The organism is Nonomuraea sp. NPDC005692, from assembly GCF_040631115.1.
GTDB lineage: Bacteria > Actinomycetota > Actinomycetes > Streptosporangiales > Streptosporangiaceae > Nonomuraea.
In genome coordinates, this window is the sequence record NZ_JBEXYU010000002.1 from 1 (window position 1) to 665,194 (window position 665,194).

Genomic DNA, 665,194 nt, shown 5'->3' on the forward strand with positions numbered 1-665,194 from the left:
CGCCCTCCAGCACCATGCGGACGGCTTCTTCCTTGAACTCGCGTGAGAACTGCCTGCGACGCCTCGTCACGTACCTACCTCTTCCAGACTTTTGTAAGCTTATGTAGCCGACTGTCCGGAATCTGCTGGGCACCCCACCCCTCGTTTGGGATCCAGCGATGCCACGAGGACCTGTCTCGAAGTTGCGGTGCTGATCCGCAGGTTCTGCGTTCGCGTCCGGAGATCTCCCTTAGCGTTGGGGCCGTGCGATGATCACGGTCCTTACGGCGAGCTCTAGACCTGTTGCAGATGGAAGGCCAAGTCGGGACCGGAGCAGCCGCGAGCTGTAAAACCGTCGGCTCTGTCCAGAGGAGCTCAAGCCATCGTTCTCCCTGCTCAACGAGGTAGGCGAACGGTTCAACACGCCCCTGCGACACAAGGATCTCGGGCAGCGATCCGATGTCGCAGGAGCAGACCTGGTCCCTGGTCAACGGGTCCGGGTCCGAGTGGCCCAGCAGCACCCGTGGGGCGTCATGGTGGAGATCCTGGGGCACGAGGGCATCGGTGCATCGATCGATGGCGCGGCGATCGACAGTCCCTCCGGTGCAGGACGGGCGTGGCTTGGCGAGTATCCGGCTGTTGGGACGGAGGTGGACGCTGTGGTGCAACAGATCCGTCGATGGAGCCCGCCGGCGTGGGCGCGTCGGTGGGGCGGGGAGGAACGATGGCTGCGTTCCGGATGAATCGTCACTACGTGCCGGCGTGCTGGCACTCCGCCGCTGTCGCCGACCTGACGCCAATGAGCATGCCGCCATAGGTGATGAGCTCTATGATCAGGTTCGTCCTGATCGTTGTGATTCGGAGAAGATGTCAATCTCATGCGCCGCGCCATGGTCCTTCTGGGTGGCGTTGCCCTCGCCATCGGCGCGTTCGTCCTCTTCTACCGGGGGCCGGGACAACCGTTCATCCGTGGTTACGTGAGCGACGTCGTCGCCACCATGCTGGTCTACGCGTTCTTGGGGCTGTTGTGGCGCACCACCGCCGCACGCCGCACTCTGGCCACGGCCGCGATCGCCGCCGCCGTCGAGTTCTACCAAATAGTCGGTATGGCCCTGCCGGGGGTCGGCGGTGTCCTGGTCGGCGCGTTCCCCGACCCATGGGACCTGGTCGCCTATGCCATCGGTGTCGTCGTGGCCCTGGTCTGGGAACGCCGATTGGTCCGATCCGGTGATCAGGCCGGCTGACTCTCTGACATCACCCCACCGGCACGCTGACGGTACGGATGCCTCCACAGCGGCGAGGTCATCGGGTTCGTCCTGCGCGGTGGCCGGCCGTCGCAAAGCAGGACCGCCGCATCTCAGGAAAAGCCGGCGCATCGCGTCGCGTTTCTCTTGATCGCGGTCAGTCATTTCCGAGGTCCGCCTTTCGGGACCCTTCTGGCTATCCGCCTGGATGCACCTGTCCGTCGACCTGGAGTTTTGTATGGCCGCTTACACGTTCCTCAGTCCCGGCCTGCCGAACGGTGCGGTTGGCGTGCCCGCTGAGGCGGGGAAGCGGGGGATGGTGAGGAGTCGCGGGGATTGCCACCCGCATCCTGAGCTGCGTCTTCCTTGTTGGAGCGAGATCGGCGTGCGTCTTTGCAAGCAGTGCATCGGCGGAATCCGTCATGCAGCGCCAAGCTCGCAGGCGTACCGAGTTCGATTTGAGCAAGCCGGATTGCTTGTTCCTCTGATCGCTATGGGTTGTAGTTCTGCGCCGTACCATCCCGTTCCGCCAAGACCGCTCGGTCCAAATGAGACGGCCTGGGACGGCCAAAACCCGAGCTGCTCATGCGGTTGGTGGCAACACCATCCGGGGTTCAAATCCTCGATCCTCCGCCAGGCGGAAGGCCCTCTCCCTTGATCGGGGAGAGGGCCTTTTTGATTTTCGAAGGTGTCATAGTCGCAACGACCAGAGATTTCCCCAGAGAGTGGAGGCGAGCTCGCCCGCGTCGCGCACCAGGGGTGTGGATACGTGGGTGTAGCGCTCGGTGGTGGTCACTCGGGTGTGGCCGAGCACTTGCTGAACGATCCGGATGTTCGCACCTTGCTCGATGAGGACTGTCGTGGCGGTGTGGCGAGCGTCGTGAATCCGACCTCTTGGACGCCGGCCTGCTGAAGGATGGACTTCCAGATCTTCCAGTCCTCGGTGCGCTCGATGGGAGAGCCGTGCTTGGTCGCGAACACCAGGCCATGGTCTTCCCATCGATCTCCCGCCCTCTCCCGCTCGGCATCCTGCACCTCGCGATGTGCCTTGAACTGGGCGAGGAGTTCGAGCGGGCAAGGGGGGTGAGCTAGCTCTCGCCCTTCCCCTGGTGGACGACCAGGCCGCCGACGGGGCGCTTGGGGCACTTATCCGCATGGCCGGCGCAGTGGAGCGTCGACCTGACTCAGCAGGAGGTGGTCGTCTCGGCTACGCAGGAATCGGTGCCCGGCCCGCCGTTGGCGGTGTCGGTGCCCGCCCCACCCAGGATCCGGTCGTTGCCGGCTTCGCCGTCGAGGGTGTCGTTGCCGTCGTCGCCGCTGATGTCGTCGTCGCCGTTGCCGCCGAAGACGGTGTCGTTGCCGGCACCGGCGGAGATCCGGTCGTTGCCCGCGAAGGAGAGGATGACGTCGTCGCCGCCCAGCGAGGCGATACGGTCGGCGAACGGTGAGCCGCAGATGACATCGGCGCCCGAGGTGCCGACGATGGTCTGCCCCGAGGTGGCGGTGCGCCGGTCGATGGTGCAGCCCGGTCCGTTTTGGAGCGTCCCGTCGACACTGTTGGTGTTGAAGTAGCCGCTGCCGGTCTCTGCGGGGTTGTTGGTGAGGAGCAGGCCCGTTTCCACGTTCAGCGCGCGGGTTGCGCCCTGCGCCGCCGCCACGTCGTCGTGAAGCAAGATCCGGTCGGAGAAGAGGTACGAGTCGTCTTGTGGCCCCAAGATCTGCGAGCGCACCGACTGAGCCGGGACGGGAGCACCGTTGAAGTTGTAGCTTGCGCTCTGCGTCGCGCTCATCCCTGCTTGGTCCATGAGCGCGTAGCCCTGGTAGGTGAACTTGGCGGTGGAAAGCGAGCTCCCCGACGGCGTATGCACGTTCAGCGAGAGCGTGCATTCCTTATCCGAAGCATTACTACCAGGTTCGATGAGCGTCTCGTATGCGCTGAATGTAACCGTGAACGACTTCCCGTCGGGGCTGATCGCCGCCTCCCATGTCCCGGGCGGGCACCCGGTTCCGTTCGCACTGACGCTCGATATGTATGCCTCGGCCGGGTTGGGGGCAGAGGATGCCGCGACCGCGGGCGTCATGACTGCTGCGGTGAGGACGGTGGCGGCGAGTGTACTTGCGGCCAGCTTGGGGAGGGGGTTGCGCATGATGAATGGCATCGGGCATTCCTTTCCGTGGTGAGCATTCCCGGCGAGAACGTTGGGTAATTTCCTGAGGCTCGTTGACCTGCGTAAGATCGAGCTCTTGAATGGTGTCGCGGTAGCGCGGATGTCGGAGCTGTTCTTTTTGTATCCGCCGACACCGCTGCGACAGTGCGACAAGGGAGATACCCCAGCGTCAAGCATGAAAGACGTACGCACTTTTTATAAGCGGGCAAACAATCAGCAATGAGCGAAACGATGGCGCGTCCTTGATGTCCTAGTATTCGCCATCAAAATGGATATTATCCTGACGTGTGGCTCCCGAAAGTCCCGATTCGCGCATATATGCCACGATTTAGAGAATCCGGCCCATCGTGCGGCGGTGGGCCGGGGGCAGCAACCGCGCCATATTCGGGCGACCTTGAGCGGTCGTCAATGAACCCTTTGAGCAGCGCAAACAACCTGTAGCGATCTCGCTGCCGAGATTTCATGGCGCTGAGGTTTCCGCGCTGGACTCGGCGTCGGCCTGGGGGGACGGTCTTCCCGTGCTCGGCTTCGTCTCCCGTCGACGCACAAGCTCGTGCTCGTTGGGGAGCCGCTTTGGCTTGCCGGGATCTTCAGTGGCTGTGCGACTTGCGCGGCATGCCCACCGTCCTCAGCCCGAAAGGCGACGGCGTGGTCATGGATGTCAGGAGCGCCGACGTCCCTGGCAGCCATGCCGTCGTCGCGCCCGGAGAATGTTTGGGAAGCCGTCTCCATGAGTCGAGCAGCGAGCACGCGCGTGTCGACTCGGTAGGTCGGTGCTGAGCGATGGCTACCTTGATGTCCGTCACTCCGCGCTTGGCGATCAGGCGGCAGCGGGGCTGGTCTAGCTGTAATCCCGTCTCGTATATAGCCCGTCCAGGGAGACCAACGCGGCCAGGTGGTCCAGGTGGACCCAATAGGGACACCCAAGACTCGAGCTGCTGATACGGTTTGGTGGCAACACCATCCGGGGTTTAAATCCCTGATCCTCCGTCAGGTCAATGGCTCTTCTCCATCTTCGGGGGAGGGCCTTTTCGATCTCGGCGGGACCGTGAGTTGCAGTTGGCCCGTCAGCCCAGAGGGCGGAGTCCAGTCGCTGGGGTCCTTCCACAACTCGCCTCAAGGACCGCCGCCGGGCTGGTAGGCCATAAACGCTGTGGCGCTCAACGACGCGTGGAACCCTCAGGTGGTCGGTGTTCTTCTAAAAGGTCGGGCGCCGCCGCTGTCGCCACCATGGCCAATCAGGGGATGCGAGCGGATCCGGCGACGTTCGAGCGAGAAAGCTTCTGTCAACGGGAAGTACGAGGCTGTAGAGGTGCGGTCGCGCCCAAGGGGGCAATGCCATGAGCACCTGTTCCAGCTCCCCACGCGGATCGTCCTCGTAACAGCCAAGGCATGTGCAGATGGGCAGGAGCCGGGTGGAGGTGCCGGAAATGACTTCCCGCGTCCAAGCCAGCAGCACCGCAGCCACATGACCTGGGCCCAGCCGGGTGTGCTCCAGCGCGATCACTGCAGCCATGGGGCGCGGTCCGAGACCGGGAACCTGATGAATCGAAGCTCTGTGGGTCACGCACATGAATCCTCGGGTGCGAACCGCTGAAGGGCGCCTACGCGGCATGGCCCTTTCTACACGTCGTCATGAGCGTGATGATCGCATGCCTGCAGCGTGATCTCCAGGTCCCGATCGGCCGAAGCGAACTACACCCCGGCGGGGGACTTCGGCGCCGGGACAGCTGCTGGCGGTCCGGGCGTCTTTCGCACACGTACGATCCCCTGATCTCGGGCGATCGAGCGGGAGGGGCCGATGGGGGTCTTCTACGACTATTACCGGGCGGCAAACAGGCAGGCCGCTGCGGAGAAGCCCGATAACCCACGTGCAGTTGAGAAGCCCATCCCGGGCGTAGCTACGTTCGACGCCGTGGACGCCAAGTGGATCGACCCCGGCGTGTACTCGGCCGGCTCGTAGCCCTTGCTGGAGACGTTCCGTTCAGCTTGGACCTGGTGCAGACGATCACCACCTGTCCGCCGCCCGAGGGCGCTCCGACGACTCTCCTTACAAGGAGGGGCCGGGAATTGAAGAGCTCCCCGCAGACGTGCGCGACACGCTCGCCGGCATCCCGGACAGCAGGTTGGACGAACTCGTTGAGCACTGGGAGCGGATCGAGGAGTTCGCCGACGTGCCACCGGCCGATGGATACCTCGAGAAGCCGCCTGATCTCTGATCAATGAGGACGAGCCTGTTCACGCCGTCCCCCTCCGGGCTGAGGACGGTCACGGCTCCGGCGCCGGTGGTGTGGTGCGGCGAGTCGTGCCCGGGGGCCTCGACGTACCAGGGCAGTGATCAGAACTGGGCGTTGGTCATCGTGTACCACGTCGGCGCGAACGTCAGCAGGGCCAGCGCGACCAGGACGGCGAGCGCGCCGAGTACGCGCGGAGTGGTGACGGGCGCGGGGGAGATGGGGCGCATCTTCCAGCGTCCGGCCGTGACGAAGGCCGCGACGCCTCCCAGGAGGAGGTTGGCGGGAACCAGTTCGTACTCGCCGCGCACGATGTGGAAGCCGGCCGCGAGGACCATCGTCAGCGTCAGGCCGGCGGCGGCGAGCGGCGTCAGCATCGGCTTGACCTTCGTCATCGCCGGCAGGATCAGGCCGATGCCGCCGAGTACCTCGACGATCCCGATGAAGACGATCAGGGACTGCGGCACCGCCGCGTACCAGGCCACAGCCCGGGGCGCCGCCGCGTACAGGACGTCGTCGTACAGCAGCACCTTGCCGAAGCCGCTGCCGGCGAAGAAGAAGCCCCACAACGCTTGGAGTGACCAGAGTGCGCCGTTGAGGGTGAACCTCAGTCTGCGTGCCTTGGGCTGCTGCTCGACGTCCGTGATGCTGAGGAGGTTCTCGCTGACGTGGTGGCTCATGTCCTGTCACTGCCTTTTCTGATCGGATTCGCGGGGGAACTCGCCGGTGCTTCGGGCCTTCGTCAGTACGTGCTGATCGGTGCGTGCTGACGGGGCCTATCCGAGCACGGAAGCGAGGTCGTGCGCATCGTCCGTGGGACAGGGTGGGACACGAGAGAGGCGGTCCGCCTGCGGAAACGTGAGTTATGCCGCAACCGTGGGATGGGACGGTCCACACGCGAGGCCCGCGCGTGCACCGCTCGGCGGTCGGGCGGGCGCCGCAGGGTGGGGAAGGTGTTCCTGCGGCGCCGAACCGCGGCCCGGCTCCCGGGCGTCAGTCCTGGAGGACCGAGAGGACGTTGCCCGCCGGGTCGGTGAACCAGGCGATCAGGGGGCCGCCACCGCGGAAGATGCCCCTTTCGTCGGTCTTCAGGTGCTCGTAGCGCTGGAACTGCACGCCGCGGACCGCCAGGGCGTCGACGGTCTGCTCGATGTCCTCGACCGGGAAGTTGAGGATGGTGAAGGTTGCGGGGACGTGGTCGGGTTTGGGGTAGACCAGGATGTCGGTGCCGCCGGTGATGTGCAGGGTCAGCAGGCCGTTCGACTCCGACACCTCCAGCCCCAGGGTGTCGCCGTAGAACGCCTTCGCGGCGGCCAGATCGTCGACGGAGAATCCGCTGAACGCCTTCGTCTTGCCGAACATCGTCACATCGCCTTCCGGTGTTCCTCGCTGAGCTGGATGATCTGGACGTAGTTGCCGTCGGGATCGATCGCCGTGGCGAACAGGCTGCCCTCGCGGTCCTCGAGCTCGGCCAGCCAGGACACGCCCGCCTCCTCCATCCGGGCGGCGATCGCGCGCGCGTCCGGGACGTCGAAGTTGAGTATCACCCGTCCGGGCTCGGGATTCTTGTCCGCCACGTCGGCCCGGGTGTCGATGATCAGGTGAAAGTCGCCGAACGTCAGCACGCCGTAGTGGGTGACGTCGGTGTCGGACTCGGGGTCGAGCACGGTGGCGTACCAGGCGCGTAGTCGTGCCGGGTCGGTGCTGGCCAGGAGCAGGCTGTTCAGGATGGGGCGCGTCATCGTTGCCTCCCGATGGTCGGTGCGGCGGAGGGGATCCGCCTTCGGGAGGGCAGACTCGACCGGGCGTGGGAACTCATCGGTGGCGCGCGAACGGATTTCCTGAAGGTGCCGGGCGTCCCTGGAGGAGTGGGCGTCCCTGGAGGAGTGGGGGCCCTGGACGAGAGGGTCAGGCGGTGCGGAGGGTCAGGCCGTACGCGCTGAGGATCTCGTTGACGGGCTGGTAGTACGTCGTGCCGCCCGTGCTGCAGTTGCCGGAGCCGCCCGAGGTCACACCCTGGGCCTGGCCGCCCGAGATGAACGGTCCGCCGGAGTCGCCGGGTTCGGCGCACACGTTGGTGCGGGTCAGGCCGTACACGGTGCCCTGGGCGTAGGTGATGGTGGCGTTGTGCTGCTGGACGGTGCCGCAGTGCCAGCCGGTGGTCGGCCCGGCACGGCAGACGGACGCGCCCACCGTCGACTGGACCGAGCCGCGTACGGTCACCAGCGTCCCGCCGGGGCCGCGGACGTACGGCTGCGCGGTGTGCCCGGGGGTGGCGACCCACGCGTAGTCGTTGCCCGGGAAGGACGAGCCCTGGAAGGTGCCGGCTGGTGACTTGACCAGGTCGCCGGTGTGCCCGCAGTGTCCCGCGGTGACGAAGCCCTGGACGCTGCCCTTGGTGACCGAGAAGCCGATCGTGCAGCGCATCGAGCCGACGTAGAAGGGGTCGCCGCCGATGATGTCGGCGTACGTGCGGGGGAGTTCGGCGGCCGGCGCCACCACGACGGCCGCACTGCGCGCGGCCGCCACCAGGGCGGCGGCCGGTGCGGACCCGGACGGGGAGGCGACCTGGAGGACGACCCGGTTCGCGCGGACGTCGGCGTACCAGAGGGCGGGGCCCGTCCGGATGCGGCGGGCGGCCTGGTCCAGGCGGCGGACGACGGCGTCCAGCTCCGACAGCGAGTGCCGCACGACGACAGGGCGCGCCCCCCGGGCCGAGATCACGGCGGTCCGGGCGGGGTCGGTGGTGGCGACGACGAGGGCGGAGGCGTCCTCGGTCAGCCACGACCCGCCGTAGGAGTCGCCCAGTGAGGTGGCCAGTTCGGCCTCCAGGGCGGCGGCATGCCGCTCGTTCGCCAGCCGGGTGACCACTGCGGGCTCCGAGAGGCCGAGGTCGCGCGAGAGCGCCTCGATCACGGGGTCGGACGCCGCGTGGGCGGGGGTGGCCAGGCAAGCAGCCACGAGGGTGATGCCTGCCACTGCACAGCGAAACATGCCGCCGCTCCTCGATGGGGGGTTCTGTCACGGTAACGGCTGACAGCCAAATGAGGAGATACCAAATATTTCCTATTAAGGCGATATGCCCGTCTTTCCGGCCACCGGCCACAAATGGAGATTTTTCAACCTAAAGTTGTAACTGGTGGTATGTCGGTATCGTATTGGGCCTGGAGGTGTTCCCTATGGGTAATGGTGTTCGTCATTTCGCCGGGGCCGCGGTGGGGGTCGCCGCGATCCCGTTGATCGCGGCCGGTCTCCTGTACGGACCCCGCGCGACCACGTCCGTCCTCGACTGGACGGCGACGGCGGCGCTGGCGGGGACCGCGGTCCTCATCGGAGTCCTGGCCGGTTCCCGGATTTCCCCGGTCGCCTCGCTGCTGCCCGGCCTGGCTTTCACGGCCCTGGCCGGGGCGACGGTCGTGCGGGCCGCCACGGGAGGCGACCGGAGAATGGGATTCGACCTGGTGCCCGCCGATTATCTGGACGCGTACGCGGCATTGCTGAATACCTGGTCGTTGGTGATCGGCGGCATTCTGCTGACCGCTTCGGTGTTCCCGTCCCGGTGGCGGGCGCGCCGGGGCGGGGCGGCGGCTCCGGAGGAGGGGGAGGAGCCGCCGCCGCTGCCCAAGCGCGTCCCGTTCGCGTCGAAGAGGATCACATCGGCGCGACCCGCTCCCGGGCCAGCCACAGGGCGATGACCACGTACGGCAGGATCAGGAGGGCGAACGTCGTGCCGTGGGACAGGAACGGCGATCCTGCGCCGTAGGCCGTGTAGACGGCCAGGGTGACCACGTTCGTCCCGAGCCCGGCCACCGACGTCACGGTGGCCCGCTGGCCGCCCGAGACACGTTCCTGCAGCCGCGTGTCGGCCACCACGCCGGCCATCTGGAACGCCCCGAAGGCGCCGGCGACCAGCAGAAACCCGGCCGGATGCGGAACCAGCGCGCCCGCCGCCATGGCCAGCGCCGCCAGCGCCAGGACCAGCGCGAACGACCGCTCGCTCAGGCGGCGGGCGGGCCCCGCCAGCAGGCCGCCCGCCGCGGCCCCGACCCAGACGGCCAGGACGAGCAGCGGAACGGCAGTCCTGGGCGCGCCGGTCTCGGCGGCCAGGAAGGGCACGTACTCCTCCAGCGCACCCCAGATCGCCGTCACGACGGAGATCAGGACGATCGCTTCGAGCACGTTCCGATCGGTACGGGCCTCGGCCACACCGGCCCGCAGAACCGCGAGATACCGCCCATCCGAATCAGCGGACGCCGCTCGGGCAGGACGCCGCTCGGGCAGGGTCAGCGCGGTCGCCGCGCACAACAGGCAGGCCACCACGCTGGCCACCCCCACCGCCGGATAACCGCCGATCGCGAAGACGGGCGTGGCGAGGGCGATCGCCGACGCGGCGGCGGCGATGCCGATCGAGTGGGCCCGGCCCATGATCGCGGCGTACCGGCTCTGGAGGCCCCGGCGTTCGAGCTCCTCGTACGCGAGCGCCTCGAAGGCGCCCGAGACGAGCGCGCCCTCGGCCCCCCACAACACGAAGCCCAGCGCGAAGGCCCAGTAGGACGGGAACAGCACCCACAGTGCGAAGCCGGCGCCGGCCAGCAGCGGGCCGAGGAACAACAGCAGTCGGCGGGACACCGCGTCGGCCCAGGCGCCGGAGGGGATCTCCAGCACCATGCCGGTCACGGACCAGATGACGAACAGCGAGGACGTCTCGGCCACCGAGAGCCCGGAATCGGTGAACAGCAGCGTGTACACCGGGTAGAGCAGGACGAACTCGCCGAGGAACGTGTAGACGTAAAGCTTGGGGACGAACATGCGGCCCTCTCGGAAGGGGCGGACAGGGACTCCGTCTGGTGCTCGGCACCTCGGAGGCCCGCGCGCGCTCCTGCCGCGTCGGCCGCTGGTGGTTCATCAATGTCGCCAGTGCATGCCCGGAGTCTAACCCCGGCCCGCCTCCCCGCGCTCGCCCGTACGCGCTAGGCGGACCTGGCCGGCTCCTCGGGCAGCGGGATCCACTTGTGCGCCCAGGTGACCAGCTCGTCGAGGACCGGACGCAGCTCCTGGCCCATCTCCGTCAGGTGGTACTCGACCCGCACCGGCGACGTGGCCAGCACGCGCCGCTCGACGAGCCCGGCCGTCTCCAGCTCGCGCAGCCGGCGGGCCAGCATCGTGTCGTTGATGCCGGGGATGGCCGCCTTGAGAGCGGCGTAACGATGGGCGCCCTTGAAGATCATGTGGATCACGGCCCCCGACCACCGGGCGCCGATCAGTTCGAGGGCGACGTGGAACCGGACGCAGACGGAATGGGGGCTCACGGGAGTGATCCTAGCATTTGCTAAGAAATGTTTAGTTACTCAATAATGTTGAGGTATCAACCACCTGAGGAGGAGCCCCATGGACAAGCCGGTCCTGCAGATCATCGTCGCCAGCACCCGCCCCGGCCGTGCCGGGCGCGAGGTCGCCGAGTGGTTCAGGAGCCGGGCCGTCGCCGCCGGCCACTTCGACGTCGAGCTGGTCGACCTCGCCGAGGTGGGCCTGCCGTTCCTCGACGAGCCGAACCACCCCAAGCTCAAGCAGTACGTGAACGCCCACACCAAGGAGTGGAGCGCCACCGTCGACCGGGGTGACGCCTTCGTGTTCGTGACCCCCGAGTACAACCACAGCTTCACGGCCGTGCTGAAGAACGCTCTGGACTACCTGCACCACGAGTGGCAGCACAAGGCGGCGGGGTTCGTCAGCTACGGCGGGATCTCCGGCGGCACCCGGGCGGTGAACGGCCTGCGCCAGGTCGTCAGCACGCTGAAGATGATCCCCGTGGTCGAAGCCGTCAACATCCCCTTCTACCAGCAGTTCATCGCCGAGGACGGCACCGTGGCGCCCAACGACGTCATGATCGCCGCCGCCGACGCCATGCTCGCCGAGCTGGCCAAGCTCACCGGCGCGCTGCGTCCCATGCGGCTGGCCTCCGCCTGAGCTACGCTGCCGGTCGTGGCGCTGGCAGTGGATGTGGTGGTCCGTTACCGCAAGGCCGTGACGTACGGCGTGCACGCGGTGCTCGCCGCCCTGGAGACCTCGGGCGTGGAGCACCGGCAGCTGCTGGGCGTCACCCCGGAGGAGACGGCGGCCCACATCGCGGCGAGCGGGGCCGACCGGGTGCTCGTGCTCTGGTCGTTCTACTCGCCCGACGCCGAGGCCATGGCCGCCGAGCTGGCCGCCGTCAGGTCGCTCAGCGGCGGCCGGGGGCTGCACGTCGCCGGCGGGGTGCACGCCACCGCCGAGCCGCAGCAGGTCATCGACGCCGGCTGGGACCTGGCCGCGATCGGCGAGGGCGAGTCCACGATCATCGCCCTGGTGGAGGCGCTGCGGCGGGACGAGCCGCTGACGACCGTGCCGGGCCTCGCGGTCAAGGACGGCGACGGCGTCGCGCTCAGGACGCGCCCGGCCCCGCAGCTCCCGCTCGACGCGTTCCCGTCGTTCCTGGGGCGTAAGGGGCCGATCGAGATCACCCGGGGATGCCGGTACACCTGCCGGTTCTGCCAGACGCCGTTCATGTTCGGCGGCCAGTTCCGCCACCGGTCGGTGGCGAGCGTGCGCCGGCACGTCAAGGGCATGGTCGAGCAGGGGCTGCGTGACGTGCGGTTCATCACGCCGACCTCGCTCTCCTACGGCTCGCCGGGCCCCGATCCCGATCTCGGCGCGGTGGAGGAGCTGCTGGCGGGGGTCAAGGAGGAGCTGCCGCCGCACGGCCGGGTGTTCTTCGGCAGTTTCCCCTCCGAGGTGCGGCCCGAGCACGTCACGCCCGAGGCCATGCGGCTGCTCAAGCGGTACGTCGCCAACGACAACCTGATCATCGGCGCCCAGTCGGGATCCGACCGGGTGCTGGCCGCCTCGGGTCGCGGGCACGGCACCTCGCCCGTGCGCGACGCCGTCAGGATCGCCGTCGAGCACGGCTTCAGGCCGAACGTCGACTTCATCTTCGGCATGCCGGGGGAGTCGGAGGAGGACCAGCGCCGGTCGCTCGTGCTGGCCGGTGACCTGGCCGAGCTGGGCGCCCGCATCCACACGCACACGTTCATGCCGCTGCCCGGCACGCCCTGGCGGGACGCCGAGCCCGCGTTCATCCCGCTCACGACCGTGCGGGAGCTCGACCGGCTGGCCCAGCGCGGCGACGCGTACGGCCATTGGCGCCGGCAGGCCGAGCACTCGGCCCGGCTGGCCGAGACGGCCAAGGCGTACCCGCGCCGCACCCGCCGCCGCAGAACGGACTGAAGGCCACGAAACGCTACGCGCGGAACAGGCCGGTCAGTCGTCGTCGGTGAGTCGTTCCAGCGCGCGGTTGATGGAGTCGCCGAGCGGCCGCAGAACCTCGGAGAGCGCCTCGGCCAGCGGCCTGAGGATCTCCGTCGCCTCGTCCAGCAGGTCGGGCGACTTGTGCTCGGGAGGCGCCCAGCGCATGGCGTCCGCGCTCAGCGTCTCCCATTCGTCCACGACGCCGTCGATGGCGTCGAGGACGTGATCCGGATCGTTTGGCATGACCCTCTCCGGAACAAATCGGTCGGATACCTGCCACGGTACCTTCAGGCCGGGATCGACACCCCAATCCCGCCCCGGGTCTGCGCGCCGTACCGCTCCTTGTCGGCGGCCAGGTCGAGCGGGCGGATGGCGGACCGGGCGGCCAGCGTCTCGTCCGTGATCAGTGAGGCGGGCACGAGCCAGGAGACCTCGAACTCCAGCCCGTCGGGGTCCTTGGCGTACAGCGCCTTGGTCGTCCCGTGGTCGGAGGCGCCGACGAGGGAGCCGAGCTCGCTCAGGGTGACCGCGATGCGCTCCAGCTCGTCGAGCGTGTCGACCTCCCACGCCAGGTGGTAGAGCCCGACGGCGGTGCGTCCGGCGGGCGAGGGGCCGGCGGCCGCGCCGATCTCGAACAGCCCGAGGTCGTGGTCGTTGCTGGAGCCGGGGGCCTGGAGGAACGCGGCGCCGCGCATGCCCATGACCACCTCGAATCCGAGCGCCTCCCGGTAGAAGGCCACGCTGCGCTCCACGTCACGGACGTAGAGGACCGCGTGATTGAGCCTGTGGACCGGCATGGTCGTCCCCTTTCACCTGGTTCTCCCGGCCAGAGTATATGAGAGTTCAACTAAAATGAGAGGGTGACCCGATGGCTGGATCCGGACGAGCAGCAGACCTGGCGTGACTTCCTGGCCGCCGGCCAGCTCATCAACGAGGCGCTGGACCGGCAGCTCCAGCGCGAGGCGGGCATGCCGCACACCTATTACGTGATCCTGGTGACCCTGTCGGAGGCGCCGGGCCGGTCGATGCGCATGAGCGAGCTGGCCGCCAGGGCCCAGAGCTCCCAGAGCCGCTTGTCGCACGCCGTGGCCCGCCTGGAGGAGCGCGGCTGGGTGCGCCGCGAGCGCTGCCCGGCCGACGGCAGGGGCAACGTCGCCGTCCTGACGGACGAGGGGTTCGCCACGCTGGCCTCCGCCGCCCCCGGCCACGTCGAGGAGGTGCGCCGGAGCCTGTTCGACGCCCTCACCCGCGAGCAGGTCCGCGAGCTCGGCGCGATCTGCTCGGCCGTGCGGGGCGCGCTGGAACGGTAGAACGCCCGGCCGTGCGGGACACGCTGGAGCGGTAGCGAGCGAACTGTCACGGCCAGGCCGTAGCCTCTCCCGGTAGCCGAACGAGGGGATTGCCGATGCACCACACCGAAGAGGCACTGTTCCGGACGGTCCACGGCATCGCCGGGTTGATGGCGGGCCAGCCCGTGCCCGTCGTCATGGAGGCGTTGCTGCGCCACCTGCCCAAGGCTCCAGGTCTCGAGGTGGCGGAGATCCGCAAGATCGCGGAGGAGATCAGCGTCGGCCGCGACCCCTCGGGGCTGTGAATCACCCAGAATTGCCCCTGATTGTGGCTCCCGAGCGGGGATACCATCTCAACCATCTCGCGCTGGAGCACGCATAAGGAGTTCGGGTGACGCTGGTCGCTGGGGTTGATTCCTCCACGCAGAGCTGCAAGGTCGTCATTCGCGAGGCCGAGACGGGCGCACTGGTCAGGCAGGGCCGCGCCGCCCATCCGGCCGGCACCGAGATCCACCCCTCCCACTGGTGGACCGCCCTGCTGCGGGCCGTCGAGGAGGCCGGCGGGCTCGCCGACGTCGCCGCCGTCAGCGTGGCCGGGCAGCAGCACGGCATGGTCTGCCTCGACGAGGCGGGCGAGGTCGTGCGCGACGCCCTGCTCTGGAACGACACCCGCTCCGCCCGGTCCGCCGCCGACCTGGTGGCGGAGCTGGGCGGGCCGGGGGCCTGGGCCGACGCGGTCGGCTCGGTGCCCGTCGCCGCGTTCACCGTGGCCAAGCTGCGGTGGCTGGCCGAGCACGAGCCGGACAACGCCCGCCGCACGGCGGCGGTCTGCCTGCCGCACGACTGGCTGACCTGGCGGCTGGCGGGCGCGCTCGCCCTCGGCGGCGGCTCCGGTCCGGGCGGTGGCTCCGGTCTCGGCAAGGGCTCCGGTCCGGGCGCCGATCTCGCGGCCTGGCAGGACGCGCCCCCGCCGCCGCTCGACCTGCTCACCACCGACCGGGGCGACGCCTCGGGCACCGGCTACTGGTCCCCGGCCACCGGCGCCTACCGCACCGACCTGCTCAAGGCCGCCTTCGGCGCCGTCCCGCTGCTGCCCAGGGTGCTGGGGCCCACCGACCGCGCGGGCGACCCGGCGTCGGCCGGGCCGCTGCTCGCGCCCGGCACCGGCGACAACATGGCGGCCGCCCTCGGCGTCGGGGCCGGGCCGGGTGACGTGGTGGTCTCGCTCGGCACGTCCGGGACGGTGTTCGCGGTCGCGGAGACGCCGAGCGCCGACCCCACCGGCGCCGTCGCCGGGTTCGCCGACGCCACCGGGCGTTTCCTGCCGCTGGTGTGCACGCTGAACGCGGCCAGGGTCCTCGACGCCGCCGCCGGGCTGGCCGGGGTCGGCCTCGACGAGCTGAGCGACCTCGCGCTCCGGGCCCCGGCGGGGGCCGGCGGGCTGACGCTGGTGCCGTACCTGGAGGGGGAGCGCACCCCCAACCGGCCCACCGCGACCGGCTCGGTCCTCGGGCTCACGCTGGCCACCTCGACCCCGGCCCACCTGGCCCGCGCGGCCGTCGAGGGCATGCTGTGCGGCCTCGCCGACGCCCTCGACGCACTCGGCACCCGGCCGGAGCGGGTGCTGCTGATCGGCGGCGCGGCCCGCTCGGAGGCCGTACGCCGCGTCGCGCCGACCGTCTTCGGCGTGCCGATCGCGGTGCCGCCGCCCGGCGAGTACGTCGCCGACGGCGCCGCCCGCCAGGCCGCCGCCCTTCTCACGACCCCCGACTGGCGGACCGAGGACACCGAGACCTACGACGCCCCGGCCGTCCCGGAGATCCGCGCCCGCTATGCCAGTGCCACGTCCCACGTGCTCGACTGAGGGCTCTTGTTATTGGGTGAAAAAAGCCTCGCGGTGGACAAGTCATTAGAAATCCGATGCGTGTCGGAGTTGCTGGTCGCGGACGTGTGAAGCGATGCTGCGATCAGCGTGATACCTGGAACCACGGGTGTCCTTCCTGCGAGAAACGGAGAGATCCGTGGCCCTCACTCTTAATGCCGTGACCATCGACGCTGCGGACAATATCAACGGCGTGTTCCGGTACGACGGATTCGGCACTTCCTGGACCCAGATCAGAGGGCCGGTAACCGTCATTGGGCCTTTCGGCGGCGGGTGGGGAACCCTCGTCGAGGGCACCGGCGACGAGACGGGCACCGCGTTCGGCTACAGCGGCACCCCTTTCGACTGGTTCTCCGTCGGCGAGATCGGAGCGACCTACGCCGTCTCCGACGACACCGTCTACAAGACGCCTCGGGACGGCAGCCGGATCCTCCAGTTCGACGGCTTCGACGGCGACACGCCGCTGTGGAGCAAGGTCGGCGACTCCGGGTTCCTGGCGGTCGGCGGGTTCAGCGTCGTGGCCCAGATGCCCGACTTCCAGGGTGACACCTTCCTCTACAGCGGCAATCCGAACGACTGGGAACGCATCGGCCCGAAGGGCGGCGCATACGCGATCGCGGACACGGTCTTCCGGACGGACCCGCTCGGTAACACGGTGTTCAGATACACCGGATCCGGCACCGCCTGGGACAACCTCGGCGCCCCTCCCCGCGGTGTCCTCCAAATCTTCGCCGGAGGTTTCGGGCTCTTCGCCACCGCCGCCGACTTCAGTGGCGTATATCGATTTCAGGACGCAGGCGGAAATTGGCAGCGCATAGGGGACCACAGTGCGTCCTGCGCGGTCACGGACGATACCGTTTTTCGAGTGGCTCGGGATATGAGCGTATTTCAATACGATGGATTCGATGATTCCTGGACGCCCATCGGCCGTCCCGATCGCGTGCTCCGCCTGTTCGTCGCCTCCGACTGAGGAGCACCGTCCACCCCGGGGACGGGGGAGGGGGACTCAGGGGCGGACTCAGGGACGGCTCGGGGGTGCCACCGGATGTGGCGACACGCCTGGGGGCGCGAGAGTTGGGCACATGACCGCAGTGCCGAACAGCAGAGTGAGAGTCGCGAGAGCGCCCTGGAGCGCGAGCCTGAGGGCCCTCATGACCCCGGCGAGGCTCTACCCCCTGATCGCCTGTGCATCGATCGTGTTCTCGGTGGTCGCGATCCTGGTCGGTCACTTCGGGCCCGACCCCTACCTCGACCCCATGAACGTGACCATCAGCGAGTACGCCGTGACCGACCGCGGGGGCGTCACGGAGGTCGCGATGGCGGTGCTCGGGATCGGGTCGCTCGCCCTGCTGGCCGCACTGAGGAGGATGGGGGCGCCGATCCGGGGGCTGCCGGAGAAGTTGCTCATGGTGTGGGCGGCGGCGCTGGTCGTGGTGGCGGTCATCCCGACCGTCCCCCTCGGCCTCGATCTCGACCTCGCGGCCCAGGTTCACCGGTACGTGTCGATCGCGGCCTTCGTGAGCCTGCCGGCCGCCGGGGCCCTGCTGGTGCCCAGGCTGACCGCGGACGCCCACTGGAAGCCCGTCGCGCGGGCCGTGGAGTGGGTGGCGCTGGCGGGCGGGTTCGGGCTGCTGGCGATCACGTACGTGGCCCTGCCGGGGGAGCGGGTCATGATCGGCCTGGTCGAGCGGCTGCTGCTGGGCGCCGAGGTGTCGTTGCTCGGCCTGCTGGCGGCGTGGGCGCTGTGGCTGACGTGGTCGCCGGCCCGCGCCCCGAAGCACCCAGTAGACGCAAATTTCCCGACATATCACAGATTTATCGCTAGTCGATCTTAATCTCGTCTGTTTCGATGCTATTCTCTCCCGCGATCTTCTACGCGGGAGCAGGTGTCATGGCATCGGGCAGATCCATCCGATTCAAGATCTCGACGCTGCTCGTCATCCCCTTGATCTCCCTGATCGCGCTCTGGGGCTTCGCCGCGAGCACGACCACGGGCGAGGCGCTGAACCTCTTCAAGGTCGACGCCATCTGGTCGGGAGTGATCAACAACGCCGACGGCCTGGTCTCCAACCTCCAGGTCGAACGCCTGGCCTCCGCCGAACGCCTCGCCGGCACGGCGACCGAGCAGGGGGCCCTGACCAAGGCCCGCGCCAAGGTGGACGCCGCCAGGAAGACCCTGCGCGAGCAGGCCCTGTCGGAGGACGCCCAGGCGGCGATGACCGACGACATGAGGAAGCAGTTCCAGGTCGTGCTGGACACCGTCGACCGGCTGCCGGAGGTCAGGCGCAAGGTCGACGAGCGCAGGCTCACCCCCGGCAACCTGGTCACCGAGTACGCCAAGGTCTCCGACGAGGTCCACCTGCTCTACTCCAGGCTGACCGTCAGCACCGACCTCGAACTGTCCCTCCAGGCCCACGGCCTGATCGCGGCCGACGAGGTGCGCGAGCTGCTCAGCCGCGAGAACGCCCTGGTCGTCGCCTCCAACGGCCGCCCCTCGATGCACGACGTGCACCTGCTGGCCGGCATCGACGGCACCCGCACGTTCCTGTTCCCGAAGGCGCTGGCCAACCTCGACAGCGAGCTGCGGGCGCCGTTCGAGAAGCTGTTCTACTCCTCCAGGTACATCACCATGGAGAGCCTCCTGAGGAGCTTCGTCGCCGGCCAGCCGGCCGACATGGACCTCTGGCGCGGCATCGCCGACCAGGTGCTCAAGGACTACAGCGAGGCCGTCTGGGACACCGGGGACAAGCTGCTTGGCCGGATGGAGCCGGCCGGCGTGGTCATCGTGGTCAGGGCCGCGATCGCGGGCGCGCTGGGGCTCATCGCGGTGGCCTTCTCGATCTTCATCTCCGTCCGGGTGGGCCGCAGGATCACCAGGGAGCTGGCCACCCTCCGCCGTACGGCGCTCGACCTGGCCGAGGTCAGGCTGCCCGACGTGGTGACGAAGCTGCGTACCGGCGAGCGGGTGGACATCGAGGCCGAGGCGCCGCCCATCAAGGTCGGCGACAATGCCACCAGCGAGGTCGTCGACCTCGCCGCGGCCTTCGACAGCGTGCAGAGCACCGCCGTGGACGCCGCCGTCGAGCAGGCCAGGCTGCGCGAGGGCGTGGCCGAGGCGCTGCGGAACCTGGCCAGGCGCAGCCAGTCGCTGCTCCAGCGCCAGCTCAGGATGCTGGACGAGATGCAGCGCCAGACCGAGGAGCCCGAGGCCCTGGAGCGCCTGTTCCGGCTCGACCACCTGACCACCCGCATGCGCCGCCACGCCGAGGGCCTGGTGCTGCTCTCGGGCGGCACGGCGGGCCGCAGGTGGCGCGGCGTCATCCCGGTCGAGGACGTGCTGAGCGGCGCCGCCGCCCAGGTCGAGGAGTACACCCGGGTCCGCGTCTACCCGATGCCCGAGTGCGGCGTGTCCGGCTCGGCCGTGGCCGACCTCATGCACCTGTTCGCCGAGCTGATCGAGAACGCGACCTCGTTCTCCTCGCCCGCCAACGAGGTCTCGGTGCGCGGCGAGATGGTCGGCAGGGGCTTCGCGGTCGAGATCGAGGACCGCGGCCTCGGCATGGACGAGGAGACCCGCAAGGCCATCAACGACCGGCTGGCCAGCCCGCCCGAGTTCGACCCCGCGCAGACCGAGCGGCTGGGGTTCGCGGTGGTCGGCATGCTGGCCGCCCGGCACGGCATCAAGGTGACGCTGAAGCTGTCCCCGTACGGCGGCACGACCGCCATCGTGCTCGTGCCGGGATCGCTGGTCGAGCCCATGGCGACGCCGGTGCGGCCGATGGAGTTCGAGCCCGTGTCCGTCTCCGTCGTCCGGTCCGAGCGGCCGGTCGACGCGGGGGAGGCGACCGGGCCGGGCGAACTGCCGCGCCGGGTGCGCACGAGCAAGCGCGCGGGACCCGCGCCGGGCCCGGAGCAGGACCTGCCGCGCCGCGAACGGCAGACGGGCCTGCCGCAGCGGCAGCGGCTCAGGCAGGCGCCCATGGCCGCGCCGACGCCCCCGGCGCCCGTGGCCGACGAGCGTTCGCCTGAGGAGACCAGGGCGCTGCTCTCCTCACTCCAGTCCGGATGGCAGCGGGGGCGGCAGGAAAGCGACCAGGATGGGGGTTCCCGAGCGTGAGCGGCGAGCACGAGTGGGTTGACGAGGAGGCCGGGCCCGTCGTCCGGCCGTACGCCGTGGCGCGGGGGCGCACCAGGCCCTCGTCCCCGGCCCTCGATCTGCTGGCGACCGTCGTCTCGACGGGACGGCCCGCGCCGGCCAAGGCCGAGCTGAGCGGCCAGCACCGGCGGCTGATGGGCTGCCTGTCCGGTCACTCCAGGCCCGTCGCCGAGGTCGCCTCGGAGCTCGGGCTGCCCGTGGGCGTGATCCGGGTGCTGCTCGGCGACCTGCTGGAGTACGACCTGATCGACGTGCGCCCGCCGCGCGACAAGACCGCCACCCCGACGGAGAGCCTGCTCCGCGAGGTGATCAACGGGCTGCGCGCGCTCTAGCCCGGCGACGGGCCGCGCGCGCCCCGGTTCGCGACGGCGGCGGGCCGCGCGTCCTAGTTGGCGGCGGTGAGCGTCCGCAGGGAGTGCTCGACCAGGGTGATCATCACTTCCTTGGCCGAGGCCCTGCGCCGCACGTCGCACAGCATCACGGGCACGTCGTCGTCGAGGTCGAGCGCGATGCGCACGTCGTCCACGCTGTGCTGGGACGCGCCATCGAAGCAGTTGACGGCCACCACGAACGGCGTGCCGCGCTGCTCGAAGTAGTCCACCGACGGGAAGCAGTCGGTCAGCCGCCGGGTGTCGGCGATCACGACCGCGCCCAGCGCGCCGTAGGACAGCTCGTCCCACATGAACCAGAACCGTTCCTGGCCGGGGGTGCCGAACAGGTAGACGACCAGTCCGTCGCGGATCGTGATGCGGCCGAAGTCCATCGCCACGGTGGTGGTCGTCTTGGCCTCCACGCCGTCGAGGTCGTCGACCCCGATCCCGCGGTCGGAGAGCACCTCTTCCGTGCGCAGCGGCTTGATCTCGCTGATCGACCCGACCAGGGTGGTCTTGCCGACGCCGAACCCGCCCGCGATGAGGATCTTCAGCGCGACGGGGTCCTCAGAGAGCACGGAGTCCATTGATCACTTCCTTGAGAATGCGCTCATTCGAACGCGACCCCGTTGCCGAGGGCGACGTCACCGAGATGAGGCCGTGGTCACGCATGTCGCCGAGCAGCACCCGGACGACGCCTACGGGCAGGTCGAGCTCGACGGCCAGGTCGGCCACCGAGATCGGGCTCCGCGCCGCCCGCAGGATGAGCTGCTGTTCCGGACCGAGGTCGTCCGCCTGGTCGGCGAGCGCACGCACGGACGCGACGAGGTCGAAGGCGTCTCCCGACGAGCGCGTCCGGCCTCGGATGAGGGCGAAGGGCCGGACGACGGGCCCGGCCTCCTCGTCGTACCAGCGGGGGGCGTCGGTCATGCCGTTCCCGCGCGCGGGTTGGTGGTGATGTGCTGGCCCACCCGCTTGACCAGCATCGCCATCTCGTACGCGATGTGCCCGACGTCGACGTTCGCCTCGGCGATCACGGCCAGGCAGGTGCCCTGGCCGGCCGCGGTGACGAACAGGAACGCGCTCTCCATCTCCACGATGGTCTGGCGCACGTCGCCGCCGCCGAAATGGCGCCCGGTGCCGCGGGCCAGGCTCTGGAAGCCCGCGGCCACGGCCGACAGGTGCTCGGCGTCCTCGCGGGTCAATCCCTTGGAGTACCCGACGGCCAGGCCGTCGGTGGAAAGGATGACCGCCTGGCGGACGGCCGCGACCCGGCCTGCCAGGTCGTCGAGCAGCCAGTTCAGCTCACCGGTGTTGGTGGTTTGCGCAGTCATGCGTCCCCCTTGCTCATGGGCTCCTCCTCGGAGGCTTCTTCTCGGGCACGTTGGGTTCCCCGCTGGAACGCGGAGAACAGATCGCGTACCTCGTCGGGAGAGCGTTCGGCCTGCGGCTCCGGCTCCGGCGGTTCTTCCTTGAGCTGCGGCGCCAGGTTCGCCTGGCGCACGCGCCTGGGCAGTCCGGCGTGGGTGCCCGAGCTGACCACCGCGAGGGCCTTCTTCGTACGGCTCGGCAGCTCCGCCGGCCGGCCGTCGTCGTCGCCGGCGGTCAGCGCGGCCTGCTCGGTGACCAGCGAGCGCGGCACGAGCACGATGGCCGCGGTGCCGCCGTAGGGCGAGCGGCGGAGCTGGACCTTGATGCCGTGGCGTTCGGCCAGCCTGGCCACCACGAACAGGCCCAGCCGGTCGCTGTCGGCCAGGTCGAACTCGGGCGGCTCGGTCAGCAGCTTGTTGATCGCGGCGTACTCGACGGCCGACAGCCCGAGCCCCTTGTCCTCGATCTCGACGGCGTAGCCGTTGCTGACCACGTCGCCGCGGATCTGGACCACGGTGTCCGGCGGTGAATAGATGGTGGCGTTCTCGATCAGCTCGGCCACGAGGTGCGTGAGGTCGGCCGCGGACCCGCCGTCGAACGCGCTGACCGGCATGGCCTCGACGTTGACCCTCGTGTAGTCCTCGACCTCGGCGACCGCGGCCCGGACGATGTCGATCACGGGCACCGGCCTGCGCCAGGCCCGCGCGGGGGGCGCCCCCGACAGGATCATCAGGCTCTCGGCGTGCCGCCGCATGCGGGTGGTCAGGTGGTCGAGGCGGAAGAGCTCCTCCAGCCGGTCTGGGTCGTGCGTGCGGCGCTGCATGCTGTCGAGCAGCCCGAGCTGCCGGTGCAGCAGGCCCTGCTTGCGCCTGGCGAGGTTGAGGAAGACCTGCCCGACCCCGCGGCGCAGCGCGGCCTGCCCGACGGCCGCCGTCACCGCCGTGCGCTGCACGGACGCGAAGGCCCGGCCCACGTCGGTGATCTCCGCCGATCCGCTCACCCTGATGGCCCTGGCCTCCTTCCGCACGTCAACGTCCTCGCCGTTGCGCAGCCTGTCCACGACGTCGGGCAGGCGCACCTCCGCCAGCTCGATCGCGGCGGTACGCAGCCCGTACAGCTCGCCCGCCAGGCGGCGACCGAAGCGTACAGAGATGATGATCGACGCGAGCACGGCTATCAACCCGAGGCCGCCCGCGACGGCGATCTCGACGACCGTGCCGGTCGCGGCCCGCGCGGTCCGGCCGGCCAGCGCCTCGGCGGCGGCGGCGCTGTCGCGGTCCAGTTCGGTGGTGAGCCGGTCCACCGCGCTCTTCCACGCCTCGGCGTCGGCGGGCGGCGTCCCGGTCTTGACGATCCTGGACTCCAGCGAGGAGAAGGTCAGGAACGGCTGGGACGCGAACGCCTGCTCGAACGGCCTGCGCAGCGGCACGTCGAGCCCGGCCAGCCCGCGGGCGTGCAGGAACTTCCTGGAGGCCGCGTACTCGGTGAAGGCCGCCCGCTCGGGCTCGGTCAGCCGCTTGTCCACCAGCGCGCCGACGATGAGGGCGTGCTCCCTGGCGATGTACTCCCGGGCGCTGCCCATGGCGTGCAGGGAGGTGGCCTGCTGGAAGACGGTCAGGTCGGAGACGGAGATCAGGTGGTCGTAGAGGGCGAAGACGCTGTCGAGCACCTGGTTGTAGGCGTCCAGGCCGGCCAGGCGGGAGCTGATGCCGCCGTCGATGTCGGCGCGGATGGTGCCGAGCCGGTCGAGGTGGGCGGTCAGGGCTTCGAGCGGCGTCCGCAGGTCGTCGCCGATCGCGTCGCCCGCCTCGGTGACGGCGTGCTCGAAGTCGGCCGCCGCCTTGTCCGTACGGGCCCGCTGCGCGCCCAGGACCTCGGTGAGTTCACGGGTAGTGAGCGCCTCGGCGGAGCGCACCCGCTCGGACTGGAGCTGTACGCCCAGGTCGGTGGAGGTGACGCCGAGTGTTTCGTAGAGCGTGTCGGCCCGGAGGAGTGACTGTGCGTCGCCCATGGTCAGGTTGAGGACGAAACCCCACAGCGCGCTGAGAGACAGGAGGGGTAGCAGCAGCAATAAAAAGATCTTGAACCGAATTGACCGGTTTCGCGAGCCCATGTCCCAACCTCGAGTCGGGGGCATTTCCACACCTTGTGTAAATACACCTCCGGAAGATCGCACAGGAGACTAGCATCGTTTATGCTTCCGGCGCAGTGGGAGGAACAGGATGATTACCGTGATTATTGGGGCATGATCTCGGTCTCCCGGCGGGCCGTGCGCAGCACCCGCCAGAGCCACCCCAGCGCGACCAGCGAGATCACGATGAGTCCGGCCCAGTTCACCAGCGTGTACACGTGCACCTGCCCTTCGGTCACGTTCGGCACCCGGCCGATCCGCAGCAGCTCGAACTGCCACGGCCGCCCGGTCAGCACCAGCGTGATCGCGATGGCGATGGCGCTCATCGAGTCCCACAGCGCGTGCAGCAGCGAGACGCCGAGATAGCTCCACACGACGTGCCCGGTGAGGCGTCCGTGGGCGGCGAACAGCACGCCGCCGAGTATCGCGGTCCACAGGCCGTGGCCCACCGGCGCCAGGATGCCTCTCAGGATCTCGGTCTCGACGAGCTGCGCCAGCGACAGGCCGTCGGCGGTGAACAGGGCGTTGAAGGCGTAGCCGGAGCTCTCGAAGGCGGCGAAGCCGAAGCCGACCGTCGCGCCGAGCACCACGCCGTCCCGGGACGAGCGCCGCACCGCGTGCCGGGTGACGTACATCAGCGCCGCCAGCTTCACGCCCTCCTCGATCAGGCCGACCAGCGCGTACATGAGGAACGAGGGCCGGATCAGCCAGCTCTCCAGCAGCGACGCGCCGAGCACCCCGAGCACGCCGCCCACCACGAACGCCCTGAACTGCAGCTCCACCGTGACCACCGGCGAGCGGTCGCGCCCGTGCGCCCACACCACGAACGTCACCGGGATCAGGAAGCTGCCGAACAGCACGACGGTCGGCACCAGGTTGGAGTTGGCCGTCCAGGCCGTGACGCCGACCGTGGCCAGCCACAGGACCAGCCCGCCGAGGAAGACCCGCAGCCAGGGCCTCATGCGGTGAGCTCGCGCACGGCCCGGTGCGCGGCCACCACGGCCGCGTCGCCACCGGCCGCCGGTTCGGTGTCCGACCCGGCGATGGCGATGCGCCCGAACCGCCTGCGGGCGACGTCGGCGGGGAAGGGGCCGTCGGGGTAGAAGGGGTGCCAGGGCCTGCAGTACGCCACCGGCCGCCCGTGCCCCCAGCGGTGGACGGTGACCGCCTCGACGCCGGCCCGGGGGCCCAGCAGCCGGGCCACCTGGTCGCGCACGCCCTCCGCCAGCCGGTCGTACGGCGTCGCCATCATCTCCCGCCGGCCCGCCGCCGCCCCCGCCACGGGCCCCAGCTCCGACCGGCACGGCGTGGCCAGCAGGCGCAACCCCTCGGGCGCGGGCTCGCTCAGGCACCAGAACGCGCCCGTCCAGCGGGTGCGCCCGATCCGCGCCCGGCCGCCGCTCAGCCGCACGCTCGCCTCCAGGACCGGCAGCCGGGCCGCCTGGCCCAACGCCCGCCGCTGCTGCTCGGGCAGGTCGGGCACCAGGTGCGGCACGACCGCGCTCCAGCAGGCCATGATCACCGACTCGGCGCCGACGGTCCTGACCCGATGCCCGTCGAAGTACGCGACCACCACGGACGCGTCCCCGTGCCGTACCGAGACCACCGGGCTGGACGGCCGCAACACCGCCCGCGCGGCCCCGAGCGGGCTCCCGGTCGCGGGCCCGGCCGCCGAGGCGTACCGCGAGGGCTTGTCGAGCCCCAGGCCGCCGAACCCCGGGTAGCCGGCGGCCCAGGCGTCCACCGCCCCGAGCGCCCGGCCGTCGTAGGCCCGTTCGGCGCACGGCAGCGTCCGGCAGAACCGTTCCGCGTCGGGATGCACGCCGCAGACCTCCAGCAGGAACCGTGAGTAGGTCAGCCCGGCCAGGCGCTCCTGCTTGTCCTCCTGCGACAGCCCGGGGAACCAGTCGGGCGGGTCGTCGTGCAACATGCGCAGGTCGCCGACGGCCCGCGCGGCGAGCGGCAGCTCCTCCAGCCGACCGGCCGGGACCAGCGTGTCGGTGCCGAAGCTCTCCTTGTCGCACATCACGCGTACGGCCGGGCGCGCGCCGAACCCCGCCGGGCCGCCGTGCTCGCCGGGGTCGCGGTTGTCCAGGACGAGCACGCGGGCCCTCGGCTCCCGGCGCAGCCACTCCTCCGCCGCGCTGAGACCGCTGCGCCCGCCGCCCACCACCACGAGGTCGTAGCTCTCGCCGGTGGGCTCGGGCGGCCCAGCGTGCCGCCAGAAGCGGCCGTCGCGCAGCGCGTGCGGCACCGCGACCGCCTGTGCGGTGTCCCCGCGCAGGCCGCCGGCCGGTTCCGCGGCATTGACAACGGCCTTCGCCGCCGTACATCCCAGAGCGCTCACCGCAATCCCGTCGAACAAGTCACGGCGGGAAATGGGCACATCCATCCCGAGGTCGCGTGGATTCCTGCTCATGAGGGCGATCATCGGCACTTCGGCCAAAAGCCCCACAGGGGCGCGCAGCGGTTCGAGAAACATTTTGCGTGGCCTATTACCGCGAATGCCCGTTTGGAGTAGCGTCCGGAATGGAAGCGAGCGGGGGGAGCGCGGTGGTCGGCAAGCAGGGCAGGGTCACCGGAAAGATCGGCCCAGGGCTCGTCGGCGAGGTCATGATCCCGGTCAGGGGCGGGGTGGAGGCCTTCTACGCCCACCCCAGCCTGCCGGACGAGGAGTTCGGCCTCGGCACCATCGTCGTCGTGGTGGAGTACTTCCCCCCGCGGACGGTTTACGTGGCCAGAGCACTCGTCTAGGGAGGGCCCGATGTCCCCCGAGTTCTTCATCGTCGCCGGAGCCGCGGTCGTCGCGGTCGTCATCGTGATTCTGCTGTTCAAGGCCGTCTGGCGGGTCGCCGAGCCCAACGAGGCGCTGATCATCTCCGGTCTGGGGGCGCGCCGCCGGGGCGAGGGCGTCGACAGCCTGGGCTTCAAGATCATCACCGGCAAGGGCGCGGCCGTGCTCCCCGGCTTCCAGGCCGCCCGGCGGCTGCGCCTGGACACCAGGGCGGCCAATCTCCAGGTCTCCTGCGTCACCCAGCAGGGCATCCCCGTGCACATCCGCGGCGTGGTCATCTACAAGGTCGGCGACGACCTGTCCTCGATCGCCAACGCCGCCCGCCGCTTCCTCGACCAGCAGGACTTCATGACCAGCGCGATCCACGAGCTGTTCACCGGGCACCTGCGCTCGATCATCGGCAACCTCACCATCGAGGACCTGATACTCAACCGCGAGCGCCTGACCAGCGAGACCAGGGCCTCGGCCGCCGACGAGATGAGCAAGCTCGGGCTGATCGTCGACTCGCTGCAGATCCAGGAGATCGACGACGAGACCGGCTACATCGCCAACCTCGGCAAGCCGCACGCCGCCAGGGTCGCCGCCATCGCCCGCATCGCCCAGGCCCAGCGCGACCAGGAGGCCACGGAGGCCGAGCAGATCGCCGCCGCCAACAAGGCCGCCGCCCAGCGCGACGCGCAGCTCAAGCGGGCCGCCTACCAGGCCGAGATCGACCGGGCGCAGGCCACGACCCGGCAGGCGGGGCCGCTGTCGGAGGCCAGCGCCCGGCAGGAGGTCGTCGTCCAGGAGACCAGGGCGGCCGAGCTGGAGGCCCAGCTCGCCGAGCAGCGGCTCCAGTCGCAGGTGCGCAAGCCCGCCGACGCCAAGGCGTACGAGACCGTCACGCTCGCGCAGGCCGACCGGGACGCCCGGATCGCCCAGGCCCAGGCCGAGGCCCAGGAGACCGAACTGCGCGCCGGGGCCCAGGCGAGCCAGGTCAAGCTGGCCGCCGCGGCCGAGGCCGAGTCCGTACGGCTGCGCGGCGAGGCGGCCGGCGCGGCCACCAAGATCGCGGGCGAGGCGGAGGCCCAGGCCGCCCAGGCGCGCGGGCTGGCCGAGGCGCAGGCGGCCAGGGCGCTGGGCCTGGCCGAGGCCGAGGCGATCAGGGCGCGGGCCGAGGCGCTGAAGGAGAACCAGGAGGCGGTCATCGCCCAGCAGCTCGCCGAGCGCTGGCCGGAGGTCGTCGAGGCGGGCGCGAAGGCGTTCGGGAACGTGGACCACATGGTGGTGCTGAACGGCGCCCAGGGCGTGGAGGAGCTTCTGGCCAAGGCGCTCACGCTCGGCGGCACCGGGATCGGCCTGGCCAGGGCGCTGCTCAACGGCGGAAGCCGGAACGGCGCCGAACCCGAAGCCCCTCGCGAGCCCGAAATCCCTCGCCAGCCCGAAATTCCTCGTGAACCCACCGAATTCCGCGAATAGCGACGTTACTCGGCTCCTTACTCGTCCCTTCCTCTAGCGTTTTCGAAAAAGCCGCTAGAGCGAGGGGGAAATTCGTGCTTAAGGCTATTTCGGGGGTATGTCTGAGCATGATGGTCGTCGCCGGATGTTCCGCCGGCGAGGCCGGGAACCAGGCCGCCGGGTCGGCGCAGCCCGCCGCGTCCTCCTCGGCGGTGGAGGCGGCCCGGCTGCGCGCCGCCCTGCTGCCCGTGCCCAAGGGCATGCGCATCGCGTACGGGCCGGAGATGGGGGCGTTCGGCTCGCTCAAGTCCACTCAGGAGGGGCTGGCCGCCATCCAGCAGGCCAAGCTGGAACGTCCGGAGTGCGCCGGGGCCGCCCAGCTCGACGCGGCCAAGCCGGAGGTCGCCCGCGCGCCCGCCGCCGTGATCGCCTTCTCCGCCGCGCGCGGCTCGATCACGCAGGCCGTCGTGTCGATGCCGTCGGCGTCCATGCCCGCGCCGCTGCCGCCGCAGTGCGCCCTGTACAAGGCCACCGTCGAGGGCGCGGACGTGACCTACCGCACCGCCAAGCTGGCCATGCCGGCCAGGGGCGACGAGTCGCGGGCGTACCTGACGACGGCCACCGGCGGCGACAAGCACGCCCAGATCGGGTCGGTGGTGATCAGGCGGGCCCACCTGATCATGAGCATGCTCGTCGTCGGCGAGAAGGTGAAAGCGGCCGGCCTGTACGAGCTCGCCCGCCTGGCCGACCAGAACCTGGCCCGCGTCACCCGCTGAGGCTCAGATGAGCACGTGGTCGTCCGGGCGGCCGACGAAGGAGAACTGCGCGTTGCGGGTGAGCTTGATGTGGTCGGCCTGCCAGGTGTGCATCGAGGCGTCGGCGCTGCGCCAGTAAACGAAGTTGAACCGGTCGGCCGAGTAGATCTTGACGGAGTCCTCCTTCAGCCGGCGTACCAGCTGGGTGTCCTCCCCCCGCGTGATGTCCGCGAAGCCGTACGAGCGGAACATGTCCGCCTTGCCGAGGAACGTGCCGCCCTGGACGAGGAAGGAGTACCGGTGCTCCAGGCCGGGCAGCCGGAGCATGGTGGTGTTGCTGCCCTCGAAGTACGCGTAGTGCGCCCCCTTGCCGACCAGCTCGGCGTCGGAGTAGTCGAACGCGCGCACCAGGTCCGACAGGTAGTGCTCGCCGTAGAGGTTGTCGTCGTCCATCTTGGCGATCAGGTCGCCCTCTGCGGCGGCGATGCCCAGGTTCATGCAGGCGCCGAGCGTCAGCTCAGGGGCGGCGGGCAGGACGACGACGTCCGTGATGCCGGCCATCCGGGCCTTGTCGGCGACCACCACCGGGTCGATGTCCAGCCCGTGCAGGACCATGACGAGCTGCAGCGGCCGGTGGAGCTGCCGGGCCACCGACGAGATCGCGTGCTCGATCTGCGCGGCCCGGTTGGTCGGCAGCACGACCGAGATCGAACGTGACCGGGGCGCGGTGGCCTGGCCGAGGTTCTGCAGGATCTGGTCCACCCGGTGCGAGAACAGGTGCTTGTCGAAGACCTCCCGCATGGCCAGGTGGCCCATCCTGGCCCGCAGCTCGGGGCTGTTGATCAGGTGCAGCACCTGGTTGTACGACTCGATCGGCTCGCGCGCGATCGGCACCAGCTCGCCGAACGTCTCCTCGATCGCCCGCGACCACCCCGACACCACCGGGGTCGCGCACGCCGACAGCTCGAAGACGCGGCGGGCGCACATGGTCGGCGAGTCGAGCACCGAGTTGACGTTGAGGAAGACCTTGTACATCCGGTACGCGGCCAGCATCTGGTCGTAGGGCAGCTCGCCCACGATGTGCGGCCGGTACTTCTCCGGCCAGGCGTACTTCTCGTCCACCTCGCCGTTGCGGGCGAAGATGTGCAGGCCGAGCTCGCGCACCGGGTCGAGGACGACCTCCATCTGCTCACGGCGCTCGGGGTGCTTGTCGCGGAAGTACATGCCGGCGAACACGACGTCGTGCAGGCGGCCCTGCTTCTGCTGGATCGGGTTGTGCACCCGCGGCTGGGCGGCGAACTGCAGCACGTCGACCCGGTCGTGGCCGAGCACCTCGCGGTACTTCGGCACCATGTCGCCGTCGCAGGTGAACACGTAGTCGAACAGCTTGGCCGTGTCGATGAAGAAGTCGAAGTTCGGCGGGTCCTCCTTGTTCCAGAAGACCGTGGGGATGCCCTCGGAACGGCACCAGGCGACCAGGTCGCGCAGCGGCTCCTTGGGGGCGTTCGTGCCGGTCATCTGGTAGCGCCAGCGGCCCTGGTTGCCGTGCCAGGCCGACTCGCAGAACAGCAGGTCGGGGCGCTTTTCGGCGAAGATCTCCGGCCAGTCCTTGAGGCCGAACTCGATCTGGTCCCACTCGTACCTGAAGGCCATCCTGGAGAAGTCGTCCAGGATGACCGCCACCTTGAGGTCGGGCCGGTTGACCGGGCCGAGCGGCCACTTCGCCGCCGGCACCTCGACCAGCGGCGGGCGGTGGTTGGCGAGCTCGACCGCCTCGGTGACCGGCATGGGCGGCTTGGGCGCCCTGTCCTTCGACCGGACCGCGTCCACGATCTTCCCCGGGCTCTTCGAGCCCAGGGCCTCGCCCAGCTTGAACGTGCGCTTGGCCTGGGTGGCCTCCAGCTTCCAGCCCGCGTACGCGGCCTTGGCCTCGGCGATCTCCAGCCGCCGCCGCAGCTCCCTGACCTCGGCCTCGTACCGCTCGATGAGCTTGCGCTCCTCGGGCAGCCAGTTGACGGGTCCCAGTCGCTGGAACGCGGGGGGCTCAGGGTTTTCGGCCATGGTGATACGCCTATCGCTCAGCGGAGGTATGTCATAGTACGGCGGATTCAGCCGCTATTCGGGGCGTTTGGCCTGGGAAGCGGGAGCCAGGTTGTCGCCCTTCAGCCACGCCGCGATCACCGTCGCGATGCGCGGACCGGCCTTGCCGTCCCACAGCACCGGCAGCTCGCCGGCCGGCGTGGCGGCACCGTCGGCGAGCGCCTTCTCCGCCGCGGCGGGCAGCAGCGCGGGGGTGACCAGGCGGTTCGTGCCGTGCGTGATCGTGATCGGCCGCTCGGTGTTGGGCCGCAGCGTCAGGCAGGGGACGCCCAGCATGGTCGTCTCCTCCTGCACGCCGCCGGAGTCGGTGACGACCAGCGCCGCGCCCCGGACGAGTGAGAGGAAGTCCACATAACCCAGCGGCTCGATGACCTTGATCGTGTCGCCGTCCACCAGACCGGCCTCGGCCAGCCGCGCCTTGCCGCGCGGGTGCACCGGCACCACGACCGGCGTCCGCCGCGACACCTCCAGCACCGCCTCGACCAGCTCCCTGGCGGCCTCGGCGGTGTCCACGTTGGCCGGGCGGTGCAGGGTCGCCACGGCGTACCGGGCCGGCAGGCCGAGCCGCGTCACCACCGGCGCCGGGTCCAGCGAGGGCAGCGCGGCGAACAGGCTGTCGATCATCGGGTTGCCCACCAGGTGCACTTTCGCAGGCGGCACGCCCTCCGAGGCCAGATAGGCGAGGGCCTCGGGCGAGGTGACGAACAGCAGGTCGGCCAGCGCGTCGGTGACGACCCGGTTGACCTCCTCGGGCATGCCCCGGTCGAACGAGCGCAGCCCGGCCTCGACGTGCGCCGTCCTGATGCCGAGCTTGGCGGCGACCAGGATCGCGGCCAGCGTCGAGTTCACGTCGCCGTAGACCACGACGAGGTCGGGCTCCTGGGCGACGAAGACGTCCTCCAGGCCCACGAGCAGGGCCGCGGTCTGCCTGGCGTGCGTGCCGGAGCCCACCGCCAGGTTGGCCACCGGCTCGGGCAGGCCGAGGTCGGCGAAGAAGACGTCCGACATCAGCGCGTCGTAGTGCTGACCGGTGTGGATGATGCCCTGCCGCACGCCGAGTTCACCGAGTGCACGCACCACCGGGGCCGCTTTCACGAAATTGGGACGAGCACCCAAAACGTGCAGGACCAGGGGGTTCTCCCTCATTGACCTCGCCTTTCATAGCGGAAGGGAAAAAACGCTGCCTATGGTACGGTCACCGCGTGGCATCCGACGCCAGTCGTCAAGACTCCTCCAAGGTTTCCGCGAAGTCCGCCCGGGCCGGCGTCGGGGGACTTCTCAAAGGCTTCGTCCAGCACCCCGTCATCGTTTCCCGCGTCGTCGTGACCAAGGTCAAGTCCGACCCCGTCCGCGTGGCGCAGGCCGCCGCCGACGCGCTCCCGCCCAAGCTGCGCCCGTTCGTCGGCAGCGTGGCCTGGCCCGCCGCCCGCGGCGCCCGGCGCATGGTCCGCAAGCTCGGCATGCGCATGATCAAGGCGCCGTGGAACGAGGCGAAGGCCCACTGGGACGCCGGCCGGGTCGCCCAGGCCGCCGAGGTGCTCGACGCGCACACCAAATATCCCTTCGTCAAGCGCAGGGCCGCCTACTACCGCGGTGAGCTGGCCGCCATCAGCCCCGACCCGATCCCGCCGGCGCCGAAGGTGGCCATCGGCGGGCGCGTCGAGGGCCGCGTGCTGCACCTGGTCACCAACGCGCTGCCGTACACGCAGGCCGGTTACACCGTGCGCACCCACAGGATCGTCACCTCCCAGAAGGCGGCCGGGCTCGACCCGCACGTCGTGACGAGCTGGGGCTGGCCCATGCTCCAGGGGCACGCCGACGCGCCCGCGCAGGAGGAGATCGACGGCATCCCCTACTACCGCCTGCTGCCCGACGGGCACGGCGAGGTGCCGTTCGAGATGCGCGGCCGCATGGTCAAGGGCGCCGAGGGCGTCACCCGCCTGGTCGAGCAGCTGCGCCCGCAGGTCCTGCACGCCGCCACCGACCACCGCAACGGCTCGGTCGCCCACGCCGTCCGCGACCGGACGGGCACCCCGTTCGTCTACGAGGTGCGCGGCTTCCTGGAGGAGACGTGGGCCTCCCGCGACCCGATCCGGGTCGGCAGCCAGCGGCACGTGCTCCAGCGCGAGCGCGAGGCGTTCCTCATGCGGGAGGCCGACGCGGTCGTCACGCTGGCCGAGACGATGGCCACGGAGATCGTCGAGCGCGGCGTGCCCAGGGAACGCATCCACCTGGCGCCCAACGCCGTCGACGACACCCTGCTGTCGGCCCACTACGACGGCGCCTCGTTCCGCGACGCGTACGGCATCGCCCCCGGCGAGATCGTGGTCGGCTCGGTGTCCAGCATCGTGGCCTACGAGGGCTTCGCGACCCTGCTGCGCGCCGCCGCGCTGCTGCGCGACGACCGCACGCCGGTGCGGGTGCTCATCGTGGGCGACGGCGCCGAGCGGGAGAACCTGCTCGCCCTGGTCGAGGAGCTGGGGCTGCGCGACGCCGTCCTGCCCGGCCGGGTCGGCCCCGACGAGGCGCTGCAGGCCCAGGACGCCATCGACATCTTCGCCTGCCCGCGCGAGGACCTGCGGGTCTGCCGGCTCGTCACGCCCCTGAAGCCGGTCGAGGCGATGGCGCTCGGCAAGCCGGTGGTGCTCAGCGATCTGCCCGCGTTGTCCGAGCTCGTCGGCTCCGACGGGGCCGGCCTGCTGGTGCCCGCCGGCGACCCGGCCGAGCTGGCCAAGGCGATCGCCGGCCTGCGCGAGGACCCGGCCAGGCGGGCGGAGATGGGCGAGGCCGGACGCGCCGAAGTCGCCGCGAAGCGGACCTGGAGCCGCGTTGCCGAGACTTATCAAGCTCTATACCGATCGCTTGCCGAAAGATGACCTCCACGTTGGCTGTACGTTGTGACGGGTTCGGTCGCATTAGGCGTGAGCTAGGTGGACTTGAGATAACCTTTGCGACCATGAAGTGTTGTTTCCGGCTCTCGAAGGCACTGCTGTGACAGAAATCGACTTGGCTGTCATCGGCCTCGGCTACGTCGGCATGCCGCTCGCGAAGGAAGCGGTGGCCGCCGGGCTGCGGGTCGTCGGCGTGGACGTGGACCCCCGGAAGGTCGACGCGCTCAACGCCGGGCAGTCCTACATCGATGACCTGACCGACGCTGACCTCGATCACATGCTGGCGAACGGATTCAGCGCGACGCTGGACGACTCCGTGCTGGCCAGAAGCAACACGATCGTCATCTGCGTTCCCACCCCGCTGGACGAGGACCACCGTCCCGACCTGTCCGCGGTCGAGGGCGCGACCAAGGCCGTCGCCCGCAACCTCAGCAAGGGCACGCTCGTCGTGCTCGAATCCACCACCTGGCCCGGCACCACCGACGAGGTGGCCCGCCCGCTGCTGGAGCAGTCGGGCCTGGCCGCCGGCGTGGACTTCCACCTGGCCTTCTCGCCCGAGCGCATCGACCCGGGCAACCCGAAGTTCGGGCTCAAGAACACCCCGAAGGTCGTGGGCGGCTACACGCCGGTCTGCCGCGACCGGGCGACGGCGTTCTACAAGCAGTTCATCGAGCAGGTGGTGCCGGTCAGCGGCACCCGCGAGGCCGAGATGGCCAAGCTGCTGGAGAACACCTACCGGCACGTCAACATCGCCCTCGTCAACGAGATGGCGATCTTCTGTGACGAGCTCGGCATCAACCTGTGGGAATCGATCGAGGCCGCGGCCACCAAGCCGTTCGGCTTCCAGAAGTTCCTGCCGGGGCCGGGCGTCGGCGGTCACTGCATCCCCGTGGACCCCTCGTACCTGTCCTACACCGTGCGCAAGCTCGGGTACCCGTTCAGGTTCGTGGAGCTGGCCCAGGAGATCAACGAGCGCATGCCGTCCTACGTGGTGGCCCGCGTCCAGCGACTGCTGAACAGACATAAGAAGCCCGTGAACGGCGCCCGAGTGGTTATGCTCGGCGTCACGTACAAACCGGATATCGCCGACGAACGGGAAACTCCGGCTCTGCCTGTGGCGCGTGCGCTGCTGGAGCTGGGGGCCGACCTCTCGTTCGCCGATCCGTACGTCAAGGAGTGGTCGGTCGACGGCACTCCGGTGCCACGGGAAGAGGATCTGACCGAGGCCGTGGTCAACGCCGACGTGACGCTGCTGCTGCAGCAGCACGCCGCGTTCGATCTGGCCATGGTCGAGGCGAAGGCCAAGCTCGTGCTGGACACCCGCGGTGTGCTCACCGAGGGTGAACGCGTCGAGCGGCTGTAGCGACGGAGGGCTGCGCGCAGTGCACGTGCTCGTCATGACGGTGGTGCATAACCCCGAGGACGCGAGAATTCTGCATCGGCAGATCCGTGCCCTCGTGGATGCCGGTCATGAGGTCACGTATGCCGCCTCCTTCTCGGCGCACGGGGTCGTACCGCGTCCATGGGTCAACGGCGTCGATCTGCCCAGGGCCGCCCAGCGCAAACGCATGGCGGCCGTCTGGGCCGCCCGGCGGCTGTTCAAGCGCATGCGGAACAAGGTCGACCTGGTCATGATCCACGACCCGGAGCTGCTGTTCGCGGTCTGGGGCGTGCGCAACCGGCCGCCGGTGGTCTGGGACGTGCACGAGGACACCCCGGCGACGTTGTCGCTCAAGCCGTGGCTGCCCTCGTTCCTGCGCCCGCCGGTGCGCTTCTTCGCCCGCATGCTGGAGGGCACGGCCGAGCGGCACATGCACCTGCTGCTGGCCGAGACCGCCTACGCGGGCCGGTTCAAGCACGCCCATCTGATCGTGCCGAACGAGACCTGGGTGCCGGACTCGGTGACGCCTCCGGGCGACGACCGGGTGGTCTACCTCGGGTGGTTGTCGCGGGCGCGCGGGGTGTTCGAGGCCGTCGAGGTGGCCAAGCTGCTGCAGCCGTACCGGGTGACGGTGGAGCTGATCGGGTACGCCGATCCGCAGAGCCGTCCCATGCTCAACCAGGCCGTCGCCGACGGCCTGCTGGAGTGGCGTGACTTCATGCCCAACGACGAGGCGCTCAAGCGGCTCGACGGGGCGCTGGCCGGGCTGTCGCTGCTGCACGACGAGCCCAACTACCGGCACTCGATGCCCACCAAGATCGTGGAGTACATGGCGCACGGCATCCCGGTCATCACGACGCCGTCGCCGCGCGCGGTCGAGCTCGTGGAGCGGTACGACAGCGGCGTCGTCGTGCCCTGGGAGGACCCGAAGGCCGTCGCGCAGGCGGCGCTGACGCTGCGGGACGACGTGCGCGAGCGGCGGGCGCAGGGCGCTCGCGGGTACGCCGCGGCCCGCGCGAACCACCACTGGCCGAACTCGGCCAAGCGGTTCGTGACCCAGCTCGAGGCATGGGCCGGGATCACGCGATAGCGGTTTATCTCCGGCAGATCACGAGAGCGGTAGGTTCCTGAACGTGCGATGGCTCTTCCTGCTCGTGGGCGCAGCCGTCCTGGCGGTGGTCGCGGTGGCGATCATCCTCTTCCCGTCGTCGTCGTCCGAGCGGCCGGTCGCGTCCTCGTCGAGCACGCCGAAGCCGTCCAGGACCGTCTCGACGCCGCCGCCGCCGAAGGTCAAGGAGTTCACCGACCCCTGTGGAACCTTCGACACCGCGACCAAGAACTTCTACGCCGTCACCGGCTACTGGATCACGCCGAAGTCGAACCCGTGCACCTGGCGTCACCAGCTCCAGGAGATCCACCGCGCCGGCGGCGACACGATCATCAGGATCGGGTACGGCCTGCAGTTCCGCGGCGTCTCCGACACCGGTGAGGTGCTGTCGAAGGACGGGACGCTCGACCCGCTCTACAAGGCGTGCGAGGAAGACGGCCTGAGCTGCCACGACGCGGCCGAACGGGACCTGCGCAAGGCCAACCCCGGCAACCGGATCGGGCGCACGTACGTCTACCGCACCGACGAGGCGTTCGGCGGCGGCCTGTTCCGCTGCCCCAAGATGGAACACAGCGTCAAGGCCGGCGACCGCATCTACTACCGCATGGTCGCCCCTCCGGACGGCTCCGACGACGCCACCTGCGACTTCACCAAGAAGGCCACGTCGTACGACCTGATCCTGGTGGCCGGCTCGGCCAAGGACAGCCTGAACGAGCTGCTCGACCTGGCCGACCAGTTCAGCATGCGGGTGTTCCCGGCGCTGCCGCTCGCCCCGCGCGACTCCGAGACGCCGACCAGGGCGAACAAGCGGCACATCGGCACCCTCACCACGCTGACCCGGCGCATCCTGCAGGACTACGGCGTGCGTTTCGCCGACCGGCAGGCCCTGGGCGGCGTCTACCAGCCGTTCGAGGTCCAGATGGCGGCCACGCTGGCCACCAACCCCACCCTTGAGGTGTACGCCGACCAGCACCGGATCGTGGAGCAGGAGCTGGGCAAGCCGATCCTGATCAGCCCGTACCTGGACGCGCGCAAGCGGGTCGGCTTCGGCCAGACGCCGGCCCAGGTGGCCGAGGCGTTCAAGGCGCTGGCGCGGACCGGCGTCGGCATCATCGCCCCGCAGGACAGCCGGGGCACCGGCAAGGTCGGCCTGTTCTGGCCGGACGAGCGCGACACCGAGGTGGACGACCGGCTGCGTCCGGTGGTGGGCGAGGCCACGTACGGCACCGCGTACCACGGCTCGACCCGCGACTACTACCGGGAGATGGCCAAGGCCCGCGACGAGATGCTCCAGGCCGGTCACGAGGTGGAGCTGTGGGCGAACGTGGAGGCGTTCGAGCCGTCCGGCAAGCAGCCGTGCGCCCCGCAGGGCACCCGCGGCCAGACGGACAAGAAGCGCCTCGACCAGGCCGTCACGATGGCCGGCCGGTACGTCCAGAAGATCGTTTCCTACATGTGGAGCGACTTCATGACCTGCGGCGACCCCTCCCTCCAGGACGAGATCGCCGGCGACTGGCAACGCCCGATCGCCGTGGACGCCATCAGGCGGGCCCGCGACCCCCAGGACGGCGTCGAGGTGCGCGGCTACAACCTCGACGGCAGCACCGTGCTCGTCGAATGGTCCGGCGGCACCAAGGAGCTGGTGGTCTCGGCCGTCGGCTGGCTGGACAAGGACCCGCTGGAGGAGCATCCGGCCCGGATGGCGACGGCCTGGGTGCCGTTCGACTGGACCCAGGTGCCGCCCGGGGAATGGGTCAAGATAGGGATCAAGGGGGCGTCCGGCAAGGAGGCCACGACGCCGCTCCACGTACGCATATCCGCATAGGACAGACGGGACTCCGTGTAACGTGCCGTCCATGGTCCCGAGCATCCCGGTCAGCGTCGACCTGGTCGTGCTCACCGTACGCAACCACGCACTCAGCGCCCTGGTGTGGCGGCGCGACAACCCGCCGTTCCTGCGCCGCTGGTCGCTGCCGGGCGGCTTCATCCAGCTCGACGAGGACCTGCCGGCCGCCGCCCACCGCGTGCTGGCCGAGCGGGCCGGGCTGCCGGGCGCCCCGGTGCACCTGGAGCAGCTCCAGACGTACGGATACCCCGACCGCGACCCGCGCCAGCGCGTGCTGAGCGTCGCCTACCTGGGCCTGGCCCCCGACCTGCCGGCCTCGGAGAAGGCGCACATGAGCTGGCAGCCGGTCGAGGCGCTGGCCGTCATGGCCTTCGACCACCGCCGCATCATGCTCGACGGGGTCGACCGCGCCCGCGCCAAGCTGGAGTACACGTCCCTGGGGGCGGCCTTCTGCCCGCCGGAGTTCACTGTCGCGGACCTGCGCCGGGTGTACGAGATCGTCTGGGGGCGCCCCCTCGATCCCCGGAACTTCCACCGGAAGGTCACCAAGGCCGAGGGTTTCCTGGTGGAGACCGGCGCCACCACCACCAGAGACGGCGGCCGCCCCGCCAAGCTCTACCGCCGCGGCCCCGCCGAGCTCCTCCACCCGCCCATGCTCCAGGAGTGACCGCCCGCCCGTGAACATCCCGAACGGTCCCATGGACGTCATCGAGACCCCTCGCCTGTCGCTGGAGCCCCTGCGGATCGAGCACGCCGCGGAGATGGCGGCCGTGCTCGACGACCCGCGCCTGCACGAGTTCATCGGCGGCGCCCCCGCCACCGAGCCGGAGCTGCGCGCCCGTTACGAACGTCTGGTCGCGGGCCCGCCCGGCTGGCGCAACTGGGTACTCCGCCTGCGCGCCGACGGCCGGCTGACCGGCTACGTGCAGGCGACCGTCGAGGCGGGCACGGCCGAGATCGCCTGGGTGGTCGCGGTGCCCTGGCAGGGCCGCGGCCTGGCCGCCGAGGCCGCCCGCGCCCTGGTCTCCTGGTGCGACACACACGACATCGGCACGGTTGTCGCCCACATCCATCCCGGCCACACGGCCTCCGCCGCGGTCGCCGCCCACGCCGGCCTCCACCCCACCGACCTCGTGCACGACGGGGAGACGCGCTGGGAACGCGTCCGGCCGTGAGCCGTCTCGACGTGCGGGGGCTGGCGGATGCTTCATCGGGCGTGGCCTTTTAAGGTAGTTCTATGCCTCGTTTCCGCCACATCCTGGACACCATGCCCCCCTACAAGCCGGGCAAGGCCGTGGTCTCCGCCGACGGCCGGTCGTACAAGCTCTCCTCGAACGAATCCCCCTACGACCCGCTGCCCTCCGTGGTCGAGGCCGTCGCCGAGGGCGCCCGGCAGATCAACCGCTACCCCGACCCCGGCGCCGTCGGGCTGACCGAGGCCCTCGCCGAGCGGTACGACGTGCCGTTCGAGCACATCGCGCTGGGCGCCGGCTCGGTCACGGTGGCCCAGCAGCTGTTCGAGTCGGTCGGCGAGCCCGGCGTCGAGGTCGTCTACGCGTGGCGGTCGTTCGAGGCGTACCCGTTGCTGGCCGACCTGTCGGGGGTCACGTCCGTCCAGGTGCCGCTGGCCGGTGAGGACCACGACCTGGACGCCATGGCCGAGGCGATCACCGACCGCACCCGCATGGTCTTCGTGTGCAACCCCAACAACCCCACCGGCACCGCGATCCGCCGCGACGCCCTGGTGTCCTTCCTCGACCGCGTGCCGGAGCACGTGCTCGTGGTGCTGGACGAGGCCTACCGCGAGTACGTCCGCGACGAGGACGTCCCCGACGGCCTGACGCTCTACCGCGACCGGCCGAACGTCTGCGTGCTGCGCACCTTCTCCAAGGCGTACGGCCTGGCGGGCCTGCGGGTCGGCTACCTGATCGGGCACGAGCCCGTGGCCGCGGCCGTCCGCAAGACGATCATCCCGTTCGCCGTCAACCACCTCGCGCAGATCGCCGCCGTCGCCTCGCTGAAGGCCGAGGACGAGCTGCTGGAGCGGGTCGAGCGGGTGGTCAAGGAGCGCAGCCGCGTCCGCGAGTCGCTGATCGAGCAGGGCTGGACGGTTCCGCCGACCGAGGCGAACTTCGTCTGGCTGCGGCTCGGCGAGCGCACCCTTGACTTCGCCGCCGCCTGCGCGGTGGAGGGTGTGGCCGTACGGCCGTTCGCGGGCGAGGGGGCCCGGGTGTCCATCGGCGACCCCGAGGCCAACGACGCCTTCCTCGCCGCGGCAAAGGAGTTCCGCGGTTAGGCGCTGACCTCTTCGGCGAGGGCCGCGGTCCTGGTCCTGGCGCGTCGTTCGGTGGAGACCACCAGGGCGACGCCCACCAGGATCACCGCCCCGCCGGCGATGATCTGCGGGGTCACGCTCTCGTTCACGACCAGCACGCCGAGGATGACGGCGACGACCGGGTTGACGTAGGCGTACGTGGAGACCAGCGAGATGGGCGCGTTCCCCAGCAGCCAGGTGTAGGCGGTGAAGCCGACCAGCGATCCGACCAGCACCAGGTAGGCCAGCGCCGCCCAGGAACGCCCGGAGATCGCCGCCAGGTCGAGCCGTTCGCCGAGCGCCGTGCCGGTCACGGCCAGGCCCGCGCCGCCGACCAGCATCTCGATCGAGCTGGCCGCGAACGGGTTGGCGGGCATGGGGATGCGCGCCGACAGGAACGAGCCGACCGACCACGAGAACGAGGCGACCAGGATCACCACGATCCCGGTGACGTCGACCGACTGGCCGCCGGTCAGCGACAACGCCGCGACGCCGCCGAACCCGACGAGCACGCCGGCCAGCGTCAGCACGGCCGGCCGGTCCCTGACCAGGATCCGGAACACGACGAGCCAGAGCGGCACCGAGGCCACGAGCAGCGCGGCCAGGCCGCTGGAGATGTGCTGCTCGGCCACGGCGACCATGCCGTTTCCGCTGGTCAGCAGGAGCAGGCCGACCAGCCCGGCGCCGCAGACCTGCCGCCACGACACCCGGAACGGCTCCAGGCCCTTCCTGATCAGCAGGAAGCCGCCGAGCAGCAGCGCGGCCGTCACGAAACGCAGCGCGCCGCTCAGCATGGGAGGCATGGTCTCGATGGCGATCCTGATGCCGAGGTAGGTCGAACCCCACACCACGTACACGATCGCCAGGGCGCTCCAGACAAGGACGGGAGCCCGGCTGTCAGTGGTGTTCGCACTCATGGGTCATGACTTTATCGGGCGACTCCGACAAAGCACCTGCGGGTATCGGACTTAGGACTTTGGCGCGATATTAGCGACAGGCGGCTTTCGTGCCACTGTTGAGCGGGCGGGCCGGCTGAGACGATCGCGACTGACCAGCAATGAAGGGAAATGTCGTAGATGTCAGCCGTCACCTCCACTCCGGCCGCCGCCAACGCCGCCGCCCTCGCCCACTTCGCCGCCCGCCTGGCCTTCGAGACCGACGTCTCCGACGTGGCCGCCGACCTGGCCGCCGGCGCGCCGGGCGTCGTGGTCGTGGACTCGCGCAGCCGGGAGAGCTGGGACCAGGGGCACGTCCAGGGGGCGGTGCACCTGCCGACGGCCGAGATCGCCGCGGGGGCCGCCGCGCTGGCCCCCCGGGACGCCACCGTCGTCACCTACTGCTGGGGCCCCGGCTGCAACGGCGCCACGCGGGCCGCACTGGAGTTCGCCAGGCTCGGTTACGCGGTCAAGGAGATGCTCGGCGGCTTCGAGTACTGGGCCAGGGAGGGCTTTCCGGTCGAGACCGCCTCGGGGGTGAGCCGGCGGCCGATCGACGCCCTGACGGCGCCGGTGTCGGGGATCGCGTGCGCCTGCTGAAGTCGGTGCGGGGGATCGCGTGCGCCTGCTGAAAGCGTCCCAGGCGGGTTGTGGTGACCGGCTATATCCGGACATGCCCGCCGGTCCGACAGTGCCGCCAAACCGCCTCACAGCCCCTTACGGACGCCTTCCGTAAAAAGGGTGGCGCCGAAGGGGCTGTGCGGGAAAGTTTGGCGCCCCCGTCCGAATCCCGTCGATCGGGGGCGTGGGAGAACATACCCGCATCTACTCGGGTCAACCAATAAGTCCCCAAGAGTCAAGGGGATTGTCTGTACCTTTGACTCCTCAGGTCAAGAAATCGGCACCCGTCGCCCCTGAAATGGGGCGACGGGCCCCGTACGGTCACCGCGGGCCGAGCTTCTCCACGATGAGCCGATAGAGCTGGCGCGGACGCCCCGGCTGCGGGGTGCGGTTCGGCGGAAGCGGCCACGCGAGTCCCTCGTCAACCAGCGTGCGCAGCAACCGCCGAGCCGTGCGCGGCGTCACCCCGAGCATCTTGCCCGCGCCCTCGGCGTCGACCACCGTGTCGCCGCCTTCGAGCTTGGCCGCCAGCCTGGCCAGTACCTCCACGCCCTTCGGCTTGAGCGCGGTCGACCCGGTGGGCGGCATCCGGGGGGCCGGGATGAGGGCCCGGCCCTCGCGGTCCACCGCGAACCCCTGGGCCTGCTTGCCCGCCTGGGTACGGGCCAGCGCGGCCCGCGCGTGCGACTCCGCGTCGTGTGTCGTCCGCCCCATCCCGACGCCCACCTCGACCGCCAGCCCCAGCTCGTCCCGGATCCGGGCCGCGAAGGGCAGCACCCTGAACCCGTCGGTGGCCGCGGCGATCGAGCCCCTGGTCGCGGTGACCAGGTAACTGTGATCGTCGATCGGCCAGACCGTCGCGTTGATCCGGTTCGCCTCCTGGACCAGCAGCCGGTGCAGCGACAGCCGCAGCTCGTCGCGCCAGTAGCGGGGCGCCGCGCGCCGCACGGGCTCGCGCAGCGTCGGCACCTCCACCAGCACCACGGTGAGCTGCGACTCCTCCAGCCGGTGATGCGCCCCGAGCAGCGCCGCGGTGTGCAGCGCCGTCCGGACCGCGGCCGAGGTCGGCCTGATCCTGATGACCGGCACGCCCGCGGCGTGCAGGCGTTCGGCCACCGCGGGCAGGCACGTCAGTGCCCCCGAGGTGGCTCCCTGACGGGCCAGCCGTTCGTGGTAGGCCGCGATCGTGCCCGTGGCTCCGGGCTCGTCGCGGCTGTGCACGTCCGTGGCGGGTATGCCGAGGTCGGTGTACGCCTCCTCGACATCCGCCCTGCTGACCACGTCGACGCTGACCCGTTGCGGGTCCATCCGAGTGTCAAGTGCGGCCTTCGCCAGCGCCGCCACCAATGCCGCTCCGCCGAGTTGCACGTAGGTCGCGGGCATCGTCAGCACGCCTGATCGCCTGGCCAGGTCATAAGGGACCGGGCTGGCGAACAGACACGCGTCGACACCGGGACCGAGCCGCGTCACCTTGTCGGGCGCCTCCTGCTCATCGCGGTACGCGGCCGCGACCAGGCGACACGGCAGCGGTGCCGCGGCGTGACCCATCAGCATGACTCGCTCGACCAGGTCGTGGGGTCCGACCACGCCGATGGTGAGGTCCGGTGTCATGGCGCCCGGGCGTGACACTCGGGGAGTTTCTTCGGCCCTCTCGACCAATGTTCGTCCCATCCTGCCGTCCGTTGCAGTGCTCTCTTTTGGAACGATCGCTCGCGGGGGCCGTAATGTCACGCCCGACTTTTCCGGAAAGTCGTTCTGGTTGACCGCCCGACAAGATGTCTCAGCAGCTCAACGCGGTTTTTCTCATGTTTTTTAGCGCTCAGAAATCTCTCGTGTAATGTCCGCGCCGAGCGCGCGCATTCGCGCCGCGAGATGTGCGTGGCCGCGATCGATGAGGTATCCGGACTCGATGACGGTCTCTCCTTCGGCCGCCAGACCGGCGAGCACGAGCGCGATACCGGAGCGCAGATCGTGGGCCGTGACTTGTGCGCCCTTGAGCGGAGTGCGCCCGCGTACGACGGCCCTGCTGCCGTCGACCTCGACGTCGGCGCCCATCTTGTTGAGCTCGCCGGCCAGGGCGAAGCGGCCGTCGAAGATGCGCTCGTGGATGTAGCTCGTGCCGTCGGCCAGGGCGGCCACCGTCATCATCGGCGACTGCAGGTCGGTCGCGAACCCGGGATAGGTGTCGGTGATGATGTTGATGGGCCGCAGCGGACGGTCGCACCGCACGTGCAGCACCGCGCCCTGCCGGGCGAAGTCGACGCCCATCTGCTCCAGCTTGTAGCGGACGACGCCCAGGTCGAGGCCGGTGCCCACGAGGCTGAGCTCGCCGCCGGTGATCGCCGCGGCCATCGCGAACACGCCCGCGTCGAGCCGGTCGGGCATCACGGTGTGCTCGACGGCGTGCAGCTCCTCCACGCCCTCGACGGTGATGAACCCGGTGCCGCCGCCGCTGATGCGCGCGCCCATCTTGGTGAGCATGTCGATGACGTCGAGCACTTCCGGCTCAAGGGCCGCGTTCTCGATCACCGTCGTGCCCTTGGCCAGGGCGGCGGCCATGATCAGGTTCTCGGTGCCGGTGTGGGAGGGCGTGTCGAGGTAGAGCGTCGCGCCGGTCAGGCCGCTGGCCTTGACGTGGATGACGGTCTCGCCCTCGTCGACGACCGCGCCCAGCCGCTTGTAGCCCAGGTAGTGGAAGTCGAGGTTGCGGCTGCCGAGGTTGCAGCCGCCCACGCCCTCCACGATCGCCTCGCCCAGCCGGTGGAGCAGCGCGGGGGTGAACAGCACCGAGCCGCGGAACCGGCGCGCGATCTCGGCCGGCAGCACGGGGCTGCTCAGTCGGGAGGCGTCGATGACCAGCGTGCGCTCGGACTCGTGCAGCTCCACGTACGCGCCGATCGTCTCGGCCAGCTCGACCGCGCGCCGGACGTCTTCGATGATCGGCACGTTCCGCAGCACGGTACGGCCCTTGGCGGCGAGCAGAGCCGCACCGATCATGGGAAGCACGGCGTTCTTCGCGCCCTGGATGAACGCGGTTCCACGCAGTGCGTTGCCACCGCGCACGCGGTAACGGACCATTTCGTGCGGCTCCTTGAAATCAACGGTGAGGCTCGATCGGGCCAACAGTAGTGGCTGACACCAGGTGACCCAGCCGAATCATCCGCTAAAGGGAGCCCCCGTGACGCGCTCATACGCTTCTAGGTATCGCTGCCTTGTGCGCTCGACAACGTGCTCGGGAAGTCGAGGTGGGGGGTTTCCTGAGGATTTGTCCCATCCGGATTCGGGCGAGAGCAGCCAATCGCGTACATATTGCTTATCGAAAGAAGGTTGCGCCCGGCCCGGCTGCCATTCGTCGGCCGGCCAGAACCGCGACGAGTCCGGCGTCAGCACCTCGTCGCCCAGCGTCAGCACGCCGTCGGCGTCGAAGCCCAGCTCGATCTTGGTGTCGGCCAGGATGATGCCGCGCTCACGGGCGATCTCCGAGCCGCGCGTGTAGACGTCGAGCGTGATGCGCCGCAGCTCGTCGGCCGTCTCCGCGCCGACCTCGGCGACGACCTGCTCGAAGGAGATCGGCTCGTCGTGCTCTCCCTGCGGGGCCTTCGTCGAGGGGGTGAAGATCGGCTCCGGCAGCCGGGAGCCGTCCTCCAGCCCCGGGGGCAGCGGCACCCCGGAGACCGTGCCGGTCGCGCGGTACTCCGACAGGCCGCCGCCGGTCAGGTAGCCGCGGGCCACGCACTCCACCTGGACCATGCGCAGCGGCTTGCACACCACGCTGCGCGCGTCGTCGCCCCTGGCCAGGATGTGGTTGGGCACGACGTCCTTGAGCTGGTCGAACCACCACAGCGACATCTGCGTGAGGATGGCGCCCTTGTCGGGGATGCCGGGCTCCAGCACGTAGTCGAAGGCCGAGATCCGGTCGGAGGCGACCATCAGCAGCAGGCCCTCGTCGGTCTCGTAGAGGTCGCGTACCTTGCCGGAGTGCAGATGCTTCATCGGGCGATGTCCGTCCTGTGGTGCGAGCCGCGCAGCTCGACGCGGTCGACGAGGTCGTAGGCGTTGCGGCGGGCGCTCGCCTGGTCGGGGCCGTGGCCGACGACGGTCAGCACCCGGCCGCCGTTGGAGACGACCTCGCCGCCGGGGCCGCGCGTGGTGCCGGCGTGGATGACGTACGCGTGCTCGGTCTCGGCCAGGCCGGTGATCACGTCGCCCTTGACCGGCGAGTCGGGATAGTTCTCCGCCGCGATCACCACGGTCACCGCCGAGCCGTCCTTGAACACCGGGTCGAGGCCGAGCTCGCCGGTCGCGCAGGCCATCAGCAGCCCGCCGAGCGGCGTCTCCAGCCGGTCGAGCAGCACCTGGGTCTCGGGGTCGCCGAACCGGGCGTTGAACTCCACCACCTTCGGCCCCTTCCGGGTCAGGGCCAGCCCCACGTAGAGCACCCCCTGGTACGGCAGCCCGCGCCGCCCCAGCTCGGCGATCGTCGGGTGCACGACCTCGCGCATGACCTGCTCGGTCAGCCCTTCCGGCGCCCAGGGGAGCGGCGTGTACGCGCCCATGCCGCCGGTGTTGGGCCCCTCGTCGCCGTCGTAGGCGCGCTTGAAGTCCTGGGCGAGCTGGAGCGGCACCGCCGTGCTGCCGTCGCACAGCGCGAACAGCGACACCTCGGGCCCGTCGAGGAACTCCTCGATGACCACCCGTTCGCAGGCCCGCGCGTGCTCCAGCGCCTGGTCGCGGTCGCGCGTGACGACCACGCCCTTGCCCGCCGCGAGGCCGTCGTCCTTGACGACGTAGGGGGCGCCGAACTCGTCGAGCGCGGCGGCGGCCTCCTCCTCGGTCTCGCACGTACGGGCGCGGGCGGTCGGCACGTCGGCGGCCTTCATGATCTCCTTGGCGAACGCCTTGGAGCCTTCGAGCATGGCCGCCTCGCGGGTCGGCCCGAAGCAGGCGATGCCGGCCTCGCGCACGGCGTCGGCCACGCCCGCGACGAGCGGCGCCTCGGGCCCGATCACGACGAGGTCGGCCGCCAGCCGCCCGGCCAGCTCGGCCACCTGCGCGGGATCGACGGGATCGACGGGATGAACGGTCGCGACGCCTTCGATGCCCGCGTTACCGGGAGCACAGTGGAGCTCGCTGACCTGGGGATCGAGTTTGAGCGAACGGCACAGGGCGTGCTCACGCCCTCCGGAACCAATGACTAGAACGCGCACGTGCCCCATTGTCGCAGGCCCAGCCCCCTCGCCCGGCGCGGGTCCCGGGCGGGTTGCAGGCACGTCGGATGCCGGAACAAGCCCGCATCTTTGTGCGGTTCTACCTGAACCGAGCACCCTCCGGCGAGTATCGTCGTTTGGGTTCACCCGCCTGTGGTAGGTTAAGGCGGCTTTGCGGCGTCTCTTGTGATTGGAGGTGGTCCGGGATGAAACCTGGTGATCCCAGCAGTACGTGCTCTCCCACGTACGCCCCAGTTACCCCCGACCACTCCAATCCGGCAGCCTGATCGTGCCTCCACGCATTTGTGTCGATTGAGGTGACTTTTCATCGCGCGTGGAGCGTGCCAGGTCGGGCGGAAAGGGACTGCCATGCGCTCGTCCACGCTTTTCCGTCGCATCAACCGTCACCCTGTTCAGCCGCACGCCGCACGCCCGCTCACCAAGCCGGTGCGTGAGATCTGCGTGCCTCCTGTCGACTCCATCGTCGAATTCGGCGCCTACATCCAGGGCAAGAAGGTCTGCGCCCCGGGCATCGTCGAGTCCCTCGAACTCGTCCGTGAGCACAACAAGAACGCCGACGGCGCGAACGCGTTCGTCTGGGTCGGCCTGCACGAGCCCGAGGCGCCCGAGGTGGAGTGGTTGTCCGAGGTCTTCGGGCTGCACCCGCTGGCCGTCGAGGACGCGGTCAAGGCCCACCAGCGTCCCAAGGTGGAGCGCTACGGCGAGTCGCTGTTCATGGTGCTGAAGACGGTCGCCTACCTCGACCACGACGAGCTGACGGCCAACAGCGAGATCATCGCCACCGGCGAGATCATGGTGTTCCTCGGGGTCGACTTCGTGGTCACCGTGCGCCACGGCGAGCACTGCCCGCTCACCCTGGTCCGCGAGCGCCTTGAGGACAAGCCCAAGCTGATGAACCGCGGCCCGGCCGGCGTGCTGCACGCCATCGCCGACCACGTCGTCGACCAGTACCTCCAGGTGGCCGACCTGATGCAGCTGGAGCTCGAAGAGGTCGAGGCGACCGTCTTCGCCGACGTCAGCTCCCGCGACATCAACCGGATCTACCAGCTCAAGCGGGAGATGCTGGAGATGAAGCGGGCCGTGACCCCGCTGCAGTCGCCGCTGTCGGCGCTGCCGCAGCGCCGCGTCATCCCCTCGGAGATGCGCGAGTACTTCCGCGACGTCGGCGACCACCTGTCCCGCGTGTGCGAGCAGGTCGAGTCCTCCAACGAACTGTGCAGCTCGATCCTGCAGGCCGCCCTGGCCCGCTCGAACGCCCTGGCCAACGAGGACATGCGCAAGATCTCGTCGTGGGTCGCCATCCTGGCCGTGCCGACGATGATCGCCGGCATCTACGGCATGAACTTCGACTTCATGCCCGAGACCAAGCAGGTCTGGGGCTATCCGGCGGTGCTGGCCGTGATGATCACCGCCTGTGTGCTGCTGCACCGCGGCTTCCGCCGCAACGGCTGGCTCTGAGCGGCGCTCAGACGCTCACGGGCTTGAGCGGCCGAACGCCCTCCGGCAGATCGAGGCCGCGCTCGCGCCACAACTCCCGCATGCGGTCGGGGTAGTCGGTCACGATCCCGGCCACGCCGAGGTCGATCATGCGGCCGGCCAGGGCCTGGTCGTTGACCGTCCAGACCGCCACGTCGAGGCCCGCCGCGGCCGCCTGGGCCATCAGCTTCTCGTCGACCATCACGTGCTCGGGCGAGAGCGTGGTGGCCCCGGCCTCGCGCGCGGCGGCCGGGATGTCGTCGCCCAGCCCGCCCTCGTGCCAGTGGAGCGTGTCGAGCTCGATCAGCGCGAACCGCCTGGCCGCCGGTGCGAGCCGGGCCGCGTGCCTGATGACGCGCCAGTCGAAGCTGAGGACGGCGGCGTTGCCCAGCCTGCCGTGCCGGTCGAGCTCCTCGACCACCAGCTCGGTGAACATCTCCGGGTCGGCCGTCAGCTCGGGCCTGGTCGGGTCGGACTTCAGCTCGACGTGCAGCCGTACGTGCTCGGCCTCGTAGGCGTTGACCAGCCCGAGCACCGCGCCGAGCGTGGGCATCCTGGTCTCCGGCATGGCGACCTGGGTGAGCGCGAACGGGTCGTCGAGGTGGCGCGGCAGGCGTACGCCCACGTCGAGCGTGCGCAGCTGGGCGAGGCTGAGCGCGTTGATCGGCTTGCCCACGTACGGGAAGAGCGGATCGCCCTGCCGCAGCGGCCGGCGGTCGGCGCTGGTGACGGCCGAGACCGTGAGGTCGTGCGTGAGCACGAGGCGGCGATCGGCGGTGAGGGCGACGTCGAGCTCAAGCGCGTGGACGCCCAGCTCCATCGTGCGGCTCAGCCCTGGCAGGGTGTTCTCCGGCCACAGGCCCCGCGCTCCTCGGTGACCATGAATCTCAACGCGCACACCGGGGACACTACCCGGCGCGAGGCCCGCTGAGGCAGTGCCACGCCGTGTCCTTTTTATCCTGCTACGCCCGGTCGGACGCGAAGGCGGCCAAGAGGGCCCTCCGCCCGCTTATTGCACGATAAATGCAACTACCTTGCAATAAGCTGGAGCTCATGACGGAGGTTCTCAAACATGCCCATTCAGCAACAGTCCGGGCATGGGTGGACGGCTGGGTGATCTCCCGCAACGCCCCGCGGCCCGTACCCGAACCGTGGGGCCTCAGAGTGGACGTCGGCCTTCCCGGCCACGTGGCGCGGCACGTCGTCCCCACCCCTACCGCGGAGATCCTGGACCACCTGACCGGCACCCTCACCGTCCCCGGCACCTGGCTCAAGCTCTGCGCCCCCGCCGAGGCGGTCGCCCCCTCCCTGCCCCCGCGGTGGTCCGTGCAGGAGCAGGAGTACATGATGACCACCGCGTCCCTGGCCCGCACCACCCCGAAGGCCCCTCCGGGCTACACCCTGGCGATCACCACCCGGGCGGGGGTGACCGTGGCCCGGCTGCTCACGGCCGCGGGCGAGGTCGCGGCGCGCGGCCAGTTCGCCGTCGCGGACCGCGCCGCCGTGATCGACCAGGTGGAGACGGCCGCCGAACACCGGCGGCGCGGCCTCGGCACGGTGGTCATGGCCGCGCTCGCCGCCGCCGCCGTCTCCCGGGGCGCCCGCACGGGCATCCTGGTCGCCACCGCCGCCGGCCAGGCCCTGTACGAGACCCTGGGCTGGACCCTGCACACCCCGATGACCGCCGCCGTCCTCACCGCCGAGGGCCCGGCGGACGGGGAACCCGCCGGCCGGCCGTAGGCCCCGCGACGCACCGCGACACACGAGGGGCCCGGCGCGTTCCCGCGCCGGGCCCCTCGTCACGTGCCGGTCAGACCAGCGACCGCACCACCACGGTCTGGTCGCGGCCGGGGCCGACGCCGATCGCCGAGATGGGCGCCCCGCTCATCTCCTCCAGCGCCCGCACGTACGACTGCGCGTTCGGCGGCAGGTCCTCGAACGACTTGGCGTGCGAGATGTCCTCCTGCCAGCCCGGCAGCTCCTCGTAGACCGGGACCGCGTGGTGGAAGTCGGTCTGGGTCATCGGGATCTCGTCGAACCGCACGCCGTCGACCTCGTACGCCACGCACACCGGGATGCGCTCGAGCCCGGACAGGATGTCGAGCTTGGTGAGGAAGTAGTCGGTGACCCCGTTGATCCGGGTCGCGTAGCGGGCGATCACCGCGTCGAACCAGCCGCAGCGACGGTCGCGGCCGGTGGTGACGCCGTACTCGCCGCCGGTCCTGCGCAGCCACTCGCCCGTCTCGTCGGTCAGCTCGGTCGGGAACGGCCCCGAGCCCACGCGGGTCGTGTACGCCTTCAGGATCCCGATGATCTTCGTGAGCCGGTTCGGCGGGATGCCCGCCCCGGCGCACGCGCCCCCGGACGTCGGCGAGGAGGAGGTGACGAACGGGTACGTGCCGTGGTCGATGTCCAGCAGCGTGCCCTGGCCGCCCTCCAGCAGCACGAACTTGCCCTCGTCCAGCGCCTTGGAGAGCACCAGCGAGGTGTCGGCGATGTGCGGCTTGAGCCGTTCGGCGTAGGCCAGGTACTCCTCCAGCACGGCGACCGGGTCGATGCCGCGCCGGTTGTAGACCTTGGTCAGCACCTGGTTCTTCTCGGTCAGGGCGACCTCGATCTTCTTGGCCAGGATGCCCGGGTCGAGCAGGTCCTGGACCCGCACGCCCATCCGGGCGATCTTGTCGCCGTACGCGGGGCCGATGCCGCGCCCGGTGGTGCCGATCTTGGCCTTGCCCAGATAGCGCTCGGTGACCTTGTCCAGCGCCTTGTGGTGCGGCATGATCAGGTGCGCGTTGGAGGAGATCAGCAGGCGTTCGGCGGAGATGCCCCGCGCGGCCAGCCCGTCGATCTCGCTCAGCAGCACCCCCGGGTCGATCACCACACCGTTGCCGATCACCGGTACGACGTCCGGCGACAGGATCCCCGTCGGCAGAAGATGCAGAGCGTATTTCTGGTCACCGATGACGACGGTGTGTCCCGCGTTGTTGCCACCCTGATAACGGACGACGTAGTCGACGTCGCCACCGAGCAGGTCGGTGGCCTTGCCCTTGCCCTCATCGCCCCACTGGGCCCCAACGAGAACGGCAGCCGGCATTGTTCAGTCTCCCGAGCACAAAACGAAACCCCTGGCGCAAGTGCGACAGGGGCTCTTGCGTAGAGAGACTACCCGAGTCTGCCCATTCGTCCCAAGGCGCGTGGGTCCAATGCGGGCCCAACGCGCTGCTAACCCTTGGTCAGCGCCTCATATCCGGTCTCGGTGCTGTCCTTGAGGAACTGCAGGCAACGCTCGGCCTCGTCCTTCTCGCCGATGGACTGCGCCGCCCTGGACAGGGCGTGCAGGCAGCGCAGGAAGCCGCGGTTGGGCTCGTGCTCCCACGGGATGGGACCGTGGCCCTTCCAGCCGCTCCTGCGCAGCTGGTCGAGGCCGCGATGGTAGCCCGTGCGGGCGAAGGCGTAGGAGGTGACGGCATGGCCCTGCGCGAAGTACTCCTCCGCGAGCGCGGCCCAGGCCGCCGGGTGGGCGGGGAAGCGGGCGGCCACGTCGGCGGCCTTGGCCCCGGATTCCAGCGCCTCCCTGGCCTCGGGCAGGTCCGGCAGGTGAGTCGGGGGCGGCCCGGCGAGAAGGTTATCCATAGGACAAGTCATACCCGCCGTGCCGCCCAAGTGGCTAGGAGATCTTCGTCCCACTGCTCTTGAGGTTGTGGCAGGCCTCCGCCACACGGGCCGCCATGCCGGTCTCGGCGCTCTTGCCATAGGCGCGCGGGTCGTAGGCCTTCTTGTTGCCGACCTCGCCGTCGACCTTCAGCACGCCGTCGTAGTTGCGGAACATGTGGTCGGCGATCGGCCTGGTGAAGGCGTACTGGGTGTCGGTGTCGACGTTCATCTTCACCACGCCGTAGGAGATGGCCTCGTGGATCTCCTCCAGCAGCGAGCCGGAGCCGCCGTGGAAGACCAGGTCGAACGGCTTGTCCTTGCCGTACTTGGCCCCGACCGCGTCCTGGATCTCCTTCAGCACGCTCGGCCGCAGCTTCACGTGGCCCGGCTTGTAGACGCCGTGCACGTTGCCGAACGTGGCGGCCAGCATGTAGCGGCCCCGGTCGCCGACGCCGACGGCCTCGGCCGTGGCCAGCGCGTCCTCGGCGGTGGTGTAGAGCTTCTCGTTGATCTCGCCGACGACGCCGTCCTCCTCGCCGCCGACGACGCCGATCTCCATCTCCATGATGATCCGGGCGCGGGCGCACTTGTCCAGGAGCTCCTTGGCGATCTCCAGGTTCTCCTCCAGCGGCACGGCCGAGCCGTCCCACATGTGCGACTGGAAGAGCGGGTCGAGGCCCTTGGACACCCGCTCCAGCGAGATGTCGATCAGCGGCCGCATGTAGCCGTCGAGCTTGTCCTTCGGGCAGTGGTCGGTGTGCAGCGCCACCGTGACCGGGTACTTGGCGGCCACCACCCGCGCGTACTCGGCCAGCGCGGTCGCGCCCGTCACCATGTCCTTGACCGTCGTGCCGGAGAGGAACTCGGCGCCGCCGGTGGACACCTGCACGATGCCGTCGCTCTCGGCCTCGGCGAACCCGCGCAGCGCGGCGTTCAAGGTCTGAGAAGAGGTCACGTTGATCGCCGGATAGGCGAACCCGCCCGCTTTGGCACGGTCGAGCATCTCGGCGTAGACCTCTGGAGTCGCGATGGGCATGAGTCATCTCCCTGAGAAGTACGGCTTCGCGCCTGCCCAGTATCCCGGCTCCCAACCACAACTGGTAGTGACAACGCGAGCCGGATGGCCACATCCGATTCGCTCGGCTCCAGGTAGGCTCACGGGGTGGACTGGCTCTGGAATCTCCTCGACCCGACGTGGTGGCTCACCATCCTCGGCGCCTTCGCCACCATCGGCGTCCTGGCGATCATCTTCGCCGAGACGGGTCTGCTGATCGGCTTCTTCCTGCCGGGCGACTCGCTGCTGGTGGCGGCGGGGATCTTCAGTTCCGCGTCGCTGGTCGTGGGCGAGGCGCCGCCGATCTCCTTCCCCGTCCTGGTGATCGGCACACCGTTGTGTGCCATCGCGGGCGCCCAGCTCGGCCACTTCCTGGGTGCCCGGTTCGGCAGGAAGATGTTCGACCGGCCCGACTCGCGGCTGTTCAAGCGCGAACACGTCATACGCGCCGAGGAGTTCTTCCAGAAGTTCGGCCCGGCCAGGGCGGTCGTGCTGGCGCGGTTCGTGCCGATCGTCCGCACGTTCATGAACCCGGTGGCCGGCGTCCTGGAGATGCCCGCCAGGCGCTTCTTCCTGTGGAACGTCATCGGCGGCGTGGTCTGGGTCGAGGGCCTGGTGCTGCTCGGCTACTTCCTCGGCAGCAAGGTCGATCCCAAGCAGATCGACAAGTACATCCTGCCGGGCGTGTTCATCATCGTCTTCATCTCGCTGATCCCGATCATCGTCGAGGTCGTCAAGAAGCGCCGCGAGCGCAAGCGGCTGCCGCTGCCCAACGGCAAGCACCACCGCGTGCCCTCCAGCAGCGACCCCCAGCACTGACCTCCGGCGCTGACATCCGGCACTGACCCCGGGGGCCCTGAGTTACCACCGGGTACAGTGCCCCCTGTGGGACGCCACAGGTCAGATCCGATGGGAATCGCCCGATCAGCCCTCGTCGTCCTCGCGGTGGGGGCCGTGGTGACGCTGGTGGTCGTCGGCGTGCGCGCCCTGATCGGCTCGTTCGGCTCGCAGCCGGAGCGGCCGGCGTCCACGGCAGCGTCCACGACAGCGCTCACGACAGCGCTCAGGGCCATGCCCACGGGCACCGGGGCCGTGCGGGCGAGCGAGGGCAGGGTGCCGACCGTGCGCATCGAGTGCGTGGCCGAGGTCTGCCCCACCGTGACCGTCCGCGTCCCCGGCGGGGACGTGCTGCAACATCGCGAGATGAGCAGGGGTGAAGAGGTCAGCTACTTCGAGCCGGAGCTCGACGTCGTGCTCGGCGACGCGGGCACCGTCCGCGTCACCGAGAACGGCAGCCCCCGCGCCCCCGGCGGGCAGGGCGCGAGGGCGGCCTTCACAGTCCGAGGTCCTGGAGGCTGAAGGCGGTGCGGTAGTCGAGCCCCTCCTCCGCCATCCGCGCGCCCGCGCCCCGGTCGACGATCGTGGCCACGGCCACCACCTCGGCGCCCGCCTCCCGCAGCGCCTCGACGGCGGTCAGCGGCGAGCCGCCGGTCGTCGAGGTGTCCTCCACGGCCAGCACCCGGCGGCCCTTCACCTCGGGCCCCTCGATCCGGCGCTGCATGCCGTGCGACTTCTGCGTCTTGCGCACCACGAACGCGTCGAGCGTGCGCCCGCGCGCCGCCGCGGCGTGCAGCATCGCGCAGGCCACCGGGTCGGCCCCCATCGTGAGCCCGCCGACGGCGTCGAAGTCGAGATCGTCGGTCAGGTCGAGCATCACCTTGCCGACGAGCGGCGCGGCCACCCCGTCGAGCGTGATCCGCCGCAGGTCGAGGTAGAAGTCGGCCTCCTTGCCCGAGGAGAGCGTGACCTTGCCGTGGACGACGGCCTTGCGCTTGATCTCGGCCAGCAGGTTGTCGCGGTCTGTCATGCGCCCAAGCTTAGGGTCCCAGGCTCAGCGTCCTGATGAGAGCCAGGGCCTGCGCGTGCGCGCGGGGGAGCCGGCGCACCCGGACGCGGGCGTGGCGGCCGTGCAGGATCTCCGCGGCGCGCAGGTCGGCGACCTTGCCGGGCAGCCGATCGTCCTCCCTGGTCACCGCGGCGACGCGGGTGGGCGCGAGCAGTGCCAGTGTCTCCTCGCCGGTGAACGCCCTGCGCAGCGCCGTGGCCAGGTTGAGCGCCGCCGCCAGCCGCTCGGCCAGCTCCGCGATCTGCCCGTACGGCTCGGCCACCACCAGCAGGTGCCCGCCCGCGACCGCCCCCCGGTAGAGCTCGCCCAGCCTGGTACGCAGGTAGGCCACCGTGGCCAGGCCGGTCAGCGGGTCCTCGCACTGCAGGTCGCTCATGGGCGCGAAGCTCTGTTCGGCCCACCCGGCCGCGTACGCCCGTACCAGGGGGAACGTCGGCTCCCCCCGATCGGTGACGGCGAACAGCGCCGCCAGGTCGCCCAGCCCCTCGTTGATCCCCACCCCCGCCCCCGCGCGCGCCGCGCCCAGCTCCTCGCAGGCGCGCGGCAGGTCGCCGCCGTCCGTCGCGGCCCTGATCGCGTACGCCACCGCCGGGGTCCACCAGTCGTCGGCCAGCGACCAGCCCTCCGCCATGCTCCGGCCGCGCCAGCGCGACAGCACGTCCTCGTCCATGCGTCCTCCCGTGGTCCTCAGAGGTAAAGACGGCGCTTCGGTTTAGTCATGACGGAGAATGCGGAATGATTGCGCGGGGCAACCCGCTGTAATCGTGAGGTCACAATGAGTGTGGAATCGCCGCTAAGCGATGCGGACCTGCTGAAGGAGGTCCGAGCCGGCGTCGCGACCGCGTACGGACGGCTCTACGAGCGTCACGTGGCCGCGGCGCGCGCGCTGGCCAGACAGCTCGTCAGGGGCGAGTCCGAGGTCGAGGACGTCGTGGCCGAGTCGTTCACGAAGATCCTCGACCTGGTGGGCAGGGGTGGCGGCCCGGAGTCGGGGTTCCGCACGTACCTGCTGACCGTCGTGCGCCGCACCGTCTACGACCGCAGCCGGGTCGAGAGCCGCCAGGTGACCACCGGCGAGATCGAGCGCTACGACGCGGGCGTGCCCTTCGTCGATCCCGCGCTCGTCGGCCTTGAGCGGTCGATGATCTCGCGCGCGTTCCTGTCGCTGCCCGAGCGGTGGCGGGCGGTGCTCTGGCACACCGAGGTGGAGAAGTGCAAGCCCGCCGAGGTCGCGCCGCTGCTCGGCCTGTCGGCCAACGGGGTGGCGGCGCTGGCCTACCGGGCGCGCGAGGGGCTGCGGCAGGCGTACCTGCAGATGCACCTGCGCGCGGCGCCGCAGCACGAGTGCCGTCCCGTGCTCGGCAAGATGGGCGCCTATGTCAGGGGCGGCCTGGCCAGGCGCGACTCGCGCGCGGTCGACGACCACGTGAACGACTGCGAGGAATGCCACGGCGTCCTGCTCGAACTGACCGACGTCAACCGCGGCCTGCGCGTCATCGTCGGCCCGCTGATCGCCGGCCCGGTGTTCAGCGGCTACGCCGCGGCGCTGGCCAAAGCGGGCGCGGCCGGCGGCGGAGCGGGCTGGCTGCTGCGGCTGTTCGGCTGGTTGCGGCGGGCGCCCTCGCGGCAGCAGGTCGTGGCGGCGGGCGGCGTCGCGGTCGCGTCCGCGGCGGTGGCGGCGTTCGTGCTGGTGTCCGGGGAGTCGCCGGTGGCCGAGCGGCCGGTGGCCACGCCCACGCCGCTGGCCCAGCCCCCGGTGTCGGTGCGGCCGGTGCCGCTGCCCGTGGCGAGCGAGCCGCCGGCGCGCGTCCCACCGCCGCGGAAGGAGCCGCGGGGCAGGCCGCGGCTGCGCGCCACGATCGGCGCGCTCGGCGCCCTCGTACGCGCCCAGCCCGGCATCGTCGGCATGCGCCTGCGCAACGACGGCGACGGCCCGAGCGGCGAGCTGGCCGCGACCGTCGAGCTGCCGCCCGGCGTGACGCTCCTGCCGCCGGCCAGGCGCGGGCACGGCGTGGCGCTCCTCGATCCCGTGGGCACGGTCGACGGCTGGTCCTGCCGGCAGGCCGGCCAGGGCGCCCGGTGCGCCAGGCAGCCGCTGGCCGCGGGGCACGGCACGGCGGTGTTCCTGCGCGTGCTGGTGTCGGAGCTGGCCCCGGAGGGCGCCGGGCCGGCCGTGCGCGTCGACGCCGACAACCTCCACGTCAACGCGCGGGCCACGCAGGGCGTGCGCACGGTGGGGGCGTCGGCCAGGTTCGCCACCGAGGGCAGGGTGGCCGTCCGGGCGATCGGCAACACGCTGCTGAGCTGCCCCGAGGAGCACGACGGTTGCGCCGAGGCCAGGCGCCGCCAGGGCGACCAGCGCGACAACGACCTGTGGCCGATGACCCCGCTCGACCAGGACTCCAGCCCGGCCACCACCGCGTCCAGCGCGGCCCGGCTCACCCTGCCCAGGGACAGCAGGGTCGTGTGGGCCGGGCTCTACTGGTCGGCGAGCGGCGCGGCGGCGGGGCCCGTCAAGGTCAGGGCGCCGGGCCGGCGCACGTACGTGTCGGTCCTTCCCGACCACGTCACGGCCCTCGACATGCCGCTCGGCCCGGCCTACCAGGCGTTCGCCGACGTCACCGCGCTGGCCGGGCAGGCGCGGCCGGGCGGCCTGTGGTGGGCGGCCGACGCGCCGATGGCGGAGGGGGCCTCCAGCCACGCCGGGTGGAGCCTGGTGGTGGTCGTGGCCGGGCCGCGGGAGCCGTACAGCCAGGCCGTGGTGCTCGACACGGCGACCGTGATCGGTGGCGCGGCCAGGAAGGTGCGCATGCCGCTCGGCGGCCTGAGCCCGGCCGCCGCGCCGGCTCGGGCCGAGCTGGTGACCTGGGAGGGCGACGCCGATCTCCAGGGCGACAAGGTCTCGCTCGGCACCGGCGCGATCGTCCCCGAGGGCGGCGACCGTGAGCGCGCCAACGTCTTCGACGGCTCCGCCAACGGCGCCAGGGGGATGACCTTCGGCGTCGACGTCGACACGGTCGACGCCGAGCTGGGCCGCGATCCGGCGCTGACGATCGTGACCGACAAGGACGTCGTGCTCTTCGGCGCGGCCGCGCTGACCGTCAGGGGACGTTCATGACCGCAAACAGGACGAACTGGTACGGTCTGCCTAAATGGTCTGGCTGGACGGCGGCCCGCGGTCGAATCGTCGGGATTCACCCTCGCGCGATCACCTGCTTTCATTACCCTGAGAGAGGGCCGCCGAGTCCGGTCTCTGACGGTGCAGAGCCAGCAAGGTCGGACCACCAGGAAAGGGGCGGTGTCAGTGGATCGCTGTGCGCTGTTCGTGGACGCCGGCTATCTGCTGGCAGACGGAGCGATGGCCGTGCACGGCACTCGCCATCGAGAGGCCGTCGCCTGGGACTATCCCGGGCTCCTCCAGCTGATGACCAACCTGTCGCGCGAACGCACGGGCCTGCCGCTGCTGCGGTGCTACTGGTACGAGGCGACCGTCGAGGGCCGCCGCACCCCGGAGCACGACGCGCTGGCCGACATCCCGGGCCTCAAGCTCAGGCTCTCGCGCATCCGGCCGGGCCGCCGCGAGGGCGTCGACGCCCAGGTCCATCGCGACCTCATGACCCTCGCCCGCAACAACGCCATCTGCGACGCCGTCGTCGTCAGCGGCGACGAAGACCTCGCCCAGGTGGTGTGCGACGCCCAGGATCTCGGCATCAGGGTCACCGTCATCCACATCGCCGCCGACGGCGGGTGGGCCGTGTCCCGGTCGCTGCGGCAGGAGTGCGACGACCTGGTCGAGCTGGGCAGCGCCCACCTGCGGCCCTACGTCACGATGGTGAGCGGCGTCACCGAGTCCGCCAACGGTCACCACCAGCCGCTCAGCAACGGGCACGCCGCCCACTCGCTGCCGCCCGCACCGCCGGCCGCGCCCCCGGTGACCCCGACGGCCTCGCTGCCGCCGGCGCCGTCCTCGGGCAGCCACGCGGCCGGGCAGTCCTCCGGGAGCCACGCGGCGCCCTCCTCCGGCCAGCCGTCCGCCAACGGGCAGGCGTCCTCGGGCGGGCGGTCGGCCACGCCGCCGGTGTTGCCCTCGTACTCGGGGTACCAGGAGCAGCCGCCGTCGATCCCGCCGTCCGTGCCGCCGTCCGCGCCGGCGACGGGGCCGCTGCAGCAGCCGCAGTCCGCCTCGCCGAGCACCGGGCAGTTCGCCACGCCGTCCTCGGGGGGCACGTACCAGCAGGCGCAGCTCGGGCCGTACACCGGGCCGCAGGCCGCGCCCGTCTCCCCGCCACCCGCCGCCACCGCCGGGGCCACCACGCTGGCCGACGCCGTGAAGGCCGCCCATCGCGAAGGGCACGACTTCGGCGAGTCCGTGGCCCGCGACGCGCCCGCGCTGTGGCTGGAGGCGGTGCTCGCCCGCAAGCCCCGCATGCCCTCCGACCTGGAGGCCCGCCTCCTGCAGGGGTCCTCGCTGCCGATCGACTTCCTCCTGCACGACGAGGTCCGCCACGCTCTGCGCCGCGGCTTCTGGGACGCCCTCGAACGCGCCCGCCACTGACCCTCCCGGGAGGCGTGGCAAGCCAGACGCCCGGGCGCCATGAGCGGCGGCCCGGGCGTCGGACGGGACGAGGTCAGGAGAGCGCGTCGAAGCCGGCGCGCAGGTGGGCGACCCGATCGCCCAGGTCGGCCAGCGGTACGGCGAGCGCCGGATCCTGCGACTTGCGGCCCAGTTCCCGCACCCGGGCCAGCTCGTCCTCCACCGCCGTGAGCCGCCGGGACAACTCCGGCAGCACCGAGGCGTGGTCACCCGCTCCGGGCGGCAGCTCGCCGGTCAGCCGCTCGCGGAGCAACGACGCCTGCTCGGCCAGGCGCTTGTTCATGTTGTAGAGCTCGGTGAACACCGACACCTTCGCCCGCAGCACCCAAGGGTCGAACGGCTTGGTGAGATAGTCGACCGCGCCCGCCGCGTATCCGCGGAAGGCGTAGTCGGGAGCGCTGTCGACCACGGTCAGGAAGATGATCGGGATGTTCCTGGTCCGCTCCCGCCGCTTGATGTGGGCGGCCGTCTCGAAGCCGTCCATGCCCGGCATCCGGACGTCGAGCAGGATCAGCGCGAACTCGGTGTTGAGCAGCGCCTTGAGCGCCTCCTCGCCGGACCTGGCGCGTACGGGCACCAGGTCGAGCGAGCTGAGGATCGCCTCCAGGGCGATCAGGTTCTCCTCGCGGTCGTCGACCAGGAGGATCTTTGCACGGTCCGGCATCGATCACGACCCTTCAGCGGTTGAGGGCGACGAGTCGGTCGTGGCTCCTCGCCCACGGCTGAGCCAGCCGCGCAGCCGTTCGAGCAGGCGATCGACGTCGACCGGCTTGGGCACGTAGTCGGACGCGCCCGAGGCGATGCTCTTCTCGCGATCACCACGCATGACCTTAGCGGTCAGCGCGATGATCGGCAGGTCAGCGAACTGGGGCATGCGCCGGATGGCCGAGGTCGTGGCCCAGCCGTCCATCTCCGGCATCATGATGTCCATCAGGACGAGCGCGACGTCTTCGTTCCGTTCGAGCTGCTCGATCCCCTCGCGGCCGTTCTCGGCGTAGACGACCGTCGATCCGTGTCGCTCCAGCACGCTGGTGAGGGCGAACACGTTGCGGATGTCGTCGTCGACGATGAGGATCTTGGCGCCGTTGAGCGGGTCGTCGCCCTGCCACTGGGCGGGCGTCTCCACGGGCGCCTCGACCAGCTCGGGCATCGGCATGTCGAGCGGCGGCGGCTCGGGCAAGGTCGCGGCGGCGGCCTGCTCCTCGGCGGGCGAGGTCATGAGCTGCCGGCGCGGGGCCGTGCTGCCGTCGGTGGCGGCCAGCGGGCCGGTGTAGGAGGCCGGCAGGTAGAGGGTGAACGTGCTGCCCCTGCCCAGCTCGCTGTCGACGTGGATCTCGCCGCCGAGCAGCCGGGCGATGTCGCGGCAGATGGCCAGGCCGAGGCCGGTGCCGCCGTATTTGCGGCTGGTGGTGCCGTCGGCCTGCCTGAACGCCTCGAAGATGACCTCGCGCTTGTCGGGCGCGATGCCGATGCCGGTGTCGATCACCTGGAAGGCCAGCAGGTCGGTGGCGTCGTGGAGGGTGTCGTCGTCGAAGTCGACGCCCCGGGGCGCCGCCGCCACCCGCAGCTTGACCTCGCCCTTCGGGGTGAACTTCACCGCGTTGGACAGCAGGTTGCGCAGCACCTGCTGCAGACGCTGCTCGTCGGCCCGCAGCTCGCTCGGCACGTCGGAGGCCACCTCGACGCCGAACGACAACCCCTTGTCCTGGGCCAGCGGCGCGAAGGCCGCCTCCAGCAGGTCGACCATCTTGGGCAGCGACACCTGGATCGGATGGATGTCCATCCGGCCCGCCTCGACCTTCGACAGGTCGAGCATGTCGTTGATGAGCTGCAGCAGCGCCGAGCCCGCGCTGTGGATCGTGCGGGCGAACTCGACCTGCTGGGACGTCAGGTTGCCCTCGGCGTTCTCGGTCAGCAACTTGGCCAGCACCAGCAGGCTGTTGAGCGGTGTGCGCAGCTCGTGGGACATGTTCGCGAGGAACTCGGACTTGTACCGCGAGGAGACGGCGAGCTGCTCGGCGCGCTCCTCCAGGGTGCGGCGGGCCTGCTCGATCTGGAAGTTCTGGATCTCGATCGCGCGGTTCTGCTTGGCCAGCAGCGCCGCCTTGTCCTCCAGCTCGGCGTTGGACCTGCGCAGCTCCTCCTGCTGCCGCTGGAGCTCGTCAGAGCGTTCCTGCAGCTCACGGGTGAGCCGCTGGGACTCGGTCAGCAGGTCTTCGGTGCGGGAGTTGGCGATGATCGTGTTCATCGTGACGCCGATGGTCTCGACGAGCTGCGTCAGGAAGTCGAGGTGCACCTCGCCGAACGGGGTGAAGGAGGCCAGCTCCAGCACGCCGAGCACGCGGTTCTCGAACAGGATCGGCAGCACGACGATCTGCGCGGGCGTGGACTGGCTGAGCCCGCTGTCGATGGTGATGAACTGCGGCGGCACGTCGTCGAGGATGATGTGCCTGCCCTCGGCCGCCGCCTGGCCGACGATGCCCTCGCCGATCGCGAAGCGCCGGCGCGGCCCCCGGTCGGGGCGCACGCCGTAGCCGCCGATCAGCGTCAGCTCGTGGTCGCCCTCGGGGTCGATGCCGTAGAAGGCGCCGTAGCGGGCCGAGACCAGCGGAGTGAGCTCGCTCATCGTCAGCTTGGCCACCTCGAACAGGTCGCGGTGGCCCTGCATGAGCCGGGAGATGCGGGCCAGGTTGGACTTGAGCCAGTCCTGTTCCTGGTTGGCCTGGGTGGTCTCGCGGAGGTTGGCCACCATCGAGTTGATGTTGTCCTTCAGCTCCGCCAGCTCGCCCTGCGCCTCGACGGCGATCGAACGGGTCAGGTCGCCCCGGGCCACGGCGCTGGTCACGGTCGCGATGGCGCGCACCTGCGTGGTCAGGTTGCCGGCCAGTTCGTTGACGCTCTCGGTGAGCCGCTTCCAGGTGCCCTCGACGCCCTCGACCCGGGCCTGGCCGCCGAGCTGGCCCTCCGAGCCCACCTCGCGGGCCACGCGGGTGACCTCGGAGGCGAAGGAGGACAGCTGGTCGACCATCCGGTTGATGGTGGTCTTCAGCGCCAGGATCTCGCCCTGGGCGTCGACGTCGATCTTGCGGGTCAGGTCGCCGTTGGCCACGGCCGTGGTGACCTCGGCGATGTTGCGCACCTGATAGGTCAGGTTGTTCGCCATGAAGTTGACGTTGTCGGTGAGGTCCTTCCACACGCCCGACACGCCCTGCACCCTCGCCTGGCCGCCGAGCTGCCCCTGCGTGCCCACCTCGCGGGCCACGCGGGTGACCTCGTCGGCGAAGGACGACAGCTGGTCGACCATCGTGTTGAGGGTGTCCTTGAGCTGCAGGATCTCGCCCTGCGCGTCAACGGTGATCTTCTTCGACAGGTTGCCCTGCGCCACCGCGGACGAGACGGCCGCGATCTGGCGCACCTGCGAGGTGAGGTTGTTGGCCATCGAGTTGACGTTGTCGGTGAGGTCTTTCCAGACCCCGGACACGCCGCGCACCTGCGCCTGGCCGCCGAGCTGGCCCTCGGTGCCGACCTCGCGGGCCACGCGGGTGACCTCGGAGGCGAACGAGGACAGCTGCTCGACCATCGTGTTCATGGTCGACTTGAGTTCGAGGATCTCGCCCTGGGCGTCGACGTCGATCTTGCGCGTCAGGTCGCCGTTGGCCACGGCCGTGGTCACCTGGGCGATGTTGCGCACCTGGTAGGTCAGGTTGTTGGCCATCGAGTTGACGTTGTCGGTGAGGTCCTTCCAGACCCCGGACACGCCCTTCACCTCGGCGCGCCCGCCGAGCTTGCCTTCGGTGCCGACCTCGCGGGCCACGCGGGTGACCTCGTCGGCGAAGGACGACAGCTGGTCGACCATCGTGTTGAGGGTGTCCTTGAGCTGCAGGATCTCGCCCTCGGCGTCAACGGTGATCTTCTTCGACAGGTTGCCCTGGGCGACCGCCGTCGCGACGGTCGCGATCGAGCGCACCTGCGAGGTCAGGTTGTTGGCCATGAAGTTGACGTTGTCGGTGAGGTCCTTCCAGACGCCCGACACGCCGGTGACCTGCGCCTGGCCGCCGAGCTGGCCCTCGGTGCCGACCTCGCGGGCCACGCGGGTGACCTCCTCGGCGAAGCCCGAGAGCTGGTCGACCATCGTGTTGACGGTGTTCTTCAGCTCGAACATCTCACCCACGGCGTCGACCGTGACCTTGCGGCTCAGGTCGCCCTTGGCGACCGCCGTGGTGACCACGGCGATGTCGCGGACCTGCGCGGCCACGCGTGAGGACATCGTGTTGACGGCCTCGGTGAGGTCGCGCCAGCTTCCCGACATGCCCCGCAGGTTGGCGCTGCCGCCCAGCCGGCCCTCGGTGCCCGCCTCGCGGGCGACCCTGGTGACCTCGGAGTTGAACAGGGCGAGCTGGTCGACCATGCCGTTGATGGCCTTGCCCAGGCGGCGCACCTCGCCGCGGGCCGACCGGTCGAGGTCGATGCGTCGTGACAGGTCGCCCTTGGCCACCGCGTCGATCACGTCGGCCGCGCCGCTGACCGGGCTCACCAGGGCGTCGATCAGCATGTTGACCGACTCGACGCTCTCGGACCACGCCCCGACGCCCGGGCCGGGCGTCAGCCGCTCCCCGAAGCGCCCTTCCTTGACGACTTCTTTGCGAACTCTCGCCAGCTCGTTCGCGAGATGTTCGCGGCGGTCGGCCACTTCGTTCAGCAGCAGGCGCACTTCGCTGAGGATGCCGGGAGGAGCGTGCGGGACCCGACGCCGGAAATCGCCGTCACGCCAGGAGAACAGAGTCTCCAGCACGGGAACGAGATCCGATTCTGTATAGGTCCTCTCCTCCGGGCTTGATGCGGCCTTGGCCGTGGTCATGGGGCCTCCTTCACTCGCGACGGGTCCCGGCGAGTGATTCAAGTCTGTCACGATGAGTAGCTCGTAGTCCTGCCCTTGGATTTACCCCAAGTCAGTGAGAAGTGTGGTAGGCACGATGGGATGACTGCTTCTCCCCACGCGGTGCTGGCCGCGACCTTCGCGCCTGGCGATACCGCTGTGACGGCTGCGATGAGGTTCACGCGCGAGGTGATGACCGCGTGGGCCACCGTCAGCGTGCTCCATACCGCCGAGCAGGTGGCCGGCGATCTCGCGGAGCAGGTCTCTGACGAGCCGTTTGAGGTGATTTGGAAGCATTACGGGGACGCAGTCCAGGTCGAACTGCGGCAGCGGATCACCGCGCACGGTGACCCGAAGGCTCCTTCCGTGAACGTGGAAGAGTGGGGAGTCACCTTCGCGGGCGATTCCCGTGTCCATTGGGCAAGGCTCACGCTACCCGGCTCCGTGGACCAGGTGGCCGCGGAGTGGGTGGAGGAGAGCGCGCGGGGCCCCCACTGGCTCGGGTTCCTGGCCGACGCGAGCGACCTGCTGGCCGGCACCCTCGACCCCGACATGGTCCCGGCGATCATCGCCCAGATCGTCGTGCCCCGTCTGTCGAGCTGGTGCGCCGTCTACACCGCCGGCAACTCGGGCGGCCCGCTGCGGCTGGTCTACCTCTGGCACGCCGACGAGGCCCGCATCGACGGCCTGCGCGAGCAGCTCACGGACATGGACGTCGGCGCGGCCGACACCAGGGCCACGTCCGTCATCCACCTGAACGACTCCCAGGTGCTGGCCGTGCCGCTCACCGCGCGCGGCCGCGGGCTCGGCATGATGTGCCTCGGCCGGTCCGACCGCTTCCCCGACGAGGTCATCCAGTTCGCCGACGACATCGGCAGGCGCGCCGCGCTGGCCATGGACAACGCCCGGCTCTACGCCCAGCAGGCCGCGGCCAACCGGGCGCTGCAGCGCAGCCTCCTGCCGCCCAACGAGCCCGAGGTGCCCGGCCTCGACTACGGCGTCATCTACGAGCCCGCCGGCGAGGCCAACGAGGTCGGCGGCGACTTCTACGACCTGTTCAAGGCGGGCGACGACTCCTGGCGCTTCGCGATCGGCGACGTCTGCGGCACCGGCCCCGAGGCCGCCGCGGTGACCGGCCTGGCCCGTCACACGCTGCGCCTGCTGGCCCGCGAGGGCTACGGCGTCGCCGCGGTGCTCGGCCGGCTCAACCAGGCGATCCTGGAGGAGGGCGAGCGGGCCAGGTTCCTCACGCTGCTCCACGGCGACATCACGCCCGTGGAGTCCGGCCTGGAGGTGCGGCTGGTGTCAGCCGGCCATCCCGAGGCGCTGCGGCTCAAGCCGAGCGGCAAGGTGGAGGCGGTGACCACGCCCCAGTCGCTGCTCGGCGTCTTCCACGAGGTCGTGTTCGAGGCCGACACCATCCATCTCGACCACGGTGACGTGCTGCTGGCGGTGACCGACGGCGTGACCGAGCGGCGCTCGGGCGGGCGGCTGCTCGACGACGACGGCGGCCTGGCCAAGCTGCTGGCCGAGTGCGCCGGGCTGTCGGCCAGGGCGGTGGCCGAGCGCATCCGCAGGGGCGCGGCGGAGTTCGCCGCCGAGCCGAGCGCCGACGACCTGGCCATCGTGGTCCTGCGCGCGCGCTGACCCGCGCGGGAGCGCCCCCGCAGGAGCGCTCCCACGACGTGCGCGAGAGGTCAGCCGACGTGCACGTGCTTGCGGGCGAACTCCAGTTGCAGGGCCGTCTGCGCGATGCGTTCCGCGACCACGAGCGAGCCGCGGATGGCGCCGTAGGTGTAGAGCTCGTGCTCGCGGCCGTGCTCGGCCAGCTTGGCCACGTACTTCTCGATCTGGCGCAGCGGGCAGCGGGTGTCGTTCTCGCCGGCCAGGATCAGCAGAGGGCTCTTGATCTGGTCCACGTACGTGATCGGCGAGCAGAAGGCGTACCGTTCGGGCTGCTCGTCGGGGGAGCCGCCGAGCAGGGCGCGCTGGTAGGCGCGCAGGCTCTCGGCCTCGTCCTCGTAGCAGGTCTGGTGGCAGGCGATGGGCACCGCGGCGATGCCCGCCGCCCACAGGCCGGGCTGGACGCCGAGGCCGAGCAGCGAGAGGTAGCCGCCCCAGGCGGTGCCGGCCAGGATCAGCCGGGCGGGGTCGATCGTGCCCCGGTCCACCAGCGTCCGGCGCACGGCGGCGATGTCGGCCAGCTCGATGTGCCCGACGTCGCCGTGCAGCGCGTCCCGCCAGGCCGAGCCGTAGCCGGTCGAGCCGCGGTAGTTGACGCGGACGACGGCGAAGCCCGCGTCGACCCAGGCCGCGACCTCGGGGGAGAAGGTGTCGCGGTCGTGGTCGGTCGGGCCGCCGTGCATGAGGAAGACCGCCGGGTGGGGCGCCGCGCCGGTCTCGGGCTTGGACACCAGCGCGTGGATGCGCCCGCCGGGCCCCTCGACGTCGAGGTCCTCGACGGGGACGCTCGGCGGCGCCGGCGGGCCGCCCGCGTTGAGCACGACCTGTCCGTTGCTCGACCGGATGATCGGCGGGCGGGAGCCGCTGGACCAGGAGTACTCGATGTGGCCGCCGGGCCGCGGCGCGGCCTCGTCGATCACGCCGTGCGGGGTGTCGATGAGCGTCAGGACGCCGCCCGCCAGGTCGTAGCGGTGCAGGTAGCTGCGGGCGCGGTGGTCGCGCAGGATCAGCAGGCCGCGGCCGTCGTCGAACCATTCGGCGGCCAGGTCGCCGGGGTCCTTCAGCCAGATCTCGCGCTGCTCGCCGGTGACCGGGTCCCAGACCAGGGGCTCGTGGCGCTGGCGGCGCTCGTGCAGCGTGAGCAGGCGGCGGTCGCCGAGCACCGGGGCGAAGCTGAGGCCGTGCACGCCCTTGTCGGGGCCGTCGTAGAGCTCGCCGACGGTCTCGCCGTGCTGGTCGACGACGCGCAGCGCCGGACGCCGGAAGTCGCCGTACTCGCCGTGGTTGATGGCGATGAGGGAGCCGTCGAGGGACATGTCGGTCACCCAGGCGGCCTCGGCGTGCTCGTACAGCAGCTCGGCCGGCGCGCCGGGACGTACCAGGTGGATCCGGAACGTGCCCTCGCTGGCCAGGCTGATGGCGGCCATGCCGGTCGCCGAGAGCGCGATGCCGCCCGGCTGGCCCGGCGGCAGGCCGGGTGCGGCCGGCTCGCTGGGACCGCCCGCGAACGGCTGGCGCCACCAGGTGCCGAACTCGTCGCCGTCGGTGTCGGCGAACCAGTAGATCCACTGTCCCGCCGGGTCGATCGCCGCGTACGCGGTGCCCTTGGGCCGGTCGGTGACCTGGCGCACGGCGCCCGTCGCCCGGTCCCAGGCGTAGACCTCCCACGTCCCAGTGGCGTTGGAGCGGTAGATGGAGCGGTTCGGGGCCTGGCGGGCCCAGGCCGGCAACGTCATGCGCGACGCACGGAACCTGGCCTGCCAGCGTTCCTCCGCCTTCATCCGGTGCGCCCCCTCCCATCGATGGCCCACGCCCTCTGGGTGCGGGATGCCGTCCAGTATTGCGCCTGAGTCGCGGAAATACTCGGGGAATGTGGGGGAATTTCGGACTAAATACCCCATCAGTAACACCAGTCGCAGATGCCCGTCAAGGAACAGGTCTTGAACGGGGCTCAGGCTCGAAGATAGACAGATGAAACGCGGCTCTGACCGTAACTTTCTTCTGGCCATTCTTGGCATGTCGGCGGAAATAGCCGGATATGCGGGCGGCCAGCTCGGCGGAATCAGTGTGCCACGCGCTCGGGCCCATTCCCACGACCTGGGTCAGCTCGTCCGGCCGGAGCTCCATGTCGAACTCGATCGTGCGCCGCCCGGTCTGGGTGAACCCCTGCATGCTGCGGGCGACCCGGCGGTCCTTCTCCTCGTCCACCGAGAGCAGCCCCAGCTCCTCGACCAGCGGGCTCAGGTGCGCCGCCGCGGGGGTCGCGACGACCGCCGCCCCTCCAGGGCGCAGGATCCGCCGGAACTCGGGCCCGTTCCTGGGCGCGAACACATCGATCACCACATCGGCCACCCCATGCCGGATCGGGAGCGGTCGCCACACGTCCGCCACGAACGCCCCCAGCCTCGGATGCGCCCGCGCCGCCCGCCGTACGGCGTGCTTGGACACGTCGAACGCCATCCCGATGCCATCGTCCACCGCATTGAGCACGGCCGCCAGGTAGTGCCCGGTGCCCGTGCCGGCGTCGACGATCAGCGGTGCGACCCTGCCCGCCGCGCCGAGACCCTCGACGGTCACCGGCCCACCTTGCGGACCGGCCTCCACTCCCGCCCCACCGTACGCTCTCGGCCCGGTTTCGTCATTCGATTCAGTAGAAGATTCACGTTTTTCTCCGCCCGCCACCCGTACGCGTACGGTTTCCGCCAGCGCCTGCGCCAGCGGGGCGTAGTGCCCGGCCGCCAGGAACTCGGCCCGCGCGGCCACCATCGCGGGGCTGTCGGCGGTGCCGGGCGGGCGTGACCCGGTGAGCAGGCTGACGTACCCCTGCTTGGCCACGTCGAAGGAGTGCCCCCGCGCACACCGGAGTGCGCCGTCGGCGAGCTCCACGTCCGCGTGGCAGACGGGGCAGATCAGGTGTTCGACGATGTCGGCCAGCATGCGCCCATTCTCCAGCGGCCTCACGCCGCCGCGCGCAGCGCCTCCAGCAGGAACGCGGCGTTGGACGGCGTCGCGCGCAGCTTGCCGACGAGCGTCTCCAGGGCCTGCTGCCGGTCCAGCCCGGCGAGCGTGCGGCGCAGCCGCCAGATCACCTGCCGCTCCTGCGGGTGCAGGAGCATCTCCTCGCGCCTGGTGCCGGAGGCCTCCAGGTCGACCGCGGGGAACAGGCGTCGCTCGGCCAGGTCGCGGGCGAGGTGCAGCTCCATGTTGCCGGTGCCCTTGAACTCCTCGTACAGGCTGTTGTCCATGCGGGAGCCGGTGTCCACGAGCGCGCTGGCGAGGATGGTCAGCGAGCCGCCGCCCTCGACGTTGCGCGCCGCGCCGAAGAAGCGCTTGGGCGGGTAGAGGGCGCGGGCGTCGATGCCGCCGGTGAGCACCCGGCCGCCGCCGGGCGCGAGGTTGTTGTAGGCCCGGCCGAGCCGGGTCAGCGAGTCGAGCAGCAGCACGACGTCGCGGCCGGCCTCCACCAGGCGCTTGGCGCGTTCGAGGGCCAGCTCGGCGACGGCGGCGTGGTCGCGGTCGGGGTGGTCGAAGGTGGAGGCGAAGATCTCGCCCTGGACGGAGGCGCGCATCTCGGTCACCTCCTCGGGCCGCTCGCCCACGAGCACGACCATGAGGTGCACCTCGGGATGGTTGCGGGTGACCGCGGCGGCCAGCGCCTGCAGCACCATCGTCTTGCCGGCCTTGGGCGGCGCCACGATGAGACCGCGCTGCCCCTTGCCGATGGGCGCGACGAGGTCGATGACCCGGGTGCTGAGCGCCCCGGTCTCGATGACCAGCCGCTCGTCGGGATGGACGGGCGTCAGCTCGTCGAACCGCGGCCGGTCCCGCCACTCGGTCAGGCCGTTGACGGACTGGACGCCGGCCAGCTTGTTCCCGGCCACGGAGGCCACGACGTGGTCGCCGCGCCGCAGCCCGAGCTGCCTGACCCGCTCGGGGGGCACGCGTACGTCGCCCGGCCCGGGAAGGTGTTCCGCGCGGATGTGGGCGGACTTCTCCTGCACGTCGAGGAGGCCGCTCACCTGCCCTGCGGGCGTTTCCGCGCGCTGTTGCGGAATGGTGTGAACAGACATGATGAGCCCCTTTGGGGGAGATGCGCCGACCAGAGATCGGCGAGTTCGATGAAGAAGCCGGGCCCGGAGAACCTGGGCGGGGCTTGACGAGGAAAACCAGCGGAGCAGAAGCTCAACGCTTGTGGGGAAGATACCACACGTTCCGCCCCATCAAACGCCTAGCCCTCTTGGACTATTCCCGGACGGTTCTGGTGTGTTCTGCCGCGTGTCCCGGCCCGTACGCGTGACAATGTTCTTCATCGCACCACGCCGTGTGGAAGACCCCCCGGCCGGCGGTGCGGCGAAAGCACACAAACCCCCATCAGCGCAGCGGCACCGTGTCAAGTGACATGCAGGACCCCTGCAACTCGGCGGGGGTTCCATGGACACATCCGAGCTCCTTGGGGGACCACCATGAACACCGTCCACTGCCCGCAGTGTCAGCACACGCTCGACGAGGGCCCGATCATGTACCGGTGCGCCCACTGCTGCCGCGCCGTCTACGCCGCCGACCTGGAGAACGAGTACGTTCCGCGGCAGCCCGTCGCCGCCTAACCTAGGCGGGATGAAGCACAGCCCCATCACCGTCTCCGGCGTCGAGGTGACGCCGCTCTGCGACGCGGTGGGCCCGATGGGCCCCGCGATCCGCCTCCCGCTCGCCGAGATGTTCCCCGGCTCCGACCCGGCGGACGATCAGTGGGTCCTGCACTTCCACTGCTACCTGCTGCGTGACGGCGCAGGCCGCCTCACCCTCGTCGACACCGGCATCGGCGGGGAGGACTCCCCGGCGGCCGGCTGGGCGCCCGTGCCCGGCGTCCTGACGGACGAGCTGGCGGCGGTGGGCGTCACGCCCGCCGACATCGGCACCGTCGTCCTCACCCACCTGCACAGCGACCACGCGAGCGGCGCGGTCACAGGCGGCCGGCCGGTGTTCGAGAACGCCCGCCACGTGCTCCAGCGGGCCGAGGTGGACTCGGCCTCCGGAGCCGTCTCCGACCTGCTGCTGACCCCGCTCAAGGACCAGCTCCACGTCGTCGAGGGGCAGGCCGAGATCGCGCCGGGCATCCACGTCCAGCACACGCCCGGCCACACCCCCGGCCACCAGATCGCCAGGGTCGGCGACCTGGCCATCACCGGCGACCTCGTGCTCCACCCGGTGCAACTGGCCGATCCGGGCATCCACTACGTCTACGACGACGACCAGGAGACGGCCGCGCGCACGCGCACCGAGGTCCTGGCGGCGCTGCGGGCCGAGCGGGCGACGATCGCCACCGCGCACTTCAGCGAGCCGTTCATGCGTCTTTGATCCGTTACGGCACCATAGGCTGTCATGAAGATTCGTGTTGTGGCCGGGGTAGCCCTCGGCGCCGCACTGCTGGCCCCCGCCCCCGCGTCGGCGGCCGGCGCGCCCGAGCTCTCGGGCGCCGCCGTCTACGCCGACAACGGCCACCGGCTCGCCCGCTACGAAGGCGGGGAGTGGAGCACCCTCGCCAAGATCGGCGCACTGCCGCAGTTCGCCGTCTCGCCGGACGGCAGGAAGGCCGCCTGGGTGACCGACGGCGGCAACCTCCAGGTCAAGGACGGCGCCAAGACCGTCACCGCGGCCACGAAGCTCCAGGGCGGCACGCCGTGCCTGACCCCCGTCTGGTCGCCCGACTCGACGCAGGTCGCCTACGTCGGCAAGGGCGAGACCATCATGGCGGTCAAGGCCGACGGCACCGGCAGGCGCCGGCTCGGCACGTCCAAGGGCGTGTGCCATCTGGCGTGGGCGGCGGGCGGCCGTTACCTCGCTGGCTACACCGGCGAGGCCGACGCCGTCTACCGGCTCGACGTCAGGACCGGGAAGGCCGCCAGGGCCAAGGGCGTCAAGCTCGTCACCCACGTGCAGAGCCTGTCGCCGAACGGCCGCAACGCGGTCGTCGCGGTCCCCGCCGATTCCGCCGCGCTCGGCGACGGCAGCTGGCCGGCGGCCTTCAAGCCGGCCGTGGTCGACCTGGTGACGGGCCGGAAGCTCACCCCGGCCGTCAAGGGCCGGCTGATCGGCGCGTTCTACCTGGCCGACGGGCGGCTGGTCGTCCGCGTGGCGGGCGGCGCGCACAACACGCTGGTCGTGCTGGACGCCGGAGGCAAGGAGAGCCAGCGGGTCGAGGAACCGGCCAGGGCCAGGACCCAGGCCCTGCTGCAGGTGCTGCCGTAACGTGGGTCCGGTGAACGATTTCTGGTCCACCGTCAACCGGGTCGTCACCGGAGCCGCGGCCTACATCACGGACGAGCGGGGCCGGGCCCTGCTCGTCAAGCCCAACTACCGCGACCACTGGTCCTTCCCCGGCGGCATCATCGACGCGGGCGAGCACCCGGCGCAGGCGTGCGCCAGGGAGGTCGCCGAGGAGCTCGGCCTGGTGCTGGAGGTCGGCAGGCTGCTCGCCGTGAGCTGGGTCGACGGCCTGGCCTACGTGCCGTACGCGATGGTCAACTTCATGTTCGACTGCGGCGAGCTCCCGCCGGGCACGGTGATCACCTTGCAGGCCGAGGAGCTGGACGACCACGGCTTCTACACCCACGAGGAGGCCGCCCGCCTGCTGCCCGCCCACGGTCACCGGCGGCTGCTGGCGGTCGCGCGGGCGCGGGCCTCGGGCGGGACGGCCTACCTAGCTCCCGGTGAGGACCGGCTGGTCGGCCAGGAGGGCTGAGGGCAGGAAGACCATCGCGGTCAGGCCGCCGTAGGGCGAGGGCGCGAGGGTGACCTTGATGTCGTGCCGGGCGGCCAGCCGGCCGACCACGAACAGGCCCAGCCGGTCGCTCTGCGCCAGGTCGAACTCGGGCATCTTGGCCAGCCGGTCGTTGAGCTCGTCCAGCTCGACGCGGGGCAGGCCGAGGCCGCGGTCCTCGATCTCGATCATCAGGCCGTGCGGGGTGCTCGAACTGCGCACGTCCACCCTGGTCTTGGGGGGTGAGAAGAGCGTGGCGTTCTCGACCAGCTCGGCCAGCAGGTGGGCCACGTCCGTGACGGTCGCGCCGAGCAGCGCGGTCTGCGGCGGCGGGAAGATCTCGACGCGTTCGTACTCCTCGACCTCCGCGACGGCCGCGCGCAGCACGTCGAGGATGGCCACCGGGTTGCGCCAGCCGCGCCCGGGGGCCTGGTCGGACAGGATGATCAGGCTCTCCGCGTGCCTGCGCATGCGGGTGGTGAGGTGGTCCAGCTTGAACAGGTCGGCCAGCAGGTCGGGCTCCTCGGTGGCCCGCTGCATGCCGTCGAGCTGGAGCAACTGGCGGTGCAGCAGCGACTGGTTGCGCCGGGCCAGGTTCACGAAGACCTGGCTGACGCCGTGCCGCAGCCTGGCCTGGTCGACGGCGGCCTCGACGGCCGTGGACTGCACGTGGTTGAAGGCCCGCACGATGTCGGCGACCTCGGCGGTCTCCGTCCTGACCTCCAGCGGCGCGACCTCGGCGGCCGTGGGCGGACGGGTGTTCGTGCGCAGCCGCTCGATCAGCCCGGACAGCCGCACCTCGGCCAGTTCGGTGGCCGCGTCGCGCAGCCCGGCCAGCTCGCGGACCAGCCGCCTGCGGAAGCGCAGCGACAGCAGGATCGAGGCGAGCACGGCGAGCAGGCCCACGCCGCCGGCCACGCCGATCTTGATCAGGATGCTCCCGGCGGCCGGCGTCACCCGGGCCACGATGCCCTCCACGGCCTGGCCCTGGTCGCGTTCGAGCACGGCCCACAGGTTCTGGCCGTCGATCTCCCAGGTGGCGGCGGTGGCGGGCAGGCCGTTCATCGCGGCCTGGCCCCGGATGGCGTCCTCGGCGTCGAGGAACTCCTTGTAGACGGGCGAGGCGGCCAGTTGCTCGTACGGGCCGCGCAGGCCGCCGTCCAGGTGCGAGAGCGCCTGCGAGTACAGCAGCCGCCGGGTCGCCACCATCCCGGTGAACGCCTCCCGCTCGACGGCCTCGACCCGCCCTCTGGCCAGCACCACGACGATCATCGCGCGTTCCCGCGAGACCAGGTCCTTGGCCTCGCCGAGCATGGTGACGGCCCGTGCCTGCCGGTACAGCGACATGTCGGGCACCAGCACCATCGCGTCGTACATGCGGAAGGAGGCGTCCACGATCTGGCTGTAGCCGTCGATCACGGCCAGCGGCGCGACCGTGTTGCCGTCCACCTCGGCGCGGATGCCGGCCAGCAGGTCGAGCTTGGCGTTGAGGGCGTCGAGCTGCGTGCGCATCTCGGGCGACATCCCGCGCTGGTCCTTGGCCAGCTTGCGGAAGGCCGCCACGGCCCGGTCGGTCTGCCCGCGCTGCCTGGCCAGCTTGTCCGCCCGGCGCTGGGTGGCCAGGAACTCGACCGAGGCCAGCCGCTCGTCCTGGAGTTCGGCGTTGATCCGCTCCGACGGCGTGGCCAGATTGGAGGCCAGCTTGTTGATCTCCAGCAGGCGCAGGCCGTCGCCGCCGGTCAGGCCCGCCGCGAACGCCCACAGCCCGACCAGGGACAGCAGCGGCACGAGCAGGAGGATCAGGAGCTTCAGGGCAATGGGACGGCCACGCGTGGGGGGCATGCGACCTCCGGGTGCATGATGAGATCGCCTCGCAGATTACACCCCCCTTTGGAAGGATTTCTGTGCGTCTTCCGCGTTCCACCGCCGGTTGGACCATCGGCGTCTTCGGCGTGCTCGCCTTTGCGCTCGGGCTCGTCGGGCTGCTGTCGCCGGACTCCCTGCTGGTCCTGCTGGGTTTCGAGGTGCTCGACGTACGCCCGTCCGGCGACTACACGCTGGTCTACATGGCGGCTTCGTCGATGGCGGCGGTGAACATGGGGGTCTATTACGTTTTCGCGGCATCCGCCGACTACACGCCGTTCTTCCGGTGGACCGTGCCGTTCAGGCTGGTGACGTTCGCGGTGTTCACGACGCTGGTGCTGACGGGGGCGGCGCCGGGCGAGTTCTTCGGCGTGGGGCTCTGGGAAGGCGTGGGAGCGCTGGTCACGGGGTTCGCGCTCTGGCGCGAGGGCAAGCTGCTGCCCTCGCGCCCATGAGCTCACGGCCTGGTGTCGTCGGGACGGCCGCCGGCCACCAGCCGGTCGCCGTCCGCCCGTTCGTGTGCGGCTCGCTCGCTCGCGACCCGTTCGTGTGCGACGCGGCCGTCCGTCACGCCGTCGTTCGCGGCGCGGTTGCGGTCGCGTTCGAGCCGCCGTTCGAGGTCGCGCTTCTCGCCCTCCAGCCGGGAGACCCGGTCGGACGCCTCGGCGCGGGCGGCCCGCAGCCTGCGGCGCTTCCTGGCCGTCCTGCGCGACCCGACGCCGATCAGCCAGATCCCCGCCAGCAGGGCGGCCGCGGCGACCGCTCCCGCGAGGAACATCTGGACGTGGTCGAGCTGGTAGGTGTTGCCGAACAGGATGTACCTGGAGCTCTCCTCCGTCGCCACCAAGGCGACGGCGCCGCCGGCGAGCAGGACCAGGATCAGACCCAATAAGACCATCCGAACTCACCCCTTGTCGTCAGAGCGCGTTTCTTCTGCCCTGACGGAGACGGGGTATGCGCATGATGGCGGGTATGAGACCCGAGCCAGGCCAGGTGCTGCACTTCTCCGAGGACCCGACCATCGAGCGGTTCGTGCCCCATGTCGCGCAGACGTCCTCGCTCGGCGAGCCGTACGTGTGGGCGGTCGGCCACGACCGCTGCCCCGACCACTGGTTCCCGCGCGCCTGCCCGCGGGCGATGGCCTGGCGCGGGCCGGACACGACCGACGAGGACGTGGCCAGGATCGCCGGCGCGGGCTGCGGCGACCGCGTGCACGCCGTCGAGTACGCCTGGCTCCAGGCCATCATGGACGTCCGCCTGTACGCCTACCGCCTGCCCGCGGCCGGGTTCGCGCCGATCGGCGACCCGCCGCACGCCGTGGTGTCGAGGGAGCCGGTCGTCCCGCTCGGCCCGCCCGAGCCGGTGGGCGACCTGTTCGAGCTGCACGAGCAGGCCGGGATCCAGCTGCGCGTGCTGGACAACCTGTGGCCGTTCTGGCACGAGGTGACGGGCAGCAGCATGCGGTTCAGCGGGATCAGGCTGCGGAACGCGCGTCGATGAGCGCGGTCAGCTCCGCCACCGGCATCGAGGCGGGCGGCAGCTTCTCGCGGGCGACCCGGTTGGCCTCGCGGCGCAGCACTTCGTTGACCGGCGTGGGCACGCCGTGCTCGCGGCCGAGCAGGACGATCTCGCCGTTGAGGTAGTCGGCCTCGATCGAGCCGCTGCCCCTGGCCAGGCTCTGCCAGGACGACCCGCCGCCACGCTGGACGCCTTCGATGGGGACGACCTCCACCTGGTCGCCGCGCACCCGGCGCTCGTCCTCGGGGGTGGAGTAGGGGATGCCCGCGTGCTCGAACACGCTGACGGCCTCGGCGCGGGCCCTGTCGAACAGCTCGACCATGCCGTCGGCGTGCCCGACGAGGGCTTCGACGGCGTTGCCGAGGTTGCTGAGCAGCTTGCCGTGCTTCCAGCGCATGACGTCGGGGGTGGCGCGGGCGAGCAGCCCGTGTTTGCCGAGGTCGTCGGCGATCTGCCCGGCGAGGTCGTCCACACCCTGGGGATAGCGCCCGACGTGCAGCAGGCCCGAGTACGGCCGGCCGTAGGCGGCCACGACGCCGGGTTCGAGGTGCTGGGAGGGCAGCCACACGCACATGCCGTAAACCCGCTCGGACCTGCGCAGGACGGTGCGCTCGTTGGCCACGCCGTTCTGGGCGCACACCACCGGCAGGTCCGCCGGCCAGGGGTCGAGGGCGGCCAGGGTGTCCTGGGACTTGGTGGCCAGGATCAGCACGTCGTCGTCGCGGGTGGGGATCGGGCCGGAGGCCGCGGGGATGCGCAGGGTCTCGTCGGAGTCGGGGGTGATCAGGCGGAGTCCGTCACGCTCGAGCGCCTCGTGGTGCGCGCCTCTCGCGACGAGCACGACCTCGTGCCCGCCCTGGTGGAGGCGGGCGCCGATGGTGCCGCCGACTGCTCCTGCTCCGATCACTATGTAGCGCATTGTCCGAGAATGTCACTTCTTACTTCGCGAGCGCCACCTCGGTCTGCGGCATCAGGGCGGTGCCGCGCGTACGCTCGCGCATGATCGTCTTCAGGACGCGCCAGCCGTCGCGCACCGCGTGCAGGTTGCTCGCGCCGTGGATCCGGGAGCGCTCGTGGCTGGGCACCTCGTGGATGACCAGGCCGGCCTGGGCGGCCCGGACGTTCATGAGGGTCTCGATCTCGAAGCCGTCGCAGTCGAGCTCCATGACGTCCAGGTGGTCGCGCCAGAAGGCGTTGTAGCCGTAGCACAGGTCGGTGAACCGGGTGCCGTAAAGCATGTTGGTCAGGCCGGTGAGGACCTTGTTGCCCAGCGACCGGATGGGGCTGAGGTCGTCGGAGCCGCCGCCGGGGGCGTACCGGGAGCCCTTGGCGAAGTCGGCGCCGTCGATGAGGGTCTCGACGAAGGAGCGGATCTCCTTGCCGTCGGTGGAGCCGTCGGCGTCGATCATGACGATGATGTCGCCCCGGGCGGCCTGGAAACCCTCGATGAGGGCGTTGCCCTTGCCCCGCCGGCTCTGCACGACGACCCGGAGGTCGGGGCGCAGCCTGCGCGCGACGGCGACGGTGTCGTCGGTCGAGTTGCCGTCGACCAGGATCACCTCGTCGATCCAGTCGGGCAGCGTGGCGAAGACGTGGGGAAGGTTCTCGGCTTCGTTCATCGCGGGGACGATGACACTGACACTGGCGGCGAAGGGCTGCTTGTTCATGGGTACAAGGTGCACCTGCACACATGCAGCCCACTTGACACTGCCTTGCAGTGATCCTACTTATATGCGATCTCCACCGACCAATGCCTCGTCCGCCCGCGCGAGGATCTCGTCGACGGTCTCGGCGGGGGACTGCGCGGAGGTGTCCAGCCACAGGCCGATCCGCGGCGTACCGGCCCGCAGAGCGGCGTCGAGCTGGGCGATCGTCCAGGCGCCGTAGCCGGTCTTGGCGCGTTCGCGCTCGCGGCGCTCGACGGCGGCGGCGTCGGGCGCGAGCACGACCACCCGGAGCGGACGGGTGCGGATCCACCGGGTGAACCGCTCCAAGTCCTCTCCAAGGACCACATCTTGCACAATTGCTGTAAATCCTGCTTCGAAATACAAGTCCGCCGCTCGGGCCGCGAGCCGGTAGCGGAGCTGCAACTGGCGCACCGCCTCCTCCTCCGACCCGGGCGTCATCTCGGCCCGGCCGCCCACGACCATGCGGCGGAAGGTGTCGCCCCGGACGTGGGCCGACCGCGGCAGGCGCTCGGCCAGCGCCTGGGCGACCGTGGACTTGCCCGCGGCCGAGATCCCGGTGACCAGGACGACGCCGTTCACCCGCCGACGAGCTTCCGCACCCGGTCGGCGCCCACCGCCATGAGCAGCGTGGGCAGTCGCGGCCCGGTGTCCCGGCCGACCAGCAGCCGGTAGAGCAGCACGAAGAACGCGCGCTGGGCCGCCTTCAGCTCCGGCGTGGGCTTGGCGTCGGCGTCAAGACCGGCCTGGAGCTTCGGCACGCCGTAGACCAGGCCGGTGAGGCCGTCGAGCGTCCAGTCGTCGAGGCCCTCGGCCAGCAGCCGCAACGACTCGCGCTCGGTCTGCCCGAGGGAGTCGAGCAGCTCCTGGTCGGGCGTCTCACGCACGTGGGTGCGCTGGTCGGCGGGCAGGTGGTCGGCCACCCAGCGCTGCGCCCGGTCGAGCCGGGGGCGGGCCTGGTCGAGCTCGTCGACGGCGTCGAGGTCGCGCAGGATGCGCAGCGCCTGCTCGTCGTGGCCGGTGGTGATGTCGAGGATCGAGGCCAGCGTGCGGTAGGGCACCGGGCTCGGCGTGGCCGGCAGCGGCCCGGCGGCGGTGCCCACGGCGCGGGCGTGGGCGGCCAGCTCGGCGGGCTGGGCCTGGCCGGCGGCGACCTTGCGGGCCAGGGCGTCCCACTCGTCGTAGAGGCGCTGGATCTCCTGGTCGAAGGCGACCTTGAAGGACTGGGCGGGCTTGCGGCGGGCGTACAGCCAGCGCAGCACGGGCGCCTCCATGATCTCCAGCGCGTCGGCCGGGGTCGGCACGTCGCCCTTGGAGCTGCTCATCTTGGCCATGCCGGTGATGCCGACGAAGGCGTACATCGGGCCGATCGGCTGCTCGCCGCCGAACACCTCGCCGACGATCTGGCCGCCGACGATCCAGGCCGAGCCGGGGGAGTGGTGGTCGACGCCCGAAGGCTCGAAGACCACGCCCTCGTACGCCCACCGCATCGGCCAGTCGACCTTCCACACCAGCTTGCCGCGGTCGTGCTCGGCCAGGCGCACGGTCTCGCCGAACCCGCACTCGCAGGTGTAGGCCAGCTCGGTCGTCTCGTCGTCGTACGCGGTGACCTTGGTGAGGTCGCGCTCGCACAGCTCGCAGTACGGCCTGTACGGGAAGTAGTCGGCCACCTCCCGGCCGCCGTCCTTGGTCCGGTACGCCGCCAGGATCGCGTCGATCCGCGACCGCTCGCGCATGGCCAGCAGGATCTGCTCCCGGTAGGCGCCCGAGGTGTACTGCTCGGTCTGGCTGATGCCCCGGTAGTCGACGCCAAGCTCGGCCAGCGCGGCGGTCATCGGCGCCTTGAAGTGCTCGGCCCAGTTGGCGTGCGGGCTGCCCGGCGGGGCGGGCACCGAGGTCAGCGGTTTGCCGATGTGCTCGGCCCAGGACGGGTCGACGCCCGCGGGCACCCGCCGGAAACGGTCGTAGTCGTCCCAGGACAGCAGGTGCACGCAGTCGAGGCCGCGCCGCCTGATCTCGTCGGCGACGAGGTGGGGGGTCATGACCTCGCGCAGGTTGCCCAGGTGAATGGGGCCCGAGGGGCTGAGCCCGGAGGCGCAGACGATCGGTTTGCCCGGGGCACGACGCTCCGCCTCGGAGATCACCTCGTCCGCGAACCTGGAGACCCAGTCGGCCTCTGCACTTTCCGCCATCGAGCCATTGTCGCGGCTCGCCAGGGTCATACGCGAACCGGCCGAAAATGCGGTGCGTTGCCGGTGAGCCCTGCAGTAGCCTCCGGCGCATGACGCCACCCCGTGTACGTCCGCCCTTCGTGGCCGACGAACGTACCCAGCTCGTCGGCTGGCTGGACATGCAGCGCTCGATCGTCCAGTGGAAGTGCGAGGGGTTGTCAGAGGCCGACGCCCACCGGCCGGTCCTGCCGACCTCGCCCCTGATGACGGTGGCCGGTCTGGTCGCCCACATGCGCTGGACCGAGCACTGCTGGTTCGAGGTGCTCTTCCTGGGCGGCAGCGCCGAGGGCAACCCGCAGTTCCTGGAGGCGCCCGAAGACGCCGACATGCTGGTCGAGGGCGTCACGCTGGCCCAGCTCCTCGACGACTACGCCAAGCAGTGCGAGCGCTCCAACGAGATCGTCGCCGCCCACTCGCTCGACGACGTCGGCAAGCACCCCGACTTCCGGTCGGCGGCGTCCTCGCTGCGCTGGGTGCTGATCCACATGGTCGAGGAGACCGCCAGGCACGCCGGCCACCTCGACATCGTCAGGGAGCTGGTCGACGGGAACAAGGGCTACTACTGACCCTCACAGGCCCAGCACGTCCGCGGGGTCGGCGACGATCCGCTGGATGACCAGCCCGGCCGCCCCCAGCACCGCCGCGTCGGCGCCGTTGGCCGAGACGACCAGGGCGGGCGGCGTGCCGCGCATCTGCCCCAGCCGGGCCGCGAGCACGTCCCGGGCCGGCGCCGCCAGCCACGGGAACAGCGGGGCGAAGATGCCGCCGAGCACGATCCGGCCGGGGTCCAGCAGGTGCACGGCCGAGGTGAGCGCCACCCCGAGCGCCTCCCCGGCCCGCGCGCAGGCGGCCAGCGCGTGCCGGTCGCCCTCGGTCAGCGCGTTCACCAGGGCGGCGACCGAGTCCAGCGCGCCGAGCAGGGCGTCCTGGCCCGCGTACACCTCCAGGCAGCCGCGGCCGCCGCACCGGCAGGCGGGGCCGTCGGGGGTCACGACGACGTGCCCGAGCTCGCCGGCCAGCCCGTACGTCCCCCGGAACACGGTCCCGTCCACGACCAGCCCGGCGCCGACGCCGATCTCGCCTGAGACGTAGAGGAAGTCCGTCGCCCGCGAGCCGAACCACAACTCGCCCAGCGCCGCCAGGTTCGCCTCGTTGTCGACCGCGCACGGCAGGTCGAGCAGGTCGGCCACCCGTACGTCGCGCCAGCCCAGATGAGGGGCGTTGCGCAGCAGGCCGCCCTCGACCGTGCCGGGCACGGCCAGCGCGGCGCCGATGATCCGCAGCCCGGCCGCCTCGGCCTCCGCGGTGACCTCCTTGACCAGGTCGCGCAGCAGTTGCAGCACGCCGGCCGGGTCGGAGCCGCGGTTGTCGGCCGGGCGGGTGCGGCGCAGGCGTACGGACCGGGTGAGGTCGACCACGCAGGCGGCCAGGTAGTCGATGTTGACCTCCAGCCCGAGCGCGGCCACCCGGTGCCCGCTCAGCCCCACGGCCACGCCGGGCCGCCCGCGCTCGCCGTCGCGCACCGCGCCCGACTCGCTCACCGCGCCGGCCTCCAGCAGGGCCGCGACCAGGCTGGACACGGTGGTCTTGGTCAGCCCGGTGAGCTCGGCCAGCGCCGCCCTGGTGAGCGGGCCTTGCCCGTGGACGGCCTGGAGTACCACGGCCAGATTGCGGGCACGCATGGAATCATGCCGGACCCCCCTTGACGCCACCATGCATGCCTCCTCAGGATTATGTACAGATTATGGACTAAAGGTAGGGGACGTCAGCAAATGTCATCCTTCACTCCGACACCCGCCGATCGCTTCACCTTCGGACTCTGGACCGTGGGCTGGCAGGCCCGTGACCCGTTCGGCGACGCGAGCCGTCCCGCGCTCGACCCGGTCGAGAGCGTGCACCGGCTGGCCGAGCTCGGCGCGTACGGCGTCACCTTCCACGACGACGACCTGCTGGCCGTCGAGCCCGACCGGGACAAGGCGATCGCCGCCTTCCGCAAGGCCCTGGACGAGACCGGGATGAAGGTCCCGATGGCCACCACGAACCTGTTCACCCACCCGGTGTTCAAGGACGGCGCGTTCACCAGCAACGACCGCGACGTGCGCCGGTACGCCCTGCGCAAGGTCATGCGCAACATCGACCTGGCCGCCTCGCTCGGCGCGACCACGTACGTGTGCTGGGGCGGACGCGAGGGCGCCGAGTCCGACGCGGCCAAGGACGTCAAGGCGGCCCTCGACCGCTACAAGGAGGGCCTGGACCTGCTCTGCCAGTACGTCCTCGACCGCGGCTACGACCTGCGCTTCGCCCTGGAGCCCAAGCCCAACGAGCCGCGCGGCGACATCCTGCTGCCGACCATCGGCCATGCCCTGGCGCTCATCAACGACCTGGAGCACCCCGAGATGGTGGGCCTCAACCCCGAGGTCGGCCACGAGCAGATGGCGGGGCTCAACTTCGTCCACGGCATCGCCCAGGCGCTGTGGCACGGCAAGCTGTTCCACATCGACCTCAACGGCCAGCACGGCCCCAAGTACGACCAGGACCTGATCTTCGGCCACGGCGACCTCAAGAGCGCCTTCTTCCTGGTCGACCTGCTGGAGAACGGCGGCTACGACGGCCCCCGGCACTTCGACTACAAGCCGCTGCGCACCGAGGACCCCGACGACGTGTGGGACTCGGCCGCCGCGAACATGCGCACGTACCTGATCCTGAAGGAGAAGTCGCGCGCCTTCCGCGCCGACGCCGAGGTTCAGGAGGCGCTGCGCGCCTCCCGCGTGGACGAGCTGGCCCGGCCCACCCTCGCCGCGGGCGAGACCTGGCAGGACCTGGCCGCCGACGACTTCGACCCCGAGGCGGCGGCCCGGCGCGGCTTCCACTTCACCCGGCTCAACCAGCTCGCCCTCGAGCACCTCATGGGGGTCCGTGGATGACCAGGCCGCTCAGCGTCCAGCTCTACACCGTCAGGGAGCAGCTCGCCGCCGACCGCGACGGCACCCTTGAGCGCATCGCCGGCATCGGTTACGGCGCCGTCGAGCCCTTCGACCCGACCGCCGACCCCAAGGGCTTCCGCCAGGTGATCGACGACCTGGGGCTCGCGGTGAGCAGCACGCACGCGTACGCGCTGCTCAGCCAGGAGCCCGCCGAGGTCTTCGACGCCGTCGCCACGGTCGGCGCCGACCTGGTGATCATCCCCGGCGGCGTCCCCGAGGCCGAGTTCACCACCCGCGACGGCCTCGCGCGCACCGCCGACCTGCTGAACGGCCTGGCCGAGCAGGCGGCCGGGCACGGCATGCGCATCGGCTACCACAACCACTGGTGGGAGATCGAGCCCAGCATCGACGGCCGCCACGCCATCGAGGCGCTGGCCGACCTGCTCGCCCCCGAGGTGTTCCTGGAGATCGACACGTACTGGGCGGCCGTGGGCGGCGCCGACGTGCCCGCCCTGCTCGGCCGCCTGGCCGGGCGCACGCTCGCGCTGCACGTCAAGGACGGGCCGGTGATGAAGGGCGAGCCGCACACGGCGGTGGGGGCGGGCGCGATGCCGGTGCCCGAGATCCTGGCCGCCGTGCCGGACGCCTGGCGGATCGTCGAGCTCGACACGTGCGCGACCGACCTGTTCACCGCACTCGCCGACAGCCACGCCCACCTCACCGGCCTGGAGGGCTCATGAGCAGCGGAACCAGTCTGGAGGCTGCATGAGCAGCGGGCCCGTGGGCGTCGCGGTCGTCGGCGCCGGGGTGATCAGCGCCCAGTACCTGCGCAACCTCACCGCCTTCCCCGACGTGCGGGTGCTCGGCGTGGCCGACCTGGACACCGGCCGGGCCGCCGCGGCGGCCCGCGAGCACGGCGTGCCCACCTCGGGCAGCCTGGCCGAGATCCTCGCCCTGCCCGAGGTCGAGATCGTGGTCAACCTGACGGTCCCGGCCGCGCACGCGGCCGTCGCGCTGGAGTCCCTGCGCGCCGGCAAGCACGTGTACGGCGAGAAGCCGCTCGCCCTGGACATGGACCAGGCGGCCAAGGTCATGGCCGAGGCCGCCAACCTGGGCCTGCGCGTCGGCGGCGCCCCCGACACCTTCCTCGGCCCCGGGCTCCAGGCCGCGGCGCACGCCCTGCGCTCCGGCCTGATCGGCGAGCCGGTCGGGATCACCGTCGCCTTCCAGAACCTGGGCCCGGAGTCCTGGCACCCCGATCCCGAGTTCTACTACCGGCCCGGCGGCGGCCCCCTGTTCGACATGGGCCCCTACTACCTGACCGCGCTGGTCTCCCTGCTCGGCCCGGTCGCCCGGGTCGCGGGCGGCACGCGCAGGGCCCGCGCCGAGCGGGTCGTCGGCTCGGGCCCCAAGGCCGGCACCCTCTTCCCCGTGGACGTGCCTACCCACGTCAACGCCCTGCTGGACTTCCCCGGCACGGCCACCGCCACCGCGACCTTCAGCTTCGACTCGCCCGTCAGCCGCAAGCTGATCGAGGTGATCGGCACGGAAGGCGCCCTGCTGCTGCCCGACCCCAACACCTTCGGCGGCCCGCTGCTGGCCCGCGGCCGGCACGACCCCGACTGGCGCGAGCTGCCCGTCGCCGCCGGCCGGGCCGGACGCGGCATCGGCGTGCTCGACCTGGCCCGGTCGCTGCGCGCGGGCACGCCGCACCGGGCCTCGGGCGAGCTGACGCTGCACGTGCTGGAGCTCATGACGGCCATCACCGAGTCGGGCGAACGCGCCGAGTTCCGCCCGATCACCTCGGCCGTGACGGCTCCCGAGCTCCTTCCCGGCGATTGGGACCCGTACGCGAGCACGTCGTCCTGACGGGACGGCTCAGAAGAGCGGCTTGGCCAGGCGGATCGTCAGGATCCGGCTGGTCACGCCCGAGTCCACCAGGCGGCCGTCGGCGTCGAAGGTGCCGAGGCCGAAGTCGTTGTCGTTGGCCACGGCGAGCGTCACCGGGTCGAGCAGGGCGACGCCCTCGATCTTGCCGGGCAGGCCGGGGATCGCCGCCAGGTCCACGGCCTGCGCCTTGGTGGCGACGGTGACGTTCGACGGCAGCGACGCCTCCAGCGAGGGCGTGGTGGCCGGGTCGTCGTGCCGGCCGCCGAGCAGGTTCGTCGCCCGGCGCAGGTCCACGGTGTAGAGGCGGGCCACGGCGTCGGTGCGCTCCTGGAGCAGCAGGCGGCCGGGGCTCAGCACGTTCAGGGCCGAGATCTTCATGTCGCCCTGCTCGGCCGCCGGGTCGAAGGTGGCCACGTTCTCCATGGTGTAGGCCCACTCGCCGGTCGGGCGGCCGGTACGCAGGTCCACCCGCAGGATGCGGGCCGTGCTCGACGCCTTGCCGGTCTTCTTGTCGGGGTTGGCGAGCGGGCTCTGCACGGCCAGGTACAGGGCGCGCTCGGCCTGCGAGACGCCCAGCGCCTCGATGCCGCGGTTCTGCTGCCGGGTCGCGAGGATCGCGGGCAGCGTCTCGTGGACCGGGTAGCCGGCGCCGGTGAGCTTCAGGCCCTTGGGGACGTACCTGGCCAGGACGCGGCCGTCGCCCGCCACGTGCAGCAGCGAGGGGGAGTACTCGTCCGCCAGCCAGAAGCCGCCGCGGCCGTCGGTGACGATGTCCTCGGTGTCCAGGCCGTTCGGGTCGTAGGGGAGCTGCGTCAGGCCGTCCCAGGTGTAGGGGATCTCGTCGTGGCCGGACTGGTTGGACAGGCCGGTGATCGGGGTGCCGTCGGAGGTCTTCAGCGGGATGCTCTCCACGATGCGCGCCGCGCCGTGCCGTACGGCCACGCGGACGATCGCCGGCGCGAACTCCGGCACCGGGAACGTGCGCCGCTTCTCCCCGTTGACCTTGGGCTCGCCGTTCGGGCCGCGGTCGGTGACCATCCAGTACTCGCCCGCGCGCCTGGCCGGGAACAGGCCGCTGCCGAGGCCGCCCAGCTTGACGCCGCGGGAGTCCTTGACGATGTCCGGCTCGAAGGCGGTCAGGTCGGGGGCGGGCAGCGTCACGTCGGACAGGACGCGCGGCTGCCGTCCCGAGGCGGCGTCGGCGGGCGCGGCGACAGTGGTGGCCAGAGCCGCGCCGACGGCCAGCATGGCGATGAACGAACGAGACATGACGCTTCCCTTGGCAGCAAACCTACAGATAAGGGTCGAAAGGTATCCGCGCTGGATGTCCTGCCGTTGAAGGGCGCGTGAATTCGTCCCACGACATCACACGAAATTTCACGACGATCGGTGACATGTCGTACTAGGCGGCCTTCGGGGGGCTTCCTAGCGTGGAGTCGTGACCCTCATCCGGCGTACGGCCGTCGCCGCGGCGGCCGCGCTCATCTGCTCGCTGCTGCCCGCGCAGGCCGCCCGCGCCGACGGCTCCTACACCTGCTTCCTCGGCTGGATCGACCACGGCACGATCTCCGGCCAGGACTGCGAGGGCGTCGGCTACGTGAACGTCAACGTCACGATCACGGCCGGCCCCGACCCCGGCACGTACCTGTGCCGCACGGCCTTCTCCTGGAACGGCTCCCTGTCGGGCGAGGGCTGCACGGGCTGAGCCGCCTCCGGTCCCTTGCCTGCCGGTGAGGACCCCGGTCCGGGCCGTTCCCTTCTCTTCGTTCAGGGCAGAGGGGTGCTCATGACCCAAGACCCCTTCGAACCCCCCGGAACCGGGCTCATCACCTCCTGGATCGCGCTCCTCGACAACGCCCGCCACGAGAACCGGGTCATCTCGGTACGCCTGCTGAGCGGCGACTCCTTCACCGGCCACGTCACCCGCCGGGGCGACTCCGTCGTCACCGTCGAGTCCTCGGACCGGGCCTCCGGCGGCGCCCGGGAGCACAACCTCGCCATCAGCGCCATCGTGTCGATCACCTTCGAGTCGCCGGCCGGTCCCACCGGGGCCTCGCCCGCCTGAGCACCCGCCGGAACGCCGGACGCGCTTCGGACGCGCCGGCCTGTCGCACGGGAACGCGTCGTCCCGTATCGTCCCCACCAGCGACCCCGTCCCCGTGAGGAATGATCAACATGTCCCACGATGTGGTACGACGCGTTTTCCGGACGGTCGACTCGTTCGACCCCGACAAGTTCGCCGAGCTGCTGGCCGAGGACGCCATCCTGGTGTTCGGCAACGCCGAGCCCATGGTGGGACGCGACGCCGTCGCCGCCGGCCTGCGGACGTTCTACTCGACCATCGGTGGCCTGCGGCACCGGATCGTCCGGGACTGGCAGGTGGGGGCCGACACGATCGCCGAGACCGAGGTGACGTACCGGCGGCTCGACGGCAAGGACGCCGCGGTGGTGGCCGTGTCGATCTGGCACACCCGCGACGACGGCCTGATCTCGAACTACCGCATCTTCGCCGATCTCGCCCCCATCTACGAGTCGTAGCCCCTGCCCCGTATTCCTGTCGGTATTGTGGACAACTCTGTGCGCCCGCCGGCGGCCACGTACCGACAGGAGAACCGTCATGCCCACCTACGAGCCGCCCACCCCCACCCCGACCGGTACCCCCGCCCCGAGCCCCACGTCCCCGACCCCCAGCGAGCCCCCGACCCCCAGCCCCACGACCCCGTACCCCACCCCCACCCCGACCTCCACCGGAACCCCGACCCCCACCGGGACACCAACCGGGACACCAACCGGAACGCCGACCCCGACCGGGACGCCAACCGGGACGCCGACCCCGACCGGGACCCCGACCTCGACCGGGACGCCAACCGGGACCCCGACCCCGACCGGGACGCCAGCCCCGACCTCGACCACCACCCCCAGTGGGACACCGAGCCCTTCGGCGGTGGCTCCCGCCCCGAGCGCCACCCCCTCGGCCCCCGCCCCGACCGCGGCCGCCCCCCAGGGCTCCGGGATGCCGACCACCGAGGTGCACGGCACCACCTTCACCAAGGCCGCCGGCGCCTTCCTCGCCGAGCGCACCGAATTCGCGACCGACACCCGCCGCATCCTCGACGCCCTCGCCGCACTGGGCGACTTCGCCGGCACGGACGAGACCGCGAACACCTTCAAGAAGAACTATTCGACGGCCCTGAAGAAGGCCGAGACCTACGTCGACGCCCTGCGCGACGTCTATCCGGCGGTGGCCGACCGCCTGGCCGACATGCGGACCAGCTTCGACGTCGCCAACTGGGCCACCATCGAATCTCTGCCCAAAGTGTCCGACCCGCCAAGGCTCTCCCCCAAGGACGGACAGCTCATCTGACACCCCTGGAGCCCCCGATGACCACCCCCGAAGACCCCACCCCCTACCTCGACGACGAGATGCGTCACCTCCTCGGCCAGTTCCAGGCCGACGTCCGCCCGCTGGAGGAGTTGCAGCAGACCCTCGACGCCGTCCGCGGCCGTGGCGAGGCCGCCGACGGCCAGGTGACGGCCGAGGTGCTGCCGACCGGCGCGCTCGGCGGCCTGCGCATCGATCCGCGCGCCATGCGACTGGGTGCGGACGCCCTGGCCGAGGCCGTCCTGGCCGCCGCGAACGCCGCCGCCGAGGACCTCGCCGCCCAGATGTCCGGCCTGATGACGACCGGTCTGGCCCCCTTCGCCGACGAGGTCCGTCGCTTCACCCGGGACTGACGACGTGACCGGCACTCAGTACCGGCGCCACCGCCTGAACTGGTCCTGGCCCGCGGCGACGCCCAGCTTGGCGAGCATCTGCTGCCAGGTCGGCAACAGGCTGACCGGGTCGTCCACGACGTCGCCCGGCCGGTTGAGTGCGTTGGCGGTGGTGCTGAAGATGGTGGACCCGGTCAGGAACACGACCGCGTTCCGCGCCGCCGGGTTCTTCGGCAGCACGTTTGCGGCCTTGCCGAAGTTGGCGGGGTCCACGTGGTAGAAGACCATGGCCGCCGCGAAGTTCTTCAGCATGTAGTCGCCGCGGTCCCCCCAGGAGCCGGTGTCCTCGCCCCTCGCCAGCTTGAGCCCGTCGACGACCGCCTGGTCGAGAACGGTGTAGGCCAGGCTGCCCCCGACGGCGTAGATGAACCGCTTGCCCACGGCGTGCTCGAACATCTTCAGCAGCAGCCGCGCCTGCGACCTGCGTATCGCCCAGTTGATCATCACCTGGACCTTCTTGTCGATCGCCGGCCAGCAGAAGAACATCAGCAGTTCCAGCCACTGGATCATGGCCATCGTCCGCAACGTGTGCTGGGTGCGCTCCAGCAGTTCGGCATAATCCTCGACCGCGTCCGCCAGCCCCCGGACGTAGGCGGAGACGCGCGGCGGATAAGGCGCGATCTCCTGGTTGAAATACGTCCGGAACGCGTCAATGCCCGCACCGGAACTCGGCGGACGCCAGACCCGGGCCGCCACCTCCTCCACGTCGTCAAGGCTGGCGTCCACGCGTCCCGCCAGTTGCCGCAACAACTCCGCGGCCGCCCGCGCCTTTGCCGGATCGCCGTCGGGATAGGCCACGCTCAACATCTGCAGAACCACACCGCCCACTCCGACGGCGGAGAACATGAACCCCGCCATCGGCAGCGCCCGGGAAGACGGACTCATTCGACAACCCCTTCTGCTGAAATCAACAATTGATCGTCGGATCATCCCATCAATATCCTCGATAACGCCAGTCCCAGATTTCCGCCGCCGTTCAGCTGCCGGTCCGATCGGAGTTTCCCGTCAGGGCCCATTACGAGCCCCGGATACCGCCCATTGCGCACCCGTAGCAGTGCGGCGCGATAATCGCCAAGACCGGTGCGGAGGCGGCGGTCTCGATCGGCTTTCGTGGCCGGCGCTTTCCTGCTCATTCGCGGCTTCTTCTTCGGCCGGACGGCCTCCGGGGCCCGCGCGAACGACGCCCGAAAGGGCGAAGGCGGCGTCACCCATGGAAGCGAGCCGGCGATCCGTACACAATGGATCATCAGCCCTCAATGCGGCTCATGCCCCGGAGGTACGGTGACCCCCGCCTCGAACCCCGCATTCGATCACATCTCCGCCGGATACCACCCCGATCCCGCACTGTCGATGTCCCTGCACGCCGACGCCTATACCGACCCGAAATGGCACGACATCGACCAGCAGGCCATCTTCGCCCGTACCTGGCAATGGCTGTGTCACGTGGAACGCCTGCGGGCGCCGGGCAGCTACGTGACGGGAACGGTGGCCGGCCTGCCGATCGTCGCCGTACGGGACGAGTCCGGCATCCTGCGCGCCTTCTACAACGTGTGCAAGCACCGAGCGCACGAACTCCTGACCGGTTCCGGCGTCCGGCGCAGCATCGTGTGCCCGTACCACGCCTGGAACTTCGACCTGACCGGCCGCCTGCGACGAGCCCGCAACACCGACGGCATGCCCGGCTTCGATCCCGCCACGGTGTGCCTCGACCGGATCCAGGTCACCGAGTTCGCCGGCATGGTCTACGTCAACCTGGCCCCCGACGCGCCACCTCTGACGGAGCAGGCCGGGAGCCTGGAGACGGAGATCGCGGCACGGGCCCCCGACGTGGCCGGGCTGACCCTGGCCCGCCGGCTCACCTACGACATCGCCTCCGACTGGAAGAACGTCGTCGACAACTTCCTGGAGTGTTACCACTGCCACGTGGCGCACAAGGACTTCGTGTCCCTGGTGGACATGAGCACGTACAAGGTCACCACGTACGGCATCTACTCCAGCCACATGGCGCAGGCGGGCAGGTCGGAGAACTCCGCCTACGACGTGTCGGGCGCGACGGTCACCGAGCACGCCGTCTGGTGGCTCTGGCCCAACACGTGCCTGCTCCGCTACCCCGGCCGGGGGAACTTCATGGTCCTGCAGATCGTCCCCGACGGCCCCGGGCGCACCCGCGAGACCTGGGACTTCTACCTGGAGACCGCCGAGCCCGACCAGGCCGAGCTGGACAGCATCCGCTACATCGACGAGGTGCTCCAGGTGGAGGACATCGCCCTGGTGGAGAGCGTCCAGCGTGGCATGCGCACGCCCGCGTTCACCCAGGGCAAGATCGTGTACGACCCCGACGGCTCAGGACTGTCGGAGCACGCCGTCCACCATTTCCACGGCCTGGTCCTGGACGCCTACCGCCACCACCTCGACCACCGACCGTAGGAAAACCGCAGCGACAAGGCCGCTTCCGTACTCCGGAGGCGGCCTTCTCCGTATTCGCCTGTCACGCCCGCACCCATCCGGACACCTGCTTGATGTGACATACCCCTACGGAAGGGACGACCACGTGGGCCCACCGGACCCCCGGCAACGCTTCGAGGAGCTCTACACCGAGCACTACGCGACCGTCTCCGGTTATGTGCGGCGGCGCAGCGACGACCCTCACGACGTCGCCGACGTCATCGCCGAGACGTTCACGACCGCGTGGCGGCGGCTCGGCGAGGTGCCCACCGGCGACCGCACCCGGCTCTGGCTGTACGCGGTGGCCCGGCGAACGCTGGCCAACCACCGCCGCGGCGAGTCCCGCAGGGCGGCCCTCACCACGCGCCTGCGCGCCGAACTCGCGGAATGGACCGACCCCGCGGCCGGCACCGCGCCCGAGACCGCCCGCGCGGCCTTCATGCGGCTGTCCGCCGACGACAGGGAGGTGCTCTCGCTCGTCGCCTGGGAGGGGCTCGGCAACGCCGAGCTGGCGCAGGTGCTCGGATGCTCGCGCCTCGCCGTCCGGCAGCGCCTGCACCGCGCCAGGAAGCGCCTGGCGGCCGAGCTCGCCGCCGAAGACCCCGATCTTGCCCGGTACGGCTCGCGGGCCGTCCGTCTCGCCAAGGAGACCTCATGAACGACGAACTCGACGACATCGTCAGGCATCTCGCCTCGCCCGCGGGGCCGGGCCTGACCGACGGCGCCCGGGAGACCATGTACAAGATCATGGAGGCGGAGCCGGCCCCCGCCCTGCCCGCGCGCAGGAGGCGGCGCACCCTGCTCGCGCTGCCTGCCGCGGTGGGCGCCCTCGCGGCGTCGCTGGCCGTCGTCGTCACCCTCGGGCCCGCCTCGGCCTCGGCCCTCACCGTCAAGGACGAGGGCGGCTACTTCGTCATCGAGGTCAAGGACATGTTCGCCAAGCCGGAGGTGTACCAGCAGCAGCTGCGCGACGCCGGGCTCGACATCAAGCTGCGGCTGCTGCCGTCCACGCCCAGCAACGTCGGCTCGGTCGCCCCGAGCACGGTGGAACCGAACGGGATCGAGGTGGTCGACCGGCAGGAAGGCTGCGAGACGGCGGGCGGCTGCCCGATCAGCATCAAGGTCAGCCGGGACTTCAAGGGTTCGGCCGAGGTCATCCTCGGCCGGGAGGCGCGTCCCGGCGAGAAGTACGAGATCACCACCGGCTTCGACTCGCTGGGCGAGCCCATGCACTGCGCGCCGTACCACAACAGGCCCGTCAGTGAGGTGCGCGCCCTGCTCAAGGCCCGCGGTGTGGACGTCCAGGCGTTCGACGTCCTCGGCCCCGCCTTCTGGACGAAGGAGGGGGAGGAGACCGAACCGGTGACCAAGGCGTCGGTCCCGGAGTCCATGCACGTCGTCGGCGGCTACCTGACGATGGCCGGCAAGGCGACGCTCCAGGTCAGCGACTCGGACCTGCCCGCCGACCTCGTCCGGACACTGCAGCAGAAAGCCGGATGCCGGTGATCCGGCACGGACTCTCGTCATCGCGCTACATGGAACCGACCTTGCCGTCGGAGAACTCCGGCCTGTCGGCCAGGCGAAAGAGCATGACGACCAGGACGACGAGCGCGGCGAACCACCCGGCGAGCAGGACGGGTGACAGTTCGGCGTAGCCGTGCCCGGCCAGCAGGCCGGCCGCGCCCAGACCCGCCACCGCCCAGCGCAGCACGTCCAGCAGGGCGACCTGTGAGGTGTCGCCGCTCAAGCGCAGGTGGATCATGAACGCGTCCACGATCAGCCAGACGGCGATCAGGGCGCCGGCCGTGGCGGCGATGCCGATCACGTCCTTGATCGGCCCGTCCGTGGGTTCGCCGCCCATGAAAACGGCCACCAGCGAGACGGGGACCATGCAGCCCGCCGATGTCCGGGCCCTGGCGAAGGCGTCGCCGGGCTGCTCCAACGACAGCAGCCCGGCGGCGCACAGCCCCCAGCCGACGGGGTCGAACAGCAGGTCGAGGCCGTTGAGCCGGAGGGCGCCGAAGGCGACGACCAGCCCGGTGGCGATCTTCGTTACGGGACGCACGCGCAGTGCCCTTCTCCTGTGGGCGGCTCTCCTGTCGGACGGCGGTCAGAACTCGCCGCTCACCGCCTTGTTGCACACCAGGCCGGCCAGGCCGCGTTGCCAGGCCACGGGTACCTGGCCCGCCTTCCCGGTCAGCTGCCACGACGTCGGCGTCACCTCCGACGAACCCGTCCCCAGCCAGGTCCGGTAGGTGAATCGGATCGGCCGCGGCTCGTGCGGCACCGCCCCGCAGTCGGTGATGACGATCCGCCGGCTCACCGAGTCCATTCCGCGGCCCTCAACAGTGGTCTTGGCCGATTCGTCCTGCGAGCTCTCGGGAGGGAGCAGACGCAGGCCCGGTATGGACATTGAGATATCCGTGATGGTGATTGGGGAAATCGCCTCGTTCTCGAGCTCGAACAGGGCCCTGGTGGACAGCACACCATTGTCGTCCACGTCGGCCGAGGGAAAGAAGCTGTCGATTGTCCATTGGATCCGCGGCGTTGTCGCCCCTGACCACCACAAGCTCGCCGCCACACACATCAGCACGAGACAGATGGACACTACGGCCGGCATACGCGTACGCGGGGCGATGCCGAATTGCTGCCATATATCCGCTGAACTCACGAGATGGAACCATATATCGTGGCGCCTTGTGTCGATACCCCCGGTGATTTCCTGGGTGGCGGTGCTGGTCACCGTGCTCGCCGCAGCCGTGCCCCTCAGCCAAGGACGCCTCGACAGGTTCGCCGCCCTGACGGGCCTCACCGTCGCCGGCACCAATGCTCGCCGGATCATCACCTATTTCACCGGTCTGCGCCGGTGGCGGCTGGTGGCCGTGGTCCTCGCCGCCCCCGTTGCGGGCCTGACCGCGGATCCGTTCTATCTTGTCCTGGGCTGGTGCGTGGTTCCGGTATTCCGTGTCGTACGGTCGCCGGACGCTAACGCCCTTTATCGCCGGGTCTGGCTGCTCGCCGTGTGCGGTTCCGCCGTGACAGGTTGCTATCTCCTGCTATCGCGGGGAATCACCCCGACCCGGCTCGCCCATGCTGTCGTCGTGGTCGCGGTGGTGACAGCGATATCGTATGCCGAGCGAAATGCCGGGCCGGAAATTCCGGACGAGACGGACTCGGCCATTCGCCGATGGTCTGTTCGCGCCGGATATCTGGCGGGAGCCGCGACAGTGCTCGCCGGTGTTCTCATCGTGCCCCGGCAGGCGCTGCCGAGCGAAGTGCAGCAGTACACGATGCCCCGGCAGTTCCCGGAGCAGCGAGCTTCCTTCCAGGAGATCGGCGAGGTGAAACGCCCCACCTGTCCTTGGATCGACGAGATGGACGACCCGTGCCGCTACTGGCTGGTGGACGACATGCCGTTCCCGCAGGCCGCGCCGTACGTCGTCATGAAGGGCGGGGCGCCGAAGGCGGCGCCGTTCGTGGTGAGCCCCGATCGGCGAACCGCCGTCTACCTGGACCGGACCTCGCGCCGCATGGTCTACGAACACGCGGGGACCCGGCATGATCTCAGCGGCCGGCTCGCCGACGCGGACGTGCCCGAGGTGAGCGTCAGCGACCGCGGCAGGTACGTCGCCCTGGCCAGGAACGGCACCCGCGTCATCGACACCAGGTCGTGGAGCGAGATCACGCTTCCCGGCGCGCTGAAGGTGCTCCAGGTCAACTCCGCGGGCGTGGTGGTCACGACGGACTCCCGCCTGGTGGCCCACGACCATGGCGGCAAGGAACTGCTGAACATCGCCATCCCCGACGTGCTCCTGAAATCCGACACCGCCTTCCTCAAGCCGGACCGCAGCCGGCTCGTGGTCATCAGCGAGTACGGCGACCTCGTCGAGACCTACGACCTCACCACCCGCGAGCGCATCCACCGCGTGCGCCCCCGCCTCCCCGACGGCGATTCGATCGAATCGGGCAAGGGCTGGTCGACCAAGGGCCCGTTCGAGGTCCTCCGAGGGAACGCGGGGACGGAGGAGCGCAGAAACTTCTTCCTCGACCTGGCCACCGGCAAGACCTGGTACACCAAGAACAGCCCGCCGGACGGCTACCAACCCGCCAACCAGTAGGACGAACGGAACACGGGCTCCCGCTCCCAGCGGCAACCCCGAACTCGCGCCTCCTACCTGCGGCGATACTGTCCGTGGGGTGCTACGCAGCCTGTCGCCTAGGGCGCATGTCGAACATGTAGAAGATGAGCAACAACACGTAGAACACGAGCGCGCCGATCGCACTGAACGCGCCGATGACGGTCGCGACGAGATAGAGCACCGGCCCCATGCCCCAACGAAATCGCAACGAGCGTGCCTCGGCCGGAGTGATGTGCCCGCCGAGGTGGCGGTGCCCTGACGAGGCGTACCACCACACGGCGTTGTAGAAGATGCCGCCGATCACCAGCACGATTCCATAGAAGACGGCGGCCATCTGGGTGCCATGGTCGGCGTGCAGCGCCTCGGCCAGCACATGCGTGGGAAACGGCAAGAAGGCGACATCCATCAGGAGGAGCACGTTGAGGGCCAGCAGCAGGCCGTCGGTCCTGCGGATGAAGTGGAACATCCGATGGTGGTTCATCCAGATCATCCCGACCAGCAGGAACGTCACCATGTAGGCGAGGTAGGACGGCCACAGGCCGATCAGCGCACCCCCGAGGTCCTTTTCCCAGCCTTCGGGCAGCCGGATCTCGAGCACCAGCAGCGTGATCGCGATGGCGAAAACGCCGTCGCTGAACGCCTCCAGGCGCCCGGTGCTCATCACGGAAGAGTCATCGCTCACGCCGCGTATCGTAGCGAGGGCTACCAAGTCGCCCGATGGCGGGCAGTTCTGCCGTAGCGTCTCAGTGGCACGGCGACGCTGAACCTCGTAAGCACACACCGAAGAACCTCAACTGTGGTGTTCGGGCGCGGCCATCCCGTGCGGCGCGGTCAAGCCATGGGACCACAGCGCTGCTCCGTGTCGAGCCGACCGGGCACAAGGCGACACCAGGACCCGCAAGCCCCGCGGAACCGATCGAGACCATCGCCGCTCTCGTCGGGTCGCGGGCGCCGGCGTCACCGAAACCGTCTACCGGCGCCGGTTCAAGCCGGTGATCACCAAGGACGCTCACCATGAACACCGTCTTCGGCGACAAGCCGACGGGTTGAGTCCGAGCGAGATGGCTCCCATCGACTTCCGGAAACGGAAAAGGGCCCGACCCGCTGAGCGGATCAGACCCTCTACCTGGTCAAACTGTGTCGGGGTGGCGGGATTTGAACCCACGACCTCTTCGTCCCGAACGAAGCGCGCTGCCAAGCTGCGCTACACCCCGGTGCACGCCCGTCTTGCGCGTGCTTGAGAAAGTCTAGCGGACTTCGCGGGTACTCGTGACCGCCTCAGCGTCGCGGAACCAGCGTGAGCAACGTCGCCTCCGGGAAACACGCGAAACGGGCCGGTGCGTACGGCGAGGTGCCGAGGCCGGCGGACACGTGCAGCCAGGAGCTCTCGTGCCGGCTCAGGCCCTTCACGCGGGCACGGTCGATGCCGCAGTTGGTGACCAGGGCGCCGTAGAACGGGATGCAGAGCTGGCCGCCGTGGGTGTGGCCGGCGAGCAGGAGCTGGTAGCCGTCTTCGGCGAAGCGGGTCATGTTGCGGGGCTCGGGGGAGTGCATGACGCCGAGGCGGAGGTCGGCGTCGGCGGGGGCCGGGCCGGCGACCAGGTCGTAGCGGTCGCGGGAGATGTGGGAGTCGTGGATGCCCGCCACCGCGACGTCGAGGTCGCCGATCTTGACGCGGGCGGTGGTGTTGTTCATGTCCAGCCAGCCCTCGGCGGCCATGCCGGCGCCCAGTTCCTCCCACGGGAGGTTGGGGATGTGCTGGCGGCGGTCGTTCTTCGAGGTACGCCAGAGGTAGCGGGCCGGGTTCTTCGGCTGGGGGGCGTAGAGGTCGTTGGACCCGTAGACGTACAGGCCGGGACGGGACAGCAGGGGCTCCAGGGCGTGCAGGAGCGCGGGGACCGCTTCGGGGTGGGCGATCGAGTCGCCCGTGTTGACCACCAGGTCGGGCTCCAGGGCGCCCAGGGAGCGCACCCAGTTGATGAGCATCGTGCGCCTGGGGGTCAGGTGCAGGTCGGACAGGTGCAGCACGCGTACGGGACGCCGCCCGCGCTCCAGCACCGGCACGTCGAAGCGGCGCAGGCGGAACCAGTTGCGCTCCACGACGGAGGCGTAGCCCAGCCCGGCCAGGCCGAGACCGATCATGGACAGGGGCACTGCGACGGCTTTCCTCACGTACTCATGATGCCTGACAACGGGCACGAGGCGTCCCGGCAGACGGCAAGATGGACCGCATGAGCGCAATGAAGGACAAGCTGAAGGCCGATCTCACGGCCTCGATGAAGAGCCGGGACGAAGTCCGTCTCCGGACGATTCGCATGGCTCTGGCGGCCGTGAACGTCGAGGAGGTGGCGGGCAAGACGGCCAGGGAGCTCAGCGATGACGAGGTCATCAAGGTGCTGACCAAGGAGGCCAAGAAGCGGCGCGAGGCCGCCGAGGCGTTCCAGAACGCCGGACGCACCGAGCAGGCCCAGGCCGAGCTGGACGAACAGGCGGTGCTGGAGGAGTACCTGCCGGCGCAGCTCTCCGACGAGGAGCTGGCTCAGATCGTCGACGCGGCCGTGGCCGAGACCGGCGCGTCCGGGCCGCAGGCCATGGGGCAGGTCATGAAGGTGGTCAACCCCAAGGTCGCGGGCAAGGCCGAAGGCGGCCGCGTCGCCGCCGCCGTCCGCGCCCGCCTCACCGCCTGACCACCCGACACCGCCCACCCGCCGATCGCCACACTCGCGCCGCCTTCGCGTGGGGGCCCTCACTCGGGACGCCGCCCTCGGGACGCCGCCCTCGTGACGCCGCTCCCGCGACCCGAGCCTCGGGACGCCGCCCTCGGGACACCGTCCTCGGGACGCCGCCCTCGGGGCGGTAGCGGCCTGACAGGGCGGCGGAAGCGGTCCGCAGTGACGGCGACGGTCCGACACGGCGGTGGCGGCTCACGAGGCAGCGGCGGTCCCACGGAGCTCCGTGGTGGCGGCAGGAGCAGCCCTGCAGGCGGTGGCGTTCCGAGGGGGCGGCGGCGACGGTCCGACGTGACGGCAGCGGCCCTTCATGGCGGCGGCGGTCCGCCCGAGCGGTGGTGCCGGTTCACCGGGGCGGCGGTGGTCGCGGGACAACGGTGTCCGTCTGAGGGGTGTTGTGGGAGGTGGGCAGGGGCGGCCGGGTGAGAGGGCCGTCCCTGGGAAGCCTCTGGGGCGTTGTACGCGGGACTGGGCGGCCATAGAGCCCTAGAGGGGCGATGTCGCCCCAAAGGCCGCCCCATGCCTCTCAGCGGCGGGTTCGGGCCGCCGGGGCGGTGAGCCCGGTGTTGGCCTGGCCGCCGAGCCCGTCGCCCAGCCCGTCGCCCAGCCCGCCGCCGAACCCGTTGCCCGGCCGCTGCCAGTCGCCCGGCCCACGCCCGTCTCCGCCGCCGTCGCCACGGTCGTTGTGGTCGCCGAAGAAGTTCTCGAACGGATCGCCGTCCCCCGGCCCCTCGTCGCCCCCGCGCTTCTTCTTCTTGGGCTTCGGCGCGCACTTGTCGGAGCAGCCGCCGAACCGCGAGTGGTCCACCGGCGTGAACTCCGCCGGCTCCACCCCCTTGAGCGCCTGCATCATCGCCTGCTTCCAGATGGGCCCGGAGATCGAGGCGCCGTACACGTACGGGAAGTACTGCCCCCCGATCGTGACCCCGATCAACTTGTGGGTGGAGGCGCCGCGCGGGTCGCCGAGGCTCACGGCCGAGGACAGGTTCGGGGTGTAACCGGCGAACCAGGCGGACATGTAGTCGTCGGTCGTTCCGGTCTTGCCGGCCGCGTCACGACCGATGCCGCCCACGCCGCTCATCGTGCCCTTGGTGAACACGCCCGAGAGGATGCCGCTGACCGCGTCGGCGACCTCCTCCTCCATGACCTGCGAGCACTTCGGCTTGTACTGCTTGGCGGCGCCGTTCCTGTCCTTGATCTCGGTGATGGCCAGCGGCTGGCAGTACTGGCCGCGCGAGGCGAACACGGCGTAGGAGTTGGCGATCGTCACGGGGTCGACCTCGTTGACGCCCAGCGTGAACGTCTCGACCTCGCGCAGCTTGCCGCCGTCGGCCCGCTTGACGCCGAGGCGCTTGGCGAGCTTGACGACCTTGCAGAGCCCGACCTCCTGCTCCAGCCTGAGGAAGAACGTGTTCACCGAGCCCCACGTGCCGGTCTGCAGGGTCTTGAAACCGCCGCCGCCCTCGCTGGAGTTGTGCGCGGTGTGCGAGGGGTCGCCGACGTTGTCGCCCTTGCAGTCCTTGAACGAGTTGTACCCGCTCGCGGTGAACCCGGCCGGCGAGGGGAAGCCGTCGCCGTACTTCAGGCCCTCCTCCAGGGCGGTGGCCAGCGTGTACGCCTTGGCCGTCGAGCCCTGCTGCAAGCCGCGCCCGCCGCCGTGCGCGGCGTCGGCGACGACGTTGTAGCTCATCTCGTTCTTCTTCTTGCTGCCGCCGAACTTGCGCGAGGCCGCCATCGCCTTGATCTCGCCGGTGCCGGGCACGACCATGGCCTGCGCGGCCACGGGCTTGTCCTTGGGGCTGACGTACTTCTTGATGGCCTTCTCGGCGGCCTTCTGCATCTTGGGGTCGAGCGTGGTCTTGATCGTCATGCCGCCGCGCTGGAGCAGCTTCCTGCGCTCGTCCTGGTTCTTGCCGAAGTCGTCGTTGTTGAGGATCTCGTACTGGACGTAGAGGCAGAAGTACGGGAACTTGCTGGCCTCGCAGCCGCCGGGGAACTTGACGTCCTTGTAGCCGAGCTTCTCGGCCTTGGCCGCGTCGGCCTCCGCCCGGGTGATCTTGTGGATCTCGGCCATCCGGTCGAGCACGGTGTTGCGGCGCAGCAGCAGCCGTTCGCGCGACTCGGGGCCGACGTTGGGGTCGGTGCGGGCCGGGTTCTGGACGGCGCCGGCCAGCGTGGCGGCCTCCGACAGGTCCAGCTCGGAGGCGGGCTTGTCGAAGAAACGCCTGGCCGCGGCCTGGATGCCGTGCGCGCCCGCGCCGAAGTAGGCGATGTTGAGGTACTTCTCCAGGATCTGCTGCTTGCTGTACTTGCGCTCGATCGCCATGGCGTACCGCAGCTCCTGGAGCTTGCGGGACATCGTCGGGGCGATGGCCGCCTGCTGCTCCTCCGGCGTCTCGGCCTTGTTGACCAGCACCTGCTTGACGTACTGCTGGGTGATCGAGGAGCCGCCCTGCATGACGCCGCCGCCGGTGAGGTTCTTCACCAGGGCGCGGGCGGTGCCCTCGACGTCGATCGGGCCGTGCTCGAAGAAGCGGAAGTCCTCGATCGCGATCAGCGCGGTCTGCATGATGGGCGAGACCTTGTCGAGGGTCACGGACTGCCGGTTCTCGTAGTAGAACTGGGCGATCTGCTTGCCGTTGGCGTCGACCAGCTTCGTGCGTTCCGGCAGCGGGGGTTCGTCGAGTTCCCTGGGCTTGAGTTCGAGTCCGTCCATGGCGGTCTTGGCCGACACGCCCGCCCCGCCGACCGCCGGCAGCGCCACCGCCGCCGCCAGCACACCCGCCGCCGTCCCGGCGATGATCAGACGCAGGACGCTGAGGAGCGGGTGGGAGCGGTCTTTGCCCTTCGCTTGCACGCTCCCAAGGGTACGTCGAAACACTGTCCTTATCGGTAACACGACACCATTTCGCCTTGACTGGGAGGGGTGACTAGTCATTCCCGGTCAACAGTCCGGCGAGAAATTGGTCCTCTGGGGTCTGTCGGCCCGAACGTGAAGTTGCGTACGTTCATCCTCTGCGGCAACTGAATACGGAGGCTCGGCGCCCGCGCCCGTCGGCCCCAAATGACGACTGACCACCTAAGGGGAGTGGGGTCGAAAAATGTGGATCACGGATTGGACCTCCCGTGCCGCCTGTAAGGGTGCGGACCCGGACGCGCTGTTCGTCCAGGGCGCCGCACAGAACAGGGCGAAGCTGATCTGTCGAGGATGCCCGGTCCGTACCGAATGCCTCGCCGATGCGCTGGACAACCGCATCGAGTTCGGGGTGTGGGGCGGTATGACCGAACGCGAACGCCGTGCGCTGCTCAGGCGCCGGCCCGACGTGGACTCGTGGCGCGACCTGCTCGAGTCCGCGAAGGAAGAGTACGAACGGACCAATGAGCTGATCGCGGGCTGATCGGGCCCGCGGCGGGAAAGCACGGCCGGCGCCGCCCGTCGGCCGTGCTTTCTCTACGCGCTCGCCAACAGGTTCCCGATCTGCCGCAAGCCGGCTAGGTCGTGGACATCTCCGGACATCGCACGTACCTGTGCCACGGGCACCGTGGGATGTGCCGAGACGAAATGCTCCTGCTCGCGGCTCTCGCGAGTGGCGAGTTGCATCCGGCCGGTGTGCAGCCGCAGCACAGCGGCCGTCAACTCGTGTTCGCCCCTGGACTCCAGGTCCTCGGCCGCGGCGGCGCTGCGTGCCGCCGAGAGTGCCGAGCCGGGCGACACGTGCACCCGGTTCACCACGAGCCCGGCGAGGGGCATGCGCTCCTCGGCGAGCCGTTCCACGAAGTACGACGCCTCCCTCATCGCGTCGCGCTCCGGCGCGGCCACCACGAGGAAGGCCGTGCCCGGCGCCTGCAACAGCTTGTACGTCATCTCGGCCCGCTGCCTGAACCCGCCGAACACGGCGTCCAGCGCGGACACGAACGTCTGCAGGTCCTTGATCACCTGCGCGCCGAGCAGCTTGGTCATCGCTCCGGCCATCAACCCGAACCCGGCGTTGAGCAGCCGGAACGCGCTGCGCCCGCCCGCCTTGGCGGGGGCGGTGAGCAGCCGGATGAACCGTCCGTCGAGGAAGCGGCCGAGCCGCTCGGGCGCGTCGAGGAAGTCCAGCGCCGACCGCGAGGGCGGCGTGTCCACGATGATCAGGTCCCACTCGTCGGAGCGACGGAGCTGGCCGAGCTTCTCCATCGCCATGTACTCCTGCGTGCCCGAGAAGCTGGAGGACAGCGACTGGTAGAAGGGGTTCGACAGGATCTGGCGGGCCCGCTCGGGGTCGGCGTGCGCCTCGATGATCTCGTCGAACGTGCGCTTCATGTCGAGCATCATGGCGAAGAGCTGGCCGCCGCCCTCGGGCGAGCTGACCAGGCGCGGGGTGTTGTCCAGCTCGGTCAGGCCCATCGACTGGGCCAGGCGGCGCGCCGGGTCGACGGTCAGCACGACCGCGCACCGGCCGCGTTCGGCGGCGCGCAGGCCGAGGGCCGCGGCGGTGGTGGTCTTGCCGACGCCGCCGGAGCCGCAGCAGACGATGATCCGGGTGCCCTTGTCGTCGAGGATCGCGTCGACGTCCAGGGGGATGGGCTTCTTCACACGGCTCCCCGGTGGGTGCGGAGGACTTCGGCCAGCTCGTACAGGCCGGCCAGGTCGACGCCGTCGGCCAGCAGCGGCAGCTCGACGCGCGGCAGGCCGGCCTCGGCCAGCGATTCGCGCTCGGCGTGCTCCAGCTCGGTGCGGCGGGCGTGCTCGACGACCTCCTCGGAGAGCGCCTCGGCCATCGCGGCGGCGTCGGAGGTGTCGGCGAGACCGGCCGCCTTGAGCCCCAGCGCCAGCTCGCCCACGTCGAATCGGCCCTTGACAGCCATGTCAAGAGCGGCCTGTGGAAGCAGTGATTCACGGACCATGTTGATGAAAACGCAACCTGCGGGAAGCCCGGCCGAGCGCAATTCGGCGACCCCGTCGAGGGTCTCCTGCACCGGCATCTCCTCCAGGAGGGTGACGAAGTGCACCATCGTCTCCCTGGACTTCACGACGCCGTTCACGAGTTCCGAGTGGTTCTTGATCGGGCCGACCTTGGCCAGGCCGGCGACCTCCTGGGTGACGTTCAGGAAGCGCGTGATGCGGCCGGTGGGCGGCGCGTCGAGGACGACGGCGTCGTAGACCCTGCGGCCGTTCTTGCCCCGCCTGCGCACGGCCTCGGTCGTCTTGCCGGTGACCAGGACGTCGCGGAACCCGGGGGCCACGGTGGTGGCGAAGTCGACGATGCCCATCTTGGTCAGCGCGCGCCCGGCCCTGCGCATGCCGTAGAACATCTCCATGTATTCGAGCATGGCCTCTTCGGGATCGATGGCCAGCGCGTACACGTCGCCGCCGGAGGGCGCGACGGCGATCTTGCGCTCCTCGTAGGGCAGCGGCGGCAGGTCGAAGATCTGGGCGATGCCCTGCCTGCCCTCCACCTCGACGAGCAGCACCTTGCGCCCGCCCGCGGCCAGTGCGAGGGCGAGGGCGGCGGCGACGGTCGTCTTGCCGGTGCCGCCCTTGCCGGTGACGACGTGCAGCCGCACGTCGCCCCAGTCCGTGTCCGGAGAGTCCACGTTTCGAGGCTACCGAACGGTTACTTGTCGAAACCCGACGGCCACCGTTTGATTGCTCACATTGTGGTCACCGCCCCACGTATGGGTGGGGTGACAGGCCGGGAAGCGGCTTTCCATGAGATCGTCATGCCATGAAGAAATGGGAGTACCTCACCGCTCCGGTGCTGATCCACAACACGAAGATGATCCTCGACAACTTCGGGTCCGACGGCTGGGAGCTCGTCCAGATCGTCCAGGGCGCCTCGCCCGAGCAGCTCGTCGCCTACTTCAAGCGGGAGAAGGCGTGACCCCCGAGGAGCGGATCGCCGAGCTCGGGCACGAGCTGCCCCAGCCCGTGACGCCGCTGGCCGCGTACGTGCCGACCGCCCGTACCGGCGACCTCGTCTACACCTCCGGCCAGGTGCCCATGCTGGAGGGCAAGCTGCACCAGACCGGCAAGCTCGGCGTCGACCTCGGCGTCGACGAGGGCAAGGCGCAGGCGCGCATCTGCGTGCTCAACGCGCTGGCCGCGCTGAAGGCCGAGCTGGGCGAGCTGTCCCGGGTGCGCCGGATCGTCAAGGTCGTGGTCTTCGTGGCCAGCGCGCCGAGCTTCACCGAGCAGCCCCAGGTGGCCAACGGCGCCAGCGACTTCCTGGCCGAGGTGTTCGGCGAGGCGGGCAAGCACGCCCGCAGCGCCGTGGGCGTGGCCGCGCTGCCGCTGGACGCCCCCGTGGAAGTGGAGCTGATCGCGGAGGTCTCCTGACCACCAGGATGTGTCACCATGACCGAGTGATGTTCTAGTAGGAGGTCAGGTGGCCGGTCTTCCCCTTCCCGACGAGCTCGCCGCGCGAGCCAGAGAGATCATCGCCGGGCGGCTCGCCCCCGTCCCGGCGCGCGACGCCGCCACGGTGGTGATCCTGCGCGGTTCGGGCCCGCGCGGCGGGCCCGAGGTCTACCTGCTCCGGCGGAAGTCCACGATGGCCTTCGCGGCGGGCGCCTACGTCTTCCCCGGCGGCTCCGTCGATCCACGCGACACCGACCAGGCGGTGGCCTGGGCCGGGCCGTCCCCCAAGGAGTGGGGCGAGGTCTTCCACGCCAGTGAGAACGTCGCGCGTGGGCTGGTGTGCGCGGCCGTGCGGGAGACGTTCGAGGAGTCCGGCGTGCTGCTGGCGGGGCCGGGGCCGGACAGCGTGGTCGAGGACACCACGGGCGACGACTGGGAGGCCGACCGGCTGGCGCTGATCGACCGGAGTCTGGCCTTCGCCGACTTCCTGGCCAAGCGTGGCCTGGTGCTCAGGTCCGACCTGCTCAAGCCGTGGGCCCACTGGATCACGCCGGAGATCGAGCAGCGCAGGTTCGACACCCGGTTCTTCGTGGCGGTGCTGCCCGAGGGCCAGCGCACGCGCGACGTCGGGGGCGAGGCCGACCACGTGGTGTGGCGGCGGCCGGCCGAGGCGATCGAGCTGTGGCGCGCGGGTGAGATCTTCCTGATGCCGCCCACCTCCCACACGCTCGCCGAGCTGGCCGGGCACGACAGCGTGGCGTCCGTGCTGGCCGAGGAGCGGCGGATCACCGCGATCCTGCCGACGGCCATGGAGGTCGAGGGGGAGATGAGGTTGATGACGCCGTGAGCGGACTGCACATCCCGCTCGGCACGCCCGACGGTTCCCGTACCGAGCACGCCGAGAACCTGCTGGCGCCCAACCCGTCCGCCATGACGCTCGACGGCACCAACACCTGGGTCATCGGCACCCGTGACGCGGTCGTGGTCGATCCCGGGCCCGACGACGAGGCGCACCTGCTGCGCGTACGCGACCATCTGGGCGAGCGGCGGGTCACCCAGATCCTGCTCACGCACGGCCACGCCGACCACAGCGGCGGCGCCAAACGGTTCGCCGAGCTGGTCGACGCCCCCGTACGCGCACTCGACCCGCGCCACCGGCTCGGCGACGAAGGGCTCGGCGACGGCGACGTGATCACGGTCGACGGCCTGGAGCTGCACGTCTACGCCACGCCCGGCCACTCGTTCGACTCGCTGTGCTTCTGGCTGCCCCAGGACAGGGCCATGCTGACCGGCGACACCGTCCTAGGCCGGGGCACCACGATCATCGCCCAGGACGGCGGCCTGGGCGACTACCTGCGCAGCCTCGACCGGCTGCGGGCGGCGGCCGAGGGCCTGGGGGCGCGGGCGCTGCTGCCCGGCCACGGCCCGGTGCTGCCCGATCCGATCGCGGCCCTCGACGGCTACATCGCCCACCGGCGGCAGCGGCTCGACCAGATCAGGGCGGCGCAGGCGCGCGGCGCGCGCACGCCGCAGGAGGTCGTCGAGATCGTGTACGCCGACGTCGACAGGTCGCTCTGGCCCGCGGCGGAGGTCTCCGTGCGGGCCCAGCTCGACTACCTGGAGCGGTTGTAGAGCCGGTCCATGTCGAGGATGACCACGGCCTTGGCCTCGATGCGCAGCCAGCCGCGCTGGGCGAAGTCGGCCAGGGCCTTGTTCACCGTCTCGCGCGAGGCCCCGACGAGCTGGGCCAGCTCCTCCTGGGTGAGGTCGTGGTGCACGCGCATGCCGTCGTCGGTCTTGGTGCCGAACCGCTCGGCCAGGTCGAGTAGCTGCTTGGCGACCCGGCCGGGCACGTCGGTGAAGACCAGGTCGGCCAGCACGTCGTTGGTACGGCGCAGCCGCTGGGCCAGCGCGCGCAGCAGGTGCAGCGCCACCTCGGGGCGGCCGGTCAGCCACGGGCGCAGGTCGTCGTGGCCCAGACCGGCCAGGCGCACGTCGGTCAGCGCCGTCGCCGTGGCGGTGCGCGGACGCGGGTCGAACAGCGACAGCTCGCCGAACATCTCGCTCGGGCCGAGCACGCTCAGCAGGTTCTCGCGGCCGTCGGGCGAGGTGCGGGAAAGCTTGATCTTGCCTTCGAGCACGACGTAGAGCCGGTCGCCGGTCTCGTTCTCGTGGAAGAGGGTCTGTCCCTTGGACAGCTGGACCTCGGTGATGCTCGTCCGCAGCGCCGCGGCGCTCTCGCGGTCGAGCGCGGCGAACAGGGGGGCCTTGCCCAGCACATCTTCGGTGTTCACTCTGCCTCCTCTGCTGCCATTGTGACTCACCCCACTCCGGGCGGCACACACAGGCTATGGGAATGCCCGGTTTAGCCCGGGATTGCCCTGATGTGTCGCGCACTGAAGTGTATGAACAAATCGGGTGACCTGCTTACTTCCGCAGGAGGTCGTCCACGGAGGCGACCGCCGTCGCCATCGTGTGGCCCAGCAGGACGCGTACGACATGGGCCGCCGAAGGGCGGCCGGCCGGCTCCGGACGGCGGCAGCGCTCGACGACGCCGCGCAGCGGCTGCGGCAGCGCGCCGGACCCGCTCGCGAACGTCACCAGCTCGGCCCAGTCCCGCACGTCGGCGGCCGGGCCGCCGCGGCCGGGCGAGCCCTGCACGCCCACCAGCACCTGGCCGCGCGTGCCGAGCGCGACGTTGTCCGGGGTGAGCCGCAGGCCGGTCACGCCGTGGGCGTGCATCCTGGCCATGGCCGCCGCGCTGCCCAGCGCCAGCCGGTGCAGCGCCGCACCGCGCAACGGTCCGCCCGCGCGGACGAACTCGGTCAGTGACTCGCCCTTGTGTCGATCGCCCATGGTCGCCGCCCTCCAAGCCGCCAGGTTGTACGCGAACGCGGCGTAGAAGGTTCAACCGTTCCCATAGTCTTGCGGCATGGCCACGAACGCGGCGGGGCGCAAGCCGGAGACCCAGCTCGCCCTGGTACGCCGGGCGCGCAGGATGAACCGCGTCCTCGCCGAGACCTACCCCGACGCCCACTGTGAGCTCGACTTCCGCAACCCGCTGGAGCTCCTGGTCGCCACCATCCTGTCGGCCCAGTGCACCGACAAGCGGGTGAACATGGTGACCCCCACCCTGTTCGCCAAGTACCCCACCGTCGAGGACTACGCCGCCGCCGACCGCGCCGAGATGGAAGACATCATCCGCTCGACCGGCTTCTTCCGCGCGAAGACCAACAGCATCATCGGCATGGCCCAGGCCGTGTGCGAGCGTTACCGCGGCGAGGTGCCCGGCCGGCTCAAAGACCTGGTCACCCTGCCCGGCGTGGGCCGCAAGACCGCGAACGTGGTGCTCGGCAACGCGTTCGGCGTGCCGGGGCTGACCGTCGACACGCACTTCCAGCGGCTCGTGCGCCGCTTCGGCTGGACCGAGGAGACCGACCCCGTCAAGATCGAGCACATCGTGGCCGAGCTGCTGCCCCGGCGCGAGTGGACGATCTTCTCCCACCGGGTGATCTGGCACGGCCGCCGCATCTGCCACGCCCGCCGCCCGGCCTGCGGCGTGTGCCCGCTGGCCAACCTGTGCCCCTCCTTCGGCACCGGGCCCACCGGCGAGGCGGAGGCCGAGAAGCTGGTCAGGCCCGGTCCCTTCTCCTGATCTGCGAGCAGCGGGAAGTGATCGAGGCCGTGCCGTGTTGGAGGTTGGCGTGACAGAAGTGCCCGACTGGCTCGAACGGCTGGCGGCGCAGGCCGCGCGCATCACGGTCCCCCGTTACCTGCGGCCCCCGGCCGACGGCGGGCGCCTGGCCGCGGTGCTGATGTTGTTCGGCGAGGGCCCGCTCGGCCCCGACGTGCTGCTCATCCAGCGCAGCTCGCGCGGGCGCAGGCACGCGGGTCAGCCCGCCTTCCCCGGCGGCGGCGTCGATCCCGACGACGGCGGCCCGGTCGGCGCGGCCCTGCGCGAGGCGGAGGAGGAGACCGGCGTCGATCCCCGTGGCGTCCGCGTCCTCGGCACGATGCCCGAGCTCTACCTCGACCACAGCGACAACCGGGTCACCCCGGTGTTCGGCTGGTGGCACACGCCGTCCGCCGTGCACGCGGCCTCGCCCGACGAGGTGGAGTCCGTGGAGCGGGTGCCGATCGCCGAGCTGGTCGATCCGGGCAACCGGGTCATGTTGCGGCATCCCAGCGGGCTCGCCGGGCCGGCCTTCCACGTGCGCGGCATGCTGGTGTGGGGGTTCACCGCGATGGTGCTCGACTCCGTGCTGCGCGCGGGCGGCCTCGAACGTCCGTGGGACCAGGCGCGGCTGGAGGACCTGCCGGCCGAGGTCGTGCGGCTGGGCCTGCGCGAGCGGACCACTCCGGCGCCCTGACGCGAGGACGCCGGGCCGGGGTCACTCCGGGGCCCTGAGCGAGACGCCGAGCGAGGCCCAGTTGGCCACGTCGGCGTCGTCGTCGGCGGCCAGGGTGCGCAGCATCTCCAGGCCGGCCCGGTCGGGCGGGTCGCCGAGCACGTGCTGCAGCGCGTACGCCGCCCCGTACCGCACCCTGGCGTCGTCGTGACAGGCCAGGTCGATCACCGAAGGCAGCGAGCGGGGGTCGGCCAGGTGGCCGAAGGCGATCAGCACGGAGTACAGGACCATGGCGTCGACCTCGCTGGCGGCCAGGTAGCGCAGCACCGGCAGCGTACGGTCCACGAACGGCCGCAGCATGCCCATGATGTCCACCCCGAGCAGGCGTTCGGCCACGTTGTCCGCAGCGCACAGGCGGCGTGCCTCGATGAACGACTCCAGGTCGGCCCGCTGGCGCAGCTGGCAGATCACGTGCCAGCGCAGCGGCCCGTCCGGATCGGTGTCGCTGAGAGCTGCCTGGATGAGATCGCGCACTGTTCCCTCGGCCGGCGGCATACCGCTCAAGATAGCCAGGCGGGTGACGCCGTCCTGGCGGAAGACGTGCACACTTGACCGTATCGCTGGTTACCTTTGAAGCGTGCGCGGTGATCTGCTTGACCTCATATTGATCGGCCTCGTGATCGCCTTCGGCGTATCCGGCTACCGACAGGGCTTCATCATCGGCGCGATGAGCTTCGTGGGGTTCGTGGGCGGCGCCGTGCTCGGCATCTTCATCGCTCCGCCGATCGCCAAGGCCGTCGTCGACGGCGACACCCCGCAGGCGCTGCTCGCGATCGTGATCGTCTTCCTGGCCGCCACGATCGGCCAGTTCGCCTCCTCCACGGTCGGCGCGGTCGTGCGCAGCCACGTGACGTGGGAGCCGGCCAAGATGGCCGACGCGGTGGGCGGCACGTTCGCCAGCGCGCTGTCCGTGCTGGTGATCGCCTGGCTGATCGGGTCGCTGATCGTCTCGACGACGTTCACCCCGCTGGTCGACCAGGTCAAGAACTCCGCGCTGCTGACCACCGTCGACGACGCGATCCCGCAGGCCGCGCGCAACTGGCAGCAGCCGTTCAAGAAGTTCGTCGACCGGTCGGAGTTCCCGCCCGTCTTCGACGCGATCGGCGCCGACACGCTGATCGACGTGCCGCCGCCCGCGCAGAGCATCCTCCAGGGCGCCAAGCTGGGCCGGGCCCAGCGGGCCATCGTCAAGGTCCAGGGCAACGCCGAGAGCTGCAACAAGCACATCGAGGGCACCGGCTTCGTCTACGCCGACGGCCGGATCATGACGAACGCCCACGTCGTCGCCGGCGTCACCCGCGACCTCGAGGTCATCGACTACAAGAACGTGCGCCACCCGGCCAAGGTCGTGCGCTACAACCCCCAGCGCGACATCGCGATCCTCTACGTGCCCGGCCTCAACCTGCCGCAGCTCAGCTTCGAGGCCGACGGCAAGCGCGGCGCCAACGCGATCATCGCCGGCTTCCCCAGGGGCAAGGGCTTCACCGCCGAGCCGGCCCGCATCGGCGGCCGCCTCGACGCCGAGGGCCCCGACATCTACCACGGCAGCAACGTCCGGCGGAAGGTCTACGCGATCCGCGGAAAGGTGCTGCCGGGCAACTCCGGCGGCCCGCTGCTCACCGTCGACGGCCGCGTCTACGGTGTGATCTTCGCCGCCGCGGTCAGCGAGAAGGACACCGGTTACGTGCTGACCGCCGAGGAGGTCGCCCCCGACGCCGGCCAGGGCAGGAACGACACCTCCGCGGCCAGCACCCAGGAGTGCGACTAGCCGGGCAGCTCGCGCAGGATCAGGGCGATCGCCTCGCCGGGGTCGCTGTCCTGGGTCAGGCCGGTGGCCGCCCTGCCGACGGCGTCGTAGTCGCCGCCGTACGCCTGCGCCCTGGCCGCGCCGCGGCTGAACAGGGTGACCGCGCCGCGGCCGTTGCCGCGCTGCAGGTGCGTCAGGCCGACGCAGATCTGCGCGAGCCCCTGCCACAGCTCGCGCTCCTCCTCGGGCGCGCACTTCCAGCGGCCCTCGAAGACCTCGTGCGCGTTGAACGGCAGCCCCGCGGCCAGGAAGTGCCGCGCGTCGGCGAGCGCCTGGCCGGCGGTGGGGGCGTAGTCGTCGGGGACCCGGTCGACGCCGGGCGAGCCGTAGGGGAGCGGCCTGCCGTACGCGTCGCGTGGCCTGGCGTTGCGCGGCTTGCCCTGGGGGTCGCGGTCTCTCATCGCTCGCGGGGCTTCCTCATCGGTCGGGCTCGGGGTCGGCCAGCCAGCCGAGCAGCTCAGTGTCGAACACGTCGGGGATCTCTTCGTGGGGGAAATGGCCCGCGCCCTCGAACAGCCGCCAGCGGTAGGGGGCGGCGACGTACCGGCTGGAGCCCTGGGCGGTGCGGGGCAGCACGCACGGGTCGAGCGCGCCGTGCAGGTGCAGCGTCGGCGCCTCGATCTCGGTACGCATGACCCTGGCGTAGCGGCGGCCGTCGGGCCGGAGCTGGGAACGGCCGAACCAGCGGTGGTACTCCAGCGCCGAGTGGGCCACGGCGGGGATCCGGAACGCCTCCCGGTAGGTGCGCGCGGTCTCGGCGTCGGGCCAGCCGGGGGCCGACCAGCCCGCCAGGATCCGGCCGACCAGGGCCGCGTCGTGCCGGGTGAGCCTGCGTTCGGGCAGCAGCGGGAGCTGGTAGCCGAGCGCGTGCCGGCCCGCCCTGAACTGGCCGGGGTCGGTCACCAGCGCGTTGCGCAGCCGCAGCGGGTGCGGCGCCGAGACCACGACCAGCCGGCGCACGCACTTGGGGTCGAGCACGGCCATCGTCCAGGCCAGCAGGCCGCCCCAGCCGTGCCCGACGACGACCGCGCCGGTCTCGCCGAGCGCGCGGATCAGCCCGGTGGCGTCGGCGGCCAGGGTGGGCAGGTCGTAGCCGCGTGGCGGCTTGTCGCTGCCGCCGTAGCCGCGCAGGTCGGCGGCGACCGCCCGGAAACCGGCCTGGGCCAGGGAGGCGAGCTGGTTGCGCCAGGTCCACCAGAACTGCGGGAACCCGTGCAGCAGCAGGACCAGCGGCCCCTCACCGGCCTCCACGACGTGGAAGCGGGTGCCGCCGGCGTGCACGGCCCGGTGTGTCCACGGGCCGTCGATCTGGACGACCGTCTCGTCAGGTGCCATCACGACTCACCGGCTGGCCCTCGGGGCTGGGCACGGGAAGCGTCTGCTCCTCCGGCGTCGCGATCTCCTTGAGGCCCTTGATCGACCTGGCGGTGCGCTTCATCCCGGCCAGGCCCTTCAGCCTGCGCACGCCGACCAGCACCAGCAGGCCCGCGGCCACCAGGTAGAAGACGGTCACGATGAGGAAGGCCAGCCAGTTGGGCAGCCACTGGGCCAGCACGTACGCGATGGTGAACGAGGCCAGGATCAAACACAGGTGCGCCATGAACGCGGCGGCGGCGAACAGGCCCGCGGCCATGCCCACCCGCTTGGCGTCGAACTTGAACTCGGCCTTGGCCAGCTCGATCTCGGAGCGGACGAGGTCGGAGATATGGCTGCTGGCCTGGGCGACCAGCGAGCCCAGGGATTCTTCCTCGGGAGTCTGCGGCATGAACGTCTCCTATCGAGGCCTGGTGGCCGTGTCAAACATCCCGTACTGACGGCTGGGCGCCACCGAACACGCCGAGGACGCTGCTCTTCACAGAACTACCCGATCGCCCACGATAACGCCGACCGATGGAGACAGCTGAGGCGCATGCCCGGTTCGGGCATGCGCCTCAGCTGACTTGTGGCCTGATCAGTCCTCGGACTTGGCCGCGGGCAGCTTCTCGGAGATGAGGTTCATCACCGTGCTGTCGGCCAGCGTGGTGACGTCGCCGATGCTGCGGTTCTCGGCCACGTCGCGCAGGAGGCGGCGCATGATCTTGCCGGAGCGGGTCTTCGGCAGCTCGGGCACGACCAGGATCTGCCGCGGCTTGGCGATCGGGCCGAGCGTCTTGGCCACGTGGTCACGCAGCTCGGCGGCGATGTCGTCGCTCTCCTCGGCGCTGCCGCGCAGGATCACGAACGACACGATCGCCTGGCCGGTCACCGGGTCGGTGGCGCCGACCACGGCCGCCTCGGCGACCTTGGGGTGGCTGACCAGCGCGCTCTCCACCTCGGTGGTGGAGATGTTGTGGCCGGAGACGAGCATGACGTCGTCGACGCGGCCGAGCAGCCACAGGTCGCCGTCCTCGTCCTTCTTCGCGCCGTCGCCGGGGAAGTACATGCCCTCGAAACGCGACCAGTACGTGTCGATGTAGCGCTGGTCGTCGCCCCAGATCGTGCGCAGCATGGCGGGCCACGGCTCGCGCACCACGAGGAAGCCGCCGCCGCCGTTGGGCACGCTGTTGCCCTGGTCGTCGACCACGTCGGCGTTGATGCCCGGCAGCGGCCGCATGGCCGCGCCCGGCTTGGCCGAGGTGACGCCCGGCAGCGGGCTGATCATGATCGCGCCGGTCTCCGTCTGCCACCAGGTGTCCACGACCGGGCAGCGGTCGTGGCCGATGTTCTCCCGGTACCAGACGTAGGCCTCGGGGTTGATCGGCTCGCCGACCGAGCCCAGGACGCGCAGGCTGGACATGTCGAACTTGGCGGGGATGTCGTCGCCCCACTTCATGAACGTCCGGATCGCCGTGGGGGCGGTGTAGAGGATCGTGACCTTGTACTTCTGCACGATCTCCCAGAACCGGCCGCGGTGCGGGGTGTCCGGGGTGCCCTCGTAGATGACGCTGGTCGCGCCGTTGGCGAGGGGGCCGTAGACGATGTAGGAGTGGCCGGTGACCCAGCCGATGTCGGCCGTGCACCAGTAGATGTCGGTCTCGGGCTTGAGGTCGAAGACCGCGTCGTGCGTGTAGGCGGTCTGGGTGAGGTAGCCGCCGGTCGTGTGCAGGATGCCCTTGGGCCGGCCGGTGGTGCCGCTGGTGTAGAGGATGTACAGCGGGTCCTCGGCGCCGTGGGGCTCGGCGGTGTGCTGGTCGCTCTGGCGCTCGACCAGGTCGTGCCACCACACGTCCTTCTCGCCCACCGCGACGTCCTGGCCGGTACGCCGTACGACGAGCACGTTCTCCACCTGCGGGCACTCGGCGACGGCCTCGTCCACGGTGGGCTTGAGCGCGCTCGGCTTGCCGCGGCGGTAGCCGCCGTCGGCCGTGATCACGAGCTTGGCGTCGGCGTCGTCGATGCGGCTCTTGAGCGCGCCGGCGGAGAAGCCGCCGAACACCACCGAGTGGATCGCGCCGATGCGGGCGCAGGCCAGCATCGCGATCGGCAGCTCGGGGATCATCGGCATGTAGATGGCCACCCGGTCGCCCTTGCCCACGCCGAGCTCCTGCAGGGCGTTGGCGGCCTTGCTGACCTCGGTCTTGAGGTCGTTGTAGGTGAGCGTGCGGCTGTCGCCCTCGGGCTCGCCCTCCCAGTGGTAGGCGACCTTGTCGCCGCGCCCTTCCTCGACGTGCCGGTCGACGCAGTTGTAGGCGACGTTGAGCTCGCCGCCGACGAACCACTTGGCGAACGGCGCGTTCCACTCCAGCGTCGTGTCCCACCGCCTGGCCCAGGTCAGCCGCTCGGCCGCGCGCTCCCAGAAGGCGAGACGGTCGGCGTCGGCCTCGGCGTAGGCGGCGGCGGTCACGTTCGCGGCCGCGGCCAGCTCAGCCGGTGGTGCGAACCGGCGGTTCTCCTGCAGCAGGTTGGACAGCGCCTGGGTCTCGTTGCCAGGGGTCTCCGGGGCCACTTCGTGCTCCTTCTATGGCCAGGTGGGATAGGTCGGGTCCCACTTCACCAGCTCACGGCCTCCCCACACAAGAGGTCTAGACAGGTCTGTACCGATTCGCGTGGGTGGCCGCATGATTATCAGCTCGCATGACAAACGCAATTGAACTGTTGTCATCCTGAAATCAGGAGAATATGCGGTTCGGCGTGGCGGGAAAATGCGGGGGTCGCCGTAGCGCCTAATACGGCGGCGGTCCGGTCCATGGCGGGGGCACGGTGTGACGCCTTACGGCGGCGGTGTGGGCCCATGGCTGGGCATGGCGTGTCGCCTTGTGCGGCGCTGGTGTGGTCCATGGTGTGTCGCCTTGTGCGGCGGTGGTGTGGTCCGTGGCGGGGCTTGGTGTGACGCCTTGTGCGGTGGCGGTGTGGTCCATGGCGGGGCACGGTGTACCCGCCGGTAAGGTCGGTTTTCGTGAGTGACCCATTGGCCGTCATCGCGCGGTTCCCAGGCGTGTCCGAGGCGGTTGACGAGGCGCGGCAGGCCGTCGACAGGCTCTACCGGCATCGCGTCCTGCGCCGGGCGAGCCCGGCGGTGTCCACCGAGTCCTCCCTGCGCGGCGCGCGGGCCTCGGCCGCGATCGAGGGCGCCGACGTGCCGCTGGACGCGCTGCGCCGCGACGAGGTGCACGACCCGCTGGTCCAGGGGGCGCTGCGGGCGTCCGCGGAGATGGGCCGGCTCGGTCCCACCTGGCGGAAGGCACCGAGGCAGGTGCTGGCCCGCCTGCACACCGTCGCCGCCGCGGGGCTCGCCGACCAGCCCGCATTGGGACGCCCCCGTACGGACGACTCCGCCCCCGACCCGCTCGGCCTCGGCCCCGCGCCGGGGGCCGCGGAGACCGCGACGCGGATGGAGGCCCTGCTCAGGCTGCTGGAGGGCGCGGGCAAGGCGCCCGCGATCGTGCTGGCCGCCGTGGTGCACGCCGAGCTGGCGGTGCTGCGTCCGTTCGGTACGTGCGACGGCGTCGTGGCACGCTCCGCGGAGCGGCTGACCCTGGTCGAGTACGGGCTCGACCCGAAGTCGCTGGTCGTCGTGGAGATCGGGCATCTGGAGCTGCCGTACGCGGAGGCGCTGCGGGCGTACCTGACCGGGACTCCGGAGGGCGTCGGCCAGTGGGTACAACACTGTGCCTCGGCGGTAAGCCTGGGGGTGCGGGAGACGACCGCGATCTGCGAAGCGATGCAGCGGGGCTGACGGACGGGCTGGTCACATAGCTGACGGCGTCTCGTACGAGACGCCGTCTGCCGGTGCATCACACCGGGTTACCAAGCGTGCACCTCAAATCCGTCGGAGCGGGTCAAGCCCGTCACGACGCGCCTCCCGCGGCTGGTCGCGCGTGGGTGCCCGGCTGATGCACCCGGACAAGTGGTCCGTAACCCCTTTCTACGTCGGATCCGCCCTGATGGGAACCCCTTGGAGCAAGACCTTTGCCGAGCCGTGGAGCGGCCGGGAGGGTTCCGTTGCGGCGCCCGCGAACGCCAACCCGTTACCCACCTGTGACGATTACGGACAGTGATCGCCTTTATGTGATCGTTATCGGGTGGCGAAAAAACTTGGCGAAAATGCCAGATTACTGCTCGACGAAACTCGAGTGGATCGGGCAGCATACGGTGGTATCGCCCGAAACTGGAGCGGCTGTGTGAGGGTTTGGTTTGCAAGTCTCTTGCCATGTTCCGGTGAAGTGATGAAAGCTTTCTTCTGAAACGGGACCGGCTCTACCCCCCCGGAGCCGGACCGATCAGGCGACCCCCGCTCTCCCCCCCGGCGGGGGTCGCCCTATTTCTGCCCCCAGGTCGTCCTGGGCCCACCGGTTGTCCACAGGCGGCACGTGCCCCCGCGCCGGTCATCCCCAGAATCCCGTTCGCCCTCTCGCGACGTCCCTCCTCCCCAGCAGGGTTGACCTCCCACGCCCCCGCAAGAGGAGGACCCCGTGCACCGCCCCCTGGTCATCACCGAGGACCACGACCTCCTCGACGACCTGGTCCGCATCGCGGCCGCCGCCGGCGCCCAGCTCGACGTGGCCCACACCCCCGCCGGCGCCCGCCCTTACTGGAACCTCGCCCCCATGGTCGCCATCGGCCCCGACCAGGCCGACGCCGTCTCCGCCACCTCACCGCCCGCCCGCGACCAGGTGCTCCTGGTGACCCGCGCCCCCGACGACCCCGACACCTGGCGAAAATGCGTGGCGGTGGGCGCCCAGGCCGTCGTACGCCTCCCCGGCGACGAACGCCACCTCGTGGAACGCTTCGCCGACGCCATGGAGCCCGAACCCCGATCCGGCGCGGTGAACTGCGTGATCGGCGGCCACGGCGGGGCCGGCGCGAGCGTGGTCGCCGCCTGCCTGGCCCTGCGCGCCTCGGGTGACCGCCTCCGTACGCTGCTGATCGACGCCGACCCGCTGGGCGGCGGCATCGACGCGCTGCTCGGCCACGAGGAGGCGGCGGGCGCCCGCTGGGGCGACCTCGTGGCGAGGGAGGGAAGGATCAGCTCCAGCGCCCTGCAGGCGGCGCTCCCGTCGTTCGGCGACCTCGCGGTCCTGTCCTTCCATCGTGGCGAGGTGGCCGCGATCCCGCCCCAGGCCATGCGCTCGGTCCTGGAAGCGGGCCGGCGCGGCTTCGACCTGATCGTCGTCGACCTGCCACGCCATCTCGACCCGGCCGCCGTGGAGGCCCTCACCAGGGCGACCACGACCCTGACGGTCACCACGGCAGACCTGCGCGGCATCCTGTCCACCGTCCAGGTCCTGGGCGAGCTCCGCAAACACACCTCCGACGTGCGCGCCGTCCTCCGACCCGGCGTCCTCGACGAGGAGACGGCCGCGGCGTCCCTCGGCATCCCCGTCGCCGCCCACCTGCCCGACCATCCGAGGCTCACCGCCACCCTCAACCGCGGCGAGCTGCCCAGGCTCGGTCCGCGCACGGTTCTCGGCAGCCTCTGCGCCGCCCTCCTCCGCGACCTGCTGCCGGCATGAGCGCCGCCGAGGAGGTCTCCCCGGAGCTCGTGGAGGCCGTACGCGTCCGCCTGGCGCGCGCCGGCGTGGAGCCGACGGCGGCCCAGGTGGCCGTGGCGCTCCGGGCCGAACGCTCGGTCTACGGAGACGCCGAGATCCTGGCGGTGGCCCGCGCCCTGTGCGCCGACCTGATCGGCGCCGGCCCGCTGGAGCCGCTCCTGGCCCGTCCCGACGTCACCGACGTCCTGGTCAACGGCCCGCGCGAGGTGTGGATCGACGACGGCGGCGGCCTGCGCCGCACCTCCGTCACCTTCACCGACGACGGAGCCGTTCGCAGGCTGGCCCAGCGCCTCGCGGCCGCCGCCGGTCGCCGGCTCGACGACGCATCCCCTTACGTCGACGCGCGGCTGGCCGGCGGCGTCCGGCTGCACGCCGTACTGCCGCCGATCGCGTCCGGTGGCACCTGCGTGTCGCTGCGTCTGCCGCCGCGCCGCACCTTCACCCTGTCCGACCTGGTGTCGGCCGGCACGATCGCCCCGGCGGCCGTCACGGTGCTGACGGCGATGGTCGACGCCCGGCTCGCCTTCCTCGTCACGGGCGGCACCGGCACGGGCAAGACCACGCTTCTGTCGGCCCTGCTGTCCCAGGCCGACCCGGCCGAACGCCTCCTGCTGGTGGAGGACTCCGCCGAGCTACGCCCTCTGCACCCCCACGTGGTCCGCCTGGAGACCCGACCGGCCAACCTCGAAGGAGCGGGCGGGGTGGGCCTGCGCGACCTGGTGCGCCAGGCGCTGCGCATGCGTCCCGACCGTCTCGTGGTGGGCGAGGTCAGGGGAGCGGAGGTCGTCGACCTGCTCGCCGCCCTGAACACCGGCCACGAGGGCGGCTGCGGCACGCTGCACGCCAACGCCGCGGCCGACGTGCCACCCCGCCTGGAAGCCCTCGGCTGCGCGGCCGGCCTGACCAGGGAGGCCGTGCACAGCCAGCTGGCCGCGGCCCTCGACGTGGTCGTCCACCTGACCCGCACCCGCAGCGACGGCCGAAGGCGCGTCGCCGAGATCTGCCTGCTCTCCAGAACCCCGGCCGGCCTCGTCGAATCGCTCCCCGCCCTCACCTTCGCCCCGAACGGCTCCTCCCACACCGGCCCCGGCTACGAATCCCTCCTGCACAGGACATCATGAAGGCCCCCGGACGATGACCGCCGCGATCGTCTCGGCCCTGTCCACAGCCTGTGCCGTCTGGCTGTGGACCGGCCCGGCCACGCCCGCCCTCCGCCTGCACGCGCTCCTGACCGCTCGCCACCGCCGTCTCCCATGGCAACACCTGCTCCGGGCCACGCTCACCCGCCCCGGCCCCGCCCGCCGCGCCGACTCCTGGCGCCGCGCCTCCATAGAGCTGTGCCAGTCGCTCTCGGCCGAGCTCGCCGCGGGCCGCACCCCCGGCGAAGCCCTGACCCGAGCCATCACGGCAGTCGACTTCCCCGACCCCGAAGCCCTGCGCCCCGCCCTGGCCGCCGCACGAGACGGCGGCGACGTCGCCGCGGCCCTCACGGCAGCGGCTCCGGCTCAGGGCGGCGAGGGCCTCCGCCGTCTCGCGGCCTGCTGGGACGTCAGCCTCACCGTGGGCGCCGGCATGTCCGCGCTGGTCGAACGAGTCGGCGGCACGCTCCGCGCCGCCCAGTCCCACCGCCAGGACGTCGCCGCCCAACTGGCCGGCCCCCGCACCACAGCCCGGATGCTCGCGGCACTGCCGGTCCTCGGCCTGCTGATGGCGGGAGCGCTCAACATGCACCCGCTGAGCTTCCTGTTCGGCACCTTGCCCGGCCTGCTCTGCCTCCTGTCCGGCACCGCCCTCGACGCCTGCGGCCTGTGGTGGACCCACCGCATGGCCACCAAGGCCCAACCCTGACCCGCCACGCCCCCGACACCTGCAGGCCAGGACTCCCCACGAGACCTGCGGGTCGGGACTCCCCACGAGACCTGCGGGTCGGGACTCCCGTAAGGCCTGCAGGTCAAACTCCCGCGAGACCTGTAGCTCAGCACTCATGCGACACCTGTCGGCCATCACTCCAGTGAGACCTGTAGGCCGGCGCTCCGGCGAGTGCTCCTCTCCGGGGCGTCCTCATCCCCGCCCGTCGTCGTCATCCCCGCCCGCCCGAACCACTCTGGATCCGCCCGATGTTCCCTTTGCTGTCCGCCCTCTGCGCAGCCCTCGCCACCTGGTTGTGGTCAGCCCCACGCACCCCGGCAGACCGGCTCACCCGCCTCCTGCCCTCGCCCGACCCGCCGTCGAGCCCCGCCACCTCTCCGACGGACACCCCGGCCCGGCCCGAATGGCTCGACAAGCAGGCCCCCCACCACCGCCGCCCGACCCGCAGAACCGTCACCACCGCCGCCATCACCGGCGTGATCACCGCCCTCCTGATCGGCGGTCTCGCAGGAATCGCGGTGGCCCTCCTGCTGACCCCGGTGACCGCCCTGATCCTGCACAGGAAGGAACCCCCGCGGTCCCGCCAGGAACGCGAGCAGATCACCGCCGATCTCCCCTTCGCCGCCGACCTGATGACCGCCTGCCTTCTCGCCGGACAACCGGTGACCGCCGCCACCGACCTGGCCGCGACCACGATCGGCGGCCCCCTCGGTCAGCGTCTGGCGTGGGTGGGCAGCCAACTCCGCCTGGGCGCCGACCCCGAGCCGACCTGGGCAACCCTGGCGAAGGACCCGGCCCTGAGCCAGCTGTCGAGAGCCATGAGCCGGGCCGCGCAGACCGGCGCCCCGCTGGCGGACGTCCTGACCCGCCTGGCCGACGACGCGAGGGACACAGCCAGAGCCGCCTCACTGGCCGCTGCCCGGACCGTGGGCGTGAAAGCGGTCGCCCCTCTGGGCCTGTGCTTCCTGCCGGCCTTCGTCCTCCTGGGCATCATCCCGGTGATCGCCGGCCTCGCCTCCACGATCGTTCTGCCGTGACCTCCGGCGGCTTCGTCCACAGCCTGAGGGCCGCCCCGCGGACAATCCCCAGAACGCCATTCGGCCTGACGGCGGCTGTGCCTTCTCGGCGAATCTTGGACTCCCGCCGGACAAGACCCGGCTCCGACCACCTGGAGGCACGATGCAAGGTCCCGCCACCATGCCAGGCACCCTCAGCCCCACTCCAGCTCCTTCACCCCGGCCCGGTGCCTGCACCGAGCCGACCACCACCACCGCGCTGCCCCCTGCAGCCGGCGACCCCTCCAACGTCGAGGCAGAAGCCAGCCACGCTTCCTCGGCCACCTCCGGCGGGCCCACCGGGCAGAGCTCACGCACCTCCCGCTGGTATCCCGGCAAGTGGATCACCTGCGCTGTCGCGAACCGGGAGCGCGGCATGTCCACCGCCGAATACGCGGTCGGCACCATCGCGGCCTGCGCCTTCGCCGCGCTCCTGTTCAAGGTGGTCAGCAGCCCGGAGGTTCAGGAGATGCTGAAGTCCCTCATAGACCGAGCGCTCAAGATGACCGGATGACCCTCCACCAGACGCGGAACGCCACCACCGGGCAACGGTCGGCATCACGCGGCTCGGTGACGGCCGAGACCGCCGCCATGCTGCCCGCGCTCATGGTCGTCCTGGCAGCCGCGCTCTGGGCCATACAAGCGGTGAACGTCCAACTGGAATGTGTAGACGCAGCTCGAGCGGCAGTGCGCGCCGCAGCCCGAGGTGAGCCGCTGGACCAGGTCCGCGAGCTCGCCCGCTCGGCCACCCGCCCGGACGCACACGTAGAGATCGCCCGCGACGCAGAATTCACCCACGTAGAGATCGCAGTAGATGTACGACCAGCTTGGGGCGCTTCGCTGCCGGCCGTCCGCGTGTCGGCCTCGGCGACAGCCGCCACAGAACCGTGACGTCACGCAGGTGCCTGCCGAAATGAGATCTGCCAGGAGGACATGAGCCCTCGTGTCCTCCTGGCAGTCGGGGGGCGAAATCTCCAACCCCTACGCCGTCTTCTACCCACAAGAAGAGACAACAACTCCGCGACATGGCACGGAGATCGTCCGTGTGGGGGGCGCAGAAGCGTCGCAAAGCTGAGCGAAGCGACGACCTTTCACCGATCCATCACTCCGAGGAGAAGGATGATCAAGCACAGGGAACGAGGGTCGGCGACCTTATGGGGAGTGGCCCTCATGGGGCTCCTGATGGCGGTTGCCGGCGGGTTGGCCTCCGTGGGGGCGATTCGGGTGGCTCGCCATCGGGTTGACAGCGCGGCCGATCTGAGCGCTCTGGCGGCGGCCAGGTCGGCGATCGTCGATCCCGAGGGGGCTTGCGGCAGGGCGTCCGCGCTGGCCAGCAGGAACGGCGTGCGACTGGTGGCTTGTGAGATCACGGGAGAGATAGCGGATGTCCGGACCTCTTTGTCGGTCACCCTGCCGATTGCCGGAGCGCACACCCTCACAGGCAGGTCTCGCGCGGGGCCGGTCACGATGTCACCTGGGTAGCGGCTGGTTGCAGCGGTCGGTCGTGAGGCCATCGTTCTGGGCCTTGAGAGCGCGTGACCGGCCGCGACTCGTGCAGCCTCGGGGCGTGTCGCGCGAGTTCGGCCACCGGCTGTTCGGGCTGAGACGCGTGCCGGCACCGTGGTCCGGTTGTGTGAAGCCTCACCGGCCGGCCGCTTCGACGTGCTCCGGGCTGACGGTGTCGATTCAGAAGCGCTGATCGGGAGAAGGGGCGGCGCGAGCCGAGGTGGCCGACTCGCCTGCGCCGGCCCCGGTGTTCACTCTGCCGTCAGTCCCTCGACAAGGCCGGCCGTCGGCCTGCCGAGGAGTCGAGAAAGATCGTCACCGACCCGAGCGAAAGCCCCGGCGGCGATGGTTTCATCGAGACTTGCCAGGAAGCCGGCCAGCTCGCCGTCCATCCCCGAATGGATGAGCGCTACCTGCAACTCTTTGGGAGTGACAGGTCGGTAAGTGACCTCTCGTCCCAGCACGACCGACATCGCTTGGGCGATGTCGGTATAGGTGAAGTTCGTGTCGCCGGAGAGGCTGTAGGTCACCTTGTCGTGCCCATCTGTGGTGACGACGATGGCCAGTGCCTCGGCCAGATCCTTCCGGCTGGCCGCGGCGACGACGGCGTCACCGGTCGCCGCGGCGAGAACGCCGGTGAAGCGGGGCCCTGCGAGCGCCTGGATGTAGTTCTCGATGTACCAGGTGTTCCGCAGGATCGTGTACGTCACGCCGGAAGCGGTAAGAGCGTCCTCTGTCGCTCTGTGGTCCGCGTTGATCTCGAACCGGTCGTCGTCGGCGCGAACTCCGCTGGTGTAGTAGACGTGTCGGACATTCGCCTTCTTCGCTGCCTCGATGACCGACTCGTGCTGAGCAAGGCGGTTGGGGTCTCTGCCCGAGATCAACACGATGTCGGAGTGCCTGGCAACCAGCTCTGCGACGCGAGCTGAATCCGACAGGTCGACGGCGGCGGTGGTGAACCCGGCGGAGGCGAGTTCCCCGAGGCGTGCTCGGTTACGACCGGCCGCGGTGATCGTTTCGGGGCTCGTTCCCCGGGCGACCAGCGCGTCCAGGACGTGGCGACCGAGTGCCCCGGTAGCCCCGAAGACCAGGGTGCTCGCCTCAGGCGCGGTCATGGAGGGTGATCTGGTAGCCGTCGGGGTCGGCGAAGGTGAACGTGCGGCCGAAGGGGCCGTCGATCGGTGCGGAGACGATGGTGTGACCGTCGGCGACGAGGGCGTCGTGGATGGCCTGCACGTCGGTGGCGTGAAGCCAGATCGCGGCACCGATGCCCGGCTGGGCAACGGATGCGAGATCGGTGCCGGGAACGACCTCGCGGAGTGCGAACGCGATCGGCTTCGTCTCGAACACGACGGCGTGCGGAGGCCCGGCCTGCGAACGGACGAGGCCGAGGTACTGCTCGTAGAACGCCTGCGAAGCGTCGAGGTCGCGCGCTTGCAGCGAGATGAAGTCGGGTCCGGTGACGGGCATGGTGCTGCTCCTTCTCTCTATGTCAGTTTCCTGACACGCATCAATGTATGTCAGAATACTGACATGAGTCAAAACGGTGCCGGCGTCGACCTGGACAAATCGCTGGGCTACCTGCTGAAAGAGGCTTCGAGCGCCCTGCGTGCGGCCATGGAGGAGGTGCTGCGGCCGCTCGGCATGACCGTGACGCACTACTCCTGCCTGGAGTTGCTGGCTCAACGGCCGGGCCTGTCGAACTCCGAGTTGGCGCGTGGCGCGTTCGTGACCCGGCAGTCGATGAACGTGCTGCTCCAGACCCTGGAACGAGACGGCTACGTGACCAGGCCCGCGGAGGCGCCCGTCGGAAAGGCGCTTCCCGCGCGGCTCACGCCTCGCGGCCGGCGGAGCCTGGAGAAGGCGAGCGCGGCGGTCCGGTCCGTCGAGGTCAGGATGCTGGGCGGCATGACCGAGGCCGAGCAGTCGGACGCGTTCCGGATTCTGCAGAGCATGATTCATTCGCTGCGCGATGGCGACGGCGGTGCATAGCTCGGCCTTCGGCGCATGTTCGCTGCGTCGGGACAAAGGTGTGGCCGAGCGTGGAAATCTGTGCGAGTGGCCTCGAAATGCCGGTCACCCTGTTCTGTGATGAGCTGATAAACCGTCAGGCGAGCAAAATTAGTAAGGGTCTTGTGGCGTGGTCAGCGGCGCGAAACGGAGGGGTGAGGTGCAGGGTGTGGCGGCTCGCGCGCTGAGGCTTTCCGCTCGAAGGGCTGTGCGGCAAGGCGTGAGGATCGCCGGGGATTGATCGACAGTGCTTCACGTGGAGCCCGGTGGAGCAAGCTGAAGCCCGGGTGCGGGCGCCGGCGGTGATTGAGCAGCGCAGACCGGTGGGCGGCCGAGATGGCACACAGTTCAGCGACGGGAAGCTGGGATGACCTGCGGATAGCGGGGTTCGTGCCGAGGTGAGAGGCGCTGCGGGGGCGTGGATCGAGCGTGAAGCGTCACGGGGGCGTTCATAGGGGCGTTCCAGTGCGAAGTGGTGAGAGGGAGGCCCGCAGGGGCGCCCCGACGTGAAGTGTTGCGGGGAAGCCCGCAGGGGCGTTCCGATGTGAAGCGGGAGCCCTGCGGGAGCCTTCAGTGTGAGGCGGGGCGCGGGACGGTCGTCGGGATTGTTCTCGCATGAGGTGTGGCGCAAAAGGCTGAGGTTGAAGTTGCGTGATTGACGAAAATGCCGTCATTTCGGCTGGGGCTTATTGTTAGTTTTGGGCAATCCCCGTCAAACACGCGATACTTTCTGTGAGTTGCGGTGCAATGTCGCAATCGAGTCACGACTTCTTGGACGCGGTGTCCAAGAGTTCGCTACGTCACATAAGGTTCCGCTTACCCTCGGTTCATGCCATCTACGGCGCGCTTCCAGAACGTCGCCAACAGGACGAATTCGGGAGCGGTCGGTGACCGCATCGGCCGGGCGGACTGCACTTCCGGTCGTCGCGTGCACGCCCCCTGGGCGGTCACGCGGCGCGAGGCTCTCCGTGGAGGGAATCGTCGTGACGGTGGTTGGCAGAGTGGTGGCCGCTGTGGCGGTCGTGGCGGGATCGATCGTCCTCGGCGGGTCGGCGCAGGCGGCTGTGGTGACGCGGCAGGCCGGAGCCTCCGGGCAGATCACATCGCCTACCGACGGCCAGGTGGTCACGGGGTCGTCCGTGACGGTTTCCGCTCAGACCGGGTTGATGCAGCTCAAGATGGGCCTGTACGTCGAAGGCCCCTCCACGCCGAGCCGGAGGGTCGCCGGAGGCGGAGCGAACCAGACGATCTCCGGTACGTTCGACGCCGGCAACGCGCCCAACGGCACCTTCACCGTGACGCTCAAGGGCGACATCACGGGAGCCAGATACGCCGGCAGCACGTTCAAACTGCGGCGACCTCCCGAGCCCCCGGGAAACGTGAACGCGCGCCTGGAGGGCACCACCAAGGTCGAGGTGACCTGGAGCAAGGGCTCGGAGCCAGATCTTCAGTCCTACGAAGTCGCCACAAGTCAGTCCGGCGTCGTGGGCCGGCTGTCCGCGGACAACGCGTGCTCCGGCTCCACGTGCAAGGCCGTGCTCGCGGTGCCCGCCAAGGCGGCGGGGCGGCGGGTGGGCATCACGGTCAAGGCCTTCCGCGGCGACGGGGACGGTGGCTCGGTCGGGTCCGGCAAATCGGGTGCCGCGTACGTCACGGTTCCCGCGCCGGCCGCGTCCCAGCCCAAGAAGCAGACGACCAGGCAACAGACGAACAAGCAGCAGACCCCGAAGACGGATGGCAGGACGCGGGTCGACCCGTTGCCGACCCTCCCGGCCAAGAAGCACGTCAAGCCCACGACCGTACCCACCCGCAAGCCGACGACGACCCGCAGGCACACCTCCGCACTGCCCGAGCTGCCGGAAACCGACGAAAAGGGCAACCTCCCGAACCCGGACACGGCCGACACGGGCCGCCAGGAACCGTCCGGGACGAACAAGACTGCGAACGACGAAACCGAAGCGGCTGCGATCCAGGCGGGCGGCGTCAGGGCGCAGTCGGACGAGTCGCCGATGGGGAACATCGGGCAGTACGGGATGTATGTGACGGGCGGTCTGCTGCTTCTGCTGCTCGCGGCGCACGCCGGGGCATGGGCTCGGAGACGCGCGCTGGCCGCCGGTGCTGGAAATGGTGGTGGGAGCGTCGCGGCTTCGGCCGGCCGTGCCGCCACATCAGCAGGAAGCGGGGCGGATCAGCACAACACCGACGAGGTTCCGCGAGCCAGGACAGCGTCCCGACGTCCTGCCGTGGTGCTCGCCGTCGCCAGGGCGCGCATGCCGGAACCTCCCCAGGCGCACCCCCTGACCCCGCTGCCCGACCCTGCGAGCGGGCAGGGGCCCGGCGAACAGGCGAACGAGGCGGAGGGGCAGGCGCGTGAGACGCCGCAACGTGCTCTCGGAAGGGCTGCCACCGCGCCCGATCCGCTTCTCGGAAGCGCGGATAGCAGGGCGGCGGAGGCTCAGGGAACGGCGCGTGTGCAGGGTGTGAGGGCGGCGGACGCTTCGGTGAGGGCGCAGACGCCGGGGGAGGCTCAGGGGGCGTACAACGCTCGGGGGTGGCGGGAGGCGGAGCCCAGGGTGGCTCAGATGCCGGGTGGGGCGTCGGGGCAGGTGCCGGTCGCTCTGCCGATCCATCTGAGCGTGCAGGACTTACGTGCGGCCCAGGAAGCACGGGAGTCGGTTCATCATGAGGCTCGGCAGGAAGCAGCGGGGAAGGCAGGGCGGGATGCGCGGCAGGAGCCGCCGCGCATCGCATTGCCCAGTTCGGCTGTCACGGACGTTCCCGAGCCCGCCACCGGCCCCACCGTCCCACCCGCCACCCCCCTGGAGCAGCGTTGGGACGACTACCTGCCTCCGTCGCCCAGGTGCATGGAGGACAGCGGCTTCTGGGAGCGTCCGCTGCCGGGCGCCGGCGACTTCTGGGCCTCCGACGACGAGGAGCGGGCGTATGCGGGGCGCCGGCCGGAGAAGGGCGACAGTTAGGACGGGGCGCCGGGGGCGAGGAGGATGTCCAGGAGCTGGAGCGCGCCGCGTTTGTGCAGGGGCTCGTTGCCGTTGCCGCACTTCGGGGACTGGATGCAGGACGGGCAGCCGCGCTCGCACTCGCAGGACGCGATCGCCTCACGCGTGGCCGTCAGCCAGTCGGTGGCCCGCGCGTAGCCGCGTTCGGCGAAGCCCGCGCCGCCTTCGTGGCCGTCGTACACGAAGACGGTGAGCAGACCGGTGTCGGCGTGCAGTTCGGTGGAGACGCCGCCGATGTCCCATCTGTCGCAGGTGGCGAACAGGGGGAGCAGGCCGATCGAGGCGTGCTCGGCGGCGTGTGCGGCGCCGCCGAGGTCGATGTCCGCCGCCGCGAGCGGCGCGACCGCCGTGGCGGGCAGGGTCCACCAGACCGCGCGGGTGCGGAGGGTGCGGGGCGGCAGGTCGAGGGGTTCGTCGCCGAGCATCTCGCCTGACTGCAGGCGTCTTTTCAGGTACGAGACCACCTGCCTGGTCACCTCCACCTCGCCGAAGTGCAGCGTTCCCGGGCCGAGTGGGCGGGAGCGCTGGGTGGCGAGGATGGAGATGTCGGTGATGTCGCGGGCGAACGTGGAGTAGTCGGGATTGGCGGCCTCGACCAGGGCGACCCCGGCGTCCAGGTCGAGGGTCTCCACGAGGAAGGTCTCGCCCTGGTGGATGTAGACCGCGCCGGTGTGGACCGTGGTGTGGGCGGACGGCTCGTCCACGCTGCCGAGCAGGCGGCCGGTCGACGACTCGACCACCTGGATCGGGGCGCCTCCGCCGCCTCTGATGTCGGCGAGGTCGGTGGCGCGTTCGCGGCGGGTCCAGAACCAGCCCGCGGGACGGCGTCTCAGGAGGTTCCGGGCGACCAGGTCTTCCAGGACGTCGGGGGTGGTGGTCCCGAAGACGGGCAGGTCGTCGTCCGTCAGCGGGATCTCGGCGGCGGCGGCGCACAGGTGGGGGCCCAGGACGTACGGGTTGTCCGGGTCCAGGACGATCGCCTCCACCGGCCGGCCGAAGAGGGCCTGCGGATGGTGGACGAGGTAGGTGTCCAGGGGGTCGTCCCTGGCGATGAGCACGGCGAGCGCGTCCTGGCCGTCGCGTCCCGCCCGGCCGGCCTGCTGCCAGAGGGAGGCGCGGGTGCCGGGCCAGCCGGCGATCAGGACGGCGTCCAGGCCCGAGACGTCCACGCCGAGTTCGAGGGCGTTCGTGGTGGCCAGGCCCATGAGGGTACCGGCGCGCAGGGCCTTCTCCAGGAGGCGGCGGTCCTCGGCGAGGTAGCCGGCGCGGTAGGCGGCGACCTTGTCGGGGAGGCCGGCCAGGTCTTGGGCGTCGTCGGGGATTGCCCAGGTGAGCGGGCTCGGGGGAGTGGAGTGGCGCGGGTCCTGGATCTCTCCGCCTGTCACGTCGGCTTCGGGGCCCGTGGCGTCGGGGGCGTCGTGCGGGGGCCAGGGCGCTGAGTCCGGCGTGGCTTGCGGGGCCCAGGGGGCGGTGACGGAGAAGGCGACGTCGGCGAGTTTGGCGCGGGCGGACAGGGCGACCGTCTCCGCACCGCGCCGCGAACGTACGAACGCGAGCGTCCGTACGTTCGCCAGGACCAGGTCCGCGAGGAGGTCGGCGGTCTCCGCGGTGGCCGTGCGGCGCACAGGAGCCCCTCCCTCGCCCCGCAGATCCGTCAGGGGCGGTTCCCAGAGGGCGATGGTCGTGGAACCCTTCGGGGAGGCGTCCGTGGTCACCTCGTCCATCTCAAGCCCCGTCAGCCTCATGGCGAACACGCCGGGCTCGCTCGCCGTGGCCGAGGCGAGCACGAACGTGGGGCGTGAGCCGTACCGGGCGCAGACCCGGCGCAGGCGGCGCAGGATCTGGGCCACGTGCGAGCCGAAGACGCCGCGGTATCCATGGCACTCGTCCACGACCACCATGCGCAGGCGGCGGAAGAACGAGGACCACTGCGCGTGGCGGGGCAGGACGCCGCGGTGGAGCATGTCCGGATTGGTCAGGACGTAGTTGGCGTGCTGGCGGACCCACGTACGTTCCTCGAAGGGGGTGTCGCCGTCGAAGCAGGCGGCGCGCACCTGCGTGATGCGCAGTTCGCGCAGGCCGCGGAGCTGGTCGGCGGCCAGGGCCTTGGTCGGCGTCAGGTACAGGACGGTGCCGCCGTCGAGGCAGGCGGCGACCGCCGGTGTGAGGTACGCCAGGGACTTGCCCGAGGCCGTGCCCGTACTGATGATCACGTTTCGGCCACGGAAAGCCAGGTCGGCGGCTTCGTGCTGGTGAGGCCAGAGTCCTGTAACTCCACGGTTCGCCAAGCGCGTAACCAGGACTTCCGGCGCCCACTCCGGCCAACGGGCTTGACCCGCCTGACGTGCTGGAACATGCTCCACATGGGTGACACGCTCATGACGTGCGGGAACTCCGAGCAGGTGGGCGAGGAGTGGACCTGCCTGTTGTGGGGAGGATGCCGAGGAAGTCACTGTTTCCAGTCTTGCATCGATGGGCAAAGTCGCCGGGAATCGTGATTTCGTATAGACACAAGCCAGACGCGTGGTTGAATGCCGCGCGTCAGGGTCGGACAGTCTGGGGCCACGCTCCAGATTGCCAGGCCCGCAAGAGTACTTTCGCAGGCGAGGCGCTGGAGGATCTGTGGATCTGAAGTTGGATCACCGCACCGAAGACCGACTCACCATCGTGGAGGTCGAGGGTGAGATCGATGTCTACACGGCGCCGAGATTGCGTGAGCTCCTCATCGACCTGGTGAACAAGGGCAACTTCCACCTTCTGGTGAACATGGAGAAGGTCGACTTCCTCGACTCCACGGGGCTGGGAGTGCTCGTCGGAGGGCTCAAGAGGGTCCGGGCGCACGACGGCTCGCTTGAGCTGGTGTGCACCCAGGAGCGCATCCTCAAGATCTTCCGCATCACCGGTCTGACCAAGGTCTTCGGGATTTACGCTTCCGTCGACGAGGCCAAGGAAGCTCACGGCAAAGACAAGTAGCATGGCTACCGTCGAGCTGACGTTCAGCGCTCTCCCCGCGCATGTGCGGACCGCCCGGCTGGTGGCCACGGCGATCGCCCGTCGTACCGGCGTGGAGGAATCGCTGCTGGACGAAGTCAGGCTCGCCGTGGGTGAGGCATGCTCCCGGGCGGTCGAGGCGCATCGACTTCACTGTCCGGGCGAGCCCATCCGCATCGAGCTACGTGACGACTCCGGGCGTTTCGAGGTCACGGTCAGCGATCTGGCCCCCAGTGACGAGATCAAGCAGGAGCAGCCGCTCGATCTGGGCATGCTCTCTGACTCGTTCATGTCAGGCTTCGGCATCGCCGTCATCTCGGGTCTGGCCGATGACGTCGAGGTCTTCCCCAGCCCCAAGGGGACGAACATCCGGATGAGCTGGCCCGCCTCCAACGGGGCGGGTTCCTGACCTGACGGCATTGGATCGGTCCCTTGTCTCCCAAGGGCCGTGTTCGAGCTGGTCGGGTGTGGTTGAGGGGCGATAGACGGGGATGAGGGGATGTCCGGTTGTGGCATGCCTTCCTCCCTGTCGAGTCGCACCACGTTTCCGCATGTCCTGACGAGGGTGCTGGTGCCTCGTTCTATCGGCATGCCCGGACGGCCTGCGTCGCTCTGCGAGAAAGTGGCAGCGTGCGCGCGGCCGCCGTAGGCCCGGCCAAGAGGTTGGCCAGGCCCGATGCAGGGCTCATCGATGTCCGGTGCAGGGGCTCGGCGCCGCAGAGGTCCGGTGTGGCCCGGCCGGAGGGATCCGGTGTGGCCCAGCGTGGCCCTGCTGCAGGGCTCTGGGCGATCGGTGCGGGATCCGGCATGGCGTCGAAGCAGTGCGAGGGCCGCGCGCCTCTACGTCGCACGCCTCTACGTCGCAGACCTACGGAGCTTCAGAGCAGGCCAGGGCCCGCTTTCCGCGCGTTCAACCGCTGTGCCGTGCGGCGCCCAATGCCGAAGGTCAATGCGGCGAGGGCCTGAGCCCGTGGGCTGAAGGCTTACCTCGCTCCGAAGGCTCCGCCTGGCAAGGGGCGCGACTGAGGGCCGGAAGGCCAGGGCGGCGAAGCAGGGCCTCGGCTGCCTGGCGTGTTCTGGCGGAGCGATACGACTGCGCCCTGTGATCTTGCTCGCCGCAGTGATGTCTGTGGAAGGCGACGGAAGTTTTCCACAGGCTGTGGATGGGCGGGGGATAGTCGGCCGGGTCGTCAAGAGGGCTCGCGCTGGCCGGTAGGGGGCATGGGGTTGAGGCGAGTGGCTGGCGGCGCCTGGAGGGAAGGCATGGCGGCTGCACATGGGGCTGTCAGGACCGACATCCAAGGGGCCGCGCGGGAGCCTCAGGCCGAGAGGCAGGCATCGGGTTTGGTTGTTGAGCTGGTGCAGCTTCTCGGCCGCCGTAGGGGCTTTGAGGCGGTGTAGGGGCCTTGGGGCGGATGCGGGAGCTCTGGGCTGTCATGAACGTGGCCTGGAGGGCGGGGCAGTGTCGGCCAGGGGCCCGAACAGCACCCGACCGAGAGGTCGGGGGGCGGCGCACGGAACTGGGAGACGCCGGGCGGCGGTGTCACTGGGTCGCATCTGCCGGCCGTGTCACCGAGCCGCGGGCCGGCGGGCCCGTGTCACTGGGTCGTGTCACTGGGTCGCGTCGGCCGGGTCGTGTCACCGGGTCGCGAATGCCCGGCCGTGCACTGGGTCGTGTCGGGCGGGTCGTGTCCGGCGGGCCACGTCCGCCCGGCAGTGTCATGGGGTCGCGTCCGGCGGGCCCGTGTCACTGGGGCGTGTCACCGGGCCGAGTCTGCCTGGCCGGGTCACCGGGGCGCGTCTGTCCGGCCCGGTCACCGGGTCGCGTCGGCCGGGCCGTGTCCGGGGGGCGTGTCACTGGGCCGTATCTGCTGGCCGTGTCGCCGGGCCGCGGGTCGGCGAGCCGCGGTTTCCTGGCCGTGCACTGGGTCGCCTCTGCCTGGCCGTGCACTGGGTCCGTCGGCCGGGCCGTGTCCGGGGGCCGTGTCTGCTGGCCGTGTAGCGTCTGCCCCCCGGTCACCGGGCCGTGTCCGGGGGGCGTGTCATTAAGCCGTGTTCGGCGGTTGTGGCGTTCGGCCGTATGGCGCGGATGGGGTGCCCCGAGGTGGCGACTGGATGGGCCGCCACGGGGTGTGCCGGAGGGTGGGGTGGCGGGTGGGGCTGCGGGGGTGGGATGGGTCGGCGTGTCGTGGGGATTAAATCTGGGTTTCGGGCGGTCCGATTTGTGGGGTTGTCATGCCCGTAAACCTGAGGAAATTTCGCCTGTCAGATCTCAAACCGGCCCGCTGTCAGGGGATTACTGAACGCCCGCGCAAATAGCCGCCCCGAGAGCCTTCATATCCGTTCAGTGCCTGCGTAGACTCCCGGCACCGGCCAAGGTGATCCGGCGGAACCGCGGATTCAACCGGAAGCGGCACCCACAACCCGGATGGTGCCGCACCCGCCCGCCGAGAAATCCGCAGCACCGTTCGGGCAGGACGACCGGTCTTGCCGAGGAGAACGATGAGCAGGCACATGCTGGCATTGGCGCCAGCGCCCAATCTGTCCCTGAGCGGTAACAATCTCACCATAGTGATCGTGGTAGCCGCGGTCGCGCTGATCGCGCTAGCCGTCGCCGGCGGCCTCGTACGCGAGGTGCTGTCCGCCGGCCAGGGCACCGAACGCATGCAGAACATCGCGCGAGCCGTGCAGGAAGGCGCGGCTGCCTATCTCACGCGCCAATTCCGCACACTGGCGATCTTCGTGATCGTCATTCCCTTCCTGTTGCTCTTGCTGCCGGGCGAAATGGACGTACGCGTCGGTCGCTCGATCTTCTTCGTGGTCGGTGCGGTGTTCTCCGCATTGACCGGATTCATGGGCATGTGGTTGGCGGTGCGCGGAAACGTGCGTGTCGCCGCCGCGGCCAACGAGTCGGGCGAGAAGCGCGCCATGCGCGTCGCCTTCCGCACCGGCGGCGTCGCCGGCATGTTCACCGTCGGCCTCGGGCTGCTCGGTGCGGCCGTGGTCGTCTTCATCTACCAGGGCGAGGCGCCCCACGTTCTCGAAGGCTTCGGGTTCGGGGCGGCGCTGCTGGCGATGTTCATGCGAGTCGGCGGCGGCATCTTCACCAAGGCCGCCGACGTCGGCGCCGACCTGGTGGGCAAGGTCGAGCAGGGCATCCCCGAGGACGACCCGCGCAACGCCGCGACGATCGCCGACAACGTCGGTGACAACGTCGGCGACTGCGCGGGCATGGCGGCCGACCTGTTCGAGTCGTACGCGGTCATGCTGGTCGCCAGCCTCATCCTGGGCAAGGTGGCCTTCGGCGAGCAGGGCCTGATCTTCCCGCTGATCGTGCCCATGATCGGCGTGCTGACGGCGATCATCGGCATCTTCGTCACCGGGCTGCGCGACCGCGACCGCAGCGGCATGGCGGCGATCAACCGCAGCTTCTTCATCTCGGCCGGGATCTCCGCGGTGCTGGTCGCCGCGGCGGCCTTCTGGTATCTGCCCAGCAGCTTCGGCGCCCTGTCGGGCTCGACCGTCACCTCCGACGCCGACCCGCGCCTGATCGCGGTGGGCGCGGTGCTGATCGGCCTGGTCCTGGCCAGCGCCATCCAGCTGCTGACCGGCTACTTCACCGAGACCAACCGCCGTCCGGTGCGCGAGATCGGCGAGAGCTCGGCCACCGGGCCGGCCACCGTCATCCTCGCCGGCATCAGCGTCGGCCTCGAGTCGGCCGTCTACTCGGCGCTGATCATCGGCGGCGCGGTCTACGGGGCGTTCCTGCTCGGGTTCGGGAACGTCACGATCGCGCTGTTCGCGGTGGCCCTGGCCGGCACCGGCCTGCTGACCACGGTCGGCGTCATCGTCTCCATGGACACCTTCGGCCCGGTCTCCGACAACGCCCAGGGCATCGCCGAGATGTCGGGCGACGTCGAGGGCGAGGGCGCGCGGGTGCTCACCAGCCTCGACGCCGTCGGCAACACCACCAAGGCCATCACCAAGGGCATCGCCATCGCCACGGCCGTGCTGGCGGCGACGGCGCTGTTCGGCGCGTTCCGCACGGCGGTGGAGGACCAGCTCTCCAAGGCCGGCCAGGACATCAAGGCCGCACTGGGCGCCTTCTCCACCTTCAGCCTCAGCATCGACCAGCCCAACGTGCTGGTGGGGCTGATCGTCGGCGCCGCGGTGGTGTTCCTGTTCTCCGGCCTGGCGATCTCGGCGGTCGGCCGCGCGGCCATGCGGGTGGTCTTCGAGGTACGCGACCAGTTCCGCAACAAGCCGGGCATCATGGACGGCACCGAGAAGCCCGAGTACGGCCGCGTCGTGGACATCTGCACCCGCGACTCGCTCCGCGAGCTGGCCACGCCCGGCCTGCTGGCGGTGATGACCCCGATCGCGGTCGGGTTCGCGCTCGGCTACGCGCCGCTCGGCGCGTTCCTGGCCGGCGCGATCGCCTGCGGCACCCTGATGGCCGTCTTCCTGGCCAACTCCGGTGGCGCCTGGGACAACGCCAAGAAGCTGGTCGAGGACGGGCACCACGGCGGCAAGGGTTCCGAGGCCCACGCCGCCACGGTCATCGGCGACACGGTCGGCGACCCGTTCAAGGACACCGCGGGCCCGGCCATCAACCCGCTGATCAAGGTGATGAACCTGGTGGCGCTGCTGGTCGCGCCGGCCGTCGTCCTGTACGCGGGCAACGCCGCGCTGCGGGTCGGCATCACGGCGGTGGCGGTGGCGGTGGTCGTGGCGGCCATCATCGTCTCCAAGCGCAGGTCGGTGACGAGCCAGCCGGCCAACAACGACCGCGAGCACGAGCCCGTGGCCTCGTAACGACCGATCGACGAGACGCCCGTCCCGGCCAGGGGCGGGCGTCTTCGCATGCGGGCGGGTGGCTGGCGCGGGGACGGCGGGGGTGCGGTGGGAAACTGGGCGGGTGGAAGAGGACAACCGGCCCTCGGGCGGGAAGACGCTGGGCCTGATCCTGCTGGCGATGCTGGTCATCCTGGGCGTGATCATCGGGCTCGGGCTCTGGGCGTCGAGGGGATGACGTGATGCGGACCCTGATACTGCTCCGCCATGCCAAGGCCGCGCAGGTGCCCGGTCTGGCCGACCGCGAACGTCCGCTGACCGAGCGCGGCGAGCGGGACGCCGCTCGCGCCGGCCACGAGATGAGGGCGGCCGGGCTGAGCCCCGACGCGGTGCTCTGCTCACCGGCGCTGCGGACCAGGCGCACCGCCGAGCTGGCCTTCCCGGGCATGGAGATCAGCTACGAACGCGACATCTACCAGGCATATCCCGAGGAACTGCTCGAACTGCTCCGCAGGACCGACGCGGACCTGGGCACGGTCGTGTTGTGCGGGCACAATCCCGCGGTGCACGAGCTGGCCCTGCAACTGGGCGGCGGCGACTACGGCTTCCGGCCGGGGGCGTTCGCGGTGATCCAGGTGGAGGCGGCGTGGGTAGACCTGTGGCCGGGGGAGGGACGCCTGGTCACGCACTGGGATCCCAAGGAGCACTGACCGGGGACGACGCCTATGCGGGGGGCCGCCAGAGCGCTGCGTGACGGCTTCTCGCTGCCCGCGCGTCCGCCCTGGGGGTACGGGTTGCTGTGCGGGCTCGCGGTGGCCGGGCCGCTGCTGGCCGGGGTGCTGGCGGGCAGGCCCCAGTCAGGGGCGTTCCTGGCACTCGGGGCCTATCTGACGGCGTTCGGAGACACGTACGGGCAGCCGTACGCGGCGCGGGCGCGGTCCATGGCCATCAAGATCGTGCTGATCGCCGGCGGGTGCTGGCTGGGCCTGTACCTGGCGGACCGGCCCTGGTGGGCGGTGCTGGCGCTCGGGGCGGTCGCCGCGGCGGGCGGCAGGTGGCGCACGGTGGGGACGCCGCCTGCGTTCGCCCTGGTCACCGGCTTCTACCTGGCGGTGCCCGCAGGTTTCGGGCCGCCCGAGCTGATGGTGTTCGGCGGCCTCCTGTACGCCGTGCTGGCCCTGGCCCTGTGGCCGTTGCGCCGGTTCGACCCGCTGGCGACGGCGCTGGGCGAGGCCGTCCGCGCCGTGGCCGGCCTGCTCGACGGGCTCGCCGGCGACGACTGGGACGACCGCAGAGAACGCGCGTCCAAGGCCCTGGAGACCGCGGCCACGGCGTCGGCGGCGTTCGAGAGCATGGACGCGGCCGGCCGGTCCGCCGACGCGTACGTCGAGGCGCTGGTCCGGATCTTCCACGAGACGGTGGCGCTGCGCGCCCTGCGCGCGGCGGCCCCGGATGAGCAGGACGGCATCGACGACGTGGCCACGACGCTGGCCGCGGACCTGCGGGAGGCCGCGGACGGGCGGCGGGCCGGGGTGGTGAAGGCGCTGGCCGTCACCGCCGACTACGCCGAACGCCTGGACGCGCGCGAGCCCGGCGGCGACCCGGCGGCGCTGCGCAGCGGCGCGGTGCTCGGGCAGGCCAGGCGCTGCCTGGACCGGATCGCGGTGGGGGTGCGCACGGTCGGCCTCCTGGCCGCCCGGCACGTGCCGCCCGCGGGCCGCGGGCTGCTGCCCGGGCTGTCCGGGCTGCCTGGAACGCCTCCGGCGGGCCGCCGGCTGTTCCCCCGGCTGCCGTGGAAGCCGCCGCCGGGAGGCTCGGGGCCCGAGCACGCCGGGCGGCTGGGGCTCACCGCCGCCGTGGCGATGGCGCTGATGCTGGGGGTGCACGAGCAGTACGGCAAGTGGTTCGTGTTCACCGTGCTGCTGGCGGTGCGGCCCACCTACGGGGACACCGTCGAGCGGGTGGTGCTGCGGGTGGCCGGCACCGTGGCGGGGGCCGCCGGGGCGGCGCTGATCCTGGCGGCGGTGCCGGGGCCGTACACGATCGTGGGGACGGTGCTGGTGTTCGGCACGCTCGGGTTCGCCCTGCGTGAGGTGAGCTACGGCTACTGGTCGGTCTTCGCGACGCCGCTGGCCATGATGCTCACCGACTTCTCGACCCGGCTCGACTGGGAGGCGGCGGGGATCAGGCTGGCGCTCACCGCGGGCGGCGGCGTGCTGGCGCTGGCGGCGGCCCGGCTGCTGTGGCCGCGCGGCCAGGCGGGACGGCTGCGCGGCCTGGCCGCCGAGCTGCTGCGCGAGCACGCCCACCTCGTCCGCGCGCTGGCCGAGGGCGACCTGGACCGGCTGCCCGACCGTACGGAGTCGGCAGGGACCGCGGCCGACCGGCTGCGCGAGTCGCTGGACAAGCTGGACAAGGAGCCGGGCGGCCGGGCGCCGGCCGAGCTGCGGGCCGCGCTGACGCTGGCCAGGAAGCTGAGGGACGACGCGATCCTGCTCGGCGCCGTGCTGCGCGGGGCCGAGCCCGGTTCGGACGCCACCGCCGGCGTGCTCGACGCGGTGGCCGACCGGCTGGACGCCGTGGGGCAGGCCGTACGGGAGCGCGAGCCGCCGCCCGCCGCCGACGCGTTCGAGTCGCAGCTCGACGAGGTGGCGCGGGAGGTCAGCTCGCTGATGGAGGAGGCGGCGGCGGGGGAGGGCACGGCCGTGCGCAGGCGGCTGCGGCACGCGGTGACCGCCCATCCGGCGCTCAGGTCGCTCTGCAAGGACGCGCTCGACCTGGCCGCCGAGGTCACCGCCCGGTTCAGGACGTGAGTACGCCGTCCTCGGCGTCGGCGGCCTCGACCTCGTCCCTGGAGATGCCGAGGAGGTAGAGGATCGAGTCGAGGTAGGGCGTGTTGACCGCGGTGTCGGCCGCCTGCCGGACGACGGGCTTGGCGTTGAAGGCGATGCCCAGCCCGGCCGCGGCGATCATGTCGAGGTCGTTGGCGCCGTCGCCGATGGCCACCGTCTGGGAGATGGGCAGCCTGGCCTCTTTGGCGAACCGCTCCAGCGCGCGCGCCTTGCCCGGCCGGTCGACGATCTCGCCGACGACCCGCCCGGTGAGCTTCCCGTCGATGACCTCCAGGACGTTCGCCGCCGAGTAGTCGATGCCCAGCTCCTCGACCAGGGCGTCGGTGATCTGGGTGAAGCCGCCGCTGACGATGGCGAAGCGGTAGTCGAGGCGCTTGAGCGTACGGACGAGGGTGCGGGCGCCCGGGGTGAGCACGACCTCCTGGCGCACCTGCTCGAACACCTCGGCCGGCAGCCCTTCGAGCAGCGCGACCCGGCGGCGCAGCGACTCGGCGAAGTCGAGCTCGCCGCGCATGGCCTGTTCGGTGACCCGGGCGACCTCGTCGAGGCAGCCGGCGTGCGCGGCCAGCAGCTCGATGACCTCGCCCTGGATGAGGGTGGAGTCGACGTCCATGACGATGAGCCGCTTGGCCCGGCGGGACAGGCCGGTGCGCTGGACGGCGACGTCGACCTCCTGGGCGGCGGCCTCGGCGGCCAGCTCGACGCGCAGGGCGGTCGGGTTGGCGCCGGAGACCGACAGCTCGATGCAGGTGACGGGCCACTGGGCGAGGCGTTCGATGCGGTCGATGTTGGCGCCGGCGGCGGCGATGCGGCCGGCGATGCCCGCGATGGCGGCGGGCTGGAGGGTGGCGCCCAGCACGCTGACCGACAGGCGGCCGCGGCGGCGCTGTTCCTTGGCCTGGGAGCCGGTGGAGAGCTCGACCTCCATGCCGAGGTCTTCGGCCACCCGTTCGACGGCGGTCCACATCGCGCCGAGGGTGGTGCCCGTGCCGGTGGACGGGCCGCCGGCGTACGCGACGAGCACGCCGAGCGTGAGCCTGCCGCGGATGACGACCTGTTCGATGTCCGCGACCGTCACCGGGAACCCGGACAGCACGGAGAAGAGCCTGGAGGTGACACCGGGCCGGTCGGGGCCGGTCAGGGTGATCAGGAGGGTGCGCTGGTCCACATCCAGCCACGGTACTGCGCCCGGTCCGGTGCCCGCGCAGCAGGCTCGCCATTCGGACACGGGCGCAGCGTGACTAGCGGACGATCCTGGTCTTGGCGGTCTTGGCGTAGCCGTGCACGGGGACGCCGACGCGCTCCAGCTCCTCCTCGGCCAGCGCCCACGTGCCCTTCTCCTGGTCCCACATGCCCTGCTGGACGTCGTAGGAGACCACGCCGAGGGTCGCCTTCTGCGTGCCCGTGGCGTTCTTCTTCAGCTTCGCGTAGAAGTCGAGGCGGACCCAGTCCTTCTTCTCCAGGACGTAGGGGACGCTGCAGTACAGGGCGCGGCCGTCGAGGCTGCAGACGGTGCCCTTCGGAGCGTCGTAGCGGACCCTGCGCAGGTCCACGCCCTTCGGGAACTGGCCGCCCACGAACCAGGCGTCGGCCGAGAACGGGCCGGTGTTGGTGGCCTTGAGGCTGTACCTGATCTGGCCGCCCGCCTTCGCGGTCTTCGACGCCTGCAGCTTGATGTCGAAGACCGCGAACGGGGCGTCGGCGGTCTTGGCGGCGTGGGTGGCGGTGGTCGTCGAGGCGGACGCGGGCACCGCCGGGACAATCAGCGCACCGGCCAGCAAAGCCAGCGAGGCGACCTTAGTGAGGGAGTTGCGCATTAACGTCTCCGGAGAGGAAGTGGCACGGGGACGCGCACGAACAAGCCCCCGTAAATGTCGGCTGTTCCTATCACGAGGGCAAAATCCATGTAAAGCTTATTTATCCAGAATCAAGTGCGTGTCGCCAAACTCGTGCCACAGATATCCCTTCCGCAGCGCCTCTTCGTACGCGCGTGCCAGCGCCTTCTCGTCGGCGATCGCCGTCAGCATGAGCAGGTGGCTGGAGCGCGGTTCGTGCAGGCCGGTGATCAGCCCGGTGACCGCCCGTACGCCGGTGGCCGGGGTGACGACGTGGCCGGTCCAGCCGGAGGCGGCGCCGACCTGGCCGTCCGGGCCCACGGCGGTCTCCAGGGCGCGTACGACGGTCGTGCCCGCGGCGACCACCCGGCCGCCGTTCCGCCGGGTCAGGTTGACCAGCCGGGCGGTGGCGGCGGGCACCTCGTACCGCTCGGCGTAGGGCCGCTCGTCCTTCTCGGGCGAGGCCACGCCGGTGTGCAGCGTGACGGGCGCGATCGCCACGCCCCGCGAGACCAGCGCGGTGACCAGCTCGGGAGTGAACGGCCGGGCCGCGCTCGGCATCTCCGCGCTGCCCGGCACGGTGGCGAACACCGTCTGGTAGGCGTCGATGGGCCAGTCGGCCGGCACGTACGAATAGCGGATCGGAGAGCCGTGCTCGCGCAGGTACGGCAGCACGTCCCGGTCCAGCAGCGCCCGCCACAGCCGCGGCGTCTCCCGTTCGATCAGCCGCAGCGTGGCCCGGCCGGGCAGCGGCAGCCACTCGCCCGGCTCGCCGCCCCCGTACGGCTCGGACGCCTTGGCCGTCCTGCGGCGCAGCTCGACCAGCCAGGTGCCGTCCTCGCGGACGGTCGAGAAGTGCACCGCGAGCCGGTCGAGCCGGACCGCGGCGGGCAGCGTCGCGGAGTTGTTGACCACGATCAGGTCGCCGGGGTCGAGCAGTCCGGGCAGGTCACCGAACCGGTGGTGGGCGGGCTCGGCCTCGCCGCGCGAGACCATCAGGCGCACCGCGTCCCTGGCCAGCCCGCGCGCCTCGGGCGGCTCGTGGGCCGACAGGTCGGCGGGCAGCGCGAAGTCCAGCAGCGCGGTCATTGCAGGCTCACCTTCCCGCCGGCCGGCCGGGACGTGACCAGGTCGCGCAGCGCCGCGGCCACCTTGGCGGGGTCGGTGGCCGACGACGCCTCCGCCACCCCGACGGCGTCGGCGAGCATGCGGGTGTTCATCTCCCCGGGATCGGCCCACCAGACCCGCAGGCCGGGCTCCTCGGCGGCCAGCACGTTCGACAGCTGCTCCAGGGCGGCCTTGGTCGCGCCGTAGCCGCCCCAGCCCTCGTAGGCGCCGGTGGCGGCGTCGGAGGTGATGTTGACGACGGCCCCGCCGGCCGCGCGCAGGGCGGGCAGCGTGGCCTGGATGAGCGCGAGCGGCGCGGTCACGTTCGTCTCCAGCAGGACCCGGAACGCCTCCAGCGGATAGCCCGCCAGCGGCGGCAACGGGGTCACCCCGAGGTCGCTTGCGTTGTTGACCAGGAGGTCCAGCTCGGGCACGGCCTGTCCCAGCCGCGCGACGTGCTCGGGGTCGGTCACGTCGCCGGGGATCGCGGTGGCGCCCAGCTCGTCGGCGACCCGGCGCAGCTCGTCCGCGCCGCGGGCGGTGAGCACGAGGTTCCAGCCCGCCTCCGCCAGGGACCTCGCCAGGGCGAGGCCGAGGCCGCGGGAGGCGCCGGTGATGAGAGCGGTGTTCGTCATGACATCGACGCTAGGATCGGCGCGCCGCGCCGGCATCGGCCGCAGGGCCCGCTCCCGCCTGGGCACATCGTCCTAGGACTCCGCCCCTGGACCGGGACCCTAGAGTGGGTCCGTGAGCTCACCCGACCGAGACGAGATCCTGCAGGCGGTGAGCTCCGCCGTGCTCGCGGTCACCCGCCATCTGTCGGTCCGCGAGGTGCTCCAGGTCATCGTACGGTCGGCGCAGCGCCTCCTCGACGCCCGCTACGCCGCCCTCGGCGTGCCCGACGACGACGGCTCGTTCGCCGAGTTCGTCGCCGAGGGCCTCACCGACAAGCAGTGGGAGGCCATCGGCCCGCTGCCCAGGCAGCACGGCATGCTCGGCGCGATGCTCCGCGAAGGCACCCCGGCCCGGCTGCCCGACCTGCGGGAGGACCCGCGGTTCGAGTGGTGGCCGAAGGCCCACCCGGTGATGAAGGACTTCCTCGGCGTCCCGATCCGCGACGCCGACCAGGTGATCGGCATCATCTTCCTGGCCAACAAGCGCACCCCCGGCGGGTTCACGCAGGAGGACCAGGAGCTGCTGACGCTGTTCGCCGCGCACGCCGCCATCGCGCTCACCAACGCCAGGCTCTACGAGCGCGGGCGCGAGCTGGCCATGCTGGAGGAGCGCAACCGGGTGGCCCGCGAGCTGCACGACGCGGTCACCCAGAAGCTGTTCTCGCTCCGGCTGACCGCCCAGGCCGCCGCCACCATGCTGGACAAGGCCCCCGAGAAGGCGCACGCCGAGCTCGAACGCGTCCAGCGTCTGGCCGGGGAGGCGCTGTCGGAGCTGCGCGCGGTGATCGTCGAGCTGCGCCCGGCCGAGCTCGACCGCCACGGGCTCGCCGAGACGTTGCGCAAGCACGTGCGCATGCTCGACCGGCTCCATCCCGCGCTGGTCACCTTCGAGTGCGACGAGCTGCCGCCGCTCGACTCGGCGGTGGAGGTGGCCGTGCTGCGGGTGGCCCAGGAGGCGCTGCACAACGCGCTCAGGCACTCCGGGGCCTCACGGGTGTCCGTACGCCTGGTGCTCGACGGCGGAGGGCTGGCGCTGACCGTCCACGACGACGGCGACGGCTTCGAGCAGGGGGAGTCGCACGGCCTGGGCCTGGTGTCGATGCGCGACCGGGCGGAGTCGGTCGGCGGTGTCATGACGGTCTCCTCGGCCCCCGGCCAGGGGACCGCCGTACGCGTGGAGGTGGGCGGGTGATCCGGGTGCTGATCGCCGACGATCATCCGGTGGTCCGGCAGGGGCTGCGGACGTTCCTCGACCTCCAGGACGACATCACCGTCGTCGGCGAGGCGGCCGACGGCGCGCAGGCCGTGGAGCTGGTCGGCGAGCTGACGCCCGACGTGCTGCTGCTCGACCTGAAGATGCCGGTGCTCGACGGGCTAGGCGCGCTGGAGCGGCTGGCCGGCTCGGCCACGCGGGTGGTGGTCCTGACGTCCGTGAGCGACCGGTCCGACGTCGGCCCGGCGATGCGGGCGGGGGCCGCGGGCTTCCTCTACAAGGACGTCGATCCGTCCGCGCTGGTCCAGGCCGTGCGCGCGGTGCACAACGGTCAGGTGCTGCTCGCGCCGGAGGCGGCCGAGGCGATGTTGTCCGCCCCGGCGCCCGCGGCCGCCGTGCCGGGGCCGGCGCCGCTGACCGAGCGCGAGCGCGAGGTGCTCGCCCTGATCGCGGCCGGGCGGTCCAACAGGGAGATCGCGCGGAGCCTCGCCGTCGCGGAGAAGACGGTCAAGACCCATGTGTCGAACGTGCTGATGAAGCTGGGCGTCCAGGACCGGACCCAGGCCGCGCTGTACGCCGTCCGGCACGGCCTGGCCTGACTCTCGGCCGGTCGGGGCCCGCAAGCCGCCTACGAGTGGCGTACCGGCTCGAAGATGGCGTGATGGGCGGCCACCAGGGCGCGGCGGACGGCCCGGTCGAGCTCCCGCAGGGCCGCGGCCCTGGCCGCGACCTGGGTCGAGGTGAGCCCGCGGTCGTCGGCCAGGACGAGTACGGCGGCCAGCCGGGTGGCCAGCGTGGAGACGCGGTGGGCGCGGGCCGGGTAGCCGGGGGCCAGCTCGCCGCCGCGCTGCGACCGGTCGGGGCGGGCCTGGGCCGGGCCGTCGACGCCGGTCAGCGCCTCGGTGGCGGCGCGCATGGCCGACGACAGCTCGTGCTCGGCCTCGGCCAGCGACGGCAGGTCCTGGCGTACGGGCCCGGCGTCGTGCACCTCCAGGCGGGTCCCCACGTACGAGGAGCCGCGCCGGTCGGGGACGGGCACCAGGCCGAGCCGCCGGTCGCGCAGCACGGCGACCGCGGCCTGCCCGGCCTCGACGGCGGAGGAGTTGAACGTCGCCGGCCCGGACAGCCCCAGCGGGTCGCCGGGCGCGGGAAGGGCGAGCCGGAACTCGTGCAGACCGTCGGACCGCAGGTTTGCGAGGTATTTACGCAGCGGCACGTCACCGGCGACGACGGGCCCCGCGACGGCTTCCACGTGGTCAGCCGCCTCGTCGAGGCCGACGTGACCGGAGAGCCACGCGTTGCCCCAGGCGACGAGCGAGGGACAGACAGGTGATTCAGGGTGCACCGATCCACGATAAGCGCTCGCCCTGCAATAGGTTTGTCCCCAGGGTGACTCCAAAGGTCTCCAGGGTGACTCCAAAGGAGGGAACGGGGATGGGTGGTCAGGTGCTGCGGCTCCAGGACGTCGCCGTCAGGCGCGACGGAGCGGCCCTGCTGCGCGGCATCGACTGGACGGTCAACGAGGACGAGCGCTGGGTCGTCATCGGTCCCAACGGCGCGGGCAAGACCACGTTGTTGCAGGTCGCCGCGACGTTGCTCTATCCGACCGAGGGCGTGGTCGAGGTGCTGGGGGAGCGGCTGGGGCAGACCGACGTGTTCGACCTGCGGCCGCGCATCGGGCTGGCGAGCGCCGCGCTGGCCGAGCGCATCCCGCCGGAGGAGAAGGTCATCGACCTCGTCCTGACCGCCTCGTACGCCATCATGGGCCGCTGGACGGAGGAGTACGACTCCAACGACGTGACCAGGGCCGTCGAGCTGATCGACATGATGGGCGCGGCCCACCTGATCAGGCGGCGGTTCGGCACACTGTCCGAGGGCGAGCGCAAGCGGGTGCAGATCGCCCGCGCGCTCATGCCCGACCCCGAGATGCTCCTGCTCGACGAGCCGGCCGCCGGCCTCGACCTGGGTGGCAGGGAAGATTTGGTGCGCCGGCTGTCGGCGCTGGCCGGCGACTACCGCTCGCCGACGCTGGTGCTGGTGACGCATCACGTCGAGGAGGTGCCGAGCGGGTTCACGCACGGCCTGCTGCTGCGGCACGGGTCCGTGGTGGCGCAGGGGCCGCTCGACCACGTGATGACGGCCGACAACCTGTCCCGTACGTTCGGGGTGCCGCTGACGCTCGACCGGAGTGCCGAGGGCCGCTGGTACGCCAGGGCACACTGACCTCACTGGATCACCATTTATGCGGATATCGGTCGCCTAAAGGTGAAACGAAATATCATGCACCGAGTCGGTCCCCTCGACTCCGGAGCTTCGCCATGTCGACCGAGCAGCTCATCGTCGCCCTCGTCGTGGTCGCGGCGATGGGTTTCGTGGTGGCCCGCAGCATCCGCATCATCCCGCAGGCCACGGCCGCCATCATCGAACGGCTGGGCCGCTACCACCGCACGCTGACGCCGGGGCTCAACATGGTGGTCCCGTTCGTCGACCGCATCAAAGACCTGATCGACCTGCGGGAACAGGTGGTCTCGTTCCCGCCGCAGCCGGTGATCACGTCCGACAACCTGGTGGTGTCGATCGACACGGTCATCTACTTCCAGGTCACCAACCCCAAGGCGGCCACGTACGAGATCGCGAACTTCCTGATCGGCGTCGAGCAGCTGACCGTCACCACGCTGCGCAACGTGGTCGGCGGCATGGACCTGGAACGCACGCTGACCTCGCGCGAGGAGATCAACACCGAGCTGCGCGGCAGCCTCGACGAGGCCACCGGCAAGTGGGGCATCCGGGTCAACAGGGTCGAGCTGAAGGCCATCGACCCGCCCGTCTCCATCCAGGACTCGATGGAGAAGCAGATGCGCGCCGACCGGGACAAGCGCGCCGCCGTGCTCGCCGCCGAGGGGCAGCGCCAGGCGGCGATCCTGGCCGCCGAGGGTGACAAGCAGGCGGCCGTGCTGCGCGCCAGGGGCGAGGCGGAGGCCGCCGTGCTGCGGGCCCAGGCGGACGCCGAGGCCCAGGCCATGCGCGCCAAGGGCCAGGCGGACGCGATCGGCATGGTGTTCAAGGCCATCCACGACGGGAAGCCCGACCAGGGACTTCTGGCCTACCAGTACCTCCAGACCCTGCCCGAGATCGCCAAGGGCGACGCCAACAAGGTCTGGATCGTGCCCTCGGAGATGGGCAAGGTGCTGGAAGGGCTGGGCGGGCTGTTCGCGCCGAAGAACCCGGAAGGATAACTCAAACACATGTACGGATAAATACCGGACTAAGTGGGTATAAATCAGTACATGAAGGGTGATCGGGTGGAGATCGTCATCGACGCGGGCGGCTCCCCGCGAACCTACGAGGTCACGGCCACCCGCGCGGGCCGGCGCGTCGAGGTGGCCAACCGGCGCGGGCTGGTGGAGGTGAGCGAGGTCACCCGGAGCGGCACGCCGGTACGCACGGCCCGCTTCATGTCCAGCCGGATCCTCGCCCTCGTGGAGCATCCGGCCGACGAAGCCGCCGGGGACGACTAGCGGAAGTCCGCCACGTGGTCCTCGGCCCACTGGCGGAAGGTCAGCGCGGGCCGGCCGAGCAGCCGCTCCACCGTGTCGGTGACCCGCTCCGGGTTGTGCACCGCCGCCCCCCAGCCCTTCAGCGCGCTCTCCACGAACCCCGGATCGCCCCAGGCGGCCGTCAGGTGCCGGCGGGCCTCGTCCAGCGGCTGCTCCTCCCAGCGCACCTCGTGCCCGGCCACCTCGCCGATGATCCGCACCTGCTCGGCCTGGGTGAGCTGCTCGGGGCCGGAGAGCATGTACTTGCCGCCTGTGTGGCCGGCCGAGGTGAGCACGTGCGCGGCCACCGCGGCGATGTCCTTCTCGTGGATCAGCGCCCTGACCGCCTGCCCGAACGGCCAGCGCACGACCCCCTGCCGGATCTGGCCGGCCCAGCCCAGCGTGTTGGCGGCGAAGCCGCCGGGCCGCAGGAACGTCCAGGCCAGCTCGGAGTGCCGGATCAGCCGCTCGACGCTCTGGTGGAACAGCGTCGGCTCCTCGCCGTCGGCCAGGTCCTCGACGTCGGCGGACAGGTAGACCACGCGGCGGGCGTGCCTGGCGATGGCCGTCACCGCGTCCGCGGTCGCCGCCTCGGAGTAGCCGGGCCACAGCAGGAAGACGCTCTCGACGTCGCGCAGCGCCGGTTCAAGGGTCTCGGGCACGGTCAGGTCGCCGCGCACCGCCTCCACACCCTCGGGGAGCCGGGCCTTGTCAGGGTTCCTGACCAGCGCCCGTACATCCAGGCCCGCCTCCGCGAGCTGGGAGACCACATGTTTGCCCACATTGCCGGTCGCGCCGGTCACCAGAATTTTGCTCATGGCCCCGACGGTAGGACCTCAAGTTAAGTTCAGGTCAACCCCGGCCGTACCTGGATCGTGCCGTCGCGGCGGATGCGGGTCTCGAACATGGGCGCGGGCGCGGTCGCGGGACCGTGTTTCACCGAGCCGTCGGTCAGCCGGAACGTGCTGCTGTGCCACGGGCAGACCACGCACGCCTCGCCGTCCTCCATGACCAGCCGGCCCTGGTGCAGCGGACCGGCCAGGTGCGGGCAGCGGTCGGCCAGCACGGTCACCCCGTCGCCCTGGCGCAGCACGAAGAGCTGGATGTAGCCGAGCCGGCGCGCGACCGGTCTGCCGTCGGGCAGGTCCTTGAGCGGGCACAGGTCGTGCCAGCCCAGCGGTACGAGATGGGTTACCTGCGGCGCGTGGTTGGCCCCCGCGGCCTGGCGGTAGGCCATGTGGCCGCCGAGGTAGCCGCCCAGCCCGCCCAGCCCGAGCCCCGCGTACGACAACATCCGCCCGGCCCGCTCGGCGCCGCGCAGCCGGGCCACCAGCGAGGCCGACATCAGGCCGAGGGCGGCCATGTTGGCGGCCATGTGCACGAAGCCCACGCGTTGCTGCTCGCGGTGGAGCGAGGACCAGTCGGTCAGCCCGGCCGCCGCCGTGGGCAGCGCGTTGCCGATGCCCGTGGCCAGGAGCAGCCTGCTCGCCCTGGGGTCGGCGTGGGCCAGGTCGAGCACGGCGGCCGACAGCCAGCAGCCGAGGGTGACCGTGGCCAGCGGCGGGTGCAGCGGTTTCCCCGTGGGCACGCCGTGCAGCAGGTCGCGCAGAGTGCCCTGACGCAGGCGCTCGCGTACGAACTTGGCCAGCCCCCGGATCGGTTTGTCCATCGCCTTCGACTTCTCGAGTCGATCGGCGAGGTCAACCGGACCGACGAAACCCCGCAATTGCCGACGTCTCGCTCGCACTGTCTCTTTCACGACAAGTCCCCTACCCCGGCCTTGACGGGATCACTCGGAGAGGTGTCCCCTGGCCACGGAGAGTTCTACCAGCTCCAGCGCGTACGCGCCGAGCGAGGGCGATCCCTCCTGGATGATTTGCACCTTCTCCCGGACCTCGCCGGCCGTCACCTTGAACAGCGGCCACGTACCGCCCTCGGTGTGGTGGTTGGCCAGGATCGGGGCGAACCGGTCGAGCGCCTTGGCGAACCTGGCCTCCGGCGTCTCCCTGGCCTCGAACTCGTCCCAGAGCTCCCGCAGCCGGGCGCCCTGCTCGCCGGGGAGCAGGCCGAAGATGCGGTCGGCCGCGGCGGTCTCGGCGGCGGCCTGGGCGGCGACCGCCACGTGGTCGTAGACGAAGGTGTCGCCGGCGTCGATCTCGACCAGGTCGTGCACGAGTAACATCGCCACCACCCGCTGCAGGTCCGTTCCGGGCGGGGCGTGCTCGCCGAGGACCATCGCCAGCGTGCCCACGTACCAGGAGTGCTCGGCGGAGTTCTCCCGCCGCGACCCGTCGATCAGATGGTTGCGGCGGATGATCCGCTTCAACTTGTCGATCTCGACGGCGAACGCGATCTGGGCGTACAGGCGGTCCTCTTCTGGCGCGATAGTCACGCGCGACACCCTAATGTGCGGTGATCACCCCGGTTGGTGAAATCGTGACCGGAACTCCGTTGAACACTGCGTTACCACTTGGGATATCCAGGGCGGATTCGTCCGTCAGCACGTTCGTGTTGACACCGGCGTGTTGGGCCGCCACCTGCTGGGTGCTGCCCGCGTGCCCCCAGCCGTGCGGCAGGCTCACCACGCCCGGCATGATCGTGTCGGTGGGCTCCAGCGTCACCGTGAGGCTGCCGGTGGCCGAGGTGACCACGGCCTGGCCGGCCAGGCCGAGCCTGGCCACGTCGGCGGGGTTGATCTGCAGCGTGCAGGTGTTGGTGCCGCCGACCAGCGGGCCCACGTTGTGCAGCCAGCTGTTGTTGGAACGCAGGTGCCGCCGCCCGATCAGGACGATGTCCGGCGGTTCCTCCGTAAGCCTGGCGCGCAGGCGCTCGACGTCCTCGACGAGTCGCGGCGGGGCCAGCTCGATCACGCCGGAGGCGGTCTTCAGCACCTCGGGCAGCCGGGGTTCCAGCGCGCCGAGGTCCAGGCCGTGCGGGTGGTCGAGCAGCTTGCGCAGCGACAGGTCGCCCTTGCCGGCCCACTCGCCGTACGGGCCGAGCCTGAGCATGAGGTCCAGCCTGCGCTCGGCGCCCGTCTCGCCCTCCAGCGCGGCCCGCAGCCCGGCCACGTCGTGCCCCTCGACGCCGGAGCCGGGCGTCTGCGCGGCCTTGCGCAGCATCTCGCCGATCAGGAACTCGTCCAGGTCCGCTTCCGGCCCGTCCAGTCCGGCCGCGATCGCGGCCAGTCCGGCCAGGATCCGGGCCTCGCTGGGCCGCCCGTCCAGCGGCAGCGCGGGGCGCGAGTAGCGGGCGTAGTTGCGTACGGCGAACCCGAGCAGCGCGAAGTCGTAGTGGCCCGACTGCAGCACGCGCGGCGGCGGCAGGATCACGTGCGCGTGCCGGGTGGTCTCGTTCAGGTACGGATCGACGCTCACCATGAAGTCGAGCCCGGCGAAGGCCGCCTCCAGCCGGTCGCCGTGCGGCGCGGACAACACCGGGTTGCCCGCGACCGTGACCAGCATCCTGACCTGGCCCTCGCCCGGCGTCTCGATCTCGTCGGCCAGCGTGGCCACGGGCAGCTCACCGTTGGCCTCGGGCAGCCCCCGCACCCGGCTGCGCCACCGGCCCACCGTGTACGGCCGCCGCCGCGCCCCGAACTCGGTCGCCGGCTTGGGGAACATGGCCCCGCCGGGCCGGTCGAGGTTGCCGGTGAGCACGTTGAGCACGTCCACGAGCCACTGGGCCAGCGTGCCGAACTCGGTCGTGCACGTGCCGATCCTGGCGTACACGGCGGCCGTCCGCGCGCCGGCCAGCTCCCTGGCCAGCCGGACGATCGTCCCGGCCGGTACGCCGGTACGTCGGGAGACCGCCTCCGGCGGGAAGTGCTCGGCCGCCTCGCGCACCTCGGCCAGCCCGTTGACCTCGTGCCACGGCCTGGCCAGGTCCTCGGCGAACAACGTGTGCACGATCCCGAACAGCAGGTACGCGTCCGAGCCCGGCCGGACGAAGACGTGCTCGTCGGCCAGCGCCGCCGTCCTGGTCCGGCGCGGGTCCACCACGACGAACCTGCCGCCGCGCCGGCGCAGGGCCTTGAGCCGGCCGGGGAAGTCGGGGGCGGTGCACAGCGAGCCGTTCGACTCCAGCGGGTTGGCGCCCAGCATCAGCAGGAAGTCGGTCCGGTCCAGGTCGGGGACCGGGACGGCCAGCGGGTGGCCGAACATCAGGCCGCTGGCGACGTGCTTGGGCATCTGGTCGGCGGTGGCGGCGGTGAAGACGTTCCGGGTGCCGAGCGCCTTGATCAGCGGCCCGGCGTACAGGGCGCCGGCCATCGTGTGGGCGTTGGGGTTGCCCAGGTAGACCGCCACCGACCGGCGTCCGTAGCGCTCGGTGACGCGCGCCAGGCCCTGCCCGACGGCCTCGAACGCCTCCTCCCAGCTCGCCTCGCGCCACTGGTCGCCCTCGCGGATCAGCGGCTTGCGCAGGCGGTCGGGGTCCTCGTCGAGGCGGCCCAGGCTCGCGCCCTTGGGGCAGATGAACCCCTTGCTGAAAGGGTCGTCCCTGTCGCCGCGGACGCCGGTGACGTGGCCGCCGTCGTCGAGGGTGAGCGTCAGGCCGCAGACGGCCTCGCAGAGGGGACAGGTGCGGTGGACGGTCGAGGTCATCGCGACTCCTGAGTTCGCCAGGTGAACTCATCTTGGCCCGTCCCGTGCGCATGGGGAAGCCCCGGGAGCCCCCGCGGTCCCCGGGGCTGTTCCTAGGGAGATGTCCCGGTTTCCCTAGGTCATCGGACGACCTGCGGCAACGCCAGCGGCGTGCGCAGATCGGGCGGCTCCTCCAGGTCGGACCGGAGCGGCGTCCAGGAGCGGCGGCCGTACAGGCGTTCCAGGCCGGGTGCGGTCACGCCGGGCAGCTCGTCCCGCCGGACGATCTCCACGATCAGCAGGTGGGCCCGGTCGCGGTGCCTGTGGACGGTGGCGCTCCTGGCCCAGCAGGCCGCCGCGATCTCCTCGGCGTACGCGTCGAACTCCTCGGCCGAGATGCCCGCCCGCGTCATGACCAGCGCCTTCTCGCCCCTGGCCGACGGCGTGATCCAGAGCACCAGCGGGATCCGTCCGGCCCGGGTGTGCATGGTCGTCTCCAGGCAGACCCGCTGCAGGCGGTGCCGGGAGAGCACGCACCAGAAGTGGGCCAGGGCCCAGTTGCGGCCGGTCCTGGTGGCGGCGGGCACCGAGACGGCGCTGCTCAGCAGGACGAAGGGCACCCAGTGGCCGTCCCGCGCGGCGCCCAGCAGGGCGAGAACGAACAGCCCCACCGCCCCCAGCGCCATGAGCTCGCTGCGGACGCGCCAGATGCGCACCAGCGGGCCCCCGCCGCCCGCGCCCGGGAGGTCCTCGACGGCCGGGTAGATCTGGTTGCGCGGGTTCCTCGACATGTCAGGACACCTCCTCGGGCACCCGTGACGCCACCGTGAGCTGGTCGAAGCGCGGGTCACGGTAGGAGCGGGCGCCGAAGCCCGTCCTGGTGACCGTCCAGCCCCGGTAGATGGCGAACTCGTCCGGCTCCATGCAGATCTCGCGGTCGGCATATGCGAGCAGATCCCGGATCCGGGACTTGATTCGGCCGAGCCCCTTGGTACCTTGTGAGTACATAGAAGACCCCTTTCGCGGCATTTCCAGAGGTGGCTTCTTCGCCGGGTCGTAGGTCGGGTCCAGTCCCGCCGCAGGGTGGCAGCCCATATGCGGCGAACGCGGATCCGGTCTCGGCCCGGCATTTTCTTGGTGCTCCGATGAGCGACACGTTTTCAGGCGATGGGACGGTCCTTCCGGCAAGCGGCCTCCCTTGGGCGGACATTCGTATCCGGGACGGCTCCGTTGCCGGTGAGGCGGCCCTCGCGCGGGCGCCCGATCGTGAGCGGAGAGCTCGACGGGCGGGGCCGTTTCGTCATCCCGGCCTCCCCTCGTCGGTCGAGAACCCTCCTGGCTCGATCGTCCTCCGCCTTCCGGGATGCTGCAATACGTCGAGCAAGGGAAGAATTAAGTTTCTTCGCAGTTTGCCGTTCTAGTTGCCGTGCAACTTGCACGTGTTCTGTCAGGGGCTTGAGGGGCCTCCGAGGTGGCCGTAAATCCTCCCCCTGACCTCTATACCTACGCGAAGCCTTGTCTTGCTCCCACGCTCTCTCCGTGAAAGCCTTCGAGCAACCCCATGCGGCAGGATTCGTGCAAGTTGCAGTGTAAGATTGAGTGAACGGCCCACAAACCGGGTTGCCAAACGATCCGTTCCCGCCACACCTTCATTCCCGACAAGGAGAGTGGACGGTGCCATCGCAGCAGGGCAGTCCGACAGTGCGCAGGCTCCGCCTAGGCCAGGAGTTGCGCCTCCTTCGCGAACGACGGAAGTTCACCGGGGCCCGGGCGGCGCGAGAGCTCGGCTGGTCGGCCAGCAAGGTCAGCCGCATCGAAGCCGCGAAGACCATGCCCAGCGCCGCCGACATCAAGGCGTTGGGCGAGCTCTACAGCCTCGACGTCGACAGACTTGACGAACTCTTCGGCCTCCTGCGAGATGCGGAGCAGCGTGGGTGGTGGGAAGATTATGAAGACTCCCTGCCCGAGGAGTACATCAGGCTTCTCGGGTTGGAGGCGGAGGCGACGGTTCAGCGCAACTGGGAACCCCAGTTGGTGTCCGGTCTCCTCCAGACCGAGGACTACGCGCGAGAGGTCATCCTCTCCGCGCGCGGAATCGTCCGGATCACGCACAGCGGCGTGCGCAGTCGCGTCGAGGCCCGCCTCGACCGGCAGCAACGGGTTCTGCACCGGCCCGATCCCTGCCGCCTCAACGTGGTGCTCGACGAAGCGGTGCTGATGCGGCGCTTCGGGGAGCCCTCGGTCATGCGGGAGCAGATGGAACACCTCATCGAGGTCTCCCTGTTGCCGCACGTCAACGTCCGGGTGTTGCCGCTGGACTCGCTCCATCCGGTCAATACCGGGGCGTTCATTCATCTGAAGTTCACCGGTTTCGACGATGTCGTCTATTTGGAGCACTTGTACACTGCTCACTTCGTAGAGGACCTCGAACGAGTCGCCGGCTATGAGAACGCTTTTGACCACATGTGGGCAGAGGCACTCGACGAGGACGAATCCCGCGTACTCATCCAACGCAAGGCCATGTTGTGGCGGCGCTAGAGCGCGCGGTCCCAGTAGGCGGGCAATGGGGCCCGCTTATACCTTTTGGGGAGAAAATGCACACCACTACTACGATCCGGGCCTGGCGGAAGAGCAGCTTCTGCAACGGAGCGTCTTCTTGCGTCGAGGTTGCACCTCTGGGCGACGGCAACGTCGCCCTGCGGGACAGCAAGGTGCAGGACGGCCCGGTGCTCGTCTTCACGCCGTCCGAGTGGGCCGCCTTCACGGCCGGCGTGCGCGACGGTGAGTTCGACCTGGACTCCCTGGCCGCCCGCGCGTGAAAAGCGGCCCTGGCGAGTTGGTGGCACAACCTCGCAGGGCCGCTCGGGACGAGGCCGGATCGGCCACGACCGTACTTCGGTCGCCCAGCTTGTGAGCAGTGAAGACGCCTACATCATCGCATGAGGACCACCCGGGTGATCAAGGTCTGCGCCCGCCCGAGGTGACGAACGGCCCTGGCCCTTGCACCGCCAAGCCCCAGGGCCTCTCTCTCCCCGAAGCATCGCGTACCCCGTCTCGGCACGCCTCCGTGCCGCTCACTCCGCGGCCGAGGGCCTGGGGTACGCGGAGCCCACCGATCAGCGTACGGCCCGGCGGCGGATCAGGAAGAGGCTGCTCAGGCCCGCCAGTACGGCCAGGCCCGCCATCGCGACGGCGGCCATGAGGGAGGCCGAGACGGTGCCGTGGCCCTGGCTCAGTGAGATGAACAGGGTGCCCACGGTCGAGACGCCGATGACCTGGCCGAGCTGCATCACGGTGAGCAGCGCGCCGCTCGCGTCCGCCGCGTACGCGCCGTCCACCTGCTCGGTCGCCATGTTGGTCACCGCCACCTGCACGCCGAGCCCGGCGCCGATGAGGGCGCTCATGACGGCGTACAGGACGCCGCCGTCGGCGGCGAGGCCGAGGCCGAGGTAGGCGGGCGCGGCCACCACGTAGCCGACCGGGACGAGCGGGCGCTGCAGCCCGGCGGGCAGCCGCGGCCACAGCAGGCCGACGATGCCGAAGGCGAGCGCGCACGGCACCAGCATCATGCCCGAGCCGAGCGGGGAGAGGTGCAGGTCGCCCTGCAGGTGCAGAGCCGAGGTGAACAGGAACGCGCCCCAGGTCGCCGGGCCGAACAGCAGGATCGCCAGGCCGGGACGCATGCCGGGCGCGGCCAGCACCTTGGCGTCCACCAGCGGACGCCCGCCGCGACCGGTCACCCAGCGCTCGACCCGGACGAACGCCACGAACATCACGACACTGAGCCCCATCGAGACCCAGCCCCAGACGGGCCAGCCCAGGTCGCGTCCGAGCACCAGCGGCACCACGAACAGCAGCACGGCCGCCGACAGGGTCACCAGGCCCCACGGGTCGAGCCCCGTCCTGCCGCCGCCCTCGTCGGCGGGCAGGGCGCGGATGCCGATGCCGAGCAGCACCGCCCCGACCGGCACGAGCACCAGGAACACCACCCGCCAGCCGGCTCCGAAGCCGAGCAGGATGCCGCCTAGAGCCTGGCCCACGACGATGCCGCCGCTGATCACCAGTGACCAGAGCCCGATCGCCCGTCCGCGGGCCGCGCCCTGGTAGTTGCGCTGGATCAGGGTCAGCACCTGCGGCATCATCATGGCCGCGCCGGCGCCCTGCGCGAGGCGGAAGCCGATCAGCCAGCCCGTCGAGGGCGCGAGGCCGGCGCCGAGCGTGGTGACGGTGAACACGGCCAGACCGCCGAGGAAGGCGTTGCGGTAACCGAAGAGGTCGCCGATCCGGGCGCCGGTGATCAAGAGGACGGCATAGACAATGGTGTAACCGGCGACGATCATCTGCAGCCCCGCGCCGGAGGAGTGCAGGTCCGCCTCGATGGTCGGGGTGGCCACGTTGACGATGTTGACGTTGAGGATGGCCAGGAACTGCCCGACGAGGATCACTGCGAGGAGCAGACCGCTGGCCTTGGTCCTGTCCGGTGGGGTGACCTGGACAGGAGAGGTGACAGTGGCGGATTCGGTCATGTGTTTCATTATTGTGCGAACCCGATACCAGTAACGAGAGTCCCTTTATACTGGTATTGGCGGCACCTGGATAAGTGTGCGCGGATGCCCCCATAGTGGAGGTGTGACCGTGACCGAGGCAAGACGTACGGATCTGGCGGCGTTCCTCCGGACTCGCCGGGAGCGCATCACCCCCGAGATGGTGAACCTCGCGCCGGGCCCCCGCAGGCGTACGCCCGGGCTGCGCCGCGAGGAGGTCGCCCAGCTCGCCGGGGTGGGCGTCACCTGGTACACGTGGCTGGAGCAGGGCCGGCCGATCAACGTCAGCGGCCAGGTGATCGACGCCGTCGCCCGTACGCTCATGCTGGACACCGCCGAGCGCCAGCACCTCTACCGGCTCACCGGCCAGGCCGAGGCCCCCGCCGTCGTCGACGCCAGCCGCATGCCGCCGGAGATGCAGGGCATTCTCGACCGGCTCGGTGACATGCCCGCGTCCGTCGCCAACAGCCGTTCCGACCTGCTGGCCTGGAACGCCGCCTACGCCGCCCTGTTCCCGCACGTCGTCGCGGCCCCGGACGGCGAGCGGAACTCGTTGTGGCAGACGTTCGTCAACACGGATGCCCCGACCACGCTCGTCAACCGCGAGTCGGAGCTGCCGCGCGCGGTCGCGGTCTTCAGGGGCGCCTACAGCAGGCATGCCGACGACCCCTGCTGGCAGGACTTCGTGCGGCGGCTGAGCGCGGAGAGCGCCGAGTTCGCCCGCATGTGGGCCAGGCAGGACGTGGCCGAGCCGGGCCCCCGCGTGAAGGTCTTCAAGCACGAGGTCGCCGGCGACCTCCGCTTCAGCACGACCAGCCTGAACGTCTCCGCCACGCCCGAGACGCGGCTGATCGTCTACAGCCCCAAGGACGAGGCCACCAGGTCCGCTTTGACCTGGTTGATGGGAAGTGGTGATACCAAGTCCTAATCTGCCGCCCATAGAATGCTCGATCCGTAAAAGTCTGGATCGAGCGGAAATGGCGGTAGATGAGACTCCCCCGTGTCCTACCGGTGCTGGTCGTCGCCGCCTCCCTCGCGGCATGCTCGTCGGCACCTGACAAAGAACCGCAGAGCAAGCAGGTCGAGCAGCGGGCGGCCGAGTCGCCGAGCTCGAAGCCGAAGCCCGCGCGCCGGCCGTTCACCATCTCCTTCGGCGGCGACGTGCACTTCGAGGGCGTCCTGCGCGGCAGGCTCGCCAACCCGGGCACCGCCCTCGGACCCATCGCGAACGTGCTGCGCAAGGCCGACCTGACGATGGTCAACCTGGAGACCGCCATCACCACCGCCGGGACGCCCGCGCCCGGCAAGCAGTTCACCTTCCGCGCGCCGGCGACCGCGTTCAGCGCGCTCAAGGCGGCCGGGGTGGACGTCGCCTCCATGGCCAACAACCACGGCATGGACTACATGGAGAGCGGCCTGGCCGACTCGCTGGCGGCCATCAAGCGCAGCAGGTTCCCGATCGTGGGCATCGGGGCGAACGCCGCGCAGGCCTACAAACCCTTCCGCAAGACGGTGAACGGCAACCGGGTGGCGATCATCGGCGCGACGCAGGTGCTCGACGCCGAGTTCATCCAGTCGTGGACGGCCACGGCCGACAAGGGCGGACTGGCCTCGGCCAAGGACGAGGCGAGCCTGCTGAAGGCCGTACGCCAGGCGCGCAAGAACTCCGACACCGTCATCGTGCACCTGCACTGGGGCACCGAGATGCAGAAATGCCCCAACGAGGCCCAGCGCTCGCTCGCCCCCAAGCTGGTCGCGGCGGGCGCCGACGTCGTGGTCGGCGGGCACGCGCACATCCTGCTCGGCGCCGGATACCTGGACAACGCCTACGTCAGCTACGGCATGGGCAACTTCGTCTTCTACAACTCCACCCCGGGCACCACGGGCAGGACCGGCGTGCTGACGTTGACGATCAACGGCCGCAAGGTGCTCAAGGACCAGTGGACCCCGGCCACGATCCAGGGCGGCATCCCGGTCCCCATGACGGGCACGGCCAGGACCCAGGCCGTGAGCGACTGGAAGGCGCTGCGCTCGTGCTCGGGGCTGGCCGCGCGGCCATGATCGATCTATCCTCTGGACAGTTCGTCCAATAGGAGGTCGCCATGCGGCAGGTCGAGTCCGGCGGGGTGCGGCTGGCGGTCTTCGAGGAGGGCGACCCCGCCGCACCCACGATCCTGCTGCTGCACGGCTACCCGGACACCCACCGCGTCTGGGACGAGGTCGCCGCCCTCCTGCGCGACCGCTTCCACCTGGTCAGGTACGACGTGCGCGGCGCCGGCGCCTCCACCGCGCCGCGCGACCGCCGGCACTACGCCTTCGGCCACCTGATGGCCGACCTGGCCGCGGTGATCGGGTCCGTCGGGAAGCCGCGGGTCCACCTCGCCGGCCACGACTGGGGCTCGCTCCAGGGATGGGAGGCCGCCGTCACGCCCGGCCTGCGCGACCGGCTGGCCTCCTTCACCAGCCTCGGCGGGCCGGGGCTGCGGCAGGTGTCCCACTTCATGCGGCACGGCGGGCGGCGCGAGGTGCTCAGGCAGCTCGCCCGTTCCTGGTACATCGGCGCGTTCCAGGTGCCGGTGCTGCCCGAGCTGGCCTGGCGCACGGTCGTGCCGCGCGTCCTTGCGCGCACGTTGCGGCGCACCGACGGCGTCGGGCCGCGGCCGGGGCATCCGGCGCACACCCTGGCCAGGGACGCGCGCAACGGGCTGGAGCTCTACCGGCGCAACATGTTCGGCGGGCGGCGGGACGCCGGGCCCGAGGTCGTGCGGGTGCCGGTGCAACTCGTCGAGGCCCGCTGGGACCCGTTCGTCACCCCGGCGCTGCTGGCGGCGACCGCCCGGTGGGCCGACCGGCCGTGGCGCCGCACGATCGAGGCCGGCCACTGGGCGCAGCGCAGCCACCCCGCGGCCGTCGCCGGGCTGATCGCCGAGTTCGTCACGCACGTGGAGGGCGGCGCCGCGGCGAGGGGAGCGCGGCGGGCGCCGCCGCACGGGGACGACGCCTCCGGCCCGGCCCGGCGTCGCTGATATCGCTCGAATTGAAGATTATTCGCGAAATATCGTCTCGCAATATAGTGTCCCGGGATTGTGCTGAACAATATGACGGTCGCCGTCCGGGAACATTTATCGAACACACCATCGGCGGCCTGTTATCCAGGGCCGCATCCCCAGGGAGCGGCACCGGGCCACCGGCCGTCCGCGCTGGGCCGCGGGCCGCGGGCCGGTGCACATTCGGCACGCTGACCAGTGCGGAAATTCGGTTATGCCGGCTCGTGGATTTCGCCATGGGCGACGCGACGCGCAGCCGTCCGAGAAATCCCGCAAATGAGTAGGTAACGATCGTGCAGACGAGAGAAGATGAATCCGTGTCTTCGCCGCAAATGGATGATGACTGCGTCCACCCCAAAGCTCTCCGGCGGCAGCCGGCCCAACGCCGCAGCGCCCGGCGCGTCGAGCGCATGCTCGACGCCTGCGCCGAACTCCTCGACGAGACCGGCTACGAGGCCCTGTCCACCACCCGCATAGCCGAGCGGGCAGGCGTCGCGATCGGTTCGGTCTACCAGTTCTTCCCCGACAAGCGGGCCATCACCCAGGAGCTCACCCGGCGCAACGTCGAGCAGTTCGTGGCACGGGTGGGCCTTCGGTTCATGGAGGAGGAGTACCGCGGCTGGTGGGAGGCCGTCGATGCGATCATCGACGAGTACGTCGACATGCACCGCACGGTCCCCGGCTTCAGGAGCCTGCACTTCGGCGACGTCGTCGACCTCAACCTGCTCGACTCCGACTCCGAGAACAACACGGTCATCGCTGGCAGGCTGCGCGGCCTGCTGCTCAAAGAGTTCGGGCTGGCCGACAGCGAGACGCTCGACCTGGCCGTGCTGGTCGCGGTCGAGGCCGGCGACGCGGTGCTCAAGCTGGCCTTCCGGCGCGACCCCGCCGGCGCGCCCGACATCATCGACGCCGCCAAGCACCTCGTGCGGGGGTTCCTGTCGCGTCAGCTCAAGTCGTGGTCGCCGCACGTGCTGACCGAGGGCGAGGTGGGACGCTGACCGAGATCTGGGCATGACAGCATCGAGCGATCGTCACTGTCCGTCACGGGTCTTTCGCGAGGTGAAGATGTACGATCTTCCGCCGTCCGCCTTCAAGCGCAGTGCCCCCTTCGATCCCCGCCACAGGCGTGGGCCGGTCCGCGTCGCGCTCGGGCTCGCCCGGGCCGTGCGGTCCGTGGTCGCCGGCCGGATCACCGCGCCGTACCGGCGATGACCGGCCGCTGGGCGCCGGACGCGGCCCGTCGCCACGACTCGGGCACCAGGGGCGCGGCCTCCCGGTGCCGGTGCCTGGTGGGCCGCCGGTCGCCCAGCGCGGTCGCGGGCACCTGCTGGATGCGCGGCGTCATCGGCGTACGCAGGCAGGGCAGCGGAAACGACACCGGCCGTACGTCCCGGGCCTGCCGGACGTCGAGCCTGGCCCGCAGCGCATGGAGGTTGCGCTCGGCCGTCCGGATCGCCTCCAGCCGGGCCGAGAGATACCCCGCCACGCCGGGCCCGAGAGCCGAGAGAACGACGGCGCAAGCCAGCGTGAAGGTCATCTGCCGAGACATGCCCATTACAGCCCCCTCCGCCCGCGTACCGCAAAGCATGCCGTATATGCCCACTGACCTGCACGGACACGCGCAGCGTGACCAGCCTTGGACGAGACGTTGCCGAATTTGCATGTGACCGGCGATGCGCATTGACCGGGCAAAGCGCCTGGCGGCTCGGTAGTCTCGCGGGTGTGGCGCATGTGACCCGAGAGCACCTTGATCGTCTGCTGGAGCAGGCCCTGCTGGCCGACGACCACAGTTCCTTGGCCAGTCGGCTGTACGACGTCGCGCTCGGTTATTCGTCCGGCGACGTCTCCAGGGCGTCCATCCTCGTCCTCGCCGCCGAGGAGTGGCGAGCGGCGGGACAGCCCGCACGCGCGATGGAGTGTTTCCAGCGCGCCGTGGAGGACGGCGGCGACGCGGGCTTCGACCCGCGCGCAGGCATCGCCGACACCCTCTTCGAGCTCGAAAGGCCCGACGAGGCCCGGGAGCTCATCGAGACCATCCGCGCGGAGGGCGACGTCTCCACGGCGACGGCCCACACCATCGCGGAGACCCTGGTCGCCTACGGCGATCTGCGGGGCGGCCTCGAATGGGCCACCCAGGCCGTGCTGGGCTGCGACGAGGGCGACCCCGAGCAGGTGGCGCTGCTGCGGACGCGATACCGCATCAGGGTCGACCTCGGCCTTCCGGAGGACGAGCTCGACGAGCTCGTCTCCTAGTCGCGGAGGCCGGCCGACGGGCCCCCGCGCGGGGCCCGGCTTGTCGCGTGCCCGCGAAGCGGGGCCGGAGGGGCCGCGACAGTGCGCGGCCACGACCCCTCCGGCTGAGGAAGCCGGGCGCGGCAGGCACGACCCGCGCCCGGACACATTGGCTCAGTGCAGGTCGAGACCGGGCAGCAGGCGGCTGAAGCCGTCGATGGCGGGGTAGCCGCCGGGCAGCGTCGACGCGCCCTCGATGCCCTCGACGGCCCTGGGCAGCAGGTTCGAGATCAGATCGCCGCCGACCTCACGCACCGGCTGCCGCGCCTGACCCGGCGACTTCGCGGCGCGGGCCGAAGCGGGGGCGGTCGGCCGCTCGCCGAGCGTCATCTCGGTCGGCACCCGGGCCGCGACGGGCGCCGGCGGCAGCGCGGGGAGTGCGGGCAGCGCGGGCACCTGCAGCGTCGTCGCCAGGTCACGCATCCCGCTGTTGCCGGCGGCCGCGGGGAACAGCGCGGGCGAGGCGCTGTTCAGCGAGGGCATGCCCCACGTCGCCCCGACGCCGCCGAGGTCGGCCAGCGGGCCCATGGCCGACCTGGCGGCCGCCAGACCCGTCAGGCCGAGCCGCCTGGCCATGTCACCGGCGGCCATGGCCAGCTTGCCGACCTCCTCGGTGACGACCCGGTGGCCGTTCGTCCTGCCCTCGTTGAGCTGGAGCTTGGCGTGGCCGTCGCAGTACGAGGCGACCGCCTCACGCGGCCGGCAGGTGTCGGCCACCGAAGGCCCGGCGACCGGCCAGGTGACGCCCGCGGTCAGAGCGGCCACCGTGAGGATGCTGCGGATCTTACGAGATGACACCGTACGTCCCTCTGATCGGAATCGCTGATCTGACGAACGCCGAAGCTAGCCACGTGTCCGGCCGGTCGCGTGCGGCTTGTCCGAAGGGTGGCGGGAACCTTACCCCGCGGCGACGGGATATGACCCTGGCATGACATGCCGGAGCCCGGAGATCCGCGTGGATCTCCGGGCTCGACGGCACTGCCTCAGCCGCGCTGGATGACCAGCTCGTCGTCGCCGAGCTCCACCCTGACCTTGTCGCCGTCGGCGATCTCGCCGGACAGCACGGCCTTGGCCAGCTTGTCGCCGATGGCCGACTGGACCAGGCGGCGCAGCGGGCGGGCGCCGTACAGGGGGTCGTAGCCGGTCAGCGAGAGCCATTCGCGGGCGGCCGGGCTGACCTCCAGCGTCAGCCGGCGGTCGGACAGGCGCCGGGCCAGGCGGTCGACCTGGAGGTCGACGATCTGGGCCAGCTCTTCGGAGCCGAGCGCGTCGAAGAGGATGACGTCGTCGAGCCGGTTGAGGAACTCCGGCTTGAACGAGCCGCGCACCGCCCCCATGACGGCCTCGCGCTTGGCGTCGTTCTCCAGCTTCGGATCGACCAGGAACTGCGAGCCGATGTTGGAGGTCAGGATCAGGATCGTGTTGCGGAAGTCGACCGTGCGGCCCTGGCCGTCGGTCAGCCGTCCGTCGTCGAGCACCTGGAGGAGGATGTCGAACACCTCCGGGTGCGCCTTCTCCACCTCGTCCAGCAGCACCACCGTGTACGGCCGCCGCCGGACGGCCTCGGTGAGCTGGCCGCCCTCCTCGTAGCCGACGTAGCCGGGAGGCGCGCCGACGAGCCTGGCCACGCTGTGCTTCTCGGAGTATTCGCTCATGTCGATGCGGGTCATCGCCCGCTCGTCGTCGAACAGGAACTCCGCCAGCGCCTTGGCCAGCTCGGTCTTGCCCACACCGGTCGGCCCGAGGAACAGGAACGAGCCCGTGGGACGGTCGGGGTCGGCGATGCCGGCCCGGCTGCGGCGTACGGCGTCGGAGACGGCCTGTACGGCCTGCTGCTGGCCGATGAGCCGCCGGCCCAGCTCCTCCTCCATCCGCAGCAGCTTGGCCGTCTCGGCCTCCAGCAGGCGGCCGGCGGGGATGCCCGTCCAGGAGGAGATGACCTCGGCGATGTCGTCGGCGCCGACCTCCTCCTTGACCATGGCGTTGTCCGGCGGCGCGGCGTCGGAGGCGGCCTGGAGTGCCTGCTCCAGCCTGGGCACCTCGGCGTACATGAGCCGGGAGGCGGCCTCGAAGTCGCCGTCGCGCTGGGCCCGCTCGGCCGCGCCCCTGGCCTCGTCGAGCTGCTTCTTCAGCTCGCCGACCTTGTTGAGCCCGGCCTTCTCGTGCTCCCAGCGGCCGACGAGGGCGTTGAGCTCCTCCTGGCGGTCGGCCAGCTCCTGGCGCAGGCGGTCGAGCCGCTGGACCGACGCCTCGTCGGTCTCCTTCGTCAGGGCCAGCTCCTCCATCTTCATACGGTCGACGTTCCGCTGGAGCTGGTCGATCTCCACGGGACGGGAGTCGATCTCCATGCGCAGCCGCGAGGCGGCCTCGTCGACCAGGTCGATGGCCTTGTCGGGGAGGAAGCGGTTGGTGATGTAGCGGTCGGACAGGGCGGCGGCGGCGACCAGGGCGCCGTCGGCGATCTGCACCTGGTGGTGCGCCTCGTAGCGGCCCTTGAGCCCGCGCAGGATCGCGATCGTGTCCTCGACCGTGGGCTCGCCCACGTAGACCTGCTGGAAGCGGCGCTCCAGCGCGGGGTCCTTCTCGATGCGCTCGCGGTATTCGTCGAGCGTGGTCGCGCCGATCATGCGCAGCTCGCCGCGGGCCAGCATGGGCTTGAGCATGTTGCCGGCGTCCATGGCGCCCTCGGCGGCCCCCGCGCCGACGACGGTGTGCAGCTCGTCGATGAACGTCACGATCTGCCCGTTGCTCTCCTTGATCTCGGAGAGTACGGCCTTGAGACGCTCCTCGAACTCGCCCCGGTACTTGGCGCCGGCCACCATCGCGCCCAGGTCGAGCGAGATCAGTCGCTTGTTGCGCAGCGACTCGGGCACGTCGCCGGCCACGATGCGCTGGGCCAGGCCCTCGACGACGGCGGTCTTGCCGACGCCGGGCTCGCCGATCAGCACCGGGTTGTTCTTGGTGCGGCGGCTGAGCACCTGGACCACGCGGCGGATCTCCGAGTCACGGCCGATCACCGGGTCGAGGCCGCCGCCGCGGGCCCGTTCGGTCAGGTCGACGCCGTACTTCTCCAGCGCCTGGTAGGTGTCCTCGGGCGTCTCGCTGGTGACGCGGGCGTGGCCGCGTACCTTCTCGAAGGCGTCGAGCAGCGCCTGCGGGGTCGCGCCCTGCGACTTGAGCAGCTCGGCCATCGGGCCGCCGTCGGCCGCCAGGCCGACGAGCAGGTGCTCGGTCGAGACATAGAGGTCTTCGAGGCGGTTGGCGTGCTGGGCGGCGGTGTTCATGACGGTGAGGAGCTGCCGCGAGCTCGACGGCGCGCCCACTGTCGCGCCCTGCGCCTTCGGCAGCGCCGCCAGCTGCTCCTCGACGCGCGCCCGCAGCGTGCGCCAGTCGGCGCCGACCGCTTCGAGCAGCGGCACGGCCGTGCCGCCCGTCTGGGAGAGCAGCGTGGAGAGCAGATGGGCCGGAGAGATCTCCGGGTTGCCCTCGGCGGCGGCGCGCCGCATGGCACCCGAGAGAGCTTCCTGGCTCTTCTGGGTGAGCTTGTAGTCCATAACCTAGGCCCCCGGTGGCAGCTCGTAGCGGATCAGCGCCCTGACCATCCGCATCTCGGCGCGCAGGCGGTGAACCTCCTCACGCAGCCGCAGAGCTTCGTTCTCGAGCTCGAGGATCCGCTTGATGCCCGCGAGGTTGATGCCCTCCTCCTGGGAGAGCCGCTGGACCTCGCGGAGCTGGATGATGTCTCTTGTGGAGTAGAGGCGGCCGCGCCCGGCGGTGCGGCCCGGGCTGACCAGGCCGAGCCGGTCGTACTGGCGCAGCGTCTGCGGGTGGAGCCCGGAGAGCTGCGCGGCCACCGAAATCACATAAACAGGCGTGTCGTCGGACAGGTCGAAATAGTTGGCGTCCATCGGCTACTCGCTTCTGGCTCGCTGAATGAGATCGGCGCGCGGGTCGTCGCCCGCGGTCGCGGTGTTGAACTCGTTGAGGAGCTCGCGCGACTTGTCGTCGAGCGTCTTCGGCACGAGCACCTCGACGCTGGCGAGCAGGTCACCCTTGGTGCCGTCCTTGCGGGTGACGCCCCTGCCCCGCACGCGGAACGTGCGGCCGTTGGGCGTGCCCGCCGGGACGCGCAGGGTCACCGGCATGCCCTTGAGGGTCGGTACCTTGATCTCGGCGCCCAGCGCGGCCTCCGAGAACGTCACGGGAACCGTGATCGTGAGGTTGTCGCCCGTCCGGCCGAACACGTGGTGCGGCTTGACGTGCGTCAGGATGTAGAGGTCGCCGGCCGGGCCGCCGTTCTCGCCCGGCGCGCCCTTGCCCTTGAGCTTCACCCGCTGCCCGTCGGCCACGCCGGCGGGGATCCTGGCCTGGATCGTGCGGGTGCTCTTGGCCCGGCCGTTGCCCTCGCACACGGGGCAGGGGTCGTCCACGAGCAGCCCGCGGCCCTTGCAGTCGCGGCAGGGCTCGGAGAAGGCGAAGTTGCCCAGGTTGCGGCTGGCCGCGCCGGTGCCCTCGCAGGTGGGACAGACCCGGGGGGTCGTGCCCGCCTTGGCGCCGGTGCCGCTGCACGCGGTGCAGGCGGCCGAGCTGGTCAGCCTGAGCGACACCGTGGTGCCCTCGACGGCCTCGGTGAACGAGAGCGTGACCTCGGACTCGACGTCCTGGCCGCGGCGCGGTCTGGTGGCGCTCGTCGTGCGGGTGGAGCCCCCCGCCCCACCGCGGTTGAACAGCCCGCCGAACAGGTCGCCGAGCCGCTCACCGGCGCCCCCGCCCTGCTGGCCGGCGGTGCCGCCGAACAGGTCGCCGAAGTCGAACGGGAAACCGCCACCGCCGGGGCGCTGACCGCCCACCCCGGACCCGAACAGCGTGCGCGCCTCGTCGTACTCCTTGCGGCGCTTGCCGTCGGACAGGATGTCGTACGCCTCCGAGACCTCCTTGAACTTGGTCTCCTTGGCGGCGTCGCCCTGGTTGGTGTCCGGGTGGTACTGCCTGGCCAGCTTCCGGTACGCCTTCTTGATCTCGTCGGCGGTGGCGGTCTTGGGCACACCAAGGACGGCGTAGTAGTCCTTTTCCAGGTAGTCCTTGGTGCTCATCTACGGCCCTTCGTCCTTTTGTCAGTTTGCTTCGTCGTCATTGGACGCGGGAGGAGCGTCCTCGGGCTCGGCCACCGCCACCCGCGCCGGGCGCAGCACCCGCTCACCCATGCGGTAACCGGGCTGCAGCACCTCGATCGCGGTGGGCTCGGTGACGTCGGGCGAGTAGCTGTGCATCAGCGCCTCGTGGACCGTCGGGTCGAACGGGTCGCCCTTCTGGCCGTAGGCGCTGAGGCCCAGCTTGGTGAGCACCGACTCCAGCGACTCCGCCACCTTCGCGAAGCCACCGGTCAGCTCGCCGTGGTCACGGGCCCGTCCGATGTCGTCGAGCACGGGGAGAAGCTCGGTCAGCGCGCCGGCGACGGCCTGCTCGCGGACCGCGACCCTGTCGCGCTCGACCCTTCTGCGGTAGTTCGTGTACTCCGCCTGGAGGCGCTGGAGGTCGGCGGTCCGCTCGGCGAGCTGGGCCGCCAGCTCACCGTCGTGGGCCGCCGCCGGCGCCTGCTCGGCGGGCGCCTCGGGCTGCTCGCCCGAGGTCTCCCGAACCTCGCCCGTCTCCGGGTCGATCTTGCGCTTGTCGCGGATCACCGGCTCCTCGTGCCCGTTGTCGCGCGCCGGCATCACTGGTCCTTCTTCGGCTGGTCTTCGTCGACGATCTCGGCCTCGACCACCTCGTCGTCGGCCTTGGCGCCCTGACCGGCCGAGGCGTCCTGCGGAGCGCCCTCGGGGCCGGCCTGCTGGCCCTGGCTGGCGGCGTAGATGGCCGAGCCCATCTTCTGGCTGACCGTGGCGAGCTTCTCCGCGGAGGTGCGGATGACGTCGGTGTCGGTGCCCTCAAGAGCCTTCTTCAGCTCGGACAGGGCGTCGTTGACCTCGGTCTTGATGTCGCCGGGGACCTTGTCGTCGTTCTCGCGGAGGAACTTCTCCGTCTGGTAGGCCAGACCGTCCGCGTTGTTGCGGACCTCGGCCTCCTCGCGGCGCTTCTTGTCCTCCTCGGCGTACGACTCGGCCTCACGCATCATGCGCTCGATGTCGTCCTTCGGCAGCGCGGAGCCGCCGGTGATGGTCATCGTCTGCTCCTTGCCCGTGCCCAGGTCCTTGGCGGAGACGTTGACGATGCCGTTGGCGTCGATGTCGAAGGTGACCTCGATCTGCGGGATGCCGCGCGGCGCCGGGGCGATGCCGGTCAGCTCGAAGGTGGCCAGCTTCTTGTTGTACGAGGCGATCTCGCGCTCGCCCTGGTAGACCTGGATCTGCACCGACGGCTGGTTGTCCTCGGCCGTGGTGAAGACCTCCGAGCGCTTGGTCGGGATCGTCGTGTTGCGCTCGATGATCTTGGTGAAGATGCCGCCCTTGGTCTCGATGCCCAGCGACAGCGGGGTCACGTCGAGCAGGAGGACGTCCTTGACCTCACCCTTGAGCACGCCGGCCTGGAGGGCGGCGCCGATGGCGACGACCTCGTCGGGGTTGACGCCCTTGTTGGGCTCCTTGCCGCCGGTCAGCTCGCGGACGAGCTCGGTGACGGCGGGCATACGGGTCGAGCCGCCGACGAGCACCACGTGGGCGATGTCGGAGACCTTGATGCCGGCGTCCTTGATGACCTGGTGGAACGGGCCCTTGGTCCGCTCGAGCAGGTCGGCCGTCAGGCGCTGGAACTCGGCCCTGGTCAGCTTCTCGTCGAGGTGCAGCGGGCCCTCGGAGGAAGCGGTGATGTAGGGCAGGTTGATGTTGGTCTCGGCCTGGCTGGACAGCTCGATCTTGGCCTTCTCCGCGGCCTCACGCAGGCGCTGGAGGGCCATCTTGTCCTTGGCGAGGTCGACGCCGTGGGCGTTCTGGAAGCGCTTGACCAGCTCGTCGACGACGCGCTGGTCCCAGTCGTCGCCACCGAGGTGGTTGTCGCCGGAGGTGGCCTTGACCTCGACGAAGCCGTGGCCGTCCTCCTGGCCGACGTCGAGCAGCGAGACGTCGAAGGTGCCGCCGCCGAGGTCGAAGACCAGGATCGTCTGGTCCTGCTCCTTGTCGAGGCCGTAGGCGAGGGCCGCGGCGGTCGGCTCGTTGATGATGCGCAGAACGTTGAGGCCCGCGACCGTGCCGGCCTCCTTGGTGGCCTGGCGCTGGGCGTCGTTGAAGTACGCCGGGACGGTGACCACCGCGTCGGTGATCTTCTCGCCCAGGTACGCCTCGGCGTCCTGCTTCAGCTTCTGCAGCACGAAGGCGCTGATCTGCTGGGGGGAGAACTTCTTGCCGTCGATCTCCTGGGACCAGTTGGTGCCCATCTCGCGCTTGACCGAGCGGATCGTCCGGTCAACGTTGGTGACGGCCTGCCGCTTGGCGACCTCGCCCACCAGGACCTCGCCGTTCTTCGCGAAGGCGACCACGGACGGCGTGGTCCGCGAGCCCTGCGCGTTGGCGATGACGGTGGGCTCACCGCCCTCGAGGATCGAGACGACGGAGTTGGTCGTCCCAAGGTCGATACCTACCGCACGTGCCATGAGTACGTCCTTGTAGTCAAAGTTGAGTCGGTTGGACTCAAGCTACGGATTCGTGTCGTCTTTGTCAAACGACTTGAGCCTACCCGACTCAACCCCGATGAGCGCGTCAGCATTCCCACGAACTGGGGCGATAACCGGCGTGATTCCACACATCAGGCGTAACGGGGGCGGACGCCCGGCGGTTCCACCGGCATGAGTAAGCCGCCCACCTCGACACGTGGTCAGGAGGAGGGCGGCCGAGTGAACGTCCGGCTCAGGGCTTGGCGCCGTCCACGAGCTTGCGCTTGGCGAGGGGGTGCTTGAGCTTGACGGTCGTGGTCTTCTCCAGGGCCAGCATGATGCAGGAGACGTTCTTGGCCTTGGGGGACGTGCCCTCGTACAGGGTGATGGTGACCTTCTTGGCGGTCTCCTTGACCTTGACCCTGTCCAGCACGGTGCACGGCTCCACCCCCGACCACCAGGTGAGCCTGACCTGCTTGCCGCGGGCGACGGACGCGGCCTTGGTCCAGCGGACCTTGTGCACGTTGATGGCGTCGCCGGTGGGCTTGACCGGCTCGGGGGCCTTGGTGGGGGCGGTGGTGACCGGCGTCACGGTGTGCTCGACGGGCGCCTGCGGCCCCGGACGGGCGGCCGGCGGCGATGTGGCACAACTCGTCGCGAGCACCAGAGAACCGGCGAGAAGAGTCGCTGTCGTCATTGTGCGCATATCTATAGGACGAAAAGGGCAGGTCCGCGGTTCAGCGTTATACCCGGGAAGTGGGCGGTTAGTGTGGGTCACGTGCTCCGTCAGGCAATGCTCGCCGTCTCCAAGAGCGAACGCGCCGAACGCGTCATCACCACATCGCCGCTGACCAGGGACGTGGTCAAGCGATACGTCGCCGACGACGTCGGCGAGGTCATCCGCGGGCTGACCCACGAGGGCCTCCTCGTGACCGTCGACCACCTGGGCGAAGAGGTGACCGACAGGGGACAGGCCGAGGCGGCCGTGCGCGAGTACCTGTCGCTCCTCGACCGGCTGCCGCCGGGCGGCGACGCCTCGGTCAAGCTGACCGCGCTCGGGCTGCGGCTGTCGGAGCAGGTCGCGCTCGACAACGCGGCCACCATCTGCGAGGCGGCGGCCGCCCGCGGCATCACGGTCACGCTCGACGCCGAGGAGCACGACACGGTCGGTGGCCTGCACTTCGTGCACGCCACCCTGCGCAAGGAGCATCCCGACGTCGGGATCGTGGTCCAGGCGTACCTGCCCGACGCGCTCGAACGCTGCGAGAAGCTGGTCGGCGCCCGCGTACGGCTCTGCAAGGGCGCCTACACCGCCCCCGGCGCCTACAACAGGCCGGCCGACGTCGACCGCTCGTTCGTCCGCTGCCTCAAGATCCTCATGGCGGGCACCGGCTACCCCATGATCGCCACGCACGACCCCAGGATGATCCAGATCGCCTCCACCCTGGCCGTGCTCGACGGCCGCGACGTGAACGGCTTCGAGTACCAGATGTTGTACGGCGTGCGCCCCGGCGAGCAGCGCCGCCTGGTCGGCCTCGGCGGCCAGGTACGCGTGTACGTCCCGTACGGCGCCGACTGGTACGCCTACCTCATGCGCCGCCTGGCCGAACGCCCCCGCAACCTGGCGTTCTTCCTCAGATCGCTGCTGTCGCGGGGCTAGTAGGCTGGGCCGGCGTCCGTTCCCCTTCGAGAGGTCGAGATGATCGCGATTCTGGGCACCGGCAAGATGGGCGAGGCCCTGCTGTCCGGGCTGCTGCGCGCCGGGTTCAAGCCGGGCGACATCATGGCGACCAGCCGCCGTCCTGAGCGGGCGCAGGCGCTGCGCGAGACCTACGGCGTGCGCACGGTCGACAACGCCGAGGCGGCCAAGTCGGCCGACACCCTGATCCTGGCCGTCAAGCCCCAGGACATGGCGACCCTGCTGGCCGAGATCGCCCCCTACGTCCCGGCCGACCGCCTGGTCATCACGGCGGCGGCTGGCATCACCACCGCGTTCGTGGAGCAGCGGCTCGGCGTCGAGGTGCCGGTGGTCCGGGTCATGTCCAACACGCCGATCAAGTTCGACGAGGCGATGAGCGTGATCTCGGCGGGCGCGCACGCCGGCGAGGAGCACCTCAAGCTCACCGAGGGCCTGCTCAAGCCGGTCGGCAAGGTGCTGCGCATCCCCGAGTCCCAGCAGGACGCCGCGACCGCGCTGTCCGGCAGCGGCCCCGCCTACTTCTTCTACCTGGTCGAGGCCATGGTCGACGCGGGCATCCTGCTCGGCATGCCGCGGGCCGCCGCGCTCGACATGGTCACCCAGTCGATCGTCGGCGCGGCCGTGATGCTGCGCGACTCCGGGGAGCACCCGGTGATCCTGCGGGAGGCCGTCACCTCGCCGGGCGGCACCACGATAGCGGCCATCGCCGAGCTGGAGCGCCACAGCGTGCGTGCCGCCTTCCTGGCCGCCATCGAGGCCGCCCGCGACCGGGGGCGCCAGCTCGCCTCGGGCTGACCGGCGGCCGGGGGAGCCAGTCGTGCTCAGGCGTCCCGCCGCTGCATGAGGACGCCCCCCGCCACCACCGCGACGGCGACCCACAGCGCGTAGACGCCGAGCCCGCTCCACGGCCCCAGCGGGTTCCCGGGCTGGTCCAGCACGATCTCCAGGCCGGCGTTGGTGGTGAAGTGATCGGAGACGGTCTTGCCCCACTGGCCGGGCAGCGCGCTGGTGAGCTGCGGCAGCACCATCATCAGCGCGATGGCCGAGACGATCGCGCCCGGCGTGTGCCGGATCAGCGTGCCGAGCCCCAGCCCGAACAGGCCGCAGGCGGTGAGGTAGAGCCCGGCCCCGAACACCGACTGCGCCGCGGTGCCCAGGTCGACCGAGCCCGGCCGGAGGATCGCCAGGCCGACGGCCACCGCGGCGGCCGCCGCGACCGTGCAGACCACCAGCGCCGTCACGGTGAACACCACGATCTTGCCGGCGAGCAGCTTCATCCGCCTCGGCACGGCCAGCAGCGACGTGCGGATGCCGCCGGTCCGGTACTCGCTGGAGATCACCAGCACGCCCAGCGTGGCCATGGACAGCGCGGCGAACATGATGCCGGTCAGGCTCGTCATGACGGCCTGGTCGCCGGTGATGGGCCGCCCGTCGGCCGTGGCCTTGGACGCGACCGACAGGAGCCCGCCGAGGCCGATCAGGAGCAGGGCGGTGACGGCGAGTGTCCACACCGTCGAACGCACCGAACGGATCTTGGTCCACTCGGACCTCAGGATGTCGGTCATGACGAGTACTCCACACTGTCCTTGGTGAGCTCCATGTACGCCGCTTCGAGCGAGGGCTGCACGAACGTCAGCTCCTCCAGGGGGATCCCGGCCCGAGCGGTCAGGGTGCCGATCTCCAGCGTGCTCATCGCGGTGACGCGCAGGTGGTCCGGGTACAGGTCGCCCACCTTGACCAGGTCGGCGACCTCGGCCAGGCGCGGGGAGCGCACCCGTACGTAGCCCTGCGAGCTGCGCCCGATGAACTCCTGCACGCTCGTGTCGGCGATCAGCCGCCCCCTGCCGATCACGATCAGGTGGTCGGCCGTCTGGGCCATCTCGCTCATGAGGTGGCTGGAGACGAACACCGTCCGCCCTTCGGCGGCCAGCTTGCGCATGAACGTGCGGATCCACAGGATGCCCTCGGGGTCGAGCCCGTTGACCGGCTCGTCGAAGAGCAGGATCTCGGGGTCGCCGAGCAACGCGGCCGCGATGCCCAGGCGCTGCGACATGCCGAGCGAGAAGCCGCCGATCCGGCGCCGCGCCACCTCGCGCAGGCCGACGGCCTCCAGCACCTCGTTCACCCGGCTCGCCGGGATGCCGTTGCTCTGGGCGATGGCCAGCAGGTGGTTGCGGGCGCTGCGGCCGCCGTGCACGGCCTTGGCGTCCAGCAGCGCGCCCACCTTGCGCAGCGGGTGCCGATGCTCCTGGTACGGCCGCCCGTCCACCAGCACGGACCCGCCCGAGGGCCGGTCGAGGCCGAGGATCATGCGCATGGTCGTGGACTTGCCGGCGCCGTTGGGCCCGAGGAACCCGGTCACCTGGCCGGGCTCGACGTCGAACGACAGGTCCGCGACGGCATGGGTGGCGCCGTAGCGTTTGCTCAGGTTGGTTGCGCGAATCGCCGTCATGCCACCCAGCGTGCCGCCGGCGTCTCCCGTTCTCTTCGGCCGTGAGAACGTTCTTGCCGGGCGCGGCCTGGGAGCCTGGTCCTAGTCTCCAGGTTTGATCAGCGCCGCCTCGTACGCGACGATCACCGCCTGCGCCCGGTCCCTGACCCCGAGCTTGGCGAACAGGCTGGTCACGTGGTTCTTCACGGTCGAGGGGGAGACGGCCAGTTCCCCGGCGATCTCGGTGTTCGACCGGCCTCTGGCGATCAGCACGAGGATCTCCCGCTCGCGCTCGGTCAGCGCGTCCAGCACGGGCGGCGCGGGCGCGGCCGGCGGCCTCGACGAGCGGACGAACGTGCCGATCAGCCGGGTCAGCAGCCGCGGCGCGACCGCCGACTCGCCCCGGTGCACCACGCGCACGCCCTCGATCAGCTCCTCGGGGGAGACGTCCTTGGGCAGGAAACCGTCGGCGCCCGCCCGCAGCGCCGCGACCACGTTCTCGTCCAGGTCGAACGTGCTCAGCGCGAGCACCCGCACGCCCGGCAGCTCCGAGGTGATCAGCTCGGTCGCCCGCACGCCGTCGAGCCCCGGCATGTGCAGGTCCATCAGCACCACGTCGGGACGCAGCCACCGGCTCAGCTCGACGGCCCGCTCGCCGTCGCCGGCCTCGCCCACCACGGACAGGTCGGGCTGCGCGTCGAGCATCAGCCGGAACCCCTTGCGGACCAGCTCGTGGTCGTCGACCAGCAGCACCGTGATCATGTTGCCTCCAAGGGGATGCGGGCGTGCACCCGGAATCCTCCCCCGGGACGCGGGCCGGTCGAAAGCCGGCCGCCGCACAGCGCGACCCGCTCGGCCATGCCGCCCAGCCCGAACCCCGGCGCGCCGCCCTGCTGCGGCACGCCGTCGTCTAGCACCTCGACCTCCACCGCCTCGGACTCGTAGGCCAGGCGCACACTGGCCCTGGCGCCGGCCGCGTGCTTGCGGGTGTTGGTCAGGGCCTCCTGCACGATCCGGTAGACGGCGTGGTCCACGGCCGAGGGCAGCGCCACCGGCTCGCCCGTGACGGTCAGGCTGGCGGGCAGCCCGGCGCTCCTGGCCTCGCCGATGAGCGCGGGCAGCCGCTCGGCCCCCACGCCGGTCGCGGCGTCCGGGCCGTCGTTGCCGTCGGCCCGCAGCACGTGCAGCAGCCGGCGCATCTCCGACATCGCCTGGCGGGCCGTCTGCTGGGCGCTCTCCAGCGCCTCGCGGGTGACCTCCTGCTCGGGCGCGAGCGTGGCCCGCGCGCCGCCGACCAGGGCGTTGATCACCGTGATGTGGTGCGCGACGACGTCGTGCAGCTCCCTCGCGATGCGCCGCCGCTCGGCCTGTACGGCGGCGTCGGCGGCCTCCAGCCTGCTGCGTTCGTTCAGCTCGGCCCTGGCCTTGACCAGCGCGCCGATTCCCGCCGGGATCGCGACGACGAAGGCGCCGGCCAGGAACTGCCCGAGGCCCGGCCCCTTGATCTCCATCACCGTGCCGTAGGCGACCATCCCCGTGACCGTCATGATCAGCGACGGACGGCCGGAGGAGTGGCGCGCCAGGCTGTAGAAGGCGATCCCCTCGGGGATGGTGGCCGACGTCACCATTCCGGCCGCGATGCCGATCACGTCGAACGCCGTGACGGCCCCGGCCACCAGCACCGGCCTGCTCCGGCGGACGAGCAGCAGCACGCTGGTCAGCAGGAAGTGCACGGACCCCAGCGCCCCGTCGACCCCCGTCTGGAGGGACGAGATGAGCAGCCCGAGGCCGGGGAACAGGACGAGCACCACCACGATCGTGGTGTCGAAAACCCGGGGACGTCGGAAGAAATGAAAGATTCTGAGGAAAGGTCGCGCCCAGCGCACCATAAAACACTAAGTCACGAAATTTCTGATGCGACCGAGGCCGTCCCCGACGATCACCCGGGCTACAACGGGAACAGGGCGCTGCGGTAACGTCGGCGCAAGGTGAGGGACGCGCGGAGGGCGGGGCATGAGCCGAACGGCACGAGTCATCTGGGACGACGCTCTCACCTCCTACAACTTCGGCCCGAGCCACCCGCTGGCGCCCATCAGGGTCGAGCTGACGATCGCGCTCGCCCGCGCGCTCGGCGTCCTCGACAAGGTCGAGATGGCCGGCTGCGCGCCCGCCGGCGACGACGAGCTGGCCCTGGTGCACGACCGCGGCTACATCGAGGCGGTCAAGGGCGTCTCCGTGGCCGGCGTGCCCGACCTGCGGGCGGGGCTCGGCACCACCGACAATCCGGCCTTCAAGGGCGTGCACGAGGCGTCCGCGCTGATCGCGGGGGCCTCCCTGGCGGCGGCGCGCGCGGTCTGGGAGGGCGCGGCCGAGCACGCGGTCAACGTCGCGGGCGGGCTCCACCACGCCATGCCGGCCGTGGCCAGCGGCTTCTGCGTCTACAACGACCCGGCCCTGGCCATCGCCTGGCTGCTGGAGCAGGGGGCCACGCGGGTGGCGTACGTCGACGTCGACGTGCACCACGGCGACGGCGTGCAGGCCGTCTTCTACGACGACCCCAGGGTGCTCACGATCAGCCTGCACGAGAGCCCGCGCACGCTGTTCCCGGGCACCGGCTTCCCGCACGAGACCGGCGCGGAGGGCACGGCCGTCAACGTGGCGCTCCCGGCCGGCTGCGGCGACTCCGGCTGGCTGCGCGCCTTCCACGCGGTCGTGCCGCCGCTGCTGCGCGAGTTCGGCCCGGAGATCCTGGTCACCCAGCACGGCTGCGACAGCCACGCCCTCGACCCCCTCGCCAACCTCATGCTCAGCATCGACGGCCAGCGCGCGGCCTACGCCGCCCTGCACGAGCTGGCGCACGAGACGGCGGGCGGCCGGTGGATCGCGGTGGGCGGCGGCGGTTACGAGCTCGTCCAGGTCGTGCCGCGCATCTGGACGCACCTCATCGCCGAGGCCGCCGGCCATCCCGTCGACCCGGCCACGCCCACCCCCGACGCCTGGCGCCGGTACGTCAGGGAGCGCACCGGCGAGGCACCCCCGCTGACCATGACCGACGGACGCAATCCGGAATTTCACGACATCTCCGGCGGTTATGACCCAGCGGACCCCATCGACCGTGCGGTCATGGCGACCCGGCAGGCGGTGTTCCCTCTGCACGGCCTCGACCCGATGCCCTGACGACCGCCCTGACGACGCTCGACGTCCTCGCTGCCCCTGATGAGGAAGACCTGTGCTGAGCCGCGACGAACTCCGCCGACACCTGATCCACAGCCGCATCGCCGGTGACGTCGCGACGTCGCGCGAGAACAACCTCGACCACTACAGCTCGCTGGCCAACCGCGACCCGTACTACATGCTCGGCCTGACGTTCGAGCAGCCGTGGACCTTCCGGGACGTCCTCGACCTGATGGCCAAGTCGGCCGGCGTGGTCGCCGATCCCGGCCACCGCCGGGGCCAGGACACCATCGACCCCGACCTGACGATCGACGCGATCGACGCCATGGCGGCGCGCGTCGCGTCCGTGTTGTCGCGGCCGTCCCCGCGGGTGTTGTTCGCCACCGGCCACCCGACCGGGCTGCTCGCCGTCCACCTGCCGCTGGCCAGGTTCGCCGTGGAGCGCGGCGCGACCCTGCTCACCCCGGCCGAGGGCTGGACGTACACCGGCTCCGGCTTCGGACGCCCGCGCCGCATCCGCTACCTTCAGGACATCGCCATGCTCGACGACCGCGGCGGCTTCGTGCACACCCACGACTCGGCCCCGATGCGGCACATGCTCGACGAGCTCGAAGGCCGGCTGCCGGACCTGGTGATCGCCGACCACGGCTGGGCGGGGGCGGCGGGCGAGGCGGGCGTGCCGACGGTCGCCTTCGCCGACAGCAACGACCCCGGCCTGTTCCTCGGCGAGGCCGAGGGAAAGATCGACGTCGTCGTGCCACTCGACGACAATGTGCTACCCCGCTATTACGCTCCGCTGACCGAGCGATTGGTCACTCTGGTCTCACGAGCCCTTTGAGTCGAAAACGGCCCTCCCCATACCGTCTTTTCGCGCCTGCATTCCAAGAGGCTCGCTGTCCCTTTGCCAACTTTTGATGGGGCTTGGGCGACTCTTATGTGTGGCAACTTGGACAGTTCCAAGGTCCAGGCGAGGTGCTCGGCCTGGCTGCTAACCAGCGACTTTACTGGTCCGGCTGACAGGTGGCTCCGCGGACTGAGAAAATAGGGGGTTTGCGCACCCGGAGTCCCGACTTACGCTGACGGCAGTACACGTGCGTGAGCAATGGCACCAGTGGGGATAACCCGGAAACACGTGCGGAAGAGGCGTCCGATGGGTGCAGGCGAAAGACCTCTCAGCGAGGTGAAGTTCCTGACCGTGGCTGAAGTCGCGACGGTCATGAGGGTGTCCAAGATGACGGTGTACCGGCTCGTCCACTCAGGTGAGCTGCCGGCCATCCGAGTTGGCCGGTCGTTCAGAGTGCCCGAGCAGGCGGTCCACGACTATCTGCGGGAGGCCTACATCGAGGCAGGTTGAAGTAGCGGCGCGCCCGAACGCGCCGTGAATTCGGTCGCGGGAGAAGCCCGGCCTGCGCACCACGAGGCCGGGCTCTCACCCCCCAAGGGGCGATCTACCTCGGATCGCCGGTAGTCTGTGACCCGGTGTGCGCTCGCACATCGATTCAGACTTGCTATCAGTACCTGGGGGTCCCGTGGGCTCTGTGATCAAGAAGCGCCGCAAGCGGATGGCCAAGAAGAAGCACCGCAAGCTGCTCAAGAAGACGCGCATCCAGCGGCGTAACAAGAAGTAACCGACGCAGCTGCGAGGCGCTGATGACCCACACCGTGCTTGTCACCGGGGTCTCGCGCCACATAGGCGCCCGGGTGGCGAGCGTCCTCGCGGCTGACCCGGAGATCAGCCGCGTCATCGGAGTGGACACCGTGCCGCCCCCCTCGCTGACGCGGGACGGCGGCATCACTCTGGGCCGGACGGAGTTCGTCCGGGTCGATCTGCGCAGCCCCGACATCGCTGAGGTGATCGCGGCCGCGGACATCGACACCGTTGTGCACATGAGCCTGGTCAGCGCCCCGTCCAAGGGCGATGGCAGGGCTGCCATGAAGGAGCACAACGTCATAGGCACCATGCAACTGCTCGGTGCCTGCCAGCGGTCGTCGACCGTGCGGCGCGTGGTGGTGCGCTCCACCACCGCCGTCTACGGCTCGTCCCCGCGCGATCCGGCGGTGTTCACCGAGGACCTGGAGCCGCACGTCGGTCCGGTCCACGGCTACGCCAAGGACGCGGCGGAGGTCGAGGGCTACGTGCGCGGTTTCGCGCGCCGCCGCCCCGACGTGACGGTGTCGCTGCTGCGCTTCGCCAACTTCATGGGTCCGGGCGTCGACTCGCCGCTCACCCGTTACTTCAGCCAGCCCTTCGTGCCGACGGTGTTCGGCTTCGACCCGCGGTTGCAGTTCGTCCACGAGGACGACGCGGTCGAGGTGTTGCGCAGGATGGCGAACGAAGACCACCCCGGCACGTTCAACGTGGCCGGGGCAGGCGTGTTGCTGCTGTCGCAGTGCGCGCGCCGGGCCGGGCGGGCGTCGCTGCCGCTGTTCGCGCCCGTCTTCCGCACGCTCGGCAACACCGTGCGCAGGCTCGGCCTCGTCGAGTACTCGCCCGAGCAGCTGCGGCTGATGAGCTACGGCCGGGCGGTCGACACCGCCAGGCTGGAGGCCGAGCTGGGCTGGCGGCCCAAGTACACCACCGCGGCGGCCTTCGACGACTTCGTGCGTTCACGGGGTATGCATCCGTTCGGAGGTGTGCGTCCGTGAGCGTGCCGCACGAGGAGGAGGGCCGGGTGATCCCGATCAGCGCCGCGCCGTCCTTCGAGGAGCCCGACCCGCTGGCCCGGCTGCTGGCGTTCGTCCGCCGACGCATCACCGGCGAGTACGAGGTCGACGAGTTCGGCTACGACCCCGAGCTGACCGACAAGGTGCTCCTCGAACTGATCAGACCGCTCTACCACCGCTGGTTCAGGGTCGAGACGGCCGAGCTGAAGAACGTGCCCGCCGAGGGCGGTGCGCTGGTGGTGGCCAACCACTCCGGCACGCTGCCGATCGACGCGCTCATGATGCAGGTCGCCCTGCACGACGAGGCGGGCCGGGCCGTCCGCCTGCTCGGGGCCGACCTGGTCTACCAGCTCCCGCTGCTCGGTCACCTGTCCCGCAAGACCGGCCACACGCTGGCCTGCCCCGAGGACGCCGACCGGCTGCTGCGCAAGGGCGAGCTGGTCGGCGTGTTCCCCGAGGGCTTCAAGGGCGTCGGCAAGCCGTTCTCCGAGCGCTACAAGCTGCAGCGGTTCGGCCGGGGCGGGTTCGTGGCCTCGGCGATCCGCGCGGGCGTGCCGATCGTGCCCACGGCCATCGTGGGGGCCGAGGAGATCTATCCGAAGATCGGCGACCTGAAGTTCCTGGCCCGCATCCTCGGCGTCCCCTACCTGCCGATCACGCCGTTCTTCCCACTGCTCGGGCCGCTCGGGCTGGTGCCGCTGCCGTCCAAGTGGATGATCGAGTTCGGCGAGCCGATCCGCACCGACGAGTACGAGCCCGCCGCGGCCGACGACCCGATGCTGGTGTTCAACCTGACCGACCACGTGCGCGAGGTCATCCAGCAGATGCTCAACGAGTTGCGGCTGCGCAGGGGGCCGGCCTTCCCGCCGTTCCTGTGAAGGGTGCAACCGGTCGCGCCCGGCCGGTGTTCTGCGGGTGTAGTCACTGACACCCGAGAGGAACCTCTTCGATGGATCTCCAGCTTTCCGGCCGTGTGGCCGTCGTCACCGGCGCGTCCAAGGGCATCGGCCTGGTCGTCGCGCGCACCCTGGCGGAGGAGGGCGCGCACGTCGTGGCCGCCTCGCGGACCGCGCCCGACGCCAAGGTGACGCACGTCGCGGTGGACCTGATGGACCCGCAGGCGCCCGCCCGGGTGATCGCCCGAGCCGTCGAGGAGTTCGGCGGGGTGGACATCCTGGTCAACAACGCCGGCGGGCCGCCCCCCGGCGTGACGCTGCCCCGGATCGGGTTCATGGCGCCGGGCGACGACGACTGGCAGGCCATGTTCGAGTTCAACCTGTTCGCGGCCGTACGCATGATCCGCGCGGCCGTGCCCCTCATGGTGGAGCGCGGCGGCGGCTCGATCGTGAACATCTCCTCCGGCTCGGCCCGCCAGCCCGGGGCCATGAACGTGGACTACGGCGCGGCCAAGGCCGCCATGAACCACGTGAGCAAGGCCGTCTCGGAGGAGTACGGCCCGCAGGGCGTCCGGGTGAACACGATCTCGCCCGGCCCGGTGCTCACCGACTGGTGGACCAAGGACGGCGGCGCCGCCGACGTCATCGCCGGGATGGCCGGGGCGTCGAAGGAGGACGTCATCGCCCAGGTCGCCCCCGGCATGATGAAGCTGGCCACCGGACGCCTGGTGAGCCCGCAGGAGATCGCCGACATGGTCGCCCTGCTGGTCTCGCCGCGCTCGGGCAGCACGACCGGCGCCGACATCGCCGTGGACGGCGGGTTCCTCAAGGAGATCTGAACCCTCCTGGCGGGTTGTGGCAAGACATCCGTGACCGATTCTCCACAGAAAGGCGGAGATGATCACGCAACCCGCCACCAGGGGGGCGGACTCGGAGCTCGTGAGCGCCTCCCTGACCGAGCCGGAGGCGTTCGCCGAGCTGTTCGACCGCTACTCCGCCATGCTCTACCGGTACGTCTCCAAACGCCTCGGCCCTGAGCCGGCCGAGGACCTCGTCGGCGAGACGTTCCTCGTCGCGTTCTCCCGCCGCAAGAGCTACGACCTGTCCTACCCCGACGCCAGGCCGTGGCTCTTCGGCATCCTCACCAAGCTCATCTCCCGCCACCACCGCAAGGAGGGGGCGCGGTACCGGGCGTTCCTGCGGTCCCCCCTCGACCAGGACGTGGAGTCGCCCGCCGACCGCGTCGCCGCGGGGGTAACGGCGCAGGCCGCCCGTCCCCGCCTGGCGGGGGCGCTGGCCGCGCTGCCCGCCAAGGACCGGGACGTCCTGCTGCTGATCGCCTGGGGTGACCTCACCTACGAAGAGGTCGCCCAGGCGCTCGGCATCCCGATCGGAACCGTTCGCTCCCGCCTCAACAGGGGCAGGCGGAAGGTGCGGGCCGCGCTCGGCGACACCAACCCCATGCTGGAGGAGGAGTGACCATGGACGACCTGCGGATGCTCCGCGACCTCGGCGGGGAACTGGAGCACGAGCCGCCCCCGACGCTCGTCCGCCAGCGCGACCGCCTGCTGCGGGAGCGCCCGCGGCGCAGGTGGAACGCCTACTGGACGGCCGGCCTGGTCGCCGTGGGCACGGCCGCGGCCGTCGCGGTGCCGACCATGCTGGTCAACGGCAACACCGTGGCCGCCCCGCCGGCGGGCGCGCGGCCGGTCGACATGACCGGCGCCCGCAACATCCTGGTGATCGGCTCCGACACGCGCGGCGGGCCGGGCAACGCCAAGTACGGGCCCGCCACGGCCAGGATGCCCGACAAGGGCGGCAGGCGCTCCGACACCATCCTGCTCGTGCACGTGCCCGCCGACCGCGGCCAGGCCGTCGGGGTCAGCGTGCCGCGCGACTCGATCGTGCAGATCCCGTCGTGCGGGTCCGACCCGGCGCGGAAGGACATGATCAACTCGGCGTACAACACCGGGGGAGCGGACTGCCTGAGCAAGACGCTGGAGAAGCTGACCGGCGTCCGGGTGGACCACACGGTCGAGGTCGACTTCACCGGCTTCAAGGGCATGGTGGACGCGCTCGGCGGCGTGCAGATCACGCTCAGGTCGCCCGTGGACGACAAGGCGTCGAAACTGAAACTGCCCGCCGGCAAAGTCACGCTCGACGGCGAGAGCGCCCTCGGCTACGCCCGCCTGCGCCGCTACGGCGACGGCTCGGACGTCCAGCGGATCAAGCGGCAGCAGATCCTGCTGCTGGCGATGCTGAAGAAGGCGAGGAGCGCGGCCGCCGACCCGGCCCGGCTGAGCGGCTTCCTCGGCGAAGTGCGCAAGTCGATCAGGACGGACCTGAGCCTGGAGGCCATGGTCGAGCTGGCCAGAGCCACGTCCGCGACGCGGGTGTCGTTCGTCACCGTGCCATGGAAACCGGCCCAGAACGACCCCAACCGGATCGAGTGGCGGCAGCCGGAGGCCCGGAAGTTGTTCGAGCGCCTGCGATGACCGGCGCCGGCGTGCGCCCGGCCGTGGACGTCAAGGAGCCGTCCACGTCGCCGGGCCACGCCGTCGTCCTCGTCCGCGGGCGGCTACTGGGAGCGGTAGTGCTTGCGCAGGGCGATGCCCGCCGCGACGCCGCCCGCGATCGCGCCGACCCCGGCCGCGATCGGCAGCGCGGTCATGGTGGCCTTGCGGCCGGTACGGAAGTCTTTGACCGGCCAGTCGTGCTTCCTGGCGTGTTCGCGCAGCTCGCTGTCGGGGTTGATCGCCACCGCGCTGCCGACCAGCGACAACATCGGCAGGTCGTTGGCCGAGTCGCTGTAGGCCGTGCAGCGGGTCAGGTCGAGCCCTTCGCGGCGGGCCAGCGCGCGCACCGCCTCCGCCTTGGCCGGGCCGTGCAGCAGGTCGCCCACCAGATGGCCGGTGTAGACGCCGCCGGCGGTCTCGGCGACCGTGCCGAGCGCGCCGGTGAGGCCGAGCCGCTGGGCGATGACCCGGGCCAGCTCGACGGGCGTGGCCGTGACGAGCCAGACCCGCTGGCCGGCGTCGAGGTGGCTCTGCGCGAGCGCGCGGGTGCCGCCCCAGATGCGGTCGGCCATGACCTCGTCGTAGATCTCCTCGCCGAGCCGGACGACGTCGTCGACCTTGGCGCCCGCGACGAAGGCGAGCGCGGTCTCCCGGGCGACCGCGATGTGCTCGGGGTTCTCGTTGCCGCGCAGCCGGAACACGGCCTGGCCGACGGCGAACTTCAGCAGATCGGATGTGGTGAACATGCCGCGCGTGGCCAGCCCGCGGGCGAAGTGGTAGATGGACGCGCCGCGCATCATGGTGTTGTCGACGTCGAAGAAGGCCGCCGCCTCCAGGTCGGGCTCGACCGGCTCGGCCGGCGCGACGGTGACCGCCGCCCGCGCCGCGGCCTCGCCGGCGGCCTCGGCCCCAACCTCGTGTCGTCGTCGCATTAGCCGCCACATGCGGTTCAGCTTACCTAGCCGGTGCCACGAGCCCTTCGATGTAGTCGAGGTAGCCGGCGGCCTGTCCCTTCTGTGCCTCGGTGAGGTGGTCAAGCATCGGTTCGACCGTTTCCCGCTGCTTCTGGGCGAATTTCTTGATCTTGGACGAACGGGGCTGCGTACGCGTCAGCCGGCTGATCCCGGAGCGGGTGGAGTCCTCCATGTCCTTGAGCGTCTGGCCGACCAGCGGGCTGTCGGTGGACGAGCCGAGCAGGCTGGCGACCTCCTTGGCGCGGGTCTCGGCCGAGGCCAGCTCGCGCTCGCCGCGTTGGGCGTCGTCGGTGCTCAGGTGCACCAGGGTGCTCTCCGCGGCCCTCTTGAGCGGGTAGAGCGTGTCGCCAGGGACCGCCTGGTACGTGGCGAAGGACGCCACCATCATGGCCCCCGCCAGACCCAACGTGGCGACCTGGGACAGCAGCGGACGGCGACGGCGGCGTACGGGCGGGACGGCCGGGGCCGGCGCGAGCTCCTCGTCGGGCGCCGACAGCAGCAGGCGGCCGGAGACCAGGTCCGCGCGCAGCCGCTCGCGGAAGGCCGGCTCGGGCCCGCCGCCCAGAGACGGGCCGTGCAGCTCCGTGAGACGCTCGATGACGAGCTCCCGCCGCCTGCGCGCCCTACTCATGACAGCTCCCTGAGGGATCCAGCCGTGACAACTGGCCTAACGAGGTGCGGGTGGGAGAGGTTACGCCAGGTCGTGCTTGAGTGCCCTGGCGAGCGTTCGAATGGCCCGAAACTGCAGCGCTTTGATCGCTCCACTCTTCTTCCCCATGATCAACGCGGTTTCCGCGAGCGAGAGGCCGTGCAGGAAGCGCAGCACCACGCATTCCTGCTGGTCGGGATTGAGATCGCGGACGGCGCGCAGCACCCGGTCGTTCATGATGGCCGTGACCACCGCGTTCTCCGGGATGTGCGCGCCTTCGAGCGGCACGTCGATCAGCTCTCCCGTCGGGATCTCCAGTCGGTAGCGGCCGGACTTGAAGTGGTCGGCCACCAAATTCCTGGCGATGGTGACGAGCCAGGCGCCGAAGTCCCGGCCCTGCCAGGTGAAGTCGCCGATCCTGCGCAGCGCGCGCAGGAAGGTCTCGCTGGTCAGGTCCTCGGCGAGCTGGTGGGAGCCGACCCGGAAGTAGATGTAGCGGTAGACGAGGTCCACATAGCGGTCGTAGAGCGTGCCAAAGGAGTCCGTGCATCCGTTCTTGGCGTGCAGCACCAGCGTACGGATGTCGTCGGGCACTTCTTCGCGCACGCCAAGCTCGCCCGTCCGGGCAGGTCCAGCGACCGCTGGAGCAAGCAGCCCGGCGAACGGCCACGAATCAGGCATCCGGTATCCCTAGGGGTAAGGGGTGCGGCGTGCTCGAATACTCTAGAAATCAACTGGAAATTCCACAATCCGCGCCTGCTGGGCTGGCTACGAGTAATCGCCCTATACCGTATAGGCGCATACCCCACAGCCTGCGGCGAAGCCCCTCATGGAGCGCCTGTTTCCTCTTCGGCTACCGGCCGGGAGGCATCGTCCGGCAGCATTGGAGTCACCATGGAGATCCTCGTTGCTGTCATAGCCCTTGCCGGTGCGCTCCTCGCCGCCGTCGCGACAGGCGCCCTGATCAGGCGGCTGCGCGACGAGCCCGAGGGGTGGTTGATCGCCTGGACCGTTGCAGCCGGCGCCCTGTGCCTGTCGCTGGCCGCGATCGGCGTCGGTCACGTCCTGGGGTTCGGATCGGTCACCTTCCGCCTCTACCAGGTGACCGGGTCGCTGCTGGCGCCGCTCTGGCTGGCCGTGGGCCTGATCCAGCTGCTGTCCGACAAGGTGCCACCGAGGTTCCTGGCCTGGCTGTTCGGCATCGCGCTCACCGTCGTCTCCGTCGCGATCCTGACCTTCGACCCGCTCAGGTCCACCGACCTGGGCAAGGCGCTGCCGACCGGCGCGGCCACGTGGGGGCTCATCCCCGACTACCTGCTCGCCGGCGTGCACACGATCGACGTGCTCGTCCTGCTGGCGTGCGTGGTGGTGGCCGCGCTCAAGTGGCGCGGCGGCGACGAGTACGACACCGACAACCTCCACGCGGTCCTGGTCATCGCGCCGTCGAGCATCGCCCTGGTGGGCGCCATGCGGTTCGCGGTGCCGCCGCTGTTCACCACCGCGCTGCTCGCGGTGGGCGCGGCGGCGATCTGGTACACCGTGCTGCGCCCGCTGGCGCCGTACGAGGACGACGAGGACGACCTGGAGGCGCCGCACGACGAGGTGGAGCGCCGGCCGGGCCGCAGGGTCGCGCCCGAGCCCGTGCCCATGCCCGTTCCCGTGCCGGCCGCCGAGCCGCCTCCCGTGGCGCCCCCGCGCCGCTCGCCCGGCCTGGGCGACCTGGTGGCCGAGTACCGGGCGGGCGACCAGCAGGTCGACTACGCCGCCCGGATGGGGGCCGCGCCCGAGTCGGGCCCCGCGACCGGCTACATCATGAACGGCTCCCCGCCCCCGCGCATGGACACCTCCCCGCGCATGGACGCCCAGCCCTCCCGGCCCGACTACTCGATGCCCGGCACCGGCGTGGCCTACCCCGGCGCCGAGCTGTTCACCCCGTCGCAGCCCCAGCAGGCGGGTGGCAGGCCCTCGCCCAGCATCTACGGCCTGCTCACCGTCTTCACGATCATGGACGGCGCCGGCGACGCGTTCGACCGCCTGGCCGAGGCCACCGTCGAGGCCGTGCGCCGCGGCGAGCCCGACACGCTCGTCTACGCCTGCCACGCCGTCAAGTCGGCCCCCCTGCAGCGCATCGTCTACGAGCTCTACCGCGACGAGGTCGCCTACCGCGACCACCAGCGCCAGCCGCACGTCGAGCGTTTCCTCAACGAGCGTCAGGCGATGGTCCTGGCCACCAACGTCATCGAGCTCAACGTCAACGCCGCGAAGGTGGTGCCGCTGCCCACCGTCATGTTCTAGGCCAGGGCGGCGCGCAGGCGGGCCTCGTCGACCCGCCAGAAGTCGTGCTGCACGCCGTCGATCAGCGTCACCGGGATCATCTCCCAGTACTTCTCCCTGAGCTCCTCGGAGGAGTCGATGCTGACCTCCTCCCACGGCACGCCCAGCTCGCCGGCCACCCTGGCGATGACCGCGCGGGCGTCGTCACAGAGGTGGCAGCCGGGTTTGCCGAGCAAGGTGATGCGATGCATGTCCCCAACCGTAGCGCCCCTACTTTGTGCATCGGTTCACAAAGGGATTAACCTGAAAGACGGTTCTAATCCGTTCAGCGGTCCCCACCGCCCGTTCCCTGGAGCTCCGGCACGTGAAGAGCCCGTCCCAGTCCCGTGACCGCGGCATCCCCGAGGCGACGGTCGCCAGGCTTCCGTTGTACCTCCGGGCGCTGCACGGGATGGCGGAGCGCGGCATCGCGACCGTGAGCTCGGAGGACCTGGCCGTGGCCGCGGGCGTGAACTCGGCCAAGCTCCGCAAGGACCTCTCGCACCTCGGCTCATACGGCACCCGCGGCGTAGGCTACGAGGTGGAGTACCTCGTCTACCAGATCTCCCGCGAACTCGGCCTCACCCAGGACTGGGCGGTCGCGATCGTCGGGGTCGGCAACCTCGGCCGCGCCCTGGCGAACTACGGCGGCTTCGTCTCCAGAGGCTTCCGCGTGGCCGCGCTCTTCGACGCCGACCCCGAAGTCGTGGGCGACACCATCGCGGGGTTGAATGTGGAGCACATCGACGAACTGGAAGCCGTCATCAAGCGGCGTGGAGTCTCGATCGTGGTACTGGCGACACCGGCGGCAGCGGCGCAGGAAGTGTGCGACCGTGTTGTCGCCGTGGGCGTGACCAGCATCCTGAACTTCGCCCCAGTCGTTCTCACCGTTCCGGACACCGTCGACGTCCGGAAGGTCGACCTATCAATCGAACTGCAGATTCTCGCGTTCCACGAGCAACGCAAGGCTGGGGGGCCACTCATGGCGGTGGACGGTCAATGAGTGTTCTGGCGATCGGACTCAGCCATCGGACCGCTCCGGTGGCTCTTCTGGAACGCGTCTCGGTGACCGGCGACGCGCTGGTCAAGCTGCTGCACGACGTGCAGCAGGACACCAGCGTCGCGGAGGCCATGGTGATCTCGACCTGCAACAGGGTCGAGATCTACGTCACGGTCGACCGCTTCCACGCCGCGGTCACCTCGATCAGCGGGCTGCTGGCCGTTCACTCCGGGGTGCCGGCCGACGAGCTGACCCCGCATCTCTACGTGCACTACGAGGAGCGGGCCGTCGAGCACCTGTTCTCGATGGTGTGCGGCCTCGACTCCATGGCCGTCGGCGAGGGCCAGATCCTGGGCCAGGTCCGCCAGGCGCTCAAGCTCGCCCAGAAGCACGGCACGGTCGGCGCGACCCTCAACGAGCTGACGCAGCAGGCGCTGCGCGTCGGCAAGCGCGCCCACACCGACACCGGCATCGACCAGGCGGGCCCCTCGCTGGTCTCGGCGGGCCTCGCGCTCGCCGGCGACCTGGCCGGGCGGCGGGCGCTGGTGGTGGGCGCGGGCTCGATGAGCTCGCTGGCCGCCGTCACGCTGCAGCGCGCCGGGGTCACCGACATCGTCGTGGCCAACCGCACGTACGAGCGGGGCGCGCGGCTGGCCGAGTCGGTCGGCGGCCGGGCCGTCGCGTTCGCGGCCGTGCGCGAGGAGCTGGCGGGCGCCGACGTCGTCATCACCTGCACCGGCGCCGGGCGGCACGTCATCACCCCCGACATGCTGACCAGGGGCGTGTTCCTGCTCGACCTGGCGCTGCCGCACGACATCGACCCGGCCGTGCGCGAGGTGCCCGGCGTCACGCTGGTCGACCTGGAGACGATCCAGGAGTCCGGCATCGGCTCGCGCGGCGGCGACGCCGTCGAGTCCGTGCGCGCGCTCGTGGCCGAGGAGCTGAACGCCTACCTCGACGCCGCCCGCGCCGCCCGCGTCACCCCGACCGTGGTGGCGCTGCGCAGCAAGGCGGCGGGCGTGGTGGAGTCCGAGCTGGGCCGCCTGATGATGCGCATGCCCGATCTCGACGACAAGGCCAGGGACGAAGTCGCCATGACCGTGCAGAGGGTCGTTGACAAACTGCTTCACGAGCCGACTGTGCGTGTCAAGCAGCTCGCCGCCGGTCCAGGGGGCGATCATTATGCGGAAGCCCTGCGTGAATTGTTCAATCTCGATCCGAAGATGCCCGCGGCCGTGAGGGAGGTGGAGCTGTGAACCTGCGGTTGGGGACCCGCCGCAGCATGCTGGCGACCACGCAGTCCCAGATGGTGGCCGACGCCCTCACCGGGCGCACCGGGCACCGGGTCGAGCTGGTGGGCGTGACGACCTTCGGCGACGTGACCAAGGCGCACCTGGCGCAGCTCGGCGGCACCGGCGTGTTCGTCAGCGCGTTGCGCGACAAGCTGGTCGAGGGCGAGATCGACTTCGCCGTCCACTCGCTGAAGGACCTGCCGACCAAGCAGGACCCGCGCTTCACGCTGGCCGCGCTCCCCGAGCGCCACGACCACCGCGACGCGCTGGTCGGCTCGCACAAGTTCGCCGACCTGCCCGCCGGGGCCAGGGTCGGCACGGGCTCGCCGCGCCGCGTCGCCATGCTGAGCGCGCTCCGTCCCGACCTGGAGTACGTCCCGATCCGCGGCAACGCCGACACGCGCATCGGCAAGATCGCCGCGGGCGAGCTCGACGCCGTCGTGCTGGCCAGCGCCGGGCTCACCAGGCTCGGCCGCGGCGGCGAGATCGCGCAGATCTTCGAGGTCGAGGAGCTGCTGCCCGCGCCCGGTCAGGGCGCGCTCGCCGTGGAGTGCCTGGCCCCGCGCACCGACCTGATCGAGACCCTGTCCGTGCTCGACGACCCGCGCACGCGCAGCGCGGTGACCGCCGAACGCGCCGTGCTGTCCGCCCTGGAAGCAGGCTGCGCCGCCCCCGTGGGTGCTTTCGCGGCCGATGACGGGCACACTCTGAACCTGACCGCCGTGGTCGTCTCCATCGACGGCCGCGAAGCGGTCCGCAAGTCCGCCGCCGGCTCTCCTTCGGAGGCTGCACAGCTGGGCCGCCTCCTGGCGGCCGAGATGATCGCCGAAGGGGCCGACAGATTGATGGGGGAGCAATCCCATTGAGCTCCGATAGTCCAACCTCCGGTTTCGTCGCCTTCGTGGGGGCGGGTCCCGGTGACCCCAACCTGCTGACGCTCCGCGCCGCCGAACTTCTCGGCAAGGCGGACGCCGTCGTGCTCGACGACGAGCAGTTCGGCCCGCTGCTCAAGCACTGCCGCCAGGGCGTCGAGGTCGCCGAGGGCGACTACGTCCAGCGGGCCAAGGCCGGGCAGCTCGTGGTGCGCCTGTGCGCGGGCGACCCCATGTTGTTCTCCTCGATCGACGACGAGGTCGCGGCCTGCGTGGCGGCGGAGGTGGACTTCGAGATCGTGCCCGGCGTGCCGCCCGCGACCGCGGTGCTCACCTACGCCGGCATCCCGGCGGCCACGGCCGTGCCCGAGTTCCGCGTCGTCGACGCCGCTCAGGAGCAGGACTGGTCGTCCCACGCCGCCACCCGCGGCACGCTGGTGATCTACAACGGCATCACCGAGGCCGTCGCCATCGGCAAGGCGCTGATCGCCGGCGGCAAGCCCGACACCACGCCGGTCGCCGTCAGCAGCGGCGGCACCACCACCGAGCAGTACACCGTCGTGTCCTCGCTCGGCCGGCTGCAGGCCGACCTCAAGCACGCCGGGTTCACCGAGCCCGCGCTGATCGTGGTCGGCGAGGCCGTCGGGCAGCGCGAGCGGCTGTCGTGGTTCGAGACCAAGCCGCTGTTCGGGTGGCGGGTGCTGGTGCCGCGTACGAAGGAGCAGTCCCGCAGCCTGTCCGAGCAGCTCGTGGCCTACGGCGCGGTGCCCGAGGAGGTGCCGACCATCTCGGTCGAGCCGCCGCGCACGCCGCAGCAGATGGACCGCGCGATCAAGGGCCTGGTCACCGGCCGCTACGAGTGGGTGGCCTTCACCAGCGCCAACGCCGTCAAGGCGGTGCGCGAGAAGTTCGAGGAGTACGGGCTCGACGCGCGGGCCTTCGCCGGGCTCAAGGTGGCCGCCGTGGGCGAGGCCACCTCGCGGGCCCTGGTCGAGTTCGGCGTCAAGCCCGACCTGCTGCCCTCGGGTGAGCAGTCCTCCGAAGGGCTGGTGGCCGAGTGGCCGCCCTACGACTCGATGCTCGACCCGATCAACCGGGTGCTGCTGCCCCGGGCCGACATCTCGACCGACACGCTGGTGGCCGGGCTCACCGAGCTGGGCTGGGAGTGCGACGACGTGACGGCGTACCGGACGGTGCGCGCCGCGCCGCCGCCCGCGCCCATCCGCGAGGCGATCAAGGGCGGCGGCTTCGACGCCGTGCTGTTCACCTCGTCCTCCACCGTGCGCAACCTGGTCGGCATCGCGGGCAAGCCGCACAACGTCACCGTGATCGCGGTGATCGGGCCGCAGACGGCCAAGACGGCCGAGGAGTTCGGGCTCCGGGTCGACGTCATGTCCGACAAGCCATCCGCATCAGCCCTGGCCGCAGCGCTGGCCGAGTTCGGTGCCAAGCAGCGCCAGGCGGCCGTGGCCGCGGGTGACAGCCCCCGCAGGCCCTCCCAGAACCGCCGTGGCGCCAGGAGGAGAGCCAAGTGAGCGCCCAGTTCCCCGTCGCACGTCCCCGGCGTCTGCGCCGCAGCCAGGCGCTGCGCCGGATGGTGTCGGGCACGCGGCTGCACGCCGCGGACCTGATCCTGCCGATGTTCGTCAAGGAGGGCATCGACGCGCCGCAGCCGGTGTCGTCCATGCCGGGCGTGTTCCAGCACACCCGCGACTCGCTGCGCAAGGCCGCGCACGACGCGGCCGAGGCGGGCGTGGGCGGCCTGATCCTGTTCGGCATCCCCGCGGTCAAGGACGCGATCGGGTCGGCGGCCGACGACCCCGACGGCATCCTCCAGGTCGCGCTGCGCGAGGTGACCGCCGAGGTCGGCGACGCCCTCGTGGTCATGGCCGACACCTGCCTCGACGAGTTCACCGACCACGGCCACTGCGGGATCCTGACCCCGTCCGGCGAGGTGGACAACGACGCCACGCTCGAGCGTTACGCCTCCATCGCGCTGGCCCAGGCCGCCGCCGGCTCCCAGATGATCGCGCCGAGCGGCATGATGGACGGCCAGGTCGGCGCCATCCGCGCCGCGCTCGACGGGGCCGGCCACGCCGACGTCCCGATCCTGTCCTACTCCGTCAAGTACGCCTCCGCCTTCTTCGGCCCGTTCCGTGAGGCCGCCGAGTGCGCGCCGCAGTTCGGCGACCGCAGCACCCACCAGCAGGACCCGGCCGGTCCGCTGGAGGAGGCGCTGCGCGAGGTCAGGCTCGACCTGGCGGAGGGCGCCGACGCCGTCATGGTCAAGCCGGCACTGGCCTACCTCGATGTCATCACCCGGGTGCGCGACGCGGTCGACGTGCCGGTGGCGGCCTACCAGGTGAGCGGCGAGTACGCGATGGTCGAGGCGGCCGCGGCCAACGGCTGGATCGACCGCGACCGGACGATCATGGAGTCGCTGGTCGCCATCAAGCGCGCCGGCGCCGACATGATCCTCACGTACTGGGCGACGGAAGTGGCGCGACGGCTCTAACCAAGGGGTTTCCCGTCAACTCCTGAGGCGTGTGCGTTAGAGTGCGATGACAAGTGCTGGTGTGTCCCGCGGTGTGCGAACGGCCCGGAGCCGGGACCTCCTCAGGCGCTGACTCGACGGGAGACACCATGGTGGGGGTACCACTGGCTCGGCGTACCAGAAAGCGGTCGCGGCCGACACGCATCGATTCCGTGCTGGAGTACGCGTCCCTGGGCTGGCCCGTCGTGCCGGGTGCCTTTCCGCTGCGGCACGGTCCGCGCGCGTGTTCGTGCGACCGCGTCGGCTGTCCCGATCCCGGCGCCCATCCGCTCTCGCCCGCCTGGCACATGCAGGCCACGACGGACACGACGCTGCTGACCCGCTGGTGGGAGAGCGAGCCGGAGGCCAACGTGATCCTGCCCACAGGGCGCGTGTTCGACGTGTTCGACGTACCGCTCGCCTCCGGCCTGTCGGCCCTCACCAGGATCGACGCCGCCGGAGCCCACCCAGGCCCGGTCGCCGCTCAAGGCGACCGGGTCTTGTTTTATGTGGCCACCCGCGGCAACCCCGAGGACGAGGACGAGTGGTGGTCCTGCCAGCTCGACTGCGACCCGGCCACCATCGACGACACGCCGGGCCTGCGCTGGCACTGCCGCGACAGCTACGTGGTCGCGCCGCCCTCCACGCTGCCCTCGGGCCAGCCGGTCTCCTGGCTCCGGCCCCCGGACGGCCGTCCGCTGCCCGACCCGCTGCGCATCCTGGAATGGCTCGCCGACTGAGCACGCCCCGCGGCGGGGGCACGGGCCTGCGGGACTAACCTGGGTCGGGTGAGCCGTACACAGAACTCCGAAGATCTTTTCACCCGCGCCAGGGAAGTGGTGCCCGGCGGCGTCAACTCGCCTGTGCGCGCGTTCGGCGCGGTGGGCGGCACGCCGCGTTTCATGGCCTCGGGCCAGGGCCCGTACATCACCGACGTCGACGGCAACCGCTACGTCGACCTGGTCTGCTCCTGGGGCCCGATGATCCTCGGCCACCGGCATCCCGCGGTCGTCGAGGCCGTCTCCGGCGCGATCGCCCACGGCTTCTCCTACGGCACCGCCACGCCGGGCGAGGTCGAGCTGGCCGAGGAGATCGTCTCCAGGATGGCGCCGGTCGAGAAGGTGCGCCTGGTCAGCTCCGGCACCGAGGCGACGATGAGCGCGGTGCGCCTGGCGCGCGGCTTCACCGGGCGGTCCAAGGTGATCAAGTTCGCCGGCTGCTACCACGGGCACGTCGACGCCCTGCTGGCCTCGGCCGGGTCGGGGGTGGTGACGTTCGGGCTGCCGGACACGCCCGGGGTGACCGGGGCGTCGGCGGCCGACACGATCGTGCTGCCGTACAACGACGTCCAGGCGGTGGAGGAGGCGTTCGCGGCCGCCGAGGTGGCCTGCGTGATCACCGAGGCGTGCCCGGCGAACATGGGCGTCGTCCCGCCGCGCGACGGGTTCAACGCCCGGCTGCGCGAGCTGTGCACGGCCAACGGCGCGCTGCTCATCGTCGACGAGGTGCTGACCGGCTTCCGCGTCTCGTCCGCCGGCTGGTACGGCCTCGACCCGGTCGACGCCGACCTGATGACGTTCGGCAAGGTCATGGGCGGCGGCCTGCCCGCGGCGGCGTTCGGCGGCCGGGCCGACGTGATGGCCTTCCTGGCTCCGGAGGGCCCGGTCTACCAGGCGGGCACGCTGTCCGGCAATCCGCTGGCGTGCGCCGCCGGCCTGGCGACCCTGCGCGCCCTCGACGCCGACGCCTACGCGCGCATCGACGCCGCCGCGCTCGCGGTGGGCGACGCGGCGGCCGAGGCGCTGGCGAAGGCGGGCGTGCCCCACCGGTTGCAGCGTGCCGGCAGCCTGTTCTCGATCTTCTTCGCCGAGGGCGAGGTGAGCAACTTCGACCAGGCCAGGGCCCAGAACACGGCGGCCTTCACCGCGTTCTTCCACGCGATGCTCGACCAGGGCGTCTACCTGCCGCCGTCGGCGTACGAGGCGTGGTTCCTGTCGGCCTCGCACGACGACGAGGCGCTCAACCGGATCGCCGAGGCCCTGCCGGCAGCGGCGAAGGCGGCCGCGGCGGTTCTGTGACCCGGCGCGGCCTGGTGCCGGCGTACAGCACGCCGGCGACGATGAGGGCCGCGGCCAGGAGTTCGGTCCAGGAGAGTGGCTCGCCGGCCACCAGCGCGGCCGACGACATGCCGAACACCGGCACCAGCAGCGTGTACGGCGCCACGGTCGAGGCGTCGTACCGGCGCAGCAGCCAGCCCCACACGCCGAACCCGCCGAGCGTCGAGACGAAGGCCACGTAGGCCAGCGACAACCAGCCCTCGGCGGGGGCGGTCAGCACGGGCGGCCCCTCGACCAGCAGCGACAGCAGCAGGAGGGGCGGCGCCGAGAAGGCGCTCACCCAGACCATGAACCGCAGCGAGTCCGGCGGCGCGGCCCTGCGCTGCACCACGTTGCCGAGCCCCCAGGCCGCGGCGGCGGCCACGCACAGGGCGAAGGCGCCCAGCGGGCCGGACACCCCGAAGTCGAACGCGACCAGGGCCAGGCCGCCGAAGGCGACCGCCAGGCCGAGGACGCGGCGGGCGGTGAGCCGCTCGCCGAGCAGCGTCACCGCGAACAGCACGGTGAACAACGCCTGCATCTGCAGGACGAGAGAGGTCAGCCCGGCCGGCATGCCCGCTCGCATGCCCACCAGCAACAGGCCGAACTGACCCACTCCGAGAGTGGCCGCCACCCCGGCGACCCAGCGCCACGGGACTCCCGGCCGCCCCGCGAGCAGCAGGGCGGGGAACGCCGCCAGGGTGAACCTGATCCCCGCGTACAGCAGGGGAGGGAAGTGCTTCAGGCCGACCTGCATGACGACGAAGTTGAAGCCCCACACGGCCGCGAGGCCGACGGCGAGGGCGAGGTGGCGGGGGCTCACGCAGAGCGGGTCTTCTGGTACCTGTTGCGCTGCTCGCGAGCCTGCTCGGCGAGGACCTTCAGGTACGAGGTGGAACGGGTCTCGGGCTTCCTGCTCTTAATGATTCGCATGCATATATTTTCATCTGCTTCAGATACAAGGACAAGCGAGACTTTCTACGCTAAACCCTTTAGTCTGGCTTACATGTTGGACCTGAACCGGCTCAAGGCACTTCACGCCGTGCACGTGTACGGGTCGGTCGGCGCGGCGGCCGACGCGCTCATGGTCACGCCGTCGGCCGTCAGCCAGCAGATCGCCAAGCTGGAGCGGGAGACGGGCGCCCGGCTCATGGAGCGCAGCGGCCGGGGCGTGCGGCTGACCGACGCCGCCGGCCTGCTCGCCGAGCACGCCGAGCGCATCCTGGCCCTGGTCGAGACCGCGGAGGCGGACTTCGAGGCGCTGCGCGGCGAGGTCGTCGGCCGGCTCGGCATCGCCGCCTTCGCCACCGCGACCCGCGGCCTGATGCCGGGCGCGCTCGTGCAGCTCAAGAGGCACCACCCCGACCTGCACGTGCAGCTCTACGAGCGTGAGCCCGAGCGGGTGCTGCGCGAGGTGGCCAGGGGCGAGCTGGACCTGGGCGTGATGCAGGACTGGCTCAACCGGCCCATCGCCATGCCCGAGGGCCTGTCCAGGGCCACGCTGCTCGACGACGTGGCCGACGTCGCCATCCCCGCCGACCATCCGCTGGCCGAGCGCAGGGAGGTGGGGCTGGCCGAGCTGCACGGCGAGCGGTGGATCAGCTCCTCGCCCGGCACCGTCTGCCACGACTGGCTGGTCTTCACGCTGCGCAACGCCTCGCTGGAGCCGGAGATCGCGTGCATGGCCGACGAGTACCCCACCCAGCTCGCGCTGGTCGCCGCCGGGCTCGGCTGCGCGATCGTGCCGCGCCTGGGCCGCGACTGCGTGCCCGACGGCGTGCGGCTGGTCCCGATCATGCCGCGGCAGACGCGCCGCATCTACGCGGTGTGGCGCACCGACGCGGCCCGCCGGCCCGCGATCAGGGCCACGGTCGAGGCCCTGATCAGCGTCAGCCGCGAACAGGAGAACGCCTGGGCGGTCAGCTGAGCGCGATCGCCACCACGCCGCCGAGGATCACGCCGGCCGCCAGCAGCCGCCGCCGCAGGTCGCCCTCGGCCAGCAGCCGCCCGCCGAGCAGCACCGCGATCAGCACGCTCACCTCTCGTGCCGGCGCCACCACGCTCACCGGCGCCATCGTGAACGCGATCAGGACCAGCAGGTACGACAGGAAGATCAGGAACGCCGCCCCCACGATCCGCGACCGGTGCTCCCGCCACACCTGCCCGACCATCCGCCGCCTGCCCCCGGCGACGAACGGCGTCAGCGCCAGCGCCCGCCCGACCTCCCCGAGGTAGTTGAGCATGATCGGCGCCACCGCGAACGCGCTGACCACCTGCGAGTCCCACACCGTGTACCCGGCGATGAACAGCCCCACGACCAGCCCCGACACCAGCCCCCGCAGGTCGCCCCGCCCGGCCGCCCCGCCGCTCATCATGAACACCCCGACCCCGACGAGCGCGATCCCGGCCACGCCGGCCGGCGCCGGGTGCTCGTCCAGGAACAACACGGCGACCAGGCTGGCCAGCATCGGCCCCGTCCCGCGGGCGACGGGGTAGACCAGCGACAGGTCGCCCGCGCCGTAGCCGCGCTGGAGCAGCACGAAGTACCCCAGGTGCAGGGCCGTGCTGCCGCAGATCACCGCCAGGTCGCCCCACGACAGCCGGGCGCCCGTGACCAGCAGGAACCCGGCGAACAGCGGGCTCCACACCACCGTGGCCACGACCCCGACCAGCCAGAGGAAGACGATGCCGTCGGCCTGGGACGCCTTCTTGCTCAGCAGGTTCCAGGTGGCGTGCGCGACGGCGGCGACGAGAATGAGGACCAGCGCCCAAGGGCTCATCCGGGCGACTCCTTCCAGGGGTGACGGAGAGGAGCCTCCAGGCTTTTGTCCCGTCAGCTGTACGGCCCGGCGGGCCGCGGCGCCGCTCGGACCTGTCTTCCGGCCCTGGCTGTGTGACGGGGGAGGCGGACCGGACGCGGAACCCTAGGCGCAGTCGTCCCGACCATACCCCCGCGCGAAATGCCGGACCAGGCAGCCCCTGACTATGACCGGCATCGAAACGGATAGGCTGTGGCACACCATGGCTGAAACCACCGTCGTCCACCTTTTGCGCCACGGTGAGGTGCACAATCCCGGCGGCATCCTGTACGGCAGGCTGCCCGGCTACCACCTGTCCGACACCGGCAGGCTCATGGCCGAGACGGTCGCCAAGGCCGTCGGCGGCCGCGACATCGTCGCCGTCCACAGCTCGCCGCTCGAACGCGCGCTGGAGACCGCGGCCCCGCTCGCCGACAAGCTCGGCCTCGACGTGACCAAGGACGACCGCCTGCTCGAAGCGGCGAACATGTTGCAGGGTCGTCCGGTCGGCCAGGGGCTGGCCATCCTTCGCAACCCGCGCAACTACCGCTATTTCTGGAACCCGCTGCGCCCGTCGTGGGGCGAGGCGTACCCGGCGATCGTGGCGCGCATGAAGTCGGCCGTCGACGACGCCAGGGCGGCCGCCCGCGGGCACGAGGCCGTGCTGGTCAGCCACCAGCTCCCGATCTGGACGATCAGGATGGCCGCCGAGGGCCGCCGGCTCTGGCACGACCCGCGCCGTCGGCAGTGCGCGCTGGCCAGCCTCACCACGTTCACCTTCGAGGGCGACCGCCTGGTCAGCGTCGGCTACAGCGAGCCGGCCGGGTCGCTCAGTTCGGGGCCGTCGATACCAGGGGCCTGATGTCGGGGCCATGTCTGCCCGCCGGTAGAGTTGCAAGCTCTACCGGTTGTAGTACAAGGAGATCATCCTCCGTGCGCGCGACGTCCATCTCCCTCGTTCTCCTGGCCGCGCTGGCCGCGGGCTGCGCGGCAAACCAGAGCGGGCAGCCCCAGGTGGGCGACACCCGGTTCGTCGCGGGCGACGGCAAGATGCAGGTCTTCGACGCCGCCGACCGCAAGGCGGCCCCGCCGGTCGAGGGCCCCACGCTCGACGGCGGCACTGCCTCGCTGGCCGCCCACAAGGGCAAGGTCGTGGTGATCAACTTCTGGGCCTCGTGGTGCGGCCCGTGCCGGGCCGAGGCGCCGGTGCTCAAGGAGGTCGCCGCCAAGACCAAGGGCGACGTGCAGTTCATCGGCATCGACTTCAAGGACCGCCAGGCCGACGCCCTCGCCTTCGAGCGCACCGAGCAGACCGGCTACTCCCACATCTTCGACCAGCCCGGCAAGGTCGCGCTGTCCTTCCAGGGCACCGTGCCGCCCGCGGCGATCCCGTCCACTCTGGTCATCGACAAGCAGGGCCGCATCGCGGCCAGGGCGCTCGGGGCGGTCAAGTACACCGACCTGATGAACACGGTGACCAAGGTGCGCGATGAGTGACGTCGTCGCCTCGGGCTCGCTGCTGCTCGCGGTGCCGATCGCGCTGCTGGCCGGGGTGGTGTCGTTCCTGTCGCCGTGCGTGCTGCCGCTGGTGCCGGGCTATCTGTCGTACGTGACGGGCATGAGCGCCGACCCCAAGCGGGGGCGGCTGGTGCTCGGCACGGTGCTGTTCGTGGCCGGGTTCGCGCTGGTGTTCGTGCTCAGCGGCGCGCTGTTCGGCGGGCTCGGCTCGATCATGCTGGGCAACGCCCAGGTCATCACTCGGGTGCTGGGCGTCCTGACGATCCTGCTCGGGCTGGCCTTCCTCGGCGTGCTGCCCGGCCTGATGCGCGACGTGCGCATCCACAAGCTGCCGGCCGCGGGCCTGGCCGGCGCGCCGCTGCTCGGCGTGGTGTTCGGCCTTGGCTGGACGCCGTGCATCGGCCCCACGCTGGCCGTCGTGCTCACGCTCGGGCTCAACGAGGGCAGCGCCTCGCGCGGCGCGCTGCTGGCCGTGGCCTACGCGCTGGGCCTCGGGCTGCCGTTCGTGGCCGCCGCCCTGGCCTACAGCAAGGCCCTGCGCACGTTCCAGGCCGTGCGCAGGCACACCCGGCTGATCACCAGGATCGGCGGGGGCATGATGGTGGCCGTCGGGCTGCTGCTCGTCACCGGACTGTGGGGTGCGATGATCGCGGCCATGCAGGGGCTCATCGGCGCGTTCGAGCCGGTGATCTGATGAGCGTCGACGAGCTGGTGCGCGAGGAGCGCGAGCCGCGACAGGCCAGGCTGGGGCCGGTCGGCTGGCTCCGGTGGGGCTGGCGCACCCTCACCTCGATGAAGACCGCGCTGATCCTGCTCTTCCTGCTGGCGCTCGGCTCGATCCCGGGCTCGCTGGTGCCCCAGCGCAGCGTCGAACCCGACAAGGTGGCCCAGCTCTACCAGCAGAACCCCACCCTGGCCGAGTGGTACGACCGGTTCCAGCTCTTCGAGGTGTTCACCTCGGTCTGGTTCGCCGCCGTCTACCTGCTGCTGTTCACCTCGCTCGTCGGCTGCATCATCCCGCGCACCGCCACCTACCTGCGCGAGCTGCGCCGCAAGCCGCCCGCCGCGCCCAAGAACCTGTCCCGGCTGCCGCACGCCGACTCCTTCGAGGGCGACCTGACCGTGGAGGAGGCCGCCAGGCGGCTGCGCAGGCTGCGCTTCCGCGTCGTCACCGGCGACGGCTGGGTGGCCGCCGAGAAGGGCTACCTGCGCGAGACCGGCAACCTGTTCTTCCACGTCGCGCTGATCGGCATCCTGCTCGCGATCGGCTTCGGCTCCCTGTACGGCTACCGCGGCAACGTCCTGGTCGTCGAGGGCGACGGCTTCGCCAACACCGTGGCCGCCTACGACAGGTTCATCCCCGGCAGCCGGGTCTCGGCCGAGTCGCTCCAGCCGTTCTCGTTCGAGCTGACCGACTTCAAGGCCACCTACCAGGTCGAGGGCGACAAGAAGGGCCAGGAGCTCGACTACTCCGCCTACCTGAAGGTGCACGACGAGCCCGGCGCGCCCGCCCGCGACTACGAGCTCAAGGTCAACGACCCGCTCGAGGTCGACGGGACGCAGACGTACCTGATCGGCCACGGCTACGCGCCCGTCTTCAAGGTCACCGACGGCAAGGGCCAGGTCGCCTACGAAGGGCCCGTGGCCTGCCTGATCGACCAGAAGGCCACGCTGACCTCGTCGTGCGTCGTCAAGGCGCCCGACGCGCAGCCGTCCCAGCTCGGGTTCCTGCTGCGCTTCCTGCCCACCAGCGTGCCGCTGACCGACGGCAACTACGCCTCGGCCTTCCCCGGCGAGCTCCAGCCGCAGGTGCAGCTCCTCGGCGGTTACGTGGGCGACCTCGGCATGCGGTCGGGCAAGCCCCAGTCGGTCTACAAGATCCTGCCGGACGAGCTCGACGGCAAGGTCGTCCCCGTGGTGCGGGGGTCGTTCGCGACCAAGCCACTGTCGGTGGGGGAGTCGGCGGAGCTGCCCGGCGGGGCGGGGAAGCTGGAGTTCACCGGCGTCAAGGAGTGGATCACGCTCCAGACCGCCTACGACCCCGGGCGCGTGCCCGCGCTGATCGCCGCGGCCGTCGCGGTCGTGGCCATCGCGCTGTCGTTGATGATCCGCCGCCGGCGCGTCTGGGTGCGGGTCAGGGAAGGGCGGGTCGACGTGGGCGGCCTGACCCGTACCGAGGGCTCCGCGGCGGGCTTCGCCGAGGAGTTCGCCGAGATCGTCAAGGCTCTATCAGCAGGAGAACAGCATGTCCGCTGAGCAATTGGCCGGGCTGAGCGACAATTTCGTCGTCGGCGCCGTCCTGCTCTACATCATCGCCATGGTGGGCTTCGCGATGGAGCTGGCCTTCGGGAGATCCGTCCTGGGCAAGGCCGCCGTGAAGCGGGCCGCCCGGCAGCCCGTCACGGTCGGCGCCCCCTCGGAAGGCGACGCCGCGCCCGAGGCCGAGGCGGCCGTCGCCGACCCCGCGCCCGTCATGGCGGGCGGGGCCAGGGCCGGGCGGGTCGCGCTCGTGCTGGCCTGGATCGGCTGGGCCGCCAACCTCGGCGCCATCATCACCCGCGGCCTGGCGGTCGACCGGTGGCCGTGGGGCAACATGTACGAGTTCGTGGTGGCCATCTGCTTCGCCGCCGTGACCGCGTTCCTGTTCACCCAGGTCCGCCAGAACGTGCGGTTCCTGGGCGCGTTCGTCATGATCGCCGCCACGCTCGGGCTCGGGTTCGCGGTCAAGGTGCTCTACACGGCGGCCGGGCCCGTGGTGCCGGCGCTGAACTCGTACTGGATCGCGATCCACGTCAGCGCGGCGATCCTGGCCAGCGGGCTGTTCACGCTGGCCGGTGTGTCGGGGGTGCTGTTCCTGGTGCGCGGGGAGGGGCTGTCGCGCCTGCCCAGCCGCGACGACCTGGAGCGGGTGGCCCACCGCGCGATCGTGCTGGCCTTCCCGGTGTGGACGTTCGCCGTCATCGCCGGCGCGCTCTGGGCCGACCGCGCCTGGGGCCGCTACTGGGGCTGGGACCCCAAGGAGGTCTGGTCGTTCATCACCTGGGTGGCGTACGCGGCCTACCTGCACGCCAGGGTGACCGCCGGCTGGCGGGGCAGGGCCGCCATGATCGTGCAGCTGCTGGCGTTCGGATGCCTGCTGTTCAACCTGGTCGGCGTCAACATCTTCATCTCCGGCCTGCACAGCTACGCCGACGTCAGCGGTTAGTCCTCGCCGCGCATCCGCCGGTCGAGATCTCTCAGGAAGTCGGGGTCGTCGTCCGGGCCCTTCGGCGCGCCCGGGCCCGGCGGCACCGGCCACGGGTCGCGCTCGGCCTTCGGCCGCCCGCGCAGCATCCAGATCACACCGCCGAGCAACGGGACCAGCACGACGATGAGGACCCACAGCGCCTTTGGTACGTTCCTGACCTCTTCCTCGGGTGCGGTGATGACGTCGAAGAGCGAGAAGAGCCAGAAGGCCAGCAACGCCAGGCCGATCAGAACACCTGCCATGCCCGAACTGTAAGCCATCCGCGACGTGATCGTGTCGGACGATGTCCCGTTTCGGATGACTCGGGAAGATCGGCGTCGTACCGTGGAACCCGGTTCGCCATGGACGCGGCGTGAAGGGGTGCGATGGCCTTTTCTCACGACAAGGGCCGACATCGGCGCGGCCGTTGGTGGCGCCGCGGGTCGTACCTGTTCTCGCGGCGTGACGAGGCTCCTCCGGACGCGGACCGTTCCTTCTGGTCCCGCCGGAGGGACAACCGCCCCGAGGCCCCGAGAGAGCAGCTCAAGGGCGCGGAGCGGCGCAGGGAGCAGCAGCCGGACCGGTTCGCCCGTCCCGGCGGCCCCCAGCGGCGCGAGGTGACCTGGGACGGCCTCTCGCTGCGCGAGCGCGGTGAACGCCTGCCCGCCGCCGTCGCCGAACGCCCCCGCTACACCTGGTACGACTTCGAGCTCGACGACACGCCGCCGAGGGCCCAGCCCAACAGGCCGGAGGCCCCCTCCATCGGCGACGGCCTGCGCCACTGCGGCAAGCTGGAGAAGATCCTCCACCGCCAGTGGGACGCCCGGCACGGCCCGCCCTCCAAGGACGCCGTACGCGCCGTGGAGAGCCTGGCCCGGCTGCCCGACCGGCTGAAGGAGCTGCTGGCCGCCGGTCTCGAAGGCATCTACGTCGGCCCCGGCGGCGTCCCCGACCTCGACGACATGGGGTACTTACGCGGTGCGCCGCTCCCGTCCGGCCGGGCCACCTGGGACATCTGCGCCGGCGCGTACGGCGACCGCAAGATCGTGGTGGGCGACCGCCCCTCACCCACGCCGGACGTGATGATGCACGAGGTCGGCCACGCCATCGACGACCTGGACTCGTTCCACGGCGAATGGGTGTCCGACTCGCCGGAGTTCCTCCGGCTCTACGAGAACGCCTTCCCCAAGCTGGCCTCGACCTTCCACCGCCAGGGCAACGGCCTGGGCCGCAAGGAGTTCTTCGCCGACGCCTTCGCCGCCATCGCCGCCCGCCAGCGCCCGGCCCTGGTCGACATGCTCGGCGGCGACACACGGATGGCGCTCGACGTCATGCTCTTCTTCAACCGGCGCTACGGAATCTAGGTGATCAGCCATGTACGTCATCCGGCTCGCTGACGGGACCCTGCGCGTGCCGCAGAGCCTGACCAGCGAAGACGGGCGTCTGATCGGCAACGCGTACGTGGACGTGCAGCCCGGGGATCCCGACTACGACAAGTGGCTGCCCGAGTCGCTGACCGAGGAGGAGGCGGCCGAGCGCCGGAGTCGCTGGGAAGAGGAGAACGACGACCTCGAACGCGAGTTCCTGGCCTTCAAGGCCAGCCAGGAGGACGCCTGAGAAGGACAGGCGCCAGCCACGGTCGGCGGTTGGCGCCGCCCCGTGCCTGCCCTCGGGAAGTGTGGCCCGCAGGCACGCTCGTTCACGGCCTCACGACGTGAGGCGGATTGAGGTCCCGCCAGCGGTGATCCTGGCGGATCTCAGGATCACCGACTAGACGGAACGTCAGACGCGCGGGGACTCACCTGCTGGCCTGTCGGCCGTGAGAACGTCCTCGCCTCGAAGAAGGGCGTGCACTTCCGACTCGCGGAAGCGCCGGTGCCCTCCGGGGGTGCGGATACTGCTGATGCGGCCTGCCGCAGCCCAGCGCGTAACCGTCTTTGGGTCTACCCGGAAGAGGGCGGCAACCTCTCCTGGGGTCAGCAGACGCTCGCTGCTACTCTCCACCAATCTCTCCCCCTCGCATCCCGCTTCCTGCCAGCGGGCGGACAGGTAACCAGTGTGTCGAGCGAAGCCTGATTTATCCGTGGTTTTCGACAAAGATCACGGGTTGTTATCAGCTGACTGCCCGATTGTTATATGATAGAGCCTCTTTGGGGCTCTCGTGGGTGTTTCTTTACGAAACACCCTTACTGGGAACAGTAGCAGCGCTCGCGTCCGATGCGAAGAGCGACCGCTACGCAGGGACGAGTAACCTCGAACCTGTGCATCCCGTTCTCGTTTACACCGCGTCGCGGATCGGCCTGTTTGTCGTGACCCTGGGTGTTCTGTACCTCGTCGGCCTGCAAAACCCGCTGTTCCTGCTCGCAGCCGCTTTCGTGATCAGCGGCATAGCCAGCTACGTGCTGCTGTCGAGGCAGCGTGACGCCGTCAGCGCACGCCTCAGCGGCCGGATCGACCGGCCCGAGCCGCAGGACGACTAGGGCAGGGGGAACATGCCAATCCGGGCATGGTACTCCCGTCCGAGTCGCGTTGTGTCACTACCGACTAGTAGGCCGGTCTTGTGCGCCAGAAATGCCTTCACGCCGATGCCCCGCTCCCGGCCGGGATTCCAGGCGAGCGCCTTTCCCGTACGCGGATGAATGGCGCCGATGCCCTCGCGGGGCACCGCTCCCGGGCCGGCCGAGTCGCGGCCCTGCGGGTTGTCCAGCCAGCGCTGGTGGCCGCCGACATAGACGGCTGAGCCGGTCACCGCCACCGCGTAGAGCGAGTCGCCGCCGGTGGCGTTCGTCCAGGTCGGCCTGACGTCCGGGCCTGCGGCGTACGTCTCGAACCGGGCGGCCGTGTCGCACATGCGGCCCTTCGGGCCCCCGGTCGTGACGACCACGAAGGAGCGGCCGTCGGGGGCGAAGTCCAGGCCGCGCACGTAGGAGGGGAACGCCTCCGCGCAGCGCTGCGCGTAGACCTCGGTGCGCCAGTCGGCGACCCTGGCCACGGGCCCGCTGACGTCGATCAGTCCGAGCTGCGGCCGGGATCGCCCGCCGAGCGTGGTGAACGAGCCGTCCACCGCCAGCCGGCCGCCCGACAGGGCGAGGGCCTGGACCTTCACCCTGGGCGTCAGCGGCTCGCCCGGCGTGACGGCGAAGCCGGGGTCGGCCACGCCCGTCGCGGCGTCGAGCCCGGCCAGGGCCACGCGCGGCCGGACGAAGTCGCCGCCCACGTAGAGCCTGGAGCCGTTCCTGACCAGGGTCGTGACCATGCCCCCCTCGATCCGGGGCATGAAGCCGTCGACGAGCTGCCCGTCGGCGACGCTGATCCGGGCGAGCGCGCGGGCGCCGATGTTGTTGACGCCGGGGAAGGCGCCGCCCACGTAGACCGTGCCGTGGTCGCCGGCGGCCAGCCCGTAGACCGGCCCGGCGACGGACGGCGCGAAGCCGCGCAGGATGCGGCCGGTCGCCAGGTCGTAGGCGAACAGATTGGCCCGGCGCAGCGTGTACGTGCGCCCGGCGTCGCTGACCTCGCTGAACGAGCCGCCGACGACGACGGTGCCACCGACCAGCGCGATGGCGTTGACGATGCCGTCGAGGACGTGGGGGGTGTTGTCGACCGGGTCGGCCGAGACCACGCGGGGGTGCGCGACGGGGGCCGAGGCGATGATCGCCGCAAGGGCGACACGGGCAAGCATTCACCAACATCTAGCAGACGTTCGGTAGCGGTGCCGTTACTTTGCGTCAATTGCCGCAAGAGCCTGGCTCGCCGCCGGCCCGGTGGTGGCTGGTCAAAGGCCGTAACGCCCGGCGAATACCGCGCGGGCCGCGTGAGTACTCTTGTCCGCATGACGCGCGCTCAGTTGGACAAGCAGCCGGACGAGGTCGCCGCGATGTTCGATCGCACCGCCCGGCGCTACGACCTGGTCAACGACGTGGCCTCGCTGTGGCAGGTCAGGCTCTGGCGCAAGGCCGTGGCCGCCGCCGTCGACGCGGGGCCCGGCGAGGTCGTGCTCGACCTGGGAGCGGGCACCGGCACCTCCACCGACAGCTTCACCAGCCTGGGCGCCCGCGCGGTGGCCTCCGACTTCTCCCTCGGCATGTTGCGCACGGGCGTGCAGCGGCACGGCGGCAACTCGCTGAGCGGGCCCGGCATCCCCTTCGTGGCCGGTGACGCGATGCGGCTGCCGTTCGCGGACGACGCCTTCGACGCGGTGACGATCTCGGTGGCGCTGCGCAACGTGCACGACACCTCGCAGGCGCTGCGCGAGATGCTCCGCGTGACCAGGCCGGGCGGCCGGCTGGTGATCCTGGAGTTCTCGCACGTCACGTTCGGGCCGTTCGACCTGGTCTACCGCGAATACCTGATGAGGGCCCTGCCCAAGGTGGCCAAGGTGTTCGGCTCCAACGACGACTCCTACGACTACCTGGCCGAGTCCATCAGAGACTGGCCCGACCAGCGGGAGCTGGCCCGGACGATCAGCGACGCCGGCTGGGAGCGGGTCGCCTGGCGCAACCTGACGATGGGCATCGTCGCCGTTCACCGGGGTTTCAAGCCCGCCTGAGCCGCGGGCGGGCGGTCCGCGAAAGTTTCTGGAATCATCTTCCGTCTTTCGATCCGATTTCGGCTTTGCGGGCTGCCTGAGGATGTGTCGGAGCGAGACCCCGTGCAATTCCCGCTGGGATGACGACAGGGACTCTTTCCGGGACGAAGCAGGTCTTGCCATCGCACTTTGTGGGCGTATCTCCGCGATTTCGCGGAAGGAGCCCCCGGTGACCGGAGAAAACAATCCGGCACTCCGCCGCCGGAAGCTCGCCGCCGAGCTGCACCGGGCCGCCGGGCAAGGTCGAACGCAGGATCCGGGCCAGGATGCGCGACCGGCTTCCAGCACCTGGTCGAGCTGAGCGATCTGCCCGACCTCACCCTCAGGGTGCTCCGGCCCGCCCGACCGCCATGGATGAGGAGGAATAGCGCGAATTCCTCGCGTCGTTGGGAGATCAATCGTAACGACATGGTTATCGCGGCGTGTCTTGCAGGCTCGGCCGATCTTCTGTTGGCTACCGTCATTGGTCCAGACCAATGAGACTCGGGAGGTAGTCCGTCCGATGAGCGGCCCCACTGTCTCGCCGGACGGATGGCGCAAGAGCAGTCTCAGCGCGGCCGCCGGCGAGTGCGTCGAGTTCGCCCGGAGCACGACCGCCGGAGTGCGCAACGCCGAGTTCGAAGTCTGACGTTCCCGTGCCCGGCCCTTCGTTGACGACGGAGGGTCTTCTTGTGTCCGGGATCCGTACCCCGACTGCCACTATGTACAGGAAAAGCAGTAGACTGCGGGCCGACAAGTTTGTGAAGGGGTTCACAAAGGAACGAAGGCGCAAGACCCCGAGGCCTTCGAGCGTGTAGGACAGGACAGTCCAGTGACCGTGCCACCAGCCATACAGGCTGACGCTGACGTCATCGTCGTCGGCGCCGGTCCCGCCGGTTCCGCAACCGCCTTTTACCTCGCTCAGGCCGGTCTCGACGTGCTCCTCCTGGAGAAGACCAGGTTCCCCCGCGAGAAGGTCTGCGGCGACGGCCTGACGCCACGTGCCGTCAAGCAGTTGCTCAACATGGGCGTCGACATCGACGCGCCCGGCTGGATCAGGAACAAGGGCCTGCGCGTCGTCGGCGGCGGCCACCGCTTCGAGCTCGACTGGCCGCAGTTGGAGCGCTTCCCCGACTTCGGGCTCGTTCGCACCCGCAAGGACTTCGACCAGATCGTCGCGGCCAACGCGGTCAAGAACGGCGTGCGCCTCATGGAGGGCGTCACCGTGACCGGGCCGGTGCTCGACGACCGCAGCGGGCACATCGTCGGCGTGCGCACCAAGGACGGCGCGACGTACCGCAGCCGGGTGGTCGTGGCGGCCGACGGCAACAGCACCCGCCTGGCGATCGGCATGGGCCTGCACAAGCGGGAGGACCGGCCCATGGGCGTGGCCGTCCGCACCTACTTCGAGAGCCCCCGCCACGACGACGACTACCTGGAGACCTGGCTGGAGCTGTGGGACGGCGACACCCTGCTGCCCGGCTACGGCTGGGTGTTCGGGGTCGGCGACGGCACCGCCAACGTCGGGCTCGGGCTGCTCAACACCAGTGCCCAGTTCGGCAACATCGACTACCGCGACCTGTTGAAGCGCTGGTGCAAGGCCATGCCGGCCGACTGGGGCTTCACCGAGGAGAACATGACGGCCCCCATCCGCGGCGCCGCTCTCCCGATGGCCTTCAACAGGCAGCCCCACTACACGCGGGGTCTTATCCTCGTGGGTGACTCCGGCGGGTCCATCAACCCGTTCAACGGCGAGGGCATCGCCTACGCCATGGAGACTGGCGAGATCGCCGCCGAGATCATCGCGAAGGCCCTCAAGGACACCACTCCCGCACAGCGCGAGCGGATCCTGAGGACCTACCCCCAGGTGATGAAGGACGCCTACGGCGGCTACTTCACGCTAGGGAGGTTGTTCGTCGAGGCGATTGGGAAGCCGGGTGTGATGAGCTTCGGGACCAGGCACGGCCTGCCACACCCGAGGCTGATGCGCTTCGCGCTCAAGCTCCTTGGTAATCTCACCGACCGGCGAGGCGATGCGTCCGACATGATCATCAACGCACTCTCGAAGGTCGCCCCACCAGCATGATTCCCACGACAGACACATCAAGCTGCGCGCCCGCGCGCGTGGCGACTCCAGAGGAGGCGTAGCGATGGACCTTTACGTGCCCATCCTGGTGCTCGCCGTTCTCGCGGGGGGCTTCGCGATCTTCTCGGTCGCCATCGCTCCCTTCACCGGTCCCAAGCGCTGGAACCGCGCGAAGCTTGACGCCTATGAATGCGGCATCGAGCCGACGCCCCAGCCGGTCGGTGGCGGACGGTTCCCGCTCAAATACATGATCACCGCGATGCTCTTCATCGTGTTCGACATCGAGATCATCTTCCTCTACCCGTGGGCGGTCTCCTTCGCGCCGCTGAAGAACGACGCGGGCGACACCATCGCGTCCGGCCTCGGGCTGTTCGCGCTGGTCGAGATGCTGCTGTTCATCGTCACCGTGCTCGTCGCCTACGCGTACGTGTGGCGCCGCAAGGGTCTGGACTGGGACTGAAAATGGGACTTGAAGAGAAACTCCCCAGCGGGTTCATCCTCAGCACGGTCGAAGCCGCCGCAGGATGGGCTCGGAAGAGCTCGGTATGGCCGGCCACGTTCGGCCTCGCATGTTGCGCCATCGAGCTGATGGCCACCGGTGGCCCCCACTACGACCTGGCGCGCTTCGGCATGGAGCGCGCTTCGGCGTCTCCCCGTCAGGCCGACCTCATGATCGTCGCCGGGCGCGTGTCGCAGAAGATGGCGCCCGTCCTGCGGCAGATCTACGACCAGATGGCCGAGCCCAAGTGGGTCATCGCCATGGGCGTGTGCGCCTCCAGCGGCGGCATGTTCAACAACTACGCCATCGTGCAGGGCGTCGACCACGTCGTGCCGGTCGACATCTACCTGCCCGGCTGCCCGCCGCGGCCGGAGATGCTGATCGACGCGATCGTGAAGCTGCACGACAAGATCCAGAACATGAAGTTCGGCGCCCACCGCGCCAAGCAGATCGAGGACCTCGAACTGCGGGCGCTGCGCACGCTGCCGCTGATCGACCAGGGGGCCGGAAAGTGACCTCGCCCGACCACCTTCCCGGAAGCCCGGAGGGCGGGGAGGCCCCCGAGGCCGCCTCGGTCCCGGCCGTCCCCGAGGCGCCCGTCGCCCGGCACGGCATGTTCGGCGCGCACGACTCCGGCGACACCTCCGGCTACGGCGGTCTCGTCGTGCGCCGGGCGCCGCAGATCTCCACGCCCCGCCCGTACGGCGGCTACTTCGACGAGCTGGTCGACGCCCTCGCCCTCGACGACGCCATCGAGCGCGTCGTGGTCGACCGCGGCGAGCTGACCCTGCACGTCCGCCGCGAGCGCCTGGTGGAGGTCTGCCAGAAGCTGCGCGACGACCCGACCCTGCGTTTCGAGCTGTCGCTCGGCGTCTCCGGGGTGCACTACCCGCACCTGAAGGGCGAGGAGCTGCACGCCGTCTACCACCTGTGCTCGATCACCCACAACAGGCGCGTGCGCCTGGAGGTGAGCGCACCGGACGCCGACCCGCACATCCCATCGACCGTGGGCGTTTACCCTGGTCATGACTGGCATGAGCGGGAGACGTACGACTTCTTCGGAATCGTCTTCGACGGCCATCCGTCACTCACCCGGATCATGATGCCGGATGACTGGGACGGTCACCCGCAGCGCAAGGACTACCCGCTCGGCGGCATCCCGGTCGAGTACCGGGGCGCCACCATCCCCTCGCCGGACCAGAGGAGGTCTTACTCATGAGCACCGCTTATGACGAGGCGACAGAGGGCAAGGTCTACTCGGTCACCGGCGGAGACTGGGACGAGGTCGTCGGCGGAGCGCGCGACACCGAGGAAGAGCGCCTGGTCGTCAACATGGGCCCGCAGCACCCGTCCACGCACGGAGTGCTCCGCCTGGTCCTGACGCTCGACGGTGAGACGGTCACCGAGGCGCGCAGCGTCATCGGCTACCTGCACACCGGTATCGAGAAGAACATGGAGTACCGGACGTGGACCCAGGGGACCACGTTCGTGACCCGCATGGACTACCTCTCGCCGATCTTCAACGAGACCGCGTACTGCCTGGGCGTGGAGAAGCTGCTCGGCATCACCGACCGCGTGCCCGAGCGGGCGCAGGCCATCCGCGTGATGATGATGGAGCTCAACCGCATCGCCTCGCACCTGGTCGCGATGGGCACGTTCGGCATGGAGCTGGGCGCGACCACGCCGTTCCTCTTCGGCTACCGCGACCGTGAAATGATCATGGACCTGTTCGAGTACATCACGGGTCTGCGCATGAACCACGCCTACGTCAGGCCGGGCGGCGTCAGCGTCGACCTGCCCGCGGGCGCGGTCGACAAGGTGGGCGAGTTCCTCAAGGAGATGCCCAAGCGGATCAAGGACATCCGCAAGCTCCTCGACGAGAACCCCGTCTACGTGCGCCGCACCAAGGACGTGGGCTACCTCGACCTGACCGGCTGCATGGCGCTCGGCATCACCGGCCCGATCCTGCGCGCCGCCGGGCTGCCCTGGGACCTGCGCAAGTCGCAGCCCTACTCCGGCTACGAGACGTACGAGTTCGAGGTCGCCACCGAGCGCGGCTGCGACGTCTACTCGCGCTACCTCGTGCGCATGCGGGAGATGGAGGAGTCGCTCAAGATCGTCGAGCAGGCTCTCGACCGCATCGCCGGCCCGCTCAAGGGCGACCCGGTGATGATCGAGGACAAGAAGATCGGCTGGCCCGCGCAGCTCGCGCTCGGCCCCGACGGCTTCGGCAACTCGCCCGACCACATCGCGCACATCATGGGCAGCTCGATGGAGGCCCTGATCCACCACTTCAAGCTGGTGACCGAGGGCTTCCGGGTCCCGGCCGGCCAGGCGTACGCGAGCATCGAGTCGCCCAAGGGCGAGCTCGGGGCGCACGTCGTCAGCGACGGCGGCACCCGCCCGTACCGCGTGCACTTCCGCGAGCCTTCCTTCTGCAACCTGCAGGGCTTCCCCGCCATGGCGGAGGGCGGCCAGGTCGCCGACGTGATCGCCGCGGTGGCTTCTATCGACCCCGTCATGGGAGGTGTGGACCGGTGACTTACTCACCGGAAGTCCGCGAGCGTCTCGAACAGGACGCCAAGGAGATCATCGGCCGCTACCCCAAGACGCGGTCCGCCCTGCTGCCGCTGCTCCACCTCGTGCAGTCGGCCGACGGCTACGTCTCCGACGACGGCAAGGAGTTCTGCGCCGAGATGCTGGGCCTGAGCAAGGCCGAGGTCACCGGCGTGGCCACCTTCTACACGATGTACAAGCGCAAGCCGGCCGGCGACTACCACGTCGGCGTCTGCATCAACGCGCTGTGCGCCGTCATGGGCGGCGACGAGATCTGGGACGAGCTGTCCGAGCACGTCGGCGTCGGCCACGAGGAGACCACCGGCGACGGCAAGATCTCGCTGGAGCGCCTGGAGTGCAACGCGGCCTGCGACTTCGCGCCGGTCATGATGGTCAACTGGGAGTTCTTCGACAACCAGACCCCCGCCTCGGCCAAGCAGCTCGTCGACGACCTGCGTGACGGCAAGGACGTGCGGCCGACCCGCGGACCGAAGAAGCTCTGCACCTTCAAGGAGGCCTCGCGCGTGCTCGCGGGCCTGCCCGACGACCAGGCGGGCGACGGCCCGTCGGCCGCCGGCCCCTCGCTGGAGGGCCTGAAGGTGGCCAAGGCCAACGGATGGAAGGCCCCCGAGGCATGAGCACCACACTGACCCCGGTCCTGACCGCCAACTGGGACCAGGCCGACTCCTTCACCCTCGACGGCTACGGCGGTGACTACAAGGCGGCCAAGAAGGCGCTGGGCATGGACCCCGACGCCGTCATCCAGGCGGTCAAGGACTCCGGCCTGCGCGGCCGCGGCGGCGCGGGCTTCCCCACCGGCATGAAGTGGGGATTCATCCCGCAGGGCGACGGCAAGCCCCACTACCTCGTCGTCAACGCCGACGAGTCGGAGCCGGGCACCTGCAAGGACATCCCGCTGATGATGGCCAACCCGCACTCGCTGGTCGAGGGCGTCATCATCACCGCGTTCGCGATCAGGGCCAACTACGCCTTCATCTACGTGCGCGGCGAGGTGCTGCACGTCATCCGCCGGCTGCACGCGGCCGTGCGCGAGGCGTACGAGAAGGGCTTCCTGGGCGAGGACATCTTCGGCTCCGGGTACAACCTGGAACTCGTCGTGCACAGCGGCGCGGGCGCGTACATCTGTGGCGAGGAGACGGCGCTGCTCGACTCGCTGGAGGGCTTCAGAGGTCAACCGCGACTCAAGCCCCCGTTCCCGGCCGTGGCGGGCCTGTACGCCTCGCCGACTGTGGTGAACAACGTCGAGTCGATCGCCAGTGTTCCCTCGATCATCAGCAACGGCGCCGACTGGTTCGCCTCGATGGGCACCGAGAAGTCCAAGGGCTTCGGCATCTTCTCCCTCAGCGGCCACGTCACCAGGCCCGGCCAGTACGAGGCCCCCCTCGGCATCACGCTGCGCGAGCTGCTCGACATGGCCGGCGGCATCCGCGAGGGGCACCAGATCAAGTTCTGGACCCCGGGCGGCTCGTCCACGCCGATCTTCACCGACGAGCACCTCGACGTGCCGCTCGACTTCGAGGCCGTCGGCGCCAAGGGCTCGATGCTCGGCACCCGCGCGCTGCAGATCTTCGACGAGACCACCTGCGTGGTCCGCACGGTGCTGCGCTGGACCGAGTTCTACGCCCACGAGTCCTGCGGCAAGTGCACGCCGTGCCGCGAGGGCACGTACTGGCTCAAGCAGGTGCTCAAGCGCCTGGAGAAGGGCCAGGGCACCGAGGAGGACCTGTCCACGATCACCGACATCGCGGACAACATCCTCGGCCGCTCGTTCTGCGCCCTCGGCGACGGCGCGACCAGCCCGATCCACTCCTCGGTGAAGTACTTCCGCGAGGAGTACCTCAAGCACTTCGAGATCGGCGGCTGCCCGTTCGACCCGAAGAAGTCCACTCTCTGGGGTGAGCAGTGACCGTCGTAGAAACAGAAATCACCCTGGTGACCCTCACCATCGACGGGTTCCAGGTCAGTGTCCCCAAGGGCACCCTGATCATCAGGGCCGCCGAGCTGCTGGGCATCCAGATCCCCCGGTTCTGCGACCACCCGCTGCTCGACCCGGCGGCCAACTGCCGCCAGTGCCTCGTGGACATCCCCGACGCGGGCAACGGCCGCGGCTTCCCCAAGCCGCAGCCGTCCTGCGCGATCGAGGTCGCCGAGGGCATGGTCGTGCAGACCCAGCTCACCTCGCCGGTCGCCGAGAAGGCGCAGCGCGGGGCCATGGAGCTGCTGCTGATGAACCACCCGCTCGACTGCCCGGTCTGCGACAAGGGCGGCGAGTGCCCCCTGCAGAACCAGGCCATGTCGAACGGCCAGGGCGAGTCGCGGTTCCAGGAGCAGAAGCGCACGTTCCCCAAGCCGCTGCCGCTGTCCACGCAGGTGCTGCTCGACCGTGAGCGCTGCGTCCAGTGCGCCCGCTGCATCCGCTTCTCCGACCAGATCGCCGGCGACCCGCTCATCGAGTTCTTCGAGCGCGGCGCCAAGGAGCAGGTCCGGGTCGCCGACGGCAAGCCGTTCAACTCCTACTTCTCCGGCAACACGGTGCAGATCTGCCCGGTCGGCGCGCTCACCGGTGCGGCCTACCGGTTCCGGGCGCGTCCGTTCGACCTGGTGTCCACGCCGAGCGCGTGCGAGCACTGCGCGTCGGGCTGCTCCCTGCGCACCGACCACCGGCGCGGCCGGGTGACCCGCCGCCTGGCGGGCAACGACCCGCAGGTGAACGAGGAGTGGAACTGCGACAAGGGCCGCTGGGCCTTCTCCTACGCCACCCAGCCCGACCGGCTCAAGACGCCTCTGGTGCGCAACGAGGAAGGCGTGCTCGTGCCCGCCTCGTGGCCGGAGGCGCTGGCGGTCGCCGCCGAGGGTCTGGCCGCCGCCCGCGGCAGGGCCGGCGTGCTGGTCGGCGGCCGGGTCACGGTCGAGGACGCCTACGCCTACAGCAAGTTCGCCAGGGTCGCGCTGGGCAGCAACGACATCGACTTCCGCGCCCGCCCGCACTCCGACGAGGAGGCGCAGTTCCTGGCGCACGCGGTCGCCGGCAAGGGCATCGAGATCAGCTACACCGACCTCGAGAAGGCTCCGGCCGTGCTGCTCGTCGGGTTCGAGCCCGAGGAGGAGTCGCCGATCGTCTTCCTGCGCCTGCGCAAGGCGTGGCAGAAGAAGGGCCTGAAGGTCACCGCGATCGCGCCGTTCGCCTCCGCCGGGCTGGCCAAGATGGGCGGCACGCTCATCGCCACCGCCCCGGGCGGCGAGGCCGACGCGATCGGCGACCTGGTCGGCACGCTGGCCGAGGGCACGATCGTGCTGGCCGGCGAGCGGCTGGCCAGTGTGCCGGGCGCGCTGTCGGCCCTCGTCCGCCTGGGCGCCGGCTCCGGCGTCCGGCTGGCCTGGGTGCCGCGCAGGGCCGGTGAGCGCGGCGCGCTCGAAGCAGGCGCGCTGCCCAACCTGCTGCCGATCGGCCGTCCCGTGGACGACGAGGCCGCCAGGGCCGAGGTCGCCAGGGTCTGGAACGTGGGCTCGCTGCCCGCCGTGCCCGGCCGCGGCACCGACGGCATCATCGCCGCCGCCCGCGCCGGTGAGATCGACGCGCTGGTCGTGGCCGGCGTCGACCCGCACGACCTGGCCGACCCGGCCGCCGCGCTGGAGGCGCTGGAGAACACGCCGTTCATCGTCAGCCTGGAGATCCGCGCCAGCGCCGTCACCGACCGCGCCGACGTGGTGCTGCCGGTCGCGGCGGTGCAGGAGAAGAGCGGCACGTTCGTCAACTGGGAGGGCAGGGGCCGCTCGTTCGAGGCGCCGCTGCGCGTGCCCGGCATCCAGAGCGACCTGGCCGTCATCGGCAACATCGCCGACCGCATGGACGTGCACCTCGGCCTGCCGGACGCCAAGGCCGTCCGGCGTGAGCTGTCCAGCCTCGGCGCCTGGCGCGGGGCCCGCGTCGCCGCGCCGAGCACCGCCACCCGCGCCCAGGCCGCCCCGGCGGCCGGCGAGGCGCTGCTGGCGACCTGGCACCTGCTGCTCGACGAGGGCAGGCTCCAGGACGGCGAGCCGTACCTGGCCGGCACCGCCCGCGCCACCGAGGCGCTGGTGTCGGCGGCCACGGCGGCCGAGATCGGCGTCATCGACGGCGACAAGCTCGTCGTCGGCGGCCCCGGCCCCAACGCGGTCACGCTGCCGGTCCGCGTCGCCGACCTGCCCGACCGGGTGGTCTGGGTGCCGGCGAACTCCGGCGGCTGCTCGGTCACGCGCGACCTGCGCGCGCTGGCCGGCGACATCGTCACGATCGGGAGCGCATCATGACCCACGTTCTCGCGGCCGATCCCACCCTCGCCGACTTCGGCAAGGACCCGCTGTGGATCACCATCATCAAGGCCGTGATGCTGTTCGCCTTCCTGATGCTGGGCATCCTGTTCGGCGTCTGGTACGAGCGCAAGCTGATCTCGCGGATGCAGCACCGCTACGGCCCCAACCGGGCCGGCAAGTTCGGTCTGCTCCAGTCGGTGGCCGACGGCATCAAGATGGGCCTGAAGGAGGACATCTTCCCGCGGACCGTGGACAAGGTGCTCTACCTGCTGGCCCCCGTGATCATGGTCGTGCCGGCGTTCCTGGCCTTCTCGATCGTGCCGTTCGCGCCGATGGTCAACCTGTTCGGCGTCCAGACGCCGCTGCAGCTCGTCGACCTGCCGGTGGCGGTGCTGTTCATGCTGGCCATGGGCGCCATCTCGGTCTACGGCGTGGTGCTGGCCGGCTGGTCGTCGCGCTCGCCGTACGCGCTGCTGGGCGGTCTGCGGTCGGCGGCGCAGGTGGTCTCGTACGAGATCGCGATGGGCCTGTCGTTCGTGGCGATCTTCCTGTTCGCCGGGACGCTGTCCACCTCCGAGATCGTCAAGGCGCAGGGCGAGCAGGGCTGGTTCGTCTTCCTGCTGATCCCGTCGTTCGTGATCTACGTGATCTGCATGTTCGGCGAGGCCGCCCGAATCCCGTTCGACCTGCCTGAGGGCGAGGGTGAGCTGGTCGGCGGCTTCCAGACCGAGTACTCCTCGTCCCTGAAGTTCGCCCTCATCATGATGGGCGAGTACCTGCACACCTTCACCGCCTCGGGCATCGCGGTCACCCTGTTCCTGGGCGGCTGGCGGGCCCCGTGGCCGATCTCCCTGTGGGACGGCGCCAACACGGGCTGGTGGCCGGTGCTGTGGTTCTTCATCAAGTTCGTGCTGACCTTCAGCTTCATCGTGTGGGTGCGTGCCTCGCTGCCGCGCGTGCGCTACGACCAGCTCATGTCCCTGGGCTGGAAGGTGCTGATCCCGGTGAACCTGGCCTGGATCCTGCTCGTCGCCGCGGCTCGCAACGTGGTCGTCAACGAGGGCAACAAGACGGTCGGCATCGTGATCGGCGCGGTCATCGTGGTCGGCGCGCTGGCCATCTGGATGCGGTTCGACACCGTCAACCAGCGGCGCAAGGAGGCGCGCAAGGCCGAGGTGGAGGCCGAGTTCGAGCAACTGTCCGACGAGCCGACGGCCGGCGGCTTCCCTGTGCCGCCGCTCGATCTGCCGCACTACCACGGGGTGCAGCACAAGGAGATTCCCAGTGGGACTAACTGATTGGCTGAACCCCGTCAAGGGCTTCGGGGTCACCTTCCACACGATGTTCAAGAAGCCCGTCACGACCAACTACCCGGAGGTCAAGAAGCCGACGGCTCCTCGCTTCCACGGTCGTCACCAGCTCAACCGCTGGCCGGACGGGCTGGAGAAGTGCGTCGGGTGCGAGCTGTGCGCGTGGGCGTGTCCGGCGGACGCGATCTACGTCGAGGGCGCGGACAACACCGACGAGGAGCGCTTCTCGCCGGGTGAGCGTTACGGGCGCACATACCAGATCAACTATCTGCGGTGCATCCTGTGCGGCCTGTGCATCGAGGCCTGCCCGACCCGCGCGCTCACCATGACCAACGAGTACGAGCTCGCCGACAGCAGCCGCGAGAGCCTCATCTACACCAAGGAGATGCTCCTCGCGGACCTGACGCCGGGCATGGAGCAGCCGCCCCACCCGATGCGGCTCGGCGAGACCGAAGAGGACTACTACCGGCTGGGACGAACCAATGGGTGAGACCATCACATTCTGGGTTCTCGCCGTCGTATCCGTCGGCGCGGCGCTCGGCATGGTCTTCAACAGGAAGGCCGTCTACTCAGCGCTGATGCTCGGCACCGTGATGCTCTGCCTCGCGGTGCTCTACGCCGTCCAGGACGCGCCCTTCCTCGCCGCGGTGCAGATCATCGTCTACACCGGCGCCATCATGATGCTGTTCCTGTTCGTGCTCATGCTGGTGGGCGTGGACTCCTCCGACTCCTTCGTGGAGACGCTGAGGGGCCAGCGCTTCTGGGGCGCCCTCGCGGCCCTCGGCTTCGCCGTCCTGATCATCCTGGCGGTCGGCAACGCGATCTTCTCCGGTGAGGCGGGCCTGGCGCAGGCCACGGCGCAGGGCGGCTACGTTCGCTCGATCGCGCTGCTGCTGTTCACCAAGTACGTCTTCGCGTTCGAGGTCACCTCGGCCCTGCTGATCACCGCCGCCCTGGGCGCGATGGTCCTGGCGCACCGGGAGAAGTTCACCGAGAAGGCCACGCAGAAGGACCTCTCGCGCGCCCGGTTCCTCGGCGAGCGTCCCTCGCCGCTGCCCGGCCCCGGCACCTACGCCACCAACAACGCCATCGACATGCCGGCACTGCTGCCCGACGGCTCGGTCGCGGAGTCGTCGGTCAACCGCTACATCGCCCGCTACGACGTCGAGCACGGCCACCTCCCCGAGGACCCGAAGCTCGCCGAGGCCATCAAGCACACGGCCGAGGATGACGCCGAGGAGACGACCAACGAGGTGACCAAGTGACGACCCACTACCTGATCCTGTCGGGTGTGCTGTTCGCGATCGGCGCGCTCGGCGTGCTGATCAGGCGCAACGCGATCGTGGTGTTCATGTGCGTCGAGCTCATGCTCAACGCCTGCAACCTCGCGTTCGTCACCTTCGCCAGGCAGAACGGCAACCTGGAGGGCCAGATCATCGCGTTCTTCGTGATGGTGGTGGCCGCGGCCGAGGTCGTCGTCGGCCTGGCCATCATCGTGACGATCTTCCGAACCCGCAGGTCCGCGTCCGTCGACGACGCCAACCTGCTGAAGTACTAAGAGGTGACTGATGCAATCTGAAATCGCTCAGATCACCCCTCACGTCGGCGGTGTGATCGGGAACGCCTGGCTGATGATCGCTCTTCCGCTCGTGGGGGCGTTCATCCTGCTGGTGTTCAACAAGTTCACCAACCGCTGGGGCCATCTGCTGGGCGTGGTCATGTCGCTGGCCTCGTTCGTGGTGGCGGTGCTCGCGTTCTTCGAGCTGATCGGGTTCGGGGAGGAGGAGCGCCGCCGGGCGGTGCACCTCTACGAGTTCATCCCCGGCATGGTCGACATGGGCCTGCTGATCGACCCGCTGTCGATCAGCTTCGCGCTGCTCATCACGGGTGTCGGATCGCTGATCCACATCTACTCCATCGGGTACATGTCGCACGACGAGCACCGGCGCAGGTTCTTCGCGTACCTGAACCTGTTCGTCGCCGCGATGCTCCTGCTGGTGCTGGCCGACAACTACGTGGGCCTGTTCATCGGCTGGGAGGGCGTGGGCCTGGCCTCGTACCTGCTGATCGGGTTCTGGCAGTTCAAGCCCTCGGCGGCGGTCGCGGCGAAGAAGGCGTTCGTCGTCAACCGCGTCGGTGACTTCGGCCTGCTGGTCGGCATGTTCATCATCTGGACGTCGTTCGGCACCCTGGCCTTCAAGGACCTCGGCGCGAAGATCGGCGCCGGTGGCGCCTCCGACGGCACCATGCTCGCCATCGGCCTGCTGCTGCTCCTCGGCGCGTGCGGCAAGTCGGCGCAGCTCCCGCTGCAGTCCTGGCTCCTGGATGCCATGGAGGGCCCGACCCCGGTCTCGGCCCTGATCCACGCGGCGACCATGGTCACCGCCGGCGTCTACCTGGTCGTCCGCTCGGGCGCGTTCTTCTTCCCCGAGGGCTCGGGCGCGGCGCTCGCCGTCGCCATCGTCGGCGCGGCCACGCTGCTCGCCGGTGCGATCATCGGTTGTGCGAAGGACGACATCAAGAAGGGCCTGGCCGGCTCGACGATGTCGCAGATCGGCTACATGATGCTCGGCGCGGGCCTCGGCCCCGCGGGGTACGCCTTCGCGATCGGCCACCTGATCACGCACGGCTTCTTCAAGGCCGACATGTTCCTCGGCGCCGGATCGGTCATGCACGGCATGAACGACGAGGTCAACATGAGGAAGTACGGCGGCCTGCGCAAGTTCATGCCGATCACGTTCGTCACGTTCTTCATCGGCTACCTGGCGATCATCGGGTTCCCGCTGCTGTCCGGCTACTTCACCAAGGACGGCATCATCGAGACCGCGGTCCACCACCAGCCGATCCTGGGCTGGCTGGCCGTCCTCGGCGCGGGCATCACCGGCTTCTACATGTCGCGGATGGTCTTCATGACCTTCTTCGGCCAGAAGCGCTGGGCCGACGACGCCCACCCGCACGAGTCGCCGCTCGTCATGACGGTGCCGCTGATGATCCTCTCGCTGGGCGCGCTCGGTCTGGGCGCCTACCTGGTGCTGGGCGGCAGGCTGTACGACTTCCTGCGGCCCGCCGTGGGCGGCGAGGCGGAGGCGCCGAGCTTCCAGTTCGCCAGCACGCCCGGCCTGGCCACCCTCGCGCTCGTCGCCGTCGGTGTGGTCTTCGCCTGGATGAGGTACGGCCGGGCAGAGGTGCCCTCGGTGCAGCCGCGCGGCTCCTTCCTCACCACGTTCGCCCGCCGTGACCTGTACGGCGACGCCCTCAACGAGTCCCTGTTCATGCGTCCCGGCCAGTGGCTGACCCGCATCGCGGTGTTCTTCGACAACCGCGGCGTCGACGGGCTGGTCAACGGTCTGGCGGCAGGCATCGGCGGGAGCTCGGGTCGCCTGCGCAGGCTCCAGACGGGCTTCGCGCGAACGTACGCGCTGTCCATCCTGATCGGTGCCGCCCTGCTGACCGGCGCCCTGCTCCTCGTTGGGAACATCTGATGTCACCCTGGCTCCCGATAATCATGGCGGTGCCCGTTGTGGGCGCCATCGTGGTGGCCCTGCTTCCCAAGGGCGGCGACAAGCTGGCCAAGCAGGTCACGCTGGCGGTCTCGCTGCTGACGATGGTGCTGACGGGCGTCATGGCCGCCGGGTTCAAGCCCGGTGGCGAGCGCTTCCAGTTCAAGGCGGAGTACGACTGGATCCCGAGCTTCGGCGTGAAGTTCGGGGTCGGCGTCGACGGCGTCGCCCTGGTGCTGATCGCCCTGTCGGTCGTGCTGGTGCCCATCGTCGTCCTGGCCTCCTGGCACGACGCCGACGGCGTCAGGACCGCGGACGGCACGCTGGTCACGCCCAAGCGGTCGGTCAAGACGTACTTCTCGCTGCTGCTCGTCCTCGAGACGATGATGATCGGCGTCTTCGCGGCGACCGACGTCTTCCTCTTCTACGTGTTCTTCGAAGCCATGCTGATCCCGATGTACTTCATGATCGGGTCGTACGGCGGCGCCCAGCGGTCGTACGCGGCCGTCAAGTTCCTGCTGTACTCGCTCTTCGGCGGCCTGCTCATGCTGGTCGCGGTCATCGGCCTGTACGTGCTGGCGAACAAGGGCACGTTCATGTTCGAGCCGCTCGTCGGGGCCATCCAGGACCCGACGACGCAGAAGTGGCTGTTCGGCGGCTTCTTCATCGCCTTCGCCATCAAGGCGCCGCTCTGGCCGGTGCACACCTGGCTGCCCGACGCGGCCGCCCAGGCCCCGGCCGGCGCCGCCGTGCTGCTCGTGGGCGTGCTCGACAAGGTCGGCACGTTCGGCATGCTCCGCTTCTGCCTGGAGCTGTTCCCCGACGCGGCCAAGGCGTTCACGATGCCGATCGTCGTCCTGGCGGTCATCAGCATCATCTACGGGGCGATCGTGGCCATCGGCCAGACCGACATGAAGCGGCTCATCGCCTACACGTCGATCTCGCACTTCGGCTTCATCGTGCTCGGCGTCTTCGCCATGTCGTCGGTCGCCCAGTCCGGCGCGGCCCTCTACATGGTCAACCACGGCTTCGCCACGGGCGCGCTGTTCCTCGCCGCCGGGTTCCTCATCGCCCGGCGCGGGTCGCCGTTCATCGCCGACTACGGCGGCGTCCAGAAGGTCGCCCCGGTGCTCGCCGGGTTCTTCCTGGTCGCCGGTCTGGCCGGTCTCTCGCTGCCCGGACTGTCGTCCTTCGTCAGCGAGTTCATGGTGATGATCGGCACGTACTCCAGCGAGGCGCACGGCTCCGGCGCGCTGACGGTGGCCGCGATCATCTCCGCGGTCGCCGTGATCCTGGCCGCCGTCTACATCCTGTGGATGGTCCAGCGCACGCTGAACGGTCCGACCGCCGAGCCGGTCAAGGCGTTCAAGGACCTCAACGCCCGGGAGATCTGGGTGCTGGCGCCGCTGGTCGCGCTGATCATCGGGTTCGGCTTCTTCCCCAAGCCGCTGCTCGACGTGATCAACCCGTCCGTGCAGCAGACGCTGACCAACGTGCACGTACCCACTGCCACCATCGCTGAGAAGGGGACAGGTCAGTGAACGACGTCATCCCAGCGCCGACGATCGAGTACGGCACGCTGGCGCCGTTGCTGATCATCTTCGGCGCTGCCTGCATCGGCGTGCTCGTCGAGGCGTTCGCGCCCCGCTACCTGCGCAAGTCCATCCACGTCCCGCTCACGCTGCTCAGCCTGATCGGCGCGTTCGCCCTGGTCATCCTGCAGGTCATGCGCGGCGTGCCGACGCAGGCCGCCGCCATGGGCGCGGTCGCGGTGGACGGTCCCGCGCTGTTCATCTGGGGCGTGATCATCGTCCTGTCGTTCGTGACGGTGCTGCTGATCAACGACGAGGGCCACTTCGTGGCCTCGGCGGCGGCAGTGCCGGGCAGCGCGGACGAGGAGGAGGCCGAGGCGGCCGACAACGGCGCCGGGCAGACCGAGGTCTACCCGCTGGTGCTGTTCGCGGTCGGCGGCATGCTGCTCTTCCCGGCCTCGCACGACCTGCTGACGATGTTCGTGGCCCTCGAGGTCATGTCGCTGCCGCTGTACCTGCTGTGCGGCCTGGCCCGCCGGCGCCGCCTGCTGTCGCAGGAGGCGTCGATGAAGTACTTCCTGCTCGGCGCGTTCTCCTCGGCGTTCTTCCTGTACGGCACCGCCATGATCTACGGCTACGCGGGCACCGTCTCGCTGCCCGGGATCAACGCCGCCCTGGCCAAGGGCGCGCTGCTCGACCCGCTGCTCATGGCCGGTCTCGCGCTGCTCGGCGTCGGCCTGCTGTTCAAGATCGGCGCCGCGCCCTTCCAGGCGTGGAAGCCGGACGTCTACCAGGGCGCCCCGACCCCCATCACCGCACTCATGGCCTCCGGCACGCTCGTCGCGGCCGTCGGCGCCCTGCTGCGGGTGTTCTGGGTCGGTCTGGGCAACCTCGACTGGAACTGGCGGCCGGTCATCTGGGCCGTCGCGGCCCTGACGATGATCGTCGGCTCGATCCTGGCGATCACGCAGACCGACATCAAGCGCATGCTGGCCTACTCCTCCATCGCGCACGCGGGCTTCCTGCTCGTCGGCGTGATGGCGACGTTCGGGTCGGCCGGACAGAACGCCCAGTCGCTCAAGTCGATCCTGTTCTACCTGGCGGTCTACGGCATCACCACGGTCGGCGCGTTCGCGGTGGTCACGCTGGTGCGCGACCCCGGCGGCGAGGCGGGACACCTGTCGCGCTGGGCCGGGCTCGGCAAGCGTTCGCCGGTGCTCGCCGGGGTGTTCGCCTTCTTCCTGCTCGCCTTCGCCGGAATCCCGCTGACCAGCGGCTTCTTCGGCAAGTACGCCGTGTTCGCGGCCGCGCTGAACAGCGGCACGCAGCCCGGCGACTCGATGGGCGGCTGGATGGCCGGCCTGGTCGTGGTGGGCGTGGTGGCCTCGGCCATCGCCGCGTTCTTCTACGTCCGGGTGATCGTGCTGATGTTCTTCAGCGAGCCCGCGGCCGACGGCCCGGCGATCTCGGTGCCCAGTATGGGGACCGTGGCCGTCATCGCCGTTTCCCTGCTGGTTACCGTAGGAGTGGGGCTCTACCCGGAGACCCTCCTCGGTGTCGCCAACGACGCCGCTTCGGCTCTGTTCATTAGATAAGGGGATCTCGTATGTCTGCGCCGCCCGTGGTTGACCTTCCCATCGAGGACGAACGGTTGGCGCAGGACGTGGCCACCGGATTGGCCGCGGTCGAGAAGCTCCTGCGCTCGTCGGTGGAGAGCGAGGACGCCTTCGTCACGGAGGCGTCCAAGCACCTCATCGAGGCGGGCGGCAAGCGGTTCCGTACGCTGATGGTGCTGCTCGCGGCCCAGTTCGGCGATCCGTCCGCGCCGGGTGTCGTGCCCGGCGCGGTGGTCATCGAGCTGACCCACCTGGGCTCGCTCTACCACGACGACGTGATGGACGAGGCCCCGGTGCGCCGGGGTTCGCCCTCGGCCAACGCCCGGTGGGACAACACCGTGGCGATCCTCACCGGCGACTACCTGTTCGCCCAGGCCTCGGACCTCCTGGCCGACCTCGGCCCCGAGCTGATCCGCATCCAGGCCCAGACGTTCTCCCGCCTCGTCCAGGGGCAGATCCGCGAGACGATCGGCCCGCGCGACGGCGAGGACCCCGTCGGCCACTACCTGAGCGTCCTGGCCGACAAGACGGGCTCCCTCATCGCCGCCTCCGGCCGGTTCGGCGCGCTGCTGTCCGGCGCCCCCTCCGACGTCGAGGAGCGGCTTAGTCGTGCCTGCGAGGCCGTCGGCGTGGCCTGGCAGCTCGGCGACGACCTGCTCGACGTGGCCTCCTCGGGCGTCCAGTCGGGCAAGACCCCCGGCACCGACCTGCGCGAGGGCGTCCGGACCCTGCCGGTTCTCTACGCGCTCAACAGCGGCGAGCAGTCGCGGCTGACCGAGCTGCTGTCGGGCCCGGTGCCGGAGGAGCACGTGGAGGAGGCGCTCACCCTGCTGCGGGCCCACCCGGCCATGGAGCGGGCCCGCGCCGAGCTGGCCGCGTGGGTCGACCGGGCCCGCGTCGACCTCTCCGCCCTGCCCGACATCCCGGCCAGGGCGGCGTTCCTAGCTCTCTGCGACTACGTGGTCGAGCGTTCGGGCTGACCGCCTGACCCGGGCGGCGGTCCGCGCCGCCCGGAGGCTGTCGTAGGTGAAGATGGCCAGGGCCAGCCACACGATCGAGAACCCGATCCACCGGCTGGGCGGCATGACCTCGCCGGCGATCGTCACCCCCACCACGAACTGCAGGATCGGCGCGATGTACTGCAGCACCCCGACGGTGCTCAGCGGCACCCGGATCGCTGCCGCGCCGAAGAAGATCAGCGGCACCGCCGTGATGATCCCGGCCCCCACCAGCAGCAGCGCGTGCCCGAGGCCCTCCTGCCCGAACGTGGCCTGCCCCGCGAACTCCAGGTAGATCAGGTACCCGAGCGCCGGCAGCAGCAGCACCAGCGTCTCGACGGCCAGGCTCTCGGTGGCGGCCACGTTCGCCTGCTTCTTGGCCAGCCCGTACACGCCGAAGCTGACGGCGAGCGTGAGCGCGATCCAGGGGAGCCTGCCGTAGTCCAGGGTCAGCACGACCACCGCCAGCGCCGCGAACCCGACCGCCGTCCACTGCAGCGGACGCAGCCGCTCCCGCAGCACCAGCACCCCGAACAGCACGCTGACCAGCGGGTTGATGAAGTACCCGAGGGCACTCTCGACCACGTGGCCGGTGTTGACCGCGTAGATGTAGGTGCCCCAGTTGACGGTGATGACGATGGCGGCGATCGTCAGCAGGACGAGTTTGCGCGGCTGCCGGGCCAGCTCCCGGAACCAGCTCCAGTGCCGGCGCACGGCCAGCACGACGGCGACGGCGACCAGGGACCAGACCATCCGATGAGCCAGGATCTCCACGGCTCCGGACGGTTTGAGCAGCGGCCAGTACAGGGGGAACAGCCCCCACATGGTGTAGGCGGCGATCCCGAACAGTACACCGCGCCGAAGGTCAGGCATGTAACCTATTTTCGGGCCTTACCAGCTTAAATACAAATGTGTGTCACTATACGGGAATGTTTAGGCATCCTTAACTGTTCGGGCGTTGTGTAAGCGCAATCCCGCCACCCACGCCACGCCGCCGCCCGCGGTGCTTGCGTAGGGTGGAGACACCTGATGGAGGTGGCACGATGGGCTGGCTGTTCGGCGGCAACAAGACATCGATGGTCCGTCCCGAGGACGCTCTGCCGGGCCGCTCGGAGGCGATGCCCGTGCCCGCGCGGCACGCGGTCCTCGACGCTCCGCTCGCCCCGCCGTACCCCTCGGGCCTGGAGGTGGCCGACTTCGGCCTGGGCTGCTTCTGGGGGGCCGAGCGCAAGTTCTGGCAGACGCCAGGGGTGGTGACGACCGCCGTCGGGTACCAGGGCGGCTACACCCCCAACCCGACGTACGAGGAGGTCTGCAGCGGCCTCACCGGCCACACCGAGGCCGTCCGGGTGGTGTTCGACCCGGCCCAGGTGTCGTACGAGGAGCTCCTGAAGGTCTTCTGGGAGGCCCACGACCCGACGCAGGGCATGCGCCAGGGCAACGACACCGGCACCCAGTACCGGTCGGCGATCTACCACCACTCGCCGGAGCAGGAGAAGGCGGCGGAGACGTCCCGCGCCGCCTACCAGCAGGTCCTCACCCAGGCCGGCTACGGCACCATAACCACCGAAATAGCCCAAGCCAAGCCTTTCTACTACGCCGAGGACTATCACCAGCAATACTTGTACAAAGTGCCCAACGGGTACTGCGGAATCGGCGGAACGGGCGTCGCCTGCCCGGTGGGTCTGACGTCTGGCGAGGCGTGAGCCGAACGTGGGCCCAAGCATCGCACTTCTGTGCAGATAGATATACAGTTCATGTATGACTGTTCTGCACGACGCTACTGAGCTGAGCGTCACAGAGGCGGCCCAGCGAGGGGTTGCCCGCCTAGTGGCTGATGCGGAGCAGGGGACCGATCTGGTGGTCACCCGTCGGCGTCAGCCAGTGGCGGCCGTGGTGAGTATCCGCCGGCTCAATGAGCTGGAAGAGGCGGCGGCTGATCTGCGCGATCTGGCGCTGGTGCTCGCCCGGTCGGTTACGGACACGGGGGAGCGGGTCTCACTCGATGAGGTGCTTGCCGCTTTCGGGCATACTCGCGAGTCGCTGTCCGCCATCCCGGACGATGAGTGACTCGTGTCCGACGTCGCCTTCACGGCGCCGGCGGTCGACGACCTTCGGCGGATCGGCCCAGACGCGGCACCCAAGGTGCTCAAGAAGATCCTTCTCCTGCTGGACAACCCTGAAGCTGGTTATCCGCTTGGCGGGGAACTGACCGGTTTCCGGAAGCTGGTGGTCGGTCGCAACACCTGGCGTGTCGTCTACCGCATCACCGAGGACAAGTCGGTGGAGATCTGCGAGGTGTGGGCTGTCGGTGAACGTGCCGACGCCGAAGTGTACGAGGAGGCGACGGCGAGGGTCCGGGAGGCGGGTGCAGGCCGTCCCGAGATCATCCAGCTCGGCCAGGTGATCGAACGCCTCGGCGCGCTGGCCGATCATATTCGGGTGGAGAAGGCATCTCCCAGGGAACCCGTTCCAGATTGGCTAGCGGACCGCTTGATCTACACGGTCGGGATGGCGCGTGAGGATGTTGCCGCCCTTGACCTTGAAGAGGCGGTCGACACGTGGGCTGAGTACCGGTCCAAGGCTCATTAGGTCGCGCATTTATCGCCTGAAGCAAAGCGCTACCGCCAGCAGTACTTGTACAAAGTCCCCAACGGCTACTGCGGCATCGGCGGCACGGGTGTGTCCTGCCCGGTCGGCCTGACCTCCGGCGACGCGTAGACCTGCGGAGATAGCTAGATCCTGGCCCATGGTCGCCCGGCACGTCCGGCGTCGATCATGGGCCAAAGCCGTCTTCGGCGACAACCTTCATCACAGGGTCAGGGCGGTGCCGGGCTGCTGGCGATCGTGCTTGCGTTTATTTCGTCTGTTGCGGATACTGCGAAGAGGGGGTGACGTCATGACTGACGTGCAGGCCAAGCGAGTTCAGCCGGGAAGCATCGATGCCGAGGTGGCCGCTCGTGCGGTCCGCCGGATCAAGGATTACCTCATGCGGTATCCCGAGCAGCCGACCGTGCAGGTGGTCGGTGAGCACGGGGGAGAGGACCCCTTGATCCTGCCTCGTGAAGCAGTGACTCTGCTTGCCTTCATCCTTGCCCAAGCAGCTGAAGGGCGCGGAGTCACGGTGATTCCGTCCCATGCTGAGCTGACGACACAGCAAGCGGCGGACATGCTGAACGTCTCACGCCCGTACGTCATCAAACTTCTGGAGACGGGAGAGATTCCGTTCCGGTTGATTGGCAAGCACCGTCGAATCAAGTACGAGGACCTCCAGGAGTACAGGCGTCGCGATGACGCCAAGCGCCGGACCGCGGCCGACGAACTCGCTGCGCTGGGGCAAGAGTTGGGCATCTGAGTCATGACATTCGTGGTGGTCTACGACGCAAACGTGTTGTACGGCAACACCCTGCGTGACCTGCTCATTCGTCTCGCCATGACGGCACGGGTGCAAGCCAGGTGGACCAACAGCATCCTCGACGAGATGCAGCGCAACCTCGCCGCCAACCGCCCCGACATTCCAGCGGAAAAGCTCGACAAGCTCCGCCGACTGATGAACTCCGCTGTCCGCGACTGCCTCGTCGAGGGGTATGAGCCACTGATCGAAGGGCTGAAGCTCCCCGACGCTGACGATCGACATGTGCTCGCCGCAGCCATCAAGGTGGGCGCGAAGGCCATCGTCACGTCGAATCTCAAGGACTTCCCTGCCGACTACTTGGCTCCATGGGATATCGAGGCGAAGTCGCCCGACGACTTCGTCCTCGACCAAATCGACTTGGACGGAAGGGTCGTCTGGGCGTGTGTGCAGCAGATTGCGGACTCACGGACCAGCCCGCCCGAGACCGTCGAGGACGTGCTCGACGCTCTGGAGGCGGCCGGTCTCGTTGAGGCGGTCGCTGCCCTGCGAGCTGGATGAAGCCTCTTCGGGCTGGTTCTGCGGCACGAAGTGAACAGCCACCGCCAGCAGCAGCGGTACAGAGTCTGGCCCGAACGGCTGCTGCGGGATCCGTGGCTGTCCGGTCGGCCTGACGTATGGCGAGGCGGAGAGCGGCCCATGGTCGACCGGTACGTCCGGGGGCGATCACGGGCCGGGGCGTCCGGCATGCCGTCAGCGGGTGAGGGTGGCCGCCTTGACCTGGTGGAGGTGGATCACCACGTCGAAGGAGCGGCTCAGGGAGGCCTGAACGGCCTGGTCGGGGGACCAGAAGCCGCCGCCGATGAGCCGGGTGGGCCGGGCCTGCGCCAGCCACGTCCGAGCCGTCCGCGGAACTGTCCGCGTGTCCAGCATGAAGTCGCGGTGGCGCACCTGGTCCAGGACGTACTCGTTGTAGTCGGGGCCCGCGGCGGGGACCCAGCCCTTGCACGTTCCCGGCCGTTCGGCGGGCTTGGCGCCGTCGGGGCAGGCGCCGTCGGAGCTGAGGAAGTTGTAGCCGCCCTGGTTGAAGCTGGTGCCGACGGTGACGAAGCGGTCGCCGAGCCGCTTGCGCAGCTCGCCGCCCATCGGGGCCGGCACGTACGTGGTGTCGATCGGGGTGTAGCTCAGGTGCGCGTTCAGCCCGGACACCTGGATCCTGGCGCCCGTCGTACGGTTCCACCAGGCGACGTTGTCGGCCAGCACCTGGTCCCGGTAGATCGCCGCCTGGCGGCGGCCGTCCGCGGTGGCCTGGTCGAATGCGAAGTCGGTGAAGGTCTGCGACAGCGCGCGGGCGTGCTGGACCGTCCATCGGTCGGCGCCCTGCTTCTGGAGGAGCTTCAGGGCCTGAGTGGCCCGCTCGGCTTTGTCCTGCCGGGTCTCCAGCGGTACGGCCAGCGCCTGCGCCATGTATTCGCCGGCGTTCTTGGTGGTGGGCCGCAGTCCGTCGTACAACCGGGTGAGCTCGGGCAGCAGGGCGGGTCGGTGCTGCTTGGCGTACGCCAGCACCTTGTCGAAGAGGATGTCGCCGGGGTAGAGCAGGTCGGCGCCCATGAACTGGACCTTCTTGGCGTGGCCGGCGTTGTGGGCACGCATCCATCGGACCAGGTCGAGGAACTCGCGGTTGTCGAACAGGTCGTAGGGGCCCTTGACCTCGTCGTGGAAGATCGCTTGCGGGTCGCCCTGGCCGTACAGAACATAATCATTCAGGCGCAGGCCGGTGCTCCAGCTCAGCTCGCGGGCGAACGTGGTGAATCCTTTCTCGGTCACCAGGTAGCGGAACAGCCGCTGGTTGAGGGTGTAGAACTCGGCGGTGCTGTGGGTGGCCTCGCCCACGCCGACCACCTCCGCCTGGCCCACCATGGCGCCGAAGGCGTCCAGGTCGTGCGCCCGGACGTCCGGGGAGGTGGAGACCAGCGGCTTGGCCACGCTGTTGAGCGCGGACACCACCCCGGTGTCGGCCGACGCCGGGGTGGCGGTGCCGGCGATGGTCACGGCGGCCAGGCCGCTGAGGGCAAGAATCTTCATGGCGTTTCCCTGGTACGTGAAGGGGATTGTTGGGCAGGTCCGAATCTCCCGGGCAGCGCTGACAGCCGGTTGAAGGCCGGCTGACCGTGGCCCCGGGGCGCTGTCAGCTCAGATCCGGGGCCAGCTCAGATCCGGGGGCCGAGGAAGCAGCCGCCGGAGGCGTCGATGACCTGGCCGGTCACCCACCGCCCGGCCCCGGAGGCCAGGAAGGCGACCACGTCGGCGATGTCGTCGGGCTGACCGACGCGCGGGATGGCGTTGCCGGTGCCGACCATCTGCTGGACCTCGGGCTTGCCGAGCATCCACGGGTTCATGTCGGTGACCGTCGGGCCGGGCGCGACGGCGTTGACGGTGATGCCCCGCGCGCCCACCTGCTGCGCCAGGGAACGGCTGAGCACCTCGATGCCGACCTTGCTCATCGCGTACGGCGCCTCGGGCATCGCGATCCTGGTCGCCGCGGTGGTCACGTTGACGATCCGGCCGCCGTCGTTCAGCAGCGGAAGCGCCCGCTGGATGATGAACAGCGGCGCCTTGGTGTTGATCGCGATCAGCCGGTCGAACGCCTCGGGGGTGATGGCGTCGATCGGGCCGCCGGTGTTGACGGCGGCGTTGTTGACCAGGATGTCCAGCCGTACCTGCCCGGTCCTCGCGGCGAGGCCCGCCTCCAGTCCGGCGAACAGGGTGTCGACGTCACCGGGAGCGCCGAGTTCGGCACGTACCGGGAAGGCATGGCCGCCGTCCTTCTCGATCAGCTGCACGGCTTCCAGAGCCGCTTTCTCGTTGGTGCCGTAGTGCACGGCGACCAGCGCGCCCGCGGCCGCCAGCCGCCGCGCCACGGCCCGGCCGATGCCCCGCGACGCCCCGGTCACCAGCGCCGTCTTCCCTGCCAGCTGCATCATTTCGTCACTCCTGAACCATCTGACTTTGTCCGGTGACCAGGATCCAGGCGCTAAATAGCCCGAAACAATGACAAAATGCGCAAGGCAGAATTGACCCCAAGGGCAACGTGAGGGGGAGTCGTGGAGCTGCGCGACATCGAGATCTTCCTGACTCTGGCCGAAGAGCTCCATTTCGCCCGCACCGCCGAACGACTGCACGTCACCCCGGCCCGGATCACGAAGGCGATCCAGAAGCAGGAGCGCCAGATCGGCGCCCTGCTTTTCGAACGGACCCCGCGGTCGGTACGTCTGACGCCACTCGGCCGGCAGCTCCGCGACGATCTCTGGCCGATGTACAGCGGCCTCCAGGAGAGCATGCGCCGGGCCAGGCTGGCCGCCGAGGGCATCACCGGCGTGCTGCGAGTCGGCATGATCCCGCACAACTCCCACGACCTGCGGCGCTACTGGGACACGTTCCGCGGCAACCACCCCCAGTGGAAGCTGCAGATCCGCATCTCTCCCTTCGCCGATCCGTTCGCCGGGTTGCGGCGCGGCGACATCGACGTCCTCGTCGCTTGGCTGCCCGTCGAAGAGCCTGACCTGACCACGGGGCCGGTCCTGTTCACGGACCCGCGCCTGCTGGCCGTGTCCGCCGATCACGAACTCACCCGGCACACCACCGGCCTGCTGGAGATGCTCGCCGATTTCCCGCACGTGGACACTCCGTCCAGGCCCGACTACTGGGCGGACGGCTTCCTCCCGACCTGGACTCCTGTGAGCAATCGGATCGAGCGCGGCCCCATGGCCCGTAGCACCGAGGAGATCCTTTCCCTGGTCACCACCGGGGAGACCGTCAGCCTCGTCGCCCACCACATGAGGCGGTACTACCTCCGGCCCGACATCACGTACCTGCCTTTCCGGGACAACGATCCGCTGAGGTTCGCGCTGGTGTGGTCGACGGAAGCGGAGAACGACCTGATCCGCGCCCTCGTCCAGACCGTCCGCGACCTCGGCCCCCTCGACCTGCTCACTCTCTGACCGGTCGGGCACCATGCTCATCCGCGGCGCGCTGCGGCCGGCCGGCTGACTCCTCCGCGGCGATGTACGTCAGGACTGCTGGCCGGGGTCGGCGTACATTCGGGGCTGACGACGGACATCAGATCGTGTTCTGACATAGACTGCGGGGTCGCTTCGGGAAGCTGGGTGCCTACCCCCAGATCAGGGCGAGGGTACGGCGCGTCGCCGCGCCCCGTCCTCCGGCCGCGCACCGGCAGCCAGCGCTCGTCGAAGGAGGCGAGACCTGCTGGGTGGGTGGTCACTCACGGCTGGTCGCGAGGGTGATCGTCACCTGATTGAACGCTTTTGGTGGGGGTCAGAACTTGCCCGTCTGTACCTCGATGCGGTGGCCCAGTTGCTTGCTCAATTCCGTGTGGAAGCTGGCGCGGAGAGGTGGCCAGCCCCAGAAGTCGAATGCGAGGGCGCCGAGGTCGAAGCCGGACCCGAACTGCCACTCGGTGACCGGGACGGAGGCGCCGCACGAGGAGCAGGTGACACTTCCTTCGCCGGTCTCCTTCCAGGTGTCGATGCCGTCGCTGAACGGCTGCCAGACCTCCTGGTCCGCCTCCCATGCGTTCGGGTAGTCGATGATCACGGTGGTCGCGTCACATCGTGGGCAGGTCGCGGAGTCCGCCTCGCTCATCCCCTGGCCCCCGACGTGGTGATCCCGCCCGACGATGACCGCCACCGGGCCTGGTATCCACGACGGGTCCGAGGAGTCGGCCACTGCCCGTTCCCAGTTGGGGCCGGGCTCGTACCCGTCGTCCACTTGCAGGCTGTACATGCCGTCGCTGGACCTTTCGCGTGTGATCAGCCCCTCGGCGACCATCCAGTCGACCACACGCTCTGCGAGGGACTCAGCCTTTTCGCCGGTTACCTCGACATCGACGATCCGCTCGAAAAAGTCACCCATAGTCCTTCAACTCCTCCTCGGTCACTGATGCCCACTGTGCCACTCGGCTGAGACAGAGGCGCCGTTCCCGCGACCGCTACGTGCCGCGGCACAGGTGGTTGAGCCTGTTTCTGGAGAGGCAGGGATTTGCAGGAGCAACTGCCTCGTTCTCGGCAGATCATCTCGATCGGTGGTCGCATAGCATCGTGAACATGGACGAGGCCACCACCGTAAGGCTCCCGCACGGGCAGAACCTCAGGTGCGACACGTGCCAGAGCGAGATCTTCGAGTCCCGCCAGTGGAAGCTGCAGACGACCGGAATGACCTTCATGGGCCTGGACTGGGCCAACCGGGACGCGACCTGCTTCGTCTGTACCACGTGCCGGCGGATTCACTGGTTCCACCTGTAAGGGAACCGGCTGCCGGTGCGCGGCCTCAGCGGGTTGGCCTGTCTGGCTGCTGGGACCGATCAGGATCTTCGCTCGTGTGGTGCTCGATCTGGGCGGTGCTGGAGGCTGCGGGACGTGCCCGTGAGGGTGATCTGGCTCGGCGGGGCCTGGCGCGGTTGAGGGCCTTTCAGGCAGTTCGGCGGTGTTTGTGTGCAGGGTGCTGGTGAGAAACCGCATCCCTGGGAGGAAAGACGCTTGGCGGTAGGAGAAAGAACTACACCTTGCGTCGGACCGCGGCTCCGTTCTTTGCCGTCCACCTGTCACTGTGCTCACGTCAGAGCACGTAGCCGGGCCACCGGTGCGGCATCTTCTTCCCTGCGTGGAACAGGCAGGAGCCGTGAACCTGGAGGCGCAGAACCTCGAGGTGATGCTACGCGTCAAGGCGCTCGAGACGAGCGCCCGTACCGCGGACGACATCACCATGATCAGCATCGTTCTGATGATGACCGAACTCGCTGCCTTCCAGGCCGAGCTGAGACGAGATTACGAGGCCCTGGTCGACGAGATCACCGGGCTGCGGCACCACATCAACGGCCATGGCTGCAGCCTCCTGCGCCGTTCGGACCTTCGGCAGCGACCGGAGAGCAACTAGCGGGCCGGTGCCGGTCGGGAAGACCGCCTGTTGTGGGGGAGACGGCGTCTTCGTCACAACAGGAAGGCTGATATCCCCTGGTGCCTGTGGCGCTGTTTGGGATCATTGAGTGTGGTGTGGAATGTGGCGGGGCGGTTGTGGGCGGACCTGGCTCGGGTGCCTGTGGTGTTTCCCGGGCGGGGAGAGGTCGCGGTGGTCGTCTCCTCCGGGTCGGGGTTGTGCCCGCCCGGGTGGACGGGGATCGTCGTGCTGGACGGCGGGGCGCTGGTCACGGTGCCTGATGCCGGGTTGGCCGAGCCGGTGCGCCAGGCCCTGCTCGGCGAGAACGGCGTCGATCTTTCGCGCCTGTCCGAGCGGCTGTCCGAGCGGCTGGAGGTCCGTGAGGTCCTGGGGCCGGCGACGCTCGCGTACGTCGATGTTGAGGAGTTCGTTCCCTGCCATGTCGGCGCGGATGTCGAACGGCTGGCGGTGGGGGATCGGGACGTCGACGGGCTGGTGGCGGCGGTGAGCGAGCAGGACGCCGACGAGAGCGGGCTGGCGGACGTCGGTTCGGCGGTATGGGTGGTTCGTGCGGGCGGTGATGTGGTCGCCGCCGCCGGATATCGGACGTGGTTGGACACGGCGGCGCATCTGTCCGTACTGACTGCCGAGGGGTTCCGGGGGCGGGGGCTGGCTCGGGCGGTGGCGTCGGCGGCGGTGGCCGACGCGCTCGGTGCGGGGTTGCTGCCGCAGTGGCGGGCGCGCCCGGAGGCGTCGCGGCGGGTGGCCCGAGCTCTCGGGTTCCGCGAGCTGGGGTCACAGGTGAGCCTTCGCATAGAGCGGTGACCGTATCTTTGGCGCGTGGGCAAAGTGTCGCCAGAGGTGTTCGAAGAAGTGTCCGTGCTCTGGGAAGAGCATCGGCACGTTCCGTTTCCCGGGCTGGCTGATCGGGACCTGTTCGCGGACCTGGTCCTGGCGGACGACGGTGTCGCGGGTGTCATGTTCTGGTACGTCCGTAATGAGGGCAAGGCGCTCACCGACCAGCTACGCGAGCGGCTCGTCAGCAGCGCCCGCGACCTGCGCTGGATCCGGCGGCGAGCGCGTGGCCGGGAGGCGAGGACGTACGTGGACCGGCTGCTGCGGATGGCCGACCTGATCCTCGGTGGCTCCCCGGCCGGATGAGGAGCTTGTCCGGCGCCCGGTCAGATCGCGTCGGTGAAGCGGGTGAGGAGGGTGCGGAGGGTGGTGCGTTCCTCGGGGGTGAAGGCGGTGGAGATGCGGCGTTCGATGATCACGGCCGCCTCGTCCGCCACCCGCAGAGCTTCGCGGCCGGCGTCCGTGAGGTGGGTTTCGAGCATGGTGCGGTGCCACTGATGGGGGGAACGTTCGATCAGGCCGTGTTCGAGCAGGTTCTTCAGTACGACGTTCATGGCCTGCGGCGTGACCAGGCATTCCCTGGCCAGGGCGGCGGCGGAGATGCCCGGGTTGGCGTCGAGGGCGAGCAGGGCGGCGTACTGGGGCACGGTCAGTCCGGCGGTCTTGACCGCGGCGTGCTTGGCCGCCATGAGTCGCTGCTCGGCGCGCTTGACGTCGAGGCCGAGCCGCTCCTCCGGGGGCATGTCCATGCAGGGAGCCTACAAGTCGGCAGGCACTAAAAGCTCTTATAGGTATAAAAGCTTTGATAGTGTTCCGGGCATGTCTGTGATCCCGGAGAGCCATCTCGACCTGCTGACCCGCCCCCTGTACGTCCATCTGGCGACGTTGATGCCCGACGGCACCCCGCAGGTGACGCCCGTGTGGACCGTCTGGGACGGCGAGTTCCTGCGCTTCACCACCACGAGCGACCGGCAGAAGGGGCGCAACGCGAGCGCCCGCCCGCACGTGGCCGTCTCGGTCAACGATCCCGAGCAGCCGTACCGCTACCTGGAGGTCCGGGGGACGGTCGAGCGGGTCGAACCCGACCCCCAGGGTGACTTCTTCGACGTGCTGGCCAGGCGTTACGGCCTCGACTACGAACGGCCCGTCGGCGACGCCGAGCGCAGGGTGGTCATCGTCGTGCGGCCCACCCGCTGCACCAGCCAGTGACCGAACACTTCTAGGACGGCTGCCGGGGGCGGGGCTGGGCGCGCATGTGCATGCGTTCGCCCTGCCGTCCGAACAGGTTGAGCACCTCCACCGGACGATCGCCCGCGGGGCCGAACCAGTGGGGCAGGTGGGTGTCGAACTCGGCGGCCTCGCCGGGCCCCATGACCAGGTCGTGGTCGCCCACGATCAGGCGGACGCGCCCCGAGAGCACGTACATCCACTCGTAACCCTCGTGCGTGACGAGCTGCGGCTGGTTCTGGTCGGCGGGGATGACCGACTTCCACGCCTGCAGCGGGCCGGGCTGGACGGTCAGGGGCAGCACGGTCCGGCCGTTGCGGACCACCGGCTTGAGGCGGACCCGCGGGTCGCCGACCTCCGGCGCGCCGACCAGCTCGTCCAGCGGCACCTGGTGCGCCTCCGCGATCGGTAGCAGCAGCTCCAGGCTGGGCCGGCGCTGCCCCGACTCCAGCCGCGAGAGCGTGCTCTTGGAGATGCCGGTGGCCTCGGCCAGGGCCGACAGGGTCACGCCGCGCTGGGTGCGGAGGTGTCTGAGCCGGGCGCCGACCTGGGCCAGCGTGGCGTCGATCCGGGATTGCTGCTCCATGAGGCCCATTCCACCGCCGATTTCCCAGAAATGGCAACAGAAGTTGTCATCTCCGCGTGCCGGACCGCACCATCGGGACCGGAGGTGATCGTCATGACTACGGCGATGAACAGCAAGAACACCGAGTGCGACGTGGTGGTGGTCGGCGCGGGGGCGGCCGGACTGAGCGCGGCCCTGCTCCTCGGGCGCGCGCGGCGCAAGGTGGTCGTGGTCGACGCGGGCGCGCCGCGCAACGCCCCGGCCGCGCACATGCACGGCTTCCTGTCCCGCGACGGCCTGCCGCCCGCGACCCTGCTGGAGCTCGGACGGGCCGAGATCGACCGGTACGGCGTGCGTCTCGTCCGGGGGCGGGTGGCGGAGGTCGAACCGGGCTTCGCCGTGCGGCTGGAGGGCGGCCCGGTGCTCGGCGCCCGCCGCCTCCTGGTCGCCACCGGCCTGTACGACGAGCTGCCCGCCATCCCCGGCGTGCGGGAGCGGTGGGGCAAGGACGTCCTGCACTGCCCCTACTGCCACGGCCACGAGGTCGGCGACCAGGCGCTGGCGGTGCTCGGCACGCATCCGGGGGCGGTCCACCAGGCCCTGCTCCTGCGCCAGTGGAGTGACGACGTCGTCTTCCTGACCCACACCCTCGACCTGACGCCGGAGGACCGCGACCGTCTGGAGGCCCGCGGCGTGCGCATCGTCGAGGGCCCGATCGACCACCTCGTCGTCGAGGACGGACGGTTGCGCGGCGTCGAGCTCGCCGACGGGCGGGTGCTGCCGCGCGCCGCCGTGTTCCTGTTCCCGCGCATGGTGCCGCAGGACCAGGTGCTCACCCTTCTGGGTTGTGCCAAGGACGACGCCGGCTGGGTCGTCACCGACCGGACGGGACGGACCAGCGTGCCCGGGGTCTGGGCGGCGGGCAACGTCGTCGACCCGCGCGCGCAGGTCGTCACGGCGGCGGGGATGGGTTCGGCCGCAGCGTTCGCCGTCAACGCCGACCTGGTGGACGAAGAGGTCCGGGACGCCGTCGAGCGGCGCCGCGCGACGTCCGTCCCGGCTCGCTGACCCCCACACGCAAGGAGACTTCGTCATGCCCGCGCATGTTCCCGGCTCGGTGCGCAGCGTCACCGAGCAGAACTTCACCGAACGCGTCCTCCAGGCGGAACGTCCGGTCCTGATCCAGTTCTGGGCGGCCTGGTGCCGTCCGTGCCAGATGGTCACCCCGATCGTGGAGAGCCTGGCGGCCGACCGCGCTGGCGAGGTGGACGTCGTCCGGGCCGACCTGGACGACCAGCCCGGCCTGGCCGCCCGGCACGGCATCACCGCCGTCCCCGCCTTCGTCGTGTACGCCGGTGGCCGGCCCGCCGGTTCCTGGACGGGAGCCGCTCCCCGGCACGTACTGGACGAATACCTCACCGCGGCCCTGCGCGAGGCGGGGGTGGACCGATGAGCGCCACGGCCACCGGGCGGCCGGCGGCCGCCCGTGGCAGGCTGCCGCTGGGGGTCTACCTGCTGTCCTTCAGCCTGTTCTCGATGGGCAGCGCGGAGTTCCTGCTCGCCGGCGTCCTGCCGGCCGTCGCCGCGGACCTGCGGATCACGCTGGCCTCCGCCGGCGGGCTGATCTCGGCGTTCGCGGCGGGGGTCGTGATCGGCGGGCCGCCGCTGGCCATCATGACCCTCCGCTGGCCGCGCCGGACGACGCTGGTGGTCGCCCAGGCGGCCTTCGCCGCCTGCGTGGCGATCGGCATCCTCACCGACAGCTATCCGGTGCTCCTGGTCACGCGCTTTCTCTCCGGTCTGGCGTACGCGGGGTTCTGGGCGGTGGCGGCGGTCACCGCGATCGGGCTGGTCCCGGCGGACCGCACCGCCCGCGCGTCCGGGGTGGTCGTCAGCGGGCTGAGCCTGGCGATGATCGCCGGCGGGCCTGCCGGCGCGATGATCAGCTACTTCACCGGGTGGCGCGGCGGGTTCTGGGCCGTGACCGCCCTCACCGTCGCCGGCGCCGTCCTGACGCTCGTCGCGCTGCCCGCCACCGGCGGGCACGGGCAGGCGAGCATCCGCGGCGAGCTCCGCACGATGCGCCGGCCCCAGCTGTGGATCGTGTACGCCGTCACCCTGCTGAGCACCGCGGCCTACATGATCTCCTACAACTACCTGGCGGCGTTCCTGACGGAGGTCACGGGCGTGCCCGGGGTCTGGGTGCCGGTGATCCTGACGCTGTTCGGCGTGGGGGCCTTCGCCGGACTGTCGGTCGGGGGCCGCATCGCCGACCGGCTGCCCACCCACGCGCTCCTGGCGGGGGCGCTCGGGATCGCGGCCTGCTCCGTGCTGCTGGCCGTGCTCGGGCGGCACGTCCCGGCCGTCGTGCCGCTGGTGCTGCTGCTCGGCGTCGCCGGGTTCGTGCTGAACCCGGCCATCTACGGGCGGGTGTTCGCCATCGCGTCGGCGGCGCCGACGCTCGCCGGGGCCACCACCGTCTCGGCCTTCCAGCTGGGCATCAGCCTCGTGCCGGTGCTGGCCGCCGCCGCGCTGGACGCGGGGGCGGGGGTCACCGCCGTCCCGTGGATCGGGGCGGGGCTGGCGGCGCTCACGGTCGTCCCGGTCCTGCTGGACCGGTTGTCGTCGCGGCGGGCGGGCTAGCAGACGCCGGGCAGGCCGCAGACCTTGACGGCCATCTTCCTGGCGTTCTTGGTGAGCCGGCCGGGGTCGTAGTCTCCGTCGTCGGTCCGGTAGACGATCAGCGCGCTGCCCCTGCGTGCGACGACCCCCGTGATCGTCCGGTCCACGTTGCCGGCCTGCCGGGTCCGGTAGCCCATGCCCAGGGCCTCGTCCCCCGCCTTCACCTTGGTCGTCCGCCACTGGATCTCGAGCGTGGGCACCGACGGGTCACCCTTGCGCGCGCACCGCCCGGCCTCGGCGCGCAGGCCGGCGAGCGCGGCACGGGCGGCCCGCGGGCTCTTGTAGAGGACGAGCTGCTCGGCCGACCTGCTGGGCGCGGTGCTCCAGTAGGTGATCGTGCGGGCGGCCGTCCGGCCGCGGTCGACGGCGCGCCGATGCCGGCACGGGTTCAGCTCGAAGGGCGCTGTAAGCCTGTCGCTGATCTTGTATCCCTGCTCGGCGGCGTCGTCCTGGCTCAGCGGCACACGCGCGGCACGCTCGGTGAACAGGAAGTTCTTCGGAATCTCGGTCACGGCCGCCGGTGACAGGGCCAGCAGCAGGGAGAGCGTCAAGCCGATCATGAACCGTTGGATGCCGCCGGGACCGGCTTGGTTCTCGGCCGGGCTGTGGCGCGGATCACAGTGGAGCCGTGTCACGGATGGGGTGGGGTCTCGCATCACGTGGTCAGACGCACCGTACGAAAGGCACGACGATGACCACACAGCGCGAGAACGGCAAGGCTCCGCACCACGTCCTGGTGCTGGGGGCGGGGTATGCGGGGATGGCGGCCGCGATTCAGCTCGCGGCGCGGACCAAGGGGCGGGCGGACGTCCGGGTGACCCTGGTCAATCCGCAGGAGCGGTTCACCGAGCGGTTGCGGATGCACGTCGTGGCGAGCGGGCAGCAGGTCGCCGAGATGCGCATCCCGGAGCTGCTGGAGGGCACCGGGGCCCGGTTCGTGCGGGGCTGGGTGACGGCCGTGGACGTGCGGGCCAGGAGCGTGCGGATCGACGACGACCGCGTCCTGCACTACGACACCCTGGTGTACGGGCTGGGCAGCGTGGCCGACTCGGTGACGGTGCCGGGGGTGGAGGAGCACGCGTACACGCTGGACAGCGTGCCGGACGCCGAGGCGCTGGCCGCCCGGCTGGCCCGGCTGGGCCGTGGGACGGTGGCCGTCTGCGGCAGCGGGCTGACCGGCGTCGAGTCGGCCGCCGAGATCGCCGAGCGCCACCCCGAGCTGGACGTCGTGCTGCTCGGCAGGCAGGAGCCCGGCGCGGCCATGGCGGCCGGGCCGAGGGAGTACATGCGCAAGGCGCTGGCCCGGCTGGGCGTCCGGGTGCGCAGCGGCGTCGAGGTCACGAAGGTGCTGCCCGGGTCGGTCGAGGTGGTGTGCGGACAGGACGCGGAGAGCGTCGCCGCCGACGTCGTCCTGTGGACGAGCGGCACGCGGGTCCCGCCGCTGGCGGCGGCCGCCGGGCTCACCGTGGACGACCGCGGCCGGATCGTCACCGACGCCTTCCTGCGCTCGGTGTCGCACCCGGACGTGTACGCCCTCGGCGACGCCGCCGCGATCCGCCAGGGTTACGGCGTCATGCACGGCACCTGCCAGAGCGGCATGCCGACCGGCGTGCACGCCGCGGTGTCGATCCTGCGCGCCCTGGACGGCCGGCGGCTCAAGCCGTTCCGCTTCGGCTACTACCACACCCCGGTGAGCCTCGGCCGCAACGACGGGGTCGTGCAGTTCACCCACCCCGACGACAGCCCGCGCAGGGTGTATCTCACCGGTCGCACGGCCGCACGGTATAAGGAGACGGTGACTGCAGCACCCTGGCCGACGTACGTCCGCATGAAGAAGATGCCGGTCTCCGGCGCGCTCTGGCCGCGCGGCGGCCGGTTCACCCGGATCGGCGCCGGGCGATGAGCCACGCGTACTCGGAGCAGGACCAGCAGGTCTTCGACCAGCATCGCAGGCTGCTGTTCTCGGTGGCCTACCGCGTGCTCGGCTCGGCGGCCGACGCCGAGGACGCGGTCCAGGACGCCTGGATCAGGTGGTCGTCCGACGACCGTTCGCAGGTGGCCGATCCCAAGGCCTACCTGGCGCGGATCGTGTCGAACGTGGCCCTGCAGCGGCTGCGGTCGACGCAGTACCAGCGCGAGACGTACGTGGGGCCGTGGTTGCCGGAGCCGATCCTGACCAGCGGCGACACCGCCGACGACGTCGCGGGCGCCGATTCGGTCTCGACGGCGATGCTGGTGGTCCTGGAGACGCTGAGCCCGCTCGAACGCGCGGTGTTCGTGCTCAAGGAGGTCTTCGGCTTCAGCCACGCCGAGATCGCCGAGGCGGTGGAGCGTTCCGAGGCGGCGGTGCGCCAGGTCGCGCATCGGGCGCGGGAGCACGTGCAGGCCCGGCGGCCGCGCTTCACGGCCGACCGGACGCGGCAGCGAGACGTCACGCGGCGTTTCCTGGCCGCCGCGACCGGTGGCGACATCAACACGCTCATGGAACTGCTGTCCCCCGACGTCACCCTGTGGACCGACGGGGGCGGGAAGGTGCGCCAGGCGCTGCGCCCGGTCGTGGGCGCGAAGACGGTGGCCGCGTGGTTCGCCGCGATCGGCACGGTCGCCTACCAGGGCGTCGAGCCGGGCGACATGAGGGCCGAGCTCGCCGAGATCAACGGCGGCCCCGGCGTGGTGTTCAGCGGTCAGGGCCGGGTCGTCGCCACCGTGACCTTCGACTTCGACGCCGAGGGGCACATCACCGCCGTCCACAACGTCGCCAACCCCGACAAGCTGGGCGCTGTCGCGGCCGGAACCGCCCGCGACCTCAAGCCTTGACAACCGTCGCTGACCCGGCCGGTGGCGACGACCTGACATGTCGGTTGTCCGCCATGCCCTAGTCATGGTGTGTACGTCCCTTTCTGGCAAAACTTTGTTCTGCCGGTTGCGCAACCCCCCAACCGGTAGAAAGAGAGCCACCGCCATGCCATTCAGTCGTAGAGCGGCGCTGCTCAGCGCCGCCCTCGCCGCCACGCTCGTCGCGGCCGGCACCGGAAGCGCCTACGGTGACGCGACGGCCCCCGCCGCCGGTGTCACCGGCGTACCGGCGTCGTCGGTCACCACCGCGCGGGTCACCCTCATCACCGGGGACGAGGTCGTCGTGGCCAGCCAGGCCGGCCGTCCCGTCTCGGTCACCGTCACCCCCGGCCGGCGGTCGGCCGGCGACCTGCGCACCTACACGGTCGGCACCGACGTGTACGTGCTGCCGAACGAGGCCGCGCCGCTGGTCGCCTCGGGCCAGGTGGACAAGCGGCTGTTCAACGTCACCCAGCTCATCGCCCAGGGGTACGACGACGCCCACAGCGAGTCGATCCCGACCATCGTGCGGTACACCGGCAAGGGCCTGGCGAAGGCCGGTCCACCCGACGGCGGCCGGGTCACCCGGTCCCTGCCCGGCATCCGGGGCGCGGCCGTCGCCGCGGACAAGAAGCGCGGCGGCGCGTTCTGGGAGGCCGTCGACGACGACACCGCCAAGGCGGGGACGCCCAAGGCCCGGCTCTCCGGCGGCATCGAGAAGCTCTGGCTGGACGGCAAGGTCAAGACGCTGCTCGACAAGAGCGTGCCGCAGATCGGCGCCCCCGAGGCATGGGCCGCCGGTTACGACGGAACCGGCGTCAAGGTCGCCGTCCTGGACACCGGCGTGGACGCGAACCACCCCGACCTGGCCGACCGGATCGCGGAGAGCCGCAGCTTCGTCCCCGGCCAGACGGCGCAGGACGGCCACGGGCACGGCACGCACGTCGCCTCCACGATCGCGGGCAGCGGCGCGGGCTCGGACGGCAAGTACAAGGGCGTGGCGCCCGGCGCCCGGCTGATCGTGGGCAAGGTGCTGGCCGACGAGGGCGCCGGCATGGAGTCGTGGATCCTCGACGGGATGAACTGGGCGGCCCACTCGGGTGCGAAGGTCGTCTCGATGAGCCTGGGCGGCCAGGAGGGCGCCGACGGCACCGACCCGATGGCCGTGGCGGTCAACGAGCTGACCGCCGAGACGGGCGTGCTGTTCACCATCGCCGCGGGCAACAGCGGCCCGGGGGCGACCACGGTGGGCTCGCCCGGCGCGGCCGAGGCGGCGCTCACCGTCGGCGCGGTCGATTCGGCGGACGCGATCACCGACTTCTCCAGCCGCGGTCCCCGCGGCGGCGACGGGGCGCTCAAGCCGGAGATCACCGCTCCCGGCTTCAAGATCGTGGCCGCCCGCGCCGCGGGCACCTCGATGGGCACGCCGGTCGACGGCACGTACACCACGGCGAGCGGCACGTCCATGGCCACGCCGCACGTGGCGGGCGCCGCCGCGATCCTCGCGCAGCGGCACCCCGACTGGACCGCCGCGAGGCTGAAGAACCAGCTCGTCAGCACGGCGCGGACGACGGCCGGCACCCCCGTGCACAGCCAGGGCGCCGGCCGCGTGGACGTGAGCCGCGCCGTACGCCAGCCCGTCTCGGGCTCCGGTGTGATCGACTTCAGGCTCGCCGACTGGGACGCCGGAGAGCCGGCCACCAAGCAGATCGAGTACGTCAACGATGGCGACCAGCCCGTCACCCTGACGCTCGCCGCCAAGGGCGCGGGCGAGGACCTGCCGGCCGCGGCGCTGACCCTGGGCGCCCAGACGGTGACCGTGCCGGCGCACGGCACCGCGTCGGCGGCCGTCACCGTCGACACCTCGGCCGTGCCGGCCGGGGCGCACGGCGCGCACGTCACCGCGACCACCGCCGACGGCCAGACGGTCGTGACCACGGCCGTCGGCTTCGTCCGGGACGTGGAGCGCTTCGACGTCACCCTCAAGGTGCTCGACCGGGACGGCAAGCCGACCACCGGCGCCGCCGTCGTGCACGACATCAACCTCGACAGGCTGGGCCTTCCGGACAGCTACCTGATCGGCGCGGACGGCACCGCCAAGGTCCGGCTGCCCCGGGGCGAGCACGCCTTCATGGCGGAGATCTTCCACTACGCCGCCGAGGGGAACCGGGTCTGGGAGTACACCTACGGCGCCGAGCCGGGCGCGGTCATCGACTCCGACCGGACCATCACGTTCGACGGCGCCAAGGCCGGACCGGTCACCATGGACACCCCGAAGCCGAACCAGACGAACAGGGTCCGGCTCGGCCTGGCGATCCAGAGCGCGGCCGGCACCAACGCCTACGGCCTCGAACAGTGGATGAACGGCGAGACGAAGGTGTACTCCGTCCCGTCCCAGGGCACGAGCAGCCGCTTCGAGTCCCGGGTCGGCTGGTCGCTCACCGCGCCGGAGCTGAAGGCGCAGATCCTCGGCGCCGGGGCCGAGCCGATCGAGCCGGCGTACTTCCGGGGCCGGGCCGGCTCCGCGCGCATCGACGGCACCCAGGTCATGCGGGCCGCGGACGCCGGGACCGGCCGTCCCGAGGACTACGCGGGGCAGGCGGTCCGGGGGCGGCTCGCGCTGGTCAAGCGCAGCGCCGAGCTCACGCCGCAGCAGCAGGTCGACAACGCGGCCGCCGCGGGCGCGGGCGCGGTCATCGTCTACAACGACAAGCCCGACAACTGGGGCGCCGAGAACTGGAGCACGTCGCCGACCAGGATCCCGGCGATGACGCTCGCGGGTGAGCAGGGCGCCCGGCTGGCCGCGGCGGCGGGCCGGGGCAGGCTGCAGGTCCGGCTCACGGGTACGGCGGTGAGCCCGTACGCCTACGAGCTGGTCAAGTACCGGAACGGCGGCGTCCCGGCGGACCAGCGGTACAAGGTGCGCGACGGCGAGCTGGCCACCGTGCAGTCGTCGTTCCACGCGTCGGCGCCGGCCACGGAGGCCGGGTACGTCCGGCTGCTGGTCTCGCCGATGCAGAGCATGGCCTACGCGGTCTTCACCCGGCTGATCATGCCACGGCCCCTCACCGAGTACGTCACGGCCGACCTGCGGACCTGGGAGGCGATGCAGGTGGGCTCGGTCTGGGAGGGCGGCCAGGCGTGGCAGCAGACCGCGCCGTCCGTGCTCAAGGCCGGTCAGCGGGTGTCGCGCGACTGGAACAAGGCGGTGGTCCGCACGGCGCTGCCGGCCACGGTGGACAAGTCGGCGTTCCGCGACGGCGCGACCGGCGTGCTCCTCGCGGGCGGGCTGTTCGACACCGCGCCCGGCCAGACGTACCTGTTCCGCGCCTCCGCCGACAAGGAGCAGTCGACGGTCTACCGCGACGGCGAGTTGCTGGGCACCGCGCCGTCGGCGGCCGTCGCCTTCCCGGTGGTTCCGGAACGCGCCCAGTACCGCGTGGTGACCGACGTGCAGCGGGACCAGCCTTTCTGGACGACCTCCACCAAGGTGCGCACCGACTGGACGTTCCACTCGGAGCAGGCGGCCACCTCCGCCCTGCTGCCGGTCCTGTCGATCGACTACGACCTCGACGTGGACGAGGCCAACAGCGCCCGCGCGAACGCCCCCACCCGCGTCGGCCTCGGCCTGCGCTACCCCAAGGGCCTGGCGGGGCCGCGCATCACCCGGGCCGCCCTGTGGACCTCCGCCGACGACGGCGCCACCTGGCAGCCCGTGCGGCTCGCCGGTGCCGGTGAGCGGGCCTTCACCGGCACGATCAGGAACCCGGCGAAGCCCGGCGGGTTCGTCTCGCTGCGCGTGCAGGCCACCGACGCCGACGGCGGCACCGTCGAGCAGACCGTGACCCGCGCGTACCAGCTACGCCGATAGGTCCAGGTGAGGGGCGTCCCCGGCGGGGGCGCCCCTCACAACGGGATCATGCCGGACCGGGCCGCGTACCAGGCGAGCTGCATGCGGCTGTCGGTCCCGGCCAGCTTCATCAGCCGCCGGATCCGGCGCTGGACGGTGCGCTCGCTGGTGCCGAGCCGGCTGGCGACCGTCTTGTCCGGCATCCCGGACAGCAGGTACGTCATCAGCGTCACATCGGTGTCGTCCCAGGCCGCGACCCCTTCGGTCACGCTCGTGGCGGTGAGCCGCAGCGGGGTCGCCGCCTGCCACACCCGCTCGAACAACTCCACCAGAAGATGGACCAGGGACTGCCCCCTGACCAGGAGGAAGCCCGGTTCCACGCTCGTCTGGTCGGGCAGGACGGGCAGGAGCACGACCTCCCGGTCCACGATGATCATCTTGCTGGGCAGCTCGACGGCGATCCTGATCTCGTAGCCGCCCTTCAGGAACCTGGCGATCTCGGCCGGGGCCCTGGGGTCGTCCAGCGCGGCGCGTTCGTACACGTAGCGGTAGGTGGCCAGGGCGTTGGTGGAGTCGACCAGGTTGACGTCGAGCACGTACGGAGGCCGGAAGAAGGCCAGCACCTCCCGCCGGGCGCCGCGTTCCAGGTTGCCGAGCCAGGTGGCGAGCTGTTCCGGCGTGGTGAGCGCCTCGATCTCGCCCGCGGGCGAGGCCGCGCCCGTGCGGTACACCTCCACCAGCTCGGCCAGCCTGCCCTGCACCTGCTGCAGCGCGGCCTGGCGCTCGGCGATCAGCGTGCCGAGGCCCACGTCGGGGGGCACGGCCGTGTACAACCCGGTGTTGTCGCGGCTGGCCAGGCCGAACGCGACGAGCCGTGTCACGGCCGCCGTCACGGCCGTCACCGGCAGGTCCAGCGCCTCGCCCACGTCGGGGATCGTCACCCGGCGGCGGCGCAGGAGCTCGAGGTAGACGACCTCCTCCTCGTCGCTGAACCCCAGCCTATCCAGCATGTCCCAGCACTTTCCGACTGCCTCGCCGCATCACTGTCGCTCGTACGCGGGCGCGGCCAGCTCCCAGAGGCCGATGGGCCGCAGGGCGCGTGCGGCGGCGAGCAACTGCTTCTCCGGGACGTCCGAGCTGTGGAGTTCCACCAGGGTGTCGCCATGGACGGTGAACACGGTCCTGGTGTCGCCGTCCTTCAGGACCCAGAGGTCCCGCGCGGCCTCGGCGCAGACCATGTCCTCGAGGTCGGCCTCGTCGTCGCACGCCTGCTCCGGGGTCATGGTCGCCGGCCGGATCTCGACCCCGACGCCGCTGGCGGGGGAGCGCTGGTACACGAGGAGGAGCTCCTGGCGGAGGACGGCCACCTCCTCCAGCCGGAAACCGGGCAGGTCGGGCACGACGTTCGTGGTGTCCCGGGCGGCCATGGCCTGCGCCTGGGCGGCGAGCGCGATCACGTCCTGGTTCGACCAGGCCGCCAGGAACATGGACGCGGCCACGCCGATCGCCGAGACGCGTAGCGGTGTGGCGAGCGGCAGGGCGAACCCCGCTCCCACGGCGTAGCCGCAGGCTCCGGCGGCCATGGTGATCAGGCCGACCCGCCAAAAGCCGAGGCCGACGAGGATGGGGAAGGGTGCGGTCATGGTCAGGCCGACGTACAGCGCGACCAGGGCGAAATGCCCCAGCAGCGCCACGAGCCACCAGTTCCGCAACATGGCGTACCAGGCCAGCAACATCCCGGCCGGAAGGGGCGCGAACAACATCAGCAGCAGGTTGCCCGCGGCGTCCTCAGGGCCGTGGAAGGCGATGACGGCTTGTGCCAGGCCCACGACGGCCCCCACGAGGGCCGCCCGGATCAACGCGTTCATGCCCGATCATGGACGATCTTCGCCCATTCCTGTCAAGAGGCGGCATCCGTCCGCTTCCGCTGCGAGAACCAGCCCCAGGACGGCGGCAGGAGCAGCAGGACGAGGACGGGCAGCGGCCCGAGGGCGATCGTGACGAGCAGCCGTACCGGGTCGAGGTGGCCGGAGTCGATCAGGCGCAGTACCACGAAATCGGTGACGACGAGCAGTTCCAGGGCGACGACCGCCCAGCGCACCCACGTGGCGCGGGTGCCGAAGCGGCCCAGCAGCCAGCCGGTCAGCCCGAGGAGCGCCGCCTCCCACGCGACCAGCAGGAGCGGGCCGGGTGCGAGGACGGACAACGCCGCGGCGCCCAGAGAGACAATCGCCACCAGCCCGAACGCCACCTGGAGCGTCATGACGAACCTGGCGGCCCGTACGACGAAGGGCATCGGCTCGGTCCGCACGGTCACCGTCATAGGACAGATGATGACGGACCGGCCGCCCGCCTGGACAGGGGAACCCCGCGTGAATCACGCCTTTCGATCAGGGGACGATCGTCCGCCCCGGGGGCCCTCAATTGGACAGCGGCATGCGCGCAACGGATATTGGACGGGAATGGAGGATCTATTACATGGATGCGCGTCTGGACCATCTCGTTCTCTGGGTCTCCGACCAGCTTGCCGCCCTGCGCTTCTACGAGCAGGTGGTGGGCCTGCCAGGGGTCCGGGGGGAGGAGTTCCGCGAGGGCAAAGCGGGGTTCCCGAGCGTACGGATCGCCGGCGAGACGATCATCGACCTGATGGCGCACGAGGTGTCGAAGGGCGTGGAGGAGGGCACGGGGGTGACGGGCAGCGCCGGACACCAGATCAACCACTTCTGCCTGTCGGTGAGCAGGGAGGACTTCGACGCGCTCCAGGTGCGGCTGAAGGACCACGGGATCGAGGTCACCGGCAAGGGCTCCAACTCCTTCGGCGCCCAGGGCATCGCGCCCGAGACGATCTTCTTCCCCGACCTGGACCGCAACGTCATCGAGGTCCGCTACTACCGCTGAGTCGGCGGAGTTGTCGGTCGGGTTTGGTAGACAGGCTGCATGGGTGTGAGCGTCGATGAGTTCCTTGACCTGGTCCGCGGGTTGCCGGAGGTGACCGAGCATCCCGGCGGGGAATGGGTCGGTTTCAAGGTCCACGGCAAGGGCTTCGGCTACCTGTGGGAGAAGACCGAGACCGTCGGGGTCAAGGCCACGATCGAGGAGCAGCTGGCGCTGGTGGCCGAGCGGCCCGAGGTGTTCGAGGTGCAGTTCACCGCGGGGCGCTTCGGGTGGGTCGTCGTCCACCTCGACAAGATCGACGCCGACGAGCTGTTCGAGCTGATGGCCGAGGCGTGGTGCCTGACCGCGCCCCGGCCGCTGGTCAGCGCGTTCGAGGCGGAGCACCAGATCGCGCCGTCGTGAGCCGGCGGTAGTCTCGGGCAGCGTGACCCCCGTCGACATCCGGCTTCGCGAGTGGCGCGAGGACGACGCCCCGGCCGTGCTGAGCGCGTTCCGTACGCCCGATCTGCGCCGCCAGTCGTCCTTCCCCGTCGTCACGCTCAAGGACGCGGTGGGCTGGATCACGTCCTGGACGGGCGTCGGGCACGCGTTCGCCGTGACCGTCGAGGGCGGCGCGGTGGTCGGCAACGTGGCCGTGGCCGGGATCGACGCCCACGACACCGGGTGGGTGTCCTACTGGGTCCTGCCCGCACACCGGGGGCTCGGGATCGCGACGGCGGCCACCGAGGAGCTGGCCCGGTGGGCGTTCGGCGAGCGCGGGCTGTTCCGGCTGGAGCTGGGGCACCGCACGGACAACCCGGCCTCGTGCCGGGTGGCGACCAAGGCGGGGTTCCGGGCGGAGGGCATCGAGCGCGGCAAGCTCTGCTACGAGGGCGTGCGCCTCGACGTCGAACGCCACGCCCGCCTCGCCACCGACTGACTGGCCCGGCCTGACCCGCCGCGGGGGGCCAGGTGATCGGGTTGGCTGGTCACGTGGTGGCGGGGTGAACTACCCTTTTTCGGGTGGACAGCGAGAGCCGGGCCGCGGCCGGGCTGCTGGCGGCCCTGAGCAGGGCGGCCGAGATCCTCGCCGGCTTACGCCACCCCTTCGTGCGCAGCCGTCCGTTCTCCTGTTTCGTCCCGCCCTCTGGAGTGCGCACGGGCGCCGACTTCGTCCTCCCCGACGGCCGCGAGGTGCGCTTCGAGGTGTCCCTCACCGTCTCCGGCGACGCCTTCCACGTGGAGGGCGGGATCACTGCGGAGGGCGAGCCGCTGCTGGAGCTGCCGCGCAGAAGCCTGCCGAACGTGCACGCCGCGCTCGCCGTCCTGGACGACTACGCGGGCGACGTCGCCGCCCCCGCTGACCGCATGCTGGACGACCTGCTGGACGAAATTGTCTAATTGTCTGACAATGGAGGCATGAAGAACGGACCTCTCGCCGTCGTGGGCGCCTCCGCGCTCTGGGGCACCGCGGGCACGGCGGGGCTGCTGGTCTCGGCCGACTCGGTCGCCCTGGCCGCCGCCCGGCTGGTCATCGGCGGCGCCGCGCTCGGCCTGCTCGCGCGGGCCGGCGTCCGGCGGGCGTTCCGGCCGGGGCTGGTGCCGGCGGCCCTGGCGGTGGCGGCGTACCAGTTGTGCTTCTTCGCGGCGGTCGGGCGTACGGGCGTGGCCATCGGCACGGTGGTCGCGATCGGCAGCGGGCCCGTGTTCACGGGCCTGCTGTCCTGGGCGCTGCACGGACGGCGGCCGAGCGGGCGATGGGCGCTGGCGACCACGGCGGCGGTCGGCGGCTGCGCGGCGCTGATCGTCGGCGGCGGCGCGCAGGCGGGCGGCCAGATGGTCTCGGGCGTGCTGTTCGCGCTGCTCGGCGGCCTGCTCTACGCCTTCTACGCGGTCTCGGCGGCCAGGGCCATCGAGAAGGGGGCCGAGTCGGACGCCGTGATGGGGGTGATGTTCGGCGGTGCCGCCCTGGTCATGCTGCCGGTGCTGCTGGTCAACGGCGTCGGCTGGCTGGGGGAGCCGCGCGGGCTGCTCGCCGTGCTCTACCTGGGCCTGGGCACCACCGCGCTGTCCTACATCCTGTACGGGCGCGGCCTGCGCACCACGCCGGTCGCCACGGCCTCGACGCTGGCGCTGGCCGAGCCGGCCGTCGCCGCGCTGCTGGGCCTGCTGGTGCTGGGCGAGCGGCTGTCCCCGCTCTCGGTCGCCGGGCTGGTGATGCTGGTGCTCGGGCTGGTGGCGGTGGCCGTGCCGGAACGCGGCAGGGGCCGGGCCAGGGAGCAGGGCAGGGAGCGCGACGGGGAAACGGCACTAGCATCACAGCCGTGATGTTGCCCCTCAAACCCGTCTCCACGGTCGGCGCGCTCGCCGACGCCCTGCGCACCCGGGTGCTCTCCGGCGAGATCGCGCCGGGCACGCCGCTGCCCGAGCAGGAGATCGCCGCGTCGTACGGCGTGGCCAGGCCGACCGTGCGCGAGGCGCTGGCCGGCCTGGTGCACGAGGGACTGCTCAGGCGGGAGCGCAACCGCAGCGCCTATGTCCCCGAGGTGACGATCTCGGACCTCCAGGACCTCATGTACGTGCGCCGCCCCCTGGAGGACCTGATGGCCCAGGCCGTGGCCGGCCGCCGGGTGCCCGACGCCGAGGCCGCGCTGCTCAGGTGGGAGGCGCTGCCGGCCGACGCGCCGTGGTCGGCGACCGTGGCCGAGCACATGGCCCTGCACGAGGCGCTGATCGAGGCGGCCGGCAGCCGGCGGCTCGAACGCCTCTACGCCACGCTCGCCGCCGAGACCAGGCTCGGCATGGTGCGTCTGCGCCAGGTCTACCGCGACCGGGAGGTCCTGATCCGCGAGCACCGCGAGCTGCTCGACGCCATCGCGGCGGGCCCGGTGGAGGCGGCGCGGGCGGCCGTCGCGGCGCATCTCAGCCACAACTGGGGCAGTCCCGAGCTCCCCTGAACGGGTGAGCCGTGTGCGTCATTGCGCGCGAGCCCTTGCGGGACAACCCCGGAACTCGCAAGAATCGCGGCCATGCACGGCAACCCGATGCCGGACTCCTACGTATATGTCACCGAAGAGGGCGTCACCCGCCACTACGCCGACGGCAGCGTCGAAGCCCTCGCGTGGGAGGACGTGGTGGAGGTCCGTGTCGCCACCGAATCCGGGGAAGACGTCCTCTACATCCTCCTCGATCGGGACGGCGAAGGCTGCGTGGTGCCGCGTTCCGCGACTGATGCCACCTTTGTCGCCCGACTACGCTACTTGCCCGATTTCGATCTCGACCGGCTGAACCTGGCCGCCGATTCCGCGCGTGACGGAGTTGTGGTCGTGTGGCGCAGCCCTGATCCGCCGTCCGCATTGCCGGACCTGGAGTACGACTAGCGGCTTTGCCTGCCGGTCACCTGGCGAAATGTCGCCATAAACCTCACATTTTCTCGCCCACACGCTGCACTTTTGGATCGTTCCGTCAACCCCCGAAACCCCTAGATCGACGTCCGATTGTGGACATTTCCCGTTATTCCCCAGGTTGGAATCGATCTTTACTCTTTAGTGGGGGCCGCCGCCCTTGATAACGCATGGGTCATTGTCAACCTATGCGGCACAAGGAACGTCCTGTTATCGCGGTGAAAGCAGTTATCACAGGGTGGTGCTATGAGGGTGGGGACTGGGGAGTCCACTGCTGTGCTCCTCGAGGCCGCGCCACGCCTTGAGTCCAACATCTGGACGCGGGCGTATCTGCGGCTCCTGTTAGGTGGGGACACGGCGTGCGCGCTGTTCGCGTGCGCGTGCGTGCTGGGCGTACGCCTGGCCTCCGGCGTGTACGTGCCGATCGCCGAGTACGTGCTCGGGCTCGGCCTGCTCGTCGTCTGGCCGGTCGCGCTCATGATGGCGGGCGCGTACCGTCAACGCGCCAACGGCGAGGGCACCGAGGAGTTCAAGGCCGTCTTCGCCGGCGGCATCGGGCTGATGGCCACCACGGCCATCCTGGCCTACGCCACGCAGACGGCCATCGCGCGCAGCTTCGTCATGGCGATGTTGCCGCTGGTGCTGGCCGCCACGCTCTACTTCCGCTACCGCATGCGCAAGCGTCTTCATCGCAGGCGGGCGATCGGCGAGTACATGCGGCAGGTGATCGCGGTCGGGCACCGGGAGTCGATCCTCGACCTCGTCGTGCAGTTCCGCCGTCAGCCGCACCACGGCATGCAGGTGGTGGGAGCCTGCCTGCCGCACGACACGCTCGACGTCGACCTCGACGGCATCCCCGTGATGGGCTCCTTCGGCGACGTCGCCGAGGTCGTGGCCCACTCGCGGGCCGACGCGGTGGCCGTCCTGGCCTGTCCGGAGCTGGACGGCGCGGCGCTGCGCCGGCTGGCCTGGAGCCTGGAGACCGCGCGTACCGACCTGTTCGTGGCGCCCGCGCTCATGGACGTCGCCGGACCGCGCATCAGCATCAGGCCGGTGGCCGGGATGCCGCTGCTGCACGTGGAGCACCCGGAGTTCGACGGCTCGCGGCAGCTCGTCAAGGCGGCCTTCGACCGGCTGGTGGCCGGCGCGGCCCTGCTGGTGCTCGCGCTGCCGCTGCTGGCGCTCGCCCTGGTGATCAGGCTCACCAGCCAGGGGCCCGCGCTGTTCCACCAGACCAGGGTGGGCAGGGGCGGCAGGGAGTTCCGGGTGGTGAAGTTCCGCACGATGGTGGTCGACGCGGAACGGCTCAAGCACGAGCTGCTCGCGGCGAACGAGTTCGACGGCGTGCTGTTCAAGATAAGGAACGATCCAAGGATCACCCGGGTCGGCGCGTTCCTGCGCCGCTACTCGCTGGACGAGCTGCCGCAGCTGCTCAACGTCATCCGTGGTGAGATGTCCCTCGTCGGCCCCCGGCCGCCGCTGCCGGAGGAGGTCGCCAGGTACGGCGCCGACGTGCGCCGCCGCCTGGTGGTCAAGCCGGGCATGACCGGCCTGTGGCAGGTCAGCGGGCGCTCCGACCTGACGTGGGAGGAGTCCGTACGGCTCGACCTGCGCTACGTGGAGAACTGGTCGCTCCTGCTCGACCTGCAGATCCTGTGGAAGACCTGGTCCGTCGTCACCCGTGGAGAAGGGGCTTACTAGCAGTGAAGGCACTCGTGCTCGCCGGAGGGTCGGGCACACGGCTCCGGCCCATCACGCACACCTCGGCCAAGCAGCTGGTCCCCGTCGCCAACAAGCCGGTCCTGTTCTACGGGCTGGAGGCCATCGCGGCCGCCGGGATCCGGGAGCTCGGCCTGGTGGTCGGGGACACGCAGGCGGAGATCGAGTCGGCGGTGGGGGACGGCTCGGCGTTCGGGCTGCAGGTCACCTACCTTCGCCAGGAGGCGCCGCTCGGGCTGGCGCACGGCGTGCTGATCGCCCGTGAGTTCCTGGGCGACGAGGACTTCGTCATGTACCTGGGCGACAACTTCGTCGTCGGCGGCATCAACGACCTGGTGGACAGGTTCGCCAGGGAACGGCCCGCCGCGCAGATCATGCTGACCAGGGTCGGCGATCCCGGCCAGTTCGGGGTCGCCGAGCTGGACGCGAAGGGCCGCGTGATCGGCCTGGAGGAGAAGCCGGCCCGGCCCAAGAGCGACCTGGCGCTGGTCGGCGTGTACCTGTTCAGCCCGGCGATCCACGCCGCCGTCGCCGAGCTCAAGCCGTCGTGGCGGGGTGAGCTGGAGATCACCGACGCCATCCAGTGGCTGATCGAGGCCGGTCTGCGCGTGGAGTCGTCGGTGATCTCGGGATACTGGAAGGACACCGGCAACGTCACCGACATGCTGGAGGTCAACCGGCTGGTCCTGGAGTCGGTCGAGCCCGGCGTGCGCGGGCGGGTCGACGAGGCCAGCGAGCTGATCGGCCGGGTCGTGGTCGAGCCGGACGCGGTGGTCGAGCGCTCCCGCGTGGTCGGCCCGGCGATCATCGGCCGGGGGGCGCGCATCCAGGACAGCTACGTCGGGCCGTTCACCTCGGTCGGCGCGTCGTGCGTGGTCACCGGCAGCGAGATCGAATACTCGATCCTGCTGCCCCGGGCGTCCATCGACGGCGTCGGCCGGATCGAGGCGTCACTGATCGGCCACGACGTCGAGGTCACCCGAGCGCCCAACACGCCCAGAGCCCACCGTCTCGTGCTGGGCGATCACAGCAAGGTACAGATCACTACATGACAAGAATTCTGGTGACGGGCGGCGCGGGATTCATCGGCTCCCATTTCGTCCGGGGGTTGCACGACGCGTACGTCACCGTCCTCGACAAGCTCACCTACGCGGGGAACCGGGCCAACCTGGAAGGAGTGCGGCACGAGTTCGTCCACGGCGACATCTGCGACGCCGAGCTGCTGCGCGAGGTCGTGCCCGGTCACGACCTGGTGGTGAACTTCGCCGCCGAGTCACACGTCGACCGGTCGATCGAGGGCGCCGCCGCCGAGTTCATGCGGACCAACGTGCTCGGCACCCAGACGCTGCTGCAGGCGTGCCTGGACGCGGGCACGCCCAAGGTCGTCCAGGTCTCGACGGACGAGGTCTACGGGTCGATCGACATCGGCTCCTGGGACGAGTCCGCGCCGGTGCGGCCGCGTTCGCCGTACGCGGCCAGCAAGGCGGGCGGCGACCTGATCGCCCGCTCGTACGCGATCACCTACGGCCTGAACGTGTCGATCACCCGCTGCGGCAACAACTACGGCCCCCGGCAGTACCCGGAGAAGCTGATCCCGCTGTTCGTCACGAACCTGCTGCGCGGCCGACCGGTCCCGCTGTACGGCGACGGCGGGAACGTGCGCGACTGGATCCACGCCGAGGACCACTGCGCCGGCATCCGCCTGGTCGCCGAGAAGGGCGAGCCCGGCGAGATCTACCACATCGCCGGCACCGCCGAGCTGACGAACAAGGAGCTGACCGCCCGCCTGCTCGAAGCCTGCGGCCGCGACTGGGACTCGGTGCGCCACGTCGAGGACCGCAAGGGCCACGACCGCAGGTACTCCCTGGACGACAGCAAGCTGCGCAAGCTCGGCTACCGCCCGGAGATCCCGTTCGAGCAGGGGCTGAAGGACACGATCCGCTGGTACGCCGAGCACCGCGACTGGTGGCCCGCGTGACCGGGCGCCTGCCATGAGGTGGCTCGTCACGGGCGGCGGCGGGATGCTGGCCGCCGACGTCCTGGAACGGGCGGCGCTGACCGGCGAGCCGGTGCTCGCGCTCGGCCGGTCCGAGCTCGACCTGTGCGACCGGCGCGCGGTCCGCGACTTCGTCTCCGCCTACCGGCCGGGCGTGGTGGTCAACTGCGCCGCCTGGACCGCCGTGGACGACGCCGAGACCCACGAGGACGAGGCGCTGGAGATCAACGGGCACGCGGTGGGCTGGCTGGCCGACAGCTGCGCGCGGGCCGGCGCGCGGCTCGTGCACGTGTCCACCGACTACGTCTTCGACGGCACCGCGCCGGGCCCGTACCCGGAGGACGCGCCGACCGCGCCGGTGAACGCGTACGGCAGGACCAAGCTCGCCGGCGAGCGGGCGGCGCTGGAGCACGGGCACCACGTGGTGCGCAGCGCCTGGCTGTACGGCGCGGCCGGCCCCAACTTCGTCCGGACCATGATCAGGCTGGCGGCCGAGCGCGACACCGTGGACGTGGTCGACGACCAGCACGGCCAGCCGACGTGGACCGCCGACCTGGCCGACTACCTGGTACGGCTGGCGCGCTCCGAACTGCCGCCGGGCGTCTACCACGGCACCAGCTCCGGGGAGACGACATGGTGCGGCCTGGCCAAGGAGATCTTCACGCTGCTCGGCCTGGACCCGGAACGGGTGCGCCCGGTGAGCTCGGCGGGCTTCCCCCGGCCGGCCCGGCGTCCGGCCAACAGCGTGCTCGCGCACACGAAGGGAGAGCCGATCCGGCACTGGCACCAGGCGCTGCGCGCGGCCTGGCCGGTGCTGACGCGCGGGCGCCGGTGCGGCGTCGCGTAGGCGGCGCGGTGCTGTGGCTCATGGTGGCGGGCCTGGCGGGATGGGCGGGGCTGCGGCTGTGCGGGTGGGAGCCGAAGTTCCTGTGGTCGCAGCTCGTGTCGTTCACGCCGTACGCGGCGGCGTTGTCGGTGGTGCCGCTGGCGTTCGCGCTCTACCTGCGCGCGGGGCCCCTGATCGCCGCCGCGCTCGCCGTGACGTGCGCGTTCGCGGTGGCCGTCGTGCCGCGCGCGGTGCCCGAGGGCAACCCGCCGGCCGCCGGGCCGGTGCTGCGGGTGCTGGCGGTCAACCTGCTGCACTCCTCCGTGCTGCCGCCGGTGCTGGTGGAGACGGTCGAGCGCGAGCGGCCCGACGTGCTGCACCTGCTGGAGTTCACCGGCCTGATGCGGGAGCGGGTGGAGGAGCTGGGGCTGACGCGGCTGCTGCCGTACCGGATCGTGTTGCCGGGGGAGGACTCGTCGGGGGCGGCGATCTACTCGCGGTACCCGTTGCGGGCCGCGGACTCGCCGATCGCGGCGCCGCCCTTCGAGGAGAGCCCGCGCCACCTGCCCGCCGTCGTCACGCTGCCGGGCGGGCGGGAGGCCGAGATCGTCGCCGTGCACGCGTGCGCGCCCTCGGAGGGCTGGCGCACGGCCTGCTGGGCGTCGAGCATCCGGGCGCTGCCGCCGGCCGGCGGCCCCCTGCGGATCCTGGCCGGGGACTTCAACTCCACCCTCGACCACGCGGTGCTGCGCGACCTGATCGCCACCGGCTACCGGGACGCCGCCGACGTCACCGGAAAAGGGCTCTCCATGACCTGGCCCTACTACGAGCAGCCGCGGCTGTTCCCGAAGGTGGCCATCGACCACGTGCTGGCCGACCGGCGGATCGCGGTCCGGAGCTTCCAGACCCTGCGGGTGCCGCGGACCGACCACCGGGCCACGCTCACCGAGCTGGTCCTTCCTTGATGTGACGTTTCCGGAGCTGAGACCGATATGTCATGGACACCCAGGGGGACGGATGACGAGGTTGCCGGAGAGGAAGACGGTGTTCGGCACCGTGCTGGACGCCCTCACCATGAGCCAGGTGATCGCCCGCTGCGTGGCGGCCGTCGCGGAGGGCGGCAGGCTGACCATCGGCGTGGTGAACGCCGCCAAGGTCGTCAACATGCGCGCGGACGCCGCCCTGCGCCAGTCGGTGCTGGACAGCGATCTCGTGCTGGCCGACGGGCAGGCGGTGGTCTGGGCGGCGCGGGTGCTCGGCCACCGGATCCCCGAGCGGGTGGCGGGCATCGACCTGTTCACCGAGCTGATGGCCGAGGGCGGCCGGCGCGGCTACCGGGCCTACTTCCTCGGCGCGACCGGCGAGGTGCTAGCCGGCGTGCTGGACGAGGTGCGCGCCCGCTACCCCGGGCTGGCCGTCGCCGGGTCCCGCGACGGCTACTTCGCGCCGGAGGAGTCGGCCGAGGTCGCCGCCGAGATCGCCGCCTCGCGGGCCGACCTGCTGTTCCTGGGCATCACCTCGCCGAAGAAGGAGATCTTCATCCGCGAGTGGGGCGAGCGCACCGGGGCGCGGATCATCCACGGCGTGGGCGGCTCGTTCGACGTGCTGGCCGGGCGTACCCGCAGGGCGCCGGTGCGCTGGCAGCGATTAGGGCTGGAATGGCTCTACCGCATGCTCCAGGAGCCGCTGCGGCTCGGGCCGCGCTACGTGCGCACCAACGGCAGATTCCTGCTCCTGGTGGTCAGGGAGTGGGCCGGTGTCAGACGCAGGATCGAGGAGACGACGTGACGGATCACCGGATCGCTCTGCTGAGCTCCGGCCACCAGGACTTCGTGCGGGGCATGCTGGACCTGTCGGTACGCGGCCTGCCCCCCGGCTACGGCGACGGCGGCTTCGTCTTCACCCGCCGGGGCCGGCGGCAGCCCGACGGCACGTGGACGGCCGTGCCCGAGGGGCGCAGCATCCGCTACTCCGCGATCGTCGCGCTCGGCGTGGCCACCCTGGAGGAGGAGCGGCAGCGGGCGGCGCTGGCCGGTGACGGCGTCCTCGACCTGGTGGGGAACCTGGTCAAGCGACTTCCCGAGGTGAGCGGCGCCGGCGACGCGGCGCTGATCTGCTGGGCGGCGGCCGAGACCGGGCACGCCGACCTCGACCTGGCCCTGAGCCGCCTGGCCGAGCTGGACGCGGGCGGGCACATCCACACCGTCGAGGCGGCGTGGGTGCTGGCTGCCCTGGTCGCGGCCGGGGTGCGCGACGGCCGGGCCGAACGCGCCCGCGAGCGGCTGCTCGGCGGGCTGGCCGGCAACCGGCTCTACCCGCACGCGCTCGGCCGCGGCGCGCTGGTGCCGCGCTACCGCGCCCACGTGGGCTGCTTCGCCGACCAGGTCTACCCGCTGCAGGCGCTGGCCAGGCTGCACGCCGCCACCGGGGACGCCGAGGCGCTGCGGGCCGCCGAGCAGGTGGCCGCGGGCATCTGCCGGGCGCAGGGGCCGGAGGGGGAGTGGTGGTGGCACTACGACGCCCGTACCGGCTCGGTGGTGGAGGGGTATCCGGTGTACAGCGTCCACCAGCTCTCCATGGGGCCGATGGCGCTGCTGGACCTGGCCGACGCGGGTGGCACGGCGTACGTGGCGGAGATCTCCAAGGGGCTCGACTGGATGATCGAGCGGCCCTCGTTCGTGCTCGACGACCTGGCGCTGACCTGGCGGAAGGAGGCCAGGGCCGATCCGCGCAAGCTGGTGCGCGGGCTGCGGGCGATGGCGACGGGCGTGCATCAGGGGATGCGGCTCGGCGTCCTGGACCGGGTCTACCCGCCGGTCGCCGTGGACCGGGAGTGCCGGCCGTACGAGCTGGGGTGGTTGCTGTACGCGTGGCTGGCCAGATGCGGACAAAGCGCGTGACTTAGCCCTGAATCGGTGCGATAGATCGATTCAGGGCTCGGGGGATTTTTCCGTTTCAAGGGGGTTCCCGTGTTACGGCGGCTTCGCCATGCGCTTTTATCCGTCCTGCTGATCACGACCGGGCTGGCGATCGTCGCGCCGCCGCCCGCGCAGGCACTTCCGGGCAGCTTCCAGAGACAGGTGGTCTTCAGCGGGCTGACCAATCCGACCAACATCGAGTTCGCCCCGGACGGCCGGGTGTTCGTCGCCGAGAAGAGCGGCCTGATCAAGGTCTTCGACTCCCTCGCCGACACCACGCCGGCGATCTACGCCGACCTGCGCACGCAGGTGCACAACTTCTGGGACCGCGGGCTCCTCGGCCTGGCCCTGCACCCGGACTTCCCGGCCGACCCGCGCATCTACGTGCTGTACTCCTACGACGCGGTGCCCGGCGGCAGCGCGCCGCGCTGGGGCACCGCGGGCGCGAGCGCCGATCCGTGCCCGACCCCGCCCGGCGCGACGGGGGACGGCTGCCTGATCACCGGGCGGCTGTCCGTGCTGGCGCCCTCGGGCGGCTCGGTGGCCGAGACCCCGCTGATCACCGGCTGGTGCCAGCAGCACCCCAGCCACTCCGTCGGCGACCTGGCGTTCGGCCCCGACGGCATGCTCTACGCCAGCGGCGGCGACGGCGCCAGCTTCAACTTCGCCGACTACGGCCAGGACAACCTGACCAGCTCCGACGTCACCCCGGACAACCCCTGCGGCGACCCGCCCTCGCCGGTCGGCACCGCGCTCAGCCCGCCGGCCGCCGAGGGCGGCGCGCTGCGCTCGCAGGACCTGCGCACCGGCGGCGACCCGGCGGGCCTCAACGGCAGCATCATCAGGATCGACCCGGACACCGGCGCCGCCGCTCCCGGCAACCCGAACGCGGGAAGCAGCGACCCCAACGCGGCCCGGATCATCGCCTACGGCCAGCGCAACCCGTTCCGCATCACCGTACGGCCCGGCACGAACGAGATCTGGGCGGGCGAGGTCGGCTGGAGCACCTACGAGGAGATCAACCGGATCGCCGCTCCGACCGGCCCGGTCAGCAACTTCGGCTGGCCCTGCTACGAGGGCCCGGCCCGGCAGGGCGGCTACGACAACCTGAACCTGACCCTCTGCGAGAACCTGTACGCGGCGGGCCCGGCGGCGGTGACGCAGCCGTACTTCGCCTGGAACCACTCCTCCAAGCCCGCGCCGAACGACCCGTGCCCGTCAGGCGGATCGTCCTCCAGCGGCGTCGCGTTCTACAAGGGTGGCTCCTACCCGGACGCCTACGACGGCGCGCTGTTCTTCTCCGACTTCAGCAGGTCGTGCGTCTGGGTCATGACCAAGGGCGCGAACGGCCTGCCCGACCCGGCGACGGTGACCACGTTCGACTCCGGGATGCCCGCCGTGGAGGTGCAGACCGGCCCCGGCGGCGACCTGTTCGCGGTCGACTACACCAACGGGCAGATCATCCGGTACCTGTACAACAACATCCCGCCGACCGCCGTCATCGGCGCCGGCGCGACCTCGGGCAACGCGCCGCTCACGGTGAACTTCACCTCCGCCGGATCCGCCGACGCCGACGGCGACCCGCTCACCTTCCGCTGGGACCTGGACGGCGACGGCGACTACGACGACTCCACCTCGGCCACGCCGTCCTACACCTACACGCAACCCGGCTCCTACGTGGTGAGGCTCCGGGCCGACGACGGGCGAGGCGGCCAGGGGACCGCCACCGTCACGATCAACGTCGGCAACACGGCCCCGACGGCGACCATCAACACGCCGTCGCCCTCGCTGACGTGGGCCGTCGGTGACACGATCACGTTCTCCGGCACCGGCACCGACGCCCAGGACGGCACGATCCCCGGCTCGCGGATGCAGTGGAAGCTGATCATGCACCACTGCCCCAGCACCTGCCACGAGCACGAGATCACCACCTTCACCGGCACCGGCGGCTCCTTCGCGCCGCCGGACCACGAATACCCCTCGCACCTGGAGCTCCGGCTGACGGTGACCGACGCGCACGGCCTGACCGACACCAAGAGCGTGCTGCTGCAGCCGAAGACGGTGAACCTGACCTTCCAGACCGTGCCCGCCGGGCTGCAGCTCGGCTTCAACAGCGAGCAGACCGTCGCCCCCTTCACCAGGACGGTGATCGTCGGCTCCCACAACTCGGTCTCCGCGCCCTCGCCGCAGAGCTCCGGCGGCTCCAGCTACACGCTCACCTCCTGGTCCGACGGCGGCGCGGCCACCCACAACGTCACGGCGCCGGCCACCGCGGCGACCTACACCGCGACCTACCAGCAGTCCCAGGTGCCGGACGGCCTGGTGGCGGCGTACGGCATGGACGCGGGCGCCGGCACGGCGGTCGCCGACGCCTCGGGCAAGGGCAACAACGGCACGGCCGCGAACACCACGTGGTCACTGACCGGCAGGTACGGCCAGGCGTTGTCGTTCGACGGCACGTCGAGCTGGGTGACGGTGGCCGACTCCAGCTCGCTGCGTCTGACCAATGGGATGACGTTGGAGGCGTGGGTGCGTCCGTCGAGTGTGACGGGGTGGCGGACGGTGTTGATGAAGGAGTTCGGGGCGGATCTGGCGTACGCGATCATGGGGAGCGGCGGCAGCGGCCCGGCGGCGTTCGTCTACACCTCCTCGGGAGCGAACGCTCCGGCGGCGAACAACCTGCCGTTGAACACCTGGAGTCATGTGGCGGCGACGTACGACGGGTCGACGTTGCGGATGTTCGTCAACGGCACGCAGGTGGCGACCAATCCGACGGTCGGCAACCTGCGCACCGGGACGAGTCCGTTGCGGATCGGCGGGAACAGCGGTTCGGGCGAGTACTTCAGCGGCCTGATCGACGAGGTGCGGGTCTACAACAAGGCGCTCACCGCCGCCCAGATCACCACCGACATGAACACCCCGGTCGGGCAGCAGGGACCGCCCGACACCCAGCCGCCCACCGCGCCGGGCTCGCTGGCCGCGACCGGCGGTCAGGGCAGCGCCCAGCTCACCTGGACGGCCTCGACCGACAACGTGGCCGTCACCGGGTACACCGTCCACCGGTCGGCGACCGCCGGGTTCACGCCGTCCGGGGCCAACCAGGTGGGCTCGACCGCGAGCACGTCGTTCACGGACTCGGGGGTCGCGGCGGGCACGTACTACTACCGCGTCGTGGCCTTCGACGGCTCCAGCAACACAGGGCCGCCGTCCAACGAGGCGTCGGCGGTGGTGACCCAGCCGCCCACGGTCAGCGGGCTGGTGGCGGCGTACGGCATGAACGCGGGCACCGGGACGGCCGTCGCCGACGCCTCCGGCAACGGCAACAACGGCACCCTCACCGCGGCGACCTGGACGGCCGGCAGGTACGGCCAGGCGTTGTCGTTCGACGGCACGTCGAGCTGGGTGACGGTGGCCGACTCCAGTTCGCTGCGTCTGACCAATGGGATGACGTTGGAGGCGTGGGTGCGTCCGTCGAGTGTGACGGGGTGGCGGACGGTGTTGATGAAGGAGTTCGGGGCGGATCTGGCGTACGCGATCATGGGGAGCGGCGGCAGCGGCCCGGCGGCGTTCGTCTACACGTCCTCGGGGGCGAACGCTCCGGCGGCGAGCAACCTGCCGTTGAACACCTGGAGTCATGTGGCGGCGACGTACGACGGGTCGACGTTGCGGATGTTCGTCAACGGCACGCAGGTGGCGACCAATCCGACGGTCGGCAACCTGCGCACCGGGACGAGTCCGTTGCGGATCGGCGGGAACAGCGGTTCCGGTGACTACTTCAGCGGCCTGATCGACGAGGTGCGGGTCTACAACAAGGCGCTCACCGCCGCCCAGATCACCACCGACATGAACACCCCGGTCAGCTAGCTCCGGCTGCTCTCGTCGCGCAGCCAGGTGGTGTAGTCGCCCGCGCGGATCGCGCGGGCGGCCCGCCGCCTGGCCAGCACGGCCATCGCGGCGAAGACCACCGCCGCGCCCGCCAGGCGCGGCTCCTTCGCCACGATGGCCGCCAGGTCGCGCGGGCCGGTGCGCTCGCCGGCGGTGGCCGAGGTCCGCTCCAGCTCGGTGACGCTGGTCATGGCCCGGACCCGGCGACGCAGCAGGTCGGCGACCGTGCGCGGCGGATGGATCACCGCGTGGGCCGTGCCGACGATCACGCGTTCGTCGGGCGTGAACGCCAGCGAGGCGGTCAGGTCGTCGGCCATCACCGGCGGCAGCGCGCGCAGCCGCTCGTTGCCCACGCCGTTCACCGCGATCACCCCCCGGGCGAACAGCCCGGCGCGCACGTGCGGCAGCCGCGTCCAGATCGCGTAGTAGGCGCGCACCGGCCACGGGCGGTCGGCCAGCGTCAGGTCCCGCTCCGGCGCGGCGGCGAGCGGCCCGTCCGGCGCGGACAGCACGGCCGCCAGCGCTCGCGCCGAGGCGGTGCTGAGCTCGATGTCGGCGTCGACGTACAGGCGGGGGTAGCCGCGGGCGGCCGCGTCGCCCATGCGCAGCGCCGCGCTCTTGGAGGGGACGGGTGTGGTCAGCACCCGGACGTCGTACGGCCGGGCCACCTCCGCCGTGCCGTCGGTGCAGCCGTTGGCCACGACCACCACGTCGAACTCGCCGGGCGCCGCCTCGCCGAGCAGGCCGTCCAGCAGGCGGCCGAGCACCTTGGCCTCGTTGTGCGCCGGGATCACGACGCTCACCACGACGGGAGGATCCCCGCGTCGCGGGCCTGCTTGAGCGTGGGGGCTGCGGCGTCCTTCGCCGACAGGACCGGCTCCACGTCGATCGGCCACTCGATGGCGAGATCGGGGTCGAGCGGGTGGATGCCGTGCTCGTGCGCCGGGTCGTACGGGGAGGAGCAGAGGTAGACGACCGTGGCCGACTCGCTGAGGGCCATGAAGCCATGGCCCAGCCCCTCGGTCAGGAAGATGCCCTGGCGCGAGACGTCGTCCAGCCGCACCGCCTCCCACCGCCCGTACGTCGGCGAGCCCACGCGGACGTCCACCACGACGTCCATGGCCTCGCCCGACACGCACATGACGTATTTGGCCTGGCCGGGCGGCACGTCGGCGAAGTGGATGCCGCGCAGCACGCCGCGGCTGGAGACCGAGCAGTTGACCTGGGCCAGCTCGATCGAGCGCCCTGTCGCCTCCCGCAGGTCGGCGGCGCGGAAGCTTTCCAGGAAAACGCCCCGGGGATCGCTGAGGATGCGGGGGGTGTAGAGCAATGCTCCATCGATGCTCAGGCGTTTCATGAAGACACTTGTAACACTCATTGCCGCTCACCCGAAGTATGGCTGTGGGTTTCCAAAGGGGGAAATCTTGTCATTTCTGGGTGGGGCCCTTTGTTGATGACATCGTGCCGGTTGTGCGGCTCGACGGACCTGGTCGGCGTGGTGGATCTCGGGGCGACACCGCCCTGTGAACTCTTCCTCACCGCGGAACAACTCGATCAGCCAGAGCTCACCTATCCCCTTCATCTGCGGGTATGCACGGGCTGCTGGCTGGCCCAGATCCCGCCGTTGATCACGCCGGAAGAGACATTCACCGAATACGCCTACTTCGCGTCATTTTCTGCCTCTTGGGTGGAGCACGCGCGGCGGTTCGTCGACACGGCCGTGGAACGGTTGAAGCCGTCGTTCGTGGTCGAGGTGGCCAGCAACGACGGCTACCTGCTGCAGCACGTGGTCGGACGCGGTATCCGGTGCCTCGGCATCGAGCCGTCGGCCAACGTGGGGCAGGCGGCCAAGGAGAAGGGCGTGCCGACGCTCACCGCGTTCCTCACTCCGGAGACGGGCGCGTCGGTGCGGGACGGGAACGGTCCCGCCGACCTGGTGGTGGCCAACAACGTCTACGCGCACATCCCCGACGTCATCGGCTTCACCAAGGGGCTGCGCGCCCTGGTGGCCGACGACGGATGGGTCTCGATCGAGGTCCAGCACCTGCTCACGCTCGTGGAGCTGAACCAGTACGACACGATCTACCACGAGCACTTCCAGTACTACACGGTGGCCTCCGCGCAGCGGGCGCTGGCGAGCGGCGGGCTGACCCTGGTCGACGTCGAGCTGCTGCCCACCCATGGCGGGTCGATCCGGTTGTGGGCGCGGCCCTCGGGCAGCCCGTCCGGCCGGGTGCTCGACGTGCTCGCCAGGGAGAAGGCCGCCGGGCTGCACGACCTCTCCGGTTACGCGGGGTTCGCGGAGCGGGTCGCCCGCGTCCGCCGCGACCTGCTCCGATTCCTGATCACCGCCGCCGAGGAGGGCAAGACGGTCGCCGGGTACGGCGCGCCGGGCAAGGGCAACACGCTGCTCAACCACTGTGGCATCCGGCCGGATCTGCTGGCCTACACGGTGGATCGCAATCCGTACAAACACGGCAGGTTCACGCCGGGCACCAGGATCCCGATCGCTCCGCCGGAGCGCATCGCCCAGGACCGCCCGGACTATGTGCTGATCCTGCCGTGGAACCTGCGCGAAGAGCTCACCGCTCAGCTCTCCTATGTGCACGAATGGGGAGGCCGGCTGGTCTTCCCGATCCCACACCTGGAGGTCGTGTGAAGGTTGTCCTGTTCTGCGGAGGATTCGGCACCCGGATGCGGACCGGTGTGCCGGGCGAGGTGCCCAAACCGATGGCGCTCGTCGGTCCGCGACCGCTGCTCTGGCACGTGATGCGCTACTACGCCCACTTCGGACACAAGGAGTTCATCCTGTGCCTGGGGTACGGCGCCCACCACATCAAGGACTTCTTCCTCGGCTACCAGGAGGCCACGTCCAACGACTTCGTGCTGCGCGGCGGCAAGGTCGAGCTGCTGTCGAGCGACATCTCCGACTGGTCCATCTCGTTCGTGCAGACCGGGACGGACTCCCCGATCGGGGAGCGGTTACGCCGGGTCCGCAGCCATCTGGGCGACGACGAGGTGTTCCTCGCCAACTACGCCGACGTGCTCACCGACGCGCCGCTGCCCGAGATCATCGACCGGTTCACCGAGTCCGGCGCGGCCGCCTCGATGATGGTGGTGCCGCCGTCCCAGACCTTCCACTGCGTGGACGTCGGCGAGAACGGGCTGATCGGCGGCATCTCGCCGGTCAGTGAGATGCCGGTGTGGGTCAACGGCGGCTACTTCGTGCTGACCCAGGAGATCTTCGAGCACATCCCGGAGAACGGCGACCTGGTCGCCGACGGCTGCGCCGAGCTGGCCAAGCGCGGACGCCTGCTGGCCTACCCCCATCGGGGCTACTGGCGGCCCACCGACACCGTCAACCAGCGCATGGAGCTGGACGAGGCGTACTCGCGCGGCGTGCGCCCGTGGGCTCTGTGGGAACGGTCCCGGTGATCGGACTGCGTCCCGGAGGCGTGACCTCCGTCGTGGCGCTCGCCGCGCACTGCGACGACCTGGCGATCGGAGCCGGCGGCAGCCTGCTGACGATCTGCGCCGCCCGTCCCGGCGTGCGCGTGGACGCGCTGGTGCTGTCCGGCGGCGGGACCGAGCGGGAGGACGAGGAGCGCGCCGCGCTGGCCGACTTCTGTCCCGGCGCGGACCTGCGGGTGAGCGTGCTCAAGCTGCCCGACGGCTACCTGCCGGCCCGCTGGGAGGAGGCCAAGGCCGCGGTCGAGGAGCTGCGGGCCCGCACCGAGCCCGGCCTGGTCCTCGCGCCCTGGCGCGGCGACGCCCACCAGGACCACCGAGGGCTGGCCGAGCTGGTGCCCACCGCCTTCCGCGACCACCTGACGCTCGGCTACGAGATCGTCAAATGGGACGGCGACCTGGCCGCGCCCGCCGTCTACCAGCCGCTCGCCCCGGAGGTGGCCGAGCGCAAGGTGGACCTGCTCCAGCGCCACTACGCCTCCCAGCGGCACCGCCCCTGGTACGACCGCGAGGCGTTCCTGGGTCTGGCCCGCATCCGGGGCATCGAGTGCCACGCGCGGTACGCCGAGGCGTTCCACGTATCCAAGCTGACCGTCGATCTGGAGAACTGATGCGGGTACTTCTCACCGGCCACCAGGGCTACCTGGGCAGCGTGATGGCCCCCGTCCTGGCCGAGGCCGGGCACCAGGTCGTCGGCCTGGACTCCGGCCTGTTCGCCGACTGCGTGCTCGGGCCCGAGCCGGAGCCGGTCGAGGCGCACGCCGTGGACCTGCGCGACGCCGGCCCCGAGCACGTCGCCGGGTTCGACGCGGTGATCCACCTGGCCGCCCTGTCCAACGACCCGCTCGGCGCGCTCGCGCCCGACCTGACCTACGACATCAACCACCACGCCTCCGTACGGCTGGCCAGGCTGGCCAAGGACGCGGGCGTGCGCCGCTTCCTGTACGCCTCCACCTGCTCGGTCTACGGCGCCTCCGGCGGCGCGGACCTGCTGGACGAGGAGGCTCCGCTGCGCCCGGTCACGCCGTACGCCGAGTCGAAGGTGCGGGTCGAGGACGACCTGACCGCGCTGGCCGACGACGACTTCACCCCGGTGTTCCTGCGCAACGCCACCGCCTTCGGGTTCTCGCCGAGGCTGCGCGCCGACATCGTGCTGAACAACCTGGTGGGCCACGCGCACCTGACCGGCGAGGTCCGGGTGTTGTCCGACGGCACCCCGTGGCGTCCGCTGGTGCACGCCAGGGACATCGCCGACGCGTTCGCCGCCGCCCTGACCGCGCCGCGCGAAGCCGTGCACGCCACGGCCTTCAACGTGGGCACCGAGGTCAACAACGTGACCGTGGCCGAGATCGCGGCCGAGGTGGTCGCGGCCGTGCCCGGCTCGACGCTGACGATCACCGGCGAGACGGGCGCAGACCCGCGCTCCTACCGCGTCGACTTCTCCCGGATCAGGTCCGCCCTGGGCTACGAGGCCCGCTGGACGGTCAAGGCGGGCGCCGTCGAGCTCATCGACGCCTACCGCGAGCACGGCCTGACCCGGCACGACTTCGACCGCCGCTTCACCAGGCTGGCCCGGCTCGCCGACCGGCGCGAGGCCGGCACCGTCGACGCCACCCTGCGGCCATGACCGGCCCGGAGATGCACGACCTGGTACGGCGGCTCTACCCGCTGTGCCGCAGCATCACCGGCGACGGCCTCCGCCGCACCCTGGAGATCATCGGCGGGTCCATCCCGCTGGAGATCACCGAGGTGCCGACGGGCACGCAGGTGCTCGACTGGACGATCCCCCGCGAGTGGAACATCCGCGACGCCTACGTCAAGGACGCCGCCGGGAACCGGGTCGTCGACTTCCAGGAGAGCAACCTGCACGTCGTCGGCTACAGCGCGCCGGTCGAGGCCACCATGTCGCTGGCCGAGCTGCGCGGGCGCCTGCACACGCTGCCCGCCCAGCCGGACCTGGTGCCGTACCGGACCAGCTACTACGCCGAGACCTGGGGCTTCTGCCTGAGCCAGAACACCCTGGACGGGCTGGCGGACGGGCCGTACGAGGTCAGGATCGACTCCACGCTCGCCGACGGCCACCTGACCTACGGCGAGCACGTGATCCAGGGCCGCAGCTCGGAGGAGGTGCTGATCTCCTGCCACGTCTGCCATCCCTCGCTGGCCAACGACAACCTGGCCGGGGTGGCGGTGGCGGCGTCGCTGGCCCAGCGACTGGCCGACCCCTGGTACACCTACCGGTTCGTGTTCGCGCCCGGCACCATCGGCGCGATCACCTGGCTGGCGCTCAACCGCGAGCGCACCGACCGGATCAGGCACGGCCTCACCCTGGCCTGCGCCGGGGATGCCGGGACGGTCACCTACAAGCGCAGCAGGCGCGGCGACGCCGAGATCGACCAGGTCTTCGCGCACGTGCTCAAGGACCGGCCGCACACCCTCCTGGACTTCTCGCCCTACGGCTACGACGAGCGGCAGTACTGCTCGCCGGGGTTCGACCTGCCCGTGGGCTCGCTGACCAGGACGCCCTACGGGAGTTACCCGGAGTACCACACCTCGGCCGACAATCCGGACTTCGTGCAGCCCGAGGCCATGGAGGACACCCTGGAGACGCTGTGGAGCGCCGTACGGGTCCTGGAGGGCAACCGCCGCTACCAGAATCTCAGCCCGTACGGCGAGCCCCAGCTCGGGGCGCGCGGCCTGTACGGCTCGCTGGGCGGCCGCAGTGACACGAAACAGGCCCAGATGGCGATGTTGTGGGTGCTCAACCTTTCCGACGGGCGGCACAGCCTGCTCGACATCGCGGAACGGTCGAACCTGCCGTTCCAGGCATTGGCGGACGCGGCGAACGCCCTGCAGAACGCGGGCCTGCTGAAGGAGTGGGTGGATTGAGCCTGGCGCTGAAAGTCGGCGACGTGGTCGAGGTTCTCAGTGCTGACGAGATCCTGGCGACCCTCGATGAGCGCGGAGAGCTGGACAACCTCCCGTTCATGCCGGAGATGCTGCGGTTCTGCGGGCAACGGCTGACCGTCCACAAGGTGGCCAACAAGCTCTGCGACACGATGACCAGGACCGGGATGCGGAAGATGGAGGACGCCGTCCACCTGACCGGCTCCCGCTGCGACGGCACGGCCCACGGCGGTTGCCAGACGGCCTGCCTGCTCTACTGGAAGACGTCCTGGCTGCGGAAGGTCGACGGGCCGCCCTCGGCCGAGGAGCGGGTGCGTCCCGAGCGGCCGCTGCTGCCGCTGCTGGAGGTCAACACCCGCAAGGAGCCCGCGCCGGACGGCGAGGAACGGTTCCGCTGCCAGGCGACCGAGCTGCTGCGGGCCGCCCCCGAGCTGCTCCCGTTCCGCGACCTGGGCCAGTACGTCACGGACGTCCGGGTGGGCAACGCCGGGATCGCCTCGACCGTCCGGACGTTGTTCTTCGGCCTGTTCAACCGCTACCAGCGGCTGTCCAGGAAGTTCCCCCGGGCGCTGCGCTTCAGAGGCGGCCTGGACTGGGGGTTCGTGCAGCCCGGCCCGCACACCGGCCCGGCCCCGACCGGGACGACCGACCTCCAGCCGGGCGAGCTGGTCCGCATCAAGTCCAAGGACGAGATCGTCGCCACGCTCACCACCAAGGGGTTCAACAGGGGGCTGGGCTTCGAGGAGGACATGGCCCGGTCGTGCGGCAAGGTCGCCCGGGTCACCGCGCGGGTCGAGCGCTGCATCGACGAGAAGACCGGAAAGCTGCTTGAGATGAAAAATCCGTGCATCGCCTTGGACGGAATCATCTGCGACGGTGTGTACAAGTCCAACTGCCCCCGCGCGTTCATCCCGTTCTGGCGGGAGATCTGGCTGGAGCGGGTCAACGAGCAAAAGTAGGGCACAGCATGGTGGATCAGGCGAGCCCGGACATCAGTGACATTGGGCGCAAGGCGGGTCGAGGGGCGGTGTGGAGCCTGCTCGGCACGCTCGTCACCCGTGCGGGCTCGTTCATCCTCGGGCTGATCCTGGCCCGGCTCCTCGCACCCGCGGACTTCGGCACGTACGCCGTCGCGCTCGCGGCCACCCAGTTCGTCATGGTGGTCAAGGACGTCGGCGTCATGTCGGCCGTCGTGCAGTGGCGCGGCCGGCTGGAGGACATCGCGCCCACGGCCACGACGCTCACGATGATCTCCGCGCTCGGCCTGTACGGGATCTTCTGGACCGGGGCGCCGTACTTCTCGGCGCTGGCCGGGAGCGAGGAGGCCACCTCCGTGGTGCGCATCCTCACCGCGGTCATCCTGGTCGAGGCGGTCACCGCGGTGCGCAGCGCGGCCCTGCTGCGCTGGTTCCGCACCGGCAAGAACGCCAAGGCGGTCCTCGCCGGCTTCCTGGTCAACGCGCCGGTGGCCATCGTGCTCGCGGTCAACGGCGCCGGGGCCTACAGCTTCGCCTGGGGGCAGCTCGCCGGGGCCGTGGTCACCGGCGTCTTCATGCTGATCTACGCCCGGCTGCCCTACCGGTTCGGGTTCGACCGGCACATCGCGGGCCGGCTGCTGAGGTTCGGGATCCCCTCGGCGGCCGGGATCGCCCTGGAGGTCCTGCTGCTCAACGTGGGCTACATCATCGTCGGCAACATCATGGGCGAGTCGTGGCTCGGGTTCTACCTGATGGCGTTCAACGTGTCGAGCTGGGTGCCCGGCATCATCGGCAGCGCCATCCGCATGGTGTCGATCGCCGGCTTCTCCCGGCTGGCCGAGCGGGACGAGGAGTCGTTGTCGATCGGCGTCCAGCGCAGCGTGCCGCTGCTCATCGCCATGGTGCTGCCGCTGGCCGTGTTCATGGCGGTGCTCGCGCACTCGCTGATCATCTTCATCTACGGCCCGGACTGGGAGCAGGCCGCCGGGGTGCTGCGCTTCCTGGCGGTCCTGATGGTGGTGCGCATGCTCACCGCGTTCGCGCTCGACATCCTGAACGGCCAGGGCGCCACCCGCTCGACCGTCTGGATGAACCTCGGCCACGCCGCGGCGATGATCCCCGCGGTCATCGCCGGCACGCACCTCGACGGCATCCGCGGCGCCGCGATCGGCCAGGCCACCGCCGCCGTGCTGGTCGCGCTGCCGCTCGCGATGATCGCCGTGCAGCGGGCCGGGGTCCGGCTCCGGCCGGTGCTGCCCGGTCTCGTACGCCCGGCGGTCGGGGCGGTGGTCTGCGCCGCCGTCATGCTCGGCCTGGCGAGCCTGACCCACGGCAGCCCGTTCGTCCAGCTCGTCCTGGCCGGCGGCGGCGGCCTGCTGGCGTACGTGCTGGTCGTGGTGACCCGCGACCAGTTCCACCTAGTGAGCGCCCGTCTGGTGCGGCTGCTGCCCGCCCGCGCGCGCTGACCCCGAGGAGAGACGATGCTGGTGTCCATCGGAATCCCGGTACGCAACGGTGCGGACCGGCTGGAGACGGCCGTGCGCTCCGCGCTCGCCCAGGATCACGCCGAGCTGGAGGTCGTGATCTCGGACAACGCCTCCACCGACGGCACGCAGGAGCTCTGCCGCGAGCTGGCCCGCCAGGACGACCGCATCGCCTACTACCGCCAGCCCCACGACCTGCACGTGGTCGGGAACTTCGTGGAGGTGCTGCGCCGCGCACGTGGCGAGTTCTTCCGCTGGATGGGCGACGACGACCTGCTCGAACCCGACTACGTCTCGCGCACGCTGGAGCCGTTCCTGGCCGACGAGCGGCTCATCCTGGTCACCTCCGACGTCCGGTACACCGGCGCGGACGGGACCGTCCACGAGCCGCGCTACCGCGGCACCCGGATGCTCTCCGACGACCCGGTCGACCGCCTCGACGAGCTGTGGGACGTGGTCACGACCCAGCACCACGGCCTCGACCCCCTCTACGGGCTGATGCGGCGCGAACGGGTGGCCGCCGTGCCGAGACCGCTGATGATCCGCGAGGACGAGGTCTACGCCACCATGCTGGCGCTGGCCGCGCCCTGGGGGCACGTCCCGCAGGTGCTGGCCCATCGCAACCTGCGCGAACGCCGTCTGTCCGGGATCGCCGCGGCGCTCGGCGTGCCCGCCTGGACCGCCCATTTCGCCACCACGCTGCAGTTCCGGGCCATGCACCGGGCCCTCGGCGGCACGGAACTGTCGGCGGAGCAACGCGCCCGCGCGCGGGCCGTGCTGCTGCGCACGTACTGGCGGCGCCAGCAGCAGATGCTGACGCACCGCAGCCGCAAGATCGCCGGGTTGGCGGCCCGACTCGTCTCCTCGAAAGGGTGAAACCCTCGTGCTGATTCGCATCGTGCGGCTGCTCATGCAGCCGGGCCGTATCCTGCTGGCCGTTCTGCGACGCCTGCCGTTCGGCTCCCACGAGCTGCGCTGCGCGCTCGACCTCTATCCGCGGCCGCACTACGCGTACGGCGTCCAGCAGGCGGCCGAGCTGGCCAGGCGGCTCGGCGTCGGCCGGATCAGCGTGGTCGAGTTCGGCGTCGCCGGCGGCGCGGGCATGGTCGAGCTCAACCGCATGGCGGCGCTGGCGACGGCCGCGACCGGCGTCAAGATCGACGTGTACGGCTTCGACACCGGCGCCGGCCTGCCCAAGCCCACCGACTACCGCGACCTGCCCTACATCTGGCGCGAGGGCGACTTCGTCATGGACGTCGAGGCCCTGCGCGCCCGCCTGGGAGCGGCGCACCTCATCCTGGGCAACATCGAGGACACGGTCGGGCAGTTCCTGGACGGCGAGCACCCCGCGCCCATCGGCTTCGTCTCCATCGACGTGGACTTCTACTCCTCGACGGCGGCGGCGCTCAGGCTGTTCGCCGGCGACCACCGCTACTTCCTGCCCCGCGTGTTCGTCTACCTGGACGACACCGTCGGCGACGACGACCAGGTCATCCACAACGACTACGTCGGCGAGCTGAGCGCGATCCGCGAGTTCAACGAGGACAACAAGGCGATGAAGCTGGCCCCGATCCACGGCCTGCGGCACAAGCGCCCGGTCCCCGCCCCCTGGAACGACAACATCCAGGCGCTGCACCGGTTCGACCACCCCGACTACTCGACCTATGTCGCCCGTCCGGACACCGAGACACAATTGCCGCTGTGAGTCCCTGTAACGAAGAAGCGGGCATCGGCGAGAGAAAGGAAAAGAACGACGCGAGGGGGTAAATCTCGCTATGTCCGTTATATTAACCAATAGCCGAATTCGGGATGATGTTCGGCGCCAAATGATCTTCAAAGGGGACGTGTTCCTCTACTCCGCCACCCCCGCCTCGACCAAGCTGATCGAGTTCGCCCGCGAGCTGATCGAGGAGGCGTTCGGAGCACGCGACCCGCAGACCGCCCAGTACGAGATGCCGGTGGAGGACTTCGCCGCGCTGCTCGCCGAGCTCAAGCCCCGCTTCATCCATCATCCCACCAGCAAGAAGCTGATCGGCGCCCTGCTGGAGGAGCTCGGCATGGCGCTGGACCAGACCTACTTCGACGTGCCGCGGCTGCGCACCTCGACCGCCGACCACTACCTCGACTCGGGCATCTCCTACGCCTACCACGCGCACAGGGACTGCTGGTACTCCGCGCCGTTCTGCCAGGTCAACTGGTGGATGCCCATCTATGAGGTGGTCCCGGAGAACGTCTTCGCCCTGCACCCGCAGTACTTCGACCGTCCCGTGCTGAACGGCAGCGGGCGCTACGACTACGCGGAATGGACCGCGGTGAGCCGGCCCACCGCCGCGCAGCACGTCCACAGCGACACCAGGGAGCAGCCCAAGCCGGAGGAGACGCTCGACCTCGACCCCGAGCTGCGGCTCGTCCCCGAACCGGGCGGCATGATGCTGTTCTCCGGGGCGCACCTGCACTCCACCGTCGCCAACACCTCCGGCAGGACCCGCTTCAGCATCGACTTCCGCACCGTCCACATCGACGACGTCCGCACCCGCGCCGCCGCCCCCAACGTGGACGCCGCCTGCCGCGGCACCACCCTGCGCGACTTCCACCGGGCCGACGACCTGTCGCGCATCCCCGAGGAGCTCGCGGCGGCCTACGAGGCCGAGGCGCTGGCGAAGATCACCTGATCCGGGTCACCTGAACCGCGCCCGCGCGGCCTCGCGCAGGCTCCGCCAGCCTCTGTGCCGCTGGAAGGGCAGCTCGAAGACGGACGCGAACAACCACGCCACTCCCACGCTCGCCGGCACGGCCAGGGCGAGCGTGAGGAGGAAGGCCGGCATCCCCGGCGGCACGCGCGGAGCCACGACCAGCCGGTTGACCATGACGACCAGCGGCGCGTGGATCAGGTAGAGGCTGTAGGAGAACGAGCCGAGCCGCCGTACCGGACGGGTGTCGAGCAGCCGGACGAGCCAGGAGGGCCGGCCCGTGGCCACGCCCGCCAGCAGCAGACCGGCGGCGGGCCCGACGGCCAGGTCCACCCAGAAGAAGTGCCCGACCACCCACGCCGGACCGGCCACCACCACCAGCGCGAGCACCGGCAGCGCGGCCGCCGCGGCCAGCCAGTGCCAGGGCAGCCGCCCGGCACGCTCCGACGCCCGCACCACCCCGGCGCACACCGCGCCCACGGCGAACAGCGCGGCGAACTGCGGGGTCAGCCGCATCAGCAGCTCCACGGCCGGCACGTACGGCGCCAGCGCCCCCACGGCCACCACGACCAGCGTCACCGCGCCCAGCATCACCGCCGCGCCCCACCGGCGCAGCACCAGCAACATCAGCGGGAACACCAGGTAGAGCTGCGCCTCGACGGCGATCGACCACATGGCGCCGTTGGGGCTGGGGGAGCCGAAGACGTCCTGGAGCAGCAGGCCGTAGATGAGCACCGACTGCCCGGTGGGCACCTGCTGGCCGGGCTGCGGGATCACCGTCCACGCGATCACCAGGCTGAACAGCAGCGCCGCCCAGTACGGCGGCAGGATGCGCCAGGCCCGCCGGTTGAAGAACGTGGGGAGGCTGCCGAGCCGCCAGCCGGACCGGGCGGGCGAGACCGCGAGGGAGAACCCGGACAGCACGATGAACACCACGACCGCGAAGTGCCCGTAGAGCAGCCACCCCGTCCACCAGGGCGCGTCGTTGACCGGGAACCCGGGGAACGACAGCAGCCAGCAGTGGTGCAGGACCACGAACAGCGCGGCCAGCCCCCGTAACCCGTCGAGCCCGGCGAGCCTGCTCCGTGTCGCCGGACGCTCAATTGTCAGCCCCACCGAAAGCCCCCGTCGCCGTAGTCGTAGGTCTATCGCGGCGATCACGCCCGATGTAACCGATCTGGGGGGATGTAACGTCTGCCAGTGATTGGGCGATGGTCCGCTATAGGGCAAGTTCGCTGATGCGGGGGAACGTACCAAAATGGAGTTCTGGAAGGCGATCCTTGGTCTTCTCCGACGAATTCTGATAGGCCCGCCGCTGATCCTCCTGTCGATCCTGGTGGGCGGCGTGGTGTACGTCGTCCTTCCGGCCCACTACACGACCGACGTCTCCCTCGTCCTCGCGACCCCGGTGAACGGCGGCACGGTCAACAGCGACAAGACCAAGCAAGGGCTGACCAACCCCTTCCTCTCCTTCAACGACGCCCTCAAGACAGGGGCCAGCATCGTCATCCTCGCGATGAACACCCAGGACGTCTGGACCGAGCTCGGCGCCCCCAAGGACGGCCCGACCGAGATCACCATCGACGACGGGCGCACCAACCCCAACGTCCTGGACATCAACGGGCCCTACATCTACATCAGGGTGGACAGCGAGTCCCCGCGGCAGGCCACGACCGTGCTCATGGCGGCCCGCGAGCGCGTGGCGACCGAGCTGTTCAAGTGGCAGAAGACGCTCGGCGCGCCGCCGAACACCTTCATCACCTCCACCGACATCGTGCCGCCGTCCCAGCCTGAGGCCGACCACAGCGTGAACTGGCAGGGGGCGATCGGCGGCGCGCTGCTCACCCTGTTCCTGGGCCTCGGCATCGCCTACGGCGTGGTGGTCCGGCGTGAGCCCCGGCAGCGCCGCCGGCCCGAGCTCGCCGCCCCGGCCGCGCCCCCCGCCCCCGCCCCCGTTCCGATCCCGGTTCCGGTCGCGGCGCCCGAGCCGGTCGAGGCCCAGGCGAGCGAGCCCGCCGAGCTCCCGGTCCTCGACGAGGACAGCTCGGCCACCATGGAGTTCCCCGCCTACCGGGCCGGCCCGCTGTCGCCCGTCCCGGGGCCGAGGAAGGCGAACCAGGACGACGGCGAGAAGTGAGGGCCCGCCATGGACTTCTGGGCGACGGCGAAGATCCTGTTCAAGCGCTGGTACGTGACGGTCCCCGCGTTCCTGCTCACGGTCGTGACGGCCCTCGGCGTCTTCGCCGTCGCGCCCAAGACCTTCATCTCCAGCTCGGCGCTCGTCCTGACCCTGCCGGTGACCGGCGGCAGCGTGCCGAGCGACCCCAAGTTCCCCAACCCGCGCACCAACCCCCTGGTCTCCTTCGACCAGGGGCTCAGCATGACCTCCTCGATCCTCATCCAGGCGCTCAACACGCCCCAGACGGCCGCCGCGCTCGGCGCGCCCATCGGCGGCGACGTCACGCTCAAGATCACCAGCGGTGGCACCAACCCCGAGCTGATGCCCGCGACGCCGTTCATCGTGATCGTCTGTGAGGCGCCGAGCGCCGAGCTGGCCCACGGCATCGTCGTGAAGGTCACCGCCCTGGCCCAGAAGGAGCTGCGGGCCCGGCAGCAGCAGGTCAAGGCGCCGCCCACCACGTACGTGACCGCCACGGTCGTGGTGCCGCCGACCGCGCCCGACGAGAAGAAGGGCAGCCGCATGCGCAGCGCCGTCATCACCGGCGCGCTGGCGTTCTTCATGAGCCTGTTCGCCGCCTTCGCCGTCGAGAGCTTCGCCCGGCACCGCCGGTCACGCCGGGGGGCCGCGGGCGGTTCCGTGCGGTTCGAGCCCGCGCTCGCCAACGGCGCCAGGACACCGGCGGGACACGAAGGATGACCGTGACCACCCTGCCGCGGCGCGCCGACGGCGCCACCCTGGCCTGCCTGTTCGTGCTGTTCCTGCTGATCCTGCCGGCCCGCCTGGCGGTCGCCGGGCTGCCGCTCTCGCTCACCCCGGCCGAGATCATGGCCCTGTTCCTGGGCCTGGTGTGGGTGTGCGCCCAGATGGTCGGCACGACCGGCGTCGCCAAGGGCGGCAACCCCGTCCGCACCTCGATCTTCGTCTACGGCATGCTCCTGCTGGCCGTCTACGGCTACACGACCTACCGCTACCTGCCCTCCGACGAGCTCAACCTCGCCGACCACACGCTGGTGCTCTACCTGGGGTACGCGAGCCTGCTGCTGGTCATGTGCGACGGCATCGGCAACCGCGAGCGCCTCGACTTCGTGCTCAAGGCGGTCGTCATCGGCGGCACGTTCGCCGCGATCGTCGCGTTGCTGCAGTTCCGGCTGGACTTCGACCTCACCGAGTACATGCGCGTCCCCGGCCTGCGCCACTCCTCGGTCGAGGAGGTGCCGACCGTGATCTCCCGGTCCGACCTGCGCAGGGTCGCCGGCACGCTCGGCCACCCGATCGAGTTCGGCGCGCTGTCGGCGATGCTGCTGCCGCTGGCCGCCCACCTCGGCTTCCAAGCGCGCAGCCGGGGCCAGGCCGCGACCCGCTGGTGGATCTGCGCGGGCGTCATCGCGGCCGGCCTGATGTTCTCGGTCTCCAGGACGGCCGTGCTCGGCCTGGCCGGGGCCGGGCTGATCCTGCTGCTCGGCTGGTCCAACCGGCGGCGGATCGTCACCATCGGCGCGTTCGTGGTGTTCCTGGGCTTCATGAAGGTGCTGGCGCCGGGCCTGATCGGCACGTTCTACAACCTGTTCGCCGGCGCGGGCGAGGACAGCAGCGTCATCTACCGCACCCACGACTATCCCTTCGCGATGCGGGAGTTCGCCAAGAGCCCGGTCTTCGGCCGCGGCCTCGGCACCTGGTACCCCTTCAAGCACCAGGTGTTCGACAACCAGTACCTGCTGTCCCTGGTGGAGACCGGGGTGGTCGGCGTGCTGGGGTTCGTCGGCGTGATCGTGTGCGGGATCGTCGTCGCCCTGCGGGTGCGCCGCATGAGCACCGACCCGAACGTGCGCAACCTCGGCCTGACCATCGCCGCCTGCCTGGTGATTCCGCTGCTCGGCGCGGCCACCTTCGACCTGCTGTCCTTCCCCGGCATCACCAGCGTGCTGTTCCTGCTCGTCGGCGCGGCCGGGGCGCTGATGCGGTTCGAACGCCGCGATCAGGAGGCCAGGATGGTCCTGAGCTCCTTCCACGAGCCCGCCGACCTGTCGCGCTCGCTGATCGCGGTCACCGGCAACGGCCACGGCAGCGCGAGGTCGGGGTCGTCGTAGCGGACGGCCAGGTCCTCGGCCGGGTCGTGCTCCCTGTCGATGCGGTAGCAGACGTCGGCCTGCTCGGTCAGCGCCTGGTAGCCGTGCAGCACGCCCGGCGGCACGTACAGGTTGGCGAAGGTCACGTCGTCGAGCCGGACGGCGACGTGCGAGCCGAACGTCGGCGACCCCGGCCGCGCGTCCACCAGGACGTCCAGCACCGCGCCGCGGGCGGCGCGCACCAGCTTGGCCTCGCCGCGCCCCGACCGGCCGTGCATGCCCCTGACCGTGCCGAGCCGCGAGCGCGACTGGCTGTCCTGGACGAACGCCGCATGGTCCAGCCCCTGCTCGGCGGCGATCGCGGCGTCGAAGGTCCTGGTGAACAGGCCGCGGTCGTCGTGGCTCGGCGTCGGCACGAACAGCAGCGCGCCTTCGAGCCCCAGTCGCTCGACTCTCATGGTGTTCCTCTCCTGTGGAAGGGCCCGCGGCTGTGCAACGGCCCGCGGCTCCTGTGGAAGGGCCCGCGGCTCAGCCCGGCAGGGCCCGCAGCCGGCGGGACGGCCTGAGCAGCGCCACGACCGAGGCCCTGGCCGTACGCCGCCCGGCCGCCGCCCGCATCGCCTCGCCGAGCAGCACGGCCAGGTAGAAGCCCGCGGTCGCGACCCGGCCCCGGCGCCGCCGGAACAGCCGGACGCGGTTGACGGTGAGCAGCGCGGCCAGCATCGGGCTGGTCTTGGCCTCGCCGCCGATGTGCTCGACCACCGCGGCGGGCTCGTACCAGAGGGTCCAGCCGGCGTCCGCGGCGCGCAGCGCGTACTCGGTCTCCTCGCTGTAGAGCAGGAAGGACTCGTCCCAGGGGCCGAGCCGGGCCAGCGCCGTGGCCGAGACGAGCATGGCGGCGCCGGTGGCCCAGTCGGCCGGCCCGGGACGTTCGTAGCGGGCCGGATCGACGATCATCTCGCCCAGCGTGCCGATCCGGCCCGCCAGCCGGCCGCCGACCAGCGACTCGGCCAGCGCGCGGCGGACGGCGGGCGTGCGGCGCAGCGAGTGGTGCAGCACCCCCTCGGTGCTGACCAGCCGGGGGACCGCGATGCCGGTGCCCGGCCGGTCGAGGACCGCGGCCAGCACGGCCAGCGCGCCGGGGCGCAGGCGGCAGTCCGGGTTCAGGACGAGCACCGCGTCGAGGCCGTCCAGGTCGAGCGAGGCGACCCCGGCGTTGATCGCCGCGGCGTAACCCGCGTTCCGGCCCACCTGAAGAGGCCGTACGGGCAGACCGGCGGCCTGTTCGGCGATGCCGAGAGAGTCGTCCTTGGAGGCGTTGTCGGCCACGACGACGTCGGTGAGCCGGACTCCCTTCGCGCCCTCGGGCAGGGAGGCCAGGCAACCGCCGAGGACCGGCGCGCTGTTGTAGGTCACGATCACGATCGCGACTCGGGGAGGGCCGGGCGTCACATGTCGCCATCGGCGGCCGGGAATGGATCGTTACAGGTAACAGAAGGCACTGATGAGGCGATGAGGAGGTAGGGGCCGGGTGTCGTAGGAGACGGAGACACATTCCATGCAGGATCTGCAGGCTTTCACCTTCCGCCGGGACGAGCTGTTCCCGCTGGCGGACAAGTACTCCGAGCAGTTCCGTACCGCCTCGCCGTTCCGTCACGTGGTCATCGACGACTTCCTGCCGCCCGAGGTGCTGGAGCCCGTCCTCGACGAGTTCCCCGAGCCGCGCGACGCCACCTGGCAGCGGTTCGACAGCGCGCGCGAGGTGAAGCTGGCGCTGGCCGACACCGAACGCATGGGGCCGGCCACCCGGCGCCTGCTGGCCGAGTTCAACAGCGGCGTGTTCGTCGAGTTCCTGGAGCGGCTGACCGGCATCACGCAACTGGTCTCCGACCCGCACTTCGAGGGCGGCGGCCTGCACCAGATCCGGCCCGGCGGCTTTTTGAAGGTGCACGCCGACTTCAACCGCAGCCGCCGGCTCAACCTCGACCGCCGGCTCAACGGCCTGCTCTACCTCAACAAGGACTGGGAGGAGAGCTACGGCGGGCACCTGCAGCTGTGGAACCAGGACATGACCGAGTGCGAGGGCAAGATCCTCCCGGTCTTCAACCGGTTCGTGCTGTTCGCCACGACCGACGACGCCAACCACGGCCACCCCGACCCGCTCACCTGCCCGGAGGACCGGGCCCGCCGCTCGATGGCGCTCTACTACTACTCCAACGGCAGACCCGACGACGAGGTCACCGACGACCACACCACGCTGTTCAAGCAGCGGCCGGGCGAGGCGTGGAAGAGCAACCTGCGCCAGGTCGCCAAACGCTGGACGCCGCCCGCGCTGGCCGACCTCGTCGGCGGCCGGAGGACCAAGGGCGAGTGAGGTCGTACGTCCGAGGAGGCTGGTGCCTCCTCGCGGTCCTGCTCGTGCTGCTCAGCGGTTGCACCGGGTCCCCCGGCGGGCCCGAGGTCACCCGGTCGCCGGCCGTGGCCACGTCCAGGCCGGGCACACCTCCGCCGTCGAAGCCGGCCGAGCGGGGCTGGCCGGGCGCGCACAACACCGGCGTGCCCGAGGGGGTGGCGCTGCGCGAGTCGGGGTCGATCCGGGTGACCAAGGACGGCACGGTCATCGACGGCGTCGAGGTGACCGGCTACATCACGGTCGAGGCCGACGACGTGGTCATCCGCAACACGCGGGTGCGCGGCACGAAGGGCTGGTGGGGCATCCTCCAGCGCGAGGGACGCACCGGCCTGACGGTCGAGGACACCGAGATCTTCGGCAACGGCAAGGCGCGCACCCAGTTCGGCATTCTCAACCAGGGCAAGCTGATCACCATCCGCCGCGTGGACATCCACACGATCTCCAACGGCATCCTGACCCAGCAGGGCCTGGTCGAGGACTCCTACGTGCACGACCCGAAGTACTACTCCGGCGACCACACCGACATGATCATGTCCACCGGGCCGCCCGCTCCCGGCACCGAGCTGGTCATCCGGCGCAACACGGTGATCAACACCCTCGACCAGACCGGCGCCATCGCCCTCTTCCAGGACTTCGGCGTGGTCAAGGACGTGACGGTCGAGGGCAACCTGCTGGCCGGCGGCGGCTGGTCGCTGTACGCCGGGGCCGGGGTGAAGGGGAAGTCGTCCAACATCAAGGTGATCGGGAACGTCTTCAGCCGCCGCGTCTGGCCCAAGGGCGGAGCGGCGGGGCCGGTTTCATATTGGGATAAAGACGGGCCCGGAAACAGGTGGCACGGGAACACCTGGGAAAACGGCGGCACGGTACAGCCGGGATGACGCCTCTTTGTCGGATTTGCCGTGATAGATGAGAAACATGAGCTTGTTGTGAATTTGGAGGATAACGAGTTTATTTCGGTAAAAGGCACCACTTCTTCTTTCGGCATGGCTACTCTCTCCCCTTGGGGGACTCGGACTCGGCCACGATCGGAAGGAGTCGCCTGTGTCGCGGCATCGAAGAGGGAAGAGACGTACCGGCTGGTTATCCCTGGCCGGGGTCTCCGTGGTGGCGGTGCTGGCCGGCGGGTACGGCCTCGTCGTCTCCGACGTACTGGAGCCCCGGGCCGTCCTGACGGACGCGAGCGGGGCGAGCAGCGCGGCCTCGCCGCAGGCCGCCGCCGGCCGGCGAGCCCGGCCGCGTCCCACCACCCACAAGCCCCGGCCCACCAGGACCCGGAGCCAGGAGCCTTGGTGGTGGCCCAGGCGGCCCACGAGGAAGCCGACCGCGCGCCCGACGCGCCGTCCCACCCACCGGCCGACGCACCGCCCGACGCCGACCGGCACCCTGCCCGGCACCCCACCCGGGACACCCACGAAGTCACCCACGGCGACGCCCACGAGGACGCCCACGAGGACGCCCACGGCGACGCCCACGGCGACGCCCACGGTGACGCCCACGGTGAGCCCTCCCGCCACGCCGACCGTCACGGCCACCCACACCCCGACCGTGACCCCCACGGCCACCCGCACCCCGACGGCGACGCCCACCGGCGGCACCCCGACGGCGACCCCCACGCCCACCAGGACCCCGCCCCAGACCCCGCCCCAGACCCCCACCAAGACCCCCACCAAGACCCCCACCGCCACCCCGCCCCCCAGCGGTGGCTGGCCCGGCGCGGGCAACACCGGCGTCCCCGACGGCACCGACCTGGTCAAGAAGACCGGCTCGATCGTCATCAAGGAGGACGGCAAGGTCATCGACGGCTGGGACGTCACCGGTGACATCACCGTCGAGGCCGACAACGTGACCATCCGCAACACCCGCGTCCGCGGCCAGAGCGACTACTGGGGCATCCTGCAGCGCGAGGGCTTCTCCGGCCTGAAGGTCGAGGACAGCGAGATCTTCGGCAACGGCAAGGTGCGCACCCAGTTCGGCATACTCAACCAGGGCAAGATGATCACCATCCGCCGCGTGGACATCCACACGATCTCCAACGGCATCCTCACCGACCAGGGCCTGGTCGAGGACTCCTACGTGCACGACCCGAAGTACTACTCCGGCGACCACACCGACATGATCATGTCCACCGGCACCGCCGCTCCCGGCACCGAGCTGGTCATCAGGCACAACACGGTGATCAACACGCTCGACCAGACCGGCGCCATCGCCCTCTTCCAGGACTTCGGCGTCACCAGGAACGTCACCGTCCAGGGCAACTTCCTGGCCGGCGGCGGCTGGTCGCTGTACGCGGGCGCCGGCCGGAAGGGCCTGTCGTCCAACATCAAGGTGATCGACAACGTCTTCAGCCGCAAGGTCTGGCCCAAGGGCGGCTACGCCGGCCCGGTGTCGTACTGGGACGCGAACGGGCCGGGCAACGTCTGGAAGGGCAACTCCTGGGAGGGCGGCGGCGCGAGCATCATGGGCGCGGACTGACCCCGGCGAGCCAGGGCGGGCCGGCCGCGGACCGCGCTCCTGACGCTAGCTGCGGACCGCGATGACCGACTTCACCAGCCCGGCCAGCCGCTCGAAACGCAGCCGCGACTTGGGGAAGTAGTGCCGCATCTCGGTCACGCTCAGCAGCTCGACCTCCATGGCGATCATCCGGGCGGCGTCCCGGTCGGAGGTCGGCGTGTGGACGAGCGGCCAGCGGCGCAGGATCGTCGTCCGCGCGGCGAGCGGCAGGAACTGGAAGCCGGGGAACAGGAAGTGCGGCTCGACCGGGAAGTACCGGTAGGGCGTCTGCACCCAGTGGCGATCGGCCATCTCGTGCACGGTGTCGGCGAAGCGCTGGCGGCGCTGGTGGCCGCCGACATGCTCGATGACGGCGTTGGAGAAGACCAGGTCGTAGCGGGTGCCGCGGATCGCGGGCGGCAGGTCGCAGGCGTCGGCGACGTCGGCCCGCAGCCACGACGGCAGGTCGGCGGGCGGCTGTTCGAGGTTGACGATGTGCACGTGCGCGGGCCTGACCGGGGCGCGCATCCAGGCCCCGGCCGTGCCGCCGAGGTCGAGGACGCTCATCCGGTCGAGGTCGGGGAAGCGGGCGGCGAACCACTGCCACCTGCGTGCCCGCGCCTTGGCCCCCAGCGAGTCGGGAGCGTCCACGAAACGACTGCGCAGGGCGTTCAGGCGGCTCATAAAGGCAACTCCTCCGGCCGGAATAAGTAGCCCTATGCTCGCAGAATTTCGCCTGCCCGGCTAAGAGCGCGTTTCTTCGTGACATTCTTGGGATGCATACCAATTGACCGTCCGGCGCAACCCCTCGTCCAATTCCGTGGCAGGGCGCCAGCCGAGCCGGTCCGCCGCCGGGACGATGTCGGCGACCTGCGTGATGTCGTGCGGGCGGTCGGGCGCGGCGCCGAACTCGGGCCGCGTGCCCGTGCCCGTGATGCGGTAGAGCCGCTCGACGACCTCGTGGGCGGCGGTCCGTACGCCGGTGCCGACGTCGAGCGTGTGGCCGACCGCCTTGTCGGACTCGCCCGCCAGCACGAACGCGTCGACGACGTCGTCCACGTAGATCCAGTCGGCGAGCTTGGCGCCGCTGGTCAGCCGGGGACGTTCGCCGCGCAGCAGGCAGAGCGTCACGTACGGCACGAGCTTGGTGGTGTCGGGCTGGGCCGGGCCGTAGACCATGCTGGGACGCAGCACGGTGACGGGAAGGTCCCAGAGCCGGTGGTAGAGCCGCGCGTAGCCGGTGGCGGCCCACTTGGACATCGCGTACGCCGACGAGGGCGGCGCATGGTCGTTGCCCGGCCGCGGCTCCTCGATCGAGCCGGTGAACACGGTACGGACGCCGTGCTCGCGCGCGGCCGACAGCACGTTGACCGCGCCCACGACGTTGCTCTCCAGCGTGGCCCGGACGACCTCGTCGCCACGCGACCCGGTGACCTCGCCGGCGAGATGGAACAGCAGGTTCGGGCGTACCGACCGGAACAGCCGCGCGGTGTCGTCGGCGTCGTCGAGCCGGGCCTGGTGCCAGATCTCCCCGTGGCGGGCCCGCTGGGGCCGCCGGCTGACCGCGTGCACCTGGGCGCCGAGCACGCGTAAACGCGCGGCCAGGTGCGATCCGATGAACCCGGCCGCACCCGTCACCAGCACCACGGCCTCAGGCCAATGCGACATCGTGGATTGACCTCCGTGGAAGATGGAGCCGTCGGGCCCGACGGCTCCATCTAATACACGAACTAGCCGATGCGCCAGGTGTCTCCACCCATGAGCAGCTCGCTCAGGTCGCCGGGGCCCTTCTGCGCCACGGCCTCCTCCAGCTGGTCGGCCATGAGCACGTCGTAGGCCGGGCGGTCGACCTGGCGGAAGATGCCGATCGGCACGTGCTCGAAGGCCGGCTCGTCGAGCCTGCTGAGGGCGAAGGCCACCGACGGGTCGGGGTTGTGGGCGTCGTGCACGAGGATCTGCTCCTCGCTCACGCCGTCCCTGGCGACGACCTCGATGCCGCCGTTCGCGCCGCGCACGACGGCCTTGGACGCGCTCACGATCGGCTCGCCGTGCTCCAGGCGCAGCGTGATGTCGTCGCGGACCGCCGGGTCCTTGAGCTGCTCGAAGGCGTTGTCGTTGAAGATGTTGCAGTTCTGGTAGATCTCCACCAGCGACGTGCCGCGGTGGGCCGTGGCCTCGCGCAGCACCGACTGCAGGTGCTTGCGGTCGGAGTCGATCGTGCGGGCCACGAACGACGCCTCGGCGCCGATGGCCAGCGAGATCGGGTTGAACGGCTTGTCCAGCGAGCCCATGGGCGTCGACTTGGTGATCTTGCCGACCTCGGAGGTGGGCGAGTACTGGCCCTTGGTCAGACCGTAGATCCTGTTGTTGAACAGCAGGATGTTCAGGTTGACGTTGCGGCGCAGCGCGTGGATCAGGTGGTTGCCGCCGATCGACAACGCGTCGCCGTCACCGGTGATCACCCACACCGACAGGTCGGGCCGCGAGGCGGCCAGGCCGGTCGCGATCGCGGGCGCGCGGCCGTGGATCGAGTGGAAACCGTAGGTGTTGAGGTAGTACGGGAAGCGCGAGGAGCAGCCGATGCCGGAGACGAACACGATGTTCTCGCGCCGCAGCCCCAGCTCGGGCAGGAAGCTCTGCACGGCGGCCAGGATCGCGTAGTCACCGCAACCCGGGCACCAGCGCACCTCCTGGTCGGACTTGAAGTCCTTCAGCCCCTGCTTGACGTCCGTCTTGGGAACCAGGCTCAGGCCCTTCCCGTTCACCAGCTCAGTCACTGTCGATCACGTCCTGAATGACTCCGGCCAGCTCCTCGGCCTTGAACGGGAGCCCGCGCACGCGGTTGTAGCTGATCACGTCGACGAGGTAGCGGGCCCGCAGCAGCAGCGCGAGCTGGCCGAGGTTGATCTCGGGCAGCAGCACCTTGTCGTAGCTCTTGAGCACCTCGCCGGTGTTGGCCGGCAGCGGGTTGAGGTGGCGCAGGTGCGCCTGGGCGACCTTGCCGCCCTCGCGCCTGATGCGCCGCACAGCCGCCGCGATCGGCCCGTACGTCGAGCCCCAGCCGATGACCAGGACCTTGGCGTCGCCGTCGGGGTCGTCGACCTCGAGGTCGGGCACGTCGATCCCGGCGATCTTGGCGGCCCGGGTGCGGACCATCAGGTCGTGGTTGTCCGGGTCGTAGGAGATGTTGCCGGTGCCGTCGGCCTTCTCGATGCCGCCGATGCGGTGCTCGAGGCCGGGGGTGCCGGGGATGGCCCAGGGGCGGGCCAGCGTCTCGGTGTCACGCTTGAACGGCAGGAACTCGCCGCCCTCACCGTTGGGCTCGGTCGTGAATTCCTGTGAAATGTCGGGCAAGTCGGAAACTTCGGGCAGGCGCCACGGCTCCGAGCCGTTGGCCAGGTAGCCGTCCGAGAGCAACATGACCGGCGTGCGGTACTTGACCGCGATGCGGGCCGCCTCGACGGCGGCGTCGAAGCAGTCGCTCGGCGAGAGCGGCGCGACGATCGGCACCGGCGACTCGCCGTTGCGGCCGAACATGGCCATCAGCAGGTCGGTCTGCTCGGTCTTGGTCGGCATGCCCGTGCTGGGACCGGCGCGCTGGACGTCAACGATGATCAACGGCAGCTCGGTGGTGACCGCGAGGCCGACCGTCTCCGCCTTCAGCGCCACGCCGGGGCCGGAGGTGGTGGTCACGCCCAGCGCCCCGCCGAACGCGGCACCCAGCGCCGCCCCGACGCCCGCGATCTCGTCCTCCGCCTGGAAGGTGCGGATGCCGAACCGCTTGTGCTTGGACAACTCGTGCAGGATGTCGCTGGCCGGCGTGATCGGGTACGAGCCCAGGAACAGCGGCAGCTTCGACTGCACGCTGGCCGCGATCAGCCCGTAGGCCAGGGCCTGGTTCCCGGAGATGTTGCGATAGACGCCGGGAGCCAGCCTGGCCGGCTTGACCTCGTAGGAGACCGAGAACGACTCGGTCGTCTCGCCGTAGTTCCAGCCCGCCTGGAAGGCCGCGATGTTCGCCTTGGCGATGTCGGGCTTTTTAGCGAACTTCTGCTCCAGGAACGAGATCGTCTGCTCGGTCGGCCGGTGGTAGAGCCACGACAGCAGGCCGAGGGCGAACATGTTCTTGGCGCGCTCGGCGTCCTTCTTCGAGATCTCGAAGCCTTCGAGCGCCTTGACCGTCAGCGAGGTCAGCGGCACCGCGTGCACGCGCCACTCGCTCAGGGAGTCATCCTCCAGCGGGTTGGCCGCGTAGCCGACCTTCTGCAGGTTGCGCTTGGAGAACTCGTCGGTGTTGGCGATGATGTCGGCGCCGCGCGGCAGGTCGCCGAGGTTGGCCTTCAGCGCCGCCGGGTTCATGGCCACGAGCACGTTGGGCGCGTCGCCGGGCGTCAGGATGTCGTGGTCGGCGAAGTGGAGCTGGAAGCTCGACACGCCGGGCAGGGTTCCTGCGGGGGCGCGGATCTCGGCGGGGAAGTTGGGCAGCGTCGACAGGTCGTTGCCGAACTCCGCCGTCCCCGCGGTGAAGCGGTCGCCGGTGAGCTGCATGCCGTCGCCGGAGTCGCCGGCGAACCTGATGATCACGCGGTCGAGTTGCTGGACCTGCTTCGTCACAGCTCAGTCCTCCTCGACGCGCCAAGGCGCGGTTGCGTTGGGCGCGTTCTCTGTTTCCATGCTAGATCCTCGGAAGGTCACGCGTTTGCCAGCCGCGAAAGCGGGTAACGCGGTCGGAAGTCAGGGTGAGGCGGGAGAACGACGACACAGCCCTGACGCGAGCCTGCAGAGGTCTACATGCAGGCGTGCGAAGAGGACGGTTCGGGTCACGAGCGCCAATGATACGTCCCCCCAACACGTGTGCTACGTCAGGGGCTGCTTGCGCGACTGCTGGTTCCCCGACTCGTACAGGCGTCCGGCGCGCATCGCTGCGGAGCCGTACAACTCTGGAACGGTCACGAAGGTGTAACCCTTCCCGCTGAGTTCTTTCAGGATGCCCGGAATCGCGTCGACCGACTCGGGGTTGGTGTCGTGCATCAGGATGATCGCGCCCGGATGGGCCTTGCGCACGACGCGGTCGGCGATCTCCGACGCCTTCGCGCCGGGCTCGTCCCTGGAGTTCACGTCCCAGCCGACCAGCGACAGTCCGAGGTCGCGGGCGACGTCGCGCACGTCCTTGCTGATCGCGCCGTAGGGCGGGCGGGCCAGCGTGGGCTCCTGCCCGATCGCCGCCCGGACGGCGTCGTCGGTACGCCGGAAGGAGTCGGCGATCTTGCTGGTCGCCTGCTTGGACAGGTCACGGTGCGACCAGGAGTGGTTGCCGACCAGGTGGCCTTCCGCGCTCATCCTGCGCAGCAGGCCCGGCTGCGCGACGGCGTTCGTCCCGACGGTGAAGAACGTGGCCCGCGCCTTGCCGGCGGCCAGCAGGTCGAGCAGGCGCCCGGTCCGGGGGCCCGGCCCGTCGTCGAACGTCAGCGCCACGCACTTGGTCCTGGCGCAGTTCACGCTCCCGGCCCGGTTGCTGGACGCCTCGGGGCTGGCCGTCGGCGTCGTCTTCGGCCCGGCCGGAGGGGCGCTGCGGGCGGCCTCCCGTACGCTCTCCTGCGCCTGGCGTCCCAGTTCGGACAGCAGCGGCGCGACCCGTCCCGCCTGGACGGCCACGGCCACCCGGCCGAGCGAGCACGGCCCGATCTGGCAGTCGTCGAACTCGACCACCAGGTCACCGCTCCGGTTGAAGGCCATGGAGTCGAACTGGCCGGGGTCGGCCCGCACGCCGTCCCGCTCGACCTGCGGCCCGCGTCCCTTGAGCTGCTCCTTGACCAGCACCGCGAGCCGGTCCAGCGCCTGCGGCCCGCCGAGCAGCGCCGTGGACCCGCCCGCCTTGCCGGTACGCGGGTCGAACCAGAAGGTACGGGTGGAGTTGCCCCAGCTCGCGCCCAGGAACTCGCCGGTGCGCAGCCGTACCGCGACGGCCTCCGGGGAACGGGCGGCGAGCTGCCAGTCCACGTTCAGCTCGGGACGCGGGTAGTCGCCGTTGACGCTCTTGGCGGCCCGGAAGTCCCGCAGTTGCCGCTCGGCGTCCGCGCGCAGCGCGCGGTTCAGGCCCGGCGCGTCGGCCAGTTCGGGGTAGCTGATGTGCACGAATCTGCTGTGGTCGTCGTCCTCGTCCGTGATGGTCGCGGTGGACAGGCCGACGACTGTCGCGGGGTCGACGAAGTCGATCGCGGTCGGCTCTGCCGGGACCAGCACGTCCCGCTCGGGTGCGGCGGCGGCCAGCCCGCAGCCCCCGGCCGAGAGGGCCAGCAGAGCGATTCCAGCAAAGAATCGCGTTTGGTGCATGTCTGTCAGGGTATGTGGGGGATCTTACCTTTTGCCCCGTCTTGGGGTTATGGGGTCTGAGGTTTGACTGGGTTACGATCACGTCATGGAGGGCTACTTCGGGTCCTACGTGCTGGTCGCCGTGCTGTTCGCGATCGGCGTCGCCATCGTCGCCGGGGCCCTCATGGCCAACCGGCTCCTGCGGCCCACCAGGCCGACCCCCGAGAAGCTGACCACGTACGAATGCGGCGTCGACCCCGTCGGCGACGGCTGGGCGCAGTCGCAGGTCCGCTACTACGTCTTCACCTACCTCTACGTCGTCTTCGCCGTCGACGCCGTCTTCCTCTTCCCGTGGGCCACGATCTTCGACGCGCCCGGCTACGGGGTCACGACGCTGGTGGAGATGTTCGTGTTCCTCGGCTTCATCGCCCTCGGCATCCTGTACGCCTGGCGCAAACGCGTCCTGTCCTGGACATAGCCCGGCTCCTGGCCGCCGATCGTTACCCGGACGTGCTGGCGCCCTGAATGCGCCGTGTGCCACCGTCCTCGGTCGTGCCGAGACAAAGATCGTGTCCCCGCTGCGACGTTTCGATCGAGCATGATGAGCGGTATCCCGCCTGGTGTCCGTCCTGCGGATGGAATCTGCCCGTCCCTCAGGGCAAGCGCTCGATCAGCGCGGTCCTCGCCGACCGCCTGACGGCCGGACTGCACGCCGACGCGCTCAGGAAAGGCGTCGACGTACCGAAGGGGAAAGTCCCGCGGGCGCTTTCGTACCTGTTCGCCGGGCTCATCCACCTGATCGCGGTGAGCGCGCTCGCCGCGGCCGGCTGGGCGGTCGTCATGTGGCCGAACGTTCTCGGCGTGCTGCTCGGTGCGTTCCTGCTGTTCGTGGCCTGGCTGATGCGGCCGCGTCTGGGCCGGGTGCCGAGCGGGCCGCTCGTGCTCACCAGAGACGCCGCGCCGCGCCTGTACGACCTGACGGACAGGGTCGGGGCGGAGATCGGGGCGGACCGGGTGGACCTCGTCGTCGTCACCCCCGTCTTCAACGCGTCCTTCGAACAGGTGGGCCCAAGGGGCAGGCGCGTGCTCACGATCGGCGCCCCCCTCTGGGCGCTGCTCGAACCCCAGCAGCGGGTGGCGCTGCTCGCGCACGAGCTGAGCCATTCCAGCAACGGCGACAGCCGCCACGACCGGTTCACCCGTACCGCGCTCGGCGCGCTGGCCGCCGTGCACCGGGCGATGCGCGGCGCGGCCGGGGGCGGGGAGTACGCGGCGGAGGCCGTGCCGCAGAGCGTGCTCAGCGTCCTGGCGCTGGTGCTGCTCATCGTGATGCGCGTGGCCGGGGTCGTCGTCCGGCTGGTGGGCCTGCTCCTGCTGGTCGTCACCATGCGCTCCGCCCGCCAGGCCGAGTACGTCGCCGACGAACGCTCCGCCCGCATCGCCTCCTCCGCGGCCGCCGCCGCGACCCTTGACCTCGTCGCCACCGGCGACGTCGACGTGAACGAACTGGCCTGGATGTCGTCCGCACTCGGCCCTTCGGTGTGGGAGCACCTGCGTGAGCGGCAGGCCGCCGTCCCCGACTCCGAGCTCGAACGGCGTCGCCGGATCGAGGCCATGGCACAGGCCCGCCTCGACGACTCGCATCCGCTGCTCCCGCTGCGCGTGGAGTTCGTCCGCTCGCTGCCTCACGACTGGCCCCTGATCAGGCTGCGCGACAACGAGAACGAGGCCATCGAGGCCGAACTGGCCCCCCTGTTCGACCGGCTCGCCACCGAGCTCGGCGCGGCCAAGAGACATGATTCCTTTGCCTGACCTGCGATTCGCGCAAGAATGGGCGACATGGCAGCAACGGATCTCCCGATGCCCACCGTCGGACCTGTCTCCAGGCTCGCGCCCAAACCCATGCGGTTCGTGCTCAACTGGGGGCGGCGCTATTCGCTGTGGGTGTTCAACTTCGGGCTGGCCTGCTGCGCCATCGAGTTCATCGCGACCTCCATGAGCAGGCACGACTTCATCCGGTTCGGGGTCATCCCGTTCGCCAACGGCCCCCGCCAGGCCGACCTGATGATCGTCTCCGGCACGGTCACCGACAAGATGGCCCCCGCCGTGAAGCGCCTCTACGAGCAGATGCCCGACCCCAAGTACGTGATCTCGTTCGGCGCCTGCTCCAACACCGGCGGCCCCTACTGGGACTCCTACTGCGTGACCAACGGCGTCGACCAGATCATCCCCGTCGACGTCTACGTGCCCGGCTGCCCGCCCCGTCCCGAGGCACTGCTCTACGGGATCATGAAGCTCCAGGAGAAGATCGCGGGGGAGAAGCTCAGCGACCGCTACGTCTGGTCCCGCTCCCACGGCTCCGAGGACCAGGCGTGAACGCCGCCGTCGCCGCCCGTTTCGGCGAGCGCGCCGAGATCAGCGAGTCCTACGGCGAGACCACGGTCGACGTCGCCCCCGCCGACTGGATCGAGCTGCTGACCTTCGCACGCGACGACCTCGGCCACGCCTTCTTCGACTGGCTGACCGGCGTGGACGAGCCGCCCGACGCCTTCGTCGTCGTCGCCCACGTCTACAACCCGGACGCCCGCGAGCGGCTGCTGCTGCGCACCCGGGTTCCTCGCGCCGACCCGCGCCTGCCGTCCGCCGTCGGCGTCTACCGGGGGGCGAACTGGTACGAGCGCGAGACGTACGAGATGTTCGGGGTGATCTTCGAGGGGCACCCGTACCTGGTGCCGCTGCTCCTGCCCGACGGCTTCGAGGGCCATCCGCTGCGCAAGGACTTCGTGCTGGCCGCCCGCGTGGCCAAGCCGTGGCCGGGCGCCAAGGAGCCGGGCGAGTCAGGGCACGGCGCCCCGAGCCGCCGCAAGACGCTTCCGCCCGGAGTACCGGCCGATTGGGGTCCGCCTGATGCTTGAAGTGGTGCTGAGCTTCGTCGTCATCCTCGTCGTGTTCCTGGTGCTGCCGCTGATCGTCGGCCAGACCGAGCACAAGGTCATGGCCCACATGCAGTCGAGGCTCGGCCCCATGTACGCCGGCGGCTTCCACGGCTGGGCCCAGCTCATCGCCGACGGCGTGAAGTTCATGCAGAAGGAGGACGTCATCCCGGCCGCGGCCGACCGCCGTGTCTTCATGATCGCGCCGGGCGTGGCGCTGGTCCCGTACCTGGTCGTGCTGATCGTCATTCCGCTTGACCGCGGCCTGGTCGCCGTCGATCTCGATCTCGGGCTGTTCTTCGTGCTCGCCGTCATGGGCATCGGGGTGCTCGGCGCGATCATGGCGGGGTGGGCGTCGGCCAACAAGTATTCGGTGCTCGGCGGCATGCGGGCCGCTGCCCAGCTCATGTCGTACGAGCTGCCGCTGGTGCTGGCGGCCTCGTCCGTGGCGATGGCGGCGGGCACGCTGTCGATGCCCGGCATCGTCGAGGCGTGGCAGTGGTGGTGGCTGCCCTGGCAGGCGATCGGCGGCGTGGTGTTCTTCGTGGCGGGGCTGGCCGAGCTGCGCCGTCCGCCGTTCGACATGCCGATCGCCGAGTCCGAGATCATCATGGGCCCGATGACCGAGTACACCGGCATGCGTTTCGCCCTGTTCATGCTCTCCGAGTACGCCGGGATCGTCGTCCTGTCCTTCCTGACCACCGTGCTCTTCCTGGGCGGCTGGCACGGGCCGTTCCTGCCCGGCTGGATCTGGACCCTGATCAAGGTCTTCGCGCTGGCGTTCGTGGTGATCTGGCTGCGCGTCACCTATCCGCGGCTGCGTGAGGACCAGCTCCAGAAGCTCGCCTGGGCCGGTCTGGTGCCGCTGGCCCTCGTGCAGCTCGCGCTCACCGGAGTGGTGAAGGTCCTCATCTGAGTTTCGCGCCGGCGGAAACTTTATGCCGCCCTTATCCGTCGTACCCGGCATAGGGGGCCCCGGATGAAGGGGTACGACTCGTGAACGCGCAAATCCTGCCCGTCGCGGGTGCGATGAAAGGCGCCCGCTGCCCGAAAGTCAGCCTCACCTCCGACGGCCGCACGTTGACCGTCACCGACAACGCCAGGGGCCGTTCCACGACCCTGTCACCCGCGTCGCTCTACCGTTACGACTATTCGATCGACGGCTCCGGGAAGCGGTCGCGATTCATGAAAGGGGTTGCCGCCCTCGACCCCGACGGGCTGGTCCTGCTGGACCTCCCCGGCGACTGGCACCTGCCCCACCTGCGGGAATTCGCCTCCAAGGCCGGCATCCCGCTCCGGGACGGCAAGGACGACAGCTCCAAGCGGGCGCGCCGGATCCTCGCCGCCCGCGCTCCCGGCTGGGAACGCATCCGCGGAATCCCGGCGCCGCGCTTCGCCCGCTGGAACACGACGCTGGGGGTGTGCGCGGGAATCGCCGGGCTGGCGTTGATGGTGTATCTGGGGGCCGCCGGAATGTGGGGCGCCTGGCGCGGCTTCTCGTCCTTCGGACGTGTCCTGATGGAACTGATCGAGGTCAAATGGTTGATGGTGGCCTTCAGCCCCGCGCTGCTCGTCGTGCGGCCTGTGCTCGGCGGGGTGCACCGGTGGCAGGAGAAGCGCGGCCTTGTCGTGGGGCCGCCTGGAGGGCCGTACCTGAGGATGAAGTCGTCCCGCATGTTGTCGGTGTACCGCCGTTCGGGGGTCATCACCGAACTTCCGGTCGAACCGGGTAGCAGCCTCCTCCGGTACCGCCACGACGACCTGTGCGGCGTCTTCGTCCTCGACCCCGCCGGGAAGCCCCTGCTCCACCTGCCCGGCCGCTGGCCCCCGTCCCCTCTCCACCGCTTCACCGAACGCCACGGGCTGGGCCTGGCGATGCACCGGGTCTCCCGAGAGGAATACCTGACCCTCACCACCCACTCCCCACAGGCCTTCCCCTGACCCCTTCCTCATCCCGACGCCCTGTACGAGATCCCGTGAAGGCGGCTCCCCACTCCATCCCCTGCCTTTCTGTTCCTTGAGGTAGGTGATGACCCGCTTTCGTCGTACGGCGCTTCGGAGCAGGGTGATTCGCTTGGGGACTTTCCGCTCCGACTGGAAAGGCCCGCCCGCGGTCGATCATCGGTGGGCGGCCGCTCAGCGGTGGTCATCGGTCCGCTGTCGCTCGGCGGCGACCACCGGTGGGCGGTCGTTCGGCGGCCACTGGTGGATGGTCGTTCGGTGGTGGTCACCGGCCTTTGGGGGTTCGGCGGCGATCACCGCTCCGTGGTCGGTTGTGGCAGTCGCCAGCTGGTGGTGGTTCCGTGGCGGCCACTGGCCCTTGGTGGCTCGGTGGCGGTCACCGGTCCGCGGTTGGTCGGCGGTGGTCACTGGCCTTGGTGGTTCGGTGCCGATCATCGGTTCGCGGTTGTTCGGTGGCGTCAGCGGCGGGCTGTCGTTCGGCGGCCACCGGTGGGGGATCGGTCAGCGGTGGTCATCCGTTTGCGGTCGGTTGTGCGGTGGTTGCCGGGCTGTGTGGAGGTGGTCGGCGGTCAGTGGACGATCGCGACCATCACGTCCGACGCCGACGGTCGTTCCTCGGGGCGCTTGTTCAGGCATGCCCCCACCACACCGCGCAAGGCGGGCGGCAACGGCGACAGATCCGGATGGAACGTGAGCACCCGGTTGAAGACGGCAGGCACGGTGTCCTCCCCGAACGCCGGACGCCCGGTGGCCGCGAACATCATCGTCACCGCCCAGCTGAACACGTCGGACGCGGGCCCCACAGGCTCCCCGGTCAGCTGCTCAGGCGACATGTACGGCGGTGTCCCCACCATCTTCCCGGACGTCATCGTCATCCGGTCGAGCGCCCGTGCGATCCCGAAGTCGATCACCCGCGGCCCGTCGTGCCCGATCAGGACGTTGCTCGGCTTGAAGTCACGATGCACCACCCCGGCCTTGTGGATGGCCGCCAGCGCTCCGGCTGTGGATAACGCGAGCCGCGTCAGGCCGTCCTCGTCGCGGGGCCCGTGGCGCCGTACGAGTTGCTCCAGCGACGGGCCCTCGACGTATTCGGAGACGATGTACGCGTGCTGCCCGTTGATGTTCACGTCGAGCACCCGGGCTGTGGAGAACGTGGCGACCCGCCGAGCCGCGTCCACCTCCCGCGCGAACCGGGTGCGCGCCGTCTCGTCGACCAGGTCGTGCAGCACCTTGACCGCCACCCGCGCCCCGTTGGGCGCCATGGCCAGGTAGACGGCGCCCTGCCCGCCGCGCCCGAGCTGGTGCAGCACCCGGTAGTGCCCGATCCACTCCGGCTGCCCGCGATGCTGCTGATGGGTGGGGGCCGTGGTCCGCTGATGCAGGTCGGCGGGCCGGTGTTGCGGCACGGGCGTCTGTGCGTGCGCGTGCATGGGTGCCTGCGTGTGCACGGGGGCCTGCGCGTGCACCGGCGGCCGGTGTCGTGCCCGCGCCATCGCCGGCACCAGGACGGCCGAATGGGCGATCCCGCCGATCCAGGCGATCACGAACCCGAACGAGATCAACGTGGACATCGGCTCGGGGATGTTGTCGAAGTCGTCGTACAGCATGATGGCGATGACGAACGAGCCGATGAGGACCAGGTAGACGCAGGCCCCGATGGCCTGCCAGGTGCTCCGCAGCCAAAATGCCGCGAACCCGATCGTGAACGGGGTCGCCAGCCCGCACGAGATCAGGGCCAGGCTGGCCCACCCGATGGCGGCCGCCCACGCCCCGCTGCTGGGACGGATCGGATGGCTGTACGGCATGGCCGAGAGACTATCGCCATGCAGTCGTTCATATCGGACAGTCACCCAGCCTGTGGATAACTTCCACCGAACCTGTGGATGGCTGTGGAAAAACTGGGGACAACGGTCTTGGCTCATTCACCTCCGCCGCCAAGTACGTCATGATGTTGAACCATGGCGCGGATACCGGGAGTCGGACTGGCGAAAGGGCTGTCCATCACTCTTCGCCACATGCTGCGCAAATCCGTCACCCAGCAGTATCCCGAGGTCAAGCCGGCTCTACCGCCGCGCAGTCGAGGCGTTATCGCCCTCGTTGAGGAAAATTGCACCTCTTGCATGCTCTGTGCCCGAGAGTGTCCCGACTGGTGCATCTACATCGACTCCCACAAGGAGACGATCCCGGCCCCGGAGGGCGGGCGTCCCCGTCAGCGCAACGTGCTCGACCGGTTCGCCATCGACTTCGCGCTCTGCATGTACTGCGGCATCTGCATCGAGGTCTGCCCCTTCGACGCCCTCTTCTGGTCTCCGGAGTTCGAGTACGCCGAGGGTGACATCCGGAACCTTCTCCACGAGAAGGACAAGCTGGCGTCCTGGACCCAGACCGTCCCGCCGCCGCCCGCGCACGATCCCGGCGCCGAACCTCCCAAGGAGCTCAGGGCGGCCCCTCGCCGTCCCGCGGCCCGTACCGGAACCACCCGCCCTGGAGCAGCACCGGAAGCGCCCGGCCCCGCCGGAACCGCCCGCCGCGCCCCGGGCGAAGCAGCGTCCACAACGGCCCCCCAGGGAACGGGCGCAGCCCGGCCGGGTGCCGGCCCGCAGGGCGCGCGTGCCGGCAGGCGGGCGACGGGCGCTCCGGGCGAGGTCGTGACCGAGCCGGGCGCCGCTGAGCCGGGAGCCGTGCCCCCAGGGAGCGAAGAGCCTGGGGCGGCCGCCGGTGCGAACGCGGGCGCCGACTCCGGGACCGGCGCCGCATCGGCGCTCGGCCCCGACGCCACCGTGAGCGCAACCCCCGACTCCGCCGAAAGCGCAACCCCCGGCACCGAAGCAGCGCGCCGCCCCGAAGGCGGGGGCCCTGCCGCCGAGGGCGCCGCGGCACGTGACACCGGACGGGCAGGCGCAACTCCGCCTCCGGGGCGCACCGACACGGGCCCGTCGGCCGGAGACGTCGAAGAGCGCGCCGGCGCCGACCAGGAACAACAGGCACGTGAGAAGACCGGCGCCGCGGAAGCTCCCGAAGCCGCCCCCGGCGCAGGTCCCGCCGCGCCGCCGTCCGCTGCGGGCCGCCGCGAGCGTACGCGCAGGCCCATGTCCAACGTGCGAGGCATCCGTCCGCCAGGCGCTCTCCCGCCCGGTCCGCAGCCGGCCGAACCGTCCTCCACAACTCCCGCCCCTGCACAGGGCCAGGAACCGGAAGACACTCGCCCGTCCGAGACGAAGACCCCGAAACCGTCAACAGCGGCAAGCCCGTCAGACGTGACGGAAGGGGAGGCTCCCCCCGCGGCTGAGGGCGACGCGCCACGCGTCCACGACGACGACGCCGCTGCTCCGGCAGGCGAGGAGCCGAACCGCCCGCCCACAGGGGATCAGGGCGGCCCGGCCTCGGACGAGCACCCGCCGCCTTCATCCACAGGCGAGCCGCCCTCGAACGGGTTTTCCACAGGCGCGGGCGAACCGTCTCCGGAGCCCGGCCCGGACGAGCAGACTTCTTCCGCGAGCCCCCGCAGGCGCCGGATGGCGGACCCGAGGTCCATCCGACCGCCAGGGCGGCTCGGCCCTGACGACACAGAGGAGTCCGAGGAGGAGTCGTGACCGAGGCGGTGCCCTCCTACCTGTCACCCACCGGGCAAGAGATCGTCTTCTTGCTGCTGGGAGCGGTAGCGGTTGGATCGGCGCTGCTCGTCGTCACGACCCGGCAACTCGTCCACGCGGCCCTGTGGCTCGTGGTCTCCTTCGGTGCGCTCGCGGGCGGCTACCTGGTGCTGACGGCCGAGTTCGTGGCCTGGGTCCAGGTGCTCATCTACGTGGGCGCGGTGGTGGTCCTGATGCTGTTCGGCATCATGCTCACCCGTGCCCCGATCGGCCGTTCCGCCGACCTCGACAGCGGCAACCGGCCGGTGGCCGCCCTGGTGGCGGTGGCGACCGCTGCGGTCCTGGTCACGGTCGTGGTCGACGGTTTCCGCACGGCGTACACCCCGCTCACACCGGGCCAGGGGGCGGCGAAGGAACTGGGCGCCAGCGTCTTCGCCACCTGGGTGCTGCCGTTCGAGGCGCTGTCCGTGCTGCTGCTCGCCGCATTGATCGGAGCCATCGTGCTGTCCCGTACGGACATTCCCGGCTCGCCGCCCGATCAGACCGGGGGTCACTAGTGCACATCGTCTACCCGGCGGTCGTCTCCGCGCTGCTGTTCTCCGTGGGCGTCTACGGCGTGCTCGCCAGACGCAACACGATCCTCGTGCTGATGTCGGTCGAGCTGATGCTCAACGCCGTCAACCTCAACCTGGTGGCGTTCGACGTGTGGCTGCGCGACCGCCTGCACAGCGGTCAGGTGCTCACCCTCTTCGTCATCGTCATCGCCGCCGCCGAGGTCGGCCTCGGTCTGGCGATCGTCCTGGCCCTCTACCGCAACCGCCGCACCGTCGACCTCGACCACCTCCGCGACCTGGCCGAGCCCGCCGACGAACGTCCTGACCTGGTCCCGAGCGGCGCCCGCCCGACCGCCGGCCCCTCCGGCCAGGCCGCCGACACCAGCCCGACCCCTCTCAACGACCACCACCCGGCCTCGCCGGCCGGCCCAGGCCGGCCCCCCGCTGACGACCACCGCGCCCGGCGAGGGGGCGAGCTGTGACGACGTTCCCGCTGCTGGCCGTGTTGCTGCCCGCCATCGCCGCCGCCACCGGCCTGCTGCTCTCCCGCTGGCCGCACGGCCGCCCCGCGGTCCAGGAACAACCAGTGGGCAGAGCGCGGCTCGCGGCGGCCGAGAAGACCGCCGGCGAACGCGCCAACACCCGAGCCGCCTGGATCGCCGTCATCCCGACCGCGGTGTCGGCCGTCCTGGCTCTCTGGCTGGCCTGGGGGCCTGGCTTCGCGTTCCTCGAAGGCGGCGCCCCCTCGGAGCCCGTGGGCCGCACGTACGGCTCGATCGTCACCGGCGGCGTCCCGATCTCGCTGACCCTCCTGGCCGACGACCTGTCGGCCGTCCTCGGCGTCCTCGTGACGCTGGTGGCGCTGGCCGTGCAGGTCTACTCGGTCGGCTACCTCAAAGACGATCCCCGCTACCCCTCCTACAGCGCGTTCATCAGCCTGTTCACCAGTGCCATGCTCCTGGTGGTCTACGCGGGCGACCTCCTGGTCCTCTACGTGGGCTGGGAGATCATGGGCCTGTGCTCCTACCTCCTCATCGGTCACTGGTGGGAAGACCGGGGCAATTCGCGGGCGGCGGTCAAGGCGTTCCTCGTCACCCGGCTCGGCGACGTCGGCTTCCTGTTCGGCATCTTCGTCCTCGGCACGGCGGCGGGCAGCTTCCGCGTCGCCGACGTGCTGGCGAAGGTGCCCGACATGTCCGCGGCCACCCTGACGACGGCCACCATGCTGCTGCTGTGCGGCGTCGCCGGCAAGAGCGCCCAGGTGCCGCTGCACACCTGGCTCCCGGACGCCATGGCCGGCCCGACCCCGATCAGCGCGCTGATCCACGCCGCCACCATGGTCGCCGCCGGAATCTTCATCGTGGCCAGGCTCTTTCCCGCCTTCCTCGCCGCCCGTCCCACGCTCGACGTCCTGGCCGTCATCGCGGCGATCGGCATGCTGGGCGCCGCGCTGGCCGCGTTCGCCCAGGACGACCTGAAACGCGTGCTCGCCTACTCCACGGTCAGCCAGCTCGCCTACATGGCCGGCGGCCTGGCCGCGGGCTCCGACCGGGCAGCGATCTTCCACCTGGTGACCCACGGGGCGTTCAAGGCGCTGCTGTTCCTGTGCGCGGGAGTGGTGATCCACCACGTCGGCTCCAACCTGATGACCCAGATGGGCGGGTTGCGCCGCGAGCTGCCGGTCACCTTCGTGACGATGACGGTGGGGTTCGCCGCCCTGATGGGCCTCCCGCCGGCCAGCGGATTCTTCAGCAAGGACGGCGTCCTGGCGGCCATGGACGGCGCGCTGGCCGGCGGCGGCCTGACGGACGCCGCCGCCCTCCTCCTGTACGGCTGCGCCCTCGCGACCGTCGCCGTCACGGGTGCGTACGCCACCAGAGCCTGGCTCCGCACGTTCTTCGGGCCGCCGCGAGTGGTGGCGCTCCCCGAGCCCGAGCCCGGCACGGCCCACGTCGTCGACGTCACCGAGGCTCCCAAGACCATGCTCGTGCCCGTCGTGCTCCTCGCGGTCCCCGCCCTGCTGCTGGGCTTCGCGGGGCAGCCGCACATCGACCTGGCGGTGGCCGCGATCAGCGTCGTGCTCGCCCTGCTCGGCGCCGGCGTCGTCCACGCCGTCTGGCGCGGCGATCCCGTCACCGACCCGGCACGCCTGCTGGGCCCTCTGCGGGTGCCCTGCGAGCGCGCGTTCTATGTGGACGACGTCTACGCGGCGCTGTTCGTCCGCCCGATCACGGCCCTGGCCCGGCTGGTCGTCAGAACGGACGACGTGGTCGTGGACGGCGCCGTCCACGGGTCGGGCCACACCGCCCGCGGCCTGTCCGGATGGCTGCGCCTGGCCCAGAACGGCAACGTCCAGCTCTATGTCAGCGGCGTTCTCGCCGGCGTGATCCTGATCGCGGTGGGGGCGGTGATGCTCACATGACGGGCTGGCTGTCGGTCACATTGCTCGCCGTGCCACTGCTCGGCGCGCTCGTGCTCCTCCTCGCTCCGGGCGCGCTCCGCCCGGTCCTGCGCACGTATGGCCTGATCCTCTCGGGGGTCACGCTGGCACTGGCCCTGGTCATGGCGGCCACGTTCGACCACGGGCGGCCGTCGAGCCTGCAGTTCGCGATCGACCAGCCGTGGATCCCCGGCCTGGGGCTCCGCTTCCACCTGGGCGTCGACGGCATCTCCCTGCCGCTGATCGTGCTCACCGCGCTGCTGACGTTCCTCTGCTTCGGCTACCTGGCCTGGGGCCGGCCCCGCACGCCGAGCCGGTTCCTGGGGAACAGGCCGAGGGCGCTCGTGTTCACGCTGCTGGTGCTCGAAGTCGGCATGATCGGCACGTTCCTCGCCCTCGACCTGCTGCTCTTCTTCGTCTTCTTCGAGATCGTGCTGATCCCGATGTACTTCCTGATCGGCATCTGGGGCGGTGCCGGGCGCCGGGCGGCGTCGGTCAAGTTCATCCTGTACACGCTGCTCGGCTCGGTCGTGATGCTCCTCGGCCTGCTGCTCGTCTGGGCGCGGACCGGCACGCTCGACATGGCCGAACTGGCCGCGGCCCACGGCGCAGGAATGTCCAGGTCCGTGCAGATCCTGGCGTTCGTGGCGATCGGTGTGGGCCTGGCGATAAAGACGCCGATGTGGCCCCTGCACACCTGGCTGCCCGACGCCCACACCGAGGCCCCGACCGTCGGCTCGGTGCTGCTGGCCGGAGTGCTGCTGAAGATGGGCACGTACGGCTTCGCCAGGATCGCCATCCCCGTCCTCCCCGAGGGGGCGACCGCGGTGGCGCCGTGGCTGGGGGCGTTCGCCGTGGTCGGCATCGTCTACGGCGCCCTCGCCTGCCTGGCCCAGCGCGACCTCAAACGCATGATCGCCTACTCCTCCGTGGGCCACATGGGTTTCGTCCTGCTCGGCTTCGCCACCCTGACCCCGGTCGGCGTCAACGGCGCCCTGTTCGCGAACGTCGCCCACGGCCTGATCACCGGCCTGCTGTTCTTCCTGGCCGGCGCGATCAAGGACCGCTACCGCACGGCCGACATGCCGAGCCTCGGCGGCGGCCTGCTGGCCACGATGCCCCGCCTGGGGGCGGTGCTCACGTTCGCCGCGATCGCCTCGCTCGGATTGCCCGGTCTGGCCGGGTTCTGGGGGGAGATGCTGGCGCTGCTGGGGGCGTTCCAGCCGGCGAGCGGCCTGCCGCGTGCGCTCTTCCTCACGTACATGGTGATCGGCGGCCTGGGCGCGGTCCTGACGGCCGCGTACTTCGTGCTCATGCTGTCCCGCGTCACCCACGGCCGCCCGTCAGGAGCCGCGCGGCGGCGGGAGACCCCGCCGGAGGGGGAGACCCCGGACGAACGCCCCGTAGTGCCTCTAGGCTCGGACGAGTCGCTCGCCGGGCAGCCGGCGACCGCGACACTCGAAGCCGGGAACGCCACGCAGCGCATCGATGACCTCCGCTCCTACGAAGTGGCGGCGTGGACCCCGCTGGTGGTCCTGATCGTGCTCTTCGGGCTCTGGCCCGGTCTCCTGCTCTCACTCACCACGCCGGTGGCGCAGACCCTGCTGGGAGCCCTGCCATGACTCAGCAGATCGACTACTTCGTGATCGCGCCGCCGCTGGCGCTGGCGGTGGTGGCCGGGCTCGTGCTGCTGCTCGACGTGTTCCTGCCTGCCACGACGCGCACCCGCACCACGCTCGGGCTGGTGACCCTGGCGGGGGTCGTCGTGGCACTCGGGTTCGTGATCGCGCAGGCCGCAGGCGGCACGTCCCGGGCGACGTTCTGCGTGCCACCGGATCTCGCGACCGGGGGAGCAGGCACGCTCTGCTCGTTCGTCGCCGACCGGTTCACGACGGCCTTCGCGGGGCTGGTGCTCGTCGCGGCCCTGGTGGTCGTGCTGATGTCGATGACGGAGCTGGCCGGGGGCGGCATCCCGGCCGGTGAGTGGTACTTCCTGCTGCTGTGCACCCTCGTCGGCGCGGTGACCCTGCCCGCCTCCCGCGACCTGGTCATGCTCGTGGTGGCGCTCGAACTGGTCTCGCTCCCGGTGTTCGCCCTCACCGCGCTCAAACGTTACGACGGCCGCGCCTCCGAGGCCGCGGTCAAGCTCTTCGTCGTGTCGGTCGTGTCCACGGCCGTCATGCTGTTCGGCGTCTCCCTCCTGTACGGCGTCTCCGGGGCGGTCCACCTCTCCCGCCTGGCAGCCGTCCTGAGCGGCCGGCTCCCGGCACCGGGAGCGGCGGCGGGCACGCACTCCACGGCCTTGGAGACGGCCCACGGGCTGCCCGCGGTCGTCACGGTGGGCGTCGTCCTCGTGGCGGCCGGGTTCGCGTTCAAGATCGCAGCCGTGCCGTTCCACTCCTGGGCGGCCGACGTCTACCAGGGCGCGCCCGTCCCGGTGGCGGCCCTGCTCTCGGTCATCTCCAAGGCGGCCGGGTTCGCGGGGCTCATCCTGGTCCTGGTCGCCGGGCTGGCCGGCCAGTCGTCCACCTGGGGGCCGGTGATCGCGGTCATCTCGGCGCTGACCATGACCGTGGGCAACCTGCTCGCCATGCGTCAGCGGTCGGCCGTCCGCATGCTGGCCTGGTCCTCGGTCGCGCAGTCCGGCTACATCCTGGCCCCGCTGTCGATCGCCGCCACGGCGGCCACGTCCCAGGCCGCGACCGGCACATCCGTCGCGTACCTGGTCATCTACGCGGCCATGAACCTCGGGGCCTTCGCCGTCGTCATGCTCGTCTCCAGGGCCGCCCCACGCAACGAGCTCGACGACTACCGCGGCCTGGTCCTCCGCAGCCCGGCGGCCGGCATCGCGCTGGCCTTCTGCCTGGTCTGCCTGGCGGGGCTGCCGCCGGGGCTGGCCGGCCTCTTCGCCAAGGTCTTCGTGTTCCGGACGATCGTCGAGGGCGGCCTCGGCTGGCTCGCGCTGGTCATGGCCGTCAACACCGTGATCGGCCTCTACTACTACGCCGCCTGGGCGGCCCGCCTCTTCGCCCCTCCCGGGGAGACGCGCCTGCGGGGCTCGTCCCCGTCGGCGTGGATCGCCGTCGGCCTGGCCCTGGCCGTGGCGATCCTCTTCTCGGTCGCTCCGCAGCTCGTCCTGGACCTGACGTCCTTATCGGCCACGAGCTGACCGCAGGCGGGCCCTGACACCGGCTGTCCCCATGCGGGCAGCCGGGCCGCAACCCGCCCCGATCCCAGGCGGACACGGGGGTAAGTCGCGCTCCGCCCGCAGCTGAGCACACCGGGGAACGATAGACCGGGTCGTCGTCGTTGGACGAGGTGAAACCCGGACCACGAAGGGGGGGAGACCTTGCACCACAACGGTCTGCGTACCGCCATCCTCCTGGGAGGTCTGTCCGCGTTCATCATCGTGATGGGCGCGTGGCTGTGGGGTGGCACCGGCCTGCAGATCGCGCTCGTGCTGGCCCTGCTGAGCAACGGCGTCGCCTACTTCTTCTCCGACCGCATCGCGCTGTCGGCCATGCGGGCCAGACCGGTCAGCGAGGTCGAGCACCCCACGCTCTACCGGATCGTCCGTGAGCTCTCCACCGAGGCGCGCCAGCCGATGCCGCGGCTGTACATCTCCCCGACGGTGCAGCCCAACGCCTTCGCCACCGGCCGCAGCCCGCGGAAGGCCGCCGTGTGCGTCACGTACGGCCTGACCCAGTTGCTCGACGAGTCCGAGCTGCGCGGCGTGATCGGGCACGAGCTGTCCCACGTGTACAACCGGGACATCCTCGTCTCGTCCGTGGCCGGTGCGCTGGCCACGATGATCACATGGCTCAGCTACGTCGCCGTATTCTTCGGCGGCTCCGACGACGACGAGGGGCCCGGATTCGTGGGCGCCCTGCTGATGATGATCCTCGGGCCCGTGGCGGCCGGGATGGTCCAGATGGCCATCTCCCGGACCAGAGAGTTCCAGGCCGACGAGTCGGGCGCGAGACTCACGGGCGACCCGCTGGCCCTGGCCTCGGCCCTTCGCAAGATCGAGATGGGTGCGCGCAGGCTGCCGCTTCCCGAGAACAGCCGCCTCACGTCGGCTTCCCACATGATGATCGCGAACCCGTTCAGCGGATCCGGCTTCGGCCGCCTCTTCTCGACACATCCGCCCACGTCGGAGCGGGTGGCGAGGCTGGAGCGCATGGCCGGCTACCGCCGCTGACCTTCCCGGCCAGACGAAGTGCGGGGGCGCGTCCGCGCTGAATGCGTCAGCGCCTCCGAAATCGACCGAGAGCCCCTGAACGGGGCTCACCCCTCATCTTGCTCTTCGGCGGTCCTGCTGCAGCGATCAGGGCCTTCCAGCGACGTCGTGGCTACCCGGGCTCTCCGGTCGCAGTGATCCTTCTCAGAATGGCCGGCAGGTCCTCCGGGAAGAACGTCTCCTGGGTGTTCTCGAGTTCCTCCGCGCTCCACCACCGATGCCCGGTCGTCGTCTCCTTCTCGATCTGCTCCATGTGCTCGAACGAGACGGCGGCGTCGTGCACCCGGATCGCGAAGAAGGTCTGGTCCTGCGTGATCGCATAATCGGACCAGCAGAACTCGATCGTGCTCGTCCCGTACGGCCCGGCGAACTCCTCCACCTCCCGCCGGATCCCGACCTCCTCGTACAACTCGCGCGCGGCGGCCTGCCGAAGCTCCTCCCCGGCCTCCGTCGCGCCACCGATGGTGAACCAGAACGGCTCGTCCGGCAGTTGCGGATCAAAGCCGTGCAGCAGCAGCACCCGGTCTTTCGCATCAAGGGGCAGGACGCGTGCCGTGAAGCGGCGCAGGGGGATCTTCGTCACGGTCGTCGAGCTTACGATGCCGGATTCGCCCGTTCCAACGAGAACGCAGGCCCGAGGCACAAGAAGGCGCGTACGCCGCCATGTGCCCCGGATGCCGACCTGTTAGCGGTAGTTCACGAATTGCAGAGCGATGTCCAGATCCTTGCCCTTGAGCAGAGAAATGACGTCCTGCAGATCGTCCTTCTTCTTCGAGCTGACCCGCAGCTCCTCGCCCTGGATCTGCGCCTTGATGCCCTTGGGGCCCTCGTCGCGGATCAGCTTGGAGATCTTCTTGGCGTTCTCCTGGTCGATGCCCTCCTTGAGGGTGACCAGCATGCGGTATTCCTTGCCCGACAGCCTGGGCTCGCCCGCGTCGAGGGTCTTCAGCGAGAGCCCGCGCTTGACCACCTTCTCCTTGAACACGTCGAGTGCGGCATTTGCGCGCTCCTCGCTGTTCGCCTTGATCTCGATGTTGTCACCGGTCCAGCTGATGCTCGCCCCGGTGCCCTTGAAGTCGAAGCGGTGTCCGATCTCCTTGACCGTCTGGTTCAGCGCGTTGTCGACCTCCTGGCGGTCGATCTTGCTGACGATGTCGAAAGATGAATCGGCCAAAACACCCATCCTCTCGGCTGTGAAAGCGATATTCGGGATCCCGCCTCTCCGCCGTACGCGAAACCGCTCCGTCGTACGCCAAATGCGTGGACCCAGCGAACGAGCCTAGCCAGCATCGGCGCGCCGTGCAGTCCACGTGGGCGTGAGGCGGCTTGATGCCGGGCCCTTGGCGGCGGATCATGCCTGTGGGCCCACATTTCGCAGTTTCCGATCGTATTGGTAGGGATCATGCGAGTCATCGGAGCCGGCTTCGGCCGTACCGGAACGTTGTCCACGAAGACCGCGCTGGAACGTCTGGGCTTCGGCCCATGTCACCACATGACGGAGGTGCTCCAGAACCCCGTCCACATCCGCCGCTGGCTGGACCTCGCCGAAGGCCGTCCCGTCAGCTGGGAAACCCTCATGTCGGGGTACGACTCCTGCGTCGACTGGCCGGCCGCCGCGTACTGGCGCGAACTCGCCCACCACTACACCGACGCCAAGGTCATCCTCACCGTCCGCGACCCGGAACGCTGGCTGGCCAGCATGAACGCCACCATCTTCAAACAGTCGGCCCGCGCCCGCACCTGGTCGGGCCGGACGATGGCTACGCTCTCCCGCCTCCTCGACACGGACTTCGCGGCATTCATCCGGATGACCCGGCTGGTCGTGAGCGAACGCGTCTTCGGCGGCGGCATCCCCGACACCGAACTCGCCCTGAAGATCTTCACCGAACACGTGGAGGAGGTCAAAGCCACCATCCCCCAGGACCGCCTGCTGGTGTTCGAAGTCGCCCAGGGCTGGCAGCCACTATGCGACTTCCTCGACGTACCCGTCCCGGACGAACCCTTCCCCAGAACCAACGACGCGGCAGGCTTCGACCAGCACGCACGCGGGATGGGACGCCTGCTGTTCCGGCGCAGCCGGTGACCACGATCCGGCTGGGGACAAACTGGTGTCACGTACACCTCGGAAGTCCGCTATTCTTCTGTCTGTCGCCGCGAGAGCGGATGGCACGGCAGGTTGCCCGAGTGGCCAAAGGGAGCGGTCTGTAAAACCGTCGGCTCAGCCTACGCAAGTTCGAACCTTGCACCTGCCACACCAGCGGGAAGAGGCCCGTCACCAGCGGAAACGCGGTGACGGGCCTCTCGCGTTGTGTCCGGCCGTCCACGGCTGACACCGGCGCTCTACGGTTGATCGTTCCCTATACGTTCCCTAGCGATCATGGCTGGTGGGCCGCGGCCTTGGATGTGCCTGCGGGCGTCGCCTCGCTCAGCGGGAGGTCTGTGGCGGCGCGGGGCAGCGGCGTACTCACTCTTCGTCCCAACGAGTTCAGCGCCGGGCGAGGGGCGCGTGGCGATTCTCTTCCAGGTCTGTGTGCCCTGGTAAGGGTCATGGAGTTGGGCTTCGGCGGCGGACAGCCTGAGCGAGGCGGTCACGATGAACTGGCAGCACCAGACGACATCCTCCGGCGTCGAAGCGTAGTTGCTCGGTACCCGGCACTTCCGCCGGTCGCGGCGGCTCAGGGGCATGCTGCTCGGCGAGGTCCCGCTTGCGCTTGTGCCGGCCGCGGCCAGGCACGGAGGTGGTCCTGGGTACCGTGAGGATGTGCGGCGGCGTGGTCGGGGGGTACGCTCGCGCCGGCAGCGCGACGGTTCTGGCCGTGATCGTATGGCTCAGTGGGCGGCGTGGTCCTGGTGGTGGTGACCATCGCCGCCCTACATCTGTTCTCAGTTGACGTCGTTGATGCAGGTCCGAGAAGGGGCTGCGGAGATTGCCTTCTGGTCATCCCGGAAGGGAAGGGGAGTGACGGGCTGCGGGTCACGGTCTCGAAAGTGATCGCCCAACCAACCGACGACCACTACCGACGACTTGCTCGCGCAGGCGTTGCGATTCTCTGTCCGGTCGTGCCAAGCACGGCCTATGCCCATTGGGGGACCTGAATGGACGCTTCAGTCAACCTTAGACGACCTCTTAGAGCCCGGTTGGCGCCAAGCCGCCCAAAGAGTCCCGAAGGCTGCCGCGCACGCGGTGAACTCCGTAGCTCCTAGCCCTGCGACACAGATCAAGATCAGACCTGCCGCGAGAATAGCGATGAACGCGGCGAGTTCCACCAGGTGACGCCACGGATCAGGTTTGGGCGATCGGTTCATGTAGTCCCTCCTTGGTCGGCCACGCCTGGGCATCCACGCGAGACCGATGTCGTACCGGTGTGACCGGATGGCGATCCTCTGTGGAACGAGCATCCTTGGTGCTCAGAGGGCGAAGATAAAAGCTGCAGAAAAGCCCACAAAGATTGATGCGATCCGTCAGGATAGTCGTGGCAAGTTGACGCCGTTAGACGAAACTTAGAGGTCGAGCCATGGCACAACTCCAGATGCCCGGCTACGAGGAGTTGCCGCCGGGCCCTCACCGAGACTTAGTGATGGCATTGCAGGAGGTGCGCCACTCCGTTCAGGGGTACTCCTACCAGCGTCTCAGCGACATCATGAAAGAGTCGGAGGACATCCCGGATGCGGTCAGCCATGAGAGGATCCGTCAGATCCTCCTCGGGCGACGCGGCTTCCCTCGCTGGTTGACAGTCGAAGCGCTGGTGCGAACCATGTCTCGACTCGCTCAGCCACCTCGCGACCCCGATGCAGAAACGCTACGCATACGGAGTATCTGGCTCCGACATCAGCAGGCGAGAGAAGAAGACGCCGTGATGGAGCAAACTGGCGGAGCCCCTGCAACGAAGCCCGAGACGCTTCATGAGAGTAAGCCCCAGGAAGCAGCACTGGGAGATCAAGAGTCTCCTGATGAACTGGATTTCCGAGCTTGGGCAGTCTTGGCAAGCAATGAGGACGTTCTAGCCGCTCTGCCAAAGTACAATCTGGGTGAGGGTGAGGATTTTTCCAATGGATACGCGGAGGCCGTAGGGCGCTATCGGGCCCCCGACCTGCTGGTGGACCTCCTAGAGCACTTACGGTCTCGAAACATGGATCAGCTCGCTAGCTTTACCATCTCGTATGCCGTTTTTCGGCCCGAAATTGAGCTGAAGGCCATCCTCGCTGCATATCGCAGACAGGTTCCCAAGGAGCGCGAAGTTACGGACGAGTTTCTTGAGAATTTGGCTCTCAACCTAAAAGTAACTCGAATAATCAACCTTCTCAAGGTACTCCACCGAAGCCTTCCTAGGGATGCGGCTCGACTTCTGCAGTTTTTCATTGTTCACAGAAGCAGTGACGAGCATGAAGTAGCGGCCCAAGAACTGAATGAGTTGTGGGCCACGCTGAGATCGATAGACGTCGAGAGGGTAGCGCTCGTAAGGAGGTCCTAGCCCGATAGGCAGCAAGAGCTAGAGAGGCTCCGCATCAACTAGCGTCAACCAGCGTGGTTCCGTGCGGACCAGTGCGGTTCAGTGTGGTTCAGTGCGGACCAGTGCGTACCAGCGCGGCTCAGTGCGGTTCAGTGCGTACCAGTCGGGACCAGTGCGGTTCAGTACGGACCAGCGCGGACCAGTGCGGACCAGTGCGGACCAGCGCGGTTCAGTACGGACCAGCGCGGACCAGTGCGGACCAGCGCATCGGTAACGCTTTCGGGGCGCGTGCTGACGACTACCAACGCAAGCAGGCCCACGCCTGCCCGATGGCTTCTGCGCTGCGCCAGCTGGCCCGCTGAGCCGGATCGGCAGGTGCAAGGACTTCACTGCGTGGCGTCTGAGATGCGGCGCATGGCCTCGCTCTGCTGTCCGTAGATGCATTTGGCGTAGACGCGTAGCAGGACGTCAACGCTGTGGCCTGCCCATTCGGCCACTTGGGGTGCGGGGACGCCGGCGTTGAGCCATGTGGAGACGGCGGCATGACGCAGGGCATAGGGGACCTCCATCAGGGGCGACTCGGCCTCCGACGGTGTGAAGGCTTTCGTTCTGGCTGCGTGGAAGACCTTGAGGTAGGCGCGGTCGGTCATGAGGCCGCCGCGAGGGCCGATGAAGATGCGTCCGCCAGGGCCGGCGCCAAACTCCTTGAGGTGCTCGATCAGCATGTTGGACAGCTCGGGGTGGATGGGCACTCGCCGTATCTCGCCTACGGCTCGGTGTTTGAGTTCTCGGCGTTCCCTGACCTTGCCGCTGTTCGTCCAGCGACTGCCTGAGCGAGGCTCGGCGTTGGTCAGCCGCATCTCTCCCCAGTCGTTCGTAGGAAGGCTGACGAGGTGTTCCTGACGCAGGTCTACGACCTCTTCGGGCCGGAGCGCGGCGAAGTACATGCATCCAAAGAACGCCTTCATGCGTCTGCCTCGCTCGCTCTGGTTCTCCACTGCCTTAAGGAAGCGGCGCGCTTGGCTGATGTTGATGACGACGCGCGGGTCCACTGTCGTAAGAGTGCGCTGCTTGGCCCACTTCACGGCCTTGAGCGGGTTGGACGACAGCTCGCCGATCTCCTGGGCGTACTCCATGGCGTTGTTCAGGACCATGCGCTTGCGGTTGGAGGTGTTTGGGGCGGCAGGCTTTCCTTGCTTCGTCTGGCTGATGCGGGCCAGTACATGGCGTGTCAGCACGGCTCCCGACCCGTGCTCGGTCAGAGCGGCGAGTGGAGTGGTGTGGCTCTCCAGCCAGCGCACTATGTCCACGAACTCAGGGGGCGGTTCGGTGGTGTCCCTGACCCGGTTGCTGTACGACCAGCGGAGGGCGGCGCGTAGGGCCTCTCTCGGGAACGGGTGCGCATCGGTGAGCAGGGCTTCGGTGGCGTCGGTCAGGGCCTCGGCGATGCCCCGGCGGTGGTTCGGGGACGCGTAGGGCCATTTGGCCTCTACGTATCGCAGGGTGAAGGCGTACCACCTCATGGGTTCCGGCTGCTCGATCTCGCGCTGCCAGGAGGCCGGCCGACCGGTGGAGATGGAGAACGGCTCCCCGCGACGGGCTGCCGTCATGAGTTCGGAGCGGAAGGCGTCTGCCTGTGCTGCTGTCTTGAAGGTCTCCTTCCATACCTCGCCGTCGACGTTCCAAGAAAGCCGGTAGGAGATGATCGCGCCCTGGGCGTTTTTGCGCTTCTCTATGCTGCGGATGCGCACGTCGTACGTGATCTCCTGCATCAGGCGGCGTCCTCTCGCTCGTTGAGCCAGCGGTCGAGTTCAGAGCGGCGGATGCGTAGTTCGCGGTTGGCGAGGGTGATGCAGCGGGGGCCCTGTTTCTTGGCGCGCCAGTCGTAGAAGGTGGAGCGGGCGATCTTGAGTTCGGCGCAGACCTCGGCGACGGTGAGCTTTTCGTCGGTGCGGGTTGTTGTCTTCAAGGGCGGTTCCTTCTCAAGCTGCTTGCTGGTGGAGGCCTGGGTGGACGGCGTAGGCCGGTGATGGGCGGCGGCCCGGGCCGGTGCGGGGTGGTTCGGGCTCGCGGCGGATCCAGCCGAGCTGCTCCAGCAGGTCGAGGGCGGGTTCTAGCTCGGCGACCTTGCGGAAGCGGTTGCGCGGTAGAGCGGTGAAGGCTTCGCGGACGGTGAAGCGCCGCGGGTTGGTGCGCTGCAGCCAGGCGTGCACGATGCGGGCGGCTTCGAGGTCGGGGTCGGCGCCCATGGCGTCGAAGGTGGCCAGGGCGTGGGCGATGAAGTACTGGCCGATGGTGATGGCGGCGTTGACCGTGTCGGCGGTGATCGGGTGGCGCCAGCCGTCTTCAACGCGGCCGGCCAGGTGGATGAGGCCGGCGATGCGCATGACGGCGCCGTCGAACTTGCCAGCCCAGTCGGTGATGTGGCCGAGGTCGCCGGAGTCCGGGCGCAGGCGACGTTCGGTGCTTCGGCGGTGCTCGGTGAAGATCTCGGCGGCTTCTGATGACAGGACGAGCTGGGCGGGATCGTGCCAGTCGTGCATGTCGATGGTCAGGCGTTGCAGGTTGGCGTCGTACCGGGCGGCGATGTGATCCGGGACGGTGGGCGCGTCGACGTTGCGGTAGCCGACGTTGCTCTTCGGCAGGCTGTAGAGGATGCGGCCGAGCAGGCCCTTGCCGCGGAAGCCGGGCATGGTGGCGATGTCGGAGACGATCTCGGGTTGGACGGCCAGGCCCATGGTCAGGACGGCTTGGTCGACGCGCTCGCTGCGGCCTCGGCGGTCGATGATGAGTGGGTCCCCGGCGTGGCCTTTGAGGAACAGGTCCAGGTTGGGTGTGCCGGAGTAGCGGCCGGCGAGGGTGGCGAAGATGCCGCCCTCGGCGGACAGGACGGCGAGGCGGCCTCCCTGCTCCACGAGGATGGTGGAGGCGGATTCGGGCGTGACGTCGTCGGCCATCAGTCGTGGTTTGACCGGGACCTTGATCTCTTCCACGGCCAGGGCTGCGCTCTGGGCCTCGGCGATCGCCTCGGCGGCGGATTCGCCGCGTGCCGAGCTGGCCGCGCGTGCGGCCTTCTCGGCGAGGTCCTCGGCCAGGCGCCGGGCGACTTCGGCCTCGGTGATCTGCGGACCGATGCGGCTGAGCAGGGCACGTTCGGCGTGGATGAGTGGGTTGGTCATGGCGCGGAACACGGCGGACTTGCGTGACCCGGGTGGCATGGCGACCAGGACGAACAGGTTCACCGGCTCGACCCATGAGCCGCGGACGTTGACCACTGCCCGTCCGCCGGCTGCGGTGGACAGTGCGGCCAGGGCGACGCAGCCTGCCAGGTCGAGTGGTGTCTGTGTCTCCTCTGCTACGGCGCTGACGTGGTCGGCGACCCAGCCGGGAAGGGCGTGTACTGGGAAGGTCGGGAGGTCGCCGCGCTGGCCGAGTGGCGCGGGCGGCTCCCAAGCCGCGGGTGCATTGTGCAGTTCGGTGAGCTGCTTTGCGGCACCGAGGTTGCTCAGGATGGTTTCGGCGGTGGGCCGTCCGTTGGTGGTCAAGCGGCTGCCCTCCTTGGTCGGTGTAGGCCGCTGTCGAGCCCGGAGCGGATGGTGTTGAACGCCTCGCGGAAGTCGAGCCCGATGGCCTCGGCTGCGTTGTGCAGGCACGCCTCGGCGAGGTTGCGTGGGAGCAGGCTGGCCGCGATGAGCTGGCCCAGAGCGAATGCCGCGAGGTTGAGGGTGTCGTTGCGGGTGCCGGGGACGGCGTCCAGGACTCGTTCGATCTCGCCGCGCAGTGCTGCCAGGGCGTACCCGGCTGCCCGGTCCCCGCCGCAGGCGGCCAGCACTGCCCCCGCAGACGTGCGGGGCATGGATGGCGGGGGAGAGCTGAGACGCTCGGTCAGCCAGGTTGGAAGCGTGGCCGGAGCTGGGTCGTGCAGGACGTCATAGGAACCAATGCCGCCCGGCAGGGTGACGCGGCTGCCGGGGGCGACGACGTAGCCGCCGTGAGCCCGGGTGTCGATCTTCCAGCCGAGTCTGCCGGCGGTGTTCCGGAGGTCGGTGTCGGCCGGGGTGGTGAAGTAGAGGTGGGTGCCGCCGCGTCGGGTGCGGACTGTGAAGGTCTCCAGTGGCAACGGTTGGCCGGCCTGCTCGCAAAGTGAGGCCAGGACGTCGGCGCCGTCGTTGATGCCGGGTCGCGCCCAGTCGGGCGGCGGGTGCTCGTCGGGCTTTGGTACGTCCAGGTCGAGCACCACCAGGCCCGATGGGCCGCAGGCAATGCCGATGTTGAACGGGGCGCGGGCCCACATGTGGCGGATGAGGGCGGTGTCGGTGGTGGCGTGCTGCTCCCAGGCGGTGAAGCCGGGCAGTGGGCGCTTGTCGTACGGGGTGAGCGGGAAGACGCGCCAGCCGCGGGCGGCGGCGGCCAGGGCGTAGCGGGTGGGGTCGTGCATGTGCATCTCCTCAGAGGGCGGCATCAGTGGTTGCCGTCGCGGTGGAGGCGGCGGGCGTAGAAGTAGAGCTGCCAGCCGAGGCGCGGGCGCTTGCCGGTGCCCTCGCAGGCGCGGCAGGTGCGGTTCTTGCCGCCGGGACGGCATCGGGTGCAGCGGCCCCAGGGCGACGCCAGGCACATAACGATGTAGCTGAGAGTGACGAACGGTAGGCAGGCTGCTAGAAGGACAATGACGCTGGCCATGAGGGCCTCCAGGGCCGAATTCAGGGTTCCGCAGGTCAGGCTCTAGGCGCTAGAGCCCTGATAGAACGGGGTTTCGAGCTCTAGGGAAGCCTCTAGACCTAGAGGGATGCGCCTCTAGGTCTAGAGGCGAGCGGGCGAGCTACGACGCCTTGCCCTTGTCACGCAGGGTGATGGCCGTGGTGAGGTCGTCGCGGGCGATGCCGATGCGGTTGGCGCCCTTGCCGCCGCCTTCCGGGGTGCCCCAGACCTGCATGGTGCGGACGCCGTACGGCTTGAGCGCGGTGGTGAGCTGGGCGGTCTTCGCCCCGCCTTCTAGGGCCGCCCATGCGCCGTAGATGTCCGGCCGGAGTTCGGCCAGGCGATCCACGATGACCTCGTTCCAGACCTTGGCCTCGGACGGCGGGACCACAGCGAGGATGTCGGCCAGCAGGTCGAAGGTCGGCGCGGACTGCTCGGGCGTCTCGCCGAGGGCGTAGCCGGTGAGCGTGCCTGCCGTCTTGCGAAGTGCGTAGGCGCGGTCGGCGATGAGCTGGGTTTCCGGGGTGTTGAGGTAGGCGGCCTTGACGACCTTGGGCATCGGTGTCGCGCCGACCAGGTAGCCGGTGCCGGCGTCCTTCTCCGGGACGAAGACGGTGGCGCGGATGCCGTTCTTGTACGCCGAGGTGCCGAGGATCATGTCGTTCTCAAGCTGGCCGGCCACCCGCAGGCAGAACCGGATGGAGACGTTCGCGGAGATGCCGGTGGGCAGGCTGTCGCGGTCCGGACGCTGGGTAGCCAGGATCAGGACGACGCCCAGGGCGCGGCCGAGCTTGATGATGAACTCGGCGTCATCGCCTGCCCTGTCGCCGTACTCGGGGTGGGCGAACAGGTTCTGGCACTCGTCGATGATGCAGACCAGCGGATGCAGGCCCAACGAGCGCTTGTCGGCGATCTGCCGGGTGACGCGCTTGTCCGGGCACAGGTCCGCGGGCAGGGCCTTGAGCGCGGCCGAGCGGCGCATGACCTCCTTGCGCAGCAGGGTCAGGGAGTCGGCGGCGTAGGCGATGGCCTCGTCCTCGATGCCGGAGACGTAGCGGTGGCAGACCTTGTCGTACGGGTCCAGGTCGCCGGTGCCCTTGAGTTCGTGGAACCACGCCTCGACCGTGGGATCGAGCACGATTCCGGCGGCCAGCTCGCGGATGGACGAGGTCTTGCCCTGGCCGGGCTGGGAGCCGATCAGCACGTTGTGCTGGATGAGCGGCACGGTGACCAGGCGGCCGCGCGGGTCGTTGCCGAACGGGATGCCCTTGAACACGTCGTGCGAGCCGGCCCGCTTGAGCGGGGATCGCACGATGGTCTTGGACAGGTCCTTGTCACCCACCCACAGGATCAGCCGTCCCTCGTGGACGGACGGGTCGCCCTCCGGCCAGATGCAGCCGAGCGGGCGGCGCAGCGCGCCGGACAGTTGCTTCCGCCTGTCCAGCACGTCGGCCACGGTCACGCCGTACGGCAGGTCGATGTCGGCGCGCCAGCCGGGGCCGTCCCGGGTGATCGGGGCGACGAAACGGATGGCGTCCTTGGGGTTCTTGGACAGGGCCTGCGTGATGCCGGCGATGCCGAGCACGCTCAGCGCGCGCACCACGATGTCACTGGTCAGCTTCTCCACCTCGGACGCCATGACGGCCCGGTTGATCAGCGGCCGGTCGGCGGGCTTGCCGAGGAGGCCCAGCACGGCCATGGCCACGGCGAGCGCTCCCCAGCGGGCGGCGGACGGCTCGTTGGCCGCGACGATGGCCAGGACCAGCAGCGCGATCAGGATCGTCCCGGTGATCCAGACACGCAGCCGCACACGTGAGTCTCGTTGCCTGCTCAGCTTCAGGTACCCCTCGTAGTCGGATTTGCGGACGGCCGCCACGCGTGCGGGCTCGCCCTCCAGGTCGAACGTCCACCGCGCCATGCCGTTCACGAGGCGGACGAAGCCGCGCGGGGCGCGGGCGGTCAGCCGTCCGGCGTACAGCGGGGTGCGGAGGGTCTGATAGCAGGCGACGTGCAGGTAGTGGAGGCTCGCCCAGCGGATGGTCTCGATGGCCTCGGAGCGGGAGCGCAGCCACAGCGGGATGATCGGCTGTCGGGTGGTCGCCTTCCGTTCCAGGCTCGCCCGCCAGTCCGCCCGAGTCGGACCGGGCTGGTCCACTCGGACGATCTCGCCGTCAAGGACCGGTCCGTCCGCGTCGTTCTGCGCGGGCTTCTTCGGGTCTGATTGGGAGCAGTGGCGTCCGGACCGGGCGGCGTCGAGGTCGACGATGTCCGCCCCCTTGCCGTCCTGGCGGTCCGGGGTCGGTTCGTCGGACCGGTCTGGAGTGTCGTCCTCGTTCGGGTGGTGGTTGGGGTCGTCCGGTCGGTGAGTCATGATGAAGGCACCTCTGCTGCCTGATGGGTGGTGGGGTCCTGGGGCGCGGTCGTTGTCTTGGCGGATGAGGCCGCGCCCCACGTGACGGTCAGGGACGATGTGCGGTCGGACCGCGGTTCGTCCGGGCGGTCGGCGGGTCTGTGGTCAGCGGTCGGCGACTGCGGTCCGACCGCTTGAGCGATGTCGAGTGCGGTCGGCAGGGTCAGGGCGAGCAGTTCGGCCAGGAGCATGGCGGTGGTGGCTTCGTCGCGGTCGAAGAGGCGTCCGGGGTAGCCGGTGACGGTCCATCCGCCCGCGCCGAGTTCGGCGACGTTCAGGCACCGGTCGGAGCTGATCCGGGTGTCGGTGACGGTCAGACTCATCAGGCGGCCTCACCTTCGGGTATGGGGCCTTCCGCCTTGAGCTGGGCCAGGAGCGCGCCGGCGCGGTCGGTCGAGATGCTTTGGCCGCGGTTGCGGATGGCGTCGCGGAGGCGGTCACGGGTGAGGGGCTCGCCCTGTGAGATCAGGTCGGCGGCGATGTGCCGTCCCAGTGGCAGGAGGTCTCCTACGTTCGGTGGTGTCGTGTTCTGGGGCCGCTTGGGTCCACGGCCGTGTCGCCTTGGAGCGGCCGGCGGTAGCGCGGTGCTGGGGGCCTCCAGCTGCGGGAGTGTCACGGTCGGCAGTTGCATGTGCTTGGGCGTGAGTTCGCCGAGGCGGTACAGGGCTCGCTCGCGACGGGTGGCCTTCCAGCGCCACAGCAGGCCGTACCGGTCCTGAAGCTCCGTGCGGGCCAGGATGCGTTCGCGCTCGCTGCCCAGGGCTTCCGGGTAGCTGCGGATCTCCCAGAGCACCATGCGGCGCCAGAGAGAGACCGTTGCCAGCGGGGCGAGCAGCCAGCGTGAGCGGCGGATGCCGTCCATGCGATCCGGCCTGACCAACTCGGCGTGCTTGCGGACGACGTGGGCGCCGACCTCGATGGCGATGACCCACAGGAGCGGCAGCAGGGCGTGCGCGACGACGGCGAACCAGTCCGTCGGTCCTGGCGTGTTGAGGTAGGCGGCCACGTTGAGGTAGACCGTCGAGGCGGTCAGGGCCCATGGGATGAAGCGGAGCCAGCCCAGGCGCATGCCGAGGCGGGCAAGGACGATGTCGAGCGCCGAGAAGGCCGCGATCCCCAGGTCGATGCCGAGTGGAACGGTCCAGGCGAACCATCCGAACGAGGGCTCGGCCGCCGTGGCGACGCGCTCGAAGCTGTTGACGAAGCCCAGGAGCCCGAGGGCGCCGGTGACGGCTGCGGTGGTGGAGATGGCGGTACGTTCGCCCTCGGTCAACGGCCGGGATGTGGCCTCGTAGGCGGTCATCGTGCGTCCTTCCTGTCGGTGGTTCGTGGGCGGCGTTCGCGGGTGGGGCGTCCGCTGCGGCTCATGCCGCGCTTGCGGTCGGCCTCCAGCCATCCGTCGCGTCCGGCTTCCGGCTGGTAGAGGCTCGGGAGCTTCTCGCCGTGGACGGTGAGGCCGGGACGCCCGGAGGTGTCGAGGATGCGGCGGCTCACGCGGCTGCCTCCTCGGCGCAGTCGAAGCACACGCCGAGGTGGCGCGGCAGCGCGTAGCCGACGTCGATCAGACACTCGGGGCACGTCCGGCTGGTCTTGAAGATGTCGGTACGTCGCCGAGGGCTCGGGGTGCGCTTCGGCAGGGCGAACCGCACGTCGTACAGGGAAACGGCCCGAACGCGAGGCGGGCCGGGACGCCGGCCGCGCCACAGAGACTGGGCCTGTGCGCCTTGAGGGCCAGGGCGTAGTCCCTGGGCGGCGAGCTGGTGGAGCGTGAGCAGGTGCGGCGGGACGAGGTGCCGTGGGTATGTGGGGATGCCGTACCGGGCGCCGGACGGGTCCCAGAAGCGGGTGCGGATGCGGCTGGCCATTCAGGCCACCTCCATGTCTGTCAGGTCGGTGTTGTAGGTGGTCAGGGCGGCGGCCGGCAGGCCGGCCCAGATGCCCGAGGTCGGGCGGGTGCGCCTCGCGTACTGCTCGCACAGCGACAGGGCGGGGCAGGTCGCACAGACCTCGCGGGCGACGGCCTCGCGGGCGGCGCGTTCCTCGGTGCTCTCGATGGTGAGCCGCGGTCCGGTGTGCAGCTCGGGGTCGTACGTGCATTCGGGGAGCGGCGTCCCGTCGTCGGTCTGCCAGGCGGCTTCGATCTCGGCGAGTGACATGCGGGCCGGATGGATGGGGCGGTTCGGGTTCTTAGTCACGGCGTCTCTTTCTGCGATCACTTGTTGACGGTGTGGACGAACCGGGCGAAGGACTCCGACGCGCTCATGACCAGGTGGGCGGCGGCCTTGACGATGGTCGCCGCGCCCTCCGGGTCCTTCAGGGCGTAGAGCGCGGCGCAGATCGTCAGGACGGTCGGGAGCACTTTGCGCGGACGGATGAGCATGACGAGACCTCTCGGTTCGAGGACCCTTCGAGCAGGTCCTAAGAGACATAGAACATGTATAGCTACGGAGAGTCAAGTGTGAGGGACTGCTTGTGTTGGAGTCCCGCGGTGCTTGGCTCGCCCGCTCTTGCTGACTCAAGCCTTCCTCGCCGGGCGCCGCCCCAACACTGTGCTCATGATCGGGACTGAATGCACAGGGGGTGCTTTTTGGGGGTGATTCAAGCCCTGGGCAGGAGAAACGCGGGCCGGTATTTCTCGGGAAAGCGGGCGTTTAAGGCCGTGTTCGCGCCATGATTGCCGAGGCGTGCACATGTGGAGGTGAAGATGTCTCGAATGCCCAATGTGGGGCTTGCTGATGCGATGCGGCGTGCCGATTGCTCTAATTCGGGACTTGCTTCACGAGTGCGACAGATTGCGCAAGAAGAAGGCGTAACCCTGAGTTGTACGCACGTGGACGTCAAACGCTGGCTCGACGGGGTGAAGCCGCGACCTGCCACCGCGCGCTTCATCGCGGAAGCACTCAGCAGGAAGGCCGGGGTCACCTTCACGCTGGACGACATCGGGTTCGCCAGCGTCGTGACTCCGGAGACGCTGGAACGCACGCTGGCTCATGGCGGCGGCATCTCCGACGTGGGGAGTCGGCTGCTGGGCCTGACGCGGCGCGACCTCGCAGACGATCCGGTGGCGCTTCAATCGGTGGTCGTCCCGGACGCCTGGAACGAGTCCCTCATCGCGTGGCTCCTGTCACGGCCGGAGCCGGTGCTGGTACGGGAGCACGCGCGGCCGTCTGTCGGCCCATGGGACGTGCAGACCATTCGCGCCACCACAGAGCTGTTCGCGAGCATGGGTTTTCAATTCGGAGGCGGACATGCACGTTCCGCGCTCGTCCAGTATTACCACCGAGAAGTCGTTCCCATGCTCGACGGGAAATTCCAGGAGTCGGTAGGGCGGGCGTTGTACGCGGCGGCGGCCGAAATTACGGAGTTGGTCGCATGGACGGCGTACGACCTCGGCCGACACGGGCTCGCGCAACGCTATTTCCTGCAAGGATTGCGCCTCGCCCAGGTGTCCGGAGATCGCATGCTGGGTGGCCTGATCCTGGCCGACATGAGCCACCAGGCCAATTATCTGGGCCGATACGATCAGGCCATTCAACTCGCGCGTGCGGCGCAGGAGGGTTGCCGTAACGCGTCCACCGCGACGCCCATGGCCTTGTTCTTTGCCATGGAGGCCCGCGCGCACGCCGGGAACGGCGACGAGGCCGCCTGTGCGCGAGCCCTGCTTGAGGCGGAGAAATGGTTCGCCAAGCGCAACGTGGACGATGACCCCTCGTGGGTCGGGTACTTCGATGCCGCCGAACTGGCCAGCGAGGGCGCGCATTGTTACCGCGACCTTCGCAAGCCGTCCCGGGCGATGGAGTTCGTCGGCCAGGCGGTCGGGCTCTGCGATCCGATGTACGTGCGGACCCTGGCCTTCGACCGGCTGGTCCAGGCGGCGAGCTACGTGCACATGGGCGACCCGTCACAGGCCGCGGCCGTCGCGCTGGAGGCCATCGACCTCGCCGGGCCGCTCAAGTCGGAGCGCTATCTCCGGTACATCCGAGACCTGCAAGCAGACCTGAAGGCGTACGCGGACGATGGGTTGGTGGCGGAGTTCAACGCCGTCGTCGCCCGGAAGTATTCGTCGGAGAGCGATTAGTGCGGTGACCGCTAACGTTCACCGGGTTCAGTGACCTGCGGCCGGTCAGTCGTCGTTGACCAGCCACTGCCGTCCGTCGATCAGCTCTCGGACCGCGTCGAGCTGTCCGGCGTGCGTCGCAGTGTCGACGATCACGTGCATCAGCACTTCGCGCAAAGACCCCAGCCGCCATGGCCCCGAACCGAACATCTTCGTCGGCCACCAGGCCGGCACGGCATCGATCGCCGTCGCCCCGATGACCATGTTCGACTGCTCGATCGTCCGCCGATACCGCGCGAGCACGTCCGCACCGGAGAACTCCTCAGGGACCTTCCAACCGAACTCGCCGACCACGAGCGTGTCGATGACCTGGCGATCGGCGGTCATCGCGCCGCGAAACCAAAGCGCCTCGGACCAGGTCAAATGGTGCACCAGGTCGCGGGGCGACCAACCGGACGGCAGCACCACCTGGCGTAGTTGCTCCTCGCCAAGGCCGTCCAGGATGCCCAGGACGTGCTTGCGCTGCGAGTCCAGGTAACCGACCAGTGTTTCGCGCTCCACGCCCCTTGCCCTCCCCGCGATATTTGCCGACGTCAGACCATATAACAACGAGATCGGCAACCGCGTGGATCAACGAGAGCGCGGTCAAGCCGGTGCGTTTTCCACCCGGTGAACGTTCATGGTCACCGCATTAGCTGTCGTACCCGTGGCGAGGTGGCCGGCCGTATCTCCACAGGAGGTAACCGAGCGGCAGCGCGAGCACCAGCAGCCGAGCAGGGGCATCGCGGAGGCCGTCGAACTGGAGTTGGTGCAGCAGGCCGGCGCGCAGGGATTCGTCCCCGGTGAGGAGAGGGGCGAGGCCCACCAGCCCGTACACCACCAGGGCGTCCATGACGGTCGTCAACGCGCGCCGCCCAGAGATCGGCAGCGCGGGGGAGTTCGATGCGAGCAGCACCAGCAGGGCAGCCGCCAGCAGGCACAACTCCCAGAGTCCCCAGCCGCCGGACAGAGCCTCGAACCAGTCCGGGGTGAACATGTGCAGTGAGCCCGAGCAGATGCTGTCCCCCTGGTAGTCCGCCGAGAGCGGCCGGGCGAGCGCGATCAGCACCAGCATCCAGGCTGCGCGTGGTCCCGCCGTTGCCGAATGCCGACGGATCAGGGCGACCAGCACGACCAGCAGGGGCACGGCCCAGGTCGTCGCGAGTTCGGTGAGGGGGGCGAGGTCGTCGCGCAGTGGTAGGAACAGTGAGTGGTCTATCGCGTCGTACGGACGTACGCAGCTCACTACGCCCTCGGTGAAGCCTTCGTAGTGCAACTGTGCGAGGTACTGCTCGGGCACGTCGGCGGTCGTGAACAGGGAGGACCAGTCGAACCTGGTCTTCCAGGTGTCCCAGGTGGGGTAGGCCGCAGCGGCGAGGGCCGCCAGCCAGGCTAACGGGGCTGAGGGTGACACGTCAGAGGCTCCTTTTGCTTCTGGCGCACCCTATCGGTGATCTTGAGCGACGAGAGCTGTGGCTGTTGGAGAGGGGCATTCCGTCCCTGCGACTGATAGCCGTCACAACATGTCGGATACGGCACGTGAGCCGCAGACACCGACCTTAATTTTCGAGTAGGTGGCACACCCGTACTGCGCTCCTGCAGGGCGGTCATCTCCCGGCCCAGGACATCGACCTTAGAAAGCACGCCAGCGGCGAGGTGCGTCGGGATTCCGCAGCGAGTTCATGCGATTGCGGAACTCCCGGGCTATGGCCGCGTCTTCGTCGACGTTCTGCATGAGCCAGGTCGTCATTTTCAGCTCATTGATGTCTCTGAGCACCGGGTACCCTTCCCAGGCCAGAACATCGAATCCGTACCGCTCCGCGAACCGGTCATATTCGGTGCGCGTTCCCCAGCCGACGGTGTGCTCGATGGCGGTGACCGCGAGATCCGTCTCCGGTGGGCCGAACGCGAAGCGCTCGAAGTCGATGAGCAGGACTCTTCCGTCGCCGGTTCTGATGAGATTCTCGTTGTGCGCGTCACCATGGACTGCGCACGGCGTGAGAGGGAAGGCCAGCTCGTCGTACGCGCTTTGCAGCTCGTGTCGCCGTGTCAGCAGGAAGTCTCGATCCTCGTCGGTGAGGACGGACGCCGCGTTGATGCGTTCGGAGACGCGGCTGAGGATGTCCATCGCCGGCAGTTCCAGGTCGGCGGGGACGGCCAGGCCGTGGAGCTCGTGCAGGACGCCGGCCAGGTCGTCGAGGGTCGCGGGCGAGCCGCTGTCGGGGATGAGGTGCCAGAGCGTTACCGGGTGACCTCTGACGATGAGCGGTTGGTCGTGCGCCGTCGTTCTCGCCGCCGGTATCCCGGAGTCGTTCAGCCAGGCCGAGACGGCTACTTCCTTGTGTACGTCGTCCAGCACCTCAACGCTGCGCGCGATCCTCACGACCACTTGCTCGGCGGGGAGTGCGAACAGAGCGTTCTCGCCGAGGCGGATCAGGTGGGCGTCCTGGCTGGCCAGTCCTGCGCTCTCGCAGGTTACGTGCAGGGTCGCCAGTGCTTCGGTGGTGGTGAAGGGGATCGAGGGCGTCTGGGATACGGTCACGTGTCACCTTCGGCTCGTGATTTGACGACGCGGCCCATGCCGGGCCTTTTCTCGATGACTCCTTCCGCTTCCAGCAGCGCGAAGGCGCGCCTGATGGTGATGCGGCCGACGCCGCGTTCCTGGGCGAGTGCGTTCTCCCCGGGCAGGACGGACCCCACAGCGAGCTTGCCTGTGGAGATGTCCTGCCGGAACTCGGCGGCGACCGCGTCGGCTCGGGTTCGCGCGTGCTCGGGGCCGCCGACGAACCAGCCTTTGCCGTGGACGGCTGTGATGAGCCGTTCGCCGGCCAGGAGTTGCAGCGCCTGGCGGGCCGTGCCCTTCGACACCCCGAACTCCTCCGCTGTTGCGGCCTCTCCGGGCAATTGCTGGCTAGGCACCAGCTCGCCGTTCTTGATGCGCCCTCGGAGGGTCTCGGCAATCGACTCGTACTGTGTTGTTGCTGCCCGCGGGGCTGTGGGGTCCTCGCTCTTCACGCGCCGGCCACGGCCGGCCTCGCTGGCCACCAGCCCCGAGCGTTCCAGCTCGGCGACCGCCTGACGTACGGTCCCTCGCGCCACGCCGTACGTGCTGGCGAGGGTGGCTTCGGAGGGCAGCATGGCACCGGCCGGCAGATCACCCTGGAGGATGCGATTGCGGATGTCCTCTGCAATTCGGACGTAGATACGGGCGTCCTTCGCCTTGCTCATCGCGCTCCCTCGCCGAGGCACAGTGTCTCTAGGGTAGGGCGGGGGACATGGCCACTGGCGAAGCTTCGCGGACCATGTCTCCCTTGGTCTTTCCCTACGCGCAGCGAGGGGACGCCGTACGGAACCAGCTTGTTCACGCTGGTGGTAGGCGTAGATCTTGGCGGGCTTGCCGCGCAATCCGCAGAACCCACTATCCCAGCATCCAAGCCCATGACCCCTCGCTGGCCCTCGCGGCCACGATGGCTCGCACTTTGCCGCGGAACACCGCAGATTGGATCAGCTCTTTTGCTCCAAGGGAGTTGCTCTGGTGGCGGTTCACGTGGCCTTCCCCGGAAGCCCCCGGCCACGTTGCCTGGGACGAGCAGCCATCCGAGCCCGGACCTTCCGCTTGTGCTCGTCCTCATGAAGGATGAGCAGCGCCTCCCAGACGGACCGCGCATGCCGGTACAGCCCCCTGGCCGTCTCCTCGTACTGGCCTGTAGAGGTGCGCCGGAGGATCAGGAACTGTCCGCCCTGGCAGGCCCACTCAAGAGCACCGCAACATGAGGTCTCCGTGATCCGGATGCGGTCCCTCGGAGGACGCAGGTACGGCTCCCACTCAGGTACGGGCTCGTCAGGAGGCTGGGTCATGCACCGGTTCCCCAGCGTCGTACTGCCTCACGTACCGGTAGACCTTGCGACGGCTCCGCTGCCAGGTGCACCTGTAGGCGAGCTGCAGAGGCGAGTCGGCGACCAGCTCCCGCAGGACGCCGTAGGCGACTTCGCCGGCCGTCAGCTTGGGCAGCGGCCTGGCATGCCATAGACCTGTGGCGTCGCACCAGACGTAGAAGCGCCTGAACGCACCTCGCAGATCAAGTTCACACGTCTGCTCAAGCGTCGACGTCATGCCGGCCGCCCCTGCAGTTGGCGAGCCGGATGGATGTGCGGAGATCCTGCAGCGTTCTTGACGTTGCCGATCAGAGTCGACTGCCAGGCCAAGGCGGCCGCGAGCGCGATCGCGTCCTCGCACCTGACGACGCGCATGACCCCCTCCGCCACCAGCTCGACAGTCAGAGCCCGATTCGGCACGGCGGTCCACCACAGCCTCTCCGTGGAGTCGAGCTCCAGGGCGATGTCCCAGGCCGGATAGGTGCCGCGCAGTACGGAGAGCTGGCGGTCCCGCAAGTCCTGTATGAGCGCCGCCAGTGCGGAGGCTTGGCGAACGCTCTGAGCCGTGGCCCTCAGCAGCTCGTCCAGCCCGGCTTTGGTGTCGGCGTCTAGGTGATTCGTGTCCCAGTACACGAATCCATCACAACGCTGAGTAACGACGCGTAGACAGATGTGATTGGGGGACACTGGGGGCGGCGACCGTGTCCCCCAACTCGGTGGTGAGGTGCGACGGCATGCTGGAACAGCCCAGAACTCCCCGGTGGGCCGAACGCATTCGCGATGAGCGACGTCAGCGCGGCTGGTCACAGAAGCAACTGGCCAGACACCTGTTCCTGGCGGCGGGCGAGGAGATCGTCTTGCCCGAGTTCGAGTCGGTGGTCCGCAGAATCAAAGACCACGAGACGGGCAACAACCGTCCGAAGGACCCCTACCCCTTGCTGTACTGCCGCGTGTTCGGCATGGACGAGGCCGTCCTCTTCGACCAGGACGGCGAGCTGGTGGGGACGCTGCCGACGAGCGGTGACCTGATCGAGCACACAGCCTGGATCGAGCAGACCAACGTCGGCAACAGCACCATCACCCTGATCGACGAGACCCGCTACCACCTGACGCAGCGCCACACCCAGACCGCCCCCGCGCCACTGCTCGCGGATGTGCTCCGCCTGCACCGGCGAGTGCTGGCGCTCCTGCGGGGTGGCAAACAGCGGCTTCATCAGACGCGTGAGCTGTACCGAATCGACGCCGAACTCCTCGCCCACGCCTGCATCCTGCTGGGCGACCTGTACGACGACGAATCGGCCATCGTCCACGGCAGGGCCGCCCTCCTGTCCGCCCAAGAGGCCGGCGCGAGCGAGGCGGCGGCGTTGAGCGCCCAGGCCAAGACCGAGCGGTGGCGATGCCGGTACGCGGTCTCTGCCGACGCGGCCAGACGCGGCTACGAATGCAGCCCGCCCACACCTCTGCGAGTACTCCTGGCCAGCCAGGAAGCGAATGCCGCAAGCTTGCTCGGCGACTTCGACCGAGCCCGGGAAGCACTTCACCGAGCAGACGAGGCGGCCAATTCCGTGGCTGGCGACTCCGGCGTGACACCCTGGTCGTGCCCAGCACCCAGGCGGGCACTGTACGCCCTGTCGGTGGCACTCCAAGCGAGCGACCATGCCGCAGCACTGCAGGCGGCAGCGGCGGCCGACGACGCATGGGCCAACGGCGCTCCCTGGGTGGCCGGCACCTGGGCACAAGTCCGCTTCGGCGCCGGAATCGCGTACGTGATGATGGAGGACCTGGACGCCGCCGCCGAACAGGTGACGCCGGCCCTGTCCCTGCCGCCCGAACATCGCCTGTCCACGATCACCAACTACCTGGTGCGAATGGATGCTCGATTGGCCGCTCCTCGGTTCCGCGGCTCGGATATGGTGACCACGCTGCGCGAGCAGATCAAGACGTTCAACTCCGCTCGGGCTCTGCCCGCCCCTGTCGAGGAGGATGCGTGAGCCCGTTGCCAACGCGGATGGCGAACCGCTGGGAGAAGCGACGAGCGCTCATGCTGCCGCCAGGCCAGGGCCAGCTCTACTGGCACGTCCTCCTGGGAGAGGACCCTGAAGCACGGGCCATCGTCCAAGAGGCTCACGACCGCCTGGCCGGCCTGCCCGGCCTCGATCTGGTGCCGCAGAAGTTCATCCACCTCACCACGCTGGTCGCCGGCTACTCACAGGAGATCACTGATCATCAGGTGAACGTCATGGCACAGGAGGCTACGGCTCAACTCGCGCGGATCGCACCCATCACCGTGACGCTCGGGCGTGTGCTCTACCACCCTGAGGCGATTGTGTTGGAGGCACGGCCCGCGGACCGCCTGCGTCCCTTGCTCGAAGCGGCGAAGTTCGCCACGCGAGCGGCCACCGGCCGTGAGGGCGCCCTCGCTCATACAGTGTGGATCCCGCACGTCACTGTGGCCTACAGCAGTGCTGATGGCCCGGCGGCTCCCATCATTGGGGCGCTGGGCAAGCAACTCCCCGAACGTGACGTCACCATCCGTAGCATCCACATCGTCAACCAGGACGGACCGGAAACGGTTTGGGACTGGCGTCCGTTGGCACAAGTGCGACTCGGGCCCCATGAGGGCGTCACCGTCACCGCGTGACTGCTGAGACCTTCTTTTCAGCCACATGATCCATCAAGCAACTCGCCGCTCATTTCCTGCCTGATTCTTCTAGAAGCCCCGAGGATCAGTTGTCGCAGCGCTCTCCACGCCGATCTCTGTGCTATTGGGTCGCGACTGCGATCCACCACGACACCACGACCAACCATCGCGGAACGGACTCCGGCAACAGGCAGAGGGCGTGCTTGTACGCAGGGCCATCTTGGCTCCGTGAAGGCATTACAAGATTACGTGTTGACCGCCGAGAGGTCGGTTTGAGGGGCCGGGGTCAGCGGCGTGATCCGCGCCAGGCGGTGGTTGTGCGGAAAACTGCGGCATTCTGCTTTACCGCCGCACTTGTTGTGCGGTTAGCCTAAACTCGGTCCAAACTGCTAGGGCGCCCGCTGACCTCTATTCTGCGGAATCTGCGGATGGCGATCCGAGTCGGTGCTGGACAGCACTCGGAGGCGCGGCTCAGGCGACATCTGCGCACGTCATGTTGTCATGCCGGAGGTGGGCAACTAGCTCTGAGTGGAGCTGCCGCTGGAGCGAGCCTTTGCTGGTCATCACCCCAAGAAGCAGATTGATGGTTGCATCGGCCAGCCCAGGGCGCGGAAGTCGCTGATCACCCTGGAGGGATCGCAACAACCAGCGTATTCGGCGTGCTGGCCGGTCACGGGTCACTCATCACCTGTCCATCAATGCCCACCACGTAGCCCGCTGGCGCGGCAATTGCCTCGTCCGCTTCGGCGACCCCGACACCGCCGACGACTGATTTCGTCGGTCAGTAGCGACATCGTTTGTTGGTGAGTTTGGACAGCGGTTGGCGATCAACAGGCGCAGAAATGTTGGTGAGAAATGGCAGCACCCACCTCCGCCCGTTCTCTAGCGGCGACGGGCCAGCAAGTGGGCGTCCAGGAAGCCCCGCTCGGAGGCCGGGTCGTGGAGCAGCCGCGCGAATGTGGCGAACCCAGCCCCGGCCAGCAACTCGGCGAAGCGGTCCGCCGGCCAGCTATAGGCGGGTGTCACCTTGTGGTCGAAGCGGACCGGCTCGGGCGCGTCGGTTCCGAAGAACGAGACCAGGAGAAGGCCCTCCGGCGCCAGGACACGCGCCTGCTCGGCGAGCAGCGCGGGTAGTTCCCCAGGAGGGGTGTGAATCATCGAGTAGTGGGCCAGCACGCCGCCGAGCGCGCCGTCCTCAACGGGGAGTTCCTCCATCCGGGCCTCATCGAACTTCAGCGCCGGATGGGCCCGCCGAGCGTGGTCGACCATGCCCGGAGAGAGGTCGAGCCCGAAGGCATCCAGTTCCAGGTCGTGCAGCATGGCCGTCAGATGTCCGGGCCCGCAGCCGACATCCGCCACCCGCGTATTCCCCGTCCCACGCACCAACTCGGCGAAGGTGCCGATCATGTTCCGTGAGAACGGCTGCGTCTCCAGTCGGTTAGCGAACATCGACGCATATAACTCGACGACCCCGTCGTAGGCCGTCCTGGTCTCGTCCTGGTGCTTCGCCACGGGAAGGACGTTAACACCCCCCATTCTCAGCTGTTCTCCGGCCCCGTGCCGAATCCTGCGCCGTCGTATCGGACTCGCTCGGCTACCAGGACAAGGCCATCACCCGGTGGCGCGACAAGCCGCTGGCGACCACAGTCCGTCACCAGCTGGGCACCGTGCGGAACCCGACGCCGTGCTTCGTTTGCAGTGCCCGGTTGGACATGCCAGTGCGAGCATCGCGGCGGATCGCCGCGTACAGCTCAACCTTCGACATGCGAGGCACGTGGGCTCCCTCACGGTGCGTAGCACCCTGATAGTCCCACCGCAACCACTTGGGTGCTGTCAAAACTCAGCAACACAGTCCGGCGGACTACACGACCGCTGTCACGGCCGGCCAACAAACGCTGTCGCAACTCAGGTATAGAGCCAGACGACCTCCGTTCAGCCCTGGCAGGCATGGACGGCACGTACAACAGAGCCGAATCCGGCGTCCGCTGCGACCTCGGCCACGCCCTCCTGGCCGCTGGCGACCCCGAAGCCGCCCAACCCCACATCCAACGCGCACAGCGACTGGCCACCATGACCGGCAGCAGCCGCCAACGCCGCCGCATCGACGAACTGACGAAGGCCGTCAGCCGCGCCCTCGGCCGTTGGGCCACACCTGAGCCTGGAGCAATCCGATCAAGGTGCCCGACGTCCAGATGTCCCCGCGGGCAATCATGCCCGGGATCTCGCTCATCGGGACCCATTCAAGCCGGTCGGCCTCCACCTCACCCGTAGGCTTGCCCACCAGTTCGGCCCCGCGCCCCACAAAAAGGATGTGCTCGGAATCGACCATCCCGGCCATCGGCCGATATGAGACCAAATGCTCAAGGCCTGTCGGCCGATACCCGGTCTCCTCCTCCACCTCCCGCATAGCCGTGATCATCGGAGTCTCACCGGCCTCGATCAGCCCGCCGGGAAGTTCCCACCCCCATCGATCGAACACAAACCGATGTCGCCACATCAGCAAGATTCGATCCTGCTCATCGAGCACGACGGCGATCGCGGCCCGATCCAGATGCACCACATGGTGGTCGAACCGCTCCCCACCTGGGATCTCCACATCAGCCAGCCCCAACCGGATCCACCGGTTGTCATAGACCAGCCGCTCCCCATGCACCACCCAGCGCGTCAGCTCAGCGTCATCACCCACGCTGCGGAACTACCGTCTTACGCATCACCGGTGCATGCCTTCAGCGACAGCCGAGGTGTCCCTGCGGACCGCGCCGGAACCGCAAGTGGTGAGTCTCTGTGTCATCGACGGCAGTCCATAGGGTGGCCTGTGCGGCTGTAGGCGCTATGACTATGCCTGCAAGTCGCATCGAGTACGCATGCACAAACAGGCGCGATACCTTGTGCCGAACTACTAGCTTCGCCAGGAGCAGGCAGCACCCCCTGCCGATACTTCGCGAACTCGCCCGACATTCGACAGATGATGTTAGCATAATACGTAATGAGTATCACTCCGGCGTAGATCGGGCGACTCTCGTGCCTTCTAAGACCTCTTTTGCCTTTATTGAGCACTTCAAGCAGATGCGGCAGCAAATACGCGAGCTGGTCGCGCTTGTAGTCGCTCTGTCTGTCGCTATAAATCTGATCAGCTCTGCAATCTATGACACTTGGGGTGCGGTCTTCTCTGTTACTGCTGGACTGATCGTCATTGGCGCTTGCAGTGCCTATGTTGTCAGGAGCAGGTCCAGGGAGAGAAAGTTTAACGCGGCCATTACGGCCGCTTTCGTGATTGAAGGCGAGGAACAATCTCAAGTCCGCGCTACGCCCGGTTATACTTTTGGAAGCGAGTTTGCGCGGATTGCTCTAGCGGTATTCGAGGAAAATCCCGCATTGAGGGATCAGTGGATTAAAGGACCCTTTGTCAATTACACTAATTTAGAGGGAGGTAAGGTGCTTGCTCAGCCTGGCCTGGGTGTCCGGCTGGCGACGGAAATAGCCGAATATCTAGTCCTAGCTAAACTTAGCATTCATCTAACTGATTACTTCAATAAGTCAGGATTTGACGGTGATCGAATCGCGCATATTGGACGGGCAGATCTCCCTCACGTGCTTCTGAGTAATCGAGTCCTTGAGTTGATCTCTAAGGATCGACAGGATCGTCCGGGTTTCCAGTGGGAAAACGATGACGAAATGTCGGAATCGCGTGACGGCTGGCGTGTGGTATCGCAGTTTGCTGGCAATAAGTATTATTCGCACTTCGAGTTGACGTTGCCTCGGGGGACCAGTGTAAGTCGCGAAGAAAACGGTTCACTCGTTTTCGATAGCCCGGCTATTCGTCTCAGCATCTCGGTAAGCTTTCCTGGATATCGCGCGTCCATGCCCTACACATATCATGACTACGTAATGGGAATTGAGTTCCCAGATGCTCACGACTATAAAATTCACCTCTCCATATCTGGAGAGGTGAAGAACCCGCTCTTCGGGTCGCGCGGACGATGGCTTTACTATGGATGGGTTGAATCCTTCATTGAAGATCTCGATCAGCACTATGACTATCGATCTCTATTCAAGCGAATAAACTGGGAGTCGACCGAGATGCTATTAAGAGTGCTCCCGGATGACCTTATAAAACTTCGGCATGTCGATAATGAGAATAACCGGGCGGAGCAATACGAGAAGCCCGGTGGCGAGGCTGGAGATTCTCTCTGATGCTGGCGTGGCGGTCGCTGAACTAGCGCTGCTGGAGCAGCTCCCGCACTTAATTAAGTAGCTCTGCACTCAGGGCGCATAGCTGCCTCTACCCATGCGATAAGGGTGTCGAGTGTCACTTAAGAATTGACCGATGAGCGACGTTGCTGAATTGCTCTTATAAGGATCAAGCGGCGGCGCGGCGCGCCGCCGTCCCCCCGGCCCTCCGCCCGCCCGCCGTCCGAGCGTGCGGCCTGGAGGCCGGTCCCGGACGGCGGCGGGACCCGGGCCGGCCACCGCACGCCCGCCCCGCCGTACCGACCGAACGCACCGGCCGGGGTTGCCACGCCGCCGCACCGATGCAGCCCTACGATCGCCACTGCATGGCTGGTCATCGTGCATGGTCGGAGGCGCTCGGTGGGCCAGGGATCGTTCCTCACCCTGGCCCACCGAGCCAGCGTGGCTGAGCGCTCTGTAGAGCCACCGGAGAAGTAGCGCTCGATGGGGGGCGCGTACCGGCAACGCCGATAGGGTGACCCAGCTCACCCAACAGACGGAGCTCGAAGGAGTTGCCGGAACATGCTGCATGACCTGTGGACGGTGGTCGACGAACCCGATCGAGCGCAGTGGGACTACGCGCCACTTGAACGTGTCGGGCCTCTGCGCTTCGGTATGAGTCTGCAGGAAGCGATCGTCGTGATGGAGGCTCGGGGATACACCTCCGAGGTCTGCCCAGTCGGCGAGTTCGGTCCCTTCGAGCAGGTGTGTACGCGATTCCGCGGCGTGAACACTCCGACCTACCGAGAGGACGCCGTGGGGTACTACGTCGGCCCTATGGGATTGACCTGCATCACTGTCGATGCCTTGTCCGGACCCCAGGTCTCGTTCGATCGAATCCGGCTGGTGGGTCGGCCGCCTTCAGAGCTTTCAACTGAGCTCAGCGCCTACCTGGAGAAGACCAGCGGGGGAGTAGGGTTCACCCCAGAAGGGGACGTTGGCTCAGAAGAGCTGGGGATATACCCGCGTGCGCAGCGAGCTGGCGATGTTCTGCTCACTCGGCTGGTCTTCGGCCGGCCCAACGCCTGGGCCAACACTATGTACGACTGCATTCCGGCCGATGAGTGGCGTATCCGCTGACCCGTCCCGTGTGGGACGACCGCTCACCGTGCACCATCTCATGATCCGGAGTATGCGCGGAATGATCTTTGAGGTCTGAGGTAGGTCATATGGTTCCGCCGCAGGTGAGCTGCCATGTAGAACTGGGACACACGATGCCCTGTAAAACCGTCGGCTCAGCCTACGCAAGTTCGAGCCTTGCACCTGCCACACCAGCGGAAAGAAGCCCATCACCAGCGGAAACGCGGTGACGGGCCTCTCGCTTGTGTCCGGCTGTCCACGGCAATGACCGGTGTCTTGCGGCCAGTCACGGTCAATACACGGCCAAGTTTCAGGCCACCCCCGCATCGGGTGGTAGGCACCGCACATGCCTGATCATGAGGACTGACGAGGTTCCTGGGGCGCGGCCCCTTCCGGACGGCCGCACTGTCCGGCCACTCGTATCGCTGCCACGGTGACAGCAGAGCTGACAGCAACGTCCGCACACGCCGACGGTCACGTCCGTGGACGTGACCCCCGCTTATCCACACCTGCTCCCGCGCGACCCGCCACATCACCGGACCGCTCTCTCTAAAACGGACGTCCCGGCCTTCAACGCCACCTCGCCGGGCCCCTGGGGAAACGGGTCTACAACGAGTCGAATTTCGTTAGTTCCTTCCGCGCGAAGTTTGTCAAACCGGTCGCGGGCGGCGAAGCGGCTGTCTACGTTGAGTCTTCACATTGCGGCGGAATGCTCCACATCCAAGACGGGAGAGTGAGAGTTGTGGATATCGAACTCACCAAAGCGATTTCTGCGTTGCGCGATGAGCTGCTAGAAGCTGCAGTGGCTGGAACGGGCAGTCAGATCGCGTTCGCAGCAGGGCCGATCGAGCTGGAGTTTGCGGTGGAGTTGAAGGCTGATGCCAAGGCTAAGGCCGGTTTCAAGGCGTGGGTGGTCACTGCAGGGGCGGACGCAGGGGTTAGTCGCGCCCGCACGCACAAGGTGAAGTTGACGTTGACACCAAGGCATCCAGACGGGACGGATGTGCTGATTGCTGGCCACTCGAACGTAGAAGCCCAAGTGGAAGACCTGGATGGTCACATCGGCCGATAGCATCTCGGGTCCGGCACCGCCGAGCAGCACCCATCACGGTGCCGCCGACAAAAGGCCGCTGGTGGAGGGAGTGGAGGGTGCAGCGAGATCGGGTGGTCATGGTCACCGCGTCGGCCGGGCGGGGCTCGGGATATGTGATCGGATCACGTATGGTTCTGACCAGCGCGCACGTAGTGGGCCCGGTCGGCAGCGCACTGCAGGTGTCTCGCCCCGCTGCTAAGGCGGCAGTTCGGGCGGTGGTGGCCTGGCGGGGAACTCCCAGTGGGCGTGATGATGCTGCACTGGCGTTGGTCGATGAGGACAGCGGATGGACGCCACCGCGGGGGGGCGCTGTGCGGTGGGGACGCACCGTCACCAACCGTCCCGGTATCGCGTGTGAGAGCTGGGGGGCACCGAACGTGGTGCAGCGTCCCGGCCGCGCCGTGGAGATGTTGCAACCGTCCGGCACGCTAAACCCGGGTGATCGCCATGTAGGCGACCGCTACCTGATGACTGTTACCGGCGCTGCTCCGGCTACTCGTGCGGACGGCTCTTCACCATGGGGTGGCCTCTCCGGGGCAGCACTGTTCTGCGATGACCTACTCACCGGGGTGATGACGACCGACCCGGCTGGCTGGCGGCACGGCCGACTAGAGGCGGTACCAGCCTATGTGCTGCACCACGACGCGGGCTTTCGGCGTCTGTTGGCGGCTGAAGGCGTCGCGACCGATCTGGAACTGATCGAGTATCAGGATTTGGCGGCCCCAGCCGAACTGCCGGCCGATGGCCGCTCGCTGGCCGCTTTGCTGCGGGCCAGGCTGCAGGTTGTGCCCTTTCACGGCCGCGAGCAGACGCTTCAGACCCTGCAGAGATGGGCGGGACTGCCCGGATTCGGCGCGCATTTGGTACATGGCTCGGGTGGGCAAGGCAAGACCCGACTGGCCACCGAGTTCGCCACCAGGCTCAGGCGGCAGGGGTGGGCGGTGCTGTGGCTAGGCACCCACGCCGCCGACGTCGGGCTGGCTGCACTTAAGGATGCAGCCACGCCACTGTTGATCGTCATTGACTACGCCGAATCCCGTCTATCTCAACTGATTGCGGTGCTGGAGGCGGCCGCTCGGCATGCCGAGGCGACGCCGTTAAAGGTGCTCCTGCTGGCCCGCACCGCTGGCTCCTGGTGGGTTACTGTTCAAGCAGCCTCCGCACAGGCAGAAGCATTGCTGGACGGCACTCCTTTCACCACGCTGCCCGCCCTGGGCACACTGTTGGATGACCGGATCACCGCCTATCGGCAAGCCTCCCGCGCCTTTGCCGAGGAACTTGCCCGCACCCGCCCCGGTCCGTCATGGCCGACACTGAGGGCGACCCTTCCGGCTCCGCCTGCTGCCCAGATCGCCTCGGGTAATGCCTTGACCATGCACATGACGGCGCTGGTCGACCTGCTCGACGCTGCCCAGCCCGAGCTGGCTGCCAAAATCACCGACGCACCTGACACCACAGGCGCCGGGTTTCCCACTGCGCCGGCACATGGCGTAGAGGACCGGCTGTTGGTCCACGAACGCCGGTACTGGGAGACAACCGCAATCACCTACAGCCTGCACACCCCAGGGCGACTGCTGCAGCAGCGGCTGGAAGATGCGCTGGTCGCAGCGATCGCATTGGGAGCTGAGGATGAATTACAGGCTGATGCCCTACTCGCCCGCGTCCCGGCCCTTGCCAAAGAACCGCAGCGGGCCGATCGGGACCAGATTCGCTCATGGATCGCCGCGCTGTATCCATCGGGCAGTCACTACGCGCCATGGGGGGAGTTGCAGCCCGACCGGCTGGCCGAGCGTTTTCTCGGCCGCCATGTACTGACTCATCCGGCCCTGTTTGAAGCACTGCTGGACGAGGCTACTACCGCGCAGGTCACGCGACTGCTGATCATGGCCACGAGAGCAGCCGCTCATCCCAGCTTCGGCGATGCTTTGGCTGGGCATGTGATCGGCTGGTGCCTGAACCGGCCCGATGCGCTGATCGGCGCGGTAATCCAGGTCGTCACCCAGGTTGAAGCCCCTGCCCCGCTGCTGCAGGCGCTGCAACAATTGCTTGATCGACCGACTACCACGCCAGCCGACCTGGTGAGGTGGGCTGGTGAGCTTCCTACCAGTAGTTACGTGTTGGCCGAATGGGCCGTCCACCTCACTGAACGCCTCGCGCACTACTACAGAAGCCAAGATGATCAACTCCATCTCGCCGTGAGCCTGAACAACCAGTCCAACTGGCTGGGGGATCTGGGGCAGCGAGAGAAGGCGCTGAAGGCCAACAGCGGAGCCCTCCAGATCTACCGTCGTCTGGCTGAGGCTCGTCCCGATCTTTTCTTGCTCGACCTCGCCACTAGTTTGAACAACCAGTCCATCCGACTGGCGGCGTTGGGGCGGCATGAGGAGGCGCTGGAGGTTGTTACCGAAGCTGTCGCTATTCGCCGCCGTCTGGCTGAGGTGGATGCCTCGCTGCCCCAACTCGCCGTAAGCCTGAACAACCAGTCTGTTGCCCTGGGGGATTTGGGGCGGTGCGAGGAGGCGCTGGAGGTTGTTACCGAAGCTGTCGCTATTCGCCGTCGTCTGGCTGAGGTTCGTCCGGATTCGTTCTTGCCTGATCTCGCCGCCAGTCTGAATAATCAGTCGATTCAGCTGGGGGCGTTGGGGCGAGGCGAGGAAGCGCTGGAGGCCGTGGTGGAAGCCTTGCAGATCTACCGTCGTTTGGCAGAGGTTCGTCCGGATGCGTTCCTGCCTAATCTCGCAGGCAGTCTGCATAACCAGTCCATCCGACTGGGGGCGTTGGGGCGGGGCGAGGAGGCGCTGGAGGTTGTTACCGAAGCTGTCGCTATTCGCCGTCGTCTGGCTGAGGTTCGTCCGGATGCGTACCTGCCTGATTTCGCAAGCAGTCTGAATAGCCAGTCGAACCGGTTGGGGGCGTTGGGGCGGCGTGAGGAGGCGCTGCAAGCGAGCGTCGAAGTCCTGCAGATCTACCGTCGTGTGACTGAGGTTCGTCCAGAGGCTTTTCTACCCGCACTCGCGGCTAGCCTGAATAACCACTCGAACCGGTTGGGGGCGTTGGGGCGGGGCGAGGAAGCGCTGGAGGCCGTGGTGGAAGCCTTGCAGATCTACCGTCGTTTGACTGAGGTTCGTCCGGATGCGTTCCATTCTGATCTCGCAGGCAGTCTGAATAACCAGTTCATTCGGTTGGGGGCGTTGGGGCGGCGTGAGGAGGCGCTGCAAGCGAGCGTCGAAGCCTTGCAGATTTACCGTCGTCTGGCTGAGGTCCGTCCGGAGGCCTTCCTGCCCGCACTCGCCATGAGCCTGAACAATTACTCCGTTGCCCTGGGGGAGTTAGGGCGGCGTGAGGAGGCGCTGGAAGCCGTCATCGAAGCCGTTGCCATCCGCCGTCGCCTAGCTAAGGCTCGACCCGACGCGCATCAGCGGCAATTGCAGCAGTCGCTTAGGGTTTTGGCCTGGCTACAACGCGGCGACGGTTAATTGTGATAGGGCACACATGATCAGTGATCCGGCACTACATTCATGATCGTCTCGAAAGTAGAGCAGGCCAGCTTCTGGAGACCTGCATAGCCTTCCAGAACCCCTTTGCGACTTCGACGGTCCAGCACCCGCAAGACCGTGTCTTGGAGGGCGGAGGGCGGAGGGCGAGATGGACGTCTCACGCCCGGCAACTCCCTGCTGGCCGGCTCCCCAGCCACTGCAGTGAGATCCACATCGGCAGCAGCGTCGAACGACTCGAGGAGGTGTAGAGCACACTGTGATACCCCGGCTTCCGATAGGAAGGCAACTCACTCAGGTCCGTCTGAGCGAATCGCGGCCAATACGCGGCCAAGTTGAGGTGGCCATAGGTATACGCTCAGGTCAGCGCATGATCGCGACGGGACTGTAAAACCATCGGCTCAGCCTACGCAAGTTCGAACCCTGCACCTGCCACACCAGCGGGAAGAGCCCCGTCGCAAGCGGAAAACGGCGACGGGCCTCTCGCTTTGTGTCCAGCCGTCCACGAGTGGCACCGGCTCTGAGTGATAGACAGCGAGTGCGAGTACTACGTCGAGTGGGTGTCGATCGAGGACGGTTGGCGGCTTTGCGAGTGTGAGTGCGTGCCTCTTGCTAGGGCCGGTGGCGCATCACAGAACTCCAAGGCTGGTCATGATCAACAAAGTCAGGGCGACTGTGCTAGCGAAAGCGATGCCCGCCCTGGCGAGGGCAGGGGACGCGGCTGTGCCGCCAGCGCAGGCAAGATAGCCCGCGATCTGCGCAAGGATGAAGCCGATCAGCACGGCGATGGTGACAAGCAGGGCTTTTATGGGAAGGGTCGGAATGTCCTTGGGGTGACATTCCGGCCGAGATGAGCGCTTCAGCTTCCGATCTCCATCGCGAGCGGTGCCGCGATCTGCGCCGCGGTGTACTGAGCCCTCCCGCGGTGCGAAATCTCGACCCCATAGAATTTCTCGCCGCCCGGCACGTCCGGCACAGTGAACAGGAAGATGCAGCCCACTCCGCGCTTCCACGACCCGCCGCTCAGCTGGCCGAGCGCGATCGTCGTCCCCGCCGCGTCCGTCACCACGACCTGGGCGCCCTGCCGGAGGTCGTCGAACCCGCCGCCGCCCCGGCATGTCAGCTCGTTCTCGGTGAGGACCTGCGGCGGGCCGCCCTTCACCGTGACCGACCCGCTCACTGTCAGCGCGGCCGCAGCCGACGTCACGGCCGGTGCGGGCTCACTGCCGCACCCGGCCACGACGAGCACGACAGCGACCGCCAGTAACCCGCGCGCCACAGTACCTCCCGACCGACCCAAGATGCGGGCATCGTCCACCCCCGGCCCGGCCAGCGCCAGACCCGCCAGCATCACGATTCGGAACGCCATCCCCCGAAGTCACGGCTGCAGCGGCTACCGCTGGCACAAGGCCCGCGCCGCACTGTCGCTCGAAGCGCCCAAAGTGTGCTGAATCTACGGCCATTCGGGCAGAGCGAACGAGGCCGACCACGAGCCTTCGCTGAAGACGCTCGAAGCGATTGGCCTCGACCCGGGCGACCTCCGATACCTACGCCGGGCCCACGGCATCTGGGCGCCCTGCTCTCTTGGCCTGGACCCGCTACGCGGATTCCTGAATCCGTCTGTCGAGGGGAAGGCGATTCACACTGAGTGGCGGCTGCCCTCTAGAAATGCGTGTTCCCGATTTCGTTCGGCCGAGCCGAAGTTTGTTATAAGCGCTCGATCTTGCCTCGTTACGTTCGAGGGACAACGTTCGGACTACGAGGTGCCTATGGCTGTCCGGTACAACCCACCGCCCAACTGGCCCACCCCGCCTGCTGGATGGACGCCTCCTCCAGGCTGGCGTCCCGATCCGACATGGCCGCCGCCCCCCGCAGGGTGGCGACTGTGGATAGAGGATGCGCCACAGCCAACGGTTGGAGAAGAAACTGTGGCGCTGGAGAACTACCTGTCGAACCTACGCGAGCTCATCCGTGCAGAAGAGCAGCGACTGGCCGGCCTACGTGCCCGAGTCGTTGAGGTCAACGAGCAGATCATCATGCAAGAAGCTGGCGTCTACATCTACCAGCACCCGCTGGAGAACGCGGCAGCGTACAAGGCCGAGTTGGAACGTATCAAGGCCGAGATCAAGACGATGACCAAGAGCGGGAAGGCAGTGGCCGGCGGTGACAACTGGTATGTGAACGGTTCGCGTGCTGAGGGCGCCCGCCAGGTCCGGGACTTCTCGAAAATCATGCTGCGCGCCTACAACATCGAGGCGGACAACTGCATCCGTACCTTACGCCCCCACCGGCTGAGAACCGCTTTAGATCGTCTGCAGAAGGCCGGCGAGAGCATCGTCAAGCTCGGTGCCTCGATGGGCATCTACATCACCGACGATTACCATCGCTTGCGCGTCCGCGAGATCCGTCTTACTGCCGACCACCTCGCGAAGGTGGAGGAGGAGAAGGAAGCGGCCCGAGCCGACCGAGAACGGCAGCGGGAGAACGAACGGGCACAGCGCGAGCTTGAGCGTGAAAAGGAACGCCTTTTCAAAGAGCAGGCCCACCATGAGACCGTACTGGCGAAGCTACTGGCCAACGGTGATGAGCAGGGTGCAGCGACTCTGCGAGCCAAGTTGGAGGAGATCGGGTTCGCCATCGATGACGTCGAAGCTCGTGAGGCCAACATCCGAGCCGGGTACGTCTATGTGATTTCCAACGTAGGGGCGTTCGGCGAAGGAGTCGTCAAGATCGGCCTCACGAGACGGCTCGACCCGAGCGAGCGAGTCCGCGAACTCGGAGATGCTTCAGTCCCCTTCCGGTTCGACACCCATGCGCTGATCTTCAGTCAGGACGCCGTCGGGCTGGAACAACTCCTCCATCGAGAACTGGCTGATCGGCGTGTCAACAAGGTGAACCCGCGGCGAGAGTTTTTCTACGCCACGCCAGCCGAGGTGCGAAGCATTCTCGAACGCCTCGACTCGCAGCATCTGCTTGAGTATGCCGAACAGCCCGAGGCTCTGGAATGGCGTCAGTCGCAGACGATGGGCGGTGCCTGACTCCGACTCATCTCCGTGGTCGGCGTACGATCGACTGGTGATAGGCGACACCTGCCTCGTCTACGCCGACCACCATCTCCATGTACTTGGGTGTGGCGAGAGGTAGCCACCACCACACCATCAGGCCCCACAAACCGCCCGTGAATATGGTGAGTACCGCATGCAGCTTGTGGTTGATCATCGTGCCGTGCGCCAAGAGGACCTCGTACTTGCGTAGGCCGCGCCGCATCGCGAGCTGCCGCCACCCGTACTGCCTCACCAAGACGTTCACCTCATGGGTGAGAGCCGCCTGCCGCTCCACGGGGCTTGGACGTTTGGGTTGAGGTGCACGTTGCGGCGTCTTGGATCTCCGGGGCGGTGTGGGTGGGCGAGCAGGCGGCGTCTGCGGCCGGCGGAGATTTTCGTACCGTGAGAAGTCGTCGTCCTCTAACACGCGCGCATCCTTCAGTTCCGGGGCCGCCGAGATCTGCATGCGATCGTTCCACCACTCTCAGGACACGGGGAGACCCAAGTGTCCCTGAGCGGTGCCACGCTTTCGCCTGGTCGAGGCAGCCTTCCATCTAGGACTCAGGGGCGAACTAGGCCGCGAAACGCCGGTAGCGGATGGCATGTTCCGGCCGCCCGTTGTGGGCTGATCAGAGCTTCGTCGACCCGGTTAGGAGAGTCCTAGCTCCGCTTCCAGTCGCGCGACGGTGCGCTCGTAATCACCGGTGTTCGGGTCGAGGACCCAGATGCTGTTGCTGTACGGCTCGAAACCTAGAGATCGCCAGGTGCGCTGGACCCGTTGTACAGCTTCTGGATAGCTGTCCTCATGACGCTTCACGTCGAGCGGGTAGGGCTGCAGTGCCACTGCGGCAGCATATGGACAGATCATTGGGAGTGCGCGAGCAGTGAGATAGCGGCCGACGCCACCTTTGCCTCGCCAGGCCGGTGCGAGGCGAACACGTTCCAATATGACGATGTGAGAGTAGAAGGCGCCCATCAGTCTTGATTCCAGATCTGGATGCAGGCCGCCCTCATCAAGATCGAATAGGCACCCGTAAGCCTCAAGCTCCTGGGAATCGGCATCCAGTGTCTCGTATGGGTCCTCGAGTTGTCCTAGATCGAGTACACGAGCCTGCGCGTGAAAGATGGTGATCTCGCTGCCAGTGTCCAGCGGAGAGATGTTGAGCCCAATGCCCTCGATCTCGCTGACAGGTTGAACCTTGTCATCCTCGGCTACCCAATTGGGGTAATCCTCTGGGAAGTCATAGATGCTGATGGTGGTGAGGACCCTGGATATCCCTGGATCATGCATGTCACTGCCGAAGAGCTTGGCGTCTGAGCGGCTTTCGATGCTGGCATCCATCAGGTCGGCCGGCAGCGCAGCTGGCTCACGCTTCGAGTCGGGAGCGGGGGACATGTTGCGATGGTAGATGGAGGCAAGCTGCTGCGCCCGGTCAACTTCTAAGGGATTGGCTGAAGTCTGACATCCACGGCGGTAACGAGGACCCGTTTACGACCGCGGGGAGACGTGATCGTTCCCAATGTGTTCCCCGGGACGCTGCATCTGACGGAAAGGCGCAGGTCAGGGGCTTGTTGCGACGGGACTGTAAAACCGTCGGCTCAGCCTACGCAAGTTCGAACCTTGCACCTGCCACCAGCAGTAACAGCAGATCAGAGGCCCTTCGGGGCCTCTTCTGCGTTTCAGGGGTGTGCAACCAGATGCTGCCGTGAGTGGCCCATTGTCGCTGGTCCACCAATACGTGCAATGATCTTGAGCGTGTTTCCCCAGGTAGGGGCTCGGTTTGCGAGCGTAAGTGCGCCCTCTGGGTCCTGCGCTCAGGTTGTAGCGCAACTTGGTAGCGCACCTGACTGGGGGTCAAGGGGCCGCAGGTTTAAGTCACTGCCTATTCAGCGCAGCCCACAGCAAGAGCCCCGGTGGTGGGCCGGGGCTCTCGGGGCGGTGGCTGTGTGGGTCATGTGGGGAGGGCCTCGCCGATCCGCTGGCTGGCGATGTCCTGTTGGCCGTCGATGCACTTGGCGTAGACCGGCAGGAGGACATCGACGCCGTGGACGGCTCTTTCGGCTACGTCCGGGGCGGAGACGCCCACGTTGAGCCAGAGGGACACTGCCGCGTGCCGAAGGTCGTACGGGCGTTTGGCGAGCGGGGAGGCGACCTGCGCGGGGGCGAAGGCCAAGAGGCGGGCGGCCTGCCAGACCTCGGTGTAGGCCGTTGAAGCTACGACGCCTTCCCGTTCACTGCGGAAGATGCGTGGCCGCCATATGTGGTTGGGGGCGACCGGTGAGCCAGGGTTCGTTCCTCACCCTGGCTCACCGGAGAACGTGGCTGATCTCTGCCGATCTGGCGAGGCGACGCTTATCGCTGCAGATGCGGATCGTGCTCATGCCGAACCGGCTCGGGCTGGGCGCGGCACCAGTCCACGACGCGGTACGTGATGCGGTCGAAGGGTGCGTCGTTGGTGATGGGATGTTCGAAGTCGGCCAGACGATCCAGGTCCATGGCCAATTCCGCCAAGATCTCCTCGGTGAACAGCCCTGACCTGGTGAGCGATTCGCGTAGGTAGGCCAGGAGACGTTCATGGTGCGCGTCCCAGTTGATATTGCCGTTGCGCTGCGCCTCATCTCGAAGCTTCTCGACTGCACGCAGCAACTCGCCTTGGACGGTGTCCGCCTGGCCTCGCCGTGGTACATGGGTCTGCCAGATCCTGCGAGCATCAGCGGCATATGACGCGTCCATGGCGGCCACCGTACAACCATGGCGCCCTGTTGGTTGGCGCCTAGGCCAGCGACCACGCGTGGTGCGTCGGGAGGTAGGAAGGGCTGGAAGTGGCAAGTGGGCTCGGTGCTCAACGAGGCTGCGGACAAGCTGTTGAAGTCCGCAGGTGCCGCGCTGCGCGCCCGCCTCATCGAAGCCGAGGGATGGGATGTCTAGCCACCCGGCCGCGTCGGATGGGGCGCTTCGGCTTCAAATCCTCCAACGGTCACGTGCGTCGACTGTTGGGATCCACCATCAGCATCACGCGGTCAGCATCGACGTCGAACCCCAGATCTGGATGGCCAGGGGATCCCTCCGGACCCATCGATACGGACTTCCCGAGACTCCGTCCGATCAGGCAGAAGAAGTTCGCAAGGACGTCCAACCGTTCCTGCCCCTGTAACTCTCTGAGATCGACGTCGAAGTCGATCGACTCGACCTGATACATGCGGAAGATGATCAGTAAATCGGCGATTGGCCAGACTCTCAGATCGGGCGTGACTCGCAGCTCAGGTGAGCCACCGGCATGGGCGGCTTCGGCCATGTCGGCAGCGGAGGTGAGCTCCATTGGCTCACCAGCCACCGAATAGGCAAACCGCCAACCCTGCGTCCGAACGAGATCCAGAAGCACCTGCCAGTCCTCGACAGTGGTCCCATCTACAACGACGTCCGGCAAGGCCCCGTTGACCTCAGGGTCGAAGAGAAGCTTGACGTCATCCCACCTCAGATCAGGCACAGCACTCATGATTCATGAAGAACGCGCCTCCGGCGGGGACTTCGGCTCCGGGATGGTGGCCGCGCCGGCCAGAGGTCCGTGGATGGCTGAGGTGGAACTGATCATCCTGCCAGTCATCGATCCAGGTCAAGCAGAGCGGAACAGGGCCACGGGGCAAGGGCCGTTCGTCCAGCGGGGCGCTCCACCCTTGGCTGGTGGCCCTGGCGCGCTTTCCCCTTCACGCGGGTCGACGGCAGACAGGATGATCAGAGAACAGGGGCGTGCGTTCCGCGTAACTTCCGCCGTAGGTACCGTATCGGCATGAGTCAGAGCGGGGCGCAGGCGGCGGCGTTCTTTCGTGATGTCGCATCCCACCGCACAGTGTGGACAGTTCAGGACGAGAGCGGCTGTCCGGCTCCGATGACTCCGAGTGGACGAAGGAGCATGCCGTTCTGGTCTTCGCGTTCCCAAGCGGAAAAGATCATCCGGACGGCTCCCGCTTATGCTGCCATGGAGCCCCGGGAGATCGACGTTGACGACTGGATGTGTGAGTGGCTGCCTCATCTCAAGAGGGATGGCCTGCTGGTTGGGATCAACTGGTCAGGAGCGCGAGTGGTGGGCTGGGACTTCGAGGTAGATCACGCGATTTCTCGGCTCGAAGCCGCACAGGCATCCCACGCGGCCTTCCCAGAATCGAACTGACCGAACTGCAACAGTTCAAGATCAAAGAGCTCAGGAGGAGGTCCACGTGCTTCCCCCGCGAGCGCTGTGCAATATACGTGCAATGACCTTGGACATAGGGGTGGCGGAATACCGCCCCGCCGCGGGTCGGAAGCTATCTCTCAGATGGAACGGCTACGAGCTGTAAACCGTCGGCTCAGCCTACGCAGGTTCGAGCCTTGCACCTGCCACCAGCAGCAACAGCAGTTCAGAGGCCCTTCGGGGCCTCTTCTGCGTTTCAGGGGTATGCAGCCAGATGCCGCTCTGAGCGGCCGTTTGTCGCTGGTCACGGGATATACGCGGGATGGGCCTGGCGGCGTTGCCCCAGGTGAAGGGCCGTGATCCGAGGCCCATGCCGAATTCTTTGGCGTGCGTACGCAGCAGGGTGACCAGCTCTGGGTGGAGGGGTACCGTACGGGTTTCCCCGTCCGGCCGATGCTTGAGCGCGTGGCGCTCCCGCGGCTGGCGGTTGTTCGTCCAGCGGCTTCCGGTGCGTGGCTCGGCGTTGGTGAGCCGCATCTCTCCCCATCCGCCGTCAGGAAGGCTCACCAGATGCTCACGGTGAAGATCCACGGCTGCCTCCAGGCGTAGGGCGGCGAAGTGCATGCATCCGAAGAGCGCCTGCATTCGTGCCCCGCGCCCGCTGTGCCGGCGGACGGCCGCGAGGAACCTTCGGGCGTGGCCGTCCACGGCAGAGACGCGGTTAGTTTTGGGACGGTACGGCCGCCTCGGAAAGCGCGGCAGCCCCTCTTCCGGGCACTTGGTCAGCGCCAGATGACAGCCTGGGTGCCGCGGCCGGTGTTCCAGTAGTAGGTGATGGAGCCGGCGATCCAGCCCAGGTTGTTGATGTCGAAAGCTTGGGAGCTGGTTACGCGCGCGTCCGTGGGCAGCGGTAGGAGGCGGGGCTGGGTGGTGGGGGAGTCCCACAGGGCGGCGAAGTTGTACCGGTCATCAGCCTTGATGTAGCCACCGACGATCTGGCTGCGGTCGTTGATGGCGTCGGCACCGGCGTAGTCGGAGGCATCGGCGGGCAGGGGTAGGGCCGTCATGGAGGAGCCGTCCCAGAAGAAGCCGCGACGGTGGCCGTCGGTCGTGTCGGAGTTGCCGACCACCTGGCCGAGGTTGTTGATCGAGTTGGGGGCGCTCATCCCGCCGAGCGTGCCCAGCTCGCGGCCGGTGCCGTTGTGCCACAGGTACGCCTGGTAGGTCGACAGCGGCAAGCCCTCGTCGTTGACGGTGTAGTTGTCGGCGCCGACCACCTGGCCGTGGTCGTTGACGGCGTTGGCGGTCAGGCCAGGGCGGCGGTCGATGGCGGTTTTGACGTCACCGGACAGCAGGAAGGCGCGATATTCGGCGAAGCCCGGTACGGGCGCGAAAGTGACGACGATGTGCCCGTTGGCGACCGCGGCAGCGCAGTAGCCGGGGGCGCCGTGCGCGCCGAGGTCTTTCATCTTGCCCTTGTGCCAGAGGAAGGGAGTCCACTGGCCCGAGGGCAGCTCGCTGCAGCCGACGATGCGGCCGTCGTCGTCGATTCCGGAGGCGAAGCTGGTCTCGCCACCGAGCGTGCCGAGATCGGTCATCGTGCCGTTCTTCCACAGGAACGCGTGGCTGACCCCTGACTCCAGCGGGCTGTCGCCGACGACGTGGCCCCGATTGTTGATCCCTCGGGCGATGCTCCATGTGCCGCCGAGGGTGCCGAGGTGGACGATACGCAGGCGCTCCGGACTCGCCGCGGCGGCTGGCGGCGAGGTGAGCGGGCCTAACGACGTGGTCGCGATCAGGGCGATGGCCATGGCCATGGCACGGCGGAGGGATCGACGCATGTTGAGGATTCCCTTCGAGGGCACGCACGGGGCGATGTCATGATCAGCCTAAGCACCGCCCAGGCCGACGTTTCTCACGGAGTCCTTACGTCCGGCAGGCCTCGCGATGATCTTTGCAGCTACTCGCTTACCGCTTGGTCCGAGATGGGCATGCCGAGCTAATTCTTCGGCAACCGCGCCGATCGCCTTGGCGTAGGGGGCCAATCGGTCGACCAGGGCCAAGGTCATGTCATCCACTGGGCGCTCTGAGGACCGGGGGCCGTTGACCTGCCAGATATGAACGGCCGGTGCGGCGGTTGCCGCCTTCTTCTGCCTCGGATTGTGACCACGTCGGGCTCAAGGCCGAGCCCGTGCCGCCATCTCCGCAGCGAACACATGATCGATCCGGGATATGTGCGCAATGAAGTGCGGGGCTGTCGGTGCCGCGGACGGCAGAAGCGCAGGTCGTAGAGCACTCGGTGGCTGAACCGTCGGTCGGCCGTGAAACCGTCGGCTCGGCCTACGCAGGTTCGAACCTTGCACCTGCCACACCAGCGGGAAGAGGCTCGTCACCAGCGGAAACGTGGTGACGGGCCTCTCGCGTTGTCTTCGGCCGTCTGCGTCGATCAACGGTGCTCTACGGCGTCTTGCGGCCAATACGCGGCCAGGTTTCGAAGGCATGGCGGCCCTTGCGCGGCTCGGCATCCATCCCGGGCGCCAGGGCCGGGTAACCAAGAGTTCCAGGGTCTTGCCGCGTCGGACCAGGCGGCAAAGTTCCGGCAGGGGTGGAAGGTCGCCTCAGCAGCCATGGGGTGGTTGACCGGCCAGTTCGCGGGCCGTCGGATGGACGTTTGCCCACTGGATCAGGGCTTTGTGAGGCTGGGGCCCGCGCTCGTAGATCCGCACAAGCCTGCGGCGGCGACCCGGCCAGGCGAAGGTTCTTTGTGTCATCCACCGGCGCCTCACTTCGTGTCGGCCACCCCTTGGAACAGATCGTCCAGGGACTAGAGACGCTCGATGAGTCGTACGGCCACGGTGTCCCCGGCGCCCTTGCCGAGGGTGCGGCGTAGCGGGGCGGCGATGGGGAGTTTGTGGGTGCCGTCGCCGAGAGCCATGAACGAGCTGGTGAACGGATGGCCGTCGACCGTACCGGTCACCTTGACGAGACCGCGGGTGCCGAAGTAGGCAGCCGAGTCCGCCATGACGACGTAGGTCCATCCGCCCTTGGCCGGGCTCTGCACGAGCGTGGCGGTGAACTCGCGGTCGAGCGGTCCGGGCTTCGTGTGGTCGGCGTTCATGATGGGGTCCTTTCGGGTTGTCGTCATGCTGTCAGTGCAGGATGCCGAGCACGGCGCCGATGAGCAGCAGTTTCAGGAGCCAGTCCCCTGCATGCAGCGCGGCGGTGACCACCGGCACGCGCTCCCACAGGACCGAGCCGGTGAGCAGGATGAGCGGGAAGCCCAGCCATGCGACGAAGGCCAGCGACATCGCCGAGGGCCAACCCAGCAGGTTGGCCTGTGCTGCGATCCAGGCGAACACGCCGGCGACGAGGGCGGTGCGCAGCAACTCCACGGCCGCCTTCCACGGTGCGGGCCGTCCGCGGTCGAGCGCCGCGGCACCCAACCGGCGCCGCTCGAACGGCGTGGCCAGGGCGTAGTAGACGGAACTGACGATGAAGGCCGCGACCGCGGCGAGGGCGATTCCCAGAGCAAGCATCTTGGTGCCCCTTTCAGTACTGAAAAGTACTATATTTTTTGAGTTATAGTACTGTCAAGTACTAAGGAGGGTGGATGTCGGCAGAGGTACGGCCGCGACCACGCGGGCGCCCGGGAGGCAGTGGCGGCGCGGACCTGCTGGCGATCGCCCGCGACGTGTTCCTCACGCGGGGATATCCCGGCGCGACGATGGATCAGGTGGCCGCCCAGGCCCGGATCTCGAAACAGACGCTCTATCGCGAGTACCCCTCGAAGGAGCGGCTGTACGCGGCGGTGGTCCGCGACTGGGTCGACCGCGGCTACGACGCCATGCGACCACACACCGAAGCGCTCACGGAGTCCACGGACATCCGGGCCGGCCTGCTGCGACTCGCGCACGTACTGCACACGGGCGTGCTGAGCGAGCCGGTGCTGCGCATGCGATCGCTGGTCGCCACGGAGTCCGCGCGGTTCCCCGACGTCGCCGCCGACTATGTCGTACGCAGTTGGACCCGGAACACTCATCTGCTCGCCGACGCGCTCGCCGCCCTGGCGGCGAGGGGTCTGATCAAAGCCGAGGACGCGCTCGTGGCGGCGCAACAGTTCACCTGGCTGGTTCTCGGTGACCCGCTCAACCGTCTCACGCTCGCGGCGCACTCCGAACCGCCGGAAGACGGCGAGCTCGCGCGGCAGCGCGAGGAAGCGGTCACGACGTTCCTCAGCCGCTACGGCCCGCCGGCCCCGCACTGAGAATGACGACGGCGTCTTTGAGTGATGCCTGCGGAGAGGAGCGGGCTCCTGGTAGCCGAGACGTTGTCAACGCACTTCGGCTGCCAGGAGCACGTGCTTGTCCAAGACCGCTCGACCCCGCCGCCCGCCGGCGGCCCCGCTGACCGTTTTAGCGCGGCGACCTGCAAGCGGCGATGACTCCGTCCACCCCGGCCCACAACGCCGTCGGTCGCAGCTCAAGCCCTGAAACGATCAAACCGCCGCTCAGCGCAACGATCCGGACGATGAAGAACAAGCTCAGGACTGGCCGCAGGTCGCGGGGCAGAACTTGACCTCGGGGTAGCGCGAGGACGGCTTGTCCAGGAGGGGCTGCCGCTTCGACTTCAGATGCTGGTCGAGGAAGGCCGCCACGTAGGAACGGGTGAGCTCGGCAGCGCGCGCCGCCGGCAGCACGCTGGAGGCGGGCGTGACAGCGAGGGCGTCGGCCATCAGCGGGCCGTCGGTGAAGGACTGGTGTTCCGCGCCCGACAGCACGAGCCAGCGCTTCCACCCGGTCAGCAGCTTCCAGTCGCGCTCCCACGAGGTGTCGCGACCGCCGGGGACGTGCTGCGGCGAACCCAGGAACATGAACGGCCGGGAGAATCCGCTCTTGGGGATGCGGGCGTAGGTGGTGCCGTCCATGTCGATGCCGGCGCGCACGCGGGAGTCCTTCACCATGGTCGCCATGGCGCTCGCCCCGCCGATCGACTGGCCGACCATCGCGATCTCGGAGCGGTCGATCAGGTCAGAACCATCCCATTTCGATGGCAGCTGATCGAGTACGAAGGAGACGTCGGCCGCCCGTCCCGCGACCACCCCCGTGCCGAAGCCCGGGTCGGTGTCGCTGTCGCAGGCGAGGCACTCGGCGACCCGTCCGCCGGGGAGGGTCGTGGCGTAGCTCTCGTAGGTGTGGTCGATCCCGGCCACCACGTACCCGCGGCTGGCCAGGTCCTCGGCCAGGGACGTGAGCGTGTTCACCGGATTGGTGAAGCCGGGGGACAGCACCACCAGTGGCAGCTTCCGGCCCGCGGGTTCGGCGTCGGCGATGGCGTTGGTGCGCGTCCCGCTGAGCGTGCCGTCCGGCACGCCCGCGACCCCCAGGCGTCTGAGTGCGAGCTCCGATTCCTTCGGCGTCATGTACGGCGCCCGCCGCCCGTCTCGCTGCTCGGTCGGGTACCACAAGGTGACCTTGAGCTCCCTGGCGTCGACGTCGAGGTTCCAGGGATCGGGGCGGGAGGCGTCCTTCAGGTACAGGGCGGTGGTGCCGACCGGATGGGCGCCGGTGGGGGCGGGCAGGGTGGCGGGGCCGGTCGGCGTGGCCGACGGTGCGGCGGACCGGGGTGGCGTGGGCACGGAGCAGGCGGACGCGGCCAGGACGACCAGTCCCGCGGCGACTGCCAGGATCTGTCTCATCGGGAGGTCCATTCACTTGTTCAGCAAGGTCAGGGCCTTGGCCAGCGCCGGGTCGCGTCCGTCGGCCGCGTCCTGCGGGGTCAGGGGCACGTGGTGGTCGGGCGGCACGCCGATCCGGTCGATCACCTCGCGGTTGGGCCCGAGGTGGTGCTTGACGGGGAAGCTCAGGCTGGTGTTGTTGCCGAGCAGGTACGGCTGTGACGGGCCGGAGATCACGCCGGCGGTTCTGGTGCCGACCAGCCGGCCGAGGCGCAGGTCCTTGACCGCGGAGCTGAAGTGCTCGCACGCCGAGGCGCAACTGCGGTCGGTGAGCACCATCAGCGGCAGGTTGAGCAGCTCGACGGTGTCGTCGGTCCGCGAGGTCTCGCACTTGCCGTCCACGGTGCACTGGTAGGCGGTGACCTTTCCGTGGCCGAACGCGCTAACCAGCCGGGTCGCCTCCACGGGGCTGCCGCCGCCGTTGCCGCGCAGGTCCAGCACGACGCCGGACAGGGGCCGGACGGCGCGCAGTCGGGAGATCGCCCTGAAGACCCTGTTCGCGGAGTCGGGAGCGAACCCGCGCAGCCGTACGTAGGCGATGTCGTCGTCCAGCAGCTTCGAGGTCACCACTTGCAGGGCGGCCAGATCCCGCTGGTAGAGGCCAGGCTTGAGCGTCACGCTCCACCGGCGGCCGGTGCTCTGTCGCAGGAGCCGTAACCGGACCGGGCGCGCCTCCGGGTAGACCGGGTAGAGGGCGGCGATCGCGGGAGTGGCCTTCCCGTCGATGAAGGGCGCCGATCCGTTGACCGACTCGACGATGTCGCCCGGACGCAGTCCGGCCGCCTGCGCCGCGCCGCCCTGCACGGTGGTGACGAACAGCGGAGGCAGGGCGATGCCGGGGTTGCCCTCCACCTGTGGGCCGTTGACGTTCGCCAGGAAGCCCAGGCCGTAGCCGTCGCCGTCGTAGTAGTCGGGTGGTCGCTTGACGTCGTGCGTCCAGCGGGCGTGGTTGTCGCCGAGGCCGGCCACGATGGCCTCGAGGGTGACGACGGCCAGCTTGTCGCGAAGGTCGGGGACCTGATCGGTGGTCTTGCGGTAGGCGGCCTCGAAGGCGGTCCAGTCGGCCTTGCGGTCACCGGTCAGCGCCGGCATGCCTGCCTCGGGCACGTCGCGGCCGTTGCGGTTGAGCTCTCGGGTCAGAGCGCCGAATCCGGCGCTCAGCAACGAGCGGGCATCCAGCGTGGCGCCGCTGTAGTAGTTGCCGAGGATGCAGAAATAGGCCTGCTCGATGATGTCGATCGTGGTGGCCGTCTCCGCGTCGGGGACTCTCCGGGGCGCTGCGCAGACCGTACCGGCTGCCGTGCTCACCTGGCTGCGCGGCGGCGTCGGCGCCGAGCAGGCCGCCGCCGCCGCGATGGCGAGCCCGGCGGCCGCGATCCTGATGACGGTCATGACAGACGCCTGCGGATCCACCAGAAGCAGAACCACGACAGGCCGAGGGTGAGCACGGTGTAGATCCCGGTCTCGATCCACTGGAAGGGCCAGAAGCGCTCAAGGGGCTGGTAGGTCGCTTGCTGCCGATAGCCGAGCCGGTTGATCTCGACTATGCAGCTGTCCCCGGCGCCCGCCGACGGTGCGCAGGGGCCTGACGTGGTGGAGATCTGGGCGGCGGCGGAGCCGCCATCGGTGCCGAGCGCACGCCCGGACGGATCGACCAGGTTGGAGGACAGGACCCAGGCACCCGCGTGACCGGGAACGGCCGCCTTCAGGTGGATCTCTACATATCCGCCTCGGTCCCGGTTCATGCCGATGCCGTCCACGTTCGCCTCGCCGAGCTCGAAGGCCGAGGTGATCGGGGGCGCCAGGTGGGGCCGGACCAGCAGCGGCATGGCGAGCTGGAATGCGGCGAAGACGGCCAGAGTGAGGGCCATGGCGGGCAGCGTGCGGCGCACCAGCATGCCCACGGTCACGCCGAGGACGAAGGCGAAGGCCGCATACCCCATCGAGGCGATGCCGCGCGCGCCGAACACCAGGGGAGCCATCAGAGCCAGGTTCTCTGCGGCTGATTTGTCCAGAGGGTCGGACCACCAGGTCACCATGAGGCCGCACAGGCCGGCGGCGGCCACGGCGGTCAGGCCCATGAGTACGAGCTTGACCGCCAGCCAGCGGCTGCGGGTGATGCTCTGGTTCCACACCATCAGGTGCGTGCCCGCCTCCAGCTCGCGGGTGATCAGCGGTGCTCCCCAGAAGAGCCCGGCGAGGGCGGGCAGGAGCAGCACGACGAGGGTCAGGGCCATGAACTCGGTGTCGTGCCCGCCGAAGAAGTGGTCGTAGAAGCGGCCGCAGGTGCCGTTCTGGGTGCAGGCTGCGATCCCGGCGGAGTAGTCGGACGCCAAACCGGGGCCGGTCAGGGCCAGGGTGGCGGCGAGGACGACGAGCAGGGCGCCCATCGTCGCGGCCGAGCCGCGGAACTGGCGCCAGGTCAGCCAGATCATCGCTGCACCTCCAGGGCGACTCGCTGGTCCGCGGTGCGCTGGTCCATGTAGGCCAGGACGAGGTCCTCCAGACCGAATTGGGTGACCGTCCAGGCGGGGTCGTGGATCGGCGCGTCGGTGCGGATCACATACGTGCTCTGCCGGTCGGTGTGGCGCGCGCAGACCACGTGCTGATCGGCCGGGAGCCGGTCGGGATCGCGGCGCGGGCCGGTGAGCCGGTGATGGGTGGCCAGCAGCTGGTCGACCTCCCCGGCCACCTGGACGCGAGAGTCGACGAGCACGATCAGGAAGTCGCACACCCGTTCCAGGTCGGAGACCAGGTGGGAGGAGAGCACCACGCTGAATTCGTGCTCGACCGTGGCCTCCATCAGTCCCTGCAGGAACTCGCGGCGGGCCAGCGGGTCGAGTGAGGCGACCGGCTCGTCCAGGATCAGCAGTTCGGGCCGCTTGGCCAGGCCCAGGGTGAGGGCGAGCTGAGCACGCTGGCCGCCCGACAGCTTGCCTGCCCGCTTGGCGGGGTCGAGACCGAGTTGCGCGATCCGGTCGCGCGCCATGGCGGCGTCCCAGCGGGGGTTGAGCCGCGCTCCCAGTCGCAGGTGATCGGCGACGCTCAGCCCGGCGTAGACGGGAGTGTCCTGAGCGACGAACCCGACCCTGGCCAACTGCGCCGGGCCGCCGGCGGGACGGCCGCCCAGCACGGTGATGCCGCCCACCGTCGGCTCCAGCTGGCCGCTGGCCAGCTTCAGCAGCGTTGTCTTGCCGGCTCCGTTGGGACCCACCAACCCCACGACGTGGCCCGCCGGGATGTCGATGGTGCACTCACGCAGCGCCCAGTGCTTGCCGTACTTCCGGCCCAGCCCCTGGGCCTGTAAGACGGGGTTCACGCTATGTCCTCCTGAGCGGTGGTCCGAAAGGTGGTCATGAACAGGGCCTCGATGCTTTCCTCGTCGAGGCCGGCCCGGCGGGCCTTGGCCAGCCAGCGCTGCAGTTCCAGCCGCAGCGGGCCGTGCGCGGCCAGCGAGGCATTGGTGAGCGTCGCCGTCACGAACGTCCCCACCCCCGGCCGGGCGGCGACCAGGCCCTCGTGCTCGAGTTCCCGGTAGGCCTTCAGGACGGTGTTGGCGTTGATCGCCAAGTGGGCCACGACCTCCTTGACGGTCGGCATCTGGTCGCCCTCGCGCAGCACGCCGAGCCGCAGCGCCTGCCGTACTTGCTGGACCAGCTGCAGGTACGGCGAAACACCCGACCTGCCGTCCAGATGGAACTCGATCACCGGCTGCTCCATTTATCTAGCTTCCTAGCACTTTAGAGTTTTAGATGTTAAAGGATCATAAGGAGCGCTGCACAGGTCTCGCCCGCGGGCGCGGCAGCTGGGGTCCTGGCCACGCAGATGTAGGGCCATGGACAGCGTGATCTCGCCGGTCGCAGCGGCGCCGCCGATGGCCGTCCCGGGCGCGGGCCGACTCGACGGGCCAAGTCGGGCTTGCACCTGCCGCACCAGCTGTCACATTTCCGCCGCGCGCCGGGTCATGGAGGCGACGGAACGGGCTCGGCCGCCGACACCTCGCGGAGCGTCCCTCGCGAGAGTCGTCACCTTCGCCGTGTCCGCATCGTCGTACAGGCGAAGACGAAACGCGAGCAAGTGGGTGTCCGTATATGTCGGCGACGGGGGAGTCTTCGAGGCCGTCCCGCCGGCCGCCGCCGCCCACGCGCAGGGATCGCCTGCCTCGGCAACCCCCTTTTCATGAACCCGGAGGGACTCGTCCATGAAACTCACCGTCTTCGGCGCCAGTGGCGGCGTCGGCCGGCAACTGCTCGACCAGGCTCTGGCCAAGGGGCACGACGTCACGGCCGTCGTACGGAGTCCGGCCAGGCTGGACGGGAAGCCGGTCCGCGTCGTGCGTGCCGCCGACCTGGCCACGGCCGACGTCACGACGCTGCTGCCCGCCGTCGAAGGAGCCGATGCCGTTCTGTCGGCGCTCGGCCCGCCGAACAACGCCGCGGCCGGGGTGGCCTCCAGGGGCACCAAGGCGATCCTGGCGGCGATGCAGGCCGCCGGGGCCCGTCGGCTGGTCGTGGTGAGCGCCGCCCCGGTGGGCACCACCCCCTCTCCCGGCCGACCCAACCCGCCCCGGCACGACCCCGGCGACGGGCCGTTCCTGCGCTACGTGGTGTATCCGATCGTCAAGGCCGCGCTCCGTCCGCAGTACCTCGACCTGGCCGTCATGGAGGACGACGTGCGCGACAGCGGCCTGGACTGGACGGTGCTCCGGCCGGTGCAACTGACCGACAAGCCGGTGACCGGCGCCTACCGGACGGCGGTGGGACAGAACGTGCCGGGCGGCCGGTACGTCTCACGCGCCGACGTGGCCCACGCCATGCTCGCGGTGCTCGACCGGCCGGAAACGGTCGAGCAGGTCATCGGCATGGCGAACTGATCCTCTGCTCACCGATCACCAGGGAGAACCCATGAATGAAGTTCCGATCACCCGTACCGAGACGCCGGTCGACGAGCCGATCACCATGATCAACGCCTTCACCGTCCCGGTGGAGGAGTCGGAGACGTTCCTGCCGCTGTGGATGGAGAACGCCGAGATCATGGCAAGGCAGCCGGGATTCGTCCGGGCGCGGCTGCACCGATCGATGATCGACGACGCCGAGCTGCGGTTCGTCAACGTGGCCCACTGGGAGAGCGGGAGGCAGCTCGAAGAGGCGCTGGGCAGACCCGAATGGCAGGAGAGCGCGCAGCGGCTGCTCAATGATCCCGGCCTGCACATCACCGCGCGGCCCAGCATCTACGAGGTCATCGTCGACCTCCAGCCCTCCCGCGACGGAAGCGCCGCACCAGTGACGAGCTGAAGCCGGCACTGTGGCCCGGGGCATCCGCTGAAGGACATGCGGATGCCCCGGGCCATGGTGTTGTGTACGGCATGGCCATGATCACGTGCTTGATCATGGCCATGCCGGTATCTCCTACCGAACGGTCGACGCCCGTCGCACCGACGAGCTCGGCGCCGCGCCGGCGCTCCGGTCGTCGAGGGGGTGGAGCAGGTCCCGCCAGTCCGCCGGCCAGTTCGCCAGCGCCACGCCGATCATGATGATCAGGTGCAGCGGCGCCGACACCTCCTCATACAAGGGGGCGACGTCGATGAGGTGCGTCGTCACCGCGCCGATCAGCACGAACACCAGCCCCGCCGCGCCGATGAACCTGACCCGCCGCCGCGGGACGAGCATCGTCAACCCGAAGACGAGCTCCAGGGCGCCGACCACGAACCGCATCCACGGCGGCCAACCCCAGTCGACGAACTTCTCCGCGTAGGCCGGACCGAAGAAGGTCGGCCCGGGCCAGAACTTGGTGACGAAGCCGATGAAGAACGACGCGGCCAGATACCAGTAGAGGACTGTGGCGAGCCGTCGCGGCCAGGTACGTGCGGTCATGAGCCCTCCGTCGTGTTCGCCATGCGACTCAGCCCCACTTCTGACCGGCGAGCTGCCGGGTGGTGACGTTGAGCCGGTTCGACAGGTTCGTGACCGCGGCCATCAGGATGATCGCGGCCAGCCCCGCCTCGTCGTAGTGCCGGGCCGCCTCGTCCCAGACGTCGTCGGGGACCGGGTCGCTGCGGTCGGCGAGCCGGGTGGCGGCCTCGGTGAGGGCCAGCGCGGCCCGCTCGGCGTCGGTGAAGTAGGGCGTCTCCCGCCAGGCGACGACCAGCCCCGTCCGCTCGTCGCTCTCGCCGCTCTTCCTGGCGCTACGGACCCCCGACTCCACGCAGGGGCCGCAACCGTTGATCTGGCTGGCGCGCAGGTGCACCAGCCCCAGCGTGGTCTCCGGCACGCCGCCCGTACGGGCGGCCTTGAAGAGCTCCTGGATGGGCGCCATCGCCGTCGGCAGGACGGCGGCGGGATTCTTCATCCGTGTCTGCATGTGTCTCTCCGCTTCATCGGCTGGACTTCCGCCCTGATGACCCGCTGCGAGGGGAGGTTGTGACAGCGCGCCGCCTGTCACATCTGCGCGGTCGTTTGCGTCATCTGTTGCAGACGGCACGAGAGGGACGGCGTCATGGAGGAGAAGGACCTGCTGGCCGGTTGGTTCCAGCAGCATCGCGACCATCTGTGGGCGGTGGCCTACCGGCTGCTCGGTTCGGCGAGCGAGGCCGACGACGCGCTCCAGGAGGCATGGCTACGGCTCAGCCGCGCCGGCGCGGAGGACGTGCGGAACGTGCCGGGCTGGCTCACCACGATCGTCGCACGGGTGGCGCTGAGCATGCTGCGCGATCGCCGGACGCGCCGCGAGGAGCCGCTACGCGTATCCGGTCCGGGCCCGATGGCCGGCCTTCGCGAGGCGGACGATCCGGAGCACGAGGTGGTCGTCGCCGATTCGGTCGGCCTGGCCCTGCTGGTGGTGCTCGACATGCTCGCGCCGGCGGAACGGATCGCGTTCGTCCTGCACGACATGTTCGCCGTGCCGTTCGGCGAGATCGCCTTGATCGTGAACCGTTCGCCGGCCGCGGCCCGGCAACTGGCCAGCCGCGCCCGCCGGCGCGTACAGCACCCGACGGGGCCGGGGGCCGGGACCGACTCCGCCAGACAGCGGGAGATCGTCGCCGCCTTCCGGGCCGCGTCCCGTGACGGTGACTTCGCGGCCCTGCTCGCGCTGCTCGACCCCGATGTCGAGATCAGCGCGGACCGCACCGCCGTGCTCTCCGGCGCGTCGAGGCTGGTACGAGGGGCGGACGGCGTGGCCGAGACCTTCGCCGGCCGGGCTCAGGCCGCCGAGCTCGCGCTCATCGACGGGGCGCCGGGTCTGGTGTGGGCGCCGGGCGGACGGCCACGGGTCGTCTTCGCCTTCACCGTCGCGAACGACCGGATCACACACGTCGACCTGCTCGCCGACCCCGAATACCTGGAGGACGTCGAACTGGTGATGCTCGGTGGATAGGCGTCCGGCCGGGCCGCCGATCACTAGGCCCAGGTGGTGCCTGCGGGGTCCTGGATGATGTTGTTGACGGTGTTGAAGAAGTTGCTGGTGGCCATCCAGAGGATCAGCGTCGCGCGCTGCCGCTCGTCGTAGTGCTTGACGAGTTCGTCCCAGATCGCGTCGGGGATGGCATCGGCGGAGCGGTCGTTCATCCGGGCGGCGGCTGGCTTCGGCGGCGTCCGCGTACAGGCAGGCGCTGCCGCCGTTGATCTGGCTGCCGCGTATGGCGGCCAGCATCAGCCTGGCCGGGGCGACGACGCCGTCCTCCATGTCGTGCCGCATGGCCTGGAAGAGGGCCTGGATCGCTTGTCCCGCGTCCGGCACCAGGTAGGCGGGGTTGGTCATTCGTGCTTGCATGATTCGTTCCTTTCGAGAAGTCGGTGCGCCGGGACTCGCTCAGGGCGAGGCGCGCCCTGAGCGAGTCCGCCGGCTACTGCCTCCACTGCTCCGTCGGCGACACCCCGGGCAGCGGCTTGCCGATGAGGGCCAGGGGGATGAAGAAGCAGACCTGGCCGATGGCCATGATGAGCGTGGCGAGCGCCTTCTCGTCGTAGTGCTCGCGCGCCCGCTCGTACAGCTCGTCGGAGACGCGCTCGCCGGCCGGGCTCGCGGTGAGGACGGCCTCCACCAGGGCGAGCGCGACGCGCTCGGCGTCGGTGAAGTAGGGGGCGTCCTGCCAGGACGCCACGGCGGTGACGCGCTCCTCCGTCTCCCCGGCCTTGCGGAGGTTGCCGGTGTGCAGGCCCGTCAGGTACGTGTTGCCGACGATCTGCCCGGCGCGCAACTGGAGCAGACTGATGGTGACCTCCGGGACGGAGCCGTTCCCGGTCGCCCTGAACAGGGCTCCGGCGATCTCCTTCAGCTCGGGGACGAGCACGGCCGGGTTGGACAGGCGCGACCGGCGGTGCTGCTGCTCGGTGCTGGTCATGGTGGTGGGGTTCCTTTCTGGTGCAACGGTGTTGGCGCTATGACGGATCCCGCGGGCCGAACGTGACCGGCGGGGCGATGGAGGTCAGCGAGGGGTGCTGCCGAGGGGTTCGGCGCTCCAGGCGGTCAGTCCGGCGCGGAACAGCCTGCGCCGGCCGAACAGGTCACCGGCCCGGCCGCCCGCCGGCAGCAGGCCGCCGAAGGCCAGGGCGTAGGCGGTGAGGACCCAGTGCAGGTCCGCCTCGTCGATCCGCAGGCCGGCTCCGATGACGGGCAGGCCCATGGTCACGATGGTGCCGTCCATCACCATCAGCAGTTGCGCGGCGGCGATCACCAGGAGGGCGAGGCCGCTTCGCTCAGGACGGGGCGGTCTTCAGGAGGTGGTGGCGCGGTGGCGTGCCACGGCGTCGTGCACCGCGGCGGCCAGCCGGTCGTGCTCGGGGTAGGACCAGCCGAAGCCGAAGCGGCGGCGGGTGTAGCCGAAGGCGATGCCGCTGCGCGGGTCGGCGAAGGACTCCGAGCCCGCCGAGCCGTCGTGGCCGAAGGCGTTCGCGCTGAGGAACGGGTAACGCAGGCCCTTGGCCTGGAAGCCGAGCGCGTAGCTGCCCTGCCCGCCGCGGACCAGGTCGGCGCCGGTGGAGTGCAGCACGGAGAACTCGCCGACGGTATCCGGCTCGAGCAGCGGGGGGTGGCCGTCGATGCCCCATACGGCCGCCGCGTACAGGCCGGCCAGGCCGCGGGCGCTGCCCACCCCGCCGGCCGACGCCTGGCCGTTGGCGCGGACGGCGCGGGTGTTGGCGAAGGCCACCTGGTCCAGCGGTGGCGTGCTGTTGAGCCCGTAGCCGATGCCGAGGATGCTGTGCGGGCCGGGCACGTTCGACCAGAACGCGGCCTCCTGCTGTGGTGTGGCCCGCCACCACTGGATCGGCCGGAACCGTTGCTCTTCGGCTTCGGGCAGCCCCAGGTAGAGGTCCAGCCCGTAGGGCGCCCGGATGCGCTCGTCGTAGACCTGCTGCAGCGACTGGCCGGTGACCCGCCGGATCACCTCGTTCACCATGGCGAACGCGACGAACCCGCCGTAGCCGTAGGCCGAGCCCGGTTTCCAGTACGGCCGCTGCCCGGCCAGGCGGCGCGCGATCACCGCGTCATCGGCCAGCTCGGCGGCCGACAGTCCGCCCTCGACGCCGATGACGCCGGAGCGGTGGGTCAGCACGTCCCGCAGCGTGATCCCGTCCTTGCCGGCGGCGGCGAACTCCGGCCATCGCCGGGCCACCGGCTCGTCCAGATCGAGGACCCCGTCCTGCACCAGCAGCGCCACCACCAGCGTCGCGGCGCCCTTCGTGGCGGAGTAGACCCCGGTCAGCGTGTCGCCGCTCACCTCGTCCCCGGCCCACAGGTCCACCACCGGCCGGCCGTGCGCGTAGGCGGTCAGTTGCGCGCCCACCTGGCCGTCCTGCTCGGCGGCCACCTCGGCGAACGCCTCGCGCACCTGCTCGAAGCCGTCCGCGACCGTTCCGTGGACATCCGTCCTGCTCATCGTCGGCAACCCTTCGTGAGTGAGTGTCGGTCGCCGGCATGACGGATGGTCCGCAGGAAAGGTGACCGGACGCGTTCACGGTCACCTTTCACCGGTTCGATGCGTCAGCGCTCTGACGTGGCTGACATGAGAGGAATGCAACCGTGACACCCCAGGACTTCCTTGCCGACCGGTTCCAGGGGCACCGCCCTCATCTGAAAGCGGTCGCGTACCGCATGCTCGGCTCGCTGAGCGAGGCCGAGGACGCGGTCCAGGAGGCATGGCTGCGGCTGGCACGTTCGGACTCGGGCGACATCGACAACCTCGGCGGCTGGCTGACCACCGTGGTCGGCCGGGTGTGCCTGGACATGCTCCGCGCCCGCAAGTCTCGACGCGAGGAGTCGCTGGAGGAACGCCTTCCGGATCCGATGATCAGCCGCGCGGATGCCGCCGACCCGGAGCGGGAAGTGCTGCTGGCCGACTCGGTGGGCCTGGCGCTCCTGGTCGTGCTGGAGTCCCTGACCCCCGCCGAACGGCTGGCGTTCGTGCTCCATGACATGTTCGGGATGCCGTTCGAGCAGATCGCGCCCATCGTGGACCGCACTCCCACGGCGGCCAAGAAGCTCGCCAGCCGGGCACGCCTGCGGGTACGCGGCGCGACCCCCAATCCCGACCCCGATCCGAGCAGTCAGCGCCGGGTGGTGGACGCCTTCCTCGCCGCCGCCCGCGACGGCGACCTCGCCGCGCTGGTGTCCGTCCTCAACCCCGATGTGACGCTGCGCGCCGACGGCGGGACGCTCACCGGCGGCATGCGGGTCATCAGGGGCGCCGCGGCCGTGGCGGGACAGCTCGCCACCTTCCAGCGCATGGCCACGAGCGCCACCATCCACCCGGCGCTCGTCAACGGCCTCGCCGGCCTGGTCAACACCATCGACGACGAGCTGATCTCGGTCATGAGCTGCACGGTCTCCGACGGCAGGATCGCCACGATCGACATCCTGTCCGACCCCGACCGGCTGGCTCGGCTCGACCTCACCCACCTGGAGCCGTGACGCCGATGGACTTGACCCTGACACCGTGTCAGGCGGCACGGTGCGGAGCATGTCGGTCTCCTATGTCGGCTCCGGGCCGTACTGCTACGCCAACTCCCTCGCGATGGTCCTGGGCGGCGAGGCGCCGCCGCCGGCCGTGATCGAGGTCCTGACGGGCTCCCCGTACGGGATGCAGCTCATCGGCGGCCGGTTGCCGCTGTTCGACGCGTACGGCTGGGACCCCGAGATCGGGATCGACGCCGCGCTCGGCCTGCTCGGCTGGGAGTGCGAGCGCGCGGACGGCGGGACGGCGGCGACGGCGCTCGACCGGCTGCGCCGGGCCTGCGAGGACGGCCCGGTGCTGGCCGGCCCGCTCGAGCTCGGCCTGCTGGCCTACCAGCCCGGGTCGGGCGAAGCGGTCGGCGCCGACCACTACCTGGTGGTGCTGGAAGTGGCCGGCGACACCGTGCTCGTGCACGACCCGCAGGGCTACCCGTACGCCACCCTGCCGGTCGACGCCTTCGCCGAGGCGTGGCGCGGAGAGCTGATCCCCTATCTGGAGCGGCCGTTCCGGATGCGGCACCGCTTCACCCGCCGTGAGCAGGTCGGCCCGGAGGAGGCGCTGCGGCGCTCGCTGCCCGCCGGACTGGCCTGGCTGGCGGGCCGTACGGATGTGGAGGTCCCGCCCGGCACGCTGGGGCTGGCCGAGGCCGCCGAGCGCACGGCCGAACTGGTGGAGGAAGGGCTGGATCCCGAGATCAGGACGCTGTGGCAGGCGTTCGCGGTGCGGGTGGGCGCCCGCCGCCTCAACGACCTGGCGGCCTGCCTGTCGTCCCTGCGCCTCGACGCGGGCGCGGCCATCGCCGCCGAGCAGGCCCGCATCGTCGGTGGGTTGCAGGGGCCGCTCGTGGCGGGCGACGACGCGGCGCTGGCGGCCGGGCTGCGCCGACTGGCTCCGACGTACGAACGGCTGCGCACCGCCCTGCTCCCCCTCCGCTAACAGCTCCCAGGCACCGATCACCCCGCCACTCCGTCTGCGCGGCCAAGTCGGGCTTCCAAGCCTGTGCACCAGCGGAAAGAGGCCCGTCACCAGCGGGAAAGCGGTGACGGGCCTCTCTCGTTCCGCCGCCGACGTCCCCTTCCCCGACGCGCCTGCGGCCACTCGCTTCTCGGAAGGCAGAACCCGGCCTATCTGGCCGGTTCGCGCTGGTCGGCCGGCGTGTCGCAGAACTCCTGCTTGACGAGGGCGTCCACAAGCGCAAGGAAGTCCTTCGCCGGACCTCTGGTGGCCGAGTCCTGCCAGGTCACCGAGGCGGTCAGGGTCTTGCTGCCGTCGGGCGAGCTGTACATCAGCGCCCCGTAGCCGTGCGGTGGGCTGCCGTTGTGCTGGTAGACGGTGCCGCAGCCGGAGCCCAGGTCCTGCGCCCATATGCCGAGGCCGTAGTCCTGGCCGGGGAGCGGCGTGGGGATCGTCGTGCGCATCTCGGCCAGCAGCTCGGCGGGCAGGAGCCTGCCGCCGTTCAGCGCGGAGAAGAACGTGGTCAGGTCCTGCGTGGTGGAGATCAGGTCGCCGGCGCCGGTCAGCAGGGACAGGTTCTGGCGGGAGAGGTCGATCACCTTGTCCTTGTACTGGTAGTAGCCGTGGGCGTGCGGCCCGGGCAGTGCCGTCGTGCGCTTGCCCGCCGCGAGGGTGCCCCGCAGTCCGAGCGGGCCGGTGATGCGCCGCTTCAGCTCGGTGGCGTAGGAGTGGCCGGTGATCTTCTCGATCATCAGCAGCGCCACCGTGTAGTTGGTGTTGGAGTAGCTCCACTGCGTCCCGGGTTCGAAGCGCGGCTTCTTGGACAGCGCCAGCCGTACCAGTTCCTCGGGCTTGTAGCTCTTGAACCGGTTGGGCACCCATTCGTCTCCGTTGGCGGGGATTCCCGGCTCGTCCATTGTCCCGTCGGGCTTGTACTCGCCGGTGTAGTTGAAGAGCCCGCTGGTGTGGCGCAGCAGCATCCGTACGGTGATCCGCTCGTCCAGCCCGTAGCCGGGCAGGTGGTCGGCGGCGGGGCTGTCCAGCTCGATCCTGCCCTCTGCCACCAGTTGCAACACCATGGTCGCGGTGAAGGTCTTGATGATGCTGCCCGTCCAGAAGCTCCCGTTGGTCGGGGGCTTGGCGGCCGATCCCAGCTCGCGCACCCCGGCGCCGGCGGCCCAGTCGCCCTGCTGATCGCGCACCCGTAGCTGGATCCCGGCGAAGCCGGCGTCGACGAAGGCGTTCATCGCCCTGCGCAGCTCCGGGCGATCCGGTCCGGTGGAGGTGGCCATGGCGGGGGTGGCGGCTCCCGCCAGCACCGCCGCCGCGAGCGCCGCGACGGCCGTGCGCCGGCTGATCGTCGTGTTCATGGTTTTTCCTCGTTCCTGGGGTCTTGGTCGCGGTTGTCAGCTGGTGGTCCGGCCGTCGCGGAACACCTCGTCGATGAGCCGCTGTGTCGCCTGCTGGAACGCCGCCGCCTTGGACAGGTCGGCGTCGTCCACGTAGGTCACCGAGGCCGTCATCGTCCTGCCGCCGTCGGGCGTGCTGTACATGAGCGCCGCGAAGCCCGCCATGCCGCCGTTGTGGTGGTAGACGGTGCCGCCGTTCTCGCCCAGGTCCTGCTCGAAGATCCCCAGGCCGTAGCCGATCTTCGGGTCCGGCTTGCGCATCTCGGTCAGCAGCTCGGCGGGCAGCAGCCGGCCGCCGTTCAGCGCGGAGAAGAACGTGTGCAGGTCCTGGGTGGTCGAGATCATGTCGCCGCCGGCGGAGATCCAGGAAGGATTCTGGCTGGTGACGTCCACCGTGTGCTCCCGGCCGCCGTCCTCGTACCGGTAGTAGCTGTGGGCGTGCGGCCCGGTGATCTCCGTCGAGGTGCCCGGCGCCTCGGTGCCCGTCAGCCCCAGCGGGCCCAGGATCAGCCGCTGCAGTTCCTCGGCGAACGAGCGGCCCGTGACCCGCTCGATCAGTAGCCTGGCCAGCACGTAGTTGGTGTTGGCGTAGCTCCAGTCCGTGCCCGGCTCGAAGCGCGCCGGCTTGGACAGCGCCAGCCGTACCAGCTCCTCGGGCTGGTAGGTGTGGAACCGGCCGTCCACCCATTCCTTGCCCGACCACGGGATTCCCGGCGCGAACGTCCCGTCGTCGTAGTACTCGCCGGTGTGGTTGAAGATCCCGCTGGTGTGCTGCAGCAGCATCCGTACGGTGATCCGCTCGTCCAGCGCGAACTCGGGCAGGTAGCCGTCCACCGGGCTGTCCAGCCCGATCTTGCCCTCGGCCACGAGCTGCAGCACCACGGTCGCCACGAACGTCTTGGTGGAGCTGCCGACCCGGAACCGTCCGTCCGCCGGTGGCTTCTCCGGCGAGCCCAGCTCGCGCACCCCCGCGGTGCCGACCCACTCGCCGCGCTCGTCGTTCACCCGCAGTTGCATGCCGGCGGCTGTCCCGGAGTCGACGAACGCCTGCATGGCCTTCTGCAGTTCCGGGCGATCCTGCCCGGCCACGGTGCTCGCTGCGCTCACCTCGGGCGTGGCCGGAGCGGCGTCGAGGGCTGCGCTGATCTTGCGGGCCATCTCGGTCATGGTGGGGCTGGGCCGCCCGTGGGTGGCCGCTTCGACGGCGACCAGGACGGTACGGCGGAAGTTGTCGGCCTCGGCCGGGTCCTGCTTCTTGAGCAGGCTCATGGAGGCGTTCAGGGCAGGCAGCACCTGGTCGGCGAGTTCGGCCACGGTCCTGCCGTACTTCACGCCCTTGGGCGCCTTGGCCAGCACGTGCCCGACCGGGCCGGTCGCGGAGGTCAGGGCGACGGAGCCCTCGGCGGCGGCCTTGTGCGCCGAACCGGCGGCACCGGCGGCCGACATCAGCGAGACGGCGCCCCAGGCGGCGGTGCGCAGGGTGAGCCGGTCCTGGTCGGTGAGGGCGAGGGCGAGGGACATGGCGGTGCTCCTTCGGGCTGCTTCTGGCTTGTCGGCGACGAGATCCGTTGGCGACGACAGGAACGTTACGGCCGTTGCCACAATCTTGGCAAGTATTTGCCAAAAACAATTGCCAAGACCGTTGTGCATAGGCATCGGGGGCAGGCAAGAACTTGTCTGAGAGGAGGCAAATGAGCTAGCCTCTGGCGTGACCCTCCGGACGTCGGACGACGTCAACCGCTACCCGGGAGTTCGGACATGCTCGAACAACCAGTCTTCGGCCGCCGACTCAGGCAACTGAGGACCGAACGCGGCCTGACGCTCGCAGCCCTCGCGGGCGAGGGCATGTCCGCCGGATACCTGTCCCGGCTGGAATCAGGGGCGCGTCAGCCCACCGAACGGGCCATCACGCACCTGGCCGCACAGCTCGGCATCAGCCCCGCCGCGCTCACCCAGTCCACCGCCACCTCCCTCGCCCAGAGCCTGACCCTGGCCACCGGCCTGAGCCAGGACGAAGGCGGCCGGACCCTCAGCGACGCCCTGAAAACCTCCGGCGGGGAGGATCCCCTGCTGCGCTGGCAGGCCCTCTGGCAAGTCGCCGAATGGCGTCAGTGGCGTCAGGAGTACGCCGAGCAGCGGACATGCCTCGACGAGCTGGCCACGCTCAGCGCGCAGATCGGACTACCCGAGCTGCAGTGCAGAGTGCTGGCCGCGCTGTCGCGCTGCATGCGCAGCACCGGAGAGATCGTCGGTGCCGTCGATGCCGCGACACACGCCTACGAGCTGGCCGAACGCGAAGCGCTGCCCGCCCGCGTGCGGGCCTCCACGCTGCTGGCCCTGGTGTCGGCGCTGGCCGAGGCGGGGCGGCTCCCCGACGCCGCCCGGCATGCCGACGAACTGCTCACGCTGGCGGACCAGGTCTCGGGAGCGCTGCGGGCCCAGGCCGTGTGGACCGTGGCCAACATCCGGGTCCGCCAGGGCGACCTCGACACCGGCGCGGAGCTGATGAACCAGGCCATCGACGGCTTCGACGGCCGTGAGGACCTGACGATCTGGATGCGCCTGCGCCTCGGCGCGGCCCGGCTCGATCTCAGGGCCGATCCGCCCAGAACGGAGTCCGCCCGGCGGCGTGTCACAGAGGTCCAGGCCGCGTTGCCGTTCGCGGGCGCCCCCACCATCGAGCAGCAACTGCTGGCCGTACGCGCCCGGATCGCCGTCCTCACCGGCGACCTCGACGAGGCCCGCACGGTCCTGGACCGGCTGACCGGCTTCGACGACCTGCTCACCTACCAGGAGCGGATGCGGCTCGACGTCCTGCGCAACCGCGTCCTGCTGCTGGAGGGCGAGCAGGACACGGCGCTCGCCGGGCTGCGCAGGCTCGCCGAGCAGGCCCAGCAGAGCGGCAACATGGACCTGGCCGCGGACATCTGGCGACTCGTCGCCGAGTCCCTGACCAAGTAGGGATACAGCCCTACGATCGCCACCTATGAGCCCCTATGCGGAGACCGTTCGGGTGGAAGTGGACGTCGAGGACTGCAGCACGGTCTTACTGACGGACTGGGACGGCGACGACACAGGCGACGTGCTGTGGTCCGTCGCGCTCGTCACGGTGAGGAAGGCCATGGCTGAACTGTCGATCGTGTATCAGCACGGCGATGGCATTCCCTTCACGGTGACCATTGCGGACCACGACCCGGGCGCCGACCTCGACGGGTACGAGGAGATCGTGGAGATCGACTTCATGTCGGCCACCGGCGAGGTCTCCCTGATCGGATGGTGCATGGACTGGGGCGACACGGCGATGCGCCGCCTTCCCCCGCTGCCGGCCGGTCCAGGCCTCCACCGGCTGCGCTACCACGTCCGCAGCACGGTTGAGCAGCGGCCGGAGTTCGACGGCAACCAGCACTACCTGCAGATCTGGCCCGCACAGCCGTCCCCGCCCGTCGTCGTCAAGCAGGGCGAGTGGATCGCTCATTTGAACGACGCCGCCACCTGAAGCCCGTGGCTGGGCCTACACCTGCTCCAGTGCTCGGGCACCCTGCTCTTCGAGTCGTACCGCCTGTTCCACCAGTTCGGCCAGATCGACGAACGACGCCCCGCCGGCCGCGGCTGCCGCCACCTGTGACCATTGCTCGCCCGCCTGCCGGTAGACGGCTGCGGCTACGTTGTGGCCGGTCTCGGTCAGGAAGTCGGCATACAGCGGCCGCGTGGCGCCCGCACTGGTGTGTTCGGTCGTCAGGCAGTCCCGCAACCGGTCCAGGGCAGCGCCGGTGTCGGGGAAGCGGCGGGTCCAGCCCTGTTTGCCGGTGGTGTCGGCGAGCTGGGCGGCCAGTTTGCGCATGCCCGACAGGCCGAAGTTGGCGTCGAAGGAGTTGCCCAGCACCGGCCCGGTCAGCTTGGCCGCGGTGTCCCGGATGGCTTCGGCGACCTGCGGAGGTCCTGAGGCGGCTCCGGTGACCTCGATGAGCTGGTGCCTGGACTTCTTCGACGCCGACCAGGCGGCCATGAAGTCGGCCAGGGACAACTCGCCGGGCTGGTCGTCCTGCACGTGTACGGTCTGATCCTCGACGCCGAGCACCGCGACGTCGACGGGGTCGGGAAAGCGCAGCGGCGGCCGCCAGGGCAGCAAGTGGCGGGCGAGGGTGCAGATGGGGTGACGGCCGGCGTCCAGGGCGGTGCGCAGATTGCGTTCGGCGACCCTCGCTGAGCCGGTCCGGTGGATCTGATGCGGGACGCCGGCCCGCTTCAGTGCGAGCGGGATGATCGGCTCGGGATGTGCCTGGGCGACGATGGTGAGCATCGGCGGTTGTCCGGTGTACTCGAACACGAAGTACATGAACCCGATGCCGCCGCCGAGGCCGAGCAGCATGGCCTCGGAGTAGCCGTCGTCCCCCAGGACGCGACGCAGCAACGCGGCCTCATGGTGGTGCCCAAGCCTTTGAGCGGAGTGCCCGGAGTCAGTGGGGGCATCGCGGTGGGCGGTGACGTGGCGGTGGGCGGTGGTGTAGGACTCGCCCGTCTTGGCCATACGCTCGCGCACGCGCCGCTTGAGATGCTTGTGGTCGGTCATGGTGATGGCTCCTGAGGCGGGCTCACGTGCGAGGACCCACGCTCCGGTCACACGGCCCGCCGTCTGGGAACAGACCGGCATGATCGCTACATCGGCCCCGAGGACATCGATCCCCTCAGCCTCCGCAGGAGCCGTGCGGCGTGGGCACGCGGTCAGGAGGTCAGGTGCAGGACGGCACCCGTCCAGAAGAATACCGAAGTGACCCATGTTGCGGCCATGGCCGCCGAGATGGAACACGACCTCACCTCCGAGCGCACCCAGGAGAGCCTGGACACCGCCCGAGCCGCCGGTGCTCGCCTTCGGGCGGGTCGACGGCGACCTGGATGCCCAGGTGGCGAGAAGGTTAAACGACTGCGCCCGAACCGCCTTGGCGGCCCTGTGGTCGCTGTAGATGGGCCATGGATTTCGGTATGAGATAGCAGGTTATGGCCGCCAGCACCCATGCGATTCCCAGGCCGATGCCAATCCATGAGATCACGAGCGGTGTCAGGAAGGATGCATTTGCTTCCGACGGCTCGACCGCCCTCGCGCGCATCCACTTCTCCTGAACCCCCCACTGCATGAGGATGCTGGGAACGAGGACCCCCAGCCCGATCCCCATCAACACCCGACTGCATGCCCTTAAAATCACTTGCTCCCCGTTCCGATCAGGAGTCGCATCAGATCAACCGCCCCCAATACGCGCCCGATAGTAAGGCGATTGGGAAGTTGTGCGCTATGCGTGCCGAATTCCTGATCAGCGGGGATGCTCGGCGGGATATGACGAGGGCGGTGCCGGAAAGGGCGACGCCGACCCAGTTCGGGGCGGTGTAGCCGAATCCGGCGGCGATGACCAGGCCGCCAGCGCGTTGCCGAGGGCGCCACGCTCCTAGCCCGGGAGCTTCGCCCCGACCACGCCGACCCCGTGCGGCTCGACCCGCACGGGGTCGGCGTGGTCCGTACGATCGCAGGCCGGCAACTGGCACGAAAGGTGCGATGCACCACCAGCCGCAGCCGCGCTACCGGGGACTGCGTACGGAGAACTCGTTGCCGTCGGGATCGAACATCAGGACCTGGCCGTCATCGCCGTTGCCGGTACGCGTCGCCCCGAGTGAGAGCAGGCGATCGACTTCCGTCTCCCAATCGGCGTCGACGGGTGTCGCCAGCTCGAAGCACAGCCTGTTCGTGCCCGTCTTCGGCGCCACCGGAGGACCACCCCACGTGATCTTCGTGCCGCCGCCGGGCGACTGGATCGCGGTCTCCTGGTCCTGGTCCCAGACCAGTGGCCACCGCAGCGCCTTGCTCCAGAAGTAGCCGACCTCCTGGGTGCCGTCGCAGGCCAGCGCCCCGATGACGCCGGTGTCGGCGAGAAACTTGTTGCCCGCCTCGATGACGCAGAACTCGTTGCCCTCCGGATCGGCGAGCACCACATGTCCCTCTTCCGGAAGTTGGCCCACGTCGATGTGCTTTCCGCCGAGGCTCAGCGCCCTGGCCACCGTCTGCTGCTGATGCTCCGGGGAGATGCTCGTCAGGTCGAAGTGCGCCCGGTTCTGGCCGACCTTCGGCTCCAGGCTCGGCAGGAAACGGACGCGGAAGCCGACAGGATCGGGAGGCAGGATCGCGACGTCGTCAGGACCGTCGGCCATCTCCCAACCCAGCACCCCCGCCCAGAACCGCGCCAGGTCCGAGGGACGGATCGCATTGAAGCAGATCGCGAACAATTGACTGGTCATACCTCACGCATCCCCGATTCGCCAAGCTTGATACGAGGCCCGCTCCGTCGGCACAGCCTAAGCGCGTCCACGCGGCACCGCATCCGAGTTTCGTGGCGGCGGCGCGGTCACCCGCCGAACCTGACGCGTCGGCCGAACCGATCGCGATGACGCGTACCTGGCCTGACTGTCAAGCGATCCTGTCGGACGCTGCGGAGAAAGTGTGGTCAGAAGGCGGAATTGTTCAACGGACTGCCATGGCCCATGAAACAAGTCAACCCTTGAGGTGAGGGGAGAATGTTGTCATGATCGCCATGCCCATATTCGCCACCACAGTATGTGATCAGGCCTTCAGAAGGAGTGATGAATGCATCATCGGCTCAAGATCGGCTTAGCTGTGATCGTCGCTGCCCTGACCACCGTCACGACCATCGCCCCCGCTTACGCCGACCAATGGCCGTTCGACGGAATACTTCCCGACAAGAGCACTCACAGTTACTGCTACACCACGTCGGTCTCCACGGAAGTCCGGTCCTACATTCCGGGGGCGATGAACTACCTGGCGAACGCGACCACCATTCCCGGCGTCCCCTTCCATTCGCCTTGTGAGACCACGAACTCCAGCAGCGACGGAACCCCCGCCACGGATGTCGCCTGGTTCGAGGTGTGGGTCGAAAACGGCTACGGCGAGGCTGAATGCAAGGTCTGGACGGCGTCCAACCCCGACGTCTGCGACCAGCGTCATACGAGGATCAACGGCAGCAGGATCAGGGCCGCGTCCGATCCTCATCATCAGTTCATCAAGACCGTCTGCCACGAACTCGGCCACACGGCAGGAGTGGATCATTACTCCCCGCTCGCGTCACCCCCCGAGCCGCCGGGCGCGTTCGGTCAGCCGCAGGACTGCATGGCCAGCGGCGATGTGACGCTGATCGGCAACCCCAGCGGGTCCTGGATCCACACCTACAATCCACACCACATCGCCGACCTGAATCCGCACTGGGCCTGACGCAAAGGAGGACAACGATGAGGAAGCAGACCCTTCTCGCGCTCGCCCTCGCCGCGACGGCGGCCCTGTCCGCCTGCGGTGGGCCCGGCGAAGGTGCACCCGCGACACAGGCGGGCCCGAAGCAGGGGCAGGCCCTCAGCTCTGAAGCGAAGGGCTCTTTGGACCTGTCGCTGTTACGCGTGGTCGAGGCCGACTTCGACCCGTACAGAACGCCGGAAGAACTCGCCGCGGACCGCCCCGTCGTGGCAGCCGGAATAATCGACGGCTGGCAGCAGGGCCCCATTCTGAAAACATATCCCGGCGGTCCTCTGGACCATCGCGTCGTCCTGCGGATGCGTGTCACGGAAGCGCTCAAGGGCGTCAAGGGCCGGAAAACGATCCCTGACGGGCTCGTTTACATAGAGCTCAGCCAGGGTGGTGTTGTCAGCGATCCGAATGTCCCGGTGGAGCAGTGGAAGCCGCGCAAATCCATTGCGGATTTCGAAAAGGCGCTTCCCGTCGGCACCAAGATGCTCGCGTTCCCGCGCGAGCGTCCTGTCCAGGAACTGGAAGTGCATGACCCGGGAGAACCTCTTCCGCGGGATGCGAAGCTGATGCTCGTACCTCCGCAGGGGCTGATATTCGAAGACCCGCAACTGGTCGGTCAGCGATCCGGGGGCACGGCTCTGGTGGGGGGCAAGGAACGGCTGAGCGTCGGCGGCGAAGCGTGGTCCAGCCCCAGGGACATGGGTGAGTTGGTCGCCCGCCTGAAGCAGCACGGAATCACCGAATAACTCAAGGTCTCAGGCGTCCGCCTTCTGTGGCGCCGTCGGGCCCGACAGCCGGTTCGGACCCCAGCCGCTGTCGGGCCTTCGCCTGCCAGGCAGGCGCCCGTGAGCCGCGTGCCCGGCTGTCATCCTGAGGGGTGTTCGGACTGCCGAGAAAGGTGGATTCGCTCGTGTTGGACGAGATCGTCACTCGTTACGGCGACCTGTTGAGCGAGCTCGACACCATCGCCTACACGGTGACGCTTCCTGACTCCGGTGTCCTGTCGATCAAGGATGCCGTACGTCGACTCGGGGCGGACCTCACCACGCTCCAGGGCCCCGACGAACTGCCGCGCAGCCCCGGCTCCATCAGCCTCCACCAGGTCGGCAACGGCATCGTCACGCTGGACTGGGTCCGCCCGGGCGGGTCGGAGATGACCGAGCGGCTCGCCGGCCAGGGGTTCCGGCATTGGTGCGTGTCCTTCGACATCGAAGGCAACACCAGCATGTACGTCCGCTACGGCCAGGCCGAAGGCTTTCTCCATCATCCGGAGCCGGACCCCATGCCGTTTACGGGATGGGCAGACCAACTCGGTCCCTTGAGCCCGTACACCGACCTCCTCGCGAGCGGCTACGACAGCGAGGACGCGGAGGCGAGGGTGGACATCACCGCGGCGTGCCTCGCCGTGGTGGAGCTGGAAAGCGGTGTCCGCCTGGACGACGCACTGATGGACAGCCCCTGCTCGGCACTGCCGATGCCTCTGTGACACAGCTCGTCGCCAAGACGGCCACACCCCGCGATCGCCGCGGCGGGGGGTGCGCACCTTGCGTGCGAAGTCATGACCCCTGGCTGATGTAGTCCACTGGGCGCTCAGGGCACTCCAAGCAGACGAACATGTAGAGCGATCCAGCGTCCTGGATCATGAGATCGGTGGGGTTGTGTATATCCGCGTAACCCCGCGTCCCGAACGATGATCAAGACCGAGCGCCAGATCACCAGGGCGCCTGCTGATTGCAAGGTTCGTGCGGGGTCAGCAGCCACCTGGCGAAACAGTTCTCGTCATCCAGCTGGGTTTACCAGGGCACCTTGAGCGCGAACGTCGCGCGCTCCGGTCCAAGATCGACAATGTCGTCGTACTGGTTGCCGCTGAATCCACGCCAGGCGCCGCGCAGTGAAGCGTCGACAGCGAGGAACGGATCGCCGTTCGTCCACAGCCGGCCCAGATGCACCCACGGTTCTCGTATTGGCCCATTGTGCATGCGAGCTTGGCGAAAGCCGCCTGCTGACGTACGTGCGGGAAATGATCTACGCTGGGCGCCCCTCACTGCGATCACATGGCGGCGAACTTGGTTCCGTTATCGGCGATTCCTCCGCGCTGGGCCGTGCCCCTGTTGACTGTGGCGGCTCTGGCGGCTCCCGCTTCACGCACCTTGTGGTGGCACTTTCTTGGAGGGCCGACCTACTCGGCGCACGGCTATGCCTGCCCCTTGAGTGCCGAGCCGTGGACACCCGGAAAGTTCGATTGGCTGATCGAGATCAACTGGGCGACCGTCTCCGCGGAGTTGCACGGCTGGCCCACCGGGGTGATGGCGCTTGGTTTGTGTGCGACGCTCGCTCTTCGCGGCAGGTGGGGGGTGTTCGCCGCATGGGTGACGGTGGTGCTGTTCGTGGTCTTCGCCGGGGTGTTCAGCCTTCCCTACGCTGTTCGGGTCATCTTGGGCGATTGCCGGGAAACGCTTCAGTTCGGTGGCTGGGACATCGTCAGGTTCGGGCCGATGCTGCACTATTTCGTGGGCGCGGTGCTGGTCGCGTTCTTGGCGCTGGTCCGGCGTGCGGAGATGGGCGGCGGTCCCGGTTTCCTGAACGGCAGAGCGACGTCTGCTACGTCGAGGAGGCGCGCAGCGTCGCGGCGACGGCCGTCGCGTGGTCGCGGTCGGCCATGAGCTGACCCTGGTGAACCAGGGGGAAGTGGGTGTTGTAGGCGGCCGTCCTGGCGTCGGGGGACAGGGCGGCGCGTACCGACCTCGCCGCCTGCCAGCGCGGCCGGACCGCCTCCCGCTCCGCTTCGTCCGGAAGGTGATGCCACCTGCAACTCGGGCAGGCCGGCATGCCGGTCGCGTTGTCGAGGGCGAAGATGTTGCGCCTGTCGGCCGGTAAGTCCTGCGGATCCGCCGACGGGCGGCCCATCCACTCGCCGGTGGCCTCGTCGATCGGATGGCCGGTCAGCTCCGACTCGTGACGGCGGATGAGCTCGGCGAGCGGGGAGTCGTGCTCGACCGGCCCCGTCTCGCCCCGTTCGGCCGACGCCAGCGCGGCGACGAGCACCGGGTGGTCGGCCACGCCGGCCAGCGCACACTGGCGGCGGGCTTCGGCGACCGCGGCCCGCCGCCGGCGGTCGGGGGAGGCGTGGTCGATGGCCTCGGCGAGCTCCGGGTTGCAGGCCCGCAGGGCGTGCGAGGCGAGCGGGTCGCCCTGCGGAGGGTCGTTCGGAGCGCGGTCGGTGATGACACCGCCCAGCAGTGGCGCGTCCAGCAGTGCGGGGGTGAACAGCACTCCTGAGATGCGGCTGGCCAGGGCGAGGGCCGCGGGAATGGGGCCGGAGAGGTACTGGAACCCGTCCGCCGGTTCGGGTTCGAGGCCCAGCTCGCGCATGTCCTCGTTCAGCGCGTCGGGGTGGCTGCCCCAGCGCTCCTGGGGCCTCTGCGGGCGAAACGCCGTCCGGATCCGGCCGTCCGCTGCGTGTTCGAAGTCGTGCGATGCCGCGTAGTCGTGGCGCATGACGGAGACGGCCTCACCGCCGTCGCGGGTCAGCTCGCGCAGCGTCTCGCGGCGGGTCCCCTCCCAGCCGCTGTGTTCGAAGGCCACGGTCCAGTCGCCGGCCCGGGTCACCAGCACCATGTCGCAGCAGCCGTCGTTCTCCTCCGTGCGCTCGAAGACCTCCTCGTCGTCCACGACATGGATGTTGACGTCGGCGACGCCGAAGCGCCGGAGGGTCTCGCGCTCGTCCAGGCCGTGGACGAAAGTGACGGTGTAGATCTCCTCATGCCAGTCGTTCTCCCATGCGTAATCCGCAGCCGTGATCTTGCGCACCCGCTTCTCCTCCTTCGTGATCACGGGGAGTGTGGCAGGCGGATCCGACATTCCCGCGTCCGCGAAGACGAGAAGGGCGGATGACGGGTCGCCGGGTGGCCGTCGGCGAAGTCCTCGGCGCGGTCAACCTGCCATGAGGTGATCGGTCGAACCGGTGAGGGCCGGTCGGGCGTAGTGGGCGCGGGACAGGTGTACGCCGGTGGCGCGGGAGGCGAGGGCCAGCGCGCCGGCGACGGGGTTCTCGCCGAAACCGTCGTCGACGTCGTACAGGCCCAGGTCGCGGACGTCCGCGAGCAGCCGATCGGGATCGTCGCCCTCCCGGTAGCGGTAGCCGTACAGGTCGAACGTGGTGATCAGGCGCTCGTTCACCTCGTAGGTGAAGTCCGAGTCCTCGACATTGGCGAACACCGTGGCCACGGCCGTTCCCAACGACAACGGCTCGGCCAGGTTGCTGACGTACTTGGCGGCCCATCCCGTGTCGGCGAGGACGGTCCCGCCCTGAGCGGCGTAGGCGGCGGCGTTGAGGTCGCCGCGGGTGCCGGGGGTGACCTTGATCCGTCGTAGAGCGTCGGCGGGGGACAGGTCACGGACGAACGTGATGCACAAGACGGTGGTGCCGACATCATCGGTCCACCGGTCGCTCAACCAGGCGTAGTCTGCCGGGGTCGCCCCGCCCATGCGCGCTCCTAGATCGTTTCGGGTGGCCGCCAGCCTAGACGGCTCCGGCCTGGGTCCGATCCGGTGCCGGCTTCCGCGTCGAAGGCGGCTCGAAGCGAACCTCGACCGTGTCGACCGGCCGTACCGGCATCCGGTGCGCCAGCCGATGACAGTGATTCGCAAGGACGTGACGGTGCAATATGGGTCATCTCGTCGGGCTCAAGTGGAGTGTCGGTGCGTGGAAGTATGAAATGTCCGGACTGCGGGGTGATGTTGTCCGGGACCGGGCTTCAGGAGCCGGTTTCCCGATGCCCGAGGTGTGCCCTGCCTCTGCAGGGCCCCGTCGCGCATGAGCTCTGGCAGGTGGACCAGGCTCTCGCCACGCTGGGGGATCAGCTCGCCGGACTGCAGGCCCGCCGTGCGGAACTGCTCGGCACCCTACGTGCCGAAGCGGCGCGTCAAGGAGTGGCGGGCGCGGGAGCGGCGGGTCAGCCAGGGGCGGGCGCGGGGGCGGCGGGTCAAGGAGTGGCGGGCGCGGGGGCGGCGGGTCAGCCAGAAGCGGGCGCGGGTGCGGTGCCTCCCTACGCGGGCGCGTTGCCGCCGTATCCAGGGGCGGCGACCGGATTCGGGGTTACCGGCCCCGGCGCGCCGAGGCCGGAGGTCTCCACGGGCGCCGCGAAGAACGTCCTGCTCATCCTCGGTGGTCTGCTGCTGACGGTGGCGGCGGCGGTGTTCACCGTGGTGAGCTGGGGGCAACTGGGCATAGGCGGGCGCGCGGCCGTGCTGGCCGCGTTCACCACGCTGGTGATGCTGGCGCCGGTCGTGCTGATCCGGCGCAGGCTCACCGCGACGGCCGAGACCATGGCCGGGTTCGCGGTCGCGTTGCTGCTGCTCGACGGCTACGCGGCCAGGCGGGTGGGGCTCCTCGGGGTCGACTCCCTCGACGTGTTGCACTACACGGCGGGCGTGTTGGGGCTCACCGCGCTGATCCTGGTGGCCTATGCCCGGGTCACCCGGCTTCGCGGCCCTGCTCCCGTCGCCGTGGTGCTGGCGCAGCCGGTCCTGCCGCTGCTGACCGGAGACTGGTCGGAGACCTGGCTGGTGGCCATGCTGGTGGTCACGGCGGCGCTCGACGTCGTCCTGGTCCGTTACAGCCGGGGAGCGGTGCGGGCGACGGCCGCTTCGACCGGCAGCGGGGTCGCGGTCCTCGCCCTGCTGGGCGGCGTGCCGTACGCGCTGGGATCGCCTTCCGTCGGTCAGGCGCTGGTCAGGTCGGTGCCGCTGGTCGCCTTGGTGCTGCTCGGCGGGTGGGTGACGTGGCTGCTGGCCAGGCATGGCGACGCCGAGAGGGAGATCTGGGCCGCCGCGGTCGCCGTCGGAACCGCGCTCACGCTGATCGCCGTGCCGGCGGCGCTGGCGCAACCGGTGCTGGACGGTCCGGGCACGGACTGGCGTCCCCTGGCCTACCTCGTCCCGGCGCTCGGGGTGGTGCTCGCCGCCGGCCTGCTGCCCTGGCGGCGGGTACGTCCGGCGGTCATGGGCACCGGCTGGCTGGTGGCGCTGCTGACCACGCTGACGGTGCTGCCACGGCTCGTGGTCACCCTGGTGGCGCCGTTCGCCTGGCTGGACGTGTTGTGGACGGGCACCTGGAACGGGCGGGAGTGGCCGCCGTTCGACATGGCGACGCCGGTGGACGTGGTGGTGCTGGCCGTGCCGGCGACCGTCCTCCTGGTGGCAGCCGTGAGAGGCGCCGGCGGGTGGCCGACAGCGGCCGGGCGTGGCGTCGGTGGGTGGTTGGTGAGGGTGGCGACCGCCGGGGCGCTGCTGGCCGGGGCGCTCATGATCGCGGCCGCCCCCCAGGCCTTCGGGATGCCCTACCCGGTCGCGACGGCGGTGCAGGCGGCCCTGGCCGTCGCGCTCGCGGTGACCGCCACCCGCGGCCGCGCGCCCTGGTGGGCGGTGGTCTGCGCGCTCGTCGCCGCCCCCGTCTCGGTACGGGCGGCGGCGTACGCGTTCGGCAGCGAGCCGGCGACGCTGATCGTGCTGCCGATCCTGGCGGCGGCCGCCGCGGTGGCGCTGTCGGCCAGGCTGAAGGAGCTCCGGCTCTGGGGAGTGGGCTTCGCCGCCCTGTTCCTCGGCCTGGAGGCGGTGGCGGCGGGGTTCTCGCTGGGCGCGCGTGTCCAGGTCGCGGTGAGCATCGGGTTCGCCGTGGCCGGGGTGCTGGTGCTGCTCATGTCGATGTGGTCCGGCTCGGCCGGCCGGGTCGGCGGGAACGGCCTCAGGTACGCCGGCGCCGTCCTGCTGCTGCTGGCGTCGTGGCTGCGGCTGGGGGCGGACGAGGTCACCGTCGTCGAGGCGTACACGGTGCCGTGCTCGCTGGTGCTGCTGGGATCCGGCTGGTGGCGGCGGCGCGGCGCGGCGGTCTCGTCGTGGGCCGCCTACGGGACGGGTCTCTCCTTCACGATGCTGCCCAGCCTGGTGGCGGTGTACGCGGACACCGAATGGCGGCGGTCGTTGCTGCTCGGCGTGCTGGCGCTGGCGGTGCTGCTCGCCGGGGTCCGGTTCAAGCTCCAGGCGCCCACGTCGATCGGAGCGGTCGTGGTCGCCGGGGTCGTGGTGCGGGAACTGGCGCCGTACGTGTCGGAGATGTTCCTCGCGGTGCCGCGCTGGGTGCCGATCGCCGTGGGCGGCCTGCTGCTCGTGGTGGTCGGGGCGACGTTCGAGGCCCGCATGCGCGACCTGCGCCGGTTGCGCGACACCCTCGCGACGATGGGCTGACGCCGAGGGCCCGCGGGGGCCGGCTGCGTCCTGCCGGATGTCAGCGGCCGTGTCAGGGCGGCGACGGTGCGGTATCAGAGCGGTCCGCGATGGTTGACCCATGAACGGTTCAGCGATGCGGCCCCAGGGTCGCGAACTGGGCCAAATGCCCGCCCCTCCAGGGGCGGGCGTCGGAGACCACGAGTCGCAGGAGAGCATCATGCAGCAGTTCGACACCACCGCCCCCGTCCGCGTCGTCCTCGACATCCCCGCCGGACGCGTGCAGTTCGTGGCGGAGGACCGGGCCGACACCACGGTCGAGGTCCGGCCCGCGAACGCCTCGAAGAGCCGCGACGTGCAGGCGGCGGAGCAGACCACGGTCGAGTACGCCGACGGCGTCCTGCGGATCGCGAGCGCGGCGAAGAACCAGTACCTCGGCCCGTCCGGGTCGATCGAGGTGACGGTCCAGCTGCCCGCCGGCTCCCGCGTCGAGGCCAAGGCGGCCAGCGCCGAGCTGCGGACCGCCGGGCGTCTCGGCGACGTCGCCTTCGAAGGCGCGTACAGCCGGATCGAGATCGAGGAGGCCGCGAGCCTGCGCCTCACGGCGGTCGACGGCGACGTCGAGGTCGGCCGGCTGGGCGGCCCCGCGGAGATCAGCACCGCACGCGGGGACATCCGGATCGCCGAGGCCGCGGGCGGCAAGGTCGTGCTCCGCACCCAGTCCGGTGACATCACGATCGCCGCCGCCGCCGGCGTCTCGGCGGCCCTGGACGCCGGCACCAGCCACGGCCGCGTCACCAACGCGCTCAAGAACGACGGCACTGTCGAGCTCGACATCCACGCCACCACCTCCAACGGCGACATCACCGCCCGCAGCCTGTGACCCGCGGCTTCCGACCGGAGGGCGGGCCGACCCGCCGAGGCCGCCCTCCGGAAGAAGCCACAGGTCAGAGCGTTCTTGTGGCGGGACTGTGAAACTGTCGGCCCAGCCTGCGCAAGTTCGGGACCTTGCGCCGGCCGCCAGTGTCTACAGCAGGTCAGAGGCCCTTCGGGGCCTCTTCTGCGTTGCAGGGGGTCTCGCCGTCGCGCCGCAGGCGGATCAGCGACCAGGCTCAAAGGTCACCGGAAGATCGTGTGGCACATACGCGCCCGCACCCCCTGGAACCTGGCGCACGGCGAGTGGTGGTGCCTGTGCCCTTTCGCGTGGCGCGGCTTCCTCGCCGCGTGCTTTGCCGCGTGCTTTGCCGCGTGCTTCGCCGCGGTCTTCGGAGGCGCGGCCGGATGGCGCGGTTGGGTGGCCGGTGGCCGAGGTGGCGCGGCCGGGGCCGCCTGCGGGACGGCCGCCTGCGGGACGGCCGCCTTCAGGACGCCCGTCGGCCCGCGGCCCAGGGCTTCCTCCTGCAACCCGCGGCTGACCGTGAAGCCGACGAACACGCCCAGCCCGAGCGCGAGGGCGACCGCGATGACGACGAAGACATGGCTGAAACGTCTGCGAGGGGCGAGCGGAGATCCCCGGAAGAGCGCGGACGGCGGAAGGACGGCCTTGCCGCGTGCCGCGGGCCGGGACGGGGCCGGACGGATGAAGACGGAAGATGGCAGGTCGTTCATGGTCGCCTCCGAGATCACACTCAGATCGTTGCCGTCTGGTCCCGTATGACGCTCGGTGCGAGGACTCCGGTTCGCGAGTTGGCGAATCCTTGGGCAGGTCGGGCCCAGGTCCTGACGCTTCCGCGTGCCTGAGCCCGGGGGCAGGCGGGGCTAAACGCCGACTGATGGGTCGGCTTGGATTCGCGCCCGGACACCAACTCCCTGTCCCGTTTTTCGCCAATTGGGTGCTTTGTCGGTTTTCCGGGTAGGTCAAGCCGCGGCGAGCAGGCGTCGGCGTGTTCGGGGTCTGTCCGCGCGCACTGGACCCAGTGCGGGTCGAGATGGTGAGCGAGCGGAAGGAGCGCTGATCATGTCGAGCAGGTTGCAGATGGCCTTTGCCGTACTCGCCGGGTACTACCTCGGCAGGCGCCACAAGTTGCGCACGGCTGCGGCACTGGCGGCGGCCGGGCTGGCGGGACGCGCCAGCTGCGGCCAGGGTGGTGGCCTACTGGCGCAAGGCGTCAAGGCCCTCGGCTCCAATCCCGAGCTTCAGCGGATGACCGGCCGCCTTCGGGGCGAGCTCATGGAAGTCGGCAAGGCGGCGGCCATTTCGGCGGCCACCAAGCAGATCGACTCCCTGACCCACAAGCTCCAGGAGCGTGGGGAGAAGCCCGGTGCCGCGCAGGGCGAGGAAGCCGAGGCTCAACCCACGAAGCGGCAGGCGCCCGCAGACGAGGAATCCGGCTACGACGAGGACTACGACGAGAACGATCGCTACCAGGAGAACGACGACGAAGAGGAACCGGAGCAGGTCAGACGGAGGCCCGAGGGTCATGAGGGTAACGAGGGTCACAGAGGGCAGCGGCGGACACGTCCTGTCCGGCGGGTCGGCCAGTCACGGAGGTGAGTGCGGTGGCTGAGGCAGCGAAGAGGACGGCGACCGGAAGCGGCGGGGAAGCCTTGGGCAAGGCCGCCGGAACGGCCCGTCGAGCCGGTGAGGCCGCGACGGGCACGGCCGAGGACGTCGCCGGGAAGGCCGGAGACGTCACGGGGAAGGCCGGAGACGTCACCGGAAAGGCAGGGGACGTCGCGGGGAAGGCCGCGGAGGCCGGGCAAGGCGTCGCCGACGGCCTGCCGATGGACCGGCTCGTGCAGTCCGCGCAGGGCCTTCTGCAGGCGGCGGGCACGCGGGTGTTGTCCTCCGCGGGGGACAAGCTCGAAGGCCTGACCGGCCGGCTCACCGATTACGTGGAACACGGCGGAAAGGGCCTGATGAGCGCGGTCACGGGCTCGGACAAGCCCGGCTTCATGAGCGGAGCGCTGAAAGGCGGCCTCACGGGAGGTCTGAAAGGAGGCATCAAGGGGGGCCTCAAGGGGGGACTCAAAGGCATCTGGCAGAAGATCACCGGCCGTGGCGGCGGGAAGGCCGGCCACGCGAAGATCACCAACATCGTCGAGTCGATCGACATCGGTGCGCCCCGGCGCCTGGTGTACGACCAGTGGACCCAGTTCCAGGACTTCCCGACCTTCATGAAGAAGGTCGAGACCATCAACCAGGAGTCCGACGAGGAGCTGTCCTGGAAGGCCCAGGTCTTCTGGTCGCACCGGACCTGGAAGGCGCACATCATCGAGCAGATCCCCGACCAGCGGATCATCTGGCGGTCCGAGGGGGCGAAGGGGTATGTCGACGGAGCGGTGACTTTCCATGAGGTCTCGCCTGACCTGACCCGGGTCCTGGTCGTGCTGGAGTACCACCCGCAGGGCCTGTTCGAGCGCACCGGCAACCTGTGGCGCGCCCAGGGCCGGCGCGTACGCCTGGAGCTCAAGCACTTCAGACGGCACGTGATGGCGCACCTGCTGCTGAAGCCCGACGAGCTGGAGGGCTGGCGCGGCGAGATCCGGGACAGCCAGGTCGTCAAGGATCACGAGACCGCCGTCCAGGAGGAGCGGGAGCAGCAGGAAGCCGAGGAGCAGCAGCCCGAGGAGGGCGAGCGGGCGGAAGCGGAACAGCCCGAGGAGGAGCGGCCCGAAGAGGGCGAGCGGGCGGAGGCCGAAGAGCCCGAGGAGGAGTACGAAGAGGAGCCCGAGGAGGAGGAAGAAGAGGAGGAACCCGAGGAAGAAGAAGGGGAGTTCGAGGAGGAAGAGGGAGAGTTCGAGGAGCCCGAAGAGGAAGAAGAAGAGGAAGAGGAGGAGGAAGAGGAGCCCGAGGAGCGTCCCGCGGCTCCGGCCGTGGCGCGGCGTCGCGGCGGAGCGTCCACCCGCCGGTCCGCGGCCGAGCACGACCGCCCGGTACGCCGGCGTCGGATCCGGGCCGAGTAGCCACTCGTCAGGGCCTGTCGCCGAAGGCCCGGCCACCCAGAACCAGGGGGAACGACATGACCGTTCAGCCTGCCGGTCGCGGTACACCGGCCAGCAGCGGCACCGCGGGGACAAGTCTGGCCGACGTCATCGACACCATCCTCGACAAGGGCCTCGTCATCGACGCCTTCGTCCGGGTCTCGCTCGTCGGCATCGAGGTGCTGACGATCGACACCCGGATCGTCGTGGCCAGCGTGGACACGTACCTGCGCTTCGCGGAGGCGGCCAACCGCCTCGACCTTTCGGCCACGGAGAAGGGCCTGCCGGAGGTCGTCGAGGGGGTGACGGCGGCCAGGGCCGTCGGCCAGGCGAGCCAGCCTGACGCCGGGGAGCTGGAGGCCGCCTCCGACGAGCCCGACGAGTTGCAGGAGCTCACGGGTGAGGTCGTGGACCGCGAGGAAGAGCCGCGCCGGGCACGTCGTAGGGAGGATGACTGAGATGTCGCCACACGGAGAGGTCGCCGGGTCCGAGGACGCGTCGCAGGCGAGCATGAACGGCTACGCGTCCTACGTGTACGGGATCGTACCGATGGATGTCGAGGTGGAGCCCGGGACCGAGGGAGTGGGGGACCCCGGGGGGCAGGTGCGGCTGGTGCCGTTCGGCCAGATCGCCGCTCTGGTGAGCGATGTCGAGCCGGACCGCCCGCTCGGCCGGCCGCGGGACCTCCAGACGCACCAGCGGCTGCTCGACCAGACCGCGGCGGAGGTGCCGGTGCTGCCGTTCCGGTTCGGGGCGGTGCTGACGAACTCCGAGGCCGTGGTGGAGGAGCTGCTGAAGCCGTACCACGACCAGTTCGCCGACGCCCTGCAGGAGGTGGAGGGCCGGACGCAGTACGTCGTCAACGGCCGGTACGACGAGCGCGCGATCCTGCGCGAGATCCTGCGGGAGAACGGCGAGGCCGAGAGCCTTCGGCAGCAGATCGCCGGCCGCCCGGAGGACGCGACGCGCAACGAGCGCATGCGGCTCGGCGAGATCATCGAGGGCACGATCGCGGACAAGCGCGAGGCGGACACCGCGACGGTGGTGGACGAGCTCTCGGACCTCTGCGAACAGCTGGCCGTGCGCGAGCCCTCCCACGAACGGGACGCCGCGCACGTGGCCGCGCTGGTGGCGCGCGACCGGCGGGCCGAGTTCGAACAGGCGGTGGACGAGCTGGCCCGCCGCTGGTCGGGCCGCGTCGATCTGCGGCTGCTCGGACCGATGGCGCCGTACGACTTCGTCGGCACGAGCTGACCGCGCCGGCACGGACGCCGACGCCGGGGAGGAGTGAACATCCTTGGGACTGGGGACGTTGCTTTTTGGCTGGCCACTCATGCCGCTCTACGCGGTCGTCAAGCTCGGCGAGCTTATGCGCGACCAGGTCGAGCGGGAGCTGCACGACCCGGCCGTGGTCCGGCGCCGCCTGGAGGAGGTGGAGCAGGCCAGGGCCGACGGCCGGATCTCCGCGGAGGAGGAGGACCGGGCGGTGGAGGAGATCTTGCGGGGGATGGTCGGCTGGTGAGGCGTTAGCGGGGGGCCGCACCAGGAAAGTACGGGGGTGATGTGGTGCCTGCCAGGCAGGAGACCGAGCACAAGCGTGTGCCGGGGACACGGCGCGCGGAGACCGGCGGCGAGGGGCCGCCTCGTACGCGTCCGGCGAACATGTCGGCCGCCGAGGTGGCCGGGGTCGGGTTGCGGATGATGACCGAGCTGACCGGCAAGGAAGCGGAGAGCGTCACGCTGGTCGAGCCGGTCGAGGACGGGTGGGTGGTCGGCGTGGAGATTCTGGAGGACCACCGGATCCCGTCCTCGGGTGACACCCTGGCCCTGTACGAGATCGACCTCGACATGGCGGGCAGCCTCCTGTCCTACCGCCGGGTGCGCCGCTACAAGCGGGGCAGCGGCGATCTCGCCGAGGGCTCGCGGTGAGCGCCAACGTGCGGCCGAGCCCGTACATGCCCGGATCCTCGTACCAGCCGGCCTCCCATGGCGGCCGCGAGTCGGCCAACCTCGGCGACATCCTGGAACGGGTGCTCGACCGGGGCGTGGTGATCGCCGGCGACATCCAGGTGAACCTGCTCGACATCGAGCTGCTGACGATCAAGCTGCGGCTGCTCATCGCCTCGGTCGACACGGCCCGCGAGATGGGCATCGACTGGTGGGAGCACGACCCGTGGCTCACCGGCGACACCCAGGAGCTGGCGAAGGAGAACCGCAAGCTGCGCCGCCGCCTCGCGGCTCTTGAGGAGATGGTGTCCGCCCGGGTGGTGGAAGGCGGCCCCGCGACCGGGCGCGCGCCCGGCCACGTGCCTGAGGCGGTCGAGCGTGGCCACTGACCAGGGCGTCTACCTCTACGCGGTCACCCGCGACGAGGGCGAGGGGCCCGACGGTCTGGCGGGGGTGGCGGGCGCGCCCGTGCGACGTCTCGCGCACCGGGGGCTGGCCGCCTTCCTCAGCACGGTCTCGCTGGCGGAGTTCGGCGAGGAGGCGCTGCGCCGCTCGATGGAGGACCTCGCCTGGCTGGAGGAGACCGCACGCGCCCACCACCGGGTGGTGGAGGCCGTCGCCGCCCTGCGGCCCACGGCGCCGGTGCGGCTGGTCACCGTCTACACGGGCGAGGCGCAGGTGCGGGAGCTTCTCGACGAGCGGCACGAACAGTTCGACGCGGTGCTGGCGCGGGTGGCCGGCCGGCGGGAGTGGGGCGTCAAGGCGTACGCCGTTCCCGGTGGCGCGGAGCCGGTGGCCGACCCGCAGGGCGCGACGCCGGGGGCGGCCTACCTGAACCGCCGCCGGGCCGCCCTGCGTAGCCGGGAGGCCGACTGGCGCCGGGCCGCCGAGCACGCCCGTGAGGTGCACGAGGCGCTGATGGACATCGCCGTCGTCGGCAGATGCCACCGGGCCCAGGACCCGCAGCTGTCCGGACGGCGGGAGCAGATGGTCCTCAACGGCGCCTACCTGGTGGACGACGAACGCGCCGCCGAGTTCGCGCAGGCGATCGAGGACGTCGCCGAGCAGGGGGTCACCGTGGAGCTCGTCGGCCCCTGGGCGCCCTACTCCTTCGCCGCCCTCGACCAGGACGGTGAGGCAGCGTACGGTGACGCCTCCTGAGCCGAGAGGAGGCCGGCTCGCCGCCCAGGGCCGCCTGCCCGAGCAGCGGGTGGCGCTCGTCGACCTGCTGGACCGCCTGCTGGCGGGTGGGGCGGTCGTGACCGGCGACCTCGTGCTGTCCATCTCCGGCATCGACCTCGTACGGATCTCCCTGAGGGCCCTGCTGGTCAGCGTGCGCGAAGGCGACGCGGTCGAAGGAGGGATGCGACATGACGAGCCCGACTGACGGGCAGGCGGCCAGACGCGGCGAGTGGCGGCTGGAGACGGACGCCGACTCGGTGCAGCACGACCTGAGCCGCCTCGTGCTGACGCTGGTCGAGCTGATCCGCCAGCTGGTGGAGCGCCAGTGCGTCCGGCGGATGGACAACGGCGACCTGACCGGGGAGCAGCTGGAGGCAGTGGGGCTGACCCTCATGCGGCTGGAGGAGGCCATGGCCGAGTTGTGCGACCGGTTCGGGCTGTCGCCCGCCGACCTCAACCTCGACCTCGGCCCCCTCGGCACCCTGCTCCCAGCGGACTGACCGTTCGCTCACGCGGCCGAGCGCATCGTCAGCCGGGCGGGCAGGGCGGTGGCCGCCAGAGCCAGCACGGCCGCCGCCCCGACCACCGCCGCGTACGTCCCCACCGGCACGTACGGCACCGCCGAGCCGGTCATCCCCGCCCCGAACGCGGCCAGGGTCACCAGCGCGGCCCCGGTGCCGAGCACGACGGAGGTGGCCACCGCGCCCAGCGTCTCCAGCCGCAGCATGCGCAGCACCTGCCGCCGCGTCGTCCCGGCCAGGCGCAGCGCGCGCATCTCACCCGAGCGGGCCGAGGTGGCCATGGCCAGCGTGTTGACCACGGCGATCGCGGTGAAGGCGATGATCAGGCCCAGCGCCACGAACGTGGCCTGCGGGTTCGACGCGCTCACCTCGGCGGCCCGCGCCCGGTCCAGCACCGACGCCCCGGGCAGCGCCTCGGCCAGGGCGTCCACGGTCAGCCCTGGCGCCTTGACGAGCAGGGAGGCCGCGGGGTCGTCCACGTGGCCCGCCACCAGGTCGTACGGCAACGTCAGGTCGCCGAAGCCCAGCCCGCGGGTGTACACCGCGCTGACCGTCACCGTCGCGGGGGTGCCGTCGCCCAGCGTCAGCTTCAGCGGGTCGCCCACCTCGACGTCCAGCCGTTCGGCGGCGGTCGAGCTGACGGCCACGTCCTTCATGGAGCCGGCGACGATGCCCAGGTCCATCGTGCGTTCGTCGTAGGTGACCGCCTGCGCGCCGTATTTGTCCAGGCCGGCCCGGACGGTCGTGCGCAGCACCCGGGTGACGGCCTCGACGCCGGGGACCTTGGCCGCCTCGGCGGCGGAGACGCCGGTCAGGACGTACTCGGCGCGGGTGCCCGCGTCGGCCTGCTCCTGCGCGGCGTGGCCCATCGTGGTCTGGACGAAGAGGATCGTACAGGTCATCGCGATCATCAGGGTCAGCGGCGACAACACCGAGGCCAGCGCCCCCGAGTTGGCGCGCAGGTTGCGCGCGGCCAGGAAGCCGCCCACCCGGGAGGCCCGCAGCGGGATCGACAGCACCGCCGCGGCCACCCGCGCGACCACCGGGCCGAGCAGCGTCAGCGCGATCGTCCAGACCAGCGCGGTCAGCATCGTCACGGGCGTGGCCGCCGCCTCGGTACGCAGGTTCGACAGGACCACCGTCAGCGTCACCGCGCCGGCCAGGACGATCGGCCCGGCCACCAACCGCCACCGGGCCACCCTGCCGCTGTCCAGCACCGCCTCGCCCAGTGCCTCCACCGGCCGGATCCTGGTCAGCCGGCGGGCCGACACCCGGGCCGCGACCCAGGCGGCGCCGACCGTGGCCAGCAGCGCGGCCAGCGGCGGGAACGGGCTGACCACCAGGCCGAGGTTCGCCGGGACCGTCCCGAGCGAGACGAACTGGGCGCGCAGCCAGAACCCGACCCCGATGCCCGCCGCCGAGCCCAGCACCCCGGCCACGCCGGCGACCAGCAGAGCCTCGCCGCCCACCAGCTTGCGCACCTGCCTGGGGGTGGCCGCCACGGCGCGCAGCAGGGCCAGCTCGCGCTGCCGCTGCTGGATGGACAGCGCGAACGTACCCACCACGGCCAGGATCGCGACCAGCAGCGACGTTCCGGCCAGCGCGCCGCCCATGCTGATCAGCTTGACGCGTGCCTGCTCGGCGTCCAGGAACTCCAGCCTGCCCCGCTCGTCACCCGTGTGGACCACCGCGCCCTCGGGCGCCCGGTCCAGGCCCGGGAACACGCCGACCGCGCTCACCCTGCCGGGGTGACCGGCCAGGCGGCGGGCCTCGGCGGTGCTGAAGAACACGGTGTCCTGGCTCGGGAGCGCCTGCGCGGTGACGCCCACCACGCGGTGTCCGCGCAGCTCGGCGCCCACGTCGAGACCGGCGCGCGCGTCGACGACGATCTCTCCCCCCGACCTGGGCTCGCGTCCCTTCGCGATGGTGAACGGGGTGAGCGCGGCCGACTCCCAGCCGTGCCCGGTGAAGCCGCCGAAGGGGAACGTCACCTCGGGGACCACCTTGTCGGCCCGGATCGCCGCCACGACGGACTCGGGCAGCCAGGCGCGTTCCGTCAGGGGCTTGGCCTTGGTCTTCGTCTCGCCGTCGCCCTTGTCGACGGTCTGGCGCACGTACTGGTCGGCGGCCACGATCGCGGGGGCGCCGGCGTACCGCTCGGGGGCGACGCCGCCGCGCAGGCCGGTCTCCAGCAACATCAGGCACGCGCACACCAGGGCGGCGGCGCACAGCAGCGCGAAGAACGCGCCCGCGAACGCGGCCTTCCTGTGCCGCAACATCCTCAACGCCAAGGTGATCATCGGGTCCACGCTCCCAGCCTGGTCATGCGCTCGGCCACCTTGTCGGCGGTCGGTGCGGTCATCGCGTCCACGATCCGGCCGTCGGCCAGGAACAGCACGGTGTCGGCGTACGAGGCGGCCACCGGGTCGTGCGTCACCATCACCACCGTCTGGCCCAGGCCGTCCACCACCTCGCGCAGCAGCCTCAGCACGTCGCGGGCGGTCATCGTGTCCAGTGCGCCCGTCGGCTCGTCGCCGAACACCACCTCCGGCCTGGTGACCAGCGCCCTGGCGATGGCCACCCGCTGCTGCTGGCCGCCCGAGAGCTGCGCGGGCCGGTGCCCGGTCCGGCCCTCAAGGCCGACCCTGCGCAGGATCTCCGCCAGCCAGGTGCGGTCCACGCGGGCCTTGGCCAGGCGCAGGGGGAGCGTGACGTTCTCGACGACGTCCAGCGCCGGGATCAGGTTGAACGCCTGGAACACGAACCCGATCCGCTGCCTGCGCAGCTCGGTCAGGCTGGTCTCGTCCATGCCCGACAGTTCCGTGCCGCCGAGCCGCACCGAGCCGGACGAGGGCACGTCCAGCCCGGCCGCGCAGTGCAGGAACGTGCTCTTGCCCGACCCCGAGGGGCCCATCACGGCGGTGAACGACCCTTGCGGGATGCCCACCGACACCTCACGCAGGGCCGCGACCGCGCCCTGGCCCTTGCCGTACACCTTGCTCACGGCGTCCAACCGCACCACGTCCGTCATGGGTACAAGCCTGCTGGCCTGCGCGTACACCCACCAGAGACGCGATCACCGATCGCCCATGACGTCTTCACGATCCGGACATCTGGCCATATTTCCCCTACGGCCTGGACGGCGACCAACGAGAAGGGCGATCCCCGGATCTGGGGATCGCCCTTCAGTGGGACCGCCGGCTCACCTCCCGGTCGGCACGCCCGGCTGCTCGGCGGACGTCCGCGGCCGCGGGACCCGGTTGTCACGCAGGTACTCGACCTCGGTACGCAGGTTCGCCAGCAGCTTGGCCGCGATGTCCTGGCTGAAGCCGTTGCGGATGACGAAGCGGATGACGGCGATGTGCTCCAGGTTGGGCGGCAGGTAGTACGTCGGGGCCTGCCAGCCGTGCATCTTCAGCCGCTCGGCCAGGTCGAAGACGGTGAAGCCGTCGAAACCGGGGGCGGTCCGGACGGCGAGCACCGGCAGCTCCGAGCCGTCGGCGATGAGCGAGAGCTCGGGCAGCTTCGCGATCTCGTCGCCGAGGTAGGTCGCGACGTCCCGGCAGGTCTGCTGGACGGCCCGGTAGCCGTCGAAGCCGAGCCGCAGGAAGTTGTAGTACTGGGCGACGACCGGCGCGCCGGAGCGGGAGAAGTTGAGCGTGAAGGTGTCGATGTTGCCGCCGAGCAGGTCGCAGGAGAGCACCAGGTCTTCGGGCAGCGCGTCGGGCTCCTGCCAGACGATCCAGCCGACGCCTGGGTACACCAGGCCGAACTTGTGCCCCGAGGTGTTGATCGACTGCACCCGGGGGAGCCGGAAGTCCCACACCCGGTCGGGCTCCAGGAACGGGGTGATGAAACCGCCCACGGCGGCGTCGACGTGCAGCGGGATCTTCAGGCCGCGCTCGGCCTCCAGCCGGTCGAGCTCGGCCGACATCTGCTCGATCGGGTCGTACTTGCCGCACTGCGTGGAGCCGAGCACGCCGACGACGCCGATGGTGTTCTCGTCGCAGAACTCCCTGAGCCGGGAGGCGGACAGCGTGTAGGCCGGCTCCTCGATCGGGACCCAGCGCGGCTCGACGTCCCAGTACTGGCAGAACTTCGGCCAGCAGGTGTGGACGGCGGTGCCCATCACGAGGTTGGGCCGGTCGACGGGCAGCCCGGCCGCCCGGCGCCGCGCGCGCCACTGGAACTTCATCGCCAGCGCGCCGAGCATGGCCGCCTCGCTGGAGCCGCCCGTGGAACAGCCGACGCTGACGCCGTTTGGATCGTTCCACAGATGGTCGAGCATGTTGACGCAGCGCGCCTCGATGTCGGCCGTCTGCGGGTACTGGTCGTGGTCGACGATGTTGCGGTCGAGGGTCTCGGCGATGAGCTCGCGGGCCTGCGGCTCCATCCAGGTGGTGCAGAAGGTGGCAAGGTTGAGCCGGGCGTTGCCGTCGAGAAGGAGCTCGTCACGGATGAGAGCCTGGGCCGCGCTGGGGTTCATCGGGCTGGCCGGCATCTTGAAGCGGGGCACGCCGCCCTCGGGCACCAGCCCGTTGTAGAGGGGGTTGACATCGAGCGCTTCCTGCCACCGGTCGGATTCGACTCGTCTGAGCATGAGCTTCACCTTCTCGATGAGTCCTGTGATGTCGAGCACTCACAGTAGGCAAGTTTTTACTGTCAGTCAACGCCCGCTTTACCCGCGAGCCGCGGGCCGCGCACCGAGGAGAGTCACTTGACGGGAGAGCCGGTGTTCGTCAGGTTCCAAAGCCCTGCGCCGAACGGCCGCGGGACGTACCCAGGTGTGTTCGGGCTGGTCAACAACCTCGCCGAGCGAGGTCTTCTGTCGGACGAGGAGGAGGCGTTCAGGCGCGAGAACAACGCGTGGTACGAGGCGAACTTCACCGACCCGACGACCGTGGATCCCGACGTCTACCGCCGGGACGTCAACCCGGCGGCGGCGGCCTGGTTCAAGGCGTCGGCCGGTCGGCTCGTCGAGCGGGTGCCGGGGTATCTGGCGATCCTCGCCGCGCACGATGTGGCCTGTGTACGCCTCGAATCGGCTGATCCAGGCAGGATCATCTACGAAGACGACGATCAGGTGGTCGTCGTCCCCTATATGGCCAGCTAGGGCGGGTTGGGTGGGGTGTGTCGGCATAGGGTGGGCGGCCGGATGGTGGCTTATGAGAGGAACGTCCAGTGACGGATGCCGATGTGATCATCGTGGGGGCCGGGCCGACCGGTCTCATGTCGGCGGCGGAGCTGCGGCTGGCCGGGGTGCGGCCGTTGGTGCTGGAGCGGAAGGCGCGGCGCAGGGACGTCCCGAAGGCGGGCGGGCTCGGCGGGCAGATCCTGGAGTTGCTGCGGTACCGGGGCCTGCTGGAACGGTTCGCGGCGGCCTGCACCGAACCGATGCCGGCGCCCAGGTTCCCCTTCGGCGGGGTGCATCTGGACCTCACCCAGCTGGCCGATCCGCCGATGCACGCCCTGCCGCTGCCGCAACAGCTCCTTGAGCGGCTGCTGGAGGAGCGCGCCGGCGAGCTCGGCGTCGACCTGCGCCGCGGCCACGAGGTGGTCGGGGCGAGCCAGGACGACACCGCGGTGACCCTGGACGTACGCGGACCGGACGGCCCCTACCAGGTGACCGCCCGGTACGTGGTGGGATGTGACGGCGCGCGCAGCCGGGTCAGGGAGCTGGCCGGCATCGCCTTCCCCGGCACCGTCTATCCGGAGGTCAACCGGCTGGCCCAGGTCCCCCTGCCCGACGAGGTGACCGTGCTGGGCAACGGTGATCTCGACGTGCCCGGCTTCGGAGCGATCCGCGCCGGTTTCACCCGCACCGAGAGCGGCCTGCTGGGCGTCGGCTCGTCGCCGGACTCCAGGGTCGTCTCGTTCTACACCGCCGAGGACGAGAGCACCGAGTACGACGACGACGTCCCGATGACCGTGCCGGAGCTCCAGGACAGCCTGCGCCGCGTGGTCGGCGTGGACCTGCGGGTGGGGGAGGCGCTGCGGCTGTCGCGGTTCACGTTCAAGGCGCGGCAGGCCGAACGGTACCGGGACGGGCGGATCCTGCTGGCCGGGGACGCGGCTCACCTGTTCCCGGCGACCGGGATCGCGCTCAACGCGGGCATGCTCGACGCGGTCAACCTGGCCTGGAAGCTGGCCGCCGAGGTGCGGGGGTGGGCGCCGTCCGGGTTGCTGGCGACGTACCAGGAGGAACGTCATCCGGCGGGCGCCCGCACCATGCTGCACACGCGCGCCCAGGTGGCGCTGCGGCGCGGCCACGACGCGGCCGCCGAGGCGCTCCGGGAGGTCTTCCAGGAGCTGCTGACGGACGAGCAGCCGCTGCGCCGCATGGGCGCGATGGTGGCCGGCAGCGACATCCGCTACCCGATGCCCGGTTCGCACCATCACCCGCTGGCCGGCGCGTTCGCCCCCGACCTCACCCTGCACACCGGCCAGGGCATGACCGGCGTCGCCGAGCTCATGCACCCCGCGCGGCCCGTCCTGCTCGATCTGGCCGACCGAGCGGACCTGCGCGAGGTCGCGGCCGAGTGGCGGGACCGGGTCGACGTGCACACGGCCAAGACCGACCAGCGCCCGGCCGACGTGCTGCTGATCCGTCCGGACGCGCACGTCGCCTGGGCGGCCGGCCCGGACGAACCGGCCGACACGGCCGCGCCCGCGCTGCGCGAGGCGCTGTCCACCTGGTTCGGCGCCCCCTGAGGACGCGCGATCCGGCCGGGTGCGCAGATTCTCCGGCCCCCATGTCGTGACGGCGGCGCGGCCGATCGTCTTCCAGGTAGAAAGGCTCCGCCGCCCGGCTCGTCGAGCCGCAGGGCGGCGGACCGGAGACCGAGGGAGGACGACGTGAAGTACGTGCTGATGTTCTTCGAGACCGAGCAGTTCGCCAAGGAGCTGGCCGAAATGGGCGAGCTGGAGCAGCGGACGGCCTACGAGGCGGTGGGACGGTGGTTCACCGAGCACGCTGACAAGATCACCCATCACGCCCACCTGGCTCCTGGCCACACCGCGACCACGGTGCAGCTGGGCTCGGGGGACCCGGTGGTCACCGACGGGCCGTTCGTGGAGGGCAAGGAGGTGATCAGCGGGTTCGCCGAGATCGAGGTGGCCGACCTGGACGAGGCCCTGCGGATGGTGCGGTCGTGGCCGGCCTGCCCGCTCGTGGAGATCCGCCCGCTCTCGTGACCGAGCCGGCGCACGGGGAGGTGCTGGCGCGGACGGTGCGCGAGCACGCCGGCCGCCTGGCCGCCTCCCTGGTCTCACTCCTCGGCGACTTCTCCGCGGCCGAGGACCTGGTGCAGGACGCCGTCGAGATCGCGCTGCGCCGCTGGCCGGAGGAGGGGGTGCCGGACCGTCCGGACGCCTGGCTGTTCACCGTGGCCCGGCGGCGCGGCCTGGACGTGCTGCGGCGCGAGTCGAACTACCGGGCCAAGCTCGCCCGCCTCACCTGGCCGGAGCCCGCCGTGCGGGACGACCGGCTGCGGTTGATCTTCACCTGCTGCCATCCGGCGCTGTCGCGTGCGGCGCAGATCGCGCTCACGCTGCGCGTGGTGTGCGGGCTCGGCACGGCGCAGATCGCGGCGGCGTTCGTCGTGCCGGAGGCGACGGTGGCGCAGCGGATCACCCGAGCGAAGCGGAAGATCGGCGAGGCCGGGATCCCGTACCGGGTGCCGTCGCAGGAGGAGCTGCCGGAGCGCCTGGGCGAGGTGCTGGCGGTGGTATATCTGCTGTTCAACGAGGGGTACCTGGCCAGCACGGCGGACCGGGCGCAGGCGCCCGACCTGGTCGTGGAGGCCGAATGGCTGGCCGCGCTGCTGGTGAACCTGATGCCGGGGGAGCCCGAGGCGGCCGGGCTGCTGGCGCTGATCCGGCTGCACCGGGCGCGCGGCGCGGCCCGCTTCGACCCCGGCGGACGGTTGGTGCTCCTCGCCGACCAGGACCGCGGCCTGTGGGACCGGCGGGCGATCGAGGAGGCGAGCGCGTTGCTCACGCGTGCCGCCAGGGCTGGGCGGCGGCCCGGCCCGTACCAGGTGCAGGCGGCGATCGTGGCCTGTCACGCCGAGGCCGGGACCTTCGCCGAGACCGACTGGGCGCAGATCCTGGTGCTGTACGACATGCTGCTGTTCCTGGCGCCCTCGCCGGTGACCCGGCTGCACCGGGCCGTCGCGCTGCGCTACGGACAGGGGCCTGAGGCGGCGCTCGCCGAGCTGCGCGAGCTGGGGCCGGCGTTGGAGCGGTACGCGCTGTTCCACGCCACCCGGGCCGAGCTGCTGCGAGCCCTGGGCAGCCGGGACGAGGCCCGTTCGGCCGACGAGAGGGCGCTGGAACTGACCCTCAACCCGGCCCAGCAGGCACTCCTGGAAGCCCGTCTGCGCTGGGACTGACCCCTGGCGGCCGTCGGGTCCGAGCCGTCGCGCGAGCGCCCGCGTTCACCTCGAAGACGGGCGCCCACCTGGCCCTCGGTCCCGACACGTCGTCCGGCCCTCGTGCCAGTCCTCGTGGGCGAGGGGGTGACGGGCCTCGATGAAGCCGTGGATGTCGGTGCTCATGGGGAGAGGGTAGGAAGTGACGCCTCCGGTCAGGGGCGGTTCATGTGGAGGTGCAGGTCGCGCAGCAGGCAGACCTCCGACAGGTGGTGGATGAGCTCGCGGTGGACGTGCAGGACCAGGTCGGCCATGGGGGCCTCCGGGTAGGGCTCCGCGTCGCCCATGGGCAGGCGCAGGCCGGCCTCGCCGAGGTCCCGCACGCCCGCCAGCCACCGTTCGGCCTGCGTGTCGAGCTGGTCGAGCGCCGCGGCCGCGCCGCCGGCGTACTCCCAGGTCTCGTACGAGGCCGGCGGCGCCCCGAAGTGGACGGCGTTGCGGACGGCCAGCACGCCGACGATGACGTGGCCGAGCCGCCAGGCGATCGTGGTGAAGGGCGGCGGCACCGGCTGGGGGAAGGCGAAGTCGATCGTGTAGCCACCCGCGCCGGCCTGCACGGGCGCCGTGGAGGTGCCGCGCGGCCGTACGCTCCAGGCGTCCGGCACCGGTGACCAGAAGTACTCCTCGTCGGTCAGACCGTCGAGCCGGGCCCGGAGCTGGTGGTTCCAGTGGAACTCCCACTGCTCGCGCAACGTGCGGTTCCAGTCGAGTGTGTGTGCGTCCATGGATCACACGATCACTCCACTGGCGGACAGGATCGGTCCGCTTTCTGGCAAGGTGGCGGCATGGACGAGACGGGCGGCGAGGAGCGGGGCACGACCGAGCGGGTGCTGACCCTGCTCGGCCTGTTGCAGCAGCGTCAGGTCTGGACCGGCCCCGAGCTGGCCGGACGGCTCGGCGTCACGTCGCGCACGGTACGCCGTGACGTGGAACGGCTGCGCGCGCTCGGCTACCAGGTGCACGCCAGCCAGGGCATCGGCGGCGGCTACCGGCTCGGCCCCGGCCAGGACCTGCCGCCGCTGCTGCTCGACGACGAGGAGGCGATCGCCACCGCCGTGTCGCTGCTCGCCGGGGCGGACAGCGCGGTCGCGGGCGCGGGCGACGCCGCGATCCGGGCGCTGGCCAAGCTCGACACGGTGCTGCCCGCCCGGCTCCGGCACGAGGTGCGCGCGCTGTCCGGGGCGGTGGAGTCGTTCGGCGGAGGGCGTGCGCCGGTCGATCCCGAGGTGCTCATGACGCTGGCCAGGGCCTGCCGGGACGAGGTCGAGGCCGGCTTCGACTACCCGTCAGGAGGGCGGGTGGGGCGGCGGCGGGTCGAGCCGTACCGGCTGGTGACCTCCGACCGGCGCTGGTACCTGCTCGCCTACGACCTCGACCGGGACGACTGGCGCAGCTTCCGGGTGGACCGGATGGCCGAGGTGGCCGCGCGCACCTTCCGGTTCCGGCCGCGGCCGGCGCCCGACGCGGCGGCGTACGTGCAGGAGGGCGTGGCGAGCCGGGCCTATCCGCACCAGGCGCGCTTCCTCCTGCACGCCCCGGCCGCCACGGTACGCGCGCAGGTCCCGGCGTCGGCGGCCGTCGTGCGGGAGCGGGGGAGCGACCGGTGCGAGCTGGTCAGCGGCTCGGGCAGCCTCGACTACGTGCTCATGCACGTGGTCGCGCTGGGCCACGACTTCGAGGTGCTCGACCCGCCGGAGCTGAGGGAACGCTGCCAGGAACTGGCCCGCAGGCTGTCGTCGGCCGGGGCGGTCAGGCCGTCGGAGTGACGGGGGCGGTGTCCAGGGTGAAGGTCTCGACGATCTCGGTGCAGGTGCCGTGCTCGCCCATCACGCACAGCGCGAGGGTCCGGTAGGCGGCGGTGAAGGCCGACGGCGCGGCAAGGAGGCCCAGGTCGAGCGGGTGGTCCCGCTGCTGGAGCCGGGTGAGGGTGATGTGCGGGCGGAACAGGTCGCCGATCTCGTCGTAGCCGTAGAGGTCGAGGTTGGCGCGGGCGTTGGGCGGCGCGGTGAGCCGGTGGTCGGCCAGCACGCGGCCGACCGGGTCGCGGTGGCGCAGGCCCGTGCGCAACGGGTTGAGCGCGGCGACGACGTCCTCCTGGAGGCGGGTGATCGCGTCCGTCTTGCGGAAGAACAGCTCGACCATGCCGTGCTCGTTGGCGGCGAAGGACTCGCCTTCCAGGAGCGTCGCGGAGGTGCGCCGGCTGAGGTCGCGCAGCAGCGCGACGGCCTTCTCGAGCTGGTCGGGGGTGAAATTGGCCATGTAGAGCGAGATGTGCGGGTAGAGGCCGTCCTCGCGCAGGACGAACTCGGTCGCGGCGGCCTCCGCGCAACGCCGGCTCAGGCGCACGGCCTCGGCGTTGACGTCGTGCGGCGGCAACAGGACAACGTCGTAGACCGGGAGATCGCCCATAGGGGATGAGTGTAGGACGGACCGGGGGCGGTGCGCGCGGGCGGCCTGCCGCCGCAGGGCCAGGCGTACGGCCGGGAACGCGTAGGCGGCCAGCGGCACCAGCAGGAACACCACCCCGGCCGCGCGCTGGTCGGCCAGCGGGTCGGGCACCCCGGGCGGGGCCGCCAGGGCGAACCAGTCCGCCGCGACGGCCGGGCCCACCAGCAGGTACGTCCCCAACCCGAGGTACGCGACGGCGGCCACCGCCAGCACTCGGACCCGCGCGGCCCACGGGAACGGCCTGGGCAGCGGGTCGAGGTCGAGCACCACCCAGGCGACCAGCAGGCCCACACCGGCGGACACGGCCATGGTGACCAGGTGGGGCGCGTACCCGGCGAGCGACCAGGGCAGCCACGGCGTGCCGTACAGCAGCAGGAGCAGCACCGGGACGGCGGCCGTCAGCAGCGCGGGACGGGTGAGGCGCCGCCCGGGGGCGCGGTCGCCGAGCGGGCCGTACTGGGAGCCGGGGCCGGTGGCCCGCGCGGCCAGGGTGAGCGGCGCGCCCGCGCACAGCAGGAGCGGCGCGACGACGGCGAGCACGACGTGCTGCAGGGCCTGGGCCGACGACATCGCCCGCGCGTACCCGCCCACGCCGCCGAACAGCGCGACCGCGGCCAGGGCCAGCCCGGCGTGCCAGGAGAGCGTGCGCAGGACCGGCCAGCCGGGCACCCGGCGCAGACCGGCCAGGTAACCGGCGGCGGGCAACGCCAGCAGCAGCAGGACGAGCGGGTCGAAGCGCACCTCGCTGAGGAGGGCGCCGGGCGAGAAGGGCGCGAGGGCGTACTCCAGGACGGGATGGTCGTGCCCGCCGCCCGCGCCGGGCGGCGGCGGGGTGCGCGAGAGGCCGACGGCCAGCCCGGTCGCCGCCACCATCACGGCCACCTCGCCCGCGGCCAGCCGGACGAACGTGCCCCGCACCCCCCGGTCGGCCACACCGGCGACGGTACGCAGACGGTGCCGCCGGCCGAACCAGGCCAGCACCGCCAGGGCGGCGACCTTGGCCAGCAGGAGCAGGCCGTACCGGCTCAGCCACAGGTCGGACAGGGTGTCGAGGCGCACCCAGGCGCTGACCAGGCCGGAGAGGGCCACCGCGGCGAAGCAGCACAGCGCGATCGTGCTGAAGCGGGGCAGCACGACCCGCAGGTCGGCCGAGCGCCGGAAGTGCAGCAGCACCGCGGCCAGGCCGCCCACCCACACCGACACCCCCAGCAGGTGGGCCATCAGCGCGGACACGGCGATGTCGTGGTCGGCCGCCGAGGCGGCATGGCCCACGTAGGCGGGCGGCAGCAGCCCGAACGCCGCCACGGCCATCGGCACCCAGGCGGGCACCCGGCGCACGAGCGTGGCCACCGCCACCGCGAACGTCGTGACCAGCACCACCAGGAGCGCCTGCGTCTGCGGGAGCGAGGTGCCGAAGTCGAGCATGCCGGGCTCGGCGAGCAGGTTCTGCACCGGCATCGGGATGAAGCTGGACAGGGTGAACAGGTAACCGGCCAGGGCGGCGACCGCCCACCCCAGCGCCCACCAGCCCGCCGCGCGCAGGCACCGCGCCGACTCCGGCGAGCCGGCCGGGGCGAGCACGGACGCCGCCAGCAACGTCCCCACGCACGCCACCGCGCACAGGTCGAGGGCCAGGCGGGCCAGCGGCAGCCCCCAGTCGGTGACCGGACCGGCGGTGGGCAGCCCGAAGACCTCCACCGTGCCGGCGCCGCCGCCGAAGCGCAGCGCCGCGACCAGCACCAGGACGCCCACGCCGACCGCGAACACGGCGTACGTCCGGGCAGAAGCTCTCATAGCCGACCCGCCACGTCGTCGGAGGCCAGGAACCCGGCCGCGCCGCCCGGGGCGGGCGCGGTCCCCACATGCTCCCACAGGGCCTTCGGCCGGGCCAGGCGCGAGCGACGTCTGCTTCCAGCGCATACGCGGAGATACGCGCCCCCGCCGCCCGCGGTTCAGCAGGTCAGGGATGGAGGCCCAGAAGGGTGACGGCCTGTTCGCGCATCTCGACCTTGCGGATCTTGCCGGTGACCGTCATCGGGAACCCGTTGACCAGGTGCACGTAGCGGGGGACCTTGTAGTGGGCCAGACGGCCGGAGCAGAAGTTCCTGATCGCCTCGGCGGTCAGCGGCTCGGTGCCGGGGCGCATGACGATCCAGGCCATCAGCTCCTCGCCGTACTTCTCGTCCGGCACGCCGATCACCTGGACGTCGGCGATGTCGGGATGCGTGTAGAGGTACTCCTCGACCTCGCGCGGATAGACGTTCTCGCCGCCCCGGATGACCATGTCCTTGATCCGGCCGACGATGTTGACGTAGCCCTCGGCGTCCATGGTGGCCAGGTCGCCGGTGTGCATCCAGCGGGCCTCGTCGATCGACTCGGCCGTCTTGTCCGGCTCGTTCCAGTAGCCGAGCATCACCGAGTAGCCGCGGGTGCACAGCTCGCCCGGCTCGCCCCGGGGCACCGCGAGCCCGGTCTCCGGGTGCACGATCTTCACCTCCAGGTGCGGCATCACCTGGCCGACCGTTTCGGTGCGCCGGACCAGCCCGTCGTCGCGGCGGGTCATCGTCGACACGGGTGACGTCTCGGTCATGCCGTAGCAGATCGCCACCTCGCTCATGTGCATCTCACCGATCACCCGCTTCATCACCTCGACCGGGCACGGCGAGCCCGCCATGATGCCGGTGCGCAGCGACGACAGGTCGAAGTCGGCGAAGCGCGGATGGCCCAGCTCGGCGATGAACATCGTCGGCACGCCGTACAGGGAGGTGCACCGCTCGCTCTCCACGGCCCGCAGCGTGGCCTCGGGGTCGAAGCCGGGCGTGGGCAGCACCACGCAGGCGCCGTGCGAGGTCGCGCCCAGGTTGCCCATGACCATGCCGAAGCAGTGGTAGAGCGGCACCGGCAGGCAGACCCGGTCGTCCTCGGTGTAGCCGACGCCCTCGCCGACGAAGTAGCCGTTGTTGAGGATGTTGTGGTGCGACAGCGTCGCGCCCTTGGGGAAGCCGGTCGTGCCCGAGGTGTACTGGATGTTGATCGGGTCGTCGAAGGACAGCGTGGCCGCCCGTACGCGCAGCGCGGCGGGGTCGGCGCGGCGGCCGGTCTCGACCAGCTCGTCCCAGCCGGGCTCGCCGATGAACACCACCTGCGTGAAGCCGATCTCGGCGAGCATCGCGCGGTAGTCGCTCGTCTTGTGCTCGACGGCGCTGACCAGCAGCCGCATGCCCGACTGGCGGACCACGTAGTCCAGCTCGTGGGCGCGGTAGGCCGGGTTGATGTTGACCAGGATCGCGCCGATCTTGGCGGTGGCGTACTGCGTCAGCACCCATTCGGCGCAGTTGGGGGCCCAGATGCCGACCCGGTCGCCCTTGGCGATGCCCCTGGCCAGCAGGCCGAGCGCCACCTCGTTCACCGCGGCGTCGAACTCGGCGTACGTCCAGCGCCGCCCGCTCGCCATCTCGACCAGCGCCTCGCGGCCGGCGTACCGGGCCGCGGCGCGTTCCAGGTTCTCCCCGATCGTCTCGCCCAGCAGGGGGAGCGCGGAGACGCCGGACGCGTAGGAGAGCAGTGAGTCACCCATGCCCGAAGCATCCGCCAGGGCGGTGAGGCACGCTACCCCCGTTCAGGGGTAGCCGCGGGACGCCGGCCGCGTGCCATGCTGGTGACATGGCGGTGACACATCTTCCGTCGAGTGCCCTGGCCCCGCAGGCCGCCGTGCTCCTGCGGGCCGCCCTCACCCGGATGCGGCACGTCGTCGGGCTGCCCGTCCTGTTCGGCGGCGCGGTCTCGGCCCCGGGCGGCGCCGTGCGGCTCACCGAGCTGACGGGGGTCCGCACGGACGTGCTGCGCGGGCTCGCCATCCACACCGGCAGCGGCCTGGGCGGCCGGGTCCTGGTCACCGCCCGGCCGGGCAGCGTCGAGGACTACGTCACCGACTCCCGCATCAGCCACGAATACGACCGGCCGGTGGCGGCGGAGGGCCTGCGGGCGATCGCGGCCGTCCCCGTCGTGGTGGGCGAGACGGTCTACGGGCTGCTCTACGGCGGCGTCCGCGAGCCGCTGCCGCTCGGCACCCGCGTCCTCGACGGCATGCACCAGATCGCCGCCCGGCTCGGCGTCGAGCTGGCCGTACGCGCGGAGGTGGAGCGGCGGGTGGCCGCGCTGGAGACGGCCGCGATCACCGGCGCCGCCCGCGAACGGCCCGCCGGCCCCGAATGGGAGCAGCTGCGCGAGGCGCACGCCGAGCTGCGCTCGATCGCCCAGGAGGTCGCCGACCCGGTCCTGCGCGAGCGGCTGCAGGGCGTCTGCGACCGGCTGACCGCGCCGAACGGCGGCGCCGTCCCGGCCAACCCGCTCTCGCCCCGGGAGCTCGACGTGCTCTCCCTGGTCGCGGTCGGCTGCGGCAACGCCGAGGTCGGCCGGCGGCTCGACCTGAAGCCGGAGACGGTCAAGAGCTACCTGCGCAGCGCGATGCGCAAGCTCGGCACCCACACCCGGATGGAGAGCGTGGTCTCGGCCAGGCGCGCCGGCTACCTCCCCTGACACCGGCGGATTTACCAACTACGGACGATGCCCGTCGGCGCCGTCGACCGGTTCCGGGTAGGCCCCCACCATGACTGCTTGGACGAACGACGAACTCGACCGGATCGCCGCCGCCGAGGAGCTGCAGATCGCGTCCCTGCGCGGCGACGGCGAGCTGCGCCGCCCGGTGACGATCTGGGTCGTCCGCCTCGGCGACGACCTGTACGTCCGGGCCGTGAACGGGCGGGACGGCACCTGGTTCCGCGGCGCCCAGGAGCGCGGACGCGGCCGGATCCAGGCCGGGGGCGTCGACAAGGGCGTCACGTTCGCCGACGCCGACCAGGAGCTCAACGACCGGATCGACGCCGCGTACCGGGCCAAGTACCGCCACTACTCGGAGAGCATCGTGGACTCGGTGCTCAGCGGGCAGGCGCGGGCCGCCACGATCAGGCTCGTGCCGCGCTCCTGACCGGCCCGGCAACGAGAGGTCCGAAGGCCGCCAGCACCCGGCCCTCACCGGCGGCGACAGTGGGACGCATGAACACTGTCGTGGATCAGCACGTCCGCATTGAACCCAACATCCTCTACTTCGGCACCCCCGTCGTCCTGATCTCGACCGTGAACGAGGACGGCACCCCCAACCTCGCCCCCATGTCGTCGGCCTTCTGGCTGGGCTGGCGCGGCCTGCTGGGCCTCGGGGCCAGGTCGAAGACGTCCCAGAATCTCGTGCGGACCGGCGAAGGCGTGCTCAACCTGCCGTCCGACGCCCTCGCCCCCCAGGTGGACCGGCTGGCGCTGACCACCGGGAGCGACCCGGTCCCCGAGCGGAAGTGGCAGCGCGGCTACCGGTTCGTGCCGGACAAGTTCCAGCGGGCCGGGCTGACCGCCGTCCCGTCGGAGACGGTGGCCGCGCCCCGGGTGGCCGAGTGCCCGGTCGCCATGGAGGTCGTGGTGGAGGAGACGCATCCGGTCGGCGACGGCGGGGTGCTCGCGTTCGAGGTGCGGGTGCAGCGGGTCTGGGTGCACGAGGACATCCGCATGAAGGGCACCGACGACCACATCGACCCCGACGCCTGGCGTCCGCTCATCATGAGCTTCCAGAAGCTGTACGGCCTGGGCCCGCAGGTGCACCCGTCCACCCTGGCGAGCATCCCGGAGCGGCACTACCGCAGCGCCGACCTCGAACGCGCGCGCACCCTCTAGAGGCGTTCCAGCAGCGGCAGCCAGGTGCGGTGGGCGCACAGCTCCTTGATCCGCGCCCGGGGCAGCCACTCCGCGCCCGTGCTCTCCGACCCGGCCGGCGGCGCGGTCGCGGCGCCGGGCGCCGCCAGCCGGGCCCGGAACATCACCATGTACGTCAGCGGCGCGTAGCGGTAACCGGCGGGAGCCGGGCGCAGCAGCTCGATGCGCTGCCACGCGAACACCGACAGGGCCGACGGCTCCAGGAGCAGGCCGGTCTCCTCCTGGAGTTCCCGGACCGCGGCCTCGGAGGCGCTCTCACCGGCCTCCAGGTGGCCGCCCGGCACGTCCCAGCCGCGTCCTGGCCGGTCGACGCAGGTGAGCAGGGTCCTGCCGGTGCTGTCGGAGACGAACACGAACGCCGAGGTCGTGCCGTCGGCGGGCGGGAGGTCCGGGGAGAGGATCACGTCGAGGCGGTGCTCGACGGGGATCCACGGCACGGTGCGGGAGGCCATCACACGGGTCATGCCTCCATTTCACACGCCCTTGCGCATGGCCCGGTTGCCCAGGTACAGGCCGATCGCGGCGACCAGGCAGGCCGACGCGGTGCCGTACAGGACGGAGGGGTTCGCGAGGTCGCCGGAGAACAACGCGCGCTGGCCCTCGACGATGTACGTGACCGGGTTCGCCGTGCCGACGGCGCGCAGCCACCCCGGCGCGGTGTCCAGGGGGAGCAGCACGCCCGACAGCAGCAGCAGGGGGAACAGGATCGACTGGCTGACGATGTAGAACAGCGTCCCGCCGGGCGCCGACCGGATGGCGAGGACGAACGAGAACGCCCCCAGCCCCACCCCGAAGACCGTGAGCTGCGCCAGCCCCGCCAGGACGCCCGCCGGATACAGCTCGAACCCCAGCGGGACGGCGAGCACGATGATCAGCACGGCCTGGGCCAGCAGGACGACCATCGCCTTCATCGCCCGGCCCACCAGCATCGCCGTCCGGTTCAGCGGCGTGACCAGCATGCGTTCCAGCGAGCCGCCGATCAGCTCGACCAGCAGCGTGTAACCGGCCGACATCGGCCCGGTCAGGCACATCATGACCAGGATGCCCGGCACGAACCACTGCCACGACGAGCCCACGGCGCCGTCCAGCAGCGCGCCGAACAGGAACAGGAACAGCAGCGGCTGGCCCATCTCGAACAGCAACGCGACCGGCTCGCGCAGGACCGGCCGGAACTCGCGGGTGAAGACGGTGGTGGTGTCACGCAGGAAGGTCGTCATCGGTGAGGCTTCTCCCGGTGAGGGTGAGGAACACGTCGTCAAGGGTGGGGCGCGCGGTCTCGGCGGCGGTCACCTTGATCCCGGCGGCGTCGAGCGCCCGCAGGCAGCCGGGGAGCGCGGCGGGCGCGTTCGCCACCCGCAGGCGCACGGTGACGCCCTCGGCCTGGCCGCCGGTCAGCTCGGCGGCCCTGGCGGCGTCCTGGCCGGTGTCCGTGGTGACCGTGATGGTGTCGCCGGCCAGGTCGTTCTTGAGCTGCTCGGCCGTGCCGTCGGCGATGATCGTGCCGTTGTCGATGATCATCACCCGTTCGGCCATGTTGTCGGCCTCCTCCAGGTAATGGGTGGTGAGGAAGATCGTGGTGCCGTACGCCTCGCGCAGGCGCAGGATGTGCCGCCAGATGTCGGCGCGGCTCTTGGGGTCGAGGCCGGTCGAGGGCTCGTCGAGGAAGAGCAGGTCGGGGCGGTGGATGAGGCCGAGTGCGATGTCCAGGCGGCGGCGCTGGCCGCCGGAGAGCGTGCCCGGCCTGCGGCCGGCCAGGTCGTCCAGGTCGAGCAGGCGCATCAGCTCGCCGGCCCGCGCGACGGCGTCGGAGACGGTCAGGCCGTAGCAGCGGCCCTGCGTGACGAGCTCGTCCCGGACGCGGAAGCTCTCGCCCGCGCTGTTCTTCTGGCCGACGTAACCGATGCGGGAGCGCACGCCGGCCGGGTCGCGGGCCACGTCGTGCCCGGCGACGACGGCGGTGCCGGAGGTGGGCGGGAGGAGGGTCGTGAGCAGGCGGAGGGTGGTGGACTTGCCGGCGCCGTTGGGGCCGAGGAAGGCGACGAGCCGGCCGGGTTCGACGTCGAGGTCGATGCCGCGTACGGCTTCGACGGTCTCTTTCTTCATTTTGAACACTCGGGTGAGGCCCCGGGTGTGGATCATGGGTGGTGCCTCCTGGGCATGGCGAAGAAACCCCTGGTCAGGGGCCCTTTCGGGGATCGGTTCAGTCTGAGCCGGGTGATATCGATTTGGCAAACGCGAATGTGACGTTCATATACGGCCCTGACCTGCGGAAACGATGTCCGCGGAGGTGGCTGGGGAAGGCGGATTTCCGGGCCTCGACATGGGGTTTCGCGCGTTTTCGCGAAGAGGCGTGATATTTCCGTGCTTGCGGCCTATGTGGTGGCTCCGCGATGATCTCGGGCGTGAAACGCTTGTGGTTGATTGCGGTAATTGCCGCTGTCGGCATGACGGGGGTCGCAGAGGCGGCGGACGGTGTTCCCGGTGTCGACGTCAGCAACTGGACGGGCGACGTGGACTGGGCGAGCGTGGCCTCCGGCGGCGGCAAGTTCGCGTTCGTGCAGGCCACCGAGGGCACGAACTACCGCAACCCACGGTTCGACGCGCAGTTCGGCGGGGCCGCGACGGCCGGGCTCCTGCGCGGCGCCTATCACTTTGCGCAACCGCATGAATCCGATGGGGCAGCGCAGGCCGACTATTTCCTGCAGAACGGCGGAAACTGGACCAGCGACGGTCAAACGCTGCCCGGGGTCCTCGATATCGAGGACAACCCGTACAAGGACAAGAACGGCAAGAACAACTGTTACGACCTGTCCGCCGAGGACATGGTCACCTGGATCAAGGACTTCACCAAGAAGTACCGGCAGCGGACCGGCCGGGACGCGATCATCTACACCACCACGAGCTGGTGGCAGACCTGCACGGGCAACTCCGGCGCGTTCAAGGCCAACCCGCTCTGGCTGGCCCGCTGGGGGAGCGACCCCGGCGAGCTGCCGAAGAGCTGGAAGCGGCACACGTTCTGGCAGTCGGCGGAGAAGGGCTCGCTGGTCGGCGGCCAGAACTCCTTCAACGGCTCGGAGTCCCAGCTCAGGTCGCTGGCCAACCCGCCCGCCCGGGTGTCGGTCTCCGGCCTGGTCAAGGGCAGGAAGCTCTACCGGGTCACGATCACGAACACCGGCCCGCACCCCGTCGAGGACATCGTGGTCTCCGGGCGCGCGTACGGCGGGCAGAAGGTGGTCAAGGCCCCCGGGTGCAAGTTCAGCGGCACGGCGGTGCGCTGCGTGGTCGGCAAGCTGGAGCGGGGCCAGAAGGCCGCCTTCACCTTCACCACCAAGCCGAAGCCGAAGGGCCAGGTCGGGATGGTCGTCGAGGTAGGAACGGTCACACTTAACCTCAAAAGCTGATAAATCGCGATAGGTAGGATAAAACCCGGAATCTCGGCTTAAGGGAGAAACGGGTGGCGCGGCGGCGGCTGGTCCTGGTGGTGACCGCCCTGGTCGTCCTGCTGGTGGGCACGGCGTCCATGCCGTTGTCGACGTTCGTGCCGTCCAGGATCGTGCGCCTCGCGTACGAGATCGAGCGGTACGACATCACGTACTCGTGGGGTGGTGGCCACGGCGAGCGGCCCGGCCCCACGAAGGGCACCTGCCTGGGCTACAGCGGCCGGATCAAGCCCTGCCCGGCCGCGCGCACCCGCGGCCTCGACTGCTCCGGCCTGGCCCGCTGGGTCTACGCCCTGGCCAACGGAAGGGACGTGCTCGGCCCCGGCAACACCGACGACCACGTACGCAGGATGCGGCCCGTCGAGCGGGGCCTGCCGGGCGACTTAGTCTTCTTCGGAAAAATCACGAAAAATAAGATCAAGACGCATCATGTGGGCATCTATCTGGGTCGTGGGAAGATGATGAACGCACCTGAGACGGGGGCTTCGGTGCGCATTGACGATATCGGGCGAAGATCTGACTTCGCGGGCTTCTACCGGTACTGAAAGCGGGCGCTACCGGTACTGAAAAGGGTGCCATGCTCCAGTTACACCTCCTTGGACCGCTCCACGCCACCATGGCCGGCCGCCGGCTCGACCTCGGCTCCGCCAGGCAGCGCGCCGTGCTCGCCCGCCTGGTCGCCGCCGACGGCCAGCTCGTCTCGACCGACCGGTTCATCGAGGACCTGTGGCAGGGGCAGCCGCCGCCCAAGGCGCTGGCCGCGCTCCAGGTCTACGTCTCGAACCTGCGCCGCGTCCTCGAACCCGACCGGCCGCCGCGCGCCCCCGCCGGAGTGATCGTCAGCGCCCCGCCCGGCTACCGGCTCTGCCTGCCCGACGAGGCCGTGGACGCCTGGCGGCTGCCCGGCCTCATCGACGCGGCCGGCGCGGCACTCAAGCGGGGCGCAGGCAGCGTCGCCCACGACCTGCTCGACCAGGCGCTCGGCCTGTGGACGGGCCCCGCCTACGCCGAGTTCACCGAGGAGTGGGCCGCGCCCGAGGCGGCCAGGATGGCCGAGCTCAGGCTCGTCGCCGTCGAGTACCGCGCCGAGGCCGCGCTGCTGATGGGCCGCCACGCCGAGGCCGTGCCGGAGCTGCGCGCCCACGCCGACGCCCATCCCCTGCGCGAGAACGCCGTCCGCCTGCTGGCCCTGGCCCTCTACCGGTCCGGCAGCCAGGCCGAGGCGCTGGCCGTGCTGCGCCAGGCCCGCGAGAACCTGGCCGAGGAGCTCGGCGTCGATCCCGGCCCGGCCCTGCGCGCGCTCGAACAGGACATCCTCCGCCAATCCGAGTCCCTGCACGCGCCCGAGGTCGTCGAACTCGTCCAGGAACGGCCCGTGGCCACGCAGGAGCCCTCGATCGTGGGCCGGGCCCGCGAGCTGGTCGCGCTGCGGGAGGAGGCCGGGCGGCCTCTCCGGCGCACGGTCTGGCTGGGCGGCGAGCCGGGCGCGGGCAAGAGCGCGCTGGCCGAGGCGTTCGCGGCCGAGCTGGCCGAGCGCGGGTGGCGGGTCGCGTTCGGACGCTGCCCGGAGATCGACGGCGACGCGCCGCCCGCCTGGGCGTGGAGCGAGATCGTCCGGCAGCTCGCCGCCGTACGGCCGCCCGCCGCCGCCGACGCGGCCCGCCTGGCCCCCCTCCTGAACGACGGCGTCGCCATCCAGAACCAGTTCCAGCTCGCCAGGGCCGTGGCCGGCTACCTGGCGGGCTGCGCGCCGCTGCTCGTGGTGCTCGAAGACGTCCACCGGGCCGACGGCGAGACCCTGCACCTGCTGCGGCACCTGGACCCCGCCGCGCGGATCCTGGTCGTCGCCACCTACCGTCCGGCCGAGACCACCGAGGACCTGACCGCCACCCTGGCCGCGCTCGCCACCGGCAGCAGGCACGTCGAGCTCGCCGGGCTCGACGAGGCCGCCGTCGCCACGCTGCTCGAACGCCACTCCCAGCGCGCCGGCCTCGACCCCGCCACCGTCCGCACGGTCCTGGAGCGCACGCTCGGCAACCCGCTGTTCGTCTGCGAGATCGCCCGCCTGCTGGCCTCCGAAGGGCCCCAGGCCGCCGAGGCGCTGCCGCCCGGCGTGCGCGACCTCATCCGCCGCCGCATCACCCGCCTGCCCGCGACCGCCCAGACCGTGCTGCGCAACGCCGCCGTCGTCGGCAGGGACGCCGACGTGGACGTGCTGATCGCGCTGCACGACGGCGACGAGGACACCGTCTTCGACGGCCTGGAGGCCGGCGTCATGACGGGCCTGCTGGCCGAGCCGGGACCGGGCCGCGTCAGGTTCACGCACGTCCTGGTCAGGCAGGCGCTGTACGAGGACACCGCGCGGATCCGCCGTACCCGGCTGCACGGGCGCGTGGTGTCGGTGCTGGAGCGGCTGCGGCCGAACGACGTGGCGGCCCTCGCGCACCACGCGCTGGAGGCCGCCGCGCCGGACGCCGTACGGTACGCCAGGGCGGCGGCCGTACAGGCGTCGGGCCTGCACGCGCACCGCGAGGCGGCGGCGCTGTGGCGCGCCGCGCTGGAGTTCGCCACCGACGACGCGACCCGGCTCGACCTGCTGTGCGGACTGGTCTCGGCGCTGGGCCACGCGGGCGACGTGCTGGGCGCGCTGGCCGCCAGGACGCGGGCCGTCGAGCTGGCCGCCCCGCGCGGCCCGCTCGCCCGCGCGCTGACCTCCTACGAGGCCCCCGTGGTCTGGACGATCCAGGTGGACTCCCTCTACAACAGGGACTTCATGGAGGCCGTGGAGCGCGAGCTGGCCGCCGGTCCCGACGACGAGACGCGCTGCCGCCTGCTGGCCGCGCTCGTGTTCGAGCTGGAGGGGCACGACGACGACCGCGTGGACGCCGCCGGCGCCGAGGCCGTGGCCCTGGCCCGCCGCCTCGGCCGTCCCGACCTGCTCTGCCTGGCGCTCAACGCCCGCTACTTCGCCGTGCTCAGCCCCGAACGGCGGGACGAGCTGGAGGCCGTCGGCGCCGAGCTGCTGGAGCTGGGCCGCACCCACCGGCTCGTCGGCTACCTCACGCTGGGCCACTGCGCGCTGCTCATGGCCGCGCTCGGACGCACCGACCTGGAGGCGGCCAGGCGGCACGCCGACAGCGGCGTGGCGGTGTCCACCAGCGGCCAGCTCGGCATGTCGCTGGCCATCCTGGCGCTGTTCGGCGCGCTGCGGAAGCTGGTCGAGGGCGAGTTCGACGAGGCGGAGGCCGTCTACACCGGGCTCACCGAGCAGATGGCCGAGCGCGGCGGCGTCAACGCGCGGGCCATGGGCGCTCTGGGCAGGTTCGCCGTCCGGATGGCCCGCGGGAACGTCCGAGACTCCCTCGACGAGCTGGCCGCCATCCGGGAACGCGTGAACAGCGACACCGTGCACGAGATCTACGCCGGGGCGCTGGCGGCCGCGGGCGAGCTCGACGCGGCCCGGCGGGTGTGGCGGCCCGAGTCGTGGTTGCCGCGCAACTACTACTGGCTGATGTGGCAGGCGCTGCGCGGCCTGACCGCCGTCGCCCTGGAGGACCGCGAGGTGGCCGGACGCTCCTACCGCGTCCTGCTGCCGTGGGCGGACGAGCTGGCCGGGATGAGCAGCGGGTCGGTCACGCTCGGGCCGGTCGCGCTGGTGCTCGGCGACCTGGCCGAGCTGCTCGGGCTGCCGGCCGAGGGCCACTACGCGCAGGCTCTGAAGGTCGCCGAGCGCGTCGGCTCGCCCCACTGGGCGCAGGCGGCCCGCCGCCGGGCGCGGCGCTGAGCGGTCCCAGGGGGATCACGGCGTGCCGAAGATCAGGCTCTGGCGGCGCCGGTGGCCGCGCCGCATGAGCGCGAGCAGCACCATGAGCACCGGCCCGGCCAGGCGCCGCAGCTCGGCCAGCTCCTCCGGCTGGGCGTACTGGGCGATCCTCGGCAGGTCGAACCGGACGTCCCCGCCCTTCCTGACCTCGGTCTCGACCTTCTCCCAGTCCGCCTCCGAGACGTACTTGGCGACGACCGGGAAGATCAGCCGCTCCTCCTCCTCGATGTGCTCGTCCAGCAGGTCGGCGAGCGCGGCCAGGGACTTGGCCATCCGCCGGGCCGCCTGCCCGTCGGTGCCGAGCTGGGTCCCGGCCGTCGTGATCTCCTCCAGCAGCGGGTCGAGCGCCGCGTGGTCGTCGGTCAGGTCGCTCAGGTCCACCTCGGCGCCCGCCGAGCGGACGATGACCGGCCACAACACGTTGTCCTCGGCCTGGTGATGGTGGTGGATGCCCGCGCAGAGCTTGGCGGTGAACGTCGTGATCGCCCGCAGCCGCTCCTGACCGGCCTGCTGCTCGCCGGCGGCGATCGCGCTCATCACCTCGGCCAGACGGCGGGTGTCCCCGCGCATGGCCCGGTGCGTGATGCGGAAGCCGAGCATGTTGGGTGCCATTTCGGTGCTCCTTCTGTCCGTTTGACACCAGCCTGGGACGCGGCTCTTAGACACCTCTTGGTGCCGACTTGGCATGGCGGTAACGCCTGTGGCGGACGGAAATTGAGAGACCCGGCGGCTAGGGTGTGCCGCTATGGACAGGCGATGGGTCGGCCTCGACGGCGTCGAGGTCGTGCCGGTGATGCGGGCGGGCCGGCAGGTGCTGCGGGTGCGCAGGAACGGGTGGCTGGTCGCCGACTGCCGTTCGGTGGAGGAGGTGGCCGCCCACGTCGACCTGGCCGATCTGTGCGAGGTGATCGATCTTGCCGCGCGCCGCGGATCCACCGGCGCGGTGGAGGCCCGTACGAGTTCGCATCATGGCTGAGTGCCGTGTATGGTTACACCTGTCCGCAGCGAGCGGACAGGCCCCTATAGCTCAGTCGGCAGAGCGTCTCCATGGTAAGGAGAAGGTCAACGGTTCGATTCCGTTTGGGGGCTCTTGTAATGAGCAGATATGACGCCCGGCCAAGGTGACTTGGAGCCGGGCGTTTTTCGTTGTGCGGGTTGGATGGCGCTTGTCCTGGGGCTTCAGTCAGCCCCAAGAAGGCTCCAAGCACGGGCGTGTTCCATGACGGTCATGAGAAACATGTTCGCGGCCCGTGGTGTGCGCCGGGCGCTGGCTCTGATCCTGCTCTCCGTCTCGACCGTGCTGACGATCAGCGTGGCGAGCAGTCCCGCCTACGCGTGGAACCCGGCGAACGACGGCTGGTACAAATGCCTGATCGAAGGCAAATGGATGTGGTGCAAGGACCTGTAGGTCCTGCGGGCAAGCCGCTCTTCCCGTGCGGGAAGGGCGGCTTTTCGGTGTCGTACGGCTGTCAGGCTCTGGCCTTCCGGGACGCGAAGGCGGGGAGGTCGATCACCTCGACCAGGTCGGCGAGGTCCACGTGGTGGACGATCTGGGCGATGGTGCCGTAGTAGCCGAGGAGGTAGCGGCGGCCGTTCACGGTCTGGGTGACCTTGATGCGTTGCCTCGCGCCGAGGGTGATGATCTCGACGAGGATGCCGCGGGGGCCGTGCCAGCGTGTCACGCCACAACTCTACGCAAAACGGACAAAAGCATAGAATGCGGACCGGCGGGCAGTAGGCCGGTGAGGGTTGGTTGCCCACACCCGAAAGCTCCGGACGCGGGGAAGCGTCCGGAGCTTTCGCGTGCCCGGCGGTCTGTCGCCACGCGGCGCTGCGCGGTTTCGCCTGCTCGGCGGTTTCCGGCGCTACGCGGTCTCGTCCAGGGGTGGGTAGGCGAAGTGACGGGTGTCGGCGAAGGTCTGCGGGCCGGTGAGCCGGTAGCCGTGGGCGGCCTCGCTGGTGGTGTGGTACGGCCCCACGTCCACGGTGTCGGCGATCGACCAGACGCCCTTCACCTGCTGCTTGACGACGTAGAGGAACTCGTTGAAGTCGAGGGAGGAGGAGACGAAGCTGTTGAGCACGGTCAGCGATCGGCGTCCTGAAGTCAGCGCCAGCGGCAGGTCCACGGACTGGTCCCGCCAGCGGTAGGTGTTCTCGACGGGCAGGGGGTGCCACACGCCGGCGGGGGCGCCGTTCACGGTGATGGCGGCCTGCTGCATGGAGATGCCGGCGTCCAGGCGGCGGATCAGGCGTACGCCGGTGTTGGCGGGGTTCACGGTCACCGTGAACCGGCTGGACCCTCCGGGGCCGAACGCGCGCCCGTCGTCGGAGACCGGCCGGCCGAGCGCGAGGGGCTCCGCATGCCGCGGCGCCACCCACAACCCGACCACCACCCCGACCCCGACCGCCCCCGCCACCACCAAAGCCCCCACCCCAACCCCCCGCCTCCCACCAGCCGACCCCACCACCCCACCCGCCGGTACGGCCACTGCACCCGCCGGAGCCGCCACCCCACCCGCCGGAGCGCCTGGCGTCCCGCCGACCGGGGAAGCGTCGGCGGGAAGACCATCGACCAGGGAAGCGGCACCGGCGGGGAGCCCGTTGGCGGCGGGAACACCGCTTACGGGCAGGGCGGCCCCAGGCTCACCCGCAGGCGGCCCGTCACCAGGACTCCCCTCACCGGGAAGCCTGTCGGCGGGAAGCGCGCCGCCGGAGGGAGCGCCCGTCGGCGAAGCGCCGAAGGCAACGCCCCCGCCGGACAGGCCGTCGGAACCCCCGTCTCCCGCAATTCCATCGACGGGAATCCTGCTCACCCAAAGGCCACCCCCAGGAACCGCACCTACCGGAGGCCCCTCGCCCGGCCGATCCCCGCCCAGCAACCCCTCGCCCGGCAGGCCCCGGGCCGGCAGGCCCCCGCCCGGCAGGCCCCCGCCCGGCAGATCGCCAACCGGAAGTGCGCTGCCCGGAAGCGCGCCGGTTGGGAGACCGTCGGCCGGAAGTGCGCCGGCCGGGGGACCTCCGGCCGGCGAACCGCTGACCAGAGGGCCTTCGACGGGGAGAACGCCGCCGGTGGGAGGGGCGACCGGCGGGGTCGCCGGGGCAGATGCCGGAGGTGCCTCGCTTCTCGCCATCTGAGCGCCTGTCGAATGCTCTGCCCCTTCGTGAGGCCCAGCGAATCCCGGAAGCGTGGCGCCTTGGCCAGGGCCTCCAAGCGGTACAGCCCCTTGGCCAAGGCCTCCGAGAGGTGTCGTGCCGGGCTCGGTGGGGGTATCGGCGGGCACGGCACCCGGCTGGCTCAGCCCCGTGGGAGGCGCGGCGCCCGGCTGAGGCAGCCCCCCGAGGGGGCCGGCGTGCGGATGGACGGAGGCGACGTCGGGGAGCCCGAAATCCTCGAAGGGAGCCAGCGCCGTCCGGGTGAGCTGGAAGCCGGACGGCGGCATGCGATTGATCCGTACGCGCTCCCAGGCCCGTTCCCACTCCGGCACCCGATGCTCAGGCACCCCGCAAGCCCGCAGGAACGTCACCATCACCGCCTTCTTCGGAAACCGCCGTCCGGCCAGCATGTCCGCACAGGTCGCCCGGGGAAGCCGGGGTCCGCCCGCTCTGTCCGCCCGCGCCTGGAGCTCCCGCAACGACACGTCCGCCCGCGCGAACTGCTCGGCGAGAAGCCTCACCAGACCCTCGTGACAGCTCACCGACTCCACGCCGGGTTCCGCGCCTTCCTGGTCCTCGCCCATCGCCCCTCTCCCCGACCGGCCGTCATCTGTCCGACAGTGTACGAACGATGACCGTGCGTGTCCGGGGGGATTTCAGGGACGTCCGAGTCAGGCTCGCGTGTGGCCGACTCCGGACGAGTCTGTCCGCCCTGCTGTTGGACACCGGCGCCCGGTCGCTTTCCTGGCATTCGAGCGCAGACCAGCGCCGAAACCCTGAGCAGCACAAGCAGAACGAGCAGAAGAGGAAGACGACATGAACAGGAAACTGGCACTCGCCGCCGGTGTCGCCGCCGTCCTTTCCGGGCTTGTCATCCCGTCCGCCCCCGCCTCGGCCGGCAGCCTCCAGTGCAACAGCGGCCGGGCCCCGGAGGACGGCTACGTCGGCCGGGCCGACTGCCACAACCCGACCGGCCAGACCTGGGTGTACCGTGCCGTGATCACCTGCGGCTGGAGCCCGGACGTCGTCGGCCCGTGGATCACGCTCGGTCCCGGCGCCTCGGGCAGGTCCGAGGGCAAATGCGCAAGCTGGGGCAGCGGCGTCGGCGCCGTCGGCGTCGACGAACGCCAGGCATGAGACCCCTGCCCGGCCCCCGCCCGGTCCGGCCCGGCCAGCCCCGACGCAGCCCGGCCCCATGCCGGGCCGGGCTGATGGGCCCGGATGAAGCGTCGGGTCCGAGGCGCGGGGCCGGTGGGGGCGGCTCGTCGTAGAGGAGCCGGGGCGCGGTCGGGGTGGGCGGCACCTCGCCGGACACCCGTGCGGCACGCGCCCCCCTTGCGCCGTCGCACGGGTGTCCACCGCGCTCCCTTTTCGCCCCTGGGGCTGCCCGCCTGGGGCTGCCCACCCAGGGCCGTCCCGCCCCAAGGGGCTGCTGACCACCCAGGGCCGTCCCGCCCCAAGGGGCTGCTGCCCACCCAGGGACCCCCGCCTCAGCGCTGGACGCCCGCCCGGGGAGTGACCATCCAGGGCTGACCATTTAGGGCCGCCCGCTTGGGGTCTCCCACGAAGAACTGACACTCGGGGCCGTCCACTCCAGGGCTGCCCGCTCTGCCCACTTCGCCACTGCGCTGGCTTTGACTGCGCGACACCCTCGGGTGAGCGCAGGCGTCCGCTGCGGGCCCCCTCTGCCGCTGCGTCGGCGTCCGCCGCGGACACCCCTCCGTCACCCGCGCGGATCCGTCCGCCGCGGGGACGCGCGCCGCCGGCGTTCGCCGGGGGCACGCCCGTTCACCGTACGGACGGGCGTCGTCGGCGGCCGCCGGGGGCCCTTCTGGCCACTGCGCGAACGGGCGTAGGGCCGGGGTGCGTTTGTTGCTGCGTGCCTGGTCCGGACGTTCGCGTCGGCAAAGGGTGGCTGCTAGTGTGGCGATGGCCTCCGCGGGTGATTCCCCAGGCGAGACCCAGGTGGCATGATCGGATTTCGGTTGTCGGAGGTTCCTGGGGCATACTGGTAGCACCCCACCCGATCAGGTGAGTTACTAATGTGCTCCCAGCTTCGGGTATCCTCTACGGGCCGGGAGTTTCCGGCCAAGGCGGAGTAGCTCAGTCAGGCAGAGCAAACGGCTCATAATCGTTGTGTCGCCGGTTCAAGTCCGGCCTCCGCTACTACCCAATCCCAGGTCGGTCGGCCTGGGTACGGGTGTGTCCATGTCCCGAACGTAGAAAGGCACTCCCAAGTGGCTGCCACCGACGTTAGGCCGAAGATCACGCTGGCCTGCCAGGAGTGCAAGCACCGCAACTACATCACGCGGAAGAACCGGCGCAACGACCCGGATCGGCTTGAGCTGAAGAAGTACTGCCCGAACTGCCGCTGCCACCGCGCGCACCGCGAAACCCGCTAGCGGTACTTCTGCCTCCATATCGCACAACCGGCGTCCCGGACGGGGCGCCGGTTTGTCGTGTTCTCACTGCTTTGAGGGGCCTTCCTAGGCGCTGAGCCGGGCCCCGGCAAAAAGCACGCCATGAGCGGCGACAGCCGAACCTTGTTCTGTTACCGTCTGCCTCAGCAGCGCTCGTTGAAGACATACGAGGGAGCACTGATGGCCTTGAACCGTGACTTCGTGGGCAGGACCTATCCATCCGCCGCCCCGTACGAGGTCAGCCGGGTGAAGATCAAGGAGTTCGCGGCGGCGATCGGCGACAACAACCCGGTCTACCGCGACAGGGAGGCCGCCAGGGCCGCCGGATACCCCGACGTGATCGCGCCGCCCACGTTCCCCATCGTGTTCAGCCTGCAGGCGGGCGGCGAGGCGCTGGTAGACCCCGAGCTGGGCCTGAACCTCGCGATGGTGGTCCACGGCGAGCAGCGGTTCGAGTACGCCAGGCCCGTCTGCGCGGGCGACGAGCTGGTCACCACCGCGACGATCACCGACATCAGGAGCGCTGGCCGCAACGAGCTGCTGACGATCAGGAGCGACGTGACGACGGTCGCCGGAGAGCCGGTCTGCACGACCTACAACACGATCGTCGAGCGCGGAGGGGCGGGCTGAGATGGCGGCCACGGTGAGGTACGACGAGGTCGAGGTCGGCCAGGAGCTCCCGGCCGTGGGCTACAACGTCCGGCGGCTGAACCTGGTCATGTACGCCGGCGCCTCCGGCGACTTCAACCAGATCCACTGGAACGAGCGCTTCGCCCGGACCGTCGGGCTGCCCGACGTGATCGCGCACGGCATGTTCACGATGGCGCAGGCGGGCCGGTTCGTCACGGACTGGGCGGGCGATCCGGGCGCCGTGCTGGACTTCGGCGTGCGGTTCTCGTCGATGGTGATCGTGCCCGACGACGACCAGGGTGCGACGATCTCGGTGAGCGGAGTCGTCGAGGAGAAGCTGCAGGACAAGCGGGTGGTCGTCGGGCTGACGGCCAAGGCGGGCGACGCGAAGGTCCTGTCGAAGGCGCGCGCGGTGGTACAGCTCTCCTGATCCGGTGATATGTCGGGCGGGTCGCGGGTAGCCCGTGTTGTTATGAGTGAAGTTGCGCGACAGGTCTGGCCCACCGTCCGTTCCATCCCCGTGTCGTCCGTGACCGATGCCAAGCCTCCCGCTCACCTGCGTCCCACGTCCCCTGAACAGGTGGGAGGCAGCAGCGGCACCGGACGGGACACCACGGGCGGTTCGGCCACCGGCGTCGGCACGGGCCGCGCCCGGCCCAGGGGCGCGGGCGCGCACGGGAACCCCGCCGCCGCGCTGGGCTTCTCCGGCGACCCCGGCCAGCACGGCGACCCCGACGACACGATGCTGCACGCCCAGCGCGTCTGGGACGGCACCCTCGCCACGAACCGCATGGACGACCTGGGCGTCAACACCGAGCGCCAGCGCGTCGAGACCAAGGACGTGACGGTCTCCGCCGGGCTGCTGGTGGACGGCCGGCCCGGGGACGTGCTGGAGTGCGTCCAGTCGGTGATCGACCACACGCGCGCCCGGATCCTGGCCCTCGACCTGGGGAACGTCGACGGCGCGGGAGACGTCCTGGACGAGCTGGCCGAACGGCACCCGGAGCGGATCGTGGTGTGGCACGTCGCCGAGACCTCGCGGGCGGCCGGGGGCACGGCGGGGTGGGGTGAGGGCCGTACCAAGCTGTTGCGGCTGGACGAGTCCGAGGTGCACGTGCTGGTCGAGACCTCGCTCGCGCTGACGGGGGACGCCTTGACGCCGCTGGTGGCGGCCATCGTGGAAGGGGCGGTGGCGGCGGGGTGGCAGGCGGCCGAGGCCGAGGAGCCCGGCAGGGTGGGGGCGTTGCGCTGCGACCTGATGGCGGTGCGCAGGGCGGCGGCGCTGGGCGCCTTCCCCGAGGGCGCCGAACGCGGCGAAGAGGCCGACCTGGAGTTCTCGCATGCGTTGGAGGGCGGGCTGGTGGTGCCCGAGGGCCCGCTCCCGGTCCGCCGGCTCAACTCCACCCACCACCACGACCAGCCCCTCCACAGCTGACCCCCCACCATCGCCCCGCCCCTGACCCGGGAAGCCGATCGGAAGCGTCGCCGCAGGCGCGGCCGAGGCGGTGCGGGGTCGGGGAGGGTGTTGTGGGGGCTGGGGGGCTCATAAGCTTGGTGGCCATGGAGATGCTCGCGCCGCACACCACCCTGGGCCTGGGCGGCCCCGCCCGCGACTTCGCCGAGGCAGTTACGGCGGAGCAGCTCGTGTCCCTCGTCGCCGAGGCCGACATGAACGGCGTACCGACCCTGGTGCTCGGCGGCGGCAGCAACGTGGTGATCGGTGACGAAGGCTTCGACGGCCTGGTCGTCAAGGTGGCCACCGAGGGTGTGACGGTCTCCAGGGACGGCGAGCAGGTGCTGCTCACGGTCGAGGCCGGCCAGGACTGGGATTCGCTGGTCGAGCGGGCCGTGGCCGAGGGGTGGTCCGGCATCGAGTGCATGTCCGGCATCCCGGGCCTAGTGGGCTCGACGCCGATCCAGAACGTCGGCGCGTACGGCCAGGAGGTGGCGCAGACCATCAGGTGCGTACGGGCCTACGACCGGCTTACCCGGCAGGTGATCGACCTGGAGGCGCGCCAGTGCGGGTTCTCCTACCGTGACAGCGCGTTCAAGCGGGACCTGTCGCGGCACGTGGTGCTCGCCGTGACGTACGCACTGGATGTGTCGGACTTGTCCGGCCCGGTGGCCTATCAGGAGCTGGCCGGGCGGCTCGGGGTGGAGCTCGGCGGCCGCGTGCCCCTCGGGCCGGCCCGTGAGGCCGTTCTGGGGCTGCGGCGGGGCAAGGGCATGGTCTTCGATCCGGCGGCCGACCCCGACAGCCGCAGCGCGGGCTCGTTCTTCACCAACCCGATCCTGACCGCCGAGGAGGCCGCCGAGCTGGCCGGACGCGCTCCCGGCCACCCCAGCTGGGACATGCCCGACGGCCGCGTCAAGGTGCCGGCCGCCTGGCTGATCGAGCAGGCGGGCTTCCCCAAGGGCTACGAGCGCGGCCCCGTGCGCATCTCGACCAAGCACACGCTGGCCCTCACCAACCCCGCGGGCGCCGCCTCCACGGCCGACCTGCTGGGGCTGGCCGTGGAGGTGCGCGACGGGGTGCGGGAGAAGTTCGGCGTGACACTGGTCAACGAGCCGGTGCTGGTCGGCTGCACACTGACGGCCGAGCCGGTGTCCGAGCAGGGGGCCTGACCGGCGGAATGACGGCTTCACGTGGGCTGTTATGGTGTGTTGGTAATTCCGAAGGGGAGTAGTCCCAATCGTGTGATCGACATACTGGCGCGTGATCGCGCCCGGTCACACGGGCCTTGACGGGCGGACGAGACCTTCGGCCTGGCAGTCATGGACAAAGACGCTGCCGGGCCGAAAGTCGTGCCCGAAGATCCCCCGGGTGCCTGCTTCCGGTCTGGTCGCGGGAAAGAGGACCGGTTGGAAGCGTTCTGGATCAGTCTCGCGGTCATTTTCGTGGCCGAGCTCGGTGACAAGAGCCAGCTCATGGCGATGACGTTCGCCACCCGTTTCAAGCCCTGGCCCGTGCTCGCGGGCATCACCATCGCCACCACCGTCGTGCACCTGCTGAGCGTGGCCGTGGGCGGGCTGGTCGGCAAGGCGCTGCCGACGACGGCCATCTCGATCGTGGCCGGCATCGCCTTCCTCGGGTTCGCCCTGTGGACGTTGCGGGGCGACGAGCTGACCAAGGAGGAGGAGGACAAGGCCCGGCGTACGACCAGGAACGTCCTGGTCGCGGTGACCGTGGCGTTCTTCCTGAGCGAGCTGGGCGACAAGACGATGCTCGCCACGATCACCCTGGCCACGCAGCACGGCTGGGTCGGCACGTGGATCGGCTCGACCGTGGGCATGGTCGCCGCCGACGCCCTGGCCATCCTGGTGGGCCGCCTGCTCGGCAAGCACCTCCCCGAGAAGGTCATCCGGTACGGCGCCGCCGCCGCGTTCGCGGTGTTCGGCATCGTGCTGCTGGTCGAGGCGCTGCTCTAGAAGCGCGGCAGCCGTTCGTGGACGTCGGCGAGCAGGCCGAGCACCGGCTCGCGGCTCTCCCGGGCGAAGGCGGCCTCCACCGCCCGGGCCGCGGGCCCGTCGCCGAGCCAGGCGAGGACCTGGGCGTGGGCGGGGGCGTCGCGATCCCAGAAGGCGTTGGTCAGCCGCCGCCCGGACAGGCCGTCGGTGACGAAGTCGTGCAGGTGGGCGATCGCCGCCTCGCTTCCCAGCCCGGCCCAGGCGTCGAGGAAGGGCGTCAGGTCGACGCCGGTGGCGGCGACGGCGCACAACACCGTGCCGGCCGGCGGGCGGGACGGATGGCGGCGCAGCGTGCCGAGCCACCACTCGTGCAGGAACGCGGTGACGGCCGCGCGTTCGCCGGCCGGCCAGCCGTGCCAGCCCGCGAGGGCGAGCTTGCCGAGGACGATCTCCGGGTCGGGGTAGGGGAACGCGTCGGCCGCCGCGCATTCGAGCAGGCGCGGCAGGAAGTAACGGAAGGCGGGGACGTCCCCCCACGTGGTGAGCGCCTTGGCGGCGTAACGGGCCAGCGAGCCGGCCTCGATCGCGGAGACCGGGCCGGACAGCAGGCACGCCTGCTCGCCCGGCTCGACGCAGTGGGGGCAGCCGGGCACGCTCGCGGGCCTGGCGACGGCTCCGAACACCTCGTAGAGCCGCCCGAGGGCCGTCACCCTCAGTCGAGGGTGAAGTAGTCGGGACCCGCGTAACGGCCGGTGGCGAGCTTCTGGCGTTGCATGAGCAGGTCGTTGAGCAGCGAGGACGCGCCCAGCCTGAACCAGTCGGGGGAGAGCCAGTCGTCGCCCGCCGTCTCGTTGACCAGCACCAGGTTCTTGATGGCGTCTTTGGTCGTGCGGATGCCGCCGGCCGGCTTCACGCCCACCTGGCGGCCGGTGGTGTCGCGGAAGTCGCGCACCGCCTCCAGCATGATCAGGGTCACTGGCAGCGTGGCCGCCGGGGACACCTTGCCGGTGGAGGTCTTGATGAAGTCGGCGCCCGCGATCATGGCCAGCCAGGACGCCCGGCGCACGTTGTCGTAGGTCGCCAGCTCGCCCGTCTCCAGGATCACCTTCAGGTGCGCGGCGCCGCAGGCGGCCTTGATCGCGACGATCTCGTCGTACACCTTCACGTAGTCGCCGGACAGGAACGCGCCGCGGTCGATCACCATGTCGATCTCGTCGGCGCCCGCGGCCACGGCCAGCGCCGTGTCGCTCACCTTGACCTCCAGCGAGGAGCGCCCGCTGGGGAACGCGGTGGCGACCGAGGCCACCTTGACCCCCGACCCGGCCACCGCCCGGACGGCCACCTCCACCATGTCGGGATAGACGCAGACCGCCGCCACCTTGGGGGCGCCGCCGCCCGGGTGCACGGCCTTGGTGCACATGGCCCGCACCTTGCCCGCCGTGTCGGCGCCTTCGAGCGTCGTCAGGTCGACCATGGAGATGGCCAGGTCGATGGCCTGGGCCTTGGCCGTGGTCTTGATGGAACGGGTGCCGAGCATGGCCGCCCGCTGGTCGGCGCCCACCCGGTCGACTCCGGGTAGGCCGTGCAGGAAGGCGCGCAGCGTCGCGTGGGACGAGGCGACGTCCGCGAGCGAGGTAGTCACAGTTGACACCCTCACAGCATCGCCGACCAGGGCCACTACCTCCAAACCGGACGGACGGGAACGCCGCCTAAGGCGGGACGGGCCCTGTCCTAGGTATGTCCGGCCCCGCGTACGCCCGCAGATAGGTCATCCACCTGATGTGGCGGGCCGGGCCTTAGGCCGAACATTGAAGATGTCAGGGAAAAGCAGCAAATGTTCAGGAGAACACGATGAACCCCGAACTCGAGTACGAGCTCATGAAGTCCCACGCCAGCGAGCTCCGGAAGGCCGCCGCCGAGCACCGTCGCGTACGCGAGGCCATGAAGGGCAACAAGGCCGAGCGTCGCTCGGTCTTCGGCAAGCGCCGTTCGTCATGACCGCCCCAAGAGAGCCCGGCCGCGTGATCAGTAGTGGCGGCCGGGCCTCTCAACCCCCCTAAACCCCGTCGAAACTGATTGATAGGGCATGGCATGCTGAACGACATGCTGGGACGTTCGGTGAGTCCCGTCTTCGTCGGGCGGGCGGAGGAGCTCGCCGCTCTCGCAGAGAGCTTCGACGAGGCACGTAAGGGCACGGTGACGGCCGTGCTCATGGGCGGGGAGGCTGGGGTCGGCAAGAGCCGGCTCGTGCAGCGCTTCGCCGAGTCCTGCGTGGCCGACGGCGCGCAGGTGCTGGTCGGCGGCTGTGTGGAGCTGTCGGCCGAGGGCCTTGCCTACGCGCCCTTCACCGCCGCGCTCAGGCAGCTCGTCAGGGAGCAGGGCCCCGCCGCGGTGGCCGCGCTGCTGCCCGAGGGAGCCCAGCGAGACCTGGCCAGGCTGCTGCCGGAGTTCGGCGAGCCAAGCGGCGACGGAGAGACGGAGACGGGCCGCGCCCGGCTCTTCGAGCAGTTCCTCACCCTTCTCGAACGCCTCGCGGACACCCGCCCCACGGTCCTCATCATCGAGGACATCCACTGGGCCGACCGCTCCAGCCGCGACCTGATCGCCTTCCTCAGCCGTAACCTGCACGCCCCGCAGGTGCTCATCGTCATGACCTACCGCTCCGACGACCTGCACCGGCAACATCCGCTCCGCCCCGTGCTGGCCGAGCTCGGCCGGGTGAACGGCGTCCACCGTCTCGACCTGCCCCGCCTGTCGCGCGACGAGGTGGCCGCCCAGATGGCCGGCATCCTCGGCGCCGCGCCGGAATATGTGAAGGTTCAGAAAGTCTACGAACGCAGCGAGGGCATCCCGCTGTTCGTGGAGGCGCTGCTCGACGGCGGCGAGGACTGCACGTTCCCCGAGTCCATGCAGGACCTCATACTCAGCGCCGTCGAACGGCTGCCCGAGGACACCCAGCGCGTCCTGCGCATGGCCGCGGCGGGCGGCAACCGGGTCGGTCACGCGCTGCTGGCGGCCGTCAGCGGGCTGTCCGAGATCGAGCTGGAGGCGGCTCTGCGCCCCGCCATCGCCGGGAACGTGCTGCAGATCGCCGACAACCGCGCCTACGTCTTCCGGCACGCGCTGATCCAGGAGGCCGTGCACGAGGAGCTGCTGCCGGGCGAGCACCAGCGCCTGCACTCCCGGTACGCCGAGGAGATCTCCAAGGACCGCTCGCTCGTCCCGCCCGGCCGCGCCGCCGTCGAGCTGGCCCACCACTGGTACGGCGCCCGCAACGACCTCTGGGCCCTGGTGTCGGCCTGGGAGGCCGCGCAGAAGTCGTTCAAGGCGTACGCCTACACCGAGGCCGTGCCGCTGCTGGAACGCGTGCTCATGCTCTGGGACCGGGTCCCCGACGCCGCCCGGCGCATCGGCGTCGACCACACCGCCGTGCTCGAACGCGCCTCCGAGGCCGCGAACGCCGGCGGCGAGGTGGACAAGGGCGTGAAGTTCGTCAAGGCCGCCCTCGCCGAGCTGGACGAGACCGCTGAGCCGGGCCGGGTGGCCCAGCTCATCGTGCGGCAGGCGTCGTTCAAGGCGTCCAAGGGGCAGATGGGCGTCATCGAGCTGCTCCGGCACGCCCTGCGGCTGGTGCCCGAGCCCGGCCCGGTGCGCGCGGAGGTCGTCATGCCGCTGAGCAGGCAGCTCATGCTCCGCGGCCAGGTCACCGAGGGCGAGGAGCTGATCCACGAGGGCCTCGACCTGGTCAGGCGGTCCGGCGACAAATGCCTCGAAGGCGACCTGCTGATGAACCTGGCGCTCGGCCACTCGCTCAGAGGCGAGCTGGAGCGGGTCATCGCCGTCAACGAGCAGGCGATGACGCTCGGCAAGACCGAGAGCTCGGGCCGCATCATCGTCAGGGCGATCGGCAACAACATCGACTCCCTCATCGACATGGGCCGCGCCGAGGAGGCCCTGCGCCTGTCGGAGGAGGGCTGGGAGTACGCCAAGAAGTACGGCAGGCTGCGCGGCAGCGGGCTGTTCATCCTCAACAACTGGGCCGAGGCGCTGGAGTCGCTCGGCCGCTGGGACGAGGCGCTCGACCTCGTGGACAGCGCGCTCAACTACGGGCCCGTCCTGCGCACCCAGTACGCCCTGCTGCGCGTGCGTGCCGACATCGGGCTGGCCAGGGGCGACCTGCAGCGCGTCGAGGGCATCCTGTCGGAGATCGGCGTGCTCAAGGACCGCCCCGAAGACTTCGTCCAGGACGTGATCAGCAACGCGCGCCTGCACATCGGCTGGCACCTGCTCAAGGGCGAGCCGTGGGCGGCGCTGGCCGTGGCCGAGCGGGCGCTGTCGCATCCGAGGCTGCCGAGCAAGGCCATGCTGGGCTGGCGGCTGCTCTCCCTGCTGCGCACGGTCTGCGACGCGGCGGAGGACCTCGAACCCGGCCGGACCGCCGCGGTACGGGCGCACGCCGCGGAAGTGGCGGCCGAGCTGACGATCAGCGGGCCGGTGGCGGACGCGTACCGGCTGTCCTACAGCGGCGACTTCGACGCCTCTGCGGCGGCGTGGGAGCGGCTGATGCGTCCGCACAACCAGGCCAAGGCCCTGCTGCGGGCGGCCGGTGCCGCGGCCAGGAGCGGCGACAGGGAGGGCGCGGCGACCCGGCTCCGGCAGGCGCGCCCGCTCGCCGCCGCGCTGCGCGCCACCCCGCTCGCCGAGGAGATCGAGGCGCTGTCGCGCCGCGTGGGCGGCGGCCCGCAGGCCCAGGAGACGCCGTCGGAGCTGCTGACGCCGCGCGAGCTGGAGGTGCTGCGCCTGGTGACCCAGGGACGCACCAACCGCGACATCGCCGCCGAACTGTTCATCTCGGCGAAAACCGTCAGTGTGCACGTCTCGAACATCCTGGCCAAGCTGGGTGTCACCACGCGCGGAGAGGCCGCCGCGGCGGCGCACCGCCTGTCACTCCTGTCCTAGGAGCTCCGGGCCCCTCTGAGCACTCGGACCGACCGTCTACGCTGGCAAGGTGATGTCCCTATACCTCACCCTGGCGTGACGGCGATGTTCGACTACGCACCCGCGCCAGAGTCGCGCGACATTGTCGATCTCAAGCCGTCGTACGGGTTGTTCATCAACGGTGAGTTCGTGGACGGCTCCGGCTCCCCCTTCAAGACGGTCAACCCGGCGACGGAGGAGAAGCTGGCGGAAGTCGCCTCGGCCTCCTCCGACGACGTCGACCGGGCCGTGCAGGCGGCGCGCAAGGCGTTCGGCGTGTGGAGCGCCCTGCCGGGCGCCGAGCGGGCCAAGTACCTGTTCCGCATCGCGCGCCTGATCCAGGAGCGGGCCCGCGAGCTGGCCGTCCTGGAGTCCCTCGACAACGGCAAGCCCATCCGCGAGTCGCGCGACGTCGACCTGCCGCTGGTCGCGGCCCACTTCTTCTACTACGCGGGCTGGGCCGACAAGCTGGCCTACGCCGGGTTCGGCAGCAAGCCGCTCGGCGTGGCCGGTCAGGTCATCCCGTGGAACTTCCCGCTGCTCATGCTGGCCTGGAAGATCGCTCCCGCGCTGGCCTGCGGCAACACGGTGGTGCTCAAGCCCGCCGAGACGACCCCGCTGACCGCCCTGCTGTTCGCGGAGATCTGTCAGCAGGCCGAGCTGCCGCCCGGTGTGGTCAACATCGTGACCGGCGCGGGCCAGACCGGCGCCGCCCTGGTGGCCCACCCCGACGTGAACAAGGTGGCCTTCACCGGCTCGACCGAGGTCGGCCGGATCATCGCCCGCACGGTCGCGGGCACCGACAAGAAGCTCACGCTGGAGCTCGGCGGCAAGGCCGCGAACATCGTGTTCGAGGACGCCGCCGTCGACCAGGCGGTCGAGGGCATCGTCAACGGCATCTTCTTCAACCAGGGCCACGTCTGCTGCGCGGGCTCCCGGCTGCTGGTGCAGGAGTCCGTGCACGACGAGCTGCTGGAGTCGCTGAAGCGGCGGCTCGGCACGCTGCGGCTCGGCGACCCGCTCGACAAGAACACCGACATCGGCGCGATCAACTCGGCCGAGCAGCTCGCCAAGATCCGTGAGCTGTCCGAGGCCGGGGCCGACGAGGGCGCCGAGCGTTGGTCGCCCGCGTGCGAGCTGCCCGACCGGGGCTACTGGTTCCCGCCCACCCTGTTCACCGGGGTCGCCCAGTCCCATCGGATCGCCCGGGAGGAGATCTTCGGGCCGGTGCTGTCCGTGCTGACCTTCCGCACCCCGGCCGAGGCCGTGGAGAAGGCCAACAACACCCCGTACGGGCTGTCGGCCGGGGTCTGGACCGAGAAGGGCTCGCGCATCCTGTGGATGGCCGACCGGCTGCGGGCCGGGGTCGTCTGGGCCAACACGTTCAACAAGTTCGACCCCACCTCGCCGTTCGGCGGCTACAAGGAGTCGGGGTACGGACGTGAGGGCGGGCTCGCGGGGCTGGAGGCCTACCTTGACGTGTGATCATCGCCGTGCCGGGCGGTCCGGGCGGCGTGCCCAGGCCACCCGCGGGCACGCCTTCGCCCGCGCCGGCCGGCCCGTACGCGTCGGCTGGTACGCCCACCGCTGCGGCGTCAGCAGGTGCGGCCAGGTGTTCGCCCCGGTTCAGACGTCGCAGGAGTCCACGTGGAGAGGTCGGGGCGATGAGTAGGTTGTCCGTCAGAAAGACCTACAAGCTGTACATCGGCGGGGCCTTCCCGCGCTCGGAGAGTGGGAGGTCCTATCCCGTGACCTCGCCCAAGGGCGACTTCCTCGCCAACGCCTCGCGCGCCTCGCGCAAGGACGCGCGCGACGCCGTGGTGGCCGCGCGCAAGGCGTTTCCCGGCTGGTCCGGCGCGACCCCCTACAACCGGGGGCAGATCCTCTACCGCGTCGCCGAGATGCTGGAGGGGCGACGCGGGCAGTTCGCCGAGGAGCTGGGCCTGGGCAAGAAGGCCGCCCTGGAGTCGGTGGACGCGGCGGTCGACCGGCTGGTCTGGTACGCGGGCTGGTCCGACAAGATCACGGCGGTGCGCGGGTCGGCGAACCCGGTGGCCGGGCCGTACTTCAACCTGTCCTCGCCGGAGCCGACCGGGGTCGTGGCCGTGGTCGCGCCCGCCGACCCGCTGCTCGGGCTGGTGTCCGTGGTCGCGCCGGTGATCGTCACCGGCAACACGTGCGTCGTGGTCGCCTCCGAGCCCGCGCCGCTCGCCTCGATCACGCTGGCCGAGGTGCTGGCCACGTCCGACCTGCCGGGCGGGGTGGTCAACATCCTGACCGGTCACCAGGCCGAGCTGGCGCCCTGGCTGGCCGCGCACATGGACGTCAACGCGCTCGACCTCACCGGGGTCGAGGACGCCGACCTGGCGCTGCGCTGCGAGCAGGAGGCGGCCGAGAACCTCAAGCGCGTGCTGCGTCCCGTGCGCGAGGACTGGACGGCCGATCCGGGGCTCGGGCGGATGACGCGGTTCCTGGAGACCAAGACCGTCTGGCACCCGGCCGGCGTCTAGGAAATGCCGAGCGTCTAGGAGAAGCCGGGCGGGCGCAGCGGCGGGTGGGCCGCCTGGAGCTGGGCGGCCAGGGCCAGCAGGTGCGGCTCGCCGCCCGGCGGCGCCACGAGCTGCACGCCGATCGGCAGCGCGCTGGAGTGCGTGGCGACCGGCACGGCCATCGCGGGCCAGCCGCACAGGTTCCACGGGCCGGTGGTGGGCGCGTACCTGACGTTGGCCAGCAGGTTGGGCAGGAAGCCGCGCCCGCCCCAGCGGTCGGCGCGCGGCGGCAGGGCGGCGAGCGCCGGCGTGATCATCACGTCGGCGTCGCCGAACCAGGTGTCGGCGCCGTAGCCGCTCCAGCGCTCGCGGCCGCGCCTGCCGTCCAGGCCGATCCTGCTGAGCACGCGGCCGGCGCGGGCGAGCGCGCGGGTACGCCGTTCCAGCGCGTGCGGATCGAGGCCGTCGGCGGCGGCGGCGGCCCGGCCGAGCCAGGTGGCCACCCCGGCGGGGCCGAGCCAGGAGGGCAGGCGGTGCGGGTGCTCGACCACGGTGTGCCCGGCGTGCCGCAACGTCTCGGCCGCCGCTCGCACCGCCGCCTGGAACTCCCGGTCGACGGGCAGGCCCGCCGGCAGCGGCTGAGGGGCGCAGGCCACCCGCAGGTCGAACGGCTCCGGGCTGTCCTGCGGCGGTTGCGGCTCCCACACCTCGTCGTCGTCGGCCCAGACCGAACGCAGCATGCGCGGCTTCGGCTCGACCCGGTGGCCGGTACGCCACGCCTCGGCCAGCGCCGGGTCGGCGGCCAGGACGGACAGCGCGAGCGACAGGTCGGCCGCGGTCGTGGCGAGCGGGCCGTTCTCGGTGAGCCCGTCCCAGTCGTCGGCGGGCGGCGGGACCAGGCCCGTTCCCGGCTTGACGGCCAGCACGCCGCAGCAGGCGCCCGGGATGCGCAGCGACCCCATGCCGTCGTTGCCGAGCGCGATCGGCACCATCCCGGCCGCCACCGCCGCCGCGCTGCCCGAGGAGGAGCCGCCGGCGGTGCGGGCGAGGTTCCAGGGGTTGCGCACGATGCCGTACGGGCTGTCGCCGAAGCCGACCAGCCCCAGCTCCGGCAGGTTGGTCAGGCCGATCACCACCGCGCCCGCCGCGCGCAGGCGGGCCACGGCCGGATGGTCCTCCCGGGCGGGCGCGCCGGACGTGGCCGCCGAGCCGCCACGGGTGGGCTCGCCGGCCACCTCCAGGTTGTCCTTCACCGCCACCGGGACCCCGGCGAGCGGCAGGTCGGCCAGGTCGCGGCGGTCGCCCACGGCCCGCGCCTCGTCCATCGCCTGCTTCCTGACCAGCCGGAAGGCGCCGACCCGGGAATCCCGCTCGGAGATGCGGTGAAGGTGCTCCTCCAGGACGGTGGTGGCCGTGACGTCGCCGCGCCGGACGGCCGCCGCGATCTCGATGGCGGTCCTGCCTGCCCACAACATGTCTAGAGTGTGCAGGTTTTCACTCTTCCTTGCGAGAGCTCCTGCCGGGCTCCCGCCCGGCCTCCTTCAGCGCCAGCCGCAGCGCGAACTCGATCTGCGCGTTGATGCTGCGCAGATCGTCGGCCGCCCACTTGGCGATGGCGTCGTAGACGGCCGGGTCGAGGCGGAGCAGGAGCTTCTTCCGCTCAGGCATACAGACTGCCGGCGTTCACCACCGGCTGGGTCGCCCGGTCGCCGCACAGGACGACCAGGAGGTTGGAGACCATCTGGGCCTTGCGCTCCTCGTCGAGCTCCACGACCCCCTCGGCGGCCAGCCGGTCGAGCGCGAGCTGGACCATGCCGACCGCGCCCTCGACGATCCTGGTGCGGGCGGCCACCACCTGGCTGGCCTGCTGGCGCACCAGCATGGCCTGGGCGATCTCCGGCGCGTAGGCCAGGTGGGTGATGCGGGCCTCCAGCACCTCGACGCCGGCCAGCTCGGTGCGCTCGCGCAGCTCGGCGGTCAGCTCGCCGGCCACCTCGGCGCCGTCGCGCAGGCTGGTGCGCTCGGGCTCGTGCGAGTCGTACGGGTGGGTGGTCGCGAGGTGGCGCACGGCGGCCTCGGACTGGATCGCGATGTACTCCTCGTAGTCGTCGACGGAGAAGGCGGCCTTGGCCGTGTCGGTGACCTTGTAGACCACCACAGCGGCGATCTCGACCGGGTTGCCGTCGGCGTCGTTGACCTTGAGCTTGGCGGTCTCGAAGTTGCGCACCCGGAGGCTGATGCGGCGCTTGGTGGTGAACGGCGTCACCCACTGCAGCCCCGCCACGTTGACCGTGCCGACGTAGCGGCCGAGGAACTGCACGACCTTCGCCTCATTGGGGTTGACCACGGTGAAGCCGGAGGCTGCGAGCGCGAAGAGCACGATCCAGGCTATGCCGAGCGTCTCGATCGAGACCAGCGCCGCGCCGCCCAGCAGGATGAGGACGAGCAGGACCAGGAATCCGTTGACCCGGAAAGCACGACGTTCCATCGCGACTCCTTGCTATCGAAGTGATATCACCATGATAGCCATATAAACTCCATGCGCGTGAACGGATCTTCACTTGCCATCCGCCAGCGCTCGCTGGGTGACCCTTCGATCGAGTTCCCGCTGTCCCCGCCGCTCACGAGGGGCTGCCCCCGCACCAGCACCGGCGAGATCGCCTATCCGGTCGAGGTCGTCTACGACTACACGCGCGTCGACAAGGGTCTGTTCGACCAGGAGCCGGGGCCGGACATCGCGCGGTGGTCGCCGCTGCTGCCGTCCCTGGAGGCGCCGACGCTGGGCGAGGGCGGGACGCCGCTGCTGGAGTTCGACGGGATCTACGTCAAGGACGAGTCCCAGAACCCGACCTGGTCGCACAAGGACCGGTTGAACCGGGTGGCGGTCAGCGCGGCCCTGGCGGAGGGGGCGGCCGGGGTGGTGGTGGCCTCGTCCGGCAACCACGGCGCCTCGGCCGCCGCGTACGCCGCCCGCGCCGGGCTGCCCGCCATCGTGCTGGCCTCGGCGGACTCGCCGGCCGGCGTGCAGGCGTTCGTGCGGGCGTACGGGGCCAAGGTGTTCTCCGTGCCGGTGGAGGAGCGGTGGCCGCTGCTGCGGGAGGTCGTGGAGCGGCTGGGCTACCATCCGGTCAGCAACCAGACCGTGACCCACACCGGCCACCCGTTCGGCCCCGAGGGGTACAAGACGATCGCGTACGAGCTGTTCCGGCAGCTCGGACGGGTCCCCGCGGCGGTCTTCGCACCCACCGGGTACGCCGAGCTTTTGTTCGGGATGTGGAAGGGCTTCACCGAGCTGCGGCTGCTCGGGGCGGCCGGGGACGTGCCGCGGATGTTCTCCTGCGAGCCGGCCGCGGGCGGCCCCAACGCGCGGGCCCTGGCCGACGGCTCACCCGCGGCGGTCGTCGAGCTGGGGGCCAGCCGGGCGTACGGGATCGCGGGGTCGGTCGGCGGCCACCGGGGCGTGCTGGCGGTGCGCGACAGCGGCGGCGAGGCGGTGCTCGTGACGGACGACGAGATGCGCGCCGCCCAGCGGGACCTGGCGCGGCAGGGCATATGGCAGGAGCTGTCGGGGGCGGCGGGCCTGGCGGGCTACCGGAAGCTGCGCCGGGACTTCGACGGGCCGGTGGTGTGCGTGGGCACGTCGAGCGGGTTCAAGGACATGGGGGTGGGCGAGGTGACCCATCCGGTCCGCACCGGTTTGACGGTGGCCGACCTGGCGGACTGACCGCGCCCGGTGTGTCAGGGCTTGAGCAGGATGCGGAGAGGGCCGAGGGTGGTGAAGCCGTGGGCGAGGGCGGCCGACGGGTCACTCTCGTAGCCGACCAGCGGGCGGCCGGGGAACAGCTCGGCCGCCATCGCCACCGTGCCCTCCCAGGCGGCGGACTCGTCGCAGCCGGCGGCGAAGACGTTCGAGACGCCCGTCGCCGTGCCGCTCGCGTTGAGCGCCGCGCCGCAGACCACGTCGGCCCCGATCCGGCCGTACACCAGCCGCACCTGCGGCTCGTCGAGCAGCGCGGGCGGGAACAGGCCGGGCGCGCCGCCGGAGAAGCACGCCTGCGCCCACTCGCCCAGCGCCCTGGGGTCGGCGGCCACCTCCCACACGATCGGGTCGCCGGTGGCCGCCCGGAGGGGACGCCGGGGCGCGCCGGGCGCGGGCCGGGCGATCCACTGGGCGGTGAACAGCACGTCGAAGCCCGGCAGGTCGAGCGTGCCGAAGCTGTCCTTGACCGAGGCGCCCGAGCCCGCGTCGATGTGGCCGAGCACGTCGGCAGGCCCGGCGTCGGGGGAGAGCGTGACGGCGTCGGGGTACAGGACGGGCGTCCTGGCCGGGTTGGTCCAGGCGAGCGGCCCGAAGACGCCGGGACGGCCGTGCGCCCGGCACATCGTGTCGCACCAGGCGGCGTTGTCGCGGACGGCTTCGTCGATCAAGGTCTGCTCCGGTTGACGCGGCGGGTCGGCGGCGCGGTGAGCGGATCCTCCGGCCATGGGTGCTTAGGGTAGCGGCCCCTCATCTCGGCCCGTACGGACCGGTAGCCCTCGCGCCAGAACGAGGCCAGGTCGGCGGTCACCGCCACCGGACGGCCCGCCGGGGAGAGCAGGTGGACCAGCAGGGGGACGCCGGCGATCCGCGGCGTCTCCTCCCAGCCGAACAGCTCCTGCAGCTTCACCGCCAGCACCGGCTGCTCGCCGGAGTAGTCGATCCTGATCTGCGAGCCGCTGGGCACCTCGACGCGTTCGGGGGCCACGTTCTCCAGGCGTTCGCTCCACGGGATCAGGCGGCGCAGGGCGGCGGCCACGTCGATGCGTTCGACGTCGGCCCGGCGGCGGGCCCTGGACAGCTCCGGCTCCAGCCACTGGTCGGCCAGGGCGATCAGGTCGTCGGTGGCGGGCCACGGGGGGCCGATCGCGCGGTGGGCGAAGGTCAGGCGGTCCTTCAGCTCCTTCGCCTGTCTCGTCCAGGTCAGGAGGTCTTCGGTGCGCAGGCCGTGCAGGATGGCGGGGCGTACGTCGGCGTCCTTGAGCGGCGTGGCGGACAGCTCGATCGCGCCGAGGCGTTCGACCACGCGGGCCGACACGTCGCCGCGCCGCTCGCCCGGCGGCACCCGCCAGGCGACCTCCTCCTCGACCGTCACGGGCAGGGCCAGCCGGGCGATCTCCTCGTCGATCACCACGGCCTGGCGCACGCGGGCCGAGGCCGAGCCCGTGGGCCGGTCGGCGACGGCGATCGCCAGCCACGGCGCGGTGGACAGCCTGGAGCCCTCGGCGAGCTGGGCCTGCGTGCCCGACGCCATGAGATAGCCGCCGCCGCGCCGCCGTGCCACCCGTTCCGGGAACGCCAGCGCCACCGCCATGCCGGCCAGCGCGTCGTCACTCACCTTCCGCACGTCCGGCCCCTGGCCGGAGGCGCGGGCGAGGCGTCTGGTCTCCTGGCGCCAGCGGGCCGCGAAGCCGGTGCCGCCCCTGCGGGCCGTCCGCCAGACCTCCGCGAGGTCGTCGCCCGCGTCCCTGGGCAGTTGCTCCGACAGCAGCGCCACCACCTCGGCGGCCCGCGGGCCGAGGTCGAGCAGGGCCCTGGCCAGACGGGGATGCACGCCGGCGAGCGCCATGCGCCGCCCGCGACCGGTCACCCGGCCGGCCTCCAGCGCGCCCAGCGCCTCAAGGGTGCGGACGGCGGCCGCCATCGCGGCGGGCGGCGGCCGGTCGAGGAGGGCGAGGCCGACCGCGTCCGCGTCGCCCCAGCAGGCCGCCTGGAGGGCGAACCCGGTCAGGTCGGCGAGCGCGATCTCCGGCCGCGCGTGGTCGGCCAGGCGTTCGTGCTCGGCCGCCGTCCAGCAGCGGTACACGGCCCCGGGGGCCTCCCGCCCGGCGCGGCCGGCACGCTGGTCGGCGGACGCCTTCGAGACCCTGACCGTGGTGAGCGACCCGAGCCCCCTGGCGTGGTCGGTACGGGGTTCGCGGGCCAGCCCGGAGTCCACCACCACGCGGACGCCCGGCACCGTCAGGCTCGACTCGGCCACCGACGTGGCCAGCACGACCCGGCGGCCGGCCCCGGGCGACAGGACGGCGTCCTGGACGCGGGCCGGCGCCTGGCCGTGCACCTGGAGCACGTCGAGGTCGCCCAGCATCCCCGCGACCCGGGCGATCTCCCCCACGCCGGGCAGGAAGCACAGCACGTCGCCGTCGCGCTCGGCGTACGCCCGCCGGACGACCGAGGCCACGTGCGACAGCAGCGCCGGATCGACGCGCAGGCCGTGGGGCGGCGCGACCGGACGCTCCGGCGGCGCCCACACGGTCTCCACGGGATGGGCCGTCCCCGTGGCGGCCACCACGGGCCCGCCGATCAGCAGGGACCACGGGGCCGCGTCGGCGGTGGCCGAGGTGGCCAGCAGCCGCAGGTCGGGACGGAGCGTCTCGCGCACGTCGAGCAGGAACGCGAGGGCGGTGTCGGCGTCGAGATGGCGTTCGTGGCACTCGTCGAGCACGACCGCGTCGACCCCGGCGAGCTCCTGGTCGCGCTGGAGCCGCTGGAGCAGCACGCCGGTGGTGACGACCTCGACCATGGGGTTCGCCCCGGTGTGCCGCTCGCCGCGGATCGTGTAGCTGACGCCCATGCGCCGGGCCGCCGCGCGTACGGCCAGCCGCCGGGGCTCGGCGACCAGCACCCGCAGCCCGGTTCCGGCCAGTGCCAGGGGCACGACCGTGGTCTTGCCCGTGCCGGGCGGCGCGGTGAGCACCGCCGTGCCGTGGCGCTCCAGCGTGGCGAGCAACTCGGGGAGCGCGTCGTGGATCGGCAGCCGGTCAGGTGGGGGCATGCGAGGCGGACAACACGGAGTCGAGCAGGCCGGGGAAGCGCGCGTCGAGGTCGTCGCGGCGCAGGCTGATGTACTTGAGCCGGCCCTCCTGCTTGGAGATGATCACGCCGGCCTCGCGCAGCGAGCGGTAGTGGTGGGAGGCCGTCGACTTGTGGACGCCGAGATGGTCGCCCGCGGCGGTGCACGTCATCTCGCCCAGGGTGGCCAGGCGGACCACGATCTCCAGCCGGACGGGGTCGGCGAGCGCGCGCAGGACCTCGGTGAGCTGGATGTCCTCCTTCGCGGGGTGCGGTAGCAGGCGCATGGTGGAACCCTACCTCCCTCTGATTGTTTGACAACTATCCAACTGTAATGACAATTTGATGCTCGTCCAACTAATCGGCTGGAGGTTCCATGAGTTCCCGGCTCTATCCCCTTGCTGCCGGAAATTTCGCCATCGGTACTGGCATGTTCGTCACCGCCGGGCTGCTCACCCCCATCTCCGCGGACCTTCGGATCTCCACGTCCGCCGCCGGGCAGCTCATGACCGTGTTCGCCCTGGCGTACGCGGTGCTGTCCCCGCTGCTGGCCGCGCTCACCGCCCGCCTGTCGCGCAAGCGGCTGCTGCTGCTGGCGCTGGCCGTGTTCGTCGCGGGCAACGTGCTGACCGCGCTGGCTCCGACGTACCCGCTGGTCATGGCCACGCGGGTGGTGGCCGCGGCCGGCGCGGCGATGTTCACCCCGACCGCCTCGGGCGTGGCCAACGTGCTGACCTCGCCCGACCGGCGCGGGCGGGCGCTGGCGCTGGTGATGGGCGGGCTGAGCGTCTCCTCGGCCGTCGGCGTGCCGCTGGGCACCTGGCTGGGCTCGGTCTCGGGCTGGCGGGCGACGATATGGCTGGTCGTCGGGCTGGGCGTGATCGGCTTCGCCGGGGTGGCGGCGCTCGTGCCCGACGTCAGGGTCGCCGTGTCGGGACGGCTCGGCGAGCGGTTCGCGCCGCTGGCCGACCGGCGGGTGCTGGTGGTGCTGGTCACCCAGCTGCTGATGTTCGGCGCCGGGTTCACCGCCTACACCTACATCGGGTCACTGTTCGACCTGCCGCTGCCGGCCGTGTTGTGGGCGTGGGGGCTCGGCGGCATCGTGGGCAACCAGCTCGGCGGGCGTCTCACCGACGCCTACGGGCCGCGCAGGATGGTGCTGATCGGCCTGGCCGCCTCCACGGTCTTCCTGGCCCTGATCCCCGTCGCGAACCTGGCCCTGCCGATCGCGCTGGTCTGGGCGTTCCTGTGGGGCGCGCTCGGCTGGCTGATCGCGCCGGCCCAGCAGTTCAGGACGGTGGCCGCGGTGCCGGACAACGTGCCGATCGGGCTCGGCCTGCTGTCGTCCGCCCAGTACGTCGGCCTGTTCGCGGCCGGCATCGCGGGCGGCATGGCCCTGGACGCGTACGGCAGGGCAGGGGTGGTCGTGCTGGCCACCGGGCTCGGCGTGGCGGCGCTGCTGTTCACCCTGGCGACCTACCCCCGGGCGGCGGCGATCTCGTCGAGCGAGAGCGTGCCCGTCAGGTAACGCTGGACGTTGGGCGCGGTCAGGGCCGCGACCTGGCCGGCGGGCAGCGAGGCCAGCGGGTCGAGCCTGAGCATGTAGCGGATCATGGCCAGGCCGAGCAGCTGGGAGGCCGCCAGCAGCGCGCGGACCTCGGGATGGGCGCCGGGCAGCCGGCGGGCGATCGGGGCGAGCAGCTCCCGGCCCAGCAGCTCCTTCAGCAGCGCGGCCGTCGCCGGGGTGGCGGCGGCCGCGTGCAGCACGGCCGAGAGCCGGGGGCCGTGCCGCGGGTCCTCCCACAACTCCAGGTAGCGGGTCACCAGCCGCTCGCCGATGCCCGACGCGTCGCCGTCGAGGGCGCCGACCATCAGCGCGACCGGCATGCTGGCCTTGATCGCGGCCTCGAACAGGCCGTCCTTGTTGCCGAAGAAGTGCATCACCAGCGCCGGATCGACACCTGCGGCCCGCGCCACGGCCCTGATCGTGGTGCCGCCGTAGCCGTGGGCGGCGAAGGACTCCATCGCCGCCTCCAGGATCTCCTGCCTGGTCTGCGGGTTTCCCGGTCGTCTTCCGCGTTCCTCGGCCATAGGGCTATTCAACCACGTGGAATTCGTCTACCCTCGAATTCAACATCGATGAACTCATCAGGTGGTGAAAAATGCGCAGGATCATTGGCCTCGTGGTCGGGGTCGCGCTGCTGGGGATGTTGTTCGCCGGGTCGTTCCTCGGGGCCTTCCACGCGCCGGAACCGCACGGCGTGCCGGTCGCCGTCGTCGCGCCCGCCGAGCAGGTGCGTCAGCTCCAGAGCGGCATCGACGGGCGGCGGGCGGGGGCGTTCACGCTGAGCCCGTACGGGTCGGCCGAAGCCGCGCGGGCCGCGCTGCTGGACCGGGAGGTGGACGCCGTGCTCGTCCCGGGGGAGGGCAGGCTGGTGGTGGCGAGCGCGGGCGGCCGCACCGGCGCGACGGTGATCACCGCGGCTTTCCAGGGGGCCGCGCAGGCACAGGGCCGCACCCTGAAGGTCGAGGACGCCGTCCCGCTGCCGCCCGGTGACGCCGGCGGCATCTCCGGCATGTTCTACGTGCTCAGCGTGCTGCTGCCGGGGATCGCGCTGGCCGTGCTGCTCGCCCGGGTCGCGCCGGGTCTGGGCGCGGCGGCACGGGTCGGCGTCCTGGCCGCGGGCTCGCTGGTGGCGGGCACGGCCGTCGCGTGGCTGGCCGACGTGGTGTTCGGCGCGCTGCCGGGCCGCTTCGGCCCGCTGGTGGCGGTCTCGTCGGGCATCGCGCTGGCGGTCGGCCTGGTGGTCGCCGGGCTGGTCAAGGTCATCGGCACGCCGGGGGTCGGGGTGGCGGCGCTGCTGTTCGTCCCGATCGGGCTCCCGGCGAGCGGCGGACCGCTCGGCGCCCGCTACATCCCCGAGTGGTACGCCGCCGTCGGCCGCGTCCTGCCCGTGGGCCCGGCCGCCGAGGCGGTGCGCAACACGGTGTTCTTCGGCGGGGCCGCCCTGTGGACGCCGGTCGGGGTGCTGGCCCTGTGGGCGCTGCTCGGCCTGGTCCTGCTCGCCCTGCCCGGACGCCGGGCGCAGGCGGCCCCCGCCGCCCCGCGCACGCCGGTGGCGGTCTGATCTTCTCCGCCTCGGAGGTGACCTCCGGTCGCCCCGCAGGCGGACGACGGGTGGCGGCGGCGGCACGTACCGTCGCCGGCATGTTCAGGAACCAGGTGACCTTCCGCCGCGTCGCGGCGGGCACGTTGCTCATCGCGGCCCCGCTCCTGCAGTTCGTGGCCGTCGTCATCGACCCCGGCACGTGGGGCGACTCCCGCGAGGCGGTCAGCTACGGCGACAACCCCGCGCTGGCCCAGGCCGAGTCGGCGCTCTACCACTGGAGCTGGATGTTCATGGGCCTGGCGGCCATCGCCCTGGTGCACCTCACCAGGCGCAAGGCCACCGTGCTGGGCCACATCGCCGGCGCGGCGACGGCCATCGGCTACATCTCGACGTCGGCCCTGCTGATGATCGACCCCGTCGAGTGGTGGCTGGGCCGGCACAACCCGCCGGAGCAGGCGCAGAAGATCCTCGACGAGATGCTGAACCTGCCCGGCGTGATCTTCGGCTTCCAGATGCCGTGGATGTTCTTCGCCGTGCTGGGCCTGCCGCTGCTGGTCGTCGCCGTGTGGCGGGCCGGGTTCGTCGGCTGGTGGGTGCCGCTGCTCGTCTTCGTCGGGTACGTCGTCTCCTTCCCCATCGAGTACGGCCCCGTGACCGTGCTGTTCTGGGCCCTGCCCGTCGCCGGCCTCGGCTGGACCGGCCTGAAGGTCCTGCGCATGGGCGACGAGGCGTGGGCGGCCTACTACCCCTCGCCCGCCCTCGACCGGACGGCCGTGTCGGCCTAGGCCGGGATCCAGCCCAGGGTGACCGCCAGGATGACGAAGAAGCCGAGCAGGATGCGGTAGATCACGAACGCGGTGAACCGGTGGGTGCTGATGTACTTCAGGAACCAGGCCACCGCCGCGTAGCCGACGGCGAACGAGATCAGCGTCGCCAGGATGGTGGGCCCCCACGCGGGGGCCTGCCCCTCGCCGATGTCCTTCAGCTCGAACGCCCCCGAGGCCAGCACGGCGGGGATGGCCAGCAGGAACGAGTATTTGGCGGCGTCCTCGCGGCGGTAGTCGAGCAGCAGGCCCGCCGTGATCGTGCCGCCCGAGCGGGAGACGCCCGGGATGAGGGCCAGCGCCTGCGCGAAGCCGTAGACGATGGCGTGGGTGAAGCTGAGGTGCTTCTCCAGCGTCAGCTTGTTGCGCGCGGTGCGGTCGGCGAACCACAGGATGCAGCCGAAGACGATCAGCGTCGTGCCGACCACGCGCAGGTCGCGGAAGACGGTCTCGATCTGGTCCTTGAACGCCAGGCCGAGCACGCCGATCGGGAGCGTGCCGACGATGACGTACCAGCCCATGCGGGCCGCCCAGTGGCCGCGCAGCTCCCGGTCGAACAGCGAGCGGACCCACGTGGAGACGATCTCCCACAGCTCCTTGCGGAAGTAGATGAGCACCGCGGCCTCGGTGCCCAGCTGGATGACCGCCGTGAAGGCCGCCCCCGGGTCCTGCCAGCCGAAGAAGGCGGAGACCACACGGATGTGGGCGCTGGAGGAGATCGGCAGGAACTCCGTGAGCCCCTGGACGAGCCCCAGCACCACCGCTTCGAGCCAGCCGATCACGACTACACCTTCCGGTTACGGGAGTGACCAGGGTGAGGTTAGCGGAAACGGGGGCCGCGCAGTTGCCCGCCCAGCAGGTTGAGCAGGCCGGGGGAGAGCCGGCCCGCCCTCAGCGTGCGGCCCACACCGCGGCGTTGGCCGCGGCGTAGTCGGCGAAGTCGCGGGCCGGACGGCCCAGCGCCTCCCGGACGCCGTCCGTCACGTGGGCGTTGCGGCCGTCGAGCACCTCGGTGAACAGCCCGGTCAGGCCCTCGGCCTCGCCGATCGGCACGCCCGCCGCCACCGCCCCGGCCACGTACTCCTCCGGCGTGACCTGGATGGAGGTGATCGTGCGACCCGTGGCCTTCGACAGCTCGGCCGCCGCGTCGGCGAACGTCAGCAGCCTCGGGCCGGTCAGCTCGTACAGGCGGCCCGCGTGCCCGTCCTGGGTGAGGGCGGCCACGGCCACGTCGGCGATGTCGTCGGCGTCCACGAACGGCTCGGGCACGTCGGCCACCGGGATCGCCAGCACGCCGTCGAGGACCTGGTCGAAGAGGAAGCCCTCGCTGAAGTTCTGCATGAACCAGCCGCAGCGCACGATCGTCCAGTCCAGGCCGGACTCCCGCACGGTCTGCTCGCTCGCCTCGGCGCCCGGCTCGCCCCTGCCCGACAGCAGCACCAGCCGCCGCACCCCGGCGTCCGCGGCGAGCCGGGTGAGCTCCAGGACGTCCTCGTACGCGCCGGGCAACGCCAGGTCGGGGTAGTAGGACACGTACACGGACTCGACGCCGTCCAGCGCGGCGGCCCAGGTGGAGCGGTCCGCCCAGTCGAAGGACGGGCTGGCCGAGCGGGAGCCGATCCGCACGGGAAGGCCGAGAGAGGTGAGCCGGTCAGCGACACGGCGGCCGGTCTTGCCGGTTCCGCCCAGAACCAAAATCGTCATGCATCTAGTAAGCCGTCATACCCATAAGACTCTCCATGGTTGAGAAGCGCGTTGCCATATGCGATCGTCTAGCCCATGGATCAGCTCGCGGCATTGCTCGACGGACCGAGAGCGCGGAGCGCCTTCCTGCTCCGGTCGATCCTCGACCCGCCGTGGTCGATGCGCATCCAGGACGAGGCCCCGCTCACGCTGGTGGCCCTGCTGTCCGGTGAGGCGTGGGTGCTGCCGGACAAGGGCGAGCCGGCCCGCCTCGAACCCGGGCAGGTGGCCATCCTGCGGGGGCCGGAGCCGTACGTGGTGGCCGACGCCCCCGGCACCGCGCCGCAGATCGTCATCCATCCCGGCCAGCGCTGCACCACTGTCGACGGCGAGTCGCTGTACCAGTCGATGGACCTCGGCGTGCGCACCTGGGGCAACGACCCGGCGGGCGGCACCGTGCTGATCACCGGCACGTACACGCTGGAGGGCGAGGTCAGCAGGCGCCTGCTCGACGCGCTGCCCCAGCTTCTCGTGCAGCCGGGCGGGCCGGTCATCTCGCTGCTCGGCGCCGAGATCGTCAAGGACGACCCGGGCCAGTCCGCGGTGCTCGACCGGCTGCTCGACCTGCTGCTGATCGCCGTGCTGCGGTCGTGGTTCGCCACCCACGAGGCGCCCGCCTGGTACCGCGCGATGGGCGACCCGATCGTGGGCAGGGCGATGCGGATGTTGCACAACAACCCCGCCCACCCCTGGACGGTCGCCGCCCTCGCCGCCGAGGTGGGGGTCTCCAGGGCGGCGCTGGCCAGGCGGTTCACCGACCTGGTCGGGGAGCCGCCGATGTCCTTCCTCACCGACTGGCGGCTCGCGCTCGCCGCCGACCTGCTGCGCGAGCCCGACGCCACGATCGGCTCGGTGGCCAGGAAGGTCGGCTACGGCAGCCCGTTCGCGCTCAGCACGGCCTTCAAGCGCGTACGCGGCGTCAGCCCCCAGGAGCACCGGACCGGAGCGGCGAGGTGAAACCCCTGCTGCTGCTCGACGTCGACGGCGTGCTCAACCCGATGGGCCGCCCCACGCCCGACTTCCGGCGCTACCGCTGCACGATCGGCACCGACGTCTATACCGTGCACCTCAACCCCCGCCACGGCCGCCGGCTCCTCGACCTGGCCCTGACCACGGGCGCCGAGCTGGTCTGGGCCACCACCTGGGAGCACCACGCCAACGAGTGGATCTCTCCCAGGATCGGCCTGCCCACGCTCCCGGTCGTCACCATGGGCCCCGACCGGACCCGGACCGAGCACGGCGAGATGTTCAAGACGCCGCACGTCGCCGCGTACGCCGGGCGGCGGCCGTTCGTGTGGTTCGACGACCAGGTGTGGGCGCAGGACGAGCAGTACCTCAGGGTGCATCAGGGTCTGGAGAATTTCCTGTTGATCCACGTCGATCCCAGACATGGACTGACCAGGGAACATCTGGGCATGGCTCATGAGTGGCTGACCCTTACAGGGTTTTCTCAGGGTCCCTAGCGGGATAGCGGCGGCACTGCTGTCCGTTTTACCGGTAGGTCATCACGACACGGAGGAACAGCATGTACCGCTCAAGGGAGCACAGGATTCTGGCCGGCGTCTGCGGCGGGCTCGCCGACAAGATGGGCCTGCCCCCGACCCTCGTCCGCATCCTCTGGCTGCTGCTGTCGCTCATCCCCGGCCCGCTCTGGGTGGTCTACGTCGCCATGTGGATCCTCGTCCCGGAGCAGCCGAGGGGCTACTCCCACTGACGCGTCCGCCGGTCCGCCGAACCACCGCGTGAGCGCCGCCTCGGCGGGCTCCGCGCAGGGTTCGGCCCAGGCCACGTAACCGTCGGGCCGCACCAGCAGCCCGCGGTCGCCGGGCACGACGTCCACCCGATCGGCCCAGCGCGCCCCCGCGGTGCGCAGGGCCGGGTCGGAGGTGACGAGCAGCCCGCGGCCGTCGTCCAGCCGCAGGCCCTCGGGCATGAAGGCGCCGACGAGCGGGTTCTGGCCCGCCGCGTACCGCACCGACGCCGCGCTCACGTCCTCGGCCAGCATCCTGTTGGCCTCGGGGACGGTCATGAGCTGGGCGAACAGGTCGCGCAGCCGGGTCGTCCCGGCGTCCGGCGCGGACAGCTCGACCTGTTGGAGGGTGTTCGCCAGCACGGCGGCGGCCACCGGATGTCGTTCGGCGTGGTAGCTGTCGAGCAGCCCGGCCGGGGCCGTCCCGCGCACCGCCAGGGCGAGTTTCCAGCCCAGGTTGACGGCGTCCTGGAGGCCGGTGTTCATCCCCTGGCCGCCGAACGGCATGTGCACGTGGGCCGCGTCGCCGGCCAGGAACACCCGGCCGGCCCGGTAGCGCTCGGCCTGCCTGGCCGCGTCGGAGAAGCGGGACAGCCAGGTCGCCCCGGTGATCTCGGGGGCGGCGTCCCCGAGGTGCCGGCGCACGCTGGCCGAGAACTCCTCGATCGTCACGGGGGCGTCCCGGTCCGCGTGCACCCGGCCGTGGTCGACGGTCAGGATCCTGGTCGTGCCGTCGGGCCGGACGAACGGCCACTGGAACAGGCCGTGGCCGGTGCGGACCCAGCCGGTCGGCGTGCCGCCGGCGACCGTGACGTCACCGACGTAGGCGGCCAGGGTGGCGGGGGTGCCGGGGAAGGCGATCCCGGCCAGCTTGCGCACCGTGCTCCGGCCGCCGTCGCAGCCGACGAGCCAGCCCGCCCGGTACGCCGTGCCGTCGCCGGTCTCGACCGTCACGCCCGACCCGTCCTGCGTCAGGCCGGTCACCGCCCGGCCCCGGACGATCTCCGCGCCCAGCTCCAGCGCCCGCGCCTCCAGGATCTCCTCCACCCGCGACTGCGGGATCAGCAGCCCGTACGGGTGCGGGGTCCGGGTGGCCGTCAGGTCGAGCACCCGCATGCCGGCGAAGTGCTGCAGGTCCAGGCGGGGCGCGTCGCCGAGCCGGTCGAGCAGCCCCCGCATGGCGAAGGTGTCGACCGAGCGGGGGTGCAGGTTGAGCGCCCTGGACAGGCCGGTGGGGGCGGCGAGCCGGTCGAGCACGAGTGTGCGCACGCCGCGCAGGCGCAGCTCGCAGGCCAGCATCAGCCCGACCGGGCCGGCCCCGGCGATGACGACGTCCATCCGCATCTCCTTATCAACGATAAGTGCTTATCACTGATAAAGCCTTATCTTTGATAAGTTGTCAAGCGTGGAACGGCGGACGGCGGTACGCGCGGCCCTGCGGCTGCTCAACGAGGTGGGCATCGACGGGCTGACCACCCGCAGGCTGGCCGACGAGCTGGGCGTGAAACAGCCGGCCCTCTACTGGCACTTCAAGAACAAGCAGGAACTGCTCGACGAGATGGCCGAGGAGATGCTCGCCGACACGCTGGAGCGTCTCGACGTGCCCGAACCCGGTCAGGAATGGGACAACTGGCTCATGTCCCGTGGCCGGGTGATCCGCAGCGCGCTGCTGTCGTACCGGGACGGCGCCCTCGTGCACGCCGGGTCCCGGCCCACGCCGCGCCGGCTGGCCGAGCTGCCCGCGCTCATCAGGCCGCTGACCGAGGCGGGATTCACCGGCGAGCAGGCGGTCAGGGCGCTGATCGCGGTCGGCAGGTTCGCCCTCGGCTCGGCGATCGACGAGCGCGGGCCGGCCGTGCCGCTCGACGCGCGGCCTGAGGAGGACCCCGACGGAGACTTCGAGTTCGGGCTGCGTGCGCTGGTGTCCGGGATGCGTCTTATCCTCGAAGGATGAGGGCAAGGCCGCTGACACTTCTGCAGGACGATCTGGTCGACTACGACACGGCGATGGAGCGCATGACCGACCTCGTCGGGCAGCGCCAGCGGGACGAACGGCCGGACACGCTCTGGCTGCTCAGCCACCCGCCCGTCTACACCGTCGGCCGGCGCACCCCCGCCGAGCACCTGCCCGATCCCGCGCGCGGCATCCCCGTGCTGGAGACCGGGCGCGGCGGGCAGCTCACCTACCACGGCCCCGGCCAGCTCGTGGGCTATCTCATCGTCAAGCTCGGCGAGGACGAGGGCATCGTCGACTACGTGCGGGAGGTGGAGCTGCGCCTGGTCGAGGCGCTGGGCAAGCTCGGCCTGCCCGCCGAGCGGCGTGACACCCCGCCGGGCTCGGAGCTGCTGACCGGCGTCTGGACGTCCGCGACCGGCCGCAAGATCATCTCGATCGGCATGCGCCAGAGCCGGGGGGTCACCAGCCACGGGTTCGCGCTCAACGTCGACGGCGACCTCACGCCCTGGAACTGGGCGGTGGCCTGCGGCATGCCCGACGTGGACATGACCTCGCTCAAGCGCGAGCTGGACGACATCACCATGCAGGACGTGCGGCCCGCCGTGGCCGCCGCCTTCGAGGCGTCCTGACCGCTCAGCGGGGAGTGGCCAGCCCGGCCACGACCATGTGCTTGAGCAGGTCGTAGCTGTCGTCGAGCAGCTCGGGCAGGCCGAACCCGCCCGACGCCTCCAGCACCGCGAACCCGTGCGCCGCCGCGCGCAGGCAGCGGGCCGCGTGGATCGCGTCGGAGCCTTCCAGTCCGTAGCCGCGCAGCGCCGCGAGCATGATGCCCATCAGGCGCTCGCCCGACGTCCGCATGCCGGGGTGCGGCTGCTGGATGACCATCGCGTAGCGGTGCGGGTGGCGGGTGACGTAGGCGCGCCAGGCGTCCATGAGCGCGCCGACGGCCTCGTCGCGGGAACGGCCCAGCACCGCCTGGGCCAGTTCGTCGGTGATCTCGTCGGTGACCCGCACCGACAGCAGCTCGCGCAGTTCGGCCAGGTTGCGCACGTGCTTGTACAACGACGGCGTCGCGACCCCGGCGCGGGCCGCCAGCGCCGAGAGCGTCAGGGCCTCGGGCCCGTTCTCGTCCACCAGGCACACCGCCAGGTCGACGACCGTGTCCCGGGACAACGCCGCCCTAGGCATGCACGCGCTCCTTGACGAACGCCAGCACCTCGGCGGCCACCTGAGCCGGGAACTGGGCGTGCGGGTAGTGGCCGGCGCCCTCGATCATGGCGATCCGGCCGCGCCCGGCGGGCATGGCGGCCACGATGCCCTCCGCCTCGGCGCGCGGGTCGGCCCAGTCGGGGTCGAGCGTGCCCATCACGACCAGCACGTCGCGGGTCAGGTCGGGGAGCCGCGCGCCGGCGTCGGTGGGGGGCACCTGGCCCATCTTGGAGACCACGGCCATCCGGCCGGGCCGGCGCAGGTCGGCTTCGAGCGCCGCGATGTGCTCCGCGTGGTCGGCGGGCTTGACGCCCGGCATGGCGTGGTCGAGGTACTTCTTCCATAGGCCGATGCTGCGCAGGAGCGCCGCGCCGAGCAGCAACATGGCCCCCTTGCGATGGTGGGCGTTGCGCAGCAGGCCGCCGCCGTCGATCTTCTGCACCCGGGTGAACGGGCCGATCTCCACCACGGCACTGACCAGCTCGGGCGCCTGCGCGGCGGCGATCGTGACGGCCCCGCCCGCGAACGAGTGGCCCACCAGGACCGCCGGGCCGCCCAGGTGGCGGACCAGCGCGAGCAGGTCGCCCGCGACGTCGGTGCGGGTGTAGGAGGGCCAGTCGCGGCTGGACTCGCCGTGACCGCGCAGGTCCGTGGTCGCCACCCGGAAACCCGCCGCCACCAGCTCGGGCACCAGGAGCCGGAACGACTGCCGCCCGACGCCCATGCCGTGCGCCAGCACCATCAGCGGCCCTTCGCCGGTCACCTCGTAGGCGAGCTGTCCACCCTCGACCGCCAGGAACTCCGTCATGTCCAACCCCTCTCGGCTAACTCTTATAGCCCTAAAGCTAAAGTCTTTAGCCAAGCGATGTCAAGCAGCAGAAAAGGCGGGCACGGCCGGATCGGCCGTGCCCGCCCGAAGGGGTGGTCAGGAGATCGGCACCTCGTCGATCGTGCGGCGCGGGCCGGTGAACCAGTGCCTGGCCGACAGGCTCCACCACAACCAGATGCCGATCAGCACGACGCCGACCGCGATCGGCGCGTAGTTGACCGACGTCCAGGTGAAGTCCTTGTTCCCCGGCACGCCGGCCGGGGAGAACGGCATGACGAAGTAGATCGACACGATGACGATCTCGACGCAGGCGATCCAGCCCAGCACCCGGTACTTGCGGCCGAGCGTCCACGGGCCGGGACGGAAGGCGTCGCCCATGCGCAGGCGCAGCCAGATCGGGATGAGGAACGCCAGGTAGAGGCCGATGACCGCGATCGACACGACGGCGTAGAAGGCGACCGGGGTCGTCGAGCCGGCCGGGGCGTACAGGGCGGGCAGGGTGATCAGGGCGGCGATGAGGCAGCCGGCGAGGATCGCGTTGACCGGGGTGCGGTTGCGGTCCACCTTCGACCACAGCCGCCAGCCGGGCACCGCGCCGTCGCGCGAGAACGCGTACGTCATGCGCGACATCGAGGTGACGCAGCTCATCCCGCAGAAGAACTGGCCGATCGTGGAGATCGCGAAGATCGCGGTGGCCAGCGGGGAGGAGAGCGCGGTCTCGAAGATGGCGCCGACGAAGCCGGACTGCTTGTTGATCTCGTCCACGTTGGTCGCGGCGAACAGGAACGCCAGCAGCAGGATCCAGCCGCCGATCGCCGAGTAGAAGATCGACTGCCACAGGCCGCGAGCGGCCGTCCTGGCCGCGCCCTGCGTCTCCTCCGACACGTGGGCGCAGGCGTCGAACCCGGTGATCGTGTACTGGGTGAGCAGGAAGCCGAGCGGGAGCACGTACAGCCAGAAGGGCACGCCGCCGTCGCCGAAGCCGGAGTTGTTGATCGTGCCGCCGAACACGAAGCCGAGCGACTGGTGCTCGGACGGCGCGAGGACGAGGATCGCGACGATGACGACCGCGCCCGCGACGTGCCACCACACGCTGATGTTCTGCAGCAGCGAGATGAGCCGGTGGCTGAAGATGTTGATGAGCGCGTGCAGGATGAGGATGATCACGAACAGCAGGAACGCCTGGGGGAGCGTCCCCTCCCACGCGCCGCCGGTCAGGCGGCTGATCGTGATGTTGAGGAACGTGGCGCAGCCGTAGTCGACCGACGCGGTGACCGCGATGAGGCCGATCAGGTTGAGCCAGCCGGTGAACCAGCCGTGGATCGGCTTGCCCATGGTGGCGGCCCACCAGTAGATGCCGCCCGCCGTCGGGAACGCCGAGACCAGCTCCGACATGCAGAAACCGATGATCAGGATGAACGCGGAGATCAGCGGCCAGCCCCACGAGATGGCGATGGGGCCGCCGTTGTTCCAGGCCTGCCCGAAGGTCGTGAAGCAGCCGGCGAGGATCGAGATGATGGAGAAGGAGATCGCGAAGTTGGAGAAGCCGCTCCAGGTCCGGGCCAGCTCCTGCTTGTAGCCGAGCTCGGCGAGTCGCCTGGAATCCTCTTCGAGTGACATGAGGTCTCCCTGGGGGGCGCGGAGGACGCTCTGTTTGGTCTAGGTCTAGACCATTTCTTCCCGAGGAACAAGGCGTGACAGATGAGTTTCGATGTGGTCAGGAGAGACCGTGTCCCGCCGGGTCGATGTCGAGCACGACCTTCCCCGTGACCGTGCGGTCGAGCTGGGCCGCGGCGGCCTCGTCCAGGCGGTCCCAGGGCACGCGCCGGCCGATCTCGACGGACAGGTCGCCCGCGGCCACGAGGCCGAGCAGGAAGGCCAGGTCGGGGCCGGGGGAGTCGACGTCGCCGAACGAGCTCATCGAGCGGGCGGGGCCGAGGGAGAAGGTCGAGCCCGGCGGGAAGACGGCCGGCTGCCCGCCGGCCCAGCCGACGCTCTGGAGGTTGCCGCCCGGCTTGAGCAGGCCCCAGGCGGTCACCAGGGTCGGGCCGCCGACCAGCTCGATCACGACGTCCACGGGGGCCACGCCGTCCAGGCCGGTCACGATGTCCACGTCCGGGCCGAGGGTCCGGGCGCGGGCGGGGGAGCTCACCGAGGCGACGACGTGGGCCCCGGCCAGCCTGGCGAGCCGCACGGCCAGCCTCCCGACCGAGCCGGACGCCCCCGTCACGAGCACGCGCGAGCCGAGGGAGACGCCCGCGGCGCGTAGTGAGCGCAGCGCGGTCAGGCCGGACATCGGCAGGGCGGCGGCCACCGCCAGGTCGACCCCGTCGGGCACCACGGCGAGCGAGCCGGTGTCGAACGCCGCCCGCTCCGCCCACGCCCCCGCCCCGAACGCCGCCACCCGCGCGCCCTCGGCCGGGCCCGTGCCGTCCGCGGCGGGCCGCAGCACCACCCCGGCGGCGTCGTAGCCGAGCACGACGCCCTCGGGCAGGCGGTCCAGGTGCCGCAGCTCGCTGAAGTTGACCGACGTCCGCCGCACCTCGACGAGTGCCTGCCCGGCCCCCGGAACGGGCTCGGGAACGTCGGCGAGCCGCCCCACGGCCCCCGGGCCGACCACCAGTGCGCGCATACGAAATCCTCCCGCGACCATGCGGACCGGCGGTCCGCTTCGTTGCCGGGATACTATGGGGACCGACAGTCCGCTTGCAAGGAGGAGCCTTGGTGCGATCAGACGCGACCCGCAACAGGGAGGCGATCCTGCGGGCCGCCGAAGAGCTCCTGTACGCCCACGGCGCCGAGCACATCTCGCTCGACCGGGTGGCCGCGGCGGCGGGGGTGGGCAAGGGCACGCTGTTCCGCCGCTTCGGCAGCAGGACCGGCCTGTTCCAGGAGCTGCTGGCCGAGCGTGCCGCCGCCCTGGCCGAGGCCATCGAGTCGCCCGGCTCGCCGCTCGGGCCGGCGGCGCCGCCCCGGGAGCGGCTGCTCGCGTTCCTGGACGAGCTGGCCGGGCTGGCCGAGCGCAACCTGGCGCTGTTCGCCGCGCACGAACGGGCCTGCGCGGCCGACAAATACCGCGACCCCACCTATCTGCGGTGGCACGCCCACGTGACGGCGCTGGTCGCGGCGGCGGCGCCGGGGCTCGACGCCGAGTTCGCCGCCCACACCCTGCTGGCCTCCTTCGACGCCGACCTCGCCCGGCACGTGATGGCCGAGGGCGGCGCCGACCGGCTCAGGAGCTCGGTGCGCGGCGTCGCCGAGGCGCTGCTGCGCGCCTGAGCCCACCAAGGGGCCGGCCCAAGGGGCCGGCGCGGCCTCAGGGCAGGCCGACGCGGGCGCGGGGCCGGGTTCTGGCGAGTGCGCGGCCGGGTCCGGGCGGGCGCGGGGCCGGGTTCTGGCCCTATGCCGAGAAGGCGTCCGTGGCGGCCTGGCAGAAGGCCTTGAGGTCGTCCGGTTTGCGGCTGGTGACCAGGGTGTTCGGGCCGTCCGTGCAGACCACGACCTCCTGGTCCTTCCAGGTCGCGCCGGCGTTGCGCAGGTCGGTCTGCAGGCTCGGCCAGGACGTGAGCGTACGCCCGCGCACGACGTCCGCCTCGACCAGCGTCCAGGGGGCGTGGCAGATGGCGGCCACCGGCTTGCCGGCGTCGAAGAAGGCGTGCGCGAACCGGACCGCCTGCGGCACCGTGCGCAGGAAGTCGGGGTTGGCGACGCCCCCGGGGAGCAGCAGGGCGTCGAAGTCGCCGGGGTCGGCGTCGTCCACCGTGGCGTCCACGGCGAAGGTGTCGGCCTTGTCCAGATGGTTGAACGCCTGGATCCGTCCCGAGGACGTGGAGACCAGCCGGGGCGTGCCGCCCGCCTGCTTGACCGCCTGCCACGGCTCGGTGAGCTCGACCTGCTCGACCCCTTCGGGAGCGACCAGGAACGCGATGGTCTTGCCGTTCAACATGACTGTCCCTTCGTTTTTCCCTCCCCTATCCGGACATCGGGGAAGTATGCGCATTTACCCCTGGGGGGTATATAGTGAGGCGCGAAGCCGAGAGAAGAGGAGTTCGGGCATGGTGATCACCGCGTACCAGGTCGAGGGCATGACCTGTGGCCACTGCGTCAGCTCGGTGCGGGCCGAGGTCGGCAAGGTCGACGGGGTTCAGGCCGTCGAGGTCGACCTCGCGGCCAAGGAGATGGTCGTGACCAGCAGCGCGCCGATCGACCAGGCCGTCATCGAGTCGGCCGTCGTCGAGGCCGGCTACGAGCTGGGCGGCGGCCGGGAGCTGCTGCCGCAGGCCGGTTCGTGCTGCGGCTCGGGCGGCTGCCACTGACCTCTCAGGGGGATCGCCGCCGGGAGGCCCACAGGGTGTGCGCGGCGCACGCGGCGGCCGCGCCGACGGCGTACCAGAGCAGGTCGGGCGGGTTGAAGGTGCTGCCCAGCAGTGGCCGCAGGACTGCCGGGATCTCGCCGAGCTGGGCGAACTCGATCGCCCAGCTCAGCCCGCCCGACCCCACCGCGGCGACCCACGGCCGCACGCGCGGCAGCACCAGGACGACGAGCGCGTAGATCAGTACGGTGTACAGCGCGTCACCGGCGTATTTGGGCACGGGCCCGTCCCACCACATCCGGACGGCGAGCCCCGCCACGACGGTCACGACGGCGGCGAGGAGAACGGGCAGGCGAGGCACCCGATCACGGTATTGCCAAGCGTACTGAAAATTTACACCGCGGAAGGAAACGAGAATGAAACAATTTTCCGCCACTCGTTGACACGCGGTCTCCGTATGGTGTGCCTTCATCTACACAGGAATCCCCCGCCTGAAGGTGAGGCATCATGAGGAAATGGTTCGCACGCCTGGCTGTGCTGGGCGTCGCGCTTTTAGTGGCCGGCCAAGGAGCGACGGCGGCCCAGGCCCAGGAACCTGCGGCGGGGAAGAAGATCCTACGCGTCGGCGCCACCCAGGCGATGGACTCCATGAACCCGTTCCTGGCGGTCCGGCTGGTCTCCACCGCGATCCAGCGCACGATGTACGGCTTCCTCACCGTCCCTGACTCCAAGACGCTCCAGCCCAGCCCCGACCTGGCCGAGTCGTGGACGACGTCCGACGACGGGCTCACCTGGACGTTCAAGATCCGCAACACCAAGTGGTCCGACGGCCAGCCGGTGACGGCCGAGGACGCCGCCTGGACGTTCAACAAGATGATGACGGACGAGGCGGCCAAGACGGCCAACGGCCCCGCCGTGGAGAACTTCGCGAGCGTCACCGCCAACGGCCAGGACTTGATCATCAAGACCAAGGCACCGCAGGCGTCCATGCTGGAGAACCCGGTCCCGATCATGCCCAAGCATGTGTGGGAGAAGGTCACCGACATGGCCAACTACGAGGCGGAGACGTACCCGACCGTGGGCAGCGGCCCGTACATCGCGGTCGAGCACAAGAAGGACCAGTACGTCAAGCTGCAGGCCAACCCCAACTACTGGCGGGGCAAGCCGAAGGTCGACGAACTCCAGTTCATCTTCTACGACAACCCGCAGGCCGCCATCGCCGGGCTCAAGAAGGGCGACATCGACCTGCTCGGCCGCATGACGCCGCCGGAGTTCCAGGCCATCGAGAACGACCCGAACATCGAGGCATGGAACACCCAGGGCCGCCGGGCCGCGTACCTGCAGATCAACCACGGCGCCACCACCACCGACAACAAGCCCATCGGCGACGGCCACCCGGCGCTGAAGGACCCGAAGGTGCGCCAGGCGCTGCACTTCGCCATCGACAAGCAGAAGCTGGTCGACGAGGTGCAGAGCGGCCTGGCCAAGCCGGCCGACGGCTCGATCATCCCGCCCATGTTCAAGGACTTCTTCTGGGAGGCCACGGGCGAGGAGAAGGTCACCTACGACGTGGCCAAGGCGAACAAGATCCTCGACGACGCCGGCTACAAGAAGGGCGCCGACGGCGTCCGGACGATGCCCGACGGCAAGCGCAAGCTGGAGTTCCGCTTCAGCATCCACACCGACACGCCGATCGAGGACAAGCTCGCCGAGTACCTGACCGGCTTCTTCAAGGAGATCGGCGTCACGCTGACCACCCAGAAGCTCGACTCCAGCAAGTTCACCGAGGAGACCGGCGTCACGGCGCTGTTCGACATCGCGATCAGCGGCTGGTCGGTCAACCCCGACCCCGAGGAGATCCTGGCCACCCACCTGTGCAGCCGCAGGCCGGCGCCGGGCGGCGAGGGCGGCGGCACCGAGTCGTTCTACTGCGACCCGACCTTCGAGAAGCTCTACCAGGAGCAGCTCAAGGAGCTCGACCGGCCCAAGCGCGCCGAGCTCATCAAGCAGATGGAGCAGCGGCTCTACACCGACGCCCCCGTCATCGCGATCTACTACCCCAACGACCTCGAGGGTTACCGCAAGGACCGGATCACCAGCATCACCCCGATCCCCGAGGACAAGGGTCTGCTGTACGGCGGCAGCGGCTACTGGCCGTTCTACACGGCCGACGTCAAGGCGACCGCGGCCGGCGGCTCGGCCTCCGACGGCGGCTCCGGCTCCAACACCGGTCTCATCGTCGGCGTGGTCGGCGGCGTGGTGGTCATCGGCCTCGTGGCCTTCCTCCTGACCAGGCGGCGCAAGAGCGCCGCGGACGAGCGCGAATGACAACACCGCTCGAAGCAGCAGAGCCCGCCGCCGTCCAGGCGGCGGGCCCTGGTGAGGACCGCCCCGCTCGCCACGGCACGCTGAAGTACGTGTTGTCGAAGGCCGGCGGGGCGCTGTTCAGCATCGCCGCGGTGATCGTCGGGACGTTCTTCGTCTTCCGCCTGCTGCCCGGCGATCCGGTGCGGAACCTGGCGCAGGGCCGCAACATGACCCCGGCGCAGCTCGACATGGAACGTCACCGGCTCGGTCTCGACAAGCCGGTGCTCGACCAGTTCCTCGACTTCGTCGGCAAGACGCTCAGGCTCGACCTGGGCACGTCGTACGAGTACAAGCGGCCGGTGCTCGATCTCATCGGCGAGCGCATCGGCCCGACGCTGCTGCTGGCCGGGACCGGGCTGGTCATCGCGGTCAGCCTGGGCCTCTGGCAGGGCACCAGGGCCGGATGGCAGCGGGGGAGCCGGTTCGACCGCTTCTCCACCGGTCTGTCGCTGGTGTTGTGGTCGGTGCCGACGTTCTGGCTCGGCCTGCTGCTGATGATGGTGCTCGGCGTGGGCATCGGCCCGATCCCCGGCATCTTCCCCTTCCGCGGCATCGAGAGCGTCGACGCGCCCGACGGGTTCGCCTACCTGCTCGACGTGGCCTCGCACATGGTGCTGCCGTGCCTGACCCTGGTGGCGGTGATCTACGCCCAGTACCTGCTGGTCATGCGGTCGTCGTTGCTGGAGGAGGTCAGCCAGGACTACATCACCGTGGCCCGCGCCAAGGGCCTGCGCGACGACGAGGTACGCCGCCGCCACGCGGTGCCCAACGCCCTGCTGCCCACGGTGACGCTGGTCTTCATGCGCATCGGCTTTGTGGTCGGCGGCGCGGTCACCGTGGAGACGATCTACACCTGGCCGGGCCTCGGGCAGCTGTTCTACCGGGCGGTCCGGGTCCCCGACTTCACGCTCATGCAGGGCACGTTCATGCTCATCACCGTGGCCGTGATCCTCATGAACACGCTGGCCGACGTGCTCTACCACGTTCTCGACCCGAGGGTGAGGTCGGCATGACGAGTGTCGCTGCCACGCGCAGGCGGCAGGCGCTGACCAACTTCTGGACCGACTTCCGCAGGCACCGCGCCGGGGTGATCGGTATGGTCATCCTGCTGGTCGCCGTGGTGCTCGCGCTGGTCGCGCCGCTGTTCATCGACGAGGGCGTGACGAGCGTCATCGACGCCCCCGGCGACGAGTTCGACGCCCCCAGCCTGGCCTTCCCCTTCGGCACCGACGAGTCGGGCCGGTCGATCCTGCTGATGATCTGGTGGGGGTCGCGCGCCTCGCTGCTCATCGGCTTCCTGGCCGCGCTGCTCAGCATCGTGATCGGCATGGTCATCGGCATCGCCGCCGGGCACTTCGGCGGCTGGCTCGGCGGCGCGCTGATGCGGGTCACCGACTGGTTCCTGGTGCTGCCCTCGCTGGTGACCGCGCTGGTGCTGGCGGCCATCCTCGGCGGCAGCACGTTCACCATCATCATGGCGATCGGGGTCACCACCTGGCCGTCCACGGCCCGGCTGATCAGGGCGCAGACCTTCGCCGTCGAGGCCCGGCCCTACATCGAACGCTCCAAGGCGCTCGGTGGCGGCCACTGGCACATCACCACCCGGCACGTGCTGCCCAACGTGGCGCCGCTGCTGCTGGCCAGCACGACGCTGGAGGTGGCCAGCGCGATCGTCACCGAGTCCACGCTGGCCTTCCTCGGCGCCAGCGCGAACAAGACCTCGTGGGGCACCATGCTGCGCGGCTCCTACGACTACGGCGCGGCCAACGAGGGCGCGTGGTGGTACATCATCCTCCCCGGTCTGGCCATCCTCGTGGTCGTCATGGCGTTCACCCTCGTCGGACGGGCGCTGGAGGCCGTGCTGAACCCAAGGCTCAGGAGGGCGGCATGAGTCTCCTCGAACTGGACGACCTGTCGGTGACCTACCGCATCGCGTCGGGCGAGGTGCCCGCGGTGCGCGGCGTGTCGCTGACCCTCGACCCCGGAGCGGCACTCGGAGTCGCCGGCGAGTCGGGGTCCGGCAAGTCGACGCTGGCCATGGCGCTGCTCAGGCTCCTGCCCAAGAGCACGCGCGTCGGCGGCCGGATCCTGCTCGACGGCGACGACGTCCTCACCATGAAGTGGGGACGCATGCGGGCCGTGCGCTGGGCCGAGGCCTCGATCGTGTTCCAGGGCGCGCAGCACGGCCTCAACCCCGTGCGCCGGATCGGCGAGCAGATCGCCGAGCCGCTGCTCGTGCACGGCCTGGCCAAGCCGGACGGCGCCCGCAAGCGCGTCGGCGAGCTGCTCGAACAGGTCGGCCTGCCCGCCTGGCGGGCCCGCAGCTACCCGCACGAGCTGTCCGGCGGCCAGCGGCAGCGCGTGATGATCGCGATGGCGCTGGCCTGCTCGCCCCGCCTGATCATCGCCGACGAGCCGACCACCGCGCTCGACGTGATGGTCCAGGCGCAGGTCCTGACGCTGATCAAGCAGCTGATCGCCGAGCACGGCATCTCGCTGATCATGATCTCGCACGACCTGTCGGTCCTTGCCGACGTCTGCGACCAGCTCGCGGTCATGTACGCCGGCCGCGTGGTCGAGCACGGCCCCTCCCGCGAGGTGTTCCACGACGCCCGCCACCCCTACAGCCGGGCGCTGGCGGCCGCGTTCCCCACCGTGGGCGACCCGGTCTCGCGGCTGGCCCCCAAGGGGCTCGGCGGCGACCCGCCGGACCCGATGCAGCTCCCGACCGGCTGCGCCTTCCACCCGCGCTGCCCGGTCGCGCTGGACGAATGCGCGGGTCTCGACGTCGAGCTGTGGCCCGCCGGTCCCCGCCACGCCGCGGCCTGCGTGCACGTACGCTCCAAGGAGGAGGTCGAGGCTTCATGACCGAGACGCAGACCGCGGCCGAGACCGTCTCGACGGGCAAGGGCGCGCTGCTGGAGGCCCGTGACCTGCACGTCGCCTTCTCCTCGCGGGGCCGCAGCGCCCGCGCCGTCGACGGGGTCAACCTGGCGATCGGCCAGGGCGAGATCGTGGCCCTGGTCGGCGAGTCGGGCTGCGGCAAGACCACCCTGGCCCGCACGCTGCTCGGCCTCGAACGTCCCACGTCCGGCGAGGTCCGCTACGACGGCTCCGCGCTGAACTACGGCTCCAAGGCGCTCAAGTCCTACCGCCGTCAGGTCCAGCTCGTCCTGCAGGACCCGATGGGCTCGCTCAACCCCCGCCAGACCGTCTACGAGGCGGTCGCCGAGGGGCCCCGCATCCACGGCCTGCCCGACGAGGAGGAGATCGTGGCCTCGGCCCTGTCCAGGGCCGGGCTGCGACCGCCCGAGCGGTTCTTCCTGCGTTACCCGCACGAGCTGTCCGGCGGGCAGCGGCAGCGGGTCGTGATCGCCGGCGCGCTCGCCCTCGACCCGAAGGTGCTGATCGCCGACGAGCCCGTGGCCTCGCTCGACGCCTCCGTGCGCGGCGAGATCCTGGCGCTGATGCTCAAGCTCAAGACCGACCTCGGCCTGTCGGCCCTGGTCGTCACCCATGACCTCGGCCTGGCCTGGAACATCGCCGACCGGGTCGCGGTCATGTACCTGGGGCGGATCGTCGAGTCGGGGCCGGTGGAGCAGGTGCTGACGGCGCCGCGGCATCCGTACACGCAGGCGCTGATGTCGGTGTTGCCGGAGTCGCCCGAGCGGATCGTGCTGTCCGGCGAGCCGCCGGACCCGACCAGGGTGCCGGGTGGCTGCCGGTTCCATCCCCGCTGCCACGTGCTGGCCTCCGGCCGCGCGGCGGAGGCGGGCGTGGACGCGGCCTGCCGGTCGCAGGCGCTGAGCATCCTGCCCGCGGTCCCCGACGCCCAGGCCGCCTGCCACTACGCGGCGGTCACCGGGTAGGTCACCCGCGGAACGCGTCGGCGTGCTCGCGCGCCCACTCGGCGAAGTCACGCGCGTCCCGGCCGGTGATCTCCCGGACGGTCGGGACGACCGTGTAGCCGACCTCAGGCGTGTTGCCCAGCGCGCCGACCAGGAACTCGATGGTCTGCTCGCCCATGCCGTCGGCGCGCCACTTGGCCCGCGCCTCGTCCACGGTGAGCTCGACGAACCCGACCTCCCTGCCGACGGCCTCGGCCAGGACGGCGGCCTTCTCCCGCAGGGTGATCGCGCGGGGGCCGGTCAGCACGTACGTCCGGCCGCCGTGCCCGCCCTCGGTCAGGACCTTGGCGGCCACCGCGGCGATGTCCCGCTCGTGCACCAGGGCGCTCAGCCGGTCGCCGAACGGCTCCTTGATGACGCCTTCCGTCCTGATCGTGTGCGCCCACCACTGGAGCGTGTTGGCCATGAACTCGACCGGGTGGAGCAGCGTCCACTCCAGGTCGGTGGTGGCGAGCGCCTGCTCGAACGCGCCGTCCTCGCGGCCGCCGAGCACGGTGACCCGGCGCACGCCCGCGTTGACGGCCAGCTCGGCGAGCGCGGCGCCGTCGGGCAGCGGCGCGTAGTCGTCGCCGGCGAAGTTGATGAAATGCACCCCGATGACGCCCTCGAAGGCGGCGGCCAGGGAGGCCGGCTCGGCGAGATCGCCGCCGACGACCTCGACGCCCTCGGGGAGGGCGGCCTTGGCGGGGTTCCTGGTCAGCGCGCGGACCTGGCGACCGGCCTGGAGGAGCTCCTCGACGACGAGGCGGCCGACGGTCCCGGTGGCACCGGTGACGAGGATGGTCATGTGAACCCCACTTCTTTCGGAACGGAACGTTCTGCTCTTACTATAGCAGAACGGAACGCTTCATTCCATGTAACTCTTGAGCCGGATCGCCGTGGCCGCCCGGTGGATCGCCCCGGCGATCCGCTCGACGACCTTCTCCTTGCCTGGCAGGTACGGCAGCAGCCTGAGCATCCTGAGCTGGAACCACAGCGCCAGCCGTGAGCCCATCACCATGCCCCTGACGTTCACCGGCCCGAGCTCCTGGTTGACCCGGACGAACTCCCGCATCTCCCGCTCGTAGCCCGCCGCGCCGCCGCCCCCGGCCAGCTCGCCCGCCAGCACGTACGCGCCCACGATCGCCAGGCTCGTGCCCTGTCCTGAGGCCGGCGAGGCGCAGTAGGCGGCGTCCCCGAGCAGCACGACCCGGCCCTTCGACCAGCTGTCCATGTGCACCTGGCTGACCGAGTCGAAGTAGAAGTCGTCGGCCTCGCGCACCGCGCCGAGCAGCGCCGGCACCTCCCACTCCACCCCCGCCATGGCCTCGGCCAGCAGGTCCTTCTGGCGGCCGGTGTCGCGGTGGTCATAGGACAGCGGCTGTGAGGCCCACATGAACAGCGCCTTGGCGGCGCCGTCCTGCCGGGTGCTGTAGACGTTGGCGGTGCGGCCGGGGGCGGCGTGCACGGCCTCCTCGCGGTCCAGGCCGAGGGTGTTGGGGACGGTGCAGATCGAGACGTAGTAGCCCAGGTCGCGGACGTACCGGGCGTCCTCCCCGAACACGATCCTGCGGATGTTGGAGCGCATCCCGTCCGCGCCGACGATCAGGTCGAACCGGCGGGGCGCGGCGTGCTCGAAGGTGACCAGGCCGTCGTCGGAGACGGCGGTGACGGAGTCGCCGAAGAGGTATTCGGCGTCGTCGCGGGTGAGGTCGTACAGGAGCTCGTTGAGGTCACCGCGCATGATCTCGGCGTCGTCGCCCGTGCGCCCGCCGAACAGGTCGGCGTCCATGGTGGCCACCGCCCGCCCCTTGCGGTCGTAGTGGGTGGCCACGCGCATGCCGGTGCCGCGGGCGGTGACCGCGTCCAGCAGGCCCATGCGGCCGATCACGTCGAGGGCGGCGCCGCGGATGTCGACCTTGTAGCCGCCGGGGCGGATGGCGGGAGCGCGCTCGACGACGGTGACGGTGCAGCCGTGGCGGCGCAGCCAGTAGGCCAGCGAGGTGCCGGCGATGCTCGCGCCGGAGATCAGGACGTTCTTCATGCCGAGAACAGTACATCTGTCTCAGACGCTTGTCTAGGACGATGTTTTCAGACGTTCGTGTTAACGTCTGGGCATGGGAAACAGGGAAGACCTGCTGGCCGGGGCGAAGCGTTGCCTGATCGAGAAGGGCTACTCGCGTACCACCGCGCGCGACATCGCGACCGCGTCGGGCGTGAGCCTCGCGGGCATCGGCTACCACTTCAAGTCCAAGGACGCGCTGATGAACGAGGCGCTGTTCGAGGTGATGCAGGAATGGGGCGACGACCTGGCGCGGACGCTCGTCGCCGATGCCGAGGAGGGCGCGTCACCGCTGGAGCGGTTCGAGGCGGCGTGGGACCGGGTGGTGGAGTCGTTCGACCGGCTGCGGCCGCTCTGGATCACCCAGCTCGAGCTGCTCGGGCAGATCGATCACGTGCCGGAGCTGCGCGAGCAGCTCGTCCCGGCGATCAAGGGCGCCCGGCTGGGCCTCGCCGAGCTGTTCCAGGATGTGCGGGCGGAGACGGACCCCGAGCGGGCCAGGCTGGTGGGCTCGCTGTACCAGGCCATGCTGACGGGGTTCCTGGCGCAGTGGCTGCTCGACCCGGACAGCGCGTTGTCCGGTCGCGAGGTGGCCGAGGCCCTGCGCCTGGTGGGCGGCTCGTGAAACGGGCCGGGGGCTAGAAGGCGCTTATCGTGGCGGGGGCGCGTTCGGCCCTGCTGAGGGTGCGGATGACGGCGGTCGCGCCGTGCCGGTGCACCGCCAGACGGGCCAGCAGCTCCACGACCGGCTCGTTGATCGACGACGGCAGCTCCGGCGTCTCGACGCCCACGCTGGCGGCCAGGTCGTCGGAGTGCACGACCAGCTCCATCACCCTGGTGAGCAGGAAGTCGTCGAGCCGCAGCGACCAGCCGGCCCACGGCAGCCGCACGACCCGGTCCGCCGGCTCGGCGGGCAGCTCGGCCAGCAGCCGGTCCAGCAGCGCCTGCGTGCGCTCGACGAGCGCGGCGTGCCCGTCCGCGGCGGCCGCCTGGCCGCCCACCCGGACGCTGACGTTGCTCTCGTGGTCGAGGCCGGCCTGCACCCACGGCGACCTCGTGTAGTGCTCGATGAGCGGGATGGGCACCCCGGGTTCCTCGCCGGAGTCGAGCACGTCGACGACCCGGACGATCTGGTGGGCCAGGTGCCCGGCCAGGCCCGCGACGCTGAACTCGGTCAGCGCGCTCGGCTTGTCCCACGCCGCCCGGACGGCCGGGTCACGCAGCAGCGACATCGCCGACGCCGCGGCCACCAGATAGGACTGCCTGATCTCCCCCATATGCCGCCCTTTCCCCGGTTCAGGTGGTAACTCGGGGCCAAGACTATCCCTCGGCGATCCGCGGAGGGCCGCCGTCCTGCCCACTGAGACGAGGGCGGGCTCAGGTCTCGTCGGGGCCCTCCGCCAGCACCTTCCCGATGGCCGACCGGACGAAGGCGCGGGTCAGCCGGCCCCTTCTGAAGCGGCTCAGCACCGGGCGCGGCGTGCCGTACCGGCGGGCGCGCACGTCGGCCAGGACGGCCTCCGGCGCGCCCATCCCGGCCAGCACGTCGAGGGCCTCCCGCTTGGTGATCAACCGGCCCTCGTGCAGGGTGACCGAAGCCCTGGCGACGGTCAGCAGGCCGAGGTCCACCCAGACGTCCCGCAGCCAGCGTCGCCGCCCTCTGGTCTTGTCCAGCCAGAACTCGCGCAGGTCCGTACGGACGAAGTCGGCCAGCACGGCGTCGGAGACGGCCGGCAGCAGCTCGGCGGGCGGCGGCCCGTGCAGCACGAGCGGGGCCGTGTGCAGCTCGCGGCGGGTCACCGCCGTCACCGGACGGCGGAAGATCTGCTCGTGGGCCCACGTCACGTGCTCGACCCGCGGGTCCGCCAGCTCCTCCAGCGGCAGGTAGGAGCAGTGGAGGAGGTCGGCGAGCGGCAGGTCGAGCCCCCGGTGCAGCCCCTTGATCCGGCGCCACTGCTCCATCGTGACCGGCGTCTCGACCACCGCGATCAGGTCGAGGTCGCTGCGCCCCGGCTGGTAGTCGCCGGCGCCCAGCGAGCCGTGCGCCCACAGTGACACCAGGGGCACGACCTCGCCCACGCCGTCTCGGAACCGCCGGAGCAGGACGTCTGTGGCCGCATGCATGATGTCCACTATGATCCATTCCCGGCCGTCCCGGAAGATCACCGGGGCGGGCCGTCAGGACGTGCTGAACAGAGCGCTCACCGACTCGCCGTCGTGGATCCGCCGCATGGCCTCGGCCAGCGCCGGTGCGATCGACAACACGGTCAGCTTGTCACTCGGCTTGGGCGGCGGCACGGTGTTCGTGCAGACGATCTCCATGACCTCGGGGAACGCGCTCAGCCGCTCGATCGCCCCGCCCGCGAACAGCCCGTGCGTGCACGCCACGCGGACGGAGTTGACGCCCTGCTCGCGCAGCCGGCCCAGCAGCTCGATGACCGTGCTGCCCTTGGCGATCTCGTCGTCGAGGATGATCACGTCCTTGCCCGCGACCTCGCCGATGACCGAGCTGATCACCACGCGGTCGTCGGCGAAGCGCTGCTTGGCGCCCATCGCGACGCCCGTGCCGAGCAGCCGGGCGAAGTGCGCGGCCTCCTTGGCGTTGCCCAGGTCGGGGGAGACGACGACGGCGTTCGACAGGTCGTAGCGGCGGAAGTGCGCGGCAAGCTCGCGCAGCGCGTGCAGGTGGTCGACCGGCACGCTGAAGAAGCCGTGCACCTGCGGCGAGTGCAGCGTCATGGCCAGCACCCGGTTCGCGCCCGCGGCCACCATCAGGTCGGCGACCAGGCGCGCGCCGATGGAGATGCGCGGGGCGTCCTTCTTGTCCGATCTGGCGTAGGCGTAATGGGGCAGGACCACGGTCGTCCTGGCCGCGGACGCGCCGCGCGCCGCGTCGATCATGAGCAGCAGCTCGACCAGGTTCTCCTGCGTCGGCGGCACCAGGGGCTGGATGAGGAACACGTCGCGCTCGCGGCAGTTGGCCTGGAGCTGCACCTCAAGCGCGTCGTTGGCGAAGCGGGCGACCTTGACGGGGTGGAGCGGGGTTCCGAGATGGGAGCAGATCTCCTCGGCCAGCTCGGGGTGGGCACTCCCAGAAAAAACCGTGATGTCTCGCACGATTCCCAAAGGATAGCTTCACGGGCTCACGTAGTGGTGGAGCAGGGCGGGTTCGCCCGCGGCGTTGAGCCATCGCGCGCGGGTGCTGCCGACGCGCCGCCAGCCCAGCCGCTCGTAGAGCGCGACGGCCGCCCGGCCCTCGTCGGAGACCTCCAGGAGGACGGGCGCCCCGGCGGCCGTCCGCACGGTGTCCAGCAGCAGGGGGGCCAGCCCGCGGCCCCGGGCGGCGGGCACGACGAAGAGCCGGGTGACCTGCGGGCCCTCGTCGGTGCCGGCCAGGCCGACGTGGCCGAGCACCCGGCCCTCCTCGACCGCCACCCAGGCGCGCAGCAGGTCGCCCGGAGTCAGCCAGCCCCGGGGATCGGCCGGCCAGTCGACGGGATAGCGGTCGGCGGACTGCACCAGGGCCAGGGCCTCGATGCAGGCGTCGAGATCGGCCGGCGTCCGGAGGCGGACGCCCATGCCGTCGGTCGTCACGTCAGCGCCTCCACCGTGAGCGCGTCGAGGTCGGGCAGGACCTGCCAGGCGAGAGCGAGGGCGTCGTCGTCGGGCGGGTAATCGGGATGCGGCACGGCGATCACCCGCATGCCGGCCGCGTGCGCCGAACGCAGGCCGTTGCTGGAGTCCTCGACCGCCACGCAGTCCTTCGGGTAGATCTCCAGCCGCCGGGCCGCCTCCAGGTAGCCGTCGGGGGCGGGCTTGCCGCGCGCGACCTCCTCGGTCGAGACCGTGGTCACGAAGTACTCGCGCAGCTCCGCCGCGTCCAGCACCACGTCGATCAGCCGCCGCGGCGACGAGCTGGCCAGGCCGAGGGTGAACCGTCCGGCCAGCCGGCGCACGGCCTCGCGGGCGCCCGGCAGCAGCGGCACGCCGTCCTGGTAGCGCTCGGCCATCTGGTCGACCACGCCCTCGGCGATCTCGCCGGGCGTCAGGCGCACCCCCAGCTCGTGCAGGTAGGCCGCCCACTCGCCGGTGCTCATGCCCATCAGCCTGGACTGCGTGTCGGGCTGCCAGGTGCCGCCGTGGTCGGCGACGAAGGCGCGCCGGACCTGCTCCCAGACGGGTTCGGAATCGACGAGCACGCCGTCGAGGTCGAACACGCACGCTTCCATGACCACCCCCGATGAGATCAGCCTGGAACCACCCAATCACACCGTCCGCGTCGCTACGCCGCCGCGTCCTGTCCTTATTGCCCGAGTTTCATGCTATTGGGGCTGGTTATTGAGCTACGAGCGTCCATTCAGGGGCATGCGAGCAGACATGGCAGACCTTCCATTTCATGACACGGGCGACTTCGAGGACGCCGACCGCGGCTTCATCGCGAAGCTGACCCCCGCCGTGGTCAAGTCGCGGAACGGCGAGGTCGTCTGGGACAACGACTCCTACGCCTTCCTCAACGCCGAATGCCCTGAGACCGCCCATCCCAGCCTGTGGCGGCAGAGCCAGCTCTGCGCCAAACAGGGCCTGTACGAGGTCGCCGACGGCATCTACCAGGTACGCGGCCTGGACCTGTCGAACATGACCCTGGTCGAGGGCGACATCGGCGTCATCGTCATCGACCCGCTGGTCTCCACCGAGTGCGCCGCCGCCGCGCTCGCGCTCTACCGCCGCCACCGCGGCGACCGCCCGGTCACCGGCGTCGTCTACACCCACAGCCACGTCGACCACTTCGGCGGCGTGCGCGGCGTGACCGACGGCAACGTGCCGATCCTGGCGCCCGCCGGCTTCATGGACCACGCGGTCTCCGAGAACGTCTACGCCGGCCCCGCCATGAACCGCCGCGCCGGCTACATGTTCGGCCTCGCCCTGCCGCACGCCCCGGACGGCCAGATCGGCTGCGGCCTCGGCATGACGTCCTCGACCGGCACCACGTCCCTCATCCCGCCCACCGTGGACGTCAGCCGCACCGGCCAGGAGGAGATCGTGGACGGGGTGCGGATCGTCTTCCAGCTCACCCCCGGCACCGAGGCCCCCGCCGAGATGAACTTCCTCTTCCCCGACCGCGACGCCCTGTGCCTGGCCGAGAACGCCACCCACAACCTGCACAACATCCTCACCCTGCGCGGCGCCCAGGTGCGCGACGCCCGCGTCTGGGCCCGCTACCTGTCGGAGACCCTCACGCTGCTCGCCGACCGGGCCGAGGTCGCCTTCGCCTCGCACCACTGGCCGACCTGGGGAAGGAGCAACATCGTCCGGTTCCTCCAGGAACAGCGAGACCTGTACGCCTACCTGCACGACCAGACCCTCCGCCTGCTCAACAAGGGCCTGACCGGCGCCGAGATCGCCGAGCAGATGCGGGTGCCGCCCGCGCTGGAACAGGTCTGGCACACCCACGGCTACTACGGCTCGGTCAGCCACAACGTCAAGGCCGTCTACCAGCGCTACCTCGGCTGGTACGACGGCAACCCCGCCCACCTGTGGGAGCACCCGCCCAGGGAGAGCGCGATCCGGTACGTCGAGTGCATGGGCGGCGGCGCGGCCGTCGTGGCCTTCGCCCGCCGGTACATCGAGGAGAACGACCTGCGCTTCGCCGTCCAGCTGCTGAACCACGCCGTCTTCGCCGACGAGGGCAACAAGGCGGCCAGGGACCTGCTGGCCGAGGTCTACACCCGGCTCGGCCAGGGCGCGGAGAACGGGACGTGGCGCAACTCGTACCTGACGGGGGCCATGGAACTGACCGAGGGCATCGCCCCCACCCGCGTCACCACCACCTCGCCCGACCTGGTCGCGGCCCTGACCGTGGAGCAGATCTTCGACTCCCTCGCCATCCGCGTGGACGGCCCCAGGGCCTGGCACGAGAGCCTGTCGATCGACTGGCACCTGACGGACCTGGGGGAGCTGTACCGCACCACGCTGTCCAACGGCGTGCTCGTCCAGCGGCTGAACCCGCCCGAGGAGCCCGTGGACCTGACGCTCCGCCTCACCAGGGCCCAGCTCCTCGGCCTGCTGGCCGGGAAGGGCGTGGAGGGGGTGGAGCGGGAGGGCGACATCACGGCGCTCCAGCGGCTGGTCGCCGTGCTCGACTCACCGGCCCGCGACTTCGCCATCGTGACCCCGTGAGCCACCGACCCCATGAGCCACCGACCCCACGAGCCACTGACCCCACGAGCCACCGGCCCACGGGTCTCTGAGCTCATGAGTCACTGACCCACGAGCCTCGGACCCCGTGAGTCACCGAACCCGGGCGCCCGCAGCCGGGGACCACGGCGCGCCGGTCCCGCCCATGTGGCCGTCGGGGCACACGGGCGTCGCGGACCGGCTCTCAGAGTTTGTACAGCTTGTTGAACGGCGTCGTGATCCGTTCCTGCCGGGATCCGAAGTCGACCAGAACGGCGACGTCGTCCTCCACACCGATGACGACACCGAGGCCGAATCGGTCATGGCTCACCCGGTCGTTCATGTCGAACTGCTCCGCGGGTGGCGCCGGAGGCGGCGGTTTGAAGGGACTTGTGGGCAGGTGACGACGAGAATCGCCGCTGGCTCGCTTCATCTCCTCCAGTATGCGCCCACCGGGTGAATACTTTGTGGCGTTCACACCTGTATGGACTCGGCGCGTGAGCGCGGAACCGTTGTCGTGGGCAGGCGTACGAACCGCAGAAAGGCCGGCAGCAGCCACGGACGCCGCCCCCAGACCGCCACCTTGCCCGTGAGCGCGGCCCGCGTCCTGGACATCCGGCCGAACAGCAGCAGGTTCAGCGCCGCCGGGTCGAACCGCACGTGCGCGTCCACCTGCGGCCCCATCTCGGCCACCGACACCCGCCCGTGGTCGAGCGCCAGCGCCGCCGGCGCGGTGTGCGCGGAGTGGAACCCGACGGTGATCCGGCGGGGCGGGGCGGGCGTCCCGGTGTCCATCAGATGTCCGTAGTCGTTCCTGATCATCCCGATGAGGAACAGGTCGAAGAACAGCCCGGCGTCCCGCGCGGGCACCGACCATGGGGTACGGGTCGCGCGGGCGATGTCCCAGCCGTGCAGCAGCAGCTCGTTCAGCAGGTGGGCCAGCACGCCCGCGACGGGCACCCGCGCGTCGCCCAGCCACGGGACCGGCGTCGCCGGATCGACCTCCGCGCCGGCGCGCAGGATCTCCCGGACGTCGCCGCGCAGCCGCTCGGCCAGGACGACCGGGTCGCGCTCGGGGAAGTGCTCGAACGCCAGCTCGTTCAGGGCGCTCACCGTGTCGACGTTCGCGCCGAGTATCGGCCCGGCCAGCTCCGGGAACGGCGTGGTCACGTCGCCGCGCACCACGCAGGTGTAGAGCGAGGCGATCGCGGTGACGTGGGCCGCGGTCTCGGCGACGGTCCACTCCCTGGTCGCCATGGCGTGGGGATCGACGATGGAGACCAGCTTCGCGAACCGGTCGGTGGCCGCCTTGAGCGAGCCGCGCACCGACGCCCATTTGCCGTACGTGATGAGCTCGTCCATGTTCATCTCCAGAGGTCCACGATCACGCTAACCCGGGTGACCTGGGCGGTCTTCTCCGGAAATGCTCCTCTGGGGGCGTCGTGCGCCCGCGCCCGGCGAAAAGCGGTGGCGTCGCAGCACGTCCCGGCAGTTCACTTTGAGCACCCACCCGGATCAGAGGGAGCTTCATGATCGTTGTCTCGGCGGCGTCGGGCGCGCTCGGCCGTCTCGTCATCGACCGGCTGCGCACCGGAGCGGACGTCGTCGCCGCCGTACGCGATCCCGCCCGCGCGCCTGAGGGCGTACCGGTGCGGCGGGGCGACTACGACGACCCGGCGAGCCTGCGCACGGCGTTCGAGGGCGCCGCCCGCCTGCTCCTGATCTCGTCGCCGGAGCTCGACCCCGGCCGCCGGATCGGCCACCACCTGGCCGCCCTCGCGGCCGCCGTGGACGTGGGCGTCGGCGCCGTCGTCTACACCAGCTTCCTGGACGCCGACACCGTCGCCACCGGCATGACCGAGGCCCACCACGCCACCGAGCAGGCCCTCCTGCGCAGCGGCCTGCCGTACACGATCCTGCGTCACCCCTTCTACAGCGACGCGTTCGTCCCCCGGGTCTCAGGCGGCGAGCTGACCGGCAGCGGCGGAGGGCGCGGCCTGAACACCGCGTTCCGGTCCGACCTGGCGCAGGCCGCGGCCAACGTCCTGACCGGCGAAGGCCACGAGGGCCGCGCCTACGACTTCACCGGGCCGCTGTGGACCCACCCGGAGGTGGCCGGCGCGCTGGGCGTGGCCTACCGCGAGATCCCCGACGCCGCCCCCGGCCCGATGGCCTGGCTGAACGCCCGGATCCGCGCCGGCGCCCTGGAAAGGCAGACCCCCGACCTGGAGGACGTCCTCGGCCACCCCGCCCGCACGATGCTCTCCCACCTCCACGCCACCCGCTGACCGCCCTACTTCCGGCTGCGCAACATCACCACGGCGAGCCAGACGATGGTGGGCAGCAGAATCAGGAACACCAACACCCCGACAACGACGGCCATGCCCGCATCGGAAAAGTGCTGGGACGGCAGATCATCCTCCACCCGGCGATGCTAGCGCCGGGCCGGCGGTGGCGGCAGCGCGAGGGGCGATACTGCAATGTGCACCCTGAAGAGCAAGTCCACGAGCTGGCGAGTCGCGTCTACGTGGCTCTGCGGGACGGTGGCCTCGACGCCGGCCTCGTCCTCGAACTGGCCTCCCTGCTGGAGGAATGGGGCCTGAGCACTGCGACCACGCGGGAGCTCCTGGAGTCCTCCGCTGCCCGGCTGAGCGCCGGTGACCTGGCGCGTCTGGGGGACGGCCTTCTCGACGACATCGACTTCCGTCCGGGCTTCGCCCTCGAACCCCAGCTGTGGACGACGCTGGAGCAGGCGCTGGAGGTCGTGGAACGCGACGTCCGAGCCGGCGGGATCACCGGCCGGCTGCGCCTGATCACCGACCCCTGGCGCGGCCGTCACGACGCGCAGGTGGAGTTCGAGGGTTCCTACCACGGCAACGGGATCCCGCCGGAGGCGGGCAGCGACGCACAGGGAGCGCTGCTGTCTCTCGCCGTGGCGGTCCAGGAGACCGTCATGGAACTCACTCGGACGGTGTGGCCCGTCTGTCCCGCGCACGATCGTGGGCTGCACGTCGGAGGGCCGGACCGTGGACCGGTCTGGTGGTGCACCAGCGAGGGAGGGCATGCCGTCGCCCTCGTCGGCGAGCTGTCCTGAGCACGACAGGTCAGGGACGTCGTCCTGATCACACGCCTGTAGGGTCGGACGTCATGAGTGGTGAGTGGCGGCAGGACAGGGTCGGCAGTGCGTTGGCCGGTCGGAATCCCACGGTGCTCAGGCGGCTGGACGCCGGTTTCGCCGTGATCGGTGACACTCAGTTCCTGCCGGGATACTCGGTTCTCCTGACGGACGAGCCCGGCGTGCAGCGGCTGTCCGACCTGCCCCGAGCCAGGCGGATGGCCTTCCTGTCGGACATGGAGCTGCTCGGCGAGGCGGTCGAGCGGGCCTGCGGCGCGCTGGACCCGGCGTTCCGGCGGGTGAACCTGGAGATCCTCGGCAACACCGACCCCTTCCTGCACGCTCACGTCTGGCCGCGGTACGAGTGGGAACCGGCCCGGCTGGTCGGCCGGCCGGTGTGGCTGTATCCGCCGGACAGCTGGACCGACCGGCGGTTCGCCCTCGGCCCGCGACACGACCCGGTGCGTGCGGAGATCGACCGGCAACTCGGCGTGCTGTACGCGGCCCACGGGACCCGGCCCCGCGCAGGCGGCTGAAGCGGGGCCCGGGACCGGCCGGTCCGGCTTCGCCGCCGGGCGGGCCTATGCGGGAGCCGCGCCGTGGCAGCGGGCGACGGTGAGGAGTTTCAGGAGGTCGGGGGCGAGGGCGGGGCTCGTCGCGATGGTCGCCAGGGAGGCCATGGTGTGGGGGCTGCCGTCGAGGTCGACCACCAGGGCTCCGGCCTCGCGGGCGATGACGACGCCCGCCGCGGTGTCCCACGGGTTGTTGCTGAGCATGACGCTTGCGTCGACCTTGCCGTCGGCCACCCACACGAGGTCGATCGCGGCCGAGCCGAGCATCCTGACGCGCTGGACGCGAGCGGCCAGTTCCTGGGTCAGGGCGAAGCGGGGACGGTTGCGTTCCGGCGCGTCCTCGCCCACCGCGTAGTCGCCCAGGGCGACGACGGCGTCCTGAAGCTCCGCGGCGCCGCTGACCTGGACGGGCGAGCCGTTGGCCGTCGCGCCGGCGCCCTGGGCGGCCGAGTAGCGGACGTCCAGGAACGGCAGGCCGACGACGCCGAGCAGCGGCACGTCCCCGTCCACCAGGCCCAGGGAGACCCCGCACAGCGGGATGCCGTGCAGGAAGTTGGCCGTGCCGTCCACGGGGTCGAGGACCCACGTCAGGCCCTGGCCCGGCCGGCTCGCGCCCTCCTCCTCGCCGAGGAAGCCCACCTCGGGCGTCTCCCGCGACAGGAACTCGCGTACGGCGTGCTCGACGGCGAAGTCGACCTCGGTGGCCATGTCGCGGTCGCCCTTGGCGGTGACGACGCCGGGAGCCCGGGTGGTGATGATCTCGCCGGCGATCGACGCGGCTCGTTCGGCGACGGGCAGCAGCGTCCGGACGTCGATGGTCATGCGGGCCGTCCTAGGGCAGTTCGGAACGCGTCAGGGCCCTGGCGAACGGCTCTCCGGTGGCCCGTGCGTGCGCCATCCGCGCGCGGGCCTCGCCGAGCGTGCGCGGCCGGTAGCCGGGCCCGCCGCAGCAACTCTTGTGGAAGCCGACACCCGCGTTCAGCAGCAGCGAGAGCACCCGCCAGGCCGCGGTGTCGCGTCGCCGGGGAGCCGCGAAGGCGGAACCCACGTGGATCAGCGGCTCGCCGCACCGCGGGCACGACCGGCCCCGGTCGCCGGGCAGCGGGTAGGGCTGCTTGTACGAGGCCCGGCAAGGCAGGCAGACGAACGACGTCTTCGCATGACCCATGCGCCCAGGGTAGCCCCCGTGACCGGCCGGGCACCGGGCCCGGCCCCGTCACGAACGGCCGGCCCCGGCTCCTGACGCCAGGAGCCGGGGCCGGCCGGAGTCCCGCCAACCCTCACCGCGTTCACAGCGGGAAGGGCATGGCCTGGCGGGGTGCGGGGTGGTCAGTTCTCCTCGTACGGGGCGGGCGGCCGGAGCAGGTCGCAGCCCTCGAAGACCTGCCTCTCGGCGGCCGAGCCGGGCTCGACCTGCTTGAACCCGGCCGGCTTCGCCTCGTCCTTGGTGACGGGCTGCCAGACGCCGCCCTTGCGCAGACACTGCGCCCACGCGGCGAACTTGGCGTCCTCCTCCGGAGTGGCCGGTTCGGAGCCGCCGAGCAGCACCGAGTCCCACTCCTTGCACGCCTTCATGGCGGCGTCGAGCTTGGCCTGGGTGACCTTGCTGACGGCGCTGGTGTCGAGGTCCTGTCCCTTGACCGGGGCCGGGATGTCGATCCCGTTCTCCCGCATGCATCCGGCGAACTTCACCGCGGTCTCGTGCCAGCTCGGTCTGCCGGAGTCGGGCGCGGGGCTGGACGAGCTGGCGAAGCTCTGCGTCCCGCACGCCGCGCTCAGGGCAAGGACGGGCAGGGCGGCCAGGACGGCGAGACGCCGCTTGCTGATCAACACGGTTTCCTCCAATGGGTCGGTCGGCTGCCCAACACCGTGGCCCGCCGTTGTGAGGAGCCCGTCCGCTCCATGTCATGAACGTGTAATAGCTTCCGAAGCCGCACAAATCGGCACGCCAGGCCGCCGATACTGGAACGCATGGCCCGTGTCTTGCTGATCGAGGACGATCCCCACGTCAGGGACGCTCTGACACTCGCCCTCAAGAGCCGGGACCACGAGGTGCGATCGGCGGCGACCGGGGAGGAGGGGCTGGAACGGCTGGCACGCTTCGCCCCCGACGTAGTGGTGCTCGACCTCATGCTGCCCGGCATCGACGGGTTCGAGGTGTGCCGTCGCATCCGTGCGACCACGTCCGTCTCGATCGTGATGCTGAGCGCCCGGGGCGACGACTTCGACGTGGTCGGCGGGCTGGAGGCGGGCGCGGACGACTACGTGGTCAAGCCGGTGCGCCCGCAGGTCCTGGAGGCCAGGATCAGGGCCGTGCTGCGCCGTACGGACGGTGTGCCCTCGCCCGTGGAGAGGTACGGCGGGCTGTGCGTGGACCGCGCCTCCCTCACCGTGAGCAGGGACGGACGGCAGGTCGCGCTGCCGCCGATGGAGTTGCGGCTGCTGCTGCACCTGTCGGCCGCGCCGGGGCAGGTCTTCAACAGGCAGCAGTTGCTGGAGTCGGTGTGGGAGCACGACTACCTGGGCGACTCGCGGCTGGTGGACGCCTGCGTGCAGCGGCTGCGGTCCAAGATCGAGGACGCGCCGGCCGAGCCGCGGTACGTGCAGACCGTGCGCGGATTCGGTTACCGCTTCGGGCCGGTATGAACTGGCTGCGCGGGTTGCGGGTCCGGCTGGTGATCACGTTCGTGCTGGTGGGCGGGCTGAGCGCGGTGGGGGCCGCGGGTCTGACGTACTACAAGGCGCGCGTCAACCTGCTGGCCGGGGTGCAGGACCGGCTGCTGAAGGACTTCAGGAGCCGGGTGCTGCTGCTGTCGCGCGACGTGGCGCTGCCCGCGGGCGACGAGGAACTGGCCCTGCTGGCCGAGGACCTGGAGGTCGGCGACCGCAAGGTGTACGTCGTCAGGGACGGCGCCGTGCCGGGCGACGCGCGCGTCACCGCCGAGCTGCGCGCGACCGTCCTGCGGTGGCCGGAGCTGGCCTGGCAGCGGGTGGAGCGCGACGGCGTGCCGTACCTCGTGGCCGGCAGCAGGGTCATGCTCCGCGCCGGTGGCACGCCGTCGGGGATCAGCGTCTACCTCGTCGAGTCGCTCGGGCAGGCCGCCTCCGACGAGACGGCCGTGCTGCGCGCCGCGCAGGCGGCGGCCGTGCCCGTCGTGCTGCTGGCGGTGCTGGCCGGGCTGCTGGCCGCGCGTGGCGTCCTGCGGCCGGTCGCCGACCTGGACCGGGCGGCCCGGCACCTGGGCGAGGGACGGCTGGAGACCCGCCTGCCCGTCCACGGCGGCGACGAGCTGGCCCGGCTGGCGGGACGCTTCAACGAGACGGCCGCCGCGCTGGAACGCTCGGTCGGCGAGCTGCGCGAGATGGAGGCCAGGTCCCGGCGGTTCGTCGCGGACGTCTCCCACGAGCTGCGCACGCCGCTGGCCGCCGCCACCGCCGTCACCGACGTCCTCGAAGCGGGCGCCGACCGGCTGGACGCCGACGCCGGAACCGCCGCCCGGCTGATCACCGCCGAGGTCGCCCGGCTCACCGCGCTCGTCGACGACCTGATGGAGATCTCCCGCTTCGACGCCGGAGCCGCCGCGCTCAACCTCAACGACGTGGACGTCGGCGCCGCCGTCGCGGCCTGCCTGCGGTCCCGCGGCTGGAGCTCGGAGGTCACCGCGGATCTGCCGTCCCCGGACGTCCGCGTTCCGCTCGACCCGCGCCGCCTGGACGTCATCGTGGCCAACCTGGTCGGCAACGCGCTGCGGCACGGCGCGCCGCCCGTCGCCGTCCGGGTGCGCGCCACTGGTCAGGCGGTCGCCGTCGAGGTCTCCGACCAGGGGCCCGGCCTGCCCGCCGACGTGCTCCCGCACGTCTTCGAGCGCTTCTACAAGGCCGACCTCGCGCGTGCCCGCTCCGAGGGCAGCGGTCTCGGCCTGGCCATCGCCCGCGAGAACGCCCTCCTGCACGGCGGCGACCTCACCGTCGCCCCCGGCCCGGGCGCCGTCTTCACCCTCACCCTGCCGAGGAACCGTCCGTGAGGGCCTGGCCGCTCGCCCTGGTCCTGGCCGCCTGCACGGCCTGCGGAGTCGGCCCGACCGGCGTGATCCGGGCCGGAGAGGCGCCCCGCGGCTTCATCCAGGGCACCAGCCTGTACTTCGTGCGGCACGACCGTCTCGTGCCCGTCACCCGCCCGGAGGGCCCGCTGGCGGCCGCCGAAGCCGTCGAGCTGCTGACCGGCGGCCCCACCTCGAAGGAGCGTGAGCGCGCGGTCGGCACCAGCCTGCCGAAGAACCTGGCCGTCCAGGTGACCGGCGACGCGTTCGCCCTGGGGGCCTCGACGTCCCGGCTGTCACGGACGGCGACCGGGCAGCTCGTCTGCACGATCGCCGCCGCCACCGCCGCCGAGCGCGGCGTGGAGGTGGACGACGTACGGGTGACCGTGCCGGGCGACGGCCAGGCCCGCTGCGCGGACTTCACCTGACCCTCCACCCTGCGTAACGAATTAGTCACTCAAGCGACTATGGTCACGATAAGTGATCACTCGACAGCATTGAGTCTCCCCGAGGAGTGGAGGCAGATGTGGCCAGTGAGTTCCAGCGGAAGAAGGTCGGCGGAGTCTTCCGGGCGATGGACGTCGACGGCGACGGCCGGCTGACCCAGGCCGACTTCCAGGCGCTCGCCCACCGCTGGTCGGCCGTTGCGGGGCCGGCCGACCCGGAGCGGCTGACCTCCGTCATGACCGGCTGGTGGCCGGTGCTCAGGGCCGCCTCCGGCGGCGACGACGGCGTCTCCCTCGACCAGGTGCTCAGCGTGGTCGACGTGCTCGGCGACATGACCGACGCGGTCGCCGGCACCGCCGACGCGATGTTCGAGGCCATCGACCTCAACGGCGACGGCCTCATCTCCCGTTCGGAGTACGGCGCGCTGATCGAGACGTGGAACGGCGCCCCCTCGGCGACCGACGACATCTTCCCCCGCCTCGACCTGGACGGCGACGGCCACCTCTCGCGCGAGGAGTTCCGCCTCCACTGGACCGAGTTCTGGGCCGGCGACGACCCGGACGCCCCCGGCTCGTACGTGTTCGGCGCCCCACCCGAATGACCCGAGGTCAGAGGGGCGGTCCCGCCGGCAGGAGCAGCGCCGGGGGCAGCACGTCGCCGTCGGCGAACGGCCGGCGGCCGACGAGCTCCTCGGCGGTCCGGCCGGGCACGCCGGCCTCGCGGAGCACCTCGACGGCGTGTCCGGCCGGCAGCAGGCCGAGCCAGCGCAGCACGGCCGCCCGGTGGGTCTCGGCGTCCAGCTCGCCGTGCACCCGGAGCCGGGCCAGGCCGCCGTCGGGGAAGACGTCGAGGCGGACGTGCGTCACGGGCGCGGACGACGCCGGGCGCAGGAAGTGCCGGGTGTCCGGCTGCAACCGGGTCTTCGGGATCAGCTCGAACCACTCCGCGTCCGCGTCCGGATCGTCCGCGCCGGTACCGCTCAGCGAGGCCCAGCCGGCCGCGTTGCCGACGAAGTACGACGTGTCGATCTCCACCCGGCGCACCCGCCCGCGGGCCGCCAGCCTGACCGTCACGTGGTCGTTGCCGCCGTCGCGGCGGCGGGCGTTCTCCCAGCCGTCGCCCATGATCCGGGCCCTGCCGGGCAGCAGCAGCTGCACCGGTGCGGAGTAGAACGTGTTCGAACAGGCCACCACGTTCCCGCCGTGCTCCAGCGCGGCCAGGTCGATCGTGCCGTCCAGGAAGCGCGGGTCCGGCACCGGCTCGCCGTGCACCCGGAACCGGGCCACCCCGCCGTCGGGGTAGATGCTCAGCCGCACGTGCGTCCAGCGCCGCGGGTCCGCGACCTCGAACGTGTTCTCGGCGTCGCCCCTGATCGCGCTCTTCCCGACGATCGTCTCCCAGTTCGCCCGCTCCAGCTCGGCCGGTGACGGCGCTCCCTCGACGCTGGTCGCCTCCACCGAGGCATACGGCGGGTAGTTGCCCTTGAACCAGGCGGTGTCGATCACCACCCCGCGCACCACGCCGGGGACGCCGAGCCGGACGATCGCGTAGTCGTTCCCCGGCTCGCGTCGCCGACGGGTCTCCCAGCCGTCGTACACCTTGCCCTTGTGGCCGAAGTCCTCCGTCGAGAACCCGGCGGGGCCGGGCTTGATCAGGTTCTCCCGCTCGGCGAACAGCTCGTCGTTGGCGTACACGACACTGCCGGCCAGCGCTCGTGAGGCCAGGTCCGGGAAGTGGGTGAAGGTCATGCGTCTCCTCGGTCGAGCAGCCGGCCCCGCGGCGGGCCGTCGATGTCGATGCGTTCGCCGCGCAGCCGGCTTCCGCGGACCACGCCGGTGAGCGGGCGGCCGTGGTAGGGCGTCACGGGGTTGCGGTGGTGCAGCCGGTCCTTGTCGGCCACGAACGTCTCGTCGGGCGCGAACACGCAGAAGTCGGCCTGGTGGCCCGGCGCGATCCGGCCCTTTCCGGACAGTCCCGCCACCTCCGCGGGGCGTCCGGCCATCCAGTGCGCCACGTCGGTCAGCGAGTGGCCGCGGCGTCTGGCCTCGGTCCACACCGCGGGCAGGCCGAGCTGCAGCGACGCGATGCCGCCCCAGGCGAGGCCGAAGTCGCCGGTGTCGAGCCGCTTGAGCTCCGGCGTGCACGGCGAGTGGTCGGAGACCACGCAGTCGATCGTGCCGTCGGCGAGCCCCCGCCAGAGGGCCTCGCGGTTGGCCGCCTCGCGGATCGGCGGGCAGCACTTGAACTGGGTGGCTCCCTCGGCGATCTCCTCGGCGCTGAACGTCAGGTAGTGCGGGCAGGTCTCCACGGTGATCCGGACGCCGTCGTCCCGGGCCGAGCGGATCATCGGCAGCGCGTCCGAGCTGGACAGGTGCAGGATGTGTACCCGGCAGCCGGTCCGGCGGGCCAGCTCGATGACGTGCGCGACCGCGAGGTTCTCCGCGCCGCGCGGGCGGGAGCGCAGGAAGTCGCGGTAGCTCGCGCCGCGCGCGGGCGGCGCGTGGTCGATCACGTGCGGGTCCTCGGCGTGCACGATCATCAGCGCGTCGAACGCCCGCAGCTCGCGGAGCGCGTCCGCCAGCTCGGCCGGCTCCAGAGGAGGGAACTCCGGCACGCCCGAGTGCAGCAGGAAGCTCTTGAAGCCGAACACGCCCTCGTCGTGAAGTCCGCGCAGCTCGCGCAGGTTGCCCGGCACCGCGCCGCCCCAGAAGCCGACGTCCACGTGCGCCTGCCCCCGGGCGGTCGCCCGCTTCAGCCGCAGCGCCGCCGCGTCGGTGGTGGGCGGGATGCTGTTCAGCGGCATGTCGACGATCGTCGTGACGCCGCCGGCCGCGGCCGCCCTGGTGGCGGTCGCGAACCCCTCCCACTCGGTCCGTCCCGGGTCGTTCACGTGCACGTGGCTGTCCACCAGGCCGGGCAGCAGCACCTCGTCGTCGCCGAGCCGGACGACCTCGGCGGCCGCCAGGTCGGCGTCCAGCGGCTCGACCGCGACGATCGTCCCGTCCCGTACGCCGATGCTGCGGGCCGCCTCCCCGGCGGGGGTGACCACTCGACGGGCCCTGATCAGCAGGTCCAGTCGGGCCATCAGGCGACACCTCCGTGGTCGTGCCGTCCCGCGCGGACCGGCCGGGCGCCGGCCGCGGCCCCGTCGGTGATCGGCCATCCGGTCACGGTCTTGGGGCGCGGCGTGCCGTACGTGCGCACCTTGCTCGTGGTGAGGCCGAGCCGGACGAGCCCCTCGGCGAGGGCGACCGCGGCGGCCACGCCGTCGACGACGGGCACCCCGGTGGCCGCGGTGATCTTCCGGTCGAGCCCGGCCATCCCACCGCAGCCCAGGCAGATCACCTCGGCCCGGTCGCCGGTGACGGCCTCGCGGGCCTGGGCGACGATCGCCTCGACGGCCCGGCCGGGATCCTCCTCGAGCTCCAGGACCGACAGCCCGCTGGCCCGGATCGACGCGCACCGGCCGGCCAGCCCGGCGAGCCGCAGCCGGTCCTCGATCTGCGGCACCGCGCGGTCCAGCGTGGTGACCACCGAGTACGTCCGCCCGATCAGCATCGCGACCTGCGCGGCCGCCTCGGTGATGTCCACCACGGGGACGTCGAGCAGCTCCTGCAACCCCTCGCGGCCGTGCTCGCCGTACCCGGCCTGGATCACCGCGTCGTACGGCTCGTCGTAGCGGACCACCCGGTCCATCACGGCGACCGCCGCCAGGTAGCTCTCGAAGTTCCCCTCCACCGACTCCGGCCCGAACGACGGGGTGAGCGCGACGATCTCGACACCCGGCGAGGCGTGCGCCGTCGCCTGGGCGCGGATCGTGTCGGTCATCGACCGGGTGGTGTTCACGTTCACGATCAGGATGCGCACGTCAGCCACCCGTCCCGGCGCGCGTGGCACGCAGCTCGGACGGCGTGACGCCGGCGAGGGCACGCAGCTCGGCCGCGCCGATCGCGCCGCAGTCGAGGCCCCGGGCGAGGAACCCGGCCATCGCACGGGCGGTCGCCGGCTCGTCCAGGAAGCCGGACGTCCGGCGTCCGAGGTAGCCGCGCAGCCGGGCCGCGGCGGCCGGCAGCCCCTCCCTGAAGAACGAGTGGACGGCGGCGTACCGGCTCGGCAGCTGCCCGGGATGCAGGTCCCAGCCCTGGTAGAGGCCGCCCTCCAGGGCGCGCAGGACCAGGCGCGCGTGCAGCCTCCAGGCGGCGCGGACGGCGTCGCCGTCGCCGACCGGCAGCACGTTCGTCGACCCGTCGCAGACGCGCACGCCGGTGCCGGCGGCGGCGACCCGCATCACCGCCTTGGCATGGTCGGCGACCGGATGCTCCACGCTCTGGTACGCCGCCGACACCCCGAGCGCCGCCGAGTAGTCGTAGGTGCCGTAGTGCAGGCCCGTGCAGCGCCCGGCCGCGGCGCGGATCATCGACGGCAGCGGCGAGACGCCGTCCGCGCCGAGGATCGCCTGCGGCGTCTCCACCTGGAGCTCGAACCGCAGGCTCCCGCCCGCCAGCCCGTACGCCGCCTCCAGCCGTCCGGCGGTCAGCGCCATCGCCTCCACCTGCTCGACCGAGGTCACCTTCGGCAGCGTGACGACGAAGCCGCCGGGCGGCGGTCCGAGGGTCTCCAGGAAGATCGCCAGGGTGCGCAGGCCGCGCCGCCGGGTCGGCGCCTCGAAGCTCTTGAACCGGATCCCGCAGAAGGGCGAGCCGGTGCCGGCGGCGGTGGCCTCGGCCAGGGCCTTCGCGGCGGTCCGGGCGGCGGCGTCCTCGTCGGCGTCCGGGCGGTCGCCGTAGCCGTCCTCGAAGTCGATCCTGAGGTCTTCGACCGGCTCGCGGGCCAGCTTGGCCCGGACCTGGTCGTACACCTCAGCCGCCGTCCGCGGCGGCAGGCCGAGCGCGTCGGCGAACTCCGTGGCGGTCCGGCCGTGCTCGGCCAGCGCCGCCAGCGCCTGCCGGCCCCACGACGGTACGGTGTCCGGCGTGTAGCGGTCGGCCGGGACGTACACGGTGTGCACCGGCTGCCGGGTGGCCGGCTCACCGGGGTAGGCCGTGCGCAGCCGCTCGTCCGCGGCGGCGAGCCGGACGTCGAGCTCGGCGGCGAGCTCGGGGAAGGGGGCCGCGCCGCTCATGAGCCGTCCTCGACGACGCGGAAGGACGCCGGGAACAGCAGCGCCGGGTCGCGGCGCAGGTGGTCGCGCTCGGAGTAGGCGGCCTTCATCGTCTCGAAGTAGGTCTGCGCGCGCAGCCGCATCGACTCCTCGTCCACGCCCGGGATCGTCCGGTCGCGCATCACCGGCCGGCCGTCGATCACCACGGTGGACACGTCGGCGCCCGTGCAGTTCATCAGCATCGTCCTGATCGGGTCGTCGACCGGGCCGGTGCGCGGGCCGGACAGGTCCACGACGACCAGGTCGGCCTTGGCGCCGGGGGCGAGCCTGCCCAGGTCGTCCCGGCCCAGCGCGCGGGCGCCGCCCAGGGTGGCGGCCCGGTAGTAGTCGGCGGCCGAGCCCGCGTCCAGCCGTCCGGTGACCAGTTTGGCCAGGTTGTTGCCGTAGTCCATGTTGCGGATCATGTCGGGCGGGAAGGAGTCGGTGCCCAGCGCCAGGTTCACGCCGGCCTCCCGGTAACGGTCGAAGTCGCGCAGCGCGTCGCCGTACCTGACGAAGGTGAGGGGGCAGTGCACGATCCCCGCCAGCGCCGCGAGCCGGTCCGGTGACCCCTCGAAGGGCGTGCCGGGATCGCCGAGGTACAGGGCGTGCGGCACCAGCAGCCGGGGGCCGAGCAGGCCCACCTCGGCCAGCACGTCCAGGGGGTGCCGGTCGTACCATTCGCGCAGCAGCCGCAGCTCCGTCAGCCCCTGCATGCAGTGCAGGCGCACCAGGCAGTCGAGCTCCTCCGCGGCCTGCGCGGTGGCGCGCAGCAGGTCGAGGGTGACGGTCTCGATGCGGCACGGCAGCAGCGCGCCCCGGATCCGGCCGTCGTGGGCGCCGTCGACGTCCCGGACGAAGCGGATGGCGTCGGCGAGCCCCCGCTCGCCCAGTCCGGGCTCCCAGTGCACGTCCCGGCTGCCGTCGGCGCGCAGCACCGGCACGCCGGAGCGGTAGGACGGCCCCACGTACATGCGCAGGCCGAGCCGCCCGGCGATCTCCACGACGCCGGCCAGCTCCTCGTACGACTCCGCCCAGGCGCTGTGCGTCTCGGCGGCGATCGGCATCGCCGTGGTGATGCCGTTGCGGATGAGCTGGGTGAGCGCGTACTCCCGCATGAAGAGCGTGTCCTCCAGCGGGAAGACGGCCCGGCGCCGGTTGACGGCGTAGTCGTGCGACCAGTTCAGCCCGGTGGAGTCGGCGTGCCAGGTGTCGAGGACGGCGTGGTCGATGTCGGCCAGCGCGTCCAGGTCGATGAAGCCGGGCCCGACGATCGCCTCACCGGCGTCGATCACCTCCTCGACCGGGCCGTCGTAGGAACGGCCGACGTGGACGATCCGGTCGCCGTCGTAGACGACGCACGCGTCGCGGTGGATGACGTGGTCGTCGCCGTCGAAGCCGATGACGAACGACGCCCTGATGAGCGTGCTCACTGTGTGTTCCTCCGGGTCGGCTTCCATCCGGGCCTGGGCACGGCGGCCAGCAGGGCGCGGGTGTACTCCTCCTGCGGCTCGCGCAGCAGGGTGCGGGTGGCCCCGCGTTCCACGACGCGGCCGTGCCGCATCACGACGGCCGTGTCGCTGATCTGGTTGACCACGGCCAGGTCGTGGGAGATGAAGACGTAGCTGATCGAGCGCCGCTCGCGGATGTCGGCGAGCAGGTTGAGTATCTGGGCCTGGATCGACACGTCGAGCGCAGCGACCGCCTCGTCCAGCACCAGCACCCGAGGCTCCACCGCCAGGGCGCGGGCGATGGCCACGCGCTGGCGCTGCCCTCCGGACAGCTGCCTGGGCAGCATCGTGGCGTGACGTTCGGCCAGGCCCACCGATTCGAGCAGGTCCAGCGCCTTCTTCCGGCGCTCGGCCGAGGTGAGCGGGAAGTGCAGGGCAAGGCTCGTCTCGACGACGTCGCCGACCCGCTGCAGCTTGTCCAGCGACGAATAGGGGTCCTGGAAGACGATCTGGATCTCCCGTGCCCGCCTGCGCCGCTCCGCGGCCGACACCCGGCCCGCCGCCCGCGGACGTCCGCAGACGCTGATCGTCCCGCTGGTGGGCGTCTCCAGACCGAGCAGCATGCGGGCGACGGTGGTCTTCCCCGACCCGGACTCGCCCACGATGGCCAGCGACTCGCCTTCTGCCACGGTGAAGGAGACCTCGTCCACCGCGGTGGCGGGGCCGTACACCTTCCGCAGCCGGTCCGCTTCGATCACGCTCATGCCGTCTCCTCGGCTCTCAGGCAGGCGACCCCGCGGACGGATGGCGGCCGGCTCTCCCGGCAGCGCGCCTCGGCCAGCTCGCAGCGCGGCGCGAACGCGCAGCCGTCCTCGGCCTCGAAGGCCGCCACGGGCCGTCCGGGGATCACCGGCAGCCGGTGCGCGGTCTCCGCCAGGCTCGGACGCGACCTCATGAGGCCGCGCGTGTAGGGGTGGCGCGGCTCGCCGTCGAGGTCCTCCACGATGCGGCCCGCGTACATCACCGCCAGCCGGTCGCAGGTCGCGGCGGCCAGCTCCAGGTCGTGGGTGATCAGCAGCATGGCCATGCCGCGTTCGCGGCGCAGCTCGTCCAGGATGGCCATGACCTCGGACTGGGTGGTCACGTCGAGCGCGGTGGTCGGCTCGTCGGCCAGCACCAGGTCGGGCTCGACGGCCAGGACGGACGCGATCATCACCCGTTGCAGCAGGCCGCCGGACAGCTCGTGCGGGTGCTGGCGCAGGCGCCGCTCACCGTCGGTGATGCCGACCTCCTTGAGGAGCTGGACGGCTCGCGCCGACGCCTGCCGCACCGGCATCCGCAGGTTGTGGACCATGGCCTCGGTGAGGAAGTCACCGACGCTGCGGACGGGGTTGATGTGCGCCCGCGGATCCTGGAACACCATCGCGATCCGCTTGGCCCGCAGGAGCCACAGCGCCCGGCCCGAGGGCACGTCGGCGCCGTCGAAGACGATCCTGCCGGTCACCCGGGCGCCCGGCGGGGTCAGCCCGATGACCGCGCGGGCGGTCATCGACTTGCCCGAACCGGACTCCCCGACCAGCCCGACGGCCTCTCCGGCGCCGATGGTCAGGTCCACGTGCTCCACCAGCGTCCGCCAGCTTCGTTCGTACGGCACGGCCAGGCCGAAGCCCTCCAACGTCAACAGGCTCACGACTGCCTCCCCAGGCGATCGCCCAACAGGTTCACCGCGGCCACGACCAGCGCGATCAGCAGGCCGGCGCTGAGCGCCTCCAGCGGCTGGCCGCGCATGGCGCTGTCCAGGCCGCTCTTGACCATCAGCCCCCAGTCGGCCGTGGGCGGCTGCACGCCCAGCCCGAGGAAGGAGACGGCCGCGACGTCGATCACCGCGAAGCCGAGCGCCGACACCGACTGGGCGACGATGATCGGCCGCAGATTCGGCAGCAGGTGGCGCAGGCAGATGGCGGTCGCGGACCGGCCCTGCACCCAGGCGGCGGCCACGTACGGCAGGCTGCGCTCACGCAGTGCCGCGCTACGCACCACCCGGGCCACGTACGGCGTGTACGCGACCGCCAGGCCGATCACCACGCCGGGCACGCCGGGGCCGAGCACGGCCACGGTGACCAGCGCGAAGACGATGCCCGGCACGGAGAACAGCACGTCCAGCAGGCGGGAGACGACCACGTCCACCTTGCCGCCCGCCCAGGCGGCGACGATCGCCAGTGTGGTCCCGGCGGCGCTCGCGACGCAGATCACCAGCACCGGGGCGAGCAACGTGGTCCGCGCGCCGTGCATCAGCCGGGACAACACGTCCCGGCCCAGGACGTCCCCGCCCAGGAGATGCGCGGCGGAGGCGCCGCCCAGCGCGTTGAACAGGTCGGGCTGGTCGGGGTCGTAGGGCGCGAGCAGCGGCGCGAGCAGCGTGATCGCCACGACGGCGGCCAGCAGGACGGCGGCGGCCACGCCCAGCCCGCCCAGGCGGCGGGTCACTGCCGCGACAGGCGCGGGTCGAGAGCGGAGTAGCACAGGTCCACCACCAGATTGATCAGGACGAAGGCGGTGACGAGCACGAGCACCACCGCCTGGACGATCGCGAAGTCGCGTTGCAGGATCGCACGGACGAACAACGAGCCCAGACCGTCCAGGGCGAAGATGCTCTCCACCACGACCGAGCCCGCGATCAGCCCGGCGACGTTCAGGCCGACCACGGTCACCACCGGGATGGCCGCGTTGCGCAGCACGTGCCTGCGGACGATGTGCCCCTCGGCCAGACCGCGGCTGCGGGCGGTCTCCACGTGCTCCCGGCCCAGCTCCTCCGACACCGAGGCCCGCGTGATGCGGGCCAGGAAGGCGGCGCTGGCCAGGCTGAGCGTGATCGCCGGCAGCGTGAGGTGGTGGATCCGGTCGCCGAACCCGCTGCCGGGCCCGAAGACCGGGAACCAGCCGAGCCCCAGCGCGAAGACGATGACCAGGATCACCCCGACCACGAACGGCGGCGTGGCCAGGAACACCGAGGAGACCAGGCTGACCACGCCGTCCGCCCGGCCGCCGCGCAGCGCGGCCAGTAGGCCCATCGCCACGCCCCCGGCCACGATCAGCAGCGTCGCGTAGACCACCAGGAAGACGGTCGTCGTCGCCCGGGACGCCATCAGCGCGGAGACGTCCTGCCGGTAGACCAGGGAGGCGCCGAAGTCGCCCGTCACCGCGTCGCGCAGCCAGGCGGCGTAGCGCAGCAGGAACGGATCGTCCAGGTGGTACTGCGCGCGGATGGCCGTGAGCTGCTCCGGGGTGCCGCTGCGGTTGCCGAGCAGGAACGCCATCGGCCCGCCGGGCACCAGGTAGAGCAGGCCGTACACCAGGAAGGAGGCGACCAGCAGGACCGCGATCAGCCCCGCCAGTCGTTTCGCCAGGAACCTCATGCCGCGCCGAGCCCCGCGGCCCACGGGTAGTACAGGTAGGGGAAGGAGGCGACGGCTCCGGTCACCCGCTTGTTCATGTAGAGGATCACCGGCAGGTTGTTCAGCGGCATCCACGGCACGTCGGTGGTGACTTTCTGCTGGATCGCCGTCACCAGCCCCGCCCGCTCCGCCTCGTCGTAGGCGGCCCGCGCCTTGGCGATGTCGGCGTTCACGGCCGCGTAGTCGTTGAAGTTGGTACGGCCGCCCGCCAGGAAGACGGTGTAGATGTCGAGCGGGTCCGGCACGTTGCCGTACCAGGTGGAGAAGAAGGCGTCGATGCCCTCGCGGGCCTTGGGGTCGCTGTAGAGGTTCCCGTACTGCTCGACGGGGATCACCTTGATCTCGATCTTCAGGCCGAGCGCCTCGCCGGTCGCCTTGATCAGGTTGGCGGTCTGCTCGTGGACGGCCGAGCTGCCCTGGATCCCGATGGTGATCGTCTGGGCGGGGGAGCCGGCCTCGGTGAGCAGCTGCTTGGCCTTGGCCAGGTCGGGCGTCTCCGGGGGGATCGCGTCGTAGGCCTTCTGGAAGGCGTCCCGCTGGTATCCCCAGTACTCTGCGCCGGCGAGGGTGCGCTGCGGCATCGCCGTCCCCTGGAAGACCACCTTGGAGATGGCCGCCCGGTCCAGTGCCAGCGACAGCGCCTGGCGGACCTTCGGGTCGGCGTACGGGCCGGACTTGGCGGCGCCGAGCAGCGTCCAGAAGGTCAGCGACTTGCCGAGCGTGACCGAGCCGGTCGGGGACTGCTGGAGCTGGCCGAGCCCCGCGGGCGGCAGGTAGAAGTACTGCCCGTCCACCTCGCCGGAGCGCAGCGCGTTGATGGCGGTGGTCTCGTCGGCGATGAACCGGAAGACCAGCTCCTTGGTCTTCGGCCGCAGCGCGGTGTCCCAGTAGGCGTCGTTGCGGGTGATCGTCAGCGCGTCGCCGGACTTCCAGCTCCCGAACTTGTACGGGCCGGTGCACATCACCCCGCCGGTCGGCGAGCCCAGGTCCTTCTTCCCGGCGTACCCGGCCGACACGATCGCGCCGGCCGCGGTGGCCATCGCCTGGTTGAACAGCACGTCGGGCTGCTTCAACGTGACGGTGACCTGCATCGGCCCGGTCGCCTTGATCGACTGCACGGTGTGGAAGTAGTCGCCCCACCAGGTGCCGAGCGCGGGATCGAGGTGGCGGTTGAGGCTGGCCGCGACGTCCTCGGCGGTCAGCGGCGTGCCGTCCCAGAACTTCACGCCGTCCCGGATCGTGTAGACCCAGGTGGTCGGGGTGGGGTTGTCGGCCTTCTCGGCCAGGCCGGGCTGGATGCCGAACTCGGGGGTCAGCCGCAGCAGGCTCTCGCACATGTTGGCCAGCACGGTGTTCTCGGCGTAGTTGAACGACCTGATCGGGTCGACCGTCTGCGGCTCGTACGGCAGGTTCCAGGTCACCTTGTCCAGTTCCCCGGTGGCCGGGGCGGTGACGGTCTTGAGCTCCAGCTTGGGCGTCTCGCCCGAGCCCTGCTGTTGTTGTTGCGGTGCTGCGGCCTGCTGGCCGCATCCGGCCAGGGCCACCGCGAGTGCGGCGGCCACCGGTAGGGCTCGACGGATCATCAGGAGGACCTTTCGCGAACGCGTCCGTTGCGGACGACGAACTGGGGGATGGGTTTGTCCACGACCGCCTGGGCCAGGGACTCGGCGCGTACCAGGAGGAAGTCGGCGGGATCTCCGGGCTGGAGCCGGGCCTGCTCCAGGCCCAGCAGCGCGGCACCCCCGTGCGCCGCGATCTCGTAGCACGTGGCCAGCTCCTCGTCGGTGCGGGCGTCGGTGCGGTAGGCGAGCAGGTGAGCGCGGTTGATCATGTCGCCGTCGCCGAACGGCGTCCACGGATCCCGCACCCCGTCGGATCCGAGGCCGACCAGCACCCCGGCCTCGACCAGCGGCCCGACCGGCAGGACCGGGTCCGCGCCGAGCGCGCAGGTGGTCAGCGAGATCTTCGCCTCGGCCAGCGTCTCGGCGAGGTCCGCGCGGTCGGCCAGGCAGAAGGCGTGGCTGATCGTGGTCGGCACACCGCTGGACCTCGCCCTGCGGGCGATCTCCAGAACCTGCTCGACCCCCTGCTCGCCGCCGTCGTGCAGGTGGATGTCGAGCGGGACGGTGTGCCGCTCGGCCATGCCGTACAGCAGGTCGAGGTGTCCGTGCAGGTCGCCGTCGATGCCCACGGGGTCGAGCCCGCCGAGGATGTCCGCGCCCTCCTTGAGCGACTGCTCCATCAGCTCCGCCGTGCCCGGCCGCGAGAGCAGCCCGAGCTGGGGGAAGGCGACGATCTGCACGTCCAGCAGGTCGGCGCGGGCCTGAGCCGCCTCCCGTACGCCGTGCACGTTGCTCAGCCCGTACACCGGGGCGACGTCCACGTGCGCCCGCCAGGCCCGGGTGCCGCGGGCGATCGCGTGGTCCATGAGCGCCATGGCCCGCGTGGCGACCGGCGCGGTCATCTCCGCCCGCGCCGCCACGTCGCCCTCGATCAGGTCGCGCAGCGTGGCGGCCGGGGTGCGGCTCAGCCAGGGCTGGCCCCAGGTGGTCTTGTCGGGATGGACGTGCGCGTCCACCGGGGCGGGCAGGGCGAGCAGTCCGCCCGCCGCCACCACCTGGCAGCCTTGCGTCCGGCGTTCCAGCGGGACGACGCGGCCGTCTTCGACCAGGACATCGTGGGGGCGTACATCGGTGAACAGAATCTGAGCCATACCGGCTGATCCCCTTAACCCGAGGGCGACAGTGGCATAGAATTATCAGACATCAGATGATTAGAGAAGAGGACAAATGCGGCACGTGGGCCGGACCTCCCTCGTCGACTCCGCCATCCGCGAGCTCCGCCAGGAGATCACGAGCGGCGTCTGGCCCGTCGGGGCCAAGATCCCTACGGAGAGCCAACTGGCCGAGGCACTGGGCGTGAGCAGGTTGTCGGTACGTGAGGCCGTACGCGTGCTCGTCCACGCCGGGCTGCTCACCACGCGTCAAGGCGACGGAACCTACGTCACCGCGACCGACGAGAGCGAGGTGGCCTTCAAGCGCCGCCTCGACCGCGCGGCGACCATGGACATCATCGACGTACGACGCGGCCTGGACCTCGTGGCGGCCCGCCTGGCCGCCGAACGCCGCAAGCCGGCCGACCTCGACGACCTGAGAACGGCCCTGGAACGGCGCACCGCCGCGCACCAGGCCGCGGACCTCGACGCGTTCGCCGACGCCGACGTGGAGTTCCACCTGTCCATCGCCGCGGCCTCGCACAACCCCGTGCTGCTGGACCTGTACCGCGGCATGAGCGAGGCGGTGCGCGAGACGGTCCGCCGCGACCACTGCATGGAACGCGCCGTGCTCGGCTCCGACTCCACCCACGAGGACCTGTACGAGGCGATCGAGTCCGGCGACGCGCCCGGCGCGGCCACGATCGCCCTCACCATCCTCAACGACCAGGAACGCGACCTCTGACGCCCGCTACCTCCTGGACGAGGAGGCCTTCGACGCGCGGCCCGTGACTTGTCATTCGGGCAGTTCCAGCCCGTGGGCCTTGCAGCCACTGGAGCGTCGCGACCGAGTCATGAGCCATGGCCCGAATCGTATGATCCCTCTCATGCCGATCCCCCGAGCGGTCGCCGTGGTCGTCGACGGCGCCCGCGTCCTGGTCATCAAGCGGTTCCTCCGGCGCGACCCCGGCATCACCTGCGTCATCTGCACCGCCAAAGGCCGGCAATCGCAGCAGTGTCCAGGCCACCACTACGCGCTCCTCCCGGGCGGCCACGTGGAGGACGGCGAGTCGCCGGAGAGCGCCGCGGTTCGCGAGCTCCACGAGGAGACGACGCTCACCGCGAAGATCGACCGGTTGCTCTTCACCGGCTCGCACAGCGGCCGGCCCGCCTTCTACTTCCTCATGCGGGACGTGACCGGCGTCCCGTCGCTCTCCGGCGATGAGGCCCTGGACCACGGGCCGGACAACACCTTCGAACTCAGGTGGGCGAGCGCCGCCGAGTTCGCGCAGCTGGACCTCTACCCCGCCGACGCGCGCGAGCCACTCACCCAGCTGCTCCACAGCTGACCCCGCGCCTCGAAGCTGCCGGGCCACGTGGGGATGCTTCTGACGAGATCGCGCCTCGTATTCTTGATCGGGTCGCCGAGGGCGCGGCCGTGAAAGGAACGGGATGAGTCGTTACTCACGGGTCGTGGTGAAGCTGAGCGGCGAGGCACTCGCGGGAGACACCGGTTGGGGAACCGATCCGGCCAGTCTCGCCCAGCTGGCGGACGAAATTCTCTCCGTCAGCACGTTGGGCGTCGAGGTCGCGGTGGTCATCGGCGGCGGCAACTACTTCCGCGGCCGGATGGCCGAGGGCTGGGGGATAGGCCGCGCCGAAGCCGACAACATCGGCATGCTCGGCACGGTGATGAACGCGTTGATGTTGCGCGGAGTGCTCACCGCGCGTTCGCGAACGGATGTGCGGGTGATGACGGCAGTGCCGATGCAGAGCGTCGCGGAGCCCTTCATCCGGCTTCGCGCCGACCGGCACCTTCGCCGCGGGCTGATCGTCCTGCTCGCCGGTGGCATCGGCCAGCCGTACGTCACGACGGACTATCCGGCTGTTCAGCGGGCTCTGGAGCTCGAAGCGGACGCCCTGCTGGTCGCCAAGCGCGGTGTCGACGGGGTGTACGACAGCGACCCGAACGTGAACCCGGATGCCAAGCGGTACACCAACCTCACCTATCGAGAAGCTCTGGCGGCCGGGGTGAAGGTGATGGACGAGAGCGCCTTCGTGCTCGCCAACGAGCAAGGGCTTCTCATGCACGTGTTCGACGTGGCGGCGACGGGCGTGATGAAGGCGATCTGCCAAGGAGAGGACGTAGGAACGAGGATCACCGGGGATCCGGCCGCATAGCCACGTCAGGCGGGAACGGCACAGCGGAGAGCGGCTCTGCCGATGAAGATCTGTCGTGAGCAGCTGGCAGGATCACCGTCGTGACGGACACCGACGACCTCTTGCACCAGGTGTCGGCGAAGGCGGGCGCGACCACGGAGCGCCTGCCTCCCCCCCCGCGACGGCGGAGGAGCGGAACTCATCTTGGGCTTTCGACTTCCTCCGGTGCTCACGCGGCTCTACCGCAAGGTGACCAACGGTGGCTTCGGCCCCGACTACCAGCTTTTCCCGCTCGCGGGAGACGGACGTACCGCCGTGCACGAATACCGCAAGGTGCGGAAGACCGCACGCTCCGGCGGCGAGGCACACTGGCCGGCCGACGTCCGCCCGCCGAGTCCCGCCGCCGTCCGCCCTCCGGCTCGGAGAGCAAAGCGGTTGCGCAGCGGGGAACCGGCGGCACATCATCTGGAACGTGGCCGCCCTGCCTGACCCCTTGCCCGTGTTCTTCGACTGCGGCTGTCCGGATATCTACTACTGCCCCCGAGCCGGGGAAGTCGAGTGCCCCCGGCACAGCGGTTTCGCTGTTTGCTGCGACGCGCTCGAGCAGCACACCCCCGTTCGTGCCACCAGCCATCAGGAGGCTCCGTGACAGAGGAAAGGGAAGTACCCGTGGGCCAGGCCCTGAACGGCCTCGACGTCTACCCGCTTCCCGATGGATGGACCGCTCTGGGCGCGATAGTCCTCGTGAAGTGCCTCGACGAGGAAGGCCATTCCTCATGGGCCTTCAGAACCACGGACGGGCTGAGCGACGAGGAACTCCTCGGCGCCCTGACCGTCCGAACCGACCTCCTCCGCCGCAAGCTGTACGAGGCATACACGGGCGACGAGGACGACGAATAAGACCAGCCGCTCTTCCGGCGGCGACTGAAACGCCATAGAGATGGAAGCGTGGAGCGGGTGACGGGAATCGACCCCGCGCTCAGCTCGGCAACTGCATCGATCACGGCCGGAGGCGGTGCTGTGGGATTCGGAACATACGCCAGACGCGTCCGCGACCGTGACCTTCCTCACAGGAGACGCTTGTGCGCGCTGAGATGCGCGGCCGGCTGCTACCACCCGATCGGCTTCAACGCGACCTACTCATACCTTGCCACGGCAGGAAATCTCCGGCGCGATGAGTCGGCTCTGATCCGAGCGCTGGAGATGCTGGAACTCAGCCGGAATGCCTGGCTGGCGGAGGTCGACGCCTTCGCAGACCGGCGCCGCCTCGAAAAGCCGAAGCATCGCCGTAGCCCGTTGGCGTCCGAGGTGCGCTACCTGCATGGATGGAGATGGCCCGGACCGGAAGGCCATCGGGTGATGTTCCGCGAGGTCGGGATCCTGTGGGGCCAGCATGTGTCCGTCCCATTTCCTGACGTACCAACCTCGGTGAGGCACGACCTCCTCGAACTGAACGCCACTCTCGCCGACTGCGTATCGACCTACCTATGCAACAACGGCACGATCGGTTCCGGTCACGAGGCCACTCTTCTCGGCTGCCTGCGCAAACTCCGATGGCATCTGCATCACCTGGGCTACCCCCACTCCTTCCCCGATGCCTTTGGCTACTACAGCCGCCTGCACAATGTGACGGAACTGGTCGTCAACGATGCGTACCCGTTCTCTGCCAAGACGTGGGACAAGGGCTAGTTCCGGGACGAAGTCAGCGCATGCTGACCGCTTCATATGAGCACGATCAACCACGCGGTCGTCCGGCTCCCGTTGCGTAGAACGTCGGTTCCGAAGTCTGGGTCGCTCTGCCTTTGTTCGTGGCCGTTGTCGTCACAGGTCCAGCAGCGGCAGTCCACGCATATCGCGGTAGCGCTGCCGCGCTGCGGTAAGGCTGTCCGACCCGTTGGGACCGTTCATGACGACATCGGCGTTGTGATCGTCCTGACCGTCGTCCTCCCAGTCGCACTCTTCGCAGAACCCGAAGCCGCCGCGGTCCAGAAGGGTGGGGTGGAAGCAGCATGGGCACGTGTACGGCTGATCCGGCCGGCGGTAGATCCAGGCGATTTCCGCCCTGCTCTGCGATCACGGACAAGACCCATCGCTTGCGCTCGCGGATCTCCTCGACGCTGGGGTGGTTGATATTCTTCATGATGTCGTACGGCCCCGAACCTTTCTCCTTTCTCATCACACGCTGATTGCGACGCGATCTTCCGGTCGGGCTGGAAAGTATTCGCGTTGCGATTCGACTACGCCCGCTGACGAAGGAAGGCCATCGGAACGCAGGTCAATGTGGTGGTGGCCATCAGCACCAAGCAAGGTAGCGCGTCGATCCGAATGTTCATCTCCGGCTGGTAGGTGCTCATGTACCACTCGTCCAATGCGGCCAGGAACCAGGCGGCTGCCGGCCACAAGAGGTAGTGGGAGCGCCGCTGGGTGCGCCGCAAGACCAAGAAAAAGGCTACGAAGACGGCCCCGCCCAATGTCAGGGGGATGGTCTGATAGAGCATTCCGATCAGTTCGGCCACGTGAACACCTCAATATGTCGGTGAAGCTCCGCCACTATAGGTTTCTTGCGGCGCCGCGCGCATCTCCACCGTCAGACGCTCCCGTCCGCCGTCATTCCGATGATCAGGCTTCTACCTCACCCACCTACGACCCCGGCGTGACGCAGCCATCACCCTGAGCTGGAACGCCCCCGCCGAAGGAGGCATGGGTTTCCGTGAATGCTCGGGGCTTGGATGACACGCTCCTCGTATGCGATCATCGTGCTCATGTCATCGATCAGAAAGGGCCATGCCGCGTAGGCGCCCTTCAGAGGTCCGTACGCGCGGATCGGCGTGTGGGACCCACAGAGCTGTGATCCATCATGTTCCCGGGCTCGGCCGTCGCACTATGACTGCGGTGATCACTCTGGAACACACCCGCATGTGGCCCGGCGCGGTGGCGGCGGCCCTGGCGGCCTGGCAGGAGGCGGCCCTGATGGGGACCGCCGGCCGTGTCTTCTTCAGGTGTGAATGCGAGGAGTGCAGGGGAGACGCACCCCGCCAGCGCCTGCAACAGGCGCTCACCGACTTACCACCGTGGGCAAGGTCGCGCCTGTACGCCTTGGTCCTGCCGGTCGACCTGTATTACCTCCGCCGGACCTCACCAATGCTGCATACGTCGCCCGATTCGGACTGGGCTTGGTGGCAACGACGTGGTTGGCGCAAGGACCCGAGCGCGTAGACGCGGATGCTGCCGACGTGTTACAGGCGATCACCTCTTCCCCGACGCCACCTCGACCTGATCAGCCGGCGCCACATGAACGGTGACCTAGCTTCCGTGTCGACGGCATCGCGTGGACCACGCCCCCTCAGGGCTAGTCGACCTCCCGCCACCCGCTCCACAACCAAGCGCCCGTTCTCGAAGCCGAGCCGATCATCGACGTTGAGCAGGAGCGGCGACTCCAGCTCGAAAACGTAGCCGTCGTCCGTCTCGACCTCATTCGCTATCAGGCTCCTCGGCAGGGGCGTTCTGCCGTCCGCGGCCACCTTCATGGTGGGAGAGTGTCACGCGGCTGCGAGCCCGCACATCTTTCCCGTCCTGATCGTCCGGTCCACTGGGCTTGTCCCGCGTCGATGGCGGACAGGATGATCAGCCTTCCACCACGGCGGCACGAGGATCTCGGCCATCTGCACCGGGAGCACCCCGGGGTCGGAGTGCCTCCGCCGGAGGCTTCTTGTCTCGCAGAAGGTCAACGATGAGGCAGATCCCCGCGCCGAGAAGAAGGCCGATGGCTACCTTGACCACAATCTCCAGGACGGGAGGATTACCTCCGAAGCGCATGGCGATAAAGCCGACTCGTAGAAGTAGCCAGAATCCAAGAATCAGTGAAGTGATACCCACCACGCGCAAGGCGGTAGGCCACCTGCCATGCTTCATGCGATGTGCGAGCAGGACTATCACGGGTAAAAGGATTGCTCCCGTATAGAGCCAGCGATCGGCGAAAAATGGATCTCCGAGGTGGTACAAGAGGATATCCACGAACGGTGATCGTAGAGCAGGGTATTGCCGCGCGATAGCCCTCTGGGTCACATGGTTCCCTGTGCGAGACCGGCCCCCAGGTCCCAGTTCGCGGGTAGGACCGCGCGGGCTGGGCGAGGCAGCCGACGCCTTGATACCCAAAAGAACCACTCGGAAATTCGGCAGACGCGTAAGTACGCTCACGTTGCGCTCAGTCGAGTACGTCAGGACGGCGGCTGGTCAGGGTCAGGGAGCAGGCCCATATCTCAGCCAGTTACGGCCAGCCACGAGGAGCACCCCTTGGCGATCACCTTGGAGTCGGAGCGCCCGGCCAGAGGCGGTCATTCGGGGAGGACGGCAACGCCATCCTCCCTGATCCATGGCCGATGTTCGGGTTCGCGCCCGAACGCTTGCCAGACCGCATGTGCTGACTCGACCGTACGTAGCCGGCGCGGCATCGCGGCTATGAATCGGCGGGTCGGGTGGTGGGGTGAGAGTTCGGTGCGGCAGTGGGATTCGGGGGGAGGGGAGCCGGCGCCTGTTGTGCTCGCAGGGAGGTCCACGCTGCCAGGTGCGCGGTCATGAGCCCTTCGAAAGCGTCACGCAGTTCATCCAGGTCGGCATCGTCCAAGGGCCCACTGGAGCGGGCACACATGTCCGCCAGTCGGCGATCCAATGCCTCAAGCTGCGCGAGATGGTTGACTTCGATCACCCACAGTGATCTTGGATTGTAGAAGGCTTCCCATGCAAGGACAACGGTGGCAGCAGCGCTACAGACAAGTGCCACATTGGTCAGCGTGGTGCCGAGACTCCCTTGGGCTTTGAACCCCAGGAGCACCGTCGTCGTCGCCGAGGCGAGTACCACGACGATCCGCAGAGCGAAGGCTTGACGCCGATTCCGGCTGCGCTGCCGGTCGATCCGCCCAGCTTCCGCACGGATCGTCTCTCGAAGCAGCCCTGCTCGATCTGAGGAGTCCGGCGACATGCGAAGAGCATGGCCGGACTCCTGACCAGCTGACAAGCCTTCCCCGAATCCGGTACCGCGGCCTCACGTCCCTCAGCAGCCATAGAGGGAAGACGTCGCTGATGAGCGCATGGAAGGGGCAGTCGCGAAACAAAGCAGATGCCGCCGTGGGAGCGATCGCGCGCCCCAGAGGTGGGTGACAATCCTGGCGGTGGCATCTGCGGTTGCGCAGGTCACAGGCTTCGTAACGAGCTGTGGGCGCAGTCCCGGTGTGGCTGGCGGCGGTTGGACTGCTGCACCAGATCATGGGGTGACCGCCCTGGGCCGTCGACCGCATGATGTCCTCGTCGGCGGCCCGCCATGTCTAGATCATCTGATCTGGCACGCGGATGAGAACAAGCCCCTGAAAGATCAAGCCCAGGCGCCGGATCCATCGGTCCATCTGGGCTTCCTGATGTGGAGCGGGTGACGGGAATCGAACCCGCGCAGTCAGCTTGGGAACTGCATCGACCACGGCCTGATGAGGATCTGAGCTGCGCAGGCACCTGGTCATGAGTGACCGTGATCGACCGCTTGTCACCCCTCTTGATGGCCCGCTAGTGGCCCGACCAGCCGGGGCGTGACCTGTATAGACAGCGCGAGTTGATGCACTTCTGTTGCAGCGTCCCGTGATGCTCGACAGGGTGAGGCTCATGATCGAGATCGACGGCGCTTTCTACCGCATCAGCAAGCCAGGCTTCGAGATGCTGATCCCGCGCTGGGAAGGGTACGCCCCCGAAACTGCTGACGAAGCCGACGCGACCATCACACTGGCCGACGGCACTCGTCGGTACGCGACGTTCATGACGCTCGGCGTCGTCAGCAAGATCATGGATCACCAGCGGGAGACAGGCGAGTGTCTCAGTGGCCGGTACTTCTGGTGCTCCGGTCTGATCATCATCCGTGGACCCGGCTTCGACTCGATGATCGCCGCGGTGGAGGACCTGATCGCAAGAGGAGAAATCGCCGACGCATGTGCCGTCCTTCCGCCACTCGATGAGGAGGACATGGATCGGTAGGTGGACGGCTAACCGGAAATCCACCAGCAGTAGAGCAGTTGCCCGCTCTCCTTGGCGCGCCGTGCCAGCGTGACGAACTCCTTGACGAGATCGAGCACATCGTCACCCTCATGGAAGCTGGAGAGAGGTTCACGCGTCCATCTCTGGGCCACTTCAGGCAGGCGGGCGTTGTCGACCTCGGCCAGGGTGTCACGGGCGCTCACTGGCAATTCCTCGATCTCGGGTCCCTCGCGGTAGGGGGAGTCCTCCGGAAGAGCCAGCCATTCGTCTTCGGTCGCCGGTCTGCCGTCGATCGGGGGGTACAAGGTAACTGTCTCGACCAGGTCGTTCGAGTAGGGGACGCCCTTGATGACGGCCACAAGGCTGCCCAGGGATCCGTTTGGATCGACCCATTTGGTTTCGACGACATCGAATTCCGGAGCGTCGGGGAGGGGTCTGTGTGATGCCCGTAGCTCGTTTGGCCGCCAGGTGGCCGTGGCGCGATCGGGGGCACGGTAGTAGTCGTGCATGGCGCTCATGCATGTGCTCCTGTGGACGGAGGAATAGGGCGCAGGTTGGAGCTGGTCGAGTGACCGAGAGTCCCCGCGATCCATCGCTGATCGGCGTCCGTTACTTGCACGCATCTGGCATGGACGCTGGCTCTCCCTTGTCGTGCACAGCATCTCGTATGCCGGTGACGTCCTCATGTCAACCAGCGGCATGATCGTCAGAAGTTCGACTTTGGAATCAGTGGATACCGGCCCGCATGGTTGAGCGGGAGCTCAGCGGTCGCCGCCGCACATGGTCCGAGACTGGCCATGCTGGAAGGGCGAAGACTGACGCGCGCTCTGCTGGTGTGGGACCTCGACGAGGATGTCTGGTTCTCCGATGGCCTGGTCCTGTTGGACTTCGAGGGGGAGCAGGTCGAGATCACCCACCAGAAGTTCGATGAAATCTCGGTCACGTGAAACACGGTCGATCCGGCTCGGCCGCTGGATTGGGTGGGAGAGGGGTTCCGGCTGACATGGCGAGGGGGTGCGCCTGACGAACTGGCGCGGCTGCAGGGGCAGAGGCTGCAGGCCGTGGAGCTTCTGATGTGGATGGGGGAGGACATGGCGCACGGGATGGTGGCTGTCGGATTGCTCTTCCCGCAAGGCCGAGTAACGATCTACAACGCCCTCGACGAGAACGGCACGGAGTTCAGAGACCCTGACCAACGGTATGCGCGCCAGAGGCTCTGCACGGCGTGCTCGCGATCAACTGATGAGGCTCATCGCCTCTGGAGATTGGAGCGGGTGACGGGAATCGAACCCGCGCTGTCAGCTTGGGAAGCTGATGTTCTGCCATTGAACTACACCCGCACGAACCGAAGTACGCGTCCCCACTGTAGCGGAAACTTGCCCCCCAACAGCAAACCCAACGCCCCACCTTTTCTGGCCGGGACGGTAAGTTGGCTCACCGTGTTGCTATCTGACCGTGACATCCTTGCTGAGATCGACTCCGGCCGGCTCGCCCTAGACCCCTTCCACCAGGACATGATCCAGCCGTCCAGCATCGACGTACGGCTCGACCGCTACTTCCGTGTCTTCGAGAACCACAAGTACCCCCATATCGACCCTGCCGTCGAGCAGCCGGATCTCACGCGGATGGTCGAGCCGTCCGGTGACGAGCCGTTCATCCTGCATCCGGGGGAGTTCGTGCTGGCCTCCACCTATGAGGTGATCACGCTCCCCGACGACCTGGCCTCGCGGCTGGAGGGGAAGAGCTCGCTCGGACGGCTGGGCCTGCTGACGCACTCGACCGCCGGGTTCATCGATCCGGGCTTCAGCGGGCACGTCACGCTCGAGCTGTCCAACGTGGCGACCCTGCCCATCAAGCTGTGGCCGGGGATGAAGATCGGGCAGTTGTGCGTGTTCCGGCTCAGCTCGCCCGCCGAGCATCCGTACGGGTCGGCCAAGTACGGGTCCCGGTATCAGGGTCAGCGGGGCCCGACTCCGTCCCGGTCGTTCAGGAACTTCCACCGGACGAAGATTTGAGTGAACAACAGGTGAACATTTAGGGAACGTCGCGGAAGGATGAGCCCTCCGCACACCCGACAACAGGCCACGTCACCGGCCGGATTTCCCTGCAAAAAGCGGCCAAACTACTCCGAACCCCGGTGTCGCACAACATACGCAGGGTAGCCAGAAGGCGAAGGGGACATGAAGTTCGCATTTCGCCTGGTAACCCGTACCCTCTTCCACGGACCATCCCCGCACATCTGGAGAACGACGTGCGCCTGCGTCTCACGCCACGTGAGGACAGCTACTACGACCTGTTCGCCGACTCGGCGAACAACCTGGTCACGGCATCCCGTCTACTGGTCGAGATCATCAGTGACGGATCGGACAGGGAAGCCCTGGCCGAGAAGATGCGCGCCTGCGAGCACGCCGGTGACGAACGCACCCATGCGATCATGAACCGGCTCAACGAGAGCTTCATCACTCCGTTCGACCGTGAGGACATCTACCGCCTCGCCTCCAACCTCGACGACGTGATGGACGCGATGGAGGCCGCCTCCGACCTCATCGTCCTCTACCAGATCGACCATCTCCCCAAAGACGTGGTCCGGCAGGTCGAGGTCCTGGAACGCGCCGCCGAGCTGACCGCCGAGGCGATGCCCCGGCTGCGTTCCATGAAGAACCTCAACGAGTACTGGATCGAGGTCAACCGCCTGGAGAACCAGGGTGACCAGGTCTACCGCAGGCTGCTGGCCAAGCTGTTCAGCGGCGAGTACGACGCGCTCACCGTCATGAAGATGAAGGAGGTCGTCGACGCCCTGGAGGAGGCCGCCGACGCCTTCGAGCACGTGGCCAACACCGTCGAGTCGATCGCGGTCAAGGAAAGCTAGGCCCAGTGGACCTCACGCTCGCCCTCGTCATCGGCGTGGTCGTCATCTCCCTGGCCTTCGACTACACCAACGGGTTCCACGACGCGGCGAACGCCATCGCGACCTCCGTCTCGACCCGGGCGCTCACTCCCAGGGCCGCGTTGTTCATGGCCGCGGCGATGAACTTCATCGGCGCCCACCTGGGCACTCAGGTGGCTCAGACAGTCGGAAAAGGGATCATCGACGCTCCCGACGGTCCGCACGGCCTGGTCGTCGTGGCCGCTGCGCTCATCGGCGCGATCGTCTGGAACCTGATCACCTGGTACTTCGGGCTGCCCTCCTCCTCCAGTCACGCGCTCATCGGCGGCCTGGTGGGCTCCGCGCTGGCCTCGGCCAGCGTGGTGCACTGGGACGGCGTCGTCGAGAAGGTCGTCATCCCGATGATCCTGTCGCCGCTGATCGGGTTCAGCCTCGCCGCGCTGATCATGATCGCAATTTACTGGATCTTCCGCAACAGCCAGCCGGGCAGGACCAACCGCGGCTTCCGCTACGCGCAGACCGTCTCCGCCGCCGCCATGGCGCTCGGGCACGGCCTGCAGGACGCGCAGAAGACGATGGGTGTCATCTTCCTGGCGCTCACGGTCGGCGGGTACGCCAGCCCCGGCGAGGGGATCCCGCAGTGGGTCATCCTGAGCGCCGCCGGTGCGATCTCGCTCGGCACGTACGCCGGCGGGTGGCGCATCATGCGCACGCTCGGCCGGCGGATCATCGCGCTCGACCCGCCCCAGGGGTTCGCCGCCGAGTCGGCCGCGGCCACCGTCCTGTACGGCGCCGCGATCGGGTTCGGTGCGCCGATCTCCACCACCCACACCATCACCACGGCGATCATGGGCGTCGGCGCGACCAAGCGGCTGAGCGCCGTGCGGTGGGGCGTGGCCGGCAACATCGTGACCGCCTGGGTGCTCACCATCCCGGCGGCCGCCCTCGTGGCCGCGTTGGCCTACGCCGTCCTCCACCTGATGGTGGAGTAGGGCGCCGGGGGTTCATCCGCCGGCGTACATCACGTCCACGTCCCAGCGGGCGAAGCCCAGGGACTCGTACAGCCTGATCGCGGCCGTGTTGGCCTCGTCCACGTAGAGCATCGCGTGGGCGAGGCCGCGCGAGCGCAGGTGGGTCAGACCGGCCAGGGTGAGCACGCGGCCCAGGCCGGTGCCCTGCTGGGAGGGGTCGACGCCCACGACGTAGACCTCGCCGAGCGGCTCGTGGCCGTGCTCGGACGAGCCGTGGATCTTGGTCCAGTGGAAGCCGGCGAGCCGGTCACCGCGTACGGCCAGGAAGAAGCCCTCGGGGTCGAACCAGGGCTCGCGCTCGCGCCGGCGCAGGTCGTCGAGCGTCCACGCGCCCTGCTCGGGGTGGTGGGCGAAGGCGGCGGCGTTCACCTTGAGCCACGCCTCCTCGTCCTGACCCGGGACGAACGTGCGCAGCTCCACACCTTCCGGAAGCGTGTAGGGCGGCAGCGGGGCGAACAGCGAGCGGCGCATCTGCCACAGCGAGCGCACCCGGTCGAAGCCGAACGACGTGGCCAGCGCCCCGGCGCCGGCGTGGTCGCCGTGCGCCCACAGGCGCACCCTGCCCCCGGTCAGCTCCAGTACGGCCCGCAGCAGCCGCGTGCCGTGACCCTTTCGCCGATAGGCGGGATGGATGACCAGCTCGGCGCTCGGACCCTCGACCTCGTCGGTCGGGTCGACGTGCGCGTAGCCCGCGGGCGCGCCGTCGTCGGCGTGCAGCAGCAGCGAGCGGGCCCGGGGGTCGCCGCCGTAGCGGAGATGGAGCATCACGTGCTCGTTGAGCGGGCGGACCCCGTCGGTCTCGGTCGCCGCCTCGACGATGCGGAGAACCTGGGAGACCTCGTCGTCGTCGAGTCGTTCGCAGATCTTCACATGTGCACCCACATAAGGAACTCTAGGCGTACCAATGGCGAACAATGCCATTGGTCCCCCCGGTCAATCGTTACCTTTGCGACATTCGTTGCATAGGGAGACGTCGTAACGTCCCTCTCATGACGTCACGCACCCTCCTCCGGCTGTGCACGGCCGGCGCCGCCACCGCGGCCGGGATCGCCCTGGCCATGGCGCCCGCGGTCGCCGCGACCAGCGGCTCGGCCGGTCACGGAAACGGCCACGGCGGGCCGACCGTCCCGGTCCGCCTGCTGAGCATCAACGACCTGCACGGCAACCTCGAACCGCCGTCGGGCTCCTCCAGCCGCATCCTCGACCCGGACGGCCCCCTCGTCGACGCCGACGGCTCGCTGACCGGGCTGCCCGGCGGCAAGTACTCGATCGCCGGCGGCGCGTCGTACCTGGCGACGTACGTCAAGCAGGCGCGTACCGAGAACACGCTGCTCGTGGCGGCGGGCGACCTGATCGGCGCGTCTCCGCTGATCTCGGCCGCCTACCACGACGAGCCCACCCTGGAGGTGCTCGGCTCGCTCGGCCTCAACGCCACCGCGGCCGGCAACCACGAGTTCGACGAGGGGTACGCCGAGCTGCAGCGCCTCATGAACGGCGGCTGCCACCCGGTGGACGGCTGCTCGCCCGCCGGCCAGTGGAAGGGCACGGACTTCGACTTCCTGGCCGCCAACGTCCTCAAGGAGGGCTCCGGCCAGTACGCCCTGCCGCCGTTCTACGTCAAGAAGATCAACGGCGTGCAGGTGGGCTTCATCGGCCTGGTGACGGCGACCACGCCGACCATCGTCACCGCCGAGGGCATCAAGGGCCTGCAGTTCACCGAGGAGGTCGCCGCGGCGAACCGGGCCTCGGCCTACCTGGCGCGCAGGGGCGTCAAGGCGCAGGTCGTCCTGATGCACGAGGGCGACTCGACCACCCCGAACCAGAGCCCGGACGCGTGCTCGGCGAACACCGCCAACGCCGGCTCGCGCATCGCCAGGGAGCTGAACCCGCAGATCGACCTGGTCATCAGCGGCCACTCGCACCAGGCCTACATCTGCAAGACCAAGGACCCGGCGGGCCAGGACCGCTACTACACGCAGGGCTCGTCGTTCGGCCGCGTGCTGACCCAGATCGACCTGCGGGTCGACAAGCGCACCCGGGACGTGGTCCGCTCCTCGGTCACCGCGGACAACAAGGTCGTCGCCCGTACGGTCACCCCGGACCCGCAGGTCGAGGCGCAGGTCCAGACATGGCGGACGCGCAGCGCCGAGGTGGCCAACCGCAAGATCGGCTCGATCACCGGCGACATCACCAACGTCGTCACCAACACCTCGGCCGCGACCACCAGGCCGGAGACGCCGCTCGGCGACCTCATCGCCGACTCCCAGCTGGAGGCGGCCAAGCCGGCGGGCGCCGAGATCGCGCTGATGAACCCGGGCGGCATCCGCACCTCGCTGACGTACGCGCAGTCGGGGGCCGAGGGCGACGGCGTCGTCACCTACGGCGAGGCGTTCGCCGTCCAGCCGTTCAGCAACATCGTGCAGGTGCGGACGTACACGGGCGCGCAGCTCAAGGCGCTGCTGGAGCAGCAGGTCTGGACGCCCAACCCGACGACGGGCGCGATCAACCACCGGCTGCTCCAGGTGTCGTCGTCGCTGACCTACACCTTCGACACCACCAGGCCGGTGGGGTCGCGCGTGTCGGACATCAAGCTCAACGGCGCTCCCGTCACGGACACGCAGTCGATCAAGATCGCCGCGAACAACTTCCTGATGGGCGGCGGTGACGGCTTCTCGGTGTTCACGCAGAGCACGGACACGTGGAGCGGACCGGTCGACCTCGACGCGTTCACGGCGTACCTGACCGCGCACTCGCCGATCAGCCCGTCGGCGGCCAACCGCATCACGATGATCAAGTAACCCCCGAGCCGGAGGCCCCGTAGGGCGGGGCCTCCGGCTCTCCCGGCGCGACGGCGTGCGGCGGGGCTCAGGGCCGGTGTGGTGAGTCGGTGGTGGGGCCTGTACGGCTCTGTTCGCGGTGCAGTGGCAGGCGGGCCACCAGGCGGGCGCCCGGTTCGTGGTCGGCGACCTTGAGTGTGCCGCCGTGCGAGGCGCAGATCTCGCGGGACAGCGGCAGCCCCAGCCCGCTGCCGCCCTTCTCCTTCCGGCGGGCGTCCTCCAGCCGGGTGAAGCGTTCGAAGACGCGCTCGCGGTCGGCGGGCGGGATGCCGTCGCCGTCGTCGGTGACCGAGACGCAGACGTGGTCGCCCTCCACCCACACCTTGAGGTCGATCCGGCTCGCGGCGTGCCGGGTGGCGTTGTCCAGCAGGTTCGTCAGCAGCCGGTCGAGCTGGACGGGGGAGCCGAGGACGGGGGCGTGGGCGCACACGTCCACGACGATGGGGATCTTGCCGCCCGCGCGGCGGCGTACCTGCTCCTCGGCCAGGCGGCACATGTCGACGACGCGGCGGTCGGGGATGGCGCCGGCGTCCAGGCGGGCCAGCAGGAGGAGCTCGTCGATGATCCCGGTGAGGCGTTCGGCGGCGGCCAGGGCGCGGGCGCCGGTGGCGGGCCAGTCGGTCTCGTCGGGGTAGGCGTTGGCGACCTCCAGCTGGGTGCGCAGGGCGGAGATGGGGCTGCGCAGCTCGTGGGAGGCGTCGGCGACGAAGCGGCGCTGGGTCTCGGCCGAGCGTTCGAGGCGGTCGAGGGTGTGGTTGGTGGTGGCGGCCAGGTCGGTGATCTCGTCACCGGTCTCCGGGACGGGCACGCGCCGGCTCAGGTCGCGGCCGGTGATCTCGGCGAGCTCGGCGCGGATGCGTTCGACCGGGCGCAGCGCGGAGCCGACCACGACCCAGGTGATGCCGGCGACGATCACCAGGGCGATGGGCGTGCCGAGGAACACCATGGCGTTCAGCCAGGACAGCGCCCGGTTGACGTCGCTGAGGGAGGAGGCGCCGTACACCGTGACGAGCCGGCCGTCGGGGGTGCGCACCTGGATCGCCATGATCAGGTACTGGGCCTCCTTCTCGTCCCTGAGGCCGGTTAGCGTGCTCTCGGCGCTGTAGAGGGTCTCCGGCTTGTCCACCCGCATGCCGGACAGCCGCTGGCCGTGGTGCAGGCCGGGGCTGGTGGCCAGCACGCGTCCGTCGGCGTCGACCACCTGCAGGAGCTGCACCCGGGCCGGGGCCTCCAGAGACGCGGGCAGCTGCCCGGCGCGGGCCTCGCTGGCCACCCTGCGGACGGCCAGCTCCACCCGGGTCTCCACGAGCCCGTGCAGGTTGTCCGGCCCGAGGGTGAGGGCGAGCGCGCCCGTGACGGCCAGGACCACTGCCGCCACCAATGTCGCGAGCGTGGTCAGGCGCCCGCGGATCGAGCGGGGAAAGAGCCTTTTCGCCATCCCCTGAGACCTACCCATAGAGACCTGAACGGGGAAAACGCCGGATCGAGATTCGGCAAGCGGCCCGCAAAGAGGGGTGTCCCGCGGGGCCGGTCCGGCGTCCCGCTCGAATAGTGGATCAAGTGGGAGGCGCCACGGGCATGCCGCCGGTCCTCGGTGGGCGGCTGCCGCACACCATGGGCGAGGTGATCGATCTGTGCCGCATCATCACCATCTGAGCGGGTTCTGGGCCGCGCCGGCGCTCGTCGTGCTGGTGACGTACGTGGTGCTGGCCGGGCGGACGACGTGGAGCCGGTGGCGTACCGCGAGCTTCGCCGGCGGCTGCGCGCTGGTGACCGTGGCGCTCACCGACCCCGTCGCCTCGCTGGCCGCGACCGACTTCCGCGGCCACATGCTGCAGCACCTGCTGATTGGCATGCTGGCGCCCCTTGCCCTGGCCCTGGGCGCGCCGGTGACGCTGCTGCTGCGCTCGCTGCCGGTCGCGCACGCCGGCCGCCTGACAAGGACGCTCCGCGGGCCCGCCGTGCACCTGCTGGCCAACCCGTGGACGGCCCTGGCGCTCAGCGCCGGCGGCATGGCGGCCCTGTACTGCACGCCCCTGTACGGGCTCGTCCCCGCGCCGCCGGTGCACGCGCACTTCCTGCTGGCCGGTTACCTGTTCGCCTGGGTCGTAGCCGGGCCCGACCCCGCGCCGCGCCGCCCGCCGGTGCCGGTACGGCTGGCCGTGGTGGGCGTGGCGATCGCCGTGCACGCCAGCCTGTCCCGGGTCATGTACGCCGGCTGGCTGGCCCTGCCGGCGCCGTCCGACCAGCTCAGGGGTGCGGCGGAGATCATGTACTACGGCGGGGACGCCGCGGAGCTGCTGCTCGCCCTGGCCCTGGCGGCGTCCTTGCGGGTACGGCGTACCCCCGAGGACGCCGACGTCGAGCTGCTCGACCCCGGGCTCACCGTCCGGGTGCCGGGGGAGCCCGAGCCCGTCCGGCGGGTGCGCGTCCCCGACCGCGGGCCGGCGAGGGCGCGCGGCCCGCTCACCCCCGCCGAGTACGGCGACGAGGACGAACCAGACCCCGCCGACCTGTAAGCGCCCGGTCAGCGGGCGGCGCGGGAGCGGAAGAGGTCGTAGAGGGCGGCGGCCAGCGCCATGACCACGAACCCCAGCACCACCCACAGGCCGTGCCGGAAGGCCGTCGGCCAGCCCTGCGGCAGCGAGCCGAAGAACGCCGAGCCCGCCGCCGCGATGCCGATCGCCGACCCCAGCCGCTGCCCGGTCTGCAGCACCCCGGCGGCGCTGCCGCCGCCCGCGGGCGGCACCTCCGACAACGTGATCGCCTGGTTGGGCGAGATCACCAGGCCGCTGCCGATGCCCGCGACCAGCAGCGGCAGCGCGGTCGCCGCGCCCACGCCGGCCCCCGGCACCAGCAGGGTCGCCACCATGGTCGCCAGCAGGCCCGCGATCACCGTCCCGAGCCCCACCGCGACCAGCTTCCTGCCCGCCCGGCCGACGAGCCTGCCGCCGACCACCGACGACCCGGCCGATCCCAGCGCGAACGGCGTGATCGACAACCCGGCCAGCAGCGCGCTGTAGCCCTCGCCGCTCTGCAGGTACAGGGTGAAGGCGAAGAAGATCCCGGTGAACCCGGCGAAGTAGAACAGGGCGATGGCCGACCCGAGGCTGTAGGAGCGCCTGGCGAACAGCGTCAGGTCCACCAGCGGTTCCCTGCGGTACAGCCGTTCCCAGAGCACGAACCCGGCCAGCACGAGCAGCGCGGCCGGCACCAGCAGCCACTTGGCCTCGCCCTCCCACTGGTGCTGCTGGATGAACGGCAGCAGCAGCGTCGCCACGCCCACGCCGAGCAGCAGCACGCCGACCGGGTCCATGCTCTCCCGCCGCCCGGTGCGCACCGGGCCGGGGGCGGGCTCGGGCAGCCACTTCCAGGCCAGCGGCAGCAGCGCGATCCCGATGGGCAGGTTCACCAGGAACACCCACCGCCAGCCCTGTTCGGCCCCGAACCCGGTGACCAGCGCGCCGCCGATCAGCGGGCCGGCGGCGGTGGACACGCCGATGGTCGCGCCGAGCGCGCCGAAGGCCCGGCCGCGTTCGTGGCCCAGGAACATCTGCTGGATCAGGCCGGACACCTGCGGGTTCAGCATCCCGGCCGCCATGCCCTGCACGAGCCTGGCCGCGATCAGCACCGGCATGCTCCAGGCGAAGCCGCACGCCGCGCTGGCCGCCGTGAACAGCACCACGCCCCACATGAACAGCGTCCTGCGGCTTCTGGCGTCGCCCATCCGCCCGGCCGGGACCAGCAGCAGGCCGAACGTGAGCGCGTAGCCGGACAGCGTCCACTGCAGCCCGTCGTCCGAGGCGTGCAGGCCGGCGCGGATCGAGGGCAGGGCGACGTTGACGATGCTCACGTCCAGGCCCGACATGAACGCCGCGACCAGGCACACGCCCAGCGCCCGCCTGCGCGTGTCGGAACCGGGTGCCTGCATCGCGACCTCTCTGCGGAACAGGGGCAGCGATCATGATTCCCCCCAGGCTGGGAAATATCGTCCTAGGCGGACAATGATTTCTTTGCCGGGCCCCCGCGAAGGAGCAAGTGATCATGGACACGATGGCCGTGGAGCGGAACGGCATCAACGCCGTCCCCGACAGTGAGCGGCACGGAAGACCGTCCGACCTGTTCTGGCCCTGGGCGGGGGCGAACCTGTCCCTGTTCGGGGTGGCGTTCGGCGTGTACGTCGTCGGGCTCGGCCTCGGTGTCGTCCCCGCCGTCGTTACCGGCGCGGTCGGGTACGCGTTGTCGTTCCTGCTGGTCGGCCTGGTCGCCGTCGCGGGCAGCCGGTCCGGCGTGCCGACGATGACGCTGGGCCGGGCGCCCTTCGGGTACCAGGGCAACAAGCTGCCCGCGGTGTTGTCGTACGTCTCGAACGTGGGCTGGGAGATCGTGCTCGTCACGCTCGCCGCGCAGAGCGGCGCCGCCATCCTGCGCCGCGTGGCCCCCGGGATCCCCGAGACGACCGCCGTCGCCGGCTGCTTCGCCGTCTCGGCGCTGGTCGTGATCGCCGTCGGCGTGTACGGCCACGCCATGATCATGGTCGTCCAGCGTTACCTGACGTACGCGTTCGTCGTGCTGACCGTCGTCTACCTGATCCTCATGCTGCCCAAGCTGGGCGGCTCGCTGGAGACGACGGCGGGCCCCGGCGGCTGGGTGGGCGGCGTCATCCTCTCCATGACCCTGCTCGGCCTGGGCTGGGTCAACTGCGGCGCCGACTACTCCCGCTACCTGCCCGCCGGCTCCCGGCCCAGGTCGGTGGCCCTGTGGACGACGCTGGGCGGCGCGCTGCCGCCGATGGTGCTGCTGGTGTTCGGCGTGCTGCTGGCCGGCGGCGACCCGAAGCTGGCCGAGGCCGCGGGCGGCGACCCGGTGGGCGCGCTGGCGGCGGCGCTGCCGACCTGGTTCCTGCTGCCGTACCTGCTGACCGCGATCGGCGGCTTCCTGGCCGGGGCGATCATGGACATCTACTCGTCGGGACTGTCGATGCTGGCGCTCGGCGTGCCGGTCAGGCGGCATCTGGCGGTGCTGATCGACGGGCTCCTCATGGTGCTCGGCGGCTACTACCTGCTGTTCGTCTCCGACAACTTCTTCGGCACCTTCCAGGCGTTCCTGGCGATCATCGGCGTGGTGATGGCCGCCTGGGTGGCGATCTTCCTGGTGGACATGTGGCGGCTGCGCGACGGCGGCCGCGCCTACGACGAGCGCCTGCTGCGCCCCGGCGCGCCCGCCCTCAACCCGGCCGGGCTGGTCTCCCTGGTGGTGGCCTCGGTCGTGGGCGTCGGCCTGATCACGTCCGCGGACGAGCACATCGCGGCGGTCGTCGGGTTCCTGATGAGCGACGAGCTGAGGAACAGCACGTTCGGGGCGGCCAACATCGGCGTGGTCATCGCGCTGCTGCTGGCCGGGGTGTTGTACTTCGTCCTCACCCTGCGCCGCCGCTGACCTTCTCAGGACCGGGAAGCATCCATTACTGTTGGTGAGCAGTTATGGACTTTCCGTGGTTGTCTTCCGTATTGCGGTTGCTCAGGTGGTCCGTCCACGGCGCCTTCTGGGCGTCGCTGGTGATCGCCCTGGCGGCCGTGCTGGGCGAGGGGCGGTCCGCCGAGGCCGCCGGGGGCGTGCTGCTCGGGCTGCTCTACGGCGTGGGTCAGGTGCTCCAGGGCAGCCCGCCGCGGCCGATGCCCGGGCGGGTGTGGCTGGGGCTGGTGACCGGGTGCTGGGCCGTGCTCGCGGTGGCGGCGGCGCCGTTCGTGTGGGCGGCGTTCCCGCTGGTGTTCGCCTACCTGCGGCTGCTGCCGCTGTGGGCGGCGACGTTCGGCGTCACGGTGCTGACGTCGGCGGCGATCATGGCGGCGGGCTGGCACGCGGGCGAGCTGTCGGCGGCGCTCGTGGTGGGGCCCGCGATGGGCACGGCGGTGGTGACCCTGCTGGCGCTGGCCTACCAGGAGCTGTGCGCCGAGAGCGCCCGGCCGCCGGCCGGATGAGGTCAGTTCGGGCCGGGCCGGCGCCAGGTCTCGAACGGTGCGGGGGAGCTCATGCGCTCCTTGAACTCGCGCGCCCTGGCCAGGCAGTCGGGGCAGACGGGCTCGGGCACCGACCGGGCCAGGGCCTCCGGGCTCGGCTCGCGCTGCGTGCCGAGCACCGTCCGGTCCGGAGGCAGGCCGGTCTCCGGGTCGATGGTCATCATGGTGACGTTCGCGGCGGTGTAGGGGAACGTGCGCTTGCACGCGAAGCAAGTGCCGATCGTGGTGATGTGGTCGTCTTCCATGGATCCGCCCTCCCTCACCGCACCGTACCTCGCGATCAGGGATTGCGGCGCAACGCCCACTCCACCGCGGGGCAGCGGTCCATGACGACGTCGAGCCCGGCGTCGAGGGCGCGCTGGGCGGCCGCCTCGTCGATCACGCCGATGGGCAGCCACACCGCGCCCGCGCCGGCCGCGATGGCCTCGTCCACGACCTGGCCGGCGAACTCAGAACGCCGGTAGACCGCCACCACGTCGGGCTTGACCGGCACCTCGGCCAGCGACGTGTAGCCCGGCTCGCCCAGGACCGGCCGGCCCGCCGGATGGACCGGGATGATCTTCTTGCCGCGCGCCTGGATGCGCTGGGCCTGGTCGTAGGCCGTGCGCTGCGGGTCGTCGCCGAGCCCCACGAACACCCACGTCCCGGCCTCGTGCAGCAGGTGCCTGATCACGCGCTGATCCGCGAAACGATCGTCCATGCAGGCGTCAACACGCCGGACGCGCGCGGGCTTCCCGGCTACGCCTGGGCGGTCGGCAGCACGACCACCTGGCGCAGGTTGACGTGCCGGGCCCGGCTGACCGTGTAGCCGATCAGGTCGGCGATCTCGTCGGCGGTCAGCGGGGTGAACGCCTCGAACATCCCGGCGAGCTGCGCGCCCAGCTCGGCGTTGTCGATGTGGTCGCCGAGCTCGGTCGCGGTCAGCCCGGGTTCGAGGTTGGTCACGCGCACGCCCCGCGGGCCGAACTCCGGGCGCAGCGAGGCCGACAGGTGGGTCAGCGCGGCCTTGGTCGCGCCGTAAACCGCGTAGTTGGGGAACGTGACGTGCGCGCCGATCGAGGAGATGTTCACCAGGTCGGCCGTCCGCCCGGCGTCGGCGGCGGCCAGCAGGTCGGCCGCGAAGGCGCCGGTGACGCGGAGCACGCCGGCGACGTTGGTGTCCAGCATGCGCGTCCACTCGTCGAGGCGGCCGTCCTGGACGGGGTTGGGCAGCATCACGCCGGCCGCGTTGACGACCAGGTCGGCCCGGCCCAGCCCGGTATGGACGATCTCCACGGCGGCGGCCACGCTCGCGTCGTCGGTGACGTCCACGGTGACGGGCAGCGCGGTGCCGCCGTCGGCGTCGATCTTGGCGGCCAGCTCGGCCAGCCGGTCGGCGCGGCGGGCGAGCAGGGCCACCTTGGCGCCGTTGGCGGCCAGCAGGCGGGCCGTGGCCTCACCCATGCCGCTGGCGGCTCCGGTCACGACGGCGATGCGGCCCGAGAGGTTCTCGTAGTTCGTCATGGCTCTCACCCTGGCCGAGCCGGACGGACTTACCCAGCGCACGGCTTTTCCTGGTAATGGCGGTACTACCCTGAAGCGGTGGAAGGTGATTTGGGGCAGTTTCTCCGTTCTCGTCGGGCCCGGATCCATCCGGCGGACGCCGGGCTGCCCGCGTCGGGGCGGCGGCGGGTCAGCGGCCTGCGGCGCGAGGAGGTCGCGCTGCTCGCGGGCGTGAGCGTCGACTACTACATCCGCCTGGAGCAGGAACGCGTCCAGAACGTCTCCGACGCCGTGCTCGACGCCGTCGCCCGGGTCCTGCGCATGGACGACACCGAACGCGCCCACCTGCGCGACCTGCTCCGGCCGGCCAGGCACGCGAGCCGGCCCGTCCTGCGTCCCGGGCTGAGCAGGCTGCTCGACCTGGCCGACGGCATGCCCGCCTTCGTCCTCGGGCCCCGGATGGACGTGCTGGCCTGGAACGCGCTGGCCGACCGCGTCAGCGGCTTCACCGGCGTCCCGGACGGCCGGCGCAACCAGCTCCTCCAGGTGTTCCTGGCGCCGCACACGCGCACCCTCTACCCCGACTGGGCCGAGGTGGCCGCCGACACGGTCGCGTACCTGCGGCTGTACGCCGGCCGCCACCCGGAGGACCCGCTGCTGGCCGAGCTGGTCGCCGAGCTGTCGGCCGACCCCGACTTCGTCCGCCTGTGGGCCGAGCACGGGGTCGCCGAGAAGACGTACGGGGTCAAGCGCCTGCGCCACCCCGAGCTGGGCGAGCTGGAGTTCGGGTACGAGACCCTGGCCGTGCCCGGCCAGCCCGACCTGGTGATCGTCATGTACACGGCCGACCCGGCGTCGGAGACCGGCCGCACGGTCGCCCGGTTGCGGGAGGAGATCGGCTCCTCGCGGGAACTCGCCCGGTCCGCCCGTGGTTGACCCGGGCGCGGGCCAGTGGGCATCGTGGGGCGGGTGACCGCCGATGACGTCGCTCTGACCAACCTCGACCAGCCGCTGTTCGACGGGTCCGGCGCCACCAAGCGCGACCTGGTCGACTACCTCGACGCGGTCGCCGACCGCATCGTCCCGGCGCTGCGCGGGCGCGCGCTGTCGGTGCTGCGGGTACGGCCGGGCCAGGAACCCTTCATGCAGAAGAACCTACCCAAATACGCCCCTTCCTGGATCAGGACGGTCACCGTCTGGGCCGAGGCGTCCCGCAGGGAGGTGTCGTACGCGCTGTGCGACGACCGGCGCACCCTGCTCTGGTTCGCCAACCAGCGGGCCGTCGAGTACCACCCGGCGCTGTTCCTGGACGGCCGGCCCACGCACATGATCCTCGACCTCGACCCGCCGGAGGGCGACGACTCCTTCCCGCTCGCCGTACGGGCCGCCCACCTCGTCCGCCAGGCGCTCGGCGACGCCGGGCTGGCGGGCGCGGTCAAGACCAGCGGGGCCAAGGGCGTGCACGTGTTCGTCCCCGTCCCGCCGGGCACCGCCATGGACGACCTGGCCGCGGCCACCCGGGCCCTGGCCGCCCGCGCCGAACGGCTCGACCCGGCGCTGGCCACGACGGCCTTCATCAGGGAGGACCGCGCGGGCAAGGTGTTCATCGACTCCACCAGGGCCGGCGGCGCGACGGTCGTGTCGGCCTACAGCCCGCGGGTGCGGCCGGGCGTGCCGGTCTCGTTCCCCGTCCCCTGGGACGAGCTCGACCGGGTCGTGCCCGCCGACTTCACCATCCACAACGCGGCCGGGCTGCTCGGCGGGCGCGACCCGTGGGCCGAGCTCATGCCGGAGCCGCGCGAGCTGCCCGCCGACCTGGTCGCGGAGGGGCACACGATCCCGGTGGCCCGCGTCCAGGCGATGCACGAGGGCAAGCGTCGCGCCCGTGCCCGGCGAGCCGAGTCACCGTAGTGTCCGGATATTGACGCACTGGCGTAGGCCGGTAGACCTTCTCAGGGGTGCTTCGACCGGCTACCTTGCGAATCACTGCGGCTCGGGGGATTTCTCCGCATCTCACTCCTAGGGGAGCCTGCATGCGCAGAATCATCATCGCGTTAATCGCCGCTCTCGCCTTACCCGTCGCCATGGCGGTCCCGGCGAGCGCGGGCCCGCTCGACGACGTCTTCGCCAAGCTGCTGGTGAAGCAGGTCAAGGGCGAGAACGTGAAGAAGCACCTGGAAGCACTCCAATCCATCGCCAACGCCAACGGCGGCACCCGCGCCGCCGGCACGCCCGGCTACAACGCCTCCCGCGACTACGTGGCGGGCAAGCTGCGCAAGGCCGGTTACAAGGTCACGTTCCAGCCGATCAACTTCGTCGAGAGCTGGACCGAGAACAGCCCGCCCACACTGAACCGGACCGCGCCGGACGCCAAGTCGTACGTGCCGAACGAGGACTTCTACTCCTTCCAGCCGTCACCCGCCGGGGACGTGACCGCGCAGGTCCAGGGCGTGGACCTGATCCTGCCCCCGACCCCGACGCCCACCTCGACCAGCGGCTGCGAGGAGTCGGACTTCGCCGGGTTCGTCCCCGGGCGCATCGCGCTCATCCAGCGCGGCACCTGCGCGTTCGCCCTGAAGATCCGTAACGCGGGCCGGGCGGGCGCGTCCGGGATCATCGTGTTCAACGAGGGCCAGCCGGGCCGGACCGACGCGTTCCCGCTGGACATCGGCGAGTGGCGGGCGAACGTGCCGATGGTCTTCGCCGACTTCGCCGTCGGCAACGAGCTGGCCACCGGCTCGCCGACCGTGCGGCTCAAGGTCGACGCCAACCTCGTCCTGGGCACCAACGACAACGTGATCGCCGAGTCCCGGTTCGGCGACCCGCGCAACGTCGTCATGGTCGGCGGGCACCTCGACAGCGTGACCGTCGGCCCCGGCATCAACGACAACGGCTCGGGCAGCGCGACCATCCTCGAAGTGGCCGAGGAGATGGCGCTCTTCCCGGTCAAGAACAAGGTGCGCTTCGCGTTCTGGGCCGCCGAGGAGATCGGCCTGCTCGGCTCCGACCAGTACGTCGAGAAGCTGTCCCAGGCGCAGCGCGACCGGATCAGGGTCTACCTGAACTTCGACATGGTCGCCTCGCCCAACTACGCGTACAAGCTGTACGACGGCGACGACTCCGACGGCCAGGGCTCGCCGGCCGGTCCGCCCGGATCGGCGCAGATCGAGCGGCAGCTCGCCGACTTCTACGCCTCCCGCCACCTGCCCACCGTGGGCACCGACTTCGACGGACGCTCCGACTACGGGCCGTTCATCGCGGTCGGCATCCCCGCGGGCGGCATCTTCACCGGCGCCGAGGGCATCAAGACGCCGGAGGAGGCCGCGCTGTTCGGCGGCGTCGCCGGACAGCCCTACGACTCCTGCTACCACCAGGCGTGCGACACGATCGCCAACATCAACGCGACCGCGCTCGACGTGGACGCCGACGCGGTGGCCGACTCCACGGCCAGGTTCGCCTTCAACCTGAACGGCATCCCGCCGCGGACCGCCGCCGCCGCGAAGAGCAAGGCCGCCGTCACCTCGCAGTCGGCGAGCTGATCGGACGATCCCGGGCGGGCCCGCCCGCCCGGGATCTCTCACATGGTGGTGTGCGTGGGGGAGCGCAGGGCGGCGACCACGGCGGCGGGGTCGTCGGCGAAGAAGCGGATCGAGGTGACCTCGGCCCGCTTCCCGAGCGGCCGCACCGCGACGACCGGCTCGGTCAGCTCCACCGTCACGTTCGTCCTCGACGCGACCGCGACGCCCAGCCGCCCGCCGTCCACGCTGATCAGCCCCGTCTCGTTGTAGCTCTGGGCGGTCCGGACGGAGGCGATGAGGTCGCGGGGCACGCGGAGGTCGAAGTAGGCGGCGTACCGGACGCGCAGCTCGTCCTCGGTGACCACGTGGGGCCTGGTGACGGAGGCGGCGGCCATGAAGACGACGAACAGCAGGCTGTACAGGTCGCCGACCAGCACCGGCACGCGGATCGCCGCCGGCACGTCGTTCACCACCAGCAGCAGGTCCACGACCGCCGTCTCGACGACCATCGCGAACATGAACAGGCCCAGGGTGAACGCCTGCTCCTTGGCGTACGACACGGCGATCGCCCCCGCCGGGACGCCGTGCCGCCGTCGGGCCGCCCACAGGGCCACGCTGGTCAGCCCCGCCAGCTCGAACCTGAGGACCGCGCGCACCACACCCATGATCACGTCTTCTCCTTCGGCTCGGTCTCCGTCAGTTTGGTGAAGAGCAGCTGGAGCACCTCCGCCTGCGCGGGCGACAACTCCCCGGTCATCGCCTCCATCCAGGACAGGTCGGCCCCCGGGCCGGAGGGCACCATCCCGGCCAGCTCGTCCGGTATGTGGGCGGCCATGTCCTCGGCGAGCGGCCCGATCCGCTCGTCCCCGGCCTGCGCGTCCGCCAGCTCGTCCAGCCGCCGGTACAGCTCGTGCCCGGCGGCGAGGGCGCCCGGCTCGGTCATCGGGCGCATGAGCTCGGCCAGCCCCGCCTGGCCCTCCTCGTCGGACAACATGGTGGCCAGGGTCAGCAGCTCGTGGTCGAACGCCCCGAAGGCCGACCCGCCGCCGCCCAGGTCGCGCAGCACGGCCGCCGCGTCGGGGGACATCATCGACTCCGGGCTCAGGCCGGGCTGCGCCAGCAACGCGGCCAGCCGGGCCCGCCGCGCCGCGATGGCCTCCTGCTGCCTGGCCAGGTCGGCGTCCAGCTCCTGCAACGCCTCCCGGAAGTCCGCGCCCCCGTCGTCGGCCAGCGCGTCCCGCAACTCCTCCAGCGACAGCCCGAGCGCGGCCAGATGCCGCACCCGCGCCAGCCGTACGGCGTCGCGCAGCCGGTACTCCCGGTAGCCGTTGGGAAGACGTTCAGGCTCGGGCAGGATTCCCAGATGGTGGTAATAGCGCACGGTACGGGTCGAAACCCCGACCAGCGCGGCCAACTCGCCGATCCGCATGCCCTCATTGAACAGTTTGACGTCGCGTCAAGGTCAAGCCGGTGGGGTTCCGGCTCTCTGGCTGCTCGGGAGGAGCTTCGGGGGTCTGTGTTGATCTTTGGGAGCCGGACGGGGCCTGAGGAACGTCTGGTCCGGCCCGTTCGTCGTCATTGCGTGACCCTCTCCCCGGAACTTGACGAACGGCTGCGCGAGGCGTCCGCCCGGATGCACCGTGCCGAGCATGTCCGGCGCCTGCGCAAGAACGCCGCGCAGCAGATCGTGGACGTCCGCGACACCCTGCAGGGCCTGGAGTCCGAGCTGGCCGACGAGGAGCGCGACGTCGCCCGGCTGGAGGGCGGGCTGTCCGCCGTCCTGTCCCGCATGCTGGGCAACCGGGAGGAGCGGCTGGCGCGCGAGCGCGCCGAGGTGGTGGTGGCCAGGGAACGCGTGGACGGTCACCGCGCCCGGCTCGCGCAGCTCGAAGCCGATGTCGCGGCGGCCGACGCCGAGCTGGAGGTGCTCGACCCCGCCTCCCGCGAGTACGCGCGGCTGCTGGTCGAGAAGGAGCAGCAGCTCATCCGGAGCGGCGACCCGTGTGCGCGGGAGCTGGCCGACCTCGGCGCCGCGCTCGACCGGCTGAGCGCCGAGCTGCGCGAGTGCGACGAGGCCCACCAGGCGGGGCAGGGCGCGCACGACGCGCTCGCCGTCGTGCTGCGCCTGCTCGGCTCCGCCAGGACGGCCTCCACCTTCGACGTGTTCGGCGGCGGCCTGATCGCCGACGCCTTCGAGCACGACAGGCTGACCAGCGCCGACAAGGCCGCCTGGCACGCCCAGCGGGCCCTGGACGTCTTCTCCCGCGAGTTGGCCGACACCGGGATCGCGGCCCGGCCGGTGATGCCCAAGGTGGACACGCGGTGGTTCGTGGACGCCTTCTTCGACAACATCATCAGCGACGTGCTCAAGCATCAGCGCATCGAGAAGACCAGGGCCGAGGTGCAGAAGCTGGCGCAGTGGGTGCGCGAGACCAGGGCGCACCTGAGGGGGCGGCGGGTCCAGTTGCTGTCCGAGCAGTCGCGGCTGCTGACCAGGCGCGAGGAACTGCTGCGTCCCGCGTAGCCGCTCGCCGGGCGCCACCGATCACTGTCGTCACGGATAGTAGTTGAACGACTGCGCTGCGTGAATGATGGGCGAGGACGCCGGCGCCACGGCGCCGTACCTCAAGGGACAGGAACGCGCTCATGCTCCGTACCACGACCAGTCTGACCGGCCTCGCCACCGCCGCCGCACTCGTCCTGAGCCTGGCGACCCCCGCCTCGGCCGCGACCGGCACCCTCTACATCAACCGGGCACAGTACGACGACCCCAGCGGCTGCTACACCTCCGACAGCGCGAACCCCTTCGTCTACAACCGGACCGACGAGGTGGCCATCGTGTTCCTCCGGCCGGGCTGCCAGGGGCCGGTGACCGGGGTGGTGCAGCCGAACGAGGGCCAGGAGATCGTCGGCACCAGCGTGTCCATCCGGTAGGGAAAATCGTCCGGCCACGACCCCGCGGTGTTGTGCGGGGTCGTGGCCGTCGTCGTTCCGGGGAAGGGGGCGTCTCACAACGAGGCGGCGCCGGAGGCGAGGGCGACGATGCCGACGACGGTCATCAGGAGCGTCGTGCCGGGGTGCATGGTGATCGAGATACGGATGTCCTGCTTCTTCCAGGCGAGCCAGACGCCGGGGTAGAGGAAGACGAGCTTCGACAGGACGGTCCAGGGGGCCCAGAAGTGGTACACGGAGAACAGGAGGGTGTTGAAGATCGGGGCCCACTTGCCGAGCTGCGGCAGGCGGGGCAGCAGGAAGCCGCGGAAGTAGTACTCCTCGATCAGCGGCAGGGTGAAACCGGTGAACGGCCCGCAGACGAGCAGCGTGGTGAGCACGACCGCCTGCGGGTAGCCCTGGAGGTAGGTGGTGCCGGAGGGGCCGGCGCCCTGGTAGTCCACCCAGGTGAAGAACCAGTCGTAGACGAGGTTGTCCAGCGGGGTCAGCGAGAGCGAGACCACGGTCATCCACACCAGGCACGCGCCCCCGAGCCACATGACCTTGCCGCGCGAGAGCGGCTTGTCGCGGTAGCGGACGACGCCCTTCATCGTGAAGTGGCCGGTCTGCTTCTTGCCCAGCCACAGCAGGAACAGCTGGAGCGGGAAGAGCACGATCGCGAGGGCGAGGGCCCAGGCCGCGAAGATCGGCGCCTCCATCGCCCGTACCAGCGGGGCGGCGACGAACGTGTACACGGCGACGATGGCCGCGCCGGGCACCAGGTGCAGTGCGATGGAGAGCGGGACGGAGTGACGGTCCGCGAGGAGCTTCGCGACGAAGCCTGTCGGGTGGGTGCCGGCCGGGGGCCGCGTTGCTGTGTCCATGTCGGCAATCGTGGCCGGGCGACCCGACACGGCCCTGACATCGTTCTGACACGGCTTCGAGCCCCGTGAAAGGCGCACGTCACGAGGGGGCGGCGGGGAATGAGCTCATGGTTCGAGCAGCCACAACGCGGGCCTGGCGTCCTGGGCCCACTGCTCGGAGCCGATGCCGCCGAGTGCGTAGATCTCGCCGCCCGGCGAGGCGGCCAGGTCCGTGATCTCCGGCACCCCCTGGTCGACGGGTGCCCGCTCGCGGGTCCAGCGTCCGTCCGACAGGTGCCACAACATGCCGGAGCCCGTGGCCGCCCACAGTCCGCCCCGTCCGTCGGGCACCATGTCCACGAACGGGTCCGACTGGTCGCCGACCGGGCCCCACCAGCAGCTCCACCGGCCGGCGGCGTTGCGCATCACCACGCTCCTGGAGATCGTGACGTCCTCCTGGTCCACGGGTTCGTGCTCGCCCCAGCTGTACGTGCCCGCGACCCAGAACTCCGCCGGCCCGGTCCGCGCCACACCCGCGATCCGCGTCCAGGGCTTGTCCGGGTGGACGGCCTCGGTGCCCGGAGGCAGGAGCATCCCGTCAGGCAAGGGGACGGCCTGCCAGCCCCGGTCCGTCCATCTCGACAGCTGGATCCGCGCCTGCTCCGCGTCCGGGTCGGAAGAGGCGATCACCCACGGCTCGTCGGTGCTGCCCGACAGCTTGTAGCTGTAGGAGTGCAGGGGCGCGGTCTGCCAGGCCGTACCGCTCCAGCGCATCGAGCGGTCGCCGAGCAGCACCCAGGCCCCCTGCGCCGCCAGCTCCTCGCCGCTGACGGCCTGCACGCCCAGGTCCACCTGCTCGCTTCGCCAGGCGCGGCCGTCCCAGGTGGACAGGACGTAGGTCGCCGCCGCGCTCTCGACGATCACCCAGGCTCTGTCGGCCGACGCGGCTCCCAGCCGGACCAGAAGGTCCTCGCCGAGCGGGAGCGCGGGGAGCTGCTTCCAGGACGAACCGGTCCACTGCGCCGGCCACTGGGTGCGGCCGCTCCCGCGGAGAGCCCAGAGCGCGCCGTCCGGGGTGACCGTCGCCTCGGCGAGCTGTCCCTCCTCCGCCTCCGTCCAGGCCAGTCGCCAGGTCGAGCGGGGCAGCGTGGCGGGGCGCAGCTGGTCGACGTTCCTGCCGGGGGACGGGCAGGTGCCGGTGTTGGTCGTCAGCGGCGGTCCCAGCCGGTCGGTCAGCACGTCCAGCTTGGAGGACGCGGTGGTCGCCGGGGCGGCCGTGGACGCCGGTGGCGCGGGCCTGCCCGTCGCGCATGCCGCGAGCAAGAGGACACCGGCTAATGGGGCCAACCGCCGCACTTTGCTCTCCCTGTCTCGTGTCTGGGTTCGTGACCGCTTCTCCATACGTTGTGGGATTCGTTGTGACCGAAGGTGGTTCACATCGTTCAGGCGGACAGGCTCGCGGGCCAGCGGCCGGTGCTCTTGGCGGTCTCGATCGCGGCGTGGCCCGCCGGGCGCATCCGGCCGGCGGCCGTCAGCGCCTCGGCCTTGGCGACGTTGATGCCGGACCAGGGGCTCCGGCGGGTGCGCGGCGAGTAGCGCTGGAGGTAGTAGTCGCGGTCGAAGGCCCTGCGGTGGCTGTCGATCCAGCCGTGGCACAGCGCTTCGTCCAGGGCCTGGTCGAGGGTGACGGTGGTCGCGGCGCTGTTCTTCTTGGCGATCAGCAGCCAGACGTCGGTGGCGGTCGCGTGGTGCTCGGTGAGCCAGGACTTCCAGGCCGCGGCGTCGTGCAGGATCAGGGCGTCGTCGGTCATCGTGGTCAGCCCTTCCGGCTCGCGAGCACGTTCATGTAGTGGTGGTTGATCATGATGCCGAGGATGTTGCCGAAGGGGTCGCGGACCGAGGCGGTGGTGAAGCCGGGGCCGCGTTCGGTGGGCTCGTCGAACGGGGTGGCGCCCATCTTCAGCAGTCGTTCCCAGGTCGCCTCCAGGTCGTCGACGGCCCAGTAGGCGATCGCCCCGCGGTCCTCGGCGCTCCAGCCGTCGGGGGCGAACCGGGCGTCGATGATGCCGAGTTCGTGCTGGTAGTCGCCGACGCGGAACTCCACGTAGACGGGGTCGCCCTGTTCGGGGCGCTGGAAGTAGGCGGGGATGGCGAGCAGGTCGGCGTACCAGTCGCGGGCGGCTGCGACGTCGTGGGCGTAGAAGCTGATGGTGGTGAGTCCGCGGAGCATGTCCTGGGGCCTTTCGTGCGGTGGCTTGTGAGATCGATACTTCCAGGCAAAGTGCTCATCGAATGAGCACTTTTTCTGGCATCGTCGAAGGCATGAGAGCGGATCGACTGGTGGCCGTCCTGCTGCTGATGCAGTCGCGCGGACGGGTGACGGCGGCGGACATCGCCGCCGAGATGGAGGTCTCGGTCGCCACGGCACGCCGGGACCTGGAGGCCCTGTCGGCGGCGGGCATCCCCGTCTACCCGCAGGCCGGGCGCGGTGGCGGGTGGGCCCTGCTCGGCGGCGCCCGCACCGACCTGTCCGGGCTCAAGGCCTCCGAGGCCAGGGCGCTGTTCCTGCTGCTCGGCCCGGCCGCGGCGATCGCGCCGGAGGCCAAGGCCGCGCTGCGCAAGCTCGTACGCGCCCTGCCCTCGACGTTCCGGCAGGAGGCCGAGGCGGCGGCGGACGCCGTCGTGGTCGATCCGGCCCGCTGGGGCGAGCACCGCCGTACCCGGCCCGCGCTCGTCAACCTGCTGGAGGACGCGGTGGTCCGGCGCCGGAAGGTCCGCCTCACCTACTCCGGACGGGAGCGCGTCGTCGCACCGTACGGCCTCGTCGACAAGGACGACACCTGGTACCTGATCGCCGGCACCCCCGACGGGCAGCGGACCTTCCGCGTCGACCGGGTCACCGACGCCGAGGTCACCGAGGAGCCGGCCGAGCGTCCGCCCGACTTCGACCTCGCGACGGCCTGGGACGAGGTCGTCACCGCGATGGAGGCCAGGCGCGCGACGACCACGGCCACCGCGACCATCGAGGCCCGCTACCTGCGCGTCCTGCGCGACCGCTTCGGCCGGCACTGCGAGGTGATCTCCCACGGGGAGCGGGTGCGCGTCACGCTCACCGCGCCGACCGCGCTGGACATCGCCCGCCAGCTCGCTGGTTGGGGCGACCTCGTCGTCGTGGAGGGCCCGGAGTCCGTCCAGAAGGAGCTGACGAAGCTGGCCACCCAGGTCACAGCACTGTACGGCCCCCTGGACGACGGCGGCCGGAACCCGGTTCCTCCCCTCCCTGCCCAGGGGAAGAGCCCCTCTGCCGGCTCGGGATCGGCGTGCGGCTGGCGACCGGCTGCGGCTGGTCCTACGGTGAGGATCCGGTACGTCGACCTTGGGAGGGGATCCGCGTGGACCCGATCGTTCTGGCCGCCGGCACGGCTCTGGTGACGGCCCTGGCCACCGACGCCTGGCAGTCGGCTCGCGACGGCGCGGTGGCGTTGTGGCGGAAGGTTCGCCCCGAGCAGGCCGAAGTCGTCGAGGCGGAGCTGGTCGAGGTGCGCGAGCAGGTTCTCCAGGCACGCGGGGAAGGCGATGCCGACACCGAGCGGGCGCTGGCCGGCGCCTGGCAGATCCGGTTGCAGCAGCTGCTGCGCGCCGACCCGTCGCTGGCGGGCGAGTTGCGGCGGGTGCTGGACGAGGTGCTGACCCCGGCGGCGGAGCCCGCCGGTTCGGAGCGGATCGGCTCGCTGGTGATGAAGGCGAAGGCCGGCGGTCACGGGCGCGTCTACCAGGCCGGCCGCGACCAGACCATCAACGAGCGGTGACCTCGTCCCCGGCCCGGCCGGAAGAGCCCGCGCAGCCGCACCTTCGGCTGGAGGCCACCGCGTCCGGGCACGGCCACGCGTACCAGGCCGCGCGTGACCAGTTCATCAACGAGACGGTGCTGCCCGAGGCGGTGCTGCGGCCGGTCGCCGAGGTGGCCGCGCCGCCCCGGCTGGTGAACCTGCCCCGGCACACGCGCACCTTCGTCGGGCGCGGCGATGAGCTGGCACGGCTGGAGGCGGCGTTGCGCGGCGGAGGTGAGGTGGTGGTGGCCGCGGTGCACGGGCTGGGCGGGGTCGGCAAGTCCACGCTGGCCGCCCACTACGCGCTCGCGCAGGCCACCCGGCGCCCCGAGGCCGGGCAGGAGCCCCAGGCCGGTGGAGGGCTGAATCCGGTGTGGTGGATCACCGCCGATTCGGGCCCCGCGGTGGAGACGGGCCTGGCGGCCCTGGCAACGGCGTTGCAGCCGGAACTGGCCGCCACGACCTTACGGCTGGAAGCGTTGGCCGAGCGGGCCACAGCGTGGCTGGCCGCCCATGACGGGTGGCTGCTGGTGCTGGACAACGTCGTCGACCCCGCCGATGTGCGGCCGCTGCTGGAGCGGACGCCGGCCGGCCAGGTGCTGGTGACCAGCAGGCTGGGCGAGGGCTGGCACCACCTGGACGCGCACGTGCTGCGCCTGGACGTACTGGGCGAGCGCGAGGCGATCGAGCTGCTGGCCCGGCTCGCCGCCCCTGACATTCCGCGAGAGGTCGTACAGGTCGCCCTTGACGAGGAGAACCTGCCCGAGGGGCTGGACGGGGCGGCCGAGCTGGTGCGCGAGCTCGGGTACCTGCCGCTGGCGATCGAACAGGCGGGCGCGTATCTGCACCAGACCCGGCTGAGTCCGCGCGCCTACCTGAGCCTGCTCCGAGATCAGCCGGCGGTGATGTACGACCGGTCCGCCCGCGGGGCGGACGCCGAGCGCACCATCGCACGCGTCTGGCGGCTCACCCTCGACCAGCTGGCCGACACCCCGCTCGCCGGGGATCTGCTGCGCATCCTGGCCTGGTACGGCGCCGAACCCATCCCCCGCACCCTGCTCGGCGGTCTGGACACCGAACCGTCGCAGGTGCAGCACGCGCTGGGCGAGCTGGCCGCCTACAACATGATCGTCCTCGACGCCGTGGCGGTCACCGTGCACCGGCTGGTCCAGGCCGTTGCTCGCACCGCTGACCATGGTGACGCCCCGCGGCCGGGCGATCCGCATCGTCGGCCGGCCGCCGTCGACGCCGCCCGGGAGCAGGCCACCTACCTGCTCGACGACGCCGTTCCCGAACCGCCGTGGGATCCAGAAGGCTGGCCGCTCTGGCGGGCGCTGCTGCCGCACATCACCGCGTTGGCCGGCCACGCCCCTCCGCACACCGATTCCACCGTCACCGCCCACCTGCTCAACGAGACCGGTCTCTTCCTGAAGGACCAGGGCGGCATCAGGAGCGCGATCGGCTTCTACACCCGGGCAGGTACGACGTATGAGCGGGAGCGGGGTGCCGACCACCCTTCCACCCTGATTTTCCGTAACAACCTGGCCACCGCTTATGAGTCGGTGGGCGATCTGGATCGGGCCGTCCCCCTGTACGAGGCGACGCTGGCCGACTCCGAGCGGGTGCTGGGCGCCGATCACCCCTCCACCCTGATCATCCGTAACAACCTGGCCAGCGCTTATGAGTCGGCGGGGAATCTGGATCGGGCCGTCCCCCTGTACGAGCGCACGCTGGCCGACCGGGAGCGGGTGCTGGGCGTCGATCATCCCTCCACCCTGACCTCCCGTAACAACCTCGCCTACGCCTATGAGTCGGCGGGGGATCTGGATCGGGCCATCGCCCTGTACGAGGCGACGCTGGCCGACCGCGGGCGGGTGCTGGGCGTCGATCACCCCTTCACCCTGGCCTCGCGCAACAACCTGGCCGGCGCCTACCGGTCGGCGGGGGATCTGGGCCGGGCCATCGCCTTGTACGAGGCGACGCTGGCCGACTCCGAGCGGGTGCTGGGCGTCGATCACCCCTCCACCCTGACCTCCCGCAACAACCTGGCCTACGCCTACAAGTCGGCGGGGGATCTCGGCCGGGCCGTCCCCTTGTACGAGGCGACGCTGGCCGATCGGGAGCGGGTGCTGGGCACGGACCATCCACAGACGTTGTCCTCCCGCAACAACCTGGCCACCGCTCATGAGTCGGCGGGGGATCTGGGCCGGGCCATCGCCTTGTACGAGGCGACGCTGGCCGACTCCGAGCGGGTGCTGGGCGTCGATCACCCCTCCACCCTGACCTCCCGCAACAATCTCGCCTACGCCTATGAGTCGGCAGGGGATCTGGATCGGGCCATCCCCCTGTACGAGCGCACGCTGGCCGACCGCGGGCGGGTGCTGGGCGCCGACCACCCCGACACCCTGACCTCCCGCAACAATCTGGCCGGTGCCTATGAGTCGGCGGGGGATCCGGACCGGGCCATCCTGCTGTACGAGGCGACGCTGGCCGACCGGGAGCGGGTGCTGAGCGCGGACCACCCCGACACCCTGACCTCCCGCAACAACCTCGCCTACGCCTACAGGTCGGCGGGAGATCCGGACCGGGCCATCGTGCTGTACGAGAGGACGCTGGCCGACTGTGAGCGGGTGCTGGGCCCCGACCACCCTACGACGCGGGTGGTGCGGGCCAACCTGGACGCGATCCGGTGACCGCCCCCGCCGATCGTCACCGGAGACAGGTTCTGCTCGGCCCGGAAGCGGTGAGGGCGTTGCCGGCTACTTCTGGGACGTGTCGCGGCGGTAGGTGTAGAGGATGAGTCCTTCGTGGAATCTGCCCAGCTTGTCGTACAGTGCGCGGGCCTGGGCGTCTTCCAGGGTGTTCCAGTAGAGGCTCGGGTAGCCGTGGTCCTTGGCGTCGCGGGCCACCCACTCGATCATCGCCGTCGCGATGCCCCGCCGCCGGTACTCGGCGTCCACGAACAGGTCCGCCATGTAGCACCTCCCGGCGTACCAGACGCTGGCGTGGAACAGGTAGTGCGCGATGCCCACCATCTCGCCGTCCAGGCGGGCGGTGATCCCGCGGGTCTGCTCGTCGTCGATCAGGCGCCGCCAGGTCCGTTCGTAGGCGTCGTCGTCGCGTTCGGTGCCGAAGTAGGCGTCCTGACCGCGGGCCAGCACTTCCCAGCGGGCGCGGTCGGGTTCGGTCAGTAAGTTGATCTCCAGCATGGCGCCATCCTGCCGTAGGCCGACGGTCAGCGGTCGCGGACGAGGGCGAGCATCTCGTCCACCGAGCCGGCCGGATCGGTGATCGGGAACTGCACGGCCCGGACGACCGCGCCGGGGTCGACCAGCAGGGTGAGCCGCTTGAAGCGGTCGACGCCGGCCGTGCGGAAGGTCGGCAGCAGCAGCCCGGCGGCGAGTCTGTCGTTCTGGTCGGACAACAGGGGAAAGGGCAGTTTCGCGTGCGTGACGAACGCGGCCAGCTGGTCGGGGCGCTGGGTGCTCACGCCTCGGATCGTGGCGCCCGCCGCCTCGAAGTCGGCGAACCGTGACGCGTAGGTGAGAGCCTCCAGGGTGCAACCTCTCGTCCCCGGGATGTCGCCCCAGCCGGGCGGGTAGTCCTGGGCGCCCGGGGCGAACGCGCCGGGGAAGAAGTAGAGCACCGTCCAGACGCCCGGCGCGTTGGGCGCGACCAGCTCGCCGTCATGTCGTTCCAGCACGACGTCGGGGAGCTTCCGGCCGACCAGCTCGTGCACGCGGCGGCTCTCGGCGGAGCCGTTCTCGCTGGTCGCGGTCAGGGCGCCGTCGCCCATCACGTGCCTTACGCCCCAGTCCTGGAGGGCGATGAGCGCCGGCAGCAGACCTTCGCCCTTCGCCGTCAGCACGTAGTCGTGGCGCGGGGGGCGGGTGGAGTAGGGCCGCCGTTCGAGCACGCCGTGTTCGACCAGGTTGGCCAGGCGTTCGGCCAGGGCCCGGCGGCTGACGCCGAGCTCGCGCTGCAGGCCGTCGAAGCGGGTGGTGCCGCCCGCGATGTCGCGCACCACCAGGAACGTCCACCAGTCGCCGATCACGCCGAGCGCTTGCGCGATGCCGCAGTCGGAGTCGGGGAGATCGGCGCGCTTCACGTACTCCAGTATAGTGCGTTCCAGATTGGAACTTACTAGGTGAGGAGCGCGGGGATGGGGTTCGACAGCGGAGGTGGGGCGGCGGTCTTCTGGCGGTGGTGGACGGCCGGCACGACCAGCGCGGTCGGCTCGGCGGTCGGCGCGGTGGCGTTACCGCTGACGGCCCTGACGGTGCTCGACGCCTCCGCGTTCGAGATGGGCCTGATCGCCGCCGCCGGTTACGTCGCCTGGATCGTGATCGGCCTGCCCGCCGGGGTGATCGTGCAGCGGCTCCCGATGCGAAGGGTGCAGGTCGTCGCCGACCTGGCGCGCGCGGCGGCGGTCGTCTCCATCCCGCTGGCCTGGTGGCTGGACGAGCTGACCATCGCCCAGCTGGTGATCGTGGCCCTCGTGATCAGCTTCGCGAACGTGCTCTTCGACGTCGCCAACTCGACCTTCCTGCCGTCGATCGTGAGCAAGGAGCAGCTGCAGTCCCGCAACAGCCTGACCTCCGGCACCCACGCCACCACCCAGCTCGGCGGGCCGTCGGTCGGCGGTCTCGTCGTCCAGGTGCTCGGGGCGGTGCCCACTCTCCTCGTGGACGCGGTCAGCTACCTCGTCTCGGCCCTGCTGCTGCGGACCCTGCCCGAACGCCGCCCCGAGACCCCCGACCGCTGGCCGCCGATGCGCGACATGATCCGCGAAGGCTGGCGGTTCGTCGCGCGTCACCCGGTCATGGGTCCGTGCATGTGGGCCGCCACCGCGGTGAACACGGTCTGCGGGGCGCAGCACGCGCTATACGCGCTCTACCTGGTACGCGAGCTGCACGCCGAGCCTGGCCTCGTCGGCCTGCTGCTGGCGGTGGAGGGCGTCGGCACGCTGATCGGCGCGGCGTCGACGAGCCGGCTCACGGCCAGGTTCGGCACCGCCCGTACGCTGGTCGGCGCGGGCTTCGTCGCGGTGGCCGGGGCGCTCGTCATCCCTCTCGGCCACGGCTGGCAGGGCTTCGCCGCGTTCGCCGTCGGCAACGTGGTGTTCGCCGCCGGCGTCGTGGTGCTCAGCGTGGTGACCCGAACGTACCGGCAGCTCGCCAGCCCGCCCGAGCTGCTGTCCCGGGTGATGGCCACGGTCCGCTTCGTCTCCTGGGGCGCGATCCCGGTCGGCGGGTTGCTGGCCGGGGTGATCGCCGGGCTGCTCGGCGCCCGGGCGACCCTGTTGATCTTCGTCGTCGCGGCCGTCTGCGTGCCGCTGGTCCTGCTGGCCTCACCGATCCGGCGCCTGCGCGACCTCACCGACCATCAGGGGAGCGAGGAGACCCCCGGCTCGCATGGTGTCCCGATCGCATGATGATTCGCGGAAGTGGCGGTGACGTCATGGCGATCTTGCGGCGACAGGATCACAGCCATGAAGCGCATCCCCCTCTTCCTCTCCACCGTCGCGCTGCTGACGCTGGTCGCCACGCCGGCCCAGGCCGCCGCACTGCGCCCGATCGTCGTGCAGCCGTACGGCGACCTCACCGAGGGCGTCACCGTCGCGCCGGACGGCACGATCTACGTCGGCCTGCTGACCAAGGGCGAGATCAGGAAGGTCGACAGCACCGGCACCGACAGCCTGCTGGCCGCCCTGCCCATCGGCGAAGGCAAGCTGAACGGCCTGGCCACCGACCGCCGCGGCAACGTCTACGCCGCGCTCAACTCCGGTGAGGCCGCCACCAACGGCATCTGGCGGATCACCTCCTACGGCGAGGCCAAGCTCTACGCCGCGCTGCCGATCGGCTTCGCCAACGGCCTCGCCTTCGGCCCCGACCACGCGCTCTACGTCACCGACACCACGAACAGCGTCGTCTACCGCGTGGCCGACGGCAAGGCGGCGGTCTGGGCCAAGTCGTCCCTGCTGGTCGGCTCGGACGGCACCGGCGCGAACGGCATCGCCTGGCGTTCGGGCGCGTTCTACGTGGCCGTGTCGGACGAAGGGCAGATCGTCCGCATCCCGTACGGCAAGGGCGGCAAGGCGGGCGTGCCGACCGTGTACGTCAAGGACGCCAAGCTGGCCGGCGCCGACGGCGTGGCCTTCGACGTGCGCGGACAGCTCTACGTGCCGAGCTACACGGGCAACACCCTCAGCATCGTCCGCACCGGCGGCGGCGTGGAGGTGCTGACCGACAAGCTGGACAGCCCGGCCAGCCTGGCCTTCGACGGCAAGGCGCTCTACTTCGTCAACATCGGCGGCAACGGCGCGCCCAGCCTGATGAAGACCAAGGTCAAGCTCCCGGGCCAGCCGCTGCTGCGCGGCTGACCCCGCTCTCGCCGCCCGCGGCCGGCGGGCCGATCAGGCCGAGGAACGCCGCGGCCGCCGCGGACGGGTGGGCGCCCCAGATCAGGTGCTCCACCCGGGCCGGGGCGTCGCGGAGGCGGACGAGGCCGAGGTTCGGGAAGCGGGGGGCGTACGCGGCGGGCAGCAGGCCCACGCCGAGGCCGTGCCGGACCAGGTCGACCATGAACTCGGCGGAGGTGACCTCGAAGGCGACCTCGCGGTGGACGCCGGCCGCCGCGAACGCCACGTCCGACTGGATGCGCCCGGCGTGACCGGCGCGGAAGTCGATGAACGGCTCGTCGGCGAGGCCGCGCAGGTCGCTCTCGCCACCCGCGAGAGGGTGGTCCGGCGCGACGACGGCGACCAGCTCGCCCCTGGCCAGCGGGCGGCTCTGGACGGCCTTCGGCTCCGCGCGGGTCGGCAGGCCGAGGAAGGCGACGTCCGTCTCGCCCCGCCGGACGCGTTCGATCAGGTCTTCGCTGCCGGCGGAGACCAGCGTGATGCGCACCCGCGGGTGCCGGCGGCGGAACTCCTTCAGCACGACCGGCAGGTCCACGGCGGAGACCGTGGGGATCGAGCCCACGGCGAGCCGACCGCGGATCTCCCCGCTGGCCGCGGCGACCTCGGTCCGCGCCCGGTCGGCGGCCTCCAGGCAGTCGCGGGCCGCGGGCAGGAACGCCTCCCCGGCCGTGGTCAGCCGTACGCGGCGGCTGGTGCGCTCGAACAGCCGGGCGCCCAGCTCCCGTTCCAGGGCGGCGATCTGGTGGCTGAGCGCCGACTGCACGACCCGGCAGCGCTCGGCGGCCCGGGTGAAGTTGCTGGTCTCGGCGACGGCGAGGACGTACCGCAGCTGTTGAAGCTCCATGGATCCATCGTGCCGCACGATCGATCGCGATGAAAACTATGTGTTGGACTCATCGATGGAGTCTCGGCAGGCTTGGCCCATGACGCAAACTCTTTCTCCGCAGGCGACACGCTCCGCCTTCCGGGCGTGGGCCGGGGTCGCCGCGATCACGGCCAGCCTTTTCGTCTTCCTCACGACCGAGTTGATGCCGGTGGGGCTGCTGACCCCGCTCAGCGAGGACCTGGGCATCTCCGTGGGCGCGGCCGGATTGATGGTGACGTTGCAGGGCGTGTCGGCCGGGCTGGGCGTGCCGTTCATCGTGGCGTGGTCGAGGCGGGTCAACCGGCGGGTGCTGTTGTCGGTCCTCCTGGCGGTGCTGGCCGTGGGCAACCTGGTGACCGGCATCGCGCCGAGCTACACGGTGATCCTGACGACGCGGCTCCTGCTGGGCTTCGCCAGCGGCGTGTTCTGGGCCATCGGCGTGAGCATGGCGATGCGGCTGGTCGAGGAGCGGCACGCCAACCGGGCCGCGGCCATCGTGATGTCCGGCATCTCGATCGCCACCGTGGTCGGCATCCCGCTCGGCACCTTCCTGGAGAGCCTCACCGACTGGCGCACCACGTTCCTCATCTGGAGCGGGCTGAGCGCGCTGGTGTTCCTGGCGGTCGCCGGCACGATCCCGTCGCTGCCGTCGGCGAACGCCGTCTCGGTCCGCGAGGTGTTCGGGCTCCCGCTGCGGAACGTGCCGCTGCGCCTGGTGCTGTTCACGGTGGTGCTGTTCGTGCTCGGCCACTTCGGGGCCTACACCTTCGTCCGGCCCTTCATGGAGGCCAACGCGGGCGCCTCGCCGCTGCTGGTGACTGGGGTGCTGATGGTGTTCGGGGTCGCCGGCGCGATCGGCAACTTCGTCGCCGGGCACACCGTGAGCCGGAGCCTGCGGGGCAGCTTCGTCGTCGGCGCCGCTGGGCTCGTGACCGCCATGCTGCTGCTGCTCGCGATCGGCGACAGCGCCACGGGGGCGATCGTGGCGCTGGTCGTCTGGGGGCTGTCGTTCGGGGTGGTGCAGCTCGCCCAGGTCAACATGACGCTCGCCGCCGCGCCGGAGACCTTCGAGGCGGCCATGTCGCTCAACACGATGGCGTACAACACCTCGATCGCGTTCGGCGCGCTCTTCGGCGGGCTGTTCGCCGACAACGTCGGGGTGACCAGCGTCGTGTGGTTCGGCGTGGCGCTGACCGCGGGCTCGCTGCTGCTCAACCTCGCCGCCGGCCGGCGGACCTCGCGGTCCGTCCAGCCGGTCGCGTGAAGGACGGGGACGCCCGCCTCAGGGCAGTCGCCGCGCGGCGGTCGCCTCCCACGTCCGCAGGTACGATTCCGCGCCGCTCGCCAGGTCACGGACGATGTCCTGACCGGCGAGCAGGCGCATGTCCTCGATCCAGTCGGGGACCAGGCCGTAGTTGGCCACGCCGTCGACGTTGACGTCCCAGACCCGCTGCCCGGTGCGCTGGCGGTCGAGGCGCACGCTCCCGTCGAAGGACGTGAACGGGTACGTCACCGGGTTCGCGGCGTTGCCCGCGCGCGGGGCGGGCAGGCGGCCCATGCCGTTGACGTCCAGGCCGTAGCCGTATCCCACGTTGTACTGCTGCCGCAGCGGCGCGGTGCGCCGCCACTCCGCGACGAAGTCGGTGGAGTTGTGGCCGTACTGGGTGATCATGCCGCCGAGAGCGTAGATCCGGCTGAAGAAGCCGGGGTCGGCCCAGCTGTGGGAGGAGATCACGCCGGGGTAGCGGGCCGCCTCCAGCAGGCCGAGCGTCTGGGCCGCGGCCTTCACGCTCATGTGGTCGATCTCCACCATCATGCCGCGCCGGATCAGGCCCTGGACCATGTACGTGCCGAGCGAGGTCAGCCCCCGGGTGTTGCAGTGGGGCGCCGGCGGGTACAGCGGCAGCGAGACGCCCGGCGGCAGCAGCCGCGCGATCTGGTCGGGCAGCACGCCGGCCGGGTCGATGGTGTTGTCGTGCTCGGGGCCGGTGCAGGTGCGGGCCTGCCAGAACGAGCCGGTGGACAGCAGGTTGCCGACGTTGACGATCGCGCCCTGGGTGCCGGAGTCGAAGCGCACGCCGCACAGCGCGTTGTCGTACTTGTGGCAGACGAACATGCTGCGCACGCCGAGCGCGTACATCTCGTCCAGGCCCCGGTCGATCTGGGACTTCGTGCACTGCGGGATGCCGAAGATCTGCCGGCAGCCGAACGGCTCCGACGTCTCGATCCCGAGGACGACGGCCAGCTTGCCGGCCGCGGCCACGCTCCTGGCCTCGGCGGGGTCGTCGACGATGCGGAACCAGCCGCGTCCGGGGCCGCCCGACTCGGCGTCGATGTGGTCCTGCAGCTCGCGGGCCCGCTGTGCCTGCAGGCGGATGGACGTCATCTCGTCGCAGGAGTACTTCTTCAGCGGGTAGATCGCGCACAGCTGCCGGTTGGCCACCAGGTCGTTCACCAGCACCCGGAGCCCGCCGCGCCAGGCGCGCTCGACCCAGGTGTAGTACGCCTGCTGGTGGGTCAGCGAGTCGTGGGCCGGCCAGTCGCGGAAGGTGGGCCAGCCCACCGGGTCGTGGGTGCCGGTGGCCTTGCCGGTCCTGGTGAAGTTCTCGTACCAGGCCAGCTCGCCGTTCGGGTAGTGGTCGGGGCAGTCGGTCAGCGCCTCCTCGATGCCGTCGGGGTCGAACGGCTTGCCGCACATGAGCATGCCGCCGAACGTCTCGTACGAGAACAGGTGGCTGTGGCCGTCCACGAAGCCGCTCACGGCGGCGGCGGCGTGCGCGGCGGCGGTCGGGACGGACGGCGCGACCAGCGCGCCGGTCAGGAGAAGGACGGCTGCGGCCGCCCGGCGGATGAGACGGTGGAACACGGGACCACCTCCCAGGCTGCGGTACCGGGGTCGCCGCAAGCATCCACCGCCGGAGGGGTCCCGGCAAGACCGAACATGAGCTGATCTCATCTAAATCCGCGACCGAAATGTCAGACGCCCACGTCGTCGGCCAGGCGGCCGGCGGCAGGGGCGTCCACGAACGGCCACTGCCACGAGTTCCGCACGGACGTTCCATGAGTTTTCCGCATGGGAGTCGTTGAACCCGGCCCGCGCGGACCGGCGTACACCCTGACGACGACCACCGAGCCGGAGGACGGCGATGGACAGTCAGGGATGGGGTGGCGGGCTGGCCCTTCGGCCGCGCGACTACCTGGGGATGGGTGAGCCGCTGGCCGACGTGGTCGCGGCGGCGGGGCCGTACGAGGGGGAGGCGCTGCACCGGCTCGCGCTGGGCACGGCCGCCACCATGGCCAGGCTGCATCTGACCGGGATCGCGGGGCTGCGGCTCGGGCCGCACAACGTGCTGGTCGGGCCGCTCGGCGAGGCGTCGTTCGCGCCCGGCCCGAGGAGCAGCGACCTCCCGCCGGCCGACGTGCGCGAGTGGGCCGACGTGATCGTCTTCGCCGCCGCCGGGCACACCGGGGGCGGCGCGGACCTCGACCGGTTGCCGCCCGTGCTGCGCGGCCTGGTCGACCGGTGCCGCCGGGCGGACCCGGCAGCCCGGCCGACGGCGATCGAGCTGGTGCGCGTCCTGCTCGGGCACGCGGCCTCCGCCCGGCACGCCTCGGTGCGCGACCTGCTGCGCGAGGCCGAGGCATGGGCCGGTCCGCACGAGCCGGCGCGTCTTGAGGCACGGCTGGAGGCACGGCCGCGAGCGGCGGGCCGGCACGGGCGTGCGTCATCGGGTGAATGATCAGCTGTTTATCGCTGAAACAACAGGTGGGGTGATTGATGCAAATCCCGTATCTTGTTCCTCGCCCGTGACTAGGGCAATAATTCAATATCAGTAGTTATCCGGGCGACATTTCATGATGTACGCAGCGCGAGGAGTCGCCGCGTGAATCATCGTGTGACCGACGAGGCCATGGTGCGGGCCCTGTACCGCGAATACGGGTCCCCGCTGATGGCCTTCGCCGTGCGGCTGACGGGCGGCGACCGGCGCTGGGCGGAGGACGTCGTCCAGGAGACGCTGGTACGCGCCTGGCGCAACCTCGGGGACCTGCGGACCGACAACGGCTCGTTGATGCCCTGGCTGGCCACCGTGGCCCGCCGGGTCGTGATCGACGACCGGCGCCGGGCCGGCACGCGCCCCCTCGACACCGTGGAGGAGGTCCCGGAACGCGCGAACGCCGTGGCCGCCGAGGACGACCGCCTGCTGCGCGAGATCGTGGTGACCGACGCCATGCTGTCGTTGTCGCCGGCGCACCGCCAGGTGCTCACGGAGACCTTCCTGCGCGATCGCACACTGCAGGAGGCCGCGGAGACGATCGGCGTGCCCGTGGGCACGGTGAAGTCCCGCGTGTACTACGCGATGCGGGCGTTACGCATCGCATTGGAGGAAAGGGGGGTGGGGCTCCCGTGAACGAAGTGCACCACGAGGACGTGGCTGCGTACGCGCTGGGCCTGCTGGACGACGACGAGCGCAACGCCTTCGAACGCCACCTGCACGGCTGCCCGAGCTGCGCCGGCGAGGTCGGCGCGTTCGCGGCCATGGGGGAGCTGATGCGCGACGTCGATCCCGACGACCTGCGCGCCGGGCCGCCGGAGTCCACGCTGGACTCCCCGGTCGAGTCGCTGCTGGTGCGCCGGGCCGCCGTGGAGCGCCGCCGCCGCACCCTGCACCGGGGGCTCATGTCGGCCGCCGCGTGCTTCCTCGTCGCGACCGGCGTCTTCCTCGCCGTCAACGCGGCGACCTCGGGCCCCAACCCCGACAGCGTGCACAGCCCCGCCCGAGCCCTGCTCATGACCGGCCGCACCTACCCGGTCAACGACCCCGCGACCGGCGTGTCCGGCGTGGTGGGCGTCGAGGACAAGGGCTGGGGCACCCATGTGGCGCTGGAGCTCAAGGGCGTCAAGGGGCCGCTGAAGTGCCGGCTGGTGGCCTTCGGCGACGACGGCCGCTCGGAGACCGTGGCGAGCTGGGGCGTGCCCGACAAGGGGTACGGCGTCCCGGGCGCCCCCGACCCCCTGCTGCTGCACGGCGGCACCAGCCTGACCCAGGACGACCTCAACCACTTCACCGTCGAGACCCTGGACGGCCGCATCCTCGCGACCGTGCAGGTGTGACCGCCTACCATCGAGCGATGCGCATCGACCTGCACAGCCACAGCACCGCCTCCGACGGCACGCAGCCGCCGGCCGACGTGGTGCGCCGCGCCCGCGAGCGCGGCCTCGACGTGCTCGCGCTGACCGACCACGACACCGTCGCCGGGCACCGCGCGGCCGTCGAGGCGCTGCCCGAGGGCCTGACGCTGGTGCCGGGCATGGAGCTGTCGTGCCGGCGGGCCGGGCAGAGCATCCACCTGCTCGCCTACCTCTTCGACCCCGCCGACCCCGAGCTGCTGGCCGAGTGCGAACGCATCCGCCGGGCCCGCGAGGAACGCGGCAGGCTGACCGTCGAACGGCTGGTCGAGCTGGGCGTGCCGATCACCTGGGAGCAGGTGTCCGCGGTGGCCGGCGACAGCCCGGTCGGACGGCCGCACATCGCCCGTGCCATGGTCGCCGCGGGGGCCGTGGCCGCGCCCGAGGAGGCGTTCACGCCCGAGTGGATCGGCACGGGCGGCCGCGCGCACGTCACCCGCTACGCCCTCGACCCCGTACGCGCGGTCCGCCTGGTGCGGTCGGCCGGCGGGGTGCCCGTGCTGGCCCATCCGAAGGCGGTCAGGCGCGGCGAGGCGGTGCCCGACGAGTGGATCGCCGAGCTGGCCGCGGCCGGGCTGTTCGGTGTGGAGGCCGACCACCTCGACCACGACGACGAGGCCCGCGCCCACCTGCGCCGTCTCGCCGCCGGGCTCGGCCTGGAGGTGACCGGGTCGAGCGACGACCACGGCGAGCTGACCGGCCACCGCCTGGGCTGCGAGACCACCGACCCCGAGGTCTACGCGCACCTGCTCGCCGAGGCGAAGGGCGCCGCACCGGTCACGGCCCGTTGAAGCAGGCCGGCGGAACAGGTCATGGCGCGTTGAAGTAGGTGGTGAACCAGTCGCGGGCGTGTTCGGCGACGCTCTCCAGCGCGCCCGGCTCCTCGAACAGGTGGGTGGCGCCGGGCACGACGGTCAGGCGGTGCTCGGCGCTCAGGTGCCGCTGCGCCTCCTCGTTCAGGTCGATCACGATCGGGTCCCGGCCGCCGACGATGAGCAGGGTGGGCGCGCGTACCGCGGCCAGCCGTTTCCCGGCCAGGTCGGGCCGTCCGCCGCGGGAGACGATCGCCGCGATCCGGTTGTCCGGCTCGGCCGCCGCCCACAGCGCCGCCGCCGCGCCCGTGCTCGCGCCGAAGTAGCCGATCGGCAGCCCCGCCGCCTCCTCGTGCCCGCGCAGCTCCTCCGTACGCTCCAGCAGTCGCCCGGCCAGCAGCCCGATGTCGAACACGTTGGCCCGGTCGGCCTCCTCCTCGGGCGTGAGCAGGTCGAACAGCAGCGTCCCCAGGCCGGCCTTGTTCAGCACCTCGGCCACGTACCGGTTGCGCGGGCTGTGCCGGCCGCTGCCGCTGCCGTGCGCGAACACCACCACCCCCCGGGCGGCGTCAGGGACGACCAGGTCGCCGGTCATGCTTCACCTCCGACGGGCGCGCTGCCCCGCTGCGCCACAACCTTGCCGCTACCCAGGCACGGCGACCTCTATCCACCACTCGAATGGGCATTGACCTGGGAGTATGGACAAAGAGCCGGGGCGCAAGCAGCAGAGCGCCGGCGCGCCGCTCGGGCGGATCGTCTCGGGCGCGGCGGCCGGGCTCTCGCGCCTGCGCGCCCAGGGGTTCCGGGGGTGGCTGGGGGCCGAGCGGGAGGCGTTCGCCCAGACCGTCAAGGTGACGCTGGCCTGCGTGTTCGGGTGGTGGCTCGCCACGTTCGCGCTGAAGGTGCCGCTGCCGGTGCTGGTGCCGATCGGGGTGCTGCTCACGGTCTCGGCGACCGCCTACAGCACGGTCGTCCGCGGGTTCCAGCAGGTCGGGGCGGTCGTGGTCGGGGTGGCGGCGGCGTCGGGGCTGATCTGGCTGATGGGCGTCAACGCGCTGACGCTGGGCGTGCTGGTGGCGGCCGGGCTCGTGCTGACCCGGCTGCTCAACCTGCCGGCCCAGAACGTGCAGATCCCGATCACCGCCCTGCTGGTGCTCTCGCTCGGCCGCACGTACGGCTTCGCGCGCCTGGCCGACGTCCTGCTCGGCGCGGCCATCGGCATCGCGGCGAACCTGCTCATCCTGCCGCCGCGCTTCGTCGAGCACGCCGCCAGGGAGTTGTGCGACATGTCGTCCGAGCTGGCCGACCTGGCCCAGGACATGGCCGACGGGCTGAGCGGCCACTGGACCGAGGACATGGCCCGCGACTGGCTCGACCGCGCCCGCGAGTTGTCCCAGCGCCTGGAGGAGACCAAGGACACCGCCGACCAGGCGGCCGAGTCCCTGCGCCTGACCTTCCGCCGGCGCCGCCGCTACGACCGGCGCCTGCGCCAGTCGGCCGAGGCCGCGACCTGCCTCGACCATGCCGGGCACCAGCTCAGGAGCATCGCGCGCGGGCTGGTGGACCTGGTCGCCGGCGCCCGCGGCCTGCCCGGCGAGAAGGCCGCCGACCTGCCTGAACCCCTGGCCGGCGAGCTGCGCGCGCTGTCGCGCATCTTCCGTGACTTCGGCCTGATCCAGGTGGGCAAGGCCGCGTCCAGGGACATGGCGGACCTGTGCGCGGCCCTGCGCGAGGGCGAGCACCAGCAGCGCCACCTGGCCGCCGAGCTGGCCGGGTCCCCGCCCAAGGGCCCCCTGTGGCCCCTGTACGGCGCCCTGCTCGACGACTGCGCCAGGATCCGCCACGAGTTCGACCCCGACACCGGCCCCCATCGGTCCGCCTTCCCCTGACCCCGCCCGCGGGCCCTCCCCGGCGGCCGGCCCGACCGGGCCGACGACACCCCCGCCGAGGTCGTCCGCCGCGAGGTCCTGGAGGAGAGCGGCCTCGACGTCGAGGCCGGCTACGCGCCGCTGATCAGGGCGGCCGTCGGCGCGTGGCGCGAAGACGGCGGGACGCCACCGCGAAGGTGACGGCCCGCCGCGCCCCCGTTCAGGCCAGGAGCAGCGCGGTGACGAACTGGAGCAGGTGCCAGGCCACGTACGCGGCCAGCGAGCAGAACGCCCACTCCTTGCTCCTGCTCACCCGCGCCACCCAGACCAGCACCTCCACCGGTTCGGACCGCGGCCTGACCGCCCGTACCGCGAAGTAGGCCGCCATCAGCCAGGCCGCCCCCGACGCGGTGAGCAGCCCGACGGACAGGGCGAGCAGCACCCCCGGCCCCGCCGGCGGGTCACCCGGCGAGAGCTGACGGCTCCAGGCGGCCAGCACCCCGGCCAGCAGGCCGAGCGTGACCCGCCGGTCCCTGCGCGCCTGTCGCTTGAGTGACTGCAGGTCTCGACGCATATGGTTCTTGAGCATCCGGATCACCTCCGTGTCGTTGGCTGGTGACACCAGCCAACGAGAAGGCGCGGAGAAGATCTGCGACCTCACTTCCGAGATTTCCCGACTTTTAGCGGTGTTTCAGGAGAGCTCCCGCAGCTCCTGCGCCGCCCGCCGGCCCTCGAAGACGTCCCCCACCTCGTCCAGCGTGCGCACCGCCTCGGCAAGATGGGCCACCGCCGCCTCGCGGTCCCCGAGCCTGGCGGTGATCAGGCCGAGCGCCCTCAGCGCGCATCCCAGGTCGCGCCGCGTCCCGCACTCCAGGTGCACGTCCCTGGCCTGCTTGGCGTGGACCAGCGCCTCCTCGGCCCGGTCCAGGTCGAGCAGCACCATGGCCAGCGTCGTGAGCGCCGCCCCCCACCGGTCCCTGGTGCCGGTCTCGTTCTGCAGCTCGGCGGTCTGCCTGGCGTACGCCAGGGCCGCCGCGGGTTCACCGCCCGTGTGCAGCGCCTGCGCGATCGACAGCAGCGCGCTGGCCCGGTTGTCGCCCGTCTCCTCCCTGAGCGCCAGCGAGGCCCGCGCCGCCCGCAGCGCCTGCTCGTGCCACCCCAGCGACAGGTACGTGTACGCCAGCGTCTCCTGCACGTCGGCCTCGGCCCGCCGGTTGCCCAGCCCCTGGACCAGGTCCAGCGCCTCCAGCGCGTACACGAAGGCCACCTGGGGCAGACCCTGGCGGCGGCGCACCCGGGCCAGCCGGTTGAGCATGCGGGCCTCGACGGGCTCGTCGCGGATCACCCGGCTGATGCCGAGCGCCTGGTTCAGGTAGTCGTCGGCGCGCAGGTAGTCCGACAGCCGCCAGTGCACCAGCCCGATGTCGCCGAGCGTCTCGGCCTTGCCCTGCTCGTGGTGGAGCTCGACCTGCACCGCCAGCGCCTGCTCGTAGCAGGCCAGCGCCTCGTCGTAGCGCGAGCCGTTGCGCGCGATGCGGCCCAGTGCGCACAGCGCCCGGCCGCAGCCGTGCTGGTCGCCGGTGGCCGTGTACCCGGCCAGGGCGCGTTCGGCGTCGCGGCGGGCGTCCTGCTGCAGCCGGAGCCGGTCGTAGATCTCGGCCAGGCAGAGCAGCGTCTCGGCCTCGGCGTGCTCGTCGCCCAGCTCGTGGCAGATCGACAACGCCTCCAGGCCCTCCGACAACGCCGCGTCCGGCTCGCCCAGGCTCTGCCGCACCCGGGCCGAGACGATCAGGCTCTGGGCGGTGCCCCTGCGGTCGCCCAGCTCCTCCCGTACGCGCAGCGCCTGGCCGGCGTACCGCAGCGCCAGGTCGTGCCGTTCCCGGGACAGGTGCAGCAGGGCGAGCGTGTGCAGGCAGGTGGCCACGCCGGCCAGGTCGCCGATCTCCTGGTACACCTCCAGCGCCTCGCCCGCGCGGCGCAGCGCCGCGTCCCTGTTGCCCGCGATGCCGTGCACCTCGGCCAGGTCGTTGAGCGCGCGGGCCAGCCCCGCGCGGTCGCCCAGCGAGGTGAAGTCGGCCAGCGCCTCGCCGATGAACCTGGCCGCCAGCGTGGAGGGCCCGATGTCGCGGTGGATCGAGCCGAGGTGGCTGCGCATGAGCGCGACGGCCCGCCGGTTGCCCACCTGGATGGCCGAGGTCAGCCCGGCCTGCTGCACCTCCAGGTTGTTCTCGTAGTACCGCAGCCTCCTGAACGGCTCGAACACCGCCTCGGCGAGCTGCCAGGCCATCCCGTACGCCCCGCTCTCCTCGGCCAGCCGCACCGCCGAGACCAGCGACCGCCGCTCGGCCTCGAACCACTCGCGCGGCGTGTCGGGGCCGGTCGCGACCGCCAGATAGTGGTCGAGCAGCCGCACCCTGGCCTCGCGCACCCCCGCCTCGGCGTGCCGGCCCAGCTCCCTGGCCTGCCACTTGACCAGGTCGTGCACCCGGTACCGCGACCCGGGCAGCGGCTCGACCAGGTACGCCCGGTGCAGCCCCTCCACCGCCGCCACCGCCTCGCCCACCGGCACGCCCAGCGCCGCCGCCAGCACCTCCGGCGCGAAGTCCCGCCCGGGAAGCAGCCCGACGTGCCGGAAGGCCCGCCGCTGCGCGTGGCTCAGCGACTCGTACGCCAGGTCCAGCGCCGACCGGAACGCCTCCTCCGGGTCCCCGGCCAGCGGCCGGTCCGGCGTACGCAGCTCCGCCGCCCGCGACCGCACGCTCAGCCCCGGATCCTCGGCCAGCTTGGCCGCCGAGATCCGCAACGCGTACGGATGGTACGAGCACACCCGGGCCAGCTCGGCCAGCGCGTCCCGGTCGGCGGCCCGCGGCGAGCCCTCGCCGAGCACCGACACCAGCAGCGCCACCGCGTTGCCCGGGTCGAGCACCGACAGGTCCATGAGGTCGGCGTGCCCGGTGGCGCGCAGCGGCGCCATCCGCGTCCTGCTGGTCACCAGCACCACGCAGTCCTTGCCGCCGGGCAGCAGCGCCCGCACCTGGGCCGGGTCGGCCGCGTTGTCCAGGACGAGCAGCAGCCTGCGCCCGGCGATCCTGCTGCGGTAGAGCAGCATCAGCTCGGCCTCGTCGGAGGCCGGCATGTGCTCGCCGACGCCGAGCGAACGCAGGATCTGCCCGAGCGCCTCGGCCGAGCTCATCGGCGGCTGGGTCGGCGACTGGCCGCGCAGGTCGATCATGATCTGGCCGTCGGGGAACCGGTCGGCGTGCAGGTGGCCCCAATGCGTCACCAGCGCGGTCTTGCCCACGCCGGTCAGGCCCTGCACGACCATGGTGTTCGTCCGCCGCGGCCGGTCCAGCCAGGCCGTGAGCAGGTCGAGGCTCTGCTGGCGGCCGGTGAAGTCGGACACGCCGGCGGGCAGCTGGCGCGGCTTCGGCAGCTCGCCGACCGGCAGCGGCCCGGCCTGCGCGCCCGGCCGCGTGAGGAACGGCGTCACCCGGCCGCGCCACGGCTCGGACAGGTGCTCCCAGGCCCCCGCGGCCTCGCGCAGCGCCACCGGGTCGGCGATCCGCAGCCGCCGGTACCCCGGCCGCACCAGCCAGCCGCGCCTGACCCACTGCGTGAGCTGCCGCTGCACGACGTCGGGCGCGCTGCCCACGAGGTCGGCCAGCGTCTCCATGGACAGCGGCGGGGCGGCGGGGGAGGCCAGCTCGTACCGCTCGTCCAGGTGCAGCAGCCACACGGCCAGGCGGGCGGCGACCGGGGCCCGGGCCAGCGCCTCGTGCCTGCGGGCCGCCAGGTTCCTGGCGAACAGCTCCTGGACGAGCGCGGTCGCCACGGCCGGGCCCGCCGAGGCGTGCTCGCGTAACCGCCGCAGGTCGATGGGCCAGGCCCGGACCTCGGTCAGGGCGTCCACCTTGACGCACTCTCCCGGGCTCCAGAAGGCCAGCTCGCCCACCAGGTCGCCGGGGCCGCGCAGGTCGTGCACGACCTCCCGGTCGCCGCCGGGGACGTGCTCGCGGGCGTACCCGTGGTCGATCAGGTGGACGCGGTTGACCGGCCGGACCGGTGAGCAGATCAGCTCGCCGCGGCGGAAGAGGCGGGGGCTCGCGCCCTCGTCCACGAGTGACCTGAACAGACCCACGCCGCCACCACCACCAATCCGGGGACGGCGGTGTCCTCGACATGACACGTTGGAAACAGACCCAACGACAAAGTGTCACATCAGGCGAACACGGGTCAACGGATCACACGTGCGCCGAATCGCTGCGATCGGGCACGAACCGGTAGCCGACGTTGCGGACGGTCCCGATCAGCGACTCGTTCTCGGTGCCGAGCTTGGCGCGCAGCCGCCGGACGTGCACGTCGACCGTCCTGGTGCCGCCGAAGTAGTCGTAGCCCCAGACCTCCTGAAGGAGCTGGGCGCGGGTGAAGACCCGGCCGGGATGCTGGGCCAGGTACTTCAGCAGCTCGAACTCCTTGAACGTCAGGTCGAGCACGTTCCCGCGCAGCCGCGCGGTGTAGGTGGCCTCGTCGATCGACAGGTCGCCGCTGCGGATCTCGTCGGGGACGTCCTCGGCGGCGACCTGCGACCTGCGCCCGGTCGCCATGCGCAGCCGCGCCTCCACCTCGGCGGGCCCGGCGGTCTCCAGCAGCACGTCGTCGACCCCCCACTCGGCGGTCATCGCGGCCAGGCCGCCCTCGGTCACCACCACCAGCAGCGGGCAGTCGATGCCCGTGGTGCGGATCAACCGGCACAGGCTCTTGGCCTGGACGAGCTCCTTGCGCGCGTCGACGACGACGGCGTCGGCGGGCGGCGTGTCGATGAGCGCAGACGCCTCGGCCGGCGAGACCCGGACGGAGTGGAGCAGCAACCCCAGCGCCGGCAGCACCTCGGAGGACGGCTCGAGGGCGTTGGTCAGCAGCAGCAGGTTGCTCATCACGGCCTCCTCTAACACACAAGGACCCGGAGGCGACGTCGCCCAGGTCCTGTACGCGAGGATATCCCACGGCTTGGTCGCGTCCATTGCGCGTCCACCAGGTGAACAGCGGGCCCTTTGAAACAACCACGTAAAGGGCGTCGCACAATAGAGCGAAGGCGATTGTGAGGCAACGCATGGCCACAGGAAAAGTACGTTATTGGGCGGCGGCCAAGGAGGCCGCCGGAGTCGCGGAGGAGTCGTTCGAGGCGGCGACTCTTGGCGAACTCATGACCAAAATCACAGCGAACCGGGCCGAGCTCGCCCGGGTGGTCGGCCGTTCGTCGTTCCTCGTCGACGGCGCCCCCGTGGGCCGGCGCGCCCACGACACGGTGGTGCTCGGCGAGGGCGTCACGGTGGAGGTGCTGCCGCCCTTCGCCGGCGGGTGATCGACGGCTCCGGCGGGGAAGGAGACCGCCGGATCGATAGGCTCGACACCCCCGCCGACGACAGGGAGCCCCATGCGCAAGCTGATCATCTTTCTGATCGTGCTGGTCGTCCTCTTCGTCGTCGTCGACCGCGTCGCCGTGGCCGGGGTGGAGCGTGACCTGTCCAACCGGATCGCCGCCGCCACCGACCTCAGCGGCACCCCCAAGGTGACGATCGAGGGCATCCCGTTTCTCACTCAGGCCGTCTCGGGGCACTATCCCGAGGTACGGTTCGATCTCGGCACCCTCACCTACGGAGGCGTGCCGGTGAAGAACCTGCGCGGCGTCGCCTACGACGTGACCGCCCCGCTGTCCGACGTGCTGCAGAACCGTGCCGACGTCCGGGCCGGGCGCGTCACCGTGAGCGGCGTGCTCACCCGGGCCACGATCGACAAGTACGCGCCCCGGGGCATCAAGATCAGCGGCAACGGGCGGCGGCTCGTGGCGTCGGGAGAGGTGACGGTGGGGATGCAGAAGGTGCAGTTCACCGCGGAGATGCGGGTCGACGTGGCCGACGGCGCCATCAGGCTCCAGGCGGAGAAGATCCAGGGCGTGCCCGACCAGCTCGCCCGCTTCGTCACCTACACGATCCCGTTCAAGGGCGGGCTGCCCTTCGACGTGAGGATCACCGGGGTCAAGAGCGTGGCCGACGGATTGGAGTTCTCGGCCGAAGCGTCTGACGTGCCGATCCGTGGATGAGCCTGAACCGCTGCGGCCCCCCGTACGTGATGAGGGCGTGAGCGCAGCAGGCACCGCGGACGAGGAGCTCGTACGCACCCTCTTCGACGAGCACGCCGGGCCACTCTACGGGTACGTGCTGCGACTCACCGGTGATTCCGGACGTGCGGAGGACGTGGTGCAGGAGACGCTGCTGCGGGCCTGGCGGCACCCCGACGCGCTCTCCGGCCGTCCCATCCGGGCCTGGCTGTTCACGGTGGCGCGTAACCTCGTGGTCGACCAGCACCGCGCCAAGAAGGCCAGGCCGCAGGAGACCGGCGACGAGGCCCTCGCGGTCCTGCCGGCCGACGACGAGCTGGAACGGGCGGTCGAGTCGTGGGCCGTGGCCGAGGCGCTGGCCGCGCTGCGGCCCGAGCACCGCGAGGTGCTGCTGGAGGTCTACTACCGGGGGCGATCGGTGAAGGAGGCGTCGGCGACGCTGGGCATTCCGCCGGGCACGGTCAAGTCGCGCACCTACTACGCGCTGCGCGCGCTCAAGCTGGCGCTCGAAGAGCGGGGGCTGGCGCCGTGATGACCTGCGAAGAAGTGCGCATCGCCATGGGCGCGCACGCCTTGGGCGCGCTCGAACCCGACGAGGCGCTGGAGATCGACAACCACCTGGCCACCTGCGAGACCTGCGGCGCCGAGCTGCTCGAGCTCGAAGGCGTCGCCGCCTTCCTCGGCAAGGTGTCCGAGCGCGACGTCGAGCTGGTGGCCAGCCCGCCGCGCCAGGTGCTCGACCGGCTGCTCAACGCCCGCGCCCGGCGCCACCGGCGCGGCCGGCTCATGCTGGCCGTGGCCGCCTCCGTCGCGGTGATCGCCGTCGGCGGCACGGTCTGGACCGTCACCCGGCAGGACGTCGGGCAGCAGACCGCGGCCGCCCCCGCGGCCGCCCCCCAGTCCTCGGCGGCCGGGAAGTCGCCGGAGACCGAGGGCTTCGTCGCCAGCGACGCCGCGCCCGAGGCCCAGCTGAGGAAGGCCCTCCCGACGCCGAGCGCGATGCCCACGACGCCCCTGAGCACCACCGGCGACGGCCGGGCGTTCAAGGGCGAGAACGCGGCCAAGGACTACTACGCCACGGTCTACGCCCTGCCCGGCGACGGGCGCACCGAGCTGCTGGTGACCGTGCGGAACGTGCCCGTCGGCACCGCCTGCAGCCTGGCCGTCTACGACGACAGGGGGCGGCGCGAGGTCGTCGGGAGCTGGACCGTCAGCCGCGAGACCTACCGCAAGGAGACCGTCTTCCAGATGGCGACGCCGGTGCTCATGCGGCGCATCGACCGCTTCGAGGTCGTCGACCGGCGGGGACGCGTCCTGGTGAACGTCGCCGGCCCGGCCAGGAAGTAATCGCGGCCGCCCGTGGTTGGCACCTGAGGTGACGGGTCTGTGGATCGCGCTGGCGACGCTGGCGCTCGGCACGGTGATCGGGGTGGTTCGTCTGCGCCGCGACGGACGGGTGCGCGCGGCGGCCGGTGAACGGCTGACCGCGGACATGCTGGGCGCCGCCATGGGCGAGCGGGCCACGCTGGTGCAGTTCTCGACCGCCTTCTGCCAGCCCTGCCGGGCGACCAGGCGGGTGCTGGCCGACGTGAGCGCGCTCGTGCCCGGGGTGGCGCACGTGGAGATCGACGCGGAGTCCCGGCTCGATCTGGTGCGGCGGTTCGACGTCATGCGTACGCCGACCGTATTTGTGCTGGATCCGTCAGGTAACGTGGTCAAAAAGGCCTCTGGCCAGCCGCGGAAGGCCGACGTGCTGGCCGCGCTGGCGGTCGCGATCCCCTCCGGGGAGTCACGGCCGTCTCACGAACTGTCTCAGAACTCGGACGAGATGTGACAGATGGCGAGACGACGAGTAGGGTCGTCGCTATGAACCCGTCGACAGAGCTGCTCACGAAGCGGCGCGCGGTTGATTTCTGCCGCGTGGCCACCGCGCTCTGTCGCGCTGCCTGAGGACGGTCACCGCGGACATCTGGTCCGCCCCATTCGACCCCTTCAGGAGCATCCTGCGATGCGTGCTGATCCCAGAGCGCTGCGCTTCGGTGCGGCCGTCACCACCTTGGTCCTCGCTCTCGTCCTCGTGACGGGGAACGCGTGGCTGCTCGCCGTCCAGGCGGTGGTCTTCGCGCTGGGAGTCGCACGCCGCTCGCCGTACACGATGCTCTTCAAGGCGCTCGTCAGGAGCGCGCCGAAGGAGACCGAAGACGCCCGCCCGCCGCGGTTCGCGCAGGGGGTGGGGCTGCTCTTCGCGGTCGCGGGGCTGGCCGGGTTCGCCGCCGGGATCACACCGCTGGCCCTCGGGGCCACGGCCGCGGCTCTCCTCGCCGCCTTCCTCAACGCAGCCTTCGGATTCTGCCTCGGCTGCGAAACGTACCTGCTCACCCGCCGTCTACTGCCCGCCGCCAAAATGGAGGTTTCCCAATGAGCCGCTCCGCCGCCCTGGTGGACGCCGACTGGGTCGAGGCCAACCTCGACACCCCCAACGTCGTACTCGTCGAGGTCGACGAAGACGTCAGCGCCTATGACAAGGGCCACATCCGTGGCGCCGTGAAGGTCGACTGGCGGCAGGACCTGCAGGACCCGGTCCGCCGCGACTTCGTGGACAAGACCGGTTTCGAGGCCCTGCTGTCGGACCGCGGCATTTCCAACGATGACACCGTCGTGCTCTACGGTGGCAACAACAACTGGTTCGCGTCCTACGCGTACTGGTACTTCAAGCTCTACGGCCACCAGGACGTCAAGCTGCTCGACGGCGGGCGCAAGAAGTGGGAGCTCGACTCCCGCGAGCTGGTCCGCGACGTGCCCGAGCGCGCCAAGACCCAGTACGTCGCCCAGGAGCAGGACACCGCGATCCGCGCCTTCCGCGACGACGTGGTCGCCGCGATCGGCAAGCTCAACCTGGTCGACGTGCGCTCGCCCGACGAGTTCACCGGCAAGCTGCTCGCCCCGGCCCACCTCCCGCAGGAGCAGGCCCAGCGCGGCGGCCACGTGCCCACCGCCCGCAACATCCCGTGGTCCAAGGCCGCGAACGACGACGGCACCTTCAAGTCCGACGACGCGCTGCGCGCCCTCTACGGCGAGGCCGGCGTCGACTTCGGCAAGGACACCATCGCCTACTGCCGCATCGGCGAGCGCTCGGCGCACACGTGGTTCGTGCTGCACGAGCTCCTCGACCAGGGCAACGTGAAGAACTACGACGGTTCGTGGACGGAATACGGCTCGCTCGTGGGCGTGCCGATCGAGCTGGGGGAGGCCCGCTGATGACCACTGCACAGGGTTGCGGAGCGCCGGAGCAGACCATCGCGCTGCCGGCCGGGATCGATCTGTCCAACCAGGCCGTCATCCAGGGCGTGGTGACGGGCGCCACCACCGCCTACGCGCGGCTGCTCGACGACTCCGGCGAGTTCACCGGTGAGGTCGTCGTCTCCGACGACGGCGTCTTCCGCTTCTTCGCCGCGCCCGGCGACTGGACCGTCCGCATCATCGCGGGCGGCGGCGTCACCCGCGACGTTCAGGTGGAGGCCAAGCTGGGTGAGGTCTCCCAGCTCGCGGTCGCCGTCTGAGCCCAGACAGCGACGAGACGGGGCCCGTGTCCACACCGGACACGGGCCCCGTTCCCGTTCCGGGCGAGCGCAACGAAACCCGGGGCGGCGGTGTTGTAGAGGGCGTGAGTGGAACCGACTGTCTCGACCCGGTGCGCAAGGCGCTCCTCGACGACCTCGACGAGGGCTTCGCCGAGCTGTACGCCGCCCACCGCGGCCTGGTCTTCTCGACCGCGCTGCGGCTGAGCGGGCGCTGGGCCGACGCCGAGGACCTCACCGCCGAGGCGTTCCTGCGGGCGTACCGGGCACTGGCGGGCTACGAGCCCGACCGCGTGGCCGCGCTGCAGCCGCGGGCCTGGCTGATGACGATCCTCATGAACATCTGGCGCAACTGCGCCAGGGCCAAATCCCGCAAACCGCCACCCGACCTGCGTGACGAGCCCGTGGACGAGCCCGACCCGGCCCAGGACGTCGAGGAGGCGGCGGTCCGCAGGGAGACCGGCGACGAGCTGTCGGCCCTGCTCGGCCTGCTGCCCGAGGAACAGCGGGCCGCCGTGGTGCTCCGGCACGTCGTCGACCTGCCGGTCAGCGAGATCGCCACCGTGCTCAGGATTCCGCAGGGCACGGTCAAGTCGCACGTGTCGCGAGGGCTGCGGCGGCTGCGCGAACTGGGAGGTGCCCGATGAACAACGATTCACTCCTGGCCGGGCTGGCCGCGCTGGCCACCGACGCGCCCGCCGGGCTGCTCGACCGGATCGCCGCCCGCTGGGTGAGCGTGCCCGCGCCGATCGGCGAGCTGCGGGTGGCCTTCACCGACCAGGGCGTGGCGTACGTGCACGCCGGCGACGACTTCACCGCCTCGTTCAGGAAACGCTTCGGCCGGCCGCTGCTGGCCGCCGACCGGCCGCCCGCGGGGCTGGTGCCCGCGCTGCGCACCGGCCGCCTCGGCAAGGTGGCGCTGGACCTGCGCGGCGTCAGCGGCTTCCAGCGTGACGTGCTCGACGCGGTCAGGACGATCCCGAGGGGCGAGGTCAGGCCGTACTCGTGGGTGGCCGCGCAGATCGGGCGTCCCCGGGCGGTACGCGCGGTGGGGACGGCGCTCGGCGCCAACCCGGTGCCGCTGCTCGTGCCGTGCCACCGGGTCGTCAGGTCCGACGGCGTGACCGGCGACTACGTGTTCGGCCCGGCGGCCAAGGAGCGGCTGCTGCTGGCCGAGGGCGTCGACCTGGACCGGGTGCGCGCGCTGGCCGGGGAGCGGGTGTTCTACCTGGCCAGCGACACCACCGGCGTGGTGTGCTTCCCGACCTGCCACAACGCCCGCCGGATCACCCCCGCCCACCGGCACGGCTTCCGCAGCGTCGCCCAGGCCAGGGCGGCCGGCTACCGGCCGTGCCGCACCTGCCGGCCCGCTCAGGCGGAGGGCTTGGTCGGGTAACGCATCAGCAGGGTGGCGCGCACGACGTCGGGGCCGTGCGCGCGGTAGCCGTGGGGGACGTCGGAGAGCCAGGAGATGTGGTCGCCGGGCCCGGCCGTGAGCGGCTCGTGGATCGGGCCGGCGCTGAGCGTGCCGGTGAAGACCGTGACGTGCTCGCTCACCCCCTTGTGGTGGGCGGGCGAGGTCTGGGTGATCCCCGGGGGCACGCGGACGCGGTAGAGCTCGTAGGTGACGCTGTCGTCCTCGAAGACCTCCAGCAGGTCGGCCTCGATGGCGGCGCCGCGCATGGTCTGCGGCTCGGGCGGCGAGTCGAGTATCGCCCCGATGGGCACGCCGAGCTGCGCGGTGATCGCCCAGAGCGTCTCCAGCGTGGGGTTGCGGGTGCCGGTCTCGACGCCGGACAGCGTGGCCTTCCCGATGCCCGCCCGCTTGGCGAGCTCGGACAGCGAGACCCCGCGCGCCTGGCGCAGCCGTCGCAGCCGGTCACCGACGACGGCGGGGTCCTGGTCGAACGCGGGCAACGGCTCCATGACGCCATCGTGCCGCAAGGCTCGTCCGGTGTGACCGCCTCCTGTGGGCCGAATCGTCGTTTCCCGCATTTGTCACTGCTCAGGAGTGGCCTGGAAACACGCTGGCCACAGGGTGTCCACGGGTTGCGGCTGCGGCGTAAGGGACAGACCGCTACGATTCAGCAGATGTCCGGATCGACAGGTGTGATGGCGCCGCCCCGACCTGGGCCTACGCCGGCTCAGCGGATGCCGTCGCCGTATTCGCTGCCCCTGCACGCGCTGCGCCTCGCGGGGAAATGCGCGCTGCCCCTGATCCTCTGGTACGCGGCGGGCCAGGTCGTGCGCTTCGCCCTGCTGTACGCCGCCACCGAGCTCGCCTACGGCGACCTGCGCCAGCTCCGGCTGGTGGGCACGGTCACCTTCCTGACCCTGATCGTCCTCGCGGTGATGACGGTCACCACGGGCATGCTCTACACCCTGCGCGGCGCGCTGTGGGAGATGCGCGCGCGGCGGGCGGAGGGCGTCGAGGACGAGCGCTTCTTCCGGGTGCTGGACCGGGTGGCCCCCGCCTTCGCGGTGCTCTACCTGTCGTGGGGCTGGCACGTGGAGGACGCCCGCGCCCTGCAGCGGATGGACCTGAACCACCACTTCTACGACATGACGTCGGCGGCCTGGTTCGGCGAGGAGACCCAGGTCGGCAAGGGTCTCACCGACCTCGACTGGCGCGTCTCGCTGGGCGCGATGGTCGTGCTGTTCGGCCTGAAGTGGCTGTTCGCCAAGCTCGTGGAGCAGGGCAAGGGCAAGCTGTACGGCTTCGGCGCCGCCTTCTCCGAGTTCGCCTTCGTCTTCTACGGACTGAACGCCACCGTCGCCATCGCCGGGCTGCGCTCGGACTGGGTGCAGCACCGCAGCGTGGTCGCCGGCGGCGCGGACCTGCTGGAGCAGGCGGAGAAGAGCGTGCCGCTGTGGAAGACGGTCACGGGCGCGGTGGGCGACTTCTGGCCGTACTTCATCGGCGGCGTCGCCGTCCCGCTGGCCTGGCTGACCGTGGCGATGCTGGTCTTCGGCGCCTACTCCGACGAGACCCGCAGCCTGGTCAAGGGCACCCGGTTCGAACGGGGCGTGGACCGGCTGGAGGGCAGCCACGACCTCACCAAGAGGTCGTTCGACCAGCTCACCGGCGGCTTCCAGGACCGCTGGCTGCCGCTGGCCAACTCCCTGCGGATGATCGCCAAGGGCGGCGCGCCGCTGTTCGGCATGATGTGCCTGAGCTACGTCGCCCTCACCGTGGGCGCCGAGTACGCCGAGCGCGCCGTGGTGACGCTCGTCGGCTCGCAGGCCGAGTGGGCCTGGGCGTACAAGCAGGGGCCCGTGACCTTCGTGCGCGGGCTGGTCGTGACCGTGCTCACCATGGCGCTGCTGGCGGCCACGTACGACCTGGCCGCCACGCGGGCCCGGCTCAAGGGCGAGCCGCTCAGCGACGTATGAACCGCAGTACGTCCGCCTCCGGCTTGCCGGCCTTCTCCCGCTTGAAGAAGTCCGCGGTCGGGGTGTCGGAGCGGTAGTCGCTGACCCTGAAGGAGAGCTCGACCTCGTTCGCGACCGGCGTCGGCACGATGGCCATGCCCTCGAACGTGTACTCCTTGCCCAGCTCCAGCCGGTCCGTCGGGCGGTCGCCCGGCGTGAACTCCACCGTCCAGGTCCGGCCGGCGCGGTCCGCCAGCTTGACCTTGTCCGGCGGGGCGGTCATGGTGGCGCTGGACTCGTCGAGGAGCTTCTGGGTGATGTCCACCTTCAGCCAGGTGACCTCGGGGCCGTGCTTGCTGCCCTGCGGGGCCTGGACGGGCTTCAGGGCGGCCTTCCACTCGATGTCGTGGACCTTCCCCGACTGGCCGGGGGCGACGGCGATCTCCTTGACCTTGATGCCGTCGGTGATGGTCGTGTCGTAGAAGCGGTAGCCGTCGTAGGTGTTGAGGCCCATGGCGACGACGGACGCCACGGCGGCGCCCACGGCGACCAGGACCAGCCGGCGGCGCCTGGGCGGTGGGGCGTCCTGCGGGGCCGCCGGCGGCTGCTCCGGTGGCGGCACGGCGGCCGCGGCCGGAGGCCGCTGCGGGGACGGCATGGTCATGCCGGGCCGGATGGCGGGCAACGGCTGGGTGCTGCCTCCTGAGGACTCCCGCGGGGCGGGCGGCCACACCTGCTGGTCCGGATGCACGAACCGGCCCCGTCCTGGCCCACCGGGCATCCCAGGCCCGCCGGGTGTGCCCGCGCCGGGCATGCCAGGGCCGGGCTGCTGCGCGCCGCCACGGCCGGGAGGCGCCCCGGCCGGGCCGGTCGGGGGAGTCACGTGACCGGAAGGAGCGGGGCTGGAAGGAGCGGGGCCGGAGGGCGCGGGGCCGTAGCCGGGCGGCGGCGTGGGACGGGTCGGCGGCGGGGTGGCGCGGTCGCGCGGGGAGCCCGTACGGCGACGCCGGGGCCTGCTGGGCAGCGGCGACGGCGGCATCGGCCCGGTCCCGGGCGGTGGCGTCTGCGGCGACGGCGGCATCGGCCCCGCCGCGGGCGGCTGGGACGGCGGCGGCTCCGGCGCGGGGAACACGGGGGACCCCGGCGGGGCCGCGGGGTCCGCGGGCGCCGGGGGAGGCGGGAAGGCCGAGGGGGCCGGGGCAGGGTCCTCGGGCTGGTGGTCGTTCCTGGGGGCGAACCAGTCGCGCTCGTTCGTGCTCACAGTGCGATCACTTCTTGACGGTGGAGTAGACGGCCTGCGGCGAGGCCGCGAGCTTGCGCGCGGCCTCCTCGTCGAGCCCGAGGTCGACCTCGACCTCCGGCTGGAACGGCTCCACCACCGCCTCGGCCGGCAGCCCGAAGACCACCCGCGCCCCCGGCAACGCTGATGGAGGAACCTCGAAGAAGAACCGCCCGCTGACCCAGATGTCGGGCTGCACCCACGTGTTGGCCAGCGTCAGGGGGCTCGCCACGCGGTCGGTGGCCGCGAACTTCTTGCCGTCCGCGGTCAGCAGCTGCGGCTGCCCCAGGTGGTACGGCTTGAGGCTCGACCTGGCCGAGGCGTTGACCACGAGGAACAGGTTGTCCGTCGTGATGGTCCGGTCGCTGTTCTGTATCGTCTTGGTGGCCAGGAACGAGTCGAGCCGGACGGTGAACCGCCGGGCGTCCACGTCCTCGCCCTTGGCGCCCGTGTAGGTCACCCTGGCGCCCGCCTCGTTGGCGGACAGGTGGAACGTCTGCAGCCCGACGGCGGCGGCCGCCAGCAGCAGCCCGGCGCAGGCGTTGAGCACTCTGGAGCCGCCGCCCGGCCCGCGTCCGGCGCGGCGGCCGGGCCGGTCGGGACGCCCGGGGACGGCGGAGGAACGCGGCTGGGTGGCGGTCATGCCCCCTCACCCGCCTTGACCGGCAGCGTCACGCGGGCCTTCACCTCGGGGTAGAACTTGTCCTCCTTCTCCTCGGCGACCATCTGCCAGCGCAGCCGCTCGTCCTCGAAGCCGGGGGCGTACTCGAAGGTGGCCACGTCGAGCGTGATCTTGTCCGGTGGCCGTTCGGTCGCGCCGAGCCGGTACCGGACGAGGACCTGGCTGGTCACGCCGGGGTGGAGCTGCCGGGTCTCGTCGCCCTTGTTCAGGGCATAGACGAAGGGCCCCGACTCCTTGGGGAACTTGGGGCTGATGGAGACGAGCGAGTCGGCGAAGGACATGCCGAGCCACGCCTTGTCCGGCTTGGCGGGGTCGGGGGGCACGCCGACGCTGGAGGTCTCGTCCCCCTTGTTGGTGACCTCGAAGACCAGCTCCACGAACCGCTTGTCCTCGTCGAACTGCGTCTTGGCCCGCTCGACCTTCACCCGCGACTCGACGAAGCGCGTGGAGTAACGGCCCTGGTCGAGCGTCGCACCCTGGCCGAGCAGGTCCGGGCCCTTGTCGGGGGCCTCGTTCAGCCCGCCCAGCAGGGCCGTGATGCCGACGGCCGTGACCGCCACGAGGGCCACGATGGGCACCGCCACCGGGCGTGTCGGCCTCGTGCTGCCGCCGGAGGGTTCGGTCATGGGTATGGATGGTAATAGGTCACGGTTGCCCCATCTGCCGCAATGCTCCCTTCTGGCGGGTGGAATTGCCGCGAACCCTGCCGCTACGGGGGTGGAAGCTCATACGCTGTCACGGAGCGGAAAAGGGCTGGCCCCTGCAACTAACGACATATCGCGGCCGGAGGGTCACGTGGCGGACGTGCATCCCGAGCATGCCCAGCTCCAGGCGGACCGCATCTACCTGGGGTGGCAGTACATCCTGCTGCATCCCGACCCGGGGCCGCCGCCCAAGCGTCCCTCGCCCGTCCAGGAGCCGGCGCCGGACGCGGAGTCGACCGGCCGGGCGGCGGCCGAGGCGCTGCGCCGCGAGCGGCTCCAGGAGGACATGCTCAACCGGCCCGTACGCGTCATCCGGGCCATCAGCCTGACCATGTCCGCGCTGATCCTCGTGGCCGCGTTCAGCGGCTACCTGGGGTGGTCGTTCGCGCTGCTCGGGCTGGTCGCGGCCGGCGGCGTGGCGGGCATCTGCACCTACGCCCTGCTCCAGGGCGACCGGGCGGTCCGCTACCGGGTGCTCGAACAGCAGGCCAGGGACGACCGGCAACGTCAGGAACGTGACAAAGAGCTGTTCCGCGCCCAGGAGGAGCACGCCCGGCGCTACCGCGACTGGCAGGAGTCGAAGGAGCGCCACGAACGCCAGCTCACCTGGTACGCCGTCGCCGTCCCCGACGAGATCGACCGCATCGACGTGGCCGGCGGCACGCTGCCCGGCTGGTCCGCGCTGATCACGCTGCTCGGCGCCACCCGGCTCTACAGCGGCGGCCACCTGACCGTGCTCGACCTGTCGGAGGGCGCGATCGCCAAAGACCTGATCGAGCTGGCCCGCAAGGGCGGCGACGACCCGCTGGTCTGGGTGCTGCCGGTCGACCTGCCGAAGCTCGACCTCGGGGCCACGCTCAAGCCGGAGGCGTTCGCCGACGTGCTGGCCCACGTGGTGAGCGTGAGCGAGGAGCACCGCACCACCCGCGACCTCAGCTTCGACAACGCCATCCTGGAACGGGTGCTCGAAGTGCTCGGCGAGAACGCCACCATCAGCCAGGTCACCGCCGCCCTGCGGGCCCTGGCGCAGGTCGGCGACCCGCGGGACGACCTGCGCTTCGGCCTGATCACCGCGACCCAGCTCGAACGCATCGGCACGCTGTTCGGCCGCGGCGTGAGCGACCGGGTGGTGATCGAGCGCGCCTGGGCCCTCGAGTCGCAGCTGCGCAAGCTGGAGACGCTCGGCACCCAGGCGGTGCGGCTGCCGCCCGCCCGGCTGCGCGTGGTGAGCATGGACCGGCAGGCCGGCGTGTTCGGCAACCGGGTGCTCGGCACGTACGTGGCCACCGCGCTCACCCACATCCTGCGCCAGTCGCCCGCCTCCGACCGGCCCTGGTACCACACGATCATCGTGGCGGGCGCCGACAAGCTCCGCGGCGACGTGCTCGACCGGCTCATGGACGCGTGCGAGACCTCCCGTACCGGGCTGGTGCTGACGTACCGGAGCCTGACCCCCACCGTGAAGGAGCGCCTGGGGCGCGGCCACGCGGCCGTGGCGTTCATGCGCCTCGGCAACGCCGAGGACGCCCGGGTCGCCAGCGAGCACGTCGGCACCGAGCACCGGCTGGAGCTGGCCCAGCTCACCGAGACGATCAGCGACGCCCTGCCGGGCCTCGACGGCGGCTACACCTCCACCATCTCCCAGGTGGACGACGCCCGGCACGACCGCGACGACGACGGCCGCGCCGACCTGGCCGAGGACATCACCGAGTCCACCGAGTGGGGCAGGACCGCCGACAAGATCTCCGAGACCGAGCGCGTGCTCCACCGTTCGCGTGAGTTCCTGGTCGAGCCGCACCAGCTCCAGCAACTCCCCACGACGTCCGTGATCGTCACCGACGCGACCGCCGAGGGCCGGCGGGTGCGGCTGGCCGACGCCAACCCGGCCATCCTCACCTTCCCCAAGACCACGCTGGGCGACCTGGAGGAGGTGCGCGAGGCCGTGCTGGCTCTGGAGGCGAAGGACGAGGGCGAGGAGCCGCCACCCAACCTCGGTCCACCACCGCCACGCCTTGACTGGCGCAAGGGCAGGCAATGACCTGGTCAAGGGCGTGGTGAGGAGCTGACGATCAGCGGGAGTTTACTGAGAACCGACTGTGGGGGAATTGAAGATGCAGCCGAGTGTCTCGCTGAGCGGGCCCTGGTATCGGATCCAGTCGATCGCCGCACCCTCGCGAAGCTCGTCGGCGGAGTGGGATTTCGTCACCGTGCTGCCCGCCGTGCTGTCGGCGGCGCAGCGTGACCGGCCGTTCGTCATCGGGTGGCTGTCGCGGGGTTCCGGCGCGCCGCTCGAACTGATCACCAATGCCGGCCCGCTCTCGCCGCCGCGCCAGCCGCGCAGGGCGACCGACGTGCCCGGCCTGCCGACCGGGCCCCAGCCGCTGCTGTTCCCGGGCGGCGCGCGGGGGATCGAGCTGGACGAGGAGTACCTGGCCGACCTGGCCGACCTGGTCTGGACGCCTTGCCCCGGCCGCCAGGCGCCGCCGCTGGGCGGGCGGGGGCGCGAGTTCGCCGGGTCCGACCCCGACGAGCTGAAGCGGCCCACGTTGTTCGAGTCGACGCTGGTCACGCTCATGTCGCGGCCGTTCGCCTGGCTGGTCGTGGCCGAGCCGACCGACCTGCTCGACGCCGAGGTGGCGCACCTGCGCACCCAGCTCAACGTCCTGCGGCAGTACGGCGACGCCTCCGAGCGATCCCGGTTCGACGCCGAGCGGGCCGAGCGCCGCATGCAGGAGCTCGACGCCTTCCGCGAGGCCGGCCTGTGGAACGTGCGCGTGCTGGCCGGCGGGGCCGCCGCCGAGGAGCTGCGGCAGATCGCGCCCGTGCTCGTCGGGTCGGTCGAGATGAGCCACCACCCGTACCGGCTGCGCAGCGCGCACGGCGCCGTCTACGCGCTGTCGGAGGCCCTGGCCATCACCATGCAGGACCCGGCCGACGGTGCCGCCGCGCCCTTCGCGGCCACCGCCGGGGCGCTGGCCGCGCTGGCCGGGCTGCCCAGGCGCGAGGTGCCCGGCGTACGGGTGCTCGACTCCGGCTTCTTCGACGTGACGTCCGAGGCCGACGGCGGCGAGCTGGAGCTGGGCGAGATCCTCGACGGCCAGGACAGGGGCGTGGGCAGCTTCCGGGTGCCCCTCGCCACGCTCAACAGGCACGCGTTCGTCACCGGCGCGACCGGCTCGGGCAAGTCCCAGACCGTCCGGCACCTGCTGGAGCAGCTCAGCGAGGCGCGCATCCCCTGGCTGGCCATCGAACCGGCCAAGTCCGAGTACGCGGCCATGGCCGGCCGCATCGCCGACCCGGTGACGGTGATCAACCCGTCGGCCCCCGAGGGCGTGCCGCTCAGCGTCAACCCGCTCGAACCCGAGCCCGGCTACCCCGTCCAGGCGCACATCGACATGATCAGGGCGCTGTTCATGGCCGCCTTCGACGCCGAGGAGCCGTTCCCGCAGATCATGTCGCTGTCCCTGCAACGCGTCTACGAGGCCACCGGCTGGGACGTCGTGACCGGCGGCGCCGTGCCCGGCTCGAACGTCCCGCCCAGCGTGCCGACGCTCGAACAGCTCCAGCAGCACGCCATGGACGTCATCAAGGAGATCGGCTACGGCCGCGAGGTCCAGGCCGACGTCGAGGGCTTCATCTCGCTCAGGCTGCGGTCGCTGCGGGTCGGCTCGGCCGGGCGCTTCTTCGAGGGCGGTCACCCGGCCGACATCGGCGGCCTGCTGGAGCGCAACGTCGTCCTCGCCATCGAGGACGTCGCCAACGACGAGGACAAGGCGTTCCTCATGGGCACGCTGATCATCCGGATCGTCGAGCACCTGCGCATGCGGGCCAGGAAGGAGAAGTCGGCCGGGCTGCGGCACGTCATCGTGATCGAGGAGGCCCACCGGCTGCTGCGCGACCGCGGCCACGGCCGGGCCTCCACGCACGCCGTGGAGCTGCTGGCCGGCCTGCTCGCCGAGATCAGGGCGTACGGCGAGGGCATCGTGGTGGCCGAGCAGATCCCGACCAAGCTCGTCTCCGACGTCGTGAAGAACACCGCGCTGAAGGTCGTCCACCGGCTGCCCGCCGAGGACGACAGGAAGCTCGTCGGCGCGGCCATGAACCTCAGCGACGAGCAGTCCAGGCACGTCGTCTCGCTCCAGCCGGGCTCGGCCGCGGTCTTCGCCGACGGCATGGACCGGCCGCTGCGGGTGCGCGTCCCGCTGGGCGAGTCGCGGGAGAAGCCGCTGCCGGGCCCCCAGCCGCCCATCCGCGGGCGCAGGTCGGCCGCGTGCGGGGCGCAGTGCCGTACCGGCCAGGCGTGCACCCTGGTGGAGCTCAGAGAGGCCGACGTGCTCGCCGACGGGCCCGACTGGGCGTGGCTGCGCATCTGGTGCGACACGGTCGTGCTCGCCTTCGTCAGCAACCGGCCGCTGCCCGGCGTGCCGCGCACCCTGTCGGCCGCCTGGGCCGAGCTGCCCGCCCGCCGCCGCGAGTGCCTGCTCGCCACGCTGGTCGAACGCGCCGTCCAGCGGCGGGCCTGGTCGTTGCGGAGCTGGTTCGACCCGGCGCTGCTCACCGACAAGGCCGCCGAGGTCGCCGCGCGGCTGCTGTCGGGGGCCGAGCCGGGCGGCGACCGGCCGGGCGCGTCGTGGGTGATCCCGCAGGTGCGCTGGCTGCACGAGGTCGACCGGCTCTTCCCGTACGGCCAGCCCGCCCCCAACCTGCGCAGCCCGGCCCCGCCCATGGAGTACGCCCTGTTCCGCCAGTCCAACGGCAACGGCGCGGCCGACCTGGTGCACGCCGAGCTGCTCGGCCACCGCGCCAAGGCCCTGCGCCACCACCCGCTGTCCATGGAGGTGGACCACAACCGGGCCCTGGCCTGGCGGGTCATCCTGGGCGACGACGAGAACGAGGGCGTGCAGCGCGACATCACGAACGTGGCGATCGGCATCGAGGCGTCGGCCAGGCTCAGGCACGTCGGCCAGACGATGGGCGCGGGCTGGCTGGAGGGGGTGTTGTCGTGGCCGCAGCGGTTCGTCCTGCCGTTCGACCACGGAGGCGCCCCGGAGATCGCCTTCGTCGACGCCCCCTCGGCCTGACGTCCCTTTCGCCCTGGCCTCGCCTGGGGCGGGTCAGCGGTCGCGGCGGCGTTCGAGGCGTTTGCGGCGGGCCACCTCGCGCTTGTGCTCGGCCAGCTCGCGCCGCCGTTCCCGCCGCCCCTGGGCGGCCTCCCGCTTGCGGCTCTCCAGCTCCAGCCGCATCGCCTCCTGCGCGGCCGTGCTCCGTACGGACACCTGGGCGGCGGCCCGCGCCGCCAGCTTGGCCGCCCGCTTGGGGTTGACCCGCCGCGCGCGCTCCCCGCCGGCCACGGCGGGCGCGGCATGGGCCTGCTCCAGCAGCGAAACGCCATGGCGCATCAGGTACGCGTGCAGCTCGGGATCGGTGGGCTCGGACCCGAGGGTGAACCGGGTCGCCCGCAGCCGCCCGCCCTCGGCGACCTCCAGCACCCCGACCCAGAACGGGCCGTCCAAATAGACCGACAACGTGACCATCTTCTCCGCCCTTCACCAGACATGCCGGGAAAGCGACCTGGACAGGCCGCCTCCGGCACACCGGACATCCCTGGAAGGGCGGATACGTGATGCTTCGCCCGGGCTACCAACCGGGCCGCGTTTTCGTGTGCAACTCCAGAGTAGGACTCAACGGCGACTAGGATCCATGTGCATGACCCAGCTTCCTCTGCGGGCTCAGCTCGCCAGCGCCCTGGGACGCAGCGCCGCCACGCTCTCGCGGATGACCGGGCGCGGTGACGGCTCGGTGATCGGCGGCAGGGTCGGCCTGCTGCTTGAGCCCGACCTCCTGCGCAAGCTGGCCCGCGACCGCAAGCTGGCCCTGGTCAGCGCCACCAACGGCAAGACCACCACGACCAGGTTGATCACCTCCGCGCTGCTCGACATGGGCGAGGTCGCCACCAACGCCTTCGGCGCCAACATGCCGGCCGGGCACGTCTCGGCGCTCTCCCAGCACAAGGGCGCCCCCTACGGCGTGCTGGAGGTCGACGAGAAGTACCTGCCGGAGGTGCTCGACACCACCGGCGCCGGCGTCGTCTGCCTGATGAACCTCAGCCGCGACCAGATGGACCGCGCGGCCGAGATCTGGCTGCTCGCGCAGAAGTGGCGCAGGGCGCTGTCGGGCAGGCCCACCCACGTCATCGCCAACTGCGACGACCCCCTCGTCACCTGGGGGGCCTCCACGGCCGCCAAGGTCACCTGGGTCGCCGGCGGCCAGCGCTGGAAGGAGGACTCCTGGTGCTGCCCCGAGTGCGGCGGCCCCCTCGACCGCAAAGACGCCGACTGGTCCTGCCGTGAGTGCACCTTCCACCGTCCAGAGCCGCAGTGGGTGCTCGACGACGACGTCGCCATCGACCCGCGCGGGCAGCGCTGGATGCTCGACATCCAGCTCCCCGGCCTGGCCAACCGCTCCAACGCGGTGATGGCGCTGGCCGTGGCCGAGGCGTTCGGGATGCCCGTCGACCGGGCGCTGCCCCGGCTGCGCGAGGTCACCTCGGTGGCCGGCCGCTACACCACGGTCGAGCGCGACGGCCGCCACGCGCGGCTGCTGCTGAGCAAGAACCCGGCGGGCTGGCTGGAGGCCTTCGACGTCGCCGACCCGCAACTGCCGATCATCCTCTCGGTCAACGCGCAGGGCCCCGACGGCCGCGACACCTCGTGGTTGTGGGACGTCGACTACCGCATCCTGCGCGGCCGTCCGGTCTTCGTCACCGGTGAGCGGCGGCTCGACCTGGCGCTCCGGCTCGACGTGGCCGACGTGCCGTTCACGTTGTGCAGCTCGTTCTCCGAGGCGCTGGCCATGCAGCCGCCCGGCCGGGTCGACGTGATCGCCAACTACACCGCCTTCCAGCAGATCCGATCGGAGTTCGGACGTGCCGTCTGACAGCGCCCTCAGCATCGTCTGGATCTACCCCGACCTGCTGAGCACCTACGGCGACCAGGGCAACGTGCTCGTCCTGGAGCAGCGTGCGCAGCGCCGGGGCATCGAGGTCGAGACCGTCTACGTCCGCTCGGCCGACCCCGTGCCGGAGACCGGCGACATCTACCTGATCGGCGGCGGCGAAGACCGTCCCCAGATCCTGGCCGCCCAGCGCCTGCGCCGCGACGGCGGGCTCCAGCGGGCCATCGCGCGGGGCGCGGCGATGCTGGCCGTGTGCGCCGGCTACCAGATCATGGGCAGCACGTTCGGCGGCGAGGAGGGCCAGCCGGTCGACGGCATCGGCCTGCTCGACATCGCCAGCTCGCGCGGCCCCGCGCGGGCCGTGGGCGAGCTGGTCGCCGAGGTCGACGCCGCGCTCAACCTGCCCACGCTGACCGGCTTCGAGAACCACATGGGCGTCACGCACCTCGGCCCGGGCGTCCGGCCGCTGTCCAAGACGGTCGCCGGGGTGGGCAACGGCGACGGCTTCGAGGGCTGCTACGCGGGCCACGTGGTGGGCACGTACCTGCACGGCCCGGCACTGGCGCGCAACCCGGCCCTGGCCGACCTGCTGCTGTCGTGGCGCGTGGGCGAGCTGACGCCCCTCGACGACTCCCGCTACGAGGCCCTGCGCCAGGAGCGGCTGAGCACCGTCCTGTCCGGCTGACGGGCCTAGTAGACCAGGGCCTGGGCGCCTTCGCTGACCGCCTCCTCCACGAAGGCGGGGGCGCCGGCGATGCGCACGCCCTCGATCACGTCGTCGACCGTGATGTCGCGGCGGGCGGCGCACTGCGTGCACAGGGTCACCCGGCCGGCCGCCAGGACGGCTTCGAGCAGGTCCGCCAGCGGCGCCGCGTGGGGCAGGGAGAACTCCTTGGCCCGCCCCGGCAGGGCGAACCAGGACGACTCGCCGGTCAGCCAGAGGGAGACCGGCACACCGCTCGCGAGCGCGGCCGCCGCCACCGTGAATGCCTGGTTGCACCGCTCAGGGGCGTCCGCCCCCGCGGTCACCTTGATCACCAATGATCGTGCCATGGCGTCACCCTAACCCTGACCGACGCGGCCCCACACGTACGGATCGGCCTGGGCGCTGCCGAACGGCGACCAGGCCAGGCGCGTCTGCCCGGTCCTGTCCTCGGTGTCGGAGTCGTAGACGAGCACGTTCGCTCTCAGCGCGGTGGGAAGGGCGGGCAGCAGCGCGAACGGGATGCGCACCTCGACGCCGTACCCGCCGTCGTGGGCCGCGGACGCCACGCCCACCCGCGGGGCGGGGCCCTGGCGGGCGTCGGCGTCGCGGGCCGCGCACGGGCCGCCCTCGGCGGTGTAGGGCAGGACGCCGAGCTTGAACGTGGTCGAGGTGTCGTCGGAGTCGCCGCGCGGGTCGAGGGCGATCTCGACCGCGTCGGTGCGCCAGTGGCGCTCGCACTCGTCGAGGGCGGCGCCGCGCGCCTCGTCGGTGACCTCGACCTGGACGTAGAGGTCGGCGCCGTGGCGGGTCAGCCGGGCGGTCGCGGCGCAGTCGGCCGCCGCGCAACGCTCGCCCTCCCAGTGGGCGAGGGGCAGCGCGGGGCCCGCGTACTCGCCGGGGGAGGCGAGGCCGTCGAGCACGGGGGCGCGCCCGGCGACCGGGAGCGTGGTGGCAGGCGGCTCGGGGTAGTCGGGCTGCGCCCGGTTGGCCAGCCACGGCAGGCCGGTCGCGCGCGCCCAGTCGCGGAACTCGGCGTACAGAGGGCGCAGGCCCGCCTGCTCGACGACGGGGGCGGGCACCGGCCGCCCGCCGTCGAAGACGACCGAGAACCAGTCGCACCCGAACGGCCCGGCCACCTTCGCCGGCCGCGCGGCGAACCCCTGCGTGCGGTACGCGCGCTCGGCGTCGCGCTCCCGCTGGGCCCACGTGGCGCGGTGGCGCGGCGACCAGGCGCCCGCCCAGACGCCGAGCTGCGGCAGCCCGGTGGCCGGGTCGCGCAGGCCGGCCGTCGCGCAGCCGGGGCCCACGGGGCCGCGCAGCCCCCAGTTCTGGGTCAGCAGCCGGGTGGCCCGCCAGGGCGCGCCCGTCCCGGGGAACGCGGCGGGGTCGGCGGCCAGCCGGAACGCCTCGACGGCCAGCCGGGCGGCGAGCTGGTGCCCGCCGTGCTGGTTGAAGGGCCGCGGGTCCATCGTCACCACGGTCGAGGGCCTGGTGGCCCTGATCGTCTCGACCAGCCGCCCGAGGGTGCCCGGCCCCCACGCGCGGGCGGTCAGGGGCGCCGACAGCGTGTACCAGAAGTCCGGTCTGTCGAGGTAGAAGACGTCGCGGATGCCCGCGTGCGCGACCGCCTCGCGCTCCTCGGCCTCCCTGATCCGGCCGAGCGCCGCGCCCTTCTCCGGCCCGGCGGCGTTGCCGCCGCCCTCGCCGCGGGTGACCGTCACGATGCCGGTGGTCAGCCCCCAGCGCTCGCGCCACTGCCCGAACGTGGACAACGACTGGTACTCGTCGTCCGGATGGGCGCCCACGAACAGCACGTCGACGTGCGGCGGCACGGCCCAGGCATCCAGCATCGCGGCTCCCCCCGGCGAAACCTCTCCCCGATCCAGAAGGTTAGCGACCGGGACTAGGCTTGGTGAGCATGGAAGAACCTGAGGTGCACCCCGCTCTGGAGCAGATCGCGTTCCTGCTCGGCCGCTGGGAGGGGGCCGGCGTGGGCGGCTATCCGACGATCGAGAGCTTCAACTTCGGCCAGGAGATCGAGTTCGGCCACAACGGCAAGCCGTTCCTGACCTACGTCAGCCGCACGTGGCTGCTCGACAACGACGGCAACCGGGTCAGGCCGCTGGCCACCGAGTCCGGCTACTGGCGTCCGCAGCCCGACCGGCAGATCGAGGTGGTGCTCGCGCACCCGACCGGCATCGTCGAGATCTACATCGGCGAGGTCGTCTTCCACAAGATCGAGCTGCGCACCGACGTCGTGGCCCGCACCTCCACGGCCAAGGAGTACACCGCAGGCCACCGCCTCTACGGCCTGGTCAACGGCAACCTGATGTGGGCCTACGAGATGGCCGCCGTGGGCCACCCGCTCACCGACCACATGTCGGCCGAGCTGAAGAAGGTGTCCTGAGCATGACCTCGCCCTTCACCCCCGACGCCGTCGAGGCGATCAAGCGCCACATGAACGACGACCACACCGGCGACGCCCTGGTCATCGTGCGCGGGCTCGGCGGCCGGCCGCAGGCCACCTCGGCGGTGACCAGCGACGTCGACGCCGAGGCCATGGAGTTCACGGTCGACGGCGGCGAGCGGGTGCGCGTGCCGTGGGGCGAGACGCTGACCGAGCGCGCCCAGGTGCGCAAGGCGGTCGTGCGCCTCTACCGGGCGGCCTGCGCCGAGCTGGGCATCGAACCCCACGGGGAACACTGAGGGAAGAAACAAGAAGGGCCCCGGGCAACACTCCGCCTGCCGAGCAGACGGGCCGGATGGACCAATGGACGGGATACGACATCCCGCCCTCCGGCTGCCAGGGGCCCCGGTGGTTGCCTCGGATTCGCTTGCGACACGAGACAACAGTCCGCAGCGCTAGCGGACAACCACCTCGCTAGCCCGACTATGACTATCCATTATTCGGACCACCTCCTTTCCGCGTACTCACGAAGCTATGCGGTCGCGAGCGCCGGGGGCAAGTAATTATCAGACGGCCGCGAACAGGCGATCGTGCGCTTTACACTCGGGGGCATGACCGAGACGCAGTGGCACGAGGAACTCCGCGCCAAGGGCTACCGGGTCACCCCGCAGCGGCAGCTCGTGCTCGAAGCGGTCAAGGATCTGGAGCACGCGACGCCCGAGGAGATCTGCACCAAAGTGCGCGAGACGGCGCGCGGGGTCAACATCTCCACCGTCTACCGCACCCTCGAACTGCTCGAAGAGCTCGGCATGGTCACCCACACCCACCTCGGTCACGGCGCGCCGACCTACCACCTGGCGGCCGAGGCCGACCACGTCCACCTGGTGTGCCGGGGCTGCGACGAGGTCTTCGAGGTGCGTCCCGAGCTGGCCGAGGGGTTGGTGAAGGGGCTCGACGAGGAGCTGGGGTTCGCCGCCGACGTCCATCACCTCACGGTGTTCGGCCGCTGCCGCAACTGCCGCTGACCTCCGGCACCGGCGTCGGGCGCCGTCGCGCGGGCGGATAGCCTTGGATGCATGCGTAGCCCTCTGCTCGATCTCCCCGGCGCCGTCGCGGCCGACGGGCCGGACGCCGACGTAGCCGCGCACTATGGCGACCTGTTCGCCGAGCAGCGCGCACTGGCCAAGGGTGAGGCGGTCGTCGACCGCAGCAACCGCGAGGTGGTCCGCATCTCCGGCGCCGACCGGCTGAAATGGCTCAACGACCTGACCTCGCAGAAGCTCGACACGCTGACGCCCGGCCAGTGGACCCAGACGCTCGACCTCGACCTCCAGGGCCGCGTCCTGCATCACCTCACGCTGGTCGACGACGGCGAGAGCGTGCTGGCGCACGTCGAGCCCGGCACGGCGCAGAGCCTGATCGACTATCTCGACCGCATGCGGTTCATGCTGCGCGTGGAGGTGTCGCGGGCCGACGACCTGGCGGTGCTCTCCACGGCGACCGAAGACTTCCTGGTGCCGCGGGCGGAGCTGGCCGATCACCTGGGCCGGCCCCTGGCGGGGTTGTGGGCGTACGAGGCGCTGCGCATCGAGGCCCACCGGCCGCGGCTCGGCTTCGAGACCGACCACAAGACCATCCCCCACGAGGTGGGCTGGGTCGGCTCGGCGGTCCACCTGAGCAAGGGCTGCTACCGCGGCCAGGAGACGGTCGCCCGCGTCCACAACCTGGGCCACCCGCCCCGCCGCCTGGTGTTCCTGCACCTCGACGGCAGCGTCGACACCCTGCCCGCGCACGGCGACCCGGTGATCTTCGAGAGCCAGGAGATCGGCGTCGTCGGCTCGGCCGCCCGCCACCACGAGCTGGGCCCGATCGCGCTGGCCGTGGTCAAGCGCACGGTTCCGGTCGACGCGCCGCTGCTGGCCGGTGGCGTGGCCGCCGCCCAGGAGGTCGTCGTGCCGCCCGACGCCGGTCGCAACGTCACCATCGACCCCTCGCTGCGCCGCCGGATCCGCTGACCCCGCTAGGCGTCGATGTCGAGGACGAGCGTGATCGGCCCGTCGTTGACCAGCGAGACCTTCATGTCGGCGCCGAAGCGGCCGGTCTCCACATGGGCGCCGAGCGCCCTCAGCTCCTCGACCACGGCCTCCACCAGCGGCTCGGCGACCGGCCCAGGGGCCGCGGCCTGCCAGGTGGGGCGCCGGCCCTTGCGCGCGTCGCCGTAGAGGGTGAACTGGCTGATCACCAGGAGTGGGGCCGAGACGTCGGAGCAGGACTTCTCGCCGTGCAGCACGCGCAGGCCCCACAGCTTGGCGGCGAGCTTGGCGGCCTCGGCGCGGGTGTCGGTGTGCGTCACGCCGACCAGGACGAGCAGCCCCGGCTCGTCGACCGCGCCGACCGTCTGCCCCTCGACCTCGACGGAGGCCGAGCTCACTCGTTGTACGACTGCTCGCATGGCATCCCATTCTGGCGCAGAAAGAACTGTTCGTAGACTCGTGCCGAAAGGGGGCGCGTAATGTCGCTTGTTGTCGAGGTTGTCCGGTCGGGGTTCGTGGAGTCCACCCATCAGGCCCGCATGCTGACCGTGGACGCGCAGGGCGTCCCGGTGGAGACGCGGGGAGCGGTGCACGTGCCGGCCTCGCCGCGATCGTCGATGAAGCCGCTGCAGGCGCTCGGCATGATGCGCAACGGCCTCCAGCTGGAGGGTGAGCTGCTGGCCCTGGCCTGCGCCTCGCACTCCGGTGAGGCGTTCCACGTGGACGGCGTACGGAAGATCCTGGCCGGAGCGGGCCTGGACGAGTCCGCCCTGCTGTGTCCGGAGGACCACCCGTTCGAGCGCACCTCGACCGAGTTCGGCCGGGTCTACATGAACTGCTCCGGCAAGCACGCCGCCATGCTGGCCACCTGCGTGCTCAACGACTGGCCGCTCACGACGTACCTGGAGCCCGCGCACCCGCTCCAGCGCGCGATCCGCGCGACGGTCGAGGACCTGACCGGCGAGCGGGTGGCCGCCTCCGGAGTGGACGGCTGCGGCGCGCCGCTGTTCTTCGTCTCGATGCTCGGGGTGACCAAGGCGTTCAGGGCGTTCCCGCTGGCCGCGGAGGGCTCGTTCGAGCGGCGCATCTTCGACGCCATGCGCACTCACCCCGAGTGGACCTCCGGCACCGACCGGCCCGAGGCCAAGCTCATGCGGGCGATCCCCGGGCTGATGCTGAAGGCGGGCGCGGAGGCGTTCGACGCGTTCGCGTTCGAGGACGGCCGAGCCGGCACGATCAAGATCGAGGACGGCTCCTCGCGGGCCCGCGTGCCCGTCACCGTGGCGGCCCTGCGCTCGCTCGGCCTGGACGCGCCCGAGCTGGCCGAGCTGGCCAGGCCGGCGCTGCTGGGCGGCGGCCGGCCGGTCGGCGAGCTGCGGATCCGCTAGAGGGTGCGGAACTGGCGGCTGGCGGAGATGGCCCCCGAGGTCGTCGTGGTGAACGTGCGCATCGACCCGGCGAACTTGGACAGGTCCCACTCCGCCGGCCCGTGGTACCAGTAGAGGTTGTCGGCCTGGTGGCCGTTGCCGGTCACCGAGGCCACCACCCGCGACCAGTGCTCGACCCCGTCGAAGATCACCGCGTACGGCAGGTAGCGCGAGAACAGCTCCACCCGGTGCTGCTCGGGCACCTCGCCGAGGTCGCCGGAGAACAGGTACTCGCGGAAGCCCATGGTGTGCGCGAGCGCGGCCGAGCCCTTGGCGGTCTTGGCCGGCATGTACTGGCCCCCGACGGCCAGCGCGCCGCCCGCGATGACCAGGGCCAGCCCCAGCAGCCCGTACGTGGTGAACCAGGCCAGCCCGACCGTGGCCAGCAGGCCGAGGCCGATCAGCACGACGCCGATCGTCGTCCACCGGGTGCGCTCGGTGTCGGGACGGCGGGCGAACCAGCCCTGCGCGACCACGTCGGTGTAGAGCGCGTCGCGCACCTTGCCCAGATGGCTGGCGAACGAGCCCGACAGCTGTGACAGCAGTACCGCGTCGCGGCCGTCGAAGACCGCGTCGTAGAGGGCGCGCTCGTACGGCAGCAGCGAGTTGACCGGCGCGTTCTGCAGCCTGACCAGCAGCCAGTCGGGGGCGTCGTAGGTCTGGCGGGGCTGCTCGTCGATCCGCAGGTAGCCGCGGACGGCCAGGTCGACGATGGTGGCGGTCACGTCGATCACGTCGGCCTGCTCGTCCACCAGCGTGCCGATCTGGCCGGGGCGCACGCCGTCCGGCGGGGTGAAGTGCCCGTTCTGGACGGGATCGACCCCGCCCTTCTCGTGGCCCGCGATCCGGGCGTCCCGGCCGCGCGTCCAGTAGAGCAGGCCGACGCCGCCGAGCAGCAGCACGAGCAGGCCGGCCAGCGCGCCGCCGGTGACCAGGTCGAGGGTGAACGCCGAGGCCAGCGAGAAGCGCCGCTCCAGGATGGGCGCCCCGGAGCTGGAACCCTTGGGGTAGCCGACGACCACCGTCAGGGCCTGGCCCGCCGCGAGGTTGTCCTGCTCGAAGTCGGCCCGGGTGCCGGTGTGGTCCATCGAGGCCGAGGTGCAGCCGATCGCCGAGGTCAGGTCGCCGGCGAAGCACGACAGGTTCTGCACCTGGCCCGGCCCGCTGACCTGGACGGTCGCCTTGGTCACGGGGACGTTCCAGCCGCTGACGGCGAACCAGCGCAGCTCCTCGACCCCGCCGGAGGTGGTCACGGCGCCCTTGACGTCGTACTCGACGGTCTGGCCGGTCACGGTCAGGACGTCGCCGTCGAGCTTGCCGCCCTTGACGTTGGTGACCCGGTAGAGGCGGTCGTTGTCGTCGTCGTAGCGGGTCTTGGTGAGCAGGGTGCGCTTGAGGCCGCCGGACGCCCCGGTGATCTTCTCGACCACGTGGAGTGTGCCGTCCTTGGCGAGCGTCATCGTCACCTGGTCCGTGATCCCGGCCTCCGCCAGGGCGGGGGTGGCCGGCAACGTCAGAGCGGTGGCTCCCAGGGCGGCCAATGTGAGTCTGAAACCCGTCATGGCGGGACATCGTAGCGGTTGCGGGTGTCAATCCAGGGTGATGCCGTCGGCCGCCCGGCGTACGCTCTCGGGCGAGGCGGCCATGCCCGGATTCTCCAGGGCCAGAGCCTGGTTCAGGGCGACGTAGGGCCGCATGCGCCGCTCGTACCGGTCGAACGCCCCCTCCGGGAGCCGGCCCAGCTCCTCGGCCAGCACGTACGCCCCCACCAGGGCCAGGCTGGTGCCCTGCCCCGACAGCGGCGAGGGGCAGTGGGCGGCATCGCCGATCAACGCGACCCGGCCCTGCGACCAGCGGTCCATCTCGACCTGGGCCATGGCGTCGAAGTAGAAGTCGCCGGCCCGCCACATGGCCTCCAGCAGCTTGGGCGCCTCCCAGCGCAACCCCGAGCAGTGCTCCTGGACCAGGCGCTTCTGCTGCTCGACGTCGCGGTGGTCGTAGTCGATCGGGCCCGCGGCGAAGCCCATGTTCACCTTCATCACCGCCGGCTCGCGGTCGCTGAAAAGGCCGAACCCGGCCTCTCCCTCGCGGTGCCAGAGCTGCCAGTGGTCCAGGCCGAGGAAGTTGTCGGCGGTGTAGATGGAGACGTACATGCCGAGGTGCCGCAGGAAGCGCTCCTCCGGGCCGAACGCCAGCCTCCTGACGTTGGAGTGCAGGCCGTCGGCGCCGATCACGTAGTCGTAGCGTTCGCGCACGCCGCTGTCGAAGGTCACGTCGACGCCGTCGCCGTCCTGGGTGAGGGTGGCGATGGAGTCGCCGTAGCGGCAGGGGGCGTCGGTGACGGCGCCGACGATCGCGGTGAGGTCGTCGCGGGCGATCTCGACGTCCGGGCTGTCGAGCCGGCCGCCGCTGATCGTCTCCTCGGTGCTGCGCATGATCTCGTTGCCGTCGCCGTCGACCATGGACATGCCGCGCATGGTCGTCCGTGCGGCCCTGACCTGCTCCAGGATGCCCATACGATCGGCCACGACCAGCGCGGCGCCGCGGAGGTCGACGGCCTGGCCGCCCTTGCGCGGGCGCGGCGCGCGCTCGACGAGCGCCACCTCGAAGCCGCGCCGCCGCAGCCAGTGAGCCAGGACGGGACCACCGACGCTCGCTCCCGAGACCAGAACCTTCATGATGCGCTCCCTGCTGTTGACGTTGTACGCGGAACTGAATGTACGTCGTACATACAGCAGTTCACAAGGGTTCACTGGTACGATCTGTACTAGTACAGAGAAAGGGTTGTGATGACCGCTCCGCCCTACGCGCGCATCGTCGAGGACATCAGGCGGCGCATCGCCGACGGCCGGCTCCGCCCCGGCGACCGGGTGCCCTCCACCAGGCAGCTCGCCCGCGACTGGGAGGTCGCGCTCGCCACGGCCGCCAAGGCGCTCATGGTGCTGGCCCAGGAGGGGGCGGTGGTCGCCGAGCCGCGCGTCGGCACGATCGTGGCCGAGACCCGCGGCGGCAGGGCGCGGCGGGCCCCCGTCCCGTCCGGCGACGACCTGACCCGCGACCGCATCGTGGCCGCGGCCGTCGAGATCGCCGACGCCGACGGGCTCGCCGAGCTGACCATGCGCGGCGTCGCGGGCCGGCTCGGCGTGGCCACCATGTCCCTCTACCGGCACGTCGGCGGCAAGGACGACCTGGTCATGCTCATGATCGACCACGTGATCAGGGAGTTCCCGCTGCCCGACCCGCCGCCCGACGGATGGCGGGCCAGGCTGGAGACCGCCGCGCGGGTGCAGTGGGCGGGCTACCGCACCCACCCATGGATGGCCAGGGTCACGTCACTGACCAGGCCGTTGCCCTCTGCCAGCCTGATCGCCCACACCGAGTGGGTCATGCGCACGCTGGAGGGCTCGCCTCTCGATCCGGTCAGCAAGATGCACGTGCACACCCTGCTGTTCAGCTTCGTCCAGGGCCTGGCCGCCAACATCGAGATGGAGCAGCAGGCCCAGGCCGCGACCGGGCTGACCGCCGACGAGTGGATGACCAGCCGGGAGGGGGAGCTCCAGGCGCTGGCGGAGTCGGGGCGGCTGACCGCCTTCACCGGCGTCATCGAGGAACTGGGCGGCGAGTTCGACCTCGACCTCGACCGGCTCTTCGCCTTCGGCCTCGACGCGCTGCTCGACGGGCTCGCCGGGCTGGTCGAGGGGCGCTAGTCGGAGATAGCGATGCGCAGCCGGCGGAAGCCGCGGCCCTTGCTCTCGATCTTGGCCACCTTGATGCGGCCGATCTGCCTGGTCGAGGCCACGTGGGTGCCGCCGTCGGCCTGCGTGTCGAGGCCCACGATGTCGACGATGCGCACGTCCTGGACGGCCTCGGGCACCAGGTTGCCGGCCGTGCGGATGATGTCGGGGATCTCGAACGCCTCCCGCCGCGGCAACACGCGCACGTCGATGCGGCGGTCGGCGGCGATCTCGGCGTTGCACGCGTCCTCGACGGCCTCCTTGAAGCCGGGCGGCACCTCGGGCAGGTCGAAGTCCATGCGGGCGCTCAGCTCGTCCATGTTGCCGCCGGTGACCAGGCAGCCGTAGTCCCTGAACACCACGCCGCACAACACGTGGAGCCCCGAGTGCGTACGCATGAGCGCCGAACGCCGGGCGTCGGCCACGGCCGCCTCCACCACCGTGCCGACGGGCGGGATCGGGTCGCCCTCGGCGGGGATCAGGTAGAGATCGTCGCCTTTGCGCACCCCGACGATGCGCGTCTCCACGCCCTGCCAGATCAGAACTCCGTGATCGGCAGGCTGGCCGCCCCCGCCTGGATAGAATGCCGACCTGCTCAGCACGATCCCCTCAGGCGCCGCGTCCAGCACGACGGCTTCGAAGTCGCGCAGGCTCTGGTCGGACAGTTCGAGCCGCTGCGTGCGTCCGTGGAGGTCGGCGGTCATATCGGCAGCCTAGTGCCCCGGGGTGATTATGCGTGGCCTGATGCTTCGAGGAAGAATCGCCCCGGTCGTCGCAATAATGGGGATTTTTGCTGGGATTTCGGCATGTACTAGTGCGGTGGCCCGGACGCCGCCGCAGCGGGCGCCTCAGGCCGTCCCGCCGGCCCGTCCGGCGGTCCCCGTGATGATGTTCGTGGGCGACAGCTTCACGGTCGGATCCGGCCCGGTGCCGCCCTGGCGGACCTACGCCTCGGAGTCGGCTCGGCTGCTCGGCTGGCAGCCGGTGATCGCCGGCGCCGGTGGCACCGGCTATCTCAACGAGGGCAAGGTGGGCCGCACGTTCCGGCGGTCGTTCGAGGAGGAGCTGGCCTGGCGGCCGGCCCCCGACGTGCTGGTCATCTCCGGCGGCCACAACGACCAGCGCTGGAGCACCGGGCAGGTGCGCGAGGCCGCCGCCGCCCTGCTCGCCGAGGTGCGCCGCCGCTGGCCGGTCACCAAGGTCGTGATGGTCGGCCCGATCTGGCTGGAGGACACCCCGGCCAAGGCCTATCGGGTGCGCGACGCCCTGGCGGAGGTGGCGGACGCCGCGGGCGTGCCGTTCCTCGACCCGATGCGCCGGAAATGGGTGACCGGCAGGCCGTCGGAGACGGTGCTGCCCGACGGCGTGCATCCCACGTTCGCCGGGCACGAGCGCATCGCCGCGTGGCTGGCGGCGCAGCTGGCCTGAGCCGGCCTGAGCTGGCCTACCAGGGGCCGTAGGGGCCGCTGTTGCCGCGGCCCATGCCCTTGACGGCGGGCTTGACGTCGACGATGTAGATCGTGGCGGCGATGACGGCCAGGATGGAGAACAGGCCGAGCCCGTTGAGGCCGATGAAGCGGAAGCCGCCGATCAGCATGAAGTCGTTGAAGTAGCCCAGCGCGCCGCCGCCGGAGAGCAGGGTGGCCAGCGCGAGGATGAGCACCCAGATCTTCTTCTGCAGCTTGCCCGCCGAGACGAACGCGTTGGTCGGCACGCGCGCCGCGTGCACCAGCGCGTAGATCGACATGCCGAAGATGACGGCGGCGAGCACCAGGAAAAGGAAGTTGAAAACGCCGTTGATCATATTCATGTTGCTGGCTCCACCCAACGCCGCGATGAAATCGGCCCCAGCCTAATAGGCGTCCCCGACAAGCGGGCACCGGAAGAGAAACGGGCCCGCCTCCGGAGAGGCGGGCCCGTTCGCTCACTCAGGCCTTGGCCCGAGGGGTACGCGTGGTCTTCTTGACGGGCTCGGCGACGGGCGGCTCGGCGGCCTCCGACACCTCCTCCAGCTCAAGGGCGGCCTCGCCGGTCGTCTTGCTGACGACCTTGCGGCCGCGGGTGGCGAAGTCCTCGTAGACCTCGGTGGCCTTGTTGCTCAGCTGGTCGGCGTACTCGCGGGCCTTGTCCGGGAACTCGCGGACGAAGCCCTCGGCCTTGTCGGCGTACGCGCGGGTCTTCTCCGGCAGGTCCCTGGCCAGCTCCGAGCGGCGGGACTGGAGCTGACGCAGCTGCTCGGGCAGCTCGCGCAGCTTCTCGACGGCGAAGTCGCCGGCGCCGGCGAAGGCGTAGAAGGGCTTGGAGTCGGTGAGCTTCTTGACCTCGGTGGCAAGCGTCATGGGTTAACCTTCCTTGGTTTCCTGGGTGACGGTCCCGTTGCCGGGGGAGGCCGCGTAGGGCTCAAGCGCGGCGAGATACTCCTCGGGCAGCGGCGGCTCGTCGTCCGCGGTGGAGTCGTGCTGAGGGCGGGCGTTCTGGGAGGTCTGCTCGCCCTCGGTGCGGTTCTCCTTGCGGAACGATTCGTAGATGTCGATCAGCACCTGGCGCTGCCGCTCGGTGAGCAGCGTGTCGGCGTTGACCGCGGTGATCACGTCGCTCGGCGGCTCCCGGTCCTCGATGAGGCCGGCCTGCACGTAGAGCGCCTGCGAGGAGATGCGCAGACCCTTGGCGATCTGGTTCAGGATCTCCGCGCTCGGCTTGCGCAGCCCGCGCTCGATCTGGCTCAGGTAGGGGTTGGAGACCCCTGCCGCCTGCGCGAGCTGGCGCAGCGAGATCTTCGCCTGTTGCCGTTGCTCGCGGATGTATTCGCCGATCGAGCCGACCTTGGGTAGTGCCATACCCATAGTCTGCCGTCCCGTGCTTGCAATTGCAAACGGAACGGCTAACACCTGCAAGCAGTCAGAGCTGGTAGACCCACAGGAAGGGAGTGGTGGTGAGCAAGCTCACAGAGAGGGCGAGGTAGCCGTACCGGACAAATGCTGACAATTCCGGCCCTGGCTTGATCAGGCGGTCCACCCTGGCCATCACGTTGTGCGCGTGCACGCCGAGCATGCCGTGCGGGGTCGGCATGGCGCCGGCCGTACCGAACCTGAGCAGCGCCGTCGCCAGCCTGCGCGGTGAGCAGTAGCGGCGGGCGCGGTCGTCGGCGGCCATCTCGATCAGCAGCTCCACCTGCGCCTGCGCGTCGGCCACCACCTTCGACCAGGGCAGCGCCCGGCGCAGCGCGGCGAACGGCAGCAGCACCAGATCGTGCCGCTCGCGCACATGGGCGGCCTCGTGCGCCAGCACGGCCGCCATCTCGTCGTGCGACAGCAGCTCGAGCGCGCCCGCGCTGACCACGACCTGCGAACGCAACCCCGGCACGCAGTACGCCGCCGCGCTGGGATGGTCGAGCACCCGAACCCCCGGCACGCCGGGATCGTCGCGGGAGATCAGCGCGAGCAGCACGCGATGCCGCCGCCGCGCGCGCAACGCCTGCACGCCGGCCGTCAGCAGCACCACGACCAGCACCGCCAGCGACGTGAGACCGGCGATCATGGCCAGGACGTGCAGCGGGTCCCACGCCTCGACCGGCGTCTCCCCGCGCGCGAAGGCGATCAGCCCCGGCAGCACGCCCACGTCGTAGGGCATGACCGCGTAGGCGAGCATGGCGCCGGTGGTGGCCAGACCCCAGGCCACGCCCAGGGACTGCCAGACGATGATGGCGAGCCTCGGGGCACGGGAGGTCCACCGGGCCGTCGTGAAACGCCAGGAGCCGAGCGCGCACGCCGTGGCGAGCGCCGCTAGCACCGCTGCCGTGATCACTCTTCCTCCAGCTCCGTGAGGGCTCTCCGCAGGATCTCCGCCTCCGGGCCCGACACGGCCTGGGCGAAGCGGGTCAGGGCGGCCGATCGGTCGCCCGTCAGGTCCAACGCCTCAAGCATAAGCTCGGCGATGTAGGCGTCACGGCTCGCGGCCGGTTCGTAACGCCACGCGCGGCCGTCCCTGGTGCGCTCCAGGAAGCCCTTGCGCGTGAGGCGGTCGAGTACGGTCATCACCGTCGTGGGGGCGAGGTCGCGATCGGCAATGAGCCTGCCGACCTCGCGGGCGGTCAGCGGGTTGTGCTCCGCCCAGAGGATGTCCATGATGCTGCGCTCAAGCTCGCCAAGACCCTTCACGCCCTTCAGGGTAGCTCTACAAGGCGTCGAGCTGGCATCCGGGAGCGGCAAGTGGCGGCGCGGGAGCCCGCCTGGCAGGCTCGGTGAGATGAATGTCACGTTGGTGCAGGGCGACATCACCGAGCAGCGGGCCGACGCGATCGTGAACGCGGCCAACTCCTCGCTGCTCGGCGGCGGGGGCGTCGACGGAGCCATCCACCGCCGCGGCGGGCCGGAGATCCTGGAGGAGTGCAGGCGGCTGCGCGCCGGGCATTACGGCAAGGGCCTGCCGACCGGCCGGGCCGTCGCCACCACCGCCGGGCTGCTGCCGGCCCGCTGGGTGATCCACACGGTCGGTCCGGTCTACTCCAGGTCGCAGGACCGCTCCGAGCTGCTTGCCGCCTGCCACCAGGAGTCGCTGCGGGTGGCCGACGAGCTGGGCGCGCGGACGGTGGCCTTCCCCGCGATCTCCACGGGCGTCTACGGCTGGCCGCTCGACGACGCCGCCCGCATCGCCGTCGCCGCCGTGCGCGCGGCCCGGACATCGGTGGACGAGGTCAGGTTCGTGCTGTTCGACACCGCCGCCTACGAGGTGTTCCTCGCGCAGATCTCCCGTTAGGACGCCTGTCAGCGCGGGTCCACCGCCGACCAGGGCAGGGTCAGCTCGCCGAGCCGCCATCTGGCCGGGCCGCCGAGCGGCGGGCGCGCCGCCACCGGCCACTGCCCGGCCAGCAGCCGCACGGACGCCAGCCAGCGCTGCCGCAGCCCGTGCACCCCGTAAGGGGCGCTGACCGCCCACGCGTGGTCGAAGTCGCGCAGGAACGCATGGATGCGCTCACCCGGCACGTTCCGGTGGATGAGGGTCTTCGGCAGCCGGTCGGCCAGGTCGGAAGGCCGCTCGAAGGCGTCGAAACGGGCGGAGAACGTCAGCGTGCGCGGGCCGTCGGGGGACAGGCCCACCCAGACCGCCCGCCGTCCGGTCTCGGAGCAGGTGCCCTCGACCAGCACGCCGCCGGGGGCCAGCTTGCCGCACAGCACGTCCCAGTAGTGCCACGCCTCCGCCTCGCCGTACTGGCGCAGCACGTTGAAGGCGCGGACCAGCGTCGGCGGGCGCGGGACGGGCAGCTCGAAGCCGCCGAGCGCGAAGCTCAGCCCCTCCCGCTCGTACGGCTTGGCCAGGGCCACCCTGGCCGGGTCGATCTCGACGCCGACCACCTCGACGTCGGGCGCGACCGCGCGCAGCCGGGTGAACAGCTCGAGCGTGGTGGTGTGCGAGGCGCCGTAGCCGAGGTCGACGACGAGCGGGCGGACGGCGGCGCGCAGGGCCGGGCCGTGCACGGCGGCCGTCCAGCGGTCGACCCGGCGCAGCCGGTTGTGCCACGTCGTGCCGCGCGTGATCGCGCCGACCGGTCTGGCCATCCGGCTCAGCCACCGCTGACGCGGTGCACCTTGTGCTGGGCGGCCTGGGCGCGCGGCCTGATCACCAGGCGGTCGATGTTGACGTGGGACGGGCGCGTCACGCACCAGGCGATGGCGTCGGCCACGTCGTCGGAGGACAGCGGGTCGGGGACGCCCTCGTACACGCGGGCGGCGGCCGTCTCGTCGCCGCGGAAACGGGTGACCGCGAAGCCCTCGCTCCTGACCATGCCCGGCGCGATCTCGACCACCCGGACCGGCTGCCCGACCAGCTCAAGGCGGAGGGTCTCGGCCATCGAGGACTGGGCGTGCTTGGCCGCGCAGTAGCCGCCGCCGCCCTCGTAGGAGACCAGGGCGGCGGTCGAGGTCAGCATCACCAGGACGCCGTCGCCCGACGCCACGAGTTTGGGGATCAGCGCCTGGGTCATGCGTAGGGAGCCGAGTACGTTCGTGTCGTACATCTGCTGCCAGTCGTCCAGAAGGCCGTCCGTGACCGATTCCACGCCGAGCGCGCCACCGGCGTTGTTGACCAGCACGTCGCAGCGGTCGAGCGAGCCCACCAGCGCGTCGACCGACTCCTGAGAGGTCACGTCGAGCGTCACCGGCCTGATCGAGGGCACCTCCGCGGCCAGCTTGTCCAGCCGGTCGCGGCGCCGTGCGCCCGCCACCACCGCGTAACCTTCAGCGGCGAGCCGCCGCGCGGTCGCCTCGCCGATCCCGCCGCTCGCACCGGTCACCACTGCCGTTCTCTGCATGCCCCTCATCCTGCCAGGGCGGACGCGGTGCGAACCGCGGCAGGGAATGTCGAAAAAATCTGGATAGTTGTATTCCGCTTGGAGGTGATGTCGAGTGAGGCGACGACGGGTCAGCCGGGTCGCGACCATCAGCATGCACACATCGCCATTGGACCAGCCCGGCACGGGCGACGCCGGTGGGATGAACGTGTACATCGTCGAGTCGGCCAGGAGACTGGCACAACTCGGCGTGGAGGTGGAGATCTTCACCAGGGCCACCGCCCGCGACCAGCCGCCCGTGGCCGAACTCGCCCCAGGCGTCCTGGTACGTCACCTGACGGCAGGGCCGTACGAGGAGATGGACCGCGCGGACCTGCCCGGGCAGCTCTGCGCCTTCCTGTCGGAGGTGCTGCGCACCGAGGCCATGTACGACCCCGGCCGCTACGACGTCATCCACTCCCACTACTGGCTGTCCGGGCAGGTCGGCTGGCTGGCCAAGGAGCGCTGGGGCGTGCCGCTCGTGCACACCATGCACACCATGGCCAAGGTCAAGAACCTGCTGCTCGCCCAGGACGACAAGCCGGAGCCGCAGGCCCGCGTGGTGGGCGAGGAACAGGTCGTGGAGATCGCCGACCGCCTCGTGGCCAACACCGCCGACGAGGCCCGCGAGCTCATCGACCTGTACGGCGCCGCCCGGCAGCGGGTGGCCGTCGTGAACCCCGGCGTCAACCTCACCGTCTTCCAGCCCGCCTCGCAGGGCGCCGCCCGGCAGCGGCTCGGCCTGCCGCAGGACGCCCGCGTGCTGCTGTTCGTGGGCCGCATCCAGCCGCTCAAGGCGCCGGACGTGCTGCTGCGCGCGGCCTCGCGCATGCTCATCGACGACCCCTCGCTGCGCGGCCGGCTGGTCGTCGCCTGCGTCGGCGGGCCGTCGGGCAACGGGCTCGCCCGGCCGTCCATCCTCACCGAACTGGCCGGTGAGCTGGGCATCTCCGACGTCGTCCGGCTCGTGCCGCCGGCTCCGCAGGAGGAACTGGCCGACTGGTACCGGGCGGCGGACGTGACCGTCGTGCCGTCGTACAGCGAGTCGTTCGGGCTCGTGGCCCTGGAGTCGCAGGCCTGCGGGACGCCGGTCGCCGCGGCCGCCGTGGGCGGCTTGCGCACCGCCGTCGCCGACGGGGTCTCCGGTGTGCTGGTGGACGGGCACGAGCCCGACGAATGGGCCCGCGTCCTGCACCGCCTGGTCACCCTGCCGGAGTGGCGTGAGCAGTTGTCGCGGGGAGCGCGTACGCACGCGGCCGCCTTCGGCTGGCAGGCGACGGCGGGCCGGCTCATGGAGGTGTACGCGGGCGCCGTCGCGAATCTGCACAAGGTGCCCGTGGCGCTCAACTTCTAGCGGCTTCAGAGCCCTACGTCGCGCACTCCTAAGCTGTATCCCATGCGCGATGTCGTCGAAGCCGCGCTCAAGGCCGCGGACGTCTCCTACGACGAGCCGCGGCCCGGGGCGTTCCTGGTCAAGCTGCCCGGACAGCACAAGCTCGCCACCATGACCTGGCTGATCGTCGGCGAGCGGGTGCTGCACGTCGAGGCGTTCTTCTGCCGCCAGCCGGACGAGAACCACGAGGAGTTCTACCGCTGGCTCCTCGGCAAGAACGGTGCCATGTACGGCGTGCACTTCTCCCTCGACCCCGTCGGCGACGTCTACCTCGTCGGCCGGGTGCCGCTGGCCGCCGTCAGCGAGGAGGAGGTCGACCGGCTGCTCGGTTGCGTGCTCACGTACGCCGACGACTGGTTCGACCGGGCGCTGGAGCTGGGCTTCGCCTCCTCCATCAGGCGGGAGTGGGAGTGGCGTGCCAAGCGCGGCGAATCCCTGGCCAACCTGCAGGCCTTCGCCCGCTTCGCCGACCCGGGGCAGTGACCTGCCGGCGCTCCGGGCGGCGGCCATAGGATTGGCCGCATGGCGACTTTGGTGCTGCTACGGCACGGTGAGAGCGACTGGAACGCGAAGGGCCTGTTCACCGGTTGGGTGGACGTCAGCCTGTCGGCCAAGGGCGAGGACGAGGCCCGGCGCGGCGGCCGGCTCCTGCAGGAGGCCGGTCTGCGGCCCGACGTCCTGCACACCAGCCTGCTGACCCGGGCCATCCAGACGGCCCAGCTCGCCCTGGGCGAGGCCGACCTGCTCTGGCTCCCGGTCAAGCGCAGCTGGCGGCTGAACGAACGCCACTACGGGGCCCTGCAGGGCAAGAACAAGGCCCAGACGCGTGAGGAGTTCGGCGACGAGCAGTTCATGCTCTGGCGCCGCTCGTACGACGTGCCGCCGCCGCCCATCGCCGACGACGACGAATACTCCCAGGCCGGCGACCCCCGTTACGCCCTCCTGCCGCCGGAGCTCATGCCGCGCACGGAGTGCCTGAAGGACGTCGTCGACCGCATGCTCCCCTACTGGTACGACGAGATCGTCCCCGACCTGGCCGCGGGGCGCACGGTCCTGGTGACCGCGCACGGCAACTCGCTGAGGGCCCTGGTCAAGCACCTCGACGGCATCAGCGACGACGCCATCGCCGGGCTCAACATCCCTACGGGGATCCCGCTGGCGTACGAGCTGGACGCCGACTTCAGGCCGCAGGTGCGGGGCGGGCGCTACCTCGACCCGGAGGCCGCCAAGGCCGCCATCGAAGCAGTGGCCAACCAGGGCCGCTGACCCCCACAGGCCCTCGGGCGCATTCCGCGCGGCGCCGGGTGTGCGAGGGGACTGCCGTCTCCTCGCGCTCCCCGGCGGCGCAGCGTCCCTCTTGCAGACCAGCGCCACGTGGAAGCCTGCGGGACACAGGACAGCACTTGTCCGGCCACACCCCAGGGAACCGCCTGATCCACGGGGGCCGTTGGTGGGGAAGCCATGTCACTGATGCCGGACACCGAAATGTGTGGGCCGTTCTGGGGCGAGGTGCCTATGCTTTCGGGGATGTGAGCACCTCTGCCAGAGCTGAGCGCTCCTGCCCCCTTCCGTCCGCCAGGGAAGCCCGCGTTCCGGGCGGGACGGTCTGACGTGCCGACGTGGGAGCCCCACGTGTCGCACGGGCTCGTACGCGTGGTCGAAGCGTCCTGTTGCGAGGAGTACGTCCTGTGTTTCGAGGCGGCGCAGTTCTTCGTACGGCGGGTCACCGAGCGAGGGGACCACGAGGAGACCGCCAGGGGCCCGTACGCCCGTGCCGCCGCGGTCTGGGCCGAGCTGGCGCGGCGTCATGTGTGCAGGAGCCGTCAGGCGGCCTCCTGACGTGACCGGGCGTGGCGCGGCGGCACGGCCCGTCAGTCGGACGTCGGGCGCAGGACGAGGGTGACGAACCCGAAGACGTCCCGGTAGACGCGCAGCCACTCGGCGCGGTGGGTGTCGGCCGTCGTGATGGCCTCACACCTGTCCGGATGGTCGGGGTTGTCCAGAGCCCAGGAAGCCAGCGAGCCCGTCCAGGCCCATTCGTAGTCGTCGAGCTCCTGGCGCGTGCTGATGTGGCCGTGCACCGGCGTCCAGCCGTCGGCGGTGACGCGGTCCATCAGGGCCGGCAGGCCGGTGAGCTCGCCCAGCATCTCCACCGCCTCGGCAGAGGGCTCCCGGGCCCAGAAACCGTCCCCGACCAGGACGCGCCCGCCGGGAGCCAGGTGCTCGCGCGCCGCGGCGAGCGTGGGGAGCAGGCCGCCGAACGCATGGGTCGCCCCGACGCTGATCACCAGGTCGAACGCGTGCGGGGAGGTGAACTCGGCGGCGTCCGCACGATGGAGGACGAGCCGGTCGTGGACGCCGAGCGCCTCCGCGCGCTCGCGGGCGTGCGCCAGCGAGCTCTCGGCGATGTCCACGCCCTCCGCCTGCAGCTTGGGATGCGTGTCCAGCGCGCGCAGCAGCCACTCGCCGCCGCCGCAGCCGAGGTCGAGCACGCGCGAGTCGCCCTGGGGGAGGGCGCGGTCCAGCAGGCGGCGCACCGAGTCGTCGTCGAGCGGAGCCGCGATCGGATGGTCCGCATGGGCGAGTCGGGAGATCTGTTCACGATTCACCGGCGGAGCCTGCCACATGCGGAGACGTCGCCGCATCCGCTTTTGGCCAGGAGACAGGGCGCTTGGCGGGCGTCTGTCGCTGTTTGCCACTGTTTGTCCCGCCGGATTGTCTCGATGCCCGGCCGCGGACATGCGAAGCGGGCGGCCCCCCGACAGGTGCCGCCCGATGCGTCCGGGTGAAGAGCCTGCCCCCCGGGAGGCCGTCAGCTGGGACGGGAGCCGGTGACCAGGTAGACGACGTCCCGCGCCACCCGCACCGCGTGGTCGGCGTACCGCTCGTAGTACCGGCCGATCAGCGTGATGTCGATCGCCGGCTCCACGCCGTGCGCCCAGTCCTTGGCCAGGATGTTGCGGAACAGCCGCCGGTGCAGCCGGTCCATCGCGTCGTCGTCCTCTTCCAGCTCAAGCGCCGACTCCACGTCCCTGGAGGCCACGCAGCTCCCGGCCTTGGTGACCAGGTTCTCGGCGATCTGCCCCATTTCCACAATGGTCGAGCGCGTCTCGGGCGGAATCGCCGACTCGGGGTGCCGCAGCCGGGCCACCTTGGCCACATGGACGGCGAGGTCGCCCATACGTTCGAGGTCGGTGCCCATGCGCAGCGCCGTGATGACCATTCGCAGGTCCACCGCGACCGGCTGCTGCCTGGCCATCAGCTCGAAGATCGACGACTCGATGTCGGCGAAGATGGCGTTCACCTCCTGGTCACGGGAGATGACGCTCTCGGCGAGCTGGAGGTCGGCGTCGAGGAGGGCCGTGGTGGCACGGGAGATGGCCGAGCGGACGAGCCTCGTCATCTCGACCAGCTTGCTCGTCAGGAGATCAAGTTCTTCATGGTACGCATCGCGCATGTCGTCACCGTACGTGCCACTCGATGAACGAACCTCTACTGCGAGATGAACTTTCCAGGAAAGGGCCGTTCATCCGCAGGTGAGAGGTCTGTCCCTTGGACTTCGCCACCTACCATCGGAGGCATGAGTGAGATGGCCATGAGCTTCGCGGCCCTGGCCGGGTTCGTCGTGGGAGCCCTGGCGGTCCTGTTCTACAGGAACCAGATCGAGGCTCCGAAGAGGACCGATTCAGCCGACGGCGTCGAGACCGGAGCGGCGCTGCCGCAGGGCGTGGCCTCCGTGCTCGCCGTGCTCCCCTCGTCCGCCGTCGTGCTCGACGCGCACGACCGCGTGCTGCGCGCCAGCTCGGCCGCGCGCGCGTTCGGGCTGGTCAAGGGCGACAGGCTGATGGCCGCGGAGCTGCTCGCACTGGCAAGACAGGTACGCCGCGACGGCGAGATCCGCGAGAGCGAGATCGACGTCGCCGGCCACAAGTTCGGTCAGGAGACGACGAACTTCGCCGTCCGGGTCGCCCCCCTCGGCTCCTACGGCCAGGTGCTGGTGCTGGCCGAGGACCAGACCGAGCGGCGCAGGGTCGAGGCCGTGCGCCGCGACTTCGTCGCCAACGTCAGCCACGAGCTGAAGACCCCCGTGGGCGCGCTGAGCCTGTTGGCCGAGACCATCCAGGACGCCGCCGACGACCCCGAGGCGGTCACCCGCTTCGCCGGGCGCATGCAGCACGAGGCCGCCCGGCTCACCTACCTGGTCCAGGACCTGATCACGCTGAGCAGGATCCAGGGGGCCGAGCCCATCCCCACCCCGGGCCAGGTCGCCATCGACGAGGCCGTCCACGACGCCATCGACCACTGCAACACCAAGGCGGTGGCCAAGGACATCACGCTGGTCACCGGCGGCACGGAGGGGCTGCGCATCTGGGGCGACGACGAGCTGCTCGTCACCGCCCTGCGCAACCTCATCGACAACGCCGTCGCCTACAGCCCCGAGCACACGCGGGTCGTGGTCAGCGTCCGTCCGGCCGGCGACTCCGTCGAGATCAGCGTCAGCGACCAGGGCATCGGCATCCCCGAGGAGTCTCTGGAGCGCATCTTCGAGCGCTTCTTCCGCGTCGACGCGGCCAGGTCACGGGCGACCGGCGGCACCGGGCTCGGTCTGGCCATCGTCAAGCACGTCGCCGCGGCCCACGCGGGCGAGGTGTCCGTCTGGAGCAAGGAAGGCTCCGGCTCCACCTTCACCCTCCGTCTGCCCGCCTTCGGCGGCACGGCGGTGGCAGTACCACCCTCGATTCCCCTGGAGACCGCAAAATGACCAGAGTTCTAGTGGTTGAGGATGAGGAGTCCTTCTCCGACGCCTTGTCCTACATGCTGCGCAAGGAGGGCTTCGAGGTGTCGGTCGCGGCGACCGGGCCCGAGGCGCTCGACACGTTCGACCGCAACGGCGCCGACCTCGTGCTGCTCGACCTGATGCTGCCCGGCCTGCCGGGCACCGAGGTGTGCCGCTCGCTGCGGCAGCGCTCGAAGGTGCCGGTCATCATGCTGACCGCCAAGGACAGCGAGATCGACAAGGTCGTGGGCCTGGAGCTGGGCGCCGACGACTATGTGACGAAGCCGTTCTCCTCACGGGAGCTGGTGGCCCGCATCCGCGCGGTGCTGCGCCGTCAGGGCGACGTGGTGGAGGAGCTGGAGACGGCCGTCCTGGCCGTCGGTCCGGTGCGAATGGACGTCGACCGCCACGTCGTCGCGGTGCGCGGCGAGCAGGTGCAGCTGCCGCTGAAGGAGTTCGAGCTGCTGGAGGTGCTGCTGCGCAACGCCGGCCGGGTGCTCACCCGCGGCCAGCTCATCGACCGCGTCTGGGGCGCCGACTACGTGGGCGACACCAAGACGCTCGACGTCCACGTCAAGCGCCTGCGGGCCAAGATCGAGGCGGATCCGTCCAACCCGCGCTGCATCCTCACCGTGCGCGGCCTGGGCTACAAGTTCGACGCCGTCGAGGAGTGAACGACCCTTGTTCTGGTACGTGGGTTCGTACCAGAACAAGGGTTCTCTCATGCCGTCAGTGGGCCTCTTCGGTGGCCGTGGGGGTGGCCGACGCCGAGGGCGTGGCGACCGGGGTGGCGTTGGGGGCGGGGGGATAGTCCTTGAACTCACGGCTGCGCGTGACCACAGGGACGGTCAGGGTCACTGTCCCGGCGTTGGCGAACTGGAGGTCCAGACGCACGCTCTCGCCGCCTCTGAGGCTCGTGGAGATGCTCTCCAGCATCAGCTGGGGCTGCGGCTTGCCGGTGTTGACGAGCTGGTTGGGGGGAAGCTGGATCGGCGTGGCGACCTTCACGGACCCGACCGAGCCCGCCGAGACGGCCTGGAGCGTGTCGGCGGCGCCCGCGGTGTTGAGGATGTTCAGGTAGATCGGGGCTGAACCGCGCCACGGGAGCTGGGCGCCGGAGTCGGGGCCGAGGATGAACGCCTGTGGGATGTGAATGCCGCGCGTGCCATAAGCACCCTGGTCGATGAGTGCGACCGCCTCGTTCGGGGCGTACGGCTTGTTGGTGTTGGCGTCGAATCCTGCCCCGCAGCCCGCGAGCACGGGGGCTGCCAAGAACGCGGCGGCTACGACAATCCAGCGACGGCTGGTCACGTGCGGGTTCTCCTTGCTCTTGCGCGGTATGGCGCATGGGGTGTTGGGCAGCGCCTACCATATCCACCTGAATCCATGGTCATATCCGCACCCCTGCAGGTCATTCGCTATGTCCGGAAATGCGATTCATACGGTCGAGGACTTGTCAAGCCCCAATATGCGGCTTTGACCTGCAGTTATGAGGTTTTCACTGTTCCGGGAGCCTGTGGATGCGTGGTACCCTGGAGTACAGCGGAAGGGGTACTTGTCACATGACTTTCCAGGTCGGCGACACTGTCGTCTACCCCCACCATGGGGCTGCTCGGATCGAAGCAATCACGAAGCGATCCATCAAGGGTGAGGAAAAGACCTACCTGGTGCTCAAGGTCGACAAGGGCGACCTTACCGTCCAGGTGCCAGCAGAAAACGCGGAACTCGTCGGTGTGCGCGACGTTGTCGGCCAGGAAGGCCTTGAGCGGGTTTTCGATGTTCTTCGGATGCCCCACACGGAAGAGCCGACCAACTGGTCGCGCCGTTACAAGGCCAATCTGGAGAAGCTCGCCTCCGGTGATGTGAACAAGGTTGCGGAGGTGGTTCGCGACCTGTGGCGTCGCGACCGCGAGCGCGGCCTGTCAGCGGGCGAGAAGCGTATGCTCGCGAAGGCTCGTCAGATCCTCGTCAGCGAGCTCGCGCTCGCCGAGAAGACCAATGAGGACAAGGCTGAGGCCCTGCTCGACGAGGTTCTCAACTCCTGAACACGAATCTTCCACGGGTGGGCGTCGGAGTCGACGTCCACCCGTTCGCTTCGATGGACTCAGGGCGTGAGCTCAGCCTCGCCGGCCTCCACTGGCCGGCCGAGCTCGGGCTCGACGGCCATTCCGACGGCGACGTCGCCGCGCATGCCGCCTGCGACGCGCTGCTGTCCGCGGCCGGCCTGGGCGACCTGGGCGGCCTGTTCGGCACGTCGGACCCGCGCTGGGCGGGGGCTGCCGGGGTCACCCTGCTGGAGGAGACCGCCCGCCAGGTGCGCGCGGCGGGCTTCGAGATCGGCAACGTGGCCGTCCAGGTGATCGGCAACCGTCCCAAGATGGCTCCTCGGCGTACCGAGGCCGAGCTGGCGCTCAGCGGCGCCGTGGGGGCGCCTGTGAGCGTCTCGGCGACCACCACGGACGGGCTCGGGCTCACCGGGCGCGGCGAGGGGATCGCCGCCATCGCCACGGCCGTCGTGGTCAACCTTTCGTAGGCGTTCAGCGTCTTATGTATGGGATGCGTGAGGGTGTCCCGGCGGGTCGTCGCCGAACCCGCCAACTGTGGGGGCGGCGGTTCGTCACTGGCGCGGTACGGACCGCCGCCTTCCTCAGGGGGTAGTTTCCCCAGGTGTCGGGTATGTCCCCATCTAAGACATGTGAACGTCTCGGGGGGAGCTACACATGATCGGCGCGATCGTTTCCGCAGTAGTCATCGGCGCCATCGTCGGTGCGCTGGCCCGGCTGATAGTGCCTGGCAGGCAGAACATGTCCATCGGCCTGACGCTCATCGTGGGCATCGTGGCCGCCCTGATCGGCACCCTGATCGCACAGGCGTTCGGCTGGGCCGACACCAAGGGCATCGACTGGCTCGAACACATACTCCAGCTCGTGCTGGCCGTGGTCGGCGTGCTCCTTGTGACGCGGATGGGCTCCGGACGCGGTGGACGAACCGGCCGAACCACGACCTGACCTGCTCGTTCGTAAAGTCGGCGCATAATCGCCGGCGATCGGGTAGCGAAGCTCCCCGTGAGAGTGAACGGCTCACCCTCACGGGGAGGTTTCGTGTCATGACCATTCAGTCCATCCTTGGCGCCATCGTGATTGGCGCCGTCATTGGCGCAATCGGTCGCCTGCTGCTGCCCGGCAGGCAGGCCATCGGGTGGATCCTCACCATCGTCGTCGGCATCGTCGCCGCCCTGCTGGGCACGCTCATCGCCCAGGTGCTCGGCGTCGAGACGACCCCCGGCATCGACTGGATCGAGCTCGTGATGCAGGTCGTCCTGGCGATCGTCGGTGTCGGCCTGGTCGCCGGCCTACGCCGCGGCTCCAGGGTCTAGCGGCGCCAGGGGTGTAGACGAGATAGACGCACACGAAACGGCCCGTCCGGGATCATCCCGGACGGGCCTCTCGTTTGTTCGCGGGGTGGCCGCTATTCCTCGGGGTCCGGCGGGCGCGGAGTGCTGCGCAGGCGGCCGGACGGGGCCTGGGTGTCCTCGTGGATCACCGGGTGGGGCGCGGTGTCCTCAGAGTCGCTCTGGCGCGTCCGGGGCTCGTCGGCGGTGGGGTGGCTCCTGCGGTCGTCCTCGATGACGGGGACGGGCTGGGTGTCGACGTCACGGGTGTCGGTGGCCCGGGTGTCGGTCCGGGGGTGGACCAGGACGTCGGTCGGCTTGACCCGGTCGCCCCACCGCACCGGCCGCCTCAACGGCTCGGGTTCCGGCTCGGGCTCGGGCTCGGGTTCCGGCTCGGGCTCCGGTTTTGGCTCGGGTTCCGGTTCCGGCTCCGGTTCGGGCTCTGGGGCCGGTTCCGGCTCGGGTTCCTGCTCTTGCGGTACGGCCTGCCACTCGGACACCTGGGCCGGGACCGGCGGCGTCTCCGGCGCGGCGGTGGGCCCCACCAGCGGCGTGGACTCCAGCACCGGCGGGGGCGCCTCGGTCACGAGCGGCGGCGGCGTGTCGGCCGCGCGGCCCGGATGGAAGGGCACGAGCTCGTCGTCGTCCTCCTCGCGCGCCGCGCCCCGGTGGGCCTGGACGTGCTTGATCAGCAGCAGCCAGAGCCACAGGGCCAGGGCCAGCATGACCCAGGGCGCCAGAGCCACGCCCACGGCCACCTGGCGCGCGTCGAAGGTGAACCGCAGCGCGGTCGCCACGTTGGCCGCCGCGGCGGCCACGATGAGCAGGACCAGCACGGTGGCGGCCTGTGCCCGCACCAGCGGCCGGGCGGGGCGCAGCAGCAGCACGCCGAGCAGCGCGACCACGAGCAGCGCGTCGAAGGCGGCCGGATAGAGGAAGGCGAGGTCCTGCCGCGCCTCGCCGGTGACGGCCAGCGCGCGCAGATCGTCGAAGGACAGCGCGCAGGCGGCTCCGGTCAGAGCGGCCACCGCGAGCCCGGCCAGGGCGATGCCCAGGCGACGGAGCGTAGAGGGGGGAGTCACGTCCATGGCGCCTTCGAGACTACAGAAGAATGGGGATCACGACCGATCGAGGGAGACACATGCCCGAGCTGCCGGAAGAAGCCCGCGAACTCCTGGATGCCCCGAATCATGCGACGGTGACCAGCATCAACCCCGACGGCGGACCCCAGTCGACCGTGGTGTGGGTGCACACGGACGGCGACGACGTGCTGTTCTCGACCGTCCGGGGGCGGGTGAAGCCGCGTAACTTCGAGCGCGACCCGCGGACGAGTCTGCTGGTCATCGACCCGAAGAGCCCGGACCGCTACGTCGAGGTGCGCGGCCGGGTGACGATCGAGGAGGACCCCGAGGGCGCGTTGATCCAGGAGCTGGCCCAGAAGTACACAGGCGAGCCTTGGGAGGACAAGCCGGGCACCGAGCGTCTGATCATCCGGATCCGTCCCGACAAGGTCACGGTGCGAGGCTGAGTAATCGGCCTACGAGAGCCTCCGAGGCGTTAGCCTTGCCTTTGTGAGCCTGCACATCTACGACACCAGCACGCGCGCCACCCGTGAATTCGTTCCGGTCGAAGCCGGCCGGGCGTCGATTTACCTGTGTGGGGCGACCGTGCAGGCTCCTCCGCACATCGGGCACATCCGCTCAGGCGTGAACTTCGACGTGCTCAGGCGCTGGCTCACGCGTTCCGGCTACGACGTGACGTTCTGCCGCAACGTCACCGACATCGATGACAAGATCATCAGGGTGTCGGCCGCGGAGGACGTGCCGTGGTTCGTGATCGCCGAGCGCAACCAGCGTGCCTTCACCTGGGCCTACGACACGCTCGGCTGCCTGCCGCCCACCGTCGAGCCGCGGGCGACCGGCCACGTGCCCGAGATGATCACGCTGATGGAGCGGCTGATCGAGCGCGGCCACGCCTACGCCTCGGGCGGCGACGTCTACTTCAGCGTCCAGTCCTACGTCGACCACTATGGCAAGCTCTCCAACCAGAAGCTGGAGAACATGCGGGCCGCGGCCGACACCGACGACGAGTCGCTCAAGCGAGACCCGCGCGACTTCGCCCTGTGGAAGGGCGCCAAGCCGGGCGAGCCGACCTGGCCCACGCCGTGGGGGCTCGGGCGTCCCGGCTGGCACCTGGAGTGCTCGGCGATGGCCACCAAATACCTGGGGCCGACGTTCGACATCCACGGCGGCGGCATCGACCTGATCTTCCCCCACCACGAGAACGAGATCGCCCAGTCGCAGGCCGCCGGCGACGGCTTCGCCCGCTACTGGATGCACAACGGCATGCTCAAGATCGGCGCCGAGAAGATGAGCAAGTCGCTCGGCAACTCGCTGCTGATCCCCGAGATGGTGCAGAAGGTGCGCCCGGTGGAGCTGCGCTACTACCTGGCCGCGCCGCACTACCGTTCCTCGATCGAGTACTCCGAGGAGGCGCTGCTGGAGGCGGCGGCGGCCTACCAGCGGATCGAGGGCTTCGTCACCCGCGCCGCCGAGGTGATCCACGACGTCGACGCCGACGCGCCCCTTCCGCAGGCGTTCGCCGACGCGCTCGACGACGACCTCGGCACGCCGCAGGCGCTCGCCGTGGTGCATGAGGTGGTGCGCGAGGGCAACGTGGCGCTGTCGCGGGGCGACAAGGAGGCCATCGCGCGGCTGCTCGCCGAGACCCAGAACATGCTCGACGTGCTCGGCCTCGACCCTCGCTCGCCGCAGTGGCGCGGTGGCGGCTCCGACCTGTCGCCGGTGGTCGACGCGTTGGTGGCGGTGGCTCTGGAGCAGCGCAAGGCCGCGCGGGCCCGTAAGGACTACGCGGCGGCCGACGCGATCCGCGACCAGCTCGCCGCGGCGGGCATCACGGTCGAGGACACGCCGCACGGGGCCCGCTGGGAGCTGGCCCGCTGACCTTCCGCCACTTCTGACCTTTCGCCGCTCCTGAGCGACGGCGGGCTCCTTGTGCGCCCGCCGTCAGCCGCGGAGGGCCGCGACGGCGGTGTCGGGGGCCTCGATCACGATCGTGTGGTAGCCGTCGATGCGCGAGACGATGCCCTCACGCGGGCCCCGGTGCCGGGCTGGTGTAGAAGGCGTCCTCCTGCTCGTCGCGGGTCTCTTTCGAGGGGAACGCGCGGATCAGGTACGCCTCCTCGTGGCCGTCCTCGTCCACGAGGGAGGCGCCGCTGCTCACCACGTCGATGCCGGCCTTCGCCAGGAGGGGGAGGGCTTCTTCGCGCATGATCCGGAGGAAGTCTTCGCGGGTGCCGGGTTTGAGGCGGTAGGTGCGGATCTCCAGGATCATGCGGCTGCTCCTTCGGGGAAGTGCTGGGCGGCTGGCACGTTATCCGGTGGTCGCTGACATCCTTCGTCAGTGAGGGGGTTCCGTTTTCGGGGCCCTGTATGAGGGCCCTAGGAGTCGGATTCGGGGGCTTTCGGCTTCTCGGCTGCTTTGTGGGTCGGTGTGCCGGTTGGTCCGCCGGTCGGTTTGTGGGTCGGTTTGTGGGCCAGGAAGAAGGCCTGGCGGCCTGAGCGGGGTCTCTCGGTCTCGTCGGGCTCGCGGATGAGCTGGGCGTCCAGGGACAGTCCGGCCTTGGCGAGGAGCTCGGCGATGTGTTCCGGGGGAGTCCAGTAGACGTCCAGCGAGAGCTTGTGACCGTAGCCCTGGCTGAGGTGGCGGCGTTCGTCGCCGACCTTGAACGCGAGCAACATGTGGCCGCCCGGCGCCAGCACCCGGTGGATCTCGGCGAACACCGTCGGCAGGAGCTCCGGCGGGGTGTGGACGGTGGAGTACCACGCGACGGCGCCGGCCAGGGACGCGTCCGCCAGGTCTAGCGCGGTCATCGAGCCCACTTCGAAGCGCAGGCCGGGGTGGCTCTGGCGGGCGACGTCGATCATCCTCGGGGACAGGTCGATGCCGAAGGCGTTCACCCCGAGGGAGTGGAGGTGGGCGGTGACACGGCCCGGTCCGCAGCCCAGATCGGCCCCCTCTCCGCCATCCGGTCCCTGTACGAGTTCTGCGAAGGCCGCCAGCATGGCCCGGTCCAGGGGCTTGGTGTCGAGTTCGTTTCTGAGTAGTTCGGCGTACTCGGGGGCGACGGTGTCGTAGGCCGTTCGGGTGGCGTGGAGGTAGGCGGACTCAGTCATGGCCAAGGACCATAACCGGCCTTAGGGGTGGGTGGTGGGAGCTTGTGGATTTGTCTGGGGCGTATGGAGGTGGACGGCTTTTGCGCTGTGCTGTGCCGGGAGAGTGCGGGCGGGCGTGCGGTCGACGCGATGCACCGGGCCGCGGCTTCGCGTGCGGCTTGGTGAGGTTTTGTGGTGATGTGCTCGCGCAGGACGCCTCGGTGAGGTTGTGGGCGGGGCGCTACGTGCGCTCCGGGGGAGGGCAGGCGGCTCGCCGGGCGTGCCGCGGTCGGTCGTGTAGGGCGAACATCCTGTGCTCCCGAAGCGTCTCCGAGCATGCGGGTCTTCCTGAGACCGCGCTCTACCGCATCTTTTAGCGACCGTTCTTCCGGGGGCCGCTCTTCCAGAGAGCCCTGTTCCGGGGGCCGCTCTTCCAGGGACCCCCTGTTCTTGGGGCCGCGTGCTCTGTCGCGTGACCAGATTCGTCGCTCCTACAGGGCGGACCTCTGCTGCGTGGCTGGATTCGCTCTTTTGCCGGGATCGGGTGGGGGCTTGCCCGGCGGGATCGGGTGGGTCGGCGGGCCGATACCCTTGATGGCATGGCAGCAGGCGGTAGGGCATCGGGCAGGCCCGCGAAGAAGAAGGGCCCCTCCAAGGGCACCGGGGGCCAGAAGCGCCGGTCGCTCGAGGGCAGGGGCGCGACGCCGCCTGCCGAGATGCGCCACTGGTACAAGGACAAGGCCAGGACCGAGCGCATCGCCAGGGAGGACCGCGGCGAGACGCGTCGTCCGGGCAGTGGCCCGGCCCGGCAGAAGCGTTCCGAGGACGCCCCCGAATACATCGGCGGCCGTAACCCGGTGCTGGAGGCGCTGCAGGCCGGGGTGCCCGCGAATGCCCTCTACGTAGCTCAGCGCGTCGAGAACGACGACCGCGTACGCGACTCCATCAAGATCGCGGCGGAGCGTGGGATCGCGCTGCTCGAAGTCACCCGCGACAAGCTCGACCGGATGACGGAGGGCGTCGTCCACCAGGGCATCGCGCTCCAGATCCCCGCCTACGACTATGCGCACCCGTCCGAGCTGGTCGAACTGGCTCAGGACGCGGCCGAGGTCCCGCTGATCGTGGCGCTCGACTCGGTCACCGACCCGCGCAACCTGGGCGCCATCGCCCGTTCCGCCACCGCGTTCGGGGCGCACGGCCTGCTCATCCCGTCCCGCCGCTCGGCCGGGGTGACGGGTGGCGCATGGAAGACGTCGGCCGGCACGCTCGCCACCCTGCGCGTCGCCCGCGCCTCCAACCTGACGGCCGCCCTCCGCGAATACCGCGAAGCCGGCCTCTTCATCGTCGGCCTCGACGGCGCCGGAAAGATCGACATCGGCGACGCCGACCTCCTCGCCGAGCCGCTCGTGGTCGTGGTGGGCTCCGAGGGGAAGGGCCTCGGCCGGTTGGTGCGAGAGCAGTGCGACGTGGTCGTCCGCATCCCCATGCAGGCCGCCGCGGAATCCCTCAACGCGGGAGTCGCTGCCGGTGTGGCACTGTACGAGGTCGCTCGTCACAGGCGCCGCTAGCGTCTACACTGGTAGGCCGTGCCGACGTAGCTCAATCGGCAGAGCATCTGTCTTGTAAACAGAAGGTCAGGGGTTCGATTCCCCTCGTCGGCTCTGCACGTAGAAGGCCCTTTCCCGTGATCGGGAGAGGGCCTTTTCGGTCTCGTACAGCAGGGTTGTACAGCAACCGGCACTAGCCGAAGATGTCCTGCCCGTCGCGGCCTGAGGGGTCCATGGCGAGCAGGCTCTCATGAAGACTTTGTACGGCCCTGCCGGTGAGTTCGCCTGACGGTGTGGTTTCCATGAGACGCCAGCCAGGGCTGTCCGTGGGGGCGTCGTCGTCGCGGCCGTGGGCGGTGAGGCTGTAGAGGAGACTGAACGCTGTTTCGTAGGCGGCCACCTGGGCGACCCGTGCGAGGTCGGTGGGGTTCGCGCCGTCGGCGAGCAGTCGAGCAGCCGCGGGAATGCCTTCCAGCGCTCCCGGCGAGGCCCAGCCATTGATCAAGTCTGGCCATATGCGCCGCAGCGCCAAGAAGCCAGCCAGCTGAGGTATGTCCTCTGAGATCTCTGAGGCAGCCCACTCTTGAGGGGCATCGGCGCCCAGCGTCGCGAAGAGGTTCTGCAAGGCGAGCACCGCAGCGCGATCTGCTTCATTCATCCCGCTATCTCAGCATGGCACGTGACGCGAAAAGGCCCTGTGGGCGATTCCGCGGGCCTCTTCGCATCTACGTCGATTATGGGACGTTCTCCAGGCTGGCATTGAGGCAAGCAAGGGCATTGCGGGTTTCCGGGCTTGGGATCTGGGTGTAGACGTTCATGGTCACGCTGATCTGTGAGTGCCTGAGGATGCGCATCGCCACGCGCGGGTGGACGTCGAGGGCGGCCAGGAGCGAGGCGCAGGTGTGCCGGGTGTCATGGAAGCGGATGCGCGGGACACCGGCGTTCTTGCAGTGGGCCTCGGAGGCGCGGTTGAGGTTTCGTGGTTCGATGGGCGTGCCGTATCTCGTGGTGAACACCTGGTCTGAGTCCTTCCACTTGTCGCCGGCCTTTTCGCGGGCCTGGTCTTGCCGCTCGAAGCGCAGCTTCAGGGCCGCGACCGGCGAACGTACATGCGAAGCCGGGCCTGACACTCCGTCCCCGGCCCGCTGACGCTACGTGGTGAGTCGAAGGCGTACGAGGTGATCAGGACCCGGTGCGTGCAGGCCGTAGATGCCGCCTGGGCCCTGGCCCCGGTTGCTCAGCGGGCATGGGGATTTGTCTCGGCGGACTGGTGTTCGATCTCTGCGGGTGACCAGAACTGCACCTTGTAGAGGACCAGGCTGATGATGTCCGTGGTGAAGTCCTCGTGGCTGAGGAATTTGCGGTGGACTTCGAACCGCCAGTCTTGATCGCGCCGACCGAGGTCGAACTCGTCGTTGTACGTGGTGTCTCCGGACCAGGAACTGATCGCAGCGACCTTCCCGGAAGTCAGATGGACGGTTCCCAAGCGGCTTTCATCCCAGTTCGAGGTGGGTGGCTCGCCGTCCCAGAGTTCGTACTTGATGAGAGCTTGGTCGCAACGGGTTGGGTCGAGCGCGATGAGGTTGGGGGCGCTCTCGGACCAGATCTCGCCACTGGCGGAGAGCTCGACGACGCGCCACTCCGCAGAGATGTCTTCGACGTCTACGATCCCGTTGAAGTAACGGGAGATCTTTTGCGGATCGAGGAACGCCTTGATGATCTGCGCCATGGTGGTCCTTGGGGTCAGGGCGAATGGGCGTGCGGTGATCATGGCCTGCAGGGCTGACAATTCCCGTTGCCTGAGCACAAGGCATCGGAGCAGGCCGTCTACTCCGATCGATCATGGTTGAGTGGCTTCGCATCGAAGGAGCCGTCAGCCCTGTTCGAGGGAACGGCTCCAGAATCCAGGTGGTGTAGTGCCGGCCATCTCGGCGGTTGCCGTCGTGGGGAGCTGACGGCGCAGGAGGCCCTGCCATCCGCCCTAGACCATCAGCCGCTGTGTATGTGGACGGTCGACATGCAGCGTTATTGATCAAACTCGGGGAAGATTGGGGCATACTTCCTCGATGAGGATCGATGCCCCGACATCGCTGGGGTCCATCACGTGCCCGTCCGGGCGACTGGTGGTCGCCGATACCGGCTACCTGAACTTGTGGTCGGGGGACGCGCCTCCGGCGGTGGACGAGGTCATGCTCTCCGCGATAGAGGATCCCGCGTTGCGTGAGAGTATCCGCGCGTCGGTTGACCTGGCTGTGGTGGGCCCTGACGCCGAGACTGCCGCTCGGTCCTTCAATCGCCAGCCGGGTATGTGGCTCTATGACATTCCCGGACATGGGGTCGAGCAGGTGGTCGGCGCTTTCGCCGAGCTCTGCCAGGCGCATGGGTTCGATGCCTGGCTGGAACGTCAAGAACCTCGGGTCGCGCATCGTGAACGTGTCGAACACGCAGTGCGGGCCGGCGGTTCAGAGTTCATCATGAACGGCGTTCCCGTCGTGGCGATCGGTGGCATACCCGCCGATCAGGAGATCGCCGTGACAGCAACCTCCCGGGATTACGGGAACATCGGTGTGCGATGGGAGTCGGTCACCCTCAGGATGCGCTCCACGCAGCCCACATCGACCAGACTCTTGGGCCATGTCGGGGTGGACGCGGCTCGGCTCAGCCTCATCGATGCCGATGGGTTGGCATCGTGGCGCCATGAGGAGCCGATCGACGGAATGGCCGACGTTGCGTTCTGGGGGCGATCGGTGCGGGAGGCCGCCGCCGGCTTCGGCGCCTCACTCCTACCGCATCCCGGAGAGGATGGGGTGTATGGATGGGCGGACCTGCCTGTCAGCGAGGCAGTCGACCGCGCCATCGCCTTGCAGGAGTGGAAACAAGCTGGTGCCGAACGGATGATCGCGGTTGATTTCCGGCCGCACTCCCACCACTGGCAGATCATGGCCCAGGTCAGAGCTGCGAAGCACGAGGCCGGAACGATCGAGGTCGGTGGCACTCGGACGATGTGCGTCATGACCAGTTGGGGGGATGGGTTCTTTCCTGTCTCTGCCGACCACGACGCCGATGGACAACTTGTGCAAATCCGGATCGTGCTTGGCGACTCGCAACGTCAAGCTCAACTTGAGGCGATGTACGACCGGTTCAGTCTGGACTGATCACCATCACGGTTGCCCTTTGAAGGTGGAGGGGGCTGGAGTCTGTACAGGTAGGCCGTGGGTTCGCTGCCCTACTCCGCGCGTACGGTCACTTCTGCTCGTGGTGCGTGGAAGGCCAGGTACAGCGTGAAGGTGTGCAGGGTGAACAGGTCGACGCCGTCCCAGTCAAAGAGTTCGACCTGACCAGGTGGAGCATCGGGGTGAGCGGTCACGCAGTCATGGCCCTCCTGGTCCTCCTGCCACTCGACGAGGCGGACATCCTCGAACCGGAAGACCACAACGGGCGTCTTCGACAGCTCGGGTGGAGTCCACTGCGGATCGTAGACAAACTCCAGCTCCAGCACTGGTGGCCTGCCGGGCCGGTAGGTCAGATGTATGAATTTGGTGTCGTGCAGGTAGACGTGGGCGGAGTCCTCGGTCCAGAACTCATACAGTCCTCCCGTGGAGGTGACGCCACGATCCTTGTCCTTGGTCACGCCGGCGAATTCAGTCACTGACATGAGGACATGGTCCCGCACACTTGAACGATCTCGGAAGCTTCCTGCTGGCTCGTGGCAGTAGCGCTCTCACCGCACACGGGCTCGCCCCATCCACACGTTCCTGACCACGGTTTCGATCAGCCGAGCAGGGCGATTGCTCCGCCTGAAAAGCGGACCCCCTACATGTGGAGTGCGGTGCTGTGGCTCGTGCTGTACAGCGGCCGATACGGCAGCACTGCCTTACGCAATCGCCCGCCATCGCACCGCAACGATCGTCTGACCAGCTCGGGATGTCCTCAATGAGGCATCTGCCATTTACCGGTGATCGAGTGCTTTGGGAGTGGCATCACTCCCCGAGTGCCATCTCGCGTTTCTCGTCCTGACCAGTTGGGTGATGATCGAGGTGTGCCGCTACGGAGGTTCGTGGATTTCTGCAGTCTGGACGCCCAGGTCGGGCGGTGGGACGGCCTGAATCTCTGGTGCAGTCCCACCGGATCGTCCGGTGCGGACAGGACTTCGTGTTCTTCGGGCTAGAGCCATGTATCTCGCCCTCTTCGAGGGCGTTGGTCCGCTGGTGGGACTGTTGATCCCGTCTGCTGCGTTTCCTGTGGGCTTGATCGGTAGAGTGGCCGGCCATGGGCGTTTTCGTCGACTACTTCGCGGCGGACTCTGATGAGTCCGCCCGGCTGGCCCTGGACGGCGGGCCGGAGGGCATCAACCTGCCGTACGTCGATTGCAAGGGATGGCTCGACGAGCTCGACACGCTGGTCGCGGAGCTCAGCGGACGCGATCTGAGCGAGTTCGGGGACAGCGAGACCATCGTGGACGACGGCGAGTCGGCGGGCGTGGACCGGGCAGCGCCCGAGACCGTTGCCGCACTCGCCGCCGTGGACGACGTGCGGCTGCGTGAGTACGCCGAGGAGGAACTGCTCGACGAGTTCGAGGTCCAACGCATCACGGCCTTGCGGCATCTGGCTCGCGAGGCGGTACGGCTCAACCAGGGCCTGTATCGCTGGATGTGCGGCTGAACGCCTCGAACAGCTCCTCGCGCAGCGAGGGAGGCAGCTTGCGGCCCATGTCCGACGGGCTCACCAGCGCCTGATCGTCGTTTTGTGCCAAGGCCGTGTCCGCGAGGTACTCCAGGCTGAAGCGCGCCGCCTTCCGGTGGTGTGCGTCCGGCCACTGCTCCACCAAGGGCAGCACCGCCGCCACGCGCGCGCTGATCCGGTCGAGGAGCGCGTAGCCGGGCAGGCCGGGCCAGCGCTGGGCGTGCAGGTCGATGTGGTGGAAGGCGACGTAGTCCAGCTCCGCGCCGGTGAAGTCGTTGCCGGTGAAGTCGTTGTGGTCCCTGCCCAGCGCATCTTGGTGCTCGGTTGGGCGACCCCAGAAGTTGACGTTTCGCACGCGACCGAGGAAGACACAGTCGACGAACTGTGCCTCGGCAGTGCTCGTCTGGTCTCTTAATCGGGACCGGTCGAAGGTGCACCTCTCGAAGCGGACGTTGCCGAAGAACGTGGAGGACGCGAAGCAGGTGCGCCGGAACACGCAGTCGCGGAAGACCGACTGCGGCCAGCCGACGCCGTCCCAGGGCCCCCGCCTGCAGGTCGTGGACATCGACAGGCGCTCGAAGACCACGCCCGTGAAGTCGCATCCTTCGAACTCGCTGCCGTGAACGGTGAACTCGGCGAACCGCATTCCGGAAAAGTCCACGTCCACCAGCCGGGACCGGTCGAAGGTCACGCTCGACACATCGGCGGGCAACTCGAACCGCTGGCCGCGAAGCTCACCACGCGCGATCCACGCCGGATCCCATCCTTCTGGGCTCGGCTCAAGGCTGTACTGCTCGAACGCGCTCATGTGTGCCACCTGCCACGGCTGCGGCCGGAACACGTGTCCGCGGAGAGTCTCTCCGCGCCGGGAGGACTGGCCGCGATGGTGTTCGCTGAGAGAACCAGGTCATGCATGTGTGGAGTCTGGCAGTCACGTCCGACAAACCGTCGGCCGAGTTGGTACGGAGTCTTCAGGGGATCGGTGCCGACGTGCTCGTGGGGATGCGAGTGGCCGAGACCCGTTTTCCTGGCCGACGACGGCGCCGAAAGAACACGCCCACGGAACCAACCAGATGCACACCCGTCCCGACGGCAGCTCCAACGTCCCCATGCGCCTGGCCGACGCACACTGTCGTCACGCTCGAAGAGGCGAATTCAACGCAGCGGCTGACGAAGGGATGGTCGCAGTCGACATCCACCGCCTATCTCTAACGGACGTCGTGAACCGCACGTGTTTGAGAAGGGCTGTGAATCTGTCGTAGTGCGGCGCGCCGCGCCGCCAACTCCTGAGGGGACGACTCGGCAGACCCGCGAGTACGCCGCGATCAAGATCTCCGGTACAGAGCCATGAACCGCGAGGCGATGCTGCACTCCAGGTGGACGGGTGATCATTGACAGTTGGCAGGATCGTGGCCCTGGCGATCGAACTCTTTCCGCGTGATCGTCACGTCGCCCCAATCGGGGGCGTCCGTCTCTCGTCGTACCCCTGGTGCTCTGCCCGTCCAGGGACGGTGCGAAGAAGTCCGCGACCGTTGCTGCTCACGAAGGGCCGGGCATGGTGGCCCACGGGCCCGAGATGTCCACAGCGTCAGGAGCTGCTTCCCCGAAGCCCGATGGTTGCCGGCCCGATCACGCATGAGCGCCGCATATGCGCACGTCAAGCGAAGCCGACATCGTTGCCGTGGCATCCGCCTGCGACAGACTGGACGACCGTGCGTTCGGGGGCGACGCGATTGCGGGAGCTCTGGTCAGGTTCCGCCGACGGGATCGAATCTGACGTGGGGAGGGCTACGCGAACGGGGCCGGGTACGGGCGGCCTTTCACCGAGTCGTGGATGCGGCGCAGCCATGGCTGCCGGAACTTCGGCAGTCGCTCCAGTGTGCTGACGAATACCTGCCCATCGGGATGGAACAGGCGGTGCGGCAGCAGCGGGAGCGGATCGTCGTGGCGGGCGGCGGCAGGCATCCCGTGCGCCACGGGCATGAGCCGTCGATCGTCGTTGAAGGCCAGGTACGTCCACACGTCCGCAGCGAGCGGCACCACTGTGCCCGCGTCACACGGCCAGACCTCACCGGTCTGCGGGTGCTTCGGCACCAGGGCGAGGTCCGTGATCGGGGTGGACAGGCCGGGGCCGGCCAGGGCGAGGTGTCGTTCCGGCGGCCCGGGAGGGAGCAGGCTCTCGATCGTCCGGCGAAACGTCTCTGCGACCGGCATGTCAGGGACGGACACCCGCTTGCCCCCCGAAGCCACCACCAGGTGTGCCAGGGTCACCGCGATTGAGGCCTCCCACTGTGGGCTCCAGAAACCAAGCGGATCAACGGGTGGCGTGCTCGGCAGCTCCGTCCAGTCCATCACCCGCTGGACGGGGCCGGCGACGGCGACGGGACGCACGGCGTCCGGCTCCAGCCACACCACCTGCCAGAACCCGCAGTCGTCGACGCGGGTCGCCACCGGGCGGTCGCACCTGGCGCAGGCCAAATTGGGGCCGTACTGGCCGTCCCAGCCGCAACAGCAGCCGCCCAGCCGGTCCGGGATGAAGACGGTTCCGCGGACGTCGCCCGGCGCGATCCCGATCCTGTTCGGGGGGCCCGTGATGCAGTACGTCAGTTGCCGGACGCGGTGATATTCCGGTTCGGGCATCAAGGGGGCTCTTGGTCGGCCATGTCCAGGGTCCACGGCGTATGTTCCCGGCTCCAGGAGACCCGGGAGCAGGTCATGGCCGTACTTCTGGCCGGAGTGGTCGGGGAGCGCCACCCGTGCGACCCGCGCGGTCAGCACGGCGCCGCACGACGTACAGGAGAAGACGACCAAACAGCCTCCTTTGCCGTTTACGAGGCGATCATGGTGGCACAACATCCCGCCTGGCGGGGAAACGCGCAGAATCACCGCGTCGCCGGAGCCGGCCGAGGACGAGAAGGCTCAAGTGATCGCGAAGTGCTGGTCGAGGGCTGCGATGAGCTGGTCGGCCGGCCCCGGGGTAGTGATCGTCGCCCACTGCCGGGCGAGGTCGAGGAACCCGGAGAAGTGCTGTTGGGCTGTGGTGAGCAGGCTGGAGAGCTCGTCGCGAGTGATCTCGATGGGCGGAGAATCCTCGACGTGCTGCCGGAGCTGGATGACGTGACCCACATGGGTGATGTGCGGCGTGGGGTCGTGCCCCAGCCAGGGTTCGTGCCCGCGTGCCACGTCCCACCAGTCCCGCCAGTTCTCCAGGCCGAAACAGCAACCGGGCGGGACGTCGACGTCGGTGGTGGTGTCGCGGAGCCGCAGACCGCCCGGAGCGATCAGGCCGCCCGTTTCGGCGAGGTGTTGGTGCAGATGCGCCTCGGTCAGGTCGGCGGCGTGCGTGGTCGGGAGGCCGTTGTAGCTGAAGATCACGGCCATGGCCGTCCCGACGTCGGCGGGAGACATCCGGCCGGAGAGGGCGAGAAGGCGGTCGTTCGACGGCTCGGTGATCGGCCAGGCCGTGAAGTCCACCGCGTCGTGGGTCTCCAGGACGACTTCGATGATGACCATGGCCGGCAGTATCCAGGCATCGGGTGTCGGTACAGGCTTTGCATCGTCCTTGGGCCGTACGTCAGGCCCAGAAGTCCCTTTCGGGCAGTCGTAGCCAGGCGCCGGGTGGGCCGGTGATCGGCCGGGCGTCGGCCAGGCGCAGGCCCGCGCCGGCGCAGCAATACGCCGGACAGCGGTCGCGGTAGAGGTAGGCGGCGAGGATCTCCTCGGCGGGGGCGTCAGTGGGGACCATGAAGGCGCTGTCCGGCTCCCAGGCCATGACCTCGCCGTCTCGGGCGATGTGCCCGAAGATGCCGCCTTTGGCGTTGGAGTGCATGCTGTAGCAGACCGTGCCCGTCGAAACGAGCCTGCCGAGGCCGGGAGTGTAGGCGACGTATCCCCAGGGCTGGGTGATGGCGCAGCCGCCGGGTACGTCGGTGATGCCGACGATCCATTCGGCGTCCGGGACGTTGTACCAGGCCTCGTACAGGGCGTCGACGTCCACGTCGTCGGCAGGGGTGGCTTCCAGGCGCGCTGTCGCCTCGGCTGCGCTGACGCCGGCCACGCAGGCCAGGCTCAGGCCTTCGTAGTGGAAGTCTCCCAGCGCGGGGATCAGCCGCTTGGCCTCCGCGGCGGCGGTGGCCTCGGCCGTGGAGAGGCTGATCTCTGACGGGGGGACCGGGAAGAGGTCGGGATTGGGGCCGGCCAGGCTGAGGCGGCCGGGGGACCAGCCGTTCATCATGTGGCGCCACGGGTCCGCTCCGGCGGCGACGAGGGCTCGGGCGTTGTCGGTGCGGCCCTCGAAGACGGCCGTCCAGAGGGCGGTACGGCCGCGGTGTTCGGCGTCGACGTCGTCGACCCGTGCGGCCAGTTCGGCGACCACCTCCGGCGAGCCTCGCTCAGCCGCGACGTGCAGCGGCTTGTCGAAGAGACGCACGCCGGAGTCGGGATCGGCGCCCGCGGCGAGCCGAGCGCGGATCAGGCCGAGGTCTGTCCATTCGTCCCAGCCGACGATCCACCATCCGAGGTCGTCGGTAGCGGTCATGGGACTCCTCCAGCACATCGATGATCTGGCACCCGGCTTCGACGCGTATCGGGCTTGCCGGCGTCAGGGCTTGCTCACAGGCGGGATGACGCCCCATCTGAACGCGGAACTCTTCAGCAGGTGCTCCGTCGCCCTGATGCCGGTCAGGTGCTCGACGAGCAGGAAGGCCGGCCCTCTGTAGAGCCGGGGACGCGATGGGTAGAGCCTGTCGATCTCCGCCATCGTGTCCACGAGCTCGGCGGGCGTTTCCGTCAGGAAGCCTTCGTCGCCGCCCCAGCCCAATCTGATCTCGCCGTCCTCGCACCAGTAGAAGTAGTCGAGGTCCTTGACGCCGAGTGCGGCCTGGGAGACGAGGCGGGTGCCCTTCGACAGCTCGGTGATCAGGTCTTCGCAGGTGCCGAGCCAGTCGGGGTCGAAGACGAACGTCCAGTCGCCGATGGAGGTGACGCCGACAGCGGCCCCGGGGTCCGGGTAGTCGTCCGGGTCTTCGGGGAAGGGGCCCGGCGTGAAGTCCTCCCATCGGCCGCCGAGGCGCGCGACCACCTGTTCGGGCGTGGCACGCACGTAGATGAAGCTGTAGCACTCCTCGGCGTATTCGCCGCAGAGCCAGGAGACATCGGGGGGCTGCAAGGACATGCCGTCATGCTGCCAGTCGGCACCGACAGGAACAGCTCGCGTCGTCGGGAGGCGACCGGCTCTGTGCGTTGCGCCGAAGTGTCCAGTGATGAGCCGAACGTCGGTCAGCATCCCTGCTCGGGGATGGCGGCCAGGTCCATGACCATGTACCGCTTGCGGGCGTCGTCCCGCCAGAACAACAACGGACCGCCGGGGAGGGAACCGCCGACGTGTATGGGCAACTCGCCTTCTTTCGGTTTCAGCGCTGCGGATCTGTCGGCGCAGCGGTCGTAGATCACGCTGCCGTTCTCCAGCGTTCCGACACGGGCGGTGGATATGGAGGAACCCTCGCCGATGACCTCCGGCGGATCGAAGAACCCGAACCTCTCGTGGAAGAGAGGGGTCCTGCGGAACCCGCCGGGGACGATGCCGCGTCGTGAGCCGTCCCGGCGTTGCACGATCACCTGCGTCAGCTGGTTGGCGGCGCGGGCGACGCCGCTGACACACCATTCGGGTCCGCAGCGCCGGTCCGTGCCGTCGACCCTTTCGGCGGAGCGTTTCTCGCCGGTGACGAGGTCGGTGACGGTGTCCTCGCCGTCGTGCACCCAAGGCCAGGTGGAGATGTAGCCGGATCCCATCAGGGCCGGAGTTCCGCCGGTGAGAGGGACGCGGTAGACGGAGCCTCCGCTGTCCTCCCACCAGACGATCTGGTCTCCCACGATCTCCAGGCGGTACATACGGCCGTCCCGGCCCCCGGGCCGGTTGGGGTCGGGCGAGACAAGGGCCACGAAGCGAATCTGGCCGCCTGTGATCGGCATCGTCCACAGCTGCAACTCGGGGCTCGTGCGGTCCGGATGGCGGACTGCGGCGATCCATGCGATCTGCGAATCGCTGACGGTCACGTTCTCGATCCGGTGGTAACGCGCCGTGCTCTCGGGGACGGTGCCCAAGAGTTCGTGCCTGCCGGTCCGCCGGTCGTAGTTCACCAGGATCGGACGGTGCTCGTCGGGGTCGGCCATCAGCACCTCGTGCTTGCTGAGCATCGCCAGCGGCTGAACGTCACGGGTGTCGCTGAACCAGCGTGGCGCCGGGAAGAACGCCTCGGGCCAGACGTCCTCGGCCGCAGGCAAGGTCGGCACCTGAGGTGGGGCGGTCGGTCGCGACGCCGATTGCGAGATACGTGTCGCGCAGCCGCCTGCACCGACGGTGAGCACCAATGCGGTAATCAGCAAGCCTGAATAAGCCGAACGTCTCACCTCCTCTCAGACGCCGGTCCCGATAAGCAGGTTCCCGTTCTCGAAGGTGTGCCATTGAACGCTGGGGATGTCACCAAGGGACCGCTGAGTAACTGCCGGTGACCTAATGAAAATGTATGTCGGTCCTCAGGGAGCCGGGCGATGAAAAATGATAGGCGCTGGTTCTTCGTCGCCGAGCTTCGTCCGGAAGGGTGGCCGAGTGGCTGAGCGACCACGCCGGCTGAGGGCGGGGCTGCGGTGGCAGTCCCGCCTCGGCGGGCGGCAGGTCGGTGATGCCGGGCCTGCTGAGGTGGTCAGAAGGGGCCGGTCTCCGGGTAGCCGGCCTTGATGACGGCCCTGCGGGTCTTCGGGGTGAGCTTCTTCTCGTTGACGACCTTGCCGGACGCCGGTGCGGTGATCTTCGCCTTGGCGCCCCAGCCGGAGTACTTGGTGTCGGTGTGGAAGGCCATCTGGCGGTAGGCGTCGCCGTCGGAGGAGGAGGTCGAGTCGACGACTGCGCGGCTGAGCAGGTTGTTCTTGTCGAAGTACAGGTGGAACTCGACGTTGCCTTCACCGGCCGACTTGTCGTGCCGGTAGGCGGCGAGGGTGGCGGTGCCCTGGTATTCGCCGGTCGCCACCTCGGAGGAGTTGTCCAGCATGAACTTCAGGTCCGCCGGGGTGACGCCCATGTGGAGGATGGCGTTCTCGCGCTCACCGGTCCTCGATCCGATCCAGGAACGGCCGGCGGGCAACGCCTTGACGATTCCGGGGTTGGTCACGTAGGCGTTTCTGCCTTCGGCGACGACCCGGTAGGGAGGCTCGGTCCCCTGGCGGGACGACATGCGGATGCGGAGGTCGGCGGCCGCCACCTTGCCCTTGCCGAACGCCAGCGTGCCGTTGGTGCGGGTGTTCACCTGCACCTGCATGGCCTGGTCGTCGACGGAGAAATCGACGGTGATGCTGCTTAATTGGTCGATCTTCACGCTCTTGCCCGGTAGTAGCTGGGCTTTCAGGGCTTTCACCGCGTCCGCCGGGGCGGCCTGCGTGGTCGCCGGGGATGCGGCCTGAGCGGGTACGGCTGCCGCGCCCACGATCGCCGCCGTGGTCGCGAGGCCCGCGAAGAAGAGCTTCATTAGTGTCCTTCATTTAGATGGATATAGCAGGGAAAAGAGTAAGAGAGCGCTGTTGGCCGGATGAGTGATATTCCGTAACGATCGTGTGCCGACTGATGTCGACGAGGCCGCTGGTTTTGTGTCCGTCATTTTCATATATGCCGGGCATTGACGTCGATCAGGTGCGTCGCCAGGCGAGGAGGCCGTCGGGGGCGGCGGTCCGGACGTAACCTGCGCTCACGAGTTCGTCCCGAAGTGTCTCCCAGGCGGGACGATGGGCATGGCCGACGAGTTCTTCCTCGCTGAGCACTTCGTCGCCCCGGGTGATCCGGTAGAGGTAGCGGCAGGTGGCGCGTTCGTCGTCCGACTCGATGATCTCGGACGAGACCGTGTACGTGTGGCGGCCCACCCGGCGGGAGTCCAGTTGCCGCATGGGACGCGGCTTCGGCGGGCCGCCGTCGCGCCAGGTCAGCAGGAGAAGACCGCCGGGCTCCAACCGGTCGGCCAGGACGGGCCAGAGCCGCCTGCGGTAGCCGGGCTCCAGGGCGTACAGCACATTGATCATCACCATGGCCTCGGCCGGCTCGTCGAGGTCGAGGCCCAGGGCGTCGCAGGGCAGCACGGTGACCCGTTCGAGCAGGTCGGGCCGTTCGGCCAGGCGGGAGAGCAGTACTGCCCGCATCGTGTCCGAGGGTTCCAGGGCGAAGATCTCGGCGGGCGTCCATTCGGCCAGGGACGTGGTGATCAGGCCGGTTCCGGCGCCTATCTCCACGATGCTGCGGCGTACTCCGGTCAGGAGAGACGGCAGCTTCTCGCGTACGCCCGGTATGTGGCTGTGCACGGCGAGCAGATCGTAGAAGACGGGAGAGATGTAGTCGGCCATGGTCGGCCACCGTAGTCCAGCCGGTGCGACGTTCCCGGGGTCAGGCTCCCGCCGCCGGCGCCCGGTCGAGCGTCACGCCGAAGTGCTCCCGGTACGCCGGAAGCAGCTCGTTCTCGTTCAGGATGCGTTCGGCGCGTTCGCCCTGCCGGGTGACGATCAGCTTGCGCCCGCTGATCGTGGTACGCCCCTCCGCCGTCCGTATCGAGCACACCGGCGACCGGGTGAAGTGCGAGTCCGGTGAGGTCGCCTGCCACCAGCAGGTCGGCACGAAGTCGGCCAGCTCGTACGGCCGCGCGGTGAGCCGGTAGGCGGGCTCGCCGTTGTGCGACACGTCGAGATCGCCGTGCTCACCGGGAGCCGGGACGATCTGGAAGACCCCCGCCCCGTCCTTCTGCTCGCCGCGCTCGTCGATCCGCAGCGGCTCGTCGGCGAAGTCGCCGAAGCCGACGTCCACCAGCCAGGGCTCGTCGAGGTCGACGCGGAGCGCGAGGTGGTCGAACAGCGGCCCCGGCCGGCCGCCGCCGAACACCCGCGCCGCGAGCAGGGTCACCCGGTAGCCGAGCGCGGTGAGCAGCGCGGCGAACAGGCCGTTCTGCTCGTAACAGAAGCCGCCGCGGCGGCGGGTGATGAGCTTGTCGAACAGGGCGTCGGGAGCGAGGGAGATCGGCTCGCCGAGGTGGATGCTCAGGTTCTCGAACGGCACCGCCCTCAGGTGCGCGAGCTGCAGGGCCCGCAGGCCGTGGACGTCCGGCGGCACCGGCCGGGACGCTCCGAATCTGTCCAGGTAGCGGGTGACTTGCGACTCGTCCATGACCTACAGGAAACCACGTCTCGCCTGCCTGCGCCCGCCGGATGGCGTCGCGGGTCAGCTTCGCACGGCGCACAGCAGGCGGTTGTTCCCGCGCTGCCACAACGTGCCGATCTCGCCGAACCCGGCCTTGGCCAGCGCGCCGACGTGCTGCTCGACCAGATGGGACTCCGAGCCGTGATGGGACGCGCCGGCCGTGCTGCGCTCCTGGTTGAGGTCGGCGAAGGCGGGGTCGGCGGCGATGGCGTCCCACCAGGCACGCCAGTCCTCGGGGCGGCGGTCGCCGAAGACGCGGTCGGTCTCACGCTGGTGCACCGCGTGCTCCAGCCGGGCCAGGGTGGGGGAGGAGGAGTCCATGTGGTCGCCGTTGAGCAGGATCCCGCCGGGGCGCAGGACGCCGGCCAGCTCGGCGTACGTCTCCTGAAGCTCCTCGGGCGAGATCCAGTGGAGCGCGGTGGTGCTGACCGCGGCGTCGGCGGGACGGTCGAGGCCGAGCGCCTCGGTCCACCCGCCGGTGCGCAGGTCGGCCGAGACGAACCGCAGCCCGGGGTAGGCGGCCCGGCCGAGCCCCAGCAGCAGCGGGTCGGCGTCGACGGCGATCACGGTGGCCGAGGGCAGGCGTTCGAGCAGCCGGGCGGACAACGACCCCGGCCCGCACCCCAGGTCGATGACCACGGGATCCGGCCGGCCCAGCGCCTCGACCGCGTCGATCAGCGCGGTGAAGCGGGCCTCCCGGTCGGGCAGATACCCCTCCTGCTGACGGTCCCAACGCTCGATCCATGCCAGCGCGGCTTCCTGAGTGAGCATCAGATCTCCCTGTAACTGTCGTCTAAGATTTGAGCAGTCACAACTTAGAATGCGAAGGCGTAACTGGTCAAGTGGATTACAACAGTCACACAGATGCGATCGTCCGGGTCGCGGTGGCGCTGGTCAACGCGCTGACCCCGGGCGAGCAGCGAGGGCGCGAGTTCCCCGTCCCCGACGACCTCGCCGCGGCCGCCTCCGGCGCGCTGGGCAGCGTCTATTCCGGCCACCGCGGGATCGGCGCGGCCGACGCCGCCGAGCTGGCCGAGGTCGCGGCCCGGCTGCGCGTGGTGTTCCGCGCGGTGGCGGACGGCGACGTCGACACCGCCGCCATGGCCACGAACGCGCTGCTGGAGGAGAGCAGGGCCAGGCCGATGCTCGAACGCCACGACGGCGAGCCGTGGCACCTGCACTTCCACGGCCCCGGCGGCTCAGTGGCGGGCGACTGGGCGGCGAGCTGCTCGACCGGGCTCGCGATCGTGCTCGGCAGCGAGTTCGGCGACCGGCTCGGGGTCTGCACCGCCCCCCACTGCGACCGCGTCTACGTGGACGTCTCCCGCAACGGCACCCGCCGGTTCTGCTCCACGGCGTGCCAGAACCGCGTCAAGACCGCCGCCTTCCGGGCCAGGACGCGGGCGGAGTGAGCCGGGGTCAGGCCAGGACGCGGATCGGCGCGCCGGCCAGGAACGCGTCGATGTCCTGCACGGCGTCGCGGAAGTAGGTCTCGTAGTTGCCGCCGGTGACGTACCCGAGATGGGGGGTGGCCAGCACGTTGGGCAGTTTGCGTAGCTCGTGCCCGGCGGGCAGCGGCTCGGTCTCGAACACGTCGAGCCCGGCCCCCGCGATCAGCCCCTCGCGCAGCGCCGACGCCAGGGCGGCCTGGTCGACGATGGCCGCCCGCGAGGTGTTGACCAGGTAGGCGCTGGGCCGCATCAACGCCAGCTCGCGCGCGCCGACCAGCCCGCGGGTGCGCTCGCTCAGCACGAGATGGACGGAGACGACGTCGGACTCGGCGAACAGCTCCTCCTTGGCGACCGCCCGCACGCCGAGCTCGCCGGCGCGCGCCGCGGTCAGGTTCTGGCTCCAGGCGATGACGTCCATGCCGAACGCCTGCCCGATGCGGGCCATCTGCGCCCCGATCTTGCCGAGGCCGAGCAGCCCGAGCGTGCCGCCGTGCAGGTCCATGCCGACGGTGCTCTGCCACGGGCCGTCGGAGCGCATCGCCGTGGCCTCGGGCACCAGGTGGCGGGCGAGGCCGAGGATGAGCGCCCAGGTCAGCTCGGCCGGCGGGGTGGAGGCGCTGCCCGTGCCGCACACCGTGACCCCGCGGGCGCGGGCGGCGTCGAGGTCGACGGAGGCGTTGCGCATGCCCGTGGTGATCAGCAGGCGCAGCCGGGGCAGCCGCTCGAACAGCTCCGCGCCGAACGGCGTGCGCTCCCGCATGACGACCACGATCTCGAAGTCCGCCAGGGCCGCCACCAGCTCGTCCTGGCTGGTGAAGTGGGCCAGGAAGCTCGTGGCCCGGACCCGCGACCAGTCGGCCAGCCCGAGGGCCACGCCCTGGTAGTCGTCGAGGACGGCGCAGCGCAGCATGATCCGTGATCCTACGCCGCGGCCCCCTGCTCCAGCTCCCCGGCGGGGCCGGGGAGCTGGAGCCCGTTCAATCGGCGGCTAGCCTTTCCGCCTCGTCGTGCAGCGCCGCGACCAGGATCAGCTCCAGGTTGAGCTCCTCCAGGTCCGGCGACGCCAGACCGTCAAGGACGCGCATGGTGGGCCTCCCTGAACAAAAGACGTCTCAGGTGTCACATAGGTTCACATCTATCTGAAACGTTCTCAGGGGAGGCGTGGGTCGGATGGAGGGGGAGTCATTCCGTCGAGGGTTCCGGGAATTGTCCCGGACAAATCATCAAGCCACTCCCGACAAACCGGAATCGCGGTTCAACTCGATGTCCATCTGCATCGCCAGAATCTCCTGCCGCTCCTGGTTGATCCTGCGGCAGAGCGTGACATATGCGGTCAGCACCTTGGCGTAGGAAGCCCGTGCCTCCTCCAGCTGGCCGCGCAGACGTTCGATGCGGTCGGGGTCGGCGAACTCCTCGGCCTCGGCCTCGGCCAGCAGCGCGCGGGCCTCGTCGACGATCTCCTCGGCCCGCATCCGCGTACGTCGCAGCATCGCCGAGCACTCGAAGAGCTCCGTCAGGCGCGCCGACGAACGAGCGAACTCGGCCTTGCCCATGCCCGTGCCGCCCGCCCGATGCCAGCGAAGATTCGATGCCATTACCGCCACCTCCCCGGTCAAGGTTGCCTAACTGTAGACGTGTGTACCCCGCCGGAGGATGACCTGAGACGTCCACGGAGTAGGTCCCTGATCCCGGCGGAGAGTTTTCTTCCTCTGGCAGGTCGAGGATTTTCCCCTGAAACTCATTCGGTCCCTGGTGAATGTGCTGATTAGAGCCATCTGTGGGGTCTATCCGAGGAATGCAACGAATCGCCGGGGTCGGCAAATAGGTGACTCGAAGACGGTCGATCGGGCCCCGCGGCGACGGGCGTTCGTCACATACTGAAACGACATGGCGGCGCAACGTGACTCCGAGGTGACGGCAGTGGTGGCGATGTCGGCGGCGGGTAACAACGACGAGACGGTCGACGTCAGCGTCGTCATCCCGGTGCACAACTGCCGTCCCTATCTGGACAGGTGTCTCACCTCGGCGCTCGTGCAGCGGGTGAAGAAGGAGATCATCGTCGTCGACGACGGCTCCACCGACGGCGGCGCCGAGCTCCTCGACCTCTACGCCGCCTACCACCAGTCCAGCGTCAAGGTCGTGCACATCGAGGGGTCGGGCGGCGCCGGCCGGCCGCGCAACGTCGGCCTCGCCCACGCCACCGGCCGGTACGTCTTCTTCTGCGACGCCGACGACCACCTCGGCCCCGAGGCGCTGGAACGCATGGTCGCCATGGCCGACAGGAACGGCTCCGACATCGTGCTCGGCAAGATCGTGGGCCACGGCAGGCGGGCCCCCGCCTCGATGTTCCAGCAGAACGCCGAGCGCCTGACCCTCGCCGACAGCAACGTCTACAACAGCCTGAGCTGCTTCAAGCTGTTCAGACGGGAGATGGTCGAGCGGCACGGCATCCGCTTCGCCGAGGACATGCTGGTCGGCGAGGACATCATGTTCACCGTGCACGCCTACTGCCACGCCGGCGTGATCTCGGTGGTCGCCGACCACGACTGCTACCACCTGGTCTCCAGGTCCGACGGCAGCAGCATCATGCAGCAGGCCGGCAGCCGGGACCCGATCGCCTGGCTGACCATGATCCGGCGGCCCATCCGGCTCATGGCCCGGCACGTCGAGCCCGGCCCGCTGCGCGACCACCTGCTGCGCCGGCACTTCAGGCTCGACGCCTTCGCCCAGCTCGGCGCGGTGTTCCTGGAGAGCGACGACGTGCGCCGCAAGGAGATCGCCCAGGAGGTCGCCGCGCTGTGCGACGAGTGGTTCACCCCGGGCGTGCACGCCCGGCTGAACACCATCGACAAGCAGCGCGTGGCCGCGCTCGGCGACGTCGACCGCCTGGTCCGGCTGGCCCGCATCGAGAGCGCCACCGTGCGGCGGCGGCTGACCGGGCTGCGCTGGGAGGACGATCACCTGGTGGTGAGCGGCACGGCCGGGCTGGAGGGCATCAGCCAGGACGACGGCGTGGCCCTGGTGCTGCGCGCCCGCAACGACCCGCACGGCGAGTTCGTCGTCCCGGCCGAGCGGCAGGGCGCGGAGTTCACCGCCCGGGTGGAGGCCGCCGCGCTCGCCTCCGGCGTCTGGGACCTGCGGGTGGCGGTCGAGCTGGAGGGGGTGGTGCGCCACGGCAGGCTGGGCGCCGACCGCGACAACGGCGTCACCCGGCCGCAGCCCCGCCTGATCGGCGGCGTGGTGACCCTGCCGTACTTCACCAGGGACAACGGCAACCTGAGCATCGACGTCGGCGGCCATGTCGTCGCCGTGCCCGGCACCGTCCGGCTGGAGCGGACCAGGTGGGGGCTGGGCCACCGGCTCGTCGTGCAGGGCGAGGTCAGCGTGGCCGGAGAGGTCCCCGAGTGCGCGGCGATCAGGCAGATCGTCTGGCGCGAACGGCGCACCGGCCGCGAGCGCGCCGAGCGCGTGACGGCGCTGCCCGGGGGCGGGTTCGCGGCCAGGCCGGCGGTGGGCCGGCTCCCGCCCGGCACCTGGGACGCCTACCTGGAGCTCGACCTGGGCGGGCCGCCCGCGCTGTTCAGGATCGAGACCGACGCCGACACGGTCGCCGGTCCGCGCAGGTGGCGGGGCGCGGCGTTGCTGCGCAGCGTGCGGCCGTACGCGACCTCGGGGAAGGGGCGGCTGAGCACGGTCGTGCACCGGCTGACGCCGCGAACGATCCTCAGGAGGATCCTTCAGTAATTGCCACCTATGTGCAGGTGCAAGGCAATGCTCTAAAGTGAGGAGGATTTGTTCGTCCTTCTGGAGGCGTTGCCGTGCACGTACCCGATGGCTTCTTCAACGCAGCTACATCCGTCTCCGCCGGAGCGGTGGCGGCCGCCGGGGTAGCGGTCTGCCTGCGGGGCGCCCGCCGGGAGCTGGACGACCGCACCGCGCCCATGGCGGGGCTCGTGGCGGCCTTCATCTTCGCGGTCCAGATGCTGAACTTCCCCGTCGCGGCGGGCACCAGCGGCCACCTGCTGGGCGGCGCGCTGGCGGCGATACTCGTGGGGCCCTACACAGGCGTGCTCTGCATGGCTGTGGTGCTGCTGGTGCAGGCCGTGTTCTTCGCCGACGGCGGGCTGACCGCGCTGGGCATCAACATCACCATCATGGGCATCGTCACCGTGCTGGTCGGCTGGGGCGTCTTCCGGCTGGTCACCGCGATGGCCAGGGGCCGGGGCGGGGTGACGCTCGGGGCGTTCCTCGGGGCGCTGGTCTCCGTACCGGCCTCGGCGCTGGTGTTCTCCGTGCTGTTCTGGATCGGCGGCACCGCGCCCATCGAGGTGTCGGCCGTGGCCGCGGCCATGGGCGGCGTGCACGTGCTGATCGGCATCGGCGAGGCGCTGATCACCGCCACCACCGTCGCCGCCGTGCTGGCCGTACGGCCCGATCTGGTGTACGGCGCCCGCGGGCTGGCCAAGCCGCTGGTGCTCAAGGGGGCCGAAGGCGCCACCACGACCGTGGGCGAGCCGGCGCCGGCGGCCCGGCCGGGCGCGCTCAAGCCGTTCCTGCTGGGCGGGATCGGGCTGACCCTGGTGCTGGCCGGCGTGGTGTCCTTCTTCGCCGCCTCCGACCCCGACGGGCTGGAGGCCGTGGCCGAGAACAAGGGCTTCAGCGGCCAGGCGGCCGACCATGCGTTCGGGTCGTGGGCGCTGGCCGACTACGGTGACGTGGGCGGCATCCCGGTCGGCGTGGCCGGGATCGTCGGCGTCGGGCTCGTGCTGCTCATCGCCGGTGCCGTGGCGTTCGCCGCGCGCAGCCGTACGAACGTGGGGGTCTGATCTGTGAGAGACGGTGAGTGACGGTGGGCGCGGGGCATCGGCACGATCTCTACCTGCCGGGTGACTCCCCCGTCCACCGGCTGCCGCCGCAGTGCAAGCTGCTCGCCGTCTTCGCCTTCGCCGTCGTCGTGGTGGCCACACCGCGGGAGCGCTTCTGGGCGTTCGCGGTCTACGCGGCGCTGCTCGGGGGCGTCGCGCTGGCCGCGCGGGTGCCGGTCGGCCACGTGCTGCGGCGGATGGTGATCGAGCTGCCGTTCGTGTTGTTCGCGTTCCTGATCCCGGTGATCGGGATGGGCGAGCGCACGACGGTGCTCGGGGTCTCGCTGAGCGTGCAGGGGTTGTGGGCGGCCTGGAACATCCTGGTCAAGGCCACGCTCGGGGTGATCGCCTCGATCCTGCTCGCGGCCACCACCGAGCCGCGGGTCATCCTCGTCGGGGCGCAGCGGCTGCGGCTGCCGAGCCTGCTGGTGCAGATCGCCATGTTCATGCTCAGGTACATGGACGTGATCGTGGAGGAGATGCGGCGGATGCGGGTGGCGCGCGAGTCGCGCGGGTTCGAGGCGCGCAACTTCCGCCAGATCCCGGTGATCGCGCGTTCGGCCGGGGCGCTGTTCATCCGTTCGTACGAGCGGGGCGAGCGGGTGCATCTGGCGATGCTGAGTCGCGGCTACGCTGGACGGATGCCGATAATTCAAGATATTTCGGCATCCATCGGGCAGTGGGCGGCGGCGCTCGTCCTGCCCGTCGTGGCACTCGCGGTTCTGGGGCTCTCATGGTGAACTCTCTGGAGGTCAGTGACCTGGCCTACGCCTACCCCGACGGCACTCAGGCGCTGTTCGGCGTGAACCTGGCGATCGGCCGCGGTGAGCGGGTGGCGCTGCTCGGCCCCAACGGCGCCGGCAAGACGACCCTCGTCATGCATCTCAACGGCATCCTCGCCGCCGGGCACGGCAGCGTGGCCGTGGGCGGCGTCCCGGTGCGCAAGGACACGCTCAAGGAGATCAGGCAGCGCGTCGGCCTGGTCTTCCAGGACCCCGACGACCAGCTCTTCATGCCCACGGTCAGGGACGACGTCGCCTTCGGCCCGGCCAACGCCGGTCTCAAGGGCGCGGAGCTCGACCGGGTGGTCCGCGACGCGCTCGACCGGGTCGGCATGCTGGAGGCCGCCGACCGGCCGCCGCACCACCTGTCGTTCGGGCAGCGGCGCCGGGTGGCGGTGGCCACGGTGCTGGCGATGCGGCCGGAGATCCTGGTGCTCGACGAGCCCTCCTCCAACCTCGACCCGGCCGCGCGCAGGGAGCTGGCCGAGATCCTGCGTTCGCTGGACGTGACCGTGCTCATGGTCACCCACGACCTGCCGTACGCGCTGGAGTTGTGCGAGCGCTCGCTGATCCTCTCGGGAGGCGTGATCGCCGCCGACGGGCCCACACGCGAGCTGCTGGCCGACGCCGAACTGCTGGCCGGGCACCGCCTGGAGCTCCCCTACGGCTTCGCCGTCCCGGCCGGGTGAGCAACCTGGTGCCCAGGTCGCGGGCCGGGCGGCCGGCTGGGTAGGAACCCTCAGCGCCGCGTCTAGCGCATGATTCGTCCGCTCTAGTCCTTCTGTATCCGGCTCTTCGTAGTTTGTGCATGCCCGCTATCCGGGGATGTCGAAGTACAGTGGCTCATCGAGGAGGGGCCAAATGAAGCTGCGGCTTGCGCGACACGCCCTGGGTGACGCCGTGGTGGTGGCTGTTGAGGGAGAGCTCGATCTGTTCACCGCACCGTTCCTCCGCGACGAGGTCCGCGACGCCATCAAGCAGGACAGCGCCAGGCTCGTGCTCGACCTGCAGCAGCTGTCGTTCATGGACTCCAGCGGTCTGTCGGTGCTGATCGAGGCCTGGCGGCTGGCCACGGGAGAGGGAGGCGGGGTGTCCCTCGCCGCACCCCAGGCGCCCGTGGCGCGCATCCTGCGGACCACGGGGCTCGACCGGCGGATCAAGGTGTACTCCGACGTCGACAGCGCCGTGGGGGAGATTTAACCCGCCCCGAGTAGAACTTCATTCGGTTGGCGCGTTAAGGTCCGGGATATGGACGTCAACGGATCTGCAGCAATCATCTCCGGCGGTGCCAGCGGCCTCGGTGAGGCGACGGCCCGCGAGCTCGCCCGCGCGGGCGCCACCGTGGTCATCGCCGACCTCAACGAGGAGCGCGGCAAGGCCGTCGCCGACGAGCTCGGCGGCGTCTTCGTCAGGACGGACGTGTCGGACGACGAGCAGGTGCAGGCGGCCGTCGACGCGGCCGTGGCCACGGGCAAGCCGCTGCGCGTCGTGGTCAACAGCGCGGGCATCGGCTGGGCCGAGCGCACGGTCAACCGCGAGGGCAAGCCGCACAACCCGGCCACGTACCGCAAGGTGATCGAGGTCAACCTGATCGGCACCTTCAACCTCATGCGCATCGCCGCGGCGGCCATCGCCGCCACCGAGCCGGTCGACGCCGACGGCCAGCGCGGCGTGGTCATCAACACGGCCTCCGTCGCCGCCCTGGAGGGCCAGACGGGCCAGCTCGCCTACTCGGCCTCCAAGGGCGGCATCGTGGGCATGACGGTCCCCGCCGCACGCGACCTGGCGGCCATCGGCGTACGCGTGAACACGGTCTGCCCCGGCATCATCGACACCCCCATCTACGGCTTCTCCGGCAACGCCGAGGAGTTCAAGGCCAAGCTCGTGGCCCCCGTGGTCTTCCCCAAGCGCATGGGCCGGGCCGACGAGTTCGCCCACCTGGTGCACTCGCTCGTCCAGAACGACTACATGAACGCCGAGGTCGTGCGCTTCGACGGCGGCATCCGCTTCCAGCCCAAGTGAGGTCCCGTGTCTGACGAAGTGCTCGTCGAGGAGTCCGGCAACGTCGCGGTCATCACCATCAACCGGCCGAAGGCGCGTAACGCGATCAACGGTGCGGTGGCCCGGGGGATCGCCGAGGCGCTGGACACCTTCGACGCTCGCGCCGAGATCTCGGCGTACGTGCTGACCGGCGCAGGGGGCACGTTCTGCGCGGGCATGGACCTCAAGGGGTTCCTGTCCGGGGACTTCCCGGTGGTCGAGGGCCGCGGCTTCGGCGGCATCGCCGAGGCGCCGCCCAAGAAGCCGCTGGTGGCCGCGGTCGAGGGGTACGCGCTGGCGGGCGGCTTCGAGCTGGCCCTGTCGTGCGACGTCATCGTGGCCTCGTCGGAGTCCACGTTCGGGCTGCCCGAGCCGAAGCGCGGGCTGGTGGCGGGCGCGGGCGGGATCATGCGGCTGCCGCGGCGGATCCCGTACCACGTGGCCATGGAGATCGCCCTGACCGGCGACCACTACCCCGCCTCCCGCCTGTACGAGCTGGGCCTGGTCAACCGGATCACCGAGCCGGGGGCCGCCCTGGAGGGCGCGCTGGAGCTGGCCCGCAAGATCGCCGCCAACGCCCCCCTGGCGCTCGCGGCGACCAAGAAGGTGATCATCGAGTCCCAGGACTGGCCCCTGGAGGAGATGTTCAAGAAGCAGGGCGCGATCATCAACCCGGTGTTCGGCTCCAAGGACGCCATGGAGGGCGCGGCGGCCTTCGCCGAGAAGCGCGCCCCCCAGTGGAAGGGCGAGTAACCCTCACCCGTACGCCGGCCCCTTCCGCACGACCGGAAGGGGCCGCGTCAACGCGCGTGCGTGAGCTTTCCTGCGTACGGTAAAGGGAGAAGACGACCACCAGGAGAGCGCATGAGCGACTATTCGGGTTCCAGGTTCGAGTCGGCCAAGCGCGGCGCCGGCACCTTCCTGTCGAACGCGATCAAGGCGATCGTCATTCTCGGGTCCATGCTCGCCGTGATGTGGGTCCTGGAGGGCGTCGACTACGTGATGGGCGGCGCGCTCGACTCCTACGGCATCGCGGGCTGGGACGCCGACGGCCTGGTGGGCATCTTCTTCGCGCCGTTCCTGCACGGCGGCTTCGGCCATCTCATGGCCAACTCGCTGCCGCTGCTGGTGCTGGGCTTCCTGGCGGCGGTGCGCGACATCCGCAGGTTCCTGTGGGCCACATTGGTGATCGTGCTGATCGGCGGCCTGGGCACGTGGGTGTCCAGCCCTGGCGTGATCACGATCGGCGCGAGCGGCCTGGTCTTCGGCTACTTCGGCTTCGTGCTGGCCCGGGGCCTGTTCGACCGCCGCCTGGTGGACATCCTGATCGGCATCGGCGTGGGCGTGGCCTACTACTCGATCCTGTGGGGCCTGCTCCCCAACCAGCAGGGCATCTCGTGGCAGGGCCACCTGTTCGGGCTCGTGGGCGGCGTGGTGGCCGCCGGGGTGCTGCCGCGCAGGCGAACGCTGCCGGCCCGCTTCTGAGCCCTACAGGTGCGGCTTGGTGTGCTCGGCCGGCGAGCTGGAGAGCATGCGGTCGATGAGCGCCAGGCCGATCGCCGAGGCCACGAACGCCAGGTGGATGATCGTCTGCCACATGATCTTGTCGTTGGGCACGTCACGCGCCCGGATGAACGTCTGCAGCAGGTGCACCGACGAGATGCCCACGATGGCCGTGGCCAGCTTGACCTTCAGCACGTTGGCGTTGACGTGGGAGAGCCATTCGGGCTCGTCGGGATGGTCGTTGAGGTTGATGCGCGAGACGAACGTCTCGTAACCGCCGATGATCACCATGATCAGCAGGTTGGAGATCATCACGACGTCGATCAGCGCCAGGACCGTGAGCATGACGACGACCTCGGCCGACGTGCCGTCGCCGGCCGCCGGGTGCAGGAAGACGCTGCTGAGCAGGTGCCACAGCTCGGTCATGAACTGCCAGACGTACACCGCCTGGGCCACGATGAGGCCCAGGTAGAGCGGGACCTGCAGCCAGCGGCTGGCGAACATGAGGTAGCCGAGGCTGCGGGGCAGCGCTCGCCCCTGGCCGATCGGGGGCTGTTCGGGCAAGAATGTTTCCTACTGATCGAGCCGGAGGACTGGTGAGTTGGCGAACCTGGGATCCCTGGAACGCGCGATCATGAACGTGCTGTGGGATGCCGGCAAGGCCATGCGCGTGCGGGAGCTCCTGGACAGGCTCAACGAGGACCGCGACCTCGCGTACACGACCGTGCAGACCGTCGCCGAGCGGCTGGTGCGCAAGGGCCTGCTGGTGCGCACGCCCGCGCGCAACGCCTTCCGCTACGCGGCCGCCTGCTCGAGGGCCGAGCACGTCAGCCGCCTGATGCTGGAGGCCCTCGCGGTCAGCACCGACAGGCTGCCGGTGCTGACGAGGTTCGCGCAGAGCGTCGAGGAGGAGGACGCCCTGGCGCTCCTGGACGAGCTGGCCCGCCGGACGGGCCGGCGCGCGACGGGCTAGAGGCGCTCGACCACGTGGTCGACGCAGACCGTCAGCGCCTCGACGTCGGACGGCTCGATGGCCGGGAACATCGCGATGCGGAGCTGGTTGCGGCCCAGCTTGCGGTAGGGCTCGGTGTCGACGATGCCGTTGGCGCGCAGCACCTTGGCCACCTCGGCGGCGTCGACGTCGTCGGTGAAGTCGATCGTGCCGACCACCTGCGAGCGGAACTGCGGGGCGGCGAACGGCGTGGCGTAGGACGACTTCTCGGCCCAGGTGTACAGGCGCTGGCTGGACTCGGCGGTGCGGGCGGTGGTCCAGGCCAGGCCGCCGTTGCCGTTCATCCAGTCGAGCTGGTCGGCCAGCAGGAACAGCGTGGCCACGGCGGGCGTGTTGTAGGTCTGGTCCTTGCCGGAGTTGTCGATCGCGATCGGCAGGCTGAAGAACTCGGGGACGTACCGGCCCGAGGCGGCGATCTCCTCGACCCTGGCCAGGGCGCGCGGCGACATGATGGCGATCCACAGGCCGCCGTCGGAGGCGAAGCTCTTCTGCGGGGCGAAGTAGTAGACGTCGGTCTCGGCGATGTCGACCGGCAGGCCGCCCGCGCCGGAGGTGGCGTCGACCAGCACCAGCGAGTCGTCGCCGCCCACGCGGGAGATCGGCATGGCGACACCGGTCGAGGTCTCGTTGTGGGTGAGGGCGTAGACGTCGACGCCGTCCTCGGCGGCCGCGGTGGGGTAGGTGCCGACGTCGGACTTGATCACGCTCGGGTCGGCCAGCCACGGCGCCTTCTTGGCGACGGCGGCGAACTTCGAGGAGAACTCGCCGAACGCCAGGTGCTGGGACTTCTCCCTGATCAGCCCGAAGGCCGCGATGTCCCAGAACGCGGTGGTGCCGCCGTTGCCCAGCACGACCTGGTAGCCCTCGGGCAGCGAGAACAGGTCGGCGAGCCCGGAGCGCACGCGGCCGACCAGGTTCTTGACCGGCTTCTGGCGGTGCGAGGTGCCCATGAGGCTCGCGCCGGACGCGGCGAGCGCGGCCAGTTGCTCGGTGCGCACCTTCGAGGGCCCGCAGCCGAAGCGGCCGTCGGCGGGCTTGATGTCAGCGGGAATCACGATGTCAGCCACGTGCCAAGCGTACTGAGGCCGTCCGGGTGACGTCGCACGGGTCCGCCGAATGAGACGCGAAACGGCCCGCCCTTGAGCGGGCGGGCCGTTCATGACACGGGCGAAAACGTGTCAGATCGTGCCGGCGACCTCGGAGGCGCCGGGGACGTCGCTGAGCGGGCGCGAGGCCGGGCCGATGTAGTTGGCGCTCGGACGCACCAGCCGGCCCGTGAGCTTCTGCTCCAGGATGTGCGCGGCCCAGCCGGCCGTGCGGGCGCAGGTGAACATCGAGGTGAACATGTGCGAGGGCACCTCGGCGAAGTCCAGCACCACGGCCGCCCAGTACTCGACGTTCGTGGCGAGCACCCGGTCGGGCTTGCGGGCGTGCAGCTCCTCCAGGGCGGCCTGCTCCAGCGCCGCCGCGACCTCGTAGCGGGGCGCGTCGAGCTCCTTGGCGGTGCGGCGCAGCACGCGGGCGCGCGGGTCCTCCGCGCGGTAGACGCGGTGGCCGAAGCCCATGAGCCTGTTGCCCTTGTCGAGCTCGCTCTGGACGTACTTCTTGGCGTCGCCGAGCTGCTCCACGCCTTCGATCATGTGGAGCACGCGGGCGGGGGCGCCGCCGTGCAGCGGGCCCGACATCGCGCCCACGGCGCCAGAGAGCGCCGCGGCCACGTCGGCGCCGGTGGAGGCGATGACGCGGGCGGTGAAGGTGGACGCGTTCATGCCGTGCTCGGCGGCCGAGGTCCAGTAGGCGTCGATGGCCTTGACGTGCTTGGGATCAGGCTCACCGCGCCAGCGGATCATGAAGCGTTCGACGATGGTCTTCGCCTCGTCGACCCGGCTCTGCGGCACCATCGGCAGGCCGAGGCCGCGCGCGGACTGCGCGACGAAGGAGAGTGCCATCACGGAGGCGCGCGCCAGCTGGTCGCGGGCCTCCTCGTCACTGATGTCGAGCAGGGGCTTGAAGCCATAGGCCGGAGCCAGCATGGCCAGCGCGCTCTGCACGTCTACACGGATGTCACCGGAGTGGACAGGGATGGGGTACGGCTCCGCCGGGGGCAGGCCCGGCTGGAACTTGTTGTCGACCAGCAGGCCCCAAACGTGCCCGAACGGGACACGGCCGACCAGCTCCTCGATGTCGACGCCCCGGTATCGAAGGGCGCCCCCTTCTTTGTCCGGTTCCGCGATCTCGGTCTCGAAAGCTACGACGCCTTCGAGGCCGGGTTTGAAGTCGGACATGCTCGGCCGCCTCCCTTTCTTGCCATGTAACGGCAATGCCTTGATGTCGAGATACCGGCGGGTCAATTTAACCCCCTCCCAGGTCATGGTCGGTCTCGGGACCCGCCGAAACGTCAAACCCGCTGGTAGGGAGCCTGCTGTGGGCACGTGTCCCGCGACCTGCGTCAGGCCGCCGAACCGCGCCCTAGCGTGGGATCTGCCACATGAGCGCGCAAGAATACCGTCTCGTGGATGCCACCCCGCGCCCGCCCCTGCTGGCGGCGCTACGCCGAACGTACGAGGGCGAGCCGTTGCTCGAGACCGACCTCGCGTCCGACCCCGTCGCGCAGTTCACCGTCTGGTTCCAGGACGCGCTCGAAGCCGGCCTGCCCGAACCGAACGCCATGGTCCTCGCCACCGCCTCCGCGGGCGGCCGGCCGAGCGCCAGGACGGTCCTGCTCAAGGGCTACGACGAGAACGGCTTCGTCTTCTACACCAACTACGAGTCCCGCAAAGGCCGCGACCTGGCCGAGAACGGACGCGCCTCGCTGCTGTTCCCCTGGCACGCTATCCGCCGCCAGATCCGCATCGAGGGCACCGTCGCCCGCATCTCCCACCAGGAGTCGGCCGACTACTACAACTCCCGCCCGTACGGCTCCCGCATCGGGGCCTGGGCCTCGCGCCAGTCGGCGGTCGTGCGCTCGCGCGAGGAGCTCGACGAGCGCTACGAGGAGCTGTCCGCCCGCTGGCCGGAGGATCCGCCGGTGCCCGACTTCTGGGGCGGCTTCCGGGTGACGCCGACCGAGGTGGAGTTCTGGCAGGGACAGCTCGACCGGATGCACGACAGGCTGCGCTACCGGCGCACCCGACCCGGTTGGGCTTTGGAGAGACTTGCACCATAAATTGCCTTAGGTGGCATTCGGGGAACTGGTCAAACGTCATCTTGTGGACACAAGGCCGCTGGCCGTGCCCGCGTACCGGCGGATCTGGTCCGGCCAGGCCGTCTCGAACGTGGGCGTCGCCGTCACCGTCGTGGCGGTCGGCCAGCAGGTCTACGACCTGACCCATTCCTCGCTCTGGGTGGGGCTGCTCGGCATGGCCAACCTCGTCCCGCTGCTGGTCTTCGGGCTGTGGGGCGGGGCCGTCGCCGACGCCTTCGACCGGCGCAGGCTGCTCGTCATCGGCTCGCTCATCACCTGGGCGGCCACCCTGGTCATCCTGGCGCAGGCCCTGCTCGGGCTGGGCAACGTGTATCTGATCTTCGCGGCGACGGCGGTCAACGCCACCGGGTTCGCGATCACCGGCCCGACCAGGGGCTCGGTGATCCCGCGCATCCTCGACCCCGAGCTGGTGCCGGCCGCCAACGCGCTCAACTCGCTGGTCTACAGCCTCGGCGCGGTCGTCGGCCCGATGCTCGGCGGCGTGCTGCTGGCCACCGGCGGCGACCACCCCAACTACGCCGCCGCCTACACGGTGGACGCCCTGCTGTTCAGCGGCGGCCTCTACGCGGCCCTCAGGCTGCCCGCCCTGCCCCCGCTGGGCGAGGTGACACGTCCGGGAGCCCGGGCGGTCTGGGAGGGCCTCAGCTTCATCGCCAGGAGCCCGGTGCTGCTGATGTCGTTCGTCGTGGACATCATCGCGATGGTGTTCGCCATGCCGCGCGCCCTCTACCCCGAGCTGGCCGCCGATCGGTTCGGCGGCTCGATGACCGCGCTCGGCTGGGTGACCTCCGCCATGGCGATCGGCTCGGTCGCCGGCGCGCTGTTCTCCGGCTGGGTGGGCCGGATCTCGCGGCAGGGCGTCGCGCTCGTGCTGGCCATCGCCATGTGGGGGCTCGCCGTCGCGGCCGCGGGGCTGGTGCGCGAGCTGTGGCTCGTCGTGGCGTTCATGGCGGTCGGCGGCGTGGCCGACGTGATCTCGTCGGTGTGGCGGCAGTCGATCCTGCAGCTCTACGCCCCCGACGAGATGCGCGGGCGGATGCAGGGCGTGTTCATGGTGGTCGTGGCGGGCGGCCCGCGCCTCGGCGACCTGCGCGCCGGTGCGACCGCGACCGCCTTCGGGCTCACCGGCGCCTGGGTGGGCGGGGGGCTGGCGTGCGCGGTCACCGTGCTCGTCGTCGGCCTGTCGGTGGCCGGGTTCCGCAATTACCGCTCCGACACCCGCGCCGCCGCCTTGAGGTCGGAGACGAAGCCCGCGTAGGCCGCGTCCCTGTCGGGCGCGCGCAGCACCGCCGAGGGGTGGATCGTGGCCACCGCGAGCGCGTCGCCGAGCGGCACCGGCTCGCCTCTGTGCTCGGTCAGCCGGAACGCCCTGCCCAGCAGAGACCTGGCCGCCGTCGCGCCGAGCACCACGACCACGTCGGGACGCACCAGCTCCAGCTCCGCGCCGAGCCACGGCCGGCACGCCTCGATCTCGGCGACCGTCGGTTTCTGATGAATCCTTCTCTTCCCCCTGGGAGTGAAGGAGAAATGTTTGACAGCGTTTGTCAAATAAACCGCGTCCCGGTCGATTCCCGCTTCTTCCAGCCCCCGATCCAGCACACGTCCGGAGGGGCCCACGAACGGATGTCCCTCGATGTCCTCGCGATCCCCTGGCTGCTCGCCCACCAGCATGAAACGGGCCTGTTCCGGCCCCTCGCCGAACACCGTCTGGGTGGCCTTGGCGTACAGGTCGCAGCCTTCGCAGCGGGCGGCCGCCGTCCGCAGGGAGCCGAGGTCGCGCCGGTCGGGAAGGAACTCGGCCGCTCCGTTGTTGCCGTCCTTAACCATCGTCGGTCGTTCTCCCAATAGGGTTCCTGATGACTTCTGTGCCCGTAGCGGACGGGCTCAGTCCCCGCCACGACCGGCGTAGCATTTCAGTTGGGAGGAGCCTTGACCGCACACGGCCTGATCGACACGACGGAGATGTATCTCCGCACGATTTACGAGCTCGAAGAGGAGGGCATCGTCCCCCTTCGCGCCCGCATCGCGGAGCGCCTCCAGCAGAGCGGCCCCACCGTGAGCCAGACCGTCGCCCGCATGGAGCGCGACGGCCTCGTCCGCGTCGAGGGCGACCGGCACCTGTCGATGACCGACCTGGGCCGCACGCTGGCAACGCGCGTGATGCGCAAGCACCGCCTGGCCGAATGCCTGCTCACCCAGGTCATCGGCCTTCCTTGGGAAGAGGTGCACATCGAGGCGTGCCGGTGGGAGCACGTCATGTCCGAGTCGGTCGAGGCGCGGCTGGTGACGCTGCTCGACAACCCCACGGTCTGCCCGCACGGAAACCCCATCCCGGGGCTGGCCGAGCTGGGGGCGCAGGAGGTGCCCGACGGCGCGGCCAACGTCCTGACCTCGATGTCCGAGGCCGCCGGGCCGCGTGACATTCCGGTCGTGGTGCGCCGGATCAGCGAACAAGTGCAAAGCGATCCTGCTGTGATGCTTAAACTCAAGCAAGTTGGGATACAACCCGGACGCGAGGTGACGCTCGCGGCGAGCGACGACGGTGTGCGGGTGACAGGTGACGGTGACGCGAACGACACTCCCGCGGAGCTTCCGCGTGACGTTGCCGCGCACGTTTTTGTCTCCAAGCGCTGACGCGCGCGCAGCCACTTGGTTGAATCCCTCTTGGGAGGCCCTCCACTCTCCCCTGGCCAAGACAGTTGCAGGAGCACCCGTGGTCCGCTGTGCGCACAAGCCACCCCAAGGAGTGGTCTCCGGATGAAGCGATGGGGGGATCTGTCACAAGAAACGGCTGATCACCTTGGTGCCGGGTCCGTTCTGGACCATGCCGAGATGGCAGTGGTCGTGACAGACCGCTTCAGCAATCTCCTCTACTGGAATCCCTTCGCCGAGCAGCTGTTCGGCCGGCCCGGCAACGCGCCGGCGCGTGACGCGTCCGTCCTGTCCCTCGGGATCATGGAGAAGGACCACCCGATGGCCGTCGAGCTGGCCAAGCACGTGCTCAAGGGCGGCGTGTGGGAGGGCACGTTCGACGTCAGGCGCGGCGACGGCACGATCGTCTACGTCCGCGCCCAGGCCGTGCCGCTGCGCCACCCGTCCGGCTCGGTCACCGGCATCGTCATCCTGGCCCGCGAGGCCCTGCGCAGCAACGAACGCGAGAAAGACCGTTTCGGGCTCCTCGAACGCATCGGCGAGCGGCTGGCCGGCTCCCTCTACGTCGAGGAGACGCTCAAGCGGGTGGCCGAGATGCTCGTGCCGCAGTTCGCCGACCACTGCTTCATCGAGCTCATGGAGGGCGACCGGCTGGTCCGCCGGGTCTCGGAGCACGTCCAGGGCTGGACCCCGCCCGCGGGCACGTGGAAGCCGGTGGGCGCGGAGATCCGCTACCCCTCCGGCCACTACGCCGACACCGCGCTGCGCCGCCAGGAGACCATCCTGGTCGAAGACTTCTCCACCACCAGCTACCCGTCGCCCCACGAGGGCAGCGCGCGGCTGGCCAGCGAGATCGGCATGACCTCGGCCATCGTCGCCCCCCTGCTGGTGCGCGGCGAGACGCTGGGCCTGATGTACCTCGGCCTGTCCAACCTGACCGACCGGCGCAGCCCCCACTACGACGCCTTCGACCGCGACTTCGTGGGCGCCATCGCCACCCGCGTGGCCCTCGCGATCGACAACGCGCTGCTGTTCGAGGAGGAGCGCCACACCGCAGAGTCGTTCCAGAAACACCTGCTGCCCAGGGCGCTGCCCCAGCTCGACGGCCTCGACATCGCGGTGCGCTACTACCCGGCGGCCCCGCTCGCCTCCCACGGCCAGGGCATCCAGACCCAGGTCGGCGGCGACTGGTACGACGTGATCCCGCTCTCGGCCGGCCGCGTCGGCATCGTGATCGGCGACGTCGAGGGCAGGGGCGCCAAGGCCGCGGCCATCATGGGCCAGCTGCGGGCGGCGCTGCGGGCCTTCGCGCAGGACGACAAGTCACCCGCCGACATCCTGGCCAGGCTCGACGAGTGGACCCGCATCATCGCCACCCCCGAGCAGGACGACAACGGCGCCGACGTCAGCATCCCGCCCATCGTCACCTGCCAGTACCTCGTCTACGACGCCTGGTCCCGCCAGCTCTCCTTCGCCAACGCCGGGCACGCGCCGCCGCTGCTGGTGGTCGACGGCCAGTGCCTGGAGATGGACATCGAGGAGGTCGGCCAGCCGCTCGGCGTCCGGGCCAAGGGCCTGCACGCCGACCTGGTCTACAAGGAGGAGACCCGCACCCTCCCGCCGGGCGCGGCGCTGCTGCTCTACACCGACGGCCTGGTCGACCGGCGTCCGGGCCGCGACGGGCGGATGCCGAGCGAGGAGGAGACGCTCGGCGTGCTGTGCGAGAAGCTCGCCAAGATGGCCGACGCCGACGTCGAGCGCATCGCCGACGCCGCCACGATCGCGGTGCCCGGCGAGATCGACGACGACATGGCGATCCTGGTCGTCCGCTCCAGCGACGTCGACCTCGACGTCGAGGAGCGCACCTTCCCGGCCCAGCCGATCATGGTCGGCGAGGCGCGCCGCATGGCCTCCGAGGCCTTCTCCGGCTGGAACGTGCCCGAGGAACGCGCCGAGCTGGCCTGCCTGCTGGTCTCCGAGGTCGTCACCAACGTGGTGCTGCACGCCTCCACCGCCAACTCCCCGCGCCGGGAGCTGGTCGTCGAGGGGCCGCCGCTGCCGTTCGAGGAGTCCTGGGACATGCCGGGCTTCGAGGAGGAGCCGGTCGGCGACAAGGAGTTCACGCTGAGGCTGCGCAGGGGCGAGGAGTCGGTCTGGGTCGAGGTGTTCGACCAGGACCTCCGCCTGCCCCGCATCCGCAGCGCCGGGGAGAACGACGAAGGCGGCCGCGGCCTCTACCTGGTCGACCAGCTCGCCAAGCGCTGGGGATCCCGTCCCACCAGGGAAGGCAAAGCGGTCTGGTTCGAGATTCCCACCCGGAGCAGGTGAGTGGTTCACTGGGCCGCATGGAGCTGGCCTTCGAACGCCGGGGCACCGGCGAGCCGCTGATCCTCGTCCACGGCATCGGACACCACTGGCAGGCATGGTTGCCGGTGATGGACCGGCTGGCCGCCGACCACACGGTGATCGCCGTCGACCTGCCCGGTTTCGGGGTGTCGCCGCGGCTGCCCGCGGGCATCCCGTACACCGCGGAGTCGCTGGCCGACGCGGTCGAGTCGTTCTGCGCGCTGCTCGGCATCCGGGAGCCGCACGTGGTGGGCAACTCGCTCGGCGGCTACATCGCGCTCGAACTGGCCTCGCGCGGCGTCGTGCGCGAGGCGACCGCGCTGTCGCCGGCCGGCTTCTGGTCGCGCTCCGAGCTGCTCTACTGCCAGACGACGCTGAAGGCCCTGCGGAACTCGGCGCGGGCGATGTCGTCGGAGCAGGCGGTCAGGGCGGCCGGCAACCCGTTCATGCGGGCCGTGTCCAGCGGGGTGCTGGTGGCCCGTCCGAGCCGCCTCGACCCCGCCGGGCTGGTCGCGGCCACGCAGGCGCTGGCGGGGGCGGCCGGCTTCGACGAGACGCTGGAGTCGTTCGGCGGGCTGATGCCGCCCGCCCCGCCGAAGACGCCCATCACGATCGCCTGGGGCGAGCGCGACCGGTTGCTGCCGCGCCGCCAGGCCGTGCGCGCGGCGCGCTGGTCGGGGCAGCGGGTCAAGCTGCTCAGGGGCTGCGGGCACGTGCCGATGAGCGATGATCCGGAGCTGGTGGCCCGGGTCGTCCTTGCGGCCGACCGGGCGGCCTCCTAGCGTTCGGCGTTGGCCGCCATGCGGCGCAGCACCTCGACGGCGGTCTGGTACTCCTGCGGGCTCACGCCCTGCGTGACCTGCTGCCGGAAGCGGGTGACGCGCTCGGAGACGGCCGTGTGCACGGCCCTGCCCTCGTCGGTCAGCCGCCCGTCCGCGAGCCATCCCCTCGACGTCAGGCTCTGTACGGCCTCCTCCACCCCCTCGAACGGCGCGAGCGCGACGGCGTTCTCCCCTTGGGCGGTGGCGTGGAGAAGCTGCCACTCCCTGCGCGAGGCGCCGTACGCGGCCAGGGCCTGACCCATCGCGTTCTCCAGCAGGTTGTCGAGGTGCTTCACCCAATATCCGATAGGTCTGTCCATGCATGTACGATAGCAACTATATGTATGAAGACAAGGAAATCGCCGAGATCGAACGGGCGATGGTCGCGATCAGGCGCAGGCAGAGCAGGCGGGCGCTGGCCCGGCAGCACGGCGCGGCGGGCCCCGAGTTCGAGGTGCTCGACGTGATCGAGGGCGCCGGTGGGCGGCTCACCGTGTCGGCGGTCGCCGAGGCGCTCAACGTCGACCAGCCGCGGGCGAGCCGGCTCGTGACGGCCGCCGTGACGGCGGGGCTGGTCCGGCGGGAGGCCGACCAGGCCGACGGGCGGCGGGCGTGGCTGGTGCTGACCGAGGCGGGCGCCGCCGCGCTCGCACAGGCCCGGCAGGCCCGGCAGGCGGCCTTCGCGTCGGCCACGGCCGACTGGTCGGCGGCCGAACGGGCCGAGTTCGCCCGGCTGCTGACCCGGTTCGTGCAGGGGATGCCGGGGTGAGCTTTCCCGGCCTCAGCGCATGGTCTGGCCCCAGACGAGCAGCATGGCGATGATGAACACGATCATCACGCCCGCGTAGCCGACGGGGCCGAGCCGGAACGCCCGGCGCACGCGGTTGAGCCCCCAGGCGAACAGTAATGCCAGGAAAACGAGGAGGATCAGGCCGCCGTCCATGCTGACAGTATGCGGCGCGGCCCGGCCGGGCGCGCGCCTGCCGTCAGAATCCGAAGGACCGGCCGATGATCTCCTTCATGATCTCGGTGGTGCCGCCGTAGATGGTCTGGACGCGGCTGTCCAGCCACGCCTTGGCGACCGGGTACTCCATCATGTAGCCGTAGCCGCCGTGGAGCTGGAGGCAGCGGTCGATGACCTTGTTCTGCAGCTCGGTCGTCCACCACTTGGCCTTGGCCGCGTCCACGACGGTGAGCTGCCGGGCGTTGAGCGCCAGGATGCACTTGTCCACGTAGTGGCGGGCGATCTCCGTCTCGGTCGCCAGCTCGGCCAGGACGAAGCGGGTGTTCTGGAACGAACCGAGGTTGCGGCCGAACGCCTGGCGGGTCTTGCAGTACTCGATCGTCTGCTCCAGCACCGCCTCCGCCGCGGCCACGGCCGCCACGGCGATCGACAGGCGTTCCTGGGGCAGGTTGTTCATCAGGTGGAAGAAGCCCTCGCCCTCGTTCGGGCCGAGGCGGTTGGTGACGGGCACGCGTACGTTCTCGAAGAACAGCTCGGCGGTGTCCTGGGCCTTCATGCCGACCTTGTCCAGGTTCCGGCCGCGGTTGAAGCCCTCCATGCCGCGCTCGACCACGATCAGCGTCGTGCCCCTGGCCCCCGCCTCCGGGTCGGTCTTGGCGACCACGACCACGAGGTCGGCGTTGACGCCGTTCGTGATGAACGTCTTCTGGCCGTTGACCACGTAATGGTCGCCCTCGCGGACGGCGGTGGTCCTGATGCCCTGCAGGTCGCTGCCGGCGCCCGGCTCGGTCATCGCGATCGCGGTGATGAGCTCGCCGGAGGCGAAGCCGGGCAGCCAGCGCTGCTTCTGCTCGTCGTCGGTGAGCTCGACGACGTACGGGGCCATGACGTCGTTGTGCAGCGAGAAGCCGAGGCCGGAGGCGCCGCTCCTGATGATCTCCTCGACGATCACGGCGTTGTAGCGGAAGTCGGTGATGCCGGATCCGCCGTACTCCTCGGGGACGCCGAAGCCGAACATGCCGATCTCGCCGGCCTTCTTCCAGACCTCGCGGGGCACGATGCCGTCCTTCTCCCACTGGCCGTGGTGCGGCACGACCTCGCGGGCCATGAACTCGCGCACGGTTTCCCTGAAGAGCAGGTGCTCCTCGTCGAAGAGGTCTCGCTGCATCGATTCGCCTCCAAGCAGGTGTCGTGCACGACAGAATACGATTCTGTTACCCGGAGGTATACCCGCTTTCGCGCCGGGGGAGGCGGCGGGGGACACGACAGGGGACACGGCTTCATCACAAGTGCTGGAACTTGGGGGAAACCGCCTGCGTTGCGGGTGTTTTCGACTCTAAGATCTACCCTCGGTCTATTTGTGATGATCGGAGTGTCCCGTGAGTCGGTGGCGCAAGTCGTTGCTCGCCGCGTCGATCGCATCGTTGGCGGCCGTCGGGGTCGTCGCGTTGCCCGGCGTCCCGGCCTCGGCCGCACCGGCCGACCTGGACGTGCAGTACGAATGCGTTCCCTCCGGGGCCGACAGCATCGTGCGGCACGGGCCGGTACGCCTGAACACCCATCTCACCTTCGCCACCGACCTGGTGGTCGGCGACCCGCTCAACTTCACCTGGAAGCTCGACTACGCCGACCATGGACGGCTCCAGTCGCCCGGCTACTTCGCTCCGGGCGCCAATGTGCACGCCACCGGCAACGTCGAGTTGACCAGCAGCTGGCAGGGCATCCTGCAGCCGAAGGGCTCGGTCGAGCAGAAGGGCAAGCTGCGCCCCGACGGCGAGCTGTCGCTGCCCGAGTCCCTGAACGACCCCGGCCTGATCGACAAGGTCGGGACCATCAAGGTCACGCCGAAGGACATCGAGCTCGACTTCACCCCGCCGGACGGCACGGTCGTCGCCAACGACGGCAACGAGACCGACAACCCGACCGACATGAAGATCAACTACGGCCCCGGCTGGAGCTCGATCGACGACCGTCCGGGCTCCGAGAACCACGTGCACAACGACCTGCACGAGACCAACGACCTCGGCGCCTGGGCCGAGCTGAGCTTCACGGGCACCGGCGTGGAGTACATCGGGCCGCATGACAAGGACGCCGGCCCGGTGGACATCTACATCGACGGCGGCAAGGTGGCCACGGAGGACCCCTCGCGCTCCGACGACGACCTACCCGTCAACGACGACCTCGACGGTGGCTTCACGATCTGGAAGTCGCCGGAGCTGAAGTACGGCAAGCACACCATCAGGATCGTGAACGCCTCCAGCAAGCCTGCCTGGCTCGACGCGTTCAAGGTGTCCACCAACACCGCCAAGATCCCGACGGGCTACCACGGCGCGAAGTGCAAGCTCGTCGGTGGCCCGGTCTCGGTGACGGTGACCGTACGGGACAAGTCAGGACCGACCAACAGCCAGACCCCCGACCCGTCGAAGACCCCCACCACGAGCCCCACGCCGACGCTCACCCCGACCGGCACCGGCACGTCCACCGCCACCAGCACCCCCACGCGCCACCACTCCCAGCCCACCCCGACCAACGGGCTCGGGCACGTGGTCGTGGTGCCGGCGGTCACGGGGACGAGCACGAGCACGGCCACGCCCACCGCGACCGGCCCGACGGCGACCACGTACGTCAGGGCGCAGGTGGCCAAGGTCCCCAAGGGCGGGGTGGACACCGGTGAGGCGCCCGACGAGCCGGACCGGCCGTACGGGCTGATGGCCAGTGGGGCGATGTTGCTCATGGGCAGCGCGGGCGGCGGGCTCGCCCTGCGCCGCCGCCGGGCCGCGCACGCGGGAGGAACGAAGTGATGGCCGAGCAGAAGACTCCGATGCAGCGGGCGATGCCCGGGTTGCTGATCGCCGGTTCGCTGGCCGGCGTCGGTGCGATCATGGTGGGCCTGCTCTCCGTGGCGCCCAAGGTGGACGACGGCTCCGGCACGCTGGCCGCCGCCGACCGGCCGACCGCCGTGCAGATCGAGAACGCGGGCGCGTTCGTGCTGCCCGCGACCGTGGGACCGGGCGGCAAGGGCGCGACGCTGACCCCGGCCCGGCCGGACGCGCCGCCGCCGCTGGCCGCGGCCCCGACCGTGCCGCCGATCCCCAAGGCCAGGACGAAGGCCGCCAAGGCCAAGGCGAAGCCCAGCCGGATCAAGATCCCCAAGATCAAGGTGAACGCGCCCATCGGCGGCGTCACCGTGGACATCAAGGGCAACCTGGGCACGCCTCCGCTGACCAAGCCGAACCAGACCGGCTGGTACCGCTTCTCGCCGGTGCCGGGCGAGCTCGGGCCCGCGATCATCAACGGCCACGTCAGCACCCGCAAGGGCCCCGCCGTCTTTGACCGCCTGCGCGAGCTGGCCAAGGGCGACCAGATCTACGTGTACCGGTCGGACGGTAAGGTCACCCGGTTCACCGTGAGCGGGATCGAGCAGGTCAGCAAGTCGGCGTTCCCGACGTCCCGGGTGTACGGGAACACCAAGGATTCGCAGCTCCGGCTGATCACGTGTGGCGGCGTCTTCAACAAGCAAGCGCACAGCTACACGGACAACATCGTGGTGTACGCGACGTTGTCGAAGAAGAAGGGCTGATGGGGTTTTTGGGGCGAATTTTGGGTTTTACGGGAAGTTGACAGGGACAGTTCGTAGGATCTCAACCGAACCGTGACCATCGGCTGGAATTCTGGCACGACTGTTGACACTGCGCTGAAACGGAGATGGACCCGTGCTTACGTCCCAGGCGTGGCGCCGCCTCGCCCACAAGACCTCCGCCTTGGGATTGATGGGCACGGTCACCGTCGTCGCCGGTTCGGTGGCCGGTCTGTCCTCACCGGCTCAGGCCGCGGTGGTAGAACCCCTGAAGATCACCTACAACTGCTCCGGTGGCGCCCTCCAGACCGGCCCCGTGATCGTGACGATCACGCCTCCGGCGTCGGTGGAACCGGCCAAGTCGACGACGATCGACTGGACGTTCCCGGCGATCCCGGTGTCGAAGGCCCTGACCGCCGGGGAGACCGTCACCGCCGGCGGCGGCGACCTCACGGTGACCGGAGGGACGCCCGCCGCGCTCAAGGGCACCAGCACGGGCACGACCACGGCGGTCGCCATGGGCGGGTCCTACACACCTCCGAAGATGTCGGCGTCGGTCAGCGTGACCGCGACGACGGGCGGAAACCTCGTCCTCACGCCGCTCGCGACGGCGACCGGGACGACGCCGCTGCTGAGCATCAAGATCGGCCAGGACACGACGACCTGCACCTATGGGTCGACCTCTCCGGCCAGCATCTCGATCCCGGTCCAGACCGGCGGCGGCGGTGGGACCGGGACTGAGGTGGTCGCGTACAAGTGTGATCTGGTGGACACGACGATCAACGACCCGGCCTACCCGGCCGACGTGGACATCAAGCTCACCCCCACCCTGCCCACCAACGCCAAGACGAACGAGGAAGCCAGCATCACGTGGACCAGCACCGTCGAGAGCAGCAGCCTCGACAAGCTGAAGGCCCCCACCGGCTTCCCCACGACCGGCGGCAAGTACTTCCTCAACGTGAAGGCGACCGGCGCGGGCGTCACCCAGCCCGCGGCGGCCGAGGCCCCGCTGACCGGGGTCGTCGTCGGACAGGACATCACGCTGCCCAGCGTCACCGTCAAGGTCAAGCCCACCACGACCGGCCAGGTGACGCTCGTCCCCGGCGACCTGGTCCTCGGCACCTCGGCCACGGCGACCACCGGCAGCACGATCAAGTGCACGGCCCCCACGACCGGCCTCAAGAACTTCACCTTCCAGGTGGTGGTCGGCACGGGGACGAGCCCGTCGCCCACGCCGACCCCCACGCCCACTCCCACGCCGACCCCCACCCCCAAGCCGACCAAGACCAGCACCGCGACCGTGACCGTCACCCCGCCCAACAAGTCCAAGACGCCCAAGGCGGGGGCCGACACGGGAGCCGGTGGTGAGGCGGGGCCCGACGGGCGGCTGTTCGTCCTCACCGGCACCGTCCTGATCGCGGCCGCGGCGGCCGGTGGGCTGGTGCTGCGCCGGCGTACCGCGGGCAGGGGCTGAGCGGCGTGGCCGGGCAGTATCCGTACGGCGGCCCGCCGCCGCGGGACCGGGGGAGCACCGCGCTCAGGACCGTGCTGATCGGCGCGGCCATCGCCGGGGTCGTCACGGTCGTGGCGGGCATGCTGATCGTGCTGCAGTCGCCCGAGGAGTACGGCATGGACAGGGACGCCCTGCCCGTGGCCGTGCAGACGCAGGCGTCGGGGCAGCCGCAGCAGGCGTTGTTCCAGGCGCCGCCGGACCAGCCGCCGCCGCTGCCGGAGATCACGCCGGCGCCGCCGATGCTGCCCTCGACGCCGATCCGGATCGTGATCAAGCGGCTCGGCATCAACGCGCCGATCAAGTCCGTGGGGCTGGCCAAGGACGGGACGATCGAGGTGCCGCCGTCCGACAATCCCAATCTGGTCGGGTGGTACCGGAACATGTCCACGCCGGGCCAGGAGGGCCCGGCGGTGCTGCTCGGGCACAAGGACACCAGGACGCGCAGCGCCGTGTTCAGCCGCCTCGGCGAGCTCAGGCACGGCGACACCATCGAGGTCAAGCGCCAGGACAAGACGACCGCCGTGTTCACGGTCGGCGGCGTGGAGCAGGCGAGCAAGAAGACGTTCCCGACCGAGCGCGTCTACGGGAGCCGGGAGAACGCCCAGCTCCACCTCATCACCTGCGGTGGTGCCTACGATCGCACCATCGGCCACTACAACGACAACATCATCGTCTACGCGACGATGACGAGCTCCTATCGAAGCTGATTCGCGGAGGCGGGCATGGGCTGGTTGGCGAAGCGGAAACTGCGTACTGGCCCGACGGCGGCCCTGCCCGCCAGACCGGACCTCGCCGAATTGTTACGGATCGTCCGGCTGGCCGATCCCGACGCGCGGCGCGAGGGCGACGACATCGTGGCGGCGGACGTGCGGGTGTTCGCGCCGGTCGAGGCCGACGCCGAGCTGACCGGCGGGGTGCTGGAGAAGGCGTGGGCCTGCCGGGTCACCGCGGAGGGGCCGCTGCCGTTCGACTTCTTCGACCGTTACCTGGCCGAGGGGCTGGCCTTCCGGCTCAAGGGGCTCGCGGTGTGCCGGGGCGAGGTGAGCGATCCGGCCGACGGCGAGGAGGGCGGTCCCGCCGTCATCCTGCCGGTACGCCCGTCCGCCGACGACCTGGCGCCCCTGCTGGAGCAGGGTGAGGACGAGTTCACCTACACGTCGGGCGACATCCGGGCCGCGCTGGTGCCGCAGAAGGGGCAGCCGCCGGCGGTGCGGGAGCTGCTGCCGTTCGCCACCGAGCTGACCGCGATCGAACTGCGCGGCGAGGAGGCCGTCAAGCTCGGAAGCCTGGCGCTGGAGCTGGCAGAATCGCTGAACGGCCTGGTCGTGGACCGGTGGCGGTTCAGGATCGACGCCGCGGAGGACCTTCTGCCTCCGGAGTGACGAGCCACAGAACGTCGTTCTGTTGTAGTCTCTCCCTAATAACCGAATAATGCTCGGTTTCCAGGAGGCACTGTGGCAGAGGCGTACATCGTCGGAGCGGTCCGTACCCCGGTCGGCAAGAAGAAGGGCGGTCTTTCCACCGTCCATCCCACCGACCTCGCCGCCCACACGCTGAAGGCGCTCATCGACCGCACCGGCGTCGACCCGGCGGCGGTCGAGGACGTCATCATGGGGTGCGTCATGCAGTTCGGCCCCCAGAGCATGGACATCGCGCGCAACGCCTGGCTGTCGGCGGGGCTGCCCGAGACGACGGCCGGCGTCACGATCGACCGGCAGTGCGGGTCGTCCCAGCAGTCGATCCACTTCGCCGCCCAGGGCGTCCTGTCGGGCACCCAGGACCTGGTGGTGGCCGCGGGCGTGGAGTCGATGAGCATCGTGCCGATGGGTGCGTCGATCACGGCCGCGCTGGAGAAGGGCATGCCGTTCCCGTTCGGCGACAAGTGGGTCGAGCGCTACGGCAAGCAGGAGATCTCGCAGTTCCGCGGCGCCGAGCTGATGTGCGAGAAGTGGGGCCTCCAGCGTGACGTGCTGGAGCAGTTCGCCTACGAGTCCCACCAGCGTGCCGCCAAGGCCGTCGCGAACGGCTACTTCAAGGACCAGATCGCCCCGATCAACGGCGTCGAGGACGACGAGGGCCCGCGTCCCGACACGACGCTGGAGAAGATGGCCGGGCTCAAGACCCTGAAGGAGGGCGGCCAGATCACCGCGGCCACCTCCTCGCAGATCTCCGACGGCTCCGGGGCCGTGCTGATCGCCTCCGAGCAGGCCGTACGCGAGCACAACCTGACCCCGCGGGCCCGCATCCACCAGCTCGCGCTCATGGGCGACGACCCGGTCTACATGCTGACCGCGCCGATCCCGGCCACGCAGCGGGCGCTGCGGAAGGCGGGCATGTCGATCGACGAGATCGACGTCGTGGAGATCAACGAGGCGTTCGCCCCTGTGCCGCTGGCCTGGATCAAGGAGCTGGACGCCGACCCCTCGAAGGTCAACCCCAACGGCGGCGCCATCGCGCTCGGCCACCCGCTGGGCGGCACGGGAGCGATCCTGATGACCAAGCTGCTGCACGAGCTGGAGCGCACGGGCGGCCGCTACGGCCTGCAGACGATGTGCGAGGGCGGCGGCCAGGCCAACGTCACCATCATCGAGCGGCTCTAGGAGAAACCGGTCCTGGAAAGGGTGAGCGCCGCCTCCCGGGCGTACGAGGGGAGGCGGCGCTCGCTAACTACCATCCCGGTAGTTGTCTAGCGGCCCTTGGGCGGGATGATCCGCCGGGGCGGCACGACCGGGCGCTGCGGCATCTTGGGCAGTTGCCGGGGCGGCACGGGCGTGGCGGTCTTCTTCTTGGCTGAGCGAACTCGCATGCGAAGCTCCTTTACGCGAACTCAGGACGCGGCTCGGTACGGGCCGGGCGTCGACGAGCACAGCGTGGCCGCGTCTGTCGGACGATGGACTGAGGTGGCTGCTGTCACAGGTAAAGGCGCATGACCGACAAGCTACGGCGTGTCCGTAACGCCGGGCAACTGAATTATTCGGCCGCCGCGAGCTGCTGCTCGAAGCCCGACACCATGGCTCGCAGGCCCGCGTCGAACCACTGGTCGTAGAAGCGCAGAGCGTCCGCGTCGTGGGTCTCGGCGGTCGAGCCGACCTGGGCCAGGGCGTGGCCGAGCACGTAGACGCCCACCGACTGCACCGCGTTGACGGTGTCGCCGGTGGGCACCCCCGCCGCCTCGAAGCGGGCCAGCAGGCCGGAGATCAGCTCGGCGCCGCGCCGTAGGTCCACCGGGTGGGTGGCCAGCAGCGGGACGGCGCGCGGGTGGGCGAGCAGGAAGCGGCGGTAGGCCACGGCGAACCCGGTCAGCGCCCGCGGCCAGTCGGGGACCGGCGTGTAGCCGGACATGGCCTCGGTGAACAGCCGGTCGACGACCAGGGACACGAGCGCGTCCCGGTTGGGCACGTGGCGGTAGAGCGACATGGCGGCCACTCCGAGGTCGGCGCCCAGGCGGCGCATGGTCAGCGCGTCGGGGCCCTCGGCGTCGAGGATGCCGACGGCCGCGGCCACGATGCGCTCGACGGTGAGCACGGCCGGCCGGCCCGCCCGCCTGGGTGCCTGAGTCATGCGGTCAGCGTAACGACGATCGTGGTCGCCAGCATGAGCAGGGACAGCACGCCCACCACCATGTGCTGGACGTCGATGACCACGGCGTGGCCCGCGGTCGGCAGGACCTTCCAGGTGCGGCTGTACTCGCGCTGGTAGAGCTCGCGCTGCTCGGCCGTGGCCGTCCCGAAGTAGGGCAGCCACCAGCTCCGTACGTGCCCGGCCATGACCAGGACGCACAGGACGGTCGCGCCGATGAGCGACCACGTGCGGTGCAGCCCGTTGCCGGCCGCGATGAGCAGCGGGAACGGGTAGTTGATCGCGGCGGCCAGGGCCCGCCCCCTGACGTTCGCGCCGCTGAGGTCGTTGAGCGGGAACATGGGCACCCAGTCGGTGACGACGAGCCAGGCGAGCCACACGAGCGGGACGGTGACGGCGACCGCGATCATCGGGTTCTCCTCGAATTTGCTTACTTGGTAAGCTTACACAGTACACAAATTCGGACCACGGCGGTCAAGAGCCCGGCGACAGCCGCGGCGAGCAGGGTGAGCGACAACGACGCCGGGAAGTAGGTGAGCTGCTCCCAGGTCACGTACCGGCCGTTGAGCAGCACGGAGACCCAGTTCGGGTAGAACGCGAACAGCAGGACCGGCAGCAGCACCGGCACCAGCCGAAGGGCGATCCGCCACCACGGCTTCCCCGACCGCCGGGACGCCCACCGCCGCGCCCGCAGCACGCCCATGACCCCGAGGCCGGCCGCCACGACGGCGAGCAGGCCCAGCACCAGGTCGTAGAGCTGCCGGTCGCCGCCCAGGGCCGCCGGCGCACGGCCCTCGCTCATCGCGGCCAGGCCCCGCATGATGTCGTAGGTGGGGTCGTAGAGCGAGGCGCCGTTGGTCATGACGGCGAAGCCGTAGCCGGTCTTCGGCGAGACGGCCTCGACGGCGTTGTAGGTGAACAGGTTGCCGGAGTGCACGAGCAGGCCGGACTCCTCCTCCAGGCTCCAGCCCATGCCGTAGCCGTGCAGGCCGGGCTTGTGCATGGTCTCCAGGCTCTGCTTCTTGACCAGCGGGCGGCCGGCGCCGTTCTGGGCGATCAGCCACTTGCCCATGTCCGCGGCATTGGTGATGACCGCGCCCGAGCCGCTGCCGTCCAGGAAGCCGGACGCCTCCGGCCGGGGCAGCCATATGCCGTAGACCGAGACGGAACCGTCCGCCGGCCGGACGACCTGGGCGCTCACGGCGCTGCCGGTCATGCCGAGCGGGCCGAAGACGCGGTCCTTCATGTAGGCGTCGAAGGGGCGGCCGCTCGCTGTCTCGACCAGGCGGGCGGCCAGGTCGTAGTTGACGTTGCAGTAGGCGTACCGGCTGCCCGGGTCGGCGGCCAGGCGGCCCCCGGCCAGGCGGGCGGTGTAGTCGGCCAGCGAGCTTGCGGACTCCAGATCGCCGATGTCCAGCGAGCTGTCGGACAGCCCGGAGGTCTGGTTCAGCAACTGGCGCACGGTGATCCTGGCGTGGCGTGGGTCCGCCATCCGGAAACCGGGAAGCTGCCCGGCCACCGGCTCGTCCAGCGCGATCTTCCCCTGCTCCACCAGGGTCATCACGGCCAGCGCGGTGAACGACTTGCTCACCGAGGCCACCCGCATCGGCGTGGCCGCGGTGATCGGTCGCCCTTCGGAGTCCTTGCCGTACCCGGCGGCGTGCACGACCTTGTCGCCACGGGTCACCACGACGGACAGACCGGGCACGCCGGTGGCCTCCAGCGCCTCGCGCAGGTAGGAGTCCACGGCGGCGGGGGTCGGCTCGACGGGAGCGGAGGCAAGGGCCGGGGCGGAAGCGGGGGCGAGGGTCAGGGCCGCGGCCAGCCCGGCGAGGGCGATCTTCAAGCTCATGCAGGCAAACGTACGGAGAACGCCCCCACCGCCGAATCTGCCGACGGTCTAGTGGCACCCCCGACGAAAGTCAGGTCTCCGTGGGGGACGGCAGCCGTTCGGGCACCGCGTCGTGCACCTGCTGGAAGATCACCGAGGTGCGGAAGCCGACGATCTCCTTGCGCTTGCTGAGCCGGTCGAGCAGGAAGGAGTGGAGGTGGTCGAGGTCCTGGACCGCGACGTGCAGCAGGAAGTCGTCGCCGCCGGCCAGCACGAACACGCTCAGCACCTCGGGCAGCTCGGCGGCCGACTGCTTGAACGCGTTGATCACGGCCCGGCTCAGCGGGCGGACCTGGACCGAGACCATCGCCTGCGTGCTCCGGTTGAGCGCGGCGGGGTCGATGTCGGCGTGGTAGCCGCGGATCACGCCGCGCCGGGTGAGCGCCCTGACCCGTTCCAGGCAGGTCGAGGGGGCGATGCCGAGCCGGCGGGCCAGCTCCCGGTTGGACTGCCGCGCATCCGTTTGGAGCAGGCGGATGATCGCCGAATCAAGTTCGTCCATGACGCGATTCTGCACCTTTCTCCGATCGAACGTTCGGTGGAGCGGGGGTAGGTCCGAACGATCGGGCTACTTTCGCGGGCATGACTGAACAAGGCCGGATGGGTGCGGGGCAGGGCGCGGCGTTGCTGGTGGGCGCGGTGCTGGGGCCGGGGATGCTGGTGCTGCCGCAGCTCGCCGCCGCGGCGGCGGGGCCGGCCTCCGTGCTGGCCTGGGCGGGGCTGCTCGCGCTGAGCGTGCCGGTGGCGCTGACGTTCGCGGCGCTCGGCGTCCGGCATCCCGACGGGGGCGGGGTGGCGAGCTTCGCGGGGCTGGCCTTCGGGCCGCGGGCCGCCGCCGTGGTCGGCTGGTGGTTCTACGGGGCCGTGCCGGTCGGGACCGTGGCGGGCGCGCTGGTGGGCGGCCGGTACGTCGAGGCGTGCCTGGGCGTGGACGGCACCCTGGCCGGCGTGCTGATCCTGGCCGCGGCGTTCGCCGCCAACGCCGCCGGGCTGCGTACCTCCGGGCGGTTGCAGCTCGCCTCCGTCGCGCTGCTCGTCGCCCTGCTGGCGGTCGCCGTCGTCACCGCCGCCCCGCGGGCCGACCTCGACCGCTTCACCCCCTTCGCCCCGTACGGGCTCGCCGGGGTGGCCGGGGCGGCCGGGGTGCTCATGTTCGCCTTCGTGGGCTGGGAGGCGGCCAGCCACCTGTCGGCCGAGTTCGTCGCCGGGAGGCGCGGGCTGACCAGGGCCACCGTGGTCACCCTCGTCGTGGTCGGCGTGTTGTACCTGGGCGTCAGCATCACCTCGATCGGCGTGCTCGGCGCGGACATGACGGGCGTGCCGCTGAGCGCGCTGCTGGAGGCCGGCCTCGGGGGAGTGGCCCGGCCGGTGACCGGGGTGCTGGCGGTGCTGCTGACGTTCGGGGCGGTCAACACGTACCTGGCGGGGGCGGCGCGGCTGGGGGTGGCGCTGGCCAGGGACGGGGCCATGCCCGCCTGGCTCACCGGGGGACGCGGGCCGTACCGGAGCCTCGGGGCGCTGGCCGTGCTGACGGTGCCGGTCGTGGTGTGGGCGGTGGACCTGGACCTGCTGATGCGGGCCACCTCGGCGTGCCTGGCGGCCGTCACGGCGGCGGGCGTGGCGTCGGCGGTGCGGGTGCTGCCCGCCGGGCGGCTGCGAATCACCGCCGTCGTGGCGACCGGGATGTCGGCGGTCGCGCTGGCCTGCTGCGGGGCCTTCCTGGCGGTGCCGGCCGTGCTGGCCGTCGTCGCGCTGGGCGTGCTTAAAGCCGTCAGGCGGGCAGTACTCCCAGCACATGACGGCGCACCGTCGGGAGGGTGCCATGAGTGAGCAGACCACGTACGCGGAGAGCAGGCAGGTCGGCGAGCAGGCCAGGGAGCGCGAATGGACGCGGCCCAGCTTCGCCAAGCAGCTGTTCCTCGGCGATCTCCGGCTGGACCTGGTGCATCCGGCGCCCAGGCCGCCGGCCGAGGCCGCCGAGCGGGGCGAGGAGTTCGTCCGGGCGGTACGGCGCTACCTGGAGACCCACGTCGACCCGGCCCTCATCGAGCGCACCGCGCAGGTGCCCGACGAGGTGGTCAAGGGCCTGGCCGACCTCGGGGCGTTCGGCATCACGATCGGCACGGAGTACGGCGGCCTCGGCCTGCCCTACCTGTACTACTGCCGGGCCCTCACGCTGGTCGGCTCCTACTGCCCCGCCCTGGCCACGCTGCTGTCGGCGCACCAGTCGATCGGCGTGCCGCAGCCGCTCAAGCAGTTCGGCACCGAGGAGCAGAAGCGGGAGTTCCTGCCCCGGTGCGCGGCCGGCGAGATCTCGGCCTTCCTGCTCACAGAGCCGGACGTGGGCTCCGACCCCGCCCGGCTGTCCACGACCGCCGTGCGCGACGGCGACGACTACGTGCTGAACGGCGTCAAGCTCTGGACGACGAACGGCGTCGTCGCCGACCTGCTCGTGGTCATGGCCAGGACCGGCGAGAAGATCAGCGCGTTCGTGGTCGAGGGGAACAGTCCGGGCATCACGGTCAGGCGCCGCAACAGCTTCATGGGCCTGCGCGGCATCGAGAACGGCGTCACCGAGTTCTCCCAGGTCAGGGTGCCCGCCAGGAACCTGATCGGGAAGGAGGGCCAAGGGCTGCGGATCGCGCTCACCACCCTGAACACCGGCCGCCTGTCCCTCCCGGCGACCTGCGCGGGCAGCGTCAAGTGGGCCGTGAAGATCGCCCGCGAGTGGGGCAACGCCCGCGAGCAGTGGGGTCGCAAGGTGGGCCGGCACGAGGCCGTGGCGACCAAGATCGCCTTCATCGCGGCCACCGCGTACGCGCTGGAGGCCGTCAGCGAGCTCACCGCCCGCCTGGCCGACGACCGGAGCAACGACATCAGGATCGAGGCCGCCCTCGCCAAGCTGTACGCCACCGAGCTGTCGTACCGGGCGCTGGACGAACTGGTCCAGATCAGGGGCGGCCGCGGTTACGAGACCGCCGAGTCGCTGGCCGCCCGCGGCGAGCGTGGCGTGCCCGCCGAGCAGATGCTGCGCGACGCCCGCATCAACCGCATCTTCGAGGGCTCCTCCGAGATCATGCACCTGATGATCACCCGCGAAGCCGTGGACGCGCACCTGACCGCGGCCGGCGAGCTGATCAACCCCGAGGCGTCCCCCCAGGAACGCGCCCGCGCGCTCGGCCGGGCGAGCCGCTTCTACGCCGGGTGGCTGCCGACCCTGGTGGCCGGCTCGGGCAGCCTGCCCACGGGTTACACCGCCTTCGGCCCGCTGGCCCAGCACCTGCGCTTCGTGGAGCGGACCAGTAGGAAGCTGGCCCGGTCCACCTTCTACGGCATGTCCCGGTGGCAGGGGAGGCTGGAGCACAAGCAGTCCTTCCTCGGGCGGATCGTCGACATCGGGGCCGAGCTGTTCGCCATGACGGCCGTCTGCCTGAAGGCCGAGGAGGACGCCGACGACCTCGGACGCCGGCCGTACGAGCTGGCCGACACCTTCTGCCACCAGGCCCGGCGCCGCGTCCGCACGCTGTTCGACGAGCTCTGGGACAACAGCGACGAGCAGGACGTGCGCCTGGCCCGGTACGTGCTCGACGGCCGCTACGAGTTCCTGGAGGAGGGCATCCTCGACCCGTCCATCGAGGGGCCGTGGATCGGGACGCCGGACGGCGGCGAGAACGTGCGGAGAAAGATCCTGTGACGCCCGGTCTAGACCGGTTGTGAGCTTTTTCTGCCCTTAGTGTTTTCAAACCGATACCAGCCGGTATAGACCGGCTGCTGAACACGGGCTTACTCTGGCGCAAACGCGTTGAGCTGTGGCTCTCGCACCCCTCATCCCTTTGGACGGGGTCAGGTGGCTGGTACGGACCAGCGACCCGTCCGACGAGAAGGCGGTATCACCAGTGAACATGAAGCTTGTGGGCGGCGCCGCTCTCGGCCTTGCCACGATGCTGGTCCTGTCCAGCTGCGGCTCCGACGGCGGTTCGGGTGGCGACGGGAACAACACCCAGGCCTCGGGCGGCGGCCAGGTCACCCTCAAGATGGTCGCCGCCGACTACGGCGACGGCCCCGGCAAGCCGAACTCGGGCGAGACGTTCTGGAAGGGCGTCGTGGACGAGTTCCAGGCGGCCAACCCCAATATCAAGGTCGACGTCCAGGTCATCAACTGGAACGACATCGACAAGCAGGTCGCCACCATGGTCCAGAACGGCCAGGTGCCCGACATCCTGCAGACCGGCGACTACTCCGGCTTCGTCAAGGACGGCCTGCTCTACAAGGTCGACGAGGTCCTGTCCCCGAACGTCTCCGGCGACATGCTGCAGAAGTTCGCCGACTTCGGCAAGGTGGACGGCACCGGCTACGGCATCCCGTTCGTCTCCTCCGCCCGCGCGCTGTTCTACAACAAGGACCTGTTCACCAAGGCCGGCATCGCCGAGCCGCCCAAGACCTGGGACGAGCTCAAGGCCGCCGCCGAGAAGCTGAAGAAGGCCGGCGTGAGCCAGCCGTTCGGCCTCCCGCTGGGCCAGGAGGAGGCCCAGGGCGAGTCGTTCCTGTGGATGCTGGGCAACGGCGGCGGCTACAAGGACGCCTCCGGCAAGTGGGCCATCAACTCCCCGCAGAACGTCGAGACCTTCACCTACATGAAGGGCCTGGTCGACGCCGGCCTCACCAGCCCGAACCCGGGCACCAAGGACCGCAAGACGGTCTGGGAGGACTTCGGCGCGGGCAAGGTCGGCATGGTCAACGGCGGACCCATGTCCATCCCGATCTTCGACGCGGCCGGCCTGAAGAACTACGGCGTCGCGGCGATCCCCGGCAAGTCCGGCCCGCTCGACACCACCCTCGGCGTCATGGACTGGATCATGGCGTTCAACAAGAACGGCCACGCCGCCGAGATCAAGAAGTTCTTCGACTTCTTCTACACCGGCAACGCGGCGCAGAAGATCTCCGACACCTACAAGCTGCTGCCCGTCACCAACGGCGGCATCCAGAAGCTGTCGGGTGACGAGAAGCTCAAGCCGTTCCTCGACGCGCTGCCCAACGCCAGCTTCTACCCGTTCCAGGACCCGAAGTGGGCCGAGGTGAACCCGGCGATCAAGCAGACCATCGGCGGCGCCGTCAAGGACGACCCGGCCAAGGTCCTCGGCGAGCTGCAGAAGACCGCCGAAGCCAGCTGATCCAGCGGGGGTCTGTGGAGCCGGCGCGCGGGTCGCGTCCCCGCGCCGGCTCCACCGTCATGGAAGGTTCCTCATGAGAAGGTTGCGCGCCCTCGAACCCCTGGCCTGGATCGGGCCGGCCGTGGTGCTGATCGCGCTGGTCGTGCTCTGGCCCGTGATCGAGATGATCCGGTCGTCGTTCCTCAAGATCAGCCGGTTCGGAGTGGTCCAGGGAAACAACTTCCCGGCCAACTACACGAAGCTGTTCGGCGAGAAGGACTTCGCCGACATCATGATCCGCAGCGTGATCTGGGTGGTCGCGGTCGTCGCGCTCACCGTGCTGATCTCGCTCGCCCTCGCCCAGCTGTTCAACCAGCGCTTCCCCGGCCGCAAGATCGCCCGCTGGGCGCTCATCGCGCCCTGGGCGGCCTCGGTGCTGATGACGGCGATCATCTTCAAGTGGATGCTCGACCCCGAGGTCGGCGTGATCAACCAGATCAGGGTGAAGCTGGGGCTCATCGACGCGATGGGCGGCGCCTCCGCCGACCAGCTCGGTGACGCCTCCAGCGCGATGCCGTGGCTGGTGTTCGTGGCGGTCTTCGTCTCGGTGCCGTTCACGACGTACGCGTTGCTGGCCGGGCTCGCGACCATCCCCGCCGACGTCTACGAGGCGGCCAAGATGGACGGCGCCACCAAGTTCCGGACGTACTGGTCGATCACGCTGCCGCTGCTGCGCCCCGCGCTCACCGTCGCCGCGCTGATCAACGTCATGAACGTCTTCAACAGCTTCCCGATCATCTGGGCGATGACCCACGGCCAGCCGGGCTACTCGACGGCCACCTCGACCATCCTCATGTTCATCCTCAAGAACTCGAACATCGGTGAGTCGGCCGCGATGTCCGTCGTGAACTTCGGCATGGTCATCGTGCTGACCGCGCTCTTCCTGAAGGTGTCGCGCTGGAACAAGGAGGTGGCGTGATGGCCGTGCAGACCATGTCCAAGACCGGTACGCGCCACCACCCCGGCCACCGCGGGCGGGCGCAGCGCCGCATGCCCCGGCTCAAGACCGTGATCGTGGCGGCCGCGGCCTACATCGTCGCGTTCGTCTTCCTGTTCCCGTACCTCGTCATGCTGCTGACCTCGCTGCGGTCGCAGGACTCGCTGCGCGAGGTGACGTTCTGGCCCGACGAGTGGGTGTGGTCGAACCTCGCCAACTTCTGGACCAGCGGCCTGGCCGGGAACCTGTGGGTGACGCTCAAGGTCGCCGGCGGCTCGACGATCCTGGTGCTGCTCGTGGCGCTGCCGGCCGCGTACTACTCGGCCCGGCACAAGTTCCGGGGGCGCACGGCGTTCCTGATCCTGGTGCTGATCACCCAGATGTTCCAGCCCACGGCCATGCTCGTCGGCATCTACCGCGAGTTCTACCAGTTCGGCCTGGTGGACTCGATCTGGTCGCTGATCCTGGTCAACGGCGGGTTCAACCTGGCGTTCGCGGTGTGGATCCTGAACGCCTACTTCGCCTCGATCCCGCGTGAGCTGGAGGAGGCCGCCTTCATCGACGGCAACGGCCGCTTCGGCGCGCTGTTCCGGATCACGCTGCCGCTGGCCATGCCGGGCGTGATCACCGCGCTGATCTTCACGTTCATCGCGGCGTGGAACGAGTTCGTGGTCGCCCTGACCCTGACCACGACCCCGGCCAACCAGCCGCTCACGGTCGCGCTCAACTCGTTCATCGGCCAGTACCAGGTGGACTGGCAGAACCTCTTCGCGGGCTCGGTGATCGCCACCATCCCGGTGATCATCCTGTTCGCGCTGATCGAGCGGAAGGTCGTCGGCGGACTGACCGCCGGCTCGATCAAGTAGAAAACGTCCGGCCGCCACCAACCCACCGGGTGGCGGCCGGGCTCACTTCCGGGGGCTCACTTCTGCGGGACGCGGGCCACGCAGAACACCGTCTGGCCGAACGGCGGGGTGATGAACCGCTCGATCAGCCGCGTGGCCGGGACCACCGTGCGGTCGTAGATCTTGACCAGACGCGGGTCGGGGTAGCCCACGCCGCCCCGCCGGACCGCCGCCCACCAGGCGATGCCGCCCAGGAAGTTGATCGGCTTGAGCACGTCGACGTCGAGCCCCGCCTTGGCCACCGTGGCGCGCAGGGTCTTGGGCGTGTAGCGCTGGACGTGGCCGACCTTGCGGTCGAAGTCTCCGTAAAGCTGCATGTAGCCGGGCACCCAGATGATGATCCGGCCGCCGGGCAGCGTGACGCGGGCCAGCGAGCGCAGCGCCTCGGCGTCGTCCTCGATGTGCTCCAGCACGTTCATCATGACGACGGTGTCGACCTTGTCCTTCAGCGGGATCTCGGTCGGCAGGCCGAACTGCAGGACGTCGATGTCGTCGCGGCCCTCGAAGCGCTTCTCCAGCTGCTCGACGCAGTAGGGGTCGAAGTCGCTGACGACCAGGCGGTCGAGCCGCGGCAGGAACTGCTCGGCGAAGTGGCCCAGCCCGGAGCCGATCTCCAGCATCGAACGGCCGACGTGCGGGGCGACCATGTCGAACTCGTACTGCCGATAGTTCTTGGCCTCGTCCCCACCCAGGTGGTTCTCCAGGGCCTCGTCACCGGCCGCCGGTTGCACTACACGGTCATACCCAGAAGACATAGTCCCGTTCCTTTGAGGGGCAGACGGATTGCACGAGTCTAATGCCCCTGAGGATGACCTGATGCGTGAAACACCCTTCCCCGGGCGCGGGCGGATGCGATGGAATCTGACACGCCATGGACGACGACGAGGCGATCACCCGCTCGCTGGACGGTGACCTGGGGGCCTACGAGGTCCTGGTCGCCAGGTACAGCGCGCTCGCCCATCGCACCGCCGCCATGCTCGGAGCTGGCGACGAGGCCGAGGACGTCGTGCAGGAGGCGTTCGTCAAAGCTTTCCGACATCTGTCCGGGTTCCGGCGGGACGCGCCCTTCCGTCCCTGGTTGTTGCGGATCGTGGCCAACGAGACGCACAACCTGACCCGGGCCCGCGGGCGCCGCTCCGACCTCGCCGTACGGCTCACCGCCGCCGACCCCGCCGGCCCCGTCGCCCCTGACGACCCGGCTGGCGCGGCCGTCGCCACCGACCGGCGGGCCCGGCTGCTGGCGGCCGTACGCGGCCTGCCCGAGCGGGAACGCCAGGCGGTCGTGTGCCGGTACTTCCTGCAACTGTCGGAGGCGGAGACGGCCCAGGTGCTCGGCTGGCCGGTCGGTACCGTCAAGTCCAGCACCCATCGGGGGCTGGCCCGGCTGAGGGAGGAGGTGGGCGGTGAACTCGCATGACCCCTTCGACGACCTGGAAGCCGAGCTGACCGCCCTCGGCCCCCTCCTCGACACCCCGTCCCCGCCGCCGGACGACGTCGCCGCCGCCGTGCGCGCCCGCCTGGAGCCCCAGCCTCAGAAGCATGGGCGGCGGCGGGCGCGGCGGGCGCGGTGGCGGATCGTGGCGGCCGTCGTGCTGGCCGTCGTCGCCGTGACGGCCGCCACCCCCCAGGGCCGCGCCGCCGTGGCCCGGATCCTCCGCCTCGCCGGCGTCGAACTGCAGCTCGGCGACACACCGCCCACCCCGGTACGGACCACCGCGAACCTCCCCGGCGAGCACCCGGTGGACCCGGACGACCTGCCCGGCCTGGTGAGGTTCCAGGTCAGAACACCGTCCGAGCTCGGCCCCCCTGACCGCGCCACCATCGCCGACCAGGGCCGGCTCGTGTCGATGTTCTGGCCGGACGGCGTCCGGCTCGACCAGTTCCAGGGCGGCGTGGACCCGTTCTTCTTCAAGAAGCTCGGCCCGCCCTGGCCCGACTACGTCGAGATGGCCGGGACCACGGCCTGGTGGATCCCCGGCGCGCACCCGCTCGGCTACATCCGCCGCCAGGACGGCACCGAGATCCCCCTGCGCCAGGCCGCCCCCACCCTCGTCTGGCAGCGGGACGCGCTCACCTACCGCCTGGAGGGCGCCGGCGCCAAGGAACGGGCGGTGCGGATCGCCGAGTCACTCCGCTGAGCCGGTCAGCCAGTCGTCCACGCCCTTGAGCAGCTCCTTGCGCACCGGCTCCGGCGCGGTCGAGGACCGGATCGACTGCCGGGCCAGCTCGGCGATCTCGGCGTCGGAGAACTCGTAGACCTCCCTGGCCAGCTCGTACTGGCGCAGCAGCCGGGTGCCGAACAACAACGGGTCGTCGGCGCCCAGCGCGATCGGCACCCCGGCGTCGAACAGCCGCCGCAGCGGCACGTCCGCCGCCCGCTCGGCCACGCCCAGCCCCACGTTGGACGTCGGGCACACCTCGCAGCAGATCTGCCGGTCGGCCAGCCGCTGCATCAGCCACGGGTCCTCGGCCGCCCGCACGCCGTGCCCGACCCGGTCGGCGCCCAGGTCGTCGATGCACTGGCTCACGCTGCGCGGCCCGAGCAGCTCGCCGCCGTGGGGCACGGCCAGCAGGCCGCCGCGCTTGGCGATGCGGAAGGCCCGCTCGAAGTCGCGCGCCGCGCCGCGCCGTTCGTCGTTGGACAGGCCGAAGCCCACCACACCCTGGTCGGCGTACTGGGTGGCGAGCCTGGCCAGGGTGTTCGCGTCGAGCGGATGCCTGGTCCTGTTGGCCGCCACGATCACCGGCATGTGCACCCCGGCGTGCTCGGCGGCCTGCCGCGCCGCGTCGAGCATCAGCTCCAGCGTGGCCGTGAGCCCGCCGAACCGCGCGGCGAACCCGGACGGGTCCACCTGGATCTCCAGCCACCGGGAACCGGCCGCCGCCTCGTCCTCGGCCGTCTCGCGCAGCAGCCGGTAGACGTGCTCGGGACGGCTCAGCACGGACCTGGCGATGTCGTACAGCCGCTGGAACCTGAACCAGCCGCGCTCGTCGGTGGCCCGCAGCCGCGGCGGCCAGTCCTGCTCCAGCGCGTCGGGCAGGTGCAGCCCCTGCTCCCTGGCCAGCTCGATCAGCGTCGAGTGCCGCATGGAGCCGGTGAAGTGCAGGTGGAGATGGGCTTTGGGCAGCGTGTGCAGGGGCCGGTGCATTTCCATATTTTGCCACTGGCCCCAGGTGCGGATTCGCATGTCGCCGAAGGCTGCGGGACCGGCATCGGCACGGTAGAGATCGCCCGGATCGGGGGATCAACCGTCCATGATCCCTGAGGGTGCGGGCGTCGCGGGGCAGGGCCGGCGCGCGCTGCTCGCCGGCCTGGCGTTCGCGGTGACCGCTCTCGCCATCTACGCCCTGTTCCACTCGGGTTTCGGCCGTCCGCACCCGCCTTCGGCGGGTTCGGCGTACGTGCCCGCGCCGCCCCTGAAGGCGCCGCCCCGGCCCGGCGCGGCGGCGGCGCGGCCCGAGCCCCCGCTCGCGGTCGTCTCCGACGACCTCTGGCTCACCTACCTGCCACGCGGCCTGCGCCGCAGCGGCGGCGGCCCGGTCGCCCCCGACGGCGCCCGGGCCCGGTACGGCACCACGAAGCGCTACGTGGAGGCCCAGGTCGAGCACGGTACCGTGGCCGCCGACTGGGACACCTACCGCGCGCACGCCGGCGTGCTGGACCCCCGCGAGACCACGATCCGGGGCCGGCCCGCGGTCGTCGGCGCGCATCCGGGCGGCGGCAGGGTGATCGCCTGGCTGGAACGCCCCGGCACGGGCGCCTGGATCCGGGTGAGCGACTCCCTCGGCGGCGAACTGCTGCCTATTGCCGCCTCGGCCCGTGCTCCTGTAGGAGACTAGGAGCCTTTTCCCTGGTTGATCCCACGAGTCATGGGGGGACGATGCGGCGCCCGGCAGCGGTGTTCATCACGTTCGCGCTGGCCGCAGGCACGGGCGGGTGCGGCGGCGACACGCCGCGACCGCCCAGCACCACCCCGCCGCCGCCGTCGGCGAGCGAGCCGGCGACCGTGGAACCCGTCACGCTGGCCTGCGGATCGACCAGGCTGGAGATCCCCGGCGCGCCCCCGCCGCTGGCCCGCGCCGGCACCTTCGGCCGCCTGGCCGCGCTCGCCAGGCGGCTCACGGTCAGGGGCGTGATGTGGCGCGACGACGAGGACGAGCAACTGCGGGTGGGCGTGGTGTGCGGCGTGCGGACGGCCGAGCAGTTCGCCACGCTGGTGGCCCGGTCGACCCTGACCGCCTACCGCGGCAAGCCCGCGCTGCGCTGGACGAGCCGCGACGGCCTGCGCAACTTCATGTGGCTGGAGAGCCCCGGCACGGCCGTCTACCTCGCCGCCACGCCCGGCATGACCGCCCAGCTACGCCAGACCGCCGCCGCCGTCAGGCACGCCGCCTCCTGAACCGGCGAAGGCGCCCCGCCGGACCCAGGAAGGCCGGCAGGGCGCCCCGTGAACCGCTCAGTGAGCCTCGGACAGCAGCTTGGCCATCCGGCTGACGCCCTCGACCAGATCGTCGTCACCGAGGGCGTAGGACAGCCGGAAGTAGCCGGGGGTGCCGAACGCCTCGCCCGGCACGACCGCCACCTCGGCCTCCTCCAGGATCAGCTCGGCCAGCTCCGCCGACGACCCGGGCCGCCGGCCGCGCAGCTCCTTGCCCAGCAGCTCCTTGACCGACGGGTACGCGTAGAACGCCCCCTTCGGCTCCGGGCAGAACACGCCCGGGATCTCGTTGAGCATCCGCACCATGGTCTGGCGCCGCCGGTCGAAGGCCGACCGCATCTCGGCCACGGCCGACAGGTCGCCGGACACCGCGGCCAGCGCGGCCCGCTGGGACACGTTGGCCACGTTGGAGGTGGCGTGCGACTGCAGGTTGGAGGCGGCCTTGACCACGTCGGACGGGCCGATCAGCCAGCCCACCCGCCAGCCGGTCATCGCGTACGTCTTGGCCACGCCGTTGAGGATCACGACCCGGTCGCCCAGCTCGGGCACGGCCGTGGCGATGCTGGTGAACTCGGCGCCGCCGTAGACCAGGTGCTCGTAGATCTCGTCGGTGACCACCCACAGCCCGTGCTCGGCCGCCCACCGGCCGATCGCCACGGTCTCCTCACGCGAGTAGACCGCGCCCGTCGGGTTGGACGGCGAGACGAACAGCAGCACCTTCGTGCGTTCGGTACGGGCCGCCTCGAGCTGCTCGACGCTCGCCAGGTAGCCCGTGGACTCGTCGGTCACCACGTCGACCTGCACGCCCCCGGCCAGCTTGATCGCCTCGGGGTAGGTCGTCCAGTAGGGGGCGACGACGACGACCTCGTCGCCCGGGTCGAGCAGCGTGGCGAACGCCTCGTAGACGGCCTGCTTGCCGCCGTTGGTGACGAGCACCTGGGACGGCTCGACGGAGTAGCCGGAGTCGCGCCGCGTCTTGTCGGCGATGGCCTGCTTCAGCTCGGGAAGGCCGCCCGCCGGCGTGTACTTGTGGTTGCGCGGGTCGCGGGCCGCCTCGACCGCCGCCTCGACGATGTAGCCGGGCGTCGGGAAGTCGGGCTCGCCGGCGCCGAAGCCGATGACCGGGCGGCCGGCCGCCTTCATCGCCTTGGCCTTGGCGTCCACCGCGAGCGTGGCGGACTCGGAAATCGCGGAGATTCTTGCGGAGATACGGGGTCGCGTGGACATGCCTCCCATGCTCCCACGCGGGCGTGACCTGGGCGATCAGGTTTGGGTTCGACGTACCGGGCAATCCCCCGTATGCTTTCGCCTGGTCCTTCCGCCGCATGTCGGCGAGCGGTTCGGTCCAGGCAGTGAGTCAATCAGGGTAGTGTGGTTGACGACATAGGGCACTGGCGCAATTGGTAGCGCACCGGTCTCCAAAACCGGCGGTTGGGGGTTCGAGTCCCTCGTGCCCTGCGAGTGCGGTCCGCGCAATAATGGCGTGTAAGCGCGCCGCAAAACTGCGTTGGATACGACAGATTCAGGTGAGGACTGTGGCGATCGACACGCGCGGCGAGACCGCAGGCAAGCCCAGTGGCGAAAAGAAGACACGCACTTCACCTGCCCTTTTCTACCGGCAGGTCGTCAACGAGCTCCGCAAGGTCATCTGGCCGACACGCAAGGATCTCATCACCTACACCACGGTCGTTCTGGTATTCGTTCTGATCATGGTGGCGATCGTTTATGGGCTCGACGCCGCTCTGGGCTGGGCCGTCCTCCGCGTCTTCGGCGGGGAGTGATCCCGCCTAGCTCGACACCGTGTGGTGTCGGCTGACGGCGACACCATTCGATTCGAGGAAATGAGGAAAGGTCACGTGTCCGAGTCTTCTGTTCCGGCCGAGGAACCCCGCGACGAGCGGGGCGACGACGAGCTGGGAGAGGCCACCGACGAATGGGGCGACGAGCTGGGTGAGGCTCGCGACGAAGGCGTCGAGGCGGCTCTCCAGGAGGCCGACGAGACCGACGAGGTCGAGGAGTCGGAGGAGGCCCCCGCCGACGCGGAGGCCGAGATCCTGCCCGACGTCGACCCGGTCGAGGAGTTCAAGAGCTCCCTGCGCGGGCTCCCCGGCGAGTGGTACGTGATCCACTCCTACGCCGGCTACGAGAACCGCGTGAAGTCCAACATCGAGAGCCGCAACGTGTCGCTCAACATGGAGGACTACATCTACCAGGTCGAGGTGCCCACGCACACCGTCCAGGAGTTCAAGAGCGGCAAGAAGGTCCCGGTCAAGGAGCGCGTGCTGCCCGGCTACGTCCTGGTGCGCATGGAGCTGACCGACGAGTCCTGGGCCGCCGTGCGCAACACGCCCGGCGTGACCGGTTTCGTCGGCCTGTCCAACAAGCCGTCCCCGCTCAGCCTCGACGAGGTCGCCAAGCTGCTGGCGCCCGAGCCGACCGAGGAGAGCAAGAAGGCCACCACCAAGGCGGCCAGCGGCCCCACGGTCGAGTTCGAGATCGGCGAGTCCGTCACGGTCATGGACGGCCCCTTCGCCACCCTGCCCGCCTCGGTCAGCGAGATCAGCCCCGAGTCGCAGAAGCTCAAGGTGCTCGTCTCGATCTTCGGTCGTGAGACCCCGGTCGAGCTCTCGTTCAACCAGGTCTCGAAGATCTAAGACGATCACCTACACTTAGACGTTCGGTCGGCCGCCTTTCGCGAAGGGTGGCCTTCCGACATGTCCGGGCGCATCCGCGTCCGGACAGCATCACGATCAGGACCCGGAGAAGGACTCATGCCTCCGAAGAAGAAGATCGCGGCGCTCGTCAAGGTCCAGCTCCCCGCTGGCCAGGCCACGCCCGCTCCGCCGGTCGGTACCGCCCTCGGTCCCCACGGCGTCAACATCATGGACTTCGTCAAGCAGTACAACGCTGCGACGGAGGCCCAGCGGGGCAACATCATCCCCGTTGAGATCACCATTTTCGAAGACCGCAGCTTCACCTTCATCACGAAGACGCCCCCGGCGCCTGAGCTGATCAAGAAGGCCCTGGGTCTCGACAAGGGCAGCGCCGTCCCCCACAAGGAGAAGGTCGGCAGGCTGACGCGCGAGCAGCTGCGCAGCATCGCCGAGACCAAGATGCCCGACCTCAACGCCAACGACGTCGAGGCTGCTGAGAAGATCATCGCCGGCACCGCCCGGTCGATGGGCATCACGATCGCCGACTAAGACCTTTCCCAGATCCGTGGGAGGGCCGGGTCCCGGCCCGCGTACCACAAGGAGACAGACATGAAGCGCAGCAAGGCGCACAAGGACGCGGCGGCCAAGGTCGACCGCGACAAGCTCTACACGCCCGCCGACGCCGCGAAGCTGGCCAAGGAGACGTCGACCACCAAGTTCGACGCCACCGTGGAAGTGGCGCTGCGGCTGGGTGTCGACCCTCGCAAGGCCGACCAGATCGTGCGCGGCACGGTCAACCTCCCGCACGGCACCGGTAAGACCGCCCGGGTCCTGGTCTTCGCGACCGGTGACCGTGCCGAGGCAGCCCGCGAGGCGGGCGCCGACATCGTCGGCGCCGACGAGCTGATCGACGAGATCGCCAAGGGCAACCGGCTCAACGAGTTCGACGCCGTGGTCGCCACCCCCGACCTCATGGGCAAGGTCGGCCGTCTGGGCCGCGTGCTCGGCCCGCGCGGTCTCATGCCCAACCCCAAGACCGGCACCGTGACGCCCGACGTCGCCAAGGCCGTGACGGAGATCAAGGGCGGCAAGATCGAGTTCCGCACCGACCGGCAGGCGAACCTGCACTTCATCATCGGCAAGACGTCGTTCCCCGAGCGTCAGCTCATCGAGAACTACGCCGCCGCCCTTGACGAGGTGCTGCGTCTCAAGCCGTCGGCGGCCAAGGGGCGTTACCTGAAGAAGGTCACCTTCTCCACCACCATGGGCCCCGGCGTCCCCGTCGACCCCAACCTCACCCGTGGCCTGACCGCCGAGCTCGACGCGTAACGGCTGCACGTTCTTCGAAAGGCCCCCGCCTGTCTCAGGCGGGGGCCTTTCGGTTCGTCCGGGTGCCTTCGAGCGCCGGGTCGGAACCGTTTCGTCCGGGATTTCCGGCGTGGATGATCTCTCCAGGTGAGCGGGGTTGTGCAGAAATCGTGCACAGCTTGTCGGGGAGAACCCTGGGTTTTCCCCGAATTATGCGGGGAAGTCGCCACGACGGGACAAGCCAACCGTAGGGTCAAAACATGCTGAAGCGCAGGATAAGTCTCGCCACCGCCGCGGCCGGAGCTGCTCTCATCGCGGCCACGGTCGCCGGGTGCGGTACGAACGTGCAGCCCATCCAGGTCAACCTGGCCGCCTCAGAGGTGCTCGCGCAGGCCGCGCAGAAGACCGCAGAGGTCACCAGCTACACGGTGGACGCCGTCGCGAACGTCACGCACCCCCAAGAAGGCAACGGCAAGGTGCAGGGACGCATGCTCTACCAGAGCAAGCCCCAGCTCGCCGTCGACCTGACCCTCGACACCGTCGACATGGGCGGCCGGAACCTGCCGGGCGGCGTGCGCGCCGTCCTCCAGGGTGACACCGTCTACGTGAAGGTCGAGGCGCTCAAGCAGCTCGTCGGCGCGACCAAGCCGTGGATCAAGGTCGCGCTCAACGAAGTGGGCGACCAGAACCAGGTCAACCAGTACCTCAGCCAGATCCAGCAGTTCGACCTCGCCAACGTGACCAAGCTGGTCACCGTCTCCAAGGACGTGAAGCAGGTCGGCACCGAGAGCGTCAACGGCGCGGACACCACCCACTACAGCGGCACGTTCCCCGTGGACGCCGCCGTCGGCCAGCTGCCCGCCGACAAGCAGCAGCAGGCCAGGACGAACCTCGCCGAGCTCAAGGACGTCAAGTTCGACATCTGGGTGGCCGGCGACGGCCTGCCCCGCAAGCTCACCCTGAACGGCTCCAAGGAGGGCGCGACGCTGGACGCCACGCTGCTCTTCAAGGGCTTCAACGAGCCCGTGAAGGTCGAGGCCCCGCCCGCGGACCAGGTCGGTGAGCTGCCGAAGACGACCGTCAACTGAGAACCGATTTGGAAACTCGGCGACCAGCACGTACTCTGGTCGTTGCCGAAGACCGCCGGTCGTCGTCAGGTGCATCAGTCCTGGCGACCGAAGGATCCACGTTCTGTGGACGGCCCGCGCAGGTGTGATGCGAGTTTCCCATATGGTGCAGTTCCATATGTGAGCCCCGTGCGCCCCTGCGCCCGGGGCTGTTCTCATTTCCAGGGCCCTTCGCCGGCGGCACACCTGGAAGGAGGCCCATGGCGAGGGCGGATAAGGCGACAGCCGTTGCCGAGCTCAAGAGCGAGTTCGAAGGCAGCAGCGCCGCCGTTCTGACCGAGTACCGCGGTCTCACCGTCGCTCAGCTCAAGCAGCTGCGCGTTGCTCTTGGTGAGAATGCGAAGTTCGCCGTGGCGAAGAACACCCTGACCAAGATCGCGGCCAACGAAGCCGGTCTGTCGTTCCCCGACGACCTGCTCACGGGCCCGACCGCGATCGCCTTCGTCAACGGCGACGTTGTCGAGGCGGCCAAGGGTCTGCGTGACTTCGCCAAGGCCAATCCCCTTCTGGTGATCAAGGGTGGTGTGCTCGACGGTAAGACGCTCGACGCCACCGAGATCACCAAGCTCGCCGACCTCGAGTCCCGCGAGGTCCTCCTCGCTAAGCTCGCCGGTGCCCTCAAGGCGAAGCAGAGCGCTGCCGCCGCGGTTTTCGCCGCGCTGCCCACGCAGATGGCTCAGCTGGCCGACGCCCTTCGTGCCAAGCGCGAAGAAGCGGGCGAGTAACACGGGGGTTGCCGCAACTTCCGCGGTCCCGTTCCTAGTTTTCTGCAAGTCCTAAACGTAAGGAAAAGCATCATGGCGAAGCTCAGCAACGACGAGCTGCTCGACGCGTTCAAGGAGATGACCCTCCTCGAGCTGTCCGAGTTCGTGAAGAACTTCGAAGAGGTCTTCGACGTCAAGGCCGCCGCCCCCGTCGCGGTTGCCGCCGCCCCCGCCGCCGGTGGCGGTGGCGAGGCCGCCGCCGTTGAGGAGCAGGACGAGTTCGACGTCATCCTCGAGGCCGCCGGCGACAAGAAGATCCAGGTCATCAAGGAGATCCGCGCCCTCACGTCCCTGGGCCTCAAGGAGGCCAAGGACCTGGTGGACGGCGCTCCCAAGCCGGTCTTCGACGGCAAGGTCAACAAGGAGCAGGCGGAGAAGGCCAAGGCTGCCCTCGAGGGCGCCGGCGCCACCGTGACCGTGAAGTAACTTCCCACTTCACACAGCTCTTCGGAAGAGGCGGACACACCCTGGTGCCGGGTGTGGCCGCCTCTTTTCGCATGTAACGGGACGGCTCACGCGATTCTCATCCGCGTCTCATCGCCCGGCCAACGGGCCTGCCTAGCGTGCAGGTGTGCTGAGCGAAGCGAGATCCCGGATGGCGTCGGCCGTGCTGCTCCTCGGCGCCGGAGTCCTCTACGTGTGGGGGCTCGGGGCGTCGGGGTGGGCCAACTCCTACTACTCGGCGGCCGTGCAGGCCGGGAGCCAGAGCTGGAAGGCGTTCTTCTTCGGGTCGTCCGACGCCGCCAACGCGATCACCGTCGACAAGACCCCCGCCTCGCTCTGGCCGATGGAGCTGAGCGTACGGATCTTCGGCCTGAACTCCTGGGCCCTCCTCGTGCCCCAGGCGCTCATGGGCGTCGGCGCGGTGGCCATGGTGTACGCGACCGTGCGGCGGCTGTTCCCCGTCCGGGCGGCGCTGCTGGCCGGGGCCGCGATGGCGGTCACGCCCGTGGCCGTGCTGATGTTCCGGTTCAACAACCCCGACGCCCTGCTGGTGTTGTCGCTGACCGTCGCCGGGTACTGCGTGACGCGGGCCAGGGAACACGGCTCGACGCGGTGGCTCGTGGGAGCGGGGGCGGTGATCGGGTTCGCGTTCCTGGTCAAGATGTTGCAGGCGTTCCTCGTGGCCCCGGGGTTCGCGCTGGTCTTTCTCGTCACCGCGCCGGGTGCCCTTCGGCGGCGGGTGTGGCAGCTCCTGGCGGCCGGGGCGGCGATGGCGGTGGCGGCCGGGTGGTGGCTGGTGGCCGTGGCGCTGGTGCCGGCGTCGGAGCGGCCCTACATCGGCGGCTCGCAGACCGACAGCGTGCTGGAGCTGGCGCTCGGCTACAACGGCATCGGACGGCTGAACGGCGACGACTACGGCGGCCTCGGGAACCTGGACCAGCAGGCCGGCTGGCTGCGGCTGTTCGACAGCGAGGCGGGCGGGCAGATCTCGTGGCTGCTGCCCGCGGCGCTGGCGCTGCTGGTCGCGGTCACCTGGCTCACCCGGCGGGCGCCCAGGACCGATCCGGTGCGGGCCGCGGTGTGGGTGTGGGGGAGCTGGCTGGTCGTGACCGGGCTGGTGTTCAGCCTGATGCAGGGGATCTTCCACGCGTACTACACCGTCGCCCTGGCACCGGCCGTCGCGGTGCTGGTCGGGATGGGGACGGCCGTGGCCTGGGAGCGCGGGGCGCACCGGCTGCTCGCCATGGTGGCGGCGGGGACGGTGGTGTGGGCGTACGTGCTGCTGTCCCGTACCGAGGGGTGGAACGCGTGGCTGGGGCCGGTCGTGGTGGTTGTCGGGCTGGGCGCGGCGCTGGTGTTGTTGTTCGCACGCCGGGCCGTGGTGGGGTTGGTGGCCGTGGTGGCGTGCCTGGCGGGGCCGGCGGCGTACGCGGTGGACACCGCCGCGACCCCGCACACCGGCGCGATCCCGACGGCCGGCCCCGCCACTGCCTTCGGAGGGCGACCTGGCCCGACCACCGGCGGTGCCTTCCGCGACCAGGCGGGCACCGGCCCCGGGCTGCCCGGCACGGTTCCCGGCGGGCCCGGCGCCGGCTCGCCGGGCGCCGGCCCCGGGTGGCGCGGTGGCGGCGGAGGGAGGCCCGGTGGCTTCCAGCGCTCGGAGCGGGCCGGCGGCCTGCTGGACGCGGGGACGCCGCCGGCCGAGCTGACCGCCCTGCTCAGGCAGGACGGCTACACCTGGACCGCGGCGACCGTCGGCTCGAACAACGCCGCCGGTTACCAGCTCGCCACCGGCCTGCCCGTGATGGCCGTCGGCGGCTTCAACGGCACCGACCCCGCCCCCACCCTCGACCGGTTCAAGCAGCACGTCGCCCAAAGGCGGATCCACTACTTCATCGGCACCGGCATGGGCGGCTTCGGCAGCCCCGGCACCGGCGGCAGCGGCGAGGCGGCCCGGATCGCGGCCTGGGTACAGGACACCTTCACCGCCACGACCGTCGGCGGCATCACCGTCTTCGATCTCACCCGGAAGTGATCCCGGCTTCGTGGGCCGCCTCCCGGACCTTGGCGATGGCGCTCGCGTCCATGAAGTCCTTGCAGTGGACGATCCGGCCGCCCCTGATCCGCAACATCAGCAGCCCCGGGACGGTGATCGCCCGCTCGCCCACCTTGACGTGCGCGTTCTGCTCGACGACCACCACCTCGGGATCGTCCGTACGGTGCAACGCGACCCGCTCCACCTCCTGCGGCACGGCGGGGGAGACGCCCCAGGCCGCCCGGTAGCCCGCCCGCACCGCCTCCCGCCCCTCGTACGGCGGCAGCCCGCCGAACGGGAACTCGTGCCTCCCGTCCTTCGCGTACAGGTCGGCCAGTTCGTCGGCCGACTTGCGCAGCATCGCGCCGTGGAAGGCGCCGACGATCTCCTCGACGGTCATGACCACAACCCCTCACATCTCGCTCAACGGTCGTTGACTCAACGAGCGTAGAGCGAATCCGAGCGAACGGTCAACACAGGTAGAGTCGGACCGTGAGCGAGCGAGTGCTTCCCCGTGCCGAACGGCGGCGCAGGACCGAGGGAAGGATCCTCGACGCGGCCAGGGCGCTGTTCGCCGAAGTCGGCTACGAGCGCGCCACCATCAGGGCGGTCGCGAAGTCCGCCGAGGTGGATCCGGCCCTGGTCATGCAGTACTTCGGCAACAAGCAGGAGCTCTTCAGGGCCGCCGTGCGCGCCACGCCCGCCCCCGAGGCCGCCACCACCCCCGAGGAGCTGGTCGAGCACCTGCTCCGCACCCTCGACGTGAAGATGGGCGAGCTGCCCCAGGGCTCGCTGGCGATGATGCGTTCGATGCTCACCCACCCCGAGGCGGGCACGGCGGCCCGCGAGGCGCTCGCCCGGCAGATCGACCGGCTCGCCGCGGCGATCCCCGGCGAGGACGCCCGCCTGCGCGCGGCCCTGACGACCACGATCCTGCTCGGCGTGACCGTCGGCCACCAGCTGCTCGAACTGCCCGAGCTGCGCGACGCCCCGCCGGACCACATCGCCCGGCTGCTGCGCCCGAGCCTGCGCGCCCTTACTGGACCTGACGTCTCATAACCGCCGGGTAACAAGTTATTGGAACCGGTTCCAATTCCTCGGAACGCCGCTACCGTGAGTCCATCCTGGAAGTAAAGTGTGCGGCACGTTATCCCCTGAGTGCTCCCTGTGATCGGGAAGGTGGCCAGTGGGCGTCGAGGTCGTGGTCGAGGGGTTGACCAAGTCGTTCGGTCGGCAGGTCATCTGGGAAGATGTCTCGCTCACGCTGCCCGCGGGTGAGATCTCGGTGCTGCTCGGCCCGTCGGGCACCGGCAAGTCCGTGTTCCTCAAGGCGCTGGTCGGCCTGCTGCGTCCCGACCGCGGCCACATCTGGATCGACGGCCACGACCTGGCGAGCTGCCCCGAGCGCAAGCTCTACGAGCTGCGCCGGCTGTTCGGCGTGCTGTTCCAGGACGGCGCCCTGTTCGGCTCGCTCAACCTCTACGACAACATCGCCTTCCCGCTGCGCGAGCACACCAGGAAGACCGAGGCCGAGATCCGCCGGATCGTGATGGCGAAGATCGACCTGGTCGGCCTGGTCGGCGCCGAGGGCAAGCTGCCCGGCGAGATCTCCGGCGGCATGCGCAAACGCGCCGGCCTGGCCAGGGCGCTGGTGCTCGACCCCGAGATCATCCTGTTCGACGAGCCCGACTCCGGCCTCGACCCGGTCCGCACCGCCTTCCTCAACCAGACGATCGTCGACATCAACGCCGACATCGAGGCCACGTTCCTGATCGTCACCCACGACATCAACACCGCCCGCACGGTCCCCGACAACATCGGGCTGCTGTTCCGCCGCGAGCTGGTCATGTTCGGGCCGCGCGAGATGCTGCTGTCCAGCGACGAGCCGGTGGTGCGGCAGTTCCTCAACGCCCGCAGGCACGGCCCGATCGGCATGTCGGAGGAGAAGGACATCTCCGAGCTGGAGGCCGAGGCCCAGATGGGCCACGACCCCGGCGGGCTGCCGCCGATCCCGCCGCAGCTCATGCCGAGCGGCAATGTGCTCCGCCGTTCGCAGCAGCCGCCCGGCCGGTGGCTGGCGGCCCACGGCGTGATCCCGCCGCAGGGCTCGTTCGTGGACGAACGCGGCCGCAACTGGCTGGAGGAGTACCCCCGGCTGATCAACGCCCACGCGGACGGCGTCGCCTAGATCATGAATCCGACCGAGACGTACCTCCTCGCGGCCTTCGACGGTGACTGTCCGCGTCCGATCGGCCGCATATGGTGACGGCAGAGGTCGGGCGGTTCGTCGCCATGTCGCTCGACACCGCCAGGGCCGCCGCGCGACGGCCCTTCCAGGTGCGCGAGCTCGTCCGGCAGGCGTGGTTCATCGTCAGCGTGAGCGCCCTGCCCACCGCCCTGGTCGCCATCCCCTTCGGGGCCGTGCTCGCCATGCAGACCGGCAACCTCATCCGCCAGTTCGGCGCCCAGTCCTTCACCGGGGCCACCGCCGTGCTCGGCATCGTCCGCGAGGCGGGCCCGGTGGTGACCGCGCTGATGATCGCGGGCGCGGCCGGCAGCGCGATCTGCGCCGACCTCGGCGCCCGCCGGATCAGGGACGAGATCGACGCCATGGAGGTGCTCGCGGTCGACCCGCTCCACCGGCTCGTCGTGCCCAGGGTGGCCGCCTGCGCGCTGGTCGCGCCGCTGCTCAACGGCCTGGTCGTCACGGTCGGGCTGGTCGCCGGCTACCTGTTCAACGTGGTCGTCCAGGGCGGCTCGCCCGGCGCGTACCTGCAGTCGTTCAACGCCCTGGCCGAGGTGTCCGACCTGTGGGTCTCGGAGGGCAAGGCGCTGGTCTTCGGCGTCACGACGGGGCTCGTCGCCGCGTACAAGGGGCTGAGCGCGGCGGGCGGGCCCAAGGGTGTGGGGGAGGCGGTCAACCAGGCCGTGGTGTTCGCCGCCCTGCTGCTGTTCGCCGAGAACTTCCTGATCAGCGCGGTCTACAACGAGCTGGTGCGGTCATGAGGGCGCTCGACCGGCAGGGCGAGTTCTACGCCAGGGCGATCAGGGCCCTTCCGGCCGGCGCGCGCTACCGCCGGGAGGTGCTCAGGCTGCTGGCCGAGGTCGGGCTGGGCAGCGGCGGCCTGGCGGTGATCGGCGGCACGATGACGATCGTCGCCTTCATGACCTTCTTCACCGGCACCGAGGTCGGCCTGCAGGGTTACACCGGCCTCGACCGCATCGGCGGCTCGGCCTTCACCGGCTTCCTGTCCAGCTACGTCAACACCCGCGAGATCGCCCCGCTGGTGGCCGCCATCGGCCTGTCGGCCACCGTGGGCTGCGGGTTCACCGCCCAGCTCGGCGCAATGCGGGTCGGCGACGAGGTCGACGCGCTGGAGGTCATGGCGATCCCGCCGGTGCCGTTCCTGGTCACCACGCGGCTGATCGCCGGCTTCGCCGCCGTCATGCCCCTGTACGTGCTCGGCCTGCTCGCCTCCTACCTCGCCACCCGCCTGATCGTCACCGTGCTGCACGACCAGTCCACGGGCACCTACGACCACTACTTCGAGCTGTTCCTGTCGCCCTACGACGTGTTGTGGTCCTTCGGCAAGGCGATGGTCTTCGCCGTCCTGGTGATCCTCATCCACTGCTACCACGGCTTCCACGCCACCGGCGGGCCGGCCGGGGTCGGGGTGGCGGTCGGGCGGGCCGTACGCGCGGTGCTGGTGACGGTGAACGTCGCCAACCTCCTGCTCGGCCTGGCCATCTGGGGCACGACCACGACGGTGAGGCTGGCCGGATGAGACACGGCGCCGCGCTCGTGGCGATCGTCGCCGCCTTCACGGCCCTGACGCTGGCCGTCTACACGAAGGCGTTCTCCACCGCCCGGCACGTCACGCTGCTGCTGCCGGCCGCCGGGCTCCAGCTCGACCGCCGGGCCGACGTCAAGGTCAACGGGGTCGTGGTCGGCGAGGTGGCCGACCTGGCGCCCGCCGAACACGGCGCCCGCATCACCCTGGCCCTCGACCACGACGTCGACCGCGCCTCCACCGCCGAGCTACGCGCCAAGACCCTGTTCGGCGAGAAGTACGTCGCCCTGATCCCGCCCAGCTCGCCGCGCGGCCCGCTGCGCGACGGCGACGTGCTCAGGTCCTCGGCGGCCGCGGTGGAGATCACCGAGATCCTCGACCGCCTGCTGGCCCACCTGCGCGCCGTCCACCCCGAACGCCTGAACGCCGCCCTGAACGCCCTGGCCACCGCCCTGGACGGCCGCAGCGCCCGGCTCGGCACGACCCTGGACAGAACCGACGCCTACCTGCGCCGCCTCCAGCCCCACCTGCCGGCGCTGAGGCGGGACATCGCCAAGCTCGCCGACGTCACCGCCCGGTACGGCCAGGCCGCCCCCGACCTGCTGCGCGCCCTCGCCAACAGTGCCGCGATCAGCCGCACCCTCACCGCCGCCCCCATCGCCCCGGCCACCGCAGCCGTCACCCGGGCCGCCACCGCCACCGACCGCCTGCTGAACACCAACGAGCCGGGCATCGTCGGCCTGCCGCACGTCGTCCGCCCGGCCCTCGACGTGGCCGCCCATCACGCGCCCGTCATCCCGTGCGTCCTGCGCGGCCTCGACCGCCTCCGGCCGCTGCTGGACAACGCCTTCGGGCACGGCAGCGCGAAGGCGGTGCTGGAGATCGTCCGGCCGGCGCGCCCGTACGAACCGGGCAAGGACACCCCGCGCTACGCCGACCGCAGGGCCCCGGCCTGCTACGGCCTGCCCGACCACGCGCCCGTGCCCTTCCCGGGGGTGCGCTTCGACGACGGCACGGCCGACCTGGCGAGGCTGATGCTGCGATGACCACGCTCGGGCCGGCGCTCAAGCTGGCCGCCTTCGCCCTCGTCACCACCCTGTGCGTGGCCACCCTCGCGATCACGATCTCGGGCGCCCGCTTCACCGCCGCGGTCGTCTACCACGCCCTGTTCACCGACGCCTCGGGGCTGCGCGAGGGCGACGAGGTCCGCATCGCCGGCGTGCGGGTGGGCCGGGTGGAGAGCGTCACGCTGGCGGGCGTCCAGGCCGAGGTCGCCTTCTCCGTGCGGCGCACCACCGCGCTGCCCCGCGCGGTCGTGGCCGCCGTCCGCTGGCGCAACCTCGTCGGCGACCGCTACCTGACGCTCTCCACCGGCCCCGGCGGCCCCGGCCTGCTCCCGCCGGGCGCCCGCGTCACCGACACCCGCCCGGCCCTCGACGTCACGGCCCTGTTCAACGGCTTCAGACCGCTGCTCAACGCCATCCGCCCCCAGGACGTCAACAAGCTGAGCTGGCAGATCGTCCAGGTGCTCCAGGGCGAGGGCGGCACGGTCGAGGCCCTGCTCGGCCACATCGCCTCCCTCACCGGCACGCTCGCCGACCGCGACGCCGTGATCGGCCGCGTGATCGCCAACCTCGGCGCGGTGCTCGGCGAGATCGCCGGCCGGGAGCACGACTACGACCGCCTGCTGATCGACCTGCGCGCCCTGATCGGCGGCCTGGCCGGCGACCGCGAGGCCATCGGCGACTCGCTGGCCACCCTCGACCGCCTCACCGCCGTCACCGGCGACCTCGTCCGCAGGGCCCGGCCCGACCTGCGCGCGAGCGTCCGGCACGCGGACGGGCTGCTCAAGGCGCTCAACGCCAGGAGCGCCCTGGTCGAGGACACCCTCGCCCGCGCACCCGACCGCCTCGGCCGGCTCGTCCGGGCCTCCTCCTACGGGTCGTGGTTCAACTTCTACCTCTGCTCGCTCACGGTCAGGAGCGGCGGCGTACGCACTCCGAAGATCGTCAACGGGAGCCCGCGATGCCACTGACCCCCTTCAGGAGACGCGACCCCGTGCCGCTGGGCGTCGGCGGCATCGTCGTGGCCCTCGCGCTGGTCGTGGCGGCCCTGGTGGTCGGCGGCCTGCCGCGCGGCAGCACGTACTCGGCCGCGTTCGCCGACTCGGCGGGCCTGCGCGAGCACGACGACGTGATGATCGCCGGGGTCAGGGTCGGGGAGGTCACCGGGGTCGATCTCGAAGGCGACCACGTCCGCATCGACCTGCGGGTGGCCGACGACGTCCGGCTCGGCTCGCTGACCAGGGCGGACATCCGGATCAAGACCCTGCTCGGCGCCCATTTCGTCATGCTCGTGCCCGAGGGCGGCGGCCGGCTCCAGGGGCAGATCCCGCTGTCGCGCACGAGCGTCCCCTACGAGGTCGCGCCCGCCGTCGCCGACCTGGGCGCAGCCGCGGGACGCGTCGACGAGCGGGCCCTGGCCGCGGCCATGACCGTGTTGTCGCAGACCATGGAAGGCTCCTCGGCGGAGATCCGGGCCTCCCTCCGGGGGCTCGGCAGGCTCTCGCGTACCGTCGCCGCCCGCGACGCCCGCCTGCACGACCTGGTCGGCCACGCCCGTACCGTCACCGGCCTGCTGGCCCGCCGGAACGCCGACCTCCATGGCCTGGTCACCGACGGCGACCTGCTGCTGCGCGAGGTCTCCGCGCGGCGGGCCGTCGTCCACGGGCTGCTGGTCAACACGGTGGTGCTGGCCGGGCAGATCGACGGGCTGGTCGCCGACAACAGGACCACGTTGAGACCCGCCCTCGAACGGCTGCGCTCGTTCGTCGCCGTGCTGCGCCGCCAGGAGGAGAGCCTCGACCGGTCGCTGGCCCTGCTCGGGCCGTTCGCCCGGCAGCTCGCCGACGCGACCGGCAACGGGCGCTGGTTCGACACGATCATCCAGAACCTGGTCCCGCTGCCCGCCTCGATCCGGCCGCCCGACCCCCTGCCAGAAGGACCCGTGCGATGAGAGGCCCGCTCGTCCTGGCGCTGCTGCTCCTGACCGTGGCCGGCTGCGGCTTCGAGGGGGTGGCCTCGCTGCCGCTGCCCGGCGGCGCCGACCTGGGCGAGCGGCCGTACGCGGTGACCATCCGGTTCGCCGACGCGCTCGACCTGGTGCCGCGCTCGCCGTGCAAGGTCGACGACGTCACCGTGGGCGAGGTCACCGGCGTGGAGCTGGGCGCCGACTGGCGGGCCGACGTGGTCTGCGAGGTACGCGGCGACGTCGCCCTGCCCGACCGCACGTCGGCGGCGATCTCGCAGACGAGCCTGCTGGGGGAGAAGTTCGTCAAGCTGCTGCCCGCCGGACGCGGACGGCTGAGCGGCCCGATCCCGGTGGCCCGTACGAGCACGACGGCCGAGGTCGAGGAGGTGTTGTCGGCCGCCTCGCTGCTGGTCGACGGCGGCGGGCTCGACCAGGTCGCCACCATCAACCGCGAGCTGGCCGACGTGCTCGACGGCCGCTCGGCCCGGCTGAAGGACCTGCTGCGCAGGCTCGGCGCGTTCGCCGCGGGGCTCGACGGCTCCAAGAAGCAGATCGTCCGGCTGATCGACGCCCTCGACGGCCTCACCGGCACCCTGGCCGCCCAGCGCGCCACGATCAGGGCCACCGCCACCGAGATCGGCCCGGCCGTCACCCTGCTCAAGGGCCAGCGCGCCGGCCTGACCGCCATGCTCGCCGCCCTCGACCGGCTCGGCCGCACCGCCACCCGCGTCGTCGAGCGCTCCCAGGCCGACACCCTCGCCGACCTCCGCCACCTGCGCGAGCTCCTGCTCAACCTCGACCGGGCGCGCCACAGCGTCGCGTCGGGGCTGGCGACCGCGATCACGTTCCCGTTCCCGGGATCGGCCTCGTCCATGCTGCGCGGCGACTACGCCAACGCCGACCTGACCGTCGACGCCTCGCCCGGTACCACGCTGCGCAACCTGCTCGGCGGTGCGCGATGACCGTCAGGCTGCTGGCGTTCGCGCTGATCGGGGTGGTGGCGGTGGCGTACACGCTGGTCAGGTACGCCCGGGTAGGCGCCGACCTGTTCGACCCCGCCTACCGGGTCACGGTCGAGCTGGCCGACGCGGGCGGGCTGTTCGACGGCTCGGAGGTGACCTACCGAGGGGTGCCGGTCGGCCGGGTGGAGTCGCTGGCGGTGGCGGGCGACGGCGCGCGGGCCGTGGTCAGGCTAGGGGTCGGCGACCCCGTCCCGGCCCGCGGCCTGCTGGCGGTGGTGGCCAACCGGTCGGGTGTGGGGGAGCAGTACCTGGACCTGCGGCCCGCCGGGGGCGCGGGGCCGTACCTGCGGGAGGGGGACGTGATCGACCGCGCGCACACGCGGCTGCCGGTCCCCACCGCCCAGCTGCTCGGCGACACCGACCGCCTGCTGACCTCGGTCGACCCGCACGACCTGGAGACGGTCGTGACCGAGCTGGACAAGGGGCTCGGCGGCAACGGGGCCGCCCTGCGACGGCTGGCCGACGCGGGCGAGAAACTGCTCGGACAGGCCGAGAGGGTGCTTCCCGAGACGGTCGCGGTCCTGCACGACGGGGAGACCGTGCTCGACGCTCAGCGGGCTTCTGGGGGCCATCTGAAGGCATTCGCCGCGAATCTGGCGAGCTTGACGGATTCGCTCCGGAACGGTCGCGGCGACCTCGCCCACGTGATCGGCCGCACCCCGCGCGCGGCCGAGTCGCTCGAACGCCTGACCGACGGCGTCGCGCCCCACCTGCGCCCGCTGCTGACGCACCTCGTGATCGGCGGCCGTACGGTCTCGGCCAGGGTCACCGCCCTCCGGCAGCTCCTGATCGGCTACCCGGCCGCGGTCGCGGGCGCCTTCTCCGTGGTCGACCGCGACGGCCTGCACTTCGGCCTCGACCTCGACCTCAACGTGCCCAGGCCCTGCACCCGGGGCTACGAGGGCGTACGCAGGCGACAGCCCCACGACGTCAGCACCCGGCCGCCCGACCCCGAGGCGTTCTGCAGGGAGCCGCGTGGCAGCGCGACCGGGGTGCGCGGCGCCCGCAACGCCCCGGCTCCCCAACCGCCTCCGTCGATTCCAGGGCTTGCGGAGTGGCTCGCGGGTTATGATCCGGCGACCGGCCGGAAGGGGTGAGCACAGGTGGGAGCGCTTCCCGCACGCCCGGCACGCATCCTCGTGGCCGCCCTCAGCGTGACGCTGGCGGCGCTCGTCGCCGCCGGCGTGTGGATCTCCCTCCAGGCGCGTGACGCGCAGGCCCTGGCCGACGACAGGCAGGCCGCGCTGCTGGCGGCCGGCACCCACGCCAAGAACCTGGTCTCGCTCGACTACAAGACCGCCGACGCCGACGTGCAGCGCATCCTCGACACCTGCACGGGCGGGGCCAGGACCGGCTACCAGGCCATCGCGGGCAAGCTCAAGAGCACCACGGTCGCCAACAAGGTCGTCCAACACGGCGTCCTGCGCGCGACCGGCCTGGTGTCGATGTCCGGCGGCACGGCGAAGGTGCTGGTGGTGGCCGACGCCGAGATCCGCTGGGACGGTTCCAAGAGCCCGCCCCAGGAGCGCTTCTACCGCTGGACGATGGACGTGACCAAGGTCGGCGGCGTCTGGCTGGTGTCGAAGGTGGTGCAGGTGGTGTGAGAACCGTCACTGTGGTGCTGCTCGGCGTCCTGGTGATCGTCGCGGGCGTGCTGGTCCCCAGGATGTGGTTCGACCTGCGTGACCTGCGGGGAGCCGAAGGGGCCGCGGCCGAGGCGATGGCGACGGCCCGGCAGGTCGCCCCCGACATGTTCTCCTACGACTACCGCTCGGTGGAGGCCGACCTGGCCAGGGCCGGGGCGTACACGACGGGCGAGCTGACCAGGCATTACAAGGAGCTCACCACGTCGCTGGTGTCCAAGGCCAAGGCCGAGAAGACGGTCCGCACCGCGGCCGTGGTGGACGCCGGCGTCGAGCGCGCCACGCCCGACAGGGTCGAGGTCCTGTTGTTCGTGAACATGGTTACGGTAAAAGTAGTGCCGAACCAGGACAGGCCCCAGCAACAGGTGACCCAGAACCGAGCCCGGTTCGTCATGGTCAGGCAAGACGGGCGATGGCTGGTCGAGGGGCTGTCCACGCTGCTGGGAACGGCCTGAGCCGCCGGGCGTGCCGCTACCTTCAATTGTTACCAAAAATCAGGTTTGGCGAAGCCCTTGATAGGGGTACTCCAGTCACAGCTACATCGGTGGTCGGCATGGGTTCGACCCCCGGGGTGACGGAGCGTTAACCGCCCACGATCGCGGGTATCGTCTTGGGCCTGGCGGTAGGCGCCCGATCACACTGGGGAGAAAACCCAGCGTCCGGGCCTCTAGGCGGCTAAAAGTCGGGCTCGCGGGCTTGACGTTTGCGGCTGAACGGGCGATGCTGCGACCAACGTGGAGCATGCAGCGAGAGCGAAGTGGACAGGCGTGTGCCGTTCGGCTACACTGCCCCTTTGCGCTGCCCTTTGACGACCCGTGATGCTTGCTCACGTTGCGAGGTTGTCTGGCGTGCGTGTAGTCAGTCCGCCGCGAGCCCTCGGAAGGACATCTGTTGGCAGCCTCGCGCAACGCCTCCGCCGTACCCGCTGGTCCCCGTCGCGTCTCTTTCGCGCGCATCCAGGAGCCCCTCGAAGTTCCTGATCTTCTCGCTCTGCAGACCGAGTCGTTCGACTGGTT

General features: G+C 70.4%; 692 protein-coding genes, 7 tRNA genes and 6 pseudogenes. 403 read left to right on the forward strand and 302 right to left on the reverse strand.

The annotated features are described in order from the left end of the window. The first annotated feature begins 857 nt into the window (after window positions 1–857). The gene (locus ABZ459_RS04725) at window positions 858–1,223 is read left to right on the forward strand and encodes a DUF2809 domain-containing protein (RefSeq protein WP_357965897.1); all 366 of its coding nucleotides are present in this window, start codon (window positions 858–860) and stop codon (window positions 1,221–1,223) included. Window positions 1,224–1,914: 691 nt separating this feature from the next. Here the strand turns inward: ABZ459_RS04725 and ABZ459_RS04730 are convergent. The 3 genes from ABZ459_RS04730 to ABZ459_RS04740 form a co-directional block, all read right to left on the reverse strand. Continuing rightward, window positions 1,915–2,073, reverse strand: coding sequence for a tyrosine-type recombinase/integrase (locus tag ABZ459_RS04730; RefSeq protein ID WP_357967432.1), 159 nt, complete (start codon window positions 2,071–2,073; stop codon window positions 1,915–1,917). Next, window positions 2,016–2,204, reverse strand: coding sequence for a hypothetical protein (locus ABZ459_RS04735; RefSeq protein ID WP_357967460.1), 189 nt, complete (start codon window positions 2,202–2,204; stop codon window positions 2,016–2,018). Before ABZ459_RS04735 ends, ABZ459_RS04730 begins: the two co-directional genes overlap by 58 nt. Before the next feature lie 203 nt (window positions 2,205–2,407). Next, a complete protein-coding gene (locus tag ABZ459_RS04740; protein ID WP_357965900.1) occupies window positions 2,408–3,382 on the reverse strand; it encodes a DUF4360 domain-containing protein in 975 nt (324 codons plus the stop codon). A 1,810-nt stretch (window positions 3,383–5,192) separates the two neighbouring features. Between ABZ459_RS04740 and ABZ459_RS04745 the strand changes: the two genes are divergently transcribed. Together ABZ459_RS04745 and ABZ459_RS04750 are read left to right on the forward strand one after the other, a co-directional pair. Beyond that, on the forward strand, window positions 5,193–5,354 hold the full coding sequence (locus tag ABZ459_RS04745; protein ID WP_357965902.1) for a hypothetical protein: 162 nt from the start codon (window positions 5,193–5,195) through the stop codon (window positions 5,352–5,354). A 127-nt stretch (window positions 5,355–5,481) separates the two neighbouring features. Further along, window positions 5,482–5,610 carry a hypothetical protein gene (locus ABZ459_RS04750; RefSeq protein ID WP_357965905.1) on the forward strand — a complete coding sequence of 43 codons (129 nt, stop codon included), beginning with the start codon at window positions 5,482–5,484 and terminating at the stop codon, window positions 5,608–5,610. Window positions 5,611–5,729: 119 nt separating this feature from the next. On the opposite strand, the gene ABZ459_RS04755 is transcribed toward ABZ459_RS04750, so the two are convergent. The 4 genes from ABZ459_RS04755 to ABZ459_RS04770 all read right to left on the reverse strand — a co-directional run bounded on the left by ABZ459_RS04755 (window position 5,730) and on the right by ABZ459_RS04770 (window position 8,619). Continuing rightward, window positions 5,730–6,305 (reverse strand): DoxX family protein, encoded by a 576-nt coding sequence (locus ABZ459_RS04755; protein WP_357965908.1) that lies wholly within the window; start codon window positions 6,303–6,305, stop codon window positions 5,730–5,732. A 313-nt stretch (window positions 6,306–6,618) separates the two neighbouring features. Continuing rightward, a complete protein-coding gene (locus ABZ459_RS04760; protein ID WP_357965911.1) occupies window positions 6,619–6,987 on the reverse strand; it encodes a VOC family protein in 369 nt (122 codons plus the stop codon). Between the two features lie 2 nt (window positions 6,988–6,989). Continuing rightward, window positions 6,990–7,367 (reverse strand): VOC family protein, encoded by a 378-nt coding sequence (locus tag ABZ459_RS04765; RefSeq protein ID WP_357965914.1) that lies wholly within the window; start codon window positions 7,365–7,367, stop codon window positions 6,990–6,992. Between the two features lie 166 nt (window positions 7,368–7,533). Then, window positions 7,534–8,619, reverse strand: coding sequence for a S1 family peptidase (locus ABZ459_RS04770; protein ID WP_357965916.1), 1,086 nt, complete (start codon window positions 8,617–8,619; stop codon window positions 7,534–7,536). A gap of 185 nt (window positions 8,620–8,804) precedes the next feature. Here ABZ459_RS04770 and ABZ459_RS04775 point away from each other — a divergent pair, with 185 nt between their 5' ends. Beyond that, complete coding sequence (locus tag ABZ459_RS04775) at window positions 8,805–9,320, forward strand: hypothetical protein (RefSeq protein ID WP_357965918.1); 516 nt, start codon at window positions 8,805–8,807, stop codon at window positions 9,318–9,320. On the opposite strand, the gene ABZ459_RS04780 is transcribed toward ABZ459_RS04775, so the two are convergent. Further along, window positions 9,277–10,434 (reverse strand): MFS transporter, encoded by a 1,158-nt coding sequence (locus ABZ459_RS04780; RefSeq protein WP_357965920.1) that lies wholly within the window; start codon window positions 10,432–10,434, stop codon window positions 9,277–9,279. The two genes, ABZ459_RS04775 and ABZ459_RS04780, sit on opposite strands and share 44 nt — an antisense overlap. A gap of 161 nt (window positions 10,435–10,595) precedes the next feature. After that, window positions 10,596–10,934 (reverse strand): helix-turn-helix domain-containing protein, encoded by a 339-nt coding sequence (locus tag ABZ459_RS04785; RefSeq protein ID WP_357965923.1) that lies wholly within the window; start codon window positions 10,932–10,934, stop codon window positions 10,596–10,598. 79 nt (window positions 10,935–11,013) lie between these two features. Between ABZ459_RS04785 and ABZ459_RS04790 the strand changes: the two genes are divergently transcribed. Together ABZ459_RS04790 and ABZ459_RS04795 are read left to right on the forward strand one after the other, a co-directional pair. Then, window positions 11,014–11,592, forward strand: a complete 579-nt coding sequence (locus ABZ459_RS04790) for an NAD(P)H-dependent oxidoreductase (RefSeq protein WP_357965924.1) — start codon at window positions 11,014–11,016, stop codon at window positions 11,590–11,592. A 15-nt stretch (window positions 11,593–11,607) separates the two neighbouring features. After that, a complete protein-coding gene (locus ABZ459_RS04795) occupies window positions 11,608–12,888 on the forward strand; it encodes a TIGR04013 family B12-binding domain/radical SAM domain-containing protein (protein ID WP_357965926.1) in 1,281 nt (426 codons plus the stop codon). Window positions 12,889–12,921: 33 nt separating this feature from the next. Here ABZ459_RS04795 and ABZ459_RS04800 read toward each other — a convergent pair whose 3' ends face one another. Beyond that, the gene (locus ABZ459_RS04800) at window positions 12,922–13,152 is read right to left on the reverse strand and encodes a hypothetical protein (RefSeq protein WP_352318077.1); all 231 of its coding nucleotides are present in this window, start codon (window positions 13,150–13,152) and stop codon (window positions 12,922–12,924) included. Window positions 13,153–13,196: 44 nt separating this feature from the next. Further along, on the reverse strand, window positions 13,197–13,706 hold the full coding sequence (locus tag ABZ459_RS04805) for a VOC family protein (protein WP_357965929.1): 510 nt from the start codon (window positions 13,704–13,706) through the stop codon (window positions 13,197–13,199). Between the two features lie 63 nt (window positions 13,707–13,769). Between ABZ459_RS04805 and ABZ459_RS04810 the strand changes: the two genes are divergently transcribed. The 7 genes from ABZ459_RS04810 (at window position 13,770) to ABZ459_RS04840 (ending at window position 20,568) form a co-directional block, all read left to right on the forward strand. Further along, on the forward strand, window positions 13,770–14,219 hold the full coding sequence (locus ABZ459_RS04810) for a MarR family transcriptional regulator (RefSeq protein ID WP_357965932.1): 450 nt from the start codon (window positions 13,770–13,772) through the stop codon (window positions 14,217–14,219). 95 nt (window positions 14,220–14,314) lie between these two features. Continuing rightward, complete coding sequence (locus tag ABZ459_RS04815; RefSeq protein ID WP_357965933.1) at window positions 14,315–14,503, forward strand: hypothetical protein; 189 nt, start codon at window positions 14,315–14,317, stop codon at window positions 14,501–14,503. Window positions 14,504–14,589: 86 nt separating this feature from the next. Further along, on the forward strand, window positions 14,590–16,062 hold the full coding sequence (locus ABZ459_RS04820) for an FGGY family carbohydrate kinase (RefSeq protein WP_357965936.1): 1,473 nt from the start codon (window positions 14,590–14,592) through the stop codon (window positions 16,060–16,062). Window positions 16,063–16,240: 178 nt separating this feature from the next. Beyond that, window positions 16,241–17,050 carry a hypothetical protein gene (locus ABZ459_RS04825; protein ID WP_357965938.1) on the forward strand — a complete coding sequence of 270 codons (810 nt, stop codon included), beginning with the start codon at window positions 16,241–16,243 and terminating at the stop codon, window positions 17,048–17,050. Between the two features lie 181 nt (window positions 17,051–17,231). Beyond that, a complete protein-coding gene (locus ABZ459_RS04830) occupies window positions 17,232–17,915 on the forward strand; it encodes a DUF998 domain-containing protein (protein WP_357965941.1) in 684 nt (227 codons plus the stop codon). A 56-nt stretch (window positions 17,916–17,971) separates the two neighbouring features. After that, window positions 17,972–20,197, forward strand: coding sequence for a nitrate- and nitrite sensing domain-containing protein (locus tag ABZ459_RS04835; protein ID WP_357965944.1), 2,226 nt, complete (start codon window positions 17,972–17,974; stop codon window positions 20,195–20,197). Then, window positions 20,194–20,568 carry a DUF742 domain-containing protein gene (locus ABZ459_RS04840; RefSeq protein ID WP_357965947.1) on the forward strand — a complete coding sequence of 125 codons (375 nt, stop codon included), beginning with the start codon at window positions 20,194–20,196 and terminating at the stop codon, window positions 20,566–20,568. The genes ABZ459_RS04835 and ABZ459_RS04840 overlap by 4 nt, the downstream gene beginning before the upstream one ends. 53 nt (window positions 20,569–20,621) lie before the next feature. Here the strand turns inward: ABZ459_RS04840 and ABZ459_RS04845 are convergent, their stop codons facing one another. The 6 genes from ABZ459_RS04845 to ABZ459_RS04870 all read right to left on the reverse strand — a co-directional run bounded on the left by ABZ459_RS04845 (window position 20,622) and on the right by ABZ459_RS04870 (window position 26,528). Continuing rightward, window positions 20,622–21,194, reverse strand: a complete 573-nt coding sequence (locus ABZ459_RS04845) for an ATP/GTP-binding protein (protein ID WP_352318064.1) — start codon at window positions 21,192–21,194, stop codon at window positions 20,622–20,624. After that, window positions 21,175–21,537, reverse strand: a complete 363-nt coding sequence (locus tag ABZ459_RS04850) for a DUF742 domain-containing protein (protein WP_352357593.1) — start codon at window positions 21,535–21,537, stop codon at window positions 21,175–21,177. The genes ABZ459_RS04845 and ABZ459_RS04850 overlap by 20 nt, the downstream gene beginning before the upstream one ends. After that, on the reverse strand, window positions 21,534–21,941 hold the full coding sequence (locus ABZ459_RS04855; protein ID WP_352318060.1) for a roadblock/LC7 domain-containing protein: 408 nt from the start codon (window positions 21,939–21,941) through the stop codon (window positions 21,534–21,536). The genes ABZ459_RS04850 and ABZ459_RS04855 overlap by 4 nt, the downstream gene beginning before the upstream one ends. Next, the gene (locus ABZ459_RS04860) at window positions 21,938–24,049 is read right to left on the reverse strand and encodes a nitrate- and nitrite sensing domain-containing protein (protein ID WP_357965951.1); all 2,112 of its coding nucleotides are present in this window, start codon (window positions 24,047–24,049) and stop codon (window positions 21,938–21,940) included. Before ABZ459_RS04860 ends, ABZ459_RS04855 begins: the two co-directional genes overlap by 4 nt. 164 nt (window positions 24,050–24,213) lie before the next feature. After that, entirely contained in the window at window positions 24,214–25,071 is an 858-nt protein-coding gene (locus ABZ459_RS04865) for a PrsW family glutamic-type intramembrane protease (RefSeq protein ID WP_357965954.1), read from the reverse strand. Continuing rightward, complete coding sequence (locus ABZ459_RS04870) at window positions 25,068–26,528, reverse strand: hypothetical protein (protein ID WP_357965955.1); 1,461 nt, start codon at window positions 26,526–26,528, stop codon at window positions 25,068–25,070. The genes ABZ459_RS04865 and ABZ459_RS04870 overlap by 4 nt, the downstream gene beginning before the upstream one ends. Before the next feature lie 110 nt (window positions 26,529–26,638). Here ABZ459_RS04870 and ABZ459_RS04875 point away from each other — a divergent pair, with 110 nt between their 5' ends. The 3 genes from ABZ459_RS04875 (at window position 26,639) to ABZ459_RS04885 (ending at window position 29,116) form a co-directional block, all read left to right on the forward strand. Further along, a complete protein-coding gene (locus ABZ459_RS04875; protein ID WP_357965958.1) occupies window positions 26,639–26,863 on the forward strand; it encodes a hypothetical protein in 225 nt (74 codons plus the stop codon). A gap of 10 nt (window positions 26,864–26,873) precedes the next feature. Further along, window positions 26,874–28,361 carry an SPFH domain-containing protein gene (locus ABZ459_RS04880; protein WP_357965960.1) on the forward strand — a complete coding sequence of 496 codons (1,488 nt, stop codon included), beginning with the start codon at window positions 26,874–26,876 and terminating at the stop codon, window positions 28,359–28,361. Between the two features lie 107 nt (window positions 28,362–28,468). Next, window positions 28,469–29,116 carry a hypothetical protein gene (locus ABZ459_RS04885; RefSeq protein WP_357965963.1) on the forward strand — a complete coding sequence of 216 codons (648 nt, stop codon included), beginning with the start codon at window positions 28,469–28,471 and terminating at the stop codon, window positions 29,114–29,116. Between the two features lie 3 nt (window positions 29,117–29,119). On the opposite strand, the gene ABZ459_RS04890 is transcribed toward ABZ459_RS04885, so the two are convergent. Together ABZ459_RS04890 and wecB are read right to left on the reverse strand one after the other, a co-directional pair. Next, entirely contained in the window at window positions 29,120–31,156 is a 2,037-nt protein-coding gene (locus tag ABZ459_RS04890) for a glycosyltransferase (RefSeq protein ID WP_357965965.1), read from the reverse strand. Window positions 31,157–31,210: 54 nt separating this feature from the next. Further along, entirely contained in the window at window positions 31,211–32,341 is a 1,131-nt protein-coding gene (gene wecB, locus ABZ459_RS04895; protein ID WP_357965968.1) for a UDP-N-acetylglucosamine 2-epimerase (non-hydrolyzing), read from the reverse strand. 56 nt (window positions 32,342–32,397) lie between these two features. Between wecB and ABZ459_RS04900 the strand changes: the two genes are divergently transcribed. The 7 genes from ABZ459_RS04900 to hisC all read left to right on the forward strand — a co-directional run bounded on the left by ABZ459_RS04900 (window position 32,398) and on the right by hisC (window position 40,717). Further along, a complete protein-coding gene (locus ABZ459_RS04900; protein WP_357965970.1) occupies window positions 32,398–34,071 on the forward strand; it encodes a glycosyltransferase family 4 protein in 1,674 nt (557 codons plus the stop codon). A 130-nt stretch (window positions 34,072–34,201) separates the two neighbouring features. Then, on the forward strand, window positions 34,202–35,449 hold the full coding sequence (locus ABZ459_RS04905; RefSeq protein ID WP_357965973.1) for a nucleotide sugar dehydrogenase: 1,248 nt from the start codon (window positions 34,202–34,204) through the stop codon (window positions 35,447–35,449). A 19-nt stretch (window positions 35,450–35,468) separates the two neighbouring features. Continuing rightward, window positions 35,469–36,557, forward strand: coding sequence for a glycosyltransferase (locus tag ABZ459_RS04910; protein ID WP_357965976.1), 1,089 nt, complete (start codon window positions 35,469–35,471; stop codon window positions 36,555–36,557). A 43-nt stretch (window positions 36,558–36,600) separates the two neighbouring features. Further along, a complete protein-coding gene (locus ABZ459_RS04915) occupies window positions 36,601–38,400 on the forward strand; it encodes a DUF4434 domain-containing protein (RefSeq protein WP_357965979.1) in 1,800 nt (599 codons plus the stop codon). A gap of 31 nt (window positions 38,401–38,431) precedes the next feature. Next, window positions 38,432–39,088, forward strand: coding sequence for an NUDIX domain-containing protein (locus ABZ459_RS04920; protein WP_357965982.1), 657 nt, complete (start codon window positions 38,432–38,434; stop codon window positions 39,086–39,088). Window positions 39,089–39,098: 10 nt separating this feature from the next. After that, window positions 39,099–39,596, forward strand: a complete 498-nt coding sequence (locus ABZ459_RS04925; protein ID WP_357965985.1) for a GNAT family N-acetyltransferase — start codon at window positions 39,099–39,101, stop codon at window positions 39,594–39,596. A gap of 62 nt (window positions 39,597–39,658) precedes the next feature. Then, entirely contained in the window at window positions 39,659–40,717 is a 1,059-nt protein-coding gene (gene hisC, locus ABZ459_RS04930) for a histidinol-phosphate transaminase (RefSeq protein WP_357965987.1), read from the forward strand. On the opposite strand, the gene ABZ459_RS04935 is transcribed toward hisC, so the two are convergent. Further along, window positions 40,714–41,652 (reverse strand): EamA family transporter, encoded by a 939-nt coding sequence (locus ABZ459_RS04935; RefSeq protein ID WP_357965989.1) that lies wholly within the window; start codon window positions 41,650–41,652, stop codon window positions 40,714–40,716. The genes hisC and ABZ459_RS04935 overlap by 4 nt on opposite strands. A 159-nt stretch (window positions 41,653–41,811) precedes the next feature. On the opposite strand from ABZ459_RS04935, the gene ABZ459_RS04940 reads away from it, so the two are divergent. Next, entirely contained in the window at window positions 41,812–42,270 is a 459-nt protein-coding gene (locus ABZ459_RS04940; protein WP_357965991.1) for a rhodanese-like domain-containing protein, read from the forward strand. 342 nt (window positions 42,271–42,612) lie between these two features. Here the strand turns inward: ABZ459_RS04940 and ABZ459_RS04945 are convergent, their stop codons facing one another. From ABZ459_RS04945 to purD, 4 genes are all read right to left on the reverse strand, one after another. Beyond that, entirely contained in the window at window positions 42,613–43,902 is a 1,290-nt protein-coding gene (locus tag ABZ459_RS04945) for a GTP cyclohydrolase IIa (RefSeq protein WP_125644142.1), read from the reverse strand. Window positions 43,903–44,103: 201 nt separating this feature from the next. Continuing rightward, a complete protein-coding gene (gene murA / locus ABZ459_RS04950; protein ID WP_357965993.1) occupies window positions 44,104–45,369 on the reverse strand; it encodes a UDP-N-acetylglucosamine 1-carboxyvinyltransferase in 1,266 nt (421 codons plus the stop codon). 78 nt (window positions 45,370–45,447) lie between these two features. Beyond that, window positions 45,448–46,284 carry a phosphoribosylaminoimidazolesuccinocarboxamide synthase gene (locus ABZ459_RS04955; RefSeq protein ID WP_357965996.1) on the reverse strand — a complete coding sequence of 279 codons (837 nt, stop codon included), beginning with the start codon at window positions 46,282–46,284 and terminating at the stop codon, window positions 45,448–45,450. Beyond that, window positions 46,281–47,498 (reverse strand): phosphoribosylamine--glycine ligase, encoded by a 1,218-nt coding sequence (purD, locus tag ABZ459_RS04960; protein WP_357965999.1) that lies wholly within the window; start codon window positions 47,496–47,498, stop codon window positions 46,281–46,283. Before purD ends, ABZ459_RS04955 begins: the two co-directional genes overlap by 4 nt. Before the next feature lie 462 nt (window positions 47,499–47,960). Here purD and corA point away from each other — a divergent pair, with 462 nt between their 5' ends. Then, a complete protein-coding gene (corA, locus tag ABZ459_RS04965) occupies window positions 47,961–48,977 on the forward strand; it encodes a magnesium/cobalt transporter CorA (RefSeq protein ID WP_357966001.1) in 1,017 nt (338 codons plus the stop codon). 7 nt (window positions 48,978–48,984) lie between these two features. On the opposite strand, the gene ABZ459_RS04970 is transcribed toward corA, so the two are convergent. After that, window positions 48,985–49,893 (reverse strand): glycerophosphodiester phosphodiesterase family protein, encoded by a 909-nt coding sequence (locus tag ABZ459_RS04970; protein ID WP_357966003.1) that lies wholly within the window; start codon window positions 49,891–49,893, stop codon window positions 48,985–48,987. Window positions 49,894–50,048: 155 nt separating this feature from the next. Here ABZ459_RS04970 and ABZ459_RS04975 point away from each other — a divergent pair, with 155 nt between their 5' ends. Continuing rightward, complete coding sequence (locus tag ABZ459_RS04975; RefSeq protein WP_357966006.1) at window positions 50,049–50,735, forward strand: GNAT family N-acetyltransferase; 687 nt, start codon at window positions 50,049–50,051, stop codon at window positions 50,733–50,735. Window positions 50,736–50,805: 70 nt separating this feature from the next. Here ABZ459_RS04975 and ABZ459_RS04980 read toward each other — a convergent pair whose 3' ends face one another. From ABZ459_RS04980 to fbaA, 3 genes are all read right to left on the reverse strand, one after another. Then, window positions 50,806–52,089: an adenylosuccinate synthase gene (locus ABZ459_RS04980; RefSeq protein ID WP_357966008.1), complete on the reverse strand. Its 1,284-nt coding sequence runs from the start codon at window positions 52,087–52,089 to the stop codon at window positions 50,806–50,808. A gap of 128 nt (window positions 52,090–52,217) precedes the next feature. After that, complete coding sequence (locus ABZ459_RS04985) at window positions 52,218–52,628, reverse strand: DUF3151 domain-containing protein (protein ID WP_357966011.1); 411 nt, start codon at window positions 52,626–52,628, stop codon at window positions 52,218–52,220. 34 nt (window positions 52,629–52,662) lie between these two features. Beyond that, window positions 52,663–53,685 (reverse strand): class II fructose-bisphosphate aldolase, encoded by a 1,023-nt coding sequence (gene fbaA / locus ABZ459_RS04990; RefSeq protein ID WP_352357541.1) that lies wholly within the window; start codon window positions 53,683–53,685, stop codon window positions 52,663–52,665. 126 nt (window positions 53,686–53,811) lie between these two features. Between fbaA and ABZ459_RS04995 the strand changes: the two genes are divergently transcribed. Next, window positions 53,812–54,522, forward strand: coding sequence for a DedA family protein (locus ABZ459_RS04995; RefSeq protein ID WP_357966013.1), 711 nt, complete (start codon window positions 53,812–53,814; stop codon window positions 54,520–54,522). A gap of 90 nt (window positions 54,523–54,612) precedes the next feature. Continuing rightward, the gene (locus tag ABZ459_RS05000) at window positions 54,613–55,062 is read left to right on the forward strand and encodes a hypothetical protein (protein ID WP_357966015.1); all 450 of its coding nucleotides are present in this window, start codon (window positions 54,613–54,615) and stop codon (window positions 55,060–55,062) included. Here ABZ459_RS05000 and pyrE read toward each other — a convergent pair. Beyond that, window positions 55,037–55,570, reverse strand: coding sequence for an orotate phosphoribosyltransferase (gene pyrE, locus ABZ459_RS05005; protein WP_357966018.1), 534 nt, complete (start codon window positions 55,568–55,570; stop codon window positions 55,037–55,039). The two genes, ABZ459_RS05000 and pyrE, sit on opposite strands and share 26 nt — an antisense overlap. A gap of 10 nt (window positions 55,571–55,580) precedes the next feature. Continuing rightward, the gene (locus ABZ459_RS05010) at window positions 55,581–56,279 is read right to left on the reverse strand and encodes a hypothetical protein (RefSeq protein WP_357966021.1); all 699 of its coding nucleotides are present in this window, start codon (window positions 56,277–56,279) and stop codon (window positions 55,581–55,583) included. A gap of 111 nt (window positions 56,280–56,390) precedes the next feature. Between ABZ459_RS05010 and ABZ459_RS05015 the strand changes: the two genes are divergently transcribed. Together ABZ459_RS05015 and ABZ459_RS05020 are read left to right on the forward strand one after the other, a co-directional pair. Further along, the gene (locus ABZ459_RS05015; RefSeq protein WP_357966024.1) at window positions 56,391–58,727 is read left to right on the forward strand and encodes a sigma-70 family RNA polymerase sigma factor; all 2,337 of its coding nucleotides are present in this window, start codon (window positions 56,391–56,393) and stop codon (window positions 58,725–58,727) included. Between the two features lie 186 nt (window positions 58,728–58,913). Beyond that, window positions 58,914–60,164 carry an NYN domain-containing protein gene (locus tag ABZ459_RS05020; protein ID WP_357966027.1) on the forward strand — a complete coding sequence of 417 codons (1,251 nt, stop codon included), beginning with the start codon at window positions 58,914–58,916 and terminating at the stop codon, window positions 60,162–60,164. A 73-nt stretch (window positions 60,165–60,237) separates the two neighbouring features. On the opposite strand, the gene ABZ459_RS05025 is transcribed toward ABZ459_RS05020, so the two are convergent. Together ABZ459_RS05025 and ABZ459_RS05030 are read right to left on the reverse strand one after the other, a co-directional pair. Continuing rightward, window positions 60,238–60,867, reverse strand: coding sequence for a response regulator (locus ABZ459_RS05025; protein ID WP_357966030.1), 630 nt, complete (start codon window positions 60,865–60,867; stop codon window positions 60,238–60,240). 3 nt (window positions 60,868–60,870) lie between these two features. Next, the gene (locus ABZ459_RS05030; RefSeq protein ID WP_357966033.1) at window positions 60,871–65,061 is read right to left on the reverse strand and encodes a HAMP domain-containing protein; all 4,191 of its coding nucleotides are present in this window, start codon (window positions 65,059–65,061) and stop codon (window positions 60,871–60,873) included. Window positions 65,062–65,523: 462 nt separating this feature from the next. On the opposite strand from ABZ459_RS05030, the gene ABZ459_RS05035 reads away from it, so the two are divergent. Continuing rightward, the gene (locus ABZ459_RS05035; protein WP_357966036.1) at window positions 65,524–66,726 is read left to right on the forward strand and encodes a GAF domain-containing SpoIIE family protein phosphatase; all 1,203 of its coding nucleotides are present in this window, start codon (window positions 65,524–65,526) and stop codon (window positions 66,724–66,726) included. A gap of 50 nt (window positions 66,727–66,776) precedes the next feature. Here ABZ459_RS05035 and ABZ459_RS05040 read toward each other — a convergent pair whose 3' ends face one another. The 3 genes from ABZ459_RS05040 to rho form a co-directional block, all read right to left on the reverse strand. Next, the gene (locus ABZ459_RS05040; RefSeq protein ID WP_357966039.1) at window positions 66,777–68,543 is read right to left on the reverse strand and encodes a prolyl oligopeptidase family serine peptidase; all 1,767 of its coding nucleotides are present in this window, start codon (window positions 68,541–68,543) and stop codon (window positions 66,777–66,779) included. Window positions 68,544–68,688: 145 nt separating this feature from the next. Beyond that, entirely contained in the window at window positions 68,689–69,699 is a 1,011-nt protein-coding gene (locus tag ABZ459_RS05045; protein WP_357966042.1) for a putative RNA methyltransferase, read from the reverse strand. Window positions 69,700–69,719: 20 nt separating this feature from the next. Further along, entirely contained in the window at window positions 69,720–70,832 is a 1,113-nt protein-coding gene (gene rho, locus ABZ459_RS05050) for a transcription termination factor Rho (RefSeq protein WP_357966044.1), read from the reverse strand. Window positions 70,833–71,225: 393 nt separating this feature from the next. Here rho and ABZ459_RS05055 point away from each other — a divergent pair, with 393 nt between their 5' ends. From ABZ459_RS05055 to ABZ459_RS05070, 4 genes are read left to right on the forward strand one after another with little or no spacing between them, the layout of a single operon-like run. Beyond that, window positions 71,226–71,366: a hypothetical protein gene (locus ABZ459_RS05055; protein WP_352321299.1), complete on the forward strand. Its 141-nt coding sequence runs from the start codon at window positions 71,226–71,228 to the stop codon at window positions 71,364–71,366. A 10-nt stretch (window positions 71,367–71,376) separates the two neighbouring features. Further along, window positions 71,377–72,117 carry an MBL fold metallo-hydrolase gene (locus ABZ459_RS05060; protein ID WP_357966048.1) on the forward strand — a complete coding sequence of 247 codons (741 nt, stop codon included), beginning with the start codon at window positions 71,377–71,379 and terminating at the stop codon, window positions 72,115–72,117. Window positions 72,118–72,141: 24 nt separating this feature from the next. Next, on the forward strand, window positions 72,142–73,008 hold the full coding sequence (locus tag ABZ459_RS05065) for a hypothetical protein (protein ID WP_357966050.1): 867 nt from the start codon (window positions 72,142–72,144) through the stop codon (window positions 73,006–73,008). A 10-nt stretch (window positions 73,009–73,018) separates the two neighbouring features. Next, window positions 73,019–73,501, forward strand: coding sequence for an NUDIX hydrolase (locus tag ABZ459_RS05070; protein ID WP_357966052.1), 483 nt, complete (start codon window positions 73,019–73,021; stop codon window positions 73,499–73,501). On the opposite strand, the gene ABZ459_RS05075 is transcribed toward ABZ459_RS05070, so the two are convergent. Further along, the gene (locus tag ABZ459_RS05075) at window positions 73,460–75,361 is read right to left on the reverse strand and encodes a nitrate- and nitrite sensing domain-containing protein (RefSeq protein ID WP_357966055.1); all 1,902 of its coding nucleotides are present in this window, start codon (window positions 75,359–75,361) and stop codon (window positions 73,460–73,462) included. The two genes, ABZ459_RS05070 and ABZ459_RS05075, sit on opposite strands and share 42 nt — an antisense overlap. Window positions 75,362–75,423: 62 nt before the next feature. On the opposite strand from ABZ459_RS05075, the gene ABZ459_RS05080 reads away from it, so the two are divergent. Next, entirely contained in the window at window positions 75,424–75,837 is a 414-nt protein-coding gene (locus tag ABZ459_RS05080) for a hypothetical protein (protein ID WP_357966058.1), read from the forward strand. A 2-nt stretch (window positions 75,838–75,839) separates the two neighbouring features. On the opposite strand, the gene ABZ459_RS05085 is transcribed toward ABZ459_RS05080, so the two are convergent. Then, window positions 75,840–76,280 carry a hypothetical protein gene (locus ABZ459_RS05085; RefSeq protein WP_357966060.1) on the reverse strand — a complete coding sequence of 147 codons (441 nt, stop codon included), beginning with the start codon at window positions 76,278–76,280 and terminating at the stop codon, window positions 75,840–75,842. A 74-nt stretch (window positions 76,281–76,354) separates the two neighbouring features. Between ABZ459_RS05085 and ABZ459_RS05090 the strand changes: the two genes are divergently transcribed. Continuing rightward, on the forward strand, window positions 76,355–76,882 hold the full coding sequence (locus ABZ459_RS05090) for a DUF6886 family protein (RefSeq protein ID WP_357966063.1): 528 nt from the start codon (window positions 76,355–76,357) through the stop codon (window positions 76,880–76,882). Here ABZ459_RS05090 and ABZ459_RS05095 read toward each other — a convergent pair. Genes ABZ459_RS05095 through lysS form a run of 4 tightly spaced genes read right to left on the reverse strand, consistent with a single transcriptional unit; the run spans window position 76,857 to window position 80,777 of the window. Continuing rightward, on the reverse strand, window positions 76,857–77,819 hold the full coding sequence (locus ABZ459_RS05095) for a 2-dehydropantoate 2-reductase N-terminal domain-containing protein (RefSeq protein WP_357966066.1): 963 nt from the start codon (window positions 77,817–77,819) through the stop codon (window positions 76,857–76,859). The two genes, ABZ459_RS05090 and ABZ459_RS05095, sit on opposite strands and share 26 nt — an antisense overlap. Before the next feature lie 19 nt (window positions 77,820–77,838). Beyond that, a complete protein-coding gene (locus ABZ459_RS05100) occupies window positions 77,839–78,567 on the reverse strand; it encodes a glycosyltransferase family 2 protein (protein WP_357966069.1) in 729 nt (242 codons plus the stop codon). Between the two features lie 60 nt (window positions 78,568–78,627). Beyond that, complete coding sequence (locus ABZ459_RS05105; RefSeq protein ID WP_357966072.1) at window positions 78,628–79,167, reverse strand: AAA family ATPase; 540 nt, start codon at window positions 79,165–79,167, stop codon at window positions 78,628–78,630. Further along, window positions 79,164–80,777 (reverse strand): lysine--tRNA ligase, encoded by a 1,614-nt coding sequence (gene lysS / locus ABZ459_RS05110; protein ID WP_357966075.1) that lies wholly within the window; start codon window positions 80,775–80,777, stop codon window positions 79,164–79,166. Before lysS ends, ABZ459_RS05105 begins: the two co-directional genes overlap by 4 nt. Window positions 80,778–80,866: 89 nt before the next feature. Here lysS and ABZ459_RS05115 point away from each other — a divergent pair, with 89 nt between their 5' ends. Continuing rightward, on the forward strand, window positions 80,867–81,382 hold the full coding sequence (locus ABZ459_RS05115) for a DinB family protein (RefSeq protein WP_357966078.1): 516 nt from the start codon (window positions 80,867–80,869) through the stop codon (window positions 81,380–81,382). A 3-nt stretch (window positions 81,383–81,385) separates the two neighbouring features. Here the strand turns inward: ABZ459_RS05115 and ABZ459_RS05120 are convergent, their stop codons facing one another. Next, on the reverse strand, window positions 81,386–82,498 hold the full coding sequence (locus tag ABZ459_RS05120) for an ROK family transcriptional regulator (protein WP_357966081.1): 1,113 nt from the start codon (window positions 82,496–82,498) through the stop codon (window positions 81,386–81,388). Window positions 82,499–82,588: 90 nt separating this feature from the next. On the opposite strand from ABZ459_RS05120, the gene xylA reads away from it, so the two are divergent. Genes xylA through ABZ459_RS05135 form a run of 3 tightly spaced genes read left to right on the forward strand, consistent with a single transcriptional unit; the run spans window position 82,589 to window position 85,609 of the window. Continuing rightward, the gene (gene xylA / locus ABZ459_RS05125; protein ID WP_357966083.1) at window positions 82,589–83,740 is read left to right on the forward strand and encodes a xylose isomerase; all 1,152 of its coding nucleotides are present in this window, start codon (window positions 82,589–82,591) and stop codon (window positions 83,738–83,740) included. Further along, on the forward strand, window positions 83,737–84,480 hold the full coding sequence (locus ABZ459_RS05130; RefSeq protein ID WP_357966085.1) for a sugar phosphate isomerase/epimerase: 744 nt from the start codon (window positions 83,737–83,739) through the stop codon (window positions 84,478–84,480). Before xylA ends, ABZ459_RS05130 begins: the two co-directional genes overlap by 4 nt. 25 nt (window positions 84,481–84,505) lie before the next feature. Next, window positions 84,506–85,609 carry a Gfo/Idh/MocA family oxidoreductase gene (locus tag ABZ459_RS05135; RefSeq protein WP_357966087.1) on the forward strand — a complete coding sequence of 368 codons (1,104 nt, stop codon included), beginning with the start codon at window positions 84,506–84,508 and terminating at the stop codon, window positions 85,607–85,609. Between the two features lie 9 nt (window positions 85,610–85,618). On the opposite strand, the gene ABZ459_RS05140 is transcribed toward ABZ459_RS05135, so the two are convergent. Then, a complete protein-coding gene (locus ABZ459_RS05140; RefSeq protein ID WP_357966090.1) occupies window positions 85,619–86,899 on the reverse strand; it encodes an esterase-like activity of phytase family protein in 1,281 nt (426 codons plus the stop codon). A gap of 169 nt (window positions 86,900–87,068) precedes the next feature. Between ABZ459_RS05140 and ABZ459_RS05145 the strand changes: the two genes are divergently transcribed. The 5 genes from ABZ459_RS05145 (at window position 87,069) to ABZ459_RS05165 (ending at window position 89,365) form a co-directional block, all read left to right on the forward strand. Then, entirely contained in the window at window positions 87,069–87,335 is a 267-nt protein-coding gene (locus ABZ459_RS05145) for a hypothetical protein (RefSeq protein ID WP_357966093.1), read from the forward strand. 81 nt (window positions 87,336–87,416) lie between these two features. Further along, on the forward strand, window positions 87,417–87,695 hold the full coding sequence (locus ABZ459_RS05150) for a hypothetical protein (protein ID WP_357966095.1): 279 nt from the start codon (window positions 87,417–87,419) through the stop codon (window positions 87,693–87,695). Window positions 87,696–87,805: 110 nt separating this feature from the next. Next, complete coding sequence (locus ABZ459_RS05155; RefSeq protein ID WP_357966098.1) at window positions 87,806–88,168, forward strand: nuclear transport factor 2 family protein; 363 nt, start codon at window positions 87,806–87,808, stop codon at window positions 88,166–88,168. 406 nt (window positions 88,169–88,574) lie between these two features. Continuing rightward, complete coding sequence (locus tag ABZ459_RS05160; RefSeq protein WP_357966101.1) at window positions 88,575–88,994, forward strand: hypothetical protein; 420 nt, start codon at window positions 88,575–88,577, stop codon at window positions 88,992–88,994. Between the two features lie 17 nt (window positions 88,995–89,011). After that, window positions 89,012–89,365, forward strand: a complete 354-nt coding sequence (locus ABZ459_RS05165) for a YbaB/EbfC family nucleoid-associated protein (RefSeq protein ID WP_357966104.1) — start codon at window positions 89,012–89,014, stop codon at window positions 89,363–89,365. 15 nt (window positions 89,366–89,380) lie between these two features. Here the strand turns inward: ABZ459_RS05165 and ABZ459_RS05170 are convergent, their stop codons facing one another. Beyond that, window positions 89,381–90,289, reverse strand: coding sequence for a hypothetical protein (locus ABZ459_RS05170; protein ID WP_357966106.1), 909 nt, complete (start codon window positions 90,287–90,289; stop codon window positions 89,381–89,383). 396 nt (window positions 90,290–90,685) lie between these two features. On the opposite strand from ABZ459_RS05170, the gene ABZ459_RS05175 reads away from it, so the two are divergent. The 3 genes from ABZ459_RS05175 to ABZ459_RS05185 all read left to right on the forward strand — a co-directional run bounded on the left by ABZ459_RS05175 (window position 90,686) and on the right by ABZ459_RS05185 (window position 93,355). Further along, the gene (locus ABZ459_RS05175; protein ID WP_357966108.1) at window positions 90,686–91,831 is read left to right on the forward strand and encodes a ring-hydroxylating oxygenase subunit alpha; all 1,146 of its coding nucleotides are present in this window, start codon (window positions 90,686–90,688) and stop codon (window positions 91,829–91,831) included. 124 nt (window positions 91,832–91,955) lie between these two features. Beyond that, the gene (locus tag ABZ459_RS05180; RefSeq protein ID WP_357966111.1) at window positions 91,956–92,507 is read left to right on the forward strand and encodes an RNA polymerase sigma factor; all 552 of its coding nucleotides are present in this window, start codon (window positions 91,956–91,958) and stop codon (window positions 92,505–92,507) included. Further along, the gene (locus ABZ459_RS05185) at window positions 92,504–93,355 is read left to right on the forward strand and encodes a hypothetical protein (protein WP_357966112.1); all 852 of its coding nucleotides are present in this window, start codon (window positions 92,504–92,506) and stop codon (window positions 93,353–93,355) included. Before ABZ459_RS05180 ends, ABZ459_RS05185 begins: the two co-directional genes overlap by 4 nt. A gap of 25 nt (window positions 93,356–93,380) precedes the next feature. On the opposite strand, the gene ABZ459_RS05190 is transcribed toward ABZ459_RS05185, so the two are convergent. Together ABZ459_RS05190 and ABZ459_RS05195 are read right to left on the reverse strand one after the other, a co-directional pair. Beyond that, window positions 93,381–93,914, reverse strand: a complete 534-nt coding sequence (locus ABZ459_RS05190) for a hypothetical protein (RefSeq protein ID WP_357966115.1) — start codon at window positions 93,912–93,914, stop codon at window positions 93,381–93,383. A 45-nt stretch (window positions 93,915–93,959) separates the two neighbouring features. Continuing rightward, a complete protein-coding gene (locus ABZ459_RS05195; RefSeq protein WP_357966117.1) occupies window positions 93,960–94,592 on the reverse strand; it encodes a hypothetical protein in 633 nt (210 codons plus the stop codon). Between ABZ459_RS05195 and ABZ459_RS05200 the strand changes: the two genes are divergently transcribed. Next, window positions 94,576–95,967 (forward strand): hypothetical protein, encoded by a 1,392-nt coding sequence (locus ABZ459_RS05200; RefSeq protein WP_357966119.1) that lies wholly within the window; start codon window positions 94,576–94,578, stop codon window positions 95,965–95,967. The genes ABZ459_RS05195 and ABZ459_RS05200 overlap by 17 nt on opposite strands. An 82-nt stretch (window positions 95,968–96,049) precedes the next feature. On the opposite strand, the gene ABZ459_RS05205 is transcribed toward ABZ459_RS05200, so the two are convergent. The 3 genes from ABZ459_RS05205 to ABZ459_RS05215 all read right to left on the reverse strand — a co-directional run bounded on the left by ABZ459_RS05205 (window position 96,050) and on the right by ABZ459_RS05215 (window position 98,130). Continuing rightward, window positions 96,050–96,670 (reverse strand): TMEM175 family protein, encoded by a 621-nt coding sequence (locus ABZ459_RS05205; RefSeq protein ID WP_357966121.1) that lies wholly within the window; start codon window positions 96,668–96,670, stop codon window positions 96,050–96,052. Window positions 96,671–97,128: 458 nt separating this feature from the next. Then, window positions 97,129–97,202, reverse strand: a tRNA-Pro gene (locus ABZ459_RS05210). Window positions 97,203–97,266: 64 nt separating this feature from the next. Further along, window positions 97,267–98,130, reverse strand: a complete 864-nt coding sequence (locus ABZ459_RS05215; protein WP_357967435.1) for a metallophosphoesterase — start codon at window positions 98,128–98,130, stop codon at window positions 97,267–97,269. 89 nt (window positions 98,131–98,219) lie between these two features. On the opposite strand from ABZ459_RS05215, the gene ABZ459_RS05220 reads away from it, so the two are divergent. Beyond that, a complete protein-coding gene (locus ABZ459_RS05220; RefSeq protein WP_357966123.1) occupies window positions 98,220–98,675 on the forward strand; it encodes a GatB/YqeY domain-containing protein in 456 nt (151 codons plus the stop codon). Window positions 98,676–99,243: 568 nt separating this feature from the next. On the opposite strand, the gene ABZ459_RS05225 is transcribed toward ABZ459_RS05220, so the two are convergent. Next, window positions 99,244–101,574 carry a transglycosylase domain-containing protein gene (locus ABZ459_RS05225; RefSeq protein WP_357966124.1) on the reverse strand — a complete coding sequence of 777 codons (2,331 nt, stop codon included), beginning with the start codon at window positions 101,572–101,574 and terminating at the stop codon, window positions 99,244–99,246. A 244-nt stretch (window positions 101,575–101,818) separates the two neighbouring features. Here ABZ459_RS05225 and ABZ459_RS05230 point away from each other — a divergent pair, with 244 nt between their 5' ends. Then, window positions 101,819–102,115 (forward strand): WhiB family transcriptional regulator, encoded by a 297-nt coding sequence (locus ABZ459_RS05230; RefSeq protein WP_090771382.1) that lies wholly within the window; start codon window positions 101,819–101,821, stop codon window positions 102,113–102,115. A gap of 53 nt (window positions 102,116–102,168) precedes the next feature. Here the strand turns inward: ABZ459_RS05230 and ABZ459_RS05235 are convergent, their stop codons facing one another. Both ABZ459_RS05235 and ABZ459_RS05240 read right to left on the reverse strand, forming a co-directional pair. Further along, window positions 102,169–103,296 carry an ArsA family ATPase gene (locus ABZ459_RS05235; RefSeq protein ID WP_352321366.1) on the reverse strand — a complete coding sequence of 376 codons (1,128 nt, stop codon included), beginning with the start codon at window positions 103,294–103,296 and terminating at the stop codon, window positions 102,169–102,171. Continuing rightward, window positions 103,293–104,297 (reverse strand): ArsA-related P-loop ATPase, encoded by a 1,005-nt coding sequence (locus ABZ459_RS05240; RefSeq protein WP_357966127.1) that lies wholly within the window; start codon window positions 104,295–104,297, stop codon window positions 103,293–103,295. The genes ABZ459_RS05235 and ABZ459_RS05240 overlap by 4 nt, the downstream gene beginning before the upstream one ends. Window positions 104,298–104,428: 131 nt before the next feature. On the opposite strand from ABZ459_RS05240, the gene ABZ459_RS05245 reads away from it, so the two are divergent. From ABZ459_RS05245 to ABZ459_RS05260, 4 genes are read left to right on the forward strand one after another with little or no spacing between them, the layout of a single operon-like run. Beyond that, window positions 104,429–104,584 carry a hypothetical protein gene (locus ABZ459_RS05245; RefSeq protein WP_352321370.1) on the forward strand — a complete coding sequence of 52 codons (156 nt, stop codon included), beginning with the start codon at window positions 104,429–104,431 and terminating at the stop codon, window positions 104,582–104,584. After that, window positions 104,581–105,039 (forward strand): RidA family protein, encoded by a 459-nt coding sequence (locus tag ABZ459_RS05250; RefSeq protein WP_357966130.1) that lies wholly within the window; start codon window positions 104,581–104,583, stop codon window positions 105,037–105,039. Before ABZ459_RS05245 ends, ABZ459_RS05250 begins: the two co-directional genes overlap by 4 nt. A gap of 49 nt (window positions 105,040–105,088) precedes the next feature. After that, window positions 105,089–105,907 (forward strand): NUDIX hydrolase, encoded by an 819-nt coding sequence (locus ABZ459_RS05255; RefSeq protein ID WP_357966132.1) that lies wholly within the window; start codon window positions 105,089–105,091, stop codon window positions 105,905–105,907. Beyond that, a complete protein-coding gene (locus ABZ459_RS05260) occupies window positions 105,904–106,692 on the forward strand; it encodes an MBL fold metallo-hydrolase (protein WP_357966135.1) in 789 nt (262 codons plus the stop codon). Before ABZ459_RS05255 ends, ABZ459_RS05260 begins: the two co-directional genes overlap by 4 nt. Here ABZ459_RS05260 and ABZ459_RS05265 read toward each other — a convergent pair. Both ABZ459_RS05265 and ABZ459_RS05270 read right to left on the reverse strand, forming a co-directional pair. Continuing rightward, entirely contained in the window at window positions 106,674–107,354 is a 681-nt protein-coding gene (locus ABZ459_RS05265) for a Crp/Fnr family transcriptional regulator (RefSeq protein WP_125644033.1), read from the reverse strand. The genes ABZ459_RS05260 and ABZ459_RS05265 overlap by 19 nt on opposite strands. A gap of 133 nt (window positions 107,355–107,487) precedes the next feature. Further along, complete coding sequence (locus ABZ459_RS05270; protein ID WP_357966138.1) at window positions 107,488–107,916, reverse strand: hypothetical protein; 429 nt, start codon at window positions 107,914–107,916, stop codon at window positions 107,488–107,490. A gap of 76 nt (window positions 107,917–107,992) precedes the next feature. Between ABZ459_RS05270 and nth the strand changes: the two genes are divergently transcribed. Together nth and ABZ459_RS05280 are read left to right on the forward strand one after the other, a co-directional pair. Next, complete coding sequence (gene nth, locus ABZ459_RS05275; protein WP_357966140.1) at window positions 107,993–108,715, forward strand: endonuclease III; 723 nt, start codon at window positions 107,993–107,995, stop codon at window positions 108,713–108,715. A gap of 49 nt (window positions 108,716–108,764) precedes the next feature. Continuing rightward, the gene (locus ABZ459_RS05280) at window positions 108,765–109,430 is read left to right on the forward strand and encodes a CoA pyrophosphatase (protein ID WP_357966143.1); all 666 of its coding nucleotides are present in this window, start codon (window positions 108,765–108,767) and stop codon (window positions 109,428–109,430) included. Window positions 109,431–109,451: 21 nt separating this feature from the next. Here the strand turns inward: ABZ459_RS05280 and ABZ459_RS05285 are convergent, their stop codons facing one another. Further along, complete coding sequence (locus tag ABZ459_RS05285; RefSeq protein ID WP_357966146.1) at window positions 109,452–109,943, reverse strand: HEAT repeat domain-containing protein; 492 nt, start codon at window positions 109,941–109,943, stop codon at window positions 109,452–109,454. A 103-nt stretch (window positions 109,944–110,046) separates the two neighbouring features. Between ABZ459_RS05285 and ABZ459_RS05290 the strand changes: the two genes are divergently transcribed. Further along, a complete protein-coding gene (locus tag ABZ459_RS05290; protein WP_357966149.1) occupies window positions 110,047–111,237 on the forward strand; it encodes a MarP family serine protease in 1,191 nt (396 codons plus the stop codon). Here ABZ459_RS05290 and ABZ459_RS05295 read toward each other — a convergent pair. The 4 genes from ABZ459_RS05295 to acs form a co-directional block, all read right to left on the reverse strand. Next, a complete protein-coding gene (locus ABZ459_RS05295; RefSeq protein WP_357966152.1) occupies window positions 111,234–111,677 on the reverse strand; it encodes a DUF309 domain-containing protein in 444 nt (147 codons plus the stop codon). The two genes, ABZ459_RS05290 and ABZ459_RS05295, sit on opposite strands and share 4 nt — an antisense overlap. Window positions 111,678–111,693: 16 nt before the next feature. Further along, on the reverse strand, window positions 111,694–112,611 hold the full coding sequence (locus ABZ459_RS05300) for an alpha/beta hydrolase (protein WP_357966154.1): 918 nt from the start codon (window positions 112,609–112,611) through the stop codon (window positions 111,694–111,696). Continuing rightward, complete coding sequence (locus ABZ459_RS05305; RefSeq protein WP_357692590.1) at window positions 112,601–113,041, reverse strand: phage holin family protein; 441 nt, start codon at window positions 113,039–113,041, stop codon at window positions 112,601–112,603. Before ABZ459_RS05305 ends, ABZ459_RS05300 begins: the two co-directional genes overlap by 11 nt. A 186-nt stretch (window positions 113,042–113,227) precedes the next feature. Beyond that, entirely contained in the window at window positions 113,228–115,201 is a 1,974-nt protein-coding gene (gene acs, locus ABZ459_RS05310; RefSeq protein WP_357966156.1) for an acetate--CoA ligase, read from the reverse strand. Between the two features lie 450 nt (window positions 115,202–115,651). On the opposite strand from acs, the gene ABZ459_RS05315 reads away from it, so the two are divergent. From ABZ459_RS05315 to ABZ459_RS05350, 8 genes are all read left to right on the forward strand, one after another. Then, window positions 115,652–116,431 carry an oxidoreductase gene (locus tag ABZ459_RS05315; RefSeq protein WP_357966159.1) on the forward strand — a complete coding sequence of 260 codons (780 nt, stop codon included), beginning with the start codon at window positions 115,652–115,654 and terminating at the stop codon, window positions 116,429–116,431. A gap of 736 nt (window positions 116,432–117,167) precedes the next feature. Continuing rightward, the gene (gene ssd, locus ABZ459_RS05320) at window positions 117,168–118,208 is read left to right on the forward strand and encodes a septum site-determining protein Ssd (protein WP_357966161.1); all 1,041 of its coding nucleotides are present in this window, start codon (window positions 117,168–117,170) and stop codon (window positions 118,206–118,208) included. Beyond that, on the forward strand, window positions 118,205–119,368 hold the full coding sequence (locus ABZ459_RS05325; protein ID WP_357966164.1) for a TadA family conjugal transfer-associated ATPase: 1,164 nt from the start codon (window positions 118,205–118,207) through the stop codon (window positions 119,366–119,368). Before ssd ends, ABZ459_RS05325 begins: the two co-directional genes overlap by 4 nt. 13 nt (window positions 119,369–119,381) lie before the next feature. Then, window positions 119,382–120,095, forward strand: coding sequence for a type II secretion system F family protein (locus tag ABZ459_RS05330; protein ID WP_357966166.1), 714 nt, complete (start codon window positions 119,382–119,384; stop codon window positions 120,093–120,095). 269 nt (window positions 120,096–120,364) lie between these two features. Then, window positions 120,365–121,153, forward strand: a complete 789-nt coding sequence (locus tag ABZ459_RS05335) for a type II secretion system F family protein (protein WP_357966168.1) — start codon at window positions 120,365–120,367, stop codon at window positions 121,151–121,153. Between the two features lie 160 nt (window positions 121,154–121,313). Further along, the gene (locus ABZ459_RS05340; RefSeq protein ID WP_357966171.1) at window positions 121,314–121,685 is read left to right on the forward strand and encodes a DUF4244 domain-containing protein; all 372 of its coding nucleotides are present in this window, start codon (window positions 121,314–121,316) and stop codon (window positions 121,683–121,685) included. Continuing rightward, the gene (locus ABZ459_RS05345) at window positions 121,682–122,062 is read left to right on the forward strand and encodes a TadE family type IV pilus minor pilin (RefSeq protein ID WP_357966174.1); all 381 of its coding nucleotides are present in this window, start codon (window positions 121,682–121,684) and stop codon (window positions 122,060–122,062) included. Before ABZ459_RS05340 ends, ABZ459_RS05345 begins: the two co-directional genes overlap by 4 nt. 228 nt (window positions 122,063–122,290) lie before the next feature. Next, window positions 122,291–122,653: an Rv3654c family TadE-like protein gene (locus tag ABZ459_RS05350; RefSeq protein WP_357966177.1), complete on the forward strand. Its 363-nt coding sequence runs from the start codon at window positions 122,291–122,293 to the stop codon at window positions 122,651–122,653. Between the two features lie 275 nt (window positions 122,654–122,928). Here the strand turns inward: ABZ459_RS05350 and ABZ459_RS05355 are convergent, their stop codons facing one another. Together ABZ459_RS05355 and ABZ459_RS05360 are read right to left on the reverse strand one after the other, a co-directional pair. Next, window positions 122,929–123,792: an NAD(P)H-binding protein gene (locus ABZ459_RS05355; RefSeq protein WP_357966179.1), complete on the reverse strand. Its 864-nt coding sequence runs from the start codon at window positions 123,790–123,792 to the stop codon at window positions 122,929–122,931. Next, a complete protein-coding gene (locus ABZ459_RS05360) occupies window positions 123,779–124,147 on the reverse strand; it encodes a VOC family protein (RefSeq protein WP_357966181.1) in 369 nt (122 codons plus the stop codon). The genes ABZ459_RS05355 and ABZ459_RS05360 overlap by 14 nt, the downstream gene beginning before the upstream one ends. Window positions 124,148–124,210: 63 nt before the next feature. Here ABZ459_RS05360 and ABZ459_RS05365 point away from each other — a divergent pair, with 63 nt between their 5' ends. Beyond that, entirely contained in the window at window positions 124,211–124,669 is a 459-nt protein-coding gene (locus ABZ459_RS05365; protein WP_357966183.1) for a MarR family transcriptional regulator, read from the forward strand. Window positions 124,670–125,655: 986 nt separating this feature from the next. Continuing rightward, window positions 125,656–127,665, forward strand: a complete 2,010-nt coding sequence (locus tag ABZ459_RS05370) for a hypothetical protein (RefSeq protein ID WP_357966185.1) — start codon at window positions 125,656–125,658, stop codon at window positions 127,663–127,665. On the opposite strand, the gene ABZ459_RS05375 is transcribed toward ABZ459_RS05370, so the two are convergent. Next, a complete protein-coding gene (locus tag ABZ459_RS05375) occupies window positions 127,662–129,917 on the reverse strand; it encodes a DEAD/DEAH box helicase (RefSeq protein ID WP_357966187.1) in 2,256 nt (751 codons plus the stop codon). The two genes, ABZ459_RS05370 and ABZ459_RS05375, sit on opposite strands and share 4 nt — an antisense overlap. 409 nt (window positions 129,918–130,326) lie before the next feature. Here ABZ459_RS05375 and ABZ459_RS05380 point away from each other — a divergent pair, with 409 nt between their 5' ends. From ABZ459_RS05380 to ABZ459_RS05400, 5 genes are all read left to right on the forward strand, one after another. Further along, a complete protein-coding gene (locus ABZ459_RS05380; protein ID WP_043629845.1) occupies window positions 130,327–130,677 on the forward strand; it encodes an STAS domain-containing protein in 351 nt (116 codons plus the stop codon). 1 nt (window position 130,678) lies between these two features. Continuing rightward, the gene (locus ABZ459_RS05385; protein ID WP_352357402.1) at window positions 130,679–131,104 is read left to right on the forward strand and encodes an ATP-binding protein; all 426 of its coding nucleotides are present in this window, start codon (window positions 130,679–130,681) and stop codon (window positions 131,102–131,104) included. Window positions 131,105–133,209: 2,105 nt separating this feature from the next. Beyond that, window positions 133,210–135,510: a sodium-translocating pyrophosphatase gene (locus ABZ459_RS05390; protein WP_357967437.1), complete on the forward strand. Its 2,301-nt coding sequence runs from the start codon at window positions 133,210–133,212 to the stop codon at window positions 135,508–135,510. Between the two features lie 221 nt (window positions 135,511–135,731). Continuing rightward, on the forward strand, window positions 135,732–136,199 hold the full coding sequence (locus ABZ459_RS05395) for a histidine phosphatase family protein (protein ID WP_357966189.1): 468 nt from the start codon (window positions 135,732–135,734) through the stop codon (window positions 136,197–136,199). A gap of 15 nt (window positions 136,200–136,214) precedes the next feature. Beyond that, window positions 136,215–138,302, forward strand: coding sequence for an FUSC family protein (locus tag ABZ459_RS05400; protein WP_357966190.1), 2,088 nt, complete (start codon window positions 136,215–136,217; stop codon window positions 138,300–138,302). On the opposite strand, the gene serB is transcribed toward ABZ459_RS05400, so the two are convergent. From serB to ABZ459_RS05420, 4 genes are all read right to left on the reverse strand, one after another. Then, window positions 138,292–139,509, reverse strand: a complete 1,218-nt coding sequence (gene serB / locus ABZ459_RS05405) for a phosphoserine phosphatase SerB (RefSeq protein ID WP_357966193.1) — start codon at window positions 139,507–139,509, stop codon at window positions 138,292–138,294. The genes ABZ459_RS05400 and serB overlap by 11 nt on opposite strands. Before the next feature lie 73 nt (window positions 139,510–139,582). Further along, window positions 139,583–140,158 carry a hypothetical protein gene (locus ABZ459_RS05410; RefSeq protein WP_357966196.1) on the reverse strand — a complete coding sequence of 192 codons (576 nt, stop codon included), beginning with the start codon at window positions 140,156–140,158 and terminating at the stop codon, window positions 139,583–139,585. A gap of 96 nt (window positions 140,159–140,254) precedes the next feature. Beyond that, window positions 140,255–141,265 (reverse strand): S-adenosylmethionine:tRNA ribosyltransferase-isomerase, encoded by a 1,011-nt coding sequence (locus ABZ459_RS05415; protein ID WP_357966198.1) that lies wholly within the window; start codon window positions 141,263–141,265, stop codon window positions 140,255–140,257. Further along, window positions 141,262–141,918: an SDR family oxidoreductase gene (locus tag ABZ459_RS05420; protein ID WP_357966201.1), complete on the reverse strand. Its 657-nt coding sequence runs from the start codon at window positions 141,916–141,918 to the stop codon at window positions 141,262–141,264. Before ABZ459_RS05420 ends, ABZ459_RS05415 begins: the two co-directional genes overlap by 4 nt. 112 nt (window positions 141,919–142,030) lie before the next feature. On the opposite strand from ABZ459_RS05420, the gene ABZ459_RS05425 reads away from it, so the two are divergent. After that, window positions 142,031–143,149 (forward strand): GAF domain-containing sensor histidine kinase, encoded by a 1,119-nt coding sequence (locus tag ABZ459_RS05425; RefSeq protein WP_357966203.1) that lies wholly within the window; start codon window positions 142,031–142,033, stop codon window positions 143,147–143,149. Continuing rightward, window positions 143,146–143,769, forward strand: coding sequence for a response regulator transcription factor (locus ABZ459_RS05430; protein ID WP_357966206.1), 624 nt, complete (start codon window positions 143,146–143,148; stop codon window positions 143,767–143,769). The genes ABZ459_RS05425 and ABZ459_RS05430 overlap by 4 nt, the downstream gene beginning before the upstream one ends. A gap of 29 nt (window positions 143,770–143,798) precedes the next feature. On the opposite strand, the gene ABZ459_RS05435 is transcribed toward ABZ459_RS05430, so the two are convergent. Next, window positions 143,799–144,515, reverse strand: a complete 717-nt coding sequence (locus ABZ459_RS05435; protein ID WP_357966208.1) for a hypothetical protein — start codon at window positions 144,513–144,515, stop codon at window positions 143,799–143,801. Between the two features lie 89 nt (window positions 144,516–144,604). Here ABZ459_RS05435 and ABZ459_RS05440 point away from each other — a divergent pair, with 89 nt between their 5' ends. The 3 genes from ABZ459_RS05440 to ABZ459_RS05450 all read left to right on the forward strand — a co-directional run bounded on the left by ABZ459_RS05440 (window position 144,605) and on the right by ABZ459_RS05450 (window position 146,688). Beyond that, complete coding sequence (locus tag ABZ459_RS05440) at window positions 144,605–145,393, forward strand: ABC transporter ATP-binding protein (RefSeq protein WP_352319106.1); 789 nt, start codon at window positions 144,605–144,607, stop codon at window positions 145,391–145,393. Window positions 145,394–145,488: 95 nt separating this feature from the next. Beyond that, a complete protein-coding gene (locus ABZ459_RS05445; RefSeq protein WP_357966211.1) occupies window positions 145,489–146,406 on the forward strand; it encodes an SPFH domain-containing protein in 918 nt (305 codons plus the stop codon). 51 nt (window positions 146,407–146,457) lie between these two features. Then, the gene (locus tag ABZ459_RS05450; RefSeq protein ID WP_352319104.1) at window positions 146,458–146,688 is read left to right on the forward strand and encodes a hypothetical protein; all 231 of its coding nucleotides are present in this window, start codon (window positions 146,458–146,460) and stop codon (window positions 146,686–146,688) included. On the opposite strand, the gene ABZ459_RS05455 is transcribed toward ABZ459_RS05450, so the two are convergent. From ABZ459_RS05455 to ABZ459_RS05480, 6 genes are all read right to left on the reverse strand, one after another. Further along, window positions 146,685–147,524, reverse strand: coding sequence for an NAD(P)H-binding protein (locus ABZ459_RS05455; protein WP_357966213.1), 840 nt, complete (start codon window positions 147,522–147,524; stop codon window positions 146,685–146,687). The two genes, ABZ459_RS05450 and ABZ459_RS05455, sit on opposite strands and share 4 nt — an antisense overlap. 29 nt (window positions 147,525–147,553) lie before the next feature. Continuing rightward, window positions 147,554–148,375, reverse strand: coding sequence for a Rieske (2Fe-2S) protein (locus tag ABZ459_RS05460; RefSeq protein WP_357966216.1), 822 nt, complete (start codon window positions 148,373–148,375; stop codon window positions 147,554–147,556). Window positions 148,376–148,495: 120 nt separating this feature from the next. After that, window positions 148,496–149,107 carry an HD domain-containing protein gene (locus tag ABZ459_RS05465; protein WP_357966219.1) on the reverse strand — a complete coding sequence of 204 codons (612 nt, stop codon included), beginning with the start codon at window positions 149,105–149,107 and terminating at the stop codon, window positions 148,496–148,498. Between the two features lies 1 nt (window position 149,108). Further along, window positions 149,109–151,307, reverse strand: a complete 2,199-nt coding sequence (locus ABZ459_RS05470) for a molybdopterin-dependent oxidoreductase (RefSeq protein WP_357966222.1) — start codon at window positions 151,305–151,307, stop codon at window positions 149,109–149,111. Window positions 151,308–151,426: 119 nt separating this feature from the next. Further along, a complete protein-coding gene (locus ABZ459_RS05475; RefSeq protein ID WP_357966225.1) occupies window positions 151,427–152,077 on the reverse strand; it encodes a hypothetical protein in 651 nt (216 codons plus the stop codon). Window position 152,078: 1 nt separating this feature from the next. Continuing rightward, complete coding sequence (locus ABZ459_RS05480) at window positions 152,079–152,294, reverse strand: hypothetical protein (RefSeq protein WP_357966227.1); 216 nt, start codon at window positions 152,292–152,294, stop codon at window positions 152,079–152,081. Between the two features lie 666 nt (window positions 152,295–152,960). Between ABZ459_RS05480 and ABZ459_RS05485 the strand changes: the two genes are divergently transcribed. Continuing rightward, complete coding sequence (locus tag ABZ459_RS05485; RefSeq protein WP_357966230.1) at window positions 152,961–153,824, forward strand: helix-turn-helix transcriptional regulator; 864 nt, start codon at window positions 152,961–152,963, stop codon at window positions 153,822–153,824. Window positions 153,825–153,880: 56 nt separating this feature from the next. Continuing rightward, on the forward strand, window positions 153,881–154,105 hold the full coding sequence (locus ABZ459_RS05490) for a DUF397 domain-containing protein (RefSeq protein WP_357966233.1): 225 nt from the start codon (window positions 153,881–153,883) through the stop codon (window positions 154,103–154,105). A gap of 297 nt (window positions 154,106–154,402) precedes the next feature. Here the strand turns inward: ABZ459_RS05490 and ABZ459_RS05495 are convergent, their stop codons facing one another. Then, a complete protein-coding gene (locus ABZ459_RS05495; protein ID WP_357966236.1) occupies window positions 154,403–155,812 on the reverse strand; it encodes an MFS transporter in 1,410 nt (469 codons plus the stop codon). 109 nt (window positions 155,813–155,921) lie between these two features. On the opposite strand from ABZ459_RS05495, the gene ABZ459_RS05500 reads away from it, so the two are divergent. From ABZ459_RS05500 to ABZ459_RS05515, 4 genes are all read left to right on the forward strand, one after another. After that, complete coding sequence (locus tag ABZ459_RS05500) at window positions 155,922–156,758, forward strand: helix-turn-helix transcriptional regulator (RefSeq protein WP_357966238.1); 837 nt, start codon at window positions 155,922–155,924, stop codon at window positions 156,756–156,758. 59 nt (window positions 156,759–156,817) lie between these two features. Further along, on the forward strand, window positions 156,818–157,891 hold the full coding sequence (locus tag ABZ459_RS05505) for a CapA family protein (RefSeq protein WP_357966239.1): 1,074 nt from the start codon (window positions 156,818–156,820) through the stop codon (window positions 157,889–157,891). A 41-nt stretch (window positions 157,892–157,932) separates the two neighbouring features. Further along, window positions 157,933–158,856, forward strand: a complete 924-nt coding sequence (locus ABZ459_RS05510) for an alpha/beta fold hydrolase (protein WP_357966241.1) — start codon at window positions 157,933–157,935, stop codon at window positions 158,854–158,856. A 353-nt stretch (window positions 158,857–159,209) separates the two neighbouring features. After that, window positions 159,210–159,878, forward strand: a complete 669-nt coding sequence (locus ABZ459_RS05515) for a TetR family transcriptional regulator (RefSeq protein ID WP_352319083.1) — start codon at window positions 159,210–159,212, stop codon at window positions 159,876–159,878. A 191-nt stretch (window positions 159,879–160,069) separates the two neighbouring features. Here the strand turns inward: ABZ459_RS05515 and ABZ459_RS05520 are convergent, their stop codons facing one another. Beyond that, complete coding sequence (locus ABZ459_RS05520) at window positions 160,070–160,429, reverse strand: hypothetical protein (protein WP_357966243.1); 360 nt, start codon at window positions 160,427–160,429, stop codon at window positions 160,070–160,072. 173 nt (window positions 160,430–160,602) lie between these two features. On the opposite strand from ABZ459_RS05520, the gene ABZ459_RS05525 reads away from it, so the two are divergent. Beyond that, window positions 160,603–161,133, forward strand: coding sequence for a tetratricopeptide repeat protein (locus tag ABZ459_RS05525; RefSeq protein ID WP_352319079.1), 531 nt, complete (start codon window positions 160,603–160,605; stop codon window positions 161,131–161,133). A gap of 153 nt (window positions 161,134–161,286) precedes the next feature. On the opposite strand, the gene ABZ459_RS05530 is transcribed toward ABZ459_RS05525, so the two are convergent. From ABZ459_RS05530 to ABZ459_RS05560, 7 genes and pseudogenes are all read right to left on the reverse strand, one after another. Beyond that, entirely contained in the window at window positions 161,287–161,970 is a 684-nt protein-coding gene (locus tag ABZ459_RS05530; protein ID WP_357966245.1) for a hypothetical protein, read from the reverse strand. 185 nt (window positions 161,971–162,155) lie between these two features. Beyond that, complete coding sequence (clpB, locus tag ABZ459_RS05535; RefSeq protein WP_357966247.1) at window positions 162,156–164,726, reverse strand: ATP-dependent chaperone ClpB; 2,571 nt, start codon at window positions 164,724–164,726, stop codon at window positions 162,156–162,158. A gap of 72 nt (window positions 164,727–164,798) precedes the next feature. Further along, a pseudogene (locus ABZ459_RS05540) lies at window positions 164,799–165,080 on the reverse strand (helix-turn-helix transcriptional regulator); the annotation flags it as partial. Window positions 165,081–165,083: 3 nt separating this feature from the next. After that, complete coding sequence (gene dnaJ / locus ABZ459_RS05545) at window positions 165,084–166,265, reverse strand: molecular chaperone DnaJ (protein WP_357966249.1); 1,182 nt, start codon at window positions 166,263–166,265, stop codon at window positions 165,084–165,086. 21 nt (window positions 166,266–166,286) lie between these two features. Then, a complete protein-coding gene (grpE, locus tag ABZ459_RS05550) occupies window positions 166,287–166,886 on the reverse strand; it encodes a nucleotide exchange factor GrpE (RefSeq protein WP_357966251.1) in 600 nt (199 codons plus the stop codon). After that, on the reverse strand, window positions 166,886–168,757 hold the full coding sequence (gene dnaK, locus ABZ459_RS05555) for a molecular chaperone DnaK (protein WP_357966253.1): 1,872 nt from the start codon (window positions 168,755–168,757) through the stop codon (window positions 166,886–166,888). Before dnaK ends, grpE begins: the two co-directional genes overlap by 1 nt. A 253-nt stretch (window positions 168,758–169,010) precedes the next feature. After that, complete coding sequence (locus tag ABZ459_RS05560) at window positions 169,011–169,454, reverse strand: hypothetical protein (RefSeq protein ID WP_357966255.1); 444 nt, start codon at window positions 169,452–169,454, stop codon at window positions 169,011–169,013. A gap of 81 nt (window positions 169,455–169,535) precedes the next feature. On the opposite strand from ABZ459_RS05560, the gene ABZ459_RS05565 reads away from it, so the two are divergent. Next, window positions 169,536–170,417, forward strand: a complete 882-nt coding sequence (locus ABZ459_RS05565) for a proline dehydrogenase family protein (RefSeq protein ID WP_357966257.1) — start codon at window positions 169,536–169,538, stop codon at window positions 170,415–170,417. Between the two features lie 39 nt (window positions 170,418–170,456). Then, window positions 170,457–171,251: a pyrroline-5-carboxylate reductase gene (gene proC, locus ABZ459_RS05570; RefSeq protein WP_352357328.1), complete on the forward strand. Its 795-nt coding sequence runs from the start codon at window positions 170,457–170,459 to the stop codon at window positions 171,249–171,251. Window positions 171,252–171,277: 26 nt separating this feature from the next. Here the strand turns inward: proC and ABZ459_RS05575 are convergent, their stop codons facing one another. The 4 genes from ABZ459_RS05575 to ABZ459_RS05590 form a co-directional block, all read right to left on the reverse strand. Then, on the reverse strand, window positions 171,278–172,021 hold the full coding sequence (locus tag ABZ459_RS05575) for an ABC transporter permease (RefSeq protein ID WP_357966260.1): 744 nt from the start codon (window positions 172,019–172,021) through the stop codon (window positions 171,278–171,280). Then, window positions 172,018–172,908: an ABC transporter ATP-binding protein gene (locus ABZ459_RS05580; RefSeq protein ID WP_357966262.1), complete on the reverse strand. Its 891-nt coding sequence runs from the start codon at window positions 172,906–172,908 to the stop codon at window positions 172,018–172,020. Before ABZ459_RS05580 ends, ABZ459_RS05575 begins: the two co-directional genes overlap by 4 nt. An 81-nt stretch (window positions 172,909–172,989) precedes the next feature. Beyond that, window positions 172,990–173,649, reverse strand: a complete 660-nt coding sequence (locus tag ABZ459_RS05585; RefSeq protein WP_357966264.1) for a response regulator transcription factor — start codon at window positions 173,647–173,649, stop codon at window positions 172,990–172,992. Beyond that, entirely contained in the window at window positions 173,646–174,695 is a 1,050-nt protein-coding gene (locus ABZ459_RS05590) for a sensor histidine kinase (protein WP_357966267.1), read from the reverse strand. Before ABZ459_RS05590 ends, ABZ459_RS05585 begins: the two co-directional genes overlap by 4 nt. 205 nt (window positions 174,696–174,900) lie before the next feature. On the opposite strand from ABZ459_RS05590, the gene ABZ459_RS05595 reads away from it, so the two are divergent. The 9 genes from ABZ459_RS05595 to ABZ459_RS05635 all read left to right on the forward strand — a co-directional run bounded on the left by ABZ459_RS05595 (window position 174,901) and on the right by ABZ459_RS05635 (window position 182,116). Beyond that, window positions 174,901–176,064: an acetoin utilization protein AcuC gene (locus ABZ459_RS05595; RefSeq protein ID WP_357966269.1), complete on the forward strand. Its 1,164-nt coding sequence runs from the start codon at window positions 174,901–174,903 to the stop codon at window positions 176,062–176,064. A gap of 52 nt (window positions 176,065–176,116) precedes the next feature. Then, window positions 176,117–176,899, forward strand: coding sequence for a phosphatase (locus tag ABZ459_RS05600; protein WP_357966272.1), 783 nt, complete (start codon window positions 176,117–176,119; stop codon window positions 176,897–176,899). A gap of 312 nt (window positions 176,900–177,211) precedes the next feature. Further along, window positions 177,212–177,415 (forward strand): helix-turn-helix domain-containing protein, encoded by a 204-nt coding sequence (locus ABZ459_RS05605; protein ID WP_026214222.1) that lies wholly within the window; start codon window positions 177,212–177,214, stop codon window positions 177,413–177,415. Window positions 177,416–177,590: 175 nt separating this feature from the next. Continuing rightward, window positions 177,591–177,689, forward strand: coding sequence for an AURKAIP1/COX24 domain-containing protein (locus ABZ459_RS05610; protein ID WP_018654693.1), 99 nt, complete (start codon window positions 177,591–177,593; stop codon window positions 177,687–177,689). A 22-nt stretch (window positions 177,690–177,711) separates the two neighbouring features. Continuing rightward, a complete protein-coding gene (locus tag ABZ459_RS05615) occupies window positions 177,712–178,707 on the forward strand; it encodes an NAD-dependent epimerase/dehydratase family protein (protein WP_357966275.1) in 996 nt (331 codons plus the stop codon). Between the two features lie 26 nt (window positions 178,708–178,733). Further along, window positions 178,734–179,603 (forward strand): lysophospholipid acyltransferase family protein, encoded by an 870-nt coding sequence (locus ABZ459_RS05620; protein ID WP_357967439.1) that lies wholly within the window; start codon window positions 178,734–178,736, stop codon window positions 179,601–179,603. 71 nt (window positions 179,604–179,674) lie between these two features. Beyond that, window positions 179,675–180,460 (forward strand): SDR family NAD(P)-dependent oxidoreductase, encoded by a 786-nt coding sequence (locus ABZ459_RS05625; protein WP_357966277.1) that lies wholly within the window; start codon window positions 179,675–179,677, stop codon window positions 180,458–180,460. 58 nt (window positions 180,461–180,518) lie between these two features. Continuing rightward, a complete protein-coding gene (locus ABZ459_RS05630) occupies window positions 180,519–181,100 on the forward strand; it encodes a sigma-70 family RNA polymerase sigma factor (protein WP_357966280.1) in 582 nt (193 codons plus the stop codon). A 2-nt stretch (window positions 181,101–181,102) separates the two neighbouring features. Beyond that, complete coding sequence (locus ABZ459_RS05635; protein ID WP_357966282.1) at window positions 181,103–182,116, forward strand: LCP family protein; 1,014 nt, start codon at window positions 181,103–181,105, stop codon at window positions 182,114–182,116. 83 nt (window positions 182,117–182,199) lie between these two features. Here ABZ459_RS05635 and ABZ459_RS05640 read toward each other — a convergent pair whose 3' ends face one another. The 3 genes from ABZ459_RS05640 to ABZ459_RS05650 are packed head-to-tail and all read right to left on the reverse strand — an operon-like array spanning window position 182,200 to window position 184,366. Continuing rightward, window positions 182,200–183,069, reverse strand: a complete 870-nt coding sequence (locus ABZ459_RS05640; RefSeq protein WP_357966284.1) for an HAD-IB family hydrolase — start codon at window positions 183,067–183,069, stop codon at window positions 182,200–182,202. 22 nt (window positions 183,070–183,091) lie between these two features. Beyond that, the gene (locus ABZ459_RS05645; RefSeq protein ID WP_357966286.1) at window positions 183,092–183,742 is read right to left on the reverse strand and encodes a DUF5667 domain-containing protein; all 651 of its coding nucleotides are present in this window, start codon (window positions 183,740–183,742) and stop codon (window positions 183,092–183,094) included. 60 nt (window positions 183,743–183,802) lie between these two features. After that, a complete protein-coding gene (locus ABZ459_RS05650; protein ID WP_357966288.1) occupies window positions 183,803–184,366 on the reverse strand; it encodes a sigma-70 family RNA polymerase sigma factor in 564 nt (187 codons plus the stop codon). Between the two features lie 288 nt (window positions 184,367–184,654). Between ABZ459_RS05650 and ABZ459_RS05655 the strand changes: the two genes are divergently transcribed. After that, on the forward strand, window positions 184,655–186,055 hold the full coding sequence (locus ABZ459_RS05655; RefSeq protein ID WP_357966291.1) for an antibiotic biosynthesis monooxygenase: 1,401 nt from the start codon (window positions 184,655–184,657) through the stop codon (window positions 186,053–186,055). Here the strand turns inward: ABZ459_RS05655 and ABZ459_RS05660 are convergent. Beyond that, a complete protein-coding gene (locus tag ABZ459_RS05660) occupies window positions 186,052–186,285 on the reverse strand; it encodes a glutaredoxin family protein (RefSeq protein ID WP_352322537.1) in 234 nt (77 codons plus the stop codon). The two genes, ABZ459_RS05655 and ABZ459_RS05660, sit on opposite strands and share 4 nt — an antisense overlap. 113 nt (window positions 186,286–186,398) lie before the next feature. On the opposite strand from ABZ459_RS05660, the gene ABZ459_RS05665 reads away from it, so the two are divergent. The 7 genes from ABZ459_RS05665 to hemL all read left to right on the forward strand — a co-directional run bounded on the left by ABZ459_RS05665 (window position 186,399) and on the right by hemL (window position 193,848). Further along, the gene (locus ABZ459_RS05665; RefSeq protein ID WP_357966294.1) at window positions 186,399–187,076 is read left to right on the forward strand and encodes a redox-sensing transcriptional repressor Rex; all 678 of its coding nucleotides are present in this window, start codon (window positions 186,399–186,401) and stop codon (window positions 187,074–187,076) included. Continuing rightward, on the forward strand, window positions 187,073–188,329 hold the full coding sequence (locus tag ABZ459_RS05670) for a glutamyl-tRNA reductase (RefSeq protein ID WP_357966297.1): 1,257 nt from the start codon (window positions 187,073–187,075) through the stop codon (window positions 188,327–188,329). Before ABZ459_RS05665 ends, ABZ459_RS05670 begins: the two co-directional genes overlap by 4 nt. Then, on the forward strand, window positions 188,326–189,231 hold the full coding sequence (hemC, locus tag ABZ459_RS05675; RefSeq protein WP_357966299.1) for a hydroxymethylbilane synthase: 906 nt from the start codon (window positions 188,326–188,328) through the stop codon (window positions 189,229–189,231). The genes ABZ459_RS05670 and hemC overlap by 4 nt, the downstream gene beginning before the upstream one ends. A gap of 35 nt (window positions 189,232–189,266) precedes the next feature. Beyond that, the gene (locus ABZ459_RS05680) at window positions 189,267–190,772 is read left to right on the forward strand and encodes a bifunctional uroporphyrinogen-III C-methyltransferase/uroporphyrinogen-III synthase (protein ID WP_357966302.1); all 1,506 of its coding nucleotides are present in this window, start codon (window positions 189,267–189,269) and stop codon (window positions 190,770–190,772) included. Then, window positions 190,769–191,752, forward strand: a complete 984-nt coding sequence (gene hemB / locus ABZ459_RS05685; protein WP_357966304.1) for a porphobilinogen synthase — start codon at window positions 190,769–190,771, stop codon at window positions 191,750–191,752. Before ABZ459_RS05680 ends, hemB begins: the two co-directional genes overlap by 4 nt. Before the next feature lie 128 nt (window positions 191,753–191,880). Next, window positions 191,881–192,510: a bifunctional DNA primase/polymerase gene (locus ABZ459_RS05690; protein ID WP_357966306.1), complete on the forward strand. Its 630-nt coding sequence runs from the start codon at window positions 191,881–191,883 to the stop codon at window positions 192,508–192,510. Between the two features lie 48 nt (window positions 192,511–192,558). Then, window positions 192,559–193,848 carry a glutamate-1-semialdehyde 2,1-aminomutase gene (gene hemL, locus ABZ459_RS05695; RefSeq protein WP_357966308.1) on the forward strand — a complete coding sequence of 430 codons (1,290 nt, stop codon included), beginning with the start codon at window positions 192,559–192,561 and terminating at the stop codon, window positions 193,846–193,848. Here hemL and ABZ459_RS05700 read toward each other — a convergent pair. After that, on the reverse strand, window positions 193,790–194,689 hold the full coding sequence (locus ABZ459_RS05700) for an EamA family transporter (protein ID WP_357966310.1): 900 nt from the start codon (window positions 194,687–194,689) through the stop codon (window positions 193,790–193,792). The genes hemL and ABZ459_RS05700 overlap by 59 nt on opposite strands. Window positions 194,690–194,872: 183 nt before the next feature. On the opposite strand from ABZ459_RS05700, the gene ABZ459_RS05705 reads away from it, so the two are divergent. After that, the gene (locus tag ABZ459_RS05705; protein WP_357966312.1) at window positions 194,873–195,793 is read left to right on the forward strand and encodes a LysR family transcriptional regulator; all 921 of its coding nucleotides are present in this window, start codon (window positions 194,873–194,875) and stop codon (window positions 195,791–195,793) included. Here the strand turns inward: ABZ459_RS05705 and ABZ459_RS05710 are convergent. Then, complete coding sequence (locus ABZ459_RS05710; RefSeq protein WP_357966315.1) at window positions 195,786–196,646, reverse strand: DMT family transporter; 861 nt, start codon at window positions 196,644–196,646, stop codon at window positions 195,786–195,788. The genes ABZ459_RS05705 and ABZ459_RS05710 overlap by 8 nt on opposite strands. Before the next feature lie 241 nt (window positions 196,647–196,887). On the opposite strand from ABZ459_RS05710, the gene ABZ459_RS05715 reads away from it, so the two are divergent. The 5 genes from ABZ459_RS05715 to ccsA all read left to right on the forward strand — a co-directional run bounded on the left by ABZ459_RS05715 (window position 196,888) and on the right by ccsA (window position 201,387). Further along, a complete protein-coding gene (locus tag ABZ459_RS05715; RefSeq protein WP_357966317.1) occupies window positions 196,888–197,526 on the forward strand; it encodes a histidine phosphatase family protein in 639 nt (212 codons plus the stop codon). Window positions 197,527–197,597: 71 nt separating this feature from the next. Then, window positions 197,598–198,161 (forward strand): TlpA disulfide reductase family protein, encoded by a 564-nt coding sequence (locus ABZ459_RS05720; RefSeq protein WP_357966320.1) that lies wholly within the window; start codon window positions 197,598–197,600, stop codon window positions 198,159–198,161. After that, entirely contained in the window at window positions 198,154–198,876 is a 723-nt protein-coding gene (locus ABZ459_RS05725) for a cytochrome c biogenesis protein CcdA (protein WP_352322524.1), read from the forward strand. The genes ABZ459_RS05720 and ABZ459_RS05725 overlap by 8 nt, the downstream gene beginning before the upstream one ends. Further along, window positions 198,876–200,438, forward strand: coding sequence for a cytochrome c biogenesis protein ResB (locus ABZ459_RS05730; protein ID WP_357966323.1), 1,563 nt, complete (start codon window positions 198,876–198,878; stop codon window positions 200,436–200,438). Before ABZ459_RS05725 ends, ABZ459_RS05730 begins: the two co-directional genes overlap by 1 nt. After that, window positions 200,428–201,387, forward strand: a complete 960-nt coding sequence (ccsA, locus tag ABZ459_RS05735) for a cytochrome c biogenesis protein CcsA (RefSeq protein ID WP_357966325.1) — start codon at window positions 200,428–200,430, stop codon at window positions 201,385–201,387. The genes ABZ459_RS05730 and ccsA overlap by 11 nt, the downstream gene beginning before the upstream one ends. On the opposite strand, the gene ABZ459_RS05740 is transcribed toward ccsA, so the two are convergent. Beyond that, window positions 201,384–201,671, reverse strand: coding sequence for a PLDc N-terminal domain-containing protein (locus ABZ459_RS05740; protein ID WP_357966328.1), 288 nt, complete (start codon window positions 201,669–201,671; stop codon window positions 201,384–201,386). The genes ccsA and ABZ459_RS05740 overlap by 4 nt on opposite strands. Window positions 201,672–201,794: 123 nt before the next feature. Between ABZ459_RS05740 and ABZ459_RS05745 the strand changes: the two genes are divergently transcribed. Together ABZ459_RS05745 and ABZ459_RS05750 are read left to right on the forward strand one after the other, a co-directional pair. After that, window positions 201,795–202,772, forward strand: a complete 978-nt coding sequence (locus tag ABZ459_RS05745; RefSeq protein WP_357966331.1) for a hypothetical protein — start codon at window positions 201,795–201,797, stop codon at window positions 202,770–202,772. Between the two features lie 10 nt (window positions 202,773–202,782). Beyond that, entirely contained in the window at window positions 202,783–203,025 is a 243-nt protein-coding gene (locus tag ABZ459_RS05750) for a hypothetical protein (protein WP_357966334.1), read from the forward strand. Window positions 203,026–203,190: 165 nt separating this feature from the next. Here the strand turns inward: ABZ459_RS05750 and ABZ459_RS05755 are convergent, their stop codons facing one another. Then, on the reverse strand, window positions 203,191–203,412 hold the full coding sequence (locus ABZ459_RS05755) for a BldC family transcriptional regulator (RefSeq protein WP_026214226.1): 222 nt from the start codon (window positions 203,410–203,412) through the stop codon (window positions 203,191–203,193). A 257-nt stretch (window positions 203,413–203,669) separates the two neighbouring features. Here ABZ459_RS05755 and ABZ459_RS05760 point away from each other — a divergent pair, with 257 nt between their 5' ends. Then, window positions 203,670–203,888: a DUF4229 domain-containing protein gene (locus ABZ459_RS05760; protein WP_352357263.1), complete on the forward strand. Its 219-nt coding sequence runs from the start codon at window positions 203,670–203,672 to the stop codon at window positions 203,886–203,888. Here ABZ459_RS05760 and ABZ459_RS05765 read toward each other — a convergent pair. After that, entirely contained in the window at window positions 203,885–205,090 is a 1,206-nt protein-coding gene (locus tag ABZ459_RS05765; protein ID WP_357966336.1) for a hypothetical protein, read from the reverse strand. The two genes, ABZ459_RS05760 and ABZ459_RS05765, sit on opposite strands and share 4 nt — an antisense overlap. A 150-nt stretch (window positions 205,091–205,240) precedes the next feature. Between ABZ459_RS05765 and ABZ459_RS05770 the strand changes: the two genes are divergently transcribed. The 18 genes from ABZ459_RS05770 to ABZ459_RS05855 all read left to right on the forward strand — a co-directional run bounded on the left by ABZ459_RS05770 (window position 205,241) and on the right by ABZ459_RS05855 (window position 224,368). Then, a complete protein-coding gene (locus ABZ459_RS05770) occupies window positions 205,241–205,957 on the forward strand; it encodes a demethylmenaquinone methyltransferase (protein WP_357966339.1) in 717 nt (238 codons plus the stop codon). A 541-nt stretch (window positions 205,958–206,498) separates the two neighbouring features. Continuing rightward, window positions 206,499–206,624, forward strand: a complete 126-nt coding sequence (locus tag ABZ459_RS05775) for a DUF397 domain-containing protein (RefSeq protein ID WP_357966342.1) — start codon at window positions 206,499–206,501, stop codon at window positions 206,622–206,624. 183 nt (window positions 206,625–206,807) lie between these two features. Further along, window positions 206,808–208,061 (forward strand): geranylgeranyl reductase family protein, encoded by a 1,254-nt coding sequence (locus ABZ459_RS05780; RefSeq protein ID WP_357966345.1) that lies wholly within the window; start codon window positions 206,808–206,810, stop codon window positions 208,059–208,061. A 64-nt stretch (window positions 208,062–208,125) separates the two neighbouring features. Then, entirely contained in the window at window positions 208,126–208,521 is a 396-nt protein-coding gene (locus ABZ459_RS05785) for an NADH-quinone oxidoreductase subunit A (protein ID WP_125643844.1), read from the forward strand. A gap of 2 nt (window positions 208,522–208,523) precedes the next feature. Then, entirely contained in the window at window positions 208,524–209,075 is a 552-nt protein-coding gene (locus tag ABZ459_RS05790; RefSeq protein ID WP_352322512.1) for an NADH-quinone oxidoreductase subunit B family protein, read from the forward strand. Between the two features lie 98 nt (window positions 209,076–209,173). Continuing rightward, window positions 209,174–209,779 carry an NADH-quinone oxidoreductase subunit C gene (locus ABZ459_RS05795; RefSeq protein ID WP_357967442.1) on the forward strand — a complete coding sequence of 202 codons (606 nt, stop codon included), beginning with the start codon at window positions 209,174–209,176 and terminating at the stop codon, window positions 209,777–209,779. After that, window positions 209,776–211,101, forward strand: coding sequence for an NADH-quinone oxidoreductase subunit D (locus ABZ459_RS05800; protein ID WP_357966348.1), 1,326 nt, complete (start codon window positions 209,776–209,778; stop codon window positions 211,099–211,101). Before ABZ459_RS05795 ends, ABZ459_RS05800 begins: the two co-directional genes overlap by 4 nt. Further along, a complete protein-coding gene (gene nuoE / locus ABZ459_RS05805; protein WP_189646992.1) occupies window positions 211,098–211,754 on the forward strand; it encodes an NADH-quinone oxidoreductase subunit NuoE in 657 nt (218 codons plus the stop codon). Before ABZ459_RS05800 ends, nuoE begins: the two co-directional genes overlap by 4 nt. Then, window positions 211,751–213,043 (forward strand): NADH-quinone oxidoreductase subunit NuoF, encoded by a 1,293-nt coding sequence (gene nuoF, locus ABZ459_RS05810; protein WP_352322509.1) that lies wholly within the window; start codon window positions 211,751–211,753, stop codon window positions 213,041–213,043. Before nuoE ends, nuoF begins: the two co-directional genes overlap by 4 nt. Further along, window positions 213,040–215,427, forward strand: coding sequence for an NADH-quinone oxidoreductase subunit G (locus ABZ459_RS05815; RefSeq protein WP_357966352.1), 2,388 nt, complete (start codon window positions 213,040–213,042; stop codon window positions 215,425–215,427). Before nuoF ends, ABZ459_RS05815 begins: the two co-directional genes overlap by 4 nt. Next, complete coding sequence (gene nuoH / locus ABZ459_RS05820) at window positions 215,424–216,728, forward strand: NADH-quinone oxidoreductase subunit NuoH (protein ID WP_352322507.1); 1,305 nt, start codon at window positions 215,424–215,426, stop codon at window positions 216,726–216,728. Before ABZ459_RS05815 ends, nuoH (ABZ459_RS05820) begins: the two co-directional genes overlap by 4 nt. Beyond that, window positions 216,715–217,230 (forward strand): NADH-quinone oxidoreductase subunit NuoI, encoded by a 516-nt coding sequence (gene nuoI / locus ABZ459_RS05825; RefSeq protein ID WP_352357245.1) that lies wholly within the window; start codon window positions 216,715–216,717, stop codon window positions 217,228–217,230. The genes nuoH (ABZ459_RS05820) and nuoI overlap by 14 nt, the downstream gene beginning before the upstream one ends. Continuing rightward, window positions 217,223–218,005 carry an NADH-quinone oxidoreductase subunit J gene (locus tag ABZ459_RS05830; protein ID WP_357966355.1) on the forward strand — a complete coding sequence of 261 codons (783 nt, stop codon included), beginning with the start codon at window positions 217,223–217,225 and terminating at the stop codon, window positions 218,003–218,005. The genes nuoI and ABZ459_RS05830 overlap by 8 nt, the downstream gene beginning before the upstream one ends. Further along, entirely contained in the window at window positions 218,002–218,298 is a 297-nt protein-coding gene (gene nuoK / locus ABZ459_RS05835) for an NADH-quinone oxidoreductase subunit NuoK (protein WP_352322504.1), read from the forward strand. The genes ABZ459_RS05830 and nuoK (ABZ459_RS05835) overlap by 4 nt, the downstream gene beginning before the upstream one ends. Before the next feature lie 10 nt (window positions 218,299–218,308). Then, a complete protein-coding gene (nuoL, locus tag ABZ459_RS05840) occupies window positions 218,309–220,222 on the forward strand; it encodes an NADH-quinone oxidoreductase subunit L (protein WP_357966359.1) in 1,914 nt (637 codons plus the stop codon). Next, entirely contained in the window at window positions 220,222–221,781 is a 1,560-nt protein-coding gene (locus ABZ459_RS05845) for an NADH-quinone oxidoreductase subunit M (RefSeq protein ID WP_357966361.1), read from the forward strand. The genes nuoL and ABZ459_RS05845 overlap by 1 nt, the downstream gene beginning before the upstream one ends. Beyond that, window positions 221,778–223,367, forward strand: coding sequence for an NADH-quinone oxidoreductase subunit NuoN (gene nuoN / locus ABZ459_RS05850; protein WP_357966364.1), 1,590 nt, complete (start codon window positions 221,778–221,780; stop codon window positions 223,365–223,367). Before ABZ459_RS05845 ends, nuoN begins: the two co-directional genes overlap by 4 nt. 11 nt (window positions 223,368–223,378) lie before the next feature. Next, on the forward strand, window positions 223,379–224,368 hold the full coding sequence (locus ABZ459_RS05855) for a polyprenyl synthetase family protein (protein WP_357966366.1): 990 nt from the start codon (window positions 223,379–223,381) through the stop codon (window positions 224,366–224,368). On the opposite strand, the gene rarD is transcribed toward ABZ459_RS05855, so the two are convergent. Next, on the reverse strand, window positions 224,330–225,259 hold the full coding sequence (rarD, locus tag ABZ459_RS05860; RefSeq protein ID WP_357966368.1) for an EamA family transporter RarD: 930 nt from the start codon (window positions 225,257–225,259) through the stop codon (window positions 224,330–224,332). The genes ABZ459_RS05855 and rarD overlap by 39 nt on opposite strands. A 170-nt stretch (window positions 225,260–225,429) precedes the next feature. Between rarD and msrA the strand changes: the two genes are divergently transcribed. The 6 genes and pseudogenes from msrA (at window position 225,430) to ABZ459_RS05890 (ending at window position 228,299) form a co-directional block, all read left to right on the forward strand. After that, the gene (gene msrA, locus ABZ459_RS05865; protein ID WP_357966370.1) at window positions 225,430–226,092 is read left to right on the forward strand and encodes a peptide-methionine (S)-S-oxide reductase MsrA; all 663 of its coding nucleotides are present in this window, start codon (window positions 225,430–225,432) and stop codon (window positions 226,090–226,092) included. 55 nt (window positions 226,093–226,147) lie between these two features. Further along, window positions 226,148–226,456, forward strand: coding sequence for a type II toxin-antitoxin system prevent-host-death family antitoxin (locus tag ABZ459_RS05870; RefSeq protein ID WP_237103413.1), 309 nt, complete (start codon window positions 226,148–226,150; stop codon window positions 226,454–226,456). 3 nt (window positions 226,457–226,459) lie between these two features. Beyond that, window positions 226,460–226,978 (forward strand): type II toxin-antitoxin system RelE/ParE family toxin, encoded by a 519-nt coding sequence (locus tag ABZ459_RS05875; protein ID WP_357966372.1) that lies wholly within the window; start codon window positions 226,460–226,462, stop codon window positions 226,976–226,978. A gap of 21 nt (window positions 226,979–226,999) precedes the next feature. Beyond that, window positions 227,000–227,107 (forward strand): annotated as a pseudogene (locus ABZ459_RS05880) (peptide-methionine (S)-S-oxide reductase); the annotation flags it as partial. A 178-nt stretch (window positions 227,108–227,285) separates the two neighbouring features. Next, the gene (locus ABZ459_RS05885; RefSeq protein ID WP_357966374.1) at window positions 227,286–227,741 is read left to right on the forward strand and encodes a helix-turn-helix domain-containing protein; all 456 of its coding nucleotides are present in this window, start codon (window positions 227,286–227,288) and stop codon (window positions 227,739–227,741) included. Between the two features lie 3 nt (window positions 227,742–227,744). After that, entirely contained in the window at window positions 227,745–228,299 is a 555-nt protein-coding gene (locus ABZ459_RS05890; RefSeq protein WP_357966377.1) for a PIN domain-containing protein, read from the forward strand. Window positions 228,300–228,491: 192 nt separating this feature from the next. Here ABZ459_RS05890 and ABZ459_RS05895 read toward each other — a convergent pair whose 3' ends face one another. Together ABZ459_RS05895 and ABZ459_RS05900 are read right to left on the reverse strand one after the other, a co-directional pair. Beyond that, window positions 228,492–229,823 (reverse strand): erythromycin esterase family protein, encoded by a 1,332-nt coding sequence (locus tag ABZ459_RS05895; protein ID WP_357966378.1) that lies wholly within the window; start codon window positions 229,821–229,823, stop codon window positions 228,492–228,494. Between the two features lie 125 nt (window positions 229,824–229,948). Continuing rightward, entirely contained in the window at window positions 229,949–230,722 is a 774-nt protein-coding gene (locus ABZ459_RS05900) for an SDR family oxidoreductase (protein WP_357966380.1), read from the reverse strand. 120 nt (window positions 230,723–230,842) lie between these two features. On the opposite strand from ABZ459_RS05900, the gene ABZ459_RS05905 reads away from it, so the two are divergent. Beyond that, window positions 230,843–231,739, forward strand: a complete 897-nt coding sequence (locus ABZ459_RS05905; protein WP_357966383.1) for a LysR family transcriptional regulator — start codon at window positions 230,843–230,845, stop codon at window positions 231,737–231,739. A gap of 334 nt (window positions 231,740–232,073) precedes the next feature. Here ABZ459_RS05905 and ABZ459_RS05910 read toward each other — a convergent pair whose 3' ends face one another. After that, a complete protein-coding gene (locus ABZ459_RS05910) occupies window positions 232,074–232,670 on the reverse strand; it encodes a hypothetical protein (RefSeq protein WP_357966386.1) in 597 nt (198 codons plus the stop codon). 191 nt (window positions 232,671–232,861) lie between these two features. On the opposite strand from ABZ459_RS05910, the gene ABZ459_RS05915 reads away from it, so the two are divergent. The 4 genes from ABZ459_RS05915 to ABZ459_RS05930 all read left to right on the forward strand — a co-directional run bounded on the left by ABZ459_RS05915 (window position 232,862) and on the right by ABZ459_RS05930 (window position 234,851). Further along, window positions 232,862–233,059: a hypothetical protein gene (locus ABZ459_RS05915; protein WP_357966389.1), complete on the forward strand. Its 198-nt coding sequence runs from the start codon at window positions 232,862–232,864 to the stop codon at window positions 233,057–233,059. A gap of 376 nt (window positions 233,060–233,435) precedes the next feature. Continuing rightward, window positions 233,436–233,690 (forward strand): hypothetical protein, encoded by a 255-nt coding sequence (locus tag ABZ459_RS05920; protein ID WP_357966392.1) that lies wholly within the window; start codon window positions 233,436–233,438, stop codon window positions 233,688–233,690. Between the two features lie 192 nt (window positions 233,691–233,882). Beyond that, on the forward strand, window positions 233,883–234,515 hold the full coding sequence (locus ABZ459_RS05925) for a GNAT family N-acetyltransferase (RefSeq protein WP_357966394.1): 633 nt from the start codon (window positions 233,883–233,885) through the stop codon (window positions 234,513–234,515). 54 nt (window positions 234,516–234,569) lie between these two features. Next, window positions 234,570–234,851: a hypothetical protein gene (locus ABZ459_RS05930; protein WP_357966396.1), complete on the forward strand. Its 282-nt coding sequence runs from the start codon at window positions 234,570–234,572 to the stop codon at window positions 234,849–234,851. A 20-nt stretch (window positions 234,852–234,871) separates the two neighbouring features. On the opposite strand, the gene ABZ459_RS05935 is transcribed toward ABZ459_RS05930, so the two are convergent. After that, entirely contained in the window at window positions 234,872–235,294 is a 423-nt protein-coding gene (locus ABZ459_RS05935) for a MarR family transcriptional regulator (protein ID WP_357966399.1), read from the reverse strand. 70 nt (window positions 235,295–235,364) lie between these two features. Between ABZ459_RS05935 and ABZ459_RS05940 the strand changes: the two genes are divergently transcribed. Beyond that, window positions 235,365–235,754, forward strand: a complete 390-nt coding sequence (locus tag ABZ459_RS05940) for a PPOX class F420-dependent oxidoreductase (RefSeq protein WP_357966402.1) — start codon at window positions 235,365–235,367, stop codon at window positions 235,752–235,754. A gap of 10 nt (window positions 235,755–235,764) precedes the next feature. Here the strand turns inward: ABZ459_RS05940 and ABZ459_RS05945 are convergent, their stop codons facing one another. Then, window positions 235,765–236,358, reverse strand: a complete 594-nt coding sequence (locus ABZ459_RS05945; protein WP_357966405.1) for an XRE family transcriptional regulator — start codon at window positions 236,356–236,358, stop codon at window positions 235,765–235,767. A 93-nt stretch (window positions 236,359–236,451) separates the two neighbouring features. Here ABZ459_RS05945 and ABZ459_RS05950 point away from each other — a divergent pair, with 93 nt between their 5' ends. The 3 genes from ABZ459_RS05950 to ABZ459_RS05960 are packed head-to-tail and all read left to right on the forward strand — an operon-like array spanning window position 236,452 to window position 238,980. Further along, window positions 236,452–237,405 carry an NAD(P)/FAD-dependent oxidoreductase gene (locus ABZ459_RS05950; protein ID WP_357966408.1) on the forward strand — a complete coding sequence of 318 codons (954 nt, stop codon included), beginning with the start codon at window positions 236,452–236,454 and terminating at the stop codon, window positions 237,403–237,405. A gap of 25 nt (window positions 237,406–237,430) precedes the next feature. Further along, complete coding sequence (locus tag ABZ459_RS05955; protein ID WP_357966411.1) at window positions 237,431–237,790, forward strand: thioredoxin domain-containing protein; 360 nt, start codon at window positions 237,431–237,433, stop codon at window positions 237,788–237,790. Then, window positions 237,787–238,980: an MFS transporter gene (locus ABZ459_RS05960; RefSeq protein WP_357966414.1), complete on the forward strand. Its 1,194-nt coding sequence runs from the start codon at window positions 237,787–237,789 to the stop codon at window positions 238,978–238,980. The genes ABZ459_RS05955 and ABZ459_RS05960 overlap by 4 nt, the downstream gene beginning before the upstream one ends. Here ABZ459_RS05960 and ABZ459_RS05965 read toward each other — a convergent pair. After that, complete coding sequence (locus ABZ459_RS05965) at window positions 238,977–239,579, reverse strand: hypothetical protein (protein ID WP_357966417.1); 603 nt, start codon at window positions 239,577–239,579, stop codon at window positions 238,977–238,979. The genes ABZ459_RS05960 and ABZ459_RS05965 overlap by 4 nt on opposite strands. Before the next feature lie 131 nt (window positions 239,580–239,710). Here ABZ459_RS05965 and ABZ459_RS05970 point away from each other — a divergent pair, with 131 nt between their 5' ends. From ABZ459_RS05970 to ABZ459_RS05980, 3 genes are all read left to right on the forward strand, one after another. Beyond that, window positions 239,711–240,922, forward strand: coding sequence for an FAD-dependent oxidoreductase (locus ABZ459_RS05970; protein WP_357966420.1), 1,212 nt, complete (start codon window positions 239,711–239,713; stop codon window positions 240,920–240,922). Next, entirely contained in the window at window positions 240,919–241,836 is a 918-nt protein-coding gene (locus tag ABZ459_RS05975; RefSeq protein ID WP_357966423.1) for an RNA polymerase sigma-70 factor, read from the forward strand. Before ABZ459_RS05970 ends, ABZ459_RS05975 begins: the two co-directional genes overlap by 4 nt. A gap of 145 nt (window positions 241,837–241,981) precedes the next feature. Then, window positions 241,982–245,725: a S8 family serine peptidase gene (locus tag ABZ459_RS05980; protein ID WP_357966426.1), complete on the forward strand. Its 3,744-nt coding sequence runs from the start codon at window positions 241,982–241,984 to the stop codon at window positions 245,723–245,725. A gap of 35 nt (window positions 245,726–245,760) precedes the next feature. Here ABZ459_RS05980 and ABZ459_RS05985 read toward each other — a convergent pair whose 3' ends face one another. The 3 genes from ABZ459_RS05985 to ABZ459_RS05995 are packed head-to-tail and all read right to left on the reverse strand — an operon-like array spanning window position 245,761 to window position 248,027. Further along, entirely contained in the window at window positions 245,761–246,714 is a 954-nt protein-coding gene (locus ABZ459_RS05985) for a helix-turn-helix domain-containing protein (protein WP_357966428.1), read from the reverse strand. A gap of 30 nt (window positions 246,715–246,744) precedes the next feature. Next, entirely contained in the window at window positions 246,745–247,572 is an 828-nt protein-coding gene (locus tag ABZ459_RS05990) for a hypothetical protein (RefSeq protein WP_357966431.1), read from the reverse strand. A 32-nt stretch (window positions 247,573–247,604) separates the two neighbouring features. Then, window positions 247,605–248,027, reverse strand: coding sequence for a hypothetical protein (locus tag ABZ459_RS05995; RefSeq protein WP_357966433.1), 423 nt, complete (start codon window positions 248,025–248,027; stop codon window positions 247,605–247,607). A gap of 155 nt (window positions 248,028–248,182) precedes the next feature. Between ABZ459_RS05995 and ABZ459_RS06000 the strand changes: the two genes are divergently transcribed. The 15 genes from ABZ459_RS06000 (at window position 248,183) to ABZ459_RS06070 (ending at window position 263,305) form a co-directional block, all read left to right on the forward strand. Beyond that, window positions 248,183–248,602 carry a VOC family protein gene (locus tag ABZ459_RS06000; RefSeq protein ID WP_357966436.1) on the forward strand — a complete coding sequence of 140 codons (420 nt, stop codon included), beginning with the start codon at window positions 248,183–248,185 and terminating at the stop codon, window positions 248,600–248,602. A 39-nt stretch (window positions 248,603–248,641) separates the two neighbouring features. Next, window positions 248,642–249,001, forward strand: a complete 360-nt coding sequence (locus tag ABZ459_RS06005; protein ID WP_357966439.1) for an MmcQ/YjbR family DNA-binding protein — start codon at window positions 248,642–248,644, stop codon at window positions 248,999–249,001. A gap of 22 nt (window positions 249,002–249,023) precedes the next feature. Next, window positions 249,024–249,518: a GNAT family N-acetyltransferase gene (locus tag ABZ459_RS06010; RefSeq protein WP_357966442.1), complete on the forward strand. Its 495-nt coding sequence runs from the start codon at window positions 249,024–249,026 to the stop codon at window positions 249,516–249,518. Window positions 249,519–249,601: 83 nt separating this feature from the next. Then, the gene (locus ABZ459_RS06015) at window positions 249,602–249,979 is read left to right on the forward strand and encodes a hypothetical protein (protein WP_357966444.1); all 378 of its coding nucleotides are present in this window, start codon (window positions 249,602–249,604) and stop codon (window positions 249,977–249,979) included. 18 nt (window positions 249,980–249,997) lie between these two features. After that, a complete protein-coding gene (locus ABZ459_RS06020; RefSeq protein ID WP_357966447.1) occupies window positions 249,998–250,906 on the forward strand; it encodes an EamA family transporter in 909 nt (302 codons plus the stop codon). Further along, entirely contained in the window at window positions 250,906–251,535 is a 630-nt protein-coding gene (locus ABZ459_RS06025) for a GntR family transcriptional regulator (RefSeq protein ID WP_357967444.1), read from the forward strand. Before ABZ459_RS06020 ends, ABZ459_RS06025 begins: the two co-directional genes overlap by 1 nt. A gap of 72 nt (window positions 251,536–251,607) precedes the next feature. Then, complete coding sequence (locus tag ABZ459_RS06030) at window positions 251,608–251,958, forward strand: hypothetical protein (RefSeq protein ID WP_352364750.1); 351 nt, start codon at window positions 251,608–251,610, stop codon at window positions 251,956–251,958. Between the two features lie 270 nt (window positions 251,959–252,228). Beyond that, window positions 252,229–253,683 (forward strand): sugar transferase, encoded by a 1,455-nt coding sequence (locus ABZ459_RS06035; protein ID WP_357966449.1) that lies wholly within the window; start codon window positions 252,229–252,231, stop codon window positions 253,681–253,683. Between the two features lie 2 nt (window positions 253,684–253,685). Beyond that, window positions 253,686–254,753, forward strand: a complete 1,068-nt coding sequence (locus tag ABZ459_RS06040) for a glucose-1-phosphate thymidylyltransferase (RefSeq protein WP_357966452.1) — start codon at window positions 253,686–253,688, stop codon at window positions 254,751–254,753. Then, window positions 254,750–255,679: a dTDP-glucose 4,6-dehydratase gene (gene rfbB / locus ABZ459_RS06045; protein WP_357966455.1), complete on the forward strand. Its 930-nt coding sequence runs from the start codon at window positions 254,750–254,752 to the stop codon at window positions 255,677–255,679. Before ABZ459_RS06040 ends, rfbB begins: the two co-directional genes overlap by 4 nt. A gap of 13 nt (window positions 255,680–255,692) precedes the next feature. Further along, a complete protein-coding gene (gene rfbD, locus ABZ459_RS06050; RefSeq protein WP_357966458.1) occupies window positions 255,693–256,544 on the forward strand; it encodes a dTDP-4-dehydrorhamnose reductase in 852 nt (283 codons plus the stop codon). Continuing rightward, window positions 256,529–257,488, forward strand: coding sequence for an endonuclease/exonuclease/phosphatase family protein (locus ABZ459_RS06055; protein WP_357966461.1), 960 nt, complete (start codon window positions 256,529–256,531; stop codon window positions 257,486–257,488). Before rfbD ends, ABZ459_RS06055 begins: the two co-directional genes overlap by 16 nt. 52 nt (window positions 257,489–257,540) lie before the next feature. After that, window positions 257,541–258,311: a WecB/TagA/CpsF family glycosyltransferase gene (locus tag ABZ459_RS06060; protein WP_357966464.1), complete on the forward strand. Its 771-nt coding sequence runs from the start codon at window positions 257,541–257,543 to the stop codon at window positions 258,309–258,311. Next, entirely contained in the window at window positions 258,308–259,423 is a 1,116-nt protein-coding gene (locus tag ABZ459_RS06065; protein WP_357966466.1) for a hypothetical protein, read from the forward strand. The genes ABZ459_RS06060 and ABZ459_RS06065 overlap by 4 nt, the downstream gene beginning before the upstream one ends. Window positions 259,424–259,492: 69 nt before the next feature. Beyond that, a complete protein-coding gene (locus ABZ459_RS06070) occupies window positions 259,493–263,305 on the forward strand; it encodes a LamG-like jellyroll fold domain-containing protein (RefSeq protein WP_357966468.1) in 3,813 nt (1,270 codons plus the stop codon). On the opposite strand, the gene ABZ459_RS06075 is transcribed toward ABZ459_RS06070, so the two are convergent. Then, window positions 263,302–264,132, reverse strand: coding sequence for a glycosyltransferase family 2 protein (locus ABZ459_RS06075; RefSeq protein WP_357966470.1), 831 nt, complete (start codon window positions 264,130–264,132; stop codon window positions 263,302–263,304). The genes ABZ459_RS06070 and ABZ459_RS06075 overlap by 4 nt on opposite strands. Then, a complete protein-coding gene (gene rfbC / locus ABZ459_RS06080; RefSeq protein WP_357966472.1) occupies window positions 264,126–264,683 on the reverse strand; it encodes a dTDP-4-dehydrorhamnose 3,5-epimerase in 558 nt (185 codons plus the stop codon). Before rfbC (ABZ459_RS06080) ends, ABZ459_RS06075 begins: the two co-directional genes overlap by 7 nt. Window positions 264,684–264,779: 96 nt before the next feature. On the opposite strand from rfbC (ABZ459_RS06080), the gene ABZ459_RS06085 reads away from it, so the two are divergent. The 10 genes from ABZ459_RS06085 to ABZ459_RS06130 all read left to right on the forward strand — a co-directional run bounded on the left by ABZ459_RS06085 (window position 264,780) and on the right by ABZ459_RS06130 (window position 274,834). After that, window positions 264,780–265,985, forward strand: a complete 1,206-nt coding sequence (locus tag ABZ459_RS06085; protein WP_357967447.1) for a class I SAM-dependent methyltransferase — start codon at window positions 264,780–264,782, stop codon at window positions 265,983–265,985. Beyond that, window positions 265,982–266,761 carry a sugar phosphate nucleotidyltransferase gene (locus tag ABZ459_RS06090; protein ID WP_357966474.1) on the forward strand — a complete coding sequence of 260 codons (780 nt, stop codon included), beginning with the start codon at window positions 265,982–265,984 and terminating at the stop codon, window positions 266,759–266,761. The genes ABZ459_RS06085 and ABZ459_RS06090 overlap by 4 nt, the downstream gene beginning before the upstream one ends. Further along, window positions 266,758–267,405 carry a PIG-L deacetylase family protein gene (locus ABZ459_RS06095; RefSeq protein WP_357966476.1) on the forward strand — a complete coding sequence of 216 codons (648 nt, stop codon included), beginning with the start codon at window positions 266,758–266,760 and terminating at the stop codon, window positions 267,403–267,405. The genes ABZ459_RS06090 and ABZ459_RS06095 overlap by 4 nt, the downstream gene beginning before the upstream one ends. Continuing rightward, complete coding sequence (locus tag ABZ459_RS06100; RefSeq protein ID WP_357966479.1) at window positions 267,405–268,421, forward strand: SDR family oxidoreductase; 1,017 nt, start codon at window positions 267,405–267,407, stop codon at window positions 268,419–268,421. Before ABZ459_RS06095 ends, ABZ459_RS06100 begins: the two co-directional genes overlap by 1 nt. Beyond that, entirely contained in the window at window positions 268,418–269,683 is a 1,266-nt protein-coding gene (locus ABZ459_RS06105; protein ID WP_357966482.1) for a DUF4910 domain-containing protein, read from the forward strand. The genes ABZ459_RS06100 and ABZ459_RS06105 overlap by 4 nt, the downstream gene beginning before the upstream one ends. Next, complete coding sequence (locus ABZ459_RS06110; RefSeq protein WP_357966483.1) at window positions 269,680–270,660, forward strand: hypothetical protein; 981 nt, start codon at window positions 269,680–269,682, stop codon at window positions 270,658–270,660. The genes ABZ459_RS06105 and ABZ459_RS06110 overlap by 4 nt, the downstream gene beginning before the upstream one ends. A gap of 8 nt (window positions 270,661–270,668) precedes the next feature. Beyond that, on the forward strand, window positions 270,669–272,144 hold the full coding sequence (locus tag ABZ459_RS06115; RefSeq protein WP_357966486.1) for an oligosaccharide flippase family protein: 1,476 nt from the start codon (window positions 270,669–270,671) through the stop codon (window positions 272,142–272,144). Window positions 272,145–272,159: 15 nt separating this feature from the next. After that, on the forward strand, window positions 272,160–273,038 hold the full coding sequence (locus tag ABZ459_RS06120; protein WP_357966489.1) for a glycosyltransferase family 2 protein: 879 nt from the start codon (window positions 272,160–272,162) through the stop codon (window positions 273,036–273,038). A 7-nt stretch (window positions 273,039–273,045) separates the two neighbouring features. After that, window positions 273,046–273,867 carry a hypothetical protein gene (locus ABZ459_RS06125; RefSeq protein WP_357966492.1) on the forward strand — a complete coding sequence of 274 codons (822 nt, stop codon included), beginning with the start codon at window positions 273,046–273,048 and terminating at the stop codon, window positions 273,865–273,867. Between the two features lie 121 nt (window positions 273,868–273,988). Next, window positions 273,989–274,834, forward strand: coding sequence for a hypothetical protein (locus ABZ459_RS06130; RefSeq protein WP_357966494.1), 846 nt, complete (start codon window positions 273,989–273,991; stop codon window positions 274,832–274,834). A 6-nt stretch (window positions 274,835–274,840) separates the two neighbouring features. Here the strand turns inward: ABZ459_RS06130 and ABZ459_RS06135 are convergent, their stop codons facing one another. Then, window positions 274,841–275,968, reverse strand: a complete 1,128-nt coding sequence (locus ABZ459_RS06135; protein ID WP_357966497.1) for an acyltransferase — start codon at window positions 275,966–275,968, stop codon at window positions 274,841–274,843. A 142-nt stretch (window positions 275,969–276,110) separates the two neighbouring features. Between ABZ459_RS06135 and ABZ459_RS06140 the strand changes: the two genes are divergently transcribed. The 3 genes from ABZ459_RS06140 to ABZ459_RS06150 are packed head-to-tail and all read left to right on the forward strand — an operon-like array spanning window position 276,111 to window position 279,121. Continuing rightward, complete coding sequence (locus tag ABZ459_RS06140; RefSeq protein WP_357966500.1) at window positions 276,111–276,989, forward strand: hypothetical protein; 879 nt, start codon at window positions 276,111–276,113, stop codon at window positions 276,987–276,989. Window positions 276,990–276,998: 9 nt separating this feature from the next. Then, complete coding sequence (locus ABZ459_RS06145; RefSeq protein ID WP_357966502.1) at window positions 276,999–277,730, forward strand: hypothetical protein; 732 nt, start codon at window positions 276,999–277,001, stop codon at window positions 277,728–277,730. A gap of 2 nt (window positions 277,731–277,732) precedes the next feature. Continuing rightward, the gene (locus ABZ459_RS06150; protein WP_357966504.1) at window positions 277,733–279,121 is read left to right on the forward strand and encodes an O-antigen ligase family protein; all 1,389 of its coding nucleotides are present in this window, start codon (window positions 277,733–277,735) and stop codon (window positions 279,119–279,121) included. On the opposite strand, the gene rfbC (ABZ459_RS06155) is transcribed toward ABZ459_RS06150, so the two are convergent. Both rfbC (ABZ459_RS06155) and ABZ459_RS06160 read right to left on the reverse strand, forming a co-directional pair. Beyond that, window positions 279,010–279,558, reverse strand: coding sequence for a dTDP-4-dehydrorhamnose 3,5-epimerase (gene rfbC, locus ABZ459_RS06155; RefSeq protein WP_357966507.1), 549 nt, complete (start codon window positions 279,556–279,558; stop codon window positions 279,010–279,012). The genes ABZ459_RS06150 and rfbC (ABZ459_RS06155) overlap by 112 nt on opposite strands. Before the next feature lie 70 nt (window positions 279,559–279,628). After that, complete coding sequence (locus tag ABZ459_RS06160; protein ID WP_357966510.1) at window positions 279,629–280,552, reverse strand: glycosyltransferase family 2 protein; 924 nt, start codon at window positions 280,550–280,552, stop codon at window positions 279,629–279,631. A gap of 106 nt (window positions 280,553–280,658) precedes the next feature. Here ABZ459_RS06160 and ABZ459_RS06165 point away from each other — a divergent pair, with 106 nt between their 5' ends. The 3 genes from ABZ459_RS06165 (at window position 280,659) to ABZ459_RS06175 (ending at window position 283,985) form a co-directional block, all read left to right on the forward strand. After that, on the forward strand, window positions 280,659–281,474 hold the full coding sequence (locus tag ABZ459_RS06165) for a 2OG-Fe(II) oxygenase (protein ID WP_357966512.1): 816 nt from the start codon (window positions 280,659–280,661) through the stop codon (window positions 281,472–281,474). Further along, the gene (locus ABZ459_RS06170; RefSeq protein ID WP_357966514.1) at window positions 281,471–282,391 is read left to right on the forward strand and encodes a hypothetical protein; all 921 of its coding nucleotides are present in this window, start codon (window positions 281,471–281,473) and stop codon (window positions 282,389–282,391) included. The genes ABZ459_RS06165 and ABZ459_RS06170 overlap by 4 nt, the downstream gene beginning before the upstream one ends. A 163-nt stretch (window positions 282,392–282,554) precedes the next feature. Beyond that, complete coding sequence (locus ABZ459_RS06175) at window positions 282,555–283,985, forward strand: hypothetical protein (protein ID WP_357966516.1); 1,431 nt, start codon at window positions 282,555–282,557, stop codon at window positions 283,983–283,985. Window positions 283,986–284,030: 45 nt separating this feature from the next. Here the strand turns inward: ABZ459_RS06175 and ABZ459_RS06180 are convergent, their stop codons facing one another. From ABZ459_RS06180 to ABZ459_RS06205, 6 genes are all read right to left on the reverse strand, one after another. Further along, on the reverse strand, window positions 284,031–284,687 hold the full coding sequence (locus tag ABZ459_RS06180; protein WP_357966519.1) for a class I SAM-dependent methyltransferase: 657 nt from the start codon (window positions 284,685–284,687) through the stop codon (window positions 284,031–284,033). A gap of 60 nt (window positions 284,688–284,747) precedes the next feature. Beyond that, window positions 284,748–285,671 carry an NAD-dependent epimerase/dehydratase family protein gene (locus tag ABZ459_RS06185; RefSeq protein WP_357966521.1) on the reverse strand — a complete coding sequence of 308 codons (924 nt, stop codon included), beginning with the start codon at window positions 285,669–285,671 and terminating at the stop codon, window positions 284,748–284,750. Between the two features lie 62 nt (window positions 285,672–285,733). Next, on the reverse strand, window positions 285,734–286,780 hold the full coding sequence (locus ABZ459_RS06190) for a 2-oxoacid:ferredoxin oxidoreductase subunit beta (protein WP_357966524.1): 1,047 nt from the start codon (window positions 286,778–286,780) through the stop codon (window positions 285,734–285,736). Beyond that, entirely contained in the window at window positions 286,773–288,617 is a 1,845-nt protein-coding gene (locus ABZ459_RS06195) for a 2-oxoacid:acceptor oxidoreductase subunit alpha (protein WP_357966526.1), read from the reverse strand. The genes ABZ459_RS06190 and ABZ459_RS06195 overlap by 8 nt, the downstream gene beginning before the upstream one ends. A 120-nt stretch (window positions 288,618–288,737) precedes the next feature. Next, window positions 288,738–288,827: a putative leader peptide gene (locus ABZ459_RS06200; RefSeq protein ID WP_352322479.1), complete on the reverse strand. Its 90-nt coding sequence runs from the start codon at window positions 288,825–288,827 to the stop codon at window positions 288,738–288,740. Between the two features lie 33 nt (window positions 288,828–288,860). After that, window positions 288,861–290,336 carry a polysaccharide deacetylase family protein gene (locus ABZ459_RS06205; RefSeq protein WP_357966528.1) on the reverse strand — a complete coding sequence of 492 codons (1,476 nt, stop codon included), beginning with the start codon at window positions 290,334–290,336 and terminating at the stop codon, window positions 288,861–288,863. An 85-nt stretch (window positions 290,337–290,421) separates the two neighbouring features. On the opposite strand from ABZ459_RS06205, the gene ndhC reads away from it, so the two are divergent. The 6 genes from ndhC to ABZ459_RS06235 all read left to right on the forward strand — a co-directional run bounded on the left by ndhC (window position 290,422) and on the right by ABZ459_RS06235 (window position 295,189). Beyond that, window positions 290,422–290,793: an NADH-quinone oxidoreductase subunit A gene (gene ndhC, locus ABZ459_RS06210; protein ID WP_357966531.1), complete on the forward strand. Its 372-nt coding sequence runs from the start codon at window positions 290,422–290,424 to the stop codon at window positions 290,791–290,793. Window positions 290,794–290,867: 74 nt separating this feature from the next. Next, a complete protein-coding gene (locus tag ABZ459_RS06215; RefSeq protein WP_357966533.1) occupies window positions 290,868–292,127 on the forward strand; it encodes a M48 family metallopeptidase in 1,260 nt (419 codons plus the stop codon). A gap of 90 nt (window positions 292,128–292,217) precedes the next feature. After that, window positions 292,218–292,691 carry an NADH-quinone oxidoreductase subunit B family protein gene (locus ABZ459_RS06220; RefSeq protein WP_352322499.1) on the forward strand — a complete coding sequence of 158 codons (474 nt, stop codon included), beginning with the start codon at window positions 292,218–292,220 and terminating at the stop codon, window positions 292,689–292,691. Next, on the forward strand, window positions 292,688–293,230 hold the full coding sequence (locus tag ABZ459_RS06225; RefSeq protein WP_357966536.1) for an NADH-quinone oxidoreductase subunit C: 543 nt from the start codon (window positions 292,688–292,690) through the stop codon (window positions 293,228–293,230). The genes ABZ459_RS06220 and ABZ459_RS06225 overlap by 4 nt, the downstream gene beginning before the upstream one ends. After that, window positions 293,223–294,164, forward strand: coding sequence for an NADH-quinone oxidoreductase subunit NuoH (gene nuoH / locus ABZ459_RS06230; RefSeq protein WP_357966538.1), 942 nt, complete (start codon window positions 293,223–293,225; stop codon window positions 294,162–294,164). The genes ABZ459_RS06225 and nuoH (ABZ459_RS06230) overlap by 8 nt, the downstream gene beginning before the upstream one ends. Before the next feature lie 80 nt (window positions 294,165–294,244). After that, window positions 294,245–295,189, forward strand: a complete 945-nt coding sequence (locus tag ABZ459_RS06235) for a hypothetical protein (protein ID WP_357966540.1) — start codon at window positions 294,245–294,247, stop codon at window positions 295,187–295,189. Window positions 295,190–295,779: 590 nt separating this feature from the next. On the opposite strand, the gene ABZ459_RS06240 is transcribed toward ABZ459_RS06235, so the two are convergent. Beyond that, window positions 295,780–297,015, reverse strand: a complete 1,236-nt coding sequence (locus ABZ459_RS06240; RefSeq protein ID WP_357966542.1) for a serine/threonine-protein kinase — start codon at window positions 297,013–297,015, stop codon at window positions 295,780–295,782. A gap of 210 nt (window positions 297,016–297,225) precedes the next feature. On the opposite strand from ABZ459_RS06240, the gene ABZ459_RS06245 reads away from it, so the two are divergent. The 7 genes and pseudogenes from ABZ459_RS06245 (at window position 297,226) to htpX (ending at window position 305,998) form a co-directional block, all read left to right on the forward strand. After that, window positions 297,226–298,803 carry a 4Fe-4S binding protein gene (locus ABZ459_RS06245; protein WP_357966544.1) on the forward strand — a complete coding sequence of 526 codons (1,578 nt, stop codon included), beginning with the start codon at window positions 297,226–297,228 and terminating at the stop codon, window positions 298,801–298,803. Continuing rightward, window positions 298,800–299,360 carry an NADH-quinone oxidoreductase subunit J gene (locus tag ABZ459_RS06250; RefSeq protein ID WP_357966547.1) on the forward strand — a complete coding sequence of 187 codons (561 nt, stop codon included), beginning with the start codon at window positions 298,800–298,802 and terminating at the stop codon, window positions 299,358–299,360. The genes ABZ459_RS06245 and ABZ459_RS06250 overlap by 4 nt, the downstream gene beginning before the upstream one ends. Continuing rightward, window positions 299,360–299,656: pseudogene (nuoK, locus tag ABZ459_RS06255) on the forward strand (NADH-quinone oxidoreductase subunit NuoK); the annotation flags it as partial. The gene ABZ459_RS06250 and the pseudogene nuoK (ABZ459_RS06255), both read left to right, overlap by 1 nt. 179 nt (window positions 299,657–299,835) lie before the next feature. Further along, window positions 299,836–301,779 carry an NADH-quinone oxidoreductase subunit L gene (locus tag ABZ459_RS06260; RefSeq protein ID WP_357966550.1) on the forward strand — a complete coding sequence of 648 codons (1,944 nt, stop codon included), beginning with the start codon at window positions 299,836–299,838 and terminating at the stop codon, window positions 301,777–301,779. Further along, window positions 301,776–303,419 (forward strand): NADH-quinone oxidoreductase subunit M, encoded by a 1,644-nt coding sequence (locus ABZ459_RS06265; protein ID WP_357966553.1) that lies wholly within the window; start codon window positions 301,776–301,778, stop codon window positions 303,417–303,419. The genes ABZ459_RS06260 and ABZ459_RS06265 overlap by 4 nt, the downstream gene beginning before the upstream one ends. After that, window positions 303,416–304,966 (forward strand): NADH-quinone oxidoreductase subunit N, encoded by a 1,551-nt coding sequence (locus ABZ459_RS06270; protein ID WP_357966555.1) that lies wholly within the window; start codon window positions 303,416–303,418, stop codon window positions 304,964–304,966. Before ABZ459_RS06265 ends, ABZ459_RS06270 begins: the two co-directional genes overlap by 4 nt. Before the next feature lie 180 nt (window positions 304,967–305,146). Then, window positions 305,147–305,998: a zinc metalloprotease HtpX gene (gene htpX / locus ABZ459_RS06275; RefSeq protein ID WP_357966558.1), complete on the forward strand. Its 852-nt coding sequence runs from the start codon at window positions 305,147–305,149 to the stop codon at window positions 305,996–305,998. A gap of 151 nt (window positions 305,999–306,149) precedes the next feature. On the opposite strand, the gene ABZ459_RS06280 is transcribed toward htpX, so the two are convergent. Next, on the reverse strand, window positions 306,150–306,620 hold the full coding sequence (locus ABZ459_RS06280) for an NUDIX domain-containing protein (protein WP_357966560.1): 471 nt from the start codon (window positions 306,618–306,620) through the stop codon (window positions 306,150–306,152). 102 nt (window positions 306,621–306,722) lie between these two features. After that, on the reverse strand, window positions 306,723–307,220 hold the full coding sequence (locus ABZ459_RS06285) for a YajQ family cyclic di-GMP-binding protein (protein ID WP_357966563.1): 498 nt from the start codon (window positions 307,218–307,220) through the stop codon (window positions 306,723–306,725). Between the two features lie 219 nt (window positions 307,221–307,439). On the opposite strand from ABZ459_RS06285, the gene ABZ459_RS06290 reads away from it, so the two are divergent. The 3 genes from ABZ459_RS06290 (at window position 307,440) to ABZ459_RS06300 (ending at window position 310,509) form a co-directional block, all read left to right on the forward strand. Continuing rightward, a complete protein-coding gene (locus ABZ459_RS06290) occupies window positions 307,440–308,120 on the forward strand; it encodes a sulfotransferase family protein (RefSeq protein WP_357966565.1) in 681 nt (226 codons plus the stop codon). An 87-nt stretch (window positions 308,121–308,207) separates the two neighbouring features. Beyond that, a tRNA-Tyr gene (locus ABZ459_RS06295) sits at window positions 308,208–308,289 on the forward strand. Between the two features lie 1,263 nt (window positions 308,290–309,552). Beyond that, complete coding sequence (locus ABZ459_RS06300; protein ID WP_357966568.1) at window positions 309,553–310,509, forward strand: hypothetical protein; 957 nt, start codon at window positions 309,553–309,555, stop codon at window positions 310,507–310,509. Between the two features lie 365 nt (window positions 310,510–310,874). Here ABZ459_RS06300 and ABZ459_RS06305 read toward each other — a convergent pair whose 3' ends face one another. From ABZ459_RS06305 to ABZ459_RS06360, 12 genes are all read right to left on the reverse strand, one after another. Then, window positions 310,875–312,260, reverse strand: a complete 1,386-nt coding sequence (locus ABZ459_RS06305; RefSeq protein ID WP_357966571.1) for a tyrosine-type recombinase/integrase — start codon at window positions 312,258–312,260, stop codon at window positions 310,875–310,877. Then, on the reverse strand, window positions 312,260–312,457 hold the full coding sequence (locus ABZ459_RS06310) for a helix-turn-helix domain-containing protein (RefSeq protein WP_357966574.1): 198 nt from the start codon (window positions 312,455–312,457) through the stop codon (window positions 312,260–312,262). The genes ABZ459_RS06305 and ABZ459_RS06310 overlap by 1 nt, the downstream gene beginning before the upstream one ends. A 13-nt stretch (window positions 312,458–312,470) precedes the next feature. Then, on the reverse strand, window positions 312,471–314,033 hold the full coding sequence (locus tag ABZ459_RS06315; protein WP_357966577.1) for a YfjI family protein: 1,563 nt from the start codon (window positions 314,031–314,033) through the stop codon (window positions 312,471–312,473). Next, window positions 314,030–314,926, reverse strand: coding sequence for a bifunctional DNA primase/polymerase (locus ABZ459_RS06320; RefSeq protein ID WP_357966578.1), 897 nt, complete (start codon window positions 314,924–314,926; stop codon window positions 314,030–314,032). Before ABZ459_RS06320 ends, ABZ459_RS06315 begins: the two co-directional genes overlap by 4 nt. A 23-nt stretch (window positions 314,927–314,949) precedes the next feature. Then, the gene (locus ABZ459_RS06325) at window positions 314,950–315,168 is read right to left on the reverse strand and encodes a hypothetical protein (RefSeq protein ID WP_357966580.1); all 219 of its coding nucleotides are present in this window, start codon (window positions 315,166–315,168) and stop codon (window positions 314,950–314,952) included. A 139-nt stretch (window positions 315,169–315,307) separates the two neighbouring features. After that, window positions 315,308–317,557, reverse strand: a complete 2,250-nt coding sequence (locus ABZ459_RS06330) for a cell division protein FtsK (RefSeq protein WP_357966583.1) — start codon at window positions 317,555–317,557, stop codon at window positions 315,308–315,310. Beyond that, the gene (locus ABZ459_RS06335; RefSeq protein WP_357966586.1) at window positions 317,554–317,919 is read right to left on the reverse strand and encodes a hypothetical protein; all 366 of its coding nucleotides are present in this window, start codon (window positions 317,917–317,919) and stop codon (window positions 317,554–317,556) included. The genes ABZ459_RS06330 and ABZ459_RS06335 overlap by 4 nt, the downstream gene beginning before the upstream one ends. Continuing rightward, on the reverse strand, window positions 317,919–318,899 hold the full coding sequence (locus tag ABZ459_RS06340; protein ID WP_357966588.1) for a DUF2637 domain-containing protein: 981 nt from the start codon (window positions 318,897–318,899) through the stop codon (window positions 317,919–317,921). The genes ABZ459_RS06335 and ABZ459_RS06340 overlap by 1 nt, the downstream gene beginning before the upstream one ends. Beyond that, entirely contained in the window at window positions 318,896–319,090 is a 195-nt protein-coding gene (locus ABZ459_RS06345) for a hypothetical protein (RefSeq protein ID WP_357966590.1), read from the reverse strand. Before ABZ459_RS06345 ends, ABZ459_RS06340 begins: the two co-directional genes overlap by 4 nt. Continuing rightward, a complete protein-coding gene (locus ABZ459_RS06350; protein WP_357966592.1) occupies window positions 319,087–319,461 on the reverse strand; it encodes an RRQRL motif-containing zinc-binding protein in 375 nt (124 codons plus the stop codon). The genes ABZ459_RS06345 and ABZ459_RS06350 overlap by 4 nt, the downstream gene beginning before the upstream one ends. Beyond that, window positions 319,462–319,791, reverse strand: coding sequence for a WhiB family transcriptional regulator (locus ABZ459_RS06355; RefSeq protein ID WP_357966594.1), 330 nt, complete (start codon window positions 319,789–319,791; stop codon window positions 319,462–319,464). It lies immediately after the preceding gene. Window positions 319,792–319,808: 17 nt separating this feature from the next. After that, window positions 319,809–319,976, reverse strand: a complete 168-nt coding sequence (locus ABZ459_RS06360; protein WP_357966596.1) for a hypothetical protein — start codon at window positions 319,974–319,976, stop codon at window positions 319,809–319,811. Window positions 319,977–320,426: 450 nt separating this feature from the next. On the opposite strand from ABZ459_RS06360, the gene ABZ459_RS06365 reads away from it, so the two are divergent. After that, the gene (locus ABZ459_RS06365; protein WP_357966599.1) at window positions 320,427–321,674 is read left to right on the forward strand and encodes a hypothetical protein; all 1,248 of its coding nucleotides are present in this window, start codon (window positions 320,427–320,429) and stop codon (window positions 321,672–321,674) included. Window positions 321,675–321,719: 45 nt separating this feature from the next. Here the strand turns inward: ABZ459_RS06365 and ABZ459_RS06370 are convergent, their stop codons facing one another. The 5 genes from ABZ459_RS06370 to ABZ459_RS06390 all read right to left on the reverse strand — a co-directional run bounded on the left by ABZ459_RS06370 (window position 321,720) and on the right by ABZ459_RS06390 (window position 326,201). Further along, window positions 321,720–322,214: a DinB family protein gene (locus ABZ459_RS06370; protein ID WP_357966602.1), complete on the reverse strand. Its 495-nt coding sequence runs from the start codon at window positions 322,212–322,214 to the stop codon at window positions 321,720–321,722. Between the two features lie 130 nt (window positions 322,215–322,344). Then, window positions 322,345–323,106 (reverse strand): hypothetical protein, encoded by a 762-nt coding sequence (locus ABZ459_RS06375; protein WP_357966605.1) that lies wholly within the window; start codon window positions 323,104–323,106, stop codon window positions 322,345–322,347. 219 nt (window positions 323,107–323,325) lie between these two features. Beyond that, on the reverse strand, window positions 323,326–324,234 hold the full coding sequence (locus ABZ459_RS06380) for an aminoglycoside phosphotransferase family protein (RefSeq protein ID WP_357966608.1): 909 nt from the start codon (window positions 324,232–324,234) through the stop codon (window positions 323,326–323,328). Then, complete coding sequence (locus ABZ459_RS06385; RefSeq protein WP_357966610.1) at window positions 324,231–324,920, reverse strand: GntR family transcriptional regulator; 690 nt, start codon at window positions 324,918–324,920, stop codon at window positions 324,231–324,233. The genes ABZ459_RS06380 and ABZ459_RS06385 overlap by 4 nt, the downstream gene beginning before the upstream one ends. A gap of 882 nt (window positions 324,921–325,802) precedes the next feature. Beyond that, on the reverse strand, window positions 325,803–326,201 hold the full coding sequence (locus tag ABZ459_RS06390; protein WP_357966613.1) for a hypothetical protein: 399 nt from the start codon (window positions 326,199–326,201) through the stop codon (window positions 325,803–325,805). Between the two features lie 101 nt (window positions 326,202–326,302). On the opposite strand from ABZ459_RS06390, the gene ABZ459_RS06395 reads away from it, so the two are divergent. Both ABZ459_RS06395 and ABZ459_RS06400 read left to right on the forward strand, forming a co-directional pair. After that, entirely contained in the window at window positions 326,303–327,559 is a 1,257-nt protein-coding gene (locus tag ABZ459_RS06395; RefSeq protein WP_357966616.1) for a hypothetical protein, read from the forward strand. After that, window positions 327,556–328,209: a 2'-5' RNA ligase family protein gene (locus tag ABZ459_RS06400; protein ID WP_357966618.1), complete on the forward strand. Its 654-nt coding sequence runs from the start codon at window positions 327,556–327,558 to the stop codon at window positions 328,207–328,209. The genes ABZ459_RS06395 and ABZ459_RS06400 overlap by 4 nt, the downstream gene beginning before the upstream one ends. 882 nt (window positions 328,210–329,091) lie before the next feature. Here the strand turns inward: ABZ459_RS06400 and ABZ459_RS06405 are convergent. Next, window positions 329,092–329,721 (reverse strand): class I SAM-dependent methyltransferase, encoded by a 630-nt coding sequence (locus ABZ459_RS06405; RefSeq protein ID WP_357966621.1) that lies wholly within the window; start codon window positions 329,719–329,721, stop codon window positions 329,092–329,094. A gap of 610 nt (window positions 329,722–330,331) precedes the next feature. Further along, on the reverse strand, window positions 330,332–330,895 hold the full coding sequence (locus ABZ459_RS06410; protein WP_357966623.1) for an NUDIX hydrolase: 564 nt from the start codon (window positions 330,893–330,895) through the stop codon (window positions 330,332–330,334). Window positions 330,896–331,230: 335 nt separating this feature from the next. On the opposite strand from ABZ459_RS06410, the gene ABZ459_RS06415 reads away from it, so the two are divergent. The 4 genes from ABZ459_RS06415 to ABZ459_RS06430 all read left to right on the forward strand — a co-directional run bounded on the left by ABZ459_RS06415 (window position 331,231) and on the right by ABZ459_RS06430 (window position 338,088). After that, a complete protein-coding gene (locus ABZ459_RS06415) occupies window positions 331,231–332,403 on the forward strand; it encodes a hypothetical protein (protein WP_357966626.1) in 1,173 nt (390 codons plus the stop codon). Window positions 332,404–332,961: 558 nt separating this feature from the next. Further along, on the forward strand, window positions 332,962–333,519 hold the full coding sequence (locus tag ABZ459_RS06420; RefSeq protein ID WP_357966629.1) for a hypothetical protein: 558 nt from the start codon (window positions 332,962–332,964) through the stop codon (window positions 333,517–333,519). A 742-nt stretch (window positions 333,520–334,261) separates the two neighbouring features. Next, window positions 334,262–334,591 (forward strand): trypco2 family protein, encoded by a 330-nt coding sequence (locus ABZ459_RS06425; RefSeq protein WP_357966632.1) that lies wholly within the window; start codon window positions 334,262–334,264, stop codon window positions 334,589–334,591. A 398-nt stretch (window positions 334,592–334,989) separates the two neighbouring features. Beyond that, a complete protein-coding gene (locus ABZ459_RS06430; protein WP_357966633.1) occupies window positions 334,990–338,088 on the forward strand; it encodes a tetratricopeptide repeat protein in 3,099 nt (1,032 codons plus the stop codon). Between the two features lie 877 nt (window positions 338,089–338,965). Here the strand turns inward: ABZ459_RS06430 and ABZ459_RS06435 are convergent. Continuing rightward, on the reverse strand, window positions 338,966–339,475 hold the full coding sequence (locus ABZ459_RS06435; protein ID WP_357966636.1) for a hypothetical protein: 510 nt from the start codon (window positions 339,473–339,475) through the stop codon (window positions 338,966–338,968). A gap of 559 nt (window positions 339,476–340,034) precedes the next feature. Here ABZ459_RS06435 and ABZ459_RS06440 point away from each other — a divergent pair. Continuing rightward, a complete protein-coding gene (locus ABZ459_RS06440; protein ID WP_357966637.1) occupies window positions 340,035–341,144 on the forward strand; it encodes a DUF4041 domain-containing protein in 1,110 nt (369 codons plus the stop codon). Between the two features lie 7 nt (window positions 341,145–341,151). On the opposite strand, the gene ABZ459_RS06445 is transcribed toward ABZ459_RS06440, so the two are convergent. The 4 genes from ABZ459_RS06445 to ABZ459_RS06460 all read right to left on the reverse strand — a co-directional run bounded on the left by ABZ459_RS06445 (window position 341,152) and on the right by ABZ459_RS06460 (window position 344,638). Continuing rightward, window positions 341,152–341,616: a hypothetical protein gene (locus tag ABZ459_RS06445; RefSeq protein ID WP_357966639.1), complete on the reverse strand. Its 465-nt coding sequence runs from the start codon at window positions 341,614–341,616 to the stop codon at window positions 341,152–341,154. A gap of 183 nt (window positions 341,617–341,799) precedes the next feature. Next, the gene (locus ABZ459_RS06450; RefSeq protein ID WP_357966641.1) at window positions 341,800–342,546 is read right to left on the reverse strand and encodes a hypothetical protein; all 747 of its coding nucleotides are present in this window, start codon (window positions 342,544–342,546) and stop codon (window positions 341,800–341,802) included. Between the two features lie 957 nt (window positions 342,547–343,503). Further along, window positions 343,504–343,884: a hypothetical protein gene (locus ABZ459_RS06455; RefSeq protein WP_357966642.1), complete on the reverse strand. Its 381-nt coding sequence runs from the start codon at window positions 343,882–343,884 to the stop codon at window positions 343,504–343,506. Window positions 343,885–344,128: 244 nt separating this feature from the next. After that, the gene (locus ABZ459_RS06460) at window positions 344,129–344,638 is read right to left on the reverse strand and encodes a hypothetical protein (RefSeq protein WP_357966644.1); all 510 of its coding nucleotides are present in this window, start codon (window positions 344,636–344,638) and stop codon (window positions 344,129–344,131) included. Window positions 344,639–344,938: 300 nt separating this feature from the next. Between ABZ459_RS06460 and ABZ459_RS06465 the strand changes: the two genes are divergently transcribed. Beyond that, complete coding sequence (locus tag ABZ459_RS06465) at window positions 344,939–345,319, forward strand: DUF2750 domain-containing protein (protein WP_357966646.1); 381 nt, start codon at window positions 344,939–344,941, stop codon at window positions 345,317–345,319. Between the two features lie 180 nt (window positions 345,320–345,499). Here ABZ459_RS06465 and ABZ459_RS06470 read toward each other — a convergent pair whose 3' ends face one another. The 4 genes from ABZ459_RS06470 to ABZ459_RS06485 all read right to left on the reverse strand — a co-directional run bounded on the left by ABZ459_RS06470 (window position 345,500) and on the right by ABZ459_RS06485 (window position 348,855). After that, window positions 345,500–345,964 (reverse strand): hypothetical protein, encoded by a 465-nt coding sequence (locus tag ABZ459_RS06470; protein WP_357966648.1) that lies wholly within the window; start codon window positions 345,962–345,964, stop codon window positions 345,500–345,502. 137 nt (window positions 345,965–346,101) lie between these two features. Beyond that, window positions 346,102–347,130, reverse strand: a complete 1,029-nt coding sequence (locus ABZ459_RS06475) for a hypothetical protein (protein ID WP_357966650.1) — start codon at window positions 347,128–347,130, stop codon at window positions 346,102–346,104. A 1,013-nt stretch (window positions 347,131–348,143) separates the two neighbouring features. Beyond that, window positions 348,144–348,464, reverse strand: a complete 321-nt coding sequence (locus tag ABZ459_RS06480) for a DUF1905 domain-containing protein (RefSeq protein WP_357966652.1) — start codon at window positions 348,462–348,464, stop codon at window positions 348,144–348,146. 4 nt (window positions 348,465–348,468) lie between these two features. Continuing rightward, window positions 348,469–348,855 (reverse strand): DUF1761 domain-containing protein, encoded by a 387-nt coding sequence (locus tag ABZ459_RS06485; RefSeq protein WP_357966654.1) that lies wholly within the window; start codon window positions 348,853–348,855, stop codon window positions 348,469–348,471. 74 nt (window positions 348,856–348,929) lie between these two features. Between ABZ459_RS06485 and ABZ459_RS06490 the strand changes: the two genes are divergently transcribed. Beyond that, window positions 348,930–349,583 carry a TetR/AcrR family transcriptional regulator gene (locus ABZ459_RS06490; RefSeq protein WP_357966657.1) on the forward strand — a complete coding sequence of 218 codons (654 nt, stop codon included), beginning with the start codon at window positions 348,930–348,932 and terminating at the stop codon, window positions 349,581–349,583. A 276-nt stretch (window positions 349,584–349,859) separates the two neighbouring features. Here ABZ459_RS06490 and ABZ459_RS06495 read toward each other — a convergent pair whose 3' ends face one another. Genes ABZ459_RS06495 through ABZ459_RS06515 form a run of 5 tightly spaced genes read right to left on the reverse strand, consistent with a single transcriptional unit; the run spans window position 349,860 to window position 354,761 of the window. Then, window positions 349,860–351,014, reverse strand: a complete 1,155-nt coding sequence (locus ABZ459_RS06495) for an alpha/beta hydrolase (RefSeq protein WP_357966659.1) — start codon at window positions 351,012–351,014, stop codon at window positions 349,860–349,862. A 12-nt stretch (window positions 351,015–351,026) separates the two neighbouring features. Continuing rightward, complete coding sequence (locus ABZ459_RS06500; protein ID WP_357966662.1) at window positions 351,027–352,445, reverse strand: S41 family peptidase; 1,419 nt, start codon at window positions 352,443–352,445, stop codon at window positions 351,027–351,029. Continuing rightward, window positions 352,442–353,488 (reverse strand): ABC transporter permease subunit, encoded by a 1,047-nt coding sequence (locus ABZ459_RS06505; protein ID WP_357966665.1) that lies wholly within the window; start codon window positions 353,486–353,488, stop codon window positions 352,442–352,444. Before ABZ459_RS06505 ends, ABZ459_RS06500 begins: the two co-directional genes overlap by 4 nt. Next, complete coding sequence (locus ABZ459_RS06510) at window positions 353,485–354,372, reverse strand: ABC transporter ATP-binding protein (RefSeq protein ID WP_357966667.1); 888 nt, start codon at window positions 354,370–354,372, stop codon at window positions 353,485–353,487. Before ABZ459_RS06510 ends, ABZ459_RS06505 begins: the two co-directional genes overlap by 4 nt. Continuing rightward, the gene (locus tag ABZ459_RS06515; RefSeq protein WP_357966670.1) at window positions 354,369–354,761 is read right to left on the reverse strand and encodes a GntR family transcriptional regulator; all 393 of its coding nucleotides are present in this window, start codon (window positions 354,759–354,761) and stop codon (window positions 354,369–354,371) included. The genes ABZ459_RS06510 and ABZ459_RS06515 overlap by 4 nt, the downstream gene beginning before the upstream one ends. A 493-nt stretch (window positions 354,762–355,254) precedes the next feature. Here ABZ459_RS06515 and ABZ459_RS06520 point away from each other — a divergent pair, with 493 nt between their 5' ends. Both ABZ459_RS06520 and ABZ459_RS06525 read left to right on the forward strand, forming a co-directional pair. Continuing rightward, on the forward strand, window positions 355,255–355,926 hold the full coding sequence (locus ABZ459_RS06520; RefSeq protein ID WP_357966673.1) for an NAD(P)H-binding protein: 672 nt from the start codon (window positions 355,255–355,257) through the stop codon (window positions 355,924–355,926). A 31-nt stretch (window positions 355,927–355,957) separates the two neighbouring features. Next, a complete protein-coding gene (locus tag ABZ459_RS06525; RefSeq protein WP_357966676.1) occupies window positions 355,958–356,347 on the forward strand; it encodes an antibiotic biosynthesis monooxygenase family protein in 390 nt (129 codons plus the stop codon). 114 nt (window positions 356,348–356,461) lie between these two features. Here the strand turns inward: ABZ459_RS06525 and ABZ459_RS06530 are convergent, their stop codons facing one another. Then, window positions 356,462–356,926 (reverse strand): DoxX family protein, encoded by a 465-nt coding sequence (locus ABZ459_RS06530; RefSeq protein WP_357966679.1) that lies wholly within the window; start codon window positions 356,924–356,926, stop codon window positions 356,462–356,464. A 28-nt stretch (window positions 356,927–356,954) separates the two neighbouring features. After that, on the reverse strand, window positions 356,955–357,413 hold the full coding sequence (locus ABZ459_RS06535; RefSeq protein WP_357966680.1) for a carboxymuconolactone decarboxylase family protein: 459 nt from the start codon (window positions 357,411–357,413) through the stop codon (window positions 356,955–356,957). Between the two features lie 135 nt (window positions 357,414–357,548). Here ABZ459_RS06535 and ABZ459_RS06540 point away from each other — a divergent pair, with 135 nt between their 5' ends. Continuing rightward, window positions 357,549–358,427 carry a sigma-70 family RNA polymerase sigma factor gene (locus tag ABZ459_RS06540; RefSeq protein ID WP_357966683.1) on the forward strand — a complete coding sequence of 293 codons (879 nt, stop codon included), beginning with the start codon at window positions 357,549–357,551 and terminating at the stop codon, window positions 358,425–358,427. 23 nt (window positions 358,428–358,450) lie between these two features. On the opposite strand, the gene ABZ459_RS06545 is transcribed toward ABZ459_RS06540, so the two are convergent. The 4 genes from ABZ459_RS06545 to ABZ459_RS06560 form a co-directional block, all read right to left on the reverse strand. Continuing rightward, window positions 358,451–358,618 carry a hypothetical protein gene (locus ABZ459_RS06545; RefSeq protein ID WP_357966685.1) on the reverse strand — a complete coding sequence of 56 codons (168 nt, stop codon included), beginning with the start codon at window positions 358,616–358,618 and terminating at the stop codon, window positions 358,451–358,453. A gap of 278 nt (window positions 358,619–358,896) precedes the next feature. After that, on the reverse strand, window positions 358,897–359,394 hold the full coding sequence (locus tag ABZ459_RS06550) for a carboxymuconolactone decarboxylase family protein (protein ID WP_357966687.1): 498 nt from the start codon (window positions 359,392–359,394) through the stop codon (window positions 358,897–358,899). Window positions 359,395–359,478: 84 nt separating this feature from the next. After that, window positions 359,479–359,727 carry an MFS transporter gene (locus ABZ459_RS06555; RefSeq protein WP_357966690.1) on the reverse strand — a complete coding sequence of 83 codons (249 nt, stop codon included), beginning with the start codon at window positions 359,725–359,727 and terminating at the stop codon, window positions 359,479–359,481. A gap of 39 nt (window positions 359,728–359,766) precedes the next feature. Then, entirely contained in the window at window positions 359,767–360,930 is a 1,164-nt protein-coding gene (locus tag ABZ459_RS06560; RefSeq protein ID WP_357966692.1) for a serine hydrolase domain-containing protein, read from the reverse strand. A gap of 143 nt (window positions 360,931–361,073) precedes the next feature. Between ABZ459_RS06560 and sigJ the strand changes: the two genes are divergently transcribed. Together sigJ and ABZ459_RS06570 are read left to right on the forward strand one after the other, a co-directional pair. After that, entirely contained in the window at window positions 361,074–361,961 is an 888-nt protein-coding gene (gene sigJ, locus ABZ459_RS06565; RefSeq protein ID WP_357966695.1) for an RNA polymerase sigma factor SigJ, read from the forward strand. Between the two features lie 49 nt (window positions 361,962–362,010). Next, the gene (locus ABZ459_RS06570) at window positions 362,011–362,940 is read left to right on the forward strand and encodes a hypothetical protein (protein ID WP_357966698.1); all 930 of its coding nucleotides are present in this window, start codon (window positions 362,011–362,013) and stop codon (window positions 362,938–362,940) included. A gap of 188 nt (window positions 362,941–363,128) precedes the next feature. Here ABZ459_RS06570 and ABZ459_RS06575 read toward each other — a convergent pair whose 3' ends face one another. Next, window positions 363,129–364,328, reverse strand: coding sequence for a serine hydrolase domain-containing protein (locus ABZ459_RS06575; RefSeq protein ID WP_357966701.1), 1,200 nt, complete (start codon window positions 364,326–364,328; stop codon window positions 363,129–363,131). A 36-nt stretch (window positions 364,329–364,364) separates the two neighbouring features. Continuing rightward, window positions 364,365–365,888 (reverse strand): serine hydrolase domain-containing protein, encoded by a 1,524-nt coding sequence (locus ABZ459_RS06580; protein WP_357966702.1) that lies wholly within the window; start codon window positions 365,886–365,888, stop codon window positions 364,365–364,367. 237 nt (window positions 365,889–366,125) lie between these two features. Here ABZ459_RS06580 and ABZ459_RS06585 point away from each other — a divergent pair, with 237 nt between their 5' ends. Both ABZ459_RS06585 and ABZ459_RS06590 read left to right on the forward strand, forming a co-directional pair. Further along, complete coding sequence (locus ABZ459_RS06585) at window positions 366,126–367,328, forward strand: helix-turn-helix transcriptional regulator (RefSeq protein ID WP_357966705.1); 1,203 nt, start codon at window positions 366,126–366,128, stop codon at window positions 367,326–367,328. A gap of 58 nt (window positions 367,329–367,386) precedes the next feature. Next, window positions 367,387–367,863: a hypothetical protein gene (locus tag ABZ459_RS06590; protein ID WP_357966708.1), complete on the forward strand. Its 477-nt coding sequence runs from the start codon at window positions 367,387–367,389 to the stop codon at window positions 367,861–367,863. A 15-nt stretch (window positions 367,864–367,878) separates the two neighbouring features. Here the strand turns inward: ABZ459_RS06590 and ABZ459_RS06595 are convergent, their stop codons facing one another. Both ABZ459_RS06595 and ABZ459_RS06600 read right to left on the reverse strand, forming a co-directional pair. Next, a complete protein-coding gene (locus tag ABZ459_RS06595) occupies window positions 367,879–368,937 on the reverse strand; it encodes a BtrH N-terminal domain-containing protein (RefSeq protein WP_357966711.1) in 1,059 nt (352 codons plus the stop codon). A gap of 998 nt (window positions 368,938–369,935) precedes the next feature. After that, complete coding sequence (locus ABZ459_RS06600; protein ID WP_357966714.1) at window positions 369,936–370,649, reverse strand: VOC family protein; 714 nt, start codon at window positions 370,647–370,649, stop codon at window positions 369,936–369,938. Window positions 370,650–370,995: 346 nt separating this feature from the next. On the opposite strand from ABZ459_RS06600, the gene ABZ459_RS06605 reads away from it, so the two are divergent. From ABZ459_RS06605 to ABZ459_RS06615, 3 genes are all read left to right on the forward strand, one after another. Beyond that, window positions 370,996–371,637 carry a hypothetical protein gene (locus ABZ459_RS06605; protein WP_357966717.1) on the forward strand — a complete coding sequence of 214 codons (642 nt, stop codon included), beginning with the start codon at window positions 370,996–370,998 and terminating at the stop codon, window positions 371,635–371,637. Between the two features lie 17 nt (window positions 371,638–371,654). Beyond that, on the forward strand, window positions 371,655–372,410 hold the full coding sequence (locus ABZ459_RS06610) for a hypothetical protein (protein ID WP_357966720.1): 756 nt from the start codon (window positions 371,655–371,657) through the stop codon (window positions 372,408–372,410). A gap of 164 nt (window positions 372,411–372,574) precedes the next feature. After that, window positions 372,575–373,150, forward strand: a complete 576-nt coding sequence (locus tag ABZ459_RS06615) for a hypothetical protein (protein WP_357966722.1) — start codon at window positions 372,575–372,577, stop codon at window positions 373,148–373,150. Window positions 373,151–373,457: 307 nt separating this feature from the next. Here the strand turns inward: ABZ459_RS06615 and ABZ459_RS06620 are convergent, their stop codons facing one another. Continuing rightward, complete coding sequence (locus tag ABZ459_RS06620) at window positions 373,458–373,613, reverse strand: hypothetical protein (protein ID WP_357966725.1); 156 nt, start codon at window positions 373,611–373,613, stop codon at window positions 373,458–373,460. Between the two features lie 258 nt (window positions 373,614–373,871). Between ABZ459_RS06620 and ABZ459_RS06625 the strand changes: the two genes are divergently transcribed. Then, entirely contained in the window at window positions 373,872–374,327 is a 456-nt protein-coding gene (locus tag ABZ459_RS06625) for a hypothetical protein (RefSeq protein ID WP_357966728.1), read from the forward strand. Here ABZ459_RS06625 and ABZ459_RS06630 read toward each other — a convergent pair. Together ABZ459_RS06630 and ABZ459_RS06635 are read right to left on the reverse strand one after the other, a co-directional pair. After that, entirely contained in the window at window positions 374,266–375,498 is a 1,233-nt protein-coding gene (locus ABZ459_RS06630; RefSeq protein WP_357966730.1) for a DUF6461 domain-containing protein, read from the reverse strand. The two genes, ABZ459_RS06625 and ABZ459_RS06630, sit on opposite strands and share 62 nt — an antisense overlap. A 99-nt stretch (window positions 375,499–375,597) precedes the next feature. Next, window positions 375,598–376,152, reverse strand: coding sequence for a DUF6461 domain-containing protein (locus ABZ459_RS06635; protein ID WP_357966732.1), 555 nt, complete (start codon window positions 376,150–376,152; stop codon window positions 375,598–375,600). A gap of 342 nt (window positions 376,153–376,494) precedes the next feature. On the opposite strand from ABZ459_RS06635, the gene ABZ459_RS06640 reads away from it, so the two are divergent. Both ABZ459_RS06640 and ABZ459_RS06645 read left to right on the forward strand, forming a co-directional pair. Continuing rightward, window positions 376,495–378,909, forward strand: coding sequence for a hypothetical protein (locus ABZ459_RS06640; RefSeq protein ID WP_357966734.1), 2,415 nt, complete (start codon window positions 376,495–376,497; stop codon window positions 378,907–378,909). A 199-nt stretch (window positions 378,910–379,108) separates the two neighbouring features. Beyond that, entirely contained in the window at window positions 379,109–379,771 is a 663-nt protein-coding gene (locus ABZ459_RS06645; protein ID WP_357966736.1) for a DUF4097 family beta strand repeat-containing protein, read from the forward strand. Between the two features lie 236 nt (window positions 379,772–380,007). Here ABZ459_RS06645 and ABZ459_RS06650 read toward each other — a convergent pair whose 3' ends face one another. Then, window positions 380,008–380,496 carry a hypothetical protein gene (locus tag ABZ459_RS06650; RefSeq protein WP_357966738.1) on the reverse strand — a complete coding sequence of 163 codons (489 nt, stop codon included), beginning with the start codon at window positions 380,494–380,496 and terminating at the stop codon, window positions 380,008–380,010. Between the two features lie 349 nt (window positions 380,497–380,845). On the opposite strand from ABZ459_RS06650, the gene ABZ459_RS06655 reads away from it, so the two are divergent. From ABZ459_RS06655 to ABZ459_RS06700, 10 genes and pseudogenes are all read left to right on the forward strand, one after another. Next, the gene (locus tag ABZ459_RS06655; protein ID WP_357966740.1) at window positions 380,846–381,382 is read left to right on the forward strand and encodes a hypothetical protein; all 537 of its coding nucleotides are present in this window, start codon (window positions 380,846–380,848) and stop codon (window positions 381,380–381,382) included. Window positions 381,383–381,435: 53 nt separating this feature from the next. Continuing rightward, complete coding sequence (locus tag ABZ459_RS06660; protein WP_357966743.1) at window positions 381,436–382,794, forward strand: SRPBCC family protein; 1,359 nt, start codon at window positions 381,436–381,438, stop codon at window positions 382,792–382,794. A gap of 56 nt (window positions 382,795–382,850) precedes the next feature. Next, window positions 382,851–383,057: pseudogene (gene gvpJ / locus ABZ459_RS06665) on the forward strand (gas vesicle protein GvpJ); the annotation flags it as partial. 214 nt (window positions 383,058–383,271) lie between these two features. Then, window positions 383,272–384,066 (forward strand): GvpL/GvpF family gas vesicle protein, encoded by a 795-nt coding sequence (locus ABZ459_RS06670; protein WP_357966746.1) that lies wholly within the window; start codon window positions 383,272–383,274, stop codon window positions 384,064–384,066. A gap of 79 nt (window positions 384,067–384,145) precedes the next feature. Next, the gene (locus tag ABZ459_RS06675; protein WP_352320939.1) at window positions 384,146–384,334 is read left to right on the forward strand and encodes a gas vesicle protein GvpG; all 189 of its coding nucleotides are present in this window, start codon (window positions 384,146–384,148) and stop codon (window positions 384,332–384,334) included. 44 nt (window positions 384,335–384,378) lie between these two features. Continuing rightward, entirely contained in the window at window positions 384,379–384,741 is a 363-nt protein-coding gene (locus tag ABZ459_RS06680; protein ID WP_357966749.1) for a gas vesicle protein, read from the forward strand. A gap of 26 nt (window positions 384,742–384,767) precedes the next feature. Next, entirely contained in the window at window positions 384,768–385,148 is a 381-nt protein-coding gene (locus ABZ459_RS06685) for a gas vesicle protein (protein ID WP_357967450.1), read from the forward strand. Further along, entirely contained in the window at window positions 385,138–385,920 is a 783-nt protein-coding gene (locus ABZ459_RS06690; RefSeq protein ID WP_357966752.1) for a GvpL/GvpF family gas vesicle protein, read from the forward strand. Before ABZ459_RS06685 ends, ABZ459_RS06690 begins: the two co-directional genes overlap by 11 nt. Next, the gene (locus ABZ459_RS06695) at window positions 385,907–386,146 is read left to right on the forward strand and encodes a gas vesicle protein (RefSeq protein WP_357966755.1); all 240 of its coding nucleotides are present in this window, start codon (window positions 385,907–385,909) and stop codon (window positions 386,144–386,146) included. The genes ABZ459_RS06690 and ABZ459_RS06695 overlap by 14 nt, the downstream gene beginning before the upstream one ends. Next, complete coding sequence (locus ABZ459_RS06700) at window positions 386,130–386,441, forward strand: gas vesicle protein K (protein ID WP_357966758.1); 312 nt, start codon at window positions 386,130–386,132, stop codon at window positions 386,439–386,441. Before ABZ459_RS06695 ends, ABZ459_RS06700 begins: the two co-directional genes overlap by 17 nt. Window positions 386,442–386,449: 8 nt before the next feature. Here the strand turns inward: ABZ459_RS06700 and ABZ459_RS06705 are convergent, their stop codons facing one another. From ABZ459_RS06705 to ABZ459_RS06715, 3 genes are all read right to left on the reverse strand, one after another. Beyond that, complete coding sequence (locus tag ABZ459_RS06705) at window positions 386,450–388,762, reverse strand: FtsX-like permease family protein (protein WP_357967451.1); 2,313 nt, start codon at window positions 388,760–388,762, stop codon at window positions 386,450–386,452. Beyond that, window positions 388,759–389,493 (reverse strand): ABC transporter ATP-binding protein, encoded by a 735-nt coding sequence (locus tag ABZ459_RS06710; protein ID WP_357966760.1) that lies wholly within the window; start codon window positions 389,491–389,493, stop codon window positions 388,759–388,761. The genes ABZ459_RS06705 and ABZ459_RS06710 overlap by 4 nt, the downstream gene beginning before the upstream one ends. 171 nt (window positions 389,494–389,664) lie before the next feature. After that, complete coding sequence (locus ABZ459_RS06715) at window positions 389,665–391,062, reverse strand: glutamate decarboxylase (protein ID WP_357966763.1); 1,398 nt, start codon at window positions 391,060–391,062, stop codon at window positions 389,665–389,667. A 186-nt stretch (window positions 391,063–391,248) separates the two neighbouring features. Here ABZ459_RS06715 and ABZ459_RS06720 point away from each other — a divergent pair, with 186 nt between their 5' ends. The 4 genes from ABZ459_RS06720 (at window position 391,249) to ABZ459_RS06735 (ending at window position 394,855) form a co-directional block, all read left to right on the forward strand. Further along, window positions 391,249–391,575, forward strand: a complete 327-nt coding sequence (locus tag ABZ459_RS06720; protein WP_357966766.1) for a hypothetical protein — start codon at window positions 391,249–391,251, stop codon at window positions 391,573–391,575. 68 nt (window positions 391,576–391,643) lie between these two features. Beyond that, on the forward strand, window positions 391,644–393,173 hold the full coding sequence (locus ABZ459_RS06725; protein ID WP_357966769.1) for an FAD-dependent monooxygenase: 1,530 nt from the start codon (window positions 391,644–391,646) through the stop codon (window positions 393,171–393,173). A gap of 144 nt (window positions 393,174–393,317) precedes the next feature. Further along, entirely contained in the window at window positions 393,318–393,656 is a 339-nt protein-coding gene (locus ABZ459_RS06730) for a YciI family protein (RefSeq protein ID WP_357966772.1), read from the forward strand. Further along, a complete protein-coding gene (locus tag ABZ459_RS06735; protein WP_357966775.1) occupies window positions 393,653–394,855 on the forward strand; it encodes a DUF6596 domain-containing protein in 1,203 nt (400 codons plus the stop codon). The genes ABZ459_RS06730 and ABZ459_RS06735 overlap by 4 nt, the downstream gene beginning before the upstream one ends. Window positions 394,856–395,049: 194 nt before the next feature. On the opposite strand, the gene ABZ459_RS06740 is transcribed toward ABZ459_RS06735, so the two are convergent. After that, entirely contained in the window at window positions 395,050–395,619 is a 570-nt protein-coding gene (locus tag ABZ459_RS06740; RefSeq protein WP_357966778.1) for a DinB family protein, read from the reverse strand. Between the two features lie 60 nt (window positions 395,620–395,679). Between ABZ459_RS06740 and ABZ459_RS06745 the strand changes: the two genes are divergently transcribed. Further along, window positions 395,680–396,660 carry a YafY family protein gene (locus ABZ459_RS06745; RefSeq protein ID WP_357966781.1) on the forward strand — a complete coding sequence of 327 codons (981 nt, stop codon included), beginning with the start codon at window positions 395,680–395,682 and terminating at the stop codon, window positions 396,658–396,660. On the opposite strand, the gene ABZ459_RS06750 is transcribed toward ABZ459_RS06745, so the two are convergent. Both ABZ459_RS06750 and ABZ459_RS06755 read right to left on the reverse strand, forming a co-directional pair. Further along, complete coding sequence (locus ABZ459_RS06750) at window positions 396,644–399,136, reverse strand: cytochrome c oxidase assembly protein (RefSeq protein ID WP_357966784.1); 2,493 nt, start codon at window positions 399,134–399,136, stop codon at window positions 396,644–396,646. The genes ABZ459_RS06745 and ABZ459_RS06750 overlap by 17 nt on opposite strands. Window positions 399,137–399,302: 166 nt before the next feature. After that, window positions 399,303–400,919, reverse strand: coding sequence for an AMP-binding protein (locus ABZ459_RS06755; RefSeq protein ID WP_357966787.1), 1,617 nt, complete (start codon window positions 400,917–400,919; stop codon window positions 399,303–399,305). 86 nt (window positions 400,920–401,005) lie between these two features. Here ABZ459_RS06755 and ABZ459_RS06760 point away from each other — a divergent pair, with 86 nt between their 5' ends. The 3 genes from ABZ459_RS06760 (at window position 401,006) to ABZ459_RS06770 (ending at window position 403,063) form a co-directional block, all read left to right on the forward strand. Continuing rightward, entirely contained in the window at window positions 401,006–401,881 is an 876-nt protein-coding gene (locus ABZ459_RS06760; RefSeq protein ID WP_357966788.1) for a LuxR C-terminal-related transcriptional regulator, read from the forward strand. A gap of 70 nt (window positions 401,882–401,951) precedes the next feature. Then, on the forward strand, window positions 401,952–402,329 hold the full coding sequence (locus tag ABZ459_RS06765) for a DUF2255 family protein (RefSeq protein WP_357966791.1): 378 nt from the start codon (window positions 401,952–401,954) through the stop codon (window positions 402,327–402,329). Between the two features lie 68 nt (window positions 402,330–402,397). Continuing rightward, on the forward strand, window positions 402,398–403,063 hold the full coding sequence (locus ABZ459_RS06770; RefSeq protein ID WP_357966793.1) for a flavin reductase family protein: 666 nt from the start codon (window positions 402,398–402,400) through the stop codon (window positions 403,061–403,063). On the opposite strand, the gene ABZ459_RS06775 is transcribed toward ABZ459_RS06770, so the two are convergent. From ABZ459_RS06775 to ABZ459_RS06785, 3 genes are read right to left on the reverse strand one after another with little or no spacing between them, the layout of a single operon-like run. After that, entirely contained in the window at window positions 403,060–403,566 is a 507-nt protein-coding gene (locus ABZ459_RS06775) for an NUDIX hydrolase (protein ID WP_357966795.1), read from the reverse strand. The two genes, ABZ459_RS06770 and ABZ459_RS06775, sit on opposite strands and share 4 nt — an antisense overlap. Window positions 403,567–403,575: 9 nt before the next feature. Further along, a complete protein-coding gene (locus ABZ459_RS06780; RefSeq protein ID WP_357966797.1) occupies window positions 403,576–404,319 on the reverse strand; it encodes an ABC transporter permease in 744 nt (247 codons plus the stop codon). Beyond that, window positions 404,300–405,241, reverse strand: coding sequence for an ATP-binding cassette domain-containing protein (locus tag ABZ459_RS06785; protein ID WP_357966800.1), 942 nt, complete (start codon window positions 405,239–405,241; stop codon window positions 404,300–404,302). Before ABZ459_RS06785 ends, ABZ459_RS06780 begins: the two co-directional genes overlap by 20 nt. Window positions 405,242–405,546: 305 nt before the next feature. Between ABZ459_RS06785 and ABZ459_RS06790 the strand changes: the two genes are divergently transcribed. From ABZ459_RS06790 to ABZ459_RS06800, 3 genes are read left to right on the forward strand one after another with little or no spacing between them, the layout of a single operon-like run. Then, window positions 405,547–406,503 (forward strand): lysozyme, encoded by a 957-nt coding sequence (locus ABZ459_RS06790; RefSeq protein WP_357966803.1) that lies wholly within the window; start codon window positions 405,547–405,549, stop codon window positions 406,501–406,503. A 53-nt stretch (window positions 406,504–406,556) separates the two neighbouring features. Then, window positions 406,557–407,087 carry an NlpC/P60 family protein gene (locus ABZ459_RS06795; RefSeq protein WP_357966805.1) on the forward strand — a complete coding sequence of 177 codons (531 nt, stop codon included), beginning with the start codon at window positions 406,557–406,559 and terminating at the stop codon, window positions 407,085–407,087. A 32-nt stretch (window positions 407,088–407,119) separates the two neighbouring features. Continuing rightward, window positions 407,120–410,326, forward strand: a complete 3,207-nt coding sequence (locus tag ABZ459_RS06800; RefSeq protein ID WP_357966808.1) for a BTAD domain-containing putative transcriptional regulator — start codon at window positions 407,120–407,122, stop codon at window positions 410,324–410,326. A 15-nt stretch (window positions 410,327–410,341) separates the two neighbouring features. Here ABZ459_RS06800 and ABZ459_RS06805 read toward each other — a convergent pair whose 3' ends face one another. Beyond that, window positions 410,342–410,977: a hemerythrin domain-containing protein gene (locus ABZ459_RS06805; RefSeq protein ID WP_357966810.1), complete on the reverse strand. Its 636-nt coding sequence runs from the start codon at window positions 410,975–410,977 to the stop codon at window positions 410,342–410,344. Window positions 410,978–411,110: 133 nt separating this feature from the next. On the opposite strand from ABZ459_RS06805, the gene ABZ459_RS06810 reads away from it, so the two are divergent. The 3 genes from ABZ459_RS06810 (at window position 411,111) to ABZ459_RS06820 (ending at window position 411,773) form a co-directional block, all read left to right on the forward strand. Beyond that, window positions 411,111–411,341, forward strand: coding sequence for a transposase (locus ABZ459_RS06810; protein ID WP_357966813.1), 231 nt, complete (start codon window positions 411,111–411,113; stop codon window positions 411,339–411,341). A gap of 40 nt (window positions 411,342–411,381) precedes the next feature. Continuing rightward, window positions 411,382–411,454 (forward strand) — tRNA-Thr (locus ABZ459_RS06815). Window positions 411,455–411,593: 139 nt separating this feature from the next. Then, window positions 411,594–411,773 carry a hypothetical protein gene (locus ABZ459_RS06820; RefSeq protein ID WP_357966816.1) on the forward strand — a complete coding sequence of 60 codons (180 nt, stop codon included), beginning with the start codon at window positions 411,594–411,596 and terminating at the stop codon, window positions 411,771–411,773. Window positions 411,774–411,834: 61 nt separating this feature from the next. Here ABZ459_RS06820 and ABZ459_RS06825 read toward each other — a convergent pair whose 3' ends face one another. Together ABZ459_RS06825 and ABZ459_RS06830 are read right to left on the reverse strand one after the other, a co-directional pair. Then, window positions 411,835–412,047, reverse strand: a complete 213-nt coding sequence (locus ABZ459_RS06825; protein ID WP_357966819.1) for a hypothetical protein — start codon at window positions 412,045–412,047, stop codon at window positions 411,835–411,837. 183 nt (window positions 412,048–412,230) lie between these two features. Beyond that, a complete protein-coding gene (locus ABZ459_RS06830) occupies window positions 412,231–412,797 on the reverse strand; it encodes a hypothetical protein (RefSeq protein WP_357966822.1) in 567 nt (188 codons plus the stop codon). A gap of 1,537 nt (window positions 412,798–414,334) precedes the next feature. Between ABZ459_RS06830 and ABZ459_RS06835 the strand changes: the two genes are divergently transcribed. The 8 genes from ABZ459_RS06835 (at window position 414,335) to ABZ459_RS06870 (ending at window position 419,997) form a co-directional block, all read left to right on the forward strand. Continuing rightward, window positions 414,335–414,655 carry a hypothetical protein gene (locus ABZ459_RS06835; RefSeq protein ID WP_357966825.1) on the forward strand — a complete coding sequence of 107 codons (321 nt, stop codon included), beginning with the start codon at window positions 414,335–414,337 and terminating at the stop codon, window positions 414,653–414,655. 955 nt (window positions 414,656–415,610) lie between these two features. Next, window positions 415,611–415,684, forward strand: a tRNA-Met gene (locus ABZ459_RS06840). Between the two features lie 71 nt (window positions 415,685–415,755). Then, the gene (rpmG, locus tag ABZ459_RS06845) at window positions 415,756–415,920 is read left to right on the forward strand and encodes a 50S ribosomal protein L33 (RefSeq protein ID WP_019632658.1); all 165 of its coding nucleotides are present in this window, start codon (window positions 415,756–415,758) and stop codon (window positions 415,918–415,920) included. 198 nt (window positions 415,921–416,118) lie between these two features. Beyond that, window positions 416,119–416,568, forward strand: coding sequence for a MaoC family dehydratase N-terminal domain-containing protein (locus tag ABZ459_RS06850; protein WP_357966827.1), 450 nt, complete (start codon window positions 416,119–416,121; stop codon window positions 416,566–416,568). Between the two features lies 1 nt (window position 416,569). After that, window positions 416,570–416,998 (forward strand): MaoC family dehydratase, encoded by a 429-nt coding sequence (locus tag ABZ459_RS06855; protein ID WP_357966830.1) that lies wholly within the window; start codon window positions 416,570–416,572, stop codon window positions 416,996–416,998. Between the two features lie 150 nt (window positions 416,999–417,148). Further along, entirely contained in the window at window positions 417,149–418,003 is an 855-nt protein-coding gene (locus tag ABZ459_RS06860) for a hypothetical protein (protein ID WP_357966832.1), read from the forward strand. A 125-nt stretch (window positions 418,004–418,128) separates the two neighbouring features. Further along, window positions 418,129–419,193, forward strand: a complete 1,065-nt coding sequence (locus ABZ459_RS06865; RefSeq protein ID WP_357966835.1) for a UDP-N-acetylmuramate dehydrogenase — start codon at window positions 418,129–418,131, stop codon at window positions 419,191–419,193. Between the two features lie 237 nt (window positions 419,194–419,430). Continuing rightward, the gene (locus ABZ459_RS06870) at window positions 419,431–419,997 is read left to right on the forward strand and encodes a TMEM165/GDT1 family protein (RefSeq protein ID WP_357966838.1); all 567 of its coding nucleotides are present in this window, start codon (window positions 419,431–419,433) and stop codon (window positions 419,995–419,997) included. Here the strand turns inward: ABZ459_RS06870 and ABZ459_RS06875 are convergent. Together ABZ459_RS06875 and deoC are read right to left on the reverse strand one after the other, a co-directional pair. Beyond that, window positions 419,994–420,686, reverse strand: coding sequence for a hypothetical protein (locus ABZ459_RS06875; RefSeq protein ID WP_357966841.1), 693 nt, complete (start codon window positions 420,684–420,686; stop codon window positions 419,994–419,996). The two genes, ABZ459_RS06870 and ABZ459_RS06875, sit on opposite strands and share 4 nt — an antisense overlap. A gap of 2 nt (window positions 420,687–420,688) precedes the next feature. After that, on the reverse strand, window positions 420,689–421,618 hold the full coding sequence (deoC, locus tag ABZ459_RS06880) for a deoxyribose-phosphate aldolase (RefSeq protein ID WP_357966844.1): 930 nt from the start codon (window positions 421,616–421,618) through the stop codon (window positions 420,689–420,691). A gap of 209 nt (window positions 421,619–421,827) precedes the next feature. On the opposite strand from deoC, the gene ABZ459_RS06885 reads away from it, so the two are divergent. The 4 genes from ABZ459_RS06885 (at window position 421,828) to ABZ459_RS06900 (ending at window position 427,463) form a co-directional block, all read left to right on the forward strand. Then, window positions 421,828–421,974 (forward strand): hypothetical protein, encoded by a 147-nt coding sequence (locus ABZ459_RS06885; protein ID WP_357966847.1) that lies wholly within the window; start codon window positions 421,828–421,830, stop codon window positions 421,972–421,974. Between the two features lie 105 nt (window positions 421,975–422,079). Then, the gene (locus ABZ459_RS06890; RefSeq protein ID WP_357966850.1) at window positions 422,080–424,935 is read left to right on the forward strand and encodes an AAA family ATPase; all 2,856 of its coding nucleotides are present in this window, start codon (window positions 422,080–422,082) and stop codon (window positions 424,933–424,935) included. 84 nt (window positions 424,936–425,019) lie between these two features. Beyond that, on the forward strand, window positions 425,020–426,438 hold the full coding sequence (locus tag ABZ459_RS06895; RefSeq protein ID WP_357966852.1) for an aldehyde dehydrogenase family protein: 1,419 nt from the start codon (window positions 425,020–425,022) through the stop codon (window positions 426,436–426,438). Window positions 426,439–426,617: 179 nt separating this feature from the next. Then, entirely contained in the window at window positions 426,618–427,463 is an 846-nt protein-coding gene (locus tag ABZ459_RS06900) for an aldehyde dehydrogenase family protein (protein ID WP_357966855.1), read from the forward strand. Window positions 427,464–427,477: 14 nt separating this feature from the next. Here the strand turns inward: ABZ459_RS06900 and ABZ459_RS06905 are convergent, their stop codons facing one another. From ABZ459_RS06905 to ABZ459_RS06915, 3 genes are read right to left on the reverse strand one after another with little or no spacing between them, the layout of a single operon-like run. Continuing rightward, complete coding sequence (locus ABZ459_RS06905; protein ID WP_357966857.1) at window positions 427,478–428,917, reverse strand: amidase; 1,440 nt, start codon at window positions 428,915–428,917, stop codon at window positions 427,478–427,480. Between the two features lie 19 nt (window positions 428,918–428,936). Continuing rightward, window positions 428,937–429,110 carry a hypothetical protein gene (locus ABZ459_RS06910; protein WP_357706347.1) on the reverse strand — a complete coding sequence of 58 codons (174 nt, stop codon included), beginning with the start codon at window positions 429,108–429,110 and terminating at the stop codon, window positions 428,937–428,939. Beyond that, window positions 429,103–429,930 (reverse strand): SPFH domain-containing protein, encoded by an 828-nt coding sequence (locus ABZ459_RS06915; RefSeq protein WP_357966860.1) that lies wholly within the window; start codon window positions 429,928–429,930, stop codon window positions 429,103–429,105. The genes ABZ459_RS06910 and ABZ459_RS06915 overlap by 8 nt, the downstream gene beginning before the upstream one ends. A 57-nt stretch (window positions 429,931–429,987) precedes the next feature. Between ABZ459_RS06915 and ABZ459_RS06920 the strand changes: the two genes are divergently transcribed. Next, entirely contained in the window at window positions 429,988–431,166 is a 1,179-nt protein-coding gene (locus ABZ459_RS06920) for a pyridoxal-phosphate dependent enzyme (protein ID WP_357966861.1), read from the forward strand. Window positions 431,167–431,180: 14 nt separating this feature from the next. Here ABZ459_RS06920 and ABZ459_RS06925 read toward each other — a convergent pair whose 3' ends face one another. From ABZ459_RS06925 to ABZ459_RS06935, 3 genes are read right to left on the reverse strand one after another with little or no spacing between them, the layout of a single operon-like run. Continuing rightward, complete coding sequence (locus ABZ459_RS06925) at window positions 431,181–431,870, reverse strand: hypothetical protein (RefSeq protein WP_357966864.1); 690 nt, start codon at window positions 431,868–431,870, stop codon at window positions 431,181–431,183. After that, the gene (hrpB, locus tag ABZ459_RS06930) at window positions 431,867–434,254 is read right to left on the reverse strand and encodes an ATP-dependent helicase HrpB (protein WP_357966867.1); all 2,388 of its coding nucleotides are present in this window, start codon (window positions 434,252–434,254) and stop codon (window positions 431,867–431,869) included. The genes ABZ459_RS06925 and hrpB overlap by 4 nt, the downstream gene beginning before the upstream one ends. Next, window positions 434,241–434,558, reverse strand: coding sequence for a helix-turn-helix transcriptional regulator (locus ABZ459_RS06935; RefSeq protein WP_357966869.1), 318 nt, complete (start codon window positions 434,556–434,558; stop codon window positions 434,241–434,243). The genes hrpB and ABZ459_RS06935 overlap by 14 nt, the downstream gene beginning before the upstream one ends. An 89-nt stretch (window positions 434,559–434,647) precedes the next feature. Here ABZ459_RS06935 and ABZ459_RS06940 point away from each other — a divergent pair, with 89 nt between their 5' ends. Continuing rightward, the gene (locus ABZ459_RS06940) at window positions 434,648–435,799 is read left to right on the forward strand and encodes an MFS transporter (protein ID WP_357966872.1); all 1,152 of its coding nucleotides are present in this window, start codon (window positions 434,648–434,650) and stop codon (window positions 435,797–435,799) included. On the opposite strand, the gene ABZ459_RS06945 is transcribed toward ABZ459_RS06940, so the two are convergent. After that, window positions 435,748–436,362, reverse strand: coding sequence for a TetR family transcriptional regulator (locus tag ABZ459_RS06945; RefSeq protein WP_357966875.1), 615 nt, complete (start codon window positions 436,360–436,362; stop codon window positions 435,748–435,750). The genes ABZ459_RS06940 and ABZ459_RS06945 overlap by 52 nt on opposite strands. A gap of 71 nt (window positions 436,363–436,433) precedes the next feature. Between ABZ459_RS06945 and ABZ459_RS06950 the strand changes: the two genes are divergently transcribed. Both ABZ459_RS06950 and ABZ459_RS06955 read left to right on the forward strand, forming a co-directional pair. After that, a complete protein-coding gene (locus ABZ459_RS06950) occupies window positions 436,434–437,399 on the forward strand; it encodes a hypothetical protein (protein ID WP_357966876.1) in 966 nt (321 codons plus the stop codon). An 80-nt stretch (window positions 437,400–437,479) separates the two neighbouring features. Then, entirely contained in the window at window positions 437,480–438,166 is a 687-nt protein-coding gene (locus ABZ459_RS06955) for a hypothetical protein (protein ID WP_357966879.1), read from the forward strand. On the opposite strand, the gene ABZ459_RS06960 is transcribed toward ABZ459_RS06955, so the two are convergent. Then, window positions 438,163–438,987 carry an undecaprenyl-diphosphate phosphatase gene (locus ABZ459_RS06960; RefSeq protein ID WP_357966881.1) on the reverse strand — a complete coding sequence of 275 codons (825 nt, stop codon included), beginning with the start codon at window positions 438,985–438,987 and terminating at the stop codon, window positions 438,163–438,165. The two genes, ABZ459_RS06955 and ABZ459_RS06960, sit on opposite strands and share 4 nt — an antisense overlap. Before the next feature lie 109 nt (window positions 438,988–439,096). Next, window positions 439,097–439,909, reverse strand: a complete 813-nt coding sequence (locus ABZ459_RS06965) for an NAD(P)H-binding protein (RefSeq protein WP_357966884.1) — start codon at window positions 439,907–439,909, stop codon at window positions 439,097–439,099. A gap of 75 nt (window positions 439,910–439,984) precedes the next feature. Between ABZ459_RS06965 and ABZ459_RS06970 the strand changes: the two genes are divergently transcribed. The 3 genes from ABZ459_RS06970 (at window position 439,985) to ABZ459_RS06980 (ending at window position 441,662) form a co-directional block, all read left to right on the forward strand. Further along, entirely contained in the window at window positions 439,985–440,905 is a 921-nt protein-coding gene (locus ABZ459_RS06970) for an AraC family transcriptional regulator (RefSeq protein ID WP_357966887.1), read from the forward strand. Then, complete coding sequence (locus ABZ459_RS06975) at window positions 440,902–441,411, forward strand: HAD domain-containing protein (RefSeq protein ID WP_357966890.1); 510 nt, start codon at window positions 440,902–440,904, stop codon at window positions 441,409–441,411. The genes ABZ459_RS06970 and ABZ459_RS06975 overlap by 4 nt, the downstream gene beginning before the upstream one ends. Before the next feature lie 62 nt (window positions 441,412–441,473). Beyond that, window positions 441,474–441,662 carry a PspC domain-containing protein gene (locus tag ABZ459_RS06980; protein WP_357966892.1) on the forward strand — a complete coding sequence of 63 codons (189 nt, stop codon included), beginning with the start codon at window positions 441,474–441,476 and terminating at the stop codon, window positions 441,660–441,662. A gap of 21 nt (window positions 441,663–441,683) precedes the next feature. Here ABZ459_RS06980 and ABZ459_RS06985 read toward each other — a convergent pair. After that, window positions 441,684–443,042 (reverse strand): annotated as a pseudogene (locus ABZ459_RS06985) (FAD-dependent monooxygenase); the annotation flags it as partial. 61 nt (window positions 443,043–443,103) lie between these two features. On the opposite strand from ABZ459_RS06985, the gene ABZ459_RS06990 reads away from it, so the two are divergent. Both ABZ459_RS06990 and lipB read left to right on the forward strand, forming a co-directional pair. Beyond that, window positions 443,104–443,652 (forward strand): TetR/AcrR family transcriptional regulator C-terminal domain-containing protein, encoded by a 549-nt coding sequence (locus tag ABZ459_RS06990; protein ID WP_357966894.1) that lies wholly within the window; start codon window positions 443,104–443,106, stop codon window positions 443,650–443,652. Continuing rightward, the gene (gene lipB / locus ABZ459_RS06995) at window positions 443,649–444,284 is read left to right on the forward strand and encodes a lipoyl(octanoyl) transferase LipB (protein ID WP_357966897.1); all 636 of its coding nucleotides are present in this window, start codon (window positions 443,649–443,651) and stop codon (window positions 444,282–444,284) included. The genes ABZ459_RS06990 and lipB overlap by 4 nt, the downstream gene beginning before the upstream one ends. Window positions 444,285–444,288: 4 nt before the next feature. On the opposite strand, the gene ABZ459_RS07000 is transcribed toward lipB, so the two are convergent. The 4 genes from ABZ459_RS07000 to ABZ459_RS07015 all read right to left on the reverse strand — a co-directional run bounded on the left by ABZ459_RS07000 (window position 444,289) and on the right by ABZ459_RS07015 (window position 448,325). Beyond that, complete coding sequence (locus ABZ459_RS07000) at window positions 444,289–444,843, reverse strand: TetR/AcrR family transcriptional regulator (RefSeq protein WP_357966899.1); 555 nt, start codon at window positions 444,841–444,843, stop codon at window positions 444,289–444,291. Then, on the reverse strand, window positions 444,836–445,672 hold the full coding sequence (locus tag ABZ459_RS07005) for an alpha/beta hydrolase (protein ID WP_357966902.1): 837 nt from the start codon (window positions 445,670–445,672) through the stop codon (window positions 444,836–444,838). The genes ABZ459_RS07000 and ABZ459_RS07005 overlap by 8 nt, the downstream gene beginning before the upstream one ends. Before the next feature lie 117 nt (window positions 445,673–445,789). Further along, window positions 445,790–447,313, reverse strand: coding sequence for an amino acid permease (locus tag ABZ459_RS07010; protein WP_357966905.1), 1,524 nt, complete (start codon window positions 447,311–447,313; stop codon window positions 445,790–445,792). Window positions 447,314–447,410: 97 nt separating this feature from the next. Further along, window positions 447,411–448,325: a zinc-binding dehydrogenase gene (locus tag ABZ459_RS07015; RefSeq protein ID WP_357966908.1), complete on the reverse strand. Its 915-nt coding sequence runs from the start codon at window positions 448,323–448,325 to the stop codon at window positions 447,411–447,413. 92 nt (window positions 448,326–448,417) lie between these two features. Between ABZ459_RS07015 and ABZ459_RS07020 the strand changes: the two genes are divergently transcribed. Beyond that, the gene (locus tag ABZ459_RS07020) at window positions 448,418–448,972 is read left to right on the forward strand and encodes a helix-turn-helix domain-containing protein (protein WP_357966909.1); all 555 of its coding nucleotides are present in this window, start codon (window positions 448,418–448,420) and stop codon (window positions 448,970–448,972) included. A 121-nt stretch (window positions 448,973–449,093) separates the two neighbouring features. Here ABZ459_RS07020 and ABZ459_RS07025 read toward each other — a convergent pair whose 3' ends face one another. After that, window positions 449,094–449,639: a type 1 glutamine amidotransferase domain-containing protein gene (locus ABZ459_RS07025; protein ID WP_357966912.1), complete on the reverse strand. Its 546-nt coding sequence runs from the start codon at window positions 449,637–449,639 to the stop codon at window positions 449,094–449,096. 109 nt (window positions 449,640–449,748) lie between these two features. On the opposite strand from ABZ459_RS07025, the gene ABZ459_RS07030 reads away from it, so the two are divergent. Then, entirely contained in the window at window positions 449,749–450,009 is a 261-nt protein-coding gene (locus tag ABZ459_RS07030) for a heavy-metal-associated domain-containing protein (protein ID WP_352325934.1), read from the forward strand. A gap of 4 nt (window positions 450,010–450,013) precedes the next feature. On the opposite strand, the gene ABZ459_RS07035 is transcribed toward ABZ459_RS07030, so the two are convergent. Continuing rightward, window positions 450,014–450,367 carry a DUF2809 domain-containing protein gene (locus ABZ459_RS07035; RefSeq protein WP_357966915.1) on the reverse strand — a complete coding sequence of 118 codons (354 nt, stop codon included), beginning with the start codon at window positions 450,365–450,367 and terminating at the stop codon, window positions 450,014–450,016. Between the two features lie 146 nt (window positions 450,368–450,513). On the opposite strand from ABZ459_RS07035, the gene ABZ459_RS07040 reads away from it, so the two are divergent. The 5 genes from ABZ459_RS07040 to ABZ459_RS07060 are packed head-to-tail and all read left to right on the forward strand — an operon-like array spanning window position 450,514 to window position 456,242. Next, on the forward strand, window positions 450,514–452,334 hold the full coding sequence (locus tag ABZ459_RS07040; RefSeq protein WP_357966918.1) for an ABC transporter substrate-binding protein: 1,821 nt from the start codon (window positions 450,514–450,516) through the stop codon (window positions 452,332–452,334). After that, a complete protein-coding gene (locus ABZ459_RS07045; protein WP_357966921.1) occupies window positions 452,331–453,386 on the forward strand; it encodes an ABC transporter permease in 1,056 nt (351 codons plus the stop codon). Before ABZ459_RS07040 ends, ABZ459_RS07045 begins: the two co-directional genes overlap by 4 nt. Then, the gene (locus tag ABZ459_RS07050) at window positions 453,383–454,264 is read left to right on the forward strand and encodes an ABC transporter permease (RefSeq protein WP_357966924.1); all 882 of its coding nucleotides are present in this window, start codon (window positions 453,383–453,385) and stop codon (window positions 454,262–454,264) included. The genes ABZ459_RS07045 and ABZ459_RS07050 overlap by 4 nt, the downstream gene beginning before the upstream one ends. Continuing rightward, on the forward strand, window positions 454,261–455,241 hold the full coding sequence (locus ABZ459_RS07055; protein ID WP_357966927.1) for an ABC transporter ATP-binding protein: 981 nt from the start codon (window positions 454,261–454,263) through the stop codon (window positions 455,239–455,241). Before ABZ459_RS07050 ends, ABZ459_RS07055 begins: the two co-directional genes overlap by 4 nt. Continuing rightward, window positions 455,238–456,242: an ABC transporter ATP-binding protein gene (locus ABZ459_RS07060; RefSeq protein WP_357966930.1), complete on the forward strand. Its 1,005-nt coding sequence runs from the start codon at window positions 455,238–455,240 to the stop codon at window positions 456,240–456,242. Before ABZ459_RS07055 ends, ABZ459_RS07060 begins: the two co-directional genes overlap by 4 nt. Before the next feature lies 1 nt (window position 456,243). On the opposite strand, the gene ABZ459_RS07065 is transcribed toward ABZ459_RS07060, so the two are convergent. Together ABZ459_RS07065 and ABZ459_RS07070 are read right to left on the reverse strand one after the other, a co-directional pair. Then, the gene (locus tag ABZ459_RS07065) at window positions 456,244–457,068 is read right to left on the reverse strand and encodes an NAD(P)H-binding protein (protein WP_357966933.1); all 825 of its coding nucleotides are present in this window, start codon (window positions 457,066–457,068) and stop codon (window positions 456,244–456,246) included. Between the two features lie 60 nt (window positions 457,069–457,128). Next, on the reverse strand, window positions 457,129–458,304 hold the full coding sequence (locus ABZ459_RS07070) for an FAD-dependent monooxygenase (RefSeq protein WP_357966935.1): 1,176 nt from the start codon (window positions 458,302–458,304) through the stop codon (window positions 457,129–457,131). Between the two features lie 73 nt (window positions 458,305–458,377). Between ABZ459_RS07070 and ABZ459_RS07075 the strand changes: the two genes are divergently transcribed. Next, on the forward strand, window positions 458,378–458,947 hold the full coding sequence (locus tag ABZ459_RS07075; protein WP_357966938.1) for a TetR/AcrR family transcriptional regulator: 570 nt from the start codon (window positions 458,378–458,380) through the stop codon (window positions 458,945–458,947). Between the two features lie 13 nt (window positions 458,948–458,960). On the opposite strand, the gene ABZ459_RS07080 is transcribed toward ABZ459_RS07075, so the two are convergent. The 5 genes from ABZ459_RS07080 to ABZ459_RS07100 form a co-directional block, all read right to left on the reverse strand. After that, window positions 458,961–459,599, reverse strand: coding sequence for a maleylpyruvate isomerase N-terminal domain-containing protein (locus ABZ459_RS07080; RefSeq protein WP_357966939.1), 639 nt, complete (start codon window positions 459,597–459,599; stop codon window positions 458,961–458,963). Window positions 459,600–459,699: 100 nt separating this feature from the next. Further along, window positions 459,700–460,446, reverse strand: a complete 747-nt coding sequence (locus ABZ459_RS07085) for a nucleotidyltransferase domain-containing protein (protein WP_357966941.1) — start codon at window positions 460,444–460,446, stop codon at window positions 459,700–459,702. Window positions 460,447–460,500: 54 nt separating this feature from the next. Then, window positions 460,501–461,439, reverse strand: a complete 939-nt coding sequence (locus tag ABZ459_RS07090) for a ribose-phosphate pyrophosphokinase (protein ID WP_357966942.1) — start codon at window positions 461,437–461,439, stop codon at window positions 460,501–460,503. Window positions 461,440–461,457: 18 nt separating this feature from the next. Continuing rightward, window positions 461,458–461,916, reverse strand: a complete 459-nt coding sequence (locus tag ABZ459_RS07095; protein WP_357966944.1) for a GNAT family N-acetyltransferase — start codon at window positions 461,914–461,916, stop codon at window positions 461,458–461,460. Next, a complete protein-coding gene (locus ABZ459_RS07100; protein ID WP_357966946.1) occupies window positions 461,913–462,539 on the reverse strand; it encodes an HAD family phosphatase in 627 nt (208 codons plus the stop codon). The genes ABZ459_RS07095 and ABZ459_RS07100 overlap by 4 nt, the downstream gene beginning before the upstream one ends. A 160-nt stretch (window positions 462,540–462,699) precedes the next feature. On the opposite strand from ABZ459_RS07100, the gene ABZ459_RS07105 reads away from it, so the two are divergent. After that, window positions 462,700–464,499, forward strand: a complete 1,800-nt coding sequence (locus tag ABZ459_RS07105; protein WP_357966949.1) for an alkyl sulfatase dimerization domain-containing protein — start codon at window positions 462,700–462,702, stop codon at window positions 464,497–464,499. Between the two features lie 202 nt (window positions 464,500–464,701). On the opposite strand, the gene ABZ459_RS07110 is transcribed toward ABZ459_RS07105, so the two are convergent. Continuing rightward, complete coding sequence (locus ABZ459_RS07110; protein ID WP_357966952.1) at window positions 464,702–464,929, reverse strand: hypothetical protein; 228 nt, start codon at window positions 464,927–464,929, stop codon at window positions 464,702–464,704. Between the two features lie 41 nt (window positions 464,930–464,970). Beyond that, complete coding sequence (locus tag ABZ459_RS07115) at window positions 464,971–465,858, reverse strand: maleylpyruvate isomerase N-terminal domain-containing protein (protein WP_357966953.1); 888 nt, start codon at window positions 465,856–465,858, stop codon at window positions 464,971–464,973. 167 nt (window positions 465,859–466,025) lie between these two features. On the opposite strand from ABZ459_RS07115, the gene ABZ459_RS07120 reads away from it, so the two are divergent. Further along, on the forward strand, window positions 466,026–466,784 hold the full coding sequence (locus ABZ459_RS07120; RefSeq protein WP_357966955.1) for an NAD(P)H-binding protein: 759 nt from the start codon (window positions 466,026–466,028) through the stop codon (window positions 466,782–466,784). A 5-nt stretch (window positions 466,785–466,789) separates the two neighbouring features. On the opposite strand, the gene ABZ459_RS07125 is transcribed toward ABZ459_RS07120, so the two are convergent. After that, window positions 466,790–466,921: a hypothetical protein gene (locus tag ABZ459_RS07125; RefSeq protein WP_357966958.1), complete on the reverse strand. Its 132-nt coding sequence runs from the start codon at window positions 466,919–466,921 to the stop codon at window positions 466,790–466,792. Between the two features lie 102 nt (window positions 466,922–467,023). On the opposite strand from ABZ459_RS07125, the gene ABZ459_RS07130 reads away from it, so the two are divergent. Both ABZ459_RS07130 and ABZ459_RS07135 read left to right on the forward strand, forming a co-directional pair. Continuing rightward, entirely contained in the window at window positions 467,024–467,590 is a 567-nt protein-coding gene (locus ABZ459_RS07130) for a hypothetical protein (RefSeq protein WP_357966960.1), read from the forward strand. Between the two features lie 113 nt (window positions 467,591–467,703). Beyond that, the gene (locus ABZ459_RS07135; protein WP_357966962.1) at window positions 467,704–468,147 is read left to right on the forward strand and encodes a diadenosine tetraphosphate hydrolase; all 444 of its coding nucleotides are present in this window, start codon (window positions 467,704–467,706) and stop codon (window positions 468,145–468,147) included. Between the two features lie 45 nt (window positions 468,148–468,192). Here ABZ459_RS07135 and ABZ459_RS07140 read toward each other — a convergent pair whose 3' ends face one another. The 3 genes from ABZ459_RS07140 to ABZ459_RS07150 all read right to left on the reverse strand — a co-directional run bounded on the left by ABZ459_RS07140 (window position 468,193) and on the right by ABZ459_RS07150 (window position 470,016). Next, window positions 468,193–469,005 (reverse strand): inositol monophosphatase family protein, encoded by an 813-nt coding sequence (locus tag ABZ459_RS07140; RefSeq protein ID WP_357966965.1) that lies wholly within the window; start codon window positions 469,003–469,005, stop codon window positions 468,193–468,195. Between the two features lie 10 nt (window positions 469,006–469,015). Beyond that, complete coding sequence (locus tag ABZ459_RS07145; protein ID WP_357966967.1) at window positions 469,016–469,351, reverse strand: hypothetical protein; 336 nt, start codon at window positions 469,349–469,351, stop codon at window positions 469,016–469,018. A 161-nt stretch (window positions 469,352–469,512) separates the two neighbouring features. Continuing rightward, a complete protein-coding gene (locus tag ABZ459_RS07150) occupies window positions 469,513–470,016 on the reverse strand; it encodes a hypothetical protein (protein WP_357966968.1) in 504 nt (167 codons plus the stop codon). 138 nt (window positions 470,017–470,154) lie between these two features. On the opposite strand from ABZ459_RS07150, the gene ABZ459_RS07155 reads away from it, so the two are divergent. The 4 genes from ABZ459_RS07155 to ABZ459_RS07170 all read left to right on the forward strand — a co-directional run bounded on the left by ABZ459_RS07155 (window position 470,155) and on the right by ABZ459_RS07170 (window position 473,271). Beyond that, window positions 470,155–470,829, forward strand: coding sequence for a response regulator transcription factor (locus ABZ459_RS07155; RefSeq protein WP_357966971.1), 675 nt, complete (start codon window positions 470,155–470,157; stop codon window positions 470,827–470,829). Further along, window positions 470,826–472,208, forward strand: coding sequence for a HAMP domain-containing sensor histidine kinase (locus ABZ459_RS07160; protein WP_357966973.1), 1,383 nt, complete (start codon window positions 470,826–470,828; stop codon window positions 472,206–472,208). The genes ABZ459_RS07155 and ABZ459_RS07160 overlap by 4 nt, the downstream gene beginning before the upstream one ends. Beyond that, on the forward strand, window positions 472,205–472,651 hold the full coding sequence (locus ABZ459_RS07165; RefSeq protein ID WP_357966976.1) for a GerMN domain-containing protein: 447 nt from the start codon (window positions 472,205–472,207) through the stop codon (window positions 472,649–472,651). The genes ABZ459_RS07160 and ABZ459_RS07165 overlap by 4 nt, the downstream gene beginning before the upstream one ends. A 98-nt stretch (window positions 472,652–472,749) precedes the next feature. Next, the gene (locus ABZ459_RS07170) at window positions 472,750–473,271 is read left to right on the forward strand and encodes an EF-hand domain-containing protein (protein ID WP_357966977.1); all 522 of its coding nucleotides are present in this window, start codon (window positions 472,750–472,752) and stop codon (window positions 473,269–473,271) included. Window positions 473,272–473,278: 7 nt separating this feature from the next. On the opposite strand, the gene alc is transcribed toward ABZ459_RS07170, so the two are convergent. The 11 genes from alc to ABZ459_RS07225 are packed head-to-tail and all read right to left on the reverse strand — an operon-like array spanning window position 473,279 to window position 485,429. Further along, window positions 473,279–474,418 carry an allantoicase gene (alc, locus tag ABZ459_RS07175; protein ID WP_357966980.1) on the reverse strand — a complete coding sequence of 380 codons (1,140 nt, stop codon included), beginning with the start codon at window positions 474,416–474,418 and terminating at the stop codon, window positions 473,279–473,281. After that, window positions 474,415–475,755 carry an allantoinase AllB gene (allB, locus tag ABZ459_RS07180; protein ID WP_357966983.1) on the reverse strand — a complete coding sequence of 447 codons (1,341 nt, stop codon included), beginning with the start codon at window positions 475,753–475,755 and terminating at the stop codon, window positions 474,415–474,417. The genes alc and allB overlap by 4 nt, the downstream gene beginning before the upstream one ends. Next, window positions 475,755–476,537: an aspartate/glutamate racemase family protein gene (locus ABZ459_RS07185; protein ID WP_357966985.1), complete on the reverse strand. Its 783-nt coding sequence runs from the start codon at window positions 476,535–476,537 to the stop codon at window positions 475,755–475,757. Before ABZ459_RS07185 ends, allB begins: the two co-directional genes overlap by 1 nt. A gap of 1 nt (window position 476,538) precedes the next feature. Beyond that, window positions 476,539–477,792 (reverse strand): aldolase/citrate lyase family protein, encoded by a 1,254-nt coding sequence (locus tag ABZ459_RS07190; RefSeq protein WP_357966987.1) that lies wholly within the window; start codon window positions 477,790–477,792, stop codon window positions 476,539–476,541. After that, window positions 477,789–479,243 carry an amidohydrolase family protein gene (locus ABZ459_RS07195; protein ID WP_357966990.1) on the reverse strand — a complete coding sequence of 485 codons (1,455 nt, stop codon included), beginning with the start codon at window positions 479,241–479,243 and terminating at the stop codon, window positions 477,789–477,791. The genes ABZ459_RS07190 and ABZ459_RS07195 overlap by 4 nt, the downstream gene beginning before the upstream one ends. Beyond that, the gene (locus tag ABZ459_RS07200) at window positions 479,240–480,025 is read right to left on the reverse strand and encodes an ATP-binding cassette domain-containing protein (protein ID WP_357966992.1); all 786 of its coding nucleotides are present in this window, start codon (window positions 480,023–480,025) and stop codon (window positions 479,240–479,242) included. The genes ABZ459_RS07195 and ABZ459_RS07200 overlap by 4 nt, the downstream gene beginning before the upstream one ends. Continuing rightward, window positions 480,022–480,951, reverse strand: a complete 930-nt coding sequence (locus tag ABZ459_RS07205) for an ABC transporter ATP-binding protein (protein WP_357966994.1) — start codon at window positions 480,949–480,951, stop codon at window positions 480,022–480,024. The genes ABZ459_RS07200 and ABZ459_RS07205 overlap by 4 nt, the downstream gene beginning before the upstream one ends. Next, window positions 480,948–481,748 (reverse strand): ABC transporter permease, encoded by an 801-nt coding sequence (locus tag ABZ459_RS07210; RefSeq protein WP_357966996.1) that lies wholly within the window; start codon window positions 481,746–481,748, stop codon window positions 480,948–480,950. The genes ABZ459_RS07205 and ABZ459_RS07210 overlap by 4 nt, the downstream gene beginning before the upstream one ends. Then, window positions 481,745–482,677 carry an ABC transporter permease gene (locus ABZ459_RS07215; RefSeq protein ID WP_357966998.1) on the reverse strand — a complete coding sequence of 311 codons (933 nt, stop codon included), beginning with the start codon at window positions 482,675–482,677 and terminating at the stop codon, window positions 481,745–481,747. The genes ABZ459_RS07210 and ABZ459_RS07215 overlap by 4 nt, the downstream gene beginning before the upstream one ends. Then, complete coding sequence (locus ABZ459_RS07220) at window positions 482,674–484,299, reverse strand: ABC transporter substrate-binding protein (RefSeq protein WP_357967000.1); 1,626 nt, start codon at window positions 484,297–484,299, stop codon at window positions 482,674–482,676. The genes ABZ459_RS07215 and ABZ459_RS07220 overlap by 4 nt, the downstream gene beginning before the upstream one ends. Next, complete coding sequence (locus ABZ459_RS07225) at window positions 484,299–485,429, reverse strand: amidohydrolase family protein (protein ID WP_357967002.1); 1,131 nt, start codon at window positions 485,427–485,429, stop codon at window positions 484,299–484,301. The genes ABZ459_RS07220 and ABZ459_RS07225 overlap by 1 nt, the downstream gene beginning before the upstream one ends. Before the next feature lie 76 nt (window positions 485,430–485,505). On the opposite strand from ABZ459_RS07225, the gene ABZ459_RS07230 reads away from it, so the two are divergent. From ABZ459_RS07230 to ABZ459_RS07250, 5 genes are all read left to right on the forward strand, one after another. Further along, window positions 485,506–486,174, forward strand: coding sequence for a FadR/GntR family transcriptional regulator (locus ABZ459_RS07230; RefSeq protein WP_357967004.1), 669 nt, complete (start codon window positions 485,506–485,508; stop codon window positions 486,172–486,174). 142 nt (window positions 486,175–486,316) lie between these two features. Further along, window positions 486,317–486,778, forward strand: coding sequence for an NUDIX domain-containing protein (locus ABZ459_RS07235; protein ID WP_357967007.1), 462 nt, complete (start codon window positions 486,317–486,319; stop codon window positions 486,776–486,778). 124 nt (window positions 486,779–486,902) lie between these two features. After that, complete coding sequence (pyrH, locus tag ABZ459_RS07240) at window positions 486,903–487,610, forward strand: UMP kinase (protein ID WP_357967008.1); 708 nt, start codon at window positions 486,903–486,905, stop codon at window positions 487,608–487,610. Between the two features lie 624 nt (window positions 487,611–488,234). Then, a complete protein-coding gene (locus ABZ459_RS07245; protein ID WP_357967010.1) occupies window positions 488,235–488,489 on the forward strand; it encodes a hypothetical protein in 255 nt (84 codons plus the stop codon). 48 nt (window positions 488,490–488,537) lie between these two features. Continuing rightward, complete coding sequence (locus ABZ459_RS07250; protein WP_357967011.1) at window positions 488,538–489,278, forward strand: hypothetical protein; 741 nt, start codon at window positions 488,538–488,540, stop codon at window positions 489,276–489,278. Between the two features lie 132 nt (window positions 489,279–489,410). Here the strand turns inward: ABZ459_RS07250 and ABZ459_RS07255 are convergent, their stop codons facing one another. From ABZ459_RS07255 to ABZ459_RS07275, 5 genes are all read right to left on the reverse strand, one after another. Continuing rightward, complete coding sequence (locus ABZ459_RS07255; RefSeq protein ID WP_357967453.1) at window positions 489,411–489,644, reverse strand: CPCC family cysteine-rich protein; 234 nt, start codon at window positions 489,642–489,644, stop codon at window positions 489,411–489,413. A gap of 182 nt (window positions 489,645–489,826) precedes the next feature. Then, on the reverse strand, window positions 489,827–490,105 hold the full coding sequence (locus ABZ459_RS07260; RefSeq protein ID WP_357967013.1) for a hypothetical protein: 279 nt from the start codon (window positions 490,103–490,105) through the stop codon (window positions 489,827–489,829). Between the two features lie 720 nt (window positions 490,106–490,825). Next, window positions 490,826–491,116, reverse strand: a complete 291-nt coding sequence (locus ABZ459_RS07265) for a hypothetical protein (RefSeq protein WP_357967015.1) — start codon at window positions 491,114–491,116, stop codon at window positions 490,826–490,828. 97 nt (window positions 491,117–491,213) lie between these two features. After that, window positions 491,214–491,603: a hypothetical protein gene (locus ABZ459_RS07270; RefSeq protein WP_357967018.1), complete on the reverse strand. Its 390-nt coding sequence runs from the start codon at window positions 491,601–491,603 to the stop codon at window positions 491,214–491,216. A 442-nt stretch (window positions 491,604–492,045) separates the two neighbouring features. Then, window positions 492,046–492,567 (reverse strand): SLATT domain-containing protein, encoded by a 522-nt coding sequence (locus tag ABZ459_RS07275; RefSeq protein ID WP_357967021.1) that lies wholly within the window; start codon window positions 492,565–492,567, stop codon window positions 492,046–492,048. 671 nt (window positions 492,568–493,238) lie between these two features. Here ABZ459_RS07275 and ABZ459_RS07280 point away from each other — a divergent pair. Further along, on the forward strand, window positions 493,239–493,604 hold the full coding sequence (locus ABZ459_RS07280; protein WP_357967024.1) for a hypothetical protein: 366 nt from the start codon (window positions 493,239–493,241) through the stop codon (window positions 493,602–493,604). Window positions 493,605–493,612: 8 nt separating this feature from the next. Here the strand turns inward: ABZ459_RS07280 and ABZ459_RS07285 are convergent, their stop codons facing one another. Next, window positions 493,613–494,122: a hypothetical protein gene (locus ABZ459_RS07285; RefSeq protein ID WP_357967027.1), complete on the reverse strand. Its 510-nt coding sequence runs from the start codon at window positions 494,120–494,122 to the stop codon at window positions 493,613–493,615. Between the two features lie 279 nt (window positions 494,123–494,401). Between ABZ459_RS07285 and ABZ459_RS07290 the strand changes: the two genes are divergently transcribed. Beyond that, window positions 494,402–494,551, forward strand: coding sequence for a hypothetical protein (locus ABZ459_RS07290; RefSeq protein WP_357967029.1), 150 nt, complete (start codon window positions 494,402–494,404; stop codon window positions 494,549–494,551). A 319-nt stretch (window positions 494,552–494,870) separates the two neighbouring features. Here ABZ459_RS07290 and ABZ459_RS07295 read toward each other — a convergent pair. After that, window positions 494,871–494,944 (reverse strand) — tRNA-Gly (locus ABZ459_RS07295). 99 nt (window positions 494,945–495,043) lie between these two features. Between ABZ459_RS07295 and dcd the strand changes: the two genes are divergently transcribed. The 3 genes from dcd to ABZ459_RS07310 all read left to right on the forward strand — a co-directional run bounded on the left by dcd (window position 495,044) and on the right by ABZ459_RS07310 (window position 497,483). Continuing rightward, window positions 495,044–495,619: a dCTP deaminase gene (gene dcd / locus ABZ459_RS07300; protein WP_357967032.1), complete on the forward strand. Its 576-nt coding sequence runs from the start codon at window positions 495,044–495,046 to the stop codon at window positions 495,617–495,619. A gap of 236 nt (window positions 495,620–495,855) precedes the next feature. After that, complete coding sequence (locus tag ABZ459_RS07305; RefSeq protein WP_106243913.1) at window positions 495,856–496,473, forward strand: DUF47 family protein; 618 nt, start codon at window positions 495,856–495,858, stop codon at window positions 496,471–496,473. A 5-nt stretch (window positions 496,474–496,478) separates the two neighbouring features. Beyond that, window positions 496,479–497,483 carry an inorganic phosphate transporter gene (locus ABZ459_RS07310; RefSeq protein ID WP_357967035.1) on the forward strand — a complete coding sequence of 335 codons (1,005 nt, stop codon included), beginning with the start codon at window positions 496,479–496,481 and terminating at the stop codon, window positions 497,481–497,483. A gap of 12 nt (window positions 497,484–497,495) precedes the next feature. Here ABZ459_RS07310 and mshD read toward each other — a convergent pair whose 3' ends face one another. Further along, on the reverse strand, window positions 497,496–498,392 hold the full coding sequence (gene mshD, locus ABZ459_RS07315) for a mycothiol synthase (protein ID WP_357967455.1): 897 nt from the start codon (window positions 498,390–498,392) through the stop codon (window positions 497,496–497,498). A gap of 119 nt (window positions 498,393–498,511) precedes the next feature. Between mshD and ABZ459_RS07320 the strand changes: the two genes are divergently transcribed. Further along, window positions 498,512–500,320 carry a bifunctional metallophosphatase/5'-nucleotidase gene (locus ABZ459_RS07320; protein ID WP_357967038.1) on the forward strand — a complete coding sequence of 603 codons (1,809 nt, stop codon included), beginning with the start codon at window positions 498,512–498,514 and terminating at the stop codon, window positions 500,318–500,320. Window positions 500,321–500,387: 67 nt separating this feature from the next. Here ABZ459_RS07320 and ABZ459_RS07325 read toward each other — a convergent pair whose 3' ends face one another. Beyond that, complete coding sequence (locus ABZ459_RS07325; RefSeq protein WP_357967041.1) at window positions 500,388–501,737, reverse strand: ATP-binding protein; 1,350 nt, start codon at window positions 501,735–501,737, stop codon at window positions 500,388–500,390. Between the two features lie 256 nt (window positions 501,738–501,993). Here ABZ459_RS07325 and ABZ459_RS07330 point away from each other — a divergent pair, with 256 nt between their 5' ends. Further along, on the forward strand, window positions 501,994–502,878 hold the full coding sequence (locus tag ABZ459_RS07330) for a cytochrome c oxidase assembly protein (protein WP_357967043.1): 885 nt from the start codon (window positions 501,994–501,996) through the stop codon (window positions 502,876–502,878). An 8-nt stretch (window positions 502,879–502,886) separates the two neighbouring features. Here ABZ459_RS07330 and ABZ459_RS07335 read toward each other — a convergent pair whose 3' ends face one another. Beyond that, the gene (locus ABZ459_RS07335; protein ID WP_357967045.1) at window positions 502,887–504,290 is read right to left on the reverse strand and encodes an MFS transporter; all 1,404 of its coding nucleotides are present in this window, start codon (window positions 504,288–504,290) and stop codon (window positions 502,887–502,889) included. A gap of 113 nt (window positions 504,291–504,403) precedes the next feature. Between ABZ459_RS07335 and ABZ459_RS07340 the strand changes: the two genes are divergently transcribed. Both ABZ459_RS07340 and ABZ459_RS07345 read left to right on the forward strand, forming a co-directional pair. Then, on the forward strand, window positions 504,404–505,798 hold the full coding sequence (locus ABZ459_RS07340; RefSeq protein ID WP_357967048.1) for a cytosine permease: 1,395 nt from the start codon (window positions 504,404–504,406) through the stop codon (window positions 505,796–505,798). 77 nt (window positions 505,799–505,875) lie between these two features. After that, window positions 505,876–506,340 carry a hypothetical protein gene (locus ABZ459_RS07345; RefSeq protein ID WP_357967051.1) on the forward strand — a complete coding sequence of 155 codons (465 nt, stop codon included), beginning with the start codon at window positions 505,876–505,878 and terminating at the stop codon, window positions 506,338–506,340. Between the two features lie 2 nt (window positions 506,341–506,342). Here ABZ459_RS07345 and ABZ459_RS07350 read toward each other — a convergent pair whose 3' ends face one another. From ABZ459_RS07350 to ABZ459_RS07360, 3 genes are all read right to left on the reverse strand, one after another. Next, entirely contained in the window at window positions 506,343–506,624 is a 282-nt protein-coding gene (locus ABZ459_RS07350) for a hypothetical protein (protein ID WP_357967054.1), read from the reverse strand. Window positions 506,625–506,659: 35 nt separating this feature from the next. After that, window positions 506,660–507,052 carry a CoA-binding protein gene (locus ABZ459_RS07355; RefSeq protein ID WP_357967056.1) on the reverse strand — a complete coding sequence of 131 codons (393 nt, stop codon included), beginning with the start codon at window positions 507,050–507,052 and terminating at the stop codon, window positions 506,660–506,662. 65 nt (window positions 507,053–507,117) lie between these two features. Next, window positions 507,118–507,882 (reverse strand): SDR family oxidoreductase, encoded by a 765-nt coding sequence (locus ABZ459_RS07360; RefSeq protein ID WP_357967058.1) that lies wholly within the window; start codon window positions 507,880–507,882, stop codon window positions 507,118–507,120. A gap of 78 nt (window positions 507,883–507,960) precedes the next feature. Here ABZ459_RS07360 and ABZ459_RS07365 point away from each other — a divergent pair, with 78 nt between their 5' ends. The 3 genes from ABZ459_RS07365 (at window position 507,961) to ABZ459_RS07375 (ending at window position 511,400) form a co-directional block, all read left to right on the forward strand. After that, window positions 507,961–508,797 (forward strand): helix-turn-helix transcriptional regulator, encoded by an 837-nt coding sequence (locus ABZ459_RS07365; RefSeq protein ID WP_357967060.1) that lies wholly within the window; start codon window positions 507,961–507,963, stop codon window positions 508,795–508,797. Between the two features lie 33 nt (window positions 508,798–508,830). Further along, window positions 508,831–509,772 (forward strand): ATP-dependent DNA ligase, encoded by a 942-nt coding sequence (locus tag ABZ459_RS07370; RefSeq protein WP_357967063.1) that lies wholly within the window; start codon window positions 508,831–508,833, stop codon window positions 509,770–509,772. A gap of 122 nt (window positions 509,773–509,894) precedes the next feature. Next, window positions 509,895–511,400, forward strand: coding sequence for a M28 family metallopeptidase (locus ABZ459_RS07375; protein ID WP_357967064.1), 1,506 nt, complete (start codon window positions 509,895–509,897; stop codon window positions 511,398–511,400). Between the two features lie 38 nt (window positions 511,401–511,438). Here the strand turns inward: ABZ459_RS07375 and ABZ459_RS07380 are convergent, their stop codons facing one another. Both ABZ459_RS07380 and ABZ459_RS07385 read right to left on the reverse strand, forming a co-directional pair. Next, window positions 511,439–512,050 (reverse strand): hypothetical protein, encoded by a 612-nt coding sequence (locus ABZ459_RS07380; protein ID WP_357967067.1) that lies wholly within the window; start codon window positions 512,048–512,050, stop codon window positions 511,439–511,441. After that, window positions 512,047–512,808 (reverse strand): MerR family transcriptional regulator, encoded by a 762-nt coding sequence (locus ABZ459_RS07385; RefSeq protein ID WP_357967070.1) that lies wholly within the window; start codon window positions 512,806–512,808, stop codon window positions 512,047–512,049. The genes ABZ459_RS07380 and ABZ459_RS07385 overlap by 4 nt, the downstream gene beginning before the upstream one ends. Before the next feature lie 153 nt (window positions 512,809–512,961). Between ABZ459_RS07385 and ABZ459_RS07390 the strand changes: the two genes are divergently transcribed. Then, window positions 512,962–513,903, forward strand: coding sequence for a hypothetical protein (locus ABZ459_RS07390; RefSeq protein WP_357967072.1), 942 nt, complete (start codon window positions 512,962–512,964; stop codon window positions 513,901–513,903). Window positions 513,904–514,025: 122 nt separating this feature from the next. Continuing rightward, window positions 514,026–514,313, forward strand: coding sequence for a hypothetical protein (locus ABZ459_RS07395; RefSeq protein WP_357967073.1), 288 nt, complete (start codon window positions 514,026–514,028; stop codon window positions 514,311–514,313). 74 nt (window positions 514,314–514,387) lie between these two features. Here ABZ459_RS07395 and ABZ459_RS07400 read toward each other — a convergent pair whose 3' ends face one another. From ABZ459_RS07400 to ABZ459_RS07415, 4 genes are all read right to left on the reverse strand, one after another. After that, window positions 514,388–515,194 (reverse strand): CPBP family intramembrane glutamic endopeptidase, encoded by an 807-nt coding sequence (locus ABZ459_RS07400; RefSeq protein ID WP_357967075.1) that lies wholly within the window; start codon window positions 515,192–515,194, stop codon window positions 514,388–514,390. Window positions 515,195–515,299: 105 nt separating this feature from the next. Next, window positions 515,300–516,496, reverse strand: a complete 1,197-nt coding sequence (locus ABZ459_RS07405; protein ID WP_357967077.1) for a hypothetical protein — start codon at window positions 516,494–516,496, stop codon at window positions 515,300–515,302. A gap of 119 nt (window positions 516,497–516,615) precedes the next feature. Continuing rightward, window positions 516,616–516,984 carry a hypothetical protein gene (locus tag ABZ459_RS07410; RefSeq protein WP_357967079.1) on the reverse strand — a complete coding sequence of 123 codons (369 nt, stop codon included), beginning with the start codon at window positions 516,982–516,984 and terminating at the stop codon, window positions 516,616–516,618. Between the two features lie 5 nt (window positions 516,985–516,989). Next, entirely contained in the window at window positions 516,990–517,403 is a 414-nt protein-coding gene (locus tag ABZ459_RS07415; protein WP_357967082.1) for a VOC family protein, read from the reverse strand. A gap of 92 nt (window positions 517,404–517,495) precedes the next feature. Between ABZ459_RS07415 and ABZ459_RS07420 the strand changes: the two genes are divergently transcribed. Genes ABZ459_RS07420 through ABZ459_RS07430 form a run of 3 tightly spaced genes read left to right on the forward strand, consistent with a single transcriptional unit; the run spans window position 517,496 to window position 521,696 of the window. Beyond that, complete coding sequence (locus tag ABZ459_RS07420) at window positions 517,496–518,605, forward strand: WYL domain-containing protein (protein WP_357967085.1); 1,110 nt, start codon at window positions 517,496–517,498, stop codon at window positions 518,603–518,605. Next, window positions 518,566–518,982, forward strand: coding sequence for a hypothetical protein (locus ABZ459_RS07425; protein ID WP_357967088.1), 417 nt, complete (start codon window positions 518,566–518,568; stop codon window positions 518,980–518,982). Before ABZ459_RS07420 ends, ABZ459_RS07425 begins: the two co-directional genes overlap by 40 nt. Further along, window positions 518,979–521,696, forward strand: a complete 2,718-nt coding sequence (locus ABZ459_RS07430; RefSeq protein ID WP_357967091.1) for a tetratricopeptide repeat protein — start codon at window positions 518,979–518,981, stop codon at window positions 521,694–521,696. The genes ABZ459_RS07425 and ABZ459_RS07430 overlap by 4 nt, the downstream gene beginning before the upstream one ends. 66 nt (window positions 521,697–521,762) lie before the next feature. Here the strand turns inward: ABZ459_RS07430 and ABZ459_RS07435 are convergent, their stop codons facing one another. Together ABZ459_RS07435 and ABZ459_RS07440 are read right to left on the reverse strand one after the other, a co-directional pair. Further along, window positions 521,763–522,212, reverse strand: a complete 450-nt coding sequence (locus tag ABZ459_RS07435) for a GNAT family N-acetyltransferase (RefSeq protein WP_357967093.1) — start codon at window positions 522,210–522,212, stop codon at window positions 521,763–521,765. 26 nt (window positions 522,213–522,238) lie between these two features. Next, entirely contained in the window at window positions 522,239–523,111 is an 873-nt protein-coding gene (locus ABZ459_RS07440; protein ID WP_357967096.1) for a winged helix-turn-helix transcriptional regulator, read from the reverse strand. A 54-nt stretch (window positions 523,112–523,165) separates the two neighbouring features. Between ABZ459_RS07440 and ABZ459_RS07445 the strand changes: the two genes are divergently transcribed. Beyond that, window positions 523,166–524,437, forward strand: a complete 1,272-nt coding sequence (locus ABZ459_RS07445) for an MFS transporter (protein ID WP_357967098.1) — start codon at window positions 523,166–523,168, stop codon at window positions 524,435–524,437. Between the two features lie 57 nt (window positions 524,438–524,494). Beyond that, entirely contained in the window at window positions 524,495–525,385 is an 891-nt protein-coding gene (locus ABZ459_RS07450; protein ID WP_357967101.1) for a hypothetical protein, read from the forward strand. On the opposite strand, the gene ABZ459_RS07455 is transcribed toward ABZ459_RS07450, so the two are convergent. Continuing rightward, a complete protein-coding gene (locus ABZ459_RS07455; RefSeq protein ID WP_357967103.1) occupies window positions 525,351–526,268 on the reverse strand; it encodes a LysR substrate-binding domain-containing protein in 918 nt (305 codons plus the stop codon). The genes ABZ459_RS07450 and ABZ459_RS07455 overlap by 35 nt on opposite strands. Before the next feature lie 79 nt (window positions 526,269–526,347). Here ABZ459_RS07455 and ABZ459_RS07460 point away from each other — a divergent pair, with 79 nt between their 5' ends. Further along, window positions 526,348–527,553 (forward strand): MFS transporter, encoded by a 1,206-nt coding sequence (locus ABZ459_RS07460; RefSeq protein WP_357967106.1) that lies wholly within the window; start codon window positions 526,348–526,350, stop codon window positions 527,551–527,553. Between the two features lie 18 nt (window positions 527,554–527,571). On the opposite strand, the gene ABZ459_RS07465 is transcribed toward ABZ459_RS07460, so the two are convergent. Beyond that, window positions 527,572–529,155, reverse strand: coding sequence for a Coagulation factor 5/8 type domain-containing protein (locus ABZ459_RS07465; protein WP_357967109.1), 1,584 nt, complete (start codon window positions 529,153–529,155; stop codon window positions 527,572–527,574). 280 nt (window positions 529,156–529,435) lie between these two features. Here ABZ459_RS07465 and ABZ459_RS07470 point away from each other — a divergent pair, with 280 nt between their 5' ends. The 4 genes from ABZ459_RS07470 (at window position 529,436) to ABZ459_RS07485 (ending at window position 532,268) form a co-directional block, all read left to right on the forward strand. Beyond that, a complete protein-coding gene (locus tag ABZ459_RS07470) occupies window positions 529,436–530,029 on the forward strand; it encodes a hypothetical protein (RefSeq protein ID WP_357967112.1) in 594 nt (197 codons plus the stop codon). 174 nt (window positions 530,030–530,203) lie between these two features. Continuing rightward, window positions 530,204–530,698 (forward strand): sigma-70 family RNA polymerase sigma factor, encoded by a 495-nt coding sequence (locus tag ABZ459_RS07475; protein WP_352355860.1) that lies wholly within the window; start codon window positions 530,204–530,206, stop codon window positions 530,696–530,698. Continuing rightward, the gene (locus ABZ459_RS07480; RefSeq protein ID WP_357967115.1) at window positions 530,695–531,402 is read left to right on the forward strand and encodes a zf-HC2 domain-containing protein; all 708 of its coding nucleotides are present in this window, start codon (window positions 530,695–530,697) and stop codon (window positions 531,400–531,402) included. The genes ABZ459_RS07475 and ABZ459_RS07480 overlap by 4 nt, the downstream gene beginning before the upstream one ends. 17 nt (window positions 531,403–531,419) lie before the next feature. Next, window positions 531,420–532,268, forward strand: a complete 849-nt coding sequence (locus ABZ459_RS07485) for a PHP domain-containing protein (protein ID WP_357967117.1) — start codon at window positions 531,420–531,422, stop codon at window positions 532,266–532,268. 19 nt (window positions 532,269–532,287) lie between these two features. Here ABZ459_RS07485 and ABZ459_RS07490 read toward each other — a convergent pair whose 3' ends face one another. After that, window positions 532,288–532,884: an alpha/beta family hydrolase gene (locus tag ABZ459_RS07490; RefSeq protein ID WP_357967120.1), complete on the reverse strand. Its 597-nt coding sequence runs from the start codon at window positions 532,882–532,884 to the stop codon at window positions 532,288–532,290. 103 nt (window positions 532,885–532,987) lie between these two features. On the opposite strand from ABZ459_RS07490, the gene ABZ459_RS07495 reads away from it, so the two are divergent. After that, window positions 532,988–534,178, forward strand: coding sequence for an aromatic acid exporter family protein (locus tag ABZ459_RS07495; RefSeq protein ID WP_357967123.1), 1,191 nt, complete (start codon window positions 532,988–532,990; stop codon window positions 534,176–534,178). Window positions 534,179–534,202: 24 nt separating this feature from the next. Then, a pseudogene (locus ABZ459_RS07500) lies at window positions 534,203–534,358 on the forward strand (hypothetical protein); the annotation flags it as partial. A 19-nt stretch (window positions 534,359–534,377) separates the two neighbouring features. Here the strand turns inward: ABZ459_RS07500 and ABZ459_RS07505 are convergent. The 3 genes from ABZ459_RS07505 to ABZ459_RS07515 all read right to left on the reverse strand — a co-directional run bounded on the left by ABZ459_RS07505 (window position 534,378) and on the right by ABZ459_RS07515 (window position 539,091). Next, window positions 534,378–534,746 carry a hypothetical protein gene (locus tag ABZ459_RS07505; protein ID WP_357967125.1) on the reverse strand — a complete coding sequence of 123 codons (369 nt, stop codon included), beginning with the start codon at window positions 534,744–534,746 and terminating at the stop codon, window positions 534,378–534,380. A 102-nt stretch (window positions 534,747–534,848) separates the two neighbouring features. After that, on the reverse strand, window positions 534,849–538,295 hold the full coding sequence (locus ABZ459_RS07510; protein WP_357967128.1) for a tetratricopeptide repeat protein: 3,447 nt from the start codon (window positions 538,293–538,295) through the stop codon (window positions 534,849–534,851). A gap of 103 nt (window positions 538,296–538,398) precedes the next feature. Further along, entirely contained in the window at window positions 538,399–539,091 is a 693-nt protein-coding gene (locus ABZ459_RS07515) for a response regulator transcription factor (protein WP_357967130.1), read from the reverse strand. Window positions 539,092–539,267: 176 nt separating this feature from the next. Here ABZ459_RS07515 and ABZ459_RS07520 point away from each other — a divergent pair, with 176 nt between their 5' ends. From ABZ459_RS07520 to ABZ459_RS07570, 11 genes are all read left to right on the forward strand, one after another. Further along, the gene (locus ABZ459_RS07520) at window positions 539,268–539,519 is read left to right on the forward strand and encodes a MoaD/ThiS family protein (protein ID WP_357967133.1); all 252 of its coding nucleotides are present in this window, start codon (window positions 539,268–539,270) and stop codon (window positions 539,517–539,519) included. Between the two features lie 72 nt (window positions 539,520–539,591). Beyond that, window positions 539,592–540,257: a DUF2993 domain-containing protein gene (locus tag ABZ459_RS07525; protein ID WP_357967135.1), complete on the forward strand. Its 666-nt coding sequence runs from the start codon at window positions 539,592–539,594 to the stop codon at window positions 540,255–540,257. A 37-nt stretch (window positions 540,258–540,294) separates the two neighbouring features. After that, window positions 540,295–540,807: a sigma-70 family RNA polymerase sigma factor gene (locus tag ABZ459_RS07530; RefSeq protein WP_125643242.1), complete on the forward strand. Its 513-nt coding sequence runs from the start codon at window positions 540,295–540,297 to the stop codon at window positions 540,805–540,807. Then, window positions 540,807–541,622, forward strand: coding sequence for a zf-HC2 domain-containing protein (locus ABZ459_RS07535; protein ID WP_357967136.1), 816 nt, complete (start codon window positions 540,807–540,809; stop codon window positions 541,620–541,622). The genes ABZ459_RS07530 and ABZ459_RS07535 overlap by 1 nt, the downstream gene beginning before the upstream one ends. Before the next feature lie 145 nt (window positions 541,623–541,767). Continuing rightward, entirely contained in the window at window positions 541,768–542,109 is a 342-nt protein-coding gene (locus tag ABZ459_RS07540; protein ID WP_352355858.1) for a thioredoxin family protein, read from the forward strand. A gap of 32 nt (window positions 542,110–542,141) precedes the next feature. After that, the gene (locus ABZ459_RS07545; protein ID WP_350668905.1) at window positions 542,142–542,225 is read left to right on the forward strand and encodes a putative leader peptide; all 84 of its coding nucleotides are present in this window, start codon (window positions 542,142–542,144) and stop codon (window positions 542,223–542,225) included. A 58-nt stretch (window positions 542,226–542,283) separates the two neighbouring features. Continuing rightward, on the forward strand, window positions 542,284–542,697 hold the full coding sequence (locus ABZ459_RS07550; protein ID WP_357967139.1) for a DUF4395 domain-containing protein: 414 nt from the start codon (window positions 542,284–542,286) through the stop codon (window positions 542,695–542,697). Next, window positions 542,694–543,533, forward strand: coding sequence for a sulfurtransferase (locus ABZ459_RS07555; protein WP_357967141.1), 840 nt, complete (start codon window positions 542,694–542,696; stop codon window positions 543,531–543,533). The genes ABZ459_RS07550 and ABZ459_RS07555 overlap by 4 nt, the downstream gene beginning before the upstream one ends. Continuing rightward, entirely contained in the window at window positions 543,533–543,835 is a 303-nt protein-coding gene (locus tag ABZ459_RS07560; protein ID WP_125643227.1) for a DUF1416 domain-containing protein, read from the forward strand. Before ABZ459_RS07555 ends, ABZ459_RS07560 begins: the two co-directional genes overlap by 1 nt. A gap of 104 nt (window positions 543,836–543,939) precedes the next feature. Continuing rightward, window positions 543,940–544,500 carry a sigma-70 family RNA polymerase sigma factor gene (locus ABZ459_RS07565; RefSeq protein ID WP_357967143.1) on the forward strand — a complete coding sequence of 187 codons (561 nt, stop codon included), beginning with the start codon at window positions 543,940–543,942 and terminating at the stop codon, window positions 544,498–544,500. After that, a complete protein-coding gene (locus tag ABZ459_RS07570) occupies window positions 544,497–545,249 on the forward strand; it encodes a methylated-DNA--[protein]-cysteine S-methyltransferase (RefSeq protein ID WP_357967146.1) in 753 nt (250 codons plus the stop codon). Before ABZ459_RS07565 ends, ABZ459_RS07570 begins: the two co-directional genes overlap by 4 nt. Here the strand turns inward: ABZ459_RS07570 and ABZ459_RS07575 are convergent. Beyond that, a complete protein-coding gene (locus tag ABZ459_RS07575) occupies window positions 545,225–545,779 on the reverse strand; it encodes an XRE family transcriptional regulator (RefSeq protein WP_357967147.1) in 555 nt (184 codons plus the stop codon). The genes ABZ459_RS07570 and ABZ459_RS07575 overlap by 25 nt on opposite strands. 225 nt (window positions 545,780–546,004) lie before the next feature. On the opposite strand from ABZ459_RS07575, the gene ABZ459_RS07580 reads away from it, so the two are divergent. Beyond that, window positions 546,005–547,246, forward strand: a complete 1,242-nt coding sequence (locus tag ABZ459_RS07580) for a hypothetical protein (RefSeq protein ID WP_357967148.1) — start codon at window positions 546,005–546,007, stop codon at window positions 547,244–547,246. On the opposite strand, the gene ABZ459_RS07585 is transcribed toward ABZ459_RS07580, so the two are convergent. Genes ABZ459_RS07585 through ABZ459_RS07595 form a run of 3 tightly spaced genes read right to left on the reverse strand, consistent with a single transcriptional unit; the run spans window position 547,233 to window position 549,812 of the window. Beyond that, a complete protein-coding gene (locus ABZ459_RS07585; RefSeq protein WP_357967150.1) occupies window positions 547,233–548,486 on the reverse strand; it encodes a hypothetical protein in 1,254 nt (417 codons plus the stop codon). The genes ABZ459_RS07580 and ABZ459_RS07585 overlap by 14 nt on opposite strands. 7 nt (window positions 548,487–548,493) lie before the next feature. Beyond that, complete coding sequence (locus ABZ459_RS07590; RefSeq protein WP_357967152.1) at window positions 548,494–549,147, reverse strand: hypothetical protein; 654 nt, start codon at window positions 549,145–549,147, stop codon at window positions 548,494–548,496. After that, the gene (locus ABZ459_RS07595) at window positions 549,144–549,812 is read right to left on the reverse strand and encodes a hypothetical protein (RefSeq protein WP_357967153.1); all 669 of its coding nucleotides are present in this window, start codon (window positions 549,810–549,812) and stop codon (window positions 549,144–549,146) included. The genes ABZ459_RS07590 and ABZ459_RS07595 overlap by 4 nt, the downstream gene beginning before the upstream one ends. A 169-nt stretch (window positions 549,813–549,981) precedes the next feature. On the opposite strand from ABZ459_RS07595, the gene ABZ459_RS07600 reads away from it, so the two are divergent. Both ABZ459_RS07600 and ABZ459_RS07605 read left to right on the forward strand, forming a co-directional pair. Then, complete coding sequence (locus tag ABZ459_RS07600; protein WP_357967155.1) at window positions 549,982–551,928, forward strand: hypothetical protein; 1,947 nt, start codon at window positions 549,982–549,984, stop codon at window positions 551,926–551,928. Window positions 551,929–552,001: 73 nt separating this feature from the next. Beyond that, entirely contained in the window at window positions 552,002–554,971 is a 2,970-nt protein-coding gene (locus ABZ459_RS07605; RefSeq protein ID WP_357967157.1) for an ATP-binding protein, read from the forward strand. Window positions 554,972–555,004: 33 nt separating this feature from the next. On the opposite strand, the gene ABZ459_RS07610 is transcribed toward ABZ459_RS07605, so the two are convergent. Continuing rightward, entirely contained in the window at window positions 555,005–555,415 is a 411-nt protein-coding gene (locus ABZ459_RS07610) for a YjdF family protein (RefSeq protein WP_357967159.1), read from the reverse strand. Between the two features lie 181 nt (window positions 555,416–555,596). On the opposite strand from ABZ459_RS07610, the gene ABZ459_RS07615 reads away from it, so the two are divergent. Together ABZ459_RS07615 and ABZ459_RS07620 are read left to right on the forward strand one after the other, a co-directional pair. After that, window positions 555,597–556,826, forward strand: a complete 1,230-nt coding sequence (locus ABZ459_RS07615) for a MurT ligase domain-containing protein (protein WP_357967161.1) — start codon at window positions 555,597–555,599, stop codon at window positions 556,824–556,826. Continuing rightward, window positions 556,816–557,529 (forward strand): glutamine amidotransferase, encoded by a 714-nt coding sequence (locus ABZ459_RS07620; protein WP_352319745.1) that lies wholly within the window; start codon window positions 556,816–556,818, stop codon window positions 557,527–557,529. Before ABZ459_RS07615 ends, ABZ459_RS07620 begins: the two co-directional genes overlap by 11 nt. A 5-nt stretch (window positions 557,530–557,534) precedes the next feature. Here ABZ459_RS07620 and ABZ459_RS07625 read toward each other — a convergent pair whose 3' ends face one another. After that, window positions 557,535–557,897 (reverse strand): DsrE family protein, encoded by a 363-nt coding sequence (locus ABZ459_RS07625; RefSeq protein WP_352319743.1) that lies wholly within the window; start codon window positions 557,895–557,897, stop codon window positions 557,535–557,537. 9 nt (window positions 557,898–557,906) lie between these two features. Further along, entirely contained in the window at window positions 557,907–559,400 is a 1,494-nt protein-coding gene (locus tag ABZ459_RS07630; protein ID WP_357967165.1) for a sugar-binding protein, read from the reverse strand. Window positions 559,401–559,468: 68 nt separating this feature from the next. Between ABZ459_RS07630 and ABZ459_RS07635 the strand changes: the two genes are divergently transcribed. The 4 genes from ABZ459_RS07635 (at window position 559,469) to ABZ459_RS07650 (ending at window position 561,972) form a co-directional block, all read left to right on the forward strand. After that, window positions 559,469–559,957 (forward strand): FABP family protein, encoded by a 489-nt coding sequence (locus ABZ459_RS07635; RefSeq protein WP_352319740.1) that lies wholly within the window; start codon window positions 559,469–559,471, stop codon window positions 559,955–559,957. A gap of 2 nt (window positions 559,958–559,959) precedes the next feature. Further along, window positions 559,960–560,256: a DUF2470 domain-containing protein gene (locus ABZ459_RS07640; RefSeq protein ID WP_352319738.1), complete on the forward strand. Its 297-nt coding sequence runs from the start codon at window positions 559,960–559,962 to the stop codon at window positions 560,254–560,256. Window positions 560,257–560,568: 312 nt separating this feature from the next. Beyond that, the gene (locus ABZ459_RS07645; protein ID WP_357967168.1) at window positions 560,569–560,982 is read left to right on the forward strand and encodes a Fur family transcriptional regulator; all 414 of its coding nucleotides are present in this window, start codon (window positions 560,569–560,571) and stop codon (window positions 560,980–560,982) included. Between the two features lie 51 nt (window positions 560,983–561,033). Further along, complete coding sequence (locus tag ABZ459_RS07650; protein ID WP_357967169.1) at window positions 561,034–561,972, forward strand: folate-binding protein; 939 nt, start codon at window positions 561,034–561,036, stop codon at window positions 561,970–561,972. A 5-nt stretch (window positions 561,973–561,977) separates the two neighbouring features. On the opposite strand, the gene dtd is transcribed toward ABZ459_RS07650, so the two are convergent. Further along, the gene (dtd, locus tag ABZ459_RS07655; RefSeq protein ID WP_357967172.1) at window positions 561,978–562,409 is read right to left on the reverse strand and encodes a D-aminoacyl-tRNA deacylase; all 432 of its coding nucleotides are present in this window, start codon (window positions 562,407–562,409) and stop codon (window positions 561,978–561,980) included. A gap of 60 nt (window positions 562,410–562,469) precedes the next feature. Here dtd and ABZ459_RS07660 point away from each other — a divergent pair, with 60 nt between their 5' ends. Next, window positions 562,470–563,378 (forward strand): asparaginase, encoded by a 909-nt coding sequence (locus tag ABZ459_RS07660; RefSeq protein WP_357967174.1) that lies wholly within the window; start codon window positions 562,470–562,472, stop codon window positions 563,376–563,378. On the opposite strand, the gene ABZ459_RS07665 is transcribed toward ABZ459_RS07660, so the two are convergent. Both ABZ459_RS07665 and ABZ459_RS07670 read right to left on the reverse strand, forming a co-directional pair. Continuing rightward, the gene (locus ABZ459_RS07665; protein ID WP_357967176.1) at window positions 563,375–564,979 is read right to left on the reverse strand and encodes a DUF2207 domain-containing protein; all 1,605 of its coding nucleotides are present in this window, start codon (window positions 564,977–564,979) and stop codon (window positions 563,375–563,377) included. The two genes, ABZ459_RS07660 and ABZ459_RS07665, sit on opposite strands and share 4 nt — an antisense overlap. Window positions 564,980–565,006: 27 nt before the next feature. After that, entirely contained in the window at window positions 565,007–566,095 is a 1,089-nt protein-coding gene (locus tag ABZ459_RS07670; protein ID WP_357967179.1) for an FAD-dependent monooxygenase, read from the reverse strand. Window positions 566,096–566,206: 111 nt separating this feature from the next. Between ABZ459_RS07670 and ABZ459_RS07675 the strand changes: the two genes are divergently transcribed. Then, window positions 566,207–567,124 (forward strand): TetR/AcrR family transcriptional regulator C-terminal domain-containing protein, encoded by a 918-nt coding sequence (locus ABZ459_RS07675; protein ID WP_357967181.1) that lies wholly within the window; start codon window positions 566,207–566,209, stop codon window positions 567,122–567,124. On the opposite strand, the gene ABZ459_RS07680 is transcribed toward ABZ459_RS07675, so the two are convergent. Further along, window positions 567,121–567,855, reverse strand: a complete 735-nt coding sequence (locus ABZ459_RS07680; protein ID WP_357967184.1) for an alanyl-tRNA editing protein — start codon at window positions 567,853–567,855, stop codon at window positions 567,121–567,123. The genes ABZ459_RS07675 and ABZ459_RS07680 overlap by 4 nt on opposite strands. A 115-nt stretch (window positions 567,856–567,970) precedes the next feature. On the opposite strand from ABZ459_RS07680, the gene ABZ459_RS07685 reads away from it, so the two are divergent. Beyond that, complete coding sequence (locus ABZ459_RS07685; RefSeq protein WP_357967185.1) at window positions 567,971–568,579, forward strand: SGNH/GDSL hydrolase family protein; 609 nt, start codon at window positions 567,971–567,973, stop codon at window positions 568,577–568,579. Window positions 568,580–568,595: 16 nt separating this feature from the next. On the opposite strand, the gene ABZ459_RS07690 is transcribed toward ABZ459_RS07685, so the two are convergent. From ABZ459_RS07690 to ABZ459_RS07710, 5 genes are all read right to left on the reverse strand, one after another. After that, window positions 568,596–568,961, reverse strand: coding sequence for a DUF2516 family protein (locus ABZ459_RS07690; protein ID WP_357967187.1), 366 nt, complete (start codon window positions 568,959–568,961; stop codon window positions 568,596–568,598). Between the two features lie 118 nt (window positions 568,962–569,079). Beyond that, on the reverse strand, window positions 569,080–569,490 hold the full coding sequence (locus ABZ459_RS07695; RefSeq protein WP_357967190.1) for a hypothetical protein: 411 nt from the start codon (window positions 569,488–569,490) through the stop codon (window positions 569,080–569,082). A 3-nt stretch (window positions 569,491–569,493) separates the two neighbouring features. Next, window positions 569,494–569,988, reverse strand: a complete 495-nt coding sequence (locus tag ABZ459_RS07700) for a helix-turn-helix transcriptional regulator (RefSeq protein WP_352355473.1) — start codon at window positions 569,986–569,988, stop codon at window positions 569,494–569,496. A 61-nt stretch (window positions 569,989–570,049) separates the two neighbouring features. Further along, window positions 570,050–570,955, reverse strand: a complete 906-nt coding sequence (locus ABZ459_RS07705; RefSeq protein ID WP_357967193.1) for a M56 family metallopeptidase — start codon at window positions 570,953–570,955, stop codon at window positions 570,050–570,052. Next, window positions 570,952–571,308, reverse strand: a complete 357-nt coding sequence (locus ABZ459_RS07710; RefSeq protein ID WP_352319711.1) for a BlaI/MecI/CopY family transcriptional regulator — start codon at window positions 571,306–571,308, stop codon at window positions 570,952–570,954. Before ABZ459_RS07710 ends, ABZ459_RS07705 begins: the two co-directional genes overlap by 4 nt. A gap of 88 nt (window positions 571,309–571,396) precedes the next feature. Here ABZ459_RS07710 and ABZ459_RS07715 point away from each other — a divergent pair, with 88 nt between their 5' ends. Continuing rightward, window positions 571,397–571,906, forward strand: a complete 510-nt coding sequence (locus ABZ459_RS07715) for an O-acetyl-ADP-ribose deacetylase (protein ID WP_357967196.1) — start codon at window positions 571,397–571,399, stop codon at window positions 571,904–571,906. Between the two features lie 8 nt (window positions 571,907–571,914). Here the strand turns inward: ABZ459_RS07715 and ABZ459_RS07720 are convergent, their stop codons facing one another. Together ABZ459_RS07720 and ABZ459_RS07725 are read right to left on the reverse strand one after the other, a co-directional pair. After that, window positions 571,915–572,706, reverse strand: a complete 792-nt coding sequence (locus ABZ459_RS07720; RefSeq protein WP_357967199.1) for a class I SAM-dependent methyltransferase — start codon at window positions 572,704–572,706, stop codon at window positions 571,915–571,917. A gap of 5 nt (window positions 572,707–572,711) precedes the next feature. Then, on the reverse strand, window positions 572,712–573,458 hold the full coding sequence (locus ABZ459_RS07725; protein ID WP_357967201.1) for an SDR family NAD(P)-dependent oxidoreductase: 747 nt from the start codon (window positions 573,456–573,458) through the stop codon (window positions 572,712–572,714). A 94-nt stretch (window positions 573,459–573,552) separates the two neighbouring features. Between ABZ459_RS07725 and mshA the strand changes: the two genes are divergently transcribed. The 4 genes from mshA to ABZ459_RS07745 all read left to right on the forward strand — a co-directional run bounded on the left by mshA (window position 573,553) and on the right by ABZ459_RS07745 (window position 576,708). Next, the gene (gene mshA / locus ABZ459_RS07730) at window positions 573,553–574,830 is read left to right on the forward strand and encodes a D-inositol-3-phosphate glycosyltransferase (protein ID WP_357967203.1); all 1,278 of its coding nucleotides are present in this window, start codon (window positions 573,553–573,555) and stop codon (window positions 574,828–574,830) included. A 42-nt stretch (window positions 574,831–574,872) separates the two neighbouring features. After that, a complete protein-coding gene (locus ABZ459_RS07735; RefSeq protein ID WP_357967206.1) occupies window positions 574,873–575,352 on the forward strand; it encodes a YbjN domain-containing protein in 480 nt (159 codons plus the stop codon). 39 nt (window positions 575,353–575,391) lie between these two features. After that, complete coding sequence (locus ABZ459_RS07740; protein ID WP_357967207.1) at window positions 575,392–576,135, forward strand: phosphoglyceromutase; 744 nt, start codon at window positions 575,392–575,394, stop codon at window positions 576,133–576,135. A 366-nt stretch (window positions 576,136–576,501) separates the two neighbouring features. Then, complete coding sequence (locus tag ABZ459_RS07745) at window positions 576,502–576,708, forward strand: hypothetical protein (protein ID WP_357967210.1); 207 nt, start codon at window positions 576,502–576,504, stop codon at window positions 576,706–576,708. 32 nt (window positions 576,709–576,740) lie between these two features. Here ABZ459_RS07745 and ABZ459_RS07750 read toward each other — a convergent pair whose 3' ends face one another. Continuing rightward, complete coding sequence (locus ABZ459_RS07750) at window positions 576,741–577,478, reverse strand: methyltransferase domain-containing protein (RefSeq protein ID WP_357967213.1); 738 nt, start codon at window positions 577,476–577,478, stop codon at window positions 576,741–576,743. 203 nt (window positions 577,479–577,681) lie between these two features. Next, the gene (gene phoU, locus ABZ459_RS07755; protein ID WP_357967216.1) at window positions 577,682–578,326 is read right to left on the reverse strand and encodes a phosphate signaling complex protein PhoU; all 645 of its coding nucleotides are present in this window, start codon (window positions 578,324–578,326) and stop codon (window positions 577,682–577,684) included. 123 nt (window positions 578,327–578,449) lie between these two features. Here phoU and ABZ459_RS07760 point away from each other — a divergent pair, with 123 nt between their 5' ends. Both ABZ459_RS07760 and ABZ459_RS07765 read left to right on the forward strand, forming a co-directional pair. Next, window positions 578,450–579,631 (forward strand): ATP-binding protein, encoded by a 1,182-nt coding sequence (locus tag ABZ459_RS07760; RefSeq protein WP_357967218.1) that lies wholly within the window; start codon window positions 578,450–578,452, stop codon window positions 579,629–579,631. Then, entirely contained in the window at window positions 579,628–580,320 is a 693-nt protein-coding gene (locus ABZ459_RS07765) for a response regulator transcription factor (RefSeq protein WP_195898926.1), read from the forward strand. Before ABZ459_RS07760 ends, ABZ459_RS07765 begins: the two co-directional genes overlap by 4 nt. A gap of 55 nt (window positions 580,321–580,375) precedes the next feature. On the opposite strand, the gene ABZ459_RS07770 is transcribed toward ABZ459_RS07765, so the two are convergent. Next, window positions 580,376–580,957 carry a copper chaperone PCu(A)C gene (locus ABZ459_RS07770; RefSeq protein WP_357967221.1) on the reverse strand — a complete coding sequence of 194 codons (582 nt, stop codon included), beginning with the start codon at window positions 580,955–580,957 and terminating at the stop codon, window positions 580,376–580,378. Between the two features lie 251 nt (window positions 580,958–581,208). Between ABZ459_RS07770 and ABZ459_RS07775 the strand changes: the two genes are divergently transcribed. The 4 genes from ABZ459_RS07775 to ABZ459_RS07790 all read left to right on the forward strand — a co-directional run bounded on the left by ABZ459_RS07775 (window position 581,209) and on the right by ABZ459_RS07790 (window position 583,022). After that, the gene (locus tag ABZ459_RS07775) at window positions 581,209–581,691 is read left to right on the forward strand and encodes a CarD family transcriptional regulator (protein ID WP_043624891.1); all 483 of its coding nucleotides are present in this window, start codon (window positions 581,209–581,211) and stop codon (window positions 581,689–581,691) included. A 17-nt stretch (window positions 581,692–581,708) separates the two neighbouring features. Continuing rightward, window positions 581,709–582,179 carry a 2-C-methyl-D-erythritol 2,4-cyclodiphosphate synthase gene (ispF, locus tag ABZ459_RS07780; protein WP_357967224.1) on the forward strand — a complete coding sequence of 157 codons (471 nt, stop codon included), beginning with the start codon at window positions 581,709–581,711 and terminating at the stop codon, window positions 582,177–582,179. Window positions 582,180–582,366: 187 nt separating this feature from the next. Beyond that, window positions 582,367–582,654 (forward strand): GlsB/YeaQ/YmgE family stress response membrane protein, encoded by a 288-nt coding sequence (locus ABZ459_RS07785; protein WP_357967227.1) that lies wholly within the window; start codon window positions 582,367–582,369, stop codon window positions 582,652–582,654. A gap of 98 nt (window positions 582,655–582,752) precedes the next feature. Next, entirely contained in the window at window positions 582,753–583,022 is a 270-nt protein-coding gene (locus ABZ459_RS07790; protein WP_352322341.1) for a GlsB/YeaQ/YmgE family stress response membrane protein, read from the forward strand. 92 nt (window positions 583,023–583,114) lie between these two features. On the opposite strand, the gene ABZ459_RS07795 is transcribed toward ABZ459_RS07790, so the two are convergent. Continuing rightward, window positions 583,115–584,119, reverse strand: a complete 1,005-nt coding sequence (locus ABZ459_RS07795; protein ID WP_357967230.1) for a DUF2637 domain-containing protein — start codon at window positions 584,117–584,119, stop codon at window positions 583,115–583,117. 59 nt (window positions 584,120–584,178) lie between these two features. Between ABZ459_RS07795 and ABZ459_RS07800 the strand changes: the two genes are divergently transcribed. Both ABZ459_RS07800 and cysS read left to right on the forward strand, forming a co-directional pair. Beyond that, on the forward strand, window positions 584,179–584,565 hold the full coding sequence (locus ABZ459_RS07800; protein ID WP_357967232.1) for a PPOX class F420-dependent oxidoreductase: 387 nt from the start codon (window positions 584,179–584,181) through the stop codon (window positions 584,563–584,565). A gap of 43 nt (window positions 584,566–584,608) precedes the next feature. Beyond that, a complete protein-coding gene (gene cysS / locus ABZ459_RS07805; protein WP_357967234.1) occupies window positions 584,609–586,000 on the forward strand; it encodes a cysteine--tRNA ligase in 1,392 nt (463 codons plus the stop codon). Window positions 586,001–586,145: 145 nt separating this feature from the next. Here cysS and ABZ459_RS07810 read toward each other — a convergent pair whose 3' ends face one another. Beyond that, window positions 586,146–586,391, reverse strand: a complete 246-nt coding sequence (locus tag ABZ459_RS07810) for an NIPSNAP family protein (RefSeq protein ID WP_357967236.1) — start codon at window positions 586,389–586,391, stop codon at window positions 586,146–586,148. A 107-nt stretch (window positions 586,392–586,498) separates the two neighbouring features. Beyond that, window positions 586,499–587,233: a class I SAM-dependent methyltransferase gene (locus ABZ459_RS07815; protein WP_357967237.1), complete on the reverse strand. Its 735-nt coding sequence runs from the start codon at window positions 587,231–587,233 to the stop codon at window positions 586,499–586,501. Window positions 587,234–587,811: 578 nt separating this feature from the next. Here ABZ459_RS07815 and rlmB point away from each other — a divergent pair. Next, complete coding sequence (gene rlmB, locus ABZ459_RS07820; protein WP_357967239.1) at window positions 587,812–588,780, forward strand: 23S rRNA (guanosine(2251)-2'-O)-methyltransferase RlmB; 969 nt, start codon at window positions 587,812–587,814, stop codon at window positions 588,778–588,780. A gap of 20 nt (window positions 588,781–588,800) precedes the next feature. Beyond that, window positions 588,801–588,873 (forward strand) — tRNA-Thr (locus ABZ459_RS07825). Between the two features lie 79 nt (window positions 588,874–588,952). On the opposite strand, the gene ABZ459_RS07830 is transcribed toward ABZ459_RS07825, so the two are convergent. The 3 genes from ABZ459_RS07830 to ABZ459_RS07840 form a co-directional block, all read right to left on the reverse strand. Then, on the reverse strand, window positions 588,953–589,417 hold the full coding sequence (locus ABZ459_RS07830; protein WP_357967241.1) for a hypothetical protein: 465 nt from the start codon (window positions 589,415–589,417) through the stop codon (window positions 588,953–588,955). Between the two features lie 76 nt (window positions 589,418–589,493). Next, window positions 589,494–589,889: a tyrosine-type recombinase/integrase gene (locus ABZ459_RS07835; protein WP_357967244.1), complete on the reverse strand. Its 396-nt coding sequence runs from the start codon at window positions 589,887–589,889 to the stop codon at window positions 589,494–589,496. A 107-nt stretch (window positions 589,890–589,996) separates the two neighbouring features. Further along, a complete protein-coding gene (locus ABZ459_RS07840; protein WP_357967246.1) occupies window positions 589,997–590,488 on the reverse strand; it encodes a hypothetical protein in 492 nt (163 codons plus the stop codon). A 337-nt stretch (window positions 590,489–590,825) separates the two neighbouring features. On the opposite strand from ABZ459_RS07840, the gene ABZ459_RS07845 reads away from it, so the two are divergent. Continuing rightward, a complete protein-coding gene (locus ABZ459_RS07845; protein ID WP_357967248.1) occupies window positions 590,826–591,914 on the forward strand; it encodes a hypothetical protein in 1,089 nt (362 codons plus the stop codon). A gap of 71 nt (window positions 591,915–591,985) precedes the next feature. On the opposite strand, the gene ABZ459_RS07850 is transcribed toward ABZ459_RS07845, so the two are convergent. After that, the gene (locus tag ABZ459_RS07850) at window positions 591,986–592,414 is read right to left on the reverse strand and encodes a hypothetical protein (RefSeq protein WP_357967251.1); all 429 of its coding nucleotides are present in this window, start codon (window positions 592,412–592,414) and stop codon (window positions 591,986–591,988) included. Between the two features lie 614 nt (window positions 592,415–593,028). On the opposite strand from ABZ459_RS07850, the gene ABZ459_RS07855 reads away from it, so the two are divergent. Next, window positions 593,029–593,421 carry a hypothetical protein gene (locus ABZ459_RS07855; protein ID WP_357967253.1) on the forward strand — a complete coding sequence of 131 codons (393 nt, stop codon included), beginning with the start codon at window positions 593,029–593,031 and terminating at the stop codon, window positions 593,419–593,421. Here the strand turns inward: ABZ459_RS07855 and ABZ459_RS07860 are convergent. The 10 genes from ABZ459_RS07860 to ABZ459_RS07905 form a co-directional block, all read right to left on the reverse strand. Beyond that, a complete protein-coding gene (locus ABZ459_RS07860; RefSeq protein WP_357967256.1) occupies window positions 593,387–594,250 on the reverse strand; it encodes a hypothetical protein in 864 nt (287 codons plus the stop codon). The genes ABZ459_RS07855 and ABZ459_RS07860 overlap by 35 nt on opposite strands. 980 nt (window positions 594,251–595,230) lie before the next feature. Then, window positions 595,231–596,253 carry a hypothetical protein gene (locus ABZ459_RS07865; RefSeq protein ID WP_357967258.1) on the reverse strand — a complete coding sequence of 341 codons (1,023 nt, stop codon included), beginning with the start codon at window positions 596,251–596,253 and terminating at the stop codon, window positions 595,231–595,233. Between the two features lie 108 nt (window positions 596,254–596,361). Then, window positions 596,362–596,955 carry a hypothetical protein gene (locus ABZ459_RS07870; RefSeq protein ID WP_357967261.1) on the reverse strand — a complete coding sequence of 198 codons (594 nt, stop codon included), beginning with the start codon at window positions 596,953–596,955 and terminating at the stop codon, window positions 596,362–596,364. Between the two features lie 61 nt (window positions 596,956–597,016). Then, entirely contained in the window at window positions 597,017–597,979 is a 963-nt protein-coding gene (locus ABZ459_RS07875) for an ankyrin repeat domain-containing protein (protein WP_357967263.1), read from the reverse strand. A gap of 63 nt (window positions 597,980–598,042) precedes the next feature. Next, window positions 598,043–598,615, reverse strand: a complete 573-nt coding sequence (locus tag ABZ459_RS07880) for a DUF6461 domain-containing protein (RefSeq protein WP_357967266.1) — start codon at window positions 598,613–598,615, stop codon at window positions 598,043–598,045. A gap of 104 nt (window positions 598,616–598,719) precedes the next feature. Beyond that, a complete protein-coding gene (locus tag ABZ459_RS07885) occupies window positions 598,720–599,826 on the reverse strand; it encodes a hypothetical protein (protein ID WP_357967268.1) in 1,107 nt (368 codons plus the stop codon). Between the two features lie 317 nt (window positions 599,827–600,143). After that, window positions 600,144–600,962: a hypothetical protein gene (locus tag ABZ459_RS07890; protein ID WP_357967270.1), complete on the reverse strand. Its 819-nt coding sequence runs from the start codon at window positions 600,960–600,962 to the stop codon at window positions 600,144–600,146. 157 nt (window positions 600,963–601,119) lie between these two features. Then, entirely contained in the window at window positions 601,120–601,824 is a 705-nt protein-coding gene (locus ABZ459_RS07895) for a class I SAM-dependent methyltransferase (protein WP_357967273.1), read from the reverse strand. A 40-nt stretch (window positions 601,825–601,864) separates the two neighbouring features. After that, window positions 601,865–602,635: an arylamine N-acetyltransferase gene (locus ABZ459_RS07900; RefSeq protein WP_357967276.1), complete on the reverse strand. Its 771-nt coding sequence runs from the start codon at window positions 602,633–602,635 to the stop codon at window positions 601,865–601,867. A 54-nt stretch (window positions 602,636–602,689) separates the two neighbouring features. After that, the gene (locus tag ABZ459_RS07905) at window positions 602,690–603,439 is read right to left on the reverse strand and encodes a class I SAM-dependent methyltransferase (RefSeq protein WP_357967279.1); all 750 of its coding nucleotides are present in this window, start codon (window positions 603,437–603,439) and stop codon (window positions 602,690–602,692) included. Window positions 603,440–603,510: 71 nt separating this feature from the next. Between ABZ459_RS07905 and ABZ459_RS07910 the strand changes: the two genes are divergently transcribed. Beyond that, window positions 603,511–604,080 carry a CGNR zinc finger domain-containing protein gene (locus ABZ459_RS07910; RefSeq protein WP_357967281.1) on the forward strand — a complete coding sequence of 190 codons (570 nt, stop codon included), beginning with the start codon at window positions 603,511–603,513 and terminating at the stop codon, window positions 604,078–604,080. 7 nt (window positions 604,081–604,087) lie between these two features. On the opposite strand, the gene ABZ459_RS07915 is transcribed toward ABZ459_RS07910, so the two are convergent. Further along, window positions 604,088–605,029: a D-2-hydroxyacid dehydrogenase family protein gene (locus ABZ459_RS07915; RefSeq protein ID WP_357967284.1), complete on the reverse strand. Its 942-nt coding sequence runs from the start codon at window positions 605,027–605,029 to the stop codon at window positions 604,088–604,090. Between the two features lie 313 nt (window positions 605,030–605,342). Further along, window positions 605,343–605,714 (reverse strand): hypothetical protein, encoded by a 372-nt coding sequence (locus ABZ459_RS07920; RefSeq protein ID WP_357967287.1) that lies wholly within the window; start codon window positions 605,712–605,714, stop codon window positions 605,343–605,345. Window positions 605,715–606,006: 292 nt separating this feature from the next. Here ABZ459_RS07920 and ABZ459_RS07925 point away from each other — a divergent pair, with 292 nt between their 5' ends. The 8 genes from ABZ459_RS07925 to ABZ459_RS07960 all read left to right on the forward strand — a co-directional run bounded on the left by ABZ459_RS07925 (window position 606,007) and on the right by ABZ459_RS07960 (window position 613,291). Then, complete coding sequence (locus ABZ459_RS07925) at window positions 606,007–607,863, forward strand: glycosyltransferase family 2 protein (RefSeq protein WP_357967288.1); 1,857 nt, start codon at window positions 606,007–606,009, stop codon at window positions 607,861–607,863. A 74-nt stretch (window positions 607,864–607,937) separates the two neighbouring features. Continuing rightward, the gene (locus ABZ459_RS07930) at window positions 607,938–608,945 is read left to right on the forward strand and encodes an energy-coupling factor ABC transporter permease (RefSeq protein ID WP_357967290.1); all 1,008 of its coding nucleotides are present in this window, start codon (window positions 607,938–607,940) and stop codon (window positions 608,943–608,945) included. A gap of 23 nt (window positions 608,946–608,968) precedes the next feature. Next, window positions 608,969–609,724 carry a cobalt ECF transporter T component CbiQ gene (gene cbiQ / locus ABZ459_RS07935; protein ID WP_357967292.1) on the forward strand — a complete coding sequence of 252 codons (756 nt, stop codon included), beginning with the start codon at window positions 608,969–608,971 and terminating at the stop codon, window positions 609,722–609,724. Further along, window positions 609,718–610,455, forward strand: a complete 738-nt coding sequence (locus tag ABZ459_RS07940; protein WP_357967295.1) for an ABC transporter ATP-binding protein — start codon at window positions 609,718–609,720, stop codon at window positions 610,453–610,455. The genes cbiQ and ABZ459_RS07940 overlap by 7 nt, the downstream gene beginning before the upstream one ends. 172 nt (window positions 610,456–610,627) lie before the next feature. Next, window positions 610,628–610,966, forward strand: a complete 339-nt coding sequence (locus ABZ459_RS07945) for an STAS domain-containing protein (protein ID WP_101785558.1) — start codon at window positions 610,628–610,630, stop codon at window positions 610,964–610,966. Between the two features lie 48 nt (window positions 610,967–611,014). Next, complete coding sequence (locus ABZ459_RS07950) at window positions 611,015–611,788, forward strand: SDR family NAD(P)-dependent oxidoreductase (protein WP_357967298.1); 774 nt, start codon at window positions 611,015–611,017, stop codon at window positions 611,786–611,788. A 6-nt stretch (window positions 611,789–611,794) separates the two neighbouring features. Continuing rightward, window positions 611,795–612,559, forward strand: a complete 765-nt coding sequence (locus ABZ459_RS07955) for a crotonase/enoyl-CoA hydratase family protein (RefSeq protein ID WP_357967301.1) — start codon at window positions 611,795–611,797, stop codon at window positions 612,557–612,559. A gap of 111 nt (window positions 612,560–612,670) precedes the next feature. Next, a complete protein-coding gene (locus tag ABZ459_RS07960; RefSeq protein ID WP_357967302.1) occupies window positions 612,671–613,291 on the forward strand; it encodes a rhomboid family intramembrane serine protease in 621 nt (206 codons plus the stop codon). 3 nt (window positions 613,292–613,294) lie between these two features. On the opposite strand, the gene ABZ459_RS07965 is transcribed toward ABZ459_RS07960, so the two are convergent. Next, window positions 613,295–613,873, reverse strand: coding sequence for a TIGR00645 family protein (locus ABZ459_RS07965; protein WP_357967305.1), 579 nt, complete (start codon window positions 613,871–613,873; stop codon window positions 613,295–613,297). A gap of 37 nt (window positions 613,874–613,910) precedes the next feature. Between ABZ459_RS07965 and ABZ459_RS07970 the strand changes: the two genes are divergently transcribed. After that, window positions 613,911–614,282, forward strand: coding sequence for a BlaI/MecI/CopY family transcriptional regulator (locus ABZ459_RS07970; RefSeq protein WP_357967307.1), 372 nt, complete (start codon window positions 613,911–613,913; stop codon window positions 614,280–614,282). Here the strand turns inward: ABZ459_RS07970 and serC are convergent. Both serC and ABZ459_RS07980 read right to left on the reverse strand, forming a co-directional pair. Then, window positions 614,279–615,388 carry a phosphoserine transaminase gene (serC, locus tag ABZ459_RS07975; protein ID WP_357967309.1) on the reverse strand — a complete coding sequence of 370 codons (1,110 nt, stop codon included), beginning with the start codon at window positions 615,386–615,388 and terminating at the stop codon, window positions 614,279–614,281. The genes ABZ459_RS07970 and serC overlap by 4 nt on opposite strands. Before the next feature lie 111 nt (window positions 615,389–615,499). After that, window positions 615,500–616,606, reverse strand: coding sequence for a citrate synthase 2 (locus ABZ459_RS07980; RefSeq protein ID WP_357967312.1), 1,107 nt, complete (start codon window positions 616,604–616,606; stop codon window positions 615,500–615,502). A 203-nt stretch (window positions 616,607–616,809) separates the two neighbouring features. On the opposite strand from ABZ459_RS07980, the gene pdxH reads away from it, so the two are divergent. Beyond that, complete coding sequence (pdxH, locus tag ABZ459_RS07985) at window positions 616,810–617,487, forward strand: pyridoxamine 5'-phosphate oxidase (protein WP_357967315.1); 678 nt, start codon at window positions 616,810–616,812, stop codon at window positions 617,485–617,487. Between the two features lie 10 nt (window positions 617,488–617,497). After that, a complete protein-coding gene (locus ABZ459_RS07990; protein ID WP_357967317.1) occupies window positions 617,498–618,784 on the forward strand; it encodes an MFS transporter in 1,287 nt (428 codons plus the stop codon). Here ABZ459_RS07990 and ABZ459_RS07995 read toward each other — a convergent pair. Next, complete coding sequence (locus ABZ459_RS07995; RefSeq protein ID WP_357967319.1) at window positions 618,730–619,353, reverse strand: UdgX family uracil-DNA binding protein; 624 nt, start codon at window positions 619,351–619,353, stop codon at window positions 618,730–618,732. The genes ABZ459_RS07990 and ABZ459_RS07995 overlap by 55 nt on opposite strands. 102 nt (window positions 619,354–619,455) lie before the next feature. Here ABZ459_RS07995 and ABZ459_RS08000 point away from each other — a divergent pair, with 102 nt between their 5' ends. The 3 genes from ABZ459_RS08000 to ABZ459_RS08010 all read left to right on the forward strand — a co-directional run bounded on the left by ABZ459_RS08000 (window position 619,456) and on the right by ABZ459_RS08010 (window position 623,306). After that, window positions 619,456–620,160: a metal-dependent transcriptional regulator gene (locus ABZ459_RS08000; protein ID WP_357967321.1), complete on the forward strand. Its 705-nt coding sequence runs from the start codon at window positions 619,456–619,458 to the stop codon at window positions 620,158–620,160. 123 nt (window positions 620,161–620,283) lie between these two features. Then, the gene (locus ABZ459_RS08005) at window positions 620,284–622,506 is read left to right on the forward strand and encodes a SpoIIE family protein phosphatase (protein WP_357967323.1); all 2,223 of its coding nucleotides are present in this window, start codon (window positions 620,284–620,286) and stop codon (window positions 622,504–622,506) included. Next, window positions 622,503–623,306, forward strand: coding sequence for an alpha/beta fold hydrolase (locus ABZ459_RS08010; RefSeq protein ID WP_357967326.1), 804 nt, complete (start codon window positions 622,503–622,505; stop codon window positions 623,304–623,306). The genes ABZ459_RS08005 and ABZ459_RS08010 overlap by 4 nt, the downstream gene beginning before the upstream one ends. On the opposite strand, the gene ABZ459_RS08015 is transcribed toward ABZ459_RS08010, so the two are convergent. Beyond that, window positions 623,303–623,665 (reverse strand): MarR family transcriptional regulator, encoded by a 363-nt coding sequence (locus ABZ459_RS08015; protein WP_357967329.1) that lies wholly within the window; start codon window positions 623,663–623,665, stop codon window positions 623,303–623,305. The genes ABZ459_RS08010 and ABZ459_RS08015 overlap by 4 nt on opposite strands. 20 nt (window positions 623,666–623,685) lie before the next feature. Between ABZ459_RS08015 and ABZ459_RS08020 the strand changes: the two genes are divergently transcribed. Beyond that, the gene (locus tag ABZ459_RS08020; protein WP_357967331.1) at window positions 623,686–624,114 is read left to right on the forward strand and encodes a MarR family winged helix-turn-helix transcriptional regulator; all 429 of its coding nucleotides are present in this window, start codon (window positions 623,686–623,688) and stop codon (window positions 624,112–624,114) included. A gap of 12 nt (window positions 624,115–624,126) precedes the next feature. On the opposite strand, the gene ABZ459_RS08025 is transcribed toward ABZ459_RS08020, so the two are convergent. After that, complete coding sequence (locus ABZ459_RS08025) at window positions 624,127–624,288, reverse strand: hypothetical protein (RefSeq protein ID WP_352322270.1); 162 nt, start codon at window positions 624,286–624,288, stop codon at window positions 624,127–624,129. Between the two features lie 43 nt (window positions 624,289–624,331). Next, window positions 624,332–625,477, reverse strand: a complete 1,146-nt coding sequence (locus ABZ459_RS08030) for an acyl-CoA dehydrogenase family protein (RefSeq protein WP_357967333.1) — start codon at window positions 625,475–625,477, stop codon at window positions 624,332–624,334. A 211-nt stretch (window positions 625,478–625,688) separates the two neighbouring features. Here ABZ459_RS08030 and ABZ459_RS08035 point away from each other — a divergent pair, with 211 nt between their 5' ends. The 6 genes from ABZ459_RS08035 (at window position 625,689) to ABZ459_RS08060 (ending at window position 631,999) form a co-directional block, all read left to right on the forward strand. Then, a complete protein-coding gene (locus tag ABZ459_RS08035) occupies window positions 625,689–627,110 on the forward strand; it encodes a hypothetical protein (RefSeq protein ID WP_357967336.1) in 1,422 nt (473 codons plus the stop codon). Beyond that, on the forward strand, window positions 627,110–627,889 hold the full coding sequence (locus tag ABZ459_RS08040; protein ID WP_357967338.1) for a class F sortase: 780 nt from the start codon (window positions 627,110–627,112) through the stop codon (window positions 627,887–627,889). Before ABZ459_RS08035 ends, ABZ459_RS08040 begins: the two co-directional genes overlap by 1 nt. Before the next feature lie 133 nt (window positions 627,890–628,022). After that, window positions 628,023–629,360, forward strand: a complete 1,338-nt coding sequence (locus tag ABZ459_RS08045; protein WP_357967341.1) for a hypothetical protein — start codon at window positions 628,023–628,025, stop codon at window positions 629,358–629,360. A gap of 5 nt (window positions 629,361–629,365) precedes the next feature. After that, on the forward strand, window positions 629,366–630,106 hold the full coding sequence (locus tag ABZ459_RS08050) for a class F sortase (protein ID WP_357967343.1): 741 nt from the start codon (window positions 629,366–629,368) through the stop codon (window positions 630,104–630,106). Window positions 630,107–630,121: 15 nt separating this feature from the next. Next, complete coding sequence (locus tag ABZ459_RS08055) at window positions 630,122–630,781, forward strand: hypothetical protein (RefSeq protein ID WP_357967345.1); 660 nt, start codon at window positions 630,122–630,124, stop codon at window positions 630,779–630,781. 72 nt (window positions 630,782–630,853) lie between these two features. Then, a complete protein-coding gene (locus ABZ459_RS08060; RefSeq protein ID WP_357967347.1) occupies window positions 630,854–631,999 on the forward strand; it encodes an acetyl-CoA C-acetyltransferase in 1,146 nt (381 codons plus the stop codon). Window positions 632,000–632,369: 370 nt separating this feature from the next. On the opposite strand, the gene ABZ459_RS08065 is transcribed toward ABZ459_RS08060, so the two are convergent. The 4 genes from ABZ459_RS08065 to ABZ459_RS08080 form a co-directional block, all read right to left on the reverse strand. Further along, complete coding sequence (locus ABZ459_RS08065; RefSeq protein WP_357967349.1) at window positions 632,370–632,960, reverse strand: TetR/AcrR family transcriptional regulator C-terminal domain-containing protein; 591 nt, start codon at window positions 632,958–632,960, stop codon at window positions 632,370–632,372. Further along, window positions 632,957–633,388, reverse strand: coding sequence for a hypothetical protein (locus ABZ459_RS08070; protein ID WP_357967352.1), 432 nt, complete (start codon window positions 633,386–633,388; stop codon window positions 632,957–632,959). The genes ABZ459_RS08065 and ABZ459_RS08070 overlap by 4 nt, the downstream gene beginning before the upstream one ends. 20 nt (window positions 633,389–633,408) lie before the next feature. Continuing rightward, window positions 633,409–634,830, reverse strand: a complete 1,422-nt coding sequence (locus ABZ459_RS08075) for a serine hydrolase domain-containing protein (RefSeq protein ID WP_357967355.1) — start codon at window positions 634,828–634,830, stop codon at window positions 633,409–633,411. A 70-nt stretch (window positions 634,831–634,900) separates the two neighbouring features. Next, window positions 634,901–635,371: an Lrp/AsnC family transcriptional regulator gene (locus tag ABZ459_RS08080; protein ID WP_357967358.1), complete on the reverse strand. Its 471-nt coding sequence runs from the start codon at window positions 635,369–635,371 to the stop codon at window positions 634,901–634,903. Window positions 635,372–635,451: 80 nt separating this feature from the next. Here ABZ459_RS08080 and ABZ459_RS08085 point away from each other — a divergent pair, with 80 nt between their 5' ends. From ABZ459_RS08085 to ABZ459_RS08105, 5 genes are all read left to right on the forward strand, one after another. Beyond that, window positions 635,452–636,699: an amino acid permease gene (locus ABZ459_RS08085; protein ID WP_357967360.1), complete on the forward strand. Its 1,248-nt coding sequence runs from the start codon at window positions 635,452–635,454 to the stop codon at window positions 636,697–636,699. After that, window positions 636,692–638,563: an acyl-CoA dehydrogenase family protein gene (locus ABZ459_RS08090; protein WP_357967363.1), complete on the forward strand. Its 1,872-nt coding sequence runs from the start codon at window positions 636,692–636,694 to the stop codon at window positions 638,561–638,563. The genes ABZ459_RS08085 and ABZ459_RS08090 overlap by 8 nt, the downstream gene beginning before the upstream one ends. A 208-nt stretch (window positions 638,564–638,771) precedes the next feature. Further along, the gene (locus tag ABZ459_RS08095; protein ID WP_357967364.1) at window positions 638,772–640,040 is read left to right on the forward strand and encodes an extracellular solute-binding protein; all 1,269 of its coding nucleotides are present in this window, start codon (window positions 638,772–638,774) and stop codon (window positions 640,038–640,040) included. A 73-nt stretch (window positions 640,041–640,113) separates the two neighbouring features. Further along, on the forward strand, window positions 640,114–640,998 hold the full coding sequence (locus tag ABZ459_RS08100) for a sugar ABC transporter permease (RefSeq protein ID WP_357967367.1): 885 nt from the start codon (window positions 640,114–640,116) through the stop codon (window positions 640,996–640,998). Continuing rightward, window positions 640,998–641,882, forward strand: a complete 885-nt coding sequence (locus ABZ459_RS08105; RefSeq protein ID WP_357967370.1) for a carbohydrate ABC transporter permease — start codon at window positions 640,998–641,000, stop codon at window positions 641,880–641,882. The genes ABZ459_RS08100 and ABZ459_RS08105 overlap by 1 nt, the downstream gene beginning before the upstream one ends. A 56-nt stretch (window positions 641,883–641,938) precedes the next feature. Here the strand turns inward: ABZ459_RS08105 and ABZ459_RS08110 are convergent, their stop codons facing one another. After that, entirely contained in the window at window positions 641,939–642,676 is a 738-nt protein-coding gene (locus ABZ459_RS08110; RefSeq protein WP_357967373.1) for a methyltransferase domain-containing protein, read from the reverse strand. Window positions 642,677–642,792: 116 nt separating this feature from the next. Between ABZ459_RS08110 and ABZ459_RS08115 the strand changes: the two genes are divergently transcribed. Both ABZ459_RS08115 and ABZ459_RS08120 read left to right on the forward strand, forming a co-directional pair. After that, complete coding sequence (locus ABZ459_RS08115; RefSeq protein WP_357967376.1) at window positions 642,793–643,338, forward strand: RNA polymerase sigma factor; 546 nt, start codon at window positions 642,793–642,795, stop codon at window positions 643,336–643,338. Continuing rightward, a complete protein-coding gene (locus ABZ459_RS08120; RefSeq protein WP_357967379.1) occupies window positions 643,325–644,059 on the forward strand; it encodes a hypothetical protein in 735 nt (244 codons plus the stop codon). Before ABZ459_RS08115 ends, ABZ459_RS08120 begins: the two co-directional genes overlap by 14 nt. Here ABZ459_RS08120 and ABZ459_RS08125 read toward each other — a convergent pair. Then, on the reverse strand, window positions 644,048–645,070 hold the full coding sequence (locus ABZ459_RS08125; RefSeq protein WP_357967382.1) for an adenosine deaminase: 1,023 nt from the start codon (window positions 645,068–645,070) through the stop codon (window positions 644,048–644,050). The genes ABZ459_RS08120 and ABZ459_RS08125 overlap by 12 nt on opposite strands. Window positions 645,071–645,176: 106 nt before the next feature. On the opposite strand from ABZ459_RS08125, the gene ABZ459_RS08130 reads away from it, so the two are divergent. Beyond that, on the forward strand, window positions 645,177–645,761 hold the full coding sequence (locus ABZ459_RS08130; protein WP_357967384.1) for a hypothetical protein: 585 nt from the start codon (window positions 645,177–645,179) through the stop codon (window positions 645,759–645,761). A gap of 41 nt (window positions 645,762–645,802) precedes the next feature. Next, entirely contained in the window at window positions 645,803–646,321 is a 519-nt protein-coding gene (locus tag ABZ459_RS08135; RefSeq protein ID WP_357967387.1) for a hypothetical protein, read from the forward strand. A gap of 57 nt (window positions 646,322–646,378) precedes the next feature. On the opposite strand, the gene ABZ459_RS08140 is transcribed toward ABZ459_RS08135, so the two are convergent. Then, a complete protein-coding gene (locus ABZ459_RS08140; RefSeq protein ID WP_357967389.1) occupies window positions 646,379–647,587 on the reverse strand; it encodes a pyridoxal phosphate-dependent aminotransferase in 1,209 nt (402 codons plus the stop codon). Between the two features lie 158 nt (window positions 647,588–647,745). Between ABZ459_RS08140 and ABZ459_RS08145 the strand changes: the two genes are divergently transcribed. The 9 genes from ABZ459_RS08145 to ABZ459_RS08185 all read left to right on the forward strand — a co-directional run bounded on the left by ABZ459_RS08145 (window position 647,746) and on the right by ABZ459_RS08185 (window position 654,692). After that, window positions 647,746–647,818: transfer RNA gene (locus tag ABZ459_RS08145), tRNA-Trp, on the forward strand. 77 nt (window positions 647,819–647,895) lie between these two features. After that, window positions 647,896–648,141: a preprotein translocase subunit SecE gene (gene secE / locus ABZ459_RS08150; RefSeq protein ID WP_125642950.1), complete on the forward strand. Its 246-nt coding sequence runs from the start codon at window positions 647,896–647,898 to the stop codon at window positions 648,139–648,141. Window positions 648,142–648,216: 75 nt separating this feature from the next. Further along, window positions 648,217–649,014: a transcription termination/antitermination protein NusG gene (gene nusG, locus ABZ459_RS08155; RefSeq protein ID WP_357967391.1), complete on the forward strand. Its 798-nt coding sequence runs from the start codon at window positions 648,217–648,219 to the stop codon at window positions 649,012–649,014. Between the two features lie 117 nt (window positions 649,015–649,131). Continuing rightward, window positions 649,132–649,563, forward strand: coding sequence for a 50S ribosomal protein L11 (gene rplK / locus ABZ459_RS08160; protein WP_357967458.1), 432 nt, complete (start codon window positions 649,132–649,134; stop codon window positions 649,561–649,563). Window positions 649,564–649,623: 60 nt separating this feature from the next. Then, window positions 649,624–650,343 (forward strand): 50S ribosomal protein L1, encoded by a 720-nt coding sequence (rplA, locus tag ABZ459_RS08165; protein WP_352325431.1) that lies wholly within the window; start codon window positions 649,624–649,626, stop codon window positions 650,341–650,343. Between the two features lie 239 nt (window positions 650,344–650,582). Continuing rightward, entirely contained in the window at window positions 650,583–651,410 is an 828-nt protein-coding gene (locus ABZ459_RS08170) for a DUF1396 domain-containing protein (RefSeq protein WP_357967394.1), read from the forward strand. A gap of 239 nt (window positions 651,411–651,649) precedes the next feature. Then, window positions 651,650–652,174, forward strand: coding sequence for a 50S ribosomal protein L10 (rplJ, locus tag ABZ459_RS08175; RefSeq protein ID WP_125642941.1), 525 nt, complete (start codon window positions 651,650–651,652; stop codon window positions 652,172–652,174). 72 nt (window positions 652,175–652,246) lie between these two features. Further along, entirely contained in the window at window positions 652,247–652,639 is a 393-nt protein-coding gene (gene rplL, locus ABZ459_RS08180; RefSeq protein WP_357967396.1) for a 50S ribosomal protein L7/L12, read from the forward strand. A gap of 145 nt (window positions 652,640–652,784) precedes the next feature. Beyond that, entirely contained in the window at window positions 652,785–654,692 is a 1,908-nt protein-coding gene (locus ABZ459_RS08185; protein WP_357967398.1) for a glycosyltransferase family 39 protein, read from the forward strand. Here the strand turns inward: ABZ459_RS08185 and ABZ459_RS08190 are convergent. Beyond that, the gene (locus tag ABZ459_RS08190; protein WP_357967401.1) at window positions 654,679–655,092 is read right to left on the reverse strand and encodes a nuclear transport factor 2 family protein; all 414 of its coding nucleotides are present in this window, start codon (window positions 655,090–655,092) and stop codon (window positions 654,679–654,681) included. The genes ABZ459_RS08185 and ABZ459_RS08190 overlap by 14 nt on opposite strands. A gap of 92 nt (window positions 655,093–655,184) precedes the next feature. Here ABZ459_RS08190 and ABZ459_RS08195 point away from each other — a divergent pair, with 92 nt between their 5' ends. From ABZ459_RS08195 to ABZ459_RS08245, 11 genes are all read left to right on the forward strand, one after another. Then, the gene (locus ABZ459_RS08195) at window positions 655,185–655,751 is read left to right on the forward strand and encodes a TetR family transcriptional regulator (protein ID WP_357967404.1); all 567 of its coding nucleotides are present in this window, start codon (window positions 655,185–655,187) and stop codon (window positions 655,749–655,751) included. A 127-nt stretch (window positions 655,752–655,878) separates the two neighbouring features. Beyond that, window positions 655,879–656,880: an ABC transporter ATP-binding protein gene (locus tag ABZ459_RS08200; protein ID WP_357967407.1), complete on the forward strand. Its 1,002-nt coding sequence runs from the start codon at window positions 655,879–655,881 to the stop codon at window positions 656,878–656,880. Between the two features lie 71 nt (window positions 656,881–656,951). Continuing rightward, window positions 656,952–657,698, forward strand: a complete 747-nt coding sequence (locus tag ABZ459_RS08205) for an ABC transporter permease (RefSeq protein ID WP_357967410.1) — start codon at window positions 656,952–656,954, stop codon at window positions 657,696–657,698. Then, window positions 657,695–658,477 carry an ABC transporter permease gene (locus ABZ459_RS08210; RefSeq protein WP_357967412.1) on the forward strand — a complete coding sequence of 261 codons (783 nt, stop codon included), beginning with the start codon at window positions 657,695–657,697 and terminating at the stop codon, window positions 658,475–658,477. The genes ABZ459_RS08205 and ABZ459_RS08210 overlap by 4 nt, the downstream gene beginning before the upstream one ends. Further along, complete coding sequence (locus tag ABZ459_RS08215; RefSeq protein WP_357967415.1) at window positions 658,474–659,529, forward strand: MCE family protein; 1,056 nt, start codon at window positions 658,474–658,476, stop codon at window positions 659,527–659,529. Before ABZ459_RS08210 ends, ABZ459_RS08215 begins: the two co-directional genes overlap by 4 nt. Further along, window positions 659,526–660,518 carry an MCE family protein gene (locus ABZ459_RS08220; RefSeq protein ID WP_357967418.1) on the forward strand — a complete coding sequence of 331 codons (993 nt, stop codon included), beginning with the start codon at window positions 659,526–659,528 and terminating at the stop codon, window positions 660,516–660,518. Before ABZ459_RS08215 ends, ABZ459_RS08220 begins: the two co-directional genes overlap by 4 nt. Further along, window positions 660,509–661,498 (forward strand): MCE family protein, encoded by a 990-nt coding sequence (locus tag ABZ459_RS08225; RefSeq protein ID WP_357967420.1) that lies wholly within the window; start codon window positions 660,509–660,511, stop codon window positions 661,496–661,498. Before ABZ459_RS08220 ends, ABZ459_RS08225 begins: the two co-directional genes overlap by 10 nt. After that, entirely contained in the window at window positions 661,495–662,475 is a 981-nt protein-coding gene (locus tag ABZ459_RS08230; RefSeq protein ID WP_357967422.1) for an MCE family protein, read from the forward strand. The genes ABZ459_RS08225 and ABZ459_RS08230 overlap by 4 nt, the downstream gene beginning before the upstream one ends. After that, a complete protein-coding gene (locus ABZ459_RS08235; RefSeq protein WP_357967425.1) occupies window positions 662,472–663,632 on the forward strand; it encodes an MlaD family protein in 1,161 nt (386 codons plus the stop codon). Before ABZ459_RS08230 ends, ABZ459_RS08235 begins: the two co-directional genes overlap by 4 nt. Before the next feature lie 6 nt (window positions 663,633–663,638). Beyond that, window positions 663,639–664,139, forward strand: coding sequence for a hypothetical protein (locus tag ABZ459_RS08240; RefSeq protein WP_357967427.1), 501 nt, complete (start codon window positions 663,639–663,641; stop codon window positions 664,137–664,139). Then, the gene (locus ABZ459_RS08245; protein WP_357967429.1) at window positions 664,136–664,633 is read left to right on the forward strand and encodes a hypothetical protein; all 498 of its coding nucleotides are present in this window, start codon (window positions 664,136–664,138) and stop codon (window positions 664,631–664,633) included. The genes ABZ459_RS08240 and ABZ459_RS08245 overlap by 4 nt, the downstream gene beginning before the upstream one ends. Window positions 664,634–665,194 lie beyond the last annotated feature (561 nt).

Bases quoted from the DNA above. Each gene is read 5' to 3' on its own strand.
- ABZ459_RS04845 (WP_352318064.1), bottom strand. From the start codon at position 21,194: ATGGACTCCGTGCTCTCTGAGGACCCCGTCGCGCTGAAGATCCTCATC.
- ABZ459_RS05065 (WP_357966050.1), top strand. From the start codon at position 72,142: ATGAAGATTCGTGTTGTGGCCGGGGTAGCCCTCGGCGCCGCACTGCTG.
- ABZ459_RS05400 (WP_357966190.1), top strand. From the start codon at position 136,215: ATGCGGGGGGCCGCCAGAGCGCTGCGTGACGGCTTCTCGCTGCCCGCG.
- ABZ459_RS05365 (WP_357966183.1), top strand. From the start codon at position 124,211: ATGAGTCAAAACGGTGCCGGCGTCGACCTGGACAAATCGCTGGGCTAC.
- ABZ459_RS05220 (WP_357966123.1), top strand. From the start codon at position 98,220: ATGAGCGCAATGAAGGACAAGCTGAAGGCCGATCTCACGGCCTCGATG.
- ABZ459_RS05340 (WP_357966171.1), top strand. From the start codon at position 121,314: ATGCCAGGCACCCTCAGCCCCACTCCAGCTCCTTCACCCCGGCCCGGT.
- ABZ459_RS07605 (WP_357967157.1), top strand. From the start codon at position 552,002: ATGCAGCCGAGTGTCTCGCTGAGCGGGCCCTGGTATCGGATCCAGTCG.
- ABZ459_RS08210 (WP_357967412.1), top strand. From the start codon at position 657,695: ATGAGGGCGCTCGACCGGCAGGGCGAGTTCTACGCCAGGGCGATCAGG.
- ABZ459_RS05390 (WP_357967437.1), top strand. From the start codon at position 133,210: ATGCTGGCATTGGCGCCAGCGCCCAATCTGTCCCTGAGCGGTAACAAT.
- ABZ459_RS07760 (WP_357967218.1), top strand. From the start codon at position 578,450: ATGAGTGAGATGGCCATGAGCTTCGCGGCCCTGGCCGGGTTCGTCGTG.
- ABZ459_RS05385 (WP_352357402.1), top strand. From the start codon at position 130,679: ATGGCTACCGTCGAGCTGACGTTCAGCGCTCTCCCCGCGCATGTGCGG.
- ABZ459_RS04725 (WP_357965897.1), top strand. From the start codon at position 858: ATGCGCCGCGCCATGGTCCTTCTGGGTGGCGTTGCCCTCGCCATCGGC.
- ABZ459_RS05670 (WP_357966297.1), top strand. From the start codon at position 187,073: ATGAGTGTTCTGGCGATCGGACTCAGCCATCGGACCGCTCCGGTGGCT.
- ABZ459_RS06945 (WP_357966875.1), bottom strand. From the start codon at position 436,362: ATGGCCGAGGAACGCGGAAGACGACCGGGAAACCCGCAGACCAGGCAG.
- ABZ459_RS08090 (WP_357967363.1), top strand. From the start codon at position 636,692: ATGAGTGAGCAGACCACGTACGCGGAGAGCAGGCAGGTCGGCGAGCAG.
- ABZ459_RS05410 (WP_357966196.1), bottom strand. From the start codon at position 140,158: ATGCGCAACTCCCTCACTAAGGTCGCCTCGCTGGCTTTGCTGGCCGGT.
- ABZ459_RS07220 (WP_357967000.1), bottom strand. From the start codon at position 484,299: ATGATCCGTCGAGCCCTACCGGTGGCCGCCGCACTCGCGGTGGCCCTG.
- ABZ459_RS06740 (WP_357966778.1), bottom strand. From the start codon at position 395,619: ATGGACGCACACACACTCGACTGGAACCGCACGTTGCGCGAGCAGTGG.
- ABZ459_RS05305 (WP_357692590.1), bottom strand. From the start codon at position 113,041: ATGCCGCAGACTCCCGAGGAAGAATCCCTGGGCTCGCTGGTCGCCCAG.
- ABZ459_RS08140 (WP_357967389.1), bottom strand. From the start codon at position 647,587: ATGTCCACGCGACCCCGTATCTCCGCAAGAATCTCCGCGATTTCCGAG.
- ABZ459_RS07765 (WP_195898926.1), top strand. From the start codon at position 579,628: ATGACCAGAGTTCTAGTGGTTGAGGATGAGGAGTCCTTCTCCGACGCC.
- ABZ459_RS07700 (WP_352355473.1), bottom strand. From the start codon at position 569,988: ATGGCACTACCCAAGGTCGGCTCGATCGGCGAATACATCCGCGAGCAA.
- ABZ459_RS07470 (WP_357967112.1), top strand. From the start codon at position 529,436: ATGGACAGTCAGGGATGGGGTGGCGGGCTGGCCCTTCGGCCGCGCGAC.
- ABZ459_RS07050 (WP_357966924.1), top strand. From the start codon at position 453,383: ATGACGAGTGTCGCTGCCACGCGCAGGCGGCAGGCGCTGACCAACTTC.
- rfbC (WP_357966472.1), bottom strand. From the start codon at position 264,683: ATGAAACGCCTGAGCATCGATGGAGCATTGCTCTACACCCCCCGCATC.
- ABZ459_RS06835 (WP_357966825.1), top strand. From the start codon at position 414,335: ATGAACAGGAAACTGGCACTCGCCGCCGGTGTCGCCGCCGTCCTTTCC.
- ABZ459_RS08135 (WP_357967387.1), top strand. From the start codon at position 645,803: ATGCGGCGCCCGGCAGCGGTGTTCATCACGTTCGCGCTGGCCGCAGGC.
- ABZ459_RS05970 (WP_357966420.1), top strand. From the start codon at position 239,711: ATGACCACACAGCGCGAGAACGGCAAGGCTCCGCACCACGTCCTGGTG.
- ABZ459_RS07860 (WP_357967256.1), bottom strand. From the start codon at position 594,250: ATGAGCGCGTTCGAGCAGTACAGCCTTGAGCCGAGCCCAGAAGGATGG.
- pyrE (WP_357966018.1), bottom strand. From the start codon at position 55,570: ATGACAGACCGCGACAACCTGCTGGCCGAGATCAAGCGCAAGGCCGTC.
- ABZ459_RS06805 (WP_357966810.1), bottom strand. From the start codon at position 410,977: ATGGCACCCAACATGCTCGGCTTCCGCATCACGCACCGGGCCATGCGC.
- ABZ459_RS07435 (WP_357967093.1), bottom strand. From the start codon at position 522,212: ATGCTGGAGATCAACTTACTGACCGAACCCGACCGCGCCCGCTGGGAA.
- ABZ459_RS07070 (WP_357966935.1), bottom strand. From the start codon at position 458,304: ATGAAGAACGTCCTGATCTCCGGCGCGAGCATCGCCGGCACCTCGCTG.
- ABZ459_RS06895 (WP_357966852.1), top strand. From the start codon at position 425,020: ATGTTCGACTACGCACCCGCGCCAGAGTCGCGCGACATTGTCGATCTC.
- ABZ459_RS06305 (WP_357966571.1), bottom strand. From the start codon at position 312,260: ATGCAGGAGATCACGTACGACGTGCGCATCCGCAGCATAGAGAAGCGC.
- ABZ459_RS05040 (WP_357966039.1), bottom strand. From the start codon at position 68,543: ATGAAGGCGGAGGAACGCTGGCAGGCCAGGTTCCGTGCGTCGCGCATG.
- ABZ459_RS05690 (WP_357966306.1), top strand. From the start codon at position 191,881: ATGGTGGGGGTACCACTGGCTCGGCGTACCAGAAAGCGGTCGCGGCCG.
- ABZ459_RS07775 (WP_043624891.1), top strand. From the start codon at position 581,209: ATGACTTTCCAGGTCGGCGACACTGTCGTCTACCCCCACCATGGGGCT.
- ABZ459_RS05915 (WP_357966389.1), top strand. From the start codon at position 232,862: ATGGACGAGGCCACCACCGTAAGGCTCCCGCACGGGCAGAACCTCAGG.
- ABZ459_RS05900 (WP_357966380.1), bottom strand. From the start codon at position 230,722: ATGATGCAGCTGGCAGGGAAGACGGCGCTGGTGACCGGGGCGTCGCGG.
- ABZ459_RS06980 (WP_357966892.1), top strand. From the start codon at position 441,474: ATGTACCGCTCAAGGGAGCACAGGATTCTGGCCGGCGTCTGCGGCGGG.
- ABZ459_RS07290 (WP_357967029.1), top strand. From the start codon at position 494,402: ATGCTGGAAGGGCGAAGACTGACGCGCGCTCTGCTGGTGTGGGACCTC.
- ABZ459_RS06060 (WP_357966464.1), top strand. From the start codon at position 257,541: ATGACGAGGTTGCCGGAGAGGAAGACGGTGTTCGGCACCGTGCTGGAC.
- ABZ459_RS05575 (WP_357966260.1), bottom strand. From the start codon at position 172,021: ATGACCGACATCCTGAGGTCCGAGTGGACCAAGATCCGTTCGGTGCGT.
- ABZ459_RS06320 (WP_357966578.1), bottom strand. From the start codon at position 314,926: ATGCACGACCCCACCCGCTACGCCCTGGCCGCCGCCGCCCGCGGCTGG.
- ABZ459_RS08125 (WP_357967382.1), bottom strand. From the start codon at position 645,070: ATGCACCGGCCCCTGCACACGCTGCCCAAAGCCCATCTCCACCTGCAC.
- ABZ459_RS08070 (WP_357967352.1), bottom strand. From the start codon at position 633,388: ATGATCGCGGTCGCCGTCACCGTCCCGCTCGTGTGGCTCGCCTGGCTC.
- ABZ459_RS05470 (WP_357966222.1), bottom strand. From the start codon at position 151,307: ATGACCTCGACCGTCCACCGCACCTGTCCCCTCTGCGAGGCCGTCTGC.
- ABZ459_RS06245 (WP_357966544.1), top strand. From the start codon at position 297,226: ATGCTGCGCAAATCCGTCACCCAGCAGTATCCCGAGGTCAAGCCGGCT.
- ABZ459_RS07120 (WP_357966955.1), top strand. From the start codon at position 466,026: ATGATCGTTGTCTCGGCGGCGTCGGGCGCGCTCGGCCGTCTCGTCATC.
- ABZ459_RS07845 (WP_357967248.1), top strand. From the start codon at position 590,826: ATGAGGATCGATGCCCCGACATCGCTGGGGTCCATCACGTGCCCGTCC.
- ABZ459_RS08025 (WP_352322270.1), bottom strand. From the start codon at position 624,288: ATGGACGGCGGCCTGATCCTCCTCGTTTTCCTGGCATTACTGTTCGCC.
- ABZ459_RS07420 (WP_357967085.1), top strand. From the start codon at position 517,496: ATGAGAGCGGATCGACTGGTGGCCGTCCTGCTGCTGATGCAGTCGCGC.
- ABZ459_RS06445 (WP_357966639.1), bottom strand. From the start codon at position 341,616: ATGCAGATCTCGGCGGCCCCGGAACTGAAGGATGCGCGCGTGTTAGAG.
- ABZ459_RS05300 (WP_357966154.1), bottom strand. From the start codon at position 112,611: ATGGCACCTGACGAGACGGTCGTCCAGATCGACGGCCCGTGGACACAC.
- ABZ459_RS05845 (WP_357966361.1), top strand. From the start codon at position 220,222: ATGTCACCCTGGCTCCCGATAATCATGGCGGTGCCCGTTGTGGGCGCC.
- ABZ459_RS07525 (WP_357967135.1), top strand. From the start codon at position 539,592: ATGCGCAAGCTGATCATCTTTCTGATCGTGCTGGTCGTCCTCTTCGTC.
- nuoF (WP_352322509.1), top strand. From the start codon at position 211,751: ATGAGCACCACACTGACCCCGGTCCTGACCGCCAACTGGGACCAGGCC.
- ABZ459_RS06745 (WP_357966781.1), top strand. From the start codon at position 395,680: ATGGACGAGACGGGCGGCGAGGAGCGGGGCACGACCGAGCGGGTGCTG.
- ABZ459_RS07460 (WP_357967106.1), top strand. From the start codon at position 526,348: ATGACGCAAACTCTTTCTCCGCAGGCGACACGCTCCGCCTTCCGGGCG.
- ABZ459_RS05455 (WP_357966213.1), bottom strand. From the start codon at position 147,524: ATGAGCAAAATTCTGGTGACCGGCGCGACCGGCAATGTGGGCAAACAT.
- ABZ459_RS05165 (WP_357966104.1), top strand. From the start codon at position 89,012: ATGACCACCCCCGAAGACCCCACCCCCTACCTCGACGACGAGATGCGT.
- ABZ459_RS05595 (WP_357966269.1), top strand. From the start codon at position 174,901: ATGAGCCGAACGGCACGAGTCATCTGGGACGACGCTCTCACCTCCTAC.
- ABZ459_RS06105 (WP_357966482.1), top strand. From the start codon at position 268,418: ATGACCGGCCCGGAGATGCACGACCTGGTACGGCGGCTCTACCCGCTG.
- ABZ459_RS06350 (WP_357966592.1), bottom strand. From the start codon at position 319,461: ATGGCCAGCCGCATCCGCACCCGCTTCTGGGACCCGTCCGGCGCCCGG.
- ABZ459_RS07940 (WP_357967295.1), top strand. From the start codon at position 609,718: ATGGTGAACTCTCTGGAGGTCAGTGACCTGGCCTACGCCTACCCCGAC.
- ABZ459_RS05580 (WP_357966262.1), bottom strand. From the start codon at position 172,908: ATGACGGCGATTCGCGCAACCAACCTGAGCAAACGCTACGGCGCCACC.
- ABZ459_RS05655 (WP_357966291.1), top strand. From the start codon at position 184,655: ATGGAGATCCTCGTTGCTGTCATAGCCCTTGCCGGTGCGCTCCTCGCC.
- ABZ459_RS06775 (WP_357966795.1), bottom strand. From the start codon at position 403,566: ATGACCCGTGTGATGGCCTCCCGCACCGTGCCGTGGATCCCCGTCGAG.
- ABZ459_RS06030 (WP_352364750.1), top strand. From the start codon at position 251,608: ATGCACGGCAACCCGATGCCGGACTCCTACGTATATGTCACCGAAGAG.
- ABZ459_RS07410 (WP_357967079.1), bottom strand. From the start codon at position 516,984: ATGACCGACGACGCCCTGATCCTGCACGACGCCGCGGCCTGGAAGTCC.
- ABZ459_RS05085 (WP_357966060.1), bottom strand. From the start codon at position 76,280: ATGGTCTTATTGGGTCTGATCCTGGTCCTGCTCGCCGGCGGCGCCGTC.
- ABZ459_RS05335 (WP_357966168.1), top strand. From the start codon at position 120,365: ATGTTCCCTTTGCTGTCCGCCCTCTGCGCAGCCCTCGCCACCTGGTTG.
- ABZ459_RS05965 (WP_357966417.1), bottom strand. From the start codon at position 239,579: ATGATCGGCTTGACGCTCTCCCTGCTGCTGGCCCTGTCACCGGCGGCC.
- ABZ459_RS04945 (WP_125644142.1), bottom strand. From the start codon at position 43,902: ATGACACCGGACCTCACCATCGGCGTGGTCGGACCCCACGACCTGGTC.
- ABZ459_RS06750 (WP_357966784.1), bottom strand. From the start codon at position 399,136: ATGAGAGCTTCTGCCCGGACGTACGCCGTGTTCGCGGTCGGCGTGGGC.
- ABZ459_RS05245 (WP_352321370.1), top strand. From the start codon at position 104,429: ATGAAGAAATGGGAGTACCTCACCGCTCCGGTGCTGATCCACAACACG.
- rplL (WP_357967396.1), top strand. From the start codon at position 652,247: ATGGCGAAGCTCAGCAACGACGAGCTGCTCGACGCGTTCAAGGAGATG.
- allB (WP_357966983.1), bottom strand. From the start codon at position 475,755: ATGGCCCGACTGGACCTGCTGATCAGGGCCCGTCGAGTGGTCACCCCC.
- ABZ459_RS05150 (WP_357966095.1), top strand. From the start codon at position 87,417: ATGACCCAAGACCCCTTCGAACCCCCCGGAACCGGGCTCATCACCTCC.
- ABZ459_RS08235 (WP_357967425.1), top strand. From the start codon at position 662,472: ATGACCGTCAGGCTGCTGGCGTTCGCGCTGATCGGGGTGGTGGCGGTG.
- ABZ459_RS04935 (WP_357965989.1), bottom strand. From the start codon at position 41,652: ATGAGTGCGAACACCACTGACAGCCGGGCTCCCGTCCTTGTCTGGAGC.
- ABZ459_RS05185 (WP_357966112.1), top strand. From the start codon at position 92,504: ATGAACGACGAACTCGACGACATCGTCAGGCATCTCGCCTCGCCCGCG.
- ABZ459_RS07000 (WP_357966899.1), bottom strand. From the start codon at position 444,843: ATGCCTAGGGCGGCGTTGTCCCGGGACACGGTCGTCGACCTGGCGGTG.
- ABZ459_RS06325 (WP_357966580.1), bottom strand. From the start codon at position 315,168: ATGGCCAGCGTCATTGTCCTTCTAGCAGCCTGCCTACCGTTCGTCACT.
- ABZ459_RS04760 (WP_357965911.1), bottom strand. From the start codon at position 6,987: ATGTTCGGCAAGACGAAGGCGTTCAGCGGATTCTCCGTCGACGATCTG.
- ABZ459_RS06850 (WP_357966827.1), top strand. From the start codon at position 416,119: ATGGCCTTGAACCGTGACTTCGTGGGCAGGACCTATCCATCCGCCGCC.
- ABZ459_RS06575 (WP_357966701.1), bottom strand. From the start codon at position 364,328: ATGAACACGACGATCAGCCGGCGCACGGCCGTCGCGGCGCTCGCGGCG.
- ABZ459_RS07080 (WP_357966939.1), bottom strand. From the start codon at position 459,599: ATGGGGGAGATCAGGCAGTCCTATCTGGTGGCCGCGGCGTCGGCGATG.
- rarD (WP_357966368.1), bottom strand. From the start codon at position 225,259: ATGCCTGACCTTCGGCGCGGTGTACTGTTCGGGATCGCCGCCTACACC.
- ABZ459_RS07155 (WP_357966971.1), top strand. From the start codon at position 470,155: ATGGCCCGTGTCTTGCTGATCGAGGACGATCCCCACGTCAGGGACGCT.
- ABZ459_RS05990 (WP_357966431.1), bottom strand. From the start codon at position 247,572: ATGAACGCGTTGATCCGGGCGGCCCTCGTGGGGGCCGTCGTGGGCCTG.
- ABZ459_RS04940 (WP_357965991.1), top strand. From the start codon at position 41,812: ATGTCAGCCGTCACCTCCACTCCGGCCGCCGCCAACGCCGCCGCCCTC.
- ABZ459_RS08015 (WP_357967329.1), bottom strand. From the start codon at position 623,665: ATGGACAGACCTATCGGATATTGGGTGAAGCACCTCGACAACCTGCTG.
- rfbD (WP_357966458.1), top strand. From the start codon at position 255,693: ATGAGGTGGCTCGTCACGGGCGGCGGCGGGATGCTGGCCGCCGACGTC.
- ABZ459_RS05790 (WP_352322512.1), top strand. From the start codon at position 208,524: ATGGGACTTGAAGAGAAACTCCCCAGCGGGTTCATCCTCAGCACGGTC.
- ABZ459_RS04955 (WP_357965996.1), bottom strand. From the start codon at position 46,284: ATGAAGCATCTGCACTCCGGCAAGGTACGCGACCTCTACGAGACCGAC.
- ABZ459_RS07320 (WP_357967038.1), top strand. From the start codon at position 498,512: ATGACGTCACGCACCCTCCTCCGGCTGTGCACGGCCGGCGCCGCCACC.
- ABZ459_RS05870 (WP_237103413.1), top strand. From the start codon at position 226,148: ATGACTGTTCTGCACGACGCTACTGAGCTGAGCGTCACAGAGGCGGCC.
- ABZ459_RS06165 (WP_357966512.1), top strand. From the start codon at position 280,659: ATGCAGGATCTGCAGGCTTTCACCTTCCGCCGGGACGAGCTGTTCCCG.
- ABZ459_RS06970 (WP_357966887.1), top strand. From the start codon at position 439,985: ATGGATCAGCTCGCGGCATTGCTCGACGGACCGAGAGCGCGGAGCGCC.
- ABZ459_RS07535 (WP_357967136.1), top strand. From the start codon at position 540,807: ATGACCTGCGAAGAAGTGCGCATCGCCATGGGCGCGCACGCCTTGGGC.
- ABZ459_RS07235 (WP_357967007.1), top strand. From the start codon at position 486,317: ATGCCGATCCCCCGAGCGGTCGCCGTGGTCGTCGACGGCGCCCGCGTC.
- xylA (WP_357966083.1), top strand. From the start codon at position 82,589: ATGTCATCCTTCACTCCGACACCCGCCGATCGCTTCACCTTCGGACTC.
- ABZ459_RS07570 (WP_357967146.1), top strand. From the start codon at position 544,497: ATGAACAACGATTCACTCCTGGCCGGGCTGGCCGCGCTGGCCACCGAC.
- ABZ459_RS06395 (WP_357966616.1), top strand. From the start codon at position 326,303: ATGCTGGAACAGCCCAGAACTCCCCGGTGGGCCGAACGCATTCGCGAT.
- ABZ459_RS04885 (WP_357965963.1), top strand. From the start codon at position 28,469: ATGATGGTCGTCGCCGGATGTTCCGCCGGCGAGGCCGGGAACCAGGCC.
- ABZ459_RS05645 (WP_357966286.1), bottom strand. From the start codon at position 183,742: ATGAGTAGGGCGCGCAGGCGGCGGGAGCTCGTCATCGAGCGTCTCACG.
- hrpB (WP_357966867.1), bottom strand. From the start codon at position 434,254: ATGCCCCCACCTGACCGGCTGCCGATCCACGACGCGCTCCCCGAGTTG.
- ABZ459_RS07690 (WP_357967187.1), bottom strand. From the start codon at position 568,961: ATGAATATGATCAACGGCGTTTTCAACTTCCTTTTCCTGGTGCTCGCC.
- ABZ459_RS05640 (WP_357966284.1), bottom strand. From the start codon at position 183,069: ATGCGACGACGACACGAGGTTGGGGCCGAGGCCGCCGGCGAGGCCGCG.
- ABZ459_RS06340 (WP_357966588.1), bottom strand. From the start codon at position 318,899: ATGACCGCCTACGAGGCCACATCCCGGCCGTTGACCGAGGGCGAACGT.
- ABZ459_RS06495 (WP_357966659.1), bottom strand. From the start codon at position 351,014: ATGAGACAGATCCTGGCAGTCGCCGCGGGACTGGTCGTCCTGGCCGCG.
- wecB (WP_357965968.1), bottom strand. From the start codon at position 32,341: ATGAGGGAGAACCCCCTGGTCCTGCACGTTTTGGGTGCTCGTCCCAAT.
- ABZ459_RS06885 (WP_357966847.1), top strand. From the start codon at position 421,828: ATGAACCCCGAACTCGAGTACGAGCTCATGAAGTCCCACGCCAGCGAG.
- ABZ459_RS06525 (WP_357966676.1), top strand. From the start codon at position 355,958: ATGAATGAAGTTCCGATCACCCGTACCGAGACGCCGGTCGACGAGCCG.
- ABZ459_RS06585 (WP_357966705.1), top strand. From the start codon at position 366,126: ATGCTCGAACAACCAGTCTTCGGCCGCCGACTCAGGCAACTGAGGACC.
- ABZ459_RS07790 (WP_352322341.1), top strand. From the start codon at position 582,753: ATGACCATTCAGTCCATCCTTGGCGCCATCGTGATTGGCGCCGTCATT.
- ABZ459_RS06025 (WP_357967444.1), top strand. From the start codon at position 250,906: ATGTTGCCCCTCAAACCCGTCTCCACGGTCGGCGCGCTCGCCGACGCC.
- ABZ459_RS05155 (WP_357966098.1), top strand. From the start codon at position 87,806: ATGTCCCACGATGTGGTACGACGCGTTTTCCGGACGGTCGACTCGTTC.
- ABZ459_RS07385 (WP_357967070.1), bottom strand. From the start codon at position 512,808: ATGCGGATCGGCGAGTTGGCCGCGCTGGTCGGGGTTTCGACCCGTACC.
- ABZ459_RS07015 (WP_357966908.1), bottom strand. From the start codon at position 448,325: ATGCGCGCACTGGTGGTCGGCCCGGGGGCCGTGGGGCGGCTCGCCGAC.
- ABZ459_RS07900 (WP_357967276.1), bottom strand. From the start codon at position 602,635: ATGGACGAGTCGCAAGTCACCCGCTACCTGGACAGATTCGGAGCGTCC.
- ABZ459_RS07055 (WP_357966927.1), top strand. From the start codon at position 454,261: ATGAGTCTCCTCGAACTGGACGACCTGTCGGTGACCTACCGCATCGCG.
- msrA (WP_357966370.1), top strand. From the start codon at position 225,430: ATGGGCTGGCTGTTCGGCGGCAACAAGACATCGATGGTCCGTCCCGAG.
- ABZ459_RS06655 (WP_357966740.1), top strand. From the start codon at position 380,846: ATGTCGAGCAGGTTGCAGATGGCCTTTGCCGTACTCGCCGGGTACTAC.
- ABZ459_RS04770 (WP_357965916.1), bottom strand. From the start codon at position 8,619: ATGTTTCGCTGTGCAGTGGCAGGCATCACCCTCGTGGCTGCTTGCCTG.
- ABZ459_RS05980 (WP_357966426.1), top strand. From the start codon at position 241,982: ATGCCATTCAGTCGTAGAGCGGCGCTGCTCAGCGCCGCCCTCGCCGCC.
- ABZ459_RS06650 (WP_357966738.1), bottom strand. From the start codon at position 380,496: ATGAACGACCTGCCATCTTCCGTCTTCATCCGTCCGGCCCCGTCCCGG.
- proC (WP_352357328.1), top strand. From the start codon at position 170,457: ATGATCGCGATTCTGGGCACCGGCAAGATGGGCGAGGCCCTGCTGTCC.
- ABZ459_RS08080 (WP_357967358.1), bottom strand. From the start codon at position 635,371: ATGGACGAACTTGATTCGGCGATCATCCGCCTGCTCCAAACGGATGCG.
- ABZ459_RS06710 (WP_357966760.1), bottom strand. From the start codon at position 389,493: ATGACGGACGTGGTGCGGTTGGACGCCGTGAGCAAGGTGTACGGCAAG.
- ABZ459_RS07495 (WP_357967123.1), top strand. From the start codon at position 532,988: ATGGACAAAGAGCCGGGGCGCAAGCAGCAGAGCGCCGGCGCGCCGCTC.
- ABZ459_RS05140 (WP_357966090.1), bottom strand. From the start codon at position 86,899: ATGTCTCGTTCGTTCATCGCCATGCTGGCCGTCGGCGCGGCTCTGGCC.
- ABZ459_RS06505 (WP_357966665.1), bottom strand. From the start codon at position 353,488: ATGATCTGGCTGACCTGGCGCCAGTTCCGCGGCTCGGCCGCGACGATG.
- ABZ459_RS06600 (WP_357966714.1), bottom strand. From the start codon at position 370,649: ATGACCAGTCAATTGTTCGCGATCTGCTTCAATGCGATCCGTCCCTCG.
- ABZ459_RS05740 (WP_357966328.1), bottom strand. From the start codon at position 201,671: ATGGCAGGTGTTCTGATCGGCCTGGCGTTGCTGGCCTTCTGGCTCTTC.
- ABZ459_RS07870 (WP_357967261.1), bottom strand. From the start codon at position 596,955: ATGGTCATCATCGAAGTCGTCCTGGAGACCCACGACGCGGTGGACTTC.
- ABZ459_RS07875 (WP_357967263.1), bottom strand. From the start codon at position 597,979: ATGACCGCTACCGACGACCTCGGATGGTGGATCGTCGGCTGGGACGAA.
- ABZ459_RS06670 (WP_357966746.1), top strand. From the start codon at position 383,272: ATGTCGCCACACGGAGAGGTCGCCGGGTCCGAGGACGCGTCGCAGGCG.
- ABZ459_RS06535 (WP_357966680.1), bottom strand. From the start codon at position 357,413: ATGCAGACACGGATGAAGAATCCCGCCGCCGTCCTGCCGACGGCGATG.
- ABZ459_RS04775 (WP_357965918.1), top strand. From the start codon at position 8,805: ATGGGTAATGGTGTTCGTCATTTCGCCGGGGCCGCGGTGGGGGTCGCC.
- ABZ459_RS07785 (WP_357967227.1), top strand. From the start codon at position 582,367: ATGATCGGCGCGATCGTTTCCGCAGTAGTCATCGGCGCCATCGTCGGT.
- ABZ459_RS06300 (WP_357966568.1), top strand. From the start codon at position 309,553: ATGGCACAACTCCAGATGCCCGGCTACGAGGAGTTGCCGCCGGGCCCT.
- ABZ459_RS05445 (WP_357966211.1), top strand. From the start codon at position 145,489: ATGTCGACCGAGCAGCTCATCGTCGCCCTCGTCGTGGTCGCGGCGATG.
- ABZ459_RS07445 (WP_357967098.1), top strand. From the start codon at position 523,166: ATGGGGTTCGACAGCGGAGGTGGGGCGGCGGTCTTCTGGCGGTGGTGG.
- ABZ459_RS05750 (WP_357966334.1), top strand. From the start codon at position 202,783: ATGTACGTCATCCGGCTCGCTGACGGGACCCTGCGCGTGCCGCAGAGC.
- ABZ459_RS04755 (WP_357965908.1), bottom strand. From the start codon at position 6,305: ATGAGCCACCACGTCAGCGAGAACCTCCTCAGCATCACGGACGTCGAG.
- ABZ459_RS05230 (WP_090771382.1), top strand. From the start codon at position 101,819: ATGTGGATCACGGATTGGACCTCCCGTGCCGCCTGTAAGGGTGCGGAC.
- ABZ459_RS06335 (WP_357966586.1), bottom strand. From the start codon at position 317,919: ATGAGTCTGACCGTCACCGACACCCGGATCAGCTCCGACCGGTGCCTG.
- ABZ459_RS07340 (WP_357967048.1), top strand. From the start codon at position 504,404: ATGGACACGATGGCCGTGGAGCGGAACGGCATCAACGCCGTCCCCGAC.
- ABZ459_RS05440 (WP_352319106.1), top strand. From the start codon at position 144,605: ATGGGTGGTCAGGTGCTGCGGCTCCAGGACGTCGCCGTCAGGCGCGAC.
- ABZ459_RS05940 (WP_357966402.1), top strand. From the start codon at position 235,365: ATGTCTGTGATCCCGGAGAGCCATCTCGACCTGCTGACCCGCCCCCTG.
- ABZ459_RS06490 (WP_357966657.1), top strand. From the start codon at position 348,930: ATGTCGGCAGAGGTACGGCCGCGACCACGCGGGCGCCCGGGAGGCAGT.
- ABZ459_RS05460 (WP_357966216.1), bottom strand. From the start codon at position 148,375: ATGGACAAACCGATCCGGGGGCTGGCCAAGTTCGTACGCGAGCGCCTG.
- ABZ459_RS04800 (WP_352318077.1), bottom strand. From the start codon at position 13,152: ATGCCAAACGATCCGGATCACGTCCTCGACGCCATCGACGGCGTCGTG.
- ABZ459_RS08095 (WP_357967364.1), top strand. From the start codon at position 638,772: ATGAAGCTTGTGGGCGGCGCCGCTCTCGGCCTTGCCACGATGCTGGTC.
- ABZ459_RS06385 (WP_357966610.1), bottom strand. From the start codon at position 324,920: ATGAGCAAGGCGAAGGACGCCCGTATCTACGTCCGAATTGCAGAGGAC.
- alc (WP_357966980.1), bottom strand. From the start codon at position 474,418: ATGACCTTCACCCACTTCCCGGACCTGGCCTCACGAGCGCTGGCCGGC.
- ABZ459_RS08005 (WP_357967323.1), top strand. From the start codon at position 620,284: ATGAAGCGATGGGGGGATCTGTCACAAGAAACGGCTGATCACCTTGGT.
- ABZ459_RS06020 (WP_357966447.1), top strand. From the start codon at position 249,998: ATGAAGAACGGACCTCTCGCCGTCGTGGGCGCCTCCGCGCTCTGGGGC.
- ABZ459_RS05075 (WP_357966055.1), bottom strand. From the start codon at position 75,361: ATGCCCCCCACGCGTGGCCGTCCCATTGCCCTGAAGCTCCTGATCCTC.
- ABZ459_RS05730 (WP_357966323.1), top strand. From the start codon at position 198,876: ATGAGCGTCGACGAGCTGGTGCGCGAGGAGCGCGAGCCGCGACAGGCC.
- ABZ459_RS08065 (WP_357967349.1), bottom strand. From the start codon at position 632,960: ATGACTCAGGCACCCAGGCGGGCGGGCCGGCCGGCCGTGCTCACCGTC.
- ABZ459_RS08130 (WP_357967384.1), top strand. From the start codon at position 645,177: ATGATCCCTGAGGGTGCGGGCGTCGCGGGGCAGGGCCGGCGCGCGCTG.
- ABZ459_RS07400 (WP_357967075.1), bottom strand. From the start codon at position 515,194: ATGGACACAGCAACGCGGCCCCCGGCCGGCACCCACCCGACAGGCTTC.
- ABZ459_RS08110 (WP_357967373.1), bottom strand. From the start codon at position 642,676: ATGTCTTCTGGGTATGACCGTGTAGTGCAACCGGCGGCCGGTGACGAG.
- ABZ459_RS08190 (WP_357967401.1), bottom strand. From the start codon at position 655,092: ATGACCGTCGAGGAGATCGTCGGCGCCTTCCACGGCGCGATGCTGCGC.
- ABZ459_RS05785 (WP_125643844.1), top strand. From the start codon at position 208,126: ATGGACCTTTACGTGCCCATCCTGGTGCTCGCCGTTCTCGCGGGGGGC.
- ABZ459_RS07925 (WP_357967288.1), top strand. From the start codon at position 606,007: ATGGCGGCGCAACGTGACTCCGAGGTGACGGCAGTGGTGGCGATGTCG.
- ABZ459_RS05420 (WP_357966201.1), bottom strand. From the start codon at position 141,918: ATGACGAACACCGCTCTCATCACCGGCGCCTCCCGCGGCCTCGGCCTC.
- ABZ459_RS07045 (WP_357966921.1), top strand. From the start codon at position 452,331: ATGACAACACCGCTCGAAGCAGCAGAGCCCGCCGCCGTCCAGGCGGCG.
- ABZ459_RS07630 (WP_357967165.1), bottom strand. From the start codon at position 559,400: ATGCTGGATGCCTGGGCCGTGCCGCCGCACGTCGACGTGCTGTTCGTG.
- ABZ459_RS06500 (WP_357966662.1), bottom strand. From the start codon at position 352,445: ATGACCGTCATCAGGATCGCGGCCGCCGGGCTCGCCATCGCGGCGGCG.
- ABZ459_RS07890 (WP_357967270.1), bottom strand. From the start codon at position 600,962: ATGAAGCTCTTCTTCGCGGGCCTCGCGACCACGGCGGCGATCGTGGGC.
- ABZ459_RS05520 (WP_357966243.1), bottom strand. From the start codon at position 160,429: ATGTCTCGGCAGATGACCTTCACGCTGGCTTGCGCCGTCGTTCTCTCG.
- ABZ459_RS06910 (WP_357706347.1), bottom strand. From the start codon at position 429,110: ATGCCTGAGCGGAAGAAGCTCCTGCTCCGCCTCGACCCGGCCGTCTAC.
- ABZ459_RS07945 (WP_101785558.1), top strand. From the start codon at position 610,628: ATGAAGCTGCGGCTTGCGCGACACGCCCTGGGTGACGCCGTGGTGGTG.
- ABZ459_RS06780 (WP_357966797.1), bottom strand. From the start codon at position 404,319: ATGACGACCTTCCTGCGTGACACCACCACCGTCTTCACCCGCGAGTTC.
- ABZ459_RS07395 (WP_357967073.1), top strand. From the start codon at position 514,026: ATGCTCCGTACCACGACCAGTCTGACCGGCCTCGCCACCGCCGCCGCA.
- ABZ459_RS05215 (WP_357967435.1), bottom strand. From the start codon at position 98,130: ATGATCGGTCTCGGCCTGGCCGGGCTGGGCTACGCCTCCGTCGTGGAG.
- ABZ459_RS05090 (WP_357966063.1), top strand. From the start codon at position 76,355: ATGAGACCCGAGCCAGGCCAGGTGCTGCACTTCTCCGAGGACCCGACC.
- ABZ459_RS04765 (WP_357965914.1), bottom strand. From the start codon at position 7,367: ATGACGCGCCCCATCCTGAACAGCCTGCTCCTGGCCAGCACCGACCCG.
- ABZ459_RS06855 (WP_357966830.1), top strand. From the start codon at position 416,570: ATGGCGGCCACGGTGAGGTACGACGAGGTCGAGGTCGGCCAGGAGCTC.
- ABZ459_RS05985 (WP_357966428.1), bottom strand. From the start codon at position 246,714: ATGCTGGATAGGCTGGGGTTCAGCGACGAGGAGGAGGTCGTCTACCTC.
- ABZ459_RS06635 (WP_357966732.1), bottom strand. From the start codon at position 376,152: ATGGGCGGGGCGACCCCGGCAGACTACGCCTGGTTGAGCGACCGGTGG.
- ABZ459_RS07810 (WP_357967236.1), bottom strand. From the start codon at position 586,391: ATGATCCTGGAGATCCGCACCTACCGCCTCAAACCCGGCACCCGCGAA.
- ABZ459_RS08105 (WP_357967370.1), top strand. From the start codon at position 640,998: ATGGCCGTGCAGACCATGTCCAAGACCGGTACGCGCCACCACCCCGGC.
- ABZ459_RS07850 (WP_357967251.1), bottom strand. From the start codon at position 592,414: ATGTCAGTGACTGAATTCGCCGGCGTGACCAAGGACAAGGATCGTGGC.
- ABZ459_RS07590 (WP_357967152.1), bottom strand. From the start codon at position 549,147: ATGACCGCCACCCAGCCGCGTTCCTCCGCCGTCCCCGGGCGTCCCGAC.
- ABZ459_RS07010 (WP_357966905.1), bottom strand. From the start codon at position 447,313: ATGTCACTCGAAGAGGATTCCAGGCGACTCGCCGAGCTCGGCTACAAG.
- ABZ459_RS07285 (WP_357967027.1), bottom strand. From the start codon at position 494,122: ATGAGCGCCATGCACGACTACTACCGTGCCCCCGATCGCGCCACGGCC.
- ABZ459_RS04790 (WP_357965924.1), top strand. From the start codon at position 11,014: ATGGACAAGCCGGTCCTGCAGATCATCGTCGCCAGCACCCGCCCCGGC.
- ABZ459_RS08030 (WP_357967333.1), bottom strand. From the start codon at position 625,477: ATGCAGCGAGACCTCTTCGACGAGGAGCACCTGCTCTTCAGGGAAACC.
- ABZ459_RS06955 (WP_357966879.1), top strand. From the start codon at position 437,480: ATGTTCAGGAACCAGGTGACCTTCCGCCGCGTCGCGGCGGGCACGTTG.
- ccsA (WP_357966325.1), top strand. From the start codon at position 200,428: ATGTCCGCTGAGCAATTGGCCGGGCTGAGCGACAATTTCGTCGTCGGC.
- ABZ459_RS07580 (WP_357967148.1), top strand. From the start codon at position 546,005: ATGCCGTCGCCGTATTCGCTGCCCCTGCACGCGCTGCGCCTCGCGGGG.
- ndhC (WP_357966531.1), top strand. From the start codon at position 290,422: ATGGAGGGCTACTTCGGGTCCTACGTGCTGGTCGCCGTGCTGTTCGCG.
- ABZ459_RS04780 (WP_357965920.1), bottom strand. From the start codon at position 10,434: ATGTTCGTCCCCAAGCTTTACGTCTACACGTTCCTCGGCGAGTTCGTC.
- ABZ459_RS07615 (WP_357967161.1), top strand. From the start codon at position 555,597: ATGACCCAGCTTCCTCTGCGGGCTCAGCTCGCCAGCGCCCTGGGACGC.
- ABZ459_RS06900 (WP_357966855.1), top strand. From the start codon at position 426,618: ATGAGTAGGTTGTCCGTCAGAAAGACCTACAAGCTGTACATCGGCGGG.
- ABZ459_RS06480 (WP_357966652.1), bottom strand. From the start codon at position 348,464: ATGACGACAACCCGAAAGGACCCCATCATGAACGCCGACCACACGAAG.
- ABZ459_RS06580 (WP_357966702.1), bottom strand. From the start codon at position 365,888: ATGTCCCTCGCCCTCGCCCTCACCGACCAGGACCGGCTCACCCTGCGC.
- ABZ459_RS07025 (WP_357966912.1), bottom strand. From the start codon at position 449,639: ATGTTGAACGGCAAGACCATCGCGTTCCTGGTCGCTCCCGAAGGGGTC.
- ABZ459_RS05885 (WP_357966374.1), top strand. From the start codon at position 227,286: ATGACTGACGTGCAGGCCAAGCGAGTTCAGCCGGGAAGCATCGATGCC.
- ABZ459_RS06790 (WP_357966803.1), top strand. From the start codon at position 405,547: ATGACGGGGGTCGCAGAGGCGGCGGACGGTGTTCCCGGTGTCGACGTC.
- ABZ459_RS06550 (WP_357966687.1), bottom strand. From the start codon at position 359,394: ATGACCAGCACCGAGCAGCAGCACCGCCGGTCGCGCCTGTCCAACCCG.
- ABZ459_RS07895 (WP_357967273.1), bottom strand. From the start codon at position 601,824: ATGGCCGACTACATCTCTCCCGTCTTCTACGATCTGCTCGCCGTGCAC.
- ABZ459_RS06100 (WP_357966479.1), top strand. From the start codon at position 267,405: ATGCGGGTACTTCTCACCGGCCACCAGGGCTACCTGGGCAGCGTGATG.
- ABZ459_RS05295 (WP_357966152.1), bottom strand. From the start codon at position 111,677: ATGAGAGACCGCGACCCCCAGGGCAAGCCGCGCAACGCCAGGCCACGC.
- rho (WP_357966044.1), bottom strand. From the start codon at position 70,832: ATGTCTGTTCACACCATTCCGCAACAGCGCGCGGAAACGCCCGCAGGG.
- ABZ459_RS05890 (WP_357966377.1), top strand. From the start codon at position 227,745: ATGACATTCGTGGTGGTCTACGACGCAAACGTGTTGTACGGCAACACC.
- ABZ459_RS06595 (WP_357966711.1), bottom strand. From the start codon at position 368,937: ATGACCGACCACAAGCATCTCAAGCGGCGCGTGCGCGAGCGTATGGCC.
- ABZ459_RS05415 (WP_357966198.1), bottom strand. From the start codon at position 141,265: ATGACCGCGCTGCTGGACTTCGCGCTGCCCGCCGACCTGTCGGCCCAC.
- ABZ459_RS04815 (WP_357965933.1), top strand. From the start codon at position 14,315: ATGCACCACACCGAAGAGGCACTGTTCCGGACGGTCCACGGCATCGCC.
- ABZ459_RS06455 (WP_357966642.1), bottom strand. From the start codon at position 343,884: ATGGACGCGTCATATGCCGCTGATGCTCGCAGGATCTGGCAGACCCAT.
- ABZ459_RS07670 (WP_357967179.1), bottom strand. From the start codon at position 566,095: ATGAAGGTTCTGGTCTCGGGAGCGAGCGTCGGTGGTCCCGTCCTGGCT.
- ABZ459_RS08170 (WP_357967394.1), top strand. From the start codon at position 650,583: ATGCTGAAGCGCAGGATAAGTCTCGCCACCGCCGCGGCCGGAGCTGCT.
- ABZ459_RS08215 (WP_357967415.1), top strand. From the start codon at position 658,474: ATGAGACACGGCGCCGCGCTCGTGGCGATCGTCGCCGCCTTCACGGCC.
- ABZ459_RS04865 (WP_357965954.1), bottom strand. From the start codon at position 25,071: ATGAGGCCCTGGCTGCGGGTCTTCCTCGGCGGGCTGGTCCTGTGGCTG.
- ABZ459_RS05350 (WP_357966177.1), top strand. From the start codon at position 122,291: ATGATCAAGCACAGGGAACGAGGGTCGGCGACCTTATGGGGAGTGGCC.
- ABZ459_RS07695 (WP_357967190.1), bottom strand. From the start codon at position 569,490: ATGACGCTTGCCACCGAGGTCAAGAAGCTCACCGACTCCAAGCCCTTC.
- ABZ459_RS06545 (WP_357966685.1), bottom strand. From the start codon at position 358,618: ATGAACGACCGCTCCGCCGATGCCATCCCCGACGCGATCTGGGACGAA.
- ABZ459_RS07725 (WP_357967201.1), bottom strand. From the start codon at position 573,458: ATGCAGAGAACGGCAGTGGTGACCGGTGCGAGCGGCGGGATCGGCGAG.
- ABZ459_RS07335 (WP_357967045.1), bottom strand. From the start codon at position 504,290: ATGCAGGCACCCGGTTCCGACACGCGCAGGCGGGCGCTGGGCGTGTGC.
- ABZ459_RS07905 (WP_357967279.1), bottom strand. From the start codon at position 603,439: ATGCTCACTCAGGAAGCCGCGCTGGCATGGATCGAGCGTTGGGACCGT.
- ABZ459_RS07005 (WP_357966902.1), bottom strand. From the start codon at position 445,672: ATGACGGAGTTCCTGGCGGTCGAGGGTGGACAGCTCGCCTACGAGGTG.
- ABZ459_RS07280 (WP_357967024.1), top strand. From the start codon at position 493,239: ATGATCGAGATCGACGGCGCTTTCTACCGCATCAGCAAGCCAGGCTTC.
- ABZ459_RS05480 (WP_357966227.1), bottom strand. From the start codon at position 152,294: ATGTACTCACAAGGTACCAAGGGGCTCGGCCGAATCAAGTCCCGGATC.
- ABZ459_RS05855 (WP_357966366.1), top strand. From the start codon at position 223,379: ATGTCTGCGCCGCCCGTGGTTGACCTTCCCATCGAGGACGAACGGTTG.
- ABZ459_RS04740 (WP_357965900.1), bottom strand. From the start codon at position 3,382: ATGCCATTCATCATGCGCAACCCCCTCCCCAAGCTGGCCGCAAGTACA.
- ABZ459_RS07675 (WP_357967181.1), top strand. From the start codon at position 566,207: ATGACCGCTCCGCCCTACGCGCGCATCGTCGAGGACATCAGGCGGCGC.
- ABZ459_RS06785 (WP_357966800.1), bottom strand. From the start codon at position 405,241: ATGATCCACACCCGGGGCCTCACCCGAGTGTTCAAAATGAAGAAAGAG.
- ABZ459_RS06935 (WP_357966869.1), bottom strand. From the start codon at position 434,558: ATGCGCCTGCTACCGCACCCCGCGAAGGAGGACATCCAGCTCACCGAG.
- ABZ459_RS07415 (WP_357967082.1), bottom strand. From the start codon at position 517,403: ATGCTCCGCGGACTCACCACCATCAGCTTCTACGCCCACGACGTCGCA.
- grpE (WP_357966251.1), bottom strand. From the start codon at position 166,886: ATGCCGGCGCGCGACAACGGGCACGAGGAGCCGGTGATCCGCGACAAG.
- ABZ459_RS06820 (WP_357966816.1), top strand. From the start codon at position 411,594: ATGAGAAACATGTTCGCGGCCCGTGGTGTGCGCCGGGCGCTGGCTCTG.
- ABZ459_RS07075 (WP_357966938.1), top strand. From the start codon at position 458,378: ATGGGAAACAGGGAAGACCTGCTGGCCGGGGCGAAGCGTTGCCTGATC.
- ABZ459_RS05360 (WP_357966181.1), bottom strand. From the start codon at position 124,147: ATGCCCGTCACCGGACCCGACTTCATCTCGCTGCAAGCGCGCGACCTC.
- fbaA (WP_352357541.1), bottom strand. From the start codon at position 53,685: ATGCCCATCGCGACTCCAGAGGTCTACGCCGAGATGCTCGACCGTGCC.
- ABZ459_RS06000 (WP_357966436.1), top strand. From the start codon at position 248,183: ATGGATGCGCGTCTGGACCATCTCGTTCTCTGGGTCTCCGACCAGCTT.
- ABZ459_RS05115 (WP_357966078.1), top strand. From the start codon at position 80,867: ATGACGCCACCCCGTGTACGTCCGCCCTTCGTGGCCGACGAACGTACC.
- ABZ459_RS07980 (WP_357967312.1), bottom strand. From the start codon at position 616,606: ATGTCCGACTTCAAACCCGGCCTCGAAGGCGTCGTAGCTTTCGAGACC.
- ABZ459_RS07030 (WP_352325934.1), top strand. From the start codon at position 449,749: ATGGTGATCACCGCGTACCAGGTCGAGGGCATGACCTGTGGCCACTGC.
- ABZ459_RS06465 (WP_357966646.1), top strand. From the start codon at position 344,939: ATGAGTCAGAGCGGGGCGCAGGCGGCGGCGTTCTTTCGTGATGTCGCA.
- ABZ459_RS07505 (WP_357967125.1), bottom strand. From the start codon at position 534,746: ATGCTCAAGAACCATATGCGTCGAGACCTGCAGTCACTCAAGCGACAG.
- ABZ459_RS05030 (WP_357966033.1), bottom strand. From the start codon at position 65,061: ATGACCACGGCCAAGGCCGCATCAAGCCCGGAGGAGAGGACCTATACA.
- ABZ459_RS07920 (WP_357967287.1), bottom strand. From the start codon at position 605,714: ATGGCATCGAATCTTCGCTGGCATCGGGCGGGCGGCACGGGCATGGGC.
- ABZ459_RS05325 (WP_357966164.1), top strand. From the start codon at position 118,205: ATGAGCGCCGCCGAGGAGGTCTCCCCGGAGCTCGTGGAGGCCGTACGC.
- ABZ459_RS05960 (WP_357966414.1), top strand. From the start codon at position 237,787: ATGAGCGCCACGGCCACCGGGCGGCCGGCGGCCGCCCGTGGCAGGCTG.
- ABZ459_RS07225 (WP_357967002.1), bottom strand. From the start codon at position 485,429: ATGGCTCAGATTCTGTTCACCGATGTACGCCCCCACGATGTCCTGGTC.
- ABZ459_RS07360 (WP_357967058.1), bottom strand. From the start codon at position 507,882: ATGACGAACTACGAGAACCTCTCGGGCCGCATCGCCGTCGTGACCGGA.
- ABZ459_RS07625 (WP_352319743.1), bottom strand. From the start codon at position 557,897: ATGGCACGATCATTGGTGATCAAGGTGACCGCGGGGGCGGACGCCCCT.
- ABZ459_RS07110 (WP_357966952.1), bottom strand. From the start codon at position 464,929: ATGAAGCGAGCCAGCGGCGATTCTCGTCGTCACCTGCCCACAAGTCCC.
- nuoH (WP_352322507.1), top strand. From the start codon at position 215,424: ATGACCCACGTTCTCGCGGCCGATCCCACCCTCGCCGACTTCGGCAAG.
- ABZ459_RS04850 (WP_352357593.1), bottom strand. From the start codon at position 21,537: ATGACCGACGCCCCCCGCTGGTACGACGAGGAGGCCGGGCCCGTCGTC.
- ABZ459_RS05770 (WP_357966339.1), top strand. From the start codon at position 205,241: ATGACGCGCGCTCAGTTGGACAAGCAGCCGGACGAGGTCGCCGCGATG.
- ABZ459_RS08205 (WP_357967410.1), top strand. From the start codon at position 656,952: ATGGTGACGGCAGAGGTCGGGCGGTTCGTCGCCATGTCGCTCGACACC.
- ABZ459_RS05800 (WP_357966348.1), top strand. From the start codon at position 209,776: ATGAGCACCGCTTATGACGAGGCGACAGAGGGCAAGGTCTACTCGGTC.
- ABZ459_RS05895 (WP_357966378.1), bottom strand. From the start codon at position 229,823: ATGAAGATTCTTGCCCTCAGCGGCCTGGCCGCCGTGACCATCGCCGGC.
- ABZ459_RS06220 (WP_352322499.1), top strand. From the start codon at position 292,218: ATGCGGTTCGTGCTCAACTGGGGGCGGCGCTATTCGCTGTGGGTGTTC.
- ABZ459_RS07640 (WP_352319738.1), top strand. From the start codon at position 559,960: ATGACCTCGCCCTTCACCCCCGACGCCGTCGAGGCGATCAAGCGCCAC.
- ABZ459_RS07515 (WP_357967130.1), bottom strand. From the start codon at position 539,091: ATGAGCAACCTGCTGCTGCTGACCAACGCCCTCGAGCCGTCCTCCGAG.
- ABZ459_RS04745 (WP_357965902.1), top strand. From the start codon at position 5,193: ATGGGGGTCTTCTACGACTATTACCGGGCGGCAAACAGGCAGGCCGCT.
- ABZ459_RS08100 (WP_357967367.1), top strand. From the start codon at position 640,114: ATGAGAAGGTTGCGCGCCCTCGAACCCCTGGCCTGGATCGGGCCGGCC.
- nth (WP_357966140.1), top strand. From the start codon at position 107,993: ATGGCCACGAACGCGGCGGGGCGCAAGCCGGAGACCCAGCTCGCCCTG.
- ABZ459_RS07545 (WP_350668905.1), top strand. From the start codon at position 542,142: ATGAACCCGTCGACAGAGCTGCTCACGAAGCGGCGCGCGGTTGATTTC.
- ABZ459_RS07555 (WP_357967141.1), top strand. From the start codon at position 542,694: ATGAGCCGCTCCGCCGCCCTGGTGGACGCCGACTGGGTCGAGGCCAAC.
- ABZ459_RS07815 (WP_357967237.1), bottom strand. From the start codon at position 587,233: ATGACTGAGTCCGCCTACCTCCACGCCACCCGAACGGCCTACGACACC.
- ABZ459_RS05010 (WP_357966021.1), bottom strand. From the start codon at position 56,279: ATGGACGAGGACGTGCTGTCGCGCTGGCGCGGCCGGAGCATGGCGGAG.
- ABZ459_RS07085 (WP_357966941.1), bottom strand. From the start codon at position 460,446: ATGCATGCGGCCACAGACGTCCTGCTCCGGCGGTTCCGAGACGGCGTG.
- ABZ459_RS06810 (WP_357966813.1), top strand. From the start codon at position 411,111: ATGGACAGGCGATGGGTCGGCCTCGACGGCGTCGAGGTCGTGCCGGTG.
- ABZ459_RS06470 (WP_357966648.1), bottom strand. From the start codon at position 345,964: ATGCAGGCGCTCTTCGGATGCATGCACTTCGCCGCCCTACGCCTGGAG.
- ABZ459_RS07720 (WP_357967199.1), bottom strand. From the start codon at position 572,706: ATGGCCAGACCGGTCGGCGCGATCACGCGCGGCACGACGTGGCACAAC.
- ABZ459_RS06540 (WP_357966683.1), top strand. From the start codon at position 357,549: ATGGAGGAGAAGGACCTGCTGGCCGGTTGGTTCCAGCAGCATCGCGAC.
- ABZ459_RS07105 (WP_357966949.1), top strand. From the start codon at position 462,700: ATGGCAGACCTTCCATTTCATGACACGGGCGACTTCGAGGACGCCGAC.
- ABZ459_RS06700 (WP_357966758.1), top strand. From the start codon at position 386,130: ATGACGAGCCCGACTGACGGGCAGGCGGCCAGACGCGGCGAGTGGCGG.
- ABZ459_RS08230 (WP_357967422.1), top strand. From the start codon at position 661,495: ATGAGAGGCCCGCTCGTCCTGGCGCTGCTGCTCCTGACCGTGGCCGGC.
- ABZ459_RS05975 (WP_357966423.1), top strand. From the start codon at position 240,919: ATGAGCCACGCGTACTCGGAGCAGGACCAGCAGGTCTTCGACCAGCAT.
- ABZ459_RS07800 (WP_357967232.1), top strand. From the start codon at position 584,179: ATGCCCGAGCTGCCGGAAGAAGCCCGCGAACTCCTGGATGCCCCGAAT.
- ABZ459_RS04920 (WP_357965982.1), top strand. From the start codon at position 38,432: ATGGTCCCGAGCATCCCGGTCAGCGTCGACCTGGTCGTGCTCACCGTA.
- rlmB (WP_357967239.1), top strand. From the start codon at position 587,812: ATGGCAGCAGGCGGTAGGGCATCGGGCAGGCCCGCGAAGAAGAAGGGC.
- ABZ459_RS06530 (WP_357966679.1), bottom strand. From the start codon at position 356,926: ATGACCGCACGTACCTGGCCGCGACGGCTCGCCACAGTCCTCTACTGG.
- ABZ459_RS07375 (WP_357967064.1), top strand. From the start codon at position 509,895: ATGCGCAGAATCATCATCGCGTTAATCGCCGCTCTCGCCTTACCCGTC.
- ABZ459_RS05715 (WP_357966317.1), top strand. From the start codon at position 196,888: ATGGCTGAAACCACCGTCGTCCACCTTTTGCGCCACGGTGAGGTGCAC.
- ABZ459_RS05060 (WP_357966048.1), top strand. From the start codon at position 71,377: ATGAAGCACAGCCCCATCACCGTCTCCGGCGTCGAGGTGACGCCGCTC.
- ABZ459_RS04805 (WP_357965929.1), bottom strand. From the start codon at position 13,706: ATGCCGGTCCACAGGCTCAATCACGCGGTCCTCTACGTCCGTGACGTG.
- ABZ459_RS06120 (WP_357966489.1), top strand. From the start codon at position 272,160: ATGCTGGTGTCCATCGGAATCCCGGTACGCAACGGTGCGGACCGGCTG.
- ABZ459_RS04875 (WP_357965958.1), top strand. From the start codon at position 26,639: ATGGAAGCGAGCGGGGGGAGCGCGGTGGTCGGCAAGCAGGGCAGGGTC.
- ABZ459_RS07115 (WP_357966953.1), bottom strand. From the start codon at position 465,858: ATGGACGAGCTCATCACGTACGGCAAATGGGCGTCGGTGCGCGGCTCG.
- nuoL (WP_357966359.1), top strand. From the start codon at position 218,309: ATGCAATCTGAAATCGCTCAGATCACCCCTCACGTCGGCGGTGTGATC.
- ABZ459_RS07215 (WP_357966998.1), bottom strand. From the start codon at position 482,677: ATGAGGTTCCTGGCGAAACGACTGGCGGGGCTGATCGCGGTCCTGCTG.
- ABZ459_RS05515 (WP_352319083.1), top strand. From the start codon at position 159,210: ATGGATGATGACTGCGTCCACCCCAAAGCTCTCCGGCGGCAGCCGGCC.
- ABZ459_RS06905 (WP_357966857.1), bottom strand. From the start codon at position 428,917: ATGTTGTGGGCAGGCAGGACCGCCATCGAGATCGCGGCGGCCGTCCGG.
- ABZ459_RS06185 (WP_357966521.1), bottom strand. From the start codon at position 285,671: ATGTCGCATTGGCCTGAGGCCGTGGTGCTGGTGACGGGTGCGGCCGGG.
- rfbC (WP_357966507.1), bottom strand. From the start codon at position 279,558: ATGAGAGTCGAGCGACTGGGGCTCGAAGGCGCGCTGCTGTTCGTGCCG.
- ABZ459_RS07680 (WP_357967184.1), bottom strand. From the start codon at position 567,855: ATGACCGCCGACCTCCACGGACGCACGCAGCGGCTCGAACTGTCCGAC.
- ABZ459_RS05725 (WP_352322524.1), top strand. From the start codon at position 198,154: ATGAGTGACGTCGTCGCCTCGGGCTCGCTGCTGCTCGCGGTGCCGATC.
- ABZ459_RS05615 (WP_357966275.1), top strand. From the start codon at position 177,712: ATGACCCACACCGTGCTTGTCACCGGGGTCTCGCGCCACATAGGCGCC.
- ABZ459_RS05345 (WP_357966174.1), top strand. From the start codon at position 121,682: ATGACCCTCCACCAGACGCGGAACGCCACCACCGGGCAACGGTCGGCA.
- ABZ459_RS07575 (WP_357967147.1), bottom strand. From the start codon at position 545,779: ATGGAGCCGTTGCCCGCGTTCGACCAGGACCCCGCCGTCGTCGGTGAC.
- lysS (WP_357966075.1), bottom strand. From the start codon at position 80,777: ATGGCGGAAAGTGCAGAGGCCGACTGGGTCTCCAGGTTCGCGGACGAG.
- ABZ459_RS05945 (WP_357966405.1), bottom strand. From the start codon at position 236,358: ATGGAGCAGCAATCCCGGATCGACGCCACGCTGGCCCAGGTCGGCGCC.
- ABZ459_RS07960 (WP_357967302.1), top strand. From the start codon at position 612,671: ATGAGCGACTATTCGGGTTCCAGGTTCGAGTCGGCCAAGCGCGGCGCC.
- ABZ459_RS07490 (WP_357967120.1), bottom strand. From the start codon at position 532,884: ATGACCGGCGACCTGGTCGTCCCTGACGCCGCCCGGGGGGTGGTGGTG.
- ABZ459_RS07450 (WP_357967101.1), top strand. From the start codon at position 524,495: ATGAAGCGCATCCCCCTCTTCCTCTCCACCGTCGCGCTGCTGACGCTG.
- ABZ459_RS06330 (WP_357966583.1), bottom strand. From the start codon at position 317,557: ATGACTCACCGACCGGACGACCCCAACCACCACCCGAACGAGGACGAC.
- ABZ459_RS05950 (WP_357966408.1), top strand. From the start codon at position 236,452: ATGACTACGGCGATGAACAGCAAGAACACCGAGTGCGACGTGGTGGTG.
- ABZ459_RS07660 (WP_357967174.1), top strand. From the start codon at position 562,470: ATGTCGCTTGTTGTCGAGGTTGTCCGGTCGGGGTTCGTGGAGTCCACC.
- ABZ459_RS07265 (WP_357967015.1), bottom strand. From the start codon at position 491,116: ATGAAGGTGGCCGCGGACGGCAGAACGCCCCTGCCGAGGAGCCTGATA.
- ABZ459_RS04985 (WP_357966011.1), bottom strand. From the start codon at position 52,628: ATGGATAACCTTCTCGCCGGGCCGCCCCCGACTCACCTGCCGGACCTG.
- lipB (WP_357966897.1), top strand. From the start codon at position 443,649: ATGAGGGCAAGGCCGCTGACACTTCTGCAGGACGATCTGGTCGACTAC.
- ABZ459_RS06610 (WP_357966720.1), top strand. From the start codon at position 371,655: ATGAGGAAGCAGACCCTTCTCGCGCTCGCCCTCGCCGCGACGGCGGCC.
- ABZ459_RS05955 (WP_357966411.1), top strand. From the start codon at position 237,431: ATGCCCGCGCATGTTCCCGGCTCGGTGCGCAGCGTCACCGAGCAGAAC.
- ABZ459_RS08040 (WP_357967338.1), top strand. From the start codon at position 627,110: ATGGCCGAGCAGAAGACTCCGATGCAGCGGGCGATGCCCGGGTTGCTG.
- ABZ459_RS07635 (WP_352319740.1), top strand. From the start codon at position 559,469: ATGGAAGAACCTGAGGTGCACCCCGCTCTGGAGCAGATCGCGTTCCTG.
- ABZ459_RS07735 (WP_357967206.1), top strand. From the start codon at position 574,873: ATGCGCGATGTCGTCGAAGCCGCGCTCAAGGCCGCGGACGTCTCCTAC.
- ABZ459_RS07950 (WP_357967298.1), top strand. From the start codon at position 611,015: ATGGACGTCAACGGATCTGCAGCAATCATCTCCGGCGGTGCCAGCGGC.
- ABZ459_RS05605 (WP_026214222.1), top strand. From the start codon at position 177,212: ATGGGTGCAGGCGAAAGACCTCTCAGCGAGGTGAAGTTCCTGACCGTG.
- ABZ459_RS07715 (WP_357967196.1), top strand. From the start codon at position 571,397: ATGAATGTCACGTTGGTGCAGGGCGACATCACCGAGCAGCGGGCCGAC.
- ABZ459_RS05795 (WP_357967442.1), top strand. From the start codon at position 209,174: ATGTTCGGCGCGCACGACTCCGGCGACACCTCCGGCTACGGCGGTCTC.
- ABZ459_RS06865 (WP_357966835.1), top strand. From the start codon at position 418,129: ATGGAGATGCTCGCGCCGCACACCACCCTGGGCCTGGGCGGCCCCGCC.
- ABZ459_RS06130 (WP_357966494.1), top strand. From the start codon at position 273,989: ATGATCTTCAAAGGGGACGTGTTCCTCTACTCCGCCACCCCCGCCTCG.
- rplK (WP_357967458.1), top strand. From the start codon at position 649,132: ATGCCTCCGAAGAAGAAGATCGCGGCGCTCGTCAAGGTCCAGCTCCCC.
- ABZ459_RS06645 (WP_357966736.1), top strand. From the start codon at position 379,109: ATGCAGCAGTTCGACACCACCGCCCCCGTCCGCGTCGTCCTCGACATC.
- ABZ459_RS07350 (WP_357967054.1), bottom strand. From the start codon at position 506,624: ATGGAAGACGACCACATCACCACGATCGGCACTTGCTTCGCGTGCAAG.
- ABZ459_RS07140 (WP_357966965.1), bottom strand. From the start codon at position 469,005: ATGACCATCGACGTCCGGACGCTGCTGCCCGTCGCCGAACGAGCCGCG.
- ABZ459_RS05745 (WP_357966331.1), top strand. From the start codon at position 201,795: ATGGCCTTTTCTCACGACAAGGGCCGACATCGGCGCGGCCGTTGGTGG.
- ABZ459_RS06570 (WP_357966698.1), top strand. From the start codon at position 362,011: ATGTCGGTCTCCTATGTCGGCTCCGGGCCGTACTGCTACGCCAACTCC.
- ABZ459_RS04890 (WP_357965965.1), bottom strand. From the start codon at position 31,156: ATGGCCGAAAACCCTGAGCCCCCCGCGTTCCAGCGACTGGGACCCGTC.
- murA (WP_357965993.1), bottom strand. From the start codon at position 45,369: ATGGTCCGTTACCGCGTGCGCGGTGGCAACGCACTGCGTGGAACCGCG.
- ABZ459_RS06435 (WP_357966636.1), bottom strand. From the start codon at position 339,475: ATGGCGTTCCGAATCGTGATGCTGGCGGGTCTGGCGCTGGCCGGGCCG.
- pdxH (WP_357967315.1), top strand. From the start codon at position 616,810: ATGAGCGCGCAAGAATACCGTCTCGTGGATGCCACCCCGCGCCCGCCC.
- ABZ459_RS07200 (WP_357966992.1), bottom strand. From the start codon at position 480,025: ATGAGCGTGATCGAAGCGGACCGGCTGCGGAAGGTGTACGGCCCCGCC.
- ABZ459_RS06205 (WP_357966528.1), bottom strand. From the start codon at position 290,336: ATGCACCAAACGCGATTCTTTGCTGGAATCGCTCTGCTGGCCCTCTCG.
- ABZ459_RS07190 (WP_357966987.1), bottom strand. From the start codon at position 477,792: ATGAGCGGCGCGGCCCCCTTCCCCGAGCTCGCCGCCGAGCTCGACGTC.
- dnaJ (WP_357966249.1), bottom strand. From the start codon at position 166,265: ATGAGCACCAAGGACTACCTGGAAAAGGACTACTACGCCGTCCTTGGT.
- ABZ459_RS05660 (WP_352322537.1), bottom strand. From the start codon at position 186,285: ATGCATCGCATCACCTTGCTCGGCAAACCCGGCTGCCACCTCTGTGAC.
- ABZ459_RS06265 (WP_357966553.1), top strand. From the start codon at position 301,776: ATGACGGGCTGGCTGTCGGTCACATTGCTCGCCGTGCCACTGCTCGGC.
- ABZ459_RS05130 (WP_357966085.1), top strand. From the start codon at position 83,737: ATGACCAGGCCGCTCAGCGTCCAGCTCTACACCGTCAGGGAGCAGCTC.
- ABZ459_RS04855 (WP_352318060.1), bottom strand. From the start codon at position 21,941: ATGACTGCGCAAACCACCAACACCGGTGAGCTGAACTGGCTGCTCGAC.
- ABZ459_RS08020 (WP_357967331.1), top strand. From the start codon at position 623,686: ATGTATGAAGACAAGGAAATCGCCGAGATCGAACGGGCGATGGTCGCG.
- ABZ459_RS07060 (WP_357966930.1), top strand. From the start codon at position 455,238: ATGACCGAGACGCAGACCGCGGCCGAGACCGTCTCGACGGGCAAGGGC.
- ABZ459_RS06765 (WP_357966791.1), top strand. From the start codon at position 401,952: ATGACTGCTTGGACGAACGACGAACTCGACCGGATCGCCGCCGCCGAG.
- ABZ459_RS05765 (WP_357966336.1), bottom strand. From the start codon at position 205,090: ATGCTTGCCCGTGTCGCCCTTGCGGCGATCATCGCCTCGGCCCCCGTC.
- ABZ459_RS07880 (WP_357967266.1), bottom strand. From the start codon at position 598,615: ATGTCCTTGCAGCCCCCCGATGTCTCCTGGCTCTGCGGCGAATACGCC.
- ABZ459_RS06360 (WP_357966596.1), bottom strand. From the start codon at position 319,976: ATGCTCATCCGTCCGCGCAAAGTGCTCCCGACCGTCCTGACGATCTGC.
- ABZ459_RS06475 (WP_357966650.1), bottom strand. From the start codon at position 347,130: ATGGCCATCGCCCTGATCGCGACCACGTCGTTAGGCCCGCTCACCTCG.
- ABZ459_RS06485 (WP_357966654.1), bottom strand. From the start codon at position 348,855: ATGCTTGCTCTGGGAATCGCCCTCGCCGCGGTCGCGGCCTTCATCGTC.
- ABZ459_RS05475 (WP_357966225.1), bottom strand. From the start codon at position 152,077: ATGTCGAGGAACCCGCGCAACCAGATCTACCCGGCCGTCGAGGACCTC.
- ABZ459_RS07275 (WP_357967021.1), bottom strand. From the start codon at position 492,567: ATGTCGCCGGACTCCTCAGATCGAGCAGGGCTGCTTCGAGAGACGATC.
- ABZ459_RS08115 (WP_357967376.1), top strand. From the start codon at position 642,793: ATGGACGACGACGAGGCGATCACCCGCTCGCTGGACGGTGACCTGGGG.
- ABZ459_RS04980 (WP_357966008.1), bottom strand. From the start codon at position 52,089: ATGCCGGCTGCCGTTCTCGTTGGGGCCCAGTGGGGCGATGAGGGCAAG.
- ABZ459_RS05330 (WP_357966166.1), top strand. From the start codon at position 119,382: ATGACCGCCGCGATCGTCTCGGCCCTGTCCACAGCCTGTGCCGTCTGG.
- ABZ459_RS06420 (WP_357966629.1), top strand. From the start codon at position 332,962: ATGCTGCATGACCTGTGGACGGTGGTCGACGAACCCGATCGAGCGCAG.
- ABZ459_RS05100 (WP_357966069.1), bottom strand. From the start codon at position 78,567: ATGAACAAGCAGCCCTTCGCCGCCAGTGTCAGTGTCATCGTCCCCGCG.
- ABZ459_RS06290 (WP_357966565.1), top strand. From the start codon at position 307,440: ATGCGAGTCATCGGAGCCGGCTTCGGCCGTACCGGAACGTTGTCCACG.
- ABZ459_RS04880 (WP_357965960.1), top strand. From the start codon at position 26,874: ATGTCCCCCGAGTTCTTCATCGTCGCCGGAGCCGCGGTCGTCGCGGTC.
- hisC (WP_357965987.1), top strand. From the start codon at position 39,659: ATGCCTCGTTTCCGCCACATCCTGGACACCATGCCCCCCTACAAGCCG.
- ABZ459_RS06285 (WP_357966563.1), bottom strand. From the start codon at position 307,220: ATGGGTGTTTTGGCCGATTCATCTTTCGACATCGTCAGCAAGATCGAC.
- ABZ459_RS06180 (WP_357966519.1), bottom strand. From the start codon at position 284,687: ATGAGCCGCCTGAACGCCCTGCGCAGTCGTTTCGTGGACGCTCCCGAC.
- ABZ459_RS07665 (WP_357967176.1), bottom strand. From the start codon at position 564,979: ATGACGGGTTTCAGACTCACATTGGCCGCCCTGGGAGCCACCGCTCTG.
- ABZ459_RS05505 (WP_357966239.1), top strand. From the start codon at position 156,818: ATGAGACTCCCCCGTGTCCTACCGGTGCTGGTCGTCGCCGCCTCCCTC.
- ABZ459_RS07550 (WP_357967139.1), top strand. From the start codon at position 542,284: ATGCGTGCTGATCCCAGAGCGCTGCGCTTCGGTGCGGCCGTCACCACC.
- ABZ459_RS05585 (WP_357966264.1), bottom strand. From the start codon at position 173,649: ATGATCACGGTGCTGCTGGTCGACGACCACGAGCTGGTCCGCAAGGGG.
- ABZ459_RS06890 (WP_357966850.1), top strand. From the start codon at position 422,080: ATGCTGGGACGTTCGGTGAGTCCCGTCTTCGTCGGGCGGGCGGAGGAG.
- ABZ459_RS07560 (WP_125643227.1), top strand. From the start codon at position 543,533: ATGACCACTGCACAGGGTTGCGGAGCGCCGGAGCAGACCATCGCGCTG.
- ABZ459_RS08075 (WP_357967355.1), bottom strand. From the start codon at position 634,830: ATGAGCTTGAAGATCGCCCTCGCCGGGCTGGCCGCGGCCCTGACCCTC.
- ABZ459_RS05395 (WP_357966189.1), top strand. From the start codon at position 135,732: ATGCGGACCCTGATACTGCTCCGCCATGCCAAGGCCGCGCAGGTGCCC.
- ABZ459_RS05055 (WP_352321299.1), top strand. From the start codon at position 71,226: ATGAACACCGTCCACTGCCCGCAGTGTCAGCACACGCTCGACGAGGGC.
- ABZ459_RS05995 (WP_357966433.1), bottom strand. From the start codon at position 248,027: ATGACGGTGACCGTGCGGACCGAGCCGATGCCCTTCGTCGTACGGGCC.
- ABZ459_RS05625 (WP_357966277.1), top strand. From the start codon at position 179,675: ATGGATCTCCAGCTTTCCGGCCGTGTGGCCGTCGTCACCGGCGCGTCC.
- ABZ459_RS06915 (WP_357966860.1), bottom strand. From the start codon at position 429,930: ATGGAACGTCGTGCTTTCCGGGTCAACGGATTCCTGGTCCTGCTCGTC.
- ABZ459_RS07855 (WP_357967253.1), top strand. From the start codon at position 593,029: ATGGGCGTTTTCGTCGACTACTTCGCGGCGGACTCTGATGAGTCCGCC.
- phoU (WP_357967216.1), bottom strand. From the start codon at position 578,326: ATGCGCGATGCGTACCATGAAGAACTTGATCTCCTGACGAGCAAGCTG.
- nuoH (WP_357966538.1), top strand. From the start codon at position 293,223: ATGCTTGAAGTGGTGCTGAGCTTCGTCGTCATCCTCGTCGTGTTCCTG.
- ABZ459_RS07485 (WP_357967117.1), top strand. From the start codon at position 531,420: ATGCGCATCGACCTGCACAGCCACAGCACCGCCTCCGACGGCACGCAG.
- rfbB (WP_357966455.1), top strand. From the start codon at position 254,750: ATGACAAGAATTCTGGTGACGGGCGGCGCGGGATTCATCGGCTCCCAT.
- ABZ459_RS05170 (WP_357966106.1), bottom strand. From the start codon at position 90,289: ATGAGTCCGTCTTCCCGGGCGCTGCCGATGGCGGGGTTCATGTTCTCC.
- ABZ459_RS05000 (WP_357966015.1), top strand. From the start codon at position 54,613: ATGGGAATCGCCCGATCAGCCCTCGTCGTCCTCGCGGTGGGGGCCGTG.
- ABZ459_RS06950 (WP_357966876.1), top strand. From the start codon at position 436,434: ATGCGCAGGATCATTGGCCTCGTGGTCGGGGTCGCGCTGCTGGGGATG.
- ABZ459_RS05095 (WP_357966066.1), bottom strand. From the start codon at position 77,819: ATGCGCTACATAGTGATCGGAGCAGGAGCAGTCGGCGGCACCATCGGC.
- ABZ459_RS08055 (WP_357967345.1), top strand. From the start codon at position 630,122: ATGGGCTGGTTGGCGAAGCGGAAACTGCGTACTGGCCCGACGGCGGCC.
- ABZ459_RS07830 (WP_357967241.1), bottom strand. From the start codon at position 589,417: ATGAATGAAGCAGATCGCGCTGCGGTGCTCGCCTTGCAGAACCTCTTC.
- ABZ459_RS06450 (WP_357966641.1), bottom strand. From the start codon at position 342,546: ATGTCCCCCGCTCCCGACTCGAAGCGTGAGCCAGCTGCGCTGCCGGCC.
- ABZ459_RS05120 (WP_357966081.1), bottom strand. From the start codon at position 82,498: ATGCGTGCCCGCAATCTGGCCGTGGTACTCCAGGCCGTCCACGGGCAA.
- ABZ459_RS05495 (WP_357966236.1), bottom strand. From the start codon at position 155,812: ATGACCGAATCCGCCACTGTCACCTCTCCTGTCCAGGTCACCCCACCG.
- ABZ459_RS05830 (WP_357966355.1), top strand. From the start codon at position 217,223: ATGGGTGAGACCATCACATTCTGGGTTCTCGCCGTCGTATCCGTCGGC.
- ABZ459_RS06715 (WP_357966763.1), bottom strand. From the start codon at position 391,062: ATGCTCAGACGAGTCGAATCCGACCGGTGGCAGGAAGCGCTCGATGTC.
- ABZ459_RS05510 (WP_357966241.1), top strand. From the start codon at position 157,933: ATGCGGCAGGTCGAGTCCGGCGGGGTGCGGCTGGCGGTCTTCGAGGAG.
- ABZ459_RS07915 (WP_357967284.1), bottom strand. From the start codon at position 605,029: ATGCTGCGCTGCGCCGTCCTCGACGACTACCAGGGCGTGGCCCTCGGG.
- ABZ459_RS06605 (WP_357966717.1), top strand. From the start codon at position 370,996: ATGCATCATCGGCTCAAGATCGGCTTAGCTGTGATCGTCGCTGCCCTG.
- ABZ459_RS06035 (WP_357966449.1), top strand. From the start codon at position 252,229: ATGAGGGTGGGGACTGGGGAGTCCACTGCTGTGCTCCTCGAGGCCGCG.
- ABZ459_RS07540 (WP_352355858.1), top strand. From the start codon at position 541,768: ATGCTGGGCGCCGCCATGGGCGAGCGGGCCACGCTGGTGCAGTTCTCG.
- ABZ459_RS05710 (WP_357966315.1), bottom strand. From the start codon at position 196,646: ATGAGCCCTTGGGCGCTGGTCCTCATTCTCGTCGCCGCCGTCGCGCAC.
- ABZ459_RS06005 (WP_357966439.1), top strand. From the start codon at position 248,642: ATGGGTGTGAGCGTCGATGAGTTCCTTGACCTGGTCCGCGGGTTGCCG.
- ABZ459_RS05635 (WP_357966282.1), top strand. From the start codon at position 181,103: ATGGACGACCTGCGGATGCTCCGCGACCTCGGCGGGGAACTGGAGCAC.
- ABZ459_RS06520 (WP_357966673.1), top strand. From the start codon at position 355,255: ATGAAACTCACCGTCTTCGGCGCCAGTGGCGGCGTCGGCCGGCAACTG.
- ABZ459_RS06560 (WP_357966692.1), bottom strand. From the start codon at position 360,930: ATGAGCAGGACGGATGTCCACGGAACGGTCGCGGACGGCTTCGAGCAG.
- ABZ459_RS06140 (WP_357966500.1), top strand. From the start codon at position 276,111: ATGGAGTTCTGGAAGGCGATCCTTGGTCTTCTCCGACGAATTCTGATA.
- ABZ459_RS05910 (WP_357966386.1), bottom strand. From the start codon at position 232,670: ATGGGTGACTTTTTCGAGCGGATCGTCGATGTCGAGGTAACCGGCGAA.
- ABZ459_RS07455 (WP_357967103.1), bottom strand. From the start codon at position 526,268: ATGGAGCTTCAACAGCTGCGGTACGTCCTCGCCGTCGCCGAGACCAGC.
- dtd (WP_357967172.1), bottom strand. From the start codon at position 562,409: ATGCGAGCAGTCGTACAACGAGTGAGCTCGGCCTCCGTCGAGGTCGAG.
- ABZ459_RS05355 (WP_357966179.1), bottom strand. From the start codon at position 123,792: ATGACCGCGCCTGAGGCGAGCACCCTGGTCTTCGGGGCTACCGGGGCA.
- ABZ459_RS06940 (WP_357966872.1), top strand. From the start codon at position 434,648: ATGAGTTCCCGGCTCTATCCCCTTGCTGCCGGAAATTTCGCCATCGGT.
- rplJ (WP_125642941.1), top strand. From the start codon at position 651,650: ATGGCGAGGGCGGATAAGGCGACAGCCGTTGCCGAGCTCAAGAGCGAG.
- ABZ459_RS06240 (WP_357966542.1), bottom strand. From the start codon at position 297,015: ATGCCGTACAGCCATCCGATCCGTCCCAGCAGCGGGGCGTGGGCGGCC.
- ABZ459_RS05450 (WP_352319104.1), top strand. From the start codon at position 146,458: ATGAAGGGTGATCGGGTGGAGATCGTCATCGACGCGGGCGGCTCCCCG.
- rplA (WP_352325431.1), top strand. From the start codon at position 649,624: ATGAAGCGCAGCAAGGCGCACAAGGACGCGGCGGCCAAGGTCGACCGC.
- ABZ459_RS07995 (WP_357967319.1), bottom strand. From the start codon at position 619,353: ATGGTTAAGGACGGCAACAACGGAGCGGCCGAGTTCCTTCCCGACCGG.
- clpB (WP_357966247.1), bottom strand. From the start codon at position 164,726: ATGGACTACAAGCTCACCCAGAAGAGCCAGGAAGCTCTCTCGGGTGCC.
- ABZ459_RS06770 (WP_357966793.1), top strand. From the start codon at position 402,398: ATGAACACTGTCGTGGATCAGCACGTCCGCATTGAACCCAACATCCTC.
- ABZ459_RS07520 (WP_357967133.1), top strand. From the start codon at position 539,268: ATGGCCACAGGAAAAGTACGTTATTGGGCGGCGGCCAAGGAGGCCGCC.
- ABZ459_RS07160 (WP_357966973.1), top strand. From the start codon at position 470,826: ATGAACTGGCTGCGCGGGTTGCGGGTCCGGCTGGTGATCACGTTCGTG.
- ABZ459_RS06800 (WP_357966808.1), top strand. From the start codon at position 407,120: ATGCTCCAGTTACACCTCCTTGGACCGCTCCACGCCACCATGGCCGGC.
- ABZ459_RS07740 (WP_357967207.1), top strand. From the start codon at position 575,392: ATGGCGACTTTGGTGCTGCTACGGCACGGTGAGAGCGACTGGAACGCG.
- ABZ459_RS06085 (WP_357967447.1), top strand. From the start codon at position 264,780: ATGACATCGTGCCGGTTGTGCGGCTCGACGGACCTGGTCGGCGTGGTG.
- ABZ459_RS06705 (WP_357967451.1), bottom strand. From the start codon at position 388,762: ATGATCACCTTGGCGTTGAGGATGTTGCGGCACAGGAAGGCCGCGTTC.
- ABZ459_RS07040 (WP_357966918.1), top strand. From the start codon at position 450,514: ATGAGGAAATGGTTCGCACGCCTGGCTGTGCTGGGCGTCGCGCTTTTA.
- ABZ459_RS05630 (WP_357966280.1), top strand. From the start codon at position 180,519: ATGATCACGCAACCCGCCACCAGGGGGGCGGACTCGGAGCTCGTGAGC.
- ABZ459_RS04830 (WP_357965941.1), top strand. From the start codon at position 17,232: ATGACCCCGGCGAGGCTCTACCCCCTGATCGCCTGTGCATCGATCGTG.
- ABZ459_RS07230 (WP_357967004.1), top strand. From the start codon at position 485,506: ATGCGGCACGTGGGCCGGACCTCCCTCGTCGACTCCGCCATCCGCGAG.
- ABZ459_RS06675 (WP_352320939.1), top strand. From the start codon at position 384,146: ATGCCGCTCTACGCGGTCGTCAAGCTCGGCGAGCTTATGCGCGACCAG.
- ABZ459_RS06145 (WP_357966502.1), top strand. From the start codon at position 276,999: ATGGACTTCTGGGCGACGGCGAAGATCCTGTTCAAGCGCTGGTACGTG.
- ABZ459_RS05490 (WP_357966233.1), top strand. From the start codon at position 153,881: ATGCACACCACTACTACGATCCGGGCCTGGCGGAAGAGCAGCTTCTGC.
- ABZ459_RS06115 (WP_357966486.1), top strand. From the start codon at position 270,669: ATGGTGGATCAGGCGAGCCCGGACATCAGTGACATTGGGCGCAAGGCG.
- ABZ459_RS06270 (WP_357966555.1), top strand. From the start codon at position 303,416: ATGACTCAGCAGATCGACTACTTCGTGATCGCGCCGCCGCTGGCGCTG.
- ABZ459_RS07650 (WP_357967169.1), top strand. From the start codon at position 561,034: ATGCGTAGCCCTCTGCTCGATCTCCCCGGCGCCGTCGCGGCCGACGGG.
- ABZ459_RS08225 (WP_357967420.1), top strand. From the start codon at position 660,509: ATGCCACTGACCCCCTTCAGGAGACGCGACCCCGTGCCGCTGGGCGTC.
- ABZ459_RS07595 (WP_357967153.1), bottom strand. From the start codon at position 549,812: ATGACCGAACCCTCCGGCGGCAGCACGAGGCCGACACGCCCGGTGGCG.
- ABZ459_RS04835 (WP_357965944.1), top strand. From the start codon at position 17,972: ATGGCATCGGGCAGATCCATCCGATTCAAGATCTCGACGCTGCTCGTC.
- ABZ459_RS05705 (WP_357966312.1), top strand. From the start codon at position 194,873: ATGTTGGACCTGAACCGGCTCAAGGCACTTCACGCCGTGCACGTGTAC.
- ABZ459_RS05045 (WP_357966042.1), bottom strand. From the start codon at position 69,699: ATGCTGGCCGACATCGTCGAACACCTGATCTGCCCCGTCTGCCACGCG.
- ABZ459_RS07065 (WP_357966933.1), bottom strand. From the start codon at position 457,068: ATGACCATCCTCGTCACCGGTGCCACCGGGACCGTCGGCCGCCTCGTC.
- ABZ459_RS07645 (WP_357967168.1), top strand. From the start codon at position 560,569: ATGACCGAGACGCAGTGGCACGAGGAACTCCGCGCCAAGGGCTACCGG.
- ABZ459_RS07840 (WP_357967246.1), bottom strand. From the start codon at position 590,488: ATGGCGCAGATCATCAAGGCGTTCCTCGATCCGCAAAAGATCTCCCGT.
- ABZ459_RS04975 (WP_357966006.1), top strand. From the start codon at position 50,049: ATGACGGAGGTTCTCAAACATGCCCATTCAGCAACAGTCCGGGCATGG.
- ABZ459_RS06760 (WP_357966788.1), top strand. From the start codon at position 401,006: ATGGCGGTGACACATCTTCCGTCGAGTGCCCTGGCCCCGCAGGCCGCC.
- ABZ459_RS05025 (WP_357966030.1), bottom strand. From the start codon at position 60,867: ATGCCGGACCGTGCAAAGATCCTCCTGGTCGACGACCGCGAGGAGAAC.
- ABZ459_RS05935 (WP_357966399.1), bottom strand. From the start codon at position 235,294: ATGGACATGCCCCCGGAGGAGCGGCTCGGCCTCGACGTCAAGCGCGCC.
- ABZ459_RS08220 (WP_357967418.1), top strand. From the start codon at position 659,526: ATGACCACGCTCGGGCCGGCGCTCAAGCTGGCCGCCTTCGCCCTCGTC.
- ABZ459_RS07145 (WP_357966967.1), bottom strand. From the start codon at position 469,351: ATGGGTCATGCGAAGACGTCGTTCGTCTGCCTGCCTTGCCGGGCCTCG.
- ABZ459_RS08085 (WP_357967360.1), top strand. From the start codon at position 635,452: ATGACTGAACAAGGCCGGATGGGTGCGGGGCAGGGCGCGGCGTTGCTG.
- ABZ459_RS06755 (WP_357966787.1), bottom strand. From the start codon at position 400,919: ATGGGTGACTCACTGCTCTCCTACGCGTCCGGCGTCTCCGCGCTCCCC.
- dnaK (WP_357966253.1), bottom strand. From the start codon at position 168,757: ATGGCACGTGCGGTAGGTATCGACCTTGGGACGACCAACTCCGTCGTC.
- ABZ459_RS05775 (WP_357966342.1), top strand. From the start codon at position 206,499: ATGAGCGGCCCCACTGTCTCGCCGGACGGATGGCGCAAGAGCAGTCTC.
- ABZ459_RS05560 (WP_357966255.1), bottom strand. From the start codon at position 169,454: ATGACGACAGCGACTCTTCTCGCCGGTTCTCTGGTGCTCGCGACGAGT.
- ABZ459_RS06965 (WP_357966884.1), bottom strand. From the start codon at position 439,909: ATGACGATTTTGGTTCTGGGCGGAACCGGCAAGACCGGCCGCCGTGTC.
- ABZ459_RS06685 (WP_357967450.1), top strand. From the start codon at position 384,768: ATGCCCGGATCCTCGTACCAGCCGGCCTCCCATGGCGGCCGCGAGTCG.
- ABZ459_RS05135 (WP_357966087.1), top strand. From the start codon at position 84,506: ATGAGCAGCGGGCCCGTGGGCGTCGCGGTCGTCGGCGCCGGGGTGATC.
- ABZ459_RS04870 (WP_357965955.1), bottom strand. From the start codon at position 26,528: ATGAGCAGGAATCCACGCGACCTCGGGATGGATGTGCCCATTTCCCGC.
- ABZ459_RS05270 (WP_357966138.1), bottom strand. From the start codon at position 107,916: ATGGGCGATCGACACAAGGGCGAGTCACTGACCGAGTTCGTCCGCGCG.